Origin of the sequence: Tropicibacter sp. Alg240-R139, from assembly GCF_900537075.1 — a bacterium.
In the GTDB taxonomy this organism is placed as follows: domain Bacteria; phylum Pseudomonadota; class Alphaproteobacteria; order Rhodobacterales; family Rhodobacteraceae; genus Falsiruegeria.
Genome location: NZ_UNRA01000002.1, coordinates 170587 through 1093332, shown reverse-complemented (window position 1 = coordinate 1093332; position 922746 = coordinate 170587). Strand labels below are relative to the sequence as shown.

Annotated in this window: 872 protein-coding genes, 6 tRNA genes, 15 pseudogenes and 3 riboswitches; of the genes and pseudogenes, 451 read left to right on the top strand and 442 right to left on the bottom strand. The window is 58.0% G+C overall.

The window, feature by feature from the left end; genetic code table 11:
- Positions 1-13 precede the first annotated feature (13 nt).
- Genes G6R15_RS12935 through G6R15_RS12920 form a run of 4 tightly spaced genes read right to left on the bottom strand, consistent with a single transcriptional unit; the run spans position 14 to position 3504 of the window.
- Positions 14-1429: an aldehyde dehydrogenase family protein gene (locus G6R15_RS12935; RefSeq protein ID WP_164660234.1), complete on the bottom strand. Its 1416-nt coding sequence runs from the start codon at positions 1427-1429 to the stop codon at positions 14-16.
- 1 nt (position 1430) lies between these two features.
- Complete coding sequence (locus G6R15_RS12930) at positions 1431-2771, bottom strand: hypothetical protein (protein WP_164660233.1); 1341 nt, start codon at positions 2769-2771, stop codon at positions 1431-1433.
- Entirely contained in the window at positions 2768-2992 is a 225-nt protein-coding gene (locus G6R15_RS12925) for a hypothetical protein (RefSeq protein ID WP_164660232.1), read from the bottom strand. Before G6R15_RS12925 ends, G6R15_RS12930 begins: the two co-directional genes overlap by 4 nt.
- 23 nt (positions 2993-3015) lie before the next feature.
- Positions 3016-3504 carry a nuclear transport factor 2 family protein gene (locus tag G6R15_RS12920; RefSeq protein ID WP_164660231.1) on the bottom strand — a complete coding sequence of 163 codons (489 nt, stop codon included), beginning with the start codon at positions 3502-3504 and terminating at the stop codon, positions 3016-3018.
- A 103-nt stretch (positions 3505-3607) separates the two neighbouring features.
- Here G6R15_RS12920 and G6R15_RS12915 point away from each other — a divergent pair, with 103 nt between their 5' ends.
- The 5 genes from G6R15_RS12915 (at position 3608) to G6R15_RS12895 (ending at position 7457) form a co-directional block, all read left to right on the top strand.
- Positions 3608-3760: a hypothetical protein gene (locus G6R15_RS12915; protein WP_164660230.1), complete on the top strand. Its 153-nt coding sequence runs from the start codon at positions 3608-3610 to the stop codon at positions 3758-3760.
- A 221-nt stretch (positions 3761-3981) separates the two neighbouring features.
- Positions 3982-4971, top strand: a complete 990-nt coding sequence (dctP, locus tag G6R15_RS12910) for a TRAP transporter substrate-binding protein DctP (protein ID WP_164660229.1) — start codon at positions 3982-3984, stop codon at positions 4969-4971.
- A gap of 10 nt (positions 4972-4981) precedes the next feature.
- Positions 4982-5473, top strand: a complete 492-nt coding sequence (locus tag G6R15_RS12905) for a TRAP transporter small permease (protein WP_164660228.1) — start codon at positions 4982-4984, stop codon at positions 5471-5473.
- 2 nt (positions 5474-5475) lie between these two features.
- Positions 5476-6735 carry a TRAP transporter large permease gene (locus G6R15_RS12900; RefSeq protein ID WP_164660227.1) on the top strand — a complete coding sequence of 420 codons (1260 nt, stop codon included), beginning with the start codon at positions 5476-5478 and terminating at the stop codon, positions 6733-6735.
- Between the two features lie 71 nt (positions 6736-6806).
- Positions 6807-7457: a TetR/AcrR family transcriptional regulator gene (locus G6R15_RS12895; protein WP_164660226.1), complete on the top strand. Its 651-nt coding sequence runs from the start codon at positions 6807-6809 to the stop codon at positions 7455-7457.
- Positions 7458-7502: 45 nt separating this feature from the next.
- Here the strand turns inward: G6R15_RS12895 and G6R15_RS12890 are convergent.
- Positions 7503-7616, bottom strand: a pseudogene (locus G6R15_RS12890) (IS5/IS1182 family transposase); the annotation flags it as partial.
- Between the two features lie 27 nt (positions 7617-7643).
- Positions 7644-8528 carry a LysR substrate-binding domain-containing protein gene (locus G6R15_RS12885; RefSeq protein WP_164660225.1) on the bottom strand — a complete coding sequence of 295 codons (885 nt, stop codon included), beginning with the start codon at positions 8526-8528 and terminating at the stop codon, positions 7644-7646.
- 176 nt (positions 8529-8704) lie between these two features.
- On the opposite strand from G6R15_RS12885, the gene G6R15_RS12880 reads away from it, so the two are divergent.
- A complete protein-coding gene (locus G6R15_RS12880) occupies positions 8705-9610 on the top strand; it encodes an MBL fold metallo-hydrolase (protein ID WP_164660224.1) in 906 nt (301 codons plus the stop codon).
- Between the two features lie 105 nt (positions 9611-9715).
- Positions 9716-10051, top strand: a pseudogene (locus G6R15_RS22920) (hypothetical protein); the annotation flags it as partial.
- Here the strand turns inward: G6R15_RS22920 and G6R15_RS12875 are convergent.
- From G6R15_RS12875 to G6R15_RS12820, 12 genes are all read right to left on the bottom strand, one after another.
- A complete protein-coding gene (locus tag G6R15_RS12875; protein WP_164660223.1) occupies positions 10002-10190 on the bottom strand; it encodes a hypothetical protein in 189 nt (62 codons plus the stop codon). The pseudogene G6R15_RS22920 and the gene G6R15_RS12875 overlap by 50 nt on opposite strands.
- A 109-nt stretch (positions 10191-10299) precedes the next feature.
- Positions 10300-11145, bottom strand: coding sequence for a class III extradiol dioxygenase family protein (locus G6R15_RS12870; protein WP_164660222.1), 846 nt, complete (start codon positions 11143-11145; stop codon positions 10300-10302).
- A gap of 28 nt (positions 11146-11173) precedes the next feature.
- Positions 11174-11542: a protocatechuate 3,4-dioxygenase gene (locus G6R15_RS12865; RefSeq protein WP_164660221.1), complete on the bottom strand. Its 369-nt coding sequence runs from the start codon at positions 11540-11542 to the stop codon at positions 11174-11176.
- A 131-nt stretch (positions 11543-11673) separates the two neighbouring features.
- Complete coding sequence (locus G6R15_RS12860) at positions 11674-12858, bottom strand: 4-hydroxybenzoate 3-monooxygenase (RefSeq protein WP_164660220.1); 1185 nt, start codon at positions 12856-12858, stop codon at positions 11674-11676.
- Between the two features lie 328 nt (positions 12859-13186).
- A complete protein-coding gene (locus G6R15_RS12855) occupies positions 13187-13582 on the bottom strand; it encodes a hypothetical protein (RefSeq protein ID WP_164660219.1) in 396 nt (131 codons plus the stop codon).
- A 197-nt stretch (positions 13583-13779) separates the two neighbouring features.
- The gene (locus G6R15_RS12850) at positions 13780-14568 is read right to left on the bottom strand and encodes a nuclear transport factor 2 family protein (protein ID WP_164660218.1); all 789 of its coding nucleotides are present in this window, start codon (positions 14566-14568) and stop codon (positions 13780-13782) included.
- Between the two features lie 16 nt (positions 14569-14584).
- On the bottom strand, positions 14585-14839 hold the full coding sequence (locus tag G6R15_RS12845) for a hypothetical protein (RefSeq protein ID WP_164660217.1): 255 nt from the start codon (positions 14837-14839) through the stop codon (positions 14585-14587).
- Between the two features lie 74 nt (positions 14840-14913).
- Entirely contained in the window at positions 14914-15783 is an 870-nt protein-coding gene (locus tag G6R15_RS12840; RefSeq protein WP_164660216.1) for an amidohydrolase family protein, read from the bottom strand.
- Positions 15784-15794: 11 nt separating this feature from the next.
- A complete protein-coding gene (locus G6R15_RS12835; protein ID WP_164660215.1) occupies positions 15795-16868 on the bottom strand; it encodes a 4-oxalomesaconate tautomerase in 1074 nt (357 codons plus the stop codon).
- The gene (locus G6R15_RS12830) at positions 16861-17532 is read right to left on the bottom strand and encodes a 4-carboxy-4-hydroxy-2-oxoadipate aldolase/oxaloacetate decarboxylase (RefSeq protein WP_205520518.1); all 672 of its coding nucleotides are present in this window, start codon (positions 17530-17532) and stop codon (positions 16861-16863) included. Before G6R15_RS12830 ends, G6R15_RS12835 begins: the two co-directional genes overlap by 8 nt.
- The gene (locus tag G6R15_RS12825) at positions 17532-18266 is read right to left on the bottom strand and encodes a PIG-L deacetylase family protein (RefSeq protein WP_164660214.1); all 735 of its coding nucleotides are present in this window, start codon (positions 18264-18266) and stop codon (positions 17532-17534) included. Before G6R15_RS12825 ends, G6R15_RS12830 begins: the two co-directional genes overlap by 1 nt.
- A 109-nt stretch (positions 18267-18375) precedes the next feature.
- Complete coding sequence (locus tag G6R15_RS12820; RefSeq protein ID WP_164660213.1) at positions 18376-19155, bottom strand: coniferyl-alcohol dehydrogenase; 780 nt, start codon at positions 19153-19155, stop codon at positions 18376-18378.
- 400 nt (positions 19156-19555) lie between these two features.
- Between G6R15_RS12820 and G6R15_RS12815 the strand changes: the two genes are divergently transcribed.
- Both G6R15_RS12815 and G6R15_RS12810 read left to right on the top strand, forming a co-directional pair.
- The gene (locus G6R15_RS12815; RefSeq protein WP_164660212.1) at positions 19556-20119 is read left to right on the top strand and encodes a hypothetical protein; all 564 of its coding nucleotides are present in this window, start codon (positions 19556-19558) and stop codon (positions 20117-20119) included.
- Positions 20120-20221: 102 nt separating this feature from the next.
- Positions 20222-20683 (top strand): MOSC domain-containing protein, encoded by a 462-nt coding sequence (locus G6R15_RS12810; RefSeq protein WP_164660211.1) that lies wholly within the window; start codon positions 20222-20224, stop codon positions 20681-20683.
- Between the two features lie 39 nt (positions 20684-20722).
- Here the strand turns inward: G6R15_RS12810 and G6R15_RS12805 are convergent, their stop codons facing one another.
- From G6R15_RS12805 to G6R15_RS12780, 6 genes are all read right to left on the bottom strand, one after another.
- The gene (locus G6R15_RS12805) at positions 20723-21331 is read right to left on the bottom strand and encodes a cytochrome P450 (protein WP_164660210.1); all 609 of its coding nucleotides are present in this window, start codon (positions 21329-21331) and stop codon (positions 20723-20725) included.
- Positions 21332-21424: 93 nt separating this feature from the next.
- Positions 21425-21724, bottom strand: a complete 300-nt coding sequence (locus G6R15_RS12800) for a DUF2218 domain-containing protein (RefSeq protein WP_164660209.1) — start codon at positions 21722-21724, stop codon at positions 21425-21427.
- Complete coding sequence (locus G6R15_RS12795) at positions 21721-23208, bottom strand: aldehyde dehydrogenase family protein (RefSeq protein ID WP_164660208.1); 1488 nt, start codon at positions 23206-23208, stop codon at positions 21721-21723. The genes G6R15_RS12800 and G6R15_RS12795 overlap by 4 nt, the downstream gene beginning before the upstream one ends.
- 90 nt (positions 23209-23298) lie before the next feature.
- Positions 23299-24681 carry a TRAP transporter large permease gene (locus tag G6R15_RS12790; protein WP_164660207.1) on the bottom strand — a complete coding sequence of 461 codons (1383 nt, stop codon included), beginning with the start codon at positions 24679-24681 and terminating at the stop codon, positions 23299-23301.
- Positions 24678-25175, bottom strand: coding sequence for a TRAP transporter small permease (locus G6R15_RS12785; RefSeq protein ID WP_164660206.1), 498 nt, complete (start codon positions 25173-25175; stop codon positions 24678-24680). Before G6R15_RS12785 ends, G6R15_RS12790 begins: the two co-directional genes overlap by 4 nt.
- Positions 25176-25277: 102 nt before the next feature.
- Entirely contained in the window at positions 25278-26288 is a 1011-nt protein-coding gene (locus tag G6R15_RS12780) for a TRAP transporter substrate-binding protein (protein WP_164660205.1), read from the bottom strand.
- Between the two features lie 79 nt (positions 26289-26367).
- Here G6R15_RS12780 and G6R15_RS12775 point away from each other — a divergent pair, with 79 nt between their 5' ends.
- The 8 genes and pseudogenes from G6R15_RS12775 (at position 26368) to G6R15_RS12740 (ending at position 34156) form a co-directional block, all read left to right on the top strand.
- Positions 26368-27285, top strand: coding sequence for a LysR family transcriptional regulator (locus tag G6R15_RS12775; RefSeq protein ID WP_164660204.1), 918 nt, complete (start codon positions 26368-26370; stop codon positions 27283-27285).
- Positions 27286-27474: 189 nt separating this feature from the next.
- Positions 27475-28851: an SLC13 family permease gene (locus G6R15_RS12770; RefSeq protein ID WP_205520517.1), complete on the top strand. Its 1377-nt coding sequence runs from the start codon at positions 27475-27477 to the stop codon at positions 28849-28851.
- A gap of 62 nt (positions 28852-28913) precedes the next feature.
- Positions 28914-29583 (top strand): annotated as a pseudogene (locus tag G6R15_RS12765) (IS6 family transposase).
- 45 nt (positions 29584-29628) lie between these two features.
- Positions 29629-29811 (top strand): annotated as a pseudogene (locus tag G6R15_RS12760) (glycine/betaine ABC transporter); the annotation flags it as partial.
- 141 nt (positions 29812-29952) lie between these two features.
- Complete coding sequence (locus G6R15_RS12755; protein WP_164660202.1) at positions 29953-31509, top strand: trimethylamine methyltransferase family protein; 1557 nt, start codon at positions 29953-29955, stop codon at positions 31507-31509.
- A gap of 61 nt (positions 31510-31570) precedes the next feature.
- Positions 31571-32674: a mandelate racemase/muconate lactonizing enzyme family protein gene (locus G6R15_RS12750; RefSeq protein ID WP_164660201.1), complete on the top strand. Its 1104-nt coding sequence runs from the start codon at positions 31571-31573 to the stop codon at positions 32672-32674.
- 16 nt (positions 32675-32690) lie between these two features.
- Positions 32691-33425 (top strand): SDR family NAD(P)-dependent oxidoreductase, encoded by a 735-nt coding sequence (locus G6R15_RS12745; protein WP_164660200.1) that lies wholly within the window; start codon positions 32691-32693, stop codon positions 33423-33425.
- Entirely contained in the window at positions 33422-34156 is a 735-nt protein-coding gene (locus tag G6R15_RS12740) for an SDR family NAD(P)-dependent oxidoreductase (protein ID WP_164660199.1), read from the top strand. Before G6R15_RS12745 ends, G6R15_RS12740 begins: the two co-directional genes overlap by 4 nt.
- A gap of 5 nt (positions 34157-34161) precedes the next feature.
- Here the strand turns inward: G6R15_RS12740 and G6R15_RS12735 are convergent, their stop codons facing one another.
- The 4 genes from G6R15_RS12735 to G6R15_RS12720 all read right to left on the bottom strand — a co-directional run bounded on the left by G6R15_RS12735 (position 34162) and on the right by G6R15_RS12720 (position 38635).
- Positions 34162-35400 carry an FAD-binding oxidoreductase gene (locus G6R15_RS12735; RefSeq protein WP_306432347.1) on the bottom strand — a complete coding sequence of 413 codons (1239 nt, stop codon included), beginning with the start codon at positions 35398-35400 and terminating at the stop codon, positions 34162-34164.
- Positions 35401-35498: 98 nt separating this feature from the next.
- Positions 35499-36995 (bottom strand): aldehyde dehydrogenase, encoded by a 1497-nt coding sequence (locus G6R15_RS12730; RefSeq protein ID WP_164660197.1) that lies wholly within the window; start codon positions 36993-36995, stop codon positions 35499-35501.
- A 3-nt stretch (positions 36996-36998) separates the two neighbouring features.
- Positions 36999-37916 carry a dihydrodipicolinate synthase family protein gene (locus tag G6R15_RS12725; RefSeq protein ID WP_164660196.1) on the bottom strand — a complete coding sequence of 306 codons (918 nt, stop codon included), beginning with the start codon at positions 37914-37916 and terminating at the stop codon, positions 36999-37001.
- An 8-nt stretch (positions 37917-37924) separates the two neighbouring features.
- Positions 37925-38635, bottom strand: coding sequence for a GntR family transcriptional regulator (locus tag G6R15_RS12720; protein WP_164660195.1), 711 nt, complete (start codon positions 38633-38635; stop codon positions 37925-37927).
- Positions 38636-38846: 211 nt separating this feature from the next.
- Between G6R15_RS12720 and G6R15_RS12715 the strand changes: the two genes are divergently transcribed.
- Together G6R15_RS12715 and G6R15_RS12710 are read left to right on the top strand one after the other, a co-directional pair.
- Positions 38847-39797, top strand: coding sequence for a GlxA family transcriptional regulator (locus G6R15_RS12715; protein ID WP_164660194.1), 951 nt, complete (start codon positions 38847-38849; stop codon positions 39795-39797).
- A gap of 71 nt (positions 39798-39868) precedes the next feature.
- Positions 39869-40624 carry a hypothetical protein gene (locus G6R15_RS12710; RefSeq protein ID WP_164660193.1) on the top strand — a complete coding sequence of 252 codons (756 nt, stop codon included), beginning with the start codon at positions 39869-39871 and terminating at the stop codon, positions 40622-40624.
- A 60-nt stretch (positions 40625-40684) separates the two neighbouring features.
- Here the strand turns inward: G6R15_RS12710 and G6R15_RS12705 are convergent, their stop codons facing one another.
- On the bottom strand, positions 40685-41278 hold the full coding sequence (locus G6R15_RS12705) for a YceI family protein (RefSeq protein WP_164660192.1): 594 nt from the start codon (positions 41276-41278) through the stop codon (positions 40685-40687).
- 345 nt (positions 41279-41623) lie between these two features.
- On the opposite strand from G6R15_RS12705, the gene G6R15_RS12700 reads away from it, so the two are divergent.
- Positions 41624-42280 carry a TetR/AcrR family transcriptional regulator gene (locus G6R15_RS12700; RefSeq protein WP_164660191.1) on the top strand — a complete coding sequence of 219 codons (657 nt, stop codon included), beginning with the start codon at positions 41624-41626 and terminating at the stop codon, positions 42278-42280.
- On the opposite strand, the gene G6R15_RS12695 is transcribed toward G6R15_RS12700, so the two are convergent.
- Positions 42281-43012, bottom strand: coding sequence for a helix-turn-helix transcriptional regulator (locus G6R15_RS12695; protein ID WP_164660190.1), 732 nt, complete (start codon positions 43010-43012; stop codon positions 42281-42283). It abuts the gene before it with no gap.
- A 136-nt stretch (positions 43013-43148) separates the two neighbouring features.
- Here G6R15_RS12695 and G6R15_RS12690 point away from each other — a divergent pair, with 136 nt between their 5' ends.
- The 4 genes from G6R15_RS12690 to G6R15_RS12675 are packed head-to-tail and all read left to right on the top strand — an operon-like array spanning position 43149 to position 48253.
- Entirely contained in the window at positions 43149-44243 is a 1095-nt protein-coding gene (locus tag G6R15_RS12690; RefSeq protein WP_164660189.1) for a histidinol-phosphate transaminase, read from the top strand.
- Positions 44240-45850 (top strand): thiamine pyrophosphate-dependent enzyme, encoded by a 1611-nt coding sequence (locus G6R15_RS12685; protein WP_205520516.1) that lies wholly within the window; start codon positions 44240-44242, stop codon positions 45848-45850. Before G6R15_RS12690 ends, G6R15_RS12685 begins: the two co-directional genes overlap by 4 nt.
- Before the next feature lie 9 nt (positions 45851-45859).
- Positions 45860-46726: a hypothetical protein gene (locus G6R15_RS12680; RefSeq protein WP_164660188.1), complete on the top strand. Its 867-nt coding sequence runs from the start codon at positions 45860-45862 to the stop codon at positions 46724-46726.
- 36 nt (positions 46727-46762) lie between these two features.
- Complete coding sequence (locus tag G6R15_RS12675) at positions 46763-48253, top strand: aldehyde dehydrogenase family protein (RefSeq protein ID WP_164660187.1); 1491 nt, start codon at positions 46763-46765, stop codon at positions 48251-48253.
- 10 nt (positions 48254-48263) lie between these two features.
- Here the strand turns inward: G6R15_RS12675 and G6R15_RS12670 are convergent, their stop codons facing one another.
- Together G6R15_RS12670 and G6R15_RS12665 are read right to left on the bottom strand one after the other, a co-directional pair.
- Positions 48264-48605, bottom strand: coding sequence for a RidA family protein (locus G6R15_RS12670; RefSeq protein ID WP_205520515.1), 342 nt, complete (start codon positions 48603-48605; stop codon positions 48264-48266).
- 89 nt (positions 48606-48694) lie between these two features.
- The gene (locus G6R15_RS12665; RefSeq protein ID WP_164660186.1) at positions 48695-49204 is read right to left on the bottom strand and encodes a MarR family winged helix-turn-helix transcriptional regulator; all 510 of its coding nucleotides are present in this window, start codon (positions 49202-49204) and stop codon (positions 48695-48697) included.
- 96 nt (positions 49205-49300) lie between these two features.
- On the opposite strand from G6R15_RS12665, the gene G6R15_RS12660 reads away from it, so the two are divergent.
- The 11 genes from G6R15_RS12660 (at position 49301) to G6R15_RS12610 (ending at position 60825) form a co-directional block, all read left to right on the top strand.
- Entirely contained in the window at positions 49301-50464 is a 1164-nt protein-coding gene (locus G6R15_RS12660) for a cytochrome P450 (protein WP_164660185.1), read from the top strand.
- A gap of 107 nt (positions 50465-50571) precedes the next feature.
- The gene (locus G6R15_RS12655) at positions 50572-51603 is read left to right on the top strand and encodes a GlxA family transcriptional regulator (RefSeq protein WP_164660184.1); all 1032 of its coding nucleotides are present in this window, start codon (positions 50572-50574) and stop codon (positions 51601-51603) included.
- A 331-nt stretch (positions 51604-51934) separates the two neighbouring features.
- Positions 51935-52993 carry an aromatic ring-hydroxylating dioxygenase subunit alpha gene (locus tag G6R15_RS12650; protein WP_164660183.1) on the top strand — a complete coding sequence of 353 codons (1059 nt, stop codon included), beginning with the start codon at positions 51935-51937 and terminating at the stop codon, positions 52991-52993.
- Complete coding sequence (locus G6R15_RS12645) at positions 52990-54093, top strand: amidase family protein (protein WP_164660182.1); 1104 nt, start codon at positions 52990-52992, stop codon at positions 54091-54093. Before G6R15_RS12650 ends, G6R15_RS12645 begins: the two co-directional genes overlap by 4 nt.
- Before the next feature lie 102 nt (positions 54094-54195).
- Complete coding sequence (gene nadE / locus G6R15_RS12640) at positions 54196-55194, top strand: NAD(+) synthase (RefSeq protein ID WP_164660181.1); 999 nt, start codon at positions 54196-54198, stop codon at positions 55192-55194.
- A gap of 218 nt (positions 55195-55412) precedes the next feature.
- Complete coding sequence (gene bioB, locus G6R15_RS12635) at positions 55413-56387, top strand: biotin synthase BioB (protein ID WP_240336759.1); 975 nt, start codon at positions 55413-55415, stop codon at positions 56385-56387.
- The gene (locus tag G6R15_RS12630; protein ID WP_164660179.1) at positions 56384-57523 is read left to right on the top strand and encodes an 8-amino-7-oxononanoate synthase; all 1140 of its coding nucleotides are present in this window, start codon (positions 56384-56386) and stop codon (positions 57521-57523) included. The genes bioB and G6R15_RS12630 overlap by 4 nt, the downstream gene beginning before the upstream one ends.
- Positions 57520-58155 carry a dethiobiotin synthase gene (gene bioD, locus G6R15_RS12625; RefSeq protein ID WP_164660178.1) on the top strand — a complete coding sequence of 212 codons (636 nt, stop codon included), beginning with the start codon at positions 57520-57522 and terminating at the stop codon, positions 58153-58155. Before G6R15_RS12630 ends, bioD begins: the two co-directional genes overlap by 4 nt.
- Positions 58152-59435, top strand: coding sequence for an adenosylmethionine--8-amino-7-oxononanoate transaminase (bioA, locus tag G6R15_RS12620; RefSeq protein WP_164660177.1), 1284 nt, complete (start codon positions 58152-58154; stop codon positions 59433-59435). Before bioD ends, bioA begins: the two co-directional genes overlap by 4 nt.
- Positions 59435-60064, top strand: coding sequence for a pimeloyl-ACP methyl esterase BioG family protein (locus G6R15_RS12615; RefSeq protein ID WP_164660176.1), 630 nt, complete (start codon positions 59435-59437; stop codon positions 60062-60064). Before bioA ends, G6R15_RS12615 begins: the two co-directional genes overlap by 1 nt.
- On the top strand, positions 60061-60825 hold the full coding sequence (locus G6R15_RS12610) for a methyltransferase domain-containing protein (protein ID WP_164660175.1): 765 nt from the start codon (positions 60061-60063) through the stop codon (positions 60823-60825). The genes G6R15_RS12615 and G6R15_RS12610 overlap by 4 nt, the downstream gene beginning before the upstream one ends.
- Here the strand turns inward: G6R15_RS12610 and G6R15_RS12605 are convergent.
- The 5 genes from G6R15_RS12605 to G6R15_RS12585 all read right to left on the bottom strand — a co-directional run bounded on the left by G6R15_RS12605 (position 60822) and on the right by G6R15_RS12585 (position 67294).
- Positions 60822-61433 carry a GntR family transcriptional regulator gene (locus tag G6R15_RS12605; RefSeq protein WP_205520514.1) on the bottom strand — a complete coding sequence of 204 codons (612 nt, stop codon included), beginning with the start codon at positions 61431-61433 and terminating at the stop codon, positions 60822-60824. The two genes, G6R15_RS12610 and G6R15_RS12605, sit on opposite strands and share 4 nt — an antisense overlap.
- Positions 61434-61525: 92 nt before the next feature.
- On the bottom strand, positions 61526-62479 hold the full coding sequence (locus tag G6R15_RS12600; protein ID WP_164660174.1) for a helix-turn-helix domain-containing protein: 954 nt from the start codon (positions 62477-62479) through the stop codon (positions 61526-61528).
- A 221-nt stretch (positions 62480-62700) separates the two neighbouring features.
- On the bottom strand, positions 62701-64536 hold the full coding sequence (ilvD, locus tag G6R15_RS12595) for a dihydroxy-acid dehydratase (RefSeq protein ID WP_164660173.1): 1836 nt from the start codon (positions 64534-64536) through the stop codon (positions 62701-62703).
- A gap of 314 nt (positions 64537-64850) precedes the next feature.
- Positions 64851-65915 carry a ParB N-terminal domain-containing protein gene (locus G6R15_RS12590; RefSeq protein ID WP_164660172.1) on the bottom strand — a complete coding sequence of 355 codons (1065 nt, stop codon included), beginning with the start codon at positions 65913-65915 and terminating at the stop codon, positions 64851-64853.
- Positions 65915-67294 (bottom strand): AAA family ATPase, encoded by a 1380-nt coding sequence (locus G6R15_RS12585; protein ID WP_164660171.1) that lies wholly within the window; start codon positions 67292-67294, stop codon positions 65915-65917. Before G6R15_RS12585 ends, G6R15_RS12590 begins: the two co-directional genes overlap by 1 nt.
- Before the next feature lie 553 nt (positions 67295-67847).
- Here G6R15_RS12585 and G6R15_RS12580 point away from each other — a divergent pair.
- Positions 67848-69119, top strand: coding sequence for a replication initiation protein (locus G6R15_RS12580; protein ID WP_164660170.1), 1272 nt, complete (start codon positions 67848-67850; stop codon positions 69117-69119).
- Here the strand turns inward: G6R15_RS12580 and G6R15_RS12575 are convergent.
- Positions 69116-69661: a VOC family protein gene (locus G6R15_RS12575; RefSeq protein WP_240336750.1), complete on the bottom strand. Its 546-nt coding sequence runs from the start codon at positions 69659-69661 to the stop codon at positions 69116-69118. The two genes, G6R15_RS12580 and G6R15_RS12575, sit on opposite strands and share 4 nt — an antisense overlap.
- 11 nt (positions 69662-69672) lie before the next feature.
- Positions 69673-70956, bottom strand: coding sequence for a hypothetical protein (locus G6R15_RS12570; RefSeq protein ID WP_164660169.1), 1284 nt, complete (start codon positions 70954-70956; stop codon positions 69673-69675).
- Between the two features lie 241 nt (positions 70957-71197).
- Here G6R15_RS12570 and G6R15_RS12565 point away from each other — a divergent pair, with 241 nt between their 5' ends.
- Entirely contained in the window at positions 71198-73450 is a 2253-nt protein-coding gene (locus tag G6R15_RS12565; protein ID WP_164660168.1) for a hypothetical protein, read from the top strand.
- Positions 73451-73570: 120 nt separating this feature from the next.
- Here the strand turns inward: G6R15_RS12565 and G6R15_RS12560 are convergent, their stop codons facing one another.
- On the bottom strand, positions 73571-74689 hold the full coding sequence (locus G6R15_RS12560; protein ID WP_164660167.1) for a phosphatase PAP2 family protein: 1119 nt from the start codon (positions 74687-74689) through the stop codon (positions 73571-73573).
- 200 nt (positions 74690-74889) lie between these two features.
- Between G6R15_RS12560 and G6R15_RS12555 the strand changes: the two genes are divergently transcribed.
- On the top strand, positions 74890-76497 hold the full coding sequence (locus tag G6R15_RS12555) for a hypothetical protein (protein ID WP_164660166.1): 1608 nt from the start codon (positions 74890-74892) through the stop codon (positions 76495-76497).
- A gap of 35 nt (positions 76498-76532) precedes the next feature.
- Here G6R15_RS12555 and G6R15_RS12550 read toward each other — a convergent pair whose 3' ends face one another.
- From G6R15_RS12550 to G6R15_RS12540, 3 genes are all read right to left on the bottom strand, one after another.
- Positions 76533-78866, bottom strand: a complete 2334-nt coding sequence (locus tag G6R15_RS12550) for a Tex family protein (protein WP_164660165.1) — start codon at positions 78864-78866, stop codon at positions 76533-76535.
- A 74-nt stretch (positions 78867-78940) separates the two neighbouring features.
- Positions 78941-80551 carry a glycerol-3-phosphate dehydrogenase gene (glpD, locus tag G6R15_RS12545; protein WP_164660164.1) on the bottom strand — a complete coding sequence of 537 codons (1611 nt, stop codon included), beginning with the start codon at positions 80549-80551 and terminating at the stop codon, positions 78941-78943.
- Positions 80541-81317, bottom strand: a complete 777-nt coding sequence (locus G6R15_RS12540) for a DeoR/GlpR family DNA-binding transcription regulator (protein WP_164660305.1) — start codon at positions 81315-81317, stop codon at positions 80541-80543. Before G6R15_RS12540 ends, glpD begins: the two co-directional genes overlap by 11 nt.
- A 239-nt stretch (positions 81318-81556) precedes the next feature.
- On the opposite strand from G6R15_RS12540, the gene G6R15_RS12535 reads away from it, so the two are divergent.
- On the top strand, positions 81557-84772 hold the full coding sequence (locus G6R15_RS12535; RefSeq protein ID WP_164660163.1) for a 4Fe-4S dicluster domain-containing protein: 3216 nt from the start codon (positions 81557-81559) through the stop codon (positions 84770-84772).
- Positions 84773-84887: 115 nt separating this feature from the next.
- Here G6R15_RS12535 and pobA read toward each other — a convergent pair whose 3' ends face one another.
- Positions 84888-86060, bottom strand: coding sequence for a 4-hydroxybenzoate 3-monooxygenase (pobA, locus tag G6R15_RS12530; protein WP_164660162.1), 1173 nt, complete (start codon positions 86058-86060; stop codon positions 84888-84890).
- Positions 86061-86146: 86 nt separating this feature from the next.
- On the opposite strand from pobA, the gene G6R15_RS12525 reads away from it, so the two are divergent.
- The gene (locus tag G6R15_RS12525) at positions 86147-87019 is read left to right on the top strand and encodes a helix-turn-helix domain-containing protein (RefSeq protein ID WP_240336749.1); all 873 of its coding nucleotides are present in this window, start codon (positions 86147-86149) and stop codon (positions 87017-87019) included.
- On the opposite strand, the gene G6R15_RS12520 is transcribed toward G6R15_RS12525, so the two are convergent.
- Positions 87016-87432, bottom strand: a complete 417-nt coding sequence (locus tag G6R15_RS12520) for a group III truncated hemoglobin (RefSeq protein ID WP_164660160.1) — start codon at positions 87430-87432, stop codon at positions 87016-87018. The genes G6R15_RS12525 and G6R15_RS12520 overlap by 4 nt on opposite strands.
- Before the next feature lie 234 nt (positions 87433-87666).
- Between G6R15_RS12520 and G6R15_RS12515 the strand changes: the two genes are divergently transcribed.
- Entirely contained in the window at positions 87667-88974 is a 1308-nt protein-coding gene (locus tag G6R15_RS12515) for an FAD-binding oxidoreductase (RefSeq protein ID WP_164660159.1), read from the top strand.
- 15 nt (positions 88975-88989) lie between these two features.
- Positions 88990-90324, top strand: a complete 1335-nt coding sequence (locus G6R15_RS12510) for an FAD-binding oxidoreductase (RefSeq protein WP_164660158.1) — start codon at positions 88990-88992, stop codon at positions 90322-90324.
- Between the two features lie 4 nt (positions 90325-90328).
- Here the strand turns inward: G6R15_RS12510 and G6R15_RS12505 are convergent, their stop codons facing one another.
- Complete coding sequence (locus G6R15_RS12505; RefSeq protein WP_164660157.1) at positions 90329-90580, bottom strand: WGR domain-containing protein; 252 nt, start codon at positions 90578-90580, stop codon at positions 90329-90331.
- Positions 90581-90736: 156 nt separating this feature from the next.
- Between G6R15_RS12505 and G6R15_RS12500 the strand changes: the two genes are divergently transcribed.
- A complete protein-coding gene (locus G6R15_RS12500; protein ID WP_164660156.1) occupies positions 90737-91165 on the top strand; it encodes a helix-turn-helix domain-containing protein in 429 nt (142 codons plus the stop codon).
- A 39-nt stretch (positions 91166-91204) separates the two neighbouring features.
- On the opposite strand, the gene G6R15_RS12495 is transcribed toward G6R15_RS12500, so the two are convergent.
- The 4 genes from G6R15_RS12495 to G6R15_RS12480 are packed head-to-tail and all read right to left on the bottom strand — an operon-like array spanning position 91205 to position 95516.
- Positions 91205-92176: a D-glycerate dehydrogenase gene (locus G6R15_RS12495; RefSeq protein WP_164660304.1), complete on the bottom strand. Its 972-nt coding sequence runs from the start codon at positions 92174-92176 to the stop codon at positions 91205-91207.
- Positions 92176-93066 carry a succinate--CoA ligase subunit alpha gene (gene sucD / locus G6R15_RS12490; RefSeq protein ID WP_164660155.1) on the bottom strand — a complete coding sequence of 297 codons (891 nt, stop codon included), beginning with the start codon at positions 93064-93066 and terminating at the stop codon, positions 92176-92178. The genes G6R15_RS12495 and sucD overlap by 1 nt, the downstream gene beginning before the upstream one ends.
- A complete protein-coding gene (locus G6R15_RS12485) occupies positions 93063-94262 on the bottom strand; it encodes a malate--CoA ligase subunit beta (RefSeq protein ID WP_164660154.1) in 1200 nt (399 codons plus the stop codon). Before G6R15_RS12485 ends, sucD begins: the two co-directional genes overlap by 4 nt.
- A gap of 9 nt (positions 94263-94271) precedes the next feature.
- A complete protein-coding gene (locus G6R15_RS12480; protein WP_164660153.1) occupies positions 94272-95516 on the bottom strand; it encodes an alanine--glyoxylate aminotransferase family protein in 1245 nt (414 codons plus the stop codon).
- 209 nt (positions 95517-95725) lie between these two features.
- Here G6R15_RS12480 and G6R15_RS12475 point away from each other — a divergent pair, with 209 nt between their 5' ends.
- Positions 95726-96376 (top strand): LuxR family transcriptional regulator, encoded by a 651-nt coding sequence (locus tag G6R15_RS12475; RefSeq protein ID WP_240336748.1) that lies wholly within the window; start codon positions 95726-95728, stop codon positions 96374-96376.
- Positions 96377-96498: 122 nt separating this feature from the next.
- Positions 96499-97476 carry a CoA ester lyase gene (locus G6R15_RS12470; protein ID WP_164660152.1) on the top strand — a complete coding sequence of 326 codons (978 nt, stop codon included), beginning with the start codon at positions 96499-96501 and terminating at the stop codon, positions 97474-97476.
- A 100-nt stretch (positions 97477-97576) separates the two neighbouring features.
- Here the strand turns inward: G6R15_RS12470 and G6R15_RS12465 are convergent, their stop codons facing one another.
- From G6R15_RS12465 to ugpB, 5 genes are all read right to left on the bottom strand, one after another.
- Positions 97577-98533, bottom strand: a complete 957-nt coding sequence (locus tag G6R15_RS12465; RefSeq protein ID WP_164660151.1) for a glycerophosphodiester phosphodiesterase family protein — start codon at positions 98531-98533, stop codon at positions 97577-97579.
- Entirely contained in the window at positions 98530-99588 is a 1059-nt protein-coding gene (locus G6R15_RS12460) for a sn-glycerol-3-phosphate import ATP-binding protein UgpC (RefSeq protein WP_164660150.1), read from the bottom strand. The genes G6R15_RS12465 and G6R15_RS12460 overlap by 4 nt, the downstream gene beginning before the upstream one ends.
- Before the next feature lie 12 nt (positions 99589-99600).
- Positions 99601-100452 carry a sn-glycerol-3-phosphate ABC transporter permease UgpE gene (gene ugpE, locus G6R15_RS12455; RefSeq protein ID WP_164660149.1) on the bottom strand — a complete coding sequence of 284 codons (852 nt, stop codon included), beginning with the start codon at positions 100450-100452 and terminating at the stop codon, positions 99601-99603.
- On the bottom strand, positions 100452-101333 hold the full coding sequence (gene ugpA, locus G6R15_RS12450) for a sn-glycerol-3-phosphate ABC transporter permease UgpA (RefSeq protein WP_164660302.1): 882 nt from the start codon (positions 101331-101333) through the stop codon (positions 100452-100454). The genes ugpE and ugpA overlap by 1 nt, the downstream gene beginning before the upstream one ends.
- A 72-nt stretch (positions 101334-101405) precedes the next feature.
- Entirely contained in the window at positions 101406-102707 is a 1302-nt protein-coding gene (ugpB, locus tag G6R15_RS12445; RefSeq protein WP_164660148.1) for a sn-glycerol-3-phosphate ABC transporter substrate-binding protein UgpB, read from the bottom strand.
- Between the two features lie 135 nt (positions 102708-102842).
- Here ugpB and G6R15_RS12440 point away from each other — a divergent pair, with 135 nt between their 5' ends.
- The 3 genes from G6R15_RS12440 (at position 102843) to G6R15_RS12430 (ending at position 106292) form a co-directional block, all read left to right on the top strand.
- The gene (locus G6R15_RS12440; RefSeq protein WP_164660147.1) at positions 102843-103754 is read left to right on the top strand and encodes a LysR substrate-binding domain-containing protein; all 912 of its coding nucleotides are present in this window, start codon (positions 102843-102845) and stop codon (positions 103752-103754) included.
- A 102-nt stretch (positions 103755-103856) separates the two neighbouring features.
- Positions 103857-104831: an alpha/beta fold hydrolase gene (locus G6R15_RS12435; protein ID WP_164660146.1), complete on the top strand. Its 975-nt coding sequence runs from the start codon at positions 103857-103859 to the stop codon at positions 104829-104831.
- 87 nt (positions 104832-104918) lie between these two features.
- Positions 104919-106292 carry an FAD-dependent oxidoreductase gene (locus G6R15_RS12430; protein WP_164660145.1) on the top strand — a complete coding sequence of 458 codons (1374 nt, stop codon included), beginning with the start codon at positions 104919-104921 and terminating at the stop codon, positions 106290-106292.
- On the opposite strand, the gene G6R15_RS12425 is transcribed toward G6R15_RS12430, so the two are convergent.
- The 3 genes from G6R15_RS12425 to G6R15_RS12415 are packed head-to-tail and all read right to left on the bottom strand — an operon-like array spanning position 106293 to position 109332.
- Entirely contained in the window at positions 106293-107318 is a 1026-nt protein-coding gene (locus G6R15_RS12425) for an ABC transporter substrate-binding protein (RefSeq protein WP_164660144.1), read from the bottom strand.
- Entirely contained in the window at positions 107285-108670 is a 1386-nt protein-coding gene (locus tag G6R15_RS12420) for a sensor histidine kinase (protein WP_164660143.1), read from the bottom strand. The genes G6R15_RS12425 and G6R15_RS12420 overlap by 34 nt, the downstream gene beginning before the upstream one ends.
- Positions 108667-109332: a response regulator transcription factor gene (locus G6R15_RS12415; protein WP_164660142.1), complete on the bottom strand. Its 666-nt coding sequence runs from the start codon at positions 109330-109332 to the stop codon at positions 108667-108669. Before G6R15_RS12415 ends, G6R15_RS12420 begins: the two co-directional genes overlap by 4 nt.
- A gap of 103 nt (positions 109333-109435) precedes the next feature.
- Here G6R15_RS12415 and G6R15_RS12410 point away from each other — a divergent pair, with 103 nt between their 5' ends.
- Genes G6R15_RS12410 through G6R15_RS12400 form a run of 3 tightly spaced genes read left to right on the top strand, consistent with a single transcriptional unit; the run spans position 109436 to position 112478 of the window.
- On the top strand, positions 109436-110422 hold the full coding sequence (locus G6R15_RS12410; RefSeq protein ID WP_164660141.1) for a tripartite tricarboxylate transporter substrate binding protein: 987 nt from the start codon (positions 109436-109438) through the stop codon (positions 110420-110422).
- A 57-nt stretch (positions 110423-110479) separates the two neighbouring features.
- Entirely contained in the window at positions 110480-110962 is a 483-nt protein-coding gene (locus G6R15_RS12405) for a tripartite tricarboxylate transporter TctB family protein (RefSeq protein WP_164660140.1), read from the top strand.
- 1 nt (position 110963) lies between these two features.
- On the top strand, positions 110964-112478 hold the full coding sequence (locus tag G6R15_RS12400) for a tripartite tricarboxylate transporter permease (protein ID WP_164660139.1): 1515 nt from the start codon (positions 110964-110966) through the stop codon (positions 112476-112478).
- Here G6R15_RS12400 and G6R15_RS12395 read toward each other — a convergent pair.
- Positions 112475-112765: a DUF1330 domain-containing protein gene (locus G6R15_RS12395; RefSeq protein ID WP_164660138.1), complete on the bottom strand. Its 291-nt coding sequence runs from the start codon at positions 112763-112765 to the stop codon at positions 112475-112477. The two genes, G6R15_RS12400 and G6R15_RS12395, sit on opposite strands and share 4 nt — an antisense overlap.
- A 5-nt stretch (positions 112766-112770) precedes the next feature.
- Entirely contained in the window at positions 112771-113457 is a 687-nt protein-coding gene (locus G6R15_RS12390) for a GntR family transcriptional regulator (RefSeq protein ID WP_164660137.1), read from the bottom strand.
- Positions 113458-113565: 108 nt separating this feature from the next.
- Here G6R15_RS12390 and G6R15_RS12385 point away from each other — a divergent pair, with 108 nt between their 5' ends.
- The 6 genes from G6R15_RS12385 (at position 113566) to G6R15_RS12360 (ending at position 120847) form a co-directional block, all read left to right on the top strand.
- Positions 113566-114168 (top strand): amino acid synthesis family protein, encoded by a 603-nt coding sequence (locus G6R15_RS12385; RefSeq protein WP_164660136.1) that lies wholly within the window; start codon positions 113566-113568, stop codon positions 114166-114168.
- On the top strand, positions 114140-114946 hold the full coding sequence (locus G6R15_RS12380; protein ID WP_164660135.1) for an alpha/beta fold hydrolase: 807 nt from the start codon (positions 114140-114142) through the stop codon (positions 114944-114946). Before G6R15_RS12385 ends, G6R15_RS12380 begins: the two co-directional genes overlap by 29 nt.
- Positions 114943-115860, top strand: a complete 918-nt coding sequence (locus tag G6R15_RS12375; protein WP_164660134.1) for a flavin reductase family protein — start codon at positions 114943-114945, stop codon at positions 115858-115860. The genes G6R15_RS12380 and G6R15_RS12375 overlap by 4 nt, the downstream gene beginning before the upstream one ends.
- Positions 115861-115863: 3 nt before the next feature.
- Positions 115864-116901 (top strand): LLM class flavin-dependent oxidoreductase, encoded by a 1038-nt coding sequence (locus tag G6R15_RS12370; protein WP_164660133.1) that lies wholly within the window; start codon positions 115864-115866, stop codon positions 116899-116901.
- A 9-nt stretch (positions 116902-116910) separates the two neighbouring features.
- Positions 116911-118374: an aldehyde dehydrogenase gene (locus G6R15_RS12365; protein ID WP_164660132.1), complete on the top strand. Its 1464-nt coding sequence runs from the start codon at positions 116911-116913 to the stop codon at positions 118372-118374.
- A gap of 259 nt (positions 118375-118633) precedes the next feature.
- Positions 118634-120847, top strand: coding sequence for an NADP-dependent isocitrate dehydrogenase (locus G6R15_RS12360; protein ID WP_164660131.1), 2214 nt, complete (start codon positions 118634-118636; stop codon positions 120845-120847).
- A gap of 75 nt (positions 120848-120922) precedes the next feature.
- Here the strand turns inward: G6R15_RS12360 and G6R15_RS12355 are convergent, their stop codons facing one another.
- The gene (locus G6R15_RS12355; protein WP_164660130.1) at positions 120923-121588 is read right to left on the bottom strand and encodes a hypothetical protein; all 666 of its coding nucleotides are present in this window, start codon (positions 121586-121588) and stop codon (positions 120923-120925) included.
- Positions 121589-121643: 55 nt separating this feature from the next.
- Positions 121644-122495: a D-amino-acid transaminase gene (locus G6R15_RS12350; protein ID WP_164660129.1), complete on the bottom strand. Its 852-nt coding sequence runs from the start codon at positions 122493-122495 to the stop codon at positions 121644-121646.
- Between the two features lie 193 nt (positions 122496-122688).
- On the opposite strand from G6R15_RS12350, the gene G6R15_RS12345 reads away from it, so the two are divergent.
- Both G6R15_RS12345 and phnY read left to right on the top strand, forming a co-directional pair.
- On the top strand, positions 122689-123483 hold the full coding sequence (locus tag G6R15_RS12345; RefSeq protein WP_164660128.1) for a GH25 family lysozyme: 795 nt from the start codon (positions 122689-122691) through the stop codon (positions 123481-123483).
- A gap of 112 nt (positions 123484-123595) precedes the next feature.
- Positions 123596-125038 (top strand): phosphonoacetaldehyde dehydrogenase, encoded by a 1443-nt coding sequence (phnY, locus tag G6R15_RS12340; RefSeq protein ID WP_164660127.1) that lies wholly within the window; start codon positions 123596-123598, stop codon positions 125036-125038.
- Positions 125039-125052: 14 nt separating this feature from the next.
- On the opposite strand, the gene G6R15_RS12335 is transcribed toward phnY, so the two are convergent.
- Positions 125053-125520, bottom strand: a complete 468-nt coding sequence (locus tag G6R15_RS12335) for a MarR family winged helix-turn-helix transcriptional regulator (RefSeq protein WP_164660126.1) — start codon at positions 125518-125520, stop codon at positions 125053-125055.
- A 167-nt stretch (positions 125521-125687) separates the two neighbouring features.
- Here G6R15_RS12335 and G6R15_RS12330 point away from each other — a divergent pair, with 167 nt between their 5' ends.
- From G6R15_RS12330 to G6R15_RS12300, 7 genes are all read left to right on the top strand, one after another.
- A complete protein-coding gene (locus G6R15_RS12330; protein WP_164660125.1) occupies positions 125688-127217 on the top strand; it encodes a sulfatase-like hydrolase/transferase in 1530 nt (509 codons plus the stop codon).
- 128 nt (positions 127218-127345) lie between these two features.
- Positions 127346-128617: an NAD(P)/FAD-dependent oxidoreductase gene (locus tag G6R15_RS12325; protein ID WP_164660124.1), complete on the top strand. Its 1272-nt coding sequence runs from the start codon at positions 127346-127348 to the stop codon at positions 128615-128617.
- A gap of 22 nt (positions 128618-128639) precedes the next feature.
- Positions 128640-129821, top strand: a complete 1182-nt coding sequence (locus G6R15_RS12320; RefSeq protein ID WP_164660123.1) for an aromatic ring-hydroxylating dioxygenase subunit alpha — start codon at positions 128640-128642, stop codon at positions 129819-129821.
- Positions 129822-129823: 2 nt separating this feature from the next.
- The gene (locus G6R15_RS12315) at positions 129824-130936 is read left to right on the top strand and encodes an aromatic ring-hydroxylating dioxygenase subunit alpha (protein WP_205520513.1); all 1113 of its coding nucleotides are present in this window, start codon (positions 129824-129826) and stop codon (positions 130934-130936) included.
- 12 nt (positions 130937-130948) lie between these two features.
- A complete protein-coding gene (locus G6R15_RS12310) occupies positions 130949-131365 on the top strand; it encodes a RidA family protein (RefSeq protein ID WP_164660122.1) in 417 nt (138 codons plus the stop codon).
- 75 nt (positions 131366-131440) lie between these two features.
- Positions 131441-132115: a DUF1028 domain-containing protein gene (locus tag G6R15_RS12305; protein ID WP_164660121.1), complete on the top strand. Its 675-nt coding sequence runs from the start codon at positions 131441-131443 to the stop codon at positions 132113-132115.
- Positions 132116-132186: 71 nt separating this feature from the next.
- The gene (locus G6R15_RS12300; protein ID WP_164660120.1) at positions 132187-133089 is read left to right on the top strand and encodes a LysR family transcriptional regulator; all 903 of its coding nucleotides are present in this window, start codon (positions 132187-132189) and stop codon (positions 133087-133089) included.
- Positions 133090-133108: 19 nt separating this feature from the next.
- On the opposite strand, the gene G6R15_RS12295 is transcribed toward G6R15_RS12300, so the two are convergent.
- The 4 genes from G6R15_RS12295 to G6R15_RS12280 all read right to left on the bottom strand — a co-directional run bounded on the left by G6R15_RS12295 (position 133109) and on the right by G6R15_RS12280 (position 136682).
- Positions 133109-134128 (bottom strand): DUF2955 domain-containing protein, encoded by a 1020-nt coding sequence (locus G6R15_RS12295; protein ID WP_164660119.1) that lies wholly within the window; start codon positions 134126-134128, stop codon positions 133109-133111.
- A complete protein-coding gene (locus G6R15_RS12290) occupies positions 134118-135182 on the bottom strand; it encodes an HlyD family secretion protein (protein WP_164660118.1) in 1065 nt (354 codons plus the stop codon). The genes G6R15_RS12295 and G6R15_RS12290 overlap by 11 nt, the downstream gene beginning before the upstream one ends.
- Positions 135179-136255: an AI-2E family transporter gene (locus tag G6R15_RS12285; protein WP_164660117.1), complete on the bottom strand. Its 1077-nt coding sequence runs from the start codon at positions 136253-136255 to the stop codon at positions 135179-135181. The genes G6R15_RS12290 and G6R15_RS12285 overlap by 4 nt, the downstream gene beginning before the upstream one ends.
- A 91-nt stretch (positions 136256-136346) precedes the next feature.
- Entirely contained in the window at positions 136347-136682 is a 336-nt protein-coding gene (locus G6R15_RS12280; protein WP_205520512.1) for a potassium channel family protein, read from the bottom strand.
- A gap of 738 nt (positions 136683-137420) precedes the next feature.
- Here G6R15_RS12280 and G6R15_RS12275 point away from each other — a divergent pair.
- The gene (locus tag G6R15_RS12275; RefSeq protein WP_164660116.1) at positions 137421-138866 is read left to right on the top strand and encodes a mannose-1-phosphate guanylyltransferase/mannose-6-phosphate isomerase; all 1446 of its coding nucleotides are present in this window, start codon (positions 137421-137423) and stop codon (positions 138864-138866) included.
- 107 nt (positions 138867-138973) lie between these two features.
- Positions 138974-140629 carry an alkaline phosphatase family protein gene (locus tag G6R15_RS12270; protein ID WP_164660115.1) on the top strand — a complete coding sequence of 552 codons (1656 nt, stop codon included), beginning with the start codon at positions 138974-138976 and terminating at the stop codon, positions 140627-140629.
- A gap of 209 nt (positions 140630-140838) precedes the next feature.
- Here the strand turns inward: G6R15_RS12270 and G6R15_RS12265 are convergent, their stop codons facing one another.
- Genes G6R15_RS12265 through G6R15_RS12250 form a run of 4 tightly spaced genes read right to left on the bottom strand, consistent with a single transcriptional unit; the run spans position 140839 to position 144674 of the window.
- Positions 140839-141678: a DMT family transporter gene (locus G6R15_RS12265; protein WP_164660114.1), complete on the bottom strand. Its 840-nt coding sequence runs from the start codon at positions 141676-141678 to the stop codon at positions 140839-140841.
- Between the two features lie 6 nt (positions 141679-141684).
- Positions 141685-143367, bottom strand: a complete 1683-nt coding sequence (locus G6R15_RS12260; protein ID WP_164660113.1) for a Na/Pi cotransporter family protein — start codon at positions 143365-143367, stop codon at positions 141685-141687.
- Positions 143368-143371: 4 nt separating this feature from the next.
- Entirely contained in the window at positions 143372-143884 is a 513-nt protein-coding gene (locus G6R15_RS12255) for a hypothetical protein (protein WP_164660112.1), read from the bottom strand.
- A complete protein-coding gene (locus G6R15_RS12250; RefSeq protein ID WP_164660111.1) occupies positions 143871-144674 on the bottom strand; it encodes a DeoR/GlpR family DNA-binding transcription regulator in 804 nt (267 codons plus the stop codon). The genes G6R15_RS12255 and G6R15_RS12250 overlap by 14 nt, the downstream gene beginning before the upstream one ends.
- Before the next feature lie 138 nt (positions 144675-144812).
- Here G6R15_RS12250 and G6R15_RS22915 point away from each other — a divergent pair.
- A pseudogene (locus tag G6R15_RS22915) lies at positions 144813-144991 on the top strand (sulfatase-like hydrolase/transferase); the annotation flags it as partial.
- Here the strand turns inward: G6R15_RS22915 and G6R15_RS12245 are convergent.
- Entirely contained in the window at positions 144985-145131 is a 147-nt protein-coding gene (locus tag G6R15_RS12245; protein WP_164660110.1) for a hypothetical protein, read from the bottom strand. The pseudogene G6R15_RS22915 and the gene G6R15_RS12245 overlap by 7 nt on opposite strands.
- Positions 145132-145313: 182 nt before the next feature.
- On the opposite strand from G6R15_RS12245, the gene G6R15_RS12240 reads away from it, so the two are divergent.
- Positions 145314-145709: a metallopeptidase family protein gene (locus tag G6R15_RS12240; protein WP_164660109.1), complete on the top strand. Its 396-nt coding sequence runs from the start codon at positions 145314-145316 to the stop codon at positions 145707-145709.
- Positions 145710-145744: 35 nt separating this feature from the next.
- Here the strand turns inward: G6R15_RS12240 and G6R15_RS12235 are convergent, their stop codons facing one another.
- Positions 145745-146266 (bottom strand): CBS domain-containing protein, encoded by a 522-nt coding sequence (locus tag G6R15_RS12235; protein WP_164660108.1) that lies wholly within the window; start codon positions 146264-146266, stop codon positions 145745-145747.
- A gap of 67 nt (positions 146267-146333) precedes the next feature.
- Between G6R15_RS12235 and G6R15_RS12230 the strand changes: the two genes are divergently transcribed.
- Positions 146334-146528, top strand: a complete 195-nt coding sequence (locus G6R15_RS12230; RefSeq protein ID WP_240336747.1) for a hypothetical protein — start codon at positions 146334-146336, stop codon at positions 146526-146528.
- Between the two features lie 3 nt (positions 146529-146531).
- On the opposite strand, the gene nqrM is transcribed toward G6R15_RS12230, so the two are convergent.
- Both nqrM and G6R15_RS12220 read right to left on the bottom strand, forming a co-directional pair.
- Positions 146532-146777 carry a (Na+)-NQR maturation NqrM gene (nqrM, locus tag G6R15_RS12225; protein ID WP_164660107.1) on the bottom strand — a complete coding sequence of 82 codons (246 nt, stop codon included), beginning with the start codon at positions 146775-146777 and terminating at the stop codon, positions 146532-146534.
- Positions 146778-146804: 27 nt separating this feature from the next.
- Positions 146805-147836: an FAD:protein FMN transferase gene (locus G6R15_RS12220; protein ID WP_306432346.1), complete on the bottom strand. Its 1032-nt coding sequence runs from the start codon at positions 147834-147836 to the stop codon at positions 146805-146807.
- Positions 147837-148033: 197 nt separating this feature from the next.
- Between G6R15_RS12220 and G6R15_RS12215 the strand changes: the two genes are divergently transcribed.
- Genes G6R15_RS12215 through nqrF form a run of 6 tightly spaced genes read left to right on the top strand, consistent with a single transcriptional unit; the run spans position 148034 to position 153887 of the window.
- The gene (locus G6R15_RS12215) at positions 148034-149374 is read left to right on the top strand and encodes a Na(+)-translocating NADH-quinone reductase subunit A (protein ID WP_164660106.1); all 1341 of its coding nucleotides are present in this window, start codon (positions 148034-148036) and stop codon (positions 149372-149374) included.
- 3 nt (positions 149375-149377) lie between these two features.
- Positions 149378-150577, top strand: coding sequence for an NADH:ubiquinone reductase (Na(+)-transporting) subunit B (locus tag G6R15_RS12210; protein ID WP_164660105.1), 1200 nt, complete (start codon positions 149378-149380; stop codon positions 150575-150577).
- A complete protein-coding gene (locus G6R15_RS12205) occupies positions 150570-151388 on the top strand; it encodes a Na(+)-translocating NADH-quinone reductase subunit C (RefSeq protein WP_164660104.1) in 819 nt (272 codons plus the stop codon). The genes G6R15_RS12210 and G6R15_RS12205 overlap by 8 nt, the downstream gene beginning before the upstream one ends.
- Positions 151388-152041: an NADH:ubiquinone reductase (Na(+)-transporting) subunit D gene (locus tag G6R15_RS12200; protein ID WP_164660103.1), complete on the top strand. Its 654-nt coding sequence runs from the start codon at positions 151388-151390 to the stop codon at positions 152039-152041. The genes G6R15_RS12205 and G6R15_RS12200 overlap by 1 nt, the downstream gene beginning before the upstream one ends.
- On the top strand, positions 152041-152649 hold the full coding sequence (nqrE, locus tag G6R15_RS12195) for an NADH:ubiquinone reductase (Na(+)-transporting) subunit E (RefSeq protein WP_164660102.1): 609 nt from the start codon (positions 152041-152043) through the stop codon (positions 152647-152649). The genes G6R15_RS12200 and nqrE overlap by 1 nt, the downstream gene beginning before the upstream one ends.
- Before the next feature lie 14 nt (positions 152650-152663).
- The gene (gene nqrF / locus G6R15_RS12190; RefSeq protein ID WP_164660101.1) at positions 152664-153887 is read left to right on the top strand and encodes an NADH:ubiquinone reductase (Na(+)-transporting) subunit F; all 1224 of its coding nucleotides are present in this window, start codon (positions 152664-152666) and stop codon (positions 153885-153887) included.
- A 69-nt stretch (positions 153888-153956) separates the two neighbouring features.
- Here the strand turns inward: nqrF and G6R15_RS12185 are convergent, their stop codons facing one another.
- Positions 153957-154802, bottom strand: a complete 846-nt coding sequence (locus G6R15_RS12185) for a LysR family transcriptional regulator (protein ID WP_164660100.1) — start codon at positions 154800-154802, stop codon at positions 153957-153959.
- A 98-nt stretch (positions 154803-154900) separates the two neighbouring features.
- Between G6R15_RS12185 and G6R15_RS12180 the strand changes: the two genes are divergently transcribed.
- The 7 genes and pseudogenes from G6R15_RS12180 (at position 154901) to G6R15_RS12150 (ending at position 160657) form a co-directional block, all read left to right on the top strand.
- Positions 154901-155941, top strand: a complete 1041-nt coding sequence (locus G6R15_RS12180) for an LLM class flavin-dependent oxidoreductase (RefSeq protein ID WP_164660099.1) — start codon at positions 154901-154903, stop codon at positions 155939-155941.
- A complete protein-coding gene (locus G6R15_RS12175) occupies positions 155938-156165 on the top strand; it encodes a 2-hydroxymuconate tautomerase (protein ID WP_164660098.1) in 228 nt (75 codons plus the stop codon). The genes G6R15_RS12180 and G6R15_RS12175 overlap by 4 nt, the downstream gene beginning before the upstream one ends.
- A gap of 9 nt (positions 156166-156174) precedes the next feature.
- Positions 156175-156948: an alpha/beta fold hydrolase gene (locus G6R15_RS12170; RefSeq protein ID WP_164660097.1), complete on the top strand. Its 774-nt coding sequence runs from the start codon at positions 156175-156177 to the stop codon at positions 156946-156948.
- A gap of 652 nt (positions 156949-157600) precedes the next feature.
- Positions 157601-158140 carry a TOBE domain-containing protein gene (locus G6R15_RS12165; RefSeq protein WP_373456013.1) on the top strand — a complete coding sequence of 180 codons (540 nt, stop codon included), beginning with the start codon at positions 157601-157603 and terminating at the stop codon, positions 158138-158140.
- A pseudogene (locus G6R15_RS12160) lies at positions 158140-159069 on the top strand (ABC transporter permease). Before G6R15_RS12165 ends, G6R15_RS12160 begins: the two are co-directional and overlap by 1 nt.
- A 3-nt stretch (positions 159070-159072) precedes the next feature.
- Positions 159073-159881, top strand: a pseudogene (locus G6R15_RS12155) (ABC transporter permease).
- 21 nt (positions 159882-159902) lie between these two features.
- Positions 159903-160657 (top strand): annotated as a pseudogene (locus G6R15_RS12150) (extracellular solute-binding protein).
- A gap of 109 nt (positions 160658-160766) precedes the next feature.
- Here the strand turns inward: G6R15_RS12150 and argE are convergent.
- The 6 genes and pseudogenes from argE to G6R15_RS12120 all read right to left on the bottom strand — a co-directional run bounded on the left by argE (position 160767) and on the right by G6R15_RS12120 (position 166826).
- Entirely contained in the window at positions 160767-161915 is a 1149-nt protein-coding gene (gene argE, locus G6R15_RS12145; protein WP_164660096.1) for an acetylornithine deacetylase, read from the bottom strand.
- Between the two features lie 183 nt (positions 161916-162098).
- Entirely contained in the window at positions 162099-163037 is a 939-nt protein-coding gene (locus G6R15_RS12140) for a LysR substrate-binding domain-containing protein (RefSeq protein ID WP_164660095.1), read from the bottom strand.
- A gap of 24 nt (positions 163038-163061) precedes the next feature.
- Positions 163062-163925: pseudogene (locus G6R15_RS12135) on the bottom strand (aldehyde dehydrogenase family protein).
- A gap of 91 nt (positions 163926-164016) precedes the next feature.
- Positions 164017-164433: a RidA family protein gene (locus G6R15_RS12130; protein ID WP_164660094.1), complete on the bottom strand. Its 417-nt coding sequence runs from the start codon at positions 164431-164433 to the stop codon at positions 164017-164019.
- A gap of 17 nt (positions 164434-164450) precedes the next feature.
- Complete coding sequence (locus G6R15_RS12125) at positions 164451-165728, bottom strand: NAD(P)/FAD-dependent oxidoreductase (protein ID WP_164660093.1); 1278 nt, start codon at positions 165726-165728, stop codon at positions 164451-164453.
- Between the two features lie 321 nt (positions 165729-166049).
- Positions 166050-166826, bottom strand: a complete 777-nt coding sequence (locus G6R15_RS12120; protein ID WP_240336744.1) for a helix-turn-helix transcriptional regulator — start codon at positions 166824-166826, stop codon at positions 166050-166052.
- A gap of 185 nt (positions 166827-167011) precedes the next feature.
- Between G6R15_RS12120 and G6R15_RS12115 the strand changes: the two genes are divergently transcribed.
- From G6R15_RS12115 to G6R15_RS12095, 4 genes and pseudogenes are all read left to right on the top strand, one after another.
- The gene (locus tag G6R15_RS12115; protein WP_164660091.1) at positions 167012-169081 is read left to right on the top strand and encodes an FAD-dependent oxidoreductase; all 2070 of its coding nucleotides are present in this window, start codon (positions 167012-167014) and stop codon (positions 169079-169081) included.
- A 292-nt stretch (positions 169082-169373) separates the two neighbouring features.
- The gene (locus G6R15_RS23115; protein WP_373456012.1) at positions 169374-169610 is read left to right on the top strand and encodes a helix-turn-helix domain-containing protein; all 237 of its coding nucleotides are present in this window, start codon (positions 169374-169376) and stop codon (positions 169608-169610) included.
- Between the two features lie 383 nt (positions 169611-169993).
- Positions 169994-170911 (top strand): annotated as a pseudogene (locus tag G6R15_RS22910) (IS110 family transposase); the annotation flags it as partial.
- A pseudogene (locus tag G6R15_RS12095) lies at positions 170911-171736 on the top strand (ABC transporter substrate-binding protein); the annotation flags it as partial. The pseudogenes G6R15_RS22910 and G6R15_RS12095, both read left to right, overlap by 1 nt.
- Before the next feature lie 413 nt (positions 171737-172149).
- On the opposite strand, the gene putA reads toward G6R15_RS12095, so the two are convergent.
- Complete coding sequence (gene putA, locus G6R15_RS12090; protein WP_164660090.1) at positions 172150-175623, bottom strand: bifunctional proline dehydrogenase/L-glutamate gamma-semialdehyde dehydrogenase PutA; 3474 nt, start codon at positions 175621-175623, stop codon at positions 172150-172152.
- 122 nt (positions 175624-175745) lie between these two features.
- On the opposite strand from putA, the gene G6R15_RS12085 reads away from it, so the two are divergent.
- Positions 175746-176213 carry an Lrp/AsnC ligand binding domain-containing protein gene (locus G6R15_RS12085; RefSeq protein ID WP_164660089.1) on the top strand — a complete coding sequence of 156 codons (468 nt, stop codon included), beginning with the start codon at positions 175746-175748 and terminating at the stop codon, positions 176211-176213.
- Positions 176214-176361: 148 nt separating this feature from the next.
- Here the strand turns inward: G6R15_RS12085 and G6R15_RS12080 are convergent, their stop codons facing one another.
- Genes G6R15_RS12080 through G6R15_RS12050 form a run of 7 tightly spaced genes read right to left on the bottom strand, consistent with a single transcriptional unit; the run spans position 176362 to position 184404 of the window.
- Positions 176362-177600: a Tm-1-like ATP-binding domain-containing protein gene (locus tag G6R15_RS12080; RefSeq protein ID WP_164660088.1), complete on the bottom strand. Its 1239-nt coding sequence runs from the start codon at positions 177598-177600 to the stop codon at positions 176362-176364.
- A 1-nt stretch (position 177601) separates the two neighbouring features.
- Positions 177602-178555 (bottom strand): phosphotransferase enzyme family protein, encoded by a 954-nt coding sequence (locus G6R15_RS12075; protein ID WP_164660087.1) that lies wholly within the window; start codon positions 178553-178555, stop codon positions 177602-177604.
- Positions 178552-179847, bottom strand: a complete 1296-nt coding sequence (locus G6R15_RS12070) for an aspartate aminotransferase family protein (protein WP_164660086.1) — start codon at positions 179845-179847, stop codon at positions 178552-178554. Before G6R15_RS12070 ends, G6R15_RS12075 begins: the two co-directional genes overlap by 4 nt.
- 15 nt (positions 179848-179862) lie before the next feature.
- A complete protein-coding gene (locus tag G6R15_RS12065) occupies positions 179863-181347 on the bottom strand; it encodes an aldehyde dehydrogenase family protein (RefSeq protein ID WP_164660085.1) in 1485 nt (494 codons plus the stop codon).
- 4 nt (positions 181348-181351) lie between these two features.
- Complete coding sequence (locus G6R15_RS12060; RefSeq protein ID WP_164660084.1) at positions 181352-182872, bottom strand: tripartite tricarboxylate transporter permease; 1521 nt, start codon at positions 182870-182872, stop codon at positions 181352-181354.
- 7 nt (positions 182873-182879) lie between these two features.
- On the bottom strand, positions 182880-183416 hold the full coding sequence (locus G6R15_RS12055) for a tripartite tricarboxylate transporter TctB family protein (RefSeq protein WP_164660083.1): 537 nt from the start codon (positions 183414-183416) through the stop codon (positions 182880-182882).
- 58 nt (positions 183417-183474) lie between these two features.
- Positions 183475-184404: a tripartite tricarboxylate transporter substrate binding protein gene (locus G6R15_RS12050; protein WP_164660082.1), complete on the bottom strand. Its 930-nt coding sequence runs from the start codon at positions 184402-184404 to the stop codon at positions 183475-183477.
- Between the two features lie 107 nt (positions 184405-184511).
- On the opposite strand from G6R15_RS12050, the gene G6R15_RS12045 reads away from it, so the two are divergent.
- On the top strand, positions 184512-185291 hold the full coding sequence (locus tag G6R15_RS12045; RefSeq protein WP_164660081.1) for an IclR family transcriptional regulator: 780 nt from the start codon (positions 184512-184514) through the stop codon (positions 185289-185291).
- A gap of 48 nt (positions 185292-185339) precedes the next feature.
- On the top strand, positions 185340-186692 hold the full coding sequence (locus G6R15_RS12040; RefSeq protein WP_164660080.1) for an aminotransferase class III-fold pyridoxal phosphate-dependent enzyme: 1353 nt from the start codon (positions 185340-185342) through the stop codon (positions 186690-186692).
- A gap of 32 nt (positions 186693-186724) precedes the next feature.
- Here G6R15_RS12040 and hpaR read toward each other — a convergent pair whose 3' ends face one another.
- Complete coding sequence (gene hpaR, locus G6R15_RS12035; protein WP_164660079.1) at positions 186725-187165, bottom strand: homoprotocatechuate degradation operon regulator HpaR; 441 nt, start codon at positions 187163-187165, stop codon at positions 186725-186727.
- Between the two features lie 107 nt (positions 187166-187272).
- Here hpaR and G6R15_RS12030 point away from each other — a divergent pair, with 107 nt between their 5' ends.
- The 9 genes from G6R15_RS12030 (at position 187273) to G6R15_RS11990 (ending at position 195466) form a co-directional block, all read left to right on the top strand.
- On the top strand, positions 187273-187671 hold the full coding sequence (locus G6R15_RS12030; RefSeq protein ID WP_164660078.1) for a 5-carboxymethyl-2-hydroxymuconate Delta-isomerase: 399 nt from the start codon (positions 187273-187275) through the stop codon (positions 187669-187671).
- Positions 187672-187674: 3 nt separating this feature from the next.
- Positions 187675-189186, top strand: coding sequence for a 5-carboxymethyl-2-hydroxymuconate semialdehyde dehydrogenase (gene hpaE, locus G6R15_RS12025; protein WP_164660077.1), 1512 nt, complete (start codon positions 187675-187677; stop codon positions 189184-189186).
- Positions 189187-189230: 44 nt separating this feature from the next.
- Positions 189231-190085, top strand: a complete 855-nt coding sequence (hpaD, locus tag G6R15_RS12020) for a 3,4-dihydroxyphenylacetate 2,3-dioxygenase (RefSeq protein ID WP_164660076.1) — start codon at positions 189231-189233, stop codon at positions 190083-190085.
- Between the two features lie 82 nt (positions 190086-190167).
- Positions 190168-191151: a 3,4-dihydroxyphenylacetate 2,3-dioxygenase gene (gene hpaD, locus G6R15_RS12015; protein ID WP_164660075.1), complete on the top strand. Its 984-nt coding sequence runs from the start codon at positions 190168-190170 to the stop codon at positions 191149-191151.
- Positions 191152-191160: 9 nt separating this feature from the next.
- The gene (locus G6R15_RS12010; RefSeq protein ID WP_240336743.1) at positions 191161-192282 is read left to right on the top strand and encodes an aldehyde dehydrogenase family protein; all 1122 of its coding nucleotides are present in this window, start codon (positions 191161-191163) and stop codon (positions 192280-192282) included.
- Positions 192282-193136, top strand: a complete 855-nt coding sequence (locus G6R15_RS12005; RefSeq protein WP_164660074.1) for a fumarylacetoacetate hydrolase family protein — start codon at positions 192282-192284, stop codon at positions 193134-193136. The genes G6R15_RS12010 and G6R15_RS12005 overlap by 1 nt, the downstream gene beginning before the upstream one ends.
- A complete protein-coding gene (gene hpaH, locus G6R15_RS12000) occupies positions 193133-193933 on the top strand; it encodes a 2-oxo-hept-4-ene-1,7-dioate hydratase (RefSeq protein WP_164660073.1) in 801 nt (266 codons plus the stop codon). Before G6R15_RS12005 ends, hpaH begins: the two co-directional genes overlap by 4 nt.
- 11 nt (positions 193934-193944) lie before the next feature.
- On the top strand, positions 193945-194730 hold the full coding sequence (locus G6R15_RS11995) for an aldolase/citrate lyase family protein (RefSeq protein ID WP_164660072.1): 786 nt from the start codon (positions 193945-193947) through the stop codon (positions 194728-194730).
- A 7-nt stretch (positions 194731-194737) separates the two neighbouring features.
- On the top strand, positions 194738-195466 hold the full coding sequence (locus G6R15_RS11990) for a metallophosphoesterase family protein (RefSeq protein WP_164660071.1): 729 nt from the start codon (positions 194738-194740) through the stop codon (positions 195464-195466).
- Here G6R15_RS11990 and G6R15_RS11985 read toward each other — a convergent pair.
- The 3 genes from G6R15_RS11985 to G6R15_RS11975 all read right to left on the bottom strand — a co-directional run bounded on the left by G6R15_RS11985 (position 195463) and on the right by G6R15_RS11975 (position 199294).
- Positions 195463-196437, bottom strand: coding sequence for a sterol desaturase family protein (locus G6R15_RS11985; protein ID WP_164660070.1), 975 nt, complete (start codon positions 196435-196437; stop codon positions 195463-195465). The two genes, G6R15_RS11990 and G6R15_RS11985, sit on opposite strands and share 4 nt — an antisense overlap.
- A gap of 60 nt (positions 196438-196497) precedes the next feature.
- Complete coding sequence (locus tag G6R15_RS11980) at positions 196498-197901, bottom strand: DUF4856 domain-containing protein (protein ID WP_164660069.1); 1404 nt, start codon at positions 197899-197901, stop codon at positions 196498-196500.
- Between the two features lie 442 nt (positions 197902-198343).
- Positions 198344-199294 (bottom strand): formylglycine-generating enzyme family protein, encoded by a 951-nt coding sequence (locus G6R15_RS11975; RefSeq protein WP_164660068.1) that lies wholly within the window; start codon positions 199292-199294, stop codon positions 198344-198346.
- A 179-nt stretch (positions 199295-199473) separates the two neighbouring features.
- Here G6R15_RS11975 and G6R15_RS11970 point away from each other — a divergent pair, with 179 nt between their 5' ends.
- From G6R15_RS11970 to G6R15_RS11955, 4 genes are all read left to right on the top strand, one after another.
- The gene (locus tag G6R15_RS11970; protein ID WP_164660067.1) at positions 199474-201081 is read left to right on the top strand and encodes a GMC family oxidoreductase; all 1608 of its coding nucleotides are present in this window, start codon (positions 199474-199476) and stop codon (positions 201079-201081) included.
- 130 nt (positions 201082-201211) lie between these two features.
- On the top strand, positions 201212-201718 hold the full coding sequence (gene comD / locus G6R15_RS11965) for a sulfopyruvate decarboxylase subunit alpha (RefSeq protein ID WP_164660066.1): 507 nt from the start codon (positions 201212-201214) through the stop codon (positions 201716-201718).
- A complete protein-coding gene (gene comE, locus G6R15_RS11960) occupies positions 201715-202269 on the top strand; it encodes a sulfopyruvate decarboxylase subunit beta (protein WP_164660065.1) in 555 nt (184 codons plus the stop codon). Before comD ends, comE begins: the two co-directional genes overlap by 4 nt.
- Positions 202269-203369: an alpha-hydroxy acid oxidase gene (locus G6R15_RS11955; RefSeq protein ID WP_164660064.1), complete on the top strand. Its 1101-nt coding sequence runs from the start codon at positions 202269-202271 to the stop codon at positions 203367-203369. Before comE ends, G6R15_RS11955 begins: the two co-directional genes overlap by 1 nt.
- A 125-nt stretch (positions 203370-203494) precedes the next feature.
- On the opposite strand, the gene G6R15_RS11950 is transcribed toward G6R15_RS11955, so the two are convergent.
- The 4 genes from G6R15_RS11950 to G6R15_RS11935 form a co-directional block, all read right to left on the bottom strand.
- Positions 203495-206218: an RHS repeat domain-containing protein gene (locus tag G6R15_RS11950; RefSeq protein ID WP_164660063.1), complete on the bottom strand. Its 2724-nt coding sequence runs from the start codon at positions 206216-206218 to the stop codon at positions 203495-203497.
- Positions 206219-206281: 63 nt separating this feature from the next.
- The gene (locus G6R15_RS11945) at positions 206282-206575 is read right to left on the bottom strand and encodes a hypothetical protein (RefSeq protein ID WP_164660062.1); all 294 of its coding nucleotides are present in this window, start codon (positions 206573-206575) and stop codon (positions 206282-206284) included.
- 38 nt (positions 206576-206613) lie between these two features.
- Positions 206614-207957 (bottom strand): HlyD family type I secretion periplasmic adaptor subunit, encoded by a 1344-nt coding sequence (locus tag G6R15_RS11940; RefSeq protein WP_164660061.1) that lies wholly within the window; start codon positions 207955-207957, stop codon positions 206614-206616.
- Between the two features lie 6 nt (positions 207958-207963).
- Positions 207964-209736 (bottom strand): ATP-binding cassette domain-containing protein, encoded by a 1773-nt coding sequence (locus tag G6R15_RS11935; protein WP_205520511.1) that lies wholly within the window; start codon positions 209734-209736, stop codon positions 207964-207966.
- Between the two features lie 844 nt (positions 209737-210580).
- On the opposite strand from G6R15_RS11935, the gene G6R15_RS11930 reads away from it, so the two are divergent.
- The gene (locus G6R15_RS11930; protein ID WP_164660059.1) at positions 210581-211918 is read left to right on the top strand and encodes a S8 family serine peptidase; all 1338 of its coding nucleotides are present in this window, start codon (positions 210581-210583) and stop codon (positions 211916-211918) included.
- Here G6R15_RS11930 and G6R15_RS11925 read toward each other — a convergent pair.
- Positions 211915-213504, bottom strand: a complete 1590-nt coding sequence (locus G6R15_RS11925; protein ID WP_164660058.1) for a sulfotransferase — start codon at positions 213502-213504, stop codon at positions 211915-211917. The two genes, G6R15_RS11930 and G6R15_RS11925, sit on opposite strands and share 4 nt — an antisense overlap.
- A gap of 190 nt (positions 213505-213694) precedes the next feature.
- Here G6R15_RS11925 and G6R15_RS23110 point away from each other — a divergent pair, with 190 nt between their 5' ends.
- Entirely contained in the window at positions 213695-213913 is a 219-nt protein-coding gene (locus G6R15_RS23110) for a helix-turn-helix transcriptional regulator (RefSeq protein ID WP_373456011.1), read from the top strand.
- Between the two features lie 68 nt (positions 213914-213981).
- On the opposite strand, the gene G6R15_RS11915 is transcribed toward G6R15_RS23110, so the two are convergent.
- Positions 213982-214068: transfer RNA gene (locus G6R15_RS11915), tRNA-Leu, on the bottom strand.
- 213 nt (positions 214069-214281) lie between these two features.
- Here G6R15_RS11915 and G6R15_RS11910 point away from each other — a divergent pair.
- Positions 214282-214941 carry a DsbA family oxidoreductase gene (locus G6R15_RS11910; RefSeq protein ID WP_164660056.1) on the top strand — a complete coding sequence of 220 codons (660 nt, stop codon included), beginning with the start codon at positions 214282-214284 and terminating at the stop codon, positions 214939-214941.
- 42 nt (positions 214942-214983) lie between these two features.
- Positions 214984-215643 carry a lipoyl(octanoyl) transferase LipB gene (gene lipB, locus G6R15_RS11905; protein WP_164660055.1) on the top strand — a complete coding sequence of 220 codons (660 nt, stop codon included), beginning with the start codon at positions 214984-214986 and terminating at the stop codon, positions 215641-215643.
- A gap of 84 nt (positions 215644-215727) precedes the next feature.
- On the opposite strand, the gene G6R15_RS11900 is transcribed toward lipB, so the two are convergent.
- Positions 215728-217503, bottom strand: a complete 1776-nt coding sequence (locus tag G6R15_RS11900; protein WP_164660054.1) for an alpha/beta hydrolase — start codon at positions 217501-217503, stop codon at positions 215728-215730.
- Between the two features lie 289 nt (positions 217504-217792).
- Positions 217793-218209: an HIT family protein gene (locus G6R15_RS11895; protein WP_164660053.1), complete on the bottom strand. Its 417-nt coding sequence runs from the start codon at positions 218207-218209 to the stop codon at positions 217793-217795.
- A 270-nt stretch (positions 218210-218479) separates the two neighbouring features.
- Here G6R15_RS11895 and ctaD point away from each other — a divergent pair, with 270 nt between their 5' ends.
- From ctaD to G6R15_RS11880, 3 genes are all read left to right on the top strand, one after another.
- Entirely contained in the window at positions 218480-220150 is a 1671-nt protein-coding gene (gene ctaD, locus G6R15_RS11890) for a cytochrome c oxidase subunit I (RefSeq protein ID WP_164660052.1), read from the top strand.
- 181 nt (positions 220151-220331) lie between these two features.
- Positions 220332-221282 (top strand): glycosyltransferase family 2 protein, encoded by a 951-nt coding sequence (locus tag G6R15_RS11885; protein WP_164660051.1) that lies wholly within the window; start codon positions 220332-220334, stop codon positions 221280-221282.
- 107 nt (positions 221283-221389) lie between these two features.
- Positions 221390-221869, top strand: a complete 480-nt coding sequence (locus G6R15_RS11880) for a DUF2244 domain-containing protein (protein WP_164660050.1) — start codon at positions 221390-221392, stop codon at positions 221867-221869.
- Between the two features lie 3 nt (positions 221870-221872).
- Here G6R15_RS11880 and G6R15_RS11875 read toward each other — a convergent pair whose 3' ends face one another.
- Positions 221873-222358 carry a GatB/YqeY domain-containing protein gene (locus tag G6R15_RS11875; RefSeq protein WP_164660049.1) on the bottom strand — a complete coding sequence of 162 codons (486 nt, stop codon included), beginning with the start codon at positions 222356-222358 and terminating at the stop codon, positions 221873-221875.
- A gap of 194 nt (positions 222359-222552) precedes the next feature.
- On the opposite strand from G6R15_RS11875, the gene carA reads away from it, so the two are divergent.
- Positions 222553-223719 (top strand): glutamine-hydrolyzing carbamoyl-phosphate synthase small subunit, encoded by a 1167-nt coding sequence (gene carA, locus G6R15_RS11870; RefSeq protein WP_164660048.1) that lies wholly within the window; start codon positions 222553-222555, stop codon positions 223717-223719.
- Positions 223720-223791: 72 nt separating this feature from the next.
- Complete coding sequence (locus G6R15_RS11865; protein ID WP_164660047.1) at positions 223792-225675, top strand: glycosyltransferase; 1884 nt, start codon at positions 223792-223794, stop codon at positions 225673-225675.
- Here the strand turns inward: G6R15_RS11865 and G6R15_RS11860 are convergent.
- Positions 225672-226322, bottom strand: a complete 651-nt coding sequence (locus G6R15_RS11860; protein ID WP_164660046.1) for a GntR family transcriptional regulator — start codon at positions 226320-226322, stop codon at positions 225672-225674. The genes G6R15_RS11865 and G6R15_RS11860 overlap by 4 nt on opposite strands.
- A gap of 105 nt (positions 226323-226427) precedes the next feature.
- On the opposite strand from G6R15_RS11860, the gene G6R15_RS11855 reads away from it, so the two are divergent.
- From G6R15_RS11855 to G6R15_RS11840, 4 genes are all read left to right on the top strand, one after another.
- On the top strand, positions 226428-227072 hold the full coding sequence (locus G6R15_RS11855; RefSeq protein ID WP_164660045.1) for a pyrimidine 5'-nucleotidase: 645 nt from the start codon (positions 226428-226430) through the stop codon (positions 227070-227072).
- Positions 227073-227161: 89 nt separating this feature from the next.
- Complete coding sequence (locus G6R15_RS11850; RefSeq protein WP_164660044.1) at positions 227162-227410, top strand: hypothetical protein; 249 nt, start codon at positions 227162-227164, stop codon at positions 227408-227410.
- 72 nt (positions 227411-227482) lie between these two features.
- Positions 227483-228679 (top strand): UbiH/UbiF family hydroxylase, encoded by a 1197-nt coding sequence (locus G6R15_RS11845; protein WP_164660043.1) that lies wholly within the window; start codon positions 227483-227485, stop codon positions 228677-228679.
- 8 nt (positions 228680-228687) lie between these two features.
- A complete protein-coding gene (locus G6R15_RS11840) occupies positions 228688-229380 on the top strand; it encodes a M50 family metallopeptidase (RefSeq protein WP_164660042.1) in 693 nt (230 codons plus the stop codon).
- Here the strand turns inward: G6R15_RS11840 and G6R15_RS11835 are convergent.
- The 5 genes from G6R15_RS11835 to hutI form a co-directional block, all read right to left on the bottom strand.
- Complete coding sequence (locus G6R15_RS11835; protein ID WP_164660041.1) at positions 229368-230495, bottom strand: aminotransferase class V-fold PLP-dependent enzyme; 1128 nt, start codon at positions 230493-230495, stop codon at positions 229368-229370. The two genes, G6R15_RS11840 and G6R15_RS11835, sit on opposite strands and share 13 nt — an antisense overlap.
- 191 nt (positions 230496-230686) lie before the next feature.
- Entirely contained in the window at positions 230687-232366 is a 1680-nt protein-coding gene (gene hutU / locus G6R15_RS11830; protein ID WP_164660040.1) for a urocanate hydratase, read from the bottom strand.
- Positions 232363-233145 carry an N-formylglutamate deformylase gene (hutG, locus tag G6R15_RS11825; RefSeq protein ID WP_164660039.1) on the bottom strand — a complete coding sequence of 261 codons (783 nt, stop codon included), beginning with the start codon at positions 233143-233145 and terminating at the stop codon, positions 232363-232365. Before hutG ends, hutU begins: the two co-directional genes overlap by 4 nt.
- Positions 233142-234665, bottom strand: a complete 1524-nt coding sequence (gene hutH, locus G6R15_RS11820) for a histidine ammonia-lyase (protein WP_164660038.1) — start codon at positions 234663-234665, stop codon at positions 233142-233144. The genes hutG and hutH overlap by 4 nt, the downstream gene beginning before the upstream one ends.
- A complete protein-coding gene (gene hutI / locus G6R15_RS11815; RefSeq protein ID WP_164660037.1) occupies positions 234662-235867 on the bottom strand; it encodes an imidazolonepropionase in 1206 nt (401 codons plus the stop codon). The genes hutH and hutI overlap by 4 nt, the downstream gene beginning before the upstream one ends.
- Before the next feature lie 74 nt (positions 235868-235941).
- Between hutI and G6R15_RS11810 the strand changes: the two genes are divergently transcribed.
- Positions 235942-237309: a formimidoylglutamate deiminase gene (locus tag G6R15_RS11810; protein ID WP_164660036.1), complete on the top strand. Its 1368-nt coding sequence runs from the start codon at positions 235942-235944 to the stop codon at positions 237307-237309.
- Between the two features lie 87 nt (positions 237310-237396).
- Positions 237397-238098: a GntR family transcriptional regulator gene (locus tag G6R15_RS11805; RefSeq protein ID WP_164660035.1), complete on the top strand. Its 702-nt coding sequence runs from the start codon at positions 237397-237399 to the stop codon at positions 238096-238098.
- A 124-nt stretch (positions 238099-238222) separates the two neighbouring features.
- On the opposite strand, the gene G6R15_RS11800 is transcribed toward G6R15_RS11805, so the two are convergent.
- Positions 238223-238681, bottom strand: coding sequence for an Lrp/AsnC family transcriptional regulator (locus tag G6R15_RS11800; RefSeq protein WP_164660034.1), 459 nt, complete (start codon positions 238679-238681; stop codon positions 238223-238225).
- Complete coding sequence (locus tag G6R15_RS11795; RefSeq protein ID WP_164660033.1) at positions 238678-239133, bottom strand: Lrp/AsnC family transcriptional regulator; 456 nt, start codon at positions 239131-239133, stop codon at positions 238678-238680. Before G6R15_RS11795 ends, G6R15_RS11800 begins: the two co-directional genes overlap by 4 nt.
- 133 nt (positions 239134-239266) lie before the next feature.
- Between G6R15_RS11795 and ilvC the strand changes: the two genes are divergently transcribed.
- From ilvC to G6R15_RS11780, 3 genes are all read left to right on the top strand, one after another.
- Positions 239267-240289 (top strand): ketol-acid reductoisomerase, encoded by a 1023-nt coding sequence (gene ilvC / locus G6R15_RS11790; RefSeq protein WP_164660032.1) that lies wholly within the window; start codon positions 239267-239269, stop codon positions 240287-240289.
- Positions 240290-240673: 384 nt separating this feature from the next.
- A complete protein-coding gene (locus G6R15_RS11785; RefSeq protein ID WP_164660031.1) occupies positions 240674-241825 on the top strand; it encodes an aromatic ring-hydroxylating dioxygenase subunit alpha in 1152 nt (383 codons plus the stop codon).
- Positions 241826-242095: 270 nt separating this feature from the next.
- The gene (locus tag G6R15_RS11780; RefSeq protein WP_164660030.1) at positions 242096-243013 is read left to right on the top strand and encodes a DMT family transporter; all 918 of its coding nucleotides are present in this window, start codon (positions 242096-242098) and stop codon (positions 243011-243013) included.
- On the opposite strand, the gene folP is transcribed toward G6R15_RS11780, so the two are convergent.
- From folP to G6R15_RS11745, 7 genes are all read right to left on the bottom strand, one after another.
- Complete coding sequence (gene folP, locus G6R15_RS11775; RefSeq protein WP_164660029.1) at positions 243010-244008, bottom strand: dihydropteroate synthase; 999 nt, start codon at positions 244006-244008, stop codon at positions 243010-243012. The genes G6R15_RS11780 and folP overlap by 4 nt on opposite strands.
- The gene (locus tag G6R15_RS11770; RefSeq protein ID WP_164660028.1) at positions 244005-244937 is read right to left on the bottom strand and encodes a dihydroneopterin aldolase; all 933 of its coding nucleotides are present in this window, start codon (positions 244935-244937) and stop codon (positions 244005-244007) included. The genes folP and G6R15_RS11770 overlap by 4 nt, the downstream gene beginning before the upstream one ends.
- 156 nt (positions 244938-245093) lie before the next feature.
- Positions 245094-245732 carry a cell wall hydrolase gene (locus G6R15_RS11765; RefSeq protein WP_164660027.1) on the bottom strand — a complete coding sequence of 213 codons (639 nt, stop codon included), beginning with the start codon at positions 245730-245732 and terminating at the stop codon, positions 245094-245096.
- A gap of 175 nt (positions 245733-245907) precedes the next feature.
- Positions 245908-248478 (bottom strand): putative PEP-binding protein, encoded by a 2571-nt coding sequence (locus G6R15_RS11760; RefSeq protein ID WP_205520510.1) that lies wholly within the window; start codon positions 248476-248478, stop codon positions 245908-245910.
- Between the two features lie 77 nt (positions 248479-248555).
- Positions 248556-250712, bottom strand: a complete 2157-nt coding sequence (glyS, locus tag G6R15_RS11755) for a glycine--tRNA ligase subunit beta (protein WP_164660026.1) — start codon at positions 250710-250712, stop codon at positions 248556-248558.
- A gap of 9 nt (positions 250713-250721) precedes the next feature.
- Positions 250722-251933 (bottom strand): sodium/glutamate symporter, encoded by a 1212-nt coding sequence (gene gltS / locus G6R15_RS11750; protein ID WP_164660025.1) that lies wholly within the window; start codon positions 251931-251933, stop codon positions 250722-250724.
- 21 nt (positions 251934-251954) lie between these two features.
- Complete coding sequence (locus G6R15_RS11745) at positions 251955-252479, bottom strand: DUF6446 family protein (protein ID WP_164660024.1); 525 nt, start codon at positions 252477-252479, stop codon at positions 251955-251957.
- 96 nt (positions 252480-252575) lie between these two features.
- On the opposite strand from G6R15_RS11745, the gene G6R15_RS11740 reads away from it, so the two are divergent.
- Positions 252576-253211, top strand: a complete 636-nt coding sequence (locus tag G6R15_RS11740; protein ID WP_164660023.1) for a MarC family protein — start codon at positions 252576-252578, stop codon at positions 253209-253211.
- 17 nt (positions 253212-253228) lie between these two features.
- On the opposite strand, the gene G6R15_RS11735 is transcribed toward G6R15_RS11740, so the two are convergent.
- Complete coding sequence (locus G6R15_RS11735; protein WP_164660022.1) at positions 253229-254158, bottom strand: glycine--tRNA ligase subunit alpha; 930 nt, start codon at positions 254156-254158, stop codon at positions 253229-253231.
- A 212-nt stretch (positions 254159-254370) separates the two neighbouring features.
- On the opposite strand from G6R15_RS11735, the gene G6R15_RS11730 reads away from it, so the two are divergent.
- Positions 254371-256116, top strand: coding sequence for a serine protease (locus tag G6R15_RS11730; RefSeq protein ID WP_164660021.1), 1746 nt, complete (start codon positions 254371-254373; stop codon positions 256114-256116).
- A 148-nt stretch (positions 256117-256264) separates the two neighbouring features.
- On the opposite strand, the gene G6R15_RS11725 is transcribed toward G6R15_RS11730, so the two are convergent.
- From G6R15_RS11725 to G6R15_RS11705, 5 genes are all read right to left on the bottom strand, one after another.
- Positions 256265-257839 carry a 5-guanidino-2-oxopentanoate decarboxylase gene (locus G6R15_RS11725; RefSeq protein ID WP_164660020.1) on the bottom strand — a complete coding sequence of 525 codons (1575 nt, stop codon included), beginning with the start codon at positions 257837-257839 and terminating at the stop codon, positions 256265-256267.
- Positions 257839-259287 carry a TrkH family potassium uptake protein gene (locus G6R15_RS11720; protein WP_164660019.1) on the bottom strand — a complete coding sequence of 483 codons (1449 nt, stop codon included), beginning with the start codon at positions 259285-259287 and terminating at the stop codon, positions 257839-257841. Before G6R15_RS11720 ends, G6R15_RS11725 begins: the two co-directional genes overlap by 1 nt.
- A gap of 52 nt (positions 259288-259339) precedes the next feature.
- A complete protein-coding gene (locus G6R15_RS11715) occupies positions 259340-259840 on the bottom strand; it encodes a hypothetical protein (RefSeq protein ID WP_164660018.1) in 501 nt (166 codons plus the stop codon).
- A gap of 515 nt (positions 259841-260355) precedes the next feature.
- Positions 260356-261459, bottom strand: coding sequence for a GTP cyclohydrolase FolE2 (gene folE2 / locus G6R15_RS11710; protein ID WP_164660017.1), 1104 nt, complete (start codon positions 261457-261459; stop codon positions 260356-260358).
- 221 nt (positions 261460-261680) lie between these two features.
- Positions 261681-262529, bottom strand: coding sequence for a LysR family transcriptional regulator (locus tag G6R15_RS11705; RefSeq protein ID WP_164660016.1), 849 nt, complete (start codon positions 262527-262529; stop codon positions 261681-261683).
- A 102-nt stretch (positions 262530-262631) separates the two neighbouring features.
- Between G6R15_RS11705 and G6R15_RS11700 the strand changes: the two genes are divergently transcribed.
- The 3 genes from G6R15_RS11700 to G6R15_RS11690 all read left to right on the top strand — a co-directional run bounded on the left by G6R15_RS11700 (position 262632) and on the right by G6R15_RS11690 (position 265742).
- Positions 262632-263417: a 2OG-Fe(II) oxygenase gene (locus tag G6R15_RS11700; protein WP_164660015.1), complete on the top strand. Its 786-nt coding sequence runs from the start codon at positions 262632-262634 to the stop codon at positions 263415-263417.
- Positions 263414-264658, top strand: a complete 1245-nt coding sequence (locus G6R15_RS11695) for a Xaa-Pro peptidase family protein (RefSeq protein WP_164660014.1) — start codon at positions 263414-263416, stop codon at positions 264656-264658. The genes G6R15_RS11700 and G6R15_RS11695 overlap by 4 nt, the downstream gene beginning before the upstream one ends.
- Positions 264659-264764: 106 nt before the next feature.
- Positions 264765-265742 carry a hypothetical protein gene (locus G6R15_RS11690; protein WP_164660013.1) on the top strand — a complete coding sequence of 326 codons (978 nt, stop codon included), beginning with the start codon at positions 264765-264767 and terminating at the stop codon, positions 265740-265742.
- A 193-nt stretch (positions 265743-265935) separates the two neighbouring features.
- On the opposite strand, the gene metZ is transcribed toward G6R15_RS11690, so the two are convergent.
- Positions 265936-267126: an O-succinylhomoserine sulfhydrylase gene (gene metZ / locus G6R15_RS11685; RefSeq protein ID WP_164660012.1), complete on the bottom strand. Its 1191-nt coding sequence runs from the start codon at positions 267124-267126 to the stop codon at positions 265936-265938.
- Positions 267127-267197: 71 nt separating this feature from the next.
- Positions 267198-267275: riboswitch (SAM riboswitch) on the bottom strand.
- A gap of 233 nt (positions 267276-267508) precedes the next feature.
- Between metZ and G6R15_RS11680 the strand changes: the two genes are divergently transcribed.
- Both G6R15_RS11680 and G6R15_RS11675 read left to right on the top strand, forming a co-directional pair.
- Positions 267509-268372, top strand: a complete 864-nt coding sequence (locus G6R15_RS11680; protein WP_164660011.1) for a DUF726 domain-containing protein — start codon at positions 267509-267511, stop codon at positions 268370-268372.
- A gap of 47 nt (positions 268373-268419) precedes the next feature.
- Positions 268420-269121, top strand: coding sequence for a glutathione S-transferase N-terminal domain-containing protein (locus G6R15_RS11675; protein ID WP_164660010.1), 702 nt, complete (start codon positions 268420-268422; stop codon positions 269119-269121).
- A 9-nt stretch (positions 269122-269130) separates the two neighbouring features.
- Here G6R15_RS11675 and G6R15_RS11670 read toward each other — a convergent pair whose 3' ends face one another.
- Together G6R15_RS11670 and G6R15_RS11665 are read right to left on the bottom strand one after the other, a co-directional pair.
- A complete protein-coding gene (locus G6R15_RS11670; protein WP_164660009.1) occupies positions 269131-269664 on the bottom strand; it encodes a peptidoglycan-binding domain-containing protein in 534 nt (177 codons plus the stop codon).
- Between the two features lie 83 nt (positions 269665-269747).
- Entirely contained in the window at positions 269748-270113 is a 366-nt protein-coding gene (locus G6R15_RS11665; protein ID WP_240336742.1) for an OB-fold nucleic acid binding domain-containing protein, read from the bottom strand.
- A 163-nt stretch (positions 270114-270276) separates the two neighbouring features.
- On the opposite strand from G6R15_RS11665, the gene G6R15_RS11660 reads away from it, so the two are divergent.
- Both G6R15_RS11660 and G6R15_RS11655 read left to right on the top strand, forming a co-directional pair.
- Complete coding sequence (locus G6R15_RS11660) at positions 270277-270600, top strand: 2Fe-2S iron-sulfur cluster-binding protein (RefSeq protein WP_164660007.1); 324 nt, start codon at positions 270277-270279, stop codon at positions 270598-270600.
- A 131-nt stretch (positions 270601-270731) separates the two neighbouring features.
- Positions 270732-271352, top strand: a complete 621-nt coding sequence (locus tag G6R15_RS11655) for an FG-GAP-like repeat-containing protein (protein WP_164660006.1) — start codon at positions 270732-270734, stop codon at positions 271350-271352.
- A 292-nt stretch (positions 271353-271644) separates the two neighbouring features.
- Here the strand turns inward: G6R15_RS11655 and G6R15_RS23105 are convergent, their stop codons facing one another.
- Positions 271645-272091, bottom strand: coding sequence for a MarR family transcriptional regulator (locus G6R15_RS23105; protein ID WP_164660005.1), 447 nt, complete (start codon positions 272089-272091; stop codon positions 271645-271647).
- Positions 272092-272165: 74 nt separating this feature from the next.
- Between G6R15_RS23105 and G6R15_RS11645 the strand changes: the two genes are divergently transcribed.
- Positions 272166-272600, top strand: a complete 435-nt coding sequence (locus G6R15_RS11645; RefSeq protein WP_240336741.1) for an ABA4-like family protein — start codon at positions 272166-272168, stop codon at positions 272598-272600.
- 30 nt (positions 272601-272630) lie between these two features.
- Positions 272631-273152: an ATP-binding protein gene (locus G6R15_RS11640; RefSeq protein ID WP_164660004.1), complete on the top strand. Its 522-nt coding sequence runs from the start codon at positions 272631-272633 to the stop codon at positions 273150-273152.
- 174 nt (positions 273153-273326) lie between these two features.
- On the opposite strand, the gene purD is transcribed toward G6R15_RS11640, so the two are convergent.
- A complete protein-coding gene (purD, locus tag G6R15_RS11635; RefSeq protein WP_164660003.1) occupies positions 273327-274589 on the bottom strand; it encodes a phosphoribosylamine--glycine ligase in 1263 nt (420 codons plus the stop codon).
- A gap of 76 nt (positions 274590-274665) precedes the next feature.
- Between purD and xseA the strand changes: the two genes are divergently transcribed.
- Together xseA and G6R15_RS11625 are read left to right on the top strand one after the other, a co-directional pair.
- On the top strand, positions 274666-276234 hold the full coding sequence (xseA, locus tag G6R15_RS11630; protein ID WP_164660294.1) for an exodeoxyribonuclease VII large subunit: 1569 nt from the start codon (positions 274666-274668) through the stop codon (positions 276232-276234).
- Between the two features lies 1 nt (position 276235).
- A complete protein-coding gene (locus tag G6R15_RS11625; RefSeq protein WP_164660002.1) occupies positions 276236-276877 on the top strand; it encodes a glutathione S-transferase family protein in 642 nt (213 codons plus the stop codon).
- Between the two features lie 129 nt (positions 276878-277006).
- On the opposite strand, the gene G6R15_RS11620 is transcribed toward G6R15_RS11625, so the two are convergent.
- Together G6R15_RS11620 and G6R15_RS11615 are read right to left on the bottom strand one after the other, a co-directional pair.
- On the bottom strand, positions 277007-277402 hold the full coding sequence (locus G6R15_RS11620; protein ID WP_205520509.1) for a hypothetical protein: 396 nt from the start codon (positions 277400-277402) through the stop codon (positions 277007-277009).
- A gap of 23 nt (positions 277403-277425) precedes the next feature.
- Entirely contained in the window at positions 277426-278436 is a 1011-nt protein-coding gene (locus tag G6R15_RS11615; protein WP_164660001.1) for an alkane 1-monooxygenase, read from the bottom strand.
- Between the two features lie 148 nt (positions 278437-278584).
- Between G6R15_RS11615 and G6R15_RS11610 the strand changes: the two genes are divergently transcribed.
- The 5 genes from G6R15_RS11610 to G6R15_RS11590 all read left to right on the top strand — a co-directional run bounded on the left by G6R15_RS11610 (position 278585) and on the right by G6R15_RS11590 (position 282899).
- The gene (locus tag G6R15_RS11610) at positions 278585-279220 is read left to right on the top strand and encodes a lysoplasmalogenase (protein WP_164660000.1); all 636 of its coding nucleotides are present in this window, start codon (positions 278585-278587) and stop codon (positions 279218-279220) included.
- 58 nt (positions 279221-279278) lie between these two features.
- Positions 279279-280400 carry a signal recognition particle-docking protein FtsY gene (gene ftsY, locus G6R15_RS11605; RefSeq protein ID WP_164659999.1) on the top strand — a complete coding sequence of 374 codons (1122 nt, stop codon included), beginning with the start codon at positions 279279-279281 and terminating at the stop codon, positions 280398-280400.
- Between the two features lie 85 nt (positions 280401-280485).
- Positions 280486-281388, top strand: a complete 903-nt coding sequence (locus G6R15_RS11600; RefSeq protein WP_164659998.1) for a DMT family transporter — start codon at positions 280486-280488, stop codon at positions 281386-281388.
- Between the two features lie 18 nt (positions 281389-281406).
- Entirely contained in the window at positions 281407-282021 is a 615-nt protein-coding gene (locus tag G6R15_RS11595) for an inner membrane-spanning protein YciB (RefSeq protein WP_164660292.1), read from the top strand.
- A 209-nt stretch (positions 282022-282230) separates the two neighbouring features.
- The gene (locus G6R15_RS11590) at positions 282231-282899 is read left to right on the top strand and encodes a Crp/Fnr family transcriptional regulator (RefSeq protein ID WP_164659997.1); all 669 of its coding nucleotides are present in this window, start codon (positions 282231-282233) and stop codon (positions 282897-282899) included.
- A 257-nt stretch (positions 282900-283156) separates the two neighbouring features.
- On the opposite strand, the gene G6R15_RS11585 is transcribed toward G6R15_RS11590, so the two are convergent.
- The 7 genes from G6R15_RS11585 to rpiA form a co-directional block, all read right to left on the bottom strand.
- On the bottom strand, positions 283157-284611 hold the full coding sequence (locus G6R15_RS11585) for a Do family serine endopeptidase (protein ID WP_164660291.1): 1455 nt from the start codon (positions 284609-284611) through the stop codon (positions 283157-283159).
- A 177-nt stretch (positions 284612-284788) separates the two neighbouring features.
- Positions 284789-284983, bottom strand: a complete 195-nt coding sequence (locus tag G6R15_RS11580; protein WP_108786003.1) for a DUF2065 domain-containing protein — start codon at positions 284981-284983, stop codon at positions 284789-284791.
- Positions 284983-285864, bottom strand: a complete 882-nt coding sequence (hflC, locus tag G6R15_RS11575) for a protease modulator HflC (protein WP_164659996.1) — start codon at positions 285862-285864, stop codon at positions 284983-284985. The genes G6R15_RS11580 and hflC overlap by 1 nt, the downstream gene beginning before the upstream one ends.
- Positions 285864-287021: an FtsH protease activity modulator HflK gene (hflK, locus tag G6R15_RS11570; RefSeq protein ID WP_164659995.1), complete on the bottom strand. Its 1158-nt coding sequence runs from the start codon at positions 287019-287021 to the stop codon at positions 285864-285866. The genes hflC and hflK overlap by 1 nt, the downstream gene beginning before the upstream one ends.
- A 69-nt stretch (positions 287022-287090) precedes the next feature.
- Positions 287091-288449, bottom strand: coding sequence for a glutathione-disulfide reductase (gene gor, locus G6R15_RS11565; RefSeq protein WP_164659994.1), 1359 nt, complete (start codon positions 288447-288449; stop codon positions 287091-287093).
- A gap of 59 nt (positions 288450-288508) precedes the next feature.
- Entirely contained in the window at positions 288509-288832 is a 324-nt protein-coding gene (locus G6R15_RS11560) for a hypothetical protein (protein WP_164659993.1), read from the bottom strand.
- A gap of 202 nt (positions 288833-289034) precedes the next feature.
- Complete coding sequence (gene rpiA, locus G6R15_RS11555) at positions 289035-289823, bottom strand: ribose-5-phosphate isomerase RpiA (RefSeq protein WP_085796795.1); 789 nt, start codon at positions 289821-289823, stop codon at positions 289035-289037.
- A gap of 175 nt (positions 289824-289998) precedes the next feature.
- On the opposite strand from rpiA, the gene G6R15_RS11550 reads away from it, so the two are divergent.
- The 4 genes from G6R15_RS11550 to G6R15_RS11535 all read left to right on the top strand — a co-directional run bounded on the left by G6R15_RS11550 (position 289999) and on the right by G6R15_RS11535 (position 294361).
- Entirely contained in the window at positions 289999-291213 is a 1215-nt protein-coding gene (locus G6R15_RS11550) for an adenylate/guanylate cyclase domain-containing protein (protein ID WP_164659992.1), read from the top strand.
- Between the two features lie 91 nt (positions 291214-291304).
- Positions 291305-292000, top strand: coding sequence for a glutathione S-transferase family protein (locus G6R15_RS11545; protein ID WP_164659991.1), 696 nt, complete (start codon positions 291305-291307; stop codon positions 291998-292000).
- Between the two features lies 1 nt (position 292001).
- The gene (locus G6R15_RS11540; RefSeq protein ID WP_164659990.1) at positions 292002-293375 is read left to right on the top strand and encodes an L-serine ammonia-lyase; all 1374 of its coding nucleotides are present in this window, start codon (positions 292002-292004) and stop codon (positions 293373-293375) included.
- A 71-nt stretch (positions 293376-293446) separates the two neighbouring features.
- Positions 293447-294361 carry a DMT family transporter gene (locus G6R15_RS11535; protein ID WP_164659989.1) on the top strand — a complete coding sequence of 305 codons (915 nt, stop codon included), beginning with the start codon at positions 293447-293449 and terminating at the stop codon, positions 294359-294361.
- Here the strand turns inward: G6R15_RS11535 and G6R15_RS11530 are convergent.
- A complete protein-coding gene (locus G6R15_RS11530) occupies positions 294306-294998 on the bottom strand; it encodes a thiamine diphosphokinase (protein WP_164659988.1) in 693 nt (230 codons plus the stop codon). The two genes, G6R15_RS11535 and G6R15_RS11530, sit on opposite strands and share 56 nt — an antisense overlap.
- 139 nt (positions 294999-295137) lie before the next feature.
- Here G6R15_RS11530 and G6R15_RS11525 point away from each other — a divergent pair, with 139 nt between their 5' ends.
- The gene (locus G6R15_RS11525; protein ID WP_164659987.1) at positions 295138-297420 is read left to right on the top strand and encodes a chemotaxis protein CheA; all 2283 of its coding nucleotides are present in this window, start codon (positions 295138-295140) and stop codon (positions 297418-297420) included.
- Positions 297421-297887: 467 nt separating this feature from the next.
- On the opposite strand, the gene G6R15_RS11520 is transcribed toward G6R15_RS11525, so the two are convergent.
- The gene (locus G6R15_RS11520; RefSeq protein WP_373456010.1) at positions 297888-298127 is read right to left on the bottom strand and encodes a DUF2842 domain-containing protein; all 240 of its coding nucleotides are present in this window, start codon (positions 298125-298127) and stop codon (positions 297888-297890) included.
- Between the two features lie 11 nt (positions 298128-298138).
- Positions 298139-299434, bottom strand: a complete 1296-nt coding sequence (locus G6R15_RS11515; protein WP_164659985.1) for an adenylosuccinate synthase — start codon at positions 299432-299434, stop codon at positions 298139-298141.
- Between the two features lie 158 nt (positions 299435-299592).
- Between G6R15_RS11515 and G6R15_RS11510 the strand changes: the two genes are divergently transcribed.
- Genes G6R15_RS11510 through G6R15_RS11500 form a run of 3 tightly spaced genes read left to right on the top strand, consistent with a single transcriptional unit; the run spans position 299593 to position 300739 of the window.
- Positions 299593-299988 carry a DUF6524 family protein gene (locus G6R15_RS11510; RefSeq protein WP_164659984.1) on the top strand — a complete coding sequence of 132 codons (396 nt, stop codon included), beginning with the start codon at positions 299593-299595 and terminating at the stop codon, positions 299986-299988.
- On the top strand, positions 299981-300202 hold the full coding sequence (locus G6R15_RS11505; protein WP_164659983.1) for a hypothetical protein: 222 nt from the start codon (positions 299981-299983) through the stop codon (positions 300200-300202). The genes G6R15_RS11510 and G6R15_RS11505 overlap by 8 nt, the downstream gene beginning before the upstream one ends.
- A 9-nt stretch (positions 300203-300211) precedes the next feature.
- A complete protein-coding gene (locus G6R15_RS11500) occupies positions 300212-300739 on the top strand; it encodes a HutD family protein (RefSeq protein ID WP_164659982.1) in 528 nt (175 codons plus the stop codon).
- Between the two features lie 70 nt (positions 300740-300809).
- Here G6R15_RS11500 and G6R15_RS11495 read toward each other — a convergent pair whose 3' ends face one another.
- From G6R15_RS11495 to nthA, 3 genes are read right to left on the bottom strand one after another with little or no spacing between them, the layout of a single operon-like run.
- Positions 300810-301142, bottom strand: coding sequence for a nitrile hydratase accessory protein (locus G6R15_RS11495; RefSeq protein ID WP_164659981.1), 333 nt, complete (start codon positions 301140-301142; stop codon positions 300810-300812).
- Positions 301139-301816, bottom strand: coding sequence for a nitrile hydratase subunit beta (gene nthB, locus G6R15_RS11490; protein WP_164659980.1), 678 nt, complete (start codon positions 301814-301816; stop codon positions 301139-301141). Before nthB ends, G6R15_RS11495 begins: the two co-directional genes overlap by 4 nt.
- Positions 301813-302427 (bottom strand): nitrile hydratase subunit alpha, encoded by a 615-nt coding sequence (nthA, locus tag G6R15_RS11485; protein ID WP_164660290.1) that lies wholly within the window; start codon positions 302425-302427, stop codon positions 301813-301815. Before nthA ends, nthB begins: the two co-directional genes overlap by 4 nt.
- A gap of 151 nt (positions 302428-302578) precedes the next feature.
- Between nthA and secG the strand changes: the two genes are divergently transcribed.
- The 16 genes from secG (at position 302579) to G6R15_RS11405 (ending at position 316841) form a co-directional block, all read left to right on the top strand.
- Positions 302579-302941 (top strand): preprotein translocase subunit SecG, encoded by a 363-nt coding sequence (secG, locus tag G6R15_RS11480; protein ID WP_164659979.1) that lies wholly within the window; start codon positions 302579-302581, stop codon positions 302939-302941.
- 172 nt (positions 302942-303113) lie between these two features.
- Positions 303114-304757 (top strand): CTP synthase, encoded by a 1644-nt coding sequence (locus G6R15_RS11475; RefSeq protein WP_164659978.1) that lies wholly within the window; start codon positions 303114-303116, stop codon positions 304755-304757.
- 161 nt (positions 304758-304918) lie between these two features.
- Entirely contained in the window at positions 304919-305212 is a 294-nt protein-coding gene (locus G6R15_RS11470) for a DUF1330 domain-containing protein (RefSeq protein WP_164659977.1), read from the top strand.
- A gap of 42 nt (positions 305213-305254) precedes the next feature.
- The gene (locus tag G6R15_RS11465; RefSeq protein WP_164659976.1) at positions 305255-305695 is read left to right on the top strand and encodes a TerB family tellurite resistance protein; all 441 of its coding nucleotides are present in this window, start codon (positions 305255-305257) and stop codon (positions 305693-305695) included.
- Positions 305696-305750: 55 nt separating this feature from the next.
- Positions 305751-306188, top strand: a complete 438-nt coding sequence (locus G6R15_RS11460) for a TerB family tellurite resistance protein (protein ID WP_164659975.1) — start codon at positions 305751-305753, stop codon at positions 306186-306188.
- On the top strand, positions 306185-306940 hold the full coding sequence (locus G6R15_RS11455; RefSeq protein ID WP_164659974.1) for a phosphate/phosphite/phosphonate ABC transporter substrate-binding protein: 756 nt from the start codon (positions 306185-306187) through the stop codon (positions 306938-306940). The genes G6R15_RS11460 and G6R15_RS11455 overlap by 4 nt, the downstream gene beginning before the upstream one ends.
- A 106-nt stretch (positions 306941-307046) precedes the next feature.
- Complete coding sequence (locus G6R15_RS11450) at positions 307047-307823, top strand: ABC transporter ATP-binding protein (RefSeq protein ID WP_164659973.1); 777 nt, start codon at positions 307047-307049, stop codon at positions 307821-307823.
- Between the two features lie 34 nt (positions 307824-307857).
- Positions 307858-308580 carry a transporter substrate-binding domain-containing protein gene (locus G6R15_RS11445; RefSeq protein WP_164659972.1) on the top strand — a complete coding sequence of 241 codons (723 nt, stop codon included), beginning with the start codon at positions 307858-307860 and terminating at the stop codon, positions 308578-308580.
- A gap of 97 nt (positions 308581-308677) precedes the next feature.
- Positions 308678-309565: an ABC transporter permease gene (locus G6R15_RS11440; protein WP_164659971.1), complete on the top strand. Its 888-nt coding sequence runs from the start codon at positions 308678-308680 to the stop codon at positions 309563-309565.
- A complete protein-coding gene (locus G6R15_RS11435; protein ID WP_164659970.1) occupies positions 309562-310371 on the top strand; it encodes an ABC transporter permease in 810 nt (269 codons plus the stop codon). Before G6R15_RS11440 ends, G6R15_RS11435 begins: the two co-directional genes overlap by 4 nt.
- 110 nt (positions 310372-310481) lie before the next feature.
- The gene (locus tag G6R15_RS11430) at positions 310482-311699 is read left to right on the top strand and encodes an FAD-dependent oxidoreductase (protein ID WP_164659969.1); all 1218 of its coding nucleotides are present in this window, start codon (positions 310482-310484) and stop codon (positions 311697-311699) included.
- A 70-nt stretch (positions 311700-311769) separates the two neighbouring features.
- Positions 311770-311982, top strand: coding sequence for a GDCCVxC domain-containing (seleno)protein (locus G6R15_RS22905; protein ID WP_164659968.1), 213 nt, complete (start codon positions 311770-311772; stop codon positions 311980-311982).
- A gap of 94 nt (positions 311983-312076) precedes the next feature.
- Positions 312077-313396, top strand: a complete 1320-nt coding sequence (locus G6R15_RS11420) for a glutamine synthetase family protein (RefSeq protein WP_164659967.1) — start codon at positions 312077-312079, stop codon at positions 313394-313396.
- A 59-nt stretch (positions 313397-313455) separates the two neighbouring features.
- Positions 313456-314145: a type 1 glutamine amidotransferase gene (locus G6R15_RS11415; protein WP_164659966.1), complete on the top strand. Its 690-nt coding sequence runs from the start codon at positions 313456-313458 to the stop codon at positions 314143-314145.
- Complete coding sequence (locus G6R15_RS11410) at positions 314142-315500, top strand: glutamine synthetase family protein (RefSeq protein ID WP_164659965.1); 1359 nt, start codon at positions 314142-314144, stop codon at positions 315498-315500. Before G6R15_RS11415 ends, G6R15_RS11410 begins: the two co-directional genes overlap by 4 nt.
- 150 nt (positions 315501-315650) lie before the next feature.
- Positions 315651-316841, top strand: coding sequence for a DegT/DnrJ/EryC1/StrS aminotransferase family protein (locus G6R15_RS11405; RefSeq protein ID WP_164659964.1), 1191 nt, complete (start codon positions 315651-315653; stop codon positions 316839-316841).
- Between the two features lie 181 nt (positions 316842-317022).
- On the opposite strand, the gene phaR is transcribed toward G6R15_RS11405, so the two are convergent.
- The 4 genes from phaR to G6R15_RS11385 form a co-directional block, all read right to left on the bottom strand.
- Positions 317023-317580, bottom strand: coding sequence for a polyhydroxyalkanoate synthesis repressor PhaR (gene phaR / locus G6R15_RS11400; protein WP_164659963.1), 558 nt, complete (start codon positions 317578-317580; stop codon positions 317023-317025).
- A 377-nt stretch (positions 317581-317957) separates the two neighbouring features.
- Positions 317958-318443 carry a hypothetical protein gene (locus G6R15_RS11395; protein ID WP_164659962.1) on the bottom strand — a complete coding sequence of 162 codons (486 nt, stop codon included), beginning with the start codon at positions 318441-318443 and terminating at the stop codon, positions 317958-317960.
- A 131-nt stretch (positions 318444-318574) separates the two neighbouring features.
- Positions 318575-319018 (bottom strand): phasin family protein, encoded by a 444-nt coding sequence (locus tag G6R15_RS11390; RefSeq protein WP_164659961.1) that lies wholly within the window; start codon positions 319016-319018, stop codon positions 318575-318577.
- A gap of 131 nt (positions 319019-319149) precedes the next feature.
- Positions 319150-320955, bottom strand: a complete 1806-nt coding sequence (locus G6R15_RS11385; protein WP_164659960.1) for an alpha/beta hydrolase — start codon at positions 320953-320955, stop codon at positions 319150-319152.
- 112 nt (positions 320956-321067) lie between these two features.
- On the opposite strand from G6R15_RS11385, the gene phaZ reads away from it, so the two are divergent.
- Together phaZ and G6R15_RS11375 are read left to right on the top strand one after the other, a co-directional pair.
- The gene (phaZ, locus tag G6R15_RS11380; RefSeq protein WP_164659959.1) at positions 321068-322354 is read left to right on the top strand and encodes a polyhydroxyalkanoate depolymerase; all 1287 of its coding nucleotides are present in this window, start codon (positions 321068-321070) and stop codon (positions 322352-322354) included.
- Positions 322355-322356: 2 nt separating this feature from the next.
- On the top strand, positions 322357-322938 hold the full coding sequence (locus tag G6R15_RS11375) for a DUF6151 family protein (RefSeq protein WP_164660289.1): 582 nt from the start codon (positions 322357-322359) through the stop codon (positions 322936-322938).
- 143 nt (positions 322939-323081) lie between these two features.
- On the opposite strand, the gene G6R15_RS11370 is transcribed toward G6R15_RS11375, so the two are convergent.
- The 6 genes from G6R15_RS11370 to G6R15_RS11345 form a co-directional block, all read right to left on the bottom strand.
- Positions 323082-323783, bottom strand: coding sequence for an alpha/beta fold hydrolase (locus G6R15_RS11370; protein WP_164659958.1), 702 nt, complete (start codon positions 323781-323783; stop codon positions 323082-323084).
- A 111-nt stretch (positions 323784-323894) separates the two neighbouring features.
- Positions 323895-324509, bottom strand: a complete 615-nt coding sequence (locus G6R15_RS11365; RefSeq protein WP_164659957.1) for a hypothetical protein — start codon at positions 324507-324509, stop codon at positions 323895-323897.
- Between the two features lie 17 nt (positions 324510-324526).
- On the bottom strand, positions 324527-325423 hold the full coding sequence (locus G6R15_RS11360; RefSeq protein ID WP_164659956.1) for a hypothetical protein: 897 nt from the start codon (positions 325421-325423) through the stop codon (positions 324527-324529).
- A gap of 2 nt (positions 325424-325425) precedes the next feature.
- Complete coding sequence (locus tag G6R15_RS11355) at positions 325426-325851, bottom strand: VOC family protein (protein WP_164659955.1); 426 nt, start codon at positions 325849-325851, stop codon at positions 325426-325428.
- On the bottom strand, positions 325851-326843 hold the full coding sequence (locus G6R15_RS11350; RefSeq protein WP_164659954.1) for a carboxylesterase: 993 nt from the start codon (positions 326841-326843) through the stop codon (positions 325851-325853). The genes G6R15_RS11355 and G6R15_RS11350 overlap by 1 nt, the downstream gene beginning before the upstream one ends.
- A complete protein-coding gene (locus G6R15_RS11345) occupies positions 326840-327592 on the bottom strand; it encodes an alpha/beta fold hydrolase (RefSeq protein WP_164659953.1) in 753 nt (250 codons plus the stop codon). Before G6R15_RS11345 ends, G6R15_RS11350 begins: the two co-directional genes overlap by 4 nt.
- A gap of 219 nt (positions 327593-327811) precedes the next feature.
- Here G6R15_RS11345 and thrS point away from each other — a divergent pair, with 219 nt between their 5' ends.
- The 5 genes from thrS to G6R15_RS11320 all read left to right on the top strand — a co-directional run bounded on the left by thrS (position 327812) and on the right by G6R15_RS11320 (position 332516).
- Positions 327812-329758, top strand: coding sequence for a threonine--tRNA ligase (gene thrS, locus G6R15_RS11340; protein WP_164659952.1), 1947 nt, complete (start codon positions 327812-327814; stop codon positions 329756-329758).
- 222 nt (positions 329759-329980) lie between these two features.
- Positions 329981-330283: a DUF2282 domain-containing protein gene (locus G6R15_RS11335; RefSeq protein WP_164659951.1), complete on the top strand. Its 303-nt coding sequence runs from the start codon at positions 329981-329983 to the stop codon at positions 330281-330283.
- Positions 330284-330368: 85 nt separating this feature from the next.
- Positions 330369-331226: a DUF692 family multinuclear iron-containing protein gene (locus tag G6R15_RS11330; protein ID WP_164659950.1), complete on the top strand. Its 858-nt coding sequence runs from the start codon at positions 330369-330371 to the stop codon at positions 331224-331226.
- Positions 331223-331975: a DNA-binding domain-containing protein gene (locus G6R15_RS11325; RefSeq protein WP_164659949.1), complete on the top strand. Its 753-nt coding sequence runs from the start codon at positions 331223-331225 to the stop codon at positions 331973-331975. Before G6R15_RS11330 ends, G6R15_RS11325 begins: the two co-directional genes overlap by 4 nt.
- A 4-nt stretch (positions 331976-331979) precedes the next feature.
- Positions 331980-332516 (top strand): DoxX family protein, encoded by a 537-nt coding sequence (locus tag G6R15_RS11320; RefSeq protein WP_164659948.1) that lies wholly within the window; start codon positions 331980-331982, stop codon positions 332514-332516.
- Positions 332517-332580: 64 nt separating this feature from the next.
- Here the strand turns inward: G6R15_RS11320 and G6R15_RS11315 are convergent, their stop codons facing one another.
- The gene (locus tag G6R15_RS11315; protein ID WP_164659947.1) at positions 332581-332949 is read right to left on the bottom strand and encodes a hypothetical protein; all 369 of its coding nucleotides are present in this window, start codon (positions 332947-332949) and stop codon (positions 332581-332583) included.
- Positions 332950-332972: 23 nt separating this feature from the next.
- On the bottom strand, positions 332973-333290 hold the full coding sequence (locus G6R15_RS11310) for an ArsC/Spx/MgsR family protein (protein ID WP_164659946.1): 318 nt from the start codon (positions 333288-333290) through the stop codon (positions 332973-332975).
- A gap of 217 nt (positions 333291-333507) precedes the next feature.
- On the opposite strand from G6R15_RS11310, the gene G6R15_RS11305 reads away from it, so the two are divergent.
- The gene (locus G6R15_RS11305; RefSeq protein ID WP_164659945.1) at positions 333508-333714 is read left to right on the top strand and encodes a cold-shock protein; all 207 of its coding nucleotides are present in this window, start codon (positions 333508-333510) and stop codon (positions 333712-333714) included.
- Between the two features lie 207 nt (positions 333715-333921).
- Here G6R15_RS11305 and thyX read toward each other — a convergent pair whose 3' ends face one another.
- Positions 333922-334833 (bottom strand): FAD-dependent thymidylate synthase, encoded by a 912-nt coding sequence (gene thyX, locus G6R15_RS11300; RefSeq protein WP_164659944.1) that lies wholly within the window; start codon positions 334831-334833, stop codon positions 333922-333924.
- 192 nt (positions 334834-335025) lie between these two features.
- On the opposite strand from thyX, the gene G6R15_RS11295 reads away from it, so the two are divergent.
- The 4 genes from G6R15_RS11295 (at position 335026) to G6R15_RS11280 (ending at position 338589) form a co-directional block, all read left to right on the top strand.
- Positions 335026-335934 (top strand): thymidylate synthase, encoded by a 909-nt coding sequence (locus tag G6R15_RS11295; protein WP_164659943.1) that lies wholly within the window; start codon positions 335026-335028, stop codon positions 335932-335934.
- Positions 335900-337336, top strand: a complete 1437-nt coding sequence (locus G6R15_RS11290; protein ID WP_164659942.1) for a M48 family metallopeptidase — start codon at positions 335900-335902, stop codon at positions 337334-337336. Before G6R15_RS11295 ends, G6R15_RS11290 begins: the two co-directional genes overlap by 35 nt.
- A gap of 72 nt (positions 337337-337408) precedes the next feature.
- Positions 337409-337837 (top strand): VOC family protein, encoded by a 429-nt coding sequence (locus G6R15_RS11285; protein WP_164659941.1) that lies wholly within the window; start codon positions 337409-337411, stop codon positions 337835-337837.
- Complete coding sequence (locus G6R15_RS11280) at positions 337834-338589, top strand: DUF1194 domain-containing protein (RefSeq protein ID WP_306432345.1); 756 nt, start codon at positions 337834-337836, stop codon at positions 338587-338589. Before G6R15_RS11285 ends, G6R15_RS11280 begins: the two co-directional genes overlap by 4 nt.
- On the opposite strand, the gene G6R15_RS11275 is transcribed toward G6R15_RS11280, so the two are convergent.
- From G6R15_RS11275 to G6R15_RS11265, 3 genes are all read right to left on the bottom strand, one after another.
- The gene (locus G6R15_RS11275; protein WP_205520508.1) at positions 338583-339080 is read right to left on the bottom strand and encodes a MarR family winged helix-turn-helix transcriptional regulator; all 498 of its coding nucleotides are present in this window, start codon (positions 339078-339080) and stop codon (positions 338583-338585) included. The two genes, G6R15_RS11280 and G6R15_RS11275, sit on opposite strands and share 7 nt — an antisense overlap.
- 75 nt (positions 339081-339155) lie before the next feature.
- Positions 339156-339413, bottom strand: a complete 258-nt coding sequence (locus tag G6R15_RS11270) for a succinate dehydrogenase assembly factor 2 (RefSeq protein WP_164659940.1) — start codon at positions 339411-339413, stop codon at positions 339156-339158.
- The gene (locus G6R15_RS11265; RefSeq protein ID WP_164659939.1) at positions 339413-339802 is read right to left on the bottom strand and encodes a helix-turn-helix domain-containing protein; all 390 of its coding nucleotides are present in this window, start codon (positions 339800-339802) and stop codon (positions 339413-339415) included. Before G6R15_RS11265 ends, G6R15_RS11270 begins: the two co-directional genes overlap by 1 nt.
- Before the next feature lie 94 nt (positions 339803-339896).
- Between G6R15_RS11265 and G6R15_RS11260 the strand changes: the two genes are divergently transcribed.
- Genes G6R15_RS11260 through G6R15_RS11250 form a run of 3 tightly spaced genes read left to right on the top strand, consistent with a single transcriptional unit; the run spans position 339897 to position 341968 of the window.
- Positions 339897-341099: a pyridoxal phosphate-dependent aminotransferase gene (locus G6R15_RS11260; protein ID WP_164659938.1), complete on the top strand. Its 1203-nt coding sequence runs from the start codon at positions 339897-339899 to the stop codon at positions 341097-341099.
- A gap of 28 nt (positions 341100-341127) precedes the next feature.
- Positions 341128-341529, top strand: a complete 402-nt coding sequence (locus tag G6R15_RS11255; protein ID WP_164659937.1) for a hypothetical protein — start codon at positions 341128-341130, stop codon at positions 341527-341529.
- 22 nt (positions 341530-341551) lie between these two features.
- On the top strand, positions 341552-341968 hold the full coding sequence (locus G6R15_RS11250; protein WP_164659936.1) for a VOC family protein: 417 nt from the start codon (positions 341552-341554) through the stop codon (positions 341966-341968).
- Positions 341969-341970: 2 nt separating this feature from the next.
- Here G6R15_RS11250 and G6R15_RS11245 read toward each other — a convergent pair whose 3' ends face one another.
- A complete protein-coding gene (locus G6R15_RS11245) occupies positions 341971-343314 on the bottom strand; it encodes an MATE family efflux transporter (protein WP_164660286.1) in 1344 nt (447 codons plus the stop codon).
- Between the two features lie 114 nt (positions 343315-343428).
- Here G6R15_RS11245 and G6R15_RS11240 point away from each other — a divergent pair, with 114 nt between their 5' ends.
- Positions 343429-344067, top strand: coding sequence for a TIGR02453 family protein (locus G6R15_RS11240; RefSeq protein ID WP_164659935.1), 639 nt, complete (start codon positions 343429-343431; stop codon positions 344065-344067).
- 39 nt (positions 344068-344106) lie between these two features.
- Here the strand turns inward: G6R15_RS11240 and ppk2 are convergent, their stop codons facing one another.
- Positions 344107-345060 carry a polyphosphate kinase 2 gene (gene ppk2 / locus G6R15_RS11235; RefSeq protein ID WP_164659934.1) on the bottom strand — a complete coding sequence of 318 codons (954 nt, stop codon included), beginning with the start codon at positions 345058-345060 and terminating at the stop codon, positions 344107-344109.
- Positions 345061-345282: 222 nt separating this feature from the next.
- Here ppk2 and G6R15_RS11230 point away from each other — a divergent pair, with 222 nt between their 5' ends.
- A complete protein-coding gene (locus tag G6R15_RS11230) occupies positions 345283-346173 on the top strand; it encodes an alpha/beta fold hydrolase (protein WP_164659933.1) in 891 nt (296 codons plus the stop codon).
- Positions 346170-346781, top strand: coding sequence for a glutathione S-transferase family protein (locus tag G6R15_RS11225; protein WP_164659932.1), 612 nt, complete (start codon positions 346170-346172; stop codon positions 346779-346781). Before G6R15_RS11230 ends, G6R15_RS11225 begins: the two co-directional genes overlap by 4 nt.
- Before the next feature lie 317 nt (positions 346782-347098).
- On the opposite strand, the gene G6R15_RS11220 is transcribed toward G6R15_RS11225, so the two are convergent.
- Both G6R15_RS11220 and G6R15_RS11215 read right to left on the bottom strand, forming a co-directional pair.
- A complete protein-coding gene (locus tag G6R15_RS11220; RefSeq protein ID WP_164659931.1) occupies positions 347099-347707 on the bottom strand; it encodes a carboxymuconolactone decarboxylase family protein in 609 nt (202 codons plus the stop codon).
- Positions 347708-347795: 88 nt separating this feature from the next.
- Positions 347796-348173, bottom strand: a complete 378-nt coding sequence (locus G6R15_RS11215; RefSeq protein ID WP_164659930.1) for a VOC family protein — start codon at positions 348171-348173, stop codon at positions 347796-347798.
- Between the two features lie 39 nt (positions 348174-348212).
- On the opposite strand from G6R15_RS11215, the gene G6R15_RS11210 reads away from it, so the two are divergent.
- The 3 genes from G6R15_RS11210 to G6R15_RS11200 all read left to right on the top strand — a co-directional run bounded on the left by G6R15_RS11210 (position 348213) and on the right by G6R15_RS11200 (position 352909).
- The gene (locus G6R15_RS11210) at positions 348213-348752 is read left to right on the top strand and encodes a helix-turn-helix domain-containing protein (RefSeq protein WP_164659929.1); all 540 of its coding nucleotides are present in this window, start codon (positions 348213-348215) and stop codon (positions 348750-348752) included.
- Between the two features lie 344 nt (positions 348753-349096).
- The gene (gene parE / locus G6R15_RS11205) at positions 349097-351055 is read left to right on the top strand and encodes a DNA topoisomerase IV subunit B (protein ID WP_164660285.1); all 1959 of its coding nucleotides are present in this window, start codon (positions 349097-349099) and stop codon (positions 351053-351055) included.
- Between the two features lie 1086 nt (positions 351056-352141).
- The gene (locus G6R15_RS11200) at positions 352142-352909 is read left to right on the top strand and encodes a hypothetical protein (protein ID WP_164659928.1); all 768 of its coding nucleotides are present in this window, start codon (positions 352142-352144) and stop codon (positions 352907-352909) included.
- On the opposite strand, the gene G6R15_RS11195 is transcribed toward G6R15_RS11200, so the two are convergent.
- Positions 352897-353574 carry a TIGR04283 family arsenosugar biosynthesis glycosyltransferase gene (locus G6R15_RS11195; RefSeq protein WP_164659927.1) on the bottom strand — a complete coding sequence of 226 codons (678 nt, stop codon included), beginning with the start codon at positions 353572-353574 and terminating at the stop codon, positions 352897-352899. The two genes, G6R15_RS11200 and G6R15_RS11195, sit on opposite strands and share 13 nt — an antisense overlap.
- Before the next feature lie 72 nt (positions 353575-353646).
- Between G6R15_RS11195 and G6R15_RS11190 the strand changes: the two genes are divergently transcribed.
- A complete protein-coding gene (locus G6R15_RS11190) occupies positions 353647-354381 on the top strand; it encodes a folate-binding protein YgfZ (protein WP_164659926.1) in 735 nt (244 codons plus the stop codon).
- 71 nt (positions 354382-354452) lie between these two features.
- Positions 354453-355388, top strand: a complete 936-nt coding sequence (locus G6R15_RS11185) for an ABC transporter transmembrane domain-containing protein (protein ID WP_164659925.1) — start codon at positions 354453-354455, stop codon at positions 355386-355388.
- Positions 355389-355696: 308 nt separating this feature from the next.
- Here G6R15_RS11185 and efp read toward each other — a convergent pair whose 3' ends face one another.
- The gene (efp, locus tag G6R15_RS11180) at positions 355697-356260 is read right to left on the bottom strand and encodes an elongation factor P (protein WP_164659924.1); all 564 of its coding nucleotides are present in this window, start codon (positions 356258-356260) and stop codon (positions 355697-355699) included.
- A gap of 219 nt (positions 356261-356479) precedes the next feature.
- Here efp and G6R15_RS11175 point away from each other — a divergent pair, with 219 nt between their 5' ends.
- Both G6R15_RS11175 and G6R15_RS11170 read left to right on the top strand, forming a co-directional pair.
- Positions 356480-356800, top strand: a complete 321-nt coding sequence (locus G6R15_RS11175; protein WP_108785849.1) for a DUF6280 family protein — start codon at positions 356480-356482, stop codon at positions 356798-356800.
- A 271-nt stretch (positions 356801-357071) separates the two neighbouring features.
- Positions 357072-358526 carry a cobyric acid synthase gene (locus G6R15_RS11170; protein ID WP_164659923.1) on the top strand — a complete coding sequence of 485 codons (1455 nt, stop codon included), beginning with the start codon at positions 357072-357074 and terminating at the stop codon, positions 358524-358526.
- Between the two features lie 3 nt (positions 358527-358529).
- Here G6R15_RS11170 and G6R15_RS11165 read toward each other — a convergent pair whose 3' ends face one another.
- The 3 genes from G6R15_RS11165 to G6R15_RS11155 all read right to left on the bottom strand — a co-directional run bounded on the left by G6R15_RS11165 (position 358530) and on the right by G6R15_RS11155 (position 361872).
- A complete protein-coding gene (locus G6R15_RS11165; protein WP_164659922.1) occupies positions 358530-359630 on the bottom strand; it encodes a hypothetical protein in 1101 nt (366 codons plus the stop codon).
- 76 nt (positions 359631-359706) lie between these two features.
- Positions 359707-361125 carry a TolC family outer membrane protein gene (locus G6R15_RS11160; RefSeq protein WP_164659921.1) on the bottom strand — a complete coding sequence of 473 codons (1419 nt, stop codon included), beginning with the start codon at positions 361123-361125 and terminating at the stop codon, positions 359707-359709.
- 93 nt (positions 361126-361218) lie between these two features.
- Positions 361219-361872 (bottom strand): protein-L-isoaspartate O-methyltransferase, encoded by a 654-nt coding sequence (locus G6R15_RS11155; protein ID WP_164659920.1) that lies wholly within the window; start codon positions 361870-361872, stop codon positions 361219-361221.
- Positions 361873-362098: 226 nt separating this feature from the next.
- Between G6R15_RS11155 and G6R15_RS11150 the strand changes: the two genes are divergently transcribed.
- Positions 362099-362172, top strand: a tRNA-Cys gene (locus G6R15_RS11150).
- Between the two features lie 458 nt (positions 362173-362630).
- Here G6R15_RS11150 and G6R15_RS11145 read toward each other — a convergent pair.
- Entirely contained in the window at positions 362631-364052 is a 1422-nt protein-coding gene (locus G6R15_RS11145; protein WP_164659919.1) for an amidohydrolase family protein, read from the bottom strand.
- A 233-nt stretch (positions 364053-364285) separates the two neighbouring features.
- On the opposite strand from G6R15_RS11145, the gene G6R15_RS11140 reads away from it, so the two are divergent.
- Together G6R15_RS11140 and G6R15_RS11135 are read left to right on the top strand one after the other, a co-directional pair.
- Positions 364286-365269 (top strand): AraC family transcriptional regulator, encoded by a 984-nt coding sequence (locus tag G6R15_RS11140; RefSeq protein ID WP_164659918.1) that lies wholly within the window; start codon positions 364286-364288, stop codon positions 365267-365269.
- A 13-nt stretch (positions 365270-365282) separates the two neighbouring features.
- A complete protein-coding gene (locus tag G6R15_RS11135) occupies positions 365283-365645 on the top strand; it encodes a DoxX family protein (RefSeq protein ID WP_164659917.1) in 363 nt (120 codons plus the stop codon).
- Positions 365646-366034: 389 nt separating this feature from the next.
- On the opposite strand, the gene G6R15_RS11125 is transcribed toward G6R15_RS11135, so the two are convergent.
- Entirely contained in the window at positions 366035-366712 is a 678-nt protein-coding gene (locus tag G6R15_RS11125) for a hypothetical protein (protein WP_240336738.1), read from the bottom strand.
- Between the two features lie 200 nt (positions 366713-366912).
- On the opposite strand from G6R15_RS11125, the gene G6R15_RS11120 reads away from it, so the two are divergent.
- From G6R15_RS11120 to G6R15_RS11110, 3 genes are all read left to right on the top strand, one after another.
- Positions 366913-367125, top strand: coding sequence for a helix-turn-helix domain-containing protein (locus G6R15_RS11120; protein WP_164659916.1), 213 nt, complete (start codon positions 366913-366915; stop codon positions 367123-367125).
- Between the two features lie 2 nt (positions 367126-367127).
- Complete coding sequence (locus tag G6R15_RS11115) at positions 367128-367328, top strand: hypothetical protein (protein ID WP_164659915.1); 201 nt, start codon at positions 367128-367130, stop codon at positions 367326-367328.
- A gap of 314 nt (positions 367329-367642) precedes the next feature.
- On the top strand, positions 367643-369097 hold the full coding sequence (locus G6R15_RS11110) for a DUF3299 domain-containing protein (protein ID WP_164659914.1): 1455 nt from the start codon (positions 367643-367645) through the stop codon (positions 369095-369097).
- 161 nt (positions 369098-369258) lie between these two features.
- On the opposite strand, the gene G6R15_RS11105 is transcribed toward G6R15_RS11110, so the two are convergent.
- From G6R15_RS11105 to G6R15_RS11065, 9 genes are read right to left on the bottom strand one after another with little or no spacing between them, the layout of a single operon-like run.
- Positions 369259-370152 carry a DMT family transporter gene (locus G6R15_RS11105; RefSeq protein ID WP_164659913.1) on the bottom strand — a complete coding sequence of 298 codons (894 nt, stop codon included), beginning with the start codon at positions 370150-370152 and terminating at the stop codon, positions 369259-369261.
- The gene (locus G6R15_RS11100; RefSeq protein WP_164659912.1) at positions 370149-370943 is read right to left on the bottom strand and encodes an ABC transporter permease; all 795 of its coding nucleotides are present in this window, start codon (positions 370941-370943) and stop codon (positions 370149-370151) included. Before G6R15_RS11100 ends, G6R15_RS11105 begins: the two co-directional genes overlap by 4 nt.
- Positions 370936-371874, bottom strand: a complete 939-nt coding sequence (locus tag G6R15_RS11095; RefSeq protein WP_164659911.1) for an ABC transporter permease — start codon at positions 371872-371874, stop codon at positions 370936-370938. Before G6R15_RS11095 ends, G6R15_RS11100 begins: the two co-directional genes overlap by 8 nt.
- Positions 371871-372587, bottom strand: coding sequence for an ABC transporter ATP-binding protein (locus tag G6R15_RS11090; RefSeq protein ID WP_255456164.1), 717 nt, complete (start codon positions 372585-372587; stop codon positions 371871-371873). The genes G6R15_RS11095 and G6R15_RS11090 overlap by 4 nt, the downstream gene beginning before the upstream one ends.
- Before the next feature lie 2 nt (positions 372588-372589).
- On the bottom strand, positions 372590-373273 hold the full coding sequence (locus G6R15_RS11085; RefSeq protein ID WP_164659909.1) for an ATP-binding cassette domain-containing protein: 684 nt from the start codon (positions 373271-373273) through the stop codon (positions 372590-372592).
- Entirely contained in the window at positions 373270-374793 is a 1524-nt protein-coding gene (locus G6R15_RS11080) for an ABC transporter substrate-binding protein (protein ID WP_164659908.1), read from the bottom strand. The genes G6R15_RS11085 and G6R15_RS11080 overlap by 4 nt, the downstream gene beginning before the upstream one ends.
- Positions 374794-374804: 11 nt before the next feature.
- Positions 374805-375077: a DUF6525 family protein gene (locus G6R15_RS11075; RefSeq protein WP_164659907.1), complete on the bottom strand. Its 273-nt coding sequence runs from the start codon at positions 375075-375077 to the stop codon at positions 374805-374807.
- The gene (locus G6R15_RS11070) at positions 375074-375709 is read right to left on the bottom strand and encodes a DUF1826 domain-containing protein (RefSeq protein WP_164659906.1); all 636 of its coding nucleotides are present in this window, start codon (positions 375707-375709) and stop codon (positions 375074-375076) included. Before G6R15_RS11070 ends, G6R15_RS11075 begins: the two co-directional genes overlap by 4 nt.
- On the bottom strand, positions 375706-376920 hold the full coding sequence (locus tag G6R15_RS11065) for a GTP-binding protein (RefSeq protein WP_164659905.1): 1215 nt from the start codon (positions 376918-376920) through the stop codon (positions 375706-375708). The genes G6R15_RS11070 and G6R15_RS11065 overlap by 4 nt, the downstream gene beginning before the upstream one ends.
- Before the next feature lie 105 nt (positions 376921-377025).
- Between G6R15_RS11065 and G6R15_RS11060 the strand changes: the two genes are divergently transcribed.
- Positions 377026-377454, top strand: a complete 429-nt coding sequence (locus G6R15_RS11060; RefSeq protein ID WP_164659904.1) for an Rrf2 family transcriptional regulator — start codon at positions 377026-377028, stop codon at positions 377452-377454.
- A gap of 321 nt (positions 377455-377775) precedes the next feature.
- Here G6R15_RS11060 and G6R15_RS11055 read toward each other — a convergent pair whose 3' ends face one another.
- Entirely contained in the window at positions 377776-379146 is a 1371-nt protein-coding gene (locus G6R15_RS11055) for a transposase (RefSeq protein WP_164659903.1), read from the bottom strand.
- 280 nt (positions 379147-379426) lie between these two features.
- Here G6R15_RS11055 and G6R15_RS11050 point away from each other — a divergent pair, with 280 nt between their 5' ends.
- Positions 379427-381058 (top strand): oleate hydratase, encoded by a 1632-nt coding sequence (locus G6R15_RS11050; RefSeq protein WP_164659902.1) that lies wholly within the window; start codon positions 379427-379429, stop codon positions 381056-381058.
- A gap of 146 nt (positions 381059-381204) precedes the next feature.
- On the opposite strand, the gene G6R15_RS11045 is transcribed toward G6R15_RS11050, so the two are convergent.
- A complete protein-coding gene (locus G6R15_RS11045) occupies positions 381205-381462 on the bottom strand; it encodes a hypothetical protein (protein WP_240336737.1) in 258 nt (85 codons plus the stop codon).
- Between the two features lie 193 nt (positions 381463-381655).
- Between G6R15_RS11045 and G6R15_RS11040 the strand changes: the two genes are divergently transcribed.
- The 4 genes from G6R15_RS11040 to G6R15_RS23100 all read left to right on the top strand — a co-directional run bounded on the left by G6R15_RS11040 (position 381656) and on the right by G6R15_RS23100 (position 383330).
- Positions 381656-381982, top strand: a complete 327-nt coding sequence (locus G6R15_RS11040) for a hypothetical protein (protein WP_164659900.1) — start codon at positions 381656-381658, stop codon at positions 381980-381982.
- A 64-nt stretch (positions 381983-382046) separates the two neighbouring features.
- Positions 382047-382625, top strand: coding sequence for a lytic transglycosylase domain-containing protein (locus tag G6R15_RS11035; protein WP_164659899.1), 579 nt, complete (start codon positions 382047-382049; stop codon positions 382623-382625).
- Entirely contained in the window at positions 382625-382906 is a 282-nt protein-coding gene (locus G6R15_RS11030) for a TrbC/VirB2 family protein (protein WP_164659898.1), read from the top strand. Before G6R15_RS11035 ends, G6R15_RS11030 begins: the two co-directional genes overlap by 1 nt.
- A 16-nt stretch (positions 382907-382922) precedes the next feature.
- The gene (locus tag G6R15_RS23100; RefSeq protein WP_164660284.1) at positions 382923-383330 is read left to right on the top strand and encodes a VirB3 family type IV secretion system protein; all 408 of its coding nucleotides are present in this window, start codon (positions 382923-382925) and stop codon (positions 383328-383330) included.
- Between the two features lie 45 nt (positions 383331-383375).
- Here G6R15_RS23100 and G6R15_RS11020 read toward each other — a convergent pair.
- The 7 genes and pseudogenes from G6R15_RS11020 to G6R15_RS10995 form a co-directional block, all read right to left on the bottom strand.
- Positions 383376-383662, bottom strand: a pseudogene (locus tag G6R15_RS11020) (type VI secretion protein); the annotation flags it as partial.
- A gap of 357 nt (positions 383663-384019) precedes the next feature.
- On the bottom strand, positions 384020-384526 hold the full coding sequence (locus G6R15_RS22900; RefSeq protein ID WP_240336735.1) for a site-specific integrase: 507 nt from the start codon (positions 384524-384526) through the stop codon (positions 384020-384022).
- Positions 384527-384544: 18 nt separating this feature from the next.
- Positions 384545-385252: a hypothetical protein gene (locus G6R15_RS22895; protein WP_240336734.1), complete on the bottom strand. Its 708-nt coding sequence runs from the start codon at positions 385250-385252 to the stop codon at positions 384545-384547.
- Positions 385253-385390: 138 nt separating this feature from the next.
- Positions 385391-385466, bottom strand: a tRNA-Thr gene (locus G6R15_RS11010).
- Between the two features lie 249 nt (positions 385467-385715).
- Positions 385716-385826: a DUF2474 family protein gene (locus tag G6R15_RS23095; RefSeq protein WP_164659897.1), complete on the bottom strand. Its 111-nt coding sequence runs from the start codon at positions 385824-385826 to the stop codon at positions 385716-385718.
- Positions 385826-386827 (bottom strand): cytochrome d ubiquinol oxidase subunit II, encoded by a 1002-nt coding sequence (gene cydB, locus G6R15_RS11000; protein ID WP_164659896.1) that lies wholly within the window; start codon positions 386825-386827, stop codon positions 385826-385828. Before cydB ends, G6R15_RS23095 begins: the two co-directional genes overlap by 1 nt.
- Before the next feature lie 11 nt (positions 386828-386838).
- Positions 386839-388251: a cytochrome ubiquinol oxidase subunit I gene (locus G6R15_RS10995; RefSeq protein ID WP_164659895.1), complete on the bottom strand. Its 1413-nt coding sequence runs from the start codon at positions 388249-388251 to the stop codon at positions 386839-386841.
- Positions 388252-388457: 206 nt separating this feature from the next.
- On the opposite strand from G6R15_RS10995, the gene G6R15_RS10990 reads away from it, so the two are divergent.
- The gene (locus G6R15_RS10990) at positions 388458-388874 is read left to right on the top strand and encodes a VOC family protein (RefSeq protein ID WP_164659894.1); all 417 of its coding nucleotides are present in this window, start codon (positions 388458-388460) and stop codon (positions 388872-388874) included.
- Positions 388875-388944: 70 nt separating this feature from the next.
- Here the strand turns inward: G6R15_RS10990 and G6R15_RS10985 are convergent, their stop codons facing one another.
- The gene (locus G6R15_RS10985) at positions 388945-389910 is read right to left on the bottom strand and encodes an NAD(P)-dependent oxidoreductase (protein WP_164659893.1); all 966 of its coding nucleotides are present in this window, start codon (positions 389908-389910) and stop codon (positions 388945-388947) included.
- A 123-nt stretch (positions 389911-390033) separates the two neighbouring features.
- On the opposite strand from G6R15_RS10985, the gene G6R15_RS10980 reads away from it, so the two are divergent.
- From G6R15_RS10980 to cobJ, 8 genes are all read left to right on the top strand, one after another.
- On the top strand, positions 390034-390918 hold the full coding sequence (locus G6R15_RS10980) for a LysR substrate-binding domain-containing protein (protein ID WP_164659892.1): 885 nt from the start codon (positions 390034-390036) through the stop codon (positions 390916-390918).
- 72 nt (positions 390919-390990) lie between these two features.
- A riboswitch (cobalamin riboswitch) is annotated at positions 390991-391204 on the top strand.
- Between the two features lie 87 nt (positions 391205-391291).
- Positions 391292-391666 carry a DUF1636 domain-containing protein gene (locus G6R15_RS10975; protein WP_164659891.1) on the top strand — a complete coding sequence of 125 codons (375 nt, stop codon included), beginning with the start codon at positions 391292-391294 and terminating at the stop codon, positions 391664-391666.
- A gap of 4 nt (positions 391667-391670) precedes the next feature.
- Positions 391671-392726, top strand: a complete 1056-nt coding sequence (gene cobW, locus G6R15_RS10970; RefSeq protein WP_164659890.1) for a cobalamin biosynthesis protein CobW — start codon at positions 391671-391673, stop codon at positions 392724-392726.
- 15 nt (positions 392727-392741) lie between these two features.
- Entirely contained in the window at positions 392742-396035 is a 3294-nt protein-coding gene (cobN, locus tag G6R15_RS10965) for a cobaltochelatase subunit CobN (protein ID WP_164659889.1), read from the top strand.
- On the top strand, positions 396032-397159 hold the full coding sequence (locus G6R15_RS10960; protein ID WP_240336733.1) for a cobalamin biosynthesis protein CobG: 1128 nt from the start codon (positions 396032-396034) through the stop codon (positions 397157-397159). Before cobN ends, G6R15_RS10960 begins: the two co-directional genes overlap by 4 nt.
- Complete coding sequence (locus G6R15_RS10955) at positions 397159-397788, top strand: precorrin-8X methylmutase (protein ID WP_164659888.1); 630 nt, start codon at positions 397159-397161, stop codon at positions 397786-397788. The genes G6R15_RS10960 and G6R15_RS10955 overlap by 1 nt, the downstream gene beginning before the upstream one ends.
- Positions 397785-398513, top strand: a complete 729-nt coding sequence (locus G6R15_RS10950; protein WP_164659887.1) for a precorrin-2 C(20)-methyltransferase — start codon at positions 397785-397787, stop codon at positions 398511-398513. Before G6R15_RS10955 ends, G6R15_RS10950 begins: the two co-directional genes overlap by 4 nt.
- Complete coding sequence (gene cobJ, locus G6R15_RS10945) at positions 398510-399271, top strand: precorrin-3B C(17)-methyltransferase (protein WP_164659886.1); 762 nt, start codon at positions 398510-398512, stop codon at positions 399269-399271. Before G6R15_RS10950 ends, cobJ begins: the two co-directional genes overlap by 4 nt.
- Here cobJ and G6R15_RS10940 read toward each other — a convergent pair.
- The gene (locus tag G6R15_RS10940; protein ID WP_164659885.1) at positions 399268-400005 is read right to left on the bottom strand and encodes a cobalt-precorrin-6A reductase; all 738 of its coding nucleotides are present in this window, start codon (positions 400003-400005) and stop codon (positions 399268-399270) included. The two genes, cobJ and G6R15_RS10940, sit on opposite strands and share 4 nt — an antisense overlap.
- On the opposite strand from G6R15_RS10940, the gene cbiE reads away from it, so the two are divergent.
- The 9 genes from cbiE to G6R15_RS10895 all read left to right on the top strand — a co-directional run bounded on the left by cbiE (position 400004) and on the right by G6R15_RS10895 (position 406884).
- Positions 400004-401215 carry a precorrin-6y C5,15-methyltransferase (decarboxylating) subunit CbiE gene (gene cbiE / locus G6R15_RS10935; protein WP_164659884.1) on the top strand — a complete coding sequence of 404 codons (1212 nt, stop codon included), beginning with the start codon at positions 400004-400006 and terminating at the stop codon, positions 401213-401215. The genes G6R15_RS10940 and cbiE overlap by 2 nt on opposite strands.
- Positions 401212-401580, top strand: coding sequence for a cobalamin biosynthesis protein (locus G6R15_RS10930; protein WP_164659883.1), 369 nt, complete (start codon positions 401212-401214; stop codon positions 401578-401580). The genes cbiE and G6R15_RS10930 overlap by 4 nt, the downstream gene beginning before the upstream one ends.
- Positions 401577-402371 (top strand): precorrin-4 C(11)-methyltransferase, encoded by a 795-nt coding sequence (cobM, locus tag G6R15_RS10925; protein WP_164659882.1) that lies wholly within the window; start codon positions 401577-401579, stop codon positions 402369-402371. Before G6R15_RS10930 ends, cobM begins: the two co-directional genes overlap by 4 nt.
- Positions 402364-403692 (top strand): cobyrinate a,c-diamide synthase, encoded by a 1329-nt coding sequence (locus G6R15_RS10920; protein ID WP_164659881.1) that lies wholly within the window; start codon positions 402364-402366, stop codon positions 403690-403692. Before cobM ends, G6R15_RS10920 begins: the two co-directional genes overlap by 8 nt.
- Entirely contained in the window at positions 403689-404417 is a 729-nt protein-coding gene (gene cobA / locus G6R15_RS10915; protein ID WP_164659880.1) for a uroporphyrinogen-III C-methyltransferase, read from the top strand. The genes G6R15_RS10920 and cobA overlap by 4 nt, the downstream gene beginning before the upstream one ends.
- Positions 404410-405168: a precorrin-6A synthase (deacetylating) gene (gene cobF, locus G6R15_RS10910; RefSeq protein ID WP_164659879.1), complete on the top strand. Its 759-nt coding sequence runs from the start codon at positions 404410-404412 to the stop codon at positions 405166-405168. Before cobA ends, cobF begins: the two co-directional genes overlap by 8 nt.
- 28 nt (positions 405169-405196) lie before the next feature.
- Positions 405197-405410, top strand: a riboswitch (cobalamin riboswitch).
- Between the two features lie 36 nt (positions 405411-405446).
- On the top strand, positions 405447-405617 hold the full coding sequence (locus tag G6R15_RS10905) for a CbtB domain-containing protein (RefSeq protein WP_164659878.1): 171 nt from the start codon (positions 405447-405449) through the stop codon (positions 405615-405617).
- Positions 405618-405621: 4 nt separating this feature from the next.
- Positions 405622-406320 (top strand): CbtA family protein, encoded by a 699-nt coding sequence (locus G6R15_RS10900; RefSeq protein WP_164659877.1) that lies wholly within the window; start codon positions 405622-405624, stop codon positions 406318-406320.
- A 69-nt stretch (positions 406321-406389) separates the two neighbouring features.
- Positions 406390-406884 (top strand): hypothetical protein, encoded by a 495-nt coding sequence (locus tag G6R15_RS10895; RefSeq protein WP_164659876.1) that lies wholly within the window; start codon positions 406390-406392, stop codon positions 406882-406884.
- Between the two features lie 228 nt (positions 406885-407112).
- Here G6R15_RS10895 and G6R15_RS10890 read toward each other — a convergent pair whose 3' ends face one another.
- Complete coding sequence (locus G6R15_RS10890) at positions 407113-407475, bottom strand: DUF1636 family protein (RefSeq protein ID WP_240336732.1); 363 nt, start codon at positions 407473-407475, stop codon at positions 407113-407115.
- On the bottom strand, positions 407472-409022 hold the full coding sequence (locus tag G6R15_RS10885; protein WP_164659875.1) for an acetolactate synthase large subunit: 1551 nt from the start codon (positions 409020-409022) through the stop codon (positions 407472-407474). Before G6R15_RS10885 ends, G6R15_RS10890 begins: the two co-directional genes overlap by 4 nt.
- Positions 409023-409140: 118 nt before the next feature.
- On the opposite strand from G6R15_RS10885, the gene G6R15_RS10880 reads away from it, so the two are divergent.
- The 7 genes from G6R15_RS10880 (at position 409141) to mdoH (ending at position 418642) form a co-directional block, all read left to right on the top strand.
- Positions 409141-409617 carry a DUF302 domain-containing protein gene (locus tag G6R15_RS10880; protein ID WP_205520507.1) on the top strand — a complete coding sequence of 159 codons (477 nt, stop codon included), beginning with the start codon at positions 409141-409143 and terminating at the stop codon, positions 409615-409617.
- Positions 409618-409686: 69 nt separating this feature from the next.
- Complete coding sequence (locus G6R15_RS10875) at positions 409687-411306, top strand: thiamine pyrophosphate-binding protein (protein ID WP_164659874.1); 1620 nt, start codon at positions 409687-409689, stop codon at positions 411304-411306.
- Entirely contained in the window at positions 411293-412477 is a 1185-nt protein-coding gene (locus G6R15_RS10870; RefSeq protein ID WP_164659873.1) for a CaiB/BaiF CoA-transferase family protein, read from the top strand. The genes G6R15_RS10875 and G6R15_RS10870 overlap by 14 nt, the downstream gene beginning before the upstream one ends.
- Before the next feature lie 179 nt (positions 412478-412656).
- Positions 412657-414027: a tetratricopeptide repeat protein gene (locus tag G6R15_RS10865; RefSeq protein ID WP_164659872.1), complete on the top strand. Its 1371-nt coding sequence runs from the start codon at positions 412657-412659 to the stop codon at positions 414025-414027.
- Between the two features lie 24 nt (positions 414028-414051).
- The gene (locus tag G6R15_RS10860; protein WP_164659871.1) at positions 414052-415275 is read left to right on the top strand and encodes an OpgC family protein; all 1224 of its coding nucleotides are present in this window, start codon (positions 414052-414054) and stop codon (positions 415273-415275) included.
- Positions 415272-416774, top strand: a complete 1503-nt coding sequence (locus G6R15_RS10855) for a glucan biosynthesis protein (RefSeq protein ID WP_164659870.1) — start codon at positions 415272-415274, stop codon at positions 416772-416774. The genes G6R15_RS10860 and G6R15_RS10855 overlap by 4 nt, the downstream gene beginning before the upstream one ends.
- Positions 416771-418642 carry a glucans biosynthesis glucosyltransferase MdoH gene (mdoH, locus tag G6R15_RS10850; RefSeq protein ID WP_164659869.1) on the top strand — a complete coding sequence of 624 codons (1872 nt, stop codon included), beginning with the start codon at positions 416771-416773 and terminating at the stop codon, positions 418640-418642. The genes G6R15_RS10855 and mdoH overlap by 4 nt, the downstream gene beginning before the upstream one ends.
- A gap of 303 nt (positions 418643-418945) precedes the next feature.
- Here the strand turns inward: mdoH and G6R15_RS10845 are convergent, their stop codons facing one another.
- The gene (locus G6R15_RS10845) at positions 418946-419767 is read right to left on the bottom strand and encodes a PHB depolymerase family esterase (protein ID WP_164659868.1); all 822 of its coding nucleotides are present in this window, start codon (positions 419765-419767) and stop codon (positions 418946-418948) included.
- Complete coding sequence (locus G6R15_RS10840; protein ID WP_164659867.1) at positions 419764-420237, bottom strand: rhodanese-like domain-containing protein; 474 nt, start codon at positions 420235-420237, stop codon at positions 419764-419766. Before G6R15_RS10840 ends, G6R15_RS10845 begins: the two co-directional genes overlap by 4 nt.
- 225 nt (positions 420238-420462) lie before the next feature.
- On the opposite strand from G6R15_RS10840, the gene G6R15_RS10835 reads away from it, so the two are divergent.
- Genes G6R15_RS10835 through selD form a run of 7 tightly spaced genes read left to right on the top strand, consistent with a single transcriptional unit; the run spans position 420463 to position 428567 of the window.
- The gene (locus G6R15_RS10835; protein ID WP_164659866.1) at positions 420463-423327 is read left to right on the top strand and encodes a monovalent cation/H+ antiporter subunit A; all 2865 of its coding nucleotides are present in this window, start codon (positions 420463-420465) and stop codon (positions 423325-423327) included.
- Position 423328: 1 nt separating this feature from the next.
- Positions 423329-423673, top strand: coding sequence for a Na+/H+ antiporter subunit C (locus G6R15_RS10830; protein ID WP_164659865.1), 345 nt, complete (start codon positions 423329-423331; stop codon positions 423671-423673).
- Positions 423670-425232, top strand: coding sequence for a monovalent cation/H+ antiporter subunit D (locus G6R15_RS10825; protein WP_164659864.1), 1563 nt, complete (start codon positions 423670-423672; stop codon positions 425230-425232). The genes G6R15_RS10830 and G6R15_RS10825 overlap by 4 nt, the downstream gene beginning before the upstream one ends.
- Positions 425229-425726, top strand: a complete 498-nt coding sequence (locus tag G6R15_RS10820; RefSeq protein ID WP_164659863.1) for a Na+/H+ antiporter subunit E — start codon at positions 425229-425231, stop codon at positions 425724-425726. Before G6R15_RS10825 ends, G6R15_RS10820 begins: the two co-directional genes overlap by 4 nt.
- Positions 425723-425992, top strand: a complete 270-nt coding sequence (locus G6R15_RS10815; protein WP_164659862.1) for a K+/H+ antiporter subunit F — start codon at positions 425723-425725, stop codon at positions 425990-425992. Before G6R15_RS10820 ends, G6R15_RS10815 begins: the two co-directional genes overlap by 4 nt.
- A gap of 10 nt (positions 425993-426002) precedes the next feature.
- Positions 426003-426395 (top strand): Na+/H+ antiporter subunit G, encoded by a 393-nt coding sequence (locus G6R15_RS10810; RefSeq protein ID WP_164659861.1) that lies wholly within the window; start codon positions 426003-426005, stop codon positions 426393-426395.
- Positions 426396-426410: 15 nt separating this feature from the next.
- Complete coding sequence (gene selD, locus G6R15_RS10805) at positions 426411-428567, top strand: selenide, water dikinase SelD (RefSeq protein ID WP_164659860.1); 2157 nt, start codon at positions 426411-426413, stop codon at positions 428565-428567.
- 235 nt (positions 428568-428802) lie between these two features.
- Here selD and mnmH read toward each other — a convergent pair whose 3' ends face one another.
- From mnmH to G6R15_RS10790, 3 genes are all read right to left on the bottom strand, one after another.
- Positions 428803-429864: a tRNA 2-selenouridine(34) synthase MnmH gene (gene mnmH, locus G6R15_RS10800; RefSeq protein WP_164659859.1), complete on the bottom strand. Its 1062-nt coding sequence runs from the start codon at positions 429862-429864 to the stop codon at positions 428803-428805.
- A 589-nt stretch (positions 429865-430453) separates the two neighbouring features.
- The gene (locus G6R15_RS10795; RefSeq protein WP_164659858.1) at positions 430454-431143 is read right to left on the bottom strand and encodes an SOS response-associated peptidase; all 690 of its coding nucleotides are present in this window, start codon (positions 431141-431143) and stop codon (positions 430454-430456) included.
- A 355-nt stretch (positions 431144-431498) separates the two neighbouring features.
- Positions 431499-433076, bottom strand: coding sequence for a bifunctional UDP-sugar hydrolase/5'-nucleotidase (locus G6R15_RS10790; protein WP_164659857.1), 1578 nt, complete (start codon positions 433074-433076; stop codon positions 431499-431501).
- Positions 433077-433219: 143 nt separating this feature from the next.
- On the opposite strand from G6R15_RS10790, the gene G6R15_RS10785 reads away from it, so the two are divergent.
- The 4 genes from G6R15_RS10785 to arsC are packed head-to-tail and all read left to right on the top strand — an operon-like array spanning position 433220 to position 435379.
- Positions 433220-433558, top strand: a complete 339-nt coding sequence (locus tag G6R15_RS10785) for a DUF952 domain-containing protein (protein WP_164659856.1) — start codon at positions 433220-433222, stop codon at positions 433556-433558.
- The gene (locus G6R15_RS10780; protein WP_164659855.1) at positions 433555-433986 is read left to right on the top strand and encodes a DUF1330 domain-containing protein; all 432 of its coding nucleotides are present in this window, start codon (positions 433555-433557) and stop codon (positions 433984-433986) included. The genes G6R15_RS10785 and G6R15_RS10780 overlap by 4 nt, the downstream gene beginning before the upstream one ends.
- Positions 433983-435041, top strand: coding sequence for a quinone-dependent dihydroorotate dehydrogenase (locus tag G6R15_RS10775; protein WP_164659854.1), 1059 nt, complete (start codon positions 433983-433985; stop codon positions 435039-435041). Before G6R15_RS10780 ends, G6R15_RS10775 begins: the two co-directional genes overlap by 4 nt.
- On the top strand, positions 435038-435379 hold the full coding sequence (gene arsC, locus G6R15_RS10770; protein ID WP_164659853.1) for an arsenate reductase (glutaredoxin): 342 nt from the start codon (positions 435038-435040) through the stop codon (positions 435377-435379). Before G6R15_RS10775 ends, arsC begins: the two co-directional genes overlap by 4 nt.
- Positions 435380-435521: 142 nt before the next feature.
- Here arsC and G6R15_RS10765 read toward each other — a convergent pair whose 3' ends face one another.
- The 3 genes from G6R15_RS10765 to G6R15_RS10755 are packed head-to-tail and all read right to left on the bottom strand — an operon-like array spanning position 435522 to position 437768.
- On the bottom strand, positions 435522-436832 hold the full coding sequence (locus G6R15_RS10765; RefSeq protein ID WP_164659852.1) for an MATE family efflux transporter: 1311 nt from the start codon (positions 436830-436832) through the stop codon (positions 435522-435524).
- A gap of 4 nt (positions 436833-436836) precedes the next feature.
- The gene (locus tag G6R15_RS10760; protein ID WP_164659851.1) at positions 436837-437349 is read right to left on the bottom strand and encodes a PaaI family thioesterase; all 513 of its coding nucleotides are present in this window, start codon (positions 437347-437349) and stop codon (positions 436837-436839) included.
- A complete protein-coding gene (locus G6R15_RS10755; RefSeq protein ID WP_164660280.1) occupies positions 437349-437768 on the bottom strand; it encodes a PaaI family thioesterase in 420 nt (139 codons plus the stop codon). Before G6R15_RS10755 ends, G6R15_RS10760 begins: the two co-directional genes overlap by 1 nt.
- A 117-nt stretch (positions 437769-437885) precedes the next feature.
- On the opposite strand from G6R15_RS10755, the gene G6R15_RS10750 reads away from it, so the two are divergent.
- The 7 genes from G6R15_RS10750 to G6R15_RS10720 all read left to right on the top strand — a co-directional run bounded on the left by G6R15_RS10750 (position 437886) and on the right by G6R15_RS10720 (position 445677).
- A complete protein-coding gene (locus G6R15_RS10750) occupies positions 437886-438269 on the top strand; it encodes a MerR family DNA-binding transcriptional regulator (RefSeq protein WP_164659850.1) in 384 nt (127 codons plus the stop codon).
- Between the two features lie 550 nt (positions 438270-438819).
- Positions 438820-439221 (top strand): MerR family DNA-binding transcriptional regulator, encoded by a 402-nt coding sequence (locus tag G6R15_RS10745; RefSeq protein ID WP_164659849.1) that lies wholly within the window; start codon positions 438820-438822, stop codon positions 439219-439221.
- Between the two features lie 56 nt (positions 439222-439277).
- Complete coding sequence (locus G6R15_RS10740) at positions 439278-441056, top strand: acyl-CoA dehydrogenase C-terminal domain-containing protein (RefSeq protein ID WP_164659848.1); 1779 nt, start codon at positions 439278-439280, stop codon at positions 441054-441056.
- Between the two features lie 58 nt (positions 441057-441114).
- Positions 441115-441327 carry a hypothetical protein gene (locus G6R15_RS10735; protein ID WP_164659847.1) on the top strand — a complete coding sequence of 71 codons (213 nt, stop codon included), beginning with the start codon at positions 441115-441117 and terminating at the stop codon, positions 441325-441327.
- Between the two features lie 260 nt (positions 441328-441587).
- Positions 441588-442226, top strand: a complete 639-nt coding sequence (locus G6R15_RS10730) for a glutathione S-transferase family protein (protein WP_164659846.1) — start codon at positions 441588-441590, stop codon at positions 442224-442226.
- A gap of 13 nt (positions 442227-442239) precedes the next feature.
- Positions 442240-443451 carry an acetyl-CoA C-acetyltransferase gene (locus tag G6R15_RS10725; RefSeq protein ID WP_164659845.1) on the top strand — a complete coding sequence of 404 codons (1212 nt, stop codon included), beginning with the start codon at positions 442240-442242 and terminating at the stop codon, positions 443449-443451.
- 24 nt (positions 443452-443475) lie between these two features.
- The gene (locus G6R15_RS10720) at positions 443476-445677 is read left to right on the top strand and encodes a 3-hydroxyacyl-CoA dehydrogenase NAD-binding domain-containing protein (protein ID WP_164659844.1); all 2202 of its coding nucleotides are present in this window, start codon (positions 443476-443478) and stop codon (positions 445675-445677) included.
- A 103-nt stretch (positions 445678-445780) separates the two neighbouring features.
- Here the strand turns inward: G6R15_RS10720 and G6R15_RS10715 are convergent, their stop codons facing one another.
- The 3 genes from G6R15_RS10715 to G6R15_RS10705 form a co-directional block, all read right to left on the bottom strand.
- A complete protein-coding gene (locus tag G6R15_RS10715) occupies positions 445781-446455 on the bottom strand; it encodes a Hint domain-containing protein (protein WP_164659843.1) in 675 nt (224 codons plus the stop codon).
- Positions 446456-446688: 233 nt separating this feature from the next.
- On the bottom strand, positions 446689-447345 hold the full coding sequence (locus G6R15_RS10710; RefSeq protein WP_164659842.1) for a sulfotransferase family 2 domain-containing protein: 657 nt from the start codon (positions 447343-447345) through the stop codon (positions 446689-446691).
- A gap of 37 nt (positions 447346-447382) precedes the next feature.
- The gene (locus G6R15_RS10705; protein WP_164659841.1) at positions 447383-448294 is read right to left on the bottom strand and encodes a DMT family transporter; all 912 of its coding nucleotides are present in this window, start codon (positions 448292-448294) and stop codon (positions 447383-447385) included.
- A 161-nt stretch (positions 448295-448455) separates the two neighbouring features.
- Here G6R15_RS10705 and G6R15_RS10700 point away from each other — a divergent pair, with 161 nt between their 5' ends.
- A complete protein-coding gene (locus tag G6R15_RS10700) occupies positions 448456-449469 on the top strand; it encodes a hypothetical protein (RefSeq protein WP_164659840.1) in 1014 nt (337 codons plus the stop codon).
- A 36-nt stretch (positions 449470-449505) separates the two neighbouring features.
- Here the strand turns inward: G6R15_RS10700 and G6R15_RS22890 are convergent, their stop codons facing one another.
- Positions 449506-450150 (bottom strand): SPOR domain-containing protein, encoded by a 645-nt coding sequence (locus G6R15_RS22890; RefSeq protein WP_240336731.1) that lies wholly within the window; start codon positions 450148-450150, stop codon positions 449506-449508.
- Between the two features lie 175 nt (positions 450151-450325).
- On the opposite strand from G6R15_RS22890, the gene G6R15_RS22885 reads away from it, so the two are divergent.
- Entirely contained in the window at positions 450326-450802 is a 477-nt protein-coding gene (locus tag G6R15_RS22885; protein ID WP_240336730.1) for a hypothetical protein, read from the top strand.
- A 233-nt stretch (positions 450803-451035) separates the two neighbouring features.
- Here the strand turns inward: G6R15_RS22885 and upp are convergent, their stop codons facing one another.
- From upp to G6R15_RS10665, 6 genes are all read right to left on the bottom strand, one after another.
- Complete coding sequence (gene upp, locus G6R15_RS10690; RefSeq protein WP_164659838.1) at positions 451036-451668, bottom strand: uracil phosphoribosyltransferase; 633 nt, start codon at positions 451666-451668, stop codon at positions 451036-451038.
- Complete coding sequence (locus G6R15_RS10685; RefSeq protein WP_164659837.1) at positions 451665-452651, bottom strand: adenosine deaminase; 987 nt, start codon at positions 452649-452651, stop codon at positions 451665-451667. The genes upp and G6R15_RS10685 overlap by 4 nt, the downstream gene beginning before the upstream one ends.
- A complete protein-coding gene (locus tag G6R15_RS10680; protein WP_164659836.1) occupies positions 452648-453853 on the bottom strand; it encodes a phosphopentomutase in 1206 nt (401 codons plus the stop codon). Before G6R15_RS10680 ends, G6R15_RS10685 begins: the two co-directional genes overlap by 4 nt.
- Positions 453850-455157 carry a thymidine phosphorylase gene (locus G6R15_RS10675; RefSeq protein ID WP_164659835.1) on the bottom strand — a complete coding sequence of 436 codons (1308 nt, stop codon included), beginning with the start codon at positions 455155-455157 and terminating at the stop codon, positions 453850-453852. Before G6R15_RS10675 ends, G6R15_RS10680 begins: the two co-directional genes overlap by 4 nt.
- A 3-nt stretch (positions 455158-455160) precedes the next feature.
- Positions 455161-455553, bottom strand: a complete 393-nt coding sequence (locus tag G6R15_RS10670) for a cytidine deaminase (RefSeq protein WP_164659834.1) — start codon at positions 455551-455553, stop codon at positions 455161-455163.
- 177 nt (positions 455554-455730) lie between these two features.
- Positions 455731-456816, bottom strand: a complete 1086-nt coding sequence (locus G6R15_RS10665) for a cupin domain-containing protein (RefSeq protein ID WP_164659833.1) — start codon at positions 456814-456816, stop codon at positions 455731-455733.
- A 157-nt stretch (positions 456817-456973) separates the two neighbouring features.
- Between G6R15_RS10665 and G6R15_RS10660 the strand changes: the two genes are divergently transcribed.
- The 4 genes from G6R15_RS10660 (at position 456974) to G6R15_RS10645 (ending at position 464855) form a co-directional block, all read left to right on the top strand.
- Positions 456974-459247: an NADP-dependent malic enzyme gene (locus G6R15_RS10660; RefSeq protein ID WP_164659832.1), complete on the top strand. Its 2274-nt coding sequence runs from the start codon at positions 456974-456976 to the stop codon at positions 459245-459247.
- Between the two features lie 488 nt (positions 459248-459735).
- The gene (gene prpE / locus G6R15_RS10655) at positions 459736-461625 is read left to right on the top strand and encodes a propionate-CoA ligase PrpE (RefSeq protein WP_164659831.1); all 1890 of its coding nucleotides are present in this window, start codon (positions 459736-459738) and stop codon (positions 461623-461625) included.
- 212 nt (positions 461626-461837) lie between these two features.
- Complete coding sequence (locus G6R15_RS10650; protein WP_164659830.1) at positions 461838-463268, top strand: amidase family protein; 1431 nt, start codon at positions 461838-461840, stop codon at positions 463266-463268.
- Positions 463269-463295: 27 nt separating this feature from the next.
- Positions 463296-464855, top strand: coding sequence for a long-chain-fatty-acid--CoA ligase (locus G6R15_RS10645; protein WP_164659829.1), 1560 nt, complete (start codon positions 463296-463298; stop codon positions 464853-464855).
- A gap of 505 nt (positions 464856-465360) precedes the next feature.
- Here G6R15_RS10645 and G6R15_RS10640 read toward each other — a convergent pair.
- Complete coding sequence (locus tag G6R15_RS10640) at positions 465361-466122, bottom strand: NAD kinase (protein WP_164659828.1); 762 nt, start codon at positions 466120-466122, stop codon at positions 465361-465363.
- Positions 466123-466292: 170 nt separating this feature from the next.
- Here G6R15_RS10640 and glyA point away from each other — a divergent pair, with 170 nt between their 5' ends.
- Entirely contained in the window at positions 466293-467588 is a 1296-nt protein-coding gene (gene glyA, locus G6R15_RS10635) for a serine hydroxymethyltransferase (RefSeq protein WP_164659827.1), read from the top strand.
- Positions 467589-467721: 133 nt separating this feature from the next.
- Here the strand turns inward: glyA and G6R15_RS10630 are convergent, their stop codons facing one another.
- The 4 genes from G6R15_RS10630 to G6R15_RS10615 form a co-directional block, all read right to left on the bottom strand.
- A complete protein-coding gene (locus G6R15_RS10630) occupies positions 467722-468006 on the bottom strand; it encodes a hypothetical protein (protein WP_164659826.1) in 285 nt (94 codons plus the stop codon).
- A 70-nt stretch (positions 468007-468076) separates the two neighbouring features.
- Positions 468077-468748: a PspA/IM30 family protein gene (locus tag G6R15_RS10625; protein WP_164659825.1), complete on the bottom strand. Its 672-nt coding sequence runs from the start codon at positions 468746-468748 to the stop codon at positions 468077-468079.
- Between the two features lie 93 nt (positions 468749-468841).
- Positions 468842-469432: a TetR/AcrR family transcriptional regulator gene (locus G6R15_RS10620; RefSeq protein ID WP_164659824.1), complete on the bottom strand. Its 591-nt coding sequence runs from the start codon at positions 469430-469432 to the stop codon at positions 468842-468844.
- Positions 469433-469505: 73 nt separating this feature from the next.
- The gene (locus G6R15_RS10615; RefSeq protein WP_164659823.1) at positions 469506-469880 is read right to left on the bottom strand and encodes a hypothetical protein; all 375 of its coding nucleotides are present in this window, start codon (positions 469878-469880) and stop codon (positions 469506-469508) included.
- An 89-nt stretch (positions 469881-469969) separates the two neighbouring features.
- Here G6R15_RS10615 and G6R15_RS10610 point away from each other — a divergent pair, with 89 nt between their 5' ends.
- On the top strand, positions 469970-470728 hold the full coding sequence (locus G6R15_RS10610; RefSeq protein ID WP_164659822.1) for an alpha/beta fold hydrolase: 759 nt from the start codon (positions 469970-469972) through the stop codon (positions 470726-470728).
- A 3-nt stretch (positions 470729-470731) separates the two neighbouring features.
- Here the strand turns inward: G6R15_RS10610 and G6R15_RS10605 are convergent, their stop codons facing one another.
- The 5 genes and pseudogenes from G6R15_RS10605 to G6R15_RS10590 all read right to left on the bottom strand — a co-directional run bounded on the left by G6R15_RS10605 (position 470732) and on the right by G6R15_RS10590 (position 472804).
- Entirely contained in the window at positions 470732-470914 is a 183-nt protein-coding gene (locus G6R15_RS10605; protein WP_164659821.1) for a hypothetical protein, read from the bottom strand.
- Positions 470915-470986: 72 nt separating this feature from the next.
- Entirely contained in the window at positions 470987-471379 is a 393-nt protein-coding gene (locus G6R15_RS10600) for a rhodanese-like domain-containing protein (RefSeq protein ID WP_164659820.1), read from the bottom strand.
- Positions 471380-471636: 257 nt separating this feature from the next.
- Positions 471637-471873: pseudogene (locus G6R15_RS22880) on the bottom strand (IS3 family transposase); the annotation flags it as partial.
- Between the two features lie 167 nt (positions 471874-472040).
- Positions 472041-472126, bottom strand: a tRNA-Leu gene (locus G6R15_RS10595).
- A gap of 111 nt (positions 472127-472237) precedes the next feature.
- A complete protein-coding gene (locus G6R15_RS10590) occupies positions 472238-472804 on the bottom strand; it encodes a hypothetical protein (RefSeq protein ID WP_373456009.1) in 567 nt (188 codons plus the stop codon).
- A 142-nt stretch (positions 472805-472946) separates the two neighbouring features.
- On the opposite strand from G6R15_RS10590, the gene G6R15_RS10585 reads away from it, so the two are divergent.
- Positions 472947-473690, top strand: coding sequence for a rhomboid family intramembrane serine protease (locus G6R15_RS10585; protein ID WP_164659819.1), 744 nt, complete (start codon positions 472947-472949; stop codon positions 473688-473690).
- Entirely contained in the window at positions 473687-474058 is a 372-nt protein-coding gene (locus G6R15_RS10580; RefSeq protein ID WP_164659818.1) for a GFA family protein, read from the top strand. The genes G6R15_RS10585 and G6R15_RS10580 overlap by 4 nt, the downstream gene beginning before the upstream one ends.
- Positions 474059-474141: 83 nt before the next feature.
- Here G6R15_RS10580 and G6R15_RS10575 read toward each other — a convergent pair whose 3' ends face one another.
- Positions 474142-474927: an inositol monophosphatase family protein gene (locus G6R15_RS10575; RefSeq protein ID WP_164659817.1), complete on the bottom strand. Its 786-nt coding sequence runs from the start codon at positions 474925-474927 to the stop codon at positions 474142-474144.
- A gap of 176 nt (positions 474928-475103) precedes the next feature.
- Here G6R15_RS10575 and G6R15_RS10570 point away from each other — a divergent pair, with 176 nt between their 5' ends.
- Positions 475104-476144, top strand: coding sequence for an NADP-dependent oxidoreductase (locus tag G6R15_RS10570; RefSeq protein WP_164659816.1), 1041 nt, complete (start codon positions 475104-475106; stop codon positions 476142-476144).
- Between the two features lie 39 nt (positions 476145-476183).
- Here the strand turns inward: G6R15_RS10570 and G6R15_RS10565 are convergent, their stop codons facing one another.
- Positions 476184-477089 (bottom strand): LysR family transcriptional regulator, encoded by a 906-nt coding sequence (locus G6R15_RS10565; RefSeq protein ID WP_164659815.1) that lies wholly within the window; start codon positions 477087-477089, stop codon positions 476184-476186.
- A 100-nt stretch (positions 477090-477189) separates the two neighbouring features.
- On the opposite strand from G6R15_RS10565, the gene metF reads away from it, so the two are divergent.
- Positions 477190-478056 (top strand): methylenetetrahydrofolate reductase [NAD(P)H], encoded by an 867-nt coding sequence (metF, locus tag G6R15_RS10560; RefSeq protein ID WP_164660278.1) that lies wholly within the window; start codon positions 477190-477192, stop codon positions 478054-478056.
- A 57-nt stretch (positions 478057-478113) separates the two neighbouring features.
- Positions 478114-478566 carry a PaaI family thioesterase gene (locus G6R15_RS10555; protein ID WP_164659814.1) on the top strand — a complete coding sequence of 151 codons (453 nt, stop codon included), beginning with the start codon at positions 478114-478116 and terminating at the stop codon, positions 478564-478566.
- Between the two features lie 313 nt (positions 478567-478879).
- On the opposite strand, the gene G6R15_RS10550 is transcribed toward G6R15_RS10555, so the two are convergent.
- The 3 genes from G6R15_RS10550 to G6R15_RS10540 are packed head-to-tail and all read right to left on the bottom strand — an operon-like array spanning position 478880 to position 483420.
- The gene (locus G6R15_RS10550; RefSeq protein ID WP_164659813.1) at positions 478880-479956 is read right to left on the bottom strand and encodes a DUF2235 domain-containing protein; all 1077 of its coding nucleotides are present in this window, start codon (positions 479954-479956) and stop codon (positions 478880-478882) included.
- A complete protein-coding gene (locus G6R15_RS10545) occupies positions 479934-482231 on the bottom strand; it encodes a xanthine dehydrogenase family protein molybdopterin-binding subunit (RefSeq protein ID WP_164659812.1) in 2298 nt (765 codons plus the stop codon). The genes G6R15_RS10550 and G6R15_RS10545 overlap by 23 nt, the downstream gene beginning before the upstream one ends.
- Positions 482232-482277: 46 nt before the next feature.
- Positions 482278-483420 (bottom strand): type III PLP-dependent enzyme, encoded by a 1143-nt coding sequence (locus G6R15_RS10540; protein WP_164659811.1) that lies wholly within the window; start codon positions 483418-483420, stop codon positions 482278-482280.
- Positions 483421-483524: 104 nt separating this feature from the next.
- On the opposite strand from G6R15_RS10540, the gene G6R15_RS10535 reads away from it, so the two are divergent.
- Positions 483525-483962, top strand: a complete 438-nt coding sequence (locus G6R15_RS10535; protein ID WP_164659810.1) for an Lrp/AsnC family transcriptional regulator — start codon at positions 483525-483527, stop codon at positions 483960-483962.
- Positions 483963-484153: 191 nt separating this feature from the next.
- Here G6R15_RS10535 and G6R15_RS10530 read toward each other — a convergent pair whose 3' ends face one another.
- On the bottom strand, positions 484154-485050 hold the full coding sequence (locus G6R15_RS10530; RefSeq protein ID WP_164659809.1) for a LysR family transcriptional regulator: 897 nt from the start codon (positions 485048-485050) through the stop codon (positions 484154-484156).
- A 107-nt stretch (positions 485051-485157) separates the two neighbouring features.
- On the opposite strand from G6R15_RS10530, the pseudogene G6R15_RS10525 reads away from it, so the two are divergent.
- The 5 genes and pseudogenes from G6R15_RS10525 to G6R15_RS10505 all read left to right on the top strand — a co-directional run.
- Positions 485158-485799: pseudogene (locus G6R15_RS10525) on the top strand (phytanoyl-CoA dioxygenase family protein); the annotation flags it as partial.
- A gap of 294 nt (positions 485800-486093) precedes the next feature.
- Positions 486094-486693 carry an HD domain-containing protein gene (locus tag G6R15_RS10520; protein WP_164660277.1) on the top strand — a complete coding sequence of 200 codons (600 nt, stop codon included), beginning with the start codon at positions 486094-486096 and terminating at the stop codon, positions 486691-486693.
- A gap of 117 nt (positions 486694-486810) precedes the next feature.
- Positions 486811-487542: a dienelactone hydrolase family protein gene (locus tag G6R15_RS10515; protein ID WP_164659808.1), complete on the top strand. Its 732-nt coding sequence runs from the start codon at positions 486811-486813 to the stop codon at positions 487540-487542.
- A gap of 354 nt (positions 487543-487896) precedes the next feature.
- Positions 487897-491031, top strand: a complete 3135-nt coding sequence (locus tag G6R15_RS10510) for a valine--tRNA ligase (protein WP_164660276.1) — start codon at positions 487897-487899, stop codon at positions 491029-491031.
- Between the two features lie 120 nt (positions 491032-491151).
- Positions 491152-492315 (top strand): benzoate/H(+) symporter BenE family transporter, encoded by a 1164-nt coding sequence (locus G6R15_RS10505; protein ID WP_164659807.1) that lies wholly within the window; start codon positions 491152-491154, stop codon positions 492313-492315.
- A gap of 217 nt (positions 492316-492532) precedes the next feature.
- Here G6R15_RS10505 and G6R15_RS10500 read toward each other — a convergent pair whose 3' ends face one another.
- Both G6R15_RS10500 and G6R15_RS10495 read right to left on the bottom strand, forming a co-directional pair.
- Positions 492533-493315: a crotonase/enoyl-CoA hydratase family protein gene (locus G6R15_RS10500; protein WP_164659806.1), complete on the bottom strand. Its 783-nt coding sequence runs from the start codon at positions 493313-493315 to the stop codon at positions 492533-492535.
- Between the two features lie 78 nt (positions 493316-493393).
- Complete coding sequence (locus tag G6R15_RS10495) at positions 493394-494464, bottom strand: SMP-30/gluconolactonase/LRE family protein (RefSeq protein ID WP_164659805.1); 1071 nt, start codon at positions 494462-494464, stop codon at positions 493394-493396.
- Positions 494465-494708: 244 nt separating this feature from the next.
- Between G6R15_RS10495 and G6R15_RS10490 the strand changes: the two genes are divergently transcribed.
- Genes G6R15_RS10490 through G6R15_RS10480 form a run of 3 tightly spaced genes read left to right on the top strand, consistent with a single transcriptional unit; the run spans position 494709 to position 497016 of the window.
- A complete protein-coding gene (locus G6R15_RS10490; RefSeq protein ID WP_164659804.1) occupies positions 494709-495608 on the top strand; it encodes an aspartyl/asparaginyl beta-hydroxylase domain-containing protein in 900 nt (299 codons plus the stop codon).
- A gap of 54 nt (positions 495609-495662) precedes the next feature.
- On the top strand, positions 495663-496787 hold the full coding sequence (locus G6R15_RS10485; protein ID WP_164659803.1) for a pyridoxal phosphate-dependent aminotransferase: 1125 nt from the start codon (positions 495663-495665) through the stop codon (positions 496785-496787).
- A 49-nt stretch (positions 496788-496836) separates the two neighbouring features.
- A complete protein-coding gene (locus G6R15_RS10480) occupies positions 496837-497016 on the top strand; it encodes a hypothetical protein (RefSeq protein ID WP_164659802.1) in 180 nt (59 codons plus the stop codon).
- 277 nt (positions 497017-497293) lie between these two features.
- On the opposite strand, the gene G6R15_RS10475 is transcribed toward G6R15_RS10480, so the two are convergent.
- The gene (locus G6R15_RS10475; protein ID WP_164659801.1) at positions 497294-498508 is read right to left on the bottom strand and encodes an alanine--glyoxylate aminotransferase family protein; all 1215 of its coding nucleotides are present in this window, start codon (positions 498506-498508) and stop codon (positions 497294-497296) included.
- A 171-nt stretch (positions 498509-498679) separates the two neighbouring features.
- Here G6R15_RS10475 and G6R15_RS10470 point away from each other — a divergent pair, with 171 nt between their 5' ends.
- Positions 498680-500536 carry an ABC transporter ATP-binding protein gene (locus tag G6R15_RS10470; protein ID WP_164659800.1) on the top strand — a complete coding sequence of 619 codons (1857 nt, stop codon included), beginning with the start codon at positions 498680-498682 and terminating at the stop codon, positions 500534-500536.
- Between the two features lie 134 nt (positions 500537-500670).
- Here the strand turns inward: G6R15_RS10470 and eda are convergent, their stop codons facing one another.
- The 5 genes from eda to G6R15_RS10445 all read right to left on the bottom strand — a co-directional run bounded on the left by eda (position 500671) and on the right by G6R15_RS10445 (position 508841).
- Complete coding sequence (gene eda / locus G6R15_RS10465; RefSeq protein WP_164659799.1) at positions 500671-501306, bottom strand: bifunctional 4-hydroxy-2-oxoglutarate aldolase/2-dehydro-3-deoxy-phosphogluconate aldolase; 636 nt, start codon at positions 501304-501306, stop codon at positions 500671-500673.
- Between the two features lie 3 nt (positions 501307-501309).
- The gene (gene edd / locus G6R15_RS10460; RefSeq protein WP_164659798.1) at positions 501310-503118 is read right to left on the bottom strand and encodes a phosphogluconate dehydratase; all 1809 of its coding nucleotides are present in this window, start codon (positions 503116-503118) and stop codon (positions 501310-501312) included.
- Positions 503119-503122: 4 nt separating this feature from the next.
- On the bottom strand, positions 503123-504574 hold the full coding sequence (gene zwf / locus G6R15_RS10455) for a glucose-6-phosphate dehydrogenase (RefSeq protein WP_164659797.1): 1452 nt from the start codon (positions 504572-504574) through the stop codon (positions 503123-503125).
- 737 nt (positions 504575-505311) lie between these two features.
- On the bottom strand, positions 505312-507555 hold the full coding sequence (gene ptsP / locus G6R15_RS10450) for a phosphoenolpyruvate--protein phosphotransferase (protein ID WP_164659796.1): 2244 nt from the start codon (positions 507553-507555) through the stop codon (positions 505312-505314).
- Between the two features lie 47 nt (positions 507556-507602).
- Positions 507603-508841 carry an aspartate kinase gene (locus tag G6R15_RS10445; protein ID WP_164659795.1) on the bottom strand — a complete coding sequence of 413 codons (1239 nt, stop codon included), beginning with the start codon at positions 508839-508841 and terminating at the stop codon, positions 507603-507605.
- 184 nt (positions 508842-509025) lie between these two features.
- Here G6R15_RS10445 and G6R15_RS10440 point away from each other — a divergent pair, with 184 nt between their 5' ends.
- Positions 509026-509388, top strand: a complete 363-nt coding sequence (locus tag G6R15_RS10440; RefSeq protein ID WP_240336729.1) for a hypothetical protein — start codon at positions 509026-509028, stop codon at positions 509386-509388.
- On the opposite strand, the gene G6R15_RS10435 is transcribed toward G6R15_RS10440, so the two are convergent.
- From G6R15_RS10435 to G6R15_RS10420, 4 genes are all read right to left on the bottom strand, one after another.
- Entirely contained in the window at positions 509382-510023 is a 642-nt protein-coding gene (locus G6R15_RS10435) for an SDR family oxidoreductase (RefSeq protein ID WP_164659794.1), read from the bottom strand. The two genes, G6R15_RS10440 and G6R15_RS10435, sit on opposite strands and share 7 nt — an antisense overlap.
- 4 nt (positions 510024-510027) lie before the next feature.
- A complete protein-coding gene (locus G6R15_RS10430; RefSeq protein ID WP_164659793.1) occupies positions 510028-510480 on the bottom strand; it encodes a DUF1178 family protein in 453 nt (150 codons plus the stop codon).
- A gap of 113 nt (positions 510481-510593) precedes the next feature.
- On the bottom strand, positions 510594-511352 hold the full coding sequence (locus G6R15_RS10425; protein ID WP_164659792.1) for an EcsC family protein: 759 nt from the start codon (positions 511350-511352) through the stop codon (positions 510594-510596).
- Positions 511353-511398: 46 nt separating this feature from the next.
- Positions 511399-511887 carry a GNAT family N-acetyltransferase gene (locus G6R15_RS10420; RefSeq protein WP_164659791.1) on the bottom strand — a complete coding sequence of 163 codons (489 nt, stop codon included), beginning with the start codon at positions 511885-511887 and terminating at the stop codon, positions 511399-511401.
- Positions 511888-511989: 102 nt separating this feature from the next.
- Between G6R15_RS10420 and G6R15_RS10415 the strand changes: the two genes are divergently transcribed.
- Both G6R15_RS10415 and G6R15_RS10410 read left to right on the top strand, forming a co-directional pair.
- Positions 511990-512595 carry a flavin reductase family protein gene (locus tag G6R15_RS10415; RefSeq protein WP_164660274.1) on the top strand — a complete coding sequence of 202 codons (606 nt, stop codon included), beginning with the start codon at positions 511990-511992 and terminating at the stop codon, positions 512593-512595.
- Positions 512596-512607: 12 nt separating this feature from the next.
- Entirely contained in the window at positions 512608-513240 is a 633-nt protein-coding gene (locus G6R15_RS10410; RefSeq protein WP_164659790.1) for a CatB-related O-acetyltransferase, read from the top strand.
- 720 nt (positions 513241-513960) lie between these two features.
- On the opposite strand, the gene G6R15_RS10405 is transcribed toward G6R15_RS10410, so the two are convergent.
- Positions 513961-515595 carry a SulP family inorganic anion transporter gene (locus tag G6R15_RS10405; RefSeq protein WP_164659789.1) on the bottom strand — a complete coding sequence of 545 codons (1635 nt, stop codon included), beginning with the start codon at positions 515593-515595 and terminating at the stop codon, positions 513961-513963.
- A gap of 176 nt (positions 515596-515771) precedes the next feature.
- Here G6R15_RS10405 and G6R15_RS10400 point away from each other — a divergent pair, with 176 nt between their 5' ends.
- Complete coding sequence (locus tag G6R15_RS10400; RefSeq protein ID WP_164659788.1) at positions 515772-516332, top strand: invasion associated locus B family protein; 561 nt, start codon at positions 515772-515774, stop codon at positions 516330-516332.
- A gap of 72 nt (positions 516333-516404) precedes the next feature.
- Complete coding sequence (locus G6R15_RS10395) at positions 516405-517286, top strand: S-methyl-5'-thioadenosine phosphorylase (RefSeq protein WP_164659787.1); 882 nt, start codon at positions 516405-516407, stop codon at positions 517284-517286.
- Here the strand turns inward: G6R15_RS10395 and G6R15_RS10390 are convergent.
- Positions 517273-517923, bottom strand: coding sequence for a hypothetical protein (locus tag G6R15_RS10390; protein WP_164659786.1), 651 nt, complete (start codon positions 517921-517923; stop codon positions 517273-517275). The genes G6R15_RS10395 and G6R15_RS10390 overlap by 14 nt on opposite strands.
- A gap of 386 nt (positions 517924-518309) precedes the next feature.
- On the opposite strand from G6R15_RS10390, the gene G6R15_RS10385 reads away from it, so the two are divergent.
- Together G6R15_RS10385 and G6R15_RS10380 are read left to right on the top strand one after the other, a co-directional pair.
- Positions 518310-519338 (top strand): DUF418 domain-containing protein, encoded by a 1029-nt coding sequence (locus G6R15_RS10385; RefSeq protein WP_240336728.1) that lies wholly within the window; start codon positions 518310-518312, stop codon positions 519336-519338.
- 30 nt (positions 519339-519368) lie between these two features.
- Positions 519369-519998 carry a LysE family translocator gene (locus G6R15_RS10380; protein ID WP_164659785.1) on the top strand — a complete coding sequence of 210 codons (630 nt, stop codon included), beginning with the start codon at positions 519369-519371 and terminating at the stop codon, positions 519996-519998.
- A 3-nt stretch (positions 519999-520001) separates the two neighbouring features.
- Here G6R15_RS10380 and G6R15_RS22735 read toward each other — a convergent pair whose 3' ends face one another.
- Positions 520002-520172 (bottom strand): hypothetical protein, encoded by a 171-nt coding sequence (locus G6R15_RS22735; protein WP_205520506.1) that lies wholly within the window; start codon positions 520170-520172, stop codon positions 520002-520004.
- 345 nt (positions 520173-520517) lie between these two features.
- Here G6R15_RS22735 and G6R15_RS10375 point away from each other — a divergent pair, with 345 nt between their 5' ends.
- Entirely contained in the window at positions 520518-521057 is a 540-nt protein-coding gene (locus tag G6R15_RS10375) for an adenine phosphoribosyltransferase (RefSeq protein WP_164659784.1), read from the top strand.
- A 265-nt stretch (positions 521058-521322) separates the two neighbouring features.
- Here G6R15_RS10375 and G6R15_RS10370 read toward each other — a convergent pair whose 3' ends face one another.
- The 11 genes from G6R15_RS10370 to coxB all read right to left on the bottom strand — a co-directional run bounded on the left by G6R15_RS10370 (position 521323) and on the right by coxB (position 531174).
- Positions 521323-522738, bottom strand: a complete 1416-nt coding sequence (locus G6R15_RS10370) for an FAD-binding oxidoreductase (RefSeq protein WP_164659783.1) — start codon at positions 522736-522738, stop codon at positions 521323-521325.
- Between the two features lie 15 nt (positions 522739-522753).
- Positions 522754-523578, bottom strand: coding sequence for an MBL fold metallo-hydrolase (locus tag G6R15_RS10365; protein ID WP_164659782.1), 825 nt, complete (start codon positions 523576-523578; stop codon positions 522754-522756).
- A 101-nt stretch (positions 523579-523679) separates the two neighbouring features.
- Positions 523680-524264, bottom strand: a complete 585-nt coding sequence (locus G6R15_RS10360; RefSeq protein WP_164659781.1) for a GNAT family N-acetyltransferase — start codon at positions 524262-524264, stop codon at positions 523680-523682.
- Positions 524264-525526 (bottom strand): pitrilysin family protein, encoded by a 1263-nt coding sequence (locus G6R15_RS10355; RefSeq protein WP_164659780.1) that lies wholly within the window; start codon positions 525524-525526, stop codon positions 524264-524266. The genes G6R15_RS10360 and G6R15_RS10355 overlap by 1 nt, the downstream gene beginning before the upstream one ends.
- The gene (gene thrC / locus G6R15_RS10350; protein WP_164659779.1) at positions 525523-526914 is read right to left on the bottom strand and encodes a threonine synthase; all 1392 of its coding nucleotides are present in this window, start codon (positions 526912-526914) and stop codon (positions 525523-525525) included. Before thrC ends, G6R15_RS10355 begins: the two co-directional genes overlap by 4 nt.
- 6 nt (positions 526915-526920) lie before the next feature.
- On the bottom strand, positions 526921-527589 hold the full coding sequence (locus G6R15_RS10345) for an SURF1 family protein (protein ID WP_164659778.1): 669 nt from the start codon (positions 527587-527589) through the stop codon (positions 526921-526923).
- Between the two features lie 111 nt (positions 527590-527700).
- Positions 527701-528513 (bottom strand): cytochrome c oxidase subunit 3, encoded by an 813-nt coding sequence (locus G6R15_RS10340; RefSeq protein WP_164659777.1) that lies wholly within the window; start codon positions 528511-528513, stop codon positions 527701-527703.
- A gap of 23 nt (positions 528514-528536) precedes the next feature.
- The gene (locus tag G6R15_RS10335; RefSeq protein ID WP_164659776.1) at positions 528537-529112 is read right to left on the bottom strand and encodes a cytochrome c oxidase assembly protein; all 576 of its coding nucleotides are present in this window, start codon (positions 529110-529112) and stop codon (positions 528537-528539) included.
- Positions 529112-529276 carry a hypothetical protein gene (locus tag G6R15_RS22730; RefSeq protein WP_205520505.1) on the bottom strand — a complete coding sequence of 55 codons (165 nt, stop codon included), beginning with the start codon at positions 529274-529276 and terminating at the stop codon, positions 529112-529114. Before G6R15_RS22730 ends, G6R15_RS10335 begins: the two co-directional genes overlap by 1 nt.
- A complete protein-coding gene (gene cyoE / locus G6R15_RS10330) occupies positions 529273-530232 on the bottom strand; it encodes a heme o synthase (protein ID WP_164659775.1) in 960 nt (319 codons plus the stop codon). The genes G6R15_RS22730 and cyoE overlap by 4 nt, the downstream gene beginning before the upstream one ends.
- Before the next feature lie 105 nt (positions 530233-530337).
- A complete protein-coding gene (gene coxB, locus G6R15_RS10325; RefSeq protein ID WP_164659774.1) occupies positions 530338-531174 on the bottom strand; it encodes a cytochrome c oxidase subunit II in 837 nt (278 codons plus the stop codon).
- Between the two features lie 176 nt (positions 531175-531350).
- Between coxB and tldD the strand changes: the two genes are divergently transcribed.
- Positions 531351-532772 carry a metalloprotease TldD gene (gene tldD / locus G6R15_RS10320; protein WP_164660272.1) on the top strand — a complete coding sequence of 474 codons (1422 nt, stop codon included), beginning with the start codon at positions 531351-531353 and terminating at the stop codon, positions 532770-532772.
- 768 nt (positions 532773-533540) lie between these two features.
- Entirely contained in the window at positions 533541-534692 is a 1152-nt protein-coding gene (dprA, locus tag G6R15_RS10315; RefSeq protein ID WP_164659773.1) for a DNA-processing protein DprA, read from the top strand.
- Between the two features lie 3 nt (positions 534693-534695).
- Here the strand turns inward: dprA and G6R15_RS10310 are convergent, their stop codons facing one another.
- Positions 534696-535133 carry a hypothetical protein gene (locus G6R15_RS10310; protein WP_164659772.1) on the bottom strand — a complete coding sequence of 146 codons (438 nt, stop codon included), beginning with the start codon at positions 535131-535133 and terminating at the stop codon, positions 534696-534698.
- A 132-nt stretch (positions 535134-535265) separates the two neighbouring features.
- Here G6R15_RS10310 and topA point away from each other — a divergent pair, with 132 nt between their 5' ends.
- The 3 genes from topA to G6R15_RS10295 all read left to right on the top strand — a co-directional run bounded on the left by topA (position 535266) and on the right by G6R15_RS10295 (position 539444).
- On the top strand, positions 535266-537950 hold the full coding sequence (gene topA, locus G6R15_RS10305; RefSeq protein ID WP_164659771.1) for a type I DNA topoisomerase: 2685 nt from the start codon (positions 535266-535268) through the stop codon (positions 537948-537950).
- A gap of 135 nt (positions 537951-538085) precedes the next feature.
- Positions 538086-538802, top strand: coding sequence for a CoA transferase subunit A (locus G6R15_RS10300; RefSeq protein ID WP_164659770.1), 717 nt, complete (start codon positions 538086-538088; stop codon positions 538800-538802).
- A gap of 12 nt (positions 538803-538814) precedes the next feature.
- A complete protein-coding gene (locus G6R15_RS10295) occupies positions 538815-539444 on the top strand; it encodes a 3-oxoacid CoA-transferase subunit B (protein WP_164659769.1) in 630 nt (209 codons plus the stop codon).
- 50 nt (positions 539445-539494) lie between these two features.
- On the opposite strand, the gene G6R15_RS10290 is transcribed toward G6R15_RS10295, so the two are convergent.
- A complete protein-coding gene (locus tag G6R15_RS10290; protein WP_164659768.1) occupies positions 539495-540313 on the bottom strand; it encodes a lytic transglycosylase domain-containing protein in 819 nt (272 codons plus the stop codon).
- A gap of 359 nt (positions 540314-540672) precedes the next feature.
- Here G6R15_RS10290 and G6R15_RS10285 point away from each other — a divergent pair, with 359 nt between their 5' ends.
- From G6R15_RS10285 to pdeM, 15 genes are all read left to right on the top strand, one after another.
- Entirely contained in the window at positions 540673-540870 is a 198-nt protein-coding gene (locus G6R15_RS10285; protein ID WP_085796554.1) for a hypothetical protein, read from the top strand.
- A 94-nt stretch (positions 540871-540964) separates the two neighbouring features.
- Positions 540965-541162: a hypothetical protein gene (locus G6R15_RS10280; RefSeq protein WP_164659767.1), complete on the top strand. Its 198-nt coding sequence runs from the start codon at positions 540965-540967 to the stop codon at positions 541160-541162.
- Between the two features lie 278 nt (positions 541163-541440).
- Complete coding sequence (gene cpaB / locus G6R15_RS10275; RefSeq protein WP_164659766.1) at positions 541441-542298, top strand: Flp pilus assembly protein CpaB; 858 nt, start codon at positions 541441-541443, stop codon at positions 542296-542298.
- Between the two features lie 192 nt (positions 542299-542490).
- Positions 542491-543900 carry a type II and III secretion system protein family protein gene (locus G6R15_RS10270; protein WP_164659765.1) on the top strand — a complete coding sequence of 470 codons (1410 nt, stop codon included), beginning with the start codon at positions 542491-542493 and terminating at the stop codon, positions 543898-543900.
- A gap of 16 nt (positions 543901-543916) precedes the next feature.
- Positions 543917-544543: an OmpA family protein gene (locus G6R15_RS10265; RefSeq protein WP_164659764.1), complete on the top strand. Its 627-nt coding sequence runs from the start codon at positions 543917-543919 to the stop codon at positions 544541-544543.
- Between the two features lie 191 nt (positions 544544-544734).
- Complete coding sequence (locus tag G6R15_RS10260; RefSeq protein WP_164659763.1) at positions 544735-545973, top strand: AAA family ATPase; 1239 nt, start codon at positions 544735-544737, stop codon at positions 545971-545973.
- A gap of 23 nt (positions 545974-545996) precedes the next feature.
- Positions 545997-547442, top strand: coding sequence for a CpaF family protein (locus G6R15_RS10255; RefSeq protein ID WP_164659762.1), 1446 nt, complete (start codon positions 545997-545999; stop codon positions 547440-547442).
- Between the two features lie 11 nt (positions 547443-547453).
- The gene (locus G6R15_RS10250; protein ID WP_164659761.1) at positions 547454-548422 is read left to right on the top strand and encodes a type II secretion system F family protein; all 969 of its coding nucleotides are present in this window, start codon (positions 547454-547456) and stop codon (positions 548420-548422) included.
- A gap of 13 nt (positions 548423-548435) precedes the next feature.
- The gene (locus G6R15_RS10245; RefSeq protein WP_164659760.1) at positions 548436-549419 is read left to right on the top strand and encodes a type II secretion system F family protein; all 984 of its coding nucleotides are present in this window, start codon (positions 548436-548438) and stop codon (positions 549417-549419) included.
- Positions 549420-549440: 21 nt separating this feature from the next.
- A complete protein-coding gene (locus G6R15_RS10240) occupies positions 549441-550013 on the top strand; it encodes a tetratricopeptide repeat protein (protein WP_373456008.1) in 573 nt (190 codons plus the stop codon).
- Positions 550014-550043: 30 nt separating this feature from the next.
- Positions 550044-550889, top strand: a complete 846-nt coding sequence (locus tag G6R15_RS10235) for a lipopolysaccharide assembly protein LapB (RefSeq protein ID WP_164659759.1) — start codon at positions 550044-550046, stop codon at positions 550887-550889.
- A 3-nt stretch (positions 550890-550892) separates the two neighbouring features.
- On the top strand, positions 550893-551435 hold the full coding sequence (locus G6R15_RS10230; RefSeq protein WP_164659758.1) for a prepilin peptidase: 543 nt from the start codon (positions 550893-550895) through the stop codon (positions 551433-551435).
- Positions 551436-551532: 97 nt separating this feature from the next.
- Positions 551533-552840, top strand: a complete 1308-nt coding sequence (locus G6R15_RS10225) for an ATPase (protein WP_164659757.1) — start codon at positions 551533-551535, stop codon at positions 552838-552840.
- Positions 552841-553107: 267 nt separating this feature from the next.
- On the top strand, positions 553108-555522 hold the full coding sequence (locus tag G6R15_RS10220; protein WP_164659756.1) for a ligase-associated DNA damage response DEXH box helicase: 2415 nt from the start codon (positions 553108-553110) through the stop codon (positions 555520-555522).
- A 48-nt stretch (positions 555523-555570) separates the two neighbouring features.
- Positions 555571-556233 carry a ligase-associated DNA damage response endonuclease PdeM gene (pdeM, locus tag G6R15_RS10215; protein WP_164659755.1) on the top strand — a complete coding sequence of 221 codons (663 nt, stop codon included), beginning with the start codon at positions 555571-555573 and terminating at the stop codon, positions 556231-556233.
- Between the two features lie 10 nt (positions 556234-556243).
- On the opposite strand, the gene G6R15_RS10210 is transcribed toward pdeM, so the two are convergent.
- A complete protein-coding gene (locus G6R15_RS10210; RefSeq protein WP_164659754.1) occupies positions 556244-556999 on the bottom strand; it encodes a LytTR family DNA-binding domain-containing protein in 756 nt (251 codons plus the stop codon).
- Positions 557000-557149: 150 nt separating this feature from the next.
- Between G6R15_RS10210 and G6R15_RS10205 the strand changes: the two genes are divergently transcribed.
- Positions 557150-557557, top strand: coding sequence for a PaaI family thioesterase (locus G6R15_RS10205; RefSeq protein ID WP_164659753.1), 408 nt, complete (start codon positions 557150-557152; stop codon positions 557555-557557).
- Here G6R15_RS10205 and folD read toward each other — a convergent pair whose 3' ends face one another.
- From folD to ruvC, 18 genes are all read right to left on the bottom strand, one after another.
- Complete coding sequence (folD, locus tag G6R15_RS10200) at positions 557558-558460, bottom strand: bifunctional methylenetetrahydrofolate dehydrogenase/methenyltetrahydrofolate cyclohydrolase FolD (RefSeq protein ID WP_164659752.1); 903 nt, start codon at positions 558458-558460, stop codon at positions 557558-557560.
- A gap of 55 nt (positions 558461-558515) precedes the next feature.
- Positions 558516-558821, bottom strand: coding sequence for a chorismate mutase (locus tag G6R15_RS10195; RefSeq protein WP_164659751.1), 306 nt, complete (start codon positions 558819-558821; stop codon positions 558516-558518).
- Positions 558822-558875: 54 nt separating this feature from the next.
- Positions 558876-560552, bottom strand: a complete 1677-nt coding sequence (locus G6R15_RS10190) for a formate--tetrahydrofolate ligase (RefSeq protein ID WP_164659750.1) — start codon at positions 560550-560552, stop codon at positions 558876-558878.
- Between the two features lie 178 nt (positions 560553-560730).
- The gene (locus G6R15_RS10185; protein ID WP_164659749.1) at positions 560731-561306 is read right to left on the bottom strand and encodes an MOSC domain-containing protein; all 576 of its coding nucleotides are present in this window, start codon (positions 561304-561306) and stop codon (positions 560731-560733) included.
- Positions 561307-561496: 190 nt separating this feature from the next.
- Complete coding sequence (gene ftsH, locus G6R15_RS10180; protein WP_164659748.1) at positions 561497-563413, bottom strand: ATP-dependent zinc metalloprotease FtsH; 1917 nt, start codon at positions 563411-563413, stop codon at positions 561497-561499.
- A gap of 75 nt (positions 563414-563488) precedes the next feature.
- On the bottom strand, positions 563489-564748 hold the full coding sequence (gene tilS / locus G6R15_RS10175; protein ID WP_205520504.1) for a tRNA lysidine(34) synthetase TilS: 1260 nt from the start codon (positions 564746-564748) through the stop codon (positions 563489-563491).
- Positions 564739-565557 (bottom strand): tol-pal system protein YbgF, encoded by an 819-nt coding sequence (gene ybgF, locus G6R15_RS10170; protein ID WP_164659746.1) that lies wholly within the window; start codon positions 565555-565557, stop codon positions 564739-564741. The genes tilS and ybgF overlap by 10 nt, the downstream gene beginning before the upstream one ends.
- A gap of 4 nt (positions 565558-565561) precedes the next feature.
- A complete protein-coding gene (pal, locus tag G6R15_RS10165) occupies positions 565562-566065 on the bottom strand; it encodes a peptidoglycan-associated lipoprotein Pal (protein ID WP_164659745.1) in 504 nt (167 codons plus the stop codon).
- Between the two features lie 108 nt (positions 566066-566173).
- The gene (gene tolB / locus G6R15_RS10160) at positions 566174-567493 is read right to left on the bottom strand and encodes a Tol-Pal system beta propeller repeat protein TolB (RefSeq protein ID WP_164659744.1); all 1320 of its coding nucleotides are present in this window, start codon (positions 567491-567493) and stop codon (positions 566174-566176) included.
- Positions 567490-568572 carry an energy transducer TonB gene (locus G6R15_RS10155; RefSeq protein WP_164659743.1) on the bottom strand — a complete coding sequence of 361 codons (1083 nt, stop codon included), beginning with the start codon at positions 568570-568572 and terminating at the stop codon, positions 567490-567492. Before G6R15_RS10155 ends, tolB begins: the two co-directional genes overlap by 4 nt.
- A 9-nt stretch (positions 568573-568581) precedes the next feature.
- Complete coding sequence (gene tolR, locus G6R15_RS10150; protein ID WP_164659742.1) at positions 568582-569058, bottom strand: protein TolR; 477 nt, start codon at positions 569056-569058, stop codon at positions 568582-568584.
- Positions 569059-569061: 3 nt separating this feature from the next.
- Positions 569062-569757 carry a protein TolQ gene (gene tolQ, locus G6R15_RS10145; RefSeq protein WP_164659741.1) on the bottom strand — a complete coding sequence of 232 codons (696 nt, stop codon included), beginning with the start codon at positions 569755-569757 and terminating at the stop codon, positions 569062-569064.
- A 106-nt stretch (positions 569758-569863) separates the two neighbouring features.
- Complete coding sequence (gene ybgC / locus G6R15_RS10140; RefSeq protein ID WP_164659740.1) at positions 569864-570250, bottom strand: tol-pal system-associated acyl-CoA thioesterase; 387 nt, start codon at positions 570248-570250, stop codon at positions 569864-569866.
- Positions 570247-570870 (bottom strand): hypothetical protein, encoded by a 624-nt coding sequence (locus G6R15_RS10135; protein ID WP_164659739.1) that lies wholly within the window; start codon positions 570868-570870, stop codon positions 570247-570249. The genes ybgC and G6R15_RS10135 overlap by 4 nt, the downstream gene beginning before the upstream one ends.
- 134 nt (positions 570871-571004) lie before the next feature.
- On the bottom strand, positions 571005-571175 hold the full coding sequence (locus G6R15_RS22875) for a hypothetical protein (protein ID WP_240336727.1): 171 nt from the start codon (positions 571173-571175) through the stop codon (positions 571005-571007).
- Between the two features lie 38 nt (positions 571176-571213).
- Positions 571214-572233: a Holliday junction branch migration DNA helicase RuvB gene (ruvB, locus tag G6R15_RS10125; protein ID WP_164659738.1), complete on the bottom strand. Its 1020-nt coding sequence runs from the start codon at positions 572231-572233 to the stop codon at positions 571214-571216.
- Positions 572234-572240: 7 nt separating this feature from the next.
- A complete protein-coding gene (gene ruvA, locus G6R15_RS10120; RefSeq protein WP_164659737.1) occupies positions 572241-572924 on the bottom strand; it encodes a Holliday junction branch migration protein RuvA in 684 nt (227 codons plus the stop codon).
- A complete protein-coding gene (gene ruvC / locus G6R15_RS10115) occupies positions 572921-573418 on the bottom strand; it encodes a crossover junction endodeoxyribonuclease RuvC (RefSeq protein ID WP_164660270.1) in 498 nt (165 codons plus the stop codon). Before ruvC ends, ruvA begins: the two co-directional genes overlap by 4 nt.
- A 335-nt stretch (positions 573419-573753) precedes the next feature.
- Here ruvC and G6R15_RS10110 point away from each other — a divergent pair, with 335 nt between their 5' ends.
- Positions 573754-573969 (top strand): DUF1127 domain-containing protein, encoded by a 216-nt coding sequence (locus tag G6R15_RS10110; protein WP_164659736.1) that lies wholly within the window; start codon positions 573754-573756, stop codon positions 573967-573969.
- Positions 573970-574083: 114 nt separating this feature from the next.
- Here the strand turns inward: G6R15_RS10110 and G6R15_RS10105 are convergent, their stop codons facing one another.
- The 5 genes from G6R15_RS10105 to G6R15_RS10085 form a co-directional block, all read right to left on the bottom strand.
- Positions 574084-574428, bottom strand: a complete 345-nt coding sequence (locus tag G6R15_RS10105; protein WP_164659735.1) for a hypothetical protein — start codon at positions 574426-574428, stop codon at positions 574084-574086.
- Between the two features lie 100 nt (positions 574429-574528).
- Positions 574529-575407, bottom strand: coding sequence for a 50S ribosomal protein L11 methyltransferase (locus G6R15_RS10100; protein WP_164659734.1), 879 nt, complete (start codon positions 575405-575407; stop codon positions 574529-574531).
- Entirely contained in the window at positions 575407-576801 is a 1395-nt protein-coding gene (locus G6R15_RS10095; RefSeq protein ID WP_240336726.1) for an MATE family efflux transporter, read from the bottom strand. The genes G6R15_RS10100 and G6R15_RS10095 overlap by 1 nt, the downstream gene beginning before the upstream one ends.
- A 6-nt stretch (positions 576802-576807) precedes the next feature.
- A complete protein-coding gene (locus G6R15_RS10090; protein ID WP_164659733.1) occupies positions 576808-578040 on the bottom strand; it encodes an MFS transporter in 1233 nt (410 codons plus the stop codon).
- 135 nt (positions 578041-578175) lie between these two features.
- Positions 578176-580371 (bottom strand): primosomal protein N', encoded by a 2196-nt coding sequence (locus tag G6R15_RS10085; RefSeq protein ID WP_164659732.1) that lies wholly within the window; start codon positions 580369-580371, stop codon positions 578176-578178.
- Positions 580372-580462: 91 nt separating this feature from the next.
- Between G6R15_RS10085 and fsa the strand changes: the two genes are divergently transcribed.
- From fsa to G6R15_RS10065, 4 genes are all read left to right on the top strand, one after another.
- Positions 580463-581116, top strand: coding sequence for a fructose-6-phosphate aldolase (gene fsa / locus G6R15_RS10080; protein WP_164659731.1), 654 nt, complete (start codon positions 580463-580465; stop codon positions 581114-581116).
- Positions 581117-581448: 332 nt separating this feature from the next.
- Positions 581449-582156 (top strand): DUF484 family protein, encoded by a 708-nt coding sequence (locus tag G6R15_RS10075; RefSeq protein ID WP_164659730.1) that lies wholly within the window; start codon positions 581449-581451, stop codon positions 582154-582156.
- Entirely contained in the window at positions 582153-583073 is a 921-nt protein-coding gene (locus tag G6R15_RS10070; RefSeq protein WP_164659729.1) for a tyrosine recombinase XerC, read from the top strand. The genes G6R15_RS10075 and G6R15_RS10070 overlap by 4 nt, the downstream gene beginning before the upstream one ends.
- A gap of 93 nt (positions 583074-583166) precedes the next feature.
- Positions 583167-583862, top strand: a complete 696-nt coding sequence (locus tag G6R15_RS10065) for a phosphatidylcholine/phosphatidylserine synthase (protein ID WP_164659728.1) — start codon at positions 583167-583169, stop codon at positions 583860-583862.
- 3 nt (positions 583863-583865) lie between these two features.
- Here G6R15_RS10065 and G6R15_RS10060 read toward each other — a convergent pair whose 3' ends face one another.
- Both G6R15_RS10060 and G6R15_RS10055 read right to left on the bottom strand, forming a co-directional pair.
- A complete protein-coding gene (locus tag G6R15_RS10060; protein ID WP_205520503.1) occupies positions 583866-584327 on the bottom strand; it encodes a hypothetical protein in 462 nt (153 codons plus the stop codon).
- Positions 584328-584396: 69 nt separating this feature from the next.
- Complete coding sequence (locus tag G6R15_RS10055) at positions 584397-584852, bottom strand: methylated-DNA--[protein]-cysteine S-methyltransferase (RefSeq protein WP_164659727.1); 456 nt, start codon at positions 584850-584852, stop codon at positions 584397-584399.
- Positions 584853-585014: 162 nt separating this feature from the next.
- Between G6R15_RS10055 and G6R15_RS10050 the strand changes: the two genes are divergently transcribed.
- Positions 585015-586532, top strand: a complete 1518-nt coding sequence (locus G6R15_RS10050; RefSeq protein WP_164659726.1) for a di-heme oxidoredictase family protein — start codon at positions 585015-585017, stop codon at positions 586530-586532.
- 30 nt (positions 586533-586562) lie between these two features.
- Here G6R15_RS10050 and G6R15_RS10045 read toward each other — a convergent pair whose 3' ends face one another.
- Both G6R15_RS10045 and ileS read right to left on the bottom strand, forming a co-directional pair.
- Entirely contained in the window at positions 586563-587525 is a 963-nt protein-coding gene (locus G6R15_RS10045; RefSeq protein ID WP_164659725.1) for a P1 family peptidase, read from the bottom strand.
- Between the two features lies 1 nt (position 587526).
- The gene (gene ileS / locus G6R15_RS10040) at positions 587527-590448 is read right to left on the bottom strand and encodes an isoleucine--tRNA ligase (protein ID WP_164659724.1); all 2922 of its coding nucleotides are present in this window, start codon (positions 590446-590448) and stop codon (positions 587527-587529) included.
- A 274-nt stretch (positions 590449-590722) separates the two neighbouring features.
- Here ileS and G6R15_RS10035 point away from each other — a divergent pair, with 274 nt between their 5' ends.
- Positions 590723-591244, top strand: a complete 522-nt coding sequence (locus tag G6R15_RS10035) for a hypothetical protein (protein WP_164659723.1) — start codon at positions 590723-590725, stop codon at positions 591242-591244.
- 48 nt (positions 591245-591292) lie between these two features.
- Here G6R15_RS10035 and G6R15_RS10030 read toward each other — a convergent pair whose 3' ends face one another.
- Genes G6R15_RS10030 through G6R15_RS10020 form a run of 3 tightly spaced genes read right to left on the bottom strand, consistent with a single transcriptional unit; the run spans position 591293 to position 594155 of the window.
- A complete protein-coding gene (locus G6R15_RS10030; protein WP_164659722.1) occupies positions 591293-592285 on the bottom strand; it encodes a YcjF family protein in 993 nt (330 codons plus the stop codon).
- On the bottom strand, positions 592282-592740 hold the full coding sequence (locus tag G6R15_RS10025; RefSeq protein ID WP_164659721.1) for a GNAT family N-acetyltransferase: 459 nt from the start codon (positions 592738-592740) through the stop codon (positions 592282-592284). The genes G6R15_RS10030 and G6R15_RS10025 overlap by 4 nt, the downstream gene beginning before the upstream one ends.
- Entirely contained in the window at positions 592740-594155 is a 1416-nt protein-coding gene (locus G6R15_RS10020) for a YcjX family protein (protein WP_164659720.1), read from the bottom strand. Before G6R15_RS10020 ends, G6R15_RS10025 begins: the two co-directional genes overlap by 1 nt.
- 94 nt (positions 594156-594249) lie before the next feature.
- Between G6R15_RS10020 and truA the strand changes: the two genes are divergently transcribed.
- Positions 594250-595017: a tRNA pseudouridine(38-40) synthase TruA gene (truA, locus tag G6R15_RS10015; RefSeq protein ID WP_164659719.1), complete on the top strand. Its 768-nt coding sequence runs from the start codon at positions 594250-594252 to the stop codon at positions 595015-595017.
- Here truA and G6R15_RS10010 read toward each other — a convergent pair.
- Both G6R15_RS10010 and G6R15_RS10005 read right to left on the bottom strand, forming a co-directional pair.
- Positions 595010-595798 (bottom strand): thioesterase family protein, encoded by a 789-nt coding sequence (locus G6R15_RS10010; protein WP_164659718.1) that lies wholly within the window; start codon positions 595796-595798, stop codon positions 595010-595012. The two genes, truA and G6R15_RS10010, sit on opposite strands and share 8 nt — an antisense overlap.
- Positions 595799-595804: 6 nt before the next feature.
- Positions 595805-597040, bottom strand: a complete 1236-nt coding sequence (locus G6R15_RS10005) for an acyl-CoA dehydrogenase family protein (RefSeq protein ID WP_164659717.1) — start codon at positions 597038-597040, stop codon at positions 595805-595807.
- Between the two features lie 156 nt (positions 597041-597196).
- On the opposite strand from G6R15_RS10005, the gene G6R15_RS10000 reads away from it, so the two are divergent.
- Positions 597197-598132 carry a glyoxylate/hydroxypyruvate reductase A gene (locus G6R15_RS10000; RefSeq protein ID WP_164659716.1) on the top strand — a complete coding sequence of 312 codons (936 nt, stop codon included), beginning with the start codon at positions 597197-597199 and terminating at the stop codon, positions 598130-598132.
- 221 nt (positions 598133-598353) lie between these two features.
- Here the strand turns inward: G6R15_RS10000 and gcvH (G6R15_RS09995) are convergent, their stop codons facing one another.
- Positions 598354-598713, bottom strand: a complete 360-nt coding sequence (gene gcvH / locus G6R15_RS09995) for a glycine cleavage system protein GcvH (protein WP_164659715.1) — start codon at positions 598711-598713, stop codon at positions 598354-598356.
- A gap of 310 nt (positions 598714-599023) precedes the next feature.
- On the bottom strand, positions 599024-599305 hold the full coding sequence (locus G6R15_RS09990; RefSeq protein ID WP_240336725.1) for a hypothetical protein: 282 nt from the start codon (positions 599303-599305) through the stop codon (positions 599024-599026).
- On the opposite strand from G6R15_RS09990, the gene G6R15_RS09985 reads away from it, so the two are divergent.
- The 3 genes from G6R15_RS09985 (at position 599292) to G6R15_RS09975 (ending at position 600851) form a co-directional block, all read left to right on the top strand.
- On the top strand, positions 599292-599513 hold the full coding sequence (locus G6R15_RS09985) for a hypothetical protein (RefSeq protein ID WP_164659293.1): 222 nt from the start codon (positions 599292-599294) through the stop codon (positions 599511-599513). The genes G6R15_RS09990 and G6R15_RS09985 overlap by 14 nt on opposite strands.
- An 80-nt stretch (positions 599514-599593) precedes the next feature.
- On the top strand, positions 599594-600424 hold the full coding sequence (locus G6R15_RS09980; RefSeq protein WP_164659713.1) for a bifunctional allantoicase/(S)-ureidoglycine aminohydrolase: 831 nt from the start codon (positions 599594-599596) through the stop codon (positions 600422-600424).
- 79 nt (positions 600425-600503) lie between these two features.
- Complete coding sequence (locus G6R15_RS09975; protein ID WP_164659712.1) at positions 600504-600851, top strand: hypothetical protein; 348 nt, start codon at positions 600504-600506, stop codon at positions 600849-600851.
- Here the strand turns inward: G6R15_RS09975 and bhcR are convergent.
- Entirely contained in the window at positions 600848-601675 is an 828-nt protein-coding gene (bhcR, locus tag G6R15_RS09970) for an HTH-type transcriptional regulator BhcR (protein ID WP_164659711.1), read from the bottom strand. The genes G6R15_RS09975 and bhcR overlap by 4 nt on opposite strands.
- Before the next feature lie 165 nt (positions 601676-601840).
- On the opposite strand from bhcR, the gene bhcA reads away from it, so the two are divergent.
- The 5 genes from bhcA (at position 601841) to G6R15_RS09945 (ending at position 607215) form a co-directional block, all read left to right on the top strand.
- The gene (gene bhcA / locus G6R15_RS09965) at positions 601841-603028 is read left to right on the top strand and encodes an L-aspartate--glyoxylate aminotransferase BhcA (RefSeq protein ID WP_164659710.1); all 1188 of its coding nucleotides are present in this window, start codon (positions 601841-601843) and stop codon (positions 603026-603028) included.
- Positions 603028-603993: a beta-hydroxyaspartate dehydratase BhcB gene (gene bhcB / locus G6R15_RS09960; RefSeq protein ID WP_164659709.1), complete on the top strand. Its 966-nt coding sequence runs from the start codon at positions 603028-603030 to the stop codon at positions 603991-603993. Before bhcA ends, bhcB begins: the two co-directional genes overlap by 1 nt.
- An 11-nt stretch (positions 603994-604004) precedes the next feature.
- Positions 604005-605168 (top strand): 3-hydroxy-D-aspartate aldolase BhcC, encoded by a 1164-nt coding sequence (gene bhcC / locus G6R15_RS09955; protein WP_164659708.1) that lies wholly within the window; start codon positions 604005-604007, stop codon positions 605166-605168.
- 78 nt (positions 605169-605246) lie between these two features.
- Positions 605247-606212, top strand: a complete 966-nt coding sequence (gene bhcD, locus G6R15_RS09950) for an iminosuccinate reductase BhcD (RefSeq protein ID WP_164659707.1) — start codon at positions 605247-605249, stop codon at positions 606210-606212.
- Positions 606213-606231: 19 nt separating this feature from the next.
- Complete coding sequence (locus G6R15_RS09945) at positions 606232-607215, top strand: type I glyceraldehyde-3-phosphate dehydrogenase (RefSeq protein ID WP_164659706.1); 984 nt, start codon at positions 606232-606234, stop codon at positions 607213-607215.
- Between the two features lie 111 nt (positions 607216-607326).
- On the opposite strand, the gene G6R15_RS09940 is transcribed toward G6R15_RS09945, so the two are convergent.
- From G6R15_RS09940 to puuE, 3 genes are all read right to left on the bottom strand, one after another.
- Positions 607327-608790 carry a uracil-xanthine permease family protein gene (locus tag G6R15_RS09940; protein ID WP_164659705.1) on the bottom strand — a complete coding sequence of 488 codons (1464 nt, stop codon included), beginning with the start codon at positions 608788-608790 and terminating at the stop codon, positions 607327-607329.
- Between the two features lie 80 nt (positions 608791-608870).
- Positions 608871-609362 carry an ureidoglycolate lyase gene (locus G6R15_RS09935; RefSeq protein WP_164659704.1) on the bottom strand — a complete coding sequence of 164 codons (492 nt, stop codon included), beginning with the start codon at positions 609360-609362 and terminating at the stop codon, positions 608871-608873.
- Complete coding sequence (puuE, locus tag G6R15_RS09930; RefSeq protein WP_164659703.1) at positions 609359-610774, bottom strand: allantoinase PuuE; 1416 nt, start codon at positions 610772-610774, stop codon at positions 609359-609361. The genes G6R15_RS09935 and puuE overlap by 4 nt, the downstream gene beginning before the upstream one ends.
- Before the next feature lie 225 nt (positions 610775-610999).
- Between puuE and uraH the strand changes: the two genes are divergently transcribed.
- Positions 611000-611356 (top strand): hydroxyisourate hydrolase, encoded by a 357-nt coding sequence (gene uraH, locus G6R15_RS09925; RefSeq protein ID WP_164659702.1) that lies wholly within the window; start codon positions 611000-611002, stop codon positions 611354-611356.
- A gap of 213 nt (positions 611357-611569) precedes the next feature.
- Here uraH and G6R15_RS09920 read toward each other — a convergent pair whose 3' ends face one another.
- Positions 611570-612493: a LysR family transcriptional regulator gene (locus G6R15_RS09920; RefSeq protein WP_164659701.1), complete on the bottom strand. Its 924-nt coding sequence runs from the start codon at positions 612491-612493 to the stop codon at positions 611570-611572.
- A 96-nt stretch (positions 612494-612589) separates the two neighbouring features.
- On the opposite strand from G6R15_RS09920, the gene G6R15_RS09915 reads away from it, so the two are divergent.
- The 4 genes from G6R15_RS09915 to G6R15_RS09900 all read left to right on the top strand — a co-directional run bounded on the left by G6R15_RS09915 (position 612590) and on the right by G6R15_RS09900 (position 621750).
- Positions 612590-613816 carry a urate hydroxylase PuuD gene (locus G6R15_RS09915; protein ID WP_164659700.1) on the top strand — a complete coding sequence of 409 codons (1227 nt, stop codon included), beginning with the start codon at positions 612590-612592 and terminating at the stop codon, positions 613814-613816.
- A gap of 170 nt (positions 613817-613986) precedes the next feature.
- Positions 613987-615792 (top strand): autotransporter assembly complex family protein, encoded by a 1806-nt coding sequence (locus tag G6R15_RS09910; RefSeq protein WP_164659699.1) that lies wholly within the window; start codon positions 613987-613989, stop codon positions 615790-615792.
- Positions 615792-619886, top strand: a complete 4095-nt coding sequence (locus G6R15_RS09905) for a translocation/assembly module TamB domain-containing protein (protein ID WP_164659698.1) — start codon at positions 615792-615794, stop codon at positions 619884-619886. The genes G6R15_RS09910 and G6R15_RS09905 overlap by 1 nt, the downstream gene beginning before the upstream one ends.
- A gap of 73 nt (positions 619887-619959) precedes the next feature.
- Positions 619960-621750 (top strand): gamma-glutamyltransferase family protein, encoded by a 1791-nt coding sequence (locus G6R15_RS09900; RefSeq protein ID WP_164659697.1) that lies wholly within the window; start codon positions 619960-619962, stop codon positions 621748-621750.
- 151 nt (positions 621751-621901) lie between these two features.
- Here G6R15_RS09900 and G6R15_RS09895 read toward each other — a convergent pair whose 3' ends face one another.
- The 5 genes from G6R15_RS09895 to xylF all read right to left on the bottom strand — a co-directional run bounded on the left by G6R15_RS09895 (position 621902) and on the right by xylF (position 626995).
- Complete coding sequence (locus G6R15_RS09895; RefSeq protein WP_164659696.1) at positions 621902-622888, bottom strand: Gfo/Idh/MocA family protein; 987 nt, start codon at positions 622886-622888, stop codon at positions 621902-621904.
- 3 nt (positions 622889-622891) lie between these two features.
- Positions 622892-623806 carry a glucokinase gene (locus G6R15_RS09890; RefSeq protein ID WP_164659695.1) on the bottom strand — a complete coding sequence of 305 codons (915 nt, stop codon included), beginning with the start codon at positions 623804-623806 and terminating at the stop codon, positions 622892-622894.
- 10 nt (positions 623807-623816) lie between these two features.
- Positions 623817-624596: an ATP-binding cassette domain-containing protein gene (locus tag G6R15_RS09885; RefSeq protein WP_164659694.1), complete on the bottom strand. Its 780-nt coding sequence runs from the start codon at positions 624594-624596 to the stop codon at positions 623817-623819.
- Positions 624596-625894, bottom strand: coding sequence for a sugar ABC transporter permease (locus G6R15_RS09880; RefSeq protein ID WP_164659693.1), 1299 nt, complete (start codon positions 625892-625894; stop codon positions 624596-624598). The genes G6R15_RS09885 and G6R15_RS09880 overlap by 1 nt, the downstream gene beginning before the upstream one ends.
- A gap of 72 nt (positions 625895-625966) precedes the next feature.
- Positions 625967-626995, bottom strand: a complete 1029-nt coding sequence (gene xylF, locus G6R15_RS09875) for a D-xylose ABC transporter substrate-binding protein (protein WP_205520501.1) — start codon at positions 626993-626995, stop codon at positions 625967-625969.
- A gap of 246 nt (positions 626996-627241) precedes the next feature.
- Between xylF and G6R15_RS09870 the strand changes: the two genes are divergently transcribed.
- Positions 627242-628408 (top strand): ROK family transcriptional regulator, encoded by a 1167-nt coding sequence (locus G6R15_RS09870; RefSeq protein WP_240336724.1) that lies wholly within the window; start codon positions 627242-627244, stop codon positions 628406-628408.
- Positions 628398-629936, top strand: coding sequence for a CRTAC1 family protein (locus G6R15_RS09865; RefSeq protein WP_164659692.1), 1539 nt, complete (start codon positions 628398-628400; stop codon positions 629934-629936). The genes G6R15_RS09870 and G6R15_RS09865 overlap by 11 nt, the downstream gene beginning before the upstream one ends.
- 2 nt (positions 629937-629938) lie before the next feature.
- Here the strand turns inward: G6R15_RS09865 and G6R15_RS09860 are convergent, their stop codons facing one another.
- From G6R15_RS09860 to xylB, 4 genes are read right to left on the bottom strand one after another with little or no spacing between them, the layout of a single operon-like run.
- Positions 629939-631234, bottom strand: coding sequence for a cytochrome-c peroxidase (locus G6R15_RS09860; protein WP_164659691.1), 1296 nt, complete (start codon positions 631232-631234; stop codon positions 629939-629941).
- Positions 631231-632169 (bottom strand): aldose epimerase family protein, encoded by a 939-nt coding sequence (locus tag G6R15_RS09855; RefSeq protein ID WP_164659690.1) that lies wholly within the window; start codon positions 632167-632169, stop codon positions 631231-631233. The genes G6R15_RS09860 and G6R15_RS09855 overlap by 4 nt, the downstream gene beginning before the upstream one ends.
- Complete coding sequence (gene xylA / locus G6R15_RS09850; protein WP_164659689.1) at positions 632170-633474, bottom strand: xylose isomerase; 1305 nt, start codon at positions 633472-633474, stop codon at positions 632170-632172. It abuts the gene before it with no gap.
- Positions 633471-634919 (bottom strand): xylulokinase, encoded by a 1449-nt coding sequence (xylB, locus tag G6R15_RS09845; protein WP_164659688.1) that lies wholly within the window; start codon positions 634917-634919, stop codon positions 633471-633473. The genes xylA and xylB overlap by 4 nt, the downstream gene beginning before the upstream one ends.
- Before the next feature lie 238 nt (positions 634920-635157).
- Between xylB and G6R15_RS09840 the strand changes: the two genes are divergently transcribed.
- From G6R15_RS09840 to G6R15_RS09830, 3 genes are read left to right on the top strand one after another with little or no spacing between them, the layout of a single operon-like run.
- The gene (locus G6R15_RS09840; protein WP_164659687.1) at positions 635158-636246 is read left to right on the top strand and encodes a glycosyltransferase family 4 protein; all 1089 of its coding nucleotides are present in this window, start codon (positions 635158-635160) and stop codon (positions 636244-636246) included.
- On the top strand, positions 636243-637211 hold the full coding sequence (locus tag G6R15_RS09835; protein ID WP_164659686.1) for a glycosyltransferase family 2 protein: 969 nt from the start codon (positions 636243-636245) through the stop codon (positions 637209-637211). Before G6R15_RS09840 ends, G6R15_RS09835 begins: the two co-directional genes overlap by 4 nt.
- A gap of 10 nt (positions 637212-637221) precedes the next feature.
- The gene (locus tag G6R15_RS09830) at positions 637222-639330 is read left to right on the top strand and encodes an NAD-dependent epimerase/dehydratase family protein (RefSeq protein ID WP_164659685.1); all 2109 of its coding nucleotides are present in this window, start codon (positions 637222-637224) and stop codon (positions 639328-639330) included.
- On the opposite strand, the gene G6R15_RS09825 is transcribed toward G6R15_RS09830, so the two are convergent.
- The gene (locus tag G6R15_RS09825) at positions 639327-640082 is read right to left on the bottom strand and encodes a WecB/TagA/CpsF family glycosyltransferase (protein WP_164659684.1); all 756 of its coding nucleotides are present in this window, start codon (positions 640080-640082) and stop codon (positions 639327-639329) included. The two genes, G6R15_RS09830 and G6R15_RS09825, sit on opposite strands and share 4 nt — an antisense overlap.
- A 228-nt stretch (positions 640083-640310) precedes the next feature.
- Here G6R15_RS09825 and G6R15_RS09820 point away from each other — a divergent pair, with 228 nt between their 5' ends.
- The 8 genes from G6R15_RS09820 to G6R15_RS09785 all read left to right on the top strand — a co-directional run bounded on the left by G6R15_RS09820 (position 640311) and on the right by G6R15_RS09785 (position 659160).
- On the top strand, positions 640311-641744 hold the full coding sequence (locus G6R15_RS09820; RefSeq protein WP_240336723.1) for a hypothetical protein: 1434 nt from the start codon (positions 640311-640313) through the stop codon (positions 641742-641744).
- Between the two features lie 264 nt (positions 641745-642008).
- The gene (locus G6R15_RS09815; protein WP_164660265.1) at positions 642009-648449 is read left to right on the top strand and encodes a type I polyketide synthase; all 6441 of its coding nucleotides are present in this window, start codon (positions 642009-642011) and stop codon (positions 648447-648449) included.
- A gap of 4 nt (positions 648450-648453) precedes the next feature.
- Complete coding sequence (locus tag G6R15_RS09810; protein ID WP_164659682.1) at positions 648454-649464, top strand: glycosyltransferase family 2 protein; 1011 nt, start codon at positions 648454-648456, stop codon at positions 649462-649464.
- Positions 649461-654077 (top strand): MupA/Atu3671 family FMN-dependent luciferase-like monooxygenase, encoded by a 4617-nt coding sequence (locus G6R15_RS09805; RefSeq protein ID WP_164659681.1) that lies wholly within the window; start codon positions 649461-649463, stop codon positions 654075-654077. The genes G6R15_RS09810 and G6R15_RS09805 overlap by 4 nt, the downstream gene beginning before the upstream one ends.
- The gene (locus G6R15_RS09800) at positions 654074-654745 is read left to right on the top strand and encodes a 4'-phosphopantetheinyl transferase (protein ID WP_164659680.1); all 672 of its coding nucleotides are present in this window, start codon (positions 654074-654076) and stop codon (positions 654743-654745) included. The genes G6R15_RS09805 and G6R15_RS09800 overlap by 4 nt, the downstream gene beginning before the upstream one ends.
- 61 nt (positions 654746-654806) lie before the next feature.
- A complete protein-coding gene (locus G6R15_RS09795) occupies positions 654807-655754 on the top strand; it encodes a hypothetical protein (protein ID WP_164659679.1) in 948 nt (315 codons plus the stop codon).
- The gene (locus tag G6R15_RS09790) at positions 655751-658318 is read left to right on the top strand and encodes a hypothetical protein (RefSeq protein WP_164659678.1); all 2568 of its coding nucleotides are present in this window, start codon (positions 655751-655753) and stop codon (positions 658316-658318) included. The genes G6R15_RS09795 and G6R15_RS09790 overlap by 4 nt, the downstream gene beginning before the upstream one ends.
- A complete protein-coding gene (locus G6R15_RS09785) occupies positions 658291-659160 on the top strand; it encodes a glycosyltransferase family 2 protein (protein ID WP_240336722.1) in 870 nt (289 codons plus the stop codon). The genes G6R15_RS09790 and G6R15_RS09785 overlap by 28 nt, the downstream gene beginning before the upstream one ends.
- Here the strand turns inward: G6R15_RS09785 and G6R15_RS09780 are convergent, their stop codons facing one another.
- Positions 659161-660366, bottom strand: coding sequence for a glycosyltransferase (locus G6R15_RS09780; protein ID WP_164659677.1), 1206 nt, complete (start codon positions 660364-660366; stop codon positions 659161-659163).
- A 149-nt stretch (positions 660367-660515) separates the two neighbouring features.
- On the opposite strand from G6R15_RS09780, the gene G6R15_RS09775 reads away from it, so the two are divergent.
- Positions 660516-661874, top strand: a complete 1359-nt coding sequence (locus G6R15_RS09775) for an oligosaccharide flippase family protein (protein ID WP_164659676.1) — start codon at positions 660516-660518, stop codon at positions 661872-661874.
- Positions 661875-661877: 3 nt separating this feature from the next.
- Here the strand turns inward: G6R15_RS09775 and G6R15_RS09770 are convergent, their stop codons facing one another.
- The 4 genes from G6R15_RS09770 to G6R15_RS09755 form a co-directional block, all read right to left on the bottom strand.
- Positions 661878-663158 carry a DUF874 domain-containing protein gene (locus G6R15_RS09770; protein WP_164659675.1) on the bottom strand — a complete coding sequence of 427 codons (1281 nt, stop codon included), beginning with the start codon at positions 663156-663158 and terminating at the stop codon, positions 661878-661880.
- Positions 663159-663285: 127 nt separating this feature from the next.
- The gene (locus G6R15_RS09765) at positions 663286-664212 is read right to left on the bottom strand and encodes a CpsD/CapB family tyrosine-protein kinase (protein ID WP_164659674.1); all 927 of its coding nucleotides are present in this window, start codon (positions 664210-664212) and stop codon (positions 663286-663288) included.
- Positions 664213-664268: 56 nt separating this feature from the next.
- Positions 664269-665027 carry a sugar transferase gene (locus tag G6R15_RS09760; protein ID WP_164659673.1) on the bottom strand — a complete coding sequence of 253 codons (759 nt, stop codon included), beginning with the start codon at positions 665025-665027 and terminating at the stop codon, positions 664269-664271.
- Between the two features lie 497 nt (positions 665028-665524).
- Positions 665525-666535 (bottom strand): AraC family transcriptional regulator, encoded by a 1011-nt coding sequence (locus G6R15_RS09755; protein WP_164659672.1) that lies wholly within the window; start codon positions 666533-666535, stop codon positions 665525-665527.
- Positions 666536-666818: 283 nt separating this feature from the next.
- Here G6R15_RS09755 and G6R15_RS09750 point away from each other — a divergent pair, with 283 nt between their 5' ends.
- Positions 666819-667724, top strand: coding sequence for a LysR family transcriptional regulator (locus G6R15_RS09750; protein WP_164659671.1), 906 nt, complete (start codon positions 666819-666821; stop codon positions 667722-667724).
- 62 nt (positions 667725-667786) lie between these two features.
- A complete protein-coding gene (locus G6R15_RS09745; protein ID WP_164659670.1) occupies positions 667787-668095 on the top strand; it encodes an EthD family reductase in 309 nt (102 codons plus the stop codon).
- Here G6R15_RS09745 and G6R15_RS09740 read toward each other — a convergent pair.
- A complete protein-coding gene (locus tag G6R15_RS09740) occupies positions 668092-669336 on the bottom strand; it encodes a GNAT family N-acetyltransferase (RefSeq protein WP_164659669.1) in 1245 nt (414 codons plus the stop codon). The two genes, G6R15_RS09745 and G6R15_RS09740, sit on opposite strands and share 4 nt — an antisense overlap.
- Positions 669336-670370 carry a hypothetical protein gene (locus tag G6R15_RS09735; protein WP_240336721.1) on the bottom strand — a complete coding sequence of 345 codons (1035 nt, stop codon included), beginning with the start codon at positions 670368-670370 and terminating at the stop codon, positions 669336-669338. The genes G6R15_RS09740 and G6R15_RS09735 overlap by 1 nt, the downstream gene beginning before the upstream one ends.
- Positions 670371-670759: 389 nt before the next feature.
- Here G6R15_RS09735 and G6R15_RS22870 point away from each other — a divergent pair, with 389 nt between their 5' ends.
- A complete protein-coding gene (locus G6R15_RS22870) occupies positions 670760-672460 on the top strand; it encodes a hypothetical protein (RefSeq protein WP_240336720.1) in 1701 nt (566 codons plus the stop codon).
- A gap of 50 nt (positions 672461-672510) precedes the next feature.
- Here G6R15_RS22870 and G6R15_RS09725 read toward each other — a convergent pair whose 3' ends face one another.
- From G6R15_RS09725 to G6R15_RS09710, 4 genes are all read right to left on the bottom strand, one after another.
- Complete coding sequence (locus tag G6R15_RS09725; RefSeq protein ID WP_164659668.1) at positions 672511-673023, bottom strand: thioesterase family protein; 513 nt, start codon at positions 673021-673023, stop codon at positions 672511-672513.
- 74 nt (positions 673024-673097) lie between these two features.
- On the bottom strand, positions 673098-676331 hold the full coding sequence (locus G6R15_RS09720; RefSeq protein ID WP_164659667.1) for a carboxyl transferase domain-containing protein: 3234 nt from the start codon (positions 676329-676331) through the stop codon (positions 673098-673100).
- Positions 676332-676434: 103 nt separating this feature from the next.
- A complete protein-coding gene (locus G6R15_RS09715) occupies positions 676435-677190 on the bottom strand; it encodes an NAD(P)-binding domain-containing protein (RefSeq protein ID WP_164659666.1) in 756 nt (251 codons plus the stop codon).
- Positions 677190-679235 (bottom strand): FAD-dependent oxidoreductase, encoded by a 2046-nt coding sequence (locus G6R15_RS09710; RefSeq protein ID WP_164659665.1) that lies wholly within the window; start codon positions 679233-679235, stop codon positions 677190-677192. Before G6R15_RS09710 ends, G6R15_RS09715 begins: the two co-directional genes overlap by 1 nt.
- Positions 679236-679337: 102 nt before the next feature.
- Here G6R15_RS09710 and G6R15_RS09705 point away from each other — a divergent pair, with 102 nt between their 5' ends.
- The gene (locus tag G6R15_RS09705) at positions 679338-679970 is read left to right on the top strand and encodes a TetR/AcrR family transcriptional regulator (RefSeq protein WP_164659664.1); all 633 of its coding nucleotides are present in this window, start codon (positions 679338-679340) and stop codon (positions 679968-679970) included.
- A gap of 32 nt (positions 679971-680002) precedes the next feature.
- Here G6R15_RS09705 and G6R15_RS09700 read toward each other — a convergent pair whose 3' ends face one another.
- From G6R15_RS09700 to G6R15_RS09690, 3 genes are all read right to left on the bottom strand, one after another.
- Positions 680003-680632, bottom strand: coding sequence for an SUMF1/EgtB/PvdO family nonheme iron enzyme (locus G6R15_RS09700; RefSeq protein WP_240336719.1), 630 nt, complete (start codon positions 680630-680632; stop codon positions 680003-680005).
- Positions 680633-680777: 145 nt separating this feature from the next.
- Entirely contained in the window at positions 680778-681995 is a 1218-nt protein-coding gene (gene nirK, locus G6R15_RS09695) for a copper-containing nitrite reductase (RefSeq protein ID WP_164659663.1), read from the bottom strand.
- A 60-nt stretch (positions 681996-682055) separates the two neighbouring features.
- Positions 682056-682487 (bottom strand): pseudoazurin, encoded by a 432-nt coding sequence (locus G6R15_RS09690; RefSeq protein ID WP_164659662.1) that lies wholly within the window; start codon positions 682485-682487, stop codon positions 682056-682058.
- Positions 682488-682641: 154 nt separating this feature from the next.
- On the opposite strand from G6R15_RS09690, the gene G6R15_RS09685 reads away from it, so the two are divergent.
- On the top strand, positions 682642-683355 hold the full coding sequence (locus G6R15_RS09685) for a Crp/Fnr family transcriptional regulator (protein ID WP_205520499.1): 714 nt from the start codon (positions 682642-682644) through the stop codon (positions 683353-683355).
- On the opposite strand, the gene G6R15_RS09680 is transcribed toward G6R15_RS09685, so the two are convergent.
- Positions 683352-683555: a DUF1858 domain-containing protein gene (locus G6R15_RS09680; protein WP_306432344.1), complete on the bottom strand. Its 204-nt coding sequence runs from the start codon at positions 683553-683555 to the stop codon at positions 683352-683354. The genes G6R15_RS09685 and G6R15_RS09680 overlap by 4 nt on opposite strands.
- Positions 683556-683673: 118 nt before the next feature.
- On the opposite strand from G6R15_RS09680, the gene G6R15_RS09675 reads away from it, so the two are divergent.
- The 6 genes from G6R15_RS09675 to G6R15_RS09650 are packed head-to-tail and all read left to right on the top strand — an operon-like array spanning position 683674 to position 688597.
- Positions 683674-684126, top strand: coding sequence for a cytochrome c (locus G6R15_RS09675; RefSeq protein WP_164659661.1), 453 nt, complete (start codon positions 683674-683676; stop codon positions 684124-684126).
- A 20-nt stretch (positions 684127-684146) separates the two neighbouring features.
- Positions 684147-685496: a cbb3-type cytochrome c oxidase subunit I gene (locus G6R15_RS09670; protein WP_164659660.1), complete on the top strand. Its 1350-nt coding sequence runs from the start codon at positions 684147-684149 to the stop codon at positions 685494-685496.
- 3 nt (positions 685497-685499) lie between these two features.
- On the top strand, positions 685500-686294 hold the full coding sequence (locus tag G6R15_RS09665) for a CbbQ/NirQ/NorQ/GpvN family protein (RefSeq protein WP_164659659.1): 795 nt from the start codon (positions 685500-685502) through the stop codon (positions 686292-686294).
- A gap of 5 nt (positions 686295-686299) precedes the next feature.
- Complete coding sequence (locus G6R15_RS09660) at positions 686300-688186, top strand: nitric oxide reductase activation protein NorD (protein WP_164659658.1); 1887 nt, start codon at positions 686300-686302, stop codon at positions 688184-688186.
- A 1-nt stretch (position 688187) separates the two neighbouring features.
- Entirely contained in the window at positions 688188-688361 is a 174-nt protein-coding gene (locus tag G6R15_RS09655; RefSeq protein ID WP_164659657.1) for a protein NnrT, read from the top strand.
- Positions 688358-688597: an NnrT protein gene (locus G6R15_RS09650; protein ID WP_164659656.1), complete on the top strand. Its 240-nt coding sequence runs from the start codon at positions 688358-688360 to the stop codon at positions 688595-688597. Before G6R15_RS09655 ends, G6R15_RS09650 begins: the two co-directional genes overlap by 4 nt.
- On the opposite strand, the gene G6R15_RS09645 is transcribed toward G6R15_RS09650, so the two are convergent.
- From G6R15_RS09645 to G6R15_RS22725, 10 genes are all read right to left on the bottom strand, one after another.
- Positions 688589-689185 (bottom strand): GNAT family N-acetyltransferase, encoded by a 597-nt coding sequence (locus tag G6R15_RS09645; protein WP_164659655.1) that lies wholly within the window; start codon positions 689183-689185, stop codon positions 688589-688591. The two genes, G6R15_RS09650 and G6R15_RS09645, sit on opposite strands and share 9 nt — an antisense overlap.
- Entirely contained in the window at positions 689178-689576 is a 399-nt protein-coding gene (locus G6R15_RS09640; protein WP_164659654.1) for a ketosteroid isomerase-related protein, read from the bottom strand. Before G6R15_RS09640 ends, G6R15_RS09645 begins: the two co-directional genes overlap by 8 nt.
- The gene (locus G6R15_RS09635; RefSeq protein ID WP_164659653.1) at positions 689573-690034 is read right to left on the bottom strand and encodes a low molecular weight phosphatase family protein; all 462 of its coding nucleotides are present in this window, start codon (positions 690032-690034) and stop codon (positions 689573-689575) included. The genes G6R15_RS09640 and G6R15_RS09635 overlap by 4 nt, the downstream gene beginning before the upstream one ends.
- Before the next feature lie 3 nt (positions 690035-690037).
- Positions 690038-690517, bottom strand: coding sequence for a UPF0262 family protein (locus tag G6R15_RS09630; protein ID WP_164659652.1), 480 nt, complete (start codon positions 690515-690517; stop codon positions 690038-690040).
- 107 nt (positions 690518-690624) lie between these two features.
- On the bottom strand, positions 690625-690951 hold the full coding sequence (locus tag G6R15_RS09625) for a hypothetical protein (RefSeq protein WP_164659651.1): 327 nt from the start codon (positions 690949-690951) through the stop codon (positions 690625-690627).
- Between the two features lie 546 nt (positions 690952-691497).
- Complete coding sequence (gene hisD / locus G6R15_RS09620; protein WP_164659650.1) at positions 691498-692799, bottom strand: histidinol dehydrogenase; 1302 nt, start codon at positions 692797-692799, stop codon at positions 691498-691500.
- 81 nt (positions 692800-692880) lie between these two features.
- A complete protein-coding gene (locus G6R15_RS09615; protein WP_164659649.1) occupies positions 692881-693366 on the bottom strand; it encodes a GNAT family N-acetyltransferase in 486 nt (161 codons plus the stop codon).
- Positions 693366-693842, bottom strand: a complete 477-nt coding sequence (locus tag G6R15_RS09610; protein WP_164659648.1) for a DUF2948 family protein — start codon at positions 693840-693842, stop codon at positions 693366-693368. Before G6R15_RS09610 ends, G6R15_RS09615 begins: the two co-directional genes overlap by 1 nt.
- Complete coding sequence (gene murA, locus G6R15_RS09605; protein ID WP_164659647.1) at positions 693842-695107, bottom strand: UDP-N-acetylglucosamine 1-carboxyvinyltransferase; 1266 nt, start codon at positions 695105-695107, stop codon at positions 693842-693844. Before murA ends, G6R15_RS09610 begins: the two co-directional genes overlap by 1 nt.
- A 6-nt stretch (positions 695108-695113) precedes the next feature.
- A complete protein-coding gene (locus tag G6R15_RS22725; RefSeq protein ID WP_205520498.1) occupies positions 695114-695269 on the bottom strand; it encodes a hypothetical protein in 156 nt (51 codons plus the stop codon).
- A gap of 84 nt (positions 695270-695353) precedes the next feature.
- Here G6R15_RS22725 and G6R15_RS09600 point away from each other — a divergent pair.
- Positions 695354-695428, top strand: a tRNA-Thr gene (locus tag G6R15_RS09600).
- A gap of 1188 nt (positions 695429-696616) precedes the next feature.
- Here the strand turns inward: G6R15_RS09600 and G6R15_RS09595 are convergent.
- The 6 genes from G6R15_RS09595 to G6R15_RS09570 all read right to left on the bottom strand — a co-directional run bounded on the left by G6R15_RS09595 (position 696617) and on the right by G6R15_RS09570 (position 702349).
- Positions 696617-696862, bottom strand: a complete 246-nt coding sequence (locus G6R15_RS09595) for a MoaD/ThiS family protein (protein WP_164659646.1) — start codon at positions 696860-696862, stop codon at positions 696617-696619.
- Positions 696855-699095, bottom strand: coding sequence for a xanthine dehydrogenase family protein molybdopterin-binding subunit (locus G6R15_RS09590; protein ID WP_164659645.1), 2241 nt, complete (start codon positions 699093-699095; stop codon positions 696855-696857). The genes G6R15_RS09595 and G6R15_RS09590 overlap by 8 nt, the downstream gene beginning before the upstream one ends.
- Entirely contained in the window at positions 699095-699574 is a 480-nt protein-coding gene (locus G6R15_RS09585; protein WP_164659644.1) for a (2Fe-2S)-binding protein, read from the bottom strand. Before G6R15_RS09585 ends, G6R15_RS09590 begins: the two co-directional genes overlap by 1 nt.
- Complete coding sequence (locus G6R15_RS09580; RefSeq protein ID WP_164659643.1) at positions 699571-700452, bottom strand: xanthine dehydrogenase family protein subunit M; 882 nt, start codon at positions 700450-700452, stop codon at positions 699571-699573. Before G6R15_RS09580 ends, G6R15_RS09585 begins: the two co-directional genes overlap by 4 nt.
- Before the next feature lie 285 nt (positions 700453-700737).
- Positions 700738-701571 carry a tryptophan 2,3-dioxygenase gene (locus tag G6R15_RS09575; RefSeq protein WP_164659642.1) on the bottom strand — a complete coding sequence of 278 codons (834 nt, stop codon included), beginning with the start codon at positions 701569-701571 and terminating at the stop codon, positions 700738-700740.
- A 4-nt stretch (positions 701572-701575) separates the two neighbouring features.
- On the bottom strand, positions 701576-702349 hold the full coding sequence (locus G6R15_RS09570; protein ID WP_164659641.1) for an alpha/beta hydrolase: 774 nt from the start codon (positions 702347-702349) through the stop codon (positions 701576-701578).
- Between the two features lie 129 nt (positions 702350-702478).
- Between G6R15_RS09570 and G6R15_RS09565 the strand changes: the two genes are divergently transcribed.
- The 13 genes from G6R15_RS09565 to G6R15_RS09505 all read left to right on the top strand — a co-directional run bounded on the left by G6R15_RS09565 (position 702479) and on the right by G6R15_RS09505 (position 714437).
- Complete coding sequence (locus tag G6R15_RS09565; RefSeq protein WP_164659640.1) at positions 702479-704773, top strand: bifunctional salicylyl-CoA 5-hydroxylase/oxidoreductase; 2295 nt, start codon at positions 702479-702481, stop codon at positions 704771-704773.
- The gene (locus G6R15_RS09560) at positions 704770-705528 is read left to right on the top strand and encodes an SDR family NAD(P)-dependent oxidoreductase (RefSeq protein ID WP_164659639.1); all 759 of its coding nucleotides are present in this window, start codon (positions 704770-704772) and stop codon (positions 705526-705528) included. Before G6R15_RS09565 ends, G6R15_RS09560 begins: the two co-directional genes overlap by 4 nt.
- On the top strand, positions 705525-705992 hold the full coding sequence (locus G6R15_RS09555; RefSeq protein ID WP_164659638.1) for a MarR family winged helix-turn-helix transcriptional regulator: 468 nt from the start codon (positions 705525-705527) through the stop codon (positions 705990-705992). Before G6R15_RS09560 ends, G6R15_RS09555 begins: the two co-directional genes overlap by 4 nt.
- On the top strand, positions 705989-706789 hold the full coding sequence (locus G6R15_RS09550) for an enoyl-CoA hydratase family protein (protein ID WP_164659637.1): 801 nt from the start codon (positions 705989-705991) through the stop codon (positions 706787-706789). The genes G6R15_RS09555 and G6R15_RS09550 overlap by 4 nt, the downstream gene beginning before the upstream one ends.
- A 4-nt stretch (positions 706790-706793) precedes the next feature.
- Positions 706794-707942, top strand: a complete 1149-nt coding sequence (locus G6R15_RS09545) for an acyl-CoA dehydrogenase family protein (RefSeq protein WP_164659636.1) — start codon at positions 706794-706796, stop codon at positions 707940-707942.
- Positions 707943-707944: 2 nt separating this feature from the next.
- Positions 707945-709567 (top strand): AMP-binding protein, encoded by a 1623-nt coding sequence (locus G6R15_RS09540; protein ID WP_164659635.1) that lies wholly within the window; start codon positions 707945-707947, stop codon positions 709565-709567.
- A gap of 14 nt (positions 709568-709581) precedes the next feature.
- A complete protein-coding gene (locus G6R15_RS09535) occupies positions 709582-709977 on the top strand; it encodes a RidA family protein (RefSeq protein WP_164659634.1) in 396 nt (131 codons plus the stop codon).
- A 75-nt stretch (positions 709978-710052) separates the two neighbouring features.
- Positions 710053-710940 carry a sulfotransferase domain-containing protein gene (locus G6R15_RS09530; RefSeq protein ID WP_164659633.1) on the top strand — a complete coding sequence of 296 codons (888 nt, stop codon included), beginning with the start codon at positions 710053-710055 and terminating at the stop codon, positions 710938-710940.
- 106 nt (positions 710941-711046) lie between these two features.
- Entirely contained in the window at positions 711047-711871 is an 825-nt protein-coding gene (locus tag G6R15_RS09525) for a TauD/TfdA family dioxygenase (RefSeq protein WP_164659632.1), read from the top strand.
- Positions 711868-712245, top strand: coding sequence for a 4-carboxymuconolactone decarboxylase (pcaC, locus tag G6R15_RS09520; RefSeq protein WP_240336717.1), 378 nt, complete (start codon positions 711868-711870; stop codon positions 712243-712245). The genes G6R15_RS09525 and pcaC overlap by 4 nt, the downstream gene beginning before the upstream one ends.
- Positions 712242-712970 (top strand): protocatechuate 3,4-dioxygenase subunit beta, encoded by a 729-nt coding sequence (pcaH, locus tag G6R15_RS09515; protein WP_164659631.1) that lies wholly within the window; start codon positions 712242-712244, stop codon positions 712968-712970. The genes pcaC and pcaH overlap by 4 nt, the downstream gene beginning before the upstream one ends.
- Entirely contained in the window at positions 712970-713590 is a 621-nt protein-coding gene (pcaG, locus tag G6R15_RS09510) for a protocatechuate 3,4-dioxygenase subunit alpha (protein WP_164659630.1), read from the top strand. Before pcaH ends, pcaG begins: the two co-directional genes overlap by 1 nt.
- Before the next feature lie 16 nt (positions 713591-713606).
- Positions 713607-714437 (top strand): 3-keto-5-aminohexanoate cleavage protein, encoded by an 831-nt coding sequence (locus tag G6R15_RS09505; protein WP_164659629.1) that lies wholly within the window; start codon positions 713607-713609, stop codon positions 714435-714437.
- Between the two features lie 175 nt (positions 714438-714612).
- On the opposite strand, the gene G6R15_RS09500 is transcribed toward G6R15_RS09505, so the two are convergent.
- Positions 714613-715473: a LysR substrate-binding domain-containing protein gene (locus G6R15_RS09500; protein ID WP_164659628.1), complete on the bottom strand. Its 861-nt coding sequence runs from the start codon at positions 715471-715473 to the stop codon at positions 714613-714615.
- A gap of 103 nt (positions 715474-715576) precedes the next feature.
- Here G6R15_RS09500 and G6R15_RS09495 point away from each other — a divergent pair, with 103 nt between their 5' ends.
- Positions 715577-716281, top strand: a complete 705-nt coding sequence (locus G6R15_RS09495; RefSeq protein WP_164659627.1) for an SDR family oxidoreductase — start codon at positions 715577-715579, stop codon at positions 716279-716281.
- 28 nt (positions 716282-716309) lie between these two features.
- Here the strand turns inward: G6R15_RS09495 and G6R15_RS09490 are convergent, their stop codons facing one another.
- The 4 genes from G6R15_RS09490 to G6R15_RS09475 are packed head-to-tail and all read right to left on the bottom strand — an operon-like array spanning position 716310 to position 722332.
- Positions 716310-717590, bottom strand: a complete 1281-nt coding sequence (locus G6R15_RS09490) for an FAD-binding oxidoreductase (protein ID WP_205520497.1) — start codon at positions 717588-717590, stop codon at positions 716310-716312.
- Positions 717580-719082 (bottom strand): aldehyde dehydrogenase family protein, encoded by a 1503-nt coding sequence (locus tag G6R15_RS09485; RefSeq protein ID WP_164659626.1) that lies wholly within the window; start codon positions 719080-719082, stop codon positions 717580-717582. Before G6R15_RS09485 ends, G6R15_RS09490 begins: the two co-directional genes overlap by 11 nt.
- A 23-nt stretch (positions 719083-719105) precedes the next feature.
- Positions 719106-720146, bottom strand: coding sequence for an ACP S-malonyltransferase (locus tag G6R15_RS09480; RefSeq protein WP_164659625.1), 1041 nt, complete (start codon positions 720144-720146; stop codon positions 719106-719108).
- Positions 720143-722332, bottom strand: coding sequence for a dehydrogenase E1 component subunit alpha/beta (locus G6R15_RS09475; protein WP_164659624.1), 2190 nt, complete (start codon positions 722330-722332; stop codon positions 720143-720145). The genes G6R15_RS09480 and G6R15_RS09475 overlap by 4 nt, the downstream gene beginning before the upstream one ends.
- Before the next feature lie 178 nt (positions 722333-722510).
- On the opposite strand from G6R15_RS09475, the gene G6R15_RS09470 reads away from it, so the two are divergent.
- Entirely contained in the window at positions 722511-723407 is an 897-nt protein-coding gene (locus tag G6R15_RS09470) for a LysR family transcriptional regulator (RefSeq protein ID WP_164659623.1), read from the top strand.
- A 6-nt stretch (positions 723408-723413) separates the two neighbouring features.
- On the opposite strand, the gene G6R15_RS09465 is transcribed toward G6R15_RS09470, so the two are convergent.
- The 9 genes from G6R15_RS09465 to G6R15_RS09425 form a co-directional block, all read right to left on the bottom strand.
- Positions 723414-724160, bottom strand: coding sequence for a nuclear transport factor 2 family protein (locus tag G6R15_RS09465; RefSeq protein ID WP_164659622.1), 747 nt, complete (start codon positions 724158-724160; stop codon positions 723414-723416).
- A gap of 19 nt (positions 724161-724179) precedes the next feature.
- On the bottom strand, positions 724180-724788 hold the full coding sequence (locus G6R15_RS09460; protein WP_164659621.1) for a DJ-1/PfpI family protein: 609 nt from the start codon (positions 724786-724788) through the stop codon (positions 724180-724182).
- A 207-nt stretch (positions 724789-724995) separates the two neighbouring features.
- Positions 724996-726153 carry an acyl-CoA dehydrogenase family protein gene (locus tag G6R15_RS09455; RefSeq protein ID WP_164659620.1) on the bottom strand — a complete coding sequence of 386 codons (1158 nt, stop codon included), beginning with the start codon at positions 726151-726153 and terminating at the stop codon, positions 724996-724998.
- Positions 726154-726510: 357 nt separating this feature from the next.
- Positions 726511-727299 (bottom strand): TIGR03084 family metal-binding protein, encoded by a 789-nt coding sequence (locus G6R15_RS09450; RefSeq protein WP_164659619.1) that lies wholly within the window; start codon positions 727297-727299, stop codon positions 726511-726513.
- Positions 727300-728427, bottom strand: coding sequence for a nitronate monooxygenase (locus G6R15_RS09445; protein ID WP_164659618.1), 1128 nt, complete (start codon positions 728425-728427; stop codon positions 727300-727302).
- Positions 728428-730407 carry a biotin carboxylase N-terminal domain-containing protein gene (locus G6R15_RS09440; protein ID WP_164659617.1) on the bottom strand — a complete coding sequence of 660 codons (1980 nt, stop codon included), beginning with the start codon at positions 730405-730407 and terminating at the stop codon, positions 728428-728430.
- A gap of 3 nt (positions 730408-730410) precedes the next feature.
- A complete protein-coding gene (locus G6R15_RS09435) occupies positions 730411-731199 on the bottom strand; it encodes an enoyl-CoA hydratase/isomerase family protein (RefSeq protein WP_164659616.1) in 789 nt (262 codons plus the stop codon).
- Between the two features lie 2 nt (positions 731200-731201).
- Positions 731202-732821 (bottom strand): acyl-CoA carboxylase subunit beta, encoded by a 1620-nt coding sequence (locus G6R15_RS09430; protein ID WP_164659615.1) that lies wholly within the window; start codon positions 732819-732821, stop codon positions 731202-731204.
- Entirely contained in the window at positions 732821-734602 is a 1782-nt protein-coding gene (locus tag G6R15_RS09425) for an acyclic terpene utilization AtuA family protein (RefSeq protein WP_164659614.1), read from the bottom strand. Before G6R15_RS09425 ends, G6R15_RS09430 begins: the two co-directional genes overlap by 1 nt.
- A gap of 115 nt (positions 734603-734717) precedes the next feature.
- Here G6R15_RS09425 and G6R15_RS09420 point away from each other — a divergent pair, with 115 nt between their 5' ends.
- Positions 734718-735356: a TetR/AcrR family transcriptional regulator gene (locus G6R15_RS09420; protein ID WP_164659613.1), complete on the top strand. Its 639-nt coding sequence runs from the start codon at positions 734718-734720 to the stop codon at positions 735354-735356.
- Positions 735353-736510, top strand: coding sequence for an acyl-CoA dehydrogenase family protein (locus G6R15_RS09415; RefSeq protein ID WP_164659612.1), 1158 nt, complete (start codon positions 735353-735355; stop codon positions 736508-736510). The genes G6R15_RS09420 and G6R15_RS09415 overlap by 4 nt, the downstream gene beginning before the upstream one ends.
- Positions 736511-736532: 22 nt before the next feature.
- Here G6R15_RS09415 and G6R15_RS09410 read toward each other — a convergent pair whose 3' ends face one another.
- The 5 genes from G6R15_RS09410 to G6R15_RS09390 all read right to left on the bottom strand — a co-directional run bounded on the left by G6R15_RS09410 (position 736533) and on the right by G6R15_RS09390 (position 740000).
- Entirely contained in the window at positions 736533-737273 is a 741-nt protein-coding gene (locus tag G6R15_RS09410; RefSeq protein ID WP_164659611.1) for a hypothetical protein, read from the bottom strand.
- Positions 737263-737796, bottom strand: a complete 534-nt coding sequence (locus G6R15_RS09405; protein ID WP_164659610.1) for an RNA polymerase sigma factor — start codon at positions 737794-737796, stop codon at positions 737263-737265. The genes G6R15_RS09410 and G6R15_RS09405 overlap by 11 nt, the downstream gene beginning before the upstream one ends.
- Before the next feature lie 16 nt (positions 737797-737812).
- Positions 737813-738184, bottom strand: coding sequence for a cytochrome c family protein (locus G6R15_RS09400; protein WP_164659609.1), 372 nt, complete (start codon positions 738182-738184; stop codon positions 737813-737815).
- Positions 738185-738274: 90 nt separating this feature from the next.
- Complete coding sequence (locus G6R15_RS09395) at positions 738275-738868, bottom strand: YceI family protein (protein WP_240336716.1); 594 nt, start codon at positions 738866-738868, stop codon at positions 738275-738277.
- Positions 738869-738998: 130 nt separating this feature from the next.
- Positions 738999-740000, bottom strand: coding sequence for an AraC family transcriptional regulator (locus tag G6R15_RS09390; protein ID WP_164659608.1), 1002 nt, complete (start codon positions 739998-740000; stop codon positions 738999-739001).
- 98 nt (positions 740001-740098) lie between these two features.
- Here G6R15_RS09390 and G6R15_RS09385 point away from each other — a divergent pair, with 98 nt between their 5' ends.
- Both G6R15_RS09385 and G6R15_RS09380 read left to right on the top strand, forming a co-directional pair.
- Entirely contained in the window at positions 740099-741307 is a 1209-nt protein-coding gene (locus G6R15_RS09385) for an acetyl-CoA C-acetyltransferase (protein WP_164659607.1), read from the top strand.
- Positions 741308-741322: 15 nt separating this feature from the next.
- Positions 741323-743464: a 3-hydroxyacyl-CoA dehydrogenase NAD-binding domain-containing protein gene (locus tag G6R15_RS09380; RefSeq protein WP_164659606.1), complete on the top strand. Its 2142-nt coding sequence runs from the start codon at positions 741323-741325 to the stop codon at positions 743462-743464.
- A gap of 21 nt (positions 743465-743485) precedes the next feature.
- Here G6R15_RS09380 and G6R15_RS09375 read toward each other — a convergent pair whose 3' ends face one another.
- Positions 743486-744061, bottom strand: coding sequence for a TetR/AcrR family transcriptional regulator (locus tag G6R15_RS09375; RefSeq protein ID WP_164659605.1), 576 nt, complete (start codon positions 744059-744061; stop codon positions 743486-743488).
- 284 nt (positions 744062-744345) lie between these two features.
- Here G6R15_RS09375 and G6R15_RS09370 point away from each other — a divergent pair, with 284 nt between their 5' ends.
- Positions 744346-744825 carry a nuclear transport factor 2 family protein gene (locus G6R15_RS09370; protein ID WP_240336715.1) on the top strand — a complete coding sequence of 160 codons (480 nt, stop codon included), beginning with the start codon at positions 744346-744348 and terminating at the stop codon, positions 744823-744825.
- Positions 744826-744835: 10 nt separating this feature from the next.
- Positions 744836-745453 carry a pyridoxamine 5'-phosphate oxidase family protein gene (locus tag G6R15_RS09365; protein WP_164659604.1) on the top strand — a complete coding sequence of 206 codons (618 nt, stop codon included), beginning with the start codon at positions 744836-744838 and terminating at the stop codon, positions 745451-745453.
- Positions 745454-745468: 15 nt separating this feature from the next.
- Here the strand turns inward: G6R15_RS09365 and G6R15_RS09360 are convergent, their stop codons facing one another.
- Positions 745469-746110, bottom strand: coding sequence for a TetR/AcrR family transcriptional regulator (locus G6R15_RS09360; protein WP_164659603.1), 642 nt, complete (start codon positions 746108-746110; stop codon positions 745469-745471).
- A gap of 78 nt (positions 746111-746188) precedes the next feature.
- Here G6R15_RS09360 and G6R15_RS09355 point away from each other — a divergent pair, with 78 nt between their 5' ends.
- From G6R15_RS09355 to G6R15_RS09320, 8 genes are all read left to right on the top strand, one after another.
- A complete protein-coding gene (locus tag G6R15_RS09355; RefSeq protein ID WP_164659602.1) occupies positions 746189-747508 on the top strand; it encodes an NAD(P)/FAD-dependent oxidoreductase in 1320 nt (439 codons plus the stop codon).
- Entirely contained in the window at positions 747505-748407 is a 903-nt protein-coding gene (locus G6R15_RS09350; protein WP_164659601.1) for a bile acid:sodium symporter family protein, read from the top strand. Before G6R15_RS09355 ends, G6R15_RS09350 begins: the two co-directional genes overlap by 4 nt.
- The gene (locus tag G6R15_RS09345; RefSeq protein ID WP_164659600.1) at positions 748404-749336 is read left to right on the top strand and encodes an SDR family oxidoreductase; all 933 of its coding nucleotides are present in this window, start codon (positions 748404-748406) and stop codon (positions 749334-749336) included. The genes G6R15_RS09350 and G6R15_RS09345 overlap by 4 nt, the downstream gene beginning before the upstream one ends.
- Entirely contained in the window at positions 749333-750094 is a 762-nt protein-coding gene (locus G6R15_RS09340; protein ID WP_164659599.1) for an SDR family oxidoreductase, read from the top strand. The genes G6R15_RS09345 and G6R15_RS09340 overlap by 4 nt, the downstream gene beginning before the upstream one ends.
- A 314-nt stretch (positions 750095-750408) precedes the next feature.
- Complete coding sequence (locus G6R15_RS09335; protein ID WP_164659598.1) at positions 750409-752886, top strand: heavy metal translocating P-type ATPase; 2478 nt, start codon at positions 750409-750411, stop codon at positions 752884-752886.
- Between the two features lie 10 nt (positions 752887-752896).
- The gene (gene cueR, locus G6R15_RS09330; protein ID WP_164659597.1) at positions 752897-753286 is read left to right on the top strand and encodes a Cu(I)-responsive transcriptional regulator; all 390 of its coding nucleotides are present in this window, start codon (positions 752897-752899) and stop codon (positions 753284-753286) included.
- A gap of 106 nt (positions 753287-753392) precedes the next feature.
- Complete coding sequence (locus G6R15_RS09325; protein ID WP_164659596.1) at positions 753393-754265, top strand: NAD(P)-dependent oxidoreductase; 873 nt, start codon at positions 753393-753395, stop codon at positions 754263-754265.
- An 88-nt stretch (positions 754266-754353) separates the two neighbouring features.
- Positions 754354-757416, top strand: coding sequence for an aminotransferase class III-fold pyridoxal phosphate-dependent enzyme (locus tag G6R15_RS09320; protein WP_164659595.1), 3063 nt, complete (start codon positions 754354-754356; stop codon positions 757414-757416).
- Between the two features lie 66 nt (positions 757417-757482).
- On the opposite strand, the gene G6R15_RS09315 is transcribed toward G6R15_RS09320, so the two are convergent.
- Both G6R15_RS09315 and hemP read right to left on the bottom strand, forming a co-directional pair.
- Positions 757483-757956, bottom strand: a complete 474-nt coding sequence (locus G6R15_RS09315; protein WP_164659594.1) for a hypothetical protein — start codon at positions 757954-757956, stop codon at positions 757483-757485.
- On the bottom strand, positions 757953-758120 hold the full coding sequence (hemP, locus tag G6R15_RS09310) for a hemin uptake protein HemP (RefSeq protein ID WP_164659593.1): 168 nt from the start codon (positions 758118-758120) through the stop codon (positions 757953-757955). The genes G6R15_RS09315 and hemP overlap by 4 nt, the downstream gene beginning before the upstream one ends.
- Positions 758121-758432: 312 nt before the next feature.
- On the opposite strand from hemP, the gene gph reads away from it, so the two are divergent.
- The gene (gph, locus tag G6R15_RS09305; protein WP_164659592.1) at positions 758433-759089 is read left to right on the top strand and encodes a phosphoglycolate phosphatase; all 657 of its coding nucleotides are present in this window, start codon (positions 758433-758435) and stop codon (positions 759087-759089) included.
- Here the strand turns inward: gph and G6R15_RS09300 are convergent.
- Both G6R15_RS09300 and G6R15_RS09295 read right to left on the bottom strand, forming a co-directional pair.
- Positions 759071-759475, bottom strand: a complete 405-nt coding sequence (locus G6R15_RS09300; RefSeq protein ID WP_164659591.1) for a thioesterase family protein — start codon at positions 759473-759475, stop codon at positions 759071-759073. The genes gph and G6R15_RS09300 overlap by 19 nt on opposite strands.
- Positions 759476-759526: 51 nt before the next feature.
- The gene (locus G6R15_RS09295; protein WP_164659590.1) at positions 759527-760387 is read right to left on the bottom strand and encodes a 2-dehydro-3-deoxygalactonokinase; all 861 of its coding nucleotides are present in this window, start codon (positions 760385-760387) and stop codon (positions 759527-759529) included.
- A 169-nt stretch (positions 760388-760556) separates the two neighbouring features.
- Between G6R15_RS09295 and G6R15_RS09290 the strand changes: the two genes are divergently transcribed.
- Positions 760557-762599 carry a molybdopterin-dependent oxidoreductase gene (locus tag G6R15_RS09290; RefSeq protein WP_164659589.1) on the top strand — a complete coding sequence of 681 codons (2043 nt, stop codon included), beginning with the start codon at positions 760557-760559 and terminating at the stop codon, positions 762597-762599.
- A gap of 62 nt (positions 762600-762661) precedes the next feature.
- Here the strand turns inward: G6R15_RS09290 and G6R15_RS09285 are convergent, their stop codons facing one another.
- On the bottom strand, positions 762662-763384 hold the full coding sequence (locus G6R15_RS09285; RefSeq protein WP_164659588.1) for a GNAT family N-acetyltransferase: 723 nt from the start codon (positions 763382-763384) through the stop codon (positions 762662-762664).
- A 94-nt stretch (positions 763385-763478) separates the two neighbouring features.
- On the opposite strand from G6R15_RS09285, the gene G6R15_RS09280 reads away from it, so the two are divergent.
- Positions 763479-764894, top strand: a complete 1416-nt coding sequence (locus G6R15_RS09280) for a PLP-dependent aminotransferase family protein (protein WP_164659587.1) — start codon at positions 763479-763481, stop codon at positions 764892-764894.
- On the top strand, positions 764894-765730 hold the full coding sequence (locus G6R15_RS09275; protein WP_164659586.1) for a PhzF family phenazine biosynthesis protein: 837 nt from the start codon (positions 764894-764896) through the stop codon (positions 765728-765730). Before G6R15_RS09280 ends, G6R15_RS09275 begins: the two co-directional genes overlap by 1 nt.
- 1 nt (position 765731) lies before the next feature.
- Here G6R15_RS09275 and G6R15_RS09270 read toward each other — a convergent pair whose 3' ends face one another.
- Entirely contained in the window at positions 765732-766346 is a 615-nt protein-coding gene (locus G6R15_RS09270) for a helix-turn-helix domain-containing protein (protein WP_164659585.1), read from the bottom strand.
- A gap of 174 nt (positions 766347-766520) precedes the next feature.
- Here G6R15_RS09270 and lpdA point away from each other — a divergent pair, with 174 nt between their 5' ends.
- The 10 genes from lpdA (at position 766521) to G6R15_RS09220 (ending at position 778204) form a co-directional block, all read left to right on the top strand.
- A complete protein-coding gene (gene lpdA, locus G6R15_RS09265; protein WP_164659584.1) occupies positions 766521-767903 on the top strand; it encodes a dihydrolipoyl dehydrogenase in 1383 nt (460 codons plus the stop codon).
- A gap of 12 nt (positions 767904-767915) precedes the next feature.
- Entirely contained in the window at positions 767916-768845 is a 930-nt protein-coding gene (lipA, locus tag G6R15_RS09260; protein WP_164659583.1) for a lipoyl synthase, read from the top strand.
- Between the two features lie 49 nt (positions 768846-768894).
- Positions 768895-770265, top strand: a complete 1371-nt coding sequence (locus G6R15_RS09255; protein ID WP_164659582.1) for a sodium:alanine symporter family protein — start codon at positions 768895-768897, stop codon at positions 770263-770265.
- 75 nt (positions 770266-770340) lie between these two features.
- Complete coding sequence (locus G6R15_RS09250; RefSeq protein ID WP_164659581.1) at positions 770341-770754, top strand: universal stress protein; 414 nt, start codon at positions 770341-770343, stop codon at positions 770752-770754.
- A 30-nt stretch (positions 770755-770784) separates the two neighbouring features.
- The gene (gene gcvT, locus G6R15_RS09245) at positions 770785-771882 is read left to right on the top strand and encodes a glycine cleavage system aminomethyltransferase GcvT (RefSeq protein WP_164659580.1); all 1098 of its coding nucleotides are present in this window, start codon (positions 770785-770787) and stop codon (positions 771880-771882) included.
- Positions 771883-771900: 18 nt separating this feature from the next.
- Positions 771901-772266, top strand: coding sequence for a glycine cleavage system protein GcvH (gcvH, locus tag G6R15_RS09240; RefSeq protein ID WP_164659579.1), 366 nt, complete (start codon positions 771901-771903; stop codon positions 772264-772266).
- Between the two features lie 82 nt (positions 772267-772348).
- Positions 772349-775201: an aminomethyl-transferring glycine dehydrogenase gene (gene gcvP, locus G6R15_RS09235; protein WP_164659578.1), complete on the top strand. Its 2853-nt coding sequence runs from the start codon at positions 772349-772351 to the stop codon at positions 775199-775201.
- 116 nt (positions 775202-775317) lie between these two features.
- A complete protein-coding gene (locus tag G6R15_RS09230) occupies positions 775318-776316 on the top strand; it encodes a helix-turn-helix domain-containing protein (RefSeq protein WP_240336714.1) in 999 nt (332 codons plus the stop codon).
- Between the two features lie 368 nt (positions 776317-776684).
- Positions 776685-777245, top strand: a complete 561-nt coding sequence (locus G6R15_RS09225; RefSeq protein ID WP_240336713.1) for a DUF3299 domain-containing protein — start codon at positions 776685-776687, stop codon at positions 777243-777245.
- Between the two features lie 131 nt (positions 777246-777376).
- Positions 777377-778204, top strand: coding sequence for a hypothetical protein (locus tag G6R15_RS09220; RefSeq protein ID WP_164659576.1), 828 nt, complete (start codon positions 777377-777379; stop codon positions 778202-778204).
- Between the two features lie 36 nt (positions 778205-778240).
- Here G6R15_RS09220 and G6R15_RS09215 read toward each other — a convergent pair whose 3' ends face one another.
- A complete protein-coding gene (locus G6R15_RS09215) occupies positions 778241-779551 on the bottom strand; it encodes a serine hydrolase (protein ID WP_164659575.1) in 1311 nt (436 codons plus the stop codon).
- A 99-nt stretch (positions 779552-779650) separates the two neighbouring features.
- Positions 779651-780886, bottom strand: coding sequence for an agmatinase family protein (locus G6R15_RS09210; protein ID WP_164659574.1), 1236 nt, complete (start codon positions 780884-780886; stop codon positions 779651-779653).
- A gap of 197 nt (positions 780887-781083) precedes the next feature.
- Here G6R15_RS09210 and G6R15_RS09205 point away from each other — a divergent pair, with 197 nt between their 5' ends.
- The 3 genes from G6R15_RS09205 to G6R15_RS09195 all read left to right on the top strand — a co-directional run bounded on the left by G6R15_RS09205 (position 781084) and on the right by G6R15_RS09195 (position 783022).
- On the top strand, positions 781084-782007 hold the full coding sequence (locus G6R15_RS09205; RefSeq protein WP_164659573.1) for a helix-turn-helix transcriptional regulator: 924 nt from the start codon (positions 781084-781086) through the stop codon (positions 782005-782007).
- Between the two features lie 94 nt (positions 782008-782101).
- Positions 782102-782362, top strand: a complete 261-nt coding sequence (locus G6R15_RS09200) for a SemiSWEET family sugar transporter (RefSeq protein WP_164659572.1) — start codon at positions 782102-782104, stop codon at positions 782360-782362.
- A 583-nt stretch (positions 782363-782945) separates the two neighbouring features.
- Positions 782946-783022 (top strand) — tRNA-Arg (locus G6R15_RS09195).
- 231 nt (positions 783023-783253) lie between these two features.
- On the opposite strand, the gene G6R15_RS09190 is transcribed toward G6R15_RS09195, so the two are convergent.
- From G6R15_RS09190 to G6R15_RS09160, 7 genes are all read right to left on the bottom strand, one after another.
- On the bottom strand, positions 783254-783658 hold the full coding sequence (locus G6R15_RS09190; RefSeq protein WP_164659571.1) for a hypothetical protein: 405 nt from the start codon (positions 783656-783658) through the stop codon (positions 783254-783256).
- Between the two features lie 274 nt (positions 783659-783932).
- Complete coding sequence (locus G6R15_RS09185) at positions 783933-784355, bottom strand: diol dehydratase small subunit (protein WP_164659570.1); 423 nt, start codon at positions 784353-784355, stop codon at positions 783933-783935.
- Positions 784352-786586 (bottom strand): propanediol/glycerol family dehydratase large subunit, encoded by a 2235-nt coding sequence (locus G6R15_RS09180; protein WP_164659569.1) that lies wholly within the window; start codon positions 786584-786586, stop codon positions 784352-784354. The genes G6R15_RS09185 and G6R15_RS09180 overlap by 4 nt, the downstream gene beginning before the upstream one ends.
- Before the next feature lie 132 nt (positions 786587-786718).
- Entirely contained in the window at positions 786719-787861 is a 1143-nt protein-coding gene (locus tag G6R15_RS09175; protein ID WP_164659568.1) for an alpha-hydroxy acid oxidase, read from the bottom strand.
- A 5-nt stretch (positions 787862-787866) separates the two neighbouring features.
- Positions 787867-789150 carry a TRAP transporter large permease gene (locus G6R15_RS09170; RefSeq protein WP_164659567.1) on the bottom strand — a complete coding sequence of 428 codons (1284 nt, stop codon included), beginning with the start codon at positions 789148-789150 and terminating at the stop codon, positions 787867-787869.
- Positions 789150-789602, bottom strand: a complete 453-nt coding sequence (locus G6R15_RS09165; RefSeq protein ID WP_240336712.1) for a TRAP transporter small permease — start codon at positions 789600-789602, stop codon at positions 789150-789152. Before G6R15_RS09165 ends, G6R15_RS09170 begins: the two co-directional genes overlap by 1 nt.
- A 120-nt stretch (positions 789603-789722) precedes the next feature.
- A complete protein-coding gene (locus G6R15_RS09160; RefSeq protein WP_164659565.1) occupies positions 789723-790721 on the bottom strand; it encodes a TRAP transporter substrate-binding protein in 999 nt (332 codons plus the stop codon).
- Positions 790722-790843: 122 nt separating this feature from the next.
- Here G6R15_RS09160 and G6R15_RS09155 point away from each other — a divergent pair, with 122 nt between their 5' ends.
- Positions 790844-791521: a GntR family transcriptional regulator gene (locus G6R15_RS09155; RefSeq protein ID WP_164659564.1), complete on the top strand. Its 678-nt coding sequence runs from the start codon at positions 790844-790846 to the stop codon at positions 791519-791521.
- Between the two features lie 29 nt (positions 791522-791550).
- On the opposite strand, the gene G6R15_RS09150 is transcribed toward G6R15_RS09155, so the two are convergent.
- The 11 genes from G6R15_RS09150 to G6R15_RS09100 all read right to left on the bottom strand — a co-directional run bounded on the left by G6R15_RS09150 (position 791551) and on the right by G6R15_RS09100 (position 801124).
- On the bottom strand, positions 791551-791976 hold the full coding sequence (locus G6R15_RS09150) for a methylglyoxal synthase (protein ID WP_164659563.1): 426 nt from the start codon (positions 791974-791976) through the stop codon (positions 791551-791553).
- The gene (locus tag G6R15_RS09145; protein ID WP_164659562.1) at positions 791973-792605 is read right to left on the bottom strand and encodes a 2-dehydro-3-deoxy-6-phosphogalactonate aldolase; all 633 of its coding nucleotides are present in this window, start codon (positions 792603-792605) and stop codon (positions 791973-791975) included. Before G6R15_RS09145 ends, G6R15_RS09150 begins: the two co-directional genes overlap by 4 nt.
- Positions 792602-793519 carry a 2-dehydro-3-deoxygalactonokinase gene (locus G6R15_RS09140; protein ID WP_164659561.1) on the bottom strand — a complete coding sequence of 306 codons (918 nt, stop codon included), beginning with the start codon at positions 793517-793519 and terminating at the stop codon, positions 792602-792604. The genes G6R15_RS09145 and G6R15_RS09140 overlap by 4 nt, the downstream gene beginning before the upstream one ends.
- Positions 793500-794189, bottom strand: coding sequence for an RraA family protein (locus G6R15_RS09135; RefSeq protein WP_164659560.1), 690 nt, complete (start codon positions 794187-794189; stop codon positions 793500-793502). Before G6R15_RS09135 ends, G6R15_RS09140 begins: the two co-directional genes overlap by 20 nt.
- A 12-nt stretch (positions 794190-794201) precedes the next feature.
- Positions 794202-795185 carry a C-terminal binding protein gene (locus G6R15_RS09130; protein WP_240336710.1) on the bottom strand — a complete coding sequence of 328 codons (984 nt, stop codon included), beginning with the start codon at positions 795183-795185 and terminating at the stop codon, positions 794202-794204.
- Between the two features lie 40 nt (positions 795186-795225).
- A complete protein-coding gene (locus G6R15_RS09125; RefSeq protein ID WP_164659558.1) occupies positions 795226-795720 on the bottom strand; it encodes a lactoylglutathione lyase family protein in 495 nt (164 codons plus the stop codon).
- A gap of 27 nt (positions 795721-795747) precedes the next feature.
- A complete protein-coding gene (locus G6R15_RS09120) occupies positions 795748-796536 on the bottom strand; it encodes an SDR family NAD(P)-dependent oxidoreductase (RefSeq protein ID WP_164659557.1) in 789 nt (262 codons plus the stop codon).
- Positions 796537-796538: 2 nt separating this feature from the next.
- Positions 796539-797558, bottom strand: coding sequence for an ABC transporter permease (locus G6R15_RS09115; protein WP_164659556.1), 1020 nt, complete (start codon positions 797556-797558; stop codon positions 796539-796541).
- Positions 797555-799081 (bottom strand): sugar ABC transporter ATP-binding protein, encoded by a 1527-nt coding sequence (locus G6R15_RS09110; RefSeq protein WP_164659555.1) that lies wholly within the window; start codon positions 799079-799081, stop codon positions 797555-797557. The genes G6R15_RS09115 and G6R15_RS09110 overlap by 4 nt, the downstream gene beginning before the upstream one ends.
- Positions 799082-799169: 88 nt before the next feature.
- The gene (locus tag G6R15_RS09105) at positions 799170-800204 is read right to left on the bottom strand and encodes a sugar ABC transporter substrate-binding protein (RefSeq protein WP_164659554.1); all 1035 of its coding nucleotides are present in this window, start codon (positions 800202-800204) and stop codon (positions 799170-799172) included.
- Positions 800205-800227: 23 nt separating this feature from the next.
- Positions 800228-801124: an SMP-30/gluconolactonase/LRE family protein gene (locus G6R15_RS09100; protein ID WP_240336709.1), complete on the bottom strand. Its 897-nt coding sequence runs from the start codon at positions 801122-801124 to the stop codon at positions 800228-800230.
- 78 nt (positions 801125-801202) lie between these two features.
- Here G6R15_RS09100 and G6R15_RS09095 point away from each other — a divergent pair, with 78 nt between their 5' ends.
- The 6 genes from G6R15_RS09095 to G6R15_RS09070 all read left to right on the top strand — a co-directional run bounded on the left by G6R15_RS09095 (position 801203) and on the right by G6R15_RS09070 (position 807413).
- Positions 801203-801853 carry a GntR family transcriptional regulator gene (locus tag G6R15_RS09095; RefSeq protein WP_164659552.1) on the top strand — a complete coding sequence of 217 codons (651 nt, stop codon included), beginning with the start codon at positions 801203-801205 and terminating at the stop codon, positions 801851-801853.
- 196 nt (positions 801854-802049) lie between these two features.
- Complete coding sequence (locus G6R15_RS09090; RefSeq protein ID WP_164659551.1) at positions 802050-803624, top strand: sugar ABC transporter ATP-binding protein; 1575 nt, start codon at positions 802050-802052, stop codon at positions 803622-803624.
- Positions 803625-803626: 2 nt separating this feature from the next.
- Positions 803627-804613: an ABC transporter permease gene (locus tag G6R15_RS09085; protein ID WP_164660253.1), complete on the top strand. Its 987-nt coding sequence runs from the start codon at positions 803627-803629 to the stop codon at positions 804611-804613.
- Between the two features lie 42 nt (positions 804614-804655).
- A complete protein-coding gene (locus G6R15_RS09080) occupies positions 804656-805651 on the top strand; it encodes a substrate-binding domain-containing protein (RefSeq protein ID WP_164659550.1) in 996 nt (331 codons plus the stop codon).
- Positions 805652-805704: 53 nt separating this feature from the next.
- Positions 805705-806616, top strand: coding sequence for a hypothetical protein (locus tag G6R15_RS09075; RefSeq protein WP_164659549.1), 912 nt, complete (start codon positions 805705-805707; stop codon positions 806614-806616).
- Complete coding sequence (locus G6R15_RS09070; protein WP_164659548.1) at positions 806604-807413, top strand: NAD(P)-dependent oxidoreductase; 810 nt, start codon at positions 806604-806606, stop codon at positions 807411-807413. The genes G6R15_RS09075 and G6R15_RS09070 overlap by 13 nt, the downstream gene beginning before the upstream one ends.
- A gap of 285 nt (positions 807414-807698) precedes the next feature.
- On the opposite strand, the gene G6R15_RS09065 is transcribed toward G6R15_RS09070, so the two are convergent.
- Positions 807699-808334, bottom strand: coding sequence for an exonuclease domain-containing protein (locus G6R15_RS09065; RefSeq protein WP_164659547.1), 636 nt, complete (start codon positions 808332-808334; stop codon positions 807699-807701).
- 92 nt (positions 808335-808426) lie between these two features.
- Positions 808427-809074: a hypothetical protein gene (locus G6R15_RS09060; protein WP_164659546.1), complete on the bottom strand. Its 648-nt coding sequence runs from the start codon at positions 809072-809074 to the stop codon at positions 808427-808429.
- Between the two features lie 81 nt (positions 809075-809155).
- Here G6R15_RS09060 and G6R15_RS09055 point away from each other — a divergent pair, with 81 nt between their 5' ends.
- The gene (locus G6R15_RS09055) at positions 809156-809413 is read left to right on the top strand and encodes a helix-turn-helix domain-containing protein (protein WP_164659545.1); all 258 of its coding nucleotides are present in this window, start codon (positions 809156-809158) and stop codon (positions 809411-809413) included.
- An 89-nt stretch (positions 809414-809502) separates the two neighbouring features.
- Here the strand turns inward: G6R15_RS09055 and G6R15_RS09050 are convergent, their stop codons facing one another.
- Genes G6R15_RS09050 through G6R15_RS09040 form a run of 3 tightly spaced genes read right to left on the bottom strand, consistent with a single transcriptional unit; the run spans position 809503 to position 814693 of the window.
- Positions 809503-810117, bottom strand: coding sequence for a hypothetical protein (locus G6R15_RS09050; protein WP_164659544.1), 615 nt, complete (start codon positions 810115-810117; stop codon positions 809503-809505).
- A 9-nt stretch (positions 810118-810126) separates the two neighbouring features.
- Positions 810127-813282, bottom strand: coding sequence for a hypothetical protein (locus G6R15_RS09045; protein WP_164659543.1), 3156 nt, complete (start codon positions 813280-813282; stop codon positions 810127-810129).
- Positions 813263-814693, bottom strand: coding sequence for a site-specific integrase (locus tag G6R15_RS09040; protein WP_164659542.1), 1431 nt, complete (start codon positions 814691-814693; stop codon positions 813263-813265). Before G6R15_RS09040 ends, G6R15_RS09045 begins: the two co-directional genes overlap by 20 nt.
- A 286-nt stretch (positions 814694-814979) precedes the next feature.
- Between G6R15_RS09040 and G6R15_RS09035 the strand changes: the two genes are divergently transcribed.
- A complete protein-coding gene (locus tag G6R15_RS09035; protein ID WP_164659541.1) occupies positions 814980-817946 on the top strand; it encodes a TrlF family AAA-like ATPase in 2967 nt (988 codons plus the stop codon).
- A gap of 550 nt (positions 817947-818496) precedes the next feature.
- Here the strand turns inward: G6R15_RS09035 and uvrB are convergent.
- Positions 818497-820683 (bottom strand): excinuclease ABC subunit UvrB, encoded by a 2187-nt coding sequence (uvrB, locus tag G6R15_RS09030; RefSeq protein ID WP_164659540.1) that lies wholly within the window; start codon positions 820681-820683, stop codon positions 818497-818499.
- A 222-nt stretch (positions 820684-820905) separates the two neighbouring features.
- Here uvrB and G6R15_RS09025 point away from each other — a divergent pair, with 222 nt between their 5' ends.
- Positions 820906-821217 (top strand): ETC complex I subunit, encoded by a 312-nt coding sequence (locus G6R15_RS09025; RefSeq protein ID WP_164659539.1) that lies wholly within the window; start codon positions 820906-820908, stop codon positions 821215-821217.
- 4 nt (positions 821218-821221) lie between these two features.
- On the top strand, positions 821222-821689 hold the full coding sequence (locus G6R15_RS09020; RefSeq protein WP_164659538.1) for a GNAT family N-acetyltransferase: 468 nt from the start codon (positions 821222-821224) through the stop codon (positions 821687-821689).
- A gap of 33 nt (positions 821690-821722) precedes the next feature.
- Here the strand turns inward: G6R15_RS09020 and G6R15_RS09015 are convergent, their stop codons facing one another.
- The gene (locus G6R15_RS09015) at positions 821723-822076 is read right to left on the bottom strand and encodes an MmcQ/YjbR family DNA-binding protein (RefSeq protein ID WP_164659537.1); all 354 of its coding nucleotides are present in this window, start codon (positions 822074-822076) and stop codon (positions 821723-821725) included.
- Between the two features lie 6 nt (positions 822077-822082).
- Positions 822083-822376, bottom strand: a complete 294-nt coding sequence (locus G6R15_RS09010; RefSeq protein WP_164659536.1) for a DUF5665 domain-containing protein — start codon at positions 822374-822376, stop codon at positions 822083-822085.
- 107 nt (positions 822377-822483) lie between these two features.
- On the opposite strand from G6R15_RS09010, the gene G6R15_RS09005 reads away from it, so the two are divergent.
- Positions 822484-822969, top strand: a complete 486-nt coding sequence (locus G6R15_RS09005) for a HugZ family protein (protein ID WP_164659535.1) — start codon at positions 822484-822486, stop codon at positions 822967-822969.
- A gap of 102 nt (positions 822970-823071) precedes the next feature.
- The gene (locus G6R15_RS09000) at positions 823072-823254 is read left to right on the top strand and encodes a hypothetical protein (protein ID WP_164659534.1); all 183 of its coding nucleotides are present in this window, start codon (positions 823072-823074) and stop codon (positions 823252-823254) included.
- Here the strand turns inward: G6R15_RS09000 and G6R15_RS08995 are convergent.
- The 3 genes from G6R15_RS08995 to parA form a co-directional block, all read right to left on the bottom strand.
- Complete coding sequence (locus tag G6R15_RS08995; protein ID WP_164659533.1) at positions 823251-823658, bottom strand: universal stress protein; 408 nt, start codon at positions 823656-823658, stop codon at positions 823251-823253. The two genes, G6R15_RS09000 and G6R15_RS08995, sit on opposite strands and share 4 nt — an antisense overlap.
- Before the next feature lie 76 nt (positions 823659-823734).
- A complete protein-coding gene (locus G6R15_RS08990; protein ID WP_164659532.1) occupies positions 823735-824055 on the bottom strand; it encodes an antibiotic biosynthesis monooxygenase in 321 nt (106 codons plus the stop codon).
- Positions 824056-824085: 30 nt separating this feature from the next.
- Positions 824086-824721, bottom strand: a complete 636-nt coding sequence (parA, locus tag G6R15_RS08985) for a ParA family partition ATPase (RefSeq protein ID WP_164659531.1) — start codon at positions 824719-824721, stop codon at positions 824086-824088.
- Positions 824722-824854: 133 nt separating this feature from the next.
- Between parA and G6R15_RS08980 the strand changes: the two genes are divergently transcribed.
- Positions 824855-825520: a hypothetical protein gene (locus G6R15_RS08980; protein WP_164659530.1), complete on the top strand. Its 666-nt coding sequence runs from the start codon at positions 824855-824857 to the stop codon at positions 825518-825520.
- 43 nt (positions 825521-825563) lie between these two features.
- Here G6R15_RS08980 and G6R15_RS08975 read toward each other — a convergent pair whose 3' ends face one another.
- From G6R15_RS08975 to G6R15_RS08960, 4 genes are all read right to left on the bottom strand, one after another.
- The gene (locus G6R15_RS08975; protein WP_164659529.1) at positions 825564-827849 is read right to left on the bottom strand and encodes a glycosyl hydrolase family 28-related protein; all 2286 of its coding nucleotides are present in this window, start codon (positions 827847-827849) and stop codon (positions 825564-825566) included.
- 141 nt (positions 827850-827990) lie between these two features.
- Entirely contained in the window at positions 827991-828392 is a 402-nt protein-coding gene (locus tag G6R15_RS08970) for a DUF4864 domain-containing protein (protein WP_164659528.1), read from the bottom strand.
- A gap of 54 nt (positions 828393-828446) precedes the next feature.
- The gene (locus G6R15_RS08965) at positions 828447-830021 is read right to left on the bottom strand and encodes a lysine--tRNA ligase (RefSeq protein WP_164659527.1); all 1575 of its coding nucleotides are present in this window, start codon (positions 830019-830021) and stop codon (positions 828447-828449) included.
- Positions 830022-830128: 107 nt separating this feature from the next.
- Positions 830129-831862 carry an AMP-binding protein gene (locus G6R15_RS08960; RefSeq protein ID WP_164659526.1) on the bottom strand — a complete coding sequence of 578 codons (1734 nt, stop codon included), beginning with the start codon at positions 831860-831862 and terminating at the stop codon, positions 830129-830131.
- A gap of 391 nt (positions 831863-832253) precedes the next feature.
- Here G6R15_RS08960 and G6R15_RS08955 point away from each other — a divergent pair, with 391 nt between their 5' ends.
- On the top strand, positions 832254-832676 hold the full coding sequence (locus G6R15_RS08955; protein ID WP_164659525.1) for a tellurite resistance TerB family protein: 423 nt from the start codon (positions 832254-832256) through the stop codon (positions 832674-832676).
- 52 nt (positions 832677-832728) lie between these two features.
- Here G6R15_RS08955 and dacB read toward each other — a convergent pair whose 3' ends face one another.
- Positions 832729-834216: a D-alanyl-D-alanine carboxypeptidase/D-alanyl-D-alanine-endopeptidase gene (gene dacB / locus G6R15_RS08950; protein WP_164659524.1), complete on the bottom strand. Its 1488-nt coding sequence runs from the start codon at positions 834214-834216 to the stop codon at positions 832729-832731.
- A gap of 85 nt (positions 834217-834301) precedes the next feature.
- On the opposite strand from dacB, the gene G6R15_RS08945 reads away from it, so the two are divergent.
- The gene (locus G6R15_RS08945; protein ID WP_164659523.1) at positions 834302-835129 is read left to right on the top strand and encodes a DMT family transporter; all 828 of its coding nucleotides are present in this window, start codon (positions 834302-834304) and stop codon (positions 835127-835129) included.
- Here G6R15_RS08945 and G6R15_RS08940 read toward each other — a convergent pair.
- Positions 835109-835723 (bottom strand): nicotinate-nucleotide adenylyltransferase, encoded by a 615-nt coding sequence (locus tag G6R15_RS08940; RefSeq protein WP_164659522.1) that lies wholly within the window; start codon positions 835721-835723, stop codon positions 835109-835111. The genes G6R15_RS08945 and G6R15_RS08940 overlap by 21 nt on opposite strands.
- A 33-nt stretch (positions 835724-835756) precedes the next feature.
- Positions 835757-836224, bottom strand: a complete 468-nt coding sequence (locus G6R15_RS08935) for an MOSC domain-containing protein (protein ID WP_164659521.1) — start codon at positions 836222-836224, stop codon at positions 835757-835759.
- 95 nt (positions 836225-836319) lie between these two features.
- On the opposite strand from G6R15_RS08935, the pseudogene G6R15_RS08925 reads away from it, so the two are divergent.
- The 4 genes and pseudogenes from G6R15_RS08925 (at position 836320) to G6R15_RS08910 (ending at position 840954) form a co-directional block, all read left to right on the top strand.
- Positions 836320-837720, top strand: a pseudogene (locus G6R15_RS08925) (P-loop NTPase fold protein).
- Between the two features lie 250 nt (positions 837721-837970).
- Positions 837971-839638, top strand: a complete 1668-nt coding sequence (gene ettA, locus G6R15_RS08920) for an energy-dependent translational throttle protein EttA (protein ID WP_164659519.1) — start codon at positions 837971-837973, stop codon at positions 839636-839638.
- Between the two features lie 571 nt (positions 839639-840209).
- Positions 840210-840602 carry a hypothetical protein gene (locus tag G6R15_RS08915; RefSeq protein ID WP_164659518.1) on the top strand — a complete coding sequence of 131 codons (393 nt, stop codon included), beginning with the start codon at positions 840210-840212 and terminating at the stop codon, positions 840600-840602.
- 133 nt (positions 840603-840735) lie between these two features.
- Positions 840736-840954, top strand: coding sequence for a hypothetical protein (locus G6R15_RS08910; protein ID WP_164659517.1), 219 nt, complete (start codon positions 840736-840738; stop codon positions 840952-840954).
- A 4-nt stretch (positions 840955-840958) separates the two neighbouring features.
- Here the strand turns inward: G6R15_RS08910 and trxC are convergent, their stop codons facing one another.
- Both trxC and G6R15_RS08900 read right to left on the bottom strand, forming a co-directional pair.
- A complete protein-coding gene (trxC, locus tag G6R15_RS08905; protein WP_164659516.1) occupies positions 840959-841387 on the bottom strand; it encodes a thioredoxin TrxC in 429 nt (142 codons plus the stop codon).
- A 3-nt stretch (positions 841388-841390) separates the two neighbouring features.
- Positions 841391-841774, bottom strand: coding sequence for an acyl-CoA thioesterase (locus G6R15_RS08900; RefSeq protein WP_164659515.1), 384 nt, complete (start codon positions 841772-841774; stop codon positions 841391-841393).
- A 120-nt stretch (positions 841775-841894) separates the two neighbouring features.
- Here G6R15_RS08900 and G6R15_RS08895 point away from each other — a divergent pair, with 120 nt between their 5' ends.
- The 3 genes from G6R15_RS08895 to G6R15_RS08885 all read left to right on the top strand — a co-directional run bounded on the left by G6R15_RS08895 (position 841895) and on the right by G6R15_RS08885 (position 843323).
- The gene (locus G6R15_RS08895) at positions 841895-842278 is read left to right on the top strand and encodes a hypothetical protein (RefSeq protein ID WP_164659514.1); all 384 of its coding nucleotides are present in this window, start codon (positions 841895-841897) and stop codon (positions 842276-842278) included.
- A gap of 56 nt (positions 842279-842334) precedes the next feature.
- Entirely contained in the window at positions 842335-842892 is a 558-nt protein-coding gene (locus G6R15_RS08890) for a L,D-transpeptidase (protein ID WP_164659513.1), read from the top strand.
- Between the two features lie 224 nt (positions 842893-843116).
- Positions 843117-843323 (top strand): cold-shock protein, encoded by a 207-nt coding sequence (locus G6R15_RS08885; RefSeq protein WP_164659512.1) that lies wholly within the window; start codon positions 843117-843119, stop codon positions 843321-843323.
- 44 nt (positions 843324-843367) lie between these two features.
- Here G6R15_RS08885 and G6R15_RS08880 read toward each other — a convergent pair whose 3' ends face one another.
- Both G6R15_RS08880 and G6R15_RS08875 read right to left on the bottom strand, forming a co-directional pair.
- Positions 843368-843985 carry an SOS response-associated peptidase gene (locus G6R15_RS08880; protein ID WP_164659511.1) on the bottom strand — a complete coding sequence of 206 codons (618 nt, stop codon included), beginning with the start codon at positions 843983-843985 and terminating at the stop codon, positions 843368-843370.
- A gap of 56 nt (positions 843986-844041) precedes the next feature.
- Positions 844042-844674: an arylesterase gene (locus G6R15_RS08875; protein ID WP_164659510.1), complete on the bottom strand. Its 633-nt coding sequence runs from the start codon at positions 844672-844674 to the stop codon at positions 844042-844044.
- A gap of 51 nt (positions 844675-844725) precedes the next feature.
- On the opposite strand from G6R15_RS08875, the gene G6R15_RS08870 reads away from it, so the two are divergent.
- Together G6R15_RS08870 and G6R15_RS08865 are read left to right on the top strand one after the other, a co-directional pair.
- Positions 844726-845421 (top strand): ABC transporter ATP-binding protein, encoded by a 696-nt coding sequence (locus G6R15_RS08870; RefSeq protein WP_164659509.1) that lies wholly within the window; start codon positions 844726-844728, stop codon positions 845419-845421.
- A complete protein-coding gene (locus G6R15_RS08865) occupies positions 845418-847946 on the top strand; it encodes an ABC transporter permease (protein WP_164659508.1) in 2529 nt (842 codons plus the stop codon). The genes G6R15_RS08870 and G6R15_RS08865 overlap by 4 nt, the downstream gene beginning before the upstream one ends.
- On the opposite strand, the gene G6R15_RS08860 is transcribed toward G6R15_RS08865, so the two are convergent.
- Entirely contained in the window at positions 847947-848393 is a 447-nt protein-coding gene (locus G6R15_RS08860; protein WP_164659507.1) for an Rrf2 family transcriptional regulator, read from the bottom strand.
- 99 nt (positions 848394-848492) lie between these two features.
- On the opposite strand from G6R15_RS08860, the gene G6R15_RS08855 reads away from it, so the two are divergent.
- On the top strand, positions 848493-849062 hold the full coding sequence (locus tag G6R15_RS08855) for a gamma-glutamylcyclotransferase family protein (RefSeq protein WP_164660251.1): 570 nt from the start codon (positions 848493-848495) through the stop codon (positions 849060-849062).
- An 88-nt stretch (positions 849063-849150) separates the two neighbouring features.
- Here the strand turns inward: G6R15_RS08855 and gltX are convergent, their stop codons facing one another.
- Positions 849151-850473 (bottom strand): glutamate--tRNA ligase, encoded by a 1323-nt coding sequence (gene gltX / locus G6R15_RS08850; protein WP_164659506.1) that lies wholly within the window; start codon positions 850471-850473, stop codon positions 849151-849153.
- 75 nt (positions 850474-850548) lie between these two features.
- On the bottom strand, positions 850549-850977 hold the full coding sequence (locus G6R15_RS08845) for a DUF1801 domain-containing protein (protein WP_164659505.1): 429 nt from the start codon (positions 850975-850977) through the stop codon (positions 850549-850551).
- Between the two features lie 132 nt (positions 850978-851109).
- On the opposite strand from G6R15_RS08845, the gene G6R15_RS08840 reads away from it, so the two are divergent.
- Positions 851110-852042, top strand: coding sequence for an MBL fold metallo-hydrolase (locus G6R15_RS08840; protein ID WP_164659504.1), 933 nt, complete (start codon positions 851110-851112; stop codon positions 852040-852042).
- A 37-nt stretch (positions 852043-852079) separates the two neighbouring features.
- Here the strand turns inward: G6R15_RS08840 and G6R15_RS08835 are convergent, their stop codons facing one another.
- The 3 genes from G6R15_RS08835 to G6R15_RS08825 all read right to left on the bottom strand — a co-directional run bounded on the left by G6R15_RS08835 (position 852080) and on the right by G6R15_RS08825 (position 856388).
- Positions 852080-853138 carry a dipeptidase gene (locus G6R15_RS08835; RefSeq protein WP_164659503.1) on the bottom strand — a complete coding sequence of 353 codons (1059 nt, stop codon included), beginning with the start codon at positions 853136-853138 and terminating at the stop codon, positions 852080-852082.
- A gap of 134 nt (positions 853139-853272) precedes the next feature.
- Positions 853273-854604, bottom strand: coding sequence for an FAD-binding oxidoreductase (locus G6R15_RS08830; protein WP_164659502.1), 1332 nt, complete (start codon positions 854602-854604; stop codon positions 853273-853275).
- 113 nt (positions 854605-854717) lie between these two features.
- Positions 854718-856388: an NAD+ synthase gene (locus G6R15_RS08825; RefSeq protein ID WP_164660250.1), complete on the bottom strand. Its 1671-nt coding sequence runs from the start codon at positions 856386-856388 to the stop codon at positions 854718-854720.
- Positions 856389-856544: 156 nt separating this feature from the next.
- Between G6R15_RS08825 and G6R15_RS08820 the strand changes: the two genes are divergently transcribed.
- Positions 856545-857954: an MORN repeat-containing protein gene (locus G6R15_RS08820; RefSeq protein WP_164659501.1), complete on the top strand. Its 1410-nt coding sequence runs from the start codon at positions 856545-856547 to the stop codon at positions 857952-857954.
- Between the two features lie 3 nt (positions 857955-857957).
- Here the strand turns inward: G6R15_RS08820 and G6R15_RS08815 are convergent, their stop codons facing one another.
- Positions 857958-859142, bottom strand: coding sequence for an MFS transporter (locus tag G6R15_RS08815; RefSeq protein WP_164659500.1), 1185 nt, complete (start codon positions 859140-859142; stop codon positions 857958-857960).
- A 77-nt stretch (positions 859143-859219) separates the two neighbouring features.
- Between G6R15_RS08815 and G6R15_RS08810 the strand changes: the two genes are divergently transcribed.
- Positions 859220-859801, top strand: coding sequence for a cupin domain-containing protein (locus tag G6R15_RS08810; protein ID WP_164659499.1), 582 nt, complete (start codon positions 859220-859222; stop codon positions 859799-859801).
- Positions 859802-859808: 7 nt separating this feature from the next.
- Here the strand turns inward: G6R15_RS08810 and G6R15_RS08805 are convergent, their stop codons facing one another.
- Positions 859809-860474, bottom strand: a complete 666-nt coding sequence (locus G6R15_RS08805; protein WP_164659498.1) for an SDR family NAD(P)-dependent oxidoreductase — start codon at positions 860472-860474, stop codon at positions 859809-859811.
- A gap of 304 nt (positions 860475-860778) precedes the next feature.
- On the opposite strand from G6R15_RS08805, the gene G6R15_RS08800 reads away from it, so the two are divergent.
- Complete coding sequence (locus G6R15_RS08800) at positions 860779-862353, top strand: 2-isopropylmalate synthase (protein ID WP_164659497.1); 1575 nt, start codon at positions 860779-860781, stop codon at positions 862351-862353.
- A 68-nt stretch (positions 862354-862421) separates the two neighbouring features.
- Here the strand turns inward: G6R15_RS08800 and G6R15_RS08795 are convergent, their stop codons facing one another.
- Both G6R15_RS08795 and G6R15_RS08790 read right to left on the bottom strand, forming a co-directional pair.
- Complete coding sequence (locus G6R15_RS08795) at positions 862422-862916, bottom strand: DUF2141 domain-containing protein (protein ID WP_164659496.1); 495 nt, start codon at positions 862914-862916, stop codon at positions 862422-862424.
- A gap of 18 nt (positions 862917-862934) precedes the next feature.
- Positions 862935-863831 (bottom strand): sterol desaturase family protein, encoded by an 897-nt coding sequence (locus G6R15_RS08790; RefSeq protein ID WP_164659495.1) that lies wholly within the window; start codon positions 863829-863831, stop codon positions 862935-862937.
- A 326-nt stretch (positions 863832-864157) separates the two neighbouring features.
- Here G6R15_RS08790 and G6R15_RS08785 point away from each other — a divergent pair, with 326 nt between their 5' ends.
- From G6R15_RS08785 to G6R15_RS08760, 6 genes are all read left to right on the top strand, one after another.
- Complete coding sequence (locus G6R15_RS08785) at positions 864158-865204, top strand: rod shape-determining protein (protein ID WP_164659494.1); 1047 nt, start codon at positions 864158-864160, stop codon at positions 865202-865204.
- Between the two features lie 81 nt (positions 865205-865285).
- Positions 865286-866200: a rod shape-determining protein MreC gene (gene mreC, locus G6R15_RS08780; protein WP_164659493.1), complete on the top strand. Its 915-nt coding sequence runs from the start codon at positions 865286-865288 to the stop codon at positions 866198-866200.
- Entirely contained in the window at positions 866193-866732 is a 540-nt protein-coding gene (locus tag G6R15_RS08775) for a rod shape-determining protein MreD (RefSeq protein ID WP_164659492.1), read from the top strand. The genes mreC and G6R15_RS08775 overlap by 8 nt, the downstream gene beginning before the upstream one ends.
- Positions 866729-868675: a penicillin-binding protein 2 gene (gene mrdA, locus G6R15_RS08770; RefSeq protein WP_164659491.1), complete on the top strand. Its 1947-nt coding sequence runs from the start codon at positions 866729-866731 to the stop codon at positions 868673-868675. Before G6R15_RS08775 ends, mrdA begins: the two co-directional genes overlap by 4 nt.
- Positions 868672-869820, top strand: a complete 1149-nt coding sequence (rodA, locus tag G6R15_RS08765; protein ID WP_164659490.1) for a rod shape-determining protein RodA — start codon at positions 868672-868674, stop codon at positions 869818-869820. The genes mrdA and rodA overlap by 4 nt, the downstream gene beginning before the upstream one ends.
- Positions 869821-869824: 4 nt before the next feature.
- Positions 869825-870757 (top strand): glyoxylate/hydroxypyruvate reductase A, encoded by a 933-nt coding sequence (locus tag G6R15_RS08760; RefSeq protein ID WP_164659489.1) that lies wholly within the window; start codon positions 869825-869827, stop codon positions 870755-870757.
- A 146-nt stretch (positions 870758-870903) separates the two neighbouring features.
- Here G6R15_RS08760 and G6R15_RS08755 read toward each other — a convergent pair whose 3' ends face one another.
- Positions 870904-872919 carry a M3 family metallopeptidase gene (locus G6R15_RS08755; RefSeq protein ID WP_164659488.1) on the bottom strand — a complete coding sequence of 672 codons (2016 nt, stop codon included), beginning with the start codon at positions 872917-872919 and terminating at the stop codon, positions 870904-870906.
- 140 nt (positions 872920-873059) lie between these two features.
- On the opposite strand from G6R15_RS08755, the gene G6R15_RS08750 reads away from it, so the two are divergent.
- The gene (locus tag G6R15_RS08750; RefSeq protein WP_164659487.1) at positions 873060-874274 is read left to right on the top strand and encodes a PLP-dependent aspartate aminotransferase family protein; all 1215 of its coding nucleotides are present in this window, start codon (positions 873060-873062) and stop codon (positions 874272-874274) included.
- Positions 874275-874365: 91 nt separating this feature from the next.
- On the opposite strand, the gene G6R15_RS08745 is transcribed toward G6R15_RS08750, so the two are convergent.
- From G6R15_RS08745 to G6R15_RS08725, 5 genes are all read right to left on the bottom strand, one after another.
- Positions 874366-875415, bottom strand: a complete 1050-nt coding sequence (locus G6R15_RS08745; RefSeq protein ID WP_164659486.1) for a molybdopterin-synthase adenylyltransferase MoeB — start codon at positions 875413-875415, stop codon at positions 874366-874368.
- Entirely contained in the window at positions 875415-875870 is a 456-nt protein-coding gene (gene dut, locus G6R15_RS08740) for a dUTP diphosphatase (RefSeq protein ID WP_164659485.1), read from the bottom strand. The genes G6R15_RS08745 and dut overlap by 1 nt, the downstream gene beginning before the upstream one ends.
- A gap of 39 nt (positions 875871-875909) precedes the next feature.
- The gene (gene coaBC, locus G6R15_RS08735; protein ID WP_164659484.1) at positions 875910-877106 is read right to left on the bottom strand and encodes a bifunctional phosphopantothenoylcysteine decarboxylase/phosphopantothenate--cysteine ligase CoaBC; all 1197 of its coding nucleotides are present in this window, start codon (positions 877104-877106) and stop codon (positions 875910-875912) included.
- Positions 877107-877197: 91 nt separating this feature from the next.
- On the bottom strand, positions 877198-878031 hold the full coding sequence (locus G6R15_RS08730) for a ChaN family lipoprotein (RefSeq protein WP_164659483.1): 834 nt from the start codon (positions 878029-878031) through the stop codon (positions 877198-877200).
- The gene (locus G6R15_RS08725; protein ID WP_164659482.1) at positions 878028-878906 is read right to left on the bottom strand and encodes an RNA polymerase factor sigma-32; all 879 of its coding nucleotides are present in this window, start codon (positions 878904-878906) and stop codon (positions 878028-878030) included. The genes G6R15_RS08730 and G6R15_RS08725 overlap by 4 nt, the downstream gene beginning before the upstream one ends.
- 102 nt (positions 878907-879008) lie before the next feature.
- Between G6R15_RS08725 and cobU the strand changes: the two genes are divergently transcribed.
- From cobU to G6R15_RS08705, 4 genes are read left to right on the top strand one after another with little or no spacing between them, the layout of a single operon-like run.
- Positions 879009-879530, top strand: a complete 522-nt coding sequence (cobU, locus tag G6R15_RS08720) for a bifunctional adenosylcobinamide kinase/adenosylcobinamide-phosphate guanylyltransferase (RefSeq protein WP_164659481.1) — start codon at positions 879009-879011, stop codon at positions 879528-879530.
- Positions 879527-880111 carry a histidine phosphatase family protein gene (locus G6R15_RS08715; protein WP_164659480.1) on the top strand — a complete coding sequence of 195 codons (585 nt, stop codon included), beginning with the start codon at positions 879527-879529 and terminating at the stop codon, positions 880109-880111. The genes cobU and G6R15_RS08715 overlap by 4 nt, the downstream gene beginning before the upstream one ends.
- A 60-nt stretch (positions 880112-880171) precedes the next feature.
- Positions 880172-881044: a glutathione S-transferase gene (locus G6R15_RS08710; RefSeq protein ID WP_164659479.1), complete on the top strand. Its 873-nt coding sequence runs from the start codon at positions 880172-880174 to the stop codon at positions 881042-881044.
- A gap of 58 nt (positions 881045-881102) precedes the next feature.
- The gene (locus tag G6R15_RS08705; RefSeq protein WP_164660249.1) at positions 881103-882617 is read left to right on the top strand and encodes a YifB family Mg chelatase-like AAA ATPase; all 1515 of its coding nucleotides are present in this window, start codon (positions 881103-881105) and stop codon (positions 882615-882617) included.
- Here G6R15_RS08705 and gshB read toward each other — a convergent pair.
- From gshB to rsmI, 3 genes are all read right to left on the bottom strand, one after another.
- The gene (gshB, locus tag G6R15_RS08700; RefSeq protein ID WP_164659478.1) at positions 882608-883546 is read right to left on the bottom strand and encodes a glutathione synthase; all 939 of its coding nucleotides are present in this window, start codon (positions 883544-883546) and stop codon (positions 882608-882610) included. The two genes, G6R15_RS08705 and gshB, sit on opposite strands and share 10 nt — an antisense overlap.
- 174 nt (positions 883547-883720) lie before the next feature.
- Entirely contained in the window at positions 883721-884092 is a 372-nt protein-coding gene (locus G6R15_RS08695; RefSeq protein ID WP_164659477.1) for a YraN family protein, read from the bottom strand.
- Position 884093: 1 nt separating this feature from the next.
- Positions 884094-884951: a 16S rRNA (cytidine(1402)-2'-O)-methyltransferase gene (gene rsmI, locus G6R15_RS08690; protein WP_164659476.1), complete on the bottom strand. Its 858-nt coding sequence runs from the start codon at positions 884949-884951 to the stop codon at positions 884094-884096.
- An 86-nt stretch (positions 884952-885037) separates the two neighbouring features.
- Between rsmI and G6R15_RS08685 the strand changes: the two genes are divergently transcribed.
- From G6R15_RS08685 to murJ, 3 genes are read left to right on the top strand one after another with little or no spacing between them, the layout of a single operon-like run.
- Positions 885038-886213 carry a penicillin-binding protein activator gene (locus tag G6R15_RS08685; protein WP_164659475.1) on the top strand — a complete coding sequence of 392 codons (1176 nt, stop codon included), beginning with the start codon at positions 885038-885040 and terminating at the stop codon, positions 886211-886213.
- 19 nt (positions 886214-886232) lie between these two features.
- On the top strand, positions 886233-889001 hold the full coding sequence (locus G6R15_RS08680; protein WP_240336708.1) for a [protein-PII] uridylyltransferase: 2769 nt from the start codon (positions 886233-886235) through the stop codon (positions 888999-889001).
- On the top strand, positions 888998-890539 hold the full coding sequence (gene murJ, locus G6R15_RS08675; RefSeq protein WP_164659473.1) for a murein biosynthesis integral membrane protein MurJ: 1542 nt from the start codon (positions 888998-889000) through the stop codon (positions 890537-890539). Before G6R15_RS08680 ends, murJ begins: the two co-directional genes overlap by 4 nt.
- A gap of 3 nt (positions 890540-890542) precedes the next feature.
- On the opposite strand, the gene G6R15_RS08670 is transcribed toward murJ, so the two are convergent.
- Positions 890543-891229 carry a rhomboid family intramembrane serine protease gene (locus tag G6R15_RS08670; protein WP_164659472.1) on the bottom strand — a complete coding sequence of 229 codons (687 nt, stop codon included), beginning with the start codon at positions 891227-891229 and terminating at the stop codon, positions 890543-890545.
- Positions 891230-891320: 91 nt separating this feature from the next.
- Here G6R15_RS08670 and trpS point away from each other — a divergent pair, with 91 nt between their 5' ends.
- From trpS to G6R15_RS08605, 13 genes are all read left to right on the top strand, one after another.
- Entirely contained in the window at positions 891321-892352 is a 1032-nt protein-coding gene (trpS, locus tag G6R15_RS08665; RefSeq protein WP_164659471.1) for a tryptophan--tRNA ligase, read from the top strand.
- A gap of 153 nt (positions 892353-892505) precedes the next feature.
- Positions 892506-893369 carry a branched-chain amino acid aminotransferase gene (locus G6R15_RS08660; RefSeq protein ID WP_164659470.1) on the top strand — a complete coding sequence of 288 codons (864 nt, stop codon included), beginning with the start codon at positions 892506-892508 and terminating at the stop codon, positions 893367-893369.
- Between the two features lie 81 nt (positions 893370-893450).
- Positions 893451-893906 (top strand): universal stress protein, encoded by a 456-nt coding sequence (locus G6R15_RS08655; protein ID WP_164659469.1) that lies wholly within the window; start codon positions 893451-893453, stop codon positions 893904-893906.
- Positions 893907-893915: 9 nt separating this feature from the next.
- On the top strand, positions 893916-894509 hold the full coding sequence (locus G6R15_RS08650) for a 2-hydroxychromene-2-carboxylate isomerase (protein ID WP_164659468.1): 594 nt from the start codon (positions 893916-893918) through the stop codon (positions 894507-894509).
- 68 nt (positions 894510-894577) lie between these two features.
- Positions 894578-895141: a NifU family protein gene (locus G6R15_RS08645; RefSeq protein ID WP_164659467.1), complete on the top strand. Its 564-nt coding sequence runs from the start codon at positions 894578-894580 to the stop codon at positions 895139-895141.
- Entirely contained in the window at positions 895131-895721 is a 591-nt protein-coding gene (gene tsaB / locus G6R15_RS08640) for a tRNA (adenosine(37)-N6)-threonylcarbamoyltransferase complex dimerization subunit type 1 TsaB (RefSeq protein WP_164659466.1), read from the top strand. Before G6R15_RS08645 ends, tsaB begins: the two co-directional genes overlap by 11 nt.
- Positions 895722-895732: 11 nt before the next feature.
- A complete protein-coding gene (locus tag G6R15_RS08635) occupies positions 895733-896131 on the top strand; it encodes a GNAT family N-acetyltransferase (RefSeq protein ID WP_240336707.1) in 399 nt (132 codons plus the stop codon).
- 157 nt (positions 896132-896288) lie between these two features.
- Complete coding sequence (locus tag G6R15_RS08630; RefSeq protein WP_164659464.1) at positions 896289-897287, top strand: BMP family protein; 999 nt, start codon at positions 896289-896291, stop codon at positions 897285-897287.
- A gap of 118 nt (positions 897288-897405) precedes the next feature.
- Positions 897406-898935, top strand: coding sequence for an ABC transporter ATP-binding protein (locus tag G6R15_RS08625; protein ID WP_164659463.1), 1530 nt, complete (start codon positions 897406-897408; stop codon positions 898933-898935).
- A 1-nt stretch (position 898936) separates the two neighbouring features.
- A complete protein-coding gene (locus G6R15_RS08620; protein WP_164659462.1) occupies positions 898937-900031 on the top strand; it encodes an ABC transporter permease in 1095 nt (364 codons plus the stop codon).
- Positions 900031-900996: an ABC transporter permease gene (locus tag G6R15_RS08615; protein WP_164660248.1), complete on the top strand. Its 966-nt coding sequence runs from the start codon at positions 900031-900033 to the stop codon at positions 900994-900996. The genes G6R15_RS08620 and G6R15_RS08615 overlap by 1 nt, the downstream gene beginning before the upstream one ends.
- 91 nt (positions 900997-901087) lie before the next feature.
- Positions 901088-902011, top strand: a complete 924-nt coding sequence (locus G6R15_RS08610) for a sulfite exporter TauE/SafE family protein (protein ID WP_164659461.1) — start codon at positions 901088-901090, stop codon at positions 902009-902011.
- A 3-nt stretch (positions 902012-902014) separates the two neighbouring features.
- Entirely contained in the window at positions 902015-902776 is a 762-nt protein-coding gene (locus G6R15_RS08605) for a TIGR02186 family protein (RefSeq protein WP_164659460.1), read from the top strand.
- A gap of 22 nt (positions 902777-902798) precedes the next feature.
- Here the strand turns inward: G6R15_RS08605 and G6R15_RS08600 are convergent, their stop codons facing one another.
- The 7 genes from G6R15_RS08600 to G6R15_RS08570 all read right to left on the bottom strand — a co-directional run bounded on the left by G6R15_RS08600 (position 902799) and on the right by G6R15_RS08570 (position 909719).
- On the bottom strand, positions 902799-903527 hold the full coding sequence (locus tag G6R15_RS08600) for an SDR family oxidoreductase (protein ID WP_164659459.1): 729 nt from the start codon (positions 903525-903527) through the stop codon (positions 902799-902801).
- Positions 903524-905056, bottom strand: a complete 1533-nt coding sequence (locus G6R15_RS08595; RefSeq protein ID WP_164659458.1) for an ATP-dependent RecD-like DNA helicase — start codon at positions 905054-905056, stop codon at positions 903524-903526. Before G6R15_RS08595 ends, G6R15_RS08600 begins: the two co-directional genes overlap by 4 nt.
- A gap of 62 nt (positions 905057-905118) precedes the next feature.
- Complete coding sequence (locus G6R15_RS08590; RefSeq protein WP_164659457.1) at positions 905119-905757, bottom strand: acyl-homoserine-lactone synthase; 639 nt, start codon at positions 905755-905757, stop codon at positions 905119-905121.
- An 84-nt stretch (positions 905758-905841) separates the two neighbouring features.
- On the bottom strand, positions 905842-906561 hold the full coding sequence (locus tag G6R15_RS08585) for a LuxR family transcriptional regulator (RefSeq protein ID WP_164659456.1): 720 nt from the start codon (positions 906559-906561) through the stop codon (positions 905842-905844).
- Positions 906500-906718 carry a hypothetical protein gene (locus tag G6R15_RS08580; RefSeq protein WP_164659455.1) on the bottom strand — a complete coding sequence of 73 codons (219 nt, stop codon included), beginning with the start codon at positions 906716-906718 and terminating at the stop codon, positions 906500-906502. The genes G6R15_RS08585 and G6R15_RS08580 overlap by 62 nt, the downstream gene beginning before the upstream one ends.
- A 213-nt stretch (positions 906719-906931) precedes the next feature.
- Positions 906932-908218 (bottom strand): crotonyl-CoA carboxylase/reductase, encoded by a 1287-nt coding sequence (gene ccrA, locus G6R15_RS08575; protein WP_164659454.1) that lies wholly within the window; start codon positions 908216-908218, stop codon positions 906932-906934.
- 109 nt (positions 908219-908327) lie between these two features.
- Complete coding sequence (locus G6R15_RS08570) at positions 908328-909719, bottom strand: 1-acyl-sn-glycerol-3-phosphate acyltransferase (RefSeq protein WP_164659453.1); 1392 nt, start codon at positions 909717-909719, stop codon at positions 908328-908330.
- Positions 909720-909867: 148 nt separating this feature from the next.
- On the opposite strand from G6R15_RS08570, the gene G6R15_RS08565 reads away from it, so the two are divergent.
- The 3 genes from G6R15_RS08565 to deoD all read left to right on the top strand — a co-directional run bounded on the left by G6R15_RS08565 (position 909868) and on the right by deoD (position 912990).
- Positions 909868-911835, top strand: a complete 1968-nt coding sequence (locus tag G6R15_RS08565) for a protein meaA (protein ID WP_164659452.1) — start codon at positions 909868-909870, stop codon at positions 911833-911835.
- A gap of 107 nt (positions 911836-911942) precedes the next feature.
- Positions 911943-912260, top strand: coding sequence for an H-NS family nucleoid-associated regulatory protein (locus tag G6R15_RS08560; RefSeq protein ID WP_164659451.1), 318 nt, complete (start codon positions 911943-911945; stop codon positions 912258-912260).
- Positions 912261-912276: 16 nt separating this feature from the next.
- Positions 912277-912990 carry a purine-nucleoside phosphorylase gene (gene deoD / locus G6R15_RS08555; RefSeq protein WP_164659450.1) on the top strand — a complete coding sequence of 238 codons (714 nt, stop codon included), beginning with the start codon at positions 912277-912279 and terminating at the stop codon, positions 912988-912990.
- Positions 912991-913484: 494 nt separating this feature from the next.
- Here the strand turns inward: deoD and G6R15_RS08550 are convergent, their stop codons facing one another.
- The 3 genes from G6R15_RS08550 to G6R15_RS08545 form a co-directional block, all read right to left on the bottom strand.
- Positions 913485-914345, bottom strand: coding sequence for an urea carboxylase-associated family protein (locus tag G6R15_RS08550; protein ID WP_164659449.1), 861 nt, complete (start codon positions 914343-914345; stop codon positions 913485-913487).
- Between the two features lie 438 nt (positions 914346-914783).
- Positions 914784-914906 (bottom strand): hypothetical protein, encoded by a 123-nt coding sequence (locus G6R15_RS23020; protein ID WP_255456160.1) that lies wholly within the window; start codon positions 914904-914906, stop codon positions 914784-914786.
- A gap of 138 nt (positions 914907-915044) precedes the next feature.
- On the bottom strand, positions 915045-915758 hold the full coding sequence (locus G6R15_RS08545) for a ZIP family metal transporter (protein WP_164659448.1): 714 nt from the start codon (positions 915756-915758) through the stop codon (positions 915045-915047).
- A 263-nt stretch (positions 915759-916021) separates the two neighbouring features.
- Between G6R15_RS08545 and G6R15_RS08540 the strand changes: the two genes are divergently transcribed.
- Positions 916022-916840 (top strand): DUF2189 domain-containing protein, encoded by an 819-nt coding sequence (locus tag G6R15_RS08540; protein WP_164659447.1) that lies wholly within the window; start codon positions 916022-916024, stop codon positions 916838-916840.
- A gap of 70 nt (positions 916841-916910) precedes the next feature.
- Here G6R15_RS08540 and G6R15_RS08535 read toward each other — a convergent pair whose 3' ends face one another.
- The 7 genes from G6R15_RS08535 to G6R15_RS08505 form a co-directional block, all read right to left on the bottom strand.
- The gene (locus G6R15_RS08535; protein ID WP_164659446.1) at positions 916911-917690 is read right to left on the bottom strand and encodes a succinate dehydrogenase iron-sulfur subunit; all 780 of its coding nucleotides are present in this window, start codon (positions 917688-917690) and stop codon (positions 916911-916913) included.
- Between the two features lie 10 nt (positions 917691-917700).
- Complete coding sequence (gene sdhA, locus G6R15_RS08530) at positions 917701-919515, bottom strand: succinate dehydrogenase flavoprotein subunit (RefSeq protein WP_164659445.1); 1815 nt, start codon at positions 919513-919515, stop codon at positions 917701-917703.
- 24 nt (positions 919516-919539) lie between these two features.
- Positions 919540-919911: a succinate dehydrogenase, hydrophobic membrane anchor protein gene (locus G6R15_RS08525; protein ID WP_164659444.1), complete on the bottom strand. Its 372-nt coding sequence runs from the start codon at positions 919909-919911 to the stop codon at positions 919540-919542.
- 12 nt (positions 919912-919923) lie between these two features.
- Positions 919924-920307, bottom strand: coding sequence for a succinate dehydrogenase, cytochrome b556 subunit (gene sdhC / locus G6R15_RS08520; RefSeq protein WP_085797417.1), 384 nt, complete (start codon positions 920305-920307; stop codon positions 919924-919926).
- 424 nt (positions 920308-920731) lie between these two features.
- Entirely contained in the window at positions 920732-921397 is a 666-nt protein-coding gene (locus G6R15_RS08515) for a DUF1194 domain-containing protein (protein WP_164659443.1), read from the bottom strand.
- A gap of 46 nt (positions 921398-921443) precedes the next feature.
- Positions 921444-921959, bottom strand: a complete 516-nt coding sequence (locus G6R15_RS08510; RefSeq protein WP_164659442.1) for a GNAT family N-acetyltransferase — start codon at positions 921957-921959, stop codon at positions 921444-921446.
- On the bottom strand, positions 921956-922726 hold the full coding sequence (locus G6R15_RS08505; RefSeq protein ID WP_164659441.1) for a DUF4344 domain-containing metallopeptidase: 771 nt from the start codon (positions 922724-922726) through the stop codon (positions 921956-921958). Before G6R15_RS08505 ends, G6R15_RS08510 begins: the two co-directional genes overlap by 4 nt.
- Positions 922727-922746 lie beyond the last annotated feature (20 nt).

Below are 922746 nucleotides of genomic sequence, written 5' to 3'. Positions count from 1 at the left end.
GCCTACCGATGCATCAGGAGAAGACGACCTGAGTATCCGTGTACTCCTCCAGCCCTTCCTGGCCGAATTCGACACCAATGCCTGATTGCTTTACACCGCCGAATGGTGCGTTCGGTTGGATCATACCATGTTTGTTGATCCAGACAGAGCCACATTCCATCTTTGATGCCACGCGTTTGGCCTCGTTAATATCACGGCCCCAGACCGACCCACCCAGCCCGTTGGGATTGTCGTTGGCTTTTTCAATCGCATCCTCGATCTCGCGATAGCGGATGATCGGCAGAGCCGGGCCGAATTGCTCTTCGTCCACCAACCGATCACCATTATCTAGATCGGCGATGATAGTAGGTGGATAAAAATAACCTGACTTGCGGGTACTGTGCCTGGGCACGTCGCCGCCCATCAGAACACGCCCTTTGGGTGCGGCGTCGGCCACCAGAGCGCTGACGATTTCGAATTGCCTGAGGTTCTGCACCGGACCTAGGATTGCATCCTCGTCAGTGCCGTTGCCAACAGGCATCTTGCGGGCGAACTTGACCAGTTCCTCGCAAACATCCTCGTAAACGTCATCATGCACATAGAGCCGCTTCATCGCAGCGCAGGTTTGACCTGTGTTGATGAATGCCCCCCAAAACAGGCCTTCGGCAATTTGTTTTGGATCTACGTCCGGCAACACGATGCCGGCGTCGTTACCACCCAACTCAAGCGTCATGCGCTTCATTGTCTCCGCACCGCAGGCATAGATCTTCTTGCCGGTGGCGCAGGATCCGGTGAACACGATTTTGCCAATGTCCGAGTGGCTTGTCATGATCGGGCCAAGCCCGTCGTCGCCGGTGACGCAGTTGACCACGCCACGCGGTAGAACCTCGTTCATCAACTCGATCAGGCGCAGCGTGGTGAGCGGCGTATAGGGCGAAGGCTTCACTACGACAGTGTTCCCTGACAGAACCGCCGGAATGATATGCCAGATCGCGATCAGCACCGGGAAGTTCCACGGCAAGATGGAGCCCACAACACCAATGGGTTTGCGGTGCAACTCGACCCGGCCCTCATTGTTATCCTGCAAGACCTTCATCGGTAATGACAGCGACGCGGTGTACTGCGTCCACGCCACGGCTCCGCCGATTTCCCAACGCGAGCCAAGTCCGTTCAGTGGCTTGCCCTGTTCTGCCGTGAGAAGCTGTGCGAGTTCCTCGGCATGATCTTCGATCTTCTGCGCGATCTTGCGACAGGCAGTCTGGCGCTTGCGCTCGGTCTCATCCCTCCAGGCTTTGAAAGCCACCTTGGCCGTACGAATGGCATCTTCGAGATGCGAAGCCTCTGCCAGCGGTGCGAGACCAGCCACTTTTTCGGTTGCCGGGTTCAGAACCTCGAAACACTGTTTGGTCGGGACACGCTTCCCGTCGATGATCAAGCGGAACGGTTCCATTTCAATCTCCCTCTGCGCGGGTTTGGGGCATCTCGGTGCCGTACCAGTCGCGGAAATGGTTCTTGTGGATTTCGGAGTAAGCGCCCGGTTTCATGTGCTTGTCATAGAAATCCAGGTCCAAGTGGTGCGCCTGCGCAAACAGGCTAAGCTGGATCGGATCCTGGGTGGCCGGGAACTTGCCGAACGTATCATAGATGTAGGTGCAGATATCCTTGACGCACTGGATGCCCTCTGGGCTAGCCTGCACAGTTGCGGCGTCGAATTCATGGTTGGGTGCGGTATGCGGTTTCAGCATGCCGCGCGCCTCCCATTCTTCCATCTTCATCGTGGCCCCGGCAAGCGCAGCATCGACCGCATCCGACATGGTTTCATAATTGGGCGGGCAGAAAGCTTCGAAAACGCCGTCACGGCCAATTGGAATCGGGAACGGGTCGGTTTTGGACTGGATAAACCGGAATCCCAGACCCCGACAGGTCGGCGTTCCGCCCAATACTACGGTCGAAGAAAATCCGCCATAGACCCAGCCGCCGATGCCGCTGGCCTGCATGGCCAATGCAATCAGTTGAGACATGAAGGCGCCTTCGGCCAGCATCCCATCCGCAAGGATTTTTTCCAACCGAGAGAGCGTCATCACCTTCTTGCGTGACAGGAAACCGCTCTCTACCCACTTCTGGTTCCCGCAAGGGCGCATGCCGTTGCGATCATCGACTATGAAGTACCCGCCGCCTTCGCCAGCATAGCGGCCCGCCTTGCTGTCACAAAGGTTCAGGATCAGTTTGATCATGTCTTTTGTGACGTCGACCACGGGCATGAACATCGTCGTGCCGGGTTTGTTCGTGACCCACTGGTTGTGCGGCCAGACACCGGGTTCCTTGCCGGGCAGATCCATGCGCCCGTCATCAAGTTTCTGAACAAAGTTGTCGTAGAACCCAAGGATCTTCTCGCGGTCGGACTTGTCCTCGTATTCCCGCATCTTGGTCATTTTTGCCTGATCGGCATTGACCACGTAAACTCCATGATCATTGGTAAAAAACAGCCGCGCGCGATGCGACCCCATCGCTGACGGGTAAGGCTTGCCGATGGTTTTGACCATACCACCGGGCAGCGTCGTTTCGGCCAGGATCGGGCCTGTCGTGGCCGTGGCTGCGGCCACCAGCATCGCAGTCTCCAGATCGTTCAGACCGACCGGCTCCTTGTCCGATTTGTACTGGAAAGGACCGGATTCCATCTCCATCCCCAGACCGAACCGCCGCGACCGTCGTCCCATAATCGCATCAAAAAGCGGATAGTCCCAAGCGGCTTCGGCCTGCGGCGGCAGGCCTTCGGGTTTCGACTTGCTCATTGCTTCGCCTCGCCTCGTGCGCCCATGAATTGCTTGAACAAATAGCCCCAGGCGCCGGGGGTCTTCAGAACCATCACGATGATACGGCGCAGATCGGCGCTGGTCATGGTGGTCTCTGCTTCCCAGACACCCATCTTGCCGGTCAGGACGATACCGTCGTCCTGCAATTCCAGCTTCTCCAGGTCGAAGGCGAACTCGCCAGCTGCGGATTCAATCTTCATCCGTTTTCCTCCTCGTGCCCCGTTCAGGGAATCATCTTCCAGTATGCGTCTTTCAGGGTGATCAGGCCGTCCCCGATCTCGTAGAGGTCGAAGCCCTTTGACGGGCGCCATCGACCGTCTGCCCCCAGGTATTCGACCTCGTAACTCTGCAGCACTGTGGTGCCTTCGAACCGCCAGATAGATTTTGAAAACTTGGGGCCATTTGGCATGGCAAAGCGGCGCTCCATTTCCTCCAGAGCTTCTTTTTGGCCATAGACGACATCGCCATTGGGCAGCCGCCACTGAAAGGCCGGGGAAAGGCACTCACCCAGGGCTTTGATGTCCTGCGCCAGAAAAGCCTCTTCGAACTTGGTGAAGAGTTTCTTGTAACCCATCTCGTCATTGACGGGGGCCGTTAGCTTTTTCGGCCGTATCTTTTGAATGCGCTGATAAGCGCGGTTTTGAACAATCTTGAAGCCATTTGCCAGTCGGGGGGTATTGCTATCGAGCGGCTTCGCAGTGATTTCTTCCACGTCCTGCGAGACCGTATTATCGACTACCTTTCCGGACCGGTGAGACTTTGCCGGTTGGACAGGGTCCGCGGTTTGCGAAATCGCTTCTTCAGACTGATCGGATGTGTTCTCCACGACGCTCAAGGTCGTCGCGGTCACCTTTCCCGAACGCGACGGCTCGCTGGCCGACTTCCGCTTTTGTGCCCGTGGGCTCTTGCTTGGCGCTTTCATACACGGTCCGAACTTGCTTGATCCAGTGCGCCAGATGCCGCCTTAAAAGCGGATGGCGCAGGGGATAGCTAGCGATTCCAATGGGTATGTGTCAACAAAAAAGAATATTAATTCACTTATACTGGAAAGCACGACCAGAAATTGACTATATTTTTATGGCGCTACTAGATTATATGAATTTTAATTCTTTTTTGTTGACACTCTAGACAGCGATTTCGTACCAAGGAGGTGACAGTAACTTGAGGTCACATCAGGGAGGATGCCTCTATGAACATCAAACCGATTGCGGTTGCCGCCGCGCTTGCAGTCACCACGTCGTTCAGTGTCGATGCCAAGGAACTCCGCCTGAGCGCCGCGCCGCCTCCGGGCTCGCCCTGGGGAGCAGTGACACAGAAATTCGTGGACAAGGTCGCTGAACTCTCCGGTGGCGAGCTGACCGTCAAGGCGTACATGGGCTCCAAGCTCGGCGGCGAGCAAGACGTTGCTAAGCAGATCGCAAGGGGCCGCATCGACATGGGCGTGATGTCAAACACAGCCGTGTCGCTTCTGGTGCCCGAATTCGGTCTTCTTGCCTCTCCTTACGCGTTCGACAGCGCGGAACAATTCGACTGTGTCGCGGATAACCACCTGCTGAACACATTTGCCGACGAGTTCGAGTCTGCTGGAATCACCACCATCAGCTGGATGGAAGTTGGCTATCAGGTGATCTTTGCAAAGGACGCGGTTCGCACGCCGGGTGATCTGGCCGGGGTCAAGATCCGCACCGCACCCGCCGCGACCGACACGCTATACATTCAGGCCGCTGGCGGAACTGCCGTTCCCCTGGCACCTAAGGATGCCGTACCATCGATGAAGACCGGTCAGGTCACTGCAGCAACGCAGCTGTCCGTGTTTGGAATTGCAACCGGATATGACAAGGTCGGACCAAACATTACCCTGACTCGGCATCAGCACCAAGTAGGTGGCATCATCGTGTCGAACCGGACCTGGAACAAACTGAGCGAACAGGAAAAAGCCTGGCTGAACGAAGCCGCTCCGATCTTCCTGGAATTGCGCGGTATGCTGCGCGGAGCAGAGGGCAAGCTCCTCGGCAAGGCCGAAAGCGAAGGCGCAAACGTCATCAACCTGTCCGACGATGAAATGGCACAATGGAAGGCGCTGGCTCCCGCCGCTCAGGAAGCGATCCTAAACGGGTTGGGTGAAGCAGCGAAGGACAAGTGGGACCAGATCGTCGCGGCCAAAGCGGCCTGTTCGTAAGGCGCATGTGATGCTTGAAGCTGTTCTGAATTGGTTGAAACGATCAGAATCGGTGGTAGCAACGATCGCCTATGCTGTCGTTGCCATCCTTCTGATGGTGGATGTTGTCGGCCGCGAGCTGTTTTCGACATCCTTTTTGGGGATGCAGCAGGTCGCAGTCTACGGAGCCATCGTGGCGGGCTTTCTGGGCCTGACACTGGCAACCTCAGATAATGCGCATTTGCGTCCCGAGTTCCTGGATTTCATCGCCGGACCCTTTGATCGACACGCGGTCCGGCTGGGTGACCTTCTTTCGGCAGCCTTCTTTTTTGCTGCAACCCATGTCGCGGTCACTTTTGTCCAGATCTCCTACGAGGCGGGCGACAAGGCTCCGGTGCTCTACTTTGCGCTGTGGCCGTTGCAACTGGTCATTCCTTACGCCTTCTTCTCGGCAGGCCTCAAGCATCTGATCTTTGCGCTGAAACCTTCTCTAAAGCATTTTACCAGCGAAGCCAGGGGGTAATCATGGCAACTCTTGGGCTTCTCCTTCTGGTGCTGGCGGCTCTGGCATTGCGGCAGAACATCATCGTAATCCTTCTAGGTACCGCAGCGTATGTGCACCTGGTCTGGGGTGACGGGTATCTGGAATACCTGGCCGAAGACATCTGGATCAGCCTCGATAATGCGCTGCTGCTGGCCATCCCGATGTTCCTTCTGGCCGGAAACATCATGACGCGGGGATCCATAGCGCGGCGTCTCATCGACCTTGCGATCAGTGTCACCCGGCCAATCCCCGGTGGCTTGGCAGTTGCCACAATCCTGAGCTGCGCAATCTTCGCCGCGATCTCTGGATCTTCTCCCGTGACCCTGTTGGCGGTGGGCACCATCCTTTATCCGGCGCTGCTGGAACACGGGTACTCCAAGAGGTTTGCCCTGGGTGCGTTGACCTCGGGCGGAACCCTGGGCATCATCATTCCGCCGTCGATTCCGCTGATCCTCTACGGGATCGTTACCGAGAACTCGATTGCCGATCTGTTTCTGGCCGGGATCGTTCCGGGGCTGCTGATCGCCGGTGTCCTGGCCGGGTACTCCTACCTTGTGAATCGCAAGATGCCTGCCCAACCATTCAACATGACGGAATTCCGCACGGCACTGCAAAAGGGGGGCTGGTCTGCCCTTTTGCCTGTCATACTGTTGGGCGGGATCTATTCGGGCTATTTCTCGGCCACCGAAGCTGCCGCCGTCGCACTGAGTTATGCCCTGTTCGTCGAGATCTTTATTCATCGCGAACTGCGTCCGGTGGATTTCTTCCACACTGCTGTTGATACGGCCAAGCTTCTTGGCATGCTGTTTCCCATCGTTGCGGTAGCGCTCAGTATCAAGACCATCCTCACCATCGAAGAAATTCCCGATCAACTCGCCCTGTGGATCACCGACGTCACCTCTAGCAAGATTGCTTTCCTACTCGCCGTCAACGTTCTGCTGCTGATCGTCGGCTGCCTGTTCGATGTGATCTCGGCGATTTTGATCCTTGCACCGCTTCTTCTGATCCCGGCCACGGCCTATGGCATAAACCCGGTGCATTTTGGAGTGATTATGGTGATTAATCTCGAGATCGGCTTTCTGACCCCGCCCCTTGGTCTGAACCTGATCGTGGCGATGACGGCGTTCCGTGAGAACTTCCTGACCATTGCGCGAGCAGTCCTCCCTTTTATTGGGCTGATCCTGGCCGTGCTGATGCTAGTCACGTTCATACCGGAGTTGTCCCTCTACTTCGTGAACTAGCGCGACCGGGCAGCGCCCTTTGACAGTTGGGGCCACGCGCGCTAGTCGAGCTGCAAAGGAGTCTGCGCCAGATGGATCTCAACGAACTGTATCTTGACGAGCACATTCCCGGCGTGCGTCCCGCCCGCCAGGCCCGAAGCGTTCGTCTGCGGGACACCTACGTCAAGGCGGGTTTCGAGTACCTGAACAACAAACGCCTCAGCGATCTGAAGATATCCGACCTGGCAGAGAGCTGCGGCGGCTCTGTGGGCGGTTTCTACACCAGGTTCGAAGACAAGGAGGCTTATTTTCGGGCCTTGCGTGCCGCTGCGATCAGTGCCTGCAACCGCGAAATCTACGCCCGGGTGAGCATGGACGCGCTCTACGAGATGGAGCCGGTGGAGGCTTTGGATACTCTTGTCGACTTGATGGCCGACCTCTTTACAGGTCCGATCCGGGGCGTCTTGCGGGAGTCACTGCTTCGGATTCTGGAACCGGACGATCCGTGGGCGCCAATGCGAGATTCCGCCCGGGAAATCATGCGAAACTACCGCCGCGCCTGCGCCACACAATTTCCTTCCTTTTCACCTGACGAGACTAAGGAACGGCTAAGCTTCTGTTTTCAAATCATAGTAGGAGCTCTGCAAAATGACTTGGTTAACGATTACCATGTGTTTTCGACCAGAGACGAGAGCTTAAGGGCAGGCTTGAAAGAAGCCATCCGAGGCTACATGCGGGCCTAACAGCGATCCAAATCTCGAAAGTCTGTAGGCTTCAGACTCATTGATTTACAGCCAGAACATGACGGTTGCGACGAGTGCGATGGCTGAGTGGAAGACTTTTGAGCATCTATCATACCGTGTGGCGACGCGGCGCCAGTCCTTCAGGCGCCCGAACATGATCCGGCGGAGTTCTTTTTCTGGGATGTGTCAGTGCCGAATGGGTTTCACGTTCTTCCTAACCATTTCCACGAATGTCTTTGCCGCCAAGGAAATAAAGCGCCCTGGTGGGTATATTGCGTAGAATGCCAGATCATTAGGCACGTCATACTCGGACAATACCCGTATGAGATTTCCAGCTTCTAGGTCTTCAAAGACATCCCACAAGGATCGCAGAGCGATTCCCTGACCACTGAGCGCGGCTTGCGTCGCCATATCGGCACTATTGGTTTCCAACCGGCCTGAGACCCTGACCTGAATATCGTCGTTCGCATTTCGCAAACGCCAAGTATCTTCGTCCATGAAAATAATGCATTCATGATCTTCGAGGTCTTTGGGGTGCTTTGGGATTCCGCGATGCTGCACATACGACGGCGCCGCGCACAGGACCCTACGGTTTTCCCCCAGCTTGCTCGCGATTAAGCTGGAATCTGTTAGTTTGCCGATACGAATGGCAACATCGACGCCATCCATTGTGTAGTTCTGCACCTCGTCCGACACCATGAGCTTTATGCGTACGTCGGGATATTCCGACAGGTAGCTCTGTATCGGCCCCGGCAGAAATTTCCGCGCAAACAGAGCGGGAACAGCCACGTGTAAGTATCCCGTCGGTGTGGTGGAATTCTTACCAACGCTGTGCCGGGCAGTTTCATATGCTTCCAACAGCTCTCGCGCATGGCGCAGAAAACGTTCTCCCTCTCCGGTCAGAGATATTGAACGGGTCGTCCGGTTGAAAAGAGTGCACCCCAAATTGGCCTCGAGCCGCTTGAGGCGGTCGCTGGATACCGTCGCCGTCAAACCACACGCGCGCCCACCCGCCGAAACTGATCTGAGTGCGGAAATTCGTTCAAACAGTATCACGTCGTCCATTTTCATTATCCGATTAATACGGAGTATGAATGAAGATTTAAAGCCATTATCCGAATATATCTTGGTTGCTATATCCAGCAACGCAAGAGAACAGATCGCCCATTCCCTTCTGTTCGACCCACACGTCACGTGCAGAATGCGTTCCGGGTGGAGGATGTACTACACAAACGGAGAAGACTAAGATGCGGAAACTAATCTCAAATATCGCTCTCGTTGCGGGGTTGTCACTGGCCCCGCTTTCAGTGGCCTTGGCGGCTGATCCGATCAGCGTCGACGTCTTTAAAGGCGAAGTTGCCACGGTGAATTCGTACATCTTTTCAAACGGTGAATCCCTGGTAGTGATGGATGTGCAGCGCGCAACGAGCGAGGCCAAAAAGCTGGCCGAAGTCATTAAAGCGAAGGACTTGCCGCTGACGCATATTCTGGTCAGCCACGGACATCCCGATCACTATATCGGCATGGACTGGCTGTTGAAGGAATTCCCGGATGCCAAGGTCGTTGTCGGCAGCAAAGGGATCAAGAAGGATATCATTGGGTTTTCGACATATATGGAAAGCATCGGTTGGCTGGACCAAGAGCCGACGTTGAAACCAAAATCTGAGACGAACCCTGAAGGCTTTGACTACGAGGCGAATGTCCATGTGCTGGACGGAGATAAACTGGAGCTTGAGGGCGGAGGAACGCTGACGTTACAAGTTCATTCCGAGCCGACTGAATCAGAGAACCTTACGACGATTTACGTCGAGGACATCAATGGCCTATTCACGGCGGACTTCGGATATAACAAAGTTCACCTTTGGATGGGCGCTGGCGTAACGGACGCTCATATCGACAACTGGCGTGCTCAGCTGGTCGAATTTCAGGATGAATACGAGGACGAAAGCCCGACGGTTTATCCTGGGCACGGCGACCCAACCGATATGGCGCTTTTCGCGGAGCTGATCCAGTACATCGATGACTTCAAAAGGGTCACCGCCAATGCAACTTCACGGGAAGAGGCAATGGCAGAGATGGAGAAACTCTACCCCGAATATGGCGAGGCGGGCTTCCTGCTGAAAAACAGCGTGGATTTTCACGTAGCAGAGTAACACGCGAAAGCGGGTGGCATCACCGCCCGCTCATCCAACTTTGTTGTGTCGAGACCTCATTCACGAGCGCCTCAAGCGGCAAAGGAAATCCATCATCTTCCCCGCTTGGATCCCTCGCGCCGCCGTGCCTGCATCAACCATGTCCGCAGCCAGATGCAGGTTTCCGAACGTCGTATTTGTCGCGGACATGATCAAGCTGACACATCAGCACGGTCGATATGGCTATCGTCGGATTGCCTCGCTGCAGCGGGACGCAGGCTGGCCCCCTCTCGGCGGCATGCTGTGCATGCGCCTGACGGGCAATGGGTGAACGACAAGCGCGTCGCACGTCTATGGCGCCGAGAGGGCTGAAAGTTCCAATGATCGAGGTCAGTGGGCGACGGCAGGGCGTTCAGGGCATTGAACATACTGGATGAAAACAGCCGGGACTGCCTTGCGATCGGCCAAAGCGGCCTTGAGCAGCATTGAAACGATCCGAAGGATCAAACGCGGCCACATCCATAATAAACAGCCGGGTGTTCACGGCGAGATCGCATTCACGCAAAAATTGTTCGAAATAGCCGCGAAAAAGAGCAGCCATTGCGCCTCATGTTGGCCAACAATAGCCTATGCAACAGTCCCGCCTGTAGAATACAGATGTTAGATTTTTACGCCCGATCCGCCGACTTATTCGACCGGGCGCAAAAATTTTATGCAGCCTTGGCATCTTCCATGACGGTGACTGCCATCCCTGTCAGCATCGGCATGTAATAGCTGCGGTGGATTTTATTGACGTCAGGGGTCAGCGCGCCACGCATGCCCAACCACATCATCATCTCAACGGATTCCGCGCCGCCGCGCTCCATCCAAATGTCGTGTGGAATGTCGATAAGAGCTTCTGGATCATCCTCGATCTTGTCCAGGAACTCCTCATCCCAACCCTCATTCGTGTGACCGAAGCGTGTACCATTAAGCTGATGCGAAAGACCCCCGGTGCCAACCACAGCAACACGCGCATCTTCGGGATAGGATTCTACCGCTTTGCGAAGCGCATGGCCCAGTTTCCAGATACGGTTGGGTGTCGGCAGCGGATGCTGCAACACATTGATGTGCAGCGGCACGGTTTTGACGGTCCATTCAGGATCATGATCAAAGAGCAGCGGCAGTGGCACCAGCAGACCGTGATCCATCACCATTTCCTGGCAGACGGTCAGGTCGAACTCGCTGTCCATGATCAGCGAGTTGGCCAGATGCCAGGAGAAGTCAGCGTCGCCCTTTACGGGTGGAAGATCCCGGACGCCCCAGCCCTCGTCCCCAATCGGGTATTCATCCGCCGCACCCATCGCAAATGTCGGGCACTTGTCATAGAAGAAGTCGGTGCCGTGATCATTATAGATAACGATCGCATGCGTGACGCCCTTTTCCTTTAGAAAAGCCTTTGCCGGCTTGTAACCTTCCCAGCACGGTTGCCATTCGGGGGATTGATCGTTTTGGTCGTACGCATTCCCGATCGACGGGATATGCGACGAACCAATACCTGCAACTATTTTTCCCATGTTCGTATCCTTTGTGGTCTGACTTTGCTCAGGTGTTCTGTTTCAGCGGAACGTTCCGCGTTTTCATGAACTCCTCGACGGATTCACCACGTTGCTGAGCCCCCATAGAAGCAAGCCCCTCACCCGTGACACCACCAAGTTTGATCAGCATGTAGATGCTGCCACCGCCTTCCTCGATCAGCGCCTTCACGTCCTTCTCGACGATCTTCTGCTTTTCCCAATCCGAAAGCTTGTAGTTGTTCATGTAGGTTTCTGGATCCGCTTCGAACGCAGCACGGTTTTCGGCCAAGCGAAGCGAATAGGCGAATTTGTTCAGCTGGAGACCTTTTGCTGACCTTTGTCCGGTGAACACCGTGGTGCCCGGAATGTGGTCAGAATGTCCGGTTTCTTTGCTCATGTTCTCTGCTCCTTTCACAGCGAGATTTTGGACGGGTTCGTCGCCCGGTCCGGTTTGAAGAAACCGGGCGATTGGTTTGCAGCCACCACAGTTCTGGCAGTCTTGCCTGCCACTGCAGTCGCTGTTCTGGCTCACAGTTCCGGCCAGTATGCAAAGGGCAGCCCCGTGTGCTGTTTGGCATAAGAGGTCTGCGCGATTTCGTCGGTCACCAGGTATTCCAGCTCTGCCTGTTGCATTCGGCGTTCAAAGGAATTGGAACCGGGGAAGACGTGGTATTTGGCGGTGTTCGCCCACGAGAAACGCTGGGTCTGTACATTCCGCTCCACCGCCAGCCTGGAATACTGGTCAAGGATGGACGAGTCGTTCCTGGTGTAGTGCTGGATCAGACCGGCCGAGAGCACGCTGACATCGGCAAAGGCCGAGTTCAGCCCCTTGGCGCCGGTCGGCGGCACGATGTGGGCCGCGTCACCGGCCAAAAACAAACGACCGTATCGCTGTTCTTCGCAAAAGAAACTGCGCAACGGTGCCAGATCCTTCTGGAAAATCTCGCCCCGGGTAAGGCTCCACCCTTCGGTCCCCATGCGGGTATCCAACTCGTCCCAGATGCGATCGTCCGACCATTCGTCCAGATTCTCGTCATTGGAAACCTGAAGATACATGCGCTGGACCTCTGGGGTCCGCATGCTCAACAATGCAAAACCTCGGTCGTGGTAGGTGAAAAATGCGACAGGCTTGGATTGCGGAGCCTTAACCATGATGCCCAGCCACCCCAGCGGGTAACTGTTTTCGTGCATCTTAATCCCGCCGGCCGGGAGCGATTTACGCGACGCGCCGTGATAGCCATCGGCCCCGACCACGAAATCGGCGGTCATGGTTTTTTCAACGCCACCCTCTTCATAGGTGATCGTTACCTCTTCTCCGAGGTGGTCGGACACCCCGGTTACAGGGGTCTCGTAAAGAACGTTGTGACCCGCGTTGCTCAGTGCACCAAGGAGGTCTTTGGTCACTTCGGACTGACCATAAACGGTGACACCCACACCAATGAGTTTTTCGAAGTCGATGAAATGGTGGGAATTGTTGATGCCGACTTCGACCCCACGCTGATACATGCATTCTTTTTGAAGCCGGTCACCGATGCCTGCGTGGATCATTAGATCGACGGCGTTCTTCTCCATGACGCCGGCGCGGATGCGACCCTCGACATAGGCTTGACTTCGGTTTTCGAACACGATGCTCTCGATTCCGCGCTGGCGGAGGATCCAAGCCAGAAGAGATCCAGAGGGTCCGGCTCCGATAATGGCGACGGGGACATGCATTGGTTGGCTCCTTATTACATTTATGTCCGTGGTCCGCAGATCGGCAGCACTGGCCGGGCGGCTAATTGTTCGGGCAGCTGAAGAGAGAACGGCAGAAGCAGTGCGCCAGGGGCACAGTGATGTGCCAGCGTGCTGCCGGTGTTGGCGTCACCCTGCCGGGTGCGATCTCCTCCCAATGCCTTTTGGTGAGATCAAGATACTGGCTGCAATCCATTAGAGCTATTCATGCAAAATGATAAATAGTATCGAAAATTATTATTCCGCTTCATCACCGAGCACACTTACCACCCTCACCGACAAGGGTTTTGGCCAGGCCCCAAGGGGAACGTCAGGGCGGGTTCACTAACCTGACAGAACAACCCTCTTTCAACGACTGGGCACCCAGGTGATGAACAATCTGGTCAAACCGCATTTTCAGCTCGTGCGTGACCACCCACGCTTTGATTTGTTTCTCTAGGAGGGCACGGAATTCGGCATCCTGCGAGGTGGCGTGAACCTCTTGTATGTCGGTGGGTTCGGACGTCAGATACCCATTCAGCTGCGTGCGCAGATGACCGGGCATGTTCAGGAATTCCACTATGATCTCAGACGTTCCCGCCTTTTTAATCTCCGCGAACAACTGGTCGTGCAGCAGCGGGCCGACAAAAACATAGGTCGCAATACCCGCCTCGTTCAGGCGGTGCAATGTATCCAGACGCGCCCTTGCCAACGGTGCCTTCGCCAACAAATCGGCCCATAAAGCTGGCAAAACAATAGGTACAGGCAAACTGGCACCCGGTATAAGGGTTGATCACAAAATCCGCGCCCGGAACTTTGGTTGGGGTCACGATGCTTTTGGCTTCGACCTCAGAGATTTCTTGGCGCCATGTTTCATAGCGTCCGAAATGGACACGCCCCGCACAGGGCGGGGCGCTGAAGGGTTCAGAACTTGCCCGAGTTGTTCCATTGTTCCGGGGGCAGGATTTTCTCCAAAACGTCCCAGTGCTCGACCAGTTTCCCGTCTTTCAGACGAAAGATGTCGAAAGCAGCATAGTGACCGTCGCCACGCTGAAGATGACCGTAAGCAACGACAAAATTGCCCTGCCCAATGAGTTTGTGAAGCTTATGGTACTGTGCCGCGCCATAGGTGGCCTGCAGCCGTTGAACATGTTCATACAACCCTTCGATGCCATCCTTTGCGAGCGCCGCGTGCTGATCGTATTGCTCGGTCGATATGTAATCCGTGATCTTTTCGAACCTGCCATTCAGAAGAATATCTTCGTAAAACCGTCCGACGATGTCCTTGTTGTCTTCGGTCCGGTCCAGGTCTTCGACCTTAACGGGGCCGTCCACCATGGTTCGTCCGGCTGGGTTCTTGCCCTCAAATTGTGTGATCACGTCCCAGTGCTCGATCATCCGGTCATCTTCGTCCGTGTCGAACAAATCAGCTGTGACCCATTCCACTTCGCCGTTGTTGAGACGTTGGTGAACGTGCAGAAAAACATGCGACCCATCTTCGATTGCTCGGATGACACGGATATCGCGAACTGGGTTTCTTTCCAGAAACGGCTCAAAGAACGACAGGAAACCGTCTTTCCCATTGCCCACTCCGGTCGAGTGCTGCGTGTAGCGGGCGCCAGTGTACCTATCCAATGCATCACGCAGGTTGCCGTCCCGGATTCCGTCCAGATACAGGCCTTTCGCATTTGCGATCTTTTTACTGTCAGTCATAATTCTTCTCTCAACATTAAATGGCGGGCATCGGGTTATAGAAAGGTTTGGCTAACTCACTGACCGTCATCGTCAGGGTCGCCAGATCCTTGGACACGTCGATACTGTGTAAGTTAACGAAATCCGGCAGTTCCACAATTGCACCAACATTTGCGGCGTGATTGGCGAACATGCCCGCGTCAGACGCCATCGTGGGAATTTCTGCGTTCTTTGTCAGCTCGGTATCCTGAAAGGTATTGGCCACGGTGAAACTGGTTTCAGCGCCCGACATTTCGGCCCAAAGCAAAAAATTGTCGAAGCGACAATCGTTCTGAGCATCGCTCTTTCTCCTGGTATGATACAGATTCAGCGCCAGTACAGACGCATTGGATTATCAACCAACAACGCCCGCTGCTTTTCCTGCGTTGTAGCGATTTTTGGGATGACATCGACCAGATGCCCGTCGTCGGGCATGTGAGATTTCATGTTCGGATGTGGCCAATCTGTTCCCCAAAGAACCCGGTCGGGGAAGCGGTCCACAAGTTCCCGCGCATAGGGCACAACATCGTCATACGCCGGACCGTCAACTGTCAGCCGCTCCGGGCAGCTGACCTTGGTCCAAAAGTTGTCATTCTCTGAAAGCAGGCGAATGAAATTCTGAAAATCCGGGTGGTCTACCCCTTTGGTCACATCGGGACGGCCCATGTGATCCACGACGACGGTCGTCGGCAGACTGGTCAGAAACGGAGTCAGTTCTTTCAGATCAGGGGCTTCAAAATAGACGACGATATGCCAACCCAGAGCAGCAATCCGCTCGGCGATACCCTGAAACACGGACTTTGGTGTGCTATCGACCAGACGTTTGACAAAATTGAACCGGACGCCCCGCACCCCGGCTGCATCAAGCGCAGATAGTTCGGCGTCTGTTATGTCCGGGTTCACAACCGCGACGCCACGCGCCAGGCTTCCGGCGGCTTTCAAGGCATCTACAAGGGCATCGTTGTTTCGACCATGGCACGAGGCCTGGACGATGACATTACGTGTAAATCCAAGTTGGTCACGCAACGCAAAGAGTTGTTTCTTACCCGCATCGCAAGGTGTGTATTTGCGTTCTGGCGCGTATGGAAACTCCGCTGCCGGGCCAAAAACATGGCAATGAGCGTCGACTGAACCCGGTGGCACATTAAAGGTCGGTTTGGACGGATTTGGGTGAAAGGCAAGATAACTCGAATCCATAAGGCTGTCCTTCATTCCGAGAATACAGTTCCGTCAAAAAGTTTGCGGGCGGTCCGCAGAATGGCGGCTGACGCGATAGCGCCATCTTGGGCCAAATCGACCACCACGGTCGTTTCACCGCTTGGGTGCTCGATAGAGAGGGTTTTTGACGCGCCCTCTGGCACTTGTGCCATTGCTGCGGTCGGCGTCCCTTTGATAAGGCAGGCGCTGGCGACACTGACCGCGCCCAATACCCCAATTGCGGCGTGACAGCGGTGTGGAATAAACGTCCGGGTCGAGATTGCTCCACCCTGCTGCGGGGGGCTGATGAGTGTCATCTTGGGCACCGATTTTTCTTTTACGTCGCCAAGATTCATCAACGGGCCAGCTTGCAGACGAATGCTCTCTAATCGCACCTTGAGGGCTTGATCGCGATCAAGACTTTCGCGATTTGCGCCGCCATCAACGTTCAAATCATCGGCGCGTAGAACCACGACCGGCATTCCATTGTCGATCAGCGTGGCTGGAATGCCGTCGATCTCATCCACCGCGCGACCCGTGGGCAGCAGGGCCCCACAGCTGGAACCGGCGGTGTCCCGAAATGTGATCGGTACGGGCGCGGCCGTTCCGGGAACACCATCGATACGTGCATCGCCCGCATAACAAACATGGCCGGCTGGTGTCTGTACGTTAAGGGTTGCGATCTGCTGGGTGTTTTCCATGAAAACGGTGACTGGCGTGATACCGTCGTTTGGCGAAACCAGCCCCCGCTCGATCGCAAAGGCACCGACGCCAGCCAGGATATTCCCGCAGTTCTGCGCATCCGTCACAAGCGCCTGATCAACAAAGACCTGCAAAAACAAATAGTCGACATCCACTCCGCGACGGGTCGATTTGCGAACGACGGCGACTTTGGACGTCAGCGGATCCCCACCGCCGATGCCATCGATCTGGCGGGCGTCAGGCGAACCCATAACTCGAAGCAGGAACCGGTCACGCGCCGCCCGTTCGTCAGGCAAATCCTGGCCTAGGAAGAACCCGCCTTTGGACGTGCCACCCCGCATCCACATACATCTGACCGCGCCAGCCCATCCTGTGTCAGACATATCTGAGGCCCTTCTCTGCCAGGCGGGCCCGCATGTCATAGATATCCAGCCCCAGCTCTCCCTGGGTCAGACGCGCCCGTTTCTCTGCCTCATTGGTCTCGCGTGCCTGCGCCTTTTTCAGCACATCGAAAGCTTCGTCTCGCTGCACCACGCAGACGCCGTCATCGTCGGCAACGATTATGTCGCCGGGGTTGATCAACGCGCCCGCGCACACCACCGGCACATTGACCGACCCCAACGTTTCCTTGACGGTCCCTTGGGCAAATACGGCCTTGGACCAGACGGGAAACTGCATCTCTGTCAAATCGCGCACATCGCGCACACCGGCATCGATGATCAGACCCGCACACCCACGGGCCCTGGCAGATGTCGCCAAAAGGTCACCAAAATACCCGTCTTCGCAAGGAGAGGTCGGCGCAAGCACCAGGATGTCATCCCGGTGCAGCTGTTCGATGGCCACATGCAGCATCCAATTGTCACCCGGTGGCGCGGAAATGGTGACAGCCGAGGCCGCGATCCGCGCGCCCGGATAGATCGGCCGCATGTTTGAGCCGAGCAGCCCCTTGCGTCCTTGTGCTTCGTGCACGGTCGCGACGCCGCATTCGGCAAGTTCGGCAACCACAGCCGGGTCTGGCCTTTCGATATTTTGAACGACGACACCCATCAGAGTTCATCCACGGTGCGAGGGTAAACCGATTGGAACCCTTCGGCGTATTCGGATTTTCGCCCCCCTGCCATGCCGCCAGAGTTGCGGCGGAAGTGGTTGGCACGGTTGCGGGCGACATTGGTGTAGTAGTCCCACAAGTGCTCTTGCCCCTGCATACATTCGATTGCAGCACGCTTCTTGTCCCAGACCGGCGTGATGTCGAGGAACGTGTCGGGCTTCCAGCCCATCTGTTCGGTCTGGTGTGGTTCGAACAAATAGAGCTGCGGCGCGCCCAGAACCTTGTCGCCGGGATTGTGACCCCAGGCCTGGGCAATCATCCGACACTCCATAGCGATGCTGGTCGCGTACATATGATCAGTGTTGTAGGGGTCGTATGTTGAATGGCTCAACATAAAGTCGGGCTGCACCTTACGGATCAGGTCCACAACTTCGAACTTCTGTTCGCGTTTCAATTCGAGCGGGTAATCACCCGCATCAAAGAAAACGATATCGTGCACGCCAAGAGCCATAGCAGCCCCTTCGGCCTCGGCTTTACGCGCGGTTTTCACCTGATCAAGCGTGCAACCATCCTGTTTCCAGAGCTTGGCAGATTCTCCGCGCTCGCCATAGCTCAAGCAGGCAATGGTCACGTCATAGCCCCGTTCCTGATGCAGGGCGATGGCGCCGCCGCAGCGCCAGACGAAATCGGCAGCGTGGGCACTAATGACAAGAGCGCTCTTGTTTTTCGTCATGGTAGACTACTCCAGCGAGGCGGCGGTTTGACCGCGTGACAAGGGGATCGCAAAGGACTCTCAGGCCCGCCCTTGAAAAGGCGGGCCCGGCATTTGCAAAGAGAGAAAATTACAGACCATTCATACCGCAGAGGGCATTGGCCGCCTGCCCGCCGTCCACGGCGATGTTGACGCCGCGAATCCAAGGGGTCATGTCCGAGAGCAGAAAGGCAACGACAGGCGCAATGTCCTTTGGTGTGCCGGCGCGGTCCATGACCTTGCGGGCTTCGTCGGCCTTCTTCCCCAGAGTTTCGAGGAAATCTTTCAGGATCGGAGTTTCCACCGCGCCGGGGCTGATCGCGTTGACACGAATGCCGCGGTCGCGCCAGGTCCATCGGTGTTGCATAGTCCAGACGACAAGCGCCTCTTTTGCAAAGAAGTACGAGCGCGCCTGTTCCTTGTCGATGTCGTGGCTCGCGACAAATTCCGCGACTTGGTCAAAGTCCAGATCTGCCGCAACCTTGATCTGCTCGACCGAGTTCGGCCAACCCAATCCTGCTAGCGAGGCCAGATTGACGATGGACGCGCCGTCCGCCAGCTTGTCGATCATATTCAGGGTAAAGTATTTCACACCAATCAGATTGACCCGAACCACCGTTTCGGCGTCCAAGGTCGGCGGCACACCTGCGATATTGGCAAGACCGTCGACACCGTCCGGCAGCGCCTGCACCAAAGCGTCGATAGAAGCCTTGTCGCCAAAGTCGACCTTGTAAAAAGAATCGACATTCTCAGTGGTTTCATTGCGATCAATGCCGATGACTGTGCCCCCAAGTTCTTTGACGAGACGCGCGGTTTCGGCACCGATTCCCGACGCACAGCCGGTCACAATGATTTTCTTGTTTGTAAGCATGTTGGTTTCACCTTCTGTCGGAATTGAACTTCGGCTTTGTTCGGTCAAAACTAGACCTTTAAATTCATTCGATCCATTGATGTGAATTGATATTTATTATGAAGACATTTTATAAATACGTTTCCTGTTCGGTCGCCCCAAGCGCCAAAAATCTTATGATCCAGCTCGGAGTTGAGCCGTATTATCGTTTTCTTTCTGACTCTTACGAGGTCATGAATTCCTAGAACATCGACCGCACTACGCTCTTGGCAATGACGTGAAAAAGCCCAGGAATCGGAATTTTTCCCCTTCACCCAGCTTGCCCTGCACTTGTTAGATCAACGCCTGTTTCTTAGCCTGTATGGGATCAAAGCGCTCCGGAATTCATTCCCCACAAGCGCCTCGGAGGTGGAGTAATTCAATGTCAAACACGTCACCTGTCTTGTCCGTCATCGTTCGCAAATTCCGTGAAACTCAAAGGGATGCCGCAAACGAGGTCTTGGGTCGCTTCGAGCTGGCTCTTAAGGCGCAACCCGGGTTCATCGAGGTCCGCCACAACGTGCCGTCAAGCGAATCTGCCGGGACGTTTGCGACCGTAATTTCTTTTGCGACGCTAGAGGATTTGATCGCTTGGGAGCAGTCTTCGACGCGCAGGGACATCGTGGAGGAATTGGCGCAATACATCGAAGGTGAGGTGGTCAAAAACCGTCTTTGGGATCTGGATTCCCTACTTGGGGGACTTGGGGCGACGCATGCCCCCAAGAAATGGAAAACGGTGTCGGTTCTGACGTTCTGGGTTCTGGTTGTCGGGGCCTGTCTCGGGTGGATTGCCGATCAGATCTCTCCTGATTTTCCAGCCGGTTACCCGCGCATGGTCGTTCTTTTAATCTGCAACATCCTGCTCAACTCATATTTTTTCCTGCCCCGGTCGATGGCGCTTTTGCGCAAGCTAGAAGAGAAATACGGCGCAACATCATCTGCGTAGCGCGCGCCACAAATGATGCCGAAAAGTATCCTACAAGACAGTTCAAACATGCCGTTCGACCATTTCAGGCACTGATCGGGCACACGAAAGGAGAGAGTTTCGATGAGTATCGGGAAACTTTTACACATTCACACGACCGCAGCAGCCGGTCGGCCAATGGTTTCGCATCAAAGTGCCATCGCCATTGCCGACGCAGGCTTGGAAGGTGACAGATATCTGGCCGGGACTGGCCGGTTTTCCCGATCTCCAGATCCGCGCGACGTGACTTTGTTCGAGAATGAAGTGCTGCAAGCCTTGAAAGAAGAACGCGGGTTTGATTTGCGCCCTCTGGACCATCGGCGCAATTTGACCACCGAAGGTGTCGCCTTGATGCAGCTCGTCGGTAAGACCTTTTCCGTTGGAGGGGTCACTCTTGAAGGATTGCGACCCTGCAATACGTGCCGGTTCCTGAATGTCGCGGCACGCAAACCGGTTTCGGTTCCACTTGCAGACCGCGCAGGCTTGATCTGTCGGGTTGTGACCGGCGGTGCAATCAACGTCTCGGACCCAGTCACGATGAACTAGCGAGCCAAACTAACGGGCTAGTCGCATCAAAATGCAGTTTCAAACGCGCTTGGACAGGGCCAGCTGCAGTCTCAGGGGGCTTCCCCCCTTTTGCACACTGTCGCGCTCTGGAATGTCCAACAGCTGCAGCGTCTGCGTCCGTGCCAATAGCACCTCAATCGCCAGCGCCATCTCCATCCGCGCCAGTTGCGCGCCCGGACAAGCATGCATACCGTAGCCGAAACTGTAATGCCGCTGCCGTGGACGGGTGATGTCGAATCTGTTCGGGTCACTGAACGCCTCGGGGTCTCGGTTTGCAGCCGGGATCAACGTCAACGCCCGGTCGCCCTTCCTGATCGCTATCCCCTTGTAGGTCACATCGCGCAGCGCTTTCATCACGATTTTCTTCAGCAGTTCATGGCCGGGGCCATGCATGTTCAACATTTCATGTTGGACGCTGTCTGCCAGATAGGGGCTGATGGAAGGGTCGGCGTGAAAGAAATCAAACCGGAAATCCTCGCAGCGCAGAACATAACGAGCGTCTTCTTGGTTGAAGAAAACAAAGCCGCCTTCGACGCGCCCAATCGGAGACTGCTGTCGCAGCTCTTCGATATAGCCGTATTTGTCCGCCGCGAAACGCGGGGATCGCAGATCTATCAGATCAGCCATAGCATGGCCTTTCAGGTCGTTGGCCAAAATGGCATTTTCCGCAAGACCGCTCTGCGTGATGTTCCCCAAACCGTTGTTCACACCGCATTCGCGTCACCCGACCTCGGACCAAACGATTACAGGGGGATCGCGAAAAGCAAACCGCTCCAGATGTGCGGCTGCAACATGTTCCAGCCGTTTGCGGTGCTCATCCGTATCCGCAAACGTCCGCATGACAAGAGTATCCTCACCATCCGTGCTGAGCTCGAAATACCCGTAACTCAAGGTCACCCTGGTCGCTGTTTTGGTCTGTTCCACATCGACCTTATGCGCAAAATGCTGGGCAAGCTGTTGCAGGAACCGCGACGCCGGAGAGAGGGCGACGCAGGCGACGGATGTCAGAGGGACGCTCATAACAAAAACCCTTCGGGTCCAGTGATCGTATGTGCCTCGGTAAAGGACAAGATACCATCATAGCCCAGGTTTCGACCTATCCCGGACTGCTTGAAGCCGCCAAAGGGTCCGCGTGAATCCTGTGCCGCCGGACCATGCGCATTTAGATAGGTATAGCCAGCCTCGATCCGACGCGCGATTGCAACAGCGCGCTCTTGGTCAGGTGTCCAGACCGAAGAGCACAGGCCAAAGATGCTGTCATTTGCCTTGGTGATGGCTTCTTCATCGGTCTTGAACTTCATGATCGGCAAGGCCGGGCCGAACTGTTCTTCGTGTACGACCGATAGCGACGGGTCAGCATCGTAAACCAGCGTAGGTTTCTGGAAATACCCGCCTCCGCCAAAAAGCGCTTCGTCAGGCACCTGACCGCATTCGCGCACCTCGGCGCCCTTGGCGCGGGCTTCGGCGATCATGTCAGTCACCACCTTTAACTGTTTGGCGTTATTGATCGGCCCCATGGTGGTTTCCGGCAGCAAGCCATCGCCAACAACGGCCCGCTCACACGCGGCGGTAAATCCGTCGATCACCTCGTCATAGCGGCTCTCATGTACATAAAGCCGCTTCAGTGCCATGCAGATCTGCCCTGACGAGCCAAAAGCACCCCAATACATCCGGTTGAACGCATCATCATCCAGCTGAGCGTCATCCAGCACCAACCCCGCGTCATTGCCACCCAATTCCAGAGTAACCGGCGTGATGTTGTCGGCGGCCACCTTCATGACGTGTCGACCAATGGTTGTAGAGCCCGTGAAATTCACCATGCGCACCAACGGGTGCCCAACCAGCGGATCCCCGATGGTCGAGGCTGACCCGGTCAGGATGTTCACCACACCCGGCGGCAGCATCCTGGCGATGATCTGCAAGGTCAGACAGGGGGCCAGCGCCGAATTGGCCGACGGTTTGACAACCACTGTGTTGCCGGCAGCCAGAGCCGCAGGCAGCTTTGCACCCAGGATCGACAGGGGCCAGTTCCACGGCACGATCAGCGCCGCAACACCGCGCGGCTGTCGGGCTATCAGTGAATCAAACGGGGGGCCTTTAATCTCTTCGTCGATGGCCATGCGTTCGGCAAAGGCAGCCGCCTGCATAAAACGGTCCCCCAGCCGGGACATCTCCATCAGGGTTTCGCGCGCGATCTTTCCGTGCTCACGGGTGAACAGGCGCGAGCGATATTTGACGTCTTCTTCATCCGCAGTGAGTGTTTGCGCCACCTCACGAAGCAATGCCGCCCGCTCCTTGAAACCAAGCGCGGCCCAAGTCGGGAACGCCGCATGGGCGGCTTTGACCGCATCATCGACATCCTTTTCAGTGGCCGAAGCAGCGTGACCCACTAATTCGTCGGGACGTGCTGGGTTAAAGATGTCATAAACCGCACCATCCGACGCCCGACGGGCTTCGCCATTGATGAAGATCTCGGTGGTGATCACTTGATCCATGTTGTCCATGGCTGGGTTCCTTCCAAGTTGAGGACAATTGGGGGCTGTGCCAACACGAGATCGCATCGACAAAACCGTCTAAGTCAGGCGTTCGAGGCTTTAGCCAATCATGGTTTGAGGCAGCCAAATGGCGATCTGCGGAAACAGGATCAACAGCACCAGCATCAACGCCATGGCGAACCAGAATGGCCATATCCCGCGAAACACCTCTGCCATCGAAACGCCCGGCGCGATGGATTTCACAACGAAGACGTTGATACCAACCGGCGGGCTGATCATGCCCATCTCCAGCACAATCACAACCAGCACCCCGAACCAGATCATCTTCATGCTGGCCATCGACGGGTCGAACCCAAATTCCAGCGCGGCAATGATCGGCAGCACCACTGGAATAGTCAGTACCAGCATCGCGATGCCTTCCAGAAACATGCCTAAGAACATGTAGATCAGAATGATCACTAGCAGGATGCCATAATCCCCAATCGGCAATGAGGTGAGCAGAACCACCAACTGGCCGGGCAATTCAGTCAACGACATGAAAGGGATAAAGATAAAGGCACCGATGATGATCAGAAACACCGTGGCCGAAGCCTTCATCGTTTGCAGAACGACCTCGCGGATCGCAGCCCCGTTGAGCGTCCGCCGCCAGATGGCCACAAGAAAGGCCAGGAAAGCACCGACCGAAGAGGCTTCGACCGGGGTAAAGAAGCCGGTGTACATGCCGCCGATAGTGATGCCCACGACACCGGCAAACGGCAGCGCGGATATCAGCGCGTTGCGGCGTTCAGACCAAGGTGCCTTTGGGCCAGCAGGTCCGGTTTCGGGCTTGCGCAATACGGTCTGATAAATCGCGCCGATAAACAACAGGGTCAGCACGATGCCAGGAATAACCCCAGCCATGAACAGCCGCCCGATGGATTGTTCGGTCAGCACGGCATAGATAATCATTCCCCCTGAGGGCGGGATCAGAAAACCCAACGTGCCTCCGGCCGCAACTGATCCCGTGGCAAGACTATCTGAATAGTTGAATTTTTTCATTTCAGGCAAAGCCACACGACCCATGGTGATGGCCGCCGCCAGGGACGAACCGGACAACGCAGCGAACCCTGCACATGCCGCAATCGTGGCCGAGGCCAACCCTCCGCGCAAATGCCCCATACAGCGATACGCTGCATTGAACAGGTCCGCAGACATGCCGGACACCCCCGCCAGATTGCCCATGAGCACGAACATCGGAATGACCAGGAGGTTGTAGTTCGAGGCGGCCTCGAAGGTCTCGCCAGACATGTTTGACATCGCGGTCTTGATCCCCCGCGACAGCGCCTGATCGGGATCCATACCGACCAGAACGAATTTTTGAGTTGTGGCGACGATTGTTCCAATCACGCCGACGAAAATCATAGAGAGCGCAACAGGAAATCGCAGTCCCAACAAGACGAACAAGCTAAGCAGTCCGAAAATGCCAATGAGTGTCAGGCTCATTCGGAGTCTCCCAAATTAATCAGGCGGATCGCTCCGCGCGTGAGCAGTTGAAAAACGTCTGTAACCAGGACCACCGCGTAAACGCCGATGCAGCCCGCCAGCAGGTAGTAAAACGGCTCGTATGAGATCAGCAATTGCTGGGTGGTTTCACCGAACTTGGTGGCTTTTTGCCCGGCATGGACCAGCTGATAGGACATGATGAACATCAACACGCTGCCCATCAGGCGCAGAAAAACCATCGACCATTTCGCAAATCCGACCGACATACGGCTTTCCAGAACCTCGATCTCGATATGTGCGCCAGTCCGACCACCAAGAGGAACGGCGATCGCAACAAGGATCACCAGACCCAGGATCAGCATGTCCTCTGTGCCCTTGATCGGGGCATTGAGCATCTTGCGCATGACAAGCACGTTGGTCGTGCTCAAAAGCATCATGAAGGCAAGAACTAAAGTACCGCCAAACAAGGCAGTGATCAGAATGGCTCTGTCCATCAAACGAATCCAGATAGGTAACTTGACGTGTCCCGACATTCGAACCTCCGCGAATTGTCACTTGGACGGCGCGCCCGCTGACCGGGCGCGCCGTCCAAGTCTTTAGTTGTTGATTGCGCCGTAGATCGCGCGGGCATTCTCGACACCGCGGCCTTCGTAGTCGGCAAAGATCACTTCCATGCCGTCGGCGACCGCGGCGTTCATCTTGGCGCGCTCTTCGTCGTTGACAACAACCTGCGTGATGTTGGCCATCTGATCGGCGGTCTGCATGATCTCTTTGGAGCGGGCGTCAGCCCCATCAAAGCTCTCAGCACCCTTCAGCGAGAACACCTCGCCCGCCAATTCGTCGATGATAGCGCGATGCTCGTCCGAGAGATCCTGGTACCGTTCCTTGTTCATTGCCACGAAAAACACGGCGAATTGCACAGGTACGTTGGTGACCAGATGGCTCGATACATCCCAGAAATTCCAGGGCGCCGTTATGTTGTTGTAGGTCGCTGTGGTGCTGTCGATAGTGCCCGTAGAAAGCCCGGTGTACATCTCGGTCACCGGCATCTGCACAGGCACGGCGCCTAACGCTTCGACGATCGGGGTGGTCATTGCCGCATATGGCACCATCTTTTTGCCCTTGATGCCGTCCATGGTCGAAACATCACTTGTGGCAGCCCAGATGTTGCCCGAGGTGGTGAAGATGCCCAGAAGTTTGACGTCCTGATACTCCTGAGCAAGGTGCTCCTCATAGACATTCAGCATCCGCTCGGTCGACTCTTTTGCGGACGTCGCTTTGCCCGGCGGGATAATCAGCATGCTGCGCGGAAAGATTTTCGGGGTATAGGCCTGCAGACCAAAGGTAACGTCGGCCACACCTTCGACGACGCGCTTGTATTGCTGCACCGGGCCAGCGCCCAGCTGGCCAGCCGGGTAGAGCTTCATGGTCAACGACCCGCCAGAGCGTTTATCCAGCTCTTCACCGAACCATTTGAACAGGTTCGCGTTGACATGATGCTGCGGCGGAATGAAGGTCGCAACCGACAATTCCTCTGCATGAGTGATTGAGGCGACGGCTGTCGAAGCTACGACAGTCAGTGCGCCGAGGATTTGAGTAAGTTTCATTGCGTTCCTCCGCCATATTTGTCAGCACAGAGTACGCGCAGCTAGACATTCAATCTATTTATGAGTATTTATATATCTCATGCAGAAAACTAATTTCTTGGACCTGGATGGTCATATCCTCCGGACTTTCCTCGCAATTCTTGAAAACAGCTCGGTCTCGATTGCGGCCGAACAATTGGGCGTGACACAACCTGCGGTCAGTCACACGCTGTCGCGGCTGCGCAAGATCCTTGGTGACCCGCTTTTCGTGCGCTCAGGCCAGGGACTAATGCCCACAGAGACGGCCTTGGCCCTGAAAGAACCGGTGCAAAAGGCGCTCGATAGCCTGAAAAACCTGACTGATGACCGCATCTTTGACCCCACAACCGAAGAGATGCGCTTTGTGGTCGCCGCCAATGACATGCAACGTGATTTGGTTTTCCCGCAGTTAATGCGCGAGGCGTGGGAAGAAGGGATTTCGGTGAACATCCGATTTCTCCCGTCGGGACAGCCCACCGTAAACATGATGCGCGAGGCACAGTGCGACCTGGCGCTGACACCCTTGCCACCCGATGGGCCAGACATTTTCCAAAAGCCTCTGTTTACAAGCGAGATGATGTGTTTTTACGACTCCGAGGTCCGAGATCCGCCAGCGACTTGGGACGAATACCGCAAGGCCGATCACTTGACTGTGCAGTTTGCCGGGGGCGGCACTTCGATCAAGGTGATAACTGATCTGGAAGCGTCGCAAATCCAAGAGCCGCGGATTTCAGTGCCGAATTTCAATGCGATTCCACCCTTTGTCAAAGGCACCGGGCTGATCGCCACCGAAATGAGCTTGATGCGAATTCACACACTCAGCAGCCTGAGCGTGGCCGCCTTGCCATTTAAAAGCAACGTCGTGACGATCTTTATGATCTGGCACGAACGCAGCACCAATGACCCGGCGCATATGTGGTTGCGCAACAGGATATCGGCAATCTCCGCCAAAGTTCCGGAGTTAATGAAAGGTTTGTAAACCGCCTCTCGCGACCACCGAATACATGTGAATCTCTAATGTCGTTAATAAATGACCATGAATGGACTGAATACATTCCATTGATATCCTGACGCGATCCAATTGACATATCGAGAGATCGCGATGGCCAGGCTATCTGTTCGCCAACCTAACTTTTTTGTCCTTCAAAACAGGCCGCGCCCCGCCAAGGTGATTGCACTGCTGACATCCCTGGTGGCGATTGGGTTGTTGATTGCCGGTCAGAGTGGGGTTTCTGTGCTCGACGTCGATCCTGCAATGTCACGCGCTTTGGGCGTTGTGATCTTTACCCTTGGCCTGTGGATCACTGGCGTCGTTCCCGAATTCTTCACTTCGTTGCTTTTTCTGTTTCTCTCTTCGCTTTTGGCAATCGCGCCGCCCGATGTCGTATTCTCAGGGTTCTATTCCAGCGCTCTGTGGCTGATCTTCGGCGGGCTTGTACTCGGACACGCCGTGACTCAAAGCGGTTTGGGAGACTGGCTTGTTCATCGGCTGGCGGCTTTGTCTGCACCAGGCTATCTAGGTGCACTAACAACGATCGCTCTGGCCGGACTTCTCTTGTCCTTCATCGTACCCACAGCCATCGGGCGCGTCGTGCTGATGGCCCCTATCGCTGTTCACCTTGCCAAACGCCTTGGGTTCCAGGCCGGGTCGAACGGACAGGCAGGACTGGTTCTGACCGCCGGGATGAGCACATCCCTGCCTGCCTTTACCATTCTACCCTCAAACGTCCCAAACTTGGTGATGTCAGGCTCGGCCGAGGGTCTTTATGGTGTGACCTTTACCTACAGCGACTATTTCCTTGTGAATTTCCCGGTGCTTGGCCTATTCAGCTGCGCCGCCACCATCGCGCTGAACTGGTGGTTTTTTCATGAACCACCCGAACAGGTTACAACCGTGGACGAGGCCGAGCCGTTGACGGCACCGCAGGTCAGACTGACGGTTGTTCTTGCATTCACTGTTCTGATGTGGATCACCGACTATTGGTACGGCATCGCTCCCGCCTGGGTCGCGATGGGGGCCGCTCTGTTTTGTGCCCTACCCGGTGTCGGCATCATTCCCGTCGGAGATCTGCCCCAAAAGATCAACATTGCTCCGATTTTCTTTGTGGCAGGCGTTATCGGCTTTGGCGCGGCAGTCGCAGCGACGGGCATCAGCACTTGGGCCGGTGGTTCTCTGGTCGCCATGTTCCATCAGGCGAACCTGACCAACAACATAGCGATATTTGGCGCCCTGACCGCCATAGGTTCACTGGTTGCTGTCGGCACCACCGTTCCAACAGCACCCGGCGTGATGACTCCGCTGGCCGGACAACTGGCGACTGCCACCGGGTGGTCGGTTGAATCTGTACTTCTGGCGCAGGTTCAAACCTGGGTTCTCGTGCCCTTTCCATATCTGGTGCCGCCCCTGTTGCTGACCTTGTCAATCGGTCGAATACCTTCCGGTCAGGCGGTCCGTTTGCTGCTGTGCTATTTCGCACTTGGAATTCTTGTGTTTGCCCCATTGCACTTTGTCTGGGTGCGATGGTTGGGCTATTTTTCAGGTTGAGATTTTTCACTGTACCCTGGGTGGTGGTTTGCCAGCCGTAGTTACCAGATGAAAGCCAGCTCATGATCTCCTTCAAAGGCGCGCAGTATCCGAAGGATGTGACCCTCTTTACCCTTTTCTTTTATATTCGATACGACGTTTCATATCGTCGCCTGCAAAAATTTGTGACGGAACGCGGCGTATCGGTTGATCAAACTACGCCGAACCGCTGGGTGAAGCGATACTCAGACGCTATTGTCGGCGGAGCGCGCAGGTCCAGAGGACCATGCGATCCTTCCTAGAGGATGGACGAGACCGACATAAAAGTGAAAGGTGCTTGAGTTTATCTCTATCGAGCCGTCGACAAATACGGCAAAATCGCTTGATTTCATGTTGTCCGAGCTGTGCAATAGAGCGGTGACCACAAAGTTCTTCGCCAGGATGCTAGAGGCTAACGGCCATCCGAGAAAGATTGTCATCGACAAAAGTGGCGCCAACACAGTGGGCACAAAGGTGATCAAAGGCCTTGGTTGTCTGATCCCGATCAAGACGGTGAGGCGAAAATATTTGAACAACATTGTGGAACAGGGCTACCGTTTCATCAAGAGACGCACTCGGCCAATGTTCGGGTTCAAGTCTTTTGTTTCAACTTCAGCAACTCTAGCAGGCATCGAGGTTGCGCAAATGATCCGTAAAGACCAACTCACGCCCGGAGTCTGTCCGTCTCTGCAGTTCTCTAAGCTCACCGACTAACTCCCAAGCGACTGCTGGAACAGCTCGGAGGGCTCAAAACCTCACAGCAAAACCATCCTTCTGTCATTGGCCATGGTGGTTGTCGCCCCGCTGATCGGTGCCAAATGTCTGGACGAGGATGTGCGCGAAGCCCTGCAATACGCCACTGTGGGTCAGGGCATTCTGGCCAGTCTGGCAATTCCCTTCTGCACTCTGATTCTCGACTGGATCGCGGCCGGAAAACGCTGATTGTACAAACACGACACGGGAGCGGCGGTTTTTGCCGGTCCCGTTCGAAGACATGTCGGTTTCTGCATTCACATATCGGAAACCTACACGCCAAGTGGTCCTTGCGACAGGCATCCTACATCCAAACAGGAGATCGTCGCCATGACACAACTCGCCACCGCACCGCGCACCCGTTCGGGTGGCAGGCAAGCCCGCCGTGCCCTGCGCACAGCCCCGAAAGTCGACATGTTACCCGGCCTGACCGCGACTATTGCGCTGTGTGAGGTAATGGACGGCAGTCAGGTCGAGCGCATCGACAGCGCTTCGATGCACATCCTGGAAAACGTGGGGGTCCAGTTCCGCGACCCTATTGCGTTGGAAGACTGGAAAAATGCCGGTGCCAAGGTCGAAGGAGAGCTTGTGTTTCTGGATCGCGGATTGGTCCGCGAACTGATTGCCACGATCCCATCCGACTTCACGTATCACGCCCGCGATCCGAAAAAGAATGTGCGCCTTGGTGGGCGACATTCGATCTTTGTCCCCATGACAGGCGCGCCCTTCCTGCGTGATCTGGATGACGTGCGGCGCAACCCGACGCTCGATGATCTGGCAATGTTCCATAAGCTGAGCCACATGATGCCCGCGCTGCATTCCTCAGCTCACCACATCGTGGAACCCTACGATCACCCAATCAGCCAGCGCCACCTGCGCATCACCTATTCATCAATGAAACATTCCGACAAAACGTTCATGGGCATGACCACCTCGCCCAAGAACGCCGAAGACGTGCTGGACATGTGCGCCATCCTGTTCGGCGAGGAATTCCTGGAAACGCACCCCGTGACCACCGGCAACTGCAACGGCAATTCACCGCTGGTGTGGGACGAGACGATGTTGGGCGCGATGCGCGCCTTCTGTCGCCGTAATCAACCGGTGCTGTGCTCGCCCTTTGTTCTGGGTGGCGCCAATACGCCCGCAAGCGTTCCCGCAACCGTCGCGCAATTGAACGCCGAGGCGCTGAGCGCATTGGCCTACACGCAGGTGATCCGCAAAGGTGCGCCTGCGATTTACGGTCACTATCTGTCGACCGTTTCGATGAAATCCGGTGCGCCGATGGCCGGCACGCCCGAAATCAGCCTGATGAACTTCATGATCGGACAGATGGCCCGTTACTACGGCGTCCCTTGGCGCACCTCGAACACGCTTGGTGGGGCCAAGACATTCGACGCGCAAGCCGGTTACGAAAGCGCGACAACCTTGCAGGCCGTGATGCACGCCGGGGCGAACTACATCTGGCACAGCGCCGGCTGGAACGAGGCCGGGATGCATTGTTCTACGGCCAAATTCATCGTCGACGCAGAACAATGCGCGATGGCCTATCGCATGGCCGAAGGCCCGAAATGGGGCGACTTCGATCAAGCTCTGTCCGCAGTGCCGGACGTCGGGCCGGGTGGGCACTATCTCGGCCACCCCCACACGCAGGAAAACTTCCAAGAGGCGTTCTTCATGCCCGACATGTTCGACAACAACTCGATCGAGCAATGGGCGGCCGAAGGTAGCGTCGAAATCACTGAGCGCGCTCTGAACCACGCCCGCAAGCTGTTGTCGGAATACCAGGAACCAACCCTCGACATCGCCAAGAACGAGGAGCTGCTGGACTACATCGCCCGGCGCGAGCGCGAGATCCCGGCAGCCGACGAGCTGAACCAACACTACTAATTCACTCCCCCCTACTGGCTCGCCCCTTTCTAGGGCGGGCTTATTTTCTTGAGGGCACCCCTTGAAGATCGCCGAAATATACATCTATCAACACGACCTGCCGGTTCGAAACGGCCCCTACACGATGGCCAAGGCGCAGGTTTGGGCATTGGACACCACGCTGGTAAAACTTGTCTCGGACACCGGTCTGATCGGTTGGGGCGAAACCTGTCCCGTTGGACCCACATATGCCGAAGCGCATGCCGCCGGTGCGCAAGCGGCGCTGATCCAGATGACCCCCGATTTGATCGGGGTAGAGGTGGCACCGCTCACATTACACCGCGCGATGGACGGGTTGCTGACCGGGCACAATTACGCCAAGGCGGCCATCGACATCGCGGCGCACGATCTTCTGGGCAAGCACTTTGGCATCAGCGTGTCCGAGTTGTTGGGGGGGGCAGCGACGTCTCGCGTGCCATCCTACTATGCCACCGGTGTGGGAACGCCAGACGACATTGCGCAGCTGGCGGCAGAAAAAATGGCCGAGGGATACCCCCGCCTACAGATCAAGGTTGGCGGACGCCCCGTCGAGATTGATATCGAGGTCATCCGCAGGGTCTGGGAGGTCGTCAAAGGATCGGGCATGCGCCTGGCCGTCGATGGCAACCGAGGCTGGACCACCCGCGACGCGCTGCGGGTCAGCCGGGAGTGTCCAGACATTCCCTTCATCATGGAACAGCCCTGCAACACAATTGAGGATCTTCAAAAGATCCGTCCTCAGATCACCCATGGCCTTTACATGGATGAAAGCAGCACGTCGCTGAATACCGTCATCACCGCCGCCGGAACCGGATTGGTCGATGGGTTCGGGATGAAGGTCACCCGCATCGGCGGTCTGCACCCGATGCGCGCCTTCCGCGATATTTGTGAGGCACGCAACCTGCCGCACACCTGCGATGACAATTGGGGCGGCGACATCATTGCAGCTGCCTGTACTCATATCGGTGCCACAGTCCGTCCCGATCTGCTCGAAGGAGTTTGGTTGGCCGCGCCATATATTGAAGGGCACTATGATCCCGAGAATGGTATCCGCGTCGAAGGTGGGCACATCTCGGTTCCACGCGGTCCAGGTTTAGGGGTCACACCGGATGAAACCCTGTTCGGGTCGCCGGTCGCAGCATTCTGACAGCAGGAGGTCGAGCATGGAGTTTCAGGGAAAACGCGCCCTCGTTACCGGCGGCGCAGGCGGCATCGGAACCGCAATCGTCAACCGCTTGCGCGCCGCCGGGGCGCAGGTCGCGGTGGCTGATCGTGTGACAGATCATTTCGAAGCTGACGCTCATCTGCCCGGCGATCTGCTGGATGCGAAGTATGCAGACGGATTACCTGCCGCCGCCATAGCAGCGCTTGGCGGTCTGAACATCGTAATCAACAACGCGGGCGTCATCACGCGCGGACCGGTGACCGAGGCCTCGGACGCGGATTGGCAGTTGTCGATGGGGGTCAATGTCGAGGCGCCCTTTCGCATCTGCCGCGCCGCGATCCCGCTGATGGCGGAAACCGGCGGCGGTGCAATCGTTAACACAGCCTCTTGCTGGGGTGCCACAGCGCCGGGGCCGAACCACGCGCTCTATTGCATGACCAAGGCGGCGATTGCCTCGCTGACCCAATGCATGGGCATGGATCATGCGCCTCAAGGCATCCGCATCAACGCGGTCTGCCCGAATGAGGTGAACACACCCATGCTGCGCAGTGGGTTCGAAAAGCGTGGCTTTGATCCTGACACAGCCGTCGCGGAACTGGGCCAATCGGTACCTCTGGGCCGGATCGCCGAGCCCGAAGACATCGCGGATGTGGTGCTGTTTCTGGCCTCAGACGCCGCGCGCTACGTGTGTGGTGCCTTGATCGAAGTGAACGGGGGTAAGCCGGTCTCATGAAGCGGTTCAAAAACATGGTCGCTTTGGTCACTGGCGGACGCAGCGGCATCGGGCAAGCCATCGCCCGACGGCTGCGTGACGAAGGCGCGCGTGTCTTCACAGCACAACGCGGCATTGACCCCGAATTTGAACATGTCACTGCTGATTTCGTGGACCCAAGTGCGCCAGGTAATGTGATCTCTGACATGATCGCTCAAACGGGCCGTCTCGACATGCTTGTGAACAACGCGGGCATGATGCAAGAGGCCCGCGTCGAGGACATGAGCCTTGCTGATTGGAACAGGACGCTCACCATCAACCTCACCGCGCCGTTCCTGATGATCCAGGCCGCCCTGCCTCACCTGCGCGACACCAAGGGCAATATCGTCAATATTGGTTCCATCGAGGGGCTGGGGAGCAACCCCGGCCACGCAGCCTATTGCGCCTCTAAAGCTGGGCTGCACGGGATGACGCGTGCGGTCGCCGTGGATCACGGGCCCGAATGCATCCGCTGCAATGCCGTCGCGCCAGGCTGGATCGACACCGAACTGAACGAGAATTTCATCGACAACATGCCTGATCCCCAAGCCTTTCGCCGCGATATAGCAGGTGTCCATCCAATTGCCCGCACTGGCAAACCCGAAGAGATCGCCGCCCTCGTTGCTTTCCTTGCCTCGGCAGATGCAGGCTTTATCACCGGTCAGGTTTACACCGTGGACGGCGGCCGTATGACACAGCTCAGCCTGCCCTGACGCCCTTACTCCTTGCCCGAGCGCCATTCCTTCCACATCAGATAGGTATTGGCGCCCAATGCAGCCAAAGGTTCGGGCGGCAGTTTCGGCAACTCGGGCTGAGCCAGAAAATGATCGGAAATGTCTGATTTCCCCTGCACAATCAGCTCGGCAATACCCATGCCTTGCAGGGTTCCCCGCGCTGTGCCCAATCCGTTCTGGCAGCACGCAGAGTAGACGCCCTGATCCAACTCGCCAAAAGCGGCGGACCCATTGCGGCTGAGGCACAGCATCCCGGCCCACCGATGTTCCATCCCCACATTTGGCAGGTGCGGGAAACGTTCAGTGAACTTGCGGTCATGCACCCAGCCCGCGTTGCGCACGCGCATGGGGCTGGTTTCGATGGTAGGATGAAAGCTGGCGCAGGTTCGGATCAGGATGCGGTCGCCATAGCTGCCTGAAATACGCCGAACCGAGGTGCCCATGGGATCAGCAGGCGTGACACCCCATCTGGGCTGGCCACCAAGTGATTGGACCTGCTCGCCGGTCAGCTGCTCGGTTATCGAGGCGTAGAGGCAAATGTGCATCAGCTGGCGTTGAAAAAACCCGAAACTCTCTAGATGCCCGTTATTGGCCAGCACGACGGTACCGGTGGCGATCCTGCCCTTGGGGGTGCTCACCTGCCATCCGTTGCCCTTCCGTTCAAACCCGGTTGCGGGTGTGTTCTCAAAGACTGCGATCTGCCGCGCCAGCAGCTGCGAGAGCCCGCGAATATAGCCCGCCGGCTGCAGCATCACCGTGCCGGGACAAAACACGCCCGAAGTATAGTGCGGACTGCCGGTGACCTCTTCGATCTGCGCTTTGTCGAGAAACTCGCAAGGCTCCCCCAATTGCCGCAGATGGTCGGCATACTCCCGATTGTGCCTGTCGCCTGCCCGTGTCGCAGCCGCATTGTATTTGCCGCACGGATCAAAAATCTCATCCGGCATTTGGCAGTCTGCGGCGACCTCTTTGGCAAATCCAATGGCCTGCCTGTTCAAAGCAATCTCTGCTCTGTCCACCTCTGGCCCATCACCCGCGTAGTTGTCAGAAGACAGATCATGGGGCAGGTCGATCATGAAACCCGAATTGCGCCCTGCCGAGCTGTCTGCAAACCGCCCGGCCTCGACCAATGCGATCTTCAGGTTGGGGTCAAGCTGATGCAGCCGCCGCGCAGTGGACAGCCCGGTAAATCCGCCACCGATCACCGTGATGTCGACGGTCATATCCTTTTCTAGTACCGGCAGCGGGGGTTGTTCCGGCAAGATGGCATTCCATCCTGCCGGGCCCGTTTGCCGGGGCAGTCTTTTGGCGGTGTAGTTGGTCAATCCACCGCCTCGTCTTCGTCGTCGGCCAGATCGATCCAGATGGTTTTCAGCTGCGTGTACTGGTCATGCGCATGAACCGAATTGTCGCGACCGCCAAAGCCGGACTGCTTGTAACCGCCAAACGGCGTGGTGATGTCACCCTCGCCAAAGCTGTTGACCGTCACGGTCCCCGCCCGGATCGCGCGCGCGCCGCGGATGGCCCGTTTGGCGTTGGCGGTAAAGATCGAGGCACATAGGCCATAGTCGGTGTCATTGGCGATGTTGATCGCCTCGTCAAAGCTGGACACTTCGATCACTGACAGAACCGGACCAAATATCTCTTCGCGGGCCAGAACAGCGTCGTTATCAGGCACTTCAACAACCGTGGCCTCGACAAATCCATCCTTGGCCTTGCCGCCGATCAAGACGTTTTTGGCTTGGTCCAAGTAGCCACAAACCTTGGTGTAGTGCTCTTCGCTAACCAAGGCACCCATGCGGGTTTCCGGGTCCAACGGATCGCCGATGTTCCACTGTTTGGCGTGATGGGCGATGCGCTCCAGCAGTTCGGCCTTTACGTCCTTGTGCACGATCAGGCGTGAAGAGGCCGAGCAGTTCTCGCCCATGTTCCAGAATGCACCGTTGACCACATGCGCGGCAACACGATCTAGGTTTTCGGTGTCATCCATCACGATAGCCGGGTTCTTACCGCCCATTTCCAGCACCACCTCCTTGGCGTTGCTTTCTCCCGAATAGCCAAGGAACCGTTTGCCTGTCACGGTCGAGCCGGTGAAGGACACCATATCGATGTCCATGTGACGGCCAATCGGCTCGCCCACCTCCGCGCCGCCGCCCGGTGCGATGTTCAGAACGCCGCGCGGCAGGCCTGCCTCCATCGCCAGTTCAGCCAGACGCAAGGCGGTCAGTGTGGTCTCAGCCGCGGGCTTTACCACGACCGAGCAGCCTGCGGCCAAAGCTGGGCCGATCTTCCACCCCAGCATCAGCAGCGGAAAGTTCCACGGTAGCACCAACCCTACAACGCCAATCGGTTCGCGCACGACCATGGCGATGTGGTCGTCGCTGGCGGGCGAGACCTGATCATAGATTTTGTCGATCACCTCGGCGTGCCATTTGATGCAGTGAATAGTCTCGGGCACGTCGACGGTTTCGCAATCATAAATCGTCTTGCCGCTGTCGATGCTTTCCATCACCGCCAGTTCGCGCGCATTTCGGGTCATCAGTTTGCACAGGCGTATCAGCACGTCCTTGCGATCAGATGGGTGCATCCGCGACCATCGGCCGTCGTCAAATGCCTCACGTGCCTTTTCGACAGCAAAGTCAACGTCTTCGGCACCGCAAGCCGCAATATCGACGATTTTCTCCCCGGTGGCCGGGTTCGATGTCTCAAACGTCTTGCCTGAAAGCGCCGGGCGATAGGCGCCGTCAATGAAGGCTCCGGTTGGCATATCCAGATTGGCAGCGATGGATTTGTATTCGTCCTGAGTGAGCAGTGACATGTCTTAACCCTCCGCCTCAATATCTGCGATTTTCTGTTTCAACACGCGCGTGACCTGTTCCAATGCGCGTTTGTCGTCCTTGTTGAGCCCTTTGAGCGGCGGGCGCACAACGCTGGCCTCGATCCCGTTCATGGTGACGCCATGTTTGATGGTCTGGATGAACTTTCCGCCCTGCTCCAGCACCCGCATCAACGGCATCATCGCCGACATGATCCGGCGGCCCTTGGCAAAATTCCCTTCGATGACACAAGCGTTGTAGAGCGCCACATGCTCGCGCGGCAGAAAGTTCGATCCGCCACAGACCCAGAACGGCGCGCCCCAGGCAAAGAATTCAAGCGCCTGATCGTCCATGCCACAACCCAGCTGGATGTGCGGATAGTCCCGCGCCAACAGATGAACCCGGTTGATGTCGCCTGAGCTTTCCTTGATCCCGCTGAAATTGCGCGACCGGCCGACACGGTCAAGAAACTCCTCTCCCATCATCGTGCCGGTGCGGTGGGGATAGTTGTAGAGCATGATCGGCAGATCAGCGGCTTTGTCGATGGCAAGCGCGTTCAGCGCGTTTTCGCGATCCGTTGGCACCGAATATGGCGGGCTGGCGAGCAGGATCGAGTCAGCCCCAATCTCACGCGCGCCGGTCGCCAGAGCAATCGAATCCGACGTCAACATGGCTCCGGTCCCCACCACCAGCGGCAGACGTCCTTTGAGCTGCTGGTGCGTGAACTTTGCCAGGTCCAGACGCTCTTTCACGGTTTGGGCATAGTTTTCGCCGGTCGAGCCGCCCGAAATTAGGCCATGCACGCCGTTTTCAGCGAGATATTCGATCACGTCTGACAGGCCGTCCCAATTGACGCTACCATTGGCGCGATAAGGGGTCACAACAGGCGTGTAGATCCCTTTGAATTCAAACAGGGGTGTCATGATAGTCCTCAGGCTGATGTGTTTCGTGCGACTGAGCCCAGTTGCACGTCCAACCCTGCGGGCATGACGAACAGTTCAATCTGGTCTCGGGACAGGTTCCAATGGTCGATGGCCAGTTGCGCCGCTGCCACGTCATCCCGTGCCTCTATGGCCGCGATGATCGCGTCGTGTTGAGCGCTTGCCTCGGACACGTTTTCGACCATCTGCGCGTCTTGTGGGCGATAGAAGGTCATAGAAATGCGCGCGTGGTCGATCAGCAGACGTTGGAACGAGGGCAACAAATAGATGTTGTCGGCCATCTCTCCGGTCACCTCGTGAAAACGGTTGTTGGCCATGGCGCGATCCGCACCGGAACCCGTGCGCAGCGTTGATTTGAACACGTCTTGCGCGGCTTTCAGATCGTCAATCTGCTCGGGCCGCGCGTTCTGCGCCGCAAGTTGCAGCACCGCGCCATAGATCATCGGCGCGGCCAGAAAGAAGTCGCGCAGAGTCATGTGGGACATCTCGCTGACCCGCGCGCCGCGGTTTTCGCGCAGATCGACATACCCCTCACCCGCAAGCTGGCGCAGCACCTCGCGCAACGGTGTGCGTGACAATTGAAATTCATCCGACAGGCGGCTTTCATCCAGATCGGCGCCGGGCCGCAGATCCAAGGTCATGATCGCGGTTTTTAGCCAGTCATAAAGTTCGGTTTTGCGATTTTTCGCGGCGTCCTTCACCCTCACCTCTCCTTGAATCGGTTGCGCAGTTGTCAGATTCTCTATCACATAAAAATACACATTGTGTACACAGTAAAAAATTGTTGTGTGCAAAAAATATGTGGCGTACCTCGCATTATCTTGCCGCGCAGACGAATCTTGGCTTAGCCTGAGAACTGCGTCGCAGGGCAAGCAGACGCCACGCCCCGGTAACCTTGAATTGGGTCACGCCATGTCCAAGACACAGCACTTTGTCTTTCTTCTCGTCGAAGAATTCTCACACCTCGCGTTTTCCTGCGCGGTCGAGCCGCTGCGCATCGCCAATCTGGTCAGCGGCGAGCCGCTGTATCACTGGTCGTTCGCATCCGAGAATAGTGAAACCGCGACCTGTTCGAACGAATCCGTGACACTGGTGCATTCGGGATTCGATGCCCTGCCCCGCTGTGACCAGCTGTTTGTCTTGTCGGGAATCCACATGCGCGATCACGTCACCAAACCGCTGTTGGCCGCATTGCGTCGCGAGCGGGTACGGGGCACGGCCATCGGCGCGCTTTGCTCGGGCGCCTGGGTTCTGGCCGAAGCGGGGTTTCTGGATGACATGCAGGCCGCGATCCATTGGGAGTATCACGACAGCTTCATGGAGGCCTTCCCAGAGGTGAACCTGGTACGCAGCGTCTTTGTCGCGGATGAGAAATACATGACCGCGTCCGGTGGAACAGCCACCGCCGACCTGATCCTGCATCTGATCGAACGCGATCATGGTCAGGACCTGTCCGTCGCTGTTGCCGATCAAATGGTTTACAATGCCGTTCGCCACGCCACAGCCGAACAAAAAGTCTCGCTGCAGTCCCGCAACGGAATGCGCAATGCGCATTTGACCAAGGCGATCCAGATCATGCAGGATCAGATTTCGGACCCGATCTCGCCCACCGTCATCGCGGAGAACGTGGGCATCTCGACGCGCCAGTTGGAACGGCTCTTTGGCAAGTATCTGAACGCCTCTCCCAAGAAATATTTCATGGAAATGCGCCTTGATCGTGCGCGCAACCTTTTGATCCAAACAGAAGCATCTGTGACCGAAGTGGCCTTTGCGTGCGGGTTCGAAAGCCCTGGTCATTTCAGCCGTGTCTACCGCGCGACCTATGGCGTTACGCCCATGCTCCAACGCGGAAAAATCTCCTAATCTCGAGCGTTGACAGCGCTGGCGATTAGGCGTTCGCTTGCCCCAAACAGCTGCGAATGCCGAGGTTACAAATGCACAAGATTATCGCCCTTTGGTCGCACCCCCGCTCTATGTCGACGGCGATGGAGCGGGTCATGCGAGAACGGGGCGATCTGGACTGCGCGCATGAACCGTTCATGTATGATTACTACGTCAACCGCTCGGTTCGCGAGATGCCGCATTTCGACGTACAGGACGACCATCCCCAGACGTATGAGGCGATCCGGGACATGCTGCTGGCCCGTGCCGAGGATCAACCGGTGTTCTTCAAGGACATGAGTTATTACGTTATGCCCCACATCCTGGAGGATGCGGCGTTTCGGGACCGGTTGGTGAATTGCTTTTTGATCCGCAACCCAATGGCGTCGATCAAATCCTACTTCAAGCTTGACCCGAACGTGTCCAATGACGAGATCGGGATCGAACAACAATGGCGCCACTATCAGGCGCTGGCGGACACGGGTCAAACCCCGGTGGTGATCGAGGCCGAAGCTGTGCGCCGCGATGATCGCGGGACGCTGTTAGCCATGTGGGACAGGATCGGCCTACCCTTTGTCGAGTCCGCCTTTGACTGGCAGAATGAACGACCGGCGGACTGGGCGCAGGTTGATGGTTGGCATGCGGACGCCGGAACGTCGAAATCTATCCGTCCCTTGACGCTCAAAGACCTCACACGACAAGAAGAGGCATTCTTTGCTGCGGCCGAAGTCGAACCCAAGATGCTCGCCTATCTGGAATATCACATGCCGTACTATCTGCGGCTCAAGGCGGCCGCGATGTGGCGATAGACGCACCGAAAAACGGCGCCGCTTGGCACCGCTCATTTCTTTGCTGGCCGATAAAGCCTCTTACTCAACCGCCTTCATCTCGGTCACGATCGATATCGAAATCGGGCCGGTCGAAAACCCACCGACGCCAAACGCCATGTGGTCGATTTCCGTTTGGGCGGTAAATGCAATCCACTCACCCTTGTAGTAGTCGACCACGCCACCCAAAGGATGCGGACCGACGTGAGTCAGTTCGGTTACGAGCGTTACCGGCTTTGTGGTGCCATGAATCGTCAGATCACCGGTCACATTGGCGGTTTTTTCGCCCGTCACCTCAACCGAAGTGCTTGTGAATGTAATTTCTGGATAAGTTTGTACCTCAAGGAAATCATTGCTTTTCAAGTGATCGTCCAGCGGGCCAAAGCCTGTGTTCACGCTGTCGGCCTTGATTGTCACGTTCAGCTTGGCATCGCCTGGGTTCTCTGGATCTAGGTCCAGTGTTCCATCAGCAACCGAAAATTCGGCCGATTGCATCGAGACACCTGCGTGACTCCAGCCAAAGTTCACTTCGGTATGGCCTTGGTCGGTTTTGAATTGCGCTGCAGTTGCGCCGCCTGCGGCAAACAAAGCGGCAACGGCACTGGCGGAGAGGAAAGTCTGGAAGGAACGGATCATGGTCATTGCCCTTTAGTTCACCGTATCGACAAGGTGTAATTTAAATGCATTTGCATCTTTATTGCGCTCCGCTCCCAAGACAACCCGTTTTCTTCACCCTCTCGACATCGTGAGCACGTTTCCGCGAACAAACAGGTTATCGACGGTATTCGCATCGAGCAAAAGCGCCAAGGGGAGGAGTGTTCCTTGCGGTGTCCTGCCCTGGCCATCATTTGACGCCTCGTGGCCCCGAAGCGAAATCACGGTCAAACGTATGCTCGATCCACACTTGATCCGTGACATCTATCTGACCCGATTTCAGGAATCCCTTGCCTATTCCGTACAGGATCGTACGTTCTCGAATTTATGACAGAAAAAAATGCACCTGATGGCACCAAACCCCGCAGTCGTGGACCAAGCCGCACCAGTCGTGAAGATTGGATCCAGATCGCTTTGGACACGCTGATCTCGGACGGTGTGGACAGTGTCAAAGTTCTCACGCTGGCCGAAAAACTGGAATGCGCTCGGTCAAGTTTCTACTGGTTTTTCAAGAACCGCACCGACTTGTTGAATGCCCTGCTGGATCATTGGCAATCGACCAACACCAAGGCCGTGCTCGACAGCACGAAACGTCCTGCGGAAACCATTAATTTTGCGCTAGTTCAGGTCTATGGCATCTGGGTCGCCGACGGATCGTTCGACACGCAGCTGGACTTTGCCATCCGCGATTGGGCGCGGCGATCCGGCAGCGTTCGGCGAGCGCTGGATCTGTCCGACGCCGCGCGGGTTGACGCTCTGTCTGATATGTTCGAACGCTTCGGCTATCTTCGATCCGAGGCCGAGACGCGGGCGCGGATAACCTATTTCACGCAGATCGGCTATGACGCCTTGGATCAACGCGAGAGCATGGAAACTCGCGCCGCACGCGGGCGTGATTACGTCTATTGCATCACCGGTGTGGCGCCGACAGAGGAGGAGCTGACCGCGCTACGAAATGTCGTATGGCGTGATGTTGACACTTAATCAGGCCCCAGCATTACACAGCATGAACAACGCCGATTTGGAATTGATCCCCAGCTTTTCATAAGCCCGTTTTCGGTAGGTCAGCACCGTGCTTGGCGCCACGTCCAAGTCCCACGCGATAGCGTCCGCGGTCAGGCCCCTTAGCATCCCTTCGCAGATTTCCTTTTCTCGCGCCGACAACGAGTTCAAAGGACTGCGCACCTTGGCTCCGTTTCGTTCCGAAAAATGAAGCAAGACGATCTGAGCAATCGCGTTCCAAAAATCGAACCTCAGCCGGTTTTCACTAACCGAAAAGCGACCATTTTCCTTGAAGCGGAAAAAGTTCATGGCAATGACGTCATCATCGCGGCAGGCAACAATTGTAAGGCGATCGCCGATACCAGCAACCGCAAAGGGCTCTTCCCCGTCGGATTCGAGCATGGTTGTGATCCGCGTTTTGCCAGTCTCGCGCACCTGTTCAATCACATCGTGCGAGGGATCCTCTTTGAACCCGCCGCGCAGATAGGTTTGTACCATGTTTTGCACGCCTTTTGCGTGGCGTTCATTGTAGGTCAGATAGCATTGCGGCCTTGGGGTCTTGTAGGAAAAAACCATGCATTGATCGGCCTTGATGACTTTTTCGATCAAGTCCAGAAACTGCGCATTAAAACCCGGCGTGCCAATCGATTGCAGGCACGTCGAAAAGATGTGCAGAAAATCAGGCGCGCCGGGGCCGCTAAAAAAATCTTCCAAGGACATGGCAGGCACAATGCGCAGTCAGGAATGCAAACGCAACGGCGCTCGTGTCCCCCCTGAATAAGGACAGACACTCGCCGCCACTCTGAGGTAAATAGACTGCAAAGCAACCGCAATAATGGATGCCACAGACATGACCCATTCAGACACCGGTGGATACCAGGCTGGCTTGTCCATAGCCGAGGTCCAAAGCCGAGCAGCCAACCAGCCGATCACCAAGCTCAGCTCGAACGAAAACCCCTTTGGCCCATCCCCGGCAGCCGTCGCAGCAGCGCGGGACGCGTTGGAGAATGCCAATATCTACCCTGAACGTACCGACGCAGCCCTTTGCCAGAAGTTGGCGGAATTTCACGGCCAAGGCATGCAGCCCGAACATTTCTTTTCGGCCAACAGTGGGGTCGAGGTCCTGTCCCTGATCGAAGACGCAGTCACGGAACCCGGCCAACGCGCCATCATTTGCCCCCCGTGTTTTGGGGCCTACACCAGCTCGCTCATGAAAAAAGGCGTGTTGGTGGACAAAGTCGATCTGATCGGGGCGGGTTTTGACGTGGATGTCGACGGCATCTTGAGCGCGGTGACCTCGGACACGCGGCTTGTCTATCTATGCAACCCGAACAACCCCACAGGCACCTACTTTGGCGCCGAAGTCTTGAATGCCATTTTGGACGGACTGCCAGATCACGTGACCCTGATTTATGACGAGGTCTATTTCCAGTTCGCAACCGAGTTCGATCTGCCTGATGTGCTGCACCATGTTCGCAACAACCGCAACATCGTCATCGTGCACAGCTTTTCCAAAGCGTACGGCTTGGCTGGGATGCGGGTCGGATATGGGATTGCGCCGGAACAGATCGCGGCAAAGATCCGCAAACACAAACGCAGTTTTCACCTGAACACTATGGGTATGACTGCGGCCATCGCGGCCTTGGACGATGCCGCGCATCTGGTTCGAACTGTGACGAACAACACGACAGAGCGCGCGCGCCTGTCCAAAGCTCTCAAAAGCTTGGGGTTCGAGATCAGCAAAAGCCAAGCCAATTTCGTTATGTTCCGCTGTCCCGATGGCAAGGACGCCAAGACGTTGACCAACGAACTGGTAAGCCATGGCGTCATGGTTCGACCCGCCTTTGACCTACCCAACCATATCCGCGCCACTGTTGGTTTGCCGGATGACAACACCCGTCTCCTGGACGCTCTGGCGTCGCTTCAAGACAAGGTAAACTCATGACCCAGACAATGACCGGCGGCGAGGCGGCTGTCCTCTCACTCCACAACCACGGAATCAACACCGTGTTCGGGCTTCCGGGCGTTCAAAACGACTGGCTCTACAACGCCTTCTATGATCACCGCGAGAAGTTCCGCATCATCCACACCCGCCACGAGCAGGGCGCGGCCTACATGGGGCTTGGTTATGCGCTGGCCAAGGATGAACCGGCTGTGTTCAACGTGGTCCCCGGTCCAGGGCTGCTGAATGCAACTGCGGCCATGTCGACGGCTTACGCTCTAAACGCCCGGCTGTTCTGCCTGACAGGCCAGATCAATTCGCGCGCCATTGGCAAGGAGTGGGGCGAGCTGCACGAGATCAATGATCAGTTGGGTGTGATTGGGGGCCTGACCAAATGGGCAGACCGGGCCAATGCACCGACCGAGGTGCCCGGACTTATCCACGAGGGGTTTCGTCAAATGCTGTCGGGTCGCCCACGCCCCGTCGGACTGGAAATTCCGATGGATGTGCTGGCGTCCGAAGCGCAGGTCGATCTGCTGTCCGGTGTTGTCCAGGGCGAGGAACCTGAGCTTGATGAGGACGCTGTCGAAGCTGCCGCCAAATTGCTGGGGCAAGCCAGGACGCCAATGATCTTTGTAGGCAGCGGGGCGCATTCCTCCAGCTCGTTGGTCCGTCGGCTGGCAGAATCTCTACAGGCGCCTGTGGTGGGGTATCGTACCGGCATGGGCGTGGTCGATGCGCGCAGTTACCTGTCATTGCATCAGCCCGCAGCTAAGGATTTGTGGGCCAAAGCTGACGTAGTTTTGGCGATTGGCACCAACATGCGCGTCCCTGCCCGCAAGTGGATCAAGTCCCATCAACCACAGATCATCCGCATCGACGTTGACCCGGACACACATGAAAAGTTCTTTACCCCTGCTTGCGCCATCACGGCCCGCGCTGAACGTGCACTACCGGATCTGATGAACCGGTTGGAGAGACACAACCACATCCGTAATTCTCGCAAGGACGAGTTGCTTGAGGCCAAGGCCAAATGGGCTGAACGCTCGTCCGTATTGGAACCGCAGCTCAGCTACCTCAAGGTCATCCGAGAAGAGTTGGGAGAGGACGGAATCTTTGTCGACGAGCTGACTCAAGTGGGCTTTGCCAGCCGCATCACCTATCCGGTTTACAACCCCCGCACCTATATCTCGACCGGGTATCAGGGCACGTTGGGCTACGGCTTCCCCACTGCGCTTGGCGTCAAGGTGGCCCGCCCGGATGTGCCGGTCATCTCGGTTTGCGGGGATGGCGGGTTCATGTTCGGGGTGCAGGAACTTGCTACTGCCGTACAACACAAGATCCCGCTGATTGTCTTGCTGTTTAACAACAACAAGTATGGCAACGTGCAACAGATGCAAAAGAACAACTATGGCGGCCGGGTGATCGCGACCGATCTGCACAACCCCGATTTTCTGCGCATGGTCGATAGCTTTGGCGCGCAAGCCCTGCGTGCAACCACGCCCGAAGAGGTGCGCGCCGCCATCCAGCAAGGCAAGCACACCACGGACGTGCCAACTGTGATCGAGGTGCCGTTCACCGAGATGCCAAGCGTTGATCAATTCCGTTAAGGGGGCCACATGAGCGACGATCAGATCATCATCCCACACGACAGCCCCATTCGGGCGCACCTGGAACATGCGGTATCGACCTGCCGCATAATCTTTGTCGCGGGCCTGCCTGGCACGGGCAAAAGTCTGATGCTGCAACAGATCATCTTGCTGGCAGATCAGACCGGGCGTCGGGTGCATACGATGCAATGGGACGCCGCGCGCCGCCCCTTTGAAACGCCCCAGTGGCTGGACAAATTCCCCGAGGTCGACAACCTGACCCACCCGGGCATTCGCAAGGCGGTGGGATTGTGGGTGCGTCAGGGTGTGTTGAAATGGCATGAGCAGCACAGTGATCAGAGCGACCTGTTGGTGGCCGAACTTCCCGTCGTCGGCGGGCGGTTTACAGAGCTGCTGCATCAATCCAAGGATGATGCGGAGGCTCTGCTAGGCTCGGACCAAGCCGTGTTCTTTGTCCCGATCCCACGCGCCGAAATCCGCCGCGCCATCGAAGGGTTTCGGGCCGATACATTCGCCAATCCGCGCAACGATCAGGAAACCAAAGACGCCCCGCCCGAAATCGTTCAGAACGATTGGCTGGACATTCGCCGGGTGCATGACCTGTGGACCGGCACACAAAGCGACCCAACAACGGCCCATGTCTATGACGCCGAGATCTATCGCCATGTCTATGACCGCCTGATGCGACACCGCAACTTGCAAATCCTGGACATCGACCGGACGTTTGAAACCAAAGGCTCTGCCTATGAACGTCTGGTTCCTGTGCAAGAGCTGACGGCAAGCGCAGACGAAATCACTGCAAGCTATGCCCAACTGGGGGAACAGTTTCCGGGCGATAGCGTCGGCCCCGTGGTTGACCGCTGGTATGACTACTGACGTGCCGCAGGCCCTGATCCCGACAAAGGACAAGACATGACTCTGGACCAATCTCGTATTGACGCTCTGCGTGCCCAACCCGTCGCACCGGGGCTGAACTTCATCGACGGCCAATCCCTCGCCGCAAGCGACGGCGCAGTGATGCCCGTGATCTCTCCGATCGACGGCACAAAGCTGACTGATCTGGCTGCGTCCGGGACGGCCGAGGTAGACCGTGCCATAACCGCCGCCCGGCGCACATTCGAGGCCGGGGATTGGTCCGAAATGGCGCCTGTCGAGCGTAAACGCATCCTGCAAAGATGGGCCGATCTGATCGAGGGCGCGGCACTGGAACTAGCCGTTCTGGGGGCGCGCGACAATGGCACCGACATCCGCTCAGCACTCAAGGGCGAGCCGTTGTCTGCGGCGCAGACGATCCGTTTCTATGCCGAGGCAATCGACAAGCGGAACGGAGAGATCACGCCGACCCGCAACGACGTACTGTCGCTCATCGACCGCGAACCGGTAGGTGTTGTAAGCGTTATTACACCGTGGAACTTCCCGCTGATGATCGGTGCCTGGAAACTGGCCCCTGCTCTGGCAGCGGGCAATTCGGTGGTAATCAAACCGTCCGAAGAGGCAAGCCTGTCCACCCTGCGCGTCGTTCAACTGGCCGCCGAAGCGGGCCTACCCACCGGTGTACTGAACGCGGTCACTGGACGCGGCATCGACGTAGGTGCTGCTATGGGCCTGCACATGGACGTCGATGTCATGGCCTTTACCGGGTCAGGCAGCGTGGGTCGGCGGCTGATGGAGTATTCGGCCCAATCCAACCTGAAGCGGGTCTATCTGGAACTTGGCGGCAAATCCCCCAACATCATCTTTCCCGATGCGCCCGACCTAGACCGCGCCGCGGCAGAAACGGCGGCTTCGATCTTTCGCAACAACGGGCAGGTCTGCGTTGCCGCGTCGCGCTTGATCGTGCACCGCGACATCCACGATGACTTCCTGGCGAGGGTACGGGAACATGCGATGGCGCTTAAGATCGGCAATCCACTGGATTTGACCCATTCCACCGGCGCATTGGCCAATGCCGCGCAACTCGGAAAAACGAAAACTGCTGTGTCACGCGCGTTGGATGAAGGGGCCGCGCTTTGGACTGGCGGTCACCAACTGCACGCTGATAGCGGTGGGTTCTATCATGAGCCAACTATTCTAACTGGCGTGACTTCTGCCATGGACATTGCCCAAAACGAGGTGTTCGGCCCGGTGCTGGCAGCTCGCAGTTTCAACACAGAAGACGAGGCCGTGGCGATTGCAAACGAAACCGTCTACGGCCTGTCTTCGGTGGTCTGGTCGCGGGACATATCCTGCGCACATCGCATGTCGCGCCGCATCAAGTCAGGCACCGTTCAGGTGAACTGTTTCAGCGGCGCGGATGTGACCTCGCCCTTGGGCGGGGTCAAACAATCGGGCAACGGCGTAGACCGGTCTCTCCATGCGATTGAGAAATACGAAAACCTCAAAGCAATATGGATACAGCTCTGAGCCCTTTGGTTCAGGGCATTGCAGCGATCACTAGGATTTCGACCTTAAGAATATCGCGGGCCAACTTGGCCTCACCGCAAGCACGCGCAGGTGCAAAGCCTGTCGGCACCCAGTCATTCCAAACCAGGTTCATTTCGGCAAAATCTGCCATATCCGCCAGCCAGATCGTAGTTTGCAGCAGGTGCTCTTTGTCGGTTCCAGCCTCAGCCAGCAGACCGTCCACCTTGGCCAGGCAATCGCGGGTCTGCTCGGTGATGGTATCGCCCTCAGCGACCTGACCGCTGAGGTAGACCACCCCGTTGTACTTAACGATCTTGCTGGCGCGTTCGGTGGTGTGCATGCGTTCGATCACGGGTGTCTCCAATTCTGACCACAGGAATGTTGCTGTGTTTACTCATCAACTTGCGATCAAAGAAGCAACCCTCATTGTTGGGCAGCGGGTCAGTTTTCCGCCTCGCTTCCGTCGAGATTGACCAACAACTTGCTCAAAAGCCGGTTCAACTCGGAAACGTCCTGACGCGAAAACCCACGCAATAAGTGTTTTTGCCGCTCCAAGGCGGCCACAAGAACGTTGTCATGCAGCTCTTGCCCCTTGTCGGTCAGAAACCATTCTTTGCGGCGTTCGTCCGGGCTGTTGCATTGCGCTTTGGCCAGACCGTCTTTTTCCAGCCGTGCCAGACTGCGACTGACAGCGCCTTTGTCTATGCCAATAGTGGCACTGGCATGTGACACACTGCTGCCGGGGTTGCGGGTCAGGCTGACCAACATGCGCCAGTCCATTGCCCCAATGCCAAAGGCGTTCTGGTAATGGCGAGACGCATTGCGAGTGAACCGGTTGGCGGCAAAGTTTAGCAATACCGTGGGAGAGCGCGAAAAGCTCAGGGTCTGTCGACCATCCTGCTCCAAATCGGTCAGGAACATCTCGTCCGGCAGATCGTCAATTTCCGTCATCAAAACCTCGCTTTGTGGCGACCCTAGCGAAATCGGATTGACTCAACAACAGTTGGCGTGTTGACATGACAACATACCGCGTGGGAGGTCAGCCAAATGTCCAATGCCCCAGTTTATGAGATTGATCCAGCCGCGTTCTGGAAAGACCCCTATCCAGATCTGAAACACCTACGCAAACACGCCCCCATTGCCTTTGTCCCGCAGTTGGGGGCCGTCCTAATCACGCGGCGCGAGGACATCTTTGTGAATGAGAAAAAGATCGATGTCTTCTCCTCGACCCAGCCGGACGGTCTGATGACCCAGCTCATGGGCCAGAACATGATGCGTAAAGATGGCGATGCGCATATGGCCGAGCGCAAGGCGATCTTTCCGACTGTCTCGCCCAAGACAGTCAAGAACATCTGGAAAGAGCAGTTCATCGAGATGACCGAGGCCACGCTGACCAACCTGCACCCGCAAGGCCTGGCAGACATGGTTCAGGACATCGCCAAGCGGATTTCAGGGGACGCGCTGCGTGTCATGACCGGGCTGACCAACATGAGCTGGCAGGAAATGGATCGCACCAGTCAAGGCATGATTGACGGCTGTGCAAATTATGCCGCCGACCCCGAGATCGAGTCGCGATGCCATGATTGCACTGCATCCATTGATCGCCACATCGCAGGACGAAGGCCTGAGTTGGCGGCCAACCCTGACACGTCGCTTTTGTCGGTGCAAATGCAGGCCGGGCTGTCGGACGAACAGATTAGTGCCAACATCAAACTTGCAATTTCGGGCGGGCAGAACGAACCGCGCGACGTGATTGCCGGGGCAATTTGGGCCTTGCTGACCCATCCTGACCAGCTTGGCCTTGTTCAAAACGGGCAAGCCACTTGGATGGACGTGTTCGAAGAATACGCCCGCTGGATGTCCCCCATTGGCATGTCCCCACGCGAGATCGCTAAACCGCATGAACTGCACGGGGTCTTGTTGTCTCCCGGGGACAGGGTGTTCTTCATGTTCGGCTCGGGCAACCGGGATGAGCGTGTGTTCGCGCGACCCGATGAGTTCGACCTGACCCAAGATCACGGGCCCTCGATCGCATTTGGAGCAGGCCCCCATTTTTGCGCGGGTGCCTGGGCCGCGCGATGCCTGATTGCCGAGGTCGCTCTACCGATGATCTTTGAGCGGCTGCACAATCTGCGCCTGGCTGGTGATGTTCCCCTTGGCGGGTGGGCATTCAGGGGGCCGTTGACGATGCCGGTGTACTGGGACGTATAGGACGAGCCGCTATCTCAACTCTTTTCCCGAGCGATGGATTTGATTAACCTTTCGCAATTGGTTGCAACGCCATCAATGTTGCACAGCCCCGTTCGAAAGAGTTGATCATGCCCGGCATCGCCCCGCCACGCCAAGAGTCCCGGATCAAAGTCGGATTCCTGCTGTTTCCCGGCTTTCCCATGTCTTGCCTGACCTCGGCCATTGAACCCTTGCGCGCAGCCAATGACATCACCGGGACAACCACCTTTTCCTGGGTATTGCTGTCCGAGGACGGCGATGCCGTGCAATCTAGCGCAGAAATTCCGTTTCAGGCCAACTGCGCGCTGACCAACGCGCCGGACATGGACATGCTATTTCTGATGTCCAGCCCATCGGGAGAGTTCACCGCACCCAAAACCTCCAACGGGCACCTTCGAAAGATTGCAAGACACGGCGCCATCGTCGGTGCCGTCAGCGGAGGTATCTTTCCCTTGGCGCAATCTGGATTGATGGACGGGCATTCTTGTTCCGCCCACTGGTGTTATCGCGCCGCCTTTCACGAGGCATTCCCCCACTTGCACCTCAACGACAGCCTGATCCAGATGGACAAGCGCCGCTATACCGCCTCTGGTGCAGGCGCTGTGTTTGACCTGATGCTGCATGTCATCGAAGACACATTGGGCGCCACCCTGATGACCGAAGTGGCCTGCTGGTTCCAGCACCCAATGATCCGCAGCGAAGGCGTCCGGCAAAAAACACCTGCTTTTGCCTGCGACAGCACTGCAGACGGGTTGCCCCCCATCGTATCTAAGGCTGTCGAGCTTTTTGGTCAGAACCTCGCCTACCCCCTCCCGATGAGTGAGATAGCGGACCAGTTGGGCGTGTCTGCCCGCCACCTAGAACGCAGCTTCAAAGCGACGATGGGGGAAAGCCCCGGCAAGCATTATCGTGACCTGCGGATGCGGGCGGCAAGGCAGATGGTGCTTTACTCCAACGACCCCATCAGCCGGATCGCCCATGCGGTGGGGTACGAAACTTCGGCCACAATGATCCGCAACTATCGCCGCTGCTTCGGCCTCTCTCCGCAAGAGGATCGGCGCAACATGAACCCGTTTCGGGTTACCGGCACCGACAGCTTGACCCCTCCTTCAGCTCAATGACCCGATAGCTTGTATCGTGATTAGAATGGTCACGATTGCCAGCAGCGGCGCGTCACAGTCCAACTGTCTTGCCAAGATGTGTGACGGGACATGGCCGGGCTCAAGTTAGGATCAGGACTATTCCGACTTGCGCTGCCAATTCCGGATTGGCGAGGCGCAATTTCCAACCAGCGGTCTCTGCACGGGTGACAGCAGATTCACGATCTACACCCAGTCAGTTCATTCTTGTCAGTTAATTTTTTTCTTGTTAGGAAAATTATGACGTGTCAGGCAATGGCTGGCTGATCGTCTCTCTGACTATCCCAAATTGACCAGACAACGAGGGCCAAAGATGCAGAAAGATCTGACCGGAACCGACGCGTTTGTGCGTAACTGCTGGTATGTGGCCGGCCGCAGCGAAGATTTTGACCGCTCGCTCAAGGCGATGACCTTGATGGGCGACCGGATCGTTCTGTTTCGCGGCGAAGTAGACGAACCCATCGCACTTGAAGACGCTTGCCCCCATCGCAAACTGCCACTCTCCAAAGGCAGCATTCAGGGTAGCACCGTTGTCTGCGGCTATCACGGGCTGACCTTTGATTGCACGGGCAGCTGCGTCGCCGCACCTACGCAGGACAACGCCGTTCCCAAGCGCGCTATGGTACGCAGCTATCCGGTCGAAGATCGCTATGGTTTCTTGTGGATCTGGATGGGTGATGCCGAGCATGCCGATCCGGCGAACATCATCGACATCCCGAATTTTGACAACCCAACCTGGGGCAAGACGAAACGCGGCGCGATGGAGATGAAGTGCCACTACCTCTATATCATCGATAACCTGCTTGACCCCAGCCATGTCGCCTGGGTCCATCTGACATCCTTTGCAGGGGCCGGCACTGACAACCACCCGCTAGATCTGGAAGATGGCGAAGATTTCGTTGTCATCTCGCGCTGGATCAGCGAAGAACCTGCGCCGCCGTATTACGCGCAAATGCTGCCCTTTGGTGACAATTGCGACCGTAAGCAGCACTATGAATGCAGGGTGCCATCGACCGCGATCAACATGTCCATATACACCCCTCCGGGTGAAGGCGGGGCGGATAGGCCATTGTCTGAAAACGCGTTCATCAACATTTCATACAACTTCATCACGCCCGTGGATGAAAAAACTTCGCTCTATTTCTGGTTCCAACACCGCAACATGTTTGCCGACGACACGGCGATTGACGACAAGATGTTTGCGGGCGCCGTGATGGCATTCAACGAAGACAAAGAAGTGCTGGAAGAGGTACAAACTGGGATGGCCAACCGTACAACACCATACCTGAACCTAGGTTTGGACGCGGGCGCGATGCGGTTCCGACACAAGGTCGCGCACCTGAGCGAGGCCGAACAACCCGGACACGCATGACCGACTCAACCCACCTTGGAGTGACTGACCTGGCCGCGCTAATCCGTGCGGGACAGATCAAACCGTCCGAGGTGATGTCCGCCCACCTAGAGCGCATTGCCCAGTCAGGTTCGCCGAAGTACGTGTTCCAGTTCGTCGATCCATCCCAAGCCATGATGCGGGCTCAAGTAGCTGATGCTTTGCCACCCACTGGGCCGCTTCATGGTGTGCCCTTTGCGATCATGGACACCATCGACACCTGCGACATGCCCACGGGTTGGGGGGTCAAGCTGTATGAGAACCGCGTACCCGAGCAAAACGCGGCCTGTGTCGACACCCTGTTGTCCGCAGGTGCGATGCCAATTGGCAAAACAACGACACCGGCGTTTGCAATTGATGAGACCCCGAACGGAGCAGAAGCTGCGGTGGCCGAGGGCTTGGCAACATTTGCGCTATGTTCCAGGCCACCTTGTACAGACGTTATCGTAGCATACAAACCCACGCGAAAAATTTGCGATCTGCGTGGGATAATGGGGCTGTCTCACACCTTGGACACCTTCTGCATTCTCGCCCGCGATCCGCGTGATCTGAAGATGCTGCAAACCATTATTAGCTGTGATGATGATCAGAATACCGAAAGCGCTATTTCCCGCATCGGTTTCTTTCCGGGCTCTTTACAGAACGAAACCTCCAAGGTGACCTCCGCTGAGTGGCGCACCACTCACGAGGTTTCAAATTCATCGGAGTTCAAAACCTTAGCTCAAACCCATGCTACGATTCTGGCCTTTGAGGTCGCTCGGTCCCGCGCCGCCGAAGCTGCTCTTGGGCCGTCTCGCGTCGGTCAGTCGCTTTGCGATTTGGCGGCCGCGGGGGCCAGGATCAGCGACGCCAATTATGCCGAAGCTCAGCGACAAAGGAAACAAGCCCATAACCTAATGGATGATATGCTCCAGAATATCGAGGCCCTGCTTGTTTCCGCCGACCACCAGCTGTGGAGTTCCATGAACCACCCCTGTGTGACGCTTCCCGGACCCCGTGCAGGGTGCGTGCAACTGATCGGGCATCAGGGGCAAGATGCCCGACTTCTGGACATCGCTTGCCGCTTTTTTGAGCAAACGTAGACCACCGCCAGAATGCCCGGCCCAAAATCGGTTTCAATCAATCCCCCGCCTCGGCTAAGAAGGCGCTAACCCTTGTTTGCACACGCCGGTGTCGGAGGCCGCATGTCATTGAAATCTGAAATCCTGGACCTTTCCCGCCAAAACAACATTGGCGATCTGACACCTTGGTTTAACGCCCAACTGGACGCGCGTATCGAAAGCAGGGCTTTTGCCCAAGCAGACGTTCTGCGCGCCGATATGGCACGTATCTTGGCCGACTTGACCGAATACCGTGAACAGAATGGAATTGGCGCTGCCGTGATTGGCATGTCGGGTGGCGTTGACAGTGCCCTGACGGCGGCGCTGTTCAAGGCTGCAGGCTGGCGTGTGGTGGGCCACACCATGCCCATCGAGCAAAACCCCGAAGAAACTGCGCGCGGCGAAGAGGCCTGTCATGCGCTTGGCATCGAACATCACAACATTGATCTAACCCCGCAGTTTCACGCGATGGTCGAGGGACTGACCAATCTGGACCCTGCTTTGACCAATGGCGATGACGCAGGCCTGCGCATCCGGCGCGGCAACATGCGGGCACGTTTGCGGATGATCACGCTTTATGACCAGGCGCACCGCTATGGCGGGATCGTCGCCAGCACCGACAATTTCTCGGAACTGGCGGCGGGGTTTTGGACGCTGAACGGGGATGTGGGTGATGTGGCGCCGATCCAGTCACTGTTGAAATCGTGGGAAGTGCCGTGGATGTCGCGCGAAATTGGCGTGCCGGAAAAGACCTGGCGCGCAACCCCGACCGATGGTTTGGGCATCAGCGCAGGTGACGAAGCACAGCTTGGGGTCAGCTATCTGCAATGGGATCTTATGGTGCTGGCAATGGCCGACGCGTTGACCGCTGACCCGAATCTGACACGCGAGACCTTGCCTGACGCTTTGGGTTTTGGTGAGGACGTCGAGGGCAACCGGGTGCTGGATTGTGTCGCCGGTCGCTTGGGCCGGACATGGTACAAGCGCACCGGAACCTTCAACCTCGACCACCCGCGCGAAGCGCGCTACGAAGCATTGGCGGAGATTGACCGAGCCCTATTTGTACCCAGCTTGCTGAAATAGTACACTTTTTTAACAACCCTTAAGCGCGGAGCTACCAATGGCTTGGCGCCTATTTGTCTTGCCGTTGCCCATATCAACCAAGGTAATCCTAACGCTGCGGAATTGGCACCAATTCGCTGCAAAGCAGCATTTCCACTTGCGCGATCCCTCTTTGTAGATAAAAAACCACCCTATGCGTCAGGCAGGAAGTTTTTATCTATAAAAGGAGTACCGACGTGCTGGATACACCATTGGTTCGCACAGATTGGACCCGCGAAGAGGCAGAAAAGATCTATAACCAACCATTCATGGACCTGCTCTATCAGGCCCAGACGGTTCACCGGACCCATTTTGACCCCAATCAAGTTCAGCGCTCGAAACTCCTGTCGATCAAGACCGGCGGTTGCGCCGAAGATTGCGCGTATTGCAGCCAATCAGCGCGCAACGGGGCCAAGCTATCTGCCTCGAAACTGATCGAGGTTCAGCGCGTGATCGCCGAGGCCCGCAAAGCCAAGGAGGGCGGCGCGACCCGCTATTGCATGGGGGCAGCTTGGCGGTCACCCAAAGATCGCGACATGGCCGCGCTCGAGGCGATGATCCAAGGCGTCAAAGACCTGGGTATGGAGACCTGCATGACCTTGGGCATGCTGGACGACAATCAGGTGTTCCGTCTGCGCGACGCGGGGCTGGATTACTACAACCACAACATCGACACGTCCGAGCGTTATTATTCAGAAATCATCACCACTCGTACCTTTGCGGACCGGATCGACACACTCAACCGCGTCCGCGAGGCAGGCATGAAGGTTTGCGCAGGTGGTATCGTCGGCATGGGCGAACAGCAGATGGACCGCATCGACATGCTGGTCTCGCTCGCCACGCTCGAAGAGCACCCGGATTCGGTGCCAGTCAACATGTTGATCCCGATCGCCGATACGCCGCTAGCTGATGTCGAAAAACTGGACCCGATCGAGTTTGTCCGCACATGTGCCTTGGCGCGTATTCTGATGCCGAAATCGCACGTGCGTCTGTCCGCGGGCCGCACCGACATGAGCGACGAGATGCAAGCGATGTGTATCTTTGCCGGGGCCAATTCGATCTTCGTGGGCGACACGCTGCTGACCGCCGACAACCCCGAAGAGGACAAGGATGGTCAGTTGTTCGCTAAACTCGGCATTCAGGCCATGGTCGTGGGATGTGACGCCTCGAAATGACGTTTTTTGCCCGGCATGACCACGCCCTGACTGCGTTGCAGACAAGGGGTCGTTACCGCGCTCTGATCGCGCGGGCCGGGCATGACTTTGCCTCAAACGACTATCTGGGGCTGGCCGGGTCCGATGTGCTAAACACTGCCGCACGGGATGCTCTGGATCGGGGTGTTCCTATCGGCGCCGGCGGCTCTCGCCTGCTGCGAGGCAATGTAGACGAGCATGTGTTGCTCGAACGCGAAGCGGCTGCATTTTTTGGCTCCCAAGCCGCCCTTTTCATGGGCGGCGGGTTTCAGGCCAACACAGCGATCTTTTCGACCCTGCCAGGGCATGAGGACCTGGTGCTGTACGATGCGCTGATCCACGCCAGCACACATGACGGAATGAGGTTGGGCCGCGCAGAAACGCAGGCCTTTGCGCACAACGATGTGACCGCAGCTGAATGCACCATTCGCGACTGGCGCACCGCCGGAAACACTGGCCAGATCTGGATCGCGGTCGAAAGCCTGTATTCCATGGACGGCGACTTGGCCCCCCTGCCCGACCTGATGATGCTGGCTAACGCCCACGACGCCGTGCTGATTGTCGACGAAGCTCATGCCACCGGCGTCTTTGGCGACAAAGGGCGGGGACTAAGCCATGCTTTTGCCGATCGCGAGAACCTGTTGACCCTGCACACCTGTGGCAAGGGGCTTGGGGTGTCGGGCGCGTTGATCTGCGGTGCAACGACGTTGATCGACACGCTGATCAACAAGGCGCGCGGGTTCATCTTTGCAACCGCCCCCTCGCCGCTTAGCGCAGCGATGGTGCGGGCCGCGCTGACCGAACTTCGCGACAACCCCGCCCGTCAGTTAGCGGCGCAGGATTTGATGCAACATGCCCATGCGGAGGCTGATCAACACCTTGGTCTGACCGGGAACCAAAGCCAGATCATGCCGATCATCATCGGCGCGGACAAATCTACGATGGCCCTTGCCCAAGAGATGCAAAACCGCGGCTATGACATTCGCGGCATCCGCCCTCCCACAGTCCCACGCGGCACCTCACGCTTGCGGATTTCCATCACGCTCAACACGACTGCCCCGGTGATCTCGGACATGTTCCGCGATCTGGCCCAGGCGAAGGAGGCCACAGCCACATGACTCAAACCGTCATCGTCATCGTCACCGGAACCGATACCGAAATCGGCAAAACCGTCTTTTCGGCCGGGCTTACTCGCGCACTGAAGGCGACGTATTGGAAGCCGGTACAATCGGGCATCGAAACTGAAACCGACAGCCAAATTGTGGCTCGTTTGTCCGGTCAGCCCGTTATGCCCGAGGGATATCTGCTGAATCTGCCCGCCTCGCCCCATTTGTCCGCCGAGGCCGAAGGGGCCGAGATTGATCCCGCCACCCTGCCCCTTCCAACAGTCGATGGGCCGCTGGTCGTCGAAGGCGCAGGCGGGTTGTTAGTGCCACTGAACCGGCAAGTGCTCTACGCAGATCTAATCGCGGATTGGCGGGCACCGGTGATCCTGTGCGCACGCACCAAACTGGGCACAATCAACCACACATTGCTGTCGCTTGCAGCTCTGCGAGAGCGGAACTGTCCGGTTCTTGGTGTGGCCTTTATCGGTGGGCCCGAGCCGCTGGTCGAACAGACAATCATCGACTTTGGCGCTTGCACTCACCTGGGCCGCTTGCCGGTGATGGATGCTGTAACTCCAGATGCGCTGGATCAGGCCTTCGGCAACATCGACATGGACACCATCCGTCAGGGATTGACCGCATGACACCGCTTGAATTCGACCAGAAGCACCTGTGGCACCCCTACACAAATGTCGAAAAGCCGGGCCCGACCTTTGTTGCGAAAGAGGCTGAAGGGGTCTGGATTACGCTGGACGACGGCACGCGCCTGATCGACGCCATGTCGTCGTGGTGGTGCATGTTGCATGGCCACCGCAACCCGACGATCACGCAAGCAATCCATGACCAACTTGACCGGCTGCCGCATGTGATGTTCGGCGGCATGACCCATGATCCGGCGATTGAGTTGGGGAAAAAGCTGCTCGAAATCACGCCACCTTCGTTGCAGCGGATTTTCTACTGCGACAGCGGCTCGGTCTCGGTCGAAGTGGCGATGAAAATGGCGGTGCAGTATCAGCACGCTGTCGGCCATCCGGGCCGCAGCCAGTTTGTCACCACCCGCTCGGGCTATCACGGCGACACCTGGAAAGCGATGAGCGTCTGCGACCCGGTCACCGGCATGCATCACCTGTTTCAGGGTGCTCTGAGCATCCAACATTTTGTGCCCCAACCCCCAATCGCGATTGGTCAGGACTGGCCGGAAAATCCTGCCGTGAACGGCATCGCCGAATTGCGGGCTGTACTGACAGAGCATCACGCGCAGATCGCGGCGTTCATTCTGGAACCGGTCGTGCAGGGCACCGGGGGCATGTATTTTTATCACCCAGAATACCTAAACCAGGCACGCGTGTTGTGTGATGAATTCGGCGTGCTGTTGATCTTTGACGAAATCGCCACCGGCTTTGGCCGCACCGGGAGCTTGTTCGCCACCGACTTCACCGATATCGAGCCGGACATCCTGTGCATGGGCAAGGCGTTGACCGGGGGGCACATCAGCTTTGCCACCTCCATGACCAACGACCGCGTAGCGACAGGGATCGGAAACGGTGATCCAGGCGTGTTCATGCACGGACCGACGTTCATGGCGAACCCGCTGGCCTGCGTCGCGGCCAAGGCCAGCCTCGACCTGCTAGAGCAAACCAACTGGCACGCCAATGTCAGCCGGATCGAAGCCGGGCTGACAGAGCAACTGGCCCCGGCCCGCGATCTGCCAAACGTGGCCGACGTCCGCGTGCTGGGTGCAATCGGTGTGATCGAAATGGACCACCGCGTCAGCGCCGATCAGGCCCATGGCTTGGCGCATGAAATGGGTGTGTTCCTGCGACCCTTTGGGCAAAATATCTACTGCATGCCACCCTTCGTCACGTCCGACGTCGAGCTGACGTCGATCTGCGACGGCATGTTGCGATTGGCGCGGGAGCTCTGATGAAAACCAATTGGTTGCAACAATCGAATACCGCGGACGAGGTGATCGTGATTTTCGGCGGTTGGGCCTTGGGGGCTGCGCCCTTCGACCATCTGCATGGGCCGCAGGATGTGCTGTTTGTTCAGGACTACCGCGATTTTATGACCGCCCTGCCCGATCTGAGCAGCTATGCCCGAGCCACGCTTGTTGCCTATTCTTTTGGCGTGGCTTCCTACGCGCATTGGCAAGCCACCCACCCTGATCCCTTTGACCGCAAGGTCGCCATAAATGGTACGTGCACTCCGGTAAATCGTGTTACCGGAATCCCTCCGGTCGCCCTGTCGAAAACCATCGAAACGCTTTCACCGCAGGCCTATCAGCTCTTCCTTGCGCGCTGCTATGGCGTGAAACAGGAGAGTGCAGAAATTGACGTAGACGCGCGTAAAGCGGAACTAATTGCCATTGGCGAACGGGGCGATGCATCAGTGGTTGCGTTCGACCAGATCTGGATCTCTAGCGCAGACAAGATCATGCCTGCCGCCAATCAACTGCGGGGCTGGCAGGGGCAAGAAAATCGCGTCACCCAAATCGATGCACCGCATGTGCCCTTTGCGTGCTGGTCCAACTGGCAAGAGGTCATTGGCCCATGAAATCCATCGTTCTCGACCCCGATCAGCGCCGAGTGCGACAAAGTTTTCGTCGGGGATTGGCCAGCTATCACGATCATGCCGCAGCACAAGCCCAGATAGCTCGTGGCCTTGTTACTGCACTGAGAGCTCATGTTTCCGGCCCAATCGACCGCGCATTCGAATTTGGCTGTGGAACTGGCCATTTGACTGAACACCTGCGCAAGCGGTTCGACATCACCTGGATGATGGCCAATGATCTGGTGCCCGAATGTCGCGATGCAATGAAAGACACTGTGGACGCCTTTGTCGCGGGTCCGATTGAAACACTGTCCATTCCAACCAATCTGAACCTCATCTGCTCGGCCTCGGCGGTTCAGTGGATTCCCGATCAAGCGCAGCTGATGCAACGGCTGAGCGACCACTTGAGCCCCGGCGGCTGGCTGGCGCTCAGCGGCTTTGGATCTGGACAGTTTCGCGAATTGCAGGCATTAGGTTCGTCCGCTGCGGCACCAGGATATTGCGATGCCGAGGATTGGTCCGCCAAGACGCCAGATGTGCTCGATATCCTGCACTTGAAACAAGACCCGATCGTAATGTGGTTCGACGGCGCCCTGCCCCTACTCAGACATTTGCGCAAGACAGGGGTGAACGGGCAGTCCAGCGCCCGGTGGTCACGCTCAAAATTAGTCGATTTTGAACGTCGCTATGCCGGGCAATTTGGACAGAAAGGCAAGTTGCCCCTGACCTACGATCCGGTCTGGATGATCGCGCAAAAACGTTAACCCAAACGTGACAGATGACGGCGCAGCACGGCCACCGCTGTTTCGACATCGCGCCGGTTGATCGCCGCCATGATCGCCCGGTGATCCCGGTCCTCGCGTTGAGACCAAGTGCTGGAATAGGTCGCCAGCAGGTGACGCGCGCTGAGCATCTGCAAATCCGTGATCTCGGCGTTCAGACGCGGCATCGCACAGCCCGCGATGATCGCCAGGTGAAAGCGCCGGTTCTGCGCCTCCCATGTGAACAGGTTCTGCGCTTCGTCGCAGGCGATACGCGCAGCCTCGGCTTCTTGCCGCTGTTCCAGCGTCAGATGCGCGACCGAATGGCCAAGCGCCAGCGGTTCCAGCGCCAAACGCATTTCACGAATCTCGCGCATATCAGCCGGATCAAAGGGAGCCACCCGCACCCCGCGACGGGATTGGCTGACGGCAAGCCCTCGGGCCTCTAGCCGCAGCAGAGCCTCGCGAACAGGTACATGGCTGGTCTCGAACGTGCGCGCGATGTGATCTTGGCGCAGCTTGGTGTCGGCCTGCAATTCACCACGCACGATCTGATCGGTCAGTGACTGAACGATCTGGTCGGAAATGGTCTGCTTGGTGGCCAATGTCATGTCGATACTGATAGAAACCAAGGGGCCAAAGGGCAAGCAGCTTTGGGTGTTTTCAGGCTTTCGCGTCAGAGGTTTGTCTCCTTGGATCGCGCTTAAAACTGTGCGGCCCAGAACCGGTACCGATCTTGCCCCGTGACCTCTCGGATCAGGCCAAGATCAGAAAAAAGGTTCAGGTTCCGGCGCGCCGAGGGGCGTGAGCAACCGGTATCTTCTGCAAGCAGTTCCCCTGAGACGATTGGGTATTTCATCATCGTTTCGATCAACACTCCGGGCGTGCGCCCGGACAAATGTCGCGTGGCGTGTTCCGCCCGGCTGCGCCAATCCGCCAACCGCTCCAGTTCCATGTTTGCGTGCAGTGCCCCTTGCCGAATGGCTGTGAAGAAAACTGCCAATCGAGCCTCGGCCCCGCCTGCGTTTTCAGTCAAACCGTGACGGTCAAAACGATGGCTTTCCGACAACGGCAAGAATGTGGCCGCATCCCCCAAACCGTCGCGACCCAGTATTATGGCTGCAATCGTCGGTTCTAACAGCTCGTCCCAGGGCGTGATGTCGTGCGCGCGCCACTGTGCAAAGGCGTAAGCAGCGCGCGTCAGCGGATGCGCCGCCTGCAGCGATGCTACTGAATCCGACCAATCCTGGCCAATCGCCTCAAGCTCAAACCCGGTTGGCCGCCCCTCACCCGGTAGATCTTGGGCCGCGGTCTGATGGATGCGCCCAAGAAAATGGTGGGCGCCGTCCATAGGTCCCCCACCCTGCACCGGCCGAGCCATCAGACGGCGCATGGCCCAACTGGCGCGTGACAGATCACGGGCGGTGTCACCGGTGGCAATGCGCAATGCCTGATAGAGCGCAATACGTTCCGGTCCCATCCAAACGCCTTCGCTGCGAAGAACCGCCGAAACCGTCGCAAGCGCAAATCGCTCTTTCACCTGTTCTGGGAAATGGCGCAGCCGCTCAGCGTATCGTTCCACGGCTTGTGCAGTTGCCAACAATTCCCGGTATTGGCTGCGCTCAGCCTCGAGCCAAACAGAAGCATCCAGGCTCATTGGTCTGGGAGCTATAGGCCAAGGCGTATCGGCAGATTCGCCCTCGTCTGATGGACCGGGCAGGAACCACAGATCCTCTTCGGCTGGGTCGTCATCTGGGTCGTAAGGTGATTGCAATAGGATTGAACCCCCAAGATCAGCGCACAACTACGCCCCCAAGTTGGTAGCAAATGAAAACGGCCCCGCCAATTGGCGAGGCCGCAACACCAAAAGACGTGTCTTTACTTCAACCGACGCACCGCGCCTTTAGCTGCACTGGTGGTCAAGGCGGCATAGGCCTTGAGCGCGGTGGACACCGCCCGCTGACGCGGCTCGGTCGGCCCCCAAGGCAGCGGACCCATTGCATCGCGGCGCTGCTCCAAAACATCATCAGCCACGGCCAGGTTGATCGTCCGGTTCGGAATGTCAATTTCGATCAGATCGCCCGTTTCTACTAGGCCGATGGTGCCGCCTTCAGCCGCCTCGGGGCTGGCGTGACCAATCGACAGACCAGAGGTGCCACCCGAGAAACGTCCATCCGTCAGCAAGGCGCATTTTTTGCCCATGCCTTTGGATTTCAGGTAGGACGTCGGATAGAGCATCTCTTGCATACCAGGACCACCTTGCGGACCCTCATAGCGAATGATGACCACTTCGCCCGGTTGAACTTTACGGGTCAGGATGCCTTCGACTGCTGCATCTTGGCTTTCGAAGACGCGTGCAGGGCCGGAGAAATTCAAAATGCTCTCGTCCACGCCGGCCGTCTTCACAATGCAACCTTCCAAAGCGATGTTGCCGAACAGAACAGCCAGACCGCCGTCTTTCGAAAACGCCGCTTCAACAGACCTGATCACCCCGCCTTCGCGGTCGGTGTCCAGCTCTTTGAACCGGTTGGATTGGCTAAAGGCTTGCGTCGTGCGAACCCCACCCGGCGCGGCCTTGAACAGCGCTTCGGCCTCGGGGTTGTTGGCAATCTTGATGTCCCATTTGGCAATCGCTTCGCCCATGGACGCCGTGTGCACAGTCGGCACGTCCGAGTTGATCAACCCGCCGCGGTGCAATTCGCCCAGGATCGAAAAGATGCCGCCGGCGCGGTGCACGTCTTCCATGTGGACGTTGGCAATGTTGGGCGCGACCTTGCACAAGCATGGCACCTTGCGGCTGAGCCGATCGATATCGTCCATAGTGAATTCAATTTCACCCTCTTGCGCGATTGCAAGCAGGTGCAAAACCGTATTGGTCGATCCGCCCATGGCGATGTCCAGGCTCATGGCGTTCTCAAAGGCCGCAAAGGACGCGACTTCGCGAGGTACAAGACCCGCCTCTTCGCCTTCGTAGTGGCGCTTGGTGATGTCGACGATCTTGCGACCGGCCTCCAGGAACAGGTTCTTGCGGTCCGAGTGTGTGGCGAGCGTCGAGCCATTGCCAGGCAGCGCCAGACCCAGGGCTTCGGCCAAGCAGTTCATCGAGTTCGCGGTGAACATGCCTGAGCACGACCCACATGTCGGACAAGCGTTTTCTTCAATATGCTTAACTTGTTCATCAGTGAACTTTTCGTCCGCCGCCGCGACCATTGCATCAACAAGATCAACCTTGTTCATGTCCAGATCGGCGATGTCGATCTTCCCGGCCTCCATCGGGCCGCCAGAGACAAAGATGACCGGAATGTTCAGGCGCATCGCGGCCATCAGCATACCCGGCGTGATCTTGTCACAGTTCGAGATACAGACCATCGCATCCGCACAATGCGCGTTGACCATGTACTCGACTGAATCCGCGATCAGCTCTCGCGACGGTAGCGAATACAGCATCCCATCGTGGCCCATGGCGATCCCGTCATCGACGGCTATGGTGTTGAACTCTTTGGCGATACCGCCAACGGATTCGATCTCACGCGCAACCATCTGCCCCAGGTCCTTGAGGTGGACGTGGCCTGGCACGAACTGCGTGAATGAATTCACCACAGCAATAATCGGTTTTCCAAAATCCCCTTCGCCGACGCCTGTTGCACGCCACAGGCTGCGAGCGCCTGCCATATTGCGGCCGTGGGTGGATCTACGAGAGCGGTATTGCGGCACGGTCAGAGCCCCTTCTTCAGTATCGCGTTTGTAGAACCCTTAAAGACCCCAATGGCCTGTTCCAAGCCATAACCAACCGATTTCCACCGTGCATTGCCAGAATCTTGCATTTTGGCGGCGCATCAGAGCTAGTGTGCCCATCTTCTTGAACCTGACTCAATCTTCAGTCGCATTCACAAGATGAACAATGATCGCGGGCACGCCATCTTGGTTATTGCTTCAGTGTCAGTTTCGCTTCGAATTAAACAACCTCTCACCCTAACGATCAAAAATGTGTATTTTTAACCGCTACTAGTCGATCTTTAGTTTTCAACTCAATTCCGGTCTTCCAGAATACGTCGAATCTCTCGCAGAATGACCTCGCCAGTCGTTGTATCCACCTTGCGGCCAAACAGCTCGATCCGGAAACCAGTGGCAGAAAGCTCACCGCGCAACTCGGACCCATCTTCGACATGCACCGAAGGTAGACGCATATTGCTGTTGGGCCGACCACCTTTGCTGGGGTCTTTTTCAGCCCTGTCCCGGTTCGACAGAATGTTGACCAAAACAGCCCACTCTTCGCTTGCCGACGTACAGTCAGAACTGTCCAACGCCACCCTAAGATCTGCTTGTCCCCCATCACGCAACGCACCTGCCAATTGCAGCCCTGCTTTTTCGGTCAAGGCAGATGGGTACCGCAATAAATCGCCAAGGCATTCGTGCACCAAGGCAAAGCTGCGTACCTTGGAACGCTTGGCTTTTGAAACGGATGCAAACAATACGTCGACCGCGTCGGACACATTTGGAAACACACCCTGCCCCGCCGACAAAACTGCAATCCGCCCCCGTTCGTACGGTGTCAAGTTTGCGCGCACCTCGTTCTCTTCGACCATCGACACGTAGGCGTCCTGCCCTGCATCCGCGTCGCGCACGTAGGCCGGGATTATCCCGTATTTGGTATCTTCCGCTGCAAGTGTCTGAAACGCCTTGAGCCGTCGATACCCCGAAATCAAACCAAACCCTTCCGGTGTTGCAGCAACTTCGATCGGACTGCGAAGGCCCGAAGAGCGGATCGAAGTCAATAGCTCAGCCATCGTCTCGGGATCTTCTCTTATACGATCACGCCGGATGAAACCCGCATCGATTAGATCCAGCGCTATCGGTTGCGCCACAAGGCCCGCAGCCTTGGCCTGGCGAAACTGTTCTGCATCTGCGGTATCCCTGGCCTGTTCTGCCCGATCCGTGACCGAAGTCATGCCCGCAAGCGCCGCCGCCTCTCCTGCAACTTGCGCGATTGGGGCTGTCATTGATAGCGCGTCCAACGGTTTCGCCGCGAAACCTTCGTCCAATTCGCGAAGTGCGTCAGCGTCTGGGGCGGTCAATCGTCTACGTTTTGCCATCAGTTAGTGCCCTCCAGATTCACATCTCTCCACCAGCAGCCTATCAACAACTCCTTGAATTCGGCATAAGTCCGGTCAAATGTCTCGCGTCCGCGCACATAGGTTTCGCGATTGAATTCGCGATAATCCGCTTCATAAATTCCGTTGACTTGCTCGCCCGCCTGCCCGACCAAAGCCGTGTAGTCCTGACGATATGCGTTCATGAAGTCACCAAAGTAGGCTTGGATCACATTTGCCATGTCCGTCTGCTGTGACGCGTCAAAGCGGGTGACAATGGCCCGGACCACATCCCATTCGAACTTCATTTCGGGCAAACTCGCCGCACGGCGAGACGCGTTTTCCCCGTCTTCGATTGAGGCGAAGGTCGAATAGAGCATGTCAAAAAACCGCCCGGTGGAATCAAATTCCAGGAACGATGCGCCAAGAGGAACGAGCAGGATGTCCGCGGCTGCCAGAGCATTGATGGTCAGATAACCAAGGGCAGGGGGCGTATCCAGGAAAACAATGTCGTAGTCATCCAAAACTCCTTCATCCTCGAGAAAGTTCGTCAAGCCGTCCCACAGTGGCCAGGATTTTAGCCCCATCCGCCAGACCGGAATCTGAAATTCGGCCCAATACAGGTTCAGCTGAGCGCCGATCAGGTCGATATTGGGCCAGTGGGTTTTCTGAATGACGTTTCGCGACGAAACCTCAAGTGCTTCTTGCAATGTCTCGTCGAGCGGTATCTCTGTTTGCCCACCAGCGCGGCGTACTTCGTTTTCAGCAGTGACCGCCTTGGCAAAGTCTTTGGCAATCAGGGGAAAGACTGTGGACCATTCGTCGGGGACAGTTCCACCAAGAATTGACGTCATTGAACCCTGGCTGTCCAAGTCGATCACCAGAACCTTGTACCCATCCAAGGCAGCAGACATCGCCAAATGTGCAGCGGTACTGGTCTTGCCAACCCCACCTTTAAAATTCGCGACCGAAACAACCTTGGCCTTGGCGTCATTTGGACGATAAGGAAGATATTCCTTGGTGCTGACGCCTTCGTTGGCAAAGTGCTGCCGAAGCGTTAGGACTTCTTCCAAGGTGAACCACTTGGCTCCACCGTCACCTTCACCTTGGGGAAGGTCTGAGTTGGCCTTAAGCACGCGTCGCAAATGCGCAGGTGCGACGGGAATAAGGTACTTTGTGATTTCCCATGTCGAGAACTTGCGGAGCCGTTTTTGTCCATCCGGAGCATACCCTCTACGTGCAAGATCCTCTCGTCCTTTGGCGCAAAATGCTGCGGCTTTGGCGAATCGTGTTGTATCGATAGGATCAGGAAGCCGAGAGGCCGCTGCCTCAGGATTGAGATTCAAATAAGGTGGGACCGTTTGTGCCGGATGTTTGCTCAATTTCTGTGCCTCTCGATATGTTCGCCTTTTCGGCGTATATTGAGGACAATAGCGAACATGGAGATCTTAGACTACCATGAATCGATATATTGGGCTGCTTAGTCTTTCGCGAATGCTGGTTTCGCGGCGAAACTACAAAATTCCAATAGTTATTCACACAACAAACTGTTTATTTAGTTTAGTATATTTAGATTCTTTGCCCATCAATAAGTCAACTAAATCAGTGTGATGGTCAGCACTTGGTACCCGATGCCGGGATGAAAGGTACCAATATGCAGTTGTAAAGGTACCCAAACACGGGAGTTAGGGTACCCGTATTCGTGAGCTGAGGTACCGATTCGCGGGTTGTCCGGAAATGCTTGTTTAGAGCCTGAAAACAGCGATTTTCGTCGAAACCATGGGGGTAATAAGGGTACCCAGATACGTCTTTCGTCAGGGACCAGAGTGATTTTGTGCCTTACGGTACCCGTCTACGGGACAATGCAAAAGAACCCGGGTGGACTTGATTTGAGGTACCTTTTGTGCGACGACTCGGCCAGAGCAGAAAGAAAAAATGACCAGCGTACAGATGGATATGGACCAGTTGACTGGCGCATTGCGTCGCGAAACGGTCAAAAAGAATGTGGCGGCGATCCACATTAGCGGCAAACTCAGTTTGCTGCAGCGAAAACTGTCGAATGTCTTATTGCTCAACGCTTACGATGCCCTAACCAACGCGCAAACCCACACCATTGATGCCCGGACATTGGCCACCATGGTTGGCTACAATTCCAACGATATGGATACTCTTCGCGCCAGCTTGCGGGCCTTGGCCGAAACTGTGGCGGAATGGGATATGCTGGATGAGGAGGGGCGACAGGAATGGGGCGTGTCATCCTTGCTGTCTTTTGCCAAGCTTAAGAATGGGGTGTGCGAGTATTCATATTCGCCGGCTCTGGCGCAGAAACTTCACGATCCAAAAATTTATGCTCTGATTAATGTCCACATCCAGAGAAACTTCACGTCTGGTCATGGTTTGGCACTGTATGAAAATTGTTATCGTTTCGTAAGAACAGGATCTACGGGTTGGTGGTCGTTGGACATTTTCCGCAAACTGATGGGCGTTGATGGGTCGAGCTATTATGAGAGTTTCAAGCATCTCAACGCCAAAATCATCAAACCGGCCGTGGCCGAGGTAAACCGGAACTCGGACATCGAGATCACAGCCGAATTCAAAAAGAAGGGCAGGGCGGTCGCGGACGTGAGGTTCCTAATCAAGGAAAACCCGCAACTGGCCATGTTTCAAATTGGTGACGATGACGGCATTCGCAATTTGTCCGTCTACAAGAAGCTTGTCGCGCAGGGCGTTTCGGATCGGTTGGCACGTCAGTGGATATCCGAACACGGTGAGGATCATGTGGCTGAGAAGCTGGACTATGTTCGGCGACAGTCAGATGTGAAGTCCACCGCAGGATACCTAAATGCGGCTCTCAAGGATGACTATGGCACGTATGAGGAAAAAGCCGCCCCTCCCAGCCCTGAAGCTATGAAATTGGCCGAAGATCGCCGTGCCCGTGAACGCGCCGCCGAGGCAGAACTGGACGCACGGTTGGCTGAGCGCGCAAAGCGTGCTCAGAAATTCGCGATCGTCGCGGAGTTGGTTTCGCGACGAAACCCCACTCAGAGAGACGCGGATAAACAATTGTTCCTGTCCAGGTTAGATGATGATCTGGAGCGGATGGAATTTCGTAACCACGGTTGGCAGTCGGCGCTAAATGCCAATTCCATTTTTGCATTCTGGGCAGAGATGGAACCCGATGCGTTTGACGAGGTCGAAACAGACTAGGGCGCGTTACCATCCATGTTGAAGGCGCAAATTTTGTTTCCATCCAAGTCCCTGAAATAGGCAGCATAGAACCGTTGCCCTCTTAGCCCCGGTTCCCCTTCATCATCGCCTCCAAGCTCTAAAGCTTTGGAGTGCATGGAATCGACAAGCCCAGAACTCGGCACGTGCAAAGCGATCATTGCGCCGTTGCCGACGGTTGCCCGCTTGCCATCATTGGGTCGGATGATGCCCAGGGCAGGGGACCCGGGCAATGCAGCCCAGGCAACGAAGTTTTCATCGTCTATGAACCGGTGGGCGCCAATGGTGATCAAAAGAGCATCATAGAATGCGGCAGCGCGTTGCAGATTATTGCTACCAACTGTTGCATAACCAATCATGAGCCAATCCAATGGTAATGAGCGTTTGTGAGCTTGAACGTTACGGTGCTGAACCAAGTATGTCTGAAATAGGAGCGTGTTCGGAAATATCGCGGGGACAAATCCTTTGTCTTTCCCACTATTGGACGTGCAACCTAAAGTTGATTTTAACACATAGTCAACCACAGACCAAGAGTTCAAGGTACCAGTGTGTAACCTTGATCACTGAGCGCGAGGATGAGGTACGCCAGTAAATCGTTGAAATCGTTGCTGGCCGAAACGTCCTTGGCCTCTAGTTTGATGCCCGTGGACGCGAAGAACGGTGAGTTGGGAATAACAAAGGTCAAGCGCCGACGAACGCCAATTGGGATGTCTTTCATTTCCGTGTCGGGAGTAACGCTCATGCGATCCAAATCAGGAAACGACATCACTGCAGCCAAAAGATGTGGCCAAACCTCGCGCGCGACCGAAAGGGTTCCGGGTGCGGTGAGTGTCCGGCGAGGAAACTCGGCTGCCGGTTTGGATTGCATTTGTTGGTTCAGTGCCTCGATGTCCTCGATCAGATCGTCATAACTGGCCATCCTGATTTTCAAGCGGCGTGCGATAAGAGATATGTGACAGGCGATAGGTGATCGACCAGTCGTTACCTGAAGCCCCACAGCGGATTGATCGTTGGGATCGTACCACAGAGCACCACTGCCTTGAGCGAAAACTTCATCCACTTGGGAGCTTTGTTCGGGGCGCAACTGAAAGCCCTGCATCCACTGATTGGGAAGACGTCCCTTTTCATGATGATCGTTGATCCGGTAGAAACCGACACCCTCGACAACGGCTCTTGATTGTCTTGCAACTTGCGTTTCTTGAAGCAACTGATCGCCCAAGACCGCTTCCTTGACCGAAGTGATGGGGTCGTAATGACCAAAAACCACGGGCAACCAGCCCCTTTCACCAGTCATGGAGGCAATGCCAGCAATCCCATCCAGATCACAAACAGAACGCGTTGGGGACGCAACTCTGGTGTCACGTGTTGTCGAAACAGAAGTGTGGGGCTGATTTAGGTCGGATTGAATTGGGTTCGACGAGCTAACCAAAACATGCGCGCTCGTGAGCACGCAGGGCTGACCAGATAGTTCGTCGATGACGATGGCCGTGATGAACCCTGACGGCCCGCCGGGCACTCCGCAGGTTAAACCAGACATTAATAGGGGCACACGATCAGGGCCCTTGACAGTCATAGGGGGTGTATCGACGGCGTATCCGCCATCGATCTGCAGAACTTCCGCATTGTAGACCGCCACGGCAGTTTCAACGGGTTCTGGTAGTTGACCAACGCCAATGTCAGAACTCAGGTGCAATCGCAGTACTGGTTGTCGGTGATTCGTCTTACCCTGGCCAAAATCCACACCACAAACCGTCGGTTCATCTTTCGTTGCGGCCCATGCCGCACGCAGTTGCGTCCAAAGTTCAGGCGCGATTTTCAAGGTTCGTTATCCCACAGTCAAGTTTGGTTTCTTAATGTTCCGCTGAAAGCGGAGTTGCCTGAAAGTGACATGCCATCGTGAGCGCATCGGGAATGAGATAAGAAATTATCGTGAAAACGACGCTGCAAAGCCTTTTGTGTGCAAACGTTAACTATCGCAAAAAAATCGTGAATCCCGAAACGCGAACTGTACTTGTCTGCCAATTGTGCCAAATTTCCTAAGGTAAGTGGGAGGTTTAGACATGAACGTCATCTGGGATGAGCCAAAGTCGGTGGTATCGGGTCACAAACCGGCAGACATCGTTGAGCCTTATGAAGATTGGGAGCAGGCGACCCGCAATCCGAACATTTCTGATGGCGCGCGTATCTGGAAGCCGGTCTTTGTGGAACTGAACCGCGGAGAGCACGGTGATTACAGCTCGTCGATCAAGGCGCTGGTCAAACTCATGATTCAATCCGACAAGGGCCAGACGATTCAGCATGACCCGGACTTTCTACCTGTTGTGGTCAACATCATTGTGGGCGAGTTGACGGGCGAGAACGTCGAACGCTTTACTCGCTTTTTCCTCTATCGCCCCGAAGGGCAGGCCTATGACGATGTGCCGGAATGTGAATGCCTTCACATCGGTGTGGGGTTCCCGATCGCCAATTCCTTGGCAGCGGCCACAATGGGTGTTCTGGACACTGTATTCCGAGGCGCCAAACGATACGCACGCAACTCAACTTCTGGGGCCATGCCTTCCGAAGTCCGCCATCACTATGTCTTTGATCGACCCTTGGGGGACAAGGTAGTCACCGGGATTGTCGATGATGTTGTGGCGGTTGCGAACGAACGCTTCCGTATCGAGACCGGAGATGCGAGTGCGCCGTTTGCCTCGCGGTTCGAGCATTATTGGCAGCAGTCCTGGGACGTAGTGCGCAATGGGTCGGCCCTGGAATTCGGCCGCAGCCTGAATGGCGCGGACCTAAGCGCGGACATGAATGATGTCGTGTATGACGGGACCGTTGACGAGGTCGAATTCTATCGCCGACTGCACGCGAACAAGGGCAAGCGAACTTTGGCCGTCGGCAATCTGATGGACCCGAATTTCACACGCCCGGTAGGCTTTAACTCCAGCCACGGCACACAAGTGGCCGATCTGGCTGCGGGGTGCCCGATCGAAGAAGCTGACGAGTCGCGCCCGATCATGTTTGTACAATTGCCGCAATTGGCCAGCGCCGAAACCTGGGGCGGCCGGTTGGAGCTGTTTATCCTGAGTGGATTGATCCGGATGCTGCGTTGGGCCGACAATTGGAAAGACGGTAACGGTGACACCCGCCGCGTCGCCGTCGTCATCAACATCAGCTACGAGGTTTTTGCCGATGCCAAGGACGGTACCGGGTTTCTAGAGCGCGAAGTCGGCCGACTGGCACGCCAACGCAATGCCGAAGGGGTGGCAACCGCAGTGGTCCTGCCCAGTGGAAACGGATTTCGCGAGCGCTGTCAGGCAATGATGAGGCTGCCGCGCGGTGAACAGGATTATGTCAGCTGGCAAATCCAGCCCGAAGATCAATCCATGTCCTTCATTGAAATCTGGTTGGATCAACTCAACCGGGCAACTCTGACGATCACAGGGCCGGGAGGGGACACTGCTGACCTGAAGTTAACGCGCAGCGAATACACTGAAGATGATGGAACGATTGTGCTTCCATCTTACACTGTCGATCGAAATCGCCAGATAACTGGACGCGGCAACTTTTTGATAGCGCGGGCATACGTGCGTCGGTTCGAAGATACGTCTAAGACCCGCGTTGTTCTGGCCTTTGCGCCAAGTTTGAACCACGAAAACCGGGGTCAGTCAGTGCCAGTGGGGTCTTACAAGTTAGAACTCTCCAACCAGGCCGGTGCGCCGTTGCACGCGGCAATCACGGTACAAAGAGACGACACGCCACGAACTTTCCCGCGTTATGCGCGACAATCCTATCTGGATCACCCCGGAGTCGATGGGGTGGATCGGGAAACTGAGGTCCGCGACATGCCGTTGTGGTCCGTCGGTCCAGTCACCCGTCTGGGAACTCTTTCAGCCTATGCTTGTGGCAGTTCGGCGGATGTTTATGTTGTGGGTGGTGCCTATGATCGCGACAACCGCTCAACCGCTGCCCTGTATTCAGCGGCGGGGCCGACCGACGGTCGAGATGCACCGGATCTATCAGCGGTGACCGAAGAAACTCGTGCGCATGGCGGCCTCATGACGGCGGGAACGTATTCAGGCTCTGCCAGCCGGTTTCGCGGTACAAGCGCCGCGGCACCTCAGGTAACCCGGCAAGTTGTCAACTCTATCGCTAGCGGAAGCCATCCGGACCCGGATTTCTCAAACCACAGCAAACCGCAAGCTATGGAAGACATGCGTGGCTCTCAGACTCCATCGAGTCCACCGGACACACGTTTGGGTGTCTACACGCTGCCGCTCAAGGCAGAAGCTGGGCGCAAGCCACGCCGAGAGTTTCGCAGTTGATCTATTTTTGTAACGAGCAATTTTGTTGAATTAGCTCCCCAAAAAAATGAGCGAGGGCCTGACCGGAATCATGTCAGGCCCTCGCTTTCGTCCGAGTTGGGGACTCGGACGAAACAGGCATCACGGCCACTCGACGCGAGCCTGTTTCCAGAAATTCCCAATGATTGTGCTTTCGTCCGGCGTAGACGGGGTGGCGTAATCCTGAGCCGGATCACCAAGGCTCTGCTCCAGCCAGTCCAGACTGAAATCCTCAGAATAATCGGCCAGAGTGTCGAAGTTCAGCTTTGTGCGATTGTCCTGACCCATGGCCAACGCAAAGATGTGTTCGCCCATGGCACACCCCAAAACTCCCCCGGCGGCGCTATCCATTGGGAAGTGTACGCCGGCAATCGTGCGGTTCACCGCGATACGGGTCGCCAGCCGGAAGACTTGCGCACCCGACTTTACCCCGGCGCGTGGTCCTTCACCTGTCATAAGGCGGTGCATGACAGTGGCCACGGCAAAGGCCTCGGTGGCGTGGCCACTTGGGAAACTGCTGTGATCGGGCGTTTGGATCATTGGCTGCACTCGCGTGTCCAGGTCGACCGGGCGGGCGAAACGGCACAGATGCTTGACCTGCATTTCGACGAAAATCAGAAACCGCACGACTGCGCCCAGAAGCTCTAGACTCCGCAGGCGTCGCTGCTCATCGAGCAGAGAGATGGCGCCGTAAAAAGACAGGATGTCATCTTGCTGAACTTGAATTTCGGCCACCCGGTCAATTCGCAGGTCGGCGTAGCTGCGCACCAGCTCCAACTGCCCGCGCATTTGCTGGACATCCAGCGTTTGCCGATGAATGTCGACCAGGCTGGCGGGTTGAATATCATTGCTGCCATCCCATTGCGGAACAAATGACACGCCTGCTCCACTTGTGCTGCCGTTGTCTGTCAACGCCCGCACCTGGGCACTGCTGGCCAATGCGTGATCCAGCATTCTGGCTCGCAGGGGCAATCGTAGATAAAAAATGTCCTTGTCATCGGGTTTGCCAAGATCAGGGATCGGGTCGGTGACCTGGGTGTTCCAATACCCCCCAATGCCGTCTCGGGTCGACACCAGCGCTGCGTTCATCAATGAACTTGACGGCCCGCCGGCATGCGCCCCCAAAGAACCACCGCCGGAGTAACCCGAATAACCTGAATAACCGGAGTACCCCGAGTAGCCTGAATACCCCGAATATCCTGAATAACCTGCTGCACCCATTCTGAAACCCTCCCTATCCGATCTCACGTAAACCGTTCGTATTTGTGTTAACGAGGTCAACATCCTGTCAAACGTGAAAGGAAATTTGACGCTTTTTTCACGTATTGACGCGATTTCGTTGCAAAAAACATCAACTGTTGGATAAGCTTAGGGCGCTCACGGAGGGGGTTTTTAGTCCGTTGAGTGAGGATTGGTAGAAAGTGACAAAAGACGTACTAAGCGCGAAGATCAGAATTCATCTTTGCGGGCGCTTTCGCGTTGAAGACTTAAGTAGTCAGGATTTGACGCCCCGCAGCGCCAAGGCACAAGGGCTTTTGGCGTTGTTGTCAGTGCAGCCGCATCATTCGCGCGCGCGCATTTGGCTGCAGGACAAATTGTGGAGCGACCGGGCCCGCGAACAGGGCGCGGCCAGCTTGAGGCAAGCATTGACAGAAATCCGCAGATCGCTTGGCGACTATGCGGACATTTTTCAATCGGACAGACGCATGGCTTCGCTTGCCTCGGATCGGATTGAGGTTCTGCGTTCAGCGGACAGTGAGTTTCTTGAGGGTATTGATGTTCGCGACCCGGAATTCGAAGATTGGTTGCGGCTAGAGCGCGGCCGTGACGAGCGGGTACCTGCCAAACCCATTGTGCAAGATCAACTGGGTTTTTCCGCATTGCGTCAACGGTTTGTAGTGACATTGCCGCAGGAAACAGGGTCCGAAATGGAACGGCTTATGTCCGAAGTTTTCGTGGCCAACGTTGCGTCCAATCTGGGCGAGCAGCTTTGTGTTGGAACGGAACAACCGACGGCTGCGCAAAACAGCAATGACCGGATTTCTTTGCGGGCGAACACCGTGTTCCACGACGGGCAGGTCATCCTGCATTCGGTGTGTAATGCAGGGCCCGCCAACAAACAGGTCTGGTCTGGTCGACGCGTTCTGTCAGCTCACGGTGCCCCTCCGATCAATGACGATCGCGTTTTGCAAATGGCCAGCGAGGCCGTCGGAATTATCAGTGAACAACTGTCGGCCGAGGCGCGAACCCTTCGCACTGACCTGGAACACGACCCCGGTGTTCTGGCCAGCATCGCGGTGCAAAAGATCTTTTCGATGCGGCAGGACGAACAGGCCGAGGCCGATGACCTTTTGCGTCGTGCCTATGAAGTCAGCCCACGCGGTACATTCCTGGCGTGGCGTGTTTTCCTGAGAATCACCCGTTTGCTTGAGCGACATGACTTTTGCCCGCAAACGACAATGGACGAGCTGAAACAGCTTTGCGCCAAGGCGCTTGAACTGGAACCGATGAACTCGCTGGTGGTGTCAATTGTGGCCTATGCCAAGTTGGTTGTGACTGCCGAGGTTGGTGAAGGGTTCGAACTGTCACGTCGCGCGTCGGCCTTGAACAACGCCAATCCGTTCGCGTGGTTGGCGCTGTGTACGTCGAACCTGTACCTGGGCCAGGTGAACGAAGCGCATACCTACATGATGCGGGCCCGCACGATTGGGAGCGCGTCCCCGTTCAAGTTCTGGTGGGATACGGGCGCTTGCCTCACGGCGACGGCGACGGGCAACTTCGATGCAGCTGCGTCGCTGGCGAACTCTGCTCGGGTCATGTCGCCGAATTTCCGTCCGCCGCTAAGGTATCTGGTCGCGTTGAATCTGCGCGCGGGTAATGTCGAAGCGGCATTGGACGCTGTTGGACAAATTCGCCAATATGAGCCCAGTTTCCTAGCAGAGCAGCTCACCGAAGATGGTGCCTATCCTTCGGCCACTTTACGCTCGGCGGGGATTGTGTCCGATGCACAGCTACGAGAATTGAATTGAAGACTGGACGTGCAAAGCAGACCCCGTTTGTCTGACTAGTTTTTCTTGAAAGCATCCATCAGGGCCGCACCCAAGGCACCGGTGTCTGTCCCTTTTGAATTTGATTTGGCCTGATGGTTGGTTTTCTGCGACCGTGGGCTCTTGTCGTGGGGTTTGCCGCGCGGTGCGGATTTATTGTTGCCACGATGTTCACCAGCAGACGCGCCGCCATCTTTGCGCATGCTCAACCCGATGCGTTTGCGGGGGACGTCTACTTCGGTGACGCGCACTTTGACAATTTGTCCGGTCTTGACCACCTCGTGGGGGTCTTTGACAAAACGGTCCGCCAACTGACTGACATGAACCAGACCATCTTGATGAACGCCAATGTCGACAAAGGCGCCAAAGGCCGCAACGTTTGTCACAGTGCCTTCCAGAGACATCCCCGGTTTGAGGTCTTTGATGTCTTCAATTCCGTCTACAAAGGATGCGGTGACAAAGCTGGGGCGAGGGTCGCGACCCGGCTTTTCAAGCTCTTCAAAGATGTCCCGCACAGTTGGAAGACCAAAGCTGTCATCTACAAATTGTTCAGCTCGCAACGACTTGAGCGCCCCTTCGTCGCCCATGATCTGGCGAATGTCGCGTCCGCAAGCCTGAACGATTTTTCTCGCAACCCCATAAGCTTCGGGGTGAACGGACGAGGCATCCAATGGCTCGCCGCCATCGCGAATTCGCAGGAAACCAGCGCATTGTTCAAAGGCACGCGGACCCAGACGGGGGACTTTCAGCAGATCCCGACGCGCGCCAAAAGCACCGTTTTGATCCCGATGTGCCACAATCGCCGCCGCCAGACCCGGCCCAAGACCTGAAACATGCGCCAAAAGCGGGGCAGAGGCCATGTTCAGATCAACCCCAACGGCGTTGACCACGTCCTCGATCACCGCTTCCAGCGATTTGCTCAGGCGGTGTTGATCCACGTCATGCTGATACTGCCCGACGCCAATGGATTTGGGCTCGATCTTGACCAGTTCCGCCAGCGGGTCTTGCAGACGCCGGGCAATCGACACCGCGCCGCGTAGCGACACATCCAGATCGGGAAATTCGCGGGCGGCCAGCTCCGATGCCGAATAGACCGATGCGCCTGCCTCGGACACCACGACCTTGGTCGGGACCTTGACCCCTTTGGGCAGCAGTTTCAGCGTGTCCGCCACCAACCGTTCTGTCTCGCGACTGGCCGTGCCGTTGCCGATAGCGATCAGTTCGATTCCATGTGTCGCAATCAGTTTCAGGATCGCGGCTTCAGATCCGCGAACGTCATTCTTGGGTTGAAACGGATAGAGCGTTTCGGTCGCCACCAATTTGCCGGTTGCATCCACGACTGCAGCTTTCACGCCCGTTCGAATGCCCGGATCCAACCCCAGAGTAGGACACGCGCCAGCAGGTGCTGCAAACAGCAAATCCTTGAGATTTCGGGCAAAAACAGTGATCGCGTCCTCTTGCGAGCGGCTGCGCAGATCGGCCATCAATTCGACCATCATCGACAACGACAGCTTCACCCGCCAGGTCCAGCCCGCCATCTTGCGCAACCATTTGTCGCCCGGCGCCTCGCTGCGGGTTTGCAGCTGTGCTGCGACGATAGCTTCGGCCCGCTCGGCCCCAGTTTCCGGGTCAGGGGCGACGTCCAGTGTTACGACCCCTTCTTTCGAGGCTCGCAACATGGCCAACGCTCGGTGTGACGGCACATCAGCCCATCGTTCGCGGTGGTCAAAATAATCAGAAAATTTGGCACCCTTCGCCTCTTGCCCGTCGATGAGTTTCGAGGTCAGGAACGCTTCGGTCTGCATGAACTTGCGCAGTTCGCGCAACAGGCCCGCGTTTTCGGTCAACCCTTCGGCGATGATGTCACGCGCCCCGTTCAGGGCGTCTCGTACCGTTGGAACCGCGTCTGACACATAAGATTCCGACAGTGTTTCAGGTGCTTGTGTGCGATCCGCCAGAATGGCCTCGGCCAACGGTTCCAGCCCGTTTTCCCGTGCGATCATCGCCTTAGTGCGGCGCTTGGGTTTGTAGGGAAGATATATGTCTTCCAGCTCAGCTTTGGTGTTGGCCAGCGTGATGGATTTGGCTAGGGCGTCGGTTAATTTTCCTTGATCCTTGATCGAGGACAAAATGATATCGCGCCGCGCATCCAACTCGCGCAGATAGGTCAGCCGATCGTTCAATAGACGCAGTTGGGTGTCGTCCAGACCGCCGGTCGCCTCTTTTCTGTATCGCGCAATGAAAGGTACGGTTGATCCTTCGTCCAACAATGTAACAGCGGCGCACACCTGTTCAGGGCGTGCGCTGATCTCGGTTGCGATGGTCTGGGCGATACGATGTCCGTTGTCCAATGCGGCCTCCCTAGGGTTTGGTCGGACATCCTTCTTACTCAGCCCGTCCAGGCACGCCAAGGGGGAATGAAACTTCAGCCGGCTTTCGCTGATCTCGTCTGTAGGACTGCAGCGATATGAACATCCACCGCACTGACCTGATCTGCGGTCAGGCGCAGTCCAAGCTTGGACCGGCGCCACAAAAAGTCACTCCCGCTGCGCACCCATTCATTGTTAATACACCAGTCCAATTCTCGTTCTGTGATGGTGGCTCCAAAGTCGGCCCCAAGCGCGTCGGCGCTAGTTGCATTGCCCAAGATGCTGGTCACTTCGGTGCCATAAGCACGCACCAATCGCGTGGCCCAATACTGATCCAGAAATGGGTATTGTGCGCGGGTCGAGGCGATCAGACTGTCCAAACCGTTAACGGGAAAGTCTCCGCCGGGCAGGGGGACCCCTGCCGTCCACTTTGGTTTGGTGCCAGGAAAGACTTCGGCCATCTTCTCTAACGCGGCCTCGGCCAGTTTGCGATAAGTGGTGATTTTTCCGCCAAACACGTTGAGTAGCGCCGCGCCATCCGATTGCTCCAGCTTCAGCACATATTCGCGGGTTGCGGCAGTCGCGGATTTGGCCCCGTCGTCAAACAGTGGACGCACGCCCGAATAAGTCCAAACCACATCATCGGAGGTCAAAGGCGCGTCGAAATACTGCGAGGCAAAGTTAAGCAGATAATCACGCTCGGCCTCGGTACATTCGGGTTTGGTGTCTGCATCTGCGTGATCTGCATCTGTTGTGCCGATCAGAGTAAACTCGCCTTCGTAGGGAATGGCAAAGATGATCCGCCCGTCGGTGCCTTGAAAGAAATAGGCTTTGTCGTGGTCAAACAGCTTGCGGGTCACGATATGGCTGCCGCGCACCAAGCGCACGCCATCGGTCGAATTGCTGCGCAGCGTATTCTGAATGATGTCGCCAACCCAAGGGCCGCCCGCATTGATCAGCATCTTGGCTTGGACAGATTGGCGCTGTCTGGTCGAGGTGTCTTCGGTGGTGATGGTCCACATCCCCCCGTCGTGTTCAGCGTTTACAACCTTGGTGCGGGTCATGATCTGTGCGCCGCGGGCTTTGGCGTCGCGGGCGTTCAGCACCACCAGCCGCGCGTCTTGTATCCAGCAGTCGGAATATTCAAACGCCTTGAGAAACTTGCCTTGCAAGGGACCCCCCGCCGGGTCGGTTTCCAAGTTCAGCGTGCTTGTCGATGGCAGGATCTCGCGTCCACCCATCGTGTCATACAAAAACAGCCCCAACCGCACCAACCAACTGGGTCGGCGGCCTTTCATCCAAGGCATGACAGCGCCCAACATGCGCGACACCGGCGTGTCACTTTCGAACCGCATGTCCGGGTGATAAGGCAGGACAAAGCGCATCGGCCAGCTGATGTGCGGCATTGCTTTGAGCAAAACCTCACGCTCAATCAGCGCCTCGCGCACCAAGCGGAATTCCAGAAACTCCAGATACCGAAGGCCACCATGAAACAACTTGGTTGACGCGGATGAAGTGGCCGAGGCCAGATCGTTCATTTCGGCCAGAGCAACTGAAAACCCACGTCCGGCTGCATCGCGGGCAATGCCGCAGCCGTTGATGCCGCCCCCGATGATAAAAACATCCAGCGGTTTGTTACCCTTCTGGGCCAATGCGTCAGCCTGCATTCAATTCGTCCAATATCAAAATTTCGGTCTGCCCCGTACGGGCAGCTTCAATAAATTCTAGGGGGGGGATTTGATCGGTCACAACATAGTCCAAATCTTGGACCGCGCAGATTCGGATCGGCGCAGCGCGTTCGAATTTCGAGCTGTCACATACCAGGATCTTGATGCGGGAATTGCGCAGGATGGCGCGGGCAACAGACACTTCGCGCGCGTCGAAATCCAAGATCGAGCCGTCGGCATCCAGGGCAGAGGCCCCAATCACGGCATAGTCGACCTTGTAGCGTTCGATGAACTCGACCGCGTCTTCGCCAACGATCGCGCCGTCGCTTTGCCGGACAGCCCCACCAACCAAGATCAGCTCCTTTGACTGGGTGTCGATCAGGATGTTGATTATGTTGATGTTGTTGGACAGAACCGTCAGGTCTTTGTGATGGCTGAGTGCCCTGGCGACCTGTTCGGTCGATGTTCCAATGTTCAGGCTGACCGAGCAAGCGTCGGGGATCAGGGACGCGGTCAGAAGCCCCATCGCCTCTTTCTCTTGACCTTTAAGTTTGCGCCGCTCGGCATATTCGCGGTTCGATACCTGATCGACTCGCACCGCGCCGCCGTGGGTGCGCGTTGCCAACCCCCGGTTGCTCAAGTCTCGCAGGTCAGCGCGGACGGTCTGGTTCGACACGCCAAATCGGGTCGACAGATCGTCGACGTTGACGCGTTCAGTCTCGCGTAGCAGTTGGAGGATCACGCTATGGCGTTCTTCGGCATCCATAATCGGCAGCCCTTGGTGTGTCACTGATTGCTAAATAGGCACCTGATTGGTGAATGTCACTACCGGATTTTCGAAATGCTTTCGTTATCTTTCGAACTTACCCTATTCACTTGCGGAAATAGGGCGCATTTTGGTGTGGTGGGACCCACTCAATCCACCGGAGTTGACATGGCAACAAAACTGCGGCTTGTTCAGCGCCGAGCCAGAGGCTTTTTCATCAAGCGAGGAGGGCATGACGCATGGGGATTCGATTCTTTTCGGACCGGAAACGACCGGTTCATATGGGATCATATCCGCTTGAGCGGCTCGCCCGGCGGACGGTCGTGCCGGATCTCTCGCTTGTTCCAACGATGCCTTCGCTCAGCTTTCATCGACCGGAACACCCCGAAAGTATCGTCAACGCGATGGGGGAATTTCAGGCGATGATGGATGCGATCCGCGACGGGTTCGCCAATAAGGCTAAATCTGACATTCCGGATGATCCTCAGGAACGGTCCAATCACCTCAAGGCCTTTGGATATTACAACGACGCGTCGATGGTCGGGATTGGGAGGTTGACGGCGGACGCGATCCTAGAGGTCCCGCGGCGAAACCCTGATATTGACCGCTTGGCTCATGAGCTCAAGACACGGCAAACCAAAACGTTCGCCTCTGGCATCGACATGATCATGGCCGACCTCAAAGAAAGCATCGAAGCACCGTCGACCCAAGTCGATGGGCATAGGAACGTCATCGTGTTCCTGTATGAACACACCCGCGATCCCCGACCAGATGAGCCAGGCAGTGACTGGATACAGAATGCGCAGGATCATCGCGCCTGTCTGCGTGCAACTGAAACGGCGGTGGTGATTGCCAACTACATCCGCCTGCTGGGGTTTGACGCGCGCGCGCACACGCTGACCACAAGCGAGGTTGACCTGGGACGATTTGCTGTTGCTGCCGGATTGGTCAGCATCGAGGAGGGGGCCTTGGTGGCCCCATGGCTGGGCACCCGCTTTGGTTTGGCTGCAATTACGACCGAGATGGAATTGGCCGCGGATCAACCGTTGGCACCGATGGCTGCGCAGCCGTGGTTCAAGACACAAGGCCCGGCCTGGTGGGTGGGTAAAGGGTTCGCCAAATCTGCGCTGAACCGCGATCCGTTTTCGCGTCGAAATTATGTAGATGGGGCGCATCCCTTCGAACGGCTCAAGCGCGTGGACACGCCAACCACCTACATTGACGAGGCAAACGTTGCTCGTGTCCCAAAGCGGGCCGACATGTTTGCACGCTCGTTGTTTGGTGACATGGGCAAAGGCAATCAAGAAGCCGCGCGTGGTGGTCATTACGTTCGCAAATCCGCACCAAGTTTTGCCCAACGCCGCGCCCTTGGCGCGTTTGTCCTGTTGCAGGATGGCGAGGCAAACACGCAAGGCACGCGGCCAACGCAGGAACAGCGCAACGCTGACAACCTCAAGGCGGCAAGTTATTTTCTGGGTGTCGACGCGGTTGGCACCAGCCGTTGCCCCGAGTGGAGCTGGTACAGCCACGACGCGGCGGGCCAACCGATCGAGCCCTCTCATGATCAAGCGGTGGGCATGATCATCGATCAGGGGTTCGAGACGATGGAAGGCGCCAGTGGCGATGACTGGATCGCTGTGAGTCAGTCCATGCGCGCATACTTGCGGTTTTCACTGCTGGGCGGTGTGATTGCCCAACAGATCCGCAACCTGGGCTATTCCGCCAAGGCGCACACTGTGATGGACGGTGAAGTGCTCCAACCGCCGTTGTTGTTGCTTGCTGGATTGGGAGAGGTCAGCCGGATCGGCGAGGTCATTTTGAACCCCTATCTGGGTCCACGCCTGAAGTCTGGGGCGGTGACCACTGACATGCCGATGGCGCATGACAAACCGATCGACTTTGGCCTGCAAAACTTTTGCAACTCGTGCAACAAATGCGCGCGCGAATGCCCGTCGGGAGCAATAACGGCCGGTCCTAAGCGGATGTTCAACGGCTATGAAATTTGGAAATCCGACAGCCAAAAATGCACCACATATCGGATCACGCAGCAGGGCGGCGCGATGTGTGGGCGCTGTATGAAGACCTGCCCGTGGAATCTGGAAGGGTTGTTTTCCCAAGCGCCGTTTCGGTGGGCCGCAACGAACATCCCATCCTCGGCGCCGATGCTGGCCAAACTTGATGATGCCGTTGGCAATGGTGGTCTGAACGAGGTCAAAAAATGGTGGTGGGATGTCGAGCTTGACGAAAGCGGCGGGTACCGGCGACCTAAACACGCGGTCAACCGGCGCGATCTGCAGCTTGATCTGGACTTGAAATACGAAGATCAGACGCTTGCCGTCTATCCCGCCCCGTTGGCGCCGCCTCCTTATCCGTATCCGTTCCCAATGGATCGCGAAGCGGGCATCGCGGCTTATGAAGCGATGATCTCGGCTGATGAGTACCAAGAGCGGTTGGCACGTGGCGATACGTCGATGGTGCACCGATACACCAACGACGGCGACGCGCCGGTGATCCAGGTGTCGATCAGCAAGGTAGATGAAATGACGGCAGACGTCACCAAATATGAGTTTTCGACGGTTGATGGCTCTCCTTTGCCCGAATGGACGGCTGGGGCGCATCTGGATGTCGTCGTAGCGCCGGAGTTTCTGCGGCAATATTCAATGTCGGGCAATCCCGCGGGGACCGGCACTTATCAGATCGGTGTCCTGCGCGAAGACGAGGGGCGGGGCGGATCGGCTTTGCTGCATCGGATCTTTTCTGAAGGGCGCAAGGTCTTCATCTCGAAGCCGATCAACCATTTCGAATTGGATGAGACCGCCAGCAAGACATTTCTGATGGGCGGGGGGATTGGCATCACCCCGATGATCGCTTTTGCGCATCGGTTGCATGATCTGGGGGCTGACTTTGAGCTGCATTATTCCGCCAGCCGCAAAGCAGGCGCGGGATACCTGGAAGATCTGGCGACGATGCCATGGGCCGACCGCGTGTTTCTGCACTTTTCGGATCAGGGATCACGGGCAGATTTAGACCAGGTGCTGTTGGGGTATCAATCAGGCTGGCATGTCTACACCTGCGGCCCTGATCGCTACATGGACGGGGTGATAGAGGCCGCTACCCGGCAAGGTTTCCCCGAAGAGGCGAGGCATCTGGAGTACTTCAGCGTGCCGGAACAGCCGGAATACGAAAATCATCCCTTCAAACTGAAACTCGCGCGATCAGGCAGGGTGCTGGACGTTCCTGCAGACAAGACGGCAGCGGAAGTTATGGTCGAGATCGGGTTGCCGGTGGATATCAAATGCTCCGACGGGATCTGTGGCGTGTGCAAATGCGGTTTGATCTCGGGCGAAGTGGAGCACCGGGATTTTGTTCTGTCGAACAAACAGCGTGAAACGGCGATCATCACCTGTCAGTCGCGCGCAGCCGAGCCTGATGGGACCATCGAAATCGATGCGTGAGCAGGGAGCTTTGCGATTCACAAGCGCTCCCGCCCGTCATCGATGTTTCTGACGAAACACCTCTTCCCGTTGGGCCGACGAAGTCGGGATCACTCGGGTGTGGGAGCTCTCGGGGTCAGTAAGGTAATCCGACATAGTTCTCGGCCAATGCAGCGCGTGCATTGGCCGATGACAACAGATAGTCCAACTCGACCTCGCGCAAGCGGCGGTCATAGGGGGTGTCGTCGGGAAAGCTATGTAACATCGATGTCATCATCCAGGAAAACCGCTGAGCTTTCCATACTCGGGCCAGTGCGCGCTCCGAATAGGTTTCAAGCCCGCCATCGTCCCCACTCAGGTAATGATCGACCAGCCCCTGATACAGGTAGTGAATGTCTGATGCCGCTGAGTTCAATCCACGAGCCCCGGTCGGAGGAAAGATATGGGCAGCGTCACCCGCCAGAAACAGGTTTCCATATCGCATTGGTTCGGCCACATAGCCGCGCAACGGTGCAATGGATTTTTCAATCGATGCTCCAGTCACCAGAGTCTCGCTCACCTCGTCAGGCAGGCGTCGCTTGAGTTCGCTCCAAAAGGCTTTGTCGCTCCAGTCATCGACGCTGTCGGTCAGGGGCACTTGAATGTAAAATCGGCTGAGGATCTGGCTGCGCATGGAGCACAAGGCGAAGCCGCGATCGCTTGACGCATAGATCAGCTCGGGCGACGCCGGTTTGGTGTGTGACAGAACGCCGAGCCAACCGAACGGAAACACCTTTTCATATTCGGTCAGCACGTCTTCTGGGATGGATTTACGGCTGACTCCGTGAAAGCCATCGGCGCCCACGACAAAGTCGCAATCGATCCGCAGGTTTTCACCGTTCTGCCGGAAGGTCACGTGGGGCGTGGTCGTTGTTAGGTCATGCAATTCAACGGTTTGCACATCATGCAGAACGATTCCGTTCATCTTGTCGCGCGCCTCGTACAGATCACGGGTCACTTCGGTTTGACCGTAAACTACGACTGAGTTTCCGTTCGTTGGTCCGCTCAGATCGATCCGGTGTTTGCGGTTGTCGCGCGCGATAAAGAACCCTTCGTGAATTTCGCCCTCAGCGTCCATCCGGTCACCGCATTGGGCCTCGCGCATCAGGTTGGCAAACCCATGTTCCAGCACACCGGCCCGGATACGGCCCAGGACATAGTCGCGGGTGTGCTTTTCCAGAACGATGGTGTCGATGCCCCGCACATGCAGCAGCTGTGACAGCAACAGCCCAGAAGGGCCACCACCGATGATGGCAACTTGGGTTTTCATGATCGCGTCTCCCTTGTCTGCAAGTATTCCCAACACAGCGAAGCAGTGGAATGGACAGGATTGGCCAAAACTTGCATAATTCGAACATGCCGGAACGACGCGATCCATCCCAAATTCAAGGCTATAACCTGTTCGGGGAAACCGCCGAGTTGCCAGATGTGATTCATTGTGAGCGTATTGAGACGCGTTCAAAGTTGCACAATTGGGAGCTTAAACCCCACCGTCATGCCCGCCTGCATCAGGTGTTGGTTCTGCAATCAGGTGGCGGGCAAGCCAACATGGATGGTCGCGTTCATGCGCTTGGTGCGGACCGGTTCGTAAATGTTCCGCAAGGCATTGTGCACGGATTTGGATTTGTTCCAGGCACTCAGGGTTGGGTTCTGACAATCACGGTAGAGTTGCTGGACGAGTTACTGCCCTCGGGCGAAGGCGTTCGGGCGGTGTTGAACACGCCAATTGTTCAGCCTGCAATCGCGGAAATGAAGGGCACAATGCAAAATGTCCAACAAGAGTTTGCGGGGCGTGCTTTTGCCCGGGCACAGATGCTGCGGTCTTTGACAGGGTTGTTGCTGGGGCAGGTTGCAAGACAGGCGCAAACAGACGTGCCAACCGGTGCGCCGCACAGGCCAGGTGGATTGGTGTCGCGGTTCGAGGCACTGATTGACGTCGAATTTCGCAATCAGATCAGAGTCGCAGAATACGCTCGTATATTGGCGGTTTCGCCCACGCATCTGAACCGTGTGTGCAAGAAGGAAACAGGGCGGGTTGCCTCTATGCTCGTTCGCGATCGTGTCCTACGCGAAGCGCGGCGGCAGTTGATTTTTACCAACCTCTCTGTGTCCCAGATTGCGTATGAGCTTGGATATTCCGATCCGGCGCATTTCTCACGTGTCTTTTCGGTCGGGGTGGGGTCTTCTCCACGCGCGTTTCGACAGAACACAGATCAAAACCGCGCTTAGCTTAGATCGGGCACCTGATCGGTATATATCCGTTGCATGCCCATCATCAGGCTTTGCCCGATGCGTCGTGCCATAAGATCGAATAGGCTGGCCTTGTTTGGAGGCAGAACCTCATGCGCTGTCGTCTCGAACACGGTTAGCCAGACGTCGAAGTGTTGCGGCGTGATCTCGGGCATGGCCAGATGGGTCTGCATCGGGTTGCCCTGATAGGCCCGGTCGCGCAGCATGACGTTGGCCCAGAAGTCTTCGATCTTGGCCAAATGGGCCGCCCAAACTGCTTCGTCTTTGCCGATATGTTGATGAAAGATTGGACCAATGGTGTCGTCAGCGCGAACCCGTGCATAGAACAACGTTAACAGCGCCTGAATGTCGGCCCGTGTAATGTTGGCCTTTGGAGATCGGTCTACGGTCATTTGAAGCGCCTTTTTGCTCAGTAATCTCTGGCTTGAAACTGTTGTAGACTCAATGCGGGGATTTGACCCGTGTTACATGCGACTTGGTTGCGAGCAACGTGATCAAATTTTACCAGATTTGTCGGTCTTAGGAAAAAACAGGAAAAAATATTTTGATCATATATGGATTCAGCTGGTGCAGGGGCGTAGGTTGACACAGGAATACGCACTGCCAGACATGAAACAGGATACAGAATGGATCTGCTGACGATCAATGACCAATCAGGTCGTTATCCCGGTTCTTATTATGCGGTCAACGCGCAGGCAAATGCGTTGGATGCACGCTCTGTGGCTACGGGCGACTTGCGGTGCGATGTCTGTGTTGTTGGTGGTGGTTTCACGGGGCTTAGCAGTGCACTGCATCTGGCGCAGCGTGGTTACGACGTGGTTCTGCTCGAGGCGCAGCGCGTAGGTTTTGGCGCATCGGGGCGCAATGGTGGCCAAGTCGGGCAGGGGCAGCGCGTCGAACAGGACGAGCTTGAAGGTATGGTTGGCCACGACCGTGCACAGGCTTTGTGGCAGATCGCCCGTCAATCTGTCGATCTGGTGCGTGAATTGTCTAAGTCCGATCTGGTGCATGCCGATTTTCACCCCGGAATCATTCACGCCGATCACCGGGCGCGGTATGTCAAACACAGCCATGATTACGTCAAACACCTGCAGGACAAATACGGATACACCAACATTCGGGCGCTGGATCGCGAAGAACTGCGGTATCTGGTAAACTCTCCCACCTATCACGGCGGCAGTATTTTCGAGGACGCAGGCCACATCGATCCGCTGCAATATGTCTTGGGTTTGGCGCGGATGGCAGAGGCTGCGGGGGTACGCATCTTTGAGCAGTCGCGCGTGACGGCGTTGCAAGAGGCGTCTCCGGCAGTTGTTACAACCGACACCGCCCGCGTCACAGCGGATCATGTCGTGCTGGGGTGCAACGGGTATCTGGGCAAGCTGAACGGGCATGTCGCCGCGCGGGTCATGCCGATCAACAACTATGTTGTCGCGACAGAACCCTTGGGACCGGAGCGGCAAGAAGAGCTTATTCGCAACAACCATGCTGTGGCGGACAGCAAGTTTGTGGTGAACTATTTTCGGTTCTCAGGCGATCACCGCCTACTGTTTGGTGGCACCGAAAGCTATCGTTACAAGTTTCCCAATGACATCGCAGCGGCCGTGCGTGTGCCGATGCTTGAGATATTCCCGCAGCTGAACAGCGTGCGCATCGACCACGCTTGGGGCGGAACGCTGGGGATCACGATGAACCGGATGCCGCATTTCGAACGGTTGCGCGGCAATATCCTGAGCCTTTCGGGGTTCTCGGGGCACGGCGTTGCAATGGCCTCGCTTGCCGGACAAATCGCGGCCGAGGCGATTGCAGGGCAGGCCGAGCGGTTTGATCTGATGGCCTCGGTCCCCACGCCCCGGTTTCCGGGCGGGGCTGCGTTGCGCTCGCCACTGCTTATCTTGGCGATGCTCTGGTACAGTTTCCGCGACAAGCTGTAACGCCGAGGGCATCAGATGAAACGCATCTACGAAGATATGGCGTATGGCGACCGCCCCATCCAGGAACGGTACTGGCCGTCAACGCTAGACACGGCGCCGCCTGAGTATCCCGAACTCGATAGCGAGCAGCGCTGTGAGTTTGCCGTTATCGGTGGCGGTTACACCGGCCTGTCGGCAGCGCTGACGCTGGCCGCCGAAGGGGCGGATGTGGTCCTTTTAGATGCCAATGTTCCGGGTTGGGGCGCATCGGGTCGGAACGGGGGTCTTGTTTCCGTCGGCAGCGCCAAGCTGGAGGACGAAGACGTCATTCGCAAATACGGTGCGTCGGATGCTCGGGTGTTCTTTGACGCCGAACGCGCCTCGGTCGATTTGGTAAAAGAATATCTGGCCGAGTTTGATCTGGACGTGGATCGCCATTCCAAAGGCTACACTTTTGTGGCGCACAAGCCCGGTGCGGTTGCGGCGGTCAAGGACTATGGCGCGGAATACACCAAGCGCTATGACCTGCCTTTCGAGTTCGTCCCCAAAGAGGAGATGGCGGCGCACGGGTTGAACAGCCCGGACTTTCACGGCGCGGTGCATCTGCCGATTGGCTTTGCGCTCAATCCGATGAAATTTGTCTTTGGTCTCTACAGGGCCGCCCAGCGACGCGGCGTGCGTATCTTCAGCAAAACCCCAGTGACTCAGATTGAGCAATCCGGCGGGTATGTCCTGCACACGCCAAAGGGACGTGTTCGCGCAAAGAAGCTGCTGGTGGGAACCAATGGATATTCCAGTGATGACATGCCGGGCGCGCTGTCCGGACGGTATCTGCCGGTGCAGTCCAACATCCTCGTATCCCGCCCGCTGACCGAAGATGAAATACAAACGCAAGGGTGGTGGAGCCGCCAGATGCTGGTCGATTCCCGAACCTTGCTGCACTATTTCCGTCTGTTGCCGGACAATCGGATGCTGTTGGGATTGCGTGGCTCGGTGCGTGTGACGGAACAGAACATGGCCGCAACCCGTGCCATCGCGCGTGTCGATTTTGATCGCATGTTCCCTGAATGGCACCATGTCGAGACGCCGTATTTCTGGTCGGGTCTGATCTGCATGACCAGAAACCTGGTGCCCTTTGCTGGGGCACTGCCGGGGATGGATGGTGCCTTTGCCGCCTTTGGCTATCACGGCGGCGGGGTGACGATGGCGAACTATGCCGGTGCCTTGATCGCCGATATGGCCATGGGCAAATCCCGCCGGCCGCACCCTGACCTGATGAAACGCGCGCCGCGACGGTTTGAATTGGGGCCGTTTCGCCGCGCGTCCCTGCCACCTGCCTTTGCGTGGTACAGGTTCCGTGACGCGATGTAGGACCTTACAGCAGCGGCAGTTGCACGGGGATTGGCGCATAGCCGGACCGGGTTTTCGCGTCTTTCATAGTAAGCAGCGCTTGAACGGCATCTGCGCGTGAGGGCATGTAATCAATGCGCTTGTTGCCGATATTGGCCCCAATGGGGCCGGATTCCTGTGTCAGACACCACTCACCAAACAGGGTCTCGGATACGCTTAGCACGTAGTACCGGCTCTGCCGTTTGACATGATTGATTCTTTCCAGCCGAACCTGCACGCTCGTTCCCCGTTGTTGGACACACTGTTTACGAAGGTAAACGCCCAGAATGAATGAGTCGCAAACAAGCCGATGCGGGAAATTCAAAAGGTGTGGCTTGCAGGTCAAAAGGGTAAGGCGTAGCTCTGGTAAAGCTTCATAGACTGTAGGTATGTCATGCTTTCAATTGGTGCATTGTCTCGACAAACTGGGACCAAAGTTCAAACCATTCGCTATTACGAACAGATCGGCTTGATGAATGAACCTGGCCGCACGTCAGGCGGGCAGCGGCGGTATCACATGGCGGATCTGGATCGTTTGGCCTTTATCCGGCACGGGCGACAGCTTGGGTTTTCGCTGGACGCAATCCGCGAGTTTCTGGACTTGTCGGATAACCCGGAACAATCCTGCAGCCGGGTCGATTCCATTGCGCAACGGCAGTTGGTGCAGGTCCGTCAGCGTATCCTTCGCCTACAGGCGCTAGAGGCAGAGCTCGAGCGGATGATCGCAAACTGCGATGGCATTTCAGGGCTGGATTGCAACGTGCTGAAAGTGCTCAGCGATCATTCCGAATGCCTGACAGATCACGACAGAATCGGCGAATGATAAGGGTCTGCCAGTCAGGGAACTGGCGGACCCAAGGGCTTAAATCACCCGATCGCGGGGCGTCCGCCCGGCAAAGAAGTCATCTAGATTGTCCAGCACACGGAACCCCATGGCCTCGCGCGCCTCGCGGGTGGCGCTGCCCAGGTGGGGCAACATCACCAGATTATCGCAGCCTGCAAGGTTCGGGTTGATCCGGGGTTCGCCGTCGTAGACGTCAAGGCCGGCACCGGCGATGACATCGAACCACAGCGCTTGGGCCAATGCGTGTTCGTCCACGACCTCACCCCGCGCGGTGTTGATCAGGAATGCACCCTGCTTCATCAGGTCAAGCCGACGCCCGTTGATCAGATGCCGGTTGGCCGGTCCACCGGGGCAATGCAGCGAGACGAAGTCGCATTGCGGCAGCAAGGCGTCAACGTTGTCGACCTGGATCGCGTTGAATTGCGCCAGCACCTTGGGGTCCACAGCAGACCGGTTCTGCACCAGAATTTTCATCCCGAACCCGTGGTGGGCGCGTTTCGCCATTTCCTGACCAATGCGGCCAAATCCGATGATGCCCAGCGTCTTGCCGCTGACCTTGGTGCCGATCAGATGCGTCGGACGCCAGCCGCTCCACTGACCATTGCGCAGCTCGCGTTCCCCTTCGGAGGCACGCCGCGCCGCCATCAACATCAGGGTCATGGCAATGTCGGCGGTGCATTCGCTGAGCACATCCGGCGTGTTGGTCACGGTCAGCCCCAGATCACGGGCGCAACCCTCGTCAATGTGGCTGTAGCCGACACCGTAGTTTGCCAGGATACGCGTCCGTGCCTGAGGCATATCCAGCGCCTCGGCCCCCAGTTTGTCGGTCACTGTCGGCAGCACCGCGTCATAGGTTTTGAGCGCATCGCGCAGCTCTGGCGCGGCCAACGGCTGATCGCCTGTGTTGAGCACGACGTCATAGTCCTCGGCCAAGCGCGCCTCGACGGCGGCGGGCCAACGGCGGGTTACAAAAACGCTGGGTTTCACCATCATGCGGTCTTTCTCATGACGTTTGCGATTGTTTCCCCGATGACGGCGGGGTTCTCGGCGACTGTCACACCGGCGGCGGACAAGATCTCCACCTTCTCGCTGGCGCTTTCACCAAAGGCCGAGATGATGGCGCCTGCATGGCCCATGGTCCGTCCTTTGGGCGCGGTCATGCCCGCGACATAAGCGATGACCGGTTTGGTGATGTGGTCGCGAATGTATTCTGCCGCCTCTGCCTCTTGCGGGCCTCCGATCTCGCCGATCAGGGCAATCACGTGGGTTTCGTCATCTTGTTCAAACCGCTCCAGAATATCCTTGAATGACGAGCCGTTGATCGGATCACCACCGATACCGACCGAGGTTGAAACGCCCAGACCAAGCTCTTTGAGCTGCGCCGCGGCCTCATATCCAAGTGTACCCGAGCGCCCAACAATGCCGACATTGCCAGGCAGATAGATGTGGCCTGGCATGATCCCCAGCAGAGCCTTACCGGGGCTGATGGTGCCAGCGCAGTTCGGGCCGGTCAGCACCATGCGCTTGTCCTTGGGATAGCGGTACATGTAGCGTTTGACCCGGATCATGTCCTGCGCCGGGATGCCGTCGGTTATGCAGACGCAGTACCGGATGCCTGCGTCTGCGGCCTCCATGATCGAATCCGCAGCAAAGGGCGGCGGCACAAAAACCAGGCTCGCTTCGGCGCCGGTGGCGGCGATCGCCTCTTTCACGGTGTTGAACACCGGCACGCCTTCGACCGTCTCGCCGCCCTTGCCGGGGACAACGCCGCCGACAACATTGGTGCCATAGTTCATCATGTCCCGTGTATGGAACGTCGCCATCCGTCCGGTGATGCCCTGAACGATGACTTTGGTATCGCGATCTAGAAGAATGCTCATTTGACAGCCCTCACTCTGGTGGCCTGAGACAGGTCGTTTTTCCATGCGCCCACCGAGCGTTCGGCGGCTTCCATCAGGGTTGTGGCGCGGATGATGGGCAGGCCGGATTTGGCCAGGATCTTTTGCCCTTCTGCCACATTGGTTCCGGCAAGGCGGACGATGACGGGCACGTCGACCTGCACCTCTTTCAGCGCCTGAACCACACCTTCGGCGACCCAGTCGCAGCGGTTGATACCGGCAAAGATGTTGACCAGAACGGCCTGCACATTGTCATCCGACATTACCAGACGAAAGGCTTTGGCCACCCGCTCGGGCGTGGCGCCACCGCCGATGTCGAGGAAGTTTGCAGGCTCGCCCCCGGCCAGTTTGATGGTGTCCATCGTCGCCATCGCCAGACCGGCACCGTTGACGATGCAGCCGATGTTGCCATCCAGGCCCACATAAGACAGGCCCCGATCTGCCGCGCGGCTTTCGCGGGGATCTTCCTGGCTTTTGTCCCGGAACTCGGAAATCTGCGGGTGACGGAACAGCGCGTTGTCGTCGAACGTCATCTTGGCATCCAGTGCAAGAATGCGGCTGTCGCCTGTGATCACCAGCGGGTTGATTTCAACCATCGTGGCATCCAGCTCGGTGAACGCGCGATAGCAGCCCTGAAGCGTGCGCACCATTTGCGCAGTCAGTGCCGGGTCGATGCCAAGGGCAAAGGCAATCTCTCGCGCCTGAAACTCTTGCAAACCAACGGCGGGTTCAACGGTCGAACGCACGATGCTGTCGGGTTTCTCTGCCGAGATATCCTCGATCTCCATCCCGCCTTCGCCCGAGGCGACGATCATCACCCGCTGGCTGGTGCGGTCCAGAACAAAGCCCAGATAGATCTCGCGATCAATCGGCACGCCTGCTTCGACGTAGACGCGGTAGATGCCCTTGCCCTCGGGCCCGGTCTGATGCGTCACCAGTTTCCGGCCAAACATCTCTTCGCAGGCAGCCTGGATTTCGGTGTCGGTCGAGCACAGCTGGACCCCACCTGCCTTGCCACGGCCACCAGCGTGAACCTGCGCCTTGACCACCCATTTTTCGCCGCCCAATTCGCGGGCACGATAGGTGGCCTGTTCAGGGCTATAGGCGATGGCACCGGGCGGTACCTCGACGCCGAAACCGGACAGGATGTCCTTGGCTTGATATTCGTGAATGTCCATTGTCTCACCTTACGCTGCGAGTGCTTGCGAGTAGCGGTTGCTTAGAAGGGTTTCGATCTCGGTCAGATCGACATGCGCGCCCAGATCGTTCAGGGCCTGACCAAACCGCAGGGCGATGTCAGTGATCGCGCGCTCGGACAGCAGATTCAGAATGCCGACCCGCACCTGAACCGGCTCCGACAGGGTGGGCCAGATGCCGAACCCTTGCGCGCGGCAGGCCTGAACCAGTTCCATCTCGCGCCCCTTAAAGGTGGTCGGCAGGTCCAGAACCAGCAGGCTTGTCATGTCTGAGGTTACATCGCAGCCCATCAGGGTGACGGCTTCGCGCAGGATCGCCTCGTGCCGGGTGTATTCAGCGGCGCGGTTGGCAACGCCGACTTCCAGTGCGATCCGCAATGCCTCGTGAAACGCGGCCACGGCATAGCCCGAGTGTGTGCGATGATAGATGCCTTTTTCGGCATCCTGCCCGTCGATGATAGCCCAGTGGCGGGCTTCCAGGATCGGGTGATGGGCATAAGTTCGGGCGCCGGTAGCCTTAAGCACGTCGATGTAGCGATCTGAAAAGCTGACCGGAGCGTAGGTTAGCGGCAAGCAGGCGACGCCCTTTTGCGGGCAAGACGCCCAACCGACGATGCCGGGGTAATCATCAATCGCAAAGTCCGACACTCCAAGCGAGGACACGGCATCGACGAGGCCCATGGCTTCGGTTGCTTCGCAGAAATCGGACAGGGCCCGGATGTCGTTGATCCGACCCGAGCCGGTTTCCCAATGCGCCATAAAGGCCCATTTGGGTTTGTGCTCGGTAAGCGCGGCCTCGATCACGTCGCGTGTCACGGATGTGCCGTGCGGCACGTCAATGGTCACGACCGATGTAGCCTGCGGGTTCAGCGGGTCAGCGGCCAATTCTTCGGCGGTGGCGGCTTTCATCCGCAGCGTTTGACCGTCGATGCCTGAAAAGGTGCCATTGACAAAAGCTACAACCGTGTCTCCCGGCTGCACTGCACTGAACATCGCGTCCAAACCGCTAAACCCGGTTCCGGCAACGCCGAAGGTGTAGGTGTTCGCCGTGCCCCACAGCGTGCGCAGCATGTGCTTGCATTCGATCATACCCCGCAGGACGTCAGCCTGCATGTGATCGGCCAGCCCGGCGCCAGCAAACCGGGCAAGGACCCGTGTGTCAGTCTGGCCGGGGCCGGGACCTGCGGCAATCGTCTCAGGGATGTCGAGAGGGGGAAAGACGGTGTGCGCGTTCATCAATTGACCTCAAGTTCCGGACCCCGATCAGGGGGTGTTTGATTGTTGAGACGAGCAAAAACCCGATTGAGTTTTGCCACAACGCCCGTTAATCCTGCTTATGGGTAGCTATATGGATAGGAAAATGCCTATCCTTTTGTGCAAGAATACAAAGGTATACCAAATTGACACCTACCCGAACGGGTAGGTGATGGGAAAATGAGCTGAAAATGCAAGATCTTGCCGCACCTGCAAAGACAATCGACGTGATGCTTGCGAACAGCAATCCGCTGGTCCTGTCCGCCATGTCCGAGATTTTTGACCGCGATCCGCGATTCTCGCTGGTGGCGACGTCTGCCACGGCCGAGGGGTTTCTGGGCACAGTGATGCGCGTGCCGGTTCAAGTCGGCATCATCGACTGGGATTTACCGATTCTGGGCGCCGCAAAGCTGATCGAGGTTCTGCGCGATCAGGTCAATGCGCCCCGGTTGGTCGTCTATGGCGATGGCAACCGCGATCTGCCGCGTTTGGCGATGACGGCGGGGGCGGCTGGATTTGCCGATCGGGCCGGTGATGTCGAGGGGTTGTTGGCGACGTGCGCTGACGTTGCGGCGGGCAAAATGGTGTTTCCCTACATCGACGTGCGCGAGCTGCAAAAGGACCCGATCCATAGCCTGTCGCGACGCGAACGGACGATGCTCGAGGCGCTGTCCAAAGGGCTGACAAATCGCGAGCTGTCCAAGGAGCTGGGGATCACCGTCAACACGGTCAAATTCCACCTCTCGAACCTCTTCGAAAAGCTCTCGGTCAAGAACCGGGCGCAGGCCATCGCGTTTTACTATTCCTCGCGCCTTCCGGGCGAGAGTTCCGACTCCGATTGATCGGAGGAATCATCTTTCAAATGTATGCAATTGTGCGCAATAAAATTTCTTGACAGCGCACGATTCTCGCTCCTTTTGTGGCCGTCACGTCAACTGACCAGATCAAAAAGGAGCGGTCACAGATGAGTTTTCTCCCCATCGAACAAGCCCCGGCACGGCTTAATCGCAGCGAATTAGCCATTCCTGGCTCGCAGCCTCAAATGTTTGAAAAAGCTGCTAAATCAGACGTCGATGTCATCTTCTTGGACCTCGAGGATGCGGTTGCCCCGGACGAAAAGGCACAGGCCCGCAAGAACATCATCGCAGCCCTGAATGACATCGATTGGGGCACCAAGACGATGTCGGTGCGCATCAACGGATTGGACACGCACTACATGTATCGCGATGTGGTCGACGTGGTTGAACAGGCAGGCGAGCGGCTTGATCTGATCATGATTCCCAAGGTCGGAACGGCTGCAGATGTCTATGCCGTGGACATGTTGGTGACCCAGATCGAAGATGCCAAGGGACTGAAAAAACGGATCGGTCTTGAGCACATCATCGAGACCGCTTTGGGCATGCAAAATGTCACCGAAATTGCGGCTGCATCCAAGCGGAACGAGAGCCTGCATTTCGGGGTTGCCGACTATGCCGCCAGCACCCGGGCGCGGACTACGATCATCGGTGGTGTGAACCCCGATTATTCTGTCCTGACCGACCCGATGGACGACGGCGCGCGCATGAGCCATTGGGGCGACATGTGGCACTACGCGCTCGCCCGCATGGTGGTCGCGGCGCGGGCCAACGGGCTGCGTCCAATCGACGGCCCCTTTGGTGATTTTCAAGATCCCGAAGGATACAAGGCTGCGGCCAAACGCGCGGCCGTTCTGGGCTGCGAAGGCAAATGGGCGATCCACCCCAGCCAGATTGCGCTGGCCAACGAGGTCATGTCACCCAGTGACGCCGAGGTCACCAAGGCGCAGCGCATTCTTGAGGCCATGGCCGATGCCGAGGCTGCGGGCAAGGGCGCGGTGTCTTTGGATGGTCGCCTGATTGACTATGCTTCGATCCGTCAGGCCGAAGTTCTGGTGGAAAAAGCACGTCAGATTTCAGGCGCTTAACAGAACTTTCCCGATGTCCAGTTTTAGCTGGGCATCGGTGATTTGGACATTCAACTCTGACGTCCGTCCCACGGTGGTCTGTTTGAACCCTTCCATTTTTTTAACAGCATGCGCGAGGCAGCCAATCCAATCCACGATCCAGCAGCTTGCGCTGCACTCGACCGGGGTAATCGGTGACGATGGCGTCGACGCCCAGGTCAATCATACGGTCGATGTCGTTTGCTTCGTTCACCGTCCAGACAGCGACGATCAGACCCAGGTCTTGTGCTCGCATCACAGTATCCGCCGTGACATCCAGAAAGTAGGGACACCACAAACGCCCGCCCGCTTGGGATACCAGATCGGGCAGCGTGTGATAGGAGTCGCGCGTGATAACTGGCCCGGCCTGGGTCGCCTCGTCTTCACCAACGTCAGCGTCGTTTTCCGGTAGTTGGGTCAGGAATGACGTTGGCATTTCAGGAGCTTGCGCAGCACATTCCTGCAGCAGATCCCAGTCAAAACTGTGCATCAACGTTCGCTTGGTCAGCCCCGCTGTCCGCACTTCATCGACAATTGCTGCTACGATCTCAGCGCGAGCCTGAGTGTTTTTCAGCCGATCTGGGTCTGATTTGATTTCGAGCATCAAATGGATATCGCCGTGTCCGGGCCGATTGATCAGCGCGCACAGATCCGACAATCGCGGAATACGTGCGCCGTTCAGATAGGCTTGATCCGGGAACCGCTGTCCGTAAGCGCTCTGTCCATCCAGACCGCCAACGTCATATGCGGCCAGATCTTTCCAGGTGAGCGACGAAAGCTTGGGTTCGTCCCCCTCTATCCAGTTCCCTGATCCATCTCGCGCCACCGATCGTGTCAGGTGGTGGTTATGAGTGATGACCGGAACTCCGTCGCGGGTGATGGCGACGTCAAACTCCAGCAGTTTCACACCGCAGGCGAGGGTGAACTCGAACCCTTGCATCGTGTTCTCGGGCATGACACCGCGCGCACCGCGATGGCCAACAAGGCGGATAACGCCGTGCCCGCGCTGAAAGGCTGCCAGCTGCGGAAACTCTGTCATATGGCCAGCCGTTTTTCGGTTTGCAGATCGAACAAATGAACCAGATCTGGCGCGATCCGGAACCGGTGTTGGCTGTCTCCATCCGCTGTTACATGCCCCGCCACCGAGGCAACCATCGCGTGATCGGTGCCGCTGAGGGTGCCGTGCAACAACGTGTTGGCGCCCAATTGCTCCACCATTTCAACGTCGATAGAGATTGCTCCAGCGTCATCCGGGATCAGGTGTTCGGGCCGCAGACCGATCAGGACAGAACCCGAATGGCCCCCTAAAGAGGTCGAAACCTGTGCATCGTTGGGCAGTGTGGCCACGCCATTGTCTGATGTGGCCGGAACAAAGTTCATCGCAGGGCTGCCAATGAACCCGGCCACAAACACCGACGCAGGGCGATCATAGAGTTCGATAGGCGTGCCAAACTGCTCAACATAGCCACCGTTCAGAACCATCAGTCGATCACCCAATGTCATCGCCTCGACCTGATCGTGGGTCACATAGATTGAGGTTACGCCAAGGCGTTGCTGTAGCTTGCGGATCTCTAGGCGCATCTGCACACGCAGCTTGGCGTCCAGATTCGACAGTGGTTCGTCAAACAGAAACACCTGCGGATCGCGCACAATCGCGCGACCCATTGCAACCCGCTGACGTTGACCACCAGACAGTTGGCGGGGTTTGCGGTCCAGATACTCGCGGATTTCCAGGATGTCGGCTGCCTCTTCGACGCGGCGGTTGATCTCGGCCTTGGACAGTTTCCGGATCTTCAGCCCATAGGCCATGTTTTCGCGCACGCTCATATGCGGATAAAGCGCGTAGTTTTGAAACACCATGGCGATGTCACGGGCGGATGGCTCTAACTCGTTCACCCGCTTGCCACCGATCTGGATTTCGCCAGAAGATACGGTTTCCAGCCCTGCGACCATGCGCAACAAGGTGGACTTACCACAGCCTGAGGGTCCGACGATGACGATGAATTCGCCATCGTTTATGTCGCCCTCAATGTGGTGCAGGACTTCGGTCGGGCCATAAGATTTGGTCAGATCAGTAAGTTTGATGTCAGCCATTCTTTGGGCGTCCTATTTGTCGGTTTCGGTCAAGCCCTGCACAAAGAGCTTTTGCATCGAGATCACGACGAAGATCGGGGGGATCATCGCCAGTAGCGCGGTTGTCATGATGATGTTCCACTGAGGGCTTTGTTCAGCTGCTTCAAGCATCTGCTTGATCGACATGACAATCGTTGTCATCGACGTGTCGGTGGTGATCAACAGCGGCCAGAGGTATTGGTTCCAGCCAAAGATGAAGAGGATCACAAACAGTGCCGCGATATTTGTCCGGCTCAGCGGCAACAGGATGTCCCAGAAGAACCGCATCGGCCCAGCCCCATCAATCCGCGCGCTTTCCAGCATCTCGTCGGGGACTGTCAGGAACACCTGTCGGAACATAAAGGTGGCGGTGGCGGATGCAATCAATGGGATCGACAGGCCCCAATAGCTGTTGAGCATGCCAAGGTTTGCGACCACCTCGAATGTGGGCAGAATGCGCACCTCGACAGGCAACATCAGGGTGATGAAGATCATCCAGAAACAAGTCATGCGGAACGGGAATTTGAAGTAGACGATCGCAAACGCCGACAGTAGCGAGATGGCGATCTTTCCCAGCGAGATCATCAGCGCCATCGACAGGCTGTTGAACAGCATCAGCCAGACCGGGGCTGTCTCTGTACCGCTTAGACCTGTGCCAAACAGGGTCTGTTTCAGGTTGATCCACAGCTGGTTACCGGGCCACAGCGGCAGCGGGGCCTGCGCCATCCGAATTTCGTCATGAGTGGCAGCGACAAAGGTGATCCAGATCGGCAGGGCGATGGCAATGACGCCGAGCACCAACACAAGGTGGGTGATGAAATTTGCAAGGGGGCGGTTCTCAACCATTAGTATTCCACCTTTCGTTCGACATAGCGGAACTGGACGACGGTCATCGCAATGACCAGCACCATCAGGATCACGGACTGTGCAGCCGACCCGCCAAGGTCGAGTCCGACAAAGCCGTCGTTGAACACCTTGTAGACAAGGATCGTAGTGGACGAACCGGGGCCGCCTTGAGTCACCGCGTGGATGATCCCGAAGGTTTCAAAGAAGGCATAGACCATGTTGATCACCAGCAGGAAGAACGTGGTGGGTGAGATCAGCGGAAAGATGATCGTCCAGAACCGGCGACCGGGTCCGGCCCCGTCAATAGCGGCGGCTTCGATCACCGAATTTGGGATCGACTGCATCGCGGCCAGATAGAACAGAAAGTTATACGCCACCTGTTTCCACGCGGCCGCCAAGATCACCAGCGTCATGGCTTGCCCGCCATTTAGATAGTGGTTCCAGGTGATACCAAGGTGTTTCAGGAAATAGGTCAGAATGCCGAGCGTCGGGTTGAACATAAACACCCACAGCGCCCCGGCCAGAACAGGGGCAATCGCATAAGGCCAGATCAGCAGCGTGCGATAGAACATCGCCCCGCGCACGACCCGCTGAGCAAAGCCCGCCAGGATCAACGCAAACCCCATCGACAGGGCGGCGACCAGAACGGAAAACACCGCCGTACGCCAGAACGCGGCGTGGTAGTGTGAATCTTCCCACAAAACCTGAAAGTTTTCGAACCAGACGAATTCAGACCCCAGGCCAAAGGCGTCTTCGATCAGAAACGACTGATACATCGCCTGGCTTGCGGGCCAGATGAAAAAAATCAGCGTAATGGCCAACTGTGGCGCCACCAGCAGATAGGGCAGGGGTGACGATGGAAAGTGAACGCGTTTCAGCATGGTATTGCCTGTTCGAATGCGAAAACCATGCCGCCCGGTTCGGGGCGGCATGGTCAGAGTTTCAAGAGCGCCTTAGTTGGCGGAGCGTTCGAACTTGCGCAGCAGCGTGTTGCCACGCTCGACGGCCGCGTTCAGCGCGTCGGTTGCGTTCTTTTCGCCGCTCCAGACAGCTTCCATCTCTTCGTTGATCACGTCACGGACCTGAACAAAGTTGCCGAACCGCAGACCGCGCGAGTTGGCGGTGGGGGTGTTCAGGCTCAGCTGCAGAATGGCGGTGTCGGTGCCAGGGTTGGTTTCATAGAACCCCTGCTCTTTGGACAGCTCATAAGCGGCAGTGGTGATCGGAACATAGCCGGTCTCCTGGTGCCACCAGGCCTGAACCTCGGGCGAAGCAAGGTAGGTCATGAACTTGGCCGCGCCTTTGTATTCTTCGTCCTCATGACCGCCCAGAACCCAAAGGGTCGCGCCGCCGATGATCGAGTTCTGCGGCTTGTCTGCAACTGCTGTGTCCAACGGCAGCATGGTCTGACCAAATTCAAACTTGGCCTGACTTTTGATCGAACCGTAGTAGGCGGACGAGTTCATCCACATGCCGCATTCACCGTTGGTGAACAACGGCAGGCTGTCGCCGCGACGACCGCCGTATTTGAACAGGTTGCCCTCGGTCATGGATGCGATGTCATCCAGACGTGCGGCGACTTGTTCGTTGTTAAAGGTGAATTCAGTGTCGAACCCGGCAAAGCCGTTTTCTTTGGTGCCCAGTTCCAGATTGTGCCAGGACGAGAAGTTCTCGATCATGACCCAGGATTGCCAACCGAACGACACGCCGCAAGCCATGCCATTGTCGACCAATTTCTGGGCCGCGTCTTTTACGTCGGTCCATGTTTCTGGAACCTTGGCGCCAGCCGCGTCCAGCGCGTCTTTGTTATACCAAAGAACCGGAGTCGAGCTGTTGAAGGGCATCGACAACAGTTCACCTTCGGGCGTCTGGTAGTAGGACACAACCGCCGGCAGGAACGCGTCGCCGTCGAACGGCTCGCCCGCGTCTTTCATCATTTGTTCAACCGGAACGATTGCGCCCTTGGCGGCCATCATGGTTGCGGTGCCAACCTCGAACACCTGAACGATCTGCGGATGCTCTTTGGCGCGGAACGCCGCGATCGCGGCGGTCATGGTTTCGGTGTAGTTGCCTTTGTAGACCGGAACGACTTTGTACTCGTCCTGGGTGGCGTTGAAATCTTCGGCGATCTTGTTGACGCGCTCGCCATTGGTTCCGCCCATGGCGTGCCACCACTGGACCTCGGTTTCTGCGAATGTTGTTGTTGCAAACGACGCCAGAACGGCCGTCGAGCAGAGAATGGATTTAACAGACATTTTTTGTCTCCCCGTACGTTGGATGGGCAAAGAGTGTGCAAGCTTGCTCATAATGCAAGCAAAAGTTTTTTGACACATAGCATAACACAACATTATATTCCGAAACACAGAAACGAAACCTCAGGCGGTAAGTCATTGAAATTCAAGCTCAGACAACTCGAAGCCTTTCAGGCCGTGGCTAAAACCGGGTCGGTGACTCGGGCTGCAAAATCTCTCGGGATATCTCAACCCGCCACAAGTCGGCTGTTGTCTGACTTTTCCAAGACGGTTGCGATTGATCTGTTTCGGCGCGAAGGGGGCGTTCTGATTCCAACCAGCGAGGCGCGCTATCTGCTGTCAGAGGTCGGTCGCGTTTTCGACAGTCTGCAACATCTGGAAGAGTTGAACCGCGACCTGACGGATCGTACCGCTGGCCACTTGCGCATTGCCTGCTTGCCGGGGTTTGCAACAACCTTGCTGCCTGAACTTCTGGCCGAGTTTCTAAAAGAACGCCCAGGCGTCAGCCTGACGTTAGAACCGGATAGGCCCGAGCGGATTCTGGAGTGGATGATTGGCGAGCAATACGACTGTGGAATCACGGATGAATTCACTGGTCACCCTGCGGTTGAGCACGTCAATGTCCCGATCAAGACGGTCTGTGTTCTGCCCAAGGGGCACCCTTTAACTGGTCTAGACTGTCTCTCGCCGCTGGATCTAAAAAACGAACGCTTCATCCATGCCCGCCGCGACAGCCCGTTCTTTACGCGCCTGTCCAATACATTTGCGGATTACGGCGTGCTGATGAACACCTGGGTCGAGGTTCGACAGTTTTCGACCGCCTGCATCATGGTGGGGCAGGGCCAGGGCATCACAATCGTCAGCGCACTCGACGCTGAGCAATACCGCAACTCCAACATTGAAATTCGCCGGTTCGAGCCTGAGATCCATCACTGGCTGTCGATCCTGAAACCGGCATCCGGCAGTCGATCGCTGTTGTCCTTGGACTTTGTCGACACCTTCATGGACAGCCTGAGCCCCTATATCAGTGACACCAAGGAACGTCTCTGAATGTGATGGCGCGGCAGGCGGGTTGGATTGTGCTTGTCTTGAACGGATTTCAAAACCAAATGTTGTGCAATCTTTTCTGGCGCGCGCCGATATGAGGTTGAATTGACCGATACCACTGCCCCTCAAGGGTTCGTTCCTCCCGTTTGGCTGCGCTCACCCGTGGTTCAATCGGCCTTGGCCAGCGCCAAGTTCCGCAAACGCGGAGCAGGGGACCTGGAAGGCGCGGCCCAGTACTACCTCTTGACCGGCGGATCGGGCGCGCGCACATCTTGCCTGTTGTCTCGCCATCCGCGATCTCGTGGGTTGGTTGTCATCCTGCATGGGTGGCTGGGGTCAGTGCAGTCGGCCTATGTCGTCTCAACCGCCAAGTTTCTGTTTCGCCAAGGGTTCAGCGTTTGCCGGGTGAACCTGTTGGAACATGGTGACTCGGTCAGGTTGAACCCGGGCTTTCATCATGCGGCCGAAGACGCCGATCTGTTCGACGCCATTGCGCAGGTGGCTGACTTGACCAACGACGACGCTATGTCATTGATCGGCTATTCGCTTGGGGGCAACTTTGCCCTGCGCATTGCACGCCGCTTGCGCGGGCAGCCACTCCCCAAGTTGCGTCATGTCTTTGCGGTCAGCCCCGTGATTGACCCTGTCACCTCTAGCCCAATGATCGACGCGCATCCCGTCATGCGGGCCTATTTCACGCGCAAGCTGCGTCGCTGGTTGCGCGAAAAGACCGAGGCGTTTCCGGATCGTTATCAGGCTGGGAACATCGCAAAGCAGAACAGCGTTTTGGGCATGTCAGACGACATCATCTGCGGTTGGACAGAGTTTGAGGCGTTAGATGACTATTTCTGCGCCTATCGTCTGGTACCAACGGACTTTGACGATTGCCCCGCGCGTTTGACCCTGTTTGGCGCATTCGATGATCCGGTGGTGAACGGCGCTGATATCGCGGCAATGGCAGGCAGAGACATGGACGTTGTGATGTCCCCGCTTGGCGGCCACAACGGGTTCTTTGACTCCGTTCGCGGGCCGACATTCTATGACCGGGCGATCCTAAGCAGTTTGTCCTCGGTAAGTTGACGCTTTTTGACCAAACTCGTTCGCCAACGGCTTGCTGAATGTTAACAGTTCAGGAAAAGGTGCCCGCAAACACAACGCAAGGGTCGCATGAAACACACGATACAAGAACCGGCCCGCGAGGTCGAAGTCATACATGAAACCGACGTTTTGGTCGTGGGCTCTGGCCCTGGCGGCCTGCCTGCGGCGCTTGCTGCCGCGCGGGCTGGGGTCGAGGTTTGTTTGGTTGAGCGCTTTGGCTGCTTCGGGGGCAATCTGACGGTTGTCGGTGTCGAGGGGATGCATTGGTATCGCCACGAAGAGACGGTGGAATCCAACGGTATTGCCCGAGAATTCGAAGAACGCGCCAAAGAGATGGGCGCGGCTGTCCCCGAAAGCCAATCGCTGAGCTATGAGATCGACAGCGAGGGCTTCAAGCTGGTGGCCGACAAGATGGTGCAGGATGAACCGAACATCCGCCCCATGCTGCACCGTCAGTTTGTTGCCCCGATCATGGATGGCAACGCGATTGTCGGCATCATCACCGAATCCAAAGCCGGGCGTGAGGCGATCCTGGCAAAGCGGGTGATCGACGCCACCGGGGATGCGGATGTGATCGAACGGGCTGGAGCCCCGACGTACATAACCCCGAAAGAGGATATGATGGCGGCGTCAGTCATGTTTCACGTCGCGGGTGTCGACAAACAGCGGTTCATGGATGGCATCAAATCCGATCCGCAAACCTATGCCGACTGGGGCGGCGGCGGAGAATGGAACATTGAAACGTCCGGCAAAGAAGACGAGATGTTCTCTCCCTTCCTGAAAAAACCATTCGACCAGGCGATCAAGGAGGGTCTTATTCCGCCGCATCTGAACACCATCGCGGGTACCTGGGGCGCGGTACATGACACCGGTGAGCTGACCTATATGAACCTCATCCACATGGGCGATTGTGACGGGACCGATCCCGACAGCCTGACCAAATACGAGATCGAAGGCCGCCGACAGGCCATGCTCGCGATCGAGGCACTGCGCCGCTACACACCCGGCTGCGAAGGCATCAGGTTGCGTAATTTCGGCATGTCCCTGGGTGTCCGCGATACGCGCAAAGTGGACTGCGAGTACAACATGACCAGTCTGGATGTGCGCGAGCAGGGCCGGTTCGAGGATTCGGTGGGCATCTTCCCAGAATTCATTGATGGCTACGGTATACTGATCTTGCCCACCACAGGGCGCTATTTTCAGATCCCCTATCGCAATCTTCTGCCCAAAAAGGTCGAGAACTTGCTGGTTGCCGGCCGCGCCACAGGCGGGGATCGCGACAGCCACGCAGCCACGCGCAACATGGCGTGCTGTGCGGTGACCGGGCAGGCGGCGGGGATCGCGGCGGCAATCTCGCTCAAGGAGCAGAACCAGCCGTTGTCACAGGTCGATCCGCTGTTGATCCAGAAGGAACTCGAACGTCAGGGCGGCCGTCACCACTGATCACGGTTGCAGGATCGCGCTTTCCCATTCGTTAAGAAAGCTGCGTTTCTTGAACTGATCCAGGTAGACCAGCAGGCCGGGCCCCATGCGGATACGGCGCAAGCTGGCGTCCGCCTCGCCCCGGTTCTGATTGATCGGGGTGAAGGGATAGCTTTCCAGCGGTGTCTCGGACCAGGCCACCTCAAGCAGATGGTCAATAAACTGCCCGGCCAGCTCGGGTTGCTCTGACGCTGACGGGATTAGGGCGGTGCGCAGCATGACCGTGGTAAAATCTGCAGGCAAGACCACCTCGAACCGGGTTAGATCCTCGCGCGCCTTGGCATAGCTGCCCAGGACGTTGTAGGCGACAGCTAGATCACCGCTGGCCACATCATCGATCATCTGGGACGAACAGCAATAGAGCCGCGCGTCCAATCCGCCCATCACTTCGGTCAGGCGCCAGAAGGTTTCAGACGTGCGGGCGTCTTGCGTGGCAAAAAGATAGCCCAAGCCAGAGGCGCGCAGATCATAAGTGCCGATCCTGCCCCGGAACCGCTCGGGGTGTTGGCGCAGAATGGCGATCAGATCCTGCCGCGTTTGCGGCATATCGAGCCCGTCAAAAGCGGATCGGGACAGGACAATCGCGGCGGGCTCTTGGGTGAAGGCAAACAGGTTGTCCCGCCATTTGGCCCATGCAGGCAGGGTTTCGGTTGCGGCTGATTGGTGCCTGCGCGTTCGCCCGTCGTTTGCCAGCTTGGTCTGCAGGTCCATGGCGGAGGAAATCGCCACATCAAATTCCGCGCCTTCTTTGTTCAGGGCGAGCATAAGCTGGGTAGAACTGGCTACGGTGTAGTCCACGGCCACATCTGGATTCAGCTCCAGAAACTTGGCAATGGCTGGTGAGAAAACGGGTATGTCGCCAGTCGAAATCACGCGGACAACCTGCGCCGCATCCGAGGGCCCAAAGCGAGCGTGATCTTCGACTTCGAAACCGGCGGCACTCAGTGGCGTGATCAAGAGGGCGAGGGCAAGGCCAAGGTAACGCATCCGCCGGTTCCTTTGGGATTGTTGGTAATGGAAAGGGCGCCGTTATGGGCGCGGGTGACTTCGTCCACGATGGTCAGGCCAAGGCCGGATCCGACGATTCCGTCGACATTGCTGCCGCGGGCAAAGCGTTTCGTCAGCTCGGTAATATCGCCGACCGGGAAGCCCGCCCCGCTATCGCGGACAGTCAGGATGGCTTGGGTTTCTGAGGCTGTGACGGAAACTTCGATGTCGCCTTCGGCGGGAGAATACTTGATCGCATTGTCGAGCAGGTTGCGTAGGGCGTTCTGCAACAGGATCGGGTCACCGTGTATCACCACCGGTGCGGGGGTGTTGCAGATCATCGAGATGTCGCGCAGTTCGGCCAATGGCCCCAGGCGGTGAACCATATCTTGGGCCAGAGCGGACAGGTCGATCTCTTCCTCTTCCAAGTGATCTGTCCGAAAAGTAACCATCGCATGATCGAGCAATTGTCCCGCCGCCCGGCTGCTGTCGTCAATTGCGCGGATCATTTCGCGCAGGCTGGCCCGGTTTTCGTCCCGCTCGACCCGGTGGAGCGTATTCTCGGCATGGGTTCGCACAGTTGCTAGGGGCGTTCGGATGCGGTGGGCGGCTTCGGCGATGAAGTCTTCAGATCGCGCCAGCGATATCGTGAGCCGGTCCATGAAATTGTTGAGCGCGCCCACCAACGGAACCATTTCCGCGGGCACTGGAGCAGCCACCGGGCGCAAGTCTTGCGGCCCGCGACGTGAAACAGATGCGGCGAGCCGTTGCAGCGGTCCAATCGCCGACCGTGCGGCGAGATAGGCCATCAGGGCGGTCAGCAGAAAGAACCCCAGCCCCAGAGCCGCAGCATTCTGCGAGATACGGTTGAGCGTGGCGATCTGCCCGTTCCGGGTCTGCGCCACAGAAGCAGTCAACGTCACCAACCTCCCTTCAGAGACCAATCGGCGGGCGGCGTTGATGATCCGGATATCTTCTCCTTGATATGTTACGGTCTCAAACAGTGGACGCTCGGGTGAAGGCGTTCCGATTTGTGGCAAGTCCGAATATCCGGTCAAGAATGTCCGATCTGAATAAACGGCATAAAACACACGGTCATCACTCAGGTTGCCCAGCATGGAAAAGGCCGAATAGGGCAGGTCCAGCGTCAATTCCCCTTGCTGTACGGCGGCGGTGTCCAGAATGGCCGTGACCGAAGCATTCAGAATGTTGTCCTGGCTTTCCTCGGCCAGTTGCCTGGCAAACCCCTGAACCACAAAGAACAGAATCACGGCCAACACCGCGGCTCCCGCCAAAAGCAGAGCAATCAGTTGGCGCAGGATCGAGCCACGTTTATTGATCGCCGCTGTCATGAGATACTCATCCGGTACCCAAGGCCGCGCACAGTCACGATCTGCGCGCGGGTGCCGGACAGATGGCGTCTTAGGCGGCCCACGTAGACCTCGATCGCGTTTTCGCTGACGTCGTCATCATAGGAGAACAGCCGATCAACCAGTTTGGACTTTGAGAAAATCTGCTCGGGTGCCCCTGCAAAAACCTCGAACAACCGCAATTCCCGGTTTCGTAGATGGATAGTTTGGCCGCCTATCGACAGGGTTCCGGCAAGCGAATCAAACAGGACATCGCCAAGCGCGACCTGATTGCGTGCCGCCCCTCCACGTCGTCTGAGCACAGCGCGGCAGCGCGCTTGAAGCTCGGAAAAGTCGAAAGGTTTGGTGATGTAATCGTCTGCACCAAGGTCCAGAACACCCACCCGATCCGACACCTCAGACCGGGCTGTCAACACGATTACAGGCGTTGCATCGGCTGTGCGCCGATGCTGTTCCAGAAAAGTCCTCCCGTCCCCGTCCGGGAGCATAATGTCCAGCAAAATCAAATCATAATCGGTCGTGTCGATGAAAGCGGTTGCGTCCTCTAAGCAAGGCGCATGGTCAACCACATGCCCCTCGATCGACAGGCGGTCGAGGATGGCGCGCGCCAATTGCTCGTTGTCTTCGACCAGCAGGAACCGCATTCGTTTCGCCTTTCTTTCCTCATGTCAGGTCTGTGTCAGTTTCATGGGCTTTCCTATTAAAAAGGGCGGCAAGAGGGGCCGCTGTCAACCGGGGAGGAACCTCATGAAGACGATGAACCTGGGCCGTCGCGCCCTGATGATCGCGGCTGCAGCCGCGTTGAGCGTTGGTGTGCCTGTGGCGTCCAGCGCAGAACCTGTTGTGGACGCGATCCACTTTCTGATCCCTGGCGGCGCCGGCGGCGGTTGGGACGGCACTGCGCGCGGTACAGGCGAAGCTCTGACAGGCGCGGGTCTGGTTGGAACCGCGAGCTACGAAAACATGTCTGGTGGCGGTGGCGGCAAAGCGATTGGGTTCCTGATCGAAAACGCCGAAAGCAACCATGGCACTTTGATGGTTAATTCAACCCCCATCGTGATCCGCTCGCTGACCGGTGTTTTCCCGCACAACTTTCGCGATTTGACGCTGGTGTCAGGCACCATCGGTGATTACGCCGCTCTGGTCGTGGGCAAGGACAGCCCGATCAACTCGATGAGCGATCTGATGGCGGCTTATGACGCTGATCCATCAAAAACGGCCATTGGCGGTGGTTCGGTTCCCGGTGGCATGGACCATCTGGTTGCGGCCATGGTGATGGAAGCGGCCGGCAAGGACGCGCTTGGCGTCAAATACATTCCCTATGACGCGGGCGGCAAGGCCATGGCGGCGCTGCTGTCGGGCGAGATCGCCGCGCTTTCAACAGGCTTTTCGGAAGCCGTTGATCTTGCGAATGCTGGCGAGGTCAAAATCATTGGGGTGACGTCGGACGAACGTGTTGCAGCGGCGCCTGATGCTATGACCATGAAAGAACAGGGCATCGACACAACCTTCGTCAACTGGCGGGGGTTCTTTGGTGCGCCGGGTCTGCCGGATGACAAGCTGGCCATGTACCAGGATGTCATCGCCAAGATGTACGAAACCGAGCAATGGGCCGAAGTCCGCGACCGCAATGGTTGGGTCGACATCCACAATTCGGGCGACGATTTCCTGGCGTTTCTTGAGGCGCAAGAAAAGGCGATCGGTGATCTGATGAAGAAGCTCGGCTTCCTCTGACACCTCATACGGCCGGGCGCCATATCGTCCGGCCGTTCTCAATACTAGGAGGGTGCGATGGCCTTAGACCGCTGGATTGCATTGATACTGCTCGGGATCTGTATGGCTTATGGTTATGCTGCCTGGTTCACGATGGATGCGCAGCTTGCCCCGTTTATGCGCCGTAATCCGATCTGGCCCAGCACATTCCCCAAAGTCCTGTCCATTCTTGGCATCGCCATGTCGCTGATCATCCTGCTTGGCCTAGAAAAAAGCGAAGAGAAGATTGGTGAGATCGATTATCGGCGACTGGGGGACTACCACATCGGGCAGGCGCTGTTCTTGCTTGGCCTCATGGTTGTCTATGCGCTGTTGTTGCGCCCCGCCGGGTTTCTGATTTCGACCTCGGGTTTCCTCATCCTCGGGTCTTTCATACTAGGCGAGCGGAAGTGGCATATTATGGTTCCCACTGCTGTCATCGCGACCCTGTTCGTCTGGTACCTCGTTCAACAAGTGCTTGGGATCTACATGCGACCCCTGCCCGGATTTATTGGAGGCTGACATGCTCGAAGGACTGCTCATTGGTCTTCAAACGGCCTTTTCCCTGCAAAACCTGCTGATGGTGATCGGTGGTTGTCTGATCGGGACATTCATCGGGATGTTGCCGGGGCTTGGGCCGATGTCGATCATCGCCATCATGATCCCGGTTGCGATCTCACTTGGAGATCCGTCGGCCGCACTGATCCTGCTCGCCGGGGTCTATTACGGCGCGATCTTTGGCGGCTCAACCTCGTCGATCCTGCTGAATGCGCCGGGGGTCGCGGGGACGGTTGCCAGCAGCTTTGATGGCTATCCAATGGCCCGACAGGGCAAGGCGGGTAAAGCGTTGACGATTGCCGCCATCGCCAGTTTTTCAGGCGGTTTCATCGGCGCGCTGTTGTTGATGGTTTTTGCTCCGGCTCTGTCTTCGGTGGCGTTGTTGTTCCACTCAGCAGAATATTTTGCGCTGATGGTCGTGGGCCTGTCTGCAATCGCGGCCTTTGCCGGGACCGGTCAAGTGGCCAAGGCCCTGTTGATGACGTTGCTGGGCTTGATCATGGCCACCGTTGGCGAAGGCGCCTTGTTTAACCTGCCCCGCTTCACGATGGGGATCATGGATCTGCAATCGGGCTTTGGGTTCATCACGCTGGCCATGGCCATGTTTGCCCTGCCCGAAGCCTTGTTTCTTGTGCTCAAGCCCAAGGATCTATCCGGTGAAAACAGTGGAGAGATCAAGGACCTGCGCATCAGCAGAGCTGAGGCCAAGTCAATCGCGCCCGTCATCGGGCGCCAATCATTGCAAGGGTTCTTTATCGGCGTTCTGCCCGGTGCAGGTGCGACGATTGCCAGCTTTCTAGGCTATGCGGTCGAACGCAACATCGCCACCAAGGAAGAACAGGATGAGTTCGGCAAAGGTTCGATCAAGGGTCTTGCAGCGCCCGAGACGGCGAATAATGCGGCCTGTACCGGATCGTTTGTGCCCTTGCTGACATTGGGTATTCCCGGTTCTGGTACTACTGCAATTCTCTTGGGTGCGTTGCTGGCGCTGAACGTCACGCCGGGCCCGCGTCTGATGATTGATGAGCCGCAGATCTTCTGGGCTGTGATCATGTCGATGTTCATCGGCAACTTGATCCTGCTGATCCTGAACCTGCCGCTAATCCCTTACATCGCCAAGGTGCTGTCCGTTCCGCGCAACTACCTGATTCCGTTCATCTTGTTCTTTACCCTGATGGGGGCCTATATCGGCCAAAACAATGCGACCGAACTGTTGTTGCTGGTTGCGTTTGGGATCTGTGCGACTGCTCTGAAGTTTGCTGACTACCCGCTTGCGCCACTGCTGATCGGGTTCATTCTTGGCGGCATGCTCGAAGACAACTTCTCACGCTCCATGCAGCTGTATGATGGTATCGCCTTTATCTGGGAGCGCCCAATGACGCTCGGCTTGCTGGTGATTGCTGCGTTCTTGGTGCTGTTGCCCAGCTACCGTGCCCGCCGCGCAAGGGCGCGGCAGGACGGGGTAGCGGATGGGGATTAATCCATCCCTTCGGTGATAAAGATCTGAGCCTCACATGCACCGTCGCGCCGTTTTCGTGCGGCGGTGTATTCTTCTGAATGATAGCAGGCCAGAGCCTGTTCCATGCTGTTGAATTCGATCACCACATGGCGGGCCCATTCGGCACCTTCCAGGGTCTCTGTCTGACCGCCTCTGGCCAAAAATCGCGCGCTGTGTTCTTGGAATGCGGCTGGTGCGACGGCCTGATAGCCTGCATAGCGGTCGGGGTCGGTCACGGTGACCTGGGCGATCCAATAGGCTTTGGGCAAGAGACCTACTCCTTTTCTTGTTCTAGCAGGCGATTGGCGACGGTTGATGCGTCGTCGATATGGGCGTGAACAGTGTCACGGGCCGCCTTAGGATTGCCATCCGCAATGGCATTGTAGATGGCCTTCATATGGCCCAACCCCGGCTTCTTGCGGTCTGCCGTCGACAGGGTCATGACCCGCAATCGGCTGATGCGCCCGTTCAGACGGTTGACCACTTCCCAAGCGATGCTGTGTCCGGCGCCGGTGAATATGACCTCATAGAATTGCGCTGTCGCTTTGAACAGCGCTCGAGGGGAGCCGTCGTCAAAGGCGCCTTCCAGGTCGGCCAAAGCTGCTTTCAGCGCCTTGCGTGTCTTTTTGTCGCCAAGCTCTGCGCAGGCCATGGCCGCCGCAGATTCCAGCATCCGGCGAATGTCATAGATCTGGCGCGCGTCATCCCAGTCGAGCTTGGCCACGATTGGGCCTTTGTTGGGCAGGATTTCCACCAGCCCTTCTGCTTCGAGATAGCGGATGGTTTCGCGCACGACCGTTCGGCTGACGCCCAACTGATCACATAATGGACGTTCGACCAGGCGTTGGCCCGGTTCGAAATGCCCCTCGATGATGGCTTCGCGCATCTTCTCCTGCACGATTTCGCGCAAGGTTACTGGGGTGTGCTCGATTTTGAGGTCGGGAAAGGCGGTCTGGGTCATGGCGGATGTTTAACAATCTGCAAGTCATGGGACAAGGTCATCTTGACGTATGGTATAATGGTATACCATATTCTCGCCAACGACTCACTCTTTGATTCAGGTGCCTCAATGCCCGCAGAAATTCGCAAGACACAGCTGTTCGTCGAAAACACTCTGATAGAGGGCGGCAAGGCGGCTGCTACACCGCTCAAGATGATTGCTGCGATTGCGGTGATCCGGAACCCGTGGGCCGGGCAAGGGTTTGTCGAAGACCTGAAACCCGGCATCCTGGATTGCGCGCCGGGACTGGGCGAACTGCTGACTGAAATGGTCATTGATACTGCCGGTGGCGGTGACAAGGTCGAAGGTTATGGAAAATCTGGCATCGTTGGTGTGAATGGCGAGGTCGAACATGTCTCGGGCCTGATCCACACGCTGCGCTTCGGTAATCACTTTCGAGAAGCTGTCGGTGCTAAAAGCTATCTGTCCTTCTGCAACACGCGCGGTCCGGCAAACGCACCGCTGCTGATCCCGTTGATGGACAAGAACGACGCCGGTCGCCGCTCGCATTACCTGACCATCCAAACTTCGGTCGCAGATGCGCCAGGTCCGGATGAGATCGTGATCGCGCTTGGTGCCAGCATCGGCGGACGCCCGCATCACCGGATTGGCGACCGCTATCAGGACCTCAAGGATCTGGGCCATGACGTTGACAACCCTGCAGCTGTCTGAGCCATACGGCCAGATCGCCTACCGCGGAGCGGGGCAGGGCGAACCGGTGGTGCTGATCCACGGGGTTGGCATGCAGTCGGCTGCTTGGGGCCCGCAGATTGCTGCGTTGGCGGCGACCCATCGCGTGATCGCGGTGGATATGCCGGGGCATGGGGGCAGCGATCCGTTGCCTGTTACGGCTGAATTGCCGGATTTTGTGGCTTGGGCAGATGCAGTTTTGACGGCTTTGAATGTCGGGCGGGTCAATTTGGTCGGTCACTCGATGGGGGCGTTGATTGCTGGCGGCATGACCATGGAGCGCCCTGAGCAGGTGAAGCGGGTGGCCGTTGTCAACGGGGTTTATCGTCGTCCTGCCGATGCCCGAAACGCGGTCGAAGCCCGAGCGCAAGAGATCCGCGGGGGCGCCAGCGACCTTGAGACGCCTTTGAAGCGGTGGTTTGCGCCGCAAGAGCATGAGGCGCGTGAACTGGTGGCTGGGTGGCTTGGGGCGGTAGACCAGGGTGGCTATGCTACGGCCTATGGTGCCTTTGCACGTGGCGATGACACTTACGCCGACGGTTGGGCAAATGTGACGTGCCCCATGCTGGCGCTGACTGGTGACGGCGACCCGAATTCGACGCCCGAGATGTCACAGAAAATGGCGGATGCAGCGTGGGATGGCGAAGCTGTCATTATCGAGGGTCACCGGCATATGGTGAATCTGACCGCGCCAGAAGTTGTTACTGATATCCTGCAAGAATGGCTGGCTCGCCCAATCAAAGAAAGGAGCCCGGAATGACCACGATTGACCCGCGCGCCTTGCGCAACGCTTTTGGCACTTTCATGACAGGGATCACGGTGGTGACGTCGCATGATGGTGACGGAAACCCACTTGGGTTCACCGCCAATTCATTTACGTCTGTTTCGCTTGACCCGCCTTTGGTGCTGGTGTGCCTCGCCAACTCCTCGCAGAACTATGACGCGCTGACACAGGCTAAGGGGTTCGCCATAAACGTGTTGTCCGAGGGACAAAAGGAAGTGTCGAACACGTTCGCCCGCCCGGTCGAGGATCGTTTTGACGCGGTGAACTGGACCAAAGGCCCGCATGGCTCTCCGGTGTTTGACGACGTATCCGCCTGGTTCGACTGCTCGATGCATCAAACGGTGCCCGCAGGTGACCATATCATCCTGATTGGCAAGGTCGAGGCGTTCGACACCAGCACCGCGCCGGGTCTGGGGTACTCGCGCGGCGCTTATGTCACACCTGCGGCCGAGGCTGAGGCGCTGCGCCGTGGCGCCAAACTGATCGTGAGCGCGTTGATTTCGCGCGGAGATGAGGTGTTGATGGTGGATGATGGGCTGGGCGGGGTAACGTTGCCGCAAATGCCGGTTGGCCCAGAAGGCGCTACAGTGGCTTTGAACCAGTTGATTGCGGAAATTGGCGTTCCCGCTGACCCCGGCTTTATCTATTCCGTTTTCGAAGACGGCGCGCGCGAACACCAGCACATCTCGTTTCTCTGTCAGGCGGGGGAAGGCAAGCCCACGAAAGGCAGCTTTACCGACTTGAGTAAATCGACCTTGATGGACGTGGCCGATCCGGCCCTGAACATCATGCTGGAACGGTTTGTCGATGAAAACCGCATTGGCGTTTACGGGATCTATTTTGGCGATCAAATCAGCGGCAAAGTCCGCCCGATCATGTCAGGGAGTTGAGGCATGAAGTTTTCCCTATTTGCGCATATGGAACGGATCTCTCCGGATCAGGATCAGAAACAGCTCTATGACGAGTTCATCGAGCTGTGCAAAATCGCCGATCAGGGCGGGATGCATGCGGTCTGGACGGGGGAACATCATGGGATGAATTTCACCATCTCGCCCAATCCGTTCCTGAACCTGATCGATGTGGCGCGCCACACTGAAAACGTGCGCCTTGGCACCGGCACCGTGATCGCGCCATTCTGGCATCCGATCCGGCTGGCGGGTGAGGCGGCGATGACGGACATCATCACCGATGGGCGTCTGGATCTGGGCATCGCGCGTGGGGCCTATTCTTACGAATACGAACGCATGATGCCGGGAATGGACGCGTGGGAGGCAGGTCAGCGGATGCGCGAACTGATCCCGGCGGTGCAAAAGCTGTGGGAGGGTGATTATGCCCAAGAGGGCGAGTTCCATTCCTTCCCCTCGACCACGTCCTCGCCCTTGCCTGTGCAGGAAAATGGCCCGCCGATCTGGGTTGCCGCGCGCGATCCCAACAGCCATGAATTTGCTGTTTCCAATGGCTGTAACGTACAGGTAACGCCGCTATGGCAGGGCGAGGCCGAGATCGAAAGCCTGATGGTCAAGTTCAACGACGCTTGTGACAAATTCTCGGATCGACCACGGCCCAAGATCATGTTGTTGCTGCACACCTATGTGGCCGACAGTCCCGAGGATGTGAAATTGGGCGCCGAAGAGCTAAACCGGTTTTACAACTACTTTGGTGCGTGGTTCAAAAACGAACGCCCCGTGGATCAGGGGCTTATCAAGACGCTAAGCGACGAAGAGATCGCGGCCCATCCGTTCTATTCGCCCGAAGCCATGGAACGTGATCTGGTGATTGGTGAACCAGCGGTGGTGATTGAGCGGCTCAAGAAGTACGAGGCGTTGGGATATGATGAGTATTCGTTCTGGATCGACTCGAGCATGAGTTTCAAGCGTAAGAAAGCCTCGCTTGAGCGGTTTATTTCGGACGTGATGCCCGCGTTTCAATGAGGACAGATGATGCAGCAGTTTCAGCAGTACATTGACGGCGCGTTTGATGACGGGGCGGCGCAGTTCGATAGCCTTGATCCGGCGACAGGTCTGCCATGGGCGCGAATGCCCGAGGCCAGTGCTTCCGATGTAAACCGTGCTGTTGAGGCGGCAGAGCGCGCGTTTCTGTCCTCTGACTGGGCTTTGATGACGGCGACCCAGCGCGGCAAACTGTTGCTGAAACTGGCTGATCTGGTGACCGAAAATGCACCGCGTCTGGCAGAACTGGAAACCCGCGACACGGGCAAAATCATCCGCGAAACCAGCGCACAGATCGCCTATGTCGCCGAATACTACCGCTATTACGCGGGCCTGGCCGACAAGATCGAGGGCGCGTATCTGCCCATCGACAAGCCGGATATGGAGGTCTGGCTGCGGCGTGAACCCATAGGCGTCGTTGCTGCCGTGGTTCCGTGGAACTCGCAGCTTTTCCTGTCAGCGGTCAAGATCGGGCCTGCTCTGGCAGCGGGATGCACAATAGTTCTGAAAGCCAGCGAAGACGGCCCCGCGCCGATGTTGGAATTTGCCCGTTTCTTTGATCAAGCGGGCTTCCCCAAAGGCGTGCTGAACGTGATCACTGGCGGGGCCGAGGCTGGGGCCACGCTTACCAGCCACCCAAAGGTCGATCATGTAGCCTTTACCGGCGGGCCAGAAACCGCGCGCCATATCGTGCGTAACTCGGCCGAAAATCTGGCATCGACCTCGTTGGAGCTGGGCGGCAAGTCGCCCTTCATCGTGTTCGAGGACGCCGATATCGAAAGCGCGGTAAATGCGCAGGTGTCGGGTATTTTTGCCGCCACTGGGCAAAGCTGTGTGGCCGGGTCGCGGTTGGTGATTTCGAACAAGATCAAGGATGAGTTCCTTGAGCGTCTCACGGCCAAGGCCGAAGAGGTAGTGATCGGCGCACCGGATGACATGGTGACCGAAGTGGGTCCGCTCTGCACCCTGCGCCAACGCGAGCGTGCAATTGCGCTGATTAAAGCATCTGAACAGCAAGGCGCCAAGGTCATCACTGGTGGCGCGGCGCTGGATCGTGATGGTTTCTACTTCCCGCCAACTATCATCGACTGTTCGGGTGCGCCGGATGCGGACTGCATCACCAATGAATTCTTTGGCCCGGTCTTGTCAGTTCTGTCCTTCGATACCGAAGAAGAGGCGCTTGAGATTGCCAACAACACGGCTTTTGGCCTAGCGTCTGGTGTGTTCACCAGCAGTCTGACTCGCGCGCACCGGATGATCCGGGGTATTCGCGCAGGCATCGTCTGGGTGAATACCTATCGCGCGGTCTCTCCTATCGCGCCATTTGGCGGGCACGGGCTCAGCGGGCACGGGCGTGAAGGCGGAATTCAGGCTGCACTGGATTACACCAAGGTCAAAGCGGTCTGGCTGAGGACCTCGGATGATCCGATTCCCGACCCCTTTGTGATGCGGTGAGGGATGCCTGAAAATCGAGCATTCTACGCGGCAACACAGAAAAACTTGCAAACTGGGTCAAATTGCGCGCCCTGAATCGGTGCGTGGTCGATTGAACGTTGCAAAGACTTCATCTACATGAAGTGCATTCGCACACCAGTGAGAGGTTGTGCGCGCCCTGATATTGGGGCCGGGGCGTTCGCCCCACACCAGCCGCAGCAGCCCGCTGCATGAGTTTCATCTTAGTCGCACGCCCAGGAAGGGCGAGAAGGTAAGAAAAATGGTCGAAAACTCAACCCAAGATCTATTGTATACCATTGTAGACGAAGCGCCCGAACTGGCCAGCGCCTCGTTCCTGCCGATCATCCGCAAGTTCGTTTCCTCGGCTGGAATCACCGTTGGTACGCCGGATATTTCGCTCGCCGCGCGCATCCTTTCGGCTTTTCCCGAAAGCCTGACCGACGAACAACGCCAGTCCAACGATTTGGCCGCCCTGGGTGAGCTGGTTAAGACGCCAAGCGCGAACGTGATCAAACTGCCCAACGTTTCAGCCTCGGTGCCGCAGCTGGTTGCCGCCGTCGAAGAGCTGCAAGGCCAAGGCTATGCATTGCCCGACTATCCTGAAGAGCCGAAGACCGATGCGGAAAAAGAGGTGCGTGCACGTTATGACGCCATCAAGGGTTCGGCCGTGAACCCGGTTCTGCGCGAGGGCAATTCGGACCGCCGCTCTGCCCGCGCGGTTAAGAACTACGCCCAGAAGAACCCGCATTCGATGGGGGCCTGGGACGCATCGAGCCAGACCAAAGTGTCGTCCATGCCCGGCAACGACTTCTACGCCAACGAAGTTTCGGCCACCATCACTGCCGCGCAGGCTGGTGTTGCTAAGATCGAGTTTGTCGGCAAAGACGGCGCCGTGACCGCGTTGAAAGACGCTTGGCCGCTGGACGAGGGCACCGTTGCTGACGCGACTTTCATGTCAGCCAAAGCACTGAGCGCGTTCCTGACCGAGGCCATCGAAGACACCAAGAAAGACGGCACCATGTTCTCGCTTCACATGAAAGCGACCATGATGAAAGTGTCCGACCCGATCATCTTTGGCCACGCGGTCAAAGCATGGCTGGCCCCGGTGTTCGAACAGTTCGGCGACAAGCTGGACGCCCTGGGTGTGAACACCAATTCGGGTATGGGTGACCTGCTGGATCGCGTCAAAGACGACGCCGAGATCATGGCAGCCATCGACGCCGTCACCGCCGACCGCCCGGCGATGTATATGGTCGACTCAGACCGCGGCATCACCAACCTGCACGTGCCGTCGGATGTGATCATCGACGCATCCATGCCGGCCGTGATCCGCGCGGGCGGCAAGGGCTGGGACGGCGCAGGTAAGAAGGGCGACACCAACTGCGTCATCCCTGACCGCTGCTATTCGACCATTTATGACGAGACCATCAACTTCTTCAAGGCCAACGGCGCGCTGGACGTGACCACCGCCGGCGCCGTGGCCAACGTTGGCTTGATGGCGCAAAAAGCCGAAGAATACGGTTCGCACCCGACCACTTTTGAGGCTCCTGCTGATGGTACGATCCGCATCGTTCTGGCCAATGGCGAGACGCTGCATTCGCACGACGTTGATGGTGGCGACATCTGGCGTTCGTGCACCGTCAAGAAAGCGCCGATCGAGAACTGGATCCAACTGGCGATGGACCGTCAGCGCCTGACGGGCTCCGAAGCGATCTTCTGGCTGGACGCAAATCGTGCCCATGACGCGCAGCTGATCGCATACGTGAAGCCCGCTCTGGAGGCCGCTGGCGTTGCCGACAAGTTTCAGATCATGGCGCCGCGCGAAGCAACCGCTCAGTCGCTGAAAACCATCACTGCTGGTAACGACAGCATTGCCATTACCGGCAACGTGCTGCGTGACTATCTGACCGACCTGTTCCCGATCTTGGAGCTGGGTACATCGGCCAAGATGCTGTCGATCGTCAAGCTGATGCAGGGCGGTGGCCTTTTTGAGACCGGCGCGGGCGGTTCGGCCCCCAAGCACGTGCAGCAGTTGGTCGAAGAAAACCACCTGCGGTGGGATTCGATGGGTGAGTTCTGTGCCCTTGGTGAATCGCTGAACTTCCTGGCTGATGCGCAAGGCAACGCCAAAGCAGGCGTTCTGGGCAACGCGGCCGAGGTTGCGACCCAAGGCATCCTGGACCACAACCGCAGCCCCAGCCGCAAAGTTGGAGAGCCGGACAACCGCGACAGCCACTACTGGTTCGCGCGCTACTGGGCCGAAGCACTGGCCGCGCAATCGGACCACGCCGATCTGGCAGCCGAATTTGCGGGCATCGCCAAGGCGCTGGCCGACGGCGAGGCGGCGATCCTGGCCGAGCTGGCAGCAGTGCAAGGCCAGCCGGTTGATCTGGGTGGTTATTACCACACCGACCCAGCGAAAACGGCCAAAGTTATGCGCCCGAGCACGACCCTGAACGCGATCATCGGCTGATAGCGTTGGTGCAATGAAATTAAGACGCCCGAGGGAAACCTCGGGCGTTTTTCGTTATGCGTCTGCAAAGGGATTTTAAAGGCCACCGGGTAGAAAGGATATCTGCGTTGAGAAAACCGACCCATCTGCAGTTTCGAGTAGCACAACGAATCTCGGACCTTTGAATGCCTCGTCCATAGTTGCCATGAACCCGCCGCCGCTGAACTCCCTGTGTGTTACTTTGTTGCCGAAAGGGTCTCGACCGTTTTGGAAGAAGCACCTTTCTAGATCGTGCCAAGTTTTTTCGGTTTCACCACATTTTTTGTCTTCGTCCGATACAAATGGAACGTGTAGTGAAACCAAATAGGCGCGGCTCTCGTTTGGGGGGATTTTTTCTGGCAGCGATTGGGCTTCCATGGCGGGAGAGTACCTTAGAAGGCGTTCTTTCATCGAACTGTATTGGATGGGCGATCCATCGTCGCTGAGCAAGAAGGCGTCAAATCCCACGATTGAAACGGCCTTGTCGGCAAAGTTATGTACTCTGAGCTTCCATGTCACAGGTCCAATCACTGGTTGGCTTTTTCCACTTTCCAGGTTGGGAGCGCCAAAGGGTTGAACTTCTAGCGCGGAGCCAGTTTCAAGTCGCCCATCAGAAGCAAGCGTGATTGTGTCTGATTTTGGTGAAAACTGGTGCCATGCTGTGAATAGACTAATTATTGGAGTGGTAACTACACCTACTGAGTTGATTACTTCATGTTTCATTCGATCAGAACTTCTTTGGTAAAGTGGCTATTGGGATTTTCCAGAACTTTAGTGGCTATATCCCCTGCTTCAAACTCTCGCGAATATGCGCCTCACGCAATTGCATCGTCAGCGGGCCGGGTTGTCCACTTCCAATCGTGACGCCATCCAACTCAACCACCCCGCTTGCAAAGAGGGGGGAGGCCGTAACAAAGGCCTCGTCCGCCTGTTGTGCCTCGGTGACAGAAAAGCCACGTTCTTCGATTTCCAGCCCTTGGTCTTTGGCAAACGCCAGAATGACCGCGCGGGTGACGCCGTGCAGGATGTCGTGGGACAGGGCGCGGGTGATGAGGCGGTTGTCTTTGATGATGAAGGCATTGCAGCTGGACCCTTCGGTCACCAGCCCATCCTCGACAAACCAGACGTCATCGGCGCCCTGTCGCACAGCATCGACCTTGCTCATGCAGGTCCACAGGATCTGCACCGTTTTGATGTCGCGCCGACCCCAGCGTTTGTCGGGGCAGGACACGACCTTGAACCCGGTCTCAACGAACGGCATCGACAGCCACGGGATCGACTGCGTGAAAGCGATCAGCGTGGGTTTTGGATCAGCGGGGTAGACAAAATCACGATCTGCTGGACCGCGACTGACCTGCATGTAAATCATGCCCTGATCCAAATCGTTACGGGCGATCAACGCGCGGTGCATCTCCAGCAGGGCTTCCTCGTCTACCTCAAACGGCATCTCGATTTCAGCCAGCGAGCGTGCAAGGCGCTTCATATGGGCGGGAAATTCGATCAGCTTGCCGTTGATGACCGTTGTGACCTCATAAATCGCATCGCCCATCAGGAACCCGCGATCAAAGATCGAAACGGTGGCCTGATCCTCGGGTACGTAGGTGCCATTGACGAAAACGGTGCGGGTCATGGGATTGTCCTGAAGCTGAGTTCAAAAGTTTCCAAGGGTTATGCGGGGATGTGGGGCCAATGGCAATTGATTGAGGCTGTTGGCATGATCCAACCAAAAGTCGGGGAGAGTTAAAAAAGAGGTGGTCAATCCTGCGACACACGTCATCTATTGGTACTAGGCGGGCCGATTTGCCCAGAGGCCGGAGGGATTGATGTTCAAGTATCTTGGTTTGTGTCTAGTGGCGATTTCACTTGTGTCCTGCGGCTCGCGCCAGCGTGCTCCCGAACCTCAGACCGCACGGGTGTCCCCTGTCGGTGGACCTGTGGTGACATATCCCAAGTTCGGCGACAGCGATCCTCACGAATGGGAAGGCCGCTCGCCGCGGGCATACCCTGTGCACGGTATCGACATTTCCCGCTGGCAGGGCGCAATCGACTGGCGCAAGGCGCGCAATTCCGGTGTGAGCTTTGCCTTTATCAAGGCGACCGAAGGCGGCGATGTTGCCGATCCCAAGTTCGAATTGCATCGCGACGGCGCCAAGCGGGCCGGGGTGCGGTATGGCGCCTACCATTATTACTATTTCTGTCGAACCGCTGCCGAGCAAGCGCGCTGGTTCATTCAAAATGTGCCCAAAGATTCGAGCGCCTTGCCGCATGTGTTGGATATGGAATGGAACCCGCGTTCACGCACCTGCACAAAGCGTCCTGATGGCGCGACGGTCAGGTCCGAGGCGTTGAAGTTTCTAAGCATCCTTGAACGACATTACGGCAAGCGCCCTGTCGTCTACACGACGGTGGACTTCTACCGCGATACCGGGATCGGCAAGCTACGCGGGACGCAATTCTGGCTGCGGTCTGTGGCTGGACACCCGCGCGAGGTTTATCCGCGTCAGAACTGGACGTTTTGGCAATACACCGGCACAGGACGCGTACCGGGGATTGAGGGCAATGTGGACATCAACGTCTTTCGCAGCTCGCCCGAGAACTGGTTGGACTGGGCGGGTTAAACAAAACCGTTACATGTCTGGCTGTATAGACGGCTCTGCCTTCGGTCTTCAAACTGTATGAAGTCGCGGCCAGTGTGATGATTGGCTAATAGGAAAAGATGGAGCGGAGGTTATGGCCAACCTGCGACATGAAGGGATGCGTATCGGCGGCGAGGTGGTGTTCACTAACGTGACGCTACCTGTTCACTTTCCTTTCACGAACGAGATTGTCGGCACCGTTCCGGCAGGGCAGGCCGAACATGCCGTCCGCGCCTTTGAAATCGCCGCCTCCTACAAGCCTAGGCTGACGAGGCACGAACGCAGCCAGATCCTGCTCCGGACTGCCGAGTTGATCGGTCAGAGGCGGGACGAGTTGGCCAGATGGCTGACGCTGGAACTGGGGATTTGCCGTCAGCATTCGATCTATGAAACCAAGCGCGCGCAGGATGTGTTTCAATTCGCTGCGGCCGAGGCACTCAAAGACGATGGCGAGGTGTTCTCCTGTGACCTTACCCACAACGGTAAGGCGCGTAAGATTTACACGATGCGTGAGCCAGTGCGGGTGATCTCTGCGATCACGCCGTTCAACCACCCGCTCAACATGGTCAGCCATAAGATTGCGCCGTCGATTGCGACAAACAATTGCGTGGTGTGCAAACCGACCGAGCTGACGCCGCTGACGGCCATCGCCTTGGCTGATATCTTGTATGAGGCCGGGCTGCCGCCCGAGATGTTTCAGGTGGTCACTGGTTGGCCGGGGGATATCGCGGACGAGATGGTGACGAACGACCACATCGACGTCATCACGTTTACGGGTGGTGTTTCAGTGGGCAAGCTGATCGCGCAGAAAGCGGGCTACAAGCGGCAGGCGTTGGAGTTGGGCGGCAATGATCCCCTGATTGTCTGCAATGACTTGGGTGAGGATGATCTGCATAAGGCGGCCGCATTGGCGGTGGCCGGGGCGACCGGAAATTCAGGTCAACGCTGTACCGCGATCAAACGTATTCTGGTTCAGGAAAGCGTCGCGGATCAGTTCGTGCCGTTTGTGTTGGAACAGGCCAAGGCGATCCGTTTTGGCGACCCTCGGGACCCAGAGACGCAACTGGGCTGTGTGATCCACGCGCAGGCGGCAAAGCAGATCGAGGACCGGGTGCTGGCGGCAGCCGACCTTGGCGCGAAGATTCTGTATCACCCCAAACGTGAGGGCGCGCTGCTGCCACCCATCGTGGTCGACCACGTGCCGCATGAGTGTGAGCTGGTGATGGAGGAGACCTTTGGTCCCGTCATTCCTATCGTGCGCGTTCCGGACGACGATGCAGAGGTGATGCGCATTTCAAATGGCACCGCCTTTGGCCTGTCATCTGGCGTCTGCACCAACGATCTGAACCGTGCCATTGAGTACATCAACGGTCTGGATGTGGGCACCTGCAATATCTGGGAGCAACCCGGATATCGGATCGAAATGTCCCCTTTCGGTGGCATCAAGGACAGCGGCAATGGCGTCAAAGAGGGCGTTATCGAAGCAATGAAATTCTTTACCAACGTCAAGACCTACTCCTTGCCTTGGACGGGTTAGGAGCAAGGACTTAGTCAGTCCGAAAAGTATTCGACCAATTTGGCAAAACTTTCATGCAACCCCGTGATTGCTTCTCCTCCCAACAGTGCTTCGACCGCTGCACGTCGTGCGCTGAACCGGGGGGCTAGGGTCTGCATCAGGGCCTCTCCGTCTTTGGACAACTTCACAAGTTTGCGGCGCTTGTTCTTGGGGTCGGATTGAAACGACACCAAGCCCTTTGCACCTAGATCGGTGGCCACCCGGCTGATCTGGGCACTGTCGGTTACCATCTGACGACTGAGATCTGCGATCGAGAGGCTTTCGAAGGTCTCGACCATCTTCAGCACCCGGTATCCGGTCAGGTTCAGTGGCGTGCCTACAAGCAACTCTTGCGCGTTTTGATCCATCAGCTTGGAAATGGTGGCAAACTGAAAAGTTACGTTGCTTTCCAGGGTGCGAACCCTTTCCAGCCGTTTTTCCAGTTCCTTGGATGTGATTGTCATTTCAGGGTTCCAATATCGTGCATTCGCATGATTAACATTGAAAAAGCATCGAAAATGCAGTATTTAATATCTACATGCTGCCAATACGGTACGTTCGATGGCGCAAAATGGAAAGAGTGTGCCCACCCGTGTCGATCCGGGTGGGCCATCGACCAAGGATGCATTCAATGACCCGACCCAACTTCGTTTTCATCACCGCCGATCAGCATCGTGGCGATTGCCTGGGCATCGAGGGGCGCAAGATCCGTACGCCGCATCTGGATCAGTTGGCGCGAGAGGGGGCGCGGTTCACCTCGGCGATTTGTCCGGCGCCGGTGTGCCAGCCGTCGCGCGCCTCGATCCTGACGGGTCAGCTTTGCCGCACCAACGGTGTTCACGACAACGGGATTGATCTTGACCCCGAGGTTGGAGAACTGGGGTTTGCCGGAGCGCTTGGGGCGGCGGGGTACCAGACGGCCTTTTTCGGTAAAGCGCATTTTTCCAGCTATGACGCTCGTCACAAAACGGGCGCGCCAGAAAGTGTGCTGTCGTCCGAGGATTATCCAGACAATTGGAATGGCCCCTACATGGGGTTTCAGCACATCGAAACGCTGATCCACGGGCACAACTATTTCACACCGCAGAAACCGCCTCGGGGGCAGCATTTTGAGCGGTTCTATTATGGGTCGGGTCGGGGAGATGAGCTGAATGCGCTGTATTGGAAAAACGGCGGCGACACCAAGGGCGCGGCGCAGACCTGGCATTCGCAACTGCCCTTGGCCTATCACAACACGCCGTGGACAGCGGATCGGGCAATCGAGTGGATCAAGTTCAAGCGGGATACGGACAAACCCTTTGTCACCTGGATCAGCTTTCCCGACCCGCATCACCCATTTGACTGCCCCGAGCCGTGGTCGCGACTGCACGATCCTGCGGATGTGGACATCCCGGAACATAGGACGCGTGACCTGGAAAACCGCCCGTGGTGGCATAAGGCGTCCATCGAGAACGATCCTCAGGGCGATCCGGAATCGATCCGTATCCGTAAGGAATATTCGCGGATCGAAGAGCAGACCGAAGAGCAGCTGCGCGAAATCATCGCCAACACTTACGGCCAAATCTCTTTGATTGATCATCATGTAGGTCGGATAATGAATGCTCTGCGTGAGGTGAATCTGGACGACAACACCTACGTCATCTACTCGGCCGATCATGGCGACTGGCTGGGGGATCACGGTCTGATTCTGAAAGGCCCGATGTTGTACGAAGGGCTGCTGCGTGTGCCGTTGCTGGTGCGGGGGCCGAGTGTTCCGGCGGGCAAGGTTGTTTCCCAACCCGTTTCGGTGATGGATCTGGGCCCCACTATGTTTGATCTGACCGGTGTGTCGCCCCAGTGTACGCAGCACGGTCAAAGTTTGCGCCCCTTATGGCAAAGCGACGATGCCAGGCGGGATTATGCCATGTGCGAATGGGAGCTTTTGCCAAACCGGGTGGGTGTCGCGCTTAGCCTGCGGTGCGTGCGGACCGAGACGGACAAGCTGACCATGGACATGCGCTCAGGTGCGGGCGAGATGTACGATCTTACCCAAGACCCCAACGAAATGATCAACGTTTTCAACGAGCCTGCTTATGCGGAAAGGCGGGCTCGATTGCTGACATATTTGGATCAGCGCCCTGATGACATAGGCCCGGTTCGGCGGGCGGTGGGCCCTGCGTGAACGTTGGTTGACCTATCGTGCAGATTTCAATTAGGCGATGCCTAACACCCTCGAAGACAAACTATTCTTTCTGAGCGCTTTTTACCGTGGCAGGGTCTCCTTTGTCATAGCCAAAGGAGCCAACCGAGATGGTGGAATATGTCGATACCCTGGTGGTGGGTGCAGGTCAGGCCGGGATCGCGATGAGCGAACACCTGAGCCGCAATTCGATCTCTCATCTGGTGTTAGAGAAGCATCGTGTGGCCGAAGCCTGGCGATCGCGTCGTTGGGATTCGCTGGTGGCCAACGGCCCGGCCTGGCACGACCGTTTTCCGAACCTGCATTTCACCACCTGTGCAGCAGACGCCTTCCCGCCCAAAGAAGAGGTGGCGGACTATCTGAACTCTTACGCTGACATGATCAAAGCCCCGATCCGGGCCGGGGTTGAGGTCACGTCGTTGAAACGCAAAGAGGGCCGGTCGGGTTTCACCGTCGCAACCTCGGACGGGGTGATCGAGGCAAATTCGGTCATTGCGGCCACTGGCGCTTTTCAGCAGGCAGTCATCCCCCCACTGGTGCCGGAACGCGCGGGCCTGACGCAGATCCATTCGTCGAGCTATCGCAATCCAGATGACTTGCCAGGGGGCGCGATTTTGGTTGTTGGCGCAGGGTCTTCGGGTGGGCAGATCGCGGATGAACTGCAACGTTCCGGGCGCAAGACTTACCTTTGTGTTGGTCCTCACGATCGCCCGCCGCGTGCGTATCGCGGTCGCGACTATTGCTGGTGGTTGGGCGTTCTGGGTCTTTGGGACATTCCAGCCAAAGAACCCGGCACCGAACACGTCACTATTTCCGTTAGTGGCGCTCAGGGTGGGCGCACCGTCGACTTCCGTCGACTGGCGCATGACGGCATGACGCTGCTCGGGCGGGCCAGTGGGTTCACCGAGGGCAAGTTGTTGATCGACGAAGACCTGAAGGACAACATCACTGCGGGTGATGCCAATTACATCGATATGCTCGATCAGGCCGACGCCTATGCAGAAAGGATGGGTCTGAACCTGCCTTTGGAGCCCGAAGCACGCACGATGCTGCCGGACCCCGAATGTCTGGCCAATCCGATCCGCGAACTGGATCTGGAAGCTGAGGGAATCACCACGATTATTTGGGCCACAGGGTTCCGTCAGGATTTCAGCTGGATGAAAGTTGACGCTTTTGACGCCTCGGGCGCGCCGCTGCATCAGCGCGGTGTCTCGCCCGAGCCAGGCATCTATTTTCTTGGCCTTCCGTGGCAATCGCGTCGTGGATCGACCTTTATCTGGGGGGTCTGGCACGACGCCGCCTATGTCGCAGATCAGATAGCCATCCAGAACAACTATCGCGATTATTCCCCTGAAACCGCCACAGCAGCCGCTGCCGAGTGACGCAAAGCCAAGGAGAGAGAAGATGACAATCTTTGACCCCATCAAGAACCCGGTCGATGCGCTGCGCAAGAACGTATCGGTGCCGTTTGATCAAGCTCGCGCCATGCCGCCGTCGGTCTATTCGACCGAGGAATTCGTGGCTGAAGAGATCGAACATATCTTTAAGAAAGACTGGTTCTGCGTTGGCCGTGCCAGTTCTCTGGCCGAGGTTGGCGATTACGTGACCTGTGAACTGGCCGACCAGCCGATCATCGTTCTGCGCGACCGCGATAGCGAATTGCGCGCTTATTCCAACGTCTGCCGCCACCGGATGTCGACGCTGCTGCATGGGCGCGGCAAGACCAAGTCGATCGTCTGCCCCTATCATGCCTGGACTTACAATCTGGATGGGTCCCTGCGCGGTGCGCCGGCGATGGCGGGCAACAAGGGGTTCTGCAAGGACGACTACGCTTTGCCTTCCATCGCCTGTCAGGAGTGGCTGGGCTGGGTGTTCATCACCTTGAACCCCGATGCACAGCCGGTGGCCGAACAGCTGAGCGAGGTCGAGGAGTTGGTCAAAGGCTACGACATGACCAACTACACCGAGACCTTCTTTGAAGAGCATCTGTGGGACACCAACTGGAAGGTGCTGGCAGAGAATTTTATGGAAAGCTATCACTTGCCGGTCTGCCACGCTGGCACCATCGGTGGATTGTCGCGACTGGATGAGATGATCTGCCCACCGGGTCGCAAGGCGTTCAACTATCACACCATACTCAAGGATGAGACGCTGCGCATTGCAATGGCGCATCCCAGCAATGACCGGTTGCAGGGTGAAGAGCGGCGCACGACTTTTCTGCTGGCGATTTACCCCAGCCTGCTGATCACGTTGACACCGGGGTATTTCTGGTATCTCAGCCTGCACCCCAAGGGCCCGTCGCAAGTTCAGATCCGCTTTGGTGGTGGCATGTCGGATGATTATGCCGACGATGCCGAGGCGCAGCAAAACCTGGTCGAACTCAAGACACTTTTGGACGAAGTGAACGTCGAAGACCGTGGATGTACAGAAAAGGTCTATCGCGGATTGTGTGCAGACGGGGCCGAACCCGGCCACCTGTCACATCTGGAACGGCCGAACTTCGACTTTGCACAATACTTGATGAGTCGCGTTGATCCAAGTTTTGAACCCAAGATCGCAAGTCCTGATGCCAAGGAGGGGGCCTGAAGATGTACAGCGAACTAAGCAAACAGCTGCAAGAACTTGCGGCCCTGCCGTCGGACCGCCCGATGTGCATGCCCGGCGCGTTTTATAGCGATCCCGCACAATTCCATCACGAGGCCGCGACGGTTCTTCGCCGCGGTTGGCATTGTCTGGGCCGTGTGGACGAGGTGCCCGAGCCGGGGGACTACTTTGCCACTCAATTGTTGAACGAACCACTGATCGTTGTGCGCCAGTCCAATGGCGAAGTTGCCGTTCTGGCCAACGTCTGTCGTCATCGCGGAATGCCCCTGGCCGAGGGACGCGGTCAGACCAAGCGCTTTGTCTGTTCGTATCATGCCTGGGCCTATGATCTGGATGGCGCTCTGATGCGCGCAGCGCGGATGAAAAACGCAGGATTCGACGCAAAGAAGTGCGGGCTGCATCGCCACAATTTCAAAACCTGGAACGGCTTTATCTACGTCAATCTGGATGCCGACGCTGCGCCCTTTGATTATCCTGAACTTGACGCCTTGCTGGCCCCATATGATAGCAAAAAATTCCGTTTGGTGCACGTGGCGGAAGAGGTTTGGAACACCAACTGGAAGTGCTTGGTCGAGAACTTCATGGAGGGCTATCACCTGTCCGTCGTGCATCCCGAAACATTGCATAGCTATACGCCGACTGGTTTGGCGCGCAAGCTACTTGGGGGGGATGGGTTTACGTCTTACGCCGCGAATTATCCCAAGGATGTCCCGTCGCGCGGCTATGGCGCACCGGGGCTGTCCGATGATGAGCGCCTGCGCTCGACGCTCTTCTCGGTGTTCCCGACCCAAGTCGCCAGCCAAGCCGCCAGCCTGTTGGTGTCGATAAGCATCTTCCCCCTCAGCGCGGGCGAGATTCGGGTGAAATGGACGATGTCGGTTTATGGCGATGATCTGGATGATGAAACCATCGCCAACCGTATCGCGCTGTGGGAAAACGTGAACCGTGAAGATCGCGAAAAGCTTGAGCGGATGCAGGTTGCCCTCAATTCGGCCCATGCCTTGGCCGGGCCGCTGGCCGAAGACAACTACGAAGGCACGATCCGCGATTTTCAGTTGTGGCTTGCCAAACAAGACCGCGCGCAATGCGTCGCGTAACAAGGAAAACAGATGGCTCACACCCGTATTCGCACATTCAATACCTTTGCTACCTATCCAGAGCAGAACTTGGATAATGACCTGTGCCAGGCTGTTGTCACCCAAGGTGGCAAAACGGTTTACTTGCGCGGTCAGTGTCCGCAAAATCTGGACGATGGGGTCAACATTAACAGCCATGATCCCGTAGAACAGACCCACAAGGTGATGCAGAACATCCGCCAGTTGATCGAAGAGGCCGGCGGTGACATGAGCCATCTGGTCAAGGTCGTCGTCTATATCACCGACGTGCGCCACCGCGAGGCGGTCTATCGTACGATGGGCGAATACATCAAAGGCGTGCATCCGGTGTCGACCGGATTGGTTGTTCAGGCGCTGGCACGTCCCGATTGGTTGGTCGAAATTGATGGGACGGCGGTGATCCCGGACTGACCGGTAAAGGGCTGTCTGCCCTCTCTGCCCCTCTGGGGCAATCACCCCTCAGGATATTTGGAGCAAGTAGAAGATATGACCTTTTCTCTGGTGGCACGATGTGCAGATACGGGCATGTTTGGCATGGCGATTGCGTCTTCGTCTCCGGCGGTTGCCGCACGCTGCGCGTTTGCGCGCGCCGGGGTCGGGGCGGTTGCGTCACAGAATGTCACTGACCCGGCGCTTGGCCCCTTGGCGTTGGACCTGATGGCGGAGGGGGCCACCGCCGCCGAGGCCATCGCAGGCGTTCAGGAACAGGGCCGATTCATTGACTACCGTCAGGTTCTGGCCGTCGACAAACAGGGCAATACGGCGATTCATTCGGGTCCGAACTCTTTGGGCATCTGGACCCAGGCGCAAGGGCGCGATGTGGCTTCGGGCGGAAACCTCTTGGCCAACGAAGGTGTGTGCCAAGCTATCGTTGAAGGATTCGAAGCTGCCACCGGGCATCTCGGTGACCGCCTGATTGCAGCCATGCTCAACGGCCTTGCCGCTGGGGGCGAAGCGGGGCCTGTGCATTCAGCGGGACTGAAAATCGTGGACCGCGTTGACTGGCCCGTTGTTGATTTGCGGTGCGATTGGACTGAGGATTGCCCAATCGAAAACACTGCCACGGCTTGGCATGTCTACAAGCCCCAGATTGACGCTTATGTGCAGCGCGCGCTCGATCCGCGCGAGGCACCATCTTACGGCGTGCCCGGAGACCACTGACACCACGCGATGTGGTCTGGACGTCGCAAGACGCTTACGCCACCATGTGCGGCCCTTTTGAAAGCCCAATCATGCCAATCCGATTCACCTTGCGCCAGCTGGAGTATTTTGTCGCCGCTGGAGAATGCGGTAGTATTGCTGCGGCAAGCCAGAAAATGAACGTGTCTCCCCCGTCGATTTCGACAGCGATTTCCCAACTCGAATCCGAGCTTGGTCTGCCGCTTTTCGTGCGCAATCGCGTGCAAGGCTTGAAGATGACGGAAGCAGGTCGCACGCTTGCGGCGCAGGCACTTCGGGTGTTGGACGAAGCAACCGAAATGACGCGTTTGGCTGGTTCTGTGTCCAGCACTGTGCAGGGCCCTTTGCGGCTGGGGTGTCTGGTGTCTTTTGCTCAGATCGTGTTGTCAGGGTTGCGCCGCAGCTTCGAAGGACAGTTTCCGGCGGTTCAAACCTCGCAGATTGAGATGACCCAGGCCGAAATCTTCGCAGCGCTTCGCAGAGGCGAAATTGACATGGCAGTGACCTATGATTTGAACCTGCCGCCGGATTTGGAGTTTCACGCCATCAAGGAACTGCCGCCCTATGTCCTTTTGGCACCAGAGCATCCGCTGGCAGACCGCGAATCTCTGACCATACATGATCTGGCTACCCATCCGATGGTGCTGCTCGATTTGCCGATCAGTTCCGAATACTTCCAGTCCTTTTTTTCACGCGAGGGATTGCGTCCGGTGATCAGCGAGCGCACGCGGGACATGGCAGTGATGCGCAGCCTTGTGGCCAATGGGTACGGTTTTTCGATCGCTAATTTTCGACCCCTGAACGATGTCTCGCCTGACGGCAAGCCGCTCAGGTTTATTCCACTGGTCGGGGAATTGAGATACATCGTCATGGGGGTGCTGGGTGTACCTGGTGCCACCAGCAGCAGCACCCATGCTGCTTTTGTAGAGCATTGTCGCAAAAGGTTGATGGATTAGATCCAAGCCCAGGACTAGCTCAGGCGGTTTGGGTATCTTTTTGTTTCTGTTCGGGCAAAAATTCGTCAACCACGACATAGGCGATGATCACGAAGAAAGCTGCCGTCGCGACTTGGGCGACGCGGACGATGCTTTTGATGTCGGCATCGTCTGAATATGGCGCAATGGTTCCACCATAGATGACAATCGCCGTTGTGATAGCTGACCCGGCGGCGGCGGCCAGCGGTATTTTGGTTTTGCCAAGCGCGCCTAAAGTCAGACAAAAAAGCAGGCAGAGCAGTATAGGCGTCACAAGAACCGGCGCGATTACATTGATTTCATAACAGACGATAGCGACGCCTGCGCCCAGCATGTTGGCCGTCAGCATAGCCTTGGCCACAGTCGTGCCGGCGGATGGCATGGCTGCCAATTGCTGGCTAAGCAGGGCCACGAAGAACAAAACAAGCAGCGCAGAAGACCCTGACAAGAAAAACACTATGGCAAAAGGCACGGTGACAAGTGACATCCTTGTTATACGTCGGGCGCGATCAAAGTCGGTCGCGGCCTGAGCTTTCTTTTGCGCGGTGGCCGACGGGGGTGCGGCTGGTATAAGGGTGAACATCAGCGTCGATACGCAGCCTGCAAAGAACAGGTTAAGCGGGATCCAGAACACCAAAACAAGCGCCAGATCCTGAGACTGCAGCAGCAGGTTTGGTATCATCAACGCCCCCATCAGGGCGATAACCCCTGGTAGAACCCCAGCACCGGACACCGACCATACAAAGGACAAAATGATCCCGATGGCCACAAGGATCAGGAAAACGACCGAATAGGGTGCGAAGACTGCTGAGAGTACAAAAGAGATCAGCATCAGGCCAATGGAAAAGACGAAAAGCTTGCCAAAAGCCGCAAGTGGCAAGCCGATTGGCGCTTGCAGGAACAGGGCGGCGAACACCGCCCCGATGTAGGCCAGCGGCCAGTCCAGCACTAGGCCAAGCCCAAATGCCAACGTTACGCCAAAGGCCAGGCGCAGGATTGAATCGCGGTCTTCAGTATGCATAGGTCATGATCGAAACCAGACGGATATAGCCGCGACCAACCATGTTCAGCAGGCCACTATCACCCAGATACATGATAACGTCGGCTTGCCCGTTCAGCTGAAAACGCAAGTCGTCATCTTCATTCCCGGCCTCATAGCCAGGGAGCACGATGCGCACCGGAAACCGCTCCGGCTCGCGCAGGAACCCTTTGGCGCTTGGGGCAGATGCCAGAACTCCGGGTTGGTCTCCTCCACTGATGGACACGCCCACGCTAAAGCTTTCGATCACGCCCGGTATGATCCGGCCGGGATGCATGTCGAGCACGACTTCGACGGGCGAGCCGACTTTGGTACGGCCCAGGTTATTTTCAGTGAAATAGGCCTCAATCCAGAGGTCAGTGGCATCCAGAAACGTCAGCAAGTCCTGACCAGAGCGTGCATAGGTGCCCGGAGCGATCAAAAGATTCGAGACCACGCCCTTTGCGGGGGCGCGCAGTTCTGTCCATTCCAGATCCAGTTCGGCTTCAGCCAAAGCGGCCAGAGCGCGCTGTATCTTGGGGTTGTCTGTTCCGTCGTCTCCTAAGCGTTGTTTGGCCTTTTCCAGATCAGCCTGGGCGTTTTCGAAATTGGCCACGGATTCCGCCAACTGCCCACGCGCATTGTCTGCCTGCGATATTGGCACCAGGCCTTTCTTCTCAAGCGCGAAGACTCGTTCGCTTTGGATGCGGATTGTGTCCAGGTCGCTTTGGGCGCGCGCAAGTTTTGCTTGCGCAGCGCTGACCTCGGCTGATGAAGCGCCCACGTCTTGCGTTGCGGATTCCAGATCGGCCTCTGCCTTGGTTTTGGCGATCTCATATGGTCTGCGGTCGATGCGAACCATAACCTCTCCGGCTTCGACGATTTGACCGTTTTCGACCAACACCTCTGTCACGGTGCCCGTGACTTGGGGCACGATTTGGGTCGCGATCGCCTTGACGCGCGCGTTGCCAGTAAAGGGCGTCTGTCGATCTGCAGCCAGGTACCAGATCAGGAAGATCAGGATGACTGCAAGTGTGCTCCAGATCGTTTTTCTCATTCAGCGGACCTCTCTGCATCTTCCGGGTGCGCAGAAGCATCAATCCAGACCTTGAACAACTCATAGAAAACCGCAAACAGCACCGGTCCCATGAAGACGCCGATCAACCCATAGGCCATCATACCGCCAAGTACACCGATCAGGATGACCAACATCGGAGTTTCCAATCCCTTGGAGATAAAGACAGGTCGTAAGAAGCTGTCCATAATCATTGCGGGAATGGCCAGGACGGTAAAGATCAGGGCGGATCCTCCGGACATTGAGCTCCACGCGTATATTATCAGCGGCAGCAACACGAGACCGGGTCCGATTTGGATAATGGATAGGATCAGGCAGATAAAGGCCAGCGTGGCAGCCGAAGAGATTCCAAAAACAGTCAAGAGTACCCATATGACAAACGCCTGAATCGCCGCCACACCGATCACACCCTTGGTCACGTTGCGAATGGTGGCGCCGGCTAGGATCACAAATTCGGCCCCACCGGGTGCAAAGACGCGGTTTGCAAAACGTTGCAGCCCACCAACGACCTGCTGGCCGGGTGCGAACAAGGCGCCCATGATGATCACCGACAAGGCGAGCCCCAAAAGGCCGATGCCGATGCCTAGAACTTTTCCAAAGAGGGTTCTGGTGATTTCCAGGATTTGCGGGCCGTATTTTGCGATGGCGCCGTCGAGATTGCGTTCGAACATAGCCCATGCGTCGGCCAATTTGCCGCCAACAATTGGTATTTCCTTTAGCCCCTCAGGTGCAGGCGGGATTTTGAGTTTTCCGCTTGCCGCCTGTTCCGCGAACTCTGAACCAAGTTCAGCCACGCCTGAAACGGCGGTCGCTACAGGCCCCAGGGTCAGCACAAGGCCAAGGAGAACCAGGACGGTTGAAGCAAGACCTTTGCGGCCCCCTAATTTGGCTTGCAACCAGTCGTAAACGGGATAGAGCGCCACACACAAAATCGCGGCCCAGATGACCACGCTGGCCAAAGGCGCGACCATAACAAGCGCGCTGTAGAGGAATAACCCGAGAAACAGCAAACGTATTGCGAGATCTACAATCTTTGCGTCCTGTGTCTTTTCCATTCCATCCCTCCAAGATGTTTATCATTCCAAATGATACACTCATAAATCGTCATATGAACATTTGTTTGATTTTTTTTCGCTCGTGCGTCTGTCACGGTTTCCCGCTGTTATCCTTGTCATCCGATTGCGAAAGGATCGTGTCGGCAATGGTTGTGGCAGCGGTGACAAAGACGCCCAGGCCGACAAGGATGTAGATCATCGTAAAAATCTTGCCCGCAGGCGTTTCAGGCGAGAAGTCCCCGAACCCCACGGTCGAAATCGTCACCACCGAGAAATAGATTGAATCAAGCCAACTCCACCCTTCGACAAAATGATAGAAGATCGAGGCCCACAGGATCATTCCAATGGTGAAAGCCAGAATGCCTTTGACCCGCCCATCCTTGAGCGCGACATTCATCCCGCGAAGAATTCTCTTGAGTGCAGTCATGATGCTTTTTCCCTGTTTGACACACTTGTTCCGATCTCGGTTGCGCCTAGTCGGAACGCGAAACCAAGGTAAAGCCTTGCAGTGGGAAGAGTTTCTCCAGTTAAGCGTGGGTGTGTTGAGTTGTCAAACTCTAGGTTGTACGCGAGCAGTTTTCTGACCACCTCAGCCCGAACGGCGTTGTGAGACATATGCTGTCAGAGCCCATATTGATGCGACCAATACTGATCTGCCTCAGTCAACTTTGAACGTTTGTCTGGCCCACATCCCGGTGGTCGGAAGGTCAGGTTACATCTGTATCCCCGCCTGTAAGGCGCTTGCTCGTGCGGGACAAACATCAGTTACATAGGATAATTTGGTCACTGGTTGGCGGGATGCTGCGAAAAATGGACCTGGCGAATAGTGAAAGCTTAGCGACCGCGCGTGGTTGGGCACCCATGTTCCGGGTTTTCAGCGATGAAAGTGATCGAGCAAGGGTATGCTGTAGCCAGTCGCGCAGTGACCCGGACCATCGGTCGACACCCAGCCGGAGGTTGTACCCCACTTGAGCCGGGCATCAGCCGCCCAATGGCTGAGCTGCGTCGAAGACCTCTCCGTTCGACGGTGACGCAGATGATTTTCGGTTGCGTGGCATTGGCATCAAGCCAGACACTATGCTCGTTAGTCTCAGGTCATGTGTTGTTAAGATGTTGCGCGACCGATATGAAGATTCGTAAATTTGATCAGAGGGCGTAAATCAACATGAGTGCCATTGATTTCAACGACAAAATCACCCCGGTCATCCTGTGTGGCGGCTCTGGTACGCGGCTGTGGCCCTTGTCGCGCAAAAGCTATCCCAAGCAATTTGCCAACTTGATCGGCGACCGTTCGTTGTTTCAAGGCACCGCGGGCCGGATGAGCGGCGAGAATTTCAACGCACCCATCGTTCTGACCAATTCGGACTTCCGGTTCATTGTCACGGAACAGCTGATGGAGATCGGTATTGATCCCGGCGCGATCATGCTTGAGCCTGAGGGGCGCAATACAGCGCCTGCGATCCTGGCGGCGGCTCTTTGGATGCAAAAACACGAGCAGGGCGGTTTGATGCTGGTTGCGCCGTCCGATCACGCTATCCCCGACGTCGACGCATTTCGCGCCATGGTCGACCGTGGAGCCGAGGCCGCGCGTGAGGGGCAACTTATCACCTTTGGTGTGGTGCCGGACCGGGCCGAGACAGGTTATGGCTATCTGGAGTTGTCGCGAGTTCCGGAGGCGGACGAGGATGGTTTCATTCCGCTGAGTAAGTTTGTGGAAAAACCGGATGCTGACAATGCCGTGCGGATGATGGCTTCGGGTCAACATCTGTGGAACGCAGGGCTGTTTCTGTTTGCCCCAGAAACCATCATTGCAGCTTTTGAGCAGCATATGCCGGACATGGTGGGTCATGTCCGGCAGTCGTTGGAAGAAGGTAAGCCTGATTTGGGGTTCTTTCGGCTGGCACAGGAGCCTTGGCAGAACCTCGAAGATATCTCGATTGACTATGCGGTGATGGAAAAGGCCGACAATATCGGCGCGGTACCGTTTAATCACGGGTGGTCCGACTTAGGTGGCTGGGATGCAGTTTGGCGCGAGATGGAGCAGACCGACGGCGGCGTTGCCTTGTCAGGCGCTGCCACAGCCATTGATTGTGAAAACACCATGCTCCGTTCTGAAGAAAGTAGCATCGAAGTTGTGGGTATTGGGCTTAAGGATATTGTGACCATCGCCATGGCTGACGCCGTGCTGGTCGCAGATGCCAGCCGGTCGCAAGATGTGAAACAGGCGGTGACTGCGCTCAAGAAAAAAGAGGCGAAACAGGCCGAGTTGTTCCGTAAGGATCACCGCCCATGGGGCTGGTTCGAAAGTCTGGTGATCGGCGAGCGGTTTCAGGTCAAGAGGATCATGGTCCATCCCGGTGCCGCGCTAAGCTTGCAAAGCCATCACCATCGCTCGGAACATTGGATCGTGGTCGAAGGCACGGCAAAGGTGACTGTGGATGACACTGTTACGCTGGTTTCCGAAAACCAATCTATCTATGTGCCATTGGGGGCCGTGCATCGGATGGAAAACCCGGGCAAGGTGCCGATGGTCTTGATCGAGATTCAGACCGGTTCGTACTTGGGCGAGGATGACATCATCCGGTACGAGGACGTCTACGCCCGAGATTAATTCGCAGGACATAAGCAAACCCCGCTTGACGGTTGCAAAATTGGTGACGACCTTGCCCCATCTGGGCGCGCTCTTTTGTGCGTGCATGGCACCGTGGAGACATCATCATGAGCCGACAGGCCAAGAATATCTTGTTCATCATGTTCGACCAGCTGCGGTTTGATTACCTCAGCTGCGCCGGACATCCGACCCTTGAAACCCCACACTTGGACGCGCTGGCGGCCAAGGGTGTGCGTTTTTCGCATTGTTACGTGCAGTCGCCGATCTGCGGTGCGTCCCGGATGAGTTTCTACACCGGGCGCTACGTGCACAGCCACGGTGCTGCCTGGAACAACTTTCCGCTAAAGGTGGGCGAGGTCACGTTGGGCGATCACTTGCGTGCGCGCGGCATGGACAGTTGGTTGATCGGCAAGACCCACATGAGCGTCGATCACGAAGGTATGGCCCGCCTTGGCATCTCACGCGATGGCGTCATTGGCGCACGGGTGGCGGAATGTGGGTTCGACGTATTTCTACGCGACGATGGGCTTTGGGGTGAAGGACCTGCGGGATTTTATGATAAGAAACGCTCGCCCTATAACGAGTATCTCAAAGGCCAGGGGTACGAGGCGGAAAACCCATGGCAGCACAACGCCAATGCTGGTGTTGACGAGGATGGGAGTGTTGCCTCGGGCTGGTTTATGCGACACGCCGACAAAGCGGCCAATATTCGCGAGGAAGATAGTGAGACTCCTTGGCTAACCTCTCAGGCGATGGAATTCATAACAGAGCAGGACGCCAAGGGCACAGGCCCCTGGATGTGCCACCTGTCCTACATCAAACCGCACTGGCCCTACATAGTGCCCGCGCCCTATCACGATATGTACGGCGCCAATCAGATCTTGCCGGTTGTGCGCTCGGACGCCGAGTTGGAAGATACGCACCCCGTTTATGAGCAGTTTATGCAGAGCGAGATTGGGCAGACTTTCAGCAAGCCTGGCGTGCGGGAAAAGGTGATCCCGGCGTATATGGGGTTGATCAAACAAGCCGACGATCAGATGGGTCGCCTGTTCCGCTGGTTAGAAGAGACTGGGCATATGGACGATACCATGATTGTCGTGACCTCGGACCATGGCGATTACCTGGGTGATCATTGGCTGGGCGAAAAAGATCTGTTCCATGATCCGTCCGTGCGGGTGCCGCTGATCGTCTTTGATCCGTCCGAGCAGGCGGATGCGACCCGAGGCACCGTTTGCGATGCCCTGGTTGAAAGCATCGACTTGGCGGCGACGTTTGTGGATCTCGCCGGTGGTGATGTGCCAGACCATGTGCTTGAGGGCCGGTCGCTGCTTCCGTTCCTGCATGGTCAGGCGCCGGACAAGTGGCGTGACTATGCGGTAAGTGAATACGATTATTCGGCCACACCCGAGGCTGCGGCGCTAGGACTAGACCCCAAACAGGCGCGGTTGTTCATGTTGACCGACAAAGAGTGGAAGTTCGTCTTTGCTGACGGTGGGTTCCGTCCATTGTTGTTTGACCTGAAGAACGACGCGAATGAGTTGAACGATTTGGGCGCTGACCCGGCTTACGCCGAGGTGATCGAGATGTTTATGGAGCGTCTGTCCCAGTGGGCCCGGCGGCCGTCACAGCGAACAACGGTCAGTTCAAAATATCTGAAGGGCAAGCGCAAAGGCTCGGCGTCTTCTGTCGGAATCTTTATCGGTGTTTATGACGAGCGGGAACTGCCGCCTGAGGAGATCGAGAAGACCATCACTTACAAGTAGCCCGCTCACCCTTTTGCCAGACTGGCCTGTTGAAAGAAAACCCGCCGACTACGGCGGCTTATTGTGTATTTTTGACTCGCCGATGTGGGAACAGCCCACGGGAGAGACCTGGGGTTCTATGAGCGATACTTGAACCACGACTCTTATTGCATCTGGGGATATCCGTCGCGCCTGATGGTGCTTAGGGGGTACCTTCTGGTTAGGCGGGTTTAGCCGCTGGTCCCGATAAGGGCCACGCCGATTGCCATCAGGATGGCCGCGCCCAAACGGCGTTTCCAGTTGCCCTCGCCAAGGAGGAGGAAGCCGATCAAAGCGGCAAAAATGACGGATGTTTCGCGTAAAGCGGATACCGCGCCAAGGGGCGCAAAGTTCTTGGCGTAAAGCACCAGACCATAAGCGGTCATTGAAACCAGGCCGCCCGCAAGACCAAGAACCCAGACGCGTGGGGGCAGGGCGGTCAGAGAAGCACGTTTGCGGATGCCTACAAACCCCGCGATGAAGATGTGCAGGAACGCACCCCAAGCCCAATAGGACAGTGTATTGCCGGACAACCGAACACCGATCCCGTCCACCACGGAATAGATCGAGATGCAAAACCCGGTGCCAAGGGCAAAGCCAAGCGCCGCACGGTCCACACCCGACCGCAGCGCCTTCCAACTGCTGAGCTGAATGCCAAGGGCGATCACCGCAATACCGGCCCAAGCCTGCGAGGGCAGAACCTCGCCCACCAGGATCATTGCCCACAACGACACCAACGCAGGCACAATGCCGCGCGCGATGGGGTAGACCACGCTGAGATCCCCGTGTTGATAGGCCCGGCCCAGCATGTAGTAGTAGCCGAAATGCACCCCAGTAGAGATCAGAATGTAGACAAAACTTTCAGCACTCGGCAGAGGCAGCACGCTGACCATGATCGCGGCAGGCAGCACATGGCCAAGGGCCACCAGACCCAGAGTGGTCGTGCGGTCTGCCGCCGTTTTGACAATTGCGTTCCAGATCGCGTGCAGCAAGGCAGCGGATAGGATGATGGCAACGATAGAACCGGACATGGATGCTTAACTCTCGGCGTCCGTTTTGGGCATGTCTTCGATCAGGCGTGTCTCAAGCAACTGCCCGCTTTGATACAAGATCGGCGTCGCGACCGAGGCGATATGGCTGTTGAAGTCACGAAATGCCCTTAGCGTCTCGAGATGAATGTCGCTCGTTTCAAAACTCTGCACCTGACCGACTTGCAAGCGTCGGAAATGCCGCTTGCGGCTGTCACGCTCGGCCCGCTTCACCTCGGTCTTTTCGGCGTTCAACAGGCGAGCACTTTCCAGATCGTCCGAAATCAGGACATTTGACGCCAATTGCATGTTCACAAGAATAGTCTCGTGCATCTGCTGCAATTCGTTCCACCCCTCTTTCGAGAACTGTTTGCCGGTTTTGCGGAGATCGCCAGCGAGAACAGTCAAGCGCTTGGCTACCACGTCGCCAGCGGTCTCTAGGCGGACAGCGTATTCGAGCATGTCACGCGCGACACCCGCATCGTGTTTGTCCATCTCATCCGCCGGTAGCGCAGCAACAAAGGCGCGGATGCCGGACAGGCAGTCGTTTACGTCCTTGTCCACGGCTTGAACCGTGCGGATCTGGTCTTTTTCGCCAGATTTGTAAAGCCGCAGGGTGGGGCGGAACATGGCCTCGACCAAATCTGCCATACGCAGCAACTCGCGTTTGAGGCCCGAGATCGCCTGCGCTGGAGAGCCAACATTGGCAGGGTCCAACGCACTCGCGGGTTTTGCCATTTGTTCTACATCGCGAGCAGTGGTGGCGGCGGGCATCAACTGTTCCATCGGTCCGTGCAACACACGGCAGAAAGGCAGCGCCAGTAACAGAAGCGTAGCGTTAAAGGCCAGATGCGCGTTAACCAGCATCTGACCACCGTGACCGGCCCCAAGCAGGTCAATGGGAACGGCTAGGTTGATGGCAAATAGGCTAAAGATGGCCCAAGCCCCGCGCAAGGCGAGGTTGGCAACAGGAATACGCCTTGCTGCAATTTCCATGCCGCGCGTCAACCACACGGGGATAAACGCACTGCCCAGGTTCGCGCCCAGTACCAGCGACAATCCAGCCGCAAAGGGGATGGCACCGATCTGCACCAGCGTCACGCACATCAAAATCGCAGCGACCGAGCTGTGCATCACAAAGGCGAGTGCTGCGCCCACAAGAAAAGCGGTGATGTAATCTCGGGCCAAATACTCGGCGATGGCGGGCAAAAAGGCGCTGTCCCGGATTGGGTCCATTGCCTCGCGCAGGAACCTGAGCGAGATGAGGATGAAGGCGATCCCCATCAGGATGCGACCCATCTGGCGCAGCTTCTTCTGCTCGGTTTTGACGAACAGCCAGCCGCCGATGGCCAGCAGCAGGGGCACCAACCAATCCAGTTTGAACGACAGAATTTGGATGATCAGCGCCGATCCCAGATCGCCCCCCAGAACAATTGCCAGACCCGAGCCGAAACCCAGCAATCCACTGGCGGCGAATCCTGAGGTGAGCAGGGCAACCGCAGCCGAACTTTGCAGAACAACAGCCATGCTCAGTCCCACAAAGCTGGCTTGTATCATCGAATTCTGACTGGTCATCACCCGCTGAAAAGACGCGCCATAGCTGCGTTCGATCCCGGTGCGCACCATACGTACGGCAAACAGCAGCAACATGGTTGCGCCCGCGAGGCTTATGAGGAAACTGACGATTGCCAATGGTCTATCCGTTCACCAGATCAAACATTTCGGTATGCAACTGCGGTGTGGCTGCCGAAATCACGCGGTCGTCGGATGTCAGGTCAAGCTTGTTGCCGGTCATGATGCCGCCTGTCACCTCAACCAGGGCCGACACAGGCAGATCGTCGTAAGGCAGCAGATCGTAATCTACCACCGCATCCGCGTGCCCTGCCATCAGCAGGGCGTGGGGATAGCAATCATAGGACAAGCGCCTTGTTGGGTCGGATTGCATCGCGGTGTCGAATATGCCGGTGTGATCACGGCAAATCTTGTCGACCCCGTTGGCCCCGTGTTCTTCGTCGAATATCCCGTGGTCGGGAAAGTGCTCGGTCAGATAATCGCGCACCTCTGCCCCAATCCTCTCGTCGGCTTGTGTCACCAGGCTGCAGTCGGCGTTGAACTCGACCCCCTGGTTGCCGCGAAAAAACTCCAGTGCGGATTCGCAGGCCAATTCTGTTACAGTCTGGGCGTGCTCTGCGCGCTTATTCATTGTCATTTTTGTCTTCCGTTTGCCCCGCGACGTGGACTGTTACGCCCCAATCCTTGAATGCTGCCCGCAGCCGTTTGTTGGGGCTGGCGTCGGTGAACAACACGTCGACACGGCGCATATCTGGTCCGCAATGGGGGGCAGTGGCATCGAATTTGTGATGGTCGACTACGAACGCGACCTGATTTGCGCTCTCGGATGCGACGATGGCCAGGTTTGCTTCGATTGCCTTGGTGAACAGAACACCCTGTTTGGGCGACAAGGCGTCCGCACTAAGGATGGCCATGTCAAAAACAAAGCGCCGGATCTGATTTTCGGTGACAAAGCCAAACGTTCCGCGTTCGTTTCCCTGCATCTCACCGCCCAGGATATGTGCGCGGTTGTTGTTGTGATTGACCAGCGTCTGCGCAACAGTGATTGAGTTCGTCACCACTGTTAGATTGTGACGCGCGCGCAGTTCTTCGCTGACAAATGCGGTGGTGGACCCGACATCCATAAATAGGGTCATCCCGTCGTTGATGTGATCTGCTGCGCATTTTGCAATCGCACGTTTTTCATCGGGGAATCGAGTCATCCGGCTGAAAAAGCTCAGCCCGGCTTGTGTGTCCGGCAGATAAGCACCGCCGTGCACGCGTTCCAATGTGCCCGCCTTGGCCAGAGCCTTGATCGTACGGCGCACAGTCTCCTCAGACACGTCCAGCAGGCGAGCGAGTTCCGAACTTCGCGCCGAGCCGCCAAGTTGGCGCAGGGCTTCTAGTAACTCAAGCTCGCGGTGGGAATGGGTTTGCGTTTTACTCATGGCGTCCACAGTAATCCACAAAAGCCCACGAAAGTTCAAGCAATATGGTCAAATGACAACGTAGTTTTGTTAAAAAACTTGCTTTACCACGAATTCACCCTCTTTCCATACATTGAAATAGGCGGTTATGTGAGGCAACTCTTGGATGACGCCGTTCCATTTCGCAAGCACTACTCGGTTGTGAACCCTTGCGGCCGTCACGGGCGTCATTGTTGACTGGGCAATACGCGATGAACCATCGCTCGATCCGTAATGGAACGCCGTTACGCCATGACACGCCGACCAGCGCCTCCGAGATGCGCAGGGCAGGCTATGTGTCGCCGATCTGCCGCCTGTGCTGTTTGATCACCAAGGCAAAGGTGAGTTTAAAAACTTGGCTGAGCACCCGGAATTTCAAGCGGATCTTGCTTGCCTGACCAGCACCATGCTGCGCCATCGGATGGGGAACGCGGATCACACGCTGTCGATGACGATTATCACGCCTGAAGGGCCAAAGACCGGGCGCCGTTAACCCGCAGACAGCCAGTGGCATGACGCGATGTGAGGTCGGAAATTGCGACACAACCGCGACGGTTGGGTGATAACAATGGGGGTATTGAGATACATCTGGTAATCAGGTTGACCGCAGAGAGCACGCATATGATCCCAACACCTCCAGACCTGGCCCAATTCGAACGTGTCGCACTGGAGACAGTGGCCGGCTTCCCGCCTGCCTTTCGCGCTGGTGCCCAGAATGTCGTCTTACGAGTGGTTGATTGGCCGCCTGCGCAAATGATCGAAGAGATGAACCTGTTGCATCCCATTGAACTGACAGGGTCGTACGTGGGCATTCCAATGACCCAGAAGTCGATGTTCGATATGGCGCCGCAAGCGGACGTCGTCTGGCTGTTTCGTGAGCCGATACTGGCAGAATGGCGCCTACGCGAAGGGGTTGAGTTGGACCAGTTGATCGCCCACGTCGTGGTTCACGAATTCGCACATCATTTTGGTTGGAGCGATGAAGACATAGCCATCATCGACCAATGGTGGCTGTGACGGATCGGGGCCCTGACAGACCCCGATTCAGGGTCTTAACCGACGATCAATTGCTTCATCTGAAGCGCTTCGTACTCCAGTTCCTTCAGGCGAAAATTCACCACGTCACCGATGGTGATCATGCCGACCAGCTTGTCTGTGTCGACCACTGGCATGTGGCGAAAACGCCCGTCGGTCATGCGTTTGAGAACGGACACCAGCGCATCGCCGGGCGCGCAGGTTTCAACGGTGCTTGTCATCACCTCGGATACCAGTTTCGGCAGGGTTTGACCTGGCGTATCCGCCAATTTTCGCACGATGTCGCGTTCTGACAAGATACCACACAGGGCGCCCGATTCGTCGGCCACCATCAGGGCGCCAATTCGCCGATCACGCAAAATCTCGACCGCATGACCCAGTGTTTCCCCGGGCGAGATCGTGAACACCTCGCCGCCCTTCTGGCCTAAAACCGTGCCGACTGTAGCGGATTCAGGTTGCAGGTTGGTGCTTTGATCCTGGCTGTGAGTGCGGGACTTTGCCTGATCTTTACGCATAGGGGCCTGGTACGATGTTGGCATGGAATAGCTGTCCTCCCTTGGGTGTTGCTGTTCTCCTCATGAATCAGCATAACCCAAGAAATTCTTGATGCGGGAAAAAAACGTGACCGAATTCACCCTAACACCAGCGATCGCAACGGTGATTTTTGTCCTGGCCTGTCTGTCAGGATACCAATACCGCCGGGTGTGGAAAAATGAGGGGCCGAAATGGCAGCTTTGGGTCTATGGCCTGATGGCTGCGGGTGGGCTGCTACTCTTGGGGTTCAAGCCGCTGACGGTCTGAAGGTCAGACCGCCTCGTCATCCAGCTTAGCGCGTTCCAGCATCTTTTTGGCGCGTGGACATTGCAACCGTTCGCGCAGTGGGCTGTTGGCGTCGATTTCTTTTGAACAAACAAGGCACTGATCTGCGTCGCCAATGGCGTTCAACCCGCCACAACTGCCCTTGATCGAGCGCCCCATCAGGATCACGCCAAGGGCCATCCCCAGCATTATCACCATCAAAATACCGAAGGTCAGGACAAACGTGGCCATGGTGCTACGCCCTTTATCAGCCGACAGTTACGCGGTCAGTGCCTGAAACCGCGAGCTTGCCTTGGTGTTGAACCGCAACTCAGACGCCTCGGCGTCGCGTTCGATGAACAAGACGGCAAGGTTTTGGGCTTCGGCAATTTCCAGGCCGCGTTCACGACCCAGTATCAACATAGCGGTGGCCCACGCATCAGCAAGCATCGAGTTCTCGGCCAGCACAGTCGCCGAAGCGGTCTTGTGCGTGATCGGGCGGCCCGTTGCGGGGTCGATGATGTGCGAATAGCGCTGACCGTCGTTCTCGAAATAGTTGCGGTAGTCCCCGGACGAGGCCATGCCCAAACCTGAGATGCCAACAACCTCCATCACGCCACCCGAAAGGGCTGCGGGTTTTTCGATGCCGATCTGCCATGGCAGGCCGCTCGCATTTTTGCCCGAGGTGTACAGGTCGCCACCGATCTCGACCATATAGTCTTTGATACCAAGGGCTTCGATGGCGCGACCCACGTGATCAGCGCCGTAGCCCTTGCCAATCGCAGCCAGGTAAACCTGCGCGTCGCCTTGGGTTTTCTGCAAAGTGGTGCCCGCGACTTTCAGCGTGTTGGAGTGACCCGAACGGGCCTGTGCAGTGCGAATATCCGTGTCACGTGGAACCCGAGCAGCGCCCGTGGCGCCAAATCCCCAAAGCTCGATCAGCGGGCCCATGGTTGTGTCGAAACGGCCTTCGCTTGCGATGTTTACGGCTTCAGCGGCTTTCATCACGTTTACGAGATTGTCAGAGACGGTAACGGCATCGGTGCCAGATTGCGCGTTGAACCGCGAGATTTCCGAACGCGGGTCCCAGTTTGACATCTGCTGGTTCACTTCGGCCAGCGCGCCGTTGATGGCTGCGCGCAGATCGACGTCCTTGACCTGACCGGAGCTGTCCAGTGCGACCACGTTATAGGTGGTGCCCATTGTCTTGCCGGTGATTTCCAGCGCGGCAGTGCCAGGTTTGCACGCGGCAGCCAGGGCCAGCGATGACAGAATGAACGTACGGCGCGAAAACTTGGTCAAATCGGGCACGAGAGACACCTCTTTTGGGAATCGACGGGTCGTACACGTATATCCGACACATCGATGTGCGTTTCAACTCCGGGCTTTTGTGCGACATTGGCCGATACTTCAACCAAAAAAGTACATACAAAGTTGCAAATCAACACTTTCGCCCATGGCTGAGTCCATGCATAAGCTAGCCAAACTTTGACAAAGAGGTAAGTACCGTGCAGCGCTTCTCGCTACGCAAGGGCTTAAACATCCCGATCACGGGTGCCCCAAGTCAAAACATCGAAGACGGGCCAAGCGTTCGGACAGTCGGTGTTCTTGGCGACGACTACATTGGATGGAAACCTCGGATCGCGGTTGCAGAAGGTGACTTGGTGGGTCCCGGCTCTCCGGTTCTTGTCAGCAAGGACATGCCAAGTGTTCAGGTGGTTTCGCCTGTCGCGGGTCGCGTCAAGGCGATCAATCGCGGTGCGCGCCGCAAGCTGATTAGCATCGAAATCGAAGTGGGCGACGGCGTAGATGCGGTCGATTTCTCGAATGTGGGCGATCTGTCGAAAACTGAGGGTCTGGTCGAGCGTCTGTCGTCTGCCGGTCTTTGGACGGCGTTCCGCACGCGTCCCTATTCCAAGGTGCCATCACCCGAGACACGCCCTGCGGCGATCTATGTGACTGCGCTGGACACAGAGCCGCTTGCGGCTGATCCCGCACAGATCATCAATGCGGATGCCGAGGCGTTTGCCACAGGTCTGGCCGCAATTGCGAAACTGTCCGAGGGCAAGACGTATCTGTGCCAGGCTGACGGCACATCCTTGCCGGGTGGTGAGGCGCAAGGCGTCGAAGCCGTTGCTTTTGCAGGTCCGCACCCTGCTGGTTTGGCCGGAACGCATATGCATTTCCTTGAGCCGCCTGTGGGTGACAAGGTTGTCTGGACCGTTGGCTATCAAGATGTGATTGTCATTGGCCGTCTGCTGATGACGGGCAAATATGATGCTTCCTGCGTGATTTCGTTGGCTGGCCCTGTTTGCTCTAACCCGCGTTTGGTCCGCACCATTGCGGGGGCTTCGATGGTTGATGTAGCGCAGAGCGACTTGCCGCAGGATCTGCCGGTGCGCATGATCTCGGGTTCGGTACTGAGCGGACGGGCAGGCGAGGGCGCTGATGCCTATCTGGGCCGGTACGCACGTCAGATCACGCTGATGGAAGAAGATCACAAGCAGATCCCCATGGGCTGGATCCGGCCGATGTTTGCGAAATATGCGCTACAGCCTGTTCTGGGATCGGCATTGTCGCGTGCGAAGTTCCCGCTGACCACGAACCTGAACGGCGGTCGCCGTGCTATGGTGCCACTGGGTACGTTCGAAGAGCTGATGCCGCAGGATTTCCTGCCGACGCAGTTGCTGCGAGCGATGTTGGTGATGGACACAGATCAGGCGCAGCTGTTGGGTGCGATGGAATTGGATGAAGAAGATCTTGGCCTCGTGGGCTTTGCGTGCCCGGCCAAATACGAATACGGCATGGCGCTGCGCGACTGCCTGACGAAGATCGAGAAAGAGGGGTGAACCGTGGGCTTGCGTAGCTTTTTCGATCGGATCGAGCCGCACTTTGTAAAGGGTGGCAAGTATGAGAAGTATTTCCCCATCTACGAGATGGTGGAGAGCTTCATCTATACGCCGAAAACTGTAACGACCGCAGCGCCTCATGCGCGGTCTTACGTGGATATGAAGCGGATCATGACATACGTCGTGATCGCGACCATCCCTTGTATCCTGATGGCGCTGTACAACACCGGCTATCAGACCAACTTAGCTATTGCCGAGTTTGGCGCATCGGGCTGGCGCGCTTGGATCATCGAGACACTGGGCATCGGCTTTAACCCGGCCAACCCCTTTGCCAACATGATGCACGGGCTCCTTTACTTCTTGCCGGTGTACATCGTAACGCTGGTTGCAGGCGGTATTTTTGAGGTGGTCTTTGCCACGGTACGCGGACACGAGGTGAACGAAGGTTTCCTTGTTTCATCCATGCTGTATGCACTGATCGTGCCGGCAACCACGCCCCTATGGCAGGTGGCACTTGGCATCATCTTTGGTGTGGTGATTGGCAAAGAAGTCTTTGGCGGCACGGGCAAGAACTTCCTCAACCCTGCTTTGACGGGGCGAGCATTCCTGTATTTCGCCTATCCCGCGCAGCTGTCAGGTGACAGCGTTTGGGTTCCGGTTGACGGCTTCACCGGCGCGACTGCACTGGCCGTGTCCGCCGCTGATGGGTTCCAGGAACTGGCTGCACGCGGCATGAGTTGGTGGGACAGTTTCTATGGGTTCATTCCCGGTTCGATGGGCGAAACCTCGACACTGGCGTGTTTGATTGGCCTTGCGTTCCTGTTGTTCACCAAGATCGCCAATTATCGAATGGTCGTGGGTTGTCTGGCAGGCATGATCGGTTTCTCGCTGCTGCTGAACTGGATCGGTTCCGACACCAACCCGATGTTTGCGATGCCGTGGCACTGGCACCTGGTCCTGGGTGGTTACGCCTTTGGCTTGGTGTTCATGGTGACCGAGCCCGTGTCGGGCGCGCACACCAACATGGGTCGCTATATCTATGGCGCGCTGATCGGTTTCATGGTTGTGATGATCCGTGTGATCAACCCGGCCTTCCCCGAAGGCATGATGCTTGCCATCCTGTTCGGAAATGTTTTTGCACCGCTGATCGACTACTTTGTGGTCCAGGCCAACATCAAACGTAGGGCAAAGCGAAATGCCTGAGGAAAACCAGAACCAAACCCCGCCCAAAGGCCCCATTGGCCGCTTTCTGGCTTTGCCGCCGGATTCCGTACCTAAGACGGTCTTTGTTGCTGTAACGCTGTGTCTTGTGGCGTCGATGATCGTTTCGGCCGCCGCCGTGGCGCTGCGCCCGCTGCAAGAGGTCAACGCGCTGAAGGACAAGCAGATCAACATTCTGCAGGTCGCAGGTATCTATGACCCAAGCGAAAACGTGGTCGAGGCTTTTGCCGCATTCGAGCCGCAAGTGCTCGATCTGGCAACCGGTACATTCACGGATGAATTCGACGCCGCTGCTTTTGATGACCGCGCCGCCGCTGGTGATCCAGAGCTTTCGATGGTTCTGACTGACGATCCTGCCGGTATCGCCCGTCAGGGAAAATACGCCACTGTCTATCTGCTGCGCGATGATGCGGGCGCCATCGACAAGGTGATCCTGCCGATCCATGGCTATGGCCTGTGGTCGACGCTTTACGGCTTTATCGCGCTAGAAGAGAACGGCAACGACATCTTTGGATTGCAATTCTATGAGCACGGCGAAACGCCGGGTCTAGGTGCCGAGGTGGATAACCCGCGTTGGAAAGCGTTGTGGAACGGCAAGAAGTTGGCGGATGACAACGGTGATCTGCAAATCAGTGTGAGTAAGTCGGCCCCGGCTGCGGGTGCAGACTACCACATCGACGCCCTGTCCGGCGCGACACTGACCACGGTGGGTGTCCACAACCTTGTGAACTTCTGGATGGGCGAAACCGGGTACAAACCGTTCCTGGACAACCTTAAAGCGGGGAATCTGTAATGGCGCAAAAACGCAGAGAAATGCTGATCGACCCCTTGGTCGACAACAACCCGATTACACTGCAGGTTCTGGGCCTTTGTTCGGCGCTGGCTGTGACCTCGTCGCTGCAGGTTGCCTTTGTGATGACCATCGCTGTGACCCTGGTGACCGCGTTTTCATCGATGTTCATCTCGATGATCCGCAACCATATCCCCAGCTCGATCCGGATCATCGTCCAGATGGTCATCATCGCCTCGCTCGTGATCCTGGTCGATCAAATGCTCAAAGCTTACGCCTTTGAGATTTCTAAAACACTGTCGGTCTTTGTCGGCCTGATCATCACCAACTGTATCGTGATGGGCCGCGCCGAAGCATTTGCGATGAAAAACCCACCCATCGACAGCTTTATTGACGGTGTTGGGAACGGTTTGGGTTACGGCCTGATCCTGATGCTGGTGGGTGTCATCCGCGAGCTCTTGGGCTCTGGCAGCCTGTTTGGCGTGACCATTCTGGAAACCGTCAACAACGGTGGCTGGTATGTGCCAAACGGCCTGCTGCTACTGCCGCCGTCGGCGTTTTTTATCATCGGTCTGATCATCTGGGCCTTCCGCGCATGGAAGCCCGAGCAGGTCGAAGAACGTGAATACAAAATCCAAGTGGTCGAGGCGCACTGATGGAAGGTCTTCTCTCTCTCGCGGTCAAGGCGATCTTTGTTGAAAACCTGGCCCTGTCATTCTTTCTGGGGATGTGTACCTTTATCGCCGTATCGAAAAAGATCTCGACCGCGATTGGTCTGGGTATCTCGGTCATGGTAGTTCAGGCGATCACCGTGCCGGCCAACAACCTGATCCTGAATTATCTGCTGGCGCCCGGCGCGCTGGCGTGGGCGGGTTTCCCGGATGTGGATCTGACCTTCCTTGGTCTGATTTCCTACATCGGTGTGATTGCGGCGCTGGTTCAGATTCTGGAAATGGTACTCGATAAGTATTTCCCGCCTCTTTACAACGCGCTTGGCGTTTTCCTGCCGCTGATCACGGTGAACTGCGCCATCCTAGGTGGCTCGCTGTTCATGGTGGAACGCGGCTATGATTTCTCGGAATCGGTGACCTACGGTCTGTCTTCGGGTTTTGGCTGGGCGCTGGCGATCACCGCAATGGCGGGTGTGCGTGAAAAGCTGAAATACTCGGACATTCCCGACGGCCTGCAGGGCCTGGGGATCACATTCATCACCGCGGGTCTGATGGCCATGGCCTTCATGTCCTTCTCTGGCGTGAAACTGTAAGGGAGGCTGAATAGATGGAAACTTTTGGCCTTGGTATCATCCTCTTTACCTTGATCGTTCTGGCGCTTGTCACGATCATTCTGGCGGCACGCTCACGGCTGGTGTCGACTGGTAACGTCAACATCACCATCAACGGTGAAAAGACCATTTCAGTTCCGGCGGGTGGCAAGTTGTTGCAAACGCTGGCTGAGCAGAAGCTGTTTGTGCCGTCGGCCTGTGGCGGCGGTGGCACCTGCGCGCAGTGTCGTGTGAAAATCCACGCGGGCGGCGGGTCGATCCTACCAACCGAAGAAAGCCACATCACCAAGCGTGAAGCCGCCTGTGGCGACCGTCTGTCCTGTCAGGTCGCGGTCAAGCAGGACATGGAAGTGGAAGTCCCCGAAGAGGTTTTTGGCGTCAAGAAGTGGGAGTGCACAGTGCGTTCCAACGAGAACGTCGCCACCTTCATCAAGGCGCTGACGCTGGACTTGCCCGAGGGAGAGGATGTGAACTTCCGCGCCGGTGGCTACATCCAGATTGAAGCGCCCGCGCATCAGCTCAAGTACACCGAATTCGACGTCGAAGACGAGTATCGCGAGGATTGGGACAAGTTCAATCTGTGGCAGTATGAATCCGTTGTTGCCGAACCGATCGAACGGGCCTATTCGATGGCCAACTACCCGGACGAGAAGGGCATGATCATGCTCAACGTGCGTGTTGCTTCGCCGCCACCGGGCTCGCAGGGCATTCCCGCAGGTCAGATGTCGTCGTACATCTTCAACCTGAAACCGGGCGACAAGGTCACGATCTCGGGTCCGTTTGGTGAATTCTTTGCCCGCGAGACGGAAAAAGAGATGGTGTTCATCGGTGGCGGTGCCGGCATGGCCCCCATGCGCAGCCACATCTTTGATCAGCTCAAGCGTCTGAAGAACAAAGATCGCAAGATCACCTTCTGGTACGGAGCGCGATCCAAGCGCGAGATGTTCTTTGTCGAGGACTTTGACGATCTGGCCAAGGAATTCCCAAACTTCACTTGGCATGTGGCGCTTTCTGATGCGCTGCCCGAAGATGATTGGGGCGGTTACACCGGCTTTATTCACAATGTTCTGTTCGACGAATACCTCAAAAACCACCCGGCACCTGAGGATTGCGAATACTACATGTGTGGCCCGCCGATCATGAACCAGTCCGTGATTAACATGCTGCTCGATCTGGGCGTTGATCGCGAAGACATCATGCTGGATGACTTTGGCGGGTAACCTCAGTCTGAGCACCAGATAGAAGACAGAATTGGACGGCGCTTCGGTTAAGAACTGAAGCGCCGTTTTCTATGCTTTGGATTGACGTGTCGGCTCAACAGCGCTTCCGAGCCAGGGGAACCGGGCCTCTCTGTCGGTGCGCCAGGACAGGTGGCTGTGCCTGTGGAACGGAATTGCGTTTCCCACCCGGTGCAGCGTGCCGTTTAACAAAAGCTTTGTAACCATCGGTTCCGGCAGATAGGCGGAACCGCCGTGCGCCAGCAGATGCGACAGGGCCCAGTCCGGGTTGGAAAAAGAGACCGAGGCGGTCTCGTCACTGGGCCAGGTTTCCGCGTGTTGTGCGCGAAAGGCAGCGCCGTAGTCGACATAGATGTAATCGGGGTGCCATTCGACCGCTTTTCGTGGGCGGGTTGAAACTTGGATCAACTCGCATTTGGCGAAAGATTGGCTATCCAAATTGGGGCCGGTGAGGGGTTCGGTAAGCAAAGCGGCATCGCTCATCCCGCTTTGCAGCCACGATTGCGCGTCACCCAATTGCGCTGTCCAAACCTCAAGCGCGATGTCGGGGTGTCGTGCGCAAAGCTTGTTGGTCCAGGTTTGACCCAGACCTGTCCATAACCCGGGGTCACACACTAGGCTGAAAACTGTTGTCACTCCATGCGGCGGGCTGATCCGCGCGCGCGCATTGTCCCAGCTTCGAGCGATCACTCGGGCTTGTTCGAGAAAGGCAAACCCTTCTTTCGTCAGCGTTGCCCCCTTGCGCGAGCGGATCAGAAGCTGCGCCCCAAGCGCTTGTTCCAACCCGTCCAGCCGGGCCGACACAGCGGATTGGGTAATGTGCATTTCTTCGGCCGCCCGGTTCAGATTTCGGGTGCGCACAACAGCAAGAAAGGTCTGAATCGTGGTTATGTTCATGCGCGGATAATACAAAAATTATGATTTATCTAAACGAATAAATTCGTTTTCCTGGCTTAATGTTCTCTGGCATCCTCGGGCAAAATGGGGGTGTGGACATGGATTTTGGCATTCAGTTGTCAGCCGATTATCCCGACAAATCCTATGGCGGGGATCGGGTCTATGCGGACATGTTAGAGCAGGCGATGCTGGCTGACCGGTTGGGGTTCGATGCGGTGTCTGTCACGGAACATCACTTGATCAACTGCCTGATGATGCCCGCGCCCTTGCAATTTGCCGTCAAGCTTGCGGCCCATACCAAACGCATCAAGATCATGACGTCGATCGTGGTGCTGCCTTTGCACGACATGCGCACCTACGCCGGAGAGGTCGTCGTGGCCGATATCTTTACCGAGGGGCGGTTGATGCTGGGTGTCGGGCGCGGCGCCTTCAAGTACGAGATGGAGCGCCTTGGCGTACCCATGGATCAGACGCAGGCTCGGTTCAATGAATCGCTTGATGTGCTGCAAGCGCTGCTCCACGGCGAAGACGTGAGCTGGAATGGCGAGTTCTATCAGTTCGAGCCGATCACCATCATGCCGCGCCCGTTGCGCCCCGGTGGGCCACAGATGATGATGGCAGTGATGAACCCGGACGGGATCTATAATTGTACCAAGCGCGGGTTTCACATTCAGACGACGCCGCTTGCGGGCAATCACCAGCTGCTGCTGGATCAGGTAGGCGGGTTCACCCGCGCCAAGGACGAAATGGAAGAGGCGGGGCGTGATCTAACGCTCTCGCTGTCTCGGGTTGGATTTGTCGCGCGATCACATGCGGACCGGCAGGCCAAGATCGAAGCAGCGCATCGCTATTACGGTCGGTTTGACAATGTGTTCACCGGGCCAGGTCTGGTTGATGGCGGCATGATCCGGGAACTGCCACGCAAACAGACGATGGAGGAGCTGGCCGAAAGCCTGCTGATCGGCACCCCGCAAGAGATCATCGACAAGCTTTCACCTTACGCTGATCTGGGCATTGATCGGGTTATCTTGAACGTCAATTTTGGCTGCCCCGCCCAAGAAACGCTGGATGCGATCCAGTGTTTCGGTGAAGAAGTAATGCCCCATTTCACCGGACGCCCTGCGATAGTTGCCGAATGACGGCGTTCAAAAGAAAAAGGAAAACCACCATGCCTATTATCCGCGTTGAAATGTTCACCGGCCGCAGTGAAGAGCAAAAGCGTGCTCTTGTTCGCGACTTGACGGATGCCTTTGTGAACGCCGCAGGCGGTAACCCTGACGGCGTCCATGTGGTGATCACAGACGTCGACAAAGGCAATTGGGGTTCGGGTGGGCAGCTTTGTTCAGACAGGTTTCCGGATTAGGGGGTGGTTATGACAGATGTGATTGACTGCGACTACACGGTGCAGGGCGATGGCCCGCCTCTCTTTCTAATTCATGGCATTGGCGCGGCGCGCAATACGTGGGCTCGTGCGTTGCCCAAGCTGACCCGCCATTTCACCGTGATCACATATGATCTGCGCGGTCATGGGGTCTCGCCCATGCCGGGCGGCGCGTTTGGGCTGGACGAGCTGGTGAACGATCTTGAGGCCTTGTGCGCACGCATCGGGTATGAGCAGGCGCATTTCGCCGGGCATTCCCTGGGCGGCATGATCGGCCCGGCCTATGCGCTGAAATATCCTGATCGGGTGTTGTCTTTGGGGCTGCTGTCCACAGCGGCCTTTCGGACAAAAGATGACAGCGCGAAGGTCTGGGGTGTTGTTCACGCGATGGAAGAGAAGGGTATCCCCCAAGTGTTGGAAACGCTGACCGCGCGGTGGTTTACGGATGGCTTTCTGAGCTCTCATCCTGACGTGGTGCGCAATCGGCTGAAACAGGTGACAGAGACGGATCCCGATGTTTTCTTGAATGTTTTTCGCATTTATGCCGGCACCGAAATGGCACCCTGGCTACATCAAGTTTCCGCACCCTCGCTTGTCCTGACTGGAGAGAATGATGGGGGCTGCAACCCACGGCTCAACCGCTTGATTGATAAGGCGCTACCGAGCTCGGAGTTGGTGATCCTGCCAGGACTGCGGCACTCGATCCTGCTGGAAGCGGGCGACGCGGTGGCCGACGATCTGATCCGGTTCATTCTCGATCATTGACGGCTAGCCCAAGAACAGAAACAGCAAGTTCAGAAGCGAACACGCTCTATTCCGATCGATCAATGGCGCAGTCCCATCAGTTTTCGCAAGTACCCTCGCCAGAGCGGATAAATTTGCGATCCGGGACGGTTTACCAGCAAAGGGCCTGCTGCATAGGTTTGTGCTGTGTCTACCTCGCTTAGTCCCACATGATCGCGCAAAATGGGGTCGGTCGTTTCGATAGCAATTCCTTGTGTCTCTGTCGGTCACTTGGCGTTGTCAGCTTGCAGACCATCTGGTCTGTTTTGGCGTAACATCACAATCAATGTTGGTACACTAACTACTTTGAGAATGGTTATTGCCTTCCTAGCATCCGCACTACGGTCAGGGAGGACATAGATGCCACCCATGCTTACTCGCGCCGAATTTCAAATTCAGGACAACGAACAGATCATCGAGCAAACCTTGGGCGACTTGCTGCGTGAGGTCGCGGGTGAAGTGCCTAAAAGACCATGTATGATCGAGGTACTGGACGATGGAAGGCAGTGCGAGACCTGGACTTTTGCCCAGATGTTGGCTGAAGCCGAACGCCTTGCCCTCGCCCTGCTCAGCCGGTTCGAACCGGGCGAAGAGATCTGTGTGTGGGCACCAAAATGTGCCTGGGTGGATTGTCATGGAGTATGCCTGTGCTCTGGCCGGTCTGGTTCTGGTCGCGGCAATGCAGCTGGAATTGAAACATTTGCAGCGCGAGACGGGAAACACATTCATCTTTGTCACCCACGATCAGGAAGAAGCTCTGACCATGTCTGACCGGATTGCAGTGATGTCGGCAGGCGAGCTGCAGCAGCTTGGTGCTCCGACGGATATTTACGAACGTTCGCGCAACATGTTCGTTGCTGACTTCATTGGTGAAACGAACCTTTTTGGGGTGTCTGTTGACGGCGTCAGCATCGGATCCAACGTTCACATGCCGATCCGCCCCGAGCGGCTTTACATGTCCGAAAAACCTGTTGAGAGCCAAAGCCTAAAGGGCAGCGTCAAGGAAAACATCTTTGTCGGAACCGACATCACGTCCATCGTAAAACTGGATGACGGCCCGGACTTTATTGTCCGCACGTCAAATTCGGATCGTGGCAACAAGAGGACTTTTGAACCAGGCACAGAGATGTTCGTCAACATGGAGCTGGGGGCGGCACGCCTCTTGGTGGACTGATGGCGACAGGTGCAGTAAGCGGCGGCAGCGCAACAACCGACACCTACAAAGAAGCCCGGACATGGCTGCTTTTGCCAGCTTGGGTCACGCTGAGCTTTTTGGTGCTGGCCCCAGTGTGCATGATGCTGATCTATTCGTTCCTGACCAAGGAATTCCGGGGCGGCGTGATCTGGGAATTCAGCCTGGCGGCCTATGATCAGTTCTTCTTTGATCGCGGCCTGTTCGGAGACGATCCGGCGAAAATCGAATGGACATATATCGCGATCTTTTGGCGATCGATTTGGCAAGCAGGCGCGGCGACGGTCCTGAGCTTGGTGATCGGGTTCCCAACCGCATATTTCATTGCCACACGGCCGGAACATATGCGCCCCGTTTGGGTGTTCCTGATCACCATCCCTTACTGGGTGAACCTGCTGATCAGGACTGTTTCAATGAAATTCTTGCTGCGTGATCAGGGACCGCTGAATGACTTTCTGATCAATATCGGTCTGATGGACAGCCCCTTGCATATCGTCAACACCAATTTTGCGGCGCAATTGGGTCTGTTCTACTCCTATCTGCCTTTCATGGTCCTGCCCATCTATGCGGCGGTCGAGCGTTACAACTTTACCCTGTCCGAGGCCGCAGCCGACCTGTACGCGAGCTAGTGGACGACCTTGCGCCGCGTGCTGTTGCCTGCAGTCAAACCAGGCGCCATTGCAGGCTGCATCCTGGTCTTCGTTCCATCCATGGGCTCGTTCCTGGCGCCCGATCTCTTGGGCGGCGCCAAGAACTTTATGATCGGTTCATTGATTGAGGAACAGTTCAAAGGCAACGCAGGCAATTGGCCGTTCGGCGCCGCCGCCTCGATGATCCTGCTGACGATGGTTCTGATCCTGCTGATGCTGTTTGCGCGGCAACAGGCGAAAGCGGAAAAGGCGGAGGGATAAGTCATGGCGAGCAAGCAATTCGACATCAAAACCTATCCCGGTTTCAAAGCGATGACCGTGCTGTGTCTGGTCGTTATTTATGCCCCGCTGGTCGTTGTGACGTTCTACAGCTTCAACGCGTCGCAATCCCTGACCAATTGGGAGGGAATTTCGTTGCGGTGGTATGCTGATGTGTTTACCGGCCCGGAAAGCAGCAAGTTCAAGCAGGCGGCCAAGAACAGTTTCATCATCGCGATTGTCGCTGCCACTGTATCGACAACTATCGCAACTCTGGCGGCAACCGGCATGGTTCGGGGTGGCAAGTTCAAGTTTCGCGCCGTGTCATTTGGCCTGATCAACCTGCCGCTGATGGTGCCCGAAATCGTGACTGCCGTTGCTACTCTGATCTTCTTCAATTCGATCGGGTTTGACCGCGGTATCATGACAATCCTGCTGGCGCATATCGCGTTCTGCATTCCCTTTGCCTACTTGCCGATTTCAGCCCGATGCACGGGATCGAAGACACCTTTGAGCAGGCAGCACAGGATCTGTATGCAACCAAGCGGCAGGCTTTTACCAAGATCCTGTTACCACTGATGATGCCGGGCATCATCTCGGGGTTTTTGCTGGCCTTCATCGTCAGCCTGGATGACTTCATCATCACAAACTTCGTCAAAGGTGCCGGAGTCGAGACCCTGCCGACAGCAATCTTTGGCTCGGTCAAGCAGGTTATCAAGCCCAATATCATGGCGATTTCCACAATGTTGCTGAGCGTTTCCGTCGTCATGGTCACGATCAGCTATTTCGTCAGCAAAGCAGACAACACCAAGTAAAACCAACAGATGGAGAGAATGATGAATACCTTCATGAAGAACAGCGCTGCTGTCATGGCCCTGGTGCTTGGCGCCAACGCAGCCGCGGCCGAAGGCGAACTGGTCTTGTACCACTGGTTCGAATACATACCGCAAGAATTGCTAGAGAAGTTCACCGCCGAAACCGGCATCACCGTGACCATGGATACATTTGATTCAAATGAATCCATGCTGGCCTCGCTGAAAGCAGGCGGGATCAGGACGTATGATGTCTCGGTTCCCGGTGACTATATGGTTTCGATCATGGCGGGCGAGGGGATGCTAGATACAATCGCCGATGGCGAACTGAAGAACAAAGGCAATATTGCACCTGAATGGTCAGACCCCACTTTTGACCCCGGTCGCAAGCATTCGATCCCGTATCAGTGGGGCTCGACCAGTTTTGCGGTGAACCGTGATGTCTATTCTCCGGCGACATCCAAACCACGGACATCTTGTTCAATCCGCCCGCCGAGCTGCAGGGCCGTATCAACATGCTAGATAGCCAAGGTGAGGTTATGGCCCTGGCCGCGCTGCACATGGACTTCCTGTTGGAACCGGAAAACATCTCCGCCGTGACCAATTATGCCCGCTACAACGCAGGTGTCACCGGGGTTGAGGAATTCTTGGACCCGGACCTGGCCACGTAGCCAGAAAAAAACCCGCACGACAAAGTTGGGCCCGGCGTCTTTATCGAGGTGTGCTCGCAAGAGGTGCAAGCGGTTTACGACCAGATCTGGACCAATCTGAAAAAGTAACTTTTGGTCAAGAAAGGAAAAATGTCAGCCCGGGCAGTCACGCTGCCCGGATTTTCTGATAGAATATGAGCATTGCCGACTGTGGCTAATCCCCTCTTGTCCCATGACGTTATCGGCTCAGGTCTTGGAGGATACGGTCCATCATTGCATCGCAAGCAGTCAGTTGTTCCATCTCCAGATACTCATCTGGCTTATGCCCCTGTCCCTCCATAGAGCCGGGCCCGCACACGACGGTTGGAATACCCAATTCGCTGAAATAACCTGCTTCGGTACCAAAGGCTACTTTGGTGGTTCCGTTGCTTTTTGCCAACTTCTGAGCATATGGAATGACAGAATCCGTTGTCGAGATGTCCAGCCCTGGATAGGCGTTGTATTGTTCGATCTCGACCCGCGCTTCGGCGCATCGTGATCGATAAGATGCGCCTACACGCGCGGCAGCGGCTTGGATCTGCGCAAGAATGTCCCGGCCAAGATCCGACGCCAAATGACGATACTCAAACGTCAGCTCGGCCCGATCCGGCACGATGTTGAGCGCCTGTCCACCTGACAACATACCTACATGCAAAGTGGTGTAGGGAATGGAATATGCAGGATCAGAGTGGCCATTTGTTGCAAAAGCCTTTTGCAACCGACGCAGTTCCGACACAAAGTCGGTGGCCAAATGCAATGCGTTCACAAAGTTGGGCGCCAGTGCCGAGTGCCCATTTTCCCCATGGCAGACCGCTCGCAGCGCAGCTTTTCCTTTGTGTCCGATAGCTACCTGCATCTCGGTTGGTTCACCGACAAAGCAAGCCCGCGGTTGTCCCAGCATCGGTGCAAGCCTGCCCAACATTTGCTGGATGCCGATGCACCCGACCTCTTCGTCATATGAGAGCACAATCTTGACCGGTTCGCGCAATGATGACGCGTCCGCACGTTGCGCCAGCGACAGCACCGAAGCCACATATCCCTTCATGTCTGTCGTCCCGCGACCATACAGGCGATTGCTTTCACGGGTCAGGCGAAATGGATCTTTGGTCCAGCTCTGACCCTCGGTGGGCACAACGTCTGTGTGGGCCGACAACAGCACGCCTTTGCCCTGGGGGCCTTTTTCTGCATATAGGCCTGTTTTGTTTCCGGCCGGGTCAGTGATGCGGTGTACCGTAAAACCGTGCGTCTTCAGATGGCTTTCGACAAAGCTGGCCAATTCAAGGTTCGAGTTTTTGCTGACCGTGTCGAAGGAGATCAGCCTGTCCAGAAGGTCCAGTGTTGTTGTCATGGTAATACGACCAGCCCCAATTCAGTTGTTTGCCATCCCAAGCGCAGTTGGGACATGTCAGCGCCCATCAAAGACCAGGCAATAACGCCGATTTTGCCTGCTAGCTTACTGTGTTTTCAGCGGACTTAAATCTTGTTTCCCTAAACCATGGGTTAGGGAAACCCGTATTTGGTCAAGCATTTTCTAATCTGCCAGCGTGTTCTGTAGAAACGGAAGGTTTCCATTTTCGACCGTGGTTTTGCAGTGCTTGATAAAGGCCGCCATGGTGTTGGTTTCGTTTTCGATCTTGGCCTTCAGCAGCCCAAACTTCATAGGCCTGACATCGCCGCTCAGGGGAACAAAGAGCAGCTTTTTTCCGTCTGGTGACAAATTGTTCAAAGGCCTTACATTGGCGATCGAAAATCCAAACCCATTCGCCACCATACTGCGCATCACCGACATGTCATTCGTGCGCTCTGCGACATTCGGTTTGATGTCAGCCGCCCGGAAAAAGGACAGAAAATAGTCGCTGCTATAGGGCAGATCCAAAAGCACCATGGGCAGGCCTTTGAGATCATCGATGGCCAGCGAGTCCCGATGTGCCAACGGATGATGTTCGTTCAGAACAACGTAGGGTGGTAAATCCAGAAGCGGCAGAAAGTCGAGGTCTGCAGGAATATCAAGATCATATGTCAGTGCTGTGTCCAATTCGGCGCGCCGCAACTGGCTGAAAATGTCGGCCTGATTAAGTTCACGCTGTTCGATGCGAACAGCCGGGTAGTGATCTTCGAAACTACGGCGCAATCCAGGCAACACAATTTGCGCAAAGGTGACGAGACACCCCACAGACAGAATCCCCTGAACATTCCCTGTGATCTCACCGGCCAACGTGGCCAGAAGCTCCGCTTCTTTCAAAACGAACTCCGTTCGATCAAGGATTCTATGACCTGCCTTGGTCAAAGACAGCCCTCGGGCATGCTCTCGAATAAACAAGTTCAGGCCAAACTCGGCCTCAAGTTGGTTGATCGCAGCCGAGATTGACGGGGACGATACGTTGAGAACCTCGCTCGCGGCCGAGATACTGCCCGCCTTCCCCACAGCAACGAAGTACTCGAGTTGACGCAGTGTGTACCGGAAAGGCAAAGACTTACCCCTGAACTTCGTGGTTCAAGCCTTGTACTTGATCCAGATTATTTTCAAAGCAGTATACTTCTCAAGGGAATGCAATGACAAATCTCTTCCAAAACCCGACTGCTTCATGCCCCCGAACGGAGTCAGAGCCGACAGCGCATCAACCGTGTTGACCGAAACGGTGCTAGTGTGGATCGCGTCTGAAGCCCGTAACGCAGAGGGCAGGTTGTCGGCCCAGGCCGATGCAGCAAAACCGTAGATCGTATCGTTTGCCATTGTGACAGCTTCGGTTTCGGCGGCGAAAGCGATGACCGAAAGGACCGGGCCAAATATCTCGTCTTGGGCCAGCGAACTGTCATGCGCCACATCATCAAAGATTGTGGGTTGTACGAAGCATTCTTTGCCATCCACGGTCACGCGCTTGACGCCCGCAACAAGATTGGCCCTTATTCGCCCCTCAACGACAAAGCCCATGATGCCTTGTGCTTGTTTGTCGTCGACCATTGCACCCATGGTCGAGGCTGGATTTAGCGGGTCGCCAGGGACGACCGCCTGAGTCCGCGAAATCAGTTTTTTAACCAGCGCGTCCCTGATCGAGCGTTCGACATAAAGTCAGGAATTGGCCGAACAGATTTGACCCTGATTGTAGAAGATGTCGAAAGCGGCCATATCCGCGGCGGCATCCAGAACTTCGCAATCGGCAAAGACCAAGTCGGGGCTTTTGCCGCCTGTTTCGGGCCAGATCGGTTTCAAGTTGGACTGACCGGAAAACTGCATGAACATCTTCCCGGTCGCGGGCGACCCGGTGAACGCAAGGCAATCGACGTCCATGTGCAGGCCCAAAGCCTTGCCTGCGAAGACGCTATAGCCCGGGACCACATTGAACACCCCGTCCGGGATACTCGCTTTTCCTAGGGGAACAAACGAAACCGGGTCGCGTCAAAAGAGGAAAGGAAGGTGCGACCCCGTCGCGATTCAACCGAAACGTCGATCAATCGGGAATGACTGCTGTCCCGTCGATTTCGACCAACCAATCGGGACGTGCCAGCGCCTGAACCACCAACCCTGTGGATACCGGATGCACGCCTTTGATGTATTCGCCCATCGTACGATAGACCGCCTCGCGGTGGCGCACGTCGGTGATATAGACGACGACCTTGACCAGATGGCTCATGTCACCGCCAGCCTCTTCGATCAGCTGGCGAATGTTCTGCATCACTTTGTGGGTCTGTTCTACGGGATCATGGCTGTCGATGTTGACCGCGTCATCCAGATTCTGCGGACACTGACCGCGCAAGTAAACCGTTTTGCCACCTTGGGTGACAACAGCCTGGCACAGGTCGTTGTCCAACTTTTGCTCGGGGTAAGTGTCCGAGGTATTGAATTTGCGGATGCGTGTATGGGTCATTTCGACGTCCTGTTTTCTTACTCTGCAGCGGGAGCAACGATGGCCGCATTGCCGTCGTATTCGGCGTAGGCCCGTTGAATTGCGATCTGGTCAGCAATGTATTTCGCGTCGTGCCACACCCCCCAAAGGAAGGTCGAGCCACGGCGCGACTGCCAGGGCAGCCCGAGGAAATAGATATCCGGTTGCACTGAAACACCGCGTTGATGGATCGGAGCCCCCTTTTTGTCAAAGGCGGCGGCCTTGATCCAGCTGAAATCCTGGCGGAAACCTGTGGCCCAGATGATCGTCGCGATGCCTTCTTTGGCGAGGTCGATCGATCGCAGCGGATTAGTCAGGCAATCAGGCTCGGGCCAAGATCGGCGCGCCTCGGGCTCTTCGGGCAGGTTCAGGCCGGTCCGCGTCACATAGGCGTCAGCGGCGTCCAACATGTTGAGATAGTCAGCATCGCCAGCGGTAACATTGTCACGCAGATCGTCGGCAAAGGACAACGTTCCATCGTTGAATGCGTGGGTCAGCCCGACCAGTGTTACGCCTTCGCCGGCAAGGCGGCGGAAATCCATGGTGCGGCCGCCATAAGCACCGCTGACCGAAATGGTTACATGTTCGGTGCCTGGACGCGGTGCGGCCATGTCCCACAGGCCCAAAACACCCAACCACCAGACAAAATCGCGCCCACGGTAACGACGCGGAGGTCGATCATGAGGGCCGACCGAAAGTAATACCTTGCGTCCCGCGCGGTTCAGTTCATCGGCGATCTGGGCGCCTGACGATCCCGCGCCGACGACCAGAACGGCACCTTCCGCCAGCTGATCGGGATTTTTGTAGTAAAACGAATGCTGTTGCTCGACCCCGGCGTTTTCAGGAACAATCTGAGGAACAGCGGGATGCTGAAAAGCGCCGGTTGCCGCAACGATGCGTTTTGCCTCGATTTCTCCGGCCGAGGTCTGGACTCTAAACCCGCCTTGGCCGGACAGACGTTCGGCTTTGAAGACTTCTACGCCTTCACGAATTGGGGCTTTGATCATTTCGGCATATTCAACCAGGTATTCAGCCATCCCATCTTTGGACACAAAAGCATCCGGGTCGTCGTTTTTGAACTCAAGATTGGGGAACCGGTCATGCCAAGCCGGGCCATTGGCGACCAACGCATCCCAACGCCCGGTTCGCCAGGCTTCGGCCGTGCGGTTCTTTTCGAGCACCAAATGCGGAACGTTTTGATGTCCCAGATGCTCGCTCAGGGCGATGCCTGCCTGCCCGCCACCGACAATCAGCGTATCCGTCTTCTCCAATGTCATCTTCGGCTTCCTTTCAGTGTTCGGTCAGACCGTGCAGGCCATTTCTGGCGTACCCAACAGTCCCGCCGGGGCCTTTGTTCAGAAGCGGCCCAGGCAACAAGGCAGATCCTGAACAAAGGCCAATATCAGGCTGAGAATGAGCACCAATCTGGTTGGCCCGAACCTGAACCTTTCATTCCCTGACCACAGGTGAATCGGCAGCACTGCGGCAGGTGTTGTGCGTTTGCAGGGCAAAATTTCACAACTCCACGGCGAGCGAAATTACTGTCTGGCTTACCTTTAGTTAGGCTTTGACTAACTCAACATGAAACGTTCCAAAGATCAGGGATCTTGGCGGGTATTCGACAAGTAAGGCGCAATCAGATAGTAGAGTTCGCCTTGGGACGATATCTGGCACTTTTTGTACAATTGCTTGCGGATCACTTTTACGGTTTGCGGGCTGATGCCAAGAACCAGTCCGATCGATATCGAGGAATGCCCCTGCAAGATCATAAAGGCGATCTCGGCTTGGCGTTTGCTAAGGCTAATCTTTTTCTCTGCGGACAAACGTGCACGTAGCGACTCGGCCGCCGAATGGGGAATAGAGTCGGCGTCGGGCGCGATACCGCGCCAATTCTTTCGAACCAGTGCGTTAACCACTGGCGAGATGTCTCGGGCCGTCGTCAGGTCGCGTGTGGAAAATCGGGCTGTGGTGGTCGCGTCCCGGCCAATGCAGACGGTGATGGATACGCCCGGGGCAGGGGACGAAAAGAACGCCAGTTCATCAATTAAAGTCGTGCGTTGATAATACGACCTGAAGTACTCGTTACGCTGGAATTGATCCGGCGCAACATCAGCCAATCGGTACAATCCGTCGGGTTTTCTGTTTTTGTGCAATCCGTAAAAAGGATCCAGAAGATAGGCCCCATTCACATAGTCGCTGTCTAGACGCTCGAACACGCGGCGTTCATGGGCATGGCTCAGAAAGACTGATGGTTGCTGCGTGTCAAAGAAGGCAAGAATTGTAATATTGTTGAATTGCGAAACCTGTTCGAGCCAACTTTGCAAGGCCTCGGCAAAACCTGCTGTTTCAAGCGCCAGAATTGTACGGGCAAGCATGTCAGGTGATTGCTGTTGTAGCATGGGGCCATACCTCTCTGGAGGTATATACCCCCTTGAATAGCACTGCTTATCATAACTACCCAAATATGGGGGTATAAATCCAGCTCGATGTCTCAGCATCGACGGGCTGGATTGTTCGACCAATCGAGCAGGCCTCACCAGATACTCAAGGGAGATCCAGCATGCGCGATTCACGCTATGATATTCTGTTCGAGCCGATGAAGATCGGACCTCTGACTGCCAAAAACCGGTTTTATCAGGTGCCCCACTGCAATGGTGGCGGATATCGTGATCCGTCAGCCGCCGCTGCCATGCGTGGAATCAAAGCAGAAGGTGGATGGGGTGTAATCTTTACGGAACAGTGTGAGATGCACCACACCTCGGAAATAACACCGTTTATCGAGCTGCGTTTGTGGGAAGACAAGGATATCCCTCAGCTGCGCAAAATGTCGGAAAGAATGAAGGAACATGGTGCCTTAGCGGGTATCCAGTTGGCGTATTCTGGCATCAACGGCCCGAACCTGTACAGCAAAGAAGTACCTTTGGCGCCTTCTGCCTTGCCAATTCGGACATTCACCAACGACCCGGTACAAGCCCGGGCGCTTGACAAGCAGGACATCAAGGATCTGCGCCGTTGGTTTGTGAACGCGGCCAAACGTTCGAAAGAGGCCGGATTTGACCTGATTTGTTTGTACGGAGCGCATGGTTTTGGCATTTTCCAGCATTTCCTGAGCTGTGCCACCAACCAGCGCGGGGATGAATATGGCGGAAGTCTGGAGAACCGTGCCCGTTTCAGCCAAGAGGTCATTGCAGACATGCGCGACGCCGTCGGCGATACGATGGCCATCACGCTGCGCGTCAGCCTGGACGAAACCATCGGTGAGTTGGGGTTTTCGAACGCGGAGGTGCGTGACTACATCGAAATGAACAAGGACCTTCCTGACCTCTGGGATTTGGCGCAAGGCACCTGGGAGGATTGTTCCGGCCCGTCGCGGTTCAAGGAAGAGGGGGCCCAAGAACAGTTGGTGCGCGGCATTCACGAATTGACCGACAAGCCCATTGTTGGGGTAGGGCGGTTCACTTCGCCAGATGTTATGGCGCGAATGGTAAGATCGGGCACGCTCGACTTTATCGGCTGCGCACGCCCGTCGATCGCCGACCCGTTCCTGCCCAAGAAGATCGAGCAAGGGCATATCGACGACATCCGCGAATGTATCGGCTGTAACATCTGCATCACCGGTGACATGACTATGTCGATCAGCCGTTGCACACAGAACCCCACCTTCATGGAAGAATGGCGCAAAGGCTGGCATCCAGAAAAGATGAACGAAAAGGGCGACAGCTCGAATGTTCTGGTCGTTGGATCGGGTCCTGCGGGCCTTGAGGCCGCCTGGGCTCTCAGCCGTCGGGGTTATGACGTGGCTGTGGCAGAGGCAAAAGATGTCATCGGTGGTCGTGTCACTCGTGAACGCGCCTTACCAGGGCTCAGCGCCTGGGGTCGGGTTGTCGATTATCGTGAGTACCAGCTGCAACAGCGCCCGAACGTCGAGATTTATCGTGAAAGCGAACTGGACGCTGAAAGCATTATCGAGTTTGGGTTCGAAAACGTGTGCATTGCGACGGGTGCGACCTGGCGCCGTGATGGTGTTGCGCGTCAGCACGTCGTTCCGATGCCGATTGCGGACGACGCAAGGATCTACACCCCGGATGATTTGATGGATGGCACCATCCCCACAGGCCGTGTGGTGGTTTATGATGATGACCACTACTACATGGGCGGGGTCTTGGCAGAACTATTGGCCAAGAACGGTGCCCAGGTGACCTTAGTGACCCCGTCTGCGTTTGTGAGTGACTGGACAAACAATACACTTGAACAAATCGCGATCCATCCACGTTTGATCGAGGCGGGCGTTCAAATCGTTCTCAATCAGGGCGTGCGCGAGATCCACGCGGATCATGTTGTATCGAACTGTGTGTACACTGATCGCACCTGGAAGATTGAATCCGATGCCGTAGTTGTTGTTGCCTCAAGGCAGGAAAACAATGCAGTCTACGGTGCATTGCAGATGAAACAGGCCGAGTGGGCAGATGCAGGCATCAGATCGGTCAAACTGATCGGTGATGCCAATGCTCCTGGCCCGATTGCCTGGGCGACCTATGCGGGGCACCGTTTTGCACGAGAACTGGATCAGGCTGAATTGGGGGATGCTCTGCCGTTCCGTCGGGAAATCACGGAATTGGTCATCGACTGACATTGACGTGCAGGCACATAATGGGTCGCTTCGCTAAGTACGACGCGGCCGGCTCGACTGGATAAATCGAACAGAGTTTCCGATGCCTTTTGCAAAGCGCGCGTCACGGCATCGCCAGAGCAAACTCGCGTTTAGGGTCATTGAAGTGACTTTGTACGCCTGTGTAAAAGGTGCGCACATCATTCTTTACCATAATCAAGATTACACCTAGCGCTCCTGTGCGGCGGAGCGCGCGACCTCCAACTGCGACTCTTGTCATAAAACAATATGGTATCTGACGAGAGCCATCGGTATGGGAGCCGTTTACAGGCAACTGAGTATTACAGAACGACGTAGGATTGAACGCTGGAGACACGCGAAGGTCCCTGTTGATGAGATGGCGCGCGTGTTGAAACGCTGTAGACCGACAAAAATTCGGGAGCTGAAGCGCAATTATTTCACTGACGAGAACATGCCCAAAGGCTATGGCTATTATGGAGCAGCGGCGCAGTTGATGACGGCGGATCGCCGCGTGCAAAACGTAAGTTGATCAAACACCCCAAGCTGGCCAAGCGTGTAATCGAGCGATTGAAGAATGGCTGTACGCCTGAACAAATCGGCAACCGCATGACCCTCGACCATGCTCGCTCAGGGTTTGCCGGGAAACGATCTACCGCTACATTTATTCCAAAGAAGGACAGCGCAAAGATCTGTGGGGGCACCTTCCGACGCACCGTGTCGCCAGACGGCCCCGTCGCACAAAAGGACCCAGAGAACCCAAACTCCACCGAGATGTCAGTATCCTGTTCCGTCCCAACGACGCGGCGCACCGCCGCCAGTTCGACCACTGATGGTGTGGATACCTCACCCCGCAACGGCATCGCAATGTGCCAATATGGTGATGTTCAAAGCACCAGAATGGAAGAGGTATCCATGGAAGAGGTTACAGTCGTTGGTATCGACTTGGCAAAATCAGTTTTTCAGCTTCACGGCGCGACGGCGTCTGGCGTGCCTGTATTCCGTAAGAAATTGTCTCGTGCGCAGATGCTGAAGTTCTTAGAGGCCCTGCCCCCTTGCCTTGTTGCCATGGAAGCCTGCGCGTCGTCGCATTACTGGGGGCGTGAGATCACCAAACTGGGCCATGATGTCCGCCTGATCCCACCGATCTATGTGAAGCCCTTTGTCAAACGGCAGAAGAATGATGCCAACGATGCAGAGGCCATTGCCGAAGCTGCGATGCGCCCGACCATGCAGTTTGTCCCTGTCAAATCAGCAGAACAACAGTCTCGGTCGATGGTCTTCAAGACACGCGATCTTTTGGTGCGTCAACGCAATGCGATCATAAACGCGTTGCGCGGGCATCTGATGGAATACGGGATCATCGCCCCTGCAGGCCGCCTCTTTGTGAAGAAACTTGTGGAGCAGATCGAAGCACCAGACAACGGCCTGCCAACACTGGTAATCGAATGTTGCCGAACGCATCTCGAACAACTCGATATACTGAACGAAAAGATTGCCGAGATACAGGCAGACCTGAAAGAAGCGGCAAAGACCGACCCTGAAACGGTTCGGCTTCAGACAGCGCCTGGTGTAGGCCCCGTTACTGCGATGGCGCTTAAAGCCTTTGCGCCGGACTATGCGGGTTTCAGGCGTGGCCGCGACTTTGCTGCATGGCTGGGGTTGGTGCCTGTCCAACACTCGACGGGTGGTAGGCAGATTCTGGGGCGCACATCCAAAATGGGCCAACGCGACATCCGGCGGCTGTTGATTATCGGTGCCATGACACGGGTTCGATGGGCTTTGAAAAACGGCGCACCGAAGGGATCATGGCTGGAACAGATGTTGGAACGTATCTGGATTTTGGAACTGACCCTTCAGCCTGGCTTGCCGCTATCGACGCTGAAGAAGTCGATATGCTGCATGAATCCGTAGGTGAATACATAGCCATCCTCGACGATCTGGGGCTGGAAAAATCCGAAGTGGTTACCGCCTCAACACTGGTGATTCGCCCCAATCAGCTGGCCGAAGTTGATGGCAAACGTCCCTATGCGGACGTCCGGGTGCGCCGCGCTCTGGCCTTGGCAGTGGACAATGCTATCTGCCTTGAACTGGGTTACAATAACCTTGGAGCGCCTGCCGAAAATCATCACGTCGCACCGGTGCATCCGGCCTATGCTGAACTGCTGCCACTAGAATTCAACCCGGCCAAAGCCAAAGAGCTGATGGACGAAGCCGGGATGGGTGATTTCGAACACGAACTGATCTCGATTGACGATGATTGGCGCAAGAATACCTGCGACGCAGTGGCCGCCCAAATGCGTGACGCCGGGTTCAAAGTGAAGCGCACGGTCTTGCCGGGCTCCACCTTCTGAAATGACTGGACCAAATACCCATTCTCGGCAACTAACTGGAACCACCGAGCCCTGGCGGTTCAGATCCTGAACGTCGCTTACCGCTCAGGCGAGGCCTGGAATGAGTTCGGGTGGGATAATGCAGAATTCGACGCATTGCTGGATGACGCGCTTGCGATCGCTGATGTGGATCAGCGACGTGAGGTCATGGCAAAAATCCAGAAACTGATTCAGGACGCTCTATCGCCAACATCGCTCCGGTCTGGCGGGCTGCGGACAACACCTGACGTTTGACCACCACCACTATAAAATGGGTTGGCTGTAACAAGCATCTACGTAGTCGACAGAGAATGCCAACCCTGCCTTTCGCCGACCGGCATATAAGGCAGGGATTGCGGTCCTGTGACAATTGACGGCTTCGTCGCGCGCACCGCACGTTCAGGTGCGCGTCTCGGCTGCATAGCGCTTGAATCGCCGCTTTACGCGCCGTAGGTTAGGGCGTGCCATCCGGTAGCGCTGTCCCTCGTCGTTTCGGTTCGGAATTCATCCTGACGTCCGATGCGCAGAGAAGTTCCTTGCCCGCGTGAAACGGAGGGCTTTGGGCTGACCCACGAAGGCAGACCACACCGGAATATTTACCTGATCTACCCCCGCAATACGCGCGGGGGTTTTGATCTGATACCGAAAACCTACAAAAGGCTTGACCCCAGCCAAAACCGCGACACCTACTGACCGACGTCAACTCGCCTGGGCAAGAAGTGACGCGTTACCGCCAGCCGCTGTCGTGTCGACACACACATGACGCTCCAGCAGGCACCGTTCTCCAAAATCTTCATCGACAACCAGAGGGATCAAAGCGCCCTTGCGATCAGCCAGGGACTTTCGAAACGCTTTTTGCTCTTCCTCTGGCGCCCACGATACCACGGCCTCGAACCCCGTCAGTTCCCTTAACTGATGTGGTTCCAGCGATCCATCGATACAGTCGTCTCCGGCGGCGCCTGGGGCAATCAAGACGGCCTTACACCCATGCGCTCGCGCGATCTGCGCTTGCTGCCGCGCCGCGTCCTCTGTCGGTCCAAGGCACAAGAATACACCTCGACCGAAAACCGAAAGGACATTGGATTCGCCGGTGGGGCCCGGAAGAGAGATTTGACGAAGCGGTCGGCGCGCAGGCCGTTCGGTCACATCAATCACCCTTTGCACGTCGCTGGTTTCAACAGGCTGTCCTGCGGCCGCTAAGATATGTCGGGCATCCGGCAACGCAAACCGTTTCACATATGATGGTCCACCAGCCTTTGGGCCCGTGCCGGACAGGCCTTCGCCGCCAAATGGTTGTGAGCCAACAATCGCGCCGATCTGATTGCGGTTGATATACATGTTCCCGACATTCAACTGTGAGGTGACCTGCTCAATCCGGTCATCGATGCGTGAATGCATCCCGAAGGTCAGGCCAAATCCGGTGGCATTGATGTCTGCCACCACTGCGTCCAGGTCCGAGGCTTTGTAGGTCGCGACATGCATGACCGGTCCAAACACTTCTTTTTCCAGATCCGCGATGCCACTAACTTCAAGCACTGTTGGCGAAACAAAAGTGCCGCGCGAAACAGAATGCAGCTCTTTCAACACGCGGCTTTTGGCGCGGGCGGTTTCGATGTACTCGGTGATTTCGGCACGCGCGCCTTCGTTGATGACCGGACCGACATCAGTGCTCATCAGCCAGGGATCGCCCACAACCAATTCATCCATCGCGCCATAAAGCATGTTCAGGAACGGTTCGGCGACATCTTCTTGCACATACAAAAGACGCAGGGCCGAACAGCGCTGACCTGCCGACTGAAAAGCCGAAGCCACTATGTCTTTGATCGCCTGCTCAGGCAGGGCAGTGGAGTCCACAATCATGGCATTTAGGCCACCCGTTTCAGCAATCAGTGGCGCCCCCGGTGCGATCTGCTCAACCATGGTGCGGTTGATTGTCTGCGCAGTATGGGTGGAGCCGGTAAAGCAGACGCCTTTGATACGCGGATCCGCCGTGATGCGTGCTCCAACGACCGAACCGCGTCCTGGCAACAATTGCAGAACACTGGTCGGCACGCCCGCTTTGTGCATCAGGCGCACACCAACAGAGGCGACAATCGACGTCGGGTCGGCCGGTTTGGCAATCACCGCGTTCCCGGCCGCAAGTGCTGCAGCGATCTGACCTGTAAAAATGGCCAGAGGGAAGTTCCACGGAGAAATACAAGCAATGACACCGCGAGCCGGGTTTTTAAGCTCAAGCCCCCGTGCAGCGTAGAAACGCAAGAAATCAACGGCTTCGCGCAACTCAGAAATCGCATCCAGCGAAGTTTTGCCCGCCTCGCGTGTCAGCGCCGCAAAAAGTTCGCCGAAATTGGCCTCATAAAGGTCCGCTGCGCGGTTCAGGACGTCGGCTCGGGCTTTAGCATCCGCAACCCATGGCTGTGCGCTGTCTAAGGCCGTGTCGACATCTGCCGGGCCAGATTGCAAAACGGTGCCAACTTTGTCGTCATGATTGGAAGGGCTGACAACGAGACGTTCCTCATCCCCAGTTACTGGGCCGTCGATGAGGGGGCCAACTTTCCAAACATGAGACTGAAACGGTTTTCGGGCGGCTTCTACCTCTGCAAGATCATCAACGTCATGCAAATCCCAGCCTCGGGAATTCGGACGCTCGTCGCCATAAAGGTCGACGGGCATGCGAACGGCAGCGTTCAGCCCCCCTGTGCCATAAGCCTCAAAAGGGTCGGCGGCTACGGTCTCGGCCGAGACGTTCTTATCCACGATCTGGTTGACGAAAGACGAGTTCGCGCCGTTTTCAAGCAGTCGTCGAACAAGATAGGCAAGCAGATCCCGATGCGCGCCAACCGGCGCATAGATGCGACAGCGCGTGCCATGTTGTTTCAGAACAAGATCATGAAGGCTGTCACCCATACCGTGCAGGCGCTGGAATTCAAATACACTCTTGTCCTTGGCCGTTTCCAAAATGGCGGCGACGGTATGGGCATTGTGTGTGGCGAACTGGGGATAGATCCGGTCGGTCATACCCAAAAGTTTGCGGGCACAACAGATGTAAGAGATGTCAGTCGCCACCTTACGGGTATAGACGGGGAACCCAGGCAATCCCTCGACTTGGGCGCGCTTGACCTCGGTGTCCCAATAGGCGCCTTTTACCAGCCGTACCATGATCTTGCGATCCAGCTCGTCGGCCAGAGTGTGAAGCCAATCAATGACCTGCGGAGCGCGCTTGCCATACGCCTGCACGACAACGCCGAACCCGTCCCAACCGGCCAGCGACGGGTCACGCAGGACGGCTTCGATGACATCCATTGACAGTTCCAGCCTATCCGCTTCCTCAGCGTCGATATTCAGTCCCATTCCAGCGATCTTGGCCTGCTGTGCCAGTTGCAAAGTTACCGGGACCAATTCCTGCATCACACGATCTTTCTGACCCACTTCATAGCGCGGATGCAGAGCAGATAACTTGATCGAAATGCCCGGGTTTTCGCGTATATCATTCGACCTGCATTCGGCGGCCAAATTGGCGATCGCATCAGTGTACGCCGTCAGAAAAGCCTGAGCATCCGAAGCAGTCAAAGCTGCTTCGCCCAGCATGTCGTAGGAATATGTGTACCCTTCATTTTCCTTCTGCTTGCCGCGTTTCACGGCTTCTTCGATAGTCTGACCCAGAACGAACTGCGCACCCATTTCTTTCATCGCGCGACCGACCGCGGCCCGGATGACTGGCTCACCCAAACGCTTGACCGCCCCTTTGAGGGTCGCGACCAATCCGTTTCCATCCTGCAACACCTTGCCGGTCAGCATCAGCGCCCAAGTCGACGCATTGACCAGTGACGATGAAGATTGCCCCAGATGCTGCCCCCACGCCGACGGCGCGATCTTGTCTTCGATCAAAGCATCAATGGTTTCTGCGTCCGGCACGCGCAACAGCGCCTCTGCCAGACACATGAGAGCGACACCCTCGTTGGTCGACAGGCCGTATTCTGCCAGAAACACCTCCATCAGACCGGGGTTACCGTCCGCCCGGATCGCTTTCACCAGATCCGTTGCAGAGTTGCGGACAACTGCGCGTTCCGCGGCCGAATGGGGGTACGCTTCGGTTAGATCAGTTAGAACGTCATCTTCGTTGCGCAGATGATTGCGGCGCAGTGTTGAACGGATTTCGACCAAGCTTGCCATTCTAGTTCCTCTGGAATCGTTTCATGCGACGCTACATCAAAAATATAAGTCTGATTGACTTACATTTCAAAAATGAAGGATTATACGACTTAAATTAGACGACTTTACAGACGGGAAAGGCCGTGAAAATAAGAAATGATGGTCATTTAGACCAATACGATCTGGAAATCGTAAAGGTCCTAAGCCGCGAGGGCCGCCTCCCTGTCACTGAGATCGCTTCGCGCGTCGGGTTGTCTAAAACCCCATGCCAAGTGCGGATGAAACGATTGATAGCTGACGGCTACATCCAAGGGTTCAAAGCTATATTGAACCCTAGAAAACTCGGCCTGGAACAGGTCGTATTCGTTGAAGTCAAACTCACGGATACAACTGAGCCCGCGCTTGAAAAGTTCAACGCCGCTGTTCAATCCGTTCCTGAGATTGAGCAATGCCACATGATCGCAGGGGCGTTCGACTATTTGCTTAAGCTTCGCACTTACGACATGCACAGCTATCGTGAAATTCTGGGCAGTGTAGTCTCTACATTGCCATATGTTGGAAACACCTCAACTCATGTTTCCATGCAGTCGGTCAAAGATGAAGCGTTCTAAACGGGACCTAACTTTTGGGAGACCGCCACAATGATCCAGGTGCATCGTGCAGACGTCTTCGCGCGCCCTGTGTTCCAAAGTTCGATGTTTGACCAAGAAAGACATTCTGCCAAGCCGTTCATCTGGCTGGACAGCGCCCAGCGTGTCGTCAGCTGCCGCGCTTGACTGTTCCGTCTTTCACCCAAGTGTCAAACAACTCCAGCACAGCCTTGCAAAAGGCAGCATCGTTGATATGGGCATCAAGCTCGGTCATTGGGATACGACCAGGTATCACCTTGCGGGCCTCGTCAATCATGTCGGCCAGGGCTTCGGGCGCGTGGGCCTCCTCCCCTTCTTTGTCCCAGGCTTCGACGCCCTGAACAGGCAAGAAGAAATGAACTGGGCCCTTTGCCGCCTCAAGTCTGTTGGCCAATTCGCGGATCCACGCGCGACGTTCATTACCGTTGAAGACCGAGCTTTTGATCAGGCGGTTGTGTTCGTGGAACGGTCGATCAGCGTAGGCTTCGGGGATACTTTGCCAACCCGCAAAGTCCAGCAGGTCCAACGCTCCAGGTGCCACCATCTGCGGTGTCCCGGATTTGCCGGCATTTGTCACCCGGTCCTGCCCGCTAGAGACGACCGAACCGGCCATCAGGTTGCCAAACTCTTGCATGCAGAAATCCATGACGCAGGCAAAAGCTCCTTCAGCCGCCAATTTTTCGAATGCCATTCCACCCATGCCGGTAGAATGGAAAACCGCCACTTCGAAACCGCGTTCCTCCAGTGCTGGTTTCAGGGTCTTCATGTATCGCAAACAGGACGTCCCGAGGCTGGTCATGCCGATCAAGGGCTTGCTGCGATCCGGTAGGGTCGCCGCTTTGGTTGCCCCCACCACTGCCCCGGCAGCTTGGTTAAGAGAGGACTTGCAGATCGAATTCATACCATAAAGCCCACCAGCCCACAGGATCATCTGAATATCGGGAGCCAGGCGATGCGGCGGGATCAAAGGCGAGAAGCTGACGGTCGAGACAATGTATTTCGGCACGCCCATTGGCAGAGCTTGCGCACAATCCAACGCCAGGTCGGTGCCCATGGTGCCACCCGTGGCCAGCATCCCGTCGAACCGCCCGTCGGCATGGGCTTGCGCCACAACCTTGGCCGCGCCAGCTGACATAATGCGAAAAGCTTTGTTTTCGTCGCCAAGAGCGATGACGTCTTCTATCGTCATGCCCCCAGCCGCGGCCACATCATGTTTCGAAATGTCCGTTGGCGTTTGCGGGTCGCCCAGAACCGAGACATCCATGGTCAGGACTTGTGCTCCTTGCTCGCGCACGGCCTGTTCGATGAACCGCATTTCGGGGTCCTTGGTGTCGTAGGTGCCGATCAGCAAGATTGTCTTGGGTGTCATCTTATCCTCCGTCTTGGGTTGACCGATCCAGATAGTAGGTCAGCACGGTCTTGGCCGTTTCGATAAATCTGATGTTGCGGGCGTGCCCACCATCTTCGTCCAGACGCGAAGAAATCCAACCCACATATGTGGCTGCCCGCAGCGCCATGAACAGATCAAGAGGTTTGGTGTCGATCGGACGTTCTGCGCGATACCCTGACAGCAGCGCAGACTTGAGGTCGCGGTAGTCCGGCTCGTCCAGATTCTTGATCAACGTGGTAGCTACGTCAAACAGCCGAAAGCCAAAACCGGCGTCGTCAAAGTCGATGAACCGAACCTGTGCACCGTCGACCATCACATTTTCACGAACCAGATCGGCATGGATCAGGCCATAATCCAGTTCGGGCTGCAACAGTTCGAGGTCACGACATGCAGCTTCTCGAAATCTGTCGAACAATTGGCGGTCTTTGCGGTTCAACGTGGGGTTCTCCCAGAACCTGTCCCACAACGGGGTTCTCCCCAAAAGTCCATCCCGATTCCAAGACCAACGCGTAAAGTCGGCCGGAGGTGTCCAGGCGTCACTGATGCGGTGCAGCCGGACCATCTCGCGCCCGATGGCGCGAAACGCGCCAGCACGGTCAGGGTGATCAATGCTCGCACCTGTCGCCCCAAGGGGCCGACCTGGCAACCAGGTCAAAACGTCCACCTGTGCCCCTTCGACAATCTGCAAATACCGCCCATCCTTGGCGGCAATTGGCGTTGGTACACCGACGCCACCTTTGCCGATGGCGGCAAGCCAGCGCAATTCCGAGTGCAGGGCCGCGTCCGAATGCAGGCCTTGACGATGGAGGCGCAAAGCGTACGATTCAGCTCCAAAATCCACACGGTAGACGTGGTTCTCGCGCGTAGCGATCAATGTCACTTGCGCGTCCTCAAACCCCCAAAGCCCTAAGGCCTGTTGGACCACTTCGCTCATCGGTGTAGCGGTATTTCGGCCAGAACGTCGTCCAGCGTGTCGATTAACAGGTCTGCGTTTTCGATCGAAAACGGCATCGGAGGGCGGATTTTAAGTGCATTTTTGTGCCGCCCAAGTTTCGATAAGATAATGCCCCGGCGCCTGAGTGCGTTGATCACCCGGTCGGTGAAGTCGCTGGCCGGTTCCCTAGTATCCCGGTCCGTCACCATTTCGGCACCGAAAATCAAACCCGAGCCTCGGACATCGCCAATCGCTTCGTGCTTTTGCGCCAATGCGCCAAGCCTACGCCGTGCGTGGTCTCCAACTGTCTTTGCATGGGCCAGCAGGTTCTTGTCTTCAATCTCTTCCAACACCGCCATTGCCGCTGCGCAGGACACCGGATTGCCACCAAAGGTGTTGAAGTAGCGATACCCCTCGCGAAATTTATTCAGGATGTCTGACCGGGTCACAACGCCGCCAACCGGGTGGCCGTTGCCCATAGGCTTGCCCAGAGTCATGACGTCGGGCACCACACCCATTTTCTGATGTCCCCACAGATGGGTTCCTGTACGGCCAAAGCCCGATTGAACCTCGTCACAGATCAACAGCCCACCTGCCTTGCGCACGACCTCGGCTGCAGGTTTGAGCCATCCATCTGGGTGATCCGGGAACCCCTCGTTCAGAAAATAGGGGCAGACGATCAACGCGGCAAAGCCAACGCCAGATGCCTCATGCGCGTGGATCTGTTCCGCGATAGCCTCGGCGAACTTGGCTCCGTCCGGGTCCGGGTTGCGATAGCTGTCGGGGGCCTGAACAAAGCGAAGGAACTGCTCCAGCCCAAAGCCCACTGTCGGCACGTTGGAGCAGCTTAACTGACTGACCAGCGACGTGTTTCCGTGATAGGTCGCGTCAGTGGCAATGATGCCCCGCTTGCCAGTCATCCCCTCGGCCATGCGCAAAGCAATATCGTTAGCTTCGGATCCGGTACATGTCAGAATCGCGGTGTCCAGAGTTGCGTCCATCGTGCCGGTTAGCTTTTCAACATACTCCAGAATACCGTCGTGCAGATACCGCGTGTGGGTGTTCAGCGTCGCTGCCTGTTGGCAGATCGCCTCGACCACGCGCGGGTTACAATGACCCACATGCGGCACATTGTTGTAACAATCCAGATACTTGCGCCCGTCCGCATCCCACAGCCAGACGCCCTCGCCGCGCACCACATGCAACGGCTCGTCATAAAAGGTCGAAACATTAGGCCCCAACAGACGGGCCCGACCTTCGATCAACGCGGCAGATTTTGCAGGCAGAGTCATGCGGTCATCCCTTGATCAAAGCTTGATCCATGCGGTCTTGAGGTCGGTGTATTTTTCCAGCGCATGCAGGGACTTGTCGTGCCCGTTCCCGGATTGCCCTACTCCCCCCAGCGGAACCGTCATGTCCGCGCCGCCATAGGTGTTCACGTGCACAACGCCGGTACGTATGCCCGCGATCATGCGATGTGCGCGACCAAGGTTCGATGTCCAGACCCCCCCTGCCAAACCATATACGGTCGCATTGGCCAGTCGGATCGCCTCCGCCTCATCCTTGAAGGGTGTCACGGCAAGAACCGGACCAAAGACCTCGTTTTGAAACAGCGTGTCAGTTTCCTTGACCCCGGCCATCACCGTGGGCGCCATGTAGTAGCCGCCCGTGTCAGTCAGGATGCGGTCCCCCCCTGTGCGCCGTTCAGCGCCTTCTGCCTCGGCCGTCGTGACAAAGTTCAGGTTCGCTTCCAACTCGGGTAGGCTGTGAACTGCGCCAATCTGGCTGTTCAAATCCAGCGGGTCACCTACACGAAAGGCCCGTGCGTGGCGCGTGATTTCGGCCACGAAATCCTCGTAAATCTCCTCTTGCACCAGCAGCCGTGAGCCCGCGACGCAAACCTGACCCGAGTTGCGGAAGACCCCCGCAGCGGAAACTTTGGCAGCCTCGGACAGATCGGGCGCATCACCAAAGACGATGTTGGCGGATTTGCCGCCCAGTTCCAGATAGCAGCGTTTCAGGTTTGATCGGGCGGAATATTCTAGCAACCGTCGCCCGGTCGCCCCAGATCCGGTGAACACCATGATGTCCACGTCCATCGACAATGCCAGTGCCTCACCGACGACAGCGCCGCGTCCGGTGACAACGTTGAATACCCCATCTGGCACACCTGCTTCAGCCGCCAATTCGGCTATCTTCAACAGACTGAGAGAGGCCGTTTCGGACGGCTTCAACACCACTGAGTTGCCCATGGCGAGTGCCGGGGCGATTTTCCAACTGCCGATCATCAGCGGGAAATTCCACGGCACGATGACACCTACTACGCCCACCGGCGCGTGGTGGATCAGCCCCAGAACGTCCTTGCCCGTGGGGGCCACCTGACCATACAGCTTGTCGATAGCCTCGGCGTAGTAGCGGAACGTTGCCGCCGCCGAATATGCTTCGGCCTTCAGCGCCATGTTGATCTCGGTCCCATTGTCGCGCACGCCCAGAACGGCCAGCTCCAGCGCGCGGCTGTCGATCAGATCGGCAAGCTTGAGCAGAACTTTTTTACGCCCGGCAGGTGCGATGCGAGACCAGCGGCCATCGTCAAAAGCCATCCGTGCTGCACGAACGGCTGCATCAACATCTGCGGCACTGCCGTCTGCAATCCGGGTCAGCGGTTGGCCGTTAATGGGCGATAGAACCTCTATTTGCGCGCCCGTTTCGCCGGAACAAAACGCGCCGTTTATGAAGTGATCGCGCGGGGTAACGGCCTGCGCCCGCAATGCGTCGATCGAAGGTTGATCCATCGGATTATCCTTGTTGTGTCGTGTCTTCGTCGCCCGTGGGCTGTGGTTTCAGGCGGTCGCGATGTTCCTGCACCAGCGTGCGGATATGCAGCGCTATGATCAGCAGGATCATCACAAACAGGATCGCGGCAATTGGCCTGTCGATGAAATCAAGCGGGGATTTGACCCGCGCCATGGCGCTGCGCAGCTTAACCTCCATGATCCCGCCCAGAACCATTCCTAGAATGATCGGCACAATTGGCAGGTTCAGGCGTTTCAGGATTAGGCCGAAAACCCCGAAGCCCGCTGCGATGGCACAATCTGTGACCGAGTTGCGCAGGCTGAACACGCCGACAAACGACAGCGTCAGAATCATAACGCCCAGAAACCGCGTCGGGATCTGGATGATCTTGAGCAACAGATTGGTCGAAAACAGCAAGAACACTAGCACGATCACGTTCAACAGGATCAGCGCCATGTAAAGCGCCAAGACGAAGTCCATCTGATCAGCAAAGAGCTGCGGGCCGGGGATCACGTTGTGCACATAGAACACCGACAGCATCATCGCAGTCAGGGCTTCGCCCGGAATGCCAAGCGCCAAGAGCGGGATCATTGCAGCACCCGGTACGGCGTTGTTGGCGGCCTCGGACGCGACCAATCCCTCCGGTGAGCCATCGCCGAACTTGTCTGGATCTTTCGACGTCTTCTGCGCATAGGTGTAGGATAGGAATTGCGAGGTGAACTCACCCGTGCCCGGCACCATGCCCATCAATACGCCCAAGGACGACGACACCGTGGCGATGCGTTTCAATCCAAGCAGTTCCTTGAGACCCGCAAAGATGTTGCCCTTTACATGCGCCTCGCCCGGTGCATGGTCTCGATCAACGAGCAGCAAAAGCGCTTGACTGATCGCAAACAGACCCAGAACCACCACGATCAAGTTGATGCCGGACGACAGCCAACTTTGATCAAAGGTAAAGCGTTTGGTGTATTTGACCGGTTCCAGCCCCACGGTGTTCAGGAACATGCCAAAGCTCGCAAGCATTGCTGCCGAAAACGTCTGTCCGCGATGCGCCAGGACGACCAACAGGATGCCCATTAAGGCCGCCAGGAAAATCTCACGGCTGCCGAAATGCGGCGCGACCCACGCCAGCACAGGCGACAGGATGATCAGGCAGAGGATTGAAAAGATGCCACCAAAGAAGGACGCCGAATAGGCCAGCGACAAGGCCCGGTGCCCCTCGCCCCGCTTGGTCATCGGATAACCGTCATAGGTTGTCAGCGCGTTGACCGCGGTGCCGGGGGTGTTGATCAGAATGGCCGGAATCGCCCCGCCATACATCGAAGAGCCGTAGATACCCAAAAGCAGCGTTAATCCTACGATAGGTTCAAAAGAAAAGGTCGCGGGCAACAGGATGGCAATGGCCACAGCCGCGCCCACACCGGGCAAAGCGCCGATGATCACACCACCCACCGAGCCGATGATCAGTGCAACAACCACCTGCCATTGCGCCAGGATCGCAAAACCGGAAATCAGGTTGTCCATGAAAACCTCACAGGTAAGTCAGGGCAAAGACGCGGATCGAATCCGGCAACTGCTCATAAATTTTGCCTGCCGGGATGTTTACTTGCAGCAGCGCGCGAAACAGCACAGCCACGACAACCGCAAAGATGACAGAAAGGCTGAGTACGCTAGCTGTGCGAAACCCGGTTCTTAGGGCCAGGAAGACAACGAAGAGGATTGTCGATGGCAAGTAGCCCAGCCAGGGAACGGCGACCACGTAGATCAGGAAATAGGCAACGTATTCCAGCGAGAGTAGCCAGAACCCGACCTCTTTCCAACGGCCTGGAATGCGAGGCGACAGAGCAGAGCTAAGCAGGTGCAAAGCGCTGAAGATGACCATGCCCCAGATCGCAACGGTGGGCCAAAGCGCAGGTTGGGCAAACCATTTGGTGCGTTTCACCACCTTGGTCTCGGACCCCAATTGACTGAGCAGGAACAGAGCAAAGGCCAGAAAGACCACCGCAAAGACGATGTCGCCAGGGCGGCGATACCGTCGGAACATGTCTTGGAGTGTTTTAGCGATCATCCGGTCCGCTCCCTTTTTGAAACGGGGCGTAGGGTCATAACCTGCGCCCCATTAGATATTATTCGCCCAGAATCTCGGCGATTTTGGCGAATGACGCCTTGTCTTGCTCGATTTGAGCGTTGGATGCGTCCGGATCCTGCCAGTAGACCAGCGCACCAGTTTCGGTGGCCAAAGCTTTGGCTTTGTCCGAAGAGAGCGCTTTCTGAGCGGCTGCGCTGATCTTTTCGCGCGCATCGGCGGGCGTGTCCTTGTGCACGAACAGACCGTTCCACAGGGCCAGCGGCAAATCGGGATTGATCTCGACAACTGTCGGCGTGTCCGGGATCAGCGAGATGCGTTCGCCGCCGATGCTGGCCAAGATGTTCACGTCATCCAGACAGGGCAGAACCAATTGCAGCGTGGTGTTGATCACATCCACATCGCCCGACGCCAGCGTGTTGCAATCCAACGCGTCAAAGGCCGCTTCGCTGGCAAAGTCAAAACCGCTGCCAACAGCCGCCGCAAACGTCACCTGAGTAGGCGGTAGGACCGAGCCAAAGTGACCAAGCGCCAGATCGTTGTCTTTGCCATGCGCAGCCAGCTCTTCCCAGGTCGAGTAAGGCGCGCTTTTGCTGGACGCGATCACGAACGGATAGGTCAGGAAGATCCCGATTGGATCAAACGGGTTGGGATTCAGTTCGGGAATTCCGATCTCAGGCCCGATAATCGGAACACCGATAACGAAAGAACCGATGGTATAGCCATCACCCGGAGCAGTGGCGACTTCGACTGCGCCAGGGAATGGCCCCCCGCCCCCGCCGGGCTTGTTCACCACCGCTGCAGGTACACCGTACATCGACTGAAACTCATCCGCGATCATACGGGTCAGCACGTCTTCCAGATCACCCGGAGGCCACGGAACCACAAAGGTCACCGGCTTTTCAGGATACTCGGCCAGAGCGGCGGTTGCGGATGCTGCAAGAGCCGCAGCTGCGAGAATTTTCTTCATTGACACCTCCCAAAGTTGGTTCAATAAATGAACCGCGTTAACAAATATAATGTTGCGTTGTTAACCTCATTCTGTCAAGTATGACGTGAGCCTAGGAGAGAATTCGCATGGGGACGGCCCTTAACGCGCTTAAATTATTGGATTTTTTTTCCGCCTCTCGACCCGAAATAGGGCTGAGTCAGCTGGCGCGCCTGGCAGGAGCGAACAAGGCAACCGTTTTACGGCATCTGCGTTCGATGGAGGACTTTGGCTTGATCGAACAGAATCCAATGACCAAATTCTACGCAATTGGCCCCGCCGCCATTCGGCTCGCCGCTCTGCGCGAAGCTGCCAATCCCCGGCTGGACGCCGCACGCCTGAGAATGCAAACCGCCATGCAGGAGGTTGGCGAGAGCCTGCACCTGTCGTTTCTGGAAAAGGACATCCTACAGACAGCGCTGGTGGTAGAAACCACCAAGCACACCGTGCGCGTCAGCCTTGATCCGACCGAGGTCATGCCCATCAATGCCACCGCATCCGGCCTGAGCATGTTGTGTTACGGTCCGCCTGCGCTGAAGAGCCAGATGAACACCGACCAACTGCAGGGTTTCACCAAGGAAACCCTGACTGATCCCGATCAGATCCGCGCGCAAATTGAAACGATCCGTCGCCGGGGCTGGTCGAACAGCAACGGCAGTTATGAGCTGGGCGTCCACGGCTTTGCCGCGCCGATCTTTGGCATTGACCGCGTAGCCATCGGAACGGTGGCCTTTGCCATGCCGGAAAATCGCGCCACGGACAATCGAAAGCCTGCCATTTTGATCGCTCTGCATACCCTGGCCAAGGATCTGACTGCGATCTTTGGCGGCCAAATACCCGACTCATTTCCACCCGCATTTCACCCATAGCCGACGCAATGCGCCGTCGATCGCCGCAACCCCGAGGAGAGACCTGATATGAAAGATTCCAACTTTCTGAAGGAAAACAACGCGCGCCACTTCTGGCATCCGATGGCGCACCCCGCTGATAGCCAAAAGAACCCGCCAACCATCCTGACAGGTGGTGAAGGTGTCCATATCATCGACGTTGACGGCCACCGGGCGCTTGACGCCGTTGGCGGCCTTTGGAACGTGAACCTTGGGTATTCATGCGATCCGGTGAAGCAGGCGATTTCCGACCAGTTGAACGCCCTGCCCTACTATTCGACATTTCGGGGCACCTCGAATGACAAGGCTATTGAACTGTCGTACGAACTGGCCCAGTTCTTTGAGGCCGATGGGCTGACGCGCGCATTCTTTACGTCCGGCGGTTCAGATTCGGTTGAAATCGCGCTGAAAATGGCGCGCCAGTACCACAAAGTACGCGGGCAAGAAGGGCGCACCAAGTTTATCAGCCTAAAGCAGGGCTACCACGGCACACATTTTGCCGCCGCATCCGTCAACGGCAATCAAAAGTTCCGCGCCGCGTATGAACCAATGATGCCGGGCTGTTTCCACGTTCCCTCGCCTTGGACCTATCGCAATCCGTTTGACGAGACCGACCCCGAACGCCTGGCCCAACTGTGCGTCAAAGCACTTGAAGCCGAGATCGCGTTTCAAGGCGCGAACACTGTCGCAGCCTTTATCATGGAGCCCGTTCTGGGTGCCGGCGGCGTGATCCCGCCGCACAAAAGCTTCATGCCGATGGTGCGCGAGCTTTGTTCGAAGCATGGCATCTTGTTGATCTCGGACGAGATCATCACTGCCTTTGGGCGCACCGGCAGCGAAAGCGGGGCGCGGCATTGGGGGGTGCAGCCTGACATCATGACCACCGCCAAGGCGATCACCAATGGCTATTTCCCTTTTGGTGCAGCGATGATTTCGGGCGCTGTGGCCGAGGTGTTTGAAAGCGACACCACAGGAAAGGCCTCGATTGATCAAGGTTACACCTACTCAGGCCATCCTGTGGGGGCCGCTGCGGCCCTGGCCGCGCTGGCCGAAATAAAACGGCTGCGGGTGTGGGAGAATGCAGCCGTTCGCGGGACCGAGCTGTATGCGGGACTTCAGCGGCTGAAGGAAAAGCACGACGTCGTTGGCGATGTTCGTGGCGGAGAGGGTCTGATGTGCGCGCTCGAGCTGGTCTCGGACCGTGACACCAAAACGCCCGTCGCCAAACATGTGCCGCTGCAGGTGCAAAAAGCGGCCTATGAGGATGGCGTTATGGTCCGCGTGTCCGGCAACAACATCATCCTGTCGCCGCCGCTGATCATCACATCTGACGATGTGAACAAGATCCTGTCAGCGCTCGACAACGGGTTGTCTGCGGTTTGACCGCCCTTCGGCCCCGTTGCCCATCAACGGGGTCAGACTTTGACCGCTTGTAGCTCTTCCAGAAGATCCAGCAGTTGGTCCAGCTTGTCCTGCCCCATCTGCTCTTGGATGGTGGTGTAGATGGCAAGCGATGTTCCCAGGTTCGCCTCAAGGATCTGTCGCCCGACATCGGTGATCTTGACCTGGGTTCGACGCTTGTCGTTGGTGTCCTGACGCCGCGTGATCTGGCCGTCCGCCTCCATCGTGCGCAAAATACGCGTCAGGCTGGGGAGCAGCAGGCAGGCCTCTTTCGAAATCGTGCTCTGCTCGACCTCACCCATCTCGTGCAGAACGCGCAGAATGCGCCATTTCTGTTCGGTCAGATGAATGTCTTGCAGCATGTCGCGAATGGGGGCCATCACGGTTTCCCGAGCCCGCAACAGTGCAATTGGCAGCGCACGCGAGGTGCTTTTTGTTTGGCTTTCTTGCGTCATGATTGCCTTCTAGAGCGGTGATCGGAAAATTGCAAAGATTAACAAAGCAAGCACTTGACACGTGATGCGTAAATTACTAAACATATTTACTAATAGAAGGAGAAACCATGCCTCATTTCCACGTCGAATATTCCGGCAATCTTGCGGACCGCGTCGACATGGATGGCCTGTGCGAATGCATCCGGGCCACGGCGGCAGCGATCGACACCTTCCCCATGCCTGGCATCCGCGTCCGGGCCACGCGCGTCGATCACTATGCCATTGCCGATGGCAACCCTGCGCATGGTTTCATCGACATTTCGATCCGCTTGCGCGCGGGCCGTTCCGACGACGTCAAACGCGACGCAACGCAGCGGATTTTTGAGGCGGCAAAGACCTATCTCGAACACGCCTTTGCCCAATATTCCATCGCGCTCTCGCTTGAGATGCGCGACATCGTCCCCGACCTGTCGCCCAAGACCGGGACTATCCGTGACCATCTGACCGCGACCAAACAGGAGAGCTGAGCCATGAGCGCCTTGGAAACCAACATCGAAAAACTGGCCGGTCATCTGGCACGCTTCAAGGAAACGGGTATCAAGAACCGCGTCGCGGGCGAGGATCGCGATGGTTCGGGAGGCGTGTTTCAAACCACATCGCCCGTCGACAAGTCGGTGATCTGCGACGTGGCTCATGGCACGGCTGCCGACATCGACACTGCCACGCAGGCCGCGCATGATGCCTTTCCGGCCTGGCGTGACATGCCCGCGACCGAGCGTCGGCGCATCCTGCTAAACGTCGCCGAAGCAATCGAGGCACGCGCCGAGGAAATCGCGCTGTGCGAATGCTGGGACACCGGCCAGACATGGCGGTTCATGTCCAAAGCGGCGCTGCGCGGGGCCGAAAATTTTCGCTTCTTTGCCGATCAGGTGGTGCAGGCACGCGATGGACAGCACCTGAAATCGCCCACGCTGATGAATGTCACCAGCCGTGTGCCCTTGGGCCCTGTGGGCGTGATTACCCCTTGGAACACACCTTTCATGCTTTCAACTTGGAAGATCGCTCCGGCGCTGGCCGCAGGCTGCACCGTTGTCCACAAACCGGCAGAAGATAGCCCCCTGACCGCCCGCCTGCTGGTGGAAATCGCAGAAGAGGCCGGCCTGCCCAAAGGTGTGCTGAACACTGTGAACGGCTTTGGTCCCGATGCAGGTAAAGCGCTTTGTGAGCACCCCAAGATCAAGGCCATTGCTTTTGTCGGTGAGAGCGCCACCGGCAGCAAGATCGTCAAGCAGGGCGCCGACACGCACAAGCGCAACCATCTGGAACTGGGCGGCAAAAACCCGGTCGTCGTGTTTGATGATGCCGACCTGGACCGCGCGCTGGATGCCGTGATTTTTATGATCTACTCGATCAACGGCGAACGCTGCACGTCATCCTCGCGCCTGCTGGTGCAGGACACCATCAAGGAGGAGTTCGAGGCAAGGTTGATCGAGCGCGTGAACAACATCAAAGTCGGTCATCCATTGGACCCGGCAACCGAGATTGGCCCGCTTGTAACCCAAGAGCACTACAACAAAGTCACCAGCTATTTTGACATCGCCAAAGATGACGGTGCGACCATAGCCGCTGGTGGCGTGAAAATTGGCGATGACGGGTATTTCATCCGCCCTACTCTTTTTACCAACGCCACCAATGATATGCGCATCGCGCGGGAAGAGATCTTTGGCCCCGTTCTGACCTCAATTCCCTTCGCGACCGAAGAAGAGGCGCTGCAGGCGGCCAACGACACCGAATATGGTCTGACCGGATATCTGTGGACCAACGATTTGACCCGCGCCCTTCGCATGACCGAGCGTATGGAAGCCGGGATGATCTGGGTGAACTCTGAAAACGTCCGCCACCTGCCAACACCCTTTGGCGGGGTCAAGGCATCCGGCATTGGCCGTGACGGCGGTGATTGGTCGTTCGAGTTTTACATGGAGCAAAAGCACATCGGTTTTGCCATGGGCCAGCACAAGATCATGCAGCTCGGCAACAGTTGAGCCCATCACGTCGCGCGAACCCACTCAAACTCCAGGAGGAGACCATGGGAGAAATCGTTCTTGCCGCCAAGATGACTCACGTGCCCACCATGCTCATGTCCGAGCAGGACGGGCCCGTGAAAGGCAAACGTCAGGCCGCCATCGACGGTCACCGCGAAATCGCACGGCGCGCCAAGGCATTGGGCGCGACCACGGTGGTGATCTGCGACACCCATTGGGTGATCAACGCCGGGTTCCACATTAACGCCAATACGCGGTTCGAGGGGCTGTTCACCTCGAACGAGTTCCCGCAGTTCATCCAAGACTTGCCCTACGACTATCAAGGCAACCCCGAACTGGGTGATGCGATTGCCAAGGTCGCCTCCGACAAGGGTGCCTATACGCTGTGTCATCATCTGGACAGTCTGGAACTGGAATACGGCACGCTCGTTCCGATGCGCTTCATGAGCCGTGAACACGACATGAAGATCGTTTCGATCGCTGCTTGGGCCACGGTTCATGGTCACGACGAAAGCCGTGTGGTGGGCGAAGCCATTCGCGAGGCGATCGAAGCCAGCGACGAAAAAGTGTTGCTCGTGGCCTCAGGCTCGCTGAGCCACAAGATCTGGCCCAACAAGGATTACGCCGCCAACAACGGCACATTCACCATCAGTTCGGAATTCAACCGACAGATGGACTTGCATGTGCTCGAGATGTGGAAGGCCGGTGATCATGCCACCTTCCTCAAGATGCTGGGCGACTATGCCACCTTGTGCTGCGGCGAAGGGTCCATGCATGACACGGCGATGCTGTACGGTGCGCTCGGCTGGGATAGCTATAACAAGAAATGCGAGGTCGTAACTGCGTATTTCCCCAGCTCCGGCACCGGCCAAACCAACGTGATATTCCCTGTCCACTGACATCCGCGCCATTTTCTTTCAAAGAAAATGGTCCAGAATTTTGAAAAATTCTGGGCGCTGACCGCAAACCGAGGAGACCCTGATGCCCATCCCCGCACCCAACCTCTACCCCGATTTCAACACTATCCGCCTGAGTCACGTGTGCCTGAACGTCAACGATCTTGCTGCTTCAAGCAAGTTTTATACCGACATTCTGGGGCTTCAAATTTCAGACGAAAGCGACAGCCATGTCTATCTTCGCGCGATGGAGGAACGTGGCCACCACTGCGTGATCCTGCAGAAATCGGACCAACCCGGCACGGTCGAGGTCATGGGGTTCAAGACCTTCGACGAAGATGATCTGGACAAGGCCGAGGTTTACTTTAAGTCCAAGGGTCGCCCGACATCCTGGGTCGAGCGCCCCTACCAGGGTCGCACGCTGCTCACCTCGGACAACATGGGCATACCGTTGGAATTCTATCACAAGATGGACCGGCTGGAGCCGATCCATCAGAAATACGCGCTCTATCGTGGGGTCAAACCGCTGCGGATCGACCATTTCAACTGTTTCTCAAGCAACGTCGATGACAGCGTGACGTTCTACAGCGACTTCGGGTTCCGCGTGACCGAATACACCGAAGACGAAGAAAGCAAGCGCCTTTGGGCGGCATGGATGCACCGCAAGGGCGGCGTGCATGACATGGCATTCACCAATGGCAAGGGCCCGCGCATGCACCACGTGGCGTTCTGGGTCCCTACCCCGCTCAACATCATCGACCTGCTCGATCTGATGTCCACCACCGGCTACGTCGACAACATTGAACGCGGCCCCGGTCGCCACGGCATCTCGAACGCATTCTTCCTTTACATCCTCGACCCCGATGGTCACCGGATCGAGATCTACTGCTCGGACTATCAAACCGTCGATCCCGATCTGGAGCCGATCAGGTGGGACCTCAAAGACCCACAGCGCCAGACCCTCTGGGGTGCTGCCGCGCCGCGCAGCTGGTTCGAGCACGGCACCGAATTTGTGGGCGCCGAGGTGAAAGAACCCGATCTGGCCGCTACACCTATCATCGCACCGTAAGGGGCCGATATGATCAAGCTCAACGACCCGACCCTGATGCGTCAGGCCGCCCTTGTGGGCGGTCAGTGGATCGAGGCGGATGAAACTGACCTAGCGGTTACCAACCCCGCGACGGGCGACGTGATCGGCCATGTTCCGAACCTTGGCTCGGATGAAACCCGCGCCGCTATCGCCGCCGCGCAGACGGCGCAAAAATCCTGGGCCAAGCGCACCGCCAAGGACCGCGCGCGGATTCTGTGCCGTTGGTTTGATCTGATGATGGAGCATCAGGACGATCTGGGTGCCATCCTGACCGCCGAGCAAGGCAAACCCCTCGCCGAGGCCAAAGGCGAGATCGCCTATGGTGCATCTTTCATCGAATGGTTCGCCGAAGAGGCGCGCCGCACCTACGGCGATGTCACACCCGGTCATGCGCCAGACAAGCGGATCATCACCATCAAGCAATCCATAGGCGTCGTGGCCGCGATCACGCCTTGGAACTTTCCCAACGCGATGATCACCCGCAAGGCAGGTCCGGCATTTGCCGCAGGCTGCGCCATGGTGTTGAAGCCAGCAAGCCAGGCGCCATTTTCGGCCATTGCTCTAGCGGCCTTGGGCGAACGCGCGGGCCTGCCTGCCGGGCTATTCTCGGTCATCACCGGGTCCGACCGTGCGATCGGGGCCGAAATGACCGGCAATCCGACCGTCCAAAAGCTGACGTTTACCGGTTCGACTGAAATTGGCGCGATGCTCTACGCTCAATGCGCTCCCACAATCAAGAAATTGGGGTTGGAACTGGGCGGCAATGCGCCCTTCATCGTGTTTGATGACGCTGATCTGGACGCCGCCGTCGAAGGCGCGGCGATCACCAAGTTCCGCAACAACAGCCAGACCTGTGTCTGTGGCAACCGGATCTACGTACAGGCCGGTGTCCATGACACTTTTGCCAGGAAACTCGCGGCCAAGGTTGCCAAACATGTTGCCGATGCCGCATCCAAGGGTGCGACCGTCACCCTAGGTGGCAAGGCACACGCGCTTGGCGGGGTCAAGATGTCCGGCCTGGGCCGCGAGGGATCGCGCTATGGTCTGGATGACTTTATGGAACTGAAATACCCGTGCATGGGGGGCATTGATGCCCCCGAGGAGGCCTGATGCGCTTTGCCACTTACACCGCCAATGGCGAAAGCCACTTTGGAGCAATCACCGACGCGGGCGCAGTTGCGCTGAACGATGCCTTTCCGGGGCGCGCGAGCCTCTATGAGGTCATCGCGGCGGGTGAATTCGACAAACTGGCCGGGACCGCCAAAGGCAAACCCGTCACCCACACCGAGTTCACCTACGATATGGTGATGCCCGACGTGCGCCGTATCCTGTGCGTTGGCGTGAACTTTCCCGACCGCAATGCGGAATACAAAGATGGCAGCGCACAGCCAAAATACATGTCGCTTTTTCCGCGTTTTGCCAGCGGGTTCACTGGCCATGACCGACCGCTGATCCGCCCGCCAGAGAACCACACGCTGGATTACGAGGGCGAGGTCGCCATCATCATCGGCAAGGGCGGGCGTCGAATTTCCCAAGACTACGCCTATGACCATATCGCTGCGCTAACCCTTTGTAATGAGGGGACGATCCGAGATTGGGTCCGCCACGCCAAATTCAACGTCACCCAGGGCAAGAACTGGGACAACTCCGGCGCCATCGGCCCCTGGCTGGTGCCCTTCACCGATGCCGCGCAGCTGGATGATGCACGCATTCAAACCCACGTGAACGGCGAACTGCGGCAAGACGATACGCTCAACCGTATGATGTTCCCGATCCGACGCGAGATCGAATACATCTCGACCTTCATGACAATGCAGCCCGGCGACATCATCGTCACTGGCACACCCACAGGGGCTGGCGCGCGATTTGATCCGCCAAAATACCTGATCCCCGGTGACGTGGTCGAGGTTTCGGTCGATGGCATCGGAACCCTGCGCAACACGGTGGAGGATGAACAAGTATGACACCAGATGATCACGCCCGTGCCGCCTCTGATCTGTTGCAGGCCGAGAGGATCGGCCAACAAATCGGCTTGCTGACCTTGCGCCACCCCGAAATGGGGATGGATGACGCATACGAAGTGCAGAACGCCATCTACCGGGCCAAGCTGGCCCAAGGGCGGCGCGTGATCGGTTGGAAGATCGGGCTAACCTCGAAAGCGATGCAATACGCCTTGAACATCGACATCCCGGACAGTGGCATACTGTTCGATGACATGGGTTTTGACACTGGCACGACTGTGCCCGCGGGTCGGTTCATCCAACCGCGGATCGAGGCCGAGATTGCTTTTGTCATGAAATCAGAGCTTGGCGGCGAGAATGTCACCCGAGACGATGTGATTGCCGCCACAGACTATGTTGCTCCGTCGATCGAGATCCTGGACACGCGGATTCAGCGCGCTGACCCAGAAACCGGCAAGGCGCGCACCGTCTATGACACAATAAGCGACAATGCCGCCAATGCCGGCATCGTACTGGGGTCGGAACGGCACACTACGGACGCCTTTGACCTGCGGTGGGTCGGCGCGGTCACTTCGCGCAACGGCGAGGTCGAAGAGACCGGCCTGGGTGCTGGCGTGTTGAACGATCCGGTCGAAAGCGTGGCCTGGCTCGCCCGACGCATGGCGCAATATGGTCAAAGCATCGAACCCGGTCAGGTGATCCTGTCCGGCAGTTTCATTCGCCCTGTCGAATGCCCTTCGGGCGCCGAAATTCACGCCGATTTCGGCGCGTTCGGATCGGTCGACATCAACTTTGCCTAAGGGACCCGCCCATGCCTGCACCTCATAACGGCTTCAAGACCGCTCTGGCCAATGGCCAGCCCCAAATCGGATGCTGGGTTGGGATGGCCAATGCCTATGCCGCCGAGATTGCCGCCACCGCCGGGTTCGACTGGCTCCTGGTGGATGGCGAACATGCACCCAACGATCTGAGATCGATCCTGGAACAGGTGCGCGTGATCGAAAGTTCAGGCAGCCACCCGGTTGCGCGTCTGCCCGTTGATGAGAACTGGATGATCAAGCAATACCTGGACGCAGGTGTGCAAACGCTGCTGGTGCCCATGGTGGAAAGCGGCGATCAAGCGAGGGAACTTGTCCGGGCCGTGCGCTACCCGCCGCGTGGCGTGCGCGGCGTTGGTTCGGCCCTAGCGCGCGCCTCGCGCTTTGCCGCAATTCCGGATTACCTGACGACAGCGGATCAACAGATCTGTCTGCTGGTGCAGGTCGAAAACCGTGCCGGGCTGGCCGCACTCGACGACATTCTGGCAACAGATGTGGATGGCGTGTTCATCGGCCCCTCGGACCTTGCAGCGGACATGGGGCACATCGGCCAGGCAGGCCATCCAGACGTTGTCGATGCGGTGCTGGGCGCAGCCCACCGGATCGTCGCCGCTGGCAAGGCGGCAGGCATCTTGACACTGGACCCGGTAATGCAGCGCAAGTGTCTGGACCTTGGCGCGACATTTGTGGCAACCGACATCGACGTAACCTTGTTTGCCAAATCCATGCGCGCCTCGGCCAAAGCCGGTCGGAACCTGCTGCACCCAGACAACAGCTGAAAGCCCCATGCCAGACCCCATTTACGCCATCGGCGACATTCACGGCCAAATTGACATGTTGCACGCGGCGCTGACCCGAATCGAGGCAGACGGCGGACGCGATGCGAGGATTGTCTTTCTGGGGGACTACACCGACCGTGGCCCCGACAGCCGCGCGGTGCTGGAGTTGTTGATCCAAGGACAGGCAGAAGGCCGCAACTGGGTCTGCCTGCGCGGCAATCATGACCAGATCGGCGCGATGTTTCTAGAGGATTACCCCCGCAGCGATGCCCGCTTTCTGGTTGGCTATCACTGGTTGCACCCCCGGATCGGCGGGATCGAGACATTGCGGTCTTACGGCGTCGACGTGGCCGACGGTGACCGTGTCTACAAGGTGCATGCGCGCGCCAAAGCGGCTGTTCCGCAGGCACACATCGACTTTTTGACCGGACTGAAGCGCCACCATCTGGAAAACGGGGTGCTGTTCGTGCATGCAGGCGTCCAGCCCGGCGTGGCGCTGGAAGATCAAGACCCAGAAGACTTGATCTGGATCCGGGATGAGTTTCTCAACGACAAGACCCCCCATTCCTGGCTGGTGGTGCACGGCCATTCTCATGTGGATGCCCCCGAACATCACGGCAATCGGGTCAACCTGGACACCGGCGCCGCCTATGGTCACGCTCTGACTGCGGCTGTGTTTGAGGGAACAGTGTGCTGGGTTTTGGAAGAGGACGGGCGCAGGCCGCTAATGCCCTAGACGTCCGAGCGCAGGCGCTGAAACGGGCGCGTCACGATCCGGCGCGCGATCCGGGTAATGTCCAGAAACGGCTGAAGGTAGAGCACTTTCAGATCGCTCTCGGCCCCTTGCTTGCCGCCCAGGCCGAACTGAAGCTCTTGTTTCTCGGACAGATGCAGCGTGCCGAACATCCAGTCCCAGATTGCCAAGGCAGCGCCAAAATTTCGGTCATGATGCTGTTCGGCCACCGAATGGTGAATCTGATGCTGCGCGGGTGAGATCAGAAGACGCTCCAACCACCGCCAATAGCCGATCTGGATATGCGAATGGCGCAGGTTGGACCCGGTCACGTGGAAGGCGAATACCAATACGTTCACGCCAACCACAGTGGCCAGCGACACCGTTGATCCAAAGAGAAACAGAAACACCGCGACCACCGGACCCTGCGCCAAGGTCCCGCGTGAAGCGTAAAGCACCGCCTCGAGCGGATGAACACGGTAGACCGTGATCGGGGTCATGGTTGTTGCGGAATGGTGAACCTTGTGGATGCTCCACAAGATCGGGAAACGATGCATCCAACGGTGAAGCATGTACTTGGACAGGTCATCGACTACAAAGAGGGTGACCGAAAACAGGCCAACCACAACGGCTGCATTCGCCTGCTCGAACTGACCGGACGTCACGAACTCGAACCGATGAAGAAAGAAAAACACTGCCGTGGCGATGGCGATCTGTGTCAGCAGCAGCGGCGACACCAGCATCGTGATTACCTGGTTGATCACAAAGATCTTGTAATCGGCGATGGATGAGCGCGAAAATAGGATCTTGCGGTCAAAGATCGCGCCAAACGCGCCCCTGGTCGAGGATTTGCGCATCGCCACCAGAAACACCAGTGCGATCAGCACAGACAAGACGAGATAGCCAACAAAAACCCGCTTCTTGGGATTGATGAAGTCCGAGAATATCGCGGTTATTTGTTCTAGATATTCCAAACCGGGCCTTGTCGTGTTGAAGGGGTGGCCCGATAAATGCGGACCACCCCGTGATCAGTATCAGTCGGTTTCTGCGCCGCCATCGGTGTTCAGGCTTTCAACCAGACCGGCCAGCTCGGCCGTCGCGTCGTTGGCGCGGGCCTCGATGCCAAAGGCGTTTAGCAGCTGCTCTTGCACGCGCAGCATGTTCAGCTGGTAGCTGCTCCACGACAGCTTGCGGTCACGCACAAAGTTGCCGTCTGCGTCGATGCCAGAAACGATGGTTTCGTCCAGGGTCACTGGGCCATACCCGATCAAGCGGTTCAGGTGCACAGCGGTGCGGCCCAGGTTGTTCTTGCCGCTCTGCAACGCCATGGCAAAGCCTTTCAGCTCACCCCAATGCTTGACGTAGGCGCGGTATGCCTTGGCGCGGGTCTCGTCATCTGCGGCTTCGCCGATCTTGGTGATGTCCTTGTAGACCGAACCGGCGTATTTGAACGCGGCTTCGGCCAGAACCTTTTCCCAGTTCTCTTCGATGGTCGCAGCATAGGATTTCAGCTGAGCGCGCTGTTCGTCGGTCAGGCTTTCGCCCTGCGCCGAGGTGATCAGTTTACGACCTTCGATGAAGGCGGTCATGATGTCGATCATGTAGGTGGTCTTGCCCGTCTTGTCGGCACCGGCTGCATAATAGGCAGGACCAAAGACGTATTCGGTCTTCAGGTCAACCACGCCATCACCATTGGCGTCTGCAACAGTCAGATCTTTCATTTTGGCGATGTTGTAGTTGTCTTCGGCACTCAGGCTCAGGCTATGAGCCGCGGCGCCGAAATAGCCGAACGCCTCGTCCCAGACGTGCTCTTTGCCAGTATAGGCAGCACCGTCCTTATAGGGTTTGCCGTTTGGTTTGGTATCGGCTTCCAGCTTTTCGTCCAGGTAGTTGTCGACCGCCTGATTGTAGGCCATCGCCCCCATGGTGAACTTGGAAATCAGCTGACCCCAATCATAACCGTTCGCCGCATCATAGCCGCCCTCGGACTGCGATGCGTGCTTGATCATGTGGGCCAGAACTTCGCGGCCAGTCAGATCACCGGGCCATGCAGGCATCGCACCGTCATAGAACTTGCCCGAGATGTTCTTGCCCTCGGAAATCTCGTTCAGAGTGTTTTGCTTGATCGTGAAATCGCCTTTGCTCGTCGGGGCGAGGATATCCAAATCGCCCTCGGCACCGTTGAAGTACAACAGCAAAGCCGCTTCGATCTCGACCGCATTTCCACCGCCGTCCCCTTTGCTTGCCAGCTTCTTCAGGCTGTCGTGCAGTACGTGGCGGGCGATCTGACCCGAATAGGAAACCGAGTTGGTTTTGTTGCCTTCATAGCCCTTCACGGTAACCGGAAAGGGACCATAAGTTTCAGCAGCATTTGTAGCACTGGCGAAAAAGGTCGACGCAACAAGTGCAGTTGTCAGTTTCAAAGACGTGCGGGGCATTTACTATCCTTTGTCTATCCTTGAGTGATTTGCTCAAGTAATTATTCCCGAGTGAAACACTAAATTTTTACCCCTTCTGTCAAGCGGAAATTTACATTCTGTAGAAATTCAATGCGATTTGGCGGCCGATCGCCTTGTGATTTCGGGAATTTGTAATGCAGCCAAAGGTGTTGCAATGTCCTGGGATGCTGCACGGCCCGAGGAAGCCCGCCAAGCGCTCAATCTCTGCGCGACCGTGAAGACCCCATTGCCTTTGCCACCATTGTGCACGCCGCAGGCGTGTCCACCGTTAAAAAGGCCGCGCTTGCACCATAATTTCATTGAGCAATCACGCGCGAGATAGGCGACAGCACACGCCCAGAACAAACGCGAGCGGTTGTTCTGGCAACGAGGGGTCAAGGGAGTTGGAGGCCCTGAGTTAGTACGTCTGGCCTGGTGACAATCACTTAGTTTCCGGCCAGGCGATACGGAATCCGTGATGGGTTGTGGCACTGTCGGAAGAGGTCCCAGACCGAGCAGCCACCCGGTATCGGTAGCAATAGGATCGGTGGCACAAGTATGATCCTCCCTTGGACAGCTTAAAGCCTTTCATCCCCGCCAACCGTTGCCGGACGTGCTTCTTCAGCGACCTGATGCGAAACGGCTCGGATGTCCATTCCCAGACATTCCCCACCACGTTGTAAAGGCCATAACCGTTTGACTCAAAACTGCGCGCGGGCGCGGTGGCAAGGTAACCGTCCGCCCCGGTATTGGTCTTTGGGAACTGCCCCTGCCAGATGTTGCAGGGCATGAAATCGGTGTCATTGGGCTCTTGATCGCCCCAGGGGAACATCACCTCGCCCAAGCCACCGCGCGCGGCGTGTTCCCATTCAGCCTCACTCGGGAGCCGTCCACCAACCCAAGCGGCATAGGCCTGCGCATCGTTCCACGACACCTGCACAACCGGATGATCCGGGAACCAGGCGTCATTTTGCGTGCCTGGCCCGTTGATATCGCGCCAGTTGGCACCATCCTCGCGACGCCACCATTCTGCACCGGGCACCGCCTGTTTCGGACCAACTCCATCGGGCAGTTGCGACCAGAAGACAAATGACCAGCCGATGCGCTCGGCTTCGGTCACGTATCCCGTGGCCTCTACAAAGGCTTGGAATTGCGCGTTTGTCACAGCTGTGGTTGCCATACGGAACGTTTTGACCTTGGCCCTGCGCAGCGGGTCTTCGCCATCATCACGGATGATCGGCATGTCGGTTCCAACCAGAGCTGTTCCGCCGGGGATCGACACCGCATCTTCGACACGGAGTTGGCCTTTAACCGGGCGCGTTTGAGATTTCGGAGCCTGTCGCGGTTCAGTTGCGGGCGGACAACACCCCGTCTTTGGAGTCTCTTGGGTCATTCCACACCATTATTGGTGCAGACCGCCACGGTCCAGTCCGTTTCCGTGTGATCCCATGTTGCAACAGCAACCAAGGCTTGGACAGAATGACGCGTGGCGTTCACGGCGGAACTTGTTGCGAAACCGAAAGGTCACGATGATACTTGTCATGACAACTCCAATTCAAACGGGCAGGGCAAATGACAGAACACAATGTGCTGGACGGCGAATACGACTATGTCATCGTGGGCGCCGGAACAGCGGGTTGTGTGCTGGCCAACCGCCTCAGCGAAGATCCCGGCACGAAAGTTCTGCTGCTTGAGGCGGGGAAGTCCGACAACTATCACTGGGTGCATATACCGGTTGGGTATCTCTACTGCATCGGAAATCCGCGCACCGATTGGATGATGAAAACAGCAACCGAACCGGGCTTGAACGGGCGATCACTGGTCTATCCGCGCGGCAAGGTTCTGGGTGGCTGCACCTCGGTCAACGGCATGATCTACATGCGTGGTCAGGCGGCGGACTATGACGGCTGGCGGCAGATGGGCAATCCCGGTTGGGGCTGGGATGATGTGCTGCCCTATTTCCTCAAGTCCGAGGATCACCATGCCGGCGACAGTGAGATGCATGGTTCAGGCGGAGCCTGGAAGGTGGGTAAACAGAGGCTGGAATGGGAAATTCTGCGCGCCGTGCAAGAGGGGGCCAAGGAGTTCGGAATTCAGCCACGCGCCGATTTCAACGATGGCAACAACGAAGGATCCGGATTTTTTGAGGTCAACCAAAAGAACGGCGTGCGCTGGAACACGGCCAAGGGGTTCCTACGGCCCGCAATGAAACGCCCGAACCTGCGGGTGATTACTGAGGCCCACACCGACCATCTAATCCTCGATGGCAAGACTGTGCGCGGCGTCCGGTTCCGCCACAAGGGGCGAACTCTGGATGCGATGGCCCGTGCCGAGGTTCTATTGGCAGCCGGAGCCATCAACTCGCCCAAAATCCTGGAACTTTCGGGCATCGGCAATCCCGACGTCCTCTCGGGATTGGGGATCGAGACACTTCACTCCAGCCTTGAAGTGGGCGAAAACCTGCAAGATCATCTGCAGATCCGCACCGTGTTCAAAGTTGAAAACGCCAAGACCCTGAACACGATGGCAAACAGCCTGTGGGGCAAGGCCAAGATTGCTCTGGAATACGGGTTGAAGCAATCCGGCCCGATGTCGATGGCGCCCAGCCAATTCGGCATTTTTACGAAATCCGATCCCTTGATGGCAACGCCTGATCTGGAATATCACGTACAACCGCTGTCGACCGACAAGCTGGGCGATCCTTTGCATCCCTTTCCAGCCATCACTGTCTCGGTCTGCAACCTGCGTCCCGAAAGTGTTGGGTCCAGCCATGTCACGACAATGGATCGTGACACGCATCCGGACATCCGGTTGAATTACCTATCGAGCGAGAAAGATAAGATGATCGCGGTCAAGTCGGTCCAGCAAGCCCGCATGATCATGACCGCAAAGGCGCTGGAACCGTACAATCCAACCGAGATCCTGCCTGGCCCGGCACTTGCCGACGACGCCGCCTTGCTGAAAGAGATCGGGAATATTGCTACCACAATCTTTCATCCGGTCGGCACCTGCCGCATGGGGCCTGACCCGAAGTCCGTCGTCGATCCCGAACTGAAACTGCGCGGTCTGGACGGCCTTCGTGTTGTCGATGCCTCGATCATGCCAAGAATAACATCCGGCAATACAGCGTCTCCGGTCGTGATGATCGCGGAAAAAGCCGCAGATCTGATCAGAAAATAGGCGGTACACGACCGATCGTAAGTCGGATCTTTCTAAAGTTCTTCTTTACTAAGCCCCAAGAATATTTGCTTTGCTTTTAATGTCAGCTTGAGAAATGGATAGGCAACCCACACAAATATGGAAGCCGCCCATGAGTATTGACGCCCGGATCACGGATGATCTGATATCGAACGGGATCGAGTTCGTGACGACCGTTCCCTGCAAACAACTGGCCGGGGTGATCGAGGAAATCGACGCGCGGCCCGAGATCCATCATGTGCCCTCGAACAAGGAAGACGAAGGCATGGGCCTGTGCGCCGGGGCCTGGATGGGCGGAAAACGCCCCGCCATCATCATGCAAAACACTGCCATCGGCGTCACCATCAACACGCTGGCCACGCTGACGCAGTACTATCGCATGCCCCTGCCGATGCTGATTTCCTACCGCGGAGAGCTGCGTGAACCGGTCGCCTGCCAGGTTGAAATGGCCGTTCATACCAAGGCGCTTCTGGCGCAGCTCAACATCCCAACCTACCATTTTCATTGGCAAAAAGATGTCGAAGAGCTGGACAACATCCTGAAATACACCTTCATGTGCAACAAACCCGTGGCGATCCTGACCGACGCCAATTTCTGGGGAGGCTATGGCGACCAATGATCCGTTCAGAAATTCTTAAAGAGATCGCGCCTATCCTGCGCGAGCAACTTGTGGTCTGCAACATCGGTATCCCCAGCCAGGAACTGCATGCCATCGACGACCAGCCCAGCAACTTTTACATGCTGGGTACGATGGGGCTTGCCTCGTCGATTGGGCTGGGGCTGGCCTTGGCGCAACCAAAACCGGTGGTGGTGATTGATGGCGACGGCTCGATCCTGACCAACCTCGGGACCTTGCCGACGATCGCCAACAACGTGGCGGACAACTATGTGCTGCTGATCATCGACAACGGGTCCTATGGCTCGACCGGGGATCAACCGACCTATGCGGGGATGAAAACCTCGCTGACGGCGATGGCGCGCGCGGCGGGCTGCGAGAATGTGGTCGAATGCAAGGCCGAAGACACCGGAGCCGCCCTGCAAGCGGCGTTGGACAGCGGCCAGATGACCGTGATCGTCAGCAAATGCGAAAGCGGTAACGCCAAGATGCCCGTCATCACAATGGACCCCGTCGTCATCAGGGACAGGTTCATGAAGGCTGTTGCCAGCTGATGAGTGCATCCGCGATCCATTCGGCCAAGGACGCAAGACGCCTGGCCAAACAGCGCCTACCTTGGATGGTCTTTGACTATATCGACGGCGCAGCCGGACAGGAAACAGGAGCCGCGCGAAACCGCGCGGCGCTGGACGCGATCACGCTGCGACCCCGCATCCTGCGGGACGTCGGCCAAAGATCACTGAACACAAATGTATTTGGGGCGCCAACCGAGCGCCCCTTTGGCATCGCACCCATGGGAATGTGCAACCTTTCCGCCCCGGGCGCGGACCTGATGTTGGCCCGCCTCGCCGCACGCTACAAAGTTCCGCACGGGGTTTCGACGGTCGCCTCAACCCCGATGGAACAGATCATCGAAACCGCCGAAGGCCACGCCTGGTTTCAACTCTATTTCAGTGGCGACGGCAGCGGCACCTTCAAACTCGTGGAACGGGCAAAATCAGCAGGCTATGAAACCTTGGTTCTGACTGTGGATGTTCCTGAAGTGGGCCGCCGCCCGCGCGAACTGCGTCATGGCTTCACCATGCCCTTTCGGATTGGCCCCCGGCAATTCGTGGACTTTGCCCTGCACCCACGCTGGTCACTGACGACGTTGTTCAAAGGTCGCCCGACGATGGCGAACTTTGACATGCCCGGGTTCGAATTCGACCGGACCGAAAGCCGCGCCCGCGCGACATGGGACACGCTTGCCCGCTTGCGCGAGGCCTGGCCTGGTAAACTGGTGGTCAAGGGCGTGCTTGACGTAGACGATGCCCGGCAACTGGTTGCGGCCGGTGTGGACGCCATCCAAGTGTCCAGCCACGGCGCTCGACAGCTCGAAGCGTCCCCTGCCCCCATCAGCATGCTGGCGCGCATCCGGGCGGAACTTGGGACCGAGTATCCGCTGTTTTATGATTCCGGCGTACGCTCTGGCGAAGATGTGCTAAAGGCGCTGTCGGTTGGCGCCGATTTCACCTTTATCGGGCGTAGTCTGCAATTTTCCATCGCCGCGGGTGGTGAATCTGGTTTGCACCAACTTTGGGATGTTATCAGCAGTGAATTGGACATCGCCATGGCACAAACCGGGCTGACGGAACTAACTGACATCCGCGACTGAAAACCGCTCTTCTTTGACACCCCATATGGCCAAAATGAAACCACCGCGAAGTCTCCTTCGCGGTGGTTTCTTTCTCTTGGCGTCCGCGACGGCTTAAACAGCCATCGCAGCGCATTCACCAACTATCAGGTGTCGTCAGCTTCGTAGTAACCGTAGCTGCCGAACAGACCGTCGGTATAGCTACCATCGTCAAAGTCGACGTAGTCATACGATCCGACCATACCTGAACCCAGCGAATAGCCGTAGTTCGACGCATAATATGGATCATAGTCTACCTGACCGGTTTCACCGTCGTAGTAGTAGTAGTTGTACGCGACGTCATCACCCAGGCCATAATAGTCACCCGTGGAGTACGAGTAGACGTAGTAATAACCAGAGTCGCCGTTTTCGGTGGTGTAGTAGTAGTAGTCACCGGAAGTAAGCCCCTGAGAGCCGTCATCATCGTACGTGTAACCGTAGTAGAAGTCTCCGGTTCCGGTGTCATACCAGTAGTAGTAGTATGTCGCGCCGGACGCCTCGTCATCGGCCTCGTAGTAGCCGTAGCTGCCGAACTGACCGTCGGTGTAATCCCCGTCGTCAAAGTCGACGTAGTCATACGCGCCAATCATGCCTGTGCCCAGGGCATAGCCATAGTTGTACGAGTAATACGGGTCATAGTCGTACTGACCGGTCTCACCGTCATAGTAGTAGCTGACGTAGGCATAGTCTTCGTACTGGCCGTAGTAGTTCCCCGACGYCGCCGAATAGACGTAGTAGTACGCCGAGTCGCCGTTTTCGGTGGTGTAGTAGTAGGTACCACCAGACGACAGACCCTGAGAGCCGTCGCTGTCGTAGGTATAGCCGTAGTAGAAGTCGCCAGACCCCGAGCTGTCATACCAGTAGTACCAGTATGTCGCGCCAGAAGCCTCGTCATCGGCCTCRTAGTAGCCGTAGCTGCCGAACTGACCGTCGGTGTAATCCCCGTCGTCAAAGTCGACGTAGTCATACGCGCCMAWCATGCCTGTGCCCAGGGCATAGCCATAGTTGTACGWGTAATACGGGTCATAGTCGTACTGACCGGTCTCACCGTCATAGTAGTAGCTGACGTAGGCATAGTCTTCGTACTGGCCGTAGTAGTTCCCCGACGYCGCCGAATAGACGTAGTAGTACGCCGAGTCGCCGTTTTCGGTGGTGTAGTAGTAGTASTCACCAGMCGWCAGACCCTGAGAGCCGTCGCTGTCGTAGGTATAGCCGWAGTAGWAGTCGCCAGACCCCGAGCTGTCATACCAGTAGTACCAGTATGTCGCGCCAGAAGCCTCGTCATCGGCCTCGTAGTAGCCGTAGCTGCCGAACTGACCGTCGGTGTAATCCCCGTCGTCAAAGTCGACGTAGTCATACGCGCCCAACATGCCTGTGCCCAGCGAATAGCCATAGTTGTACGTGTAATACGGGTCATAGTCGTACTGACCGGTCTCACCGTCATAGTAGTAGCTGGCCGCGGCATAGTCTTCGTACTGGCCGTAGTAGTTCCCCGACGCCGCCGAATAGACGTAGTAGTACGCCGAGTCGCCGTTTTCGGTGGTGTAGTAGTAGTAGTCACCAACCGACAGACCCTGAGAGCCGTCGCTGTCGTAGGTATAGCCGTAGTAGAAGTCGCCAGACCCCGAGCTGTCATACCAGTAGTACCAGTATGTCGCGCCGGAGTACTCGTCGTCAGCTTCATAGTAGCCGTAGCTGCCGAACAGACCGTCGGTGTAATCCCCGTCGTCAAAGTCGACGTAGTCATACGCGCCCAACATGCCTGTGCCCAGCGAATAGCCATAGTTGTACGTGTAATACGGGTCATAGTCGTACTGACCGGTCTCACCGTCATAGTAGTAGCTAACCGCGGCATAGTCTTCGTACTGGCCGTAGTAGTTCCCCGACGCCGCCGAATAGACGTAGTAGTACGCCGAGTCGCCGTTTTCGGTGGTGTAGTAGTAGTAGTCACCAGCCGTCAGACCCTGAGAGCCGTCGCTGTCGTAGGTATAGCCGAAGTAGTAGTCGCCAGACCCCGAGCTGTCATACCAGTAGTACCAGTATGTCGCGCCAGAAGCCTCGTCATCGGCCTCGTAGTAGCCGTAGCTGCCGAACTGACCGTCGGTGTAATCCCCGTCGTCAAAGTCGACGTAGTCATACGCGCCCAACATGCCTGTGCCCAGCGAATAGCCATAGTTGTACGTGTAATACGGGTCATAGTCGTACTGACCGGTCTCACCGTCATAGTAGTAGCTGGCCGCGGCATAGTCTTCGTACTGGCCGTAGTAGTTCCCCGACGCCGCCGAATAGACGTAGTAGAACGCCGAGTCGCCGTTTTCGGTGGTGTAGTAGTAGTAATCACCAACCGACAGACCCTGAGAGCCGTCGCTGTCGTAGGTATAGCCGTAGTAGAAGTCGCCAGACCCCGAGCTGTCATACCAGTAGTACCAGTATGTCGCGTCTGCGCCATCGTCGTCAGCTTCGTAGTAGCCGTAGCTGCCAAACAGACCGTCGGTATAGTCACCATCGTCAAAGTCGACGTAGTCATACGAGCCGACCATACCCGAACCCAGCGAATAGCCGTAGTTCGACGCATAATAAGGATCGTAGTCAGCCTGACCCGTTTCGCCATCATAGTAGAGATAGTTGTAGGTTACATCCTCGCCCAGGCCGTACACGTTTCCGCTCGAGCTGGAGTAGACATAGTAGTACGCGGAGTCACCATTTTCAGTCGTGGTGTAGTACTGGTATCCGCTATACAGACCCTGAGATCCGTCAGAGTCGTACGTGTAGCCATAGAAGTAGTCATTTGTGGTAGGATCATACCAATAATAAAAATATGTCGTAGACATTGTTTCCCCCTAAATGCCGCAAAACCCTGGAAAAATTAAGGCTAAGCGGCAGCTAGATTAAAGTTACTGAAGTTTTGCTCCTTCTTGATTTCCTCTCTTTAAAACGCCTTGCTGTTCCAGTTGTTCGAACAGGCCATTGAGTTTATTTCGAAGATCATTTGCACAAGGCATAGGCATGACAACCCGCGCCACGGGGTGCATTGTATTGCCGCCTTGTCCGGTTTGATCCATTCGAGAAACCCCAACTTCCATTCGGAAATTCGCACCGTCGTAGACCAGTGACACCACTGTATCGCCGAAAGTTTCGCGTACAGTGTAGTCGGAGACGTAGTCGGGTTTCTTCGTATTGTCTTCCATTCGAGATTTAACCTCTCATTTTGATGTTATCAAAAAAGTTAACGTTCGCGCAAGCTCCTTTCAAAACTCCTCTTTAGCGGCTCAAAAACGTACTGCGCGAATGTACGCTCCCCTGTTTTTATAAATGCCTCCACCTGCATTCCGGAATAAAGTCGATTATCTCCAATATCATCAGGCACTTGAATATTGGAAATTCTGACAGGATAGAATTCCAGACCAGTTGTTTCATCCACATCCCGGTCAGCCGCGATATATTCGACTTTTCCATCCAGAAGCGGGGCAAATGGGATGTCCAGAGCACTAAGGCGAACAAGCGCCTCCTGGCCCATGTAAACCCGGTCGATGTCGCCGGCCAAAACCTTAACTTCAGCCACCAGATCAGCAGGTTGAGGCAGCAATTCAACTACTTCACCTCCGCTGCCCAGAACGCCCCCGATGGTATTCACAGCGCGGCGCACGACCACGGCATCGACTGGTGAGCGCACGGTGCTGCGGCGAATGACGTCACGCGTTTCTTCGATCGCGGCGGCAAGTTTCAGCATATCCAGGCGAAACGTGACGACCTGCTCTGCGGCCAATTCAACCCGGTCCTTTTCTAGAGCGTAGATCTCTTGCTGGAAGCCCAGAATACGCTGTTCAATCTCGCCAATCTTTGAAGCGACCTGGCCCACGCGGCCATCCAATTCGGCCATTTGACCACGAACGTCATACACTCTGGACGCTCCGACAAGCTGCTTGCCGTAGAGCGTTTCGACATCAGCCAATTCCGCCGTCGTCAGCGCTTTTTGTTGTTTGTAGGACACCAGTTGCACTTTATAGCCTTCGACTTCGGCCTTGGCGGCTTCAATCTTGCTGCGCAGAGTTCCGGCCTGTGCAGCCGAAGCTTCGAGCCGTGCTTGAAATTCCCGATCCTGATCTTGCATCAGGGCAGCCACTTCTTCATCGCGCTTGGCGATGTCTATCAGCCAAGCTGGATATGTGATCTTAATCTCGCCCTCGCGCTCGGCATGAAACGCGGCTAGGCGTGCCGCAGTGCTGTTCATTTCGGCAATGTAGGTACGCAGATCCGATGTGGCCTGTGTCGTGTCCATGCGGATGATAACATCGCCCGCTTTGATCTCTTCGCCTTCGTCCACAAAGATTTCAGAGACGATCCCCCCTTCGAGGTGCTGCACAATTTGGTTTTGGCCGCGAGCCATCATGTTACCCGCGGCAACCGCTGCACCATCGAATTTCAGGTAGGCGGCGGCAAAGCCAGCCGACATCAGGATCAAGATCAGAACAAGAGTTCCAAAGCGTAACGTCGGGCTGAGATCTGTATTCTTTTCGAGGCTCTTTCTGATGTCGTCAGTCGAATCGGAGGGTCCGGTTTTTTTGGTCATGACGGATCAATCCTCCTTGATCAGACGGAGTTTCCCGCCGGTATTTGGGCCCTGCATACGCTTTGGGGGGGCCGCCTTGCTTTTTGGTGCCTGTGCCTTTCCATTTCCGTGTGCCGGTGCTGATTGCGGGTTTGACTGTGTGGGCGCCGGCTTCGCGGTTGGCGGAGGCAGCGTATTGACAGGCTTTGCCCCAGGCCTTGGCCCACCCCCTTGCGCTGACCCGGCGGGGCCGCCCGCAGGTGGTCTGCCACGCGAGGGTTGCATCGAATTGGGCTGGTGGCCTGCAGGGGGCTGCTGCGGCGGTGCCTGCGGAGGACGCTGACCTGAACCGCCCTCGCCCCCCAGTGGCTCTACCATGCCATTGTTCATGCCATAGCGGGTGCCGGCTTGTTGCGCCAAGGGGCCGCGCGGCGAAATGAGAACCACGGTACAGCCATCTTTTTTCAGCTTGGCGACTACATCGGACAGGATCTTGGCTCCAGCCTGATCCAGATACATGTCCGGTTCGTCCAGAACCACCAGCTTGGGAGACCCGTAGATGGCACGGGCCACCAGCAGACGCCGATACAGGCCGGGTGCAAGGTGATCGCGGACATGACCCATCGGTGTGTCGACACCGGCCGGCATTGCACCGATTTCGGCCTCCATTTCGACCGCGCGAATGGCCTCCCACACCGCGTCAGAGCCATCTTGCTGGAACATCGATATATTCTCGGCCACCGTGCCCGGCAACGCATCAGAGGTCTGAGGCAGGTAGCCCACCATGCCCAACAATTGTTTACGGGGGTAATTTCTAAGCTCGGCTCCATCCAGTTGAACAGACCCGGCCGTCGGGTCCAAGGATCCTATGATCAACTGTGCCAAGATGGTTTTCCCGGCCCCACTGGGACCGTTGATCGCAACCAACTCGCCCGAGGCGATCGTCATGTTCACGCCGCGCACTACCGGCTGTTTACGCACCCCTCCCTGAGGCATGTAAACAAGGCCAGTCAGTTGCAGTGCCCCGCTTTCAGGGGGACTGTCATACATGGTCTCGCGGTCAGGGCGTGACAGCATAACCGAAACCCGGCGATAGGCTTCGCGGGCGGCTTTGTATTTGACGTGGCCAACGATGGTGCCATCAATCGGAGACATGGCGCGGGTCAGCAAAATTGATGTCGCCAGGATCATGCCGGGGTTCAGCTCTCCTGACAGGGCCAGCATCGCCGCCGCGCCCATACCCACGATCTGCGCAGACAGACGCGTGGCCTGAGACAGACCATCAACGATGTTGCGACCCCTACCGGCCTTGCGCATGTCCGTGACATATTCAAGCTGTCCGGCCAGCCATTTGCGCCCGACTTGATCTGTCATGCTCAGGGCATTTACCAGCCCCCCTTCCGACGCAAAGCGGGAATGATCGCTTTCGGATTTCTTAAGCTCTTTGGCCGCAATCATCTGGCGCTTGGCAAAGAAGTAAGACGTGAAGAGAGCAAGCACCATCATGATCCCGCACATCACCAGGCCCAAATATCCCAAGACTGGGTGAATCAGGAACAAAACGAACAGAAAAAGGGCCGTGAATGGAAGGTCCATCATGTTCAGCAATTCGCGGCTGCCGATGAACTGTCGGACCGTGTTGACATCTTCCAACGGTGCCATTCTCGAGGGCATCGTCATCGCCGGTCCCAGTGACTTCAGGATTACCTTTTCGCCAAGGCGCAAATAGACTTTGTTGCCCAGTCGCTGCAGCAAAACAGCCCGCACGACCCCTAGCATTACTGCAAACAGAATTGCCACCAATGCCACACTGGTCAATGTAACAAGAGTCTCCAGACTTTGGCTGTTCATGACCCTCTGATACAGCTGCAAAATGTAAATGGGCGATGTCAGGAGCAGAACATTGTACAGAAGCGAAAAGCATACAACGGCTGTCACAGCCAGATAATCTTTTCCACCAAACAATCCTGCACGATCTGTTTTTTGTGGAGCTTCGCTTTGGGGTTTTCGTTTGATATTATTCGTCACGTCAATTGCACTTCACAATAAATTTCTTCATCAAAATAATTCCGGCAGCACGCCAAGCCTGACCCAATAGCAATTCTCCGATCTCGCGCAGCGCTATCAATTGTCATTTTGGGCACATAAAAATCGTTGCTCAGAACCGACCCTCCCTTTTAATTGTCCATTAAGACATTAAACTTCCTATTTGTCACATTTGACACTTTCTTCGCGGATTGCCGTCAAACTTCACGCCGCTCATAAACTGTCAAAACTGCCACCTTAAAATACACAGCGGCCCAGACTGAAAACACGTTCCCCGGCTCAACCAGGTTAATATTATGATAGCATTTATATCTCTCAGGCCGATTTTTTTCAACACTGGAGGCTGGTCACTGCCAATCTTCAACCCTGCGACTTCCAAACTCTCCACCATTCCCCCATGAGTAGAGTGAACGCTAGACTCGGTGGGCGAAGTTCAACCACATGAAAAAGCCCCCCCGCACCCATGCCCGATTGATGGCTGCCCCGATTGGGACTTTTGAGGAAAGCGTTTTGTAAACTGTTTGGTTTTTGTATGCTGCCTGCATTGACGCCGCCACAGGCTCCACCCACCCGGTGGTCCATTTTTGATGAGATTGCTATGCCCCAATTGACCCGATACTTTCACATTCTTTGGATCATCCTCTTAGGCGTTCTCGTTGTTTGGGCAGTGGCAGCTAGCGCAGATACAGCTGAAGACCTGGCCCTCGAAGCGTCGGAAGAAATCTGTTTGGTTGGCCTGAACACCCCACCTGTTGAAGGTGCGAGACAACTGGCAACCTTTGACGAACGCGCGGTAAACCGACCTCACATGCGCTCGCGCGACTGGGAAACGCCGGATGGGTTTCTGTTGCGCGTCAGCGAATTTGCCCCGCCTGAGCGACCCCCGCTGTTTTTTGCCGCCGTCTACGGCAAGCCCCCTCACCGCGCCGCGATCATCCGACTGGTCAGAGATTCGAAGTGTCACCTGCGCGGCGGTGAACGGGTCGAAACTGCGCAATCGGACGCCGCACCTGCCCCGCAACGTCTCGCTCGATTGAATGATGCTTTGGAACATCGCGAGCGGCCCATACCGCTGAACCCGAAGCTGCCGAAAACAATCCGCGACAATCACAGGTGCCTACCTGTTGCTTTGATCGACAACGGGGTGAACTATTTGATACCCGCGATCGCCGATCGTCTTGCTGCACATGACAGCGGTCAATTGGTTGGATTCGACTTTTGGGAGAATGACCCTTGGCCTTTTGATTTTGGAGTGCCGGACGGGGATTTGGACCCGCGTGTGTCAGCCTTTGAGCCGATCAGCCACGGCACCTCAGTTGCCAGTGTCTTTCTGAACGACGCAGCAGACGCGATTTGCCTGGCCCCGTTCCGATACGCGCCCCACAAACGCAACCAGCGTATCGGCCAAGTCATTGATCAAATATCGGCCTCAGGAGTACGGGTCATTTTTATGTCGACTGGCCGCTCGCGCCCCTGGCCCGAATATCAGGCGAGCATTGCCAAACACCCCCAGATATTGTTCATCTCGGCCGCCGGAAACGAGGGGGTGGATCTGACACAACAGCCACTGTTCCCGATGGCCTACACGATGGACAACCATCTGGTTGTGGCGGCTGCCAACAACGACGGCACCTTGTGGGGGCGCACAAACACCGGTGCTGACGTGGTCGAAGTCGCAGTCCCCGCAATCGAGGTGGCGGGCGTGACGTTTTCCGGAAAGCCCAAACTTCTGACCGGCACCAGCTTCGCTGCTCCCCGCGTCGCTGCCTTGGCGGGGCAGCTTGCTCTGACCGCGCCAGACGCAGATGGGGCCGGCCTGAAGCAGCTCATTTTGTCTGGAATTAGCGAACTGGGCCAGACCAGGGACGGAATCAACACGATCAGCCTGGATGGCCTCCAAGCGCTTCTGGATCGCTCCAGACCGCCGTCGGATTAATCCCAGGGTAATTCCAGCGCGTCGATCATCGGGCCCAAATGCGCTTCGTAGGTGCGCCATTGTTCGGAACTGCCCTTATAAATCGGCTTACGCACTTGCAGGGCCGATGCTGTACGCACCGTACGCCCTGCCGAATGGAACGACAGGAATGACTCATCCCATTCCAGCCCCAAACCTGTGATCAACGGCTGCAGGATACCTTCTGGATCTTCGGTCAGCGCTTCGTAGTTCACCGTGTGCACACGGCCCGGAAACCGACGGTTCCAGAATTGCATCAATTGCTCGTAATCACGCAGATATTTGCCCAAAGTCGGCAAATCATACGCCCAGCTCATCAGCGGGCTGTCAAAGATACGGCGATAGATCGACCAGCCTACCGCCCTGGGATCGCGACGTAGATGAATGACCTGTGCCTCGGGCATTGCACATAGAATATGCCCGACCCAGAAATTGTTCGCCGATTGCTTGTCGATCACGATGGGCTTGCCACCTGATGCATCTGCAAGCCTTCCCAGGTAACCTTGCCGAATATTGCGGAACATGGCCATGTCCGGCGGTCGCACCTGCGCGCGGGCCTCAAACGCAGATTGCACCAGAAACCCCAATTCACCCCCTGCATGAACTTGATCCGAACAGGTCAGGATCTGCTCCATCATCGACGTCCCTGACCGAGGCGGCGCGACGACAAAAATTGGGCGCGGGTTAGCGGTCTCGCTCACTTTCAGCGGTTGTTGAGGTGTGGAAAAAGACGAGCGCAGCAACACCCCCATCTTGCGTTCATGGTCTGGGTCATAGGGTTTCTGCTCGAAATACCCTTGGTTCCCCCGCTCGAAATACTTGAACGCCTGATCATAGTCCTGGGCATCATCCAACGCCTTGCCAATCGCAAACGCCAAATGCACCCGATCTTGCTGTGTGATCGAAGGGTCTTCGATCAATTTTTGCATCTGTCCTATGTGGGGGTCACCGGGCTGGTACTTTTTTACGTTGGTCAGGTTGCGGTGAACGTTGGCGTGTCTCGGGTTCTGCTCCAGGATTTCGGCATACCGCGCCGCCGCGGCATCACGATCCCCGCTGTAGGTTGCAAAATGCCCCATCGAAGCCGCAGCCTCGAGGTTATCGGGCTCAAGTTCCAACGCGCGTTTCACCATTTCCTGCGCCCGTTCGACCTGCCCGGCAGCATCCAAGGACTTACTGTACGCCACCAGCAGCCGCGCTGTTTCACCCTCAATCTCCAGGGCCTTACGGAACAGCTTGCTCGCTTCGACGTGATCGCCCACTTCTCCAAGAGTGTTGGCCATGTTGACCACGCTCGGCAAAAATCGTGGGTCGATCCGCATGGCTTTGCTAAACGCGACCCGGGCCCCGTCGAAATCACCGATCTTACGCGCCACGATGCCATAGACATCCTGTGCAATGGGACTGTTGGGAAACCCAGCGACCAGCTTTTTTGCGCCGATACGTGCCTGGCCCGTGTCGCCCGCGCGCAGTTGACCCAGAACCCGTTCAACATCGGCGCGTGGTGGCGCATTGGCAGGTTTCTGCTTCGATTGAAGGCTGCGTTTCCGGTTCGGAGAAGGTTTCATGAAAACATCACTTTATCTAGAGCGGGAGCACGCAATATCGTGCTCAAAAAAATCTGACTGCACCCGGCGGCGGGGTGCATTGAAACGAAAACATATGTTGATTCAAAAGGAACATGTCGCACCGAGACATTGTCGGCAAATTCCCAACTCCCGTCAACATTTCGCGTAAAGAGAGACCAGTGGGTGAACATTGCGGGACCGTATCCGAGAGGCCGCGTCAGTTGATCCAGAGTTGTCGCCTATCTTCGTCCCATTGAAAGAAGCACCGAAGTGGTTTGGCGTTTCCCGACACACCATCTATCGGCAAAGGAAGAAGGGTAAGATCAAAATCTACAAGGCCGGAGGCAGGTCCGTTCTAAAGGTGTCTGAGGTCCAAAGATGGATCGAAGACTCTTATGATGCCGGATGAAAAATGCGGGGCTGGAGATGCCAGTCAGCTCAATAATTAATTAATTTCAACACCTTGGGTGTTGACAATGGTGCGGTCGAGAAGACTCGAACTTCCACGGGTGTTACCCCACAGCGACCTCAACGCTGCGCGTCTACCAATTCCGCCACGACCGCACTGTCTAGGCTTGGTGTGGCCGGGGTCTAACGTGAAGCGCTGCTGTTGTGAAGAGGAAAATCACAGAAAATTTCCAAGGGTGCCGTACTGCCCACCCGAGCAAAGAAATGGCGTTGCATTTCCGATCAATGGATTGTGACCGCGGCGACGCATCCCTTGAATTTCCACGTCAGTCACGCACCTTAGACACAAGTTCATTCAAGGAAAAAGACATGGCCTCAGACGCTACCCGCCCCATCATCCAGATCGACATCGTTTCGGATGTCGTGTGCCCATGGTGCATAGTCGGCTTTCGGCAACTTGATCAGGCGCTGAACCGTACCGGCTTTCTGGCCAACCTCAGGTGGCACCCATTCGAACTGAACCCCCATATGCCACCTGAGGGGCAGAACCTGCGTGAGCATATTACCGAGAAGTATGGCTCCACTGCCGAACAAAGCCAACAGGCCCGCGCCCAACTGACCTCTGTGGGGGCAGAGTTGGGGTTCGCTTTCAACTTCAGCGACGAAAGCCGCATGGTCAACACGTTCAAGGCGCACCAACTGCTGGATTGGGCAGAGGAACAACAACTGCAACACCCGCTCAAGATGGCACTGTTCGAAGCATACTTCACGCAAAGTAGAGACGTCTCGGATACGCAAGTGCTGGTCGACGTGGCCCAATCGATCGGCCTTGACGAAATGACGGCACGACGCGTGCTCGAGAGTGGTGAACGTCAGAGTGACGTGCGTGAAAAGCAGAGTTTTTGGACCAGCCGCGGCGTTTCCGGCGTGCCCTCCATGGTGTTTGGCGGCAAGTATCTGGTGACCGGGGCCCAGGGCGCGGACACCTATGAGCAACTGTTGCGACGGTGCGAGGCCGAGGCAGCCTGACGCCCCTTCCCCTCCCTCGGATTGACACCTATAGAGCACGCCATGGAATGGATCACATCAGACGGGTTGGTCGACTATCAAACGGCCGTGGAGTTCATGGAAAACCGCGCCGCACAGATCGCAGTCGGCACGGCGGACGAATGTATCTGGTTGGTTGAACATCCCCCTCTTTATACCGCAGGCACCTCGGCCAAGCCCGAAGATCTAACGGACCCAGACCGGTTTGAGGTACACACCAGCAAACGTGGCGGGCAATACACCTATCACGGGCCAGGTCAGCGAGTTGTCTATGTGATGTTGGACGTGGGCAAACGGGGACGTGATGTGCGCAAGTTCGTCAAGCAACTCGAAACTTGGGTGATTGCCGCCTTGGCAGAGTTCAACGTGCGCGGTGAAATCCGAGAGGGCCGCGTGGGCGTCTGGGTCGAACGGGATGATAAACCGCTAACGGCAACGGGTGCCAAGACAGAAGACAAAATTGCCGCGATTGGCATCCGCCTGCGCAAATGGGTCAGTTTTCATGGCATTTCGATCAACGTGGAACCCGACCTTGATCATTTCAGTGGCATCGTGCCTTGCGGCATTTCAGAACATGGGGTGACATCACTTGTGGACCTCGGGCTACCCGTGACGATGGATGATGTGGATCTCGCGCTCAGACGGACGTTTGATCAGGTTTTTTCCAGCCAAGCAGCGCTCTAACGTCGATTGGCATCCAAAACACGAGGCCGCGGTGAAAGGTGCAGCCACCCACCGTCCGGCAAAACAGAATAAGCCGCACCACCGTCAGGTGAGATACGCAAGATCGGGTGCGCTTTGATCATCCAGTGCGGCCAGATCGTCGATCGCGGCCAGAATTGCTTCGGGGTTCTCATAGATCAGGAATTGCCCCGCGTCGTCGAACAGACGCAATGACATATTGGCATGATCGTCCACAAACATTTGAGTGGAACATGCGGGAATGACCGGATCCAACGCCCCGTGCAGATGAACAATTGGAGTTGTCGAGTCTTGGATCATCGGCAACCAGTTTCGCACCATTAGATGCCCATCCGAAGTAAACCCAGCTGCGCCCGCCTGTGCCGCAAACCGGTATCCGGCATACATGAGCTCGGCCAGATCCAGTCGGTCGACCACCTGGCGTTCATGACTGCCCGATTTGTACAAAGTGTCCATAAACTTGTGCACCTCGTCACTGTCGACCAAAGCAATGCCAGCGCGCACAAAAAACGGCAACAAAGCAGGCGCAAAACGCGCGGTGTAAGCCATAACACGCTGACGTGGCGCCATTTTCGAGATTTGCTTCATCCGTAAAACTGGCCCACCGCCCGCAACGGCAACCATGCCCGTCACCCGGCCCTGCAGATTGTTACAGGCGACATGCCCGTGCAGCACTCCGGCCATGTGTCCCAGAATTACAGGCTGTTCCAACCCTAGGCAGGCAATCAATTCATTGATATGGGCCACCCCGGCGTTCAGCGCTTCTTCAGGGCTGCTCACCGTTTCAGATTGGCCATAACCGGGGCGCACAGGCGCAATCACGCGATACCCGCGCAGCAGCCCACGGGTTTGCAGATGATAAAGCGGCGCCATTCCGTCTAACATACCGTGCAGATAGATCACCGGCTGACCGTCGGGATCACCACATTGAAACAACTGCATTTGCAGTCCCGTATTCATCGAACGCAGTTCAGAGTGCAGCTCTACCACGCCCGGATGGCTGGCAAAGGTCGGCCCTTCGTTGCCAACCAGAAAAGCCACCAACCGGATCAGGTCCACCTGTCCCGGAGCACCAGTTTTGGCCAGAACCGATTTTGCCTGATTGCGCACGGTGTGCTCAGATCGCCCGGACAGTTTGGCCATGTCTCGCAGGCTACGGCCGGCCATCAGGTTACGCACCACGTCGACCTCAGCCCGGGACAAGCCGAACGATGTCACAAGCAACTGCTCAGCCTCGCCTGTCCAGCGATAATCCAACCCCTCGATCAAAAGGCGCGTATTGCCATTATCACCAACGATCCGCGCGATTAGATGGCGAGGAGTCAGATCCGTGGTCAGGACGCCTGCCTCGGAGCCTGCGCCATTCCCTTGTGCCACACGCCGTAGTTCATCGAGCATGGTCACCGAGCCCGCAGTCAGCCGATCCCTTAGAGCATCAAGCGACGCCAGATCATCCAGCAGCCACCCGCCTCCTTTGCCGCGCGCCACCACTTTGCCGTCAGGCATCGCCAAAATGGCAACCCCCTCTGCCGCAGCAATCCGGTCCTGCAGCGCAGTGCGCGGCACCTTACGACCTATCTGGTTGAGGATGTCATGCGCACGAGTAAAATGCGCCTTCAGCTCAGGATCAATCTCCATTCCGCCTTGGATGTCACGCCCGTCAAGGCGCGAAGCAACCTGCGGCTCGCTCAGAATTTTGGTGATATGCTCCTCCCAAGCCTCCATGAACGCCTCATAGAGCTCGGGGCGCAGCACCGTTTCATAAATGGCTGCGATAACCTGATCGCGGGAAATCTCACCTGCGTGCTTCAAACCTGCCCCTGCGTCTTGCTGACGGATCATTCGACCTGTTGCACCTAAATTAATTGAGTGTGTAAACAATTCCAGCTAAATTTGTTAACCAAAACGCATCTTTGACCCATTTGGGTCATGTCGCGAATCCGCGTCTACGTCATAAAGGGCAGGCCGTTCTGTGAGTGAGTGGTACATTTTAGAAGTTTGACGCAGGCGAACTCTGTTTCGACTTGCGTCTTTTTCTTTTTTGTTCTGCCGCCCCGGATCCCATCTCGGGGCGGCAATTTTTTCGAAATTCAATCCAGGCAGTGTACTTGTCCAGTTGGCGATGAAGACGTCACGCCAGAGCTGACCTGATCTTGTCAGCATGCTGCGCGATCTCGTCGAAATCTCCCATCGTGCCCGGTGCCCGCACTGGAACGCCCTGGTGACGAGGAAGTACATGAAAATGCAGGTGAAACACTTCCTGACCGCCTGCCGCCTCATTGAACTGCTGAATGGTCACCCCATCCGCGTCAAAGGCTGTTTTGACCGCCTGGCTCAGCTTTTGCACCGTCATGATAACTGCCGCCAATTGCTCGGGCGTCGCATCAAGCACATTGCGGCACGGCGTCTTGGGGATCACCAGCAGATGCCCATCGGCCCGCGGCATGATGTCCATGAACGCCACAGTGTCATCGTCTTCGTAAACCCGGTTCGACGGGATATCGTCACGCAGGATCTTGGCGAAAATATTGTCGGGATCGTATGTCATCGGTGACCTCTAATGCTGCGAATGCACCTGTTTGATGCGTTTCAGGCGATCCGAGGTCAACCCGCGAACCAATCTGACGCACGTCTGGGCCCTGCTGAAGTCAGGAACAGGTCGTTTTGGGCTCTTCTGTTCAAAGGGGTGCGGCCATTTATCTTGATCCAGATCAAACTCCGCCATTGAAGGCGGTCCCGCCGCACTCTAAAACCAGCTGGAATCCGCAAAGCACGGAGAGGTCCGGCTGCGCGTGCAGTTTCAACAGGAGGCACCTAAATGGCAGACGCAGCCATTCATGGTCACGAGCATGAAGACGAACGTGGTTTCTTTACCCGCTGGTTCATGTCGACCAACCATAAAGACATCGGGCTTCTATACCTGATCGTCTCGGCCCTGGCAGGCCTGATCTCGGTCACACTGACCGTCTACATGCGACTGGAGCTCATGGAGCCCGGCGTTCAATACATGTGCCTCGAAGGCGCCCGTTTCCTTGCAAGCGACGAAGTTTGTACGCCAAACGGTCACCTGTGGAACGTGATGATCACCTATCACGGCGTCCTGATGATGTTCTTCGTCGTCATTCCGGCGCTGTTTGGTGGTTTTGGCAACTACTTCATGCCGTTGCAGATCGGTGCGCCGGACATGGCGTTCCCGCGGATGAACAACCTGTCGTTCTGGCTCTATGTCGCTGGTACGTCTCTGGGTGTTGCCTCGATGGTCACCCCCGGCGGCAATGACCAGCTCGGCTCGGGCGTTGGTTGGGTTCTCTACCCGCCGCTGTCGACGTCCGAGGGCGGCATGTCTATGGACCTGGCGATCTTTGCGGTTCACGTGTCTGGCGCTTCGTCGATCCTGGGCGCGATCAACATGATCACCACCTTCCTGAACATGCGCGCACCCGGCATGACCCTGTTCAAGGTGCCGCTGTTTTCTTGGTCGATCTTTGTCACTTCGTGGCTGATCCTGCTGTCCCTGCCGGTTCTGGCGGGCGCGATCACCATGTTGCTGATGGACCGCAACTTTGGCTTTGCGTTCTTTGATCCGGCCGGTGGCGGTGACCCGATCCTGTACCAGCACATCCTTTGGTTCTTTGGTCACCCCGAAGTTTACATCGTGATCCTGCCGGGCTTTGGCATCATTTCACACGTGATCGCGACTTTCTCGCGCAAGCCGGTCTTTGGCTACCTGCCAATGGTCTGGGCGATTATCGCGATTGGTGCTCTGGGATTTGTTGTTTGGGCACACCACATGTACACCGTTGGCATGTCGCTAAACCAGCAGGCCTACTTTATGCTGGCCACGATGGTCATTGCGGTGCCCACAGGGGTTAAGGTCTTCAGTTGGATCGCCACCATGTGGGGCGGCTCGATCGAGTTCAAAACGCCCATGCTGTTTGCCTTTGGCTTTCTGTTCCTGTTCACCGTTGGTGGTGTAACTGGGGTGGTTCTGTCCCAGGCTGGCGTGGACCGTGCGTATCATGACACCTACTATGTGGTTGCTCACTTCCACTACGTGATGTCGCTTGGTGCGGTGTTTGCGATCTTTGCCGGTATGTACTTTTACTTTGGCAAGATGACAGGTCGTCAGTATTCTGAATTCTGGGGCAAGATCCACTTCTGGATGTTCTTCATCGGCGCAAACCTGACCTTCTTCCCGCAGCACTTCTTGGGTCGTCAAGGCATGCCCCGTCGTTACATCGACTACCCCGAAGCGTTTGCGTACTGGAACAAGATCTCGTCCTATGGCGCGTTCATCTCGTTCGCTTCGTTCCTGCTGTTCTTTGGTATCGTGTTCTACGCGCTGTTCCGTGGTGCACGCATCACTCAGAACAACTATTGGAACGAATATGCCGACACGCTGGAGTGGACCCTGCCGTCGCCTCCGCCAGAGCATACGTTTGAGATCCTGCCCAAGCAGGAAGACTGGGACAAAGGCCCCGCGCACTGATCCCACCAGACAGACAACGACGAAGCCCCGGCATCGCCCGGGGCTTTTTCTTATGAAACATCCCCATCCGCGCCTTAGTGCCGATGCAAACGAACGACACAGTAAAGAAATTACAAAATATGAATTTGAGTGCACTCCGCTGAGACCTCATTATTAACAAAACGTTAATTGAGGTATTTTCATGTCGATGTCCTGGAGCGTTTTTTCCATGGTGAAAGATACGCGGCCGATGCTTGAACGGTTTGTCGAGCATCACCTATCGGCTGGTGCATCATATGTTCACCTGTTTTTTGATGACCCGAGTGACCCAGAATTCGACCACTTTGCGCGACAACCCGGCGTCATCGCAAAACGCTGTGATGCAGATCATTGGAATTCGGCGCTCGGATGGCGTCCGAAGTTTCAAGAGAAACGCCAACTCGCCAATGGCGCTTTGGCCTACGAAAAATGCCTGACGGATTGGCAAGCCCATGTCGATTCCGACGAATTGCTGTTACCGGGATCCCAACGCCCCTTACATAATCAACTGTCAGATCTCTCCTCAAACTGTCCTGCGGTTTGGTTTGAAACCATCGAGCCCCTCATCGGTCAACAGAACGAAAATGGGCAAACCCCTTTCCGCCGTGCGCTTTTGGGCCTGAACAGGCGCCAGCGTCACCGATTATATGGCGAGGACCTGAAGTTCTTGCGCAGAGGTTTACTCGGTCATTTTCGCGGCAAGTCAATGCTGCGGCAGGGGTTGCACGGATGGAGCCACGGCATCCACCTTCCCGAACGTCCCAAGACGTCAAACTTGCATGTCCAAACAATGACTTCAGCCCGCCTCGCCCATATGCACTGCGAGGATAAACTGGATTGGATCCAGCGCACGATACGCCGTACTGTTCTGGCCGAAAAAGGCATGAACCTAGGCCGCTACGAGTTGCTTCCCCAGCTTCATCAACATCACGAAGATCCTGATCGAATAGCCCCTTCGGAGCTGCTGCTGTCGAACTATTTCGACCGGGTATCCGTTCTGACGGACCGTCTGAAGCGTCGATTGGAACGATTTGGTCTACTAGAGTACCATCTAGCTCCTTCCATGCGGGGCGCTGATCATGCCCTGTCTCACGCGAGCGCCCAGTGCAATTGACGTGGGGGCGAGCCCAGCAGGTATCTGGCACCGACAGATGCACACCTGCCAAAATTTGCCGACCACTTTCCCCTGTGCGCTTTGATTTCAAATCCTAGATACGTCTTATGCCCTACGATTGGACCGACCTAACAGATCAGGCCCAAGAGCTGCGATTGTGGCCACACAACTCTCTGCCCCAGCGCGGCGCCGCGGCCTGGGTGTTAATGATCTTCGGGTTTGCCACAATCCCGTTGATTGCAGTGCTCGGGTCTGTGTTGCTGTGGGGCCTGTTGCCCTTTGTCCTGTTGGCTGTTGGTGGTATGTGGTTGGCGATCGAATTGAACTATCGCCAACGCCGCATCCTTGAGGTGCTGACGCTGTCGGAAACACAGGCACATCTGGTTCGACACAATCCCAAAGGGGCACCGCAAGAATGGGATTGTAATCGGTATTGGGCGCAGATCGAGTTACACCCCGATGGCGGGCCTGTTCCGAACTATGTCACGTTGAAGGGATCCGGGCGTGAAGTTGAAATCGGCGCGTTTTTGTCCGAAGACGAGCGTCTCGCTCTGTACGACGAGTTGTCGGTCAGGCTGCGCCCTTAGGCGTCAACACTGACCGCCGGGTGCGGTGCACAGCTGATTCTTGACCATCGGGCCGACTTTGCCGAAATCCATTTGGCCGGTATAACGGCCCTTGAGTTCACCCATGACCTTGCCCATGTCGCGGATCGACGCCGCGCCAGTCGCCGTGATGGCCTCGGAAATGGCTTTGGTCACTTCGCCATCATTGAGCGCCTTGGGCAGGAATTCCGAAATGATCTCGACCTCCTGCTGTTCCCGCTCGGCCAGGTCCAGGCGCCCGCCCTCTTCATAGGCCCGCGCGCTTTCCTGGCGCTGTTTGGTCATTTTCCCAAGAATGGCAAGGACTTCGGCGTCACCGATACAGCTGGCCTCTTCGCCGCCGACTGTGCGCGCAGCAATATCCTTGTCCTTGATCGCAGCATTGATCAGGCGCAGGGTAGACAACCTTTGAGTTGCCTTGTCCTTCATCGCCTGTTTCAGAGCCGTATTCACGCGAGATCGCAGATCCATTTTTCGGTCCATCCCCATGGAAACACAAGTCCCCGACCATACCGAAAGAAAAACCGTGGCACAACAGCGGAAGAACCGCCTAAGGTATTGAAAAATAACGATAGCCTAAAAATTGATCACTCTTGACCCGCCCTTGACCCAGGGGCGTATCCCTCTTAGGTATGCGCCGGTTTACCCTGCAGGAGAGTCGCGCCATGACCCAGTCCGCCCCGTCCAAGCCCACCGCATGTCTGGCTTTGGCTGATGGAACCATTTTCTATGGGATCGGGTTCGGTGCCGTTGGCCAAACCACTGCCGAGCTGTGTTTCAACACCGCGATGACCGGGTATCAGGAAATCATGACCGATCCGTCTTATGCCGGGCAGATCGTGACCTTTACCTTCCCTCACATCGGCAACGTCGGCGTCACACCCGAAGATGACGAAACCGGCGATCCGGTCGCTGCCGGCATGGTGGTGAAATGGGACCCGACGCTGGCTTCGAACTGGCGTGCAAGCGAAGAGCTCAAGACCTGGCTAGAGCGGCGGAACCGGATCGCTATCGGCGGCATTGACACCCGCCGCCTGACTCGCGCCATCCGTCAACAGGGCGCGCCGCACGTCGCCCTGGCACACGACCCTGAGGGGAAATTTGACATCGAGGCTCTGGTGGCTGCCGCTCGTGGTTTTGCGGGTCTGGAAGGCATGGACCTGGCCAAAGAGGTCACTTGCGCCCAAAGCTATCGCTGGGATGAAATGCGGTGGGCCTGGCCCGACGGCTACCCCAAACAAGACTCGCCGCGTCACAAGGTGGTGGCGCTCGATTACGGTGCCAAGCGCAACATTTTGCGCTGCCTGGCAAGCGCCGGCTGCGACGTGACTGTTCTGCCTGCCACCGCCACTGCTGCCGAGGTGCTGGCCCACAACCCGGATGGCGTGTTCCTGTCAAACGGCCCCGGCGACCCGGCGGCCACCGGCGCATACGCGGTACCGATGATCAAGGAAATTCTGGACACCACCGAGTTGCCTGTATTTGGCATTTGCCTAGGCCATCAGATGTTGGCGCTGGCGCTTGGCGGTCAGACCGTCAAGATGAACCACGGTCACCACGGCGCCAACCATCCCGTAAAGGATTTGGACACCGGCAAGGTCGAGATCACCTCGATGAACCACGGCTTTGCTGTTGACGCGCAAAGCCTGCCTACCGGCATTGTGGAAACGCACAAGTCGCTGTTTGATGGATCGAACTGCGGTATTCGCATGGCGGATCGCCCGGTCTATTCGGTGCAATACCACCCCGAGGCTTCGCCCGGACCTCAGGACAGCTTCTACCTGTTCGAACGGTTCTCGGCGGCGATGGACGAACAAAAAGCCAGCGTTTAAGTTGAACAGATTAACCTTCCGTTAACCTTATGATTGCAAACCTGACCCGATGCTGGACATCGGGCGGGCTGCATGAGCGAGCAACTGATACGACTATCCGCCGCCGCGCCGGCGGCGCACGAGCTGCAACCCAATCTGCCGCTTGGCCGTTATCTTGTGCGCAACGGGGTGATCACGCAGAACCAACTGGTTCACGCGTTGCAGATGCAGCTCCAACTCAACGCGCCCATTGGCGAGATCCTGGTGGCCGAAGGCTGGGCTAAACCGCAGGACATCTTGGCCGCCTTGGCCCTGCAAAGCGGGGTGCAAGTTGCAGATTTGATCGAAAGCCCACCGGAACCCGATCTGTGCGAACTTCAAACCAGTCAGTTCTGGCTAAGCCACAATGCCATCCCCTGGATGCAGCTTGGCCCGATGGTCATGATTGCCACATCACGCCCTGATCAATTCGACACCATTCGGGATGCCTTTGTTGGTACCGGTGTGATGATCCTGCCTGCCCTGGCGAGCCACGAACAGATCGACGCGGCATTGGCCAAGCAATTTTCACGCACTCTCGCCGTTGCAGCCGAGACGCGGGTCAAACCGTTTTATAGCTGCCGCAACTGGCGCATCACCAAACGATTGCCTGCAATTTTAGCGACCTTCTGTGTTTCAGCGCTGGCTATCGCTGCCCCAACATGGGCTCTGACTACCTTGTTTCTGACCGCTGTTTTGACGCTGGCCATGTTTGCCACGCTCAAGGCGTTGGCTTTTGTCACCCATCTGCTGGACCATTCCCACCTCACCGCCCCCCGGCCCAGATCACAACCGGGGACAGGTGGGTTCAAATACCCCAAGGTTTCGGTTCTGGTGCCCCTTTATAAGGAGCGTGAAATCGCGTCAGCCCTCATCCAAAGGCTCAGCCGCCTGACCTATCCAAAGGCTCTGTTGGACGTGGTTCTTGTACTCGAGGAAGAAGACGACGTCACCCGCCAGACTGTTGCGGACACCGACCTGCCAGCCTGGATCCGTGTGATCGAGGTACCAGCCCACGCCGGGCTGACAACAAAACCACGCGCGATGAATTATGCGTTGGATTTCTGTCGTGGCGACATCATCGGCGTCTGGGACGCCGAAGATGCCCCAATGGCGGATCAGATCGAACATGTGGTCAGCCGCTTTGCGCTGACGTCAGATGACGTGGTCTGCCTGCAGGGGATCCTGGATTACTACAATCCGCGCAGCAGCTGGCGCGCGCGCTGCTTCACCATCGAATACTCCAGCTGGTTCCGCATCATTCTACCCGGCATTGCGCGCATGGGGTTGGTCGTTCCGCTGGGGGGCACAACGTTGTTTTTCAAACGCGACGCTCTGGAAAAGCTCGGCGGTTGGGACGCCCATAACGTGACAGAAGATGCCGATCTGGGCGTGCGCCTATGCCGGGCCGGATACCAAACCGAACTGATCGACACCGTGACCTATGAAGAAGCCAACTTTCGCGCCTGGCCATGGGTCAAGCAGCGTTCACGCTGGCTCAAAGGGTTCATGGTCACTTATCTGGTGCATATGCGGTCCCCCCGTCAGTTGTGGCGCGACCTTGGCGCGCGGCGGTTCCTGGGATTACAGGCGTTTTTTCTGGGCACCTTCGGGCAGTTCTTATTGGCTCCTGTCCTCTGGTCCTTCTGGCTGATCCTGCTCGGGTTCAACCACCCGATTCAATCGGTGCTGCCCCCTTGGGTCATTCACCTGAGCGTTGGTCTGTTCGTAGCCACGGAACTGTTGGCGCTGGCCATCGGCCTTACCTCGGTGTCACGCCGGGAGCGACGGTTCTTGATGCCTTGGGTACCTATAATGATCCTGTATTTTCCTCTGGGCGTCGTCGCCGCCTACAAAGCACTTTACGAACTCGCAGTGGCACCGTTCTTTTGGGACAAAACGCAGCATGGCCAAGCCGACGAGGAGCTCGGGCCTTAACTCCGCTCGCGTATGTCCGCGTCTTGCTTGAGCCGGGTCATGAAAGCGATCGAGATGTGGTCCTTGAGCGCCGCCTCGGCTGCATCTTCGTCTCGCGCCTCAATCGCGTCCACGATGCCCTTATGCTCGCTCTGCGCAATCTCCCCGCGCCCCTGTACCGCCAGCGACGTGGTCGCCATCAACGCCATGGTCCTGTGCACTAGGTCCAGCTGTTGAACCAGATACCGGTTGTGCGAGGCCAGATGTATCTGCACGTGAAATCGCCGGTTCGCCCGGCTTAGCGCCTGTGGATCATCGACCAAAGCGTCATCCGCAATCACCATGTCGCGCAGCACCTGAATCTCTTCCTTGGTTGCATGGCGCGCAGCCAGCCGTGCCGCCAACCCCTCAAGCTCGCGTCGCACCTGATAGAGCTCGGACATCTGATTATGATCCAGAGACGCCACGATCAGTGAACGCCCGTCGCGCTCCAGCAGCGATTGCGTCTCAAGCCGCTGCAAAGCCTCGCGGATCGGGGTGCGCGACACGCCAAAACGTTCGGCCAGATCGCTTTCGACCAACCTGTCACCGGGTTTGTAAACCCCGACGTCAATCGCCTCCAAAATAAGGTGATAAGCGTCTTTTTGCGATTGCCTGCTTGGGCTCATGTGACCACTTGGCCTCCCTTGTATCGGATCTGTCTATCCCCCTGCCCCCACAGCAATCAAGTCTAGGCGTTGATTGCCCGTCTCACCTAGCCTAGATAGCGGGTCATGGTCAAAGACGCGTTCACAGAAGTTTCCCAATGGGTGTTCGACCTGGACAACACCTTATACCCACCACAAATGGGATTGTTCGACCAAATCGAAATAAAGATGACTGAATACGTCATGGCCGAGCTTGCTGTGACCCGGACCGAAGCGGACAGGCTGCGCTCGCTCTATTGGCGCCAACATGGCACCACCCTGGCCGGCTTGATGCGGGAACATGACATCGACCCTGACCCTTATCTGATCGCCGTTCACGATGTGGACATGACCCACATGACCCCGACCCCCGGTCTGGCCGAGCGTATCCGCACCCTGCCCGGTCGCCGCATCGTCTATACCAATGGCTCGGCGCCTTACGCCGAGCGTGTATTGGCAGCGCGCGGCCTGAGTGGGGTGTTTGATGCAATCTATGGCGTCGAGCACGCGAACTTTAAACCCAAACCAGAACAGGCGGCGTTCGAGCAAGTGTTTGACCGTGACGGTATCATTCCAACTCGGGCTGCAATGTTCGAGGATGATCCGAGGAACCTTGCTGCTCCGCACGCTATGGGCATGCGCACGATCCTGGTCGCTCCCGAGCGGCACGATGGCGAACACATCCATCACCAAACAGCTGATTTAAAAGCGTTTCTAGACCTACTAAGCTAGCGGATTGTCTGCGACGAAAACGCACCTCAAAGATGCATGAATGACGCCATATATGCCGGTTAGGCACACATCTGACAGGAGCGTTTACCTTGACCGCAATCGACGTCCCAACCCGCCCACCATTCTGGCAACGCGCAGTGTTTTCCGTGCCGATCTTTGGCCGAATGGCACGCGAAGTGGCTTATGGAGACGACGAAAACCTGCTCTATGCTGCCATTGCCTTCGTCTGCGGTTGGGGTTATTCGATCATGCTCTTTGGCCTGCCGGGTCTATACCTGCCAGCCTTGGCGCTGGTCCCGATGATGTTTCTGGTGCTCATCGTGATCTCGCGGGGGTGACTCAGGACAGGATGTCGCTTGGCCTTAGCCCATGGCCCGGACTAAGTTGCACCCAAGAACAAGAGGCGCGCCATGACTGATACCTGCGACATCCTTATTTCCGGCGGCGGCATTGCCGGGCTGACCGCAGCAGCGGCTTTTGGGCAAGCTGGATTCAATGTCATCTGCGTTGATCCGACCGCGCCTATCACCGAGCGTGACGTCGACGGCTCGGACATGCGCACAACCGCATTCCTGCAACCGGCGCAGGCCCTCCTGGACAGTTGCGGATTGTGGGCACGTCTCGCAGATCATGCCGCGCCCTTGCAGATCATGCGCATTGTCGACGCTGGCGGGGACATCCCCGAACCACGCATCGTGCGCGATTTCAACGCCGCCGACATTTCGGACAAGCCCTTTGGCTGGAACCTGCCCAACTGGCTTTTGCGGCGCGAGATGGTGGCCCGTCTGGCCGAACTGCCCAACGTGAATTTCCGCCCCGGTACGGGCACATCCGGTTTGTTCACCCGCACCGGCGAGGCCCGCGTGACGCTGACCGACGGCACCCGCGTGCGCTGCAAGATGGTGCTGGCCGCTGATGGCCGCAACTCGCCCATGCGCGAGGCTGCAGGGATTGGCGTCAACACAACCCGTTACGGCCAAAAGGCCCTGGCTTTTGCTGTGACCCATCCGATTTCACACCAGAACGTCTCGACCGAAATCCACCGTTCGGGTGGTCCCTTCACGCTGGTCCCCCTGCCCGATTGGCAAGGCTCGCCCTCCTCCGCCATCGTCTGGATGGAACGCGGTGCCAAGGCCCAAGAGCTGTTGGCGATGGAGCCTGAGGCGTTCGAGGCCGCAATGACCGAGCGTTCCTGTGGCCTCTTCGGTCCGCTCAAACTTGCCTCGCGCCGCACCATCTGGCCCATCATCAGCCAATCCGCCGAACGGTTGAACGGCGAGCGTGTGGCGCTGATGGCCGAAGCCGCCCATGTGGTGCCCCCCATCGGCGCGCAGGGGCTCAACATGTCGTTGGGTGATCTGGCTACGCTGCTAGAGCTCGCCCAGGCCCGCTCCGAAGGGTTGGGCGATGCGCAGATGCTAGCGGCCTATCACAAGGCCCGCCACAGCGAGATTGCCTTGCGCGTCAAAGGCATCGACCTGCTCAACCGCGCGTCAATGGTGGAAACCCGCGCGCTGCGTGACGTGCGCGCTGCCGGGCTGAATGCGCTTTATTCGCTGGCTCCGGTACGTAAGACCCTGATGCAGATGGGTCTAGGCGTCCGGTGAACAGCCTGATGGCCCATCTGCGCGGCCATTGGCAGTTGATCGCCTTGACGGTGCTGTTGTTTGCCCTGTGGCAGACGCCTGTGGTTGCGCCCCTGAAGATCCTGATCGTTTACCTGCACGAGCTGTCCCATGCCATTGCCATCCTGGCCACCGGCGGGTCCGTCGAAAGCCTGACGGTCAACGCCAACGAAGGTGGGCTGGTCATATCCCGCGGCGGCAACCGGTTCCTGAGCCTCAGCGCGGGTTACCTGGGCTCGCTGATCATCGGAGCCATGCTGTTTGTCGCCGCCGTCCGCACCCATGCGGACCGGGCAATCCTGGGTGTGATGGGCGGCATTATCGTGCTGACAACATTGCTCTACAGCCGCGAGGTTTTTGCGGTGGTGTTTGGCTTGGTAACCGGCCTGGCCATGCTTGCCGTTGCACGCTTTCTGCCTCGCACTTACAGCGACCTGATCCTGCGCATGATCGGCCTGGCGAGCGTGATCTACGTCCCCTACGACATCTTCAGCGACACAATCCAACGCTCGTATCTGCGATCTGATGCGCGGATGCTGGCCGAAGAATTCGGCGGGGCCACGATGATGTGGGGTGCGCTCTGGATCGCGCTCAGCCTTGGCGTCCTGGCGCTCTGCCTGCGGTACGGATTGGGGGCGGACAGCAACATCCACCCCTCAAAGCGGTCAGATTACAAAACCTGATCCAAGGCCCCTTTCAGTCGACCAATTGTGCCATCAACATCATACAGCTTGTCCAGACCAAACAGGCCAAGGCGGAAGGTGCTGAACCCCTCGGGCTCATCACATTGCAGCGGCACACCCGCCGCGATTTGCATGCCCAAAGCGGCGAACTTCTTACCGTTCTGAACCTCTGGATCATTGGTATAGCTGACGACCACACCCGGCGCGCCAAAACCGTCGGCGGCGACCGAAATGATGCCCTTTTCGGCCAGCATTGCACGAACACCATCGCCAAGCGCCCACTGCGCTTCCCGCAGCTTGTCAAAGCCGTAGTCGCGCGTTTCCACCATCGTATCGCGGAACGCCCGCAGCGCGTCCGTCGGCATGGTCGCATGATAGGCATGACCGCCGTTTTCATAGGCCTGCATGATCTGGCGCCATTTCTTCAGGTCGATGGCAAAGCTGTCCGAGGTGGTTTCTTCCAGCCGCTGCTCGGCCTGTTTCGACAACATCACCAGACCGGCACAGGGTGACGCGCTCCACCCCTTTTGCGGGGCCGAGATCAGCACGTCGACACCGGTCGCCTTCATGTCAATCCAGGCGCAGCCGCTGGCGATGCAGTCCAGCACCATCAGCGCGCCTACCTCATGCGCGGCAGCCGCCATCGCAGTCACATAATCATCTGGCAGGATCACACCAGCTGCGGTTTCCACATGCGGCGCAAAGACGATACCCGGTTTTTGTTCGCGGATCGCTGCCACAACTTCGTCAATCGGCGCGGGCGCAAAGGGCGACGGGCTGGAATTGCCGGTCTGGCGCGCCTTCATCACCTGGGTGCTGGCAGTCAGATCACCGGTCTCAAAAATTTGGCTCCAGCGATAGGAAAACCAGCCGTTGCGCACCACCAGAACATTGGCCCCGCGCGCAAACTGGCGCGCCACGGCCTCCATCCCGTAGGTGCCACCACCGGGGATCACGGCCACACCATCGGCGTCATAGACGTCTTTCAGCATATCCGAGATATCGCGCATCACGCCTTGAAAGGCGGCGGACATGTGGTTCAGCGAACGGTCGGTGAATACCACCGAAAACTCTTCGAGCCCGTTGGGATCGACGGTATCAAGCAAGGCAGGCATGGGCGATGTCCTTTTGTTCAACTCGCGTAAACCTTGCCGCCCCCCGGCTTGCCCGTAAAGCGACAAACCGACACAGAACAATTCAGAACCCGACACCCCTGCTTCTTCTTGCTGAAAATATCCCGAGGGTCGCCATAGACGCGCCATTGGTTCAAGAACCAATGGCGACGGGCAGAGCCCCCATCCCGTCCTTACATTATACCCGGCAGGTTCAGATCATGTTCGCGTGCACACTCCTTGGCAATCTCATACCCCGCATCGGCGTGACGCATCACACCAGTGGCCGGATCGTTCCACAGGACATTGGCAATCCGACGGTCCGCGTCCTCGGTCCCGTCACAGCAGATCACCATGCCTGAATGCTGGCTAAAGCCCATGCCAACGCCGCCGCCATGATGCAGCGACACCCAGGTCGCGCCACTGGCGGTGTTCAACAGCGCGTTCAGCAACGGCCAATCCGACACGGCGTCCGAGCCGTCCTTCATTGCCTCTGTCTCGCGATTAGGCGAGGCCACCGAGCCACTGTCGAGGTGATCGCGCCCGATGACAACCGGCGCTTTCAGTTCGCCATTGCGCACCATCTCGTTGAACGCCAGACCGGCCTTGTGACGATCACCCAGGCCGATCCAGCAGATGCGTGCGGGCAGGCCCTGAAACGCGATCCGTTCCCGCGCCATGTCTAACCAGCGGTGCAGATGCTCGTTCTCGGGGAACAGCTCCTTCATCTTGGCGTCGGTCTTATAGATGTCCTCGGGGTCCCCCGACAGCGCACACCAGCGGAACGGGCCGATGCCCTTGCAAAACAGCGGGCGAATGTAGGCGGGCACAAAACCGGGGAAGTCGAACGCGTTCTCGAACCCCTCGTCTAGCGCCACCTGACGAATATTGTTGCCGTAATCCAACGTCGGAACGCCCGCGTTCCAGAAATCCACCATCGCCTCGACATGCACTTTCATCGACGCACGCGCCGCCGCCTCGACTGCTTTAGGCTCACTTTCACGCTTGGCGCGCCATTCGCCCATGGTCCAACCCTGCGGCAAGTAGCCGTTGATGGGATCGTGGGCGCTCGTTTGATCGGTCACGATGTCGGGGCGTGCACCGCCGTCCTTCATCCGACGCACCAGCTCGGGGAAGACATCGGCTGCATTGCCCAAGAGACCCACGGACTTGGCTTCGCCCGCCGCAGTCCACCGTTCGATCATCTCTAACGCTTCATTCAACGTTTCAGCTTTTTCGTCCAGGTATTTGGTTCGAATGCGAAAATCGATCGAATCTGGATTGCATTCTACGGCCAAACAGCAAGCCCCGGCAAACACAGCCGCCAGCGGTTGCGCACCGCCCATTCCACCCAGACCACCGGTCAGTATCCACTTGCCGGTCAGATCACCACCAAAGTGCTGGCGCCCGGCCTCGGCAAAGGTTTCATAGGTGCCTTGCACGATGCCCTGCGTGCCGATGTAGATCCAGGAACCAGCCGTCATCTGGCCGTACATCGCCAGGCCTTTCTTATCGAGCTCGTTGAAGTGATCCCAATTGGCCCAATGCGGCACCAGATTGGAATTTGCGATCAGAACGCGTGGTGCGTCCGCATGAGTGCGAAATACCCCCACAGGTTTGCCAGATTGAACCAAAAGCGTTTGATCTTCTTCCAGATCTTTTAGATTGGCGACGATCTTGTCGAAATCCTCCCACGTCCGCGCGGCGCGCCCGATGCCGCCATACACCACCAGCTCATGTGGATTTTCGGCCACATCAGGGTGCAGGTTGTTCATCAGCATCCGCATCGGTGCCTCGGTCATCCAGGATTTGGCGGTGATCTCGGGACCGGTGGGAGGAAAGACGTCGCTGGTGTTTTTGCGTGGATCGGTCATGCGGGGCTCCATTGTTTGAGCAGGGTCAGAATGTCGGTGAGATGGGCGCGTACTGCATCGGCCTTAGCAGGCAGATAGTCCCACGGCGCGGCCTCGGTCATGTAGGTGGATTGCGCCAGTTCCATCTGGATCACGTGCAGGTTTTCGGGCGGCCTGCCATAGTGGCGCGTGGTCCAACCACCCTTGAAGCGGCCATTCAGGATGTGCGTGTAACCCTCTGCTTTTTTGCAGATTTCATAGGTTCCACCTTCGACTTCAGGCGCGCAAGTTTCACCCAAATTCGTGCCAATGTTGAAGTCGGGCAGTACACCGTCAAACAGAAACGGAATATGTGACCGGATCGAATGGCAATCGTATAGAACTGCAAAGCCATGGATGCCCTTCACCCGCTGCAGCTCCGCCTCAAGCGCTGCGTGATACGGCGCGTGAAAGGTGTCGCGGCGTCGGGTGATTTCAGCTTCGTCCGGCTCCATTCCCTGGCGGTAAATTGGGCGACCCTCGAAATCTGTTGTGGGACAAAGTGTTGTCGTGTTCTGTCCAGGATAAAGGCTCACGCCCGTCGGGTCTCGGTTCGCGTCGATCACATAGCGATGCACTGGTGTGCGTACCGTTGTGATGTCATCGACCAACCCCGCATAGAGATCATGGATATGCCAATCGGTGTCGGCCAGCGCCTGCCCGGTGTCGTTGAACCTCTTCCAGATCGCTTCCGGGACATCTGTCCCGGTATGCGGCAAACCCAGAACAAGCGGACTGTTGCCACGGCTCGTTTCGATCATGCGGGAACCTCCAGACCGGAAACTGGGGCCAACTCGCCCGACCGGACCACGGCAGCGGCTGTTTCAATGTCCGGCGCAAGGTATCGATCTTCGGCCAAAGTCGGCACGGTTTGGCGCAGATACGCAATCACCGCTTGCAATCCGGTCGAGGTGACCAAGGGCTCACGCGCCTCGACGCCTTGGGCGGCACAAAGCAGTTCGACCCCCAGGATGACCGACAGATTGTCGTTCATCCGCCGCAAGCGCATCGCGCCATGGGCGGCCATGGACACGTGATCCTCTTGGTTGGCCGAAGTCGGGGTGGAATCCGTCACACAAGGGTTGGCCAGGTGTTTGTTTTCGCTCATCAAGGCAGCCGTTGTCACTTCGGCAATCATGAAGCCTGAATTCAACCCCGGATCGGGCGTTAGGAACGGTGGTAGATCGTAGGACAGTGTTGGGTCCACCATCAGCGCCACGCGGCGTTGTGCGATGGCACCTATCTCGGCCACCGCGAGCGCAATCTGGTCGGCGGCAAAGCCGACGTATTCCGCGTGAAAATTTCCCCCTGATACGATCCTCCCTTCGTTCACCAAAACCAGTGGGTTGTCGGTGACGGCGTTGGCTTCGATTTCAAGCGTTTTTGCGGCCATCCGCAGCACATCCAGTGCGGCGCCGACGACCTGTGGCTGGCAGCGGATGCAATACGGGTCCTGCACACGGGTGTCGTCTTCGCGGTGACTTTCGCGAATTTCAGACCCCTCCATCAGGGTGCGCATACCCTGCGCCACGTCGATTTGCCCGGCATGGCCCCGCAGTGTGTGAATGTCCGCCAACAGAGGCGCAGTCGAGCCCATGATCGCATCCGTCGAAAGCGAGGCGATAACCATGCTGCCCTCAACCATGCGCCACGCATCAAACAGCCCGGCCAGCGCGTTGGCGGTGGAAAACTGCGTGCCGTTGATCAGACCCAACCCCTCTTTTGGGCCCAGCACAACCGGGGTAAGCCCCGCCTTGGCCAAAGCCTCAGCCGCTGGCATCCGCGCGCCTTGATAGGTCGCCTCACCCGCGCCGATCATGGCGGCCGCCATATGCGCCAGAGGTGCCAGATCGCCCGATGCCCCGACCGAGCCCTGTTCAGGGATCACAGGGGTAACACCCGCCTCTAGCATTGCCTCGATCAACGCGATCACGTCCCACCGGACACCGGACGCACCGCGCCCTAGCGACAGAAGCTTGAGCACCATCATGAGACGCGTGCGATCCTCGGGCAGCGGCTGACCGACACCGCAGCAATGCGACAGGATCAGGTTGCGTTGAAGGGTCGCGGTGTCCTCGGGCGCGATCTTTTTGCTGGCGAGTTTACCGAAGCCGGTGTTGATGCCATAGACAGCTGCTTCACCAGCGGCAGCTTCGGCCACCATCTGCGCGGCCGCCTCGACAGCAGGACGTGCAGATGCATCCAATCTGGCGGGTGCAAGCTCACGGTATATCTCGCGCAGCGTGGCCAGATTTACGGTCCCGGGGGTGAGAGAAATCATGCAGTATCTCCGTTAAGTCGTTCGTGGAGAGGATTGAAACCAATGCGATAAGACAGTTCGGCAGGCGTCTGGACATCCCAAATCGCCAGATCGGCAACAAAGCCTGTACGCAGTTGCCCGCGATCTGTCAGACCAAGTGCGGTGGCCGCGTTGCGGGTGACACCCGCCAGCGCCTCGAGCGGGGTCATTCGGAAGAGTGTGCACGCCATGTTCATGGTCAGCAGCAGCGACGTCAGCGGCGACGAACCTGGATTGCAGTCGGTCGCCAAAGCCATAGGCACGCCATGATTGCGGAAGTGTTCGATGGGTGGAGCCTGCGTCTCGCGGATGGTGTAAAACGCACCCGGCAAGATCACCGCGACCGACCCGCTGGCAGCCATTGCACGTGCGTCATCCTCGGTCGCATACTCCACATGATCCACCGACAGCGCATCATAGCGCGCCGCCAATTGCGTGCCGCCCAGATGGCTAAGCTGTTCGGCGTGTAGCTTGACTGACAGACCTAGCTCCTGCGCCACCTTGAACACCCGCTCGATCTGATCCGGTTGGAACGCGATCCCTTCGCAGAACCCGTCGACTTCATCCACCAACCCCTCGGCGTGGGCTGCGCGCAGGGCAGGAATGCAGACATCATCAATGTAAGCGTCGTCCTGACCTGCGTATTCAGCAGGCGTGGCATGGGCGCCCAAGAAGGTCGTCTTGATCAGCACCGGGCGAAGTTCTTGCAGCTGACGCGCCGCGCGCAACATGTTCAGCTCGGTGTCGCGATCCAGCCCATAGCCGGATTTGACCTCGACCACGCTCACGCCCTCGGCCAACAGCGCATCGAGACGCGGCAATGCAAGCCGAACCAGATCGTCGACACTGGCCGTGCGCGTCGCTTTAACGGTCGAGACGATGCCGCCCCCGGCCCGTGCGACCTCTTCATAACTGGCGCCATTCAGGCGCATTTCAAACTCCATCGCCCGGTCGCCACCAAAAACGATATGCGTGTGGCAGTCGATGAAAGAGGGCGTCACAAGTCGGCCCCCAGCATCACGGCGCGGCAAATCGGCAAACTCGGCGGGCAAGTCACCGCCTACCCATTCGATTCGACCCTCTCGTACGGCTAAGGCGCCCTCTGTCAGCCCGTAACCTTCTGAGTTTTCGTCCATTGTCGCCAGTCGGGCGTTCAACAGAACATAATTGAACTTGTCGCTCATCAGCGTCCACTTCCCTCTTGATGCGGGGAAACGTATGAGATTATAAGTCTTATGTCTATACATATGAGGAAGCGATGCAGAGAATTTTCGCGAACCGCGCCCGCACCCCTGAAGGTTGGATTGAAGACGTTGGTGTAACTGTCCAAGACGGTCGGATTGCGTCGATCAAAGCGGGGCAATCCCCGCAGGCGCAGGACACGCGGGTCGACATCCTCTTGCCTTCGTTGGGGAACCTGCACTCTCACTCGTTTCAACGCGCCATGGCTGGCATGACCGAGGTGCGCGCCGCGGGCAAGGACAGCTTCTGGACCTGGCGTACATTGATGTACCGCTTCATGGAACACATCACGCCGGAGCAGTATGAGGCCATCGCAGCCCTGGTGTTCATGGAGATGCTCGAGGCGGGATATGCCTCGGTCGGTGAGTTTCACTATGTTCACCACCAGCCCGGCGGTGCGCGGTTTGATACGATGACCGAGCTTAGCGACAGGGTGTTCTCCGCTGCCCGAACGACCGGGATCGGCTTGACGCATCTACCGGTTCTTTACACCTATGGCGGCGCGGGTGAACAGCCACTCAGCGGCGGGCAAACCCGGTTTGGCAACACAGTGGACAGCTTTGCCGAATTGGTGACACAGGCCCGTGCCAATGCAGCCCGCACTCTGCCCAAAGATACCCGCGTTGGGATTGCACCCCACTCTTTGCGTGCAACGTCGCCGCGTGATCTGACCGAGGCGCTGACGTTAAAGGAAGAAAACCCCGTCCACATCCATATTTCGGAACAACCCAAAGAGGTGGCGGATGTGCAGGGCTGGTTGGGCGCACGCCCGGTTGAATGGTTGCTGGCCAACGCATCGGTCGACGCCTCATGGTGCTTGATCCACGCCACGCACATGACCCAGGACGAGACCCGAAACATGGCCCGCGCAGGCGCAGTCGCCGGCCTGTGCCCAATTACCGAAGCCAACCTAGGCGATGGCCCGTTCAATGGCCCGACCTTCCTGGCCGAGGGTGGCACGTATGGTGTGGGCTCAGATTCCAACGTACGCATCTCCCTGACCGAAGAATTGCGCACACTTGAGTATTCGCAGCGTCTGCGCGACCTGCAGCGCAACGTGATGATTGAGGGCGAAGGTTCTGTTGGCGCGGCAATTTATCTGGATGCGGCCCATGGGGGCGCGCAGGCCCTGGGACGGCAGACCGGGCAAATCAGCGTCGGCTTCCTGGCCGATCTGGTGGCTGTGAATGGCGAAGACACTGCGCTTTGTGCTTTGGAAGACGATCAACTGCTGGATGGCCTTGTGTTTGCAGCAAACGATAACGTGGTCACTGATGTCTGGTCCGCCGGGCGGCACATGGTCAAAAGCGGGCGCCACATTGCCCGAGAACAGATAGTTTCGTCCTACTCGTGCGCAATTCGGTCGCTGATGGACTCAATATGATGCTAAATAGAGTCAGTCTCTCTTTACACTTTTGGTTGAATCTGGGCAGATGAACAGACCTACTCAATAAATAGGACTTATTTAGCTTTGCAGCCCCCAAAACGCACAACCTTTCATGCAGTCCGCGACGAGGTCAAACGCCGGATTGAGGCTAGGATTTGGCCTCAGGGGGCGTTGCTGCCCACGGAAACCGAGCTGGCTGAAGAATTCGGTTGCGCCCGGGCCACTGTGAACCGGGCCCTGCGGGAATTGGCCGAGCAGGGATTCGTCGAGCGACGACGCAAGAGCGGAACCCGTGTGAAAATCGCGCCGGTGAAGCATGCCAAGATCGAGATTGCGGTCGTGCGCCAGACTGTGGAAGACCAAAATGCGGTATACCGCTATGCTCTGGTTGAACGCTCAGTGTCCGAGGCACCTGCATGGCTGACCTCTCAGTTGGGGATCAAGTCCGGCACGCGGGTATTGCATTTGCTGTGCATGCATTATGCGGACAACCGCCCCTTTCAGTTTGAAGAACGCTGGATCAACATCACCACGGTGCCCGATATTGAGCACGCCGATCTGACAACAGTTGGCCCAAATGAGTGGTTGCTGAACGCGGTGCCGTTTACGGATGCGGAGATCACGTTCTCGGCCGTGTCGACTGATTCAAAGCTGTCTGACTTTCTGGCAACAGCCGTTGGAACCCCGGTGATCCAATTGGAACGAACCACCTGGCTGCAAGGGAAGCCGGTCACCTACGTTCGCATGACCCACCACCCAGGCTATCGGTTCCGCACCCAATACTGACCCGTGAATTGTCAAGACGGGGGCGCTCCCGCCCGTCGTCGAAGCCCCTTCCGGGGCTCCTCCTCCCGTTGGGCCGGGCAGCCACGGGCTTTGCCCGCGCCTGCGGTTGCGCAAATATCTCACGTCACCCGATTGGGCCGGGCAACCTCTCTTCACTCAAGAGCACATTGGCCTCGACATCTCCTGCACCGGGCAGGGTCATGATCCGTCGCCGCAATACCCGCTCAAAGTCCGGTAAATCGCGGGCAACGACGCGAAGACGATAGTCGTACAGACCCAAGACATGCTCGACAGTCTGCACCTCAGGGATTGCACTGACGGCGCGCTCAAAATCTTCCAGGCTCACCTGCCCTTTGCGAGCCAATTTGACCCCCAAAAAGACTGTAACCCCAAAGCCAAGTGCCTCGGCGTTCAACCGCAGGCGACGCCCTTTGATCACGCCACCCTGCTCCAGCCGCTTGATCCGTCGCCATGTTGCAGGCTGTGACAGGTCAAACCGCCGCCCCAAAGCCCCGGCGCTCAGGCCCGCATCCTGCAACAAAGCACGCAAAATATTGCGATCCATGTCATCCAACTCGATCACAGCGGCAACCCTTCGGCGCTTTTGACACGCGCGATGTGCATCAATGCCTCGATGTCCGCGATATGTGGCAACGTCAGGATGCGGTCGCGATACAGCTGCTGGTAATGCGCCATATCGCGCGCAATCACTGACAGGCGCACATCAACACGACCCAGAAAGGTTTGGATCTCGATCACTTCAGCCACAAGGCGCGCTTCTGCGGTGAACTCGTCAAAGGCCCGCGCTTGCGTCTTGTCCAGCGTCACACGAAGAGAGACTTCAACCGCATAGCCCAGGGCCGCCCAGTCGATAACCGCTTGTTGACCCTGAATGACGCCCGCTGCCTGCATTTTTTCGATCCGCCGCCAACACACGCCAGACGTGATGCGGCACCGTTCAGCCAAATCCGCGGTGCTCAGGCTGGGATCTGCCTGATAATGCCGCAAGATGCGACGATCGACATCGTCTAGCATGATTTTCTCAATTTCTGACCAATTGACGAATTATTCTTCTTCTTTTCGACGAATACACAACCCCTTCCCCCTCGCCAATCCCCAAACCTCTGGGTACAACCCATTCAGTTCAATTCTGCAAAGGACCGCTGACATGCGCGTTTACTATGATCGCGATTGCGACATTAACCTGATCAAAGACAAAAAAGTGGCCATCCTGGGCTATGGCTCGCAAGGTCACGCACACGCGCTGAACCTGCGCGACTCGGGCGCCAAGAACCTTGTCGTCGCCCTGCGCGAAGGTTCGGCATCGGCCAAGAAAGCCGAAGGCGAAGGTTTGCAGGTTATGGGCATCGCCGAAGCGGCGGCATGGTGCGACGTCATCATGTTCACCATGCCCGACGAACTGCAGGCAGAAACCTACAAGAAATACGTCCACGACAACATCAAGCCCGGCTCGGCCATCGCCTTTGCCCACGGCCTGAACGTGCATTTCGGCCTGATCGAGCCGAAAGAAGGCATCGACGTCATCATGATGGCCCCCAAAGGCCCCGGCCACACGGTTCGCGGCGAATACACCAAAGGCGGCGGCGTGCCCTGCCTTGTCGCCGTTGACAACGACGCATCCGGCAAAGCGCTGGAAATCGGTCTATCCTACTGTTCCGCAATCGGCGGCGGTCGTTCCGGCATCATCGAAACCAACTTCCGTGAAGAGTGCGAAACCGACCTGTTCGGCGAACAGGCTGTTCTGTGCGGCGGTCTGGTCGAACTGATCCGCTGTGGCTTTGAAACACTGGTCGAAGCTGGCTACGCGCCTGAAATGGCCTATTTCGAGTGCCTGCACGAAGTGAAACTGATCGTTGACCTGATCTATGAAGGCGGCATCGCCAACATGGATTACTCGATCTCCAACACTGCAGAATACGGCCAGTACGTCACCGGCCCGCGTATCTTGAACTACGACGAAACCAAAGCACGTATGAAAGACGTTTTGACCGACATCCAGGACGGTAAGTTCGTTCGTGACTTCATGCTGGAAAATGCCGTTGGTCAGCCAACCATCAAAGCGGCCCGTCGTCACAACGACGAGCACCAGATCGAAGCGACCGGCGCCAAGCTGCGCGGCATGATGCCGTGGATCTCGGCCGGCAAGATGGTCGACAAAGAAAAGAACTGATCCGTCAGATCTTTGCCGAATTCAGGGGCGGAGCAGCGATGCTCCGCCCTTTTTTGTGGCGGGTACCGGTCACAGGCCCTGTGCAGTACACCGTGGTCATGGCATGCTAAGGTATGAATTCGACCAATCCGCACAGGGGTTTGAACCATCGCATATTTGCGCGCGTTGATTATCGGTCTTTTGGGGATTGTGATTGCTGGCTGCGAGCCATCGCAGAATGTCTCACAGGAGCAGAAAAACTATCACAAGGCGAACAGAGCCGCATACTTGTATCAGGGACTATGATGCCAGGGCCCCAGCCCGCACTTAGGTAAAGTTTCTTGTCCGCCCCTTTAAATTGTCCATGGAGACAATTAACTGGATGTCAGCAAGGAAAGGACCCCCATGCCAGCGCAAATTCTGCCCAAAGAGGCCTATTATTCCCCCGATTGGTTTCAACGAGAACAGGAAACCCTGTTCGCCAAAACCTGGCAACTTGTGGCCCATGAAAGCGACTTCAAGGAAACCGGCGATTACGTCACGGCCCGCATCGGCGTCCAGCCGATTGCCGTCGTGCGGGATGCCGATGGCAACCTGAACGCATTCAAGAACATTTGCCGACACCGGGGGACCGAGCTGCTTGAAGGGCGCGGCAATGCAGGCAAGACGCTGGTCTGCCCCTATCATCGCTGGACCTTTGGGTTGGACGGTCGGTTGCGCGGTGTGCCGGATCGGGCTGAATGTTTCCCCAACCTGGACCGCAAGTCGCTGAGCCTGCACGACGCTTCGATCGGGCGCTGGAAGGGGATGGTCTTTGCCAACCCCGATCCTGGTGCCTGCTTTGCCGACTGGATTGCGCCGCTGGATGCGGCCGCCTTCCCTCACGACATTACGGACCCCAAGCTGCAGGTCAGCGAAGAGTTCGTCTATAAGCTGAAGTGCAATTGGAAGGTTTTCTTTGAGAATGCCATTGACGGGTATCACCTGGCCTATTTGCACGAAAATACCTTGGGCGGACCCAAAGTTGGCGTGAACGCCTGGAACCTGCATGGCGAACACATGGTGTGGTATTCGACCGAACGCGACGGCATCAAGAATCGTGTCCCCGTCTATGTCGAACAGCAGACGCGCGGAATGGGAATGACCAAAATCAAGGGCGCGGGTGATCCGGGCTATGGCGGCGTCTACATGATGTTCCCGACCACGATGATTGTCCCCTCGCCCTGGTCGCTGACCGTTTCCACGATGGAGCCGGTGGACGGCGACACCACGATCCTGCGCTCGCGCACTTGGTCTCCCAAAAGCTGGTGGAGCTACAAGGAACCTCTCAAAGGGACGCCGGGGTATGATCCTGAAACCGGCTTGATCGAATCCAGGAACTGGACACAGCACCCGCTAACGACAGGCGACTTTCAAACCGAAGATGTCTGGGTCTGCGAAAAGATGCAGCGCTCTTTACGCTCGCCTGACTATTCTGTTTCGGCTCTGGCCGAGGGGCTAGGAGGCGAGGTCATGTTGGCAAAGTTTCAAAAGATGGTGGGCGACGCCTGCGCTTGAACCCTGCCTGAGATGGCCTGACGATCCCACGATCGCACTCGAAGACCCCAAAAACCGGGAGAGGGCTCCCCCACCCGAGCGTTCCCGACTGCGTCGGTACCACTAGCGGCTTTGGGCCGGGCGCCGAGCAAAGCTCGGCGCCCGGCCCAACGGGAGGAGGTGTTTCGTCAGAAACATCTACTACGGGCGGGAGCGCTCCCGTCAAACAATAAGACATAGAGCACAATTCTTGCGCTTGACCCGGCCCACAGTTCAAGGTCAGGTCGCGGCATGGTCAATTCTCCCGACATTTCTCGCCGCGACTGGCTCATGATTGTTGCTCTCGGTGTTATCTGGGGTTCGACCTTTCTAGTGATCGAGGTCGCTTTGCGTGGCATCACGCCTTTTTGGCTCGCTTCGGCCAGGATCGTCTTTGCTTCGGGCCTTGTCGGGCTAATCTGGGTGATCAAGGGTGCGCGCCTTTTTGCCGATCCCGTTGGCGCGGGAACCTGGGCGGTGCTGTCTGTAACCGGCGCCTTGTCCACCGCCGTCCCCTTTCTGCTCATCAGTTGGGGTCAGCAATATGTCACCAGCGGGTTCGCGGGTGTCTCGATGGCCTCGGTCGCACTGATGGTTCTGCCGCTGGCTCACTTTCTGGTGCCCGGAGAGCGGCTCACTTGGCGCAAAGCCCTGGGTTTTGTCGTGGGATTTGCCGGTGTCGTCGTCTTGATCGGTGGGCACGCCTTTGAAAGCAGCGGCACCGAGAATGAAATTTGGGGCCGCCTTGCCTGTCTTTCAGCTGCGGCCTGCTATGCGGTCAGTTCGGTCATGCTGCGCAATTTGCCCAAGGCTGATCCAGTTGGGTTGACTGCCGTTACTTTGTTCATCGGGCTGGTGCCGGTGCTGACCGTCGCGCTGATGTTCGAAGGCCCACCGCCGGCGGTTGATGGTCCCACTTTTGCGGCGCTGGCCGTGTTGGGAATGATACCGACCGCAGGGGCCTTTCTACTGCGTATCATGCTGGTACTCAGCGCCGGACCAACCTTCATGAGCCTGACCAATTACCAAGTGCCGGCCTGGTCCGTGATTATGGGTTGGCTGGTCCTGAGCGAACCCCTGCCCCCGTCACTGATTTGGGCGCTTTTGTTGATTCTTGGCGGGGTGGGGCTGAGCCAGTACGGCGCGCTATTTCGTCTGTTCCGCCGCTAGCGGACAGCCTGCCACAGCCGCAGGGCCTGCGCCGTTTCAGCTACATCATGAACGCGCAGGATTTGCGCCCCCTGCGCCGCAGCAGCCAAAGCCACCGCGATCGAGCCCGGCGCACGCGCATCTGCCTGCGGCTCCTGCCCGATGGTGCCAATGAACCGCTTGCGCGACGCTCCCAGCAGGATCGGACAGCCAAGGCCATGAAACACTGACAGGTTTTTGAGCAGCGTCAGATTGTGATCCTGCGTCTTGCCAAATCCAAGGCCGGGATCAACGATGATTTGGCCACGCCGCAGGCCAAGCGCCACAAGCCGAGTTACCTGTGCCTCCAGGAAACGGTAAACATCCAGCACGACATCCTCATACCGCGGGTCATTTTGCATGGTGGCGGGATCGCCCTGGGCATGCATCACGCAGACCGGCACGGGCAGATTGGCACACACAGGGGCAAGATCGGCATCGAAGGTGAACCCTGAAACATCATTGACGATGGTCGCCCCAGCCGTGACAGCGGCCTGCGCCACTTGCGCCTTACGGGTGTCGATTGAAATCGCTGTTTGCGTCTCAGCCCGGATTGCTGCGATCACCGGCGCAGTCCGGGCGATTTCTTGATCATGCGGGACAAAGGACGCACCCGGACGGGTGGATTCGCCCCCCACATCCAATATCGTCGCGCCTGCAGCCACCATAGCCCTTGCGCCCTGTACCGCGGCCTCAACCCCGGCATGCACGCCGCCATCCGAGAAACTGTCTGGCGTCGTGTTCAGAATGCCCATGATGTTAGGCTGATTCATATCGAGCCCAGCCAGAGGCTCACGTGGCGCGGTCAAACGCGCCGCAACACCCGCAGGCAGGTCCTGTGCCGAGATTATTTCGGGCGTGCGACCGCATTCTAGAACCTCAACATAGTTGAACCACAAATTCGTCCCCACCAGGGGCACGGCCCCGCTCGGACGCGCCGTGCCTGATTGAGGCAGAGGTCGATAGCCGAGTGTCACAGGGTTACCTGCTCCACCGAAACTGAACGCAGGGGCACGCTGGCCTCGTCCGGTAGGTCGGCACCAATCACCAACATTTCGCCAGCCTCTATGGTCGCTGCGAACCAGGCTGCCAAGGCGACGGATTCTGATGGAACGGCTGAGGGTCCATCAACCGCGTCCAGTACGATCTTGGATGGAGCCCAAACACAGATCTGGTCGTTTTTCATACCCCAATCGAGTTCGGTCCGCGTCGACACCACCACGCAACGGTGATCACGCGCTGCCAGGGACCAGGCGTTCTGTTCGATTGCGAGCAAGTCAATCCGACGCTGTGTCATCGCGTGACCGGTCTGTGGCGCAGGCAACTCCGGCGCGCCCACGCAGATGATCAGCGGTCGGTCGCGCGTTTCAAGCTGATCAATCCAGCCGCTCAGACTGTCCGACGCGATGGCCGTGTTCGACAGATAAGCCATACGCGGGTGTGGGCGCTCTTCTTCGGCAACCTCGTGATTCACCGTATCCTTGCCGCGCACAATCTCGACCCCCAACGCGCCGGGGCCTCGGTCCAGTTTTTCGATCCGCACAAAGGCCCGAACGGCCTGCGGCTCCAGCAAGATGCGTTCAGCAACACGCGCAGCTAGTGTTTCCAGCAGGTTCAGGCGTTCCTCAGACAACTCATGTGCGATGGCCTCGGTCACGCGGTCGTAGGACAGAATACGATCGACATCGTCGTCGATGGGACCAGTCAGCGGTTGAACCTCGACCACCACGTTAAAGCAGATGCGCTGCGTAGTACCCCGCTCGGCCTGGAACGCGCCAATTTCGACCTCAACAGTGTGATCGCGCAACGAGATGCGATCCAGCGGGCTACCCAAGGGACCATTGGGCGCGGTGGCTTCGGATCGTTCCGAGGGGTGCGCAAATGCAAGACGAATTTCAGAGCTCATTTGGGTGCCTTCCACGACCGGGACAGTGAGATACCATCATATGCGGCTGACGCGCCCATATCAGAACCGCAAACGCCATACCAGCCGTCGAATGCGGCGCACATTGGCGGCGGGAGCAAAAAAATTTGACCCACTCCAGTCTTAGCCCTCAAGCCGTCAGTTGCTTGAGGCTGTGCGATAGTTGTGGCGGTAAAAGATGTGCACACCGATCTTGGCGGTTCTCTTGTACACCCGTGACCAGCTGGGGCGCACGGCAGTGGTGTGATAATGCGTTGCACCGTTTGTCAGATCTTGGGACACACCATCGATAATCGTGCGTGCCACCTTTGACACCCGTTCGAACGCCTGTTTCTCGGCGATGACTTCCTTGCGACCGTCACAGGTATAGGTGAATTGACACTGATATTTCTTGCCTGTCCCCTGGCGGATCACGCCGCACAAGGAGTTTGGAAAGCGTCCGCTTTTGACCCGGTTCATGATCACTTCGGCCACGGCGAACTGCCCTTTGACGGTTTCACCGCGCGCCTCAAAATACAGCGCCTCAGACAGGCAACGAAAGTTGTCGTCGCCTTCGGGCTTGGGCTGGTCATCCAACCAAGCACGCGAATAGGTCACCTCAACCGGCTTGGGCTTAGGGCGGAACGCCTTCAAGTACTGGCGGAAACGCGAACCGGGTAGCGCGTTCAGGGATGCCTGCTCGCGTTCAATCACCATGTTCAGTCCTGAATCTGCAATGACCGACTTCGGTCCCAGAGCAGCCAGGATAACGGCTGCGGCCACAAAGAAACGTTTCATTTTCAAAACCCCAAACGGCACTCTCGCGCCGTACCCTCCCCCGGTGGGCGCAGGCAGCCGTTTAGCGCAGCTTGCAGCAAAGGTCCAGTTTCTCGAAAAATGCAAGTAAAAATGCGTTGAAAATTGCCGCCTCAAACAGAAGCGTTAAGGCATTGAAACACAATATATAGTGGGTTTAACGGGGGCTTTCTCCCAGTTTGTGGGCGATGGCCAATTGGGCGGCAGCAAGCCGCGCAACCGGCACCCGGAAGGGCGAGCAGGACACATAATCAAACCCGGCAGCCCGGCAAAAGGCGATTGATTCGGGGTTACCGCCGTGCTCACCACACACTGAAAGCGTCAGATCCGGTTGCGCCGCGCGTGCGCGTGCAGCACCCAATTGCAGCAGCTCCCCCACGCCGTCGGTATCCAGCACGTGAAACGGATCTTCGTTGAAAACCCCTTGCTGCACGTAGGCCGACATAAAACGCCCAGCATCGTCGCGCGAAAGTCCATAGGTCATCTGCGTCAGGTCGTTTGTACCGAAACTCAGAAAGGCCGTATGCGGCGCGATCTCATCCGCGCGCAGACATGCGCGCGGCGTTTCCACCATCACCCCCAGACGATAATCAAAATCCAGACCGCGCTCTTGTGCCACGGCGGCGGCCACGGCATCGATGCGCGCCTTGACCAACTCCACCTCGCGCTTGGCGCTGACCAATGGGATCATCACCTCGGGCACCACTGGAGCACCTTCGTGACTGGCTTCAATCGTGGCCTCGAAAATTGCCCGCGCCTGCATGTCATAAATTTCGGGAACCGTAACGCCCAAGCGCACACCACGCAGCCCCAGCATGGGGTTGTATTCAGTCATCGCCTCAACCCGGCGCGTAACATCACTGACCGGGATATCCAGCGCTTCGGCCAGCTCGCGCTGCCCGGTGCGGGTGGTGGGCAGAAATTCGTGCAATGGCGGATCGAACAAGCGAATGCATACGGGCTGTCCCTGCATGATACGAAAAAGCTGGGTGAAATCCTCACGCTGCATGGGCAGCAAGCGCTCCAATGCCGCCGCGCGACCCGAGGGTTCGTCAGCAAAGATCATCTCGCGCATCACCGTCAAGCGACCGGGATCAAAGAACATATGCTCGGTCCGGCAAAGCCCGATGCCCTGCGCGTTAAAGTTCCGCGCTGTCTGAGCGTCTGCCGGTGTGTCAGCATTGGCCCGGATGCCAATGTCGCGGGATTGATCCGCCCATCCCATCAGTGTCTGGAAACACTCATCCAATGCCGCCTCAAGCATCGCGGGTTGGCCAGCCAGAACCTGCCCCGAGCTGCCATCGATGGTCAGCGTGTCGCCGGTTTTGAACACGCGCCCATTCGGGGCGGTCAGCGTCTTCTTCTTGGTCTGGAACGTCATATCCGACGCCCCAACGATACAAGGCAGGCCCATTCCACGCCCGATCACCGCGGCGTGGCTTGTCATGCCGCCCTTTTCAGTCAAAACGGCCACGGCGGCATGCATGCCGCGCACGTCTTCGGGAGAGGTTTCCCGGCGCACCAAAATGCAGGGCTCGGACCGCGCGGCACTTGCCTGCGCCTCGGCAGCGGTGAATACGATTTTGCCAGTGGCCGCACCGGGGCTGGCGGCAATGCCAGTGGTCAGCACATCGCGCGGGGCTTCGGGATCGACCTGTCGGTGCAAAAGTTCATTCAGTGAATGCGGCTCGACGCGCATTACCGCCTCTTCCTGCGGGATGATGCCATCCTCTGCCAGACGCACGGCAATCCGAACGGATGCGCGCGCGCTGCGCGGCACACGCACACCGTCCAGAATATGCGCATGGCCGCTTTCGATCACAAACTCGACCTGCATTTCCTCGCGCAGCTTGGCGCGCATCAGGGCGGCGTGGGTCTTGAGCTCCTCAAAGGCCTCGGGCGCCAGATCCTCCAGTGACGGGCCACGAGGGTCCTTTTCCAGATAAAGCGCGCCTGATCCGGCCCCAAGCGCATCGCGCCCCTGGCTTTGGCTTAGGTAGCGGCCCGTGATTTGGGGCTGCCCGGTCACCGTATTGACCAGTTGCAACACGCCCGAGCCACATTCGCCCTGCCCCACACCAGGGATCATCTGCTGCACCACCAGCCCAAGGCCCGCATCCGCCGGCGCGCCCTTTGCCTGACGCAACAGACGGGCGGTTGTGCCCTCCCACGCGCGGGCCATGGATTTCAGCACCGCTTCCAACTGTTCACCCGGGTCCTGCGGGAATGGCTCGTCGGTTTCGGCCTCATAGACGTGTAAAATTTCACTCAGCCCCTGCGGGCCATCATCCACCACATCCTCAAACGCATCCGGGTCCAGACGCGCCACATGGACGGCATAGTTCTGCACAAACCGCAGATAGAGCGCCGCCGCGGCCCCTGCGCCCATACTGTCGGACAGTTCAACATAGCGCGCGTCGTTCATGCCGATGTTCAGGATCGCACCGGGCCCGCCCCAATCAGGGTCCTCAGAACTGGGCCTCACACACAGCAGATCGGTCTCGTCAAACTGCTCCAGGATCGCCGCAATATCCGGCATCTGCCCCTCGGCAATGTTGTGCACCGCGGTGAATGACAATCCAACGGTGCGCGGCACGGGCAATTCCAGCCGCACCAGACGCTGCAGACATTTTGCACGTCCGCCATGGGTTTTGGCCGCCACAGGGGCGGTCGCCGTGATCAAGGTGGTGTTGGGGTTATTCTGCACTGCGGCACCTTTTGGTTTCACCGCAGCATAAGAGGGTTTTGGCGTGGTGCAAGGGCCTGCGCCCGCCAAAACCGGCGGGAGAGCCCTTGCGAGTTGCTTTACCCTTCGACCTTGGTCAGGTCCGCCACGCTGGAACAGATGGTGCGGATCTGGCTGAGCAGGTTCAGGCGATTGCGGCGCAGGACATCGTTGTCGCTGTTGACCTGAACCTCTTCGAAAAACGCATCAATTGGTCCGCGCAGCGCGGCCATGGCGGTCATCGCGGTCGGGAAATCCTCGGCCTCCAGCGCCGGAGCGATCTGTTTCTCGGCCTCGGCCAGCGCAGCAAAGAGCGCCTTTTCGCTGTCCGTCTCGGCAAATTTCAGGTCCGCGCCATAAGAGTATTCGACGCCGTCCTTCTCCTCGGCCTGGGTCAGGATGTTGTTGGCACGCTTGAAGCCCTGCACCAGGTTCTCGCCATCCTCGGTCGCGATCACGGCGTTCAACGCACGGGCACGTTTGACCAGCAGGTTGAGGTCGTCGTTGCCCTCCATTGCGATGCAGGCGTCGATCACGTCGTGACGGATACCTTCGTCACGGAGGAAGACCTTGAGGCGGTCGTGGAAGAAGGAAAGTAAATGAACGCTCTTTTCGTCATTTCCGTCAGTAATAAAACCCGTCGGGCCTATCTTCTCGACTTCGTGTTCCTGTCCGCGACTGTGGGCATCGCGAAATTCAATACTGTATTGTTGGAGACCAATTCCTAAACCAAAGCACTTTTTTTGCGAAAGTCTTAGATTGTTCTCCGACACCAACCGAATAACCCCCAAAGCCGCACGACGCAGCGCAAAGGGGTCTTTCGAGCCTGTGGGTTTTTCATCAATCGCCCAGAAGCCGGTGAGCGTGTCCAGCTTGTCGGCCAGTGCTACGGTCACCGACAGCGGCGCTGTTGGTACGTCGTCGGACGGGCCAAGCGGTGAGTAGTGTTCTTGTGCCACGGCGGCCACGGCGGCGTCTTCGCCTGCGGCCTCGATGTAATAGCGGCCCATAAGCCCCTGCAGTTCGGGGAATTCATAAACCATTTCCGAGCTCAGGTCGGCCTTGGCCAGACGTGCGGCTTTTTCGGCCTGATCGGCATCGGCACCCGTCACCGGGGCCAGTTCACGGGCCAGCGCGGCGATACGCTCAATCCGCTCGGCCTGCGTGCCCAGCTTGTTGTGGAAGGTCACGTTGCCCAAAGCATCGGTCCATGCGCTCATGCCGGATTTGGCCGTGCGCAGATCGTTTTCCCAAAAGAACTTGGCATCGGCCAGACGCGCTGACAGAACCTTTTGATTGCCTGCCAGAATGGTCGCGCCGTTGTCGGTGGTTTCGCGGTTGGCCACGGTGATGAACTTTTCGATGCGACCCGTTTTGGGGTTCTTCACCGAAAAGAACTTCTGATGCTCTTTCATCGAAGTTTGCAACACCTCGGGCGGCAGTTCCAGAAAGTCATCGTCGATCTTGCCCATCAGCACGACAGGCCATTCAACCAGACCGGCAACCTCGGCCAGCAGGCCCTTGTCATCGACCACTTCGAGACCAGCGGCAAACGCTTGATTGGTGGCGTCGTTCCAGATGTGTTCGGCCCGCTCGGACGGGTTCAGCATCACAAACGCGCGTTTCAGCTTGGCCTCGTAATCCTCGAACGAGTTCACGGCAAACCGGCCCGGCGCCATGAATCGGTGGCCCTCGGTGGTGTCACCCGATGTGATCCCTTCGACGGTGAGCGGCACAACCTCGGTCCCGGTCTCATCTGACAGGATGCACAGGATCGAATGCAGCGGGCGCACCCACCGCATTGTGCCACTGCCCCACCGCATGGATTTGGGCCAAGGGAAGTTTCGGATGGTCGCGTCCAGCACCTCGGCGATAATGTCCGCCGCCGGGCGACCAGCTTTTTCGATGGTGGCGAAATACACCGCGCCCTTGGGCGTGTCGCGCTCTTCGAGTTGGTCACGAGTGACACCCGCACCACGCAGGAACCCCTCGATCGCTTTGTCAGGCGCACCGACCTTTGGCCCCTTGCGCTCTTCGCGCACTGTTGGGCTTTCCGCCAGCAAGCCCTGCACTGTCAGTGTCAGACGGCGGGGCGTGGTCAGTACGGCGGCACCTGCATAGGTCAAACCGGCCTCGACCAAACCATCGGTGATACGCTTTTTCAGATCCTCACCGGCGCGGGTTTGCATGCGCGCGGGGATTTCCTCGGAAAACAGTTCGATCAGCAGGTCGGGCATGGTCGGTCCTTAGAAGTTCACAATCGTCTGGATGACGATGGCATTGGCGATATCCACGAAGAAAGCGGATACAAGGGGGAGCACGATAAAGGCAATAGGCGACGGGCCATATCGCTTGGTCACGGCGGTCATATTTGCGATTGCGGTGGGGGTTGCGCCCAAAGCGAAACCCCCGAATCCGGCGGCAAGAACAGCGGCGCGGTAACCGCTCCCCATGATGGGGAAGAGGACGAAGATCACAAATGCCACGGTGAATGTGGTCTGCGCCAGCATCACCACGGCAATTACGGCGCCGAGTTCAGCAATGGTCCACAGTTGCAGTGTCATCAACGAAATCGCCAGAAACGCGCCAAGTGCAAACTCCGAGATCATCGCCAGCGCAGGTGTGCGCGAGATCGGCTTGGCGTTGGGGCGGAACGCGCTGCGCAGATTTGCGATCACGATGGCCACGATCAGGCAGGGCACAAAGAGTGGCAGTTTCAAACCAGCGGCCTCGATCCCCTGGGACAGGGCATAGCCCAGGATGATCGCGATGTTCAAAAACAGCAGAACCCGCATGACCGAGACATGGTCGATTTTGTTTTGATCTTGGCCTTCCCCGTCTGGAACACCAATCGTGTGCCCCTCGTCAGGACGACTTGGGGTCAGTTTGTGCGTTTCGATCAGGTATTTTGCCACTGGCCCACCGACCAACGCAGCCAGAACCAAACCAAGGGTCGCAACGGCCACCCCCAGTTCGGTCGCGCCGGACAGACCTGTCGCGTTTGCCACTTCTGGGGCCCATGCGATGGCGGTGCCATGCCCTCCGATCAAAGAGGCCGATCCAAACAGGACGCCGGCCTGCCAAGGATACCCAAAAGCCGACGCCCCCACGGCGCCGATCACGTTCTGCGCTAGGATGGTCACTAGCGTCAGGACCAGCAGCAAGAGCAGCGGTTTGCCCCCAGCGATCAGATCAGACAGGCGAGCATTCAGACCGATGCCTGCAAAGAACAGCACCAGCAGGAAATCCCGTGTCGCCATTTCGAACGCGAATTCCAGGTCAAAGCCCAGATAAAGCCCCAGCACCACCAACGAGGCCAACAGGCCCCCAGTCACCGGTTCTGGGATGTTGAACTGACGCAGCACCGCAACCCGCCCGTTGATCTCGGCCCCAAGCAGGTAGACCGCAAAGCCAAGCGTTGCTGTCACAAAATCCGGTATTACAAAGGTTTCGGCCACCGCGGCCTCCTGACGGTTGAATCAGTTTGTTGGACGCTCGGGGCAGGTTTCGCCGACCACGGTGCCATCATAGGCTTTTTCGCCGCAGTCGTTGAATTCGTGCCAGACATATCCCTTACCCTCGTCAGTGACAGCTACGACGCGGTCGACCCCAAAGGCGATGTTCTTGACGGCCAGATAAGTGCGCGCGCGCCCTTCGCCGATGGCCGCGCCAATGGCAAGCGCGTCAAAGCAATCAAACCAATCCGGTGCCACGCGCGGTTCAGTCTTATCGGATTCGACGTATGTGGCCGACATATCGTCCAATGAAAGATCCGTCGTGAAACAAGCCCGGTAACGGATGGGCGAGCTGTCGGCGTCGATCGCCTGAAACTCCGTATAGGCGATTGGTCGCGGCTCTGCCGTGTCTTGTGCCATCAGGTGCACGTCCTGCCCCGGCTGCGCATCGACGGTGTAATAGAACCCATAGATCTGGAGATAATAGATCGCCGCCCCCGCAATTGCGGTCGACAGCAACAAAGCGATTACAAGCAGTTTGCCCGCCATGGATTAAATCTCCTTCATAAAGGGGTACGCCCCTTTCCTACGTCTGAGGAATGCGACAGGGTATCCGAACATTACACGCACAGGATACTTCGACGCATGGATACCGGATTTGCCATCACATTCTTTGGCGCCCTTTTCGCAATCATGAACCCGATCAGCAACCTGCCGATCTTTCTGAGCGTCACTGCAGAGGCCTCGATGGCCGATCAACGCAAGATCGCCATCAAGACCGCGCTTTACTGTCTGATCCTGGGCGGGTGTTTTGCTGTGGCCGGCAGCCAGGTGCTGAATTTGTTTGGCATTAGTGTAGATGACTTTCGCGTGGCGGGCGGGCTGGTCGTTTTGCTGCTGGCGCTCAACATGCTCAGCGGCAATGAAAGCAGCGCGCATCACGGGACAGACGCCGAAAAAGCCGACTACCCGGCCCCGGAAACGGTTGCCTTCTATCCGCTGACCTTTCCCATTCTGGTGGGCCCCGGCACCATCACAACGCTGATTGTCTATTCGCATCAGGTGACAGACGCCGCTCACGCGATTGCTTACGCGGGCGTTTTTGCGGGCATGGTGGCGCTGTTGGCGCTGACTTTCTGGAACGCGCCGATGCTGGCCAAACATCTGTCGGGCACAGCGCGCGTGATCATGAGCCGCCTGATGGGCATGATCCTGGCCGCCATCGCAATCGGCATGATTACCGAAGGGTTGAAAGCGCTGCTGCCGGGATTGGCTGGGTAAGTGGGTCGCGCGGCCCATCAGGCCGCGTAGCCCCCCGCCTCAGTCTGCACAAAAGCGTCGGCGCATTGTTTAGCGAGCGCCCGGACACGGCCGATATAGGCTTGGCGTTCGGTGACCGAGATCACGCCGCGTGCGTCGAGCAAGTTGAAAATGTGGCTCGCCTTGATGCACTGATCATAAGCGGGATGAGCCATGATGATACGCTTGCCGGTTTTGGGATCGTCGTGCTCCTGGCTCAGGATCGCGGCACATTCGGCCTCGGCCTCCTCAAAGTGACGCAGCAGTACCTCGGTGTTGGCCACGTCAAAGTTCCAGCGGGCGTATTCTTCTTCGGTCTGCTTGAAAATTTCGCCGTAGGTCAGCGGGCTTGGCGATTGTGGATCGTTGAACGGCATGTCCATGACGTGATCGATGCCCAAGACGTACATCGCCAAGCGCTCCAGACCATAGGTCAGTTCGCCGGAAACGGGCGTGCAGTCGTGGCCGCCAACCTGCTGAAAATAAGTGAACTGGCTGACTTCCATACCGTCGCACCAGACCTCCCATCCCAGACCCCAGGCGCCCAGGGTCGGGCTTTCCCAGTCATCCTCGACAAAGCGGATGTCGTGCAGATCCATGTCGATGCCGATGGCCTGAAGCGAGCCCAGATACAGTTCCTGTAGATCCGGCGGGCTGGGTTTGATCAGCACCTGATATTGATAGTAGTGCTGTAAGCGGTTCGGGTTCTCGCCATAACGCCCATCAGTCGGACGGCGCGATGGTTGCACATAGGCCGCTGCCCACGCCTTGGAGCCAAGTGCGCGCAAAGTCGTCGCCGGGTGGAATGTACCAGCGCCCACTTCCATGTCGTAAGGCTGCAGGATTGCGCAGCCTTTCGAGGCCCAATAGGCCTGAAGCCGCAGGATGATTTCCTGGAACGAACGCGGGGCGTTGGTCTGATCGGTCATGACATTCCCTTAAACCGCGCGTGCAAGCGCATGGGGTTTTTACTTCCGCCCTTTCCTATGTCGCCCACCCAAAAGGGTCAACGCCACATGTGCCAGCCCTGTCGTGTTATCGACACACCTTCGGCCTCACCCCGGCAGGGGCATGGCGTTTGCCCCGCATTCCTGATTATGCTGCGTCCAGAATACCGATTTCAAAGGCAAGAGACCCGACGATGATAAGAGTCTTCACCGCGTTCATTTTCGCGATCATTACTTCCCTGAACACAGCTCAGGCGCAACAGACCAACGGCGAGGTGGTCTGGGTCCAGATCGAAGCCCACCCCAGTTTGCGCGTGGCGCAACAACGGGCGCAAATCTATGCCGATGCCCTGCCGGACGTTAACGGGTTTTCCCTGGGCAGCAATTGGTACGGCATCGTCCTGGGGCCTTACTCGGCTGACGACGCTGAGCGTGTGTTGCGCGTCTATCGCAACGAGCGACAGATTCCGCGCGACAGCTTTGTGGCGCAGTCCAACGCCCTGGGGCAGCAATACTGGCCTGTGGGTGCCAACGTTCTGAACCGCGGTGTTGTTGCCGCTCCCGTTCTAGGCGATGACCAAACCCAAGTCGCGGAACCTGTGGCGCAGCCGGAACCAGCGGATGAAACCCCGGCCGAGGCGCGACGCAGCGAGCGGTTGCTGTCGGCGCAAGAACGCAAGGATCTGCAGGTCGCGTTGCAAGCCGCCGGGTTCTATAGCGCCGCCATCGACGGGGCCTTTGGCTCGGGCACACGCCGGTCGATGGGCGAATGGCAACTGTTCACCGGGTTTGAACAGACTGGCATCCTGACAACGGCTCAGCGCAAGGTTCTGATGGATCAATACAACGAACCGCTGATCAGCACCGGCATGCGGTCCCATTCCGACCGTTCGGCCGGGATCGACATGGATCTGCCTTTGAATGTAGTCCGTTTCTCGCGCTACGAGCCGCCGTTTGTGCATTTCGACAGCGCATCTGACCTGAGCGCGCGCATTCTGCTGATCAGCCAGCCTGGCGATCAGGCAACGCTCTTTGGTCTTTATGACATCATGCAGACGCTAGAGATTGTCCCGCTTGAAGGACCGCGCGAGCGCAAGAAGGATAGCTTTATCCTTGAAGGGCGCGGCAACGGCATCGTGTCCTACACCGAAGCGACGCTGAAAAACGGCGAGATCAAGGGCTTCACCCTGATCTGGCCCGAAGGCGACGAAGCGCGTCGTGCCCGTGTCCTGGCTGCGATGAAGGCCAGCTTTGCGCGCACCGACGGCGTGCTGGATCCCGGCGCAGGCGGCGATGCGGCACAATCCATCGACCTGATCTCTGGCTTGCAGGTTCGCCGACCCCGCGTTTCGCGTTCCGGTTTCTACGTCGATGGCAAGGGAACGGTTGTGACAGTTTCAGAAGCTGTGGACGGTTGCACCCGGATCACGCTGGACAACGACTATACTGCCGACTTGATCAGCGCGGATTCAGGTCTGGGCGTTGCGGTGCTGAGACCCCAACAGTCGCTGGCCCCGATGGAAGTTGCACAACTGAGCATTGAACCGCCGCGCCTGCAATCAGACGTGACCGTTGCAGGCTACAGCTTTGAAGGTGTCCTGGGCGCGCCGACCTTGACCTTTGGCAAGCTGTTGGACGTCAAAGGGTTGCGCGGAGAGACCGAGTTGTCCCGGCTTGATCTAGCGGCTCAATCCGGCGACGCGGGCGGCCCTGTGTTCGATCCGGCTGGCTCGGTCGTGGGCATGCTTTTGCCCGCCGCTCAGACCGGCCAGCAGTTGCCGCGCGGCGTAAGCTTTGCCGCTGATGCCCAAGCCCTGCGTGACGTTCTGCAAGCCGCAGGACTGCGGGCGGCAGACGCAAATGGATATCAGGGCGTGTCACCAAACGAACTGTCGCGCCGGGCCAATGGAATGACGGTTCTGGTGAGCTGCTGGAACTAAATGAACACAGTGCGGGAGACATCAAGCGCTCCCGCCAATCGTCGTTGATCCTGGCGGATCATCTCCTCTTGTTGGGCGTGGCACCGCGCGCCCGGTGCCACGCCCCCCGCCGTCCGCAGGACGCAAAGCCGATAGGCTGCGCAGGTGGCTATAGAATATCTGGTGTAAGATAGATCAGTGTGGGTCCATTGGCTGTAAAGGCCGCTTGAACGGCGGCTTGCATCTCGGCCAGATCCTTGGGCGCTACCGCATCAGCGCCAAACGCCTCGGCGAGATTGCAGAAATCCGGGTTGCGCGCGATCACAGCATTTGGCGCAATCTGCGCACGGGTCATGCTGTCCTCGATCTCTTTGAGTTTGCCGTTGTCCCACAAGATGATCGGCAGAGGCAGCCCCAGTTCCACCGCTACCCCCAGCTCGGGCAACGTGTAGTGCAGACCGTAATCTCCGATGATCACCGCCGTCGGCTGACCACGACGTGCCACAGCGCCACCGATACCAGCAGGCAATGCGTACCCCAAAGTGCCGAACCCATAAGGATGGTGCCAGTGATAGGGTCGATGCATCTCCCACACCTCTTTCGCAACATAGGCAAACTGGGTCATGTCAGAGTAGATCATCGTGTCCATCGGCATTGCTTCACGCAGCGCGTCAACCACCGGGACGATCCCTGGACGTTCGGCATCCGTCTCGGACCGCCAGCGGGTGCGCGTTTCGGCCACTTCGGTCGCTGCCCATCCGGTCTTGGGCGTAGCAGCTTCGGTCGCCTCCCACAACGCGTATGCAAAGCTTTCGGCATCCATCTGCAGCTTGATCGCGGCCCGCTGAGGGTCAGCTAGAACCGAAGGGTCGATATCCACCCGAACCAGATTCGCTGTATGCCCCAAATCCTGACGCCACAGATCAACCTCGGCCAGTTCGGTTCCGACAGCCACCACCAAATCGGCGGATGCGACGATGTCCGCACTGCCCGGACGTGCCAGCCTAGCCCCATAGTCCAGCGCATAACCAGTTCCAACCATACCGCGCCCCGCATAGGTCGTCAGACAAGCCGCGCCGATCTGCGTCAACACTTGCCGCCACAGGTTTGATTTCGCCCCACCGCCCAAAATGAACAGAGGCCGTTGCGCGATGTTTAACAAAGACAAAACCGGCGCAATGTCCGATGCCTTGGCCTTGAGCGTCAGCGCAGGCTGGTTCGGGAACGGAGCGGGTTCGGCATCCGCCTCAAGCTGCGCGATCGGAACCTGGATGTGCTTTGGCCGGGGGCGTTGCGTTTCGAACTCTTCAAACGCGCGCTCGATCAGGCCGTAGGCTGACTGTGCTGTATGCGCAGTATGGGACCAATCACACACAGTGGCTGCCGCGGCTTCCTGATCTTTCATCTGGTGCAGCTGCCCCTTGCGGGCCGCCGTTTCATCCAGACAGGATGACAAGACCAGCATCGAAACGGAATCGGAATAGGCCTGCCCCATCGGTGTCATGATGTTGCACAACCCCGGCCCGGTGATGACATAGGCCACCCCCGGCTTGCCGCTGGCACGGGCATAGCCATCGGCCATGAACCCTGCCCCTTGTTCGTGGCGGGCCAGAACATGGGTGATCCCGGCTTCTTCGATGCCGCGATACATTTCCTGATTGTGCACCCCCGGAATGCCAAAGATCACGTCCACGCCGCGATCTTTCAACATATGGGAAATTTGCGCACCCAATGGTCTTTTCATCATGCTCTCCAGAATTGCACGGTGAGAATGGCGTATACCGCCAAAAGTTCCAGCCGCCCGATCAGCATCGCAGCGACCAATATCCATTTTGACGCGTCGTTCAGCCCGCCAAAGTTACCGGCAGGGCCGATCTGGTTGCCCAAACCCGGCCCGATGTTGGCCAAAGCCGCCGCCGCGCCCGAGACAGATGTTGTCAGATCTAATCCTGTCAGCCCCAGCAACCAGGCCACAGCCCCCATGGTGACAATGAAAAAGACAAAGAAGCTCATAACCGAGCTCAGGACATCCGGCCCTACAGGTCGGCCTGCATATCGCGGCGTGAACACCCCATGCGGCGTGCGGATACGCTGCAGCTGTGCCTTGATCGACGCGAAAAGGAGTTGATAACGGAAAATCTTGATCGAACAGGCGGTCGAGCCCGCGCAGCCACCAATCAATCCGACAAAGAACAAGAGCGTGACGGGAAAGCCGCCCCAGGTCATGTAATCCTCGCTGGCATAACCCGTACCGGTCATCAGCGACACAGTATTGAACAGCGTCTTGCGCACGGCCGGTTCGCCAGTGGCCCCTGTATAAGCCAGGTTCCAGGCGGTCAGTACCAACACCAGAACCAGCGCCGTCGCCAGAAATGCGCGGATTTGGGTGTCCCGAAACAGCGGTCGTGCGCTTCCGGCCGTCATTTGCACGAACCGCACAAACGGCAGCGCCGCCAGCAGCATGAACACCACAGCGACGTACTCTGCCCCACCCGAAAACGCCCCAAACGACGCGTCATAGTTGGCAAATCCGCCCGTGGCCACTGTTGTCATCGCATGAACAGAGGCGTCAAAAGGGGCCATCCCAACGGCGGCGTAGGCCAGCGCGCAGGTCATCGTCAAAGTGATGTAGATTACCGAAATCCGCGATGAAATCTCTGTCGCACGCGGGAGGATTTTACCAAAAGTATCAAATCCTTCCGAGCGAAAGATCTGCATGCCCCCAACCCGCAGTTCTGGAAGAAAAACCATAGCGACAACAATGATCCCGATCCCGCCCAGCCATTGCAGCAATCCGCGCCACAAAAGCAGCCCGCGGGGCAGCTGATCCAGGCCAGAAATTACGGTCGAACCTGTGGTCGTCAGCCCTGACATCGATTCGAAAAAGGCGTCGACAAACCGCAACTCGGTTTCGCCGAACATGAACGGAACCGCACCGAAGATCGGCAATACCACCCAAACACCCGTGGTCAGCAAAAATGTCTGTTGAATGGTCAGCCCCTCGCGCAAACCATTCGAACAGCTAAGGGCAATCAGCCCGCCCACAAGGACGGTGATCAAACCACTTTGCAGGAACACATGCCACTCACCCCGCCCTTCGATAAGGTCGGCGAGCATCGGCAAAACCATGGTCACGCCAAGAATGGCAACCAACAGCCCGATCACATATCCAACGGGGCGCATATCCAACATGACGCGCAGGGTTGGCTTGCGCGCCGCGGACTGTCAAGCCGAAGGCGACGGCTTAATCGTCAGATTGCGACTTGGTCTGCGGCATGCTGGGTGGACGCGATGGGACGCGGCGCGCGCGCGTCGAAGTCGTCGTTGCCGTTTGGGTTTGCTTGGCAGCCGATTTTTGCACGCGTTTTCCTGTTTTGGTACCAATGGTCGTAGCCACGGGCTTGGCGGCCGCGGCCTTTGTCACAGGCGCAGCTTCAGCCGCCTTTGCCGGAGCCACGTTTGTACGGACGACCGGTTTCCGCTTGGATGCAGCAGTTTTGGCCGAAGGTACCTTGGTTGGGGTCCGTTTGGGCGTAGTCACCTTGGCAGCCCTGCCGGCGGCCGCAGTATTGACACCAGTGACCGCCTTTGACGTCTGGGTTTGTGGTCTTTGGACCTTAGTGGCCGGAGTCAGGGTCGCAAAGCGCGACATCGCCTGTAGCAGTTCAATCTGTGTGGTCAGGGCATAGCCTGCCATGCGAATGGCTGCAGTTTGTGCGTGAAGTGGATAGAGAAATGGGGTCATGTTCGGGGGTCCCAAGTCAGAGAGAAAAGATCGACGAAAGCAACTGCTGTCAGGACAAGCCGCCACATGGGCGCATAGAAACGTGTTCCACTTAGGTCTTGCATGACGGCCCCTTTCAACTCACGCGGCAGTTTAAGCTCCACGCAGGGTTTGCTTTCACTCTCAATATAAGGCGGCCCCTTGCAATTGCAGCAAACTTTATGCCGCAGGTGCGAAAAAGCGGCATTTTTCTGCTTAAGTCTACGCCGCATTGCGGAAAGCGCCCAACGCTTGTGCACTTTGTTGTTACCTCAAAATCGGTGCGAACAGGCTTTCGCCACATTGAGGACGGTCTAAGACGTAAGTATTCCGCGCCTCAAACGCCACCGCGCCGCGCGAAGCGCGGCGCCCGGCCCAACGGGAGGAGATGTTTCGTCAGAAACATTGACGACCGGCGGGAGCATCCCCCGTCTATCTACAACAAACACAATGGTTGGAATCGCTGCACCCAATAATCGTCAAACCCACGTGATCCTTCAACCTATGTGGAACAACGTGTTGAAAAGTTTGGGGTCCAGGCTTACCGCCTCAAATGTCGGTCCCTCGGTCAATACCGAAACCGCGTCATGGCTGTGCAGGCTTTCCTGATGGCTCGCGATAACGCGAAAATCACCGACATGGTGATCTGCCAGCAACTCGGCACAGAACGAACGTGCAGCGTCCTCGACAAAAATCGGGTTGGCGGCGTTCAGCTCGGCAAAGGCCTGCTCGTCTTCGCGCTTGACCATAACCTGCGTCTCGGTCGGCACGGCGCGGCGGCACAGCTCGATCAAATCCTCGAACCACAAACAATCAGTGTTACTGTCCACCACCGCAGAAATCCGCGCAACCGAGCGCTGCGAATGCGGCGTGGCCAGTTGTCCCCGACTTATGCGCGCATGCTCGCTCAACTCCAACGAACAGGGGCACGTCGAAGAGTATACATAGTCTAGGTGCATGATCTTCTGACGCACACCGTTTTGTTCAACCAATTCTAGCGCGATGTCATAGTACTGATATCCCACCAACCCCGAGCGCAGGCTATTCACACGGTCCGGAAAAGAAAACCGCATCTGAATGCGGGCATCAAAGCTTTCCAGATCGCTTTTATAATCATCCAGCGCCGCCTCGATCACTTCGAACGAAAACGTCCGTTCGGCATGTTTGTAAAACGACCGCATGATGCGGGACATGTTGATGCCCTTTTTCTCGGCCTCCAAGCTTACAGTGCCCGTCACCGAGGTTTCCAGCGTCAGATCCTCGCCCTCCTTGCGGTGAAACCGGATCGGAAGGCGGAAATTCGAGATACCAACATGCTGAATCTGCTGCTTTGCGCCGCGGATAAGGCTCGATGGGCCATTCTGCAGGTCAGGCAGCGACGCCTTATAGGCCTCATTGACCTTGAAATCCTCGGGGTACGCGCGCGACAGCGACGGGTAGTTCACCGGCACCAGGCCCGGAACAAGGCGGGCCACACTGGGATCAAGCTGCGCGATCTCGGCCTCGGTCGCAGTTTTCGCCCAGGCACGCAAGACATAGAGCGCGGCAGCGGCGTCTTCGCGGTCCGGGGTCTCGTTGACGTCACGAGTGTGAAAATTCATCTGCGCGGTTCCTTTGCATGGTCCCACCCATCTAAGGGCAGTCACGGGCCATCTGAACATCTAGCCCATTTCGGCGTCATTTAGCAGCCCAAACAAAAAGTAGCAGCCCAAACAAAAAGGCAACGTGGAATTTTCGTCATTTTCCGTCAGAATACGTCAGTCGACGATCAGAATGGTGATTTCTTACAGCCCTTGAGAACTGATCATCAAATGACGCGCCGCTATCCTGTAAGAAGAGCTTTCTGAAAGTCCATCAGCCGCCGCGACTTTGTTTTGTAGTGCGCGTGGAGCATTACGTAAGGGCGCGGCATCTGGATTGATCGCGGATCGCATTTCCTGACAATTCCGGATTTAAGAGCCATCGACACGACGGTTTCCGGCAAAAGAGTCACCCCAATCCCTGCTGTACACAGTGCCAACGCATCGGGTACGGACGCAGCCGCGATCGGCGCGATATCTTCAGAAAGTAACCCATAAAGCTCGCTCCATTGCCGCCATCCCGGTACTGACGAAATCCGGGTGCCCCAATTCACGTCGATGCGTCGAAAGTTGCCCAACGCGCCCGGCCCTGACACGACCGGCACCAATTGATCCGTGAACAATTCGTGGCTGGCGTAGTCGGGCAGCTCCCCCCCATAACTCAATCGTACGTCGATGCCATGCAGTTCCAAGTCTTGATCCTCGGCTTCGGTACGTAGTTCAACCGGCACATCGGGCCGCAGTTGCGCAAAAACCGCCAACCGCTGCGGTAGCCAGAGCTGCGCCAAAGCGGGTGTCGCACTGATCACGAAGGGACGCCGCCGGTCCCCTTGCGTCAACGCATCTGTAAAGCGTGCAATCTCGGCCAGGGCCGAGGCGGCGTTTTGATAATAGTCACGCCCTGCATCTGTAATGCGGAGCTGATTGGCTTTGCGAACAAACAGCTGAAGGTTCAACCAATCCTCCAAATTTCGAACTTGCAGGCTGACGGCGGCGGCGGTCACACCCAACTCAGCCCCAGCAGCAGAGAAACTGCCCGTTCGTGCGGCACATTCAAAGGCCCGCAATGCGTTCAATGGTGGTAGGTTCATATCGCCCTCAAGTTTTTCTAATGCTCACCAAGATTTTTCGTAGTGGTCAAGCCTCGTGTCGAAATGACAGGGTTTCTTCAGCCACCGCCAACGAGGTTTCCCATGCGCGACATTCTTGATCTTGACCGCTTTCCCCTGGACCGCCCGCACAACGCCGATTGGCAAGCCCTTGTTGATCGCTGCAAGGCCGATCTGGAGATGGAGGGCATGTTCAACCTGGACGGGCTGATGCGCCCTGCCATTGCGGCCCAGGCGGTTAAGGCGATGTCGACCCCGTTCGAATCCGAGGCGTTTTTGCACGAACGGAAGCACAACATCTATTTTAAACCCATCGACGGGTTGGCAGATGATCACCCTGCCCTGCGACAATTCCAAACCTCGAACCGGACGCTTTGTGCAGATCAGATCACTGGCTCGCCCCTGCTGCGCCTTTACGAATGGCCTGAATTTGCCTTGTTCCTGGCTGCCACGATGGACATGCCAGAGTTGCACGTGATGGAGGACCCGCTGGCCCGCGTGAACGTGATGTCCTATCGGGAAGGTCAGGCATTGAACTGGCACTTTGACCGGTCCGAGTTCACCACCACCCTGTTGCTGCAAGCCCCCGATCAGGGCGGCGGGTTCGAGTACCGTACCGATCTGCGAACCGACACCGATCCGAACTATGACGGTGTGGCCAAGTTGCTGAATGGTCAGGACACGGAGTCAAAGGTTATCTCGCTCACCCCAGGCACGCTGAACGTCTTCAAGGGCAAGAACACCGCGCATCGGGTAACCCCAGTCTCGGGGGCCAAAGAGCGGGTGATCTCTGTCTTTTCCTTCTACGAGAACCCCGGCGTGACCTTTTCAGAGGCTGAGCGCATCGGTTTCTATGGGCGCGCATCATGAACGCGCCGTTCAAAGACGACCGCAAACTGGCTTATCTGAACTCCGAAGGCGCTGACAAACCGCTCAAGAGCCCGGTGCCACAAGAGGTGCTGGACCGGGCCCGCAGCTATCGCCTGTCACGATTTCGCGCATTGATGAACCAACATGATGTGGCGGGTCTGCTGCTCTATGATCCGGTCAACATCCGCTATGCTTTTGACAGTTCCAATATGGGAGTGTGGACCAGCCACAACCCGATCCGCTACGCGATGATCCTGAATGATGGGCCCGGGATCATGTTCGAATTCAAGGGCTGCGAGCACTTGAATGCCGACCTGCCGGGAATTGATGAACTGCGCAATTCCATCGGCTGGATGTTCATGGCCGCGGGTGACCGCTCGGACGAGCGACTGAATGTCTGGGCCGATGAAATCGCGGCTGAATTGCGCGCCCATGGGGGTGGCAACATGCGATTGGCGGTGGACCGTATGGAGCCCGAGGGTGTCGCGGCGCTCGCTGCGCGCGGTGTACAAATCGTCGAGGGCGGGCAGATCACCGAAATTGCCCGCTCGATCAAGTCCGCTGACGAAATCGAGTTGATGCGCTGGACCATTCGCGTCTGCGAAGCCGGGATGGCGCGGATTTATCAGCATTCAGACCCCGGCGTGACCGAGCGCGAGTTGTGGGCACATCTGCATTTCGAAAACGCCCGATCGGGTGGGGAATGGCTAGAGACCAAATTGCTGACCTGCGGGCCGAATACTAACCCATGGTACAAGGAATGCTCGGACCGGGAATGCCAATTGGGTGAAATGATCAGTTTTGATACGGACATGATCGGCCCCTATGGCTATTGCGCTGACTTGAGTCGGTCGTGGATCTGCGGCGAGGCCGCGATGAATAACACGCAGAAACACCTGTATTCCGCTGCACGGTCCCAGATCGAACATAACATGGCGTTGATGCAACCGGGGCTGAGATTTACCGAGTTCAACGCCAAAAGCTGGCAGATCCCCGAGGCCTATCAACGCTACCGCTACTCGCTGGCTGCCCATGGGGTGGGCATGGCGGATGAATGGCCTGTGGTTCTGCTCCATCCTGACTTCGAGGCCAGCCATGGGGGCGCATTCGAGGTTGGTCAGGTTATCTGTGTCGAAAGTCTTATCGGCGAAAAAGATTCCGAGAGCATCAAACTGGAAACCCAGGTGCTGATTACCGAGGACGGCCCTGAGCGGCTGGACAGTTTTCCATGGGAGTTGTGAGACGAAATCAGATCGGCCAAATGCCGCCGCCTGCGCCATAAGGTCACCTGATTTACACAATTCGTGCTATACTACCCGTGAGGTTGATCAAGCAGGAGATGTGTCGATGTTATCGCATTCACTTCGTCTCGCCATTGCTATCGCTGTGCTGGCTCCGATAACGAGCGTTCTTTCCACGCGGGCGATAGCGCAGAATTCGGACATTCCGTCATGGCTGCGCAAGCATGTGGGTACCGGCGAGGGGCAGATAGCCCCTGTGGTCCTGAACCGGGCAAGGGCACTTTATTTTGAGAAGCGGCGACGCGGGGAAATAAGTAACCCCTGCTATCTGGCTAAGGACGCCACCCGGCCCAGCACATCTGGCGGCCGACCGGGACGGCGCTTCTATGTTATCTGTGAAGGCAAACAGAGCTTCCGAGCGGTATCCTCGGGCTATGGCAACGGGCGCAAGCTACAACGCGCAAATTTTTCCAACGGGCGGCAATGCGCCCGGAATTTCAGCAACGCCGAAGGGTCAAAGTTGACGATGGGTGGGGCCTATGTGACCGCGGAATCCCGTACGTCGTTCAAAGGTTACTACAATCAATCCGGTCAGCGGAAACCGTTCTATCGCACGTTCCTGCTGTTTGACGGAGAAGGGGAAACATCAAACGCCCGCGAACGGGCTATCGGCGGGCATCCGGCGGTGTTTTTGAAATGGCAATGCCGGTACAAGAACCCCCAAAGTCCTCATGCCGACAAGGACGGCTATGTCCCCTATGGCAGGCTGGTGAACTACACCGGCGGGCGCAGCAACGGGTGCACGACCTGGTCGCCTGCGGAATCGCGCGACATCCTGGCGCTGACCGAGGGCAATCCGACAACGCTGTATATCTACCCCGAGGGCAAGGACATCAATGCCGTGGCCAAGGCGGTGAAGAAAGGCAAGTCCGTGTCAGGTGCCGGTCTTTATTGGAACGCGGCCTGCCTGAAAGCCATCGGAACACCAAAGTTCTGGCCCAAACGTACCTTGCAACCGGTCATAAACCAGTGGCGCCAGTCGCTGCCCAAGCATCCCCCATTGGAATTGCCGATCTGCAAATGAGCAGACGTGGGTCATTTTTATTATCCGGGGATGCTCCCGCCCGTCGTCGATGTTTCTGACGAAACACCTCCTCCCGTTGGGCCGGGCACCGGGCTTTGCCCGGTGCCCGGCCCAAAGCCGCTAGCGGTGCCGACGCAGTCGGGATCGCTCGGGTGCGGGAGCGTCCCTGAGCTTGGACTCGTGACGAAGAGTGTTACGCCGACAGACTGTCGAGCGCCTGTATGACATCCGCCAACAAGTCGTCGGCATCTTCAAGACCAACTGAAAAACGGATCAAGCCGGGGGTGATGCCCAGCTCATCGCGCTGGTCTTCGCTCAGACGCTGGTGCGTGGTCGTGGCCGGGTGGGTCACGATAGATTTGGCGTCGCCCAAGTTGTTCGAGATCACCGGGATCGTCAGCGCATTGAGAAAAGCAAACGCAGCCTCTTTGCCGCCTTTGATGTCCAGTGACAGAACCGTACCACCCTTGCCACCCAGTTGACGCTGTACGAGATCGTTCTGCGCGTGTGTCGCCAGACCTGGGTACAGAGTACGCTCTAGCTCTGCGTGCCCCTCAAGGACCTCGGCGATCTTTTGGGCCGATGCCGCCTGCGCGTTCACACGCAGGTCCATAGTTTCGATCCCTTTCAGCATGACCCAGGCATTGAATGGGCTTAGAGCGCCGCCAGTGTGCTTGAGGTAGGGCTCAACAGTGCCACGTATGAATTCCTTGGTGCCGATGATCACCCCGCCCAGCGCGCGGCCCTGACCGTCGATGTGTTTGGTCGCGGAATAGACCACAACGTCGGCACCCTGCTCTATTGCGCGTGAAAACACCGGGGTTGAAAACACGTTGTCCACGATCACTGTCGCGCCCACGGCGTGTGCGAGGTTGGCCACCGCCTCGATGTCGATCACTTCGAGTGTCGGGTTCGACATGGATTCAAAAAACACGGCCTTGGTGTCGGGGCGGATCGCCGCTTCCCACTCTGTCAGGTCGGTGCCGTCGACAAATGTCACCTCGACACCATAGCGAGCCAGGATGTTTTCCAGGATATACAGACACGACCCAAAGAGCGCCTTTGCCGAAACCACATGATCGCCCGCCTTGAGCATCGAGGTCAGCGCGCCGTTGACAGCCGCCATGCCGGACGCCGTCGCAAATGCGTCTTCACCGCCCTCAAGCGCTGCGATGCGCTGCTCGAACATGGACACGGTTGGGTTGCCATAGCGGGCATAGATGAACTCATCCTCGCCGCACTCGATGAACCGTGCTTCGGCGGCTTCGGCGTTTTCGTAGACGAACCCTTGGGTCAGAAAGATCGCTTCACTGACCTCGTTGTATTGGCTTCGGCGCACGCCGGCGTGGACGGCTTGGGTACGTTTGTTCCAGCTGTCGCTCATGTCATCGTTCCTTTCCTTGCTTTCCGGCGGAAAGCTCAAAATAAAAAACCCCTAACGCGGTCAAGCGAAAGGGGGCTTTCATCCTGACCTTTTAGCGGTGTTGTTTAGCGTGGCCCGCAATCCGGTAACAAATCGCCACGTAGCTCGTGATTTGCGTTTACGCCCCGCAACGGGCTGCGTCAAGCCCGCAACATTCACGATCCATTGCGCACCATTTCACCAAGCAACACCAGCCGTCACGGAGCTGTAACCAAGGCTTCACTCAACCGTCATAGCGTCATGCAAAGGAGCCCATGCACATCTGGATTGGGGCAGCTGGATGACGATACTTCGGATCAATGCGCAAGGAACGCAGCCAAGATTGCATAATAGTCTGCAGCCTGTGGACAGCCTTATCCGGCAAACACGCGACATTCCGGGGCCGGTTGTTATCATGGCCCATGGGTATTCCTATCGCACCCATGATCCCGTCGGCTGCCCGCATAATTTGGTGTTCTCGACGGCGCCCAAAACTCATCCCAAACGGGTCAAAAGCTGGCCCGTGGCATTGGGTCTCGACAGCAGTGACCGTTTGTCCATCGCCTTTGGGTGGGACGCACATGGCACCTTATGGTCAGCGCGGCAGCGTGCGCTGCAGGCGGGGCAAGCTTTGGCAAATGTCGTGCTCCGTCTCAAGCAAGAGAACCCCATCCGCCCGGTTCATTTCATCGGCCATTCCCTAGGAATAGAGCTGGCGTTGGAGGCCCTGCACCAGCTTGAACCGGGTCACCTGAACCGGATCATTTCCCTGACCGGAGCCGCTTATCGAACGCGCGCCTTAGAAGCCTTGACGACACGGGCTGGAACGGCCGTGGAATTTTTCAACGTGACCACGCGGGAAAATGATCTGTTCGATTTCCTGTTTGAGTGGATCATCGCCCCGCCCGCGCCGCGCGACCGTGCTATCGGCCTAGGCATCTCGGTGCCCAATGCGGTGACCTTGCAGTTGGATTGTGGCGACAGTCTGGACGCGCTGTCTTGTCTTGGTGTTTCGATCGCCCCCTCTGGCAGGCGGGTCTGCCATTGGTCCAGCTATATGCGTCCCGGCGTGTTCACCCTGTATGAGCGGTTGCTTTCAACCGATAAGCCGTTGTCAGTGGCCACGCTAAAAGACGCTCTACCCAGTCAAGCAGCTGCGCGCTGGTCACGTTTGTTTGCGCTGCCCAGGTATGACTTCCCCTTGCCGTTTGTGCAGAATTCCCCATGATCCGGCTATGATCGTTGCGCCAGAGCGGCGAAACCGAGGGGGACCGCATGCAGCAACCAATTGACCTTTTCTATTGGCCCACGCCAAACGGGTGGAAGGTGTCCATCGCACTCGAAGAGATGGAGCTGACCTATAACCTGCATCTGATCAACATTGGCAAAGGCGATCAGTTCGACCCTGAATTTCTGAAAATCGCCCCCAACAATCGAATGCCCGCCATCATCGACCCGGACGGGCCGGGCGGCGCGCCGGTGTCGCTTTTTGAAAGCGGCGCGATCCTGATGTATCTGGCGCGCAAGACCGGGCGGTTCTATGGCGAAACCGAACGGGACCGCCTGACAGTCGAACAATGGCTCATGTGGCAAATGGGGGGCGTTGGCCCAATGGCGGGGCAAGCGCATCACTTCCTCAAGTATGCACCCAATTTGGACCCACCCCAGGACCTGCCGTATCCCAAAGACCGCTATCGCGCGGAAGTCGCACGGCTTTATGGCGTGCTAGATCGGCGTCTGGCTGAGAACAAATATGTGGCCGGTGATTTCTATTCCATCGCGGACATGGCCATTTGGCCTTGGGCCTGCCTGTGGGAAGGCCAGCAGCAGACGCTGGAGGACAAACCGCATTTTGCACGCTGGCTGGAGCAGGTGGGCAGCCGCCCCGGTGTGCAGGCGGGTCAATCTCTCAAAATCGAGCTACGCGGTGATCACCGCAGCACGCAGGCACAGGACACTTTATTCAAACGCAAATGAGGATGGGGTTCAACCTTCTTCCCGTTCAACCGCGACCAGCCCCAGCTTGCGGGCAGCAGCCAGACTCAGGATGCCGGAATCGAGCCCCTCGGGCTTTTGATAACGGCGCACGGCTGCGCGGGTGCGGGCGTCCATCTCTCCATTGATTGGTCCACGGTAGAGATAGCGCGCGGCCAGCGCACGCTGGATAGACGAGACAAACTCGGGCGTCATCTCATCCGCACAAGGCGTTTGAAACCAGGTTTCCTGCCGGGGGCGGACTATCTGTTGCTGTGTTTCAGTCTTGAAGATTGCGGGCTGCTGTACGGTGCCGTCGGCCAGCACTTGGGCCGGTTGCAGCATCACCTGATTGGTGACTGTTTCGATGATGGCCGGCGTCACGTCCTTGCCCCAACAGGTGTTGGGTGCAGCCCCGGGGGGCGCTTGGGCGTTGAATCGTGTCACCTCGGGTTCGTTCAAAGCCCCCAGATCAGGCACAGCCGAGCCGCAGGCCGCAAGGCCGGTCAGCGCAAGCGCGCTTAAGATGATACGAAACTGGGTCATGCTCGGGCCTCTGTGGGCGTTTGGCGTGACTTTATCGCAAAAGCGCTGCCCGCGCAAAGGAAGACATTGTCTTGAGCTTGGCCCTAAGGTTGCGGCGCCAGTAGGTGGTCCAGCATGGGCGAGATATCTTCGATCTCTTCGGCAATCACATGGGTGACGGAATGGGCCCGCTGCATCCGGCCCGTGACCCGCAAGAGCCGCCCGGCAATAACCGCGCGGCGGAAGCGTTCATAGATCTTGCGCCAGACCACAATGTTCACCACCCCGGTTTCGTCCTCAAGCGTGAGGAAAATCACCCCCTTGGCCGTCCCGGGCCTTTGCCGCAGGATCACCAACCCCGCCACGGTGATCCGCGCGCCCTCGGGCGGTTCTTCCAACCGGGCGGCCACCAGGCAGGCAGGCGGGCGCGGCCAGCCGCCCGTCTGGGTGGTTTGGTGAATCGGTGTCACGAACATCACGGCCCTGCCCTGTTTTGGGTTCAAATACAGGAACAAAGATAGAACATACGCTACGAAAGTCCAGACGCGTCAGCCTGGGTCGCAAATGACACTGGCATCGCCCATGTCCCTTGTCTAAGGAGTTCGCGGAACATCGCAAAGGAAGACGTGAGCAATGGCAAAGATCACTTACATCGAGCACGGTGGCAAAGAGCATACCGTCAATGTCGCCAACGGCCTGACCGTGATGGAAGGCGCACGGGACAACAACATTCCCGGCATCGAAGCCGATTGCGGCGGCGCCTGCGCCTGCTCGACCTGTCATGTCTACGTGCACCCCGAATGGGTCGAGAAACTGCCCGCCAAAGACGACATGGAAGAGGACATGCTGGACTTTGCCTTCGAACCCGACGCTGCCCGCTCGCGCCTGACCTGCCAGGTCAAGGTGACCGACGCGTTGGACGGCCTGGTCGTGCAGATGCCCGAAAAGCAGATCTGATGCGAAAGGGGGCGCCGCGCCGAACGTCGCGCCCCTGGCCCGCGTCCATTCGCGGCGCGGTGATAGCTGCGTGTTTGTGGCCACTGCCCCAAGGGGTCACCGCGCAAACCACACAAACGGCAGTGAGTGCCGTGTATGACGAACCGACCCGGCGCTATCCTCACGGTGTATTGGGGGACGACGTCGAATACGGCGCTTTGGTGATCCAGTCGGCCGGTCAAACCATAACTGTCCGCCTCCCTCAGGATCGCGTGTTCGAGGACCTCGCCCCCCGGCTTGCCGATCTGGACGGCGACCAAGTGCCCGAAATCGTCACCATCGAAAGCCAGGCCCAAACCGGCGCGCAGTTGGCGGTCTATAACCTGACCGGCCAAAAGATCGCCGCAACGCCCCATATCGGCACCCGCAACCGCTGGCTTGCTCCCGCAGGGATCGCCGATCTGGACGGCGATGGTTTTGTCGAGATCGCCTATGTCGACCGACCCCATCTGGCCAAGACCCTGCGCATCTGGCGGGTAAAAGACGGCACACTGACCGAGATCGCAACTCTTCCTGGCCTGACCAACCACCGGATTGGCGAGGACTTCATCTCGGGCGGGTTGCGCCAGTGCGGCGACACATCAGAACTGATCCTCGCCTCAGGCGATTGGCGCCACATCATCTCGGTCCGCCATGACGGCCAAGGCTGGCAACAAAGCAACGTCGGAGCTTTCACCGGGCGCCAAAGCCTGGAAGCCGCGCGCAATTGTTGATCCTGGGTGCCACCGCGCCGCGCGTCAGCGCGGCGCCCGGCCCAACCAGAGGCGACACCGCCCCGGTGTCAACGATGGGCGGGAGCTCCCGTCTGCTCAGATAACAGCCATCGAGTTTTGGTTCTTTCATACGCTCGGCGCGAACAGCAATCTTGAATGTAACAAATTAGGCCGATTCAGGACGCAAAAACGCCCCGCTAGCTTTTGCTCTGTTGACCAACCAAATCCGCTTGGCGGACAAAGTGAGCTTTCTCTGCGACTGCGCCAATGGCTGCCTACAAAAGGCCGACTTCTAAGTCAGATTACCAGGGGCATCTGCGATCAAGCGATGAAGCAGGCCGGAAAGCTGCTCCAAGTCTTCCTGGGTCCAGCGGTCACGAAAAACATAGCCTGCCTGTTTTGTGAATGTGACACGCGCTTCGTGAACTTTCTCCAACCCAGATTCGGTCAGGACTACAAATGCCAACCTTGCGTCCCTTTCGTCCGTTTGTCGCGCTACTACCCCGATTTTCTCCAAGGGCGCTGCCATACGCGTTACCGTCGACGCGCTCACGTGCATCCGCTTTGCAAGTTCGACACGGGACAGGCGATGTAGAGGCGCTTGCTCTAAGTGCAAGAGGAGAAAAACCTCGTTCACCGAGAGACCGTGGACCGAAGCGAAATCGCCCGAAAGTCGTGCTTTGATCTGATCCGCCGATTGTAGAAGGCGAAGAGTATTTGTGAGGCATAAATCATTCATGTGGACATTGTATGCATATTGCTTGCATATGCAAGTACATTGCAATACTGGTGCGCGAATTATCCTGATCAATAATGGGTGACGTCATGGACCTTGAAATTATTTTCTCAATTGCTGGCTTACTTGCGATGGCAGGCTGGCTTGTTTTGCTCGCAGCGCCGCTCATTCCACATTGGTCTGACTTGATTGCTGGTTATGTCATTCCGACCTTGCTCTCATTGGGCTATGTCACTCTCGCCCTCATTTTTCCATCAAACGGCGGGGGCGGATTTGGCAGTCTCGCTGAAGTTATCGACCTGTTTGCGAACCCCAATGCGATGATGGCCGGGTGGGTGCATTATCTAGCGTTTGACTTATTGATCGGGGCCTGGATGTGCAGAACGTCAAGGCGCGATGGCCAAAGCTTCTGGCTTGTTGCACCCTGCCTTCCAGTCACGTTTCTTTTTGGTCCAGCGGGTTTCCTTGCCTTTTCAATCGTTCGCATCTTTGCGCCGAAAAAAGCGACCTAAACTGATTTACACTAAAGAAAGATTTTCCCAATGCATGACGATAACACACAGCAAGTTCACCTGATTTGCGGCTCAACGGGCGCGGGCAAAACGACATATGCCCGCGCGTTGGCCAACAGCAACGGCGGAGTTGTATTCTCGATCGATGAATGGATGGTATCCTTGTTTGGAGAGGACGCACCGGACGCCTTGGACCCCGCATGGATTTTCCCACGCGTCCATCGTTGCGAGGCGCAAATGTGGGCAATGGCGTTACAGCTTGGCAAGTTGGGCATTCCCTCGATCCTGGACTTTGGGTTTCAGCGGCAAGAACACCGTCAGAAGTATGGCAGACTCGCGAAACAAGCTCAGTTTGCGGCAAAACTGCATGTCCTGAGTGTCGATGCATCAGAGCGGTGGAAACGTATTGAAGCGCGCAACACGAACCAAGGTGAGAGCTTCCATATGGAAATCACACGCGGCATGTTTGACTATATCGAAACGACTTGGGAACTGCCCAGCGATGATGAGGTGGCCTCGATGTCGCTGGCAGATTTGGAAAAGCGTCTATAGATTACTTCATAGAGCGGTCGTTCGTACAGTATGCAGCATCATGTACTTTGGGCTCGAAACTGACATCCGAAGGTAGCCCCAACAACCGAAACGTGCCAGAAACGCTTGACCGCCGCGCGAAAAAAAGACCCCTCACAGGGGCCTTCTCCAGTCTACAGTCCTTAGCGATCCAGTTTACAGCGCGCGCCAGCCGATGTCGCGGCGGTAGAAGCCGCCGGGCCAGTCGATGGCCTCGACCATCTCATAGGCCCGATCCCGTGCCTCTTTCAGCGACGCCCCGCGCGCGGTAACGTTCAGAACACGCCCGCCAGAGGCCAGCACAGCTCCGCTCTCAGCCTTGGTGCCTGCATGGAACACCATGTTCGAGCTGTCTTCGGGCAATGCGTCCAGCCCCTTAATCTCGGTGCCTTTTTCATAAGCTCCCGGATAGCCTTTGGCCGCCATGACCACGGTGATGGCGTGATCATCGCCCCAGTTGACCTGCGCCTGCCCCAGACGCCCCTGCGCCGCGGCGTGCATAAGGTCCATTGCCTGCGCACCAAGTCGCATCATCAGCACCTGGCATTCCGGATCACCAAAACGCACGTTGTATTCCACCAATCGCGGCTTACCGTCCTTGATCATCAGCCCGACGTACAGCACACCTTGGAACGGCATGCCGCGCTTTACCATCTCGGCCATCGTCGGACGCACGATCTGGTCCATCGCCAGCGCTTCGATCTCGGCGCTCAGCACCGATGCCGGGGAGTAGGCGCCCATGCCACCGGTGTTCAGGCCGGTGTCGCCCTCGCCCACACGCTTGTGGTCTTGGGCCGTACCAATGGACAGGATGTCCTCGCCGTCACAGAGCACAAACAGCGATGCCTCTTCGCCTTCCATGAACTCCTCGATCACCACTTCGGCACCGGCTCCGCCAAAGGCACCACCGAACATGTCGTCGATAGCGTCCAGCGCGGTCTGTTCGTCCATCGCCACGATCACGCCCTTGCCCGCCGCCAGACCATCGGCCTTGACCACGATGGGGGCGCCCTGTTCGCGAATGTAGGCTTTGGCCGCCTCAGCGTCGGTGAAATGTCCGTAGCTCGCTGTAGGGGCATTTGCGGCAGCGCAGATTTCCTTGGTGAAGCTTTTGGAGGCTTCAAGCTGCGCCGCTGCCGCAGATGGGCCAAAGACCAGAATGCCTGCCTCGCGCAGTCGGTTCGCCACGCCTGCCGCCAACGGCGCCTCAGGGCCGACGATCACAAAGTCAATCGCGTTTGCTTCTGCAAAGCTGACCACATCCCCGCCGCTTTCGATGTCGATGGCAGCACAATCGGCGATCTGCGCGATGCCTGCGTTGCCCGGCGCCACAATCAGCTTGTCGCATTTGGGGTTCTGCAGCACGGCCCAGGCCAAGCTGTGTTCACGCCCGCCGCTGCCGAGGATGAGGATATTCATGAAACGCGCTCCGATGTGCTTGGCCTTGCTTGCCGCGCGTTCTAAGCTGGCCCGACCATTGACACAAGGTGCCGAAATGTCCGACCTCCTCGACGATCCGATTCCGGGTCAAAACATGCCTGAATATTCGGTGTCTGAGCTTTCGGGAGAGGTCAAGCGCACGCTGGAAGGCACCTTTGGTCGGATTCGGGTCCGTGGCGAAGTCGGCCGCGTGTTCAAGGCGCGATCGGGTCACCTGTATTACGACGTCAAGGACGACCGCAGCGTGCTGGCCTGCACCACGTGGAAAGGACAGATCGGCGGTCTTTCGGTTGTGCCTGAAGAGGGGCTCGAGGTTGTGGTGACCGGACGGCTCACCGCCTTTGGTGCGCAATCCAAGTACAACATGAACGTGGACGAGGTCGCCGTTGCCGGTCAGGGCGCGCTGATGGCGCTTTTGGAAAAGCGCAAGAAGCTGCTTGAGACCGAAGGGCTCTTTGCGTCTGAGCGCAAGAAACCGCTTCCGTATCTGCCGCAGATCATTGGCGTTGTGACGTCTCCGTCTGGCGCGGTGATCCGCGACATTCTTCACCGCCTTCGGGATCGGTTCCCGCGTAAGGTGCTGATTTGGCCCGTTGCCGTGCAAGGTGCTAACTGCGCGCCGGAAGTGGCACGCGCGATTGACGGGTTCAACCAGATGACACCGGGCGGTGCCCTGCCCCGGCCAGATTTGTTGATCGTAGCACGTGGGGGCGGATCGGTCGAAGACCTTTGGGGGTTCAACGAAGAGGTGGTGGCCCGCGCCGCCGCCGCCAGTGACATTCCGCTGATCTCGGCTGTGGGGCATGAAAGCGATACCACTCTCATCGACTTTGTTTCGGACCGCCGCGCGCCAACGCCGACGGCAGCCGCAGAACTTGCCGTACCCGTGCGCCTGGAACTGGCGGCCTGGATCGAAGAACAGGGGGCGCGCCTGTCGCGGGCCACAACGGATGGTGTGCAGCGCCGGTCACAGCGCCTGCGTGATCTGTCTCGCGCTTTGCCGCGCGCAGAAACACTTCTGGACACACCACGTCAACGCTTGGACCAGGCCGCCGAACGTTTGCCCAACGCGTTGATCCGCGGGGTTCAAAACCGGCGCTTGTCCTTATCCGAAGTCACGGCCCCGCTGCGGGCTTCGACGCTGCAACGGCGCATCAAAACCGACCGCCAGAGCGTTGAGAGCTTAACCGAGCGCGCGGCGCCTGCCTTGAACCGGGTGATTGCGATGCGTCGAGAGCGGCTCGACAGCCAAGCCCGTGGTCTGAATTCTGACAGGTTGCAAAAGGACCTGTTGCGTAAGCGTAATGAATTCAACACTCTCCTTCAGCGCTTGTCTTCGGTCGGCAAGGCACAACTCAACCAACTGCACGCCAAGGTAGAGCACACGGATCGAATGCTGGCGTCCCTCGGATATGAAGCTACGCTGGAACGTGGATTTGCAGTGATCCGCTCAGACGGAAAACTCGTCACGTCCAAAGAGCAGGCCAGTGGTGCCACCACCCTTGAGATTCAGTTCCACGATGGCCGCATAAGCACAGGCGGATCGGACACCGAAAAGGCGGTTCCCAAACCACCCGCCAAGAAACCCAAGTCCACCCCGCCGAACCAGGGGTCCTTGTTCTGAGATGTTGACGATCTGGGGCCGTAGGACATCATCGAACGTACAAGCGCTGATGTGGTGCGTTGCAGAGTTGGACCTGCCCTACATCCGTCACGACGCGGGCCATATCCATGGCGGGCTGGACACAGAGGCGTTCGGTACGCTCAACCCCAATCGCACGGTTCCGGTTCTAAGGGATGGGGACGGCGATCCGATCTGGGAGACCGGCGCGATCCTGCGATACCTGGCCGCGACCTATGGGGCAATCAGCTTCTGGCCTTCTGATCCAGTTGTACGCGCGCAGGTCGACAAATGGGCCGAGTGGGCCAAGATCAACGTGGCACAAGAATTCACGGTGCCGGTGTTCTGGCGTGTGGTTCGAACTGCGCCGCAAGATCAGGACGCCCAAGCCATAAGGGCAGCTGTGGAGGAGCTGGAGCTTAAGCTGGCGATTGCAGACGCGCAGCTGGCGCAGAACCGCTATCTGGCAGGCGCGGAATTCACCCTAGCTGACATCCAGCTGGGGCACGTTCTTTATCGGTACTACGATATCGCCATCGAGCGGGCTGATCTGCGCCATTTGCGGCGCTACTACCTCGACCTTTGCCAACGTCCGGCCTACCAGGATCATGTCACGCTGTCTTACGACGCCCTGCGCGTGGGCTAGGCCAATCAACACACCAGAGGCTCCCGCCCATCGTCGAAGCCCCTTGCGGGACATCTCCTCTGGTTGGGCCCGGCGCCGCGCTGCGCACGGCGCGTCACCGCAGGACGCCAAGACCGCGGGCGATTTTGGCTAGACCCCAACATCCGGCCCATAACAGAGCATCTCTTCTCCGATGTCCTCCGCTTCGTAGAGCTCGGTGGCGTCTGGGTCATCCTCAAACCGGGCGATCAGGCCGCGAGGCGTCTGGGTGAAACTCCAGCATTGCGGATCAAGACGATCCTCGTAGATGAAACATATCTGCCCACCTTGTTCATACCAGACGCCTTCCTTGCAGTTCCCATCCAGAAAGGACCAGATGACACGGCGATCCGCCATGTAGCGTTCGACGCCATACACTTCGCCGCCGTTCCCATAAAACAGCGTTTTGCCCCTGGTGTAGGACTCGAATTCCTCGGCACTCATCTGGCTTTGCGCCGCTACAGGGGCAGCGCAGAGGGACAGGAGAATCATCAAGCGGGTCAGCATGGTCTCAAGTCTCGCAAATTGCGTCAGCTCCCGCCATGATCACTTGACCAGCAGTCCACGCGCGGATCCATCACACGCCGCCAAACCGGCGGCACCAGGGCCACAACCGCCATCACCGGCATGGCATAGGGCCAGACTGGCATGTCCTGCCGCAACTTGAGTTTCGAAAAGATGCGCCCGGGATGCATGTGGTGATCGGAATGACGCGGCGCGTTCAGCATCATCGCGCCCGAATACCACTGCGGCGCGTTCCACGCGTGCGCAGGCCCGGCGGGATCCAGCCTGCCATCAGCCCGCCGGGCACGGCGCAGGCCATAGTGCTGAACATAATCCGCCAACAGCAATTGTGTCTGCGCAAACCCCGCAAGCCCCATCCAGATGAGAGCGCCTTTGAAGCCCCACACCCCAGCAACGGTGGCCAGGCACACCAGAGCTCCACCAACGTAGATCCAATAAGGATTCAGGCTGCGCCCATTCCGCGCTGCGACTTCGGCCGCGTATCCGGCGCGAAATGACCCGATCCAGGCTTGAAGCCAAAACCGATAGAACCCTTGCCCGCGACGTGCGGAGTTCGGGTCACGATCCGTAGCGACATGCACATGGTGCACCCGCCGGTGTGCTGAAACGTGATGGCCAAACAACAGCGAAACATAAACCGCTACACCTAAGGCGCGTTCGGCCCGCCCGGACCTGTGGATCAACTCATGCGCGTTGGAGTTGGATATTTGCCCCAGAAACAGTCCTGCAGCGGCAGCCAACCCAACCTTACTCTCTCCTGTGAATTCTGAAGAAGCCAAAGCATGTACAACCCCGATAAACACCCCAAAATGCACGATGCCCAGAAGAATACTCAGACCGCGTGCCGCCTGTTCACCGCGCTCAAGACTCAGCAGCGGTATGGATTTTATGCGATCCATCGCCACGACAAATACCGTCATGTGCAGCAGCGACAACAGGCTCCACCCGCCGCCCCACTGGGCCGCGAACCCTAATGTCACGACGGGGGACAGGCTGGCAAAGGCAAACCAGAGCATCTGTTGGAATCCATCTTGGCCCCTCGATTGGGGCGGCGTTCTGAGCATAACTTGGCGTCAGCCAGAACAGATTGTCAAACGCCAGAACTTGCACCTCGCCCCAGTTTCGGTGCCTTCTTGCCCAAACGCCCTACTGCCCCGAGGCCCCATGACCCAAGCCCTGTTCTGGTTTGCCGCAGCAAACGCTTTTGCCTACCTGTTCCTAACCGCCCGCCCTGCCAGCATCCTGCGGACCGCGACCAAAACACTTTCGGTAGCGATGCTTGCCATGATCGCCGGATTGGCGGGGCTGTGGCTTTTATGCCTGGCCCTGGCGCTGTGCGCAGTAGGGGATGCGCTGCTATCGCGGGAAACGGACCAGACCTTTATGGCAGGGATCGGCGCGTTTGCCCTGGGGCATCTGGCCTATGTCGCCGTTTTTCTGTCGCATCCAACCAGCGACCTGGCCTTAGTCAGTGCACAGCTCTTGCCTTTGGCGGTTCTGGTCGGTTTCGGTGTGGCAATGGCAATCCTGCTGCCCCCGCGCGCGGGTGAGTTGCGTGGCCCTGTGCTGGCTTATATCCCCATCATCCTGGGCATGGGCATTGCGGCGCTTGCCCTGCCCCAAGCAGGCCCGCTGGTCTGGGTGTTCCCGGCGGCCATGTCGTTTGTCGCTTCGGACCTGATTCTGGCAACCGAGAAATTTCTGCTGCGACCTGAACACCCGTTGTTGCGCGTCACCCCCTACGCAGTGTGGCCTCTTTACTGGGGCGCGCAGGCCGGGTTCATCATTGCGCTCGTGTGACCCTTTGCAACCTGCGTGATTAGGCATTAGGTGGAAGCAGCACTTTGCGGAGACCACGATGGCGTTTTTTTCCAAGCTCAAAAACCGTTTGTTCAAATCCTCATCCAAGCTCGAACAGGGGTTGGACGCGATTGTCGAGGACGGCGGCGAAGAAGAAACCTTGACGCCTGAGCCTCAGGCTGCGCCAGAAACACCGGAGCCTGCAGCCGAACCGGTTCCGCAAGCACCTGTCCCGGTTCAGCCCCCTACACAGACACCTCAAGCCGCACCCGAGGCCCAAACCCCAGAAACAAAGGGCATCCTTGGCCGCCTTTTCACCCGAGGCGAGACGCAAACAGTCACCCGCCGCGTTCTGGATGATGACATGATCGAACAGCTCGAAGAGCTGTTGATTGCGTCCGACATGGGCGTGGACACTGCGCTCCGCGTGACGTCGAACATGGCCGAAGGGCGATTTGGCAAAAAGCTGTCAACGGATGAGATCAAACAGATGCTTGCGGATGAAGTCACTCGGGTGATGGAACCTGTGGCCAAACCCCTGCCGCTGTATTCCAAGCGCCCGCAGGTGGTGCTCGTGGTGGGCGTGAATGGCTCGGGCAAAACCACGACCATTGGCAAGCTGGCCAGCCAGTTCAAATCGGCAGGTAAGAAGGTGGTGATCGCCGCCGGTGACACATTCCGCGCGGCGGCTGTTGAACAGCTTCAGGTTTGGGGTGACCGCGCAGGTGTGCCTGTGCTGACCGCGCCCGAAGGCTCGGACCCTGCCTCGCTCGCGTTCGACGCCATGACGCGCGCGCAGGAAGACGGCGCCGATCTGCTGATGATCGACACCGCAGGCCGTCTGCAAAACCGGGCCGACCTGATGGAAGAATTGGCCAAGATCGTCCGCGTGATCCGAAAAAAGGATGAAACCGCCCCGCACAACACTCTGCTCGTGCTGGACGCCACCACTGGCCAGAATGCGCTGAATCAGGTTGAGGTATTCCGCAACATCTCGGATGTATCCGGCCTTGTGATGACAAAACTTGACGGGACCGCCAAAGGCGGCGTGCTGGTCGCGCTGGCCGACAAATTCGGCCTGCCGATCCATGCCATCGGTGTCGGCGAACAAATCGACGATCTCGCCCCCTTTGACCCCAAAGATTTCGCCAAGGCCCTGACCGGGCTGGAAAGCCGCTGACCTCCGCTTCATCTTGTTCTAAGTACCCTCGGAGAGATGGGGCGCAGATAGCCTCCAGCTTCTCTACAAGGAAAGACCCCTCACCTTGAGTGACTGGCTGATCTCACTGGAAGGCACAGCGGCCGGTCATCAGATGGCTTTGATGCTTGCGCTTCTTGCGGCGTTTTTACACGCGGTTTTCGGCGCGCTGCAAAAGGGTCGTCACGATCCCTGGCTGACACGCGGCGCGATTGATTTTTCGTATTGCCTGATGGCCGCACCCTTTGCGCTTTTTGTGGTGCCTTGGCCCGAGGCGCATATGTGGGTGATTTTCGCCACTGTCTGGGCCATTCACATCGCTTACAAAGTGCTGCAATCAATGGCCTACACCCGTGGGGCTTATACGGTGGTTTACCCGGTGGTCCGGGGCACCGGGCCGCTCTTTACCGTAATCGGGGCCTACTTGCTGTTTGGTGAGACTTTCACGCTTGGCCAATGGATGGGCGTTGCAGTCCTGCTTGCGGGTATATTTGGGTTGGCGATCTACAACCTGCGCAATCTCGACACAAACCGTGCGACGCTTAAAGCTGCCCTGGGGCTGGCGCTGCTCACCGGGCTGTTTGTGGCACTGTACACCACCTACGACGCATACGGTATCCGCGCGACGGCGGATCCTTTCACCTTTCTGGCCTGGTTTTTCATGATTGACGGGGCCACCTTCCCCTTCATCGCATACATTCGCTGGCGCAACATGCCGGCCCGCCCCACACCGGGGCCGTTGATGCTGCGCGGCGTGATCGGAGGGCTGATCGCATTCATGTCATTTGGTTCGATCATGCTGGCAACGCGGCTGGACAAAGTCGGCGAAGCAGCGGTCCTGCGCGAAACGTCCACGGTTTTTGCCGCTCTCATTGGCTGGCTGGTGCTGAAAGAAACCGTTGGCCCGCGTCGGATTGCACTTATGGCGTTGATTGCGCTCGGCGCCGTGATAGTTGAGGTGGGTGGATAAATGACGGAACACACAGGCATGGCCGAAAAAATGGAAATCAACCCGATCCTGAAACAGGTTTTGGAACTGGGCCCGACGGTGGCGTTTTTCCTGATCTATCTTCGGATTCGGGACGAGAGCTATCAATTTGCAGGTACCGAGTATTCAGGCTTTATCGTTGCCACGATCATCTTTGTCCCGATCCTGCTCGCCGCGATGGGCGTGCTGTGGTTTCTGACGGGTAAGCTCAGCCGGATGCAGATTTTTACCGCCTTCATGGTGATCTTCTTTGGTGGGCTCACTGCCTGGTTCAATGACGAGCGGTTTTTCAAGATGAAGACCACCCTGGTTTATGGCTGTTTCACCTTCATCCTGGGTATCGGGTTACTACAAGGCCGCAGCTACCTGGCGTTTGTTCTCAACGAAATGCTGCCCATGCGCGACGAGGGCTGGATGATCCTGACCCGTCGCCTGTGCGGGGCGTTCGCCCTTTTGGCCATCGCCAATGAATTCGTCTGGCGCACCATGTCGACCGACCTGTGGGTCAAGATCGAAACATTCGGATTTCCCATTGCGCTGATGGCATTTCTGATGATGCAGTTCAGCCTTCTGCAACAGTATCTGATCGAACCCGATCAGGACGAAGACGCCTGAAAAAAATCCGGGGCGCTCCCGCCAGTCGTCGCGGTCCCTGACGGAACCTCTCCTCTTGTTGGGCGTGGCACCATGCGGGCAAAGCCCGCATGGTGCCACGCCCCCCGCCGTCCGCAGGACGCGCAGCCGAAGGCGGAGCAACTTGTACAAACCTAAAGCGTTGCATTGATTTTTCTCTGCCCCTAGACCTGAAACAAAGGGGGCATTGCATGACATCACTACCCGAGACCGGTTTTCTAGCACAGGCGTCCGATCGCCTCAAAGCCACGCTTTCCGCGCAAGCGACCGAAATCAAACTGGATCGAGGCGAGGTGTTGTTTGAACAAGGCGACGAGGGTGATGCCCTTTATGCCATCACGCAAGGTTCCCTGGAGTTTTCGATCGTGTCGCAAAACGGGCGCAAGCTGTCGCTCGATTTGATGGGGCCTGGTGCCGTTTTTGGCGAGATCGCGCTGTTTGATCCTGGCCCACGCACGGCAACGGTCACAGCCACCGAACCCTCGCTGGTCTTGCGGGTCCGCAGCGTGGACGTCCTGCTCCAGATCCAAGAACATCCAGAACTTGCCGGGGACCTGATCCGCCTGGCCGGACAGCGCATGCGTTGGATGGGTCAACAACTCAACGAGCAGGTCTTTCTCGCGGTCCCCACCCGGCTGGCCCGCAAACTTCTGCATCTGGCGTTGGTGGACGCAGCGTGTCCCGAGACGATCAACCTCTCACAGTCAGAACTGGCCGAGTACGTGGGCGCCACGCGCGAGGCGGTGTCAAAAACCATTTCGGGTTGGAAACGCATCGGTGTGCTGGATGCTACGCGTGGCGCATTGATCATCCGGGACTTTGACGCGCTGCGCGATCTGGCTGAACTGGACCAAATCTGACCCTCCGACGACGCATGTGACTTTGTTCACAGACGCTGCTCCTGCATTCCCTGCATGATTGCCCTAGGTAACCGTACCAGGAGGCGCAGGAACATCCCCAGTGTTCTGTCCTAATGTGCCACCGCACCACATGAGGAGCCATGCACCTTCGGGTTGCATGGCTTCTTTTTTGTTTAGCCCCGGCATAGAAAAAGGCCGCAGCCTTCAAAGCTGCGACCTTTCAGAGACCCCTCCCCCACTGATGCGGGGTGGCCCGTTTACTCGTCCAGTGTTAACGCCACGAACCGCGGTTCGCCCGCCCGCCGTACCAGCAGCAGCAGCGACTTGCGCCCGGCCTCAGTGGCCTCTTCTATACGATCATCAAGATCCGCCAGCGACGTGACCTTTTGCTGACCCGCTTCGGTGATCAGATCACCCGCACGCAGTCCTTTTTCAAACGCTTCCGAGGTCTCGTCGATGTCCATGACAACCAACCCGGTGGCATCATCGTCCAGTCCCAATTCCGTACGCAAGTCAGACGTCAGACTGCCTAGGGTCAGGCCCAGAACGCTTTTCTGTGCCGTTTCCGGCTCGGTTTCGCCTTCGCTATCGCCATCCGGCGCACGTTCGGCATCCTCACGACGACCCAGGGTCACCAATACGGTCTGCGTCCCTCCGTCACGATAGACAACCACACGCACGGCTTTGCCGACCGTGGTTTCGCCGACCTGGCGTACCAGGGCGCGAGTGTCTTTCACATCAACCCCGTCAAAGGTCATGATGACGTCGCCTGACAAAAGGCCTGCCTCTTTTGCGGGCCCCTCGGGCACATCGGTGATCAGGGCACCCGAGGCTTTGCTCAGCCCCATGGCCTCGGCCACATCGTCGGTCACATCCTGAATGCGCACACCCAGCCAGCCGCGGCGGGTTTCGCCGAATTCCTTGAGCTGGTTGACCACCTTGGTGACCACGTTCGAGGCCATCGAGAACCCAATACCGATCGAGCCGCCGTTGGGCGATAGAATCGCGGTGTTCACGCCGACCACTTGGCCATCCATGTTGAACAAAGGCCCGCCCGAATTGCCCCGGTTGATGGCCGCGTCCGTCTGAATGTAGTCGTCATAGGACCCGCTGAGCGCCCGGTTGCGAGCCGACACGATACCGGCACTCACCGAAAAGCCCTGCCCAAGCGGGTTGCCCATGGCGATGACCCAATCGCCCACGCGGGCGGTGTCACTGTCACCGAACTTTACGAACTTCAGCGGGCCATCAGCCTCGACCTTCAATAACGCGATGTCGGTTTTTTCGTCGGTGCCAATCACTTTGGCCACCAGCTCCTTAGCCGGTTGGCCTTCACCCGGAAAAAACTCGATCAGGATCTCGTCAGCTTCGGCGATCACGTGGTTGTTGGTGACAATGAAACCATCCTCAGAGATTACAAACCCCGAACCCAAGGCCGAACTGCGACGCGGACGGTCGCCGTTGCCGTTGCCGTTATCGTTGCGGTCCTGGAATTCGCGAAAGAAGTCCTCGAACGGTGACCCTTCGGGTACGATACCTTGCGGGCCAGCGCGCCCCTCAACCAGGGTCGAAGTGGTGATGTTGACCACCGCCGGGCTGATCTTTTCGGCCAGCGGCGCCAGGCTTTCGGGGCGAGCTTGCGCGATCAGCGCCTGCGTCAACACGAACAGCGCCGACAAGGCCACCAACCACATCAGTCGCGCCTGCGACATCCATGTATCGCGGTCCTGCGTTAGGGAAATTGCACGTGCTTTCGACTGCACTGGAAGCCTCCTTGAAACAAATCTAATCGTGCGCCCGTTTGACTGGACACCTGCAGTTGCATCTAATGTAGTCAGAAAGTGCGCCCCCGCAACGTCAGATCGCAGTCAATTCAACCGCTCGTGACTTCAGACGCCCAATTGATGGGCCAGCCAGACCAAAATAAGCCCGCTGACCAGTGCCAGCAGCCCCACCTGTCGACGCGCGACCTCGGGGATCTGACGAAGCGCTTCAAGCATACGCTCGATAAGCGAAGGGGCCAGCGCGTACGCCAGCCCCTCGACAATCAATACCAGCCCTAAAGCCAGAAGGATCGTTGCCATCACTCAGACGCTGCCGCGCCGTTAGACGACTTGAGATAGTTGAAGAACTCGGAATCCGGGCTCATCACCAACGAGCTGTTTTCGCCTTTCAACGCGCGCGCATAGGCGGTTAGCGAACGGTAGAATTCAAAGAATTCCGCATCCTGCCCGTAAGCTTCGGCAAAAATGCCGTTCCGCTGCGCGTCCGCTTCACCGCGTGTCACTTCGGCTTCACGCTTGGCCTCGGACACCAGTTCAACCACTGTCCGATCGGCCTGCGCGCGCACACGCTGCGCCGCCTCGTTACCACGGGCACGTTCGTCTGTCGCTTCCCGCTCACGCTCGGCGCGCATCCGGTCAAACGTCGCTTCAAGGTTCTGGCTTGGTAGATCGGTGGCTTTCAAACGCACGTCGATGACTTCCAGACCCAAGGCCATAGCCTCGGCAATCGCCGCATTGCGGATGCGCAGCATCAGCGCCGCACGATCCGAGCTAAGGATGTCCTTGGAGCTGACCGAACCCAACACTTCGCGTGTTTCAGCACGCAAGATGCTGTCCAGGCGGTCCTCGGCCGTAGCCAGCCCACCGACACCAACGGCCTGACGGAACTGTTTGACGTCTCTGATCCGGTACCGGGCAAAGGCATCAACCACCAAACGACGATCATCCAGCGGCGTCACTTCGAGCGGTTGTACGTCGATCGACAAGATACGGCTGTCATAGCGCACGACCTCTTGGATCAGCGGGATCTTGAATGCCAGACCCGGCTCTTCCTTGACGTCAATCACACGACCAAACTGCAGAACAAGCGCCTTTTCACGCTCGTCCACAATGAAAAGCGCTGACAGAGCCACCACAACGGCAACCACGATCACGGGGAGAATGAATGTTGTCTTCCGCATCAGTTCGACCCCTCGCCAGATTTGCGCTGCAGTTCATTGAGCGGCAGGTAAGGCACAACGCCCTGTCCTTCTCCACCGGTGCTGGGATCAAGGATCACCTTGTTCACATCACCCAGAACCTGCTCCATGGTTTCCAGATACAGACGCTTGCGGGTCACTTCGGGCGCTTTGGAGTATTCTTCTAAAACGGCCGAGAAACGGCTGGCTTCACCTTCGGCCTCGTTCACCACGCTGGCGCGGTACCCTTCGGCTTCTTCCAGCAACTGTGCCGCTTCACCGCGAGCTTCGGCCAACACACGGTTGGCATAGGCATCGGCCACGTTTTGCAAGCGGTCCCGTTCCTGCGCCGCTGCCTGAACGTCGCGGAAGGCGTCGATCACGGTCGGCGGTGGGTCAGCTTTGTCAAAGTTGACACGGATGATGTTCACACCCGAATCGTAGCTGTCCAATGTCGACTGGATCAGGTCCTGCAGGCGGTCACCGATAACACCACGATCCCGGTTCAGGATCGGCGCCAGATCGGATTGGGCGATAATTTCACGCATCGCCGATTCCGACACCGCGCGGATGGTCGGGCGCGGGTCGCGCAGATTGAACAGGTATTGAGCGGGGTCGTTGATGTTCCAAACAACCTGATAGTCGATGTCGACAACGTTTTCGTCGCCGGTCAACATCAGGCCATCATTGCCACCACGGGCGCCGCCCATATCCTCGGTCTGTTCGCGGGTGACCGGGATAACCTCGGCTGTGACCAGCGGCCAGGGTGCAAAGTTCAGGCCCGGTTCACCGATGGCCGAAAACTTGCCCAGGAACAATTCGACTGACTTTTCTTCGGGTTTGACGGTGTAGATGCTGGCAAAGCCCCACAGAACCGCCGCCGCAACAAGGCCCAAACCAATGGTGCCGCGGGTAAAGAGCGGACCACCGCCGCCGCCTTGGCCGGAACCGCCGCTGCCGCCGCGATTGTCACCACGGCCGCCCATCAGCACACGCAGTTGTTCCTGACCTTTTTTCATCAGGTCGTCGATTTCGGGGATCTGGGGTTTGTCACCTTCGGGTGGGCGCTGCCCGTTCCCGTTGTTCCCGCCGTTGCCTCGGTTGCCGCCGCCACCGGAAGAGCCTCCGCCCCCCCAGGGGCCACCGTTATTGCCCGCCATTCGTTGTTATCCCTTCGTCAGACCGCACATTGCGGCGTCAACTTAAACCTGTGTGTTCCAGCTTGCAAATCAAGCGCTGCGCACTGGCTGCTTCATTGTGACCAGTTCTTCGGACATGGTCGGGTGCACCGCCACGGTCCGGTCGAAATCTTCCTTGGTCGCGCCCATCTTGACCGCGATTCCGGCCAGCTGGATCATCTCGCCCGCGCCGGGGGCGACGATGTGACAGCCCAACACCTTGCGCGTGGCCTTGGACACAATCAGCTTCATCAGCACCCGCGCCGAACGCCCCGCAAAGCTCTGCTGCATCGGCTTGAACGAGGTTGCGTATACTTCAACCGGTTCCTGCTCGGCGGCTTCTTCCTCGGACAGTCCCACTGTGCCCATCTCGGGCTGGGTAAAGATCGCTGTCGGGATCAGGTCGTGATCGGGCGATGTCGGGTTGCCTTTGAAAACCGTCTCTACAAAGGCCATGCCTTCGCGGATCGCAACCGGTGTCAGGTTCACCCGGTCGGTGACGTCGCCGATGGCATAGATCGAGGGGACGCCCGTCTGGCTGTACTGATCAACCTTGATCTCACCCTTGCGACCCAGCTCAACGCCCAGCGCCTCAAGGCCCAGACCGGTCGAGTTTGGGTTGCGCCCCGTGGCGTACATCACCTGATCGAACAGGTTTTCATCCCCGTTGGTCGCCTTGACCCGGATCTGATCGCCCTCTTTGCTCATCTCCAGCACATTGGTGCCCAGATGCAGGTCGATGCCGTTTTGGCACATCTCTTCGCTGACCAGACCGCGCGCTTCGTCATCAAAGCCACGCAGGATCTGCGCCCCACGATAGTATTGCGTCACCTCGATGCCCAGACCGTTCATGATGCCTGCAAATTCGCAAGCGATGTAGCCACCGCCGACGATGAGCATCTTTTTGGGCAACTCATCCAGATGGAAAATCTCGTTCGAGGTGATCGCCAGGTCCGAGCCCGGAAACTCTGGGATCGTTGGCCAGCCACCGGTCGCGACCAGAATATGCTTGGCCGTCTTGCGGGTGCCATCTGCCAGCTCGACGGTGTGCGGATCGACCACTACGGCGCGCTGATCAAAGCTTTCGACGCCGTTGTTCTTCAGGATGTTGCGATAGATGCCTTCCAGTCGGTCCAGTTCAGCATGCAGCTTGCCCTTGAACGCGTCCCAGTTGAAGGCACCCGGCTTGATGTCCCAGCCATAGCTTTGCGCATCTTCGACCATGCCGGAATATTCGCTGGCAAAAACCATCAGCTTTTTGGGGACACAGCCGCGGATCACACAGGTGCCGCCATAGCGGTCCTCTTCGGCCAGCGCCACCTTGGCCCCGGTGTCGCCCGCAGCCACACGCGCCGCACGCACGCCGCCCGAACCGCCACCAATCACGAAGAGATCATAGTCAAAGCTCATCTATTCCGCCTCATCTGGAATTCTACCACCGGCCAAGAGACCGTGCAAAGGGGTGTACCTTATACCGCGCTGCTGTCCAGTCTGTTCAAGTCGCCCGCGCGTTTGGCCAATTGCTGTTGCCAGGGGGCGGTCACGTCGGTGCGATACGTCTGGATATCCGCGATGAGTTGCTCACATATGTCCGGATCAAGCGATTGCAACGGAATGCGCAGGCGGTGACGACCTTTGTCCGGGTCATCCAGATTGATCCAACTTTTGCCAAATACCCGGCTTCGGTCCCTGCGGTTCAATTCGAATGAGCGCACCAATGACCAGAAGACATTCACCCAAGTCCCATCCGGTGCCTGAAACCCAATCCCCTCAGGTCCGACTGTGAAAACCAAAGGCCGACGGGACAAGTTACGCAAGAGATCGAACGCCCCAAATTGCCGGAAAACTGAGAACGACCAGATTAGCGTTCGGCCAAGTAAATGACCAAATGGATATCCCAACCAGCGCCACGCACCTGAGACCGGAAAGAGCCAAACGTAGTGCCCGGCGAGGTTTGCTTTCAAAAAAAAAGGGTCTGTCCCTTGTGTTTGCGCATCAATCCGCCAGATCCGTGAACAGGTTATCGCTTTCGACAAAATCCAGCCGGTCATGTTCGACCGTGCCCTGGTTGATATCGCGCAACTCAACCCGACCATCGCCATAGCCGATCACAACCGTATCGCAGATATCGATGAACAGCCCGTTTTCTACCACGCCCGGCATCTGGTTGATCACCAGCGCCAATTGGCGCGCATTGCCGATACGATTTAGGTGCAGATCCAGGATGTGGTTGCCCTCGTCCGTGATGAACGGCGTGTCCCCGTTCATCCGCAAAGTGGCCGAGCGCCCCAACACATCCATCGAGATCAGGGTTTCCTCGATCAGCGCCTGTGTGGTCTGCCAGCCAAAGGGGATCACCTCGACCGGCAGGGGGAAATTGCCCAGGGTTTCGACCTCTTTGCCGATGTCGGCAATCACGACCATTTGATCTGATGCGGTCGCCACGATCTTTTCCTGCAGCAATGCACCGCCACCGCCCTTGATCAGGTTCAGGTCGCCGTCGAACTCATCCGCGCCATCAATCGTCAGGTCCAGCCAGCGCGCCTCATCCAGACTGATCACGTCGATGCCAACATCGCGTGCCAGCTCTGCCGTGCGGGTCGAGGTCGGCACACCTTTGATCTTGAGCCCCTCGTCGCGAACCATCTCGCCCAGGCACCGCACCAGCCATGCGGCGGTCGACCCGGTGCCCAGACCCACGCGCATCCCGTCCTCGACAAAATCGGCGGCCCGCTTGGCGGCCACGAATTTGGCTTTGTCGATAGGCGACAATTCTCCGGTCATGGCGGGCTCCCCTCGGTGTTTCGACTTTGCTTATATGAGACGCACGCCCGGCACGCGAGTTTCTTTTGTAACGGTGATGCAGTTCCTGCCCAATTTCAAATGTCTTGGACAAAAGATGCATTCAATATGATACTTCAGTCCAACATATTTCGATCCTTGGGGGGCGACGGTGTTCATGCAGGACTTCTTTTCTTCGGTAGCTGATTGGTTACTCGAGCGTTCCCTGAGCGACGCAGAACTGTCCGACACTGTTGAAAGCCTGGGGAAGCGGTTGGTAAATGGTGGGGTTCCGGTGAACCGGATCGCCATTGGCCGTTCAATGCTGCATCCGGTAATCGGGCTGATCACCTTGACCTGGGATCTGGAAAAAGGGCGCGTGGATTGGGACGTCATCCCGCGCAACCGTGTCGCTGCCCGCTCGCGAGAAAAGACCCCATTTGCCGAATTGATGTTGCAACGCACACGAGACGAAGTTGTGGCCGACCTCAGCGACCCTGGCGATTGCGCGCAATACCCGTTGTTCGAACAGCTCGCCGAAAGCGGAGTTACTGGCTATGCCGGGTTTGCCAAGACGTTTGGGGACAACACCGCCATTCGCGAAAACGATGTCAAATTCGGTCTGGGTGCTGCGGTGTCGTTCAGCACCCGCAGTTTTGGCGGTTTCAGCCCAGATATTCTGAACGGTCTCAGGCACCTTTTGACGCCCCTGATGGTCTGCGTACGGTTGGAAACCGAAAAGATCTTGGCGGCCACTTTGTTGGATTCCTATCTGGGGCGGCTATCGGGACGGCGTGTGTTGACTGGCCAAACCGCGCGCGGCGATGGCAACCGCATCGACTGCGCCCTGTTCTTCAGCGATCTTGCAAGCTCTCTACCGCTTTCCTGTGAATTGGAAGAGCGGGCTTATTTGCAAACCCTGAACGACTATTTTGATTGCACCGCCGGGGCGGTTCTGGATCACGGCGGTGAGGTTTTGAAGTTTGTCGGCGACGGGGTGCTAGCGATTTTCCCATTCGAGCAGACCACCCGCCCAGCGCAAAACATGTGTATGGCCGCCCTGTCAGCGGCCCGCGAGTCGTTTGCCCGCGCGACCCAGCTGAACACTGCACGGGTGCGCGACAACAAGCCAATCATCGAGTTTGGCGTCGCTTTGCACGCCGGTCAGGTGCTGTATGGAAACGTTGGCACAGAGAAGAGACTTGATTTCACCGCAACCGGTCAGGCGGTTGGCTTGCTTACGCGGTGCGAGGCTTTGACACGTGACCTTGAGAGCAAGATTCTGGCGACAGACGAGTTTGTACACCATCACCCCGAAAGCTCGGGGGCGATTGGTGCGTTTGAACTCAAAGGGTACAGCAAACCCGTTGAATTGCATCAGTTCCCAGTGTGACACGTGGTGGTCGAGGGAATATTGCGCGTTTCCGATTGGAAACGTCGCAATCGAACTGACCTAATGTCGTACCCATCTATCGGACTAGTGCATGACACAGGACCTGCGCCTTCATTATGCCCCCGACAATGCCTCGCTGGTGATCCGGCTTGCGTTGCTTGAGATGGACGTGCCGTTTGACACGGTGCTGGTGGATCGCCGGGTGCGTGCCCAAGACAGCGCCGCCTATCGCGCGCTCAATCCCAACAGGCTGATCCCGGTTCTTGAGACACCGCAAGGGTCGCTTTTCGAAACCGCTGCGATCCTGCTGTGGCTGGTTGATACATACGAACAGCTTGGCCCCAAAGCCCACGAGCGTGGCGATTTCCTGAAATGGCTGTTCTTTGCCTCGAACACCCTGCACGCCGATCTGCGTATACTGTTCTATGCCGAAAAATACATCGACGCGTCTGAGGCGGAAACTCTGCGCGCAGGCATTCGCCCCCGCCTGCGCCACCATCTTGGGCTGCTGGATCAAGTCGCCAAAGACGCACCATCTTGGTTCAGCGCCGAAACGCCATCGGTTCTGACATACTATGTCGCCTGCATGATGCGCTGGATGGCCATATATCCGGCGGGCAGCGACCGCAGCTGGTACAACATCAGCGACACCCCATATTTGCAACGGATCCTGCAAGCGCTGGAAACCCGCACGGCCACCCGCGCCGCCATTCAGGCCGAAGGTCTGAGCGCCATCCCATTCACGTCACCCACATATGCCACTCCTCCAGAAGGCTCAGCTCAGTAAAATGTTTCTCTCTGTCTTCGACATGTTCAAAGTGGGCGTAGGCCCGTCTTCGTCTCATACCATGGGTCCGATGGTGGCCGCTGCGCGGTTCCTGGACCTGATGCGCGCCTCGCCGTTCGAATTCCACGGGCTGCGCGGCTCGCTGCATGGCTCTCTGGCGTTCACTGGCGTTGGGCACGCGACCGACCGTGCGACCATTCTGGGCCTCGCGGGGTTCCTGCCCGACAGCTATGACCACTACAAGGCCGAGGCAGCACTTGCCGCGATTGCCGAGACCCAGACGGTGTCGCCCGAGGGGCTTTCCGAGCTGCATTTTGATCCAAAGACCGATCTGATCTTTGACTACGATACCAACCTGCCCGGCCACGCCAACGGCATGGCGCTGATGGCCACCGATGCACAGGGCGACGTGATCCTGCGGCAGGTCTATTACTCCATCGGTGGCGGTTTTGTCCTGACCGAAGAAGAACTGGCCGAGGGCAAAGCCACTGATGAAGGCGACCCGGTCCCCTATCCGTTCAAATCTGCGGCCGAGATGCTGGAGATGGCAAATGCCAGCGGAATGTCGATAGCCGAGATGAAGCGCGAGAACGAAATCTCTCGCGGTTGTGCCGTGAGCTTTGCCAAGGGCTCGGCTCGCATCTGGGAGGTCATGAACGGTTGCATCGAGCGCGGGCTGGTCACCGACGGCATCCTGCCCGGCGGCCTGAACGTGCGTCGTCGCGCCAAGGGAATCCATGACGCGCTGCAGGCCGAACGCGGCATGAACCTGAACGCGCCGCACACCATCAATGACTGGATGAGCGTCTACGCCATGGCGGTGAACGAAGAGAACGCCGCCGGCGGTCAGGTCGTCACCGCACCTACCAACGGTGCCGCGGGTACCCTGCCTGCGGTGATACGCTACTATCTGGACCACGTACCCGGCGCCTCGGAAAGTCATATCGAGGATTTCCTGCTGACCGCTGCCGCCATCGGCGGGTTGGTCAAGTTCAACGCCTCGATCTCTGGTGCCGAAGCGGGATGTCAGGCAGAGGTCGGCAGCGCTGCGGCGATGGCCGCCGCGGGCCTTTGCGCGGTGATGGGCGGTACGCCCCAGCAGGTAGAAAACGCTGCCGAGATCGCGCTGGAACATCATTTGGGCATGACCTGCGATCCGGTCAAAGGACTGGTGCAGGTGCCCTGCATCGAACGTAACGGGCTGGCTGCGATCAAGGCCGTCTCGGCGGCCTCGCTGGCACTGCGTGGTGACGGGCAGCATTTCGTACCTTTGGATGCGTGCATCGAGACCATGCGCCAGACAGGTCACGACATGCATGAAAAGTACAAGGAAACCTCGCTCGGTGGTCTGGCGGTCAACGTTCCGAACTGCTGATCACAAGTGGTGACCTCAGGTCAGCACTAGGATGGGTTGATCCCGATCTTGCCATTCCCTAGCGTGGCGGCATGTCGCATGATCGCCCCCTTTTGGGTATCTTCTTGATGTTGGGATTTTGTGTCGTCGCCCCCATGGGTGACGCAGTCGCCAAACTGTTGAGCGGTACTATCCCAGTAGGAGAGTTGCTGCTGGTCCGCTTTGCCGTGCAGGCGATTGTTCTAATCCCGCTGGTGAGTCTGACCGGACGAGCCTGGCGCATTCGCGGACGGCTGTTGCGGCTGACAGCGCTGCGGACCGCGCTTCATATCGTGGGAATCGGTACAATGTTCACTGCGTTGCAATATCTGCCACTTGCAGACGCCATAGCCATCGCCTTTGTCATGCCCTTTATCATGCTCCTTCTTGGCAAATACGTTTTGGGCGAAGAAGTCGGCTCGCGTCGGCTGGGCGCCTGCATCGTTGGCTTCATGGGCACACTTCTGGTCATTCAGCCCAGCTTTGCCGAGGTGGGTTGGCCTGCCCTGCTGCCGTTGGTGGTGGCAATTGTGTTCTCGCTTTTCATGCTGATCACCCGGCAATTGGCCAAGGATACTGATCCTGTGGGGTTGCAAGCGGTTTCGGGGGTCATGGCATGCCTCGTGCTGTTGCCAGTCCTGCTCGTCGGTCACAACATGGGGGTCGAGCCACTAACGTTGGTGATGCCCGCCCCTATGACAAGCTGGCTGATGCTGGCCATCGGCCTGTTGGGGACGATGGCGCATCTGCTGATGACCTGGTCGCTGCGCTATGCCCCATCGGCCACTCTGGCCCCGATGCAGTATCTGGAAATCCCTGTGGCCACGGTCATAGGCTGGCTGATCTTCAGCGACCTGCCCAACGGGCTGGCCGGCGTTGGCATCTGCATCACGATGGCCGCAGGCCTTTATATCATTCTGCGTGAGCGGGCCACTGCGCGCGCTGAGCTGAACGAAACGCCTGCGTGACCAGATCGAAGGCACCGCGCGGCACGATGACCAACAACCCCGGCAGATCCACCTCTATCGTGACCGGTCCCGTGCTGCGATTTGACGTGCCAATTTGCCCTGAAGGCTCAAACGTCAGCCCATCAATGGGCCATTCCAACCCGGTCGACCGCCCCGATACGCGCGCCAGTGGAAACAATGACACCACGTCAGCGGGGTTCAACGCCAGCTCGATCCGGGGTGGTGCATGAAACAATACCTCATGAGCCCCCAGCAAAATGCAGGGCTTTTCAGCATTGCGCACCAACGTGTTGAGCACCGCCAGCTGGTGATCGACCCGACCACCCAGAAATCCCACCCCAACCAGAAACGGGGCCCTGGTGTGCCGCAGCGCCTTGTCGAAATCGGTGGTATCCTGTTCGCGTACCGGAAACAGCCGATCGGGTGGCACCTGACGCCTAACCACGTCCGAGACCGAGTCAAAATCCCCGATCACCGCCTGTGGCATGTGCCCCCGAGCCACCGCCCGATCTGCCCCGCCATCAGCTGCAACAAGCACCGGCGCCACAGCCAGGGCCAACTCTAGGTCGTTTTCACCCACCTCACCGCCGCCAATCAGTGTGATTGGTTCTGAATGCTCAACAATAAGGGGTTTCATTGGTCGATTTAGCCTTATTTAGGAAACGGAACACAATCTGGTCACAAAATGATACGCTCATTTGCACAGATTCGGGCCGAAATTGACGCCTCGGGAATGGTAAACGGGTTGCCATAAGTATGTAGAGGACGAGCATCCCATGGTACAGAACAACAAGGTATTGACCGTCTCATACGGGACATTTTCCTGCACGTTGGAAGGGTTCGAAGACTCTTTTGACACCATGAAAGCCATTGCCGAGTACTTTAGGGATTTGGCATCGGACGACCGCTATTTCGGGGCAGAACCACCCCAACCCGACGCTGACATGCTGGCACGGATCGCACAGCGGGAGATTTCGCGGCAAGTCGAAGCCCGCACTGATTCTAAAGGTATTGTGCTGCGCGCTGCCGAAGCTGTTGCGCCGGTTGCCGCCGACGTGGTCGAGGCCCAGCCAGAACCTGATCCAGCCCCGGCCCCTGCTGCTGAGCCTGATGCTGCACCAGTTGAAGAGGCCCACGCCACAGAAGCTGAACAAGAGAACGCCCCGACCGTAACTGACGAAAGCCCTGTTGAAGCACCTTCAGTGGAGGCAACCGAGGAGATCGCGGCAGCAACTTCGATCGCAGCCCCCGCCGCCGCAATCGTTGTCGAAGAGGCACCTGCCGAGGAAGAGGCTGAGCAAGTCGTTGCGGAAGTCGAGGAGATCGAAGAACAGATCGACGAAGACCCAGTTGCGGAAAGCCAGCCGCCAGAGGTTGAGCCCGAGGCAACCGAGGTCGTTTCCGAAGAAACACCGATAGACGAGGCTGAACATGTCGAGACGATAGAAGCCGCGCCGATAGTCGAAATCGAAGACGCGGCGGACGAAAGTACCGCCGAGGATTTGGACGAAGCTCCCGAAGTTGCTGCGGACGTCGAACCCGACGCCACAGACACCGACGAAGACGCCGCCCTTGCAGCGATTGCCGCCCGTGTGGCTGACCCCAAGGACGAAGCACCTATCGTTGAAGCCGAGCCGGTCGAAAACGACGACACCGTTCCGGCCGCCGACAGCATCGCCGCTAAGCTGCAGCGCATCCGTGCCGTTGTTTCGCGCAACGAAAAGGCAGCTCAAACCGAGACTTATGCCGAAGACGAGCATGCCGATGATGTGGTTACCGCTGCGGCAGTTGGCCTGACCGCAGCCCTGCAAGCGGACGAAGACGTTGAGGATCAGGATGAGGCTGGGGATGAAGCAGATGATGTCACTGCAATCCTGGACACCTTGGACGTCGAAGACGACGCAGACACGGTTGATATGCCGCAAGAGGACGCTCTGTTCTCGGACTTGGGCGACAGCGGTGCTGACGACGCCGATGACGAGTTGGACAACATCCTGAACTCTGGCGAAACTCCCGAAAAATCGGCGCCGATCAAAGCCCGTGTCCTGAAAGTCAAGCGCAGTGATCTTGAGGCGGCGATTGCCGCTGGGGAGCTGCAGGCCGCGGATGAAGAAACCAACGAAGACAACGCCCAGAATGACGCATCGCAGGAAGACGCGGTTGGCGGCAGCTCGCTGCTGCCCGAGGACGAGGCCGACCTGATGCGGGAACTGGCCGCCGTTGAAGCCGAACTAAACGCGCATTCCGATGACGACGACGACGAACTGCCGCAGATGGAACCCGAAGCCGAAGATGGGGCCGAGGTTCATGTTGGGAATGTCGACGACGTTGCCAAAGAACAGGACGCCGAATCAGAACGCGAAACACCTGAGGAAGCCCCCAAGCTGGAAGCTGACGAAGACGACCTGTCTCGCCTGATGGCAACCGCTGACGAAAAGCTGGATGATCCCGACACATCCTCTTCACGCGAAGCTTATACGCATCTGCGTGCAGCCGTTGCGGCAGCGCATGCCGAGCGGTCGGCAGGTGGCACTGTTGGCACCCACACCAGCGACGATGATTATCGCGAAGACCTGGCAAGCGTGGTGCGCCCCCGCCGACCCACAGCCAAAGCTTCAAGCCCGCGTCCGCGTGCCGGCGGCGACCGCCCGGCGCCACTCAAGCTGGTGGCCGAGCAGCGCATCGACGTACCGACAGAGACCCAGAACCGTGGCCCGGTGCGCCCACGCCGTGTTGCCTCGGTTGTCGCAGATGATCCCAACAATGAAACTGGCAACGGGTTTGCCGACTACGCCGCTGAACAAGGGGCCGTGTCGTTGCCCGATCTGCTGGAAGCAGCCGCAGCCTACATGTCGTTTGTCGAAGGTCGCGAACAATTCTCGCGCCCGCAGTTGATGAACAAAGTGCGTCAGCTGGATAACCAGAGCTTTAACCGCGAAGACGGTCTGCGGTCGTTTGGCCAGCTGCTCCGTGATGGCAAGATCGAAAAAGCTGGCGGGGGTCGCTTTGTTGCCTCGGGAGACATTGGGTTCCACCCAGGCAAACGTGCAGCTGGGTAAATTGCACACCTAAAAACACAAAGGAGGCCGCCGAATTTAGCGGCCTTTTTTGTGTTTTTTAGCCATCGCCAGTTTCCACACCAACTTCATTGCAAGGCGCTTACTGTCCGCGACGGTCTGTTGGCCAAAACCTGCTGGGCCACCTACACGCCCACTTGATCCGCGCCTCAAAGCCGTTGATCGCTGAAAGTGGCTTGGTGCGAAACACGGCACTCTCACCCGAGACCCTCCCGCCCGTCGTCAATGTTTCTAGCGAAACATCTCCTCCTGTTGGGCCGGGCACCGGGCTTTGCCCGGTGCCCGGCCCAAAGCCGCTAGCGGTGCCGACAAAGTCGGGATCGCTCGGGTGCGGGAGCTCCCCGAGATTGGAAAACCAAACGATCGAACAACTCTCGACACCGCTGGCGTCGGGAAAAGAAAAAAGCACCTGACTGGCAGGTGCTTTTCAGCTTCAACGTCAAAGCAGATTAGGAGTTGCGATCATCCGGCGCGTCCGGGTCAGCCTGACCGACCCCCCGGAACACCGCCTTAAAGGGCAGCACCCAAGCGATCCCCAAGCCAATGTAGACAAGCAGTTCTACCCAGATCGGTGGGCGGTTCAGCAGGCTCAGGATGAACACCACCATTATGATGTAGATCGGCATTCCCAGTAACAGGATGACAAGGGCCCACCGGCGGCGGGCCTTGTAGCTCAGTCCGGGTTTCATTTCATTAGCCATCAGTCTGCAAACGGGTCCGTGACAAGAATGGTGTCCTCACGCTCGGGCGAGGTAGACAGTAGCGCGACGGGGCAGTCGATCAACTCTTCGACGCGGCGCACATATTTAATCGCGTTCGCCGGCAGTTCGGCCCAGCTGCGCGCGCCTTCAGTAGATTCGCTCCAGCCGGGCATCTCTTCATAGATCGGGGTACAGCGAGCTTGCTCGTCCGCCGCCGTCGGCAGATAATCCAGGCGTTCGCCGTCCAGGTCATAGCCCACGCAAATCTTGAGCGTCTCAAATCCGTCCAGAACATCTAGCTTAGTCAGGGCAATGCCGTTGACCCCGCTGGTGGCGCAGGTTTGACGCAGCAGCGCCGCATCGAACCAGCCACAACGGCGCTTACGACCCGTGGTTGTTCCGAATTCATGCCCACGTTCGCCCAGGCGTTGACCGTCATCGTCATGCAATTCGGTCGGGAACGGCCCCTCGCCCACACGGGTGGTATAGGCCTTGACGATGCCAAGCACGAAATCAATCGAATTGGGGCCAATGCCCACACCTGTCGCGGCCTGGCCGGCAATCACGTTGGAGGATGTTACAAAAGGGTACGTGCCAAAGTCGATGTCCAACAGAGCACCTTGCGCCCCTTCGAACAGGATGCGCTTGCCCGCTTTGCGTTTTTCGTTCAGCACCTTCCAGACCGGCGCAGCAAACGGCAAGATTTTCGACGCGATTTCCTTGAGTTGCGCGATCAGCGCGTCGCGGTCCACGGCCTCGATTCCCAAGCCTTTGCGCAGCGGATCATGGTGTTGCAGAGCACGATCCACACGCGCCTCAAGCGTCGCGTCGTCGGCCAGATCAGCCACACGCACCGCTCGACGCCCCACTTTGTCCTCGTAACACGGGCCAATACCACGACCGGTGGTACCAATCTTGGTGCCCTTGCTGGCAGCTTCTTCCCGCGCACGGTCCAGTTCCCCATGGATCGGCAGAATCAGCGGCGTGTTTTCCGCGATCATCAACGTCTCGGGCGTGATCTCGACACCTTGCGCCTGCACGGTTTCGATTTCTTTGATCAGGTGCCAGGGATCCAGCACCACACCGTTGCCGATCACGCTCAGCTTGCCGCCGCGCACAACGCCAGACGGCAACGCATGCAGCTTGTAGACCTTGCTGTCGATCACAAGGGTATGGCCGGCGTTGTGACCGCCCTGAAATCGCGCGATCACGTCAGCGCGTTCACTGAGCCAATCCACAATCTTGCCCTTACCTTCGTCGCCCCATTGAGCGCCGACTACTACGACATTGGCCATATTCGGTCCTTTGCTGCGAAGTATCAAACCCGCGTCCATATACATAGGCCCATGCAACAGTGAAACCGCAAATTCGCCGCAGGCCGGTCGAAACACTGGACAGCTGCGTCCATTTCAGCGATTCTGCGCGACAAAAAAGTATGTGGCGGTGATTTTTTATGGGCATGTTTCTGCGATGGCTGTTTGCGTTCGCGCTGCTGACGCTGACCTATAATCCAACGGACTGGAACTATGTCCGCTGGACCATCGAGAATTATCAGGCGCATTTGTCCGTGGCGGTCCTGCTGGGGCTGATCCTGACAATTGGCTACATCATCTACATCCGCGCCACCCTGCGCTCGATCGGCGGGTTTGGCATGGTTCTGGTCGCGGCCGTTGTCGCATCACTCCTTTGGGTGCTCTACGATTTCGGCCTGCTGCAACTGGATAACAAGAATGTGCAGGTCTGGCTGGGCATCCTGGCCCTGTCCATCGTTCTGGGAATCGGTCTAAGCTGGAGCCACGTTCGGCGCCAGTTGGCCGGGCAAAGCGATGTGGACGACGTGGATGAGTAAACCAGATCAAAGTTTCGAACGGTTTTATTACACCAAGGTGGGCTTGGGAGAAGGCTGCGGCTGCGCCGAAAAGATCATCGACGTGCACGAGTTCAACCGGCTTGCAGGCAAATCCCGCCTGCATGCGCCGCGCATTGCCTTGCCGAGTCGCGCAGGGCTGCGTCGGTTTCTGCAAAAAGCGGGCCTGACTTCACGACCACGACCCCGCGACTGAGCCCGGTATATGACGCGCATTATCAGGGCGGCCGATCTTGTGCCTGCGCCGTGGAAAAACGGCGGCGGTATCACGCGCGAAATCTCCAGCCATTCAACCAACGGCGGCGTACACTGGCGCCTGAGCGTCGCGGATGTGGATCGCGATGGGCCCTTTTCGTCCTTTCCGGGCCTGTCGCGCATCCTGACCGTGATCGAAGGGCATGGCATGAGCCTGCACGCTTCTGGCGAGACGTTACATGCCCTCCCCCTGCAACCGCTGGCCTTTGCCGGGGATTTACCCGTCGATGGCCACCTCAATGATGGTCCCGTCCGAAACTTCAACCTCATTTTCGATCCACAGCACGTCAATCCGTCGGTCGAGGTTCACCGTGGGCCACAAACGAGGACCCTGCCACAGGCAGAGCACGCGGTTCACTGCCTCACCGGAACAGCAGTTCTGAACGAAATTGCATTGCATCCCGGAAACACCGCATTGATCAATGGTGGCGACATGCGCCTCACGGACCAAACCCAAATCATCTGCGTGACGCTCTGAACACGCCCGTGTGGCCCCTGGCCACACCGCGGTGTTCGCCCCTCGATGGGGCGGGCAGCGCGCGCCTGCCTTACCCGTCCAGCGCAACCGGTGCCCCATGTGGGGTCGTCAGATACGCCTTCTCCCAGGCATCTTTGATGGGAGACACCTCATCCTTCAACGCGCCACCATCCTCGTCCAGAAAAGCCTCCAGCGTTTCCAACCAGGCGTGAAAGTAGTCATCGCCCCCATCCAATTCCCGCGACAGCCCGTGCCGTTTCAAAGTGGTCGAGAATCTCTCGGCCCACTCGCCCCAAGCGAACCGGCCCGTCTCATTCAGATGCACCGTCAGGGCAAAGACCTGCGCATGCCAAGGCTCGGCAAAAACCGGTTCGGGCACGCCAATTGTCACGCAATCATTCATACCGGCTCCAGATAGCTTTGCCATAGGTCCAGCACGACCTCGTCATCGGGACTTTCCGCATCAGCCCACAACTCGGTTGCCGGAAACATCACCGCATAAAGCGGCTCGGGCGCCTCACCCAATCCATGCGCACTACTGTCAGGCAGCACGTGGGTGCCATGCAACAGCAGCACGCGCCCCTCAGCCCCTTGCGCATAAGATGGCAACCGCGTGTGCCCGCCATCTACAAACCGGTTTGCCGCAGGTCGTGCCGTCCGCACCGCCTGCCCAACAACAAAGGTCGGCGCTACATCCGAGGGGCGATCTGCCGGTCCTCCCTTGGCAAGGACGCCCGGCACAACATCAGCCGTCATCGCCCTTTGCGCCAAGGGGTGCGGGGCATCCCGACCCTCGCCCTTCAAATCCTCCAAGGTCAGCACACCAGTTTCCACCAGTAGATCCGCAAGCGCCGATATCCACTTCTCATAATAGCTGAACCGCGTGTAATCCTTGGGCGACAGCCGCTCGCGGGCATGGCGCGAGACGTCGATGTTCCATTTGCCCAACGCGCCCGAGGCCAGCGTCACCGCCAGCGCCCGCGCGTGCCAATCTTTCTCGAATACCGGGTCACCTTCGACCTCGCGCACCACCGGCCCGTCACCAAACCGCCCGCCCATGTCATGCACACGGGTCATGACGGCACCTTGGGTATATCGGTGCCAATCATACTGTCGCGTGTGACCAAATCAGCCAGCGCGTCTTCGGACAGACCATCTGTTCCTTCCGGACGCATGGGCAACACCAGATAGCGCACCTCAGCCGTCGAATCCCAAACCCGGACCGATGTTCCCTCGGGCAATGTCACGCCAAAGTCGGCCAACACCTTGCGTGGCTCGCGCACAGCGCGGGCGCGATAGGCGTCGGATTTGTACCAGCCCGGCGGAATGCCTAGCAAAGGCCATGGGTAGCAACTGCACAGGGTACAAACGACCATATTATGCTGTTGGGGGGTGTTCTCGACCACCACCATGTGCTCGCCCTGACGGCCATAAAACCCAAGATCGGCCACCACCCGCGTGGCATCCTCCAGCAAGGCTGCTCTGAACATTGGGTCCGCCCAGGCCCGCGCGACAACCCGCGCGCCGTTTTTTGGTCCGATGCGATTTTCATAAGTATCGATCAACTCATCCAATGCGGCCGGGTCTATCAGCCCCTTACGGGTGAGAATCGTTTCCAGTGCCTTGACCCTGAGAGCAGGATCAGGAGGCAAAAGGGCATGCGGGTGGTCGGAATGATCATGTGGCATAGGACGCATGATTGAACCACATCAGCCCCAAGTCCAGTGTCAAATCCGTGATAGTCCCAATCACACGACGTGATGGCAAACTCCTCCCTTGCCCCTGACCGCAAACTTGCCTACATACCGCGCGGTACATACCACGCTCTGCAGGGGTTTCATGGAAAACGTCGTCCTCATCATCCACCTTCTCCTGGCTCTTGGCCTGATCGCCGTCGTTCTGATGCAGCGATCTGAGGGCGGAGGCCTGGGCATGGGCGGCGGCGGCGGCGGTGCCGTTTCGGGCCGCGCAGCAGCCACGGCGCTTGGTAAGCTGACCTGGATTCTGGCGGCGGCCTTTATCGTGACCTCAATCACGCTGACCGTTCTGGCCGCTCAAAAGTCCGCTGGTTCCTCGGTCATCGATCGTCTGGGCGTTCCAGCCCCAGCATCCGAGCAGAGCACACCCGACGTTCCCGCCGGAAGTGACCTGCTGCCGCCCACCCAGGGTGACAACGCACCGCTGGTTCCAAAAGCCGACTGAACCACTACAACTTGAATTTTGGATGAGAACCGCAACAGCATCTTGCGGTTCTCTTGCGTTAGGTGCGCGAATCCTTTATACGTAAAGTCCCGTGGTGCAGTGGTTTTTGAACATCGTTTCAAGGCCACCGGGCAGCTGAATTTTGACCATTCACGGGGGCAGCCGAACACTCATGGCGCGTTTCATCTTCATCACCGGCGGTGTTGTATCTTCGCTTGGCAAAGGGCTGGCTTCTGCGGCTCTGGGATCGCTGCTGCAAGCACGCGGGTATTCGGTGCGTCTGCGCAAGCTGGACCCGTATCTGAACGTCGATCCCGGCACCATGTCACCTTTTGAACACGGCGAGGTTTTCGTCACCGACGATGGCGCAGAAACCGATCTGGATTTGGGCCACTATGAACGCTTCACCGGCGTGCCCGCCCGCAAGACCGACTCGGTTTCGTCGGGCCGGATCTATTCCAACGTGCTGGAAAAGGAACGCCGCGGCGATTACCTTGGCAAGACCATTCAGGTGGTTCCCCACGTCACGAACGAGATCAAGGACTTCATTTCGATCGGCGAGGATGAGGTCGATTTCATGTTGTGTGAGATCGGCGGCACCGTCGGCGACATCGAAGGACTGCCCTTTTTCGAAGCCATTCGTCAGTTCAGCCACGACAAACCGCGCGGCCAGTGCATCTTTATGCACCTGACCCTGCTGCCCTACCTGGCCGCCTCGGGTGAGTTGAAGACGAAACCGACCCAGCACTCGGTCAAAGAGTTGCAGTCCATCGGTATAGCTCCTGACATTCTGGTTTGTCGCTCGGAGCATCCGATCCCGGAAAAGGAACGCGGGAAAATCGCGCTGTTCTGCAACGTCCGGAAAGAGGCTGTGGTTGCGGCGTACGACCTGAATTCAATTTACGAAGCACCATTGGCTTATCACGAGCAGGGTTTGGATCAGGCCGTTCTGGACGCGTTCGACATTTCGCCCGCGCCCAAGCCTGATCTGTCCGTATGGAACGACGTAAAAGACCGCATTCACAACACCGACGGTGAGGTGAACGTGGCTATCGTGGGCAAATACACCCAGCTCGAAGATGCCTATAAGTCGATCAAGGAAGCCCTGACCCACGGCGGTATGGCCAACCGGGTCAAGGTGAATGTGTCCTGGGTCGATGCCGAGGTTTTTGACCGAGGCGACGCGGCCCCGCATCTGGAAGGGTTCCATGCGATCCTGGTCCCCGGCGGTTTTGGCGAGCGCGGCACCGAAGGCAAGATCAAGGCAGCTGAATTCGCCCGCTCGCGCAAGATCCCCTATCTGGGGATCTGTCTGGGTATGCAGATGGCTGTGATCGAAGCCGCGCGCAATGTCGCGGGGATTGAGGCCGCAGGCTCGGAAGAGTTCGATCATGAAGCAGGTCAGAAGCGGTTCGAGCCGGTGGTTTATCACCTAAAAGAATGGGTGCAGGGCAACCACACCGTTCAGCGCAAGGCAAACGACGACAAGGGCGGCACCATGCGCCTGGGCGCCTATGATGCGGCGCTGACCGAGGGGTCGAAAGTGGCCGAGGTATATGGCGCAACTGGCATCGAAGAACGTCACCGCCACCGCTATGAGGTGGACATCAAGTACCGCAAGCAACTCGAAGGTTGCGGCCTGACGTTTTCCGGAATGTCGCCTGATGGTCGCCTGCCCGAAATCGTGGAATGGTCGGATCATCCGTGGTTCATCGGCGTGCAGTTCCACCCTGAACTGAAGTCCAAACCATTCGCGCCACATCCTTTGTTCGCCGACTTTGTGCGGGCGGCCAAGGACACTTCGCGTCTGGTGTGATTGTTCGGTTGGGGGCTTTGCCCCCGTCGCTTTGCTCCTGTCTCGCGATATTTTCAGCCAAAAGAAGAGTGGACATACGCCTTGTGAGCGCTCGCGCGTGGGCAGTTGCCATTTTAGCGGCCACGCGCCACTCTGCGTCTGATTGAATCAGGGAGAGTCAGATGGCCAAAGGATATTGGCTGGCGCAAGTCGACGTTGACGATATGGACGCCTACAAGGAATACATTGCCGCAAATGCGGCCCCGTTTGCAGAGTATGGCGCCAAATTTCTAGTGCGAGGGGGCCAACGCCAAGTGCCCGAAGGACAAGCTCGCGCCCGCACTATTGTGCTTGAATTTAACAGTTACGAGCAAGCTCTGGCCTGTTATGAAAGCATCGGATATCAGGCCGCCAAGGACATTCGCGATCCGGTCTCTACCGGGGATTTGGTCATCGTCGAAGGCTACACCGGGTAGTTCCCACTTGGCGGAACGCAAAATATGGGGTAATTTCGGACCATGCTGAAGAAGTTTTTCCAGGCGTTTCGCCCATCTAACCCTGCCCCGCTGCCCGACCCAGATGCCGAGTTGGCCCTTGGGGCCTTGCTTGTGCGCGTGGCGCAATCCGATCGGGATTATCAGTTGGAAGAGATTAGCCTGATCGATCGTATTCTGGCCCGTCTGTACCAGCACAACGCGATCGAAGCCGCCAAGGTGCGCGCCACCTGTGAAAAACTGCATGCCGCAGCCCCTGAAACCGACACTTTTGGGCGCTTGATCCGCGAGACGACGGGCCTTGAGGAACGTATGTCTGCACTGGACGCGCTGTGGGAGGTTGTTCTGGCTGACGGCGAACAGCAGGAAGGCGAGATCAAAATCGTCGAAGAGGCGCGAATCGCCATGGGGTTGAGCTTCAAGGACAGCGAAGCCGCCCGTCGCCGTGCGATGGAAAAAATCTGAGGCCGGGCCACGGCCCCTCTTGGCGCAACGCGTATGCGCGCCTATACCTTGATCCATGTTTCGTGATTTCCTGACGCGGCTGACGCAGCCGACGCCCGCCCAACTGCCCGACGAAGACGCCCGCCTTGCGCTGACCGCGCTTTTGGTGCGCATTGCCAAGTCGGACAATGATTATGCCCCCGAAGAGATGGCCCGCATCGACCGCATCACCGCGGCGCGCTATGGCCTGTCCCCGTTTGAGGCCGCCGGTCTGCGCTCTCGGGCCGAGGGGTTGGAGACCGAAGCGCCCGACACCGTCCGCTTCACCCGCGCTATCAAGGATGCGGTTGCCTATGAAGACCGCCGCGCTGTAGTCGAGGCGCTGTGGTTGGTGGTTCTGGCCGACGGCGAACGTGCCGAGGAAGAGGACGCACTGCTGCGCTTGGTGGCCAACCTGCTGGGCGTCAACGATCGTGATTCGGCGCTTGCCCGACAAAAGGCGGCCCGTTCATGACCGCAATGCTTGGCATGTATAACATGCCCGCGCTGCAAGCCGCCAACGATGCATTCTGGACCGAAATCCGTGCGCAACTCGGTGACGGCCCCCGGACCTTGGATCGGGACCGGGATTTCTGGGACATCTGGCATGACCCTCAGATGGTGTTTTCGCAAACCTGCGGGATGCCCTACCGCACCAAGCTGCATGGCACGGTTTCATTGGTTGGAACGCCGGACTATGGCCTGCCCGACTGCCCGCCGGGGTATTATTACTCAACCTTCGTGGCGCGTGCTGACGATCCTCGCCCACTTGAAGAACTGGTGACAGGCACCTTTGCCTATAACGAACCACTCTCGCAATCAGGCTGGGCAGCGCCGACAACTCATCTGCACTCTCTCGGACTGCAGGTGAACACTTTGCTGCAATCCGGTGGCCATGCCCTGTCTGCGCAGGCGGTGGCCGAAGGGCGCGCCGATCTTGCAGCTTTGGATGCGCTGACATGGGTTCTTTTGACTGAACATGAACCGGATCTGGCAGGCAATTTGCGCGTCGTGGCCCGCACAGCCCCAACGCCGACCCTGCCCTATGTCACCGCTCGATCCCGCGATCCGGCCCCTATTGCGGCGGCGGTTCGATCCGCGATTGCTGCAATGGACGAGGACACGCGGCAACTGCTGCACATCCGGGGGCTGATCGACATTCCCTCAGAAGTATATTTAGCTGTTCCGACACCACCTTCGCCTGCCGAAAAAGACAGTTCCGTGTAGTCAATTCGGCGCATTCGGGCGCGAAACATTCGTTTTGCAAGTTGCATTGCGACAAAAATTCAGTCCTATTAGCCCATCAAAACCGGTACAAACCTTTGGATTCCACGTGTCAGACACACCTCCTGTCATCCAGATCAAGAACCTGCACAAAAGCTTTGGCCAGCTCGAGGTGCTCAAGGGCGTCGACATCACAGCCCATCGGGGCGACGTCGTTTCGCTGATCGGATCGTCAGGATCGGGCAAATCGACACTGCTGCGCTGCTGCAATCTGCTGGAAGACAGCCAACAAGGCGAGATCCTGTTCAAGGGCGAGCCGGTATCGTGGCGTGGTGAACATCACGGTCGTCGGCCCGCTGACCCCAAACAGGTGCTGCGCATCCGCACGAACCTGTCGATGGTGTTCCAGCAGTTCAACCTGTGGGCCCATATGACCATCATGCAAAACGTGATGGAGGCGCCGGTAACAGTGCTTGGCCGAGACAAGGTCGAGGTCGAAGAAAGCGCGCGTAAATACCTGCACCAGGTGGGCATCGGCGACAAATGCGACGTCTATCCGGCGCAGCTGTCGGGTGGCCAGCAACAGCGGGCCGCTATCGCGCGCGGCCTGTGCATGGAACCCGAGGCGCTGCTGTTTGACGAGCCTACATCGGCGCTTGATCCTGAGCTTGAGCAGGAAGTGATCAAGGTGATCAAAGATCTGGCCGCAGAGGGGCGCACGATGATCATTGTGACCCATGACATGAAAATGGCCGCTGATATTTCCAGTCACGTGGTGTTCCTGCATCAGGGGCTGATCGAAGAAGAGGGCCCGCCAGACGCCTTGTTTGGCGCGCCCAAATCCGAACGTCTGCAGGGCTTTTTGTCCGCTACGCAGGCTGCCTAACCAAAAACGAAACCAAAAATAGGGGAGTGAAAACATGAAAAAACTGATCCTGACCACGGCTGCACTGGCACTGAGCGCTGGCATGGCGATGGCTGATACCGTCCGTATGGGCACCGAGGGCGCCTACCCTCCGTACAACTTCATCAATGACGCCGGCGAGATCGACGGGTTCGAGCGTGAGCTGGGCGACGAGATGTGCAAACGCGCCGGTCTGACCTGCGAGTGGGTCAAGAACGACTGGGATTCGATCATTCCGAACCTTGTGTCGGGCAACTACGACACAATCATCGCCGGCATGTCGATCACCGACGAGCGTGACGAAGTTATCGACTTCACCCAGAACTATCAGCCGCCCGCAGCGTCGGCCTATGTTGCCGCTGCCGAAGGTGTTGACGTGACCGGTGGCGTAGTGGCCGCTCAGACCGCGACCATCCAGGCAGGCCACGTCGCTGAATCTGGCGCGACTCTGGTTGAATTCGCGACGCCTGAAGAAACCATCGCGGCCGTGCGCAACGGCGAAGCGGATGCGGTTCTGGCTGACCGTGATTATCTGGCGCCGTTGGTCGAAGAATCGAACGGCGAGCTGATTTTCATCGGCGACCCTGTTCCGCTGGGTGGTGGCGTTGGCATGGGCCTGCGTGAATCCGACGGCGAACTGCGCGGCAAGTTTGATGCGGCCATCACCTCGATGAAAGAGGACGGCTCGTTGAACGAACTGCTGATCAAATGGTTCGGCGAAGACACCCGCACCTACTGATCCCAGATCCTTGCGGTCCCGTGCGTTTCGCGCGCGGGACCGTTTCTTTGGCTGATCGTATCCGATCGCCAAACCTGCCCCGCCCAAGGCTGACTTGATGTTTTCCTACTGCGCTGATCCTGACACGCTTGGCACCTTTCGTTGGTTCTCCTGCTATCTGACCAACGGCGTGCACATGTCGTTTTACCTGTCCTTCATCAAGGTTCTGGCCTTGCTGGCCATCACCGCGCCTGTGGCGCTGGCCTTTGGCTTTGCCGGGGCAATGTCGGCCCGTTCCCATGTCCTGCCCGTAAGTTGGCTGGGTAAGGGGTACATCGCCATCGTGCGCGGCGTGCCGGACATAGCGTTTTTCCTGTTCTTTGTCATCGCGTTGGATCAGGCATTTGAATGGACTCGGCACCAGATCCTCTGCCCCGATTGGACTGATCCGATCCGCCAGGGCAACGATTTCCTGGTCTGTTCGCAGGCTAAACTCCCCCTCGGGACATCGCCCGAGTGGGTCCATCAAACCTATGGCTTCTTTCTGGCCGTCGTCACCTTTGCCATCGTCTTTGGCGCCTTTGCCGGTAACGTTCTTTTCGGCGGCATGCGCGCCGTGCCCCATGCACAGCTGGAAACAGCCGAAGCCTACGGCATGAGCCGTCGCCAGACATTCTGGCGTATTCTCGTGCCGCAGATGTGGGTCTATGCCCTGCCCGGTCTTTCGAACCTCTGGATGGTGCTTATCAAAGCCACACCGCTGTTGTTCCTGCTGGGGGTCGAAGACATCGTTTATTGGGCGCGTGAACTGGGTGGCACCAAAACGTCGAAATTCACCGCCTACCCACACGGCGACTGGCGCATGTGGTATTTCCTGTTCCTGCTGGTGTTTTACCTGGCCTTTACCCGCGTGTCCGAGATCGCGCTTGAACGGTTGATGCAAAAGCTTAGCCATGGGCAGGCGACCACCGGCGGCGAAGCACAGCGTAAGGAGGCCGTGGCATGAGCAACTGTCTTCAGACAATTCAGGATTATGGCCTGCGGTCCCTGGGCTATGGCGAGCGTTTGCTGCCCAAAACCGACTTTACCTTGTGCGAACAGTTTACCCTGATCGGATCGGGTATGATCTGGAACATCTATTTCGGCATCATGGCTCTGGTGACCGGATTCTTTCTGGCCACTGCCCTGGCCCTGGGCAAGGCGTCCAGCAATATCTGGCTGCGCAAACCGGCCGAGTGGTTCATCTTTCTGTTTCGGGGTTCGCCGCTCTTCATCCAGTTCTTCTTTGCTTACTTCTTCTTTCTATCTCTGAAGAAGGCCTATCCGATGTTCGACGCCTTTACCTCGGCCTGGCTGGGGGCGCTGATCGTGTTGTTTTTCAACACCGCCGCCTATTCGGGCGAGATTTTTTACGGTGCATTGCGCTCGATCCCCAAAGGTGATGTCGAGGCAGCGGATGCTTACGGCATGTCGGGCTGGTCGCGGTTCCGCCGTGTGATCTGGCCCACCATGCTGCGTCTGGCCTGGCCCGCTTACACGAACGAGGCGATTTTTCTGTTCCACGCCACAACGCTGGTTTTCTTCTCGGCTTTCCCGGCCTGGCGGCAAAAGGGCGACGCGCTGTATTACGCCAGTTATTTTGCGGACAAGACGTTCAATCCATTTGTTCCCTACCCCATTTTGGCGTTCTACTTTATCTTGCTGACGCTGGTGGTTGTGGGGATTTTCGGTCTGATCAACGCACGGCTGAATCGTCACCTGCCCACGGCCAAAAAGGCCAAAATGCGATTCCGCCCCAATCTGGTGCGCTGAGCAGCTGCTGATTTATTCGCCTTTCCGTTCAGGTCCCACCATGCTCCACTAGCGTATACAAGTCGCGACCCCGGCGGCTTTGGCTTGTCGTACGTGGATAGGTGCATCACATGACACGAAGGCGTTTTTTGACGCAGGTGGGCACAGCCGCAATTGCCGGCTTCATTCCGCTGTCCTCCGCGCAGGGCGGCGGGCGAGCCGCTACAGGCTATATTCGTACAAACTGGAGCCGCGACCCCTACACCTACGGGTCTTACTCATTCATCCCCAAAGGGGCCGGTAGGCGCCAGACAAGGGATCTGGGCGCGCCCGTTGGCAACCGCCTCTTTTTTGCTGGAGAAGCAGCCCACCCAGAATACAACAGCACAGTACATGCCGCCCTGGAATCCGGTCAGCTGGCTGCGGATGCGGTGGACGAGACAGAAGCCGCAAGCGTTGCTGTCGTCGGAGCAGGTGTCAGCGGTCTGTCGGCAGCTTCGCAGCTTGAGCGAGAGGGATATCGAGTCACGGTGTTCGAGGCCCGAAATCGCATAGGGGGTCGGATCAGGACCGACAATCGCTTGGGGGTTCCACTGGATTTGGGCGCGAGCTGGCTCCACGGGACACGTGGCAACCCGTTGACGGCAATCACCGAGCAGTTGGGCATTCCGACGCGTGTGACGAAGGACAGCTATATCCTGCGTGGAAAAGGTGGTCGCCGTATGCGGAACAGTCAGGCGCCGGATTGGCTGGATGAGGTGACCGAAGTTCAACATGGCGCAGGCGCAGGTTTGGCCAAACTCAACATCCGGGCATATTTGAACGACGAGGACTATGGCGGGGATGAGTTGGTGTTTCCTGAAGGTTATTCCCAAATCCTGCGTTCTTTCCAACCGGATTTGAACGTTCGACTTAACACCGACATTCGGCAGATCAAAATCACTGGTTCTGCCGCAGAGCTTCGGGATTCACGCGGTAGGGGGCATCACTTTGATGCCGTGATCGTGACTGTGCCCCTGGGTATTCTGAAACGCGGTCACATCACGTTTGCCCCGCCTCTTCCGGCCAAGAAGCAAAAAGCAATTGCCCAACTTGGCATGGGTCTGCTGGACAAAGTTTATCTGCGGTATGACAGCGTTTTCTGGGATCGGGACGTGACTTGGATCATAACCCCGGAAAACGGGTTACCACCGGGCTATTTCAACCAGTGGTTCAATTTGTTTCCCTATATCGGCCACCCCATCATCGTCGCTTTCAATGGTGCGGGACCCGCGCGGGAACTGGCTGCAAGATCTGACACTGACATTGTGCGTATGGCTCAGCAAACTCTTGCAACAGCCTATCGTTAGTAACGTTCTACTTGAGGCGGACCTGCGTGCTATAGTGCACCAGCCGCATCGTTGAACCGGGATGATCTAAATGTCTGCAGTTGTGTCCGAAAGCACTCTTACCTGTCCTGAATGCGGGTTTTCACGCTCCGAGCGTATGCCCACGGCCTCCTGCCAGTGGTTTTATGAATGCGTAAGCTGCGGCAAGATCCTGCGTCCGAAACCGGGGGACTGCTGTGTTTTTTGTTCCTATGGGGCTGTCCCCTGCCCGCCGATCCAAGAAGGCAACAGTTGCTGCGGTTGAACGGCGTGGGCACCTAGGTAAAAAATTTGATCAAATCTAGTGACAAGACCCTATGCGCTCGGGTATCTCTCGGGAAATCACCTTGGAGCCTCCCATGGACCTTGAACAGTTTGATACCTTTCGCGTAGCTGCAGTGGACCTGAACGGCCAGCTTCGGGGCAAGCGTGTTCCGGCAGCCTATGCCGGGAAGCTAGACAAGGGCGCAGTGCGCATTCCGTTTTCTGCGCTGAACGTGGACCTTTGGGGGGCGGACATCGAGAACAGCCCGCTGGTTTTTGAAAGCGGCGATGCCGATGGTGTCCTACGCCCGACCGAGCGCGGCGCGGTACCGATGCCCTGGGTGGCACAGCCCTCGGCCCTGGTGCCGATGGCATTGTATCACGATGATGGGCAGCGTTTCGACGGCGATCCACGACACGCGCTTGCTGATGTGCTCGATCGTTATGCGGCACGCGGTTGGACTGTGATCGCGGCGACAGAGTTGGAATTCACTCTGGTCGACGACAGTGGCGACACCCCAAGGCCTCCGCGAAACCCGGTAACGGGTCGCACGTTAGAGGATGAAGCCGTTCTGTCGATGAGTGAGCTTGATACCTTTGACGCATTCTTTACTGATCTCTATGCCGGCTGTGCGGATATGGGCATCCCGGCTCAGGCTGCGATTTCCGAAGCCGGGATTGGACAGTTCGAGGTCAACTTGAACCATCAGGACGCGATGCGATGCGCTGATGATACGCTTTTGTTCAAGGTTTTGATACGTGGACTGGCCCGAAAACATGGGTTTGCCGCAACCTTCATGGCGAAACCTTATTCCGATGATGCGGGTAATGGGATGCACGTGCATTTCTCGGTGGTTGACGAAAACGGCACCAGTGTTTTTGATAATGGCGGCCCCGAAGGAACCGACATTCTCAAGCATGCAGTTGCTGGTTGCCTGTCCGCCATGCCCGATTGCACATTGATCTTCGCACCCCACGGCAATTCGTTCACCCGACTCGTTCCAGGCGCTCATGCACCTATCGGCGCGTGTTGGGCATACGAGAACCGGACTGCAGCCCTGCGCATTCCCGGCGGCCCACCAGCCGCGCGTCGGATCGAGCACCGTGTTGCAGGAGGTGATACCAACGCATATCTGATGCTGGCCGCAGTACTTGGCGCAGCGATGGTCGGGATCGAAGATACGACTGAGCCCCCTGCTCCGGTCTCTGGCAACGCCTACGCTCTGGATGATGTGCCTCAACTGGCGCCCGACTGGCCCACGGCTGTTGACAGGTTTGAAAACAGCCCGATGGTCGCACGTATTTTCTCGCCCGGCTTGATCCAAAATCTGGCGATGACTAAGCGACAGGAAATTGCGCTCTTTGCTGAACGCCCGACGGAACGTCACTGGTTGAGCTATCTGGAAACCGTCTGACGCCCTTGCGACCCGTGCTTTGCTCGGTTATCGTGAAATTTGATCAAATTTGGTGACCCATGAAAATCGGTATTCTGATAACCGGCCACGCCCCGGACGCCCTGATTGGGAAAACGGGCAACTATGACAAGATTTTCGCACGGCTTCTGAGCGGCCACGGGCATGACTTCGACTTTGCCGCTTATGCGGTCGTCGACAACGAATTTCCCGACAGCCCCGATGACTGCGACGGTTGGCTTCTGACCGGTTCAAAGCACGGCGCTTATGAGGATCACGACTGGATCCCCCCACTGGAACAGCTGATCCGTGACATCCACACGCGTGGCCTGCCAATGATTGGCGTCTGCTTTGGGCATCAGATCATTGCCCAGGCTCTGGGTGGCAAGGTAGAGAAATTCAGCGGTGGTTGGGCCATTGGGCCAACCGTGTACGATTACGGCGAACGCAAAATGGCGATGAACGCCTGGCATCAAGATCAGGTCACCCAATTGCCCGAGGGGGCAAAGGTTCTTGCTGGCAATGACTTCTGCAAGAACGCAGTGTTGGCCTATGGCGACACCATTTGGACTGTGCAGCCCCACCCCGAATTCGACAACGATTTTGTCGATGGGTTGATCAAGGCGCGCGGACGCGGGTTGGTTCCCGATAACATTCTCGATGCAGCCGAAACGCGGCTGTCAAATACCATCGACAGCCCGCAAATCGCGCGCGAGATGGCACAATTTTTTGCAAAAGCAGGTGCAGCATGACCGATTGGAAAGACAATCTCCCCGAAGCCGCTAAGACCTATCTGGATGGGCGACGCCTGGACGAAGTTGAATGCGTAATCTCGGACCTTCCGGGCATCGCACGCGGTAAGGCGGTGCCCGCGAGCAAGTTCGCCAAACAAGACTATTTCCACCTGCCTGACAGCATCTTTTACCAGACCATCACCGGTGACTGGGGAGAGGCCGCGGGAGACGATGGTTTCATCGAAAAGGACATGATCCTGAAACCGGACATGTCCACGGCAACAGCTGCGCCATGGACCGGCGACTGGACGCTGCAGGTGATCCACGACGCTTGCGATCGCGATGGCGAGCCGATCCCGTTCTCGCCCCGCAATGTGCTCAAGCGCGTCGTGCAGCTCTACCACGATCAGGGCTGGGAACCGATCGTCGCCCCCGAGATGGAGTTCTTTCTGGTGGCCCGCAACGTCGATCCAGCCAAGGAAATCGAACCTATGATGGGCCGTTCTGGCCGCCCGGCAGCGGCGCGTCAGGCCTATTCGATGACTGCTGTGGACGAGTTCGGCCCGGTAATCGACGACATCTATGATTTTGCCGAACACCAAGGGTTCGAGATCGACGGCATCACTCAAGAAGGCGGTGCCGGTCAGTTAGAGATCAACCTGCTGCACGGCGATCCGGTCAAGCTTGCGGATGAGGTGTTCTATTTCAAACGCTTGATCCGCGAGGCCGCGCTGCGCCACGATTGCTTTGCCACGTTCATGGCCAAACCGATCGAGGACGAGCCCGGCAGCGCCATGCACATTCATCATTCGATCCTTGACACCAAAACGGGTCAGAACATCTTTGTCGGCCCGCAAGACGGCGAGACGGACGCGTTTTATCATTTCATCGCCGGTTTGCAGAACCACCTGCCCTCGGCCCTGGCCGTGATGGCGCCCTATGTGAATTCATATCGCCGGTACGTGAAAGACCACGCCGCCCCCATCAACTTGGAATGGGCGCGCGACAACCGGACCACGGGCATTCGCGTGCCGCTGTCCGGCCCTGCAGCGCGCCGGGTTGAAAACCGGATCGCCGGCATGGACTGCAACCCATATCTGGGCATCGCGGCCTCGTTGGCCTGTGGGTACCTAGGTCTGACCGAACAGCAGCGCCCGCGTCGGCAATTCTATGGCGATGCATACGAGGGCGAGGGCGACATTCCACAGGTTCTGGGTCAGGCTTTGGACATGTTCGATGGCGCTAAAGCTCTACATGACGTGCTCGGCCCCGATTTTGCCCGGGTCTATTCCATCGTCAAACGCGCGGAATACGAAGAATTTTTGCAAGTGATCTCGCCATGGGAGCGGGAACATCTGCTGCTGAACGTCTGATCCCGCCCGGCAATCGCCGGTGGTATCGAACTGACCCGCCCCGGATCGCTCCGGTGGCGGGTATCTTTTTGCGATGTCACGGAACTTTGGCTTGGCACTTGGCGGGCTTTGTTTTAGATTTCTCAAAGGGAACCTGTAGGATTTTGAAATATGATGACTCCCCCGAATGTCCACGCGGCCGAACCCATTCCCGCCGCAGCCCGCGAAGCCATCGACGCGTTGCTGACTTCTGGCGACCTTTTCCGCTATACCGCGCCGCAGAATGCCCCCGTTGCCTTGTTGGAAAGCGAATTCGCCAACCTTCTCGGCTCCAAATACGCGCTTGCGGTCTCGTCCTGCTCTGCTGCTCTGTTCCTGTCGCTAAAGGCGCTGGATCTGCCACGCGATGCGCGGGTTTTGATCCCGGGCTTTACCTTTGCCGCCGTGCCCTCATCAGTTGTACATGCCGACTGCGTGCCGGTTCTGTGCGAAGTCGGCGACAATTATCGCATCGACCTGACTGATTTCGAAGCCAAACTTGACAGCGTCCAAGCGGTGATCATCAGCCACATGCGCGGCCACACCTCGGACATGGATGCGATCATGTCACTCTGTGAGGTACGCAACATCCCGGTGATCGAGGATGCCGCTCACTCTCTGGGCACCACCTGGAATGGGCGCAATATCGGAACCATCGGAAAGATCGGCTGCTTTAGCTTTCAGTCCTACAAGATGATCAACGCAGGCGAGGGCGGCATCCTGATCACCGACGACGCCGACCTGGTGGCACGCGCAATCATCATGTCGGGCGCTTACGAGCACAATTGGAAGAAGCACCCTGTGTTGCAGGACAGCTTTACCAAATGGCAGAACCAACTGCCCCTGTACAATTTGCGGATGAGCAATCTAAGCGCCGCCGTCATTCGCCCACAGCTGCCCGAATTGGCTCGTCGGGTGACAGATGGGTTGACCAATCACGACTATGTCGCAGGGCGGCTCGGTACCTCACCCTACATCAACGTGCCCGGCCCTTTGCCCTCTGAACGCCGCGCACCGGATTCGATCCAATTCAACGTACAAGGACTCGACGAAGCTGAAATCAGGCAATTTTCCCAAGCCTGTGAGGCCCGCGGGGTCAAGGTGCAGGTGTTCGGACTTAGCGACGACAATGCCCGCGCCTTCTGGAACTGGCAGTTCATCCCTGACCTGCCCGAACTACCGCAAACTCGGGCAATGCTGATGCGTGCCTGCGACGTACGTTTACCCGTCGCGCTGACCCGCAATGATCTGGATGCCGTCGCCGACATCGTGCTTGACGCCATGGCCGAGATCGTCGGCCCAGCGCGCAGCTACGGCACCTGACATCCCGGAACAGAGGCCTCAATCGGTGCCGCGCCGCGCGCAGCGCGGCGCCCGGCCCAACGGGAGGAGATGTCCCGTCAGGGGCGTCGCCAACGGGCGGGAGCACTTCTGAACAGCAAAAAGCCGCGCCCTATGCAGAGCGCGGCTGATAATCAAAACTTCTGAACGGCAATTTGATCTGTCAGCTAAGCTTGGACAGTTTGTTTTGCAGATCCGCCAGCTGTTTTTTGATCTCGTCCAAATCTTCGCCACCCTCATCGGACTTCGTGCTCTCAGTCTGACCTGGGGCGGACCAGTTTGCGGACAACCCGCCTGTCATCGCCTTTAGAAACGCCTCTTGCTGTGCTTGCATCGCCTCAAACCCCGGGATCTGGGTCATGGGGCTAATTGCGCTCATATTTTCCATCATTTTCGACTGGCTTTCGCGCAGCATCTCGAACGAGGATTGCAGGAAGTGGGGCATCATCCCCCCACCCGGCACCATGTAACTGCGCACCAAGTCGTTTAGTACATTCACCGGCAGTACATTCTCGCCCCGGCTTTCGTGTTCCGCGATGATTTGCAGCAGATACTGACGGGTCAGGTCATCGCCTGATTTCAAATCCACGATCTGAACTTCGCGCCCATCACGGATAAAGCCCGCGATATCTTCGAGCGTCACGTAGTCACTGGTTTCGGTGTTATAGAGCCGTCGGCTGGCATATCGCTTGATCAGCAGTGGTTTTTCTTGTTCTGCCACCGAGTTTCCTCCCCAGGAGTGATGCGTTGCAGCACAGCCTATGCGAGCGCAGCACAAAAGAAAAGAGGTCAGGCATCCCGCCACTCAACCTCTGTTACGTTCAGCGACCGATACGAGTTACGGTTAAATCGTCGAACATCACCTCTGATGTTGGGCTTCCTTTGCCCCCTGGTCGATAGATCCCCATTTTCACGTGCGGCTTGGCGCAGGGGGGCGTACTCGATGGGTGCATTTGTCACAAATGGACCCCTTTCAAAGCAACCGACAAGCGACCGGATGCCATGCGCGCATCGAAGTCGATGGTCAACCGGTTGGGCTTACCCGTGAGTGATCCAACCGAAACACTCCGCCTTTGAACAGACCTGAGCTGACCCTTTTTAGCTGTTGGGATCAACGCCCCGCAGGGTCCAAACATGGAGTTGCCCTTTGCCAAACATGATCATCATGAGTGGGTATGCGTGGCAATTGCCGTTCCAACCATGGACCTGAAAAAATGTCTCGCGTTCGCCCCTAAACCCAGCCAAAATTGTAAATTCAACTTCAACACGATGCGCTTGACCGGGCTTCATTATACCTTTCCGTTGCACATCTGCCCGCTCCCAGAATGGTGCACGATGGCGGGCTATGTTATCGGTCGAACATTTCCCAACCTTACCCGGACGCAGAACAAAGCGAAGCTTCCGATCGCCATCTTTTTTGACCCAGGATACGGATTTGTTCGCTCCCCCGCTCACTGGCAGGCCACAGTTGTCAGAAACAGACACCGACCAGTCCCGATCCTTGTATGTTTTTCCTTTTGCGTGAACCTGATTGCTCAGGAACGATGCCAGCAGCGCTGTGCAAAATGCCAAAATGACTTTCATCAAACCTTCGCAATAAATCGCTGTTCTCAAGGTTTCACAAAAAGAAAGGGCAGGTCAATCGACCTGCCCTGCGCGGGATGCACCAAAAAAGTGGGAGGAGAGGGAGGATCAGTGCAGCCCCGCTCTGTCGCTTATTTTGCAGCTGCTTTTTTGGCTGCGGCGGTCACATCGTTGGTGGCCTTTTTCACAGCGGCAGTTGCGTCTTCGGTGATGTCTTTGCCCGCTGCCATGAACAGTTCAACGGTGTCCATCTGAACTTTCTTGGCGATTTCAGCGAAGGCAGCCATGTTTTCAGCAGCAACTTCAGCCGAAGCGGATGCGAAATCGGTGGCGGCTTTGGCGTAGTCGGCCGGGTCGGTTTTTGCTTTCGAAATCTCGGTCAGCTTGGCCAGGGTTTCCTTGGTCCATTTGTTCGAGATCTCAGCCGACTTCTCAGCTGCTTCCAAAGCAACGTTCGACATTTTTTCGTTCAGGGAGGCGGTCGACTTGAACGCATCTTCCATTGCGGTGGTGTCCACGGGGAATGCGCCCATGACGTCTTTCATGATCGCGGAAAAATCTTGTGTCTTAGCCATTGTCGTAATCCTCTTTAGCTGTCCGGGCCCACCCCGGTGTTCATTAGCTTGAGAGGAATATGCTTTCTGCATCGCAGCATTTCAAGAAATTTTCTGCTGCAGTGCAGAAAAAATTTACTTACACTTGAATATCAACCACTTGCCTTGACGGAAACATAGGTCCCAGGGGCCGGTGAGAGTGGTTTATTCTTCGAATCACCTGGCTCGCGCGCAGGAATCTGCTTCCCCGACCGCTTTTTCAACCAAGCTTCCCACATTGGCCACCAAGACCCATCGTGGCGGTCTGCTTCGTTCATCCACGTATCTGCGTCACCCTTCAGATCAGGATTCAGATAGTGACCATATTTCTTTTTGCTCGGAGGGTTCACGATACCGGCAATATGGCCCGACTCTGAAACCACAAAAGTTTTGGACCGAGAGCCTGCTTTTTGCACGCCGCGATAACAGTCCTTCCAGGCCGCAATATGGTCGGTCTGACAGGTGATCGACATCAGTGGCACATCCACGTCACTAATATGCAACTTGTGCCCCATCAGTTCGAACCCGCCCGTCACAAACTCATTTCGCTGACATAATCCACGCAAGTACTGCATCGCCATCTTGGCAGGAAGGTTCGAGCCGTCGCCGTTCCAATATAGAAGATCAAAAGCTGGTGGTGTCTCGCCCAGCATGTAACTGCGAATGGCGGGTGTATAGATCAAGTCATTGGACCGCAAAAATGACATGGTACGCCCAATCACCCAAGACGGCAGAATACCGTCTTGTCCGACCTGCTCTTCAATTCCGTCGATGAAATCATCTTGCAGGAAAGGTGTGAATTCCCCCTGCTCCGAAAAATCAGTCAGTGTGGTGAAGAACGTTGCCGATTTGATCGATTTGTCGCCGCGCTGCTTTAACAGCGCCAGTGTTAGGTTCAGTGTGGTGCCCGCAATGCAATAACCCACTGTGTTGACCTGTTTGACTTTGCAGATCTCTTTCGCCGTCTCAATGGCTGCCAGAAACCCTTCTTGAATATAGTCTTCCATCCCGACGTCGGCGAGCTCGGCCTTTGGATTGACCCAACTGACGACAAACAAGGTATATCCCTGCTCCGTTACCCATTTGACCATACTGTTCTGGGCTTTGAGGTCGAGAATGTAGAACTTGTTGATCCAGGGCGGAAACAAAACGATGGGGGTTTCGTGGACGGACTCGGTTGCTGGGCTATATTGGATCAACTCGATCATCCGATTGCGGTAGACAACCTCGCCTGGAGTGGTGGCAATGTTGCCTCCCAACTCGAATGCACTTTCATCAGCCAAACGCACAACCATTTCGCCATCGCTGGCCTCAAGATCCGCAACAAGGTTCTCCAGTCCCTTGACCAGCGACTGCCCCTCGGTTTCGACTGCGCGTTCCAAGGCATCGGGATTGGTCGCCAGGAAATTCGTGGGTGACATCATGTCAATGATCTGCTGCGAGAAATATTCCAAGCGGCGCTGGTCATTCAGCTCAAGATCGTGCCCAGCCGCTTCAACCGCCTGCGCAATCACTTTGGCGTTGGTTTGATACTGCTGCTTAACGAAATGAAAATAGGGGTTGCTGTCCCACATGGGGTTGGAAAAACGGCGATCTTTGGGGACATCTTCGTCGGTCTCGACAGTGCCCTGGGCCAGAACCTGCTGTGCTTCGGCAAAGTTTAGCACCGATTTGCCCCAATATTCGATTTGCTGTTCCCACAGCTTGGCAGGGTTGTGAATGGCATCGCTCCAATAAGCTGATGCTGCTTTTGCAAAAAACTCTTGATTCGGAGCGTCCAAAGCTGACGAATGTGGCGCCTTGTTCGCCATAACTTCGATCAACCGCTTCGACAAAGCTTCGACTTTGGTCATATTTTCCTTAAGTCGATCAATATGTTCACCGCTCATTTCCGGTGCATTGTCTTGGCTAGTTGTCATTTTAAGGAAACCCTCTTAATCTCGCTGCTATGCAGAATAACGTCGTGGGTTTGCGGGGGCAAAGCGACGAATGGTCCGAACTGTTCGGTGCTATCAATTAGGAGACCCATTCATGCGCTATATGATGACCTACGACTTCATGGAAGCCATGCGCAACACCAACCAATGGCTTGGCGCATCGGCAAATTCACTGGCATCGTACCCGGTCTTTTCAATGATGCCAAATCCTGCGTTGAATTGGATGGCCGCTTGGGGAGAAGTCACCGAGCGTACATACCAGCGTATGGTCGTCAAACCCGATTGGGGCATCCGCACGTTCACTTGCGAAGATGGCAAAGACCACCTGGTCGACATTGCGACAGTCGTGGAACGCCCCTTTGGTGATCTGGTACATTTCAAGGTGAACGGACGCGAAGAACAGCCCCGCAAGGTTTTGCTGGTGGCACCGATGTCCGGGCATTATGCGACCCTGTTGCGCTCGACCGTCAAAAGCTTGATCGTCAACTGCGAGGTCTATGTAACCGACTGGCATAACGCCCGTGACATCCCGGTCTCTGCAGGCAAGTTCGATGTCGAAGACTATACCCAGTACCTGGTTGATTTCATGCGAGAAATGGGCCCTGACACCCATGTGATCGCCGTCTGCCAGCCTGCCCCGCTGACGTTGGCCGCAACCGCGTACCTGGCCGAACAGGACCCAGACGCTCAGCCTCTGTCGCTGACGTTGATCGGTGGACCTGTCGACCCGGACGCAACCCCAACCGAAGTGACCGACTTTGGTCGGCGCGTGACCATGGGCCAGCTTGAAGAGACGATGATCCAGCGCGTGGGGTTCAAATACAAGGGTGTAGGCCGCATGGTCTATCCCGGCCTGCTACAACTTTCATCCTTCATGTCGATGAACGGAGAGCGCCATTCGAAAGCGTTCTCGGACCAAATTCAGCGTGTGATGCGTAACGAAGCGTCAGATCACGACGCGCACAACCGCTTTTATGACGAATATCTGGCGGTTATGGATATGCCAGCGGAATTTTACCTGTCGACCGTGGATCGTGTATTCAAGAAGCGCGAGATTGCCAAAAACGAATTTGTCGTGAACGGCCATAAAGTCGACATGGGCAAGATCACCAACGTTGCGGTCAAAACTGTCGAGGGTGCCGACGACGACATCTCGGCTCCCGGTCAGTGTATTGCGGCGCTGGACCTGTGCACCGGCTTGCCAGACAGCAAAAAGGCAAGCCACGTTGAACCCGGCGCGGGTCACTATGGCATTTTCGCGGGTCGCAGCTGGCGTGACAACATTCGCCCACTGGTCATCGATTTCATGAACGCCAACGCCAAGCGCGCACCTGCGCGCAAGACGGCACCAAAGGCCGCCAATAAGAATACGGCCGCGTGAGCATGACCCGGGGGACTGATCCCTTGGGGTTTTCCTGCGGCTGTGGTGCGCTCAAAGGGCATGTCACGGCCGAAGGCCTGCGGGCAGGCACACATGTAGTCTGTTACTGCGCCGACTGCCGAGCCGGAGAGCTATATTTCCAACAGCATGACCCTGCACCCGGCCCCGTCGATATCTTTCAGCTAAGCCCCGATACGGTGATCATCGACGACGGATTCGAGAATCTGGCGGCCATCCGGCTCAGCCCGAATGGCATGTTTCGCTGGTACGCCGCTTGTTGCGATACACCGCTCTGCACCACGATGAAATCAGCCAAGACGCCCTTTGCAGGGATGAATGCGAAACGTTTCGACGACCCAAGCCGTCTAGGGCCAGTTGTCTCTAAGGGGTTCGTGCCCGCAGCGGATGGTAGCCGGAAACACGAAACCGCCTATCGCGCGGCATGGCCCTTGATCAAAAGAATGGCGGTTGCCCGCTTGTCAGGACGCTGGAAGCAGACCCCGTTTTTCGACGCGAATACGGGAGCGCCAACAGTTGAGCCGCGCGTGATCACCAAATCCGAGCGCACCGCACTTTACCGCTAATCCCTTTCCTGCGCGGCCCATTGGCCTTGCGTCCTGCGGACGGCGGGGGGCCAGGCTCAGGCGGGCAAAGCCCGTCTGAGCCTGGCCCAACGGGAGGAGATGTTTCGCCAGAAACATCGACGACGGGCGGGAGCGGTTGGCTATTAGGCGGATCGCTCAAGCCATTGCGTTAACGCATGTGTGACGACATCCGGCGCTTCCAATGTTGGAAGATGACCTGCGCCTTCAATCACTTGAAGCTCGGCAGTTGGGATGAGTTCCGCCATGAAGGAATGCCGTTTAACCGGCGTCAGCCCATCATGCTCGCCGCACATAACCAGTGTCGGCACTTTGATCTTGCGCAGCGTGCCCTGGTGATCCGGCCGCCGCTGCAATGCCCGCGATTGACGCACGAATACATCCTCGCCCATGTCCCGCGCCATGGCATAGACCTGCTCTAGGATTTGCATTCGATTGGAATTGGGTGCCAAAAATTCTGGCCGCATCGCCTGGCGCATCACTTCATCTAATCGCCCGGCCTTGGCGCCGACGATCATCGGTTCGCGCGCGGCGGCAATTTGTGGCGTGTCGGCTTGCGCATCCGTGTCCATAAGGCACAACCGGGTAATGCGATCTGGGGCGCGGCGAAAGATTTCCATTGCCACGATCCCGCCCATGCTGAGTCCCGCCAGCGCAAATCTTTGCGGCAGTTGATCCAGCAGGTCTGAAGCGATCTCTTCGATCCGTTCGCCCATATGAATTGGGGCCACCATGACCGCGCGATCACGACCCAGTTTGAGCAGCTGATGCGCATACAATCGGGCATCACACATCATGCCCGGCAACAGGACCAGAGGTTCAATCACGACACGCTCTCCTGTCCAAAACCAAAGTTCGTCAACTGGCTCACTGCACGCCCTCATGCATTTGATTTGTCGGCAGAATGCCCAACCTTTAGCGCTCGGGCAAGAGCGACGTCACGGATAGGGAATGCCGCGGAATGGGGGAAAGTCTGCATAGCGTGATTGACGCTCGGCCAAGGGCTCATCCGGCTTGGCTCCTGCAATCAACAACCGGCCACGCGGCGCGATATAGCTGTCGATCCGGCGCAGCGGCATGGGCCGCCAGACCAGGTTGAACGCGCAAAGCTTGGGAAAGAACCAGATCTCGGAATAGTCCAGATGGTCATGCATCCACCATGCCAAATCGCGCCAGTCTCGCCCGCGACCATATTGATCTGCAAACCACGGGATCACCACCGAGGCGCCCGCGATCCGGTCTTCCCCTTCGCCTCGGTCCCAGATGTGACACTCCAAGGGGTGCGTATTGCGCGCGCAGTTGAGCTTGTTGTCGTTACCGAACTGATTGAGCGATGGCGAACGATAGCCTGAGCGTACGGCGACCCGGCCAAAGGTTTCCTCCAGGGGGTCCATCAAGGCCTCGCAAAACGCCCGCCCTGTTTCGATCACCAGATCAGGGTTTTCGGGAAGGTTCTGCTTTTGATGAAAGTTCCCGATCTCGGAATACAAAAAGTCCCGCATGAAGAAATGCTGCGACAACCGCACACGGCCAAACGTCTCAAGACTCCACATACTTCCGGGTTTGCGCCTCATGATACCTCTCTCAGGATCGCTTGCACCATCTGATTGGCAAGCCGGTCGTGGAACAAGGGGAGCAGACTGACGCCCTTGGGGTCCCATCCTAGCGACAAGCGCCAGCGAGCATAGAAAAGGCGCTCGACCTCATGGACTTGCAGTCCGGGCCACCCAACCAGCAAATCGTGTCGCATTTTTTCAGTGTCAGGATTCTTCAGCTCCACCCCAAATCCCTTGGCTTCCACAGCCCTTTTTTTGTGTTGTGTGCAAAGGGCCTCAACCCGGCGATTGATCCAAACTTCGGGCGCAGATTGCGCGATTGCCGCGATTGCCTCCTCTACGTCAGGGGGCATCGTCTCCAAACACGTCTGGAGAGCAGCCTGAAAGACTTCTTCCTCTGGGACAGTCATTCGCCAAGACGAGGGCTGTTTACGCAATAGCAAGGGATGCGCCTGCTCGGTCCATGTTCCCTTGCGCACAAACCCCAACAGCTCCAAAACCTCTTGCAGCTCTTCACTGAACCGTACGGACCCAAATAAGCCGCGCGCAGCGACGGTTGGGGGCAGATCCTTGGGCGGATCAGATGCAACAACAGTCCACATTGCTCCTGCCGCTTGAATTGGTCGACGCGGTGCTGACGCTCCATCCATCTGTCGCCAGCTAACTTCATTGCGGTGCCCTGCTACGGCCAAGACGGCAACAGCCGCATCTTCTGCAATTGGCAATCGCTCGAGCAGCTGAGATGTCGACGATACAACTGCGCCCCAAGGTCGTTTTTGGGCATAACCACAAGCCACAAGCAGCATGCAGCCAAATTGCCAAGCCGTCATGGATTGGTCATTGAACCCACCGCGCTCGTCTTTGGGTAAGCGTTGCATGACATAGTCACAAACCGGCTCAACCCAGTCCATACCTAGTACCCGTTCCAACAAAAGGCACCGTCCTCGCGCAAGGATGAGAACGGGTTGTGGGCGACCTCCCAAATGGTGCCGTGGGGCGTGCGAAAGTAGCCGTGATGCCCACCCCAGAACACGTCCTGCGCCGGCTTCAGGATCTCTGCACCCGCGTTTTGGGCCGCCTTCAGCACTTCGGCCACTTCGCCTTTGGTTCGGCAATTGTAGCTCAGCGTGATCGCCCCCTGCCCCAGGGTATCAGCGTCCAACCCCATCTCGTCCGCCAAAGCTTCGAGAGGGTACAGGCCCAAAACTTGACCAATAAGATCAAAAGCAATGGCACCATCCGGGCTATCGACCCGTTTCCAACCCATTGCCTCATAAAACGCGGCTGCACGGGCCGGGTTTCGCACACCTAGGGTGATCAGGCTGACGCGCTGCTCCATCACTCGATCCCCTGCGATTTGAGCCAGGCCATGATGTCGCTCACGGTCAACTCGGTTTGCCCGGGAGACATGATGTCCCCTGTGATCACATGCGAGGATGGATCATCCCCCGCCCCCATGTTCACGGGCTGCAACTCGGCCTGTCCGCCCCATTGCGCTGCAATCGTCCGAGTGAGGTCTGCACGCACGACTTGATCGTCGTCAGAAAAGCGGAACAGCGCCGGAACCGAAGCGGTGCCAAAGTCCTGTGAAGCAACTGCCTGCACAATTGCAGTCAGCGGTACAATTGCTTCCCAGGAATAATCGGTGCTCCAATATGTGTCCTTGTCAGCGTTGTCCGTCGGCGGATTGCGCGTGCCGCCCATCAATGGCGGCAACCAAAGCCGCGCACCTGGCAAACCTGGGATCCAGGCCAACGGGTCGTTGACGCCAAAATTCGGAGAGACAAAGATCATCGCCGCCACATCTTGTGACAGTTCCGGGTTCACCGCTGCTGCAGCCGCCAACGTTCCACCGGTCGAAGTGCTGATGACAATCACCTTGTCGCCCACGGCCCGTGCAGCAGCCAACCCTTCGGCGGTGTCCTGCATCCAACCAGAAGCGGTTCCTTCGGCCATCGCGTCACCACCGCGCCCATGCCCTTGCAGCCGCGTATAGACCAGATTGGCACCAAGCGCGTCTGCAACCTGATCCGGTACGGGGCGGATTTCTTCGGACGAGGCAGAAAAGCCGTGAATGTAGAGAACCGAATAGGGAGTGCGTTGCTCTTTGGCACCAAGTTGCCAGATCACCCGTTTTTCGGTGCCCGGAACAATGTCACCAAATCCGGATTCGATGCTTTCGAAGTAGACCTGCACCCCTTCGCCAAATTTGCGCGGCTCGAACGCCGGGTTCAGGTTCACCTCTTCTCGCGGGCCAAAGATCCACAACCCGGCGCCGAGAACCACCAGAACCAGCAGCACGCGGCCCAGGAGTTTACCAAACGCCCTCATGCAGCGGCCTCCATCACGTCAAGAACCGCCTGTTCGATCAGTCCCAGACATGGCCCATCGGAAAACCGATGATCGCCATCCTTAACCAGCGTCAACCGCATATCATCACACGAGGCGTGCTCCAGAAGTTTGATCGAGGTTTCGGTCGAAACAGCAGTGTCCGCAGTGCCTTGCAGGCAGCGCACAGGGAACGGCAGCAGTAAAGGCGAGCGCAGCACCAACCGATTGCGCCCGTCCTGGATCATACGCTTGGTCACAACATACGGTTCCATATAGTCTGAAGGCAAAGCCACCTGCCCTTCGGCCTCAAGCATCCGGCGCTGCGCCTCGTCAAATCCCGCCCACCAGCCGTCTTCGGTGAAATCCGGCGCTGCAGCTACGGTGACCATGCCTGCAATCCGCTCAGATCGGGCACGCGCCAGCAACAGTGCCTGCCACCCCCCCATGGACGACCCAACAACAATCAACGGCCCATCTGTCAGCGCATCAATCGCTGCCAAAGTGTCCTCGTGCCAATCGCCAATGCAGCCCTCGTCAAAAACGCCCGAGCTTTCGCCGTGTCCGGAATAATCGAACCGCAAAAACGCCTGCCCTCGCACGCGGCACCACGCCTCAAGGTGCAACGCCTTGGTGCCCTCCATGTCCGATTTCAACCCGCCGAGGAACACCACGGTCGGCCCCAGCCCACCGCTCATGTGATACGCAACCCGTCGCCCGTCCGGCGTGTCCAAAAATTCTGTTGCAGCCATAAAGCCCTCTTTCCCGTTTCCCCTATCATGCACGCCACTCGGCCAGCTGCAATTGCCAAGATCCCCCTTCATCTGGCCAAAAATATCTCGGGGAGCGCGAGGGGCCGGCCCCTCGCTCCCGCCCTTGACACACCTCCTGCCAACTGCCAAATGAGCGAAACACCATAACCCGCAACCGGGCGTTCTGTGGGCGCCAAACCGACGAGGAGCAGCCAGATCATGGCCCAAATCTCTCTCACCTTTCCCGATGGCAATGCACGATCCTTCGATGCAGGCGTAACCCCTGCCCAGGTGGCCTCCGACATCTCGACCTCTCTGGGCAAAAAGGCCATCTCGGCCACTGTCGACGGCCAGCACTGGGACCTGCAATGGCCTATCAATGCTGACGCGCAGATCGCCATTCACACCATGAAGGACGAGGCGCAAGCTAACGAACTGATCCGCCACGATCTGGCGCATATCATGGCGCGTGCGGTGCAAGACATCTGGCCCGACACCAAAGTCACCATCGGCCCCGTCATCGAAAACGGCTGGTATTACGACTTTGACCGCGCCGAGCCGTTCACCCCCGAAGACCTCGGGTCGATCGAGAAGAAGATGAAGGAGATCATCAACAAGCGTGACGCCGTGACCACCGAGGTCTGGGACCGTCAGCGCGCGATCGATTTCTACACCGAAAACAACGAACCCTATAAGGTCGAACTGATCGACGCCATTCCGGGCGACGAACCGCTGCGCATGTATTGGCACGGCGACTGGCAGGATCTGTGCCGTGGTCCGCACTTGCAGCACACCGGCCAGGTGCCGGGCGACAGTTTCAAGCTGATGTCCATTGCGGGCGCCTATTGGCGTGGCGACAGCGACCGCCAGATGCTGCAACGCATCTATGGCGTGGCCTTCACCGGCAAGGAAAAGCTCAAAGCCCACCTGCATATGCTGGAAGAGGCCGCCAAACGCGACCACCGCAAGCTGGGCCGCGAGATGAACCTGTATCACATGCAGGAAGAGGCCCCCGGGCAGGTGTTCTGGCATCCCAATGGCTGGAAGATCTACACCACCCTGCAGGACTACATGCGCCGCATGCAGGAGCGTGACGGCTACGTCGAGGTGAACACCCCGCAAGTCGTGGACCGCAAACTGTGGGAAGCCTCGGGCCACTGGGACAAGTACCAGGAAAACATGTTCATCGTCGAAGTGGACGAAGAACACGCCCGCGAAAAGGCGATCAACGCTCTGAAGCCGATGAACTGCCCCTGCCACGTGCAAGTGTTCAATCAAGGCCTGAAATCATATCGCGACTTGCCCTTGCGCATGGCCGAGTTCGGATCTTGTGCACGCTACGAACCCTCGGGCGCGCTGCATGGTATCATGCGCGTGCGCGGGTTCACTCAGGACGATGGCCACATCTTCTGTGCCGAGGATCAGATCGAATCCGAGACCGCCAAGTTCATCGCTTTCCTGTCCAAGGTCTATGCCGACCTGGGCTTTCATGACTGGACCATCAAACTGTCCACCCGCCCCGAAAAGCGGATCGGTTCGGACGAAAGCTGGGACTTCGTCGAAAAGGCGCTTGGCGATGCCTGCAAGGCAGCAGGCTACGACTATGAGTTGCTCGAAGGCGAAGGCGCGTTTTATGGTCCCAAGTTGGAATTCACTCTGACAGACGCAATTGGCCGGAACTGGCAGTGCGGCACCCTGCAGGTTGACCCCAACCTGCCGGACCGGCTGGACGCGAGTTTTGTCGGGGCAGACGGATCAAAGCACCGTCCATTCATGCTGCACCGCGCCTGCCTTGGCTCGTTCGAGCGTTTCATCGGCATCCTGATCGAGGAGCACGCTGGCAAGCTGCCGTTCTGGCTCGCACCGCGTCAGGTCGTGGTCGCCTCGATCACATCCGAGGCGGATGACTATGTGAACGAAGTGGTTGAGACCCTGCGCGCGGTTGGCGTCCGGGCCGAAGCTGACATCCGCAACGAAAAGATCAACTACAAGGTCCGCGAGCATTCGGTGGGCAAAGTCCCGGTCATCCTGGCCGTTGGCCACCGCGAAGTCGAGGAGCGTACCGTGTCCGTCCGCCGTCTGGGCGACAAACGCACCAGTGTCGAAAGCCTGGCGGATGTAACAAATGCCCTGTCGACCGAAGCAACGCCGCCGGATCTTCTGTAACATTCGGCGCAAAAACCTGCGCAATCCGGCCCCAAATTGAGGGCCGGATTGTAACATTTCAAAAATTCCCTTATAAAAACATAATATTAACTGGTGCGCTGCCATGACATGGGCTGACGGGCGCGTGAGACACGGGCTCGTGAATTCAAACCCGGCTGACGAGGGGCTACCTTGTCAGTGTCAACAACAGACACACCGAAATCACCAAGAGGATTTACCGAGATGTCGAACACCGTCAAAACCCTTGCCGTAGCAGGCGCAGTCGCAGCAGCTCTGGCAGCCACCACCACAACCGTGAGCGCGCAAGCCAAAGAGAAGTGCTATGGCGTTTCGCTGGCAGGTGAAAATGACTGCGCCGCAGGCCCCGGAACCACATGCGCGGGCACCTCGACAGTCGATTATCAGGGCAACGCATGGACCCTGGTTGACGCAGGCTCCTGCGAAACCATGGAACTGCCTGCTCAGGCAGACGGCGCAGCCCGCAAAGGATCGCTGGACGCACAAGAGCGTGACCTGCCGGCATAAGGCAAAGGCGTAAGCCCAAGACGAATTCAGGGGCGGGTAAGCAAAACCGCCGCCCCTTTTTCATGCTTTTCCCTGAGGTTTGCCTATGCTGGATGATACCCGTAGATCGCACCACCTGCCCCTGTCGGCTGGGGTCGGGTACAAACCGCAGCATTTTTCTGACATTCTTGAAAACGCGGGCCCTGTGGGCTGGCTGGAAATTCACGCGGAAAACTACATGGGGGACGGCGGTAGACCATTGGCGCAGTTGCGTCATCTGTCGGAACAATTTCCGATTTCGGTCCACGGCGTGGGCCTATCCATCGGCGGAGAAGGGCCGCTGGACGCCGACCATCTGGATCGGCTCAAGCAACTGATCGGCTGGTTAAACCCAGCAAGTTTCTCGGAACACCTGGCTTGGTCCACTCACGGAGCAGAGTTTCTGAACGATCTGTTGCCCCTTCCTTATACGGATGCCACCCTGGCCCTGGTCTGCAGCCATATTGACCAGGTGCAAGAGCACGTAGGTCGGCAAATGCTTCTGGAAAACCCGTCAAGCTATCTGGCCTTTGCCGAAAGCACCTGGTCTGAGCCCGATTTCCTGCGCGAAGTGGCGCGGCGCACCGGGTGCGGCCTGCTGTTGGATGTGAACAACGTCTTTGTTTCTGCCACCAATCTGGAATTCTCACCACAGGGCTACATTGACGCCTATCCGCTTGATATGGTGGATGAAATTCATCTGGGTGGTCATGACGAAGATGAAGACGATCACGGCAAGCCATTGCTCATTGACAGCCATGGATGCGCAGTGGTCGATCCTGTCTGGACGCTGCTTGACTATGTTCTGGAACGATCCGGCCCCAAGCCATTGTTGATCGAATGGGACACAGATGTTCCCGATTGGCCCATCCTGAGGGCCGAGGCCGAACGGGGCCATGCCGCCCTGGCTCAGGTTTCCGCATGAACGTTACCCAGGACCAATTTCGAGCTGCCTTGCTGGATTCATCACAGGCCGTTCCGGACGGATTGCTGGACGCCAAAGACGGCCCGGCAGGTCGTCGGTTCAACGTTTATCGCAACAACGTAGCGGTTTCTTTGACTGAAGCGATGCATCAAGCATTCCCGGTGATCACCAAATTGCTCGGGGTGCAAAACATGGACGGTTTGGCAGGGATATTCCTGCGTCAACATCCGCCCTCTTCCCCATTGATGATGCACTATGGCGAGGCATTTCCCGAGTTTCTGGCCGAGATGCAGCAGCTTTCGCATTTGGGCTATTTGCCGGATGTCGCCCGATTGGAGCTGGCTTTGCGCCGCTCTTACCACGCTGCGGACAGCACACCGATTTCGCCCGAAGAACTCGCCATCGAGCCCGAGGTACTGATGGGCGCCACCCTGGAATTTGCGCCCGCGACGCACCTTATCCGCTCGCAATGGCCCATTGGCAGCATCTGGACCTTCAACACCGTCGACGGTAGCCCAAAGCCGCAGTCGGTCGCCGAGGATGTACTGATTACCCGGGTCGAGTTTGACCCCGAGCCCCATGTCCTGCCTGCAGGCGGCGCTGATTGGATCGAGGCCCTATTGGCGGGCCAGACTATCGGCGAAGCTCATGAAATTGCTGAAGGTCTCTCTCCTGGTTTCGACCTTGGCGCAACGCTGGCTCTGTTATTGCAGGGCGGTGCAATCATCACACTCACGACCAAAGGATAAGGCCATGCACGCACTTGTCTCGCGCTACACATCGGCGCTCAACTCATTAGACCGCATGTCGGACTTCATGGTGCCTACCCTGGCCCGATTGACGTTCGTTGCCGTCTTGCTGTTCTACTATTGGAACTCGGCAATGCTAAAAATCGACGGCTCGATCTTTTCGGCGTCAGCGGGTGCTTTTGGCCAAATCTTTCCGAAAGCCGCCGAAGCGGTTTCGTGGGACGTAAGTCAAATGAACATCTTTCAGCGTGTGGTGATCTTTTTCGGCACCGTAGCCGAGTTTGTCTTGCCGACACTGATCTTGGTTGGCCTGCTCACGCGCCTGGCCGCGTTGGGTCTGATTGGTTTCATCTGGGTGCAGACCATCGTTGATGTCTTTGGTCACGGTGTGAAGCTTGGCAGCCTGTTCAACAGCGCTCCGGATCTGGTGGATCAGCGCGTAATGTGGACCTTCTTGATGCTCGTGCTGGTTTTCAAAGGTGCCGGTGCCTTGTCGGTCGACGCTCTGTTCCGCAAGCGCGGTGAACCGGCCATCGCCTGACCTGACCAAACCCGTTTTAGTAAAGAGTGTCATGCACCGCCCCCTAGAGGGCGGTGTTTTTTGCTCAGAAATGCGCCTTGGGTTCGTCCGGTTTACCCGCGGCAACGGCCAGCAAGCCACCAACGGCCGCGAAAGCAACCGGGAACATGGTGAAGACGTTGAATCCAAAGGCATAATACATGCCGCCCGCCGAAACCAGAAGCAGCACCCCACCCCACAGGGCGCGCGAACGGGCCATCGCACCCCCCGCGATCGCCAGCATTGGCGCAATGATCGAGACGATCTGGATCAAATCTGAATTCTGGACCTGTTCGAAATAACCGTCCACCTCTCCATAGTATTGTATGGCTTCAATGTAGCCGAAACTGAAGAACCCGACGATCATTCCGATCAACCCGGCAATAATTCCCAAAACAAGGGCAGCGTCACGCATGTCTCGCTCCTGTATCCGTTGTCTCAGACCAAACCCAGAGCTGTCCGCGTCGCGGCGGTCCAGCCCAAGTACAACTGCCCGTCCACCTCGATCAGTGGTCGCTTCATCAGTGTCGGATGATCCGCCAGCAATTCAACCGGTCCGCGCGCGCGCTCCGACTCATCCAGTCCGCGCCAGGTTGTCGAACGGGTATTGAGCAAACTGTCGCCAAACTGCGTCAATGCCACATCTCGGACATCATCGGGCAAGCCATCAACCCGAACATCAACAAATTCTATATTATCTATTTCTTTCAGCGCCTTACGGCAGGTGTCGCAAGTTTTGATTCCGAAAAGTCGCATTTTCTCTCCATCTTTGGGTGCTGAAATATCCATCATTCAACAGAATTTCACCCCCTTTTGCTTGATTTTTGAAGCGACCGTGCGATCTTGTCGGCGGTGTAACCCACCATCAGACTTCCGCCTTGACGTGTATGAGCCGGTCGCCTGACGGTCGGTTGTGCTGCTCGCACCCCGAAGAAATTAGGGGAAACGTGGAAAGTAGAAGGAGACACGGGACATGCCTACCGGCACCGTGAAATGGTTTAACACAACTAAAGGGTACGGCTTTATTGCACCTGACGAAGGTGGAAAGGACGTTTTTGTCCATATTTCCGCTGTGGAACGTTCGGGTCTGACGGGCCTCGCGGACAACCAAAAGGTTGAATTCGAGCTTCAGGATGGACGCGACGGACGCCAGATGGCATCCGATTTAAAGCCATTGTAAGATTTCACAAGACGCGCCTTCCCGAACTTTACGGGGAGGCGCATTTACCAGGAACTGAGGTGTACGGCTGCCGGTAGACTGCTCGAGAACCACGTTGCTTTTTCAACGTAATACTTGTGAGCAGTCACCTAAAACCTAAACCTCACCCCTGCTCGACCCCGAGGTGCTTACGGGATCGGTTTCCTTCGTGTGTCTTGATGCCTGCTTTCAGTCGGCCTTGATGACGTCCTCGAATTCGCGCCATTCACGAACCGACATACCCGAATTGTCTTGGTCCACGTGCTCGCCTTTCAGCATCCGGCGCATGCAGTCCACCATCTGAGCGGACATGCTGACCGAGCCCAGGCGATAATCCTCGAACGCCTTGTAGGCCGCCGGCACCCAATCCGCGACGATGTCACAGATCGCCTCGGCATAAACGCGAATTTCGTATTGAGCATGAGAATCCGCGCGTAACCGCAGGAAGTGGAACAGATTGTGCAAATCCACCTTCCAGTACCATTGGGTATAAATGTTGGCGGGCAGGTTCATCCGCGCCAGCTCACGCGCCAGACCTTGCTGACCTTCCTGACTGATCATCTCTTCGTAGTGATCATAAGTCCGAGTTGCATCGCCTTTAAGGATCTCAAGAACCCGCGCGGCCTCTTCCCCTTGCAGTGCCTCACCGCGACCCTGATTGTTGATCACCGACTGCGCGGCCATCTGATCGGGGGCGGGAATGTAAAACTCACGATCCAGGATCGAATAACGAGCCGAGTATTCGTTGACGTTGGCGGTACGGTGGCGAATCCACTGACGCGCCACAAAAACCGGTAGTTTGACATGCAGCTTTAGTTCGCACATCTCAAACGGGGTCGAATGCCAGTGGCGCATCAAATAGCGGATCAGCCCCTCGTCGTTCTGAACAGATTTAGTGCCTTTACCATAAGACACGCGCGCCGCCTGACAGATCGCAGCATCGTCGCCCATGTAGTCGATAACCCGAACAAACCCGTGATCCAGAACTGGTTTGGCCGTGTAAAGATGCGCCTCGATACCCGGTGCAACGGCTCGTAAAGTGGTCTGAGATTGAGTGCGCTGCTCTTCGATTTCGGCAAGTTGCTCGGGCGACAGAGGCATGAGGGGGACTCCTTGGTGGTCTCAGAGAATCTGTTTGTACAATCTATATATGGACGCGCATGCGGCGTGAACCGCAATATCAAGGTCACACATAGGTCACGCTTTACAATCAACAGGCGCAGAAAGATTGACTTCTCAATCCAAAAGACTGACGTTGCTGAAAAACCTATAAAAAAAACGAGGTTGAGGCAGATGAAGCGGTTTTGGCTTGGTATCGTGGCGGCGGCCACGGTGTCGGCGTGTGGTGGCGATACATTCAGCAATTCGGGTTCACCTGAGAACCCCGTTGAACCTACCCCAACAGTTCCCGAAGCGATCGCGGGCGACGTCACCAGTGTTGAATACAACAAATCGAACCAGACTCTGACGGTGACCGGCAGTTCGTTGGACAACACCCCGTTCGACGCGGTTTACACCCGTAATGCTGGCCTGGATGTGCCCGGATACGAGGCCTATACCACGCAAGACAGCTCGCTCGATCGCCATTTTACCGCATTTGCGCAGGAACGCGATGGTGTCTATGCGACAGTTGTTGGCGGTGGCCCACAATTCAACGCGGTCATCATGGGCTCGAATTTTGGTCGCGATGGGACCTACACCGCCCCGGATGCAAGCCAAGAGGGATCTGGACTTGTAAGTTATGCAGGTACGTATGTCGGCATTCTGAACACTGAAGGTGACGGTGGCGACCTTTTGGCTGTCACTGATGGCACAGCAGAAGAGGTTCAGCCAACCCAGATCGCCGAAATCACTGGCGTGATCTACATCAACGCGGACTTCGCCGACAATTCCATCAACGGGATTGTGTATGAGCGGGTCATTCCCGACACTGGCGCCAGCCTGGAGGATCTATCGCTGTTCCCCGGTACAATCACAAGTGACGGGTCATTCGACGGCGAGGTGCGCCTTGGAGCAGATCAAGCCGTAGGCACTTACGCCGGCTTATTTGGCGGCACTGATGCATCTGCCGTGGCGGGTGCCTTGAACGTGTCAAACCATATTGACGGCGATTCAGGCCAAGCTCTGGAATACGGTATTTTTGTTCTGGCTCAATGTGGAACCGCAAATGCCGACGCCATCTGCAACCAGCCGCAGCCGTAACTGGGCGAACCTGGATTCGATCCGGGCAGCTCTGGTCTGTGCCGCGTTGGCCCTTGGCGGGCCGACCTCGGCACGGGCAGAAGAGACGTCCCATACACTGACGTTGGATCAGGCGTATCAAGCCGCAATCGAAGCACTGCGGATCGGTCAACCTGATGTTACGGTCGCGCTGACCCATGGGCTTTTGCAAGCAAGTCCCAAGAACCCGGTTCTGCACTACTTGCAGGCTACTGCCTATGCCCGCATGAACGAACCGGAAGAAGGGCGGCAAGCGGCGACCCTAGCCTATCGAAATTCAAAACAACAAGAAGCACTGTTTCAATCTGCCCAACTTGCGGCACGTTTGTCATTGCAGGCCGGTCGCCCAACCATGGCCCAGTTCTGGCTTAGGCGCACAGCCGTTCACGCCCCCAACGAAAAGGCCAAAGAACTGATCGCGGCCGACTACAAACAGTTGCGCCGGATCAACCCTTGGGCCTTTCGCATTCGCGCTGAAATCAAACCCACCGACAACGTCAACAACGGCGCTGACACTGCCCTGCAGATCATTGATGGCGTGCCCGTGGTCGGGCAGCTTAGCGGATCGGCGCAAGCCTTGTCTGGGGTTTTTGGCATTGTGGATGTGACCTCGGCCTATCGCCTGCGACAATCGGCTGACAGCATGACATCAGTTGGCGGGCGCCTTTACGTGCAGCGCGTCTCGCTTTCTTCCGAGGCAAAGGCACTGGCCCCGGACATCACCGGATCGCAATTTGCGTCGACCTATGGCGAAATCTCGGTACGCCACGCCATGATCGTGGGTCCGGCGGAAAACCTGGGTTCGGCGGCCGTGGATGTGGCTACTGGCACCTCTTGGTTTGGCGGCGAGCGCAGCTACAACTTTGCCCGTCTTGGCGGTGAACGCACATGGCGTATGGCAGGGGGCGCGCAACTGCGCCTGAACGCCATGGTCGAGACGCGCTTTGCCGAGCGATACGGGACCAACGACGCCAACATCGTTGGGATTGGCGCGCAATATCTGCGCCCGGTCGGTCAAGGCAATCGCATCTCGGTCTCTATGGCGTACCGGGATTCACGCGCCCGATGGTTCACGGGCACCTATCGCGCGGCTTCGGTCCGGGTTGCCTATGATCTGGGACAAGCCATTGGCCCAGCGAAGCTTAGCGCAGGGCTGGTTCTGGGGTATTCTGATTACCCCGAATACGCGGTCAGCATCTTTGCGGTTCCGGGCGGGCGGCAGGACACCTCGATTTATGGCGACCTCAGCCTGTTCTTCGACAAATACGATTATGCCGGTTTTGCTCCGATGCTGCGTGTACGCACCGGTAAGAAGGATTCGAATGTCAGCCGGTTCGACATTCGTGAATTTTCTGTCTCGCTGGGAATTGAATCAAAATTCTGAAATCACGCGCTGCGCCACTGGCGCTTGGCTTAGTTCCCGCTAGAGTCGATCTCAAGGACAACGGAGAGAGACATGAGCTTGAAATACCTGCACGTCATGGTGCGTGTGAAAGACCTGGAAAAATCCATGGCATTTTACGAATTGCTGGGACTGCGCGAAATCCGCCGATATGAAAGCGAACAGGGCCGGTTTAGTTTGATCTACCTCGCTGCCCCTGGTCAGGATGAAACCCCGCTCGAGCTGACTTACAACTGGGATGGCGACGACGAACTGCCCGCTGACAGCCGCCATTTTGGCCACTTGGCTTATGGTGTCGATGACATCTATGAGATGTGCCAGATGCTGCAGGACAACGGTGTCAGCATCAACCGCCCGCCCCGTGATGGCCGCATGGCGTTTGTACGCTCGCCCGATAACATCTCGATCGAGCTGCTGCAAAACGGCGAAGCTCTGGCCCCGGCCGAGCCTTGGGTCAGCATGGACAGCACAGGGCACTGGTGATCAAGCTTTTGCGCCTCGCCCCTCTGCTTGTGGCGTTGTCCTGCAACGTCATAGCAGGGGCTGGCGAGGCGGCGCCTTGTCGACAAGCCCTAGCACTTGGACTGGATGTTTCAGGCTCGGTGAACAGTCACGAATACCGCCTTCAGCTCGACGGGCTTGCAGGCGCATTGCAAGACCCAGAGGTCAAACGCGCCCTTTTGAACACGCCAGAGCTGCCCGTCCGATTGATGGTCTTCGAATGGAGCGCACCCGAGTTTCAGCGGGTTCTGCTGAACTGGACACCCGTCGACTCTCTCGAAACGCTGACACGGATATCGCAAACACTGGCCACAACCCGGCGCGCCCCTGCTCCGCCCGGAACAGCCGTAGGCTCTGCCATGCAGTTTGGGACTACTCTACTGAACCAAGTGCCGGAATGTTGGAAGCACACTCTGGATTTGTCCGGGGATGGGCTTCACAACATGGGCCCTGCCCCGCATGTCATCAAATCCGGCCTTGAGAGCACCGGGATCACCATCAACGGACTTGTCATTGGCGCAGACAGTCAGGATGCCACTGATACGCGCCTAGCCCAGATTGGGGAATTGGTCGCCTATTTCCAAGCCCGAGTGATCCACGGTCCCGACGCCTTTGTCGAAACCGCATTGGGGTTCGAGGATTTTCAGGACGCGATGACACGCAAGCTGTTACGGGAACTCGCTGCTGTCGTGCTGTCCCAAATCCCGACAAACCATGGCAAGCCAGATCAATAGATATAGCGGATCTGGTCGGTCCAATAACGTTCGACGCGTTTCAGCGACCGGGTGATGTCCTCGATACCTGACGCATCAATCACCGCGCGCTCTTCCAACCCTTCGGCATGGCGCAGGAACAAGTCTGTCACAACGTCACGCACATCCCGCCCCTTGGTCGTCAGGCGAACCCGAACCGAGCGGCGATCTATCTCGCACCGTTGATGGTGCATATAACCCATTTCGACCAGTTTCTTCAGATTGTAGCTGACATTGCTGCCCTGATAGTAGCCGCGACTTTTCAATTCGCCCGCCGTCACCTCGTTGTCGCCGATATTGAACAGCAACAGGGCCTGGACCGCATTGATTTCCAACACTCCGACACGTTCGAATTCATCCTTGATGACGTCCAGCAGCAGACGGTGCAGACGTTCGACCAGGGCCAGCGTTTCAAGATAGCTGGTCATGAACCCTTTGGTGCCGGTCGGGGTAACTTGCATTTCCATACTCATCCGTCTCTCCGACTCGCTTTTCTTCATCAGAAAATGAGCGATAAAGCCGAATAATCAGTTAAGCAGAAAACTGTGTTATTTTTGAAACGTTTGCGCGATGTCCGCGATCAAGGCGCCATAAGGTGCCGGCGCGTCGACCTGGCCCGTGACCCATTGGTAAAGGTCCTGATCGTTTTCGTGCAGCATCGCCTCGTATACATCCAGACCTGCAGCATTCATTTTGTGCAGGTTCCGGTCCGCATAGGCCGTCAGAATGATGTCCATCTCTTTGATGCCCCGGCGCATCGACCGCATTTTCAGCCGTTTGAGACGGTGCTCCAACAGCTCAGCCATCAGGGTTGCCCCAGCATTTGGCGCAGGCGTTTTTCCAGACGCGCCGCGCGTTCGGCATTGGCCCGCATCTCGGCCCGGATCGCGCGCAGCTCCATCACCACATCAGACAGTCCCTCGATAGGCGTGACCTCTCCGGCGGGTTCTTCCATCCCCTCGCCTTCGCCGGTCAAAAGCCACATGATTGAGACGTTCAACAGGCCCGCCATCATCGACAGCTTGTTGGCGCGCGGTTCAGACAGATCCTGTTCCCACCCTGTCACAGTCGCCTTTTTGACGCCCAGGCGGCGGGCAAGCTGCGCCTGCGTCATGCCTGCGGCCTCGCGAGCGCCTGCAACGCGGTCTCCAAAGGTTGCCGATTCCGGTCCGAACCAATCGCTGTCAGTGCTCATCTGGGCTCTCCTGCCGCTCTATCTCTATATCACTTGATCGTCATTCGGGCGCACCCTATGACAGGTTTGATCAACTTACAAACCGAGGCCGCCCATGAGTTTCCTGTCTGCGACATTGTCCCGCGTCAAACCTTCGCCCACAATCGCAATGACAGCCAAAGCCGCCGAATTGAAGGCCGCCGGACGCGACGTGATTGGCCTGAGCGCGGGCGAGCCGGATTTTGACACCCCTCAGAACATTAAAGACGCCGCTGTAGCCGCAATTGCTGCGGGCAAGACGAAATACACAGCCCCCGATGGCATTCCTGAGCTGAAGCAGGCCGTCTGCGCCAAGATGCTGCGTGATCATGGGCTGGAATACACGCCGGCGCAGGTCTCGGTCGGGACTGGCGGCAAACAGACGCTCTACAACGCCTTGATGGCGACTCTGAATGATGGGGATGAAGTGGTCATCCCCGCCCCCTACTGGGTTAGCTATCCTGACATGGTGCTGCTAGCGGGCGGCACGCCCGTAGTCGCAGAAACCTCGATCCAGACGAATTTCAAACTAACCGCCGATCAGCTTGAGGCCGCGATTACACCCAAGACCAAATGGCTCATCTTCAACTCGCCGTCGAACCCGACCGGCGCAGGGTACAGCCGCGCCGAGTTGAAAGAACTGACCGACGTGATGCTGCGCCACCCGCATGTCTGGATCATGACCGACGATATGTACGAGCATCTGGCGTATGACGGGTTCGAGTTCTGCACCCCCGCCCAGGTCGAACCCCAGCTGTATGAGCGCACACTGACCTGCAACGGCGTGTCCAAGGCTTATGCGATGACCGGCTGGCGCATTGGCTATGCGGCAGGGCCCGTTGAACTGATCGCAGCAATGCGCAAGGTTCAATCGCAGTCGACATCAAACCCCTGTTCGGTCAGCCAGTGGGCGGCGGTTGAGGCGCTCAACGGTACGCAAGATTTCCTGGAACCCAACAACGAAAAATTCATGCGCCGCCGGGATCTGGTGGTCGAAATGCTGAATGAAATCGACGGCGTTTCCTGCCCAAAACCTGAGGGCGCGTTTTATGTCTACCCCTCGATTGCGGGCCTGATGGGCAAGACCACCCCCAAAGGCACAGTCATCGACAATGACGAGGCTTTTGCCATTGCGCTGCTCGAAGAAGCCGATGTCGCTGTGGTCTTTGGCGCGGCCTTCGGGCTTTCGCCAAACTTCCGGGTAAGCTACGCTACGTCTGACGAGGCCCTGAAAGAGGCCTGTGCGCGCATTCAGACGTTCTGCGCGTCGCTGACATAAGACGTTGGACTTGATCTAAGGAACAGGCATGGCCCCCGAGTTGCCCGAGTATTACTTTCGCGTCCGCGACAACGGCGCCTTTGTCTTTCGCGTGGATACCGAAAACCGGCAACGCCGGATCGAGATGGAACAGATCGCTGTCGTCAACATTCGCAACGGCGAGATCAAACCGCATGGTGGGCGCAAGCTGACCAAGGCGGACATGCGTGAGATCAAGCATTGGATGGAACATCGTATCGCGCTTTTGGCCGAGCGTGATATCGACGACATTTTTCGCGCAGTGGATTACCTGAACCAGGTAACCCATTGGTCACATTCAAAGGCCAGTGACAAACAGCTGGAAGATGTGACCGATGATCTGCTGCTGGCGATGCACGATCTACGGTCTGTTTTGGTGCGCAAAAAGGCGGACCGCCTGCTCAAGAAATAACGTCAGATCAAGGTGCGCCGCGATGAAACTGGAATTTCACCACATCAATTTCGTGTCCGATGACGTCGACCGATTGCACGACTTCTACACCAACGTATTGGGGTTGGATAACATCCCCCAGGACAGTTTTCCCCGGACCGAGGCGACCAAGGATCACGGCTTTGATGGCAAGATCCGATTTGCCACTGACGGGGGAATGCAGATGCACTTGGCTGAGCGGGCCTTTGATGTGGCGTTCAAGAACGGTCAGGTGATCAACCCCGTGGAACGCGGCCACATCGCATTTCGCACTGACGATTTGCCTGCCTTCCTGCGCAAGTTAGAGGAAAACGGCATCCCCTATTCCGATTATGGGACAACCTTTGCCAAGGAATGGCATCAGGTGTTTTTCATGGACCCAGAAGGAAACGTGATTGAGGTTCACCAAGAGGTGGCCTGAATTCAGACGCCGACCTGCTTGATTGCCCGCCCCCAAAACCGCGCCATGAGCAGAACCGCCGCACAAGCAAGCCCCAGAACAAGACCCAGCCAGACGCCGATCCCTTCCAGTCCCAGCGCAAAGCCAAAAACGTAAGACGCAGGGATTCCCACCACCCAATAGCTGAGCGCGGCCATCACCATCGGTACGGCGGTGTCTTGGACACCGCGTAACACGCCAAGTGCGATGGCCTGCACCCCATCCACCAGCTGGAACAGGGCCGCCATCCCCAACAGACCGGTGCCGATGGTCAGGATCTGAATCAGGTTGGGTTCGTCGTTTTCAAGAAACAGCAAGATCAAAGGTTCAGCGCAGGTCACAAAGACGACGACCGAGCATGCCGACACAGCCAACGACAGAACCGTCACCACTACGGCACCGCGTGCCATGTGGGGCCTGTCCTGACGCCCGAACGCGTTGCCCGCCCGGATCGTCGCCGCACTGCTGAGTCCCAGATGCACCATGAACGTGGCCGAGGCGAGCTGCACTGCGATCCCGTGAGCCGCAAGCGGTACGGTGCCCAGCCAGCCCATCATCATCGCAGAGGCGCCAAACATCGATACTTCGCTCAGATTGGTTAGGCCAATGGGTACGCCGATCTTGAATACCCTGCTGAACATTTCCCAATCAGGACGCCAAAAACGTTGGAACAGTACGTGGTCCGGCAATACTTTGAGCGCATAGATGATAACGGCCAAAAGTGACACCAACTGTGTCACGACCGAAGCGATACCTGCACCGGCGATCCCCAGCTCTGGTGCGCCCAAATTGCCGAAGATCAGCGCATAATTCCCGATGGCATTCACAATAGCCGCCAAAACCGTGATCCACAGAACAATCTGCGTGCGCTCCAATCCGGCCAGATAGGATTTGAGCACCATGACCCACAGAGCCGGGAAGATGCCCCAACCCGCGATCCTAAGATACTCTGCCGCCAGCGCCGCCACTTCCGGTTTTTGCCCCAGCAACAGCAGGATCGGCTCTGACCACCACAACATCCCCATTGCCAGAACGCCGAACATCGCCGTCTGCCACAGCCCCATTCGGGTCACACGGCGGATCGAGGTGTCATCGCCTTGCGCATCCGAGGCCGCAACCAACGGCATGATTGCCATCGCCAATCCGCCGCCAACCATAAACAGGATAAAGAAATAGCTGCCCGCCAATGTGACGGCTGCCAGTTCCTCTACCCCGTACCAGCCCAGCATTACTGTGTCTGTCAGGCCAATCGCAAACTGCGCCAAATGCCCGCCAATAAGTGGCAGGCCCAGGATCGCGATCGCGCGGGCATGCCCGCCATATGTCATTACTTTGCTCACCAGATAGGCTTAAGGATCGGGAATTGCACACGCAAGAGGCAGACTGCACCTTCCGTCAAAATATCGATGTGATACCTTGTTCGCGAAAGCAGGAGGTTGCTTATGCCTGATCCGTTTTCTCAACTTGTCCCCGAGGCCCGCGTGTTTTTGTCCGAACTATCGCGGAACAACAATCGCGAGTGGTTTAACGACAACAAGATCCGGTACGAGGCCCAACTTAAAACCCCCGCCCTACATCTGCTGAACCAAATAGCCACGCAGATTGGCGATGGTGTCACCACAAAACTATTCCGGCCGCAGCGGGACGTGCGGTTTTCCAAAGATAAGACACCGTACAACACACACTTGCACATGCTGTGGTTGATGCCTGGAAGTGGCACCCGGCCTGCGCTGTTTTTTGGGATTGGGTTTGACTATGTCAGCGTCGGCGGTGGGATTATGGGGTTCGACAAAACGGCCCTGACCAGCTGGCGTTCAAGCGTTGACGGGCCTTTGGGATCTGAGTTGGTTGAGGTCATCGACGACTCAACTTCTAAGGATTTCCGCCTCTCAGAGCCTGAACTCAAGCGCGTTCCGGCCCCGTTTGACAAAGAGCACCCGCGGGGCGAGCTGCTGCGACGGAAATCTCTGACCCTATGGAATGACCTGCAGGAAAGCCAGCTCTCGTCCCCAACCACAGCGATTACCGAAACGTTGAGCGGCCTTCGCCCCCTGTTTGAAGTTTTGGCCCGAATGTTATGACCGTACAGGCGACCAAGGCCGCCTGATCTGATTGACGTTTCATTTCTGACGCTGGTCCGGATGCAATGCGGTGCCCAGGATGTGCTCTGAACGGTGGATGACGTGGTGGGCCTGGCCCACGATCAGAGGGTCAGGTTGGCCGACTATCTCCAGGTCCTTGTCCGGGTAATCTATGGTCGACAGGAAATGGCGCATGCAGTTCAGTCGCGCACGCTTCTTGTCGTTCGATTTGATGATGGTCCAGGGCGCGTCGGCGGTGTCTGTGTAAAAGAACATCGCCTCTTTCGCCTCGGTATAGTCGTCCCATTTGTCCAGCGACGCCTTGTCAATCGGGCTAAGCTTCCACCGTTTGAGCGGATCAGTGGCGCGGGAATCAAAACGTCGCTTTTGTTCAGGCTGAGTGACCGAGAACCAGTATTTGTAGAACCGGATGCCTGATCGCACCAGCATCCGTTCAAGCTCGGGCGCCTGACGCATGAACTCCAAGTACTCGTTGGGCGCACAGAACCCCATGACCCGCTCAACGCCCGCGCGGTTGTACCACGAACGGTCATAAAACACCATTTCACCGGTGGTGGGCAGTTCTTGCACATAGCGCTGGAAATACCACTGCCCCTTCTCTTCCCACGAAGGTTTGTTCAACGCAACGACGCGCGCCTGACGTGGATTGAGGTGCTCCATGAACCGTTTGATGGTGCCGCCCTTGCCAGCAGCATCGCGACCTTCGAAAAGCAAAACAAAACGTTCCCCGGTTTCCTGCGCCCAATGCTGCACTTTGAGCAGCTCTGCCTGCAGCTTCGCTTTTTCGGCCTCGTAAGCGCGGCGTGGCATTTTGCGGGCATAGGGGTAATGACCGCTTTCAAACGCCTTGCGTATCTTTTCGGCTTCGCTCTCGACTGGCTTCTTGCGTGGTGCCTTTGCCGACCCTGCCGCGGCAGGTTTGGCGGGTTCGGAAGTCGGTTTTGTTGTTTCGATCGAAGTCACTGTCGCCATTTTTTGGTCCCTTGGTTTTGTCACCTCTCGGCTAGCAAATCGTGCGCGGTCCTGCCTTGATCGGTGTCAATTGCAGATCACTCCTGTGTCTGCCATGACATATACGTCGAATATCTTGACGCATTCAGATCAACGCTGACGAAGGGTCACGACAAAGTTTCGTTCCAAAGCTGCCCCAAGCCTGCTTCACTGAACCAAGGACACGTGACAGGAGAAGCACTGATGCGCAGCGAGTTCATGGACCTGAACGGACAGCCGTTCTTTGTACGCAGCTGGGGCGACCCGTCTTTGCCGACGCTGCTCATGCTGCACGGCTTTCCCGAATACGGTGGCGCATGGGGGGATCTGGCCCCGCATTTGTCGCACCGCTTTCACTGTGTTGCCCCGGATCAGCGTGGTTACGGCCAAAGCTGGGCACCTGAGGGGGCCGACAACTATGTGACGTCGGCCCTGGTCAGCGACATGGGCGCGCTGATCGAACAGTTGGGTGCGCCAGTAACAGTCATGGGTCACGATTGGGGGGCGGCAGTGGCTTATGGTCTGGCGATGTTCAAACCCAAGCTGGTCGAGCGTCTGATCATCGCCAATGGCGTCCACCCCGTCCCGTTCCAGCGCGAGATGGCGGCAGGTGGCGCGCAATCGGAAGCCTCGCAGTATATCAACATGCTGCGCAGCCCGGACTCCGCAAATGCCATGAGCGCCAACAATTTCGCCGGGATCGAAAAGTTCTTTCGTCGTCATCTTGGCAAGGACTGGCTGGATGACGCAACGCTTGCCAAGTACAAAACCGAATGGGCGCGCCCTGGTCGGCTCAACGCCATGCTGAATTGGTACCGTGCGTCGCCCCTGCAAGTGGCCGCGCCGGGGGAACCGATTACCGATCTGCCGGCACTGCCGCTGGATCGATTGCGAGTACATTGCCCGCATCTGCTGCTTTGGGGGCCGGATGACAGGGCGTTGCTCCCGCAATCAACAGAAGACCTGGAACAATTTGCCGCCGACCTGACGCGGGTTACTATCCCTGACACGGATCATTGGCTGATCCACCAGGACCCGCGGGCCGTGGCAAAGGCCATTGTCAATTGGATGCCCGACAAAGGAACGTCATCATGATCAAAGTTCACCATCTCAATCGCTCGCGCTCGTTGCGTATCCTGTGGCTGCTCGAAGAGTTGGGCGTTGATTACGACGTCATCCGATATGAGCGAGACGCCAAGACCAACCTGGCGCCGCCCGAACTGTTGACAGTGCACCCCCTGGGCAAATCCCCGGTGATAGAAATCGACGGTCAGATGGTTTCGGAATCAGCAGCCATCGTCGAAGTCCTTTGTGCGCTGTACGGGCCCCACCTGGTGCCTGACGCCGGAACCCCAGAGCACTGGCACCATCTGGAGTTGATGCATTTCGCCGAAGGGTCCGTGATGACCCCAATCCTGCTAAACCTCTATGTAGGTCTTTTGGGAGATGCAGGCGCGCCATTGCATCCACGCATCCAGAACGAACTGACGAACCATTTCGACTACATGGAAAGCGTCTTGCGCCCCTCGGGCCACTTTGTGCTGGACGATCTGTCGGCAGCCGACATTGTGTTGAGCTTCCCTGCCGGGATTGTCGGGCGGTTGGGGCGAGGCGATGACTATCCAGGACTGACATCGTTTACCCAGATGATCGAAGCCCGCCCAGCCTATGTTCGCGCGCTAGAGGCAGGTGGCGGTTCGTGACTCGTATGGCTCCCGCCCCCTCTTCATGCCCGTGCGGGCCCTCGCGGGGTTGGGCCGGGCGCCTCACCTGCGGCGAGGCGCCGCGGCGCAGAACGAGATGTCAACTGCATGTCGAAGTATGACAACGGGCCTCTGCAGACCATGTTCGACGTGCTGCCGTTAAGCGGCGCTTTGTCAAAGTTGGCGTTGTTCGTCAGCCCGAAAAGGCAAATGTTCCCGCAGTCGGGATTGTCATCGCATCTCGCGAAGATAACCTTGCCCCCGCAACCGCTTCCAAACTTCATCATCGACGATACTGACGGCAAAAGGTTAGGAATTCAGCTGTGCCCCCAATCGTCGGGATTGCCCGAATTGTTGGGCGACAGTCCCAGCACATCCCCTTTGGTCGAGCAACCGAGCCCCAGAACCGTTCGGTTGGCGTAAGAAAAATACGAACTCACCTGATTGATCTCGAGTATGCAACCATCGTCCCACCCTAGGTTGCGCAGGGCGATCACGTCAGCCTCAACCATTTCGGCCGGGGCTTCGGTCAACTTGCGGGCGTAGAGCATGGCCGCCACTTGCGCCTCGTCCAGTGGTACATTGGTCAGATCGCGAGCCTCAATTCCGGCACGGATCGCAAGGCCACGCGGTTCGTCCCCCAACAAACGTTGCAGCCCCTGAAAGTGGTGCTCGACACAATAGGCGCAGCCGTTCAACGAGCTGACCCAGACCCCCAGAGTCTCCAAGAACCACTTGGGGATCTTGTTGCCTGTGTGATGCAGCACATTCTTGTAGAGCACCATGTGCCCTTCCATCGAATGGGGTCGCAGGGAATGGGACATCATGATGTTGTCCACGTTTTTGTCAGGGCCTGTCACTCGCTGATACAACTTTTTCAGCTTGCCTGTTGCCTGCTCGAACGGAACGGTTTCAATCCAGCTCATTTCGCCTCCTCATCTGACAGAATTCTGATCAGGCGAACCCTAGCGCCATATCCAATGGGCTGCGAGACGCAATTTCCGAGCCCTACGATTACGCCGAGCCGGTCAGGTCCTGTGCCAACATCAATGCATTGCCATCGGGGTCGTAAAACGTGGCGGTTTTGACCATGCCTTCGATCACATCCGTTGGACCGTCAAAGGTGACATTGGCCGTTTCCAACGCCTGCCGCGCACTATCCATATCAGCGACACCGAACACAGGAACGCAGTTGCCTGGTGCCGGTTCCGCCTGCTCGCCAAACCCGATGGTCACGTCTTTGGTCCTGGTCTGAATTTCCGACCAACCCGCTTCATCCGCATGGTAGACCAGTTCAAACCCCAACATCTCTTGATACCAACGAGCGCTTGCGTGGCGGTCCCTGACCGACATGGCGAGGGTAATGGTGTTTTCCAATGAAACGAGCGACATCAACTTTCCTTTCGGCGCGAAATATACTAACTATACTTCATGGACATAAAGCTACTTGTCAACATCACCTCTCGGGCTTGGACGCTGCCTATTCTCGCGCATCTTCATGACGGTGTTCCGGGGCGTCAGGCGCCACTGTTGTCGGCATCCGGCGCCAGCAGGACCGCATTTGCGCAAAGCCTGGCCCATCTGACCGAGATTGGGCTGCTGGAGCGGAACCCCAGACATGGCCACCCGTTGCGTCCAGAATTCCGGTTAACTTCTAAAGGGCAAGTTGTAGCGGAACTGGCACACCGGGTTCATACAGTATCCGGCGATCACAAGTCGTTGCTACGACGGACGTGGACCCTGCCCATCTTGACGACATTGAACGATCCCAGCCGCTTTAGCATCGTCAAGCATCAGCTCGGGACAGTCACGGATCGCGCCCTGTCGCAGTCGTTGCAAACACTGGAAAACCATGACTGGGTCAGCCGCACAGTGGATGGCACCAGCCGACCACCGCATCCAATCTACCGGGCGATCAACACCGGGCAGGTGATCAGCGAGATGACACGCTCCCTCATCACACTCACTTAGGCGGGTACTGAACATATAACGTGTGCGAAGATTGCTTTGGGGACAGTGGTTGGCCGACGGTCGGTATCGATTCAGACGAAACCCAGATCTTGGCGTGATTCCGACCAAGCAGTTAGGGACGGCGCTTCTGAACGGGTGCGCCGCTGCTGATCGCCTCTGGATAGAGCTCCGCCCGATGCCCTGCAGCCGTCTCGTTTCTCAATGCAAAACACCGGCTACGGGATGACAGCGACCATGTCTTGCTCTGCCAACTTACACACAACACCCTGCGTTCCCCCTTTCCCCCGACCACATCACCTGCCATAATACCTGCCAAAGAAGAGCCCAAGAATATGAGCAGCGACATGCCCGAAGATCTGTTGAGCGGAGCCCCCTCCGCGACCTATGACGCCTCCTCGATCGAGGTGCTCGAAGGGCTGGAACCGGTCCGCAAACGCCCCGGCATGTACATCGGCGGCACGGATGAGCGCGCGCTGCACCATCTGGTGGCCGAAGTGCTCGACAACTCGATGGACGAGGCCGTCGCAGGCCACGCCAACCGGATCGAGGTCGAGCTGCACGCAGATTATGCCATCACCATCCGCGACAATGGCCGCGGCATTCCGATCGACCCGCACCCCAAGTTTCCAGGCAAATCCGCGCTCGAAGTCATCTTGTGTACCCTGCACGCGGGCGGCAAATTCTCTGGCGATGCGTATGAAACATCCGGCGGTCTGCACGGGGTGGGCGCATCCGTCGTCAACGCTCTGTCTGATTCCATGGTCGTGCAAGTCGCCCGCGACAAGCAGGTGTTCGAACAGCGGTTTTCGCGTGGTCTCCCGCTGGGCGGTGTCGAAAAGGTCGGCGCGGCCCCCAACCGGCGCGGCACCACGGTCACGTTCCACGCGGACGAAGAGATCTTTGGCCATCACCGGTTCAAACCAGCGCGCCTGTTCAAATCCATCCGCTCCAAGGCTTACCTGTTCTCGGGCGTTGAAATCCGCTGGAAATCGGAAATCGACGATGGCGAAACACCGACCAGCGCAACCTTCCACTTTCCCGGCGGCCTGTCGGATTACCTGACCGAGACCCTGGGCAGCGCATCCACCTATGCCGATGTGCCCTTTGGCGGCACCGTCGACTTCAAGGAAAAGTTCGGCACGCCGGGCAAGGTGGAATGGGCGATCAACTGGACGCCCTCGCGCGATGGCTTCATCCAGTCCTATTGTAACACCGTCCCCACGCCCGAAGGCGGCACCCATGTGGCCGGATTCTGGGCGGCGATCCTCAAGGGGATCAAGGCATACGGCGAGCTGGTCAACAACAAGAAGGCCGCCCAAATCACGCGTGAGGATCTGATCACCGGCGGTTGCGCTCTGGTGTCATGTTTCATCCGCGAGCCGGAATTCGTGGGCCAGACAAAGGACCGTCTTGCCACGGTCGAAGCGCAGCGGCTGGTGGAAAACTCGGTCCGGGACCATTTCGACAACTGGCTGGCAGCGGATACGAAATCGGCTGGTGCGATCCTCGACTTCCTGATCCTGCGGGCCGAGGAACGCCTGAAGCGGCGACAGGAAAAAGAAACCGCGCGCAAATCGGCCACCAAGAAGCTACGCCTGCCCGGCAAGCTGACCGATTGTTCGTCCAACACGCGCGAAGGCACCGAGCTGTTCATTGTCGAGGGCGACTCGGCCGGTGGCTCGGCCAAGATGGCACGCAACCGCAAGACCCAGGCCCTGCTGCCCCTGCGAGGTAAAATCCTGAACGTTCTGGGCGCGGCCAGTTCGAAACTCAGCTCGAATGCTGAGATCAGCGACCTGACGCAGGCGCTTGGCGTCGGCTTGGGGACCAAATTCAACGTCGATGACCTGCGCTATGACAAGGTCATCATCATGACCGATGCGGACGTCGATGGCGCGCATATCGCGGCGCTGTTGATGACGTTCTTCTTCACCCAGATGCGGCCCATGATCGACGCGGGCCACTTGTATCTGGCGTGTCCGCCGCTGTTCCGCCTGACCCAAGGCGCCAAGCGCGTCTATTGCGTGGACGAGCCGGAGCGCGACAAGTGGCTGGAAAAGGGTCTGGGCGGTAAAGGCAAGATCGACGTCTCGCGCTTCAAGGGTCTTGGTGAAATGGATGCCAAGGACCTGAAAGAGACCACGATGGACCCGAACTCGCGCACCTTGATCCGGGTCACGATTGACGAGGACGAACCGGGCGAAACCGGAGACCTGGTCGAACGCCTGATGGGCAAGAAACCCGAACTGCGGTTCCAGTATATTCAGGAGAACGCGCGGTTTGTGGAGGAGTTGGATGTTTGAGCACATCAGTTTGTTGGTTATGCGATCAAACGGCTAAGCTCTGCGAGAGCCACATTATTCCGAAGTTTGTGTTTCGCTGGCTGATCGAGACAGGAGGTTCTCCGTACCTAAGGTCCGGTGCTAGACCAAACGTGAGACAGCAAGATGGAGACAAACACCACATCTATTGCAAAAACTGCGAGGATCGGTTCTCAAAATGGGAAAATGCGTTTAGTCAAAAATACTTTTCCCCTGCGACACTTAGAGAAGACATAAGGGGCCCCTACGGGCCTTGGCTATCTCGATTTACTGCTTCATTGGCATTCCGGACGATTCAATCACAAAGGTATCGGGGAATTCTCTCGCAATATGATGACACGTCCCTTGGCTTTGTTGAAGCTGCCGAGAAGAGATGGAAAGACTTTCTTTTAGATAGGGCAAAACATCCCGCAGAAAACAGGCTTTTCCTAATCTACCTTGGGTACTTTGACAGTTTCGACGCGGACAACCTTCCTTCGAACTGGAATAGTTGGGTTCACCGCTCGGTTGAGCGAGACGTAATTTACACGGAAAATGGAAAATTCATCGCAACTTTCTCTAAGTTGGGACCATTGATACTTTTGGGCAGAGTACATGACCAAGACAATCTGCTAGGAAACGATTTCCTTCGGTGTGGCGATGGTCACTTCACCTCGCCTTTGGGGAATGTGTCTAAATTTCTTTGGGAATTGTTTCTTGATCGAGCGCATAACGCTTCCAAGGTGTTCGACGTTCTCTCCGAAAAACAACGACAGAAAATCAACAACCAAATAAGGTCTGATCCAAAACGTTTCACGAACTCGGATCAAGCAAGGGTCATGTTAGATGACCACCTACAGTTTGGAGCGGGCTCTGAAACAAATGAATAGTTGCAATTATTGATTTTGTCTGACCTTGGGGAGACGTGAAGCGCCTTCGTCGTGCTGCAAGCACGCCTTTGGCGTGACGGGAAGGTCAGGCGCGGCAAAATGCTTTGCATTTTGCTTGGGGGTGCGATGATAGCCGACACAATCCCTACAAATGCGTGAGGGCTGTTGCGTCGGCCCGTTTGCCGCCTAAACTCGCCCCATGAATTTCATCGCTGACAACCAACTCCCCCTGCTCATTGCCTTTTTCCTGACGGGCTGCATCGGCACCGGGTTTCTGTTCCGCAAACCCGCAGGCCACCGGGCGTGGAAGCTGGCGGATCTGGTCTGGGTCGTTCTGGGCGGCATCGGGGCCTTGGTGGCCGTGCTGGCGGGGCTCTACAAGGCCGACAGCTCGCGCCTGGATCGCCAGATCGACATCGCCTATGCCGCAACATCCGCATTCGACCGCGACGCCGCGCGGTTCCGGCTGCGGTTCTGTGACCCCGCTTATGACAGCGACATCGCGGTGCTGTGTGACAAGGTCGAATTCCTCTCAGCCTCAACCGCGTCCAACGCGGAACTGCCCCTGTTCATCGCCGTAACGAATGAGGTCGCGCCGCTGGCGGGGCTCACTTTCCTTTTTGGCTGGGGCGGCGATGAAACGGACGAGATGGATGACATGGTCGAACAGGCCAACGCATTCGACCCCGATCAATTCCTGGTCTTCACCACGCTCGATGAACCCACCCAGACCGCCGTCGACAACATGCGCCGCAAGGTGCCCACGATTGCGGGCGATTACCTGATTTTGGCGATGGCCTATGACGATCTGGTCGAGCAGGTTGGCAAGCTGAAGGACGAGTGGGAGTATCTGCAGGACAACGCGCATATCCTGATCCTGCAGGTGATCGCGCTGTGTCTGGTCAGTTTCGCCGCGCCCTTTCGCCTTGGCAAATCGGTGGTCGAGCTGATGGATCAGCGGCGATAGCTGTCGGCCAGAGTTTCGGGCGAGGTTCCCGCAAAGTACCGTGCCAGCGTCCACAGGTTTCGCGTCCCCCGGCGCAGCCAACCCGCACGCTGGTACCGCTCGGCGCTGGTGACGGCCCGCACAGGCAAACCCACGACGCGTGGGAGGGCGCGGACCAATGCCACATCCTCCATCAACGTTTGATCGGGATAGCCGCCCGCTTTGTCATAATCGGTACGCCGCACCAGCAACCCCTGATCGCCATAGGGCAGTCCAAAGAGGCGCGACCGCAGGTTCGCCCACCCCGCAACCCAAGCTGGCAGGATCCCCCGGGCGCGAAAGGCCAGTTGGAACCATGCCGGGGCGCGGCTGGTCTGGATATGCTCCACCACCCCCTCGGCCCAGCCTGCGTCCAGCACCGTGTCGGCATGCAATACCAACAGCCACTCGCCCTTGGCTTGCGCACATCCACGCCGCAATTGCCCACCACGCGACGGCGACCCGGTCACGATCTCGGCCCCAGCCTCATCCGCGATCTTGAGCGTGGCATCGGTAGAGCCGCCATCAGAGATGATCAATTCGCGGATCAGTCCTTGCCCCAGCCCCTCCATCAGCGCCTCGAGCGTGCGGGCGAGTGTGGTCTCGGCGCTCAGCGTTGGGATCACGATGCTGATCTTTGCGGGCATGGTCATCCCCTCTGGTCACTTGCTACGGTTCTCCTATATCACTGGCGCGTGGATTTGAAACGAGGGACCGCCATGACCGCCCGCCGTATCCTGCGCCTGAGCGGCGCGGACACCATCACTTTCCTGCAGGGGCTGGTGACCAATGACGTGGATAAGCTGGATCAGGGGTTGGTCTATGCCGCCATTTTGACACCTCAGGGGAAATACCTGGCCGACTTCTTTCTGGCCCGTGACGGCGATAACGTGCTGCTGGATGCAGCCGAGGATCTAGCAGATGGGCTGGTCAAACGGCTGAGCATGTACAAGCTGCGTGCGGACGTGCAGATCGCCGACAGCGGGCTGAATCTGCAGCGTGGCACCGGTGAGGCGCCAGATGGCGCCCTGCCCGACCCCCGTCACGTAGCCATGGGTTGGCGTATGTACTCCGATACCCCGTCCACAGATGACGGTACCGATTGGGATGCAATCCGGGTAGAATATTGCATTCCAGAAACCGGGATCGAACTGACCCCGGACAGTTACATCCTGGAAAGCGGGTTCGAAATGCTGCACGGCGTCGACTTCAAAAAAGGCTGCTATGTTGGCCAAGAGGTCACGGCGCGCATGAAACACAAGACCGAGCTACGCAAAGGGCTGCGCCAGGTGGTGGTCGAGGGGGACACCCCCGCAGGCACCGAAATTGTGGCCGATGGCAAAGCGGTCGGCACGCTTTTCACCCAATCGGGTGGCAAAGGGATCGCATACTTACGCTTTGACCGCGCTAAAGGGGATATGGAGGCAGGCGGCGCAACGGTTCGGCTCGATTAACCCAAGGGTTTGAAATCCAACCCAAAGACCGGCACAGTGTCGCCACTATAGGGGTCTTGGGGACACATTGCATGTTTCAGCTTTATGCAGCCATCTGGCGGGTCAGTTCCGGTCGGCAGATCGTTCTGATCATCCTGTCACTTGCCATCGCCTTTCTGGCTGCCGTCCCGCTGGAGTTCCAAAAGGACATCGTCAACCTGCTGACAAAGAACGAGATCAACGAAGAGGATCTGTTCTGGCACTGTCTGTTCATGATGTTAGCGATCTTGGTCAGCCTCGGACTCAAATGGTTGATGGGGTATCGCTCTGGCGTGTTGGGCGAGGATATCATCCGCCTGATCCGTGCGCGGCTGGTCGAAGGGGCCGTTTCGGCGCATGTCCGCGGCACCGAGATCCGCAAGGGCACCCTGTCTACCGCTGTCTCTGCCGAAGCCGAGGAGTTAGGCAAATTTGCAGGTGCCGCCATTTCGGAACCCGTAGTGCAAATCGGTACGTTGGTCAGTGTCATCGGCTTCATCGTGACCTCACAGCCAGGGCTGGGAACGATCGCGCTGGCCATGATCCTGCCTCAGGTGATCATCGTCTTAGCGACGCAACGCAAGGTGAACCAATATGTGGCCGAACGGGTGCGCGTGCTGCGCAAGGCGACGGATCAATTGACCGCACGCGATGTGCAACAAGCCGAGACCGCCGTCAAAACCCACTTCGATGAGATCTATGACGCGCGTCGGCACATGTTCATCTGGAAACTGTCCACCAAATTCCTTCTTAGCACCATCAACGGCGTCGGAACCGTGGCTGTACTGTTGCTGGGTGGTTGGCTGGTGATCGAGGGCAAGACAGACATCGGGACCGTCGTTGCCGCCACAATCGGCCTGGGTCGCATTCAGGCCCCGACCGCCTTCCTGATCGCATTTTATCGACAGGTCAGCGCCAACCGGATAAAATACGAATTATTGCGAGAGCTGATTGTCGGAACTGCGCCCCAACAACCGCACCAAGTTTAAGGCTCCTGCTGGCGCACGCAAACACCCTCGTTCGTTCTATTACAAGGCCGGTGAAACCATCTGCTGCAACAACTTTCGCCGAGCTGAGGAGAGCTGTGGATTTAGCGAATTTCGCCGCGCCCCATAGGCGACTGCAGTTGGCACAGCATAGGTGACCATGGCGGGCAGAGTGTTTGCGGTTTCGATTGCAACCTCGCTGCAGCCTGCAAAACAATGCATTGGCTGAACGACGCTCTGCCCAGCTGACCCGCCACGAAAAAGGCCGCCTCGATCCGGGGCGGCCTGTCGCAAATTCTGGGATTGGCGACTTAAGCGCGCTCGGAATATTCCATCGACTCGGTGTTCACCACAATCATTTCGTCCTGACCAACAAAGGGAGGAACCATGACCTTGACGCCATTGTCCAGGATCGCCGGCTTGAACGAGTTGGCGGCGGTCTGACCTTTGACCACTGGCTCGGTCTCGACGATCTGACACGTGACTTTTTGCGGCACCGTGGCGTTCAGAGCCTCGGACTCATAAAATTCTACAACAATCGTCATGCCGTCCTGGAGAAACGGGCGGCGATCACCCAGCAGCTCTGCGGGCAATTCAATCTGTTCATAAGTCTCGGTATCCATGAACACCAACATACCGTCACTTTCGTACAGGAACTGCTGATCCTTTTGCTCAAGACGCACGCGCTCTACCTTGTCCGCTGAGCGGAAGCGTTCGTTCAGCTTCGATCCGTTGCGCAGGTTGCGCAGCTCGACCTGGGCAAAAGCACCGCCTTTACCGGGTTTTACGTGATCGACTTTGACAGCGGCCCAAAGACCGTCGTTGTGCTCCAGAACATTGCCTGGGCGAATTTCATTCCCGTTGATCTTAGACATGCCACATTTCCTTCACACATGCTTGATGCAGAGTTTGCAGACCCTATATCTGGCAGGACGTTACCTGGCAAGACAACGATACCTTGTGCTGCAGACGCAGAAAGCCATGCAAATTACGCAACGGCGCTATGCAGAAACAGGGTACCCGAATCAAACCTGATCCGTCATAAGGAACGCCACGCCGGAAATTGCAAGAGCAAGAACAACAAGGAAAACGAGATGAGAGATTTCGTTGACGGCACTGCCTTTAACAATGAACAAGGCAATCGTGCACGTAAACTATTCGCAGCCGTTGTGTTGGCTGCACTTGATGACGCCATCGCCGATGACAAGAAATATGGCAATGGTCCCGAACAGATCGCCCGTTGGGCGCGGTCGCGCGATGGCCGTGAGGTCCTGAGCTGCGCTGGCATTGACCCGAACGAACGTGTTGTTTCGGGCCTGATGGATTTTGTTGGCCGCGGTGTCCGCACCTCGGTTGCGCTGTCGCGCGAAGAAAGCGAGCGTCGCAACGCTGCGCAACAGGCCGAAGCTGCCTGAACAGACTTTACTGCTGCATGAAAAAGCGTGTTCCTTGGGGGAGCACGCTTTTCCTTTTCAGGATAGCATCGGCTGTTGACTGATCTCCCTAAAAATCGGTGGCCAGCAGACCAGCAAACTCCGCTCATCCCCGAGCTAGGAGATTCGCGCACTAGAGGCCGAGAAAGGTCGAGCATTTCGTTTCCAGTCAAATGCGGTCGATACATGGTCGCTTCCGGGCTTTCCCTTTGGGTTCAAATCAGGTCATCTGCGCCAAGAATAGGAGGCGCGTATGGTTCGGAGCATCATGATTCAAGGCACCGGCAGCAACGTCGGCAAGTCGATGTTGGTCGCAGGCCTCGCGCGTGCGTTTACCCGCCGCGGCCTGCGCGTGGCCCCGTTCAAGCCGCAGAACATGTCCAACAATGCCGCCGTCGCCCAAGGGGGTGAAATCGGCCGGGCGCAGGCACTACAGGCGCGCGCGGCAAAACGCGAACCGCACACCGACATGAACCCCATCCTTCTGAAGCCGGAAACCGACACCGGAGCGCAGATCATCGTGCAAGGTCAGCGGCGTGGCACAATGCGTGCGGGCGATTATCGCAAGGGTAAGGCAGCGTTGCTCGAGGCCGCGCTGGAGAGTTTCCTCCGCCTGTGCTCTGACGTTGACCTTGTTTTGATCGAAGGTGCCGGAAGCCCAGCTGAAACCAACCTGCGCGCTGGCGACATCGCAAACATGGGCTTCGCCTGTGCTGCTGACGTGCCGGTCGTACTGGTGGGCGACATTCATCGGGGTGGCGTGATCGCGCAAATCGTAGGCACCCAAGCTGTTCTGGACGACACCGATCTGGCGCAGATCAAAGGCTTTGCCGTGAACCGGTTCAAGGGCGACATTAGCCTGTTTGACGAGGGACGTGATGACATCGCCATCCGTACAGATTGGCCCTGTTTGGGCGTCGTGCCCTGGTTCAACGACGCTTGGAAGTTGCCAGCCGAAGACATGATGGATATCCGCTCGCACATGGGTGGCACCTGTAAAGTGGTCGTGCCACAGCTTGAGCGCATGGCGAATTTTGACGACCTCGATCCGTTGTCGGGCGAGCCTAATGTCTCGGTCGAAATCATCCCGCCCGGTCGCCCCCTGCCCGGCGACGCCGATCTGGTCCTGTTGCCCGGCAGTAAATCCACCATCGGCGACTTGAATTTCTTCCGCGCTCAAGGGTGGGACATCGATCTTTATGCGCACGTGCGGCGTGGTGGACATGTGGTAGGCTTGTGTGGCGGCTATCAAATGTTGGGCAAGACCATCACGGACCCCGAAGGCATCGAAGGATCCACCGGCAAGGTCAAAGGGTTGGGCCTTCTGGACGTGCACACAGTCATGGTCGGCCAAAAAAAGGTGACCCAAACCCAAGCCATCGAAACCCAAACCAACCTGCCCGTTTATGGGTATGAAATTCACATCGGCCGCACCGAAGGCGCCGATTGCGACCGACCTTGGCTCAAGGTCGGGAAAAGGGCCGAAGGCGCGATTTCAACCTCGGGTCGGATTCGAGGTTGCTATCTTCACGGGATGTTTGCATCAGACGGCTACCGCTCGGCGTTTTTGCAAGAGCTTGGCCACAGTTCTGATTTGAATTACGAAGAAAGCGTCGAAGAGACGTTGGACACGCTAGCCGATCACCTGGAACGTCACATGGATCTGGATTTGTTGCTGGCTCTAGCGCGCGCGCCCAAACGCGCTTGATAATTACTCGAGTTCCTGAGCCGTCAGTGCACGGTGAATTTCCCGACGAACAAGCTTGCGCACATTCCGGGTGATCCGCTCGCCCAAAGCGCCCTGCAGTTCCTCGCGCACGATATCTGCAACCAGTTCACGCAGACTGTCTTCGTCCAAAATTGTCTCGTCCGTAGCAAACACTGACGCTTCATCGTCGTGAGCAGGTGCCGACGCTACAGGAGCTTCCTGAATTCGCGCTTGCACCTTAGGGCCAACTTGTTCCACGGCATCTTCGACGATTTCTTCGGCGTCCAGAACTTCGCCGGTTTCAGCGTGATCTTCCCACGCCATTGCCGTAACACGGGTACCGGAATAGGCATCCTGACCATCGCCGTCAGGCTCCCATTGATCCTGTGTCTGAGCGATAACTGCCTCCAACGCTTCAATCTTTGAGGTCAAAGGTTCGGCATCAACGTCTTCCAGAACGTCTTCAACGCCGACGAATTCGTCAACGGCGTGGTTGTCATCTAGTGCCTCTTCGTCGAAAGCGTCTTCATCCAAGTCACCATCTTCGGCAGGATCAAAGGGATATTCTTCGGCTTCGGCTTCGGCTTCGGCTTCGGCTTCGGCTTCGGCTTCGGCTTCGGCTTCGGCTTCGGCTTCGGCTTCGGCTTCGGCTTCGGCTTCGGCTTCGGCTTCGGCTTCGGCAGTGAAATCGACCTCTGGTTCCGAGACAACCTCGTATTGCTCATCCAAGACGATTACTGAGGAAGTTTCGTCGATTTCAACGACATCGTCCTCGGGGAAATAGCTTTCGACCGCTTCGCCCAATTCCTGCGCCGCGCCGTACAACGTCGCATCCGGATCGGCCCAGGGGGCAGATCCGTCATCCTCAACTGAGTGCGTATCAATATCAGCATCAACGACATCTTCAACAGTAGGCTCTTCCACTGAGGGCATGTCGTCGATAGATTCCGCAACACGCAAGGCCGGGGTCAAAACAAGCCGATCCGAAGTCGGCGCCGGTTTCACCGCCTCTTGTCGTGCTTCCGTTCTGCTTTCTTCACTGACCAAGCGTCGGATCGAAGACAGGACATCTTCGATCTGAACGTTCGCAACAGGATCAGACATGTGCTTTCACCGCTCTTAATCTCAAGTCGTAAGTGTAACGGCACACATGGATTCTCACAACAGATAGCGAGAATTCTCAGTTCTTACCTAGTGCTTCCAGGACACGGTCCAGATCTTTGCTACGTTTGGAGACCTTGGCAGGCGCCCCTTTGACTAGGTTGTAGTAAAGTGTCGGATCATAAATTTGAACCGCTAACCCAAGACGTTCAGCCGTCAACAAACCCTGCGCCGACAAGAGCTGATAGGCGGCCAAAGACCGCTCGGCCCGCGCCTGAATTTGCGAGGTCTGCGCATCCAGAAGCTCTTGCTCGGATGTCAGGACGTCCAGTGTGGTTCGTGCACCCAATGTGGCCTCTTCGCGGATACCGTCAAAGGCAACCTGCGCAGCACGAACACGTTCGTTGGTGGCCCGAAGGTTAGCTCCGGCTGTATCAAAACGCACATATGCCTGGTTTACCGCTTGGATAACATCCTTTTGCGTATTTAGCAGGGTGGCCTTGACTGAATCGCGGGTCGCCATGGCGCGGCGTACGTTAGCCGCCAAACGACCACCAGCATAGATCGGCTGCCGGAAAACCAACCCGGCGCTGGCTGTGTTATTATAATTTGAATTGCCGAATGTGTTGGTAATCCCGACGTCAGCACGGATGCTGGCGTTCGGCCCAAGAGCCGCCCGCTGGCGATCCACTGTCAAATTAGCTGCTTTCACCTGATGCTGGACCGACAGGATACTGGGGTGATTGCGTACGGCAATCGCCACCGCGTCGTTGATCGACGCAGGATGTTTCGGCAAACGCGGCTGTCCAGCTGTCCGGCCAGGATCGCGACCTACCGCGTTCACATATTCTGCCTTGGCGGTGGTCAAGGCGCCTCGGGCATCTGCCAAGTTGGCTCGTGCTCCTGCGACGCGCGATTCAGACAATGCAACATCGGTTCGGGTCACTTCGCCAACTTCAAACCGATCCTGCGAAGCACGCAGTTCTTCGCCCAGAACACGCACGTTGTTTTGACGCAGGACAACGTTTTCTTCCTGTAGAAGGACGTCCATATAAGCCGCGACTGCACGCAAGAGGATCGACTGCTCAACCTCTAGCAACGTTTGACGGGTCGCCAGAACGGTTTCCTGTGCTGCTTGCTTAGCAAGAATGCTTGCGCCGCCATCATAAAGCAGCTGCGTGAACTCAAGCCCGCTGAAGAACGTCGACGTGCGAGTTTGGGTAACCAAACTGCTCGTTTCATTGTTGACCAACGCCCGCTGCACACGAACGGAAAAATCAATGATCGGACGCAATGCCGATACAGCAATCGCCACATCCTCGTCCGCGGCGCGAAGAAGCGCACGGTTTTGTTCCAGAAGGCCGCTGGTGTTGTAGGCACCGATCAGTGCATCCGCCAGATTGTCAGCCTGCCCTTGTTTCGGCAGCATCCCCGCCAGGACAACCCCGGCCGACAGTACCGCGACCTTTGCAAGTCTACGTGCCACTGCTCTGCGCATCGCTTGCTTCTCCATCGCATTACAAATATTCAAATCAGATTGCTCTTTATTCCGCCGACAGGCAAGGTCGCACCCTGCGGAAACGGCGAAAAATCACAGCTGGAAAACCCGCGCTGCCTCAAACCCGGGCAATATGGGCGCGGTGGCATTAAATGCGAACCGCCAAGTTACCCGACCACCGGACTTATGGCCGATACGCACAGTGCCCAGATCGCCTTCCATAAAGATACAGCCAATGCGACCACCATCTTTGAGTTGATCCATGAGCGCCTGAGGCACCTCTTCGATACCACCCTGAATCAAAATCACATCATAGGGACCGTGGTCTGCAGCACCATCAACCAAAGGACCAGTATGAACCACGGCGTTGTCGGCACCTGCCTCCATAAGAAGTGTTTGCGCTTCAGCAGCCAGAAATTCATCTTCTTCCACAGCAACCACAAGCTCGGCCATACGTGCGGCCACGGCGGTCGAGTACCCATAGGTCGCAGCAACATCCAAGACCAGCTCATCATTGCTGATGTTCAGACCGTCCAACATCTTGGCGAGCGTCCGCGGCTCCAAAAGGCTGCGCCCGGCTCCCAGATCAATCAAGTCTTCAGCATAGGCTGCTTCGCGTTGTGCATCTGGCACGAAATTCTCTCGGGGTACGGCCAACATTGCGTCAATGATCGGAAACTTGGTTACATCCGAAGGCCGAACCTGAGTGTCGACCATCACGCGTCGGCGGGCGGCAAAATCTGTCATAGCATGCTCTTGTATCGAACTGTTGCCAGCGCTTGTGCCACATCCCTGCCCGACCGGCAACGCCCAGCCACGCATTTGAGCAAATGCGCCACACTCTCCCTTAATAGCTCTGGCAACTGGATTGATCTCCAAGGCCACCACTGAAATCAAGACCCGACGATCTGGCCTAGCTAACCTATTGCACCCATCTCAGGAATCACCTAAGACGCCCAAACCACAACGGAACGGCGAGTTGGCGGAGTGGTGACGCAGCGGATTGCAAATCCGTGTACACCGGTTCGATTCCGGTACTCGCCTCCAATAAAATCAATGACTTGCGTCATCCCTTCTCTCCTTCACTGCCATTTTTGAAACAAGTGTTGAAACTTTCACGTTTCTGTAGCGGCGCGCTAGCTTCTGGATTTTTGTGCACTAGGTTCTGGACGGAAATTTTTGCCGTTCCCGATTCCTGACAACTTCGGCGCTGTGCATCCACAGAAATTCGTTCCTCACCCGTCGTAAGTGACAGGCTTGCCATCGGACGTTGAACTCGGCCGAGTCGAATCCATCGGATTGCCGCCAGCGATCAAATCGCAACGGCAGTTAAGCGCAGATAGCGGACTTTGCAAAGTCTGGCGAACGGCCATACGGAACCATCAAGACTCTTGCGGCGAATGGCTGGTTGGTTCCTAAAGCTGCCGCATCATTATGAATTAAAAGACGCGGCTGCTGTTCTAAGCCTATACAGATGCCGGACGGCTGGCCCAACACCTTAACCATTAATCCAGCGTGTTCTTGTATATCACACCGTTTTTCATGATCAGATCCATCGCCGGGATCTCTCCGGGTTTGCGGTCTGGTGCATCGAACAGTTCTTTGCTGCCACCAATCAAGGTTATGTCGTCCAGCGGGTTGCCATCGATCAACAAGATGTCGGCATATGCGCCTTCTTTAATGACACCGAGGGACCCGGCAGGATATGGGTTCTGGCCACCCGTGAGAGCGGCGAGATCGCCGCCGATGGAGGTCATGGATTTCAGCGTCTGCAAAGTACCAAACTTGTCGGCCCAAAACCAAATTTCGTGATCGCGGTTGCGGATCGCATTCGCTGGCGTAACTGTGACGGTATCTACGCCAAAGGTGGTCTTTTCCAAAAGCTTGGGAAATTTCAAAAGAATATCTGGAATCCGTGCCATTCCCTTGGCAACCAACAATGATTTTGCTTTGTTCACTGACGGCTCAGGCCCAAACGTGCGCTCGATTGCTTCGAGAGAAGAAACCGAGAGCTGCGGATTGTAAAACACGCCTGCTTCGACCATCATTGCGGCTGTTTCCTCATCCAGAAACTGCCCGTGCATGATCTCTCCCAGGCCGAGGCGCAAACCGCGTTGAATATCGGGTGGGTTGTTCACATGCGCCGTTGCGTAGGTGCCCCAATCATTCGAAGCTCGGACCACGGCTGTCACTTCCTCGTCGGTGGCCTGTATCGTATGTAAGCCGTCCTTCGACGAGAAGACACCGCCGCTCATCATCATCTTGTTCAACACAGCCCCGTTCGCGAGGTTCTGTCGGGCGGCACTCAGCGATGCATCGTGCCCATCAACGACATATGCCAGACCAAGCTGCGCGACTTTTCCGGTGTTTCGGCTTTCGAGCGTGTTTTGACCCTTCAGTCTCCAGTCACCATGTCCGGAAGTCTGGCTGATCACGGCGCCAGCGTGGTAAATCCGAGGGCCAATTGCGAAACCGCCGTCAATTGCACGGCGAATCCCAACCTGCAAAGCACCGACGTCCCGCACGGTTGTGAAGCCATCCATCAAAATGCTTTGCGCCGTAAATGCCGCCATTGCCCCGACTTCTTGCCAGTCACGGTCCTCAAATGTGTCGTAGCCACCCACCATATGTTGCATGTTCAGATGCACGTGACTCTCAATAAGCCCCGGCATCAATGTGCGACCACCACCGTCTATGACCGTGGCATCCGGTGCATCAATGGCATCCGTTGACACGGACTTGATCAAGTTACCTTCGACCAGAACGCTGGCGTTCTCCATTAGAGCTTCATTCATCCCATCGAAAATATTCACATTGGTGAACAACGTCTGCGCTGGTGTGTCCTGAGCGAATGCAAAGTTGGCAGAAAAGGTTATTGCCGCAGCTAACGCCGCAACCTCAGTCTTGTATTTCGACAGAACTTTCATTGGCTTCCCCTGAGATGACCGAGAACAAAATTTGGATCTCTTTTCTAGGCAGAATGCCCGATACTTAAATGACTTACCTGACAGTTCGAGGCGACTCATTACGATTGTCGTTGCAAAATGTCAGGTTATTGCGGGTGCCCTCTCCATTTTCCTGACGATCCGTCTATACTCTTCAACGCGTGACAAGTGAGGGTGTTCTTGTGGCTGCAAATCATGATCGGAGTGACATACCGATGGTTCGGGCCACTGTATTGGCTCCTGTGGTTCAGGCGTTGAAGTCACGCAGCGAAGACATTGACGTTTTTCTAGCGGCCTTTGATCTTTCCGTCGTGTCCATTAAAGATCCGACGTCCTACATCCGAAATGATATTGTCTATCGGGTGTACGCAGCGGCGGCTGAACTACGCAATGATCAGTGTTTCTGCACGTCCGTTGGTCGCAACATCAACCTTGCAGACTTCCTTCCGTTCGGCGCCGCCCTTGAGGAGGCCACGACAATTGGTGGGTTTATCTCTCGCTTCACCCAAACTGTTGCCAGCGAGACGAACTCCATCTCTCAGAGCTTGTTCGTCGAAGACACCACGGCATATTTTAGCGCCAAACGTAAGTTTGTACCAACCGTGTCACCGGCCCACATCGACGGCTTCATGATTGGAATTTGGATCACATTCTTGCATGAAGCGCTTGATTTCCGCTGGGATCCGGCTTCGGTGTTGGTCAGGATGTGCGATCCGGCTGTTCTACCGCAAGAGTTTCACGGCATCCGGGCGATCAAGAGCAATGACCGGGGCTTTTCCATTCGGTTTCCTGCTGCATGGTTAACGATTCCGCTGAATGGGGTCTTAGCGCCCGAAGACACGGATGATTTAGTCGGCCCGCAGCTGGATATGCTCGCCCCGAAGGGGTTTGTGGAAGCCATTCGTGCAATACTAGAAAAGCACATTAGCGAGAGTAACCTGAGCGTGGAAACAGCGGCAGAGCTGTGCGGGTTTTCAAAATCTGCTCTGGCACGAAGATTGGCCAAATTTGATACGACCATTGTCGAAATTCTTACGGACTTGAAAATGGAGGCCGCTAAGGGCTCATTGGCCAACTCCAACGCTTCAATCCAGAGCATTGCGCTAAGTCTAGGCTATTCAGACGCGACAGCGTTCAGCAGGGCGTTCCGAAAACGTACTGGGCTATCTCCCCGAGCCTACCGGCAATCGGCTAGTTAAGGGAACAATCACAATGATTGAGATCATCAAGGTTTTACTGACCGCTTTCTTTCTGTTTGCAAGTTCGATCAAGATATTCGGCTGGCACGACAAGATATTCCACGTCCAGCTCGAGATGTTCAAAAGCTACGGCCTGAACCGAAGCATTATGCGATTGGTGGGCATGGTTGAGCTGTTCGGAGCACTCGCAATCTGGTTTTCGGGGACGCTCTTCTCACTGCTTGGGGCAATGGCACTTTTGGGCACTTCGATTGGGGCCATCGGGTGCCATTTGATCTTCGATACTTGGAAGCATGGTGTGCCTGCAATGGTAACTGGTACGCTCTCAGCTATCATTTTGTGGAGCAGTAAAGAACTAATCTTGGCGCTGGTTTAACTGGTACTCCAAACCGAAAGCCGCCAATTGTTTAACTTGCAGCGAATGACTGGAATCCGCCCGGCGTGCAGATCGGCCATTTCCGCTTCGGGCTGGGTGCCTTCATTCGTCGCATGTGGCATCATCATTGCTTCGTGAAAATACTCGTGGCTGCCCTTGAGCTGGTGTCAACACGACGACCATGCTGTATGACAGATCAGGCACATTGATAAGGTAGACGAAAGCCATGGCAGAACGTTTTGAGCGCCACCGTCAAGCTTGGACGCAAGAGGAAATTCAAAAACTGCACTTACTAGTGTCAAAGGGGATGGGCTTGAAGGCCATAGCCAAAGCTCTCACACGCTCTGAGGAATCGACCAAGAGTAGAGCGAAGCTTGACAAGATAAAGATCAAGAAAGCACGCTGATCTTGAAGCCCTCATCGTCCTCCTGTCGTTCTTTGTGGCGGCGAACAATGTCCGCTTCGGGCTGTCTGCTGGCAATGAACAAATGGGTAGTAACGCGTCCGGGCGGCCATTCATGGGCTGCATCGCTGTTGTCGACGGCCATAAATCTGGTCTGGTTGGCGGGGGTCCTGTCAGAATTTGGACCCCGTGTCGTGCGTTGCCAGCCGAATTCGCCCTGCGTGCCGTAGGTCCCGAGGCGCATGTTGTAACTCTCAGAACAATCATCGTCGCGACCACGTTCGCGATGGCTGTAGTGCCGAACATCCCAGACGCGGATCGAGCGCACGAAATCGAATTCTAGGCCACTGATGTCGATGTCTGCGCCACTTTCCACCACCTGTGCCAGAATGACGTGACCAAGTGTCTGGCCGATTTGGTTGCTGGCCTCCCAAGTTGTCGGGGCCGTGCTTTGCATAGGCGCGCGCTCCGCAACACCCATCGGACAACGCCAGATTTGCAGGGGTGGCTCAATCGGCCAAGGCGTGATCCGACGGATGAACACGGCACGGGCATGAGCGCATTCTGCTGACGCGGGCCACCCACCAGCCAGGCAAAGCAGAATGGCGCAATCGACTTGATAGGCTTTCGCTGCCTGAGGAGCCACACTGGAAAGCAGAGACATTGCGACCCCAAAGAACCAATTCCTGATAAATCTGCACCACATATCAATAACTGCCTTTTGATTACATTATTGTATTATTGATAATGTAACTCCAACATCGCCCTTCACACCATATACGAGAACATCATTTGTGATGCTCGCGCGCGTTCTGTGGAATATATTCCGTAGAGCAGTTCTTGTGATCTGGCCGAATACAGGCCATGAAATTGCGGGAACGAGTAGGGCTAAATGTACGGAATCTAAGAAATTCCAGAGGATTGAGCCAAGAACAATTAGCCTTAGCTTCGGAAGTCGATCGCAGCTATATCAGCGAGATCGAACTCGCCAAGAATTCAGCATCAATCGATGTTCTGGAACGGGTCGCGGATGCTCTCAGCATCGATCCAAAGGAATTGTTTAACGAGAGGGGCTAGTTTTGCCCGAATTTGAGAGTGTTTGCACAACGGCCGAAGCCATCGGCCGCATTAAATGTATTGAGACAGGCGAAGAAATTGGCTTGCTGTATCATTGGGACAATGGTGAGACGCAGGCGGCGCTTTACGATGATGGTCATCCCGAAACATCAAACTGCTCAGATCATCCCGCTGAAACGGACATTGGCGCAAACCGCAGCTAACGGCCGCAAAGAGCCCAGAGTTACCGATGTCTCTAGCCGACAGGAAATCCGCTTTCGGCCCTTGCGGACGTAACCCTGAGTATCGTCTCGGTCAATCTGCCAATCCAAAGTCCAACTCACTTAACATTAAAATCCTTGACTAACGCAACAGATGATGTTGCATGATGGTCAGTTCCTAAGGTTTGGCGGGGTGTTTGAGGATCTTGGCAAAGCTGATGCGCTCCAATTACGGGAGGTCGGTGTCTACAAACCAAGCGCCACGGTCCTGCAGACAAGGCAGCGCCCCTTACTGAAGATGGGTACAGGAGTTCCCGATGCGGCTATGGCGCTTGCAAAAAACCTTTCTTCACCTGCTCGCCGTGGCGGTGTTCGTATCTGCTGCCAGCGCTTCGGAACCGCAGTTGGTGACCTGGGATGCGCTTGCACCTTCAGAGGTTATCGACGCAGAAGCCTTGTCTGGCGGCCCCTTGGCGCAAGGGCGAGGAGCGTCCCAACCACCCGCACTCGCGTCGGACCTTCTGGACCGCGACATTGTCATCGATGGCTACGCCCTTCCAGTTTTGGGAGAAAGCGGCCTTGTCACCGAGTTTCTGCTGGTGCCATGGGTCGGGGCGTGTGTCCACACACCCGCTCCTCCGCCGAACCAGATCATTCACGTGTCCTATCCGGATGGGCTGCAATTCACCAAGCACTTTGAACCGGTTCGAATTTCCGGAATTCTGCGGCACGAGCCAGCCGACCACCCAATCTATCTTGTCGACGGTGCGAGGGTAGTCTCGGCGAGCTACGCTCTGACCGAAGCCAAGACACTTGGATTGCCGGAAGAGATCATTGCCAGCTCGGCCAATGGCATTCCCGTGGCGACCCGGATCCAGATATGGGTCAACGAGCTTTTCACCGACAGCATGCTGGCCATTGACAAGGGCGGATCGATAAAGGCGATGCTGATGGCGTTGCTGCTGTGCTTTGGTTACGGCGCGCTTCACACCCTAGGGCCGGGGCACGGCAAATCCGTCGTGATTTCCTATTTCGTAGGGACAGGCGGCAACCTTCGGCGCGGTTTGACCATGGGCGTGCGCATCGCGATCTTCCACGTTCTTTCGGCGGTGGTTATCGTTCTCTTGCTTGATTTCGCGGTGCGCTCGACGACGGGGTCCGCGCCTTCTGATTTTCGCGCCATTCGCCTGGCGAGCTACGCTCTGGTGATGGCCATTGGCGGTGTTATGCTTTGGCAGGCCATCGCGTCGATCCTGGCCCGCCAGACGACGCGCGCCAGGGCAGTGCCTGCGCATGGCGACCACGACCACGATCATAACCATCACGATCACCGCCATCACGCCGGCCACGACCACAGCGGCTGTGCGGCCTGCGCAGCGAGCAGCAACCCCAAGGGCAGCGGCTGGATCGCAGCCTCGGTCGGCATCGTGCCCTGTACGGGCGCTTTGCTGGTGATGTTGTTCGGGCTGGCCAACGATTTGGTTTGGCCTGCTGTGCTGATGGTGGTTGCGATCTCGGCGGGCATGGCGGCGGCCATGTCAGCGATCGGCATTGCCGCGCTGTGGGGGCGGGGCTGGGCAGAGCGCCGGTTTGCGACCGGGCCCGTACGACGCGCGCAGTTTGAGTCAGGAGTGCGTCTGGCAGGCGCTTCCTGCGTGTTCGCCATCGGCGCCTTGCTATTCAGCGTCACCTTGTCCGCGCAGCCGATCCCGTTGCCGACCAGTAACGACGTGACGTTCAACGCGGCTGAACACCAGAAGGCGGGCGGCTAACGGCTGAGCGTCATGCCGCAAGGCACCATGCACAGTGCGACGCAGGCGACGCTTTGTGCAGATAACGGCAGCCTGCCACCAGCCGATATGAAACGCGACGAGCCGAGCCCGACGGGGACATCCCACGGCTCCCGCGGTCTCAACTGGCCTGGGACCAAGGGCTATGTGCCCTGTTTTCGCTTGCCTATTTCCGCCGCGGCAATGGCTGCTCCTGCCAGAATGAGGGGCGCTGCAATGAGGAAGCTGGTGGACAGGCTGAGGCGGAAAATGAACAAATCCGCCAGAAGCGGCCAAAGCAGCGCCACGTATTCAAACGGCGCCAAACGCGAGGCTTCTGCAAAGCGAAAGGACAGTGTCAGGGCGATATGGCTGAAACCGCCGAACAGTCCGGCCCCGATCAGTAATCCGGTTGTAGGCAGGTCCGGCACAATCCAGCCCCATGGCAGTGTGCATAAGGCGCCTATCATCGAAGCGATGACGAAATACATGGCGATCGCACCGGGGCTCTCGGTTCTGTTCAGGCTGCGCACCATGAGGAGGGCCACGGCTGACAGGACGGCAGAAACCAAGGCCAGACCGATCCCCCATAGCCGGGCGCTATCGGTCGAGTTGTCGCCGATTTCAGGCCAGACCAGAACAACCACACCGCCAAAGCCGACGAGAACACCCGCAATGCGCCAGATTGTGATGCGCTCCGACAGCAGGACCACTGCACCAACTGCCATCAGCATGGGCGAGAGCTGCGCGATCAGCAGCGCTTCGGCAAGGGTAAGATAGGTCAGCGCCGCAAATGACGTGAAAAGGGAAATGGCCCCGAAACCGGACCTAATTAGGTGCTGCAAGGGTCTTTTGGTGGCCAGCCCTTGGGGAAATTCTCCGCGGGACCAAAGGAACAGGATCAATGGAATCACGGCAAAGAAGGACCGGAAAAAGACGATTTCCCCCAGTGGCACTTCCGGCCCTGCCGCCTTGACGCAGACGAACATGCCCGCCGACATCAGGCCTCCGAATATCCGCAGGCTGATCCCGAGGGTGGGACGGTCAGGATGGCTCATTCATGGCTGCTTTGCTTGGCCAGGGCATCGCGCAGGGCGTCACCGGCAAGGTTGATGGTGAGAACGCAGGTGACAACCGCCATGCCTGGCCAGATCATCTGCAGCGGGGTCGAGCGCATGTGCACGCGCGCATCCAGCAGCATCGCACCCCATTCGGGGTTCGGGGGCTGGACGCCAAAACCCAGAAACCCAAGCGCCGAAATGCCGAGGATCGCGCGAGCAAACATACCCGTCCAGACAACGGTGAGCGATGGAATCAGCGACGGCAGAAAATGCCAGCGGGCGATGGACCAGCCGGGCATGCCGGCCAATCGGGCCTGTACCACATATCCCTGATTTTGAACGGACAGACCGATGCCGCGGGCCACACGGGCATAGCGCATCCAGCCTGTGACACTGAGAGCAAAGATCAGGCTCCAGGTGCCTGCGCCCATAAGCCCGGCGATGACGACGGCGGCCACCAGTTCAGGAAAGGCCAAAAAGGTATCGGTTGCGCGCATCAGCAACCAATCGGCGGACTTGCCGCCCAGTGCTGCAATCAGGCCGATTGACGTCCCGATGAGCAGGCTCAGAACCGAGATCAGGAACGCCAGCCCCAGCGACCACCGCGCCCCATAAAGCAAGCGCGACAGGATATCCCGCCCAAGCGCATCCGTACCCAGCGGGAACCTGGCACTTGGGGCAGAGAGACGGTTCGGAATATCGATCGCCGTTGGATCATAAGGGGCCAGAAGCGGACCCAGAACCGCAAGAGCCACAAGACCGATGACGACAAACAGGACACTACGCATCCTCGGTTCCAATCCGGGGATCGATTGCGCGGTAGATGATGTCGATAGCCAAGTTGACCACCACAAAGACAAGAGCGGTCAATACGACGACGGCCTGCACATGCGGGAAATCGCGCGACAGGATTGCCTGGACTAGAAAAGTGCCAAGGCCCGGACGGCCAAAAATGACCTCGATCAGCACCGCCCCTTCGAGCAGGAAGGCCAGTTCAAGGCCAAAGACCGTGACAACGGGAATCGCGGCATGGGGGGCGATGTGATCGCGAGCAACGGCTCTGCCGTCGACGCCGCGCCGCCGGATCGCGGGCAGGAAAGGCTGTCCGCGTGCCTCAAGAATGCCGGACCGGATGATCCGGGTCAGCGAGGCTGCAACTCCGAGACCCAGCGTGACGGCGGGCAGGATTGCGTGGGCGGGCGTGCGCGCGCCCATGGCGGGCAGCCAGCCCAGTTGAACGGCGAGCAACAGGATCAGGAGAAGCCCAAGCCAATAGGCCGGGATCGCGGCACCCAGCGATGCGATCGCAACCGACGTTCGATCCAAAAGCCCACCGGGACGCTTGGTGGCGAGTATGGCAAGCGGCAGCGAGAGCGCCAGACCACTCGCCAACCCGGCCAAAGCCAGCGGAAAGGTATAGGTCATCGCCGTCCAAAGGTCGGGCCAGACCGGACGTCCCGTTACTGCCGAGTACCCGAAATCGAACCTCAGCAACGGACCAAGCCATGCCCGGAAGGCGTGCCAGAAGTTCGTGTTCAACCCGACCTCGTCGCGAATCTGATCGATCACGTCATCGGTCAAAAGCGCATCGAAACGGGCCATGGCAATGGTCTGCGCCGGGTCCCCGGGCGCATTCCAGAGCAGTGCAAAGGTCAGGATTGCGGTGCCCAACAGCACGACCGCGGCACGCAGCAAAAGGGCGCCAATGGCTTTGATCATGCCGCGGCCTCAAGCGCACCAAGAGAGATCGCGGCATCCCGCAATGTGCGGCAATAGGGCGATTGAGGGGTCAAGGCAAAGGTGTTAGCGTCAGCGGTCTCTTCGACACGCCCGGCCTTTAGCACCATGATCTGATCGCCATGCGCAACCGCATAGCCAAGGTCATGGGTGACAATCAGCGCGGCAAAGCCTTCCTCGGCCTGCAACTCCGAAATCAAGCGCGCGGTGTGTTTCTGCGTCACCGCGTCAAGCGCCGAGAGGGGTTCGTCAAACAGCACAAGCGGGGGCGCGGCGATTAAGGCGCGCAGAATACCAGCCCGTTGCGCTTGCCCGATTGAAACCTGATCCGGGCGTCGGTCCAACAGGTCCAGCGGCATTTCCAGCCCTGCACAAAGCCGCTCTAACCGACCTGCCGCTAGTGCAACCCCCTGCGCGACAATCGGCTCCATCACCGACCGTCGCAGGTTCAACGCCGGATTGAATGCCGCGCGCGGCTCTTGCATGACCAACGCCGGGCGGGCGGCACGCGCAGGTTTGCCGTTCCACGTGATCTCGCCCTCTGCGGGCTTTAGCAGGCCCAGGATTGCGGCGATCAACGTGGATTTGCCTGCCCCGCTTTCGCCAACAACCGCAAGTGTTTCACCGGCTGGAAGGGACAATGTAATGCTCTCCAGCGTGACCCGCGATCCTCGTTTAACGGCTAGGTCAGTCACCTTTAACACGGCAACACCATCCAGTTTCGATGCGTTGAAAGCGCATTGGCTGCTCTTGTTTTCGGGCGTTCCAGAATGTCTTCGGTGCGTCCTGTTTCGACCAGACGCCCAGCGTCCATCACCATCAGCCTTTCGACGCGTCGCGCGGCAAGGCCAAGGTCATGGGTGATCAGGATCATCGCCGTGTCCTTACCTGTCAGAAAGGCGCTGAGCAGTTCCATGGTGGCCGCCGCCACGACCGGGTCGAGCGCGGATGTGGGCTCGTCTAACACAATCAGATCAGGATTGCCGATCAGCGCCATGGCTATGACAAACCGCTGCTGCATACCGCGGCTCCAGCCCCACGGGCGTTTGCTCAGATCACCGCCTTCGATCTTCAGCGCGCCGAAAAGCCCGGCCTGATCCGCGCTTCCCGGTGGCAGGCCAAGGGCTGTTTCCGCTTCGCGCCAGTGAAACGCCATAGACCGCAGCGGATCGAGCGCTTCGTCCGGGCTTTGCGGCACATGGGCCACGGTGTGACCCTGTGCACGCAGATCGTCGATCAGCGCGTGCCCCAATGTTGATTTCCCGGACCCGGATGACCCCACGAGGCCGATGCGGATCTGCAAGGGTATTTCCAGCGACGTAGGGTGGAGGATGGTCCGGCCCGAGCGCACTGCGCTCAGGCCGGATACGGATAATGTCATTTCACCACCTTCGTCTCGTGCGTGATCCAATAGGTCTCGGTTGGATGCACTTGATAGCCGGTCAGACCGGGCACGCCGACATTTGTCTGGCTGACGTGGAAGATGGGGATCAATGCGGCCTCGGAGACGATGATTTCCTGAACCTCGTCATAGATCGCCTTGCGCTCGGCGTGTTCAAAGGTCAGGCGGCCTTGGGCCAGCAAGTCATCCAGTCGCGCATTTGCATAGCCACCGGAGTTGGAGCCTCCGTCGGATTTCAGCAACGTCTCCAGAACACCGCCCGGATCACCCTGCGGCGTTGTCACCCAGGCTTGCAGGAACAGGTCAGCCTCGCCTGCCTTGATCGCATCATTGCTGGCACTCCATTCGCCCACCGTGATGTTCGCCTTGACGCCGATCGCGGCCAGGAAGGCCTGGGTCAGCTCTGCCGTCGGGGGCAGCGCAGCGCGCGAGGAATAGGTGACAATGTCAATTTCCAGCGGTGCGCCGTCCAGCATCCAGGCACCACCTTCCTTGACCGCTCCGGCCTCGGTCAAGAGCGCTTCTGCCTTGGCGGGGTCATAGGGGGCCGGTATGTCAGCCGCCCAACCTTTGCCGTCGGGATAGACCGTTCCGGCGGGCACGCCCCCGACGCCGGACAGCGCTGCATCGACAACGCTCTGACGGTCAATCGCATAGGACACGGCCTGACGGATCAACGGGTTGGACATCGGCCCGCTTGCCGCGTTGACGGTGTAGAAATAGAGCCGAGCCGTCGGTGCGGAGAAGCCCTGCGCTCCCGTGTCCTTTATGCGGTTGAAGTCGGTTTCGGGGTAATTGATGACCAGATCAACTTCTCCGGCCTCAAAGGCCAGCGCGGCGGTGGCCGGGTTCGCGGCGACCACGACGCGCACCTCACTCAGGCCGGGCGTGCCAAGCCGATAGTCCGGGTTGGCTTCTGCACGGTAAAGCTGCTCTGGAACAGCTTCCTTGAACACAAAAGGTCCGGTGGCGTTGATCGGGAACGCGTCGGATGATGCGCCGAGTATCGCAATCGCAGGTTCGGACAGCGTCCATGGGAAGGCTGCGTTGGGCGCGTTTGTCTCGAAGATGACGACGTTGTCGCCGTCAGTGGGCATGCCCGCAAGATCAAGCAGCTTTGCAACGCGTGCGTTGTGGCCTGGATGTCCTTCGTCCGAGATCGCTGCAATCGAATCAATGACCGCCTGCGCCGTCACCGGCGCGCCGTCGTGGAACGTCACCCCTTCGCGCAGGGTCACCCGCCAGGTTGTCGGCGATGACTGCTCAATTCCGGCTGCCAGACGGGGATAGAGGTTCATGTCATAGTCTATCCCCATCAGCGTTTCGGTCACGCCGGTCTGGTTCGACATCCAGCCGTTGTAGCTGGCACGCGGGTCGGGCACTTCGGCAGATGGACCGAAGCCAACCGAAATGGTGAGGCTGCCCTCTTGGGCGGCGATGGGCAAAGCTGTACCAAGTGCGAGCGCGGCGGCACAGGTAAGTCGAGTAATAAACGACATATACATTTCCTTCAGGTGATGGAGTTGAGTTTGAAGACAGTGGATTGTCGATCACGCGCCAATGTGCGCGCTTCGGCATGGGCAAGCGATTGAAGCGTTTCTTCCGCAGACAATCCCTTGGCCCGCGATTTGGACCAAATGCGGCGAACCGAGGTAACCGACCATGGCAAGGCCGCCTCAGCGACCCACTTGCGGACGGGTGCAGGCAAGCCGTCATAGTCCTCCATAGGATCACCGGACCGCCTTTTGCGACGCAGGCTGCTTTGTCCGAGATTGCGGTTCACTCGGCCTCGTCCAGATCAAAAATCGGGTCCAGCACGAGTAAAAGACGCGTCTCGCCAGTCCCATCGATCGGGGGCGAGCGATGCAGCAACCCCGCATCTGGTTCGGGCGGCCAAAGCGAGCCGCGCAAAAGAATGGGCGCGCATGTTGGCGCTGTATGGATGTGCACAGGGTCCTCTCTGCGCACCGAAGTTCCGTATTGCGTTCCGGTCCCCCGATAGGTGCAGACGAGTCGGCCGGTGATCGCATCAAGATGGAATTTACGGCAGGCGTTTGTGGTCACGGCCTGCAGCCGCAATCGCACATAGTCCGCGTTCATCAGGCTTGCAAAGCGTTGGGCCAGATCGGCGATGTCGTCGATCAGCCATTCGCGATGTGGCCCATCTGGCGTCCCGGCGATATCACAAAGGTGTAGAACAGTGTCTCTGATGGCCTGGACATGCAACACGACGCGTCCGTCCGGCAAAGCCTTGGCATCAAGCGCGTCAAGCCACAAGGCAACGTTCGACGGCACTTCTCGCCCCCAGATCGCCGCGGCACAGGAAGGATCACGAAAACTGTCCAAGCCTCTTGCGTCGCTGACAACCCGCACACCTGCCGGTTGGTCGGCGAAAACCGGGGCTGCGATGTTCATGCGGCTTCCTCGGCACGCCGCCAGCCCGGGAACGGGTCGGGCATGTCGAGCGGCAGGGCATCGGGCCCGGCGGCCAACACAGAGGGAACTAGGCAGGCGTCGAGTTTGGCTTTCAGGGCAGCCCAATCGATATCAGACCCAATGAAAACAAGCTCTTGCCGCCTGTCGCCCCATGGTTCTTGCCAATGCTCCTTGATATAGTCTGACGCTGCTACGTGTTCGGGCCAACGTTCTTTGGGCACATTCGCCCACCACGTGCCGATTGGCTGAACGCTCGATAGAGATCCAGCCAGTGAGAACTCCGCGACCCATTCGGGGCGCGTGGCAATCCAGAAATGCCCTTTGGCGCGGATCACGCCGGGCATTTCACCGTTCAGAACCGCCAGGATTTTCTCGGGGATGAAAGGCTGGCGTGCGCGATAGACATAAGAGGTTACACCGTATTCTTCGGTCTCCGGAACGTGATCTGCAAACCCATAAAGCTCTTTGGCCCACATCGGGTGTTCATGCGCCTTGTCGAAGTCGAAGAGGCCGGTATCGAGAATTTTCTCTGCAGCGACCTCCGAGTGATTGGTTTCGATGATCTCGGCATCCGCGTTCAGGCTGCGGATGATCTTGCGGGCAGCGTCAACCTGTGCCTCGGACGCATCGGCGACCTTGTTCAGGATCACAACATCGGAAAATTCCATCTGATCGGTCAGCAGATGCACCAGCGTTCGCTCGTCCTCATCGCCCATGACTTCGCCCCGTTCGCGCAGGAAATCGTGGCTGGAAAAGTCCCTGAGCAGGTTCACCGCATCAACGACAGTCACCATCGTGTCGAGCCGGGCGACATCAGACAGGCTGTTGCCAAATTCGTCGCGAAAATCGAACGTTGCGGCGACAGGCAGAGGTTCGGAAATCCCTGTGCTCTCGATCAGCAGATAGTCAAACCGCCCTTCGGCTGCCAATCGGCGTACCTCATCCAGAAGGTCGTCGCGCAACGTGCAGCAGATGCAACCGTTAGACATCTCGACCAGAGTCTCATCCGTACGGCTGAGTTCGGTGTCCGCACGCACGAGGTCTGCGTCGATGTTCACCTCGGACATGTCGTTGACGATAACGGCGACCCGTCGCCCTTCGCGATTGTTGAGCACGCGGTTCAGCAGGGTGGTTTTGCCCGCGCCCAGAAATCCGGACAGGACGGTGACTGGAAGCCGAGTATCTGGCATATGTGCTCTCCAAAGCGTGCAACAACGATCACGCAACTTACGCAGTTACTAGATAAATGCAACTGCTATTGTTACGTGTGATGGAATTCCGGAGGAACACTGCGCATGAAGCGGAACAGTCGCCTATCTCTCGCCCTGCACACACTCAGCCACATGGCGGGTGACCCTGACCGCGTGCGAACATCTGCAGATATTGCCGTTCATGCCGGAACGAATCCTGTCGTCGTGCGCCGTGTGCTTGGGAAGCTCAGGGAAGCAGGTCTCTTGTCGTCGGAAAAGGGACATGCGGGTGGTTGGCGGTTGGCAAAACCAGCAAGAAGCATCACACTTGCTGACGTTTATCTGGCATTAGACGAACGTTTGGTTTCAGGGAACGATACAGATCTCGAACCGTCGCACTGTAGTGTCGAAACGGGCCTTCAAATGCGCGTGGCGGAAGTCCTTGAAGAGATTGAAGAGAGTCTTGTGAAACGCCTGCGCGAAACGTCGATCACGGATGTTCATCCCAAGTCTTGCAGCTATTGCGACAGCTGAGCCCGCGATACCGATTCAACAAAACCGACAACATTGGGGGCTCGGGTTCTGCAGTTTGTCGCGAGGCAATTATAAGGTGATCGCCCTTGGGCAGATTTGCTCTGTCTAAAAGCTCTGATATCTAACTCGCTGCCTTGCAGTGTCATAAGCGAAGCGTTTGCCAGCTCTTCCGTCGAACTGCTTTCCACAGCCATTTGCAAATGCGGTGAGCGGCCATTCCAATCGGAAACGCCAACCGTGGCTTTGTCCGGATACTGTTGAAGAAGTCGGTGTTTTGGCGGGCTTGATGTTGATCAAGAAACAGGCCAGCCGCGTTTCCCTTCACGCAGGCGCTGGTGTTGGCAGCAATTTAGCCAGTTTGCGGAGGTTTTGGGCTGTTGCTGCGAGTTGGAACTGTTCTGTTGCACCTTTGGGTCCGCGAAGCCGCATCATCCGCAGGCCGATGTATCGTTTTAGGTGCGCAAATAGCATCTCGACCTTTCGTCGCTGGATGAACGAGGTAATGTAGGCGTCTGTCTTGCGGATATCGCGGGCGACATCGCGTGCAGCTTCATGAACCGAGCGGAGCAAATTTCGCGCCGGTTGGGTTGGGCAGCACATTGGCTTCAAGGGGCATGCGTCGCAATCCAGTTTGGATGCGCGGTATTTGATGAACCCGTCTTTTCCGCCGTTCGCAACACGCGGCTTTGAGAACTTCCTTCGGTACGTCTGAAGCGATTGGCCTCCTGGGCAAGAGTAGCTATCGGTCGCTGGATCATATGCAAAATCCTCACGTGAGAATGTTCCGTCGGTTCGTTTGGATTTGTCCCAGACCGGAATGTGGGGTTCGATTTGACGGTCCTCCACCAGCCAGCCCAACATCTCGGCTGATCCATAGCCTGTATCACCCACAAGCTTATCGGGTTTGATCCCAAACCGATCCTGCACCCGGTCAATCATGTCCCTTGCGGCCCGCGCTTCAGCGGGCCGGATCGGGGTTGTCGGTTCGACATCCACAATGACCGCATTGTCCAAATCCACCAAGTAGTTGGTAGAATAAGCAAAGTATGCGGCACCTCCATCTGCTCCTGTCCAACGAGCAGCGGGATCGACCGGCGAGATGTATTTGGGGATTACCTTTGTCGCTGCCCCGAAAGCAACGTGATCGAGTGTCTCAATATATTCATCTACTGCGCGCGACGTCAGATTCGATGGCAATCCTTCTTTGCTATCAACCCCACGCGTCTGGTTCGCATTGGCCGGGATCAGACTGGCATCGACACCAAAGCTGTGACCACCGACCAGCCCTTCATCCATGCAGCGCTGCGAAACCGTCTCGAACAGATGCCGGAACAGGCCACTTTCACGGAAACGGCCGTGACGGTTCTTCGAGAAGGTAGAATGATCTGGAATGCGGTCGGTCAGATCAAGGCGACAAAACCATCTGTATGCTAGGTTCAGATGGACCTCTTCGCAAAGCCGCCGCTCGGACCGGATGCCCATGCAATAGCCAAGCAACAACATCCGGATCATCAGCTCAGGATCAATCAAAGGGCGGCCAGTATGGCTGTAGAAATCGGCCAGATGCGATCGGATGCTGCTCAGATCGACAAACCGATCAATCGACCGCAACAAGTGATCTCGTGGCACGTGGTCTTCCAGCGAGAACTCGTAAAACAGTGCCGCCTGCGCTTCCTGCTTGGGTCCCATCATCGCCAATCCTCCCAATCAATAAGAGAATTGAATCAGCAGATCATGCCTCGATCAAGTATCAGTTTTTCAACAAAATCAGCCCCGAACGGTCAGATCAAATTCGCGCCCTTCGCTCGTGCGGCAAGATCGCTCTAGAGCCAACGGTATGGAATGTGGAGACAAATAAGCCTTCAGCGCGACAACAATCAGATAAACTGGGGGTTAACGGTTGGCTGAACAAAACCCGACCTTGCCAACAGCTTTGACGGCCTTACTCTATTGTACATTCGAGGAGAGTAGAATGAGCCAAACGCAAGATAGCAGCAAGAATGCCAAGGTATATCTTAATGGTCTGGGCCTCGGATCTATATCGGCCGCAGTCTATCTTGTACAGAAAGCCGGTTTTGATCCAGCGAACATCCATATTTTCGAACAAAACCCGGAGCGAGATCTGGTGGGCGGCTCGATGGATGCCTCAATGAAAATGGTCGACGGCAAGCCTGTCTATTTCATGCGCGGCAGCCGGATGTACGAAGACAAGGTCTACTGCTGCACCAAAGAGCTCTGGTCGTTGATCCCCTATGACGAACATGGTTCTTGCCTCGACGATCATGAGCGCAACCATGAAGAATGCCAGGTCGATACCGTCGTCCGCCTGCTGCATGCAGATGGCGAAAAGGACAGTGGCCACGACCTCGGCCTCGGCCCAATTGAGACAGTTCAGATGGCGCGCTTGATGGCGACACCCGAGTCGTCGATTCCCTATGATGCCAAAATTACCGACTATTTCAGTGACGCATTTTTCCGCAGCAACTACTGGTACATGTGGCGCGCCCTTTTCGCATTTCAGCCATGGCACTCGGCGGTCGAGATGCGGCGCTATATGCGTCTGTTCTTCCATCGGATGTCCGATATGGAGAAGATGACCTCGCTAGAGCGTACCCGCTACACCAATTACCATTCCTTCATCTTGCCGGCGTTGCGTTTGTTGACCGAGAAAGGCGTTCAAATCCACTATAACTGCCGCGTTACGGACGCGGACTTCAAAGTTGACGGTACACAGCGCTGGATTGAGCGCTTGCATTTGGAGAGCTCGGACGGTGAGGTCATGGACCCGATCGAGGTTCAGCCGCACGATAGGGCATTCTTGACGATTGGTTCAATCGTATCCAACCACGCCTATGGGTCCCACGACCAACCCGTCTCGATGTCGCCCCCGGAGAAGCCAGGCGGAGCGTACTTGCTCTGGCAGAAATTGGTGGCAAAGCAATCTGACTTGGGCCGCCCTGAGCGCTTCCTGCGGGATGTATCGCTCTCCAGGATGATGCATTGCACTGTGACCTTCCGCGGCAGCCTTTTTGAGCGAAAGTTCCAGTGGCTCGTAGAGCGGTTGATGGGACGGCAAAGCCCATTGCCCCTTACGCACTCACCTTGGATCTTGCATCTGCACACCTATCGGCAACCCTTTTATCCTGGACAGGCCGCTGACACCTGCGTGATCTGGGTTTCAGCCCTCGGCGAGGACAACGAAGGGCAATTCGTGAAAAAGCCAATGTATGAGTGTACAGGGCGCGAGATTCTGGAGGAGATCCTTGGTCATCTCTGGGGCGACCTGGACGGGGACGAAAAAGCAGAACTCCTTGACACCTCGTACTGCGTGCCCTGTCGCTTGCCCTATGGCATTTCTCAGTTTTTGCCTCGTGCAGAAGGGGACCGGCCACCTGTCATTCCCGAAGGGTCTCAGAACTTCGCATTGCTGGGGCAGTTTGTGGAGATCCCCGACGGGATCGTGTTCACCACCGAGTACAGCGTCCTCGGGGCGATCTTGGCGATCAAAGGGCTGGTGAACGCCTCGATAGAACCTCCTGCGATGTACTTTGGCCAGCACGATCCATGGACAAACTTGGCGACGGCCAAAGCTATCCTTAGATAAGGCGTTGTACCGTCTCATCCCAAAGAACTTCCACTAGACTGGCCGCAAGAGGGAAGCGCACTTGCAGCGAAAGACTGCTTTGTCCGCACTGGCGACCTTCGCCGCCGCCTTATTGAACGGCAGCTTTCTCCACGTGAGGACGGGCGTTATTTCCTCACGCTGTCCACAAGCTCCAAAACGCGCGCGTACTCTTCGCTGATCTCGCGCGCCTGCTCGAAGACCTCACGCCGCTGCTGATCTAGACAACGGAAGTACCGCTCGACATCGGCAAAATACGTCTCCGCATCGCGCCTCAACAGGTCAGCATATTCCTGCACGTCATCCGCATTAGTCGGCATCCAGGGCTGCACAGGCGGCAGGCAACTGCCCGCGGCCGAAGCAGATCCCCAGCTTAGAAGGACCATAACCGCCCACGTTTGTTTCAAAAGCGCCATATTATCTTGGCTCAGCCACTCCGTTGCAGTAAATTCGTTTCAACGCATAATAGGATCAATAACTCAAATTGAACCTATTGATTGCAACATTATAATATTGCATCGGCTCGGTAGTCCATGAGAGACTGCCGGGCCAATGCACAATTCTGCAAGGCTCGATCCTATGAATTTGATGCAAGACGCCCCTAATGTTGTCAGTGAAGACGGGTTGCGCACGCTGCTTGCCGAGGGTCATTCGGCGGATGTTGTGTGCCGGGTTACGCCCACACGTACAGGTGCTCAGTGGTCCGGAGTTTGGACCGTGCATTGCGTTTCGCCAGACGGCGAGACGCGCCGCCTGCTGGTTACCGCGCGCAACAATATGGCCGCCCGAGAATTCAAGACTATCAATGGCTTATCCAGCTTCCTTGCAGGACTTGGAGTTTCGGTCGTCTCGATCCCGATGCTCGAAGGCAAGATCGCCTCTCACAATTTGGACGACGCGGGCTAAGCCACTTGCTGTCCTTGCAGCATTCCTTGCAGCACCCGCCCATTCTGAAGGCTTCGTGCTTTCCATGCGGGCCGATGGCCAGCTCGAGACCAAAGCACCGCAATCAGGTTTCGCGCAGAGCTACGTCGACGGGATTGGAGCAAACCCACCAGAGCTGATCGTGTTCGCAGCGCCTCAGCCTGAAGATCCGCCTCCTGCACCCACCCGCGCGGTTCCCCACCCCGAGATCCTCACAGCCCTTAAAAGCACCGCGCATCGCTATGGCGGACACCCCGCACTACGCCGCGCTGGCCTGTCCGTGACGGAGTGGCAGGTGCTCTTCCAAGCCAATATTGAGATTGAAAGCGCCTATCGCCCGAATGCGCGCAGCTCCGCAGGTGCTATCGGCCTCGGACAGCTGATGCCAGCTACGGCCGCGCAGCTTGGTGTGGATCCGCATGACTGGCAGGCCAATCTGGATGGCTCCGCCCGTTACCTTCTGATGATGCTTGCACAATTCGGCACGCCCGAACTCGCGCTCGCTGCCTATAACGCCGGACCCGACGCGGTCGCCCGTTATGGCGGCATCCCTCCCTACCGAGAAACCCAAAATCACGTGCTCCGCGTCATGGCCGTGCGTGATCGACTGACTGGAGCCTCCTGATGCACATTCAATTCCGCACGATCCTGTCGCTGGCTCTGGCCAGCTTGATGATTGCCAACCCGGCCTTTGCGCAGAGCATTGACCTTTCGCCGGTGCAGAACCTTTTGCAGGGCATCGTCGATACGATCACCGGTCCCCTGGGTATAGTCATGGGCACCTTGGCCCTGATCGGTGTGTTCCTCTCTTGGCTCTTTGGCATTCTGGATTTCCGCCAAGCCCTCTGGGTGCTGGTTGCCATTGCAGGCATCGCTGCTGCACCAACCATCGTGACCGCCATCTGAGGCGCGTAGATCCGGCATAGCAACGCAAACCCGCCTCTTCCTGGGCCTGATCCGGCCGCCAAAGCTCATCGGCTTGCCGATCATGTATGCCATGGTTTGGCTCTTCGGGTTTTTGTTGTTGTTTCCGTGGGTCCAGAGCTGGCCGGCGATCATCATTGCCGATCTGGCCTACTCCTTGGTCTCGGTGCAAGCGGCCGCGCTGCGCGTGCAGGACATCATTACCCGCATTGGCGAGACAGATGACATTCACGCGGCCATGTCGCTTAACACCTATGAGCGGGCCGAACTCGCCCGCCTGATCGCGATCCGCACACGGCTCAAGGCCGCCCATACCCGCCCGCTTAGCGCCGCAGAACTGGCCATGGCGGCCGCTCAGGCGGGCGAACAAGACTTCATGCAATTTGATCTGGAGGCAATTCGATGATCCGTTTTCTTTCTACCATTTCCACTTGCGCTCTGTTGGTTGCCTCATGCGCATGAAGATCAGCTTGGCGGCCGGGTTGACCACCTCGTCGGCGCGGCGGCGATATTCCTTTTGCTTGTCACCGCCTGATGCTGTGATGCAGTAGATCTCGCCCAAGGTCGGCCGCTTTCGCTCGAACGCAAAAACCCTGCCGCCACGAAAAGGTCAATGCCGCCGTCAAGCAGCCCTTGGACACGATTGTTATCAGCTTGCAGAAACAGTGAGGCCAAGAGCTGGAGCTCCATCTGCTGGCGGTCGACGTTGTCCAGCGCCGATATGCGCAGCAGAGGATTTACTCCTCCAACCACGACACGAGGTCCTTCAATAAGTACTTGATTAGCCGCGAATTTGGCTGAAAATATGACGGGCCGACACCATCCTTGCGCCACCGAAACATTGTGTCCGTGGTGACAGAAAGAAACTGTGCGGCTTGTTCGCATGTCATTACTTGAGGTGGGTTTGACCGGATAAGGTCGTCGTGCAAAGCGGCAATTCGCTCGCTTAGTTCTTCAATAGTCATTGGCTTTTCCTTAGATGAAACCAATGACCGGCGCGCCTCCTGCTCCTGAGCGAATGCCCGTTTGCGCGTTCGGCCTACCGTGCACAGTCAGGTCATTATCCCCGCACACAGCGGCATATGTCGTCGACATTTAAGCGTGCTTCCGTTTCAATTCAATAACGGAAGAAGGTGTTATCCCGAATTGGGCAATGATCGCGGCGGCAATGGAATTGGCTGACCGCAATTGTTCATCATGTGTCGGCGCACCGTAATGGCCGAGCATACGTAGATCGTTGTCCGTCATAGTCTGCTGCGCCAACCACCTATGAACATGTCGCGGTGCAACCTCTCTTGCCGTTGACATCCACAGGTGTCGCAGGTCGTCCGCTGCCGTCGTTGGCAATCGGTCCAACACGTCTAAGTGACCGCATACACCCGAAAGGGCCCGTCTGCTCGGAAACACCCAGTCGCAATCATCGACCTTGATCTCGTTGAGGCGTTTAAACAGCCTGACGACATCGTCGGCAATCACAATCTCCCGCTCGACTTCCTGCCGTTTCAACCTATTGAACGTGACTGCGCCTTGCTCAAGATCAACGCGGTCCCACGTCAGCGCCCGCAGTCCGCGACCACGAAAGCCCGTGTACCAAGTGATCATCCACGCCAGCCTGATATGCTAATTCTTGATCGCGTCAATTTCTGCTTTCCGATCCGCCCAAGGCACCGACATGTCGAGCTTGCCGGTCTGGACGCGCGACTTCATCCGTGTTCCGTCGAGCAGTGATGGAATCGGCAATGCAAGAGCGCATAGCCTGTTGATGAACCGAACAGTGGCCCCGGCCACTGATGCCGCTAAATGTGCCGCGTTCGGCGTGTCGATCTGCATCGCGTTAAGATATTGGTTGATCTCGAGTACCGGCAGTTCGTCAACATGGACGTCTGCCCAACGCGCAAGATGCTTATTGAACGAGCCACGATATTCGTATGCCGTGCCCTCCATCATGCGCGCTCGACCTGACTGCCGCGCTGTCGTGCGGTGTTCGATGTATTGTTCCAAAGCATCGCGGAATGTCGGAATACCCAATGCGACCTGTGAAACTTCTTTTTCCTCACGCGTGCGTACATTGCCTGTCGAAATATCATGAGCGATCTTGCCCACTTGTTCCTTGGCCCATCTGCAATGCGGACCTTTGTTCGCCCATTGGGCCAACTTAACCGACCGTGTTTTTTGCGATGTTGGGTCCCACTTGTTGACGTACCAAGTTTTGGTGCCGCCCAGTGTCACGCACAGGCGCAAGCCTTTGCTTGATGGATCGGTGAACCATGTTGTCTTATCGACGACCAATGTCTTGAGGGTCGAATCTGTGAACTTAATATGGGGCATTTGCTTTCCTTGTAATGACGATTTTTTACAAGGTTCACGTTACGTTCCAACACCAATCAAACCCAACCACAAATCGGGCAAGCACCTGATTTAACTATATATAACTGACTTGATGTGTTTGAAAACTAAGCGTTTTAATGGTGCCCCCACACGGACTCGAACCGCGGACCTACTGATTACAAATCAGTTGCTCTACCAGCTGAGCTATAGGGGCACTCTTGCTGTTTGGGGCGATTAACACCAATCCGGGATTGACCGCAAGAGGCAAAATCAGGTTCCGGAGACAAACCTGAAGCCTCCACCGTAATGAATGCATCGCCGTGTCGTGTCCCTTCTTGTTTCGAACGACAGCGGGACGATTTGGCAGTGCAAAAACAGTCCTGAGCACGCAAAGGATGAGTCCGGTGTTTACCTCGTTACAGATTGGCGCCGACACTGGCAAAGCTTCGTGCCGGAGAGGTGCTTAGTTGACGATCAAAAGGCGGATCGCTCCGGCAATTGCCATCATGCTCAACACGGATGCCCCCCAGATCAGCACAAACCATACTAGACGTCTCCACCTCTGGCGCACCATTAGTGATAGCCTGCATCAGGGTCGATCTTGCCGCGGAACACCCAATAAGCATAGGCCGTATAAACCAAAATCATCGGCACCAGAATGACTGTCCCCACCAGCGCAAAGGCCAGGCTTTCGTCCGGGGCGGCGGCTTGTTGAATGGTAACCGAAGGCGGCACCATTGTCGGATAAAAGCTGATCCCAATTCCTATGAAGCTGATAACAAAAACCGATTGGCTGGCCAAAAACGGGACATAGTCGTGCCCGGACTTCAGCCCCCGATACAGCACATATCCCGCAAATGCCAACAGCACAGGCACAATGCCGGAATATAGGATTGCCGGGAACGTCAGCCAGCGCTGAAAATAGACTTCATCGTGGAACGGGGTCCACAGGCTGACCGCACCGATTAGGGCAAAAGTTATGCCCCCCAGCGGTAAGGCACGTGCTCGCATTGTGTGCTGCAGTTCTCCTTCGGTCTTCATGACCAACCAGGTTGCTCCCAACAGCGCGTAACCGACGACCAATGCGAAGCCAGTCACGATCGAGAACGGCGATAGCCAGTCCCACCATCCGCCCGCATATGCCCGGTCAACGACCTCTATCCCCTGCACCAGTGCGCCAAGCGCCACCCCCTGACAAAAAGCAGCCACGGTTGAACCACCAATAAAGGCCGCGTCCCAAACGCCTCGCCACCGCTCTGTGCGCCAGCGGTATTCAAAGGCCACACCTCTAAACACCAATGCCAGAAGCATGACGATGATCGGCATGTAAAGCGCGGGCATGACGATGGCATAGGCGACAGGGAACACCGCAAACAGCCCGCCGCCACCCATCACCAACCAGGTTTCATTCCCGTCCCAGACAGGCGCGACAGAGTTCATCATCACGTCGCGATCCTTTTTGGCTTTGGCAAAGGGAAACAGGATGCCGATGCCCAGATCAAAGCCGTCCAGCACTACATAGGTCAGCACGGCAAAGGCGATGATCCCCGCCCATATTGTTGGAAGATCCAGCATATCCTACCTCCTTATTCGCCCGGCGTTTTTGATGCGTCGAACTGTTTGGGTGGCACGATACCAGCCGTGCGCAACGGCCCCGCAAGAGTTTGGTCATCCGAGCCCTCTCCTGGCGCCTTGTTCATCAATCTAAGTATGTAAAATGTACCCGCCCCAAAGACAAAAAAGTAGACAACGATGAACATGATCAGAGACGTCGCCACAGCCGGCGCCGCAACAGGGGATAGCGAGTCGGATGTGCGCAACAACCCGTAAACCGTGTAGGGCTGCCGCCCAACTTCGGTCGTGATCCACCCCGCCAAAACAGCCACGAATCCCGTCGGCCCCATCACAACTGTGACACGATGCAGCCATTTGGACGTATAGAGCCGCCCGCGCGCCCTTTGCAGCAGGCTCCAGAGGCCCACACCCAACATTGCAAAACCGATCCCCACCATGACACGGAACGACCAGAACACGATCGCAACAGGTGGTTCTTCGTCATCAGGCACCGTGTCCAACCCATCAAGCGGCGCGTTCAGGTCGTGTTTCAGGATCAAAGACGACAATTTGGGGATTTCGATCGCGTAATCGACGCGCTTTTCCTTTTGGTTTGGAAACCCGAACAGGATCAGCGGCGCGCCGTCGGGGTGGCTTTCGAAATGCCCCTCCATGGCCATGACCTTTACGGGTTGATGTTCCAGTGTGTTCAACCCGTGCGAGTCGCCTGCAAAAATTTGGATCGGTGTGACAATGGCAGCCATCCACATCGCCATGGAAAACATCTTGCGCGTGCCGTCGGTCGCCCGCCCCCGAAGCAACTGCCAGCCAGCGACGCCTGCCACGACAAACGCCGTGGTCAGATACGCGGCCAGAACCATATGCACCAGCCTGTGCGTGAAAGAGGGATTGAAAACGATGGCCCACCAATCAGCCGGAACAAACTGTCCCAACTCATTAATCTCGTACCCCGCCGGTGTCTGCATCCAGCTGTTGACGCTCAAAATCCACGTGGCCGAAGTCAGCGTCCCGACCGCGACCAGAGCCGTAGCCATCATGTGCAGCCCTTCGCCCACTTTGTCACGGCCAAAGAGCATGATGCCCAGGAACCCCGCTTCCAGGAAAAATGCGGTCAGTACCTCATAGGCCATCAGCGGCCCGATCACCGGCCCTGCTCTTTCGGAAAACACCGCCCAATTGGTGCCGAATTGGTATGACATGACGATGCCCGAGACGACGCCCATGCCAAAGGCCACTGCAAAAATCTTTTTCCAGTAGTTGAAGAGCGTCAGATAGACTTGATCTCGTGTCCGCAGCCATTGGCCGTTGAGCACGGCCAGAAAGCTCGCCAACCCAATCGAAAACGCTGGAAAGATGATGTGAAAGGACACGGTAAAGGCGAATTGAAACCGCGCCAGCGTCTCGGCCGAAAATCCGTCTAACATTCAGACACCCTATCTGGAACAAAACACCGGGATGAACACTTGGTCTTGATTGAAACTGAGAGGAGGCTATTGCTTTGTCAGTATTTATCAATGGTTAGCGATGACGCATCCAGCAATAACCCGCGACGCTTCCAGTACTCCTCTTGGTGTGTGGTTTCAATAAAATGCGGTAGAATCGCGTAACATCTCAAAGGAAACCGAAGAGAATGATTGCATACGTGACCATTGGCGCCAACGACATGCCTCGCGCTGAGCGCTTCTACTCTGCCTTTCTGCCGGCCCTTGGGTATGAGCTGGAGTGGTATCACGGCGACCTGAGCTACGCCCTGCCGGTCGCACTCGGCCAACGCCCGGTTTCGCCAGATTTCTACGTCAAAACTCCCTATGACGGCGGGCCAGCCTCAACCGGGAACGGGGTGATGGTGGCTTTTGAGGCCCAAAACCAACGTCAGGTTCGTGATCTGCACGCCGCAGCCCTCGCGGCAGGGGGCCATGATGAGGGGCAGCCGGGATTTCGCGACGCCTATGGCCCCCAGTTTTTCGTAAGCTACCTACGCGATCCCCAAGGCAACAAGATCGCCTTGTTTTCAAGCAATCCGGACGAACCAGGTCGAGACGGATAGCAGAGTGCCGAACACTCAGGTTCGGCACTCTCAGTTCGAAAACGCAATTGCTGTGCTGGATTAAGCGGGGTTACTCTGCTGCTTGCTGTCCCTTGCCTTGAGGGATCACCTCATAGCCGGCTTCTTCCGGCTCATCATCCGTCATCTCTGGCGGGAAGCCGGGGGCCAGAATATCCAGGCCGGTGGCCTGTTCCAACCGCTTGATGATGTTGGGCGACAGCTCGCGCTCGCCAAAACGTGCAATGCCGTCATCAAAGATGTCGACCAACATCGGCGCGACTTCCAATGGCACGTTATTGCGCTTGGCAACCTCGTGGAACAGGCCCGCGTCCTTTTTCACCAGATCCATGGTGAAGGAAATGTCGCGTGACCCGTTCAGAATCACCTGGCTTTCGGTTTCATGCACAAACGACGTGCCCGAGCTGATTTTCATCGCTTCATAAGTCGTGTTCAAATCCATGCCGGCCGCCTTGGCCGTCACCAGCGCCTCGCAGCAAGTGACTAGGTTCGCGGTCGCCAGATAGTTGGTGACAACCTTCAGGATCGAGGCCGAGCCCAACTCGCCCGTGTGCAGAACGCGACGACCCATCGTGGTCAGGAATGGCAGAATACGTTCGAACGTCTCGCGATCACAGCCCGCAAAGATCGAAATGTTGCCGGTATCGGCGCGGTGACACCCGCCGGACACCGGGCAATCCACTGCCGCCCCGCCGCGTTCGATCACCATGACCCCTAGGCGCTTGGCTTCGGCCTCGTCCGTGGTCGACATCTCCATCCAGATTTTGCCTTCGCTCACTTCCGGCAACATCTCTTGCATCACCGCATCGGAGGCGGAGGGCGATGGCAGGCAGGTGATCACCGCATCGCAATCGCGCATCAGTTGCGCCGGGCTTTCACCCCGTGCAGCACCGCGCGCAACAAAATCATCGACCAGCGCCGAATTCAGGTCATGCACCGTCAGGTCGATGCCATTGCGCAAAAGCGAGCCCGAGAGCTTGCCGCCCACATTGCCAAGACCGATGAAGCCAACTTTCATGATGTATCCTCCAAGGCGGGCGGCATGCCCGCGTATACGATTCTGAGGCAGAGTATTCCGCGTGACATGTGCCAAGAGAAACGAATAATAATACAACAAATGTGCAAATTTTTTTGGTGATAAATGAACCGCCTTCCCAACCCGATCTGGTTGCGTTCTTTCGAGGCCGCAGCACGGCACCTAAATTTCACCGAAACGGGGCGAGAGCTGGGGCTCACTCAAACCGCTGTTTCGCTGCACATCCGCTCGCTCGAAGGCGATCTGGGTGTAAAGCTATTCACCCGTGCTGCGCGTCGGTTGGAGCTGACGGAACTGGGTCAATCCTATGCGCTAACCGTGCGCAGGGCGCTTTCGGACATCTCGCTCAGCACAAATGCGCTGTTTGGCGGAGACCGTCGCCAGACCCTGACCATTCGCTCCGCTATTTCGACCGCTACTTACTGGCTCGCTGCAGAATTGCCCGCGTTTGGCGACCTTTACCCTGATATTCCCGTGCGTCTGGTGTCCAACATCTGGGCCGACAGCACCAAAGTGGATGACGTCGATGTGGAAATCCGCCTTGGTTACGGTGATTGGCCCGGCCTAAGAGCCGAGAAGCTGTGTGATGAAACAATTGTCCCCGTCTGCCGCGTCGATGCCCCAAAACCCAACCTTGACGCGCTTCAATCCGGCCCCCTGATCCACATCCTTGGGTACGAGGACAACTGGGCCCGATATTTCGAGGCGCAGGGCCTTCCCCCGGCCCAAGAACCACCCCGCCATTCCGTGGACACCACCGTCGCCGCCCTGCAACTGGTCATGGGTGGCGCGGGATTTGCTACGATCCTCAGCCGCTTTGCCTGCAATGCCATCGCCCAAGGGGCTCCGTTGCAAATCGCGGGTCCTGCGATTCCGTTTGCGCAATCGCATTACCTGATTCACTCAGACGAACCGGCAACGCAGACGACCTCGGCCCAGTTGTTCATGGCCTGGCTACGCGACCGAACGGACTTGCATGCCGCTGGCTGACCGCATCCGGTCGCTTTTCTCTGACATACTGATCAGACACCTGCCGCAAGCTTGACAAGGCCTGCCTGCATGCCCCATGTCGCTTGCGTTGGTGTCTGTGCAAACAGATGAAAAGGGAATGTGTCATTCGGGTTCAGCCCGATCAAACACAGCCGCCCCCGCGACCGTGACCGGAGAGGGTGCCCAAGCCACTGGCCAATCAGGCCGGGAAGGCGGGACGCCCGACAGATGGCCCACCATCTGACATCCGCAAGCCGGGAGACCTGCCAACGCCCGAAGACCAGACCGGACGGGGTGTTCCGGTGACGGCCCATGTGTCTGACCATGGCCCGCGCATACCCCGTCCCCCAAAACCCAAGGGGGGATGAGAGAGATGAGTGATTTTGCACCAGTTGAGCTGCTGGTCTGCACAACATGCCGACGTGGCCTGCCCATCGAAGATGACGCGCAGCGACCCGGCACCTTGTTGCACAAGGCGCTAGAAGAGGCAGAGCTACCCGAAGGCGTCCAGTTGAAGGCCGTCGAATGCCTGTCCAATTGCGATCAGGGTTGCTCGGTCGTGTTGCGCGGCGGACCGTCGCGCTGGACCTTTGTCTATGAAAACCTGAACGAGGCCGACGACGTCGACGTGATCGTCGAAGGCGCCACCAAATACCACGCCACCGCTGACGGGATTGTCCCCTGGCGCGAGCGTCCCGTCCATTTCCGCAAAAACTGCGCCGCGCGCATTCCCCCGATCGGAGCCTGACCCCATGTCGACCCTTGAAAAACTTCCCGTCACTGTCATCACCGGCTTCCTTGGTTCAGGTAAAACTACGCTAGTGCGCCACCTGATGCAGAACCCGCAGGGCAAGCGTCTGGCTGTTATTGTCAACGAGTTTGGCGATGTGGGCGTGGATGGTGAAATCCTGAAGTCCTGCGCGATCCCCGATTGCCCCGCCGAGAACATCATGGAGCTGGCCAACGGCTGCATCTGCTGCACCGTGGCCGATGACTTCATCCCGACCATCGAGGCGCTGATGGCGCTGGAACCGCGCCCCGAGCATATTCTGATCGAAACCTCTGGTCTGGCGCTGCCAAAGCCGCTTCTGAAAGCATTTGACTGGCCCGATATTCGTTCGAAAATCACCGTCGACGGCGTGATCGCGCTGGCCGATGCCGAAGCTGTCGCCGCTGGTCGCTTTGCACCGAACGTCGAAGCCGTAGACGCCCAGCGCCTGGCCGACGACAGTATCGACCACGAAACGCCCCTGTCCGAAGTGTTCGAAGATCAGATCTCTTGCGCGGACATCATTCTGCTGACCAAGCCGGATCTGGCAGGCGCTGCCGGCATCGCCAAGGCCAAAGAGATCATCGCAGCCGAGGCCCCGCGCCCGCTGCCGGTGGTTGAGGTGGCCGAAGGCGCCGTGGACGTTCGCGTTGTTCTGGGTCTGGAAGCAGCCGCAGAGGATGACATGGAAGCCCGCCCCAGCCATCACGATGGCCACCACGATCACGAGCATGACGACTTTGAAAGCATCGTGGTTGAACTGCCCGAACTGACCGACCCGCAAGAGCTAGTGGACCGGATCGAGCGTCTCGCCAATGAGCTGAACATTCTGCGTGTCAAAGGTTACGCTGCAGTTGTGGGCAAACCGATGCGTCTGCTGGTGCAGGCCGTGGGTGCCCGCGTGCGTCACCAGTTCGACCGCCCCTGGAAGGCGGAAGAGAACCGTCTGGGCCGCGTCGTTGTCATTGCTGAGCATGACGACATCCAAGAGGCGCGCATCCGCGACATCCTCGCCGGTCAGACCGAACCGGCAGAATAAGGACCAAGACCGCCAATGCATGTCGTCTTTCGCGAAAGCCACGGTCTGGATGAGGCCGATACACCGATGGATCTGGGTCAGACGCCCGGGGAACTGGTTGTGCTGTCGTTCTCGGACAGTGACCTGGGCGCTTTTGCGGCGGGTTGGCATCGCGGTAGCGGTCCCGAAGGACGCATGCCATCCCTGCGGTTGGCGAATCTCGCGGCGCTGAAGCATCCCCTGTCTGTCGACACCTACGTGGAGCAGACCCTTGAAGGGGCCAAGGGCATCCTGATCCGCCTGATCGGCGGCGTGCCGTATTGGGCCTATGGTCTGCAACAGGTGCTCGCCTTAGCGCAGGCCAAAGGGCTGGCGCTCGCGGTCTTGCCGGCAGACGGGCGCGAAGACACGCGGCTGGATGACTATTCCACCCTGCCCGTCTCGACCCTGCGGCGTCTGGCGCATCTGTGTGACACCGGCGGCGAAGTAGCTGCCCAAGCGGCACTGGCACAAATGGCGCTGGCAACCGGGCTCTATGCAGGTCCCGTGATGGGTTCCAAATCCCTACCTGAATTCGGGGCGTGGTGCCCGGATAGCGGTGTGATCGCGCCTGAGGTCGCGTTTGACGGTGACAAACCCCGCGTTCTGGTCACCTTTTACCGGGCTTATCTGACCGCAGCAGACACGGCTCCCGTCGCAGCCCTGATCACATCGCTGCGCAAACGTGGCTATGATGCTGTCGGACTGTTTGCGCCGTCGCTGAAAGCACCAAGAGCAGCGGACCGGCTGCGTGAACAGATGCAAACACTGTCCCCTTCTGCGATCATTAACGCGACGTCTTTCTCAGGTCGCGGAGCCTCGGGCACCTCCCCGCTCGATGCCGCAGACGTACCGGTATTTCAGGTCGCTCTGTCGACCTCGCGCCGCAAGGCCTGGGCCGAGGCCGAGCGAGGCCTCTCGCCTGCCGACCTCGCCATGCATGTGGTGCTGCCCGAGGTCGATGGGCGCATCAACACCGGCGTTGTGTCCTTCAAGGAACCGGGCAAGAAAGACCCCGATCTCGAATACTCCCGCTTCACCCACCGCCCCGACCCGGATCGGATTGAGGCGGTCGTTGACCGGGTCAGCGGTTGGCTTAACCTGACTGCCAAACCCAAAGCCGAGCAGGTGCCGGTCATGGTGCTCTCGACCTACCCCGGCAAAGGCTGGCAGATGGCCCATGCGGTGGGTCTGGACGCTTTGGCTTCGGCTGAGGGCATATTGTCGGACCTGCAATCCCAAGGCTACGCCACCGCAATTGAGACGCCCATTGCCGTAGATTTGCAAAATGCGACGATTTCGTGGCCGGTCAAAGAGTACCGTCAAGCTCTCGCCACGGTTTCGCCCGAGTTACGCCAAAATTTGCAAGACGCATGGGGTGATCCAGAAAGTGATGCGACATTTTCACAAGATGCATTCCATTTCACAGCCCTCAAACGCGGCAAGGCGATTATAGCGTTGCAACCGGAACGTGGCACTCCAGAGGTGCGCGACGATGACTACCACGACCTTGGCCGCACCCCGCGTCACTCTTACGTCGCCTTCTACCTTTGGCTGCGCCACGCGTTAAACGCCGACGCCCTGATCCACATCGGCGCGCATGGCACGCTGGAGTGGCTTCCCGGCAAATCCGTGGCCCTGTCAAACGATTGCTGGCCCGAGGCGCTGGTGGGTAACTTGCCCGTCATCTATCCCTTTATCGTCAACGACCCGGGCGAAGCTGCACAGGCCAAGCGCCGCATCGGTGCCGTTACTCTGGGCCACATCCCACCCGCGATGCGCGAAAGCGGCACGCCGGACCGGATGGTACGGCTCGAAGCATTACTCGATGAATTCTCAAACGCTGACGGGCTGGACCCGAAACGCCGCGATCGGTTGCAATCTGACATCCGGGATGAGGCGCAGGCCATAGGGCTGGAAAACGATCTGGGCCTGGATCGTGCCACCAACTCAGCTGAGGCGATCACCCGCATCGACCGGTTCGTCTGTGACATCAAGGAGAGCCAGTTCGGCGACGGGCTGCACATCTATGGCCGCGTGCCAGGCGTGACCGGCAATTTCGACCCCACTGCTTCGGCCCATGCGGAACGGCAGGGGCTGCTGGACGCGCTCGCAGGCAAGCGGATCGAATCCGGCCCCTCTGGGTCGCCCTATCGAGGTCGGACGGATGTGCTGCCCACAGGCCGCAACCTTTACACCACCGACCCGCGTTCAGTGCCCACCCGCGCGGCATATGCTCAAGGTGTGAACCTTGCGGAAGAATTGGTGCGTAGGCATCTGCAAGAGGAAGGTGACTACCCTCGCGGCTTGATCGTCGACCTCTGGGGTTCTGCCACCATGCGCACGGCCGGTGAGGAGTTCGCCATGGCCCTGCATCTGCTGGGCGTGAAACCCATCTGGGACGCGGGCAGCGAGCGGGTATCAGGGATCGAAGTACTGCCGATTACCGATCTGGACCGCCCTCGGTTGGACGTTACATTGCGCGTCTCGGGCCTTTTCCGCGATGTTTTCCCAACTCTGTCAGCACTTTACGGGCAGGCTATACGCGCGCTCTGCACCCGAGACGAGGCGCCCGATTGGAACCCATACGCCGGGCAGGAACCTGCCGCGCGCGTCTTTGGACCCGCCCCTGGCAGCTATGGCCTGGGCATGGGCGAGCACAGCGAGACCTACACCGATGAGGCGCGCGAGGCCGCTGGAAACGCCTGGCTCAACGCCAGTTCCTTCGCACTGGAGGGCGAGCATATCGCCCAAGACCTCGACGGTATCACCGACCGCGTCGCCAAGGCCGACAGTTTTGTTCACCTGCAGGACCTGACCGAAACCGACCTGTTACTGGCCAATGATTATGCCACGCACGAGGCAGGTTTTGCCGCCGCCAAGAAAGTGACCGGCGGCACCGCGCAGCTCTACCATCTGGACAACACCAACCCGGAACACCCACGCGCCCGCACCTTGCCCGAAGAAATCAGCCGCGTCGTCCACGCCCGCGCTGCCAACCCTGGCTGGATCGCCGGGATGAAACGGCATGGTTTCCGGGGCGCTGCCGAAATTGCAGCGACGCTCGATCACATGGCCAGCTTTGCGCATCTGTCGGGCACCGTCGCGCCGCATCTTTTTGACCTCTACCATGACGCCACACTGGGCAACCCCGACGTCGATTCCTTCCTGCGACAGGCCAATCCGCAGGCGCATCAAGCGATGCTCGACAAGTTCCGCGCGCTTTACGAGGCCGGATTGTGGGATACCCGTCGCAACTCGCTGCGGGCCGAGATGGAGGGGCTGCTGTGACAGACCCTCTGGTCCGAGGCTGGTGTCCAAGCGCCCATCGGCCAATGATGTCGGGTGACGGGTTGGTGGTGCGCGTGCGGCCCCGCATGGCGCGACTGACAGCAGTGCAAGCCATGGGCCTGTGCGACGTTGCCGAGCGTTACGGCAACGGCACCATCGACCTGACCAACCGCGCCAACCTGCAGGTACGCGGTGTGGATGAAGGCGACCACCAACGGATGCTGGATGATCTGGCCGCGCTTAATCTGCTGGATGCCGAACCTGGGATCGAGCGCAAGCGCAACATCCTGATCTCTCCTCTCTACCAAGACGGTGATTTGACCGCCCGATTGACGCAAGAGCTGACCCAACGGCTTGGGGACCTCCCCGAATTGCCCGCCAAGTTCGGCTTTGCTGTTGATACAGGAAACGCGCCGGTTCTGACGCAGAATTCAGCCGACATCCGGCTGGAACTCGCGTCAGAGGGTTTGATCCTGCGCGCAGATGGTGCCGCCACGGGACGCCAGGTAACAGAGGCCCAAGCGATCGACCGCCTGATCGAACTGGCCAATTGGTTTGCGCAAACTCACACGACCGAGTTGCGCCGCATGGCAACACTGATACGTGAAACGTCTGTGCCGGACATCTGGCAAGGCACCGCCCCGACTTCATCGGGTGAAAACCTGCAACCGGGTAGCACCCCGGTGGGTACTGCCTTTGGCGCGCCTTTTGGTGCCTTGCCTGTTCAACCGCTGCGCGACGCGATCGCAACGTCCAATGCAACCGCTCTGCGCGTCACCCCTTGGCGATTGTTCATCTTGGAAGATGGGACGCCCGTTCACACGGACGCCTTTGTCTTCGCTGCTAACGACCCGCTTCTGACCACAGACGCCTGCCCCGGAGCCCCCTTTTGCCCACAGGCCGAAGTCGAAACCCGCGGCGTTGCTTGCGCCTTGGCAACTCGGGTCGCCGGCAGCCTGCACGTCTCGGGCTGTGCCAAGGGCTGCGCCCGCCAATTGCCTGCTGATGTCACGTTGACCGGCTGCGACGGGCGATTTGATCTTGTAAAACACGGCCGCGCGGGGGATGTGCCCTGTCAGCGCGGGCTGACACCCGAAACACTGATGAGCATGGATCTGACCTGATGCCTTATGAATATGAAACCAACGGCGCGGCCATCTACAAGCAGTCGTTTGCGACGATCCGGGCCGAGGCCGATCTGGCCCGTTTTAACGCCGACGAAGAGCAGGTCGCCGTGCGCATGATCCACGCCGCCGGCATGGTTGGTCTGGAAGAATTCGTTCACTTCTCGCCCGGTTTTGTCCCTGCGGCGCGTACCGCGATGGAAAACGGCGCACCGATCTTTTGCGATGCACGCATGGTCTCAGAAGGCGTGACCCGGTTCCGCCTGCCCGCCGACAACGAGGTGATCTGTACCCTGCATGACGAGCGCGTGCGCCCGCTGGCAGAAAGGATGAGCAACACCCGCTCCGCAGCAGCACTGGAGCTGTGGCGCGACAAGCTTGAAGGTTCGGTCGTGGCTATCGGCAACGCGCCGACCGCTCTGTTCCACCTGCTCAACATGTTAGAGGATCCCGACTGCCCCCGTCCCGCTGCTATCATCGGCTGCCCCGTAGGTTTTGTCGGCGCGGTTGAATCCAAGGACGCCCTGTGGGAGGCACAGCCTGTCCCTTCGGTCATCGTCAAAGGACGTCTGGGCGGCAGCGCCATCACCGTGGCCGCCATCAATGCCATCGCGAGCCGCGCGGAATGAATAAGGGCACGATATATGGCCTGGGCCTGGGCCCCGGCAACCCGGACTTGATGAGCGTCCGCTCGGACCGTTTGCTGCGCAATGCGCGCCATGTGGCCTATTTCCGTAAGGCTGGCAAATCGGGTCAGGCACGCGGCATCGTGAATAGTCTGCTGCCCGAGAGCGTGATCGAGTTTCCGATGGAATACCCGGTTACGACCGAAATCCCGCTGATGGACCCGCGGTATAATGAGATGCTGGCAAGCTTCTACGAGGACTGCACCAAGCGCCTCAAGGAACTGTCAGAACAGGGCGAAGACGTAGTTGTCCTGTGTGAAGGCGACCCGTTCTTCTACGGCTCGTTCATGCACCTCTATTCCCGCCTGCGCGACAGAGCCCCAGTCGAGGTCGTGCCCGCCATCACCGGCATGTCCGGTGCTTGGACCGCGACGGGTGACCCGATCACATGGGGCGACGATGTACTGACTGTACTGGTCGGCACCCTGTCCGAGGATGAACTGACCCGCCGCATGTCGGACACCGACGCGCTGGTGGTGATGAAGATCGGGCGCAACATCGGCAAGGTGACCCGCGCGCTGAAGGCATCCGGCCTTTATGACCGCGCCTGGATCGTCGAATACGCACAGATGCCCAATCAACGCGTTTGCAAATTGAGCGAGAATTGCGAGGGGTTGACGCCCTATTTCTCGATCATCATCGTGCACGGACAGGGCCGCAGACCATGACCGGCTGGGTCAAAATCGCGGGCCTTGGCCCTGGAAACGAGGCTTTGGTGACACCCGAAGTCACCGCAGCCCTGGCCGAGGCCACCGACATCGTGGGCTACATCCCCTACGTGGCGCGCGTGGCTGAACGCCCGGGCCTGACCTTGCATCCCAGCGACAACCGGGTCGAGATCGACCGTTCGCAACACGCGCTTGAAATGGCAAGCGACGGCAAGCGTGTGGTCGTTGTTTCATCCGGCGATCCCGGCGTCTTTGCAATGGCCTCGGCCGTTTATGAGGCTGTCGACAACGGCCCCGCCGACTGGCGCAATCTGGACGTTCAAGTGCTGCCCGGCATCACCGCGATGCTGGCAGCGGCGGCCCGTGTTGGTGCGCCGCTGGGGCATGATTTCTGCACCATCAACCTCAGCGACAACCTCAAACCGTGGGAGGTCATCGAAAACCGCCTGCGCCTTGCTGCTCAGGCTGACTTCGCCATGGCGTTCTACAACCCCCGCGCCAAATCCCGGCCCGGCAAGTTCGAGCGCACGCTAGAGATCCTGCGCGAGGAATGTGAACCCGAACGACTGATCATTTTTGCCCGCGCGGTATCCCGCGCGGATGAAGCGATCCGGGTGTCCACATTGGGTGACGCCACGCCCGAGATGGCGGACATGCAGACAATGGTAATCGTGGGCTCGTCGCAAACCCGCACCATCGAGCGTGACGGCGCGCCGATCGTCTATACCCCGCGCTTTATTGCCAAAGACGGGGCCTAGAACCCGGTATGCGCCAGCCAGTCCAAAACCTGCGCGGTCGTTGCCATTTCGGTTCTTTCGGGAACTGTGGGCCGGTCGATCATCAGCACCGGCAGCCCCAGTTGGCGCGCCGCATCCAGCTTGGCGCGCGCACCACTGCCGCCAGCGTTTTTGGACACGATCAGTTCGGTGCCATGACGGCGCATCAGTTCGATGTCGCCTGCGACGGTGAAAGGCCCGCGCGAAACCTCCACTGCTGCATTGGGCATCGGCACCCCGTCCGGCTGATCCACCAGACGCAGCAGGTAGTGGTGCTGGGGTTGGGCCGCGAACTCCTCCAGATGCATGCGCCCGACCGCCAGGAACACGCGCTGGGCTGGACCGTTCAAAGCCTCGACAGCACTTTCGATACCCGCGACACGGGTCCAATCGTCAGCGTCCCCTTCCACCCAGTCCGGGCGGGTCAGAGCTGCAAAAGGCGTGCCCGTTTGACTGCAGGCGTGTGCCGCATTCCCGCTCATCTGCGCAGCAAAGGGGTGCGTGGCATCGATCACATGAGTCACGCCATGATCGCGAATGTAACGCGCCAGCCCCTCGACCCCGCCAAAGCCACCGACTCGGGTCGGCAGCGGCTGCGGGCGCGGGTTGCCGACGCGTCCCGCGTAAGAATAGATCGCGTTAAGCCCCTGTTCTGCAACAGCTTTGGCCAAAGCGTTGGCCTCGGTCGTGCCGCCAAGAATAAGGAGGTTGGACATGTCTGACATTCCGTTCGAAAAACCGTGGCTCACCGTCATCGGGTTGGGCGAAGATGGACTGGATGGCCTGTCGCCCGCAACCCGTCAAGTGCTGGACAAGGCCGAAGTCATCATGGCCCCGCCCCGGCATTTGTCGCTGGTCCCCGAAGGGCACCAGGACCGCATCGAATGGCCCGTGCCTTACGCGGATGGGTTCGCCAAGCTTTTGGACTTGCGCGGTCGGCAAGTGGTGGTTCTGGCCTCGGGCGATCCGTTCTGGTTCGGCGCAGGCTCGGTCATCGCACGCAACATCGCTCCGGGCGAATGGACCGCCCGCCCCGGCCCATCGACATTTTCATTGGCGGCCGCAGAACTGGCCTGGCCGTTGGAACAGACCCTGACGATCGGCCTGCACGCCGCGCCGCTGACCCGGTTGCGCCCGCATCTGGCCCCTGGTCTGCGCGCCATCGTGCTCCTGCGCGATGGGGATGCAGTGCTAGCGCTGGCGGATTGGCTGACGGCTTTGGGATTTGGCGAGAGCCTTGTCGAAGTGATGGAGGCCCTTGGTGGACCCCGTCAGCACCTTCTTTCCAGCAAGGCATCCGAGTTGCGGTTCGATGACATCCAGCACCCGGTCTGCGTCGGAATTGATGTGGCGGGCAGTGGCCTGACCATCCCCAAGGCCAGCGGCAAACCCGATGCGATCTTTGAGACCGACGGGCAGATCACCAAACGCCCTGTGCGTGCCCTGACGCTGTCGGCCCTGGCACCACAGCACGGCGAACACCTGTGGGACATCGGCGGCGGCACTGGCTCCATCGGGATCGAATGGCTAATTAGCCATCCCAGCCTGACCGCTACTACAATCGAGCCCCGCGCCGACCGGGCCGAGCGCATTCGGCGCAACGCCGACGACTTGGGGCAGGACCGGCTACATGTGATTCATGGCAAAGCTCCGACCGTATTAGAAGGTCTCGATGCACCGGACGTGGTGTTCATCGGCGGCGGGTTGAGTGACGGATTGCTCGTGTGGTTAAATGAAAACCTCGCCACGGGCACACGCCTTGTTGCCAACGCCGTGACGTTGGAAAGCGAGGCTGTACTCGCCCAATGGCACGAAAAACTGGGCGGCGGCCTGCTGCGGATCGAACTGGCGCAATCGGCCCCACTGGGACCGCGCCGAGGCTGGAAATCGACATATCCGGTGGTGCAGTGGAGTGTGACACTATGATCGTCGCCGGTCTTGGATTTTCTTCGCAAGCCACAGCCCTTAGCCTGCGCGCCGCCTATGATTTGGCCAGCGCTGGACATGACGTGACCGCGGTCGCAACCGTGGCTGACAAGGACGGGCACCCGGCCCTGACCGAATTCGTAAAGTCAATCGACCTGCCTTTGCACCTGCTGCCTGCTGATGATCTGGCAGGCCAGCGCACCCTTACTTGCTCGCCGCGTAGCCGCGCCACCTATGGCACTGGCAGCGTGGCTGAGGCCGCCGCTTTGGCCGCCGCCGGATCTGGGGCGCGACTGCTGGCACCCCGACACATCTCGACCGACCGCCTGGCCACCTGCGCGGTCGCAATTGGAGTACCCTCATGACCGTTCATTTCATTGGCGCCGGACCGGGCGCTGCCGACCTGCTGACCCTGCGGGGCCGTGACATCATCGCATCATGCCCTGTGTGCTTGTATGCCGGATCGCTGGTGCCCGAAGAAATCCTGAGCCACTGCCCCGACGACGCCAAGGTGATCAACACGGCGGCTATGGACCTTGATACAATCGTGGCCAAGATAAAATCCGCTCATGATGCTGGCCAAGATGTAGCAAGACTTCATTCCGGTGACCTGTCGGTCTGGTCCGCCATGGGCGAGCAGATCCGCCGCCTGAAAGCCGAAGGTATCCCGGTGAGCGTGACCCCCGGCGTGCCGTCCTTTGCCGCCGCCGCTGCCGCTTTGGGCACCGAACTGACATTGCCCGGATTGGGACAATCCGTGGTGCTGACCCGTACACCGGGGCGTGCCTCTTCGATGCCCGAGGGGGAAAGCCTTGAAAACTTTGCTCGGACGGGCGCAACACTGGCGATCCACCTGTCGATCGGCAATCTGGACAAGGTGATTGCCGATCTGACCCCGCACTATGGTGCAGATTGCCCCGTAGCCGTGGTCTATCGCGCCAGCTGGCCGGACGAGCAGATCATCCGCGCAACGCTAGAGACGTTAAAAGATGCGCTGGACGAAAAGATTTCGCGCACCGCCCTGATCCTGGTGGGGCTGGTTCTGAGGGGCGAAGGGTTCGACGAAAGCTGTCTCTATTCCACCGACTACGACCGTCGCTATCGCCCGCAAACTGCCGATAGCCCTTGGTCGAACTGGAGTCATGGAGATGACTGATATACATACAAACCCGCCCGGCGTTCTGATTTCCGCACCCTCATCGGGAACCGGAAAAACCACTGTAATGTTGGGCCTTTTGCGGGCCTTGACCGAAGATGGTCTGGCGGTGCAGCCGTTCAAAAGCGGACCGGACTACATCGACCCGGCCTTTCACTTGGCCGCCGCCAAGCGCCCGTCGTTCAACATGGACAGCTGGGCGATGGGAGAGGATCTGCTGGGCGCTATCGCGATGCAGGCCCAAGGTGCGGACATTGTAGTTGCCGAAGGGTCAATGGGCCTGTTTGACGGTGTTGCCAAACCCGGCGCTGTGGGCCACGGCACCAGCGCGGAAACCGCCCTGCGCATGGGATGGCCCGTGGTGCTGGTGCTGGATGTCGGCGGCCAGGCGCAGTCGGCAGCGGCCACCGCCTTGGGCTTTCGCATGTACAACCCCGACCTACCCTTTGCGGGCGTGATCCTGAACCGCTGCGCCAGTCCCCGCCACGAGCGGCTGACCCGTCTGGGTATGGAACGTGCCGGCCTGCCGGTTCTTGGTGTTCTGCCCCGGCGCGGAGACCTGGCCCTGCCTGAGCGCCATCTGGGTCTGATTCAGGCGGTCGAGCATCCGGACCTTGAGGCCGCGATCACCGGATATGCCGCATTCTTGCGCGAACATGTGGATCTTGATGCTATTCGGGCGGCGGCTTCCTCAAGCCCGAATAGACCATCGTCGGCCGCACTACCGCGCCCCCCGGCGCAACGGATTGCCCTGGCCCGAGATGCTGCGTTTTCCTTTACCTATCCGCATCTGCTGAAAGGCTGGCGCGAGGCCGGGGCCGAGATCCTGCCGTTCTCGCCATTGGCTGATGAAGCCCCTGCCCCGGACGCTGATCTGGTCTGGCTACCGGGGGGGTATCCCGAATTGCACGCGGGCACTTTGGCCGCGGCAGAGACCTTCCGCGCAGGCCTGCGCAAACACGCCGAAAGCAAGCCGGTGCACGGGGAATGCGGTGGGTACATGGCCTTGGGAGAGGCCTTGGTCGACAAGGAGGGCACGCGCCATCAGATGGCCGGTTTGCTTGGCCTGGTGACATCCTACGAAAAGCGCAAGTTCAATCTGGGCTATCGCAAGGCGCAGTTGGTTGCGCCGATGCCCGGCTTTGCCACCGGTACCGAGCTGCGCGGGCATGAGTTTCACTATTCCTCGATCCTGGAGCAGCCCGACGCACCACTGGCGCGCGTGTTCGACGCAGAAGGGGCCGAAGGGCCTCAGACGGGCTCTGTTCGGGGTCATGTCACCGGCACCTTCTTTCACTTGATCGCTGAGGGCGCGAAATGAGCGGGTTTGTCTCTTTCATCGGCTCTGGCCCCGGCGACCCTGAGCTGTTGACGCTCAAAGCCGTGGATCGGATGGGCAAGGCCGATGCGGTTCTGTTTGACGACCTGAGCAGCGGACCGATCCTGAGCCATGCGCGTGAGGATGCCGACCTTGTGGGCGTTGGCAAACGCGCGGGGCGCCCGTCACCCAAACAGGACCACGTGAGCCGCCTACTGGTGGATTATGCCCAAACCGGCGCCCATGTGGTGCGTCTGAAATCCGGTGATGGCGGCATGTTCGGGCGGCTTGAAGAAGAGCTGGTCGCGCTGCGCGAAACTGGAATCAAATACGAAATCATCCCAGGCATCCCTTCTGCCGTGGCCGCCGCCGCCGCCGCCGGTATCCCGCTGACCCGCCGCCTGACAGCCCGCCGCGTGCAATTCGTCACGGGTCATGATGTCAGCGGCAAGCTGCCCGATGACCTGAACCTGCCCGCGCTGGCCGACGATCAAGCGACGACTGTTGTGTTCATGGGCAAGCGAACTTTTCCGCTGTTGGTCACGGCGCTGCACGAACATGGGTTGCCACTGGACACTCCTGCCCTTTTGGCCGAAGCGGTTTCAACACCTGAACAGGCCCTGCACCGCACAACCATGGGAGAGCTGGCCGAACGCCTGAGCACCGAGATCGGAACGGCACCTGCGCTCATCTTGTATGGCCCGCTGGCGGAGTTGGACGATGTATGAGCTGAACCTGATCGGTATCGGCACCGGCAACCCCGATCACCTGACGTTTCAAGGCGCTCAAGCGATCCGCGAAGCCGATCTGATCCTGATCCCACGCAAGGGTGAGAACAAAGCAGATCTGGCCGGGCTGCGCGAACAGATCATCGCACAGGTGACTGATACACCCCCCGAAATCGCCTATTTCGACATCCCCAAGCGCCGCACTGAAGATGGCTATTTGCGTGGTGTCGACGACTGGCACGACGCCATCGCCCTGCGTTGGCAGGAGGCGATTTCGGCGCACCCGCAAGCCAGGCAGGTGGCATTGTTGGTCTGGGGTGATCCGTCGCTCTATGACAGCTCTCTCAGAATCGCGTCACGACTGAACCCATACCCGGCGATCCGCGTGCTCCCCGGTATCACCGCCCTGCAGGCCCTGACGGCGGCCCATGCGATCCCGATAAACGACATCGGCGCGCCATATGTGGTCACAACTGGACGCCGCATTCGCGACGAGGGATGGCCCAAGGGCGTGGACAAAGTGGCTGTGATGCTGGACGGCGAGTGTTCTTTCCAGTGCCTTGAGATGAGCGATTATCACATTTGGTGGGGTGCCTACGTCGGCATGAAGGAACAGATTCTCGTATCTGGCTCCTTACAGGAGGTCGCGACGGAGATTTTGGACACTCGCGCCAACGCGCGCTCTGAGCATGGCTGGATCATGGACATTTATTTGCTGCAAAAGCGCCGAAACGGCGCAGAAGTGTCGTAAATCATAATTGCGCCACCACCCGATTCACGGTTACATGAAGGGACTTGGTCCTGCCGGAGCAATCCGGATGCTAAGAGGGAATTTGGTGCGATTGCGCAAGCGATCAAGGCCAGAGCCGCCCCCGCGACTGTAAGCGGTGAGCCTTTGTTCAGACAGCCACTCTTGGGGATTGCCCCTTGGGGAAGGCGGACACAGGCACCGACCCGCGAGCCAGGAGACCTGCCAAGCGTGAAACTGTAATACCTGCCGTCGGGTGCGACGGCTAAGGAGGACAACATATGACGACCAAAACGCTCAAGGCATCCGCCGTCGGTTCAAGCATCCTGCCCGCTATTTTTGCAGTGGTACTGGGCCTGGGGATCATCACCGTGACCGGTCACGTTCAGGCGTCGGGCCTGCACGATGCGGCCCACGATGTGCGCCACGCGACCGGCTTCCCCTGCCACTAAGACCATGATCAGTCGTATTCTGACCAGCGCGTTGTTCGCTGGCGCTGCAGCCGGGTTGATTACAGCCCTGCTGCAGTTGGTATTTGTGCAACCCGTGTTGCTGCACGCCGAACTCTATGAGGGCGGTGATTTGGTGCATTTCGGCGCAGAAGCCGTCAGCGCACATCCCGATCTGCCAGGCATGTTCGCCGAGCCGATGCGGGATATCCTGAGCATCATCTTCACCATGCTGACCTACACAGGCTATGCGCTGGTTATGGTGGCTCTGATGTCGGTGGCCCAAGGCCAAGGGCACGAGATCAACGCCCGCACCGGGTTGCTGTGGGGTCTGGCGGGTTTTGTTGCATTCCACTTTGCACCGGGCCTGTCGCTGGCACCTGAGGTGCCCGGCGTGGCTGCGGCCGACGTGGGCGCGCGCCAGATCTGGTGGACCGCGACCGTGGCGGCGGCTGGCATTGCCATGTGGCTGATCGCCTTTGGTGGCAACATCGTCAGCTATGTGGTTGCTGCGATGCTGCTAATGGCACCGCATCTGATCGGCGCACCCGAACCGGCGACTTTCAGTGGTCCGGTCCCGACTGAGATTGGTGCACTGTTCGCCGCCCGCGCCTTTGGTGTCGGTATGGCCGCTTGGGCCTTGCTGGGTTCCTTTGCCGGATATTTTTGGCAATCTGAAAGCGCCCGCGCCGACGCGACGGCCTGATCTACGCGTCAAACGACCCTGCCGAGAATTTCTCGGTGGGGTTTTTCTTTGTCTTTCTAAGGATAGAATATGTCCCGATCCCTTGCTCTTTTTGCCATCGGACTTGTGTTTGGTGGCGGCGCAGGTTTTGTCATTGCCGCAAGTAACGGCGTCACCTTTGACGGCCATGATCACGGCGATCCTGCACATCATGGTAAGGGTACAGCCGAAGCCATGGCTCATGATCATTCGCCCCCCCTCAACTTTGCCGCAGGCAGCGACGCACCGTCGGTCAGCATCGAAGCCTTCAAAGATCCGATGTCCGGCTGGAACCTGAAAGTCACCCCCGTGAATTTCATCTTTTCGCCCGAGAATGCATCGCGCGCAGATCTGCCGGGTGAAGGTCATGCCCATGTTTACGCCAATGGCGACAAACTGGGGCGTCTCTATAGCAACTGGTACCACTTGACGAACCTGCCCAAAGGTGAGGTCGAGATCAAGGTTTCCTTGAATGCCAACAGCCACAGCCCGCTGATGGTAGAGACAGTGCCAGTCGAGGCGACAACTGTCATCCACGTCGAATAACTCTTCGACAATTGCCGACTTTGTGGCCGGGGCACTCCCGCCCGTCGTCGATGTTTCTGATGAAACATCTCCTCCCGTTGGGCCGGGCACTGCGCTGCGCGCAGTGCCCGGCCCAAAGCCGCTAGCGGTGCCGACGAAGTCGGGATCGCTCGGGTGCGGGAGCTCCTGTTTCTTGAATTCGATGGCCAGCGACCGGATCGCCCAAGCGCAGTGGCATTTCCGTAGCCGTTAGATCGCCGGTATCCGTGCTCGCAGACACAGGCGCAGTCGTCCGCAGGACCGGGCGTCTTCGATCCAGCCACCTCGGCAGTTCAGGTAGGTCTGGCACGTGGCGGCAACGTCACCCGCATCCTCGACCAGTGACAGCCCAGCGAAGACATAGCTGGCCATCCCCTCGCCCTGCAGGCTGATCGTCACCGGTTGCGCGCAGGCACTGAAACACTCGTGATCCGATAAGACCACCCGATCCTGCAATCCGGCCTCTTGCAGCGCCTGCGCAATCGCCCCGCGCTCAGCCGCGCGATCACGGTCTCCGCTGCATGTTATACACAGCCGCAGGGTCATTCGGTGTGCAGCGGCTGCCTTGCTCACATCGATACCTCAATCAAACGCGGTCCCGGTGTGGCAAAAGCATCCTCCAGCGCATCCGAAAACTCCTCGGCGCTTTCGACCCGCACGCCATCTACCCCCATCGCGCGTGCCTGTGCGATCCAATCGATCCGGGGACGGTCCAGCGACAGCATGTCGATCGCCCGTGGTCCTGGATTTTGCACGCCCACATTGGTCAGTTCCCCACGCAGGATCTTATAGGAGTGGTTGGCCCAGATCACCGCAGTGATGTCCAATGCCTCACGCGCCATAGTCCAGAGCGCCTGTGGCATGTAAAGCGCAGACCCGTCCCCGGTCAGCGTCAATACCTTGCGGTTCGGACAGGCAATCGCCGCCCCGATGGCACACGACAGCGAATACCCAATCGAGCCGCCGCAATTGTTCAGCCATGTGTGGGGGGCAGACCCTTTGGTCAAGGGATGAAAGGCGCGCCCTGTTGTGATGGATTCATCTACGACAATGGCCCCCTCAGGAATCTTCTGCCCCAAAACTTGCGCAATACTGTCAGGCTCCAGTGGTCCGGTCACAACTGTCGTAGGGTTGCGCGTCGCCAATTCCGGCACAGCCCCCTCAGCCCCCGCTGCCGCGCATATCCCCTCCAACGTGCCACGCAAATCCGCGCCCCAATCAGCTAATTCTATGATTTCCGCACCGTCTCGGGTGAGCACCGCAGGTTTCCCAGGATAGGCAAAGAACCCGATAGGAGCTCTCGCGCCAACCACCACAATGCGCTTGAACGGCGCCAGAACCTCGACCGCCAGATCAATCGGATAGGGCACACGGGCAACTGGCACCCGACCTGCCCCGCGCTCCATCCGCGCGTTGGACCATTCCGACAACAGCGCACAACCGGTCTGTACCGAAACCTTTCCGGCCAATTCCAGAGCTTCGGCCGTCAGAGCTTCGCCGCCTAACAGCAACAGGCTCTCGGGTCCGTCCAGCGCAGCAGCTGCAGCCGTGATGTCTCTATCAGCAGGTGTCACTCTGGCCGGAGCGGCCAACGGAACAGCCACTCGCCCGCCAGGTGTCCAAGCCGTGTCAGACGGCAGGATCAACGTCGCGACCTGTCCCGGAGCGCTGCTTGCAGCCTGCACTGACCGCGCGGCATCAGCCCCCACATCCGCAGCTGATTTGGCACTGTGAACCCAGTGAGACACTGGCCGGGCCAACCCTTCGATATCGGCTGTCAGCGGTGCGTCCAATTCCAGATGAGAGGCCGCGTGTTCACCAACGATGTTGACCACACCCGATCCGGCCTTCTTGGCGTTGTGCAGGTTGGAGATGCCATTTGCCAGCCCGGGGCCAAGATGCAGCAGGGTCGAGGCCGGTTTGCGCGCCATCCGATAATACCCATCCGCAGCGCCAGTCGCGACGCCTTCGAACAGGGTCAGGACCGACCGCATCCCAGGAATATGGTCAAGGGCGGCCACAAAATGCATCTCGGATGTGCCTGGATTGGTAAAACAGACCTCGACCCCGCCGTCCAAGAGCGTGCGTACCAGGCTTTCCGCCCCATTCATGTCCGCCATCTTTGCCTCTCCGCTGATGTTCACGGTGACCTTAGGACGACAATTTGGGCCACGCAATCGTGACCACACTGACGCCATGTTTGATGGCACAAAGATGTCGGTACAAAGAGGAGAAGTTATGTTTCGGTTTGCTGTGGTTTTCAGTATTCTACTTGCCCTGCCAACTTGGGCTGGCGACCTGCAACCCCGTGATGGATGGGCCGTTCACCCCACGACGCAGACCTTCGAGACGCTGATCAAATCGGTGAAGTCCGCCGTGAAATCCAATGGGTTGATCGTGGTCACGCAGGCAAGCCCCACCAAAGCGGCCGCCAATCGGGGCATCACCATCCCCGGCAACCGGGTGATTGGTGTCTTCAACAATGACTTTGCAGTACGGGTACTGGAAACCTCGACCGCAGCACTGATCGAAGCGCCGATCCGCCTTTATGTGACGGAAAACGCAGATGGCACTGCGACGTTATCTTACAAGTTACCGTCTCATGTCATGGCCTCGTACAGCGACGAAGGTGGCGAAGCATTGGCTGCGATTGCCCAAGAATTGGATGCCAGGTTTCTGGCAATCACTCAGGCGGCCACAAAAGAGTCACACTGACGTGATCGGGCTTGCGTCCGTCTGCACTCTCCGCAATCTCGCACCCTGAAACATTTCGGAGTGACCTTCATGTCTGACCCATCCCCTCGTGCCGCCGATCTGCTCGCGCGTCGCCTCTACGAAGCCGGATGCCGCCACGCGTTTGGAATGCCGGGGGGTGAGGTTCTGACGCTGGTGGATGCACTGGAACACACGGGGGTCGCCTTTCATCTGGCCAAGCACGAAAACGCTGCCGGCTTCATGGCCGAGGGTGTCCACCACAGCGACGGTGCTCCTGCCATTTTGGTCGGAACACTTGGGCCAGGGGTAATGAACGGGATCAACGTGGTGGCCAACGCGCTGCAGGACCGGGTGCCGATGATCGTGCTGTCAGGCTGCGTAGATGAGGATGAGGCACTGACCTACACCCATCAGGTGATGGACCATCAGGAAGTGTTTCGCCCCATCACCAAGGGCAGCTTTCGTTTGACGGCTAAGGGTGCCGACATTGTCGCGGACAAAGCCGTGTCGCTGGCGATGCGGCCCCGTCCTGGCCCAGTTCACATCGACGTTCCGATTTCCGTCGCAGATACCCGCATAACTGACGGGCCCCTGCGCCGTTTGGTCCCGGCTGCCCCGGTCGTGCCCCAAGGCGCGAAACTGGCGCAGGCGCGGGAATGGCTTGCGCAAAGTACGCGGCCAATTGCCATCGTGGGGCTGGACCTGCTGGCCGAAACCTCTGCCTGTGTGCTGCGGGCGTTCCTGGAGCACTACCAGATCCCGTTTGTGACCACCTACAAGGCCAAGGGTATCTTGCCCGAAGATCACCCTTTGTGCCTGGGTGGTGCGGGCCTGTCGCCACTGGCGGACAAGCACCTGTTGCCGTTGGTTGATCAGGCTGATCTGATTCTGTGCCTAGGCTATGACCCTATCGAAATGCGTCCGGGCTGGCGCGAGGTTTGGGATCCGGGCCAGACGCGCGTAATCGACATCGCCACAGTGCCCAACGATCACTACATGCACCAGGCCAGCCTGAACTTCGTCGCCCATGTGGGTGAAACGCTCGAGGTGCTGGCCAAAGGCAATGCTGCCCGCGTGGTCTGGTCTAGTGACGAGCCGCAAGCGACCAAAGCTGCGTTGGCAGATGCCTTCCCGCATGATGACGACTGGGGGCCTGCCGGTGTGATCGCCGAGACCCGCGCTGTCATGCCGCCCGAGACATTGGCCACTGCCGACAGCGGCGCGCATCGCATCCTGCTGAGCCAGATGTGGGACTGCACAGAGCCACGCGGTCTGATTCAAAGTTCGGCGCTTTGCACCATGGGTTGCGCCGTTCCGATGGCTATCGGGCGCAAGCTTTCGCAACCTGATCGACCCGTCGTCAGTTTCTCAGGCGACGCAGGCCTGTTGATGGTCGCCGGAGAGTTGGCAACCGCAGCTGAGCTGGAAACCAACGCAATCTTTGTTGTCTTTGTCGATGCAAGCCTCGCGTTGATCGAGTTGAAACAGCGGCAGCGGCAGATGACCAACCGGGGTGTCGATTTCCGTCACCACGACTTCGCCGCCATGGGGCGCGCGTTCGGGGGCGCAGGTCACACCGTCCGCAATCGGGCTGAACTGCGTGCTGCTCTGGAACAGGCGATGCAGGCCGACACCTTCACCGTGATCGCAGCCGAAATTGAGCGGGAGGGATACGATGGCCGTATCTGAGGGCGCACTTGCCGGTGTCAAGGTTCTGGACCTCAGCCGCATTCTGGCCGGTCCCACCTGTACGCAGCTGCTGGGCGATATGGGCGCATGCGTCCTGAAGATCGAGAACCCTGTCACCGGGGGCGATGATACCCGGCAATGGGGTCCTCCTTACGTGGCCGACGCCAATGGCAACCCCAGCGACCTGAGCGCCTACTACATGTCCGCCAACCGCAACAAAAAGTCGGTTGCGGTGGACATCACCATGCCCCGCGGCCAGGACATCATTCGTCGTCTTGCAGCCGAAGCTGACATACTGATCGAAAACTTCAAGCCCGGCGGGCTGGCCAAGTACGGATTAGATTATGCGAGCCTCTCCAAAGACTTGCCCGGTCTCGTCTATTGCTCGATCTCGGGCTACGGGCAGACCGGACCAAACGCCAGCAAACCGGGATATGACCTGATGGCACAAGGCTATGGTGGGATCATGTCACTAACTGGCGACCCCAGCGGCGCGCCCATGAAGGTCGGCGTAGGAATCGCCGATGTGATGTGCGGAATGTACGCCACTGTTGGCATTTTGGCCGCCCTGCGCCATGCCGAACGCACCGGAGAAGGCCAACAGATAGACATCGCTCTGGTAGATGCACAGGTGTCCTGGCTGATCAACGAAGGTGTGAACTATTTGCACAGCGGTCAGGTGCCCCAGCGACGTGGCAATGGGCACCCCAATATCGTGCCATATGACGTTTACGAAGCTTCGGATGGTCATGTGATCTTGGCTGTAGGCAACGACAGCCAGTTCACGCGTTTCTGCGGGTTTTTTGGATTGGGAGAGTTGCCCGTTGACGCCCGTTTTGCCACCAACCCCGCGCGTCTGGAACATCGCGATGCACTCAACGCCATTTTGCGTCCGACCCTGCTAAACCACGACACCAAAACAGTGATTCGCGGTCTCGAGGCGCTCAAGGTGCCAGTAGGCCCTGTACAGACACTGGATCAGGTGTTTGACAGCGACCAAGTGGCCGCGCGTGAAATGCAAATCGACATGCAGGCCGCACCCGGCCCGGTACATCTGATCGGCAATCCGCTAAACTTTAGCCTCACACCTGTAACATATCGCCATGCTCCGCCCACCTTCGGGGCCGATACCGAAACAGTTCTTTCCAGCAAATCCCCCTATGAAGACTGAAACACATTTTCGGTTTGCGCGGGCTTTCGCTGAAACAACTGCCTGAATCGGCGAGAATTCCCAGTTTTTGTGCACACGGGTTTTCACCAATTCGCGAGCGGCGTCGATACTGTTACTGGCCTCCCATACAGTTTGCTAAGGCATAAGAAGCCAGCACTCACAAAGGATTGGACCTTGGCATGAAACAAGACATTTTCGGACAGATGAACAGCCTGACCCGGGACGACAGCGTCGAGGCCTGGAATGGCGTTTTGCTGGGGTTCATGGCGCATGCCGCCGTTACGCCGCAACATCTGGCCGCTGTGTTGGGCGCCGAGCCTGACTTTGCCCTGGGTCACGCGGTCAAGGGGATCTTCACCATCTTGTTGGGTCGGCGCGAGTTGTATTCGGTGGCCGAACAAGCCCTGAAGGACGCCCAGGCCGCGATGCACGCCCGCCCAGTAACGGCGCGCGAGCAGTTGTTTGTCGAAGCATTGCAAGTCTGGCTGGCTGGCAGCCCGACCGGCGCAGTTCAAAAGTTCGAAGAGGTGCTGCGCTCTCACCCTGAAGATTCACTGGCCATGAAACTCAGCCATGCGGCCCGATTCGTGCTGGGCGACGCAGAAGGGATGCGTCGTTCGATCGAGCGCGTCATGCCTGCCTATGCCCCCGATCACGCGGGCCGTGGCTATTTGCTGGGCTGCCATGCCTTTGCACTGGAAGAAACCGGCGCCTATGAAAAGGCCGAGATAGCAGGTCGCCAGGCGCTTTGGATGGTGTCCGACGATGCCTGGGGCCTGCATGCTGTGGCCCATGTCCACGACATGACAGGCAACGCGGCACAGGGTCTGGAATGGTTGGCGGGGCGCGAGAACGCCTTTACCCACTGCAACAACTTTCGGTACCACGTCTGGTGGCACAAAGCATTGATGCATCTGGACCTGGGCCAGATTGATGAGGTGATGGCGCTGTATGACGCTGAAATCCGCGCCGACAAGACCGACGATTACCGCGACATATCGAATGCCACCTCGCTGCTGTCACGACTGGAGCTTGAGGGCATCAACGTCGGCAACCGGTGGGAGGAGTTGGCAGATTTCAGCGCCGCGCGCACCGAAGACGGCTGTCTGATCTTTGCTGATCTGCACTACATGTTGGCCCTGACCGGCGACAAACGCGAGGACGCGGCCACCGCGATGTTGAGTCGGATCGCTCGGGACGCCAAGGAAAACAAATGCGACACCACCCGGCGCATGGCGCAACCGGGCATGGACGCAGCGCTTGGCTTGCATGCCTTTGGTGATGGCGAATACGGATTGGCCTTTGATCACCTCGCCAATGCACGCGGCTCAATGCAATTGGCAGGCGGCAGCCATGCCCAACGTGACGTGTTTGAACGCCTGACCATAGATGCAGGTCTGCGCGCCGGGCGTCTGGATGCTGTCGAAAGCATTCTGGATGACCGCACGGCACAGCGAGCCGGAGGCGAAGACAACTACGCTCTGGCCCGTCGCGAGCTGATTGCGGCTGGACGCGGCAGCGAGAATGCGCAAAGCGTCCCCGCAGAATAATCAAGGAATAGGACAGTACCCGATATGGCGACCGTTTCGCCCTCAACTGATTTTGCCCCTGTTGCCGCGTCTGCGGCAGCCCCCGCCGTGCGCGTGCGCGATCCACGACTGGATTTCTATCGCGGCATTGCGATGTTCATCATCCTCATCGCGCATATCCCAGGTGACCCTTGGGCGCGCTGGATTCCGGCACGCTTCGGTTTTTCAGACGCGACCGAAATTTTTGTGTTCTGCTCGGGCATGGCTTCGGCCATCGCCTTTGGCGGAGCCTTCGTGCGCAAGGGTTGGTGGATGGGCACTGCCCGTGTAGCGTTCCGCATCTGGCAGGTCTATTGGGCGCATATCGGGCTGTTCTTCTTTGTCGCGATGTCGATGGCGGCGCTGGATCAGTCGGGGATTTTTGAGAAATCATACATCAACTCGCTGAACTTACAGCATTTCTTCAAAGATCCCGCGGCGCAGATGGTGGGCATCTTCACGCTGACTTATGTGCCCAACTACTTTGACATCCTGCCGATGTATCTGGTTGTACTGGCGCTGATGCCCGTCTTTGTGGGCTTGCAACAGAAGCTGGGATTCTGGGCCGCGGCCTTGACCTCGGTCGCGCTGTGGACTGTGGCGCAAACCGGCGTACTGGCGCTTCCGGCCGAGCCCTGGTCTGCACGCGAATGGTTTTTTAACCCCTTCGGCTGGCAACTCTTGTTCTTTACCGGTTTCGCATTCATGCGCGGTTGGATTCCTGCCCCGCCTGTGTCCAAGACACTGATCTGGGTCTGCGCCCTGTTCTTGGTGCTGTCCGCACCTTTCGGCTCGTGGAAAGTTTTTCTGTGGGTCGACGCCTGGAACAGCGACATCGCCGATCAGATCCGCAAAGTCTGGCCCCTGACAAAGGAATTCCGCGATAAGACCGAGTTTGGCCTGTTTCGTTACATGCACTTTTTGGCGCTGGCCTATCTGGGCTGGGTCGTCGCGGGCGACAAGGGCGCGCGCCTGATCGCCACTGGTACAGGAGCACTAGCACAGGCCTGGCAAGTGGTCCTGACCCTGATCACCAAGGTCGGCCAGCAATCGCTCGCGGTCTTTGTCTTCTCGATGGCGGCGGCGCGCATTCTGGGTGTCTTGCTGGATCAAACCGGGCGCGAATTCTTCCCCGTTCTCTTTGCCAACCTACTTGGCTTTGCCATGATCATCGGCGTTGCCTATCTGGCGGGCTGGTTCAAATCGCACCCATGGAAGGCCAAAAAATGAAGCTCACCCGTCGTCACTTCCTCGCCTCTGCCTCAGCGCTTGCTCTGGCCCCTGCCGTGGGAGCCACGGGTGCAGGCGTGCCCTTTGACCGCGAAGCCGTGGTGGCCGAGGCCCGAGATCTGGCCAGCCGTCCGTATGCGCCGCGCGAAAAGGTGCCCGAGGCTTGGCAAAACCTGAGCTATGAGCAGTACCGTGAAATCCGTTTCCGGCTGGACAAAGCGCTGTGGTACGGGACCGACACGCCCTATAACGTCGATTTCTTCACGCCCGGTCTGTACTTTCCCCAGGCGGTCAAGGTCTTCTCGGTCGAGAATGGCCTGTCGACCCCGGTGCCCTTTGACCTGGACATGTTCAAGAAATCCGGCAAGGTGCCTGAGCTTCCCGTGGACGCTGACACACTCGGCTTTTCCGGCCTGCGCCTGCGCACCGAGCTGCACCGTCCGGGCAAAACCGATGAGTTCTGCGTGTTCCAGGGTGCCAGCTATTTCCGGGCTATCGGTCTGGGCGAGGCTTATGGCCTCTCGGCCCGCGGTCTGGCACTTAAAACCGGTGATTCAGAAGGTGAGGAATTCCCCGATTTCGTCCGCTTCTGGCTGGAGCGTCCCAAAATGGGTCAGCGCAACATGGTCGTTCATGCCCTGTTGGACAGCCCCAGTGTCACTGGGGCTTATCGGTTCGACATAACACCCGGCGAAGATTGCGTGATGGAGGTCGAGGCGACGCTGTTTGCCCGCGAAGAGATGGATCATGTGGGCCTTGGCCCGCTGACGTCGATGTTCCTGTTTGACGAGACCAACCCCACTCGGTTCGACGACTTTCGCCCCGCCGTGCACGACAGCGACGGGCTGATGATCCACAACGGTGCCGGGGAGGTTCTGTGGCGACCCCTTGCCAACCCCAAGCATTTGCAAGTGTCGTCGTTTGTCGACACAAACCCGCGCGGTTTTGGCCTGATGCAGCGGTCCCGCGCTTTCGCGAATTTTGCCGATCTTGAGGCGCATTATCACCGCCGTCCGGGCCTGTGGGTCGAGCCCAAGGGCGATTGGGGGAAAGGCACGGTGCGTCTGGTCGAAATCCCGGCCGATCAGGAAATCTATGACAACATCGTTGCCTATTGGCGTCCGGCCGAGCCTTACGTGACAGGTCAGCAGATCGACATCGCTTATCGGCTGATCTGGGGCGAGCATCCTTATCGCACCCCTCTGCCCGCAGTCATCAACACAGCCATGGGCAAACGCCACTTTGCCGATGGACGGGTGGCCGTGATTGATTTTGAAGCGTCAGAGCTGTTTGATGATCTGGACGCCATCGACATCTTTACTCAATCGGGCCACGTCGAGACCTCCAAGGGCGTGCTGCAACGCAACCCAGACACCGGCGGTGCAAGACTGGCGTTTTCGTTTGATCCCGGCGAGCGCGATCACGTCGAACTGCGCGCCCAGTTGCGCAAGGACGGTGCGGCGGCTTCCGAGGTCTGGCTTTATCGGTGGACCGCTTGAATCACGATCTACATATTGTGCCGCCCGAGGCGCCGCTGGCCATGCCTGAGCAGGATTTTGGTGCGGCATTTCGCGACGCCGACGCCCCCGAAACTCGCCAGGCCGTCGGTGTTGGAGGATGGCGTTTCCTGGCATTTGCTCCAGCTCTTGTGGCCACTCTTGGGCTGCTATGGCTCATGCAGGACTGGTTCTCGGATGAAGGGATCAGCGTGATCGAGGGTACGTTGCTGGCGCTGATTTCGTTCAATTTCTTCTGGATCGCTTTCACCGTTTCCACCGTTTCGATCGGGTTGGTATCGTTGTCTCGCCAAGCGCCGAGCGCCCGCCCCTCAAAGCCTGAATCGCTGAATGTTGCGCTGGTGATGCCGGTGTATAACGAGGTGCCCTGGTTTGTGCTGGGCAACGCCCGCTCGATGCTGGAGGAGTTGCGCGCGCGCGGCGGGGTGCACCGCTATGCAATGTTCATCCTGTCTGACACGCGCGACGATGCCATTGCCGCACAGGAACAGGCAAGCGTCGAGGCCCTGCGTGCTTCGTTGATGCCGGGAACAGAGCTTTACTATCGCCGCCGCCCGCAGAACACCGACCGCAAAGTGGGCAATGTCGCCGATTGGGTCAGCCGTTGGGGTGGGGCTTATCAGGCGATGCTGGTGCTGGATGCGGACAGCTTGATGACGGGGCGCGCCATTGCCAGGCTGACAAACGCACTGGCCCGCGATCCCGGCGCCGGCCTAATCCAGAGCTTTCCGCAGCTCACCGGAGCACAATCCGTCTTTGCCCGAATGCAGCAGTTTGCCAATGGCGTTTACGGGGCCGCGCTTGCCGAGGGCGTCGCACGCTGGTGTGGGCAGGAAGGCAACTATTGGGGCCACAACGCGATCATCCGCACCGCTGCTTTTGCCAATTGCGCGGGTCTTCCACGTCTGCGCAATCTGCGCGGCAAGAAACAGCTGATCATGAGCCACGACTTTGTCGAGGCCGGGCTGCTGCGCCGCGCCGGGTGGTCGGTGCGTTTCCTGCCCCGCATTCGCGGCTCGTATGAAGAAACACCGCCTACATTGATCGACCATGTATTGCGCGACCGGCGCTGGTGTCAGGGTAACCTACAACACTTGAACCTTCTGAACGCGCGCGGGTTCCGGTCGATTTCGCGCTTTCACCTGTTCCACGGTGCGATCGGATATCTGATGTCACCGATCTGGTTTGCGCTTTTGGTGATGTGGGCGCTGATCGGTCGAGGAGAGGATGCGAGCGTTCTGCATTATTTCCGCCCCGACAATCCATTGTTTCCCCAGTGGCCCGAGATGACCGAGGGGCATCATGTGCTGATCATCGTGCTCATGTATGCCATGTTGCTGGTGCCTAAACTGATGGGCGCTGCAGCACTGCCGCTGACTGGTGCGCGCTACTCCGAGTTCGGCGGTGGATGGCGGTTCACGCTATCGTTCCTGTCCGAGGTGATCCTGTCGGTGATCTATGCGCCAATTCTGATGGTGCAACAGATGATCGCGGTGTTCCGCACGATGCTGGGATTGCAAAAGGGTTGGTCGCCCCAGGCACGCGACGGTGGCACCTATGGTCTCAGAACGTTGGGCAAGTGTCACGCCCTGGAAACGGTCAGTGGTCTGGTGCTAACGGCTGGGATTATCTCGGGGTTGGTGTCGATTTGGCTCGCACCCATCGCGCTGAGCCTTGCTTTGGCGATCCCCCTTTCGGCATTAAGCGGCGTAACGGCCAAGACCGCTCGCAATTTGCTGGGCCTGCGCGAGGATTACCGTGAACCCGCGATTGCACAGGCGGCGCGGCATTACCGGACAGAACTGAAATCCCTGCTGGACGGCAAATCCTCTGTTACTCCCGCCGAGTGATCGTGCCCAGATTGGCACCGGCTCTCCATACCCGGAGTGCTCCCGCCCGTCGTTGATGCCCCTAATGGGGCATCGCCTCCAGTTGGGCCGGGCCTCGCTGCGCTCGGCGGTTGGCGCTTGCTTGCGCCCTATGGAACATTGCGGCCCCCCGATATCGACACGCTGACGTTTTTCGCGCAACTGCGCCACATGGGATGGACCGCGCCGCGCCCAGCGCGGCACTACGCCCAAGACCGTTAGCAGGGCTGACGAAGTCAGGTCTGCTCGGGCGCGGGAGCTCCTCGAACAAGAACAGGGTCTGCCTTAGCTGCTCGGCAACCCCTCGTACCAATCCACGATCAAATCGACCCATCGTTTAGGCACCTGGTGTCCGCCCGGGAACAGCACAAACTCCAGCGCGCTGTCTGGCCCGCAGTTCCATCGGCGGTGCATGAATTCGCCATCGCCATCGAAGCCCGCGGGTTTGTGATCGACGCAGCCATTGGCCTCGCGCCAAATCTCGAGCCCCGCAAATATATCGCCCTGTACAAAACGCCCGCCGCCAAACATGCGCCCTTCAAGCGGAACCACGTTGTCAGACCACCCGTGGGTATGGAGCATCCGGACCGGGCCCTTGCATTCGGTCGGATGTGGGCGCCAAAATCCACCGGACACCGGCACATAGGCCGAGAACGTGTTTGGCGCGGCGCAGGCCAGGTAATTCACCATGAACCCACCAGCGGAAAACCCGCCCAGTATCACCCGGCCTCGATCCGCACCAAAACGATCTGCTGCGTCCGATACCGCAGTTTGTAAAAATGCGATCTCATCTCGCCCTTCCCAGCCGGGATAAAAATTCCAGCTCAGCCCCCTGTTCGACCCGATCCGTTGCGAGCCGTTGGGGGCCATAACCGCATAGCCGCGCGCCAACAGACCATCCACCATTGACCGGTTGCGCATCGTGGCCGCGCCATTACCACCATAACCGTGCAAAAACACCACCAGTGGCGGATTGTCCGCACGTGGCACTTCGATGTGATAGCTCCCGCCATCAATCTTGCAGGCATTTTCGGCACCGCCACAAGCCGCTTGCGCGCCCTGCCCTGCAACGATCAGGCCGAGGCCGAACAAAAAGCGCCGGATCATCCCGACCCTCCTTCAATTTGTGTGACAGGCAGGCCTGATTTAAGCCATCCCGGCCCCGCGGCCGAGCCCAACATCCCCTCGGGCACGTCGACAATATTGGAGTAACCCGCTTCGGTCAGAGCCCGGCTCAGGCGGGCTGAACGCACGCCACGGGCGCAAATCACCGCGATAGGACGGGATTTGTCGGTTCCAGCCACTTGAGACAAGATGGTCAGGAAATCATCACGACGCATGTCGATCGGATAGGCTCCAGTCGCTACGCCAGTATCCAACCACTCACGCGGTGTCCGAATGTCCACCAACACAACATCACCATTGGCCGCTGCTTCATGTGCTTGCACCACCGTCAGTTTGGCACCGCCATAGTGGGGAGGCGTCGCACGCCACCAGTACACACCGCCCGCAGCCAAGGTTGCCATGCCCCCCAAAAGCATCAGCCGACGGGTTGAGAAATTTGGTTGCCGCGTCATGATAGCGCGCTTGAGCCTCTTTCTAGGGCGATCGGGTCATCTGGACTTATCTAGGACGTGAACCGGCGGAAAATCCACTCAAGTTCCCGTCAGAACCCCCTAAATTCACCCAGAATCGGTGTCGGACCAAAAAACCAAATATTTCAAGGTCTGGACAGGCCGCGAAATATCCTTACTCAAAATACAGGTTTACGTCTCAACCCGGCAAATAGCGGAGGATTGCTTGTGTCCCTATTCCTGATAGCAGCCTTGCCTTTCCTCGGGGCAGTGTTTCCCGCCCTGCTAATCCGCGCTGGGCGCAATGCCTCATCCGCGTCTGCCGGGGCCACAACGTTTCTGGCGCTTCTGGGATTGCTGGTGAACGCCCCTGCCGTTTTTCGCGGCGAGGTCGTCACAGCGCGCTTTGACTGGTTGCCCGGATTGGGGCTGAACGCCAACTTTTATCTGGATGGATTGGGGTTCCTATTTGCAGGGCTGATCCTGGGGATTGGTCTGCTGATCATTCTCTATGCCCGGTTCTACCTGTCGCGCGAGGACCCGATGGGGCAGTTCTACACTTATCTGCTGCTCTTCCAGGGCGCGATGGTGGGGATCGTTCTTTCCGACAACATACTACTTTTGCTTATTTTCTGGGAACTCACCTCACTAAGCTCTTTCCTGCTGATCGGATATTGGAAACATCTGCCCGCCGGGCGCCAGGGCGCACGGATGGCGCTGGCGGTCACCGGCTCGGGTGGGCTAGCGATGATTGCGGGGATGCTGATTTTGGGCAACGTCGTGAGCAGCTATGATCTGACCGTGATCCTGCAAAACAAGGAATTGATTCAGGCTTCGCCCTACTACATGCCTGCACTGATCTTGATCCTGCTCGGCGCATTCACCAAGTCGGCGCAGTTCCCGTTCCACTTCTGGCTGCCCCACGCGATGGCCGCACCTACGCCGGTTTCAGCTTATCTACACTCGGCCACGATGGTTAAGGCCGGTCTGTTCCTGATGGCTCGGATGTGGCCGGTCTTGGCGGGCACTGATGCGTGGTTCTATATTGTCGCCACAACTGGTCTTATCACCATGGTCCTCGGTGCAGTGATTGCGCTCTTTAAGGATGACCTCAAGGCGCTGTTGGCCTTTTCGACGGTCTCTCACCTGGGCCTGATTACCATGCTCTTGGGTTTTGGCACCAAGATCGCAGCGGTGGTTGCTGTATTCCACATCATCAACCATGCCACGTTCAAGGCCGCGCTCTTTATGTCTGCCGGCATCATCGATCACGAAACACACACGCGGGATATCAAACGCTTGGGTGGGTTGCGCCACCTGATGCCGGTAACCTTCGTCATCGCCACTGTGGCGGCACTGTCGATGGCGGGTATTCCACCGCTAAACGGCTTCTTGTCGAAAGAGATGATGCTGGAAGAAGCCGTACATACCACATGGCTCAACTCGCCCTACCTGGTGCCCGGCGTTGTCCTGATCGCTGCGCTGTTTTCGGCGACCTATTCCTTCCGCTTCATCGCTCATGTGTTCCTTGGGCCCAAGCGCGACGATTATCCGGCCAAACCGCATGATCCAGGTGTTGGAATGTGGCTGGCGCCAGCCATTCTGGTGACGCTAGTCATTCTGATTGGCCTGTTCTCAAAGGCCATCGTTGGTCCGTTGGTTGCGGTTGCATCCGGGGCTGTCATCGGTGGTGGAGAGCTGCCATATTATTCGCTCAAGATCTGGCACGGGTTCACTCCAGCGCTCTATATGTCCATCGTGGCGACCGTTGGGGCCATCGTCCTGCTGTCGGTGCACGGTCGGTTTGAGCAGATCTGGAACGCCATCCCCAGACCCGAGGCAAAAGTCATTTTTGACGCCATCATCGGGGGCATGACAGCGCTGAGCCGCAAAATCACCGAAGGGCTGCACAATCGGTCAATGGCGCGGTATTCGGCGATCTTTGTCGTCTTTGTCGTCTCGCTGGCGGGCTATGCCTATTACACGGGCACGGATTCTGTCCCGACACGCATCGGGATCGAACCCGGGATCATGCCAATCATCGGCTGGATCTGTCTGATGGGTGCCACGATCTGTCTGGTGGTGTTCCACCACAACCGCTTTGTCTCGCTGGTCTTGGTGGGTGTCGTGGGTCTGATCATTTCAATCGGGTTCAACTACCTGTCCGCGCCAGACCTGGCGCTGACCCAGATCTCGGTCGAGGTGGTGACGATCATCTTGCTGTTGCTGGCGCTGAACTTTATGCCCAAGGAAACTCCTTGGGAGACGACGAACGAACGACGGTTCCGCGATGTCATTATCGCAGGCATTTCCGGTTTGGGTGTCGGCGGGCTGATCTACGCGCTGATGATGCGTGACTTTGCCTTTCCGTCGATTTCCGAGTTCCACCTGGCAAATTCGTACAAAGGTGGCGGCGGCACCAATGTTGTCAACGTGATCCTGGTGGACTTCCGGGGCTTTGATACATTTGGTGAAATCATCGTTTTGGGGATCGCGGCACTGGTGATCTATGCCCTGACCGAGGCCGTGCTCGGCACCCGTGTGCGGGCACATCTGCTCAACCGCAAACCGGACATGCCGCAATCGGGCGACGCGCATCCGCTGATGATGGTGGTGGTCACACGCGTGATGATGCCAATTGCGCTGATGGTTGCGGCCTATATCTTCTTCCGCGGACACAACCTGCCCGGAGGCGGCTTTATCGCCGGCCTGATCGCGGCGATTGCCTTTATCATGCAGTACATGGCCAGCGGGTTCAGTTGGGCGGCCGAGCGGCAGAAAGTATTCTATCACGGCATAATCGGCTCGGGCGTGTTGATCGCAGCCATCACCGGAATGGGAGCCTGGCTGAACGGCAAACCCTTCCTGACCAGCGCATTCGGCTACATCCACTGGCCACCATTGGAAGAGTTCGAATGGGCCACAGCCATGGGCTTTGACCTGGGCGTGTTCCTGGCCGTTGTGGGCGCGGTGATGCTGGCCTTGGAAAGCCTGTCGCGCTTTGCCTGGCAGCCCGGGATTGCATCAGAACACGCGATGGACATCAACCCCGCGCGCGACGACGACGAAATCGACGAAAAGAAGGAGGTCTGAGATGGAAATCCTTCTGGCCACCGCCGTAGGCATGCTGACCGCTGCTGGCGTGTATTTGATACTGCGACGGCGCACTTTCCCGGTGATCGTTGGCATTTCGCTGCTGTCTTATGCGGTGAACGTCTTTCTGTTCGCGACCGGACGGCTGGCGCTGAACGCACCACCAGTGTTGAACAAATACGCCGACGTGCCCTATTCCGATCCGCTGCCGCAGGCTTTGGTTCTGACGGCCATCGTGATCTCGTTCGGGATGACAGCCGTTGTCGTGATGATTGCGCTCAGTGCCTATTTGTCATCGCAGGATGACCGCATCGACATGTCCGAGAATACGGGGGACGACGTATGAACCACCTGATTGTCGCCCCGATCGTGCTGCCAGCGGTTCTGGCACCGTTTATCATCATGGTCCTGCGTCACCACCTGAGCTTGCAGCGGATCTTTTCGGTTGCGGGCACTGTGGCTTTGCTGGGTATCGCCCTTGCGCTGCTCGGCATGACGTTGAATGGGCAAGTTTACGTCTATGAGTTGGGTGATTGGCCCGCGCCTTTTGGCATTGTCATGGTGCTGGATCGACTGTCTGCCCTGATGGTACTGCTGACGGCGATGCTGGCGATGGCGGTGGTGCTCTATTCCATTGGCTCGGGCTGGGACAACCGGGGACGCCATTTCCACGCGCTGCTTCAGTTTCAGTTGATGGGTGTTTGTGGCGCCTTCCTAACTGGTGATGCCTTTAACCTATTTGTGTTCTTCGAGGTTCTGCTGATCGCGTCCTACGGCCTGATGATCCACGGCGGAGGCCCGCGTCGCCTGCGGGCGGGCGTGCAATACGTGGTCTATAACCTGCTGGGATCGACCTTGTTCCTGTTTGCCCTTGGCACGCTTTATGCGGTGACTGGTACACTGAATATGGCCGATCTGGCCGTGCGTGTGGCCGAGATGTCGCCGGATGACACTGCCCTTCTCCGGGTCGGCGCCGTGCTTCTGTTGCTGGTGTTCTGCGTCAAGGCCGCTGTCCTGCCGCTGCATTTCTGGCTGCCCACAAGCTACGCCAACGCACCCCTTCCGGTCTCGGCGTTGTTTGCGATCATGACCAAGGTTGGCGCCTATTCGATCCTGCGCATCTACACGCTGGTCTTCGGTCCCGACGTTGAAGCAACCGCTGGTTTGGTTGGTGATTGGCTGCTACCGGCCGCGATGCTGACGCTGGCGGTGGGATCTATCGGCATTCTGGGCACCAAGATCATCAACCGGATGATCGCTTTTGGCGCCATTGCTTCCATGGGAACACTGCTGATTTCCATCGCGCTTTTCACCCCGACCGGTACCGAGGCAGCGATCTATTACATGATCCACTCGACCATTGCGACGGCGCTGCTGTTCCTGGTGGCGGATCAGGTACGCGAGCGGCGTGGCATCCGAATCCGCTCGCACAGCCCGATGCCGCAGGCCGGTCTGATTGCCGGGTTGTTCTTTGTGGGGGGCATTGCCATGGCCGGAATGCCGCCGCTGTCAGGGTTTGTCGGCAAGCTGCTGGTCATGGATGCGGCGCGTCAAAGCACCGATTTCGGGATGATCTGGGCCGTGATCCTGATCAGTTCGTTTATCACCATTGTTGGGTTCGCCCGTTCAGGTTCTATCATTTTCTGGCGTAGCCACGATCCCGACTTCATCGACACGCCCGAACCCGAGGTCGAAGTCGAAGGAACCGAAGACGAGCACGCAAAGGAACCTGCCCCGGAACCAAACCCGGGCGTGGCATTCACGGCTGTTTTTGGGTTGGTAGCCTTGTTGGTTCTACTCACTGTTTTCGCAGGCCCTGTGCTAGAGTTTTCGGCAGAGACAGCGGCTCAGCTATATGAACCTTCGATCTACATCGACGCCGTTTTGCATGGGGGACAGAAATGAAACTGCTTCGCCGAATCTTTCCCCACCCGCATATGACTCTGCTGCTAACGCTGGTTTGGATGTTGTTGGCCAATTCACTGTCCCTCAACTCGCTTATCTTCGGCCTGTTTCTGGGGGTTGTCATCCCTTTTGTCACACAGCCTTATTGGCCGGACCAACCCAAGCTACGCAACTGGCTTATGGTGATCGAATACATCTTGGTGGTGCTCTATGATATCGTCGTGGCCAACATTGTCGTGGCCCGCATCATCCTTTTCAAACGGGATCAAGATCGCCAACCCGCCTGGGTCTGCGTACCGTTGGATTTGCGCACGCCCGAGGCGATTACCGTGCTGGCGGGTACCATCACCATGACACCCGGCACAGTCACCGCCGATCTGTCGGCTGAGGGGCACAACCTGCTGGTTCACTGTCTTGACGCCTCTGATCCAGACGCCGTGCGAGACGAGATCAAACAACGATACGAACGCCGACTGAAGGAGATTTTCGAATGATCACCTATGCAATCTACTTCACCTTTTCCTGTTTCGGCGCCGCGCTGCTGATGAACCTCTACAAGATCGCAACCGCCAAAGGCGTCGGTGACAAGGTTCTGGCGCTGGACACGATGGTGATCAACGCCATCGCCCTGATGATCCTCTATGGCCTATCTTTGGGGACCGAAGTGTTTTTCGAGGCTGCCATGATCATCGCCATGCTGGGTTTTGTTTCTACCGTGGCTTACGCGCGCTTTTTGTTGCGCGGCAACATCATCGAATAAGGAGGGGCACATGGAAACCGCATTCGAAGCACTCATCGCCTTTTTCCTGATCGTCTCAGGCATCTTTGGCTTTGTCGGCTCTTTTGGGCTGCTCAAACTCAGGGACGCCATGTCGCGCTTGCATGCGCCGACCAAGGCGACAACGCTTGGCGTTGGCGGCGTTCTTCTGGCATCAATCTTTCATTCCATCGCCATCGAGCATCATTTGTCGTTGCACGAGTTGCTGATCACGCTCTTCCTGTTCCTTACGGCCCCGGTGACGGCACATTTCATCGCCAAGGCTCACATCCACATGAGCGAAACACCCGAGACCTTGCCCGGAGCTGAACAAGACGGCATATGGGCCACTCATGATGTGCCTGTGGTCGAAAAGACCGAGGGCGACAAGGATTCCACCGCCTGACGCGAAGGCTGACAGATGCACAACCCGCCCCTGCCCTTGACCCGCGACCTGGTGCTGATCGGAGGGGGGCACAGCCACGCGTTGGTGCTGCGTAAATGGGGCATGTCGCGCTTGCCGGGCGCGCGCCTGACCCTGATTAACCCCGGTCCGACGGCACCCTATTCCGGCATGTTACCGGGGTTTGTTGCGGGGCACTACAAGCGGGACAATCTGGATATTGATTTGGTGCGGCTGGCGCGCTTTGCAGGCGCACGCCTGGTTCTGGGCGCCGTGACCGGGATGGATGCCGCTGCAAAGACCGTGGCAGTCGACGGGCGTCCGCCCATTGCTTATGATGTGGCTTCGGTCAACGTGGGCATCACATCGGATATGCCAGCGGTGCCTGGTTTTTCGGATCACGCAGTGCCAGCCAAACCCCTTGGCCCCTTTGCTGAAAGATGGGCGACTTACGTGGCAGGGACTGGCCCAGCCCGTGTGGTCGTCATTGGTGGCGGAGTGGCCGGGGCAGAATTGGTCATGGCCATGGCTCACGCACTAAAATCGCGGGGACGTCCAGCCGAAATTACGCTTGTCGACCAAGCCAAGGCGTTGAACGCTACTGGCCTGCGAGCGGCGCGGCTGATCCGTCAATCCATGACCGAACTGGGCATCACCCTGATCGAGAATACGGGCGTGGCGCGGCTCGAACGCAGCAGGCTGATCCTAAGTTCCGGGCAAGAGATCAAGGCCGACTTCATCACCGGGGCCGCAGGTGCGCGCCCGTATGACTGGATGACCAAAAGCGGCCTGAGCCTGCACGACGGCTTCATCACTGTCGACGACCACCTCCGTTCCAGCGACCCTTCGGTATTTGCGGCAGGCGACTGCGCGCATCTCAGCCATGCCCCCCGCCCCAAGGCCGGTGTCTTCGCTGTTCGCGAGGCGCCGATCCTGTTCGCCAACCTCCGTGCGGCTGTCGGCGTCGGTCGGATCAAGACTTACAAACCACAGCGCGACTACCTCAAACTGATCTCGTTGGGTGGAAAATCCGCTCTGGCCGACCGTTTGGGCACGGCTTTTCAAGGTGGGCTGATGTGGCGATGGAAAGACCACATCGACCAGACCTTTATGAACCGGTTCCGCGATCTGCCTGTGATGCCAGCCGCCAAGCTACCGACAGAACACACGGCGGGGATGGATGAGGCGCTGGGAGACAAGCCCATGTGTGGTGGCTGCGGAGCGAAAGTCGGGCGCAGCACGTTGCGGCAGGCGTTGACGCCGATGGTCTCGCGTCGCGGGGATGTCACCGCCCTGCCCGGCGATGATGCGGCCTTGTTGCGGACAGGCGGCGTGCAACAGGTCATGACCTCGGACCACCTGCGCAGCCTGACCGACGATCCGGTTGTGATGACCCGCATCGCCGCAGTGCACGCCTTGGGCGACATCTGGGCCATGGGGGCCGAACCACAGGCAGCAACGGTGACGCTGATCCTGCCACGCCTTGCCCCCGATCTGCAGCAACGCACATTGAACGAAATTATGGATACGGCCAACCAAGCGATCGGAGACGCTGGTGCCGAAATCGTTGGCGGGCATACATCGGTCGGGGATGAACTGACTATCGGTTTCACCTTGACGGGACTCTGCGCGCACCCTCCGATCACATTAAGTGGCGGCAAACCGGGCGACGTACTGATCCTCACTAAACCGATTGGTAGCGGCGTGATTATGGCCGCCGAAATGGCAGGCCAGGCACGCGGCGATTGGGTGGCAACGGCGCTGGGTCACATGACGCGGCCCCAGGGTAAAGCGTCACGTGTTCTGGCCGAGGCGCATGCGATGACAGATGTGACCGGGTTTGGCTTAGCGGGGCACCTACAGGGCATGGTTGAGGCGTCTGGATGCGGCGCAGAGCTGGATTTGGCTGCTATCCCTGCACTGCCCGGAGCCGAAGCCTTGGCAGCCCAAGGCACACGTTCCACGCTCTTTCCCGAAAACCGCAGCCTGGCAGCTGAGCTGCCTGCGGGTGGTAAGGCCGATCTGCTTTTTGATCCTCAAACCGCCGGAGGTTTGCTAGCCGCAGTTCCAAATGATGCGGCAGAGGACCTGCTCAATGCGCTGCAGGCTGCCGGGTATCCAGCCGCACAAATTGGTGTCCTGACCAACGGCTCCGCATTGAGCGTCAAAATCTGAAAACTAAGCCGTACCACGCCGAAACCAAACAAGCTTTTTTCCATATCACCAGTCAGTTGACCTTGGAGAACATGGGCGTTCCTGGGGTTGCACCCTCTCGCCTTTTTTCACACTGCCAGCGTTCTGCGATGACGCGCCGCGCGTAGCGCGGCGCCCGGCCCAACGGGAGGAGGTGTCCCGCAAGGGGCATCGACGACGGGCGGGAGCTCTTCGCGCATGCAAGCCACGCAGAACATCAAGGCAAGTGCAACCGCTGCAGCATCTTCTCAACCCGCACCGCAGCCGCTTCTAACCCCGATCCATCCAATTGGTCGACCTGAACCTGTCCGATCACCTGCATGACGTGCGCTTTACGCGATTTCAGGTACGAAGGGTCATAATGCTGTTCCATCAACGCCCGCGTTACGCCCGCTTTGTTCCCTGCATTGATCAACTCAAACCAACCATCAACAACTTCGTGCCCACGGCGCTGCCGCAGATACTCCAGCCGTTCGCGCAACACCACGGCATCTGACAGGATGTCGTCATAGGCTTGCACCAGATAATCTGTGCGCGCCTCAATCGTCGCCTGCACTTCGATCCTCGGCGCCGCTTTCAGAGCAACCCACAGCGACGGCGGCAAGATGCGTTCTCCGATCTTGCTGCTTTCCGCCTCGACAACCACGGGATACGCCGGGTCCAGTGCACACAGCGCACCCGCCAGCACGGATTCAAACCCTTTCTGGCTGGGTTGCCCGCCCGGCATCGCCCCCAACAGGGAACCGCGGTGGTTAGCCAGATCTTCCAAGTCCAACACCTGAACGCCGCGTGACTTTAACACCTTGAGGAGGTCGGTCTTGGCCGTACCGGTGAACCCATCCAGCGCTACCATCCGATGCGGCAGTGGGTCATCATACAGATACCGCTTCACCAATCGCCGATAGGTGCGATATCCCCCTTCGACTACATCGGCCCGCCACCCGATTTGCTGCAGCATCCAGGTAAATGAGCCAGACCGCTGGCCACCGCGCCAGCAATAGATCAAGGGCCGCCAACTGCCCTCGTGATGGCTGAGCCTCTGTTCGATGGCGTTAGCCGCATTGCGAAACACCAGCGCCGCACCCAGCTTTCGAGCTAGAAACGGGCTTTCCTGTACATAAATGGTACCGACCCGTGCGCGCTCTTCATCGTCCAGAACCGGCAGATTGACGGCACCGGGCAAATGATCCTCGGCATGTTCAGCAGGGCTGCGAACATCGATCACGGTGTCAAACCCGTGAACATAAAGATCTGGCAGTGAAGCAAAGGATATGGCCATGCCCTGCATCTAACCTGGCATGTAGCCAAGGAAAACCCTGACTGTTGGTGTTAGAGGGCTTTCACTGCTGATTGTATGTCGTGACTTTTGACTAATTTCATCGACGTTGCGCAACAGACGAACTGAGTAGAGAGCGAGCGGATAACAAGTTTTCCTTGCACAGCAACACGATCCGACGACCCAATCAGATCTCGGATCCGTTGTTTGCGGGTCGAATGGCGCAAATCGGGCTCTAAATGACCCCAGGACAGCTTATCGCGCTTGCGGCCATCGGAACCAGCCCTGGCCTTAGACCAAGTATCGCTCGCCGAGTTGGTAGACCATGACCGGGCAACCTTGGGCAAAATTATCGATAAGCCCGGTGTGCGCTTATTTTTCTGCGCGCGCTATCAAAACGTGGCCCTAGGGCCAAATGCTTGCATCTCTCTGCTGCGGGACCAGAGCTTCTGGATACAGCGCCCCCTATGTCGAGACGCTTCATCCCGAAATGCCGCCGAGGTCGACCAACACAGAGCAAAAACAACTCATCACGTGCTCAATAAGACCACGGACGCCGACATGTCAGGTGGCGTGACAAGGTCAGAGTCGTTCAGCCCTCTTGAGGCGCACTTTGGTCGTCCTCAAAAGGTTCAATCAGTTCAGGACCGTGGGCCCGGTTCGAGTTTACTGCTGGATCGACCCGAAAATAGTCCAGCACATTTTCGGCACCAGGCTTCATCAAGCGCGCTGCGCCTTTGCCCCGCTCCCCCAGCCACAAGGCCCAGTCGTCAGGTTCCAGAATCAGGGGCATACGGTGATGAATCTTGGACATGTGAGCATTGGCCTGCGTCGTGACGATGGCACATGTGGCTTGCCGCGATTCGGCCGTGCCCCAATCCTGCCAGACGCCGGCAAAGGCAATGGGCGCGCTATCACGGCGATGGATGTACCAAGGCAACCGCGTGTCTTGCGCCGATTTGGTCCATTCATAGAAACCAGTGGCGACCAGAAGGCAGCGCCGTTCACGACAGGCGGCGCGGAAAGCCGGTTTCTCGGCCAAGGTTTCGGCGCGCGCGTTGATCAACAGCGGGCCGCCGTTTTCGGCCTTGTACCACTGCGGCAGAAACCCCCATCGCATGGGTAACAATTTCCTGCCGGTCTCGCTTGTGCGCACAACGTGAACTTGGTTGGTCGGGCAAACATTGAAACCTGGAACCGCAGGCAACGCGTTGGAAGGTTGCGCCGCAAACAGCTGCGCCATGGCATCGTTGGGCAGGGTGATGGCAAATCGTCCGCACATGCTGACAGCTTAGTGTGTGACCTTGCCAAAGCTCAACATCCGATCGGTTGCGTCCATTTGTTTCCAGGCACGGAGCCGACATTGGCCAGACAAGGTTCAGCCTCCAAGCACTCCCTCCCGTCGTCAATGTTTCTAACGAAACATCTCCTCCCATTGGGCCGGGCGCCGGGCTTTGCCCGGCGCCCGGCCCAAAGCCGCTAGCGGTGCCGACGCAGTCGGGATCGATCGGGTGCGGGAGCTCCCCGTTCCAATTGGATCGCCACTTGCTCTGCAACTTCGCTGCCATCAAGCGGAACAGTCTGAACAAAATAGAGCGCAGGCTTCCCTGCGCTCTGCCAATTGTTGTCTGGACAGATTACTTCTGTTTGATCCGGCCATCCACATAAGGTTGATATGGCGCGTTGGCGGCCAGATACTCTGCCGTCACATCCGCCAGGTCCGGGCCATAGTCATAAGCGTTCTTGTCGTCGCCCGAGAACATCTTGTACCCATCTCCACCGTTACGAACGTAATTGTTGGTCACAACCAGATAGGTCGCCGCTGGATCAATCGGAACAAAGCCGTCTTCGCTGGCGACCATGATGTCTCTCACACGCCCTTCGTTAGGAGCGACCGATGCATCAAAGGTAAAGCTAATGCCAGAGACCTGCGGGAAGCGGCCCTTGACTTCTTCGACCTGGCTGACGCCGTTTTCCAATGCCTCGATCACGCCTTGACCACTGATTTCAAAAGTCGACAGCGTATTTTGAAACGGCAGAACGGTCAGCACTTCGCCCATAGTCACGTCGCCCGCATCTACGCTGGCACGGATTCCGCCCGAGTTTGCGATGGCGATGGTTACACCTTGATCAGCCACCCGGTCCAACATGGCGTCAGCCACCAGATTGCCCATCGGGCATTCCTGTATGCGGCACACCGCCCGGTCGCCCTCGATTGGGGAAGCCGCGCTTGCAACCACTTTGTTGCGGATTTCGTCCAACGGCATGGCCAGCTCGGCGATGCGGGCCACGGTGGCCTCGTCCTCGGTCACGGCACCGTCCATCACCAATGGCTCACCCTTGGCGTCGACCACGTTGCCCTCATCATCAAAGGTCACGTTCAGCTCGCCCAGGAACTTACCATAAGCATAGGCCTGCACAATTTGCACTTCGTTCACCACGGTTGGATAAGGGCCTGCCGCACGGTCCGAAACGTTGCTGAGGTAGGTGTTGGAATGACCACCTACAATGACGTCCACACCGGTGGTTTCTGCCGCCACCCTTTGGTCCACTGCATAGCCCGAATGGCTGAGGACGATGATCTTGTTCACGCCTTCAGCGGTCAGCTTATCGACTTCGCCTTGGACGGCCGCAACCGGATCGCTGAATGTCACATTCGGGCCAGGGCTAGCCAGCTCATCCGTGTCTTGCGGGGTCAGGCCAATCAGGCCGATCTTTTCGCCGCCCTCTTCGATCACGGTCGATTTCATCAGGGTGTCAGCCAGCAACTCTTCCTTGGTGACGTCCGCGTTGGACATCAGCACCGGGAAATCAACCGAATCCATAAAGCCCCGCAGCACCTCTGGCCCATCGTCGAATTCGTGGTTACCGACAGTCATCCCGTCGTAGCCCAGCTTGTTCATCATCTCGGCAGCGATCTTGCCCTTATAGTAAGTGTAGAATAGCGAACCTTGGAACTGATCGCCACCATCCACCAGGATCGAGTTGCCTGCGCGTTCGCGTGCTTCGGCAATGGCCGTCACCAGCCGGGCTGAACCGCCAAAGCACTTGCCCTCGGCGTTGTCTTCGGCGCCGCAGCCGCTGTCATATTTGCTGATCGGTTCGAACCGGGAATGGAAATCGTTGGTGTGCAGAATGGTTAATTTGTATTCGGCCGCAGCCATCCCCGCGGTCAGGCCAAGTGCAGCTGCGGACATCAGAAATCGGGTCAACATGAATGAACTCCCTTTTTGTTGGTTTTGGTCAGATCGTGCCCCCGTTTCGCCCTTGGAGTCAAAGACTGAAATGGACGACGTCGGGAGAGTGCGCTCCGTATTGGTTCTTGATTCCCGGAGGCAGCCAAGGCATCACCGCAATCATGCTGATCTACAAAATCTTCCGTGCGGACGAATGGGCCGCCCTGCAAACCACAGGCGAAACCGACGGTGCGCCGATTGATGTAAGTGATGGTTTCGTCCACTTCTCGACCGCTGAGCAAGCAGCTGAAACCGCGGCCAAACATTTCGCCGGGGCAGAGAATCTGACTTTGCTGGCATGTGAAAGTGACGCTATGGGCGATACGCTCAAGTGGGAAGTGTCGCGCGGCGGTGCGCGGTTTCCACATCTCTATCGCAAGCTGCACATGACCGATGTCTTATGGGCCAAGCCGTTGCCGCTGGCGAACGGCAAGCATCAGTTCCCGGAGGGTATGGAATGACCACTTATGTCGATCCCGAACGCGCGCAGTTCGAGGCCTTTAAGGCGCTCGACAGGGATCAACCGATCGAGATGCTCAATTTGGTGAAATTCCGTGATCGCGCGTCTTATCCAGTCGAACACCCCCTGTCTTCGGCTGGCCTGACCGGGGCCGAAGCCTATGGCAATTACGGCATCGACACCGCGCCGATCATCGCTCGCCTGGGCGCTTCGATTGTTTGGCGGGGTTCCATGCAAGCGGTTCTGATTGGTCCCAGCGATGAGCATTGGGACGAAGTGTTCGTCGCACGATACCCGACCGCGCACGCGTTTTTGGACATGGTGACAGATCCCGACTATCAGCGTGCGGTCATTCACCGACAGGCGGCTGTGGCAACCTCGCGATTGATCCGCTGCGCGCCTGCGTCAGGCGGAAAGGCATTCGGATGAATCTGACCGAGAAACTGGGCCTAACCGCCTTGCATCGATTGGACCCCGAGGCCGCGCATGGCTTATCGATCAAAGCACTGAAAATGGGCCTGACACCAAAGCCGGGGGCGGTGACATCCTCGCGCCTGCGCACCCAAGTTGCTGGTCTTGATCTACCTAACCCAGTTGGTCTGGCCGCCGGATTCGACAAAAACGCCGAGGCCCTCGCGCCGCTGTCGCAATCGGGGTTTGGTTTTATCGAGATCGGGGCTGCGACGCCGCACCCCCAACCAGGCAATCCGAAGCCACGCCTCTTTCGTTTGACCGAGGATCGCGCCGCGATCAACCGTTTCGGCTTTAACAACGAAGGGATGGAGGTCATCGGCGCACGTTTGGCAAAGCGCCCCAAGGATGCGGTCATCGGCCTGAACCTGGGCGCAAACAAGGACAGCACAGACCGGCCCGCTGACTTTGCCCGCGTACTGGCCCACTGCGCGGCGGATCTGGATTTCGCCACCGTCAATGTCTCGTCTCCCAATACTGAAAAGCTACGCGATCTACAGGGCAAAGAAGCGTTGACCACCCTGCTGGCGGGCGTCATAGAAACCCGCGACGGGCTGGAGCGCAGGGTGCCTGTGTTTCTGAAAATCGCCCCGGACCTGACCGAAGCCGAGGTCGAAGACATTGCTGCCGTGGTGCATGACACCGGCGTGGATGCGGTGATTGCCACCAACACCACCCTGTCGCGTGAGGGGTTGACCAGTGCACATAAAGGCGAGGCCGGGGGCCTGTCTGGCGCGCCCTTGTTTGAGACATCGACGCGCGTTCTGGCACGTCTGTCAGCTCTGACCGAGGGGCGAACACCGCTGATCGGCGTCGGCGGCGTCAGCACCGCCGAGCACGCCTATGCCAAGATCTGTGCTGGGGCATCAGCCGTGCAGCTATATACAGCTATGGTCTATGGCGGTTTGTCACTGGCTGGTGATATTGCCCGGGGACTGGATGCGCTCTTGCAACGCGACGGTTTTGCCACGGTGGCAGAGGCTGTTGGTTGTAAAAGAGAGGATTGGCTGTGATCGAATACTGGCACAACCCGCGGTGTTCAAAGTCGCGTCAGGGATTGGAATTGCTTGCAGAGAAAGGCGCAGAGATCACCCTGCGCAAATACCTTGAAGATGCCCCTACGCTGGACGAACTTCGAGCCACGCAAGCCGCGCTCGACGTCGCAGCAATCTCCATGATGCGCACCAGCGAAAAGACGTTCGAGGAATTGGGTCTGAGCAAGGATTTGGACGACACGACGTTGTTGCAGGCCATGGCGGACCACCCAATCCTGATCGAACGCCCTTTGGGAAAAAAAGGCGACAAAGCTGCAATTGGACGCCCGCCGGAAAAATTGCTCGATCTGCTTTAAGCCCGTTTCGACCTGCGCGGCCTGTCGGCCTTGCGTCCTGCGGACGGCGGGGGGCCAGGCTCATGTGGGCAAAGCCACATGAGCCTGGCCCAACGGGAGGAGATGTTTCGCCAGAAACCTCGACGACGGGCGGGAATTCCCCCTAGATTCCGATCTGCGCTTCAAGCCGGGGGTAGCGCACCCACATGGTCAATCCACGCGCCACATTAAGCACCATAAGGGCGGCCCATAAGCCGTGGTTACCATACATCGGAACCAGCAAGACCAGTGCAATACCATAGGCAACGACGGATTGGATCATCGCGATGCGCATGTCGCGGGTCCATGTGCCGCCGATGTAGATCCCGTCGAACATCCAGCTTGCCACACCCAATACCGGGGCAAGTGCCGCCCAGAACAGAAAGTGGCGCCCAATATCTCGCACCTCTGGTGATGTTGACATCAAGTCGATGATCGCCGGACCTGCCAACCAGAACACCAGCCCAAGTCCAATCGCACCACCAACACCCCATTGTGAAGCAACGACGGCTGCACGCCGAACCTGCGCCCGATCCTTTGCCCCAACTGCCCCCCCGACCAAAGCCTCTGCCGAAAAGGCAAAACCATCGAGCGCAAACGCGGTTACTTCCAGGAATTGCAACAGGATCTGGTTCGCCGCCAGGTTCACGTCGCCCAGATCTGATCCAATGAACAGAAATGTCGTGAACGAACCGGTCAACAACACCGACCGCACCATGATGTCAGCATTCACGGACATCATTCGACGCATACGTACAGGATCGAAAATCCGGGCCCAGTTACGCCACTGATCGCCGACAAAAGCATCACGGCACAGCCACAGACCAAGCGCCAACCCGGTCCACTCCGCGATCAGTGTGGCAATCGCCACCCCCTCAATGCCCCATCCCAGCCCCAGTACGAACCATAGATCCAGCACGATGTTAAGCCCGTTCATCCACAGCTGCAGGACAAAAATTCCTCGCGTCTTCTCAACAGCGATCAGCCAGCCTGTTATGGCATAAAGAGCGATGGTGGCGGGCGCGCCCCAGACACGGATCGACAGGTAATCCAGTGCCAACCGCTCAACCTCGGCACTGGCCGGTGCCAGCCAAAACGCCCCTGCGAAGAGCAGCGCCTGGGTCAGGATGAACAGCATCCCGCCCGCAAATCCCAAGAGCAGACCACGCATGAGCAACGCGCCGGTCTCGGCCACGTCACCGGCGCCGCGAGCTTGTGCGGCCAGACCAGTGGTGCCCATCCGCAAAAAGCCGAAGATCCAATAGAGAGCAGACAGGATCACAGCACCGATCCCAACGGCCCCAATCGGTGCCGCGGCCCCCATCTGCCCCACAACGCCAGTGTCCACCGCGCCCAGGATTGGCACGGTGGCGTTGGAGATCACTATTGGGATGGCGATCTTCAGAACACGTCGATGGCTGATCTGATCGCTCACCCAATTACTCGGTCTTGAGCTCTGGCATCAGGAAATGCCCGCTGGCTTGGGCAAAAAGCTTGTCGTGGTTGTCTTGCCAAGCTTCAACACGAACCGAAGCATAGCGCCGCCCTGCCCGACTGATGTAGGCGCGCGCATAGGCATCGCGCGGCAGACCGGATCGCAGGTAATCCACCGTCAAATCGATGGTTTTTGGGAACGCCGGCATATTACCACCTTCGACATCCTCGGGCGTCAGCTCTCCGTTTTCGATGAGCGGCCACAGATGGAACCAGCTGAGCGAAATCAGCGCCGTCACCTCCAGAAAGGCGGCCGTCACGCCGCCGTGAATCGCGGGCAGGAACGGGTTCCCAATCAGCTTTTCGTCGAAATTCAGCACACCCGTCAACTCATCACCGCGACGGTCAAAAGTAATGTCGAGGAACTGGATGTACGGCACGCCTTGAACCAAGGCATTCAAGGTGGCATCGCGGCGCTGTTTAACAACCTGCATCGGTTCAGGCTTGGAATGGGCCATCAGCGTTTCTCCACCGTGAATGCGCCCGAGGCGGTGGCCACCGGGCGGTCAGTATCTTCGTCGGTTGCCGTTGCGCGAACAAAGGCGACGCTGCGGGTGATGTGATAGCATTCTGCTTTGGTTGTGATCGCCTGCCCCGGCGTTGCCGCCCGCATGTAATCGATCCTAAGATCGATCGTCGCTGTGCCTCCGGGTGCGGCCGGGTGACTCATCACCGCAGCGCCTGCGCATGTGTCCATCATAGCCGAAACCGCTCCGCCATGAATCACACCGGTTTTGGGGTCGCCAATCAGTGCTTCGTTGTAGGGCATGATGATTTCCGCCTCACCGTGGCCGATATGGGTCAGCTGCAGGCCAAGAGCCTTGGCATGGGGAATGGCCTGTATGAACTGGGCCGCGATTTTCGTCTTGTCTGTCATGGCTTGCACTTTATGCATGGGCTTTGTCTCTTTATGAGCCTGCGCCCGCCAAAAGGGCAAGCCCACCTGTTGCGCTTGTTGCAACGACACCATAGGTTGCCGCCGAGGAGATTGAGAATGTCTGACACCCGACTGTCATTCAAGGAGATGTGCGCCGAGTTCGACGTCACCCCGCGCACGCTTCGATATTATGAATACATCGAGCTTCTACAGCCCGACCGCGAAGGGCGTTCGCGTTACTACGGCGCGCGAGAGCGGGCCCGAATGAAGCTGATCATGCGCGGCCGTCGCTTTGGTTTTCCGTTGGAAGAAATCCGGCAGTGGCTGTTGATCTATGAACACGAAGGCAACCGTGCCCAGATGGAAGCATTCGTGCGTAATGCCGGCGTGCAACTCACAGAGCTCGAATCACAAAAGCAGCAGCTCGAAGAGGCCATGTCCGAATTGATCCAACTGCGTGAGGAAACCTCCAAAGATCTGCAGGACGGTAAGATCGAGTAACAGCTAAGGGCAGTTGCACTGCCCCTCAAAACCCCGTGAGTTGCCGGGGCTTGCGTTGATCTGACGATCACACCGCTACATCTTTTCCAAAGACGCGCAGTGAAAGGCATGGTGCATTGGGCCCGTGTTGGCTGTTTTTGAAAGAGGTAGCTTATGAAGTTTCCATTTCTGATTGCGGTGCTCATCTCCAGCTTTGCTCTGACGGCATGTGACGTTGGACCAAATGGCTATGGTACGGCTCCCCCCGGTGTTTCGCAGACCGATTGGGATTCTCAGCAAGCCGCGCGAGCCAAGACTCGTCGGCAATATTATTCTGGACCACGTGGGGGAGCTTCGGGCCGGTAAACGGACTTTAATTCTCTGACTCTGTTCTGCCCCAGAATGACGCCACGGAAATATTCAAACTGAAAACTGACGGAATTTTAATTGATCTTACGTCAAGAATTTCGTGACGCAGCGTTCAGCTTACGTAAACGTCAAGCGGATGTTGTAAACAACGGCAACACTGATCACCTCAGGTTCACAGCACTTGTGATGAGAGTTTGAAACTATGACCGACAACACACTGACCATCCGCGAGATGTGCGACACATATGATGTGACTCCCCGCACCCTGCGGTTTTATGAGTCCAAAGAATTGTTGTTCCCGATACGCGAGGGGCAAAAGCGCTTGTTCACCAAACGCGACCGCGCGCGCCTGAAGCTGATTCTGCGCGGCAAGCGCTTTGGCTTCAGCCTGGAACAGATTCGCCAACTGCTCGACCTCTATGACGCAGGCGACCAACAACAGGTTCAGTTGGAGCGCACCTATGAGCTGGCACGCGAACGCCTGGCCGACATGGAGCTACAGCGCGATGAGCTGAACCAGGCCATTGACGATCTCACGGAGCAACTCAAATGGGGTGAAAGGATCATCACCCCGAGCAAGCAAAACAAGAAGGCCGCCGAGTAACACCGCTGGCCTTCGAAAAAAAATGACACCACACTAGTTCACCCAGGGAGCCCTTCATGCCCATCTATAATGCCCCGACCAAAGACACACAGTTCGTTCTGCATGACGTCCTCAACGTCTCGCAATCCGACATTCCCGGCTATGACGAGCTGGAACGCGATTTCACCGGTGCCGTTCTGGAAGAGGCCGGCAAACTGGCCAGCAACGTGCTGCACCCGCTGAACGCTATAGGCGACGCCGAAGGCTGCACCTTGGAAAACGGCGTTGTCCGCACACCGACTGGATTCAAAGACGCTTTTGAAGAGGTCAAGGCAGGCGGTTGGACTGGCTTGGACATGCCCGAGCAGTATGGCGGTCAGAACATGCCTTACGTGGTTGGCACCGCAGTGGGCGAGATGTTCTCGGCTGCGAACCAGGCGTTCACCATGTACCAGGGTCTGACCCACGGCGCCGCGTCGGCCATCTTGGCGCATGGCACTGACGAGCAAAAGAACACCTACCTGCCGAACATGGTCAGCTGCGATTGGACCGGCACCATGAACCTGACCGAGCCGCACTGTGGCACCGATCTGGGCCTTATGCGCACCAAGGCCGAGCCACAGGAAGACGGCAGCTATAAGATCACCGGTCAGAAGATTTTCATCTCGTCGGGCGATCATGACATGGCCGACAACATCATTCACCTGGTCCTGGCCAAAATCGCTGGTGGCCCCGAGGGCATCAAGGGCGTGTCGCTGTTCATTGTCCCCAAATACATGGTCAACGAAGACGGCTCGCTGGGCAACCGCAACCCCGCCACCGTCGGTAAGATCGAAGAGAAAATGGGCATCCACGGCAATTCGACTTGTGTGATGAACTATGACGGTGCCGTTGGTTATTTGCTTGGGGAAGAGCACAAGGGCATGCGCGCCATGTTCACCATGATGAACGAAGCCCGTCTGGGTGTGGGCATGCAAGGCCTGTCGCTGGCCGACGCCGCCTATCAGAACGCCGTTGAATACGCCAAGGACCGCCTTCAGGGCCGCGATGTGACCGGCGTCAAGAACCCCGATGGCCCGGCCGATCCGCTGATTGTGCACCCCGACATCCGCCGCAACCTGATGGACCAGAAAAGCTTTGTTGAAGGCGCGCGGGCATTCATTCTGTGGGGCGCTTCGATGATTGACGCAGCACACCGCAAGCAAGACAAGGACGCCGACGGCCTGATCTCGCTGCTGACCCCGGTCATCAAGGGTTTCCTGACCGACGAAGGCTACGACATGACCGTTCAGGCGCAGCAGGTCTATGGCGGCCACGGCTACATCGAAGAATGGGGCATGTCGCAATACACCCGCGACGCCCGTATCGCGATGATCTATGAGGGCGCCAATGGCGTTCAGGCGCTGGACCTGGTGGGCCGCAAGCTGGCCGCTGATGGCGGCAAGCACGTCATGGCGTTCTTCGAGATGGTGAAATCCTACATCAAAGAGAACTCGGGCCAGGATGAAGCGTTCGACCGTGACTTCCTGGAGCCGCTCAAAGCTGCGTCCAAGGATTTGCAGGCGGCTGGCATGTATTTCATGCAGAACGCGACCAACCCCAACAATGCGTTGTCGGGTTCGTATGACTTCATGCACATGTTCGGCCACGTCTGCCTGGGGCTGATGTGGACGCGTATGGGCAAGGCTTCGCTGGACGCTCTGGCAGCTGGTGCCGAGGACAAAGAGTTCTATGAAACCAAACTGGTAACGGGTCGGTTCTACATGGCGCGCCGCCTGCCTGCGACCGGTATGCACCTGGCTCGTATCCAGAGCGGTGGCGACACAATTATGACACTGGACGCCGCCAGCTTCTAAGCGGAAAATCGGCTTCGGGCGACACCTTGCCCGAAGCCAACCATTCCAAAGGACGCCCATGCCGAAACGTTTCAAACTGACCCGCCGTTTTCCCTGCGCCATGACTGAGGATGCTTATCGCAAGCTCAAGAGTTTTGCGCGCGAGGCCGGGCTGGACGAGGGCGAGGCGCTGTCCTTTTTGTTCGAGAATTTCAACAGCGTGATCAACGAGGAGAACCTGACCCACAGACTGCGCCTGTTCAATGCAGAACTGGAAGGCCGCAAGCGATAGAATCGCGTGCAAATCACCAAGTATCTCCGTCGGATGCCTCCGGCGGGAGTATTTTTGAAAAGATGAAATGGGAATGCGTCCCTGCCACGGGGCACACTCGCCATCAGGACAGGAACGACTTCACCTTTTGCGGCCATCGGCTCTCCAGCCTGTTCCGCGTGCCCAAGTAAGCAGGTCAGGGTTAACGAAGTGTCACCAAATCCGCTTCATCTTTTCATAAATACTCAAATTCCACGACCAGCCACGGGAGGGGCACGGCCATGACGATGAAACTTTACTGCTTTGGAGAAAGCGGCAATTCCTACAAGGCGGCTTTGGCGCTGCAGCTTAGCGGGCTGGAGTGGGAGCCGGTGTTTGTCGACTTCTTCAAAGGCGAGACCCGCTCGCCCGAATATCGCGCCAACGTCAACGAGTTGGGTGAAGCGCCTGTACTGGTCGATGGCGAGTTCAAAACCGGACAGTCCGGCGCAATTCAGGCTTATGTGACCGAGAGATCGGGCAAATTCGGCGGCAAGACCCACGAAGAGAACTATGAGATCTTCCGCTGGGTTCTGTGGGACAACCACAAGCTCAGCTCGATGGCCGGTGTCAACCGCTTTCTGATGAACTTCCTGCCCGAGGACAAACGCCCCGCCGAGGTGATCGCCTTCAACCAAGGTCGCCTACGCGGCGCCTATGAGCTGCTGAACAATCACCTGGATGGCCGTGATTGGATCGTTGGTGAAGGGATCACCAACGCCGATCTCAGCTGCTGTGGCTATCTTTATTATCCCGAACCCTTCGGCTTTGACCGTGCCGAATGGCCCCATATCAACGCCTGGCTGGACCGCATCAGCGCCCTGCCCGGCTGGAAACACCCCTATGACCTGATGCCCGGCAAACCGTCGGATCGCGCTTGAGGAGACTAAACCAATGACCGAAGCCTATATCTATGACGCCCTGCGCACCCCGCGCGGCAAGGGCCGCAAGGATGGCAGCCTGCACGAGGTGACCAGCTTGCGCCTGTCCGCGCTGACCATGAACGCCGTCAAAGAGCGCAACAACCTTGAAGGTCACGCCGTCGAAGACGTGATCTGGGGCAACGTCACCCAGGTGATGGAACAGGGCGGCTGTCTGGCACGCTCGGCTGTTCTGGCCTCGGACCTGGACGAGTCGATTCCCGGCCTGTCGATCAACCGCTTCTGTGCGTCTGGCATGGAAGCCGTGAACCTGGCGGCAAACCAGGTTAAGGGCGGCGCAGGCGATGGTTACATCGCAGGTGGTGTCGAGATGATGGGGCGTGTGGCCATGGGCAGCGATGGTGCCGCGATTGCCGTTGATCCGTCGATCGCAATTGACGGCTATTTCGTGCCACAGGGCATTTCGGCCGACATCATCGCAACCGAGTATGGCTTCAGCCGTGATCAAGCGGACGCTCTGGCCATGGAATCGCAGCGCCGCGCGGCGCAGGCATGGGAAGAAGGTCGCTTTGACAAATCGGTCATCTCGGTCAAGGACCAGAACGGCCTGACCATTCTGGATCGCGACGAATACATGCGCCCCAGCACCGACATGCAGAGCCTTGGTAGCCTGAACCCCGCGTTCCAGATGATGGGCGAGCAGATGCCGGGCTTTGATAAGATCGCCACGCTGAAATACCCGCATCTGGAAAAGATCAACCACATCCACCACGCGGGCAACAGCTCGGGCATCGTGGATGGGGCTGCGGCTGTCCTGATCGGCAACAAGGAATTTGGTGAAAAGCACGGTCTGAAACCGCGCGCGCGCATCAAGGCCACTGCCAAGATCGGCCTGGACCCGACCATCATGCTGACCGGCCCGGTTCCGGTGACGCAGAAAATCATGGCCGACAATGGCATGGCAATTTCCGACTTTGACCTGTTCGAAGTCAACGAAGCCTTCGCCTCGGTCGTGATGCGCTTCCAGCAGGCGTTTGATGTCGACCCCGAGCTGGTCAACGTCAACGGCGGTTCGATCGCCATGGGTCACCCGCTGGGGGCCACCGGCGCGATCATCATCGGCACCCTGCTGGACGAGCTGGAGCGTCAGGACAAGGAAACCGGTCTGGCAACCCTGTGTATCGCATCCGGCATGGGTGCAGCGACCATCATCGAGCGCGTGTAAGAACGGCGTCTGGAGAATAAGAAAATGGCTGAATTTACACTGACGAAAGACGCTGACGGCGTCGCAACCATCACCTGGGATGTGCCCGGAAAGACCATGAACGTGATGTCGTTCGACGGCCTGGCCCAACTGGACGCCTGCATCGACGACGCGCTGGCCGATGATGCGGTCAAAGGCATCGTCGTGACCTCGGGCAAAGAAGGCTCGTTTGCGGGCGGCATGGACCTGAACCTGCTGGCCGTGATGAAGGAGCAAGCAGGCGACGACCCGGCCAAGGGCCTGTTCGAGGGCACCATGCAGATGCACGCCCTGCTGCGCAAAATCGAACGCGCCGGCATGGACAAGAAGACCAACAAGGGCGGTAAGCCGATTGCATCCGCCCTGCCCGGCACGGCTGCTGGCATCGGTCTGGAACTCCCGCTTGCCACGCACCGCATCTTTGTGAGCGAAAACCCCAAGGCGAAATACGGCCTGCCGGAGATCCTGGTCGGGATTTTCCCCGGTGCCGGCGGCACCACGCGTCTCGCCAAAAAGCTGGGCGCGATGGCGGCTTCTCCGCTGCTGCTCGAAGGCCGGATGCTGGACGCCAAGAAAGCCAAGGGCGCGGGCCTGGTGGACGAAGTTGTCGCTGATCCTGTAGCCGCAGCGCGCGACTGGGTACTGAACGCCAAAGACGCGGACATTGTGAAACCCTGGGACGCGAAGGGCTATAAAATGCCCGGCGGTGCGCCCTATCACCCCGCTGGTTTCATGACCTTTGTCGGGGCGTCAGCGATGGTTCATGGCAAGACCCAGGGCGCATTCCCGGCGGCCAAGGCCCTGCTGAGTGCAGTTTATGAGGGTGCGCTGGTTGATTTCGACACCGCCCTGAAAATCGAGGCCCGCTGGTTCACCTCCGTTTTGATGAACCCCTCGTCGGGGGCCATGATCCGGTCGCTGTTCCTGAACAAGGAAGCCCTGGAAAAAGGCGCCGTGCGGCCCAAGGATGTTGCCGATCAGCGCGTCAAGAAGCTGGGCGTTCTGGGTGCGGGCATGATGGGCGCAGGCATCACGCTGGTGTCGGCGCAGGCCGGTATCGAAGTGATCCTGATCGACCGTGACCAGGCCGCGGCTGACAAAGGCAAGGCATATACCGAGGCCTACCTCGACAAAGGCATGAAGCGCGGCAAGGTCACTCAGGACAAGAAAGATGCGATGCTGGGCCTGATCACTGCGACCCCGGATCTGGAACAGCTGAAATGTTGTGACCTGATCATCGAGGCCGTGTTTGAAGACCCTGCCGTAAAGGCCGACATGACCAAGAAGGTCGAAGCGATCATCCCCGGGGATTGCATCTTTGCTTCGAACACCTCGACCCTGCCGATCACCGATCTGGCCAAGGCAAGCGTGCGTCCTGATCAATTCATCGGCATCCACTTCTTCTCGCCCGTCGAGAAGATGCTGCTGGTCGAGATCATCAAAGGCAAGGAAACGGGGGATCGCGCGGTCGCAAAGGCGCTGGATTATGTGCGTCAGATCCGCAAGACACCGATCGTGGTCAATGATGCGCGCTTCTTCTACTGCAACCGCTGCATCATTCCCTATGGCAACGAAGCAACCCGCATGATCACCGAGGGCGTCGCGCCTGTGCTGATCGACAATGCGGCGCGCCAGCTGGGCTTCCCGGTGGGTCCGGTTCAGTTGGGCGACGAGACCTCGATCGACCTGGGTGTGCGCATCATGAAGGCCACTAAGGCCGCCATGGGCAATGCATACCCGGCATCCGAGGCCGACGATCTGATCGTCTGGATGGAAGAAGAAGGTCGCCTGGGCCGTAAGGCCAATGCGGGCTATTTCGACTATGACGAAAAGGGCAAGCGCATCGGCTATTGGAAGGGTATCCACGACAAATACCCGTTGGCGGATGAGCAACCTGACCTGATCGAAGTGCAGGAACGTCTGATGTTTGCACAGGTTCTGGAAGCCGTGCGCGCGCTGGAAGAAGGCGTGGTCGAGGACATCCGCGAGGCAGACGTTGGCGCGATCCTGGCTTGGGGCTTTGCGCCTTGGTCCGGTGGCCCGCTCAGCTGGCTGGACATCATCGGCGCGCCTTACGCGGCCGAACGCTGCGATCAGCTGACCGCGAAGTACGGCGAGCGTTTTGCCTGCCCACCACTGCTGCGCGAGATGGCGGAAAAGGGCCAGACCTTCTACGGTCGCTTCAACCCCGAGGCCAAAGCAGCCTGAAGCTGACACCACTTTGAGACAAAGAAACCGGCGTCCCTAGGGGCGCCGGTTTCATGTTGGAGACCGAGGGTATCGAAACTCCAAACCCCCGAAGCGGCGGGGATCAAATGGACCTTACAGGGCGGCTGGGTCGCACTGGCCCATCGTGGAACCCGCCCGGCAGCTCGGCAGGGTCCGAAGCCACGGCCAAGGCATCGTCGTCATCGATGATGCAATTCACCAAAAATTGCGCGGCAGGTCCGCTCAAGACGTCATAGATCCCCTCAGCTGGATTTCCGCCCTGCGAATACAAAGGCTGCGGGCGGGGACAATGGGCCAGCATGCCACCTTCGACATAGATGACTTCGTCATTGTTGAAACCGATCGTAGTCACTTCGATCTGTTCCCCCGGATACCCCAGAGTAATCCCACGTAGTCCGCTCAACATGCGCGCGGGCACAACGGCAAAGGGGTCTCCGACCGCGTCCTGGGCTGCATCACATTCAATCAGCATCCCCTGATCCGGCATCAACCAAAGTTCGCGCCGATTGAACAGCGCGCCGTCCGGTACCAGCACAGGGCGGCGTATCCCGCCCACGTCCCTTTCGGGCATGATCAGCGTCTCGCGTTGAATATCGACGATGGGTTGCATTGCGTGATCAAAGGTCAAGACCCGGTCACCAACGGACAGGGTATCGACAGCGCGCCAGCCCAGGTTCGAGGCCACATGCGTGCCCTTGAGAAACCCGGCCTGACCGGTGATCAACAAACCGTCCAGCGCAGCGCTGGTCTCGGCCATACGCGGGGTCCCCCGACCCCGTTTTTCTTTCCATCCGAACACAAGCCTATTCCTTGTATGTGGCAGCAGCAGTCACAAGCATGCCGGATTAACTATGATGTCGGATCAGCAAGCCCGATTCGAATGCCGCTGTGACGTCCGAACAAGGGCAAGAATGTGTCATTACCCTGACTGCTCCCGACAATGGGGGGTCATTGAGGGGCAATTGGCCTCAAATTCTGAACAAACACTCGTTACCCGTCGAAGGCATACCCAAACCGCTGGATGTCCGCCCGGCACATGTCCCGGACGGCTTGGACAGTCTCATCATCGAAATAGGCCCTGTAATCCTCGCCCCGTCGTGATCGGTTGATATGAGGGATGTCCAACGAGAACCCAAGGTGCGCCTCGACCGGTTTCAAGTCCTGAGGTAGATGCTCCATCCGCACGAACGCCTGACACTGCTCGCGCCCATCCGAGCGCCGAACATAGGCTGAGGCCGGCATCTGCCGGAAGCCATATTGAGTGTCGGGGTGCAGCAAGAACGGCTTGAACTCAAGCGTTTTGGCCAAGGTGACAGCCGGGTGATCAAAAGTTTGCTCGCGCAGCCAATGGTAATAACTGACGGCGCGGTCCCACGGATTGCGCACCAAGGTAAAGACGAACATCTGATCCAGGGCACCCGAAGCAAGGAGCCCTTCGATGTCGGCCAATGTCGAGTGCTTCCAAAGCCGCCCCCTTGCATGATCCGCTAGCGCTTTGGCACGGGATCTGCGGCGCACTGCTTTGGGGGTATCGCCCAACAGGATGTCATCCTTCATGGCTCGCCCCTCTAGCGCCAGAGCCAGGGATGTACCGCCGGTTTTGGGGATGTGGACAAAGATATATTTACGGCCGGTCGAAATGATCATGGCACAGCCATATCACGTTGATGTGCCGGGAAAACCCTCAGGCCTTTGATCTGATGGCAATGATGCTGCCTGCAAAGGCGATCAAGGCAATCCCCACGATTTGCCAAAGGCCCAAGCTCTGTCCTAACACGGCCCAGGCAAAGACCGGCCCAAAGATCATTACCGAATATTCGAACACGGCCACGTAAGATGGTTCGCCCAGTTGATAGGCCTTGATCAACATAAATACGGCGGTAGCCGAACCGACCGCCTGTACCACGACCCAAAAAAGTGCATCGCCCAAAGGCCAGACCCAACCTCGCGTGACAAAGCCCGCAGGACCTTCGACGCTGTCGAGCGGAAAGAAGTGCAACACCGTGACACCCGTCACCCCCATCAAGCCAAGAGCAATGGTCATGCCCCCCAACAATGCAACGGTGCTTTCGCCGGCGCACAGGCTGCGGGTCGCGATGGCGGCCAAGGCATAGAAGAACCCGCCGACAACCGGCATCAGAATTTTCCAATCAAAATCCTGCGGATCAGGCTGGAGGACAAACAAGATGCCTGTGAATCCGATGGCCACGGCCAAGACGCGCCACGGTCCGATTTTTTGTCCCATGCCCAGCCCTGTGATCAGCAAAATGAAGATTGGAGAGGTAAAGAGCCCCGCCAGGGCTTGCGCAATCGGCATCAGGGCCAAGGCGCTAAAATAGAACAACATCGCGGTTGCGATAAGCAGGCTTCGCACAACAACCGCCCACAGGCGTACTGGACCAAACCGTCCCAACCCGACAACCGACATCAGCCAGACAATCGGCAACATCATCGCCGAGCGCACCATGTGAAACTGCCATAGACCGATGGTGTCGGCGAGGTACACGATGAAATTGTCGATGACCCCGATCAGGGCCATCGCCGCCACCATGAAAGCCGCTGCCGCGATAGGAGAGTTCTTGATTTCTGCCTGCATGGCTCTTGTTCGGTGGTTTCACACGTATTGGCAAGCCCGCCTGCGACGCAAGGAGCCGTTTCCGACCGCCTCTATACGGAAAAATTCCGCTAGCCATTTGCGGCGCATCGGTCGGACATGCTAGATTAAGATAAAAGACAAAACGAGCAGATCCAGTACGAATGACCGCTCTCAAGCAATATGAACGGATCGAGGCAACCGGTCTGTGGCGCCCCACAGCTGAAGAACAACGCCGCGAGGTCGTTGTATCCATCGGCGAGGCCACACTGACCATCTCGGATTTCAACGACAGTGCGCTGACACATTGGTCCTTGGCCGCGCTCGTCCGTCAGAATCCCGCCGAGTTCCCTGCGATCTTTCATCCCGACGGTGACCCCGGCGAGACGCTGGAATTGGCCGAGGGCGAGACCACGATGATCGAGGCCATCGAGCGGCTGCAACGCGCCATCGACCGGGCTCGCCCCCACCCCGGACGCCTGCGCTTGGCCACGATTTTGGGCGGTGGAGCGGTTTTGGCCGCCCTACTGGTGTTCTGGTTGCCCGGCGCAATGAAACGACACACGGTCAGCGTCGTGCCCGACATCAAGCGGCAAGAGATCGGGCGCGCCCTACTTGACCGGATTGAACGCGTTGGGGGGCAGGAATGCTCGGAACCTGATGCTGATCCTATCTTGCGCAAATTGGCGGCCCGCACTGGCATTGACCGGTTGGCGGTTGTGCCCTCTGGTGTAGCGGACAGCTTGCATTTGCCAGGTGGTATTGTTTTGCTCAATCGCACGCTGATCGAAGATCACGAAGACCCTGCTGTGGCTGCGGGTTTTGTTCTGGCTGAGCGCGCCCGCGCCGAACAGACGGACCCATTGGACGAAATTTTGGATTTCGCAGGCGCCTGGCCATCTTTTCGCCTGCTGACCACCGGGGACATCGCCTCCAACGTGCTGGATCGCTATGCCGAGCACGCCTTGGCCGCCCCAAGACCCGCGTTGGATGAAGGTGCGACGCTGGCGCTGTTTGCACAGACCGCAATCCCATCGTCCCCATACGCCTATGCACTGGATGTCACCGGAGAAACGGTTCTGGGCCTGATCGAGGCCGACCCGATGGCGGGCCGGACACTGGAACAGGTGTTGCCGGATCGCGATTGGGTGTTGCTGCAAAGTATCTGCGGCCAGTGACGCAGTCGTTGCCATTACCTCGCCAAAATTTCAGATTTACTTAGTCAGACGTGCCCCTGAAAAACCCGCGCCCCGCACCTGTTTCAGGGCCGAAGCCGCTTGTGCTTGCGAGTTGAAGGGACCGACCAAGACCACCTTGTAGGTGCCTGATCCGCGGCGCACGGTCCCCACGTTCATGGGTAATCCCGTGCCCGACAAGGAATTGGCCGCCTGACGAGCAGCGCCATCGTTCTGATAGGCTGCAACGCGGACATAACGTGCCTCAATCGGTGCAGTGGGGCCGGACCGTGTAGAAATGGTCAACCGGTTCGGGCGGCGCGCCAAGTTTGTGTAGGTGGTGTTGGATTTCGGAACCGTCACAACCGGTGCATCGGTCGGAACCCGGCGAAGGGTGCGTGGAATGGTGCGCTCCCAGATTACATCAGATTGCGCGTCGCCTTCGGCAGTGCGCATCCCCCGATTGGGGTTCAAACGGTCATCTTCACGCTCGACCGCACGAAACCCGGTGGGCGGCTCAAAGCGGCTGACCGTAATGGCAGGGCGCAGAGTGCGCTCGGCGCGGTGTGGGTTCAGGCGATCATCCTTCCAAACCGGGCGGAATCCTTTGGGTACTTCGACGTTCTGAGTGTTCTGACGGTTGTCATAAACATGACGCGGAGCGACCCGCGTGTTCAGAGACACTTGAACCGCTTGATTGGCCGGTGCTGTGGTCAAGCTAGATGACTTGCGACCGGTACCAGAACCATGGGTGATCGGGGATTCCGTCTGCGGTCCGCAGCGCACACCCTTTTTGTTGATGAATTGCTGACTGAAAGCCGAGGCATTTGAGCATCCGCCACCCGTTGCTGCCGGAACCGTGCGACGCGGTGCCACCACAGGTGCTGCGGCCGTAGTGGGCTTTGGCGTAACGACTGTGGCCGGGCGCGTTGTAGTGGGGCGTGCCGTTGTAGTGGGGCGTGCCGTTGTTGTCGCCGGACGCGCAGTCGTCGTGCGCGTCGTGGTTCGCACTGTGGGGGTCCGGGTCGTGGTGCGTACACTCGGCGCTGCGGTTGCTGCCGGTTTAGAGGTGGACACCACCGTCGGCTTTGGTCCAGGGCTGGGCTTGGCTTGGACCTTTGGTTTTGGTTTGGGTGCAGCGGTTGCGGCGGCTGTCGCCGTTGCTGCGGCTGCGGGTTTTGTCGGTTCGATGGTGATCAATTTGGGTTTGGGGGCCTGTGTTGGTCGCGCCGTAGCTCCTGCCACGGCAGAGGGCTTGAAGCCGCACACTTGCCGACGGTCGCGCGACACGCGCGGAACCCAAGTCACATTGCCGTCAATCCCGGCGCGGATGTAGATACAACCGCGGCTGTCAACATACTGCTTGCCTTTGTAGGACGCAGGCGGGAATTCCGCCGGAGGCGACGACTTCCGCAGAGTTTGGGCGTTCAAACTCGTTAAACCGGCCGTTGCGGCCATTATGGTTACTGCAATAACTCTTGTAATTCTCATGACTGCCCCCACAAGATGTGGAGGCAGGATGCCGCAAATCGGCTCTTGAGTAAAGGACTCAGTTGCCTCTGATTCGCCTTATTTCGTTCCGAACATCCGGTCACCCGCGTCGCCAAGTCCCGGCATGATATAACCTTTTTCGTTCAGTTCACGATCGAGCGAGGCGGTGACGATGGGAACATCAGGGTGTGCTTCCTTCATCCGGGCAACCCCTTCAGGAGCGGCCAACAAGCACAGGAAACGGATGTCCGTGGCGCCCGCATCCTTGAGCAGATCAATTGCTGCGGCCGAACTGTTGCCAGTGGCCAGCATCGGGTCCACTGCAATCACAAGGCGATCTTTCAAACCTTCGGGCGCTTTGAAATAGTACTGTACAGGCTTCAACGTCTCTTCGTCCCGGTAAAGCCCGACAAAGCCCACGCGCGCCGACGGCACCAGCTCCAGCACGCCGTCCAGCATGCCGTTGCCCGCGCGCAGGATCGACACCAACGCCATCTTCTTGCCCGCCAAGATAGGAGCGTCCATGTCTTCCATCGGGGTTTGGATGGACCGCGTGGTCAGTGGCATCTCGCGGGTGATCTCATAGGCCAGAAGCTGCGTGATCTCGCGCAGCAACTGTCGGAATACAGCGGTCGACGTGCCCTTGTCCCGCATCAGCGTAAGTTTGTGCTGCACCAGCGGGTGGTCGACAACGGTCAGGTGGTCGCTCATGTCATCTCCAATCGTTTCTTGACCCGCGCGCGGGTGTCTTCATCGCAGAAAGCCGCATCAAGCGCCGTGGCGTTGAGGTCGGCGAAATCCTGTTCGCTCCAGTCAAAAGCCTGAGCCAACATCTCATATTCGCGGCGCATCGTCGTGTGGAAAAAGGGCGGGTCGTCGGTCGAGACCGTGACTTTGACGCCGGCATCCCGCAGCCGCGCAATCGGATGCGCCGCAAAGTCGGGGTACAGGCCAAGGACAACATTCGAACCCGGGCAGACTTCGAGCACAATGCCGCGGTCCTGCAGCTCATGCACCAGATCGGCGTCCTCGATAGCACGCACGCCGTGGCCGACCCTCTCGACTTGCAAGTCACGCACCGCGTCCCGGACGCTGTCCGGTCCACCAAATTCACCTGCATGGGTGGTCAGGCGCAGCCCAGCTTCGCGTGCGCAGTCGAAACTCCATGCGAAATCAACCTGGCGGCCTACGCCTTCGTTGCCGCCCATACCAAACCCCACGATCCAGTCACCCGCCGTTTCCGCAGCGCAGATGGCCGAAGCCTTAGCTTTGTCCGGGCCGAAATGTCGAACACAAGTCACAATGCCGCGCAAGGTGATGCCCAGTTTGGCCTCGGCCTCATCGGCGGCGTCCTGAATTGCGGCCAGATAATCCCGCCAGGCAGCAACATCGCCACCACCGCAGAAATCGGGGCTTAGGAATGTCTCGGAATACACTACACCGTTGGCCGCACTCTCTTCAAGGATGGCCAGTGTCAGGCGGCGGAACTCTTCTGGGCCAATCAGCACTTCGCTGGCGGCTTCATAGACACTTAGGAAATGTTCGAAATCGCGAAAGTCGTAAGAGCCATCCGGCTTAAAGATGCCGCTCAGGTCCAGCTTCTTTTCATGCGCCAACTGACGAATAAACGCTGGCGGTGCTGCCCCTTCATGGTGCAGGTGCAGTTCGATCTTTGGAAGGTCAGCGACAGTCATAGGAAGCTCCGCCCCGGGCCTTGTGCCGGGATGTTGAGGTGGTGGGCTATGCTGGCCGCGACGTCGGCAAAGTTCACTGCACCGATGGAAAAAGACCCTAAACCGGCGATCAGCACCGGTACCTGCTCACGCGTATGGTCTGTGCCGATCCAGCTGGGATCATTGCCATGGTCGGCAGTCAGGATCAACATATCTCCCTTACGCAGTTTTGGCAGGATCGCCCCAAGTTGGGCATCGAACCATTCTAGCGCCCGGGCATAGCCACTGATGTCGCGGCGATGTCCATAGAGGCTGTCAAACTCGACGAAATTGGCAAACGTCAGGCTTCCGCTTTCGGCAGTTTGAACTTTGTTAGCCAGAGCCTGCATTAAATCGGCATCCGAACCTTTGGTCAGCGTGTCGATGCCCTGCATGGAAAAGATGTCACCAATCTTGCCTATGGCGTGGACCGGTCGGCCAGCATCCTGCGCCCAATTGGTCAGGATCGGCGCGGGCGGTGTGATGGCAAAATCCTTGCGGTTCGTAGTGCGTGTGAACCCTTTTACCGGGGATCCAAGAAAGGGGCGCGCGATGACCCTACCCACTTTCATCTGATGCAGCAGCGGAGCCACATCAGAACAGAGCTTGAGCAATCGGTCGAGGCCGAATGTCTCTTCATGCGCGGCGATCTGAAAAACACTGTCGGCCGAAGTATAGCAGATCGGCCAGCCGCTGCTCATGTGCTCGGGCCCGTGTTGGTCAATGATCACAGTGCCACTGGCGTGACAATCCCCCAGGATACCATCAGTTCCGGCGGCTTGTGCCACGGCGCGCGCCAGATCATAAGGGAAAGCAGGCTGCGTGTTGGGGAAATAATGCCAATCCCACGGCACTGGAAGGCCCGCAAGCTCCCAATGGCCCGACGGCGTGTCCTTGCCCAAGCTGTGTTCGCGCGCGCAACCCCAAGTGCCGGTGTTCGCAATGCCCAGAACACGTTCGCCTGACGCCAGTTGCACCGCATCGCCCAGACCGAGGTTGACTAGATTGGGGATATTCAACGGCCCGCTGCGCCCCTCTTGGGCCCGCCCTTCGGCGCAGGCCTGCGCAATATGGGCAACGGTGTTCGCACCCGTGTCGGGCACCTTGCCATTAAAGAACCGGTCAGCATCCGGCGCGCCGCCGATGCCCACCGAATCCATCACGACCAGAAAGACCCGTGTCATGCGCCGATCCTTTCGTGGATCAGAGGCGGTACATCGATTGCCTTGTCGCTGAGGGTGATGGCGTGTTGCACCGTGATTTCGGCCTGACGCGCGGCATCCTCGCGGGTGGCATGGATCACGGCCAGAGGTTGACCTTTGCTGACTTTTTCTCCCAACCGCACAACTTCGGACAGGCCGACGGCGGGGTCAATCTCATCGCTTTCTATCTGACGTCCACCGCCCAAAGCCACGACAGCCAGCCCCAAAGCCTCGCCATCGATTACGTTAACATAGCCGCTCTCGCGGGCCGTCACTTCTTGGATCACATTGGCCTCGGGCAAGAAACGTGCCCAGTTTTCGACGAACTGCACCGGGCCGCCAACACTGGCGATCATGCGTCCGAACCGTTCCGCAGCGCGCCCGTCGCGGATGATCTCGGCAATCTTAGTCGTGCCTTCGTCGGCCGACCCCAGCAATCCTGCGTCTGCCAACAGCACTCCACCCAGAGCTGAAGACAACTCGGACAGTAAGCTCGCCTCACCGTTGGTCAGTGCACGCATGATCTCGGCCACTTCCAACGCATTGCCCAACGAACGCGCCAGCGGTTGATTCATATCGGTTATCACGGCAGAGGTCCGGCATCCAGCCGCATTGGCGGTGTCAGCGAGTGCTGTGGCCAGCGCCCGTGCCTCGTCCGGCGTTTTCATGAAAGCACCGCTGCCGACCTTCACATCCAACACCAGTGCATCGGGGCTGGCGGCGAGCTTCTTCGAAAGGATCGAGGCCGTGATCAGGTCAAGGCTTTCGACTGTCGCGGTCACGTCCCGGATCGCGTACAGCCGTTTGTCTGCGGGTGCGATCTGAGCTGTCGCGCCGACGATGGCGGCACCGACCTCACCTACGATCGAGGCCAGACGCTCTTGTCCCACTTGTGTGGTCACACCAGGGATCGACTCCATCTTGTCGAGCGTGCCACCTGTGTGTCCCAGTCCACGTCCAGAGATCATAGGAACATAGGCGCCGCATTCCGCCAACGCAGGTGCCAGCATCAGCGAGACGCAATCGCCGACCCCGCCAGTCGAATGCTTGTCGATCACCGGGCCATCTAGTTTCCACGTCAGAACATCACCGCTGTCGCGCATCGCAAGCGTCAGCGCGGCGCGGCCTTCGGCCCCAAGCGCGCCCATGCAGACGGCCATGGCAAAAGCCCCGGCTTGCGCATCGCTAACGCCACCGTCCGCCAAACCATGTGCAAACCAGCTGAGTTCTGCCGCTTCAGGCACTTCGTGACGGCGCAATTTGGCGATGATCGAACGGGCGTCCATGTGTCAGTTGCCCTCCATGTGCTCGGCCCCAAAGGCACCGGGCAAAAGCTCTCCGATCGTCATGGTTTTTTCGATGCCGTCCTGAGAAGCCATGGTCACCGCTACACCCGGTGCTCCAAATTCGGCCAGCTTCTGGCGGCAGCCGCCACAGGGCGGTACGGGAAATGGGCTGTCGGCCACCACATAAACCTGGGTCAGGCGGGTTTCGCCTGCGGCCACCATGGCGGCAATGGCGCCAGCCTCGGCACAGGTGCCTTCGGGATAGGCCACGTTTTCGACGTTGCAGCCCGAGTAGATTTGCCCGTTCTGCCCCAGAACAGCCGCACCTACCTTGAACTTTGAATACGGCGCATAAGCCTTTTCACGCACCTGTTCTGCAGCATCTTTCAAGCTCATGGCGATTCCCCCAAATTTTGATCAATTGGTCAGAGTACGCCACCATAATCCGAATTTGCGGTAGAGGTGAAGAGGTCACTGGGGGGAAGTTTTCTTGCGTTTTGCGGAAGGTGGCGGGGGCTCTGCCCCCGGTCCCTGCGTGCCCTCCCCTGGGATATTTTCGGCAAGAAGAAAAGGTCAGGCCAATGTGGTGTTGAACGTGCCGGGAAGTGTTACTTCGAGCAGTTCGACATCATCGCTGGGATCGGACAGGCGAGTGTTCATTCCGGGCGGGATGACAAAGGCGTCGCCCTGCTCCAAGGCAAACGGCTCGCGACCCTCCCCCTCAAGCGTTAGGGTGCCGTTCATCACAAAGGTAAAATGGATGTCGGTGTCATGGCTGGCCCAGGCGGTCCCACCCTCACCCCGGCGCACGACCTGCACGCCTGCTACGCCTTTGGTGTTTTTGGAGATCGTCGTGTCGCGGCAAATGTAGCCCGGCAGGCGGAACGGAACCCATTCGGCCCCTTCAGCGCAATTGTAGACAAAGCGCTGCCCGTCCCATTCGCGGTCGGGGCGGTTATGCGGTGTGGGCAACTGCATCTCGTGGTCGATCTCGGTCACATGTTCGGCCGGTACGCCGATTTCGATTACCTGCACATTATCGCTCGCCTCGAGCACGCGGTGACGGATTTCGGGCGGCTGGATAAAGCAATCACCCGCGGTCAAACGCATCTTGTCGCCCTGATCCTCATAGACAACGTCCACCCAGCCGTGGATGCAAAAGATCAGCTGAAAGCCCACTTTATGGAAATGCACCATGTCGGGCACCGGCCCGCCGTCGGGAATGCGAATGTGGCTGGCGATGATCGAGCCGCCCAGACGGTCAGGCACCAGATCGCGGTAATGCATGCCTGCTCGTCCGATGATCCAGGGCGCCTGATCCTTGAGGCGGCGCACCACATAGGAATGCACCGTTTCCGGCATCACCATCGGCGGATTGCGGTCTTCGATCTCGATCACGGTGCCGTTGGGCGCAACCAGACAGCGTTCGCCGCCTGCGAATTCATCCGGCGCGTCTGTCAGGATTCGGATCGTTCCGGGTGCCTCAGACGCATCCTTTTCCACGCGCAGGCGCAGACCATGCCCAGAAAAGACAGCCGTGCGCGGGTCATCGGCGGGATAGATGGACTCCATCCGCATCCCTAATGTCTTGGTGAAGAACGGGATGTCATCGCGCAACTCTTTGGTGGGAAGGCGCATTTCGGCTATGGTGTCAGACATTGGCTCTCTCTCCTCTGACGCGGACAGTGCCGCCGAGCAGACGGATTTGCAAGAAGCTGCCTGCGACAGGATATCCCCAGCACCCGGCGTCTCTCGGGGTTTCCCCAGCGTCAAAAATAGTTTAACGCTAAACTAAATTTCCGGAGGAGTGTTTCATATGTCCGAGAACCAGAGCCAGCGGCAGGCCGCACTGGACTATCACGAGTTTCCCAAACCCGGAAAACTTGAGATCAAGGCGACGAAACCGATGGCCAATGGTCGCGACCTGTCACGCGCATATTCGCCGGGCGTCGCCGAAGCCTGTATCGAGATTAAAGAAGATCCGGCAACGGCGTCGCGCTACACCTCTCGCGGAAATCTGGTGGCGGTCGTGTCGAATGGTACAGCTGTTCTGGGTCTGGGAAACATCGGAGCGCTGGCATCAAAACCAGTGATGGAGGGCAAGGCCGTCCTGTTCAAGAAATTCGCGAACATCGATTGTTTCGACATCGAAGTAGACGAAAGCGACCCGGAGAAGCTGGCTGATATCGTTTGTGCGCTTGGCCCGACCTTTGGGGCAATTAACCTTGAGGACATCAAGGCACCCGACTGTTTCGTCGTAGAGAAGTTGTGCCGCGAGCGGATGAACATTCCGGTCTTTCACGACGATCAGCACGGCACGGCCATTGTGGTTGGGGCGGCCGCCAAAAACGCGCTGCATGTGGCAGGCAAGAGCTTTGAGGACATCAAGATCGTCTCGACCGGCGGCGGGGCGGCGGGCATTGCTTGCCTGAACATGCTGCTGAAACTGGGCGTAAAGCGCGAGAACGTTTGGCTGTGTGACATCCACGGGCTGGTCTATGAGGGCCGGACCGAGGACATGAACCCGCACAAAGCAGCCTTTGCCCAGTCGTCAGACTTGCGCACGCTGGATGACGTGATCGACGGTGCCGACCTGTTTCTGGGCCTGTCCGGGCCTGACGTGCTAAAGCCCGAGATGGTGCTAAAGATGGCCGAACGTCCGATCATCTTTGCCTTGGCCAACCCGACCCCGGAAATCCTGCCAGATGCCGCCCGCGCAGTCGCCCCGGACGCTATCATCGCCACTGGTCGCAGCGATTTCCCCAATCAGGTCAACAACGTGTTGTGTTTTCCGTTCATCTTTCGGGGCGCGTTGGACGTCGGCGCGACTGAGATCAACGACGCGATGCAGATCGCCTGTGTCGATGGCATCGCCGATTTGGCCCGCGCCACCACCAGCGCCGAGGCCGCCGCCGCCTACAAGGGCGAACAGCTGACCTTTGGTGCGGATTACCTGATCCCAAAGCCCTTTGACCCTCGCCTTGTGGGCGTCGTGTCGTCTTCGGTTGCACAGGCGGCGATGGACAGCGGCGTCGCAAAATGGCCCATTGAAGATCTGGAAGCATACAAAGAGAAACTTAATCAAACAGTTTTCAAATCAGCATTACTAATGCGCCCGGTGTTCGAAGCCGCAAGCGCCGCCTCGCGCCGGATTGTCTTTGCTGAGGGCGAAGACGAACGTGTATTGCGGGCAGCTCAGGCCATCCTCGAAGAAACAACCGAAACGCCAATCCTGATCGGCCGCCCGGACGTGATCGAGGCACGGTGCGAACGTCTTGGATTGTCGGTGCGCCCTGGGCAGGATTTCCAGATCGTGAACCCGGAGCACGATCCGCGATACTATGAATACTGGAACTCCTACCATGAGCTGATGCAGCGGCGCGGGGTTTCGCCTGATCTGGCCAAGGCGATCATGCGCACGAACTCCACCGCCATCGGCGCGATCATGGTACATCGGGGTGACGCCGACAGCCTGATTTGCGGCACATTTGGCGAATACCGCTGGCATCTGAACTATGTCGAGCAGGTTTTGGGCAATGGCGACCTGCACCCGCACGGGGCCCTGTCGTTGATGATCCTAGAGGATGGTCCGCTGTTCATTGCGGACACCCACGTGCGCCAACTGCCCACGCCCGAGGAACTGGCCGAGATCACCATTGGTGCTGCGCGTCACGCCCGTCGCTTTGGGGTCGAGCCAAAGATCGCCTTTTGCTCGCAATCCCAATTTGGCAATCAAGCCGAAGGGTCAGGCAAGCGCCTGCGTGATGCTATCGCTCTGTTGGACGCGGAACCGCGGGATTTCATGTATGAGGGCGAGATGAACCTGGATACCGCGCTGGATCCTGAACTGAGGCAGCGGATTTTCCCGAACTCGCGCCTGCAAGGGGCCGCCAATGTGTTGATTTTTGCCCATGCAGATGCCGCCAGTGGCGTGCGCAACGTGCTCAAAATGAAGGCTGACGGGATTGAGGTTGGCCCAATCTTGATGGGAATGGGCAACAAGGCGCATATCGTGTCGCCGTCAATCACCGCACGCGGGCTGCTGAACATGGCCGCCATCGCGGGCACTCCGGTGACCCAATACGGGTAAAATGTCGTGCGCTCTGACCAAAGTTTTCGGTTTCCAGGGCGCCCGGCTCGGTAAGCCGATGACACAGCGTTCAAAACCTGACGACGTCTCTCGTCCTCCTGAGAACGCCCTTCGACAACACCCAGTAGCCCCCGATGGCACCCGCCCGCTGAAGTCCAAGTCGGCGCGACCAATAAAATATTGGGGCGCACATGTTTCATCTACGATTGATCAGGGAGTATCGGCCCGGCTCTGTTGAAGGTGAAAGCTCTTCCCTGATGACACTGATTCACCACACCATACTGGCCGCGCAACTTTATAACTTTGCAAAGTCTATTAAGCTGTAAGAATCCCCTTAACTAAAAATGATATTTGCAAAAATTTGCAGAAAAACGTCCTCTCTTCTGCAAATGCATTGCGATAATCTGACGCTGCGTTCCGCAATTTTCTTGCCCCCTTCCCCGCAGCAGGCGTAACACATTCGCTAAGCCTAAAGTGAGGAGGACGCCGTGGCCTATCAGGATATCTACGACAGCTGGAAACAGGACCCCGAGGCCTTTTGGCTAGAAGCCGCAAAGGGCATCGATTGGGTCGAGGCCCCGACCAAGGCGCTCAACGATGAAAATGCGCCACTTTATGAATGGTTCACTGACAGTAAGGTGAACACTTGCTGGAACGCCGTCGATCGCCATGTCGAGGCCGGGCGTGGCGAGCAAACCGCTATAATCTACGACAGCCCCATCACTCATACCAAGCGTGAAATCTCATACGTCGAGCTGCGCAATCGCGTGGCCACGCTGGCCGGAGCACTGCGCGCGAAGGGCATCGAAAAGGGCGACCGCGTCATCATCTACATGCCGATGATCCCCGAAGCGCTCGAGGCGATGCTCGCCTGCACCCGCCTGGGGGCCGTGCATTCCGTGGTGTTTGGCGGCTTTGCCAGCAACGAGCTGGCTGTGCGGATCGACGACGCCAAACCCAAAGCTATCATCGCCGCCTCCTGCGGGGTAGAGCCGGGCCGGGTCGTGCACTATAAGCCGCTGCTCGACGGTGCGATCGACCTTGCCGAACACAAACCCGAGTTTTGCGTGATCTTTCAACGTGAGCAAGAGGTTGCACAGCTGATTGAGGGTCGTGATTACAACTGGCACGGATTCCAATATGGGGTTGAGCCGGCCGAGTGTGTCCCAGTCGAAGGCAACCACCCTGCCTATATCCTCTACACCTCGGGCACCACTGGCGCGCCAAAGGGTGTTCTACGCCCGACAGCTGGCCACCTGGTGGCGCTTAACTGGACGATGAAGAACATCTATAACGTCGATCCGGGCGATGTGTTCTGGGCGGCCTCGGATGTTGGTTGGGTCGTGGGGCATTCCTACATCTGCTATGGCCCCCTGATCCACGGCAACACCACCATCGTGTTTGAAGGCAAGCCGGTCGGTACCCCCGATGCGGGCACCTTTTGGCGGGTGATTTCCGAGCATAAGGTCAAAAGCTTTTTCACCGCCCCAACCGCTATCCGCGCCGTCAAACGCGAGGACCCCAAAGGCGAGTTGATCAGTGATTATGACATCTCATGCCTCAAGGCGCTGTATCTGGCAGGCGAGCGCGCTGACCCCGACACGATCATCTGGGCCCAAGACGCGCTCAAGGTGCCGGTGATCGACCATTGGTGGCAGACCGAGACCGGCTGGACGATTGCAGGAAACCCCTTGGGGATCGAGGAACTGCCAACGAAACTGGGGTCTCCAGCAAAGCCGATGCCCGGCTATGATGTACAGATTCTGGACGAAGGTGGGCATCCGATGAAAGCCGGAGAATTGGGCGCAATTGCGGTCAAGCTCCCCCTGCCCCCTGGCACTTTGCCTGGCCTGTGGAACGCGCAGGAGAGGTTCAAGAAATCCTACCTGCAGCAGTTTCCAGGTTATTATGAAACCGGCGATGCTGGCATGGTCGACGAGGATGGTTATCTTTACATCATGGCCCGTACCGATGACGTCATAAACGTTGCAGGCCACCGCCTGTCGACCGGCGGTATGGAAGAAGTGCTTGCAAACCATCCGGACGTTGCAGAATGCGCCGTCATTGGGGTTTCGGACCCGTTAAAGGGCCAGATGCCCGTCGGATTCTTGTGCCTCAATACAGGTGCTGACCGCGATCACGGCGACGTGGTGACCGAGATCGTCAAATTGGTGCGCGAAAAGATCGGACCGGTGGCGGCCTTCAAGCTCGCAGTTGTTGTGGACCGGCTCCCCAAGACCCGATCAGGCAAGATCCTGCGTGGCACGATGGTGTCGATCGCCGATAGTAAAGACTACAAGATGCCTGCCACGATCGACGACCCCGCGATCCTGGACGAGATCAAGGCGGCGCTGCAAACAATCGGCTACGCTGGTTAATTTGCGGCACCGCGCCGCGCCCCGTCAGGGGCGCGGCGCCCGGCCCAACGCTTCTGGGGTGCATCTTTGATGCGTCCCCAAGGGGCGGGAGCACGCCCGGATACAAGCGCCACATTCTTGGAGTGAAACCTACTGCAAAATGACGCCGCGATATCCATGGTTTCCCTTGCCTTCTCCTGACCCGCGCCTAACCTGCAGACGGGAGATTTTTCATGACCGATACTGACATCTGGCGCCTCAGCGCCACTGAAACCATTGCCCGCACCACCTCTGGCGAGTTGACAGCCGAGGCCACAGTCGACGCGGCCCTGACACGCATGGAAGTCGTCAACCCGAGCCTCAATGCCGTGGTTGTGTCCTGCGCTGATGATGCCCGCGCCCGGGCCCTGGATCTGGACAAGGCCCGCAGCTGTGGCACCCCCACAGGGCCACTTCACGGCGTGCCGGTCACCATCAAGATCAACGTGGATCAAGTCGGCTATGCCAGCAGCAATGGCGTGCCCGCGCTCAAGGACCTGATCGCGCCTGACGACGCCCCCTTGGTACGTAATTTGCAAGACGCAGGCGCCATCGTCATCGGCCGCACAAACACGCCCGAGTTCAGCTTTCGGGCAGATACCGACAACCCGTTGCACGGCCGCACCCATAACCCTTGGGGCAAGCACGTCTCGCCTGGCGGCTCATCGGGGGGTGCAGGGTCGTCCATCATGGCAGGCATCGGCGCACTGGCCCATGGCAACGACATCGGCGGCTCGCTGCGCTTTCCGGCTGCCGCCAACGGCGCCGTCACCGTCAAACCCGGCCTGGGCCGTGTCCCCGCCTGGAACCCCAGCCAGACAGCAGAACGCGGCATGCTTGCGCAATCCATGTCCGTCCAGGGCCTGATCTGCCGCACTGCTGACGACCTGCATCTGGCCATGCCCACGATGATCCACCCCGACGCCCGCGATCCGTTTCACGCGCCCCTGCCCTGGCGCGGCGAAACACTCGACGGGCCGATCAAGGTCGGGTTCACCAAAGAGACGTATGAGTTCGACCTGCACCCCGAGGTCTCGCGCGCCCTCGATATGGCCCGCGATGCACTTACCGATGCAGGCTATGACGTGGTCGAGGTTGACCCACCATATCTGCGCGACTGCGGTATGGATGGTTATCGCACCCTGATGGGTGAGGTGCTCGCCTTGATGGGACCGGATATCGAAAAATACGGCTCGCCCACCATCCGCGCGATCTTTGACGAGTATTTCGATCAGTTCACCCCCTACAAAGACACCGACATCCTGCGGATGATGGCCAAGCGCACTTTCTACGCCCGCGCCTGGTCGGAATTTCAACAAGACTATCCGCTGGTGCTCTGCCCCTTCCTGCCGCAACCCTTCTTTGCACCCGACCGCGACACCCAAGGGGCTGCGGGCGTGCGCGAGGTTCTGGGATCGGCGCTCTGGTCCTATTCCATGAACTTCATGGGCCTGCCCGCCGCCTGCGTACCAACCCATGTGGCCGAACTGCCGCAAGGCCCACAGCCGATGAGCGTCCAGATCGTTGCCCGTCGCTGGCGCGAAGACCTGGCCGTGGATGCCAGCGCCGCCATCGAGGGCCGCCTGGGCCGCATGTGCGACCTGCTCTGGCAACGCATGGGCTGAGCGAGACTAAGAAAAGGGAGGAAAGATATGCAGATCACATCCGTGCTGCGCCGCGCCGTTCAGGTGAACCCAAAGGGCACCGCCACAGTTCACAAGGACCGATCGCAAAGCTGGTCTGAATTGCAGGATCGGGTTCAACGCCTGGCAGGCGCCCTGCAAACCCTGGGCATGAAGCCCGGTGATCCGGTCGCACTATTGTCACTGAACTCGGATCGCTTCATCGAGTATTTCTTTGCTACCGTCTGGGGCGGCGGCGCGATGATGCCGATGAACGTCCGATGGGCGCCCGCCGAATGCGCCTATGCGCTCAACGATGCGGGGGCCGAAATCCTGCTGGTCGACGACGCATTTGCCGCCGCTGCCCCGGCCATCCAGGCGCAGGTTCCGGGCCTCAAGACGCTGATCTTCTGCGGCGATGGCGACACGCCCGAAGACATGGTGAACTATGAGGAGATCATCGCCGCCGCCGCTGCGGTCCCCGATGCCGACCGCAGCCATGATGATCTGGCGGGCATCTTCTACACCGGCGGCACCACTGGCTTTCCCAAAGGCGTGATGCTGTCGCAGACAAATTTCTACGTCAGCGGCATCTCGAACGCGCAAGAATTGAAAGTGGTCGACGGCACTGTCTATCTGCATGCCGCGCCCATGTTCCACATTGCAGACCTTCTGTGGTTCATGGCCGTCACCTTTGTCGCGGGAACCCATGTGGTGATCCCTATGTTCACGCCGGATGACACGCTTAAAGCCATCGAAACACACCGGCCAACACACACCCTGTTGGTGCCGGTCATGCTGCAGATGGTGCTGGCGTCGCCCAGGCTGGCCGACACTGACATCTCATCACTGGAGCTCATCGCCTATGGCGCTTCACCCATCACCGAGGCCACGCTGGCTGACGCCTTCAAGGCCTTTCCCGGCGTGGCGTTCATGCAGGCTTTTGGTCAAACCGAGCTCAGCCCGGTCGCCACGGTTCTGGACAGCAAGTACCACACGCTGGACGGGCCTTATGCGGGCAAACTGCGCTCGGCCGGGCGCGCGACACGGGTGTGTGAGATCAAGATCGTCGGCGAAGACGGACAGGCCTTGCCAACCGGAGACATCGGCGAGATCGCCGTCAAAGGCCCCATCACCATGCTGGGCTATTGGAACAAGCCCGATGTAACGGCAGAAACCATCCGCGACGGCTGGGTCATGACCGGGGACGCCGGGTACATGGATGACGAGGGGTTCGTCTTTTTGATGGACCGGGTAAAAGACATGATCGTATCGGGGGGAGAGAACGTCTATTCGGCAGAGGTCGAAAACGCTTTGGCCCAACACCCGGCGGTGGCCACAAGCGCAGTGATCGGCGTGCCATCAGAGAAATGGGGTGAAAGCGTTCATGCCATCGTAATTCTGCATCCAGAGGCAAAGGCGACCACCGAGGAACTGATGGCTCATTGCCATGATTTGATCGCGGGATACAAATGCCCTCGCAGCGTCGATTTCCGGATTGACCCTTTCCCTCTGTCCGGGGCCAACAAGGTTCTCAAGACTGAACTGCGCAAACCCTATTGGGAAGGTCGTGGCCGACAGATTTCCTGACGAGACACCAGCAGTCGGCGAAGCTCCCGCACCCGAGCGCTCCCGACTTCGTCGGCACCGCTAGCGGCTTTGGGCCGGGAGCGCTTCGCTCATTGTAAGATCGGGTGTGAAGTAAGATCGAGTGAGAAAACCTTTGAGAGAGCAGCTTCGAAGCGTCACCATGCCCATCGCTCATAAATTTTGTAATGCTTGCGCTGTGAGCTAAAACAATCAGTTACAATGAACAAATTCCCCTGCCACCGAAGTCGGCGGCAGGGTCGACAATGCTGAAAAATTCAGTCAGGTTTTCCATGTGCGAGCGCGACATCAATCGCGCTCGCGTTTGCGCACCAATGCAAACTCTTGAGATACACTGCACAACAAACCACTCACTTCAAGTTGTGCGACGCTACACCCAACCTGGAATCAGCCTACTCGGAACAAACTCATGTGACTGTGAGTTTGTTCACAGAAATGCAAAGAAACACCTAACGCACCCCCAGAAGCCAGCCGACCAGAGTTTTGATCAGGTGAACTGTTCCGAGATCAACCGCTCTTCCAACCCGTGGCCCGGATCAAAGAGAATGCGGTGCCCGATCGACGGCTCGGAGCGGATCTCCACCCAATCAATGTCGCTGATCGAAATGGAATCCGCATCCGCCATCACCGGACGCTTGGCCGGATCCACCACATCAAAGCGCACCTTGGCGGTTTTCGGCAGCAGTGCGCCACGCCAGCGTCGCGGTCGAAAAGCGGCGATCGCAGTGAGTGCTAAGACGTCAGCTCCGATAGGTAGGATCGGCCCGTGCGCAGAATAGTTGTATGCCGTCGACCCTGCCGGAGTCGCCAGCAAGGCGCCGTCGCAAACCAGTTCGGCCAACCTCACTCGGTCATCCACCGAGATCTTGAGCCGTGCAGCTTGCGGTCCGGCCCGCAGCAATGAAACTTCGTTGATTGCCAGAGCTTCGTGCATTTGTCCCGCTTGATCCATCGCGCGCATGGACAGCGGGTTGACGATCTCGAGCTCGGCCTCATCCAGGCGTTCAAGCAGATCCGCCTCGTTGTATTCGTTCATCAGAAAGCCAATGGTGCCGCGGTTCATACCATAAACCGGAGCAGGCAGGTGTTGCGTGTTGTGCAAAGTCCGCAGCATATGCCCGTCTCCTCCCAAGGCGACGATCACATCGGAATCCCGCGGCGCGGCATTGCCATACCTGCCGATCAATGCCGCCCGTGCGGTTTGCGCCACCGGGGCATCACTGGCCAAAAAGGCGATTCTCTTGGTCATGTATTTGGGTTTCCGGTGCTACGCATTCCGTTCCGAAACAATCATACCTTTCCCCCTGAGGCCAGCCTTGACGCCGCAGTTGGCCAATTCGTCGCTTTACAGCCTTTTCGCCCCCTATGGTTTCCGATAGGAAATCCGCCAACAGACACCCCCAGCTGATTGGAGCCACAATGACTGCTGAAATTCGTGACCCCGGGTTTTTCACTGAATCCCTCGCCACACGCGATCCCGAGCTGTTTGGTTCGATCACTTCGGAACTGGGCCGCCAGCGCGACGAGATCGAGCTGATTGCGTCAGAAAACATCGTCTCTGCCGCAGTTATGGAAGCACAAGGTTCGGTTCTGACCAACAAATACGCCGAAGGTTACCCCGGCCGTCGCTACTATGGCGGGTGCCAGTATGTGGACGTTGCCGAAAACCTGGCGATCGACCGTGCAAAAGAGCTGTTTGGCTGCGGTTTTGCCAACGTTCAACCCAACTCGGGTAGCCAGGCCAACCAAGGTGTGTTCCAGGCGCTGATCAAGCCCGGCGACACTATCCTGGGCATGGATCTTTCGGCAGGTGGCCACCTGACCCATGGCGCCAAGCCGAACCAGTCGGGCAAATGGTTCAACGCCGTGCATTATGGCGTACGCAAACAGGACAACCTGATCGACTATGACCAGATCCAGGAACTGGCAACCGAGCACAGGCCTGCGCTGATCATCGCCGGTGGCTCGGCCATCCCGCGTCAGATCGATTTCGCCAAATTCCGCGAGATCGCCGACAGCGTTGGCGCCTACCTGCTGGTTGACATGGCCCACATCGCGGGTCTGGTTGCGGCTGGTGAGCACCCCTCGCCCTTCCCGCATGCCCATGTTGCGACCACCACCACGCACAAGACGCTGCGCGGCCCGCGCGGTGGCATGATCCTGACCAATGACGAGGCCATCGCCAAGAAAGTGAACTCGGCGATCTTCCCCGGCATCCAGGGTGGTCCGCTGATGCATGTGATCGCAGGCAAGGCCGCCGCCTTTGGCGAGGCGCTGCGTCCCGAATTCAAGACATACCAGCAGCAGGTGCGTGCAAACGCGGTAGCTTTGGCAGATCAACTGATCAAAGGTGGTCTGGACATCGTCACCGGCGGCACCGACACCCATGTTCTGCTGGTTGACCTGCGCCCCAAGAAAGTGACCGGCAACATTGTGGACGCGGCCCTGGGTCGTGCGCATATCACCACCAACAAGAACGGCATCCCGTTTGATCCGGAAAAGCCCACCGTAACCTCGGGCATCCGTCTGGGCACACCTGCAGGCACCACTCGTGGGTTTGGTGAGACAGAGTTCCGCGAAATCGCTGACCTGATCATCGAGGTTGTAGACGGTCTGGCCGCAAATGGCGCAGACAACAACGCAGATGTCGAAGCATCGGTGCGTGCGAAAGTGGCCGCCCTTTGCGCCCGTTTCCCGCTTTACCCGAACCTCTGATCCCTCACGATCATGACTTGGAGAACGGCGCCCCATAGGGCGCCGTTCTTCGTTTCCCGGTGTGCTCCCGCCCCATTTGCCAGCATGAAAGATGCCGTCCAAAGCGTTGGGCCAGGCGCCCCACCGCCATAACTCAGATGTCGGTCTTGCTGTCCAAGATGGCTTCTTCGAGCATCTTTTCGTTGCGCGCCTCTTCGATGCGGCGAATGCGGTCCTCGGACGAGCGGTGATCAAAACGGTATTTCACCACGTTGATCAAGCTGATCGTCAGCAGCAGGATGCCCATGCCCCAGTAGCCTTTGGTGGCCAGCGGCACTTCGGTCGAGAGCCACAGCGACACACCCAGCAGGCCATAGGCCATAAGCACGCCCGCGCCGTTCAGCATCAAAATCAGTGCATTGTCATTACGTTCGATCATGGAATTGGTACTCCGGTTCTAAAAGTTAGTTGAGGTTTTGCCATCGATTCTGGCGAGAATTGAGTTTGGTTCAGTCTTTCAGGCGACCAAGGACATCGGCAGCGGTCGAGCGGGTCTTGTCGCCAAACCCGGCCTCTTCCATCCGGGCGGCGATGTTGGTGTGATCCAACCCCTGGTCGATCTCTGCCAGGATCTGGCTTTGTTCAAAGGGGTCCTGGGCTTGCAGCACACCCGCGATCAGCTCTTGCGCCTCATCCATCGGGCTGTCCCCGCCCAAGTGACGGTTCAGGCGCTTTTGCATCCCCTGCTCGCGACGCACCGCCCGGGCCGACAGCGCCCCTTGCTTGAGGTCGATCAGACGCCGGTTTGCTGTCTCGATGGATTGGCGCAGTTGTAGGATGCGCAAGTCGAACCGATCCACGGTATGCTGGCGCGTGATGCTTTCGTTCTCCAGATCCGCCACCGCCTGGGTCGCGCTTTGCGCCAAATCTTCGCGTCCTGCGCTCAACGCCTCTTTCGCGCGGGTCAGCAGATCGTCGATCCGCCCCTTCAGGTCATCCAATTGGCGCTGTTCGGCGCGCTGCTGCTGGATCATGTTGGCCAGCGACAGCTTGGCCGCCTTGAGGCTTTGCGCCGCTTCGCGGATTTTCTGATCAATCAATTCGATAGAGTATTCATCGCGCAGCTTTTCCTCGGCCCTCGCATTCGCACCAACAACCAAAGTCTTCAAAGTTCTGAACATTTCGCATTCTCCAAATTATGAACAACGTTCATTAAATGGAAATAACAATTTTCTGAACGCCGTTCAAGGAGTTTTTTGAACACCGTTCAATAGTTATTCGTTTCCGATTCGACGCAAAACAGCGGCGATCATCATTTCGATCTGTTCCGGTGGTACGCCCGAAATGCGATTCTGCAGGCCCAATAGAACAATCCCATGCACGGACGAGAACATCGCGCGCGTCATCAGGGACAGCTCTTCTTCTGCCATCTCAGGGAAGACCTCGGACAAGGGACGCGAGATATTGGAGAAAAGGTCCGCCAAAGCCGCGCGATACCAGGCGGGCACCGGGCCGTCCACGGACATATCTAGATCAAACAACGCACGCCACAGGTTCGTGTGGTCCACTGCAAAGCCAAGGTAGGCGTGGCTCATCAGGATCAGGCGATCCACTGGTGGCTCTGTCCCATCATATGAGCCGCGCACAGACTTTCCCAAGGCCTGAAACGTCAGCCCATTCACCGCCATGACGATGGCGTTCAGATCTTCGAACGCGTTGTAGATTGCCCCAACAGCACAGCCTGCATCCTTGGCCAGATCACGTGCCCGCAGCGCCGACATTCCGTCGCGTTCGATCCGAACCCTGGCAGACTGGACAAGCTTTTCCCGCAGTGCCGCCTTGCGCTGCTCCGATTTGGTCGACATGAGTATCCCCATTGCATGAACCGCGTTCAGAAGTAGCTCAGGTTCACACGCAAGGAAAGCCCATCAGCAAGGATCAGATGACGCCTTGCCACATCAGAAAGCCCAGCAGGATCGCGCCAAACAGCAAGAAGTTAAAGGCCAAGGCGCCAAGCGCACCCAGCCACCAGCCTTTGCGGCGATCAGCGACATCGATGTCGCGTAAATGATTCTGCACCTCACGCGCGGCTTTGGCCAATGCGGGCGTGTCCAGTGTCAGGCGTAGTTTTGGGTGGCCAGCCATCCCTTCGACTTTGGCCAACTTAGTGGCCTGGCGATAGATCCGCCGGGGCAAGCGGTGGCGTGCCTTGCGCAGGGCCTTGGTCAAATCTTTGCCGCTCACGCCGAGTTGAGCCCGCAACAGAGCTAGGGTTTCGGCAATTTGATCCTGAACGGCGATGGGTTCTGACATTTGCGGGCCTCCGGCGGGCACCCTACCCTGCCTGAGAAGTGGCCTCAATGGGGGTGGCCCCCAACGTTTTGCACGGGTATCACCGGAACATGTTGAACTGGATCACGCACGGCACCCCGACCGACCGCCCGCCCCTTGTCATTGCGCACGGCCTTTATGGATCGGGACGAAACTGGGGAGTCATAGCAAAGCGCCTGTCGGATGAGAGGCAGGTCATCGCCGTGGACATGCGCAACCATGGCAGCAGTCCGCGTGCAGCCGTTCATGACTATCCAACACTGGCAGGTGATCTGGCCGAAGTGATTACCGAGTTTGGCGGCAAGGCGGATGTAATCGGTCATTCCATGGGCGGCAAATCGGCGATGACACTGGCGCTGGCACATCCAGAGACAGTGAACAAGCTGATCGTGGCCGACATCGCACCGGTCGTTTACACCCACACACAGATACAGTTTATCGAGGCCATGCGCGCCGTTGACATGAATCGGGTCGAGCGCCGCTCGGATGCAGAGGCGCAACTGGCCGAACTGGGTGTGGAGAAAGCCCTGCAAAGCTTCTTCACACAATCGCTGGATGTGCCAAACAAAGGTTGGAAACTGAACCTCGACGCACTCGCCGATCAAATGCCAAACATCATGGGTTTCCCGGACGTAAAAACGTCCTGGCCTGGGCCAACACTGTTTCTATCCGGTGCGATGTCCGACTACGTGCTGCCCGAACACCGCGAACGGATCAAAGAGCTGTTCCCGCAAGCCAGGTTTGCCAAAATCCCCGGCGCAGGCCACTGGCTGCACGCAGAAAAGCCGCGCGAGTTCGAGGCTGCCGCGCGACTGTTTCTGAATGCTTGATCGTTAGTTCTGATACAGGCGGCGCGCGATCAACCAAGACACTGGCGCCGCAACAACAGCCCCGATCGCGGCCGCACCCACAATCGCCGGAACCGTAACCATCCCAGCGGTCAGCACTGCAATCACAGCGGAGCCCGAGATGGCGGTGGCAACAAGGGTGTATAGCATAGAAGCAAGGCGAAACATTGGCTGGGCCTCCTGATCTGAATGAGTTGATCGGACCTTAGCCAGCGCGCCGCCTTGGCACTTTGATCTCGATCACATTCCCGGATCGGAGGGTTCGACCATTGCACCGCCTGAGGCTTGCCAATCTGCCAGCCCGCCCACGTTGTAAACCGTCTGATATCCCATATCTTTGAGCAACTTGCCTGCCAGGGCCGCACGGCCACCGCTGGCGCAGTGAAGGACGATCACGCGATCTTTTTTCAGTTCTGGGTCATGGAACTGCGTCGCCGCGTCAGCCCGAAATTCCAGCATCCCGCGCGAGATGTGGTGCGAGCCTTGCGCACGACCGGAGTTGTCCAGTTCCAGAGCGTCCCGAACATCCAACAGCAGCGCACCATCAGCCACCAACTCTTGCGCCTTTTTCCCGTCAATCCGTTCGACTGCCGCATTTGCGGCTGCCATCATTTCCTGAACCGTCAACGCCATCTGAAATTCCTCCTATCAGTTACCCAATCCATAACATGCAACTTCCTGCAAGTGTAGTGTTCGCAGCGCGTTCGGCTCTTCTTGGGCGGAACAAAAAACGCCCCGGCCCGACTGTTTTCAATTCGACGCAATTCCAACATCGACACAGTCATGTCGGAGTGGAACATTCAAATCGACCGGACATTGCAATTTCTGGGTATACTTATGCCCTGCGTAGTCAGCGGCCACCATGATCACTGGCACTTCACAAGCGCCAATGCGCCCAAGCTAAGGTCGAACCGTTCCTTGATTTGCGCCAGCGTGAACAGATCGGATCGCTGTTTGCGACAGGCAAGACGGCTGCGGAAGGCCCGCATACCGCGGGGACTGTCCCCCACGACATCACACGGCCGGTGGGTGGGAAAGCTGTTGCAGCGGCTCTCACGGCGAAGCTGTTCATTTTCTTGCGCGAGGTTCAAATTCGCGTTCGACACTCCGTCAGTGCCTCGGTGTGCTTTGTGACAGAATCGCAATGAAACACAATGGGCGCAGAAATTCCCTTGGAAACCCTGAGTTCATCACCGCGCCTGGCATCCAACTATGAACCTACCAGGGTCCAGCATCGGTCCAACAACCGCGACATGTAAAGCATCGGCTTTAGTGTTATCAATGCGTTACGTATTGGTGCGGGCGGTGGGACTCGAACCCACACGGGCCTACGCCCTTCGGATTTTAAGTCCGATATGTCTACCATTCCATCACGCCCGCACATCGACGCTCGGTTTACCTAGCTCTAGACGGGCTGCGACGTGACCTCAATCTGATAACTCAGATTTTTCATAACTTTTTGTTCAATTGGCTAAACATAAAAGATTTCTTTCAAATATCCTGACTTTTGGGAGCCAAGGCCCCACCGTTATCAAGCAACCCGCGCTCGGGCAGCCAGGGGTTCAGCTCCAGCGCCGACCGGAGTGTCGCGCGAGCCTCGTCAATGCGATTCAAACCCAGCAATGACAGCGCTCGCCCGCTCAACGCGGCGACATGATCAGGCGACAAGACCAACGCACGGTCAAGGTCGATCAGAGCAGCTTGAAAATTCTGGCTCAGGAAATGAACAAATGCACGTTGGTTGTACCCTTCGGCATAACCTGGGCAATAATCAATCAGCGTATCGAAATCCGCGCGAGCCCCCAACAGGTCCCAAGCGGCGCGCTTTGACATACCCCTGTCCAAAATCGCCTGTGCTTGCTCGTTCGGCGCATCGGCCCAGAGGCGCCACATCTTGTTCGAAACGACCCGAGCTTCGCTTTCGGACCCTGCCGCCTGAATGTCCGAGATCAGCGCAGACAGGCTTTCTGAATGATCGGGCGCTTGGGGGCAAGTATCTGCCCATATGGGCGCCGCGAACAACATGAAGGCGGTAGTGATATGAATTATCCCTTGCATACTGCAAGGCTGACGCAAAATAATTGCAGGTCAACTCACATTTTCGAGCGCTCCCCCTCGCCGTCGCCTGCTTGACCCAGATCTGCTGCCCAAACAGCTAACCTCACTTGACGCTGGGTTGCTTTCGGATCAGCGTCAGCCCATGTTACCTATCCGCGATCACAACCCGTCCGGGCGTACGCCCTTTGTCGTTTACGCCCTGATGGCGGCCAACATCCTGATTTTTCTTAGTTATGTCGGCGTCCTAAACGATCCGCCCCAGATCAATCGCTTTTTCTTTGATTGGGCGCTGATCCCGGCGCGCACCGCTGATGGTTTTGCGCCGGAAACCGTGATTAGTTCCATGTTCCTGCACGGTGGCTGGATGCATCTGGCGGGCAACATGCTGTTTTTGTGGATCTTTGGCGACAACCTGGAGGATGAGATGGGACACATCCCCTTCCTGATCTTCTACCTGGTCAGCGGCGTTGGTGCGTCGCTTTTGCATGTGGCGGTCGCGCCTGCGTCAACCGTGCCGTTGGTTGGCGCATCGGGTGCTATTGCGGGCGTCATGGGCGGCTACCTGCTTCTCTTTCCCAAGGCGCGTGTTGATATCCTGTTGATCTTGATCATCTACTTCCGCGTCTTTTCAATCCCCGCTTTTGTCATGCTAGGCGTTTGGCTGGGGATGCAATTCCTGGGCGGCATCGGATCAGACCCAGACAAGGGCGGCGTCGCATACTGGGCTCACGCAGGCGGCTTTTTCGTGGGGCTGGTATTGTGCATCCCACTCTGGCTCAAACGGGGCGGAGTGACCTTCTGGGACCGCACTCACGGACACCCGCCGCACCCAGAGCACACCTATCGATTCTCAACCTCACGCATCCCGAAGGTTCCCCGTAAATGAGCCAACATCTGACCGCCACCTGCCATTGCGGCGCAGTCGAGCTTGCAGCCGAATTCCCCCAAGGCCTCGCCTCGGCCGCGCGGTGCGACTGTTCCTTTTGCCGACGCAGAGGCGCCGCAGCCGTCACAGCAATCGCTGCCAGCCTGCGGGTCATCAAAGGACTGGAAAACCTGACGCTCTACACCTGGGGCACGGGAACCGCCAAACACCATTTCTGCAAGATTTGCGGTATCTATACCCACCACCAGCGCCGCTCGAACCCGTCAGAATGTGGCGTAAATCTGGGTTGTATCCAAGACGTGAATCCACGCGATCACGACCCCATCAAGTGGAATGACGGGGTCAGTCACCCGTCAGACAAAACATAGCAAAAAAGGAGCCATTCGGCCCCCTTTTTTTCGTCCCAAATACGACTACCAAAGGCCCCGGCGCGTGTGCGCCGCCTCCAACCTCAGCCGCGGATTACTTTGGCAAAAGTGTCAAAGATCGGCTCGTTGGCACAGATCACTTCACCGTCCGACAAGATATGCGCTTCGGGGTCGATGGCCTGCACAAAGCCGCCCGCTTCCTTGACGATGATGATACCGGCCGCAACATCCCAAGCGTTCAACCGGCGCTCCCAGAACCCTTCGTACCGACCGGCCGCGACATAAGCCATGTCGAGCGCTGCGGATCCCCAGCGGCGCACACCGGCACATGTGGGCATGATGCGCGCCAGATCCTGCAAGGTTGCAGGCAAATCCGAGCGACCGCCAAACGGCAAACCCGTGGCAAAAATCGATTCGATCATCCGGTGGCGACCCGAGACGCGGATGCGTCTCTCGTTCATCCAGGCACCGGCCCCCTTTTCGGCAATGAACATCTCGTCCTTGGCAGCATCATAGATCACACCAGCAACGATTTTGCCCTTGTGTTCCAGAGCGATCGAAATGGCCCAATGCGGCAGACCATGCAAAAAGTTCGTTGTCCCATCCAGCGGATCGACAATCCAGCGGCGCGTGGGGTCTTCGCCCTCGATCTCGCCGCCCTCTTCGGCGATCCAGCCGTATGTGGGGCGCGCGCCCATCAAGTCCTCTTTCAGGATCGCCTCGGCGGCGATGTCAGCCTTAGAGACGAAATCTCCGGCACCTTTCATCGACACCTGCAGGTTTTCAACCTCGCGAAAGTCTTTCACAAGGGAACGCCCCGCTTTACGCGCGGCTTTTTGCATGATGTTGAGATTTGCACTGCCAATCATCGGGTAGGCTCCTGTTCGGTCAGATCGCGCGTATACTTGGACCCGGGCCGCTTGCCAAGAGGCAGCTTTTGCATAGCTGTCCCCGTACTTTCGCCTATCGCTGCGTTATGAACGGCTGATGCTTGCTTTGCATGTACATGCGCCTAACCTATCGCCCAACAGTGAGGAGCACGAATATGACTGAGCAAATGTACCGCGTGGCCTTGGCCAGCCGCCCCACCGGCGCGCCTGAGGCCGCCAATTTCAGCTATGAACCCGCACCCATTCCAACGCCCGGCGAGGGCGAGGTGCTGGTTCGCGTCCACTACATGTCGCTGGACCCCTATATGAGGGGCCGCATGGATGATGCTAAATCCTATGCCGCCCCGGTGCCGATTGGCGGTACCATGGAAGGGGGCGGCGTGGGCGAAGTCATCGCCTCAAACAGCCCGCATTTTGCACCGGGCGACTTTGCATTCGGCATGTTTGGCTGGGCCACACATGGGGTGCAGCCCGCAAACATGTTGCGTAAAATCGACCCAAACCAGATGCCGATCACGACAGCGCTCGGGGTGCTTGGAATGCCGGGCTTCACCGGCTGGTATGGTCTGACAGAGCTTGGCAAACCAAAGGCTGGCGAAACTCTTGTCGTTGCGGCGGCCACTGGGCCAGTGGGTTCGATGGTGGGACAAGTTGCAAAGCTTGCAGGACTTCGGACTGTAGGCATCGCGGGTGGAGCAGAGAAGTGCGCGCTTGCGACCGAAACGTTTGGCTTCGACGCCTGCTTGGATCACCGCGCCTATCCAGACGCCAAAGCCTTGCGCGCAGACCTGAAACAGGCCTGCCCTGACGGCGTCGACATTTATTTCGAAAACGTAGGCGGCAAGGTGCTGGAGGCGGTGATGCCACTGATGAACCCCCATGGGCGTATCCCCATCTGCGGCATGATCAGCTGGTACAACGCTGGCGGATTGGGCGCAGGGGCTTCTGATCCAGGCCTGAGTGCCCCCGGTCTGTGGCGCACGATCCTGGTCAACTTCCTGAGCGTGAATGGTTTCATTATCTCGAACCACTTCGACCGCTACCCGGCGTTTCTGTCCGAGGTCGCACCGAAAATCGCCCGCGGTGACATCCGATACGTTGAAGATATTGCCGAAGGGTTAGAGAATGCCCCACAGGCGTTCATGTCGATGTTGGGCGGTGGCAACAAAGGAAAACAGGTCGTCAAGGTGATCTAACAGGTCAGGTGCGCGGAACCGCTGTCCCGCGCACCCACCCTATTGCGACTGGAGCCTTTTGGCTTCGACACTCGCCAGGCTAATCAATTTCTGAACAAACGGCTTCTCCAGATCATCGGATCGGACCGCCGCATAAAGCCGCCGGGTGATGCCGTCTTCGGTCAATGGTCGCGTGACATAATCCGAACTGTACTTCACCTCGCGCACCACCCAATCCGGCAGCACTGAAACGCCGCGATTTGACGCCACCAACAGCAAGATCACCGCCGTCAACTCGACCTGCCGGATCATCGCCGGTTCCACCTTGGCCGGGATCAACAACTGGCTGAACACATCCAGGCGAGTCCGCTCTACTGGATAGGTGATCAGCGTTTGGCCGCGAAAATCTTCGGCTTCGATAAACGGCTTCTTTGCCAATGCATGAGAGGCAGCCGCGACAAAAACAGCATTATAGTCAAACAGTTCTATGAACTCTACGCCAGGAAGTTCCTCGGGGTCCGAAGACACCACCAGATCCACCTCTTCCTTTTGCAACGCAGGCAGCGCGTCAAATGCCAACCCCGGTCGAATGTCCACATCCACATCGGGCCAGCTTTTGCGAAACTGCTCGAGCACAGGAAACAACCACTCGAAACAGGCGTGACACTCAATTGCAATATGCATCCGCCCTGTCTTGCCTTCGCGCAGTGACGAAAACTCGGCCTGCGCTGCCTCGACTTGCGGTAGCACCTGCTCGGCCAAGCGCAATAGCCGCAGACCCGCCGAAGACAATTTCATCGGTTTAGAGCGACGAATGAACAGCTCTATCCCGGCTTGGTCCTCAAGCCCCTTGATCTGATGGCTAAGCGCCGACTGGGTGATGTTCAACTGATCGGCTGCACGCGCCAACCCACCACATTCATGGATGGCCCTGATTGTCCGGAGATGACGGAATTCGATGTGCACGCCCAATGATCCTCATGTTGTTCTTGAGTATTATGAAATTGTCTCACAATGCTGCACGTGCGACAAGAGGCCAGATCCGAGAGACATGAGTGAGACACCGATGACCGCGCCCGATATTTCCTTTGAGTTTTTCCCGCCCCAAAACCTGGAGGCGTCGTTTCGCCTGTGGGATACGGTGCAAACACTCGCCCCCATGGATCCGCGTTTTGTTTCGGTCACGTATGGCGCAGGTGGTACCACACGCGACCTGACGCGCGATGCTGTCGCGACGCTGCACAAATCATCCGGTTTGAACGTCGCAGCGCATCTGACTTGCGTGAACGCTTCAAAGGCGGAAACCCTGGCCATCGCTGATCAATTTGCCGCGGCCGGCGTTACAGACATCGTTGCCCTGCGCGGCGACCCACCCAAAGGCGAGGGTCAGTTCACGCCACACGCAGATGGCTTTGCCAATTCCGTTGAGCTGATCGAGGCCCTGGCCGCTACTGATAAGTTCAACATTCACGTCGGCGCATACCCTGACATCCACCCCGAAGCCCAGAATGCGCAAGCCGATATCGACTGGCTCAAGCGAAAGCTGGATGCGGGCGCAAATGAAGCACTGACGCAGTTCTTTTTCGAGGCTGAGACGTTCTTTCGTTTTCGTGACGCCTGCGCCAAGGCGGGTATCGACAAGCAGATCACGCCGGGTATCTTGCCGATCGAGAACTGGAAGGGCGCGCGCAACTTTGCCCGCCGCTGTGGCACGACGATTCCCAAGTGGGTGGAAGATGCGTTTGACAAGGCCACCCGCGACGGACGAGAGGATCTGCTGGCGACGGCAATCTGCACCGAGCTCTGTTCGGACCTGATCGATGGCGGCGTTGACAAGCTGCATTTTTACACACTCAACCGCCCCGAGCTGACGCGCGATGTGTGCCACGCCTTAGGTGTCGTGCCCAAGGTCGACCTGCAGAACGTCGCGTAAGGCTTGCCGCACGGTGCGCCGCTGCTAGCGTGGCGGTAAAAGATCAGGAGGCGAGCAATGAGCGACACATTTGATATCACCGACCGATCCGGCCTGGAGTTGATGCAGGCAGTGCTGAACGGCGACATCCCCGGCGCGCCGATGGCTCGTACCTTGGGCTTTGCTCCGTACAGTGTTGACGAGGGAAAAGTGATCTTTCGCGGCATTCCAAATGAAGGATCGACCAACCCTCATGGCGTTGTTCATGGCGGCTGGTACGGCACCCTGCTCGACAGCTGCATGGCCTGCGCAGTATGGACCAAGGTGCCCACCGGATCGACCTATACGACGTTGGAATACAAGGTGAATATCATCCGACCGATCAAATTGGGCACCCAGATCGAAGCTATCGGAATCACCAACCATGCAGGCCGATCCACCGGGATCGCTCATGGCGAAATTCGCGGTGTCAAAGATGACAGGCTCTACGCCACAGGGTCCACCACTTGCATCATCATGAAGATGCAATAAACCAACATTCGCGTCCCTGGCTGTATCGACAAGTTGCTCATTTATTATGGGAAAGGGGCACTCCCGCCCGTCGTAGGCGCCCCTGGCGGGACACCTTCTCCCGTTGGGCCGGGCCTCGCTTCGCTCGGCAGTCGCGCCTGTTCTCACCCATCTTCCACAGATGTCTCTGGCAGCAGAATTCGTCTTGGCGGAACCGCGCCGCGCGCAGCGCGGCGCGCGGCCCAAAGCCGCTAGCGGTTCCGACGTAGTCGGGATCGCTCGGGTGCGGGAGGTTCCCCGAATGACTGGTACATGATTTGAGGCACCCGTCTGTTCAATGGGTGGTTGTTGGATGTGCCATCGGTGCCTGGGCTGCTCCGGGTACATCTTCGGGGCGAACCGTTTCATGCAGCCATTCTGATCTGTCGCGCCCAACCACACGTGGACCTCGAAGCAAAAAGATCTTTCCCCACCCCCGCCACGTCCCAACCGAGGGTGCATCTGGATCGGCTGGGAAACGGTCACGCCAATCCTGAGGCAAGGGAAACTCGTGTTTCTCGGCCTTTTCCAGCATCCAAACCAACGAGACATTGGCCAAGGGGCGTGCTTGCTCGTATTCACCTAACTGCCCGCCCACGTCGCCATGACTGCCCCGGAACCAAACCTGCTCGACATGACCCTTGAACCCAGGTGAACATTGCCAAAGCACAGGCGTGAACACCTGCCGCGTTTCGTCCAGTGCAAGTGCATGATAGCCATGCTGGATGCTCGGCCCCAGTTGATGGTTATGAAAGGCGTGGCGCGCCTCGGCCCACCGCCACAAAAGCGGCAATCGCATACCCAAAGCCTTCACCGAATCCCAAACCCCAACCATTTCGATGGGTGTTTCGTCATGGCAATACGCCCGTGCAAAAGCGGCCGCGTGGGGGCCACTTGGGTTGCATTCATAGTGACGATAGGCTTGGCGGATATTGCGAACGGTCGCGTGCTCGGCCTTGAGCAATCCGACCATGTCAATCACGCCCGCCAGACTGCGCACGCCGTAGGCCCCACGCGAGTATCCGACCAGAAAGATCCGGTCGCCGGGTTTGTAACGCGAAGCAAGATAACCATAAGCGCGGCGAATCTGGCGATTGATACCGCGGCCCATCATCACATCCATTGTGGAACGCCAGCTCTTCCACTGCACACCTGCTTCGTAGAAAACCGAGACTTGAGAGCCCATCTCACACGCCAGACGAAAGACTTGCCCGGCATGGGTTTCACGTCCCGGCTCTAGCGTGGACATGGTTCCATCCAGAATGAGCACATGCGTCTGAGGTCCGCGATGCGGCGTCTCTGAAGAATGCTCAGACCGCAGTGGCCGTCCAAGCCAACCCAGAAGTTTCTTACTCAGCCGCGACAGAACCATCCTTGATCATTTCCCATACTTTGAGAGGTGTGAACGGCATGTCCGCCTGACGCACCCCCCGATCCCAGAGCGCGTCCTGCACGGCGTTTGCCACGGCGGCCAGCGCCCCGACCGTTCCGGCCTCGCCGCAGCCCTTCATCCCCATGGGGTTGGCTGTCGACGGAACCGGTTGCGAGGTAAACTCAATCATGGGCACGTCGGCGGCGCGGGGCAAGGCATAGTCCATCAACGTTGCCGTGAGCAGTTGTCCATCCGCATCATGCACAACGTGCTCGGTCACAGCCTGACCAATGCCCTGAGCCACACCGCCATGCACCTGACCCTCGGCCAGTATCGGGTTAATAAGATTACCGAAATCATCAACCACTGTGTAACGGTCAACTGTGGTCACACCGGTTTCGGGGTCGATCACAACCTCGGCAACATGGGCCCCGTTGGGATAGCTGCGTCCGGGCAACTGTGCCCGCGCCTCGTGCCGTAGTAAGTCAGCGCGACCATCCGCGCGCGCCATCTCGGCCGCCTCAACCAGCGTCGGGGTCAAGTTGGACCCCTGGGCACGGAATGTCTCGTCGTCGAACATGACGTCGCTCTCCTGAACCCCCATCTTGTCGGCAAGATAGGGCGTGAATGCGGCGAGGATCACATCGACCGTCGCCAAGGTGGCGTTGGCCTGCGTGGTCACGGAACGGGACCCGCCCGTTCCCCCGCCTTGCGCGATGCGGTCACTGTCGCCCTGCACAACCCGGATCAATTCCGCCGGGATGCCGGTCTGATCGGCAAGGAATTGAGCATAAACCGTCTCATGCCCCTGCCCGTTCGACTGCGTCCCGACATAAAGGTTGACCGAGCCATCGTCACAGAACTCAACCGTCGCGCCCTCAGAAGGATCACCCAGAATACTTTCGATATAGTAACACAGGCCCTGCCCTCGCAGCAGACCGCGCTCAGCGTCCGCCGCGCGGCGGGCGGCAAAGCCTGCGGCTTCGGCCTGATCCCCGGCACGCGACAGGATCATGTCAAAATCGCCCACGTCATAGGTTTCACCGGTTGCGGTCTTGTAAGGGAACGCATCGGGCTTGATGAAGTTCTTGCGCCGCAGCTCCCATGGGTTGACCCCCAACTCACGCGCGGCGCGATCCATGACGCGTTCCAGCACATAGATCGCTTCGGGCCGACCGGCCCCGCGATAGGCATCGACCTGAGTGGTGTTGGTGTAAATCCCTTCGACCTGCAGCCAGGTGGTCTGCACGTCATAGACCCCCATTAGCACGCGGCTGAACAGGTTGGTCTGAATGGCCTGCGCGAAATGGCTGTTGTAGGCGCCCAGATTACAGCGCGTCTGTACGCGGTAGGCTGTGATCTTGTGGTTGGCGTCAAAGGCCAGCTCGGCCAGCGAGGTCAGATCGCGGCCGTGGTTGTCGGTCAGCATCGCCTCCGTGCGCTCGGACATCCAGCGCACCGGTCGACACAAGACGCGCGCGGCATGGGCAACGGGGATGTACTCAGGGTACGGCATCGCCTTCATGCCAAAACCGCCGCCCACATCCGGCGTGGTGACATGCAGGTTTTCAGGCTCCATCCCAAGCTTGTCGGCCAGTTGCGTCTTCATGGCCCAAACGCCTTGGCCACCGTATGAGAAGTGAAGGTGGTCGCCTTCCCACGCTGCATGACATCCGCGCGGCTCCATCGAATTGGCGATGATCCGGTTGTCGTGCACATCGAGAGAGACCACTTGCGCTGCGGCCTCAAAAGCGGCTTGGGTCGCCGCTTCATCGCCCAGCCCCCAATCAAAGGCGCGGTTACCGGGCGCTTCGGGATGCAGTTCTGCCCCACCGGGTGCAAGGTCGGTCTTGGCAGGCAGATCTTCGGTATCCATCCTGATGGCTTCGAGCGCGTCGCGAGCCTGTTCCGGGGTCTCGGCCACAACCATGGCCACCGGTTCGCCGACAAAGCGAACCCGACCCCGTGCCAGCATCGGCCGTTCAGGTGCAGCCGCTGCGGAGCCGTCGCGGTTTCGCAGCGTGGTGCCATCCATTGCGACCTTGACGCCAGCGGCCTCCAGATCATCGACCGTTACAACTAGGTGTACGCCTTCAAGCTCGCGCGCCGCGTCCAATTCCAACGACGTGATGTTCGCATGGGCGACCTGGCTGCGGAAGAATGCGGCGTAAAACGCACCGTCTGGGGCGACATCTTCCATGAACCGCCCCTGCCCGGTTAGAAAGCGGATGTCTTCGACCCGTTTGACTGGTTGGCTTTTTCCGAACTTTTCCATCGCGCGCTCCCTGCTGGCTCAGGTCGCGACGATAGCCCGCAGGGGCTCAGTGTCCAGAGAATGACAGCACTGTCGCCACGTCGTGCAACCCATAGCCATTGAACACCGTGGACATGGCAACCGAATAGGCACCCATACCTGCAATCAACAGATAATCACCAGTTTGCATATCATCCGGTAGAAAAAGACCATCAGGCAGGCGGTCCAGGCTGTCACAGGTGGGGCCAAAGACGACGCGAGCCTTGCCAGGACCTGCGCGTTCGGTGCCATCTTCCGAGACGACGCGCACGCGGTCCATCAATCCCATGTCCCGCAGATCAACAAGACCCCCGTAGATGCCGTCGTTCAGAAAGACGATGCGCCCTTCCTGTTTCATGCCCTTGACCCGGGTCGCAAGTACAAAGGCCTCAGATACCATGGCGCGGCCGGGTTCGCAGATGAGCTTGGGCGCACCTTCAGGGAACACGTGATCTACGGTTTCGCGGATCGTCTTGAACACGACGTCCAGATCAGGCGCTTGCCCGTTGCGATGCGCTGCAAACCCGCCCCCTACATTCAGCCGCGCCAGAGGCACAGCGGCCTGTTGAGCGATGTCGGCCGCGGCCTCAATGTAGCGCGCCCAGGCATTGGCGTCTTCGCATTGGGTTCCGGGGTGGAAGCACAAGGACGGCACCCAGCCTTGCGCCGCTACACGCTGCAACAACGTTATGGCCTCGTTCTTGGAGGCTCCGAATTTTTCACCAAAGTCATATGCCGCGCCTTCGACCGGCAAAGCAAAGCGGACAGAAATTTCGCAGGACTTTGGCACGGCTGCCAACTTGTCCAGCTCGGTCCCATCATCAACTGACCAACTCGCCACCTGATGAGCGATGCCCGCCGCGATCTCGATCTCGGAGCGCACCGGGTTGTTGTAATGCAGAACTGCGTCCGGCAAAGCCGTGCGCACCGCCTGCATCTCGGCCGGAGAGGCCACATCGAACGTGGTCACACCCGCCGCAACCAGATTGGCCAGCACCTCGGCCCGGTCGTTGGCTTTGACGGCGTAAGTGACCAGCCCGTCAAAGCCTTGCTGGAACCGCCGCGCGGTGGCCTGAAGGACCGCAGGCGACAGGTACATCACCGGATGGTCCGGTTGAATACGGCTGAGATGAGTTTCCGGGGTGGCCCAGGGGGTTGAAAGATGCTGCATCGGTGCCTCACTGCTTTTTTCTAAAGGTGAGGCAATCAATCGTCGATTTCATGCGGCGAAGTGAGTAATATGCAAGAAAGAGTCGTCATTCCGCCGAAAGCACCATGCAACCTGATGAAATCGATACAAAGCTTCTGACCCTGTTGGGAGACAACGCGCGCACGCCCGTTACCGAATTGGCGCGACTTTTGGGTCTGGCGCGCACCACGGTTCAAGCCCGGATCGAACGCTTGGAAAACAGTGGCATCATTGCAGGCTATACTCTGCGTCTCAGCGCCGCGGCCCGTCCACCATTGCAAGCTACGGTGTTGGTCTCGATCGAACCGCGCACCGGACCGGCCGTTCTGAGCCGCTTGCGTAGCTTGCCCGGCGTCGAGGTGGTGCACACAACCTCAGGTCGGTTTGATTTGCAAGTGCAGGTCAGCGCGACGACCACAGCCGAATTAGACGCAACCCTTGACCGGATCGGAGAGGCGCGCGGGGTTCTATCCTCGGAAAGCCTGATCCATCTGTCCACCAAGCTAGATCGGAGCGGGCGTTAATGCCGACGCGTACTGGCCCTGCATACCCGGAGATGCTCCCGCCCCCGCTGCATGCCCTGACGGGCCTTTGCGGCGGTGGTGCGCCTCGCCTGCGGCGAGGCGCACCACCGTAAAACGTGGGGACGGTCATCTGTGACACCCGCTCGGAGGATCAAAGCCATCTGTCCTTCGATCAGCGTGGCGGACGACGCTTAATCGGGAGGATGCCCGTTCTCGGTAAGATAATCCAACAACCAGTTGCGAAAGACAAGGGCGGCTGGACGCAGCGATGGTTTATCCGAATAGACGAGGTGGTACCCTTCTTGCCCAGGCACCTCAAACCCCGGCAAACAGGGCATCAGTCCGCTCAAGGATGTGATGACGTCACTGGCTGGCGACCTGGCAAGACAAACACCGCCCCCTGCAGCTGCCATGGTTGACGCCAGAATCGTGTTATCCACAAAGGTATGGCGCAGGCTCCCCCGGGGTAGCTTCAGAGCCTTGAAAACATAGGGCCACCCCGCACGATGCGACGCCACCTCGATCAGCACATGGTCCAGCAGATCGTGCGGTGAGTTGATCCTTTCAGCCACTTCTGGTGCAGCCATTGGAAACAGGCGTTCTTCCAAGAGTGGATCATGCGACGCACCAAACAGCGTTGGATTGCCAAAGACGATCTGCAAATCAGTGAACTGGCTGGCACTTTCACTGGCTTGGTTGCTGGTGCCAAGCATCACGCGTACGTCGGGGTGTGTTTCATTAAAGACCGGAATTCCCGCCGCCAGAAACCCGTGCGCAAACAGCATGTTGGATTGCACAAACACCCGTTGTTGTCGGGTTTCACCGAACAGCCCAGTGGTCGCCGTTTCCAGCATCAACAGTGACTGCTGCACCGAAGGCAGATACCCCCGCCCCGCCTCGGTCAGTGTCACCGAATGGGGGTGCCGTACAAACAGACGTGCGCCCAACTGAGACTCGAGTGCCTTGACCTGTTGACTGACGGCAGCAGCAGACATGTTCAATTGCTGCGCTGCGCGCGCAAAACTTTCTGTGCGCGCGGCCGCTTCGAACACGCGCAGCCAGTTCAGGGAGGGGATACGAGAGGCCATTCGCTTAGGCTAAGCAAAACTTAGCCTAAGCTGCAAGACTTCGCGTTCTGAGAATTACGCGACACAGCATAACTTGGCTCAACGCATCCGCAGCCCCAGGAGCCACCATGCCGCAGCCCCTTTCCCTGGACAACGGTCATCTGACCGACGCGCAGAAGAACCAATATTGGAACGAGGGGTTTCTTTTCCCGCTTCAGATCATGCCCCCCGAAGAAGCCGCCAACCTGCGGACGCAATTGGAAAGGATCGAGCGTGACTGGCTGGCGGCCGATCTCCCCAAGCCGCTGATGACCTACAAGCGTAACCACGCGCATATAGTGATGCCGCTGGCCGCGAAACTGGCCACTGATCCGCGCATTCTGGACACGGTCGAGGGGATCCTTGGACCGGACCTAATGATCTGGTCCGCCGAATTCTTTATCAAGGAACCCCAGACCAAACACGTCGTTGGCATGCACCAGGACCTGACCTACTGGGGCTTGGGAGAAACATCAGACCAGGTCACGGCCTGGGTGGCCCTGTCCCCGGCAACCATCGACAGCGGCTGCATGGATTTTGTCAAAGGCAGTCACAAGAACCCGATCATGCCGCACAACGACACGTTTGCCGAAACCAACCTGCTATCGCGCGGACAAGAGATTGCGGTGGCCGTAAACGACGAGGAGAAGACCCATATTGAGTTGCAGCCCGGCCAAATTTCTCTGCATCACGGGCTGACCTTCCATGGCTCGGGCCCCAACGTGTCGAATGACCGGCGGATCGGCTTTGCAATCCGCTATATCAACCCCAATGCACGACAAAAGGTGGCCGACCGTGACTATGCGATGATAGCGCGTGGAACTGACACTGCGGACGCGTTTGTCCATGTACCGACACCAGATAGCTTATTCGCGACAGAGGCTCTTGCCCGGCACCACGAAATTCAATCCGAACAGACAAAAGCACTTGCCCAAGGCCTGTCAAAGGATGTTTCACTTTATCAGGCCTATGCAGACGCAAACGACTATGAAGGACCGACTGTGGACAAAGTCAGCTTTACCCAAATGAAAGATGGCACCAAGGAAGAGTATGAATTCCTGACCGCCCATGAGATCGATCACACCAAGCACACTGCCGACCGATTACTGCAAGCATTGGTCGATTTGGACGAAGGCCTGTCGGGCTATCAGATCACACGCCTTGGACATTCGGTTCAATCAGCCACCCGAGCGTATCGCGATGGGGCCGACCTCGACTGGATCGTTTCGGCCCTGCTACATGACATCGGCGATATCTATGCCCCCTACAATCACGATGAATACGCCGCCACGATCCTGAAGCCCTTTGTGCGCGAGCAGTGTTCCTGGGTCGTTCATACCCACGGCGATTTCCAGATGCTTTACTACGGTCATCACCTGGACGGGTTTGACCAGAACAAACGCGAGCGCCATCGCGGCCACGCCTATTTCGAGGACAACGAGGTGTTCTGCGAACGCTGGGATCAGGCTTCTTTTGATCCTGAATACAAGGACCTGCCCCTGGAGTTTTTCGCGCCGATGGTGCGCGAGGTCTTTGACCGTACGCCCTATGATCCAGACGTGATCCGCCCTGGCGCGCGCGAACCACTCCAGAACACAGACATCGCGGCTGATCGGTCCGAGTAACTCCAAAACTGACCCAAAAAGTGGCGGAATAGCAGGATTTTGGCCCTTTTGGGCCGGAAACAGTGCATTTCAGCGCGAAACGTGGAATTAACATGTGTACTGCGCTATGTCCCCAACATGTCCTCGTGGGAACCTGACCGAACCTTTGATTTCACCGCTGCGCTGAGCACCGGTCAAGAGGCCACGCATACCGTCCATGTCCGGGGTCATGGCCCTCCGATCTTACTACTTCAGGAGTTGCCTGGTATCGGTCCAGAAACGCTGGACCTGGTAGATCGGCTGACGGATTCCGGGTTCAGGGTCTACCTGCCCCACCTGTTTGGTTCGTTCGGCAAGGTGACGATGACACGCAATGCGTTGCGCATGTTTTGCATCCGACGCGAATTCAACGTGTTCCTGAAGGGGCGGCAAAGCCCAATCTCGACTTGGATGCGCGCGCTGTGTCGCCATATCCGATCGGAGGAAGACACCGCAGGTGTTGGCGTAATCGGTATGTGCCTGACGGGAAGCTTTGCATTGGCACTGATGGCGGATGACGCGGTTCTGGGTGGTGTCGCCAGCCAGCCAGCCTTGCCGCTTTTTGGCCGGGACAGGCTGCACATGAGCGAGGCCGACATCGCCGCGGCACGCGTAGGCATGGAGAGCAAAGGCCCCGGGCTTGCCATGCGATACACTGGCGACGGGGTGGCCCCCGCCCGCCTGATGCGCGCATTGGAGCGGGCCTTTGGCGAGGACCTGCAAACGGTCGAGTTCCCCGGCAAGGACCATTCCCTGCTGACCTTGCACTTTCACGATCCGGCCTATCACAGGGTCGAGGCATATTTCCGCGAGAGATTTGCACAGGTCTGAAACCGATTTCAGACACACCGTCTGCACAAAGATCCAGAAGCGCTCCCGCACCCGAGCAATCCTGGCTTCGCCAGCACCGCTAACGGCCTTGGGCCGGGCGCCTCGCTGCGCTCGGCGTGGTCCCGTTTGAGGCGTCGGTCTCGCCACAAGCGCCAACCGCCGAGCGCAGCGAGGCCCGGCCCAACGGGAGGAGATGTCCCGATAGGGGCATCGTCGACGGGCGGGAGCATCCCCGTCCAAATGGCCCCAAACCTCACACTCTCTTGCCATCCCATCGACAAACCCTTCCCCTTGCCGCCCCCATTCGCTATTGCAGGCGCTGACCCCGAATTCGATGACGCAGGACAACATCAGATGGCGATGGAAAAAACATTCAACGCAGCCGAGGCCGAAAGCCGCCTCTACAAGGCCTGGGAAGAGGCCGGTTGCTTCAAGGCAGGCGCGAACAAGTCGCGCGACGAAAGCTTCACCATTATGATCCCGCCGCCCAACGTGACGGGTGCGCTGCATGTGGGCCATGCCTTTAACAATACACTGCAGGACATCCTGATCCGCTGGCACCGCATGCGTGGCTTCGACACGCTCTGGCAGCCCGGCCAGGACCACGCAGGCATCGCCACCCAGATGCAGGTCGAGAAAAAGCTGATGGCCGAAGAAGGCAAGAAGCGAACCGACTACCAGCGCGAGGAATTCCTCGCCAAAGTCTGGGAATGGAAAGGCGAATATGGCGGCACCATCGTCGAGCAGCTCAAACGCCTCGGCTCGACATGTGACTGGTCGCGCAACGCCTTTACCATGGCCGGCGCCGCCGGTGACCCGCGCACGGGCCACGAGAACTCGCCCAACTTCCACGACGCCGTCATCAAGGTGTTTGTCGAGATGTACAACAAGGGCCTGATCTATCGCGGCAAGCGTCTGGTCAACTGGGACCCGCATTTCGAAACCGCCATCTCGGACCTCGAGGTAGAAAATATCGAGGTCGCGGGCCACATGTGGCACTTCAAATACCCACTCGCGGATGGGGTCACTTACACCTACATCGAGAAAGACGAAGACGGGACCGTGATCCTGGAAGAGGAACGCGACTACATCTCGATCGCCACCACCCGCCCCGAAACCATGCTGGGCGATGGCGCCGTGGCCGTCCACCCCTCGGACGAGCGGTACGCGCCCATCGTCGGCAAGCTCTGCGAAATCCCCGTGGGGCCGAAAGAGCACCGCCGCCAGATCCCGATCATCACCGACGACTACCCCGATCCCGACTTCGGCTCGGGCGCGGTAAAGATCACCGGCGCGCATGACTTCAACGACAACATGGTCGCCAAGCGCGGCGGTATCCCGATGTATCGCCTGATGGACACCAAAGGCGCGATGCGGGCAGACGGCGCGCCCTATGCGGACGAGGCAGGAAAAACGCAAGAATACGCGCGCGGCAAAGCCTTTACCGAAAACGAAATCGACGCGATCAACCTGATCCCCGATCACCTGCGCGGCCTCGACCGGTTCGAGGCGCGCGCCAAGGTGGTCGAAGAGATCACCGCCGACGGTCTGGCCGTCATGACCACGTCTGATGATGCGCGCCTTGGCCCCCAGCCCAAGCTGAAAAAGGGCGAAGAGGCCCCCGCGGTCACCACCGTCCCGCTGGTCGAGGCCAAACCGATCATGCAACCCTTTGGCGACCGCTCCAAAGTCGTCATCGAGCCGATGTTCACCGACCAGTGGTTCGTGGACGCCGAAAAGGTCGTTGGCCCCGCGCTGGATGCGGTCAAGGACGGCACTGTCAAGATCATCCCCGAGAGCGGCGAGAAGACATACTATCACTGGCTGGAAAACATCGAACCCTGGTGCATCTCGCGCCAGCTGTGGTGGGGACATCAGATTCCGGTTTGGTATGCGACTCCGTTCGAAAAAGATGACGAACCGGGCAGTGACGGCGAACTCATTTCTGTAGCTGGAGCCGGAACCACCGGGGTTTCTACTTTCGGCAACGAAATGGTCGTCTGTGCATCTTCCGAAGAGGAAGCTAGAGCTCGGTTCGAAGAGTACGCCCATAGTCAGGCCGACGAACCTGTTGAAGTCAGGTTTGTAGACTATGGGCAAGGGGGCGCCGGCATCCCAGAGCGCAACGAACATGGTACGCTTGTTTGGGAAGTGTCTCGCGATCCCGACGTCCTCGACACCTGGTTCTCCTCCGGCCTCTGGCCCATCGGTACGCTCGGCTGGCCCGGCGATACCGAAGAGATGCAACGCTATTTCCCCACGGATGTGCTGATCACCGGCTTTGACATCCTGTTCTTCTGGGTCGCCCGCATGATGATGATGCAGCTGGCTGTGCTTGATGAGGATCTGCCGGTCGAAAAACGCATCCCGTTCCACACCGTCTACCTGCACCAGCTTGTCCGCGACGAGAAGGGCAAGAAGATGTCCAAGACCACCGGCAACGTCATCGACCCGCTGGACATCGTGGACGAGTTCGGCGCCGACGCCCTGCGCTTTACTAACGCCTCCATGGCGGCCATCGGCGGCGTGCTGAAACTCAGCCGCGACCGCATCACCGGCTATCGCAACTTTGGCACCAAGCTGTGGAACGCCTTCAGCTTTGCCGAACACTACGAGATCCCCTACACCGGCGAGAGCATCCGCCCTGAGGCGACGCAGACCCTGAACAAATGGATCATCGGCGAGACAGCCAAGGTCCGCGAAGAGGTGGACGCGGCGCTCGACAGCTATCGTTTCAACGATGCGGCCTCAGCACTTTACGGCTTTGTCTGGGGCAAGGTCTGTGACTGGTATCTTGAATTCTCGAAGCCGATCCTGCAGGGCGACGATGCGGCGGCCAAGGCCGAAACGCAGGCGACGTTGCGGTGGGTTCTGGATCAATCGCTGATCCTGCTGCACCCGATCATGCCCTTCATCACCGAAGAACTTTGGGGCCACGCCGAAAAGCGCGCCAAGATGCTGATCCACGCGGATTGGCCGACCTATACGGCCGCCGATCTGGTCGATGCCGAGGCGGATCGCGAGATGAACTGGGTCATCGGCCTGATCGACACGGTGCGCTCGGCGCGCGCGCAGACCCATGTGCCTGCAGGCCTCAAGGTAGCGCTGCTGGTCTCCAGCCTCGACGACAAAGGGCAAGAGGCCTGGGACAACAACCACGTCCTGATCCAGCGTCTGGCCCGGATCGAAAGCCTGACCGCTGTGGATGAGTTCCCCAAAGGCACCGTGACCATCCCGGTCGCGGGCGGCACCTTTGGCCTGCCACTGGCTGACATCATCGACGTCGGCTCGGAAATCGCGCGTCTTGAGAAGACACTGGGTAAACTGACCAAAGAGCTTGGCGGCCTGCGCGGACGGCTCAAGAACCCAAAATTCGCGGACTCCGCGCCCGAGGAGGTGGTCCAGGAAACCCGCGCCAACCTCGCTGCGCGGGAAGAGGAAGAAGGCAAGATCAAACAGGCCTTAGCGCGCCTGCAAGAACTGGCCTGAACTTCACCTTTTTCCAAATACTCAAATCCCAAACCCCGCCGCGCACGCAACGGCGGGGTTTTTCATTGCCTTCTCAACTCTGTGATAGTTAGCTCGGCCCAATTGAGCACGAGGCATTGAATGACGCGTCCCTTCCCACCCTTGCAAACCATCTCAACCGGTCTCGTCGTGGCCGTGGTGGGTTTCTTCAGCTCCTTCCCTATTGTCCTCCAAGGTCTCTTTGCTATGGGGGCCACGGCACCGCAGGCGGCCTCTGGCCTGATGTGCGCGGCGCTGGCGATGGGTCTGACAGCCATCGCCCTCAGCCTGCTCTACCGCCAACCGATCAGCGTGGCTTGGTCGACACCGGGAGCGGCGCTCCTTGCGGTGTCGGCCCTGCCCGCCGGCGGCTTTGCGGAGGCGGCAGGCGCCTTCGTCTGCGCCGGCGCCCTGACAGTGCTGGCCGGGATGTGGCAGCCTTTGGCACGGTTGGCATCGGCTATTCCTACCACGCTGGCCCAGGCCATGTTGGCGGGTGTTCTGCTGCCTCTGTGCATCGCCCCGTTTCAGGCCGCGGCCGAGCTTCCCGCTCAAGCCTTGCCCGTCATTGTGACCTGGTTCGTTGCAGGACGCTTCAACCGCCTCTTCGCCGTTCCGGCCGCTGTCATCGCCGCCGCCATCGTGGTGATCGTGAACGCGGGCGAAGCCAGCATCACACCGGATCAAGTGCTGACCCAACCACTCTGGATCACGCCGACCTTTTCACTGGCCTCAACGATCGGCATCGGCGTGCCCCTGTTCGTGGTCACCATGGCGACGCAGAACATTCCCGGCATCGCGGTGATGCGCAGTTTTCGGTATACGCCCAAACCCGGTCCCCTGTTCGCTTCGGTTGGCGCAGCCAGCATCTTGACCGCCCCCTTTGGCGCGGCAGCCACCTGTCTCGCCGCGATCACACAGGCCATGTGCTCGAACGAGGACAGTCACCCCAATCCCGCTTTACGCTATTGGTCTGCGATCATGGCAGGAGCTTTCTATTGCATCCTTGGCGTTTTTGCCGCCGCCATCACTGACTTCGTTGCCCATGCCGATCCACTCTTGATGGCGACACTTGCAGGCATGGCCCTAATCGGCGTGCTGGCCAACGCCACGCATGCCGCGCTGGCTATGCCAGACGAACGCGAGGCCGCCGCCATCACATTTGTCATCACCGCTTCGGGTATCACTGGCTTTGGGCTTGGAGCGGCCGTTTGGGGCTTGCTGGTCGGCGGCATCGTGTATCTGTTGTCCCGAAAATCCACGTGATCCATTTCTGCCGCGTGCAATCATCCTTGTGTCAATGAAATGAAGAGCTTTCAGAACCGGATTGTACGTCACATCACAGGACCTAGGCCGGTGGGCAGTTCGGAACCGACCCCGCTCTGGCGCGCCCTTGCCCGACGCGCGGCCCAAAGCCGTTAGCGGTGCCGACGAAGTCGGGATCGCTCGGGTGCGGGAGTTCCCGCCAGCTTGACCAGCCCGTTCACTTGAACACCGGAGCCCGCCCTTGCAGGTTGGCGGCGATCACTTCCATCTGCTCAGCTCCGCCGATCAGCTTGCCCTGCTCAGCGCTTTCAGCCAGCAGCACATCCTGACGGCCATGGCTTTCTGCGACGTCGATCAGACGCTTGGCTGCTCGAATGGCGCTTGGGCTCTTGCCCACAATCTCTTCAGCCAGTGCCAAAGCCGCCGTCACCGGATCGTCCGCAATCGAGGTCACCAAACCCCAGGCCAGCGCTTGATTGGCATCCACCGGCCGCGCGGTATAGGTCATCTGGCGCAACGCATCGGACCGCATCAGTTGCGGCAACAAAACCATGCCCCCCATATCAGGGATCAGACCCCATTTCATTTCCATGACCGAAAACTTGGCGTCTGGCGTAGCGATACGAATGTCCGCTCCAAGCGCTAGTTGCAGCCCCCCCCCATAAACCGCACCTTGGATGGCCGCGATCACCGGCACCTTGACCCGCCGCCAGACTAGCGCAACCTCTTGGAACAGGTTTGCGTCCTCATGGGTTCGTTCCATGATCCAGTCCGTGTTACCACTTGCTGCCAGTGTGCCAAAGCTCGCCATATCCAGACCTGCGCAGAACGATTTACCTTCACCAGACAAGACCACCGCCCGTGCGTCCGAGGCGGCAACTTCCTGTCCAGCGGACACAATGGCCTCGATCATCGCCTTATCAAGCGCATTCATCTTGTCGCCCCGTGTCAGGGTCACCCGGGCGATGTCGTTTTGATATTCAACCGATACACGTGCCATGCGTGGCTTCTCCTCATTCACTGTTGCCCACACTCTGCCGCGAACATGCGCACCAGGCCACCAAAACGTCGGGGCATTTCACGGCATGTCCGCCACAGACATCCGGCCAAATCCGGGTGAGTCCAACGCCATGACATAGAACTGATCCCCAACAACCCGTGCACCTGTAGTGATACCCAATCGGCCATCCGGGTCTTGCAAGGTGCGCAGGACGTTTGCATCGGCATCGAACTGAATTGCCATTCCACGTTCAATCGGGGCCGGTCGCACTGCAGGCCCAAGTCGCCAAATCACCTTGCGCAAGAACGGATATGGCATCAAAGCCTCTGCCGGGACGCGTGGGCTGGCAAGCGCCAACCAAAATGTGCCATCGTCCTGACGTTCCAGATTGTCAGGGTAACCCGGCAAGTTATCCATAAATACTTCTTGCTCGCCGGCTTTGGCTCCTGTCAACCACAGTCGATGCACCCGTGCGCGTCCGGTTTCGTTGATCAGCAGGAAATCCTCATCCTGCGAGAGTGCTACGCCGTTGGTATACACAAACCCGGTCGCGATCTTTTCGACCATACCATCCGGGGTGCGCCGCGCAACGTAACCGGCGTCGGATTGCTCCCAGATCGCCAAGACCGAAGTCGGCTTGGTCCCGCCCATGGTTTCCGGGTCGAACCGATCTGACGAATTCGAAAAATATATTGTCCCGTCGCGCGCCACGTCCAACTGATTGGCATAGATTACCGGCTCACCATCAATCTCGGACACCACGCTTTCCAGAGTACCCGGACCCGTCCACCGCATGATCCCGCGAAAACTGTCAGCGATGTACAATGCGCCATCTGGCCCCGCCTTGAGCCCTAGCGGACGCCCCCCCAAGCGATCAACCACGATCGGCTCGACCCCGTCGATCTGATAGAGAATGCCGGACAGGCTGGTGGTGAAAACGCGGCCGTCAGGCAACACGGCTAAATCCTCGGGACCGATCTCACCATCCGGCAACGTGATGATCTGTGCCTTGTCGAGGGCAGCGTTTTCGGCGAAGTCCCCTACAAAACCACAATCTTCGGGCGGAATATAAGCGATGGGATCAACCGGAATAGGCCAGAACAGTAGATACCCAAGTCCCGCCAGACCCAAAATCAAAACAATGCGCATGACTATCCCCGCCGCTGCAAAACTCGGGCAAACCCTGCAACCTTGGCGAGATCAACGCAACCCGCTGGCTGAGCAGATCAGGCTTTTGCATCCTTTCAGCGGTCGAATACCTCGGCAAAGACCCGCTGAGGGGATTGTAGCAATATTCAAAAAGTGAATACTGCCCTCTTGCGCGGCAGACTGCCCACCGGCATATGCGATCAAATCAGAGACAAACAATAAGATTTCCTCGGAAGGACATTGAATGGGTTTTACCATACTCGCGATCTTTGTGCTGTGTTCGATCTACGTTCAGACCCGTGGCAAACTTCGCCATGAGTTGATCCGCCGCCGGATCACTGACCATGCCAACCTTTTTGCGCCGCTGAACTGCTTGTTCTATGTCTTTTCCAAGGTGCCGACGTCACCCTACGTCGACCCAGCCCTATTTCCCGAGCTGAAACCGCTGCAAGACAACTGGGAAACCATCCGGGACGAGGCGGTACAACTCAACAACGCGGGCGCAATCAAAGCGTCGGATGATCTGGACGACATCGGCTTCAACTCGTTCTTCAAGACCGGCTGGACCCGGTTTTACCTGAAATGGTACGGCTCGTCGCTGGGATCTGCCAAAGAGACTTGCCCGGTGACCACCCAGATGGTGGAACAGATCCCGTCGATCAAAGGTGCGATGTTTGCCAGCCTGCCGCCGGGGGCCACACTGGTCCGTCATCGCGACCCCTTTGCCGGTTCGCTGCGTTATCACATGGGCCTGACCACACCAAACGACGATGGCTGCTATATCAACGTGGATGGTGACAACTACTCGTGGCGCGATGGCGAAGTGGTGATGTTTGACGAGACTTACATTCACCATGCGGAAAACACGACCGATGCAAACCGCATCGTTCTGTTCCTGGACATCAAGCGACCGGTGACCTTTGCACCGATCAACTGGATCAACACAGCGTTTTCCAACATCGTCATGTCAGCCTCGGCCACCAAGAACGTGCCGGGTGACAAGGTAGGCGCGGTGAACAAGGCCTTTGCCTGGATCTACAAGGTGCGTGCCTATGGCAAACGCATCAAGGCGTGGAACAGCACGGTCTACTACGCCATCCAATACGGCATCTACGCTGGGCTCATCTATCTGATCTTCTTCTAGGTACATTGGCGCGCGAGGCTTGCGAGAGCCCGCGCGCTGCGGTTATCTGCGGACATGACACAATTCCGCTTCACCCCTCTCGCCCAATCCTTGCCCGCCACCGTCCCCTTTGTCGGACCTGAGACCCAGGAACGCCAACGCGGCGCGCCCTTTGAGGCTCGTCTAGGAGCGAACGAGAACGTCTTTGGCCCTTCGCCCCGCGCGATCGAGGCGATGCAAAATGTCGCCGGTGACATCTGGATGTACGGCGATCCAGAGAACCACGACCTACGCCAAGCTCTGGCCGCGCATCATGGGATTGCACCCGAGAACATCGTTGTGGGCGAAGGAATCGATGGGCTGTTGGGCTATCTGGTACGACTGTTCATCGGGTCAGGCGATGCCGTGGTCACCTCGGACGGGGCATATCCGACGTTCAATTACCATGTCGCAGGCTTTGGCGGAACGCTGCATAAAGTGCCATATTCGGGCGATTATGAGGACCCGACAACGCTCTTTGCCAAAGCCGCGGAGGTGGGCGCCAAGCTGGTATACCTAGCCAACCCTGACAACCCCATGGGTACTTGGCACAAGGGCACCGACATCGTGGCTGCGATGGAAGCACTGCCTCAGGGCTGTTTGCTGGTTCTGGACGAGGCTTATGTGGAATGTGCTCCTGAAGGGACCGAAGCGCCTGTCGACATCGATGATCCCAGGTTGATCCGGATGCGCACATTCTCAAAGGCTTATGGCATGGCGGGCGCCCGGGTCGGTTATGCGCTCGGCACACCAAGCTTAATCTCGGCGTTCAACAAGGTGCGCAACCATTTCGGCATGAACCGAGCGGCGCAGGCCGGTGCGCTGGCCGCTTTGCATGACGGGGATTGGTTGGAGCGTGTGCAATCCGAAATCAGCGCAGCGCGAGATCGCATCGATGTGATCGCCCGAGAAAACGGGCTGAATGTGATCCCTTCGGCCACAAATTTCGTCGCAATCGACTGCGGACAGGACGGGGTGTTTGCCAAGTCGGTTCTGGACGCGCTGATTGCGAAGGGTCTTTTTGTGCGCATGCCCTTTGCCGCTCCTCAGAACCGTTGCATCCGCATCAGCTGTGGCCGTCGGCAGGATCTTGATGCATTCGCCGCCGCCCTGCCCGGCGCGCTGCAGGTCGCTCGCGCGCAGGCCAACAGGCAGGCGTAACCTGACAAATTTCTTCTCCGCGCTATAGTGATGAGCGAAGGAGAGACCCATGTTTGGCAAACCACCGGGCCGCGCGCCCGATTACACGACAGCCGCACTGACCATGCTGGGTGTGAACCTGATGTGGATACTCTGCGCGATCTGGGCGCTCTTTGGCTTTGGCATGGCACTCATATTGGCCGCCAGCCTGAATGTCGGTATCACACGACTTGGACAAAAGGCTGGTTAAAATCTCCAATCCCCGGGGGAACTCCCGCACCCGAGCGATCCCGACTTCGTCGGCACCGCTAGCGGCTTTGGGCCGGGCGCCGGGCAATCCCCGGCGGGGTTCCGCTTGTGGCCTGTGTTTTGAACGAGCGCCGAAGCTAAGCGAACCGGATTGTTTCGTCGTCTAGCCAGCCTTAGGCACCAACCGCCGAGCGCAGCGAGGCCCGGCCCAACGGGAGGAGGTGTTTCGTCAGAAACATCGACGACGGGCGGAAGCGCTTTGGGCCTCAACCCGCGCTTCAGGCACCAACGCCAGAAATTACCGCTGCCGCCGCGTCAAGCGCACCTTTACCACGTGGTACATCCAGTGCAGCAAGCCCTGCCTCGACACCGCCGAGCATCCCCAAGAGCATCTGACCATTCAGATAGCCCATGTGACCCAGTCGGAAAAAGTCGTCCCGCTTTGGATCACCCGGTTCCGCCATTCCAAGTCCAATGCCCAGGGTCAGCCCCAAGTTGGTTTCGACCCAATTGCGCAAGGCCGTACCACGCCCCTGATCCAGCCGCAGCGAAGTAACAGCATGCGAGCGGAACTCGGGATCGCTGACATTGAGAGCAAGCGCCCCGCCTTCGGCCCAGACCTTGCAAGCGGCCCAGATGGCGCGTGCCAAGGTTTCGTGCCGCGACCAGACATTTTCCATGCCCTCACCATGAATCATATCGAGCGCTTGACGCAGCCCATGCAGATGATGCGTGGGCGCCGTACCGTTAAAATACTGATAGAATTCCTCCGGGTGCGCGCGCGGCGTCCAATCCCAATACCCCGACACCCGTGGCATCGAAGCTCGCTTGGCCGCCGCTTTATCATTGAAGAAAACAAACGCATTACCGGGGGGCACCATCAGCCCTTTCTGGCTGCCGGTGACAGCCACATCCACGCCCCAGTCGTCCATCTCGAACCGGTCACACCCCATCGAGGCGATGCAATCCGCCATCAGCAGCGCGGGATGATCCAGGTCATCCAGCAATGCCCGCAATGCAGGCACATTGTTTCGGATCGAGGTTGAAGTGTCCACATGTACCGCCAACACAGCTTTGATCTGGTGGGCTGTGTCAACACGCAGCGCTTCGGCGATCTGTTCCAGACCCCAAGGGCTGGACTTGCCAAAGTCAAGGATTTGCGTTTCGATCCCAAGCCCTTGCGCCATCAGCGCCCAGCCATGGGCGAACCGCCCTGTTGCAGGCACGAGAACCCGTTCACCCGGTGCGATGGTGTTAGCCAGCGCCGCCTCCCATACTCCGTGGCCATTGGCGATATAGATGGCCACGTTGTGACTGGTCCGGGCCACTCGCCGCAAATCGGCTGTCAGCGCGGGCATCATGTCGATCAGCTCGCCTTCATAAATATTCGGCGCGGCGCGATGCATGGCCTGCAGAACCGCTTCGGGCATCACCGAAGGGCCCGGAATGGCAAGGTAGTGGCGGCCCGAAACGGGTGTCGAATTTGCTGTCATCTGAATGCCTGTTCTCTCTCCGCCCGCCACCCTAGCGAACGCGCGCTTGGCGTCAATTCACCAAACGGCAAGCGCCGAGCAAACTTGCGCCTGCGCAGGGACGTGCTTAAATGGGCGCGTCATGACCAAAAACCTGTCAGTACCACTCCTCCCACCAATGAAAGCAACGCCATGAGTGTAAAACACAAATCTAGCCGTGAACTCATGGGCTGGCTCTGGCGAGGGTATCTGCATAAGCATATTCCACTCTTGGGCATTGCCATGGTCTTTATGTTGCTCGAAGGCAGCATGGTCGGCGTGCTCAGCTACATGATGCAGCCGATGTTCGATGACGTATTCGTACAGGGCAATACCGGCGCCCTGAAGTGGGTGAGCCTGGCGTTTTTCGTGATCTTCGCCGTACGCGGCATTGCAGGTGTGGTCCAAAAGGTTCTGCTGGTTCGAATCTCGCAAGAGACTGCGGCCCATCTGCGACTGGACCTGCTGAACCGGCTGATCCGGCAAGATACTTCATTTCACCAAACTCACCCGCCCGGCTTCCTGATCCAGCGGGTGCAGATGGATGTCTTCGCCGTCAACCAGGTCTGGCAGGTGATTATTACCGGTGCCGGGCGCGATGCGGTGTCCCTTGTCGTGCTGATTGGTGTCGCGATCAACGTTGATTTCATATGGACCGCTGTCATGTTGATCGGCGTGCCCGTGTTGCTGCTACCGGTCGCGGCCGCCCAACGCTACGTGCGCAAAAAGGCGGCTCAGGCCCGTGATCTGGGCGCGGATCTGTCGACCCGGTTGGACGAGATCTTTCACGGGATCGTGCCAATCAAACTCAACAATCTGGAACACTATCAGGTTGATCGCTTTACTGGCCGCATGAGTGGTTTTGTTCGTTCCGAGGTGCGCGCCAGCTTTGGCGTGGCCTCGATCACCGGTCTGATCGACATAATGGCCGGCGTGGGGTTCATGGGCGTTCTGCTTTATGGCGGATCCGAGATCATCTCGGGCGAAAAATCCGTCGGCGAATTCATGAGTTTCTTCACCGCCATCGGCCTGGCCTTTGACCCGATGCGCCGCCTGGCCTCGGTCAGTGGCACCTGGCAGGCCGCCGCCGCTGCTTTGGAACGCATCAAGGACCTGATGGACGCACCGATCAAGCTTGTGTCGCCAGATAAACCCGCGGCCGCACCATCAGGTCGCCCGGACATCGCGTTGGAGGGAGTCGAACTTAGCTATGGAGATGCCAAGGTTCTGCGGGGGCTGAGCCTGCGCGCGGAAAGCGGTAAGACAACGGCCCTGGTCGGGGCCTCCGGTGCGGGAAAGTCAACTATATTCAACCTGCTCACCCGTCTTGTGGACCCGCAAACAGGCTCGGTCAGCGTGGGCGGTGTCGAAGTGCGCGACATGTCACTCGACAGATTACGCGATCTCTATTCGGTGGTCTCGCAAGAAGCTTTGCTGTTTGACGAAACACTGCGCGAGAACATTCTGTTGGGACGGACTGATGTGAGCGACAAACAGTTGCAGGATGTGCTGGACGCAGCCCATGTGTCGGATTTCTTACCCAAGCTGGAAAAGGGCCTTGATACCCATGTAGGTCCGCGCGGCTCGGCCCTGTCAGGTGGACAGCGACAGCGTGTGGTCATCGCCCGGGCGCTGCTGCGGGACACGCCTGTGCTGTTGTTGGACGAGGCGACCAGTGCGCTTGATGCGCAGTCTGAGAAGGTTGTCCAAGAGGCGCTTGACCGGCTGTCGGGAGGCCGCACGACCATTGTTATTGCACACCGTCTGTCCACCATCCGAAACGCCGACAAGATCGTTGTGATGGAGCGCGGCGAGGTCGTCGATGAAGGCCCCCACGACGAGCTGCTGGCCCGTGGCGGTATCTACGCCGACTTGTACCGTCTGCAATTCCAAGATGGTAAAACGGTGATCGACCCAGAAGGGATGGCCGCTTTGACGCCGCACGCAAGAGAGATTGATCCACCTCAGATTGGATGGGTTCGCCGCGTGTTCGGCCGTCTGATGGGATAATTGAACCCGGGGATCTCCCGCCCGTCGTCGGTGCCCCTTGCGGGGCACTCCTCCCGTTGGGCCGGGCGCCGCGCTTTGCGCGGGGCGTCGCCGCAAAACGCAGTTGTTTCAATCAATCCCGAAGGGTTCTTTCGCTACCCTCTGAACGCTGCTGCATCACGCGCCAAAGCCTCGATCCCGGCCCAATCCCCGGCGCTGGACATCGACTTTGGTGCGACCCAACTGCCACCGGCACAAACAACATTCGTCAACGCAAGGTAGTCCTGCACATTGCTGGGTGACACGCCACCTGTTGGACAGAATGACACCTGCGGCAGAGGCGCGCCAATGGCCTTCAAAGCCGGTGCCCCCCCCGACGCCTCGGCCGGGAAGAATTTGAGCATGTCATAACCTTGTTCCAGCAGGCGCATTGCCTCGGATGCGGTGGCCGCGCCCGGAAGCAACGGTAGCCCTTCGGCCTCGCAAGCGGCTATCAAAGCGTCCGTTGCCCCAGGAGAGACGCCAAATTGGGCCCCTGCTTCCTTGGCGGCACGAACGTCCTCGGGCGTGATCAATGTCCCTGCCCCAACAACGCCGCCCGGTACATCGGCCATGGCACGGATGGCGTCCAAGGCTGCGGGTGTGCGCAGGGTCACTTCGAGGGCAGGCAAACCACCTGCAACCAGCGCTTGGGCCAAAGGCGCCGCCAGTGCAGCGTCTTCGACCACCAGAACCGGAACGATAGGGGCCAACTCGCAAATCTCTCGTGTGCGAATGGATTTAGATGTCATTTCTCACCCTCCGAATACAGATGCGCCAGCGTCGGCCGAACCAACAGCCTGACGGAACGTGGCAAAGAGGTCGCGCCCAGTACCAAAGGCGTTTGCCCCCAGATCAACCGCTTCGATCTTGCGATCAGTCACGCCCGGCGTGAGAATATCCAACTGCCCGGACACCGCGTCGACGCGCAGCAGATCGCCATCACGCAGCTGAGCGATAGGGCCACCATCGAGCGCTTCGGGGCAGACGTGAATGGCGGCAGGTACCTTGCCCGACGCACCTGACATACGCCCATCCGTGACCAGAGCCACCTTTTGTCCTCGCCCTTGAAGAATTTGCAGCACAGGTGTCAAAGAATGCAGTTCAGGCATGCCATTGGCCTTTGGTCCCTGATAGCGGACAACGATCACAAGATCGCCGATCAGCTCCCCCGCTTTGAACGCGGCTTTGACACTCTCTTGATCACTGAACACGCGCACGGGCGCTTGGACAACCCGATGTTCAGGGGACACGGCCGAGATTTTCATCACACCGGTTCCTAATGAGCCGCTGAGTCGTGACAGGCCTCCCGTGGGTTGGAACGGGTCCGACACTGTACGTAAAATCTTGTCGTTCAGGCTTTGGCCCGTGCCGTCCTGCCAGAGCAGCTGCCCATCAATCAATTTGGGGTCTCGAGTGTAGTGCTCTAAACCCTCGCCCGCGATTGTCTGCGTGTCCGGATGTAGCAGACCCGCGTCCAGTAAGGTCGAGATCGCGTAACCAAGCCCGCCCGCTGCGTGAAAGTGGTTCACGTCCGCCAAGCCATTTGGATAAACCCGTGCGATCAGGGGCACCTCGGCCGAGATATCCGAGAAGTCCTGCCAATCCAGTACGATGCCCCCCGCCCGCGCCATCGCCACCAAATGGATCAACAGGTTGGTAGAGCCGCCGGTTGCCATCAAACCCACGATACCGTTCACAAAAGCTCGCTCATCCAGAATTTGACACACAGGCGTGTAGTCATTGCCAAGCGCGCTAAGAGACAGGGCTTTCTTTGCCCCTTCGACCGTCAACGCGGCGCGCAGATCAGTGTTCGGTGGCACAAAGGACGACCCCGGCAGGTGTAGCCCCATGAATTCCATCAGCATCTGATTGGTGTTTGCCGTCCCGTAGAACGTGCAGGTGCCCGGGCCATGATAGGCCGCCATTTCCGCTGCCATCAACGCGTCGCGGTCACATTCACCGGCTGCGAATTGCTGTCGAACCTTGGCTTTTTCATCGTTGGCCAACCCGCTGGCCATCGGCCCCGCAGGCAGGAAAACCGCCGGAAGGTGACCAAAGCTCTGCGCTGCGATCACCAAGCCGGGGACGATTTTGTCACAGACCCCTAAGAACACAACCGCATCGAACGTGTTATGGCTCAACGCGACACCGGCCGCCATCGCGATCACGTCACGCGAAAACAGCGACAGTTCCATCCCAGGGGCGCCTTGCGTGACGCCGTCGCACATTGCGGGTACCCCCCCGGCGACTTGCGCGGTACCGCCTGCTTCGCGGATGGCAGTGCGGATCAACTGCGGGTAGTGCTCGAACGGCTGATGCGCCGACAGCATGTCGTTGTAGCTGGTGACGATCCCAATGTTCCCGACGCTCGCCTGAGCTAGCCGTGCCTGATCATGGCCCGCACCCGCATAGGCGTGGGCTTGTCCACTGCAACTCAGATGCCCGCGAACCGGGCCTTGTGCCGTCGCCTCTGCCATTCGGGTCAGATAGGCACCGCGCAGTGGCGCGCTGCGCTCAATGATGCGGTCGGTTACTGTTGTCAGGGTTTGGTTCAAAGTCATTTCGTTACCCTCCAATCTGACGCCAGCGGCGCCCATCGCGGTGCATCAGCATCAAGGCATCTTCCGGGCCCGAGCTTCCGGTGTCATATGGCGTCGGCTGATCGGACCGCTCTTCCCACGCGCGAATGATCGGATCAGCCCAAGCCCAGGCAGCCTCGACCTCGTCCCCGCGCATGAACAGGGTTTGGTCGCCTCGGATCACATCCATCACCAGACGCTCATAGGCATCCTGTGGGCGGTTATCGGCACCGAGCGCTTCGGCAAAGGACATGTCCAGCGAGACCTCTTTCAAGCGCAGACCACCGGGGCCTGGGTCCTTGATCGTGGTGCGCAGGGTGATCCCCTCGTCCGGTTGTAACCGGATCACCAGAACATTGCCGCGCAAGTGACCGACGTTGGGAAAGATCGTGTGCGGCGGGTCGCGAAACACAACCGCAATCTCGGATTCCCGCGCCCTGAGCCGTTTGCCCGTGCGCAGATAGAACGGTGTGCCTGACCACCGCCAATTGGCGACGCGCACTTTCATGGCTACGAAACTTTCGGTCCGGCTGCCGGGATCGCCGACATGATCCAGATAACTGCCCTCGTCCTTGTCAGCGCTGTACTGCCCGCGCGCAATGTCCCCGTCAGGGACCGGATCGAGCGCCTCGATCACCTTGACCTTTTCGTCCCGCACTGCATTGGGTGTGAACTTGGATGGTGGCTCCATCGCGGTCAGGCACAACAGCTGCACCAGATGGTTTTGCACCATATCCCGCATGGCACCGGACTTGTCATAGTATGCCTCGCGCCCTTCGATGCCGAGGCTCTCGGAAACGGTGATCTGCACGTGATCAATGTGGGTAGAGTTCCACAGGGGCTCAAACAGTGAATTCGCAAATCGCAGGGCCATCAGATTCTGCACGGTTTCCTTGCCCAGATAATGGTCGATGCGATAAATCTGATGTTCGTCAAAACAGGCGCGCAGCCCTGCGTTCAACTCTTTCGCCGATTGCAGATCACGACCAAACGGCTTTTCGACCACGATACGACTGTCCGCCGTAGCCAGGCCGCCCGCATGAAGGCGTGCAGCAATCTCAGAGAACAGGGATGGTGCTACGGACAGGTAGAAGGCCCTCACGGTGTCCGGGCGCAGCTTGCCTGCCAGCGCGTCCCATCCCTCGGGTCCAGTTGCGTTAACCTTGACGTAATCGATTCGAGACAGAAAGGCCGCCAGCATTTCGTCCTGACCTGAATCTTGGCCTGTTTGTTCAACAATGGCTGCGCGCACCGTAGCGCGAAACTCCTCCGGGCTGATGGCCGAACGAGCCGAACCTATGATGCGCGCGGTTTCTGGCATCTGCCCCACGACAAAGCGGTGAAACAGACCCGGTAGAATCTTTCGATGCGCCAGATCCCCGGTGGCGCCAAACAGCACAAGGTCGAACGGATCAACCGGGATCACACGCGAAACCATTGATTTGCTCCTTTTTTCAACTGCTATCGGCGTTGAAATGTTAGCGTTAACATTGCTTGAAGACGCTTTTGCCTTGTCGCTAGGTAAAAAGCAACCCACACACTGATCTTAGCACTGACATACGGTCTAAGGCAGTTCCGTGGGTATTCCTCAAATCAGCTGCCCATGAAACCCGGCGTCCGGCGCAAACAACGGGCTTGCACAGATCTCTTTAGTATCAGCTCAATGGTTGACACTTCTGATCCAGAAGTTATCCACAATTGTTTGATTTCAATGGGATACATGGTTAACCTCAGAGCATCACCCTTTTGAAACAACCTATTGAAATTACCCGGCATATTGTATCAGTGAAGGAAAAGCGAAGCGTCGCCTGAACATCATTCAAGGTTCAAAATACGCCCGCTTCAGCCAAAGGTCATTTTTCTAAGTACGCATGTGAATATGCTTAAGGACGAAATTCTGTAGAAATTTGTTGTTTGTTAGAATAAGATAATTTTTCTCAAACAATATGATATGTTTTGACGAATATTGTTCCAATATTGATAGGTAGCTTCTTGATTTTCATCCACAGTGCATCTGGATTCTTGTGGATAAGCCTGAGGACAACTGCTGTCGGCGCCAACTCACCTTAATCTTTGGAAGACATGGGAAACTACAGGCAACACCGGTAAGAAGCCTGATCAACATCCTGGAATGTATTGGAAATCACCAAAAGAGCCACAACACATGGGCTCAGGTCAATTTTGCTGCTGTAACCAGTCCATCACAGCAGGTCGAACACTTTGCTCACCCCTGTGTCGCGCGTCCGAAATAATCTTACGCAATTCATCCAAATTTGAACGCAATAGCAAGCTCTTGACCGGGCCAATTGAAGCTGGACGCATGGACAAAGTCCGAATGCCCATGGCCGCTAGACATAAAGCTTCGATCGGGCGACCCGCATCCTCGCCGCAGAAGCTGAGCGGTGTGCCCGAAATGGCGCATCGCTCCACGATCCGCTCGATCAGGCTTAAGAAACTGACGTTGAGCGTATCATAACGTCGGCGAACCCGCTCGTTTTCACGGTCCGCGGCAAAAAAGAATTGCTTCAGATCATTCCCGCCAATGGACAAGAACGCAACATCGTCAAAGAATTTTTGCGGCGCAAAGGTCAGCGATGGCGTCTCGAGCATGGCCCCCACTTCGAGGGTCTCTGGCAACACATGTCCCAGTTTCTTTTCGCGCGCGATGGTCTTGTCGACTTCGGCGCGGGCCTGGTGAAACTCTTCGGCCTGAGCCACGAAGGGGAACATGATCGTCAGCGGTCGACCATTGGCGGCCCTGATCAACGCTTGCAGCTGCATCCGCATGATGCCGGGCTTGTCCAGACCAACGCGGATCGCGCGCCACCCGAGTGCAGGGTTCGGCTCGTCCGTGGGTTTCATATACGGCAGCACCTTGTCCGACCCGATATCAAGCGTGCGGAATACAACGCGCTTGCCGTGGGCCGCGTCAAGAACCCGACCATAGAGCGACACAAGTTCCGAGCGTTTCGGCATCTGGTTGCGCACCAGGAACTGCAGTTCGGTGCGAAACAGCCCGACCCCCTCGGCGCCGGAACTGTCAAGCGACGGCAAATCTGCCATCAAGCCCGCATTCATTACCAACGACAAGTCTTTGCCGTCACGGGTGATCGTTTTACGATCACGGATCGAGGCATAGCGTTCTTGCGCGTCCGCTTGCATCGCGATCTTATCACGAAAGGCGGCAACAACCGTGTCATCTGGGCGCAGATGAACGACCCCTTGATCGCCATCAACCATGATGTGGTCGCCGTTCAGTGCCTCGGTCGTAATCCGGGAGGTATGTACCACCAGTGGAATCGCCAGCGCCCGGGCCACAATGGCAGCGTGGCTGCCGACCGAGCCCTCTTCAAGGACGATCCCTTTAAGCGAACGCCCATACTCCAGCAGCTCTGCAGGTCCGATGTTGCGTGCAACAAGGATCGGGTCGGCAGGTAATTCGGCCCCAGAATCGCGCCCTTGCCCGGTGAGAATACGCAACAGCCGGTTGCTGAGGTCATCCAAGTCCGCAAGGCGTTCGCGGAGGTAGGCGTCAGTGACCTGCTCCATGCGCGCGCGCGCCTGCGATTGCTCTTTTTCAACCGCCGCCTCGGCGCTCAGGCCGCGGGCGATGTCCTCTTCCATGCGTCGCATCCAGCCTTTGGAATTGGCAAACATACGATACGCTTCAAGGACTTGCAGCTGTTCCTTATCCCCGTTCTGGGACATCTCGAGCATCTTGTCGACGCCCACGCGCAGCTCTTCGACGGATTCGTTCAAACGTTCCAACTCGCGGTGTGGATCGTCTGCGATGGGGTTTGTGACCACGACGCGCGGCTCATGCAGCCAAACATGGCCTTCGGCAGCGCCCTCTTGGCCGGTGCCGCCGCGCAATAAGACTGATTGCTGGTGCAAGGGCGACAGGGCTGCGCCTTCACCAACAAATGCACCTAGTTCGGTCATCTCGGCCACGACCATCGCAACCACTTCGAGGGCATAAACCTCGTCAGCCGAAAACTCACGCGCGTCGCGGGATTGAACGACCAATACACCCAGCTTCTCGCCCAAACGTTGCACCGGAATGCCCAGGAAGGACGAAAACCGTTCTTCGCCCGTTTCTGGCATGTAACGGAAGCCCTTGGCCGACGGCGCGTCAGGCGTGTTGATCACCTTGTTGTATTTGGCAACGCGGCCCACCAGCCCCTCGCCCATGCGCAGGCGGGTTTGGTGGACAGATTCGGGCTGCAACCCTTCGGTCGCACACAGTTCCAGCGTCTCGGAATCGCGGAACAGGTAGATCGAACAGACCTCGCTCTGCATGCTGTCCGCGATCAGATGGGTGATCTTGTCCAAACGCGCCTGGCCAGCGTCGTCGCTGGCCATCGCCTCGCGCAGCCGTCCAAGCAGCTTGCGGGATTCACTTTCTGTGCCGTCCGCCATCGGGCCTGTCACCTTGTTTTTCTCAGACTGACCCCAAAGCGTTTTGCTCAGGCCGCCTGATCCAGTTCAAAGGCATCATGCAGTGCCTGAACCGCAAGTTCCATGTATTTCCGATCAATCAGAACGGAAATTTTTATCTCAGAGGTTGTAATGACCTTAATGTTGATCCCCTCATCCGAGAGCACCTTGAACATCTTGGCCGCGACGCCCGATTGCGACCGCATGCCGATGCCAACAACCGACACCTTGGCCACATCCGTGTCCGCGATCAGCTCGGCGTAGTTCAGCTCGCCCTGCTCTTTTATCGCTTGCAGCGCCTGATCGGCGCGCGCGACTTGATCGGTCGGGCAGCTAAAGGTCATATCGGTGCGACCCTCGTCCGAGATGTTCTGCACGATCATGTCGACGTTGACACCGCCGTCGCTGAGCGCGGTAAAAATAGTGGCTGCGATGCCTGGACGGTCGGCGACCGATTGCAAGGTCATCTTGGCCTCGTCCCGCGAATAGGCAACGCCCGAAACTACATTGGATTCCATGATATCCTCCTCATCGCAGACCAGGGTACCGGCCTCGTCGGATTGTTCTTCAAAGCTGCTGAGAACGCGCAGTTTTACCTTGTAGCGCATCGCCAATTCGACCGAGCGCGTCTGCAGCACCTTGGCCCCTAGCGAGGCCAGTTCGAGCATCTCCTCGAACGAGATCTTGTCCAGTTTGCGCGCCTTTTCACAGATGCGCGGGTCGGTGGTGTAGACGCCATCGACATCAGTGTAGATGTCGCAACGTTCCGCATCAAAGGCAGCGGCAAAAGCTACGGCGGTGGTGTCCGAGCCGCCCCGGCCCAGTGTAGTGATGCGTCCCTCGGGGCTGATGCCCTGGAAGCCGGCCACAACGGCCACGCGCATGCCTTCGCCGAACTTTTCGTTGATGTTGGTGGTCGGGATCTCTTCGATCCGGGCCTGACTGTGTGCTGATGTGGTCATCAGCGGCACTTGCCAGCCCTGCCAACTGCGCGCCGGGACGTCCATTTCCTGTAAGGTCAACGCCATTAGTCCGGCGGTCACATTCTCGCCCGAGGACACGACGGCGTCATATTCGCGTGCATCATAAAGAGGAGAGGTTTCGTTGACCCAGCCGACCATCTCGTTGGTCTTGCCCGACATGGCGGACACGATGACAATGACGTCATAGCCTTTGGCCACTTCGACACCGACACGCTTGGCCACACGGCGGATACGATCAAGGTTGGCAACCGATGTGCCACCGAATTTCATCACGAGTACGGGCATGGGGTCAGATGTCTCCGCGCCTTTGATTGTTGGTTCCACGCCTCATATGCGAGGGGGTCTTCAATCGCAAGTGGCGAGGCCCCAATGTTAGCGTCATCTGCGCCGCTTTTATGTCGCAACCGCTTTACAGGCCGGGTCGCCGATGCCAGTTTGGAACAAAATCACTGATCTCACAGGAAATTCCATGCGTTTGTTCCCCACGGCCTTTGCCTTGACCCTGCTTGCCTCAACCTCTTTCGCACAACAAGCCACCGTTTCCGGCACTGATGGGAACAACAATGCTCTGGGAACAGTGCCCTGCGCTGCCCCCGGTACAGCCTTGCAAAACTGCCATGCGGAACTGCGCCGCAAAGAGGGTGGCGGTGTGACGCTGGCAGTGCAGATCCCCGGCGGAGACGTGCGGCGCATCTATTTCGAAGATGGCAAACCCACTTCATCCAGTTCGCCCACCCCGATCAGCCACGAGGTGCAAGGTGGTATTATGCGGATTTTCATCGAGCCCGGAGAAGTTTTCGAGGTTCCCGCGGACGCTGTGCAGCCTCAATAAGCGTGATCTCGGCCGTCCCAGGTCTGAAAGCAGCCCGTGCTAGCAATATCCAGCTCTGCAAAGCGGGCGATCAGACCATCGGCCGCTTCATCCACAGAAATATCGCCTTCAGACCCGCCCATATCGGTGCGGACCCAGCCCGGGTGATAGATGCCTACAGCGATGCCGTTGGGTTTCAAGTCGCTCGACAGGTTGCGGCCAAGGTTCAGCGCCGCTGCTTTGGACGCGCGGTAGATGTAACTGCCGCCTGGCGCACGGGTATGAGACGCCATTTGCGAAGAGATGATGGCAATGCGCGCGCCGTCGGCCAGTTCCAGGTTCGGCATCAGCGCTTGCACTGTCAGGAACACTCCGGTGACATTGGCGGCAAAAGTTTGCGCCCACATTTCGGCCGGGTAGCCGTCTGGCCCCTGCCCTTTGTCCAGATAGACACCGGCGTTGCAGATCAAAAGATCCACGGGCTTGCTCTTTAGCTGCTCGGCCATTGACTGATGCTGCTCTGGATCGGTGACATCCAGCGTCACCACCTCAGAGTCATCTCGTGCCGTTCCGGTCACAGTGTGTCCCTGCGCGCGGTACCGTTGCGCAATTTCGTAACCGATTCCACGGTTGGCGCCCGTGATCAGGATGTGCATGGGATCAGTTCGTCTTTCTGTTTGGCATGAAAGGGAGCGGCGTGACCGGCACCCCGTCTTCGATCAGGGATTTCGCGTCTTCAAGATTGGCTTCGCCATAGATCGAGCGTTCGGGTGCATCGCCATCATGCATGGCACGCGCCTCAGACGCGAAATCTTTGCCGACATAGTCCGAGTTTTCCTCGATCCGTTTGCGCGCTTTGGCCACAGCCTTTTCAACATCGGTCGCCGGTTCGCTCAGCGTGCGTGCCGGTTCGGTCTTTGGGGTTTGCGGAGCCGTGGCAGCAGATCGCGCAGGGCGCACGCGGGGCGTCATGATCGCCTTTTCCACCTTGGTACTGCCGCACATCGCGCAGGTCACCAATCCGGCCACCGCCAACTTTTCATAGGCTTCTGCGGACTGGAACCAGCTATCAAAACTGTGACCATCATTGCATTTCAGCGCGTACTGAATCATCGTCGACTCGTCATTTAGGTTCGCGAATAGATATCCACACCGGCCCCAAGATCAAGCCCGGATTAAGAGCCCGAAGATCACAGCCGGAAAGCCGGAAAATCATCACATTCACCTTACCTTATTTGATCCGACAATCTAGAGCGTAAACGCAACACCAAGTCATCCTGCGGCAGGTCTGCATCAACCGCCAAGCGGCGCAGGCCAAATTGAACATGGGCAATCTGCTGGTAATAGCGCGTGTAGGCAAAATTCGTTCCCGCCCCGGCAACCGCCCCCAAAACAGGCACGGTTTTAGCTGCAAGTTTCTGCCCCAAAGCCGTGGCGAGTTTAGGCGCGACGGTCGCAATCAGCTTTTGCATCGCTCCGCCAGTCAGCGTCATGCGCGCGGATACAAAGCCAAGATCAGCCCCGTCGTCGAAATCCAGTGGACCGGCGGCTGAAAACACTCGAACACAGTCGAATTGAACACTTTCGGTGGCCGGATCGAACCCGGTTTCTGCAGCGACCCCTTGAATGGCGCGCAAAAGCATTGTTGTCGTGGCAGGCAATTCAACCAAAGCGCCGGGCAGACCACCAAATCCACCCGCTGCCCCAAGGGCTGTGGTAACGGCTGTGTTGACCCACTCGTTCTGATCAGGAACAGCGCGGCGCGAACCTTGTGCAGCTTTCACGGACAGGTGCAGCGCACGCTCTGTTGCACCGGTCAAACCATCGCGGACATTGACGGGCAAGTGGTCTAGCAAACCTTCGGCTTTGCCACCCAAGGCGTTGAGCATCCGCACGCCCGTTCCCCCGGCCGAGCGGTAATGTTTGGCGATCCGGTCCAGTTCCGTATCTGCGTCTAACGGCGGGCGGGTAATGATGTCGTGCATGATGCTCCCTGCTTGACCTTAAACATTGGGAGCGGAGGTTGAGATTTCAAGCAGTCCAGCGGGTGACAACACCGGTAACGCCGTCCCAGGCACCCTTTTGCAAGGCATAGCCCAAAACCCGCTCAGGGTTTGTCGGCGGTGGCATTTCAACGTCGGCCAGGCGTTCGAACCCATACCGGTTGTAATAGGGCGCATCGCCCACCAGCATCACGCGTGTCCAGCCGTGTTTGGCCGCAGCCTCCAGCCCCTCTTGGATCAGAAAGCCACCCAGTCCTTCGCCCTGATGGGTCGGGTGTACGGCAACGGGACCAAGGAGAAGGCTGTCATGATCACCCACATGGATCGGCCAAAACCGGATGGCGCCGGCTAGAATCCCCAGCTCATCACGCGCCGCCAGCGAAAACTCTTGCGCCGGGTCTACACCGTCACGCAAGCGATACGACGACAAAGCCTCGCGTCCGGGAGCAAAGCAGAGGTCAAAGAGGGCCTCGACCTCCCACCAATCGCCGGTTGTTTCCGGTTTAACCTCGATCACCTGCGTCTTGCCTCTTCGCCGTGCCGTCCCATGGACCGTTCCACGGGTGGCAATCGCCCTACCACTTCGCTAACCCTAGGGCAAACACTTGGAGAGATATTGATGTTCTACCGCCCCGAGGACGGCCACGGCCTGCCCCACAACCCGTTTAACGCCATCATCACGCCACGCCCGATCGGGTGGATTTCCTCGCGCGATGGGGACGGAGTGAACAACTTGGCGCCCTATTCATTTTTCAACGGCGTGGCCTATTTCCCGCCGCAGGTCATGTTTGCCTCAACCGGAATGAAAGAGGATCAGGACAACACAAAGGACAGCATGGCCAACATCGAAGAATCCGGCGAGTTCTGTGTCAACGTGGTCGAATTCACTGCGCGCGACGCGATGAACGCCAGTTCGGCCGCCTTGGACAAATCCGTGGACGAGTTTGCTCACGCCGGCCTGACGGCCGTGGCGTGCGAAACCATCAACTGCGCCCGGATCGAGGGGGCTCCGGCGGCTCTTGAATGCAAGCTGACCAAAATCGTCACCCTGCCAGGGCAATCCAACCGCGTGGCCTTTGGCGAGGTCACAGGCATCCACCTGCGCGACGATTGTCTGCGCGACGGGATCTTTGACGTGACCACGTTCCAGCCCCTGGCGCGCCTTGGCTATCGCGATTATTCTGTGGTGCGTGAGCTGTTCTCGCTGCAACGCCCTGACGATTGATAGAGGCCGCAATTGCCCCTCCCCGATGCCACAAGACGCTATCCAATAACCCTGCCCGACGGCAGCGATCACTTGGGAACCGTGTTCCTGAACCGGGTGATTGACCACCCTCGGTTTCAGGTGGGGGATTACACGTATGCCTCGGACTTTGATCCGCCCCAAGATTGGGCAGGCCGTCTGGCCCCCTATCTGTTCGAAACCTCAGCCGAGCATCTGCGCATCGGCAGGTTCTGCCAGATCGCCCATGGGGTGCGCTTCATCACCAGTTCTGCCAACCACGCGATGGACGGATTGACGTGCTTTCCGTTCCCGGTGTTCGACCCCGCGCAGATGATCAGCTATCAACCGGATACACGCGGCACGGTGATCGGGCATGATGTCTGGATCGGCTACGGTGCTCTGGTGCTGCCCGGCGCGTGCATTGGCAACGGTGTCATCGTTGGCGCAGGCGCCGTCGTTCGTGGAACTGTACCAGATTACAGTGTTGTAACGGGCAATCCAAGCACCGTCATCAAGCGGCGGTTCTCGCACGATATCATCACCGAACTGACGGGACTGGCCTGGTGGGACTGGCCCGCAGACCAAATCGCTCAAGCCGAGCCAGCGTTGCTGAGCGGCGATGTCGAGACTCTTAAAAATCTATAATGCAAAAAGGGTGGCCCGATGGGTCCAGCCGCTGTCGAAGGTGTCGAGATCAATTTTTGGCGGAACCCGCAACGTGCGTGTTCTGGTGTTTCTCCCGATCCCTATCATAGACCGAAGGAGAGCCCGCTTGCGCCATCTGAAGCTGTTGGGGGCGTCGTTGCAGGGGGCAAGCACGAAAAGTTCTGCGAATGCGCATCCTGCGGAACACCCCACTGCGTGAAAAACAACAGGGTGAACGTACCTACAGTCTTCCGGCTTACAAATGTGTTGAACGGGTTTTTGACCTCGACCGCTATTTATGGTCCTGGGAACTTCCGAATGTTGTCGGCAATCTATTCCTGCGGCCCACTACAGCGATTAAACTGACAGCTGGGCGCAACGGGTATCATTTTTGTCTCCTCATGAAGCACCTTCTTTCCAAGTCAGGAGAAATACCACTGCTTAGTGAGGCTCCGAAATATTGAGGCGTTTAGCAAAGCCCCTGCCGTGCATCGTATCAGCGTGTTCGTTGAAAATGCATTCTCCGGGAATACTCTGCCACTTATCCCACACCATCAAATAGGCACGATGTTTGGTACTGATTAGCGTATAAGTGCAATATCAGCGACCCGTCGATGTTTTGACAGGTCGCTGATATTTTGGATATGTGAGAATCTTTGCTCAACATTTACCGGCAGGGGTGGCCCAATGGGCCGCCTTTTTTTGCAAATTCAGTCGGGATCAGTGCCCACCCAGAACGCCGGTCCGCACCGAGTAGTCCACGGCCAGCGCATAATCGGGGTCGTCATCGCTATCGACCATCAGATGTCCTGCCTTGGTCAACAATTGGTGACAATCGCGGCTCAGATGACGCAGCATGACCTTCTTGCCTGCTGCCTCGTATTTCTGGGCCACGGCTTCGATTGCCTGCAAGGCGGATTGGTCAACCACGCGGCTGTTGGCGAAATCCACGATCACCGTGTCGGGGTCTTCGTTCACCGAGAACAGCTCGGCAAAACCGTCAGCCGAACCAAAGAACAGCGGGCCGTTAATCTCATAGACTTTGGCGCCTTCTTCGGTGTGCGATTCACGGGTTTCCGCATGAATGCGCTTGGCGTTGTTCCAAGCGTAGGCCAACGCCGAGACGATAACACCAACCACAACGGCAACGGCAAGGTCCTCCATCACGGTCACAACGGTCACCAACACGATGACGAAGGCGTCCATCAACGGAACCTTGCGCATGATCTTGAAAGAGTTCCATGCAAATGTTCCGATCACCACCATGAACATCACACCGACCAATGCGGCCAGCGGGATCTGTTCGATCAGAGAAGAGCCCACGAGGATGAAGATCAGCAGGAACATGGCCGCTGCAATGCCCGCAATGCGGGTTCGACCGCCGGATTTTACGTTGATCATCGACTGACCGATCATCGCACAACCGCCCATACCACCAAAGAAACCGGTCACGACGTTGGCAGTGCCTTGCGCGATGCATTCTTGGCTCGCACCACCGCGCTTGCCGGTCATCTCACCCACTAGGTTCAGTGTCAGCAGCGATTCAATCAAGCCAATGGCCGCCAGGATCACGGCATAGGGCAGGATAATCTCAAAAGTTTCCCAATTCAGCGGCACCATCGGGATATGGAAAGTCGGCAAACCGCCCTTGATCGAGGCCAGATCGCCCACGCGCGGTACCTCCAGGCCCAGCGCGATCACAAGACCCGCAACAACTGCAATCCCGGCCAGAGGCGCAGGAATGATGCGCGTGATCCGTGGCATGATCCAGATAATGGCCATCGTCAGCGCAACCAGCCCCAACATCATGAATAGCGGCGTTCCGGTCAGCCATTCACCACCCGACATGCCATGGCCGGTGTTTTCCATTGTACCCGGCACCTTGAACTGACCCATCTGCGCCAGAAAGATCACAATCGCCAGCCCGTTCACAAAGCCCAGCATCACCGGATGCGGCACCAGGCGAATGAACTTGCCCCACTGCATCACGCCCGCAATGACCTGCAAAATCCCCATCAGAACGACAGTCGCAAAAAGATACTCGACGCCATGCTGCGCCACCAGCGCCACCATCACCACGGCCAAAGCCCCGGTCGCGCCCGAGATCATACCAGGACGTCCGCCGATCAGCGCCGTTATCAAACCAACCATAAACGCCGCATAGAGACCGACCAACGGGTGCACACCTGCCACAAAGGCAAAGGCGACCGCCTCGGGCACAAGCGCCAAGGCCACGGTCAGACCAGACAGCAGCTCGATCCGGATGCGGCCCATGCTGAAGCCTTCGTCGGGCATCCAGCGCAAATCGGGATAGTCTAAACGTTTGGCGAATGAGGCCAAAAGGGCTCGGGGCATGGCGGATTCCTACGGGGTTTGTTCGCGACTTGGCGCGTTTTCGCCGGATTATCGCAGGTAAGCTCTGCAAGTCCCGGCAACAGACGACGCGCAGCCATTACCATACCTGAGGCGAAAAACCACCCCTCTCACCAACGTGACTTGCGAGAATGCTGCCATACGGTCATCCCTGACGCATGAGATGGCTATTGGCGCTTCTGTTCTACCCCTCTGCGCTTTGGGCACAGGACTTGCAAGGTAACGACACCCCGGGAAACTGGCGGGTGACGCATCACGAAATTCACGACATCTGGAATTCCATGTGCGATGAGCGCGAGGAACAAGGGGCGTTGGTTCAGCGGTGCTACTTGCGACGGGTGGACGTCTTTTCGCCTCGCCCCCGATTTGCAGCACAGTTTCTGTTCATCACCCCCGAGGCGCAGGAATACAAAGTCGACTTCGGGATGGAGCCCGGAACGCTGTTTTCGCCCAACGGTTTCCGGATCGAAACGATGCAGGGCGACATTTGGCGCACCCGGTTTCCGGGGTGTCTGACGGGGTTGAGTTGCACATTTACCAGCGACAACGCCGATGTGCTGATTGCCAGCATGAGAGACGGAGAGGCGTTCCGCTTCACCTTTCGAGACCGTCATGGCCAGCCTCAGGACCTAAGCTGGTCGTTGTCGGATTTCGATGACGCCTGGCAGGACTTTAAGCAGCAATCCAAGGCGCGTGGCCTTTTGTCCACTGACGAATAGGGCGCCCTTGCCAAACCGGGCATCAGCCCTCACAACTTGCGGCAAAATCAATCCAACAGGGGGATACGACCCGTGAGCAAAACGAAAATCGCCGTCATTGGTGGCTCGGGCATTTATGACATCGACGGGTTGCAAGGCGCTGAATGGGTCAGCGTTGACTCGCCCTGGGGGACGCCCTCGGACCAGATCCTGACCGGCAGCCTAGACGGTGTAGAGATGGCGTTCTTGCCGCGTCACGGACGCGGTCACGTACATTCCCCGACCGAGGTGCCCTATCGCGCCAATATCGACGCTCTCAAACGTTTGGGTGTGACAGATGTGATCAGCGTTAGCGCCTGTGGATCGTTCCGCGAAGCGATGGCACCGGGCGATTTCGTCATCGTCGATCAGTTCATCGACCGCACTTTTGCCCGCGACAAAAGCTTTTTCGGCACCGGCTGCGTCGCGCATGTAAGCGTCGCCCACCCCACCTGCCCGCGCCTGAGTGACGCCTGTGAAACGGCTGCAAAGCAAGCAGGCATCAACGTCCATCGCGACGGCACCTATCTGGCGATGGAAGGGCCGCAATTCTCGACACTGGCGGAATCCAAAATGTACCGCGAACACTGGGGCGCGGATGTCATCGGCATGACCAACATGCCCGAAGCAAAGCTCGCCCGCGAGGCCGAGCTTTGCTATGCATCCGTGGCGATGGTCACGGATTACGACAGCTGGCACCCCGATCATGGAGAGGTCGACGTGACCGCCATCATCGCCACATTGACCGGTAACGCCGAAAAAGGCCGCGCCCTGGTCAAAGGGCTGCCTGCGCTTCTGGGTGCGGACCGCGATCCTTGTCTGCACGGCTGTGACCGTGCGCTTGAATACGCGATCCTGACAGCCCCGGAAAAACGCGACCCAGGGCTGTTGGCCAAGTTGGATGCCGTTGGTGGTCGGGTGCTCAACCCGTCCTGATGCTGACAAAAGCGTCCTTGATCCGCGTTACGAATGAGGCGTCGAGCAACGTCCGAAGGTCTATCTGTTCCTCGTCGCAAGCGGTATCGCAGATCTCAAATACCACGGGTACGGGTTTGAACCGCACCATGAGTGGCATCTGCGGAACCGCTTCGGCAAGATAAACGGTCTCGACTACAAACACGGCATAGCGGGAGTCATTTGCCATCTTTTCGACTTCCGCTACACAATTTTCCGGAAAATGTGCTCCAGAGCGTTCGTGGCGCAGCAGAAACGTAGCCCACTCGACTTGAACGTTTTTGGCCCGCAAAACTGACTGCAGGCCTTCTCCCAAAACAACTTCCAAGGCCTCGTTATAATTCAGACCCGCCGCGTTCGACCCAATGAATGACACTTTCTGTTCCGGGGCCAAACCAACACCTTGTTGCTGGCAGAGTTCGTTTTGCACCCACTCTTCGCTGCGCTTGTGGAACGCATAGGCCTTACCCGGAGCAGGCGCGTGCAATTCATGTGCATCGACGGTCTTAAGGTCGAGAAACAAATCCGCGTCATGCGTGGACAGAAAAAACTGTTTGGCGGTCAAAAGGGCTGCGCAGGTCAAAACCGTGGTCAGCAACAAAAGATTTCGCTTGTTCATGGCCCCATCCTCAATTCGGACAGCACAAGGTGCCACCGCAGTTGTAATACCCCTTCGGGCAAGCAGCAGATGCAATGGTAGGAAGAATGACGAATAGGCCCAAAAGGGCCGCAGCAATAAGTTTCATAACAATAACTCCAATAAAATAGTGCTCTGACTATAGCACAAAACCAGAAATATTCCGAATCCGTCGCCCGCTCGGGGCAACTCAATTCACTCGCAACCCTCGTTCAGCCCAATCGGTTGAGGTACGATAGACACGCCGACCAAGACAAAAAAGTCGCGCGGGTTGAAACCGATCCCCAAGCGCACAATGTCGGAACCTGTTGGAAACATGACAAATTGGCATCCTGGCATGGTGTTACTGATGACTGATCGAGATTTTTGTGGCCACTATTGACGCGCAACACAAACCCCGTCTTCACGGACTGGACGCTGCCCGCTTTCTGGCCTTTTGCGGCATGGTTCTGGTCAACTTTCGCATCGCCGCCGAAGTGGCCCCCGGGACGGATTGGGCCAACGTCCTAATCAATAGCCTTGAGGGCCGCGCAGCCGCATTGTTTGTTGTTCTGGCCGGCATCGGTGTCACCTTGGGTCAGCCCTCCCCCTGGCCAATGGCAAAGCGGGCCGGGTTTCTGTTTGTTATCGGCATGGCGAACATGACGATTTTTGACGCCGACATCTTGCATTTCTATGCGCTGTATTTCCTGGTCGCGATCCCCTTTCTTACCAGCAGCAGCCATACTCTTTGGATTGGCGCGAGTGGAATTGTTGTCGCATCCGTGCTGGCCCACGGTGTTCTGGACTATGATACGGGCTGGGATTGGGACACGCTGGTTTACACTGATCTGTGGACAGTGTCGGGCTTTCTCCGCAATGCTCTGTTCAACGGGTGGCACCCGGTGCTTCCCTGGGCCGCGTTCTTGCTGATCGGAATGGCGCTTGGCCGCAGCGATCTGGGCGCGCGATGCATCCAACATCGGTTGATCCTGTGGGGATTGGCTGCTGCGCTATTTGCACTGGTGCCGCAGTTTCTGATCCAAGACCCGGACTTGCGGGCGCTGCTGGGAACTGAATCCATACCCCCTGGCCCCTTTTACATTCTTGCGGGCACGGGCACGGCCTGCGCGGCGATCGGGCTGACGCTGAAATTCATACCCACCTTGGACGGGCTGCATCTATCCGCGACACTGACCGCCCCGGGCAAGCAAGCGCTGACGCTATATGTTGCGCATATCCTGATCGGTATGGGCACGCTGGAAGAACTGGACTTGCTTGACGGATCGCTGACCGCACCGCAGATCATTTGGATCGGCCTGGGGTTTGCTGTTGCGACTTCGGTCTTTGCAATGCTGTGGTCCCGCGTCTTCCGTCGCGGCCCGTTAGAGGCCATCATGCGCAAAGTGACCGGCTGATTCCGGTGATCTGCAAAGAATTGGACCCTGATGCCCTTTGACCTATGGCTCGCCTTTGCCGCTGCCTCGACCGCGTTATTACTGATTCCGGGGCCGACCGTACTGCTGGTCTTGAGCTACGCGCTGTCCAAGGGCCGTCCCGTCGCCGTCGCCTCGGCCACAGGGGTTGCATTGGGCGATCTGATCGCCATGTCCGCCTCGCTTGCCGGACTGGGCGCGTTGGTGCTGGCATCGGCCACGCTATTTACCGCGCTCAAATGGGTCGGCGCGGCCTATCTTCTGTGGCTTGGATTCAAATTGCTTCGTTCGGCCCCCTCGCAAGGGATGGGCACCGTGTCGACCGACAAAGGTGTCACGCCTCGCAGTGTCTTTGTTCACGCCGCTGCCGTAACCGCGTTGAACCCCAAATCCATCGCTTTTTTCATCGCTTTTGTTCCGCAATTTCTACGCCCGTCCGAGCCGCTGCTACCGCAATTCGCGGTCCTGATTGCGACCTTTGTCGGGCTGGCGGGGTTCAATGCGCTGGCCTATGCCCTGCTTGCAGACAAGCTGCGCCAATGGATCGGACGCCCGTCGGTGATCACTGGGCTGACCCGCTTTGGTGGTGTCATGCTGATGGGAATGGGGGTGGCGACGGCCTTCCTGCGCCGCCCGACCTAGGATTTAGTCCTGCGCGTTTTCCTTTAGAAAGCCGCGGATGAATCTGCGGATTTCACGGGCGGCACTGGTGTCCAGATCCCTGCACAGATCGACAAACGCGTCCCGCTCCAACTTGTCCAAACGCAAGACCAGTTGCGAGTCTTTCTTGCGCGGTGACTTGTTGTCTTTTTTCACGGTGTCCGCGCCCCAATTCGCACGCTGTGCCTAGTTTGATTTACATTGCTATCTTTTGTATATGCAAAAGGTAGCAAATCCATATTTCCGATCACTAACAACAGAAGAATGAAGAAAGCAATTGAACCCGTTGGCTGCATCATCCCTTCTCGTCCAAGATCGCCGCGACTGACGCAAACCGCACCTGCTGTGATTGCCCCGCACCCTTTACCGTTCCTACGCCAGCAAGAAGGACAAGAAATAGGTCACGTCGGGTTGAACGCCTGCCAGCGTGACCTCTTGACCCTTGCAAGCTGATCCGACATCGGCGAAACCCCCGGTGATCTGACCTGAACGGGGGCCACCATGCCAAAGAAGACATCCGTCCAAGATTACATTCGCACCATCGTGGATTTTCCCCACGAAGGGATCATGTTTCGCGATGTAACAACGCTTTTCGCGGACCCGCGCGGGTTTCGAATGGCCATCGACCAGATGCTGCACCCCTTTGCCGGTGAGCGGATCGACAAAGTTGTAGGGCTTGAAGCACGCGGTTTCATCCTGGGTGGGGCCATTGCCCACCAGCTGAGTGTCGGCTTTGTCCCGATCCGTAAAAAGGGTAAACTGCCCGGCACCACAATCAGCCAGGACTACAAACTGGAATACGGCGAAGCGATCGTTGAAATTCACGATGACGCCATCCAGCCTGGTGAAAAGATCTTGGTCGTTGACGATCTGCTGGCAACTGGTGGCACCGCCGAGGCCGGCATCAAGCTTATCGAACGGCTTGGCGGCGAGATCGTGTCATGCTCTTTTATCGTCGATCTGCCCGATCTGGGTGGTCGCAAGCGGCTGGAAGACATGGGCATGGACGTCCACGTTCTGTGCGCTTTTGAGGGGGAGTAATTGGGCGATCTGTCCCATCGAAACAATCCAATCCCTCGCCTGTCATCGCGACCCTCGACGCCAGTGCATCTTCGTTTAGCCTGAGGCACGCGTTGGGTGTCTGCGTCGGGATGTCATAATGCGCAGACCTCAATGGCGATGGGATATGTAGCAGCAGAATATTCCGCCCCCAGCAAGAGCAGCAGGTCGAAGTTCTGGCCAAGGTGGGTGATGCGCGGGTTCTAGGCGCCCCGGTCTAGGACGCCAATGGCCCCGACAAGCGGGCTTAGACGCGCATCACGGCGCCGGGGTTCATGATCCCCGCCGGATCAAGGGCGGTCTTGATCGCCCTCATCGCGGCCAACTTGGTTGGATCGCCATAGCGTTCCAAATCCTTGGCCTTAAGCCGTCCAATCCCATGCTCGGCACTGATCGAACCGTCCATTTCATGCACCAGGTCATGCACAATGCGAGTCAGGTCCGCTGCCATCGGCTTGAAAGCGTCGCGCGACTGTCCCTTGGGCGGGAAGATATTGTAGTGCAGGTTGCCGTCGCCAGCGTGGCCGAACGCATTGATCCGGAACTGACCATTGGCCGCGATCCGTTTACCCGCCTCAGCTACAAATTCGGGGATCAGTGAAATCGGGACAGAAATGTCATGGCTGGCGATGGACCCGATCAGCCGGTTGGCCTCTGGGATATGCTCGCGCACGGTCCAGAGCTCCTGTCGCTGTGCCTGTGACTGGGAAATCACGCCGTCCAGTGCCAAATCTTGCGCGACCGCCTGCTCAAACAGCTGCTCCAGCATCTGCCCCGGGTCCAGCCCGGCACCCAGGCCGAGTTCGATCAAAACGCACCATTCTGGCGGTTCCGCAAAGGGTTGGCGGACGTCTGGCAGCACCTCGGTCAGGAACTCCAGCCCCTGCCGGTGGATCAGCTCAAAAGCGCTGACGCCGTCGCCAACGATTGAGCGCGCCAAAGCCAGCAGCTCTAACGCGGCGGCTGCAGAGGACACCACGATCATCGCCGTGCCCTGCCCCGCTGGAACAGGCGAGAGTTTCACCGCGGCCGCGGTGATGATGCCAAGTGTGCCCTCGGACCCAACGAGCAGATTGCGCAGGTCATAGCCGGTGTTGTCCTTGCGCAGGCGAGTCAGGCCATTCCAGATCTCGCCGTTTGGCAACACTGCCTCAAGTCCCAGGCACAGGTCGCGCGTGTTGCCATAACGCAAGACATTCACCCCGCCCGCGTTGGTGGCCAGGTTACCGCCGATGCGGCACGACCCTTCGGACGCCAGAGACAATGGAAACAGACGGTCAACTGCTTCGGCAGCCGCTTGAATGTCGTCCAGCACGGCGCCCGCTTCGGCCACCAGCACATTCTCGGTCGGGTAGACGCCCCGGATCGCGGACATGCGTTCCAGTGAGATCACCAATGGCGCAGGACCGTCCCACGCCACCTGACCGCCCACCAGCCCCGTGCCCCCACCATAGGGCAACACTGGCACGCGCGCCTCGGCTGCGGCCTTCACCAGTGTCGAGACTTGATGCACGTCGCGCGGCAAGGCCAGAGCACCGATTTGCCCTGCCCGCCGACCACGGGGATCTTGTGCATAGCGTGCCTCGGGCGTTCGCAGAACGTCCTCGGGGACAAGGGTTTTCAGTCGCGTTGCAAATACCTCGTCCGCCGCGTTCAGTCTCATGCCAGTCCTCAAATCTTAATCTTCGGGGTCAATCAGGTATTTGGGTTCCAGCACGATCACCGTAGGGCGGTCAGGCAAGGTGGCCAAAGAGACCTCAATCTCGCTTATCCAGTCGCGCCGCACGTCGAATTCCTCGCGAATTCCGACCAGAAACGCACCAAGCGTATAATCGCCAAACCAATGCATGGGAATGACAATTGACGATTTGAGCCGGTTGATCACTTTGATCATCTCCGGCAGGGCAAGTGTTGACCCTCCGTCCACGGCGGCCATCACCACATCCAGTCGCCCAAGGGCTGCGAATTGTTCGTTGCTCGGCATGTGGTGCAGATGGCCAAGATGACCGATGCAGAGCCCCTCGACCTCGAAAACAAAGATCGAATTACCTTTGGGTTCGACCCCGCTGAATTGCGAGCGGATGTCGGTCGAGACATTGCGGATCAGCATCTCGCCCAGATCCAAGTGATGCTCTATCCCCTCGCCAAAGGGCCCCCAGCCGTTGAGCGGGTGTTTGATCGCCGGGTCGGGAAAGGCTGTCCAATGGGTTTCATGGGCATGGTTCATGGTGACCACATCCGGGATCAGATCGACGTTGCCGATGAAACCGGTGAAATCAGTCACCGCGCTGAGCCCCCCATGGGTCTGCAACAGAAATGACGCATGGGCGATATAGCTGATCCGCACGGAAAACTGCGGCACCGCCTTTTGCCAACTGGCCTTGTGCAGAAATTCAAAGCCGGGCGAGGCATCTGCGATGGCGATGCAATGGCTCGGGCGCCGCTCCTGCGCGCTCGTCGCCGCTGCCACCAAACTCAAGACACCTGCAAAAATCCACCGCATGTGCGAAGTTTAGCGCAGATGAGCCTCAAGTCACCCTGATCTTCATCTTTTCAAAAATACTCCGGGGTTTGGGGCAGCGCCCCAATCCGACAGCACTCCAATCAACCCACGTCCGTTTTTCCACGCCGATCGCTGCGCAGTGACGCATACAGAACATGTGTTCGCCACCGCCCGCCGATCTGCAAATAGGACTGCGCCACGCCTTCGTATTTGAAGCCTGAGCTTTCCAACAACCCGCGAGAGGCGGCGTTTTCTGGCAAACAGGCAGCCTCGATCCGGCTGAGATCAAGACGGGCAAAAGCATAGTGCAGCATCGCGCCAATGGCTTCGCGCATATAGCCCTTGCGCGCGTAGGATTGACCGGTCCAATAGCCAAGCGTGCCTGCCTGTGCAGGACCGCGGCGAATGTTGTCCAGCGTGATGGCGCCCAAAAGACGTTCATCGTCGCGGCGGAACAGGAACAGCGGGATCGCGGTGCCCCCCGACACCGAGCGCTGCGCCCAATAGACCCGGTTGGTAAAGGCCTTGCGGGTCAGGTGATCGGGGGCCCAACTGGGTTCCCACGGGGTCAGGTAAGCTTCGCTTGACCGGCGCAAGGCAGACCATTCGCGAAAGTCAGAGTGCACCGGCGGGCGCAGGCTCAGACGTTCGGTCTCGATCTTCAGCTTGCGCTTGGACAAAAGCATCAGGCGGCGCGCCTCCGCTGCAACTCCTCCAGCGACGGTGCCGCGTCGACCGGGCCATAGACGGCGAGGGCAGCCGGCGCCCGGACAGCCATCTGCTCGGCAAAGGTACGAACATTTTCGGTTGTCACCGCATCAATGTGCGCAACAGTGTCTTCAAGCGAAGGCACTTCATCCCAGATCTGCACAAGACGGGCCAGACGTTCGGCGCGGTTTGACGGGCTTTCCAGCCCCATCAGCATCCCGGCCTTCATCTGAACACGCGCACGGGCGACTTCCTGATCGGACATGTCATCTGCGGCGCGCTTCATCTCGTCAACGGTGATACTTGCCAGTTCCGCGACCTGCTCGCCAGACGTGCCAGCATAGATTGTCGTGGCGCCGGTGTCGGCGTAAGCGCCGGTCTGGGCAAAGATCGTATAGCAAAGACCGCGGGTTTCGCGGACCTCTTGGAACAGACGGGACGACATGCCACCACCAAGCGCGCTGGAATAGATCTGCGCGGTGTAGATTTGGTCGTCGCGGTAGCCGGGGCTTTCCAGCGCCAGCGCAAAATGAGCCTGCTCCAGATCCTTGAGCTGGCGCGCTTCGCCGCCGGTGAACCGCGCGGCATCGGCGATCAAACCCTTGCGGGGCTGTAGGTGGCCGAACATTTCGGTGGCCAGTTTCACAAGCATGTCGTGGTCCACGGCACCAGCTGCGGACAGGATCATCTGCTCGGGGCCATAATGCTCGGCGACAAAGCCCGACAGATCCTCGCGGGTGAAATTGCTCACCCGCTCGGTCGGGCCAAGGATGGTCCGGCCCAGGGGTTGGTCGCGATAGCTTTCCTCCTGCAGCCAGTCAAAGATCACATCGTCTGGCGTATCCGCCGCCTGACCGATTTCCTGCAGGATCACACCGCGTTCGATCTCGATCTCTTTGGGGTCAAAGATCGGGTTCATCACGATGTCTCCGATCACGTCCATCGCCAACGGCACATCCGCCTTGAGCACACGGGCGTAATACGCGGTCACCTCGCGAGAGGTGTAAGCGTTGATGTAGCCGCCCACATCCTCGATAGCCTCGGCGATTTGCAAGGCACTGCGCCGCTGCGTGCCCTTGAACGCCATATGCTCAAGGAAATGCGCGATGCCGTTCTGCTCGATGCGTTCATGGCGGGCGCCGGCTGACACCCAGATCCCGATCGAGGCTGATTGCAGCCCCGGCATGTGTTCGCTGACGATCCGGAAACCGTTGCTCAGCTGATCCTGTCTTACTGTCACTTGGCGATATGCTCTTTGATATGGGATTGCAGGACGCCCAGATCATTGGCAACGCGGGTCATCCGTTCCGAGCGTTCATATAGATCAGACATGCGAGAGGGAAGAGGCGGATGTACATCGCTTGCCTTCTCAACCGCTGCCGGGAATTTGGCAGGGTGTGCTGTGGCAAGGGTGATCATCGGAGTGGCGGTGTCGCGCTGCGCTTCACCCACCATCACACCAACAGCCGAGTGCGGGCAAAGCAGCTCACCACTTGACGCCAATGTCGATTTGATCGTCGCCAGTGTCTCGTCCTCGCTGACGCGGCCTGAGTCGTATTGCTCGCCCAACGCTTCCATCGCGCCTTGGCTGACTTCGAACCCGCCACCGGATTTTAGTTCATCCATTAGCTGCGCCACGGCACTGCCGTCGCGGTCATAAGCAAAGTAGAGCGCGCGTTCGAAATTTGAGCTGACCTGAATGTCCATCGAGGGGCTGATCGACGGAATCGTCTCGCCCTTGTGATAGCCCTGCCCGCTCAGGCAGCGGTGCAGGATGTCGTTCTGATTGGTCGCCACGACCAAACGGTCGATCGGCAGGCCCATCTGCTTGGCGATGAAGCCCGCAAAGATGTCGCCAAAGTTGCCCGTTGGCACGGTAAAGCTGACTTTGCGGTGTGGCGCACCCAGCGAGACGGCGGAGGTGAAGTAATAGACGACCTGCGCCAGAACGCGGGCGATGTTGATCGAGTTCACGCCCGCCAGCTTGACGCCATCGCGGAAGTCGAAATCGTTGAACATCTCTTTGACCGCAGACTGGCAGTCGTCGAAATCTCCATCCAGCGCCAGCGCATGCACGTTGGCCTCTGGCGGCGTGGTCATCTGGCGGCGCTGCACTTCGGACACGCGGCCATCGGGGAAAAGGATGAAGACGTCGACCGCGTCGAGGCCCTTGAACGCCTCCATCGCGGCCGAGCCGGTGTCGCCCGAGGTCGCGCCCACGATAGTCACGCGGTCATTACGGCGTTTGAGGGCCACCTGGAACAGCTGGCCGATCAGCTGCATGGCGAAGTCTTTGAACGCCAACGTGGGGCCGTGGAACAACTCTAGCAGGTAATGGTTCTCGTTCAGCTGCACCAAGGGTGCGCGGGCATCATGGCCAAAGACGGCATAGGCGCGGTCGATGATGGCGCGGAATTCCTGATCCGAGAAGCTGTCGCCCACAAAGGGGCGCATGACGCGATAGGCGACCTCTTCATAAGATTTGCCCGCTAGGTCGGCGATTTCGTCATGGCTCATCGTCGGAATGTCGGCCGGCACATACAGGCCGCCGTCCCGCGCCAGGCCCGTCAGCATGGCCTCTTCGAAAGTCAGTTCGGGCGCTTGGCCGCGGGTCGAGATGTATTTCATCGCTCTCTAGCTCTCAGTTCGGGCGCGGGTGCGCCACAGGAAAAATGCGCTCATGGCGGCCCAGGCAAGGGCCAGGCCAAACCATGTAACTGCATATTGCAAGTGATCGTTGGGAATGCCGCTGGTGTCGACAGGCAAGGGCGTCACATTGGGGTCGGTTTTGGACCGCGCGATCAAAAGGATCGGATCGGTGCCCAATACGGCCGAGGTCATGTCGACCTCGCGCGCGAACCAAATGTTTTTTTCCACGTCCGGATCGGGTGTGTAATCGTCGATCTCTTGCGGCCAATGAAGGTTTCCGGTGATGGTCATGGGGCCAAGGGTTCGCAGAGTGTTCTTGTCCTCAAGCGGGACAAAGCCGCGGTCGATCATGATCACACTTGTGCCGTTATCAAAGGGCGCAAGGATGCGATAGCCGGGTCCGACGCGTTTAACTGAGACCAGAACGTGGATTTCCCCCGGCAGCATCTCGCCCGTCACGGTGACGGGCAGATAACGGTCACGCTCGCGGTCGATTTGGTCGGGCACGGCCACGGGATCAGCGGCAATGCGCGCCTCAATCTCGGCCAGCACGCCCTCTTTCCACGCCAGGCGCTGCACCTGCCATGCGCCCAGATACAGCAAGACGCCAAGGCCAGCGACCACGATGATCAGCAGAAAGAGGAAACGGCCCATGATGTGCCCTGTACGCGCGTGGTGGTGATACGAAAACAGCGCCCGGGACTTGCCCGCGCGCTGTGCTTGTTACGTGTTGTCAGCCGTTTTGCAACCGCTCGACGCCCCTAATTACAGAACCGACTGGCCCCAGAGGTAGACGGCGAAGAACAGGAACAGCCAGACAACGTCAACAAAGTGCCAGTACCAGGCGGCGGCCTCGAACCCGACGTGTTGCTCGGGGGTGAAGTCACCCTTCATGGCGCGCAGCAAGCAGACGGTCAGGAACACGGTCCCGATCAGAACATGGAAGCCGTGGAAACCGGTGGCCATGAAAAAGTTCGAATAGAAGATGTCGTCGCCGAACTTCCAGCCTTCGTGCGCCAGCAGCTCATAGTATTCGAACGCTTGCAGCGCGGTGAACGCGATGCCCAGGATAATGCCAATGGCCAGCCCTTGGATCAGCGCCTTGCGGTCGTTTTCATGCACCAGAGCGTGGTGTGCCCAGGTCACGGCACAGCCCGACAGCAGCAGAACAACGGTGTTGATCAGCGGCAGGTGGAAAGCGTCGACCACGTGGATGTTGGGCTGCACGTATTCGGTGCCGATGTAGTCCTGCATCGGGTACATGGCATGTTTGAAGAACGACCAGAACCACGCGAAGAAGAACATGATTTCGGACATCACGAACAGGATGAAGCCATAACGCAGACCGATGCGGACAACTGCGGTGTGATCGCCTACGCGGCTTTCAACCACAACTTTGGACCACCAGTCGAACATTGTGTAAAGCACCAGCACCAGGCCAATCCAGAACATGTAAGGCGTGATGTCGTGCATCCACAGTACGGCGCCGAACAGCATGATAAAGCCACCGATCGCGCCCAGAAGAGGCAGGACCGAAGGCGGTAGAATATGATAATCGTGGTTTTTAGCGTGTGCCATTTCAGTGTCCCTCACCTACCGGCTTAGTTCGTGTTCATGTCTGCTTTTGTATCAAGGGCGGCATAGCCCTCGGGCAGATCAATTTCGTGGAATGTATACGATAACGTGATCGTATGAACATACTTGGCTTCTCGATCCTCGACGATTTCAGGATCGACAAAAAAGGTCACGGGCATTTGCACCCGTTCACCCGGTTGCAGCACCTGCTCCTCAAAACAAAAGCACTGAATCTTGTCAAAGTACCCACCCGCTGCATAAGGCGTCACGTTGTAGGACGCCTGCCCTGCAACGGGGCGGTCGGTTGGGTTGTAGGCCTCATAGAACGCCAGCCCGGTTTCGCCGATGCGCACCTCCATGGTGCGTTCGACCGGCTTGAATTCCCACGGCATGTCGCGGTCTTTGGAGGCGTCAAAACGGATCTTGATGGTCTGGTCCAGAATGGTGTCTGACCCGGTTTGGGCCACACCCGTCACGCCGCCAAAGCCAGTGACCCGGCAAAACCAGTCGTAAAACGGCACTGACGCCCAGGCCAGGCCGCCCATCAGGACAACCACGCCGACGGTCTGCATCACCGTTTTCTGCGGACCACTCATCGCCATCAGTTCTGCACCTGTTCGCTCGGCACCACCTGAAAATCGCCGCGCGATACCTTGACGATTGTCAAGCTGAATACGATCACGATGAAGGCGGCAAGCGTCAGGCCCACACCCAGATTGCGGCCATAGCGGCGGCCGTGCAGTTCATGTTCTTTGCGCAGGCTCATGACCAGCCTCCCAGACCGTAGGGCTTCAGGACAGCTTCGGCCAGAATCGCGCCAAAGTGCAGGAACAGATACAACAGAGAGAGCTTGAAGAAGCTGCGCTCGACCTTGAAATTGTCGGCTTCGGAATCATCTTCGTTCCGGCGTGATATCTTCCAGGCGCCGTGTAGGAACATAGCGTTCAGCACTACGGCCACGGTCAGGTAGATCGGGCCGCCGATGTCCGAGAAAGACGCGCCGACAGCCAGCAGCGCCAGCAGGGCGGTGTAGATTAGAATATGTACTCGGGTGGCACGGCGACCGTGAGTCACGGTCAGCATCGGAACGCCTGCATCATCATAGTCCGAGCGCATGAACAGCGCCAAGGCCCAGAAATGCGGCGGGGTCCACATGAACACCAACGCAAACATCAGCCAAGGCTCGACCGCCATCGACCCGGTTGCCGCAATCCAGCCGATCACGGGCGGGAAGGCACCCGCAGCGCCGCCGATCACGATGTTCTGCGGCGTGGAGCGTTTCAGCCACATCGAGTAAATGACGACATAGAAAAAAATGGTGAAGGCTAGGAACAGACCAGCAAACAGGTTTGTCGCCAGCGCCAGCATGATCACCGACATGCCCGACAGTGCCAGGCCCAGGCTCAGCGCCTCGCCTTCCTGCACTTTGCCGGATGGAATCGGGCGGCCCTTGGTGCGTTTCATGATGCGGTCGATGTCCGCATCCCACCACATATTCAGGGCGCCGGACGCGCCACCACCGATGGCGATGAACAGGATCGCGCAGAAACCCACAACCGGGTGCACCGATACAGGGGCAGCCACCAAGCCAACAAAGGCTGTGAACACGACCAGAGACATCACACGCGGCTTGAGCAGCGCGAAATAGTCGCCAAAGCTGGCCTCATCCTCATAGCCTTGTGTCTGGCTCTGGGTGCTGGCGTTGATGCTTGCGTCGGTCATCTTGGGTCCTTCGGGGGCGAAAAATGCGCCGCTTGGCGCACTTTACATGTCACTTTCGGTGTATTGGGGCGCGTCAACCGCACCCCGCCCGTTCTTATTCGAGCTTTAGTTCGAGGCGACCTGATAGGTCTGCGGAAGGCCCGCATATTCCTCGATCGCACCTTTCAGCCATTCATCATAGACTTCTTGGCTGACCACTTTGACGGTGATCGGCATATAGGCGTGGTCTTTGCCACACAGTTCCGAACACTGACCAAAGTAGATGCCTTCTTTGTCGGCGTTGAACCACAGTTCGGCCAGACGACCGGGAACCGCGTCTTGCTTTACGCCAAAGGCCGGGATGGTCCACGAGTGGATCACGTCGGCACCTGTCACCTGCATCACGATGGTCTTGCCAACGGGCACAACAACGGCGGTGTCGGTGGCCAGCAAGTATTCATCCTGACTGTAACCTGCTTCTTCCAGACCTTCGCGGTCCAACATAAAGCTTTCAAAGCCGAACTCGTGGTCGACATATTCATAACCCCAGTACCACTGATAACCGGTCACCTTGATGGTGATGTCACCTTCGGGAATTTCCTGCTGGTTGAACAGAACCGGCAGGCTGAACGCGCCGATGAAGACCAGAATCAGGATGGGGCCAATTGTCCACAGGATCTCGATCGGGGTGTTGTGGGTGAACGACGACGGGTTCGGGTTGGACCGGCGGTTGAAGCGCAGGATCACGTAAAGGATCAGACCGGCAACAAACAAGCAGATCACTGTGATGATGATCAGAAGCAGGTTGTCCAACCAGTGCAATTCGGAGGCCAGACCAGTTGCCGCAGGCTGAAAGCCCATGGCGCCGTCGACGGGCTTGCCGATGATTTCCAGATCTTGCGCCGCGGCGGGCAGGCTGAGAAGTGTGGCAAACAGCCCCGTAAGCGTGAAAAGGTTTTTCATTTCGTGTCCTGATCGTTTGATCTTTTTGTCTCTGACGGGGCACGGTGAATCAAAACGCACCGCTCCCATTGTCTTTGTCGACGCTAAAAATCATATTCCGGGTGGCAGATAAAGCAAAATGCTTGCGTCAAACAGACGCTATTTTTGATCTGGATCAAATGAACGAGGCCCCGCGCATGTCCCAAGACACCTTTCGCCCTTTTGAAACCGTTCTTCCCATGGATGACGCCCTGTCTGTCCTGCAAGGGGCAACCGATGGGGCCGATGATGGAGAAGTCTTTGTAGAGCGGCGAAAATCCGAATCGCTGGTGTTTGACGATGGGCGGCTGCGGTCAGCGTCTTATGATGCCTCAGAAGGATTCGGCCTGCGCGCCGTCCGGGACGATGTAACCGGCTATGCCCATTCGACCGAGGTTTCGATCCCCGCAATGAAGCGCGCGGCTGAAACCGCGCGTCTTGCCGTGGGCGATGGCGGCGGCACCCTGGCCGAGGCCCCTGCCCGCACCAACACACATTTATATACCGACGCCGACCCGATCGAATCCGCTTCCTTTCCGATCAAGATCGAAACACTGCGCGAGATTGATGCGTTTTCCCGCGATCTGGATTCGCGCGTTGTGCAGGTCTCGGCATCTTTGGCCGCGTCCCTGCAAGAAGTCGAGATTTTACGCCCCGATGGGGTGCATGTGCGCGACGTGCGCCCGATGACCCGCGTGAATGTATCCGTCATCGTGGAACAGAATGGTCGTCGCGAATCCGGCAGCGCCGGGGGCGGTGGACGCGTGGGGTTGGACGGGCTGATCGATCCGGTCGACTGGCAAGCCAAGGCGCGAGAGGCGCTGCGGGTGGCTTTGGTCAACCTCGAGGCTGTGCCTGCCCCTGCGGGCGTGATGGAAGTGGCGCTTGGCCCCGGCTGGCCCGGCATCCTGCTGCACGAGGCCATCGGTCACGGGCTGGAGGGCGATTTTAACCGCAAGGGCAGTTCGGCCTTTGCCGGTTTGATGGGGCAGCAAGTGGCCGCCAAAGGCGTGACCGTGCTGGATGACGGCACCATCCCGGATCGACGCGGATCAATCACCGTGGATGACGAAGGCACGCCATCCAACAAGACAACGCTGATCGAAGATGGCATTCTGGTAGGGTACATGCAGGATCGCCAGAATGCGCGGCTGATGGGGGTCGCGCCCACCGGCAACGGGCGGCGACAAAGCTATGCGCACAAGCCGATGCCGCGCATGACCAACACATATATGTTGGGCGGTCAGGCCGATCCGGCAGATCTGGTGGCGCAGATCAAGGACGGCATCTGGGCCGTGGGTTTTGGCGGCGGCCAGGTCGACATAACCAATGGTAAGTTCGTGTTTTCCTGCACCGAGGCGTACCGCGTTGAAAACGGTGAGATCGGCGCACCCGTCAAGGGCGCGACCCTGATCGGGGATGGGGCGTCAGCTTTGAAACGTATCCGGGGTCTGGGCAACGACATGGCGCTGGACCCTGGCATGGGCAATTGCGGCAAGGACGGTCAATGGGTGCCCGTGGGCGTTGGCCAGCCCACCGTGCTGATGGACGGTTTGACGGTGGGCGGCTCTGCGGCCTGACGCGGGCTCAGGCTGCGCGGGTATCCAGCGTCGGTGCTGGCATCAAAAACTCGCTGCGCGCGGTGTCCCAGGTCAATCGGCCCTCGCAGTACCACCGCGCCAGCACATCTTTTGGCATACGTCGCAGCGGCATCAATGAAATCGTATTTCTGCAGCAGTTCATACGCGATCCGCAAATATTTGGCACGCCTGAACTGCGTGTTGTCGATGCGATTCTCTTTGAACGCTGGGTGAGTTCGGAACCGACGGCTGAGTCATGTGTCGTTCTTTTGAACATGTGGCCGTCGGCGACTGTCCAATCCAGGTCATAGATACCTTTGAGTTGTTCGATCTTCTCTAGCGTTTCACCCGATAAAAGGTGGTTTTCCCTTGAAGCTGTGCAGCGCCATGCCTTCGATCATGTCACCAAGGGACATATCAAGGTGTTCCGCGAGCGCCTTGAGGGTTTTCAATAACCGTTTTTCGATGCGTATGCCGGTTTGAATGCGTTCCTATTTTTGAGTCATAATGTTACGTAAGAACATGGATAACATGTGGCGATACCTGAATGCGGTAACCGTTTCATCTTTGTGATTCGTGCGGAAAGGTCGCGGCTATGGTGTTCCCTTTAGGAATGTGGAACGCGGCACTATGTTTTTCCTTTATTTTCAATTGGAAGCGGTAATTTCTTGGAAAACGCCCCGAAGAAACGGGAAAAATTTTAGTCGATTCACCGCGCGTTAACCTCCTCACCTGTAAACCTTGAATTGCAACAAGGCGGAGCACCGGATGACCGAGGAACAGCATTCTTCCAATCACCCCCCACTCCCACCCACCACGGAAGAGGATCGGTTTTCGTGGCTCCGTCTTTTGCGCTCGCGACGGGTCGGGCCGACAACGTTTCGGCGACTTATTAGCGAACATGGCACAGCGCAGAACGCGCTTGCCGCGTTGCCCGAAGTGGCACGCGCAGCCGGTGAACAGGACTATGAAATCTGTCCAACCGGTGTCATTGACGCAGAGCTCAAGGCCGCAAAGGCCGCCAAAGCGCGGCTTTTGTGCCTGGGCGATGCTCTCTATCCTGCATTCCTTGCCGAAATCTCAGACGCACCGCCGCTATTGTGGGCGATTGGTGACACTTCGTTGCTGAACCATTCGATGATCGCGATGGTCGGCGCGCGCAATTGCAGTTCTTTGGGCGCGCGTATGGCCCGCGCGCTGGCCCACGACCTGGGCGCCAAAGACAATGTCGTTGTCTCGGGCCTGGCGCGTGGGATTGATACGGCAGCGCATCTGGCCTCGCTCAAGACCGGGACAGTTGCTGTGATGGCGGGTGGTGTGGATGTGATCTATCCAGCCGAGAACTCGGAGCTGGCCAATAATATTGCCCACCAAGGCCTGCGTGTTTCCGAGCAACCGATGGGCATGCGCCCGATAGCTCGTCATTTTCCGCGCCGCAACCGCATCATTTCCGGCATGTCGCAGGCCGTTGTTGTGGTCGAGGCCGCTGCCAAATCCGGCAGCCTGATCACCGCACGTGATGCCCTGGATCAAGGGCGTGAGGTTCTGGCAGTGCCCGGTCACCCCTTTGATGCGCGCGCGGCGGGCTGCAACATGTTGATCCGAGACGGGGCGCAATTGGTACGCAACGCAGATGATGTGATCGCGGCTCTGCCGATACGCGAACCTGAACAATCGCAGCTCGATCTGGATCAAGCCCTGCACGAGACCCCACGCCCGACACCCAAGCGTACGTTGCAGGAAACCGCAAAACTTCACACTCAGATACTGAACCGGCTGGGACCTTCACCCGTGGCCGAAGATCAGTTGATCCGCGATTTGCAGATCTCGGCTGGCGACGTCGGCCCTGCGCTTGTCGATCTGGAACTGGATGGCAAGATCAACCGGCAGGCGGGCGGATTGCTGTCATTAGCGCATTGATACTTAAAGGCCCTGACAGACCTCAGGCGTCACAGGGCGCCAGACCGCACAGAGTTCGGACACGGCCCACCAGACGTCCGTGGCGCCCATCGACCAGTGCACCGCCACCCAGACCTTGCCAGATTTTTGATAAAGTACGTGGAACCGCAGACCGTCCAACTCTTCGTATGACAGTGACCCCCTGCGATAAGCTGGAGTAGAAAACACATCAATCGCAGCCCCACCCGGCCTTTGCGGCGACAACGATCCATAGGCGACATCCCCATCTACTCGCAGATCATTGACCACAAATTGCACCGGTGCACCCAGGTGCCATTCCACATGGGGGCGCACGGCGCTCATCAAGTCCGACCGAGCCTGACTGCCGCGGGCCGGTTCCTCCCAGCCGTGTGCGGGGGCGGCAAAACCCGCCGCAATCACAAGTGCCCAAGCCAAACGCATTCGTGCCTCCTGTGCCAAAAACGCTTCGTCAATCCTGCGCTGAAATCGCACGGATTGACAATCGGCCCTTGCACCCCACATCTTGCCCGGCCATAGAACGCGCCGTGTCCGTTGAATGAGGTTTTCATCTAAATGCCCGTAGTTGTTGTAGAATCGCCAGCCAAGGCCAAAACAATCAACAAGTATCTTGGCTCCAACTACACGGTTTTGGCCTCATACGGCCATGTCCGCGATTTGCCACCCAAGGATGGTTCGGTCGATACCGACAACGAATTTGACATGAAATGGGAGGTCGGAAACGACAGCCGAAAACATGTCAAAGCCATCGCGGATGCGCTGAAAGAAGACAACGAACTGATCCTCGCAACCGACCCCGACCGCGAGGGAGAAGCGATCAGCTGGCACCTGCAAGAGGCGCTGACCAAGCGCCGCTCGATCAAAAAGGACACGCCTGTCAGCCGCGTGGTGTTCAACGCGATCACCAAATCCGCCGTGACCGAGGCGATGCAGAACCCGCGCGAAGTCGACATGCCGCTGGTCGAGGCCTATCTGGCCCGGCGCGCGCTGGATTATCTGGTGGGGTTCAACCTGTCGCCCGTGTTGTGGCGCAAACTGCCCGGCGCGAAATCGGCAGGTCGGGTACAATCGGTCTGTCTGCGTCTGATCGTCGAACGCGAGATGGAGATCGAGGCCTTCAAACCGGTGGAATACTGGTCGGTCAAGGCAGTATTCGATACGCCGCGCGGTCAGACGTATGAGGCGCGGTTGGTCAAACTGGCGGGCAATAAGCTCGACAAGATGGACCTGACCAACGCCACGCAAGCCGAGCTGGCGGTGCAGGCGATCACGTCGCGTGCTTTGAGCGTGCAATCGGTTGAGGCAAAGCCTGCAAACCGCAACCCGTCTGCCCCGTTCATGACCTCAACCTTGCAGCAAGAGGCCAGCCGCAAGTTCGGCATGGGTGCGCGCCAGACCATGAGCACGGCGCAGCGTCTGTATGAGGCGGGCTACATTACTTATATGCGGACCGACGGCATCGACATGGCACCCGAGGCGGTGACAGCCGCGCGCGATGCGATTGCGGATCGATACGGCGCGGAATACGTGCCCGACAGCCCGCGCATGTACAAGAACAAGGCCAAAAACGCGCAAGAGGCACACGAGTGTATCCGCCCAACGGATATGACAAAGGATGCCTCTCAGCTAAAAATCGAAGACGATCAGCGCAAGCTTTATGACCTAATCTGGAAACGCACGCTGGCCTGTCAGATGGCAGCGGCACGGTTGGAACGTACCACGGTTGAAGTGGGCAGCGATGATGGTCAGGTTGGCCTGCGCGCCACTGGTCAGGTCGTGCTGTTTGACGGTTTCATGCGCGTCTATGAAGAAGGTCGCGATGACGTTGGGGACGAAGTCGACAAGCGATTGCCTCAGATCATGCAGGGTGAACCGGCAATCTTTGCCAAGACCTCGCTGGCGGATCAGTTCGCCAAGGCGAGCGGTGAAGTGCAGGTGACCGAAGGAGCCAAGATCGCAAAAGAGGCGATCCTGGCCGAAAACGAATCCGTGCTGGCCTTGCAGCACCACACGCAGCCCCCGCCCCGTTACACCGAGGCGACTCTGGTAAAGCGGATGGAAGAGCTGGGCATCGGACGTCCGTCGACCTATGCATCCATCGTGACCACGATTCAGGACCGCGAATATGTCCGCAAGGACAAGAACCGCCTGATCCCCGAGGAAAAAGGCCGGATCGTCACGATCTTTTTGCTGAACTTCTTCCGCCAGTATGTCGGGTATGAGTTCACCGCGAACCTGGAAAACCAGTTGGATCATATCAGCGCGGGTGACGGGGACTATAAAGAGCTGTTGGCCAAATTCTGGCGCGATTTCTCGGCCGCGATCGGAGAAACGTCTGAATTGCGCATCTCTGAAGTGCTCGACAAGTTGGACGAGGCGCTGGCGCCGCAGCTGTATCCGCCGCGTGAAGATGGGAGCGACCCGCGTATCTGTCCCAAGTGTGGAACCGGTCAGTTGCATCTGAAAACCTCGCGCACCGGCGGGTTTGTCGGGTGTGGCAACTATCCCGAATGCCGCTACACCCGCCCGATCGCTGGTGAGGGTGCCGAGGGGGATGAACGCCTACTGGGCGAAGACGCGGGGGACGAGATCTGGCTTAAGGCGGGTCGCTTTGGTCCTTATGTTCAGCGTGGTGAACCTACTGAAGAGGTCAAGAAGCCGCCGCGCGCGTCCTTGCCGCGTGGGTGGTCCAAAGATGATCTGGATCTGGAAAAGGCGCTGGTTCTGCTGAGTCTGCCACGTCAGATCGGCGAACACCCCGAAGGCGGCATGATCAGTTCGAACTTTGGCCGGTTCGGCCCTTATATCATGCACCAGCTGCCGGATGAGGCGAAGCCGGTTTATGCCAACGTCAAAGACCCCAACGATGTGTTCGAGATCGGCATGAACCACGCCGTCGAGCTGCTGACCGAAAAACGCAACAACCCGCGTGGGCGCGGGCGGGCTGCGGCCAAGCCGCTTAAGGAACTGGGCGATCACCCCGATGGCGGCGCGATGAGCGTGCTGGACGGGCGCTATGGGGCCTATGTGAAATGGGAAAAGGTCAATGCGACCCTGCCCAAGGACGTCAAGCCCGAGGATGTGACTGTCGAGATGGCCGTTGAACTGGTCAACGAAAAGGCGGCCAAGAAGGGTACCAAAAAGAAAGCGGCGCCCAAGAAGAAACCCGCCGCCAAAATGACAACGACCAAAAAGACTGCGGCCAAGAAACCGGCAGCGAAGAAAGCAGCTGAAAGCTAATGACCTTTCCTGGCCGGGCCATCAGGTCCAGCCAAGGGATTAGGTAGAAATACCAGCGCGCCCCGCGCTTTGTTGACTTCACCGTGACGCGGCGGCACAACGCCTCTGATCACCAAGTCATTGGGGGAGTTTTCCATGAAGAAAGTTTACGCCAACGCCGCCGAGGCGCTCGACGGGCTGCTGCACGACGGCATGTTCATCGCCGCCGGTGGGTTCGGTCTGTGCGGCATTCCCGAGCTGCTGCTCGACGCCATCAAAGAAGCAGGCACCAAGGATCTGACATTTGCGTCCAACAACGCAGGCGTCGATGATTTCGGCATCGGCATCCTGTTGCAGACCAAACAGGTCAAGAAAATGATCAGCTCATACGTGGGCGAGAACGCCGAGTTCATGCGCCAGTATCTGTCGGGCGAGCTGGAGCTGGAGTTCAACCCCCAAGGCACCCTGGCCGAGCGTATGCGCGCCGGTGGTGCGGGTATCCCTGGCTTCTTTACCAAGACTGGCGTGGGCACCGTGATCGCCGACGGCAAGATGGAAAAGCAGTTCCCCACCGGCCCTGACGGCGCGATGGAAGACTACATCATGGAAGAAGGCATGTTTGCGGATCTCGCCATCGTAAAGGCGTGGAAAGCGGACGAGACCGGCAACCTGGTGTTCCGCAAGACCGCGCGCAACTTCAACGCGCCGGCCGCCACCTGCGGCAAAGTCTGTGTTGTCGAGGTCGAAGAAATCGTGCCCACCGGCTCGCTGGACCCGGATTCGATCCACTTGCCCGGCATCTATGTGCATCGCATCATCCAAGGGCAGCACGAGAAACGCATCGAACAGCGCACCACGCGCCCGGCAGCATAAGGAGACCGCATCATGGCATGGGACCGTAATCAAATGGCCGCCCGCGCGGCACAAGAGCTGCAAGACGGCTGGTACGTGAACCTTGGCATCGGCATTCCGACGCTGGTGTCCAACTACATCCCCGAGGGTGTCGAAGTGACCCTGCAGTCGGAAAACGGCATGCTGGGCATGGGCCCCTTCCCGGTTGAGGGGGACGAAGACGCTGACCTGATCAACGCAGGCAAGCAGACCATCACCGAACTGCCGCAGACCGCGTATTTCGACAGTGCGCAAAGCTTTGCGATGATCCGTGGCGGAAAGATCGCCATGGCGATCCTGGGCGCGATGGAGGTTGCCGAAAACGGCGACCTGGCGAACTGGATGATCCCCGGCAAGCTGGTCAAGGGGATGGGCGGCGCGATGGACCTGGTGGCCGGTGTTGGCCGCGTGGTTGTCGTCATGGACCACACCAACAAGCACGGCGACAGCAAGGTGCTGAAAGAATGTACTCTGCCGCTGACCGGCAAATCGGTTGTGGACCGCATCATCACCAACCTGGGCGTTCTGGACGTGGTCGAGGGTGGCTTGAAGATCGTGGAAACCGCCGACGGTGTCACCGAAGAGGACCTGCGCGCGGCGACTCAGGCCACGATCGTGGATTGATCAGCGTTGACGCTTGAATAGAAAGGTCCGCCGACAACGGCGGGCCTTTTTTAGTTCATGCCCGTGAACACACAGCCATCCGAGATCAACTGAGGCGGGGTGGCGCAAAGCCCGCGCGCAACTTGAAAGGCCGCCAGCACTTTGGGCACGTAGTCGCGCGTTTCAGGATAGGGCGGCACACCCTGATGCTGCTTAACTGACCCCTCGCCCGCATTGTAGCCCGCCAGCACCATGATCGGGTCATGGCCGAATTCCCCCATCAGCCAGTCCAGATACTTGACCCCACCTGCGATGTTCTCGTCAGGCTCCAGACTGTCGCTGACACCAAAGCGGGCAGCAGTTGCAGGCATCAGTTGCATCAAACCCTGCGCCCCTGCCCCGCTGACCGCATCCGATTTGCCCGCCGATTCAACAGCAATCACAGCCAGCACCAACGCCGGTGACACGTCTGTTCCCACTGTAGAGCGCAGAATCGGGATGCCACGTTCCTTTGCGATGTCCTGCATGAACTGCAGCCGTGGGACCGATACGCCACCAGTAGCAGCCAACGTGTGCATTGCCTCTTCCAAGCGACCGGGGCCTGATTTGTTCAGATCAGGGGAAACCTTGTCCCAGAACCACGCATATGTCCCGGGTGCATCAGGTGTAGCCTGCGAGTCAGGAGTCTCTCCGACCGGTTTCGCTTTTGTCGGGCGCACCTGCTGCGTCGGGTCGATTTGAACTGTGATCTTTGGGCGGCTGCCCTTTGGCGGAGCTTTGAGTCGTTTGGCCTGAAATTCAGGAAACGGTGTCGGCGATTGCGCGACTCCGACGCCAGGAATCGCCAAAAACAGCGCGCTTACGCCCAATAGGATTATTCTGAGGTTCATTCTGCTCGCCTCATTGATATGTTTTTTTGTTTTTTCTTCCCGATAAGGCGCTCAAAAGCCAGAAAAACCCGCCGAAATAGGGCGATTTCGCCCCATTTGGCACCATTTTGCACCGCCGTATAGGTTGAATAGAATAAATCAAAAGTTTTTTTCCGTTAAAGTTCAGATAGTTACCGCGATTCTGAGCAAAAAGTTAAATTCGGGCAGGAATTTTCTGGTTTTGGCCCAAATCCTGCCACGCGGTACAGGCAAATATACATTCATACCACGGCGGACACGGGCCAACGAGAGAGAGCAGGTTCGAAGGTCGCCGAGGGTGAGACAACCAAATCCAAGTGATCCTTTAGGAGGGACATACCATGATCAAGTTCATCAAAAATTTCCGCAAAGACGAAAACGGCGCCGTAACTGTTGACTGGGTCGTTCTGACCGCAGCTGTTGTTGCACTGGCTGGCGTTGCTTATCAGGGCATCAACAGCGGTACTGGCGCCCTGTCGACCGACGTCAACAACGCCCTGACCAACTCGACCGTGGCAACTGCTGTTGGCGGCGAGTAATATTTCGGCCTAGAGCCAAAAGTTTTCGAAGGGCCGCGTCTTGATCAAGGCGCGGCCTTTTGTTCCTCATACAGCTGCCCAGAGAGGAATTGTCATGTGGGAAAAAGTAAAGAATATCTTCAGGGATGAAGATGGCGCGGTTACTGTCGACTGGGTTGTGTTATGCGCCGCAGTCGTCGGATTGGCAGGGGCAACGATCGCCTCGCTTCACGGGCCTACCGGGGATGTATCCTCGGCGCTGAACAGTTCACTCAGCAGCTCGACCGTAGCAGTCCCCGTTGGTGGCGAATAAACCTTCGACTTCTCAAAAAACGGCTTCGATTGGTTCCTAAGTTCCTGGAGCCGCAAGCCCGATCGCAGCCAGAAGGCTGCTTTCGGCATGTCAGGCCAGCCTGATACCAAGACATTTTACCCCGTCACAGTTGTTACAAAACCTAAACAACAAACACCGAAATGGCCCTCATTGTCCCTCTTTGTGACACAATTGGCCAATAGCTTTGAGCATGGGTGTTTGCGTCGAGGGGGGTCTACCTCGAAGTCGCGAATAATATATCAAGTAGAGGTACAATCATGCGTGCAGTGTTTGGATTGGTGTTAATCGTGGGCGTCGCCCTGGCAGGCGGTGCCGTGATGATGGCACAGAAGTACATCACCGCTCATAAAACTGAGCTGGCAAGAGAACGTCAGGCACGACAAGCGGTTGTCCCAACTCAGGATGTCTTTGTTGCCACACGTGCGTTGCGGTACGGCGAGCGACTGGATCAGGATGATGTCCGTGTGGTGAAATGGCCCACAAGTGCCATGCCAGAGGGCTCTTTTTCAGAAATGAAAGTGCTGTTCCCTGAGAACACCGAAGACAACCGGTTCGTTTTACGCGCGATGGAAAAGGATGAGGCCATCATGGCCGTCAAGGTCACCGCCCCTGGCGAAGATGCAGGCCTGACATCGCAGTTGCAGCGCGGCATGCGTGCCTTTGCGATCCGCGTTGACGTGTCCTCGGGCGTATCCGGCTTTCTGCGGCCCGGTGACCGCGTCGACGTCTATTGGACGGGCAGTATCGGCGACACAGTCGAAGGAGCCCGGGGTGAGGTCACGCGCCTGATTCAGGCTGGCATCAACCTGATCGCCGTCGACCAGATCGCAGGCGGCGACCTGACTGGCGCCACCATCGCCCGCACCGTCACCGTTTCAGCCCGACCCGAGCAGGTCGCGGCGCTGGCGCAAGCACAGACCACAGGGCGTTTGTCACTGTCGCTGGTAGGCGCCGAAGACGACACCATCGCCTCGGCCATCGAAGTGAACCAGCGCTCGCTGCTGGGATTGGGCGAGCTCGAAGCAGCACCACAACAGGCAGAAGAGAAGGTTTGCACCATTCGAACCCGTCGTGGCGCCGAAGTTATGGAAATCCCGATCCCCTGCACAAACTGACGCAAAATCAGCTAGTTACTGAAAGAGGTCAGCGCATTTCGCGCAGACCTCTTTTGTGTTGTTGCTTGGACCACACATAAGAAACACGCCGGAAACCATTGATTCTTGCAAAAAAAATGGAACTGGCGCACAGTGTCCCAAAGAACGGGCAACAAGACCCGAATTTGAGGCGTGATCGGAGAGGCAGGTCACATGAAGACTGATGGATGGATCAAAGCAGCCCTGCTGGGGCTGTCGCTGACGTGTACCCCGATCATTGGATCCGTGGCGCAGGCAGAAAACCTGCGCGTTGTTAAAAAAGGCACCGCAGCAACGCTGGATGTGCCGATGAACCGCGCGGTGGTTGTCGAAAGCGATGAACCCTTTGCGGAACTCAGTATCGCCAACCCCGGTATCGCTGACATTTCGTCCTTGTCGGATCGCACGATCTATGTCCTGGGCAAATCACCCGGTCTGACAACCCTGACCCTTTTGGATGCCACTGGTCGCCTGATCACCAACGTGAACGTGCGCGTGGCAGCTGATGTAACCGAATTCAAAGAGCGTCTGGGACAGATCCTGCCGGGCGAAAAGATCGAAGTGCGCACTGCAAACGACGGCATCGTGCTGTCTGGCACGGTCTCCAGCGCGCAACGCCTTCAACGGGCCCTGGATCTGGCCGAACGCTATGCGCCCGAACGTGTGTCGAACCTGATGAGTGTCGGCGGTGTTCAGCAGGTCATGCTCAAAGTTCGTTTTGCTGAAATGCAGAGATCAGTGTCGAAATCACTGAGCGCCTCGCTTGGGTTCAGCGGCGGTGACGCCACGGGTGGTATCAACACCTTGAACAACCAGCCCAACCTAACGGGCGCGTTGAACGGCAACATCCCCGCCTCTAACCAAAACACTGGAGCAATCCTGTTCGGATTCAGCGCCGGTGCGACACAGATTCGCTTGCTGATCGAAGCGTTGGAACGCAAAGGCGTGGTTCGCACGTTGGCGGAACCCAACTTGTCCGCGCTGTCGGGCCAAGAAGCCAAGTTCCTGGCCGGTGGCGAATATCCGATCCCGGTGGCGCAGCGTGACGGCCTATTTTCCGTTGAATACAAACCTTTTGGCATCGAGCTGAGTTTTATCCCGCGCGTTTTGGACGGTGATCTGATCAATTTGGAACTGCTAGCGGCCGTGTCGTCGCTGGACCCCAACAACAGCGTTGTTGTGAACGGGTTCAATATCGCGGCGTTTGCCCGCCGAGAAACATCGACCACAGTGGAATTGCGCGATGGCGAAAGTTTTGCAATTGCCGGTCTGATCGAAGACGAATTCCTGGACGCCAACTCGCAATTGCCCTGGATCGGTGACGTTCCGGTGTTGGGTGCATTGTTCCGCAGCGCAAATTACCAACGCAGCCAAACCGAGCTGGTGATCATCATAACTGCGCATCTGGTCACCCCCACCCGAGGCGAGGCGCTGGCCCTGCCGACAGATCGGGTGAAACCGCCAAGCGAAAACGGCCTGTTCCTGTATGGTCAGGTATCAAGCACAGATCGTGCAGGCGGCGGGGCGGCCTCGGAAGTGGCCAAGCAGGATTTCAGCGGCTCGTATGGCTACGTGCTGGACTAAACAAGGGATGGGTCCGATGCATAAATGGGTTGTCTCACTGGGTTTGATGGTTGCCGTCGCAGCCTGTGGTCGCGAAGCCGGGTATGAGGTTGATTCTGGTACGTTCGGCAACGCCACACTGAACAATACGCAGATGCAGAACGGCGAACGCAATTTCGCCCAGACCCTGGCAGACAGATTCGCCCGCGAAGTCCCCACGCAAATCAACTTTGCCTTCGACAGTGCAGCTCTGGATGACACAGCCCGTCAAACCTTGCTTAAGCAAGCCAGTTTCATCAGCCAATTCCCTGAGGTGAAATTCCGGGTTTATGGCCACACCGACGCCGTCGGTTCGGCCGCGTATAACAAACGTCTGGGATTGCGGCGCGCTCAGGCCGTTGTCGCCTTTTTTGCCGGGCAAGGCATCAAGCGTTCGCGGCTAGAAGCTTTGGCCTCGTTTGGTGAGACTAAACCTTTGGTGAACACGGTCGATCGGGATCGCCGCAATCGCCGCACTGTGACCGAAGTATCGGGTTTTGTCGGCCGCCATCCCACTGTTTTGGATGGAAAATATGCGCAAATCATTTATCGCGATTACGTCAAGAGCGCCGAGGCACCGAGCAAGGTGACCACCACCAGCAGCGCAGGTGGCTTTACCGAATAACAATCCCGGTGATTTGGGCGGTATCGTCGCCCAATTCCCTACAATTGGTTTGTTTCGGCCCAAATCTCGCCCAACTTCACAGCGACATTGCTTCCAATAGGTGACGTGCGACCGATTTCAGGCTGCGCGACGGTATCTGAACCGAGCTGGGCAAGCTCGTACCAGATGCCCCCGTAAAGAGGATGAAGGCAATGAGCAGTGTAGCGCCACAAGCAGAAAATAGCCCGATCCTGGCCTGTACGGTCAGCAGGGACGTGCAGAATTTCGATCTGCTGATCGAAGACATGGAAACTGCGCTTGGTGAAAGTTGGGGGGACCTGGGGTTTGCCGAGGCGCTGGCCTTTTTCGGGCAACCTGAAGCGGAATCGCTGGAGTTCATCGCGTTGGCCATTGATGGTGACGACGAGGACAATCTGGTTCTGATGGGCGAAATCATCGCCCAGGCCAAATCCCGAGACGTAAAGGTCATTCTGATTGCCGAGGATGTGACCCCAGCGTCGTTGCACCAGTTGCTGCGTAAGGGTGCGGATGAATTTGTCCCCTACCCTTTACCTGAACACGAATTGCAGTCGGCCATCGAACGGCTGAGTTCGCCCGAACCCGAGGTGAACCAGTCCCAACACAACACAGCGCAGCTGAAATCCGGTAGCTCGAAAGAAGGAGCGCTGATTGTTGTTCAGGGATTGGCCGGTGGCAGCGGGGCCACGACCCTGGCTGTGAACCTGGCGTGGGAACTGGCGAATGTTGACAAAAACGAAGCGCCCAGTGTCTGCCTTTTGGACCTGGACCTTCAATACGGGTCGATTTCTACATATTTGGATCTGCCACGTCGCGAAGCCGTGTTTGAAATGCTGTCGGACACCGACAGCATGGATGAAGAGGTCTTTGGCCAGGCCCTGCTGAGCTTTGAAGACAAGCTGCAAGTTTTGACCGCACCTGCGGACATGGTTCCATTGGACATCATCGCGCCCGAAGACATCGAGCGCGTGATCGAAATGGCGCGCGCGCATTTTGACTATGTCATCGTCGATATGCCCAAGACATTGGTCCAATGGTCCGAGACGGTCTTGCAGGCCGCCCATGTCTATTTCGCATTGATCGAGCTGGATATGCGGTCAGCCCAAAACGCCCTGCGCATGAAACGGGCCCTGCAATCTGAGGATCTGCCGTTCAACAAGCTGCGTTTTGCCCTGAACCGAGCGCCCAAGTTCACCGACCTGAGCGGAAAGAGCCGAGTCAAGCGGATGGGTGAATCCTTGGGCATTTCCATCGACCTGCAACTGCCAGATGGGGGCAAGCAGGTTACGCAAGGCGCTGATCACGGCCTGCCATTAGCCTCATCCGCGGCCAAAAACCCGCTGCGCAAGGAAATCGCCAAGCTGGCGCAATCCCTGCATGACTTAGGTCGCAGCGATGCTGAAGCCGCGTAAACGATTAAAATTGGGGGACCGAGATGTTTTCGAGATACAAAAAAAATGACAAGGCAGAGCTAGTTCAGCCGACCAAGCCTGTCAAAAAAGTCGAAACTGCCTCAAGTGCGCCCCAACCTAAGGCGACTCCGGCGTCCCTGCGCAAGCCTACGGGAAGCAAGGCAGCCGAAGCCAAACCAGTCGAAAAGGACCGCAAACGCAAAGAGCGTATGGGCGAGATCAAGATCGAGCTGCACCGTGAATTGCTGGAAAACCTGAACCTCGCCGCGCTTGAACATGCCTCTGAGACGGAACTGCGCGGGGAAATCAGCACGATTACAAGCGAGATCCTGGAAACCAAGGGCATTGTGTTGAACCGCGAGGATCGCACGACGTTGAACAAGGACCTCTATGACGAGGTCACCGGCCTGGGCCCGCTCGAAACCCTTCTGCAGGACGAAACGGTCAACGATATTTTGGTTAACGGCCCGCAACAGGTGTTTGTGGAACGCGCAGGCAAGCTGCAACTCAGCGATGTCACCTTTAAAGACGAAAAGCACCTGCTTCGGATCATCGACAAGATCGTGTCGGCCGTGGGTCGCCGCGTTGATGAATCCAATCCTTACGTTGACGCCCGTCTGGCTGATGGGTCGCGTTTCAACGCGATGGTTCCGCCGGTTGCTGTAGATGGCTCGCTGGTGTCCATTCGTAAGTTCAAAAAAGACAAACTGGGCATTGATGACCTGGTCAATTTTGGCGCTTTTACAGAAGAAATGGCCGCCTACCTTCAGGCTGCGGTTTCGACCCGTTTGAATGTCATCGTGTCAGGCGGTACTGGTTCGGGTAAGACCACCACGCTGAACGCGCTGAGCTCGTTCATCGACAACGACGAACGCATACTGACGATCGAAGATACGGCGGAACTCCAACTACAGCAAATCCATGTCGGTCGGATGGAAAGCCGCCCGCCCAACGTCGAAGGCAAAGGCGAGGTTTCCCCGCGCGACTGTCTGAAAAACGCCCTGCGGATGCGCCCAGACCGCATTATCGTGGGCGAGACGCGCGGCGAGGAGGTGATCGACATGTTGCAGGCCATGAACACCGGCCACGACGGTTCGATGACAACGATCCACGCGAACTCTGCGCGCGATGGCGTCAGCCGACTGGAAAACATGATCGCCATGGCGGGAATCGAGATGCCGATCAAGGCCGTACGCTCGCAGATTTCGTCAGCTGTGAACCTGATTGTACAGGCCAGCCGCCTGCAAGATGGCTCGCGCCGCATGACCTCGATCACCGAGATCACCGGCATGGAAGGCGACGTGATTTCGATGCAGGAAATTTTTCGCTACCAGCGCGTTGGCCTGACACCAGACAACAAGATCATCGGCCATTTCACGGCAACTGGCGTACGTAGCCACTTTTCCGAGCGGTTTCGGATGTGGGGGTATGACCTGCCCGCGTCCATCTATGAACCGACGAACATGTAAGGGGACATGCCATGCAACTGAGTGCAGAACCGATCATCTATGGCTTGATCTTCATCGGCGTCCTCGCCCTTGTCGAAGGCATCTATCTGGTGGCGTTTGGAAAATCGATCAGCCTGAACAGCCGGGTGAACCGCCGGTTGGAGATGCTGGACAAGGGTGCGGGCCGCGAACAGGTCCTGGAACAGCTGCGCAAGGAAATGCAGCAGCACATGAAATCGACGTCTATCCCGCTCTATTCGCTGCTAGCGGAAAAGGCACAGAAGGCGGCGATTGCATTCACCCCACGACAACTGATGTTGATCATGGCTGGCCTGGCGGGCATCGCCTTTGTCGGGTTGAGCATCGGCACAGAAACCGAAGTACCCCTGCGGGCCGGTGCCTCAGTTCTGATCGGTGTCGGGGCGGTCTACTTCTGGGTCAACGGCAAAGCCAAAAAACGGATGTCCATGATCGAAGAGCAGCTGCCGGATGCCGTCGAATTGATGGTGCGTTCGCTGCGGGTGGGTCATCCCTTTGTGTCTGCTATTCAAATTGTTGCCAAGGAATCCGAGGATCCAATCGCAACAGAATTTGGCATCATCGCGGATGAGAGCGCCTATGGCCGCGAAATCGGCGAGGCGCTGAAAGAAATGGCCGAGCGTCTGGACATGCAGGACTTGCGCTTTTTGTCCGTAGCCGTAACCATCCAACAGCAATCGGGTGGTAATCTGGCCGAAGTTCTGGCCGGTTTGGCCAAGGTGATCCGGGCGCGTTTCCGCCTGTTCCGCAGGGTAAAAGCCATCACCGCCGAGGCGCAGTGGTCGGGCAAATTCCTGTCGGCCTTCCCGTTGATCGCACTGGGTGTGATCCTGGTTAACGACCCCGCTTATTATGATGGTGTGATGGACCACGAATATTTCATTCCTGCCTGTTTCATCGTGGGTATTTTGCTGTCGATCAATCTGTTCGTCATGCGCACACTTACAAACATCAAAGTCTGAAGGAGGGAGCGCAATGGAGTTCCTGACGCAAATCAACGACTTTCTGACCGAGCACCTGGGCGAGTTTGGCCCCCTGATCGCGGTCGGTATTCTGGGCCTGTTCATGATCCTTCTGACGGTTCCCATGATGCTGAGTCAGCCTGAGGATCCGCTTAAGAAGCTCAAGCGTGACATTGACCCAAAGACCAAGAAGAAGCCCAAAAAAGAGCAGCTTCGCCAGGGCGGCCGCAACGAGCAGCTGGACCGGTTTGCGACCTTTCTGGAACCGCAAGACGCCGAAGAGCTCTCGGCCATGCAGCTCAAATTGCGCCAGGCTGGGTATCAGTCCAAGGACGCGGTGCGGTTTTTCCACTTTGCCCAGTTTGCACTGGGTATTATCGGTCTTATCTGCGGCGTCGTCTACGTGACCGTCATCGCTGCTGATCAGGAATTTGACAGTCAGGCCATGCTGATCCGTGTGTTGGGTCCGGGCGGCGTTGGCTATTTCCTGCCCCGCTATTGGATCACGCGCCGTGTTGATACCCGCAAGGAAAACATCACCTCCGGTTTCCCAGACTCGCTCGACATGATGCTCGTCTGCGTCGAGGCCGGTCAGTCGCTGGACCAATCCATTGTTCGCGTCGCCAAGGAACTGCGTGCTTCATACCCCGATCTGGCCGACGAATTTGAAATCGTCGCGTATGAGATGAAAGCGGGCAAGGACAAAGACAAGGTTCTGCGCGATATGGGCATCCGCTGCGGTGTTTCGGATGTGGCGTCGTTCGTAACCGTGCTGATCCAATCGGCCACCTTTGGTACATCCATCGCCGAAGCGCTGCGGGTTTATGCGGGGGAAATGCGTGACAAACGCGTGATGCGCGCCGAAGAAGCTGCAAACAAGTTGCCAACCAAAATGACGCTTGCCACAATGATGCTCACAGTTCCGCCGCTGCTGATCATCCTAGTTGGACCATCGGCAAAAGGCATCATGGATCTGGGCAACATGAGCAGCAACTAACAACAAAGGCGCGGGCCAACTGTGAAGACAGGCACCCCCATCAAGTCGACACTATTGGCCATCGTTGCGATCGCAACGGTGGCCTCTTGCACGTCCGGGGGTTTGGACGATCTGCCCGATGGCCCCTTCCCCCCTGGTGTGGACCACAAGCAAGATGCCGTCAGCGGTGTCGAAGTGGGCCAACGCCTGCTCAATGCCGGCGAATACGAACTGGCCCTCGACGCTTTTACCCGCGCGGCCCTGGATCAAGGGATGACCACCGAGATTTTGACAGGATTGGGCACCGCCAACCTTGGTCTGGGTCGACTGGGGCAATCCGAAGAGATGTTGCGCCGCGCCGTTGAAGAGGCCCCGGACTGGCCCGAGGCCTGGAACAATCTAGGCGTGGTTCTGATGGAACGGGGCGAGTTGGCCGAAGCGACCGGAATTTTCCGAAAAGCCTATGCATTGGACAATGGCCAAAGTGACTCAATTCGGGATAATTTACGGATTGCACTCGCAAAATCAGAAAATCCTGATAATAATGCTGGACAACAACAATATAAATTGGTGCAGCGCGGACAGGGTGAATTCCAGATCCGCAAGACACCATGACTAGGGCAAGAGCAGTAAAGGACGCAAAAAATGCGCCACCTCATCTTGATTCCAGCGGTGCTGGCCAGTGGCCTGACGCTTTCGGCATGTTCCGAAAGCGGAGATGAAACCGTTGAACGCGCCTTTCAGGACGTCAACGTCGTGGATGAAAACGATCTGAACGACGTGATGCTGACTGTGGCGGACCCCAATGAGGCCGTTGATTATTTCGCACGTGCAGCCAAGTCGCACCCAGATCGGATCGACCTGCAACGCGGTCTGGCAAAATCTTTGATCCGTGCCAAGCGCAACACCGAAGGTGTGAGCGCATGGACTCGCGTGTCGAAAATGGACGGTTCGAACCCTGATGACTCCGTCGATCTGGCTGATGCGCTGATCCGCACTGGCGATTGGACAGGCGCAGAACAGATGCTTGATTCCGTTCCGCCCACACATGAAACGTTCAAACGCTACCGGCTTGAAGCAATGGTGGCCGACGCCAACCGTGAATGGGGTCGCGCCGATACATTTTATGAAACTGCCGTCGGGCTGACCACACGCCCCGCCGGCGTCATGAACAACTGGGGTTACTCCAAGCTGACCCGTGGCGATTATGCCGAAGCCGAGCGTCTGTTCGGCGATGCCATCCGCCAGGATCAGTCGCTTTTCACCGCCAAAAACAACCTCATTCTGGCCCGTGGCGCACAGCGCAAATATACCTTGCCTGTCATCCCGATGGATCAGATGGAGCGCGCGCAACTTTTGCACACCATGGCCCTGTCGGCCGTGAAGCAAGGCGATGTGACGACTGGCAAGGGCCTGATGCGCGAAGCCATCGCCACCCATCCACAGCACTTTGAAGAGGCGGTCCGGTCCCTGCGGGCGCTTGAAAGCTAACCCATGGTCCTAACGACCTATGCGGCGTGGTGGTTTCTGCCCTTCGTCCTTCCGATCTGCTGCTATGTAGCGCTAACTGACCTGCGCGAAATGCGGATCACCAACAAGGCTGTCATGGCCTTGTTCTTTGTCTTTGTGATCGTTGGTCCCATCGCGCTGCCCTTGACCGATCCTTGGTCTGCCGGTTTCATTGGCCCCTTTGCGGTCGAATTACCCCTTTACGTCTGGCAGTTGCTGCAACTGGTCGTCGTTCTGCTGCTTGGCATGGTATTGAACATGATCGGTGCCGTCGGTGCAGGTGATGCAAAGTTTGCCGCCGCCGCCGCACCCTTTGTTGCCGCCGGGGACGTCCGCGTTCTGGTCGCGCTTTTTGCGGCCAACCTGCTGGCCGCCTGGTCGACCCATAAGATCGCCAAATTCACGGCACTGCGCCGCCTTGCTCCCAATTGGCAAAGCTGGTCCATGGGGCTGGAGTTTCCAATGGGGCTCTCGTTGGGCGGTACGCTGGGACTCTATCTGATCCTGGGCACTGTTTTCGGCAGCTAACGCTTTCGCGTTCACGCCGCGTCTGTGCCCTTGTGATGCCACATTGCCGGGTCAGATTGCCTCTGAGTGTTGATTGCGAAACAGACAGGTCCAGACCATGAATATGCAGCCCACTTCGGTAATTGCGCCCCCAGCCCCCAAGGGATTGGCCGAGATGCAGCTTCCGCTTGTCATGATGCGGGATATTCTGCTCAAGACACTGTTCCGCAAGAACCTGGAAATGGTCAGCGAAATCGCGGAAGCCATCTGCCTGCCACTGTCGGTAACCCAAGAACTGGTGGACCTGACCCGCGATCAAAAGCTGCTTGAGGCGACGGGCACACTGAACGCCAATAGCGGCAACGAGATGGGCTATCAGATGACCGACGCAGGCAAGGCGCGCGCGCTTGATGCGCTCAGCCAGTCGGAATACTTTGGCGCCATGCCAGTACCGCTGGACGTTTACCGTGAACAGGTCAACCGGCAGTCGATCCGCAACATTAATGTCACACGCACGCAGCTGACCAACGCAATGGGGCATCTGGTGCTGCCCGACAGCCTGCTCGATCATCTGGGTCCGGCCGTCAGCGCCGGGCGCTCGATCCTGATGTATGGTCCGCCAGGCAACGGCAAATCCTCGATTTCGAACGGCATCCGCGATGCGCTTGGCGATATGGTCTATGTCCCGCGCGCCATTGAATATTCAGGGCAGGTCATTACTGTCTATGACCCCATCGTGCATACCGCCATCGAGCAAGAGGCCGACGATCCGACCCAACTGCGCCGTCGCAAGCGTTTCGATTCACGTTATGTTCAATGCGAACGCCCGACCGTTGTGACCGGGGGCGAACTGTCGCTGTCGATGCTTGATCTGGTCTACAACCCCACCGCACGCACCTATCAGGCGCCGCTGCAGTTGAAATCAACCGGCGGCATCTTCATCGTTGATGACCTTGGTCGTCAGGCAGAACCTCCGCAGGCGTTGATCAACCGTTGGATTGTTCCGCTTGAAGAGGGCAAGGACATCCTGGGCCTGCAATCGGGTGAAAAATTCGAGGTGCCATTTGACACGCTGGTCATCTTTTCGACCAACTTCCACCCCAACGAAATCTTTGACCAAGCAGCGTTGCGCCGGATCTTCTTCAAGATCAAGATTGATGGTCCGAACCAGGAAAATTTCCTGAAAATCTTTGCGCTAGTGGCCCGCAAAAAGGGCATCCCGCTGGACGAAAGCGCTCTGGTGCATCTGCTCAAGGTCAAATACCCGACCATCGGCAACACCTATGCCAACTATCAGCCTGTGTTCCTGATCGATCAGATGATTGCGATTTGCGAATTCGAAGGCATCCCCTATCAAATGTCCCCCGAGCTGATCGACCGGGCCTGGGCCAACATGTTCGTCAAGGATGAGACGATCGTGAAGTAACCCACACCACCTTTGCAAAATTCAGCAATCAGTCCGAAATATCGTCGACCGACCGCCCATCCATGCAAGAGCATAGGCACCCCTTGTATTGCGTTATCGCAAGAGTGAGCACATCAAAGTAACCGTCGTAGAAACAAAATCGCAGCAATGATTTAGCTCCCACGCCCCTCTCTTCTTCTTGCGAAAAATATCCCGGGGGAGTCGCCCAAAGGGCGGCGGGGGCAGAGCCCCCTTTCCCGTCACCGCCCCTCAAGCTAGGGTCGAGACATGCCCACCCTTCCCCCTCAACTCACGGATTGGTTCACCTCTCGCGGATGGTCCATCCACCCGCATCAGAGCGCGATGCTGGCAAAGGCGCACCAACTCGCAACCCTGCTGATCGCCCCTACAGGGGGTGGCAAGACCATGGCCGGGTTTCTGCCCACTCTGGCAGAGCTTGCCGAGCATGAGCACCAGGGGCTGCATACGCTCTATGTCTCTCCACTCAAAGCCTTGGCGGCGGACATCAGACGTAACCTGCGCACGCCAGTGGATGAGATCGGCCTGCCCATTCGGATTGAAGATCGCACAGGCGACACTTCGGCCACGCAGAAAAAGCGCCAACGTGCGGACCCCCCGCATATCCTGCTGACCACCCCCGAAAGCTTGGCCCTTCTCACGTCTTATGAGGATGCACCGCATATGTTTGCGGGGCTAAAACGGGTGGTCGTGGACGAAATCCACGCGCTGGCCGAAAGCAAGCGGGGGGATCAGTTGATGCTGGCGTTGGCGCGGTTGCAGACTCTCTGCCCCGATCTGCGCCGCGTGGGCCTGTCGGCCACGGTCGAAGACCCGCAGGCCATCGCACAATTTCTGGCCCGACACCCGGACCCTTGCGACATTCTGATGGCAGACCCTGGCCCTGATCCCGACATCTGCATGTTAGAGACCGAAGAGATGCCGCCTTGGGCCGGGGGGGGAGCGGCGTACGCGATCCCGGCGGTGATGGATCAGATCAAGGCGCATAAGACGACGCTGATCTTTCACAACACCCGCGCGCAAGCCGAGATATTCTTTCACAACCTGTGGCTGGCCAACGACGAGGCGCTGCCCATCGGCATCCATCACGGATCGCTGGACCGGCAACAGCGCGAGCGGGTTGAGGCCGCCATGGTACGTGGCGATTTGCGCGCGATCGTCTGCACCGGCAGTCTGGATCTGGGTATCGACTGGGGCGACGTGGATCTGGTGATCCAGATCGGTGCCCCGAAGAACGTCAAGCGCCTGGTGCAACGCATTGGGCGCGCCAACCATCAGTACAACGCACCATCCAAGGCCTTTCTGGTGCCTGCCAACCGGTTCGAAGTGGTGGAATGTGTCGTCGCCCTGGAAGCCGTCAAAGACCACGCACTGGACGGTGAACCACGCGGCGACGGCCCCCGTGACGTGCTTTGCCAACACATCCTAGTCGCCGCGGCAGCCGGGCCGTTTGTGGCGAACGACCTTTACGCCGAAATGTCATCCGCCGGCCCCTATGCCGGTCTCAGCCGCGAGCGGTTTGACGCCTGCCTCGAATTCTGCGCCACGGGGGGATATGCCTTGCGCGCCTATGATCGCTGGCAGCGCCTTATGCTACGCCCCGACGGTCGCTGGCAGTTGCGAGATCCTAGATCAGCCGCTCGCATTCGCATCAACTTGGGCACCATTCAGGACACTGACACGCTCAAGGTGCGGTTAAAACGCAGTCGCGGTGGCAAACCCTTGGGCGAGGTTGAGGAGGCCTTTGCCGCCTCTCTCACCCCCGGAGACACCTTTCTGATTGGCGGGCAGATCGTACGCTATGAGGGTCTGCGCGAGATGACCGTCGAAGTATCCCGCAACGCTGCCAAGAAGCCCAAGATCGCGACGTTTTCGGGCACCAAGTTCGCCACCTCGACCCAGCTGAGCACCCGTATCCTGGACATGTTCGCGCAAGCCGACTGGCCCCAGCTACCAGGGCACACGGCCGATTGGCTGACGTTGCAACGTCGGACCTCGGCCTTGCCGCAGCGGGGCCGGCTGCTGATCGAAAGCTTTCCCCATAATGGGCAAGAACATACCTGCGTCTATGGGTTTTCAGGGCGCAACGCGCAGCAGACCCTTGGGCTTTTGGTCACAAAAAGAATGGAGGAATTGGGCCTGCACCCGTTGGGGTTTGTAGCCACGGATTATGCCACGCTGATCTGGGGCCTTGATCCGCTGACTGACCCTGGCCCGCTGTTCCAAATCGACGCCCTGCGAGAAGGGCTGGACACTTGGCTGGCCGGAAATGCCGTGATGAAACGCACCTTTCGCGGCTGTGCCACCGTCGCCGGGCTGATCGAACGCAACACACCCTCGACCCGCAAGAGCGGGCGTCAGGCGACGTTTTCATCGGACATCCTGTATGACACGCTGCTGAAATATGACCCCGATCATCTGTTGATGCAGATCACGCGGGAAGAGGCGATGCGTGGTTTGGTGGATTTTGGCCGAATTGAAGAGATGATTGCGCGTGTGGGGACCCGGATTGACCTGAGGCGATTAGAAAGAGTGTCGCCGCTGGCTGCGCCTTTGCTTCTTGAGGTTGGCAAAGTACCGGTCAAGGGATCCGCCGAAGAAAAGCTGCTGCAAGAGGAAAGCATGCGCTTGATGGACATGTCAGGTCTGACGCAACTTGGATAGGTCGAGAAATTGCTTGTGCCCTCTGGATATCCGCGCAAAGAACGTTCCATGAACGGTCTGAATTTCACGTTTCGCGGCACCCCCCTGACAGCGCTGGAAAGCGGTGCCCTGTGGTGGCCGGAGCAGCGCCTGCTGTCAGTGTCGGATTTGCATCTGGGCAAATCCGAACGCTATGCCAGGCTGGGACGCGGAACCCTGCCGCCATACGAAACGCAAGATACGCTGATCCGCCTGACCGAAGATCTGGAGCGCACGCAACCCTCGGTCGTGATTTGCCTGGGCGACAGTTTCGATGACACCGCAGCGGCCCATGCACTTGACGAAGAGCACCGCCTGTGGATCGCCAAGCTGCAAGCCGGTCGGCAGTGGTACTGGATCGAGGGAAACCATGATCCCGGCCCCGTCGAGATGAGCGGCAGCCACGTGGCTGAGTTGACCCTTGAAGGTCTGACGTTTCGACATATCGCTGATCCCGACGCGACCGGAGAAGTGTCGGGGCACTACCATCCCAAGGCGCGGATCAGGATGCGCGGCCGCACACTTACGCGGCCTGCGTTTCTGGTGGATGACAGGCGGATCATCCAGCCGGCCTATGGCACCTACACCGGGGGATTGCGCAGCGAAGATGCCCCGGTGTGCGATTTAATGGGACGCGACTCGCGAGCCATTTTGGTTGGTTCAACACCTTGCCTTGTCCCGATGCCCCGCTGAGCCATCAGAATTACATGATCCCGGCTTCTTCCAGCTTTGGCTTGTATTTGCGACTGATGGGCACGTGATCGCCATTGATCAGGCGGATGTAGATACGGCCACCCGTGCGCTCTACACTTTCGATCGCATCTCTTGTGACCCAATGCGACCTGTGGGTGCAATACCCTATGATGGGCTCCATCTCGTCAATGGCATCAGCAAATCGCGATCGGATGGTTATGGTTTCGTCAATCGTAACGACGTCAACGCTGTGGTCATGCACGGTGAGCCTCAGAACAGGCCCTTCGAACCCTTCGGGTAAACGCCGATACAGACGTGGTTGGATGATCTGCCCTTCTTCCTGCGCCGATTGAGGTTCCAACCCAGGGAAACTGCGCCGCAGAACCAACAATCCACTGGCAAAGATCGTGCCGTATTGGAGCATCGTTATCAGATTGGGTATGTCTTTGGTTTCGGGTAACGCTGTCAGCCAGATAAGTGTCCACAAGACGGGGGTAAACAGTATCGTAACCAACGCCACTGTCGCCACGTCGCGTACGATTTGCTTGTGGTTTTCGGCGTATCTTTGGATACATCTCGCGCTGAAATGCGCGATCAGCGCGCCCACAACCATCACCGCGGACCAGAACGTGAACCGCCCCAGGAACGAAACGCCCTCTGTTCCAAAAGGTTTGGCTTGAGCTGCGAGAAGTGTCAGAAAAACCAATACCGGTACTAAAACCAATAGGTTGTGTTTCGACGAAACTTTTTTGAACTTGGAAATCATGAACTACGAGAACTTGAGCAATTGCTACGCTATTTACTGTACCCCAGACGCTGGATGGCCTCAAATCCCCAAGGCGTTTCAAAGTGGCATTTCACGGTTACATTAGTACCGGACTAGACATGACAACACCAGAGGTTGAGCGCTACAAATATGAAGACACGAATAAGTGAAAGTTTCGCGAAACAGGGGATGATGGCGACCCTTGGAGCACATTTGGACACCATCGAAGAAGGCCGGGTCGAGATTTCAGCGCCAATTGCGCCTGCATTTACTCAACAACAGGGCCATGCCCATGCCGCGTTGAGTTTTGCGTTGGGCGATACGGCCGCCGGATATGCTGCATTGACCTGCACGCCTCCTGATCACGAGGTTGTGACCGCCGAGATCAAGATCAACCTGCTTGCACCGGGTCGTGGCACCCATCTGAAGGCAATCGGCCGGGTGTTGAAGCCCGGCCGACGGCTGATCGTTGTGGCGGCTGACGTTTATGCCATCAGCGAGGGGATGGAAACGCATGTGGCTGCGCTGCAGGGCACTATCGTTCCGGTTCCCCTCTGATCAGGCGGTCAGGCCTTCGGGCTCGGGCAGGCCATTGGCACGGCAGCAAGCCGTCAGCGTGTTGGCCAGCAGGCAGGCGATGGTCATCGGGCCAACGCCACCTGGAACCGGAGTTATGGCACCGGCGCGGGCGGCTGCGCTTTCATAGTGTACATCACCCACCAGACGAGTCTTACCTTCGCCTTTTTCAGGCGCATCGATGCGGTTGATGCCCACGTCGATCACAGTGGCCCCTTCCTTGATCCAGTCACCCGGCACCATTTCGGGGCGACCAACGGCGGCCACCACAATATCGGCACGGCGAACGACGTCGGGCAGGTCCTTGGTGCGCGAATGCGCGATGGTTACGGTGCAGCTGTCACCCAGCAGCAATTGCGCCATCGGCTTGCCCACAATGTTCGAACGGCCAATCACAACCGCGTCCAGTCCCGACAGAGAGCCGTGGTGCTCGCGCAGCATCATCAGGCAACCCAGAGGGGTGCAGGGCACCATCGACTTCTGGCCAGTGCCCAGAAGACCCACGTTCGAGATGTGGAAACCGTCAACATCTTTGGCCGGAGAGACCGAGTTGATCACCAGATCTTCGTTCAGGTGCTTGGGCAGCGGCAATTGCACCAAAATGCCGTGAACTGCCGGATCATTGTTCAGCTTGTCGATCAGCGCCAGCAGATCCTCTTCCGAGGTGTCCACATCCAACTTGTGCTCGTAGCTGTTCATGCCGACCTCAACGGTCTGTTTGCCCTTGGAGCGAACATAGACCTGGCTTGCCGGGTCTTCGCCCACTAGCACAACCGCCAGACCGGGGGTGATGCCCTGTTCTTCTTTCAGCTTGGCCACATGCTCGGCCACCTGGCCCCGTACATTGGCTGCAAACGCCTTGCCGTCGATAACCTGCGCTACCATGTCTTGATCCCTTCGCTCAAATCCCGCGTGCCCCATGGGGCCTCAGTCTATGCTGTCACTCGGAGCCAATCACGCACTCCTCACGCGCGATCGACCAGTCAATCAGAATGCGCCACAGTTGCTCGGCCAGTTCGGGGTCCATCCCCTTGTCCCGGGCGGTGGCACGGACGTTCTGAACCACTTCTTCGACACGGGCCGGAATGCGTGCAGGCAAGGCTTCGCCCGGTTTCAACTCGGCGGCGCGGTCTATGTATCCCGAACGAGTGACCAGAAGGTCGATCAGGTGCCGGTCCAGCTTGTCTATTTCGACGCGCAGCGCCTGCATCGAGTCGCAATCGCGCGGCTGTGTCAAAGATGGCATGTTTGTCTCCTGCGGCCCGGATATTACCGGGCCGCAGAAATCGTATTTCTGGACTTAGAACAAGCCCTCGATCTCACCTGCGTCATTGAGGCAGATGGTTTCCGCCGCTGGTTTGCGTGGCAGACCGGGCATGGTCATGATCTCGCCGCAGACCGCGACGATAAAGCCAGCACCTGCGGACAGGCGAACTTCGCGCACCGGAACCGAATGGCCCACGGGCGCACCGCGCAAGCTCGGGTCGGTCGAGAACGAGTACTGGGTTTTCGCCATGCAGACCGGCAGGTTGCCATATCCGGCGGCTTCCCACTCCTTCAGCTGGTTGCGGATCTTGTTGTCGGCTAGAACCTCGTCCGCGCGGTAGATGCGCTTGGCGATGGTTTCGATTTTCTCGAACAGCGACATGTCGTCAGGATAGATCGGCGAGAAGTTCGCAGAGCCGCTTTCGACGATTTCCACAACCTTCTCGGCCAGCGGTGCCGAGCCTTCGGAACCCAGTTCCCAGTGACGCGACAGAACCGCCTCAACCCCGTGGGTTGCGGCGTAATCCTTGACCGCCTGCACTTCGGCGTCGGTGTCGGTGACAAAGTGGTTGATCGCGACCACAACCGGCACACCAAAGGATTTGATGTTCTCGATGTGTCTCCCGAGGTTGGCGCAGCCGTTGTTCACGGCGTCGACGTTTTCGCCGCCCAGATCAGCCTTGGCCACGCCGCCGTTCATCTTCATCGCGCGCACGGTGGCAACCAGCACGACCGCGGACGGCGCAATGCCCGCCTTGCGGCATTTGATGTTCATGAACTTTTCGGCACCCAGATCGGCACCAAAGCCCGCCTCGGTCACGACATAGTCGGACACTTTCAGCGCGGTCTTGGTCGCGATGACCGAGTTACAGCCGTGCGCGATGTTGGCGAACGGGCCGCCGTGCACAAACGCCGGGTTGTTTTCCAGGGTCTGCACCAGGTTCGGCTGCATCGCGTCCTTGAGCAGGACGGTCATTGCGCCTTCGGCCTTGATATCGCGGCAATAGACAGCTGTCTTGTCGCGGCGGTAGGCCACAATGATGTCACCCAGACGCTTTTCCAGGTCCTTCAGGTCGTTGGCCAGGCACAGGATCGCCATAACTTCGGACGCCACGGTGATGTCAAAGCCGGTCTCGCGCGGGAAGCCGTTGGATACACCACCCAAGCTGGCCGTGATCTGGCGCAGGGCGCGGTCGTTCATGTCGACCACACGACGCCATGCAACGCGGCGCACGTCGATCTCGGCGTCGTTGCCCCAGTAGATGTGGTTGTCGATCATCGCCGACAGCAGCGAGTGAGCCGATGTGATGGCATGGAAGTCGCCAGTGAAGTGGAGGTTCATTTCCTCCATCGGCACCACTTGCGCGTAACCGCCACCTGCAGCGCCGCCCTTCATGCCGAAGTTCGGACCCAACGAGGCTTCGCGGATACAAATCATCGCGTTCTTGCCGATGCGGTTCAGACCGTCACCTAGACCAACGGTGGTGGTGGTCTTACCCTCGCCCGCAGGCGTCGGGTTGATCGCGGTCACCAGGATCAGCTTGCCGTCCTCTTTGGACTGGACCGAGTTGATGAAGTCCTGGCTAACTTTGGCCTTGTCGTGGCCGTAGGGCAGCAGATCATCCGAGGAAATGCCGATCTTGGCACCAATCTCCTGAATGGGTTTCTTTTTCGCCTCACGGGCGATCTCAATGTCGGATTTGTAGCTCATCAGCAAGATCCTTGAAGCATGTCGGCAAATACCAAAGGGTCGCCCCTTCAGCGCTGCTCAACCCATAACCGCCAGCTTTCGCAAACAGGGTATAGATTCCGACATTTTCATGCTTCGAAACGGCGTTGGGGACGGTTACGCGTTTCGAATCGGAAACGCAGTATCCGTTGGGATACATTCAAGGTGCCCAAGCGCGTTGATCAGGGATGAAAAGCTGCAACCGATCCCCAAGCGCAATGCCACCGGGGCGCTCTATCCAGGCCGTGATCCCGCGGCGATTCTTTGCGGCAGGTTTGAACGATGCACCGTAGCCCGGTGATTGCGCTTCGATCTCGCGGCCCGGTAGGACACAGGGCCGGTTTTCCATGTCCACCGTCAAAGTTACGCCAGATGGCCCCTGCAAGCGGCTGGACGGCGGGACAAAGGTAAAATCAGGAATCCCCTTGACAATAATCGTTGCGCCCAAAAGCGCGGGATCGAGGGCATCGAGCCCCATCTCTTCTGCTATGGCATCGAGCTCTTCCTGAGACAGGATTGTCAGCTGGCGAACATTGCGGATTTCCGTGCCCTCGGGATACAGGTTTCGAACCCTGACACACGAAGCGCGGTTCGTGCCCTCATGTCGCTCACCTGGCACACCGGCGAACCCAAGGGTCAAATGGTCGGTCGGCTGCGCCTTGAGCGTACCGCCTGACGCTACATGCCCTATCCAGACAATTTCCCCAGCATAAAGCGTTTCCTTGAGTACCGGCATCCCGCGCCTCCCCTGCCTGTGTTCGGATGTCTCGAGTGATCGAGGACACCATACGGCAATTCCAAAGGGGTTCCAGAGAAACAAAATGCTCCCGCCCGTCGTCCATAGGACGCAAGGCCGCGCGGGGGGCCAACATCTCACAAGCGAGAAGCCCCAGAGACATCTCCGGGGCTTTTCAAACTTATCTAGACTAGGCTGTCGGTTCCGGTTCCATTCCACCCTCGGCCGAGGGTTTCTTGGGCTTGGTCTTGGGAATGGCCGTGACGCTCGGTGCATTGCCCTCGTCCGGGCTATCACCGTCGTCGTCACCCGCACTTGGCGGTTCACCGTTCATGACGCGGCGGATTTCCTCACCGGTCAGAGTTTCGTACTCCAGCAGCCCTTGGGCCAGGCGGTCCCATTCCTCTTTCTTTTCAGTGAGGATCTGATACGCCCGTTCATAGCCTTCCTGAATGAAGCGTTTCACTTCTTCTTCGATCAGCTCTTTGGTGTTGGCCGAAACCGAGAACCCTGCGGTATTCCCGCTATAGCCCTCGTGCGCCTCAGCATAATCGATGTTGCCGATTTTATCGGACATCCCCCACCGCAGAACCATGGCACGGGCAAGTTGGCTGGCCTGCTGGATGTCCCCAGCAGGACCGTTGGATACGTGGTCTGCGCCGTATTTGATGATCTCGGCGGCTTTACCGGCCATGGTCATCGCCAGTTTTTGCTCACACTCTGACTTGTGCCAGTTCAGACGGTCGATTTCGGGCAAGGACACCACCATCCCCAACGCTCCACCGCGCGGGATAATCGTGGCTTTATAGACAGGATCGCATTCCGGCAGAGACAGCCCAACAACAGCGTGACCGGCTTCGTGATAGGCCGTCTTTTCCTTTTGATCCTGCGTCAGAACCATCGAGCGCCTTTCGGCCCCCATCATGACCTTGTCTTTGGCGTTCTCGAAATCTTCCATCGTGACAAACCGGCGGCCCACACGCGCTGCCATCAGCGCAGCCTCGTTCACAAGGTTGGCCAGATCCGCCCCCGAGAAACCCGGTGAGCCGCGCGCGATGATGCGCAGATCCACATCAGGACCCAAGGGGGTCTTGCGCGCATGAACGCCCAAGATCTTCTCGCGGCCTTTGATGTCGGGATTACCGACAGTCACGTTGCGATCAAAGCGACCCGGGCGCAGCAGCGCGGGGTCCAGCACGTCTTTGCGGTTGGTGGCCGCCAGGATGATCACGCCTTCGTTGGCCTCAAACCCGTCCATTTCAACCAGCAGCTGGTTGAGGGTTTGTTCGCGTTCGTCATTACCGCCGCCATACCCAGCACCACGATGGCGACCGACGGCGTCGATTTCGTCGATGAAGACGATACAGGGCGCGTTTTTCTTGGCCTGTTCGAACATGTCGCGGACACGGCTTGCGCCGACGCCGACGAACATTTCGACAAAGTCAGACCCCGAAATGGTGAAGAACGGTACGCCCGCTTCACCCGCAATGGCGCGGGCCAGAAGCGTCTTACCAGTACCCGGAGGGCCCACCAGTAGCGCGCCCTTTGGAATTTTGCCGCCCAAGCGCGAGAATTTCTGCGGGTTGCGCAGGAATTCAACGATTTCTTCAAGCTCTTCCTTGGCCTCGTCGATGCCCGCAACATCGTCAAATGTCACGCGGCCATGTTTTTCGGTCAGCATCTTGGCCTTGGACTTGCCAAAGCCCATTGCGCCACCTTTGCCACCGCCCTGCATGCGGTTCATGAAATAGACCCAAACACCGATCAGCAACAGGAAGGGCAACAGAGTAATCAGAAAGGACTGAAAGCCCGACTGCTGCTGTTTCTCAGCGCGGACTGGCACGTTCTGCTCGATCAGCAGCGTGGTCACTTCGGCGTCGCCGGGTTTGATGGCGACATAATCCTTGCCGTCCGCCATGCGGTAGCGGACCTGCTCGCCATCCAGGGTCACCTGGCTGACGTCGCCGGATTCAACCGCGCTGACAAAATCAGAATAAGTTCGCTCCTGGCTTTGCAGTGTGCCACCGGATCCGCTGAACAAATTGAACAGTGCAAGAATCAACAGGAACAGTACAACCCAGAAGGCAATATTGCGTGCGTTGCCCAAGGCAAATCTCCCAAATCTTCGGCTTTTAGAGGGTTAGCCGATCAGACCACTAAAATAGAGAGGATTGAGGCAGGTTCAATGAGATAAAAGCGTTGCAAAGAACTCTTCTTCGCTCGATGGCCCTTGAATGCCCCATCCATTGGCGGCAGCTGCAAAAGGAGCAGCTATCACTACGCCCCCCCGCCATGCCGCCGGCGTGGCCGTCAAAGCCGCATGCGGACGCCCCGTTTCGCGCCATTCCGGGCACTGCAAAAGGCCCTTTTCACCAAGGGCGGCGATGGTGACTTGTTCGTGATCTGGCCCAATCATGCGCCACCTGTTATCCCAAAGTTCGCCCGGATTAACGCGAAGGTCACGCACCGCGTTGAACTCGCGACAGACCCGCATCCATTTGCGTTGTTTGACAATACGGCACCCGCCAAGCTGCGCAGGTGTCCCCTGGCCGATCGCAGTCAACGCCATCATCGTAGGGATCCGCCGGGGCCGATCGGTTCCGCCATTAACCCAGGCTACAGCCCCCAGCAACAGACGGCGGGCCGTCTCCTGCGGCAAATTTACAAAACGGTCCATATCCAACACCACGTCACCCGCGTCCACCTTGCAGACAACGCGCGCCTCGGCCTGAGTGTGGTAATCCAGCGCTGCCTGCACATGGGCCATATTTTGCGCGACCTGCGCCAAAGCAGGTGTAGATAGCCCCAATTCCGACAGGGCCGCACCGGCCTGACGCATGCGAATGCGCTCGAACCGGGCGTTCTGATTCGATGGGTCTTCTATCCAGTCCAGGCTTTGCCGCCCAAGATAATCGCGCAGGTCTTGCCGACTGTGGTGCAGCACGGGCCGCATCAACGTGATGCCGCCCAGTACCCGGTGCTCTGGCATGGCAGCCAATCCATCGACGCCCGAGGCTCGGCTGAGCCCCATCAAAACGGTCTCGGCCTGATCATCGCTCGTGTGTCCCACCAAAAGGGCCTGTACGTCTTCTTGCCTCGCCCACTCGGCCATCACCTCATAACGCGCTTTACGGGCCTCTGCCTGCAGGTTGCCGTCGCCAGACCAACCTGACCAGTTCAGCGTTGTGTGCTCAATCCCCCACTCGGCGGCCCACCGGCTGACCTGATGCGCTTCACCTGCGGCCTCGGGGCGCAGACTATGATCAACAGTTACGGCCTGAACTCGAATGTCTATTGCCTGAGCCACCCGACTCATCAAGTGCAACAAGGCGACCGAATCCCCGCCGCCCGAGACTGCGACAGCCACATGCGTTAGGTGATGCGCGGCAAGACGGGTGTGCAGGTCCTTCAGCAGCGCTGCGTCAGCCGCGATCAAGAGCACCCCAGAGACGTCATTTCCTGTTGAGCGGTGCCTACAGCGGGCACCCCCGGGAAGCGGACCCCCACCTCGGCCAATGTCACGCAGGCCTGATCCACCTGCCCCAGACGCCCCAGTGCAGAACCCAGTTCGAAAAGAGCATCGGCCGCGACCGGGCCGGTCGAGTCGTTGGTAAAGCTGGCCAGATAGGCACGCGCCGCCTCGCGGGTGTCGCCAAGACCATCCAGCGCCTTGCCCCTGTTCAGATGCGCCCTCGGCCCAAGCGGACTACCAGGGTAGGATGCGTCAAAGTTGTTCAAAAGATCGGCGGCCTTGCGATATTCACCCGCCTCCAGCGCAGCCTTAGCCGCGTCGAATTCGGCCTTTTCGCCCACAGCCAATTCGGTGTCATCAGGAATACTTGGCGCCACCGGGTCGAACAGAGGCGTTTCGGCATCGCCACCCAAGGTGCTGGTTTCATCCAGCGTCGATACATCCCCGCCCTCAAGCTCGACCAGGCGGAATTCCAGATCACCTATACGGTTGGTGCCATCCGCCACAATGCGATCGATGCGCTGGTTCATCTGCTCGGTCTGACGTGTCAGGCGCTGCAATCCGGCCTCTATCGTGTCTACCCGCTCTAGAACCGACCCGCTCGCCTGGCTTGTGGTTGGTGCGCCGGTCGTTGACAGTTCGCGCTTGAGGCGTTGGACTTCCACGTTCAATACCGTCAGCTCTTGCCGGATGTCGGCCAAGGTTTGCGCATCCTGCGCGTCGGCCATTCCTGCTGTCAGCCCAATGACGGCTGCGAAAATCAAACCTCGAACACGCATGCGCTTACCCCGTCAATCCACCGGCCAGCACGGTCACCGCGCGCCGGTTGTTGGTATAACATGCCTCTTCGCTGCAAATCTCGATCGGGCGTTCCTTGCCGTAGCTGACCACCTTTAGGCGCGTCCCGGCCACGCCGCGCGAAACCAGAAACTCGCGTGCGGCATTGGCGCGACGTGCACCCAGCGCAAGGTTGTACTCGCGGGTGCCCTGCTCGTCGGCGTGGCCTTCGATCGTGGCGGCAAAGTCGGTATTTTCCAGCAGCCAAGTCGCCTGCGCCTGCAAGGTTGCGCGCGCGGCATCGTTCAGCGTGGATTGATCGACTTCAAACAAAACACGGTCGCCTACGGCCTGTTGGAAATAGGCCGGTGACCGAGGGTCAGCTGTTGATCCAGCGCCCGCTGCCCCACCCAGATTGACCGAATTGGCGTCGTCGAGTGCCGAATTGTTTGTACAGGCTGCCATGGCCACAAGCGCCACCGCCATCGAAATCTTGCTCAAAAGGTTCATATCAATTGTCCCGCGTGTGTCGCTTGTTGTTGATCTTTTCGTATCACAGCCCCCAAGCCAAGTGAACGCAAGGGGAACTGTGATAAAGTGCTCGTCATTTCTGCCCCATCAATTCTGCAGTGGTGACCACGCCGGGTCGCTGCCACCATCGGGCGTGCGTACCGGGCGTAGGTTTCGCCCCGAGATGTCCACGGTATAAAGCGAAGAACGCCCGTTCTCGCCCCGCGTCTCGCGCGTGAACATTATGACACGCCCGTTCGGAGACCAGCTTGGCCCCTCGTCGAGGAAAGAGGCGGTCAGCAAGCGCTCCTCGCTGCCGTCGGTGCGCATCACGCCGATATGAAACCGGCCCTTGTTCTGTTTGGTAAATGCGATCAGGTCACCGCGCGGCGACCAGACCGGGGTGCCATAGCGCCCCTGACCAAAGCTGATCCTCTTGGCATCGCCCCCGCTGGCCGACATGGCATAAAGCTGCGGCGTACCCGAGCGGTCGCTTTCAAAGACGATCTGCTGCCCATCAGGCGAATAGCTGGGTGCGGTTTCAATCGACGGCGTGCTGGTCAACCGCCGCGCCTGTCCCGAGGCGATGTCCATCGTGTAAAGATCGGTGTTGCCGCCCTGGCTGAGCGAATAGACTACCGTTTTGCCATCGGGCGAGAAACGCGGCGCAAAGCTCATCGTGCCTTCGGCGCTTTCCAGAACGCGGCGCTTGACCTGCCCCACGTCCAGCACATGGATGCGGGGAAAGCCGCTTTCATAGCTGGTGTAAAGCACCCGGTCGCCAGTGGGTGAAAAGCGCGGTGCTAGCACAATGGCCGAACTGTCGGTCAGATACTGCACGTTGTGGCCATCATAATCCATGATCGCCAATCGCTTGCGGCGCTGGTTCTTGGGGCCGCTTTCGGACACGTAAACAACGCGGCTGTCGAAATAGCCACCCTCGCCCGTGATCCGGCTGTAGACTGCATCGGCCACCTTATGCGCCATGCGTCGCCATCCGTCCTTGGTGCCGGAAAACTGCATGCCCGGCTCGATCTCCTTGTCCGAGAACACATCCCAGACCCGGAACCGCACCGTGACGCGGTTGCCCTGGACATTGACCGCGCCAGTGACCAGAGCCTGCGCGTTGATCGCTTTCCAGTCGGCGAATTTGATCGGGTCATCAAAGCCCGTGACCTGGCTGATATAAGCGCTGGCAGGCACTTCGCGGAACAGGCCGGTGCCCGAGAGGTCAGCGGCCACCACACGGGCCAGATCTGCGGCCAGCTCGGATGCGGCCCCTGAATCGGGCACAAAGTTCGGCACCGCAAAGGGCAGCGGTTCGATCACGCCTTCGGTGATTTCGATCCGCAGCGGTTGGTTCTGTGCGCTGGCCTGCGTGGCCATCAGTGAAAGGCCCAGAAAAAGGCTTACCAAGAACTTCATCATTTGATCCGCATCCTCTCGGGATTGAATGTCACTTCGATGTCACGCCACTGGCCGTATTTCTCGGCCGGCAGATCATAGCCTTTTGCGCCACATCGGATAATAGCACGTCGTGCCGCCTGATACGCCTGTTGCGCCGAGGACGCAGAACCGCCCGTGCTGTCCAACATGCGGATCGAACCCGCATCGGGTTTACCGTCCTTTTGCATCGAAAAAGCAACCACAACAGTCGTCTGCAACGCCTCTGACGACAAGGCACCAACGTTCCAGCAGCGGGACATCGCCAAACGCAGCCCATCTTTTTCTCCGCCGGTAAGCGGCGGACCAAGCGGGATGTCTTCCTGGCTTCCGGCCAAGGCCTCGGCCAAAGCATCCTGTACCCCGCTGGGGGACGTTGGTTCCGGCGTGGATTGGAGCGCCGTTTGCGTCGGCGGCGTGGGGCGGCGCGCGGGCGGACGCGGCGAACGCAGCGGGGCCAGTTCATCGCTGTCGTCGGCCTCGGTCACGATCTGATCCGTGGCTTCTTCGGGGGCGGTCTGTTCCTGTTCGGGCTGCGGCTCTTCGGCGCCCTCCTCGGCCACGACGGGCGGGGTTTCCACCTCGTCAGGTATTGCATCGGGCGGCGGCGCAACAACGGGTTGCGGGGCCACACGTTCTACCGGGCGCGGCTTGGGGCGTTTGCCAGGCGGGTTCAGGTCAATGACGGGCTCGGGGGCTGGCTGCACCAGGGTGGCCGTCTCTTCGCTTACCTGCGGATCAGGCGCCTCGGTCACTGGCTCAGGTTCAGGCTCTGGTAGGGGTTCGACTATCGGCTCGGGCTGCTGTTGTTCCGGCTCAGGCTGGGGGGCCTCTGGGACGGCCACTTCTGTTTCGGATGTATCAGGTTGCTGCAACGCATCGGGCTGCTGCGATACTTCGGGCGTTTGAACCGGCGCGCTGAGCGCCGCGAATTCCTCGGATGAAATCACCGAGACATCCTGCACATCAAACGGCAACGGCTCGGACCGGAAGGCTCCGCCGAGAAACGCCCATCCGACCAGGGTCACATGGACAACTGCCGAGATCTTGGTGCCGGTCTGCAAACCGCTGCCTCACTCTCCGCCTTCGTCAAACGTAGGCCCGCCGGTGTCGGTCACAAGACCCACGTTGGTAAATCCGCCTGCGTTCAACGCACCCATCACTTGCATCACCATGGCGTAGGGAACTGAGCCGTCCGCGCGCAAATACACCTGATCGCTGCTGCGCTCTGCCGCGATGGCACGCAAGCGGGACACCAAGGCGCTGCGCTCGACCGCGGTGGTCTGGATTTCGACGCCGCCCTCGGCTGTGATAGTCACAGTCAGTGGCTCTTCGCTTTCAGACGGCAACGCGCCAGCGGCTGTCTTGGGCAATTCCACCGGAACGCCAACCGTCAATAACGGCGCGGCCACCATGAAGATGATCAGCAGCACCAGCATAACGTCGACAAAGGGAGTCACGTTGATCTCGGCCATGGGGCGCGCGCGACCGCGCCTGCGCCCACGCCGCCGTCCGCTGTCCTCGGTCGGTTGCTGTACACCCGCGCCCATGGCTCAGCTGTCCAACTGACGCGACAGGATGGTGGCGAATTCGTCGGCAAAGGCCTCGTACCCGGCCACAATGCGATCGCTGTCTGCGCTCAGCTTGTTATAAAAAATCACGGCCGGAATTGCTGCAAGCAGGCCCAGACCGGTCGCCAACAGCGCCTCGGCAATGCCCGGTGCCACAACGGCCAGATTGGTGTTTTGCTGTTCGGCAATCTCGATAAAGGCATTCATGATGCCCCAGACCGTGCCGAACAGACCAACGAACGGCGCAGTCGAGCCCACGGTCGCCAACACTGGCAAGCCCTTTTGCAAGGCTTCCGCCTCTTTGTTGATCGCCACATCCATCGACCGGTCAATCCGCGCCTGCGCACCGGCGATCAGCCCACCATCGGTGCGATGCGAACGGCGCCATTCAATCATGCCTGCGGCAAAGATCTTTTGAGAACTTCCCTTGGCGTCCGGCCCAATCTGTTCGAACAACGCATCCAGCGGCTCACCCGACCAAAACGACTTGTCAAAGATGTCCGCCTCACGCCGTGCAGCGCGATACATGATCTGCTTTTGGATGATGATGGACCACGCCCAGAACGACGCCACCATCAAGAGGACCATCACAAGTTTGACGGTGAGCGTCGCGCGCGCGAACAATCCCCAAAACGAGAAATCGATCTCCTGCGCCAGCGCCAGAGTTTCTGCTTCCATGAACCTGCTCGTTCTTTGCCTTGCGGCCGGTTTTGTCGGCCTTGTTTGGGCAGACGCTACCTCAGATCGGGATGAAATGCCAACATAACCACCCCCAGCACACGATTTATTGCATCAATGCGCGAATCTCTGCCGGAAGGCGGGTTGGGCGCCCTTCGGTCGTCATGCACACGGCGGTTACGGAGGCCCTGAAAATTTCGATGTCACCACGTGTGATCAACTGGTTCATGGTCAACCGGACACCCGACAGACTGGCGATCTCGGTTTCCACCAGCAACTCGTCGTCGAATTTGGCGGTGTTGAGGTACTCGGCCTCGATCTTGCGCACGACCCAGACAAGCCCCGCGTCTTTCATGGCGTTCTGGTCATTGCCCAGATTGCGCACCCAGTCCGAGCGCGCCCGCTCGATGTAGCGCAGGTAATTGGCGTGGTAGACAATCCCACCCATGTCGGTGTCTTCGTAATAGACGCGAAGGGGAAAGAGGTGTTTCACTGCGCCGCCCCCATTCGCGCGAAAATCCGCAAGGCGTGCGAGGCGTCCTGCGCCGCGGTCGGCAGCACAGGGTCATAGGCGGCCCGGATCACATCGGCGATGTCGGGACGCAGGATGGTGGTTTCGCCAGCCACGGCCAAGGGCGAGCGCTCGCGGAACGCCAGATCAGACCAAAGCAGCATAATCTGCACCACCTGACTAAGCGCCAGAGTTTCTGCCGGGATCTCGGACATTTCGTCGTCCATCCGCAGGAACACAAAGGCAGCCTTGATCGCGCCATCCTCCTCGAACCGGAAAGCGCGGTATTGGTTTGCACCTGCCGCTGTCAGTCGCGCCACCAACGGGGCAAGATCTGGCACCAGTCGGCCCAGATCGGGAACATCCAGCAGTTCGGCCCAGTCGCGGAAGAAAAACACCATGCAGTTGGCGCCCAACTCAGGGTCGGTCTCGGCCATCTTGTGGCCTGCAAGCGTCACAACCGCCTCAAACGCGCCTTTGACGACTTCGAGCGTCTGCTCTTCCACGCCAAACACAATCGGCACGATCGGGCGCGACCAGCGGGCAAAGACAAAATCGCCGCCGTCACGGGTAAACAGGGCTTCGATCTCTTGCGGTGTCATGCCTCTTCCACTTCCAGATAGCTGCCCCACTTGCGATGCAGGGCTTTGCCCGGATCTATGCCCTGCCAATCGGCAAACAGCAACACAAAGCCCAACAGATCAGCCACCTCATCCTCCAGATCCGCACGCGATCCCTAGCCGCGCCCCTGCCCTGCCAGCTTCAGACAGGCCGAGGTCACCTCGCCCAGCTCCTCGGTCATTTTTCCCAGATACCAGGTGGCGTCACCCTCGACATCAAAGCGTTCAGCGTAGATGTCCGAAATCTTGCGCGCCAAGGCGGTCAGGTCTGAAAGTCGCTCGTCCATAGTTTCTTTTGTTCCAAATACGGCCGCCGAAGGCGTCCCTAACCAAACAAGTCACTCTGGTTTTTGGGCATGGGCAACCCCAGATGCGCCCAGGCCCTTTGCGCCAGCATCCGACCACGCGGCGTCCGCTGGATAAGACCCTGCTGCAGCAGATAAGGCTCGATCACCTCTTCCAGTGAATCACGGCTTTCCGACAACGCTGCCGATAGGGTTTCGATCCCGACCGGACCGCCACCATAATTCTCGGCAATCAACTTCAGATATCGCCGATCTGCCCCGTCCAGGCCCAACTGGTCCACGCCCAACCGGGTCAGTGCCCCATCAGCCAATTCGCGCGAGATCCGCCCATCACCTTCGACCACAGCAAAATCCACAACGCGACGCAACAGGCGCCCGGCGATCCGGGGGGTGCCGCGCGCCCGACGCGCAATCTCGCGCGCACCTGCGTCGTCTGCGGGCGCGCCCAGTTTTCGAGCGTTACGGGTGACGATCTCGTGTAGCTCGTCCACCGTGTAGAATTGCAATCGCGTCGGGATGCCAAACCGGTCGCGCAGTGGCGTGGTCAGCAACCCCATCCGCGTTGTGGCCCCCACAAGCGTAAAGGGCTGCAGCTCGATCCGTACAGTACGCGCGGCGGGTCCTTCGCCGATCACCAGATCCAGCTCGAAATCCTCCATCGCGGGATAGAGCACCTCTTCTACGGCCGGGTTCAGGCGGTGGATTTCGTCGATAAACAGGACATCGCGGCTTTCCAGATTGGTCAGGATTGCCGCCAGATCGCCCGCCTTGGCCAGCACCGGTCCAGAGGTCATCCGAAAGTTCACACCCAATTCGCGCGCCACGATCTGCGCCAGTGTCGTCTTGCCCAGACCGGGGGGACCATGAAACAGCGTGTGGTCCATCGCCTCGCCACGCTGTTTTGCGGACTGGATGAACACGCGCAGATTGGCCCGCGCCTCGGCCTGACCGATGAATTCGCCCAATCCCTGCGGGCGCAGAGCGCGGTCATTGTCTTCGGGCAACGGCTCAGGCCGGATCGTGGGATCAGCGTCGATCATCTGTCACTCAGCCTTTCGGAGCCAGCAGTTTCAACGCCGCCCGGATCAGGTCTGCCTCGCGAGCTTCGGGGTTAGTTGCCGCCGCCTCTGCCACGGCTGAGGCGGCATCAGACGGGCTGTAGCCGAGGTTCGACAAGGCCGACAAAGCACCGGCAGCTGCAGCTGCAGCACCCGAAGGTGCCGCTGGTTTCTTGCGCGGTTTGGGTTTGGGTGCTGGGTCTGCTGCCTCGATGACCTCTAAATCGGGACCATCCATCGCTTCGGTCACGGTGCCGCCCATAGCCATGACGCCGGGGGCTTTGTCCTTGAGGTCCAGCACCACGCGCTGTGCGGTCTTCGGACCAACGCCTTTTGCGGCCTTGACCGACGCCCAATCGCCAAGCGCAATCGCGCGGCTCACGCCATCCGGCCCCAATGTGCCGAGAATGGCCAGCGAAACTTTGGCGCCAATTCCCTGCACCGAGCACAACAACCGGTGCCATTCTTTTTCAATCAGCGAGGTGAAGCCGTAAAGCTGCATCAGGTCCTCGCGCACCACCAGGTCGGTATAAAGCGAGACCGCCTCGCCCACCCCTGGCAAGGACGCCAACGTCCGGTCCGAGCAGTAAACGATGTAACCCACACCGCGCACGTCGATCAGGATGTGGTCGGCGGTCCGGTAATCCAGCCGCCCCGTCAGTTTTCCAATCATGCTCTTACCTCGCGCAGCCGGACATCGTTCTTGCCGCCATAATGCGCATGGCACATCGCAATAGCCAGAGCATCAGCGGCATCCGGGCCCGCCGGTTCGCACCCCGGCAATTGCAACTTGACCATGTACAGGACCTGCTGCTTGTCCGCGTGGCCCGCGCCCACGATGGTTTTCTTGACCTTATTTGGTGCGTATTCACCGATGGGAATGCCAGCTTGCGCCAGCGTCAAAAGCGCCACGCCCCGCGCCTGACCAAGCTTCAGTGTGCCAGCCCCGTCCTTGTTCACGAATGTCTGCTCTATCGCGGCTTCATCGGGCGTATAGCGGGCCACAACATCGGTCAGCTGTTCGTGCAGTGATAGCAATCGCTCTGCCAATTCACCGGTTCCTGATGTGCAATGCCCGTTTGCAATGTGGCTAAGACGGCTGCCATTTGATTCGATGACACCCCATCCCATCGTCCTTAGTCCAGGGTCGATGCCCAGAATTCTCATAAATCCGCCCATGCCCTGCTCGTTTTTGTAACGTTTCTCACAAACTAGCACGAAAGGGGAACACGTTCCAAGCGCTTTGCGATCACAGTCAAAAACGACGCCGCCTGTTCTGCGGGCGACTTTCGGTCTAAAAACGACATGCCGCGACGCAGAAAGCGACACTTTTGCGACACCCGATCACCCTTTATTTCATGACTGTTTCAAGGTTTCAGACCCTTGCAGAAATTGCATAGGACACATGCAAATTTCATCTCTTGTACGGGCCATTTCGCCGCCATAAGTGCGGCTCAGAACAAACACAGTGACTACTCACACAAACCAGAAGGAACATGGATATGGCTGCACTGGACACCACCCGCACCTATGGCTCGATCGGCCTCGTTGGCCGTATCGGCGCAACATTCGCATCCGCAGTGAACGCAATCGCTCTGTGGAACGACGCCCGCGTCACCCGCAACACCCTGTCGGAACTGACCGACCGCGAACTGGAAGACATCGGTCTGATCCGCGGCGACATCGATGGCGTTGCTGAAGGGGCGCACCGCTTCTGAGCCTTTCTTCCCCGCTTCCCCCTCGGGGATCAAAAGAAACGCCGCATGACTGGTTCATGCGGCGTTTTCTTTTGTCTCGGCGTCCGGCGTGTAACACCGACAATGGCCTAGGCTTTAACGTAGCACAGGGCCAATCTTGGACGCGATAAATTCAGATAGCGGATCAACAGCCATCAAGGCAGCCCCACCTTGCTCGACAACTGTTCCATCGTTCAGTCGGGCAAGCCGATCTTCGTAGGCGCCGGGACCAAGGTTGGCCAGCAGGAAACCTTTGAATACGAAGAAACCGAACGCAAACAGTGCGATCGCGCGCAGGGATACCCCAGGTCGCGAACGTCGGGGTTTCACCTCGATCAGCCCGTCCGAACGCAAGCGGTGTGTATACCCGCGTGACATGGCGTGATGTTTCCGCGTCAACTTTTCGACGCGACGATCAAATTGGAGATGGTCCTCGACCATGGCAGCCTCCGTCTCACTGGCCCCCACCGGTGATTAAGACAACCTACGGCTAAAATGTGTCCGAACCAAGACCCACGTCTAAAATGCCCCTAAAACTGGTCTAAATTGCGGCATTTCTTTGAATTGTGAGCGTAGTCCACTCACCAATCTCATCCCGATGGGCCAGATTGTTTCCGCTCTGCGCGTAAACCTTGACCACTTCGTCGGCCTGTTCGTTCAAAATACCCGAAAGAATCGCGTATCCGCCCGGGCGAAGATGTGCGGTCACATCCGGAGAAAGCGCCACCAGTGGCCCCTTCAGGATATTGGCAAAGACCAGATCATAGGGCGCATGCGCGGCCAGATCAGGGTGGTCAAAGCCCGCGGCCTCCAGGCATTTGACGGTACCTTCCATGCCATTGGCTTTCAAGTTGACCTCGGCCACGTCCACCGCAACCTCATCAATGTCGCTGGCCAGGATGTCGCCTGTCCAGACCCGCGCTGCCGCCATCGCCAGCACGGCCGTGCCGCAGCCGATGTCGGCCACTTTGGCGCCTTCGAACCCGGCGGAGATCAGTCGGTCCAACGCGCGCAAGCAACCCAGCGTAGTGCCGTGGTGGCCAGTGCCGAACGCCATCGCCGCCTCGATCAGCAGCGGAATACTGCCCTCGGGCACCTTGTCGGCGTCATGGCTGCCGTAGACAAAGAAGCGACCTGCTTCGACAGGGGCCAATTCACGGCGCACATGGGCGACCCAATCGGTTTCTGGCAGTTCCGAGATCACAAACGGCTTGGCCTCGAATGTTGCTGCCAGCAGGGCCAGCCCCGTCTCGTCGGGGGACTCAGTAAAATAGCCGCCGACCTCCCACAGGCCCGATCCGTCTTCGACCTCAAACACGCCGACACCAGTGGGTTCGGGGGTCAAACGTTCCATCGCCTCGCCCAGGGCTTCGGCGGGGGTTTTACCCGTCAATGTGGTCAGTGCGGTAAAGGTCGGCATCAGCGTCTCCTGAATCTATCCGCATGCGCGTAGGGCCGTGGCGGCGCAAGGTCAAGCTCGGATACTGTTGTACGGCCCAAGGACTGCACATAGAGCCACCCCCACCAGGCCGCCCCAATCCCCACCAAGGCAGTAACCAGCGCCTGCGCATAGATCACGCCCGGTGCACCAAACCATCCCGCCAAGACCCAAGCAAACGGCAGCGTCAGAAGCCCGTCCCTGATCCAGGACACGAGCGTGGCCCGACCCGGCTTGGCCAGCGCGTTGAAGGCCGCAGAGGCCACATAAAGCGCTGCAGCAAAGACAAAGCCACCCGCGCCAAGATAAACAAAATTCAACACAACCTCGATACCTGCTCCGGTGACAGCAAAGGCCTGAACGATCCAGGGACCAAGCAACGCGAGCAGCGACCAGGTGATGGCAGTGTAGATCAGGCCAAAGATCAGCGCATCGCGATAGGCTCGACACAGCCGGTCGTGCCGCTGCGCGCCAAAGTTCTGGCCAAAGATGCCGCCAATGGCACCCGACAACGAAAAGATCCCACCGAAAGCCACAACAGTCAGACGCCCCACCACAGCCCAGCCCGCCATCGCCTCGTCCCCGAAACCCGCCATCACAGCCGTCAGCAGATAGTTGCCCACAGGTGTGGCCATTTGAGCGGCAATGGCAGGTAGGGCAATGGCGAAATAAGGCCGTATCGTTTCGCGCATGCCTTGCAAACAAGGACGCGCCAGCAAATTATGCGTACCGATGGCAAAGCGCAGCGCCACCAGTAACATCACAACGCGCGAGATGTTGAGCCCCATGGCTGCCCCATCCAAGCCCCAGCCAAAGCCCACGATCATGATCGGGTCGATCACCATGGCCACCACGCCCGATGTCAGCGTGACCATCATCGACCGCATCCCGTCGCCTTCAGCGCGAAGCGTCCCGTTTGCGATCATTGACACTGCCATGATGCCTAAGCTCGGCACCGACATGGCCAGATAGCGCGCGGCAAGCGCGGCAGTCTCTCCAGTGGCCCCGGATAGCGCGATGATGTCGTGGCGAAAGATGAAAATGGCCGCGGCCACCGAAGTTTGGATCGTAAAGGCTATCATCGCTGCGCTGGTCGCGTTGCGGCGCGCCAGCGGGCGGTTGTCCTCGCCAATGCGGCGCGACACCAGCGCGGTCGAGGCGATCATGAGACCGATCCCGGCTGAGACCGAAAAATATTGGATTGCAAAGGCAAAGCCGATGGCGGCCATCAGCTTGGGGTCACCCATCTGCGAGATCCAGAACAGGTTGGCCGCATCCACCAGAAAGACAAAGGTGATCCCCATGGCCCCTGTCATGGTCATGCGCACCACATGCCCCATCGTGGACCCGGTCAGGAACCGCCCTTTATCTGCCATATGCGTTCATTCCGCCGGGGCCGATTGCGGGCGGGCAAAGATCGTTTCATGCCCTGGTTCTGGGTGTCGCGGGATCAGCAGCGATAGCGACAAAGACACCAGTGCCATACAGGCCGCCAGAGCAAAAACCGCCGCCGGGGACACGACCCACAACAGGCCAAGCAGAACCGGCAGGAACACCGCCGCAATGTGGTTGATGGTGAACGCCACCGCCGCCGTAGGGGCGATGTCTCCGGGATCGGCGATCTTCTGGAAATACGTCTTCAGCGCCATCGCCAGACCAAACAGGATGTGGTCGATCACGTAGAGGATGGCCCCGATCACGAAGCCCCAGCCGAACCAGTACAGGCCACCATAGGCCCCAAACACCAGCGCCAGGCCGATATATTCAAACATCAGCGTCCGGCGTTCGCCGAACTTGGCCACAGCCTTGCCCAGAAAAGGGGCGGCGAACATATTGATCACCAAGTTTATCAGATAAAGGCCGGTCAGCTCGTGAACCTCGAACCCAAACCGTTCAACCATCATGAAACCAGCAAAGACCATGAAGATCTGCCGCCGCGCGCCCGACATGAACTGCAGCGCGTAATACAGCCAATACCGCTTGCGCAGCACCATCTTCTTGACCTGCGGCGTGGGCGCTTCGAATTGCGGATAGGCGATCAGACAGAAAATCGCGATTGCTGCCGTCACTCCACCAGAGATCATGAAGACAATATTGTAGGTCAGGTTGAGCGTGTCCCACATCATCACGATCAGAATAAAGACAACCGTGGTCGATGCAGACCCCGCCGCCATCAACCACCCCAGCATCTGCGGCGCGCGCTCCTTTGGCAGCCATTGCAGCTGTAGCGATTGGTTCACCGTCTCGTAATAGTGAAACCCGATAGAGCTGAGCAAAGTCAGGAACAGCAGCCCCTGCAGGCTGGGAAACCACGCCGTGAACGCTGTGGCGACTCCAAGCATGAAAAGCGAGATCAGTCCAAGCACCTGCTCACGCATGTATATGATGATGGCGATGACACCAACGGCCAGAAACCCCGGTATCTCGCGCACGGTATGCAAAAGGCCAATGTCTGCACCGTCGAAATCCGCGACCTCGATAACAAAGTTGTTGAGCAGAGCATACCAGGCGTAGAACGCAATCGGCATCGCCATTGCAGTGACAAACAGCAAAGTAAAAGGCCGCCGCCAGAATGGGAGGTTGTGCGCCTCGGCAAGGGGGATCTGTTTCATCATGAGAGTTCTCTACGCCGATTGCCAAGCGCTGGCGAGCGCAAAGCGACTATCGCACAGTCGATCTGCGTCAGCGCGCAGAGTTTCCCTGGCAAGGTTGGGATGTGCCCTTACCAATGCACCTTTAGTCTCGCAGGTTCAAAGAAAGCTCTGCGGGTCGATATCGACGTTCAACCGTAGGTCGCCGGTCAGGCGCAAAGGCGCAATCCATCGCGCGATGGCCTCTTGAATGGGCGCGCCCTTGTCTGCCTTGACCAATAGCCGCACCCTGTGGCGCCCGCGAATGCGCGCGATGGGGGCCGGGGCAGGACCATAGACTTGCGCGCCGATCTGACGGAGGGGACCATCATTGCGCGCCATGGCGTTGCCCAAGTCAAAGACCGCCGCCACATCCGGACCAGACAGCACGATCCCGGCCATCCGTCCATATGGGGGCACACCTGCAGCCTGCCGCTCGGCAGCCTCGGCCGACCAAAACCCGTTTTCGTCTCCTGACAGGATGGCGCGGATCACCGGATGCTCGGGCTGGAACGTCTGCAACAGCGCCTGTCCCGGCTTCTCGGCCCGCCCCGCCCGACCAGCCACCTGCCGCATCAATTGAAACGTGCGCTCCGCTGCGCGCAGGTCTGAGCCTTGCAAGCCCAAATCGGCGTCGATGACCCCAACAAGCGTGAGGTTGGGAAAGTTGTGCCCTTTGGCGACAAGCTGCGTACCGATGATGATGTCAGCGTCGCCTTCGGCGATCTCTTCAATCTTGGCTTTAAGCGCGCGGGCCGAGCCGAACATGTCAGAACTGAGCGTGGCGATGTTAGCATCGGGAAAAGCCTCTAATGCTTCTTCCGCCAGTCGTTCGATTCCCGGCCCCACCGGGGCCAGTTTGCCCTCGACCTCGCACGAGGGACAGGCGTCGGGCATCGGTTTGGTTTCACCGCATTGGTGACACATCAGACGTTTGAGGAAGCGGTGCTCGACCATGCGGGCGTCGCAGTGGTCACAACCGATCTGCTGGCCACAGGCCCGGCAGAGCGTGACCGGCGCATAGCCGCGACGGTTGATGAACAAGAGTGACTGTTCACCTTTGGCGCGCCGGTCCTCGACCGCTTGGCGCAGAGTCGGCGAAATCCAGGTGCTGGCGGGCATCTTTTCTGCGCGCATATCGATGGCGCGCATGTCGGGCATGACGGATGCGCCGAACCGCGAGGTCAGCTCGATCTTGTCGTATTTGCCCGCATCAGCATTGGCCCAGCTTTCCAGCGAGGGCGTGGCGCTGGCCAGAACGACCCGCGCGCCGCAGATGGCCGAGCGCAGCACCGCCATGTCGCGGGCGTTGTAGGTCACGCCATCCTCTTGCTTGTAGGAGGTGTCGTGTTCTTCATCCACGATGATCAGACCCAGATGTCGGAACGGTAGAAAAAGCGAAGAGCGCGCGCCCACTACCAGTTGCGCATCACCCTGCCCGACCATGCGCCAGAGCCGGCGGCGCTCGGTTATGGTAACACCCGAGTGCCATTCGGCGGGTCGCGCGCCAAACCGAGCCTCGACCCGAGTCAAAAATTCGGCGGTCAGTGCAATCTCTGGCAGCAACACCAGCGCCTGTTTGCCCTGGCGTAGACATTCGGCGACGGCTTCGAGATAGACTTCGGTCTTGCCCGAACCGGTAACCCCTTTCAGGAGCGTCGTGCCGTATTTGCCGGATTGCAGCCCTGTGCGCAGGATTTCTGCGGCGTCGGCCTGATCTGCGCTCAGATCCTTGCTTGGCAGGTCCGGGTTCAGATGCGGATAGGGCAGATCGCGGGGGCTGTCCTCTTCTCGCACAACGCCCTGCTTGACCAAGCCCTTGACCACAGGTGAGGTCACGCCTGCCATATCCGCCAGTTCCTTGAGCGTGAACGAGAGGCCGCCGTATTCACGCAGCACCTCGAGCACACGGCGACGTGCGTCTGTCTGACGTTCAGGCTCGCCTTCGCCCAAGCGAAAGATCTTTCGCATGGATTGCGGATCACCCAACCCTGGCGCGCGGGTGGCAAGGCGCAGCATCGCAGACATCGGCGTCAGCGTGTAATCAGCGGCGCGGCCCAGAAAGCTGCGCATCTCGTCCCGCATCGGGGCCACATCAAGCACGCGGATAACCGAGCGAATCTTGGACCGATCAAAATCTCCCTGTCCTGGCCCCCAGACAACGCCCATCACTTTGCGCGGGCCAAGCGGAACCTCGACGAAAGCACCGCGAAAACACCCGCCTTCGGGTGCCTTGTAATCCAGAAGGCGATCAAGGGGTTGCGTGGTCAGGACAGCAACCAGATCACCTTGATCAAAAAATTCCGGATCGTGCACGCATCACCTTTCATGCCAGGGGGTTTCAGTGAGACACCTCATGAGGTAAAGGCATCCGGGACAGAGGCCAACCCATCAAAGGACTGCCCCCATGAAATTCTTCGTTGATACCGCCGAGATCGACGCCATTGCCGAGCTGAACGACCTGGGCATGGTGGACGGTGTGACCACCAACCCCTCGCTGATCAAGAAATCCGGTCGCGACATAATCGAGGTGACCAAGGAAATCTGCGATTTGGTTGATGGGCCGGTGTCGGCAGAAGTCACCGCGACAGATGCCGAGACGATGATTGCCGAAGGTCGCAAACTGGTCGAGATCGCCGAAAATATCGCTGTCAAAGTGCCGCTGACCTGGGACGGCCTGAAGGCTTGTAAGTCGCTGACCGACGACGGTCACATGGTCAACGTGACGCTCTGCTTCTCTGCCAACCAGGCGCTGCTGGCGGCCAAGGCAGGCGCGAGCTTTATCTCGCCCTTCATCGGTCGTCTGGATGACATCAATCTGGACGGTATGGAGATCATCGAGGACATCCGCACCATCTATGACAACTATGGGTTCGAGACCGAGATCCTGGCGGCTTCAATCCGCTCGGTGAACCACATCCTGGACAGCGCCCGCATCGGCGCCGACGTGATCACTGCCCCGCCTGCCGTGATCAAGGCGATGGTCAACCACCCGCTGACCGACAAGGGCCTGGACGCCTTCCTGGCGGATATCAAAGCCGCCGACATCAAGATCCTCTGATCTGGGGGGGCGGGGCACTCCCGCCCTCCGTTGCTTGATCAAAGATCGAGCGCCTTCGGTTGGGCCGGGCAGCGCGCCTGCGGCGCGCTGTGGTTGCGTCCAGCCGCCACCCGTTCGATCAAAACGCCGGCCGCGCCGCGCGCAGCGCGGCGCCGGGCCCAACGGGAGGGGCCAGATCTTTGATCTGGTGCCGACCGGCGGGAGCGCCCCCTTTCGCCGCACCGGTGGTAAACCGCGCACATGACTCGACAATTCGACAGGTTGGTTGATTTTTCCAACCGCAAAGCGCATTCCCATGCTATAAACCGGCCCAAAACATAAACGAGGCTAGAATGAGCAGCAGCCCGAAACTGGAAACCGCTTTGCGCGAGGCCATCATCGCCAAGCCCGATACTGTGCTTGATGACAAGGATCTAATGCATGCCCTTGTCGCCGCGAATGAGCGTGCCATGGGCGGCAATATCGTTGATCTGCGCGGCATCGCAATGGAGCGGCTTGAGGCGCGCCTGGACCGGCTGGAAGACACCCACCGCTCGGTCATCGCTGCGGCTTATGAAAATCTGGCCGGTACCAATCAGGTCCACCGCGCCATTTTGCGCATGATGGATCCCACAGACTTTGAAACCTTCCTCAAGGATCTGGGCGGAGAAGTTGCCGAAATCTTGCGCGTGGACGCGATCACCCTGGTTCTGGAATCGGTGCAAAACGACAATGACCCCGCGATCCATCGGCTGGGTGACGTTCTGAGCATCGCCGAACCCGGTTTCATCGAAGGCTACCTGACCAACGGCCGCAACACCGGAGCGCGCCAAGTCACACTGCGGCAACTGCAAAGCGCATCAACCCAAATCTACGGCCGCCAAGCCGATTGGGTCCGATCCGAGGCCTGCCTCAAGCTCGACTTTGGCAACGGCCGCCTGCCAGGCATGCTGGCAATGGGGGCCGAGGACCCGCATCAGTTCACCCCGCAACAGGGCACCGATCTGCTCTCGTTCTTTGCGGGCGTGTTTGAACGGTCCATGCGCCACTGGCTGTCATGAGCCTGATCTCTCCGGCCTGCCGCGATGCGCTCCAGTCTTGGCTGGGGGCACAGAAATCGCTGATGGGCCGATCTGAAAACACGATCATCGCCTATCAGGGCGACGTTACCGATTTCCTGTCCTTCATGACCCTGCATTATGGGGAATCGCAAGGCCTCAAACCGCTGGAAAGTATCACTGTCAGCGACATGCGATCCTGGATGGCGCATGTGCGCGGCGAGGGTGTTGGCGCCAGATCTCTGGCCCGCAAGCTGTCAGCCGTCAAAAGCTTTTACAAGTGGCTGGCCGAGCGCGAAGGGTTCGAACCCACTGCCGTTTTGTCCACCCGCGCCCCCAAGTTCCAACGCAAGCTTCCCCGGCCCTTGCCGCAAGATGCAGCCAAAGCAATGATCGAAGCGGTTGAATTTCAATCCATGTCGGATTGGGTCGCAGCGCGCGATGTGGCGGTGGTCACGCTGCTCTATGGCTGTGGTCTGCGCATTTCCGAGGCGTTGTCGCTGCAGGGCAAGGATGCGCCCCTGCCCAGAAGCCTGCGTATCTTTGGCAAGGGCAACAAGGAACGCATGGTGCCGGTGATCGACGCCGCGCGCGACGCGGTCGATACCTATTTGCGCTTTTGCCCGCACGCAAAGGACCCGGACGCCCCGCTATTCAGGGGGGTACGCGGTGGGCCGTTGTCCCCGCGCGCCATTCAGAGCGCCATGGCCAAGGCTCGGATGCAATTGGGTCTGCCCGCAACCGCGACACCTCACGCCATGCGCCACAGCTTTGCCACACACCTGTTGGAAGCAGGCGGTGATCTCCGCGCAATCCAGGAACTTTTGGGCCATGCCTCTCTGTCCACCACCCAGACTTACACTGCCGTGGACACCGCCCATCTTATGGAAATTTACAACCGCACCCATCCAAAAGCATGAGGTCAATTCACCGCGTCAGGGATTCCTTTCCTTACCAATTTTCCCTCGGACCAATCGTTTGCAGTCCGACGCGTTTTCCGTCATGACAGACAAATGACACCTCGGATCCAAGCTCTCCTCGTCCATCTTTTGACAGCGACCGGCGCTGTTTTTGCGATGCTGGCCATGTTGGCCGCCGTTGATGCCAAATGGGACCTTATGTTTCTTTGGCTGGTGGTGGCGTTTTTCGTCGATGGTATAGACGGGCCGCTCGCCCGAAAATACGATGTCAAAACCAATGCACCCGAATTTGATGGCGTTCTGCTCGATCTGATCATCGACTATTTGACATATGTCTTCATCCCTGCCTTTGCCCTGTTCAAATCCGGGCTTATGGATGGGTGGACCGGTTGGGTCGCGATCATTGTCATCACCTTTGCCAGCGCGATGTATTTCGCCGATACGCGGATGAAAACTAAGGACAATTCATTTTCAGGTTTCCCCGGTTGCTGGAACATGTTGATTCTGGTGATCTTTGCACTGGAACCCAACTTCTGGGTCAGCCTTGGCTTGGTCACCGTTCTAGCCATCGCCATGTTCCTGCCGCTCAAGTTCATTCACCCGGTGCGCACCGAACGCTGGCGCCCGCTGAGCCTGTCGATGGCGCTGGCGTGGACATTCTTTGCCGGATGGGCTGCTTGGGTCGATTTTCACCCCGAAAGCTGGGCGCATTGGGGTCTGATTGTCACCAGTTCTTATCTGTTGGTGGCAGGTATTGCGCAGCAGTTGATCCCTGAGCGCAACGCCTGAGTCCTACAGCACATCGTCGATTACAAAGCTGCGGCCGTTGTGCTCAAAACTTTCGCCTGCCTTGGCCCCCGCCATCGCCTTGTAGATCGGGCTTTGCGGAGAAATTCCCATATAGGTCACCCCGCCCACCTCGAACCGCGTGGTTGAGACAGCGATAATAAAATTGCGCTTGTTGAATGACACCAGCGCCCCCGGTCCCACCATTTCTGTCAACGCAAAATCCATGTTTTCAATCACGTCAATCTTGGCGTGATGCGTCTGCACCGGCGTATCAAATGCCGCCGCCAGATCCGCATTCTCGCGCGCGGCCACCAGATCGTCCTTGTCGTGGGTTTCGCGGTCATCCATCTGGGACTCCTGCAAGAACGCCTCATAGTGCGCGATCGCGGTAGCAAGTTCCGCCTCTTCCATCGACAGCAGCTTATCGTGAACGGCCTGTTTCAGTGCTGCGCGGTCGTTGATCATGGCAGTCTCCCTAGAATCCATTGCGGTCATAATATGCGGTATTGTGAACCCAATGTGCCTTGATCCAAGTCAGATGAGCAAGCCCGCTGCGCCTTCGTGCCTGAGCAGAGCCACTTTCATCTCGACCCCACCCTTGCCGGAAAACCCTGTCAGCCCTTTGGCTCCCATTACACGGTGGCAAGGAATGATTACGGGGATCGGATTGCCTCCGCATCCCTGCCCCACGGATTGGGCAGAATACCCCAGTTCCTTGGCCAGTTCGCCATAGGTACGGGTATAACCGAACGGAATGGCCAGCATGGCGTCACAAACATCACGCTGCATCTGCGAACCTTCGACCCGAAGCGGCAGATCAAAACCTTCTAGTTTGCCCGCGTCGTACGCCACGATTTGCGCCGCAGCCTCAGACATCAGCGGCGTGATCTCACCCTCGTCTTCGCCATCCCAAACCAACTTGGTTATGGCGCTGTCGTCTTCGACGATCCCAAGACGCCCGAATTTTGTATCAACTGCAATCATCGCCATGCGGGCACGGTTCCAGAACCGTGACTCCGGCGCAAGTCAATTTCCAAAATCCGCCCATTTTGGCAAAACGGTGACTTTTAGTTTGCGATCCATCATCTGCATACCTACCTAAGCAGTGGGAACAGGCGACCTCACGGAACCAACGAGAAGGGTCGCAAAAACATGACGTACTCAAACGCACTCCGCCTTGGCGCGGTTTGTCTGGCATTTTCATATCAGTCGGCATGGGCCGAAGCCCCGCCTCAGGTCAATCAAGTCGAGTTGAACCGGCTTTTGGCCGAAGACCGACTGACCGCCTTTGAACACGCCTTTGAGGCCGGGGATGAGATCACCGAGGCCACCTATACACTCAAGGACGGCGCAGGTGCCGCCGTGGCAGCGGGCCAGAGTTTCACCCGCCTGCCGCGTGCAGATCTGACCGGGACCGGCGAATGGGCAATGCACTTCCCAACGCGCGAAGGCGGGCCACAGGCGCAATCCTGTATCGCGTGTCACGCCGCGCCGCTGGCCAATGGCGCGGGACCGATGGCGGTGAACGTGGCGGTTGATCCATTGCATACTGGCGATCCGTCGCAGTTCCTCGAACGCAATACGCTGCATCTCTTTGGTCTTGGCGCGGTGCAGCGCGTGGCCGAAGAGATGACGATGGACTTGCACGCCATTGCCCTGTTGGCAGCCGATCAGGCCTGTGCAGATCAGGCTCCGGTCACGTTGGACCTGACGACAAAGGGCGTCGGGTTTGGCAATATCTCTGCCCAGCCCGAGGGGGGCGGTGATGCTTGCACGGCAAAGCTTGATCGCTCACAAATCAAAGGCGTCGACCCCGATCTGGTTGTGCGCATGTTCGGGTGGAAGGGTAATCATTCCACCCTGCGCGCTTTCGCCCGCAACGCCGCGCATAACGAGATGGGGCTGCAGGCCGTGGAGTTGGTCGGTCAAAAGGACGGCGATTACGACGGCGTGACCGAAGAGCTGAGCATCGGCGATCTGACGGCGGTGACGATCTATATGGCAGCCTTAGAACGTCCCACGTCATTGCTGGAACTGGCTGACCTTGGTCTGCACGACTTGACGAAGGATGAACGCGCACGGATCGAACGAGGACAAGAACGGTTGGCCCAAGCGCAATGCACCGCGTGCCACGTGCCAAGCTTGCCGATTGAAAGTGCCCGCTTTTCAGAACCAAGCGCCGTGCCGGGATTTGCCGAGGATAGTCTGCCCGACGGATCAGATGCCATGGCTCAGGGACTATATGCGCAAATGCCGCTGTGGTTCGACCTGACCTCGGATCAGCCGAACAACCGAATCGACCAAGCGGACGGGACCGTGGTTCAGTTGGGCAGCTTCCCCAAGCGGGGTGCTACCGGTGCAACACTCACATGGTATTCTGATTTTCGCCGTCACGACATGGGGCCGGGTCTTGCTGATCCAGTGGATGCCTTTGGCTTTGGCGCGTCGGTCTGGCCGACCCGGTCGCTGGCGGGTGTTGGGTCAACCGGGCCATGGCTGCACAACGGGCATGCCACCACGCTAAGGGATGCGATCACGGCCCATGGGGGTGACGCGATGGTCAGCAAACAGGCGTTTCTTGCGATGGAATCCCCGGAACAGGAAGAACTAATCGCCTTTCTTGAAAACCTGGTGATCGTGAACCTCGACCCCGAAGAAGAAGGCCACTAAGCACTCTGACCCTGGTCGACCGGGGTCGGGTTACAGGCGCAGGGCTTTTACGGTGTTTGGACAATCCTTGAGCGCGTCATAGCCGACCGTGTCTTCGGCCATCAAAAGCGCGTTCAGGATTGCTTCCTCCGCCGTCTCGATCACCGCTTCAAACAGGGGCGAGCAGGCGTCGTTCCCTAGTGACTCTCCCTTGTTCATAGAAAACGCCAAAGCATAGTCGCCCGACCCGTTTGACAGGGCCGAACCGATCCGGGCTAAACCGGCGAAACTGCGGGTCGCGAGACGGGTCAGGTTGCGGGCGCACATCGGCGCATCTGTCGCGATGATCAGAACGATTGAACCATCCGCGTCCGCCTCGGAGGTATCCGAAACATCGCGACCATCCACACGCAGCGTACCGCCAAAATTCGACTGCACAAGAACACCGACACAATGATCACCGACAACACGCGATGACGTCCCGATCCCACCTTTGAGACCAAAAGAGATCGTACCGGTCCCGGCCCCAACGCAGCCTTCGGCCACAGGACCTCTGCTTGCGGTGTCCAGCGCCTGACGCATCTCGGCGATGGTTGGACGCGCGGCGCGGATGTCGTTCAGGCGACCATCGTTGGTTTCGCCCACCACCGCGTTGATCGAGGTCGCCAGCGCGTTGCCAGGTTGCGCCAGCGTGTGCTGCACCAACGCCTCGATCCCGCGACCAACGGACAGGGTGTTGCTTAGCAGAATGGGCGTTTCCAGCTCGCCCAGTTCCTGCACCTGCGTGGCGCCTGCAAATTTGCCGAACCCGTTCAGCACCGACAGACCCGCGCGGGGTCGGTCAGCGAAGACGTTGCCGGGATGCGGCAGGATGGCGGTCGCACCTGTGCGGGTGCGCGCGCCTTCGTTCAGGGTTACATGGCCAACAGCCACCTGCCCCACATCCGTGATCGCGTTCATCGGACCGGGCAGAAACCGCCCGATCGCCAACCCAAGATCACGGGCGCGCGGCATCTCAGCTCAGCGCCTCGTCACAGCGACCGCAGACACCTGCATGGCTGTGGCCCCCCACATCTGGCAGGATTTTCCAGCAGCGCTGACATTTGGCGCCATCGGCCTTTTCGAAAACGACTGCAACACCATCAATTTCCGGCACACGGAACGCCTCGGCTGGGGACGGATCACCGGTGATGGTCAGACCGGAGGTGATGCACAGGTCATCGACATCAAACGTCGCCAGCAGGTCACGGATTTCTGCGTCTTCGATATGGACAACAGGTGCTGCCTCAAGGCTGGACCCGATCACCTTTTCGCGGCGCTGGATTTCCAACGAGGCGGTTACGGCGCGGCGCACGCGGCGCACTTTGGCCATGTTGGCTTCCAGATCCGCATCACGCCAAGCGGCGGGCGTATCCGGGAAGTCGACCAGGTGGACCGAGCTGTCGTCTCCCGGGAAGCGTTCCAGCCAAACCTCTTCCATGGTGAACACCAGAACCGGCGCGAGCCATGTGGTCAGGCGATGGAACACGATGTCCAGAACCGTGCGTGTCGAGCGACGGCGTAGATTGTCGCCATCGCAGTACAGCGCATCCTTGCGGATATCGAAGTAGAAGGCCGACAGGTCGACAGTCGCAAAGTTAAAGATCGCGCTGAACACACCCTGGAAATCAAACGCGCCGTAGCCCTTGCGCACCTGTTCATCCAGCTCGGCCAGACGGCTGAGCACCCAGCGTTCCAGACGCGGCATGTCAGCCGGTTCCACCCGATCAGCCTCGGTAAAGTCGGCGAGCGATCCCAACATGAAACGCATAGTATTGCGCAGGCGGCGATAGCTGTCGGCAGTGCCTTTCAGGATTTCCGGCCCGATCCGTTGATCGGCGGTGTAATCGGTCTGCGCCACCCACAGGCGCAGGATGTCGGCGCCGTATTGCTTGATGACCGCGTCTGGCACGATGGTGTTGCCTAGCGATTTGGACATCTTCATGCCCTTCTCGTCCAGCGTGAACCCATGCGTCACCACGTTGCGATAAGGCGCGCGGCCCTTGGTGCCACAGGCCTGCAGCAGCGACGAGTGGAACCAACCGCGGTGCTGGTCGGTACCTTCCATATAGACATCAGCGATGCCGTCCTCGGTCCCGTCTTCGCGGTCGCGCAGTACAAAGGCGTGGGTCGAACCGGAATCGAACCATACATCCAGCACGTCGAATACCTGATCATAGGCCGCCGGGTCGGCGATGCCGTCCAGAACCTTGGACTTGAACCCATCCTCGTACCAGACATCGGCGCCGTGTTCTTTGAACTCGGCCTTGATGCGGGCGTTCAGGTCAGCGTTGCGCAGCAAGTAATCGGCGTCGGTGGGCAGTGCCCCCTTCTTGGTGAAGCAGGTGAGCGGCACGCCCCAGGCGCGCTGACGCGACAGAACCCAATCCGGACGATCCTCGATCATCGAGAACAGGCGGTTGCGGCCCCGCTGCGGGGTCCATTTCACCAGCTCGTCGATTGAGCGCAGCGCACGTTCGCGGATGCTGTCACCCATCTCGCCCATGCCATCGTCCAGCTTGCGATCAACGGACGCAAACCACTGCGGCGTGTTGCGATAGATGATCGGCGCTTTGGACCGCCACGAGTGCGGATAGGAGTGCTTGATCTTACCACGCGCCAGCAACCCGCCAACCTCGACCAGCTTGTCGATGACTGTCTTGTTGGCATCACCCTCGCCGCCCTTGCGGGACAGGATGAACTTGCCACCAAAGAACGGCAAATCAGCACGGAAAGAGCCATCGTCCATCACGTTGTAGGTGATGACCTGCTCAAGCATGCCCAGATCACGGTAAAGCTCGAATTCTTCCATACCGTGACTTGGCGCACAGTGCACAAAGCCGGTGCCTTCGGTGTCGGTTACAAAATCAGCGGCGCGGAAGTCGCGGATATCGTCCCATTCGCCATTGCCGCCTTCGGTGCCGTGCAGGGGATGCGCCAGACCGACGCCCTCCAGATCAGCGGCGGGCACATCAGCCACACGAGCCCACTGGTCATCATCCAGACGCGCGCGGCGGAACACATCCGCCGCCAGGTTGTCGGCCAAGATGTACTTGTCGCCGACGCTCACCCAGCATTCTTCGGGCGTACCAGCCACTTCGTAAAGGCCATAAGCGATGTCCTGACCATAAACGACCGCCTTGTTGGACGGGATCGTCCAAGGGGTCGTTGTCCAGATCACGACATGCGCACCTGCCAGCTTGTGGTCAGAGGGTTCAGCAACCTTGAACTTCACCCAGATAGTGAAGCTTTCCTTGTCGTGGTATTCGACCTCGGCTTCGGCCAGCGCTGTCTTTTCGATGGGCGACCACATGACGGGTTTTGAGCCCTGGTACAAAGTCCCGTTCATCAGGAACTTCATGAACTCATCCGCGATCACGGCCTCGGCGTCATAGGCCATTGTCAGATACGGATCGGCCCAGTTGCCGGTGATGCCGATGCGCTTGAACTCTTCGCGCTGGATGCCCACCCATTCGTCGGCAAAGGCACGGCATTCGCGGCGGAAATCCACCACGTTCACTTCGTCCTTGTTCTTGCCCTTCTTGCGGTACTGTTCCTCGATCTTCCATTCGATCGGCAGACCGTGGCAGTCCCAGCCCGGCACATAGCGCGCGTCGTTCCCCATCATCTGGTGGGAACGCACGATCATGTCCTTGATGGTCTTGTTCAGCGCGTGGCCGATGTGCAGGTGGCCGTTCGCGTAAGGAGGACCATCGTGCAGGATAAAGGGCTTACGCCCCTGTTTTTCCCGCAGGCGGTCATATACGCCGATCTGCTCCCAACGTTCCAGCCATGCGGGCTCGCGTTTGGGCAGGCCTGCGCGCATGGGGAAATCGGTCTTGGGCAGGTTCAGCGTGTCTTTGTATTCAGGAGTATCGGTTGTCTTGTCGGAGCACATGTGTGGCGTCCTTTGGGTATCGTCGTGGCGTGTATGGATCGAAGCGGTCAGTGCGAATTCTCAAGCACCTTTGCCCGGCGTCTCAAGGGGTCAGAGCGCCGGGGATATAATTCGAATAATGATGAGGCTCAGATGGCTCATGCGGGCCTTATAGGACGGCGACCGAACGGCGTAAAGCATGGACCTGTGAACTATCGCCGCTGGTGCCTCTAATTCAACTTGAAGCGGAGTGGTGCTAAAGATAGTCAGCCTCAAAATCAAATTGAGGACCAAAATGAAAAGAACAACTATCTGGCCGGTGGTCGCTGCCGTGATCCTTAGCCTTAGCGGATGTTCGGTGCCCCAATCCGGTGGCATTGACGGGGATGGCCCGTCCTCGGATGTCACGCTGACGGCTGACGGCACAGCCAGGCAGCCGATTGCGTTTCTCCCGACCGAGATCAAATTGTCGAGCGGTGAACTCGACGACGCCGAAGCGAAACGCAAGAAAGCAACCTGTACCCTGGCCAGTTCGGCATTCACGGCACAGGCAAAAATCCCGGCACGGCTGAGTTTGCCGACTTATGGTAAATCCACCCCCGAGATGACGATCACCTGCGATGTGGATGGAGATACCGTCACGCAGACAGCCAAGCCCGTGAACCTGACGGTTCAAGCCTATCAGGCTCAGGCAGCGGGCCATATGTTGATCGGCTTCGGGCTTGTTGGCGCGGCTATAAGCGGCACACAATCAGCCAACCGGGACAAGTCAAAGGACGTTTGGGGATACTCCAACGTCATTCAGGTCCAATACTGATAAAAGTTCTGGCAAGTGGTATCCCGCTTGCCAGAGCCGTTGCCATTCTCAGGTGCCCGACTTTGAAAACAACCCGCTCAAAGCACCCTTTACGATTCCCCGAACGGATGGGCGGTGACGCTTGGAAAAGGGCAGCGGGCGGCAGACCTCCATCGCGGCGACGCCGACGCGGGCGCTCAGCGCGCCGTTGACCAGCCCCTCGCCAAAGCGGCGGGACAGTTTGCTCAGGATCGAGCCACCTAAAATGGGTTCAAGCAGGTCATCACCCACAGCAACCGCCCCGGTGGCCACCAAATGCGAGAACACAGCTCGAGTCAGCCGCCAACTGCCAAAGAACCCAGCCTGCCCGCCATAGATCTCGGCCACGCGACGGATCATGCGCAAGGATGCGGCCAATGCAGTCAGCACATCGGCCAGCGCCATTGGAACAAGCGCCGTGACGGTGGCGACCTGCCGGGCAGCGACTTCGACTTCGCGTTTTGCGGCGGCATCAAGCGGCGCCAGCATCTCATCCTCGAGCAATCCCAGCAGGCTAGAGGCGTCGAACTGCTCATCCATTCGCTCGGCAACACGATCCCGGCCCCAACGCACCTCGTCCCGGTCACGGTAGAAGGCAAGCAAACGAGTGGACACATCCTTGGCCTGACTCAATTCGCCACTGCTCAACGCCTCGCCCGCCGCGCGGCGCAACCCGTCCACACGAGACAGGCGGCCAATCGCGGCCAGTTCCTTGATGACGATCACCAACGTCACCAGAACCAGTGCACCCATCAGGCCAGTTACCGCCCAGCCCAGAAGCGGTACGCGCGCGATCAGAGAGGTCACGAAATCCCAAGCCGCGACCGAGATCACGGCACCCAGAACCGATAGCGTCAGCGCCCAAAACCATTTCGCCAACCGCGATGGCTTGCGCGCGGCGACTCTGGCCGCCATCTGCATCGCCTGCCCTGTTGGCGCGGCAATATCCGGCACCGGCGGCGCGTCTGCCACAGATGTTGCGGGTTCTTGTTCTAGGTCGATGACGATCGGGCCTTTGGTCATACGTAGGGTTCTTTCCTGTCTGCCTTGATCCATACGTAGGTGACGTCGGGCAGGTTTTCATCATTGCCCGCCCCGCCGCTGCGGGCGCTTTCGACAAACCCCTCGCGCCGATAGAACCGTTGAGCGCCGTGATTGGCCTCGAATGTTTTCAACTCTAGGCGGGGGCAGGCAGATTTGGCTTTGGCCAATAATTGCGGCCCGATACCGCGGCGGCGGCCCTTGTGTGACAGATAAAGAGAGCAGATCTCCTGTCTATCCCGCGCCATGAAACCCTCAACCTGCCCGCCGACCTCGGCCACGGTAACCCAGCCCCGGTCGATCATAGTGCCGCAAAAGCTGATGGTTTCCGCCAGCGTGTGCAATTCAGGCATCCAGTCGTTGTCCTGCGAGAACTGGTGCAGGATCTCTCCGGTTGTGCCGGCGTCAGTGGGTCTGGCTGGTCGGATCATCGCCATCACAACCGGTCCCCGATCAGGAACTGCGCCGCGCGATCAAGGCGAATGTGTGGTGGCCCGTCACCGGGTTTCAACGTCAGCGACGCTGGCGCAAAGGCCATCGCCTGATAGTCGCCATCCAACCAACCCTCGGCCCCGTCGCGCGCGGGTTTCAACAAATGCGTGGGATCGTCGGGCAAAGCGCCGGGGTAAAGCGCGGCCTGCTTACCGGTGTTCAGCAGGGTTCCGCGCACGCAAGGCAGCTCTTGCCCGTTGTGGGGGTGCATTTCCTCGGTCGTTGCCCGCAGGGATGCCAAGGACAACGCGGCAGTCTCGGCCCCTGCAAACTGTGCCCGGTCGCGGGCGTCGCGGATCAGCGCCTCCATGATCGCGGTCAGTTGCGGGTGCTGCAGGTGATGCAAATGATCGGCCTTGGTGGCCGCAAACAGGATCTTTTCCACCCGCTTGCCCATCAGCAGACTGGTAAGCCAGGCGTTGCGGCCTGGTCGAAAGCTAGTGAGAATATCGGCCAGCGCATGGCGCATATCCTCGACCGCCTTGGGGCCTTTGCTGATCGCACCCAAGGTGTCGACCAGCACGACCTGCCGGTCAATGCGCGAAAAATGATCGCGAAAAAAGGGTTTGACCACCTGCGCCTTGTAGGCTTCGAACCGGCGTTCCATTTCGCGGTGCAGGCTTCGACGCGACGACGGGCCTTGCACGGGCAGCGGCGCGAAGGTCAGCACCGGCGAGCCCGCTAGATCGCCCGGCAACAGGAAGCGTCCTGGCGTGCAATCGTAATATCCTGTGTCGCGCGCGGCGTTGAGATAGGCGGCAAAGCTCTGCGCCAGGGTTTGCGCGAGGGGTTCGTCATGGGCGGCTTCAGGGTCGATGCCATCCACGGCGTTCATGTAGTCTGCGGCACAGCGCCGGCCCGCGATCCGTTCCAAAGTCTCGCGGGACCAATCGTCAAAGCTACGGTCCAGCAGGGCCAGATCCAGCAGCCATTCACCGGGGTAATCCACGATGTCCAGATGCACAGTGCGTGGCCCTTGCAAGCCTGACAGCAACCCAGTGGGTCGAACCCTAAGAGACAGGCGCAGCTCGGAAATCGCGCGGGTGCTGTCGGGCCAATGGGGCGACGGACCGGACAGGGCACCCAGATGTGTTTCATAATCGAACCGCGGCACCGTGTCGTCAGGCTGCGGTTGCAGGTATGTAGCCTCAATCCGGCCCTCTTGCGCAGCGACAAGCCCCGGCATCCGGCCCCGATCCAACAAATTTGCCACCAGCGAGGTGATGAACACCGTCTTGCCCGACCGCGCCAAGCCGGTGACGCCCAGACGGATGACCGGTTCAAATAGCGCCTCGGACACAGTGTCGCCGACATTTTCGACGCTGCGCACCACGCGATCCGCCAGAGTAGAGATGACCAAACTTATGCCCTGCCCAAATTGCTTTGCTCCAAGATAGGGAGCCTGCCCGGCGCTGACTAGACTTGTCGCACAAGGCGCGCTACTGCCCGACGCCATGTCACGTTATGCATTGAAAGTCGAATATCAGGGCGCGCCTTTTGCCGGATGGCAGCGGCAAAAGGATCAGCCGTCGGTTCAGGGCGCCATCGAGGCTGCGCTGGCGCGGCTGGAACCCGGCCCCCACACAATTGCTGCTGCGGGCCGCACCGATGCGGGCGTGCATGGGTTGGGACAAGTGGCGCATTGTGATCTGACCAAGGACTGGGACCCCTTCCGTTTGTCCGAAGCGTTGAATTATCACCTGAAACCTCAGCCCGTCGCCATTGTCTCGGCTGCGCCGGTGGACGACGACTGGCATGCACGGTTCTCGGCCGTTGAGCGGCAGTATCTGTTCCGCATCCTGCAACGTCGCGCGCCGGAAACCCACAACAAGGGGCAGGTCTGGCGGGTCAATCAACGACTGGACATTGACGCCATGCGTGAAGGCGCAGCGCATTTGATCGGGCGGCATGACTTCACGACGTTCCGATCAACCATCTGCCAGGCCGCAAGCCCGGTCAAAACATTGGATGAGCTGCGCATCGAAAAGGTTCAGGGCTTCTCGGGGTCTGAGATCCATTTTCACGTGCGCGCCCGATCTTTCCTGCACAATCAGGTACGCAGTTTCGTCGGTACGCTAGAACGTGTCGGCGCCAAGAGCTGGTCACCTGAAGATGTTAAGGCGGCGTTGGAAGCTTGTGATCGAGCGGCCTGCGGCCCGGTCTGTCCGCCACAGGGGCTGTATCTGGCGCGCGTTGGCTACCCGAACGATCCGTTCATTTGATCGGGTGCAGCACCAGGGTTTGCAGGGCAACGCCAATTGGCCCTTTGGTGTCGTAAAGGGTCGAATGGGACATCCCAACGCCATTGTCGTGCCAATGAGAGACCGAATCTGACGCCAGCCAGTCGCTTTCCGGTTCGCGATGCACCTGCAACGTCAGATCAGTGTTCATAAACCCAATCATCCGGGGCACTTCGTTCATCGACAGCCCATTGCCGCAATCAGCCAGAGCACAGACTGACTGAATCGGGTTCTGATCTTCGCCCGTGATCAGCTTGGGCACACGGACCCAGACTGTTTTAGGGCCAGGTCCCTGTGATTGGCCTTTGGGAAACGCCATTTCCGTAAAGTTACCAAACATGGGTTTATCGTGGATGCCTGCGATCAGGATGGACTCACCCGGTTCGGCATCTTCAAATCGGGGGCTTTGGACCGTTGCGGTCGGCACATCCGACAATGTCTTACGTACCAAATGCATGGTTGTGGCCGTTGCGCAGACGGTGCCGTCCTCGGCCACGACCTCGATCCGCGTGGTCGTGAGCGTGCGCGAGTCGCGCAACACCTCTGCGTTGATCCGCAAACCGAACAAGGGCACCGGGCGCAACACGTCGATGGTTAGTCGAGTGAGCATTTTGGTTGGACCCGCCGCCGCTTCGGCCGCGCGCACCACTAGGCCCGAAACCGGGCCTGCGTGACAATGATCGGGGGACCAGGGGCCGCGGGCGGGATCGTTTCCGTTAAACGATCCGTCCGCGGCCATCCTGAAATACGACAGATCCCGCATAAGGCCTCAGACTTTTTCCTGCGTGTACTGGCGCAGTTCGCTCCGGGCCACTTGGCGACGGTGCACCGCATCGGGGCCATCGGCCAGACGCAGGGTCCGTACATGTGTCCAGGCAATGGCCAGCGGCGTGTCCTGGCTGACGCCTTGGCCACCAAACATCTGCACAGCCTCGTCAATCACCTTAAGCGCAACGCGGGGCGCCACGACCTTGATCTGGCTGATCCACGGTGCAGCCGCACGCGCGTCGCCCTGATCCATATACCATGCCGCCTTGAGGCACAGCAGACGGGCCATTTCGATCTCCATCCGGCATTCGGCGATGATGTCATAGTTGGCACCCAGCTGGGCCAGCTTCTTGCCGAACGCCTCGCGTTGCAACGAGCGTTTGCACATGCGTTCCAGCGCGATCTCGGCCTGACCAATAGCGCGCATGCAGTGGTGAATGCGGCCCGGCCCAAGGCGGCCTTGGGCAATTTCGAATCCGCGCCCTTCGCCCAGCAGGATGCTGTTGGCGGGGACGCGCACATTTGTGAAACGGATGTGCATGTGGCCGTGGGGCGCATCGTCGTGGCCGTACACTTCCATCGGGCGCAGAATCTCGATACCTGGCGCATCCGCAGGCACCACGATCATCGACTGGCGCTTGTGTTTGGGCAGTTCGTCACCGCCCGTTTTCACCATCACAATGTAAACCTTACAGCGCGGATCACCGGCACCCGATGACCACCACTTCTCGCCGTTCAGGACATAATCATCGCCGTCCCGCACGCAGGCCATCGAAATGTTGGTCGCATCCGAGCTGGCAACATCAGGTTCGGTCATCAGGTAAGCCGAACGGATTTCACCTTCGAGCAGCGGCTTGAGCCACTGTTCCTTCATCGCTTCATTGCCGTAACGCTCGAATACTTCCATGTTGCCGGTGTCGGGGGCCGCGCAATTGAACACCTCGGCGCCCAAGGGCGTCTTACCCATCTGCTCGGCGAAGTAGGCATATTCGACGGTCGACAGGCCAAACCCTTTGTCGCTATCGGTCAGCCAAAAATTCCACAGCCCCTCGGATTTGGCCTTGGCCTTGAGCCCTTCAAGGATTTCGGTTTGACGCGCTGTGTATTGCCAGCGGTCTTCCTTGGCGATCTCGTCGTGGTACTCCTGTTCCAGCGGCATGATCTCGTCCCGGATCATTGCGGTGACGCGATCCAGCAGTTTGCGGTTTTCCTCCCGCATCGTGAAACTCATATCCATCGAAATCCTCCCCTGGCGCCATCGGGCCGATCACCGGATCGATACCTGCGCTGAAACTCTAGTCTTTACGTTTGGTCAAAGTGTGGCTTAGCTGCGCCGGGTAAGTCCAGCGGTGTGACGGCACGTCATCCAAAAGTTTGTCAGAAAGGGAATGAAATGGCTTTGTTGATTGATATCGGCATCAGCGGATGGATGACCGAGCAGGAGCTGGCCGATCAAGTCCGCGCTGCCATGCCCGAGGCAGACGTTCGGCTGAGCACGGATGTTGGCAACCCAGAAGACATTACCATGATGGCCGTGGTCAGCCTGAACGGTGACCGCCCAACGGAATTCCCGAACCTGCAGTTGGTGCAAAAGCTGGGTGCGGGGGTTGAAACCATCGTCAAACACCCCGGATTGCCTGATCATGTGCGCGTGACCCGCCTTAAACCCGACGCACCGGCCCGAGAGATCGCCGAATGGTTCCTCGCCTATATCCTGCGGGCGCAGCGCAATATGGACAAGCACGATTCTGATCAGGCGATCAGCACGTGGTCCCCGGTCGAACCGCGTTACACGCCGGATACTGTGGTCGGCGTTCTGGGATTGGGCCACATCGGCAGCCGGTCGGCATGCATGCTGCGGGATATCGGTTTTCAGGTCAAAGGTTGGAGCCGTTCGCCGAAAGACATCGAAGGTGTCGAATGCCACCACGGCTATGACGCTTTGCCCGGGCTTCTTGGTGCGTGCGATTTCGTCTGTGCCATTCTGCCATCGACCACCGAAACAATTGGCCTCTTCGACGGCGACCTGTTGGCGGCCATGAAGCCCGGCGCGCAGTTACTGAATGCCGGTCGCGGAGATTTGATTGTCGAGCCGGCCCTTATGGCCGCGCTGGACGCAGGACAGTTCGACTCGGCCGTTCTGGATGTTGTGAGTGAAGAGCCCTTGCCGTCTGACAACCCGCTCTGGACACACTCGAAGGTGGTGATCACACCGCATGTTTCAGGCTGGCATCTGGGGGAAGCACTAAAGGACGTCGCCGAGAATTACCGCCGACTGACCGCTGGAGAGCCCCTTCTACACGAAGTGGACCGTGACCGCGGCTACTGAATGAAACCGACCTGAACACTTACCCCCATTCGCCTTGATAACATTGCGGCAGACACCTGTTTCACCGTCACACAGTGATCGGCTATCTTAAGCGGTTGTATTGCACACTCAAGTTGCCACAAGCGCAACCGCAGGGCCGCGCCCTGCGCGGCGCTGCCCGGCCCAACGGGAGGTCGCCCGTCAGGGCAGAGCCGACGGGCGGGAGCCCTTTGAGATTTGGATCAACCGATGAAATCTTTGTACCTGGTTTCGTCCATGTAATCGTCCATAGGTGACAGGTCTGAAGGCTTTATCTTGAAAAACCACGCCTCGCCCATCGGGTCCTCGTTCACGCGGCCTGGTGCGTCCACCAAAGCTTCGTTGACCTCAACGATTTCGCCATCCAGAGGCGCAAGGATATCCGAAGCCGCCTTGACACTTTCGATGACGACCACCTCGTCATCCATTGACACTTCGGTACCTGCTTCGGGCAGTTCGATGAACACCACATCGCCCAACTGCTCGGCTGCATGTGCTGTGATTCCCACCACGATCAGGTCGCCCTCGGGCAGCAGCCACTCATGTTCTTCAGTAAACTTCATTTTGATCTTCCCTGTTGGTCTCCCCGGAAAAGCGCGCGGCCCTGCGTTCGGTGTCTTGGTTTTTGACACGCCACCTGTTTTCTTGCGTCGCTTTTGCACACCGTACTTGCGGTAAATCTAGCGGACAAGACTCAACCGTCCCAGCTCGTAGCTCTCCCGCCCGTCGTCGATGCCCTTAACGGAACATCTCCTCCCGTTGGGCCCGGCACATGCGGGCAAAGCCCGCATGTGCCGGACGCCCTTGGCAGCCAACAGGTCATGAAGTCAGTCAGCCGTGCGCTTGAAAGGTTGATTTTAGCACCCAGGCGCGTCAAGGCGTCAGCAACCAGGTCCCGTTGGCATCCTGGCACCACCGCGTGCGAATTTCGCGCGATTGCGTTGCTGCTTTGGGGAACACAAAATGCTGTAGATAAACACAGCTTCCTTGACGCGCCCGAAGCTTGACGGTTCCCTTGGAGCCCGAGTCCGGATTGTTCCAAGACAGCTGGCGCCCAACACTGGGAATCCCATTGGCGAACAGTTGATCCACTGTCGCCTGCATCACCTTGTAATCATCCGGCGTGAGCCCGATCTCGCTGATGATCCGCGACAACGATTTGGCTGACGCAACGTGTGCGCCCATCCCCAACATCGCTGAAAAGAAAACGACCGAAATCAAATACTTCATTGTTGCCTCAAACGCTCCTGGTGGTTCGATCACATCGAAAGTGATCGCCGAACACAGTTCTTGGGCTCATCGTTACACTGCCCGTGTCGGCTTGTCCAAACCCCGAAAAACAAATCTTCAAATTATCCAATAGAAAGCTATCCGATTAACCCGCCTTTCCAGCCAATCCCAGTTCCGCCCATAGTGCCAGCAACTCCTATTGACGAGGCTTACATGGCGCATCCCAAATACTACGCCCCTACCGGCGGTCACCCCGGACAAGAACAGCTATTGACCGATCGGGCCATGTTCACAACGGCCTATGCCGTTATCCCCAAGGGCACGATGCGCGACATCGTCACCAGCTTCCTACCGTTCTGGGACAAGACCCGTGTTTGGGTTCTTGCCCGTCCGATGAGCGGCTTTGCCGAAACCTTTTCGCATTACATCATGGAAGTTCAGCCGGGCGGCGGCAGCGAGCGCCCCGAGACGGATCCCAACGCCCAAGGGGTGCTGTTTGTCGTCGAGGGTGCCGTGACGCTGACAATCGAGCAAACCGATCATGTACTTGAACCGGGCGGGTATGCCTATCTGCCTGCCGGATGCGAATGGCACCTTAAGAACCACACCGGACCGGCCGCACGCTTTCATTGGATTCGCAAGGCGTACCAGGCGGTTGACGGCATCGCGCGGCCAGAGCCATTTGTTACCCGCGAACAGGACGTCGCCCCGCGCGAGATGCCGGGAACTGAAGGGCGCTGGTCCACCACGCGTTTTGTTGACCCCGAAGACCTGCGCCATGACATGCATGTCAACATCGTCAATTTCCTGCCCGGTGGCGTCATCCCCTTTGCGGAAACCCATGTAATGGAACACGGACTCTATGTGCTCGAGGGCAAGGCAGTGTATCGCCTGAATCAGGACTGGGTCGAGGTCGAGGCAGGCGACTATATGTGGCTGCGCGCTTTCTGCCCTCAGGCCTGTTATGCCGGCGGCCCCGAACGGTTCCGCTATCTGTTGTACAAAGACGTCAATCGCCATATGCCACTGTCCCCTCCTCGCTAATACGCGCTTCGGGGGTTCACAGGCCGCGCGAAATTTGGTCAAACAGAGTCAACGCATTCAAAAAGACGGAGTTTGGTTAATGAAAATCCGCGCAACAGTTCCTGTTTTGCTGGCAGCGCTTGCTGTGGCGGGCTGCGAGGCCACCAATTTGACCAAGCCAGAGTACCCCACAAAATCCGTCGGTGTCATGAGCCGCACCTGGGAAGTGGTTCAGGTCGCGGACACGCCGGTCATTTACCGGGCGACCCGCGACTGGAACAACCTCAACCCCTATGGCCCGCCGCCGCGCCGCCGCAGCGTTCAAGCCGCTACCGCCATTCAACAGGCCACCGGGTGCCGTGTGATCTGGTCAACTATGTATGAAAAAATCACGGGCCAGTTCTATTCTCAGGTCAGTTGCCCACCGAGCACAGCCACCGGCGGTTAAACAGACGCCCCCATCGCCATCGACAAGGCCCGCGCGGCGGTCTTGACCGCTTGTGCCAATCCTTCGATGCTTTCATCTCTGACCCGACTTGTCGGGCCAGATACTGATATGCCTGCGACCGGCTCGCCAAAGGCATCGAACACCGGGGCTGCAATGCAGCGCATTCCGTCTGTTTTTTCATCCGCATCAAAGGCATACCCCCGACCTCTGCTGAGTTGCAGATTAGCTATCAAACTGTCCAGTTGCGTCAGGGTCTGCGTAGTGTAGGCCGTCAGGGGTTGCCTCGACAGTATTGCGTCACGCCGATCCTCAGCCATGAAGGCCAGCAACGCCTTACCGATCCCAGAGGCGTGCATTTCCGATACTGTACCGGGTGGGAAAAAGGCACGGATGTTGGAATGTGTTTCGACCTGGCTGACGAACAACACCTCGCCGTTGCGTTCGATGCCCAGATTTGCGGTCTCTCCTGTCTCTTGCATCAAGGCCCGCAGCACGGGCCGCGCCCGCTCAACCAAACTGGTTCGACGCAGGAATGTCGCGCCAATCAGGAAGGCTCCCGGCCCGACGCTCCACAATTGTGCGCGGTCGTCAAAATCAACAAGCTCGCGGTTCTGGAACGTCACCAGCACACGATAAACGGTTGCCGGGGATTGACCCAGATCTGACGCGAGATCGGTGAGCGTCACTGCCCCGAGTTCTCCCAGCCGCTGCAACACGACAATCGCACGATCCAGCGATTTAATCGTGTTTTGCTCGGTCTTGTTGTGCCAGCCACGCGGACGTCCACGAGAGCGTTTTTCAGTCGATTCCACAGGATCATTCATCTCGCAACCTCAAGAACGAAATATCATTTCATATTGTGAAAAATTTAACCTCCTGACAATAGGCATTTTTTTTACGCACTTCCTTTTTGAAATGTTTTTTCAAAAAAATTGCCTGCGTACCTCTTCTTCTCTTACGCTCGTCCCCAAGCAATCAAGGAGACGGCTATGAGCCATCAAAATCCTCTGTTCATTCCAGGCCCCACCAATATCCCTGAAGTGGTGCGTAAAGCCTGTGACATGCCCAGCATCGACCACCGCTCGTCTTTGTTTGGAGAGATCCTGCACCCGGCCCGCGAAGGTGTGCGTCAGGTGCTGAAAAGCAATTCGGCCGAGGTGTTCATCTTCCCCGCCTCGGGCACCGGTGGCTGGGAAACGGCGATTTGCAATACACTGTCTCCCGGTGACGCGGTTTTGGTCGCGCGCAACGGCATGTTCTCGCACCGCTGGATCGACATGTGCCAGCGCCACGGGCTGGACGTACAGATTGTTGAAACCCGTTGGGGTGATGGCATCGACGCAGCCCGGTACGAAGAAATCCTGTCTGCGGACAAAAGCCATCGGATCAAGGCAGTTCTGGCGACGCATAATGAGACAGCAACCGGCGTGCGCTCGGACATCGCCGCCATCCGCCGCGCCATCGACAGCGCAGGCCACCCGGCTCTGTTTTTTGTCGACGGGGTCAGCTCTATCGGCTCGATGGATTTCCGGTTTGACGACTGGGGCGTGGATGTGGCCGTGACCGGCTCGCAAAAGGGGTTCATGCTGCCTGCAGGTCTGGCAATCACCGGCTTCAGCGCCAAAGCGATGGCCGCAACTGAGACTGCCAAACTGCCGCGCACTTTCTTTGACGTGCGTGACATGGCCGCCGGATACGCCAACAACGCCTATCCCTACACACCCGCAGTTGGGCTGATGAACGGGCTGAAGCTGACCACGCAGATGCTGCTGGACGAGGGGCTGGAGAACGTCTTTGCCCGTCACCACCGCATCGCCGAAGGCGTGCGCAAAGCGGTGCGCGCCTGGGGGTTGGAGCTGTGTGCCGCGTCGCCGGATGTTGCATCAGACACCGTGAGCGCGATTTTGACGCCCGGCATCAACGGCACCGATATCGTTGCCCATGCGGCGGAAACCTATGGCACCGCTTATGGCGTCGGCTTGGGCGAGGTCGCAGGCAAGCTGTTCCGCATCGGGCACCTGGGGTCGATGACCGACGTCATGGCCCTGTCCGGGATCGCCACGGCAGAAATGTGCATGGCCGATCTGGGGATGAACATCCGGCTCGGCTCTGGCGTGGCTGCGGCACAGGAGTTCTATCGCCAGTCGCACGCTCACCCGCAACAGGACGCCGCGTGATGAAGGATCTGACCATGACTTTGCCTACCTACAGGGACGTGATCGCCGCGCATGAGCGTATCGCGCCCTACATCCATCGCACAGCGGTTCTGACTTCCAGCTACTTTGACGACCTGACCGGCGCGCAGCTGTTTTTCAAATGCGAGAACCTACAAAAGGCGGGCGCTTTCAAGGTGCGCGGCGCGTCAAATGCGGTCTTCGGTCTGGATGACGCCGCCGCCAAACGCGGTGTTGCCACGCACAGTTCGGGCAATCACGCGCTGTCACTGTCTTATGCGGCCGGGCGGCGCGGCATCCCCTGCCACGTGGTCATGCCCCGCACTGCGCCCGACGCCAAAAAGGCTGCCGTGCGGGGCTATGGCGGGGTGATTACCGAATGCGAACCGTCTACCAGCAGTCGTGAAGAGGTGTTTGCCCGCGTCCACGCCGAAACCGGTGCCGACTTTGTGCACCCCTACAACGACCCGCGCGTAATCGCCGGACAAGGCACCTGCTCGCGAGAGTTGATGGAGCAGACCGACGGGTTGGACGCTGTGATTGCGCCCATCGGTGGTGGCGGCATGATCTCGGGTACTTGCCTGTGGATGAGCCGCGCAGCCCCTGAAACAGCGATTTACGCCGCCGAGCCAGAACAGGCCGATGACGCCTATCGCAGCTTCAAGGCCGGGCGCATCATCGCCGACGACGCGCCGCAGACCGTGGCCGATGGGCTGAAAGTACCGCTGAAAGAGAACACCTGGCATTTCGTCCAGAACCACGTGAGCGACATCCTGACAGCCAGCGAAGACGAGATCGTGGCCGCCATGAAACTCGCCTGGCAGCGGATGAAGATCGTGCTGGAACCCTCCAGCGCCGTGCCGTTGGCCACCATCCTGAAAAACCCCGGCGTTTTTGCCGGCAAACGCGTGGGCGTGATCATCACCGGCGGCAACGTCGATATGGATCGCCTGCCCTGGACCGTATGAGGACTGAAACAATGAACGCACCTGCAAAATTTGACGGCCTTGAAGTGGGCTATGACATCCCGGCCCTGCCCGGCATGGCCGAGGCAGACATTCAGACCCCGGCGCTGGTACTGGATCTGGATGCGCTGGAACGCAACATCACCAAGATGGGAGAACTGGCCGCGCAGATGGGCGTACGCCATCGGGTTCACGGCAAGATGCACAAATCTGTCGACGTCGCCCTGTTGCAGGAAAAGCTGGGCAACTCCTGCGGAGTCTGCTGCCAAAAGGTGAGCGAGGCCGAGGTGTTTGCCCGTGGCGGCATCAAGGACGTTCTGGTGTCAAATCAGGTTCGCGACCCGGCCAAGATCGACCGGCTGGCACGTCTGCCCAAATTGGGGGCACGCACCTTGGTCTGCGTCGATGACCTGGCTAATGTTGCCGATCTGAGCGCCGCGGCAACCCGTCATGGCACCGAAATCGAATGCCTCGTGGAAATCGACTGCGGTGCGGGTCGCTGCGGTGTGACGACAACGCCGCAGGTGGTCGAGATCGCCCAGGCCATTGATGCGTCAGAGGGCCTCAAGTTCTCGGGCATCCAGGCCTATCAGGGCGCAATGCAGCATATGGACAGTTATGACGACCGTCGCAAAAAGATCGACATTGCCGTAGCCATGGTCCGCGACGCGGTGGACGCGCTAAAGGCCCTTGGGTTGGAGTGCGACATCGTCGGCGGTGGCGGCACCGGCAGCTACTATTTCGAGGGCGCTTCGGGCGTCTATAACGAGCTTCAGTGTGGTTCTTACGCATTTATGGACGCCGATTATGGCCGCATCCTGGACAAGGACGGCAAGCGGATCGACCAAGGCGAGTGGGAGAATGCGCTGTTCATCCTGACCTCGGTCATGAGCCATGCCAAAGCCGATCTGGCAGTGGTCGATGCGGGCCTTAAAGCACAATCGGTCGACAGCGGATTGCCGGTGGTCTTTGGCCGCGATGACGTGACCTATGCCAAATGTTCGGACGAACATGGTGTGGTCTCGGACCCTGACGGCGTGTTGCAGGTCAACGACAAGCTTCGCCTGGTGCCCGGCCACTGCGACCCGACCTGCAACGTGCATGACTGGTACGTGGGCGTGCGCGGCGGCAAGGTCGAAGTCGTATGGCCCATCTCGGCGCGCGGCAAAGCGTTCTGATCAGCGCCTTTAGTCGAGAACTTTTAAGCAAAGGGGCGCGGACTTTTACCGCAGCCCCGCATAAATGAGGAGCGGCCTATGTGGATCGTACCTGAGGCGGCCATTGCCGACCTGATGACCGAAGAGGCAAGCTTTGCCGCTGTCGAGTCGGTCTTTGCTGCCATGTCGCGCGGAGACGCGGTGAATTTTCCGGTCATTCGCGAGGCCATTGGTCATGCGGACGCGCTCTATGGTTTTAAATCCGGGTTTGACCGGGCAGGATTGAACCTGGGGCTGAAGTCCGGCGGCTATTGGCCGGGCAACATGGACAAGGGGCTGACCAACCACCAATCGTCGGTTTTTCTGTTTGACGCCGACACAGGTCAATGCCGCGCTGTTGTGGGCGGCAACCTGTTGACCGCCCTGCGCACTGCGGCCGCCAGTGCAGTGTCGATCCGCCACCTGGCGCGGGTGGACGCCAAGGTTCTGGGAATGATTGGTGCCGGACACCAGTCGGCTTTTCAGATGCGGGCGGCGGTGAAACATCGGGACTTTGAAAAAGTGATCGGTTGGAACCTGCACCCTGAAATGCTCTCTCGGCTGGAAGAAACAGCTACGGCATTGGGTTTGCCCTTCGAAGCGGTCGACCTGGATCAATTGGGCGCGCAGGCTGATGTCATCATATCAATCACTTCAAGCTTTGACCCGATCCTGATGGATGTGCAGGTGCGCCCCGGCACCCACATCGCCTGCATGGGCACCGACACTATCGGCAAACAAGAGGTCGAGGCAGCGCTGTTGGCACGCGCGCAAGTCTTTACCGACGAGATCGCGCAATCCGTGACATTGGGAGAGGCGCAGCACGCCGTCAAAGACGGGCTGATCACGGCCGAAGCGATCTCGGAACTGGGCGCTGTCATCAATGGCACTCATCCCGGTCGCACCTCGGACGACGACGTCACGCTTTTCGACGGCACTGGTGTTGGATTGCAAGACCTTGCGGTGGCCTCTGCAGCCCTGGAACTTGCCATCGAGCGCGGAACAGCCATTGAGGTCGAATTCTAGCCCTGCCATATCTTCGCCTATGAAACTGGCGATCAACGGATTCGGCCGCATCGGCCGCACGATCCTGCGACAGGTGCTTGCCCTGCCGCAGGATTCCGACGTCGAGGTGGTGCAGATCAATGACATCGCCCCGCTCGAAACCTGCGCGTATCTGTTCAAATACGACAGCACATTTGGCCCCTACCCCGGCGCGGTTCTGGCCGGGGACGAAGCACTGGTGGTCGATGGCCGCGCCATCCCGATCACTCACAGTCCGGACCTGACCCGTGTCGATCTGAGCGGCGTGGACGTGCTGCTGGATTGCACCGGTGTCGCGCGCACGTCAGATGTGGCCGCACGTGGTCTGACAGCGGGTGCGGGTAAGGTGCTGATATCTGGCCCGTCTCCGGCGGCCGAGGTAACCATCGTACTGGGCGCCAACGAGGATGATCTGGGCAACGCCCGGATCGTGTCGAACGCGTCGTGTACGACCAACGGTCTGGCACCGCTGGTCAAAGTGATCGACGACATCGCCGGGATTGAAACCGCGCATATGACGACAATCCACTGCTACACCAACAGCCAACCCCTGGTGGACGCCCCTCGCGGCGATCTGGCGCGATCTCGGGCGGCGGCACTGTCGATGGTGCCGACGACCTCGTCAGCCACACATCTGATCGACACGATCCTGCCGCATCTGGCGGGCAAGATCAGCGGCGCGGCTGTGAGAGTCCCTACGGCAAGTGTGTCCGCCGTGGATCTAGTGGTACAACTATCGACCGACATGGACGAGAAGTCGTTCAGAGATCGCCTGCATCAACAGGTGCAAACCTCACCTGTGCTTGGCTGGACCGACGTGCCACTGGTGTCTTCGGACCTGCGCAATCGGCCCGAGTCACTGATCATCGCCGAGCCTGAAACCCGCATGACCGGCGCACGGCAGGTGCGCGTCTTCGGCTGGTACGACAACGAATGGGGCTTTTCCGCACGCATGCTTGATGTGGCGATGCGGATGGCCACCTAGCTCTCAGTATCTCGGAACCGCGGGGCGCCGAGCGATAGCTCGGCGGCCCGCCCAGCCCAACGGGTCGGTGGGCGCATCTTTGATGCGTCCCGACCGGGCGGGAGCACGCCCTTATTCGCCAGGCAAACTGCCTGATCCGTGACCGGACATGCCACCTGATACTTCCTCAGTCGCTTCATCCGCCAGTTCTTCGGGCAAGATCAGGTTCAATACGATGGCGATCAAAGCCGCCGGCAGAATGCCCGAGGCCGCCAAAATGCGCAGCGTATCCGGTAGATACTGCAGTGCGTTTGGCGATCCTGGTGCGACATTCATAACCTCCAGCTGCAAACCAAATCCGATCGACAAAGCAATGGCAAAGATCACCATGTTGCGCCGGTTCCAATTCACGTCCGACAGCATCGAAACCCCTGCAGACACAACCATCCCGAACATCACGATAACACCACCGCCCAGAACCTCGATGGGAATGGTGCGGATCAATGCACCGACCTTGGGGATCAACCCGCAAACGATCAGGAAGATTGCGCCGATGGTCACCACGTGGCGACTCATCACGCCTGTCATGGCGATTAGGCCCACGTTCTGGCTGAAAGACGTATTTGGAAACCCGCCAAACAGCCCCGCAATCGCCGAACCAATACCGTCGGCAAAGGTCGCGCCCTGAATCTCCTTGTCGGTCGCTTCACGTCCCGCACCACCCTTGGTGATGCCGCTGACATCGCCTACGGTTTCAACCGCGCTGACAAAAGACATCAGACAGAAGCCGATGATTGCAGCCAAAGAGAAATCAATCCCGTATTTGAACGGTATGGGCAGGCCGAACGCCGCAGCGCGGCTCCAGCTTTGGCCGATCCCCTCAAAGCTCACCAGACCAAAGAACATCGAATAAATGTAGCCCGCTAAGATCCCGATCAGCACCGCCGAAACCGACAGCATCCCACGGGCAAAAAACTTCATCCCAAGCGTGACAAAGATCACCACCAGCGCCACCGACCAATTCAACAGGCTGCCGTATTCGGGTTTGTTGAACGCCTTGGCAGGTACGCCGCCCGCAGCATATTCAATACCGACGCGCACCAGATAGAGACCAATCATCGTCACGACGAGACCGGTCACCAAAGGCGGCAAAGCAAAGCGGATGCGACCGATCACTGTCCCCAACAGCGTGTGGAACAACCCGCCGATCAAGACGCCACCAAAGAGCGCAGGCAGCGCCTCGACCCCCTTGCCCGCAACCAGCGGGATCATGATCGGAATGAAGGCAAAACTGGTGCCTTGCACGATGGGCAGGCGCGCGCCCACTGGACCCATACCAATGGTCTGAAACAGAGTCGCAATACCCGCAAAGAGCATCGACATCTGGATCAGATAGGTCATGTCGGGGAACCCTTGCGCCCCCGCATCAGAGCCAAAACCAAATCCGGCCGCGCCCGAGATGATGATGGCGGGCGTGATGTTTGAGACAAACATCGCCAGCACATGCTGAATGCCAAGTGGCACCGCCTTGTGCAGCGCCGGCGTGTAATTCGGATCGCGCAGCTGTGCTGCGGTCCCTATCGAAGTGTCAGCCATGATCTCACTGTCCTCCCTTGTGGGTCTCATGGGGGTCGTGCCGCTTCTTTGTTTGGCGGCTTCTGATTTGGTGGCCGCCCTTATTCCGGCCGTACCACCACGAATGGGGTGTCGAACCAATGCTCCTCTAGATTGGTCCCGTCCCCGATGCGGTCGACGACCGCAAACAGTCCCGGCGCATGCAATGGGGTCAAAACCCCATGCCATGTACCCCGGCGAAAATTGATCGCTTGCCCGGCTTGCGTCTCAAACGCCAGCGGAATCCCCGGCTTGCCATCTTCATCTGGTGCAACGATCACCAGAAATGGATGCTCGGTCATGGGGATGAACATCTGGCTCCCTTCGGGGTGCCGCTCGACCAGCTCAAGGGTATATGGCAGTTCACGCGGTTTGGCATTGAACAGGCTCACGCCCGCCCGGCCTTCGACAAAATCCAAAGACGCCCGGTCGTGATACCGCCCACATTGCCCTTGATTGATGATCTTGTCGGGCGCCCCTTCAACGTCGATCACCTCGCCAAATGGCGCGAAAGCATGGGTCGAGATCGGCTGGATAACAATCTGCTGTGTCATGACGGCAGGATGTCCCGCAAACGGAATTCAGCGATGCGTTCGACCTGACGGCAGGCCTCGGCAAGTTCGGTGTTGCGGTCCTGGTCGATCCGGCGCTGGAACGCCTCCATGATCGAGGCTTTGTCGTGATCACGCACCGCAATGATAAAAGGAAAGCCGAACTTATCTACGTAAGCCTGGTTGAGCTCGGTGAATGATGCTCGCTCCTCGTCGGTCAACGCATCCAAACCAGCCGAAGCCTGCTCGGACGTGCTTTCCGCCGTCAACCGCTTGGCCTGTGCCAGTTTCCCGGCCAGATCCGGGTGCGCGGTCAGAACTCCCAGACGTTCTGCGTCGCTGGCAGACCGGAACATTCGCGCCAAAGCATTGAGCAGCCCTCCGGCCGTATCATGAGCTGACCCCAGTTCCAGATCAAAAGCCCGCTCGGCAATCCATGCTGAATGCTCGAAAATACCCCCATAAGTCTCGATGAATTTTGCTCGCTCCATCTGCGACGGGCGCGGATGTTTCACGGGTGGATGCGTCGCGGCCCAATGCTCTGCGATCTGCAGGCGTGTGGCGAACCAGACGTCCTGATGCCCCTGCGCATAGTCCAGGAACCGTTTCAGTGCCATGATCCGACCCGGCCGCCCGATCAACCGGCAATGCAAGCCAATCGACATCATCTTGGGTGCACCCTCTTCACCTTCGGCGTAGAGCGCATCAAAGCTGTCCTTGAGATAAGCAAAGAACTGATCGCCCGAATTGAACCCCTGCGGCGTCGCAAAGCGCATGTCGTTGCAGTCGAGCGTATAGGGGATGATCAACTGATCGCGCCCGTCGATCTCGGCCCAATAGGGCAGATCGTCGTCATAAGTGTCCGAGATATAGTCCATCTCCGCCTCTGATGCGAGACGTACGGTGTTCATCGAGCAGCGGCCCGTGTACCAGCCGCGCGGCGGCTCACCGACAACCTCTGTGTGTAGGCGGACTGCCTCGGTGATTTGAGCACGCTCTTCGTCCTCACTCATATCCTTGTGTTCAACCCATTTCAGGCCGTGACTTGCGATTTCCCAGCCTGCCGCTTTCATCGCTGCCACCTGGTCGGGTGAGCGGGCAAGGGCCGTTGCGACACCGTAGACGGTAATCGGCAGGCCATTCATCAACCGATGCAGACGCCAGAACCCGGCCCGGGCGCCGTATTCGTAAATGGATTCCATGTTCCAATGCCGTTGCCCTTGCCATTGGGCTGCGCCCACGATCTCGGACAGGAACGCCTCGGATGCTTCGTCACCATGCGCCAGGCAATTCTCACCGCCCTCTTCATAGTTCAGGACAATCTGAACAGCGACCTTGGCCCCGCCTGGCCACTGGGCGTTGGGAGGCGTTGCGCCATAGCCGATCATGTTTCGAGGGTAGCGTGGGGCAGACATAGGAAATTCCGGTGTTGTTTCTGAAGCGCTCAACCCTGAATAGCCGAAAAACACGCCATCGTTTATCAAATGCTGATTGATAGTGTTTCACCACTTTCGCGGACCACAGAAGAGTTTTCCGCGGTTAACCTTCAAAATGAATAGAAAACACTGTCACTGCGGCAGAGTTTGTAATGCTGGGGCAGCTGCGGCACACCCTAAGACAGATGATTGGAGACAGAGCTAATGAGCGGCTATCTAACAACACATGTGCTGGACACTGCCAAAGGCTGCCCTGCAGCCGGATTGAAAATCACACTGTTGCGTATTGACGGAGACACGCGGCAGCAAATTGTCGAGATGGTCACCAATGATGATGGCCGCACGGACAGCCCTATTCTGCCTACCAAGACATTCGAGACCGGGGTCTATGAATTGATCTTTCACGCCGGCGATTATCTGCGCACCTCAGAACAAGCGGCAGAAGAACCCTTGTTCCTTGATCAAGTGCCGATCCGTTTTGGCATGTCAGACGCTGAGGCGCACTATCACGTACCGCTGCTGCTCTCGCCGTTTGGGTTCTCGACCTACCGCGGTAGCTGACCTCGAAAGCCGGGGCACTCCCGCCCGTCGTCGACGCCCCTGCGGGACACCTCCTCCCGTTGGGCCGGGCCTCGCTACGCTCGGCAGTTGGCGGGTGTGGCGAAACAGTCGCCCCAAGCGAAACCGCGCCGGGCTTTGCCCGGCGCCCGGCCCAAAGCCGCTAGCGGTGCCGACAAAGTCGGGATCGCTCGGGTGCGGGAGCTTCCCGTCACCTTAGATAACCTTCGCTTCTGCCGAACGGACAGCCTTGCCGACTCGTTCAGTCATGAAATCCATGAACAACCGTGTTTTAGGATCCTGATGTCGGCGGTGCGTATATAGGCACGCCATTTGCACCGGTGTCGGCGGCGTTTCTTCGCCAACTCGCACCAACCGCCCTGCGACCAGATGATCGGCCACTTCGAACACCGGCTTCATCGCGATCCCCTCGCCCGCCAAAGCCCAATCGGTCAGCACATCCCCATCATCACATTCGTACCGCCCCGACACCGCGAACCTTTTGGGGCCTTCGGGTGTTTCCAACAGCCACTGGAACTCTGTGGCACCGGGAAATCGCAGGTTCAGACATTCGTGGCCACCTGACAACAGCGCCTCGCCTGAGGTTGGGTGACCGCGACGCTCGACATATTCGGGCGCGGCGCAAAGCACTCTTTTGCAATCGGCTATTTTGCGAATGCGCAAATTGCTGTCCTCGGGCTGCCCCAAGAAAAAGGCCAAGTCCAAACCTTCAGTGGTCAGATCCACCGTTCGATCGGTTAGACGCAAACGCACGTCTATTTCCGGGTATCCTTGCAGAAACTCCGGCACTTCGGGGGCCAACAGCCTGCGCCCCATCCCTAGGGGCGCTGCCACAAACAGCGAGCCACGCGGATTGTCGGTCAGGTTCATGACCGTCGCTTCGGCGGTCTCGACGCTGTCGAGAACCGAAACAGCCCCCGAATAGAACGCCTTACCGTGTTCCGTCGGCGTCAGATTGCGCGTGGTGCGCTGGAACAGCCGGACATTCAGGTGATCCTCTAGCTGAGAGATTCGTGCGGACGTCACCGCAGGCGAGATACGCAGGTCGCGACCCGCAGCAGACATGCTGCCCAGTTCATAGACGCGGACAAACGTGCGGATGTTGTCGAGATAGGACATTTTCTCAGAATTTTTGATACAGCTTGATACTATATGGGAATACCGAATAAACGCCGCTTTGCCTAGTCTGCCTGAAAAAGACCGGAGTGACCCTTCATGTATGATTTTGCTGCCTTCTGGGATTGGGCCGCCTTTGCCGTGCGCTGGCTACACGTGATCACCGCGATGGCCTGGATTGGATCGTCGTTCTATTTCATCGCCCTCGATCTGGGCTTGCGCAAGGTGCCCGACCTGCCGCCCGGCGCCCATGGCGAAGAATGGCAAGTGCATGGCGGTGGGTTCTATCACATCCGCAAGTACCTGGTCGCGCCCGAGGAAATGCCCGATCACCTGACCTGGTTCAAATGGGAAAGCTATACCACCTGGCTGAGCGGTGCGGCGCTGTTGATGATCGTCTACTGGGTTGGTGGAGAGCTTTACCTGATCGACAGCAACAAAGCTGATCTGGCCCTGTGGCAGGGTATCGCGATCTCTGCTGCCTCGTTGACTATCGGCTGGATGGTCTATGATTTCCTGTGCAAATCCGGCTTGGGTGAACGACCGACCCTATTGATGGTGTTACTTTTCGGGCTGCTGGTGGTTATGGGTTGGGGCTATAACCAAATTTTCACCGGGCGGGCGATGATGCTGCATCTTGGAGCCTTTACGGCCACCATCATGACGGCAAATGTATTTTTCATCATCATGCCGAACCAGCGCATTGTGGTGGATGACCTGAAAAACGGCCGCACGCCGGACCCGAAATACGGCAAAATCGCCAAGCTGCGGTCGACACACAACAACTATCTGACGCTGCCGGTCGTATTCCTGATGCTCTCCAACCACTACCCACTGGCCTTTGCGACCGAATACAACTGGATCATTGCCAGCCTGGTGTTCCTGATGGGCGTGACCATCCGGCACTATTTCAACTCGCTGCATGCGCGCAAGGGCAACCCCAACTGGACCTGGATGGTAACAGCTCTGCTGTTCATCGCGATCATCTGGCTGTCGACCGCGCCCATGCATCAAACGTTAGAAGAGGCCGAGGCCAAGCCATTGACCCGCTACGAACAAAAGTTCGCGGACGCAGACGGGTTTGAGGACGCTCATGAAATCGTATTGGGGCGCTGCTCAATGTGTCATTCCCGCGAGCCGTTTTGGGATGGCATCTTATGGGCGCCCAAGGGCGTTTTGCTGGAGACCCAGGCAGATATCGCGCGAAACGCGCAGGCCATCTATCTGCAAGCCGGGATCACCCATGCAATGCCACCGGCAAACATAACCTACATGGAAGACGAAGATCGCATGGCGATCGTGAAGTGGTTCAAGAGCGTCAACTAAAAACTGGCAATTCCGACACTGATCACAAATTTTACAAACCACAATGTATAGAGGATTTGGGCTGTAAATTCCCCCTCCTAACCCTGCATCTTGTGTGTTATTCAAAATATTGAAGGCAACGTCGGATACCGTCGTGCCGGTGCGAGTTCGGGCAGTCTGGAGCCACAGGGATGAGATCAAGGGGCCGTTTTGGCGCCGTGTTGCGCGGCATGACACTTGCGTGTGGGCTTTGCCTGCCATCGATGGCGCTGGCCGTCGAAACAGCTCTTGTTGCTCCGGGTGCCTCTGACGATCTGACTGAACGCCTGACCACCAGCTCTCTGGCCTTGGGTGCTAAACGCCACGGCCTGACCGAACCACTTGAATTGTTGTCAGCTGCGCTGTCGGACTATCGCACCTTGGTGCAGGTCCTTTATGATGAAGGTTTTTTCAGCCCTGTTGTCAGCATCAAGCTGGACGGGCGCGAAGCGGCAAACATAGACCCACTGCGCATCCCCAGCCAAATCGACCGGATCGACATCACTGTTCAGACTGGCCAGCAGTTTAAATTCGGGCAGGCCGAAATCTCACCTATCACTCCCGAAACCGAACTGCCCGAAAGCTATGCGCCGGGTCAGACGGCCACAACCGGGGTAATCCGTGATGCTGCCTCGGCCGGGATTGTCGGGTGGCGGGATGCAGGCTACGCCAAGGCCAAGGTGGGCGATCAACGCATCACCGCACGCCATCCCGACGCGCAAATCGATTCGGATATAGATCTGCTGCCCGGCCCCAAGTTGAAATTCGGTGAAATGCATATTTCAGGCAGCTCGGATGTGCGCCATGAGGCGTTGCGCCGGATTGCAGGGTTTCCCACCGGCGAAGTGTACAGCCCCTCGGATGTTCAAAAGGTCGGCACGCGCCTACGCCGAACAGGCACGTTCAATTCGGTCACCCTGAAAGAACGCGACGTGCCCAACCCCGACGGCACGCTCGATTTTGACGCCGAATTCGAAGATCTGCCCAAGCGTCGGTTGACCTTCGGCGTCGAGGTGTCGTCCACCGCAGGTCTAGACCTGACCGCGACCTGGATGCACCGCAACGTGTTCAACAATGCCAACCGGTTCCGGTTCGAAGCCAACATCCGCAATATCGGCGGACAAGAAGACATCGACGGTCGCATCGGTTTCCGCCTGGATCAACCCGAAAAACTGGGCCCCGACGACAGCATCTTTTACATCGGGAACCTGGAACGCCGCAATCGGACCCACTACAAGGTCACAAGCGCGCAACTGGGCGTCGGTGCCCGGCGCACATTCTCGGAACAGCTCTATGCTGAGGCGTGGTTCGGGTTCAACTATGCCTCGTCTGACGACGCTTTTGGCACCGACCGCCGGTTCCGATACCTGATCCTGCCAGTGCGATCTGAATGGGACAAACGGGACAACCCGGTCAGCGCGACCAAAGGGTTCTACGTAGATGCTCGGCTCACGCCTTATGTCGGGCTGAGCGGAACGGAAACCGGCGCGCGGTTTTTCGTCGATGGGCGCGGGTATTGGGACGTCACATCCAACGGGGGCGTGGTCCTTGCTGGGCGTTTGCAATTGGGGTCTGTCGTTGGCTCTTCGCAGGCTGGAACGTCGCCAGAGTTGCTGTTCTATTCAGGCGGTGCCGGAACAGTTCGGGGCCAACCCTACGAGTCGTTGGGAACACCCGTTGGCACTGGTATCGCGGGCGGGCGGTCATTTCTGGGCGTATCCGCCGAAATTCGCGGTCGTGTAACCGAAAAAATATCGCTTGTGGGCTTTTATGATATCGGCCTCATTGATGCTTCTTCTTTCGTGACGTCTTCGTCTGCCCGTCACGCCGGCGCAGGCTTGGGTGTGCGGTACGATCTGGGTGGATTTGGCCCGTTGCGCGTGGACTTGGCGTTGCCAGTCGAAGGACCCACAGGTGATGGGTTGCAGTTTTACATCGGTATCGGGCAGGCATTTTGATGAGACGTTTTCCCAAACAACTCCTGATCGCCAGCACCTGTATGGCCCTGACCGTTACCGCCCCAGTTTGGGCTCAAGAGGATGAAGAATCGGGCGGCATCCTGGTCGATTTCCTTGAGGACACTCTGTCCGGCGAAGGTCGTCAGATAAAAGTACGCGGCGTCGAAGGCGCGTTGAGCGCCAAAGCGACAATTGAACAGATTGTGGTATCCGATGACGACGGCCCGTGGCTGACGATCAACGACGCGGTTCTGGATTGGAACCGTCTAGCCCTGATCCGGGGCCGGTTTTCGGTCAACGAACTGACCGCGCGCGAGATCCGCGTCGAACGCGCGCCCGCCCCCACCACGCAAGCCGAACCCCTGCCCGATGCGGGCACGCAGCCTTTCCAATTGCCGGAACTGCCGGTGGCCATCGAAATCGGAGAAATCCGCGTAGACACTCTGGGTCTGGGTGAACCTCTGATCGGGCTTGCCGCCGAGCTCAAGGTGCAAGGTGACATGACCCTGGCCGATGGGACGCTGGATACCAATCTGGGCATCACCCGTCTGGACCGACCCGGCGATGCCATCAAGCTCAAGGCCGGGTTCCAGAACGTAACCAGCCTGATCGCGCTGGATCTGCAAGTGATTGAGGATGCCGGCGGGTTGATTTCCACCGCATTGCAAATGCCAGGCCAGCCGCCCTTGTTGCTGACCGCCAAAGGCGAAGGACCTGTCACTGATTTTACCGCCGATCTGTCACTTGCCAGCGACGATGCCGAACGTGTTTCAGGTCAGGTGCGCCTGCGCGGTGTTCCCTTTGGCGCGGATCAGACGCAAAACAGTATCGCCTTCAGCGCTGATCTAGGTGGCGATGTAACCCCGTTCCTGGAAGAAGAGTTCGACACCTTCTTTGGCACCAACACGCAGGTGCAGGTCGAAGGTGTCAGCGACCCGGACGGACATCTGGCGATTTCGCAGCTCGACGTCTCGTCCGATGCACTCAAGCTCAAGGGTGAGCTGGACCTGGCCGCAGGCGGGGTGTTGAACAAGGTGGCTTTGCAGGGCCGTATTACGCCCCCCACCGGGAACAAGGTTGTCCTTCCCGTCGCCGACCCGCGTATCACCCTGGAAGCCGCACAGTTTTCGGCCCTGCTGAACCGCGAGTCGGGGAACCACTGGGACCTGAGCGTGACGGTGGATTCGCTGGAGACCCCGGATGTCGCGGCGAAACAGGCCCGCATCACCGGTCAGGGTACATTGGATCAAGGCGAAGCGATGGACCTGCGTGGCGACGTGCAGGCGGTTCTGAACGGGTTGGCGTTCACCGATCCTGCGCTCAATCAGGCGGTTGGTCGTTCGGTCACGTTGGACGGGTTCTTTGACTTGGTCAGCGGCAACAATCTGAACCTAAGCGATGTCGTTGTGCGAGGCTCAGACTACACCGCGACGGCAAACGCTGAAATCAGTGGCTTGCAAAGCGGGTTCGAGGTGGATGGCACCGTCAATGTCGAGGCCAGCGATCTGTCGCGCTTTTCTGGCGTGGCACAGCGCGATCTGGCCGGAACTGTGAACGCCGATCTGACCGGCAAGGGCGCGCCATTGGGAGGCAGCTTTGACTTCCAACTCGATGTTGAGGGCGACGGGTTGAAAACCGGCATGACCGAGATTGACCCGATCATTGCCGGTCGCACGACCATCGCTTTGGACGCCGTGCGTGACCAGCAAGGGCTAGAAGTTCGCAAACTAACAGTCGAAGGACAGACCCTGCGCGCCGAAGCTGCAGCTAAACTCACTGGAACGGATGGTGCTTTTGCGTTGGATGGCACAGCGGAAGTTGAGGCGCAGGACCTGTCGATTTTCTCTGCTCTCGCGGGACGTGATCTGGCGGGCGCGGTGCAGGCTAGCGTCACCGGAAAGGGTGACATGGCCAGCCAGCATTTCGATGTGAAACTGAATGCAAAGGCGCAGGACCTGAGCAGCGGCATGCCTGAAATCGACCCGCTGATCACCGGTCGCACCACCATCGTGCTTGACGCCAAACGAGACGACGCCGGTATCGACGTGCGCAAGTTCACACTGGACGGCAAAGCAATCAGTGCCGAAGCGGTCGCCAAGTTGACCGGTACCGAAGGCGCCTATGCCTTGAGCGGGAATGCTTCAGTCAAGGCCCCGGATTTGTCTTTATTCTCGGCCCTAGCTGGGCAAGATCTGACTGGCGATTTGCAAGCCAAAGCCGCAGGAATGGGCGATCTGACCAGCCGTCATTTCGACGTTCAGCTAAGCGCCATTGCCCGCGATGTCACAAGTGGCATTCCTCAGGTGGACGAATTGATCCAGGGGCGTACCACACTGGACGTCGATGCGGCCAATTCGGACAAGGGGTTGAATATCCGCACTTTTGATCTGGATGGCACCGCACTTAGCGCACAGGCCAGCGGCAATTTGCAGGACGAGGCGGGTTCAGTTCGGTTCAAGGCTGCACTTGATGAGCTGAAGCGCGTTATCCCTACTCTGTCCGGTCCACTAACCCTGACTGGGGATGTAAAACCCACCGGCAACGGTCTGACCGGCAGTGTCGAGATCGACGGGCCGGAATCCTCGACCGTAAAGCTAGACGGTACGGTCGAAACAAACGGCTCTGCCGATTTGAATTTTGATGCCAATTTGCGGCGATTGGAACGCCTGGTACCAGAACTGGTGGGCGCGCTCACCGCCAAAGGGAATGCCAAGCGCAACAATGGCGTGTGGGAGATTGACGCCGATGCCAACGGTCCCTCCGGGCTGACCAGCAAAGTGGCAGGCAGTTTCGACGAAAGCTCGGGTCAGGCGGATGTCACAGCCAAAGGTGCAATTGGTCTAGGCATTGCCAACCTTTTCATCTCGCCCAATTCAATCGACGGCGCCGCGCAGTACGATCTGGCCCTGAAAGGGGTACCAAGCGTCGAGGCAATTACTGGCACCATCACGACCTCAGGTACGACTGTGGCCGTTCCCACGGCTGGCCAGACACTGACCAATATCGGTGGGCGTGTTGCCTTGGTAAACGGCAGCGCCACAATCGGGATCACTGGCGGGTTGCGAGCGGGCGGGACATTCAATGTCCGCGGCCCGGTCGAGTTGGCACCCCCTTTCAACGGACGCATCGCCGTCAGCCTTAACGAACTTATTTTGACCGACAACGTGTTCTTTGAAACCTCTGCCAACGGTCAGATTACCATGTCCGGCCCCCTGGCGGGCAACAGTGCCATTACCGGGCAAATCGTCTTTGGCGAAACGAACATTAACCTTGCTGCTTCATCCGGTGCAGTCGGCGCTGCTCCTATTCCAGAGATCCGCCACGTGGGCGAATCCGGTGCGGAATTTACCACCCGCAAACGGGCTAAGCTGGTGCAAACATCAAGCGGCAGTTCAGGCCCTGTGATCTCGCTGGACGTCAACCTGTTGGCCCCTAACAAAGTCTACGCGCGGGGCCGCGGGTTACAGGCCGAATTGGGCGGTCGCATTCATGTCGGCGGCACCACGGCAGCAGCAGCCCCTTCAGGCCAGATCGAACTGATCCGCGGCAACTTCGATATTCTGGGCCGCCGCCTGAAATTGACAAAGGGCATCGTCACACTGCAAGGCAACTTGACGCCTTATCTAGAGTTTGCCTCGACCACCACTACATCTGACGGCACCGCGACGCTGGAAATTTCGGGCCCGCTGGATGGCCCGGAAATCAAGGTTTATTCCGATCCCGAACGCCCCAGCGAAGAAGCCTTGGCAATGCTGCTCTTTGGCAACCGCTTCTCTGAGCTTTCACCCTTTGTGATTGCCCAGATGGCTGCGTCTTTGGCGCAACTCAGCGGCGCTGGAGGAGATTCGACCAAGGGCATCCGCGAGGCCACCGGCGCTGACAATATTGATGTGGGCACTGATGACAGCGGGGCCGGCCAATTCGGTGCCGGGGCCTATTTGGCCGATGGGCTGTATACAGACTTTACTGTCAACACCAAGGGCGAGACCGAGTTGAACCTGAACCTGGACGTGACCGACAGTTTCACACTCAAAGGGACAGTGGACAATCAGGGCGAAACATCCGTCGGTGTGTTCTTTGAGCGCGATTACTGAGGTGTGAAGGCCCGGCAGTTGACCTCTGCCAGCCATCGTGGCCTGATCCTGTCCGAGCAAATCGGAGATCCCCATGACCTTCACCACCCGCCCCGAGATCGCTGGCACTTTTGGGGTTGCAACCTCGACCCATTGGATCGCCTCGGCCGTCGGCATGCGGCTGCTGGAACGCGGCGGCAACGCATTTGATGCGGCGGCTGCGATGGGGTTCACGCTGCATGTGGTCGAGCCGCATCTGAACGGCCCGCTTGGCGATATGCCGATGCTGATCAAACCCGCCGGACATGCGGAACCGACAATGGTTTGCGGTCAAGGCGTGGCGCCGGCGGGCGCAACGATTGCGCATCTCAAAGAGTTAGGACTTGAGATGATACCCGGCTCTGGCCTGCTGGCGACGGTGGTGCCGGGGGCGTTTGATGCCTGGATGATCACCCTGCGCGATCACGGATCTCTGCCCCTGCGGGACATTCTGGAACCGGCCATTCACTACGCCCGAACAGGTCATCCCCTTTTGCCACGCGTGGCCAATACGATCGCCGGGCTGGCCGACTTCTTTGCCAAAGAATGGCCGACTTCCCATGCCACCTGGGTTCCGGATGGCGTCCCGCCCCAGCCCGGTGCGCTGTTTCGCAACCCACAACTGGCGGACACGTGGGAAAAACTGTTGTCCGAGGCGGAAACCGTTCAAGGGCGTGAAGCGCAGATCGAGGCTGCGCGCAAAACGTTCTATTCCGGTTTCATTGCCGAGGCGATTGATGCGTTCGTTGGGGATGCATGCCTCATGGATGCCAGCGGCACCCCGCATAAGGGGGTTCTGACCGGGCAGGATTTGGCCCACTGGCAGGCAAGTTACGAGGCACCGTTGCAAGTGGATTACCACGGCTGGACCGTCTGGAAGGGCGGGCCGTGGACCCAGGGACCAACGATGCTGCAAGCGTTGAAACTGCTAGAAGGTCTCCCGCTTGATCAGATGGATCTCAACGGGGTGGATTTCGTCCATCACGTCACCGAGGCCATGAAGCTCGCCTTTGCAGATCGCGAGGCTTATTACGGCGATCCGAACTTCACCGAAATCCCGATAGCACAGCTCTTGTCTGACAGCTACGCCACCAAACGTCGGGCGATGATCGGGTCTGTTGCCTCGACCGAACAACGTCCGGGCCGCTTGCCAGGATACACAGCATGGGTCGAGGCAATGCTGGCCCACGCGGCCTTGTCGCACGTACCCAAGCATGCCATTGGCGCAGGTGAACCGACAATGTCTCATCTGACTGAAAAGCGCGGCGACACCGTGCATCTGGATGTCATCGACCGCTGGGGCAACATGGTCTCAGCCACACCATCAGGCGGCTGGCTGCAATCCTCGCCCGTGGTGCCGGGATTGGGCATGCCATTGAATTCGCGCGCGCAGATGTTCTGGCTGGATGACGGGCTGCCGACCTCTATGGCGCCAGGCCGACGTCCCCGTACCACCCTGTCCCCGTCGATGGCGCGTTCGCCTGAGGGGCAGGAGTTGGCTTTTGGCACGCCGGGGGGCGATCAGCAGGATCAATGGCAACTGATCTACCTGCTACGTCTGGTACATGGGAGCCTGAACCTGCAAGAGGCCATCGACGCGCCGCTGTTTCACACCGGCCATTTCCAAAGCTCGTTCTACCCGCGCGAGGTGCACCCCGGCCACCTGATGGTCGAACCCGGCTTTGGGGCTGAGATCATCGAAACCCTGTGCGCCAAAGGCCACGCCATCGAAGTTGCTGAGCCCTGGACCGTGGGCCGGTTGACGGCAGCAAGCCGAGCCCCGGATGGGATATTGCGTGCTGCAGCCACGCCGCGGCTGATGCAAGCCTACGCTGTGGGACGCTGACCACCTGCGCGGCCTATCGGCCTTGCGTCCTGCGGACGGCGGGGGGCCAGGCTCATGCGGGCAAAGCCCGCATGAGCCTGGCCCAACGGGAGGAGGTGTCCCGCAAGGGGCATCAACGACGGGCGGGAGCGCTTCGAGGCTGGACGCGCGCCTACCGTGTGGCTGAATCCCCAGCGAAATAGATCTGTTCGATGATCTCTTGAACCTGACGGGACAGCGACAACGGCACCACGCCCGCTCCTTTCCCTTCACAGGCGCGGGCAAAAGCGTCCACCTGCATCTCGTACTGACGGGCGCCCGTAAAGCGGAACATCTGCTGCTGCGTATTGGTCTGATCATACAAGATCACCTCTGCCGCACCATAATCGCCTGCATTGAAAGGCGCGCGCACGTCGATCCAACCGGTCTCCCCAAAGAACCGCATGGACTGATGTAGCGCCATCTGCGTCGAGACGTGAAAAACCAGGTTGAACCCTTCGAACCTGACGACAGTTTGCGCATAGATATCGGTCTTGAACTCCGGCGAGAACTCGACATCCGCCTCGACACTCAGCGGCTCGGCCCCAGTGCTCATCAGCGTTGTGATCACCGGGTAAACGCCGATGTCGGGCAAGGCCCCGCCCCCGGCGTCAAGCTGATTGCGGGTGTTCGCCGGATCGACATTGAAGAAGGAAAACCCACCCGTCACTTGCCGCAACCGCCCGATGGACCCGTTCTGGATCAATGCGCGGACTTTGTGCCACTGCGGGTGATACCAGACCATATAAGCTTCTGAGATTAGAACGTTGTTGTCCCGCCCCACTGCCGCGATGCGGTCGATGTCTGATGCCTTCAACGCAATCGGTTTTTCGCACAGCACGTGTTTGCCAGCCTCTGCCGCACGAATGGCCCATTCGGTGTGATGCGATGTAGGCAGCGGGATATAAACGCCATCCACTTCCGGGTCCGCCAGCAGTGCCTCGTGGCTGTCATACCACCGCGCCGCGTCGAACCGGCTTGCCGCGATCTGCGCGCGACCTGCATCCCTGCTTGAAATCGCCTGCAACACCCCGGTTTCTGACCGGGCAATTGCTGGCAAAACTTGCTCTCGCGCGATCTTGGCGGTCGACAGACATCCCCAACGAAACGGCTTGGGCATGGTCTATCTCCCCTCAAAATAGCACGCGGCACCGATCAGGGCCGCCTGATCGTCCAAGATAACATGCACCGGAACCTGAGCCACCTGCTCGTGAAATGGACCGTCGTTCAGTAGCGCCATCAGAAATGCCTCACGCGCGTCGGAGCCAAGCACTCCGCGCGCGGCACCGCCTGCAAAATGGATGCCGCCGAATGGCAGATACTGGAAGACCAACTCGCGCGTGAAACACCCAAGCAGGCGGGCCATCAGCGTGATAGTGTCACTGGCAGATCGGCAATCCCCTGCCTCTGCCGCAGCTATGATTTGTGACCCTGTAAGCGCCTGACCTGTCATCGCCTGATAGAGGCGCGACAACCCCCGCCCGGACAAAACCGCCTCGTTGGACGTGAAACGCTTGGCCTCTGCTCCCAACGCATCCCTCAGAAGCGTCGCCACGCTGTATGGCAGGCTGGCGTGGCCTAACTCGGCCTCCATGACCACACCATCGCGCAGCAGACAGACGTTGAAACCGGTGCCGACCCCGGCCACCAACTTCTGCGTGTTGAGGCGATGATCTACGCCAGACAAGAGGGTTGATTGCTGCCCCTCCGTCAGATGCGGCAAGGCATGGCCAAGTGCCACCAAATCATTGATCAAATGGACTTTGGGGGCACCTGGTAGGATTTGCGCCAATTGTGCGCTGTCAAACGACCAATCACGGTTCGTCAGCTTGGCTTGGGTCGATGTGACCGGCCCAGCCACCGCGATCACTGCACCTGACAAATCCACCTGCCCCACTTGGGACAGGTAACTCTTGAGCACCGCATCGAACGAGGGGTATGCGTCATTCTCGTACCGCCTGATCTGCGCCACGCCATCGGCATCGGACAAGCCGATCCGCGTGTTCGTGCCGCCTACATCTGCCACAAGAAGTGTCATGACAGGTTCCTCATTCCGCCTCTCTGGCACCGGGGTGTTTGCCCAGGATGATCATTCCCAGCAGGTCGTCATCAGTGACATCACCGACGTCCACCGTGCCCACCAATTTGCCGTTCTTCATCACGCTGGCCCGATCGCACAGCTCCATCACATCGTGGATGTCGTGACTGATCAGAAAGATGCCGATCCCTTCGGCTTTCAGCTGCTGGATCAGCTCGGACACCATCTGCGTCTCATGCGGCCCAAGCGCGGCTGTGGGTTCGTCCATGATCAGGATACGGGCATCGAAGTAAACCGCGCGCGCAATCGCGACCGATTGTCTTTGTCCACCTGAAAGCGCCGAAACGGGTTCGGCAAACTTTTTGAAATTCGGATTGAGCCGCCCCATGATCTTGCGACACTCGGATTCCATGGCGTCATCGTCTACCAACCCGAAAGACGTGACCAGCTCACGCCCCAGAAATAGGTTACTCGCCGCATCCAGATTGTCGGCCAAGGCCAGTGTTTGATAGATCGTCTCGATCTTGTGGGATCGGGCATCGCGAGGGTTGTTGATCTCAACCCTTTCGCCGTTGATCAAGATCTCGCCACTGTCGCCCTGATACGCGCCGGACAGGATCTTGATCAGGGTCGACTTACCCGCGCCGTTGTGACCCAAAAGGCCCACAACTTCGCCCGGATACAGATCGACGCTGACGTGATCGACGGCATGGACGCCACCGAATGAGATGCAGATGTCGCGCATTTCGACCAAGGGGGTCTGATCGCGGTTGATGTCGGATTTGGCCATCAGCTCTCTCCCGTCTTTTTGCGATAGATGATGTCGATCAGAACAGCCAGCACCAGAACTGCGCCCACGACGATGTTCTGCAGCGGTGCATCGACGCCCACCATCGCCATGCCCGATTGCAGCGATTGCATAATCAGCGCGCCCAGGATGGCGCCGTGAATGGTCCCCAACCCACCGGCCAGAGCAGTGCCGCCGATGACGGCTGCCGCAATCACACGCAGCTCGTCCAGCGTGCCGATGTCGTTGGAATGATTGGTCAATCGGGCCGAAGCCACTACGGCCGAGATCGCACAGAGCGCGCCCATCAGCGCAAATATCTTGACCGTCAGCCAGCGGGTGTTGATCCCCGACAGCTCTGCCGCGTCCGGGTTGCCGCCCGTGGCAAAGATATAGCGGCCAAGCCGGGTGCGTTTCGCCAAGATCGTCATGGCCACAGCAATGAAGATAAGCAACAGCACCGAAATCGGGATGCCATAAGATTGCGTGAACCCTTCGGGCATAACTTCACCACGGGCTTCGAACATGCGTTGGAGTTTTCGGGTCGGTACCTCATAGGCGTTGAGTACAGCAACAAACCCAAGGATGGCCGCGGAAATGATGCCAGCCAGCACACCCTCTGCCCACATTGGCTTGACTGTAAACCCGTGTTTGATCTTGTTGCGCCGGCTCGTCCAAAGACCATAGAGCGCACCTGCCACGGCCAGCAATCCCAAGACCCATGATCCGGTTGCTCCGAGCGTGCCGTTGATGCCGCCGAATTTTTGAAAAGTCGGATCCAGCGGACCGATGGTTTTGCCACTGGTCAAATACCACCCCACGTTGCGCCAAACCAGCAGACCGCCAAGTGTGACGATGAAGGCGGGTATGGTCAGATAACCGACCATCCACCCCTGAAAGGCTCCGATCAGGGTTCCGACCATCAGGCCAACCGCAATCGAAATCCATGGGATCAGCGGATGACCCAAGCCTAGGCCCAACACGTTCGGCAAGAACTGGGTCTGAGTCATTGCCATGACGGCTGAACATGTTGCCAGCAGCGCACCAACGCTCAGGTCGATGTGGCGGGTGACGATGACAAACACCATTCCGGTCGCCATGATGGCAACAGACACGGTCTGGATCGTCAGGTTGAAGATGTTTCGCGGTGTCAGGAACCGCCCTCCGGTCACCAGATCAAACCCGATGCAAAGCACGGCGAATGCGCCGATCATACCCAAGAGCCGCAAATCCAGCTCTAGCGTTTGCACGATGTTTTTCTTGGGGGTTGCCGGGGACAGATCCGCCTCAGAATGGGTCATAGGATGTCCTGCAGATTTTGGTGCCTCCCCCGGATTTGGAACCGGGGCAAGGCTGTTTCTCTTGTGGTCGGCTTAGTTACAGGGGGTCGGACCTGCGGTCACACCTTGGCACAGCGCTTCTTGAGTAATCCACTGAGCATCGACAACGTCAGACAGGTTCTCTTTGGTCACAGGCAGCGGGCTCAGGAACATGGCGCTCATCTTGGTACCGCCGGGCGAGGTCCAGTCATCAGCGCCACCGATGGCGTTCATCTTGGTGCCTTCGGCAAGTGAAACGGCGATGCTAGCCGCGGCTTTGCCAAGATCGCGCGCGTCTTTCCAGACGGATACGGTCTGCGTGCCCTTGGCCACACGGTTCAGGGCAGCATGGTCGCCGTCCTGTCCCGAAACAGGGATTCCTTCCATGCCTTGTGCAGTCAGCGCTGCGACGACGCCGCCAGCGGTGCCGTCATTCGAAGCCACAACCGCATCGACGCCGTTGTCTTGCGCGGTCAGGATCTGCTCCATGTTGCGCTGTGCGTTCGCGGGCAGCCAGCCATCAGTATAAGCCTCGGCCACAATGGTGATGTCACCTTTGTCGATGGCGTCCTGAAGCACTTCTTGCTGGCCAGCGCGCAGGAAGTCCGCGTTAGGGTCAGTGGGCGAGCCCTTGATCATGACATAGCGGCCCTTGGGCATCGCCTCAAACACGGCCCGCGCCTGCATGCGGCCAACTTCGACATTGTCAAAAGTCAGGTAAAACGCGCGCGGATCTTCGATCAGACGGTCATACCCGACGACCGGAATGCCCTCGTCCGCAGCGGCCTGAACCGCCGGGCCAATGGCCTGGGCGTCTTGGGCCAGAATGATCAGCGCCGTTGCGCCTTGGGCAATCAGGCTTTCAACATCCGACAGCTGCTTGGCCGACGAGCTTTGCGCGTCCGCCGAAATATAGGTGGCGCCCTTAGCGTCCAACTCGGCCTTGATCGCGGCCTCGTCGGTTTTCCAACGCTCTTCCTGGAAATTCGACCAGCTGACGCCAATGACGATATCTTCGGCCCAAGCCGCAGTGCTCATGATTGCGCCGGCGACGATGGCCGTCGCGGTTGCAAAGAATTTCATATTGTCCTCCCAAACAAAATCGGCCCTGCGCTGTTTTTGGTCCTCAAGCGCGGCCTGTTCAACAATCGTGGTGCATTTTAATTTGAAAATCAAATTAAATCGAATAGGCTGGGAAAAATCTTCTGTAAATGGCACGGTTGGTTCATAATTTTTGATGGGTCTTTCCAAAAATTCCGATCAGCACACGATCAAGAAGGTGGCGAACAAATGGCTGTTTTGCAAAGAGAATATGGACGCCGCGCCTTGATGTCTGAAATCCGAAAGGCCGGGCGCATCCCGCGCATCGAACTGGCTGAGAGAACTGGCATCAGCCGCGCGACGGTTACCACGATCACCGCCGAGCTGCTGCAACACGGGTTGATCGAAGAGGTCGCGCGTGAAGACGGCAGCACGGATTCCCGCCGGGGTAGGCCCCGTGTCGATCTCAAGATTCGGGGCGCGGCACGGCTGGTGGCCGGGGTAAAGATCTCGCATCTCAAGCTGTCCCTGGTGTTGTTGGATTTCGAAGGCCAGCAGTTAGAATGCATTGAGCGGGAGCTGGATCACAGTGTCCAATCCCCGGACGCACTTGCCGCCCGGATCACCCAAGCCGTCAAAGAGCTGGCCGAAATCGCGGGACATACGCTTCAGGATGTCTCTGGTGTGGGCATTGGCATCGCAGGTGTGGTCGATGCTGAGAACGGGTTTGTCTACTGGTCGCCGTCGCTCGACCAACGGAACGTGGAATTCGGACAATTGGCCAGCCAACATCTGGGCCTGCCTGCCTTTGTCGACAACGACGCCAATCTCGTTGCCTTTGCCGAATACAGTTTTGGCCTGGCGCGCGGGGTCCCGGATTTTCTGGTGGTCACCATAGAAAGCGGTGTGGGCCTTGGCCTGATGATCGACGGTGAACTGTACCGTGGTACCCGCGGCTGCGGGGCCGAATTTGGTCACATCAAGGTACATCTGAACGGGGCGCTGTGCCGCTGTGGTCAGCGCGGCTGTCTGGAGGCCTATGTCGCCGATTACGCTCTGCTGCGCGAGGCAACACTGACATCGGATGCCGATACATCTACCGATCCGGGTCACCGCATCGAAGCCTTGCTAAACGCGGCCCGTAGCGACGATCCGACGGCGCGCAGCGTGGTAGACCGGGCCGGGCAGTACTTTGCCATGGGGCTCGCCAATCTGGCCAACATCTTTGACCCCGCGTTAATCATTCTGGCCGGTGAACAGATGCAGTTCGACCACCTTTACGAAGATGCGGTGATTGACGCGATGCGCAAGTCCATCATCCGTGTCGACCGCGACCCGCCCGAGGTGGTGGTGCACAAATGGGGCGGTCTGATGTGGGCCAAAGGGGGTGCTGCCTATGCGCTTGACCGTGTCTCGGATCTGGCCCTCGAAGAGATGAGCGATCATGCGGCGTGAAGCGCTGGTCCTGACCTTGATGGCAACAACGGCCACCGCCGACGTGACGTTCACCCCGGTCGAGGTGCCCGAGCATTACTATACCGGCGGGTGGGAACATTTCGTGGGCGGCGGGTTGGCAAGTTTTGATTGCAACGGCGACACTTTACCCGAGCTTTACGCAGCCGGTGGAGAGACCCCTGCCCTGCTGTTGCGCAACACCTCTGTTCCGGGTGGCGTGATCCGGTTCGAGGCATCTACCCCCGACGCCTTGGCTCTGTCTGGTGTGATTGGGGCCTATCCGCTGGATTTTGATGCCGATGGCTTCATGGACCTGGCAGTTCTTCGGGTGGGCGAAAACAGGCTGCTCAAGGGCGGACCGGACTGCAGCTTTGCCGCTTTTGATTTGGGCTTTGCCAGCGGTGACCGCTGGACCACAGCTTTTGCCGCCACCTGGGAGGATAAGCAGAGCCTGCCGACGCTTGCTTTTGGCAACTACGTGGATCGCGCCAATCCTGAGGGGCCGTTTCGGGCATGTGATATCAACTATCTGTACCGTCCAGACCGGGACAGGTATGGCGCACCGGTCGCATTGGAGCCCGGCTTTTGCCCCCTTTCGATGCTGTTCAGTGATTGGAACAGCAGCGGGCAAGCTGACCTGCGTGTCAGCAACGACCGCCATTACTATGTCGATGGAGGGGCCGAGCAGCTGTGGCAGCTGTCACCGAAGCTGCGCCTCTACGATCATGCAGACGGCTGGCAGGATCACAAGCTTTGGGGCATGGGCATCGCCGCGCGCGATCTGGACCGTGACGGGCGGCAAGAGGTGTTTCTGACCTCGATGGGCGACCAGCGGTTGCAAAGATGGACCGGACCCGGACCAAGGTTCGAGGATGTTCCGTATGATCTGGGCACCACAGCACATCGCCCCTACTCTGGTGGTGACGGGCGCCCCTCAACCGGATGGCATGTGGCCTTTGGGGATGTTCAGAACGATGGGTTGGACGATGTATTCATCGCCAAGGGCAATGTTGAACAGATGCCGGGCAGCGCGATGGAAGATCCCAACAACCTGCTGATCCAGACCGAAGATGGGACATTCATCGAGGCCGGGGAAACGTCAGGTCTGGGCAGCCTGCATCGCGGACGTGGTGCGGTGATGACCGATCTGAACGCGGACGGGTTGCTGGACATCGCAGTGGTCAACCGACGCGCGCCACTTGAGGTTTGGCAGAACTTGACCGTGGATACGGGCGCTTGGGTGGCGCTGTCGATTACTCAACCCGGCCCAAACCGCAATGGCGTTGGGGGCTGGATCGAGGTTGCAAGTGATCCCGTCACAGGCCCCTGGATGACGCGCGAAATCACCCGCGGCGGAGGGCATGCAGGGGGCAGCGCAGGGTTCGAGCATTTTGGGTTGGGCAAAACCGAAACCGCTTTTGTCCGCGTGATCTGGCCGGACGGGGCAACAAGCGCGGTAATCGAAGCCCGTCCCAACCAAGCCATTTCTCTCATACGCAACGGCAAAGGACTGAAAATCGAGGACTGAACTTACTTTTCGACCGTCAGCCCACTTGGCACAACATCCGGCACCCCGAGCCGCCCATTGAGCGCGGTTTCGTCGGTTAAGGCGCCCAAAAAGGCCAAAAGGTCAGCGATCTGCTCATCGGACAGGTTCTGTGCAGGCAAAGCGTTGGCCTGCGCGATGTCATCAACCTCAGCTCCCTGGGTCATCAGAACAAAATCGGTCTCGAACGGTTCTCCCGGCAGAACCGCCTGTTCCGACGTGTAATCCCGCAAGCCGCGAACCGGGTCCAAATGATGCCGGATCACCGACTCTAACGAGGCATAGGCCCCCGAATGCCCGTACGGCGCGGTCTGTGTCACGTTGCGCAAGGACGGTGTACGAAAGGCGTACGCATCTTCTGCCCTGCCCGTCACCCGCATCCGGCCAACATCGCGATTGTGGCGTTCAAAGCGGGCCGCCTTGCCCGGCCCGATCTGCGGCATGGCGATGGCATGGAACCCGTGATCCGTCTGAAACCGTCCCGAGTGACAGGACGCACACCTCGCCTCGCCATAAAACAGCGCCATGCCGCGCAGCTCGACGGCATCCAGGACGTCCTGACCCCGCAAGTGCCGGTCAAAAGGGCTGTCATCGGCGCGCCATTCAAAGGCGATGAAGGCCGCGATCATGTTCGATATGTCGGTAAAGGCAATGGGGCGACCCCCAATCACCTGATCGAACCGGTCGCGGTATTCTGGCAACGCCTCGATGCGTTTCGACAGGATGTCCCAGGCGCCACCGGGCCCGGTCAAAAACCCCTGCCGCACGGCCTGCGCGACGTCGTTTTCCGAATAGTGCCCCGCCATCTCATCGCCTGACAGAACCGGGAACATGGTTTGGGCGCTCAGGACAGAGGCAAACCCCTGCTCCATCTCTGCCCCCAAAGGCGTGCGGATGCCCGACGGGCGGGTGTCGTCGGCCTCAAGCCGTCCGTCATGAAAGAACGATGTGAACTCGGTCGCGCCCAGATTGAACAATGCGGGGGAGTTGCGGGGAATGCGCTGTTCGGGGCGATTCTTGGCATCGAATACCCGTTCCTGACCAAGACCAATGCCACCGTCCCCGATCCCCAGCGACACCCCATCCGATGTGGCAAAGCGCGGATGATGACATGTCGCACATGACACCGTGCGACTGCCGCTGAGAATTGGATCGTAGAACAGCAATTGCCCAAGTTCGACCTCGGCCATGTCGAGCGGCGGAAACACAGGCTCGGCATGGGGCAGTTCCTCTGCCCATGCGGACGTTCCCAAACAAAGAGCAAACAGGTACCGGATCATGCGGCGTCCTCGTGGACAGAGACGGTCAGGCGCTGGCGATACGGGTGTTCAGGGGTCGCCAGAGACAAGGGAAACGCCGACGTGTTGACCGCGTTAGGATAGCCCTGCGGCTCAAGGCACAGACCCGTAAACGGCGCGTGGGTCTGACCCGTAAGCGGCTCGGACACGAACCGCAGGTGATGCGCGGTGTAAAACTGCAGACAGGGTTGATCCGTCTCCATCGTCAGGTGCAATCCCGATCCTCGCGCCTCAATCCGCTTGCCATCCAGAACAAAATTCATGTCCAGCCCCTTGCCATCAAGAACCGCCTCAGACAGAGGCTTGGCTTCACCAAAATCAAATTTCTTGCCTGAGAGTGGCTTAACATTCCCTATCGGAATCAAGTGGTCGTCCATTGGCGTGTAGTGCATTGCCGGAATCCGAAGTGTGGCGCGTTCAAGAGCATAATAGGAATGCTGCGCCAAATTTACAGGCGTGGGCCGGTCACTGCGGGCCTCCATCTCATAGGTCAGCTGATGCCCCTGCAACGAAATCGTCACACTAAGTTGCAGCAGCCCGGGATAGCCACCCTCGCCATGAGGCGACGTGATCTGCAACTGCACTGCACGGTTTCCAGCCACCTCCATCGTCCAATTGCGATTCTGTAGCCCATTTGGTCCACTATGCAGCTGATGAGGTGGTTCATTGGCCTCCAAATCATACTTCATTCCATCCAACTCGAACGCTGCACCTGAAATACGGTTGGCCACCCTTCCGACGATGGCGCCCAAGTAATATGGGTTGTGCAGATAATCCTTTGGATCACGATAGCCCAGAACGGCCCGCGTTCGCCGCCCTCTGATCGGGACTGCCCAATCCTGAGTAATACATCCCAACGACAGGACGGCGACCGAGACGTCGCCGTCGCTCAGGACATGCCGCTGGATCTGCGTCATTCAGACGAACCGGTTAACGTAGTTTTCCAGTATTTCCTGCCGACCAGATTTAGGTTGTGGGTTGATCTGACCGCTTAGAACACCGGCAAAGATGGCGTCGAAATCGCTGTTTAGCATTTCTTGCGCATCATTGCTGTCCCAGCCTGCGTAGCGCTCACGCAAGGCCGTATCCAGACCACCGTCCTCGACCATCGCCGCCGCCGCCTTGAGCCCTCGGGCACAGATGTCCATGCCACCGACATGAGCCGCGATCAGGTCTTCGGCGTCGAGCGACTGTCGCCGCAGTTTGGCGTCGAAATTGGTGCCACCTTTGCCCAGACCACCCGCGCGCAGGATGTGGTAATACGTCAACGCAACTTCGGGCACGTTGTTGGGGAACTGGTCGGTGTCCCATCCCGATTGATAGTCGTTGCGGTTCATGTCGATCGAACCCAGCATCCCGTCAGCGGCGGCCACGGCAACCTCATGTTCAAAAGAATGCCCTGCCAGGATCGCGTGTCCCTGCTCGAGGTTCAACTTCACTTCGCCCTCAAGTCCGTACTTGCGCAAGAAGCCGATACAGGTTGCCGCGTCAAAATCGTACTGGTGTTTTGATGGTTCCTGCGGCTTGGGTTCGACCAGGATAGTGCCCTTGAACCCGATCTTGTGCTTGTACTCGACCACCATGTTCAGGAAGCGTCCCATATGGTCCAACTCGCGCCCAAGATCAGTATTCAGCAGCGTTTCGTACCCTTCGCGCCCACCCCAAAGCACATAGTTCTCGCCGCCCATTTTGTGGGTTGCATCCATGCAGGTTTTCACCGTGGCTGCGGAATAGGCAAAGACATCCGGATCCGGGTTGGTCGAGGCCCCGGACATCCAGCGACGGTGGCTGAACATATTTGCCGTCCCCCAAAGGAGCTTGGTCTTGCGGGTTTCCATTTTGGCCAGGAAATAGTCGATGATCTCTTCGAAATTGCGCAAGGACTCAGAAAAATCTGCACCTTCGGGCCGGATGTCCGCGTCGTGCCAGCAAAAGTAAGGTTGCCCTAGAATATCGAACATTTCAAAGGCGGCGTCCGCCTTGATTTTGGCACGGTCCATCTGGTCCTGCGGGTGCCAGGGGCGTTCAAAGGTCTGCCCGCCAAATGGATCACCACCTTCCCATGCAAAGGAATGCCAGTAAGCCACCGCAAAGCGCAAATGATCTTCCATCCGCTTGCCCAGAACCACTTCGTCGGGGTTGTAGTGCCTAAACGCGAGTGCATTCGTGGTCTCAGGGCCTTGATAGGTGATCGGGGCAATATCGGCGAAGAACTGTGTCATGGCATGGCTTTCAAGGCGGGAAATGATGAATTGAAGGCCGCATAGGCCTCGTCGAATGCAGCGGTCTGCTGCGGGTTCGGGTCGATGGTTTCGGCGATGTCGGGCTTGGTCATGACCTGCAGCGGGTCTGCCCCGGTCACGCCGCAAATCGCCAGTCGTGCCGCCCCAAGAGCGGCACCAAATTCGCCTTGCGCAGGAAGTTGCAGCGGCAAGCCCAAAACGGTCGCCAACAGCTCGACCCAATAGCGTGATCCGGTGCCGCCGCCTATGGCCAACAGCGAGGGCAACTCTGCCCCTGTTCCGCGCAACGCCTCAAGGCTGTCGCGCAGGCCGAAACTGACGCCTTCGAGAACGGCTTGGGTCAGCTCAGCACGATCTGTTGCGATATCAAGGCCCGTGAATGCCCCCCGCACGCTGCTGTCATTGTGTGGTGTGCGTTCACCCGACAGATACGGCAAGAACCGCACCTTGGAGGGCGCGCGCAGATCCGACAATTCTGCGGTCAAGTCAGCAGGCGACTCGCCAGTGATCCCGGCCAGCCAATTCAAGCTATCTGTGGCGGCCAGCATGACGCCCATTTGGTACCAACGATCAGGCACAGCGTGACAAAATGTGTGTACCGCGCTGCCCGGATCAGGGTGGAACCCATCGCGCGCCGCAAGCAGCACGCCTGACGTCCCTAAGGAGACAAAGCCGTCCCCCTCTCGCAAAGCGCCAACGCCACAGGCGGCGGCGGCATTGTCTCCCCCACCTGCAACGATTTGTACGTCAGCAGGCAGGCCAAGGTCTTGGGCCAACTCTGGGCGAATGACCCCGACAACTTCGGTCCCTTCAATCACGTCCGGCATTTGGTCGCGGCGCATCTTGCTTGCCTCCAGCAACCTGTCGGACCATTGGCGCGCACCTACATCCAGCCAGCTTGTCCCGGCGCTGTCGGACATGTCCGACGTCGCGCGTCCGGTCAGCCAGAAACTCAGGTAATCCTTGGGCAGCAACACTGTAGCGACCTGCGCAAAAACCTCTGGCTCGCGCTCGGCGACCCACATAAGTTTAGGCGCGGTGAAGCCCGGGAAGACAATATTGCCAGATAGAGCCCGGACATCTGCCTTCGCGTCCAGTTTCGCCGCTTGCGCGTGGCTGCGCGTGTCGTTCCATAGGATGCAGGGCCGCAGAACCGCCCCATCCCCGCCCAGCAGGGTTGCGCCATGCATCTGACCAGACAGGCCGATTCCCCGAACAAGCGCCATCTCTGCCGGGACTTGCGCACTCAAGTCCTGCAAGGCCTGATGGCTGGCCTCCACCCAATCTGTGGGGTTCTGTTCGCTCCACCCGCTGTGGGGATGCGACACCTGCAACCCGTGATCGGCGCTGGCCACAACCACGCCTTCGCCATCGACCAAAAGGGCGCGTACGCCCGACGTTCCCAGATCCAATCCGATAAACATACGCCCTCCCCGCGTTGCTCACTTACTGTCCCCATATTTAATTCACGTGTCAAATTAAAATATTCAACACCAATTTTCGCCCCGTTTAAACTCCCATGCGCTGCCCCAGTTTGACCATATACAGGTCCAATTTCCTGCCGTTTATGGGCCTAAACCTCGCCCTTGACGGAAAAGCAGCCCAACACCTGAATTTTGATGCTAGAACCGCATCAAGCATCAACGACCCCGGAGACCAAATTTGCGGATCACGTTTCTCAGCCCACGCTCGAACCTGTCGGGCGGCCTGCGCGTGATCGCAATTCATGCACAGATGCTGCAAGACCGTGGCCACGAGGTGACCATCGTGACGCCTGCCAGACGTCAGGCAGGGACCAAGACACAAGCCAAGGCCTGGGCCAAATCTCTGATACGCGGCCGTGTGCCCGAGCGTGAGCCTGATATCGGCGGGCATTTCGACCAGATCACTGTCCCAGTCGTCGAAGCACAGAGGGATGATTTTCTGTTTGACGAGAAAGACATCCCCGATGGCGACGCTGTGGTTGCCACTTGGTGGGAAACCGCATTTTCAGCAGCTGCCATGCCGCCGTCAAAAGGTCGCCCGTTCTACCTGATCCAACATCATGAGGTGCATGATTTCCTGCCCTGGCAAATCTCGCGCAGCACCTATTTCCTGCCGCTGAAACATCTGGTGGTGTCCAACTGGCTCGCGCGCGTGATGACAAAAACCTACGGCAGGGATGACGCGGTTCTGGTGCCCAATGGCGTGGACCTGTCACACTTCACGGCCCCGCCCCGTGACAAGCAGGATCAACCCACGGTCGGTCTGCTCTACAGCACCAACGCCATCAAAGGAACCAGAACCCTGTTGCAAGCCATCGAGCAGATCCGTGCAGATGTCCCGAATCTGCGTGTCCGGGCGTTTGGCGCAGAACCATTGTCAGACGATCTACCTCTGCCACCCGGATCAGACTACCTGTGCCGCCCCGAGCAAGACCAGATTCCCGCGCTTTACGCTGGTTGCGATCTGTTTTTATGCGGTAGCACCTCCGAGGGCTATTTCCTTCCACTGCTCGAAGCGATGGCTTGCGGCTGTCCGCTTGTGTCGACAGATGTGGGCGCGGCGAGGGATCTGATCACACCAGGGGTGAACGGGGCCATTGTTGATGTTGGCGATGCCAAGTCCATTGCCGATCACGCAAAATCTATCCTGACTGCCACTCCCAGCGATTGGCAGGCTATGTCGCAAGCCAGCCGCGCTGTCGCGGCAGTGCACACCTGGGATCACGCGTGTGACCGGCTTGAGGCTGCATTGGCAGGTATGTCATGACAGAGGTTGCTCTGGTGATGATCGGCCGCAATGAAGGCGACCGGCTGAAACGCGCGCTGGATGCTGCACAGGGACAAGCGGCACGTATCGTCTATGTGGATTCCGGGTCGACAGACGACAGTGTTGCCGCGGCGAGGGCGGCAGGTGCCGACGTAGTCGAGCTAGACATGTCCACCCCGTTCAGTGCCGCCCGCGCCCGCAACGCTGGCTTCTATCACCTCGATCACGACAGTTCCCCGGCGTTGGTCCACTTCATCGATGGCGATTGCGCTTTGGTGCCCGGTTGGGTCGAGGCCGCTGTTGCCCATATCGAAACGGACCCGCAGCTGGCCGTAGTCACCGGCTGGCGTTCAGAAATTCACCGCGATGCCAGCGTCTACAACCAGATGTGCGACCACGAATGGCGCCGGCCCGCTGGCCCCATCACGGCCTGCGGCGGCGATATGCTGGTCAGGGCCGAAGCATTCCGACGGGTGGGCGGGTTTTCACCCCATGTGATCGCCGCCGAGGATGATGAGTTTTGCCAACGCCTGACTGCTGCGGGCTGGCGCTTGGAACGATTACCACTCGACATGACTCGCCACGACGCCGCGATGACCCATTTCAGCCAATGGTGGCGACGCGCGGTCCGGGCCGGGCATGGTTTTGCTCAAGTAGGCGACCTGCATGACGGGTACTTTCGGACCGAAAAGAGCCGAGTGCTGTTGTTTGGCCTGATCCTGCCTCTGATTGCATTGTTTGGAACCGCTTGGTCAATGTGGGTGCCAGGTATGGTTCTGGGTCTTTATGCTCTGTCCTACATGCGAACAGTAGCGGGATTGCAAAACGAACGTCTACCCCCCGCTGAGGCGCGTAAACACGCGCTATTTCTAACCCTGTCGAAATTTCCCAATCTGCTGGGAATGGCAAAGTATCGCCTGAGCCGGGTTCGAAACCGAACCCCTGAAATCATCGAATATCAGTGAGCTGCAACAGATGACCCAATCCCCCATCCGCATCGGCCTGATCGGCGCCGGATACATCGCCAGCTGGCACGCTGACGCAATCAAGGCCACGCCAGGCGTTGAACTTACCGCGATCTGTGATCGGGCCGCCGACGCGGCCCACGGTCTGGCCGACGCTTATAACGCGACGGGATTTGCCTCGGTCGAGGACCTGATTTCGGCGGGGCTGTGCGATGCCGCGCACATCCTGACGCCACCCGACAGCCACCGCGCCTTGGCAGTTCAGTGCCTTGAGGCCGGGTTGCATGTGCTGGTCGAAAAGCCCGTGGCCTTGTCAGCGCAGGATACCCAAGCCATCGAAGACGCCGCGAAAAAGGCCGGAAAGCGCTTTCATGCTGGGCACAATTTCCTTGGGCTACCATCCTATGAGCGGCTCAAAAAGATGACCCAAGCTGGCGGATTGGGCCGGATCTCGTCGGCCGAAGTGCGGTGGTGTTTTCCACTGCCGCCCCTGCGATCCGGTCCCTTTGGTCTTTGGCTGATGCGCGAGTCGAAAAACCTGCTGTTGGAAATTGGCCCCCATCTGTTTGCCTTGGTGCAGGACTTGTTCGGACCGGCGCAGGTTCATGACCTGGGTCTTTCCCACCCGATAGCTATTCCTGGCAACGGCGAGCGCCCGCAAACCTGGCACATGCGCGCAACCGTTGGGTCGGTCGAGCTGAGCCTGATGATCTCATTGGTGGAAACCTCTGACGACCGGTCTGTCACCCTGCGCGGCTCGACCGGTCGGGCGCGGTTGGATCTGGCCGCCGATACCTTGATCGTAGATGCCGATAACACGGCTGATTTGGTGGCCAACCCTTTGTGGCGACAGATGTCACTAAGCGGACAGCACCTGAAAGCGGGCTGCGTGAATGCCATCCATCAACTGACATCCTTCAATGCAAAGTCGCCCTACGGCCTTAGCTTTCGGGGCATGATGTCGGGGATTTATGGCCCCCTTTCGCGGAACGCGCCTGCCGACCCTCGGTTTTCAGGAACTTCTGCCGTCAAAGTCATGGATACGCTCGATCAGGCCTTGTCCCTGATACCGCCAGAAATGCGCGACCTTCCAGTTTCATCCAAACCAAAGCGTGCGCCAAACCCATCGGTGATGGTAATAGGCGGCACCGGATTCATCGGTCGCGCCCTGACCCGGCGGCTGGTTGATCTGGGCAAAGATGTGCGCGTGATCAGCCGGGGCAACTCAGGCCCATTTGCCGATCTGCTTGAACAGGTGGAAACTGTGGGCCTATCGCTTGCCGATACCGACGGTTTGACGAAGGCCATGGAGGGGATCGATACGGTCTATAACCTTGCGCGTTCGGTCGACACCTCGTGGGAGGATTGCCTGAAGCACGACGTCGCCATTGCCGAGGGGATTGGCCAAGCCGCCTTGGGCGCAGGTGTTGCTCGGTTGGTCTATACCGGCACAATTGCGTCTTACGACATGTCCGATCCGAATGTGCAGATCATCGAGGACGCCGGATTTGCCGAAGATATGAGCGATCGCAACCTCTATGCGCGATCCAAAGCCGAATGCGAACGTCGCCTGTTGGCGATGCACCGCACCAAGGAACTGCCGCTGGTCATTGCGCGCCCCGGTATTGTTGTGGGTCTTGGCGGGCCGTTGCAGCACTGGGGCATCGGGCGTTGGCACGGGGCAGGCGCGGTCAAGCTGTGGGGTAACGGACGCAACACGCTTCCTTTTGTGCTGATCGATGACACTGTCGAGGCCTTGGTGAAATTGGCAGAGGTGGACGGGATCGAAGGAGACAGCTTCAATCTGATCGGCGCGCCGATGATGACCGGGCGCGACTATTTTGACGCCATTCATGACGCGATGGGAGCACAACTGCGGGTAGGTTTTGGCAATCTGACGGCAATGTTTGCCGCCGATTACGTCAAACACCAGCTCAAGCACCACGTTCTGCGTCGGCACGGGCTGACGCGCCCCTCGTTGGCGGATTGGAAATCGCGGGCGCACCTAAGCCCTTTTAACAACACCAAAGCCCGCCGCGTTTTGTCATGGGAACCAGAGGCAAATCGCGCCGAATTCATCCGCAAGGCTATCACCGAGGCCAATCTGTTCGGCTTCTAGCCCCGCTTGCGCAATTGGCGCGCTTGGATGAACTGTCCCGGCAGAATGGCCAAACAGCGGGCGTAGCGTGGGATCAGACGCACCGGGTTGGACAGCGCCCTCCAGACCCATTCCAGCGCCAAAGCTCGCACCCATCGTGGCGCGCGGGTTTGGTGCCCGCCCAAGAAATCCAAACCTGCCCCGATCGAGGCAAAGCCAACCTTGGGCGCCAGATCACGCCCCCTCAATGCCAGCGTTTCCTGTTTGGGCGCCCCAAGTGCCAGAAAACACAGCTGAACCCCTGCCTCTTCCAACTGCCTTAGGATGACGGCGGCCTCGTCACCGCCCGGATCAAAGCCCAAAGGAGGTGCATGGCAGAAGACAATCTGTAGACCGGGCGTTTCGGCCTCAAGCACGCGCTTGGCATCGGTCAAAGCCTCTTCGGTGCTACCGACAAGGGCAACCCTCACGTTGCCGTCAGCGGCCAGTTTAGCCAACGGGCGCACCATGTCAGATCCAGGTAACAATTCTACCGGCTGCCCTGCCAGCCGAGACAACCAGACGATAGGACGACCATCAGCCACGATCATATCCTGGGCCGCATAAATGCCTGCAAAGGTTGGATCGTCGCCCAATTTCACCAGATGATCCAGGTTGATTGTTGCCAGCGAGAACCCCTGACCCGCCTGAAATCGGTCACGAACAGCCGCGAACAAACTGTCGCGGCCCGGGTAATTCACATGCACAACCTGCTCTGAAAAGGTGAACTGCACCGTACGCTCCCGTATTTTGACATCTGCTTAGCGAGACGACGCGAATTGCGCCAGTTCCGCCAACCCCAAACGTCATTTCACTAGGAAACCGTGCCATTGTCGCCATGACCTTGCCCTAATCGCGCACTATCTTGCGACAGTGGCGGCATTGGCTGCTATCCTGTGCTGAACCAACAAGAGAAACGGTAATAGCTCTGAATGCCCAATGGGTTTGCATATCTGATGCTGATGACATGGCCGCTTGTTTGCGTCGCCCTGTTTCGACGTCTGCCAATTGAACGCGCAATCATCTGGAGCATACTGGGCGGATACCTGATCCTGCCTCCAGTGGCCGAGTTCGACCTGCCGCTGATCCCGTCGATGAACAAGGATTCCATCGCCGCCCTCAGCGCCATGCTGGGCTGCCTTTTCGTGGCGCGCAAGCCTGTCTCGTTTTGGCCAAAATCCTGGTCCATGCAAGTGTTATTGGCCGCGTTTATGCTGGTGGTGATCCCAACTGTTTTAACCAACCGCGAGCCCATGGTGTTCGAGGTTTTAGCAGGCAGTGAACCAATCCGGTTTATCACCAACTATCTGCCTGGCATGAGCGTTCGTGACCTGCTGTCGGTGACCATCAACCAGATCATCGTGTTGCTGCCCTTTTTTCTTGCCATGACGTACCTGTCGTCTGAGAGCGGATTGCGCGAAATCATCGTTGGGCTGGCCATTGCTGGTCTGGTCTATTCGATCCCGTCGCTGCTTGAGACAGTCATAAGTCCGCTTATCAACATCTACGTCTACGGCTTCTTCCAGCACGACTTCCGTCAGATGATCCGCGATGGTGGTTTCCGCCCCATCGTGTTCCTGCCACATGGGCTCTGGCTGGCGTTCTTCATGGTCACGGCCCTGCTTTCCGCCGCCGCCCTGGCCCGGGCGTCCAAAGACAAGGCGCGGCTCTATTGGGGAGGGGCGACACTTTATCTGTTGATCGTTCTGAATGCCTGCAAAAGTCTGGCTTCGCTCAGTTATGGGTTGGTGCTGACCCCAGTGATGCTGCTTTTAGGGGAACGAACCAAGATCGCGCTGGCGCTGGTGCTGGCAACAACCGCGATCACATATCCAATGCTGCGTAACTTTGGCGTCATCCCGCTAGACGCCATCGTTGTCCAAGCCGAAGAGATCAGCCCAGCTCGCGCACAATCGCTCGAGTATCGGTTCAACAACGAAGAGCAGATGCTGGATCGCGCGCATGAAAAACCCTGGTTTGGCTGGGGCGGCTGGGGTCGCAATCTGGTGCGTCATTCCGAGACCGCTGATATCCTGACGGTGCCGGACGGAAGCTGGATTATCGTGTTCGGAACCTTCGGTTGGGTCGGCTATATTGCACAAATGGGCCTGCTTGCGGGACCAATCCTGTTGCTGTTCGCTTATAGCAAGCTTACGCCAAGATCAGAGTTTTCCCCCTATGTGGCGCCAATTGCGATCATTTTGGCGGCAACCATGATGGACATGCTCTTGAATGCGACCCTGACGCCATTTACGTGGCTTTGTGCAGGGGCGGTTCTGGGCTACGCTGAACGTTTGCGGTTTCCCGCTAAGACGCCTGAAAAAGAAACTCTTTTTGGCAAAGGTCCCGTCATCGGCCAGCCGGTCAGATCATCGGAAAAACGCAGTCTGTTGTGAACCTACTTTCCCTGCAACAAGGTCTTCATTGATCACATATTGTTCGCAATATCGCCACAATATTCACTGATCAACTGAACTGTTCTGCTGCCTTCGGGTGCATCCCGATATGACCGAAATGCTTTGTGGCACGTTATCAGTGCGTTAGGCTCTTGGCGGGAGGATAGATAAAATTGAATACTTTCGGCCCGCAAGTGCTTTGGGTAGTTTGACCAAAGGGTGAGTGGGCTGATGTAAACGAACTTGGGATCGTTTGGTCAGACTATGGTAACAGGCACAGATAAATTTCCCCACGACATTGCCATTGTTGGCATGTCCGTTTGCGTGCCCGGTGCCGCATCTACGGCCGAGTTTTGGCGCAATCTGCGCGATGGTGTCGAATCCATACAGTCCTTGAACGAAGAGGCTTTGCTGGCTGCAGGTGAAGACCCCGCTGCTTTGGCTGATCCCAACTATGTCCCTTCGGCTGCGCTTCTGGACGGGTTTGCTGATTTCGATGCCGAGTTTTTTGGCTTCAGCCCGAAAGAGGCTGCGATCCTGGACCCGCAGCACCGCAAGTTCCTTGAAGTTGCCTGGACCGCAATGGAAGACGCGGGGCACCCACCCGAAAGCATCAACGGCCCCATCGGCGTCTATGCAGGCTGCGGCATGGGCAGCTATTTCTATTTCAACATTTGCTCGAACCTGGGTCTGGTGGATGAAACCGGCATGTTCCTGCTGCGCCACACAGGCAACGACAAGGATTTCCTGTCAACGCGTGTGAGCCATGTCTTCGACCTCAAAGGGCCGTCGATCAATATTCAGACCGCTTGCTCCACATCGTTGGTGTCCATCCACTACGCCTGCAAGGCGTTGCGTGATGGCGAGGTGGATATGGCGCTGGCCGGTGGTGTGACGATCGAGCTGCCGCAGGGGCGCGGGTATCTGTACAAGGAAAACGAAATCCTGTCGCCTGACGGTCATTGCCACGCCTTCGACCATCGGGCACAGGGCACAGTGTTTGGTTCGGGCTCGGGCGCGGTCGCTTTGCGGCGTCTGGACGATGCGCTTGCCGATGGGGACCACATCTGGGCCGTGATCAAGGGATCGGCGGTGAACAACGACGGAGCGGCCAAGGCGGGCTACCTTGCCCCCAGCGTCGATGGCCAGGCCGCCGCAGTGAGTGCCGCCTTGCAGGACGCCCAAGTGGCGCCCGACACGATCGATTATGTCGAATGTCACGGAACCGGTACCTATCTGGGTGACCCGATCGAAATCACGGCGCTGACCGAAGCGTACCGCGCACAAACCGATGAGACCGGATATTGCCGCGTCGGTTCGGTCAAAACCAACATCGGCCACCTGGACACCGCTGCGGGAATTGCCGGTTTGGTCAAGACCACCCTTGGGCTGCACCACGAACAGATCCCGCCGTCGCTGGGGTATGAGGCGCCGAACCCGGCCATTGATTTCGACACCAGCCCTTTCAAGGTAAATGATCAACTGTACGACTGGATCTCGCACAAAGGCCCCCGACGCGCCGCAGTGAATGCGCTGGGTGTTGGTGGCACCAATGCACACACGATTCTGGAACAAGCCCCGGTTCGGGGGGCGTCAGAGGAAAGTGATTTCCCGTTCCACATCCTGTGCCTGTCTGGCCGATCACGCGCGGCACTGGATGCCAACACCAAAGAGCTGACCGATTACTTACGCGCCAATCCTGACGTCGACCTCGCAGATGTCGCTTACACCCTGAAGGAGGGTCGCCGCGCCTTTGAAAAGCGCCGCGTATTGGTGGCCGAGACGCCCGCACAGGCTGCGGAAATGCTCTCGAACAATGATCCCCGGCAGGTCTTTTCCCATGACGCCATCGCGGGCACACCTGACACTGTGTTCATGTTCCCCGGTGGCGGCGCGCAATACGCAGGAATGGCGCGAGACCTCTATGAAACTGAACCCGTCTTTGCCGATTGGATGGACCGCGGGCTGGAGCATCTGCAAAAACAGCTCGATTACGACATCCGCGCTATCTGGCTGCCCGATGGGGACACAGGCAACGCCAACGCCAAGCTGACCCAACCCTCGGTCCAGCTGCCGCTGATCATGATCGTGGAATATGCTTTGGCACAGCTTTGGATGGACTGGGGCGTGAAACCGGCCGCTCTGGTCGGTCATTCCATGGGTGAAAACACCGCCGCTTGCCTGGCAGGCGTGATGTCGTTTGAGGATTGCGTTGACCTGGTTCTGCTGCGCGGACGCCTGTTTGACACCGTGCCTGCAGGCGGGATGCTGTCGATCTCCCTCCCTCTGGCCGAGGTTGAGGCATTGATCGATGATGATCTGGACATCGCCTCTGTCAACGCGCCTCGCCTGACGGCCGTGAGCGGCCCCCAGGACGCATTGGACAAGCTTGCCGAAATCTTGGTGGCCCAGGACATCGACTATCAGCGTATCGCCATCGACATCGCGGCACATTCGCGGATGCTAGAGTCCATTTTGGGCGACTATCGTGCATTTTTGCAAAGCATCACTCTCAACCCACCCCAGATGCAGGTCCTGTCGAACCGCACTGGGCAGGTACTGACGACCGAGCAGGCGACCGATCCGGATTATTGGGTCGGACAGCTGCGCAACACCGTGCATTTCGCCGAATGTATTAACACTTTGGCAGCAGAACCCTCACGCCTGTTCCTTGAAGTAGGACCGGGTAAGACTCTGAGCTCGCTGGCGCAAATGGCCGATGGGGTGTCTCCTGGTCAGGTGCTTAGCTCGCTGAGACATCCCGATCATGATATTGCTGATGATGCCCATTTTTTGCAGGTGATCGGGCGGCTTTGGGCCTGCGGGGTCCAAGCCGACTGGACGCAGATCTGGGGCGAGGCCAAGCGCCACCGCCTGCCGCTGCCCACTTATGCCTTCCAACGCAGCCGTTTTTTCATCGAACCCGGCACGCAAACCGCACGGCTCAGCGCCCCTACTCTGAAACGCTTTGATGATCTGGTCGATTGGGGCTGGCGTCCTGCTTGGCGTCCACGCCTGGCGGAATGCGATGTGGATGTTGAGACAGAATTGAACGAGACCCAACCGCTCAACTGGCTGATCTTTGAGGATGATGAAAGCGTAGCGGCACCCGCCGTCGAGCGTCTGATCGAAGCAGGCCATGCCGTCACGCGGGTGCGCGCAGGCGACACCTATGCCAAATTGGGCGATGATCGCTATCAGGTGCCCCCTGAGCAGGGTCGCCACGGCTATGACAGCTTGTTCCATCACCTGACCGAAACCGACAACCTGCCCGACCGGATAGGGCATTTTTGGCTGGTCACACGGTCAGAGTCTTTCCGTCCAGGGCACAGCTTTTACGATCGCAACATGGAGCAGGGCTTCCTGAGCCTCACCTCGCTGGCACAGGCCCTTACAAGCGTGGAACTGCCCGCAACGCTGCACATTGCCGTTTTCACAACCGGAGCCGCACAGGTTCGTGGAGAGGAATTGCCTTATCCCGAGAAAGCCACCATCGCGGGCCCTGCTGGTGTCATCCCGCATGAGATGCCGGGCCTAACCTGCGCGACGGTCGACATTGACCTGCCCGAGGTTGAAGTCGCCCGTCTCTGGTCTCGTGGACGTACAGCGTCGCCCCTTGGCGAAGGCACCCTGACCAACCGCATTCTCGAAGAGCTTTTGGCAGAACCGGGCAACACGGTTGCGGCTTTGCGCGGCAATCAACGGTTTGGGCAAAGCTATAAGCGTCTGCCGCTGGACACGCCCGAAGTGCCAGTGTTCACCGATGGAGGCACCTATTTGATCACTGGCGGCTTTGGTGGCATCGGCCTGACGCTTGCCGCTGATCTGATGCGCAACAACGGGGCAAATGTGGTGCTGCTGTCGCGTGAGGATTTGCCCGCGCAAGATCAATGGGACAGCTATCTGCAACGCCACAGCCCCAACGACCGCATTGCGCGCAGGATCACAGCGCTGCAAGAGCTGCAAGCGATAAAGACCGGGCAAGTTATGGCTGTGGCTGCGGATGTCTGTAACATCGACCAGATGCGCACCGCTGTGCGGCAGGCAGAAGATGCGTTTGGCGCGCTCAATGGCGTGATTCACGCCGCCGGTCACATCGCCGATGGGTTGATCGCCACCAAAAGCGAAGCCGAAATCCAGCAGGTTCTGGCCCCCAAGATCAACGGATTGCAGGTCCTGAACACCCTGTTCCCGGATGGGATGCTGGAGCTCATGGTGCTGTTTGCCTCGTCCAGCACAGCCACCCGCCCTGCGGGTCAGGTCGACTACGTAGCCGCCAACGAATATCTCAATGCTTGGGCTCGGTCCCGGCGCAACGCTGCCACGCAGGTCGTTGCCGTGAATTGGGGTGTCTGGGCCGATGTCGGAATGGCCGCTGATGCCATGTCTGCACGCACCGGCGGTGCGCAACCGACCGAGCGTGAAAAAATCGACCTGCCTATGTTGAAAGAAATGGGCTTTGACGCCGAGGGCAACCGGATCTTTGTTTCGACCCTATCGCTGGATGACCAATGGGTCCTTGATGAGCATCGCACCCGCGATGGCACTGCCCTGATGCCCGGCACAGGCTACATCGAATTGGCCGCGCAGGCGCTCAAGGCACATGGGATCACGGTCCCCTATGAGATACGCGATCTGTTCTTTTTCCGCCCGCTTGAGGTCAAGCCGGGACAGCCGCGTGAGATCATCGTTCGGCTGCAACAAACGACTGACACCATTGCCTTTACCGTACACAGTGCCACGACAGGCGGCTATGTCCTGAATGCACAAGCAACACTTGGGCTGTTGGGCGGCACGGCCCCTTCCCCGGTTGCCCTTCCCGATATCGCAGCCCGGTGCCCCAGGGCCGAGACTGCTCCGACCGAGGGTCGGTTGCGTTCGCCGCAAGAGCGTCACCTGAACTTTGGACCTCGCTGGCATGTAATTCGCAGCACCGCCTTTGGCGAGGGCGAAGGTCTAGCACGGCTGGTGTTGCCGGATGCCTACGGCAGTGATCTGGCCCAGGGCTATCACCTGCATCCCGGCTTAATGGATCTGGCCACAGGGTGGGCGATTTCGCTCGCCGATGGTTATGACAATGACGCCCTTTGGGTGCCAGTGTCTTATCGCAGCCTGCGCGTCTTTGCACCGTTGCCCGCCGATTTACGCAGTTGGGTCCGGCTGTCGCCCGGCGCCACCCCAATCGGTGGCTTTGTCTCTTTCGACGTGACGCTTTTTGATGCACACGGCACCGCTTGTGTCGAAATCGAGGGCTTCCAGATGAAGCGCCTGAGCGAGGCGCTTAGCCTTGAGACACCTGCGTCTGCCGACGCCACATCGGCTGAGCTGGGCCTGACCGCGCGCAGCATGGACACGCCACTGTCACCCGAAGAGCAACGCCTGCACCGACAGATTTCTCAAGGCATCCAAGCCGGCGAAGGCCCTGATGCGCTACGCCGCGCCATCGCAGCGGGTCGCCCGCAGGTCATGCTCAGTTCGCTGGACTTGCCCGCGCTGATCCAGCAGGCCGCCGCCGTGTCCGAGACCACGGCAGACGAAAACCAGAGCTTTGAGCGCCCGGATCTGGACACCGAATACGTCGCCCCTGAAACCGAGATCGAAAAGACACTTGCGGGTTTCTTTGAAACGCTTCTTGGGGTCAGTCAGGTCGGCACACAGGACAGTTTCTTTGACCTCGGAGGGCATTCGCTGATCGCCGTGCGCCTGTTTGCCCAGATCAACCGGACTTATCAGGTCGAATTCCCCATCTCGGTCCTGTTCGAAGCGCCAAGTGTGGCCCGGATTGCAGAACGGATCGCCGCCCGCGTCGGCGAGGTCGCCACGTCTGATGGCTTACCTCAAGGCGACGGACCTGAGTTCAAGCATTTGGTCCCGCTGCATCAGGGCCAGGAAACCACGGCAACACCCTTTTTCCTTGTAGCCGGCATGGGGGGTAATGTGCTGAACCTGCGTCATCTGGCGCTGATGCTGGGCCGTGATCGACCGGTCTATGGTCTGCAAGCACGCGGCCTGATCGGGGACGAAGAACCCCATCACGATCTGGTTGATGCGGCCACAGCTTATGTCGACGAATTACGGCAGGTTCAGCCTAACGGTCCCTACATGTTAAGCGGGTTTTCCGGGGGGGGGATTACGGCCTATGAGATGGCTCAGCAGCTCAAGGCCGCAGGCGAGGAAGTTTCAGTTCTGGCCTTGCTCGATTCCCCGTTGCCCATGCGCCCGGCCTTAAATCGCACCGACAAAGTGTTGATCAAACTGCAGGAATTCAAACGTAAGGGACCGTCGTACTTTAGCGAATGGGCGCGCAACCGGTGGGAGTGGGAAGTGCGTAAACGCAATGCGCCCCGTCCCGAAGAAAACGTCGCCACCGCCTTTAACAACGTTAAGGTTGAACTGGCGTTCCGTCAGGCGATTACGACCTATCAGGTACAGGCGTGGGACGGCCCGTTGACCTTGTTCCGCCCGCCGCTCGACAAGTATTGGAAGGTTAGCGGCAACAAATGGGTCAGCTCGGAACGGGAATACGTCTTTGTTGATAACGATTGGGGCAAATGGGCCCCCAAGATCGAAGTCGTCGAAGTGCCGGGTGATCATGACAGCATGGTTCTTGTGCCCAACGTCTCGGTCCTGGCCGAAAAGCTGCGGACCTATCTGGATCAGACCGACGCTGGTAACTCCTGGTCCAAAGCAACGGCGGCCGAGTGACTCGATGGCGCAACAAACGATCCTGACAATCATTTTGAACTACCGCACGCCGGAGCTGACGATACAGGCGTGTGACGCGGCAATGCGTGAAATGGAAGGATTGGCTGGAGAGATTTTGGTTGTCGACAACGCATCCGGAGACGGCTCGATCGACATCATTCTAAAGGCAGCGCAGGAAAACGGGTGGACCAATGAGGGGCGCTTGCGTGTTCTGCAAAGCGGTTGGAATGGCGGATTTGGCGCAGGCATGAATTTCGGTATGGGTGCTGGCCTGTCATCGGGCAAGACACCGGATTACTTTTACCTTCTAAACTCAGACGCCTGGCCAGAACCCGGTGCCATCGATCTGCTGCGGAATTTCCTGAAGACCACCCCGACCGCCGGGTTGGTTGGCAGCCACATCAAAGGCCCCGATGGAATCACACACACAACCGCTTTTCGATTTCCGTCGATTGCAGGTGAATTCGAAGGGGCCGCCCGCACCGGCATTGTCAGCCGCCTGCTGAAACGCTCGATTGTGCCGCTACCTCAGCCCGTGTCCGAACTCAAAGTAGACTGGACCGCCGGTGCCAGCCTGATGATCAAGCGTGAGGTCATCGAGGCGACGGGTGGGTTTGACGAGAAGTTCTTCCTTTACTTCGAGGAAACCGACTTGTGCCGCCGCGCTGCCCAGGTCGGGTGGTCGACGCATTACCTGCCTCAAAGCAGCGTGGTTCACATCGGTTCGGTCAGCACAGGAATGAAGACCTGGTCGCGCACCCCGCAATATTGGTTCGATTCCCGGATGCGATATTTCACCAAGAACCACGGGGTTCTCTACACATCCCTGTCGACCCTGGGTGTGATAGCTGCCGGTACGCTCTGGCGCCTGCGCAGGCTGGTGCAGCGCAAACCGCAAGCCGACCCCGACTGGTTCCTGCGCGATTTGATCCTGCACGCTATCGCCACCCCTTTCCGCGGCCCCGCGTTCAAAGTGCCGCCTGCTCCTGCTCCCATTCCGGAGGACCTTAAATGACTGGCTTTTCCTGCGTCGTCGTTGGCAATGAATCATTGCTGATCGGCTGTTCCGATGCAATTTTGGATCAGGGTCATCAGATCAAGGCGGTGATTTCCTCTGATCCCGCGATCAAGTCCTGGGCTATGTCCAAGGGGCTGCCACAAGCGGACAGTCTGTCGTCATTGACTGGTCAGTTTCAGCCGGGCGATTTCGATTGGCTTCTGTCAATTGCAAACCTTCAGATCATCTCGGACGACATCCTGGCCCTGGCTGCCAAGGGGGCGGTGAATTTCCACGACGGGCCCTTGCCGCGCTATGCCGGTTTGAACACGCCCGTCTGGGCGTTGCTGAACGGCGAAACCCGCTATGGCGTCACCTGGCACATGATTGAAAGCGGCATCGACACAGGCGACATTCTGGCCCGGCCCGAGTTTGACATCGCAGACGATGAAACTGCGCTATCGCTGAACTCTAAATGCTACGCCGCTGCCCTTGATAGTTTTACAGAGGTGCTGACGCAGTTGAAGACTGGTCTGACACCTACGCCGCAAGACACTGCCGAACGGTGTTACTTTGCCCGCGATGATCGGCCAGAGGCAGGCGGCGCGCTGAATCTTGCGCAACCTGCGGTCCAGGTCGCCGCCCGCGTTCGGGCGTTGTATTTCGGAGAGTATTGGAATCCGTTGCTTAGCCCCAGGATCGAAACAGGCAACGGCCCTGTTTTGGTCGGGCAGGCGACGCCAACAGGTGCAAACAGCGGGAAAGCGCCCGGCACGGTGCTGGAATTCGATACGAGCTGTCTGACCGTGGCCACGGGTGATGGCGATCTGAAGCTTGCGCAGCTTCGCACCCTTCACGGCGCGTCGTTGCTACCGTCAAAGATTGCCGCGGTCGGCGACGTCTTTCCCGGTTTGACCGCGGACGCGGCAAAGGCACGCGAAACCGCCGTCATTTCAGCCCTTGCCGCAGAACGGCGGTGGCGGCCCATGTTGCAAAAGATGCAACCGGTGCAAATGCCGCTGGCGGGGGCTGTGACCAGCGGCTCTTGGGATGCGGTGCGCATCGCTGTACCTCATGGCATTGACGTTCAGTGGGCCGGTGCGGCCGCGCTTCGTTGGGCGCAACAAGGGGATGGCGCTGATAAGGTCACTGTGGCTCTGACCAGCGACTCCCTGCAATTGGCAGCGTCCAAGGCGCCGGGCTATCTGGAACCCTGGGTGCCGATCACATTGAGCGCAAATAATAGTGTTTCGGACGTCACTCAAAAGCTTGCTCAATCGACCGAAACCGCAAGTGACCTTGGCGCGTTCCCCTCAGATTTGCCAGCCCGAGACCCAGAAATTCAAAATTTCTCTCTGCCGCAAGTAGCTCTGTCACTTGATGGCGCAGGCCCTGTTCCCGGAACGCTGGCGACCGTATCGCTGTCTCAGGGGCAGGCCACGCTGTATATCGACAAAACAGCCGTCGATAGGCGCAGTGTCGAACTTTTGGCGCAGCGGCTTGAGACCGCGATGGAGGCATTGCGCGAGGCCCCCGGAGATACCCGGTTGGCCGACATTGCCATCCTTTCAGCAGCCGAGCGCGCGCAGGTTCTGACCAGTTGGAACAGCCGCGCTCGCGATTATGACCGGACCGAAACCCTGCATCAGGCGTTTGAAACACAGGTCGCCCGTACCCCCGAAGCAACCGCTCTGGTGATCGACGATCAACAGCTCAGCTATGGCCAACTCAACATCCGCGCCAACAGCGTGGCCGAGCGACTGCGCGCCATGGGGGTTGGTCCCGGCGCACATATTGGTCTGTATACGGATCGCTCGATGGACATGGTCGTGGGAGCCTTGGCGATCCTCAAGGCCGGCGGCGCCTATGTGCCGCTTGATCCGGCCTATCCCGCGGACCGGATCGCGCATTACATCACCGACAGCCAGGCCAGCGTGTTGCTGAGCCAGACCGGGCTTGCGGGCAACTTGCCTGCCTCTAACGCCGATGTGCTCTGCATTGATACGGTCGAGACCGACCCACAAGCACAGGATGTAGACGGCGGCGCGACAGCAGATGATCTCGCCTATTTGATCTACACCTCCGGCTCGACGGGAACACCCAAAGGGGTGATGGTCGAACATCGCAACGTCGCCAACTTCTTTGCCGGAATGGACGACCGCATCGACCATACCACAGGCGCAGTTTGGTTGGCAGTCACCAGTCTGAATTTCGACATCTCGGTGCTCGAGTTATTCTGGACCTTGGCGCGTGGTTTCAAGGTGGTGCTGACTGGCAATGAAAACCGCGCCGTGGTGTCGAACGGGCCGATTGCCCGCAGCGACAGGCACATCGATTTCAACTTGATGTATTGGGGCAATGACGACGGGCCGGGGCCGAAGAAATATGAATTGCTCCTCGAAGGGGCCAAGTTCGCCGATGCCCACGGGTTCAACGCCGTCTGGACACCCGAACGGCATTTCCACGCCTTTGGCGGCCCCTACCCCAACCCGGCTGTGACTGGGGCTGCTGTGGCTGCGGTCACCAAGAACCTGTCGGTTCGCGCAGGCAGCTGCGTCGCCCCCCTGCACCATCCCGCCCGCATTGCCGAGGATTGGGCCGTGATCGACAATCTGACCGGGGGCCGTGCGGCCATTGGCTTTGCCTCGGGCTGGCAACCGGACGATTTCATCCTGCGACCGGAAAACACACCGCCACAGAACAAACCAGCGATGTTCGAAGCGATTGAGACCGTGCGCAAACTGTGGCGTGGTGAGGCCGTGGGGTTCCCAAAGGCTGACGGGTCCATGCATGAGGTCATTACCCAACCCCGCCCGGTGTCTGATGAACTGTCGGTCTGGGTCACCACCGCGGGCAACCCCGAAACCTGGATCGAGGCCGGGCGGATTGGCGCCAACGTGCTGACCCACCTGCTGGGTCAGAGCATTGATGAGGTCGCCGAGAAGATCCACCTTTACCGCAGCGCCTTGCGTGAAGCTGGACATGACCCGGACGCGCATCGCGTCACGCTGATGTTGCACAGCTATCTGGCCGACACCCGAGACGAGGCCGCCCGGATCGCGCGCGAGCCGATGAAGGACTACCTGCGCTCGGCTGCGGCCCTAATTAAGCAATACGCCTGGGCCTTCCCCGCCTTCAAGAAACCCAAGGGTGTGTCAAACCCGTTCGAGATGGACCTGGGTCAACTGACCGAGGATGAGCTGGAAGCGATTCTGGACTTTGCTTTTGAACGGTATTTCGACGACTCCGGGCTTTTTGGAACCATCAGTGATGCGGTGGCGCGGGTCGAAAGCCTGAAGCGGATCGGTGTTGATGAGGTCGCCTGCCTGATCGATTATGGCATCGACCCTGAACTGGTGATGGAGGGACTGAAACCCCTGGCCGAGGTGCTCAAACGCGCAAATGCGCCAAGCACGCTGGCCGAGGATGACTATTCCCTGGCCGCCCAGATCATCCGCCACGACGTGACCCACATGCAATGCACCCCCTCCATGGCCCACATCATTGCCATGAACGACGAGGCGCGTGTCGCCCTTGGCCGGGTCGAACATCTGCTGTTGGGGGGCGAGGCGCTGCCGGGTGATCTGGTGGACGACCTGCGTCATTGCACCAAGGCGCAGATCCTAAACATGTACGGCCCGACAGAAACGACGATTTGGTCGACCTGCCGCACGGTGCCCGAGCATACCAGTGGAATCGTCGACATTGGCACGCCGATTGCCAACACGTCCGTCTATGTGCTTGACGCGACGGGCGCGCCCTGTCCCATCGGGGTGGCGGGCGAGCTGTTCATTGGTGGCGAGGGGGTAACGCGCGGCTATTGGCAGCGGTCCGAGCTGACCGACGAACGCTTTGTGATCGATCCCTTTGCGGCAGAGGCCGGGTTGACTGTAACCGCCGCACCTCTGATGTATAGCACCGGCGATATGGTGCGTTGGCGCGCCGATGGCAGTCTGGATTTCCTGGGCCGCAGTGATCTTCAGATCAAGATTCGTGGCCAGCGGATCGAGTTGGGAGAGATCGAAAACGCTCTGACCGGCTTTGCAGGCGTCCGTTCCAGTGTTGTCATCGCGCGCGAGCACGGCGGCAACACGCAATTGGTGGGCTATGTCACCACCGATGCCCCGGTCTCGGACGCGGTTCTGCGTGCCCATCTGGCCGAGCGCCTTCCCGAAGTGATGGTACCCACACACATCATGACGCTGGATGCCCTGCCATTGACACCCAACAAGAAGATCGACCGCAACGCACTGCCCGATCCAGTTCCGCAACGCAGCGCGGAACCGGCGCCGGCCAGCGACCCGACAACTGGCGACGTTCAAACCCGGATCGCCGCGATCTGGTCACGCATTCTGGGTGTGGCGGACATCCGGGCGGACGACAACTTCTTTACACTTGGGGGGCATTCGTTGCTGGCCGTGCAGGCACATCGTGAAATCCGCGAGGTGTTGGACCTACCAAGCCTGTCGATCACCGACATCTTCCGTTTCCCCACCCTGTCAGGGCTGAGCGCCCACATCCAAAAAGACAAACCCGTCGAGGAGAAACCGGCAGAGGACACGGCGGCGCGCGCAGACACCATATCAAAACGCCGTGCCATGCGGGCCGGCCGTCGGATGAAGACCCAATGACCCGAGGCGACCATAGCACTGCATTGATGCTGGCCGGAGCAATCTTGGACCCGGTGATCGCTGTATCGGCCACTGATCCGCGCGCCGATCACACCGCCTATGACGAAGAAATGGTGGCCGTTTCTGGCGCGGTGCCCAAGCGGCTGCGAGAATTTTCGGCCGGCCGGGTAGCGGCGCGGCAAGCCATGGCCGAACTGGGGGCCCCGGCTTTGGCTGTGCCCATGGGGTCTGATCGCGCACCAATCTGGCCCGATCCGCTGATCGGCACGATCACCCATAGTGACACAGCTTGCCTGGCCGCCATTGCCTGGATCGGAGAGATACGGATGCTGGCCTTGGACCTAGAGGAGGACGCCCCGCTCGCATATGACCTGCTGGATACCGTCTGCACCGCGGCCGAACGCCAGTGGCTGAACGCGCAACCCGACCCGGATCAGGCAGCCAAGGTGATCTTCTCAGCCAAGGAATGCGCCTACAAAGCACAATATCCGCTCAGCCAACAGCTGTTTGATTTCCAAACGCTTGAGGTTGAGATCAGCAGTGATCACAGCCAATTTGTTGCCCGGTTCACTCGTTCCGTTGCCCCATTTGGCCAAGGCGATCAAATCTCAGGTAAAATTGCACGCGGCGATGGGTTGATTGTCACGGCCATCGCAGTTCGCGCGTGAAACCCAAGCTCGGGCGCGCTAGAGTCCAACCTGTCCCCAAAAGGAGCGAGAAACCCCCAAAATGCGTTTGGTTTTGCTGATCCTGCTTGCTCTGATCCTGTTGGGTGCCGGTGCCTGGTGGGTCTGGCTCAAACCTCGTCTGCCCGCACCCGACGTGATCGAAGCCACCTATGCCAAACCCGTGCCCCCACATCAGGGATCGATGCGGGTCTTTTTTCTGGGCCACAGCCTGGTTAATCAAGACATGCCCGCGATGCTGGCGCAACTGGCACCTGAGGGGCACAGCCACAACAGCCAGTTGGGCTGGGGTACCCCGATGAAGGCGCATTGGGACGACGATGTCGAAATCCTGGGCTTTGACGAAAGCAACAACCAACCGGGCATCTTTCGTGCCGCCAAACAGGCGATCAGCTCAGGCGATTATGATGCCGTGGTGCTTACCGAAATGGTCGAGCTGAGTGATGCGATCAAATACCATGAGAGCGTGAAATATCTTGGCCTGTGGGCCGATCTGGCCCATGCAGGAAACCCGGAGGCTCCGATCTATTTGTATGAATCCTGGCATTGGCTGACCGACCCCAAGGGATGGGAGGTACGGTTGGAGCAAGACCTTGCGGACTTGTGGGAAAACCGGCTTTTACTGGCAGATCTGGCGCGCCACCCTGACCGCCCTGTGCATGTCATCCCTGCGGGTCAAGTGCTGTTGAACTTCATGACCGAAGTTCGCAACGCAGGCGGTGTTGAGGGCATCGATGGCCCCGAGGACCTGTTTGGCGTCGATCAAGAAGGTAAGCTTGACCCGATCCACATGGGAGATCTGGGAAACTACCTGGTGGCCTTGACGCACTATGCAGTGCTCTATCAGAAGTCGCCCGAGGGCCTGCCCCATGAGCTGCAGAAAGCCAATGGAATCCCGGCACAGGCACCCTCGCCGGAAGCGGCCCTCCTGATGCAAAAGGTCGTCTGGGACACTGTCACCAGCTACCCCAAGACCGGAGTGCCGCAATGAGCTGGCTGTCTACTCTGTTGGGCGTGTTCTATGTCGGGCACAGCCTGTTTGGCCCCACCAACCCGCAAATGATGGCGCAAGTTCTGGATCGCGCTGCGCCTCAGGCGCAGGTAGACTATCAGATCATCAACGGTGCACCGCTGTCCTACAATTGGACCAATGCAAACCGGGCCGAAGGGCTAAACGCACGGCAGGCCTTGGCCGACGGTGATTACAACGTTGTAATCCTGACAGAGGCGATCCCGCTGGCCAATCAAGTTGAGTTCAACGACAGCGAAGGGTACGCGCAAAAATACTTCGAACTGGCCACTGGTGCCAATCCTGAGACGCGCGTGTTCCTGCAAGAGACTTGGCACGACCTGCGCTCGGGCAGCGGAACGGACATCCAACACGACGACGGAGATGACACACCGTGGCTGCTGCGGATCGAACAGGATCTGCCAGTTTGGGAAGGGATCGTCGAGGCCGTGAATGCCGAACGCAGCCCTGACGTACAGCCGATGCAATTGATCCCGGCGGGACAGGCAATGGCACTGCTGGCTGACGAAATCACGGCTGGGGCAGTGCCGGGGGTCGACCGAATAGACGACGTGTTTTCAGATACAATCCATCCCAATGACCTGGGGTTCTATTTCCTGACCATGGTGCAATACGCCGCCGTTACCGGCGAAAGTCCCTTGGGCCTGCCACGAAGGCTACGTGACAAATGGGGTGGATCATTTGAGGCTCCGAATCCGGCGTTGGCCCAACGGTTACAACAGATCGCGTTTGAAGCAGTAGCCGCTTATGACGCAATCCGACCTTCACCGCCCAAACCGGGGGCGGCGCAGCCAGCACAGGCGGGCACCCCGCCTGCACCAGCTGCGCCGGAAGCGCCCGTGGAAACGGCAACGACCACAGAACCCGTTCCTTTGCCCGAAGGATTTGCCCCCCCCCCTCAGCCGGAAGGTCGCGTGCCCATGGCCATCGGTCTGGCGGGCGTGAACGATTGGTCGGTGCAACAACCGTTTCTGGACGTGATGAAAACCGCCCGCCCCTGGATCGGGCATCTGCCGCGGCAGTTTGGCGGCGCCACCCATGAAGATCTGCAGGCTGCCGGCTATCTGGACGATTATGGCTGGCCCGTTGAAATCCCGCCCGAGCTCGGCTCGATCGGGACACTGATCCTGACCGATCTGCCGCCCGAGGCGGTGTCGACCAAAGGACGTTATGCGCTGCGCTACCAAGGCAAGGGAATTGTCGAGGTTGGCGGTCGTGCCAAAAACGTGCGCTACGGCAAAAACCGGATCGAGTTCGACTTTGAACCCGGTCCCGGCCCCGTCGACATCCGCATTCAGCGTACCCATTTGGGCGGCGATTACATCCGCAACATCTCGGTCGTGAAGCTGGACCATGAGGCGGCTTACGAAGCGGGCGCAATCTTCAATCCGCTGTGGCTGGATCACTTGCAAGGGTTCCAGGTGTTGCGTTTCATGGATTGGATGGAGACGAACAACTCGTCCCAATCCGCCTGGGCCGACCGCCCACGCCCCAGTGATTACACCTATGCCAGCCACGGTGTCCCCCTTGAAGTCATGGTGGAACTGCTCAACCGCACCGGCGCGGATGGATGGTTCAACATGCCTCACAAAGCCGATGATGCCTATATGCGCACCTTTGCCGAATACGTCCGAGATACGCTGTGGGTCGAGCAGCGGGCCTATGTCGAATACTCCAACGAGGTCTGGAACTGGCAGTTCAAGCAGGCTCATTGGGCTGATGAACAGGCGCTGGAGGCTTGGGGCAAGAAGGATCATTGGGTCGCCTACTACGGTGGGCGCGCAGCCGAGATGGCGCAAATCTGGACTGACGTTTACGGCGATCAAGTTGACGAGCGTCTGGTTCGGGTCATTGCCACACAAACCGGCTGGATCGGGTTGGAAGAGTTGATCCTTGAGGCCCCACCGTGGGTCGCAGATAAACCAGACCGCAAACGCCCGGCAGACTATTTCGATGCCTACGCCGTAACCGGATATTTCGGAGGCGTTCTGGGTCTCGAGGATCGGCATGACATGGTACAGGGTTGGCTGGCAGAAAGCCGGGCGCAAGCGCGGCAGCAAGGTTCTGAAAAAGGACTGACTGGCGAGGCCTTGCAGGAATATGTCATCAAACATCGCTTTGATGCGGCGTCAGCGCAGGCTTGGGCCGAACTGCGCGACGGGCTGGTAAGTGGTCAGACCGAGGACACGCTGGCGCACAATCTGACCGAACGCCTGCCGTATCATGCACAGGTGGCCGAAACCTACGGCCTTGAGCTGATCATGTACGAAGGCGGCACCCATGTGGTGGGCATCGGCCCGATGGTCGACGACGAAGAGTTGACCGCCTTTTTCACCCATTTCAACTATTCGCCAGAAATGGGAGCGCTTTACACTGAGTTGATCCGGGGGTGGCATGCGCTTGGCGGCAAACTGTTCAACGCCTATGCCGATGTCTATCGTCCAAACAAATGGGGCAGTTGGGGGCACTTGCGGCACCTGAGTGACACCAACCCCAGATGGCAGGCAGTATCAGCGTTTCGATGAACCAGACCGTCAGTATCATCCTCCCTGCGCACAACGAAGCAGACTATATCGACGCTTGCGTGCAGGCTTTGCTACATAGCGACACCTTGCCGGATGGTTGGAAACCGCAAGTTATCGTCGTCGCCAACGGGTGCTCGGATGGCACGGCCGCGCGTGCGCGGTCCCATGCAAAGACAGCGGAAGCGCGCGGTTGGGATTGGCGGGTCATCGAATTGAAGCATGGTAGCAAACCCGGCGCTTTGAACGCGGGCGACGCGGCAGCCAAAGGGGATGTGCTGGTGTATCTGGATGCGGATGTGCTGGTGTCACCTGCACTTCTACGCCAATTGGTGGCGCAATTGGGTGTCCAAGGACCGACGTACGGGAGCGGTTCACCGCAACTGATGCCAGCCCAAGATTGGGTGACGGGGGCCTATGGGCGGTTTTGGGTAACGCTTCCCTTTGTAACCCACGGCTGTCCGGGTTTCGGCGCGTTTGCTATGAACCGAACCGGGCGCAATCGATGGGGGGATTGGCCGCAAATCATCTCGGACGACACCTTCGCCCGTTTGCAGTTCACTTCTGCTGAACGGGTTCGGGTGACGGCGCAATACCAATGGCCCCTGGTTGAGGGGTTCCGTAATCTTGTCCGTGTGCGCAGGCGTCAGAACGAAGGGGTCGCACAGATTTCTGATCTGTATCCCGATCTGATGGCCAACGACGACAAGTTGCCAACAAGCCTGGTCGGCCTCTTTCGGCGTGCACTGCGCCATCCGTTGGGGTTTGTGGTTTATGTCACTGTCGCACTGGCGGTCAAAACTCGGCTCTTTCGCTCTAAATCAGAATGGGTGCGTGGACGCTGATCAGCGCGTCGCCTTTTGAAACAGAGCACCCAGCTTACCGGCCTGACTGTCGATGTCGTGACGTTGCAAAACCCGTTTGCGCCCCATCTCCCCCATGTGCAACACATCCTCAATCGGAGTTGCCGCCAGCTCTTCGATGGCCTTGGCCAGTGCTTGATCATCCCCCGCCGGGACGAGCCAGCCTGTCTGCCCCTCCATCACCAGCTCAGGCGTTCCGGCGATATAGGTGGCAATCACCGGGCGAGCGGCCGCCATCGCCTCCATGATGACCATGGGCAACCCTTCAGCAAAGCTGGGCATGACAAGCGCGTGGGCAGCGTCGATCTCAGCTTGCACACCGTCCTGATCTAGCCAACCCGTGAAACGCACCATGTCACCCAGCCCCGCTTGCGCCACTGCGTGTTCCAGATCGCCCCGCATCTCGCCATCCCCGACCAGAGTCAGCTGCACGTCAGGGTGAGAATCCTTGAGACGACGAAGCGCGCGCACCAATACCATCTGGCCCTTTTGTTCCACAAACCGCCCAATCGCGACCAACCGCAAGGGGCCTTGCGGCACCGGCTTCCAATTGTCGAAGGCTGCAGGCTCGATCCCGCAATGAACCACATGTAACAGATCCCAGGTGGCAAAGCTGGCCCACCGGCACAGCTGGCTGCGCCCAAATTCGCTTACGCCAATGGCAAAAGCCGCCTGATCCAGCTTGTCACCAAGGGACAGAGCATAGGGGGCGTCGAATTCTTCTGGGCCATGAACCGTGAACGAATAACGTGGCCCACCCAGCACATGGGACAGCATCGCAACCGCCGCAGCATTGGTACCAAAATGAGCATGCACATGAGCGACGGAATCCGACCGACACCGGGTCGCCACATGAGCGGCCTCGGCCAGATAGATCAGATGCCGCAGCACCCCAATTTGCGAGGCACGTCCCAACCGCCAGGCCATCGCCAGCCCCTTGGCCGTTCGAAGTGGTGCCTTGATCGCTTGACGCAAGGCATCGACAAACAGACCGAAAGCGCCGCGATCCAGTACATAGCCCGTCTTCACTGCCTCGGCCCGATCACGTTCATCGACAAGTGGCGACTCGCTACGGCGCATAGCCAGACGGGTGATGTCAAAGCCCCGCCGCTCAAGCGCTTGCACCTCGCGGCGGATGAAGCTGTGCGAGGGCTGCGGATAGGTGTTCAGGACATAAGCAATTTTCACGGGGCGGCACCGATGATAAGGGTTGTTTCAGTCCTAACCTGTTGTCTGCAATCTGAAAAGCTGGGCCAAACAATCGGTTTTTGTTGTGTACCCCAATACCTACAGGCACTATCGCGAAATAAACGAGGCGCGGGGAATAGCCGGACAAGATGAACAGGATGGTATCAGCCTTTTCCGGAACCGGTTTGATGGCGCGTGTTCTGCGCAGTGCATCGTGGCTGATCATCGGCTATGGCGGCAGTCAGGCCCTGCGGTTGGCCGCCAATCTGGTTCTGACTCGTATCCTGTTTCCCGAAGCCTTTGGCCTGATGGCGCTGGTCAGCGTTGTCACTGTGGGTTTGAACCTGTTTTCGGACGTCGGTTTAGGCCCGTCGATTGCCCAGAACAAACGCGGTGATGATCCGGATTTTCTGGACACCGCCTGGACCATTCAAGTGATGCGCGGTGTATTGCTGTTTGGGTTGGCTTGGGCTGTGGCCGGGCCTGTGGCCACGTTCTATGGCGAACCTGAACTGAAACAATATCTTCCGATTGCGGCTGTTGCGTTGTTGGTGTCGGGTGTCAATCCAACACGAATTGAAACCGCTCACCGGCACCTGCTGGTGGGACGGTTGACATTACTGGATCTGGCAAGCCAGGTTATCGGGATCGGGTTTATGGTCTGGTTTGCGACGGCCACAGGCTCGGTGCTGTCGCTGGTTTTTGGGGGGGTGGTGCAAGCAGTCGCAAAGCTGCTGCTGACTCATTATTGCTTACCTGGCCCACGCAACCAGTTCCGCTGGGAAAAGGCTGCTGCGTATGAAATCGCGCATTTCGGCAAGTGGATATTTCTGAGCACCGGCCTGGCCTTTCTGATCAGCCAGGGCGACCGGGCTATTCTGGGCCGTTTTTTGACGCTTGAGGTCTTGGGCCTTTATAACATCGGCTTCTTCCTGGGCAGCTTCCCCTCGATGCTGGGCCATGCCGTCACACAAAAGATCATGATACCGATCTACCGCGACCGCCCCGCGCATGAGGATCAGGCCAGCCGTCGCAAGCAGAGGTTGCTACGAGCCGCCATGACATGTGGAATTGTCGGGCTGCTTCTGGTGATGGCCGCCGTGGGGCCCTGGTTGATCGATGTGCTTTATGATGACCGCTATCATCTGTCCGGCCCTATCGTCACCCTGATTGCCTGCGCGCTGGTTCCCCAAGCCATCATCATGACCTATGATTCAGCCGCCCTGGCCGCCGGTGACAGCCGGTCGTTTTTTCTGCTGAGTCTGGTCAAGGCCACGTCGCAGACCCTGTGCATCATCTTGGGCGTTCAGAGCTTTGGCCTGATCGGTGCCATGGCCGGGTTGGGGTTGTCGATGATCTTCACTTACCCTGCCCTGGTCTGGCTGAGCGTAAAACATCGGGTCTGGGACCCGATCCATGATATGATGGCCGCAGTCATTTCCAGCGCAACCGTTTCACTGCTGCTGTGGTATCACTGGGAGCAGATCAGCGCCCTGTCGCAGATGTAGAGCTTACGCCGTCCCGCCGCCGGTTTTCTTGTTTGAAAAGATGGATGATAAACGCGCCCAAACGGATCTGCGCGGCTCACGCGTATCAAGAAACGGCAAAGTCACGACCGGAGCCAGGCCAAGCTCACGTTCCATCTGGTCAGCCGACCGCATGACCGGGTTGCGCATCTCCAGAAGATAGGCCAACACAAAGGCAAAAAGGACGCTCGCGGCCCCGCCCAAAATGGCTTTCTTTGTCCGGCTTTCCGTCACCGGATAATCTGGCAGTGCCGCCTCTTCGATGACTGTCAGACGCTCGGCCTGACGCTGATCTTCGAGGCGAAAGCCCAGTTCCGCGTCGGTGCGACGATTGGCGATGTTCGTCAATTCACTGCGCAACTGTTCAACCTGCCGCTCATAGGCGCCGATCTGGCGCTGCACTTCGGGCGAGGTTTCTATCAGGGCTTCAAGCTCTTGCTTGCGATTCATCAACAACTGGCGCTGCGCCTCGAGCGTGGCGAGCTGTTCCAGAAGGTCAGCCCGCAATCGTTCCGCCGTGGCCGGGCGCTGGCTCTTGTCCGCCAATTCCATTGCGCGCTCGACCTCGATCCGGTCTCGGGCGATGTCCAGAAGACCTTCGTTGATGGTCGAGACTTCTTCCCGGCGAAACTCAAGACTGCCAGGCAAAGTCAGGTCATGCGTGTTACGATAATCAGTAATCTCGTTTTCCAGCACCGCGATTTCTTCGGTAATCGCCTGCTCTTGCGCGTCAAAAAACGCCAGAGTCTTGCTGGCTTGTTCGATGCGGTTCTGTTTGCTCAACTCGATGGTGCGTTGCCCGAACTCGTGCGCCACCGCTTGCGCCAATTCCGGCGTTTCCATCCGAGCGGTGATCGTCAGCACCGAGATTGTGCCGTCGTCGGCGTACCCTTCACGCGCGGCGGCGATCCCTTCGATCCGGACCGCACGACGCAATCGGTCGATGCGGGCGCTATTCTTGAGATCGGGAAGGTCCTTATACAGGCCAAATTTGTCGATGATTTCCAGAACCGTGCCCCGAGTCATCAGGCGCTGCTGGATCAACTGCAACCGCCGCGCCGAAGACCCGTCCACAGTGGAGCGGGCCAAATCGTCGGCTATCACCGGCTGTGCGATCTGGATAACTTCGGCGGATTCGTATTCATGCGTCTGGCTAAGCGCCAGCAGCACCGACGTCACGCACCCAAGTGCAATGATGGCCACGATCATGCGTGCCCTGCGACGGAACATGTCCATCAAATCATCTAGCGAAAAGATCGGCCCCATGTGCCTTATCCAACCTGCAAATAGCTTTGTTTTCTTGCTGCTCAGCCGACCGCACATTGCGGATCAACGCAAGCAATAGACCATAGCAAACAGGCGAAACTATGGCATCAGCAAGCCCAAGCTGGTGTCAGGAGGCGTAAGCTTCAAGACGGGAACCACGTCCCCGGTTCAGAATCACACCCAGCAGCGGCACATGGCCACCAATGATTTTTTCGCAGGCCTTTACCTGATCCGAGGTGGTCTGCTCGCCATCCGAGACCAGCAGGACACCGTCGATTTGGCCCATGAAAGCGGTTAGATCGTCATGCGCCAGAACCGGCGGCAGGTCATAAAGAACAACATCCGGCTGTACGTCTTCGATCATCGCATCAAGCGCCTCGCCGCAGGCTTGTGACTGTAACAGCTCGGCGGCATTTGTGCTGGCTGTATCGGTCAACCCTACAGCCAGCGTATTACTGCAGCGTACCAAATGATCCTGCAGGGCGTGCTGTCCATCCAGGAACTTCTGTTGTTGGCCAAGGGCCGCGATGTCCAACGCGGATTTCACGCCCGGATCACGCATGTTCATGTCCATCAGGATGGTACGGCTGTCAGGCACCCGTGCCAGGCTAAGCGCCAGATTGGTTGCCGTGAAAGTCGCCCCGCAGCCAGACGTGGGCGCAACAATCGCGACGCGACGCCATCCCTCGTGTTTGAGTGTCTGCAACAAACGGGTGCGCAGAATGTCAAAGGCCCGTGCGGTCGGCGTTTCGCGAAAGAAATTCACCAATGGGGCCCGCGACAAATATTGATCACGCATACTGATCGACACTGACTGCAATTGCTCCCAGGTGTTTGGCAGCACGGCAGGCAGGGTTTCTACCCGCACCTCTTCGGTCAGGATATGGGGTTCAACGGGTTCCTCACGCAGCACTGTCTTGGGCTCATCGCGCAGCGCAGCCTTGCGGCGGAAGGGTCGATAAGACTCCTCTCCCCCCCCGGGCATGTCACCCGCGCGGGGCGGGGTGCGACCGTTTTCCAATTCCGACATCATCTTGTTATCATAGTAACTCATGTCGCTGCTCCCAAACCACTTTTTCCTGAGCATTCGTAATCACACAATGGTGGCGGTCAGTACCCTGTCCGCCGCACCACCACTCCAACTGTTTTGAACAACAGAACGATATCCTGCCAAAAACTCACCGATCGTGCATAAATGGCATCCATCCGCGAGCGGAAACTGAACACTTCTTCGTTGCGCGCTGACACTTGCCACAACCCGGTGATGCCCGGACGCAGCGAGAAATAGGGCCCACTGGGGCCATAAAGAGAAAGCTGTTCCGGCAACATCGGGCGCGGACCAACCAAGCTCATATCACCAATCAGCACGTTCCATAACTGTGGCAATTCATCTAGTGACGTCTTACGCAGCATGTTCCCCACACGAGTGATGCGCGGATCATTCTTTAGTTTCTGTGTCGTATCCCACTCGTGCCGAAGCGCCGCATCAGTTTGCATCATCGTTTCGAACTGGGCCTCGGCATCCATCACCATCGTACGCAGTTTCAGGATCTGAAACGTACGACCGCCACGCCCCAACCGGGCCTGTCGATAGAACGGGTTCCCCCCCTCGATCATCAGCGCAATAGAGCAGATCCCAATCACCAACATCCAAATTGGCGCCGTCAGCACAGTCAGGCTGATGTCAAAGACACGTTTACCAAACTGAGCGTAAGTCGAATGACCCAAGCCATTAGCCAGAGCCCCCACTCCGGCGTTTACATCTGCTGGAGCGATGGCCAACGCAGCAACAGAACCACTGCGGTTACCAGGCACCAAGGTTACCTGCCCGGATGCTTCCAAGGCCGCTTCCTGGATATAGTCCTTCATCGTTTCCCCCATGACTGCGTCAAAAAAGTCCGCTGGCTACACCACCAACGAGGGACGCGGTAACTACACTCACACTCTGGCCCGAAACGCAGCAGCTGCTCCGAGCGGGTTACTGTTTTATATAAGTCACGCCCGCACCCATCGCGACTTTCCAAACGACCAGAACACGGCCAATTTATGCCTTTGTTCTGCCACGATTGAAGCTATCACCCACCCATTCAATTTTCAGAAAATCCGCGTAAACAGATTGTTTCCGCTCCTAACACAGCGAAAAGGCGGGATTTCTCGAGTTCCCAAGGAACCAATCCCCCCAAGATCAGCCCTACTGTTCTCGGTTCGAGAATAATTCTACAGCCAGAATCAAAATGCACTGCCGCCAATCAGCGTTAAAGGGGAAAACGGCCAATTATGGCGCAAACATGGCGTAACGCATAGTTTGGATCCGTCGCCGCACTTTGGTGACGCCAGTCAACATCACCCCTTCTCGACCCAGAGGGCTAGGCCGTCCGATACTGACCGGGCGTATTCCCTGTCCATCGCTTGAACGCATCGTTGAAGCTGCTGAGACCAGAATACCCAAGCAGGTAAGAAATTTCGGCCAGCGACAGATCGCTGTCTTTGAGGTAATTAACCGCCAAAGCTGTACGCAGGTCCTCGAGCGTCTTGAAAAATGTGGTGTTTTGTTCAGCCAGACGCCGCGACAAAGTACGCGCGCTCATCCCCAATGTTCGGGCCACTGTTTCCTGCCCAACCTCACCAGATGACAACCGGTCGGCAATGGCCCGCTCCACTTCGACCACTATGGGTGGCAGGTTCCGCGATTTGTCCTGCAGAACGCGGTCGCACAGATCAACAAGAACCTTGTAGAGCTCATTGTCCGCCGTCATCAGAGGCAGGTCCAGATCGGTCTGCTTGAAATGATACTCGTTTGCATTCTGCCCGAATTTGACAGGGCAGCCAAAGAACTTCTCAAACACATCCACATTTGAATTGCGCGCGTGATGAAACGTGACCAGTTCAGGACAAAAATCGCGATTTGTGGCTTGTCGCATGGCAAACAACAGCCCTGACGCGCCGAACTCGACGTAGTGACGCCGTCGCACGTGGGTGGGTACCGCAAAATACCAGCGCAGCACGCCGTCACTGTCCAGCCGGTCGATATCGATCTCAACCGCGTCGCTAAACACCCGACGGTAGCGGGTCACGTTGCGAATTAAATCCTTAACTGTCGGCGAGGACATGCCCACATAACAGATCAGCCCTGTCCGGCGCATCTCGCGCTTGGCGCCCCGAATTAATCCCAACACATCATCACCCGTCAGCTCGCTGGCGTGCTCGAAAAATGTTGCGATCTGTTCGAACGGCAAAAAGGGTTTTTCCTGGTCCAGCAGATCCGGTGCAATCCCGGTTCCATTGAACACCTTGCGTTCGCTGAACCCTTGAGCCAGCAAATCCCGGGCCAATGTCTGAACAAACACGGCACCATGCATGGGGGTCGGCTGTACCATGTCAGGCTTCCCCCCCTGCCTGCATGAAATCACGCCAAACTGACTGCAACAATTCCGCCTAGACCCTTGTTGTTTCAACCGAGTTTCCCTGAGCATAGCACCGGCTGGCCAAAAATCCCCAGCAAAATGACCGGCTCGCCGAATGATTTGTCCAAAATCCATAAACCTGGCGCGCACCCAATGCCCAAATAGCTGATGACATTGGAATGCAGGTGGAAACCACGCGCGCCCTTTTGGGTTTCTTGGGGTGACGCTTGCTAGATTTGGATTTTGGAGGGCCTGAATGAGCCGCCTGACTGAAATGGAAGCTTTTGCCACCGTCGTCGAAGAGGGAGGCTTTACAGATGCTGCGCGCAAGATGGGGATTTCCAAGTCCGCAGTGTCGAAACACATCTCGGCCCTCGAATCCCGGCTAGGCGCCCGTCTGCTCAGCCGCACGACACGGCGCGTCAATCCGACCGAGATCGGGCTGGCCTATTATGACCGTGCGAGCCGCATCCTGAATGACGCAGGCGAAGCGGACGCGCTGGTCGCTGCTTTGCACGCGCAACCATCAGGGCTTTTGCAGGTCTCGGCGGCCAGCGACTTCGGAATTCACGAGTTGTCCCCCTTGCTCAGCGACTTTCTCGCCGAATACCCGGAAATCACAGTGAACCTTGAGTTGAGCGATCAGACCATGGACCTGATCGCCGAGGGTTTCGATCTCGCGATCAGGGTGGGAGAGCTGCGGGACAGCAGTCTGCGCGCTCGCAAGCTATTGGAATTCCCGATGCGCCTGGTCGCCAGCCCCGAATATCTGGACACGCACGGCGTGCCCGAAAAACCCGTCGATCTTGAGGGGTACAAATTGCTGAGCGCTTCGACGAGGCCCGGCGCAAACATCTGGCGCTTGACGGATGAAACCGGTGCGGTGCGTCAGGTGCCTGCAACCGGAGGATTGAGTGTCAACGATGGGCAATCCCTGCTCAATGCTGCGGTCGCGGGTCTGGGCATCGCTTATTTGCCCGAATTTCTGTACCGGGAAGCCGTAGAGCTGGACATTCTGCAAGATGCCATGCCCTCGCTGCCGGAACAGATGCAGCCGGTCTTTGCCGTCTATCCACCAGGCCGCTTTACGCAACCCAAGGTGCGCGCCTTCATCGACTTTCTGGTGCATCAATTGGGCCAGCCCCCCAAGAACAGGCTTTGACGGGATCAAGACAACAGGGCTTAATGCAGGGGTAGCTTCATTCCATTCAGGAGTCCCAACGGATGCCAGTTTCTCTGCAAGTCATTTATCCCGTAGCAGAAGGGTCAACCTTTGATCACGACTATTATACAAGCACGCATATGCCGTTGGTCGCAGAACACATGGGCCCGCACATCCAATCTACTCTGGTCACAAAGGGGCTCGCCGGTGGGCCTGATGTGCCTGCAGGGTATCATGCTGTAGCCACAATCGTTTTTGCCGACAATGACGCGCTTGGTGCGGCCATGGGGGCGGCAGGTCCGGTGGTCGCGGACATACCGAACTTCACCAGCGTTCAGCCAAACATGCTGATCGGCGAGGTCATAGGCTAAGGCCCTACATCAGCTTTATGAAGCTGTTCCAGTAGCTGCCGCGTGCCGGCAGCTGCACGGTCGACCTGTCCTTCTTGGATAAAAGATAAAACGCGCGCCAACGCTTCTTTTTGACTTATCTGATCCAGATGCGCACCCAATGCCTTCAGCTCGTTTGGACGGATCGACAAATACAGCGCCTGCATATCCTTGGCCCCATACCCGTATTTGTAGCTTTCGTTGCCGTGGCAGAAATCATAGACGTTATAGCCGTTTTCAATAGCCCAGCGAATACTCTGTGAATGCAGCAGGGGCCCTATGTGATGGCCCTTGGCCTGCTCGTCTCGCCCCGCCACAATGAAATGCACGCGCTTGTGCTGCGGGTCCAAAACATGTCCCAAGGCACCCAACATCCTGCCCCCCTGGCGCAAGACGGACAGATAGAGCAACCCCATGGCCTGAGCTGCCATCAAAACCTGACGATAGTTGCCTGCAACCTGGCGCGCTGTTTCTGCTCCTTTGACCTGTGCCCATTTGGCCTGCCAAAGTGCAAGCAAGGCGTCGATGTCGCGCGCGTGATCCAAGGTTTCGGCGAAACTCAACTCTCCACTGTCGAGAAACTTTCGCTCAAATCGTTTGATCTTTTGTCTTGAGTTCCGGCTTAGGCAGTCACTCAGATAGCGCTCGTAGCTGTCCGGCAACGGGACTTGAGGGCACAACAGGTTGTCAGTTTCACCGCCGTTTATACGGTACGATTTGAAGCGAGTGCGGAAGTAATCCTGCGGAAATGCGCTGGCAAAGGCAATCATCCTGCGTTCGGACACGACATATCGCAAAGAAATCTTGACCCATGGCGTTTCTTGCAAGTGGTTGGCAATTGCCTGGATCGCGGCCTTTTCATGGGATGGATCACACAGAAACCCGGTGTATTCACTCCAAAGAAGACGCCCGCCAGCTTCGATCTCGGTCTGGAACTCTGTTCGGGTCTTGCTCCAGTGGACGCGGTACTTCAGCGGCAAAACGGCCACCAAATCCTTTCCATCCCACGCCGAGATTACCCGCCACCGACCGGTCGTGGCCCCAAAGGCTTGCATCAGCCAAGCCCATGACAAAAAAACGCTCCCTTCGGTATCCTTCTGCTCCAGAGCTTCCCACGCCGAGCGTAGAGCACGGAAACCATCCAGGGTATCGACCGCTACAATCCGCAATTCAGTAGGTTCAGACACCTCGCCTTGCCCCGAAATGATCTGCTGAACTGTCATCACGCGCTTTTCAGTGAGCGGCCTTCCTTGAGAATTTCAAGAAAGCTGTCCCGCGCGCCTTCGAAATTGCGGGTCAATGGCGCGGTCACTTTGGCCTGTGCCGAGAAGTAAGCACCAACCTGACAGATTTGGGCGGCGAATTCGGGATGAACCCCCGCATCGTCATATTTGCGTACACGCTGCTTTGACAGCCACCCACGCTTTTTGGCCTCTTTCACAATCAACTTGAAACGCTGCACACAGTGGAAGGTCAGATAGACCGACAAGAATTCCAGATAAGCCTCGATCGTGTGACCGCATTCGGGATCGAAACAATCGATCATCACGTCCACCATCTGATCCGGCGCAATAGGCCATGCCTCGTCACCGATCAACCAGGCAAAATCCTCAGCCCCATGACGCAGGCCCGCATATTCAAAGTCAAACCAGCGCAGCTTGCCGTCTTTTCCGATAGCCGCATTGCCCGATCGACAATCCCATTTGACGAACTGACGACCCGGAGAGGACACCGCTTCTCGCGCGGCCGTGCCATCAAAATCGCTCGGTATTCCGGTGGAATACGGCTGCAGCGCATCAACCGCACTCACAACGTTATCGATCCAGTTCTTATTTGTCCCCAGATGCGGCATCATCTCGTGCAGGTCGGATTTGCGTGACGCGCTTTGATAGCGAAAGATCGACGATACCGCCTGGGCGGCCAGGTCAAGCTGTCCGGCGCCGTCGTGACGCATAATCTCTTGATTCAGACGGCGGCGGCCAACATCGCTTTGGAACATGATCTCGCCGACAACGCCCAGAACTTCGGGCGTGTCGTCGCAATAAGTGCGCAGCTCTTCCAGAACATGTGCTTCCAGGTGGGTGCGGCGAAAGTTCGGTCTATAGGTCGCGATCACGTCCATGTCATCGAAATGCAGGCGAAAGCTTGACCGCCCTTCGCCACCCGGTGCCGTCACTTTGAGAACCGCGCGACCAAAATGATCCTCGGCGGTCTCGACAATGCGCTTCATACGATCGTCGTTGTCGTTCTTGGCCACAATAACACCTCACGTTTGTACACTGACGGCGCGTGCAGTCGCACCCGGATTGCTCGAATGGCCAAATGGATACTTTGAGAGTTTGGCGATTCTGAGGAAGCAATAAGTCAGGCTCGCATACCACATCCCTCCGATTCGACGGTAAAGTCGGGCACGGTCGATACGCGATTGGCAGTGATCAGCAATCAATTGACCGAACAGCACAGTCATTGTTTCCCACTTTCAGTTAATACCAAGGCACATTTGTCAGAAAGTTGACACAAAATTGCCGGATTTGACGCCGGGCCATACCCTGATCGGCATTGAAATCAAGCTGCCTGACGCAATGGGGGCCAATTGCGGATCTGGCGGCTAGGAAAATGCACACGTCCATAGGGGGAGTGATACGCATGGGTTACAGTAATTGGAATTGGTACGGGTACGGCGGCAGCAAGTCGTATCACAACGGCGGCGTCGAAGGGGACAGCTTCTCTGATTGGTATGACGCGTATCTCTACGATAAGTATTGCTCCAGTTCGGATGACACCAAGGGTTCCGGTTCGGGTGGCACCAAGGGTTCCGGTTCGGGTGGCACCAAGGGCTCCGGCTCGGGTGGCACCAAGGGCTCCGGCTCGGGTGGCACCAAGGGCTCCGGCTCGGGTGGCACCAAGGGCTCCGGCTCGGGCGGCACCAAGGGGTCCGGCTCGGGTGGCACCAAGGGTTCCGGCTCGGGCGGCACCAAGGGCTCCGGCTCGGGTGGCACCAAGGGCTCCGGCTCGGGCGGCACCAAGGGGTCCGGCTCGGGTGGCACCAAGGGTTCCGGCTCGGGTGGCACCAAGGGTTCCGGCTCGGGCGGCACCAAGGGCTCCGGCTCGGGCGGTACCAAGGGCTCCGGTTCGGGCGGCACCAAGGGCTCCGGTTCGGGCGGCACCAAGGGGTCTGAATCAGACGGCGGCGATAAAACCAAGGTCACGTTCCAGGTCGGTGACGACCCGCAGGTGACGGTTGAAATCTCGGCCCTCGACACCGGAGAATTGTTTATCCGCCTGTCAGCCACCGAATATGATGGTACCGAAGGCGACATCGACGGTTTCTTCTTCAACATGACCGACGACAGCGAGGTTTCAGCGCTCAACTTCTTCCCCTCTGACGGTGAACGCGGTGTGACCGGCCATCAGGCCAATGCCAATTCGGTCACAAATCTTGCCAACGGCTTTACGGTCTCAACGGCCTACGATGCGGCATTTGAATTCGGCGACACGGATGAAGCCGCTGGCGAGCAGGAATTTGGTGAAGAGACTTACGACATCAACTTTACGCTCTGGTCCGACAACGGCGCACTGACGCTGGACGACATTGATCTGGACAGCATTGCCGTAGCGATCGACACCAACTCGGCCGATGCACAGCTTCTGACAGCTTCGGACGCAGTGAACGCGGGCGCAAGCACGTCGGATGCCTATCACAACGGCGGTGTCGAAGGAGATGGCCTGGATGATTGGTACGACAAGTCGCTGAGTGACAAGTATTCAGACAGCAAAGGCTCGGGCTCGGGCGGCACCAAGGGTTCCGGCTCGGGTGGCACCAAGGGCTCCGGCTCGGGCGGCACCAAGGGTTCCGGCTCGGGCGGCACCAAGGGTTCCGGCTCGGGCGGCACCAAGGGTTCCGGCTCGGGTGGCACCAAGGGCTCCGGCTCGGGCGGCACCAAGGGTTCCGGCTCGGGCGGCACCAAGGGYTCCGGCTCGGGCGGCACCAAGGGCTCCGGYTCGGGCGGCACCAAGGGCTCCGGTTCGGGCGGCACCAAGGGCTCCGGTTCGGGCGGCACCAAGGGCTCCGGTTCGGGCGGCACCAAGGGTTCCGGTTCGGGCGGCACCAAGGGCTCCGGTTCGGGCGGCACCAAGGGCTCCGGAAACGATCTGCCGAAGTACTCGGATGATTGCGAGGATGACGAGTATTCATACGGCGAAACCGTAGTCTTTGCCTCTGGCGGAACCTCGGGTGGGGCGAAATCCGAAGATTTCATGGCCCTCATGAACAAAGGCACCGAAGATCTCGACGACGCCCATTCTGATGATAAATGGGATGACGAAGAGGTCGACGACATGGTGTGACCCACACCTTGAAAAACCCAAAAAGGGACCGGCTATTGCCGGTCCTTTTTCTATTTTCGAATGCCCAATTTGGCCCCGACCCGGGGCTCTGCCGGAAGCTTTTTATGGTCTTCCAACATTCGCGCCAGTCGCTTTTGCGCCCAATCGGGATAGTTCTCTGACCGTCCCGTTTTCTGGCTGACGTTGATGACCATCCCCTCTTGCGTGGCGCACAGAACATCGTCCTTTTCCGCATACATCTGTCCAAAGTAGTGCAGGCGCTTGTGATCGTGATCTATCAAGCGGAAGTGGAAATAGAACTTTTCACCTTCAAGCAGCTCTCGAAGGAACTGAATGTGCGACTGGATCATGTAGGGACCTGCTCCGGCGGTTCTGACATAATCTTCACCGATGCCCAGATACTCGCCCACCATCTCCTCTAATGCCAAATCAAAAGCCACGCCGTAGTAGCCGACGTTCATGTGTTTGTTGTAATCGATCCAATCCGGTTTAACAGACATGCCCCGCACAACAATCGGCGCGGGATAGGGCCCGTCGTGGCCACTGACAGCAATGTTGTTCATGCATCTGCCTTTTCGTTTGCAGTCTAGCGATCACCCTGCCCCGAATGCACACGCCAGACAAACGGTTTCCAACGTCACACCGCCGCCGTCCTGTGCGCATTCAGGCCACGTAAAATCCAGGATCTAGTATCCGCCGGGTCGATCACTGCGTCAATTTCGTTGTAAGAGGCGACGTTGATGGCCCTGCCCTCGGCATAGGCCCGCGCCACCAGCTTGTCGAACAGGACCTCGCGCGCCACCGGGTCGGGTTCCGCCTCTAGCTCTTTGCGATACCCCAGGCGCACGCCACCTTCGAGCCCCATGGCCCCGAACTCTCCAGTTGGCCACGCAATGGTAAAAACCGGATTGGCGAAACTGCCCCCAGCCATGGCCTGTGCCCCGATGCCATAACCTTTGCGCAACGCAACAAAAAAGAGCGGCACTGAAAGTGCGGCACCAGCCCCGATAAAGTCGCAAGCCGCAGCCACCCCGCCTTGTTGTTCGCTGTCGGGGCCCACCATGAACCCCGGAGTGTCGCACAAGGACAGGATCGGCAAGCCAAACCGGTTGCACAACCGCATGAACCGCGCGCCCTTGGTCGAAGCCGGGGCATCCAGCGCACCGCCCAAGTGATGAGGATTGTTAAGCATGACCCCCATGGGGCGCCCCTCGATCCTCAGGAATCCAGTAATCAAGCCAATTCCGAAACAGGCACCAAGTTCCAGAAAGCTGCCCGTATCAGCCAACGCCATCGCAACTTTACGCGGCTCATAGATCCGCTTGCGATCCTCGGGCACCAGATGGCGCAGCATCCGCTCATCCGTGACGGTCCAGTCGTCGGTTGCACCTTGGAAGTAAGACAACACCTCACGCGCGACATCGACTGCCTGCGTGTCATCATCTGTCAGAATGTCCACAAGGCCGATTTCAGCTTGCATCGGTGCCGGGCCAACTTCGCGCGGGTCAAAGCGACCCAAACCGCCGGCCTCGATCATGGCCGGGCCGCCTAAGCCGATCCAGCTGTTCCGCGCGGCAATGCGGATGTCCCCTGCGCCAAACAAGGCTGCGTTCCCGGCAAAACAAAAGCCCGAGTTCACCGCGATCTTGGGCCCCCATCCACGCAGGCCCGCATAGTCCGAAAAGGTTTTGACATCCAAAGCGCAATGCATGGTGCCTGCAAAGTCATCGTCATTGGGTCGGCCACCGCCGCCTTCGGTCAGAAATATGCTGGCCAGTCCCAATTCCGATGCCTTTTCCAACAAGCGATCAGTTTTGCGATGTCCGAAAACGCCCTGTGTGCCTGCCATCACGGTCGAGTCGTAGGCCAGGATTGCGACCTGCCCTTTTGCAGCATCAAATTGTCCTGCGTTGACAGTTCCCAAACCCGTCACAATCCCGTCGGCAGGAGAGGACTTGATCAGCGCATCAACCCCAAGTTTCTTGCGTTGTGCAGCGATGACCAGTTGCCCGTATTCGTGAAATTCTCCGCCTTCGCACAGACGGTCTACGTTTTCGCGGGTGGTGGCTTGCCCTCTGGCCCGTCGACGCTCTACCGCCTTTGGTCGAGCCGCATCCAAGGTCAGTGCCAATCGGTCCTTCAGCGTCGACAGATCGGCGCGCGGACTGCCCGGATCAACGTCAAATTCCACCTCCAACGTATTCTGCACGCCACCGACAGCACGCAGAACACACAGCATCGCTCCTATGGGCACCGTTTCGCCCTTTGCTGTCGAAATATCTTCTATCCAGCCCGATTGAGGTGCCGCAATTGCGTGCTGCATCTTCATGGCCTCTATGATGAACAGCTCTTGACCCGCCCGCACCGTGTCGCCGGGCGATATCAAGACATCACTGACCAAAGCTTGGATCGGGGCGGCCACGCCTACACAACCGCCCGGCACACTCACCTTAGCTTCGGTTGGTTTAGGAGTTTCCTTTTGTTCTTGGAACACCCGGTTGGGCCGTGTTTCCCCGCCAGAAAACCCGTCCAGAAACTGGGTGGACACGTCCCACCTCTGAACGGCGGGAGCCGACAGGATCGAACGAAGATGAAAAAGGTTCGTGTCGACGCCGGTGATTTCAACCTCGGACAAGGCGCGGTCCGCGCGCTGCAACAGCTTGGTCAGGTCATCCCTGCCAGCGTGAACGATGATCTTCGCCAACATCGGGTCGAAGCCTGAATTGGTGGTGTATCCCGCATATCCATGGGTCTCGACCCGAACACCTTGGCCACCGGGCATCTGAAACCGCTCAAGTGTACCGGTGACGGGCAAGGCAGTGCCGTCCGCCTGCACTGTTTGCGTGTTCACACGCAGCTGGATTGCCGCCCCAAGGGGCGCGGCAGGGTTCAACAGCTGTGGATCGATGTGTTCCAGCGCTTCGCCATTGGCCAATCGCAACTGCAACTCGACCAGATCAAAACCTGTGATTGCTTCGGTCACAGTATGTTCGACCTGGATACGCGGGTTTGTTTCGATGAACCGAAAGGCACCCGACTGCGCATTCACAAGAAACTCAACCGTGGCCACGCCGCGCAGCTTGGTTGCCCCCACAAGGGCCAGCGACGCTTTGATCATCTGCTTACGAAGGTTTTCCGCCAATCCCAAAGCAGGCGCCAGTTCGACAACCTTTTGGTTGCGCTGTTGCAACGTACAATCGCGGTCCCACAACTGGGTTACAGCCTGCCCGTCGCCTAGAACCTGCACTTCGATGTGGCGTTGATTGGTCAGGTATTCTTCGGCGTAGATCTCGGCCATGCCCGAACCGGACGCCGCTTCGGCTTGGGCCTGCTGGAACGCTTTCGCCAGTTGCTCGGGCGTTTCGACGCGTCGCATGCCACGCCCACCACCGCCATGCACCGCCTTGAGCATGATCGGTCCGTCGACTTGGTCCAGAAACGCCTTAACCTCTTCAACGGTAGTAAACGGACCATCGCCCCTTGGCACCGGCACGTCCAATGATTGCGCCACCTCGCGGGCCCGCAGTTTGTCACCCATATCCTCTAACGTTGTGGGAGTAGGGCCCACAAAGACCAATCCAGCCTCATCGCAGGCGCGGGCTAAATCCGCCCGCTCACTCAGCAAGCCATAACCCGGGTGAACAGCGTCACAGCCCGTCTTGACCGCGACCGCGATCAAAGCGTCAATGTCCATGTACCCCGCCGCACCGGCGCCTGGCAGTTCACAAGCCTCGTCGCCGTGTTTCACATGCAAGCAGCGCGCGTCATCCGGGGTGTGAACCGCGACGACCGATATCCCCATCTGAGCTGCGGTACGTGCGATGCGAATGGCAATCTCGCCCCGATTGGCGATCAGCAGTTTCTTGAACATCGGCACCCCCTCGTTTCATGCCCCATCAAAGGTCGAGAAAGAGGGCAAATCCAGTCAATCCCCCACGCTTGACGCAAGGTCGTGGCGCAGTACGGCTGGAAATCTAGGTCCCGAAGCGGCTGAATAGCTTGTCCAACCCTTCGTCGATCTGCTGTTTCATCCCGCGCTCGAGTAAGTAATCCCGCAATTCGGCATTGAACCCACCGGGCGTACCAAGAGCATCGAGCAGATCGTCCAGCGCGCTTTCATGGTTCAGTGGTGCCGACAGAAGACCGCCACCTACCAACAAGCGCAAAAAACGCTCGGCCACGGCGACATCGCCCGTCTTTGAGGTCAACCAATCACGCGCCAGCACCAGTTGCGTCACCGCAGGTGAAAGGATGGCTTGTGCCGACAAGAACGCCTCTAGGTCGGTAGCGGTATTGACCGGGATCACATGATTGCGCGAACCAAACAGTTCCTGCATCAAAGGGCTCGAAGGGCAACACAGGACAGGCGAACCGCCCTGTGCAATGGCTGGAAATGGGATGGCAATGCCATCGACGCGCGCAGGCGCAACAAGCAGTGACAACTCAGCCTCTGGTACTTCGGCCATCAAGGATACAACGGCTTGGCCTTCCTGAAACCGCAGTTCGGGCAACTCAGCTCGCGCAACGTCAGGCATAAGCCCCAGAATCACGACGTCGCTTTGATCAAGAACCTTTTGATTTGGAGCAACCGAAATAGCCTGAAATTCCTGCGACAGCGCCTGTGCATTTGTTCGCGAGCGTTCGGAAACGACGATCTGATAACCATCCCTCATGATCCCCCGCACCACGGCGGTTGCAATCGTACCGGTTCCTAAAACTCCCATCCGCATCAGATATCCTTCATCAAGCGCAGCGCATCATAGATCGCCGCATGGGTGTTTCTGGCCGAAACGGCATCGCCGATCCTGAATAGATCAAACAGGCCATCTGGGTTTCGCACGACCGACTGCGGATGTCCCGCAATCAGCGCGTCGTGATCAACCTCGCCGCCATTGCGCGACTGTGGACGCAGGTCGAAATACAGATCCGCGTTCGGCAACGTACCATAGTTCACGACGATCATATCATAGGTTTGGGTTTCGATCAGATCACTGTAATCCGTGCCGATTGCCGCGCGCAGACGGTTGCCTTCGCGCTCGATCTCGCACAGGCGCCGCGTGACGATGAAGTCCACGCCCTTGGATTGCAAGTCACGCATGTAGGGCACCAGATTCATTGCCATGATGTCGGGGGCAAAGATCCGGTCCGGTGTCATCACTTCAACCTTGGCACCGGCAGTGCTGGCCGCCATCGCTGCCTGTAGCGCCGGGTGATCGCCGCTTTCGTCATAGATCAGAACCCGCCCCGCTGGTTTCACTGCCCCCGATATTACATCCCAACTGCTGACCGCCAGGGGCTGCTCCTCTGCTGTTTCAAACAAGGTGGTGTTCGGCAGCCCACCAGTTGCGACGATCACCACATCCGGGGACAGGGACAGCACATCATCTGCCTCGGCCCAGCTATTGAACTGAAACCGCACGTCCCGCGCCGCACATTGAGACATGCGCCAGTCTATGAGGCCGATCATTTCGCGCCGGTGCGGGGTTTGTGCGGTCAGGCGCACTTGCCCACCTGGGTCTGCTGATGCCTCGAACACAGCGACCTCGTGACCGCGCTCAGCCGCAACTCGTGCAGCCTCTAGCCCGCCAGGTCCTGCGCCAACCACAACCACACGCCGCCGCGTGCCTGCCGGAGGGATCACATGCGGCATCGACAGTTCCCGCCCGGTGGCGGCGTTGTGCATGCACAGCGCCTCGCCTGCCTGATAAATGCGATCCAGACAATAGGTGGCCCCGACGCAGGGGCGAATGTCATCCTCGCGCCCCTCAGCAATCTTTTGCACCACATGGGGGTCGGCCATATGCGCGCGGGTCATGCCAACCATATCAAGCAGACCCTCAGCCACTGCATGGCGCGCTGTCGCCACGTCAGGAATACGCGAAGCGTGGAAAGTGGGCATACCAATCTCAGCCCGAACGCGGCCCGCGAAATCCAGATGTGGCGCAGACGGCATGCCCTGTACCGGGATCACATCAGTCATGGCGGGGTCGGTGTGAATGCGCCCCCGAATTACGTTCAGAAAGTCGACTTGCCCGCTGTCCTGCATCGCACGCGCCATATCAAGCCCGATCTCAGGAGTGATACCGCCCGCTGCGCTCTCATCCGCCGTATACCGAACCCCGATCAAGAAATCCGGGCCCACCCGGTCGCGGATGGCGTTGATCACATCCATACCGAACTGCATTCGACTTTGCAGGCTGCCGGCCCCGTATCGCCCGTCCAGATGGTTGGTCAGCGGTGACCAGAACTGATCGATCAAATGGCCGTATGCCTCAAGCTCGATCCCATCCATGCCACCCGCCTGCATCCTCTCGGCTGCATCGGCATAGTCGCGAATGATCCGTTCGATATCCCAATCCTCGACCAGTTTGGGAAAGCTGCGGTGCGCAGGCTCGCGGTGCGGCGTGGACGAGACCGAGGGCAACCAATCGCCCTTGTTCCAACCGGTTCTGCGACCCAGATGGGTCAGCTGGATCATTACCGCACAGCCGTGTTCGTGGCACGCATCCGTAAGGTTGCGAATCCACGGCACGACTTCATCCTTGTAGGCCAGCACGTTGTTGAACACGGGCGGCGAATCCGTGCTGACCGCGGCCGACCCGGCCGTCATGGTCAGGGCCACCCCGGCCTTGGCGCGTTCTGCGTGATAGGCGCGATAGCGGTCTTTGGGCATCCCGTCTTCGGGATAGGCCGGTTCATGCGCCGTCGTCATGATCCGGTTCTTGAGCGACAGATGCTTCAATCGGTATGGCTGCAGCAGCGGATCTTTGGACATGATTTTCGCACCTTGAATAGCACAGTCGACATGACTGTCGATTTACTGAACGAAAGTGTCAATGCAGTTGTGAGCGTTTGTTTGTGGTGCTAAGCCTGCACCATGAACGACCAGACCCCTCCCCGCCAGCGCGGATCAGAAACCCTGTGGCTGGATGCCGCCGCCAAGTTGCTGTGCGAAGCGGGCATCGACGCCGTAAAGGTCATGCCTTTGGCCAAACGCCTTGGTCTGTCCCGCACCGGATTCTATTGGCATTTCAGGGACCGCGAGGCCTTGCTTGAGGCGCTGATCCAAAGGTGGGAGGCCAAAAACACCGGCAACCTGGTGGCCCGAACCGAAGCATTTGCCGAAAACATTTGCGAGGCGATGTTCAACTTGTGCGACTGCTGGCTGGACAACACGCTGTTCGATTCCCGTCTGGATCTGGCCATCCGCAACTGGGCCCGCACCGACCCGGCGCTGCAAGAACGATTGAACCGTGCCGATAGGCAACGTCTGAGCGCGATCCAAGGCATGTTCACATACCACGGCTACACCGAGTCCGAAGCCGAAGTGCGCACCATGACGGTACTCTACACTCAGATCGGCTATCTTTCGATGCAAGTGCAGGAAAGTCACTGGAAGCGGATTGCGCGGGTGCCGGATTATGTCGAGGTCTTCACCGGTCAACGCCCCAGCGAAAGCGATGTTGGGCGTTTCATGTCCCGCCACCTGACCGAGCAGATCCAGAGTTAAAGCCCCAGCTCAAAACCGCAGGGCTTGCGCGTCTACGCCTGCGGGAGTGCGTCAGACACCAGACGCATGCCTAGATGGGCCGGAGGCGAACCTACGGCACAGCCGCCGCGCGCTGGATCCCTGACCAGAAACGGCACGGCCGCCACATGTTCGCCGCCGACAAAGAATGCGGGGCAGCGGTCGGGGTCGATCCCTTCGCCTACGCCTGCATAGCATTCCTGCGTCCATTCCCAGACGTTGCCGTCTAGATCGACGATCCCTTCGGGAGAGGTCGAATAACTGCCCTGAGGTTTGAGCGCGCGCGGCGCAATCCCTTCGGTCAGATAGGTCGACGCCCATGTCAGTGACGGGTCGGTGAAAATCGGGTCGGGCTCTTCGGGCAGCACGGGTTTGGCGATGTGCTCCCACTCTGCGAGTGACGGCAGGCGAAATTCATGCCCGGTGGCTGCGTTGAACCAACCCAGGTATTCCGCCGCGTCCAGATAGCTGAGGCCGGTGGCTGGCGTGGAGTCAGGATCAAGACCCGCGCGGACGCGCAGTTCCATCGTGCAACCACTGTCTGCGTGGCAGCGGTTCCATTCGGCAACCGTCACCTCATGGCGTTGAACATAAAGCTTATCCCCACCGGGCAGAGAAACCGGGTTGTCAGCCATATCCGGCATGGGTTGGGTGGGCGAAAAGGGTGGGCTCAGCAGAGCCCACCCAACAAGGGTAGTCGCCGCCACACTGATACCTGTCCAACCAAAAATGGTCTTTCGGGGAAATTGGAGTGTGGCGGCGGCTTTCATGGTCTATCGTCCAGCAGTCTTAAGTTGCAAAGGGACGCGGAGCGACGACCTGTTCCATCAGATTGTTGTCCCACTCACCTTCGACGATGAAGTGTGCCGTGGCACCCAAAAGCGCTGCCTCGATCAGGTTGTGGTTCACATAGGCGTACACGCCCGGCTGCTCAAAAGTGTACATCGCTGCAACCGCACATCCGCCACGGACAAACCAGGTTTCAACACCAGTCTGGGGAGTGTCGGTGAACGAAGTCTCCCAGACATAGTTACCGTGGCCACCAATCAGGTGCGGACGGGTGTCGCGGTTGGCCTGATTGTGGATCATCAGAACGGTCTCGCCGACTTTGAACTTCAGCGCGCTTTCGCCGGTCAGGGCGCCAACCGCGCCATTGAACACCGAATGCGTTGGCGTCAGGGTGCGCATCGCATCAAGGCTGTCGGCATAGTCGTCGCCGGCGGCTTCATAGGTCTTGAACTCGCCGTTTTCATCCTGAGGCAGATAATAATCCTGCTCGCCGATGTACGCGATCTTGTCGTACTTCAGCGGGTTGCCATCGGCATCCTTCAAGCCATCGCGCGGCAGCACCATAACAGCGCCGTTCATCCCGTGGGTGACGTGATAGGGGATCATCGCCCCACCGGGTGCGCAGTGATAGGTGAAGCAACCTGGCTTAGTCGCTTTCCAGCGCAGCACGGTTTCTTCGCCCGGATAGACGTGGGTCAGGCCACCGCCGCCCAAAGCACCGGTCGAGGCGTGAAAGTCGATGTTGTGCTCCATCACGCTGTCTTCGGGGTTGCGCAGGGTCAGTTCCACCATGTCGCCCTCGTGGCAGATGATCAGCGGGCCAGGAACCGAGCCGTTGTAGGTCAGTGCCCAGACGGATGCGCCGGTGTCCTCGTCCACCAACATCAGACGTTCGGTGGTTTCCATGGTGATCTCGATGATCTTCGGCCCGCCCGTCGCGATCTGCTCGTGTGCGGGGGCAAAAGGCGGCGCGACAAGTTCTTGTTTTACGCGGGTATAGCCCGACAGGTCTGCGGGTTTTGCGGTGCTGTCTGCGGTCTGCTCGGCTGCGGCCTTGTGCAAGTTCTTTGACACAGCGTCCGCCTTGAGCGGCATGTGGCTGCGGTGCGCGGCCATGGCTGTCGCGCCGGTCATCGCGGCGGCACCGGCCAGAACCGATCCGCGCAGCACGTTGCGGCGACTGGTTTTCATAAGGCCTGGGTTGATAAGTTTGGTCATTTTATCCTCCTTGGGGTCGGATCAGTGCGGCAGGCCATTGCCCTGCCGCCAAAACAGGGATCAGAAGTTTGCCAGCTGGGCTTCAAAGCGTTTCTTGGCTTTCTTCGGCACGCGGCCTTCCAGAAAATCCTCGGGCGGCTGGACGTCACCTACAGCAATCGTCATCACCATGCCCATTGCGTAGTGTGGCTTGCAGATCACGCCATAGACGCCTTCGGTGTCCAAAGTGACCTCAAGCTCTTGGTTGATCTTACCCTTGAAGCCTTCGGCCCCTTCGGGAAACATGCCTTTGCCGGTCTCGGCATTGTGGCCCTTGTCGCTTGCCAGGAACTTGATCGTGTCCCCGGGTGCGGCTTGGACAAAGGCAGGCTCAAACACCATGCGCTCGCCATCGCTGCCCTTGTTGAGCATCTTGACCTCAAAGGTTTCCGCAAAGGCGGCTCCTGCCATCAATGTGGCCAGGGCTATGCCGGTTGCTACTGTGCGGATCATCGGTCTGTCCTTCCATTTTTGATCTCTTGAGCCGGACTCTATTAGGTTCGGCACGGCGAAATTTGCGCTGGCGCAAGGTTTCATGTGTTTTTGGAAGGCAGGGGTTGGGAGTGAACTGGCTTTGTCGTCACGAATGTGCCAATTCGGATGGGTAATGACTGAGAACACTAAGAAAACCCTGCCGCGGCTTGACGAAAGCCTGCTGACGCACTTGCCGCCCTTTTCCAAACTCGAGCGGCGCCAGATCCGTATCATTCTGGATCAGGCCAGTTCACGACGCTACGACGAAGGCGCGCATATCTTTGAAGAGGGCGAAACGGCCGAACGGTTCTTCATGCTGCTGGATGGCTATGTCCGGGTCGTGCGCGTGACGCAGACTGGCGAGCAAGTCACGGCATTGCACATTCCGGCGGGGCAACTGCTGGGCATAGCCAAGGCCATCGGGCGCGAGAGCTATCCCGCCACAGCCGTTACCGCGACCGAATCCATCGTGCTCAGCTGGCCGACCCGGTTGTGGGATACGTTTGTGGCCGACTACGACGGCTTTGCGACCGAGACCTACAAGACAGTCGGCCATCGCGTGGGAGAATTGAACACGCGCATCGTGGAGTTGGCCACCCAGCAGGTCGAACAACGCGTCGCCAATGCACTGTTGCGCCTGATCAGTCAGACCGGGCGCAAGGTTGACGACGGCATCGAGATCGACTTTCCCATCACCCGCCAAGATCTGTCCGAACTTACGGCGACGACCCTCCACACTGTCAGTCGGTTGTTGAGCAGATGGGAAAAAGAGGGAATCGTTGAAAGCAAACGTAAGCGAATCAAAGTTTGCGATCCGCATGCGTTGGTCGAACTGGCTCAGTCCTAAACTTCGAGGGCGCGCTTCAGTTCCGCCCGGAATTCGAGCTCATCAAGATCGTATTCCACACAAGCATCCGTGATTGTGTGGAACGGATTTACCACGCATCCAACACAGAGCATCCCATGCCGCAAAAAGACCTGAATGGTCTGCGGCCAAATCCTCATCACATCCGACAGCATTAAATCCGGGTCATCTAGGCGGGGCATATGAATGTCCTTTCCCCCTAAGCTAGGGGTCGAACCGAGACAAACGTTGCGCTGGCGCAAGTTTCGCTGCTCAAGGCCAAGCTACCAATAGGCATCCCGAGCTGAAGGAGGCCGACGCATGGCTGAAATCTTAACAAAATCGCGGGCGCGCAACATCTTCTACGGGGGTTCGATATTCTTTGTCGTGATCTTTGTGGGGATGACCGTCCACAGCCACAAATACGTGGTGAACCGATCAACCGCAGGTATGGAACTGAGCGAAGAGGTCATTCTGGGCAAACATGTCTGGGAACGCCATTCCTGCATCAACTGTCACACCCTGCACGGCGAAGGCGCCTATTTTGCGCCCGAACTGGGCAACGTCATGACCCGGTGGGATGTGATGGAGTCGCCCGAGGACGCCTATGAGGTGCTGGATGGCTGGATGAAGTCCCAGCCCACCGGCATCGAAGGCCGACGCCAGATGCCATTTTTCGAACTGACCGAAGAAGAGACACGCGGCCTGGCCGAGTTCCTTCGTTGGGCCGACCAAACCGACACGCAGGGCTGGCCGCCCAACGACGCAGGTTAATGGGCGCAAGGAGAAAAACCATGAAGTATCAATCTCAAAAAGTGGCGATGTACTACTTCCTTGCCGCTATCGCCCTGTTCGGCATTCAGGTGCTGGGTGGGCTGTTGGCAGGCTGGATCTATGTCTCGCCCAATTTCCTGGCCGAGCTTTTGCCGTTCAACATCATTCGCATGATCCACACCAACGCCCTGATCGTCTGGCTGCTGTTGGGCTTCTTTGGGGCCGCCTATTTCCTGATCCCCGAGGAATCCGAGCGCGAGATCTATTCGGTCAAGCTGGCCTACATTCAGCTGATCATCTTGTTGGTGGGCACATTGGGCGCTGTTGGATCATACCTTGTGGGTATCCACGGGGGGCGCGAGTTCCTGGAACAACCGCTCTGGGTCAAGTTCGGCATTCTCGTTGCTGCGCTGATCTTCCTGTTCAACGTCTCGATGACCGTTTTGGCGGGTAAGAAGACTGCGATCACCAATGTGCTGCTTATGGGTCTGTGGCTGCTGTCGCTCTTGTGGGTCTTCGCCTTCATCAACCCTGACAACCTGAGCCTGGACAAGATGTACTGGTGGTTTGTTGTCCACCTCTGGGTCGAAGCGACCTGGGAACTGGTAATGGCCGCAATTCTGGCCTTCCTGCTGCTGAAACTGACCGGCGTGGACCGCGAGGTGGTTGAAAAATGGCTTTATGTCATCGTTGCCACCGCACTGTTCTCCGGCATCCTTGGCACTGGACACCACTTCTACTGGATCGGCTTGCCAGGCTACTGGCAGTGGATCGGGTCCATCTTTTCGACCTTCGAGGTGATCCCCTTCTTCCTGATGATGAGCTTTGCCTTTGTCATGGTCTGGAAAGGCCGCAAGAACCATCCCAACAAGGCCGCGCTGTTGTGGTCGCTGGGGTCGTCAACTGTGGCCTTCTTTGGCGCTGGCGTCTGGGGTTTCCTGCACACGCTGCATGGCGTGAACTTTTACAGCCACGGCACACAGATCACCGCCGCACATGGTCACCTGGCCTTTTACGGGGCTTACGTGGCGCTGAACCTGGCGATCTTTACCTACGCGATGCCGATACTGCGCGGTCGGATGCCCTATAATCAGGTGCTCAACATGGCCTCGTTCTGGTTGATGACCGGAGGCATGGCGTTCATGACTTTTGTGCTGACCTTTGCAGGCACCATTCAAACCCACATGCAACGGGTTGTTGGTGACTACTTTATGGAAGTCCAGGACGCGCTGTCCGTGTTCTACCTGATGCGGTTTGGCGCGGGTGCTGCCGTGGTGATCGGTGCTCTGCTCTACATCTATTCGATGCTCGTGGTGCGCAAGCAAGAGGTCATCACCCCCGGTGACGCAAGTTCGGTTCCGGGAGAGTAAGGCATGAACATGCAATCCCACCCTACCCTGCCGTATTATCAGCCCGTTGCGCGTGAGTGCGAGCTGTTCGAGACGGCCTATGACAATGGTTTGCCCCTTCTTTTGAAGGGGCCAACCGGCTGCGGCAAAACCCGCTTTGTTGAACACATGGCGGCGAAGCTGGGCAAACCGCTCTATACCGTGGCCTGCCATGATGATCTGTCGGCTGCGGACTTAATCGGGCGCTATCTGCTCAAGGGTGGCGAAACCGTCTGGGTCGATGGCCCGCTGACCCGCGCGGTGCGCGAAGGCGGCATTTGTTACCTCGATGAGGTGGTCGAAGCACGCAAAGATGTCACGGTGGTTCTGCATCCGCTGACTGACACCCGGCGCACGCTGATGATCGACCGCACAGGCGAAGAGCTGGTGGCCCCGGTCGAGTTCATGTTGGTGGCGTCCTACAACCCCGGCTATCAAAACGTGCTGAAAAGGCTAAAGCCCTCGACCCGGCAGCGCTTTCTGTCGATCTCTTTCGATTTTCCCCGCGAAGAGACCGAAATTGCAATCGTCGCCCAGGAAAGCCGGTTGGAACCGGGCCGCGTCGCGCCCTTGGTGCGCTTGGGTGCTCACATACGCGAACTGTCGGGCATGGACCTGGAAGAAGGCGTTTCAACTCGTCTGTTGATCTATGCCGCCACACTGATGGCGGGCGGAATGGGCGTCAACCAGGCCATTGAGGCCGCAATCGTCGAGCCATTGACTGACGAGCCGGACATGCAGCAGGCGCTGCGCGATCTGGTCGCCACCATCTACGGATAAGCCTCATGCGACTGCTCGACCTCATGGAACCCGAAGAAACTGTCGGCAACCTCTGGCACGAAATGGCCAGCGGTATCTCTCAGACCGAAAGCCACCCAACGGCGGCGGTGACCCTCGCCTCGGTCCGCTCCAGTCTGGCGGTGCTGTTTCGGGCCTTGGGTGGCGCCAAGGGCGTGGAACTGACCGAAGTTCCGGCCACGCTGGTTCGGCACCGCCGCCCCATGCGTCGAAATCTGGGGGCCGAGCGGGATCGCGAATGGGTGGCAAGCTACGATGGCGAGCGCCTGTCCTTGCCGCCCGCCATCGCAACCTTCCCAGAGGCGCGTTTGAACCGGGCGGCGTATTTCTGGTTGGTGGCACAAGCTGCCGTCAGTCAGCTATCCAAGATTGATCTGCCTGAAGGCGGCCCTGCCTTGGACGTGGCGCAAATTCAAGCCAATACCCACGCTGCCGATTTGGCATTCAGGCACTGTCCGGGGTTGCGCGAGGCATACTCTGATATGGCGCAGCACTGCGTAGCGACCCGACCACAGGTCATCCGGTCCGGGCTCGAGGCGGCGCTAGAAAAAGCCGTTTGCGATCAGCTATGTGGGGCGTCCTTCAATCTCGAAGCAGGCGATACCCTTCGAGGCTACAAACCCTTTGCACCCGTTCCCATCTGGCTCAGATACAGCAAACCCGGCTCTGGCGCCGCGGCCTCGGACGAACAAGCCGACACAGTCGCCCCACCCCCCAATGCGGCGCACACCAGTCGCAAGCTCGGTCAACGCAAGGATCAGGACCAACAGAATCGTAAGGACAGCTTTATCATTCACCGCTTTGAATCGATCCTGTCCTGGGTCGAGTCGATGAATATCAACCGCAGCGTCGATGATGACGACGACGAGAACGCGCAGAAAGCCGCAGAAGATCAGGACCAGATCACCCTGTCCAAACAGGACCGCAAGGCCGCAACGCGTCTGCGATTGCACCTGGATCTGTCCCCCGCCGACGCCGATCACGAAACGCTGGCTGGCCAGTTCACCTATCCCGAATGGAACCATCGCTCGCGCAGCTACATGGACGGGCATTGCCGCGTGCTCGAAGCACCAGCTCAACCAGATGAGGCGCACCCTTTCCACCCCAACGAACGCCGCGTACGCGAGGTCAGACGTCAGTTCGAAGCCTTGCGCCCCCGGCGAATCCTGCAGCCCCGGCAGGTCGACGGCTCTGAATTGGATCTGGACGCTCTGCTGACGACGCGGGCCGATCTGGTCGCGACCGGCCGCGGGTCGGACCGTATCTGGCAAGACTTGCGTCAAACGGACCGTGACTTGTCTGTTGCCTTTCTGATTGACAATTCCCGCTCGACCGAGGCCGCCATTGGCGACACGTCCGTGATCGAAGTTGCACGCGAAGCCATGGCTGCTCTTGCTGCCGGCATCAACGCCGCCGGGGATCGGTTGGGCATCTGGGGGTTTTCCTCACTTCGGCGAGACCGGGTATTCCTGACCAAATGCAAATCCTTTGACGCACCGCTGAACGGCGAAACCACCGCCAACATTGGCGCGCTTCGGCCCGGGCACTACACCCGGCTAGGCGCCGCCATTCGCCACGTCAGCGCACAACTGGCCGAGGAACCGTCGGCCCACAAGCTGCTGATCGTTCTGACAGATGGCAAACCGAACGATCTGGATCATTACGAGGGCCAGCACGGCATCGAAGACAGCCACATGGCCGTGCGCGAGGCGCGGCGCATGGGGCTGAGCCTGCATGGGGTCATCATTGATGAAGATGGCCAGGACTGGTTCGCTCGCATCTTTGGACGTGGTGGCTTTACCCTGCTGCCCAACCCCGAGCGGTTGACCCGTGCCCTTCCCGAAATCTATCGCACCCTGACAAAGGAGACCTGACATGCGGATACCCTCGATACTTCTGCTGTTCCTGACATCACCAGCCTGGGCAGGCAGTTTTGACCGCCCGATCCCACAGGCGCAATCCGCCACGGCCGAGTTCTGGTTCGCCGTTGGCAGCATTGCTCTGCTCGCGGCCTTGGGCGTTGTGCATTGGCTGGTGTCGCGTCGATGACACCCAGAACCAGGTCCATCGCCTGGATCACACTGTTCTTGTACCCGTTTGGCGCAGGTGCCATGGCGGTGAATGTGTTCTTCGCGAGCCTGATCTTCAGTTGGGTGGGCCTGCCAGTGCTATCCGCCGCTTGGTCCATCGTGATCGGATGCGTCATCGGCGTTCCGGCAACGTGGTATTTCGCCAAGCACATCAGGCGCTTGATGGATGTGGCTGAACACCGGGGATCACCCTAAAGCGCGCAACCAGAATTGAAGCGGCTTTAAGGTTTCTTGTGCCTCGCCCAGATCCTTCCACGAAAATTGAGCGACGGCCCCAGACACCTTGGCATAACCGCGTGCGGTCCAGAACGGATCAAGCGGCTGATAGTCGGCTGGCCGCAGGGGGTGATCGGAACGGCGTTGAACGCCACAAAACGCGATCTTGGAAAACCCCAACCCGCGCGCGTGTGACTCGCGTAGATCAAAAAATTGATGCCCTACACCCTGCCCCCGATACGCGGGCAACAGCACGGATTCAGCACAATAGAACACTTCCGCCAAATCGTGGCCCGTCCCGGCAAAGGCTGCCCCGAAATCGTCGGCGTGATCGACCAGCGGCGTACCGGTAGACGCTCCAATTAACCTATCGCCATCGAAAGCGCCGACTAGGATCGCATCCTTGCTGTCACAATAGGTTTGCAGATAGTCGCGTTCGTACGCCAAATCCCCATCATAAAGATAGGGAAAGGCCCGAAACACCACCATCCTCAGGGCCGCGACATCGTCCAGCGCGCCATTCAGCGCCGCCCCGGTCAGGACACGGACATCCGTGACCTTAGCCATTGGAGACCTGTTTCACCCAATCCGCCAAGTTGTAATAGGTGGTGACGCGGGTGATCTTGCCGTCACGCAGATCAAAGAACGAACCGGCAGGCAAGCGATAAGCTTGGCTGTTCGCCTCGGGCAACCCTGCATCCGTTTTCAGGTAAGTGCCGTTAACGATGTATTCCGCCGCTGCGCGGGTGCCTTCGCCTGCCTCGAACACAACCATATCGGTCAGTTCCTCTTTGTAGCAGCGGTTCATGTGGGCGCAAAAGTCAGCGAATTTCTCACGCCCCACCCTTATCTGCCCCTCGTTCACGTGGTGGGCTACATCGTCGGACAAGCAGTCCAGCATGGTGTCCACATCGCCCGCGTTGAAGGCCGCAAAATAGCGTTTGACGGTGTCGCTCATGTCATCTCCGTTGGTTCGCCCCAATGATCCTTAAGATGCTGAATGATCTGATCGCGGGTCTGTCGATAGCTGTTTAGCTTGTCGGTCCGCGTCTCGCCGAGCCCAGTAGGGTCCATTATTGGCCAATATTCGACATCGAGGTGAAAATATCGCGTGAGTTCCAAAGCCCGACGCTGACTGGCGGGCGACAAGGCTACCACCAGATCGAACGAGCTGAGGTCATCGCCCCATTCTTCCATCATGTCAAAGGACCGCGAGCGATGGCGGCTGAGCTCGACATCCATTTCCTGGCAGACGGCGATAGAAAAGCCGTCAATCTCCATGTCATTGTGAACACCTGCGGACTGAACGTAAGTGTCCATTCCATAGTATTTTTTCATGATCCCTTCGGCCATCGGGGAACGCACCGCATTGTGGTCGCAACAGAACAAAATCGACTGCGGAAGCGGTAAGACCACCTGTCAGCCTCCGAAATGCAGCACGCAGATCAGCGTGAACAGACGGCGAGCGGTGTCGGTGTCAATGTCGGCTTTCCCTTCAAGCCGTTCCTGCAAGACCCGGCTGCCTTCATTGTGAATGCCGCGGCGGGCCATGTCGATGGTCTCGATCTGGCTGGGCGGCAGGGTTTTCACCGCGTTGAAATAACTTTCACAAATCTGGAAGTAGTCTTTTACAACCTGGCGGAACGGACCCAACGACAAATGAAACTCGGCCGCTTTTTCCTCGGCTTCCGTCGTGATGTCGAACACCAGTCGCTTCTCACGGATCGACAGATTCAGGTGATAGGGTCCGTCTGGAAGTGCGCGATCATCCCGTTTGGGCAGGGCAAAGCTGTTCTCTTCCAGCAGGTCAAACATCGCGACTTTGCGCTCCTGCTCGATCTCGGGAGTCGGCGGAGGCAGGTTACGGTCGTCCAGTTCGATTTGACTGATGCGGTTCATCGGCTCGAGGTCTCGGTCAGCGTAAGTTCCGGAAGGTCCTACATGAACACACACGCAGGGGCAACGCCCGGTTGCTCCTGCTCGGCTTCGACAAATTGAATGCTGCATCAGGGCCACGAAGCCTCGCCCATGATCACCTTGGCGCTGCGGCCCAAACCCGCAGTGATTGGGAAGTCAGGATAGAATTCTGTCACCACGCCAAGCGGCTCTTCTGCGGTGTCCGGCGTTGCGGTCGATCCTTCGAACCGGGTCACATATTGACGGGTAAAACCCAATGCTGAGTGGTCAAACTTGACGTCCCCCAAATAGTGTCCGGGTATAATGCGCCCAGGTATCAAGCCCTTAAGCGTGCCCAGCTTCAGGTCCCAATTTTTTCGGTTCTTAGGCGTCTGAGTGTCGGCGATCCAAACATGCAGGTTGTCGTCAACAACCACGCCAACCCGAACAGTCTCGATCGGACTTTCGATCAAGGTCAAGGTGACGGCGAAAAAGCTTTTCCGTCCGAGTTGTAGGGAGCGATCAACAAGTGGGCGGCTTGTTTTTTGCCCGCACTCAGGGTCGCGGCAGCGAATGTTCCAGTGATGGTTTTCCTGGATTCAGGTTCGTTGGTTGCGGTTTACCCCCCAAAATGGGTTTCTAGATCCGACACAAGTATCGCACAAAATCAAAACAGAGCTGTGAAAATCGAAGCAATTAGATGGATCGCTTCAATTGTTCGTAAGCCTTTGTTATCATGTTAGATGTTGGCGGCCCAACGAAGCAACCTGCCGTCTGGACATGTCCCACCTGATGGTGACGCGCTGTATGACAGCACTAAAAGGTTGGGCCGAAATGCGGATTCTGTATCGCTCAATCCGCAGCCAGGGCCACAATACCGCTGGCGAAGAAACACGGGTCCAAGCGCCGGTGACCGAAAGGCTTGCACAGGACATCCCGTCGACCCATCCCTGCGCCCAATTACCAAGTGGGAGGGTAAGAGCCTAGCGGTTGAGCGCGTCCAGACGCACCTTGACCGACAGCCCATGCGCCTCAAGGCTCTCGGACTGCGCCAAGCGTTCGGCCGCAGGTCCAATAGCGCGCAAAGCGTCCGGTGTCATCTTGCTGAGCGTGGTGCGCTTGAGGAAATCCATGACCGACAAACCGGACGAGAACCGCGCAGACCGCGCTGTGGGCAGCACATGGTTCGGCCCACCTACATAGTCACCAATTGCCTCTGGCGTGAATTGCCCGAGAAAGATCGCTCCGGCATGAACCGTCTTCATGCTGAGCGCATCGGGATCTGCCACGCAGAGCTCAAGGTGTTCGGGGGCAATCCGGTTCGACAAGGCCGCTGCCTCGTCCAAATTGCGCGCGGTAATGACAGCGCCAAAATCGCGCCAGCTAGGACCGGCGATAGAGCGGCGCTGCAAGGAGATGAGACGTTTCTCGACGGCTGCACCAACAGCGCGACCAAACGCTTCGTCATCGGTGATAAGCATCGATTGCGCGCTTTCGTCGTGTTCGGCCTGGCTCAGAAGATCAAGTGCGATCCAGTCAGGATCGTTGTCCTTGTCCGCAATCACCAGGATCTCGGACGGGCCTGCAATCATGTCGATGCCCACCTTACCGAACACTCGGCGCTTGGCGGCGGCCACAAAGGCGTTGCCGGGGCCTGTGATCTTGTCGACCGGGGCGATTGTTTCGGTCCCATAAGCGAGCGCCGCAATCGCCTGCGCCCCCCCGATGCGATAAATTTCATCCACGCCTGACAGCCGCGCCGCCAATAGGACAAGTGGGTTGATCTGCCCGTCTGGTGTAGGCACTGTGATGGCCAGACGTTCGACCCCAGCCACCTTGGCTGGAATGGCGTTCATCAGCACGGACGAAGGATAAGACGCCAGCCCGCCCGGGACATACAGCCCGGCAGCAGAAACCGCAGACCAGCGCCAGCCCAAAGTCGCACCGCTCTCATCCGTCCAGCTGTCATCCGATGGCATTTGGCGCGCGTGATAGGCGCGGATGCGCTCTGCGGCCAATTCCAGGGCTGTCCGCTCCTCGTCCGGCACCTGGGCGATTGCGGCGTCAACCTCAGCCGCTGAAATCGCCAATGTCTTGGGCGTCAGTGTCATTCGGTCGAACCGTTCCGTCAGCTCGATCACGGCGGCATCACCGTGCGCGCGGACGTCTGCGATGATCCCTGCCACGACGTCATCCACATCCGGGCTGTCTTCGCGCTTGGCACCCAACAGATCCGCAAAGGCCTGTTCGAAATCGGGCTGAGTGGTGTTGAGGAACTGGGGCATCGGTGTCTCCTTTGCCGGTCACATACCCGGCCCCTCCAGCGGCCTCAAGCTGTATGCGCGCCTTGCGGCAATGGGCCCTGCTCAGAGTAACTTGGTCATGCGCAGGCCGTCACCGCCCCTTATCCACCCATGATGAGTGTAGAACTCAAGCGCGGCGGCTGTGCTTTCCAGCTTGGCGTGAACAAATTCGGCATCTCGCAAATGCTGTTCCACTTGGGCCAGCAACGCCGCACCAACGCCGCACCCTACGGCTGAAGGGTCGACATAGAGAACCGACACCTCGCCATCGGGTGATGCCGCTGCAACTCCGCAGGAGACCCCGTCTATTTCAGCGACCCACACACTATGCGGACCGCTCAACCACTGCCGAACACTTTCGGGTGATTTGTTCGCGGTCCATTCAGCGATCCTCTCCGGGTCGCCGTGATGATCCGCCTTACATAGTTCCGTGATCGAGCGGATCAGAACTCTGCTTATGTCAAAGACGTCAAACACAGTGGCCGATCGCACAACCAGCGCCTGAGGCACCCCACCAAACGTCTGTGAAATGCCTCGCTTGTTCCGCATTATTCCGAATGATTGGGCGCGTGTTTCGACGGAGCCAGATAGGGGCGCGTGACATCTTTCAGCGAAACTTCAAGCGCTTCGACCTGCAACCGAATTGCGCCGTCACCCGCCAGTGTCAGCAAGACGTGACCCGCGCCGTCGTCGCCCGCTTCAAATTCTACCGACAGCAGGGACAGCACCATGTCTTTGTCGGATCGGTCGATGCCCTGGCTTGCAACCGTCAGCACATTGTCGACCACCAGAACCGATTGTACCCGCTCGAATGCGCGACCCCGTTTGCGAGCCGCGTCTTCGTCTTCCCACCGAAATCGGTTTACAAGAAGCGCAAACCGCCGCTCGGACGCGCGCCAGGACATTTCGGTGATCGGAAACACCGCATCCTGCGTCAGAGTCGAAACCACCTTGAGGTCTTCGCCGTCCAGCGCACCCAGGTTCAGCGGTGCCTCGCGACCATCTTCGAATGTTGCGTCTGCCATCAGCTTTTGATCCGTTCGATTTTTGCGCCCACGCCTTCCAGCTTGCGCACCACATGTTCATAGCCACGATCCAGATGATAGACCCGGCTGACCACGGTTTCGCCTTCGGCCGCCAATCCGGCCAGAATCAGTGACACACTGGCCCGCAAATCAGTTGCCATCACCGGCGCACCCTTAAGGCGTTCGACTCCGGTTACCGTGGCTGTCCCGCCTTGCACGTCAATGTGCGCACCCATGCGTGTCAACTCCGGTGCATGCATGAACCGGTTTTCGAAGATCTTCTCTTCCAAAACGCTGGTGCCTTCGGCCGTGCACAAAAGAGCCATCATCTGGGCCTGCAAATCCGTCGGGAAACCCGGGAACGGCTCAGTCGTCACGTCAACGGCCTGAACACGGCCATTGCGACGGCGTACTTTCAGCCCCTTTGCGGTCTCTTCCACATCAATCCCGGCGGCATCCAGTTTCTCAACAAACGCCCCCACCAGGCTCAAGCGCCCACCCAACAGCTCAACTTCGCCACCACAAATCGCCGGGGCCAACATGTATGTGCCCAATTCAATCCGGTCAGTGACAACCTGATGCGTCGCGCCGTGCAGGCGATCAACGCCTTGAATTTCAATGGTTGACGTCCCCTCGCCCGCGATCTGGGCACCCATTTTGCGCAGGCAGTCAACCAAATCCACAATCTCGGGCTCGCGCGCCGCGTTTTTGAGCACCGTGGTGCCCTTAGCCAGCGTCGCCGCCATAACGATGTTCTCGGTCGCCCCAACAGAGGCAAAGCGCATTTCATGAACTGCCCCCTTGAGACCGCCCCGAGCAACAGCGTGCAAGTAACCGTCCTTGAGTTCAATCTCGGCCCCAAGAGCTTCGAGGCCTTCGATGTGCAAATCCATCGGGCGCGCGCCAATTGCACAGCCACCCGGCAGCGATACAATCGCTTGCCCCAGACGCGCCAACATCGGCCCAAGAACCAGATTCGAAGCGCGCATCTTGCGCACGATATCGTAATCCGCCGTGTGGCTGGTCAGGTCGTGACTGGACATGGCGATGACCTGACCGTCCTGCAGGGTTGAGACCTCGGCCCCCAGCGACTGCAACAAAGCAGTCATGGTCTTGATGTCGCTCAAGCGTGGCGCGTTGGTCAGTGTCAACGGCTCTTCGCTGAGCAATGTGGCGGGCATCAGCGTCAGACACGCGTTTTTTGCCCCTGCAATTGGGATTTGGCCGTTCAGCTCGCCATTCCCTGTCACCAGAATCGAATCCATCTGCTCTTAACCCTCGCCTTCTTCGTTACCGTCGCTTTGAACCGTGCGCGCCTTGGCCTGCGCCTTACGCCGACCCAGATTCGCCTTGAGCGCCGCCTTAAGCCTGTCTTCGCGCGACGCTTCGGTCTTTGCCTTATTTCGGGGTGTGTCTTTGTCTGCCATGCCCCCTCTCTACAGGAGCGGAAAAAAAGCGTCCAGATAACCCTTGCACCCTGTTTCGTTTGGAGCTAATCACCCCACCACGGCGCTGCTGTAGCTCAGAGGTAGAGCACTCCCTTGGTAAGGGAGAGGTCGAGAGTTCAATTCTCTCCAGCAGCACCATATCTGAATTAATCTTTAAATTTCAAAACCTTGCGGCTTCAAGTAAGATTGATGACGTCGATTTTCCCCAGGTAATCAAAGCAGCCCATGCATGACTTCGGGCCCCTTGGGTCGTAACGAAAGACCCCTTTGGGAAATCGCCAGGTTGCTCAGTTTCAACTGCAAAGCCTGCTACCAACCTCCCAAAAAACATGCGCCTTCAGCTGATCGTCGCAGAAAAAGCCAGGACAACCATGATTGTGGCCAAGCCAAGGCCCGTCGAAATTCGCCAAAACCGATTCACCAGCGGTGCTTTCTGATAGCATTTCCCGCATCGGTTGGCACCAAACCGAAGCCGGTGAGTGCAATATCCGCAGTTCATCAAACGAAGTGTCATAATTCGAAACTCCAGCAACTCGAAAATGTAGCATCCGAATCGGACGCAGCGAAAAGTCTTGCGTATTTTTGTGTGGTAGCCGCCCTGAAAACGACGAGCCTGCCGAGCAGGGGCAATGGACGGCCCCACATGTGCTACAATCTAAAATTCAATGGATTAATAAATCGCTAACCAATCAGTTGCGTCTAGACCAACGCGAGCTGAAAACGCGCGACGGTAACGACCTGACAACACGAGTGACATGCCAGGTTCCGTTAAACGTCAGCGCACCATTGTGCTGAATCAAAGGACAATTTCTAAGTGGCAGGGACAGGATCACAAACAGCGGATCGCGCTCAACCTGTGGTGGTTGTTCCACTTGACCATCCGAGGGGTGAAATCCTGCGAAATCTTTGGCTGAATAAACCACACTCGACAAGAATCTTTGCCCTGGGCGAAGCGATAGATAGAAGCTGCGAAACCGTTCCTCCCCAGTTGCCCCTCCGTCAGCTCGCGCCATAGGTATGTTGTCGGTCGCGCCAAACTGCTCGACAAACACCAAAGGGCCCCGTCAGTCGCCGGCAGGCAGACCGGGCGATCCGAAGTGTTCCGGATTTCATAGCGGATCTGGACGCGATCGTCCCGAAGGACGGTAAGGGCCGCGACCTGCAGCTCATGGCTCGGTTGAGCTTGCACGGAAGCGCCTAACAAAACCGACCCCAAAAAGAAAAAAGTGCGAAAGACAGGTATTAGAGTCGAGAAGTGTCCGTGCGTGTTGTGCAGTTCGCTGCTGTAACCGCAGGGGGGACAAACCTCAAGTCACGCCCCGGGCATCACCCGCCCTTGAGACGTTGCATCAGATAGACCTCGCTGCCGGGGCTGACGGGTTCGGTCAGACCACTGGCGATGATGCGCCCATCGACAGCCACCGAAACACCGGCCTCGATCGGACCTTTCAGCTGCGGATAGGCTTTGACGAGGCCCGACAGGACCTCGCCGACGGTGGAGGCCTCGACCTCCACAACCTGTTTGCCGCCGGTCAGACTGCGCAGTCCGGACCAGAGGTTGACCTCAACCATCCGCTTTGAGCGCCGCAAGAATGCGGGGCGGCGACATCGGCAATTCGAACATCCGCACGCCTGCTGCACGCGACACAGCGTTGGCGATGGCCGCCAGCGGGGGCACGATGCCGGTCTCGCCCACACCGCGTACACCGTAGGGGTGGCCAGGGTTGGGAACCTCGACAATCACCGTGTCGATCATTGGCAGGTCCGAGGCGACGGGAATGCGATAATCAAGGAACACGGCGTTCTGCAAACGCCCATCTTCTCCATAGACATATTCCTCGTTCAGCGCCCAACCGATACCCTGTGCGGCACCGCCCTGGAACTGTCCCTCGACGTATGCGGGGTGGATCGCTTTGCCTGCGTCCTGAATGACGGTGTAGCGCGGGATGGAAGTCTTGCCGGTTTCCGGGTCGACCTGCGCGTCCACGATGTGAACGCCAAACGACACCCCTGCCCCTTCGGGCGTGGCCTCGAAATGACCCGAGATCGGGCCACCGGTGGCGCCCATATCGGCGGTGATGTCGGCCATAGCCAAGGGTTCGAAATCGCCAGCGTTAGGGCCAGATGGCACAGCGCAGCCGTCTTCCCATTTCACCGCATCCTCGGGGATACCCCATTTAGCGGCTGCACGTTTGCACATCTCGGCAATCGCGGCCTGCGCTGCCTTGATCGTTGCCAAACCACTGGCATAGGTCACGCGCGAGCCGTGGCTGACGTCGTTGTAGCCCAGTGTCGCGGTGTCCGCGATGGTGACGCGGATGTTTTCGTACGGGATACCCAGCGTTTCCGACGCCATCAGCGCCATGGACGCGCGGCTGCCGCCGATGTCGGGCGTGCCGACCGAAACTTGCACGGTGCCATCCTCGCTCAGCGCCAGCGACACGGATGTCTCGCCGCCGTGGTTGAACCAGAAGCCACAGGAAATCCCGCGTCCCTGCCCCTGTTCCAGCTGCGCCGAGTAATGTGGATGGTCGCGAGCGGCTTCCAGACATTCAACCAGGCCGATGTCATCAAAGCGCGGGCCATAGCTGGCTTTGGTGCCTTTTTTCGACGCGTTCTTCAGACGCACTTCGACGGGGTCCAGATCTAGTTGCTGACATAGCAAGTCGATCACTGACTCGACCGCAAACGCCGCCATAGGCGAGCCTGGCGCGCGGTAGGCGGCCTGCTTCGGACGGTTGGCGATGACGTCATAGCCAACTTGGCGCACATTCTCCAACGCATAGGGCGCGAATGCGCACATGGCGGTGAATTCCATCGGCGCACCGGGGAACGCGCCGCCTTGCAGGCGGAACACCCCTTCGGCGGCGGTGATGGTGCCGTCCTTTGTCATGCCGATCTTGACGTCCATCGAGGTTGACGAGGTCGGGCCGGTGGCGCGCAGCACCTCAGAGCGGCTCATCACCATCTTTACCGGCCGGTTGGCCTTGCGCGACAGCGCCAGTGCAACCGGTTCGATGAACACGGTGGTTTTGCCACCAAAACCGCCGCCGATTTCCGATGCGGTCACGCGCAATTGCGAGGTTTCGATGCCCAAGAGCGCGGCGCAGTGTTTCTGCGCGTACCAATGCCCTTGCGTGGTGCACCACAGCTCCCCTTTGCCGTCCGCACCCAGCGAGGCAAGACAGGCGTGCGGTTCGATGTAACCCTGATGGGTTGCTTCGGTTTTGAAGCTGTCTTCGATCACCAGATCAGCCGCGGCAAAGCCTGCCGCGACATCACCGTGACCGCTTTCGTGGTAGCGCACGACGTTGGGGTGCATGCCCTCGGGCACCGACCCATCGGCAGTGCCGTCGCGGATCACAGGTGCGTCGGCTTCCATCGCCTTGTCCACGTCAGTGACGTGAGGCAGAACTTCGTATTCGATCTCGATCAGCTTGGCCGCGTCGCGCGCATCCAGCGCCGAGTTCGCTGCAACCGCCGCGACCGCGTGACCGTCATAAAGCGCGGTGTCGCCCGCCATGACGTTTTCCTGCACGTTCCAGAATTCGCCCGTCAGGCCAGTTGCGAAATCGGCACGTGTGACCACGGCCTTGACGCCCTTCATGGCCTCGGCCTTGGACGTGTCGATTTTGACGATCCGTGCATGAGCATGGGGTGAGCGCACGATGGCGCCAAACAGCATCCCCGGTGCAACGGCATCGGCGCCGAACTTGGCGCGACCCGTGACCTTGTCCAGCCCATCTGGGCGATCCGGGCGTGTGCCGATAAAGGTGAAGTCGGATTTACGATCGTCCAGAGCCATTACGACGCCTCCCGCATTTCAGTGGCCGCGTCCATCACGGCGCGAATGATCTTGTCATAGCCGGTACACCGGCAAAGGTTGCCCGCCAGCCAATACCGGACCTCGGTCTCGCTCGGGTCCGGGTTCTTTTCCAGCAGCGATTTGGCCGCGACCAGGATACCTGGCGTGCAGATGCCGCATTGCAGGGCGGCATGTTCGATGAACTTGCGTTGCAACGGGTGGAGCGTGTCACCATCCGCGATGCCTTCGACCGTGGCAATGTCTTTGCCCTCGGCTTCGGCCCCCAGCACCAGACACGAACAAACCAGCCGCCCTTCCATGGTCACCGAACAAGCGCCGCAATCGCCGGTACCACAGCCCTCTTTCGCGCCGGTCAGGTTCAGGCGGTCGCGCAGCACGTCGAGCAGCGTTTCGCGTGGATCGCACAGGAACTCGGTCTCGTCGCCGTTTACGGTTGTTGTGACGTGGATCTTGGTCATGCGTGATCTCCTTTCACGGTCTCGCCATTGGCACGGGCATAGGCGATTTTCGCCGCGCGTTTTGCCAGCACGCCGGCAACATCAGTGCGGAACTCAACGGTGCCGCGTTTGTCGGTGATCGGATTGCAGGCGGCCGAAGCTGCAACCGCCAGCGCATCCAGCGCCGCGTCATCCAGTGTCGAACCATTGATCGCATCCGCGCAGTCCTGCACCAACAGAACGGTCGGGGCGACGGCACCCAGACAGACACGCGCTTCGGTCACGATGTCACCGTCAAGACGCAAGGAAACAGCTACGCCAACGACCGCGATGTCCATTTCGGTGCGTGGGATAAACCGCAGATAGGCGTCGCCTGCATTGTCGCCACGTGCGGGGATGTTCACAGCCGACACCAGTTCGCCCTTGGCCAGCGAAGTGCGGCCGGGACCCGTTGGGACTTTTTCGACAGCGACCTCACGGCTGCCATCCGCGCTGGTGACGGTGACCGTCACACCAGCCGCGACCATGGCCGGAACGCTATCTGCGGCCGGAGAGCCGTTGCACAGGTTCCCGGTAAGCGTGGCGCGCCCCTGCACTTGGGTCGAACCTACAAGGTCCATCGCTTCGACCACGCCGGGCCAGTCCTGCGACAGGCCGGCGTGTTCGGTCATTTCAGCGCCAGTCACGGCCACTCCAAGCGTCCAACTGCCGTCGTCGTTTTGAATGATGTCACTGACGCCGTCGATCATCTTGATGTCGATCAGCGTGTCGGGGGTGACGATGTCCGCGCGCAACTGCACCAGGACATCTGTCCCGCCCGCAAGAAACCGCGTCACGCCATCCACATTTGCGGCCAGCGCCGAAGCTTCGGCGAAACTGGCTGGGCTGTGATAGTTCATGTTTACCTCGCACCTGTTGGTCAGGAATTGACTGGGTGGTTTGAGGCGACGTTAGAACAGCAAATCAGGCAGGTCCATGGCCAGTAGCGACACTTTGATCAAACTATGAATGTCGCAATTCGTCACCCACCTCTCGGCGTAAGGAAATATAAAATTTCCTTGGTAACACTTTTTGGAAAAGTGTTGCGCCGCGCGGTGACCTGGCGTCCAGCCCCAAGCATCTGAAGGCGCACAGGAAATTACAAATTTCCTGGCCCACTCTTTTTGCAAAAGAGTGCTCGCCGATCACAGATCGCCGCGTAGGTGCCAGAGCTCTGGGAACAGTTCAACCTCAAGCATACGACGCAGATACTGCACGCCGCTGGTGCCGCCCGTACCCCTCTTGAACCCGATCACCCGCTCGACGGTCGTGACATGATTGAACCGCCAGCGGCGGAAGTAATCTTCGAGATCGACCAGCTTTTCGGCAAGCTCATAAAGGTCCCAATAGGTCTTTGGATCCTCATAGACCATGGTCCAGGCCCGTTGCACCTCGGGGTCGGCTACGTGGGGCGCGTCCAATCGACAGGCCTCTGGTGCAAAGGCAACACCAGTCTTTGCCGACAACGCGTCCAGCGCCACATGATATAGCGATTTACGCGCCAGCTCGTCCGACAATACCTGAAGCGATTCCGGGCGATGCTCGTGCACCTTCAACATGGCCGGGTTTCGGTTCCCCAATGAGAATTCGATCAACCGGTACTGGTGCGATTGAAAGCCCGAAGAATTTCCCAAAGCCTCGCGGAACGTTGTGTAATCGCTGGGGGTCATGGTGCGCAGCACGTCCCAGGCCGAATTCAGCTGATCGAAAATCCGCGCCACCCGGCTCAGCATCTTGAATGCCGGGCGGAAATCATCGCCTTTTAGCAGTTCGCGCGCTGCTGCGATTTCATGCAGCACCAGGCGCATCCACAGTTCGGATGTCTGGTGCTGGATGATAAACAACAGTTCGTCATGAGCATCGGAATGCAACTCATGCGTCGCCAACAGCTGATCCATATGCAGATAGTCACCATAGCTCATGTCTTTGGCATAGGACATCTTTGCGCCATCCTGGCTGGGGTCATAAGCCTGTGTCATCGGATCAATCCTTAAGCAATTCCGTGAGAAGAGGAGAACCCGGCTGGCCAATGGCCTCGACCACAGAAAAGTGGTCCTGATCGGGTTCGAAAACGTTTGAAACCTGCCAGTTTTCTGACAGAGTACGGGCCTGACGCACCAATTCGGGGCGTTCAAGCGCGCCGACCCAAGCCGTCACGTCCAAACCCGCGCGCTTTGGCAGCAATGCCGGGCTTTGCGCCTCCGCCTCGGACGCGTCCAAATGCAAGACATCGTTCATCTTAGTCCACAGCAGGGGACGCAAATCGTGGATGCCGCTGACCGAGATCACACGGTCCAGCCGATCTGACTCGGGGCCGTCCATGCAGGCCATGCGGGACACCAGATGCCCACCCGCTGAATGGCCGATCAGGCGAACTGGACCATCCACCATGCCCGCAGCCTCAGATGTGGCCGCCGCGATTTCCGTCACCATCTCTGACAATCGCGCTTGGGGGGCCAATGTGTAGCTGGGGATCGCCAAAGCCCATCCTCGCGATAGCGGACCTGCAGCGAAATGGGACCAATAGCTTTTGTCCAGCATTTGCCAGTAACCGCCGTGCACAAAGACGATCAGGCCCTTTGCCGGGCCTTGAGGGCGGAACAGATCGAAGCGATTGCGGGCACAATCGCCGTACGGCAGATCAAACTCGCCGCCCTTGGCGCGATAAGACTCTGCCTGCGCAGCCCAGGCTGCGGCCAGCTTGTCCGAACCCGCAACGTAGCCGGAATTGTCAAAGGCATCATCCCAGTCGATCATGCGATCCTCCCTGTCTTGGGATCAACCTATTCCCGAGACTCATCTATTTCAAGCTTAAAGGTTTATGCTTGAAATAACTGCCAGCAGGGGTATCGTACCCCCAACAACACCGTTAGCGGGAGGGAATCGATGCGCGTTGCATGTATTGGGGGCGGGCCAGCCGGGCTCTACTTTGCGATCTCGATGAAGCTGCGCGATCCTTCGCACGAGGTGACGGTGATCGAGCGCAACAAGGGCGATGACACATTTGGCTGGGGCGTGGTGCTTAGCGATGACGCGTTGGAGAACCTGACCACAAATGACCCCAAAAGCGCCGAAGCAATCCGCGCCAACTTTGCCTATTGGGACGACATCGCCGTGGTGCATGACGGCGTCCGCACAGTATCAGGCGGCCACGGCTTTGCCGGGATCGGGCGCAAGAAGATGCTGATCCTGCTGCAGGATCGCGCTCACGAGTTGGGCGTTGACTTGCAGTACGAGACCGAGGCCCGCCCGATCGCTGAATACCAGGCCGAATATGATCTGGTGGTGGCTTGTGACGGGTTGAACTCGCGCGTGCGCAGCGATCTGGCCGAGCACTTCAAGCCGGATGTCGACACCCGCGAATGCAAGTTCATCTGGCTGGGTACGCACCAGAAATTCAACGACGCCTTTACGTTCATCTTTGAAAAGACCAAACACGGCTGGGTCTGGATCCACGCCTATCAGTTCGACGATGAAACCGCGACCGTGATCGTGGAATGCAGCCAAGAGACATGGAACGCCTTCGGGTTTGAACACATGTCAAAAGAGGACAGCGTCGCGACTTGCGAACGTATCTTTGCCGATCATCTGGATGGTCATGCGCTGATGTCGAATGCCACCCACCTGCGCGGCTCGGCGGTCTGGATCAACTTCCCTCGCGTGCTGTGCGAAAAATGGCACCACGAGAATGTGGTGCTGATGGGTGATGCCGCAGCAACTGCCCATTTCTCGATCGGATCAGGATCGCGTCTGGCCTTTGACAGTGCCATTTCGCTGGCCACCTTCCTGCATTCCGAACCAACGCTGGAGCAGGCATTTGTGCGCTATCAGGACGAACGCCGCCTGGATGTGCTGCGCCTGCAATCGGCGGCGCGCAACTCTCTGGAGTGGTTCGAACAGGTTGAGCGGTACTTGGACATGGACCCGGTGCAGTTCAATTATTCCCTGCTGACCCGCTCACAACGCATTAGCCACGAGAATTTACGCCTGCGTGATGCAAATTGGCTTAAGTCCGCCGAAGGCTGGTTTCAGACCCGCGCCGGAGGAGACGTTCAGCCGGTGCGCGCCCCGATGTTCGCCCCCTATCGCCTGCGCGACATGGAGCTGCAAAACCGCATCGTCGTCTCGCCCATGGCGCAATACAAGGCCGTCGATGGCGCCCCAACCGACTGGCATCTGGTGCACTACGGCGAACGTGCCAAGGGCGGTGCAGGGCTGGTCTATACCGAAATGACCTGTGTTTCACCCGAAGGACGCATCACGCCCGGCTGTCCCGGCCTCTATGCCCCCGAGCATGAGGCCGCTTGGTCGCGGCTCACCAACTACGTGCACGACCACACCCCAGCCAAGATCTGCTGTCAGATCGGCCATTCGGGCCGCAAGGGGTCGACCCAATTGGGATGGGAGACGATGGACGCGCCCCTGAAAGACGGGAATTGGGAGGTCATGTCGGCCTCGGCCCTGCCTTGGTCCGACAACAACGCCACCCCGCGTGAAATGACCCGCGACGATATGGATAACGTGCGGGACCAGTTTGTCGCCGCTGCCGAAATGGCCAACCGCGTCGAGTTCGACATGATCGAACTGCACGCGGCGCACGGCTATCTGATCTCGTCCTTCATTTCGCCAGTATCGAACGTACGCACTGACGACTACGGCGGGTCGCTCGAAAACCGCATGCGCTATCCGCTCGAGGTGTTCGCCGCCATGCGCGCTGTCTGGCCCGAGGCGAAACCGATGTCAGTGCGCATCTCAGCCAACGATTGGGTCGGCGACGCCGGGGTCACCCCGGAAGAAGCCGTCGAGATCGCGCGCCTGTTCCGCGCCGTAGGAGCCGACATCATTGACGTCTCTGCCGGGCAGACCTCCACCGAAGCGCAACCGGTCTATGGCCGCATGTTCCAGACGCCGTTTTCCGACCGTATCCGCAACGAGGCCGGGATTGCCACCATGGCCGTCGGCAACATCTATGAGGCCGACCATGCGAACTCGATCCTGATGGCGGGACGCGCCGACCTGATCTGCGTGGGCCGCCCGCATCTGGCCGATCCCTATTGGACCCTACACGAGGCAGCTCGCATCGGCGACCGGCATGCCGATTGGCCCCTGCCCTATCTCGCCGGTCGCGATCAGGCCTGGCGTCTGGCGGACCGCGAAGCAGAAGCGGAGATCCGCGCGTGAGTGTCGAGGGCAAACATGTCCTGATCACCGGCGGCGGCACCGGTGTCGGCGCCGAGATCGCCCAGACAATGGCCCATGCGGGCGCCAAGGTGACCATCCTTGGCCGCCGCGAGGGGCCGCTGCGCGAGGTGGCCAAGCAACACAAGTTCATCGGCTGGATCACCTGTGACGTGACTGACGCGGGCGCTGCAAGTGCCGCTTTCACCCAAGCGCGTGGATTGAACGGGCCGGTTGAGGTGGCCATCGCCAACGCAGGCGCCGCCGACAGCGTGCCCTTTGCCAAGATGACATCCGATCAACTGACGGCCATGCTGCAAGTCAACCTGACCGGCGTGTTCAACACCTGGCAGGCGGCTTTGCCCGACATGCAATCAAACGGTTGGGGTCGCATGATCGCCGTCGCTTCGACCGCTGGCTTGAAGGGCTATCCTTATGTTTCGGGCTATGTCGCTGCCAAACACGGTGTCGTCGGACTGACGCGGGCGCTAGCGCTGGAACTGGCGCAGGGCGGAATCACGGTCAACGCCATTTGCCCCGGCTTTACCCAGACTCCCTTGCTGGATCGCTCGATCCAGAACATCGCAGACAAGACCGGGATGAGCGCCGAGCAAGCCGCCAAATCGCTTTACAAGTCCAATCCGCAGCAACGGTTCATCCAGACGGATGAGGTCGCGGGCACCGCGCTCTGGCTTTGCTCTGACGCTGCGCGCTCGATCAACGGCCACACCCTGACCCTTAGCGGAGGTGAAATATGACATCCCCCGAACCTGAAATGACGCCCGAACCCGACAGCAAGGGGCGCCTGCGGCTGTGGTTGAAACTGCTCAAGGTGACCCGCTCGGTCGAGGCTGATCTGCGCGAATCCTTGCGGACCGAATTCGCCTCGACCCTGCCCCGCTTCGACGTGATGTCGGCGCTCAGCCGCCACGCCGAAGGGCTGAAGATGAGCGAGCTTTCGGGGCTGCTAAAAGTATCAAACGGCAATGTCACCGGCATCGTCGAGCGGCTGGTTGACGACGGGATCGCCCTGCGCGAGGCCGTACCGGGTGACCGTCGCGCCAGCCGAGTGCGTTTGACCCGCAAAGGGGCCGAGGAGTTCGCACGTCAGGCATCAGAACACGAACACTGGGTGAATGAGCTGTTGGGCGCGCTGGAGGCCGACGAAGCCAATGCCATGATCGAACAGCTTGACCGGATTATCAGGGAGGAGGCGCAATGAACGCCGATACGACGCATTTCAATTGCACCATCACGGACGGCATCGCCACGGTGTCGCTGGACCGGCCCGACCGCAAGAACCCGCTGACCTTTGACAGCTACGCCGAGCTGCGCGACTGGTTCCGCGATCTGCATTATGATGACCAGGTAAAAGCGGTGGTCTTTGCCTCAAACGGGGGCAACTTCAGCTCGGGCGGGGATGTGCACGACATCATCGGGCCGTTGACGAAGATGAACATGAAAGAGCTGCTGCGCTTTACCCGCATGACCGGTGATCTGGTCAAGGCGATGGTGAACTGCGGCAAGCCGATCATCGCGGCGATTGATGGGATCTGTGTGGGGGCCGGTGCGATCATCGCCATGGCCTCGGATCTGCGGATCGCGACGCCCGAAGCCAAGGTCGGGTTCCTGTTCACCCGCGTCGGGCTGGCAGGCTGCGACATGGGCGCCTGCGCTATCCTGCCCCGGATCATCGGTCAGGGGCGTACGGCCGACCTGCTTTACACGGGGCGGTCGATGTCCGCGGACGAAGGCGCGGCCTGGGGCTTTCACAACAAGGTAGTTCCCGCCGCGGAGCTGGAAAATTCGGCGCTAAAGCTGGCCGAACAGATCGCTGCTGGTCCAAACTTTGGCCACATGATCACCAAGACGATGCTGGCACAGGAATGGTCGATGTCGATCGAGCAGGCCATCGAGGCCGAGGCGCAGGCACAAGCGATCTGCATGCAGACCGGCGATTTCGAACGGGCCTACCAGGCGTTTGTCGCCAAGGAACGCCCTGTGTTCGAGGGGGATTGAGCAAATGGCTGATCGTAGCTTTCTAAAGTGGCCGTTTTTTGAGGACCGCCATCGGGAACTGGCGGATGCTCTGGACGCATGGTGCGCGGATCATCTGAGCGTGGATCATGCCGACATCGACGCGGCCTGTCGCAAGCTTGTGGCCGATCTGGGCGCAGCGGGATGGTTACAGCCGACGGCGGGCGACGTGCTGGACGTGCGCACCCTGTGCCTGATCCGCGAGACCTTGGCGCGGCATGACGGCTTGGCGGATTTTTCCTTTGCGATGCAGGGGCTGGGGACCGGGGCGATCTCGCTGTTTGGCACCCAAGCGCAGCAGGACGAGTGGTTACCGTTGACCCGCGCGGGCAAGGCGATTTCCGCTTTTGCTTTGACCGAACCTCAGTCTGGGTCTGATGTGGCGAACTCGACCATGACCGCGACTTTGGATGGGAATGAGTATGTTCTGAATGGCGAAAAAACCTGGATTTCGAACGGGGGGATTGCTGATGTTTACACCCTCTTTGCTCGCACGGGTGAGGGACCGGGGGCCAAAGGGCTGAGCGCCTTTGTGATGCCTGCGGGCTTGCCGGGGTTCGAGGTGGTGGAACGGCTGCAAGTGATCGCGCCGCATCCGTTGGCGACCTTGCAGTTCACTGATGTCCGGGTGCCGAAATCGGCGTTGTTAGGCGCGCCGGGACAAGGGTTCAAGGTGGCGATGGCGACGCTCGACGTGTTCCGCACCACTGTGGCGGCGGCAGCGCTTGGTTTTGCACGGCGCGCTTTGGATGAGGCCTTGGCGCGGGTCAATGAACGGCAGGTGCAGGGCGCGCCCTTGTTCGAGTTGCAGATGGTGCAGGGCCACATCGCCGACATGGCAATGGACGTGGATGCCGCCGCCCTCCTAGTCTACCGCGCCGCCTGGACCAAGGATTCAGGGGCCGCGCGCGTCAGCCGCGAGGCTGCAATGGCCAAGCTGTATTCCACCGATCAGGCGCAACAGGTCATCGACAAGGCGGTGCAATTGCACGGTGGCGACGGCGTCAAACACGGGCAGAAGGTAGAGGAGCTGTACCGTGATATCCGCGCCCTGCGCATCTACGAGGGCGCGTCAGACGTTCAGCGCGTGGTGATCGCGCGCCAAACGATGGGAGCGTTTCTGGGAGGGAACTGATCATGCTGGGACCAACAGCCCATAGCGATACATTTGCGCGGGATAACCTGCCCGCGCCCGATCTGTGGCCCGAATTTCATCTGGATGGGTTCGACTATCCCGAGCGCATGAATATCGGCGTCGAACTGACCGATGCCATGGTCAACAAGGGCTTTGGCGATCACACCGCGCTGATCGGCAACGGGCGGCGGCGCACCTACAAGGAACTGTCGGACTGGACCAACCGGCTGGCTCATGTGCTGGTCGAAGATCTGGGCGTGAAACCTGGCAACCGGGTGCTGATCCGGTCCGCCAACAACCCCGCTATGGTCGCCTGCTGGCTCGCCGCCACCAAGGCGGGTGCGGTGGTGGTCAACACCATGCCCATGCTGCGCGCCGGAGAGCTGGCGGCGATTGTCGACAAGGCAGAGATTTCGCATGCGCTGTGTGACACGCGCCTGATGGAGGATCTGGTGAGCTGCGCCAAGGGTTCGCAGTTCCTGACGTCAGTGGTGGGGTTTGACGGCACCTCGAACCACGACGCCGAGTTGGACCGGCTGGCCTTGGAAAAATCGGTGCGCTTTGATGCCGTGGACACGGGCCGTGACGACGTGGCCCTGTTGGGGTTCACATCCGGCACCACGGGCGACCCAAAGGCGACGATGCATTTCCACCGCGACCTGATGATCATTGCCGATGGCTACGCCAAAGAGGTTCTGAACGTGACCGAAGATGACGTGTTCATCGGCTCGCCCCCCCTGGCCTTCACCTTTGGTCTGGGCGGTTTGGCCGTCTTTCCCCTGCGCTTTGGTGCGGCAGCGACGCTGTTGGAACAAGCCAGCCCGCCCAACATGGTCGAGATCATCGAACAGTACAAAGCCACGGTCTGTTTCACCGCCCCAACCGCCTATCGCTTTATGCTGCAAGCGATGGAGGATGGCGCAGACTTGTCGTCGCTGCGAGCAGCCGTCTCGGCCGGAGAAACCCTGCCAGCACCGGTTTATGACGCCTGGATCGAACAGACCGGCAAGCCGATGCTCGACGGGATCGGAGCGACAGAAATGTTGCATATTTTCATCTCGAACCGCTTTGACGATCACCGCCCAGCCTGCACTGGCAAACCTGTCAGCGGCTACGAGGTGCAGATCTTGGACGACGACGGCAATCCTTTGCCCGCAGGTGAGGTCGGCAAGCTCGCCGTGCGCGGCCCGACCGGCTGTCGCTATCTGGCCGACGACCGACAGGCGGTTTACGTGCAAGACGGCTGGAACGTCACCGGCGACAGCTTTGTGATGGATGACGATGGCTATCTGCACTTTGCCGCCCGCAGCGACGACATGATCGTGTCATCTGGCTATAACATCGCGGGCCCCGAAGTTGAGGCGGCGCTGCTGTCTCACCCTGCTGTCAGCGAATGCGGTGTGATCGCCGCCCCGGACGAGGCGCGCGGCCACATCGTCGAGGCGCATGTCGTGCTGACCGAGGGCGAGATCGGCGACGCGCTGATGGTCAAGACGCTGCAAGATCACGTCAAGGCCACCATCGCCCCCTACAAATACCCGCGCAGCGTCAGGTTCATCGATGCGCTGCCCAAAACACAAACCGGCAAGATCCAGCGCTTTCGCCTGCGCTCGGACCTGCATTAAGCGGAGGTGCGCCAATGGCACATCAAATCGTTCAACCCGAAGGCTGGGCCCCGGCCAAGGGCTATGCCAACGGCGTTCTCAGCAAGGACGGGCACCTTTATGTCGGTGGCCAGATCGGCTGGAACGCACAACAAGTTTTTGAAACCCATGATTTCATCGGCCAGATGGAGCAAACCCTGCGCAACATCATGGACGTGGTCGAGGCAGCGGGGGGCCGCGCCGAACACATCACCCGCCTGACGTGGTACGTGACCGACAAAAAGGAATACCTCGCCCGTCAAGCCGAAATCGGCGCGGTTTATCGCAAGGTTTTAGGCAGACATTTCCCGGCTATGGCGATGGTCGTGGTGGCAGGCTTGGTCGAAGATGAAGCCCTGTTAGAGATTGAGGCGACAGCGGTGATTGATTGAAAACCATGACCATACTGTTGCTTTATTCCTAAGCATCTCCTCTTCTGAGGATAATTGCAGAGGGAAAACATCAACATGTCGAACCGAAAGCTCTATCTTGGCCCCCTAACCGACAACAGGCGGTGGGACATGGTCAACATCCGGCCAGACGACGTGTTTATCGTAACACCCCCCAAGTGCGGAACCACCTGGATGCAGACAATCGTTGCTCTGCTGCTGTCCGGGGACCCCAAGGTCAAAACTGAGTTGTCCGTCAAGATGCCCTGGGTCGACATCCGCATTCGCGAGATGCCAGAGGTGGCTGACCGGCTGGAGGCAATGCGCCACCGCCGCAGCATGAAAAGTCACACCCCGATGGACGGTCTACCTATTGATGATCAAGCGCAGTACATCTGCGTGTTTCGCCACCCTCTTGATGCACATTTCTCTTTCCGTAAGCATTTGCGCAACCTCCCGGTCACGTGGTTCGACACTTGGTATCCAGAAGAGGACATCGACGGCACCACGTTTCGTCGTTTCCTGGACGGTGGCGCCGAAGGGTTTGACGCCGACGCGATGCCGCTTGCGCATATTCTGCAGCACTACAATGCGGCCAAAGCTCTGGCCGACCAGTCGAATGTATCGCTGTTCCACTACGCGGATATGACCCGAGATTTGGCTGGAACATTTTCCAAACTGTCCCGATTACTGAACATCACGCATTCCGATGCCCTGATGGCGCAATTGGTTCAAGCAGCGACTTTTGACAACATGAAGAGTAATGCAGAACGCTATGCACCGTCTGGTGGAAAGGGATTCTTCAAATCGGACTCAGGTTTTTTTCACAGCGGCACAAGCGGTAAATGGCATGGCAAACTGACAGACGACGAATGGGCGGCCTATGACGCCCTGATGAGTGAAAAACTGACGCGAGAAGATCGCAACTGGTTGGAACAGGGCTCTGAGCGGCTTCCCGTCCAATAGGAAATTGCGATAGCAGCAAATTGTTCTGTTTGATTGTTCGCTCAGACACCGACCGACTCGACCCACGAGCGGAATTCGGGAACAGTCGGAACGGGGAGGAATCGAAATGACCAAAAATTCTGTTCGGCCGGTCGCGGGTCACGTAGGTGCCGAGATCGAAGGCCTGTCACTGAACGAACTGGACGACGCTGGATTCGCCACTGTACGGGATGCGCTTTTTGCGCATGGCGTGGTGTTCTTTCGCGATCAGGATTTGTCACACGACGGGCACATCGCCTTGGCCGAGCGGTTCGGTACCATCGACGTGAACCGCTTTTTCACTCCGGTTACCGCGCACCCCCAAATCGCCGAAGTGCGAACCGAGGCCCATCACTCGCAGGTCATCGGCGGCACTTGGCACACCGATCATTCCTATGATCCTGCACCGGCCATGTGCTCGGTTCTTGTTGCTCGGGAACTGCCGCCCTTTGGTGGCGACACGCTGTTTGCCTCGCAAACGGCGGCCTATGAGCATCTGTCCGACGGGCTGAAGACCACGCTTGAGAGGCTGAACGCCTGGCATTCGGATGCGTCCTTCAGCGAAGGCATTCAGGACGAACGCCTTTCGGATGAGGGCGTCTCGCAACCTGTGCTGCACCCGGCAGTGATCCGCCACCCGCAAACGGGGCAAAAGGCGCTGTACGTGAATGGCGATTTCACCACTCATTTCGAAGGCTGGAGCCGCGCAGAATCGCAACCTCTGCTCGACTATCTGTATGACTACTGCACCCAACCCGCCTTTGCCTGTCGCTTTCGGTGGGAACCCGGAAGCGTAGCGATCTGGGACAACCGGTTGGTGCAGCACTATGCGGTGGCTGACTATCAGGGGTCACGTCGCCTGATGCATCGCATCACGGTCGAGGGGCAAGTTCTGGGCGGGGTTGCCACATGAACCCCCACGACAAGGGAATGCAGGTGCGTCGCCAGGTGTTGGGTGAAGATCACGTAGCTCGGGCCGAGGTCGCCAAGACCGATTTAGACACGCCCTTTCAAAACCTGATCACCGAAGGCGCATGGGGTACGGTCTGGGCGAGCGACGGGATTTCACTGCGCGAACGATCCATGCTGACGCTGGCGCTTTTGGCTGCGACGGGCAATTTCGACGAAATCCCCATGCACATCCGCGCCACTGCCCGCACGGGGGCCAGCAAGACTGATGTGCTCGAGACGTTTCAGCATGTCGCCATCTATGCCGGGGTCCCGCGCGCCAACCGCGCCCTGAAGCTGGCCAAAGCCACCTATGCCGAAATGGAGGCCGAGACATGAAGAAACCTGCCGAGTTCTATCAGCGCGACCGCCGCTGGCACCCGCCGGCTTTTGCCCGCGACTACAAGACTTCGGTAGCGCGATCACCGCAGTATGCTGCCATCAGCTTGGAAAACACGATCAGCGAGATCACCGGCCCGACCTTTGGCCACAATGACATCGACCCCATCGACAACGACCTACTGTCCAACTTTGCGCAAGCTGACCAAAGTCCCATCGGCGAACGGATCATCGTGCATGGCCGGGTTTTAGACGAAAACGCGCGGCCTGTGCCCAACACACTGGTCGAAATCTGGCAAGCCAACGCCAGTGGCCGCTATCGCCACAAGAAAGACACATATCTGGGCGCGCTAGATCCGAACTTTGGTGGCTGTGGCCGAACCCTGACGGATACGGACGGGTACTACTATTTCCGCACCATCAAACCGGGCGCCTACCCATGGCGTAACTGGGTAAATGACTGGCGCCCGGCGCACATCCATGTCTCGGTCTTCGGTTCGGGATTTGCACAAAGGCTGATCACGCAGCTCTATTTCGAAGGCGACCCGCTGATCGCAAAATGCCCCATCGTGAACACGATTCCCGACCCGCAAGCGGTAGAACAGCTGATCGCGGTTCTGGACATGAACGCGACCATCCCGCTCGACACGATCGCCTACAAATTCGACATCGTGCTGCGCGGGCGGCGCTCGACCCTGTTCGAAAATCGGCTGGAGGGGAACTGATGGCGCAGAAACTCGACTACCTCAAGGAAACCCCATCCCAAACGGCGGGGCCCTATGTCCACATAGGCCTGTCCCCCGGAGACGCGGGCTTTGAAATCTACAGTCAGGAACTGGGCCGCGACATCGCGGGCCCCAATGCCCGAGGTGAACGCATCCGGGTCGAGGGTGTCGTGATCGACGGCACTGGCGCGCCGATCAAAGACGTTCTGCTAGAGGTGTGGCAAGCCAACGCTGACGGCATCCACGCCCACCCCGAACACCCCGGCAAGGTGGAAGAAGGGTTTCGCGGCTGGGGTCGCGTGATCACCGACTTTGAGACAGGTAAATGGGGCTTCGACACAATCAAACCCGGGCCCGTGCCCGGTCGCCACGGCATCATCCAAGCGCCCCATATCAATCTTTGGATCGTGGCGCGCGGCATCAACCTAGGCCTCAACACGCGGGTCTATTTCGAAGACGAAGAGATTGCCAACGCTTCCGATCCGGTGATCACCACCATCGAATGGGAGCACCGCCGCCAGACCCTGATTGCGGCCCGTTCAATGCGGGACGGCAAGCCTGTCTATCGCTTTGACATTCGCATCCAGGGCGAGGATGAAACCGTATTCTTTGACATCTGAAACCCGAGGTTTACCGATGACCAAACCGTGCATTCTTTGCTGTGCCATCACCGGATCGGTGCCCACCAAGGCTGACAATCCGGCAGTGCCGACCACAGTCAACGAACAGGTTGAAAGCAGCCATGCAGCGGTCGAGGCCGGCGCGTCAATCATCCACGCCCATGTGCGCAACGACGATGAATCGCCCAGCTCCGACCCAGAACGGTTTGCACGCCTGAAAGAAGGGCTGGAGAAACACTGCCCTGGCGTAATCATCCAGTTTTCGACCGGGGGAAGGTCGGGTGCAGGCAAGGATCGTGGTGGCATGCTGTCTTTGCGCCCCGACATGGCCTCTCTCTCGGTAGGATCGAACAATTTCCCGACGCGGGTCTATGAAAACGCACCGGACCTGATCGACTGGCTGTCGTCCGAGATGATCAAATACGAAATCACTCCCGAGATCGAAGCCTTTGACCTGAGCCACATCCTGCACGCCATCCGCATGGGCGAACAGGGGCGGCTCTTCGGTAAGCTTTACGTGCAGTTCGTGATGGGCGTGAAAAATGCTATGTTTGCTGACCGCGAGGTGTTTGATTTCTACGTCAAGATAATGCAGGAACGCGCGCCGCAGGCCGAATGGTGCGCCGCCGGTATCGGGCCCAACCAGATCGTTGTGAACGAATGGGCCATTGCGGCAGGCGGACACACGCGAGCGGGACTTGAAGACAACGTGAGGCAAGACAGACAGACCCTGGCACCATCCAACGCTGCATTGATCGCGCGTGCGGCAGACCTATGCGAAAAATACGAACGCCCCGTGGCCACCTCGGCGCAAGCACGCGAAATCCTGGGGTTGCGAGCAACCTGAAACGCCCCACTGTATTAGCACTCGGGGTTCTCCCGCACCCGAGCGATCCTGACTGCGTCAGCACCGCTAGCGGCTTTGGGCCGGGCGCCGGGCAAAGCCCGGCGCCCGGCCCAACGGGAGGAGGTGTTTCGCCAGAAACATCGACGACGGGCGGGAGCTCCTCCGAACTTCACGATCACCGTCTCACCGCCTCGCTCAACAGCCATTCCCTCATGAGCTTTACAGGCTCAGGAACACGCGGACGGCGCGGGGCAACGATGTAAAAACCGAGGTCCGCGCTCAACCCGGCCTCGAACACTTGCCGCAACCGTCCGCGTTCAATCTCATCCGCAACAAGCGGCGCATCCGCCAGAGCCACTCCTTGCCCTGCGACCGCGGCATCAATGGCCAGGCTCGTTTGGTTGAAGCTGATCGCCCTTGGTCCAGGACTAAGACCAAGCTGCTCTAGGTAAAGCGGCCAAAGCCCGTGGCTGTCGTGCAGCAACGTGTGTCTTTTCAGATCCTCTGGCACGGCCAAATCGCTTAAGGACGGACTACACACAGCAATGAAGGAGGCTGCGAACAGTGGCTCGGCCACAAGGCCGGGGCCAAAGGGCGGCGTCCCCTGTCGAACGGCAATATCTATTCCGTCGCTTTGAAAATTGGAGAGCCCTGGACGTGCATCCACACGCACATCCAGATCGGGGTGCAATTCTGTTAGTCGACCCAAGCGCGATACCAACCATTTCGAGGCAAAGGACGGCGTCACACTGATGGTCAGGGTCCGCGACTGGGCACCGACGCCTTCGGTCGCCTCTTCCAGAAGTGCAAAGGCACGGTTGACCGGAGCAAGATAGACCCGCCCCGTTCGGGTCAGTTCCAACCCGCGCGCGACCCTATCGAAAAGCTGCACCCCAAGCCTCGCCTCAAGCCCGCGCACCTGTTGTGCAACTGCTCCTTGGGTCACGCCCAACTCCTCGGCTGCCAAGCGAAAATTTAGATGCCGACCGGCAGCATCAAAGGCGCGTAACGCGTTCAAGGGGGGCAGTCGAGACATACAGCATCCAATAGAATTTCTACAGCATTAGGTCAGGTAAACTCATTGGTCAATTCCTGCGTCGACGCTCATCATTGAAACCAACAGATCAAGGAGAGTTCAAATGGCGGACAAAGTAGCACTGATTACGGCCGGGGGCAGCGGCATGGGCGCCGACAGCGCGCGGCGATTGGCGGCGGATGGATTTAAGGTTGGCATCTTGTCGTCCTCCGGCAAAGGAGAGGCTCTGGCCGCCGAGTTGGGCGGCGTTGGCGTCACTGGGTCGAACCAATCCACCGACGATCTGCAAAAGCTCGTCGATGCAGCCATGTCACATTGGGGGCGCGTAGATGTGCTGGTGAATTCCGCTGGCCACGGACCTCGGGCTGCCGTGCTGGACCTCACGGACGAGGATTGGCACACAGGCATGGACGTCTATTTCTTGAACGCTGTGCGCCCAACCCGCCTTGTGACCCCCATCATGCAGGCCCAAGGTGGCGGGTCGATCATCAATATTTCGACCTTTGCGGCCTTTGAACCCGATCCGGTGTTTCCGACTTCGGGTGTATTCCGCGCGGGGTTAGCGGCATTTTCAAAGCTGTATTCGGACAAGTACGCTGCCGAAAACATCCGCATGAACAATGTCTTGCCCGGTTTCATCGACAGCCTGCCCGAGAAAGAGGATTTCCGGTCACGCATCCCCATGGGCCGCTACGGACGCAGCTATGACGAGATCGCCTCAGTTGTGGCCATGCTGGCGTCAGAGGGCGGCGGGTACATCACCGGCCAAAACATCCGGGTAGACGGCGGCATCACGCGTTCCGTCTAAGTGTCCCAAGTGGCGCAAAGGGGAATGATCAAGGCCCCCCTCGGGCCTTGATCAAATGCGTGAGGGTCGCGCCGACCTCGAAATAGACTTGTCTTGCACCGGTCATTCGCTCGCGATGTGCCTCAACCACCGGGACCGGTAGGCTAATATCGTTTCCTGTTAACAACGCCTCAGCCATGCCTTTGCCAAAGACCGTTCCCGGCCCGATGCCACGACCCGAGAACCCATGGGCAGCAAAGGCATTGGGGCCAATCGACAAAATTTTGGGAATGTGGTCCGAGGTCATGGCGATACGCCCATGCCAGCCTTGGGTCAGATGCACCCCGTCAAGCTCGGGGTACAGCGCGACCAGCTTGCGCCTGATCCACGCGCGGTGAATGTCGCTGGCGAAATGCTCCAACCCTCCCATCGCGCCAATGACCAGACGCCCGGACTGATCCATTCGAAACGATGTCATGATCAGCCCAGTATCCCAGCATCCTTCACCCCCAGGTAGAATGCTTGCCAGCATTGCGTCCGGCAAGGGGTCAGTTGCGAACTGGAAATAGTGTACCGGCACGTATTCGGGCGCCGTGGGGGCCAGATCGCGGTGATAGGCATTTGTGGCTTGGATCAGCGCCCTGGCCCGCACGGTGCCGCCAGATGTCTCCACATGCCATACATCCCCATCATGCCCAATGTGTTGCGCGGGGCTGTGTTGATGAACCTGCGCCTGTGCCTGCATCGCAGCCCGCGCAAGGCCGCGCACATAACCCAAAGGTTGGATCGTGCCCGCTCGCGGATCAAAAAGCGCCCCGTGAAAGGCCGCTGAGCCCGTACGCGTTGCTGTCTCGTCTGCATCCATCAGAACGACCGGCGCGCCTGCAGTCTTGAGTTGTGTGCGTCGCACTTGCAGATCCTTGAACCCGCGCACCGAATGGGCGCAATGCAGGGTGCCGTTCTGCACTGCCTCACACGCGATGCCGTGACGCGCGATCAGGTCGAACACCAGCGTCGGCGCATCGGCCAACAGGTTCACCAGCCTATCACCGGGCCCATCCCCCAGGTGTTTGCGGATGTCCGCAGGCGGTAGCCACAGCCCGGCATTGGCCAACCCGACATTTCGACCCGAGCCGCCATACCCAACCTCTTCTGCCTCAAGCAGACAGACCGAGGCCCCCATCTGCGCCGCATGCAGCGCCGCCGAACATCCCGTGTACCCGCCGCCGATCACCACCAGATCGGCTGTCATATCACCGGACAGAACGGGGGCCACAATCTGCTCGGCGCAGGTCTGGTGCCACAGGTTTTGAGCAGTGTCAGATGTCAAATTTTATCCCTTGCGCTAGAGGCAGCTCGCGTGAGTAGTTCACGGTGTTTGTCTGTCGACGCATATACCCTTTCCAGGCGTCCGATCCACTCTCGCGCCCGCCCCCGGTTTCTTTCTCGCCACCAAATGCGCCGCCGATCTCGGCCCCCGATGGGCCGATGTTGACGTTGGCAATGCCGCAGTCGCTGCCGACGGCGGACAGGAACGTCTCGGTCTCGCGCACGTCGGTCGAGAAAATACAGCTCGACAGGCCCTGCGGCACGGCGTTCTGCATCGCGATGGCCTGATCAAGGTCGCTGTACTTCACGACATAAAGGATCGGCGCAAAGGTCTCGTGATGCATGATCGCGGATTGCGCGGGCATCTCGACAATCGCAGGGGCAACATAGGCGGCATCCGCAAAGGTATTGGTCAGGACATGACCGCCTCCGTGCACCCTGCCACCCTCAGAACGCGCCTGTTCCAGAGCATCCTTCATTGCGGTCAGGGCACCCGTGTCAATCAGGGGACCGACAAGTGTGGCCTCATCCAGCGGGTCACCAATCGGCAGCGTGTCATAAGCGGCCTTGAGACGCGGGATCAGTTGATCATAGACATCCTCGTGTACGATCAAGCGGCGCAACGTCGTACACCGCTGCCCAGCAGTGCCTACTGCGGAAAACACAATCGCGCGCAGCGCCATCTCCAGATCAGCAGAGGGCGCAACGATCATCGCGTTGTTGCCACCCAACTCCAGGATCGACCGCCCCAGACGTGCCGCCACATCCCCTGCCACGGCCCGTCCCATAGGGACCGAACCGGTGGCCGAAACAATCGCGACATCTTTCGAAGCCGTCAGTGCCTGTCCCAGATCCCGTTCTCCGATCAAGGTCTGAATAAGCCCCGTTGGAGCGTCCGCGCCGAACTCAGCCATTACTTTATCGCAGATTTTTTGCACCGCCAACGCGGTCAAGGGCGTCTTTTCCGATGGCTTCCAAATCACGGGATCGCCGCAAACCAACGCCAGGGCCGCGTTCCAACACCAAGGCGCAACCGGGAAGTTAAAGGCCGTGATCACCCCGCAAACGCCCATCGGATGCCAGGTTTCACGCATAGTATGCCCCGGGCGCTCGGACGCGATGGTCAGACCATAGAGCTGCCGCGACAGGCCAACGGCAAAGTCGCAGATGTCGATCATCTCTTGCACTTCGCCAAGACCTTCCTGATAGATCTTGCCGCATTCTAGCGTCACCAGACGGCCCAATGCTTCTTTCTGCGCGCGCAGCTCATTGCCCAGCAGGCGCACCAGCTCTCCGCGCCGGGGCCCGGGTACGCTGCGCCAGGCCTTGAACGCGTCATTGGCCGCAACGATTTGTGCCTCGGCATCTGCGACGCTGTGCATGCTGAGGCAAGCGATTTCCCTGCCATCAATCGGTGTGGTAACGGCAAGTGTGCCGCCGGTCAGCTCAGTTCCGGTCAATCCAGCAGCGGTCAGAATATCGGTGTGGGTCATGTCTTATGTCTCCTCTAAGACAATCAGGTTTCAGGGGTCACAAGGGCGCGTTGATCGTCGCGACCCATGGAAATCAGAAACGGCTGTTTGGCTTGCAGTGCCCGGAACTGCGCCTTGTCGGTCATGCCGCGCCAGTTGCCCAAGGTCAGCGATTGCGCCACTGCACCGCCCAGGGTCGCACCGGGGCCGGTGACGATAAACAGATCAGGGGAAAATTCACGCGCCGCGGTTTGGATCGCGTGTGTAAAATCATAGGTCTCGGTCACCTGATGGTCCAGAGTGTACGCCCAAAGCGACTGAGTGTCACAAGCTCCCGGCCACCAGATTTTGCCTCGCCCGTCAATCATCGGCCGGTCAGGTTGCCTGAATAGTGAAGACGAAAGACGTGCGCGTCCCTCAACCGCGACTGGCGCTTGCAAGCCGGTGTGAAACGCTGCGTGATTTGTCAGCCGCATCGGAAACCGCTCTTGCACGGTGGGTTGAGCGGCCTCAAACGCTTTCAATCCCGCCTCATTTCCCGCCAACACCAGCATACCTCCCAAATCAATGGACAGCGCCAGATTGCAGCTTTGGGTGGCGTTGATCCGGGTGACATCGGCCAATAGCGCGGCCTTGCGTGCAGGGTCGTTTTCCCAGGTGTCATCAGTGAACGGATAGACCAATTGCCCGCCTATAAGCTGTTCCTGCATCAGCGTGCCCATGGTGTTGACCACCTGAAACCCATCTTGCGGCGACAGCGCCCCAGCAGCAGCCAGAGCGATGTACCATCCCATCGAATTGCCCGTAACTGCAACCACTTCGATATCTTCGGCCAATGCCCGCGCATCGGCCAGCGAGACCGCATAGATCAAGGGCGAGGCCACGTCGCCGCGTGAATAGGTGCTGACCCTGAAACGGCTGGCGCTATCGAGTTCGGTGACCGGCATCTGCCCTCTTTCAGCGCGGATCGCATCAAAGCTGCGGAACATGTCCATTTGCCCAGCGTGATGGCGGTGCAGATAGCCCAGCTCGGGTTTGTTGTAGGTCCCGCGTCCGGGGCAGATCACAACAGCTGTGCGGGTCATTTGCTCCCTCCTGTCAGCGAAAGCGCGGCGGCGACGATCCCATCCTTGGATGGCAGCGGCGCGGCATAGGCGGGGCCGGTAGCGATAAAGCTGTCCTCGGCCACAACGCGGGCAATTGACTGGTTGCTCTGTTCGGTAAAGAGGGTCATCAGCGCCTCGGATTGGCTGCCGGTGCGGCGGCATTCATCCACGATCAGAACATGTTTGCAGCCTTTGGTCGCGTCCAGCAGCGCCTGTTCAGGCAACGGCGCCAGCCAGCGCATGTCGACGATGCGGGTGCTCAGCCCTGCTGTCTGCAACTCCGGCAGCGCCTGCTGCGACAGGTAGTGGCCGTTGCCATAAGTCACGATCGCCAGATCAAGGCCATCGCCATGCACCCCGACCTCTCCCAGCTCAATCCGCTGGTCTGGCGAGGGATAGCGGGTCATCCAGCCGCCATCCTGAGCGCCATGCAGATCGCGCATCGGGTAGAGCGCGATGGGTTCCAGGAACACGATCACCCGCTGTTCTTCGCGCGCCAGGCGCACGCATTCGCGCATCATCTGTGCCGCGTCTGCGCCGTTCGAGGGGCAGGCAATGATCACGCCGGGAATATCCCTCAAGACGGCCAAAGAGTTGTCGTTGTGGAAATGACCGCCAAACCCTTTTTGATAACCCAGCCCCGCAATCCGCAGGATCATCGGGTTGGTGAACTGACCGTTTGAGAAAAACGAAAGCGTCGCTGCTTCGCCCCGCAGCTGATCCTCGGCATTGTGCAGATAGGCAAGGAACTGGATTTCCGGCATCGGCAGAAACCCATTGTGCGCCATGCCGATGGCGAGTCCCAGAATGGATTGCTCGTCCAGCAGAGTGTCGATCATCCTGTCAGGTCCAAACCGCTGGTGCAGCTTTTGCGTGACGCCGTAAACGCCGCCCTTTCGCCCCACATCCTCGCCCATCATGACGATCTCGCCATGTTCCAGCATCAGATCGGTCAACGCCCAGTTGATCAGGCGGCTCATTGGTTGAGGGTCGTCCATCGCCCGCATGTCCGAGCCAAAGACCCCAGCACGTTCGTCGGCGCTTGGGCCGTTGGTGGGTTTGCAATCGCGCTTGGGTGGGATCAGGCTGGCCATGACTGCCTGAGCATCCGCCAGATGTGGGCGCTTGGCGGCCTCAGCCGCGACCCGGTCGGTACGCGCGCAAGTGTCGATATAAACCTTGAGCGCTTGTTCCGGTGACATCGCCCCGACTTGGTCCAGCAAGCGCACAGAGTGAAGCAGCGGATCGTTGGCTTCGTCCGCCTCGACCTCGGACTTACTGAGATAGGTGGTGGGCACGTCGGCACCCGCGTGACCGTAAAGGCGTACGGTTTTCAGATGCAGGAACGCAGGCTTACGACGGGTGCGGACATATTCGGCGGCCTCTTGCGCCACGGCAAAGGTTTCAAAGATATCCAAGCCATTGGCGCGGAAATACTTGATGCCTGGGCGATGCTCCATCGACATTTCGATCCAGCCTTTGGGGGTCTTGGTCGAAATGCCAATCCCGTTGTCCTCGCACACCATCAAAAGCGGCAGCGGCACCGACTGAATCGCAGTCCAACCGGCCGTGTTGATCGCCCCTTGCGCGGTGGAATGGTTCGCCGACGCATCGCCAAACGTGCAAACAGCAATCCCATCCTCAGGCAGCTCACTATGCTCGGGCGCATGGCGACGAGCCGACCCCAACGAATAGGCCGCGCCAACCGCTTTGGGCAGATGGCTGGCTATGGTCGAGGTCTGCGGCGGGATCATCAACGCCTTGGACCCCAGCACTTTGTGCCGCCCACCCGAAGTCGGGTCATCGGACGAACAGGCAAAGCTGAGCAACATATCCCATGCGATCTGCTGCCCCGGCACCTGATCGGCGCGCGCGATCTGAAACGCCGCGTCACGGTAGTGCAGGAACGCGATATCATCGGGGCGCAGCGCATGGGCCACCGCCGCCATCCCCTCGTGCCCTGACGAGCCGATGGTATAGAACCCCTGCCCTGCTTTTTGCATCGCGCGGCTGGTGCGGTCCAATGCGCGACTGAGCACCTGCGCATGATAGAGCGCAACCGCATCCGTCCCGCTCAACCCCTCGCGCGGCGCTGCACCTCGAGGAAGGTCGCTGGAGGCCACGCGAGAAAGGAAGTTTTCGTGAACGATCTGTGCGCGATCCATGTGCTGACCTTTTCCTGCAGGGGTCGGGGCAATGCTCCGACTCAACGGTACACACTTGCAAAGCGCATACGAAATGCTCATGCAGCGTCCCGCATGATGTTTTGTTCCGGTTCAATATTGCGCTGGATCGCTAAAAGATCGAGTGATATTAAGTTCGAAAGCCATGAGGAAAACTCATATGATTGCTCCCCGACGCTTTCTTCCCTCGATCAGCTCTCTTCTGGCATTAGAGGCCGTGGACAGGCTCGGCAGTGCCTCGGCCGCAGCGGGCGAATTGTCTTTGAGTCAAAGCGCTGTCAGTCGTCAGTTGAAAACGTTGGAAGAGCAATTGGGCGTCGCCCTCATCGAGCGATCACAGATGCGGTTGCAACTCACCCCGGCAGCAGAAGGTTATGTGGAAACCGCAAGAAAGATCCTGCAACAACTGGCGCAGGCCTCGCTCAAGCTCAAGGCCAACCCGCAAGGCGGATCGCTACAATTGGCCATCCTGCCCGCCTTTGGCATGCATTGGCTGGCACCGCGTTTGCAGGACTTTGCCCGCAAGAATCCAGGCGTGACCATGAACCTGAACACCCGCCTGCGCCCGTTTGATTTCAGCACCGAAGGGTTCGACGCCGCTATCCACTTTGGGGAACAGAATTGGGCCGGTGCGGACTACCTTGAACTGATGCGCGAAGAGGTTATCCCAGTTTGTGCCCCTGCCTTGATGGAGCAATCTGACGGCACGCCGGATTGGTTGCTTTCGGCCCCGCTGCTGCACCTCGACACGCGAGCGGACGCCTGGGAGCAGTGGTTTGCGACTCAAGGGGTCGAAGCGTTCGGCGTGCGCGGGATGCTGTTTGATCAGTTTTCAACGATGATTCAGGCCACGGTTCACGGGCTAGGTGTGGCCTTGTTGCCTGGCTACTTGGTGGCGCAGGACCTGAAAGACGGGCGGCTGGTCTGTGCTTGGCACGGTCCTCAGGTCAGCCTTGGGCGCTATTATCTGGTCTGGCCCCAAGGAAAAGCAGCTTCGGCTCCGCTGCAAGCCTTTCGAGGATGGCTGCAACATCAATTGGACTTACCGGGCGAATAGCCCCGACTAAAACTTGCCGTTGTCGTTTTTCCACTCCGATGCTGGCGCCACTTTTTCGGTCGTGTCCCAATGCTCGACAATACGCCCGCATGAAAGTCGAAAGAGGTCATAGAATGCACTGCGTTGACCGTTTCTGTTTCCCTCACAAACAGTGAGGACAAAATCTCCTTCGGCGAGGATACGATGCAGGCGCTGATAGTCGATCTTGTCCTTGGCGGACAAATGCAGGGCCAGCCCAGGCAAGTCGTCGGTCAGATGCGGGTTGTGCTCGGTAAACGCGTTCGGGGAAATCCATTCACACAACTGTTCCACCTGCCCGTCTAGCAGAACAGTCCGAACGAATTCGCGGACCGCAGTACGGTTGTTTTCGGTCAGCTTTAGATCGGTGACTTCAGTCACTCCCCCCACCATGTCATGACCTGCCGCGTTCGGCCCAAGACGAGGTTGGATATTGTCCCAGTGCTCGACCGCTTGCCCTTGATCAAAACGAAACACCTCGAACCCGATATTACGGCGCGAAAAGTCATATTCGGTATGCGCAAAGACATAATCGCCGTCCTCGAAAACGCGCACGATGTTGACGCGCGGATTGGTCAGCGACAGCCGTTTGAACAGCGCCGCCAGGCCCTCGCTGCCCTCATGGGTCTGTGGGTTGTGCTGAATGTAGCGCGCCTCGTTGACGACAGAGATTGGTCCGGGGTCGCCTGTTTCGATGCTTTTTAGCAACGCGCGAATACGATCCTTGTTAGACATGTCCTTGCCTCCTCTTGAGTCAGATCAAACCATGTACTTGCGCGAATGGATCATGCTCACGATCTTCGTGCCACGTGTATTCGCACCATTTGGCAACCTCGAGCGCGCGGTCACGCCCGTGCATGAATTCGATTGCACCAAGCGCCATATCCATTCCCGCCGACACACCGGACGACGTGAAGATCTTTCCATCTTGCACCCAACGCGCCTTTCCCACCCAATCGACAAGAGAGCTTTGAGCCGCAACCCATGCAAAAGCCGCCTTGTTGGTTGTGGCACGGCGATGATCCAAAACACCTGCGCGGGCCAGCAAAGCGCTGCCGGTGCAGACGCTCAACGTGAATTCGGATTTGCCCGAGACACTAGCAATCCACTCAAGCAAGCTTGTGTTTTCCACCTCCCGCCGAGTGCCTGCGCCGCCGGGTACGAACAAGATGTCATGGTCAAATTCGTCAGCGGTCGTGGCTGTGACATGCGCGGACAAACCTTGATTGCTCGGGACCGGACCGCGAGTTTCAGCGATCAGCTCGAGCGTGAATTCTTCGGACAGCAGCCCGAACATCTCCATCGGGCCAAAGACGTCGAGCAGTTCGAAACCAGGAAAAATGAGAGCCGCAATCTTGCGCATAGTACCGTCTCTGCTCTGTGTCGAAAGAGAGGGCGATGTTACAGGGAAGCACACAGCTTGCAACCTGCGCGGCCTGTCGGTCTTGCGTCCTGCGGACGGCGGGGGCCGGGCAGGCTCGGGCACAGCCCGAGCCTGCCCGGCCCAACGGGAGGAGGGGTTCCGAAGGGAACCTTGACGACGGACGGGAGTGCCCGCTGTTGCTATTGATCAGACGTCCAAAGAGCGGGCGATGAGCTCTTTCATCACCTCGTTTGTACCGCCATAGATCATCTGAACACGCGCATCGGCATAGAGGCGCGCGATAGGATACTCCATCATGAAGCCATAACCGCCAAAGAGCTGCAGGCATTCGTGCATAATCTCGTTTTGCACTTCGGACCCCCAGTATTTCACCATTGACGCGGTGGTCGCATCCAACGTCCCCTGTTCCAGGCGCGCGATGCAGTCGTTGACGAAACTGCGCAGCAGTTCGGCCTTGGTTTTGCATTCCGCCAGCTTGAAACGGGTGTTCTGGAAATCCATCACACGCTGTCCAAAGGCTTTGCGCTCTTGCGTGTATTTCACCGTCTCGGCAATCGCAAAGTCGATCGCACCAAGGGCCATGATCCCGATGGTCAGACGCTCCCAGGGAAGCTGCCTCATCAACTGATAGAATCCCTGTCCTTCGTCCTGGCCGATCAGATTGGTCATCGGCACCTTGACGTCCTCAAAGAACAACTCGGCAGTGTCGTTGGCCTTCATTCCCAGTTTCTTGAGGTTGCGACCACGGCGGAACCCTTCGGTGCCTTCCGTCTCGATCCCGATCAGCGAAACGCCCTTAGCGCCCTCATTCTTGTCCGTCTTGGCCACAACAATGATCAGATCCGCAGTCTGGCCGTTGGTGATAAAGATCTTTGATCCGTTGATCTTGTAATGGTTGCCATCCTTCTCGGCCGTTGTACGCACCGACTGCAGGTCAGACCCCGTGCCGGGCTCGGTCATCGCTATTGCACCGACCATTTCGCCCGATACCAGCTTGGGCAACCATTTCTGCTTTTGCTCTTCACTGCCATAGCCAGCGATGTAATGCATGACGATGGATTGGATACCATAGCCCCAACCGCTGTCCCCGCGTGAGGCTTGTTCGTACATCAGCACAGAGTCAAAGCCCATGCCACCACCGACACCGCCGTATTCTTCGGCAATGGTGCCCCCCATCAAGCCAGCCTCTCCCACCTTGTTCCAAAAGGTGCGATCGACCACGCCGTTGCTGTTCCAGGTATCGATGTTCGGGACCAATTCATCATCAAGAAACCGGCCGGACATATCGGCAAACATCTTGTGTTCTTCGGTGACCCAGTCGGCTGTCGGGGTAAAGAGAGTCATCCTGTGTATCCTCCAAAATCTCAAGTTGCCAACATGTTACCGTCGCTGCAGATTCAAGCCAATCTGGATAACGCGGCGTCCTAAGGTCGCTACGCAACGTCCTTTTTCCCTCACGGCATTTTCCGCTGGCGTACTTCGGCCACCAATAGCGCCGCCTCCGGTCGCAAAATCTGCGCGGCCTAACGGCCTTGCGTCCTGCGGACGGCAGGGGGCCAGGCTCAGGTGGGCAAAGCCCACCTGAGCCTGGCCCAACAGGAGGAGATGTTTCGCCAGAAACCTCGACGACCGGCGGGAGCCCCCCCCAATCCGGCGAGGTTCATCAGGTGTTTTGGCACAACAGCGCCAACATGAAGGCCGTCAGCTCACGCGGTGGCGCAGGCCCCGAACAGGCGGCTGTTCCGGCCCGCCCGCAAAACACTGGGCGATCGACATCCATTTGGTCGCCTCAGGCCCTTCGATCAGCAAATCGGTGTCTCCAACATTGCGGGTCTGGGCCGAAACCTGTGCAAATTCGACCGCTGATCCGCTGATCTTGTTTTCGCTAGGTTCACCAAATTCCCACACCGCACCTGACGGGGCTGTCAGTTCCAACCGGGGCATGACAAGCGGGACATCAAGACCATTAACCTTGTAAGCCCAGCCGAACGTGTTCACGCCTAACACGACGATGTTCTTGACCCAGTCCTGCTCTACACGCTGCACCCCCAGCACATCGAATACCTCCTGTCCGTGGGCCCAAGTCTCCATCTGGCGCGCTGTAATAGACGAGCGCACGGACATGTCCGGCCCGGCCCATTTAACCCGATGCTTGGGATCCAGATCGACCCAACGGGCACCGATGTCGCGATAAAGGGTCTGCCACGCCGCGCGCAACTCTTCTCCACGCAGGGTGATCATACGGTTTTCAGTCGCCCGAAACCCGTTCTTGCCAATCCCCGCAAAGGTCTCGGCCAACCGCGCCTGAAAGGCCGCCACGTCCGTCAAGGACAAATCTGCCATCTGGTTCCAGAAATGAAGATGCACCAGCACGTCATTCAAGGTCCATCCCTTGAACTGGGTCACGGTGTTCCATTGGTCACCCGAAACACCGCCAAATGCTGTATTCAGCGCCTCGCTCTCGGCCAGAAAATCTGTTGCTTGCTCCATTTATTCCTCCAGCGTGGTCATCAGCCGCTCAACAGCGGTCAGGTAATCTTCTTTGAAATCCTGCACGACTGCGGCGGTGGATGTCGCCTGGTTCATCAGCCCGACGCCTTGACCCACCCAATACGTCGACAATTCCGCTGCGCCATCGTGCCCCGACTGAGCCAGTTTTTCGACTTTGCGCAATGCAGGTTCGGACACCAGAGATTGTAATGGCATCGGCAAAGGTATCGGTCCCTTGGCCTCCCACGCATCGGTCCAAGCCGATTTCAGCTGCCGTGATCCCTTGCCGGTGCGCGATCGCGAGCGCACCGTGTCGGATGATGTGGCCGCCAGCATTTTATCCTTGATCTGCTGTGACGGCTCGCCCTCGGCTGTGGTCAACCAAACTGATCCGCACCAGGCGCCCGCAGCGCCCATCGCCATGGCCGCTGCCATCTGCGCGCCTGTGACGATGCCGCCTGCAGCCAGAACCGGTGTGCCTTTGGCCACTGAAACAACTTCGGGCACCAGCACCATGGTCGAGATGTCTCCGCAATGGCCGCCAGCCTCGCCTCCTGCCGCCACCAAAATGTCGACGCCTGCGGCGACCTGAAGCTCAGCGTGTTTCTTGGCCCCGACCAGAGCAGCAACCGGCACACCGGCTTCACGCGCGCGTTCGATCATCACCTGCGGCGGTGTTCCAAGCGCGTTTGCGATCAGCTTGATCGGGAAGGAGAACGCCACATCCAGCATCTCTTGCGCGCCCGCGCTGTTCATGTTGTGCGAGAAATGCAGCAAGTCCGTGCGTGCACCATCCAGATCATCAGTGCTGACACCGTAATGGCCAAGCACCTGGTTGGCGAACTCCATATGCTCGGCAGGCACCGCGCCCAACAGAGCCGCATCTGACGGCTCGCTGTCCTGCTTCTGGATCGAGGTCGGAACGATCAGGTCAACGCCATAGGGTTTGCCGTCGCAGTGGGCGTCAATCCATTCCAGTTCCGTCCGCAATTGCTCAGGCGTATACATAACCGCGCCAAAGACGCCCATGCCCCCGGCACGTGTGACCGCGGCCACCACATCGCGGCAGTGGCTGAAAGCAAACAGCGGAAATTCGATGCCAAGCTGGCGGCACAGGTCAGAGTTCATTTATTCGGTCTCCTCAATCTCGATCATCACGTCACCCGCAGTCAACTGTTGCCCCGCCTTGACGTGAACGCTAGCCACCGTGCCATCGATGGCGGCGGTGATCTGATGTTGCATTTTCATGGCTTCAAGAACCGCCAAACGGTCGCCCTTGGTGACCGTCATCCCCGGTTCGGCCTGCACCTCGACCACCAAACCGGGCATCGGCGCGGTGACACGGTCACCGGCGGTAGCGGCGCCATCCTGCGCACCGGGGCGCGGACGGCGGAAACTCAGGCGGTCGGCGCCAACGGCGATCTGGACCGCGTCGCGGGTAACATGAGCCACCACATCAACCGTCTGGTCGTTGATCCGGGCGCGAATGCGTCCGTTAGCACGACCGGTAAAGCACACGCCGAACTGCTCCCCGCCCACCCAGATGGACCAGCCATCGGGTTTGGCCAGGGCGCGCGGCGTCAGCTCCTCGTCACCGAACATCAAGATCATTTGCAACGGCAACAGCGCCGCGCTGGACCAGCCCAACTGGTCGTCCGAGACATAACCAGCTGCCTGTTTGGTGCGTTTTCGATCTGCCTCCAACAACAGGGCCAAAGCCAACGCGACGTTTTGGGGCTTTGCTTCGGTCACCGGGAAACCGTCGGGATAGGCTTGATCCAGGAAGGCTGTTGTCGCCTCGCCTTTGGCAAACGCCTCTTGTCCCAGAACATCCGCCAAGAAGGCCGAGTTGGTGACAGTGCCCAACAGAACCGACTCCTTCACTGTCTTGATCAACCGCGCCCGGGCCACCTCGCGTGTGGGGCCATAGGCGATCAGTTTGGCCAACATCGGGTCATAAAACGGCGAGACCACCTCTTGCCCTGTCACAATCCCTGCGTCAACGCGGACACCGGGGCCGCACGCGGGCTGCCAGAGATCAATCGGACCTGTGGCGGGCAGATAGTCGTTGGCGGGATCTTCAGCATACAGCCGAACCTCGATGGCGTGGCCGGTCAGGACCACATCGTCCTGAGTCAATGGCAGGGTTTCGCCCTGCGCCACGGCGATCTGCATCGCCACCAGATCAAGGCCTGTGACCAGTTCCGTGACGGGGTGTTCCACCTGAAGCCGGGTGTTCATCTCAAGGAAGAAAAACTCTCTCGCCTCATCCAACAGGAATTCGACAGTCCCGGCCCCGCGATAAGCGACAGCGCGCGCGGCCTCCACTGCAGCCGCGCCCATGCGGGCACGCAGTTCGGGTGTCATCACTGGGCACGGAGCCTCTTCCACCACCTTCTGGTGACGGCGTTGAACCGAACAATCGCGCTCGCCCAGATGAATTACATTGCCATGGGTGTCTGCAAAGACCTGAATTTCCACATGGCGAGGCTCGATGATGGCCTTTTCCAGGATCAACTCACCAGACCCAAAGGCGTTCTCCGCTTCGGATCTGGCCAAGGCGATCGCCTCACCCAAGTCGCCACTGTCATGTACCAGCCGCATGCCGCGCCCGCCGCCACCAGCAGCTGCCTTGACCATGATCGGAAAGCCAATGCTGCCCGCCGCTTCGATCAGCACTGCGTCAGACTGGCCTGCTCCTTCATATCCGGGCACGCAAGGCACCCCGGCGGCGATCATCAGGCGTTTGGCTTCTGCCTTGTTGCCCATCGACAGGATCGCCGATGGTTCAGGCCCGATAAAGGTCAACCCTGCGGCTTCCACGGCCTGCGCAAATTCGGAGTTCTCGGACAAAAAGCCATAGCCGGGATGGATCGCACCGGAACCGGTCTGCTGCGCGGCCGCCAGAATCTTGTCACCGATCAGATAGCTGTCGCCCACCGGCCCCTCGCCGATCCAGACAGCCTCGTCCGCCAGGGCCACATGGGGGGCTTTGGCATCTGCCGTGGTGTAAACGGCCACCGCACGCAGGCCCAGGGATTGCGCTGTGCGGATCACGCGGACTGCGATCTCGCCCCGGTTCGCCACAAGGAGTGTGTCAAATGCCATGAATTATTCCTCTGCCCAAATGGGTTTTCGTTTGTCGAAGAATGCGGAAATACCCTCGCGCGCCTCGTCCGAGAGCATGCGGTCGGCAAAGGTGTTTGCCGCCATCTGGCGCTGTTCTTCGCGGGTCTGGAACGGCACGGCCAAGAGTTGCTGCTTGATGGCCGCCAGCGCGTGCGGGGCGGCGGCCATAACCTTTTTCTGTTGGGCGACCAGCGCTGCGTCCATGTCATCCGTGACCTGATCCACAAGGCCTACATCCTGAGCTGCTTCCGTGCCCATCATGGCACCGGTCAGCATCATCCGGCGAGCGGCTGGCATCCCCAATCGCGCCACAACAAAAGGCGCAATCTGCGCGGGGGTCAGGCCGATGCGCGTCTCGGACAGGCTGAATTTGGTGCCTTCGGCGGCGATCACCATGTCGCCGATGCAGGCCAGACCAAAGCCGCCCGCCATGACCGCGCCCTCAACCGCCATCACGGTGAACTGCGGCAGGGCCGCCACCGCGTCGAACAGGTCAGCCGCGCGCAGGCTGAGCGCCACGACATCGTCCTTTGATGCACCGCCCTGAAACACCGTCTTGAACGACTTCAGATCGCCACCAGCGCAAAAGATGCCCCCGCGACCACGAAACGTCACGCCGCGAATGGTGGCTGTTTGGAGCGCACCGCAAAGCGCGATCAGCGCCTCGACCCGATCATTGGTAAGAGGATTACGCTTTTCGGGTTCGTTGAACCAGACGGTCAGCCACGCGCCGTCCTGTTCCAATTCCAGATGTTGGGATGTTGGCAGCATGATCAGAACCTGTGCACGCCGTACGAGGTCGGCTTGACCTTGCGCGCGCGCCCTTCCAGGCAGGTTTCCAGGCAAAAGCCCAACACCCGGCGCGTGTCGCGCGGGTCGATCACACCGTGGTCGATACAGCGACCCGAGGTATAGAACGCCGCCTCCTGGCTGGTGAAATGCTGTGTGATCATCGCCGTCTGCATCTTGAGTTTGTCCTCATCCGGCTCGATTCCTTTGCGCTTCATCCCGGCCCGCGCCACCATTTCCATCGTCCCCGCAGCCTGCTCGCCACCCATCACGCCGGTTGCGGCATTGGGCCAGGCAAACAGGAAATCGGGATCATAGGCATAGCCGCACATGCCATAGTTCCCGGCCCCGAAACTGGCCCCGATGTAGAGCGTGATCTTGGGCACATCGACCGAGGTCACGGCCTGGATCATCTTGGCCCCGTGCTTGATCATGCCACCCTGTTCGTACTGTGTTCCGACCATGAAACCTGTGATGTTGTTAAGGAAGATCAGCGGTGTATCGCTTTGCCCGCACAGTTGAATGAACTGGCTGGCCTTGTTGGCCCCTGCCGGATCCAAAGGCCCATTGTTGCCGACGATGCCAACGGAAATGCCATTGATCGCCGCCTGTAGACAGACGGTGGCCGCCCCATAACCTGGTTTGAAATCCTCGAATTCGGACCCGTCCACAATCCGCGCCACAACCTCACGGACATCGTATGGAATGCGGTAATCGGTGGGCACCACGCCTGCGATCTCATCGGCATCGTATTTCGGCGGCTGGACGTCTTTGTCCCGCCGTTCGGGCAGGGATTTGTTCCAATCCAGCCGCGCCATCACATCGCGGGCCATGGCAACCCCATGCGCGTCATCCTCGGCCAGGTATTCGACCAGACCAGAGGTGGTAGAATGCATCTCTGATCCGCCCAAATCGCGGTCGTTGGCCTTTTCGCCTGTCGCGGCAAAGGTCAGTGCAGCTCCAGCCAATGCGGCCATGCCGTTTTTCTTCACCCCGACCACATAGTCCGCAAGGCCGGGCATATAGGCCCCACCCGCCGTCGACGGCCCGTGCAGCACCGCCACGTTTGGCAGGCCTGCCGCCGAATGGCGCGCCAGGTTGCGGAACAGCTTGCCGCCATTGGCCCAGAACTCGACCTTGTATTCCATCAGATTGGCGCCCGCGCTTTCCACCAAATGCACAAACGGCAGGTTCTGTTTCAACGCCATGTCCTGTGCGCTCAGGAAAGCCGCGCCGGACATTTCGACCATCGAGCCTGCCTTGATGCCCGCATCATCAACGATGATCATGCAACGCACGCCTGAGATGAACCCGATACCAATGATCAACGAGGCACCCGGCACCGATTTCTCGGGATCTTTGTGATCGACGCAATACCCTGCAAGCCCATGGATCTGCACAAACGGCATGCCCGGATCGAGCAGATGTGCCAGACGATCACGCGGCGTGATCTGACCGCGCGCTTCCATCCGTTCGCGGCGCTGTTCCGACAGGGCCACTGGCCGTGCCTCAAGCGCGCGCATCTCGTCCACAAGCGCCAGCATGTCGGCACGGTTCTTGGCATAGATTTCAGAGTCGCGAACGATCTGGCTGACGAACCCCATCAGATGCCTCCCTCATTTGAATTGACGGTTAAACCGGCCGGGATTTGCACCGGCGTGGCAAGCAGGATTTGGGCATAACTCTTGCCCTGTGCATCGTTGCGCAGCGAAGCAACACCGCCCCCGCCCAGCGCATCATGCAGCAGAATGTTCATCGAATGGGTCCCCGGCAGATAGTAGCGGTCGATGCCACCTTGCAGATACTCCGCAAAACGTGCCTCGATAACTCTCTCGGACAGAGCCGCCCAGATGTAAGGCAAATAGGCCGGATGCCGAGCGATGACGCCGATGTTGGCCTTGTCACCCTTGTCGCCGGACCGGGCCCAGGCAAGGTCTTCGAGACTGCGTTCGATCATGTCGGAGTCGGCGTCGGGTGCTTGCGGTGCAGCAGGTGCTGTGCCGGGTGATTGGTTCAGCGGCAGGTTGGGCGTCTGGAATGCAACTACTTTGCCGTCCACCGAAATGCGATAGGTCAGGTCGGTTGCGGGAACAAGGAACGAGAACAACGCAACCACCGGCGACGGGCGCGGACGTCCCCCGGCGGTGAAGATATGCAAGCCCGGAGGCGTCGCCAAAGCGGCCCCAGTGAGTTCTTTGAGAAACAACCCAACGGCGCGGGCATCGTCGTGCCGCAAAGCAGCCTTGAACGAAATCTCTTCATAGTCGCCCTCACCAGGCTTGCCGCCAAACGCTTCGAAAGACACCTCGCGGTAGTCCGGCGCTTTCATCTTGTTCAGCGCGGCGCGAGCACGGTCCAGTCCCGCCTGTGCAAACGCCTGAGCCTTGGTTCGAGCCTCGCGACCGTTGACCAGAAACGTCAAACCAGCCCGGAATCCATCTGCCCAAGTGGCCGAAACCTTGAGTTTTCCTGTGGGCGCATGCCCTTTGGTGCCGGTCACACGAACCCGGTCCGGTCCGTCCTGCGTCATCGCAACCTGGGTGAAATCGCACGCGACATCCGGCAGCAGATAGGCGCTTGGGTCGCCGATTTCATAAAGCATCTGTTCGGCACAGGTTGCAGGCGTGACACATCCTGTCGTGCCTTCGGGCTTGGTCAGGATCATCGAGCCATCGTCCGCGACCTCGGCCACAGGATAGCCGATCTTGGCAATGTCACCGGACTGTTCCCAATCAGTGAAATTGCCACCCGTGACCTGCGGCCCGCATTCCAGCAGATGACCCGCGAGCGAGCCAGCCGCCAACAGATCGTGATCGCCAGCTTGCCAGCCATAGTGGTGCATGCAAGCCGCAAGCGTCAGTGCGCTGTCCACGCAGCGGCCGGTGATGACGATATCCGCCCCGGCCCTCAACGCGGCCACGATTGGAGCCGCGCCGATATAGGCGTTCATCGAGGCAAGCTTATCTACGGGCGGCATCGGTGCTTCGGAAAACATCTCGGCCTCACCCGCAAACTCAGCAGCGCGCGGCAGCAGGTCGTCGCCTTCGACCACCGCCACGCTCAGACTTAGTCCCGCCTCAGCAATCTTGGCCCGCAATGCTTTGCCGCAGGCGACCGGGTTCACACCACCCGCGTTGGACAGGACTTTGACGCCCTTCGCGGCGATTGCCGACAGGTTACGCCCCATCGCGTCGCTCACAAAGTCGGATGCATAGCCCTTGTCCGCGTCCTTTATCCGGGCCCGCGCCATGATCGACATGGTCACCTCGGCCAGGTAGTCGTAAACCAGAACATCCAGATCGGGCACGCGCAACAATTGCGCCGTCGCGTGCTGGGCCTCTCCCCAGAACCCGCTGGCCCCGCCAATTTTCAGTGGCCTTGTCACGTTACGTCCCTCCCTGCAGACAGCGAAATTCAGTTTACAGACCGCCCGTTCTGTTTTTATGGTCCTGCTCAACCCCACCGGTCAACGGTGATCTGACAAACCGACGCGACGGAACATGACTGAGACACCAACAAACAAAGTTTCACTGCAAGACAAGCGCTCGCAAGCCATGCGGGCCAAGATCTGTCATGCCGCCATCGAGTGCCTGGACCGGCTTGGCTATGCCGAGACCACATTTGCCAAGATCCAGGCCAAGGCCAATGTATCACGCGGTGCGATCACACATCATTTCCCCACCAAGCAGGCGCTGGTGGCCGCCACTGCCATGCAACTGCTAAGCAACGCCCAAGGTCCGGTGGAACGTGGCGATACATTAGGTGTCCTGCCGGTCTATGACCTGATCATGACATCCTGGAACCGGATCGTGAACTCCTCGGGTGGTCGTGCGCTTGTTGAAATCCTGGTGGCCTGCCGAACTGATGCCGAGCTGTATCAACTTCTTGAAGACAGCCTGCTAGATTGGGACCAATCCAACCTGGCGCTGATCGCACAGTCTTACACCAGCACAGACGGAGACCGTGAGGACACCGAACTGCTCTGGAGCATCGCGCGGAACTTTTTGCGTGGACTGCTGTTGCATGAAAAATTTGTCTCATCGCCCGAATACCTGACCCGGATGATGGACCGCTTTGCCCGCATGATGGAAACTCAGCTTTCCGTACGGCCCACCCCCGATTTGGAGATCGACCAATGACCCTGCCCTCCCCCTTTATGACCCCGGAGCGCGAGGCTCTACGACGGGATTTCTCTCGCTTTGTTGACGCTGAAATCAAACCTAACATCGAAAAATGGGAAGCAGATCACGCGGTTCCGGCCGCGTTGCACACCGCCATCGGTGATTTTGGCGTCTATGGCTTCGGCATTGACGAGGCATACGGTGGGCTGGGCTTCGATGATGCGTTTATGCGCCATGATTTCAACGAGCTGCTGTTTGGCTGTGGCGCGTCGGGCGTGGCCGCTGCCGTGGGTGGGCGGTTGATTTCGATCGCTCCGATCTCCAAGTTTGCATCTGAAGAGGTCAAGAAAACGCTACTGCCTGAAATCCTGAGTGGGCGGATGATGTCGTCTCTGGGGATCACCGAACCGGGGGGCGGGTCGGATGTAGCAAACCTGACGACCAAAGCCGAGCGCAAGGGCGACAAGTGGATTCTGAACGGGGAAAAGACCTATATCACCGGCGGCATGGACGCCGAATGGTTCGTGATCGGCGCGCGCACCGGTGGGCCAGGGCTGGCGGGGATCTCGCTGTTTCTGGTGCCCCATGATGCGCCCGGATTCAGCCGCACGCCACTGGGTGGCAAGATGGGCTGGCACTGCTCGCAGCAAGCGACGCTGCACATGGACGATTGCGAATTGCCTGAAAGCGCCCTGTTGGGGCCGGAAAACAAAGGCTTCATCGCGATCATGAACAATTTCAATTTTGAAAGGCTGTCACTTGCGTCGGGTTCATTGGGCATGATGAAGATCTGCTATGACAGCGCGCTCGATTGGGCACGCGAGCGCAAGACATTTGGTCAGCGGTTGATCGAACATCAGGTGATCGCCCACAAGTTCGCCGAAATGTCCGCCAAGATCGACCTGAACGAGGCCTATATCGAGCGCATCTGCTGGGCAATCAATCAGGGCCTGATGCCGATTGCCGAGCTGGCCAAAGCAAAGGTGCAGGCAACCAAATCGCTGGAATTTGTGGCGTCCGAGGCGATGCAGGTCTTTGGCGGTGCCAGCTACATGACCGGCAATCCGGTCGAACGTGTCTGGCGAGAGATCAAAGTCATGGCCATCGGTGGTGGGTCCGAGGAGATCATGCGCGATCTGGCCGTGCGTCAGATGGGGTTGGCTGGGCAATAGTGCCGGTGCATGACGGAGGCCGCTAAATCTCGGCCTCCGAAAAGGCCTCTGCATAGCGTTCGATCTGTGCATTGTCCTGCCCGCCGATCAGCAGGTATTCATAGCCACTCTGTCCCCAGACGGCAGCGCTCATCCCTTCCATTTGCGACAATTCCGGGCGCGCGGATCGCCCCTTGTCCGAGCGAATAATACACAAGGCCAGCGGGTCGCCATCGTCGGTCAGGAACGTCAACTGGATCAAAGGCTTGTCGTTGAAGTTCAGCACCTGCGCGCGCTTGTATTCCGCTCCTGAAAGCACATCGAGTTCTGCCGGTGTCAGCATCTTGCCAATGGCCACAGCCACCCGATCCAACTCGGCTTGCTGTGCAACCGCGTCCTGCTGGATATGCGCAAGCGTTTCCGTGGAATAGAGTGCCTGATAGGCCGCCACATAATCCAGCCAGCCAGGTTGCGCTTTGTGGTTCAAGTATGTTCCCGCCCCTAGCCCAATTGCCAAAGCAAGGCTTGCCGCCATCGCCATCACGGGTACACCAAATCCTCGAGCCGGAGGCGCCACTGGCGTTTCCGGAGCATGCCGGTTCTGCTCTAACAGGGTCGCAAATCCGTCAGCAACGGCCTGTGTATCAATCCGCAATGCATCCAAACGCTGCTGTACCACCGGATCACGCTTCAAAGCCGCGCGGATCGCCGACATGGGCGCATGTTCTTCTTCGCCGTCCAGAAAGGCGACCAGCTCTTCGTCGGTGAAAGTTCTATCTGCCATGGCGCGTGCCTTTTTCGTGTTCGAACATCCGGCTGATCGTGGCCCTTGCACTGGCCAGGCGGCTCATGACGGTGCCAATCGGGATATCCAGGATCTCGGCCGCCTCGCGATAAGCATAACCCTCGACATAGACCAGGACCACTGTGGCACGTTGCGCCTCGGGCAAGCGTAGAACGGCGACCATGACTTCGCGGTTCAACAGCGCCGCCTCGGGTCCGGGTTTGAGATCACGCAGATCGGCATCCTCGATCGCCACCAATCCGCCACCAGTGCGAACCGCGGTCTTGCGCAGCTCGCTGATCCACAGGTTATGAGCGATGCGAAACATCCACTTGGCCAAATCAGTGCCAACCTCGAACCGGTCCGCCTGCTCAATCGCCCGCAGACAAGCAGCCTGCGCCAGATCGTCGGCACCTTCGGCTCTACCGGTCAAGGTCAGGCTGTAGCGCCAAAGACGAGGAAACACGGCCACGACACCATCACGCACAATGTCATGCGATGTCTGCCGTCGCCAAAACTTCATACCTCACCCTGCCCCGTTACTCTTCGCTTTCAGCCACCAGATAAGCGATCAGGTCGTCAATCTGCTGTTCCTTCTTCAGTCCTGCAAAGGACATCTTATTGCCGGGCACCAACTCTTTGGGCTTGGTCAAAAACGCCTTGAGCGTTTCAACATTCCAGGTCAGCTCTGCATCAAGCAGCGCATCCGAATACTTGAAACCATCCACTTGCGCTGCCCGTGCACCAACGATCCTGAAAAGCGTTGGACCCACCTTGTTCTTGCCCTCTTTGACCGTGTGGCAAGCCTTGCATTTGTTGAACACCTTCTTGCCCGCCTTGGCATCCCCTTCGGCCATCGCAGCTGTGCTCAAGGTGATCAGAACCAATGCTCCGGCAATCATCAGTTTCATGCTATTGCCTCTCATTTGGCTTTGATGCTGGAGCGCGGCACAGTGACACGATTAGCGCGTGCCACCGCTCGCACACAAAACACACACTCGTTACTTTTCAAAAACCATGCGCACCGTGATTGGGGTCACCCGTGTAATGCCCGGCAATTTGGCAAGCTTCATCAAAGTGTCGATGCCCTGGTCCATGCCCAGATCGGCGGTCGACAGCATGATCATGCTCGCGGTTGTCACCAGCACTCGATCTTCGGTTAAACGCGCGACCAAAATCTCGGCCTCGACCTCGGCCTCTCGGCCGCCCAACGACAACACGCCTTCAAAATCGGTGAGCGTCGTCTCACCCACCTCCAAAGCGTTCAGCGCCTCCATGTCCACATCACCAGCCAGCGTGGCCCTGGCGTCAGCGGCCTTGAACACATGCTCGATCATCCGCTCGTTGCGGACATCGATGTAGGTTTCGACAGAGCCCAAGTTGATCGAAATCGCGAGGGCTCCGGCCTCGCTGACAGTGCCGGTGACATCCTCGAAGTGATGCACCTCACCCACCGTGTCTTTCTTGATCGAACCAAAGGCTAGGCTGGACTGATCCGGCACCGCGGTCCAATTGGCGTGACCTCCGGCATGGGCGAATGTCGCCAGTGTGGTCATCAACGTTGCCGCCGTGGCAAGGCGTGTCAGGTGCTTCACGGGTGTCTCCCTTCGAATAGGTCCAGCGCAGAGCGCGCATTGATAAGAAAACGCGCGGACCCCAATGTTTATTCGGGAGAAAATTTCCGAAAATAGAAAATTTCCGGTAAAGCATTCAATTTAAATAATATTATCTGTAATCACCAGAAGTTCGATAGGCCCGTGGCGTCATTCCCGTCCAGGATCGAAAGGCCCGGATAAAGGCGCTGGCTTCGCTAAAGCCCGTTTGATTTGCGATCTCTTCCACCGACAACTCGGTTGTCGCCAACAATCGAACCGCCATGTCCCGTCGTACCTGTTTGCGTATGTCCGAATAATCCACGCCTTCCTTTTTTAATCTGCGTCGCAGGGTATGGCTGGGCATGGCCAACGTGTGCCCGACCTCATCCATGTCAGCCAGCCGCCCCTCGCTAGAGAGCGTACTGTCAACAATCACTGAAACCTCAAGCGACAGGCCGGTTGCCCCATCCATAGGTAATAACGCATCCAGCGGCGTGCGGCGGGCATAAGCGATGGCCTGTTCTTCGGTGCGGATCAGGGGCAATTTCATCAAAGAGACAGGTAGCGCCAACCCACTGCTGGATTGATCGAACTGCAGAGGCGCCCGCAGGAACATACCGCGATACTTACAAGCATACGAAGGGGCCGAATAATCAAACCAGGCCCGATTGATCGTTCCCAGATTTCCCGCAAGCCAGGCCATCATGCGATTGACCAGCATCAGGATCATCTCGATCGCGACCTCATTCAGAACCACGCGGCCAGGAATGCGTGTCATATCAAACAGCATGTTGTTGCCGGACTGGCGCAAACAGTAACGAAAGGAATTATCCCCCAGGTCCATAAAGTGAACGGCGCGCTCGTAAGCTTCGCCCAACGTCGCGGCCTGACTGACATAAGCCCCCATAATAGCCGTCCAGCCAACGCGTTGCGGTCGATGGTGGAGCCCCGCCAACTCGTCATCAAGAGTCAGGGTGACGGTACGCACCAGTTTGACGAACTCGGGTACACTCAGATCTCGGGGCGGGTGCCCCAGTCCTGCGCGCACCAGCAAAGCCACGGGATCGACCCCTTGCCGCTCGACCCCTGCAAGCATGTTGACGACAAAAGCCGCTGGTATCTGAACTGCCATGACCTGTAACTTAATGTCTATTTTTTGCACCGCCAGATCATTGTTGCCCTCGTCCCGCCCTGTCACGCTGCGTCGTGAATTGTATCAGGAGGATTCCCATGGCGAGTGCCGCCTATATCTACGACGCCATCCGCACCCCGCGTTCACGCGGCAAGGCCAATGGTTCACTGCACGAGGTCAAACCCGTTCAACTGGCCGCGGGCCTGCTGCGCGAGATGCAGAGCCGCCACGATCTTGACACCTCTCAGGTGGGGGACGTGGTGTTGGGCTGTGTCTCTCCGGCCGGAGATCAAGGCAGCGATATCGCAAAATCCGCCGTGCAGGCGGCGCATTGGGACGAAAGCGTCTCAGGTGTGCAGCTTGATCGCTACTGTGGCTCGGGTCTGGAGGCCGTGAACACCGCTGCCGCCAAGATCGCAAGCGGACAAGAAGACCTGATGGTCGCGGGCGGCGTCGAATCCATGAGCCGCGTGCCCATGGGTTCTGTCGGGGGGGCGATGTATTTGGATCCCGATATGATCATGGATCAGCTCGCCGTACCCCAAGGCATCGGCGCCGACCTGATTGCCACAATCGACGGCTACACCCGCGAAGACGTGGACGCCTATGCCGTGGAAAGCCAGCGCCGCGCAGCCCATGCGCGCGACAACGGCTGGTTCGACAAATCGGTTGTTCCGGTCAAAGACGAAGGCGGCCTGACCATTCTGGCAAAGGATGATTTCATCAAGCCAGGCACCGACATGCAGAAACTGGGCGCGCTGAACCCGTCATTCGCGGCTATGGGCAGTTATGGCTATGACGATATGGCACTGGCGAAATATCCCGAAGTGGCACGCATCAACCATGTGCACACACCCGGCAACTCCTCCGGCATCGTCGATGGGTCCGCCGCCGTGCTGATCGGGTCAGAAAGAGCGGGCAAGGATCTGGGACTGACCCCGCGTGGCCGCATTGTGCAGGCCACCATGATCGCAACTGATCCCGTCATCATGCTCGCAGGCCCCGGCCCCGCAGCGCAAAAGTGCCTGGATAAAGCCGGTCTGACCGTGGACGACATCGACCTTTGGGAAATCAACGAAGCCTTCGCCTCGGTCGCCATGCGCTATATGAAAGATCTGGGCATCGACCACGAGATCACCAACGTCAATGGCGGCTCGATTGCCATGGGTCACCCTCTGGGCGCTACCGGCGCGATGCTGGTGTCCACCATGCTGGACGAGCTTGAGCGCCGCGACGCCAAACGCGCGATGCTGTCGCTGTGCATCGGTGGCGGCATGGGCATCTCGACCCTGATCGAGCGCGTGTAAGGAAGGACCAGACTTATGGCATTTACATATGACAAGGACGCCGACGGAATCGTCACCATCACCATGGACATGGACGGCCCCGTCAACGCGATGAACGATCAGTTTTGGCCGCTCTTCAAGGGCGCGATGGACCAAATCGAAACAGAAGACGACCTAAAGGGTGTGATCTGGACCTCGGCCAAAGAGACCTTCTTTGCCGGTGGTGATCTGAACATGCTCAAAAGCATCACACCCGACACTGTCGGCGACCTGTTTGAACAGGTCGAGGCCACCAAGGCCGTTATGCGCCGGATGGAGAACCTGCCGGTGCCGATGGTAGCTGCCATCAACGGCGCCGCTTTGGGCGGAGGGTACGAGATCTGCCTGGCCTGCAACCATCGCATCGCCGGTGATAACCCCAGGACCAAGATCGGCCTGCCCGAGGTCACCCTGGGCCTGCTGCCCGGTGGCGGCGGCGTCGTGCGCCTGACCTATCTGCTGGGCCTTGAGGGCGCGATGCCCTTCCTGCTGGAGGGGCGTCAGCTAAACCCGCAAAAGGCGCTCAAGGCTGGCCTGATCCACGAGGTCGTGGCCCCCGACCAGTTGCTGTCTCGTGCCAAAGAACACATCCTATCGGTGCAAGGTGATGAAGCCGCCGTGACGCAGCCCTGGGACACCAAAGGATACAAGATCCCCGGCGGCCCCTCGGCCTCGCCCAAGAACGCGCCACGCATCGCCGGGGCCGCCGCCATGCTGTTCAAGAAAACCCGCGGCCTGATGCCTGCACCGACGCGTATTCTGGACATCATGACCGAGGCAGCGGGCCGGGTTGATTTCGACACTGCACAGCGGTACGAAAGCCGCCGTTTTGCTTCGCTGACGCCGCTGGCGCCGACCAAGAACATGATCGAGACGCTGTTTTTCGGCATGAACAAGGTCAACGGCGGTGCGTCGCGTCCCAAAGACATCCCCCGTTCCACAGTCGAACGTCTGGGCGTGCTGGGGGCTGGCATGATGGGGCAAGGCATCACCTATTCGGCTGCCATGGCAGGCATCCCTGTCGTGCTCAAAGACATGAGCATGGAAGCGGCCGAACGCGGCAAGGCCTATACCGAGAAACTGCTGAACAAGCGCGTCGACAAAGGCCGCATGACGCCCGAGCAGCGCGACGCGGTGTTGGCGCTGATCACGCCGACGGACAAGACCGACGATGTGAAAGGCTGCGACCTGATCATCGAGGCGGTGTTCGAAAAGATCGACGTCAAGAACGCAGTTCTGGCCGAGCACGAGGAGCTGCTGGCAGAGGGTGGCTTCTGGGGGTCAAACACCTCGACCTTGCCGATCACCCGTTTGGCGACCGCGTCGAAGAAGCCCGACAATTACGTCGGCCTGCACTTCTTCTCACCTGTCGACAAGATGCCTCTCTTGGAGATCATCGCTGGCGACAAGACCTCGGACGAGACGCTGGCACGCGCCTTTGACTTTGCCCGTCAGATCAAGAAGACCCCAATCATCGTGGGCGACAAGACGGGGTTTTACACCTCGCGCACCATCTCGACCAAGATGTTCGAGGCGCTGCAACTGGTCGCCGAAGGCCAAGACCCGCTGCGCGTCGACAACCTGTCGCGCCTGACCGGAATGCCAACCGGAATGCTGTCGCTGTTGGACGAAGTGCAATTGAAACTGGCCAACGACATCTACGGCACGCAGGTGGAAATGGGTCTGCTCGACCCCGAGCAGGAAGCCACGCCCGAAGCCCGTAAAATGGTTCACGAACTGGTCAGCCAGCATGACCGTCATGGACGGGCAACTGGCAAGGGGCTTTATGACTACACGTCTGAGGGCAAGGTAATCTGGCCCGGCCTGGCTGCCTGGCGAAAAGAAGGCACCGACCTGCCCGATCAGGACATCCAGGATCGTGTGATGTTCCGCGCCGTGCTGGAAACCCTGCGCTGTCTGGAAGAGGGCGTCCTGCGCTCGGTCGCGGATGGTAATGTCGGGTCCATTTTGGGCATCGGTGCGCCGGTCCACACGGGCGGCTACATCCAGTACGTGAACACCTATGGCCTGAACCGGTTTGTCGCGCGCTGCGAAGAACTAGCCGCCAAATACGGCGACCGCTTTGCCCCGCCAGAGATCCTGAAACAGCACGCATCAAAACAAAAACTGTTTGCCTAGAAACTTTGACCAGGCCGTCGCTCAGGCGGCCTGGTGCTTCACTGCGCTGTCCAACAGCACCTGCGCCGCCGCCTTGGCATCGCGGGCAGGCGCACCGCTGCTGATCAGAACGGACGACACAATCGCCCCCTCTTTCAACAACAGCATCTGACTGCCCAGACAGTCCGGGTCTTTTGCGCCCGCCGCCTGGGCCAGCCCGGTCAGGTGATCCAGCAGGATCTGTTTGTGCCGCGCGGCTTGTTGGTGGATCGGGTGATCGACCTCTTGAAACTCGGAACACGCCTTGATGAACATGCAGCCGCGATAGTTGTCCTCTTCGAACCACTCCGCCAGTGCATCAAAGCCCGCGATCAACTGCCCCTCGGGCGTATCCGCCAGTTCGGCCACACGGGTCAGGAACCAGGTACGGAAATTGGTATCTCGCAGGTCGAGCGCCGCCAGGATAAGCTCTTCCTTGGTACGGAAATGCTTGTACATCGAGGTTTTGGACACCCCGGTTTCGACCACCAGCTTGTCCATGCCGGTGGCATGAAACCCATCGCGATAAAACACCTCCAAAGCCTTGGAGACCAACTCGTCTTTCTTGCTGGGGCGCATGATTCGTCCTCAAAGTGTACCGGTCTGTACATAGTCGACGCAGGACGAATTGCAAATTGGAACAGGCAAGCCATTGATTATAAACAGTAACACTTGTGGCACCTAAACGTTACTCGATCGTTTGTGTCGGCCGCTTGCCAAAGTTTACCGATCTGTTCATATTGGGTGAAAGTTTACAGATCGGTACACAAAAGGAGCTTCCAGATGTCCTGCCCCAAGAAATCAAAGCTTCCACCCTTCAATCCCGCGCTGCTGGCCGTCGTGCTGTTGGTGGCGACGCTGACGTGAAAGACCAAGATTTGACCCGCCCCCCTCTCCCCCCGTTTGACCACGAAACTGCGGTCCAAAAGGTTCGCCTGGCCGAAGATGGCTGGAACAGCCGCAACCCCGATCTGGTGACCCTTGCCTATACCGAAGACAGCCGTTGGCGGAACCGACATGATTTCCCAGTGGGTCACGCTCAAATCCATGCCTTCCTCACGCGGAAGTGGCAAAAAGAGCTGGAATACCGCCTTATCAAAGAACTTTGGGCCTTTGACGGCAACCGGATTGCGGTACGCTATGCGTATGAATGGCGGGATACTAAGGGCAATTGGGCCCGCTCATACGGGAACGAAAACTGGGAATTTGCCGCCGACGGGCGCATGGCGCATCGTCATGCCTCGATCAATGACCTCCCGATCAAGGAAGAAGATCGCCTGTTTCACTGGCCCCTTGGCCGCCGCCCCGACGATCACCCCGGCCTGAGCGATCTGGGCCTGTAGGAGAAAAACCATGCCCCGCGCCTTTGCAGAACTGACCTTTACCCCCGCCGTGCGCGCCCATCAGCAGCGCATGGGTTCGGCCCGCAGCTATGAGAAATTCCTGAAAGACGGCCCCCAGAGCGGCCACCGGATTGGCCCAGCCGAAAAAGCGTTCATCGAGGCGCGGGATGGGTTCTATCAATCCACCGTGTCCGAGACCGGCTGGCCTTACGTGCAATTTCGTGGCGGACCCACCGGGTTTCTCAAGGTGCTGGGGGAAAGCACGTTGGGGTTTGCGGATTTAAGCGGCAACCGCCAGTACATCTCGCGCGGGAACTTGGATGGCGACGACCGGGTGGCGATGATCCTGATGGACTACGCCAACCAGCGCCGTCTGAAAATCCTGGGCCGGGTGAGCTTCACCGAAGGCGAACAGGCGGCCGCGAGCCTGTTCATCGAAGGGTCGGAAGCCCAACCCGAACGCGCCGCGATCATCAAGGTCGAAGCGCTGGATTGGAATTGCCCGCGCCACATCATGCCCCGCTACACCGAGGCCGAACTGCGCCCGCATCTGAACCAGCTTGGGTTGGAGATTGCACAACTCAAGGCTGAGAATGAGCGATTAAAGGCGGAGCTTGCGAGCACATAGGCAGTTGATCAGGGGTTATCCTCGTTCCAACATCACTTCGATCCCTGCAGCGCAATAGTCGATGAGTTGATCCACCTTTGCATCTGCAGCACCGGGGCTGAGCGCTTCGATCCGCCAGCCGGTGTTCAGGAATGCCAGCATCGCCGACACCGAATAGACCTGACCGGCAGCGATCGACTGCCGATCCGCTTGCGGATAGAGGCACGCGATCTCGTCGATGAACTGCCCTGCTGTAGGGTCGAAACACTCGGCCGCAATTGCACGCCACCGGGGATCAACCGAAACGTGGGCGACCAGACGGCCATAGGCCATCCATTGCGATCCACCAGTCCGCGCCAGCATCACGTAAGGCCGAATGAAACAATCCAGAACCACGCGCAGGGTCAGGTCGCCCTGCCCCCGCGCCGCGTCCAGCGCCTCTAGCCTGATCCGCGACAGCTCATCTGCGCGCCGCGCCACAGTCTGGTGAAACAGCTCTTCTTTGCCGCCGCCATGATGATGCACCAGACCGACCTGCACCCCGGCCGAGGACGCAATGTCCCGGATCGAGGCACCGTCGAATCCCCGCTCAGCAAACACCAGTTCCGCCGCATCCAGAATACGGGCCTTGGTCTGAAGCGAGCGGGCAGACGACGCCCTTTTGCGTTGTTTTTCCATGCAAATCCCCTGCTGGCAAAAACATATTGCCTTATTTTGAACGATCGTTCAAGTTAAGCTTTATCTTAGGGAGGTCACATGACGGAAACGCGCGCTGCTTACGCCCTGATCGGGGCGGGCCCGATGGGGCTTGCCATGGCCAAGGTGCTCAAGGAACACGACATCCCCTTTTGCGGATTCGAGCTGCATTCGGACGTTGGCGGCCTGTGGGACATCGACGGGCCAAAATCGACGATGTACGAGACGGCTCACCTGATCTCGTCCAAGACCATGACCGAGTTTACGGACTTCCCGATGGACGAGAGCGTGGCCGAGTATCCGTCGCACCGCGATTTGCGGAACTACTTCCGTGCCTTCGCCGATCATTTCGGCCTGCGCGATCACTACACCTTCAACGCCGAAGTGTTGAAGACCGAGCCACTGGGGGGACCAGGTGATGGGTGGCGCGTCACCTGGCGGGACGTCGATGGCGATCATACGGCCGAGTTTGCAGGCGTCATGATCGCCAACGGCACCCTGTCAGAACCCAACATGCCGACCTTCCCCGGTGAATTTGATGGCGAGCTGATCCATTCGTCCGCCTACCGCTATCCCAGCCAGTTCGACGGCAAGCGCACGCTGATCGTGGGGGCTGGTAATTCGGGCTGCGACATCGCCGTGGATGCGATCCACCATGCAAAGCTTTGCGATCTGTCGATGCGGCGGGGGTATTACTTTGTACCCAAATACGTGTTTGGTAAACCTGCCGACACCATGGGCGGGCTGATCAAACTGCCTATGTGGCTGAAGCGGCGGATCGATGGGATGATCCTGAAATGGTTCGTGGGCGATCCGCAAAAATACGGTTTTCCCAAGCCCGACTATCAGCTTTACGAAAGTCACCCGGTGGTGAATTCTCTGGTGCTTTATCACGCTGGCCACGGGGATCTGCGCATCCGAGCAGATATTGAGCGGATGGACGGCAAGACGGTGCATTTCCGCGATGGCAGCTCGGACGAATATGACATGATCCTGGCCGCGACCGGGTACAAGCTGTACTACCCGTTCATCGACCGCGATCTGCTGAACTGGCAGGGCGATGCGCCGCATCTGTACCTGAACGCGATGCATCCCAAGCGGGATGACCTGTTTGTTTTGGGCATGGTCGAGGCCAGCGGTCTTGGTTGGCAGGGTCGCCACGAGCAGGCCGAAATGATTGCGCGATACATCAAAGGTCTAAGGGCGGGCTGCCCGGTGGCCGGATCGCTGAAGTCCGAAAAGGCGGATGGGTTTGAACGCGCCACGGGTGGCATGAACTATCTGCAACTCGCGCGGATGGCCTATTACGTGGACAAGGCCACCTATCGCAACGCCGTCACCGGTTGGATTGCCAAGCTCAGCAAAGGGGCAAAGGCATGACCGGCATTGATGACATCACGCTGAATTTCTCGCCCGGTTCGCTAACTTTGCTGAACGCGATCCTGGCTGTGGTTATGTTTTCGATCGCCATTGACTTGAAACCAGAGGATTTCCGCAGGCTGCGGCAAGCTCCGAAACCGCTGCTCGTTGGATTGTGTTCACAGTTCATTGTGTTGCCTGTGCTGACGTTCTGTTTGATCGTACTGACTGATCCGAGCCCCTCTATTGCCTTGGGGCTGATTTTGGTGGCGGCCTGTCCGGGCGGTAACATCTCGAATTTCATCACCCATCGGGCAGGCGGCAATGCTGCGCTGTCGGTATCGATGACCGCCTTCGCCACCGTGGGTGCCCTTGTTCTGACCCCGATCAACATCGCACTGTGGGGCGGGCTTTATGAGCCCACCCGTGCGATCCTTCAGGAAACGCAAATCGACCCGGTGCAGATCGCAATCACAGTCGGTCTGATGCTGATCCTGCCGCTGGTTCTGGGCATTCAACTGAACCTGCGCCGCCCTGATCTGACGCGGCAAATGCGCAAACCGTTGCAGTACCTGTCGATGGGGATCTTCATCGCTTTCATCGTTCTCGCCTTGGCGGCCAACTGGGGGTTCTTTCTGGCTTTTGCCGGGGCCGTGGCCGGGCTTGTCATCGTGCACAATGCTCTGGCTTTGGGGGGCGGGTACGCTGTGGCCACTCTGGCGCGACTGTCCCCGTTCAACCGCCGTGCTGTGACCATTGAGACGGGCATCCAGAATTCAGGTCTGGGCTTGGTGCTTATCTTTGCGTTTTTCAACGGGCTTGGAGGCATGGCTGTTGTCGCCGCATTCTGGGGCATCTGGCACGCAATCACAGGGCTGGGTCTGGCGGCCATCATGTCACGGACCGAGGCAGAACGATGACCCGCATTCTTGTGACCGGCGCGGCGGGAATGGTAGGGCGCGCGCTGCTGGCCGAAGTTCAGGGTCATCAGCTTTTTGCCACCGACCTGACCCCGCCCGATCCGCTGCCCGATGGCGTCAGTTTCGCCCGGATGGATGTCACAGGGGGTGATCCCGAGCGTGTGATCGCCAAGGTGCAACCGGATGTGGTGGTGCATCTGGCCTCTATCGTGACCCCGCCAAAGGGCACGGACCGTGCGTTTGCCTACAAGGTCGACGTGACCGGCACCCGCAATGTACTGGACGCCTGCGTCAAACATGGGGTGGGACGGCTGGTGGTGACCTCTTCGGGCGCGGCCTATGGCTATCACGCCGACAACTCAGTGCCCTTGCGCGAAAGCGATCCGGTGCGAGGAAACGCCGAGTTTCCCTATTCAGATCACAAACGCCAGGTCGAGGAAATGCTGGCCGAGGCTCGCGAGATTGCGCCTCAGTTAGAGCAGGTTGTTCTGCGCGTAGGCACTGTATTGGGCGCAGGAACTGAGAACCAGATCACCGCGCTGTTTCACAAACCACGGCTGCTGGCGGTGCAAGGTAGCGAAAGCCCCTTTGTCTTTATCTGGACCCGCGATCTGGTCCGCGTCATCGCGCGCGCTGCCACTGACGGGCCAACCGGCATCTACAATGTGGCCGGCGACGGCGCGATGGGGGTCACCGATCTTGCCCGTGCCTTGGGCAAACCGATCCTGCGGCTGCCCGCGTGGGTGCTCAAGGCGGCGCTGGCAGTGGCGCGGCCCGTGGGTCTGTCGCAATATGGCCCCGAGCAGGTGCGGTTTCTGCAATACCGCCCCGTATTAGCCAATGACGCGCTCAAATCAGAGTTCGGCTACACCCCCGAGAAGACCAGCGCAGAAGTGTTTGAATTCTGGAGAAAGCAGGCCATCAAATGAAGACAGCTGTTATCTCCGGAGGTGCCGGTGGTTTGGGGCGCGCTCTGTCGGCTGCCCTGCAGTCAGAAGGGTGGCAGGTCGTCCTGATTGATCTGGGCATCTCGACTCTTAAGGCAACCGATACCCAGATCCCAATGCAGTGCGATCTGACCGATGCAGAACATCTTGCGGCCACTATGGCCCAGATTACCGCACGGTTCCCCCGGATCGATCTGGCCATCTACAACGCAGGCATCACCCAGATCGGCGCCTTTGACGCCACCGACGATGCCAGTCACCGCAAGGTGTTCGAGATCAACTATTTCGCCGCCGTTGCCATGGCCCGCCACCTGTTGGCCCCGGTGCGCGCGGCCCAGGGCGCGCATCTGGCGATCTCATCCGTGGCCGGGTTCTCGCCGCTCTATCACCGCACCGCCTATGCCGCGTCAAAACACGCGCTCGAGGGATTTTTCAAGTCGTTGAGGTCAGAGGAAAAGGAACACGGTGTGCACACCCTGATCGCCGCGCCTTCGTTCGTGGCGACCAACATCGGCAATGATCAACGGCAGGATGACGGAACTGCGCGGCCCGGCTCGGCCACCGACGGCATGGACTATATGACGCCCGAGGATGCGGCTGCAGAAATCCTGCAAGGCTTGCGCAAAGCTCGCCCTATGATCCCGGTGGGTCGAATTGCACGTGCCGCGTGGTGGGTCAACAGCCTGTCGCCCCGCCTGTTCCAGCGGTTGATGGAGCGACAAATCGACGGTCAACGATAAGAGAAGGAGAGGCTCCCGCACCCGAGCGATCCTGACTGCGTCAGCACCGCTAACGGCTTTGGGCCGAGCGCCGGGCCAGCCCAGCGCGGTTTCGCTTGGAGTCCAGGTTTTGCCACAATCGCCAACCGCCGAGCGTAGCGAGGCCCGGCCCAACGGGAGGCGATGTTTCGCCAGAAACATCAACGACGGGCGGGAGAGCTTGGGAGACGGAGAAATTACATCTGGCCAGCAAACAAATACCAGACGCCCACTTGACCTTCCCCTAACTGGAACCTTTATCTGGGGTACGACTCAAGAATTGTATGGCCTTGGAAATGTCGCATCACACTCTCACAACGTTACAGATCACCGGCATGGGCTGTGCCTCATGCGTTAGCAAGGTAGAGGCCGTGTTAAAAACTCTGCCCGGCGTCGATCAGGCCCGCGTGAACTTTGCCAATGAAACGGTCCTGGTCAGCCACGACGCGCCGCTGGCCAATATCGCCTCGGCCCTGTCTGACCGCGGATATCCCTTGGCAACCCAAGACATCCAGTTGAACGTTGAAGGGCTGAGCTGCGCCTCCTGCGTGGGGCGGGTTGAGCGCGCATTGCTTGCTGCGCCCGGCGTGATCTCGGCCAACGTAAATCTCGCCGCCGAAACAGCGCGCGTCACCTTTGCGACCGGTGTCACCGATCCAAGCTCTCTGGCCGCATTGGTAACCCAAGCCGGATATGCGGCCAAACCGGCAAATGACACGTCCGAAGTCACGGATCGCAAAGCCGAAGAGATCCACTTACTCGCCCACCAAACCCTGATTGCCGCCCTGTTGGCGCTGCCTGTCTTTGTGCTGGAGATGGGGGGTCAAATGATCCCGGCATTTCACCATTGGGTCCACGCAACACTCGGGCAGCAAGCAAGTCAGCTGATCCAGTTTACCCTAACCAGCCTGATCCTGATCGGTCCCGGTCGCATGTTCTATGCCAAGGGCCTGCCTGCCCTGGTCCGCGGTGCCCCTGACATGAACGCCCTCGTGGCGATTGGCACAATGGCCGCCTACGGGTTTTCGGTTCTTGCAACCTTTGCCCCCAATCTGCTGCCCGCTGGCACCGCCAATGTTTATTTTGAGGCGGCGGCGGTCATTATTGTCCTGATCCTTTTCGGCCGCCTGCTCGAGGCCCGCGCCAAGGGCCGCACAGGAGCTGCCATTCGCAAGCTCATCGGTCTGCAACCAAAGACCGCGCGGGTCGAGGTGGGTAACACAGTCACCGAACGCCCCATCGCCGATATCGTGACCGGAGATATACTGCACGTCCGACCCGGCGAGCGCATCGCCGTGGACGGCACCGCCCTGGACGGCCAGACTTATGTAGATGAAAGCATGATCACCGGCGAGCCGGTTCCAGTGCTTAAGTCCAGCGGCGATGCGGTCGTCGGGGGCACCTTGAATGGCACCGGCGCCTTGCGTGTCACAGCCACCAAGGTCGGAGCGGACACCGTTCTGGCGCAGATCATCGCCATGGTGGAACAGGCACAGGGCGCCAAATTACCGATCCAGGGAATGGTCGATCGCATCACGTCCTGGTTCGTACCTGCCGTGCTGGCGACCGCTGCGTTGACCGTGCTGGTGTGGCTGATCTTCGGTCCTGACCCGGCGATGTCGATGGCGCTGGTGGCCGGCGTGTCGGTGTTGATCATCGCCTGCCCCTGCGCCATGGGTCTGGCCACGCCGACCTCGATCATGGTGGGTACCGGGCGCGCCGCCGAAATGGGTGTGCTGTTTCGCAAGGGCGACGCACTGCAATCGTTGCAGAACACCCGCGTCCTGGCCTTTGACAAAACCGGCACATTGACGATGGGACGCCCCGAACTGACAGACCTGATCACGGCAGAGGGCTTTGCCCGCGACGAGGTTCTGCGCCTTGCCTCGGCTGCCGAAGCGTCATCAGAGCACCCCATAGCACGGGCCATCACGATGGCCTCACCCGGCCCGCTGCCTACAGCGACCGGATTTGAATCGCTGACCGGTTTGGGCCTCAAGGCGCAGGTCGAAGGGCACTGGGTCCTGATCGGTGCCGACCGCCTGATGGAGCGTCAAGGCATCGACCTGTCCGCCCTTGCCCCGCAAGCGCAAGAGCTGGCCGCAAAGGGCAAAACTCCGCTCTATGTCGCTATCGACGGCAGGCTCGCCGCCGCATTGGCGGTGGCCGACCCGATCAAGCCGCAAAGCCACGATGCCATCGCTGCCCTACACGCCCAAGGGCTGACCGTCGCCATGATCACCGGCGACAATGCAGCGACCGCGCAGGCCATCGCCGCTGAATTGCAGATCGATCATGTGGTGGCTGAGGTCATGCCCGGCGGTAAGGTCAACGCCCTGAGTGATCTGCGCAGCCGCTTCGGCGCGGTGGCCTTTGTCGGCGACGGGATCAACGACGCGCCTGCCTTGGCCTCGGCAGACGTGGGGATCGCTATCGGGACCGGTACGGATATCGCTATCGAAGCTGCTGATGTGGTGCTGATGTCGGGCGACGTGTCCGGCGTGACCAACGCATATGAAATCTCGCACCACACAATGCGCAACATCCGTCAGAATCTGGGTTGGGCCTTTGGCTATAACACATTGCTGATCCCGGTGGCCGCCGGTGTTCTTTACCCATTTGGCGGGCCGCTTTTGTCACCGATGCTGGCAGCAGGCGCTATGGCCCTGTCGAGCGTCTTTGTCCTGACCAACGCCCTGCGGTTGCGATTTGTGGGCCGGTCGACATCAACGGATGCTGGCGCGGTAAAACTCAACCCCGCCCCCGCAGAATGAGAAGTCAGCCATGAACATCGGAGACGTCGCCACCCGCACCGGCCTGCCGCCCAAAACCATCCGCTACTACGAGGATATCGGCCTTGTCGTGCCGGGTCGCAGCGACAACGGCTATCGCCAGTTTCGCGAGCAAGACCTGCACAAGCTGACCTTTCTAGGCCGCGCGCGGACCCTAGGGTTTACCATCGAAGATTGCCGGACCCTACTGGCCCTTTACGAGGATGAAACCCGCGCCAGTTCAGATGTCAAACGGGTGGCAAAATCGCATCTGGCCAAGATAGAGGCAAAGATCACCGATCTGCAGGCCATGCGCGATACGCTGACCCATCTGGTCGACTGTTGTGCAGGCGATGATCGCCCTGATTGCCCGATCCTGCGGGACCTTGGCAGCAGCAGTTGAACAAACGGGGGTTGCCCTGCGCCGCCAGCTTTGATTTGTCTCTGCGCAATAGCGACACAGCAGTTCCCGGGGGGAAAGCGGTCGCGCAGCCGAGAGGATCATCACTATGGCAAACGTCGCATTCCTGGGCCTGGGGGTCATGGGCTATCCCATGGCTGGCCATTTGCAAACCGCCGGGCATTCCGTCACTGTTTACAACCGCACCACAGCCAAGGCCGAGGCCTGGGTCGCCAAGCACGGCGGCGCATTGGGTGTCACCCCTGCCGAGGCCGTAAAGGGTGCCGATCTGGTCATGGCCTGCGTTGGCAACGACGATGACCTGCGCATGGTCTGCACCGGCGCGGATGGTGCCTTTGCCGCCATGAAACCGGATGCGATCTTTGTCGACCACACCACCGTCTCGGCCAAAGTCACCGAAGAGCTCGGTGCGGTTGCATCTCAGGCGGGCCTGTCCTTTGTCGATGCCCCGATCTCGGGCGGTCAGGCAGGCGCCGAGAATGCCGTCTTGTCGATCATGTGTGGCGGCGAACAGGCCGCTTATGACATCGCCCTGCCGGTGATGGAGGTCTATTCCAAGATCTGCCGCCGCATTGGCGAGGCGGGCGCTGGCCAGCGCTGCAAGATGGCCAACCAGATCGCCATCGCCGGTCTGGTACAAGGCCTGTCCGAGGCGCTGCATTTTGCCGAAAAATCTGGCCTTGATGGTCGCGCGGTGGTCGAGGTGATCAGTCAAGGCGCTGCGGGCAGCTGGCAGATGGTGAACCGGCACGAGACCATGTTGGACGATCATTTCGACTATGGCTTTGCCGTCGACTGGATGCGCAAGGATCTGGGGATTTGCCTGGACGAGGCGGAAGAGAATGGCGCCTCGCTACCGGTGACCGCTCTGGTCGATCAGTTTTACAAGGACGTTCAGAAGATGGGCGGGGGTCGGTGGGACACCTCATCGCTGTTCAAACGCCTGAAGGCGCTGGACTGAAACCGGACTGGGGGCTCTGCCCCCGTCGCTTTGCGACTCCCCCGGAATATTTTTGAAAGGGTGAAGTTGCCCAAGGAAGGCGCGAAACATGAGCGTGGATTTAAAATTCTGGGCTGCTGCCCTGCGCAAACATTGGGGTCATGAGGCCAAGCTGGAGCGGCTGGACGGCGAATATGACCTGAACTTTCTGGCGCGCGCCACCAACGGGCAGGACTATGTGCTCAAGGTCATGCGCGCAGGCTGTGCCCCTGGACTGGTCGACATGCAAGTCAAGGCCTTGGAGCACATCGCCCAGGCCGCGCCAGGACTGCCGTTCCCCAAGGTATTCCCGACAATCGAAGGCGCGCTGTTGCCAGAGATTGCAGATGAGAGCGGCCAGCTGCGTCTCGCCTGGCTTCTCGAACGGCTGCCGGGCGAGTGTTACGCCAAGTGCAACCCAAAGCCGCTGGACCTGATCGTTAAATTGGGCCGCGTTTTAGGGGCCACCGGGCGGGCGCTCAAGGAGTTCGAGCACGACGGGCTTGAGCGGGATTTCAAATGGAACCTGATGCAGGGTGATTGGATCGCTGGCGACCTGGATGCGGTCAAAGATCCCACACGCCGGGCTTTGCTGGGCGAGATCGTGGACGCGTTTATCGCCATCAAACCCGCACTGGAAGCGCTGCCAAAGCAGGCCATCCACAATGACGCCAATGACTACAACATCCTGGTCGACGGCAAATTGGGCGACCTCAAGCAGATTTCAGGCCTGATTGACTTGGGTGACATGTGCGCAGCCCCACGTATCTGCGATCTGGCGATTGCGGGCGCTTACATCGTTTTGGACCACCAGAACCCCGAGGCCGCAATTGCCAGTCTGGTTCAAGGCTATCACGCCGCAGGGCGCCTGAGCACGCAAGAGGTCGATCTGATCTGGCCGCTGTTGCGGATGCGACTGGCGGTATCGGTGGTGAACTCGACCCTGATGGCGGTTGAAAACCCTGACGATCCATACGTCACCATCAGCCAAGCCCCCGCTTGGCGGTTCCTTGAGAATGATGCTGTCAACGGCGGGCTGATGCCAGCCCGCCTTCGGACTGCATGCTACCTGCCCGTGACCGACGGGGCCGACCGGGTTCACGCCTATCTGGAGGATCACCGGGGCGATTTTGCCGATCTCTTTGGGCGCGATCTAAGCGACGTGCCGATGGGCTCGCTCTCGGTCGAGAACTCCACCTGGCCACAGAACCCGTTTCACATGCCGTTGGAAGAAGCCGCGCGTGTCGGCGAGGAATTTGGCTCCGACTGGTGGCTGGGCTACTACAGCGAGCCGCGCCTGATTTATGCTGAACCTGGGTTCCGCAAGGGGCCGTGGAAAGCCAGCGACCGGCGCACCGTGCATTTGGCGGTCGATGTCTTTGCCCCAGCGGGTACGACGCTTTACGCCCCGATGAGCGGGCGGGTCGAAGTGGTCGAGAACCGCACCGGGCATCTAGATTATGGCGGCGTGGTGATCCTGCATCACGAAACCCCCGAGGGTGATGCATTCTATACACTTTATGGCCATCTTGATCCCGAGATCTGTGACCGGATGAAACCGGGTGATCCGGTGGCACGCGGGTCGGCCTTTGCCCGGCTCGGCGATCACACTCACAACGGCGGTTGGGCACCGCATGTGCATTTCCAACTGGCCCTGACCACCGACGGGATGGAGGCCGATTGGCCCGGTGTCGGCGACCCGGACGAAATGTATCTGTGGCACAAGGTCTGCCCCAATCCAGCGGCGATGCTGAACTTGGCCGATGACAAGGTTCTCTATCAACCGACCGACAAAACCAATATCCTGCAAGGACGGCAGGATCATTTCGGCGGCAACCTGAGCCTGACCTATGACGATCCGGTGATGCTGATGCGTGGTTGGAAACATCACCTGTTCGATGAATGGGGGCGACCCTATCTGGACGCCTACAACAACGTCCCGCACGTGGGCCACGCGCACCCGCGCATTCAGGCGGTCGCGGCGGATCAGTTGAAGCGAATGAATTCAAACACCCGCTATCTGCACCCGGCGCAGACGGCCTTTGCTGACAAGGTACTGTCGAAGCTGCCCGATCATCTAGAGGTCTGTTTCTTCGTCAATTCCGGGACCGAGGCGAACGAGCTGGCCTTGCGTTTGGCGCGGGCACACACCGGCAACAAGGGGATCGTGACACCGGATCACGGCTATCACGGCAACACCAATGCGGCTGTCGCGATCTCGGCCTACAAGTTCAACAAGCCGGGCGGCGTGGGTCAGGCGGATTGGGTAGAACTGGTCGAAGTGGCCGACGACTATCGCGGCAGCTTCAAACGGGACGATCCCGATCGGGCACAGAAGTTTGCCGATCTGGTTGATCCAGCCATCGAGGCCCTGCAAGAGCGCGGTCAGGGGCTGGCCGGGTTCATCGCGGAAACCTTCCCCTCGGTCGGGGGACAGATCATTCCCCCCAAGGGCTACCTGCCTGCGGTCTACGACAAAATCCGCGCTGCGGGGGGGGTGTGCGTGGCTGATGAAGTGCAGACCGGACTGGGCCGTTTGGGTGAGCATTATTTTGGGTTCGAACATCAAGGCGCCCTGCCCGACATCGTGGTCATGGGCAAACCCATCGGCAACGGGCATCCGCTTGGTGTGCTGGTCACGACCAAGGAAATCGCGCAAAGCTTTGACAACGGGATCGAGTTCTTTTCCACCTTTGGCGGCTCGACCCTGTCGTGCCGGATCGGCAAAGAGGTGCTGGATATTGTCGATGATGAAGGCTTGCAGGACAATGCCCGCCAGATGGGTGACACGCTGATGACGGGTCTCAAGACGCTAGAGGCCAAATACAACAGCGTTGGCGATGTGCGCGGCTTCGGCCTGTTTCTGGGGGTTGAGCTGATCAACCCGGACGGCACTGAGGGCACCGAGATCTGCAAATACGTCAAGAACCGGATGCGCGGTCACCGCATCTTGATCGGCAGCGAAGGGCCCAAGGACAACATCCTGAAGATCCGCCCGCCGCTGACCATCGCGGCAGACGACGTCGAGATGATCCTCTGGGCACTGGATCAGGTGCTGTCAGAGGTCGGCGATTTTGAGCCCGCGCGCGAATGCGGGCATGAGCACCATCATCACGGTTGCGGGTGCTGCTGACAAAATTGCCCCGGACCTGAGGGAGGACCGGGGCGACTATAGCTTTATGAAAAGGATTTGATGCTGTCAGTGTAACACTGATGGCGAGGGGGAATGAGTCACCCGCCCGGTTTGAAACGGAAGGGTCATGCGCCGCAGGGCCAGCCCGAATTGCTCGGACAGGGCCGCAAGCGAGGGCGCAAAATCTGGTCGCACGATCAAAGCTGCAATCATCATGGCGTCTTCGCGCTGACCATCTGCGGCCGCGCCGATCATCTGCGCGAAGCAGCTTTCATCCGCACCCAAATAGGAACACCCAAGCCCGTGACGTATCAGCGGGCGTCGCCCGTGTGAGGCACACAGCGCACAAATCTGCTCCAGATTGGACATTGCTGATTTGCCAAGGCCCCGCCCCAAGGCGAGGTCAAAATCGCTGGCAGCATCAGCGCGGGAATGGGCGCTGTCGCTCCACATCCGCAAATACATCACCGCGCCTGCTTCGACGGGGGCCAGGTCGGCGAGACGGCCAACGGCCGCCCCGCCCCGAGGTGTGCCGCTCATTTCGTCAGGATCAATTTGCCCGCGCGGGTGATCCGCAGGGTATAAAGCTGATCGCCCAGTTCGATGTGGGCCAGATTGCCGCCCTTGGTCAGTTCTTCGGCCTTGTGGGCGGGCAACAGGGAAACGGGATAGCCGAGTGTCGGAGTAGAAGTCTGCGCGTTCATTGGATCATCTCCTGAGCTGAGGACTGGATACGGGGGGTGGCTAGGACGTGTGTCCGGGCTAGGGGAATCAGACATGTGAATTCATTGCTGTGCATGTAGCGAACCAGAGATCAGACTGGGTTGCGATATTGGCTGACCCTTTGCAAAGCAGGTTGGCAACTTGGGTTGGCTGTGGGTGTTGAAATATAATCTGATAAAAATAGTAAGGTATGTCAAGTGAACATTTTTGCACCTGTAGAAGACCGCGCGCGTCCCCCCCTTGCACTGGCGTCGCGACCCTGTCACTCAAGGCTCGAACAAGGGAGATCACGCATGACCGCCAGCATCGTTTTTGACTTGGACGGCACGCTGATCGACAGCGCGCCGGACATTGCCGCCGCCGTCAACGCCATGCTGGCGGACGAAGGGTACGAATCGCTGGAGCAGGCTACAGTGACCTCGTTTGTTGGTCATGGAATACTGCACCTAACAGGCCTTGTGATCCGGCACGTTGGGCTGAACATGGACCGTCACACCGAATTAACCGCAGCCACGCTTGCGCATTACAATCAATCCTCGTCAGCGTTGACTGCCGTTTATCCTGGGGTCATCGACGCGCTTGATACCTTTCAGGCGCGTGGGCTTAAAATGGGTATCTGCACCAACAAGCCCGAAGCGTCGGCCCGCCACGAATTGAAGATGTTCAATCTGGAACGGTACTTTGATGTAGTGATAGGGGGCGACAGCCTGTCCAAACGCAAGCCAGACCCTGCTCCATTGCAGACCGCATTCGATTCGCTGGGTCCAAGACAGCACATCTTTGTGGGCGACAGTGAGGTGGACGCCGAGACTGCCCAACGCGCGGGCGTGCCGTTTCTTCTGTTCACCAGCGGTTACCGCAAAACGCCTGTGGCCGAACTGCCCCATACCGCGACCTTTGATGACAGCGCCGGCCTGATCGCTGCCGTGGATCAGCTGCTCGGTAGCTGAGCCTCGATACGGTCGCGGATGCCGTCAGGCCAAGGCACAGATTTCCCCAGTCGTTGGATGTGAACCAAAGTGCCCGAGCATTTCAGACGCAGCTCCTCGCCACACTGCGCGATGATTTCATAACTCACGCTTGATCGCCCCAATCGCGTCGGCGTCAGACGGAAATCCAGCACATCACCGTGCAGGCTCGGTGCGGTGAACGCCGCCGAAATCTCGACCGTGGGTGCGCCGTTTTCCTTGACGAGAACTTCGAACGGGACGCCAAGGGATTGCGCGAACCAATCCTCGACGACATCATTGATCATCTCAAAATAGCGCGGAAAGAACACGATACCCGCAGGGTCGCAATGTTTGAACCGAACCGGGATCTGGACGTCAAAGGCCAAAGGGTTGCTCCTGTATGTTGATGCGCACTGTCGGGTGTTTTCACACCATGCTCAAGAGGCCAAACTGCGCCAAACACTTGCCAACCCGGCCCGCGTCACGCGCGGCTCATCCGCCAGCGCTGCCGGCGCGCCCTGCGCAGCCAGAGCATCGACATAAAGCTGCGCCAGCTCGCCCTCGCCCACCACGGCCAATTGCTGACCCAGCCAGAAAGGACGCGCCGCCGCCAGTTCCGAGCCGATCAGCCCGCCGAGTAGACGCGCGCGGGCGATCTCGGGCTCCAGCCCATCTAGCACCGCTTCGGCATGAATGGAATGCACCCGCGCCATAACCCGTTCGGGCTTGGCGATGGCGTCATCCACGGCTTCGGCAAATGTCGCGCTGTCCACGCGGGCCGCGCGGGCATCAGGCACGGCGCGATCCAGCAAGGTGGCCGCAACAACACCCGTCATAAAGGTCTGAAAGTTCACAATTTCACCGGCGCTGACGTGGATCCAGCGGCTGTGTTCACCGGGAACACAGATCACACCGTCCCAATCCGGGTTGAGCGACAAGAATCCTGCCACGCGAGTCTCGTCCCCCTGCATCAGGTCGACGGGCTGTTTCTGGCGCAAGCCGGACACCCCACGCAGACGCACCCGCGCGTCGCCAACGTCCACCGACCAGGCCCCATCCGACAGCGGCTCGCAAGGCACCGACATCCCGACCGGGCCAAGCGTGCCGCAGGTCAATACATCAATGGGTGTGTCAGACAGCCAGCCCGAGATCAGGTCCAACAAGGCCTCGGCAGGGCGCGAGGCCTCGACCGGGCCGATCTGTGTGACCGTGTCTAGCACCGTATCCCCGCGCATAGCCCAGGCCCGTCTACGTACAGGCGTCCAGTCGATTGCGATCCATTCGGGCGAGGTGTCCATGTCTGCTCCTGCTTTGGGGTCACGTTGCCATAACGGATTCCGCGCGGGCCTGCCACATCCCACCCAAATCAACTCAATTGGTCCGGTCAGATTTCGCCATTTTGGCTGTTCTAAACAACCAAACGACAGCGCTATCATAAGTCAAACACCGCAACGCCCGGACCCTGTCATGACCCAACACGCCCAAATCCGCCCCAGTGTCTGCCCGCTGGATTGCCCCGACACCTGCAGCCTGAACGTCACGGTCGAGGGCGACCAGATCACGCAGGTCAAAGGCTCGGACGCGAACCCCTACACCGCGGGTGTGATCTGCAACAAAGTCACGCGGGCCTATCCCGATTTCGCGCATGGCGACAAACGTCTGACCCACCCTATGAAACGCACCGGTCCACGCGGCAGTGGGCAGTTCGAGCGCATCACCTGGGACGAGGCGTTGGACATCATTCACGACCAATTTTCTGCGGCGATTGCCGAACACGGGCCGCAATCGATCCTGCCCTTCAACTACGCAGGTCCGCATGGGGAACTGGCGGGCGGCTCAATGGACCGACGGTTCTTTTACAAACTCGGCGCGTCCTTGCTCAATCGCGGCCCGCTGTGTGGCGCGGTGCGGGGCACCGCCTACAGCAGCCTTTATGGCGCGGCACCGGGGATGCCGCCAGAACAGGCGGTGCATGCCGATCTGATCCTGGTCTGGGGCAACAACGTCACCGTGTCGAACCTTCACATGACGCGCGTGTTGAAAGAGGCGCGCAGCACCGGCGCCCGCGTGGTGGTCATCGACCCCAAGCGGATCAAGCAGGCCGAACAGGCGGACATGCACGTCCATGTCCACCCCGGTACGGATGTGATTTTAGCTATGGCGCTGGCCGCCGAGCTTGAACGGCGCAATGCCCTGAATACCAAGTTCATTACAGATTGGACCGTGGGGTTTGACGCCTACATGGATCAGGCGCGGGCCTATTCGGTCGAGGACGTCGAAACGACCTGTCGCATCTCACCCGCACAGTTCCATCAGTTGGCCGATTGGATCGTGGCAGCAGACAAGATGGCCACCTCGCTCGGCAACGGGATGGAGCGGGGCCGCTCGGGTGGTTCTGGCCTGCGGGCCGCGATGGCACTGCAAGCGTTGACCGGCCAGCATGGGCGTTTGGGCGCAGGCGTCATTGCCAAATCTGGCCTGTCGGTGCCCAAGACCACGGACATCCTGCAAGGTACGCATTTGATCCCCGACGGGACACGGGTGTTCAACATCGTCGACGTGGCCGAGAAACTGCAGGACGACACACTGGATACGCCGATCAAGGCAACGCTGATCTACAATCACAACCCGGTGGCAACCCATCCCGATCAGGCAAACATGATCCAAGCGTTGATGCGCGAGGATCTGTTTGTGGCCGGCTGCGATGTGGCAATGACCGACACCATGATGCTGTGCGACGTGATCCTGCCCGCCTGTACCCATTTCGAACATGACGACATCTTTGGCGCCTATGGGCAGAACTATTTGCAACGCGCCGCTCCGGTCATTCCGCCGGTGGGGGAAAGCCTGCCCAACACAGAAATCTTCCGGCGGCTGGCCGCGAAGTTCGGCTTTGACGGACCAGAATTTCTGGCCAGCGACCGCGATCTGATGGATCAGGCCATGGATGGGGCGCATCCCCAGCTAGATGGCAAACGCCCCAGCGAAATCGCTGTGGATCGGGCCATCGGCATGAAAACCCAACGCGGCACCGACATGATCATGTGCGACACGGTTCATCCCGCCACGCCAAGCGGCAAGATCGAGCTGTTCAGTCAGGATCTGGAGAACCGCTTTGGCTATGGCGTTCCGCGATTTGAACCCGTGCCGCAAAGCAGACGCTTTGCCCTGATCACGCCGTCCTCGGCCAAGCGCACCAACGCCACCTTTGGCGGGCACGCCGACAGCCTTGGGCCAGAAGTGGTCGAGATGAACCCGACCGACGCCCGCGATCTGGAGTTGCAGGACGGGGCAGAGGTCACGGTATTCAATGGACAGGGAGAGGTGACATTCACCCTCTCAGTCACAGACGCCACCCGCCCCGGTGTGCTCTACAGTCCCAAAGGCACCTGGCGGGCCACGTCGAAAACCGGCCTGACCGCCAACGCGCTGATCCCTTCTGGCATCCGTACCGATATTGAAGACGGCGCCTGTTACAATGAAACCTTTGTGGATGTGAAATGCAGCTAGGGCAGTATTTGCCTAGCTCCCTGCCTGGCGAGGTCTTCGATGGTCCGAAGATCTCGCCCTTTTTAAGTCCGATGCTTCGACATCAGATCCCCCAAGGGCAGCCGCTGTTGCCCAAGATCATCAAAGTTCTCGGGCGCAAGCCATGCGCCGAACCCGGCCTCGATCCCCGGCCAGTCACGATCCAGGATCGAAAACCATGCGGTGTCCCGGTTGCGCCCCTTATACACCAGCGCTTGTTCAAACGTACCGTCATAGGTGAACCCAAGCCGCTGGGCCGCTCGCTTGGACGGCGCGTTGAGCGCATCGCATTTCCATTCGTAGCGGCGATAACCCAGTTCCCGAAACACCCGTTTCATCATCAGGAACATTGCCTCTGTCGCCAGTGGCGTTCGTTGAAGGAGCGGAGAAAAGGCGATGAACCCCACTTCGATCGTGCCCGCCTGCGGCGCAATGCGCAGGTAGCTGGCAAAGCCAACCGCCTGCCCGCTTTGGGTGTCGATGATGGTGTGAAACAACGGGTCGGTGCTGCGTGCGGCTTCGGCCAACCAGTGGTCGAACCCCGCGCGATCATCAACAAAGGGGCCAACTGGCATATAGGTCCACAACTGCCCCGTGGCATCGCGGGTGAATGCGTCGAACAGATCGGCACCGTGCCGTACCGGATCAAGACGCTCTACCCTACAGAACCGCCCCTCCATCGGCGCATCATCAGGCCGGTCGCATCCGGTCCAATTAGGCACCTCGACCCCGATAGGTTGCCCATGTTCATTCATCCGCTGCGACATGCCGCTCTCCGTCTTCTATTGTCGTTTGCAGGTTTGCACCACATTCGGCGCACCGTTAATGTCCAAATGTCGATGTTCTGAGCAGACCAATTCCATGACCAAGCCAACATCCATTGCCTTTGCGATCGACCGGGACGCCCACGCGCCGGTGTTCGAACAAATCTGCGATCACATCCGCCAAAGGGTCACCCGCGGCAACCTGCTACACGGTGCTAGCTTGCCCGCAACCCGGGCTCTGGCGACGGAACTTGGCGTTTCTCGCTCCACCGTTGTTACCGCATACGAGCAATTGGTGGCCGAAGGGTACCTGAGCAGCCTGCAGGGATCCGGCTACACCATCCGAGCAATGGAGGGGTTAGAGTTCACCGCGCCCAATCCGTTGCCCGCCCGCACCGCTGCACCCGAAGGCGTCCCCACCCGCCTGCCCTTCGCACCCGGCTATCCCGACATGCGGCTGTTTCCCTACCGGCAGTGGGCCAAATCGGTGGCCCGTGTCTGTCGCACTAATCCGCAAGCGATGCTGCTCGGCGGTGCGCCATTTGGAAATTTCGAACTGCGTCAGGCCATCGCTGGGCACGTCGCCGAATGGCGCGGGATAACGGCCGACCCGGCGCAAATCATCGTGACCGCGGGCTCTGCTGATGGGCTGGAAATCTGCACCCGCACGCTGGCCGAACGTGGCGAGGGGATCGGTTTGGAAAACCCGTGTTACCCACCACTGCGCCGGTTTGCGGATGCACGGGGATTGGTAACTCATGATTTGCCCGTTGATGAACATGGCGCGCAACTCCCTCGCGCGGATCAGGATGTGCGGCTGGCTGTGCTGACACCGTCACATCAGTTTCCGCTCGGGGGCGCGATGTCACCGGACCGGCGGCAGGCCTTCATCACCTGGGCGGATCGCACTGGAGGTTGGATCATCGAAGACGACTATGACAGCGAGTTCCGCTATGCCGGGCGGCCTATTCCGGCGATGGCGGGTTTTGACCAGCTGAATCGCACGATCTATGTGGGTAGCTTTTCAAAAATTTTCTCCAACACTCTGCGTCTTGGCTATCTGATCGTGCCCGAGGCGCTGACTGATCGCTTCCGCGATAGCCTGAACCAATTCGGCCTGCGCGCCAGTTACATGCCACAGCAGGCATTGGCCGAGTTCATTCGCGACGGCGAATTCTATCGCCACCTGCGCCGGGTGCGCCGGACCTACGGCGAGCGACGCAAGTATCTGCTGGATCGCTTGACGCGGGACTTTGCGGATGTCGGCTCACTAGTGGATCATCAGGCCGGGATGCAGGTGGCCTTTCATCTGCGCGCAGGCTTGGATGACACAACACTTGCCGCGCGCGCCCAAGAGCTGGGCTTGAACGTCGATACACTGTCGCATTTCTGCGCTCCGGGGGCCGATTACAACGGGTTCTTGCTGGGCTACTGCGGCTTCTCAGTCGATGAACTGGAAAAGGCGTTGATCAAACTGGCGCAAACTTTCGATCCTTCACTCCGGAGCAACTGATGCAGACCCGTCGTTTCATGCAAGTTGATGTCTTTACGCCAACCCCGACCCAAGGCAACGGGTTGGCGGTTGTGCTGGATGGGGACGGGCTGAGCGATCGGCAGATGCAGGATTTCGCCACCTGGACCAACTTGGCCGAGACGACATTCATCCAGTCGCCGACCTCGCCGGATGCGGATTACCGCCTGCGCATCTTTTCATTGTCAGGTGAGATGCTGTTTGCTGGGCACCCCACGTTGGGCACATGCGCGGCTTGGCTGGCCGCAGGTGGTAAATCAAAGCGGGCAAGCACGGTCGTGCAGGAATGTGGCGTAGGCTTAGTTGAGATCGACCAGACTGGCGCGATGCCTGCGTTTGCCGCTCCGCCCACCACGGTAAACTCCCTGGACCCCGAACAGGTGGAACGCATCTGCAATGCCCTTTCCTTGCCTCGCGATCGGATCATCCAAACCGCTCGGCTGAACAATGGCCCCACATGGCAGGTGATCGAACTGCAAAGTGCCCGCGATGTGCTGGCCGTCGCCCCGTTTACCGCCCGTGGACCAGAGTTTCGCGGCGTTGCCCTGATCGCGCCGCATGACTCGGGTGGCGAAACAGATGTAGAGGTGCGAAATCTTGGCCCCGCCAGTTCTATGAGCGAAGACCCGATCACCGGATCGCTCAATGCGGCTCTGGCGTGCTGGAAATACGAAACCGGCGATTGGACCGGATCAAAAGTAGCCGCGCAAGGCACCTGCATCGGTCGCACCGGTCGCGTTTACGCGGACTATCGCGATGGCATTGTTTGGATCGGCGGGCAGAGTCATGTTCTGATCGAAGGTACCGTGACCCTGTAAGTCACCCCTCCAACGAGACCCACAGGACGGTCGCGTCCTCATCGCTGGTCGAAACACACCCATGCCCCATGCCGCTGTCATAATAAACCGAGTCCCCCGCGCGCATCTTCAGCGGGCGGTAGTGTTCGGTGAACAGCGTCAACTCGCCACCCAGAACAAACATGAACTCCTCGCCCCGGTGGCGGACCCAACTGTCGAACTCAGTCACGTCACGCGCTTTTATTGTGCTGATGTAGGGCACCATGCGCTTGCTGGTCAGCTCATTGCACAGCAACTCATGATCATAAGTCGGCGTTTCCTTGTGCTCGCCCTGCCCTTTGCGGGTGAAATCGCGACGACCCGAGATATCGCTTTGGGCTGACTGCACGAACAACTGCGGCGTTTCCAACTCCAACGTCTGCATCAGGCGGCGAATGATCTCGAAACTGGGCCGTGTCTGGTTGTTTTCGATCTTGGACAGGGTTGATCGCCCGATGGCCGCCGCCTTGGCTGCTTCTTCCAGCGTCAGGCCCTTTTCCTTGCGCGCATCGCGAATCATTTTTCCAAGAACTTCGCCATCCGGCGCCTCGTTCGCCTCGATCGCGATGCCTGTCTCTTCCATCTGAACTGGTTCCATCGGCTTTTTTCCTTGTTTCCCGCAGAGCTTAGACGCGACGCGTTTCATAGTCAAAATTTCCCATCAATAGTTTTTGTTGATTATAAGGGAAAAGTTTCCTAAAGGAGTCACAACGCAGCATACAGGCGCATACGGCGGCAACCCGTAACGCGCCATCTCGGGGAGGAGACAGCCATGAGCGTATTTGATCTGATCGTGATCGGTGGCGGTCCGGGCGGCTATGTCGCGGCGATCCGCGCGGCTCAGCTGGGCCTGTCGGTCGCCTGTGTCGAAGGACGCGGCGCTCTGGGTGGCACCTGCCTGAACGTCGGCTGCATCCCGTCCAAAGCCTTGTTGACCTCCTCGGCCAAGTTTGCCGAACTCTCCCATGTCTCCTCTCACGGCATCTTGGTTGAGGGGGCCAGCATTGATCTGGGCGCCATGATGGGGCGCAAAGACAAAGTGGTCGGCGATCTGACCAAAGGGATCGCATTCCTGTTCAAGAAAAACGGTGTTGAGCACATCGAAGGCTGGGCCAGCATTCCTGCACCGGGTCAGGTCAAGGTGGGTGACGACATCCACGAAGCCAAGAACATCCTGATCGCGACCGGTTCCGAGCCGACCCCGCTGCCGGGTGTCGAGATTGATGAGGTTGACGTTGCCAGTTCCACCGGCGCACTGGCGTTGGATGCTGTCCCCGAACATCTGGTGGTTGTGGGTGCAGGCGTCATTGGCCTGGAGTTGGGCCAAGTCTGGGCCCGTCTGGGCGCCAAGGTCACTGTCGTAGAATTCCTTGACCGCATCTTGCCCGGCATTGACGGCGAGATCGCAAAGCTGTCGCAGCGCGCACTCTCCAAGCGGGGATTGAAGTTCCAGCTGGGTCGCGCGGTGAAGACCGTTGAAAAGACCGACGTCGGCCTGTCGCTGACGGTTGAGCGCGTGGGCAAGGACAAAGTGGAGCAGATCGAGGCCGACAAGGTGTTGATCGCCATCGGCCGCCGTCCGGTCACTCGCGGCCTGGGCCTCGAAGAGTTGGGTGTCGCCGTGAACGCTCGTGGGTTCATCGAGGTGGACGGTGCGTTCCAGACCTCGGTCCCCGGCATCTATGCCATCGGCGATTGTGTCCCCGGCCCGATGCTGGCGCATAAGGCCGAAGAGGACGGCGTGGCTTGCGTCGAAACGCTTGCCGGACAGCACGGTCACGTCGATTACAACACTGTCCCCGGTGTCGTGTATACTGATCCCGAGGTCGCCTCGGTCGGGCAGACCGAAGAGGCGCTGAAAGAGGCCGGTACTGACTATATCAGCGGCAAGTTCGCGTTCATGGCCAACTCGCGCGCACGCTCAACCGGTGAAACCGATGGTGCGGTCAAGGTTCTGGCCACGCCAGAGGGGCAGATTCTGGGCGCGCATATCTGCGGCGCGCATGGTGGCGACCTGATCGCCGAGCTGGTGCTGGCCATGACCAAAGGTGCCACGGTCGAAGAGGTCGCGCGCACCTGCCATGCCCACCCGGCGATGGGTGAAGCGGTAAAAGAAGCCTGCCTTGACGCGCTTGGCCGCGCCATTCACGCATAAAGGGGACGCCAGATGACCATCCAGCTTCGCCACCCCGAAAAGTCCAAAAAGGCCGACAGCGTGATCCGGCGCAAGCCCAAGTGGATTCGCAAGAAAAAGATCGAAAGCGCCGAGTATTACGAAACCCGCCGCCTGATGCGCGATCACAACCTGACGACCGTCTGCGAAGAGGCCGCCTGCCCCAACATCGGCGAATGCTGGTCGCAGCGCCACGCCACCATGATGATCATGGGCGAGACCTGTACCCGTGGCTGTTCGTTCTGCAATGTCGCCACCGGTCGTCCCGACGCGCTGGATGTGTTTGAACCCGGACGTGTTGCTCAGGCCGTCAAGAAGCTGGGCCTGCGCCACGTGGTGATCACATCCGTTGATCGCGACGATCTGGAAGACGGCGGCGCGGACCACATCGCGCAAACCATCCGCGCCGTGCGCCACCAGACACCAGCGACTACCATCGAAGTGCTGACCCCCGATTTCCTGGGCAAGGGCGACGCCGAACAGGCCGTGTTCGAGGCCGCGCCGGATGTGTTCAATCACAATCTGGAAACCGTTCCGCATCTGTACCCGCGCGTGCGCCCCGGTGCCCGCTATTACACCTCGTTGCGGCTGCTGGACGACGCAAAGCGCGCCAACCCGCAGGTTTTCACCAAGTCGGGCCTGATGGTCGGGTTGGGTGAGACGATGAACGATGTGCGTCAGGTCATGGACGACCTGCGCGCGGCTGGGGTCGATTTTCTGACCGTCGGCCAATACCTACAGCCCACCCCCAAACATCACCCGATCGACCGGTTCTGGACGCCTGAGGAGTTCGCCCAGCTGGAACAGATCGCCAAAGGGAAGGGTTTCCTCGGCGTATCCGCAACGCCGTTGACCAGATCCTCGTTCCACGCGGACGAAGATTTTGCCGCCTTGAAACAAGCTCGTCTGACGGCTCTCGCCTGAAGCGGTCGAAGATCAAGGCAAATTACCAGACGCAAATGGGAGGGAAACCATGGAAGCGTTAAGTTCAATCGTAGGAGCCATCAATGGCGTCGTGTGGGGGCCGCTAATGCTGGTCCTCATCCTCGGCGTTGGCTTCTTCCTGCAGGTCGGCCTGAAGTTCATGCCGATCCTGAAACTGGGCACGGGCTTTAGCCTGCTGTTCAAAGGCCGCACAGGTCAGGGCGAGGGCCAGATCAGCCCGTTCAACGCGCTGATGACCTCGCTGTCGGCCACCATTGGCACGGGGAACATCGCCGGTGTTGCCACCGCTGTCTTCCTGGGCGGTCCGGGCGCCTTGTTCTGGATGTGGATGACCGCCCTGGTGGGCATGGCCACCAAATATGCCGAAGCTGTTCTGGCCGTGAAATATCGCGAGACAGACGAGCTGGGCAACTTTGTTGGTGGTCCGATGTACTACATCAAAAACGGTCTGAGCTCATCGTGGTACTGGCTGGCCCCGGCGTTTGCCCTGTTCGGCGCGATTGCTGCGTTTGGCATCGGCAACGGCGTGCAGGCCAACGGTGTGGCACAGGTTCTGGACAGCAACTTTGGCGTCAACACTTCGGTGACCGGCGTTGTGCTGATGGTCCTGACCGCAGCCGTCATCCTGGGCGGCATCACCCGCATCGGTGCCGTCGCTGGTAAACTGGTTCCGTTCATGGCCGTCAGCTATATCATCGCGGGTTTGCTGGTTCTGCTGATCAACATCGGTGCCATCGGCGACGCAATCAGCCTCGTGTTCACCCACGCCTTCACTCCATCCGCTGCCGAAGGTGGCTTTGCCGGTGCAGCCGTCTGGGCCGCGATCCGCTTTGGTGTGGCCCGTGGTGTGTTCTCGAACGAAGCTGGCCTGGGTTCCGCTCCGATCGCACATGCTGCTGCCTCGACCGCTGGTCCTGTAAACCAGGGTCTGGTGGCAATGCTGGGGACGTTCATCGACACCATCATCGTCTGCTCGATCACCGGTCTGGCCATCATCGCCTCGGGCGCGTGGACTTCGGGTGAATCTGGCGCAGCACTGACCTCTCTGGCGTTCGAAGTATCGCTGCCGGGTATCGGTGGCGGCCTGATCGCCGTCGCGCTGTCGATCTTTGCCTTCACCACGATCCTAGGCTGGTCGTTCTACGGCGAAAAATGCGTGGGCTTCTTCTTTGGGGCCAAGGCGCTGATGCCTTACCGCGTGCTGTGGATCGTCGCGATCTACTTTGGCGCGACCGCCGATCTGGGCTTTGTCTGGCTTCTGGCGGACACGCTGAACGCCATGATGGCAATCCCGAATCTGATCGCGCTGGCCCTGCTGAGCCCGGTTGTCTTCAAGCTGACCAAAGAGTTCTTTGCCTCGGGCGGAGCGTCAGAAGGTGGCGGCAAGGCCGCCGAGTAACGAAAACACCAGAGAGGGCCGTACTCCGGCCCTCTCATCCCCAATCAGATTTCTTGCCTCGTGAGGAGACGACAGATGGCTACGAAAATCCTGCTTCCGATCGACCACACCGATGACCGGTCCTGGAAAAAGGCGCTGGCGACCGCGCTGGAACAGGCCAAATTCTACGGCGCAGACCTGCACGCCGTCGAGGTCATCCCCGAGATCATCCAACTACCCAACCTGCCCGAAGGCTATGGTTCCGGCGCCAAGGACTTTGTCCGTGGCAAAGTCGAGGCCATTCTGGCCGCAAATGACGCCGCCCATGTGCCCGTTCACATCGAAGAAGGCAGCGTTTACCGCGAAATCCTCAAGCTCGCCCACAAAGACGGTTATGACATGATCATCATGGCATCGGCCAAAGGCGACTTCCCGAATTATGAAATTGGTCCGAACCTGGCCCGGGTGGTGCGCAACGCGCATTGCACCGTTATGGTCGTCCGTGACTGACCCCGACCTGTCAACTGAAAGGCACCTGTCATGACTGACGCGCCCAAACGCACACCACTTTATGACCTGCACGTCGAACTCGGCGGCAAGATGGTCGATTTTGCGGGCTGGGAAATGCCCGTCCAATATCCCATGGGTATCATGGGCGAACACAACCACTCCCGCGCCAAGGCCGGTCTGTTCGACGTCAGCCACATGGGCCAGGTGATCCTGCGCGGTGAAAACGTGGGTGAAAAGCTCGAAACACTGTGTCCGCAGGCCTATGCCACCCTGAAAGAGGGCAAGGCACGCTACGGCTTCTTCACCAACGAAGAGGGCGGGATCATGGACGATCTGATCGTGTCCAACGCGGGTGAATATTTCTACGTCGTGGTCAACGCGGCCCTGCGTCATCAGGACATCCCGCACATGACGGCCAATCTTGACGGCGTCGAAGTGACCGAGATCTTTGACCGCGCGCTGGTTGCGGTTCAGGGCCCGTCAGCCGAAAACGTTGTCGGCGATCTGTGCCCCGCTGCGCGTGATCTGAAGTTCATGGAAACCACCGTGGCGGACATCAACGGCGTCGAATGCCGCATCTCGCGTCTGGGGTACACCGGCGAAGACGGCTATGAAATCTCGATCCCCGATGACAAAGCCGTTGACGTGTGCCGCGCGTTCCTGGCGCATGACGACTGCGAACCAGCAGGCCTGGGCGCACGTGACAGCCTGCGGCTTGAGGCTGGTCTGTGCCTCTATGGCAATGACATCGACCAGTCGACCTCGCCGGTTGAGGCAAGCTTGGGTTGGGCGATGCAGAAACGCCGCAAGGAAGAAGGCGGTTTCCCTGGCGCTGCGCGTGTTCAAAAGGAACTGGCCGAAGGCGCTGCCAAGAAACTGGTCGGGATCAAACCCGATGGTCGCGCACCTGCCCGTCAACATGTTGAAATTCAATGTCTTGAAGGCAATACTATCGGCGAGATCACCTCGGGTGGCTTTGGTCCAACTGTCGGCGGCCCCGTTGCAATGGGCTATGTTTCGGCTGGTCACGGGCAACCCGGCGAAAAGGTCAACCTCATCATTCGCGGCAAGGTCCAACCTGCCGAAATCGTATCGCTGCCTTTCGTGCAGCAGAACTACAAGCGCTAATCTGGGAGCAACCTGAACATGGCAATCTATTATTCTGAAGAGCACGAATGGGTTCTGGTAGAGGGCGACACCGCCACCATCGGCATCACACAGCACGCCGCTGATCAACTGGGCGAGATCGTTTTCGTCGAGCAGAAAGAAGAAGGCGATGATTTCGAAAAGGGCGACGAAATCGGCGTGATCGAATCTGTCAAAGCTGCTTCCGAAATCTACGCTCCTGTCGACGGTGAAGTCGTCGCTGTGAACGGCGATCTCGAAGAAAACCCCGGCAAGCTGAACGAAAGCCCCGAGGGCGACGCCTGGATCTACAAGATCAAACTGTCGGATGCTTCGCAGCTGGAAGATCTGATGGACCTGGACGGCTACAAAGCCCTGATCGGCTAAGCCTTCACCCTTTTCAAAATACTCCCGCCGGAGGCTCCAAAGGCTTCCGTCGGGCCTGACACTTGATTTTAGGAGCGCTGAAATGGCCTTCAAACTCACCGATTACGAAGCCTATGACTTCGCCAATCGCCGTCATATCGGCCCGTCTCCGACCGAGATGCGGGACATGCTGAAAGTGATCGGCTTCAAAACCCTGGACGAGCTGATCGACGCCACCGTCCCCCCCGCGATCCGCCAGAAAGAGGCGCTCGATTGGGGTCCGGCGATGACCGAGCGCGATGCGCTGTTCCACATGAAAGAGATCGCGAGCAAGAACAAGGTTCTGACCTCGCTGATCGGTCAGGGCTATTACGGCACCACCACACCGGCGCCGATCCTGCGCAACATCCTGGAAAACCCGGCGTGGTACACGGCCTACACCCCCTATCAGCCCGAAATTTCCCAAGGCCGTCTTGAGGCATTGTTGAATTTCCAGACCATGGTCAGCGATCTGACCGGGTTGGACGTGGCCAACGCCTCGCTTCTGGATGAGGCCACCGCAGCCGCCGAAGCTATGGCAATGGCAAAGCGCGGCGGCCGGTCCAAGGCCAACAACGCAGCATTCTTTGTCGACAAGAACTGCCACCCGCAGACCATCGCCGTGATCAAAACCCGCGCCGAACCTTTGGGCATCGACGTGCAAGTCGCCGACCCGTCCGAGCTGGAAGCCGGTGCCGTCTTTGGCGCGATCTTCCAATATCCGGGCACCAACGGTCACGTACAGGACTTCACCAGTCAAATCGCTGCGCTGCATGAAAACAAGGGCATCGCCATTGTTGCCGCCGACATCCTGTCGCTGGCGCTGCTGAAATCCCCCGGTGAGATGGGCGCGGACATCGCCATCGGCTCGACCCAGCGGTTCGGCGTTCCCATGGGTTATGGTGGCCCCCACGCCGCTTACATGGCAACCACCGACAAGCTGAAGCGCGCAATGCCGGGCCGGATCATCGGTGTGTCCATCGACAGCCGTGGCAACAAAGCTTACCGTCTGGCGTTGCAAACCCGTGAACAGCACATCCGCCGCGAAAAGGCCAACTCGAACGTCTGTACCGCACAGGCGCTGCTGGCCGTCATCGCGTCGATGTATGCCGTGTACCACGGCCCTGACGGCATCAAGGCGATTGCCCAGTCGGTGCACCGCAAAACCTCGCGCCTGGCCAATGGTCTGGAAGCCGCCGGTTTCGCGGTTGAGCCCGAAGTGTTCTTTGACACCATCACCGTCGAAGTCGGCCACCTGCAGACCGTCGTGATGGAGGCCGCCGTGGCCCGTGGCGTCAACCTGCGCAAGGTTGGTGAAACCAAGGTTGGTATCTCGCTGGACGAACAGACCCGACCAGAAACCATCGAGGCCGTCTGGGCCGCCTTTGGGATCGACCGCACAGACGACAGTTCGGAAAAGCACTATCGCCTGCCCGACTATGCTTTGCGTGAAAGCGAGTACCTGACCCACCCGATCTTCCACAAGAACCGGGCCGAGGCAGAAATTACGCGCTACATGCGCCGTCTGGCCGACCGCGATCTGGCGCTGGACCGTGCAATGATCCCGCTGGGGTCCTGCACCATGAAGCTGAACGCGACCGTCGAAATGATCCCCGTCACCTGGCCCGAATTCGGCAACCTGCACCCGTTCTGCCCCAAAGATCAGGCGCAGGGTTACACCCAGATGATCGACGATCTGAACGATAAGCTCTGCCAGATCACCGGCTATGACGCCATCTCCCAGCAGCCCAACTCGGGCGCGCAAGGTGAATATGCGGGCCTGCTGACAATCCGCAACTATCACTTTGCCCGTGGCGAAGGGCACCGGAACGTCTGTCTGATCCCCACTTCCGCACATGGCACCAACCCGGCGTCGGCGCAGATGGTGGGCTGGAAAGTTGTTCCGGTTCATGCGGACGACAACGGCAACATCGACTTGGCAGATTTCCGTGCCAAAGCCGAAAAGCACTCGAACGACCTTGCAGGTTGCATGATCACCTACCCTTCGACCCACGGTGTGTTTGAAACCACTGTGCAAGAGGTCTGTGACATCACGCATGAACACGGCGGTCAGGTCTATATCGACGGGGCCAACATGAACGCGATGGTGGGCCTGTCGCGCCCCGGTGATATTGGCGGTGACGTCAGCCACCTGAACCTGCACAAGACGTTCTGCATTCCGCATGGCGGGGGTGGCCCCGGCATGGGTCCGATCGGCGTCAAGGCGCACCTGACCGAGCACCTGCCGGGTCACCCGGAGTACGGCACCGCCGTGGGTCCGGTTTCGGCGGCGCCCTTTGGATCACCCTCGATCCTTCCCGTCTCGTGGGCTTATGTGCTGCTTATGGGTGGTGCGGGTCTGACGCAAGCGACCAAAGTGGCGATCCTGAACGCCAACTACATCGCTGCCCGTCTCAAGGATGCCTATCCGATCCTCTACACCTCGGAAACGGGCCGTGTTGCGCATGAATGCATCCTGGACACCCGCCCGCTGAACGACGAAGCCCACGTGAGCGTGGACGACGTTGCCAAGCGTCTGGTGGACTCGGGCTTCCATGCACCGACCATGTCCTGGCCAGTGGCGGGAACGCTGATGGTCGAGCCGACGGAATCCGAACCCAAGGACGAGATTGATCGCTTCTGTGACGCAATGATCTCGATCCGTCAGGAAGCGCAGGACATCGTGGATGGCAAGATTGATGCGGAAAACAACCCGCTCAAGAACGCGCCCCACACCGTGCGTGATCTGGTGGGTGACTGGGATCGTCCCTACACCCGCGAGCAGGCCTGTTTCCCTCCGGGTAACCTGGGCGTGGACAAGTACTGGTCGCCGGTCAACCGGGTCGACAACGCCTATGGCGACCGCAACCTGATCTGCACCTGCCCGCCCATGTCGGACTACGAAGACGACGCCTGATCCGTTCAGGCCACCAAGAAACCTACCCTGCCGGAAAATCTCTGGCAGGGCACACCCTCCCCTTTTCTCAGGGTGCCCCCAAAACTGACGCGATCCATCACCAGGAGGAGACAGGCATGACCTTTTTCAATCCGGTTTCAGACACCGCTCACTGCACCCTTGCGCCATCGGGCGCGACACCGTTTCACGACATCGACATCCTGCTGCCCGACAGCGCACCGCTGGCCGGAACCCGGATGATCGAGGACATGTTCCACTCCGCCAACGAGCTGCTAACGAGCGGCGGCTATCGCTTGTCAGTGCGGCATTTGTCCGAACCTCACCACCAGGATCCCCGCCGCTGGAGCCGCCGAACGGTGGTGTTTCTCGGCGGCATCCACAACCGCTGGCAGGTTTCGGACAGCGACCGGCACAAGGTACAACGCATCATCCGCCTTGCCCCGCGCACAGTTCTGGTGGGCGGCGCCGTGTTCCTGCTGGGCGAGACTGGTCTGCGTGACAACCACCAGATCGCTGTGCACCCCAATTTTCGGGCCGCTGCAGAAGAAGAGCACCTGACCCCCGCCCAAGGCGGGCGTCACATTGCGCATTCAAATGCACTGCACAGCGCCACCAGCCCCTTTGCGGCACTGAACCTGTTCATCGACCTGATCCGGGAAGACCACGGTCAGTTCATTGCCGGTGCCCTGGCCGAGTATCTGGGCCTTTCACACCCGTCCGAGCGCACCCGCAGCAAGGTCGCCCTGCACCTAAAACAACGCGCCGAGGGTGATGCGCTGATCGCGCGCATTCTAGACCTGATGCAGGACCACATCGAAGAACCCAAGCGCGTCCGCGAACTGGCCAGACAGGTTGGCGTGTCCACCCGCAAGCTAGAGCGGCGATTCCAGGAGAAGACCGACACCACACCGTTGGTCGCTTACCGCAACCTGCGGATTGAGCGGGCACATCAGCTGATGGTGCATTCCAGCCTATCCCTGCCAGAGATCGTGATTGCAACCGGGTTCAGCTCGCTCACCAACCTCAGCTATTGGTGCCGCAAGGAGCTTGGTTCCAGCCCCAGAACGCTGCGGCGTCAAGCCTTTACCACAGCTGGCGAAGCCCGAAGCGCTTAGGCGCTGGTCCTTGTCCAAATGCAGGATCGAAACAGGACGTGAAAGACCAAACTCCTGCTCGGCGCTGCCCCCGATCGGCAGATGCCCGTCATAGAACCCTCAGGGTAAGTTCGTCCGGGGAAAGGAAAGGTCTGTCCGTCACCGGATTTGCGCAACAAAGCCCGATAATTGGGTAAAATCGCTTGCCTTGATGCAGCTCAGCCTATTCAATTTGTGCTTATCAGATTGTCGATGTGTTCGGCAGAACCATGGGATTGCAGAGCGCGATGTTTCAACGCCTTATATTGGCTAGTGCGTCAATCGGTATTCTGATGTCGCTACCTGAGTTGAGCTTGGCCCAGCAACAAATTGGGTGGCGAGATCTCACGATGCCAATTGAACCGCAGGACGATCCGTATTTTGCCCTTGATTTTGAATCGCGCAAAGCGCTGGAGGAATTACTGGTTCTTGAGAGCAACCGCAAAGACGATATTGACCTGCCCGAAAACGTCAGCCTGCGTTTGAACGAACTTCATGACGAACTGGCCGCTGCGGATCTGGATGCGCAGGCCTTGATCAGAAAAGACCGCACGTTCCAATCGAAGATCGTGGCGCAGCGCTCGATGGTGCGAACAGAATGGGACGGATCAGAGATCAAAATTCCCGGTTATGTGCTGCCACTGGAATTCGACGGCAATCAAGTGGTCGAATTTCTGCTTGTGCCATATGTCGGCGCCTGCATTCACACGCCACCGCCACCTGCCAATCAGATCGTTCATGTACGGTCCAACGTGAATTTTCAGGTAAACGGATTGTTCACCCCGGTTTGGGTCACAGGTCAAATGACAATCGAAAAATCGCAGCAAAGCGTGGGATTGTCGGACGGTGTAACGGGATTTGATGTTGGCTATGCACTGCACGCCACCGAGGTCATAGAATACAAGCAATAAGGTGCCCCAGAAAATTGCTTTCATAGCATCCAAGATTTCCGCAACACGGTCGTCACCGTCAATCAAACGTCAAAATCTTAGCGTCCGAAAGATAAAGAGCCGCCTTCTTACCTGATACCCTGGAGAGCAAGATGAAACATGTTTTCAAACCCGCGGTTGCCACCGTTTTTCTGTCTGTCAGCTCGATGGCGGCATATGCTGACGCAAATTGTGATGCGTCTTGTCAGGCTGCGCGAAAGGCGGCGAACCCGCTTGCGGATGTCCGCGCGATAATGACCGACAACACAGTCTCCTTCAAAACCGGAACGAATGATGAGGACAGCTACAATTTTCAGCTACAGCCGGTTTACGCAATTCCGCTGGATGGTGCGAATTTGGTCCTTCGCGGGATCATTCCGATTCAAGGGGTTCAGCCCGGCGCGGCCCTTCCACCGGGAATTTCGGGCCCTACATCCAACACCGACCTAGAATGGGGCATCGGCGATTCAACGGTGCAAGCATTTTATGCGCCCACTGCAACCGGCAACATTGCGTATGGTTTTGGGGCACAGGTTTCTTTGCCGACACACACGAAAGCCTCTTTAGAAGGTCCCGGCTGGGGTGCTGGTCCAGCGGCCGTGGTGTTCGGGCAATCAGGTGATCTTTCTTGGGGTGCCGTATTGGCCCATATGTGGGGAGAGAACAATTTCAGCACCACGATCTTGCAGCCGATTGTGAACTACGGTCTCGGTAGCGGGTGGTACATTGGGTACAACAATGTGGTGTCCTACAATTGGAAAGCCCCCAACAATGATGAGGCCTGGCAGATTCCCTTGGGCCTGATGGTAGGGCGCACAATTGTCACGAACGAAGAGTCGGGCACGGCCGTTGATGTGAATGTTGGATATTACACAGTCAACAGATCCCCGACAGGAGGGCCTGACAGACAGTTCAAATTTGGCCTGTCTTTCTTTTTCTAGGGAATGGGCCGTTGCGGAAATGCCTGCTCTTGTAAATTAGTCAACGAGAGAGCGGGAAATCGCATCCATCGCCAGCCACCCCAGCACAATATTTTCTTTGTCTGCGCTGACTGGCAAAGACGAGAATTTGACGACAACCGTGCGGGTTGTCGGGTTGATCCAGATATGTTGACCGTTCACGCCAACCGCAAAAAACGACCCGTTGTCGTCTTTGGTGACGTACCATTGGTTGCGATAAAATCCATCTGGCCAGAATTTGACATAAGATGTTGGTTGCCAGGCTGAATTGTTCCCATTGAACCGGATATCATCCACCCAACCAGATGGAACGATCTGGCGTCCATTTGCAAATCCATCGTCCAGCATCATCTGCCCAAACCGGGCCAGATCACGCAGTGTCAGAACAAAGCCCCCGTTTGCGGCAACGGCCCCGTGATAGTCGACAGTGATATGGCCATCATGTTCGACCCCCAACTTCGACCAGATCGCATCGCTCATGAAATCGGCAAAACGTTGCCCCGAGGCGCGTTCGATCAGCAGACCAAGAACATCCGTGTTTATGGACGCATAGTGAAAGACTTTGCCATGAGGGCGTGTGTCATCCTTTTTGATTGTTCCGGCAAAAGACAGAATACCATCCAATGCGCCCGGCGCGTTTTCGCCGCGCCAGGCAGTTGCCGCCTCATGTGCCACAACTTCAGAGTTGGGGTCGGCATAGTCTTCGCTGAATTTGATCGCCGTCGTCATATCCAGAATTTGACGAACCGTCACATCGCCAAATCCCGGCGCGCCTTCCAACTCTGGCAGGTAATCGGTAATTGAAGAGATCGGGTTCAACCGGCCGTCCTGCACCAGAATGCCAGCAAGCGTGCCAGTCACCGATTTTGATACGGACATCAAAAGGTGTCGCGTGTCAGGTTTCATGCCGTTGAAGTATTTTTCATAGACAATCTGACCATCGTTCAGGACGATAAACCCATCAGTATAAGTCTGCACAAGCATGTCCGAAACGGACATCGGGTTTTCGTCCAATCCGTCAAACTGAACACCCGACAAATCCACAATATCCCGGCCAAGCGGCGCCACCGCTCCTGAGCCGCGGCTGATATTGGCAACATGCAGGAATTCGCTGATGTGCTGAAAGGCCCAGCGATTGTCGGGGCCCTTGTCCCAAGCCGCAATATCAATCGATTTTGACGACGGTGTGCCCGTCATGATCTCCATTTCCGCAGCGGTCATCGGGCGACCGTCAACCATATTGTCTTGCGCAATCGCCACGCTACCAAGCGTTGCAACGGTGCTGGCGATGACCGCTGTCAGCCAGAATGACACGCGTTTGCTAGGCATGAAGCTTGCTCCTGATACTGGGCAAAACGGGGTTTAACAAAAATTGCGCACTTCAGACCAACCACTGTGCGGCGGTTGGTCTGCGTGATTTTTTACCATTCAGTCTCGTCCGTCATCTAGTGTCAACGGTGAACGATAATCTTTCTCGTCAATGCCCGATTTGCGCAGAGCGATCCCGACAAGGCATTCGCGAATGATCCGTTCAGACGTCAACACGGACTCGTAACCGTGCCCCCGTTCTGGTGCCAATTCAACCAATTCAAACCCGACCACATTGGATTCTGCGCACAGACGGCGGATCAATGGAAACACTTCCCGAGGTGTCAGGCCATTGGGTTCGGGGGTTCCCGTTCCGGGTATGTAGGCGGGATCCAACACGTCAACATCAAACGAGATGTACATGTACTCGGGGCCATCATTGGCTTCTTTCAGTACGTCTTCCATGACGGGTTCCCAGCCGCGCAATTCGACCTCGCCCATCGTGTGATAGCGAAACCCTTGTTCGCGCATCCACTCGAATGAGCTTTTTGACGGGTAGTATCCGCGCAGGCCAACCTGAATGTAATTTTTGCCCGGAACGTGGCCTTCATCGATCAGGCGGTAAATCGGCTGTGAGTGACTGATCAAATGGCCAAATACGTTCTTGCCCGCATCATAATGTGCATCGAAATGGACCACTCCGACGTTACCCTTGCCGTAAACATCAGACAGCGCTGCAACGTTGGAATACATCAGCGAATGGTCACCACCCACGATCACGGGAATGATGTTTTCACCCCTTTGGTTCTTGGTGGCGACCACAGGTGCCAAGAACTCTCGCACCGCGTCCATCGTCCGGTGGGTGCTCCATGGATCGTTGGGGGCGTCGCCATAGTCGACAATGTTCAGCACCTCAAATGGGTTGACCATCGTGTGCATATGTTCGGCGCGCATGACACCCCATGCCATTGGCCCTGGCAGGGCACGTATCGCCATCGGCCCAAGGGCTGCACCGCGTACGCCACCTCCCATGTCGTTGTAAGCAGCAATGACCGCGACATCTACATCACCGGCAACCAAATCCTCTGTTGTGAACGCAAGCGGCTGTTTGAAAAACGTAGGAATACCAGCGAACCCCAATCCCCCCGGATAACGCTGAACGTTAATGGGGCCCGCTTCACGGCCATTGCCCAGGTCGTCTCGTGGCGTTTTCCACAACTCATAACTAGGGTCAGATGTATCCATCGGGATTGTTGGCTCGATGGTTTTTTCACCTTCAGCGAAACCTGAAGATGCTGCCACGATCGCGGCTAGCCCGATGGTGCCAGCATATATTTTGCATATGTTTTCAAACATCAATAACTCCTGTTGACCGGGATTGCGGCCTGCCGCAAACTTGCCGCGTTGCACGACAATGCTATCTCACGGGCTCTACTCGTTTCGAAAAATGAGTATGCAGATTCGGAAAATTAGACTTTGATGAGGATGTGGATGAAACCGCCGATCCAATTTCCGAAAATAGCGCACATCGCGGCTGTTCGCCGCCGGGTAGCATGAGCGTAACACATCAAGAATTTGCCGACTTTGGCCAAACAGCATCCGCTTTTGGCGGATGGGATTTGGAAACAGTCCAAGTTGACACAGGCCCGACAACTTCGATTGTGAAGACGCGCCGCCTGCCTGATATGGAACTTCTGTTCAACCAGGAAACCCATGGCGGCGTCTCGGATTGGCTGATTGAAAAGGGTAAGACGACTGTAGCATTCTATCACCCGAGCATGATGCCCGGAGCCTGGTGCGGGCACGAAGTCGGACCTGACGACATGCTGGTTACATCTTCGGATCGCGATCATTTCGCACGCACGCCACACAACTTGAGCATGGTGATGCTGACGGCACAAACAGACCTTTTTGACCGGTACAACGCCTTACCGTGCAAAACGCGGGGACTGGTAAGTTCCAGTACCAACGCCGTAGTCCCGTTGATGCGAACCGGTCGGCAATTGCGCAAGCTCCTGTTCGAGTTGATGTTGTCTGACCGAGTTGAAATGTTGTTTGACGATCTGGCGCTTCAGGATGAGATATTGTGTCTTCTTGGCAAAGCACTGGACGAAGCCAACGCAATGCAACAACCAAGAGCTCGACCAGTCGCTGGTTTTGGCCTGGTTCAACGGGCCGTTCGGCTGGCAAATCACTCGTCTGATCGGATCGGTGCAAGCGCTTTGGCATCAACTCTTGGGGTCAGTTTGCGGGTTCTAGACCTTGCATTTCGACAGGAACTTGGGATCAGCCCTGGTCGTTACATGTTGCAACAACGTTTGCAGTGCGTCCGCTCGGAGATCATTCAAGCAAACCTTGACCGAACTCTGATCAAGCAAATTGCAATTCGAAATGGCTTCAGCGACCTGGGCAGATTTGCCCAGTACTATCGTCGGATGTATGGCGAACTCCCCAGTCAAACCTTGGAAAGCAACTGATCCAAGGGGGTCGACGTGTTCACACCTATCCATTCGTCGTTTACCCAAGAGCATGTAGATTGCTCGGTGCCACAAAAAACGTGCGAGGTGTTGGATGGTTGATCTGCTTGGCTATATAGGCGGCGTTTTCCTGATGATCAGTTTTCTCCCGCAGATCTTCAAGTCCATGCGAACTCGCTCGATGACTGATTTGTCTTGGGGGACTCTCGCTGCTTCGGGTCTGAGCGGAGCCTTTTATGAAGCTTATGCTTTTTTTCTCGGGCTGACCCCGGTCTTGATAATGAACGGCGTGTTTGTCACCAGCATCATTTGCGCGATGGTGATGAAGTATCAATTGGATCGGTCAATGGCCTAGTCAGGTGAAAACCACCCTTTCACACGCCAGATTTCCCAGCTTCTCTAACCCCCAGAACGCCTTGCGAGCACTGCCCTAAGAAGAATGCTGCCCATTGTATGTGTCCACCGAGAAGCACGACATCTATAAAACAAGACAAATAGCTGGAGAGGCTGCCTGTGGGAATTTGCGGTGCCCCTCTTGCTGCTGCCTGCACCAGCAAAAAAACCTTCTTGGCGCGGATTTGCATAAACCGCGCTGGAACTCCACACTTATGGTCAATTGGCACAGAGACGGTATATTTGGCGAGCCCTGGAGGACTCGAACCCTTATCTTAACCAACCATCTCCCCCGCAACCCCTTTTGCACGAGCTCAGGATCTGCAACCCTTGCTTTGCTTTGCAGTAATAAAGCCATAAAACTTTGTATTATAAGGTAATTTTTTCCAACTAAATGTCTTCGCCCCCAAACGTTGGCAACGACACTGGGTGTTTTAGTGTTCAAATTATTACTTATCTCGATAAATTATTACTATCTTGTCTTCGAGGGGAGGAAACGTGCTTTTCACAGTTTTTTTCATCTGCTACATACCCTCTGTGGATACGGCCCCGTAGCTCAACTGGATAGAGCAGCTGACTTCTAATCAGCAGGTTGAGGATTCGAGTTCTTCCGGGGTCGCCACACCTCCTCCTGATGTAATAGTGGCGGGGCTTTATCAGTGCGGTGAAGTTTTGGTAGGAGTCTTACGACTTGGAATCGTTGATCAGCTTGATGGCGGCGCTTTCCTTTCGGGCCATGTAAAAGCTGAAGGACTCCCCTATTTGTTGGAAGCCAAGCTTGGCCTTTCGCTGGCCAAGCCAAGTTGGCTCACACGATTACGACAGTCGCCGTACCGGTAAAACCGGCACTGCTTCAAGCACAAAGAAGGAAATTGTCACCCATCGGTTTTGATTTAGAGCTGGTCAGTAGCCAGCCCTCCCCCTTACGACTTGTAAAGAGCCGTTCCGGGGCCAAGCGCTCTTGCAGAACCGGATACAGAGCACCAATTTCAGTTGAAGGAATAGCGCCTGAGTCAACGTCAATGGCCTCGCCACTGGGCAGTGTTATCGTCTCAATCATTGGCATTGTACCTGGACGCCCAAGTGCATCCGCCCAGTCCGGACGCAAGAGTAGTCGACCAGAAACATAGCAATCGTTACCCTTTAGCTGAAAGCTAATGCTGTAGTCTTCCCGATTCAGCGAAAGTCTGCCATTGGCAATGGCGTGAAAAAGAGTCTTGTTCAAAAGAGTATTACTGTTCATGTTTTTCTCATTCATTGTGAATAGTGATGAGAAAGTGTGTCTCGTTTCAAAAAAAGAAAATGACTTTTTGAATTTTCTAATTCGGCATTGCTCAAGTAAAGCGTTTACCAGTTGAATTCTCGATCACTATGGGAAACTGAGATGCTTGGAAAGCATTGCCTGCTCACGGGTAATGTCGCGATTTGTGTCGTGACGCGACTGTTTTCACGGTCTTTGTCTAAGTTAGTTTGAGCAATTTTCACCCTCCTTGGCTAAGACGGTGAAAGTAGCGTGCTCACTCCATCAAAACTTAACGATCCTCATCTTTCAACAAACCCGTGTCGCGATAAACCTCGGCGGCTTCACGGATGTAGCCACCGGTGTTCTCGGCTCCATACATGCTTGTAATTTGCTGACTTAGCGACAAAAGCTGATAATAAGTCGACCGCCCCGGGCGCAACGCTTCGTAGATTTCGAGTATCTGAACGTTGGGCATGCCCGCCATTTCGGCTGCGCGAGTTAGGTTGGCTGCGACCTCATCATACCCGGATTCCCGCGCAATTTGCGCCTGCATTTTTAAAGTCTCTGTGCTGGCCGAAAGATCGTCCGGCTGCGCGTTCCCTTGCTGAACCTGATCCAGTGTCAGGTCGCGCAATGGACGCCCGGATTTGGCACTTATTTCATCGCGATGATGCACGCCCAACGGATAGCGGATCTCAGGTTTGTCAGTCATCGGAAGGTCACCTTCATTTCTTCAATCCCACGGCCTTCATCAATCTGATTTACCTCACGATGATGTAACAGTGTGGTATGAACGATCAACCGGAGCCGCGCCATGTTATCTATCTTCATCGGCACTGGGCTGGGTGCGCGACCGGTGGCGTAACAGGCAGCATTACGCCCCAGAGCGCGGTAGCTTTCCAAAGTTAGATTTGGTGCCATGGACAAAAGCTCGAGATTGTTGAGCGGCGCCAGCCCCTTTTTGTGGATCAGCGCCGTACCTTTGGATTGCAACCCGATGCCAATGCCAGATCCGCTGAGTTGTGCGCCAGACAAGCCAATATCGGCCACATCCGCACCATGCCAAACTTTGACAACACGGGCAGACACACCCTCGCTTTTGATCCCCTCGAGGATCGCGTGCAACACATCGGCATGGGACAGATCAGCAAGTGTCTGGTTCATGACAGATGCAAAGGCTGGCCCCAGAGATACAACCACTTCGGTCTCACTGCCTTCTCCTGCCGGACCGATCGGTTCAAGGATCACATTCGGATCGAGGGCCTCATCCTTGATCAGTGCATGTGGATCCAGCGCCTGCGGCAGAGCGCGAATATCATCCCAAACTTTGCCCTCCACACGATAGCCGGTTCCGGGACCCTCGTAATCGTTGGGAGTGTTCACAGCACTGGCAACAGTGAAATCCTCGTCAAAAACGGCTGAGGTGTGCAGATAATCCCCGAGAACCCGTTGACGCTGCATTTCGAGAACGCTTTCAGCGACATCGTCAAATCCGGCTCTGGTCAGGGCCGCCACCACATCAAGCGCGGTCTGATCGCCGTCCAGAAACGCGTCAGCCGCGGCGAGGTCGGTCACACTGTCACGGTCGGGCATATCGTCCGAGCAAAATGCCGTGGTCGCGGCGGCAACCTCTTCGTCGCTGATCGCAGGGAAGCCCATTTCAGCAAACACGGCCTGAATAGCCCGAGCGCCTCTTTCGCGGACCGACAGAACATCGTCTTCGCGCACTGGTTTCAGACCGCCATCAACCTGCATGTCCCGTTGGATGACCAACCAGTCGTCCATGTCCTCGGCATCAAAATTCCCGCCGCCAAACAGGTTATCTTTGCGGGGCATCACCGAATGGCCGGAGGTTACAAAGTCAGTTCCGGGCAACATCTGCAGCATCAGCTTGGCAGTTTTGCGCATACTGGAATGCGATGACATGGCGTCGTTGCCCGCAGCAACTTCCAGCCCCAAGGAGGCCGCGACAAGGTTTTCAGCCATCACGCCGCGCACGCCATTTGGCAGGCTTTCAGGCAGTGCAATGCAAGAGATCGAACCGTTCTGCACCCCCTGGCTGCCGGCGCCTTTGACCATCAAAATGCAGCGAATTTCCAAGTAAAGCATCGACCAACCAAGACCATAGCCCATCAGGGCCTCAGATCCCGACCCGGACGTGAAACGCGACTTTACCCCCCGCGAAGCATAGGCTGACGCCAGAATGCCTTTGGACCAAGGTGTGTCGTCGCCATCAAGAAAGGACGGGATTGTGCCATAAACCGAAAGCGTTTCCGCATAGGTGGCCAAACCCTTCATCGCCAATCGCAGGTTCAGCGCCTCTTCGCAGCTGATTTGTGTCATCACTCCGGGACGCCCAACCTGTGATCCAACCAGCAGCGCCAGTGCTGAAAACGGTGCCATGCGGGCGACGCGGACCGTGGTTTCCTCTTCGGCGAACCCACGTAGTCCCGCTTCGGCGGCATCAGCGGCGAGTAGGCAGGGGTTTTCTTTCCAGTTGGTCACATGCGCCTGATCATAGGGCCGCTTGCGCTGGCGCATTTTCTGCATGGCCATCATCATTTCCACGACGTTGAGATGACTCATCACTTCGGCGATCATTGCCGGTGTGAGCCCCGAGAACACCGCCATCACTTCTCGCTGCGACACGTTGATATCGGTCAGCATGCGGGCAATTGTCAGAGATCCCATCTCCATCGCCATCTCAGCCCGCTCCAGATTGATTGCATGCGCCGCAATAAACCGATCAATGGCGTCAAACTCTGCCTCTGGCCGCCCATCCATTTCAACAATCCGCCCATCGCGCATTTCCAAAGACGGCTTGGGGTCGGTGGGGCTATCCATCACGATCAGGCCAAGCTCGGGGAGCTCGGAGACATACACCTCTTTGTTGATGTCTCTTTCGCGCAGTTTCTCAAAGCGTTTCGAGCGGGATTGGACCATGGCTCTGTTCCTTGTCTCAGCAGCGTTTTGGTATCTTTTACGCTGTTGGTAGTTTATTCCAAATCTCAGCAGGCGTCTCGTAAGCAACCTCGCAATTACAGGGGCAGTTTTACATACCCGGGGCCATGCATGTTAGTCCTTCAACAGGCAGTCATTTAGCTGGCCCATCTTTTCGATACCAAGCTGGCTCATGTTTGCCTGAATATCTGCGCGCAGGATGTGCACAAGATGATCGATCCCTTTTGAGCCAAAGGCCGCAACTGCATACTGAAAGGCCCTGCCAACCATCACGAAATCTGCCCCTTTGGCCAGAGCGCGCATGATGTCCAGTCCCCAGGCCACGCCAGAATCGTAGATCAGCGGCATGTCCGGTCCCACGGCTGCCCGGATCTTGGGTAGCTGATCGATCACAGCCGGTCCTGCCTCGAACTGGCGGCCGGAGTGGTTCGACACCCAGATGCAATCCACGCCTTCTTCAGCCAACCTTTTGGCGTCTTCCGATCTCTGGACACCCTTGACGATCAGATCACCATCCCATTCCTGTCGCAACTCGCGCAGATATTGCCAGTCGGGGCAGCCCCGGATCAGTGCACCTGCGTGGGTGAAACTCTGTCGCCCGCGAGAGGAAATGTAGTCGTCAAAGAACCGCATTCGCGGAACGATGCCCTCGCGAAGATGTGCAAGGCACCAGGCCGGACGCATCGCCATCGACGCCACCGTTTGCCAATCGACCTTGGGAGGCACTGTTAGGTTGGCACGCCTTTGCCGCTCACGGCGACTTTCCTGAGGAACATCAACAGTGATGATCAGTTTGTTGAACCCAGCGGCCTTTATGCGTGGCAACATCGACCTGCGCAATTCTGCCGAATTCACCGGGTAATGCTGAAACCAGCCGTTATTGCCGATGTATGGTGACACATCTTCCGGCGATGCCACCGCAACGCTGGAGAGCGAGTAAGGGATATTGTGCTGAACCGCTGCTTTTGCCAGATGGCGTTCTGCCCCTGCCCAGATCAACCCTGACATCCCGATGGGGGCAATGCCAAAAGGTGAATCAAACGTTTGTCCCAGAAAAGAAGTTTTGAGCTCCGCCTCAACCCGCCCCTGAAGAATGCCGGGCATGAACCCAACCGCATCCAGAGCGTCGCGATTGATCTGCAAACCAAGCTCGCGCCCGGTCGCGCTATCCAGATACTCAAAGGCAAATTTTGGCATTCGTTTGCGCGCCCTTCGGCGCAGGTCTTCGATAGACGGATGAGACAGATCCAATTCCATTGCGATCACCAAAGCGATGGCAGCGCCAACGACAGTGCTGGCACGTAGGTGACAAGCATCAAGAGCACCAGCATCCCGACAAAGAAGGGTAGAATAGCGATGCTGATCCTCTCGATCGACACACCGGATATACCGCTGGCCACAAACAGGTTCACGCCAAGTGGCGGGGTGCAGAAACCAATCGCCAGGTTCACAGTCAGGATCACGCCGAACACAATGGGATCAACACCCAGCGCGGTGGTAACCGGAAGCAGGATTGGTGTCATGATGATGATCGACGAGATCGTTTCCATGAACATCCCGATGACCAGCAACAACAAGTTGATCAGCAACAATATGAGGATCGGATTGCTGGAAAGGCTCGTCAGACTTTCGGCCAGTTGCGTCGGTATCTGTGCCAACGTCACGAGGCGACCAAAAGCAGCGGCCATGACGACCAGAATAAGGATGGTTCCGCTGGTCAGCGCGCTTTGGGCCAGAATGGTAGGAAGGTCGCTGATACGGATGTCACGGTACACAAACAGCCCGATGAATGCGGCATAGACCACAGCAACGGCTCCGGCCTCAGTGGGTGTGAAAATACCACCGTAGATGCCACCAAGGATGATCGCGGGCACCAGCAATGCCCAGAAAGATGTACGAAAATTCGAAGCTACTGAGCCAACCGAAAAGGGTACGGAAGATTCGACCACATCACTCTCTTTGCGCAGAAGAATGCGTGCAATGAACATAAACATAAGCGCGAACATGACGCCTGGGATCACGCCGGCAAGGAACAGCTTACCGATCGAAACCTCGGCGGTGACACCGTAGATGATGAAGGGAATGCTGGGTGGGATCATCACGCCTATCATGCCTGAAGACGCAGTCAGTGCACTGCTGAAGCGGCGCGAATATCCGACTTTTTCCATCTCGGGGATCATGTTCGATCCGATGGCAGCGACGGTCGCAGGGGACGAGCCCGAGATAGCCGCAAAGAATACGCAGGCCAAAACGTTGACATAAGCCAGCCCGGCCCGAATGTGTCCGATCAGTGAGTTGGCGAAAGCCACAATCCGGCGCGACATACCGCCGTGTTGCATCAGATCTCCCGCCAGAACGAACAGTGGCACAGCAATCAGCGGAAATGAGTCAGCCCCGGTCACTACCGAGCGCGCCAGCAAAACCAATGGCGGCGTGCCGTCAACAAACAGCATGACCACCATCGTAGCGAGGCCAAGACAGATCCCGATCGGAACGCTAAAAAACAGGAGGGCGACAAGAGAAAGAAAAAGTACTGCGGCGACCATCAGGCTTGCCCTCCGTATTCAGATTGGCGCATGGATTGGATCGTGCGCCATAGATTTTGCAGAACGCGAATAGCCGACAGAGAGGCCCCAATCGGTGCGGAAGAGTATAAGAGCGGGATTGGCAGCCCGAGCACGACAGAGGATTGCGAGGCCACAAACGGCATTCGGATCAACGCGACGCATTCCCGGATCAGCGTGAACAAAAACGCCAGGATTAGAATGTCGACCGCGATGTTCAAAAACGGCACAACACGGGGCGGCAACAGGTCGCGCAGAACCGTGATGCGGATATGTTCCCGTTTGTGAAAGCCGTAGCTTACCGCCAACCAGATAAACCAGACAAAGAACCAGAGTGTCAGCTCTTCACCCCACGACAATGACGCGTTGAAAATATAACGCATGACCACATTTCCAGCGATCAACAGTACGATCGCCGCAAGCAGAATGCTCACAAGGACCCGTTCAACATTTTGGTCCAACCACCTGATGGCAACCATAACAATTCCTCCCACAGAAATTTCGGCGCCCGTAATTCGAGATTACGGATGCCGTCTTTTTAGGTGCCGGATCGATCAGCTGGCAGATGCCGCGGCAACGGCTGCAACCCAGGCGTCATAGGCTTCGGCGCCGACCTCGTCGCGATACTGCAAACGCACGCTTTCGGTTTTGTCAGCAAAGGCCTGGCGCTGTTCAGCTGTCAGTTCGAGCACTTCCACACCCGCAGCACGGATTGTTTCAAGCTGTTCTGCATCCTCGGAAGACACCAGTTCTTGCTGATACGCGCCGGCTGCCGCCATCGAGTCGCGCAGAAGCTGCTGATGGTCAGCCGACAGGCCGTTAAACGCCATCTGGCTGATGACCGGGATGTAGACGGCAAAGACGTGACCGGTTGTCGACAGGTGCTTTTGCACTTCGTAAAAACGCTGCGAGGTGATGATGGCCAGCGGGTTTTCCTGTCCGTCGATCACACCCTGTTGAAGCGCCGAGTAGACCTCGCCAAAATTCATTGGGGTCGGGTTGGCGCCAAGCGTTTCAAAGGTCGCTACGTGCGCAGGTACTTTCATGGTGCGCAACTTTACGCCTTCGAGATCCTCTGGCGACGCAATCGGACGCACGTTGTTGGTGACGTTACGAACGCCAAGCTCAAGCCAGCCAAGACCCACGAGACCCTGCTTGTCGAGGCGTGCAATCATGCTGTCACCAGCTTCGCCCTCAAGCACTTTGAAAGCGATATTCTTGGATGCATACATGTAAGGCAATTCAACAACAGCAAACGCCGGATCCCATCCTGCAAAGAATGAGGACGGCGGAATAGCCATTTCAAGAACACCGGTCTGAACACCTTCGATCATTTCCCGGTCAGGTCCCATTTGTGATGACGGGAAAATCTGAACGTCAATCTCCCCTCCCGAACCGGCTTCGACCAGCTCTTCAAACTTGAGCATCGCGCGATGCATGTGGAACGTTTCACTGGCGCCGTGACCGATTTTGATGACTGTTCCGGCTGACGCACTAAGTGCAAAGCCAAGAGTGAAAGCCGCGCCGAGCGCGAGAGAAGTTTTTTTGAACATGTTTCCTCCAGAGTTCAAAATGACATTTCATTTTACGATCTCATATCTGGTATATCAGATATTCTGTAGCAAAGTAAACAATTTTGAGTTAGGCTGGTTTCATGGCGCGCAGGGAGACACATGTGACACAAGTAACGGTTCTGAAAATTGAGCGCCCACAAACGCTTACCGACATAGCCGCAAACCATATTCGCGAGGCAATCATCCGTGGCGATTTTCGGCTGGGAGAGGCTCTTACAGAAATTTCTTTGTCCAGATTTCTCGGAATCAGCAAAACACCCGTGCGTGAGGCCCTTTCTTCTCTAAAACGCGAAGGCCTAATACAAAGCGATTCTCAAAAGGGTGTTCGGGTGTTTACGCTGACCGCTGACCAGCTACATCAACTTTGCACCTATCGGTTTACGCTGGAATCTGCAGCGGTTGATCTGGCCCTCGAAAACGATGCTGAGGGATTGTGCAAGTGCCTGAATGACATCTGCGCAAGCATGGCTGAGGCACGTCTGTCAGGGAGTTTTGACAGCTATCTTAAGCTTGACCGGGATTTTCACGATGCATTCTTTGAGTTTTCTGGAAATCAGTTTCTGAAGGAAGGCTACAAAAGCGTCAGCCATAAGGTCTCGACCTTACGGACTTACCTGTCGCGGGCGCCACTGCGTACCGACAAATCCTATTCTGAGCATCTTGAAATTGCCAAATCGCTAAAATCAGGCCGTCACACGGAAGCGAAGCAGGTCCTCAGCGAACAAATTGATCGCGGCAGCAATGCGCTTGACGAAATCATGAAAAAAGACAGCTTGTGATACATCACATTGAAATCTGATGCGCCCCCTCAGTCCAAAAAACCATGCCGCATTCCCTGTGCGATGAGGTTGGCCGTTGAACGGCTGCATGCACTTGGCAGGTCATAGACCGTCGCCAGTCGGGTCAACGCTTTGACATCAACATCATGAGGCATCGGCGAGAGCGGGTCTGTAAAGAAAACAAGTGCATCCAATTTTTCCTCGCAAATCAATGCACCGATTTGCTGATCGCCTCCAAGGGGGCCACTTTTTAGCGCAGTAACCTTCAGCTCTGGATAAGTTTGCAGTAACATCCCACCTGTTGTTCCTGTCGAAACAATTTCAGCATCTTGGAAAACATCAAGGTTTTCTCCGACCCATGCGACCAACCGTTCCTTTTGGGCGTCATGCGCGACGAGCGCCAGCCGACAGAGCCTGCCTGGCGACCTGTCAGGACTACTGCGTCGCCCCGTCACGCTGCGTCCAGCTCTCTGTATGCCGTCACAAAGGCTCTCGCGCGTTGTTTCAGGGCGTGATTATCGTAGGACGGTTTGAACAGTGCCGATCCCAAGCCAAACCCATTTGATCCCGCTTTATAAAAATCAACCATAGTTTCCGGTGTAATACCGCCAACTGCAGCCACAACTGCATCCTTTGGCAAAACCGCGCGCATCGCTGAAATCGCCTTGGGCGGAACAAGCTCGGCCGGGAAGAATTTGAGGACAGATGCCCCCAGTTCCAATGCTGCGAAGGCCTCGGAAGGTGTCATTACACCGGGGCACCACTTGCCGCCCAGCTCGACCGTTCGTTTGCCAACGGCTGGATTCATGTTGGGAGACACAATGATTTGCCCGCCCACGCCAATGACGTCCGTCGCCTGTTGTTCTGTCAGAACAGTGCCTGCTCCGACGATAACACTGTTTCCGTGTTTCCTTACGATAGCTTCGATAGACGTCAACGGATCTGGTGAATTTAGCGGAACTTCTATGATCCGAAATCCGGCATCGACCAGAATGTCTGCAACCTCAATCGCCCTAACTGGCTCGAGGCCGCGCAGAATTGCGATCATTGAATTGTCAGATAGTGCGTTTTCCCAAAGGGTCATGATAGTAATCCCGCCGATTTTGCGATTTCAAAATGTCCCCGGGCACAAATGTTCGAGGGGGCTCTGCGACTGGAATGCCCAGCCACTGACAAGGCGATCTCGTAGCGGTCCGCAAGGTCGCCGCGTCCGACAATTGTCACTTGCCCTGCCTCAATATCACTTGAGCCAGAGGAAATTTCAGCGCCAATCAGCATGCCCGAGAGATAGTCAGCCGCCATTTCAGCGGAGATTTTCTCAAACAAGGGCATGGTTCGGACGTGGAACAACGTATTCAGCAAGTCACCAGCGGCGCTCAGGCCTTCGTTGACGCCAATCCTGAAGCCTTCTTCGCTGAATTCACCGTCCTTCATCAAAGTTCCAAGGATTGTATGGCCTTTGAGTGCAGCAAACAGTTCACCAGTCATGTAGGTTTTGTAGTCTTCAATGCCGCCGTCTTTGACCACAAGCCATTTGCTGTGCGTTCCGGGAAGGACATAAATGCCGTCACCCAGCCCCATTGCAGCGGCCCCTATGATCTGGGTTTCCTCTCCGCGCATGACATCCGGTGCACCATCGTGTTCGGCGGTCATACCCGTCACAAACTGTATGGAGATACCTTTTGACGATTTGAACGGCACCAGCACTTTGGCCAGGTCGTTTTTTCCAGCAGGAACCTGAACATAAGGCGTCTCAACCCAACCATTACGGCTGGTGATCATGCCCGATGCGATGACTGGCAACGGTGTTTCGTCAACCCAGGCCCCGATCAGATCATGAAAGGCCGCGTCAAAGTCACGACCCTTCACGTTCATGATGCCCTGAGAGGTGGAAACCTCGTCCAGAATGTCTCCGTCTGAATTGATAAGAAAGGCCCGGAGTGAGGACGTGCCCCAATCCAGACCGATCAGTGCTGCATCAGATGCGACCGAATTCATTCAGCAGATCCTCAACAGTTTTACCTTTGGCAACCCACTTGCGGGTTTCTTCTTCGCGGTCAGCCTGTTCCTGTGCAAGACGCACAGTTTCCTCGGCGATCTCTTGCGGGATCACAACGACCCCCATCAGATCGGCCACGATAAAGTCACCGGGGTTCACGACGACACCGCCGCAGGCGATTGGGACGTTAATCGATAGCTCTTCCTTGCGTTGGGAGAACATCGTATGCGTGCCGCGTGGCGTGATTGCTTTTGTCCAGATCGGCCAGTTGATATCTTCCAGTTCGTCCGTGTCGCGACCGGTACCATCCACAATCATGCCGCGGATTCCACGGTTCTGGGCCAATCCGCCCATAAGACCGCCGCAGACCGACGTTTGCAAATCGCCACCTGCATCAACAACGATCACATCACCCGGCTGAGCCATTTCAAGCGCCCTCAAAGGGTCGACCAGATCGCCCTTTGACAGTTGAACCGTCACGGCCTGACCGGTCACTTTGGCACGAAAGGCAGGCTTGATGGCACTGTCCATCACGCCGGTACGGTACTGCACATCAGCAAAGATGGCGGCTGCGGAATACGCCTCCAGCACCTTGTCGAATTTTTTCAGCAGTTCCGGATTGCGGTCAAAATCATTGAAGACCCTGAGGTCTGTGCTCACATCGGGCATGTTAATCTCCTGTTATGCGGGTGTTGCGGCCAATGCCTCTGCATTGACTGTGTAATCGGGTGTTTGTTTGGTCAGCACCTTGGCCACTTGGGTGGCGGCAATTGTGCGCGCGGCTGTGATCGACTCTTCCGAGTAATACGCTGCATGCGGTGTCACCACGACGCTCGGAAGCGCAAAGATCGGGTTGTCACCCGGATCCCAGCTGGCGCGTTTCGCAGGCTCTTCCTCGGGGTCATCAAGACCAGCAGCGGCCAGATGGCCTTCGGTCAAAGCACGATAAAGCGCCTTGTTGTCCACCGTCGGGCCACGGCCCGTGTTGACAAGAATCGCACCGGGTTTCATCGCGGCAAATTCAGCATCCGACAGAAAGTACTTTGTGTCAGGCGTCATCGGAGCCTGCATCAGGATGTAATCTGAACGGGCCAAAAGGTCGGCCTTAGAGACCAGCTCTGCCCCATTTTCGCGCGCAATTGCTTCGGGCAAAAACGGATCATAGGCGATCACATTCACCCCAAAAGCACACGCGCGTGCGGCAATGGCCTGGCCGATTTTGCCAAATGACACAACGCCCATGGTTCTGCCTCGCAAGCGATAGATCGGCTTGCCGCTTTGCCATTGCCAGATGCCCTTGTGCGTCGCCCGGTCATAGTCGGGCAGCTTGCGGGCAAGGGTTAGCCACAATGAAATCGCGTGATCCGCGACCTCTTCGGTGCAATAGTTTTGCACGTTGGTGACCAGAATGTTTCGGTCCGTCGCGGCCTTGACGTCGACGATATCAACGCCAACACCATAGCGCGCGATCACTTCGCATTTTTGCATACGCGAAATGGTCTCTGATCCAATCCGCGCATACTGGTTCATCATAGCCGCGCAATCCTGCGCAACCTCAAAAAGATCGGCCTCAGACTTGGCCTGCAATGCGATGACTTCGGCACCAACGTTCTCGAGAATGGCGCGCTCGACGTCGACATCCCCATAGTCATAATCAGTGATCACGACTTTGGGGCGGTCAGACCTAAAGAGGGGGGCGCCGGGATCAGACATAGGCGCCAGCCGAATAGGTCAGTTCGTAAGAGTGACTGTAAAGTTCGAAGATGTTGCCAAACGGGTCTTCCATATAGACCATGCGATAGGGCTTCTCGCCCGGATAATATTCGCGCACCTGGCTCATGCGTTGTTTGCCACCAAGTGACTCAATAATCCTTACACGCTCTTCAACATTGTCGTCCTGCACACAGAAATGGAACAGACCACGACGCCAGTACTCAAAGGGACGCTCTTCTTCGATGGTATTGGGGAATTCGAACAATTCGATGCCAACACCGTCACCCATCGACATATGTGCAATGCGGAACTTGCCCCAGCCTTCACCGAAGACGTCATCGCACATCTGTCCGATGGCGCTGTCATCGTGCTGCACCTCAGTAGGTCCCATGATCACGTAAAGGCCAAATGCTTTGGAATAAAACTCGACAGCTTTGTCCAGATCCGGGACTGTGATCCCGATGTGAGAGAATGTCAGTGCGCTCATTTTGTTCGCTCCTTAAGTTTTCATTGATTAGAGAATGCTGCGGATGATTCCGCCTTCGACCCGGTGCGCAGCGCCATTGGCAGCCGCATTGGCCGACACCGTGACGATGGTGCGGGCCACCTCTTCGGCATGGACAAATCGTTGGATCAATGACGTTGGCTCATCAGATTTAAAGTAGTTGTCGATGATCTCGTCCATCGGCAGGCCCTTTTGCTTGGCCAAGCCGACAAAGTAAGCTTCGACACCTTCGGTCCAGGTTGGGCCGGGCAGCACAGAATTCACGCGGACATCGGTGCCCTTAGTCAGTTCAGCCATGCCACGGGTCAGGCCCAGCATCGCGGTCTTTGTGACCGAGTAATGCACCATCTGGGGTAAGGGTTTGACGCCTGCTTCGCTGGCCAGATTAACAATCGATCCGGTGCCGCGTTCCAGCATCGCAGGCAGGATCACCCGGCTGATACGTACCGCACTTAAGACGTTGATGTTAAAGTAAGTCATCCAGTCTTCATCGGTCAGATCTTCAAACGCCTTGACCGAGAAGATGCCAACATTGTTGACCAAGACATCGACATCACCCTGCGCCTCTGCAAACGCACACAGCGCGTTGGCGTCATCCAGATTGGTCAGATCACCGGCCTGCCCCACGACATTGCCGTGTTGCGACAGATCCGCGACCGCAGCGTCCACCTCGGCCTGGGTCAGGGCATGCACAATCACGCGCGCGCCTTCGTCGAGGTATGTTTTGGCGGTGGCCTTGCCGATGCCCGATCCCGAACCGGTGACCAGTACCAGTTTATCTTTCAATCCAAGGTCCATTTTTAGCTGTCCTTTGAAGTTGCGGGTTTTGCGGAAGATGCCCGCGATGCCGGTTGATCTGAGTGACCAAACAGCCGCCCAATGGTCGCGGAAAGCTCGGTACGCCACATGTCAATCCCAACCGCCAGCAGGATGATGGCCCCAAGCACGATGTTTTGAACCGACGACGGCGCTGCATTGAGGTTGAGGCCGTTTTGAACAATCACGATGGTCATCGCGCCCATTAATGTGGCGAGGATGTTACCGCGCCCGCCAGCAAGGCTGGCACCGCCCACAACGGCGGCCGCGATGGCCTGAAGTTCAAGGGTTTGACCATAATTCGGGGAACCCGAATTCAGGCGTGCGGACATCAACACTGCTCCAACGGCGGTCATGAAGCCAGCGATCACAAAGGTCATCGTCTGCACTTTGCGTACATTGATACCGGTCAGGACTGCCGCTGCCGGGTTGCCACCCACGGCATAAATCTCGCGGCCAAGCTTGGTAAAATTCATTATGAAAGCCGCGAGACCATAGAAGAAGACAAGGTAGAAAAACGGCATCGGGATACCGGCGACTTTGCCGTAAAACAGCGGCTCAAGTGCCGGATCGAGCGAGAAGATCGGCGAGCCGTTGTTAAAGGTCAGCGCCAACCCCCGGAACGCGATCAGCGCTGCCAGTGTCGTAATGAACGCCGGAATGCGTCCGTAGGCGGTGATGGCCCCAAGCACGAAGCCGAGCAATCCGCCAACAATCAATATCAGAGGCACAGCCATCATTAGCGGAATGCCCATGAATTTTAGCACCTGAGCCAGGATCATCGTCAGAAGGGCCACCATAGAGCCCGAGCTGAGATCAATGCCTGCCGCAAATATTACAATCGTCGATCCGATGGCGATGAGGGCAACAATGCTTACCTGAAGCGACAGGTTCGACAAGTTACCGGGGTTCAGGAACCGCTCAGTGGTCAGCGCCACAACAAGGGCAACAATCATCATTGCGGCAAACGGCCCGATCAGTTGGGAATCAAATATACGTTTCATTGGCGTTCCTCCGTCGCCGTGTAGTCCATCTGCGTCGCAGAGGCCCTCACCAGGTCGTCATGGGTAAGATCAGAAGCCGGAACAGTGCGGCTGATACTGCCGTGCTGCACGACGGCAATACGGTCGCTCATCGCCAGTAATTCGTCATGGTCAGAGCTGATCAAAATGATGGATTTACCGGCACGCGTTAGTGCATTGATTAGTTTGTAAACGGCGATTTTCGCACCGATATCAATACCTTGTGTCGGCTCGTCAAAAATCAGAACCTTGGAGTCCGAAAACAGCCACCGGGCAATCACAATTTTTTGCTGGTTACCACCAGACAAGAAGTTTACGGTTTTCTGTTCGGCCTGCGGCGAAATCTCAAGCTCTTCGATCAGCTTGTGGGTGCCCGCCTCTTCGGACTTCAAATTCAGGACGCCCAACCTGGACAATCCACCCAAGGATGCAGCCGTAATGTTGCCACTGGCACGGAAATTAAAGAATAGGCCGTCGAATTTTCGGTTCTCTGGCACCAGAGCGAGGCCCGCATCAATCGCGTCAATCTCGTGACGGACTTTCAAGAGTTTGCCATTGAGGGTGACGTTGCCACCGGTCAGCGTATCTACCCCAAATAGCGCACGCGCAATCTCGGTTCGGCCACTGCCCAACACGCCACCCAGTCCCAGAACTTCGCCTTTGTGCAGATCGAAGCTCACGTTTTCGACACCGTTCTTGGTCGACAGATTGCTGGCGGTCAGAACGATTTCGGCGCTGGCATTTTGTTCCTTGGGGTAGTGTTCGGCGATATCTTCGCCAACCATGGCGCTGACAATCTCGCTGACATTGATTTCTGTCTCACCGCTGGCGCGCACAACCCGCCCGGAACGCAGGATCGTCACTTCATCGACGATCCGCTCAACCTCGTCCAAGCGGTGGGAGACATAAAGAATAGCGGTGCCCTGACCGCGCATTTTGCGCAAAAGCGCATGCAGGCGCTCGATTTCGTCCTCGCCCAAGGCGGCGGTCGGCTCGTCAAGGATGATCATCCGGGCCTTCATCGCAACGGCCTTGGCGATTTCTACCAGCTGTTGTTCACCGACAGATAGATTTCCAGTGATGGCTTCGGGGTCAATATCGACTTCCATCTCAGCAAGAACAGACGCCGCAGAGGTATTTACCTGCTTCCAGTCAATCACCCCAAAGCGATTCCTTGGCATATTGCCGAGAAAGATGTTTTCTCCGACAGACAGGGTCGGAACGATGGAAAATTCCTGAAATACAGTGGCAATGCCCTTGTCGCGCGCATCCTGAGGATCGCCGATATGTGTTGCTTTACCTTTATAAAGGATTTGACCGCTGTCTGGCTGCTGAACACCCGAGAGCGTCTTGATGAGCGTGGATTTTCCGCACCCGTTTTCACCCAACAACCCGTGGATCGAGCCATCCAGCAATTTGATGCAGACTTTGTCGTTGGCCAGAACGCCGGGATAGGCCTTGCTAACGTCGACAAATTCCCAAAGAGGCGTCCTATTCTGATCCATGGAACCAAACCGATCCTAAGTGACTTGCATTTTAGAAGGGTGCTCTCCGACGCCCTTAGGAGCGGGTCGCCGGAGAGCGGGGAGTGACTTAGTATTTCTTCGAAGGCTGCGGGAAGAGCTTTTCAGGCTCTTGCAGAACCGCCGTCGCACCTGCCTGATCTTCGATCGAGGTGGGGGTTTCGATCCAGCCGCCAACGTAAGTCCCGTTCAGGGCATCCAATGTTGCGCTCATGGCGGCTTTGCCCATCAGGTAAGGCGATGTATTCACGGTCGCGGTGATGTTGCCGGCGGCAATTTCTTCCAGACCGGATGTGTCACCATCGTTGCCCAGCATGATCAGATCACCACGACCCAAGGCTTTGGCTGCGAAAGACGCGCCAATGATCATGTAATCATTGGCCGCAAAGACCAGATCCAGATCGGGGTGTGACTGTAGGATGTCCATGCCAGCGGTGTTGCCGCCTTCGACATTCCACTTGCCGTCAATCGACACAACCACATTGAAGTTCTCATTGCCTTCGATGCCATCAAGGAAACCACCGACGCGCTCGGTCGAGTGATATCCAGGCTGACCTTCGATGATGCCAACCTTCAACGGTTTGTCGCCATAAGTTTCAATCGCCCAATCGGCGATCGCGTGGGTGCCGTTGCGTTGCGAATAGCCAACGACGCCGTGGATCGGAGTTGGGAAGTTTGGGATGTCCGAGTTGATCATCAAAACTGCAATGCCCTGATCGACCGCCTTTTTCAGCAGAGGGGCAGCAGCAAATTCATCGTGTGTACCAAAGATGATCGCGTCGACATCCTGTGTAAGAACATCCTGAATCATTCCCATCTGACCGTTGATGTCAGCACCACTTTGCGGGGCCAGCATAAAGACATCTACGCCAGCTTCTTTGCCAACGGCTTTGATGCCTTCGCCAATCGCGATGTAATAGTTGAATTCGGTCGCAGGTGGCATGTAGGCGATGCGAAACGTCTCATTGCGAGGCTTAATCGCGCTGATAGGGGCTTGCGCGCCTTCTTTGAGCGGTACTGGTGTCGGATAGTCACCAGCCTGTGCTGCCGCAGCTGCGACCGTTAGGCTGGCAGCCAGTGCTATGGTTTTGAACGAATTGATCATGTTTTCCTCCCTGATCGGTGTTCTCAATTTCGAAAGGGCGTATCCTCCACGCCTTTGAAACCTGGTTTGACGGCAAAAAGACCTCCGGAGAGGGGCTCTTTTGCCAACGCGTCGTCATCGCTGTTCAAGCGGGACGTCGTGATAAAAAGTGTGTCGAGATTTTTGCCACCAAAGGCACAGCACGTCGGCTTCCAGACTGGCACTTCGATGACCTTGTCGATGATGCCATCCGGGGAAACCCGCACGACACGGCGCCCTGACCATTCCGCGTTCCAGACACCGCCCTCTGCATCAATGCAGGAACCATCCGGCAAGCCGGGCTCTCCTTCAAACGACGCGAACTGTCGTACGCCAGTCACCGCACCAACCTTTGGATCGTAGTCGTAAACCAGGATTTCTCGATTTGGGGTGTCTGCGAAGTACATAGCCTTACCGTCCACGCTGAAGCACGTTGAATTGGCGCAGGAGATGCCGGTGATCAACGTCGAAACGGTCAGGTCAGAATCGATGCAAATGACAGATGAATTTGCGGCACCAGAGACCTCGTTCATTCCCCCGACGATCAATCGTCCCTGACGATCCGTGCGCCCATCGTTGGCTCGGGTTTCCGGATTGTCAGGTTCAAAATCACAAATTTTCTCTTCTCTTCCACTATCAAGATCAAAAAGAGAGACGCGATTTGCAAAGGCCACAATCAGGCCGCCTGTATCGCATGCTGCGAAACAACAGACACGGTCGGGCATATCATAGACTTGGTGTGATCCCGCTTCTGGATCATAGCTCCAGATCGTACGGCCCTCTGTATCCGCCCACCAAACGCACTTGTCCTTGGGGTTCCAAAAGATCCCCTCACCGTGTTGATTTTTGCAATCAAGAACGAGTTCGGCGTGCATTCCGGCGGTCCTTTCAAAAAGAATCATCTGGTGTCTGATATACCAGCTTGCTTTAACTGGTGTATCAGATAATCTTTACCTTGCAACAATTTTTTAGGTGACCGAATGCCTCTTACACGTCCCAAATCTTTGAAAGAGCTTGCCCTCGAGCATCTTCGTGAGAGCATTGTTGATGGCACTCTCTCTATGGGGCAGGCGCTTTCCGAAAGGGGAATCTCCGAAGACCTTGGGGTCTCCAAATCCCCCGTACGGGAAGCTCTGGCGCAACTCCGGGATGAAGGGCTCGTGCATATTGAGCCACAGAAAGGTGTTCGCGTGTTTACGCTCAGTGAGGAAGAAGTTGCGCAGATATGCGACTTCAGACTGGCAATCGAATCTGCTGCTTTTGAACTCGCTCTGGAAAGAAGCGCTGAGGGATTGGCCCGTGAAATGGAAGACAACGTCGCAAAGATGAAGGTCGCGCAAAGGAAGGGTGACGTAAAAGAGTATTTGGCACTTGATACTGCCTTTCATCAGTTGATCTTCAAGCACGCAGGCAACTTGTACTTGGCTTCCAGCTACGAGCGCTATGTTGGCAAGATTGCGGCGCTGAGAACCCATCTTTCAGGATTGCCACGTCACACGGAGCTATCATTTGCTGAACACAAGGATTTGGCAATCGCCGTGCGCAAAAAAGATATGCCTACAGTTCGTAGCTTGCTGGTTGAGCATATTGACAGAACCCGAGCGACCTATTCCCTCACAGCGAACCAGTAAGTAACTCACAAAACAGACATTCTTAACGCTGCCTCTTATGGTTCGCGTTTGAAAATGAGTGATCAACCTTTCTCTTCTGGAAGGGTTGGTTTTTCATTTTTGATTCCCTGCCTCCAGTCAAGATGCTGAATTATATTAATAATTTTAAATTGACATCTGATATACCAGACACCAATGTTGATGTGGGAGGAATTTGATGCGACACGAATCTGTTAGTGTGACAGGTGTAACGACTGGGCAAAGCCCATTGTTTACACTGTCCGGAGTCAAAAAATCTTTTGGATCGAACCTCGTCCTCGACGGCATCGACTTCGAACTTTTGCCCGGCGAAATCCATGCATTGGTCGGAGAAAACGGGGCGGGGAAATCCACCTGTCTGGGCCTGCTTTACGGTTTGCATCAGCCCACAGATGGCGAAGTGCAGCGAAACGGACAGCAGGTCCGTATCGAGAGCCCTTCACACGCACAAGCACTGGGCATCGGCTGTGTTTTTCAGGAGTTGAGCCTGGCCGGCGGCCTGTCAGTCGCCGAGAATATTTTTGCTGGCCGTGCCCCATCCCGTTTTGGCGTCGTCGACTGGCCGGAATTGCGCCGCCGTGCAGAAGCACTGCTGGCAGAGTTTGATCTGTCCATCAATGTGTCCCAACCTGTCGACAGCCTGCCTATCAGCACGCGCCAGATCGTCGAAATCGTCAAGGCGATCTCGATGGATTCGCAAATTCTGCTGTTGGATGAGCCTACGTCGGCCCTGACGCCAGACGAAGTTGATGCCTTGTTCAAGGTGTTGCGTAAACTGACGGCCAAGGGAATTGGCATTGTTTATGTCAGCCACCACATGACCGAGATTTTTGCCATCGCTGACCGGATTTCCGTGCTGCGTGACGGCAAAAAAATCAGCACAACGCCAACCGGTGGCACTTCGCAGGGCAAGGTGGTCGCCGAGATGATCGGCGGCGCCCACCCCGGTGAGGTTGAGCGCAGCGATGACCAGCTTGGCGATGTTGTGATCGAGGTGGAAGGCCTGACCAGCCCCGATCATTTTATGGACGTTTCCTTTGGCGTGCGTTCAGGTGAAATCCTTGGAGTTGCGGGTCTGCTCGGCTCGAAACGTAGCGAAATCATGCGATCTCTTGTGGGCCTGATGCACGGGCACTCCGGAAACATTAAACTACGTGGTAAGAGCGCAAATTTCCACTCGTTGCGAGACGCAATGCGCGCTGGCATCGGATACGTTCCGGAAGAGCGTAAAACCGAAGGCCTGTTCCTCGAAGAGACGCTCTACAACAACCTGGCCGCGGCCAGTCTCGACAAACATACGCGCTTTGGACTGATCCGACGTCGCTCGGTCATGGAGGCCAGCGAACGCGCCATAAAAGCGTTTGGCGTGAAAACCCGAGGCCCGGAAGAGATCATCGGCTCACTGTCAGGGGGCAATCAGCAAAAGATCATGCTGGCCAAATGGCTGGAACGCGCACCCGACCTTTTGATCATCGAAGAACCCACAAAAGGCGTGGATGTTGGTGCCAAATTTCAGATCCACACCGAACTGCAGCGGCGAGCTGCCGAAGGTATGGCGATCATCGTTGTGTCTTCGGATTTCCCAGAACTGGTATCGCTATCCAGCCATATTCTGGTGGTGCACGAAGGTCGTGTCATGGGTGACGTGGCAGCACATGACGCCACCGAAGACAGCCTGTTGCAAATGGCTGCCGGGCTTTCAGCCAACGGCGGCCGCCCCTCTGCACCCCTTCAGAAAGGAATGAACCCGTGAGCATGGCAATCAATGGCGACCTCGCTGTAAAAAAATCTCCGATGCAACGCATTTTGAGGGCCTTTATCGATATTCGCGAACTGACACTTTTGTTCATGATCGCGATTATTATTATCGTAATGGCGAACCTGAACCCCTACTTCCTGTCATTCTCAAACTTCCGCGCCCTGTCGGTCGGCATGGCCCCAACGGCCATCATTGTGATCGGCATGGCCATCCTGTTGGCGTCCGGAGGCTTTGACCTTTCTGTTGGTTCGGTCATGGCGCTTTCGTCGACTGTTGTCGCGATGTTGATGCTGGCTGGCTACAGCATTCCTGTCGCAGTTGCCTGCAGCCTTGTTCTGGGCGCCGTTGTCGGCTTTTCCAACGGGCTTTTGGTGACAGGTCTGGGTATCAACCCGCTGATTGCGACACTTGGCACTATGTCCATTGCACGTGGTATCGCCCTGGTCCTGACCGAAGGATTTTCCCTGTCGAGCCTGCCCAAAGAGTTTGGCTGGATCGGCAAAGCTACCATGGGTGGTCTGCCTGTACTGGTCCTGCTGACGATGGTCCTGATCCTGATCTTTGACCTCGCAGTGCGCCACACACGTTTTTTCCGACAGGTCTATTTTATCGGTGCCAACGAAAAAGCCGCCATGTTGTCGGGTATCCATGTCGGACGCGTACGTGTGATTGCCTACATGCTCACAGGTATTTTGGCGGCCTTGGCCGGAGTTCTCCTTGCCTCGCGATTGATGAGCGGCACACCCACTGCTGGCAACGGAATCGAACTGCAGGTTCTGGCTGCTGCTGTGATCGGGGGGGCCTCATTGCGGGGTGGCGAAGGCACCATTCTGGGTGCCTTCCTCGGAGTGGTCTTTGTCGCACTTATTAATAACTCGATGACCATGCTCGCAGTCTCAATCTATTGGCAGATGATCGTCATCGGCGCGGTGCTCGTCAGCGCCGTAGCTCTCGACATGCTGATCCGGGGTCGGCGCAACTGACCCAAACCCACCACCAATCAATCTTCACTAAGGGAGGTCAAAATGACCAAATCAAACATCAATCGTCGAAGCCTTTTGCAAGCCGGCACCGTGGCTGGTCTGGCCAGTGCATTCGGACTGCCCACACTCTCAAGCGAGGCCCAGGCGGCCGCAGCGGGTAAAGAGTATGTGTTTTTGTCAATCGTTACGCAGGTGCCTTTTTGGGTAGATTATCGCAACGCGATGAAAGACCTCGAAGAGCTGATGGGCATCAAAGCCACTTTCACAGGTCCTCTGGACTTCGACACCGCGGCCCAAGCTCGTCAGCTGGACGAATTGATCGCCCGCCGCCCTGCCGGCATCCTGATCTTCCCCGGTGATCCAGCCACTTTGGCTCCTGGTATTGAGCGAGCTGTCGAAGCCGGCATTCCTATCACGTGCTGCATCGGTGACGTTCCCGAAAGCCCACGCTCAACCTTCCTTGGCATCAACGGCGTCGCAGCCGGTCGCGTTGGCGGTGAGATGTTGGCGCAGGCGATTGGCGGCAAAGGCAAAGTTATCCTTGGCACTTTCCCCGCCCCGTCCACACTTGAGCGCGTCGAGGGCTACAAGCAGGTCTTTGCTGAGAAATATCCGGAGATTGAAGTTGTCGATGTTGTGAACGACAAAGCCGATCCGTCATATGCACCCACTGCCTATCTGCAGGCGATCCAAGCCCACCCCGACATTGTTGGCATTGGCGGAACGGACGGCGACAGCGGCAAAGGGGCCGCCATCGCGGTGACTGAAGCGGGCCGCGTGGGCGATATCAAGATCGTTGCCATGGACCGCAACGATGACATGTTGCCATACATCGAAGACGGCACAATCACTGGGGCTGTTGCGCAAAAATCCTATTTGGAAATCTTCCTCGCCTTTCACATGATGCATTGGCAAAACACCGATGCTCTCAAGGTTCTTCCCGACTGGAAAGCCGCAGGTATCAATCCATTGCCTGAACGTGTTGAAACTGGTGTGATGCCCATCACTCGGGCCAACGTCGCACAGTTCAAGCACTGATCAAGAGGCTGGCCCGGCGTGACTGTTTTGCGCCGGGTTGCTCCAATCCCGTTATGTCTGACCCCTGGAACATTCATTCACTTTCCTCAGGAACGCTTGAGCTTCACTGCCTGCCCGGCATTGGCGGCCGCCTTTGGGACGTGCAATTCGACGGCCAATCTCTTTTCTTTCAAAACACAGACCTGATTGACTCCGCGGTTGATCTGGATGCGCTTTCGGATCTACCTACACGATCCCCTCAGTTTGGATTTCCGCTCTGGGGTGGAGAAAAAACCTGGATCGCACCTGACAGCGATTGGCCCAATGGAGCGCCCTATCCTGTTCTGGACAGTGGTCCTTATGAAACAAGCGACCCAGGCCCGGACCGGCTCCGCATGACCAGCTCCGTCTGTCCAAGTAGCAACCTTCAGATTGAACGCGAGATCTTTCTGACCAGCGAGACCAGTTTTTCCATTCATCACCGGGTGACAAATCTTGGTGCGTCAGATCGGTATACGGGCAACTGGTCGGTTCTTATGCTGAACCGACCAACCACAATTGGGCTGGAATCAAACCCCGGCGGGGACATCATACCGGTCTTTGGCGACGCTTCAGGAATGACTCGACAAACCGGAGCCTTTCACCTGTTTGACTGCAAAAAACCGCAAGAGTTCAAGTCGGGAACGCACAATACAACTGGTCGCGTTTTCATACGATTGGAAACACCCAGCGGATCCGTGACTCTGATTTGCACAACACCTCGGCCAGCCGACAAAGACAGCTTTGCTCACGGACATGAATTCGAGGTCTTCAATTCTGTTAACTATGACTATTGCGAGGCCGAATGGCATTCTCCGGCGCGGATGTTGGCCCCGAAAGAAAGCCTGACTTACCATCAAAATTTTGACGTCCGCCGAGAGGCCGACATACTGTCCGATCCCAAAACCACTCTCATCGACTTGGAGCTTCTATCGTGCATGTCCTGATCACCGGCGCTGGCGGCCATTTGGGTCGCAAGCTTTTTGATTTCTTGGCTGAGCAAAGGGGGTTCACGGTTATCGGTCTGGACATTCGTCCCGTCGATCACCCCGACATTCATGTCGCCGACTTTGGCGAAACTCCTGATTGGGCAAGGCACTTCGAAAATGTCGACGTGATCGTGCATCTGGCCGGTGATCGCGAACCCGGCGCTTCTTGGGAATCCAGCATACGAAACAACATGGACGCCACACTGACCCTTTACCATCAGGCCGCGGAAAAAGGTGTGTCGCGTGTCGTTCTCGCCAGCTCAAACTGGCTGCATGGTGACAAGCGATTCTCCGATGAAGTCCTGAACAGCCAGACGCCCCCCGGACCGGTCAACGCTTATGGTATGTCCAAATTGTTCTGCGAAAGGACGGGCAAGTATTTTGCGGATATGCACGGGCTTTCTGTGATCTGCATGCGCATTGGCTGGACCCAATGGACACACGACAACCAACCCGGGCCGCACATGGCTATGGGTCGCTGGGGTCAGGAAATGTGGCTGAGCGACCAGGATTTTTTGTTGGGCATGCATGCAGCGATTACCGCAAAAAATGTGTCCTTTGCCACTCTGAACCTGATGTCCGACAACCCCGGTATGAGGTGGGACCTTGAAGAAACAAAACGGGTCATTGGCTATCAACCTCGAGATGGCGCTGCGGCAAAAGTGCCACTAAGCTTGGCGATAAAAGGTGCAACAAAACGATTGTTTACTCAAATTATCCCTTCAACTTTTGAGCGCCTATTCCCTATGTGGTAGCCAAGGTTCTTGATGAAATGGATGTCCCCCGATCTGTCACCTGATGGTCTTGATGGACGGAAAGTGATCAGGAGTTACAGAGATGTGAGCTTCGAACAATGTGGTTTTGAATTGGCAAAGAATACATTTCAACTTCACGGCCGACCTACTCAACTTGAAGCCAATGAGGCCCAACACCACTTACGCAAAGTTCACTGACACAAAATGCCATCAATGGAGCGGCATATACTGAGACAGGTCCACTTCCAGACCTCACACACACGACCAAAAGTGCTGTTTCGGTGCTCATTTTCCTATTCCTGCGCGCCAAGCGTAGCACAGACCAGCAGCATCATCGCCCGCTCGATGTATCGTCGGTCGTGTGAGTCTGTTTTTGTATGCTTTGTTTAGCCTCCCCGGAGAGATTATTCCTTCTTCCCGCGAGAATGCCATCCAGAGCACTCTATCGAAATCATTAATCTGCGGCCCTGGCCCACCAAGTAGATAATCGAGCCAGCGCTGGTCAAATTCAGGAGCATCGGAAACCAGAGACCGTCCAGCAATGACCTCCAGTAACCATGCTGCAACATCGTCCGCGGAACCCGCATCGTCAAGATCCGCTCTGGGAATGCCATGAACCTGTTCGCTGACAGGATTCCAGTCCTTTTCAGGCCACTCTGGGCGAGGGCGGATCAGTTTGCTTTCAATAACCACACGTTTGTCTTCAAGCCAAGCAATGCCCACTTCGATCGGCCAAGATTCTGCGGAAAGGCTTGATGCTTCAAAATCAATAAAAACGGGGCTGGGCCGCCCGGCGAACACTCCGCTTTCATCAAGCTCCACTTCCAGTCCAAGTGCGCGTCGTCTTTCAAGGAATGTCATATCACTCCATTTGGGGTTACCCAAACTTGATGCGAGCGTTTCCAAATCAGTTTCATCCATAGTACCAGCTTATTTTCTGGAGTTATTTTAGAAGTGTTCTCAGGATCAAAAGGCTTGGGCTCACAGAGGGTTTCCTCGGAATCTTCGAAAACTCACTGGTCCAACACAGCTAACTGCCTTCCTAAATCAACGACCTCAACGCCTTTCCGACTCTTGCCATTTTCTGACCACCAGATTGAATGATCTCTTCGGCATTCCGCGTCGATAAACTCTTCCTTTCTATACATCTCCGCAATCTGCCTCATGCCATTATTCAAGAAAACGACCCGTTCCAACACTTCCGGATCCGGGATTTCTAACGCGGTTTCGAAAAGGGGTCTGCTCATACAAATTCCTGCCCCATGATCTATACACACATACCCCTCAACGGCGGTTTGAAACTCGCCCAGCCAACGGTTTTTCTCCAAGCCTTCTATTTCAGACATAAGTGCGGCGCTACCGAGTGACGTCATTTCGAGCGCCTCAAACTCTCTTGCCCGAAATCGAGCCGAACGTCCCCGGAAACGGGTAGTCCGAACATACTCTTGACTTGAGAGCAACAAAGCTCCCACCAAACTGGTGCACCCATTCAGTTCCAACTCCATTAGTGGGCGAAGGGTTGGGTTGGACAGAAGGCGTCTCACGAAATGGAAGGCTCCGGCGTCGGGGACAGACTCAATTATCGCCCTATCACGTGCATTTCTCGCTGCAATGTCTGCATTCAGAAGAAAACTCAGTTCAGACTTTTTGTTCGTGTTCATGGCATCTCCGGCGCATTATCTACTTTTTAGATAATCTAAAATTCAGATTACGGGTCGTCAAGCATCAAAGGTTTGGCGACAATGGCAAAGACAATAAGAAGCGAGGCTCAACAAGCACTTCGCGACAAGCTGATACAGCTCCGCAAGGAGCAAGGGCTTTCACAGCAAGACCTTGCTAAAAGGTTGTTCTGCCATCAATCAATGATAGCGAGGATAGAAAGCGGCGAGCGACGAATTGATGTCGTCGAACTCATAGTCCTCTGCCGAGCTTTGTCATTTCCACCCGAGGAGGTCTTGCGCGAAATCAAACTCAAAACTCCAAAAGATCATAGGCTGTAGCTTGTAAAGGATAGCTGCCTTCGCCGATCTTGGACCTGTAGCCGCGTTTTAGTCAGATAAAGGTTTACGGGCGGGGTTCGAAGGAAACCTTACTTCCTATTGCCCATGCACCATTTAACGTACGGAAGGCATACGTTTGGCCCAGCAATCGGGTCGTTTCCGGACGCAGATGCAGTATCAACGACGACCCCGTTTTCAGTGTCAACCTCCAAGCCACCAACATGCCTCATCAAAATTGATACTAATGTCGCCGTGCATTCAAACTCGTCCAACCAGCAACCAGTTGTTTCAGCGCCTGCATGCCCCGTTTCTTTAGGCACCTCATTCACTGTATCACTTTTACTAAGAGCCTCAGTAAGCAGCTTCAGCTTCACTTTCTGGTTGGAGTTCTCAAGCCGCAGAGTTCTAATTTCACTCTCTAAAACCAATATTCTCCGCTCCGGCGTCGAAAGCAGATGCTTCCCACCTTCTTGCTCAAGAAGGTGGTTGGATAGATGTTCCCTGTAAACGTTTTTTGGCGATCGCAGTGTCACGTCAGAGACCCCAATTCTTTCGCCTACGGCCTGGGAAAGCACTGTTATTGTGTCAAAACGGGCCTTTGACTTTCTTATTTTGCGCAACTCTGCCTTCAGTTTATGAAGAGTTTTTTTCCTTCTCTCTTCGTGAAAAGCCCTTGCATTGTAGGATCCCTTTGGAGCTCCCATTGTACCTCCTTAATGTTGTGATTTGTTGGCTGGAACCAGGGGCATGTCCCCCTTGTTCTCAATTTCGGAGGCGACATCTGCCAATTTAATATTCCCCGCTTTCAGGCGCAGATAGATTGCAGAAGCAATGGTTTTGATTTCAAAGTCGGGGTCGTCGTCACCTGCAATGTCCTTTGGAAAAGAACTGGATAGAAGTTTTCGAAAAAGCCTGCTGGACTTCAATCTCAGCTCGTCAGAGGCCAGTGCAGGAAAGTAATCTGCCTCAAGAATTCTCTGCAACAAGAACTCCTGCTGAGAGCTCTTTCTGACGACCCTACGCAGATGATTTCGAACAATCTCAGGCTCATTGGTAAAGAAGCGGCCTTTCGGGATCTTCTCAGCCAAAAAACCGCGAAGGATTTCTGCCGTTTGTGTCCAACCAAGCAGTTCTCGAGTATCCAGTTCAATTTTTCTATGGATTTGCTGTCGCTCTGAAGACCTGCTTTGAACCTTGTTTACAGCTCTCAGGAGACCAACACTGACTTGAATCCGTGCGAGAAGAGAATTTCTCTTCGCTTCAATAGCAGGCAAATGATCCACAGATTTACAGGCGAACCGGCACGCACCACATCGCATTGCTTCGCCACCATCCTCAATGACCTCTTGAGAGCAGTCTTCTCCAATTGGACAGATATGTGTGTCCCTAAAAACTATTTCAGAGGCTCGTGACGCACGTAGCATGTCTATTCCACTCTCGCCTTCATCGTGAATTGACGATAGATTAACCATTCCAAAATCCATGATTGTTCTACGTCTATCGCTTTCAAACGACTTTCGCAGTCGGGAATTCTGTTCACTCGCCTTGATGAAAGCGGGCCCCGAACTGATTGTTGGTTTGCTTTGTTGTTCGACTAACATGTCGGATTCTTCGAGCTTTGTAGAAAGTTCAGCGAAATCCGGGTAGCAATAATGGGCCGTGGCCACTGGGCTTTTGTGTCCAACTTGTTTGGCGATGCTGCCCAAGTCGACAAAAGGGGATCTATGCGTAATAAACGAGACGCGACATGAATGAGGCGTATGTTCAAGTTTTAATGAGAGTTCGCAGACCGGTGATTTCGAACGGGTATCGAGCTTAATTTTCGGGCTACCGTCTTCTGGTTTGTCAAATCGAACAACTGGAGGCAAACCCAAGCCAGTTCGACATATGTAACCCTGAAATGCATAGAGTAATTGCCCCCAATAGCGATGATAGCCTGAATCACTTATGTAAGTTCCCTTATGCGACCGGAAGAGATGCTGGACATCTGGGAAACGGCTATGCTGGCGTTTCTCATATGGAACATTTACATATGAGTTTCCGCTACGGTCCTCTTGTTCTTGTTGTCGCAAAAGAAGATCATAGACCCGTTTGAGAATTGGGATCTCAAAGGCATCATGGGTTTTGTCAGTGTTAACCCAAAGCCGCTTCACCGAACGATCCTTGTCTTGACCAGCTTGTAAGTCCCATGTGCGATGGTCCATCCACTGGGTAGCCTGATGGCGCAGTCCTGTCTCTAAAGTAAAAATTTGCCAACGAAGATGAGACAGCCAAATCGCTCCCGAAGTATTTCCGCTACGGAATAAATGCAACGGAACCTGGAAAATGGGAAACCTCTCTTCCATGTAATCATATTGAAGACTGAGCCCAAAATCGCGACAATCCACAAAACGGTCAACGTTTTGGATAGTTCTGCTTTTTTTAAATGAGATTTCTCCAGCGAGCTCTTTCCCCTGCAAAAGGACACCGAACTTCTCGATTTCATAAAGCCAGAGCAGTAAATGCGGCAGAGTAGCTCTATTGATAGGCTTTTTATTTGTTACGTATACTTTTTTTGATCTTGGAAGATCAAACTTGCGATCGAATGGATTTCTAAAATCTGGCCCGGCGAACTCTCGAAACTCGGGCTCCGAGTAGGTTGCGGCCAACCAAGCGAAGAAGTTTTCAGCGTGGCCAATCCAGACCCTCCGTGTCGCGTTAACCGATGAGAACTCCTTCAGGAACGCCATAAATGTTGGAACAGAAAGATTTTCGACGTCGCCAACCACGTGCAGCTTTCTGCGAAATTCTCTTGGTGCCTTTATCGCGTATTTCGAAGGGACATTTTTCTCGGCAAGCATGCTGGGAAGGTAGTATCCAATATAACTCGAAAGCTTTCGCAACGAGACCGATATCCCCTTGAGATCCTCAAACCCTCTTATACTTTGCCGGTACTCCAGAAATTCTGCAAAGAGCTTTTCCCACCTGAGCAGATCGGTCTCTGACAGTTGGTATTTCGTCCCATCAAGATCTGGATTGATGGCAAAAAAGCCATCCTCCCTTGAAGTGTCGATCAACTGACTGAGGATGGCATCATCCTCATGGCGCAAATGCATCTTGGCCTTGGTAGCGGCCGCAGACTTCAATCCTTCGGCTTGGATCTTCGCAGAGATCGCCAACCAATCGGTGGCAGAAAAACTGACTTTCGACGGGAAGCTTTCCTTCACAACTGACAAGAATGCTCCGACAGATGAAGGCGAATTTGTCTCGGTCTCGGAGTGAACGCGACGCGCCATCTCCCGACAAAGAAGTTCGGCGTCATCAAGCGAAATATCCGAAAAATTGACCCAGCTTGTCGTGTGCAGCCAAACCCAACAATGCGAGTTCATTCGCTTCTGGATCAAATGGCCGTGCTTTGCCTGCGCCCTTTGATCCGCCTCATAACCCGACAGAAACTTGGCGACTTCCGAGGCCGAATTCACACGTGTTTGAGAAGCCACTGATCTTTGAAAGTTGAACTTGTAAGGAAGTATCAGTCGTTTCTCACACCAAAACTGAAACATTAAGTTGCGTGCAAGTCCTTTCAAAATACAGTGGTATTGTGAGCCCACTTTGTAGTTATTGAAACCGGTCTTAAAGCTCAGTTTGATTTCGAATTGATGATCTCCCAGACCGATCAAGAAAGCGTCCTCCGCTACCCTCCTCGTGTCATTGTATTTCAACACTACATCTCGGAATTTCTCAAATAACCGTGCCTTACTCTCTTGGCTTCTGCTTCTTTTAGCCGGATCGGGCGTCAAGATGTTTTCACTAATTCGTTCAAGCGTAGCCTGCATTTGTGAACGAGAAGGCGGCCTTAAGAAAAGCAGGTCATTCGAGAGGTTGATCATTGATCATGGACCTCCGAATTTCCTCGGCACTATGCTCGTAGCGACCAGCTATTATTTCGCGCAAGTCTCTTATATCTGACGCTCTGCTACTTAGAATTGCATCCGCTGCCTCAAGTTTACTCTCGAGTATCAACTTGTCTTCACGTGCATACTTCTCCGTCGACTTTCGATCCTTATGCCCCATGAGCCTTTGAACTTCATCAATTCGCAACCCGAAACCATCAGGCAGTGGAAGAAAATTTAGGAGGAAGACACCATACCAGTGTCGCAGGCTATGTCTGCCGTATCTTGCCCCGGATGGTTTTCGAGGGACCCCTGCGTTGTCGCACGCCTTCGCTAAGGCCTTTACCTTGGAAGCATCTGACAACTGATAGAAAGGTCTACCGGCAAAACCAGTTCTAATGTCTTGGAAAACGAATCCGTGGTTAGCACACGGAAAGGCTTCAAACCTTACATATTCTTCCAAAGCGTCGAAAAATTGGTCTCTAAACGGTTGGACAAAAAAGGTTTGGGATACTGTCCTTCCCTTAAATCTTAACTTATGAACCCCAGGCAGTGTATTGGAGTAACGTAGCTTTTCTGGATCATGCACAAACACCAATCGACGCTCAATGTCCACGTCTTTCCAGTTGATTTGTTCGGCCTCGTGGCTGCGCAGACCTGTTCCAACTAACAGCAACCAATAAGCTCTGTCGCGACAACTCCTCGCACCCGCAATTAGTGGGGCAATCATTTCGGTTGGGAAAGCCATATGATCCTGGTCTACCAAAGCACTCTGTGAGGTTGATCTATGCTTGAGATAACCTTCAGAAACAGAAATACCCTGGGGATTGTGCCTGGTCACCGAAGCAAGCATTGAGCGTTTTACCAACATACTATGTTCCCGTGCCGACATAGTACGGTGCCTAAGATCGAACAACTCACGCGGGCTTTGGAGCACGTTGACTTTGACACCGCGTAAGACTGCTTCTTCGACTTCCAACCGATACCTCTCCGCCGACAGCTGTAAGAACAGGTTTATTGCCGCTTTGGTGTTTTCGAGGCTACCCCTTGATAGAGTTTTGAGATCGAGATCCGCCGCGATCTTATCCCACTTTGACAGGGTACCGTTCTTTGCGCGTGAGCTCCGTTGCAAGCCCCGACCTGTCAATCTGATGCTTATGTAGCGCTCAACAGATTCCTTGATCTGTAAATGAGTTGCCGGGCGGCCGTAAACGCCGGCTTCGGTCAGGTAATCGAGAAAGACGGCAACAACATCTCCGTAGCGGCTAATTGTGTTCTGAGAATAGCCCGCACTCATCAAGTAAGTGGTGAATTCGTCGAACGGAACCACAAAATGGCCTTCTTGGTCGAGAAGACGCGTGAATTGATAGCCGCCCTTCTCAACCTTCAATCTTTCAAAATGCTTCATCTTCCGTTCGCTCTAAAATTGCTCCATATTCTCGTGCTGAGTTTTGTGTTCTTGAGCGGCCCTATCTGACCGCTCCAAGTTGATTGTTAGTACAAGAACGGCCCAATTTCCATTGGTATGATGGTTTCCTGAGCCCGATGGTGATTGTTTTTCAGTGAGTTGCGAGAGATTATTCTGGTGTGGTCATTGTTATTCGTTCAACCAAAGCGGTAAGTTCATCGCAGAGAGTTCGTAACTTTAGCGATCAAATTGCTCAAAACTCGGCCACGGAAATAGGATACCAATTATGTTCAATAGAGGGTCACAATGGCACCGCTGGGAACCACATATTCATACGCCTGGAACGATTTTGAACGACCAGTTTGGTAAAGGTGACCCTTGGGAAATCTATTTGACGTCTATCGAAACAAGCAACCCAATGATCGAAGCGATAGCGATCACAGATTACTATGTCACCGATTCCTACGAATTGGTTTTGAAAAAGAAAGATGAAGGGCGACTACCCAGTGTTAAACTGGTCTTCCCTAATGTTGAGCTTCGCCTGGACGTTGCGGCTAAGGCTGGTTTTGTCAATGCTCACTTGCTTGTCAGCCCCGAAGATGGAGATCATCTCGAGCAGCTGCACAGGCTGTTATTGCGCCTGCAGTTTCAAGCATTTGGCGACACATTTAGCTGTACGCGTGAAGACCTTATTCGCTTAGGAAAAAGGGCCGACAATAGAATTTCCGATGATAGGGCCGCACTTTCGCATGGAGCAACACAGTTCAAAGTTAGCTTCTCTCAATTGAGGTCCGTACTCCAATCAAGCGAGTGGGCGGAGAACAATATCCTTGTCGGAATGGCTGGTGCCGCAGGAGATGGGACTTCTGGTGTCAGACAGGCAGCTGATGCAACTATCCGACAAGAAATTGAAAAGTTTGCCGACATTATTTTCGCGAGTAGTGAAGCACAAAGACTGTTCTGGTTTGGAAAAGGTGCTGTATCCCCAAACCAGTTGGCTGAGCGCTACGGAGGCTGCAAACCTTGTTTACATGGCAGCGACGCCCATGACCAAAAAACCGTGGGCGTTCCTGCTCACGAAAGGTACTCTTGGATAAAAGGTGAACTGGAATTTGATGCACTCCGCCAAGCTTGTATCGTTCCAGAAGGCCGTGCTTTTGTCGGAGAGCGGCCCCCCACATCAGCTATGCCATCTCAAGTCATCACAGAGATTTCAGTCAATGAAGCTGATTGGTTGGAAGTTAACGAATTTCCTCTCAATTGCGGATTAGTCGCTATTATTGGCGCAAGGGGATCCGGAAAAACTGCACTTGCGGATATGATTGCTGCTGGTTGTGACGCAATTCCAGAGGAAGCATGGAATGCCGATGACAACAGGAGTCCCTCATTCTTGGCGCGTGCCCGACCTCTCATTGAAGATGCCGCTGTAACATTGAATTGGGGGGGCGGAGCCATCAGCGCCTTCGCACTCGACGGTCGCGACTGCAATGGTCACTTATCTGCACCGCGGGCGCGATACTTGTCTCAACAGTTCGTCGAAGAACTTTGTTCTTCGACAGGTGTTTCAGATGGGCTGATTTCTGAAATTGAGCGAGTGATTTTCTCAGCACATGATGAAGATAGCCGAGATGGTGCAATTGATTTTGCAGAACTTCGTGATCACCGCACAAGAAGATTCCAACAAGCCCGAGCAAGGGAAGTAGAGGCAATCGCTGCGATATCAGACCGGATTGCCAGCGAACTTGAGAAGGAAAGACAGGTCGAATTGCTCACTGCGCAAGTTGAGCAAAAAAAGGGATTGATCGAGAATTACAAATCCGACCTCTCAAAGCTGGCGGTAAAAGGGACGGAGGCGCAAGTAAAGCGTCATGCAGAGCTTGGCGAAGTTGCCCAGGGCTTGAGATCAAAGATTCAAACGCTTGGGAGCCAGCGAAGAACTTTTTTGGCGATGCAAGACGAGGTTCAGAGTTTACGATCTACCAAAGCCCCAGAAATGCTCCGGGAAGCGCAAGGTAAACACGCACAAAGCGGTTTGTCACCTAAGCAATGGGATGACTTCATGCTGATCTACAAGGGGAATGTAGACGAAAGTTTGAGTAGTTATTTGGCCTGGGTCAATGGTGAAATTTCCTCCTTGTCTGGGTCAAAAATTGAAATCTCTGATCCGAATTGCCCGCTAATTGAAGATGGAACTGATCTTGGGACTCTGAAACTCAATACGATAGCTGCGGAGATGGGCCGCCTCGAGGCGTTGTTCAGCGCTGACAAGATTGTTCGCGACAACTATACAGTATTGACCAAGCGCATCGCGCAAGAAACGTCAGCGCTTCACGCACTCGAAGCGAAGCTCAACGATGCAGTCGGAGCGGTGTCTCGCAGAAAAGATCTGCAAACTGAAAGAGACACCGCCTATGGCCTTGTATTTCAAGCAATCATCAACGAACAAACAGCTCTCTGCGATCTATATGGTCCGCTCATGACACGATTGACTGAAGCTCAGGGCACACTTAACAAGCTTGGCTTCTCTGTTCGCCGAATTGTCGATTTTGAGCAATGGGGAGCTTTTGCTGAAGAGAACCTTCTCGACAGAAGAAAAGCGGGTCCTTTCAATGGGCGAGGAAGTCTGACCAGCGTAATAAGTCAAACACTGGCGCCAGTTTGGACCAGTGGTGATGCGACGGAAGTCCAAGCTGCAATGACAAAATTCATTTCCAAATACTGGAAAGACCTTCTTGCACACGCACCCTTTGAGCCGAGCCAAAAAGACGATTTCCACGCGTGGTCGCAACGGTTCGCCCACTGGCTATTCGGCACTAACCACATCTCAGTTCAGTATGATCTATTCTACGATGGCGTCGACATTAGAAAGCTTTCACCTGGAACGCGCGGCATAGTGCTACTGCTATTGTATCTGGCTCTGGATGAGACAGACGACAGGCCGCTAATTATAGACCAGCCCGAAGAAAATCTTGATCCGAAGTCTGTATTTGAAGAACTCGTGCCACTTTTCGTTGCGGCTAAGGCAAAGCGACAAGTCATTATGGTGACCCACAACGCCAATCTTGTGATCAATACTGACGCGGATCAAATCATTGTAGCAGAGGCAGGAGAGCATCAGCCAAGTGGCCTGCCATTAATAAAGTATATTTCGGGCGGCCTTGAAAACCTCACGATCCGCACGGCTGTTTGCAACATCCTCGAGGGAGGAGAAGACGCTTTTCTCGAACGACAAAGGAGACTTCGCGTTAAGTAAGGTTTCCTGTGCAAAAAAAATTGCGGGAGCCGAGATGACATCTGATGAGAATGGCCCTGCGGGCCATGGTGCCTTGGTATACGCCAGCTTTTTGGAGAGCGCGCATACCAAGGCACCTTGCTCTACAAAACCGCCTGACAGACACGTGTTCAACCAGCACATCCGTTGAGAGTATTATAACTTTCCTGTGGGTTACGCGAGGAAGCAGCGATTGTCGGCTTATAACTCTATTTTTTCAACAAGGTATAAAGGAGTTTCAGCGAGCGTTAAAACTTTTGTCAAATAGGTTAAGATAAGAACCCCCGACCTGAGAATTAGAAGTTCCCTGCTCTAATCCAGCTGAGCTAAGGGCCCGCTCTATGGGCAGTGTTTGCAAGACATTCACCGCCATGTCAACGTGGTAGTATTCTAGCAGAGCGACCCACTTTCTCCTTTCATTCCAGCATCTAGCGTCGACAATCACCAAAAGACCGTCGCAGAGCGCCCGGTTCGATTGTCCAGGCACAGCCGCAAGCGGCGTCTGTCCAAAGCGGCAGACGCCAGAATGACGTCACCGCCGTTTGCGTTTGACGTTCCCGCCCCGTTGTCCTGGCCGACCTGATGTTGATCGCCCGCGGGACTTCACAGCGTCTTCCGACGCCTTTTCAACGGCCCATTGACGCGCCATCGGGTCATCCGCGACGGCCAAATCAACCGCCTCCAAACGTTTGATTTCGTCCCGCAGGTTGGCGGCTTCTTCGAACTCCAGGTTCTCGGCGGCCTTGCGCATCTGTGCGCGCAGCCCGTCCAGATGCGCCTCGAGGTTCGCACCGTGCAACGGTTTGTCGATGTTGGCTGTGACGCGGTTCATATCCACGTCGCCTTTGTAAAGGCCGGCCAGCACGTCCTCGACATTCTTTTTCACCGTCGCGGGCGTGATGCCGTGTTCCTCGTTATACGCCATCTGCTTGGCACGTCGGCGGTCGGTTTCGCCAAGCGCGCGTTCCATCGATCCGGTGATCCTGTCGGCGTACATGATCACGCGGCCTTCGGCGTTGCGCGCTGCGCGGCCGATGGTTTGCACCAGCGATGTTTCGGATCGCAAGAACCCCTCTTTGTCCGCATCCAGAATAGCGACCAGCCCACATTCGGGAATATCCAAACCCTCACGCAGCAGGTTGATGCCGATCAGAACGTCGAACGCCCCAAGACGTAGATCGCGCAGGATTTCGATCCGTTCCAGCGTGTCGATGTCCGAGTGCATGTAGCGGACCTTGATGCCCTGTTCGTGCATGTATTCGGTCAGATCCTCGGCCATGCGTTTGGTGAGCGTTGTCACCAGCGTGCGGAAGCCGTCGGCGGTGACCTTGCGCACCTCGTCCAGCAGATCGTCGACCTGCATTCCGACGGGGCGGATTTCGACCATAGGGTCCAACAAACCCGTGGGGCGGATCACCTGTTCGGTGAAGATTCCGCCGGTTTGCTCGATTTCCCACTTGGCCGGTGTCGCACTGACAAAGACGGATTGCGGGCGCATGGCATCCCACTCTTCGAATTTGAGCGGGCGGTTGTCCATGCAGGACGGCAGGCGAAACCCGTGTTCGGCCAGTGTGAATTTGCGCCGATAGTCGCCCCGGTACATGCCGCCGATCTGCGGCACACTCACGTGGCTTTCATCGGCAAAAACGATTGCGTTGTCGGGGATGAATTCGAACAAGGTGGGGGGTGGCTCGCCAGGGGCACGGCCCGTCAGATAGCGCGAATAGTTTTCGATCCCATTGCAGACGCCGGTGGCCTCAAGCATTTCCAGATCAAAGTTGGTGCGCTGTTCCAGACGCTGCGCCTCGAGCAGTTTGCCCTCGCCCACCAGTTGATCCAGCCGGACACGCAGTTCCTTTTTGATGCTGATGACGGCCTGCGTCATCGTTGGTTTCGGCGTCACGTAGTGAGAGTTTGCGTAGACGCGAACCTGTTCCATCGTTCCTGTGCGTTCGCCGGTCAACGGATCGAATTCGGTCAGCTGCTCTAATTCCTCGCCAAAGAACGACAGCTTCCAGGCGCGATCTTCCAAGTGAGCGGGCCATATTTCCAGACTGTCGCCGCGCACCCGGAACGTGCCGCGTTGAAACGCCTGATCGTTGCGGCGGTATTGCTGGGCAACCAGATCCGCCATGACCTGACGCTGACTGTATTCGTTGCCTATCTTTAGGTCCTGCGTCATCGCCCCATAGGTTTCGACCGAACCGATGCCATAGATACAAGACACCGACGCCACGATGATCACGTCATCGCGTTCTAACAGCGCACGGGTGGCCGAGTGGCGCATCCGGTCGATCTGTTCGTTGATCTGGCTTTCTTTCTCGATATAGGTGTCCGAGCGCGCGACATAAGCCTCGGGCTGGTAGTAGTCGTAGAACGACACAAAATACTCGACCGAGTTGTCGGGGAAGAACCCTTTGAATTCGCCATAAAGCTGCGCCGCGAGGGTTTTGTTGGGCGCAAGAATAATTGCCGGACGTTGGGTCTGTTCGATGATCTTGGCCATGGTGAACGTCTTGCCGGTGCCGGTTGCGCCCAACAGCACCTGATCGCGCTCGCCATCCACGACGCCCTGTGCCAATTCCTTGATCGCGGTGGGTTGGTCGCCTGCCGGTTCAAATTCCGTGTGCATCACGAATTGCTTGCCCCCTTCCAGCTTGAGCCGGGCGCGCACGTCTTCGGAAATCATCTGCGTTTTGTCAGAGTGGGCATAGGGCATTGGGCGGCGTCCTTTGTGGAAGGTCGTATTTTGATCTGTTCGATGTTTGTTTCAAGGCCGATCTGACGAACCAATGACAAAAACTGACATCAGGATGACGATGGGGGCCGCGTGAACCCAATCGGGCCGTCAAGACAGGACAAAGCAACGCAATTGACGGATTGGGTTCTTGTCGATGAGACGATTCTTTGCCTATACAAGGCAGGAGACAGGAGACAGCCAATGCGAGCCCGTATTTTCAAACCAGCCCGAAACGCAATGACATCGGGAATGGCCAAGACCCGCAAGTGGGTTCTGGAATTTGGTCAGGCCTCGTCGCGCGAGGTTGATCCGCTGATGGGTTGGACGTCCAGCTCGGACACGCAGACCCAGGTGCGCCTGCGCTTCGACAGCAAAGAAGAAGCGGTCGAATACGCCAACTCTCACGGGATCGACGCCGAAGTGATCGAACCCAAGCTGCGCAAACCGAACCTGCGGATGGGTGGTTATGGCGAGAACTTTGCCACCAACCGACGCGGCCCCTGGACCCACTGAACCCATGATAGACATCCGTCTGGCTGACCCCGGCGCAGATAACTTGCGCCCCTTGATCGAGGCGCATCTGGCACACAGTCAGGGTGCGGGCCCCGATGAAAGCAATCACACCATGGGCGCGGACGCACTGCGCGAACCGCACGTTCGGTTCTGGGTTCTTTATGACGATGAAACCCCACTGGGCTGTGGCGCTCTCAAGACGCTTGATGACGGCACGGCCGAGGTGAAATCCGTTCATGTCGCCGCCGCGGCCCGCGGCCGTGGCCTGGCACGGGACCTGATGACCCATCTCGAGACACAGGCACGAAACAGCGGAGCTACTGCGCTGGTTCTGGAAACCGGGGCCGCTCACCTTGAAGAATACAGCGCAGCCCGCAAGCTCTATGAAGCGCTTGGATACAACTATTGCGGCCCGATCTTCGGATATCCTGATGATCCCAACAGTGCCTTCATGCGGTTGGATCTGGATTAACTTCGCCACGGCGAAGCAGGCCATTCGAAAATCTTACAGATCAAGCTCTGCGCGCAACCTTTTGGTCAATTTGGCGACGACCATATCATACGATATCTGGATGTGCTCCTTTAGCGATGTATCGCTCATCCCGCGATCTTCATAAACCTGCAGCCATTTCATACCCCGCGACGCCAGATAGGGCGCGGGGCGGATGCCGGGTTCGCCTTGCAACACCTCAAAGGCGATGTCGGTGGCCTTGAAAGTAAATGCATCTTCTCCATCATTCCAACCGCAAACGGCAAAAACCTTGCCGCCCACTTTCCACACGTCGGAATTGCCCCATTGCACCACATGGGTCGTGGCCTTGAGCTCTGCGCAAAACGCGTTGAAGTCATCCCGTACCATCGCGCCCTACTCCGAAGCTCCCTCAGTATCAACGCCGGTGGAACTCTGGATCGCCTGCGAGATTTCCTTGGCCCAGTCGCCGATGATGGGCAGAAAATCAATCTGGCTGAGCATGTAGACCACGGCTGACACCAAGATCGACGCGCCGATCACCGTTCCAAGCCCCACGGCCATACCACGCAAAAGCGCCTGCCAAAGCATCAGCCAAACCGAATTCTGCACCCTCACAAATCGGTGTCCGTTGAACTTGGCAATCTCTTCGCGCAAGGCGCGGATTTCTTCATCAGTGCTTTGTGTCATACGCGCACCCTACGGTATCTGCGAAGGCTGTCCATAGGGGTTGCGTTGCACAAGCTTTATTACCTGATAGAAAGTATCGGAATAATGTTTGAAGCAGGATTGCCCATATGCCACCAATAGACCCATTCCAAGCGGCAAATGAACAAGCCCGCGCGCTTGCTCATAAATTGATGGAAATGGCTACCCACACCGCATTGGCCGTTTTGCAGCCAAACATCGCTGCACCATCGGTCACGCGCATTGCCATCGCACGCGATGATCTGGGCATTCCAGTCTCTCTGATCTCGCAGCTGGCAACCCATACTGCAGCGCTGGAAGCCAATCCAACTTGCGCGCTGCTTGTGGGCGAACCGGGTGACAAAGGTGATCCTCTCACGCATCCCCGGTTAACCTTGCATTGTACAGCCCGCTTTCTAAAGCGCGGCAGTCCTGAGCATGATACCTTGCGCACGCGCTACCTGTCCCTACGCCCGAAAGCCAAGCTTTATGTCGATTTTCCCGACTTTCGGTTCGTCCGCTTCGAGGTCTCGGACGGACTGCTCAACGGTGGGTTCGGCCAAGCCTTTCTGCTATCGCCGTCGGATCTGATTTAGAAAACCCGCGCGATTTTGGTAAGCGAAGTGTATGCGTTTTGCCATCTAACTGATCGCAGGCGGGCAGATATTGGTTCTGTGCCGGCTTGGCAGAACATCTCCATGACCCCCTCTGATGCCGCCGGCCAAGGCATGGCTTATGGTTTCCTGACGGTGGGTTTTTTGGCTTTGATCATCGTCGTTGTGCCCGTCAATTTTCTTGCGCGCAGCGCGAAATGGCAGTGGCTTGCCCTTTTGCTTGCCACGCTGCCATTCCTTGTTCTGGTCTGGATCAACGCGATCTAGCGCACCACATGGATTGCGCAGCCCGCGTTGCGCACGATCTGTGTTGCAGTGGACCCCAACAACAGGTCCTGCATCCCCGGCCTGTGCGAAGCCACGATGATCAAATCAGGCTTATTTTCTCCGGCCCAGTCCAAGATCGATCGACCCTTGTGGCCTTCGATGACTTCGGCCTTGGCATTGGGCAGCGTTTCGGCCAGTGATTCCAGCTCGCGTTGGATGGCAACACGGGTTTCGACCAGATAGTCGGTCGGCATGTATGAAATAGCATAAGCCGGAATGTGCTCGACCACATGCAGCAGCGTAATCTGCGCATTTGGTGTCGCCAAAAGCTCGGCCAGTTTGAGCGGGCCAGAAATGTCCCGTTCTGAATCAAAAGAAATCGGTACAAGGATGTTATGATACATGGATCGCGCTCCTTTATGAAAAGACGCTCAGATCCTGCCTGTTCTCGCTGCCTTGTGCGTTGATTCAGATCATGTGTCAGCCAAAGGTCTCGGCCACGTCATACATGACCGGCTCGAAACTTTTGCACATCTCGTTGATCTTGCGATTGCGGTCTCGCATTTCCGGGGTGCGAAGCATGGCCAGAAAGTCCTCGCGCCGTTCCCACTGTGAATAGTTGGCAATACGGGTCTGCGCGTCGTTGACATGCAAGCCCGCCGCGACAAAACCGGGCTGTTTCGAAATGAAATCGGCATAAGCGCCAGTCAGGGCTTCGAGCAGGTCCTGGCAGGTACCAGGGGTCATTTCAAAGGTGGTGATGACGGTTTGGACCTGGGCGGCTTTGGAAATGTTTGGCATGCGGATCCTCCTTGAGTCTCCCCCAGCCTATCACAGGTTTTTCAGGACGCTCTCGATTTCTTGCATCAATCCAGTGACTTCTGCCTTGGCAATGCGATTGCCGGATTCACTGACCGTGCGCCCCTGCCCCAAAGTTTCAGCATAAACGACCCGATTGGCCAGCTGAGCTTGGGCAACATCAGCCTCTAGCTCACGCGCCTTTTCGGTTACTTCGGCGTCCAGACGGGTGCCTGCACGGGCGCGCGTCATCACCATCATCGCAGGCTTGCTTTCGCGATCCGCAAGGTAGAGCACCATTTCCACAGCCCACAAGTCCAGATGCGAGGTTGCGACCGGGATCAGAACCAGATCCGACGCGCGCATGGCCGGGCGCAGATCGCTATCGGCCTTGGGCGGGGTGTCGATCAGAACGATATCATGGGCTTCGGCCAGTTTGCGAACCTCATAGGTCACGCCCCAGGCCGACGCCGTGGAAAACTCCAACCCCGGAGTGTTGTCGGTGCTCTCCAGCCGGGTCATGAACCAGCGCCCCGCACTGCCCTGAGGGTCGGTGTCCATAAGCGCCACGGACTTGCCAGCCTTGGCAAAGGCAACCGCCAGGTTGACCGCCATGGTGGTCTTGCCCGACCCGCCTTTTTGCTGCGCAATCGTGACGACATGCCCCACGGGGAACCTCCAATTTTGCTGCACCGCAGCATAGACACTTTCAACTGCGCCACAATGCAAAAATTTCTGAATCCGGGCGTATGGTAACTCCTCGTTAACTAAGGTTTACGAAACTATAATCGGAGGGCACGCGATGGGTCGCATCCTGGCAATTCTTCTGCTCAGTTTATGCGCGGCTCAGTCAGCCAGCGCAGGTGCATGGCTGCGCGAAAAAGGTACCGGGTTTCTGTCCTTGACTGGAACAATCTACAATCCATCCGACACCTATGATTTCAAATCAGCCGTATACGGAGAATGGGGGCTGACCCCCAATCTGACCGTCGGCCTCGACTTGAACGAGCGTCCAGGACTGACTGGGCACGCCCTGGTATTTGCCCGCATCCCCGTAGCGGAACTGGGGCAGAACGGGCGATTTGCCTTTGAATTCGGCGGCGGCGGCCATCATTTTCAGGATCGTTGGCACCCGATGTACAAGGTGGGACTGTCCTATGGACAAAGCTTGGAAACGCCTTGGGGCTATGGCTGGTTGGCTATCGACTTAGCGTTCGAACACCGCCTGCGCACCAATGATCCGTTCTACAAACTGGACGCGACGGTGGGGCTGTCTGCAGATCGACTTATCAACCCAATGTTACAGATCGAAACCTCTTACTTTGGCGATTCAGAAGTTCACTGGTCAATCACGCCTTCCATTTTGATCCGCGGCAAAAACAACACAAGGTGGCAATTCGGAATCGAACGCCGATCAGCATACCCCAAAGGGTACGGCGTAAAGATCGCGCTTTGGCGCGAGTTCTAAGGAAAGCAACGAAGGGGGCCACCAAAGCAGCCCCCCTATGATCCTATTTATCGATACGCACCTGAACTGCGGCTGTCCCCTGAACGGCCTCTTCAAAGACAAGATGCACCTGATCGCCATTGCTGCCGCGTTCCAGTTGAACGTAAGGCATGTGATAGCGGGTGCTGCCCGAACCGTTGGTCAACGCGTTGATCGGAACAATCCCGTCAACCCCACGCGCCCGCGCCCCAAACGGCAACCCGCCGTCGGTATCGATCACCCAAGTCTGCGAGGCTGAATTCTGATCGTGGCGAATACGCAAGGGGTTGGCGACCCTTTGCGTGACACCATGGAACGTGTTGCCTTCGAACAAGACGTCTCTGCTGCGGGCGAAATTCAGGCCCGAAAAGCTGGTATCGACCCGCTCGGCCCGGTCGATGTAACCGTTGACCGACCGGAACTTGTTTCCTGTGATCGAAACGCCATTCAGGAAATGACCGGTGCCAAAGGGGCGAACAACGATATAGCTGAACCACGACGCCACATCGCCAGACAAGAAGATGTTGTCGGTGATGCTAAGCGCGCTGTAGGAAAATCCCGAAACAAAGTCAGGGGTCGAGTCATGCTCGTTGGTCCATTCGACCGAGCAGTTGTCGATATAGTTCCCGGCGACGGTTGAACTGGTGTATGTCCCGATAATGACCAATCCTGCCGAGCGCGGACCCCCAGCCACGGCATCGCCTTGGAAGAAGTGATTGCCCAGAACCAGAGAGTTGCCGCCGGACAGGACCGCAAAGTGCAAAAAGCGGGTAGCGCGGTTGTTTCGAAGCTTGACGTCGTTTGCGTTTGCGTTGATCGCAATCGACACGCGATCACCGACATTCAGCTGATCCTCTAGTGACAAGAACTGGCACTGATCAATGATCATGCCCTGGCACCCGCCGCCGCTGGATGTGACACCCCTGTCTTTTGGGCGGCTGATAAAGCAATCGCGCAAATTGAAGCCGACCCCTGACGGGGCCAGGGTAATGGCACTACAGCGTCCGCTGCACTGGAATTCGATGTCCGACATTGCGAACTTCGACAATTGGTTAAAGCCGCGGAAATCCAGCATGTACTTGAAATCGTGGAACGTGAAATTCTGCGTACCTGCCGCATCATAAAGCTCTGACGACAAAGTAATCTCACCCGCACCGACGTTCTTGGCTCGGACATAGACCTCGCGCCCCACTCCATTGCCCTTGACCAGAGACCCCACCGGGATGTTGGCGACATTGGTCACATTGGTCAAAGCCTTGGGATTACCTGGATCATAGGTCGCCTGCGAGGTGTAGATCTGGGTGTCCCAAGCGGCACTGTCCTGCGCCTCAAGTTGTCCATTGCGGATCACACGGCGCGTTGCATAGCTTGTCTTGTTGGGAACCGCTGCCTGCATGTCAATTGGCCCGCTCAGCGCAACTTTGCGCCCACCCAGGTCAAGGCTCTCATGATCGACGTTGTTCAGCAATGCCTGAAACGCCTTACGAAAGGCCGCCTCTTCGTTGCCAAACGCATCAATGTAGCTTGGCAGGTCAAAGTTCTTGGTCAGGATCAACATCCTGTCGGCAGGCATGGATACCGTGCCTTCGAATGACACTTGAGAATCCAAGGTCACACTGTTGTTCAGGTAATACGTGCCCGCGGGTACAAAGACGGTACGCCCGTTTGCGGCGGAATCCGCTGCCTCAAAGGCCGCAGAATCATCTGTTGATCCGTTGCCCACGGCGCCATAATCGCGAACGTCGACAATCCCGATCATGTCGCGCAGGAATACGTTTGTGATATCCGTGATCTCGATGTCATCGACGCGGATAAGGCCGCCGTTCGCGCCCTCGATATCCAGACCAAAATGACCATAAAGCGCAGTCCGCCCCCATGGCATGTCAACACCAGAGCGCGCACCCGAACCGACGATCCCCGTGACTTCGACAACTTCGCCGTAAGACGTCAGAGTCACGGCATCCGCACGCTCGGTCACACCGGAAATGTGGGTATTTCCCGCCGCCCCGGCCCAGCCTGCGATACGCACCGTCGGTAGGTTGCCACTGATCGCCTTAACCCGCGCTTTGATCTGCAGATAACACCCTGGTTGCAGCGGTGTTTGCCCCATATAGCGCAGCTTCTGGGTCGAGCTGGTTTTCTGCAGCTCCAGACACCCGCCGAAATCTGCATCGGCTGGAACAAAAGCTGCATTGGCAGCCCCGTCATATGTATCCGAACCCGGCGTGCCGTCGCCGCTTGACCAGACGTTAAGACCATCCTTAAACGAAGGCGGCATGAACTGAATACCGTCGGTGATTGCCTTGTTCATCCAAATCCCTTTCCCAATCGCGCCGCAGACCACCTGCAAAAGCGCACGAAACCCGTGGTCCAAGCGAAAAACTCGGACGCGAGCAATTGGGTAAGTCAAAGGGATTAAGGGCGCTTTATAGCACCGTCACGGTGGCGTTGCTCAGGCGGTCTCACCACCGGCATCCAGAATCTGTACGCCGTTGATTTTCCACACACCTTCTTCGTTCACCATTTGGTAATCAAGAATATGCACTGATCCGTCGCCATCGGTAATCATGACCTTCTGCCACTGATAACCCGCGATCTCACGCAGTTCCAGAAAGCGCACCTCGCCGGGGCGCCACACCATCGGATAGCCGCGCCGAACCATCACGCCAAAATTTTCAGGTGTTCGAAACAAGTTCTGGATCGTTGGGCTGGCAAACCCAAAGGCGGTAACAAAATCATCCGCCTTGAACGCCAAAATCTGCGACCGTATCTGGCTTTCGATCTCAACCTCTTGCGCGGGCAAGGGGCTTGCCAAGGCCAGTGTCAGGGCAACTGCGGAAACAAATTGGCGCATGGAACATCCTCCGGGCTATGCCCCAGAATTAGCCCCATGCGCCGGATCGTCAAATCAGGCCAGCTCGCCCGCCAGGCCCTTGTCGATCAGGGCCACGGTTTCGTCGACACCATAAAGCGCAATGAACCCGCCAAAACGCGGCCCTTGGCTGGCACCCAGCAAAACCTCGTAAAGCGCGGTGAACCAGGCCCGCATCGGATCAAACCGCTCGCGACCGACCGAATAAACGATGGATTGCAGCGCCTCATCTTCAACCGGACCGTCATACGCAACCAGTTCAGCCCGCAGCGCCTCCAGAGCTTCCCGCTCTTGATCCGTCGGCGCGCGGAAGCTGCGTGTCGGCTTGACGAAGTCGTTGAAGTAACGAACCGCAAAGCCCGCCGCCTGATCCAGATCAGGATGGCTCTCGGCGCTGGCATCAGGCGCATAGCGACCGATAAAGCCCCAAAGCGTTTCCTTGTCTTCAGCCCCCGACACCGACGCCAGGTTCAACAGCATGGCAAACGGCACAACAAGGGTCGAGGCCGGAACATCGCCACCATGAATATGCCAAACCGGGTTGTTCAGCTGCGCCTTCGGCTCTTGGCCGGGATAGGCGCGCAGCTGCTGGTGATATTCATCCACCGCCTTGGGGATCACGTCAAAGAACAGCCGTTTGGCGGTCTTGGGTTTCTGGTACATGAAATACGACAGGCTTTCGGCGCTGGCATAGGTCAGCCATTCGTCGATCGACACGCCGTTGCCGGACGACTTCGAAATCTTCTGACCGTTTTCATCCAAAAACAGCTCATACGTGAAATGCTCGGGCGCCTTGGCCCCCAGAACCCGACAGATGCCATCATAGATCGGCGTGTTGGTGCTGTGGTCTTTGCCGTACATCTCAAAATCAACGCCCAGCGCCGCCCAGCGTGCACCGAAATCCGGCTTCCACTGTAGTTTCACGTTTCCACCGGTGACCGGCAGCGTCCATTCCTTGCCGTCTTCGTCGTCAAATGTGATGGTGTGATCGGCCACATTCACCGACTTCATCGGCACATACAGAACCCGCCCCGTTTCGGGGTGGATCGGCAGGAAAATCGAATAGGTCTGGCGACGTTCTTCGCGCAAGCTTTTGAGCATGATGGCCATGATGTCGTCATACCGCTCGACGCATCGGCGCAAGACGTCATCGAACTCGCCCGAACGATAAAATTCGCTCGAGCTGACGAATTCATAGTCGAACCCAAAAGTGTCCAGGAACCGGCACAGCATCGCATTGTTGTGCGCACCAAAGCTGTCGTGCGTCCCAAACGGATCGGGCACAACCGACAACGGTCGCTGCAAATGTTCTTCCATCATCTCGGCATTGGGCACATTGCCCGGCACCTTGCGCATGCCGTCCAGATCGTCCGAGAACGACACCAGCTTGGTTGGGATATCACTGATTTCCTCAAACGCGCGCTTGATCATCGCCGTGCGGGCAACCTCGCCAAACGTCCCGATATGGGGCAGACCCGACGGACCATACCCGGTCTCGAACAGCACATACCCCTTTTCAGGTGGAGACTTTGAATAGCGTTTAAGCACCCGGCGCGCTTCTTCAAAAGGCCAGGCCTTGGACGCAAGAGCGGTTTCACGCAGATCAGACATATCAGTCTCCATAGGGGAAGTCGGTGCCGGTTGCCCCATGCAACCAACCCGGCCTCTCCTATTGTGCAACTGCGGCATGAGTCAACAAAGACGGGGCAGATTTTGCCTTATCCGGCCTGTTGCTGCAGCATCTCAACCATCTTGTCCCGCATCACGAATTTCTGTGGCTTGCCGGTAATGGTCATCGGCAACTCGTCTACGATCCGGATGTGTTTGGGCACTTTGTAGTGCGCGATCTGCCCCTTGGTGAACTCCAACACTTCCGTTGGGGTCACTGTCTCGCCCGGCTTGGCGATCACCCAGGCACAGACCTGCTCGCCAAATCTGTCGTCGGGTATACCAAACACCTGCACATCGCTCACCTTGGGATGTCGGATCAGATACTCTTCGACCTCGCGGGGATAAATGTTCTCGCCGCCGCGAATGATCATGTCCTTGACCCGCCCCACAATCGAACAGAACCCCTGCGGGTCAAACGTGGCAAGATCACCGGTGTGCATCCAGCCATCAACGATGCTCTCAGCCGTCTTTTCTTCCTCGCCCCAATACCCCGTCATCACCGAATAGCCGCGCGTGCACAGCTCACCCTGTTCCCCCACTGCCACTGTGTTTCCGTCAGTATCAATGATCTTGACCTCAAGATGAGGGTGAACGCGCCCAACCGTCTCGCACCGCTTGTCCGTTGGATCATCCACAAAGCTCTGGAATGACACAGGCGAGGTCTCAGTCATGCCGTAGCAGATCGTCACCTCGGGCATATTCATTTCCGAATTCACCCGCTCCATAACTTCGACCGGACACGTAGCCCCCGCCATGATTCCGGTCCGCATCGCACTCAGATCACGTGGCTTTTGCTCCAAGTCTTCAAGCATCGCGACGAACATCGTCGGAACACCGTAAACGGCAGAACATCCTTCTGCCTCCAGCGCATCCAACGTCTGCGCCGCGTCAAACCCTTCGCCGGGAAAGACCATCTTGGCGCCTTTGCTGACGGCACCCAAAACGCCCATCACCATCCCAAAACAGTGATAGAGCGGCACCGGTATCGCCAGGGCTTCGTCCTTGGTCAGGTTGATGAGGTCGGTCACCAACCGCCCATTATTGACGATGTTGTTGTGCGACAACGTTGCGCCCTTGGGCATGCCTGTCGTGCCCGATGTAAACTGGATGTTGATCGGATCATCGGGCGAAAGTGTCACCTCGATTTCGTCCAATTCAACGCGCTCAACCGCGTGTCCCAAATCCCGGACCTGATCAAAGGAATACATCCCCGCATCCGACTCTAAGTCAGTGACCACAACACTCCGCAGATGTGGGAGTTTCTCGGCCTGTAATTGCCCCGGCGCACATGTGTTCAGCTCGGGCGCCAAATCACGGATCATGCCAACATAATCAGACGTCTTGAACGCGCGCGCGGTGATCAACGCCCTACAGGCGACCTTGTTCAGCGCATATTCCAACTCGCCCAATCGATAGGCCGGATTGATGTTGACCAAAATCAGCCCGACACGCGCGGTAGCAAACTGCGTCAATACCCACTCATACCGGTTCGGCGACCAGATCCCGACCCTGTCGCCTTTGGACAACCCAATTGCCAGCAACCCCGCCGCCAGCTCATCAACCGCCGCCGCGAGCTGCTCATAACTCACCCGAACTCCCTGTTCGCAAAACACTGCAGCGTCTCGTTCACCGAATGCTTCGACGGCATCCCTAAGAAGTTGGGGAATGGTCTTGCGCATCAAGTCCGGGGTAACCGGCCCTTTGACAAGGGAAAGCCCACCTGCCGGGGCCGCGGGTCTGGCCGCAACTGCCAGTCCTCCGTCTTGTGTCTGAGTAACCATATCTTCCTCCCTTGGCGCATCGTCACTGGCTTCAGAACCTGTGGCAATCTTTATCGTGCGAATGGCCGCGCCATCCTGAACCAGTGAAGCGGGCAATTCAGCATCAGAAAAGAGCGAATTTCAGCACTTATTCTTACATCAAATACCTCACAAGAGATCTCAAAAGCCTCTTTTTTAGAACAAAGGCTGTCCTATGTCCTTCGCTTTCAAGGGTTTGACGGGTGAAACCCGATTTGCGAGGTGCGACAGAAACAGCAGACATTTGGCCGCTCATTCCGTGAGCCCCCTCTTGGGCAAGTTCACAATTGCCTGCATTCCAATCTGCAACAAGGTGTTGAACCCATGACCTCGCACCCGTATCTTGCATCGGAATTCAATCATCAGGATTACCATGACTCAGCAAGCGCCTCACCCGATGACCCCGCAGGATTGCCTTGTTGCGATCATGGTTGCGGTATCGGCTTCGGACGAAAACATCCGCACTGCCGAGCTGGTCAAGATCCAGTCGGCCGTAAACATGCTCCCCGTCTTTGCCGATTATGACATCGACCGCATCAATCGCGTCTCCTCTGTGGTGTTCGACCTGTTCGAACAAGAGGATGGGCTGGATGCGCTATTTGGCTTGACCCGCGAAAACCTGCCAGAGCGTCTTTATGAAACCGCTTATGCGCTCGCCTGCGACGTGGCAGCTGCAGACGGCAATCTAGCCGAAACCGAACTTCGCCTGCTCGAAGAGATCCGGTACGAGCTGAACGTCGACCGTCTGCACGCTGCTGCCATCGAACGCGGCGCACGGGCCCGACACGTGGTCTGAGCCCCTCCATGCTACAAAAACCCGGCCTCATCGCCGGGTTTTTTGTTGGGCATCAGCTGCCGTAAAGCGCACCCCAGCGTTCGATCAGCTTTTGCTGCAACCGCTTTGATCGCCTGTTCCACGCCCGCGCGCCTTCGGGCACTTCGCGATCCGCACGTTTGATTCGCGCCCGTTTACCCGTATCCGCCGTGAAGATGGCAAAAGCCAGCTCGGTTCCATCTGCTGCCGTCATGAACCCGCCCAGCCCCGAAACAAAGTTCAGCGTTCCTGTCTTGGCATCCACCTTGATCGGATGTGACTTCAGCACACGCCCCTTGCTGTCACGCATGGCAAACGGCTTGAGCAGCGGGCGAAGAATCCCCAGCTTGTGAACCTGCACCAATGCCCCAAGCAGATCCTGTGGCGTCATCCGCGACGCATCGCCCAGGCCAGAATGATCCACCAGGCTGGTACCGCTCATGCCATATTTGGACGCGGCCCAACGGCTCATTTCTTGGGCCGAGGCTTTCAATGAAGCTGGCTTGCCACTGCGCGCGGCAGTCGCCGACATACCGACCATTTCAGCCGTCAGGTTGGTCGAATACTTCAACATGCCCTTCAAGATAACCTGCAGCGGTGCACTCTGGTGAACCGCCAAAACGGTTCCAGCGGGTCGAGCATTCGTAACCTTGGGGTTCTTAAGAACGATCCCGTTTGCCCGCGCCAACGTCTGAAACACGTCCCCCGCATAAAGCGCAGGCTTGCGCACCGGTAACCACCGCGATCCACCCTTGCCCAGCGCCTGACTGGCCACAGTCCACTTGTCGATCCGCGGTGTTTCCTCGTAGGTGTAAACAGGCAGACGCCGGTTCTTGACCTGCATCTGCGCCATAGCGACCTGAGGTTTGTACTTGTTGCTTCGGGCGTCCATCGCGACCGAATACCCTTTGCCACCGCGTTTCCATTCGAAATGCACGCGGTTGAAATTCAATGCAATACCGGACACTGACGGGCTGTATCCCAGATGATCGGGCTGCGCGGGATCAATGCTGCGTATATAGGGCAGCGCCCCATCATACACTTTGAACTTTCCCCGAACCTCGCGCACACCAGCCGATTTTAGATTTGCCGCCAACTTGCCCAGCGCATTTGTGTCCAGCGTTGGATCACCTCCGCCAACCAACACCAGATCGCCCTTCAGAACCCCATTCTTGATTGGCCCCTCTGCGACAAGCTCTGTGCGAAACACATGCCCGGCCCCCAAAACATCCAAGGCATAAAGCGCCGTGAGCGCCTTGGCGACACTGGCAGGGGGCAGCCCCGTCGCCGACCCAACAGATTCCAGCTGCAAGCCGGTTTTCACATCCGCAACGGCAAAAGCCACATTCCCCGTCAACCCAGACGCTTTGACAACCGTTTCGGGCCCACCCTGCGGCGCCCCTCCCAGCCCGCGCATCTGCGGGCGCAGGGACGTCACGGGGGCATTGGCAAAGCCTGTTCCGGGAACGGCAAATGCCCCCAAAGCCCCCAACAAAAATCGTCTCGAAATCAAACCGCTCATGGGGCCATAAAATCGCAGACTTTCATGTCAAACAAGCGGCAGTTTCAAGGTTTTCTCTGTCTGTGCCCCATGATACCCGCGACACATGCTTAAGGCCGTTCTGATCATGTTCGTTGCGATGTCGCTAATTCCCGCCGGGGACATGGCGGGAAAGCTGCTGACAGGGGCCCAAGGCGCTTCCCCGATCTTTGTTGCTTGGTCACGGTTTGCCCTGGGCGTTGTGATAATCCTGCCCTTCACGTCGCGTGCAGCCTTATCCCTATTGCGCGACCCGCGCATCTGGTTTCGCGCGCTTTTGCTGGCGGGCGGCATCTTCTCAATCCAGACCGCTCTAAAGACGGAACCCTTGGCCGATGTCTTCGCCGCCTTCTTCATTGGCCCGATCCTCAGCTACGTGCTCTCGGCCTTCCTGCTACGAGAGCCAACGACAACAATCCGTTCCCTGCTCATGCTGACTGGCTTTGCCGGTGTCCTGCTGGTCGTCCGCCCCGGATTTGGCGGCACAAGCGGTCTGGCTTGGGCCCTGCTTGCGGGATGTTTCTATGGCAGCTTCCTGACCGCCTCCCGCTGGCTGTCACATCTTGGCTCGCCGCTGGCACTCAGCTTCACGCAGCTCTTTGTCTCGGCTCTGGTGCTGATGCCACTGGGGCTGATGCATTTGCCGACACTCACACCAGCTGTCGCCGGGCTCACAACGCTCAGCGCGCTTGGCTCGATGCTGGGCAATCTGCTCTTGCTGGTGGCCTATGCCCGCGCCCCTGCCACCAAATTGGCGCCGCTGGTCTACTTCCAACTGATCGCAGCAACTGGGTTGGGATGGGCCGTATTCAACGACTTTCCCGACACGATCACTTGGGCCGGGCTGGCGCTGGTCCTCATGTCGGGTCTCGCCTCAGCCGCCTTGCGCCGCTGACCAATCCCCGCGCGCACGAATGTCGGTTGAACTGATATCAACCATCGGCACATTCACGAAACACCACGCCGGGGCCTGCGCCCGCCCCAACAACCGCCGCGCCTGACCATCCAGCCGCGCCCCGCCATAAGCCCGCACCGCAGGCGCCATCCGGGCCGAGATGCGATCCCCCGGTCGCGCCACCACGCCCACCGGCACCGTCTCCATGATCTCGCGCCAATTGCCCCAGCGATGCAGCTGCGCCAGGTTGTCGGCTCCCATCAACCAGACAAAACGGACACCGGGATAAAGCCGCCGCATGTCTGCCAAGGTGTCCGCCGTCACCCGCGTGCCGATCTGAGCTTCAATATCCGTGACTTCGACCCTCGGGTCATCTATCAGCGCGCGCGCCGCCGCCATCCGCTGACCCAGCGGCGCAGGTCCGCGCGCCTTCAGCGGATTGCCCGGGCTTACCAGCCACCAAACACGATCCAGCCCAAACGCCTTGATCGCCTCGCGCGTGACATGCACATGGCCCGCATGGGGCGGATCAAACGAGCCCCCCAGCAGACCAATTACCTGCCCGGCCCGCGCATATGGCAACAAATGTCTCATCGCCCCCGTGCTTGGCCCGATAGAAGATTGTTGTCAATCAACAGGCTGAACCGCATCGCCCAACCTCACCTGCCCCGGTTCGATCACCAGCGCACACCATCCCCCATGCCCCCGCACCGCCGAATACCCACCGGGCCCAAACGCCTCTTCCATCCGGGAACACGGCGCGCAGATCGTGGTGACCTCCAACACGGCCTCGCCCACCTGCACGCGCCGCCCCTTGAGCGCACTCAGATTAATCCCCTCCACCACCAGATTGCGCCGCAGGATATCCGGTTGCGCCGCCCCCTGCCCCAGATAGCTCCCAATCGCCGCCAAATGCTCCTGCTGGACCAACGTCACAGCCCGCTTCCCAGCCCGCGCGCGATCCCCCTGCAACCCGTCCTCACCAATCCAAACCCCCGAGAGTCTCTCCATCTCCCCCCGCCGCCCAGGCCGCACCCCAATCCAAGCCACCCGCCCCGGCTGCGCCCAACTAGCAATCAGTTCTTTCAACGACATGAACCCACCTCCCAATCTGACGTCACTACACCCTAGCCATTTGTGAACCAGAAGCTAACACTACCCCTGATTGATTTGTGAATTGGAGTTTACCCATGCGCCTGACGATGCCCGCGCCAAAAATTAAATTGTACAAAGACGGTTTCGCCGGACACGACAAGCTTGGCCGCGAGAAAACCGGCCACCGTTTGTCTGAATTAGTGGAACGCATCGACGATCCGCTGGTCATCGCCCTTGATGGAGCCTGGGGCAGCGGCAAATCCTTGTTCCTGAAATGCTGGGTCGGCGAGCACCTGAAACGGGACGGCAATTGCCAAACGGTCTAATTCGACGCGTTCGAGCATGATTTTCTCGACGACCCGCTGATTGCACTGACCGGAGCAATTTCTGAGCGTATTCAGCGCGAGCCAGACAGCAAGGCCGCTCAGGCGTGGAAACTGGCAAAGAACGCTGCGCCTTTTCTAGGTAAGGTCGCTGTTAGACTCAGCACCGCTGCTCTCGTTGGTCATGTGATATCGTTGACTGGCGATGAGGACGGGGCATTAAACGACATCAGCGACAATATGGCCGAAGAAGGCGGAGAGCTTTCAAAATCGCTCATCTCCTTCTGGAAAAAGGAAGACGGCAAACGCGCTGCGATGAATGCATTTCGTCAAGCATTGGTCAACCTGACCGAGCCCGACGCCAGCGGCACTCCCTCTCGCAAGCTGGTCATAGTGGTCGACGAACTGGATCGTTGCCGCCCTGACTACGCCCTGTCGCTACTGGAGATCATCAAGCACTTTTTCAATGTAGCCGGCATTCAGTTCATACTGGGTGTTAATTTGGAAGAGTTGAGAAACAGCGTTAGAGCAAGGTATGGAGCAGACGTGAATGCAGCGGACTACCTCGCAAAGTTTGTTTCGGTCCAAATCCCACTGACGACAAGCAAGCAGCGTAGAGCAGAATCCGAATACTCAAAATACTACCTACTTCTCAAATCAAAATTAAATCTTGAAACTAACTCAGCTTTTAACGGTGTGGGTCGATACCTGAACGAAACTGGAATAGCAGTCACGTTGTCGCTACGAGATCTAGAAAAGATTGCAACACAATGCGCTCTTTTGCCGCCGATGGATACAGGTTGGGGTTCCGGCCAATTCCAATCCCTGCTTTTGCCCGGTTTGGTCATTATGCGGGTAAAGAACCCCCAGCTATTGAATCAAATGAGGCAGGGAAAGCTCCTTTTGCACGATGTATTATCGCTTTTTGGTTTAGATCACGAAGTCGAGTCATACCAACGCCCAATAGATCGAAAAGCAATTTTGGCGCTTGCTTGGAGGTATCACCTCGATCCGAAGTTCGATCTAAACCCGATTGAGGATCATTCACTTCCCGAAGGTATGAGGCTCAACAAAAACGACTTTGTCCACGAAGACTTCGAGCAGGTTTCTCGCGCGAACCTATTACCGTCTTTGATTCATTCTTACATTGATGCCGTCACGCCATATGAGTGAGCGCGACTTGGCTTTTTCTTGCACCGTTTGAACTGAGCAAGTCCTAAAAAACCGTCACACAGCGGTGCACGGGTAGTGCACGTATGGTGCACGGGTTGTGCATCGCAGTTTTCGACCGTTTGAGCACCCTCAGAGGCGTCACACTTTCGTGGCGTTCGACCGACCCGCCAGGCATCTGGACGATTGCCCCGCCCCCAACGTTCAGCTATCACACCGCCCAACCTGAATTCCCCACCCCAAAGGACGCACCATGGCTGCCTATCAATATGTCTACCACATGCAGGGGGTCTCCAAGACCTATCCCGGTGGCAAGAAATGCTTTGAAAACATTCACCTGTCCTTCCTTCCGGGCGTTAAAATCGGTGTCGTCGGCGTCAACGGCGCGGGTAAATCGACCCTGATGAAGATCATGGCCGGCCTCGACAAGGACTTCACCGGCGAGGCCTGGTGCGCCGAAGGGGCCAAAGTGGGCTACCTTCCGCAGGAACCCAAGCTCGACGAAACTCTGAATGTACGTGAAAACGTCATGCTGGGCGTCGCCGAGAAGAAGGCAAAAGTCGACCGTTTCAACGCCATCGCAATCGAGATGGCCGAGAACTACACTGACGAGCTTATGGAGGAGATGACCACCCTTCAGGATGCCATCGACGCCGAAAACCTGTGGGATCTGGACGCGCAAATCGACATCTCGATGGAGGCGCTGCGCTGCCCCCCCGATGATGCCCAGATCGCCAACCTCTCAGGCGGTGAAAAACGCCGCGTGGCGCTGTGCAAATTGCTGCTCGAAGCCCCCGAAATGCTGCTGCTGGACGAACCGACCAACCACCTGGACGCCGAAACCATCGCCTGGCTGCAACAGCACCTTATTGATTACAAAGGCACAATTCTGATCGTCACCCACGACCGTTACTTCCTGGATGACATCACCGGGTGGATCTTGGAACTCGACCGCGGCAAAGGCATCCCCTACGAAGGCAACTATTCTGCATGGCTGGAACAGAAGGCCAAACGTCTGGAACAAGAAGCCCGCGAAGACAAATCCAAGCAGCAGACCCTCCAGCGCGAATTGGAATGGATGCGTCAGGGCGCCAAGGCCCGTCAGGCAAAATCCAAGGCCCGGATCAACGCCTACAACGATCTGGCCCAACAGTCCGAGCGCGAGAAGCTGACCCGCGCCCAGATCGTCATCCCCAACGGCCCCCGTCTGGGCGGCAAGGTGATCGAGGTCGACAACATCGCCAAGCACTATGGCGACAAACAGCTGGTCGAGGGCCTGTCCTTTGCCCTGCCCCCCGGCGGCATTGTCGGCGTCATCGGCCCCAACGGAGCAGGTAAATCGACCCTGTTCCGCATGCTGACCGGCCAGGAACAGCCTGACGTCGGGTCTGTGACCTATGGCGATACCGTCAAACTGTCCTACGTCGACCAGTCGCGCGATGACCTGAATGATAAAGAAACCGTCTGGGAATCCATTTCCGGCGGCGCCGAGATCATCGAACTAGGCGACGCGCAGGTGAACTCCCGCGCCTATTGCTCTTCGTTCAACTTCAAAGGCGGCGATCAGCAGAAACCGCTGAACCTGCTGTCAGGCGGAGAACGCAACCGCGTCCACATGGCCCGTTTGTTGAAAGAAGGCGGCAACGTGCTGCTCCTCGATGAACCGACCAACGACCTCGACGTCGAAACCCTCCGCGCGTTGGAAGACGCCCTCGTCGACTTCGCCGGCTGCGCCGTGGTCATCTCGCACGACCGCTTCTTCCTCGACCGGATTTGTACGCACATCCTGGCGTTTGAGGGCGACGCCCACGTGGAATGGTTCGAGGGCAACTTCGAGGACTACGAAGAAGACAAGAAACGCCGTCTGGGGCCGGATTCTTTGGAGCCCAAACGGTTGAAGCACAAGAAGTTTGTGCGGTAAAACTGCCGCTTGAATAATACCTCACAACTGGTAATTTGCACCTGAAGCGTCACGCAAGTTGCGTGACGCATATATTTTACAGTCAGTTGCAAGTGTTGGATACCCTAAAAAAAGACGCATTGAGCTACGCTAAAGCAATTGGGGGAATCGGCGGATTCCTTGCAGTAGTTTTCGTTATCGTCCAATTGATTCAAGGACAGGCATGGGTAAATGATAATGGAACTTGGCTTCTAACACACGGAGCTTACTGGTTTCTATTACTCCTTTTTGCTTGGCTAGTGTTGAGCTAGCATCCGAAAGACTATTTGGCATCTCCCAAGGTTCGTATCGTTCGAGACGATGGGATAATTATTGTCGAGAACAGTCCGTGGCTTGGAATAGGCGTAGGAACTGCAATTTACATCCTTGAAAATGATTTCGAAAAACTAGTGTGCGGAGCGGAAGTCATTAACATACAGTCAAATCAACTAGTGCAACTCAAAACCGCGCCCATTGATGAGCAAGAAACCGACTACCTTGCTTTGCTGAAATCTGAGAAAGATCAAATTCTCGTAAAACCTGGACTATTCCGATGACCGACAATGTTTATGAAGATCTCCCCAGAGTAGTGCAAATCATTGACGAGTATAACCTTGTGTTAAACAAAGGTGGGTCTTCCGGCATTCAGAGTGGCGATCGTTTTTTGGTGTTTAGAGTCGGCGAGAATATCATTGATCCGAAAACAGGCGAAGATCTTGGCGCTCTCGAAACTGTTGTTGGCAAAGTACGTGTTTCACACTTGCAAGAACTTATTTCTACAGTCTCTAGCGATCAGCGTGACAACTCTCCCGGCCGCAAGGTCATTACTCGCAGAACAGGGGGCATTGCCGTATTGGGCGCTACCGTGGAGGAAGTTGAAGAAAACCCCAAGGATGAGTGGATGCCGTTGCGCGCAGAGATTGGAGACCTCGCCAAGCCAATTTAGCGAAAATGCGCCGAACCTACGGGTTTGCCCCAGTTTGAACACAATTCTAGATAACCTATGATTGTACCATAAGGTGAATCGTGCACACTTAATTTAGCGCGTGTGCGGGTATACGCAGCAGGAGGTTAGCGTTGTGGCTTGGGTTGGATTGATCGCGGGACTGTTTGGTGGGCTGTTGGCCGCTGTCCTGGGGTATACCGTCTTTGCCCTGCCTCTGTGGCTGTCACTGGCGCTTTATCCGCTGATCGGATCACTCTCGCTATTCGCTACCATCGGCGTGCTGTTGCTGCGCGGACGCTCTGACCCGCCCATGCCCCCGGCTGTTCTGGCCGCCGAGATGGAAACGGCCTAAGACTTCAACGCCCCCTAATCCATCCTTCGATCTGACCGGCTCGCATCGCGCCCGCTTGGCGTTTGCTCTCCTTGCCGCGTTCAAAGGCCACCATCGTCGGGATGCCCTTAATCCGATAGCGCCCGCCGGTCGATTGGTGCTTTTGCGTGTTCACCTTGACCAGCCGCGCCTTGCCGCTGAGCTTCTTCGCGGCCTTGGAATACTCAGGCGCCATCATCTTGCACGGCCCGCACCACGGGGCCCAAAAATCCACCACCAGCGGCAGGTCGTCGTTCTTGCTGGCCTTTTCCAGAATCGCGGGCGAGACCTCAACCGCATCTGCGGGCACCAACGCCTTGCTGCATTTTCCGCATTTCGCCCCCGCCCCAATTTTCGATTCGGGCACGCGGTTCAATTGCCCGCAATTCAGGCAGGTCAGTGTCTTGTCGCCCACGCTTCAGCCCTCGACCGGACGTGGCTGTCCATTTTCGTCGATGGCGACAAAAGTGAACACAGCCTCGGTCACCTTCTCACGGTCTCCGTAACGGTCGCGCAGCACCCAAGCCGCGATTTCTATCGCCAGCGAGGTGCGCCCGACTCGCGCAAGATGGCAATAGATGCACAGCACGTCGCCCACGTGAACCGGGCGGATAAACTTCATCGCGTCGACCGCAACAGTCGCCACCCGGCCACGCGCCTTGTCGCCGGCCATGATCCCGGCTGCGATGTCCATCTGGCTGAGCACCCAACCGCCAAAGATGTCCCCGTTTACGTTCACATCTTTGGGCATGGCAAGGGTGCGTAGTGTCAGTTCGCCTGTTGGCTCGGCCTGGTCGGTCATATCCTATTCCTTCTGCGCTGCGGCGCGTCCAGTAGACCGGGAAACCGACACAACTGCAACGCAGATCACGAAACCGTCACGCGGGTTTCGCAACCCTGATTAGCCGCCTAGATCAGGATCATGACATACGCCAGACAGATGATCCCACCCCTTGTCCTTTTGCTGTTGCTTGCAACCTTGGCCATGGCCCTGAGTCTGCCAAAGAACCTGGGCGCGCACCCCTGGTGGGCGAACAAGGTGATCTGGATCGGTTTGCCCCTCGGGTGGGGTCTTTACGCCATCGGCGCAGCGTTCATGCCCTTTGCCCTTGTCAGATCGGTTGCGTTCGCGGCCCTCACCGCGACAAGCTATGCCATTGCCACAATTGGAAAAACACGGTTCGCTGCTTCTTATGCCGAGGACGCTCTGGCCGGGCAAATGTGGTACTTTGGCTGGATCGCAACCTGCGCCTTTGCTGCCGCAACCCTGATATCACTTTTCCGACATTGGCAGCAAAACCGTTGACCTACCCAGTCAGACCTTCAAAATTGGAAGTATATGGATTTTGAATGAGGTCGGTCATGTTTTCACGACGCAGCTTTCTTGCCGCAACTGCCGCAGCAGGCACCTTGCCTCAGGTTACCTGGTCCCAGAGTTCCGCGGTTTTTGACCCCACACCGCAAGAAGTTCGGATCAAAAAAGGCTATGAACCCGGTCGACTGCTGATCCTGCCGCGCTCGTTCTACCTGTATTTTGTGACCGATGAGCGAAAAGCGATCCGCTATGGTTGTGGCGTTGGCAAAGCCGGACTGGAGTTCACTGGAACTGCCACGATCGACGTCAAAAAAGAGTGGCCGACCTGGCGCCCTACGCAAGAAATGATCGAACGCTCGCCCCAAACTTATGCCAAATTTGCCAACAACAAATATGTGCAACCAGGCGGTCCGAGCAACCCTTTGGGCGCGCGTGCGCTCTATCTGTTTCAGAACGGGGTCGACACCTACTTCCGGATTCACGGCACCACTCAACCCGAAACGATCGGTCTGGCAGCGTCGAATGGGTGCATCCGAATGCTGAACGAACATGTTATGGATTTGTACCAACGAGTACCCATTGGGACCATGGTTACAGTGCTTTAAGGTCGACTACAGAGGGAAAATAAACCCCTATCTATGGGCCTGAAGTTGCTTACCTGCGCTTTTTGCTTGGTTTTCACTTGAAATTGAACCCTATCCGTACCATGTCTTGGCCGCGACGTTACGCTATCGACACTACTGCTCCTCTTCCGGCTCAGTCTTCGATCTTGCACTGACCTAGCCGACCTGCCGCATTCCGTGGGCAGTTATTTAAAGGAGAAACGACGATGGCAAATGGCACCGTCAAATGGTTCAACACAACTAAAGGCTTCGGCTTTATTGCGCCTGAGGGCGGCGGACGCGACGTGTTCGTACACATCTCGGCTGTCGAGCGCGCTGGCCTGACCGGCCTGGCCGACAACCAGAAAGTCACTTTCGACATCGAGCCCGGCCGCGATGGCCGCGAAGCAGCTGTGAACATCGCAGTTGTCTAAGCTCTGACATCGAAGGGCGGGTCAGTCTGTGACCCGCCCTTTTTCTATGGGCTTGACCAGTTCACATCTTTTGCCTCGCGGATGTCCAGAAGGCCATTTGGCAATGGACGCATCAGATCGCGGGCGACGCCCTCTTCTCCAGTTAACCAAGTTTGCACATCATCTTCCTTCAGGATGACACCCATCCGGTGGTGGATGGGTTCGACATCGGCGTTCGGTTCACAGGTAACAGCTGCAGCTTGCGGAACCTGCAACCCACCCGGAGCAATCCAGACGTCTGTGATGGCAGCAAAAAATAGCGGCCGCCCATCTCTGGCAGAAAGGCGCCAAGTGGTTTTGCGTCGTTTCTCGCCTGTCCATTCATACCACCCATCCACCGGGATGATGGCCCGGCCAACCCCGTCAAACGCCGACTTGTCGAACACCGTCTCCGAGCGGGCGTTGATGATGGTCTCCATCACTGGACGTCCCCTTGCATTGACCCGACCGACAGGGATCATACCCCATCGCATTTGGGTCAATCCCAGGGGGGTCAGTACCACGATGTCTTGACCCGGCTGGATGTTTTGGCGCGGCGGTTCATCGGTCAGGTCGCCGACCGGAACGCACAACTGCTCAGCCACCTCTGTCATCGGCGTGGTCAGAAAAAAACGCCCCGGCATTTGAATTTCCTTCGCTTCCTCAATCAGCCTAAAGGACCGGTTGGCCAGAAGACAAATCACTTCGCAGCATCGACCAGGTCCAAAACTTGCGGCCCCAACGCTTCTACGATCAGAGTCACACCCTCGGGATTCGGGTGAATGCCGTCGGCCTGCATCCATTGCTGTACAGCGGACGGATCATCGTTCACTGGGAAGCCTTGAAAGAAGCTCTCGGCCAGAAGCACCCCGAACTCATCGGCCAACTCAACATACGCGTTGTCGAAGTCCGCTTTGTACTCGGGACCATAATTGCCCGGCGCTTGCATGCCGACCAGCAGAACCTGAACATCTGCATCGCGCGCAGCCGTCAGGATCGTCGTCAGGTTCTGACGCACTGCAGCCGGGTCGATCCCGCGCAGCATGTCGTTGCCGCCAAGCGTCACGATCATCGCGTCGACGTTTGGTGTTAATGTCCAAGCCACCCGAGCGGCGCCACCGGCGGTTGTATCGCCTGAAACACCCGCGTTGATCAATTTCACCTCGACGCCCTGTTCATCCAGCCAGCCTTGCAGCTGTGGCACGAACCCCTGTCCCTGCGGCAGGCCATATCCTTGGGTCAGGCTGTCGCCCAAAGCGGCGACCACCAGCGGATCCGCCGTTGCCGGAAAACCGCACAAGACAAAAAGCCCAGCAAACAGAACCTTGCGCATTTCGCAGTACACTCCATATCCCAATGAACAAACGACAACAGGACGGCCCACATGACACAGCCCATTCTCTCCCTCCAAAATGCGTGTTTGTCACTGGATGGCAATGCCGGACGGGTGGATATTCTACACGGCATCTCATTGGAGGTCGCTAAGGGCGAGACTGTGGGAATGATCGGGCCGTCCGGTTCAGGCAAATCTTCGCTATTGATGCTGATCGGCGGGTTGGAGCACGCAACCGGCGGCACGATAACCGCCCTCGGGCAAAACCTGACAGACATGTCCGAGGATCAACTCGCCACATTTCGCCGGGCGCACATGGGAGTGGTGTTTCAAAATTTTCACCTGATCCCCACGATGACTGCCTTGGAAAACGTCGCGACGCCGCTGGAGCTGGCAGGGCATCGCGACGCATTTGACCGCGCCGAAGCAGAACTCGAAGCCGTGGGGCTAGCTCACCGTAGCCATCACTATCCAACCCAGATGTCTGGCGGTGAACAACAACGGGTCGCCCTGGCCCGAGCCATTGCACCACGCCCTGACATCCTGTTGGCCGATGAACCCACCGGCAACTTGGACGGCACCAACGGAAATGCCATCATGGACCTACTCTTTGACTTGCGTGACCGTCATGGAGCGACGCTAGTTCTAGTCACACACTCCCGCGCACTGGCGGCGCGCTGTGACCGGGTGATTCGCTTGCGCGACGGGCGAATTGATCGGAACGCTGTGCAAGAGGCCGCGGAATGAGCCTGCGCCTAGCTTCCCGCTTTGCGGCCCGAGAGTTGCGCGGCGGCCTGCACGGCTTTCGCATCTTCCTTGCGTGTCTTGCCCTTGGTGTCGCTGCCATCGCTGCGGTCGGTTCGATCCGTGCCGGTATCACCGAGGGACTAACACGCGAAGGATCCGCCATTCTGGGCGGCGACGCGCAGATGGAGTTCACATATCGGTTTGCCTCTGACCTGGAACGCGCCTGGATGGCCGAGAATGCAACTCAGGTTTCCGAGGTGACCGATTTTCGCTCTATGGCCGTGGTTGACAATGACGGTGTTACCGAACGCGGTCTGACACAGGTGAAATCGGTCGATGAGCTATACCCGCTGGTGGGCACGGTGGAGTTGAACCCAGACATGCCGCTGCCCACCGCCTTGGATGGAACCGGCGGTTTGCCGGGTGCCGTGATGGACCGCGTTTTGATGGACCGTCTGGGTTTGACACCAGGGGAAACCTTTCGACTGGGCACACAAGACTTTGTTCTGATGGCAGAGCTCACACGCGAACCAGATGCCGCCGCAGATGGTTTTGGTCTGGGCCCTCGAACCTTGTTGTACACGACAGACCTGCAGGACTCCGGGTTGCTCGTACCCGGATCGCTTTATTCGACCAAGTATCGCATGGACCTGCCGCCACAGGCAGACCTGCCGATCTTATCCGAACAGGCCAAAGATGCGTTCACTACATCGGGCATGCGCTGGACCGATTCCCGCAATGGTGCGCCAGGCGTAGCTGAATTCGTAAACCGTTTGGGTGCGTTTCTAATTTTGGTGGGCTTGGCTGGCCTGGCCGTTGGCGGCGTCGGCGTGTCTGCCGCTGTACGGTCATATCTAGCAGGGAAAACCAGCACCATTGCCACTTTCCGCACACTCGGAGCAGACCGGGCCACTATCTTCCAAACCTACTTCCTGCAAATCGGCGCCCTGTCGATCCTGGGCATAGCCCTGGGCTTGTTGTTGGGCGGCCTTGTGCCTGTCCTGCTGGCCCCAATTATCGAGGCCCGCTTGCCAATTCCGGCGGCCTTTTCAATCTACCCCGGCCCGCTAGCCGAAGCTGCGCTTTATGGCTTGCTCACTGCGTTTGTGTTCACCCTCTGGCCTCTGTCGCGCACGGCCGAGATAGGCCCCGCTGCGCTCTACCGCGACGCGCTCAGCCGCGCCCGGCTGCTACCGCGCTTTGGGTATCTTCTTGCGACTTTGAGCGGTTTGGCGTTGCTGATCGGTTTGGCGGCCTGGTTCAGCGGTTCGGCTGAATTGACGCTTTGGACCACAGGTGGCTTGATTGGCACGTTGCTGCTGCTTTCGCTTTCGGCAATCGGCTTGCGCAAGCTGGCGCGACTTGGGTCGCGTCCGGCACGCGGCAAACCCGCGCTCCGATGGGCATTCGCAGCCATCTCGGACCCGCGCGAAGGGGCAGCTTCGGTGGTTCTTTCGCTCGGTCTGGGGCTGTCGGTACTGGCCGCCGTCGGGCAAATCGACGGCAACCTGCGAAATGCCATTTCCGGCAACCTGCCCGACATCGCGCCCTCGTATTTCTTTGTCGACATCCAGAAGGATCAGATGCCGGGCTACATGGAACGGCTGGAAAACGATCCCGCTGTCAGCAAGATCGAAAGCGCCCCGATGTTGCGTGGCGTGATCACCCAGATCAACGGGGAATCCGCCATCGAAGTGGCCGGCGATCACTGGGTGATCGAAGGCGACCGGGGCATTACCTATGCCGCCGATATGCCCGACAACACCCGCCTGCTCGAAGGTGAGTGGTGGCCCAAGGACTACACTGGCCCGCCACAAATCAGCTTTGCCGCCGAGGAGGGCGAAGAACTGGGCCTCTCGCTTGGCGACACGCTGACCGTAAACATCCTTGGTCGGGACATTGATGCGACCATCACATCATTCCGCGAGGTTGATTTCTCGACTGCCGGGATCGGATTTGTGATGACGATGAACCCGTCTGCCGTCGCGGGTGCCCCGCACAGTTTCATCTCGACCGTTTATGCCGAAGAAGAGGCTGAAACCCAGATCCTGCGCGATCTGGCCGAGGACTATCCCAACATCACTGCAATCCGTGTGAAAGACGCCATCGACCGTGTGTCGGATGTTCTGGCCGGTTTGGCAGCAGCCACATCATACGGCGCAGGCGCTTCGCTGTTGACCGGCTTTTTGGTCCTGATCGGAGCCGCCGCTGCGGGTGAGGCCGCGCGCACCTACGAGGCATCGATCCTGAAAACCTTGGGCGCAACACGCGCGCGGGTGTTGTCCAGCTTTGCGCTACGCTCGGCATTCTTGGGCGCGGCTGCTGGCTGCATAGCGCTTTTGGCAGGTGTGTTGGGCGGATGGGCCGTCAGTAACTATGTGCTGGAAACCGACTTTACTGTGATTTGGCCCTCGGCGGTAGCCATCGTCTCAGGCGGGGTGTTTGCGACCCTGCTTGCAGGGCTCGCCTTTGCCTGGCGTCCTCTGTCCGTCAGCCCGGCGCAGAATTTGCGGGCGCGCGAATGATCAGCGCCCGCAGGTGATCGGTTGTAGTATCTTCAACAGGTCGGTGTTGTCACACACCAGAGCTTCCAGCGTGATCTCATCCAGCGAGGCATAGAACGCCTGCGCTGCGTCACTCAGCGCCACGCGCAATCGACAGGCGTCTGTCAGGGGGCAAGTGTTGTCGACATCCGCAAAACATTCGGCAATAGGCAGATTTCCTTCAATATGGCGAAACACGTCGCCGATTTGGATCTGATCGGCACTGCGCGCCAAACTCATACCGCCGTTGCGACCGCGCTGTGTGCTCAGGAAATTCAGCTGGCTCAATTGGTTGATGACCTGTGCCAGATGGTTTTCCGAGATGTTGCAAACCTCGGCGATCTCGGATTTTGTCACCAGCCGGTCGGTATGCGCGGCACAATACATCAACAACCGCACAGCAATGTTGGTTCTCTTGGTGATACGCATGGCAACGCCTCCTCGGTCTCTAGCTGCGCCATCTATTGCACATCCCGCAAAAAAGCGGTTTGACATACATCAATGGAGCAACCGAGCGGCAGAATGACGATGACCTCCCCCTATTTCTTTGGCTACGGCAGCCTAGTGAACCGCGCCACGCACGACTACTTGAACCCGCAACCAGCCCGCTTGCGTGGGTGGCGGCGCGCTTGGCGGCACACCGACCTGCGTCCCGTGGCCTTTCTGACCGCCGTTCCGTGCGAGGCGTCCGAGATCGACGGGTTGATCGCCCATGTCCCCAACAACGATTGGGCCGCCTTGGATGAACGCGAATGGGCCTATGATCGCCATTCATCGACCCAGTCCATCAGCCACAATCTACCCCACCCGGCCGAGATCGCCGTCTATGCCGTCCCAGTGGCGCGACAATCACCACCTGACACCCGGCACCCGATCCTTCTGAGCTACCTGGACGTAGTTGTTCAGGGCTATCACCAGATGTTCGGGCTTAAAGGTGTCACCGATTTCTTTGCCACCACCGACGGTTGGGATGCTCCGATTCTGGATGACCGCGCAGCGCCCCGTTACCCACGCCACCAAACACTCACCCCGGAGGAGACCGCTCTGGTGGAGAGCCACCTCGCAGACCTAAACGTCAAGCCCATCCAACCAGCATAAGAAAAGGGCAGCCCTGGATCAAAGCCGCCCTCGTTTCTTTTTGTTCCAAATACGGCTCCGCCAGAAGCACGCGCCTGAACGGCACGACTTACCCGCGCGCCTTGATCACCTGCAACAGCGGCAGCAGAACCGCCATTTCCGGGCCCCGTTCCTGACCGGTCAGCGCCTTGCGCAGCGGCATGAACAGGCCCTTGCCCTTGCGACCGGTGGCCTCTTTCACGGCCTTGGTCCAGCTGCCCCAGGTGTCGCCATCTACGTCGTCAGGCAACAGCGCCATGGCCTCGGCAATGAATTCGCGGTCTTCGTCATCGATCAGCGGCTCGGCCCCGTCGCGGCAAAGCTGCCACCAAGCACCCAGATCCTTGAGCGTGGAGATGTTGCCACGCGCCATCAACCAGAACGCTTCGGCCAATTCACCCGGAACACCAACACCTGAAACCTGATCAGCAACCGCGCTTAGCGGCAGCGTCTGCAGGTAATGCGCGGTCAGCGGGTACAGGTCCTGCTCGTCGAACTTGGTTGGTGCAGCACCAAAGCGATTTATGTCGAACCCGTCGATCAGCTGTGCCATATCCGAACGCAGCTCGACCGGGTCGGACGAGCCCAAACGTGCCATCAGCGACAGCAATGCCATCGGCTGCACGCCCGCCTCGCGCAGATCACGCAAGGCCAAAGTGCCCAGTCGTTTCGACAGCGCCTCGCCCTGCGGGCCGGTCAGCAACGAATGGTGTGCAAAACGCGGGCAATCGCCACCAAGGGCCTTGATGATCTGGATCTGTGTCGCAGTGTTGGTCACGTGATCCGACCCACGCACCACATCCGTCACGCCCATTTCAGTGTCATCCACGACCGACGCCAAGGTATAGAGCAGCTGCCCATCACCACGGATCAGAACCGGGTCCGACACGCTGGAGGCATCAATCGAGATGTCGCCAAGAATGCCATCGGTCCAATCGATCCGTTCGTGATCCAGCTTAAACCGCCAGACGCCATTGCCACGCTCGGCGCGCAGGGCGTCTTTTTCGGCATCTGACAGGTTCAGCGCAGCACGGTCATAGACTGGCGGTTTGCCCATGTTGAGTTGTTTCTTGCGCTTCAGGTCTAGCTCGACCGGCGTCTCGAATGCCTCATAAAACCGACCCATCTCGCGCAGTTTGTCGGCGGCTGCGTTGTACTGCTCCAACCGCTCGGACTGCCGTTCGACCCGATCCCACTGCAGACCCAGCCATTCCAAATCCTGCTTGATGCCGTCGACGTATTCCTCTTTCGAGCGCTCCGGGTCGGTGTCGTCGATGCGCAAGATGAACGTGCCGCCTGCTTTGCGGGCGATCAGATAGTTCATCAGCGCAGTGCGCAGGTTGCCCACGTGAATGTAACCGGTGGGCGACGGGGCGAAACGGGTGGTGGTCATCAGCATCTCCTGTTGCCGCGTCAATTGTCACAGGCGTGCCGTTTTGTCCAGTAGAGGGCAAGGAGTGCTGCAAGGTCAGGTTGGTTCAACCGGCCAGTGGTTACCAAGATCACGCAACCCGGCACGGATTAGCTCTGCCAACACTTCCAGATCAATATCCGCCAGCTTGTTCACATACAGGCAGGATTTGCCGATCTTGTGTTTACCCAGGCGCGCCAGAATATCATCAAAATCCGCATAACCCGGCATGATGTAGATCGACAGGGCCAATTTGCGCGGCGCAAAGCCAGTGGCAAGAAAATCCCCCTCGCGGCCCGTTTTGTAGCGATAGTGATACCGCCCATACCCCACGATGGCCTCGCCCCACATCACCGGCTGAAACCCCGTGACTTCACGAAACAGCTGGTCCAATCGCACAGCGTCTGCGGCTTTGGATGCGGGCATCACCCTGGCAAGATATGCTGCAACGTCTGCGTCGGTGGGTTGGGTCTTGTTGGCGCTCATGTCACCACTTTAGGCGCCATCCCGACACCAAGCCAGAAAAAGCACACGCGAAGGTGATGGTCATGTCACCAAACCGGACTAGCTTTGGCGATATTGGACCAGCACGTTGAAAGACCAACAAGGAGTGACCCGATGACCCTGAACATGACCCGCCGCGCCGCGCTGACCGGTGCCGCCGCCCTTCCGCTTGCTGCCGCTGCTTCGCCCTTGTTGGCAGGTGGACATGGCGGCAAGGCCCCCGCACCGCTCGCACGTAGTTTCAAATTGGGCGATATGTCCGTGACTACGCTGCTTGATGGCAGCGCCATGCGTGAAGGTCCAAAGGACATGTTCGGCAAGGCCGCATCGGATGACGAGTTCGCGCAACTGTCTGCCGAAAACTTCATTCCGTCAGACAGTGTGCAGTTCTATTTCACCCCTACCGTGATCGACACGGGCAGCGAACTCGTGCTGTTCGACACTGGTCTGGGCCAGGGCGGCATCGCAAAGGCGATGGCGCAGGCGGGTGTTTCGGCGGACGCCATCGATGTAGTAGTCATCACCCACATGCACCCCGACCACATTGGCGGCATGATGACCGACGGCGCCCCGACATTCCCCAACGCAAGATATGTGACGGCGGCGGCCGAATACAATTTCTGGTCCAAGATGGAGGCCGGGAATCGCGTGGGTGACATGGTCGCCAAACTGGTCACGCCTTTGGCCGAAAAGATGACCTTCCTAAACGATGGCGACAGTGTCGTGTCCGGCGTTACAGCCGTGGCCAGCCACGGCCACACGCCCGGTCACACCTGTTTCATGCTGGAAAGCGGCGGGCGTCAGTTGGTTTTGACGGCGGACCTGGCCAACCACTATGTCTGGAGCTTTGCGCGCCCCGACTGGGCCTTCAGCTTTGACGCCTCGCCCGAAGATGCCGCTGCCTCGCGACGTCGCGTTCTGGGAATGCTGGCCGCCGACAAGATCCCGATGATCGGTTATCACATGCCCTTCCCCGCCGCTGGCTACGTTGAAACCCGCGACGAAGGCTTTCGCTATGTGCCGGTCAGCTATCAGTTGATGGGTTAATCCAAGCGCGGTGGCCTGCCAGTTGGGCCACCCCCTCTTACACGTCCCAAGTACGCGCCAGAACGTCCAGCCAGTTCCGGTGACAGATCTTTTCGATCAGTTCCGCGCCAAATCCAGCATCCTGCATCGCGGACCTCAGAACACCCAGCCCGCTGGCGTCGCCAATGGTCTCTGGCACCATGGCGCCGTCAAAATCCGACCCAAGCGCCACGCCATTTTCACCCAAGATTCCCAGCATATGCTCCAGATGCCGGATCATCTCAGCCACCGGTGTTTCGGCAACCATGCGGCCATCCGCCCGCAACATGGCCGTGGCGTAGTTCAAGCCAACCACTCCACCACTTTCGGCGATGGCCTCAAGTTGCTTGTCCGTAAGATTACGGGAGTGGGGACAGATGGCGTGCACATTGGAATGTGTCGCTACAATGGGCGCATCTGTTGTGGACGCCAGATCCCAAAAACCAGCTTCGTTAAGATGAGACACATCCAGCATAATCCCCAACGTGTTGCAGCGGCGCACCAATCTGTGCCCCGCCTCTGTCAGGCCGCCGCCAGTGTCAGGTGTGGAGGGAAAGCGAAATGGCACCCCTTCGCCAAAAATTGTCGGGCGGCTCCAAACCGGACCCAAAGATCGCAGCCCCTCAGCGTGAAACGCATCCAGTTCGGCCAAGTCAGGCCCAATCGCTTCTGCGCCTTCCATATGAAGAACCGCGGCTATCGGGCCATTTTCAACACTCTCTTTGATCTGCGAGACATCTGTGCAAATCCTGACAAGACCATGTTGCTCTAACGTTTTGAGGATTTCGATCTGCTGCCAAGCAACGGGACCAGCATCGCCAGTTTTTATCTGCTCGGGCAAAGGCAGGTCATAGCCATGCCTCTGCATCAGTTCGACGATGCTTGCCCCATCGCCGCCAGAAGAGATGTAGACAGCGAAAAACCCCGCATTCAAACCGCCTGCCTTGGCCTTGGGCACGTCGATATGGCCATCCCATCCGGTTTCGAATGCTTTTGTGTAGTCGAGCGGAGAACGTGACAACATCCGGCTTAGGACATCGTTGTGACCATCGAAGATGTAAGAGTGCTGAACCTGCATGATGGGAAAAAGCCTCTGATCTACTAGCTGAACTGTAATAAGTTATTCCTAGCAAGTGACTGCGCGCAGGATCAACATGCACAGTCAAAACGTCAGTTTTCCAAGTGAAACTCGAAGAACTCACCTAAGCTTGGCTAGTAGCCCGGATCAGGGGCCACGCGGGCGCCATCGGTGAATCGCGACAGCCGGAATTCCCACGGGTCCACCAGCGGGGATGCCCCCGTCACCAAATCGGCCATCAGCTGCCCCGCTCCAGGGCCAATGCCAAAGCCGTGCCCAGAAAACCCAGTGGCGATATGCATACCCGGCAGATCTGCCACCTGCGAAATCACAGGGATCGCATCCGGCGTCACGTCTATCATCCCTGCCCAACTTTGCACGATCTCGGCGCTTTCCAAGGCGGGAAACGCTTTGCGTGCGCTGCTCCACGCGTTGCGCAGCACCTTCTCGGACGGTTCGGGATCCAGAATACGGCACTGCTCGAATGGGGTTACATCCGTTGGCGACCACCGGCGATCCTGCCGAGCCTCTTCCAGCCACTGCTTGGACAAACGAAACCTCAGCGAGCGCCACTCTTGTCGAAACGCTGGCAGGAATGACCAGGCCAACCGCAAACTATCCGGCACCAGATCCACGGTGTTTTCGTGACCCGAGGCGATAGAATACCCCCCATCAGCCCGTTTACGGATGGCGAATTTATCTGACCACAGCGCAACTTCGGGACCGTCTTTAACCGGTGATGTGCGCATGACCGTGTTCATAACCTTGAGTTGCGGCAGGTCGATCCCCGCGTTCCCGGCAAAAAGGCGCGACCACGCACCGCCAGCCAGGACCACCCGATCACAAGTCACACGACCGCGTTCAGTGATTACACCCGCCACTTTGCCACCTTGCACGTCAACCGACCGAACAGCGCAACCAGTCAAGATCGATGCCCCCCGGTCGCGTGCACCCTCGGCGATTGCAGGCGCCGCCCACTGGGGTTCGGCCCGTCCATCGCCAGGCATGTAAAGTCCGCCGGTCAAGCTCGTCCGGTGGCCCGCTAGCACATCGTCCAAATCAACGCCCCGCGCAATCCGGTCGCCCACCTGCAAGCCAGCCACATGCTCGGCCCACCGTTCCAACCCAGCAAGGTCGCGCTTACCGGACGCACCAAACACGATGCCCGATTGGGTATAGCCCGTCTTGCGCCCCAGCCGTTCATCCAGCCCATGCCACATGCGAATGGCCTCGACCATTAGGGGGATCTCACGCGGGTCGCGCATACCCAAACGGACCCAACCCCAATTGCGCGAGCTCTGCTCGGCCCCAATCTGCCCCTTTTCGCACAGCAGAACCGAAACGCCGCGATCCGCCAGTTCCAACGCCGTCGACACGCCAATGATGCCGCCGCCGATTACGACGACGTCGACCTTTTTCGGCACCGCAAGGTCCGAATAAAACTCTGTCAGGCGGGGTCCGGGCATGGCTGGAAATTCACTTCTGGCAACTCAAGCGATATGGGGGGCACCATGCCGCCGAGACAAGGTCTCCACGTATCTTACAAGAACTTCTTTCACAATACTGTGGTCTCAAGGACTCAGTCTGAGAGTTCGCCCCGGTCGCGCCACCGGTTTGCGATGGGATAGCGCCGGTCCAACCAGAACGCCCGGTGGCTTAGGCGCGCGCCAGGGGCGGATTGAAACCGCTTGTATTCGCTGATCAGCAGCAGATGCTCGATCTGGCGTGCCACGTCCAGGTCAATTCCGGCTGTGGTGCAATCGGCTATGGAACCGTCCTGATCGACCAGAATTTCCAGAATCGCGTCCAGCACAGGGTAATCCGGCAAGCTGTCACTGTCTTTCTGGTCCTCGCGCAACTCGGCACTTGGGGGTTTGTCGATAATGGACGGCAAGATCACCTGCCCGGCAGGACCGCACATCCAATCTCGGTGGGTCTTGTTGCGCCAACGACAGGTTTCGAACACGCGTGTTTTGTAGAGATCCTTGATCGGGTTGTAGCCGCCATTCATGTCCCCATAGATCGTTGCGTACCCCACCGCTACCTCGGATTTGTTGCCAGTGGTCAGCAGCATCTCACCGAACTTGTTCGAGATCGCCATAAGTAGCAGTCCCCGTAGACGGGACTGGATGTTTTCCTCGGTCAGGCCTGTTTCTGTTCCTGCGAAAAGTGGTCCGAGCGTACCGGTCACAGCCGCCCGGCTGTCGGCAATCGGAACCGTGTCATAACGCACACCCAATGCATCCACCACGGCGCGCGCATCATCCAGCGAGGCTTGGCTGGTGTATTCCGATGGCAGCATCACGCAGCGCACGTTGTCGGCTCCCAGGGCATCGACAGCAATGGTCGCGACCAGCGCGGAATCCACGCCACCCGATAGCCCTAGCAGTACTTTGAAAAAGCCGGTCTTGCGCATGTAGTCACGCAGCGCCTCGACCATGACGCGGTAATCCTGTTCGATCTCGGGTGGGTGACTGGCCTTGGCACCTTCGACAATTTGCCAACCATGATCCATGCGCTCTAGGTCAATGTGCGTGACCACTTCGTCAAAAACCGGCACTTGCACGGCCAGCGAACCGCCCGGGTTCAGCGCAAAACTGCCACCGTCAAAGACCTGATCGTCCTGCCCACCAACCATATTCAGATACATCAGCGGAAGCCCGGTTTCGACAACGCGCGATACCATGTGGCTGAGCCGAATGTCGTGCTTGCCGCGATAATAGGGCGAGCCGTTGGGCACGAGCAGAAACTCAGCGCCGGTTTCCTCCAGCGTTTCGGCGACATCCTCGTGCCAGGCATCTTCGCAAATGGGCGAGCCGACGCGCACACCATCAACCGAAAACGGCCCTGCCACCGGACCGGGTTCAAAAACGCGCGTCTCGTCAAACACGGCCTCGTTTGGCAGGTGGTGTTTCTGCACAACCGCGCTGACCTTTCCATTCTGCAAAATGACATAAGCGTTATATAGCTTACCGTCGATCACCCAGGGCGCGCCAATGGCAATTGCGGGACCATCAGCGCAGTCCGCCGCCAAGGCATGGACCTGATCCATCGCCGCCTTCTGGAACGCGGGTTTTAAAACCAGGTCTTGCGGGTTGTAGCCCGTGATGAACATCTCGGGCAGCGCCAACAGGTTCGCCCCGGCTGTGCGCGCGTCTTCCCAAGCCCGTTGCGCTAGAGCAGCGTTGTCGGCCAGATCGCCAACGGTGGGGTTGAGCTGCGCCAAGGTAATGCGGAAGCGGTCTGTCATCGGGTTCTCGTTTTCGCTGATGTTTCCTGCGATGTAGCAGATCATTAGCCAGTGGAAACCCTTCTGCGGCAAAAGGCGTTGCTCATCCGTGCGACCTGCCTTAATTTTACGTTGTCAGCCACAAGGTTGGCCGCAGATAGGGCAGGCAAAACACTCATGAACCAGATCCGCATCGCGACAATTGTTGTTTCTGCGTTGACCGTGACAACTTCGGTCTGGGCACAAGACCGCCAGGTTCTGACCACTCAGGACGCCATCGGAGGCGTGTACGAGGGGACGTTCCGCGGCGGCCTGCAGCATGGCACCGGCTCATACCGACTGCCCAACGGGTACGAATACACGGGCCAGTGGACCGACGGAGAGATCAAGGGCAACGGGATTGCGCGTTTTCCCAATGGCTCGGTCTATGAGGGCGAGTTTTCCAAGGGCAAACCCGAGGGCCTGGGCCGCATCACCTTTTCCGATGGCGGCACCTATGAAGGTGAATGGAAAGACGGCGTAATCAACGGTCAAGGCGTCGCGGTCTACGCCAACGGTGTTCGGTATGAGGGCAGCTTTCTGAATGCGCAGCACCACGGTACGGGCGTGATGCAAAGCCCAGGCGGCTATGTCTATGATGGCGATTGGATCGACGGGCAAAAGCAGGGTATGGGCAAAGTCACGTATCCCGACGGCGGATCGTATGAGGGCGAAATCCTGAATGGCCAGCGGCACGGACAAGGTAAACTGACACTGCCGGACGGATTAATCTATGTTGGCCTATGGGCAGATGGGCAAATCAGCGGTGAAGGCAAGCTGACCCAACCCAACGGCGACGTGTACGAGGGCGACCTGATCGCTGGTCGACGCGAAGGTAACGGCAAGGTCACGTATGCCAATGGCGATGTGTACGATGGCCAGTTCGCCGACGACCGTCGCGAAGGAACAGGAACGTTCACTGGTACGGACGGCTACGTCTATGCAGGCAATTGGGTCGCCGGTCAGATAGAAGGTCTAGGACAAGTCACCTACCCCGATGGTTCGATCTACGTGGGCAACTTCCGCGCCGATCTGGCGGACGGCGCGGGCAAGATCACATATACCAACGGCTCTACCTACGAGGGTGATTGGGTCGCTGGTGTGATCGAAGGTATTGGCACGGCCACCTACGCCAATGGCATCGTCTACAAAGGCGAATTCAAGAACGCCAAAAACGACGGCAAAGGGATCATGACCTATGCGGACGGATACCGTTACGACGGCGACTGGAAAGACGGCGTGCGCCACGGCCAAGGCACAGCGACCTACCCGGATGGCTCAGTCTACACTGGACAGTTCTTCAACGGTCAGCGCGAAGGCACCGGTGAAATTGCCATGGCCAGCGGGTTCAAGTACGAAGGGGCCTGGTCCGGTGGCAAGATCAGCGGTTATGGTGTCGCGACCTATGCCAACGGGGACGTGTATGAGGGCAACTTTCTGAACGGCAAACGTCAAGGCAAAGGCACAATGCGCTACGCCAGCGGGCAAGAGGAACAGGGCGATTGGGAAAACGGCGCGCTGAAATCCGATAACGCCTCGGACGGGTGATCCTCATGCCGGGCTGAGGCGCAGCAAGCGCCCGCGCAACGCCAACGCCGCCACGAACACCAGCACCAGCAGCGCCGTTGTCAGGATGGTGGTATCCAGCCCGATCAGATCGACGGATGCCCCCATGACAAACGTGCCTAATGTGGCCAGCCCCCAGAACGCCGTCTGTTCGACCGAGATCAGAACTCCGCGCGCCCTGGACGGGCAATTGTAGATGTATTTGCCATAGACCATCGCTTTGCCAACCTTGACGCTGCCAAGGACCATCACGACAAGGCAAAGTGCGGGAAAACTGCCCACCAACGTCAGCGTGGTCAGCATCACGGCGTAGCCACCCCACACTACAAGCGACACCAACCCCGGCTTTAGAATGCGCCTGGAATGGCGGCCCGCAATGGCGGTGGCCGAGATCGCCCCGATCCAACTGGCGATGTTCACCAATGCGATCAGATCACCGTATTCGGGAAAGCGCTCCCGCAGGGTCAGCGGCCACAGGATGTAGCCGGTTGGCACGATCAGCAACCCTAGCATGGCGCTAGACAGCAGGATGTCAAAGTTCTCAGGGCAGTTGCGATAGTGCTGCCAGATCCGCGACCAGGGTGGCCCCTCTCCCGTTGGATGGACCTGCGGTTGCGCCCTGTTTTGGCGCAGATGTTTGCGCAAAAAGGCAACGCTCAGCAGCATCAGCACACCGTTGACGACAAACCCACCAAACGCCGCCAGCATCGGCAGCAGCAACCCGGTGATCGTGCCGCTCAGCTTGGCCAGATTGTGCGCCGTGGCCGCCAACAACCCGTTCTCATGCGCGGTTCCCGGCCCCGCTTCGGGGATGAACGTGTCGATGGCGGGATTAGACACCGCACTGACAACACCCGCGGCCACGCAATAGGCAAAGAACAGCACCGGCACAAAGCCAACCATGTGATCGACCGCGCCGTATCCGATCAAGAGCACGCCAAAGAGTGTGGTCGAGCCAATGTAGCTCACCCCTGCCCCGATGCGATCGGTCAGCATCCCGCCTGCAATCGTGAACACCAAAAACGGTGACAAGACCAGCGCCTGAAAAAAGCCGATTTCGATGGCGGACAATCCCGCATGAAAAGTCATGTACCAGGTGAACAGAACCGTCTGCAGCCCTTCACCCCAATGCCAGAACCCATAGGCGAGAAAGAATGGGCTGCGGAACATGATGTCTCCTTTATCTGAATTCTCAGATACGATATGATTCCTTATCATAATTCTTGATCTAAAATTAAGATGAGTCAATGACGGATACCTCGCTCCGCCAAACAACGCCCATCATCGGCGCCCGCATGCGCGAACTGCGCAAGGCGCGCGGCCTGACCCTGAAACAGCTGGCCGGTGAAACTGGCCTGTCGGTCGGATACCTCAGTCAGCTGGAACGGCAGGACGCCGATCCCTCGATCCGCGCGCTCAACGTGATCGGCAAGGCGCTTGGGGTGGGTATCAACTGGTTCTTTCCCGATCCCGCAACCGAAGAAGACCCCGAAGCCGACCTGATCGTGCGCGCGGACCGCAGGCGGGCCCTCAGGTTCTCATCGGGCTTGAAAGACGAACTGCTCAGCCCCTCTCTGTCAGGTCAGCTAGAACTGGTGCTGACCACATTCGAACCCGGTGCCAGCTCGGGCGAGGAACTGTTTTCGCACAAAGGGGAAGAGGCCGGATATGTTGCCGAAGGGCAGTTGGAGGTGACGGTGGACGATCAGGTCTATCTGCTGGGTCCCGGTGACACGATCCAGTTCGCTTCGACCCGCCCGCATCGCTATCACAACCCCGGCCCCGACAAGACGGTGCTGGTCTGGGCGGTCACGCCGCCGCACTATTGACCCTGTGTCACCAGGAGATCGGCTTGCCGGCCCAATCAAAGAACCCGCCGGTGTCCCCCTGTGCCAGCCCGTCAATGACCCCCAGCACGTTCTGGGCAGCCGCGCCGGGCGCGACAGCAGGATGACGGCCGAGGTATTTCTCGGTGAACGCGGTGGCCACCGTGCCGGGATGCAGGCTGACGCAAATCGATTGCTTGTGCGTGCGAGACAGCTCAATGGCCGCTGTGTGCACGATCTGGTTCACCGCTGCCTTGGCCGCGCGGTAACTTATCCAGCCGCCCAAATGGTTGTCGCCGATGGACCCCACCCGCGCGGACAACACAGCGACCACCACCCGCCGTTCGCGTGGCATCAAGCGTGCCGCGTGCCGCAGGACCAGAGCAGGCCCCACCGCGTTTACCGCAAATTGATTCATCATCGCTTGTGCGGTCACCGCGCGAATCGACTTTTCCGGAGCAGCGCCATCAACCTCCAACGCGCCCGAAGCCACAAGGATCAGATCAAAGGGCCCCTCAACACTGCCCAGAATGCGCTCCACCGCCTCTGGGTCAGTCAGATCCAACCCATCTATAGATCGTGACAGCCCCGCGACCGATACGCCTCGTGCCTCCAACTCCGCGACAAGCGCGCGCCCGATGCCGCCAGTCGCCCCAATGATCAACGCTTTTTCCATAACCGCCGACCTAGCGGGCCAAAGCGCGACTTCAATCTGCTTCTCGTTTCAAATACGGAAATTTCACAGCATTGGCCGGGCCCGCCCGGTCTGCGCATTTTACCCTTTTCATTCCAAAATCGGCCTGTATAAACTTTCCTCATGATCAACCGCGCACATACCTCGACCTTCACCGCTGAAAGCGGTGCGTCGCTGCGTGGCCTACTGATCCTAATCCGCCTCTGAGCGTGCCATCCGGCGCGCCCGCTCAGAGGAGGCAGCCCGCGCGCCAAATGGCTTTAGGACAGATACGAGAGATACCAAAATGACCAATATTCCTGACCAAGATCGCGTCGTGATCTTTGACACCACGCTTCGTGACGGCGAACAAAGCCCTGGCGCGACCATGACCCATTCCGAAAAGCTCGAAATCGCGGGCCTGCTGGATGAGATGGGCGTCGACATCATCGAAGCAGGTTTCCCGATCGCCTCAGAAGGTGATTTCAAGGCCGTGTCCGAGATCGCGATAAATTCGAAGAGCAGTCGCATTTGCGGTCTGGCCCGCGCGAATTTCGCCGACATCGACCGCTGCTGGGAGGCGGTGAAGCATGCCGAAAAGAACCGCATCCACACCTTCATCGGCACCTCGCCCCTGCACCGCGCCATCCCGAACCTGTCCATGGACGAGATGGCCGACAAGATCCACGAGACCGTCACTCATGCCCGCAACCTGTGCGAAAACGTGCAGTGGTCGCCGATGGACGCGACCCGCACGGAATGGGATTACCTGTGCCGCGTGGTCGAGATTGCGATCAAGGCAGGTGCCACGACCATCAACATCCCCGACACCGTGGGCTACACCGCGCCTGTTGAATCCGCCGATCTGATCCGCAACCTGATCGAAACGGTTCCCGGCGCGGACGAGGTAATTTTTGCCACTCACTGCCACAACGATCTGGGCATGGCGACCGCGAACTCTCTGGCGGCTGTTGCCGGTGGTGCCCGTCAGATCGAATGCACCATCAACGGCCTGGGTGAACGCGCAGGCAACACCGCGCTCGAAGAGGTCGTAATGGCGCTGAAAGTGCGCAACGACATCATGCCCTGGCACACCGAAATCGACACCAAGAAGCTGATGCACATCTCGCGCCGCGTCGCGACTGTGTCGGGCTTTCCGGTGCAGTTCAACAAGGCCATCGTCGGCAAGAACGCCTTTGCCCATGAATCCGGCATCCACCAGGACGGCATGCTCAAGAACAAGGAAACGTTCGAGATCATGCGCCCCGAGGATGTGGGCCTTGCGGGCACCTCGCTGCCGCTTGGCAAACACTCGGGCCGGGCCGCGCTGCGCGACAAGTTGGAAACGCTTGGGTTTGAGGTGGGCGACAACCAGCTCAAGGACATCTTTGTTCGATTCAAGGAACTGGCTGACCGCAAGAAAGAAGTGTTCGATGACGACATCGTCGCATTGTTGCGCTCGGGCGAGGACGCCGAAAACGATCATTTGCAGCTGGTCTCGATGAAAGTCGTTTGCGGCACCGGTGGCCCTGCGGAATCCACGATTGAAATGGAAATTGACGGCAAGGACTTCAGCGCTACTGAAAGCGGTGACGGCCCGGTCGATGCGTCTTTCAAGGCGATCCGGGCTCTCCATCCCAACTCTGCGCGCCTGCAGCTGTATCAGGTGCACGCTGTGACCGCGGGGACCGACGCGCAAGCCACGGTGACCGTGCGCCTGGAAGAGGACGGCGTGATCGCCACGGGCGAATCCGCCAACACCGACACGGTAGTTGCCAGTGCGCGGGCCTATATCAACGCGCTCAACCGTCTGATCGTGCGCCGCGAGAAGTCAGGGCCGGGCGTGGACACCCGCGAAATCTCGTACAAAGACGCGACCTGAAACGGTCACTCCGGACAAACACAAAAAGGGCGGCTCGCTGGGGCCGCCCTTTCTTAGTCTGGACAGATTTATTGCCAGTAATAAATCGCCAGGTCGACCTTTCCTGGTTCAACCAACGAGTATTCGAACACCGGATCGCTATACAGGTCGTTTGATCCTGAAATGGCATAGCCTTCTGTCGGCAGATGGGTCTCGTCATAGTTTAACTCATAGTCACCGTTTTCATCATGGATGGCTACGATGGCGTAGTAGGTGTTGTTGAGATCAGGGAAATCCAGCCGCTGCGAAAAAGTGCTGGCGGGCACCTCAAGGTAGCCGACAGTGTTTTGGTAATCCATGTTCGTAAATGGCCCGGCTTGATCGAACACCATGACGATCAGATTGCCGGTGTCATTGCGCGCGCCGTGCAGGTTGACGCTCAGGCCCTCGTCCGAGGTTGCGCCAGTGGCCGACACCGAAGCGTCGGGCAGATCGATCGAAAACCCCGAGGCGACCCACGCACCGCCCACAAACAGGGCGACTGTCGCCACGGCGGCGGTGATGCGTTGTACGTTGGTTGGCATCTGTGCGGTCCTTAAGGCTTATTCTGCAGGCGGTGTGTCTTTGCGGGTCTTGGGCTGCCAGCCCGGTGGACCAAAAAGGACACCCAGCTTGTTCATGACCCCCGGCATGTTCCAGACATCTGCCGCAAGGCGTTTGAATCCGTGAAAGAACGCCACAAAAGGGTTGATCGATTCGATGGGTTTGACCAGGCCGTAAACCACCTCTTCTTCTTCCTCTTCAAAGGTGCCGAACATGCGGTCCCAGATTATGAAGATCCCGGCATAGTTCTTATCCAGATACTTACGGTTCGACCCATGGTGCACTCGGTGATGCGACGGAGTATTCATGATCAGCTCGATGGGCTTCCAGAACTTGCCGATCACCTCGGTGTGCAGCGCGGTCTGATAGAGCTGCACCAATAGTTCCACTACCAGGATCAGAACCGGGTTGAAGCCCAGCAAAACCAGCGGCAGATGGAAGAACAACGGCCAAAAGCCATCCAGCGGGCCATGGCGATAGGCCACAGAGATATTAAAGAAGGGGGAACTGTGATGCACGGAATGTGTAGCCCACAGAAAATTGATCCGATGCAGGATTCGGTGCTCCCAATAGTAGGCCAGGTCCGCCAACACCAAAGCGATCAGGACTGAGGCCCAAGTGGTCGGGATCTCGAACACAGCAAATTGTGCAGCATAGAAATATGCACCCACATAAAACGCAGCCATACCAAAGAAAGTAATGCCGATGAAGAATGCCAACGTGATGAAGTTGGTTGCAGTGTCTCCAACCATTTGCCAGTTCAGCCGCTTGATCACAGCGTAGCGGATCAGCTCAAACGCCAAGAAGACCAGAGCGAAGACCAGAAACCATTCGTCGATCAACGTTTCCCAATGTGTCAGTTGAAAGTCACTGATGTATTGGCTCAGGAAGTCCATAGAGTGCCTCGTTCGTCAGATATGTATTTATAGTCATTTTCGACAATTTATCTAATGAACGTTACCTGCGTTTCAATAGTAAAGATGAATGAAAAGAAAAAAGTGCTCAATCACGTGGTCGATTGGGGCAGATTTGCCCGCTCGCGTTCTGCAGCGGCGCTCGCGAATCTAACACATCCCAGAGAAACAGGCTTGGAATTGGCGGAAACGCGCTGTTTCCTTTGATTCTGCACTTTCACCCTCACCTTGGGACGCCTATAAGATCATCGTCCCGCACTGTCAGAGTCGCGGAACCAATCAGCAGCTCTCAGCAGGATCACACGTATATGTCAGTGTTTGGAAATCTCGGCGGCTTGTTCACATCGGACATGGCGATTGACCTCGGCACTGCAAACACATTGGTCTATGTAAAAGGACGCGGTGTCATCCTGTCGGAACCGTCCGTGGTGGCCTATCACGTCAAGGATGGCGTGAAAAAGGTACTGGCCGTAGGCGAAGATGCAAAGCTGATGCTGGGCCGGACACCTGGCAGCATCGAGGCAATCCGCCCTATGCGCGAAGGCGTGATCGCAGACTTTGACACTGCCGAAGAGATGATCAAGCACTTCATCCGCAAGGTGCACAAGCGCTCGACCTTTTCAAAGCCGAAGATCATCGTATGTGTGCCCCACGGGGCAACCCCGGTTGAAAAACGCGCTATTCGTCAGTCGGTTCTGTCCGCTGGCGCCCGTCGCGCGGGCCTGATCTCGGAACCCATCGCGGCGGCAATTGGCGCAGGCATGCCGATCACTGACCCTACGGGCAACATGGTTGTCGACATCGGCGGCGGCACCACCGAGGTGGCCGTGCTGTCGCTTGGTGACATTGTGTATGCCCGTTCGGTTCGCGTCGGCGGCGACCGCATGGACGAGGCGATCATCAGCTATCTGCGTCGCCAGCAGAACCTGTTTGTGGGTGAAGCCACGGCTGAACGCATCAAGACATCCATCGGCACCGCCCGCATGCCCGACGACGGGCGCGGTCAGTCGATGCACATCCGGGGACGCGATCTGTTGAACGGCGTGCCCAAAGAAATCGAAATCAGCCAGGCCCAAGTGGCCGAGGCCTTGGCCGAACCGGTGCAGCAAATCTGTGAAGCAGTGATGACCGCGCTGGAAACCACCCCGCCCGACCTGGCCGCCGACATTGTCGACCGTGGTGTCATGCTGACCGGCGGTGGGGCCCTTCTGGGTGACCTGGATCTTGCACTGCGCGAGTCCACCGGTCTGGCCGTGTCAATCGCTGACGAAAGCTTGAACTGCGTGGCCCTAGGCACCGGCAAGGCGCTCGAGTACGAAAAGCAACTGCGCCACGCGATTGACTACGACAGCTAAGGGGCGCACCCTTTAGGGCACTGCACGGCGCATCGGCTCTAATCCGGGATCAAACCTGACCGCGCGCCGAAAGGGAGTCTCGTGGCCAAGGATCGTTCACAGCGCGAAGACTATACCGCCCCGCTGCGCAGGTTGCTGCTTGGGGCTTTGCTGTTGTGCCTGCTTGGTATCTTCTTGGTTTGGCGCATCGACAGCCCACGTGTCGAACGGTTCCGCGCCCAGGTCACCGATAAGGTCGTGCCCTCGATGGAATGGGCCATGGTGCCTGTGACGGCCACGGTCAATCTGTTCCGTGATTTCCAAAGCTATCAACGCCTGAGCGAACAAAACCGCGAGCTGCGTAGCGAGCTGCGCCAGATGCGTGCCTGGAAAGAGGCGGCGCTGCAGCTGGAGCAGGAAAACGCGCGCCTGCTGGACCTCAACAACGTGCGCCTTGATCCGCAGCTGACCTATGTGACGGGCGTCGTAATGGCCGACAGCGGTTCCCCATTCCGGCAATCGGTGCTGCTGAACGTGGGCGCGCGCGACGGTATCGTCGACGGGTGGGCCGCGATGGATGGCATCGGGCTGGTGGGCCGCATCTCTGGCGTGGGCCAGAACACAGCCCGGGTCATCCTGCTGACTGACGCGGCCAGCTCGATCCCCGCGACGATCCAGCCTTCTGGGCAAACAACGTTAATTGCCGGCGACAATACCGCAGCACCAGTATTGGATTTTCTGGAAAACCGTGAGCTTGTACGTCCCGGCGACCGAGTTATCACATCTGGCGACGGCGGCGTGTTCCCTGCCGGATTGCTGATCGGTCAAATTGCTCAAGACCCCTCGGGCCGTTTGCGGGTGCGTTTGTCTGCTGATTATGAGCGTCTGGAATTCCTGCGCGTCATCAGGCATTTGGGTCACGAACAGATCGAAACCCCCGGCGACATTGTTACGACCACCCCGGTCGAGAATGGCGAGGCCCAAGTGGTCGAAGACGAGGAGGCGGCTGATGGATAGCCTGTCGACCTCTCGCATCTGGACCATGCGCCTGCTGTACGTGGGTTTGGCGCTGATCATCCTTTTCGTTCACCTATTGCCGCTGGATACCATACCCAGACGGTGGGCCCCGCCCGATCTGCTGATCTCGTTGACTTTTGCTTGGTCGCTGAGACGCCCGGACTTTGTGCCGGTTCTGCTGATCGCTTTTGTCCTGTTGATCGCAGATTTCATGCTGCAACGCCCCCCCGGTCTGCTATCCGCCCTCGTCGTGGCCGGGGCAGCGTATTTGCGCAACTGGTCTGTGGGGCTAAGCGATGCCAGTTTTCTGGGTGAATGGGCATCCGTCGGGTTGGTACTCGTGTCGATCATGGTTCTGAATCGTACGATCCTGGGTCTGACCGCTGTTGAACAGGCTCCACTATGGCTGGTGCTGGTCCAGCTTGTCCTGACGATCGTGATCTACCCGCTGGTGGCGCTTATCAGCCAAAGCCTGTTTGGCGTGCGCAAACTGACCCCTGCAGACGTCGATATCCTGGGAGGTCGGTCATGAAGCGTCCGCCCCGCGACGTCGAAGGCGCCCATCGCAAGCTATCCCGCCGGGCGCTGTTGCTTGGTGGAATGCAGGCCGCGTTTATCGGCGGGCTGGCTATGCGCATGCGCTACATGCAGGTAGATCAGGCCGATCAGTTCCGTCTTCTGGCCGAAGAAAATCGCGTCAACATCCGCCTGATCCCACCCACCCGGGGCGAAGTTTTTGATCGCAACGGCGCAATCCTGGGTCAGAATATCCCGCTGTATCGCATCATCATCGTGCGTGAGGATGCCGGTGACCTGGACAAGGTAATTGGTGATCTGTCCAAACTGGTGGCGCTGGATCCTGAAGACGTAGAGCGCGCCCGTACCGAGATGCGTCGCTCGCCGCCCTTCCTGCCTATTACACTGGCTGAACGTGTCACCTGGGACGATATCTCCAAGGTTGCGGTCAACGCCCCAGCCCTACCTGGAATAACTCCCGAAGTCGGCCTGACGCGCGTTTATCCGCAAGGTCCTGATTTCGCTCATGTCCTGGGCTATGTTGGCCCAGTTAGCGACTATGACCTGAGCCAGATCGACGACCCCGAACCGGTGTTGCGCATCCCGCGCTTTCAGATTGGTAAGGTCGGTGTCGAAGCAAAGCGCGAAAGGCAATTGCGCGGCAAGGCTGGCGCCAAACGAGTCGAAGTCAACGCCACGGGACGGGTCATGCGCGAATTGGATCGTCGCGAAGGGCAACAGGGCGCAGACCTGCAGCTCTCGGTCGATGCCACTCTGCAAGAATATGTGCAGGCTCGACTGGGCAACGAAAGCGCCAGCGCCGTAGTCATCGACTGCGAAACCGGCGATCTTCGTGCGATCTCTTCGGCGCCGTCGTTTGATCCCAACCTGTTTGTGCGAGGTATCTCGGTTGCCGATTACCGGTCGCTGACCGAAGACCCATATCGCCCGCTGGCCAATAAATCAGTCCAAGGCACCTATCCGCCCGGCTCGACCTTCAAGATGATCACCGCGCTTGCCGCACTTGAGTCCGGAATCGTTGGCCCCGATGACACCGTCTATTGCCCTGGCTATCTGGAAGTAAGCAGCCGCAGATTCCACTGCTGGAAACGCGGGGGGCATGGACGTATTGATCTGCTTAATTCGCTCAAACGCAGCTGCGATGTCTATTACTATGACGTGGCGCTGAAAGTCGGGATCGACAGGATCTCGGCGATGGCTCAGAAGTTCGGACTGGGCGTGCGTCACGATCTGCCGATGTCTGCCGTGGCCAGCGGATTGGCACCCAACCGCGACTGGAAATCCCGTGTGCACGGGCAGGATTGGCTGGTGGGAGACACCGCCAATGCCTCTATTGGTCAGGGCTTTATGCTGGCTTCACCGTTGCAATTGGCGGTGATGACAGCACGGCTCGCTACGGGCCGCAGTGTGACGCCCCGGCTGGTCAAATCCATTGATGGCGTGGAACAGGCAACGGGCGCGGGGGAGACCATCGACGTCAATGAAAACAACCTGCGCAAACTGCGCCGCGCAATGTTCTCGGTCAGCAACGATCGGCGCGGCACGGCTTATGGCAGCCGAATCATCGACGATGCGTTTCGTTTGGCGGGCAAGACTGGCACCAGCCAAGTCCGCAACATCACCGCCGCCGAACGCGCAGCAGGCGTGATCCGCAACGCCGACTTGCCGTGGGAGCGCCGCGACCATGCGCTGTTTGTTTGCTTTGCCCCCTACGACGATCCGAAATATGCCGTCTCGGTCGTGGTTGAACACGGCGGCGGCGGCTCCAAGGCGGCCGCTCCGGTTGCTCGCGACATCATGTTGCAGGCTCTGTTTGGTGGCACACCACCGATAGAGGCATACCCCCGAAAGGATCGTGGGCGCATCGAGGCACAGCAAGAGCGCATGAAGCGCGAGCGCCGCCCCCGTGCCCGGACCGACGGAAAGGACCGCGCATGAGTTATCTCGAATACACGGTCAAATCCACGCCCACCGGCCTGCGCAAAGTGTTCTATATGAACTGGGCGCTGACCGTGCTGCTGATGAGCGTGGCTGGTGTCGGTTTCCTGATGCTCTATTCTGTTGCCGGCGGATCCTTCACCCCTTGGGCCGAACCGCAGATGAAACGGTTCGCGCTTGGCCTTGCTGTCATGATGTTTGTCGCGATGGTGCCAATATGGTTCTGGCGCAACATGGCTGTGGTGGCCTATCTGATATCTATTATCCTGTTGATTTCCGTGGAATTTTTCGGAACCGTGGGCATGGGGGCACAACGCTGGATCGACATCGGCTTCATGCGCCTGCAGCCCTCGGAACTGATGAAAATAACCTTGGTGATGCTACTGGCTGCTTATTATGACTGGCTCCCCGGCAATAAGACATCGCGCCCTTTTTGGGTTCTGATTCCTGTGATAATGATCCTGTTCCCGACCTTCCTGGTCCTGCGCCAACCGGATTTGGGCACGTCGATCCTGCTGATGGCTGCAGGTGGCGGGTTGATGTTTCTGGCCGGCGTGCATTGGGCATATTTTGCGGCCGTCATCGCAGCAGGCGTGGGACTTGTCACTGCCGTGTTTCAAAGCCGCGGAACCGAGTGGCAATTGCTCAAGAACTATCAATACCGTCGGATCGACACCTTCCTTGATCCGTCTTCCGATCCTTTGGGCGCGGGTTATCACATCACCCAATCCAAAATCGCGCTTGGATCAGGTGGCTGGACTGGGCGCGGGTTCATGCAAGGTACGCAGTCTCGGCTAAACTTCTTGCCCGAAAAACACACGGACTTCATCTTTACCACGCTGGCCGAGGAGTTCGGGTTTGTCGGCGGCTTTTCCTTGCTGGGCCTCTACAGTCTGATCATCCTCTTCTGCATTACTACGGCGCTTGCCACCAAAGACAGGTTTTCGTCCCTGGTCACCTTGGGGATTTCTATCAACTTCTTCCTGTTCTTTGCCGTGAACATGTCGATGGTCATGGGGCTGGCGCCGGTTGTGGGCGTCCCGCTTCCGATGGTCAGCTATGGCGGTTCGGCCATGCTGGTGCTGATGGTCGCATTCGGGCTGGTGCAAAGCGCGCATATTCACCGACCTCGCCTGGGATCCTGACACCATGACCACAAACATTCTGTTCGCCGCCAAGGCGGAACGCTGGACGACCTATGAGACACCTTTGACCAAGGCTCTGACTGGGGCTGGAATTGACTTTGACCTGCGCACCGAATTTGCGCCGGAAGAGGTAGACTATATCGTCTATGCCCCCAACAGCGACGTGCAGGACTTCACGCCTTACACTCGGTTGCGCGCAGTGCTGAACCTGTGGGCCGGGGTCGAAGGTGTGGTGGGCAACGAGACGCTCACAGTACCGCTGACCCGACTGGTGGATCACGGGCTGACCCAGGGCATGATCGAATGGGTGATGGGACACACGCTGCGCTATCATCTGGGGATCGACGGACATATTAACGGGCAAGATGGAATTTGGCGCAATGTGGCCCCGCCTCTGGCACAGGATCGCAAGGTCACTGTTCTGGGCCTGGGTGCTTTGGGGGCTGCGGTGGCGCAGGCTTTGGCCGGGTTGGGGTTCGATGTCACGGGATGGAGCCGGTCCCCCAAGGAGATCGACCGAATCCACTGTGAATGCGGGCCGCAGGGGCTGCAGGCAGCGCTATCAGAGGCCGATATTGTGGTGCTTTTGCTGCCGAACACGCCCGCGACCGAAAACACGCTGAACGCAGAATCGCTAGCGCTGATGCCGCGTGGCGCTTTCATCATCAACCCGGGTCGGGGGCCATTGATCGACGACGACGCTCTGTTGGTGGCACTGGACAGTGGCCAGATCGCCCATGCGACCCTGGATGTGTTCCGCATCGAGCCCCTGCCTGCCGATCACGCCTTTTGGGCGCATCCGCAGGTGACTGTGACGCCCCATATCGCGTCCGAGACCCGCGCCAGCACGGCCAGTCAGGTCATTGCTGAAAACATCCGCCGTGATCTGAACGGTGAGCCTTTGTTGCATGTTGTGGATCGGACACTCGGGTACTGACCCATTCGATCAGGTTCAGGGGTGCTCCCGCCCGTCGGCGATGCCCCTAGCGGGACACCTCCTCCCGTTGGGCCCGGCGCCGCGCTGACGCGCGGCGCGGTTGCGCTCGCGGCAGGTGTAGCCGCCGAACGCCATCCTGAGTTGACTCAGGCCGCGATCAGCCCGCGCCCTTTGAGAAGTGCCTCAACCCCGGGAAGTTTGCCGCGGAACGCCAAGTAGAGCTCTTCGGCCTCGCGCGAGCCGCCGGTGGAAAGGATGTGTTCTTCCAGAGCTTTGGCCCGTTCCGCGTCAAACGCCCCGCCTGCCTCCTCGAAAGCGGCAAAGGCATCAGCATCCATCACTTCGGACCACATGTAGCTGTAATAGGCCGAGCTGTAGCCGTCGCCTGCAAAAACATGGGCGAACTGCGGCGTCGCATGGCGCATGCCGATAGCCTGTGGCATACCGATCTTGTCCAACACGTCGGTCTGCTTGGCCATTGGATCAGCCGGTGCCGCACCATCGTGGAATTCCAAATCCACCAGAGCCGAAGCCACATATTCCACCGTCTGAAACCCCATGTCGAAGTTCGCAGCCTTTAGCACCTTGTCCAGCATCTCTTGCGGCATCGGCGCGCCTGTTTCAGCGTGGGTGGCAAATTCCGCCAACACCTCGGGGACTTCAAGCCAGTGCTCATAAAGCTGGCTGGGCAATTCCACAAAATCCCGCGCGACGGAGGTGCCCGAGATACTCTCGTAAGTCACATTCGACAGCATCTGATGCAGGGCGTGGCCGAATTCGTGGAACAGGGTGCGGGCATCGTCATAGGACAATAGCGCCGGATCGCCTTTGGCAAAGTTGCAGACGTTGATCACGATAGGCGCCTGCACCTTAGGGAACTTGGCCTGAGCGCGCATGGCACTGCACCAGGCGCCCGAGCGTTTGGACCCGCGGGCGAAGAAATCGCCGATGAACACCGCCACATGTTGGCCGTTCCGGGTGACCTCCCATGCGCGGCAGTCTTCGTGGTAGAGCGGGATGTCGAGCGGGGCAAATTCCAAACCGAACAGGCGGTTCGCACAGGCAAACGAGGCGTCGATCATGCGGTCGAGTTGCAGGTACGGCTTGAGCTCCGCCTCATCCAGATCATGCTCGGCCTTGCGCCGTTTTTCGGCGTAGTAGCGCCAATCCCAGGCCTCGAGCGGGCCGTTGATGCCATCGGACTGCATCATCTGGGTCATAGTTTCCGCATCCGCATTGGCCTGTGCCTTGGCCGGTTCCCAGACCTGCATCAGCAAATCGCGCACCCGATCCGGCGTGCGCGCCATTTCGGTTTCCAGCTTGTAGGTGGCGAAGTCGTCGTACCCCAGAAGGCGAGCGCGTTCCTCGCGCAGTTTCAGCGTCTCAGCCGCGATTTCGCGGTTGTCGGTTTCACCACCGTTGGCACCGCGCGCGACCCAGGCCTTATACGCCGTCTCGCGCAAGTCGCGACGGGGCGAGAATTGCAGGAAGGGCACGATGATCGAGCGGGACAGGGTCACGACAGGGCCGTCGGCACCTTTTTCCTCTCCGGCAGCGCGGGCAGCATCAACTACGAATTCAGGCAGGCCATTCAGATCGCCGTCGGTCAGTTCCATGAACCACCCACGCTCATCCGCAAGCAGGTTCTGCGTGAACGACGTGCCAAGGGTGGCCAGCCGGGCCTTGATCTCTCGCATGCGGGTGTCGTCAGCCCCTTCCAGAGCAGCACCAGCGCGGACAAAGCCTCGGTGGGACAGCATCAAAACGCGCGCTTGTTCAGATGTCAGATCCAAGTTGTCTTTGCGATCCCAAAGGTCGGCAACCCGGTGAAACAGCGTCTTGTTCGATGAAATCGCAGAGAAATGCGCCGCCAGTTTCGGAGAGAACGCGCGCTGCAGTTCCTCGCGCTTGGGATTGCTGTCAGCGCCCGCCACCGTGAAGAACACCGAGAGCACCTTGTCGAGATCCTCGCCTGCGGCCTCCATCGCACCGATGGTGTTGTCGAAATTGGGTGTTTCGGCGGTTTCTGCGATGGTCTGGATTTGCTCAAGGTGCGCGCTCAACGCTGCGTCCAAAGCAGGGGCAAAATCGTCATCGCTGATGGTATCGAAAGGCGCGATTTCAAAAGGGGTTTGCCAGGCGGCAAGGATCGGGTTGGTCATGGGTGTCTCCTTTGCGCTCAAGCTAGGTGCGCGCCTGCCGATGGTCCAGAGGGCGTGTCGCGATTTGGCGCGCTGTGTCGTGAAGCTTCTTGCCGTGGGTTCGAGACCACCCCACTGTGGCCGAAACACGGGAGATGAGAATGACGCAAAGAAACCGTCCAGTTGGCCCAATGACGCAAGCCATTCATGCAGGTGAAGGACCGGACCCGACGACGGGTGCATCTGCCCCACCGCTGCATATGTCATCGACATTTGTGACGGATCAAGTCGCAGGATTTTCGGCGCACGATCTGGAAAATGGGCCAGAGGGGTTTCTATATGCCAGATGGGATAACCCCACTGTGGCGATGCTGGAGAAGAAGATTGCCGCGATGCAGGGCACCGAGGCCTGTTTGTGCACCGCATCCGGCATGGCGGCGGCAACCGCGATCTTTCTGACGTTTCTGTCGGCAGGCGATCACCTGGTCGTCTCAGACGTGTCCTATGCCGGGGTCGCAGAGCTGGCGCGCGAGACTTTGCCACGATTGGGGATTGAGGTGAGTACCGTCAACATGTCCAATCTGGAGGCAGTGACAGCAGCGCTTCGGCCCAATACGCGGCTCATTCACACAGAAACACCGGTGAACCCGATCGGGCGACTGACGGATCTGGCAGCGGTGTCAAAGCTGGCACGGGACGCGGGTGCGTTGCACAGTTGTGATGCGACCTTTGCTTCACCTTTGGGATTGAATACGGCAGGTTTGGGCGTCGACCTGACAATGCATTCGATCACCAAATACATCGGCGGGCACGGGGACGCCGTTGGCGGGGCGATTGCGGGCCGTGCTGATCTGATCGCCAAGATGCGCGCCGAAGCGTCGATCCATCACGGCGGTATCCTTTCGCCCTTCAACGCGTGGCTGATTGCGCGCGGAGCCTCGACCTTGCCTCTGCGGATGAAAGCCCATCAGGCGGGCGCACAGACGGTGGCAGAATGGCTGGAGAGCCATCCATCGGTCACCCGCGTGATTTATCCGGGGCTTGCGTCACATCCACAAGCAGAACTGGCCGCTCGGCAGATGTCGAACACCTCGGGCATGATTTCGTTCCAGGTTGGGGACGCGGAGACGGGTCAACGGATCGCGCAGCAGATGATCGATCGGTTGCAGGTCATCCACTATGCTGTGTCGCTGGGTCACCACCGGTCGCTGGTCTTTTGGATGGAGACGGCTGGGTTAATGGAAACGTCATTCCGACTGAACGGGCCGCAACTTGACGCTTATCGCGCATTCGCCGGAGACGGGATTTTTCGTCTGTCGGTGGGGTTGGAAGACGCCGAGGATCTGATTGCCGACCTGGACATTGCATTGTCATAACCGGTGGCGCTCCCGCCCCCGCGCAGGCATCAAAGATGCCCGCTGGCGGGGTTGGGCCGGGCCGCGCGCCTGACGGCGCGCGGCGGTTGCATCACGTATCAGCCGCCCCGCAGATGGTGCAATCGTCTCGCTTGGACAGGGTGATTTTGCGGCTTTCGCCGTAAAGCGCATCGTAAATCAGCATTTCACCTTTGAGCACAGCACCGGCCCTCGTGATCAGCTTGACCGTCTCAACCGCCATCATTGATCCGACAACGCCCGGCAACGGGCCGATCACCCCAGCCTCGGAACAGGATGGTGCCAAACCAGGTGGTGGCGCCTCGGGGAAGATGCATTGATAGCATGGGCCGACATCGGCGGGGTGAAAAACGCTCAGTTGCCCTTCCCACTGCGCCAAAGCGCCGGAAACTAGGGGTTTGCCCAGTTTTACCGCCGTTTGATTAGCCAGATAGCGCGTCTCAAAGTTGTCGCTACCATCGAGGATCAGGTCGTACTCTGCAAAGAGCTCGGCAGCTATTTCCGCCGTCAAACGCCGATTGTAGGGGCGCACAGTGACGTTTGGGTTTTGGGCTTCCATGGCCAATTTGGCCGAGAACACCTTGGGCAAACCGATGTCCGCATCGCGGTGAATTACCTGCCGCTGGAGGTTGGCGTTTTCGACCACGTCATCGTCAATCACCCCGATGGTGCCGACACCAACCGCTGCAAGGTATTGCAATGCCGGAGCCCCCAGGCCACCTGCTCCGATGACAAGAACGCGGGCCTGTTTCAACCGTTTCTGCCCAGGCCCACCCAGTTCGCGCAACACGATGTGGCGGGCGTAACGTTCAAGCTCTGTGTCTGTGAAACTGCCTGCGGGTTTAGTCGGCTCTTCGGTTTTTTCGGGTAAGCTACGCGACCGAAGCCAACCAAGTATTCGGGAATATCCAGTGATCAGAACAACTGCGCCTGCCAGGATCAACCACAGCGCCGGGGACTGCCCAGTCGCATCGCGCACTGGGTGACCATCTGGCAGCACGAACTGCAGCAGCAACACCAATGCAAGCAAAGCGCCCATCAAGGTCAACCGTGCCTGACGGGATACCCCCATCATCATGCCGATGCCCCACAGCATCGCGGCCACTCCCAGAACCAAAAACATCAGCCGCGCCCAGTCGACCCGAAGCCGCCATCGCCGCGGTCAGTGGCGCTTAGCCCGTCCACCAGATCAAACTGGGCCTGCAACACCGGGGCCACGATCAGTTGGGCAATGCGCTCACCATGAGCAACCTCAAACGGCTCGGCCCCTGCGTTAAGCAGGATCACTCCCAGCGGGCCGCGATAATCACTGTCGATGGTTCCGGGGGTATTGGGCAGTGTGATTCCATGTTTCAACGCAAGGCCTGACCGCGGGCGCACTTGAACCTCATAGCCTGCCGGTATCTCGAGCCGCAGACCAGTAGGGATCAGAGCCCGGGCGCCGGGCGCAAGGGAGACGCCAGTTCTGTCTGCGAAATTGGCCCGCACATCGGCGCCAGCGGCCCCGGACGTTTCATAGCTGGGCAAGGCGATCTGCGGATCGCTGTTTTCGTCCCTGATGATCCGGATGGCTATCATACGCTGGCCTCTTGTTTGCAGTGTCATTCGATATCTATTTCAGCCGGACATCTTTGCAGCGATCCGATCGGCCAATTGCGCGGCCACGTCTGATTTGCTCATGCGGGGCCATTCTTCGGCGCCTGCGTCCGAAATCAGGATCACCGCGTTTTCAGCCCCGCCCATGATGCCCGTCGCGGGGCTGACGTCATTGGCCACAATCCAGTCGCAGCCCTTGCGCAACCGCTTCGCCGTGGCGTTTTCGATCACATCGTTGGTCTCAGCCGCAAAGCCCACAACCAGGCCCGGTCTGCCTTGTTCCATCCGAGAGACGGTTTTCAGGATATCGGGGTTCTCGGCAAGTTCGAGCACCGGCAAACCATCCTTGCTCTTCTTCAGCTTACGATCCGAGGCACTGACGACGCGCCAATCAGCTACTGCTGCCGCAAAAACGCCCCCATCTACAGGTAGCGCAGCTTGCACAGCATCGGCCATTTCACGGGCGCTTTGCACGGGAACGACCTCGACCCCTGCTGGAGGAGGCACATCAGCGGGGCCAGTTACAAAAATCACATGCGCGCCCAATTCGGCTAGCGCGCGGGCGACAGCAGTACCTTGCGCACCTGACGAGCGGTTGGCGATATAGCGCACCGGGTCGATAGGTTCATGGGTCGGGCCGGATGTGACCAGAATACGTTTGCCCCGCAGCGGCCCCTCGGCAAAATGCGCCTCGACCGCGGCCAAGATCTCGAGCGGTTCGGACATACGCCCCGGACCATATTCGCCACAGGCCATATCGCCATCGTTGGGACCGAAAAAGGCAATTCCATCCGCCGCCAGCGTGGCCCGGTTGCGCTGTGTTGCTGGATGCTGCCACATACGCACGTTCATCGCAGGAGCCAAGAGCACAGGCGTGTCCGTAGCCATCAGAAGGGTCGATGCAAGATCGTTGGCCAGACCGGAAGCCATCTTGCCCATCAGATCAGCGGTCGCAGGTGCAACCACCACCAGATCGGCAGAGCGCGACAGTTGAATGTGGCCCATTTCGGCCTCATCCGTCAAATCAAAGAGATCGCGATAAACTTTGGTTCCTGCCAGCGCCGATACGGACAATGGGGTTACAAATTCTTCAGCCGCCTTAGTCAGGACCACTGTCACCTCGGCACCGCGCTCGCGCAGCCTGCGGATCAGATCCAAGGACTTATAGGCCGCAATCCCGCCTCCGATGATCAGAAGTATGCGTTTGGATGCCAGCATGGCTGCTCCCTTCCCGTTCAGGATGCCCCGATATGAGCCCGGCAGACCTTATGCAAAGCCCGCCACAACCACCAGCCGATTTTCGTCGACTTCAATCAACAGCCTTGTGAAACACCGCGCAGGGATCGTCGCGTTCCACCTCTGGCGCATCCAGAATGGCATCGAAAGACCCTTGAATCGCGCCCTCTTCGGACTGGCCTAACGCAAAAACCCGCAAACCCGGCTGCATGCGGGTCAGGAAGCTGGGAACGCCCCAATCCTTACGAGCGTGGCCGTTGCCCGTGATCACGACGACCGGGCCACCCGTTTCCGTGATTGCGGTTAGGATAGCGCGGGTCAGCACCGCATCGCGCAGACGCTGGATTTGCACCAGAACGGGCAGTTTCTCTGCGGGCATTGCATCACAATGGGCCGCCATCTGCCCAGCTTCGCGCGATGCCTGTTCATCAGCCGGTAATGGCACATTCAACCCATAGCGCGCCGCATCAGCACCAAAAGCAACCGCTGCACCAGCCTCCATCGCCCCTTGCGCCGCTTCACGTGGGACCAATGCGCCATAGATCGGTGCATCGGGTGCGGCCACAAAAATTGGTAAGTACATCGACAGCGGTGGCCAGCCCAATTCGGCCCAGCGGATGGTAGCGGCCAGCTTTTCAGGCTCTGAAATCAGGTTGCGGTTGATGCGATCAGCGCCTTCTGCGGTCAGCATCTCCCACACCATCGCGCGGGGCTCCAACGCGGCCACGACGTCTCGCTGAACCCGGTGATGCACTGGATTGTCGTGCACTTCACCCAAGATCACCACATCGGCGCCCGCCATTTTCAACAGAATTTCATCCGGCACCAGTTCAGACGCCAAGGCCGCCCGGATGGGGGCGGCCAGAAACGCCACACAGGCGCAGATCAGAATCGCAACATGTCTCATACAAGGAAGTGTTGCACCTCGTGCGATTCAGCTTCAAGACTTTTGCGCATCTTGGCAAAAGCTGCGGCTTCAAGTTGCCGGACCCGCTCTTTGGACAGGCTAAGCTCTTGTCCAAGACTCTCCAGTGTACGGGGCGTATCGCGCAGCTTGCGTTCACGGATAATGAACTGCTCACGCGGGTTCAGTGCCCCCATAGCCTTGAGCAGCCATTCGCGCAGTTGCGCGGTGTCATGGGCGTTTTCAACCAATTCTGCGGCCTGCTCGCTATCGTCCTCTAGTGCATCAATCCATTCGCGCCCTTCCTCGTCAGCGGATTGCACCGCATTCAGCGAAAAGTCTGAACCGGCAAGACGACCATGCATCATCTCTACATCCCGGAGCGGCACACCGACCTCAGATGCGATCATCTGATGCAGCTGATGCCGATCCAACGCTGCGCCTTCGCTGGCGGCTTCACGCTCGAATTTGGCCTGTACCCGCCGCATGTTGAAGAACAGGGATTTCTGCGACGAGGTCGACCCAGTGCGCACCATCGACCAGTTGCGCATCACATAATCCTGAATGCTCGCTTTGATCCACCAAACCGCATAGGTCGAAAACCGAACACCGCGGTCAGGGTCAAATTTGTCAGCGGCCTTCATCAGGCCCAATCCGGCCTCTTGGATGAGATCATTCATCGGAGCGCCGTAGCGCTTAAACTTTGCCGCCATCGAAATTGCTAAACGCATGTAAGCAGTGATAAGTCGATGAAGTGCCTCTTCATCGCGGTGATCTCGCCAAGCATAGGCAAGCGCCCGCTCTGTTTCAGCGTCCAGCAGTTCCGCCTTCATCGCTTTGCGCGACATCGACGTGTCTCGTACGTTATCCAAGGCCATACATCTCTCCCCAAATGTCCGGCACGCCTGCCGTGGCTTGTTTTGCGCGTTCACAGTGGATACGCAGAGAAACGTCAGGCAGATCAAAAATAAGGTAATAACTTGTTTCCAAAATTCACCTTTATCTTTGGTGGCGCGGCATCAGGCAAATCTGCCTACGCCGAGCAACTTTCTGTTTCATCAGGTAAAAACAGGTTTTACCTAGCCACATCACAAATATTTGATGCCGAAATGCAGGTTAAAATCGACCGCCATGTTGCTCAGCGCGGTTCAGGTTGGCGTACCGTCGAGGCCCCTTTGGAACTGGCCGGAGCACTGTCCGAATTGGATGCAGATGACATCTGCCTGATCGACTGTGCCACCATGTGGCTAAGCAATCATCTGCTGGCTGATAGCGACTTGGCCACGGCGCAAGAGCGCCTCTTGACCGCAGTTGCCGACACCCCCGCATCTGTTGTTGTCGTCTCGAACGAGGTTGGTTACGGGATCGTTCCCGATAACGCTCTGGCCCGTCAGTTCCGCGAGGCGCAAGGCAGGCTGAACATCGCGTTGGCTGCAAAAGCCGATCTGGTGATTTCCGTCACTGTTGGCCTACCTCATGTGTTGAAAGGACAACTGCCATGACCACAACCCGCCTGCACATGGTGCGCCACGGACCAACTCATGCCAAAACGATGGTGGGGTGGTCAGATCTACCCGCTGATCTGAGCGACACAGCTGCAATTGCGCGCCTGTCCAATCACTTGCCGCATCAGGCGATCGTTATCTCATCCGACTTGTCGCGCGCCGCGGACACCGCCAGCGCCATTCAGGGCAACCGCACACGCTTGCCACATCGTTCCGATCTGCGTGAGATTAACTTTGGCGAATGGGAGCTGCGCCGCTTTGCCGAAATCGACGCCGAAGACCCCGCCCTGATCCGGGCCTATTGGGAAACCCCTGGAGACGTGCGCCCACCAAACGGTGAAAGCTGGAACGAGGTTTGCGCCCGTGTCAACGCCGCCATTGATGCACTGATCGCGCAGCACAGCGGCAATGACCTCATCATCGTGGCGCATTTTGGGGTGATCCTGACACAGGTGCAACGCGCCTTGCGGTTGGATGCCGAGCAAGCCTTTGGCCACAAGATCGACAACCTGTCAATCACCGAACTGACCCACCACGCGCAAGGGTGGGACGTGGCGCGGATCAATCACCTCCCGTGATGCAAAAGAAAACAAAAAGCTGATTTACTGATGGGTGAGGTGGCATTTAACTTTGCGCACATGACCTATGACCTTTTTATCGGCGACCGGCTGTTTTCGAGCTGGTCCATGCGCGGGTGGCTGATGCTCGAGAAATTCGGCATCCCCCACCAAACCCACATGATCGGCCTTTATTCAGGGACCATGGCAGCGGATATGGACCCGCTTGCGCCCGCCCGCCTGGTTCCGACCCTACGCACGCAGACGGGAACCGTTGTGGGTGAAAGCCTGGCAATGGCCGAGACCCTGGCCGAAGAGAACCCGGACGCAGGCCTGTGGCCGTCGGCCCCGGCTGCTCGCGCTGCGGCCCGGTGGCTCTGTGCCGAGATGGTCGCCGGGTTTGGGGCCTTGCGTGGGGAATGTCCTATGCAACTACTGCATTGCTACGAGGGGTTTGAACCTTCGCCGGAAACGCTAACAGACCTTGAGCGGATCGAGACACTCTGGGCCCACGCGCGGTCCGTTTCAGGAGCCGAAACAGGCCCGCTCTTTGGCACCTATTCGCTGGCAGATGTGTTCTATACGCCCGTCGCGGCCCGGATCATCGGGTACGGCCTGCAAGTGTCGGAAGCCAACCACACTTATTGCCTGGATCTGCTGTCGGACCTGTCAGTACGGCAATGGCGGGCGATGGGACTGACCAAAACCCATGATCCATTCCCCTACCCTGTCGATCTGCCGATAGTCCCTTGGCCTATTGACAGCCGCAATGCCATCGCCATTGACGCCGGCCCATCGGTCAACACTCACTGCCCCTACTCGGGCAAGCCGGTGAACGATTTCCTGGAGCTTGACGGCCGGATCTGGGGCCTGTGCAATCCGTTCTGCCGCGACAAGACCGTGGCCGACCCCGAGGCCTGGCCCGCGTTCGTGGAAATGATCCGGTCGCGTTAACCTTTCCTAAACCACGCGGGCGCTAGCAATGTCTTGTTAACCAATGAACAGGACAGAGATGGTTGCCCGCGCCTATACCGTTGCCTTTCAAGGCGTTGACGCCCGCTTGGTCGAGGTGCAATGCGCTGTCACTCCAGGATTACCTGCGTTTTCCATCGTGGGATTACCCGATAAGGCCGTGTCCGAAGCCCGTGACCGGGTACGCTCGGCACTCAGTTCGATGGCCATTGCGCTGCCGTCCAAGCGGATCACCATCAACCTATCGCCTGCTGACCTGCCGAAAGAGGGCAGCCATTTTGACCTGCCAATCGCACTGTCGCTGCTTGCCGCGCTTGAAATCGTGCCAAGGGAAACCGCCGAACAAACCGTCGCGTTAGGAGAGTTATCGCTGGATGGATCGTTGGTCCCTGTTGTGGGTGCCCTGCCCGCGGCGATGGCAGCTGCTGAAGATGACCGGATGTTGCTGTGTCCTCAAGCGTCAAGCGCCGAGGCCGCCTGGGTCGACGCCGCCCAAGTCATCGGCGCAGACACCTTGGCCAGCGTTGTGCGCCACTACACCGGCCAGGCCCTGCTGTCCCCCGCAACCGCCGGAGAGATTCACGCCGATCCGTTCGCCAAAGACCTGCGCGACGTGAAAGGCCAGGAACGCGCAAAACGGGCACTGGAAATTGCTGCTGCAGGCCGTCACCACATGATCATGATCGGCACACCCGGGTCCGGCAAATCAATGCTGGCCGCGCGCATTCCCGGAATTTTGCCACCACTCAGCGCAACCGAGGCATTGAGCACATCAATGATCCATTCGCTCAGTGGGCTGTTGGACGAAGGTGGGATCTCGATGACCCGACCCTTTCGCGAACCGCACCACACCGCATCGATGGCGGCCATTGTGGGCGGCGGCAAGGGCGCGAAACCGGGTGAGATTTCATTGGCACACAATGGCGTCTTGTTCATGGATGAATTCCCGGAGTTCTCACGAACAGTGTTGGAAACCCTGCGCCAACCCATCGAGACCGGAACGGTCATGGTCGCCCGCGCCAACGCGCACGTCAAATACCCCTGCAAATTCATGCTGGTGGCCGCCGCAAACCCCTGCAAATGCGGTTACATGACGAACCCGGCGCGGGCCTGTTCGCGCGCGCCGATCTGTGGTGAAGATTACTTGGGCCGCATCTCAGGCCCTTTGATGGACCGGTTCGATCTGCGGATCGAAGTGCCGCCTGTGGGCTTTGCTGATCTCGATTTGCCGCCCTCAGGCGACCGCTCTGAGGTTGTCGCCGCCCGTGTGGCCGCCGCCCGCAACGTGCAAGCCGAGCGGTTTCGTGACACCCCGGACGCCGCGCAAAACGCCGATGCCGCAGGCACAGTGCTCGAAGCCATCGCAACGCCGGACAAAGAGGGCAAAGAGATGTTGCTCAAGGCCGCTGACAGGTTCGGCCTGTCAGCGCGTGCGTATCATCGCATCCTGCGCGTGGCGCGCACGATTGCCGATCTTGAAGGGGCGGAGCACGTACACAAACCGCATGTGGCCGAAGCGCTGAGCTTTAGGATCACGACCAAGGCTTATGCCTGAACTTTGCCTTCGATCGCCTGCCAGATCTTCACCGCGATGTTCACCCCATCAAAGCGTTCCAATTCCTGTATGCCTGTGGGCGAGGTCACGTTGATTTCGGTCAGATAGTCGCCAATCACGTCGATGCCGACGAATATCTGGCCTTTTTCGCGCAGAAGTGGACCAATGGCTGCGCAGATCTCCAGATCACGATCGCTGAGGCCAATTTTTTCGGGCCGCCCGCCAACGTGCATGTTCGAACGTGTTTCGCCCTCGGCAGGCACGCGATTGATCGCACCAACCGGTTCACCATCAACCAGGATCACACGTTTATCGCCGTTGCTAACATCCGGCAGGAATTTCTGCACGATCAGCGGTTCGCGACTGAAGCCGGTGAACAGTTCATGCAGAGAGGACAGGTTGCGGTCGTTGGCGTCCAAGCGGAACACACCTGCGCCACCATTGCCGTACAAAGGCTTAAGGATGATGTCACCGTGCTTGGCCTTGAACGCCTTGATGGTATCCAGATCGCGCGCAATCGTAGTCGGCGGGATGAGATCGGGGAAATCCAACACCAACAACTTTTCAGGATAGTTGCGAACCCAGAACGGGTCATTGACCACCAGTGCCTGCCCTTTGAGCCGGTCCAGCAGGTGGGTCGCAGTAATGTAATGCATATCGAACGGCGGGTCCTGACGCAGCCAGACCACATCGAAATCACCCAGATCAACTTCGCGCATTTCACCCAGAACGGCCGGGGCGCCCGCGACACGCTGCACGGTCATGTCGTAACCGCGCGCGGTGATCCGCCCCTCTTGATAGGCCAAGTGGTCGGGGCTGTAGTAGAACAGCTCATGCCCCCGCTCCTGCGCCTCTTCGGCCAGGCGAAACGAGCTGTCCGCGTTGATGTCCACGTTCCCGATCGGGTCCATCTGAAAGGCGATTTTCATGGCGCGTCCTTGTTGTCTGCTGCCCGATACATGGCGCAGGCGCAGGCTGGGTTCAATGGGGGACGCACCCCTAAAGCGCTTTGCCGTTGATTTGAAGTGGAATGCACTGCCTCTCCCTTCGGTCGAACGCGCCTTCCGATAAGCATGCCTCAATTAGACGGCAAAACGCTGAAATCACCCCAGACCGATGGCATTCTCGAGAATTTGAACCTGTCCCGCCGCATCCACAAGGGCCACATCAAACCGCGCATCCGTCAGCTGACCTTTTGGTTCGTTCGTCAAAAATTCAGCACCAGCCGCATAGATTCGCTCGATCTGACGGGCGCCCAAGCGCAGGGCCGCCTGATCCAAATCCCGGCTTTTCTTGACTTCGACGAATATTACCGCGTCGCCATCCCGGACGATCAAATCGATCTCTCCGGCTTGTCCGCGCCACCGTTCAGCGGCCAACTTGAACCCCCTGTCGACGTACGCACGCGCCACGATCTGCTCAGCAGCGTCGCCCGCATAATGCGCCATTGATCCGCGCCAACCCTGCCCCGGCATGTCACCCTTTCCCGAGCTGCAGCGCCTTTTGGTAAAGTGGCCTGCGCGCAAGCCCATAAATCTTGGACACCAGATCCGCCGCATCCTTGACCGAATGGCTTTCCAACGCCTGTTTCAGGGCCATTTCTATGTCTTCTTCGTTAACAGGACCTGAACGTGCGCGATCGACCAGCACCACGATCTCGCCCTTTACAGATGCACTGGCGAGATCATCGGCCAACTCTTGCAAGGTTCCGCGCCGGACCTCTTCGAACTTCTTCGTCAATTCTCGACACAAAGCGGCGGGCCGCTCGGCGCCCAAAACCAAAGCCATGTCAGACAGGCTGGCCGCGACTCGCTTGGGCGATTCGTAAAAGGCCAGCGTGCCGGGGATCTCGCGCAGTTCTTCTAACCGGGACCGGCGCGCAGATTTCGCGTTCGGCAGAAAACCGGCAAAAAAGAACGCATCCGTCGGCAACCCAGCCAACGTTAGGGCTGTCACCACCGCCGTAGCACCTGGCGCAGCTGTAACCATGTAACCTGCTTCTGAAGCTGCACGGCTCAGGTCATACCCCGGATCTGCGATCAAAGGCATCCCGGCCTCTGACGCATAGGCGACCGATTGCCCGGCCTCCAAAGCCGCCAACACCTTGGCCCGCGCACCGGCGCCACTGTGATCGTGATAGGCGAGGATATATCGGCCACCCAGTGGAACACCGTGGATTTCCATCAATCGACGCAGGCTCCGCGTGTCTTCGGCCGCGATCATGTCTGCCGAAGCCAATACGTCGAGCGCCCGCAGGGTGATGTCACGGGCGGTCCCGATGGGTGTGCCGACAAAGTAGAGCCCCGAGGGCAATCTGACCTTTTGGTGATTCAACGCTGGACCCGACCTTTCTGACGTTTATTATCGCGGCTTGTATATAACTCGGCTGAACAAGGCCGGATGAGGGAGTTTTGATTTAGATGTTTGCCGTTCTTAAGTCGACCCGCAAGGTGACCCTGTCGGTCCTTGGCCTGACTGCCGCTGCTTTTCTGACAGCATGTGAACCAGGGGGAATCACCAGCGGCGGACCATCTATCGACACGTCCGAACCAGTGCCGGTTGCACTACTGGTCCCCAAGGGATCGGCCCAATCGGGTGACGCGGTTCTGGCGCAAAGCCTGGAAAACGCCGCGCGGCTGGCGATTGGTGATCTGTCGAATGTTCAGATCGACTTACGTGTTTATGACACTGCGGGCGACGCGGGCACGGCATCGGCTATGGCACAGCAAGCGGTCAACGACGGGGCCAAAATCATCCTCGGACCGGTTTATGCCCAAGCAGCCAACGCCGCAGGCCTTGCGGTGCTGAACAAGAACGTCAACGTTCTGTCCTTTTCGAACAACACCAACATCGCGGGCGGCAACGTCTTTGTTCTGGGGCCGACCTTTGACAACACAGCAAAACGTCTGACCAGCTATGCGGCTGCGGCCGGCAAGGGCAACATCGTCGTCGTGCACAGCAACGACGAAGCCGGTCAGCTGGGCCGGTCGGCGATTGTGAACGCCATCAGCGCAACATCGGCCAGCCAGAGCGGATCAGTCGGCTACGAGCGCTCACAGCAGGGGGTCATCAACGCCATTCCACAAGTCAAGGCCACGGTTGACGGCAGCGGCGCGCAATCGATCTTTTTGACTTCGACCACCGCAGGTGCCTTACCGCTGTTCACGCAGTTGCTTCCTGAGGCCGGTGTGTCGAATACGACCACGCAATACATCGGACTGACCCGATGGGATATCCCAACGCAAACACTTGACCTGCCAGGGGTTCAGGGTGGCTGGTTCGCCCTGCCCGATCCCGGCAAGTCGCAGAATTTCAAAGCACGTTACTCTGCAGCTTACGGTGGCGCGCCGCACCCCATCGGTGGCTTGGCCTATGACGGGATCGCTGCGATTGGCGCATTGGTCGGGTCTGGCAATTCCAACGCGTTGACTGGTGCCGCCTTGACCCAGAGCGCCGGTTTCCAGGGTGTCGGTGGCATCTTTCGACTGCTACCCAACGGCACAAACGAGCGCGGCCTGGCGGTCGCATCCATTCAAGACAAGCAGGTTGTCGTGATCGACCCTGCCCCACAGAGCTTCTCCGGTGCCGGTTTCTGAAATAACTCCCACAAACCCGTTGCTGCCCCACTCTGCGGGCACATTGATCTGCGAGCCTAACGACATCTTTGACGCTGACGACATTCGTCAGCGTATTGATGCTCTCGCAGAGGATACATCCGACAATGCCACCATTCGTAACGGCGTGGTGTCGGTCTTGCGCGACGTGCAAAAAGCAGGTCGCGCCAAAATTGCCGATGCCTTTGCTGGCGCGCCCTTTGCCGCACGACCGTTGACCCGATCGTACACTTATCTGACGGACGGTTTGGTACGCACGACGCTCTATGTTGCCAGCACGATATTGCACCCTTTGGCGAACCCAACCCAGGGCGAACGCATCGCGGTTATGGCGGTGGGCGGGTACGGACGTGGTGAGATGGCCCCGTTTTCAGATGTCGACCTGCTGTTTCTGACCCCTTACAAAATCACAGCCTGGGCCGAGAGTGTTATTGAATCGATGCTCTACATGCTGTGGGATCTACGGCTCAAGGTTGGCCACTCGTCCCGCACGATCAAAGATTGTCTGCGTCTGGGGACCGAAGATTTCACCATCCGCACCGCAATGCTGGAGCAACGGTTCCTGGCCGGCCACGCGCCGCTGGCCGAAGAGTTGGAAGAACGGTTAAAAAACGACCTTTTCAAAGGTTCTGGGCAAGAATTCATCGAGGCCAAGTTGACCGAACGCGACCTACGCCACCGGAAGCAAGGCGAGCGGTACATGGTCGAGCCCAACGTGAAAGAGGGCAAAGGGGGTTTGCGCGATCTGCAATCGCTCTACTGGATCGCCAAATACATCTACAGCGTTCAAGAAGTTGACGAACTGGTGCCCCTGGGCCTGTTCAACCCGGATGAATTCGACACCTTTGTACAGGCCGAAAGCTTTCTCTGGGCCGTGCGCTCGCATCTGCATCTGGTGACCAACCGCGCCACCGAGCAACTTACCTTTGACCTGCAAGTCGAGGTGGCTGCGCGCATGGGGTACGAGGATCGCGCCGGACGCCGCGCGGTCGAAGTGTTCATGCAGAAGTATTTTCGCGAAGCCACCCGCGTCGGTGAACTGACCCGGATTCTGCTGACCAAGCTGGAAGCGGCGCATATGAAAAGCGAGCCGCTTCTGGAACGCATTTTCCGCCGCCGCCCCAAGGTCAAATCTGGCTACAAGGTGGTCCACGGGCGGCTCGATGTAGCGGATCCCAAGACGTTTTTGTCCAATAAGCTGAACCTTCTGCGCCTGTTTGAAGAAGGGCTGCGCACCGGAATGCTGATCCACCCCGACGCTATGAGGCTGGTGACGGCGAACCTGGCGCTGATCGACGACGACATGCGCGGCGACAAGGAAGCGCGCAGGATCTTCCTGGACCTGATGCTGAAACACGGCAATCCGGAACGCGCCCTGCGAAGGATGAATGAACTAGGTGTCCTGTCCGCGTTCATCCCCGAGTTTGAACCCATCGTGGCGATGATGCAGTTCAACATGTATCACAGCTATACAGTGGACGAGCACACGATCCAGTGCATCACCAACCTGGCGATGATCGAAAAAAGCGAACTTGTCGAAGAGCTGCCGCTGGCGTCCGGCATCCTCAAGGACGGGATCAACCGCAAAGTGATTTATGTGGCACTGCTGCTGCATGACATCGGCAAGGGGCGGCCCGAAGATCATTCGATCCTTGGGGCCAAGATCGCGCGCAAGGTGGCGCCGCGCCTGGGCCTGAACAAATCGGATTGCGAGACAGTGGAATGGCTGGTGCGCTATCATCTTCTGATGTCTGACATGGCCCAGAAACGCGACATCTCTGACCCGCGCACGGTACGGGATTTCGCCAAGGCCGTGCAGACGGTCAAGCGGCTAGATCTGCTGACAGTTCTGACAGTCTGTGACATTCGGGGCGTAGGTCCGGACACTTGGAACAACTGGAAGGCCACATTGCTGCGTGCCCTGCACCGTGAAACCAAGCGGGCGCTTGAAACGGGGATGGAGGACCTCAACCGCGAGAATCGAGGGACCGAGGCCAAGAAAGCCCTGCGCACCGCTTTGACCGGGTGGAGCAAAGCCGACCTTAAGGCTGAGACCAGTCGGCACTATGCCCCATATTGGCAAGGCTTGCAGACCGAAACCCATGTCGAGTTCGCCAAAATGTTGCGCGTGATGGAGGCTTCGGGGGATCCCGGCGACATCGAAATCCGCCTGCGTCCGGACGAAGACCGTGACGCGACGCGGGCCTGTTTCACTATGTGGGATCATCCAGGTATCTTTTCCCGCGTGGCCGGGGCGCTTGCCCTTGTGGGTGCAAATGTGGTGGACGCTCGTAGCTATACGACCAAAGACGGCTATGTGACCGACGCATTCTGGATTCAGGATGCCGAGGGACACCCATACGAAGCATCGCGTTTGCCGCGTTTGACGCAAATGATTCACAAAACGCTCAAAGGTGAGGTTGTCGCTCGTGACGCGCTTAAGTCTCGCGACAAGATCAAGAAACGCGAAAGAGCGTTCAATGTCCCCACCCACATCACCTTCGACAACGAAGGATCCGAAATCTACACAATTATCGAGGTCGACACCCGCGACCGGCCCGGCTTGCTGTATGACCTGGCCCGCGCGCTTGCAGGCACCAACGTCTACATCGCCAACGCCGTGATCGCGACCTATGGCGAGCAGGTGGTCGATACTTTTTACGTCAAGGACATGTTCGGGTTGAAGTACCACGCGGAAAGCAAACAGCGCACGTTGGAAAAGAAACTGCGCCAAGCAATCACCGAAGGTGCCAAGCGGGCCGACTCATGAAGAGTTCGCGTCTGACGTCGAGCTTTCTGACGGTTGGGTTCTGGACATTGGCCAGCCGTGTTCTGGGGTTCATGCGGGAAATCCTGCTGACGTCTTTGATCGGCCCCGGTCCGGTGATGGATGCCTTTGTCGTGGCCTTTCGCCTGCCCAACATGTTCCGACGCTTCTTTGCCGAGGGGGCGTTCAACGCCGCCTTTGTGCCGATGTTTTCCAAGAAATTCGAAGGCGGAGACGACGCGCAAGGCTTTGCCAATCAGACGCTGAATGTCTTGGGGCTGACTGTTCTGGCCCTGGTGGGTTTGGGCATGGTCGCCATGCCCGCCTTTGTCTGGTTAACCGCCAATGGCACCTACGGAGACGAGAGGTTCGATCTGGCCGTCGGCTATGGCTACGTCGTGTTTCCTTACATCTTTTTCATGGCACTGGCGGCGCTCTTTTCCGGTGTTCTAAATTCGGTTGGGCGATTTGCTGCTGCGGCCGCCGCTCCGGTATTGCTCAACATCTTCACTTGCAGCGCGATGATCCTTGGCGCGGTCGTTGGCGGAGAGATTATCACCTGGCTCATCTGGACTATTCCAGTGGCCGGTGTCGCACAGCTTGCGCTGGTCTGGATCGCAACCGAGCGTGCGGGTATCCGTCTGCGCCCCAGCCTGCCCCAGTGGGGCCCTGAGATGTCGAACCTGGTGCGTATTGCGATCCCGGCTGCTTTGGCGTCCGGTGTGGTGCAGGTGAACCTGCTGGTTGGTCAGCTTGTGGCATCCGGCACCGAGAATGCGATGAGCTGGCTGTTTGTAGCGGACCGACTGTATCAACTGCCACTTGGCGTTGTGGGTATTGCTGTTGGCCTTGTGTTGCTACCGGAACTGTCGCGACGATTGCGCGCGCAGGACGACGACGGCGCGCGCAATGCCTATTCGCGGGCCGGAGAGTTCGCGCTGATGCTCACTGTACCGTCCGCAATTGCCTTTATGGTGATCCCACTGCCGCTGGTCTCCGTGCTTTATGAACGTGGACAAACCACATCTGACGATGTTGCCGCAATTGCAGTCGCGGTTTCAATTTATGGATTAGGTCTGCCCGCATTTGTCCTGCAAAAACTGGTGCAACCACTCTATTTTGCGCGCGAGGACACGCGTTCGCCCTTTCGCTATGCCGTTGTGGCCATGGTCGTGAACGCAGCGCTGGCCTTTGGCTTGCAGCCTTGGCTGGGCTGGCTGGCCCCAGCTATCGCCGCAACAGCTTCTGCGTGGGCGATGATCGGGTTGCTGATGTGGGGGGCACGCCGCTATGGCGCTGTGGCCCGCTTTGATGCGCGGTTCCGGTCACGAGTCTGGCGGGTCGTGTTGGCGTCGGTCGTAATGGGCATTGCCTTATGGTTTGCAGCCCTTAGCGCAGCAGCGCCGCTGCACGCTCCTGGCTGGCGATATTTGACACTGCTATGCCTGATTGCCTTTGGCGCAGGAGTCTACTTTGGAGTTGGCCAGCTAATCGGCGCGTTCCGCTTGTCCGAGTTCCGACGGTCCCTGCGGCGCGGTTAAAGCTTAGTCCCGCTGTAGCAACTGCCGAATGCGCGCCCACCCGCCTGGGACGAACAGAAACGACAGACCAAAGCCTGTGGCAAAGCCGCCCAGGTCCGCGACCCAATCCTTGGTCCCGCCGAACAGCAGGCCAAACACCAACTGTATGCCCATCAGCATGGCTATCAGCGTAAAGGCACGGCTCTGGTTTTCACCCACCAAAGACAGGTTGACCCAAAGTAGGAAGGTAAACGCCCCGATCAGGCCGTAAACGGCAGGGAAGCCCCCGACCAACGGATACGGCTCAGTCAGCAAGATCGCGTAGAGCAGCGCCCCACCAACTCCGGACAGCACAAAGATCAACAGCATTGCAATACTGCCGAACACTTCGGCCACCATCTTGCCCATCGCCAGTACAAAGACGCAGACAAATATGGCCTGCGTGAAGGTGCCATGAACAAAGGGGTAGGTCACAAACCGCATCACCTGATCCAGCGGCCAACGCCCAGTTTCCCACATCCACGCAAAAATCTCACCGGAAAATGAATAGGTCTGGATCGCATTCAGACGCCATCCCACCGCCTCGGGTCCTCCGATTATCCCGCGCGTGCCCAAGGTAAAGGCCAGCTCGACCCCCATGATGAACAGACACAGGGCGACCACGACAGGCGGAAGCGGGTTGACCGCTGGGGTGTTGGGGTTACTGCTCATGACCTGCTCTCCATTACGGGGGACTGTTGACGTCCTTTGGCCCCATGGGTAAGCGACATAGGCCTATTATTCCAGACGGGAGTTGTCTGACATGTCCAAGACCCAATTCACGCCGCGCGTATTTTCCGGCATTCAACCTTCGGGCGGTTTGACCCTCGGAAACTACCTGGGTGCGATCAAACGTTTTGTGGACATGCAGGGACCCGAGTTTGAAACGGTCTATTGCATGGTCGACTTGCACGCGATCACGGCCAAGTTTCTGGAGCCCGACGCGCTGCGCAAAAACACACGCGAACTGTGCGCAGGATTCATCGCTGCGGGCATCGATCCCGAGCAGTCGATCCTGATCAACCAGAGCCAGGTGCCCGAGCATGCGCAATTGGGCTGGATCTTCAACTGCGTTGCCCGCATGGGCTGGATGCAGCGGATGACTCAGTTCAAGGACAAGGCAGGCAAAAACGCTCAGAACCAATCATTGGGTCTGTTTGCCTATCCTGCACTGATGGCCGCAGACATCCTGATCTATCACGCAACACATGTTCCCGTGGGCGAGGATCAGAAGCAACACGTCGAACTGACCCGCGACATCGCCGCCAAATTCAACCACGACTATGGCGTCGATTTCTTTCCGATGGCGGAACCGGTGATCGAAGGCGCGGCAACCCGTGTCATGTCCTTGCGGGATGGATCAAAGAAAATGTCCAAATCCGATCCCTCGGATGCCAGCCGCATCAACATGACCGATGACGCCGACGCCATCGCCAAAAAAATTCGCAAGGCTAAGACCGACCCCGATGCCCTACCGTCCGAGGTCAAAGGATTGGAAGAGCGCCCCGAGGCGCGCAATCTGGTGAACATCTATGCCGCCCTGAACGAGCAGAGTGTGGATCAAGTCCTGGCAGACGTGGGCGGCAAGCAATTTGGCGCGTTCAAACCGATGCTGGCCGAGCTAGCCGTCGCCAAGCTTTCACCCATTTCAACCGAGATGGCGCGCCTTATGAACGAGCCGGACGAAATCGACCGCATTCTAACCCGCGGCTCGGAACGGGCACGCGTAATCACCGCGCCGATCCTGCGCCAGACCTATGACATTGTGGGAATGGTTCCTCCGGCCTCGATCTGATCCAGAGAACATTGTTTTGATACAAACCGGTCGACTTGCACGAGTCGGCCAGTTTTCTTTTTTCCTGCGATCACGTTTGCATTGCAGTCACGCAAAGGTCTGGACTTCTGACCCATTCTCACTCAAGTTTCAAGTTGAGAGAGGGAGAGTATCATGGCAACCGGCACCAACATCCGCACCTATTTTGAAGGCACCTGGCATGATGGGAACGTGCAGATCATGCGCGCTGCGGATCATGGTGCTTGGTTGGGATCAAGCGTGTTTGATGGCGCTCGGTTCTTTGACGGCCTGAGCCCGGATCTGGACGCACATTGTGCCCGCACCAACCGCTCGGCCAAGGCATTGATGGTGACTCCGACGGTCACGACCGAAGAGATGGTCGAAATTGCCCGCGAAGGCCTGAAAGCTTATGGCAAGGACAAGGCTGTCTATATCCGCCCGATGTATTGGGGCATCGACGGCGATCCGACAGCGATCGTGCCGCAGGAGGATTCGACCGGTTTCGCCCTGTGCCTGGAAGAGATTCCCATGGCCGCGCCTGAGGCGTCGGTCACCCTGACCACTACCCGCTTCCGTCGTCCCGTACTGGAAGACGCCGTCGTCAACGCCAAAGCGGGCTGCCTGTATCCCAACAACGCCCGGATGCTGAAAGAGGCACGCGCGAAGGGATTCAACAACGCACTGGTGGCAGATGCCATGGGCAATGTCGCCGAAACGGCCACGGCGAACATCTTTATGGTGCGCGATGGCGAAGTGTTCACTCCAATCGCCAACGGCACCTTTCTGGCTGGTATCACCCGTGCACGCCACATCAAGAATTTACAGGCCGATGGTGTCAAAGTTCACGAAGCTGTTCTGTCCTTTCAGGATTTCCATGACGCCGACGAGATTTTTATGTCGGGCAACATGAACAAGGTCACGCCCGTCACCGCTCTGGACGATACACAATTCCAGATTGGCCCTATCGCCCGCAAGGCGCGTGCGCTTTACTGGGACTGGGCGGCGGCAAGCGGGTAAACCTCTGGATCGAATAAGAAACCCTGTTATTGCAAGCCCTCGTCCCGTAATGCATGATCCGGTGAAAGAGGATAATTGCCCATGCGTAAGTTTCTTGTCGTCCTGGATGACAGCCGTGAATGTCTGAATGCCATGCGTTTTGCCGCCATGCGCGCATCGCACACTGGCGGCGGCGTGGCCGTTTTGTCGATCATTCCGCCAGATGAATTCAACCACTGGATCGGCGTCGGCGAAGTCATGCGCGAAGAGGCCCGCGAACGCATTCATGCGCATTATGAGGTGTTTGCCAAGTGGATGCGTGACAAGCAACATGTCGAACCCGAACTGATCATTCGCGAAGGCGAAGCACTCAACGAGATCATTGCACAAGTGCAGGAAGACTCTGAAATCGGCGTTTTGGTCCTGGGTGCAGGCACAGACAAGAAGGGCCCCGGCCCGTTGGTATCGCAGCTCAGCCGCTCTTCCGGGTCGCTGCCGATCCCGATCACCATCGTTCCTGGCGATTTGAGCAAGGAAAAGCTCGAAGCGATCACCTGAGGTTCGGCCATGGCGAGGCGTATTCAGTTCTGGTTCGAATTCGCCTCGACCTATTCGTATCTCAGCGCCATGCGGATCGAAGACGCCGCCGCGCGACATGGGGTTGCCGTCGATTGGCAGCCTTTTTTACTTGGTCCAATCTTTGCAGCGCAAGGCTGGAACAACTCACCGTTCAACATCTATCCCGCTAAAGGCCGGTACATGTGGCGCGATATGGAGCGTCTTTGCGCGGAACGTAGTTTGCCATTCATGCGCCCTGATCCGTTTCCACAAAACGGGCTGATGGCAGCACGATTGGCATTGGTGGCACGACAGCATGGTCGGATTGCTCCGTTTGTGCGGGCGGTTTATGCGGCGCAATTTGGTCGCGGGTTGAACATTTCACATGCAGGGGTTCTGGCGGATTGCTGGCATCTGGTTGGACTGGATGGAAGCCTGATGTCGGCAGTAAGTCAGCCCGAAACAAGAGCAGCATTGCGCGTGCAGTCAAACAAGGCCCAAGAACTCGATCTGTTCGGAGCACCCAGTTTTATTGTGGGCGATGAGCTCTTTTGGGGCGATGATCGTCTAGATGCAGCTTTGGCGCTTGCCGCAGAATTTTAGAACCGTTCCAATTATTGACTTCCCATCCCTGTGACCGCATATCAGTACCAAGCATCACGGAGGCTGCCATGTTCATTCAAACCGAATCGACGCCGAACCCGGCGACGTTGAAATTCTTGCCCGGTCAAACCGTGCTCGAAATGGGCACAGCAGACTTCCCATCTGCCGAAGCGGCTGGCAAGTCGCCCCTCGCCACCCGAGTGTTCGCAGTCACTGGCGTAACAGGCGTGTTCTTTGGCAACGATTTTGTCACTGTCACCAAAGACGACGCTGTCGAATGGGACCACATAAAGCCAGCCATCCTTGGCGCGGTGATGGAGCACTATCAGTCGGGCCAACCGGTGATGGATGACGGCGCGCAAACCGTGTCTGGTCATGCCGAGCATACAGGCGAAGACGGCGAAATTGTCGATCAAATCAAAGAGCTGTTGGACAGCCGTGTACGCCCCGCAGTCGCCCAAGACGGCGGCGACATCACGTTTCATGGCTTTGATCGCGGTGTTGTCTACTTGCACATGCAAGGCGCTTGCGCCGGTTGCCCCTCGTCGACCTTGACGCTGAAAATGGGCATCGAGAACCTGCTGCGCCACTACATCCCCGAGGTGACCGAGGTTCGCCCCGTTGCCGTCTGATCCACTCATTCTGGCATTTGACACATCGGCCGCGCATTGCGCGGCCGCTTTGTTGCGAGGGGGTGAAACTCTTGTGGCCCGTGTTGAAGAGATGAAACGCGGACAGGCCGAGCGTTTGATGCCCCTGCTCGAAGAGGTGTTGGCCGAGGGAGGGCTGACCTGGACCGATCTGGATGCAATCGGCGTTGGCACTGGTCCGGGAAACTTTACCGGCATCCGTATCTCGGTTTCGGCTGCGCGAGGATTGGCCTTGGGTCTGAAAGTGCCCGCGGTCGGCGTCACCGGTTTCGAATCGCTTGGTCTGATTGCACCCGTTGACACTCTCCCTGCCATCCCTGCCCCCCGCGAACACGTCTACATCAGACGCGATCGAGAAGCAGCCATGCTATTACCGATCACCGAAGCAGAGAACCTAGCGCCGCTCTATCTGACCAATGATGGTGCAAAGACAGCCGTTGCCATCGCGCGCATCGCGTCTGAACGCTATCTCGACACAGTGATCCCACCTGTCCCATTCTACATTCGACCGGCCGACGCTGCCCCTTCGCGCGATGTGCCGCCGGTCCTGCTGGACGAATGACGCCCGCGGAAATGGCCGACACTCACAAGGCGGCCTTCACCCAGTCACGTCCTTGGAGCGAAACGGAATTTTCCGATCTTCTGTCCAACCGTTTTACATATGTTGTGGGTGACAAAAGCTGCTTTGCCCTGATCCAAGTGATAGCCGGTGAGGCCGAATTACTGACCATCGCGACTCAACCGGATCACCAGCGTCAGGGGCTGGCCGCACAGGTCATGTCCGCTTGGCACACCCAAGCCATCAGCCAAGGCGCAGGTCGCGCGTTCCTTGATGTGGCGGTCGACAATACCCCGGCCATTGCGCTCTATCACAGGTGCGGATACGCGCTCCACACCCGCAGACCCGGCTATTATAAGCGTTCCGATACAGAGAGTATCGACGCCATCGTGATGCAACGACCCCTGCCCTGACGGCATTCTCGCGTTTCTTGGACCATCCGGTCAAAAAGCGGTTGATTCTTTGGGCTGGCTCCGTCCTTAATTGCCAGTATTATTGCAGTTCTGCTCGAATGCACGGACCCTGGCGCAGACCGGGCGTCTGAAACAAAAAACCAACGGGAGAAAACAAATGACCCTCATGAAATCGCTGATGGGCGCCGCAGCCTCGCTGGCGCTGACCGCAGGGGCCGCATTGGCCGAGCCCGCGCTGATCTTTGACTTGGGCGGTAAGTTCGACAAATCCTTCAACGAAGCAGCCCACAACGGCGCGTCCCGTTGGGCCGAAGAAACCGGCGGCAAGTACCGCGAGATCGAGCTGCAATCCGAGGCTCAGCGCGAGCAGGCTCTGCGCCGCTTTGCCGAAGCTGGCGCCAACCCGGTTATCACCATGGGCTTTGGCATGGCAGATCCGTTGAGCGCCGTTGCGCCAGATTACCCCGACACTAAATTCGTCGCTGTTGATGTCACTTGGCTGGACGCGCCAAACCTTCGTCAAATCGGCTTTGCCGAACACGAGGGCTCATACCTGGTTGGTATGATGGCTGCGATGGCATCGGAATCGGGCACCGTCGGCTTCATCGGTGGCATGGACATCCCATTGATCCGTCACTTTGGCTGCGGCTATGCCCAAGGTGCCAAGGCAGTAAACCCGGACGTCAATATCGTTGCCAACATGACCGGCACAACTCCGTCGGCTTGGAATGACCCGGTCAAAGGATCGGAACTGACCAAAGCGCAAATCGCACAAGGCGCTGACGTGATCTATGCGGCTGCTGGTGGCACCGGCGTTGGTGTTCTGCAGACCGCAGCCGACGAAGGCATCCTTTCGATCGGTGTGGACAGCAACCAGAACCACTTGCACCCAGGCAAAGTCCTAACCTCGATGCTGAAACGTGTGGACGTGGCCGTCTATGAGGCGATGAAAGCCGGTACAGACGTTGAAACCGGTGTCTTCACCATGGGTCTGGCCGAAGAAGGCGTGGGCGTTGCCATGGACGACAACAATGCCTCGCTGGTTAGTGATGACATGAAAGGCGCCGTCGAAAAGGCGCGTCAGGACATCATCGACGGCAAGACATCCGTTGTCAGCTATTACGAAAACGACAGCTGCCCTGCTGTAAGCTTCTAATCGCTTATTCATGTGGGCCGGTGTGATTGCACCGGCCCGCCTTTCACCTCCCCCCGTGCGCTTTTGACGGCACATCACCAGATATTGCGCGCTCCTCTTCGGCCATCGAGGTTAAATCATGACCGTCCCAGCCATCGAGCTTAAAGGGATTTCCAAATCCTTTGGCCCCGTCCAGGCAAACAAGGACATCTCTATCAGCGTCGCCCCCGGTACGATCCATGGGATCATCGGTGAAAACGGTGCGGGCAAATCCACGCTGATGAGCATTCTCTATGGATTTTACAAAGCCGACAAAGGCGAGATCTGGATCAACGGCAAAAAGACCGAGATTCCGGACAGCCAAGCCGCCATTGCAGCAGGCATCGGCATGGTGTTCCAGCACTTTAAACTGGTCGAGAACTTTACCGTTCTGGAAAACATCATTCTGGGGGCCGAGGACGGTGGGCTGCTCAAGCCTTCGCTGGCCAAGGCGAGGAAATCGCTCAAGGAACTAGCGGCTGAGTATGAGTTGAACGTCGACCCGGACGCAGTGATCGAAGAGATCGGCGTCGGGATGCAGCAGCGAGTCGAGATCCTGAAGGCGCTCTATCGTCAGGCCGACATTCTAATCTTGGACGAGCCGACCGGCGTGCTGACCCCTGCCGAGGCCGATCAACTGTTCCGCATCCTTCACCGCCTCAAGGATGAGGGCAAAACCATCATCCTGATCACACACAAGCTGCGCGAGATCATGGAGGCGACCGACACTGTCAGCGTCATGCGGCGCGGGCAGATGACCGCGACGGTCAAGACGTCCGAAACCGACCCACAGCATCTGGCCGAGCTGATGGTGGGCCGTAAGGTTCTGCTGCAAGTGGACAAGGTCCCTGCCAAAGTCGGAGCGCCGGTTCTGGAGGTCGAGAACCTGCATGTCACCGATGAAAAAGGTGTCGAGCGGGTCAAAGGCATCAACTTGCAGGTTCGAGCCGGGGAAATTCTAGGCATTGCAGGCGTGGCTGGTAACGGACAATCAGAGCTGCTGGAAGTTCTCGGCGGAATGCGTCCCGGTACAGGTAGCATTCGCTTGAACGGTTCGCCGTTGGCGCTCAGTGGCGCTGGATCGGACGCGCGTGCGCGCCGCGATCAGCATATTGCCCACGTCCCCGAAGACCGTCAGCGCGAGGGTCTAATTATGGACTTTCACGCCTGGGAGAATGTGGCCTTTGGCTATCACCACGATCCCGCCTACCAAAGCGGCATCTTCATGAACAACGCCGCCCTGCGTGCGGACACCGAGCGCAAGATTGAAAAGTTTGATGTGCGCCCCGCCGACGGTTGGCTGGCGGCCAAGAACTTCTCGGGTGGCAACCAACAAAAGATCGTCGTTGCGCGCGAGATCGAGCGGAACCCGGACCTGCTGCTGGTCGGGCAACCGACCCGCGGTGTGGACATCGGCGCCATCGAATTCATCCACCAGCAGATCGTCGCCCTGCGCGATCAGGGCAAAGCGGTGCTGCTGGTATCGGTGGAACTGGAAGAAATCTTTTCGCTCTCTGACCGGATCGCTGTCATGTTTGACGGGCACATCATGGGCGAGCGCCTGCCCCATGAAACGGACGAAAAAGAACTGGGCCTGCTGATGGCAGGCGTCGATGGAAAGGCTGCATAAGATGGACAAGATGCCCAAATGGGCCGACGTGGTCCTTATTCCCGTCATCAGCCTGATCCTAGCCGCAAGCCTGTCAGCTCTTGTGATTGTTGCGATCGGCGAAGACCCGGTCGAGGCCGTGAACCTTATGGTCACAGGCGCGCTCGGGTCGACCTATGGCTGGGGCTATACGCTCTATTATGCCACCAACTTTATGTTCACCGGGTTGGCCGTGGCCGTGGCGTTTCATGCGCGAATGTTCAACATCGGCGGCGAAGGTCAGGCCATGCTGGGCGGGCTTGGCGTTGCTATGGTTTGCCTTTACGTACCCTGGCCGCATTGGTCGCTGGCCCTGCTTGGGGCCTGCGCCGGCGCGATGATCTTTGGTGCAGCCTGGGCTGCGATCCCGGCCTATCTGCAAGCCAAACGTGGCAGTCACATCGTGATCACGACCATCATGTTCAACTTCATCGCCGCTGCGGTGCTAAACTACATGCTGGTCAACGTAATGCGCCCGCAGGGGTCGATGGATCCGGCTTCGGCACGATTCCCCGAAGCAGTACACTTACCGACATTGCACGAGCTGTTGACCCCGATTGGGATCAGCTTTTCCAAGGCCGCACCTGCCAACGTCACACTGTTGGTCGCGATCCTGGCCTGTTTCGTGGTCTGGGCGCTGATCTGGCGCACCAAGCTGGGCTATGAAATCCGCGCCTATGGCCATTCGGAAACCGGTGCTCTGTATGCCGGTATCTCGCCGGTCAAAATCACTATGATCGCCATGATAATCTCGGGCGCGTTGGCGGGCCTGATGGCCACCAACAATGTCATGGGCGAAGCAGAGCGGCTGGTCCTGAACTCGACCGAGGGCGCGGGGTTCATCGGCATCGCCGTAGCCCTGATGGGGCGCAGCCACCCGTTTGGCGTGTTCCTGGCCGCGATCTTGTTTGGGTTCCTTTACCAGGGTGGCGCCGAACTGGCGCTGTGGACCTCGATCCCGCGCGAATTGATCGTGGTGATCCAGGCGTTGGTGATCCTGTTCACTGGGGCATTGGACAACATGGTGCGCATGCCTCTTGAAAAGATATTCCTGGCGATGCGGAAAGGCAAAGCGTGATGGATTTCCTGACGATCATCCAAGTTCTCGATTCGACGGTTCGCCTGGCCACGCCACTGCTGCTGGCCTGTTTGGCGGGACTTTATTCCGAACGCGCGGGCATCTTTGACATCGGGCTTGAAGGCAAGATGTTGATGGCCGCGTTCTTTTCGGCCGCTGTGGCAGCCGTGAGTGGTTCTGTCTGGTTGGGTCTGCTGGCAGGAATTGGTTCGTCTTTGGTGCTGAGCGGGTTGCATGGCTTGGCCTCGATCACGTTCCGAGGAAATCAGCTGATTTCCGGGGTCGCGATCAACTTTCTGGCCGCCGGCATGACCGTATTGATCGCTCAGGACTGGTTCAAACAGGGTGGGCGTACACCGTCCCTCTTTGCCGGGGGCCGGTTCGAACCAATCGAATTTCCTTTTGCCGAGGCCGTGAGTGGCGTGCCGATTCTGGGCCCGGTATATTCCGAGTTGCTGTCGGGGCATTCGATCCTGGTTTACATTGCGTTCCTGGCCGTACCGGGCACTTGGTGGGTCCTGTATCGCACCCGCTTTGGCCTGCGCCTGCGGGCCGTGGGTGAAAATCCGGCCGCCGTGGATACCGCAGGCGTTTCGGTAGTGGGTTTGCGTTATGCGGCGGTGGCGATCTGTGGTGTGCTCTGCGGAATTGCCGGGGCCTATCTGGCGACTGCATTGCAGGCGGGTTTCGTCAAGGACATGACAGCGGGTCGCGGCTTTATCGCATTGGCCGCCTTGATCTTTGCAAAGTGGCGTCCGTGGCAGGCGATGTGGGCCTGTCTGCTCTTTGGTCTGCTTCAGGCCGTCGCGCTGAGGTTCCAGAATATCGACCTAGGTGGTGTGGTGATTCCCGTCCAAGTGATGGACGCCCTGCCCTATATCCTGACCGTGGTGATCCTGGCTGGCTTTGTCGGCAAGGCCATTCCACCGCGAGCTGGCGGTGAGCCCTATGTAAAGGAACGCTGATAGGTCCAGTTGGCTGTGGCAAATCAGTCCTGTTTTCTGCAAGGCAGCATGGGCGGTTGATTTCGCCCTGTGTCGCAGTCTAACAGTATTCATGCAGATTTACCTTCCCATAGCCGAAGTGTCCGTTAATGCCTTTCTTTTGTTAGGCCTTGGCGGCATGGTCGGGATCCTGTCCGGCATGTTTGGTGTCGGAGGTGGATTCCTGATGACGCCACTGTTGTTCTTTATCGGTATTCCGCCTGCTGTTGCGGTTGCCACAGAGGCCAACCAAATCGTTGCCTCGTCCTTTTCCGGGGTGCTTGCACATTTCCGACGAAAGACCGTGGACCTAAAAATGGGAACGGTGCTTCTGGTCGGGGGCCTTACAGGGGCCGCCCTTGGTGTGGTGGTCTTCAACTACCTAAAGAGCCTCGGCCAAGTCGATCTGCTGGTTAAGCTTTGTTACGTTGTCTTCCTTGGCATCATCGGTAGCCTGATGTTTGTCGAAAGTCTGAACGCGATCCGCAAAGCGCGCCGTGCAGATGGTGGTGCCCCTGCCAAGCGTCGCCAGCGGACATGGGTTCATGCCCTGCCGATCAAAATGCGGTTTCGCACATCCGGCCTTTATATCTCGGTCATTCCACCGCTAATCGTTGGTGTGTTTGTTGGCATCCTGTCGGCCATCATGGGTGTCGGCGGTGGTTTTATCATGGTGCCTGCGATGATCTATCTGCTTGGCATGCCCACCAAAGTTGTCGTGGGTACGTCGCTGTTTCAGATCATCTTTGTGACCGCGTTCACCACCATGCTGCACGCGACCACAAACTATACCGTGGACATTGTGCTGGCGGTTTTGCTGCTGGTCGGCGGTGTGATCGGCGCCCAGATCGGTACCCGGATCGGCGTCAAGATGAAGGCCGAACAGTTGCGTGTTCTGCTGGCCCTCATGGTGTTGGTGGTCTGCGGCAAACTGGCGCTGGATCTACTCCTGCAACCCACCGAGCTCTACTCGCTCGGCGCAGCCGGAGGTCACTAAACCATGCTCCGCATCCTTCTGACCCTGCTGTTTCTGCTGCCCTCTTTCGCTGTCGCCGAAGAGGTCGTGCTGGGGCTGAGCAAAGAAAACGTCGCAATCACCACCAGCTTTGACGGATCAGAAATCCTGATCTTTGGAGCTGTCAAACGTGAATCTCCGATTGATCAATCCTCACCGCTTGAAGTGGTGATCACCGTGGCCGGCCCGTCCGAGCCTGTTGTGGTGCGTCGCAAAGAACATGTGTTCGGCATTTGGGTAAACACCGACGCGGTCGAGGTCGACGCAGCACCCAGTTTCTATGCCGTAGCCACCACCGGCCCGATCGACCAAGTGCTCAGCAACACCGAAGACTTGCGCCGGAAGATCACCATCGACAACGCCATCCGCTCGGTTGGGGCGCCGTCGGACATCACAGACGCCGAGAGCTTCACTGAAGCCGTCATCCGCATCAAGGAAAACCAGGGGCTGTACCAGACGCTGGAAGGCCAGGTTGCTCTAGATCAGCAGACCTTGTTCCGGACGTCGATCGACATGCCTGCCGACCTGACTGAAGGTGACTATACAACCCGCATTTTTCTGACCCGCAACGGCGAAATCGTGGGCGACTACGAAACTTCGATTGCGGTCGAAAAAGTGGGCCTCGAGCGATTCCTGTTCAACATGTCCCGCGAGCAACCCGTCTGGTATGGTCTGATGTCGCTGGCCATTGCCATCGCGGCTGGTTGGGGCGCGTCGGCCGTGTTCCGCATCTTCCGCGCCGGGTAACACAGCGCGCGGCTGACTGTTCTCAGCCGCGCCCGATATAGGGCATGGTGGTGGCCATCACTGTCATGAACTGCACGTTCGCTTCGAGCGGAAGTTCGGCCATGTGCAAGACCGATTTCGCAGCGTCTTCAACCGCCATGGACGGGTCGGGGTCGCGGCCAGCTGCGGTCGCCGCGTCGTTCAAGCCCTGCACCATCGGTGTTCGCGCATTGCCGATGTCAATCTGACCGCAGGCAATCCCCAGATCACGGCCATCCAACGATAAGCTGCGTGTCAGACCCGTGATCGCATGTTTGGTAGCGGTGTAGTGCACCGAGTTAGGACGTGGCACATGCGCCGCGATAGAGCCGTTGTTGATGATCCGTCCGCCTTGCGGGGCCTGTTTGCGCATCGCCGCAAATGCTGCTCTCGCAGCTAAGAACATCCCGTTCAGATTCACGTTAACGGTCTGGTACCAATCATCCAGGGCAATCTCGTCAATCGCACCGCCGGGGGCGAATACGCCTGCGTTGTTGAACAGCACGTCCAAGCGACCCGTCTTTTGCAGGAAAGTATCAAACGATTCCTGCACAGCTTTGGGGTCGGTTACGTCGGCGACCAGTGGGACCGCTTTTTGATTGGTCTCGGCGACCTCTGCTAGCGCATTCCCTCGACGAGCCAGCAGGCCGACAGTCCACCCGTTGGCAAGGAAAAGCTCTGCCGTGGCCCGGCCGATGCCCGAACTTGCGCCAGTGACAATGATCGTACTCATGTGGTCTCTGCCTCCAGTGTCAGGGTTGCTGCGGGTTTTGCACGTAAGTCGTCGACCCGCAGCGGATAGGTAGGTTTGGCCAGACGGTTGCGCACCACCCAGATCAATCGTTCTTGTGCCCGCGTAATCGCGACATAGGCCAACCGCTTCCATAGCGGCTGCCCAGCCTCTACGCGCCCCATACGCGCCGCAACGTAGATGTCGGGCGCGAAGACTTGCACCGTGTCCCATTGCGAGCCTTGCGCCTTGTGAATCGTCACAGCCGCTCCATGCAGGAACGTGGCCCCCATCCGCGCTGCAAAAGGGATGAACGGCTCCTCTTCGTCCGGCTTTTCGATCTTCACTATCGAGGCGGCGCTGACCTGTGGGTCTTCGGCACCCATCACGTGCAATCGAGAGAACCCAGGTTTTCGCCCGAGCCCCAAATAAATCACCTGCGCGCCTTTGATCAGGCCACGCGCCTCAAGGTCCAGACGTTTCTTGCGGTGTTTGAGCGGCAACTCAAGACCGTCGCAGATCAGAGGTTCACCTTCCAGAAGTTCTTCTTCCGGTGCCCCGTGCACCGTGCGGAACGCATTGATCAAGCGAATACGGGTCGCATTTCGCCAGACCAGAACCGGACTGCGCGCCATCAGGTCGACCTCGACCCGTTGGCCCCAGACCACACGCTCGTCCCTTTTGGCGGTGTCTTCGATCATCCGCTCGAAATCGTGAAACTCCAATTGCGGATCGGCCAGAGCATGGGCCAAATCCAGAATCGGATTGTCCGCCTCTTGCCGGTGGATGCGTTGCAGCTCGAGCTTGCGAGGTTCAGGCAGAGCATCAAACACCATCGCGCCGGATTGATTAACCGGGGCCAACTGGGCCGGATCGCCAAACAGCAAAAGGGTCGGAAAAATCTCTTTTAGGTCCTCAAACTGCCGATCGTCCAGCATCGAGGCCTCGTCAACAAAACCGATGTCCAGCGGCTCGTCCCGCCGTTTCCATCCAGTGATGAAATCCGACCCGCGCAAGCCGGCAGAGGCCAGTGCGCCAGGAATAGACTTGTTCCGTTCGTAGAATGCGGCCGCACGGGCCAGCGCCTCGTCGGTTAGTCCTTCGACCTCAGGTTTTTCACCATTTCCGGCCAACCATTCGGCGATGCGCTCGTATTCGGGGTCATAGACCGGGGTGTATAAGATGCGGTGAATGGTGGTCGCGGGCACACCCCGTAGACGCAAGACACTGGCAGCCTTGTTCGTAGGCGCCAGTATCGCCAGACTACGCCGATCGCGGTGCTTGCGCCCGTCGTAATCGCCAGAAACCACTTGCACACCTGTAGCCTCAAGTGCCTTGTAAAGCTCGGATAAGAGCAGCGTTTTGCCTGATCCCGCCTTGCCGATCACGGCCATAACGCCTGCCTCACCACCGGCGGGAGACTTCAACAGCGCATCATCTTCCAAGTCAACACCTGAGCTGCGCAACAGTTCGGTTACGGAATCAAAGGCGGCGGCCTGATCTTCGGAGAAAACGACAGGTACTTGGGTCATATCGCGACCCTATAGAGACGCCTCGGACACCACCAGATGCCCGACGCGCAGTTTGTGGAAAATTATCCTGCCTTGGCGAAACGCGATGCCCTTGCTTTGCCGAATGCCGAAGTGAACCACAGCTTTGACAAATCGGGCGAGATGCCTGCGCGCTTGGCGACACGTTCACGGGCCTCGGGCGTAAACTCCCATAAACCAACCGAGATTCGGTCTCGACCGGTGCCCTCGGCCCCCAGAACCTCAGGGGAGGACCCAATCGCCTTGTAGATTCGCACCATACGAGCGTCGAACACGCCTGCAAAATGGCGAACGCCGAACCCCGTCATGATTTCACCACCGCCCAACATCAATGCTGCGGCCACATTCGGGCTGGCATCCCGCGCCAGACAGAACCGGGTGCATTCCCAGATCAGTGGGCTGCAAATCGGGGCTCCTCCCGTCAGATGACCAAACACCTCGTTCACCATCACGGGCCCGGTGGTGGGCAGGAACCGCATGGATCCCCCGTGACGGCCGTCAGCCTCTTCCCAGATGACATAGAGAGGGTTGAGATCGTCATACTGATCGCGCTCTTCACCGTCTTCATCGACTGTCACTTCCCAGCCAAGGCGAGTTTTAAACTGGTCAGCCCGATCCCGGAACATTGATTTGGCAAGTTCGGGAAAACGATTCAATTCATCCGCATAAATATATCGCAACATCTGCTGGTCCCCTTTTCGTCCGTCGCTGGAACAAAGGGAGTACAGAGCAATGGTTAATATCTGGTCAGGACGACGAACGAAGGCTTAAACCAAGATTAACCCTCGACTCATGGCGGTTGCTATCGCGTGGGTTGTGTTGAGTGCCCCAAGCTTGAACCGCGCGCTTTCGATGTAGACCCGCAAGGTATGCTCCGAAATTGACAGGCTGTGTGCCACCTGGGCCCGGTTGTACCCCATGGCCAGCAACGTCATCGCGTCCACCTCACGCGGGGACAGAGACCGGGTCGGTTCCGGCTGCCTGTCTGTTTCAAAATCCAATGCCTTGCGATTGAAGTAATGAGCAATCAGCAACAGATCCCGGCCATAGGCCTCGGTGAATGCCTCCCACTCTTCATCGTTGCAATCGTGATTGGCCGTAAACAGGGCAAATTGGCCGTTTGGCCCACGAATGGGAATCGAATACCCTTGATTTCCCACGTCATGATCCAGAGCATCTGCAAGCATCGCCTTGGCGGCCTTGCCAGACCAGTCCATCCGCTTCCAGTCCACGGGGTGAAATCGCTGAAAGCACCCTAGAATGACGGGGTCGATGCGATGGTAGTTCTGCTCGACATAGCGTTGGACCCATGCGTCAGAATACGTTCCGCACCCATATTGGTCCCCGGCACTGTCTACCCAATGATAGACGATATGGCGGACACCCAAGGCATCTCTCAATGCTTCTGATATCGCCTGTAAATCCTCAAGCCCGCTGGTAGCGTCCAACGCCTCCAGCACTTGATCCAAATTGGCCCTGTTCCCCATTCGCGCGCGTGCGTGCCTCTTCCTTCTGGGACGCAATTTCGGCGGCGGCGACCAGCGTGGTGTCATCCAGCTGTTCGGCCAACTTCCCCAACCCGTTCGCGGAAGCGAAAGTCTTGAGATCCGCCAGAACGTCCAAAATCCAGTCATTGTGCGCCATCAGAGTCTCTCCGAAACAGTTAACGAAAGGTTAACACAACTATAGCATGTGCGATTTGCGTTAGGAAATTCACTTCTTTCTACTCCCCATAAACAGCGAGGTCAGAATTCTTAACCTACTGAAACAGAAAAAGACGCCCCCAAGCACAAAGAAACCCGCGAACCACAGTGGTGATTCGCGGGCCAGTTTGTCAGCTTGATTCTACAGGTAAGGTTAATTGCCTGCGTCCAGAACCTCGTCCAGAGTGCGCAAGCCGGTCTTGGGGGCCTGAACCAGCACCGACATGTTGCCGGGCTTGTGCTCGTTGCGCAGCATTTTCATGTGCGCTTCGGGCAGATCGCTCCATGCAAACACTTCAGACATACACGGGTCCAAACGACGTTCGATCATCAGCTGGTTCGCAGCAGCAGCCTGCTTGAGGTGCGCAAAGTGCGAGCCCTGGATGCGCTTCTGGTGCATCCAGACATAACGAACGTCAAACGTCAGGTTGTAGCCAGTTGTACCGGCACAAATCACAACCATGCCGCCTTTTTTCACAACAAAGGTCGACACCGGGAACGTCGTCTCACCTGGGTGTTCAAACACCATGTCGACGTTGTTGCCTTTGCCGGTAATTTCCCAGATCGCCGCGCCGAACTTGCGCGCTTCTTTGAACCACGTGGCGTATTCCGGTGTATTGACCGTGGGCAGCTGACCCCAGCAGTTAAAGTCCTTGCGGTTGATGACACCTTTGGCGCCCAAGCCCATGACAAAGTCACGCTTGCTCTCATCCGAGATCACACCGATAGCGTTGGCGCCTGCTGTGTTGATCAGCTGAATAGCATAGGACCCCAGACCACCCGATGCGCCCCAAACCAAAACGTTCTGGCCCGGTTTCAAGTCGTGCGGCTCGTGGCCGAACAACATGCGGTAAGCCGTCGCCAAAGTCAGAGTGTAGCAAGCGGCCTCTTCCCATGTCAGATGCTTGGGACGCAGCATCAGCTGCTGAGCCTGAACATTGGTAAACTGCGCGAAGGACCCATCAGGTGTCTCGTAGCCCCAAATCCGCTGGCTCGGAGACAGCATCGGATCGCCGCCGTTGCATTCCTCGTCGTCGCCGTCATCTTGGTTGCAATGGATGACAACTTCATCGCCCACTTTCCAACGGGTTACTTTCGAACCTACGGCCCAGACGATGCCCGAGGCATCAGAACCTGCGATGTGATAAGGGGCCTTGTGACCATCAAACGGCGAAATCGGCTTGCCCAACGAGGCCCAGACACCGTTGTAGTTAACGCCAGCGGCCATGACCAAAACCAGCACTTCGTGGCTGTCGAGCACGGGCACATCGACCACTTCGAGCTGCATGGCTGTTTCTGGATCACCGTGGCGTTCCTTGCGGATCGCCCAAGCGTACATTTTCTTGGGGACATAACCCATCGGGGGCATTTCACCCATTTCGTAGAGGTCTTTTTCGGGCGCCTCATACGACGCGATACCGCCGTTAGTGTCCAAAGCCATGCCGGCCTCCTTTTATCTAAATCTCGCCGCAACGCAGAATCGCGGACTTGATGATGGAATACAAATGGCCGCGCAACATTGCAACACCATTTAAACCATTTTTGAAATTTTATGACCCTGCGGTTGCAGCGTCATTTTCTGCGACCGCAGCATCGACCACCTTTTCATGCCGCAACAAATGATCAACCGATGCCGCGTAATACCGCAGCAAATCCGGCCGTTCAGGACCAATCGCATAGGCGCCGCCCTGCTCGACAATAATCCGACGATCCTTGAGTTGCTTCACACCCTCATCAATCAAGGCAGACACGTCTGCAGGGGATCGAGCTGAGTTCCAGTCAGCCAGAACATTCGCAAGGTCGGTATGTGTCATCGGACCATTCCTGTTGATCTGCCAGGATACAAACGGGACTGGCAACACAGGCACGGCGCTACCGATACGAGACATCAACTCGCGCGCAAGGGGGATCGTCAAATCTTCGTCAGTGCTGTCTTGAAAGGTGCGAAGCGACAGCGGTTCGCCGTACCGCACCGCAGCATATCCAAACCGCTTGTATCGCCCTGTTATCCGGCGCCAGATCTGTTTTAGCACCCAGCCCATGATGACACCAATGCGGGCGCGAAAACGCCGCTCGGCCCGGTTTGCCGCCGTCGTCAGGATCGTATCTTCGAGCACCCGGTCATAGTTCAGCGCCACTGGAACAAAGACGACGTCACGTTTCTCAGGATCGCTTCCATCAATGATGTACTTTAACAAGCCCAGTTTAGGACGCCCCAGCGTACCGCTCAAGCTTAGCCCACCTTCGGGAAACATGGCCTGGGCCACTCCTGCTTCAGTTGCATGGCGCACGTAACTGGCCAAAACCTGACGGTACAAATCGCTGCCGGATTTGCGGCGAATAAAGTACGCACCCATTGCCCGGATCAACCGACTAAGCGGCCAGACCCGCGCCCATTCTCCGACTGCATAAGACAAGGCCGACCGCTGCGCCGCCAGATAGGTGATCAGCACGTAGTCCATGTTGCTGCGATGGTTCATTACAAAGACCACCGTGGCGCTTGGATCGATTCCTTTCACAGCCGCTTCGTTCTGGTAGTCCAGCCTTACGTTGTAGAATGCGTTGCTCAGGAAACGCGCCAGACGGATTGCAAAGCTAAAGTAGGTGAAGGCGGAAAAAGACGGGACAATCTCACGTGCGTACCCACGGGCCTTTTCGAAGGCCACCGCCTCGGGGATACCTTCGGCATCCGCGTGATCGCTCACAGCCTGCCCAACTTGCGGATCATAAATCAACCGCTGGATCATATCATGACGACGGGCCAGTTTGAACGGTTGAATCGGACGTTCAAGACGCTTGTTCAGGCGGGCAACAGCACGCTCCAGCCGATGACGAAAAAACCAGCGAACGGATGGAAACAAAAAATGCGACGCAAAGGTCACCGCAGCGAACAATACGATCAGGACAAAGAGCCAAAGCGGCAGTTCTACGGTCTGCGTCATCTGCACAACCTGCCATTATTTGCAGCACGTCACAATCCATTCGCCCGACAACACCTCGCCGCAATGCAGCGAATTGACATGCACTGAAAATTACGATTTAGAACTCTGTGACGAAATATTATTGCCCACCCGACTCGCGAGGCCCACCATGACGCAGACGCAGAAAGATCGCCCCTGGCTCATCCGTACGTATGCCGGTCACTCCACGGCAAAAGCTTCGAATGCGCTCTATCGCAGTAACCTGGCCAAAGGTCAGACTGGTCTGTCCGTGGCCTTCGATCTACCGACACAAACCGGTTATGACAGTGATCATATTCTGGCCCGCGGCGAGGTGGGCAAGGTGGGTGTGCCGGTTTCACATCTAGGCGACATGCGTGCGCTATTTGATCAGATCCCGCTAGAGCAGATGAACACCTCCATGACAATCAATGCCACAGCGCCCTGGTTGTTGTCCTTGTACATCGCAGTAGCCGAAGAACAGGGCGCGGATCTTTCCAAGCTGCAAGGCACCGTTCAGAACGACCTGATCAAGGAATATCTGTCGCGCGGCACCTATGTCTGCCCGCCCAAACCCTCGCTCAAGATGATCGCGGATGTGGCCGAATACTGTTACACCAACGTGCCAAAATGGAACCCGATGAACGTGTGTTCCTACCACTTGCAAGAGGCCGGCGCGACCCCAGAGCAGGAACTGGCCTTTGCCCTGGCCACAGCCATCGCTGTTCTGGATGAGCTACGCCCGCGCGTTCCAGCCGAAGATTTCCCGGCGCTGGCGGGACGGATTTCTTTCTTTGTGAACGCGGGCATCCGTTTCGTCACCGAGATGTGCAAAATGCGCGCCTTTGTGGACTTGTGGGACGAAATACTAGAGACCCGCTATGGTGTCAGTGACCCCAAGTTCCGCCGCTTCCGCTACGGTGTGCAAGTGAACTCACTTGGTCTGACCGAACAGCAGCCGGAAAACAACGTCTATCGCATCCTGATCGAAATGTTGGCCGTGACGCTGTCAAAAAAGGCGCGTGCCCGCGCAGTACAGCTGCCAGCATGGAACGAGGCTCTTGGCCTGCCGCGTCCGTGGGATCAGCAATGGTCCATGCGTATGCAGCAGATCCTGGCGTATGAGACGGATCTGCTTGAGTTCGGTGACCTGTTTGACGGAAATCCGGCGGTTGATGCCAAGGTTGAAGAGCTGAAGGAGGGGGCCCGGGCCGAGTTGGCCAACCTGGATTCGATGGGCGGCGCTGTGGCTTCGATCGATTACATGAAATCGCGCCTGGTGGATTCAAACGCCGACCGCCTGAACCGGATCGAGCGCAACCAGACCGTGGTTGTTGGCGTAAACAGGTGGACCCATGGTGAACCCTCGCCCTTGCAGACCGAAGACGGCGGCATCATGGTTGTCGATCCGGCTGTCGAACAAGAGCAGATCGGGCGTCTGAACGACTGGCGCAACGAGCGGGATAATGCAGCGGTAGCGGCTGCGTTGGCCGCTCTGCGCGAGGCCGCAAAAACTGGTGCCAATGTCATGGAACCCTCGATTGCCGCCGCCAAAGTCGGGGTCACAACCGGTGAGTGGGCCGAAGAGATGCGCAAGGCTTATGGCACCTACCGCGGCCCAACCGGTGTGTCTGGTTCAGTATCCAACAAGACCGAAGGGCTGGACGACATCCGCTCGCGCGTGGATGCCGTCAGCGACCAACTGGGACGCCGCCTGAAATTCCTGGTCGGCAAACCGGGCCTGGACGGCCATTCGAACGGCGCCGAGCAGATCGCCTTTCGTGCGCGCGACTGCGGCATGGACATCTCTTACGAGGGTATCCGCCTGACGCCAGAGGAAATCGTGACAGCCGCAATTGACGACGACGCTCATGTTATTGGCCTGTCAATTCTGTCTGGCAGCCATTTGCCGCTCGTCGAGGATGTTCTGGTTCGAATGAAAGCCGCCGGTTTGCAAAATGTTCCGCTAATTGTCGGGGGTATCATTCCTGACGAAGATGCGGAAAGGCTGAAAACAATGGGAGTGTCAAAAGTCTATACCCCCAAAGATTTCGAGCTCAACACAATAATGATCGACATTGTGTCACTTGCAGATCCCAGAGATATTGCCGCGGAATAAATCTCAATTTGGGATTTAAACAAAAACTGGAACTTCCTGGAAATAGCTCTAAGGTGGCGTGTTGGGCGCCACCTTTTTGGCGTTTAAATTGAAATGGGAGTCAAAAAATGGGAATCAACCTTAGCGCAATGTCGCGCAAGGAGCTGCTTGAGCTGCAGTCCAATGTCGATGCTGCATTGAAGGATGCCGAGCAACGTGAACGCCGTGAGGCATTGGAGGCTGCTGAAAAAGCTGCTGCTGAATTCGGCTTTTCGCTAGCTGAATTATCGCCCGAAGTGAAAAAGGGCAGAAAGACCGGGAAAGCCGCAGCCAAATACCGCAATCCTGCCAATCCAGAACAAACCTGGTCGGGACGCGGTCGCAAACCACAGTGGATTCACGATGCAATGACGTCGGGCGCTGACATTTCGGACTTAGAAGTCTGAAGGTAGGTTTTCAACTATGACAATTCATATTGGAGCCAAGTCTGGAGAAATCGCAGAAACTGTCCTTTTGCCTGGTGATCCTTATCGGGCAAAGTGGGCGGCGGAAACGTTTCTGTCGGATGTGAAACTGGTCAACGAAGTTCGCGGGATGTTGGGGTATACCGGAACTTGGAATGGCCAGCGGGTCACCATTCAGGGCAGCGGCATGGGCATGCCGTCCCTGTCGATCTATGTCAACGAGTTGATCCGTGACTATGGCGCCAGGACTCTGATCCGCATCGGATCTTGTGGAGGCATGCAGGATAAGGTCGCGGTCAGAGACGTCATTCTGGCGATGACAGCAACAACGCTCAGCACGCCGTCGCGCGGGATTTTCAAAGAAGTGAACTTTGCACCCTGTGCGGATTGGTCCCTGCTCAAGGCGGCCGCTGAGGCAGCACAAGCCAAGGGCACGACAACGCATGTCGGAGGAATCTATTCCTCGGATGTGTTCTATGATGAACGGCCCGATCTCAACGAACAGATGGTGCGTCACGGCATCCTGGGCGTCGAGATGGAAGCTGCAGAGCTTTACAACCTTGCAGCCCGCCACGGCTGCCGGGCGCTGGCAGTTCTGACCGTGTCCGATCATCTGTTGACGGGTGAGGCCTTGCCCAGTGATCAGCGCGAGCGCAGTTTTGGCGAGATGGTTGAGATTGCGCTTGAAGCCGCCTTTGCCGAGGCGCGTTAACACTCGGGAGTATGCCAAAATCCGACGTGTGACATGCGTGCACAGACCGTGCACCACCCGTGCACCGGCTGGCACACGCGCCGAGTGTTGGAAACGAAACGGGCGAGGGTTAACCCCTCGCCCGTTTTGTTTATCTCTTGGGCGGTTGTATACCAGCTTTCAGGTTTCGACGACACGGGTTGCCGGACACTTCAGAAACTAATTCTCAATACGCTGCTCTGGCACCAGTCATCCGGTTCAGCCCAGGTCTTTCCAGGTCTGTCCAGGTCGTAAAATGAACCGAGACAGGGACCAAGCACTCCCGCCCGTCGTCGATGCCCCTGCCGGGACATCTCCTCCCGTTGGGCCGGGCGCCGCGCTACGCGCGGCGCGCCATCGCAGAATGCCATTGGTTGGGATTTTGCCGATGTCGCCATTCGGTCCTCGGTGCCCTTGCTATCGGACAGTTCAAACGCGGACCGGCGGGTCAGAAAAAAGCATAGGGATATTCGACCTTACCCCCGTCCATGTGTTCGGTCGTATTCGTTGGTGCTCGGACTGCTCCACCCTTCGAGCGTGCCTTGAGCCGGAGCAAAGACCTCGACCAGCAGCGGGTGACAGGACGCCGCATCCGAGGAATGTTCGGAGGAACAATCCCCGCCCGGACAGGCGCTGAGGTTGCCCAGGAGGTCGATCTCGGCAAAGAATTCCAGATAGTCGCCGGGCCGCACCGGCGAGGCCTTCATGAAGTATTGCCCGGTGTCGCGAGTGAACCCGGTGCACATGAAGACGTTGAGCACATCGTGCACCAGTGGCTCGGCCTGGTCCACGGGCACCCCCAAATGATCGGCCAGCGACCGGGTCAGGTTCGAATGGCAGCAATGATGATACTGCGTGCCCGCCAACAGGTTGCCCGTATAAGGATCGCATCGGGTGCCGATCACGTCGTGGACCGATCCGCCGAAGTCGTCGATCCCGTACCAGCCCAGGGTATCCTCGGTGATCGTGGCCATGGGGCGCATGTTTGGAAAGCTGCTCCACATGCGTTCCCCCGTGGTGATGTGAGTGCCGTGCAGGGCGCGGGTCTTGCCGGAATAGAACCGCTCGGTCACATCGTTCAGGTTGTGCAGGTTCAGATCCCCCACCTGCGGACCCTCGACCGAGGAAATGCGAAAGAAGTGTCCGGCGGGCACCTCAAAACACTGCGCGTCGCGGGCGGGTATCAAGACCTCATTGGTTTTGAGTGCAGTCGCGCGCGCGGTGCGATAAAGCTCTAGCGGCGGTTTGGGCAACGTCTCGGGTGGATAACAGATGACCGGAGCGATGGCGCGGCGGTCAGCTGCATCTGCTGGGGTGTCCGTGGGGGCATAGGTCATGATGGCGTCTCCTCTTGGGCCACAGATGGGCACGAGAGACCAGGCAAATGCAAGGGGTCAGCGCGGCTGTTTCAAACCACAGTGGCGGGGGTGATCAGCGCCCGACGAAACCGCCCCACAAGAGGAACAACGCCAGAGGTCCTGAGACCGGCTTTGCCGCCAACGGCAGTTGCGTGACAGCGTCGTGGTTTTGGCCCGCCACAGAAAATAGGCGAACACGGTGAGGGCGAGCAGAAGCAATAAGATGGGCATGGTGCTGGCTTAGCGCATTCGTGACGCCGCTGGAACAGCAAGGGAGCAACGCTCCGGTTTCTTGAACCGGAGCGTTCTGCGGTGTCGCGCCGCGCACAGCGCGGCGCCCGGCCCAACCGGAGGAGGTGGCCCGTAAGGGGCATCGACGACGGGCGGGAGTGCTCCGTGGCCGTCAGACGGCAGAAATCAGGCCGCGTTTGCGAATTGGAACGGATCTGGCTGTTCTTCTTCCACGCGCGGTGCGGACTCGGCCACATAATAGGCCTGGACCTGATTGAGCAGCTCCAGTGCCTCTTGCGCCCAGGTCATTTTTTTTGGGGGGGCGTGTATTTTGGTCGTCATCCGATCGTGTTGGAACAGCCCCTCCCTGCCCCTCGCAGTCATGCGCCGACACAAGCCGCCGAACCGGTCAAAGCCGCAATCTGGGCACGCAAGAGATGCATGAGGTCAACCGATGATCATGTCTCCGGCCAATCCCAGTGCAAAGCCACAAACAGCCCCCAGGGCAGGCGACCAGTCGCCGGACACATGTGCCTCGGGCGCGATGTCCTGAAACAGTAGATACAGGATACCACCGGCAGCAAAGATCATGATCGCGCCCAGGGTTTCGGGGTCAGTCGACAAGAAGTGAAACCCCACAGCCGCGCACAAGGGGCCAAGGGCCGCCAAACCGATGAAGATCAACAGGATCTGCCAGCCCGGCGCCTGCCCTCGTGACCAGATGTCACGAAAGGCAGAGAACCCTTCGGGCAAGTTTTGAAGGAATATCATCGCCGCCAGCAGTTTCGCCGTTGCCGCCTCGGTCGTCAACAACGCACCAAGCGCCATCGCCTCGGGCAGAAAGTCGAGCAGCATCGCCAAAAGCAGTGCCCCACTACCGCCTGTGCGGGCCAAAAGCTTATCAACGATGTAGAAGCTAAATCCACCTGCCACCAGCAGTGGGATAGCCACAGTCACAGGCAACGCCTCGGCCCCGCGTGGCACCAGAACCAAAGCCACCGCCGACAGCAACGCCCCACCGCCAAAGGCGGTTACTGCATGCACGATGCGTGCCTGAATGCGAGTATCACGCACCTGTTCATAGCGCGCCAGCAGCCCGCCCAGGGGCATGGCCAGTCCGGCGAAGGTGGCAAGAAGGAGGGCGAAGGTCAGATTGCTCATCCCCCGATTTAAGTCGGGAAACCACGCTTTGCCAAGAGCTTAAATGTCGTCGCTGCTAGGGCGACATCTATGAAATAAAAATGACTGACGGCGTGCGCTCGAAGTTGGGTCAGCCCCGCGTCGTGAACTTGGCTGCCATCCTCTTTCCTTGCACCGATCCCTCTCCTGATGCAGGATTATTTTCAGAGCAGGGATGCCTGTTTCTTGGCCAGTGTCATTGACCAACGGGCCACTGCGGCGTCATGCTCTGAGAGGAGTATGCCATGACATCCAAAGCCCCGGATTCCACACCACCGGACAATCTAATGCCGCTGCAATCGGCCATCCCAAAGATCAACACAGTGACGGCCCGAGATATCGCCGCGTCGCTGAAGGCCGGGATTTCCGATTTTCTGGCGCGCCCGGTCATGAGCGGATTTTTTGGCCTGTTCTATGCGGCCTTCGGCATTCTGTTTGTGTGGAGTCTGGTTTGGCTTAATCAGATCTGGGTGATCATTCCCGCCATTCTGGGCTTTCCACTGGTCGCGCCTTTTGCTGCTGCCGGACTTTATGAAATGTCCCGTCGGTTGCAGAAGGGGGAAAGCTTTGGCTGGGTCGAAATTCTCACTGTCGTCGCTGATCAACGCAAACGTGAAATGGGCTGGATGGCCTTTGTTACCCTGTTCATATTCTGGGTGTGGATTTATCAGGTTCGGCTTTGGCTGGCGATCATCCTCAAGGATACGTCATTCTCGGGATTTGGTGGTTTCCTGGACATCGTTTTCTTCACACCGGAAGGCTGGATCTTTCTTGCTGTGGGCACCTGCGCGGGGGCAATCCTGTCAGCGGCGCTATTTACGGTGACCGCTATTTCCATGCCCATGCTGCTCGACCGCGAGATCAATTTCGTGTCCGCAATGCTCACATCCATTCGCGTGGTCACTCAAAACCCTGTCGTCATGCTCAGCTGGGCGGCGATCATTTCGGTCGTCATGCTGGTTTCGATGGTTCCCGTATTTCTGGGCCTGATCTTTACCTTGCCGATCCTCGGCCACAGCACATGGCATCTCTATCAACGGGCCGTGGCACCCCCCGAGGCCTGAATCAACCTTGCCGAATACAATAAGGGCCAGCCCAATGGGCCGGCCCTTTGAAATGCTCTCGAATGCAACCTTAGACGGCGCGGTCGACCATCATTTTCTTGATCTCGGCAATGGCTTTTGCCGGGTTCAGACCCTTGGGGCAGGTCTTGGCGCAGTTCATGATGGTGTGGCAGCGGTAGAGCTTGAAGGGGTCTTCCAGCTCGTCCAGACGCTCGCCTGTTGCCTCGTCGCGCGAGTCGATGATCCAGCGGTAGGCGTGCAGCAGCGCGGCCGGGCCCAGGTAGCGGTCGCTGTTCCACCAGTAGCTGGGGCAGGATGTCGAGCAGGACGCACACATCACGCATTCATAAAGACCATCGAGCTTTTTGCGGTCATCAATCGACTGCTTCCACTCTTTGGCTGGGCGGTTAGTTTTGGTTTCCAACCACGGCATGATCGACGCGTGCTGCGCATAGAAATGCGTCAGGTCAGGGATCAGGTCCTTGACGACTTCCATGTGGGGCAGTGGATAGATTTTTACTGCACCCTTGATTTCATCCATGCCGTAGATACAGGCCAGCGTGTTGATGCCGTCGATGTTCATCGCGCACGATCCACAGATGCCTTCGCGGCAGGACCGGCGGAACGTCAGGGTCGGGTCGATCTCGTTCTTGATCTTGATCAGCGCATCCAGAACCATTGGACCACAGGTGTCCATGTCCAGGAAATAGGTGTCCACGCGCGGGTTTTGACCGTCATCAGGGTTCCAACGATAGATCTGGAACTTGCGGATGTTGGTCGCGCCTTCGGGCTTGGGCCAAGTCTTGCCCGTGGTGATGCGCGAATTCTTGGGGAGGGTCAGTTGTACCATTTCTCTCTCCTTAGAATGTCCGCGCTTTGGGCGCGATTTTCTTGAGGCTGATGCCGCCTTCGGCTTCGGTCGACAGCGGATCGGTGATCACTGGGCGATAGCTGAGGTCACATTTGGTGCCGGTCTCGTCGATGCGGCTGATCGTGTGGACCCGCCAGTTTTCATCGTCACGCTCGGTGTGATCCTCGTGTGCGTGGGCACCGCGGCTTTCCTTACGCGCCTCGGCACCAACGATGGTGGCCAGCGCCGATGGCATCAGGTTGGTCAGTTCCAGCGTTTCCATCAGGTCCGAGTTCCAGACCAGCGATTGATCCGTGACCTTAACGTCGCCCATCTTGCCCGCAATCTCGGTCATGGCCTCGACACCTTCGGCCATAGTCTTGGCGGTGCGGAATACGGCCGCGTCGCGCTGCATGGTTTTCTGCATTTCCAGACGCAGGTCAGCCGTCGGGATCGCGCCCTTGGTGTAACGCAGGCTGTCGAAGCGTTCGAAAACCTTTTCGACCTTGTCCGCAGACGCCTGCGGCACAGCTGCGTTCGGGTCCACAACTTCGCCCGCCTTGATCGCCGACGCGCGGCCAAAGACCACGAGGTCGATGAGCGAGTTCGAGCCCAGACGGTTGGCCCCGTGCACCGAGGCACAGCCCGCTTCGCCCACGGCCATCAGGCCGGGAACGATGCCGGTTGGGTTTTCTTCGGTCGGGTTCAGCACCTCACCCCAATAGTTGGTCGGGATACCGCCCATGTTGTAGTGAACGGTGGGCAGAACCGGGATCGGTTCTTTGTTCACGTCAACACCGGCAAAGATCTTGGCGCTTTCCGAAATGCCCGGCAGACGTTCGGCCAAAGCTTCGGCTGGCAGGTGGGACAGGTTCAGGTGGATGTGGTCGCCCTCGGCGCCCACACCGCGACCTTCGCGGATTTCCATGGTCATGGAACGGCTGACATAGTCCCGCGGTGCGAGGTCTTTGTACTGGGGCGCGTAACGCTCCATGAACCGTTCACCTTCCGAGTTGGTCAGGTAACCGCCCTCGCCCCGTGCGCCTTCGGTAATCAGGCAGCCCGAGCCGTAGATGCCGGTGGGGTGGAATTGAACGAACTCCAGATCCTGCATCGGCAGGCCCGCTCGCATCACCATGCCGCCGCCGTCGCCGGTGCAGGTGTGGGCCGACGTGGCGCTGAAATAGGCGCGGCCATAACCGCCGGTGGCCAGCACGACCATCTTGGCGTTGAAGACGTGCATGGTGCCGTCGTCCAGCTTCCAGCAGACGACGCCCTGACATTGGCCATCATCGCTCATCAGCAGGTCGATGGCGAAATATTCGATGTAAAACTCGGCGTTGTTTTTCAGCGACTGACCATAAAGCGTGTGCAGGATCGCGTGGCCGGTCCGGTCGGCGGCGGCACAGGTGCGCTGCACGGCAGGGCCTTCGCCAAATTCGGTGGTGTGACCACCGAACGGGCGCTGATAAATCTTGCCTTCTTCGGTGCGCGAAAACGGCACGCCGTAGTGTTCCAGTTCGTATACCGCTTTGGGGGCTTCGCGGGCGAGGTATTCCATCGCGTCCGTGTCGCCCAGCCAGTCCGAGCCTTTGACTGTGTCGTACATGTGCCACTGCCAGTGGTCGGGCCCCATGTTCGAGAGTGAGGCGGCGATGCCACCCTGCGCCGCAACGGTGTGCGAGCGGGTCGGGAACACCTTGGTCACGCACGCGGTGCGCAGGCCTTGTTCGGCCATGCCAAGGGTTGCACGCAGACCTGCACCACCGGCGCCTACGACGACAACGTCGTAATCGTGGGTTTCATATTCATATGCTGCTGTCATTGTTCTTGTTCCTTACCGCGCGTCTCAGAGGGCCAGCTTTACGAGAGCAAAGAGCCCCGCAACGATGAGCGTGTAGGCAAGCGCCTTGGTGGCAACCAGGGTCAGCTTTTCGGTGACGCCGTGGATATAGTCCTCGATCGCCTCGTTCGCCTCGTGCATCAGCTGGGTCAGGCCGACGATCAGCGAGAGCGCGATGATGATCGCGGGGATCGGCTGGCTGTAATAGGCGAGCGCCTCTTCATAGGTGCCGCCCAGGCCCAGGCCGAAGGTGATCAGGAAAAGCGGTGTGAGGATGACCATGATCATCGAACGCACCATCATCTGCCAGTGTCCTTGGGTGCCCGAGCCACCGGCCCCCAGTCCAACTGCACGTTTGCGGTCTGTCAGGTATCGCATGCCATGTCCTCCTTATACGACCAGGATAGTGATCACGGTTAGTACCGTGGCACCAATGAACATGGCGCGGCCCATGTTTTCGGATGTGTTGACGTCCAGGCAGTAGCCGAAGTCCCAGATCACGTGACGCAGGCGACCGAGCGTGTGGTACCACAGCGCCCAGATTGCACCGGTCAGGACCAGCTTACCGAACCAACTGCGCAACAGGCCGTCGATGACTGCGAACGCGCTTTCCGAAGTTGCTAAGGCCAGCAGCCACCACACCACCAGAGGGGCGAGTACCAAAAGAGCAAGGCCGGACATCCGCACCATAATTGATGATATGGAGGTCATCTGTGGGCGGTAGATCATAATATGTGGCGAGAGCGGGCGGTTACCCCGATTGACATCGGCCATGGTGGCTCCTTTCCGGTTGGCTGCGCTTGGTTTTACCGTTTTTTGTCGGCCTGTCACCTAGAACGGTCGTAAAAAGGCGCGGTTTTTTGGCGCGGCAGTGCAGAAATACAAGAATGTGATCACACTAAACTGATGTGTGATCACAAAAGCTCAAACATCGCATGAATGTTAACGATATCGTACGCATAGTGTTGTGATCACGAATCCCGGAATGCTGTCCCTACTTGTGGATCACCTTCCACGAATGGGCGCGATCATCTCGGGGCGCTCCCGCCCTTCGTCGATGTTTCTCACGAAACATCTCCTCCCGTTGGGCCGGGCACTGCGCTTTGCGCAGTGCCCGGCCCAAAGCCGCTAGCGGTGCCGACGAAGTCGGGATCGCTCGGGTGCGGGAGCTCCCCTTTTCCCCGATCACAACCTTGCTCTAGTCCAACTCGGCCGTCTGCTGGGTGACTTCGCGAAGGAGTTTCTTTCGGATCCGCTCGGGGTAGTCCAGAAATCCAGCTGCCGAGACCACAAAAGCGCCCTCGCCGACGATCACGTTTTCAAAGAAGTACGCGGTCAACTCGGGTTCGCTTTCTTCGATCGCGATAGCGTTCACTGTGATACCGGCCGCGCGCAGATCAGGGTGCACGGTGGTGGGTTCCAATCCTTCGTTCGAAAACCCATCGCCCGACAGATCAATCAAGTGGCGTTTGCAGTCCGGCACCTGATCAAACGCCGCCATCGTCGCCTGCAACGCCTCGCCGATCGCGGTTGAGAAGTTGCGCCAGACGCGAATGTCCTGCTCCACTGCCACAGCAAAGGCGTCAATGGCGTCAAAGCTGTCAATGCGGGTCCAGGGAATGGTCACTTGCTGACGCGAGGCGCCAGTCCATTGCACCAACATCAGCCGACTGTCACCCCGCACCAGCGCTTCGGAAATGATCGGATCGCGCAAGGCAAGAGCCAGCCCATTCATCTGAATGCCATATTCGCGGCTATCGACCGAACCCGACACGTCCACGGCCAGCGCCAACGCCAGATCGCAGGCCTGCGCTGGCAAGGTCAGGACCGAAAAGGCCACGGCAGAAATCGCGGTTCGCCACATGCCACCACCTTACGAGCCGGGGCCGCAAAGTCACGTCACGAAGGAGTCATTTTTTGTCGGGGCGATAGGCCAAGATTTCATTGCGATAGGCACCGTTCTGGATGCGGAAGAAGGTATGGCCGACCTCGGAAAATCCTTGGCGGGCATAAAAGGCGCGGGCCTGGGTATTCTCCTCGTTCACCATCAGCCATGGATGGCCCGCACCAAGATCGGCGCTGATCTGCAACCCGCGCTGCAACAAGCCTTGTCCGATCCCCTGCCCGTGGTGACGGGGTTGCAGGTAAAGCGTGGCGATTTCTACATCAGAACACCCTGCTGCCTCTGCAGGTTTGTCTTCGCTGATGCGGATAAAGCCGTCTATACCGTCGCCGCGTTCGGACACGATGATGTGTTCCTTTGGGTCTGCGATCAGGGCGCGAAATGCGTCAGGCGTCAAGCTTTCGAACACGTAGTCGGCAAAAACCCCCGAAACCCCGTCGCGCAGATAGGTGCCGACCCAGACCTCGATGGCGATTGCCGCAAGGCTTGAGGCGTCTTCGGCCCGAGCTGGTCGCAGGGTCATTCTGGGGCCCAGGCCATAAGGTTGTCGGCAAATTCAGTGCACATGGTAATCTCGCGGATTTGAGGGTCGTAGTACGCGTTGGGTTCACCGCAGGGCACGATCGAAACGGTTAGCTCGGCGGGAAGCCTAAAATCCTGGTTCAGGGCCTCGACTTCGGCCTCGATCACTTGGGCGGTGAAGTCACCGCCATCGGTTTCGATTTCAATGTGGCCCAGGCGGATGGTCTGCGCGGGATGATCCGTCAGGATTTCATCCAGTGCCGCGCCCCAGCTGTAGTCCGCCTGGTCGTATTCGTCGGGGCAGTAGTCGGCTCGGTCGGCAGGCAGGCCCAAGTCGTCGGCAACATCCGAACGCTCATCTGGATTAGCCCCGTAAAAGATGCAGATAAGGTTGTAATAGCGTTGCAGATCGGGGCCGTGGATGTCCCAATAGGCGGGCGGCTCCGCGTTGGCCTCACGTTGTTCCGCCTCTCCGAGAAACCCGAAGGCTGTGTCATAGGCAAGATCGACGGCGCTCTCTTCTTCGTAGAGCGCGTCGATCAGGAAGACCGACAGGACGTCGGCGGCGTCCTCTTCCTGTCCGAAAATCGGCAAGCCGAGCACGTCGATCAGGGCATGCCCCAGTTCGTGATAGAAGATGCCCAAGAGGTTGGCTTCGACATAGGCCTGTGTTGCCTCATCCGCATCGAATGAGAATTCGGCGGTGGCAGGCGTGCTCAACCCGGCCAACAAGCCAGCGGTCAGGATATGTGATCTCAAGCGCGTCATGAGGCGGACGCTATCACAGC

Bases quoted from the DNA above. Each gene is read 5' to 3' on its own strand.
- G6R15_RS12935 (WP_164660234.1), bottom strand. From the start codon at position 1,429: ATGGAACCGTTCCGCTTGATCATCGACGGGAAGCGTGTCCCGACCAAA.
- G6R15_RS12930 (WP_164660233.1), bottom strand. From the start codon at position 2,771: ATGAGCAAGTCGAAACCCGAAGGCCTGCCGCCGCAGGCCGAAGCCGCT.
- G6R15_RS12925 (WP_164660232.1), bottom strand. From the start codon at position 2,992: ATGAAGATTGAATCCGCAGCTGGCGAGTTCGCCTTCGACCTGGAGAAG.
- dctP (WP_164660229.1), top strand. From the start codon at position 3,982: ATGAACATCAAACCGATTGCGGTTGCCGCCGCGCTTGCAGTCACCACG.
- G6R15_RS12905 (WP_164660228.1), top strand. From the start codon at position 4,982: ATGCTTGAAGCTGTTCTGAATTGGTTGAAACGATCAGAATCGGTGGTA.
- G6R15_RS12900 (WP_164660227.1), top strand. From the start codon at position 5,476: ATGGCAACTCTTGGGCTTCTCCTTCTGGTGCTGGCGGCTCTGGCATTG.
- G6R15_RS12895 (WP_164660226.1), top strand. From the start codon at position 6,807: ATGGATCTCAACGAACTGTATCTTGACGAGCACATTCCCGGCGTGCGT.
- G6R15_RS12885 (WP_164660225.1), bottom strand. From the start codon at position 8,528: ATGAAAATGGACGACGTGATACTGTTTGAACGAATTTCCGCACTCAGA.
- G6R15_RS12880 (WP_164660224.1), top strand. From the start codon at position 8,705: ATGCGGAAACTAATCTCAAATATCGCTCTCGTTGCGGGGTTGTCACTG.
- G6R15_RS12875 (WP_164660223.1), bottom strand. From the start codon at position 10,190: ATGGCTGCTCTTTTTCGCGGCTATTTCGAACAATTTTTGCGTGAATGC.
- G6R15_RS12870 (WP_164660222.1), bottom strand. From the start codon at position 11,145: ATGGGAAAAATAGTTGCAGGTATTGGTTCGTCGCATATCCCGTCGATC.
- G6R15_RS12865 (WP_164660221.1), bottom strand. From the start codon at position 11,542: ATGAGCAAAGAAACCGGACATTCTGACCACATTCCGGGCACCACGGTG.
- G6R15_RS12860 (WP_164660220.1), bottom strand. From the start codon at position 12,858: ATGCATGTCCCCGTCGCCATTATCGGAGCCGGACCCTCTGGATCTCTT.
- G6R15_RS12850 (WP_164660218.1), bottom strand. From the start codon at position 14,568: ATGACTGACAGTAAAAAGATCGCAAATGCGAAAGGCCTGTATCTGGAC.
- G6R15_RS12845 (WP_164660217.1), bottom strand. From the start codon at position 14,839: ATGTCGGGCGCTGAAACCAGTTTCACCGTGGCCAATACCTTTCAGGAT.
- G6R15_RS12840 (WP_164660216.1), bottom strand. From the start codon at position 15,783: ATGGATTCGAGTTATCTTGCCTTTCACCCAAATCCGTCCAAACCGACC.
- G6R15_RS12835 (WP_164660215.1), bottom strand. From the start codon at position 16,868: ATGTCTGACACAGGATGGGCTGGCGCGGTCAGATGTATGTGGATGCGG.
- G6R15_RS12830 (WP_205520518.1), bottom strand. From the start codon at position 17,532: ATGGGTGTCGTCGTTCAAAATATCGAAAGGCCAGACCCGGCTGTGGTT.
- G6R15_RS12825 (WP_164660214.1), bottom strand. From the start codon at position 18,266: ATGACGAAAAACAAGAGCGCTCTTGTCATTAGTGCCCACGCTGCCGAT.
- G6R15_RS12820 (WP_164660213.1), bottom strand. From the start codon at position 19,155: ATGCTTACAAACAAGAAAATCATTGTGACCGGCTGTGCGTCGGGAATC.
- G6R15_RS12815 (WP_164660212.1), top strand. From the start codon at position 19,556: ATGTCAAACACGTCACCTGTCTTGTCCGTCATCGTTCGCAAATTCCGT.
- G6R15_RS12810 (WP_164660211.1), top strand. From the start codon at position 20,222: ATGAGTATCGGGAAACTTTTACACATTCACACGACCGCAGCAGCCGGT.
- G6R15_RS12805 (WP_164660210.1), bottom strand. From the start codon at position 21,331: ATGGCTGATCTGATAGATCTGCGATCCCCGCGTTTCGCGGCGGACAAA.
- G6R15_RS12800 (WP_164660209.1), bottom strand. From the start codon at position 21,724: ATGAGCGTCCCTCTGACATCCGTCGCCTGCGTCGCCCTCTCTCCGGCG.
- G6R15_RS12795 (WP_164660208.1), bottom strand. From the start codon at position 23,208: ATGGACAACATGGATCAAGTGATCACCACCGAGATCTTCATCAATGGC.
- G6R15_RS12790 (WP_164660207.1), bottom strand. From the start codon at position 24,681: ATGAGCCTGACACTCATTGGCATTTTCGGACTGCTTAGCTTGTTCGTC.
- G6R15_RS12785 (WP_164660206.1), bottom strand. From the start codon at position 25,175: ATGGACAGAGCCATTCTGATCACTGCCTTGTTTGGCGGTACTTTAGTT.
- G6R15_RS12780 (WP_164660205.1), bottom strand. From the start codon at position 26,288: ATGAAACTTACTCAAATCCTCGGCGCACTGACTGTCGTAGCTTCGACA.
- G6R15_RS12775 (WP_164660204.1), top strand. From the start codon at position 26,368: ATGCAGAAAACTAATTTCTTGGACCTGGATGGTCATATCCTCCGGACT.
- G6R15_RS12755 (WP_164660202.1), top strand. From the start codon at position 29,953: ATGACACAACTCGCCACCGCACCGCGCACCCGTTCGGGTGGCAGGCAA.
- G6R15_RS12745 (WP_164660200.1), top strand. From the start codon at position 32,691: ATGGAGTTTCAGGGAAAACGCGCCCTCGTTACCGGCGGCGCAGGCGGC.
- G6R15_RS12740 (WP_164660199.1), top strand. From the start codon at position 33,422: ATGAAGCGGTTCAAAAACATGGTCGCTTTGGTCACTGGCGGACGCAGC.
- G6R15_RS12735 (WP_306432347.1), bottom strand. From the start codon at position 35,400: ATGACCGTCGACATCACGGTGATCGGTGGCGGATTTACCGGGCTGTCC.
- G6R15_RS12730 (WP_164660197.1), bottom strand. From the start codon at position 36,995: ATGTCACTGCTCACTCAGGACGAATACAAATCCATCGCTGCCAATCTG.
- G6R15_RS12725 (WP_164660196.1), bottom strand. From the start codon at position 37,916: ATGACACCCCTGTTTGAATTCAAAGGGATCTACACGCCTGTTGTGACC.
- G6R15_RS12715 (WP_164660194.1), top strand. From the start codon at position 38,847: ATGTCCAAGACACAGCACTTTGTCTTTCTTCTCGTCGAAGAATTCTCA.
- G6R15_RS12710 (WP_164660193.1), top strand. From the start codon at position 39,869: ATGCACAAGATTATCGCCCTTTGGTCGCACCCCCGCTCTATGTCGACG.
- G6R15_RS12705 (WP_164660192.1), bottom strand. From the start codon at position 41,278: ATGATCCGTTCCTTCCAGACTTTCCTCTCCGCCAGTGCCGTTGCCGCT.
- G6R15_RS12700 (WP_164660191.1), top strand. From the start codon at position 41,624: ATGACAGAAAAAAATGCACCTGATGGCACCAAACCCCGCAGTCGTGGA.
- G6R15_RS12690 (WP_164660189.1), top strand. From the start codon at position 43,149: ATGACCCATTCAGACACCGGTGGATACCAGGCTGGCTTGTCCATAGCC.
- G6R15_RS12685 (WP_205520516.1), top strand. From the start codon at position 44,240: ATGACCCAGACAATGACCGGCGGCGAGGCGGCTGTCCTCTCACTCCAC.
- G6R15_RS12680 (WP_164660188.1), top strand. From the start codon at position 45,860: ATGAGCGACGATCAGATCATCATCCCACACGACAGCCCCATTCGGGCG.
- G6R15_RS12675 (WP_164660187.1), top strand. From the start codon at position 46,763: ATGACTCTGGACCAATCTCGTATTGACGCTCTGCGTGCCCAACCCGTC.
- G6R15_RS12665 (WP_164660186.1), bottom strand. From the start codon at position 49,204: ATGACGGAAATTGACGATCTGCCGGACGAGATGTTCCTGACCGATTTG.
- G6R15_RS12660 (WP_164660185.1), top strand. From the start codon at position 49,301: ATGTCCAATGCCCCAGTTTATGAGATTGATCCAGCCGCGTTCTGGAAA.
- G6R15_RS12655 (WP_164660184.1), top strand. From the start codon at position 50,572: ATGCCCGGCATCGCCCCGCCACGCCAAGAGTCCCGGATCAAAGTCGGA.
- G6R15_RS12650 (WP_164660183.1), top strand. From the start codon at position 51,935: ATGCAGAAAGATCTGACCGGAACCGACGCGTTTGTGCGTAACTGCTGG.
- G6R15_RS12645 (WP_164660182.1), top strand. From the start codon at position 52,990: ATGACCGACTCAACCCACCTTGGAGTGACTGACCTGGCCGCGCTAATC.
- nadE (WP_164660181.1), top strand. From the start codon at position 54,196: ATGTCATTGAAATCTGAAATCCTGGACCTTTCCCGCCAAAACAACATT.
- G6R15_RS12630 (WP_164660179.1), top strand. From the start codon at position 56,384: ATGACGTTTTTTGCCCGGCATGACCACGCCCTGACTGCGTTGCAGACA.
- bioD (WP_164660178.1), top strand. From the start codon at position 57,520: ATGACTCAAACCGTCATCGTCATCGTCACCGGAACCGATACCGAAATC.
- bioA (WP_164660177.1), top strand. From the start codon at position 58,152: ATGACACCGCTTGAATTCGACCAGAAGCACCTGTGGCACCCCTACACA.
- G6R15_RS12615 (WP_164660176.1), top strand. From the start codon at position 59,435: ATGAAAACCAATTGGTTGCAACAATCGAATACCGCGGACGAGGTGATC.
- G6R15_RS12610 (WP_164660175.1), top strand. From the start codon at position 60,061: ATGAAATCCATCGTTCTCGACCCCGATCAGCGCCGAGTGCGACAAAGT.
- G6R15_RS12605 (WP_205520514.1), bottom strand. From the start codon at position 61,433: ATGACATTGGCCACCAAGCAGACCATTTCCGACCAGATCGTTCAGTCA.
- G6R15_RS12600 (WP_164660174.1), bottom strand. From the start codon at position 62,479: ATGAGCCTGGATGCTTCTGTTTGGCTCGAGGCTGAGCGCAGCCAATAC.
- G6R15_RS12590 (WP_164660172.1), bottom strand. From the start codon at position 65,915: ATGGCAAAACGTAGACGATTGACCGCCCCAGACGCTGACGCACTTCGC.
- G6R15_RS12580 (WP_164660170.1), top strand. From the start codon at position 67,848: ATGACCAGCGTACAGATGGATATGGACCAGTTGACTGGCGCATTGCGT.
- G6R15_RS12565 (WP_164660168.1), top strand. From the start codon at position 71,198: ATGAACGTCATCTGGGATGAGCCAAAGTCGGTGGTATCGGGTCACAAA.
- G6R15_RS12560 (WP_164660167.1), bottom strand. From the start codon at position 74,689: ATGGGTGCAGCAGGTTATTCAGGATATTCGGGGTATTCAGGCTACTCG.
- glpD (WP_164660164.1), bottom strand. From the start codon at position 80,551: ATGCAGGCTGACGCATTGGCCCAGAAGGGTAACAAACCGCTGGATGTT.
- G6R15_RS12540 (WP_164660305.1), bottom strand. From the start codon at position 81,317: ATGGATGCCGAAGAACGCCATAGCGTGATCCTCCAACTGCTACGCGAG.
- G6R15_RS12535 (WP_164660163.1), top strand. From the start codon at position 81,557: ATGGGGATTCGATTCTTTTCGGACCGGAAACGACCGGTTCATATGGGA.
- pobA (WP_164660162.1), bottom strand. From the start codon at position 86,060: ATGAAAACCCAAGTTGCCATCATCGGTGGTGGCCCTTCTGGGCTGTTG.
- G6R15_RS12525 (WP_240336749.1), top strand. From the start codon at position 86,147: ATGCCGGAACGACGCGATCCATCCCAAATTCAAGGCTATAACCTGTTC.
- G6R15_RS12520 (WP_164660160.1), bottom strand. From the start codon at position 87,432: ATGACCGTAGACCGATCTCCAAAGGCCAACATTACACGGGCCGACATT.
- G6R15_RS12515 (WP_164660159.1), top strand. From the start codon at position 87,667: ATGGATCTGCTGACGATCAATGACCAATCAGGTCGTTATCCCGGTTCT.
- G6R15_RS12510 (WP_164660158.1), top strand. From the start codon at position 88,990: ATGAAACGCATCTACGAAGATATGGCGTATGGCGACCGCCCCATCCAG.
- G6R15_RS12500 (WP_164660156.1), top strand. From the start codon at position 90,737: ATGCTTTCAATTGGTGCATTGTCTCGACAAACTGGGACCAAAGTTCAA.
- G6R15_RS12495 (WP_164660304.1), bottom strand. From the start codon at position 92,176: ATGGTGAAACCCAGCGTTTTTGTAACCCGCCGTTGGCCCGCCGCCGTC.
- sucD (WP_164660155.1), bottom strand. From the start codon at position 93,066: ATGAGCATTCTTCTAGATCGCGATACCAAAGTCATCGTTCAGGGCATC.
- G6R15_RS12485 (WP_164660154.1), bottom strand. From the start codon at position 94,262: ATGGACATTCACGAATATCAAGCCAAGGACATCCTGTCCGGTTTCGGC.
- G6R15_RS12480 (WP_164660153.1), bottom strand. From the start codon at position 95,516: ATGAACGCGCACACCGTCTTTCCCCCTCTCGACATCCCTGAGACGATT.
- G6R15_RS12475 (WP_240336748.1), top strand. From the start codon at position 95,726: ATGCAAGATCTTGCCGCACCTGCAAAGACAATCGACGTGATGCTTGCG.
- G6R15_RS12470 (WP_164660152.1), top strand. From the start codon at position 96,499: ATGAGTTTTCTCCCCATCGAACAAGCCCCGGCACGGCTTAATCGCAGC.
- G6R15_RS12465 (WP_164660151.1), bottom strand. From the start codon at position 98,533: ATGACAGAGTTTCCGCAGCTGGCAGCCTTTCAGCGCGGGCACGGCGTT.
- G6R15_RS12460 (WP_164660150.1), bottom strand. From the start codon at position 99,588: ATGGCTGACATCAAACTTACTGATCTGACCAAATCTTATGGCCCGACC.
- ugpE (WP_164660149.1), bottom strand. From the start codon at position 100,452: ATGGTTGAGAACCGCCCCCTTGCAAATTTCATCACCCACCTTGTGTTG.
- ugpA (WP_164660302.1), bottom strand. From the start codon at position 101,333: ATGCTGAAACGCGTTCACTTTCCATCGTCACCCCTGCCCTATCTGCTG.
- ugpB (WP_164660148.1), bottom strand. From the start codon at position 102,707: ATGTCTGTTAAATCCATTCTCTGCTCGACGGCCGTTCTGGCGTCGTTT.
- G6R15_RS12430 (WP_164660145.1), top strand. From the start codon at position 104,919: ATGAAACACACGATACAAGAACCGGCCCGCGAGGTCGAAGTCATACAT.
- G6R15_RS12425 (WP_164660144.1), bottom strand. From the start codon at position 107,318: ATGCGTTACCTTGGCCTTGCCCTCGCCCTCTTGATCACGCCACTGAGT.
- G6R15_RS12420 (WP_164660143.1), bottom strand. From the start codon at position 108,670: ATGACAGCGGCGATCAATAAACGTGGCTCGATCCTGCGCCAACTGATT.
- G6R15_RS12415 (WP_164660142.1), bottom strand. From the start codon at position 109,332: ATGCGGTTCCTGCTGGTCGAAGACAACGAGCAATTGGCGCGCGCCATC.
- G6R15_RS12410 (WP_164660141.1), top strand. From the start codon at position 109,436: ATGAAGACGATGAACCTGGGCCGTCGCGCCCTGATGATCGCGGCTGCA.
- G6R15_RS12405 (WP_164660140.1), top strand. From the start codon at position 110,480: ATGGCCTTAGACCGCTGGATTGCATTGATACTGCTCGGGATCTGTATG.
- G6R15_RS12400 (WP_164660139.1), top strand. From the start codon at position 110,964: ATGCTCGAAGGACTGCTCATTGGTCTTCAAACGGCCTTTTCCCTGCAA.
- G6R15_RS12390 (WP_164660137.1), bottom strand. From the start codon at position 113,457: ATGACCCAGACCGCCTTTCCCGACCTCAAAATCGAGCACACCCCAGTA.
- G6R15_RS12385 (WP_164660136.1), top strand. From the start codon at position 113,566: ATGCCCGCAGAAATTCGCAAGACACAGCTGTTCGTCGAAAACACTCTG.
- G6R15_RS12380 (WP_164660135.1), top strand. From the start codon at position 114,140: ATGACGTTGACAACCCTGCAGCTGTCTGAGCCATACGGCCAGATCGCC.
- G6R15_RS12375 (WP_164660134.1), top strand. From the start codon at position 114,943: ATGACCACGATTGACCCGCGCGCCTTGCGCAACGCTTTTGGCACTTTC.
- G6R15_RS12370 (WP_164660133.1), top strand. From the start codon at position 115,864: ATGAAGTTTTCCCTATTTGCGCATATGGAACGGATCTCTCCGGATCAG.
- G6R15_RS12365 (WP_164660132.1), top strand. From the start codon at position 116,911: ATGCAGCAGTTTCAGCAGTACATTGACGGCGCGTTTGATGACGGGGCG.
- G6R15_RS12360 (WP_164660131.1), top strand. From the start codon at position 118,634: ATGGTCGAAAACTCAACCCAAGATCTATTGTATACCATTGTAGACGAA.
- G6R15_RS12355 (WP_164660130.1), bottom strand. From the start codon at position 121,588: ATGAAACATGAAGTAATCAACTCAGTAGGTGTAGTTACCACTCCAATA.
- G6R15_RS12350 (WP_164660129.1), bottom strand. From the start codon at position 122,495: ATGACCCGCACCGTTTTCGTCAATGGCACCTACGTACCCGAGGATCAG.
- G6R15_RS12345 (WP_164660128.1), top strand. From the start codon at position 122,689: ATGTTCAAGTATCTTGGTTTGTGTCTAGTGGCGATTTCACTTGTGTCC.
- phnY (WP_164660127.1), top strand. From the start codon at position 123,596: ATGGCCAACCTGCGACATGAAGGGATGCGTATCGGCGGCGAGGTGGTG.
- G6R15_RS12335 (WP_164660126.1), bottom strand. From the start codon at position 125,520: ATGACAATCACATCCAAGGAACTGGAAAAACGGCTGGAAAGGGTTCGC.
- G6R15_RS12330 (WP_164660125.1), top strand. From the start codon at position 125,688: ATGACCCGACCCAACTTCGTTTTCATCACCGCCGATCAGCATCGTGGC.
- G6R15_RS12325 (WP_164660124.1), top strand. From the start codon at position 127,346: ATGGTGGAATATGTCGATACCCTGGTGGTGGGTGCAGGTCAGGCCGGG.
- G6R15_RS12320 (WP_164660123.1), top strand. From the start codon at position 128,640: ATGACAATCTTTGACCCCATCAAGAACCCGGTCGATGCGCTGCGCAAG.
- G6R15_RS12315 (WP_205520513.1), top strand. From the start codon at position 129,824: ATGTACAGCGAACTAAGCAAACAGCTGCAAGAACTTGCGGCCCTGCCG.
- G6R15_RS12310 (WP_164660122.1), top strand. From the start codon at position 130,949: ATGGCTCACACCCGTATTCGCACATTCAATACCTTTGCTACCTATCCA.
- G6R15_RS12305 (WP_164660121.1), top strand. From the start codon at position 131,441: ATGACCTTTTCTCTGGTGGCACGATGTGCAGATACGGGCATGTTTGGC.
- G6R15_RS12300 (WP_164660120.1), top strand. From the start codon at position 132,187: ATGCCAATCCGATTCACCTTGCGCCAGCTGGAGTATTTTGTCGCCGCT.
- G6R15_RS12295 (WP_164660119.1), bottom strand. From the start codon at position 134,128: ATGCATACTGAAGACCGCGATTCAATCCTGCGCCTGGCCTTTGGCGTA.
- G6R15_RS12290 (WP_164660118.1), bottom strand. From the start codon at position 135,182: ATGAGAAAAACGATCTGGAGCACACTTGCAGTCATCCTGATCTTCCTG.
- G6R15_RS12285 (WP_164660117.1), bottom strand. From the start codon at position 136,255: ATGGAAAAGACACAGGACGCAAAGATTGTAGATCTCGCAATACGTTTG.
- G6R15_RS12280 (WP_205520512.1), bottom strand. From the start codon at position 136,682: ATGACTGCACTCAAGAGAATTCTTCGCGGGATGAATGTCGCGCTCAAG.
- G6R15_RS12275 (WP_164660116.1), top strand. From the start codon at position 137,421: ATGAGTGCCATTGATTTCAACGACAAAATCACCCCGGTCATCCTGTGT.
- G6R15_RS12270 (WP_164660115.1), top strand. From the start codon at position 138,974: ATGAGCCGACAGGCCAAGAATATCTTGTTCATCATGTTCGACCAGCTG.
- G6R15_RS12265 (WP_164660114.1), bottom strand. From the start codon at position 141,678: ATGTCCGGTTCTATCGTTGCCATCATCCTATCCGCTGCCTTGCTGCAC.
- G6R15_RS12255 (WP_164660112.1), bottom strand. From the start codon at position 143,884: ATGACAATGAATAAGCGCGCAGAGCACGCCCAGACTGTAACAGAATTG.
- G6R15_RS12250 (WP_164660111.1), bottom strand. From the start codon at position 144,674: ATGAGTAAAACGCAAACCCATTCCCACCGCGAGCTTGAGTTACTAGAA.
- G6R15_RS12240 (WP_164660109.1), top strand. From the start codon at position 145,314: ATGATCCCAACACCTCCAGACCTGGCCCAATTCGAACGTGTCGCACTG.
- G6R15_RS12235 (WP_164660108.1), bottom strand. From the start codon at position 146,266: ATGCCAACATCGTACCAGGCCCCTATGCGTAAAGATCAGGCAAAGTCC.
- G6R15_RS12230 (WP_240336747.1), top strand. From the start codon at position 146,334: ATGCGGGAAAAAAACGTGACCGAATTCACCCTAACACCAGCGATCGCA.
- nqrM (WP_164660107.1), bottom strand. From the start codon at position 146,777: ATGGCCACGTTTGTCCTGACCTTCGGTATTTTGATGGTGATAATGCTG.
- G6R15_RS12205 (WP_164660104.1), top strand. From the start codon at position 150,570: ATGCCTGAGGAAAACCAGAACCAAACCCCGCCCAAAGGCCCCATTGGC.
- G6R15_RS12200 (WP_164660103.1), top strand. From the start codon at position 151,388: ATGGCGCAAAAACGCAGAGAAATGCTGATCGACCCCTTGGTCGACAAC.
- nqrE (WP_164660102.1), top strand. From the start codon at position 152,041: ATGGAAGGTCTTCTCTCTCTCGCGGTCAAGGCGATCTTTGTTGAAAAC.
- nqrF (WP_164660101.1), top strand. From the start codon at position 152,664: ATGGAAACTTTTGGCCTTGGTATCATCCTCTTTACCTTGATCGTTCTG.
- G6R15_RS12185 (WP_164660100.1), bottom strand. From the start codon at position 154,802: ATGAACATAACCACGATTCAGACCTTTCTTGCTGTTGTGCGCACCCGA.
- G6R15_RS12180 (WP_164660099.1), top strand. From the start codon at position 154,901: ATGGATTTTGGCATTCAGTTGTCAGCCGATTATCCCGACAAATCCTAT.
- G6R15_RS12175 (WP_164660098.1), top strand. From the start codon at position 155,938: ATGACGGCGTTCAAAAGAAAAAGGAAAACCACCATGCCTATTATCCGC.
- G6R15_RS12170 (WP_164660097.1), top strand. From the start codon at position 156,175: ATGACAGATGTGATTGACTGCGACTACACGGTGCAGGGCGATGGCCCG.
- G6R15_RS12165 (WP_373456013.1), top strand. From the start codon at position 157,601: ATGGAGTATGCCTGTGCTCTGGCCGGTCTGGTTCTGGTCGCGGCAATG.
- argE (WP_164660096.1), bottom strand. From the start codon at position 161,915: ATGACAACAACACTGGACCTTCTGGACAGGCTGATCTCCTTCGACACG.
- G6R15_RS12130 (WP_164660094.1), bottom strand. From the start codon at position 164,433: ATGACCCATACACGCATCCGCAAATTCAATACCTCGGACACTTACCCC.
- G6R15_RS12125 (WP_164660093.1), bottom strand. From the start codon at position 165,728: ATGACATTGGAGAAGACGGATACGCTGATTGTCGGTGGCGGGCAGGCA.
- G6R15_RS12120 (WP_240336744.1), bottom strand. From the start codon at position 166,826: ATGCTTGCCCGTACAATTCTGGCGCTTGAAACAGCAGGTTTTGCCGAG.
- G6R15_RS12115 (WP_164660091.1), top strand. From the start codon at position 167,012: ATGCGCGATTCACGCTATGATATTCTGTTCGAGCCGATGAAGATCGGA.
- G6R15_RS23115 (WP_373456012.1), top strand. From the start codon at position 169,374: ATGGGAGCCGTTTACAGGCAACTGAGTATTACAGAACGACGTAGGATT.
- putA (WP_164660090.1), bottom strand. From the start codon at position 175,623: ATGGCAAGCTTGGTCGAAATCCGTTCAACACTGCGCCGCAATCATCTG.
- G6R15_RS12080 (WP_164660088.1), bottom strand. From the start codon at position 177,600: ATGACACCCAAGACAATCTTGCTGATCGGCACCTACGACACCAAGGAC.
- G6R15_RS12075 (WP_164660087.1), bottom strand. From the start codon at position 178,555: ATGAGCGAAGTGGTCCAACAGGCCTTAGGGCTTTGGGGGTTTGAGGAC.
- G6R15_RS12070 (WP_164660086.1), bottom strand. From the start codon at position 179,847: ATGACTCTGCCTGCAAAATCTGCCGCGTTGATCGAAGGTCGGGCCCGT.
- G6R15_RS12065 (WP_164660085.1), bottom strand. From the start codon at position 181,347: ATGGATCAACCTTCGATCGACGCATTGCGGGCGCAGGCCGTTACCCCG.
- G6R15_RS12060 (WP_164660084.1), bottom strand. From the start codon at position 182,872: ATGGACAACCTGATTTCCGGTTTTGCGATCCTGGCGCAATGGCAGGTG.
- G6R15_RS12055 (WP_164660083.1), bottom strand. From the start codon at position 183,416: ATGATCGCTAAAACACTCCAAGACATGTTCCGACGGTATCGCCGCCCT.
- G6R15_RS12050 (WP_164660082.1), bottom strand. From the start codon at position 184,404: ATGAAGAAAATTCTCGCAGCTGCGGCTCTTGCAGCATCCGCAACCGCC.
- G6R15_RS12045 (WP_164660081.1), top strand. From the start codon at position 184,512: ATGGGGACGGCCCTTAACGCGCTTAAATTATTGGATTTTTTTTCCGCC.
- G6R15_RS12040 (WP_164660080.1), top strand. From the start codon at position 185,340: ATGAAAGATTCCAACTTTCTGAAGGAAAACAACGCGCGCCACTTCTGG.
- hpaR (WP_164660079.1), bottom strand. From the start codon at position 187,165: ATGACGCAAGAAAGCCAAACAAAAAGCACCTCGCGTGCGCTGCCAATT.
- G6R15_RS12030 (WP_164660078.1), top strand. From the start codon at position 187,273: ATGCCTCATTTCCACGTCGAATATTCCGGCAATCTTGCGGACCGCGTC.
- hpaE (WP_164660077.1), top strand. From the start codon at position 187,675: ATGAGCGCCTTGGAAACCAACATCGAAAAACTGGCCGGTCATCTGGCA.
- hpaD (WP_164660076.1), top strand. From the start codon at position 189,231: ATGGGAGAAATCGTTCTTGCCGCCAAGATGACTCACGTGCCCACCATG.
- hpaD (WP_164660075.1), top strand. From the start codon at position 190,168: ATGCCCATCCCCGCACCCAACCTCTACCCCGATTTCAACACTATCCGC.
- G6R15_RS12010 (WP_240336743.1), top strand. From the start codon at position 191,161: ATGATCAAGCTCAACGACCCGACCCTGATGCGTCAGGCCGCCCTTGTG.
- G6R15_RS12005 (WP_164660074.1), top strand. From the start codon at position 192,282: ATGCGCTTTGCCACTTACACCGCCAATGGCGAAAGCCACTTTGGAGCA.
- hpaH (WP_164660073.1), top strand. From the start codon at position 193,133: ATGACACCAGATGATCACGCCCGTGCCGCCTCTGATCTGTTGCAGGCC.
- G6R15_RS11995 (WP_164660072.1), top strand. From the start codon at position 193,945: ATGCCTGCACCTCATAACGGCTTCAAGACCGCTCTGGCCAATGGCCAG.
- G6R15_RS11990 (WP_164660071.1), top strand. From the start codon at position 194,738: ATGCCAGACCCCATTTACGCCATCGGCGACATTCACGGCCAAATTGAC.
- G6R15_RS11980 (WP_164660069.1), bottom strand. From the start codon at position 197,901: ATGCCCCGCACGTCTTTGAAACTGACAACTGCACTTGTTGCGTCGACC.
- G6R15_RS11975 (WP_164660068.1), bottom strand. From the start codon at position 199,294: ATGACCCAAGAGACTCCAAAGACGGGGTGTTGTCCGCCCGCAACTGAA.
- G6R15_RS11970 (WP_164660067.1), top strand. From the start codon at position 199,474: ATGACAGAACACAATGTGCTGGACGGCGAATACGACTATGTCATCGTG.
- comD (WP_164660066.1), top strand. From the start codon at position 201,212: ATGAGTATTGACGCCCGGATCACGGATGATCTGATATCGAACGGGATC.
- comE (WP_164660065.1), top strand. From the start codon at position 201,715: ATGATCCGTTCAGAAATTCTTAAAGAGATCGCGCCTATCCTGCGCGAG.
- G6R15_RS11955 (WP_164660064.1), top strand. From the start codon at position 202,269: ATGAGTGCATCCGCGATCCATTCGGCCAAGGACGCAAGACGCCTGGCC.
- G6R15_RS11945 (WP_164660062.1), bottom strand. From the start codon at position 206,575: ATGGAAGACAATACGAAGAAACCCGACTACGTCTCCGACTACACTGTA.
- G6R15_RS11940 (WP_164660061.1), bottom strand. From the start codon at position 207,957: ATGACCAAAAAAACCGGACCCTCCGATTCGACTGACGACATCAGAAAG.
- G6R15_RS11930 (WP_164660059.1), top strand. From the start codon at position 210,581: ATGCCCCAATTGACCCGATACTTTCACATTCTTTGGATCATCCTCTTA.
- G6R15_RS11925 (WP_164660058.1), bottom strand. From the start codon at position 213,504: ATGAAACCTTCTCCGAACCGGAAACGCAGCCTTCAATCGAAGCAGAAA.
- G6R15_RS11910 (WP_164660056.1), top strand. From the start codon at position 214,282: ATGGCCTCAGACGCTACCCGCCCCATCATCCAGATCGACATCGTTTCG.
- lipB (WP_164660055.1), top strand. From the start codon at position 214,984: ATGGAATGGATCACATCAGACGGGTTGGTCGACTATCAAACGGCCGTG.
- G6R15_RS11900 (WP_164660054.1), bottom strand. From the start codon at position 217,503: ATGATCCGTCAGCAAGACGCAGGGGCAGGTTTGAAGCACGCAGGTGAG.
- G6R15_RS11895 (WP_164660053.1), bottom strand. From the start codon at position 218,209: ATGACATACGATCCCGACAATATTTTCGCCAAGATCCTGCGTGACGAT.
- ctaD (WP_164660052.1), top strand. From the start codon at position 218,480: ATGGCAGACGCAGCCATTCATGGTCACGAGCATGAAGACGAACGTGGT.
- G6R15_RS11885 (WP_164660051.1), top strand. From the start codon at position 220,332: ATGTCGATGTCCTGGAGCGTTTTTTCCATGGTGAAAGATACGCGGCCG.
- G6R15_RS11880 (WP_164660050.1), top strand. From the start codon at position 221,390: ATGCCCTACGATTGGACCGACCTAACAGATCAGGCCCAAGAGCTGCGA.
- G6R15_RS11875 (WP_164660049.1), bottom strand. From the start codon at position 222,358: ATGGATCTGCGATCTCGCGTGAATACGGCTCTGAAACAGGCGATGAAG.
- carA (WP_164660048.1), top strand. From the start codon at position 222,553: ATGACCCAGTCCGCCCCGTCCAAGCCCACCGCATGTCTGGCTTTGGCT.
- G6R15_RS11865 (WP_164660047.1), top strand. From the start codon at position 223,792: ATGAGCGAGCAACTGATACGACTATCCGCCGCCGCGCCGGCGGCGCAC.
- G6R15_RS11860 (WP_164660046.1), bottom strand. From the start codon at position 226,322: ATGAGCCCAAGCAGGCAATCGCAAAAAGACGCTTATCACCTTATTTTG.
- G6R15_RS11855 (WP_164660045.1), top strand. From the start codon at position 226,428: ATGGTCAAAGACGCGTTCACAGAAGTTTCCCAATGGGTGTTCGACCTG.
- G6R15_RS11845 (WP_164660043.1), top strand. From the start codon at position 227,483: ATGACTGATACCTGCGACATCCTTATTTCCGGCGGCGGCATTGCCGGG.
- G6R15_RS11840 (WP_164660042.1), top strand. From the start codon at position 228,688: ATGGCCCATCTGCGCGGCCATTGGCAGTTGATCGCCTTGACGGTGCTG.
- G6R15_RS11835 (WP_164660041.1), bottom strand. From the start codon at position 230,495: ATGCCTGCCTTGCTTGATACCGTCGATCCCAACGGGCTCGAAGAGTTT.
- hutU (WP_164660040.1), bottom strand. From the start codon at position 232,366: ATGACCGATCCACGCAAAAACACCAGCGACGTCTTTCCTCCCACCGGT.
- hutG (WP_164660039.1), bottom strand. From the start codon at position 233,145: ATGATCGAAACGAGCCGTGGCAACAGTCCGCTTGTTCTGGGTTTGCCG.
- hutH (WP_164660038.1), bottom strand. From the start codon at position 234,665: ATGATTTCTCTCACCCCCGGGACCGTAAATCTGGCCACGCTGCGCGAG.
- hutI (WP_164660037.1), bottom strand. From the start codon at position 235,867: ATGAGCGACAAGTTCAATTATGTTCTGTTGAACGCCCGACTGGCGACA.
- G6R15_RS11810 (WP_164660036.1), top strand. From the start codon at position 235,942: ATGCAGAGAATTTTCGCGAACCGCGCCCGCACCCCTGAAGGTTGGATT.
- G6R15_RS11795 (WP_164660033.1), bottom strand. From the start codon at position 239,133: ATGCTAGACGATGTCGATCGTCGCATCTTGCGGCATTATCAGGCAGAT.
- ilvC (WP_164660032.1), top strand. From the start codon at position 239,267: ATGCGCGTTTACTATGATCGCGATTGCGACATTAACCTGATCAAAGAC.
- G6R15_RS11785 (WP_164660031.1), top strand. From the start codon at position 240,674: ATGCCAGCGCAAATTCTGCCCAAAGAGGCCTATTATTCCCCCGATTGG.
- G6R15_RS11780 (WP_164660030.1), top strand. From the start codon at position 242,096: ATGGTCAATTCTCCCGACATTTCTCGCCGCGACTGGCTCATGATTGTT.
- G6R15_RS11770 (WP_164660028.1), bottom strand. From the start codon at position 244,937: ATGAGCTCTGAAATTCGTCTTGCATTTGCGCACCCCTCGGAACGATCC.
- G6R15_RS11765 (WP_164660027.1), bottom strand. From the start codon at position 245,732: ATGAAACGTTTCTTTGTGGCCGCAGCCGTTATCCTGGCTGCTCTGGGA.
- glyS (WP_164660026.1), bottom strand. From the start codon at position 250,712: ATGCCCGACCTGCTGATCGAACTGTTTTCCGAGGAAATCCCCGCGCGC.
- G6R15_RS11745 (WP_164660024.1), bottom strand. From the start codon at position 252,479: ATGGCGGGCAAACTGCTTGTAATCGCTTTGTTGCTGTCGACCGCAATT.
- G6R15_RS11740 (WP_164660023.1), top strand. From the start codon at position 252,576: ATGGATACCGGATTTGCCATCACATTCTTTGGCGCCCTTTTCGCAATC.
- G6R15_RS11735 (WP_164660022.1), bottom strand. From the start codon at position 254,158: ATGACCGATCAGACCAACGCCCCGCGTTCGTTCCAGGAAATCATCCTG.
- G6R15_RS11730 (WP_164660021.1), top strand. From the start codon at position 254,371: ATGATAAGAGTCTTCACCGCGTTCATTTTCGCGATCATTACTTCCCTG.
- G6R15_RS11725 (WP_164660020.1), bottom strand. From the start codon at position 257,839: ATGAAAAGACCATTGGGTGCGCAAATTTCCCATATGTTGAAAGATCGC.
- G6R15_RS11720 (WP_164660019.1), bottom strand. From the start codon at position 259,287: ATGTTGGATATGCGCCCCGTTGGATATGTGATCGGGCTGTTGGTTGCC.
- G6R15_RS11715 (WP_164660018.1), bottom strand. From the start codon at position 259,840: ATGACCCCATTTCTCTATCCACTTCACGCACAAACTGCAGCCATTCGC.
- folE2 (WP_164660017.1), bottom strand. From the start codon at position 261,459: ATGAATTTTCACACTCGTGACGTCAACGAGACCCCGGACCGCGAAGAC.
- G6R15_RS11705 (WP_164660016.1), bottom strand. From the start codon at position 262,529: ATGAACCTACCACCATTGAACGCATTGCGGGCCTTTGAATGTGCCGCA.
- G6R15_RS11700 (WP_164660015.1), top strand. From the start codon at position 262,632: ATGCGCGACATTCTTGATCTTGACCGCTTTCCCCTGGACCGCCCGCAC.
- G6R15_RS11695 (WP_164660014.1), top strand. From the start codon at position 263,414: ATGAACGCGCCGTTCAAAGACGACCGCAAACTGGCTTATCTGAACTCC.
- G6R15_RS11690 (WP_164660013.1), top strand. From the start codon at position 264,765: ATGTTATCGCATTCACTTCGTCTCGCCATTGCTATCGCTGTGCTGGCT.
- metZ (WP_164660012.1), bottom strand. From the start codon at position 267,126: ATGAGCGACAGCTGGAACAAACGTACCCAAGCCGTCCACGCCGGCGTG.
- G6R15_RS11675 (WP_164660010.1), top strand. From the start codon at position 268,420: ATGCAGCAACCAATTGACCTTTTCTATTGGCCCACGCCAAACGGGTGG.
- G6R15_RS11670 (WP_164660009.1), bottom strand. From the start codon at position 269,664: ATGACCCAGTTTCGTATCATCTTAAGCGCGCTTGCGCTGACCGGCCTT.
- G6R15_RS11660 (WP_164660007.1), top strand. From the start codon at position 270,277: ATGGCAAAGATCACTTACATCGAGCACGGTGGCAAAGAGCATACCGTC.
- G6R15_RS23105 (WP_164660005.1), bottom strand. From the start codon at position 272,091: ATGAATGATTTATGCCTCACAAATACTCTTCGCCTTCTACAATCGGCG.
- G6R15_RS11645 (WP_240336741.1), top strand. From the start codon at position 272,166: ATGGGTGACGTCATGGACCTTGAAATTATTTTCTCAATTGCTGGCTTA.
- G6R15_RS11640 (WP_164660004.1), top strand. From the start codon at position 272,631: ATGCATGACGATAACACACAGCAAGTTCACCTGATTTGCGGCTCAACG.
- purD (WP_164660003.1), bottom strand. From the start codon at position 274,589: ATGAATATCCTCATCCTCGGCAGCGGCGGGCGTGAACACAGCTTGGCC.
- xseA (WP_164660294.1), top strand. From the start codon at position 274,666: ATGTCCGACCTCCTCGACGATCCGATTCCGGGTCAAAACATGCCTGAA.
- G6R15_RS11625 (WP_164660002.1), top strand. From the start codon at position 276,236: ATGTTGACGATCTGGGGCCGTAGGACATCATCGAACGTACAAGCGCTG.
- G6R15_RS11620 (WP_205520509.1), bottom strand. From the start codon at position 277,402: ATGCTGACCCGCTTGATGATTCTCCTGTCCCTCTGCGCTGCCCCTGTA.
- G6R15_RS11615 (WP_164660001.1), bottom strand. From the start codon at position 278,436: ATGCTCTGGTTTGCCTTTGCCAGCCTGTCCCCCGTCGTGACATTAGGG.
- G6R15_RS11610 (WP_164660000.1), top strand. From the start codon at position 278,585: ATGACCCAAGCCCTGTTCTGGTTTGCCGCAGCAAACGCTTTTGCCTAC.
- ftsY (WP_164659999.1), top strand. From the start codon at position 279,279: ATGGCGTTTTTTTCCAAGCTCAAAAACCGTTTGTTCAAATCCTCATCC.
- G6R15_RS11595 (WP_164660292.1), top strand. From the start codon at position 281,407: ATGGCCGAAAAAATGGAAATCAACCCGATCCTGAAACAGGTTTTGGAA.
- G6R15_RS11590 (WP_164659997.1), top strand. From the start codon at position 282,231: ATGACATCACTACCCGAGACCGGTTTTCTAGCACAGGCGTCCGATCGC.
- G6R15_RS11585 (WP_164660291.1), bottom strand. From the start codon at position 284,611: ATGTCGCAGGCGCGACTGATGTGGTTGGTGGCCTTGTCGGCGCTGTTC.
- G6R15_RS11580 (WP_108786003.1), bottom strand. From the start codon at position 284,983: ATGGCAACGATCCTTCTGGCTTTAGGGCTGGTATTGATTGTCGAGGGG.
- hflC (WP_164659996.1), bottom strand. From the start codon at position 285,864: ATGCGGAAGACAACATTCATTCTCCCCGTGATCGTGGTTGCCGTTGTG.
- hflK (WP_164659995.1), bottom strand. From the start codon at position 287,021: ATGGCGGGCAATAACGGTGGCCCCTGGGGGGGCGGAGGCTCTTCCGGT.
- gor (WP_164659994.1), bottom strand. From the start codon at position 288,449: ATGAGCTTTGACTATGATCTCTTCGTGATTGGTGGCGGTTCGGGCGGC.
- rpiA (WP_085796795.1), bottom strand. From the start codon at position 289,823: ATGACCGGAGAATTGTCGCCTATCGACAAAGCCAAATTCGTGGCCGCC.
- G6R15_RS11550 (WP_164659992.1), top strand. From the start codon at position 289,999: ATGCAGGACTTCTTTTCTTCGGTAGCTGATTGGTTACTCGAGCGTTCC.
- G6R15_RS11545 (WP_164659991.1), top strand. From the start codon at position 291,305: ATGACACAGGACCTGCGCCTTCATTATGCCCCCGACAATGCCTCGCTG.
- G6R15_RS11540 (WP_164659990.1), top strand. From the start codon at position 292,002: ATGTTTCTCTCTGTCTTCGACATGTTCAAAGTGGGCGTAGGCCCGTCT.
- G6R15_RS11535 (WP_164659989.1), top strand. From the start codon at position 293,447: ATGTCGCATGATCGCCCCCTTTTGGGTATCTTCTTGATGTTGGGATTT.
- G6R15_RS11530 (WP_164659988.1), bottom strand. From the start codon at position 294,998: ATGAAACCCCTTATTGTTGAGCATTCAGAACCAATCACACTGATTGGC.
- G6R15_RS11525 (WP_164659987.1), top strand. From the start codon at position 295,138: ATGGTACAGAACAACAAGGTATTGACCGTCTCATACGGGACATTTTCC.
- G6R15_RS11520 (WP_373456010.1), bottom strand. From the start codon at position 298,127: ATGAAACCCGGACTGAGCTACAAGGCCCGCCGCCGGTGGGCCCTTGTC.
- G6R15_RS11515 (WP_164659985.1), bottom strand. From the start codon at position 299,434: ATGGCCAATGTCGTAGTAGTCGGCGCTCAATGGGGCGACGAAGGTAAG.
- G6R15_RS11510 (WP_164659984.1), top strand. From the start codon at position 299,593: ATGGGCATGTTTCTGCGATGGCTGTTTGCGTTCGCGCTGCTGACGCTG.
- G6R15_RS11505 (WP_164659983.1), top strand. From the start codon at position 299,981: ATGAGTAAACCAGATCAAAGTTTCGAACGGTTTTATTACACCAAGGTG.
- G6R15_RS11500 (WP_164659982.1), top strand. From the start codon at position 300,212: ATGACGCGCATTATCAGGGCGGCCGATCTTGTGCCTGCGCCGTGGAAA.
- G6R15_RS11495 (WP_164659981.1), bottom strand. From the start codon at position 301,142: ATGAATGATTGCGTGACAATTGGCGTGCCCGAACCGGTTTTTGCCGAG.
- nthB (WP_164659980.1), bottom strand. From the start codon at position 301,816: ATGACCCGTGTGCATGACATGGGCGGGCGGTTTGGTGACGGGCCGGTG.
- nthA (WP_164660290.1), bottom strand. From the start codon at position 302,427: ATGCCACATGATCATTCCGACCACCCGCATGCCCTTTTGCCTCCTGAT.
- secG (WP_164659979.1), top strand. From the start codon at position 302,579: ATGGAAAACGTCGTCCTCATCATCCACCTTCTCCTGGCTCTTGGCCTG.
- G6R15_RS11475 (WP_164659978.1), top strand. From the start codon at position 303,114: ATGGCGCGTTTCATCTTCATCACCGGCGGTGTTGTATCTTCGCTTGGC.
- G6R15_RS11470 (WP_164659977.1), top strand. From the start codon at position 304,919: ATGGCCAAAGGATATTGGCTGGCGCAAGTCGACGTTGACGATATGGAC.
- G6R15_RS11465 (WP_164659976.1), top strand. From the start codon at position 305,255: ATGCTGAAGAAGTTTTTCCAGGCGTTTCGCCCATCTAACCCTGCCCCG.
- G6R15_RS11460 (WP_164659975.1), top strand. From the start codon at position 305,751: ATGTTTCGTGATTTCCTGACGCGGCTGACGCAGCCGACGCCCGCCCAA.
- G6R15_RS11455 (WP_164659974.1), top strand. From the start codon at position 306,185: ATGACCGCAATGCTTGGCATGTATAACATGCCCGCGCTGCAAGCCGCC.
- G6R15_RS11445 (WP_164659972.1), top strand. From the start codon at position 307,858: ATGAAAAAACTGATCCTGACCACGGCTGCACTGGCACTGAGCGCTGGC.
- G6R15_RS11440 (WP_164659971.1), top strand. From the start codon at position 308,678: ATGTTTTCCTACTGCGCTGATCCTGACACGCTTGGCACCTTTCGTTGG.
- G6R15_RS11435 (WP_164659970.1), top strand. From the start codon at position 309,562: ATGAGCAACTGTCTTCAGACAATTCAGGATTATGGCCTGCGGTCCCTG.
- G6R15_RS11430 (WP_164659969.1), top strand. From the start codon at position 310,482: ATGACACGAAGGCGTTTTTTGACGCAGGTGGGCACAGCCGCAATTGCC.
- G6R15_RS22905 (WP_164659968.1), top strand. From the start codon at position 311,770: ATGTCTGCAGTTGTGTCCGAAAGCACTCTTACCTGTCCTGAATGCGGG.
- G6R15_RS11420 (WP_164659967.1), top strand. From the start codon at position 312,077: ATGGACCTTGAACAGTTTGATACCTTTCGCGTAGCTGCAGTGGACCTG.
- G6R15_RS11415 (WP_164659966.1), top strand. From the start codon at position 313,456: ATGAAAATCGGTATTCTGATAACCGGCCACGCCCCGGACGCCCTGATT.
- G6R15_RS11410 (WP_164659965.1), top strand. From the start codon at position 314,142: ATGACCGATTGGAAAGACAATCTCCCCGAAGCCGCTAAGACCTATCTG.
- G6R15_RS11405 (WP_164659964.1), top strand. From the start codon at position 315,651: ATGATGACTCCCCCGAATGTCCACGCGGCCGAACCCATTCCCGCCGCA.
- G6R15_RS11395 (WP_164659962.1), bottom strand. From the start codon at position 318,443: ATGAAAGTCATTTTGGCATTTTGCACAGCGCTGCTGGCATCGTTCCTG.
- G6R15_RS11390 (WP_164659961.1), bottom strand. From the start codon at position 319,018: ATGGCTAAGACACAAGATTTTTCCGCGATCATGAAAGACGTCATGGGC.
- G6R15_RS11385 (WP_164659960.1), bottom strand. From the start codon at position 320,955: ATGACAACTAGCCAAGACAATGCACCGGAAATGAGCGGTGAACATATT.
- phaZ (WP_164659959.1), top strand. From the start codon at position 321,068: ATGCGCTATATGATGACCTACGACTTCATGGAAGCCATGCGCAACACC.
- G6R15_RS11375 (WP_164660289.1), top strand. From the start codon at position 322,357: ATGACCCGGGGGACTGATCCCTTGGGGTTTTCCTGCGGCTGTGGTGCG.
- G6R15_RS11365 (WP_164659957.1), bottom strand. From the start codon at position 324,509: ATGTGGAGTCTTGAGACGTTTGGCCGTGTGCGGTTGTCGCAGCATTTC.
- G6R15_RS11360 (WP_164659956.1), bottom strand. From the start codon at position 325,423: ATGGACTGGGTTGAGCCGGTTTGTGACTATGTCATGCAACGCTTACCC.
- G6R15_RS11355 (WP_164659955.1), bottom strand. From the start codon at position 325,851: ATGGAGCAGCGCGTCAGCCTGATCACCCTAGGTGTGCGAAACCCGGCC.
- G6R15_RS11350 (WP_164659954.1), bottom strand. From the start codon at position 326,843: ATGAGGGCGTTTGGTAAACTCCTGGGCCGCGTGCTGCTGGTTCTGGTG.
- G6R15_RS11345 (WP_164659953.1), bottom strand. From the start codon at position 327,592: ATGGCTGCAACAGAATTTTTGGACACGCCGGACGGGCGACGGGTTGCG.
- thrS (WP_164659952.1), top strand. From the start codon at position 327,812: ATGGCCCAAATCTCTCTCACCTTTCCCGATGGCAATGCACGATCCTTC.
- G6R15_RS11335 (WP_164659951.1), top strand. From the start codon at position 329,981: ATGTCGAACACCGTCAAAACCCTTGCCGTAGCAGGCGCAGTCGCAGCA.
- G6R15_RS11330 (WP_164659950.1), top strand. From the start codon at position 330,369: ATGCTGGATGATACCCGTAGATCGCACCACCTGCCCCTGTCGGCTGGG.
- G6R15_RS11325 (WP_164659949.1), top strand. From the start codon at position 331,223: ATGAACGTTACCCAGGACCAATTTCGAGCTGCCTTGCTGGATTCATCA.
- G6R15_RS11320 (WP_164659948.1), top strand. From the start codon at position 331,980: ATGCACGCACTTGTCTCGCGCTACACATCGGCGCTCAACTCATTAGAC.
- G6R15_RS11315 (WP_164659947.1), bottom strand. From the start codon at position 332,949: ATGCGTGACGCTGCCCTTGTTTTGGGAATTATTGCCGGGTTGATCGGA.
- G6R15_RS11310 (WP_164659946.1), bottom strand. From the start codon at position 333,290: ATGCGACTTTTCGGAATCAAAACTTGCGACACCTGCCGTAAGGCGCTG.
- G6R15_RS11305 (WP_164659945.1), top strand. From the start codon at position 333,508: ATGCCTACCGGCACCGTGAAATGGTTTAACACAACTAAAGGGTACGGC.
- thyX (WP_164659944.1), bottom strand. From the start codon at position 334,833: ATGCCTCTGTCGCCCGAGCAACTTGCCGAAATCGAAGAGCAGCGCACT.
- G6R15_RS11295 (WP_164659943.1), top strand. From the start codon at position 335,026: ATGAAGCGGTTTTGGCTTGGTATCGTGGCGGCGGCCACGGTGTCGGCG.
- G6R15_RS11290 (WP_164659942.1), top strand. From the start codon at position 335,900: ATGCCGACGCCATCTGCAACCAGCCGCAGCCGTAACTGGGCGAACCTG.
- G6R15_RS11285 (WP_164659941.1), top strand. From the start codon at position 337,409: ATGAGCTTGAAATACCTGCACGTCATGGTGCGTGTGAAAGACCTGGAA.
- G6R15_RS11275 (WP_205520508.1), bottom strand. From the start codon at position 339,080: ATGAGTATGGAAATGCAAGTTACCCCGACCGGCACCAAAGGGTTCATG.
- G6R15_RS11270 (WP_164659940.1), bottom strand. From the start codon at position 339,413: ATGGCTGAGCTGTTGGAGCACCGTCTCAAACGGCTGAAAATGCGGTCG.
- G6R15_RS11265 (WP_164659939.1), bottom strand. From the start codon at position 339,802: ATGAGCACTGACAGCGATTGGTTCGGACCGGAATCGGCAACCTTTGGA.
- G6R15_RS11260 (WP_164659938.1), top strand. From the start codon at position 339,897: ATGAGTTTCCTGTCTGCGACATTGTCCCGCGTCAAACCTTCGCCCACA.
- G6R15_RS11255 (WP_164659937.1), top strand. From the start codon at position 341,128: ATGGCCCCCGAGTTGCCCGAGTATTACTTTCGCGTCCGCGACAACGGC.
- G6R15_RS11250 (WP_164659936.1), top strand. From the start codon at position 341,552: ATGAAACTGGAATTTCACCACATCAATTTCGTGTCCGATGACGTCGAC.
- G6R15_RS11245 (WP_164660286.1), bottom strand. From the start codon at position 343,314: ATGACATATGGCGGGCATGCCCGCGCGATCGCGATCCTGGGCCTGCCA.
- G6R15_RS11240 (WP_164659935.1), top strand. From the start codon at position 343,429: ATGCCTGATCCGTTTTCTCAACTTGTCCCCGAGGCCCGCGTGTTTTTG.
- ppk2 (WP_164659934.1), bottom strand. From the start codon at position 345,060: ATGGCGACAGTGACTTCGATCGAAACAACAAAACCGACTTCCGAACCC.
- G6R15_RS11230 (WP_164659933.1), top strand. From the start codon at position 345,283: ATGCGCAGCGAGTTCATGGACCTGAACGGACAGCCGTTCTTTGTACGC.
- G6R15_RS11225 (WP_164659932.1), top strand. From the start codon at position 346,170: ATGATCAAAGTTCACCATCTCAATCGCTCGCGCTCGTTGCGTATCCTG.
- G6R15_RS11220 (WP_164659931.1), bottom strand. From the start codon at position 347,707: ATGAGCTGGATTGAAACCGTTCCGTTCGAGCAGGCAACAGGCAAGCTG.
- G6R15_RS11215 (WP_164659930.1), bottom strand. From the start codon at position 348,173: ATGTCGCTCGTTTCATTGGAAAACACCATTACCCTCGCCATGTCGGTC.
- G6R15_RS11210 (WP_164659929.1), top strand. From the start codon at position 348,213: ATGGACATAAAGCTACTTGTCAACATCACCTCTCGGGCTTGGACGCTG.
- parE (WP_164660285.1), top strand. From the start codon at position 349,097: ATGCCCGAAGATCTGTTGAGCGGAGCCCCCTCCGCGACCTATGACGCC.
- G6R15_RS11200 (WP_164659928.1), top strand. From the start codon at position 352,142: ATGAATTTCATCGCTGACAACCAACTCCCCCTGCTCATTGCCTTTTTC.
- G6R15_RS11195 (WP_164659927.1), bottom strand. From the start codon at position 353,574: ATGCCCGCAAAGATCAGCATCGTGATCCCAACGCTGAGCGCCGAGACC.
- G6R15_RS11190 (WP_164659926.1), top strand. From the start codon at position 353,647: ATGACCGCCCGCCGTATCCTGCGCCTGAGCGGCGCGGACACCATCACT.
- G6R15_RS11185 (WP_164659925.1), top strand. From the start codon at position 354,453: ATGTTTCAGCTTTATGCAGCCATCTGGCGGGTCAGTTCCGGTCGGCAG.
- efp (WP_164659924.1), bottom strand. From the start codon at position 356,260: ATGTCTAAGATCAACGGGAATGAAATTCGCCCAGGCAATGTTCTGGAG.
- G6R15_RS11175 (WP_108785849.1), top strand. From the start codon at position 356,480: ATGAGAGATTTCGTTGACGGCACTGCCTTTAACAATGAACAAGGCAAT.
- G6R15_RS11170 (WP_164659923.1), top strand. From the start codon at position 357,072: ATGGTTCGGAGCATCATGATTCAAGGCACCGGCAGCAACGTCGGCAAG.
- G6R15_RS11165 (WP_164659922.1), bottom strand. From the start codon at position 359,630: ATGTCTGATCCTGTTGCGAACGTTCAGATCGAAGATGTCCTGTCTTCG.
- G6R15_RS11160 (WP_164659921.1), bottom strand. From the start codon at position 361,125: ATGCGCAGAGCAGTGGCACGTAGACTTGCAAAGGTCGCGGTACTGTCG.
- G6R15_RS11155 (WP_164659920.1), bottom strand. From the start codon at position 361,872: ATGACAGATTTTGCCGCCCGCCGACGCGTGATGGTCGACACTCAGGTT.
- G6R15_RS11145 (WP_164659919.1), bottom strand. From the start codon at position 364,052: ATGAAAGTTCTGTCGAAATACAAGACTGAGGTTGCGGCGTTAGCTGCG.
- G6R15_RS11140 (WP_164659918.1), top strand. From the start codon at position 364,286: ATGGTTCGGGCCACTGTATTGGCTCCTGTGGTTCAGGCGTTGAAGTCA.
- G6R15_RS11135 (WP_164659917.1), top strand. From the start codon at position 365,283: ATGATTGAGATCATCAAGGTTTTACTGACCGCTTTCTTTCTGTTTGCA.
- G6R15_RS11125 (WP_240336738.1), bottom strand. From the start codon at position 366,712: ATGTCTCTGCTTTCCAGTGTGGCTCCTCAGGCAGCGAAAGCCTATCAA.
- G6R15_RS11120 (WP_164659916.1), top strand. From the start codon at position 366,913: ATGAAATTGCGGGAACGAGTAGGGCTAAATGTACGGAATCTAAGAAAT.
- G6R15_RS11110 (WP_164659914.1), top strand. From the start codon at position 367,643: ATGCGGCTATGGCGCTTGCAAAAAACCTTTCTTCACCTGCTCGCCGTG.
- G6R15_RS11105 (WP_164659913.1), bottom strand. From the start codon at position 370,152: ATGAGCCATCCTGACCGTCCCACCCTCGGGATCAGCCTGCGGATATTC.
- G6R15_RS11100 (WP_164659912.1), bottom strand. From the start codon at position 370,943: ATGCGTAGTGTCCTGTTTGTCGTCATCGGTCTTGTGGCTCTTGCGGTT.
- G6R15_RS11095 (WP_164659911.1), bottom strand. From the start codon at position 371,874: ATGATCAAAGCCATTGGCGCCCTTTTGCTGCGTGCCGCGGTCGTGCTG.
- G6R15_RS11085 (WP_164659909.1), bottom strand. From the start codon at position 373,273: ATGACATTATCCGTATCCGGCCTGAGCGCAGTGCGCTCGGGCCGGACC.
- G6R15_RS11080 (WP_164659908.1), bottom strand. From the start codon at position 374,793: ATGTCGTTTATTACTCGACTTACCTGTGCCGCCGCGCTCGCACTTGGT.
- G6R15_RS11070 (WP_164659906.1), bottom strand. From the start codon at position 375,709: ATGAACATCGCAGCCCCGGTTTTCGCCGACCAACCGGCAGGTGTGCGG.
- G6R15_RS11065 (WP_164659905.1), bottom strand. From the start codon at position 376,920: ATGCCAGATACTCGGCTTCCAGTCACCGTCCTGTCCGGATTTCTGGGC.
- G6R15_RS11060 (WP_164659904.1), top strand. From the start codon at position 377,026: ATGAAGCGGAACAGTCGCCTATCTCTCGCCCTGCACACACTCAGCCAC.
- G6R15_RS11055 (WP_164659903.1), bottom strand. From the start codon at position 379,146: ATGATGGGACCCAAGCAGGAAGCGCAGGCGGCACTGTTTTACGAGTTC.
- G6R15_RS11050 (WP_164659902.1), top strand. From the start codon at position 379,427: ATGAGCCAAACGCAAGATAGCAGCAAGAATGCCAAGGTATATCTTAAT.
- G6R15_RS11045 (WP_240336737.1), bottom strand. From the start codon at position 381,462: ATGGTCCTTCTAAGCTGGGGATCTGCTTCGGCCGCGGGCAGTTGCCTG.
- G6R15_RS11040 (WP_164659900.1), top strand. From the start codon at position 381,656: ATGAATTTGATGCAAGACGCCCCTAATGTTGTCAGTGAAGACGGGTTG.
- G6R15_RS11035 (WP_164659899.1), top strand. From the start codon at position 382,047: ATGCGGGCCGATGGCCAGCTCGAGACCAAAGCACCGCAATCAGGTTTC.
- G6R15_RS11030 (WP_164659898.1), top strand. From the start codon at position 382,625: ATGCACATTCAATTCCGCACGATCCTGTCGCTGGCTCTGGCCAGCTTG.
- G6R15_RS22900 (WP_240336735.1), bottom strand. From the start codon at position 384,526: ATGATCACTTGGTACACGGGCTTTCGTGGTCGCGGACTGCGGGCGCTG.
- G6R15_RS22895 (WP_240336734.1), bottom strand. From the start codon at position 385,252: ATGCCCCATATTAAGTTCACAGATTCGACCCTCAAGACATTGGTCGTC.
- G6R15_RS23095 (WP_164659897.1), bottom strand. From the start codon at position 385,826: ATGGTGCGCCAGAGGTGGAGACGTCTAGTATGGTTTGTGCTGATCTGG.
- cydB (WP_164659896.1), bottom strand. From the start codon at position 386,827: ATGCTGGATCTTCCAACAATATGGGCGGGGATCATCGCCTTTGCCGTG.
- G6R15_RS10995 (WP_164659895.1), bottom strand. From the start codon at position 388,251: ATGTTAGACGGATTTTCGGCCGAGACGCTGGCGCGGTTTCAATTCGCC.
- G6R15_RS10990 (WP_164659894.1), top strand. From the start codon at position 388,458: ATGATTGCATACGTGACCATTGGCGCCAACGACATGCCTCGCGCTGAG.
- G6R15_RS10985 (WP_164659893.1), bottom strand. From the start codon at position 389,910: ATGAAAGTTGGCTTCATCGGTCTTGGCAATGTGGGCGGCAAGCTCTCG.
- G6R15_RS10980 (WP_164659892.1), top strand. From the start codon at position 390,034: ATGAACCGCCTTCCCAACCCGATCTGGTTGCGTTCTTTCGAGGCCGCA.
- G6R15_RS10975 (WP_164659891.1), top strand. From the start codon at position 391,292: ATGAGTGATTTTGCACCAGTTGAGCTGCTGGTCTGCACAACATGCCGA.
- cobW (WP_164659890.1), top strand. From the start codon at position 391,671: ATGTCGACCCTTGAAAAACTTCCCGTCACTGTCATCACCGGCTTCCTT.
- cobN (WP_164659889.1), top strand. From the start codon at position 392,742: ATGCATGTCGTCTTTCGCGAAAGCCACGGTCTGGATGAGGCCGATACA.
- G6R15_RS10955 (WP_164659888.1), top strand. From the start codon at position 397,159: ATGCCTTATGAATATGAAACCAACGGCGCGGCCATCTACAAGCAGTCG.
- G6R15_RS10950 (WP_164659887.1), top strand. From the start codon at position 397,785: ATGAATAAGGGCACGATATATGGCCTGGGCCTGGGCCCCGGCAACCCG.
- cobJ (WP_164659886.1), top strand. From the start codon at position 398,510: ATGACCGGCTGGGTCAAAATCGCGGGCCTTGGCCCTGGAAACGAGGCT.
- cbiE (WP_164659884.1), top strand. From the start codon at position 400,004: ATGTCTGACATTCCGTTCGAAAAACCGTGGCTCACCGTCATCGGGTTG.
- G6R15_RS10940 (WP_164659885.1), bottom strand. From the start codon at position 400,005: ATGTCCAACCTCCTTATTCTTGGCGGCACGACCGAGGCCAACGCTTTG.
- G6R15_RS10930 (WP_164659883.1), top strand. From the start codon at position 401,212: ATGATCGTCGCCGGTCTTGGATTTTCTTCGCAAGCCACAGCCCTTAGC.
- cobM (WP_164659882.1), top strand. From the start codon at position 401,577: ATGACCGTTCATTTCATTGGCGCCGGACCGGGCGCTGCCGACCTGCTG.
- G6R15_RS10920 (WP_164659881.1), top strand. From the start codon at position 402,364: ATGACTGATATACATACAAACCCGCCCGGCGTTCTGATTTCCGCACCC.
- cobA (WP_164659880.1), top strand. From the start codon at position 403,689: ATGAGCGGGTTTGTCTCTTTCATCGGCTCTGGCCCCGGCGACCCTGAG.
- cobF (WP_164659879.1), top strand. From the start codon at position 404,410: ATGTATGAGCTGAACCTGATCGGTATCGGCACCGGCAACCCCGATCAC.
- G6R15_RS10905 (WP_164659878.1), top strand. From the start codon at position 405,447: ATGACGACCAAAACGCTCAAGGCATCCGCCGTCGGTTCAAGCATCCTG.
- G6R15_RS10900 (WP_164659877.1), top strand. From the start codon at position 405,622: ATGATCAGTCGTATTCTGACCAGCGCGTTGTTCGCTGGCGCTGCAGCC.
- G6R15_RS10895 (WP_164659876.1), top strand. From the start codon at position 406,390: ATGTCCCGATCCCTTGCTCTTTTTGCCATCGGACTTGTGTTTGGTGGC.
- G6R15_RS10885 (WP_164659875.1), bottom strand. From the start codon at position 409,022: ATGGCGGACATGAATGGGGCGGAAAGCCTGGTACGCACGCTCTTGGAC.
- G6R15_RS10880 (WP_205520507.1), top strand. From the start codon at position 409,141: ATGTTTCGGTTTGCTGTGGTTTTCAGTATTCTACTTGCCCTGCCAACT.
- G6R15_RS10875 (WP_164659874.1), top strand. From the start codon at position 409,687: ATGTCTGACCCATCCCCTCGTGCCGCCGATCTGCTCGCGCGTCGCCTC.
- G6R15_RS10870 (WP_164659873.1), top strand. From the start codon at position 411,293: ATGGCCGTATCTGAGGGCGCACTTGCCGGTGTCAAGGTTCTGGACCTC.
- G6R15_RS10865 (WP_164659872.1), top strand. From the start codon at position 412,657: ATGAAACAAGACATTTTCGGACAGATGAACAGCCTGACCCGGGACGAC.
- G6R15_RS10860 (WP_164659871.1), top strand. From the start codon at position 414,052: ATGGCGACCGTTTCGCCCTCAACTGATTTTGCCCCTGTTGCCGCGTCT.
- G6R15_RS10855 (WP_164659870.1), top strand. From the start codon at position 415,272: ATGAAGCTCACCCGTCGTCACTTCCTCGCCTCTGCCTCAGCGCTTGCT.
- G6R15_RS10845 (WP_164659868.1), bottom strand. From the start codon at position 419,767: ATGATCCGGCGCTTTTTGTTCGGCCTCGGCCTGATCGTTGCAGGGCAG.
- G6R15_RS10840 (WP_164659867.1), bottom strand. From the start codon at position 420,237: ATGACGCGGCAACCAAATTTCTCAACCCGTCGGCTGATGCTTTTGGGG.
- G6R15_RS10830 (WP_164659865.1), top strand. From the start codon at position 423,329: ATGGAAATCCTTCTGGCCACCGCCGTAGGCATGCTGACCGCTGCTGGC.
- G6R15_RS10825 (WP_164659864.1), top strand. From the start codon at position 423,670: ATGAACCACCTGATTGTCGCCCCGATCGTGCTGCCAGCGGTTCTGGCA.
- G6R15_RS10820 (WP_164659863.1), top strand. From the start codon at position 425,229: ATGAAACTGCTTCGCCGAATCTTTCCCCACCCGCATATGACTCTGCTG.
- G6R15_RS10815 (WP_164659862.1), top strand. From the start codon at position 425,723: ATGATCACCTATGCAATCTACTTCACCTTTTCCTGTTTCGGCGCCGCG.
- G6R15_RS10810 (WP_164659861.1), top strand. From the start codon at position 426,003: ATGGAAACCGCATTCGAAGCACTCATCGCCTTTTTCCTGATCGTCTCA.
- selD (WP_164659860.1), top strand. From the start codon at position 426,411: ATGCACAACCCGCCCCTGCCCTTGACCCGCGACCTGGTGCTGATCGGA.
- mnmH (WP_164659859.1), bottom strand. From the start codon at position 429,864: ATGGCCATATCCTTTGCTTCACTGCCAGATCTTTATGTTCACGGGTTT.
- G6R15_RS10795 (WP_164659858.1), bottom strand. From the start codon at position 431,143: ATGTGCGGACGATTTGCCATCACCCTGCCCAACGATGCCATGGCGCAG.
- G6R15_RS10790 (WP_164659857.1), bottom strand. From the start codon at position 433,076: ATGTTGACCCGATTTCTGATGTCCGCAGCTGCACTTGGCCTGACCGCG.
- G6R15_RS10785 (WP_164659856.1), top strand. From the start codon at position 433,220: ATGCTGATCTACAAAATCTTCCGTGCGGACGAATGGGCCGCCCTGCAA.
- G6R15_RS10780 (WP_164659855.1), top strand. From the start codon at position 433,555: ATGACCACTTATGTCGATCCCGAACGCGCGCAGTTCGAGGCCTTTAAG.
- G6R15_RS10775 (WP_164659854.1), top strand. From the start codon at position 433,983: ATGAATCTGACCGAGAAACTGGGCCTAACCGCCTTGCATCGATTGGAC.
- G6R15_RS10760 (WP_164659851.1), bottom strand. From the start codon at position 437,349: ATGGCCCATTCCAAGCCTGAACCGATGCAGGTTGTTAAACAGCGCCGC.
- G6R15_RS10755 (WP_164660280.1), bottom strand. From the start codon at position 437,768: ATGACAGACAAGACGAAAATCGCGGCCCAGTTCATACAGGCCATTCCC.
- G6R15_RS10750 (WP_164659850.1), top strand. From the start codon at position 437,886: ATGTCTGACACCCGACTGTCATTCAAGGAGATGTGCGCCGAGTTCGAC.
- G6R15_RS10745 (WP_164659849.1), top strand. From the start codon at position 438,820: ATGACCGACAACACACTGACCATCCGCGAGATGTGCGACACATATGAT.
- G6R15_RS10740 (WP_164659848.1), top strand. From the start codon at position 439,278: ATGCCCATCTATAATGCCCCGACCAAAGACACACAGTTCGTTCTGCAT.
- G6R15_RS10735 (WP_164659847.1), top strand. From the start codon at position 441,115: ATGCCGAAACGTTTCAAACTGACCCGCCGTTTTCCCTGCGCCATGACT.
- G6R15_RS10730 (WP_164659846.1), top strand. From the start codon at position 441,588: ATGACGATGAAACTTTACTGCTTTGGAGAAAGCGGCAATTCCTACAAG.
- G6R15_RS10725 (WP_164659845.1), top strand. From the start codon at position 442,240: ATGACCGAAGCCTATATCTATGACGCCCTGCGCACCCCGCGCGGCAAG.
- G6R15_RS10720 (WP_164659844.1), top strand. From the start codon at position 443,476: ATGGCTGAATTTACACTGACGAAAGACGCTGACGGCGTCGCAACCATC.
- G6R15_RS10715 (WP_164659843.1), bottom strand. From the start codon at position 446,455: ATGGCCGAGACCAGCGCTGCGCTGGACGGTTTGTTGATCACCGGTCAG.
- G6R15_RS10710 (WP_164659842.1), bottom strand. From the start codon at position 447,345: ATGATCATTTCGACCGGCCGTAAATATATCTTTGTCCACATCCCCAAA.
- G6R15_RS10705 (WP_164659841.1), bottom strand. From the start codon at position 448,294: ATGCAGGCAGAAATCAAGAACTCTCCTATCGCGGCAGCGGCTTTCATG.
- G6R15_RS10700 (WP_164659840.1), top strand. From the start codon at position 448,456: ATGACCGCTCTCAAGCAATATGAACGGATCGAGGCAACCGGTCTGTGG.
- upp (WP_164659838.1), bottom strand. From the start codon at position 451,668: ATGAGCGACCACCTGACCGTTGTCGACCACCCGCTGGTGCAGCACAAA.
- G6R15_RS10685 (WP_164659837.1), bottom strand. From the start codon at position 452,651: ATGACTGTCGCTGACCTTCCAAAGATCGAACTGCACCTGCACCATGAA.
- G6R15_RS10680 (WP_164659836.1), bottom strand. From the start codon at position 453,853: ATGACACGGGTCTTTCTGGTCGTGATGGATTCGGTGGGCATCGGCGGC.
- G6R15_RS10675 (WP_164659835.1), bottom strand. From the start codon at position 455,157: ATGGACGCCCGTTCGATCATCGCCAAATTGCGCCGTCACGAAGTGCCT.
- G6R15_RS10670 (WP_164659834.1), bottom strand. From the start codon at position 455,553: ATGAGCTTGAAAGATGCTGCAGAACAGGTGCGTGAAAAGGCTTATGCG.
- G6R15_RS10665 (WP_164659833.1), bottom strand. From the start codon at position 456,816: ATGTCTGACACCATAGCCGAAATGCGCCTTCCCACCAAAGAGTTGCGC.
- G6R15_RS10660 (WP_164659832.1), top strand. From the start codon at position 456,974: ATGTCCGAGAACCAGAGCCAGCGGCAGGCCGCACTGGACTATCACGAG.
- G6R15_RS10650 (WP_164659830.1), top strand. From the start codon at position 461,838: ATGACCGATACTGACATCTGGCGCCTCAGCGCCACTGAAACCATTGCC.
- G6R15_RS10645 (WP_164659829.1), top strand. From the start codon at position 463,296: ATGCAGATCACATCCGTGCTGCGCCGCGCCGTTCAGGTGAACCCAAAG.
- G6R15_RS10640 (WP_164659828.1), bottom strand. From the start codon at position 466,122: ATGACCAAGAGAATCGCCTTTTTGGCCAGTGATGCCCCGGTGGCGCAA.
- glyA (WP_164659827.1), top strand. From the start codon at position 466,293: ATGACTGCTGAAATTCGTGACCCCGGGTTTTTCACTGAATCCCTCGCC.
- G6R15_RS10630 (WP_164659826.1), bottom strand. From the start codon at position 468,006: ATGATCGAACGTAATGACAATGCACTGATTTTGATGCTGAACGGCGCG.
- G6R15_RS10625 (WP_164659825.1), bottom strand. From the start codon at position 468,748: ATGTTCAGAACTTTGAAGACTTTGGTTGTTGGTGCGAATGCGAGGGCC.
- G6R15_RS10620 (WP_164659824.1), bottom strand. From the start codon at position 469,432: ATGTCGACCAAATCGGAGCAGCGCAAGGCGGCACTGCGGGAAAAGCTT.
- G6R15_RS10615 (WP_164659823.1), bottom strand. From the start codon at position 469,880: ATGTCAGAACCCATCGCCGTTCAGGATCAAATTGCCGAAACCCTAGCT.
- G6R15_RS10610 (WP_164659822.1), top strand. From the start codon at position 469,970: ATGTTGAACTGGATCACGCACGGCACCCCGACCGACCGCCCGCCCCTT.
- G6R15_RS10605 (WP_164659821.1), bottom strand. From the start codon at position 470,914: ATGTTTCGCCTTGCTTCTATGCTATACACCCTTGTTGCCACCGCCATC.
- G6R15_RS10600 (WP_164659820.1), bottom strand. From the start codon at position 471,379: ATGGCGTTGACGGTTCAGGAAATGATGGCAGCCGCAAATGCGGCAGTC.
- G6R15_RS10590 (WP_373456009.1), bottom strand. From the start codon at position 472,804: ATGCAAGGGATAATTCATATCACTACCGCCTTCATGTTGTTCGCGGCG.
- G6R15_RS10585 (WP_164659819.1), top strand. From the start codon at position 472,947: ATGTTACCTATCCGCGATCACAACCCGTCCGGGCGTACGCCCTTTGTC.
- G6R15_RS10580 (WP_164659818.1), top strand. From the start codon at position 473,687: ATGAGCCAACATCTGACCGCCACCTGCCATTGCGGCGCAGTCGAGCTT.
- G6R15_RS10575 (WP_164659817.1), bottom strand. From the start codon at position 474,927: ATGATTGGCAGTGCAAATCTCAACATCATGCAAAAAGCCGCGCGTAAA.
- G6R15_RS10570 (WP_164659816.1), top strand. From the start codon at position 475,104: ATGACTGAGCAAATGTACCGCGTGGCCTTGGCCAGCCGCCCCACCGGC.
- metF (WP_164660278.1), top strand. From the start codon at position 477,190: ATGACCGCGCCCGATATTTCCTTTGAGTTTTTCCCGCCCCAAAACCTG.
- G6R15_RS10555 (WP_164659814.1), top strand. From the start codon at position 478,114: ATGAGCGACACATTTGATATCACCGACCGATCCGGCCTGGAGTTGATG.
- G6R15_RS10550 (WP_164659813.1), bottom strand. From the start codon at position 479,956: ATGGTTCTGTCGCGGCTGAGTAAGAAACTTCTGGGTTGGCTTGGACGG.
- G6R15_RS10545 (WP_164659812.1), bottom strand. From the start codon at position 482,231: ATGGAAAAGTTCGGAAAAAGCCAACCAGTCAAACGGGTCGAAGACATC.
- G6R15_RS10540 (WP_164659811.1), bottom strand. From the start codon at position 483,420: ATGCAGCATCTTTCAACCCCCTGGGCCACCCCGGAAACTCATCTCAGC.
- G6R15_RS10535 (WP_164659810.1), top strand. From the start codon at position 483,525: ATGCAACCTGATGAAATCGATACAAAGCTTCTGACCCTGTTGGGAGAC.
- G6R15_RS10530 (WP_164659809.1), bottom strand. From the start codon at position 485,050: ATGGCCTCTCGTATCCCCTCCCTGAACTGGCTGCGCGTGTTCGAAGCG.
- G6R15_RS10520 (WP_164660277.1), top strand. From the start codon at position 486,094: ATGAAAGATGGCACCAAGGAAGAGTATGAATTCCTGACCGCCCATGAG.
- G6R15_RS10515 (WP_164659808.1), top strand. From the start codon at position 486,811: ATGTCCTCGTGGGAACCTGACCGAACCTTTGATTTCACCGCTGCGCTG.
- G6R15_RS10510 (WP_164660276.1), top strand. From the start codon at position 487,897: ATGGCGATGGAAAAAACATTCAACGCAGCCGAGGCCGAAAGCCGCCTC.
- G6R15_RS10505 (WP_164659807.1), top strand. From the start codon at position 491,152: ATGACGCGTCCCTTCCCACCCTTGCAAACCATCTCAACCGGTCTCGTC.
- G6R15_RS10500 (WP_164659806.1), bottom strand. From the start codon at position 493,315: ATGGCACGTGTATCGGTTGAATATCAAAACGACATCGCCCGGGTGACC.
- G6R15_RS10495 (WP_164659805.1), bottom strand. From the start codon at position 494,464: ATGCGCATTGTTTTGATTTTGGGTCTGGCGGGACTTGGGTATCTACTG.
- G6R15_RS10490 (WP_164659804.1), top strand. From the start codon at position 494,709: ATGGGTTTTACCATACTCGCGATCTTTGTGCTGTGTTCGATCTACGTT.
- G6R15_RS10485 (WP_164659803.1), top strand. From the start codon at position 495,663: ATGACACAATTCCGCTTCACCCCTCTCGCCCAATCCTTGCCCGCCACC.
- G6R15_RS10480 (WP_164659802.1), top strand. From the start codon at position 496,837: ATGTTTGGCAAACCACCGGGCCGCGCGCCCGATTACACGACAGCCGCA.
- G6R15_RS10475 (WP_164659801.1), bottom strand. From the start codon at position 498,508: ATGACAGCAAATTCGACACCCGTTTCGGGCCGCCACTACCTTGCCATT.
- G6R15_RS10470 (WP_164659800.1), top strand. From the start codon at position 498,680: ATGAGTGTAAAACACAAATCTAGCCGTGAACTCATGGGCTGGCTCTGG.
- eda (WP_164659799.1), bottom strand. From the start codon at position 501,306: ATGACATCTAAATCCATTCGCACACGAGAGATTTGCGAGTTGGCCCCT.
- edd (WP_164659798.1), bottom strand. From the start codon at position 503,118: ATGACTTTGAACCAAACCCTGACAACAGTAACCGACCGCATCATTGAG.
- zwf (WP_164659797.1), bottom strand. From the start codon at position 504,574: ATGGTTTCGCGTGTGATCCCGGTTGATCCGTTCGACCTTGTGCTGTTT.
- ptsP (WP_164659796.1), bottom strand. From the start codon at position 507,555: ATGGCGGACGGCACAGAAAGTGAATCCCGCAAGCTGCTTGGACGGCTG.
- G6R15_RS10445 (WP_164659795.1), bottom strand. From the start codon at position 508,841: ATGCCCGTACTCGTGATGAAATTCGGTGGCACATCGGTTGCCAACCTT.
- G6R15_RS10440 (WP_240336729.1), top strand. From the start codon at position 509,026: ATGCGTTTGTTCCCCACGGCCTTTGCCTTGACCCTGCTTGCCTCAACC.
- G6R15_RS10435 (WP_164659794.1), bottom strand. From the start codon at position 510,023: ATGCACATCCTGATCACGGGCGCCAACCGTGGAATCGGTTACGAAATT.
- G6R15_RS10430 (WP_164659793.1), bottom strand. From the start codon at position 510,480: ATGATTCAGTACGCGCTGAAATGCAATGATGGTCACAGTTTTGATAGC.
- G6R15_RS10425 (WP_164659792.1), bottom strand. From the start codon at position 511,352: ATGCACGACATCATTACCCGCCCGCCGTTAGACGCAGATACGGAACTG.
- G6R15_RS10415 (WP_164660274.1), top strand. From the start codon at position 511,990: ATGTTCTACCGCCCCGAGGACGGCCACGGCCTGCCCCACAACCCGTTT.
- G6R15_RS10405 (WP_164659789.1), bottom strand. From the start codon at position 515,595: ATGCCCCGAGCCCTTTTGGCCTCATTCGCCAAACGTTTAGACTATCCC.
- G6R15_RS10400 (WP_164659788.1), top strand. From the start codon at position 515,772: ATGAGATGGCTATTGGCGCTTCTGTTCTACCCCTCTGCGCTTTGGGCA.
- G6R15_RS10390 (WP_164659786.1), bottom strand. From the start codon at position 517,923: ATGAACAAGCGAAATCTTTTGTTGCTGACCACGGTTTTGACCTGCGCA.
- G6R15_RS10380 (WP_164659785.1), top strand. From the start codon at position 519,369: ATGCCCTTTGACCTATGGCTCGCCTTTGCCGCTGCCTCGACCGCGTTA.
- G6R15_RS10375 (WP_164659784.1), top strand. From the start codon at position 520,518: ATGCCAAAGAAGACATCCGTCCAAGATTACATTCGCACCATCGTGGAT.
- G6R15_RS10370 (WP_164659783.1), bottom strand. From the start codon at position 522,738: ATGAGACTGAACGCGGCGGACGAGGTATTTGCAACGCGACTGAAAACC.
- G6R15_RS10365 (WP_164659782.1), bottom strand. From the start codon at position 523,578: ATGCGGTGGATTTTTGCAGGTGTCTTGAGTTTGGTGGCAGCGGCGACG.
- G6R15_RS10360 (WP_164659781.1), bottom strand. From the start codon at position 524,264: ATGCTTTTGTCCAAGCGCAAGCTGAAGATCGAGACCGAACGTCTGAGC.
- thrC (WP_164659779.1), bottom strand. From the start codon at position 526,914: ATGAAATACATCTCGACCCGCGGCCAAGCGCCCGAACTGACTTTCGAA.
- G6R15_RS10345 (WP_164659778.1), bottom strand. From the start codon at position 527,589: ATGGGCCGTTTCCTCTTTCTGCTGATCATCGTGGTCGCTGGCCTTGGC.
- G6R15_RS10340 (WP_164659777.1), bottom strand. From the start codon at position 528,513: ATGGCACACGCTAAAAACCACGATTATCATATTCTACCGCCTTCGGTC.
- G6R15_RS10335 (WP_164659776.1), bottom strand. From the start codon at position 529,112: ATGGCGATGAGTGGTCCGCAGAAAACGGTGATGCAGACCGTCGGCGTG.
- G6R15_RS22730 (WP_205520505.1), bottom strand. From the start codon at position 529,276: ATGAGCCTGCGCAAAGAACATGAACTGCACGGCCGCCGCTATGGCCGC.
- cyoE (WP_164659775.1), bottom strand. From the start codon at position 530,232: ATGACCGACGCAAGCATCAACGCCAGCACCCAGAGCCAGACACAAGGC.
- coxB (WP_164659774.1), bottom strand. From the start codon at position 531,174: ATGAAAAACCTTTTCACGCTTACGGGGCTGTTTGCCACACTTCTCAGC.
- tldD (WP_164660272.1), top strand. From the start codon at position 531,351: ATGTCCCAAGACACCTTTCGCCCTTTTGAAACCGTTCTTCCCATGGAT.
- dprA (WP_164659773.1), top strand. From the start codon at position 533,541: ATGACCGAGGAACAGCATTCTTCCAATCACCCCCCACTCCCACCCACC.
- G6R15_RS10310 (WP_164659772.1), bottom strand. From the start codon at position 535,133: ATGCGTTTGGCTTGGGCACTTGTGATTGCGGCGGGTTTTGCCGCCCCC.
- topA (WP_164659771.1), top strand. From the start codon at position 535,266: ATGCCCGTAGTTGTTGTAGAATCGCCAGCCAAGGCCAAAACAATCAAC.
- G6R15_RS10300 (WP_164659770.1), top strand. From the start codon at position 538,086: ATGAAGAAAGTTTACGCCAACGCCGCCGAGGCGCTCGACGGGCTGCTG.
- G6R15_RS10295 (WP_164659769.1), top strand. From the start codon at position 538,815: ATGGCATGGGACCGTAATCAAATGGCCGCCCGCGCGGCACAAGAGCTG.
- G6R15_RS10290 (WP_164659768.1), bottom strand. From the start codon at position 540,313: ATGAACCTCAGAATAATCCTATTGGGCGTAAGCGCGCTGTTTTTGGCG.
- G6R15_RS10285 (WP_085796554.1), top strand. From the start codon at position 540,673: ATGATCAAGTTCATCAAAAATTTCCGCAAAGACGAAAACGGCGCCGTA.
- G6R15_RS10280 (WP_164659767.1), top strand. From the start codon at position 540,965: ATGTGGGAAAAAGTAAAGAATATCTTCAGGGATGAAGATGGCGCGGTT.
- cpaB (WP_164659766.1), top strand. From the start codon at position 541,441: ATGCGTGCAGTGTTTGGATTGGTGTTAATCGTGGGCGTCGCCCTGGCA.
- G6R15_RS10270 (WP_164659765.1), top strand. From the start codon at position 542,491: ATGAAGACTGATGGATGGATCAAAGCAGCCCTGCTGGGGCTGTCGCTG.
- G6R15_RS10265 (WP_164659764.1), top strand. From the start codon at position 543,917: ATGCATAAATGGGTTGTCTCACTGGGTTTGATGGTTGCCGTCGCAGCC.
- G6R15_RS10260 (WP_164659763.1), top strand. From the start codon at position 544,735: ATGAGCAGTGTAGCGCCACAAGCAGAAAATAGCCCGATCCTGGCCTGT.
- G6R15_RS10255 (WP_164659762.1), top strand. From the start codon at position 545,997: ATGTTTTCGAGATACAAAAAAAATGACAAGGCAGAGCTAGTTCAGCCG.
- G6R15_RS10250 (WP_164659761.1), top strand. From the start codon at position 547,454: ATGCAACTGAGTGCAGAACCGATCATCTATGGCTTGATCTTCATCGGC.
- G6R15_RS10245 (WP_164659760.1), top strand. From the start codon at position 548,436: ATGGAGTTCCTGACGCAAATCAACGACTTTCTGACCGAGCACCTGGGC.
- G6R15_RS10235 (WP_164659759.1), top strand. From the start codon at position 550,044: ATGCGCCACCTCATCTTGATTCCAGCGGTGCTGGCCAGTGGCCTGACG.
- G6R15_RS10230 (WP_164659758.1), top strand. From the start codon at position 550,893: ATGGTCCTAACGACCTATGCGGCGTGGTGGTTTCTGCCCTTCGTCCTT.
- G6R15_RS10225 (WP_164659757.1), top strand. From the start codon at position 551,533: ATGAATATGCAGCCCACTTCGGTAATTGCGCCCCCAGCCCCCAAGGGA.
- G6R15_RS10220 (WP_164659756.1), top strand. From the start codon at position 553,108: ATGCCCACCCTTCCCCCTCAACTCACGGATTGGTTCACCTCTCGCGGA.
- pdeM (WP_164659755.1), top strand. From the start codon at position 555,571: ATGAACGGTCTGAATTTCACGTTTCGCGGCACCCCCCTGACAGCGCTG.
- G6R15_RS10210 (WP_164659754.1), bottom strand. From the start codon at position 556,999: ATGATTTCCAAGTTCAAAAAAGTTTCGTCGAAACACAACCTATTGGTT.
- G6R15_RS10205 (WP_164659753.1), top strand. From the start codon at position 557,150: ATGAAGACACGAATAAGTGAAAGTTTCGCGAAACAGGGGATGATGGCG.
- folD (WP_164659752.1), bottom strand. From the start codon at position 558,460: ATGGTAGCGCAGGTTATCGACGGCAAGGCGTTTGCAGCCAATGTACGG.
- G6R15_RS10195 (WP_164659751.1), bottom strand. From the start codon at position 558,821: ATGCCATCTTTGACACAGCCGCGCGATTGCGACTCGATGCAGGCGCTG.
- G6R15_RS10190 (WP_164659750.1), bottom strand. From the start codon at position 560,552: ATGAGCTACAAATCCGACATTGAGATCGCCCGTGAGGCGAAAAAGAAA.
- G6R15_RS10185 (WP_164659749.1), bottom strand. From the start codon at position 561,306: ATGCCGGTACTCAAGGAAACGCTTTATGCTGGGGAAATTGTCTGGATA.
- ybgF (WP_164659746.1), bottom strand. From the start codon at position 565,557: ATGCGTGTTCGAGGTTTGATTTTCGCAGCCGTCATTGGGCTGACAGCA.
- pal (WP_164659745.1), bottom strand. From the start codon at position 566,065: ATGAACCTTTTGAGCAAGATTTCGATGGCGGTGGCGCTTGTGGCCATG.
- tolB (WP_164659744.1), bottom strand. From the start codon at position 567,493: ATGATGAAGTTCTTGGTAAGCCTTTTTCTGGGCCTTTCACTGATGGCC.
- tolR (WP_164659742.1), bottom strand. From the start codon at position 569,058: ATGGGCGCGGGTGTACAGCAACCGACCGAGGACAGCGGACGGCGGCGT.
- tolQ (WP_164659741.1), bottom strand. From the start codon at position 569,757: ATGGAAGCAGAAACTCTGGCGCTGGCGCAGGAGATCGATTTCTCGTTT.
- G6R15_RS10135 (WP_164659739.1), bottom strand. From the start codon at position 570,870: ATGACACCGCAAGAGATCGAAGCCCTGTTTACCCGTGACGGCGGCGAT.
- G6R15_RS22875 (WP_240336727.1), bottom strand. From the start codon at position 571,175: ATGGACGAGCGACTTTCAGACCTGACCGCCTTGGCGCGCAAGATTTCG.
- ruvB (WP_164659738.1), bottom strand. From the start codon at position 572,233: ATGATCGACGCTGATCCCACGATCCGGCCTGAGCCGTTGCCCGAAGAC.
- ruvA (WP_164659737.1), bottom strand. From the start codon at position 572,924: ATGATTGGAAAACTGACGGGGCGGCTGGATTACCGGACCGCCGACCAC.
- ruvC (WP_164660270.1), bottom strand. From the start codon at position 573,418: ATGAGAATTCTGGGCATCGACCCTGGACTAAGGACGATGGGATGGGGT.
- G6R15_RS10110 (WP_164659736.1), top strand. From the start codon at position 573,754: ATGGCTGCACTGGACACCACCCGCACCTATGGCTCGATCGGCCTCGTT.
- G6R15_RS10105 (WP_164659735.1), bottom strand. From the start codon at position 574,428: ATGGTCGAGGACCATCTCCAATTTGATCGTCGCGTCGAAAAGTTGACG.
- G6R15_RS10100 (WP_164659734.1), bottom strand. From the start codon at position 575,407: ATGCCGACCTTTACCGCACTGACCACATTGACGGGTAAAACCCCCGCC.
- G6R15_RS10095 (WP_240336726.1), bottom strand. From the start codon at position 576,801: ATGGCAGATAAAGGGCGGTTCCTGACCGGGTCCACGATGGGGCATGTG.
- G6R15_RS10090 (WP_164659733.1), bottom strand. From the start codon at position 578,040: ATGATGAAACAGATCCCCCTTGCCGAGGCGCACAACCTCCCATTCTGG.
- fsa (WP_164659731.1), top strand. From the start codon at position 580,463: ATGAAATTCTTCGTTGATACCGCCGAGATCGACGCCATTGCCGAGCTG.
- G6R15_RS10075 (WP_164659730.1), top strand. From the start codon at position 581,449: ATGAGCAGCAGCCCGAAACTGGAAACCGCTTTGCGCGAGGCCATCATC.
- G6R15_RS10070 (WP_164659729.1), top strand. From the start codon at position 582,153: ATGAGCCTGATCTCTCCGGCCTGCCGCGATGCGCTCCAGTCTTGGCTG.
- G6R15_RS10065 (WP_164659728.1), top strand. From the start codon at position 583,167: ATGACACCTCGGATCCAAGCTCTCCTCGTCCATCTTTTGACAGCGACC.
- G6R15_RS10060 (WP_205520503.1), bottom strand. From the start codon at position 584,327: ATGATCAACGACCGCGCAGCACTGAAACAGGCCGTTCACGATAAGCTG.
- G6R15_RS10055 (WP_164659727.1), bottom strand. From the start codon at position 584,852: ATGGCGATGATTGCAGTTGATACAAAATTCGGGCGTCTTGGGATCGTC.
- G6R15_RS10050 (WP_164659726.1), top strand. From the start codon at position 585,015: ATGACGTACTCAAACGCACTCCGCCTTGGCGCGGTTTGTCTGGCATTT.
- G6R15_RS10045 (WP_164659725.1), bottom strand. From the start codon at position 587,525: ATGCCGCGCGCCCGTGATCTTGGGTTGGCGATCGGGCGGTTTCTGCCC.
- ileS (WP_164659724.1), bottom strand. From the start codon at position 590,448: ATGTGCTCCGACAAGACAACCGATACTCCTGAATACAAAGACACGCTG.
- G6R15_RS10035 (WP_164659723.1), top strand. From the start codon at position 590,723: ATGAAAAGAACAACTATCTGGCCGGTGGTCGCTGCCGTGATCCTTAGC.
- G6R15_RS10030 (WP_164659722.1), bottom strand. From the start codon at position 592,285: ATGACCAAAGGCCCGATCGTCATCGACCTAGAACAAGAACCCGCAACA.
- G6R15_RS10025 (WP_164659721.1), bottom strand. From the start codon at position 592,740: ATGGCGATGATCCGACCAGCCAGACCCACTGACGCCGGCACAACCGGA.
- truA (WP_164659719.1), top strand. From the start codon at position 594,250: ATGTCACGTTATGCATTGAAAGTCGAATATCAGGGCGCGCCTTTTGCC.
- G6R15_RS10010 (WP_164659718.1), bottom strand. From the start codon at position 595,798: ATGCGGGATCTGTCGTATTTCAGGATGGCCGCGGACGGATCGTTTAAC.
- G6R15_RS10005 (WP_164659717.1), bottom strand. From the start codon at position 597,040: ATGGATATGAGTTTCACGATGCGGGAGGAAAACCGCAAACTGCTGGAT.
- G6R15_RS10000 (WP_164659716.1), top strand. From the start codon at position 597,197: ATGGCTTTGTTGATTGATATCGGCATCAGCGGATGGATGACCGAGCAG.
- gcvH (WP_164659715.1), bottom strand. From the start codon at position 598,713: ATGAAGTTTACTGAAGAACATGAGTGGCTGCTGCCCGAGGGCGACCTG.
- G6R15_RS09985 (WP_164659293.1), top strand. From the start codon at position 599,292: ATGATCCGCGACAACGATTTGGCTGACGCAACGTGTGCGCCCATCCCC.
- G6R15_RS09980 (WP_164659713.1), top strand. From the start codon at position 599,594: ATGGCGCATCCCAAATACTACGCCCCTACCGGCGGTCACCCCGGACAA.
- G6R15_RS09975 (WP_164659712.1), top strand. From the start codon at position 600,504: ATGAAAATCCGCGCAACAGTTCCTGTTTTGCTGGCAGCGCTTGCTGTG.
- bhcR (WP_164659711.1), bottom strand. From the start codon at position 601,675: ATGAATGATCCTGTGGAATCGACTGAAAAACGCTCTCGTGGACGTCCG.
- bhcA (WP_164659710.1), top strand. From the start codon at position 601,841: ATGAGCCATCAAAATCCTCTGTTCATTCCAGGCCCCACCAATATCCCT.
- bhcB (WP_164659709.1), top strand. From the start codon at position 603,028: ATGAAGGATCTGACCATGACTTTGCCTACCTACAGGGACGTGATCGCC.
- bhcC (WP_164659708.1), top strand. From the start codon at position 604,005: ATGAACGCACCTGCAAAATTTGACGGCCTTGAAGTGGGCTATGACATC.
- bhcD (WP_164659707.1), top strand. From the start codon at position 605,247: ATGTGGATCGTACCTGAGGCGGCCATTGCCGACCTGATGACCGAAGAG.
- G6R15_RS09945 (WP_164659706.1), top strand. From the start codon at position 606,232: ATGAAACTGGCGATCAACGGATTCGGCCGCATCGGCCGCACGATCCTG.
- G6R15_RS09940 (WP_164659705.1), bottom strand. From the start codon at position 608,790: ATGGCTGACACTTCGATAGGGACCGCAGCACAGCTGCGCGATCCGAAT.
- G6R15_RS09935 (WP_164659704.1), bottom strand. From the start codon at position 609,362: ATGACACAGCAGATTGTTATCCAGCCGATCTCGACCCATGCTTTCGCG.
- puuE (WP_164659703.1), bottom strand. From the start codon at position 610,774: ATGTCTGCCCCACGCTACCCTCGAAACATGATCGGCTATGGCGCAACG.
- uraH (WP_164659702.1), top strand. From the start codon at position 611,000: ATGAGCGGCTATCTAACAACACATGTGCTGGACACTGCCAAAGGCTGC.
- G6R15_RS09920 (WP_164659701.1), bottom strand. From the start codon at position 612,493: ATGTCCTATCTCGACAACATCCGCACGTTTGTCCGCGTCTATGAACTG.
- G6R15_RS09915 (WP_164659700.1), top strand. From the start codon at position 612,590: ATGTATGATTTTGCTGCCTTCTGGGATTGGGCCGCCTTTGCCGTGCGC.
- G6R15_RS09910 (WP_164659699.1), top strand. From the start codon at position 613,987: ATGAGATCAAGGGGCCGTTTTGGCGCCGTGTTGCGCGGCATGACACTT.
- G6R15_RS09905 (WP_164659698.1), top strand. From the start codon at position 615,792: ATGAGACGTTTTCCCAAACAACTCCTGATCGCCAGCACCTGTATGGCC.
- G6R15_RS09900 (WP_164659697.1), top strand. From the start codon at position 619,960: ATGACCTTCACCACCCGCCCCGAGATCGCTGGCACTTTTGGGGTTGCA.
- G6R15_RS09895 (WP_164659696.1), bottom strand. From the start codon at position 622,888: ATGCCCAAGCCGTTTCGTTGGGGATGTCTGTCGACCGCCAAGATCGCG.
- G6R15_RS09890 (WP_164659695.1), bottom strand. From the start codon at position 623,806: ATGACACTTCTTGTGGCAGATGTAGGCGGCACGAACACGCGGATCGGC.
- G6R15_RS09885 (WP_164659694.1), bottom strand. From the start codon at position 624,596: ATGGCCAAATCCGACATCAACCGCGATCAGACCCCCTTGGTCGAAATG.
- G6R15_RS09880 (WP_164659693.1), bottom strand. From the start codon at position 625,894: ATGACCCATTCTGAGGCGGATCTGTCCCCGGCAACCCCCAAGAAAAAC.
- xylF (WP_205520501.1), bottom strand. From the start codon at position 626,995: ATGAAATTCTTTGCAACCGCGACGGCCATCGTCGCCGGCGCAATCATG.
- G6R15_RS09870 (WP_240336724.1), top strand. From the start codon at position 627,242: ATGTCTGAAATCCGAAAGGCCGGGCGCATCCCGCGCATCGAACTGGCT.
- G6R15_RS09865 (WP_164659692.1), top strand. From the start codon at position 628,398: ATGCGGCGTGAAGCGCTGGTCCTGACCTTGATGGCAACAACGGCCACC.
- G6R15_RS09860 (WP_164659691.1), bottom strand. From the start codon at position 631,234: ATGATCCGGTACCTGTTTGCTCTTTGTTTGGGAACGTCCGCATGGGCA.
- G6R15_RS09855 (WP_164659690.1), bottom strand. From the start codon at position 632,169: ATGACGCAGATCCAGCGGCATGTCCTGAGCGACGGCGACGTCTCGGTC.
- xylA (WP_164659689.1), bottom strand. From the start codon at position 633,474: ATGACACAGTTCTTCGCCGATATTGCCCCGATCACCTATCAAGGCCCT.
- xylB (WP_164659688.1), bottom strand. From the start codon at position 634,919: ATGTTTATCGGATTGGATCTGGGAACGTCGGGCGTACGCGCCCTTTTG.
- G6R15_RS09835 (WP_164659686.1), top strand. From the start codon at position 636,243: ATGACAGAGGTTGCTCTGGTGATGATCGGCCGCAATGAAGGCGACCGG.
- G6R15_RS09830 (WP_164659685.1), top strand. From the start codon at position 637,222: ATGACCCAATCCCCCATCCGCATCGGCCTGATCGGCGCCGGATACATC.
- G6R15_RS09820 (WP_240336723.1), top strand. From the start codon at position 640,311: ATGACATGGCCGCTTGTTTGCGTCGCCCTGTTTCGACGTCTGCCAATT.
- G6R15_RS09815 (WP_164660265.1), top strand. From the start codon at position 642,009: ATGGTAACAGGCACAGATAAATTTCCCCACGACATTGCCATTGTTGGC.
- G6R15_RS09810 (WP_164659682.1), top strand. From the start codon at position 648,454: ATGGCGCAACAAACGATCCTGACAATCATTTTGAACTACCGCACGCCG.
- G6R15_RS09805 (WP_164659681.1), top strand. From the start codon at position 649,461: ATGACTGGCTTTTCCTGCGTCGTCGTTGGCAATGAATCATTGCTGATC.
- G6R15_RS09800 (WP_164659680.1), top strand. From the start codon at position 654,074: ATGACCCGAGGCGACCATAGCACTGCATTGATGCTGGCCGGAGCAATC.
- G6R15_RS09795 (WP_164659679.1), top strand. From the start codon at position 654,807: ATGCGTTTGGTTTTGCTGATCCTGCTTGCTCTGATCCTGTTGGGTGCC.
- G6R15_RS09790 (WP_164659678.1), top strand. From the start codon at position 655,751: ATGAGCTGGCTGTCTACTCTGTTGGGCGTGTTCTATGTCGGGCACAGC.
- G6R15_RS09785 (WP_240336722.1), top strand. From the start codon at position 658,291: ATGGCAGGCAGTATCAGCGTTTCGATGAACCAGACCGTCAGTATCATC.
- G6R15_RS09775 (WP_164659676.1), top strand. From the start codon at position 660,516: ATGAACAGGATGGTATCAGCCTTTTCCGGAACCGGTTTGATGGCGCGT.
- G6R15_RS09770 (WP_164659675.1), bottom strand. From the start codon at position 663,158: ATGGGGCCGATCTTTTCGCTAGATGATTTGATGGACATGTTCCGTCGC.
- G6R15_RS09765 (WP_164659674.1), bottom strand. From the start codon at position 664,212: ATGAGTTACTATGATAACAAGATGATGTCGGAATTGGAAAACGGTCGC.
- G6R15_RS09760 (WP_164659673.1), bottom strand. From the start codon at position 665,027: ATGAAGGACTATATCCAGGAAGCGGCCTTGGAAGCATCCGGGCAGGTA.
- G6R15_RS09755 (WP_164659672.1), bottom strand. From the start codon at position 666,535: ATGGTACAGCCGACCCCCATGCATGGTGCCGTGTTTGTTCAGACATTG.
- G6R15_RS09750 (WP_164659671.1), top strand. From the start codon at position 666,819: ATGAGCCGCCTGACTGAAATGGAAGCTTTTGCCACCGTCGTCGAAGAG.
- G6R15_RS09745 (WP_164659670.1), top strand. From the start codon at position 667,787: ATGCCAGTTTCTCTGCAAGTCATTTATCCCGTAGCAGAAGGGTCAACC.
- G6R15_RS09740 (WP_164659669.1), bottom strand. From the start codon at position 669,336: ATGACAGTTCAGCAGATCATTTCGGGGCAAGGCGAGGTGTCTGAACCT.
- G6R15_RS09725 (WP_164659668.1), bottom strand. From the start codon at position 673,023: ATGAACAACATTGCTGTCAGTGGCCACGACGGGCCCTATCCCGCGCCG.
- G6R15_RS09720 (WP_164659667.1), bottom strand. From the start codon at position 676,331: ATGTTCAAGAAACTGCTGATCGCCAATCGGGGCGAGATTGCCATTCGC.
- G6R15_RS09715 (WP_164659666.1), bottom strand. From the start codon at position 677,190: ATGCGGATGGGAGTTTTAGGAACCGGTACGATTGCAACCGCCGTGGTG.
- G6R15_RS09710 (WP_164659665.1), bottom strand. From the start codon at position 679,235: ATGTCCAAAGATCCGCTGCTGCAGCCATACCGATTGAAGCATCTGTCG.
- G6R15_RS09705 (WP_164659664.1), top strand. From the start codon at position 679,338: ATGAACGACCAGACCCCTCCCCGCCAGCGCGGATCAGAAACCCTGTGG.
- G6R15_RS09700 (WP_240336719.1), bottom strand. From the start codon at position 680,632: ATGCCGGATATGGCTGACAACCCGGTTTCTCTGCCCGGTGGGGATAAG.
- nirK (WP_164659663.1), bottom strand. From the start codon at position 681,995: ATGACCAAACTTATCAACCCAGGCCTTATGAAAACCAGTCGCCGCAAC.
- G6R15_RS09690 (WP_164659662.1), bottom strand. From the start codon at position 682,487: ATGATCCGCACAGTAGCAACCGGCATAGCCCTGGCCACATTGATGGCA.
- G6R15_RS09685 (WP_205520499.1), top strand. From the start codon at position 682,642: ATGACTGAGAACACTAAGAAAACCCTGCCGCGGCTTGACGAAAGCCTG.
- G6R15_RS09680 (WP_306432344.1), bottom strand. From the start codon at position 683,555: ATGCCCCGCCTAGATGACCCGGATTTAATGCTGTCGGATGTGATGAGG.
- G6R15_RS09675 (WP_164659661.1), top strand. From the start codon at position 683,674: ATGGCTGAAATCTTAACAAAATCGCGGGCGCGCAACATCTTCTACGGG.
- G6R15_RS09670 (WP_164659660.1), top strand. From the start codon at position 684,147: ATGAAGTATCAATCTCAAAAAGTGGCGATGTACTACTTCCTTGCCGCT.
- G6R15_RS09665 (WP_164659659.1), top strand. From the start codon at position 685,500: ATGAACATGCAATCCCACCCTACCCTGCCGTATTATCAGCCCGTTGCG.
- G6R15_RS09660 (WP_164659658.1), top strand. From the start codon at position 686,300: ATGCGACTGCTCGACCTCATGGAACCCGAAGAAACTGTCGGCAACCTC.
- G6R15_RS09655 (WP_164659657.1), top strand. From the start codon at position 688,188: ATGCGGATACCCTCGATACTTCTGCTGTTCCTGACATCACCAGCCTGG.
- G6R15_RS09650 (WP_164659656.1), top strand. From the start codon at position 688,358: ATGACACCCAGAACCAGGTCCATCGCCTGGATCACACTGTTCTTGTAC.
- G6R15_RS09645 (WP_164659655.1), bottom strand. From the start codon at position 689,185: ATGGCTAAGGTCACGGATGTCCGTGTCCTGACCGGGGCGGCGCTGAAT.
- G6R15_RS09640 (WP_164659654.1), bottom strand. From the start codon at position 689,576: ATGAGCGACACCGTCAAACGCTATTTTGCGGCCTTCAACGCGGGCGAT.
- G6R15_RS09630 (WP_164659652.1), bottom strand. From the start codon at position 690,517: ATGAACCGCATCAGTCAAATCGAACTGGACGACCGTAACCTGCCTCCG.
- hisD (WP_164659650.1), bottom strand. From the start codon at position 692,799: ATGCCCCAGTTCCTCAACACCACTCAGCCCGATTTCGAACAGGCCTTT.
- G6R15_RS09615 (WP_164659649.1), bottom strand. From the start codon at position 693,366: ATGCGGAACAAGCGAGGCATTTCACAGACGTTTGGTGGGGTGCCTCAG.
- G6R15_RS09610 (WP_164659648.1), bottom strand. From the start codon at position 693,842: ATGGCAGACGCAACATTCGAAGATGGTCGCGAGGCACCGCTGAACCTG.
- murA (WP_164659647.1), bottom strand. From the start codon at position 695,107: ATGGATTCGATTCTGGTGACAGGGAATGGCGAGCTGAACGGCCAAATC.
- G6R15_RS22725 (WP_205520498.1), bottom strand. From the start codon at position 695,269: ATGGCAGACAAAGACACACCCCGAAATAAGGCAAAGACCGAAGCGTCG.
- G6R15_RS09595 (WP_164659646.1), bottom strand. From the start codon at position 696,862: ATGGTTGAGGTCAACCTCTGGTCCGGACTGCGCAGTCTGACCGGCGGC.
- G6R15_RS09590 (WP_164659645.1), bottom strand. From the start codon at position 699,095: ATGGCTCTGGACGATCGTAAATCCGACTTCACCTTTATCGGCACACGC.
- G6R15_RS09585 (WP_164659644.1), bottom strand. From the start codon at position 699,574: ATGACCAAGATCCACGTCACAACAACCGTAAACGGCGACGAGACCGAG.
- G6R15_RS09580 (WP_164659643.1), bottom strand. From the start codon at position 700,452: ATGAACTATCACAGCCCAGCCAGTTTCGCCGAAGCTTCGGCGCTGGCC.
- G6R15_RS09575 (WP_164659642.1), bottom strand. From the start codon at position 701,571: ATGACACAGGCTTATGACCCCAGCCAGGATGGCGCAAAGATGTCCTAT.
- G6R15_RS09570 (WP_164659641.1), bottom strand. From the start codon at position 702,349: ATGATCGACTGGGATGATGCCTTTGACAATTCCGGCTACGTTGCGGGT.
- G6R15_RS09565 (WP_164659640.1), top strand. From the start codon at position 702,479: ATGCGCGTTGCATGTATTGGGGGCGGGCCAGCCGGGCTCTACTTTGCG.
- G6R15_RS09555 (WP_164659638.1), top strand. From the start codon at position 705,525: ATGACATCCCCCGAACCTGAAATGACGCCCGAACCCGACAGCAAGGGG.
- G6R15_RS09550 (WP_164659637.1), top strand. From the start codon at position 705,989: ATGAACGCCGATACGACGCATTTCAATTGCACCATCACGGACGGCATC.
- G6R15_RS09545 (WP_164659636.1), top strand. From the start codon at position 706,794: ATGGCTGATCGTAGCTTTCTAAAGTGGCCGTTTTTTGAGGACCGCCAT.
- G6R15_RS09540 (WP_164659635.1), top strand. From the start codon at position 707,945: ATGCTGGGACCAACAGCCCATAGCGATACATTTGCGCGGGATAACCTG.
- G6R15_RS09535 (WP_164659634.1), top strand. From the start codon at position 709,582: ATGGCACATCAAATCGTTCAACCCGAAGGCTGGGCCCCGGCCAAGGGC.
- G6R15_RS09530 (WP_164659633.1), top strand. From the start codon at position 710,053: ATGTCGAACCGAAAGCTCTATCTTGGCCCCCTAACCGACAACAGGCGG.
- G6R15_RS09525 (WP_164659632.1), top strand. From the start codon at position 711,047: ATGACCAAAAATTCTGTTCGGCCGGTCGCGGGTCACGTAGGTGCCGAG.
- pcaC (WP_240336717.1), top strand. From the start codon at position 711,868: ATGAACCCCCACGACAAGGGAATGCAGGTGCGTCGCCAGGTGTTGGGT.
- pcaH (WP_164659631.1), top strand. From the start codon at position 712,242: ATGAAGAAACCTGCCGAGTTCTATCAGCGCGACCGCCGCTGGCACCCG.
- pcaG (WP_164659630.1), top strand. From the start codon at position 712,970: ATGGCGCAGAAACTCGACTACCTCAAGGAAACCCCATCCCAAACGGCG.
- G6R15_RS09505 (WP_164659629.1), top strand. From the start codon at position 713,607: ATGACCAAACCGTGCATTCTTTGCTGTGCCATCACCGGATCGGTGCCC.
- G6R15_RS09500 (WP_164659628.1), bottom strand. From the start codon at position 715,473: ATGTCTCGACTGCCCCCCTTGAACGCGTTACGCGCCTTTGATGCTGCC.
- G6R15_RS09495 (WP_164659627.1), top strand. From the start codon at position 715,577: ATGGCGGACAAAGTAGCACTGATTACGGCCGGGGGCAGCGGCATGGGC.
- G6R15_RS09485 (WP_164659626.1), bottom strand. From the start codon at position 719,082: ATGACCCACACCGATATTCTGACCGCTGCTGGATTGACCGGAACTGAG.
- G6R15_RS09480 (WP_164659625.1), bottom strand. From the start codon at position 720,146: ATGACCCGCACAGCTGTTGTGATCTGCCCCGGACGCGGGACCTACAAC.
- G6R15_RS09475 (WP_164659624.1), bottom strand. From the start codon at position 722,332: ATGGATCGCGCACAGATCGTTCACGAAAACTTCCTTTCTCGCGTGGCC.
- G6R15_RS09470 (WP_164659623.1), top strand. From the start codon at position 722,511: ATGATTGCTCCCCGACGCTTTCTTCCCTCGATCAGCTCTCTTCTGGCA.
- G6R15_RS09465 (WP_164659622.1), bottom strand. From the start codon at position 724,160: ATGTCTAACAAGGATCGTATTCGCGCGTTGCTAAAAAGCATCGAAACA.
- G6R15_RS09460 (WP_164659621.1), bottom strand. From the start codon at position 724,788: ATGCGCAAGATTGCGGCTCTCATTTTTCCTGGTTTCGAACTGCTCGAC.
- G6R15_RS09455 (WP_164659620.1), bottom strand. From the start codon at position 726,153: ATGACTCTCTTTACCCCGACAGCCGACTGGGTCACCGAAGAACACAAG.
- G6R15_RS09450 (WP_164659619.1), bottom strand. From the start codon at position 727,299: ATGGAGCAAGCAACAGATTTTCTGGCCGAGAGCGAGGCGCTGAATACA.
- G6R15_RS09445 (WP_164659618.1), bottom strand. From the start codon at position 728,427: ATGAACTCTGACCTGTGCCGCCAGCTTGGCATCGAATTTCCGCTGTTT.
- G6R15_RS09440 (WP_164659617.1), bottom strand. From the start codon at position 730,407: ATGGCATTTGACACACTCCTTGTGGCGAACCGGGGCGAGATCGCAGTC.
- G6R15_RS09435 (WP_164659616.1), bottom strand. From the start codon at position 731,199: ATGCTGCCAACATCCCAACATCTGGAATTGGAACAGGACGGCGCGTGG.
- G6R15_RS09430 (WP_164659615.1), bottom strand. From the start codon at position 732,821: ATGGGGTTCGTCAGCCAGATCGTTCGCGACTCTGAAATCTATGCCAAG.
- G6R15_RS09420 (WP_164659613.1), top strand. From the start codon at position 734,718: ATGACTGAGACACCAACAAACAAAGTTTCACTGCAAGACAAGCGCTCG.
- G6R15_RS09415 (WP_164659612.1), top strand. From the start codon at position 735,353: ATGACCCTGCCCTCCCCCTTTATGACCCCGGAGCGCGAGGCTCTACGA.
- G6R15_RS09410 (WP_164659611.1), bottom strand. From the start codon at position 737,273: ATGGCAGATAGAACTTTCACCGACGAAGAGCTGGTCGCCTTTCTGGAC.
- G6R15_RS09405 (WP_164659610.1), bottom strand. From the start codon at position 737,796: ATGAAGTTTTGGCGACGGCAGACATCGCATGACATTGTGCGTGATGGT.
- G6R15_RS09400 (WP_164659609.1), bottom strand. From the start codon at position 738,184: ATGAAACTGATGATTGCCGGAGCATTGGTTCTGATCACCTTGAGCACA.
- G6R15_RS09390 (WP_164659608.1), bottom strand. From the start codon at position 740,000: ATGGCAGTTCAGATACCAGCGGCTTTTGTCGTCAACATGCTTGCAGGG.
- G6R15_RS09385 (WP_164659607.1), top strand. From the start codon at position 740,099: ATGGCGAGTGCCGCCTATATCTACGACGCCATCCGCACCCCGCGTTCA.
- G6R15_RS09380 (WP_164659606.1), top strand. From the start codon at position 741,323: ATGGCATTTACATATGACAAGGACGCCGACGGAATCGTCACCATCACC.
- G6R15_RS09375 (WP_164659605.1), bottom strand. From the start codon at position 744,061: ATGCGCCCCAGCAAGAAAGACGAGTTGGTCTCCAAGGCTTTGGAGGTG.
- G6R15_RS09365 (WP_164659604.1), top strand. From the start codon at position 744,836: ATGCCCCGCGCCTTTGCAGAACTGACCTTTACCCCCGCCGTGCGCGCC.
- G6R15_RS09360 (WP_164659603.1), bottom strand. From the start codon at position 746,110: ATGGAAAAACAACGCAAAAGGGCGTCGTCTGCCCGCTCGCTTCAGACC.
- G6R15_RS09355 (WP_164659602.1), top strand. From the start codon at position 746,189: ATGACGGAAACGCGCGCTGCTTACGCCCTGATCGGGGCGGGCCCGATG.
- G6R15_RS09350 (WP_164659601.1), top strand. From the start codon at position 747,505: ATGACCGGCATTGATGACATCACGCTGAATTTCTCGCCCGGTTCGCTA.
- G6R15_RS09345 (WP_164659600.1), top strand. From the start codon at position 748,404: ATGACCCGCATTCTTGTGACCGGCGCGGCGGGAATGGTAGGGCGCGCG.
- G6R15_RS09340 (WP_164659599.1), top strand. From the start codon at position 749,333: ATGAAGACAGCTGTTATCTCCGGAGGTGCCGGTGGTTTGGGGCGCGCT.
- G6R15_RS09335 (WP_164659598.1), top strand. From the start codon at position 750,409: ATGTCGCATCACACTCTCACAACGTTACAGATCACCGGCATGGGCTGT.
- cueR (WP_164659597.1), top strand. From the start codon at position 752,897: ATGAACATCGGAGACGTCGCCACCCGCACCGGCCTGCCGCCCAAAACC.
- G6R15_RS09325 (WP_164659596.1), top strand. From the start codon at position 753,393: ATGGCAAACGTCGCATTCCTGGGCCTGGGGGTCATGGGCTATCCCATG.
- G6R15_RS09320 (WP_164659595.1), top strand. From the start codon at position 754,354: ATGAGCGTGGATTTAAAATTCTGGGCTGCTGCCCTGCGCAAACATTGG.
- G6R15_RS09315 (WP_164659594.1), bottom strand. From the start codon at position 757,956: ATGAGCGGCACACCTCGGGGCGGGGCGGCCGTTGGCCGTCTCGCCGAC.
- hemP (WP_164659593.1), bottom strand. From the start codon at position 758,120: ATGAACGCGCAGACTTCTACTCCGACACTCGGCTATCCCGTTTCCCTG.
- gph (WP_164659592.1), top strand. From the start codon at position 758,433: ATGACCGCCAGCATCGTTTTTGACTTGGACGGCACGCTGATCGACAGC.
- G6R15_RS09295 (WP_164659590.1), bottom strand. From the start codon at position 760,387: ATGGACACCTCGCCCGAATGGATCGCAATCGACTGGACGCCTGTACGT.
- G6R15_RS09290 (WP_164659589.1), top strand. From the start codon at position 760,557: ATGACCCAACACGCCCAAATCCGCCCCAGTGTCTGCCCGCTGGATTGC.
- G6R15_RS09285 (WP_164659588.1), bottom strand. From the start codon at position 763,384: ATGTCGCAGCGGATGAATGAACATGGGCAACCTATCGGGGTCGAGGTG.
- G6R15_RS09280 (WP_164659587.1), top strand. From the start codon at position 763,479: ATGACCAAGCCAACATCCATTGCCTTTGCGATCGACCGGGACGCCCAC.
- G6R15_RS09275 (WP_164659586.1), top strand. From the start codon at position 764,894: ATGCAGACCCGTCGTTTCATGCAAGTTGATGTCTTTACGCCAACCCCG.
- G6R15_RS09270 (WP_164659585.1), bottom strand. From the start codon at position 766,346: ATGGAACCAGTTCAGATGGAAGAGACAGGCATCGCGATCGAGGCGAAC.
- lpdA (WP_164659584.1), top strand. From the start codon at position 766,521: ATGAGCGTATTTGATCTGATCGTGATCGGTGGCGGTCCGGGCGGCTAT.
- lipA (WP_164659583.1), top strand. From the start codon at position 767,916: ATGACCATCCAGCTTCGCCACCCCGAAAAGTCCAAAAAGGCCGACAGC.
- G6R15_RS09255 (WP_164659582.1), top strand. From the start codon at position 768,895: ATGGAAGCGTTAAGTTCAATCGTAGGAGCCATCAATGGCGTCGTGTGG.
- G6R15_RS09250 (WP_164659581.1), top strand. From the start codon at position 770,341: ATGGCTACGAAAATCCTGCTTCCGATCGACCACACCGATGACCGGTCC.
- gcvT (WP_164659580.1), top strand. From the start codon at position 770,785: ATGACTGACGCGCCCAAACGCACACCACTTTATGACCTGCACGTCGAA.
- gcvH (WP_164659579.1), top strand. From the start codon at position 771,901: ATGGCAATCTATTATTCTGAAGAGCACGAATGGGTTCTGGTAGAGGGC.
- gcvP (WP_164659578.1), top strand. From the start codon at position 772,349: ATGGCCTTCAAACTCACCGATTACGAAGCCTATGACTTCGCCAATCGC.
- G6R15_RS09230 (WP_240336714.1), top strand. From the start codon at position 775,318: ATGACCTTTTTCAATCCGGTTTCAGACACCGCTCACTGCACCCTTGCG.
- G6R15_RS09225 (WP_240336713.1), top strand. From the start codon at position 776,685: ATGCCAATTGAACCGCAGGACGATCCGTATTTTGCCCTTGATTTTGAA.
- G6R15_RS09220 (WP_164659576.1), top strand. From the start codon at position 777,377: ATGAAACATGTTTTCAAACCCGCGGTTGCCACCGTTTTTCTGTCTGTC.
- G6R15_RS09215 (WP_164659575.1), bottom strand. From the start codon at position 779,551: ATGCCTAGCAAACGCGTGTCATTCTGGCTGACAGCGGTCATCGCCAGC.
- G6R15_RS09210 (WP_164659574.1), bottom strand. From the start codon at position 780,886: ATGTTTGAAAACATATGCAAAATATATGCTGGCACCATCGGGCTAGCC.
- G6R15_RS09205 (WP_164659573.1), top strand. From the start codon at position 781,084: ATGAGCGTAACACATCAAGAATTTGCCGACTTTGGCCAAACAGCATCC.
- G6R15_RS09200 (WP_164659572.1), top strand. From the start codon at position 782,102: ATGGTTGATCTGCTTGGCTATATAGGCGGCGTTTTCCTGATGATCAGT.
- G6R15_RS09190 (WP_164659571.1), bottom strand. From the start codon at position 783,658: ATGAATGAGAAAAACATGAACAGTAATACTCTTTTGAACAAGACTCTT.
- G6R15_RS09185 (WP_164659570.1), bottom strand. From the start codon at position 784,355: ATGACTGACAAACCTGAGATCCGCTATCCGTTGGGCGTGCATCATCGC.
- G6R15_RS09180 (WP_164659569.1), bottom strand. From the start codon at position 786,586: ATGGTCCAATCCCGCTCGAAACGCTTTGAGAAACTGCGCGAAAGAGAC.
- G6R15_RS09175 (WP_164659568.1), bottom strand. From the start codon at position 787,861: ATGGAATTGGATCTGTCTCATCCGTCTATCGAAGACCTGCGCCGAAGG.
- G6R15_RS09170 (WP_164659567.1), bottom strand. From the start codon at position 789,150: ATGGTCGCCGCAGTACTTTTTCTTTCTCTTGTCGCCCTCCTGTTTTTT.
- G6R15_RS09160 (WP_164659565.1), bottom strand. From the start codon at position 790,721: ATGTTCAAAAAAACTTCTCTCGCGCTCGGCGCGGCTTTCACTCTTGGC.
- G6R15_RS09145 (WP_164659562.1), bottom strand. From the start codon at position 792,605: ATGACCCTTTGGGAAAACGCACTATCTGACAATTCAATGATCGCAATT.
- G6R15_RS09140 (WP_164659561.1), bottom strand. From the start codon at position 793,519: ATGAATTCGGTCGCATCTGATGCAGCACTGATCGGTCTGGATTGGGGC.
- G6R15_RS09135 (WP_164659560.1), bottom strand. From the start codon at position 794,189: ATGCCCGATGTGAGCACAGACCTCAGGGTCTTCAATGATTTTGACCGC.
- G6R15_RS09125 (WP_164659558.1), bottom strand. From the start codon at position 795,720: ATGAGCGCACTGACATTCTCTCACATCGGGATCACAGTCCCGGATCTG.
- G6R15_RS09120 (WP_164659557.1), bottom strand. From the start codon at position 796,536: ATGGACCTTGGATTGAAAGATAAACTGGTACTGGTCACCGGTTCGGGA.
- G6R15_RS09115 (WP_164659556.1), bottom strand. From the start codon at position 797,558: ATGAAACGTATATTTGATTCCCAACTGATCGGGCCGTTTGCCGCAATG.
- G6R15_RS09110 (WP_164659555.1), bottom strand. From the start codon at position 799,081: ATGGATCAGAATAGGACGCCTCTTTGGGAATTTGTCGACGTTAGCAAG.
- G6R15_RS09105 (WP_164659554.1), bottom strand. From the start codon at position 800,204: ATGATCAATTCGTTCAAAACCATAGCACTGGCTGCCAGCCTAACGGTC.
- G6R15_RS09100 (WP_240336709.1), bottom strand. From the start codon at position 801,124: ATGATTCTTTTTGAAAGGACCGCCGGAATGCACGCCGAACTCGTTCTT.
- G6R15_RS09095 (WP_164659552.1), top strand. From the start codon at position 801,203: ATGCCTCTTACACGTCCCAAATCTTTGAAAGAGCTTGCCCTCGAGCAT.
- G6R15_RS09090 (WP_164659551.1), top strand. From the start codon at position 802,050: ATGCGACACGAATCTGTTAGTGTGACAGGTGTAACGACTGGGCAAAGC.
- G6R15_RS09085 (WP_164660253.1), top strand. From the start codon at position 803,627: ATGGCAATCAATGGCGACCTCGCTGTAAAAAAATCTCCGATGCAACGC.
- G6R15_RS09080 (WP_164659550.1), top strand. From the start codon at position 804,656: ATGACCAAATCAAACATCAATCGTCGAAGCCTTTTGCAAGCCGGCACC.
- G6R15_RS09075 (WP_164659549.1), top strand. From the start codon at position 805,705: ATGTCTGACCCCTGGAACATTCATTCACTTTCCTCAGGAACGCTTGAG.
- G6R15_RS09065 (WP_164659547.1), bottom strand. From the start codon at position 808,334: ATGGATGAAACTGATTTGGAAACGCTCGCATCAAGTTTGGGTAACCCC.
- G6R15_RS09060 (WP_164659546.1), bottom strand. From the start codon at position 809,074: ATGAACACGAACAAAAAGTCTGAACTGAGTTTTCTTCTGAATGCAGAC.
- G6R15_RS09055 (WP_164659545.1), top strand. From the start codon at position 809,156: ATGGCAAAGACAATAAGAAGCGAGGCTCAACAAGCACTTCGCGACAAG.
- G6R15_RS09050 (WP_164659544.1), bottom strand. From the start codon at position 810,117: ATGGGAGCTCCAAAGGGATCCTACAATGCAAGGGCTTTTCACGAAGAG.
- G6R15_RS09045 (WP_164659543.1), bottom strand. From the start codon at position 813,282: ATGATCAACCTCTCGAATGACCTGCTTTTCTTAAGGCCGCCTTCTCGT.
- G6R15_RS09040 (WP_164659542.1), bottom strand. From the start codon at position 814,693: ATGAAGCATTTTGAAAGATTGAAGGTTGAGAAGGGCGGCTATCAATTC.
- G6R15_RS09035 (WP_164659541.1), top strand. From the start codon at position 814,980: ATGTTCAATAGAGGGTCACAATGGCACCGCTGGGAACCACATATTCAT.
- uvrB (WP_164659540.1), bottom strand. From the start codon at position 820,683: ATGCCCTATGCCCACTCTGACAAAACGCAGATGATTTCCGAAGACGTG.
- G6R15_RS09025 (WP_164659539.1), top strand. From the start codon at position 820,906: ATGCGAGCCCGTATTTTCAAACCAGCCCGAAACGCAATGACATCGGGA.
- G6R15_RS09020 (WP_164659538.1), top strand. From the start codon at position 821,222: ATGATAGACATCCGTCTGGCTGACCCCGGCGCAGATAACTTGCGCCCC.
- G6R15_RS09015 (WP_164659537.1), bottom strand. From the start codon at position 822,076: ATGGTACGGGATGACTTCAACGCGTTTTGCGCAGAGCTCAAGGCCACG.
- G6R15_RS09010 (WP_164659536.1), bottom strand. From the start codon at position 822,376: ATGACACAAAGCACTGATGAAGAAATCCGCGCCTTGCGCGAAGAGATT.
- G6R15_RS09005 (WP_164659535.1), top strand. From the start codon at position 822,484: ATGCCACCAATAGACCCATTCCAAGCGGCAAATGAACAAGCCCGCGCG.
- G6R15_RS09000 (WP_164659534.1), top strand. From the start codon at position 823,072: ATGACCCCCTCTGATGCCGCCGGCCAAGGCATGGCTTATGGTTTCCTG.
- G6R15_RS08995 (WP_164659533.1), bottom strand. From the start codon at position 823,658: ATGTATCATAACATCCTTGTACCGATTTCTTTTGATTCAGAACGGGAC.
- G6R15_RS08990 (WP_164659532.1), bottom strand. From the start codon at position 824,055: ATGCCAAACATTTCCAAAGCCGCCCAGGTCCAAACCGTCATCACCACC.
- G6R15_RS08980 (WP_164659530.1), top strand. From the start codon at position 824,855: ATGGGTCGCATCCTGGCAATTCTTCTGCTCAGTTTATGCGCGGCTCAG.
- G6R15_RS08975 (WP_164659529.1), bottom strand. From the start codon at position 827,849: ATGAACAAGGCAATCACCGACGGTATTCAGTTCATGCCGCCTTCGTTT.
- G6R15_RS08970 (WP_164659528.1), bottom strand. From the start codon at position 828,392: ATGCGCCAATTTGTTTCCGCAGTTGCCCTGACACTGGCCTTGGCAAGC.
- G6R15_RS08965 (WP_164659527.1), bottom strand. From the start codon at position 830,021: ATGTCTGATCTGCGTGAAACCGCTCTTGCGTCCAAGGCCTGGCCTTTT.
- G6R15_RS08960 (WP_164659526.1), bottom strand. From the start codon at position 831,862: ATGGTTACTCAGACACAAGACGGAGGACTGGCAGTTGCGGCCAGACCC.
- G6R15_RS08955 (WP_164659525.1), top strand. From the start codon at position 832,254: ATGACTCAGCAAGCGCCTCACCCGATGACCCCGCAGGATTGCCTTGTT.
- dacB (WP_164659524.1), bottom strand. From the start codon at position 834,216: ATGAGCGGTTTGATTTCGAGACGATTTTTGTTGGGGGCTTTGGGGGCA.
- G6R15_RS08945 (WP_164659523.1), top strand. From the start codon at position 834,302: ATGCTTAAGGCCGTTCTGATCATGTTCGTTGCGATGTCGCTAATTCCC.
- G6R15_RS08940 (WP_164659522.1), bottom strand. From the start codon at position 835,723: ATGAGACATTTGTTGCCATATGCGCGGGCCGGGCAGGTAATTGGTCTG.
- G6R15_RS08935 (WP_164659521.1), bottom strand. From the start codon at position 836,224: ATGTCGTTGAAAGAACTGATTGCTAGTTGGGCGCAGCCGGGGCGGGTG.
- ettA (WP_164659519.1), top strand. From the start codon at position 837,971: ATGGCTGCCTATCAATATGTCTACCACATGCAGGGGGTCTCCAAGACC.
- G6R15_RS08915 (WP_164659518.1), top strand. From the start codon at position 840,210: ATGACCGACAATGTTTATGAAGATCTCCCCAGAGTAGTGCAAATCATT.
- G6R15_RS08900 (WP_164659515.1), bottom strand. From the start codon at position 841,774: ATGACCGACCAGGCCGAGCCAACAGGCGAACTGACACTACGCACCCTT.
- G6R15_RS08895 (WP_164659514.1), top strand. From the start codon at position 841,895: ATGACATACGCCAGACAGATGATCCCACCCCTTGTCCTTTTGCTGTTG.
- G6R15_RS08890 (WP_164659513.1), top strand. From the start codon at position 842,335: ATGTTTTCACGACGCAGCTTTCTTGCCGCAACTGCCGCAGCAGGCACC.
- G6R15_RS08885 (WP_164659512.1), top strand. From the start codon at position 843,117: ATGGCAAATGGCACCGTCAAATGGTTCAACACAACTAAAGGCTTCGGC.
- G6R15_RS08880 (WP_164659511.1), bottom strand. From the start codon at position 843,985: ATGCCGGGGCGTTTTTTTCTGACCACGCCGATGACAGAGGTGGCTGAG.
- G6R15_RS08875 (WP_164659510.1), bottom strand. From the start codon at position 844,674: ATGCGCAAGGTTCTGTTTGCTGGGCTTTTTGTCTTGTGCGGTTTTCCG.
- G6R15_RS08870 (WP_164659509.1), top strand. From the start codon at position 844,726: ATGACACAGCCCATTCTCTCCCTCCAAAATGCGTGTTTGTCACTGGAT.
- G6R15_RS08865 (WP_164659508.1), top strand. From the start codon at position 845,418: ATGAGCCTGCGCCTAGCTTCCCGCTTTGCGGCCCGAGAGTTGCGCGGC.
- G6R15_RS08860 (WP_164659507.1), bottom strand. From the start codon at position 848,393: ATGCGTATCACCAAGAGAACCAACATTGCTGTGCGGTTGTTGATGTAT.
- G6R15_RS08855 (WP_164660251.1), top strand. From the start codon at position 848,493: ATGACCTCCCCCTATTTCTTTGGCTACGGCAGCCTAGTGAACCGCGCC.
- gltX (WP_164659506.1), bottom strand. From the start codon at position 850,473: ATGACCACCACCCGTTTCGCCCCGTCGCCCACCGGTTACATTCACGTG.
- G6R15_RS08845 (WP_164659505.1), bottom strand. From the start codon at position 850,977: ATGAGCGCCAACAAGACCCAACCCACCGACGCAGACGTTGCAGCATAT.
- G6R15_RS08840 (WP_164659504.1), top strand. From the start codon at position 851,110: ATGACCCTGAACATGACCCGCCGCGCCGCGCTGACCGGTGCCGCCGCC.
- G6R15_RS08835 (WP_164659503.1), bottom strand. From the start codon at position 853,138: ATGCAGGTTCAGCACTCTTACATCTTCGATGGTCACAACGATGTCCTA.
- G6R15_RS08830 (WP_164659502.1), bottom strand. From the start codon at position 854,604: ATGCCCGGACCCCGCCTGACAGAGTTTTATTCGGACCTTGCGGTGCCG.
- G6R15_RS08825 (WP_164660250.1), bottom strand. From the start codon at position 856,388: ATGACAGACCGCTTCCGCATTACCTTGGCGCAGCTCAACCCCACCGTT.
- G6R15_RS08820 (WP_164659501.1), top strand. From the start codon at position 856,545: ATGAACCAGATCCGCATCGCGACAATTGTTGTTTCTGCGTTGACCGTG.
- G6R15_RS08815 (WP_164659500.1), bottom strand. From the start codon at position 859,142: ATGTTCCGCAGCCCATTCTTTCTCGCCTATGGGTTCTGGCATTGGGGT.
- G6R15_RS08810 (WP_164659499.1), top strand. From the start codon at position 859,220: ATGACGGATACCTCGCTCCGCCAAACAACGCCCATCATCGGCGCCCGC.
- G6R15_RS08805 (WP_164659498.1), bottom strand. From the start codon at position 860,474: ATGGAAAAAGCGTTGATCATTGGGGCGACTGGCGGCATCGGGCGCGCG.
- G6R15_RS08800 (WP_164659497.1), top strand. From the start codon at position 860,779: ATGACCAATATTCCTGACCAAGATCGCGTCGTGATCTTTGACACCACG.
- G6R15_RS08795 (WP_164659496.1), bottom strand. From the start codon at position 862,916: ATGCCAACCAACGTACAACGCATCACCGCCGCCGTGGCGACAGTCGCC.
- G6R15_RS08790 (WP_164659495.1), bottom strand. From the start codon at position 863,831: ATGGACTTCCTGAGCCAATACATCAGTGACTTTCAACTGACACATTGG.
- G6R15_RS08785 (WP_164659494.1), top strand. From the start codon at position 864,158: ATGTCAGTGTTTGGAAATCTCGGCGGCTTGTTCACATCGGACATGGCG.
- G6R15_RS08775 (WP_164659492.1), top strand. From the start codon at position 866,193: ATGGATAGCCTGTCGACCTCTCGCATCTGGACCATGCGCCTGCTGTAC.
- mrdA (WP_164659491.1), top strand. From the start codon at position 866,729: ATGAAGCGTCCGCCCCGCGACGTCGAAGGCGCCCATCGCAAGCTATCC.
- rodA (WP_164659490.1), top strand. From the start codon at position 868,672: ATGAGTTATCTCGAATACACGGTCAAATCCACGCCCACCGGCCTGCGC.
- G6R15_RS08760 (WP_164659489.1), top strand. From the start codon at position 869,825: ATGACCACAAACATTCTGTTCGCCGCCAAGGCGGAACGCTGGACGACC.
- G6R15_RS08755 (WP_164659488.1), bottom strand. From the start codon at position 872,919: ATGACCAACCCGATCCTTGCCGCCTGGCAAACCCCTTTTGAAATCGCG.
- G6R15_RS08750 (WP_164659487.1), top strand. From the start codon at position 873,060: ATGACGCAAAGAAACCGTCCAGTTGGCCCAATGACGCAAGCCATTCAT.
- G6R15_RS08745 (WP_164659486.1), bottom strand. From the start codon at position 875,415: ATGTTTTTGGTTCTGGGAGTGGCCGCGATGCTGTGGGGCATCGGCATG.
- dut (WP_164659485.1), bottom strand. From the start codon at position 875,870: ATGATAGCCATCCGGATCATCAGGGACGAAAACAGCGATCCGCAGATC.
- coaBC (WP_164659484.1), bottom strand. From the start codon at position 877,106: ATGCTGGCATCCAAACGCATACTTCTGATCATCGGAGGCGGGATTGCG.
- G6R15_RS08730 (WP_164659483.1), bottom strand. From the start codon at position 878,031: ATGAGACATGTTGCGATTCTGATCTGCGCCTGTGTGGCGTTTCTGGCC.
- G6R15_RS08725 (WP_164659482.1), bottom strand. From the start codon at position 878,906: ATGGCCTTGGATAACGTACGAGACACGTCGATGTCGCGCAAAGCGATG.
- G6R15_RS08715 (WP_164659480.1), top strand. From the start codon at position 879,527: ATGACCACAACCCGCCTGCACATGGTGCGCCACGGACCAACTCATGCC.
- G6R15_RS08710 (WP_164659479.1), top strand. From the start codon at position 880,172: ATGACCTATGACCTTTTTATCGGCGACCGGCTGTTTTCGAGCTGGTCC.
- G6R15_RS08705 (WP_164660249.1), top strand. From the start codon at position 881,103: ATGGTTGCCCGCGCCTATACCGTTGCCTTTCAAGGCGTTGACGCCCGC.
- gshB (WP_164659478.1), bottom strand. From the start codon at position 883,546: ATGAAAATCGCCTTTCAGATGGACCCGATCGGGAACGTGGACATCAAC.
- G6R15_RS08695 (WP_164659477.1), bottom strand. From the start codon at position 884,092: ATGCCGGGGCAGGGTTGGCGCGGATCAATGGCGCATTATGCGGGCGAC.
- G6R15_RS08685 (WP_164659475.1), top strand. From the start codon at position 885,038: ATGTTTGCCGTTCTTAAGTCGACCCGCAAGGTGACCCTGTCGGTCCTT.
- murJ (WP_164659473.1), top strand. From the start codon at position 888,998: ATGAAGAGTTCGCGTCTGACGTCGAGCTTTCTGACGGTTGGGTTCTGG.
- G6R15_RS08670 (WP_164659472.1), bottom strand. From the start codon at position 891,229: ATGAGCAGTAACCCCAACACCCCAGCGGTCAACCCGCTTCCGCCTGTC.
- trpS (WP_164659471.1), top strand. From the start codon at position 891,321: ATGTCCAAGACCCAATTCACGCCGCGCGTATTTTCCGGCATTCAACCT.
- G6R15_RS08660 (WP_164659470.1), top strand. From the start codon at position 892,506: ATGGCAACCGGCACCAACATCCGCACCTATTTTGAAGGCACCTGGCAT.
- G6R15_RS08655 (WP_164659469.1), top strand. From the start codon at position 893,451: ATGCGTAAGTTTCTTGTCGTCCTGGATGACAGCCGTGAATGTCTGAAT.
- G6R15_RS08650 (WP_164659468.1), top strand. From the start codon at position 893,916: ATGGCGAGGCGTATTCAGTTCTGGTTCGAATTCGCCTCGACCTATTCG.
- G6R15_RS08645 (WP_164659467.1), top strand. From the start codon at position 894,578: ATGTTCATTCAAACCGAATCGACGCCGAACCCGGCGACGTTGAAATTC.
- G6R15_RS08635 (WP_240336707.1), top strand. From the start codon at position 895,733: ATGGCCGACACTCACAAGGCGGCCTTCACCCAGTCACGTCCTTGGAGC.
- G6R15_RS08630 (WP_164659464.1), top strand. From the start codon at position 896,289: ATGACCCTCATGAAATCGCTGATGGGCGCCGCAGCCTCGCTGGCGCTG.
- G6R15_RS08625 (WP_164659463.1), top strand. From the start codon at position 897,406: ATGACCGTCCCAGCCATCGAGCTTAAAGGGATTTCCAAATCCTTTGGC.
- G6R15_RS08620 (WP_164659462.1), top strand. From the start codon at position 898,937: ATGGACAAGATGCCCAAATGGGCCGACGTGGTCCTTATTCCCGTCATC.
- G6R15_RS08615 (WP_164660248.1), top strand. From the start codon at position 900,031: ATGGATTTCCTGACGATCATCCAAGTTCTCGATTCGACGGTTCGCCTG.
- G6R15_RS08610 (WP_164659461.1), top strand. From the start codon at position 901,088: ATGCAGATTTACCTTCCCATAGCCGAAGTGTCCGTTAATGCCTTTCTT.
- G6R15_RS08605 (WP_164659460.1), top strand. From the start codon at position 902,015: ATGCTCCGCATCCTTCTGACCCTGCTGTTTCTGCTGCCCTCTTTCGCT.
- G6R15_RS08600 (WP_164659459.1), bottom strand. From the start codon at position 903,527: ATGAGTACGATCATTGTCACTGGCGCAAGTTCGGGCATCGGCCGGGCC.
- G6R15_RS08595 (WP_164659458.1), bottom strand. From the start codon at position 905,056: ATGACCCAAGTACCTGTCGTTTTCTCCGAAGATCAGGCCGCCGCCTTT.
- G6R15_RS08590 (WP_164659457.1), bottom strand. From the start codon at position 905,757: ATGTTGCGATATATTTATGCGGATGAATTGAATCGTTTTCCCGAACTT.
- G6R15_RS08585 (WP_164659456.1), bottom strand. From the start codon at position 906,561: ATGGGGAACAGGGCCAATTTGGATCAAGTGCTGGAGGCGTTGGACGCT.
- G6R15_RS08580 (WP_164659455.1), bottom strand. From the start codon at position 906,718: ATGGCGCACAATGACTGGATTTTGGACGTTCTGGCGGATCTCAAGACT.
- ccrA (WP_164659454.1), bottom strand. From the start codon at position 908,218: ATGGCTTTGGACACTAACGGCGGTATCGCGTCGTATGAGGCGCCCGAA.
- G6R15_RS08570 (WP_164659453.1), bottom strand. From the start codon at position 909,719: ATGACGCAGACCGTAGAACTGCCGCTTTGGCTCTTTGTCCTGATCGTA.
- G6R15_RS08565 (WP_164659452.1), top strand. From the start codon at position 909,868: ATGACGCAGACGCAGAAAGATCGCCCCTGGCTCATCCGTACGTATGCC.
- G6R15_RS08560 (WP_164659451.1), top strand. From the start codon at position 911,943: ATGGGAATCAACCTTAGCGCAATGTCGCGCAAGGAGCTGCTTGAGCTG.
- deoD (WP_164659450.1), top strand. From the start codon at position 912,277: ATGACAATTCATATTGGAGCCAAGTCTGGAGAAATCGCAGAAACTGTC.
- G6R15_RS08550 (WP_164659449.1), bottom strand. From the start codon at position 914,345: ATGACCTATGCCCCCACGGACACCCCAGCAGATGCAGCTGACCGCCGC.
- G6R15_RS23020 (WP_255456160.1), bottom strand. From the start codon at position 914,906: ATGACCTGGGCGCAAGAGGCACTGGAGCTGCTCAATCAGGTCCAGGCC.
- G6R15_RS08545 (WP_164659448.1), bottom strand. From the start codon at position 915,758: ATGAGCAATCTGACCTTCGCCCTCCTTCTTGCCACCTTCGCCGGACTG.
- G6R15_RS08540 (WP_164659447.1), top strand. From the start codon at position 916,022: ATGACATCCAAAGCCCCGGATTCCACACCACCGGACAATCTAATGCCG.
- G6R15_RS08535 (WP_164659446.1), bottom strand. From the start codon at position 917,690: ATGGTACAACTGACCCTCCCCAAGAATTCGCGCATCACCACGGGCAAG.
- sdhA (WP_164659445.1), bottom strand. From the start codon at position 919,515: ATGACAGCAGCATATGAATATGAAACCCACGATTACGACGTTGTCGTC.
- G6R15_RS08525 (WP_164659444.1), bottom strand. From the start codon at position 919,911: ATGCGATACCTGACAGACCGCAAACGTGCAGTTGGACTGGGGGCCGGT.
- sdhC (WP_085797417.1), bottom strand. From the start codon at position 920,307: ATGGCCGATGTCAATCGGGGTAACCGCCCGCTCTCGCCACATATTATG.
- G6R15_RS08515 (WP_164659443.1), bottom strand. From the start codon at position 921,397: ATGTGGCGAACCGCGATTTCTGCCGTGGCCTTTTCGGTCCTGACCTTG.
- G6R15_RS08510 (WP_164659442.1), bottom strand. From the start codon at position 921,959: ATGACCCTGCGACCAGCTCGGGCCGAAGACGCCTCAAGCCTTGCGGCA.
- G6R15_RS08505 (WP_164659441.1), bottom strand. From the start codon at position 922,726: ATGACGCGCTTGAGATCACATATCCTGACCGCTGGCTTGTTGGCCGGG.